Below are 922,746 nucleotides of genomic sequence, written 5' to 3'. Positions count from 1 at the left end.
TAGTCGTGTTCCGCACCGATCTTCACGTTGATGGCATACCGCCCGAGGGGCTGCTTCTATTTATAGGCATGCATACGGTGGTGACCGGAATTTATGTCGGCCTGTTTTTTACAAATTTCATGAAAATTCCGGAATATGTTAAAGACGGTTCACTTGATTTGATGCTGACGAAGCCGGTATCCCTTCAGTTCATGGCTTCCTTGCGTTACGTCGATTTGGCGCTGCCGATCCCGGATATTCTGGTTGGGTTCGTCATGATCGGCATCGGCTGGCATGCGATGGATATTCCGCTGACGTTCCTGCAACTCGCGGGGTTTGCCCTGCTGCTGCTCGTCTCTGTTGTCATCACTTACTGCCTGATGATTATCCCGGCGCTGCTTTCATTCTGGTTCGTCCAGACGGGCTCTGTGTCGGAGATCGCTCATTCCGTTTGGGACGCCAACAATTTCCCTATGGCTATATACCCGGCCTGGGTCCGGCGGATCGGGACTTTTGTTATTCCTCTATTCCTTATTACCAATTTCGGACCGATGTTTCTGCTTGGGCAGATTAACTGGCTCCATGCGGGCTTGGCACTGGCCGCTTCGCTTCTGCTCTTTGCAGCTGTACGGCTGCTCTGGAAACAAGCCGTGAAAGGTTACAGCAGCGCGAGCAGTTAAGCGGGCAGTTTGGTGGGGCGAAAAAAGCAGAGCTTGCATCCTCGCATCAGAGAAGGAAGTAGATGTGTCGGGTTAAATCGTCGGAAGACTGCTATCACGACGATTCCGGATCACTTGTTAGAAAGGGGGGAATCAGATGAACGCGTTTCAGCTACCGGTGGTGAATCCACCGCTTAAAGGATTTTTGCGGTGGGCCTATACACTTTCCATCACCAGCATCCATGAAGAAACGAAGCCTTGGTTTTACAGCAATTTTATCCAGCTGTTCTGCAAAAAAAACTTTCTGGAGGACGGCAGGCAGTACTATTTTGATTTTTTTCGGGGCAAGCCCAACGAACTGAATTTCAACAACCCGTTTCTTCTCACCTGCTCGGTCAATTATACGCTTCTGGAGAGTTTGGCATTGGACGTTTGGCCGAAATTTTTCGCGGATCAGATCCAAAACGGCTATTATTGCGTTGTGTTTTTGGATGAATCCAGGTTATCGCCTGCGGCCTCCTATCAGAGAGAGCCGTTCCCGCATCATCTTTTTCTATACGGTTATGATTGGGACGAAAGGGTCTTCAAAGCGTCGATGTTCGATCGTACGGGAGTATACCGCAATTTGCAGATCCCGTTCCGGGAGTTTCAGGACGCCGTTCAGTCCATGAGGCATCTTCTAAAGGAGAAGCTCACGGCCGATCATCATACTTACTTTTATAAATACGAGCCGCATTCTCCATATCCTTTTGATAAAACGGCCGCGATTGACCAACTTCGCGATTATCTAAACGGAGAGACCCGTCTCAACCGGATCAATTACAATTCGGACAACGAAGAAGCATTCGGAATCAAGGTATACGACTATTTGCGGCTGTACTATGATGCCGCAGAGGGCAACGATTCCCGGCTTGGTGACCGTAACGATGTAAGACACCTTCATGTGCTCTGGGAACATAAAAAAATGATGAGCGAGCGGATCGGATACTTGGTGGACGAGGGGATCATCCCGTATGACGAAGAGCTGGTGGCTGGCTACAAGGATATCACCAAAAGGGCGATGAAGCTGAGAGATCAGTACATTCGTCATGAACTTCGCGAAGACCACGAAATGTTTGATCGGCTGAGGCTTCGGTTCGATGAATTCCAAAACGAAGAGCCTGTTCTCCTGCAAAAACTGATTACACTGCTTGATGGCTGAAAAAATACGGGGGAGAATCCGCGTCCCGGATGCGATGCTTACTGAAAAGACCGGGTTTTCAGCAACTGATGAAGCATGGTTAGAACAAAACCTGCTAGCTATGGCTAGCAGGTTTTGTTGTTCATTAATAGTTAAATGATGCTCTCGTTAGCCTGACTGCGTCGATAAGGCATCCCATACGCTCATCAGTTGAGTGATGGCAGCACCCATTGCTTCGTATGAAATACCGTCCCGGGCTTGGGTTGATATTCCTTGCAGAAATGTTTCAAATAAGGTTACCAGCATGGGAATATCCGTTGATGCCGGCAACTCTCCATTGGCTGCGGCTCGCTCGATACACTCTGTTAGCCAACCGTGAACCCTTGCCCGTTCCTTGGCAAGCATCTCTCGGATATGTTGTTGCTCGGGTGAACAGTTCACGGCGGACAACACCAACAGACAGCCGAGAGGGTGGGAACTTTCGGTTTGCATTTTAGCCGATCGTCGCAGTCCTTGTTCGATGGCCGCTTTTGATGTCAGGTTTGTATCCCTGAAACTTTCAGAGACTTGTCCATAAGTGGAGATATATTGATCCATCACTTCTCGGAACAGGGATTCTTTTGATTCGAAAGCGGCATAGAAACTCGCTGCAGAAATATCGCCCATTGCAGCACGCAACTGAGCTAGCGAAGTGGATTCGTAGCCGTATTCCCAGAACAGAAGCATGGCGGCAGCAACTGCCTCGTCACGGTTAAAAGCGCGTGGACGTCCCGTTCGTGCCATATAAATGCCCCTCCTTTATTTAATTCTATACTAATCGATCCAGAAGTCCTTGACAAGAGAGAAGGGTCGATCTAATATATGGAATGATCGATCCATAAATAAATAGACTGGCTGGGCGTGTTGATCTGGTCCTGCTTGTATTTGGAGCATTCGCACTTATCTCGATTTGGATTGTGGGTCTGTTGATAGATCGACACCTGCGACTGCTTGTACTTCTTAGTCTGTTGGCTATTGCGTGCAGTTCGAAGAAACATGGCTTTCCCAGCAAACCATACCGCAATAGATAGCCAAATTTATATATGATGCTATTATAGATCATAAGAATATGGATTCGCATGACAGGAGGGCGTATGGACCAAAACATAAAATTAATGTTCTTGGACGAACATGCCATTGAAGGTGCAGCGCGGTTCGGAGTCAGCTCCAAGGAGCTGACCTTCCTTGGAGGATTTCAAAACTTTATATACTCCTACGATCGTAATGATATGAAATATATCCTCCGTTTCACAGCGAGCACTCATCGAACAGGAGAAGAACTTGCAGCTGAAATAGAATGGATTCGTTATCTATCAGAGAATGGTCTCGCAGTATCAGATTCCATATCTTCGATGAATGGAAACGACTTCGAACGAATCCGAGGAACTCATATTGATTTCTACGTGACCTCTTTCAGATATGCGCCTGGTCGTAAAATCGGATACCCGGAATGCTTAGGCAATCCCTTACTTTACGAGCAATGTGGACGCCTGACTGGCCGTCTCCATGAACTGTCGAAGCGTTACAAACAAAAGGTAAAAAGGCACACTTGGGAAAACAATGAATACCTCCTACAGGCCCAAAAATATATACCGGAAGAGTACCTACCCATTCTTCTTGCGCTTGATGATCTTAAGAGACATTTGTCCAGTCTCCGTGTTACTACTGATAATTTCGGATTGATACACGGAGATATCAATGTAGGAAATTTTATGGTTGATGAATCAGGGGGAATAACGCTTTTCGACTTCGACGAATGTCAGTATAGTTGGTATGTCGAAGACATTGCGATCCAGTTATATTACTTGCTGTATGTATTGGGGGAAGATTCTAAAGTTGAGCGAAAGGCACAGTACGAGCTTTTCATGAAACATTTTGAACGAGGCTATACAGAGGATGGCCGTCAAATGCCTGAGGGCTGGAAGGATCAGATGGGGCTTTTCCTGAGGCTGCGTGAAATTATCGTAGTCGTCGGCATGCACCGAAGCTGGGATTTAAGTCAACCAGACGGTTGGACTCGCGACTTTTTAAGGGATAGCAGGATGCGGATTATACATGGGGTTTCGTTGATCGACGAATTCCAGTCATCCTAAATGGGAGGATAGGATAGAACAAGCATGGTTATATGTTGTTTACATATGGTTGGGATATTGGATAATTCTGGGCTGTCATTGATGTTATAATCAAAGTGGACGCTTTATTTCGAGACGAGGGAGGAGATGGCGGCTGAACAAGCGTACATGGTATATCTTTCTGGCAATTTGTGTCCTGATTCTAATCAGCGCAACGATATATTCGGCGTCTCAAAACAGAACATCGTTTAAGGAGATGGTGCTCGATCAGTTGATTGAGCCAAAGACCATCAGCCATATGAGCGTCAGGAAAAATCGGTTCCGTTCGAACGAGCAAGAGGTGCAAATTACAGATCCCGCGGAGATTGAGCGGATTATGAACAGCTTTTCCGAAGTCAAACTGCGTAAAACCAGCAGAGTGGATTACGGTAGCGAAGAATATGAAGTTTGGTTTCAGGGCCGAAATGGCCCGACCTTCTCTGTATTCTTCTTTAGCCCTGACCACGTGCGAATCCATAACGGTTCGAGCAATCACAAAAGGTATGGCAAGGAATATAAAATTGTAAACGGCTTCGATCGTGGAGCCATCGAAGATCTATTCAAATAAACGAATGAGGGGAAAGGTCATGGGGATGATGACTTTTCTCTTTTTCATTGTGGAAACCCAGGGCCTTTTGAAGATCATCTCAGTCCGTATCATTTTGAACATCCTCTACTGTTTGAAATAAATACTGGAATGTTTGTTCCGATTGGTATATACTCATGTAGAAAAGGAGGAGGTATCGATGGGAAGGACCAAGGAATTTGACCGGGAGCAAGTACTGCGCAAAGCCATGATCGTTTTTTGGGAAAAAGGATATGAAGCTGCAAGCATACCGGATTTATTGGAATCCATGGAGTTGAGCAGATCCAGTATGTACGAAACGTTTCAGGATAAACAGACGCTGTATTACGAGGCCATCCAATATTATAAAAAAATGTCGCAAAAAAAACGCGATCAGATGATACATGCAACTTCTGCGATCGAGGGGATCCGCCAGTATTTCGACCTGCATATCATGAACGCTTTTGCCACGCACGGGGAAGCTTTCCCCAATGGATGTCTGATTACGAATGCTTCCGTTGGTTTGGGTACGGTGGATGAACCCTTGCAGAATACGATTCTCCAAAGCTTTACGGAATTGGAGCAGCTATTTTATGAGACGTTAAAGAAAGGGCAAGAAACGGGAGAAATAGCCCCGGAGAAAGATATTAAAATGTTATCGTACCTGCTGCTGAATCTCAACCATAGCATTAACGTAATGGCCAGAATCCAAAGCGATATTAATAAAGTCCACGGTATGATGAACGCGGTCTTCGAGATGCTGTAAACCTATTTTTTTTCAGGAAACCGGAATGATCATTCCTGAAAGGATTTCCCCTTGCTTATGAGCATAGGAGGGGGGAGTTGTCTCTATTCTGGAACGAACGTTCCTATAACGCAATAATTCATAAAAAAAGGAGTGTTTATCAATGACTGAAAACGAAAAGGAAAGAGTGGAGAAATCCGTATCAACATGGATTACGCTGATTCTTGCTGTTGCCTGTGGGTTGATCGCTGCAAATCTTTACTATACTCAACCTTTAATTGATTCGATTAGCTCGGCCATCGGGTTATCTTCGGAAGCCGCAGGGTTGATCGTGACGCTGACCCAAATCGGTTACGGGATCGGCTTGTTATTTATCGTCCCTTTGGGGGATTTGCTTGAAAACCGCAAATTGGTGGTTACGCTGCTGATTCTAACGTCTATTGTTTTGATCATCGCGGCTGAAGCCCGAAGTGCGGCTCTGTTTCTTGCCGCTTCCTTGTTTATAGGTGTCGGGGCCGTTGCGGCCCAGATCCTGGTTCCATACGCGGCGCATCTTTCCCCTGAGGAGACGCGTGGACGTAATGTAGGCAACGTAATGAGCGGTCTGTTATTGGGTATTATGCTGGCCCGTCCGGTTTCGAGTATGGTGGATACATATTTCGGCTGGCATGCCATCTTTATGATTTCCTCCGCTATGCTCTTGGTACTGGCTCTTGTATTGGCAAAAGTCCTTCCGGCAAGGCAGCCGCAAACGAAGGACAAATATCCGGTTATCATCTCATCCATGCTGCATCTGCTCAAGACAACGCCGATTCTGCGGCGCCGCGCACTGTATCACGCGTTTTTGTTCGGCATGTTCAGTCTGTTCTGGACAACGGTTCCGCTCGTTTTAACGAGTCCGGTGTTTCATTTTTCTTCAACAGGTGTAGCACTTTTCGCTTTGGCAGGGGTTTCTGGTGCGGCGGCGGCTCCTATTGCTGGCCGCTTTGCAGATAAAGGCCTGATACGTTCGGCAACGGGATTGTCCATCGCGCTGGTGATTCTATCGGGACTTTTGCCGATTATGTTTCCTGGAGGTTCTATATTTTCTATCGTTATCCTCGTAATTGCTGCTATTCTGCTCGACATGGGTGTGTCCGCCAATATGGTGTTGGGACAGCGAGCGATCTTCGATTTAGGAGCTGAGGTGCGCAGTCGGCTGAACGGCATGTATATGGCGATCTTTTTTGCGGGTGGAGCCATTGGCTCCGCAGCCGGGGGTTGGGCGTACGCCATGGGCGGCTGGAAAGCGGCAATGTGGGTTGGCGTTCTTTTTCCGATATTGGCATTGCTGTACTTTTTTACGGAAAAAAGAGGGGCGCACGGCGATCTAAGTTGAACAAATGTTGATTCTTTAAGGAATGCGACATTGATTTTCAATTGGCTCTAGTTGAGTACGTGTGAATATATCGGTGTTTATGTTTGACATAGCCGCGTAAATTCGCGGCTAAATCAATAAGGGAAAATATGGATCTCCATTTGCTTTACCGATAGCATTTCGAATCTTCCAGTGTGTTATTCTAGGTTGGTCAATAAGACTAAACGGTTAAACAAACGGGGGGATTAGGTGAATCAGGAAATCGCAGCTGATATCGCTAAGGAGTTCAAAAACAACCAAAAGGTTCTGATCGCCATCGGTGATGAAACAAGACAAGCCATTCTTAAAACATTGATAGAGGGATCGCAAAATCCCGGAATGCGAGTGGGAGAGATCAGGTTGAATACTCATCTATCTCGTCCAGCCGTTTCTCATCATTTGAAGATTTTAAAAGATGCTCAGATTGTAAGTGTTCGTAAAGAAGGGACCATCAATTACTATAGGCTGGATTCGAAAAGCAAGCTTCTGTCTTTGAAAAATCTAATTCATGTAATCGAAAGAGCGTTGTTGCAATGTGAATAAATCGTAAGAACAGAAGGAGCGGTCACAGATGTATCGAACCGTCGAGGCAGCAAACGGTGTTCAAATTCCTCAGCTTGGTTTTGGCGTATATAAAATCGAGAAGGGAGCGGTCTTTGAAAAAACCATCGCAGCGGCAATTCAATCGGGATATCGTCATTTTGATACAGCGAAAATATACGGCAATGAAGAAGCGTTGGGACGAGAATTGCAAAAAAGCGGTCTTCCACGAGAAGAGTTGTTCATTACTTCCAAGGTATGGACAACCGATCTTGGATATCACGCAACGAAGAAGGCGTTTGAGCAGACCTGTCGGAAACTGAATGTTACGTATCTCGATATGTATTTGATTCATTTTGCTGGCCCTCATTACGAGACGGCATGGGCGGCGATGGAGGATTTGTACATGGAAGGGAGAATTAAAGTCATCGGCGTAGCAAATTTCGAAATCGAGCATTTGGAGCATCTCAAAAAGCAATCTCGGATATCACCGATGATCAATCAGATCGAAACGCACCCAGAGTTTCAACAACACGATTTGCATGATTATATGGTTCATGATCGGATACTGCATGAAGCATGGGGACCACTGGGACAAGGAAACAAGGCCTTGCTGGAGCATCCGGTTCTCGTTGAGATTGCCCGTAATCATCAAAAGTCAGTTGCACAAGTCATATTACGCTGGCATATAAACCGTGGAATTATTATCATCCCCAAATCGTCAAATTTGCAAAGGATAAAGGAAAACAGCGAAATTTTCGATTTTGACCTAAGCGAGGAAGAAATGGACCGAATCCGGCAGCTAGACACGGGTAACAGATATTCCGTTAACCCGACTGGCTACATGATAAATCCGATTTACATACAGTTGATGAAGCTATTTGTAAAATAAGTGAGGGCTGGATCTTAAACGAAATAGCACAATTCAGTTGAACAGGAGGATTACATGCTTTTTATGGTAAACTTCTAATTAAGAAGTTTAGGCAAGTAAGGAGTGGAGCAGTTGTTTGCTGAGCAGCGGCATCAAATCATTATTCAGAAACTGAATCAGGACAAATCGATCCGAGCGTCGGAGCTCATGGAGCATTTCGGTGTTTCGTTCGAGACGATCAGACGTGACCTGGAATATTTGGAAAGCGAAGGCTATCTGCGGCGGGTGCACGGCGGGGCGATTCTGAAGGAGCCCGACTATAGCCGTGAAATCCCGCTGCCGATCCGCGAATCGATATATATGGAAGAGAAGGCGGAGCTTTCTCAAATCGCGGTACGTTATGTGACCGAGGGGATGTCCATCGCGCTCGATCCCAGTACGACAAACACCCAGATTGCGAAGGCGCTGAAAGCCAAGTTCGATCGATTAACCGTGATTACGAACTCGCTTCCGATCGTCAACGAACTCATTTCGATGCCAGGATATACGGTGATTATGACTGGGGGCGTTATTCGTCATGAAGAGCAAAGCATCATCGGAGATTTGGCGGAAGAGTTTTCATCACGCTTCCATGCGGATCTGTTCTTTATGAGTATGAGCGGGGTTACGTTGGAAGCAGGGATTACAGATTACGGAGTCGGCGAAATTCAAGTGAAAAAAATAATGCTCGCGAACGCGAAGCGCTGCATCGCCCTCGCAGACAGCAGCAAGTTCGGGCAAAATTCATTTATCAAAGTATGCGGGGCAGCGGAAGTCGAACGGTTTGTGACGGATTCCAAAATCAACCGGGATATCGTTGAACAATTTCGCAAGAACGGCATCGAAATCGTATACAAATAATAAAAATCCGTATGAACGATTCTTGGTTTCCACGAACCAGGAATCTTTTTATTTATTTGGAAGGTGCTTGTTATGGGGTTGTATTTGTGTGTGTTTGTATGTTTCAAATATTCCGACATGGCTCACACAGTTCAACTGTCCTTCCGACCAGGCAGTTTATCGATTAACTAGAGTATTTATACTCAACAGATTCCGGCAGAAAAAGAGTTGCACCTAATTAAATAATGTATGTGATTGATTGTGTATATGTGGTATTATTTGTATCAAATCAAGGAATCGAGAAATGAACCATTGCTTTTCAAAAGGAGGAGAAACCAGTGAAGATTCATTTTCTAGGCACAGCCGCAGCCGAAGGATTTCCAAACCCGTTCTGCCGCTGCGATGCCTGCAGCAAGGCGAGGTCGCTTGGAGGAAAAAATATTCGAACAAGAAGCTCTATTTTGATCGACGATTTGATCAAGGTTGATTATTCTGCAGATTCCCATATGCAGGCGCTCCGTGATCGGATCGACTTGGGTGCGGTTGAGCACCTGTTGTTTACGCATACGCATTACGACCATTTTCAGCCATCGGATCTGTACAACCGAATTGAAGGATTTGCGCACGGTATCGATCACCCCTTACATATCTATGGCAACGATATTGCCATTAGCCAGACCGTTACTGCACTGGGTCCGGACGCTGGAGGCAGGTTTGCGTTCCATTTATTGCGCCCGTTCGAGACGATTTCATTGGGCGGTACACGAGTCACCCCTTTGCTTGCGAATCATGACCCCATGGAAACTTGTTTGCTGTTTTACATAGAAAAAGGGGGCAAAACACTATTTTACGGCAATGACACCGGATGGCTTCATGACGATACTTGGAAATGGCTTCAAGGCAAAAGGATCGATATGGCGATCCTTGATTGCACACATAGCTATACGAACAATAAGCGAAATCCAAACCATATGGGGATTGAGAGTGTGCTGGAGGTTCAGCGCGTATGGCGGGAAGAAGGTACGCTTGGGCGTGAGGGTCTTATATACGTGACTCATTTTACACACAATTCCGATTTTCTGCATGATGATTTTGAACGCGCTTTCGAGCCCGCGGGCATTAAGGTGGCTTACGATGGCCTGATCGTCGATCTATGACAAATAACAGCAACAACGCAATAGAACAGCGCCAGATTAGGATTGTCGGTATCGTAACGGCGCTAACCCTCTTCGGCGACTCGATGCTGTACATTGTCCTCCCCGTGTATTGGAAGGAAGCGGGACTGGACGCCCTTTGGCAGGTAGGCGTGCTGTTGTCCGTAAACCGACTAGTAAGGCTGCCCCTTAATCCTGTCATTGGCTGGCTGTATCATCGCATGTCGCTTCGAACCGGTTTGTTCATCTCTGTTTTGTTAGCGGCGCTTACCACAGTAGGATACGGCGTCTTCAAAGGGTTCGTGCTTTGGATAGCTTTGCGGGCGGTGTGGGGAATTGCATGGTCCTTGATGCGAATGGGCGGATATTTGACCGTCATTCGATACTCCGACGATACCAATCGAGGGCGATTTATGGGAACGTATAACGGATTGTGGCGCCTGGGCAGCCTGGTTGGCGTGCTGTTCGGAGGGTTTCTCGTACCCATGTTCGGACTGCAGTCCGTCTCGATCATCTTTGGCATGATGGCATTGGTCGGACTTCCGTTGATCGCGGCATCCATAAGTCCGGGGAAAGCATCCGGCACACATCAACTGGAATTACCTCCAGGTAAGACAAAAACGGTATGGTCGCTGCAGGTAAAGAAAATCGTGATAAGCGGATTAATTATATCCTTGCTGCACGCCGTGTTCGGCGCGACGTTTACGTATCTCATTGATACGAGTTATCCAAAGGGAATCCCGTGGTTCGGTCTGATCATCGGCAGCACGGTGTTAGGCGGCGTATTGACAGCGCTTCGCTGTGCTTGGGAGCCGTTCTTGGCCCGATGGTTCGGACAGCGTACCGATGGACCGAGAGGAAGGCTGCCTTTATTTATGATCTCGCTTGCGGGTGCGGCAGCGGGTTATGCGTTACTTCCGTGGCAGCTGCCGCTCGGTATATGGATTGTTATTGTTATTTTTGTCATGATCACAAGCACTGCGCTTGGCACCATTATGGACGCCATGGCTTCTGACGCTGCGAAGAGCACTTCCGTTATTACAGTCATGACTGCTTATTCCGTATCTACCGATTTAGGGGCAGCGATCGGCCCGACGTTAATTTATTGGGTGGTCGGCTCGCAGTATGGCGTGACATCGATGTATTTGGCGTGCGCTGCTGTATTCGTTTTGATCGGGTTATGGTATTGGAAGGAATATGTGACAAAGGGGCGGGTATATCTTGGAGAAAAAGCTGAAGTTTCGTGAGGATGGAACGTTTGTCATTGTACAGTTTTCTGATGTAGAGTTTATTGACGCTGAGGACCTTGATCCGGAGACGCCGCTTCTCGACTCGATGACGAAGTCGACGATGGAGAGAGTCATTGCGATTGAGCAGCCGGATCTTGTTGTGTTTGCAGGCGACTTGACGGCAAGCGCTAGAAGCAAAGATCCGCTGCAATCGTTCCGCAGCGCGGTCGCTGTCGCTGAGGAAAACCGCGTAGCATGGGCGGCTGTGTTTGGCAATCATGACTCGGAAGGGAGCGTACCGCGTAAAAGGATGCATGAGGAGCAGCTCCTGCATGAATATTGCGTAGCCAAACCGGATCCACCGGGCGTAAGCGGAGCCGGAAATTATGTGCTGACGGTTGACGATTCCAAGGGAAGGCCGGCAGCTTCGTTGTTCTTCCTCGACAGCGGCGATTACTCACCGATGGATGCGGTGGGCGGATACGATTGGATACGCCGGGATCAAATCGAATGGTATGCATCTGAATCTCGGCAACTAGCCGATCGAAATGGTGGAGAGCCTTTGCCTGCACTGGCTTTTTTCCATATTCCGCTCCCGGAATACAAAGAGGTGTGGAAGACGAAGGTGTGCGAGGGGCACTGCAGCGAATGGATCAGCTCGCCTGAACTGAACTCCGGCTTGTTCGCCGCCATGGTGGAGATGGGCGATGTTATGGGCACGTTCGTCGGACATGATCACTCGAATGATTACTGCGGGACACTGCATGGCATTCGTCTTTGTTATGGGAGGTCTACTCGTTACGTTAGTTATGTAGACGGTGTGCGCAAAGACAAATTTCCGACGGGCGCAAGAGTCATTCGATTAAGAGCGGATGAGCGACAGTTTGAGACATGGATCCGCCAAAGCGACGGGCTTGTCGCGGAAATGCCGATACTTGAGCCGGATGCTCGGTAAGTCACCCTATCCCACGCAATTTCTCTTCACCTGACTATAGAATTCCTAAAGAGTTCTGAATAAGCTGCGAATCTCTTCCGTTCAAACTGAGCCATATTCAATCTACCTCGTTCTTTGAGAATGTTGTTGTGATGCACCATGCAACCTGGGGATTTGAATGTGGCTTTTTCTCGATCTCGTATTTTGCAAGTTGATATTTTATAACAAAACAAGGATTGTCGTTGTTATTAAAGCCTGAAGTGGATCATTCGGATGGCGTTAAAGCCGGGAGGGGGGTGATGAAAACAGACGGAATTCATGCAAAAGGATGCTGGGGCTAACCATTGGCAGTCTAATTTGAATGATGGAAGGTGGTATTGTGATGAATTTACGTTGGCGGAAATGCATTGTGGTTTCTCTTCTCACCAGTTTCATGCTGTATCCCATTTTGTTGTTTACCGGACCGGTACAAGCATCAAGCGCTGCAGACGAGTTCGATTTGCTGAGGGAGAGGTGGCATGTATATTTGACCGGGGGGACGGCAATCGATACGTCGGACCCGGAAATTGCAGCGAAAATCAGCCAAATCGAAACCAACGCGAACAAGCACTGGTCAGCGATGAACACAAACGCCGGACGAACTTATCTGTGGAGCGATCTGGCGAATTGGAGTGTCTCCAGCACGATTTCATCCAACTATGTAAGGCTGAAGGAAATGGCACTGGCCTATTCCACAACGGGGTCTTCCCTCAAAGGGGATGAGCAGCTGGCTGCAGACATCCTAAGTGGCCTGGACTGGATGTATGCGAACAAATATAACGAAACGAAGAGCGAGACAGGAAATTGGTGGGATTGGGAAATCGGCGTGCCGATGAATCTGACGGATGCGATGGTCTTGATTTATGATCAAATGTCCGCAGCGCAAAAAGCAAACTACACGAAGGCTTTGGACAAATTCGTTCCGGATCCAACCTATCGCACAAATTCTCCCTCACTCCGGGAGACTGGTGCGAATCGGCTTGATAAAGCGCTAATCGTCTCTTTGCGCGGCGTGCTGAATAAATCGGATGCCAAGATTGCGCAAGGCCGTGACGCGATCAGCCAGGTGTTGTTGTATGTACAGAGCAGGGACGGGTTTTACGAGGACGGTTCGTTTATCCAGCATGACTATGTCGCGTATACAGGAAGCTACGGTGCCGTTCTGCTCGAAGATATGGCGAAGCTGCTGTATCTTCTAGGCGGTTCGAGTTGGGATGTGACGGACCCGAATATCGCGAATGTCATTCGTTGGGTAACGGAGGCTTACCGCCCTTTTCTGTATAAAGGCGCGATGATGGATACGGTGCGAGGGCGTGCGATATCGCGCGAAACTTCACAGGATCACCAGGCGGGACGGAAAATCCTGGCTTCACTCGTCATGCTGGCCGACGGCCTGAACGCTCGGGATGCCGCAACGGTTCGCCAAATTGCCAAAGGCCAAATGATGTCGGATACAACGTTCCCGAGTTATACGGAGGGGCTGTCCATTTTCAGCATCGGCAAAATCAAAGCACTGCTTGGCGATCCATCCGTTGAACCCGCAGGCGTTATGATCGATACCCATGTATTCGCAGGGATGGATCGCGCCGTACACTTAAGGCCTGATTTCGGCCTGGCGCTTGGTATGTTCTCGACGCGGATTTCGGCTTTTGAATACGGCAACGGCGAAAATACCAAGCCATGGTGGCAAGGCGCAGGCGCAGCCTACATGTACAATGCGGACCAGACGCAGTTTTCGGGGGCCTATTGGCCAACGATGGATCCGGTGAGATTACCGGGAACGACTACGGACGGCTCTACGGGGAGCGTGGGCTCGTTCAGCTTCAAATTCAATACATCGAATTGGGTAGGCGGTTCATCGATTGATGGCCCTTACGGTACGGTCGGCATGCAATTTTCGATGTCGAAAAACACGGGTACTCCGTTATCCGGCAAAAAGTCATGGTTTCTATTCGGCGACAAATATATAGCGCTCGGATCCGACATTTCGAGCACCGGAGGTCGATCAGTTGAGACGATCGTTGAAAATCGCAAGCTGAATGAGAACGGTTCAAATACGTTGACGGTTGATGGAACGGTTAAGCCTGCGGCGACGGGGTGGACGGAGACGATGACAGGCGTACAGTGGGCGCATCTGTCTGGAAGCGAGCCCGGAGCGGATATCGCGTACGTATTTCCTGGAGGGGCGACGGTCCATGGTCTACGAGAAACGAGATCCGGCTCCTGGAAGGATATCAACACCGATGGAAGCGATAAGCTTCTATCCGCGCAATACGCCAGCCTTGCGCTGAATCACGGTATTGATCCGGTGCAAGCTTCTTATGCCTATGCCGTTTATCCGGGGGCGACAACGAGTGAGGCGGCCGGTCATGCGGCGAACCCGGGCTTTACGGTTTTGAAAAACACGGGAAACGTACAGGCGGTTATGGATACCAGCGATCAAATGGCGGTCGGAGCCAACTTTTGGAAGGATGCGGTTGAAACCGTTCAAGTGAACGGAACCGATTACTTAACCAGCAATAAGAAATCATCCGTCACCATCGTTGAGAGCGAAGATGAGCTGCAAATCGGGATTTCAGATCCGACCCAAGCAAACGGAGGGACTATTGAAGTCGAAATTCACCGTGCGACAACCGGCGCATTGCTGCTCGACCCGGGGGTTACAGTGAAGCAGTTTGCACCGACGACGGTATTGGAAGTCAATACGGCGGGAGCGATCGGGAAAACGTTCCTGGCTAAGCTGAGCACAGGGTCAACGACGCCGCCAGTGGCGCCCCAATTGATCGAAGCCCTGCCAGGACCTGGTTCAGCTGCGCTGAAATGGTCCGCAAGCGCAGGAGCAACAGGATACCGAATTTATTACGGGACAGCGCCCGGCAACTATACGAATACCGTGGATATATCCGCAGTCAGCGGAAATAACCAGTATACCGTTACAGGGCTAGCCGATGGGGCAACGTATTATTTTACGATAAAAGCCCTTAATGGCGCTGGTAACGAAAGCGCCGCATCCAATGAATTATTCGTAACGCTTGGATACGCAATCTTGCCTTCCGACGATGTCTACGTACGCAGCGGGCCTTATGCAAACACGAACTTCGGATCTTCCGATCAATTGGTTATCAAAAACGATCCCAACGCAGGCTATCATCGGTACTCTTATTTGAAATTTGATTTATCTCATCTGCCGGATCAAGTCAAAAGCGCGCAAATCCGCCTGGTTCCGACAAGTGCCGGACTTGCCAACACACAAGGCGTCGCTTTTGAAGTTAGCAATCATGCATGGGATGAAAGCAGCATGACATGGAACAACAAGCCTGCCGCCGGCAGCCTAATCGGAAGCTGGACCGTCCCGGCAGCGGGGACGCCGGCAACCTTGGATGTAACGGCACAAGTGAATGCGGCCGTGGCTGGTGATCGTACAATCGCCGTTCAACTGGCTCAAACGACCAACTATGGCTCGACCGGCTGGGTGATTTACGGCTCTAAGGAGCATACGAATGCAGCTTACCGGCCCGTGCTTCTGTTCGAGCCGCAGGATACGGCTCCGCCAAACACGCTGGCGACATTATCCCCGGAGAAGCCGGACGGCGATAGCGGTTGGTATGTCCAGCCTGTAACGCTATCGTTGGCCGCGGAGGATTCATTATCGAAAGTAACCGAATCGGTATACAGCTTAGACGGTGGAAGCTCATGGCAGCCGTACACTGGACCTGTTACATTCAGTGAAGACGACAAATATACAATAAGCTATCGATCAAAGGATGATGCGGGTAACGTAGAGCCCGCGAAGATGATTGAATTTAATCTGGATACAGAGGCCCCTCTTATTACGTTTGGCGATCCGGCAGCAGAAAGCTACGGTATTGATCAGGACTTATTGCCGCAATTTGATGTAAGCGATGATTTGTCCGGCGTCGATTCTAAGAAGACAACTTTGTTGCTTGATGGTCGGCCTCTGGAACAAGGCGCAACGATTCCACTGTTTACATTGCCAGTGGGCAGTCATTTATTAGAACTTACAGTTTACGATTCAGCAGGAAATATGGGGAGAGGCAGTGTGGATTTCCAAACGACGGCGACTACCGACTCGCTCAAAGCGCTGGTCGCAAGGTTTGAGAAGGACGGCTGGATTGACAACAACGGCATCGCGAACAGCTTGAGACAAAAGCTCGACCAGGGTGAACTGAACAGTTTTATTCACGAAATTCAAGCACAGAGCGGCAAACATGTCCATAGCGATGCTGCACGTTACTTACTTCAGAATGCAGAGGCATTGATTTAACATAGCAATCGGGAAGCAAACAAAATCTTGCATGGGCCCTTTTCGCCTGTGCTTTTTTTTGTGCATATAATTGAAAAGTTCGCGGAGTTATTTAATGAAATGTATTTTGACGGTCTACTTAACTTTAAACACTTGAGTTCATTTTTGCACAAAAGGGTCTCCATGAATTGAACTGTCTTTCATGAATTGCCTGTGGGTATAATCGAATTGCAAAAGGTACCACACTAAACGGCAAAGGAGTTGATGCCGTATTCTGGACGAAAGAAGTACCCGGATTTTGACGCTGCTTCATGAAGCAGCCGATTATGTGTCGCTGGAAGAACTGATGCAGAAGGTCGGTATCTCCAGACGAACCGTTTATTATGATATGGAAAAAATAAACGACTACTTGAAAGCGGTTCATCTTCCGCCGGTCAAATACGTCAGGACAGTCGGCTATTATTTGCCGGATGAAAGCCGGTCCGGTCTTCCGCAGTCGACCGGGAAGCCTCAAACACAGCAGTATTATTTGTCCCCACGGGAAAGAATGGCCTGGATGTCGCTTTATCTGTTATCGGCGGAGGCTCCGCTCTTTGTTCATCATTTTACGGACCTTTTGCAGGTTAGCCGAGGGACCGTACTCAAGGATTTGAATATGGTTCGGTCGGACATGAAGATCTCGAAACTTAAAGTAACCTACGACCGCAAGCGGGGCTATGGCGTACATGGGGAGGAACGTGACAAGCGGAAGGCCCTAAGCCAATACTTCGGACAGATTTTCGGTCATGCCGGCTGGGAACAGATATTTAACCGGAATCCGGAATCGGAAAGTCCGGATCTCGCCCAAGTCCTATTTCCCCCTATGAAGTCAGGTCACCTGAAGCGGGTGTATCGCCTGATTTCGGATAGCGAAATAACGCTGGGCGTAGATTTGACGGATGAGATGTTATTTCATTTGACGGCACGGTTCCTGTTGTATGTAAGGCGGATTCAGACCGGACAGTTTATCTCGATAGATGAAGATGAACGAAACGTGCTGCGGAGGAAACCAGAGTACGAAGTTGCCGCAGGGCTTGCCGAAGGTCTTGGCCAAATGTTTGGCGTCTCCATCCCGGACGAAGAGATTTGCTACTTTACGATGCATTTACTGGGAGCCAGGGTTAACCGGATGGAACAGATGACCGGATCCGAAGAGGTGCTTAAGCAGCTTCGGCAAGTGACCAGACAGATGACGGATGATTTTCAGCGTTACGCCTGCGTCTTCCTGCCGAACAGAGAAACGATGGAAGAGAATCTGCTTGTTCATTTGAAGCCGGCTTATTATCGGATCGTATACGGACTCGGTCTTGAAAATCCGCTGCTCGAAAATATCCTATCTAAGTACAGGGAAGTATTCGAGCTGACCCGCCGATCCGCGGCTCCGTTCGAACAACTGGTTGGACGTCAACTTGACGACAACGAAATCGGATATCTCGCGATGCATTTCGGCGGCTGGCTGCGCAGAGAGAACACGAAGCCGGCCGTACGGCGACAGGCAGCCATCGTCTGCGTCAACGGTATTTCCGCTTCGCGAATGCTGAAATCGCAGCTGGAGAACCTTTTCTCGGCAGTGGATATTACGGCGGTACTCTCGCTGCGGAATTACGAGTCCTTTGATGAAGACCATGTTGATTTTATTTTCTCAACGGTCCCATTGCCGGATAGCAAAGTGCCCGTTCTCATAGTGAATCCGATTCTCAGCGATAAGGATAAGGAGCACCTGCTGAACCAGGTCAACATGGTTGCCGGCCGTAATTCTAAGACCCCGGCGTACTCGGTTCAAGCGCTGCTGGACATCGTCCATAAATACGCCGCGGTTAGGGATGAGGCAGGTCTTACGGAGGAGCTGAACCATTACTTGTCCGTTGGGAAAACATGGCTGAGTGAAGCACGCAAGCCATCTCTATCGGATCTGCTCACCGGACAGATGATCCAAATGAAAAGAAAAGCAGCCGACTGGCGGAGCGCCATACGCGATGCCTCCGAGCCCCTGCTGAAGGATGGACGCATCGATGAAGCCTATATCGATGCGATGATCTCCAAAGTGGAGGCGCTCGGCCCTTATATCGTCGTTGCTCCGGGTATCGCGATTGCGCATGGTAAGCCGCAGGATGGTGTCCGGCGGCTGGGCATCAGTCTGCTGCGGCTGGAGGAACCTGTCGCCTTCTCAGAAGAAGCAAGGCATCAAGTTCAGATCATTCTGGTACTTGCGGCGATTGACGGCGAATCCCACCTCAAAGCGCTGTCGGAGCTGACCATCCTGCTCAGGGAGAAGGAGAGCCTGATCCGTCTGAAAGAGGCCAAGACGAAAGAAGAGATACTGCAGCAATTACACACCGGTCTTTAGCATCGATTAGAATACCGGATTTGGGAGAGATGAGAATGAAATTTTTGGAACCGTCGCTAATTGCCTTGGATGTGGAGGCCGAGACGGCCGAAGAAGCGATCCGCTTAGCGGGTGAACTGCTGGCGAAAGCGGGTGCGGCAGAAGAACGTTATGCCGACGCCATGGTGAAATCTTATCGTGAAAGAGGTCCGTACTTTGTTCTTGCACCCCATATTGCACTTCCGCATGCCCGTGCGGAGGATGGGGTGAAGGAAGCGTCCGTCTCGCTGATTAGATTGAAGAAACCGGTCGTATTCGGCCATGCGGCCAACGACCCGGTACAGCTTGTATTTGCGCTTGGCGGCTCCTCAAGTTCGGAGCATATCGCCATGCTGCGCAAGCTGACCACCTTGCTGAGCAGCCCGGGCAGCATTGAACAATTCATGCATGCAACGGATGTAGAAACAATCCAACAACTCATTAGGGGGAACGAACAATGAAAATTTTATGCGTATGCGGTCTTGGACAAGGAACGAGTTTGATTCTGAGAATGAATGTGGAGAACGTCCTGAGCGGTATGGGAGTAAGTGCCGACGTGGAGCATACGGACGTATCAACGGCATCCGGAACTGCAGCCGACTATATCATTACAAGCAACGAGCTGGCCCAAAGCCTTCAAGGGCATGCGGCCCAAATTGTGATCGTCAACAACTATTTCGACACTAACGAAATCAAACAGAAGCTGGAAGAAGTGCTGTAAACCATTAGAAAGGGAGAGGGCATATGGACGTACTTTTTTGGATTGCCACCAACATTTTTGGAACGCCCGCCATTCTGCTCGGATTCATCGTTCTGGTCGGCCTTCTGCTTCAGAAGAAATCAACGAGCCAGCTTGTAAGCGGCACCTTTAAAGCGATTATCGGCTTCCTCATCATCGGTGCAGGCTCTGATGTCATCGTGAAAGCCTTGAATGTATTTGAGCCGATGTGGAAGGAAGTCTTCGGATTGGAGAGCGGAACCCTCGGTACCTTCATGGGGCAGGAGGCATTCAATTCCAAATTCGGCAGCGCCGTTACGCTCGCCATGCTCATCGGCTTTCTAATCAACGTTCTGCTGGCACGCTTCACCCGGTTTAAATTTATTTACCTGACCGGGCACATGATGTTCTGGACGTCGACCGTTTTTGCGGGCGTGATCGTTCATGCGGCCAGCGGCATCTCGATCTGGAAGCTGGTACTGATGGTCGCTGTCGTCCTTGGTGTGTATTGGACATTCCAGCCGGCGCTGGTTCAGCCGTTCCTTCGTAAAATTACGGGCAACGATAACATTGCGCTTGGTCACACCTCGGCCTCGGTTGCCTTGCTAGCTGCCTTGTTCGGTAAATTGTTCGGCAACAAAAACAACGATTCCGAGAAAATCAAAGTACCCAAAGGTTTCGAGTTTCTTCGTGATTCCAACGTCATCACTGCGCTCAGCATGGGAGTTTTGTTCCTGATCGGGGCCATTATTCTATCGACGAAGGGCACGCCGGCGGCTGCGGAGCTGATGAAACAATCAGGTGACCAGAACTTTATTATCTACTCCATTATCCAATCGTTCACATTCGCAGGCGGAATCGCCATCGTTCTGATGGGAGTCCGGATGTTTGTCGGCGAGCTGGTTCCGGCCTTCAACGGGATCGCTACTAAACTGGTACCAGGCGCCAAGCCGGCACTGGATGCGCCAGTTGTATACCCTTACGCGCCGAATGCGGTGGTTCTTGGCTTCCTGGGAGCTTTCGCCGGAGCGATTATCTGGCTGCTTGTACTTGGCAACACCGTATCATACATTTTCGTGCCAACGATGATCGTCTTATTCTTCCACGGCGCTACGGCAGGGGTATTCGGGAATTCGACAGGCGGTGTCCGCGGAGCCGTTATCGGCGGGTTTATCACTTCAACCGTGGTCGCTTGGGGACAGTTTCTGATGGTTCGCTTCTTTATCGCCTCGACGGTGCCGGATACGGCTATGTGGGCAGCTGATTCCGATATGTTCATCATTGGGCCGATTCTGCACTTCCTGGCGAAGCTGTTCTTCTAGAGGTTATTCAAAAAGCAGCTGACTTTTTGAATGTTGAACACGCATTTTTAGAGATCTGGCCAGGTTCCAATTTTATAGAGAGTGGAGGAGAAACGATATGGGCTTTATTCGTACTTTACATGGAGATATCAGCAAAGAGAAACTGGGCTTTACGTATTCCCACGAACATATCGTATGCCGTCCGGCCTACTGGCAGGAACGGGGCGAGGACGATTTGCTCCTGGATGATAAAGAGAAGTCCAAGCTCGACGTTCTTGACTTCAAACAACACGGTGGACGCTCCATCGTGGACGCTACAGCCATCGATTATGGACGGGATGTTCAGGCGGTACAGGAAATCGCAATTGAAACCGGCATTCATATTGTAGGAACGGCGGGCTTCAACAAAAGCTTTCTGTGGGACGCCAAAATCAAAGAGGAGCTTAAACCGCTGATCGGCCACTATGAAACCTACGCCCAGTGGATTGAAGCAAAAAGCATCAACGAGCTGGCGGATTTCGTCATCCGGGAGGTGGAAGAAGGGCTGGAGGGAACGTCTTTCAAAGCAGGCCAGGTTAAATTCGGGACAGGCTATAACCGCATTACGCCTCTGGAGGAGAAGACGCTGCGCGCTGTAGCGCGCGCTCATCATGAGACAAAGGCGCCCATTCATTCCCATACCGAGGTTGGCACCATGGCGCTGGAGCAAATCGAGCTCCTGAAGAGCGAAGGTGTGGATCTGTCTTTTTTGAGCCTGGGGCATATGGATCGCAATCCCGACCCGTACTATCACGAGCAGATCGCCGCAACGGGGGCTTTCATGAGCTTTGACGGTATCGGCAAGATCAAGTATGCACCGGAAAGCACCCGAATCTCGCTTATTCTGGAGCTTGTCCGCAAAGGCTTCGAAGATCAAATTCTCATCAGCGGAGATACCGCCCGGAAAACCTACTACAAGCATTACGATCAGGGTCTCGGTCTGGAGTACATTATTTCCAAATGGGTACCGCGCTTTGTGGACGAGGCGAACCGAAACGGCTTTGACGGACCAAAGCTGGTGAAGAAATTTTTCGTAAGCAACCCGGCCAACTGCTTTTCATTTAAAAAGTAAGGGGGGTGCCACTATGAAATTCGAACTCGAAAATTCGGTTGAGGTGAAGGATAAAATACGCAAATTCTGTGCTGCCATCCTTCCTATTGGTGCCGTTGAAGCGCATGGTCCCCATCTGCCGCTGGGCACGGATAACCTGCTCGCGACCAGACTCGCGGACAGATTAGCCGAGCGGACGGAAAGCTTCGTTCTGCCGACCCTCCCTTATGGCCAGGTGTGGAGCTTGCGCAATTTCCCGGGGAGCATCAATGTCTCAAACGAAGCGCTTATCCGGCTGTTAGCAGATATCGGCGAAAGCTTATACCAGCAGGGATTCCGCATTTTCGTCATGGTCAACGGCCATCTCGGCAATGCGGTTGCGCTGAAGGAAGCTGCGAGAGTGTTATACGAACGGGTTCCCGAACTGAAGGTGTTCTACTTCTTTTACCCTGGCACGAAGGAAGTAACGGCTTTGGTGCGAGAAGCTTCGGCTGCGCACGCGAGCTATATGCATGCCGATGAAATCGAGACATCCTATATGCTCTATCTCGCGGGCGAATATGTGGACATGAGCAAGGCGATCGATGGTGCCCCGCAGATCCCGATCGAAGCGGATTGCACGCCAACGCCGTGGGAGGAAATGACTTCCACTGCCGTGCTTGGGGATGCAACGCTGGCAACGAGGGAGAAGGGGGAGAAAATCATCGAGTGCAGCTTGGAAGTGATGGCCGGGATGGTTCTCCGGGCTAAAAGTGCTTTGTCAACCGATGATCAACCGGAAGAGAACAGATAGCATTGTAAATACAGGAACAATGAGGTGAGAGAGACGATGATGAACACCTATTTTGATGTGATTGGCGGGTTGTTGAACAAAGTTCGAACCGAGCAGGCCAAGCCGATTCGTGAAGCGGCCGAGAAGGTAGCGACCTGTATTCAGCAGGGCGGGATTATTCACTTGTTCGGCTGTGGACATTCACATATATTGACCGAAGAAGTCTTTTACCGGGCAGGCGGACTCGTACCGATTCGTCCGATTCTGGTTGAGAAGCTGATGCTTCATGAGGGCGCGGTCCGGTCGTCAGAGCTGGAAAGACAAAACGACCTTGCGGTTGAGTTTATGGAGAAGCAGGATATTCGCGAAGGCGAGATTGTATTCGTATTGTCCACTTCGGGGCGAAATCCCGTTCCTGTAGATGTCGCTTTGATGGCGAAGGAGAAGGGGGCTTTTACTGTAGGCATTACCTCTCTGGAATATTCCAAAAGCATGCCCTCCCGACACAGCAGCGGCAAGCATCTGGCGGATGCCGTTGATCTGGTGATCGACAATTTCTCGGTCAAGGGCGATGCCGTATTAAGCCATCCGGGCCTCCAGGTACCCTTTACGCCGAGTTCGACGGTGATCGGGGCCCTCATTTTGAACTCCCTGTTCGCGGAATCTATTGAGATTATGATTGAAAAAGGCTTTAACCCCCCTGTATTTCTCAGCGGAAATATCGATGGTTCCGATGAACACAACAGAGCGCTGGTTGAGGCTTATAAAGGACGGATCGCTTTACTGGCATGATAAGAATGAGCTTAGCGAGAAATAGCTTAGCTTCCGAAATGAACGAAAGTCCGAAAATGAAAATCATCCTACCTAAACGGGAAGCAGTCATTATTAGCATATAACGAATTGCCCATGAGCAGGATCTTGAACAATAAATAAAGCAGGCCGCCTGGCAAAGGATACAGCAGACGAACGGCAGGATTCGGAAGAGTGAAGCCGTAACTGTGATTTCTGCAAGAAAATTGTCTCGGCAGGCCGTTACAGGATGAGGAGGAAAGACATGTTCGCACAAACCGTAACCATACAGAATGAGCAGGGCTTTCATGTCCGTCCGGCTCAGCTTTTCTCGGAAAAAGCAGGACAGTTTGGAGCAGAGGTTTATCTCAAGACTCGCGAAGGACGGGCCGCGGATTGCAAAAGCATGCTGGAGCTGATGACGCTCGGCATTGAACAAGGGGCTGTCGTGACCATCGAAGCTAACGGAGATGGAGAACAAGAGATAGTCGAAGCACTGGTACAGCTAGTCGAAAGCAAGTTTGGTGAAGCCTGATGAAGAAGCTGCATATTCAAGGAATCGGCGTATCGGAGGGAATCCGGATCGCAAAGGCATACATCTACAAGCCTTCGCAGGGGGCAAGCAGCGACAGCAGCCCCGATGAGAAGAATATTCCCGATAAACCGGCCGCTATCGATGCCGAGCTTATCAAGCTCCGTGAAGCCAAAGCCAGCTGTGCGGAGCAGTTGGATGCGCTGACGGAAAAAGCGAAGGAAGCCGTGGGCGAAGAGCAAGCCGGTATTCTTGCGGGGCAGCGGAAGCTTCTGGAGGATCCTGCCTTCTATCCGAAGATGGAGAGTCGGGTTCGGGAGAAGCTGGAGCCAGCGCCAAAGGCCGTTGCCGAAATTGTGAGTCAGGTCGCTTCCATGTTGGAAAGCATGAACAACGATTATATGAAGGAACGCGCCGCAGACATACGTGATATCGGCAATCGTCTTCTCGCTTGTCTGTCGCCAGGGCAATCGCGCGGCTTTACGGGTATCACCGAACAGGTTATCCTGGTTGCCGACGATTTGGCGCCATCGGATACGGTGCAGCTGGACCCTGACTTGGTGATCGGTTTTATTACTCGCACTGGAGGAGCGACCTCACATACCGCTATTCTCGCACGGTCGCTCGGGATTGCGGCTATTGTCGGCGCTGGGGACGGCGTCGACGGCATTGAGGACGGCGACACGCTCGTCCTCGACGGATCCGCCGGGCTGTGCGTTGCCCGGCCGGACGAGGCAGAAGCGGAGCAGTATCGGCACCGCATGCTGCAGCACCTCGAGCGCAGGCAGTCGCTCGAGGCGTACGCGGCGCGCCCGGCAGTGACCGCCGACGGCGCGCGTGTGGAGCTCGCGGCGAACATCGGCAGCGCCGCGGAAGCCGAGACCGCCGTCCTGCAGGGCGCGGACGGCGTAGGGCTGTTCCGCACGGAGTTCCTGTTCATGAACGCCCAGGCCATGCCGGGCGAGGAGGAGCAGTTCCGTGCGTATCAGGAAGCGGCCCGGATGATGGAGGGCCGCCCCGTGATCATCCGCACGATGGACATCGGCGGAGATAAGGAGCTTCCGTATCTGCAGCTGCCCAAGGAAGCGAACCCGTTCCTGGGCTACCGTGCGATACGGGTGGGGCTTGTCCGCCAGGAGCTGCTTCGCACGCAGCTGAGGGCGGTGCTGCGGGCCAGCGCCTTCGGTACGGTAAAGGTGATGTTCCCGATGATCTCCGGCCTGCAGGAATGGAGGCAGGCAAGAGCCATCCTGACGGAAGTGCAGGCGGAATTGAGGCAGGACGGCATCCGGTTCGACGAGAAGATGGAAGTTGGCATCATGGTTGAGATTCCCTCAACGGCCGTGTTGGCGGAACGCTTCGCGAGCGAAGTCGATTTCTTCAGCATTGGTACGAACGACCTTGTGCAGTACACGGTCGCGGCGGACCGCATGAATGAACATGTCGCGCACCTGTACGATTATTATCATCCAGCCGTGCTTCAGTTAATCCGCACGGTCATTGAGGCATCCCACACGGCCGGTAAATGGACCGGCATGTGCGGCAGTATGGCGGGTGATCCGCTCGCGGCACCGCTCTTACTCGGACTCGGGCTCGACGAATGGAGCATGGAGGCTGGCGGTCTCAGCCGGATGAAGGAAAGGCTCGCTATCCTGGATCGTCAGGAATGCCGTGAGCTGGCGAAGCGCATACTTCGTCTCGATACGCCTCAAGCCGTACGTCAAGCGCTGGAGGAATTTCATCACGTTCAAACAGGCAGTGGTATAGATTACGTATTCACATGACTTGGCCAACATAGCAGGTGTTGGGGTTTCTCAGAATAGGTATACAAGTATGAGAAATCGCTAGTTGGGGTCAAATAGCTGTTGCGTATAAAGAAATGGCGGTGCAGGGGGTTCCCCTATGCCGCCATTTCTTTGTTATCGACAATCTACCCTTTACGACGCAGTACATTGGCAATTACGCCAACGATTAAGCCCCAAACCGCATTTATTGCAAAGACACTTATCATTGCCAGCGGATTCGTTAATGGACCTTGCAATGTTCCATCGATAAGGGGAGAGGCAATCCCGCTGATAATGATAGCAAATAAGGCATAACTCAAACCCGCAAAAACAAGAATGACAATGGGATAAGCCGTTCTTTTGAATAGAACGAGCATGAGCCAGGCCAAAGAGATGAGAACCGTCATCAGAATGCTGCCGAATGCTTGGCCGATCAGGTCCATGATCCCGGTCATCTTCATGATGGGTCTGACAAGCGCTAAAGCGCCCAGACCGAGAATGAAAAGCAGGTTTTCTTTTACGATATCGATTGTTTTCATATCCAATCCGTTCCTTTCCCATGTATGTGTTAATCTGTCGCCTGATGAAGTCGATAAGACCCCGTCCGATTCATCCTCCAACTTGTATGAATATTGCCAGTGCCTGCATTGATTTTCCCGGCTGTTGATAACATTAACAAATCCATGTTGTGAACTTATGACGATGCTTGGTGATTTACGTGAATTTTTCCGATGGATTTCCCGATCTCCTGACAGCCATAATATGCTAGACTACCTATATATTACTTTTAGGAGTCCATCATACGATGAAGACATTTACTATTTTGTACATTGAAGACGATCAGGAAATCGGTTCCTGGTCCAAGGAGTTTTTAATCAGTCAGGGCTATGAGGTGATATGGAAGAGTTCAGGCTATGATGTGGAAGCAGCAATGGAACATTGTGATCTTGTCATTTTGGACATTATGCTTCCGGGTCTGGACGGATTCACGGTCGGCCAGCGGCTAAAACGAATTAATCCCGCTGTACCCATCCTGATGCTTACGGCCAGAACCGCAATCGAAGATAAGCTTACCGGCTTGTCTTTTGCCGATGATTATATGACAAAGCCGTTTCATCCGGATGAGTTGGCCGCCCGGATTCAAGTCCTGCTCAGGCGCTCCGTCACTGCGGAACCGGAGCAGCTTCTGATCCGGCATTTAATCATCGACCGAACAGGAAGCCGTATATGGAATTCCGAAACCGGGGAAGAGATTGTCCTTACAGGTAAGCAGTTTCATATATTCATGTATTTCCTGGACCATCTGAATCACATATTGACCCAGAAGCAGATTTATGAAGCCGTTTGGGGCGAGCCGCATCTGAACGGAGACAAGACGTTGAATGTGCATATCCGGCATCTGCGAGAGAAGATCGAGCTGGATTCCGGCTCCCCCCAAATTATCGAGACCATCCGCGGCGTAGGATACCGGGTGCGATCATGAGGATCCGCGGCTCGTTAATGAGCAAATACCTGATCCTTATTTTGACCGCCTTATTGCTATGGCCGATCATTCCAGCCTTATTTTATTTACCTGATTATATGTTTAGCGATCATCCAGTATATCGTCCGGAAGAGATAACCCGCCTGTGGCAGCAGGAGGCAGACAACCTGGACGGTGCAGGAAGGGATAGGATTATTTCTAGACTGGGAGAGTTGAACGAGGACTATCCGGATGCTGAGATATTTTGGGTGGACCCGTCAGGGAGGACGAATGCAGTCAGAGACCTCTCGGAAGATATACCTGAGCAATGGACTTATGTGGATCTTCTCTCGATTCGAGCGCAAGACCGTAATCAAGAAACGCTGGTCTTAACCTCTCTCATCGGAAACGATCCGAAGCAAGGCTTTATGGTGATGCGGCTCCCGGATTCCCATATCCTTGATGCAGAGATGTCGCTATCGGGAAACCTGCCGCTCATCTTTCTGTTTCTAATGATCTGTGTATGCTTCTTTATGCTGTCATGGCTGTTCTTCATTAAGCTTCGCAGAAGACTGATCAGTCTCCAATCCGCGATGACCGTAAATGGATTGAAAGAAATTCCGAACGAAGTCACGATTATGAAAAACGACGAGATCGGAGAACTAGAAGGCTCGTTTAATCGGATGGTGAAGGAGCTCAAAGAAAGTCAACAACGGGAGCGGGAGGAGGAGGAACTGCGCAAGCAATTCATTTCAACGATTTCCCACGATCTTCGAACCCCGTTGACTGTCATCCGGCAACATGTCCATACCGTTCGCAATAACCCTGCTTCTCCCCAGGGACAGGTTTCACTTTCTGTCATTGAGCATAAGCTGGACGACATCAGTAATCTGATGGATAATCTTCTGTCATACACGCTGTTATCGGCGGGGAAGTATCCGCTGCACAAGCAGCCGATTGATATCGTAGAAGAAGTCCGGAATCGAGTGGCTCAGTGGTATCCAGTATTCGAGGCTAAGGAATTCGATGTCGTTGTCGAGCTTCCTGATGAGACGTTATTATGGGATGTGGATCCATTGTGGTTTAACCGGATCCTGGACAATGTGTTTCAGAACGTGGTACGCCATGCGGGAGCAGGTCGGTACATCGGCATACACATGATTGATCGTGACAATCAATGGATACTGGTTATCAACGATAAGGGCCCTGGCGTCTGCAACGAGTCGCCTGAAAAAGGCGCAGGGATCGGTTTGTCCATTGTATCGATGATGGCCAAGGAGATGGGGATGCAATGGGAAATGAAATCCGACGCAAACGGAAGTTCGTTTTATATCTGGATTGATAGCAGTTGCAGTGTTATAACTCCCGAGACAGATTAAGCTATGAGAAGGTAACAGTATCTAAAATGAATGTGAGTTAGTTATCGATTTTATGTTTGTTATTGGAATATATGTATCATTTTCTTTTGAAGACCAGGGAAGAAGCTGCGTACAAGTCGCTCAGAATGACTTTACGCAGCTTCCTTTTTGAGCGTTGACTTACCTATCCAGGATAGAGAGTTTACAGCTTCACGTAAACGAAATTAACCCAAACTTAAACTTGAGGTCACTTTGCCTTTCGATAAGGGAGGTAGAATGGGGTGTAAAGCGAAGGCAGAGTTATTAAGGAGGTAAGTTAACCAACATGAAGATTGAGCATAAAAAAGTTTCAGCAGAGCTACAGACAGCGCGATCGCGGGGGCGTGGGGAATGCTGGTGCTAACTTCCCGGCATGGGCCGCAGCGTTTTCTGCACCCGATGGCATTGGCTTGGATTTCGTCGGGCATGCTGTTCTCTTATAATCTCTTTTCCGCTATTCGTACCGATTCGCAGTTCTCGCCAGAGTACCCACTGCTGCGGATGCTGACCACAGAGGCCGGTGTCATCTTAGGTGTAATGATGATTATGATCATTCTGTTCGTTCTGCATGAACGTCGTCGGGCCTTGTAGGTTTATGCACCCAGACATATAGCTCGAACCTTAACATTTTCAGGACCGGACGATCCGTTGGAACATGTCCATGTTTATTGTAATATCAATTCGGAACATTACGTCGTTCAGGCTGCGGGCATCTTTACCTGTCGGAAGGAAAAAACAAACATGCTTATGAAGTCGCGGAAATCGCGGCTTTTTTGTTTAGGCGAAACTAAACATACAGACCATCCAAGAGAAATGATTGTTCAAAAGTATGATTTTAACAGAATGAAGGCAATCTATACACGATTGGCTCACTTATCAAAGTAGTGGAGGATATGTATGTCTATTTTTAAACCATCGAAAATTGCGCGCTCGATTTATGAGATTGACGGAGAAACACTCCAGCAGGCAGGTATTAAAGGGATCATCCTTGACTGGACCAATACCATAACGACGAAAAATGCTGAAACCATAACAGATTTGATGAAAGATTGGCTGAATAACATGCAGTCCCGATACGGAATTAAGGTGATCATCGTCTCTAACAGCAAACCACCGATGCATGGTCACGGACAGATCCATGAGATTCCAGCATTGTTCGAAGCCGGTAAACCGAAGAAAAAAGCGTTCTTAGCCGCATTGAATCTACTCGGAACGCGCAGTAACGAGACAGCCGTTATCGGAAACGGCATCATCACCGATTTATGGGGTGGAAACCGTCTGGGGATGTACACGATTTTCATATCTTCATCATGGGCGAAACCTCGGATTTTAGGCGTAGTCAAACGACTATTCGTAAAAGTGCTCCGAGTATAAACATGCGTGCTACAGTTGGAACATAATTGATGTGATTTGCGGGGTGAACGGATTGGATTTTTTGGCCGCGTTCACTATTTAAGATATTTTAATATTTCTCCTCTTTTTTCTTAAGGTATCTTCCTAGACGGTAGACGGCTATTTTGTGGGTTTCGATAATTACGTAGAGCTGCTAGGAAGTGAAAGTTATCCATTTACTTTTGAAGAGGATCATGCTAAAAGAATAGATAGCGCTTAATCGTATCAGCGACATACAACCATGGTATTATAGACTGCAACCCCGAAGATATTAGGTTCGGGGTTGTTTTTTGTTACTTCATTCAACTAGCCAAATGAATGATCAAGAAATAAGCTAAAGATGTATATTGCTTTAGAAGGAGCATGAATCCATGAGAAAATTACCTGAACCTACGTGGTCACGACTAGGCTTTTCAGAAGCTCCGAATTTTACGGAATCCGGGAAAAACATTGGTATCGTCATCATTGATACAATTACCCCTCATCCTGCACTTCAGCATTTAGGCGATCGATTACAATACGTCACCGTTCATGACGACTTCTCCATTACATGCCGAAATATTGCTTTAGAAGAGCCCGTTGAACATGATGACGCTAGTGGTGAGCATGGGTTAATGACACTACTGGCACTATCTCATAAACCTTTTGTTTTCCAAGGAAAAACGCATATAGGCATTGCACCGGCGGCTCATTATATCGTGCTTAACCACGGGGCGTTCAAGACTGGGGAAGGAGAACGATTACAAGCCGGGATCGAGTGGATATTGAATAAGCAGAAAGAATGGAATATTCAAATCATATTAAGTACGGGATGGCATGCACTAGATCATCAGGTATATCTAAAAAGCACAAGCAAAAACAGCACGGTTCAGGCACTAGCTTCAGCCGTAAGGAGTGGGGTTCTCGTGGTCTGTGCAAATGGGAATACGAGAACAGCGAATATGTTGCCGCCTCGCGAATATCTAGCCGTGGGGGGATACAATGACCGAGGCCGCGCAGAGCGCCACACCCATGTACCATTTCCCGATGAACCGTATGGACGAAATGCCGAGGGGCACTTCAGGCCTGACGTTCTAGCACCACGAGTATACTTGACCGTTCCTTTTTGTGAATCCAATAAAAAAGCAGATGTCGTTTCCTATTATGAGGGAACATCAGGCGCAGCAACACTCGTATCCGGAGTCGCAGCATACCTAATGTCTACATTCAAAGGTTTAGATGCAGCAACTTTACGCACTGCATTGACTACATACGGTGATCGTATACATGGCTACGATAATCTAGCCCCCAGGGTTAACGTCGCCAAAACAAAAACCGCAATTGAATTGGGTCAGATAACGAATCAACCCCAAGGAGCTTTACGGTCCCTGCGGATCAGGGACACACATATCGCACTACACTCCCAAGATGATATCAAAAGGGCGATATCCCTATCTACTCTCGTGGAAAGGCACCTTTGCTCACGGAACCTTATATGGCAGTATTCATTCGATCGCTCGCCCATCGTAAGAAAAATCGCTGTTTGTGCTTTGGAAAAGCCCATAAACGAATATGAGCGAAAGGTTTTCTGGGAGCGATTAGCTCAGGAATCCGAAGGCGGCGTCCGTGGTTGGTATGCCTATGCATTATTGCAAGACGCAAGGAAAAATGAAGTTTCCAAGTGGATTCCATTGTCAACGGATATCAATTGGACGGTTCGATGGTGTGTAAGGGAATACCTTGCCATGTTTCCTGACTTCTTTCCGCAATTTGAACCGACGCATGATCCAGATTCTATAATTTCAAAAGCCTCTCCGCTAATACAATGGCTACGCGGACAGAATGGATAAGAGGACAGAATGGATAAGCGCGGAGCCCCATTTCCCCGAAAGAGCTGGAATCCGATTCATTAATGTGAACGCGTCGGACAATTGATGGACAGTGTGCAATGATGTGTCGGTGTGCGCAGCTGTATGCGGACAGGAGATCCGCTATTTCCCAACAACTGTACCAAAATCACAGATTCGCGGACACAGAATCCGTTATTCTCGGATTTTTCTTATTTTTTGCTGTGATTTTCAGGCAATAGCGGAACCTGTGTCCGCCTAACCTTATGTTTAGCACCTTTTCTTACAAATAGCGGAACCACGGTCCAAACGGAGTTGGTTTAATAGCTTCTTCCTCATACCCCCCCAAAAAAAAGATGATTGGTTTCCCTTATGGGTTTCCAACAATGTCTACTTTAAGGGCGTTCAATTAATTAAATGTATCTTAAGCCTCTGTTTCTATATGACCCCCGTCAGTAGAATCGTCTTCCCGCGAATCCCTTGCCCTTTACCTTTCGAAGAACCCTCCAGCTCATTACCATCCCCAATCCCCAACAACAGGGTTTGCGGAAGTATTGACCAACGAGTCAGCAGAAATCGGTGTAACAGATGTATAAGCGACAACGATCAAAATGGGATACCGTTCATCTGGATGATCCATCAACAGGAATGCTAAAACGCAGCTTATATGAGCAAAAAAATAAAACCGGCACAATAATGTGCCGGTTAATTCATACCCACCTAAAAAAGGCATGGATACATAATAGTCTATAAAAAATTTCAATATAAGTCTATTACTTTTTTTGGATAAATTGTATGTTATATAAGCGACCGCGGCGCAACGATCAACCCAAAATAATGAAGGGAGAAACCTTGAATGATTACACTCAGGAAAATCACGTTAGAAAACCGACGTGCCATATTTAATCTGGAGGTCTCAGAAGATCAACGGCGCTTCGTAGCGTCCAATTTGTCGAGCGTGGCTTCGTGTTATGTCCTCGCAACCAATGGGGGGCAGCCATTTCCATTTGCCATTTACGCGGATGAGCAGCCGGTTGGTTTTGTTATGATTACCTACAGAATCACCGGATATGAACTTCCGACAATCGCAGACGACAGCTATTGCATCCTGCGGCTGATGATTGACCAGCAATTTCAGAACAGAGGCTATGGTCGGGAAGCCATGAAAAAAATCTTGGAATTTGTCCGTACCTTTCCTGCGGGGCCTGCACATTACTGCTGGATTTCTTATAAGGCTGATAACGCAGCCGCCAAAAAGCTTTATGAAAGCTACGGCTTCCGTGACAACGGCGAAATCGAAAACGACGAGCTAATAACCGTTATACGACTCTAATTCACTGTTTCAATGGATCAACCTTTGAAAGCCGCATGTTATGCGGCTTTTTTGCAATTAGAAAATAGGGCTCAATGGTGTTGGTTCTTTACTCCCCACTCACATAACTGTTCCAAAATGGGTAATAGAGTTTCCGCTTTATCTGTAAGACTGTACTCGACTTTTGGCGGAACTTGAGGATATTCTTTGCGTGTCACCAGACCGTCCGCTTCCAGTTCCTTGAGCTGTGAGCTCAATGTTTTGTAAGTGATTGCTCCTATTTGTCTTTTCAGATCATTAAAGCGAACGGTTTGGTTTTCAGCCAAGAGGTACATAATCACCATTTTCCATTTGCCGCCAATAATCGAAATGGTATAACCAAAAGGTGTGTCTTGGACATTCTTAACTTTACCTTTAAATTCCTCCATACTCATACTGAACACTATCCTTTCGGGTAGTACCTATCATAAATGTGCGTACTACTTTTATATTTGTGCTCAGTCTATACTAACCTTACTTTGATGTAAAGGAGAGAAACAAATGACTAAAAAAACAATACGTCTGTTAATGCCACAATGGCAAGGAGGAAACAACCCGAACTACTCTTTTGGAGCCGAGCTGCTTGCATGGCTAGCTCCGGACAATGATCAGCCCCTTATCCATGTACCTGTTCAAGCTTATGATGGAACTCCGCTCGAAAACGAGAACGGTATGAATGGAAGACAACAGCTTCTTGAACAGCTAAAGGCTGCTCATCATCTTATTGAGGCTCATCAGCCGGATCGCGTTATCATGTTTGGTGGTGATTGCCTAGTTGAACAAGCTCCATTTGCCTATTTAAACGAACGGTACGGTGGGGAATTAGGTTTGGTATGGATCGATGCTCACTCTGATTTGGTCAATTATGTCGGCTATGATAACGGGCACGCAGTACCTCTCGGGAACCTTTTGGGAGAAGGAGATGAGGAGTTCGCAAAACATGTGAAAACCCCGCTAAAACCAGAAAATGTCTTTATTGCGGGATTAGCGGCTCCTACAGAAGAAGAAGCTGCTGTAATTTCTGAAGCATTTCAAAGATTAGGTGTTGCACCTACAGAACCGGACACGGAAATGATTCAAAGGCTTGGTATTCGAACAGCCGGAACGAAGGAGTTAGCGAGCAGCACTGAATCTATAAAAGAATGGATCATAGAAAGCGGCATTAAACACCTGGCTATTCATCTTGATTTAGACGTGCTTGATCCAAAGGCTTTTCGTTCGGTATTATTCGCCAACCCGGAAGAACCCTTTAATTTATCTCCAAAGGGAACCATGCAATTGCCTCAACTACTGAGTTTGATTAAAGAACTATCAGAAGAAACCGATGTCGTTGGGTTAGGTATAACAGAGCATTTGCCGTGGGACTCCATCAACCTGAAGAAACTCCTTGGAGAAATACCCATTTTAAATAACTAAAGGCATCCATGAATTTTATAGAATAATGAACTGCATAATCCTAAAGATACACCCACGCATTAGGGTGTATTTTTTTGGTGGTAGTAAGGGGTGGCAGCAAGTGTAGTGATTCAGATTGATTACGTTTCAATGGAAGTATTTCTTTGGAGATATCAGCTTAACAATATAAATATACACATAAACGTTAATTATTTATTGCAAAACGATAAATTAATTGCTAAAATCAAATTCATAATCATGAAGTGAGGTGCTTTTTATGAAACGAGGGTCCACATTATTTTTAAGGATTGCTGTCATTCTTATTGGAATTCCAGTTCTAGCTCTGTGCATATTTGTGGTACCAGAGATAGCGGAATTTATTGCAGAATTGTATCCAGATCATACTTATTTGAGATATCTTGTTTTCATTGATTTGTATGCAACCGCGATACCGTTTTACTTTGCTTTGTATCAGGCGTATAAGCTTCTAGGCTATATTGACAAGAACAAAGCTTTCTCGGAATTATCCGTACGCGTTCTAAAGAATATAAAAAACTGTGCAACCATAATTAGCAGCTTGTTTGTGGTAGGCATGCCGCTCTTCTATCTGATAGCGGAGAAAGACGATGCCCCAGGTATCATACTCATCGGAATGGCCCTGATTTTTGCGTCCATGGTGATTGCCGTATTTGCTGCTGTTCTTCAAAAGCTTTTAAAAGAGGCAATTGATATAAAATCTGAGAATGATTTGACGGTCTGAGGTGATAACTATGGCGATTATTATCAATATTGATGTGATGCTGGCTAAACGAAAAATGAGCGTAACCGAGCTTTCGGAGAGGGTTGGAATTACCATGGCCAATCTGTCTATATTGAAAAACGGAAAGGCCAAAGCCATTAGGCTTTCAACGTTAGAAGCTATATGCAAAGCGCTGGAATGCCAGCCTGGAGATATTTTAGAATACAAAAGTGACGAGAACACGCAAGAATCATAAAGCAGGGATCTAAAAAGTCGCCATTTCGGCGATTTTTTTGTGTTTCATAAGCAATCTTGATGATTGTCTGAAGTGAAACAGAATCGAATCATAAACGGACCTTCGATATTAATGTGAAGCAGGTTAGACTTGCGTCTCTTAACATGTGGTAAAATGGTTGTCAAGAACCATAGAAGAGGGGTTGGAATCTTGATTCGGGGAGTCATTATCGAAGGGTTGTCAACTAAAGTAATTAAGTAATGAGGGGGAGAACATGATTTTACTATTAAGAACTATAATGATTGTACTATTCGTATCTTTAATCGGGTGTCAGCAAAATACGAGTTCAACAGAAAACCTCACTGCTGAATCAGATCTAGCAGGTTTTGTAGAGCCAGAACCATCGGATTGGGTGAAATATATAACGCCAGTCAGAGAGTACATGTATTATAGAACGCAAGCCGTGGTTAACAAGGATATACATATTTTATGGGACCGCTATCCGGATCTTAAAGAGAATGTTGACCTCAAACTAGGCATAAATATAGAGGAAAATGAGGTTGAATCCTTAAATCAACATGTTCATTTGTTGGATGCCAATTATAATGTTGAAGGTTATGAACGAATGAAAGTGAAAACGATAAGTGATCATGAAGTAGAAGTTCTCATTCATGCAAGTATAGTTTATATGAGAGATGATTTTGATGAGTCTGGAGGAGAGCATTTAATTATGCTCTTCTTAGAACATAAGAACAATCATTGGGCCGTCGTAAAAACGGATGAATATACTTTACCGGAATACAAAGAATGGATGAAGGAAAAGGAACAAATCTAATCTATTGCTAAGCTATCCTAAGCGAGCTGGAACGATAGGTGAATAATGCGTTGAAGGCAGCCGACCAGCATGACCGGCTGCCTTTTAAGTTTGAAGCTTGCATCGTTTATGGGCCGATTAAACACCATGACATCCGTTAGCGTAGCAATGTTCCAACCGGATCGCTCGTTCGAGGTTAAGCCGATGGTCAAGCAACGATTTCTAGGTTGAGCTGAATATCTTCCACTAATCTCTTGTTATTCGCAAGCTGATGTTTTATATTGACATAAGAGTAGGTCAAAAATAAAAGAGGTGATTAGACTAGATGACTCCACGCACGAAGGAACAAAACGAAGAGATCCGGCTGCGACGTCTGGCGCAAATTCGGAAAGCCGCTGCCGATGTGTTTTTGGATAAAGGTCCTTTACTGGAAATCCGAGATGTGGCCGCGCAGGCGGGACTCGGCTATGGCACGGTATACCATTATTACAGCAATAAAGGCGATTTACTCCACGATCTGCTATGGGATGCATTGGAGCGAGACGGTGAATGGCTGAAGGCCCCGCTAGATGCTCCACTAGAAGCCGTGATGAAGCTTCCGCCGGAGGTCCCGGGTGCATCGACTACGGGGGAGATGCCAGCGAGCGGGCTTTTCGGCTTGGCTGCTGCGCCGGACACCGGAAAGCCGGCTGCCGCGGATTCCCGTATGGGAAGCCACGAAACGGCCGCTGCCGCAGAGCTCGGCCCCGTCGCGGTAGCCGGCGTCCGGCTGCTGCAGCTTTGGGCGGAGGACCATGCCCTGTACCTGCTGCATAAGCTGGCCGGTGAGCGCTTTGCCTCGCTGCCTGAAGCGCGCTCAGCCCCGCTCCTGGCCGCCTTTCGCCGGGAGGTGCTCACGCCTCTTGCCGCGCTGCTGGAAACCGGGCGCGCGGAGGACGGGGCTGCGGCTTCCGGCGGAAACGCGGCAGAGCAGCAGAATTGGCTGCAGCGCGCGGAAATGCTGCTGGCCGCCTTGGTCGGCTGCGCCACGCTTTCGCTTCGCCGCGGTAAGCTGCGCGAAGAGGCCAGGGATATCGTCCTGTTTTTAAAACTATAGTATGGATAAGGAGTGAATAAACATAGATGATCATCTTAAAATCACCAAGGGAAATCGAGGAGATGAAGCCGGCGGGCCAAATCGTTGCGGACTGCTACCGTGAGGTTGCCAAACTGATCGAGCCTGGGATCACCACCCGCGAAATCAATGACTTTGTTGCCAGACACATCACCAAACTCGGCGGCAAGCAGTTTACGAAAGGGTATAACGGTTTCCCCGCAGAAACCTGCACTTCGGTCAACGATGTGGTGGCCCACGGCATTCCTTCGAATCGGGCGCTTATGGACGGCGATTTGCTGAAGCTCGACATCGTGGTGGAATACGGCGGTTGGTTCGGCGATTCATGCTGGTGCTATCCGGTGGGCAATATCCGGCCGGAAGCACAAAAATTAATGAAGGTGACAAAGGAATGCTTGGATCTGGGGATCGCCCGGGCACTCCCTGGAGGCCGGCTCGGCGACATAACGTCGGCGATTCAACAGCATGCGGAATCGAACGGGTACTCCGTCGTACGCGATCTGCTGGCGCACGGGATCGGGCGGAGCCTGCACGAGGAGCCGAACTACGAGCATATCGGCGTAGCCGGCAAAGGCATTCGATTAAAGGAAGGTATGGTGTTTACGATTGAACCGATGCTCAACGAAGGTACGTTCCGTATCACGATCGACGACGATCAGTGGACGGCGAGAACGGCTGACGGCAAGCTGTCGGCTCAATATGAGCATACAATCGCAATCACGTCGGACGGACCGCTGATATTAACGGCCCAGTAAGAATAGAGGCGAACGGACGGCGGTGCGGAAATAAGTCGCCAACCCGGTAAGCGAGATCATCCAAGCTCTCGCCTCAAGCGTGACTTCGGGTGGTCTGCCGGATGCTTTCTCCAACCGATTAGATTCGAGAAGGTAAGTGGGCTGTTAAGGAATTCATTGGCCACACACCTTCTCCGATCATGACCTGTATAATAGAGAAGTCATCGAGTACATAACTGTTTTTAAAACAATTGACTCTATATGAATTTCATGAATGAACAGAGCTGAGGAATGACAATATAAGTAAGTGGTATACAATTCAGTTTCCAAAGGAGGATATCTGTCATGGCTCACCAGAAGAGAAGGAAAGAAGCTGCCTGGAAGTCGCGAAAGCAAGAACAGCATCCCCATGGTAAAATCAAATCGCTCAAGGAATTGTCCAGCGAATAGGATGAAGAGTATACTGCTTGGAAGAGAGAAAGACTGTCGGCGTATAATGCCGGCAGTCTTCTTTTTTGTATCACTCATTAGATATCCCGGTTTACTTTCCCCTAATTATCTCTTAATATATGGATAACAAGAGATAAGGGAAGGTGTTTAAAATGAATGCTAAAGAAGCAGCGTTATTACTTGGGGTTCATTACAAAACGATTCTTAACATGATAAATGATGGGCGTTTAGCCGCTTCGAAAAACGACTCTGGAGATTGGGTAATTAGCGAGAGCAATTTGGCTGCCCGTGAGCAGCGGATTGATGATATGGAGTTTGTAGCGATCTACACTCATATGGCCGTACAGATGATTGAAAAAGCTCATCATCGTGCTATAAACGCAGCAAAAGAAGAACTAATTCACGTGGCACGTGCAATGATAAAGGTCAAAGACAATCGAAATGAGTTGAATCAGCAAGTAAAACGCCTTCAAAATGCATTAGATGGATATAAAGCAGCGGAAGCCTTCACTCTCACTGTGGATTCAATCAAAAAACAAGCGGAAAGTGAGAATCACTAGTACTTGCTAAGTTAAGGTCATAGCCCCAGCCAGCTGTATTAACACTTAATGTCTTAAAAGGGCAAAGGATGACCCTGGCGATTGCAGTTGAATTTCACTAATCACACATGCAAGCATGATTGATTCTTGTAGTAAGCTTTGCCGAATATCACCTAAATCAACGACCATTGACCAACCGAGATCGTTAAGAAGAAACCTGACCTGGTCTTTGGAAGGTGCATGGTTGCCGGATACGAACATGATCGGTGAACCTTCTTTATATCGGGGATTTACCATGATCTTATCGCTAACTGTATTAAGTGTCTTAACCACATGACTCTCCAGTAATATGGACTGGACGATCTCTCCTGCTGAAGTATTCGTAAGGAGCAAGCGCGGCCCATTGTCAAAATGGACGGCATTGCTTACATCAATAACCGTTTTGTTTTTTAGATACACAGGCTCGATGGTTTCAATCACTTCTTTCATATGGGCCCAAGGGAGAGCCGCAATAATAACCTCACCAAACTGAGCTGCTTCGGCAAATGATGCAATGTCTCCTGAATTGCCAACCTCATGTTTCCAAAGATCATATTTTCCGCTATGGGGTGTTCGGCTGCTGATGAGAATTTGATGACCTGATTTCGCGAGTCCTTTCCCTAAGGACTGACCTACATTTCCCGCTCCGAGAATTCCAATGCGCATGGATGCATCTCCTTTCTAGGTGTGATTGTATTCTCAATTAAATAGCGATAACAATTAGGCACTTTTTTGTAACCAACCTTTTGCTTAAAGAAAAATGATACACTATGGATAAAAATGGGGGGGCGAAGTAATGCCTGTTCAACGAAATGAATGTCCCGTTGAGGTCGTATTTTCCATGTTAAGCGGGAGATGGAAAATTCCAATCTATAGATTTTTGTATAAAAACTCAATACCCGTTCGGTATAGCGAATTGCTGCGACATTTACCATCCATTTCGAAAAAAATATTGACTGAGCAGCTTCGTGAGCTTGAGCGGGATGGAATCATCGATAGAACATCGTATCCGGAGCCTCGGCCTAGAGTAGAATATACGCTGACACCGAAGGGTCGAACCATGATTGAATTTCTGGATTCGATGAGTGAGTGGGGGAAAAAGCACATCCTATCGGAATGATATCAGCCCCTAAATAGTTAGCCGTGGACAGGGCAGGTGATCTCGTTGACGCGGGGGCGAAAAGGGCAGCAACGGTGAGCGAAACAATTGAGACTAGCCTACTGGATATCATATGCCCTCATGCCAACGATTGCTTGATTGCTCTGATAATAAAATTACATTATGACTTGACATTGGAGCTTACTCCAATGTTATTTTGAATTCATGGAAAAACTTTATTCTATACAAGAAGTTTCGCAGCTGCTTGGGATTCCAAAGGATACGCTTCGGTACTATGACCGGATAGGAATCGTATCACCGTTCCGTGAAGACAATCGGTACCGCAGGTATTCGAAGAACGACCTCATCGATTTGATGAATATCCAAATCATGCAGTACGCGGACTTCACGCTTGAAGAGATCAAGGGAACGTTTGGATTCCACAGGAAGGAGAATGTAGACCCTGCTTATTGCCGTGAGGTTGCTTCGTTCCTCGATGCCAAGAATGCAGAAACGCACAAGAAAATGGCCCATCTGGAAAAGGTCAGTCAGTTGCTCGACGTAGCAGCAGAAACGCTAAGGGACTTTAATCATGAAAGCGACCAACGGCTGGCAGAAATCGTTCGCGAGCTTTACCGCTCTATTCACAAGAAGGCACCGGAAATATCTGAGGAGGGATGTCATGGGCATCAAGGTTAGGAATTTTTATTTTTTGACTGCCGGCCTTCTGGCGATACTGTTTGCCTTCACGCACGCATGGAACGGGCAATCCACTGTGCTGCCAGTGCTCCATGCGAGTGCGATAGCGATGGACACCCAAACAATATTCATGTATGTATGGCACATCATCACGGCGGAAAATCTGATTTTCGGCTTTATCTTCATTTTTATGTCATTCCAAAGTGAACGATCAAAGACCCACTTCGCCGTCTGGACCATCGTATCGCTTCTGCTCGTCCGGCTGCTGGTCATTCTTGGTATCACGGCATTACAAGACATATCGGCGCTTAGGGATACGTTAATCGATTCGATTGCGATCGTAATCTATGTCATCTTCACCATAATGGGTATAAGAAGGAAGCCGAAGGGGTTCGGAGATCAAATGAGCGACAATTCATGAAAAGACTATCCAATCATCGGATGGAACAAGGGAAAAAGGATAAGGGGTATATTACTTTTGTGAAGTAGAAGGGTCTGTCGGTAATTTACCGGCAGTCTTTTTTTTATGATCTATCCGCCCTCGCAAGTCCCTAAAATTGTAAAATAATCTAGATATCATATTTAATTTGCTAAGTGTTTTTGAAACCGCTATCATTCTATAATTTACTTGGAAAGGAGGTAAAAGGAAAAAAGGATAAGAAAAATCGCATGCTGAGCACAGCCAAGAAAATCAACGCAAGGCACAATTCAACAATATGAGGAGGTAGATTATGTTTAAGTTTAAGTTTGGTAAGAAAATGATGACGGTTATTCTTGCAGCTACCATGAGTTTTGGTATGTTTGCAACAACCTCAAGCGCAGCGACCGACTATTGGCAAAATTGGACCGATGGCGGCGGAACGGTGAATGCTGTTAACGGCTCCGGCGGTAATTACAGCGTGACATGGCAAAATACCGGAAATTTCGTTGTCGGCAAAGGCTGGAATACCGGATCGCCTAACCGAACGATTAACTACAATGCCGGCGTCTGGTCGCCGTCCGGTAATGGGTATTTGACACTCTACGGATGGACGAGAAACGCACTCATTGAGTATTACGTCGTAGATAGCTGGGGTACTTATCGACCTACCGGAACACATAAAGGGACAGTGACAAGTGATGGAGGCACATACGACATCTATACGACCATGCGATACAATGCACCTTCCATTGACGGAACACAAACGTTTGCCCAGTACTGGAGCGTTCGACAATCGAAAAGAGCGACTGGTGTCAACTCCGCCATCACTTTCAGCAACCATGTGAACGCATGGGCAAGTAAAGGAATGAATCTGGGGAGCAGCTGGTCTTATCAGGTGTTAGCAACAGAGGGTTATCAAAGCAGCGGAAGCTCTAACGTAACGGTATGGTAGCCAATCGCCATCCGTAAACTCAACTAACGGACACGGAGGGGAGCATCTCTTAGGAAAGCGGAATTCGGCTATCCGATTGACCATTCCCTTCGTTTTGCCCTAAGTCCGGATACGTTGCGGGCCGTTTTTCGCGGAGATGAACGGCCTTCGACGTAACGGGGAGGCAAGTTGCGGGCAGGCAACAACGGACTATCATTTTTTGTATTAGCTTAAAGGAGATATTATCAATGAGAAAGCTAATAATGTTCCTTTTAATAGCAGCAATGGCTGTGATCGGCGCTTGTTCGCAAGATCAGCCTGACAAGAATGATGATTTTGTATTGGTGAAAGGCGGGACCTTTAAGAACAACCAGTCTAACTACGCTGATAAAAAAGAAGCCTTATCGAACTTTTACATCGGCAAATATGAGGTCACCCAAAAAGAGTGGGTGGAAGTTATGGGCAGTAATCCATCTGCATTCAAAGGCGACCTATTGCCGGTTGAAATGGTAAGCTGGTATGACGTTGTGGAGTATTGTAATCAAAGAAGCATTCAAGAGGGCTTAAAACCATATTACAACATAGACAAGGTGAAAAAGGATGCGAATAATAGGAACGATAACGATAATATCAAATGGACCGTCACGATCAATGAGGGAGCTAACGGTTACCGGATGCCTACAGAAGCGGAATGGGAATACGCTGCGGGCGGAGGTCAGAACAGCAAGGGTTACATTTATAGCGGAAGCAATAATGCCGATGAGGTCGCATGGTATTGGAAGAACGCCGGAGACAAATACTTATCTGGGGATTGGAACTGGCCTATCATAGAGAGCAATCAGAATAAAACAAAATCGATCGGTACCCGGAAACCCAACGAGTTAGGAATCTACGATATGTCTGGAAACGTAAGGGAATGGTGCTGGGACTGGCATGGCGAATGGGGTAGTCCAAGCGGTTCCTTCCGGATAGTGAAGGGCGGCGGTTGGATCGGCGACGTCACCAACAACGAGATATCCTTCCGAGGGAAGTTCGATCCCAATGGCTTTGGCCCCGATCAAGGTTTTCGTGTCGTTCGCGGAGAAATATGACATTTTGTTGTCATGTTTCTTTTTTTATTCCGGATTTAGTTTGTGAAGTTGGTGTTTATCCGTGAGTCTTACCGCAAGATGGCCGCTGATTTCCTGGCTTGATGCAAGCAAGTCACCACACTATTGACCAAGTGGTCAATGTGTAATACAATTTGGTCAAATGATATTGACCAGGTGGTCAATCGGTGGAGGTGGCGTACAAACCAATGGAGCCAGATAAAAAACAAACCATTTTGCAGGCAGCTTTAGTAGAGTTTTATCACAAGGGCTATGAAGGAGCTTCAACCAATCAAATTACCAAAGCAGCTGGCGTATCCAAGGGGATTTTGTTTCATTATTTTTCGGACAAAAGAACGTTGTATTTAACGGTGGTGGATGAATGCTTAAAGCACTACTACCATTCACTGACTTCGTCACCTATGGATCTCTCCGAGGATCTGTTTCAGGCGATAGAGCAATTATCTCAAAAAAAGATGGATGTATTTAAAAGTGACCCCATCAGGTTTGGATTTATGGCTAAAACATTTCTGATTATGCCGGAAGAGCTGAAAGCGGATCTTCTGCTCAAACAACAACAGATGAACGAGGATTCCATACACCTATTGGCAAGCAGGATCGATCAGAGCCGTTTTAGGGAAGGAATCGATCCCAAGCAAGCTATCGAATTCGTATTACTTTCCCTTGAAACTCTAATTACGAAGCAAATGACCAAACGGTACGACGAGAAATCTACAGGAGAACTCGAGGCAAGTGCGGCTTTAGACACAAAACCCTATTTGGACATATTAAGGTACGGCATTTATCGTAAGGAGGGAAAAGAGTGAAAATAAAGTTGCTCACCATCGGAACAAGGGGAGATGTACAGCCGTTCATTGCCCTAGCCCAAGGTCTCCAGAACAACGGACATGACGTGGTTATGTGCACATCGCAGGATTTCGAAGGCTTCGTTCGAGGGCATGGTGTCGGTTTCGCACCAATACGGGCAAATATCATGAAACTAGCGCAATCTGCGGAAGGGAAACGCATGCTGGGCAGCAATCCCTTCGAGATTATGAAGCAGATGAAAAAGCTTATATATCCTATGATGCAGCAAATGCTCGATGACCTGTGGACCGCTTCTCAAGATGCGGACTGCCTTATCTACCATCCCAAAGCATTCGCTGGATATGATATTGCCCAAAAGCTGAATATTCCCGTATTCGCGGCTCATCCGATTCCGATCATTGCACCGACAGGCGCTTTCACCAATCCCATTTTACCTGTCACCTTCAGGAATCGATGGTTAAATGAAAAAAGCTATCATCTCAACCGTTTCATGCTGTTATCCTTCAAAAAATTGATGAATACATGGAGAAGAGATACGTTGCATTTACCTCCACGAAGTCTATTCTCCGATGATCTGCACGTAAACGGACGCGATATTCCGGTGCTTTACGGTTGCAGTCCTTCGATTTTGCCATTTGATCCGAAATGGAAGGATCGTGTCTGTATGGAGGGGTTTTGGTTTCTGGAAGATACCGATTGGGACCCACCAAGGGAGTTGGAGTCTTTTATCGCGTCAGGATCCCCGCCAATCGTTATCAGTTATAGCAGCATGCCTCTAAAGCATCCGGATCATGTGCTCGAGATGACTACGCAGGCTTTACGACAAACGGGGCAACGCGGCATCATTCTGGTTGGCTGGAGTGGAATGCAAATATCCGGGAATGGGGCCGAGAACATCCTGTGTATACAGGAAGCACCGCATGCATGGCTGTTTCCGCGAGCTGCAGGCGTTATTCATCATGGTGGAGCAGGGACGACAGCGGCCGTTTTGAGAGCAGGTAAGCCGATGACCATATCCCCGTTCAATGCGGATCAGCCTTTCTGGGCCAAGCGTATGAATGAGCTAGGTGTATCGACCAAGCCGATTCCTGAAAAATCAATGTCTGTAGCCAGTTTGGCTGAGCGAATAGCGGAGCTAACCAGTCATTCAACATTGTCAGCCAATGCAATGGCACTATCAGACCAAATTTTAGAGGAGAGAGGTGTTGATCGAACTGTAGAATTTATTGAGAGACGGTTGCATGATTACTTTTGAGAGAATTCCTTTAACAAGGGATATGTGTACCAAAGGTTAAAGTATTAATGGACAAGAAAATTCTTGATTGGGAACCCTGAGTTACCCAATCAAGATATGATCTTCCGCGTAACCAATTTTGGAGGTGCGTTTTTTTTGAGCCAATGCATAAGCGAGCGTTAAGGGACCCAGACGGCCGGCAAACATCGTTATCGCTACAATGACTTTCCCCACGGGGGACAATTCACTTGTCAATCCCATCGACAAACCGGTGGTGCTAAATGCTGAGGTCGCTTCAAACAACACTTCCAAGAAATGTTCTTCTAGCATTCCTTCAGAGATGGTCAGCAACAGGGAAACGCCCAGCACGACCACCAAAGAACTCATGACAACGGCCAAGGCGCGCATAACGGTTTCTCCTGCTATTTTGCGCTTGAAGGCATGGATTTGACCACCCCCGCGAAAGGTTTGGATCGTAGCTAGGATGAGTACAACAAGCGTATTGATCTTAATACCGCCCCCTGTTCCTCCGGAGGCAGCACCGATGAACATCAGAATAATAATGAAAAACTGAGAAGCCGCCAGCATGCTGCCGATATCTATCGTGTTAAACCCCGAGCTTCGAGGCGTTATGCCTTGGAAAAAAGCAGCCAGCACTTGTTCGCTTTCGCTCAATTGGCCAAAGGTTGATGGATTCCAGCTCTCCAAAAAGTAAATAAATAGAAAACCGAGCAGGGACAGCGTTCCTGTTCCGACTAGGACAACCTTGGAGTGAAGCGAAAGCTTCTTCCATGAACGCTTTTGAAATACATCCACAATGACGATATAGCCGAGGCCTCCAATGATAAATAGCAGGACAATCGTAATATTGACGATCGGATCGCCGACAAAGGGGGTTAGGCTGTCAGACCACAGGGCGAATCCGGCATTGCTGAATGCCGAAACGGAATGGAAAAGGGCGTAATAAGCTGCCTGTCCCCACCCGAAGTCCTGTTGCCAGCGGAGTGTAAGGACAATCGTTGCTAATGCTTCAAACGCGAATGCAATGAGTACCATATACATGGACAATTTAACCAAACCTTGTGCCGAGGTCGAATGCGTGGTTTGCTGAATAATCATTCGTTGCTTCAAGCCAATCCTTTTCCCCAGAACAATGGCAACCATCACGCCAAAGGTCATAAAGCCGAGCCCGCCAATTTGAATCAAGATCATGATAATGACTTGTCCAAAAGTCGAAAAAACACTACCGGTATCCAAGACAACGAGCCCGTTTACGCAGATTGCTGAGGTGGCAGTAAATAAAGCATCCAGCAGACCAATTGACCTCCCGGTGGAGGAAGAGTAGGGAAGCGCGAGCAATGCGGTCCCGATTAATATTAAAGTGAAAAAGACAAGCATGACGAGTTGAGGGGGACTCATATTTTTTTTAAGCTTGTTGATAAACAACTCCATTGTGTCAGGAGCGGAATGTTGTGTATTTCGATCGTTTGCATTCATAAATGTTCTTCTCACAAGTTCCACCCCCATTCTTTATTGATCGCCGGGTTTATCGAAGAATTTTCTGTTTTGGAAAAAAGACGAGTCTACTACTTTTCCGTGACTTATTTTCAAATATTGGATCTCGTGGTCTGTTTTTATTTTCAGCACGCCGGTGTCAAAATCGGTATTTAACTCTTTGAAAAATAGACCTTCGGCTATTGGATCGCCCCCGGACTCCTTACTGCCAAGCAGGTAATGAGAACCCTCTCTGAACACAGTGACTCGAATTCCCCGTTCATGGGTGTCAGCTATTGGATCATCCATCCTTTGAACCGCTACAATGTGTAAGTCCGTCTCGCCTATCTGGTTTAAAAGCTCGTTAACAAACGAACCGCGCGTAATTTCTTGCCATCGCGTTTGACCGGATTGTCCGATGATTAGTTGGGTGATTTGATGATTCTTGGCGGTTTCCGCTATGATTTCTGAAGCCTTGCGATCTTCATTCGTTTTGACAATGAAGGTTGCCCCATACTCGTTGCATTTCACTTGCCACTCAGCCATATACCTTTCTTGTGCCTGATCTAACTCACCTTCACGCAAGGGTATAACGCTCAACACAAACAGGGGACACTGAAGAAGTCTGGCTAATTCGCCGCCTCGACGGATGAGGCGTTCTCCGTTTGGTCCGTAATACACGCATACCAGTATCTTTTCATTATTAAGCAGAATAATCATTCCTTTCTTTTCTAAGCACTACAGCGTTAACAAAAAAGGCCAGGAAGCAGAGACAGTTCTGCTTCCTGGCCTTGGTTGTACGGATCATGGACAAGTCAAAGTAGTAAGAGTGTTCTCTCCCAAGACGCTGACGAGGTTAGCTGTCGGATTCGGGATTGAGAGTCCCCGTTCCTTCTTATCCAGAAAGAATTCACCCCTAAAGCTTAGTCGCTTTGTTGGTTCCCCCGTTCCTCATAGAGGATTAAGCATTTATGCGTATGAAATTTATCGTAATAAATATTATGCTAAAACATGCTGAAAGTAAACAGTTACCGATAAGTAAACAACATCATATCAAATATATTGACAAACGGGACTTTGGGGAGTACTTTTATGAATATAAAATAAAATTATTCACAGAATCACAAACCTGATTAAGGATGTGAAGTGCAACATGCCCAAAAAATTCTCGGACGAAGAACGTGAATGGATACGCCAAAAACTGCTGACGGAGGCACGCCATCATTTCGAAACGGCGGGCCTTCGCAAAACGAGTGTTGAAGATCTGACGAAGGCCGCCGGCATTGCCCAAGGCTCGTTCTACATGTTTTTCGGATCGAAAGAGGAATTATATTATGAACTGATTCTGGAGGAGGAGCAGCGAATTCGCAATGCCGTTCTGGATTTATTCCCTCCTGAAGAGGTCTGCAGTAAGGAAAGCATTAAACGGTTTCTCTTATATTCACTTAGGATGATGGACGAGAGCCCGATGCTTCGGCAGATGATGGATCGCGGGGAGATGGAGCTGTTGTTCAGGAAATTGCCGAAAGACTTGCTGGAGCGTAACTTTATGGAGGATCAAGACGCGCTCTTGCCTGTGATTACGGCTTGGCAGAAGGCTGGCATTTTACCTGGTACGGCACCCGAATCCATCGTGGGCATGATCAGATCCTTGGCACTGCTTACGCTGCACCAAAAAGAGATTGGAGAGGAGCAATTTACATCTACGATCGAATTGCTAGTCGAGTTATTATCTGCCGGTATGCTTGCGGTGTCTAATACGCCGAAGGGAGATGGAGCGTTGTGATCGAAGTAAGAGGGCTTCATTACACGTATCCGAATCGGAAAGAGCCGACCCTGCATGGACTTGATTTTGTCATCCCGCCTGGCGAAATCTTTGGCTTTCTCGGCCCGTCCGGCGCTGGTAAAAGTACGACGCAAAAACTGCTGATCGGCGTCCTGAAAGGTTATCAAGGAAGTATAAAAGTCATGGGCAATGAAATCAGGGATACCGGTCCCGATTATTATGAGCGAATCGGAGTAGCTTTTGAATTCCCGAACTTCTACAGCAAATTTTCGGTTCTCGACAATTTAAAGCTCTTTCGTTCCCTTTACAAGGGGAAGACGGAGGATCCCATGAAACTGCTGCAGCAAGTCGATCTAACAGATGCCGCAAATATGAAGGTTTCCCAGCTATCCAAGGGCATGAAGATGAGGTTGAATTTCTGTCGGGCGTTACAGCATGATCCAGAAATCCTATTTCTGGATGAGCCTACATCCGGATTAGACCCGGTCAATGCCCACCGAATGAAGGAATTGATACTTGCGAAAAAGGCTGCCGGCAAGACGGTTCTAATAACAACCCATAATATGCAAGCGGCAGAAGAACTTTGCGATCGGGTAGCCTTTATCGTCGACGGTGAAATCAAATTAATCGATTCACCCAGAGAGTTGAAACTTCGTAAGGGAAGAAAGGAGGTCCGAGTCGAATACAGAAGGGATGGCGAATTAACGGGGGCGGTATTTTCTCTGGATGGCATCGGTGAGAATAACCAATTTCTTAAGCTGATACAGGATTATCCCCTCGATACCATTCATTCGCAAGAGGCGTCGCTCGAACAAATTTTTATTGAGGTAACGGGGAGGCAGCTTGTATGAAGGGCCTAAGCTTATTTGTATTCGATCTGCGTTTCCAGTGGCGCCACGGATTCTATTGGGTTTATGTGTTTGTCTGTACCTGTTATTGGATACTGCTCCGATTCGTACCCGAGGCCTACCAGGAGACAACAGCGACTGTGTTGACATTCAGCGATCCCGCAGCCCTGGGGCTTATCATGGCAGGCGGCATGGTCCTGCTGGAGAGGGACCAGGGCGTCCACGATCCGTTGTTTGTAGCGCCGGTACACATTCGGGAATATTTGCTGGCGAAGGCTGCGTCTCTGTCGGTGTTATCCCTTGCGGCAGGATGGGTGATTCATATGGCGACCGGCAGTCTCCCGGAATATCCGCTTGCTTTTTCTGCTGGTATTGTCTTAACATCAACCTTCATGACCTTGCTGTCGATTGGCGTGGCGGCACGCCAACGGACGGTTAACAGTTTTATTCTGATGGTGCAGGTTTACGCGCTGCCATTCATCCTTCCATTGTTTAGTTTTCTTCAATTGTGGCATGAAGACCTGTTTCTCGTCCTTCCGACCGAAGGAACTCTCCGGTTAATTGTGTCTCCCAGTGACGGCTTATCCATTGGCAGCGTACTATATTCCATATGTATTTTGTTGATTTGGAACTTTGTGGCTTACATCTGGGCGCAGCGATCCTATACCCGACATGTGTTGATGCGCGTAGGTGAAGGAGGGGGCATTAATGGAGAGATATAGAGCCCTCATTATCATGGATCTACGGCATGCGTGGAAGGATCCCGTTCTGATGGCAGCTATGTTCGGTCCGCTGCTACTTCTGTTTCTATCGAGGTTTGGATTCCCGGTTGCCGTTAATTGGCTCGATGTAAACTATTCGTTTCATTTGGAGCCGTATAGTGGCTTTGCGGCATCGCTATTGATTGTTACGATTCCCATGCTGACAGGAATGCTCACCGGTCTCCTTATTCTCGATGAACGCGACGAGAATGTGATTGCATATTATGCGGTTACCCCACTAATGCGTAAAGGTTATTTGCTATATAGAGTGACGCTTCCTTTTTTGTTATGCACCGTATTATCCATTCTATATCTGTCTTTTTCGACTTTATCGGATATTCACTGGGCTCAATTGGGTGTTTTACTGTTGCTGGCATCGGAAGCTCCAATATTCTCGTTGTTCCTTGCCGCTTTCTCAGCGAACAAGGTAGAAGGATTAGCCTTATCTAAAATAGGAGGGCTGTTCATAGCCGGACCTGTGGTGGCCAACTTCGTTCCAGGAGCTTGGCAGGTGTTAGGCGCTTGGCTCCCAACGTATTGGCCTGCAAAAGTGCCCTATCTGATCACGCAGAATGAACCTATGTTGGCAATCGTTTTCTTTTCGGTCGGATTGCTGTTACATGCCGCCTACTTATTTTTCATGGTATCTGTGTTCAACAACAGACAATCTTAATGGGGCTGTCAAAGTATAGGTTCTTTTGAAGTCTGAGCAGAAAGCAGCCGATCTGAATGATCGGCTGCTTTTTACTATTGTCTAACAATCGGTTATACTATTCAGCCCCCGAAGTAATTACGGCTAAAAATGGTATTGCATATTGAAGTTAACTCGTTTATTATGGATATTATACATCCATAATAATAGCATTCTTAAGAAGAAGAGCTAGGAAGAGGGGAGGGGACATGCTGTTCTCCAGAAGTACAGCAGGCTCAGGAACATTCGGGAAGTGAGCGTATACTAAACAAGAAGGGATACATGTTTTGCATCTTAATTATGGATAATATAGATCCGTTAATGCAAAAACCAATGAATCAACCAACTTTCGATGTGGTGATCATTGGAGGCGTCGACGGGTTTCACAACCGCAACCAGAAACTATAACGGAAAGAGAGATGAAAGTTATGAATGATTTTTTTAATGAGGCTATTTGGGAAAAGGCTTGGAAAGAACATGGCGAACGTGTTGTGAACAAGATGAAAAAGGCCGGAACCGACCCGACCCGTGCCTTTGATCACAAGGCGAAGACTTTCAATGAGCAATCGTTTAATGAAGAGGGAAGAAAACGGACCACACGGATCATGAATTGGATTGAAGGACAAGGAGTTCAATTCAACAACGCGTCTGTGCTGGACATCGGCGCCGCTTCGGGAGTATTCTCGGTGCCGTTTGCAGAGCGGGGGGCCCGTGTAACAGCCGTCGAATCTTCTCTACCCTTGATCGAACTGCTGAAGGAAAATATCACAAAATTCGCCGATGACCAGGTGAAGATTGTGCCCGAACCTTTTGAAGATATTGACGTGCTGGCCAGAGACTGGAGTAATGCCTTTGATCTGGTTTTTGTCTCGATGTGTCCGGTCATTCTGGATTGGGATAGCGTCGAAAAGATTCTACAATGCGCCCGGGATTATTGTTATATCAGTATGCCGGCAGGCTCTATGGAAATCAGTTTGGTGAATGAAATCTGGCCGCTTATCACCGGTCAGCCCTTCCAATCGAAGCACTTGGAGTTCGGATATTTGCTTCATCTGCTGTATCTCAAAGGCTATTCCTATGAGTCTCTTATAACACGGGAAACAAAAACGACGGAAGTTACAAGAGAAGCGGCGTTACAAGAAATGATGAACTGGCTTCGCAGTCACGGTCTGGCTACAGATGAGCAGAATCGGAAATTGGTTGCAGACTATTTGGAGCAAGCGTATCCGTCCGGCAAAGTAACGATTCGACAGAGTGGTCGTTATGGCAAAGTACTGGTTCGAATGCAGGATTTAAGCATGTACACAAGAAAAATCTGAAGGGATGATGATGATGGCAATTCAACACGCAACAGATTCTACTTTTAAAGGGATGATCCAAACCTACGGAGTAACCGTAGTGAATTTTTGGGCTTCCTGGTGTGGTCCGTGCAGAATGTTTGCACCTGTTCTTGAGGAATTTGAAAGGGAAGCAAAAGATTCCATTAAAGTAGTTAAAGTAAATGTAGACGAAAACCCGGCGACGTCTTCCCAATTTCAGATTATGAGCATACCGACCACCCTTGTTTTCAAAGATGGGAAGCTTCTATATAAAGAAGCAGGCATATTGCCGAAACATGTCTTGAAACAACGCACTGCCTCCAATTAAAGAATCAAGATGAAAAAAGTCTTAATGAATAGAACGGAGATCTCAAAAGGATCTCAGTTTGCATGCCAAAAAATCATGCTTTGTAAACGCCTTGTTTGGCTTATTTCATATTCGTAGTGACTCGAATATTGATCTCCATGTAATATAAATAGGAACAGATGGGAGATGAGGAACGATGTTGAAATTAGTAAAGGCGTTGCTGGTGGGATTGAGCATCACTGTATTTGGTTTGGATTCTGGAAATGTACAATCTTCCCCCGCGTCGGCAGCCGGTACTGAGTACTATGTAGCTACCGACGGGAGTGACTCCAATCCAGGGACGATGAGTGCGCCTTGGAAGACGCTGCAGCATGCGGCTGAGGAGGCTGATCCGGGCAGCTTGATTTACGTTCGGGGCGGCGTATATAATCAAAAACTCAAGATAACACGCTCCGGTACAGCCTCGCAGGGTCCCATAACTTTCAAGAACTATGGATCAGAGAAAGCTATCATCGATGGTACTGGACTTTCAGTCAACGGGATCGAAGGGCTTGTCGAGCTAACCAATGTGAATTACATTACGATTCAAGGCTTGGAGATTCGCAACTATACAACGACTTCCAGAAACGCGGTTCCTGTTGGAATTTATGTTCAAGGTTCTGGCGGCTTTATAAATCTGACGAATAACAACATCCATGATATCAAGAGCACAGTCACACCTACCGGCAGCGATTTGCTTGGCAGAGATGCTCATGGTATTGCCGTATACGGCACCAAAGCTCCGGAATCGCTTCATGACATTACGATTCACGGGAATGAGCTGTACAATCTAATCTTGGGTTCGAGTGAAACACTGGTGTTGAATGGTAATGTAGATACGTTTAAAGTAACGGACAATCTTATTCACGATAACGACAACATCGGGATCGATATTATCGGTTTCGAGGGAACTGCGCCGGAAGAAGCATACGACCAGGCCCGAAATGGTTTGGTGAAAGGCAATCGGGTATATAATATTTCCTCCAACAACAATCCTTCTTATGGGGAAAAACTCCCGAATAACAGTAATGCAGCCGGTGGTATTTATGTTGATGGCGGTAAAGACAGCATCATTGAGCAAAACTACAGCTACAACAATGACATCGGCATTGAAATTGCCTCGGAGCATGCGGGCAAATCCACCAGTGATATTGCGATCCGAAGCAACGTGGTGCACAATAACCGGTTGACGGGCATCGCCATGGGTGGATACGACGACGAACGGGGGTCAACGGTGAATTGCAAGATCGTGAACAACACCGTCTACAATAACGATCTTTTAGGTGAGGGCAGCGGTCAGCTCTATGTGCAGTATGATACGAAAAATAACGTAATTAAGAACAATATCTTTGTGGCCAGTTCAACGGGTGTGCTGATCTACAATGAATATACAAAAAATTCAGGTAACGTGGTGGATTACAATCTATATTTTTCACCAGGCGGTAGCACGGATGCTTTCTGGACATGGAAGAACAAAGATTACGCTGGCTTTTCCGCTTATCAAGCGGGAACCGGCAACGATGCGCATTCATTGTTCAAGGATCCTGCATTCGTCAATGCTTCCGGAGGCGACTTCCATCTTCAATCTTCGTCCTCAGCAATTGATGCTGGATCGACGGATAACGCAATTATCGGTACACAGGACATTGACGGGCAGCCAAGAGTGCAAGGGGCCGATGTGAACATCGGCGCAGATGAGTAAAGTTATGCTTTTTTAGAAACGAGCAACAGAGTTGGAATGTTAAGAGAGACTAATATAGGCTGTTTCGGTAGCAATCGTTGTTTTTATGTGGACAACTTCGGCTTCGAACTCGATAAAAAGTCGCCAATTTTGGCGGCTTTTTTGTCTTCCTGTTAATATTTTTCCAGCTAGATCGAACCTATAGCCCGAAGGAGCCATTTTCATTTATAGACAATTAAGAGAAAATGAGAAAACATATGACCAAATCTCGTATGAGGGCTAGAAACAAAATAGAAGGGAGGTCGTTTGAACAATGAATAAAACGGGAGTATGGCTGTTTTTTGCATGGACTGTATCAGCTGTGGCAACTAGCGGAAGTTTGTTTCTTAGTGAAGTATGGCATTTTACGCCATGCGTCTTATGTTGGTATCAAAGGATCTTCATGTATCCATTAGTCATTGTCTTGGGAATCGCGGCATATCGGCAAAAGACGCACATTGTCCCATACATCCTACCCCTTGTCATCATTGGTGGAGGCATATCTACATATCATAGTATCATTCAAAAACTCCCCAAAGAGTCAGATATTGCCGCATGCGGGCCGGTATCCTGCTTGAATGACTATTTGAATTGGTTCGGTTGGTTGACCATTCCGATGCTGGCATTTGCCGCGTTCGTGCTCATCGCCGTGGCTCTATTGCTGGCCCTGCGCTCGCAGAAGCAACAAACAAACCAGTGATGAAAGCTGCTCTTACTATATGACCTGTAACAGCCGTCCTTAGGGTCGGCTTTTTTCATCATCAATGATATGATAGTGATCCAATTTTTATATCTTGCGGTCTTATTCCATAACCCTATGCTCCAACAACGAGCTTGTGATACATTACTTAAAAATCATGTCGAGGAGATGGAATCTGATATGCATAAAGTCATACATCCCAAAATTCATTATTTCGGGACTTCGGTCGTGTTGATAAGTACCATCAACGAAGACGGCACACCCAATTTGGCTCCGATGCCCTCAGCCTGGTGGCTCAATCAATCATGCATGCTTGGTATGAGCAGCAAGTCTCAGACTGTTCAAAATATCATTCGTGAAGGGGAGTGCGTGCTTAATCTCCCGTCGATTGACTTGATTCCCGCAGTTGAGCGTCTGACCCTGTTAACAGGTCGCAACCCGGTCCCTGAGTCGAAAGCAGCAAGGGGGTATCAGTTTGAGGCGAATAAATTCGGTGTCGCAGGGTTAACACCACTTCCGTCCCAGCTCGTTCAAGCGCCGCGTGTGAAAGAATGTCCTGTCCATCTGGAAGCCAGGTTTGTCAAGCTCCATCCTTTTGAAGAACCAAGCTCACTTGTTGCCATCGAAGTGCGCATTGATAAAGTTCATGTTGGGGTAGATCTTCTTATGGAAGCCCATTCAAACTATGTCGATCCTTCGAAATGGAATCCGATGATTATGAATTTTTGCGAATATTTTGGTCTAAGCGAGCAATTGTCCTCTTCAAAATTAGCGCCGGTATTCGGACCTGATTCAGTAGAATAGCTATTCTTAATATTCGCGCACCTTCATACAATGAATGGATGTGCGATCCTATGAAGAACGGCGTATATTGTCCGGCCGGGAAGGGGTTTGAGAACATGGACTGGACGGGAAACGGGTTGCTGTTAGTAGCTCTGACAGGCTTGATGGGGGCGCCGCATTGCCTGGTGATGTGCGGAGGGATCGTTTCTTCTCTGGCCCTTCGAACCAGCAGCTCTCCGCTTGCTTCTACGTTAGCCTACAACGCTGGCAGAGTGACAACGTACACGGTGATCGGAGGCTTTATGGGGATGGTGGGCTCCTTCCTGGATGTGGCTGGCAGCTTCGTTGGCTTTCAAGGCGCGGCCAGCATCATTGGAGGTCTGCTCATTCTGCTGTGGACATTTCGTCGGTACACACTGCCCATTTATAACGCGCATCTGCCGAGACATTCTTTGTTACATCTGAAATTGGAACGGCTTGGTCAGCGGTATGAGTTGTTTGCGACTTTTCTAACGGGCCTACTGCTCGGTTTTCTTCCATGCGGTTTGACCTATGCGATGCACATGAATGCAGCGGCATCCGGATCTGGTCTGGAAGGCCTTTTGATCATGCTGGTATTTGGACTTTCGACTTTTCCCATTTTACTCTTAACGGCGCTGTCGGCCGGCAGTTTAACGAAAAAGTGGCGCAGAGGAATGCGTAAACTCGGCGGATTTCTGGCCTTTTTAATGGGGGTGCTTTCCATTTTAAAAGGAATTAGCGCCAACGGATGGATCCCGGGAATTCACCCATGGTTATGGTAAGCAGGGCTAGCGAACGTTGAACAACGTCCTCACCGTGACATTTTGATCCTCCCAACGAAGGACCGCTTCTGCTTCCCAAAGGCCTTGCATAACAGGTACGGCCGTTGCGCTGTATACACCTGGCTTTGATTCGACAATCTCGGCGGGGAATACACCACAAAACATATCGGGCATCTTGAGGTTAAGTTTAATATCGGCATTAACAATGGGCTTCTCAGGCAGCTCGGTAATGAAAACCTGAAAGGACGTTTCTTTCATGGGTTCTGCGACAGATTGAACGGTTTGTAATTCCATGCGAAGCTGCCCATCGGTATACAGGTTTTCTACTTTGGAACGATCATGAACCTGCCGGTAAATCGTCATTGCCGCGATCATAAAGAGCAACAACAAAGCCACGCCCCATCTTGTCTTCATGATATCCCTTCTTTCGCCTGAAAACATGAGTATTCTCTCATAGTTATGTAAGAAAAGGTCAGAAGATGCACATATGGATGACAAGAAATCCGGGCCGGACTCTCTACAACTTTCTAGGGAACTTGCCTGTGAAATGGATGCGGAGGTTTTTTTGTGCCAAATGAACTTTTATCTTATTACACCATTAAGTTACCCTTAGGTTCCGTTTTTGATGCCAATCATGGGCGTTAAATTACAAAGTGGATACATCGGCCATGATAACAAAGGCGAATCGCAATATGGGGTCATCTTTTATTTGAATACAAAGGCGCTGAAACCGAGACATATCTTCATATTTTGAATAAAAACTTAATGGGAGAAATAAAAACTCTCTTGCATAAGAAAATCCTCTTGTATTAGAATTGTGTGGGGATCGTATATGTTGAGAATATATAGTTGCTTCTCCGATCGACATCATTTTCATATTAGGAGGAACAACATGGAAGTCTTTGCAGAATATTTAGCACATATTGATAACCCTGAACATCGTGAACGTACGGAAGAGGTTTTGGCTTGGGTAACTAAAAAATTCCCGCAATTAATGCCGAAAATGGCGTGGAATCAGCCTATGTTTACCGACCACGGCACATTTATCATTGGCTTTAGCATTGCCAAACATCATTTGGCTGTTGCACCTGAAAGAGTAGTGATTCAGCATTTTTCTGATGAAATTGTACAGGCTGGCTATGATCACACCAAAGAGTTGGTACGTATCCGGTGGGAAAGACCGGTCGACTTCTCATTAATTGAGAAAATGATCGAGTTTAATATGATGGATAAGGCTGACTGTACAACTTTTTGGCGAAAATAGCAAAAAAAGAATGTATAGGAAAATCCCCTTTAAAAAGGGGATTTTTGATGCTGGCTTCGGAAGTCGCCAAGTTGACCGTGGGGGTGAAAATTTGGCCTGAAATGAATGAAACGAGGCGTTACTTGACAACGTAATAACGAAAGGGAGTCATGGAACAATCAAAACTGGAGAAAAACCTCTGCTCTTTAAAGTGGAGATTAGATGTTTTCAGCCAGAAGTTTACCCATGAACATCGCACATAAGAGAGGGGAAGTACTGTTGGAATCAATTTGGCTGGAGTATGCATGGGCATTACTAATTCTTATTGGATTGGAAGGTTTGCTATCGGCGGATAATGCCCTTGTTTTAGCAGTTATCGCGAAGCACTTACCGGAGGACCAGAAGAAGAAAGCGATCAATTACGGGATTATTATGGCTTTTGTTTTTCGCTTCGCGGCTTTATTTGCGATATCGTTTATTGCGAACGTCTGGCAAATACAGGCGATTGGAGCTGCTTATCTTCTATACCTCGGATTAAAGCACATCATCAAAGCACGTTTCGGTAAGGAAAATAAAAATATTCGCGAGGACATAAAGAAAGATGCTGCCGGTAAAGGCTTCTGGCCAACGGTAAGCAAAATTGCTATTGCGGATCTCGCCTTTGCAATTGATTCCATACTTGCTGCAGTGGCACTGGCACTGGGTCTCCCAGATTCACCGCTTCCGGATTTCGGTGGCATGGACGGAGGACAATTCTTAGTTGTAGTGATTGGCGGAATCGCCGGGCTCATTCTAATCAAATTTGCAGCCACATGGTTTGTTAAGCTGCTTGCTCAACGGCCAGCGCTGGAGACCACAGCTTATGCGATCGTGGCATGGGTCGGTGTCAAGCTCGCTGTGATTACCTTAGCCCATGAAGATATTGGGGTGTTAGATCACCATTTTCCACATAGCACAGTCTGGACCATAATCTTCTATGGTGTCTTGGTGGCGATAGCCCTTCTCGGTTGGTTTGCACCTGGTAAAAGCAAACAGTCACAGACCGATCAACTCTAGTTCCGTGCTTTCGACCATAGTTGACAGATGGCCTTCCCCCAAGGGAGGGCCATTTTGCATGCCTGACTAAAATTCAATATGAGCAAAATTATGGATTGACATGACACGAAATAGTTTCCTATAATCATTGTGTCACTAAATGGTGTCCAATTAGAACATGTTTATACATACCACACTTCAGCCCACACTTCATATTACAAAACAGGTTGCGTTTGAACCAAGATCGGAAGGATGTTAGCCATGAGCGAATCGAATCAGGAATATATCGTAATCTCGGCTGCGAGGGAAAACAATCTCAAGAACGTATCCTTGCGCATTCCCAAGCGGAAGATCACGATATTCACCGGAGTATCCGGATCCGGCAAGTCATCGATCGTATTCGATACGATTGCCGCAGAATCTACACGTTTGCTGAATGAGAACTTCAGTATGTTCGTGCGTAACTTTCTTCCTCGCTATCCGCAGCCAGATGCGGACGCGATCGAGAATCTGAGTATGGCTGTAATCGTTGATCAGAAGCGGCTAGGCGGCGGTTCCCATTCCACAATGGGCACGATTACCGATATTTCTCCCATTCTCCGTCTTCTCTTCTCCCGAGTGGGACAGCCCTATGTCGGACAAGCGAACATGTTCTCTTTTAACGATCCGCAAGGCATGTGTCCCGAATGTAACGGGATTGGTCGCAAATTAGGCGTCGATATGAGCAAAGCGCTGGATATGTCAAAGTCGCTCAACGAAGGGGCTATTATGCTCCCGGATTATTCGGTGAACGGCTGGGAGTGGAACATGATCGTGCAGACCGGGGACTTTGATCTCGATAAGAAGCTGAACGACTATTCGGATGATGAACTGGATCAGCTGCTGTACGCCAAGGCCAGGAAAGTAAAGATGGACTTCGCCGGCAAGGCAACGAATATCACAGTAGAAGGCGTCATTGAGAAGTTCACGAACAAATACATCAAGCAGGATGTGAAGACGAAGTCCGAGCGCACACAAAAAGCTGTTGCACCCTACATTTCAGAAGGCCCGTGTTCCAGCTGCCGCGGAGCCAGACTAAGTCAGGCAGCCCTTAGCTGCAGGATCAATGGACTCAACATTGCCGAAATGTCCTCCATGGAGGTCAGTCACCTCATTCGAGTTATCCGGGAGATTGACAACGCGGTCGCAGCGCCGATGGTGAAATCACTAACGGAGCGGCTGCAGCATCTGGTGGATATCGGGCTTGATTACCTGACGCTGGATCGTGAAACCGACACATTGTCCGGCGGCGAGTCGCAGCGCGTCAAGATGGTGAAGCACCTGAGCGGCAGTCTGGTAGATGTCACTTACATCTTCGATGAGCCCAGCGTTGGCCTACACCCCCGTGATGTACACCGGTTAAATGAATTGCTTCAGAAGCTGCGCGACAAGGGCAATACCGTGATTGTTGTCGAGCATGATCCCGATGTGATCAAGGTGGCGGATCATATCGTAGACGTAGGACCTCACGCCGGCAGCCGCGGCGGCACGATCGTATATGAAGGAAGCTTCGAAGGCTTATTGGAGGCAGGCACGCTGACAGGCACTCATATGAAGCGGCCGCTGCAGCTGAAACAAGATTGCAGGCAACCCTCCGGCAAGCTATCTATCCAGGATGCCACACTTCACAACCTTCAGAACGTGAGTTTAGATATTCCAACCGGCGTACTGACCGTCGTTACTGGAGTTGCTGGCTCGGGCAAGAGTACGCTGATTAACGAAGTATTCCTCAGCCATCATCCGGATGCGATTGTCATTGACCAATCGGCGGTAGGCGTGTCAACACGCTCGAATCCCGCAACCTATACGGGCATAATGGACGATGTTCGCAAAGCGTTTGCTTCTGCAAACAAGGTCAATCAAGGCTTGTTCAGCTTCAACTCCAAAGGGGCTTGCGATAACTGTCAAGGATTGGGTGTAGTGTATACAGATCTTGCATTCCTCGAGAACGTGAAGCTGCCATGCGAAGTATGCGGAGGCAGACGGTTTAAGGAAGAGGTGCTCGAGTATAAATTAAACGGCAAATCCATTGCAGAAGTGCTGGAGATGACGGTGGAGCAGGCATTGGAATTTTTTGAACTAAAAGAGGTTGTGCGCAAGCTGCAAGCAATGAGTGATGTAGGGCTGAATTATATTACACTCGGCCAGCCGCTCAGTACGCTCTCAGGCGGGGAATGCCAGCGGATCAAGCTGGCTAGCGAGCTGCATAAGAAAGGGAGCATCTACGTGATGGATGAGCCGACGACGGGTCTACATATGTCCGACATCGGTGACCTGCTTGGGATCATGAACCGCCTCGTGGATGCAGGCAATACGGTGATCGTCATCGAGCATAACCTCGACGTGATCAGTCAAGCGGATTGGATTATCGATATGGGACCGGACGGTGGTAGCCGGGGTGGCCAAGTGGTATTCGAGGGCACACCTTCGAAGATCATCCATGCGGAGCAGTCGATCACGGGAAGATATTTGATGTAATCTACATTCACACGGGGAGTGTTAAGCCAGCGAATGGTTATCTGCATGTCGCCCCGTTATCGGTTGTCGAACGACCGAGACAAGCCTTTTCACTCGACCGTTTTTTTAGTATGCTAACCATAAAAAGGAGGAGTAGGAAATTATGGTGAAACAGCTGATCGTCGGTGACGCCAGCCATGAGCTGGCAACTACGCGCCGCATCCTGGAGCGATTGCCCGAGGAGCATATGACGTGGAAGCCTCACGTCAAATCCATGTCGTTGGGCGGACTTGCCACGCACCTGATCAACATCCTAAACTGGCAAATCGCAATTTTTCTGTACCCGGAATTCGATCTTTCGACCGTACCGCTTCGGCGGGAAGCCTTAGAAAGACGCGATGATGTGTTGGAAGAATTCGACGCAAACGTTGTCAAGCTTGAAAAGCTGTTAGACGAATGCGATGAGAGAACGCTCGCCGAGGAATGGACCTTGCGGAACGGCGACCATATCATCCTGCGCAAACCGCGGGCGATCGCGTTTCGCACCTTCGGATTAAGCCACATGGTCCACCACCGTGCGCAGCTCGGCGTTTATTTACGGCTGCTTGATATTCCGGTGCCGGGCATCTACGGTCCCTCGGCCGACGAGGAAGGTAAGTGAACGAAAAGCGCTGAAAAGTCTCAGGGCATTGTCAAAGGACAAGGACATATACACACAAACGAAGTCGCGGAAATCGCGGCTTTTTTTGTCAGCCGATATGGAAGCCATGATGAAGGTAATCGGGCGTTTTCCAATGGAGTGATTGGATTTTTCAAAAGAGCAATCTGTAAGAAATCCATGAATGAAACATTTGCTATGATCGAATACAGGAGTTGTCAACAAGGAGGGATGATGATGAACCAAAATAACGCAGTAAACAATATGGAAACGCAAGTAGGTGAATGCGAGATTGTGATCACCCGCATATTTGATGCTCCGCGCGAGATCGTGATTGATGCTTGGACGAAAGAGGAGCACTTGTCGAAGTGGTGGGGGCCTCAAGGTTTTACGATGACTACTCAGCAGTTTGATATGAAACCGGGCGGCACGTGGAAATTTATTATACACGGTCCTCGAATAGAGCATAGACCGTCTTGAGGAGCATCTGGCAAGGATGTCTTGACGCTAACGGCAAACGCCGGTTCAATCAGAAAGTATAAAGCCTCCGAATAGAAGAACCCGATTTAATCAGGATGCAAAAGCTGCTATTGGCGGCTTTTTTGGTTGAATGAAATGGTACTTAACGTGCTAAGTAGATTCGAATATTGAATATGTAAATTCAGTCTTAAGGAGGAGGTCAACGATGTTGAGGTCCGTATAATAAGGATTGGAAAGGAGAGACATACCACTACTCAAGATGGCATTTTTATAGACAAATTGGAGGTTGAAAAGATTGAATAGGCACGACACAAGCACCCATGCACCAAGCCTTCTTCGCAATCGGTTCCTGCAGACCATTTTATTATCAAGCGTGCTTCTGCAGATCGGAATCTGGGTACGTAATTTTGCTATCCTCCTGTATGTAGCGGATAGAACCAATAATGATCCATATGCTATTTCGCTAATCAGCGTAGCAGAATTTGCCCCGATATTTGTTTTTTCGTTCATCGGAGGTACATTTGCGGACCGCTGGAAGCCAAAGCGAACGATGATCTGGTGCGATTTATTATCCGCGGTATCGGTATTCGTAGTGCTTCTGACCATCCATTACGGTTCATGGCAATCCGTCTACCTTGTCGCATTCATCTCAGCTATTCTTTCGCAGTTCTCGCAACCTTCAAGTATGCGATTGTTTAAGTATCACGTGTCTGAAGAACAACTGCAGCAGGGGATGGCTTTATTCCAATCGCTGATGGCCATCTTCATGGTCCTTGGCCCTATGCTAGGCACATTCGTTTACAGCACGTTTGGCCTTGAAACATCGATTGCTGTAATGGGCGTAGTTTTTCTGTTATCCGCGCTCGTCCTGATTCGCCTGCCGGAGGATGATATGAAATCTCAAACAGCCGCCGTAAAAGGGCAATTTCGTAAGGACTTCGTTGAAGGCTTCCGCTATGTTTTGCAAAGCCAAGTGCTGCGCATGCTCGGACTTGCGTTTATTCTCGCCGGACTCGCTGTTGGCGTAGCCCAAGCGCTCAACCTGTTTATCGTAACGGAGCGGCTGGGCAGGAGCGAGGAGTTCCTGCAATATCTGCTAATGGTGAATGGCGCAGCCATGCTCATCGGCGGCGGAATCGTGGCCGTCTTCGCGAAGCGGGTTCCGCCGCAGGTTCTTCTTGCCATCGGCATGCTGGCAGGCGCGGTCTGTACAACCATAGTGGGGTATTCGACTAGTGTTCCGGTCACGCTGACCGTTCAATTTCTAAATGGGCTTGTTTTTCCTTGCATTCATATCGGGATCAGCACCATGATCCTGAAATGGTCGCATGCTTCCATTGTCGGTCGGGTGAATGGGGTTCTGAATCCGATGTTTGTTGGCATGATGGTCATTTCCATGTCTTTCGCTGGCGCGTTAAAGAACGCCTTTTCGCTGAGTACGATCTATAGCGGAGCAGGATTACTGTTTCTTCTTGGCTCACTCGTCATGGTGCCGATCATGAACCAAAAAGCGCCGGAACATGTACTTACTGCACAAGAGACATAATCTCGCACGATCGATAAGGTTATGTGAAGAAGAGCCGGCTAAAAAAATAGTCGGCTCTTCTTCATTCCCGGGGGAGGGGTAACTTCCAGCACAATACCTTTACGAATCGAGATGGTTAGAGCATTTGCACAGCCGAAGTCGCGATAATCGCGGCTTTTTTAATTTACCGATGCCCGTTTCTTTATATTTAGAAGATGACCGCTGTCCGTTTTGTTATAATTAACTTAATGGATTTCTTATTTAATGAACAGATACGAGGTGGTTGTATGGACAATATATTATATGACCGCATCAAAGGCGGCCTGTATGGAGTGGCTGTAGGCGACGCGCTTGGCGGAACGACGGAGTTTATGAGTGTGAAGGAGATTAAGGAGAAGCACGGCTATTTGACGGAGATCATCGGCGGCGGGGTGTGGCAGCTGGAACCGGGTGAAGTGACCGACGATACGATGATGACGCTGTGCGTGGCAGAAGGAATTCACGAAAATCCAGGGGAGCCAATGGAGGCGATTGGGCGTTTCTTCATGGAATGGTACCATTCGAGGCCCAAAGACATCGGGAATATCATCCGTCATGTTTTTCAAAAGTATGAGGGAGACTGGTTCGAAGCGGCCTTTGTGGCGCACATGGATATGGGGCAAAGCGGCGGGAATGGCTCCCTCATGCGATGCCTGCCTGCAGCACTTGCCTACAAGGACCCGGCGGATATTGACCGAGTGACCATCATGCAGTCACGGATGACGCATTATGATCCAAGGTGTGCCGAAGTCTGCGTCATGTACAACCGAATGGCCCAGCGCCTTTTGCAGGGTGAAAATTTAAGAACAGCGATCATGGCCGAGGTGGTGGGTAGCGAATACGAAGGCATCATTGAAGCACAGCCGGATTGCCCGGCAAGCGGTTATGTGGTCCACACCTTCCGGTGGGTACTGCATATTTTGCTCCATACGTCGGATTTTGCAGGAGTCGTTCAGAAGGCGGCCAATCTAGGAGATGATTCGGATACGATCGGAGCTATTGCCGGCGGATTGGCAGGTATCTACTACGGATATGAAGCTATTCCTGTACGATATGCAGAGGCGATCCTCATCAAAGATAGACTCGACCGGATCATTTCGCAACTGTATGCATTGAAAACTTTATGATAAAGAGATCATGAAACACAATATAAACGCAATGCTCGATAATGGTGTCATTACATATTTTTCTTTTGTACTTCTGGATATTAGATTTGCTATCGTATTCAATCCCAGAAATACAGTAATCACCCAAACCAAAATATTTGTAGGCAGAACATTAAAGATATTGATGACGTTAGTATGCTGCAAAAAAACAACTCCCATAACGAGAAGTATAATAGCGTTTATAGCACTTGCAACACGTAATTTGTAGGGCAGCACTTTATAATAGCCACCCATTGCAAATTCGCCTAAAGGCAAACCAAGCGCGAGCAACACTTGAAAAACGGCAATAGAAATAAACATAAAAGTGACGATAATGGATAATATGTGGAGCATACTCTCTTCCATACCATTCTCCTCTTTAATTGGTAGTTTATTTTTAAGAATATTATATTCCTCTTACTATCCTGCAATGCCAAAAGTTAAACTTGTGTCCAGGTGCTTCGGTTAAACTCGTTGCAACCGCCTTTACGGGAATACCAGCTGTTGTACGGCCGCTAACTTTGGAAAGGGGTGACTTTAGAATGCTCTTACTCAGTCTCATTCTATATTCGATCGTATTCGTCTCCGGGTACTTATGGATAAAAAAAAAGCTCAAGGTATCCAACGATTCAAATCAGCTGCTCTATAAGCATATCAATCGATTTCATCTGATTGGGGAGTTGATCATCATAGCGGTGTCCCTAATCGCCCTTTACTTCATGAGGATTGTTTGGGAGTGGAGATCGTCGGCTTATCAGGACGTTATACTTGTGGTAGCTGTTCTTCACGCTTTCCGTTCCGTTGTTGAAAGATGCTATAAGAAGGATTCGAAACAACATCTCCTCAGTGCTTATGCAAGTGTTAACGGTCTGCTCCTTTTCCTTGGAATTGAGCTATTTGCGTAACAACACAATAAGCACTGTTCCTATAGAAATCAATAATTCAATCCTTGATGATTCAAGGAATTAACGCAGCATCCACTAATGAAAAACAGCCAATCCTTCTTTTTGAGAGGGATTGGCTGTTTTCTATTTAGAAGAAGCTTATTGTTGTTCTTTTTCCGTAAAAAATGTAATGATGGCAAATAACAGAAAGGCAAGCAGCAGGAGCGAACCGCCCACAATAAACAAGACCAAAACCAAACTGTCGTCCAGCTGAAAAGGATTCAAATTGTACATCCACATTCCGAACGTTAAGCCGAAGGACCCCAGAATCGCCAGCCAGCCGTGAACAGCAACCAGTTTCTTATACCTTACTTTGTATGCCTTGTAGAAGATTCCCCAAGCAAATACCGACAACCAGCCGACCAGTAAAATGTGGGCGTGGATCGGACGAAGGGAGTAATCCATCTCGCCAGACATTTTGGAACCAAGATAGGTTCCGAAAATGCCGAACAGCGCTGCATATCGAATTAACCGTAAACTCCATTTTTGTTCCATGATTCATCATGTCCTTCCATTAGAAAAATAACAGTGAAGGTCGTACCCTTCGCAAGCTCGCTCTCGAGCGTTATGGTTCCGTTTAATAGTGTGACGATTTCTTTAACAATGGACAGGCCAAGCCCTGTCCCGTCTTTCTTGCGGGTTGCATCCACCCGGTAGAAGCGCTCGAACACTTGCTTGGCGGATTCCTCCGACAGACCGACACCGGTGTCCTCGAATGTGAGGATGATCTTGTTTCCGGCGGTGGTGCAGGAAATGAAGATATGGCCGTTCGGTTGGTTGTACTTAATGGCGTTCGTTATCAAGTTATCCCACACGATCGCCAGCAGCTCGCGATCGGAGTACAACACGGCTTTATCTAATTTGTATGAGATGGTCAGGTTCCGGTCCTGCAGACTCCATTGATGTTTTTTGATGGATTCCTTGATTTGCAGATCCAGTCGGAGAGGGCTCTTTTTCACCGGGTAACCGGATTGATCCAGGGACGTAATCAGCAGAAGCTGCTTGGTCAGATTCGATAATCTTCTAGCTTCATCGCTCACGATACCCGCGTACTGCAGCCGCGTCTTCTCATCCAGATTCGGAAGAAGAAGCAGGTCTCCATACCCTTGAATATTCATTAATGGAGATTGAAAATCATGAGACACGTTGCTGATGAAGGACTTCCGGGCGACGTCATTATGCTGCAGCTGCTGCTGCATTCGCAGGAAGTTCTCAGCCAACTGGCCCAGCTCATCCTTACGATGGATATCCAGCGAATACGTAAAATCTTCGTTGGTGATCGCTTTCGTCGCTTCGGACAGCTCCGAGATGGGGTGGATTAGCCGTTTGGTCATTTTGATTACACCCAATAGGCTCACGATGGCGACAGCTACGATAAATCCCGCCAGCATCATATGGATATCGGAAAATAGGATTTTGCTGGCCGGTTTGACGAATAGAGCATAAGTCTGATTTCCGATTTGAAGGGGGAGCCCGACGGTGTTTCTAATATCATTGGAGAAATGCCCCATCATCCAGAACTGATCCCATATGCCGTCTTTCCCCATATACGGCGTGCCGCTTAACACCTGGTCCATGGTGTGGTCAGGCAGTCGGCTATGCTCAAAAGGCTCACCGAAAAAATACGCCTCCCCGGAACGGTTAGCCAAATAAATCTGGTATCCTAGTTGTCCGACGGACTCAAGGAAGGGGTGCACGGTATGGCTCGATACATGCATTTCCTCGAGAACGTGGACGATTTGCTCGGCAACTTCCATGTTTTGCTGCGTGATTTCTTCTTTGGTAAATATCACGTAGACGACGTTTGCCAGAATAAATCCGATGAGGATGCTGATCCCTAGAATGAGCAGTGTTGTGGATATAAACTCTCGGTATAATGTTTTCATTCGGTCGCCTCTAATTTATAACCAATGCCCCGTACGGTCTTGATCTCGATCGAAGCGTTGTAACGTTTGAGGCGGTCGCGGATCCGGTTCATATGCGTATTCAATGTCATCTCGTTGCCTAGATAATCCTCACCCCATGCCTGCTCGATAAGAACGGACCGGGGAGTTACTTTGTTGGCCCGTACTGCCAGCATGGTCAGCAGCTCAAACTCTTTTAGAGGAAAGAGAATGGTTTCATCCTTGATGATTACTTCAAAATCGTTCCGGTTGATCTTCACATTGCCGACCTTCAAAACACTTTCCATTGCGCGGCCATAGCGGCGAAGAACAACGGCAACCCGAAACAGCAGCTCCTTTGGCTCAAAAGGCTTCACAAGATAATCCTCGGAGCCTGATTTGAACCCCTGTTCCTTGTCGGATAATTGTCCCTTGGCGGTCAGCAGGATGACAGGAATGTCGAGCTCTTTCGTTAGTATTCTAGTCAGGGAAAAGCCATCCATCCCGGGCATCATGACATCCACGATGGCCAGGTTTACCTCCGACTCTTCCAGAAGCTCCAGCGCGTGCTTCCCGTTATGAGCTTGTAAAACCGTATAGCCTTCCCGCCTCAAATGGATGGTCACAAGCTGCAGGATATCGTAATCATCGTCTACGACTAAAATTTTCACGGAAGACTCCTCCATACCTTACATTATACCTGGGATGAGAGCTTTGAACACGTGTACTGATGGATTCGTACCCGAACAGCATATTGACCAGGAAGATGCCCAGGCCAAGGGCGGACACGTAAGAAATGAGGATGGTGGCCATCATGTACATCGACATTTTTAACGAACGGGTCAAGGCAACAAGCAGCACGAGAATCAGAACCGTTTCCAGAATGATGACCTTTGATAATGTCACCGTTGGTTCATCGACTAGTTTGGCTGTGACGTCGCCGTAGTAAACATTGCCCCGAAGAGACAACTCGTTAAGAAAGGCGTCGGTCTGGCCCTGGAGCTTTTCAATAAATCGATAGCTTTGGTGGAATAAGGATTCATCGTCAAGGCAGCGCTGAGCTTTGCTGCCTTGGAATCTTCCGTGATGCCGGCCAAGCGGACGGAGTCGATTTCTTCGTAATTCTCCAGCTTTTTCAGGAATTGATCGATCTGCTCGTCGGATAGCGTGTTCTCGGATTCCAGAAGAAGCGTCGAGGGTGCAAGCTCGCCATTGTTATATTTAGATTCCACGATCTCATAACCTACACGCGAAGGCAAGTTTTCGGGAAATTTCTTGACGGTGTCTAATTCATATTTCAGGTTGAATACGTTCAAGGCGGTCATGATCATGAAGACAGCCACACGATTCCACCGGTCAGCAGCGGCTTGTTCACACGAATTTGGCTACTGTCCCCAGAAACCGTGTTTGATTTCATTTTTCTGACCCAAGTGAGGAACCTTAGGCCAGAACGCTTTCCTTCCAAACAGGGTGAACAGGGCAGGGACAAGGGTGGGGAAGCGAGTATAATAATAAACATAGCCAAACCGAATACCGGCGCAAAATTTTGATAATCACGGAAATCCGTGAAGAACAGAATGAGCATTTAGCCGTAGCAAGCAGAGGAATGAAGGCAAGCAGCGGTGAACGGTAAATAACGATCAATAATACAAGAATGATGACAATGGTGGCAAGTAGCAGATCAAAATCCGCCTGCTCGAAGAGCTTGATCGTATCGCCGGCAATCCCGGCTGGACCTGTAATATAGAAGTCTGTACTCAAACCCCTGGCAATCTCGTTGCCAAGTCTGGAGGCTTGTGACTGGAAGTTGGTCGCTTTGTAATCGCCTAGCATGGAACCCGCGCTTAAACCGACCATAACGATCAGCCAGTCCAGACTTATAATCCACATCCCTTTTTGGTTGAGACCCAATCGGTGATGGGCTTAATAGCTTCCTCAAAGGTTTTTCCCCCTCTTTAATTTGTCGCACTTACTCTAGCACAGCTAAATAAATTTAATATAAACTCGAAAGTCCAAGCCATTCGAGCGGCAGCAAAACAACCAAGTTTAATAACTTGGAATGAGTAGGGTAATTGCAAAATATTAGGCATGCCATTATTGATCATCATGGTAAGATATGATCCTTTATACGAAGAGAATCAGATATTGACAATGAATATCAATTGTGGCGATTTACGAGTTGAACAAGATTGACTTAACATATAATGGGAAACTCAGATAAGACGAGGCTCAGAACTAAACCACCATAAACATAAAAATGAAGACAAATGTAAGCGCTTTAGTTATCTTAATACATAAGTGATTTTCTATAGAAAATAAGGGTATGGAGGGGTCCAATGAAGCGAATTCCAATGATGATGCAATTGGCATTAATCCTATTTTGCATCATGGCCATTCCGATGGCAATTTTAACCTGGTATAGCAGCTCTCAGATTCTACAGAATTCAGAGCATGCCTTTGCGGAAACTTCGCTTGCAGAATTAAATGCCAATCGCGAGCTTAATGAGAATGCTTTGAACAATTTGTCCCAGAATACGGTACGCCTAGGAGGCACCGACATCTTCGATCGAATCCGTCCTTATAAGTCTCTTGCAGAGCTTAAGACGAATTACATGAATGTAAGCAAAGCGATGGCGGTGCTCAAGGAATTGTTGAATCTGAATCAGAGCGTCGATGGGGTGTATTCATCTTTCTTTTACCTGGACGACGCGAATTACGTGATTTCTACGGACAGAGGCATAACGAGCTTGGACAGATACGAGTCCATCGACTGGCTGAACGAGGCGCTTATGGAGCAAAAAGGGATACGCGGCGTATGGTATCCGCGCAAGCTCGATTCGGGCGTTAAGGTCTTATCGTTCGCACTGCCTTTAAACCGGCTGTCAACCGCTACACGCGGAACGATCGTTGTCAATCTGAAGGAGAGTCAAATCGAGCAGTATTTGCAATCATCGAAGTCAGGCAAGCAAGGCTATTTGCTTATGAAGTCAAGCGGTACCATCATCTCACATCATGACAAAGATTTATTGCTCAAGAACGCCTACGAGGAGCCGTATATTCGCGAAATCGCCCGGCAAGCATTGCCTGAAGGGTACATGTTCCGCGAGCTTAACGGCGAGCGATTGCTATATGCGTGGTCCCCTACGAAAGAATTCGGTTGGACGAACGTAAGCATCTACTCGGTCGACGAATTGATGAATAAGCCCCTTACCTTGCAGAGAAGTATCCTTTTGCTTACGATCGTTATTATTTTTGCGGGGTCCATACTGACCGTTTTTATTGCGACATGGTTATCCAAGCCAGCCAGGGAATTGGTCCGTACGGTACGCGGCCGAGTCAATCCGGGGGTGCGCGATAAGAATGAGCTCGTCTTTCTGGAGGCGGCATTCAGACGCATGCAGGAAGAGGAAGAAGGACTTTATAAGCTGCTAAGTATCCGCGAGCAGGATGCCCAAAGCCACGCCATCCATAGTTTGCTGCGGGGTGAAGTGACCCCACAAGCGGAAGAGATTTTCCCGGACTTGCACTTTCTTGTAGCCGTCGTTTCCATCGACGGTTACCGAACTTATATAAGCCTGAACAATCCGGAAACGCGCAGTTACCATCGCTACTTGCTCATCTCCAAATGTGACGATTTATTCCCGAAAGATGTTCACGCGCGCTGCGTCTATCATGGTGACGGCCACTTCGCAATCCTGATCAACTACAGACAGGAGGAAGATGACAACTATAGACTTTCCATTTATGCGGCTTTAGACATGATGAGGAACAGTGCGGCGGAATTGCTGGAGCACTCCGTAACGATCGGCGTAAGCAGTCCCGCAGATTCAATTCGCCTGATCTCGGATCGCTTTGCAGAGGCGATGGAAGCGATCAAGCAGCGCATGATTGCCGGCAATGGCGGCATTACGTGCTGGAAGGAGGAAGAAGGGCGGGATAAAAAATACATTTATCCTGTTAACAGCGAAAGACGAATTCTGAACTTCCTTGGTCATAGCGATCTGGACTGCATCATCGAAGAACTAAGAATCATTCGTAACGAAATACGTTCCGCCGAATACGTGTCCTACGATAATATCCTATTCATCTATCATCAATTGGTTGGCGTGACCATTAAACACCTTAGGGAGAATGATGTTAGCACGGCGCGGATCTTCTCGACGCGGGGGAACATTTACGCTGCCCTTGCTTCTATAGATACGCTTGACGAGCTTGAAGAATATCTTATTGAATTTTACAGCGAGATTGTTCACTACCTTACGCGGTCACCGGGCGGGTCCAACAAATATGCCGATCGAATTATCCATTATTTGAATGAGCACTATCGTGAAGAAGTCGTGTTTGAAGAAATGGCTAAGCAAATCGGAATCAGTTACTCCTACATGCGAAAAATTGTCTATGAACAAACGGGTAAAAGCTTGTCCGACTATCTCAATTTGCTCCGAATCGAGAAGGCAAAGGAGCTGCTTCTTGACAGTAACCTGTCGATTGCACAGATTGCATCCGAGGTAGGCTACATGAATGTTCGAAGCTTCAATCGTCTGTTCCGAAAATTTGAAGGCATGCCGCCGAGCAGCTTCAAGCTGCAGAGATCCACAACCTCGTGAGCAGGACAATATTTGATTCAAATAGACAAAAATGATTCTTGGGTTCTCAGGAATAACGGATCGACTGCAATTTGGATCAATAGTGGCTGCAGCGTATCAATATTCGGCGTTTACCTTCGGACGAACGGGGCGATATGATAAATCCAACCTCGGGGCCACCGAGCCGGGGATATGAACCGGGAGAGATCACGTATGGAGGAGGTGAGATTTTGAAAGTCCAAGATGCAGCACCAGGAAATGAAACCGCTTTAATCCCCTTCGCAGGCAAGAAGCAGGGAACTCTCTATTATCTTCGTCGGGATTGGCAGCTCTATTTTCTGCTTCTCATTCCTTTAGCGTTTGTCTTGGTCTTTAAGTACGCGCCGATGAGCGGTCTTGTGCTTGCGTTCAAGGATTACAAGATTGCCCACGGATTCTGGAGCAGCGAATGGGTCGGTCTGGAAGTGTTTAAAGACATATTCGCAAAGCCCGATTTCGCTCGCGCCATCCGCAACACGCTTTTGCTGAATGTGTCGGACCTTATATTTAGCTTTACAATGCCGATTATACTCTCTTTGCTGCTAAACGAAGTCAAGAACGCTTTCTTCAAACGCGTGAATCAGACTCTGCTTTATTTACCGCACTTTCTGTCTTGGGTCATTATCGGCGCAATCGCTTATCAATTGTTGGGTGAAGGAACCGGTATGATCAATAATCTGATCGCGAATCTGGGGGGAACACGCATCCCGTTCCTTCAAGAGAACGTCAATTGGCTGATCAGCTACATCTTTATTGGGGTATGGCAAAGTATGGGTTGGGGAACTATCATCTACCTGGCTGCAATTAGCGGCATTAACCCCGAGCTGTATGAAGCGGCGGTCGTCGATGGTGCAGGCCGGTGGCGGAAAATGTGGAACATTACTCTGCCCTCGATTCGAGTGACGATCGTGACATTGCTGATTTTGAACCTTGGCCACGTGATGGCGGGTTCCTTTGAGCGTGTCTTTGCCTTAGCGAACAAAGCAACCACGGAGTTCACCACGACCATTCCCGTTCTGGTATATCGCTGGGGAATTGAAGGCGGCAACTTCAGCCGAGCAACCGCTCTCGGGTTGTTCCAAGCTGTCGTGGGGCTTGTCCTTATCTTAATTGCTGATCGGGTTGCCAAGAAACTGGGTGAAGATGGAGTCATTTAGAAAGGAGGGAAGCGATGAAGACATTCACTAGGAGCTATGCGGTGCGCCGCACCAGGAAACTGGACATATGGGATATTCTAATACGGCTCATACTTATTGCTGCCTCACTTGCCTGCTTGCTGCCATTCGTTCATGTCGTTGCCAAATCTTTAAGCGAAGACGCCTACGTCATCGCTAACAAGGTGTTTCTCTGGCCGGCGGGGTTCACTCTGGATGCGTACGGCAAAGTTTTTGCCGATCAGAGTATTCTGAGGTCTCTTTACATATCCGTAATCATTACGGTGCTGTTCACACTGATCGGCATGATCGTCACCATTTGTGCAGCCTACCCGCTATCCCGTAAGCAGCTTAAAGGCCGTTCGTTTTTTAACTTCATCTTTATGTTTACGATGTTCTTTGGAGGCGGCATTATTCCCGAATATATGCTGATCAACAGCCTGGGGATGCTTGATACGATGTGGTCGCTTATATTACCGCTATCCTTTAGCGCATTTAACCTGCTGATCTTAAGGACTTCAATCTCCAGCAATATTCCGGCGAGCTTGGAAGAATCGGCCCGGATGGATGGGGCGGGGCATTTCAGGATCCTGTTCAGCATCGTACTTCCGCTCTCAAAGCCGATTCTAGCGACATTGTCCCTTTTTTACGCAGTCGGACGCTGGAACGCTTATCAGGACGCCCTATTCTATATTAAGCATAATGTCGATCTGCGGCCGCTGCAGTTGAAACTATATTACCTGGTGGTTCAGGCCAGCGAGAGCTTTCAGCTAGAGATGACGCAAGTCTCGCTCAGCAATCCTGAAGTGCTCAAAGCAGCATGTGTCGTTTTTGCAACATTACCGATCATTTGTGTCTATCCGTTCATTCAAAAGTATTTTGTTCAAGGAGTCATGCTTGGGGCTATCAAGGAATAGCGTTTCCAGATTCTTTTGCATCGATATTATGAGGATGTTAAGGGGGATATACGATGAGCAAACCGAAAACGAAAATCATGTCTTTGTTCATGGCTTTAATCTTCATTGCCAGTCTTATGGCCGGCTGCACGGGGAGCAGTACGAATGGTGAGAAGGAGCCTTCTCCAACGAATGAGGGGACTTCTCCAAGCCAAAACGCCGAAGGCAGCTATCCCGATTACTCGCAAGGTTTCCCGGAAAGAGTTACACTCGAAATTCCAGTATATGAGCGTGCGTTCGAAGGCTGGAACGTCACCGACAACTACTATACACGCTGGATTCAGAAGGAATTCGGCGACAAATACAATATCGAGGTCAAGTTCACGCCGATCGCTCGTACCAACGAAGTTACGACTTATCAGCAGCTGCTCGCAGCCGGCAAGGCGCCGGATATCATTTTCCACTACGACATGCCGCAAGCGCTTGCATACTATGGAGAAGGTGTTATGCAGGAGCTGGACTGGCAAGAGATTGAGCACTATGCCCCAACCTATTGGAGCAATTTGAGCGAGACGATTCTGCAATACGGCGTCGTTGACGAAAAAAACACCTTCTTCTTCGCTGCTCGTCCTGATTTCAGCAACTTTGTCAATATCATTCGTAAAGACTGGGTTGAGAAAGTAGGAATGAAAATCGAGGACTTGACTTCGCTCGAGAAGTACAATGAAATGCTCATGAAATGGAACGAAGAAGGAATCGGCGTTGCCGGGGCCGGTTTGACACGGAACGTGTTCAACTATAGTTACGGATTCCGTGACTGGCCGGTTGATCCGAAGACGCACGCGCTTTATTCCGATCTATCCGTTGCGGATTTTACGACACCGGCAACCGAAGCCTGGCTGCGTAACCTAAGCTATCAATACCATAACGGACTTATCGATAAGGAGTTCTATCTGCGCGACGATGATAACAAGCTCAAGGCCGAGTTTGTTGCGGGAAATACGGGCACCTACGGTTTGTACCTGACCAATAACACCGATGCGTTTGAAGCAACGCTGAAGAATAATCCGGAAGCTGAATTTGCCGTGCTTCCCCCTGGCTCGGGCGTACCGGAGGGCAATATGCCCCAAGGACGCGCCGACTGGCCGTTTGGCTTGATCATGGGAATTAACCATGAATCGACGGAAGAGGAGCGTGCTGCTGTATGGATGTATCTCGAGTGGATGAGCCAAGCGGAGAATCTGATGTTCCTGCAGAACGGGGTGGAAGGTGAGAACTATACGCTCGATTCCGATGGCTTGCCGGTGAAAAAACCGGATTTCAAGGGCGAATCCGTACTCTCTCAGAACAATAACAAGGACTATTGGGCACTTGTAACGGAAGCACCATCCTTCGCAACGCCAGAGCTAACGCTTAAAGCTAACAAAAATAACTGGACGCCTGCGGGTTATGAGCAAATTGTCGAAGACATGATTCAATATCGAAACGAGACCAAACCATACCAGACGCCGGATCCGCTGTTCACCGTAGTCCTTGAGAAGGTTACCGAGTATAAGGCGGATTTGAACAACCTCTTCCAAGAGCTGTATCTCGACATTATCCTTGCGCCAGCAGACCAGTTCGATGCGAAATACGAAGCGGCCAAGCAGAAATTCCTCGACGCCGGCTATCAAGAGATTTTGGACGAGAAGCAAAAAGCGATTGATGCAGGTCAATTCCGGTAATCACGAAAATCACCAAAACTCCGAGCTCCTGCCAAAAAGCGGGGGCTCTGGATGATATGGAGGGCAATATGAATCTGAAACTAGATATCGATTTAGAAGATTTAAAGCAAACCGCCAAGCGTGTTTCAGATTATACGTTCGGGATGGATTTGACGTGGGATTGGCCGGGCGGTGTCGCATTCTATGGGATTAGCCGACTGTTCGAGGTGACTGGCGAGCAAGCTTACCTGGAACGGATGATCGATTGGGTGGAGGAGTACTTAGAGGCGGGCATTCCGGAAGGATGGACCGTGAACACCTGTGCGATGGGGCATATGCTGCTGACCCTGTATGAACAGACGAAGGATCAAAAATATCTGGATCTCATTTTAAGCAAGATTGATTATTTGGAGCATCATGCTTTGCGTTTCGGCGACCGGGTCCTTCAGCATACGGTGTCGGCTAACAATGACTTTCCGGAGCAGTGCTGGGCGGATACTTTGTTCATGGCGGCATTTTTGGAGCTTCGGGTCGGCGTGCTCCTCGGGAAGAAGGTGCTCATCGACGACGCGCTCCATCAATTCGAACGGCATATTCATTACTTGCAAGATGAGGATTCCGGGCTGTGGTACCATGGCTATAACCATGTCAAAAAGGACCATATGTCCGGCATTCATTGGGCGCGCGCTAACGCCTGGGCAGCCTATACGATGTCCCGAGCGGCAAGAGGGCTACCGGAAGGCTATCTTTATCCTCCCATGATGCACATATGGAGCTCCTTACGCGACCAGTTGGCGGCAATTAAACGGATGCAGCATGAGGACGGTCTGTGGGGCACCGTGCTCGATTACCCGGAAGCTTACGGCGAAGTATCGGCTACAGCGGGTATTGCAGCAGCGATGGTGATGCAGGGCAATCCGCTGCACGCGAAATATGTGAGAAAAGCCTTGGCCGGCATTCTCGCCAATATAGCGGATAACGGACGGGTTCTGAACGTGTCCGGGGGAACGGCGGTCATGAACGACATCGAAGGATATCTCGGCATTGACCGGAAATGGGCACAAGGCTGGGGACAAGGATTGGCGCTAGCGTTCCTGTCGTCGGTTGTTGAAGTTGTCGAAGCTCAAGGAGATCGCGAGCCTAGGAGACGTAGCGATCAAGTCGAAAAGTATTGATGCGGGGAGATAACGGGCATTGGCAGGTTCCGGCAAACTCAAGAATAAGTTTTAGAGCAGCAGACCACAACACATTCAAACGCCAATAATTGAGAGAGGTAGTCCGGAATCATGTTTGGTGAGCTGCAGGAAGAAATTTCATTTCTACGAGGATATACACACTTAGCATTCAAAGTCGCGATAATCGCGGCTTTTTTTTATAAAGGATCGCAATCTATTATCTAAATGGATAGAAAATATTCGAAAGTAGAAGCTTGGAATGGTAAACAAACTGGAATTCTGTTGTATGCCATAAATTCAGTTGCCATAACCAACTAAATTCAATTATGATGTATATAGTTGGTTAATAATACTATTGGGGTTGAATATGATGAAAAGGATTGAATTCCAGAACGAATCGTACGGAAAAGAAATAACCGCAATCAATCGACATTTGCATATGCTGCTTACTCCGCGTCTTGCCCCGCTTCGCTTGGGATTTGGGCAACACATGTTTTTGCTGATGCTCTCAATGAAAGAGGAGGTGAATCAGAAAACACTAAGCGAGCAATTGATGGTCGACAAGACAACGACGGCAAAGGCGATCCGCAAGCTTGAATCTGAGGGTTATATTCGCAAAGAAATTGACCCCATCGATCTACGGAACCAAAAGATATATCTAACCGATTCCGGAAGGGCTGTCGTTCCGAAGATTGAGGAAGCGCTAGCAGAAGTAATGGAGATTGGAACAGAAGGGATCTCAGCAGAAGAGTACCTGGAATTAATGAGGTTGTTAAAAATCATATTAAACAATTTGAACAAATATGTACAAACTTCAACTCGTCAGTGATTCTAATGAGTAGGGGAGATGGATGTGAGAATAACCGTCATAGGTTCAACGAGTGCGACAGGCATGGAGGTTCTAAAGTACGGTAAGACACGTGGGCACAAGCTTGTTGCGTTTACAAGACGTCCGCAGTTGTTAAGTATGGATCAGAGCTTTGACAAGATCGTAGCTGGAGATGGACTTCATAAATCTGACGTTCTTCAAGCGATTGATGGTAGTGATGCAGTAATTGCGATTATCGGCGGTAAAACCGATGTAGCCGGCGTTACGAAAACAATGATCAGCTCGATGCAGGAAAGGAATATCCGGCGTCTCATTTTTGTCAGCTCTTATTTACTTGAAGCCAAACGCCCCAGAATCTTTGCTTCATTCGCAAGATGGATCTATCGTCACGAATTGACGGAACTTGATAAAGCCGAGAAAGTCATCCGGGAGTGTGACCTTGATTGGAGTATCTACCGACCAGCTCAATTAAATAATGACCCTTCAACCGGAAAGATAAGGGTTCAGGAACAACGTCATGGTTTCCCTTCCGGTCCATATCAAATTTCTAGAGCAGACTTGGCTAAGGTATTAGTTGATGCGCTTGATATCAATGCGAACTTCAGGAAAATATATTGTGTTACTTGGAGCAAGGGATAGAGAGGGGATGATGAGATGTATTACCTGTATACTTCACTGTTAGTGTTCCATATTCTATCCGCAATTTTTGGAGTAGGACCGGTGTTTCTGTTCAATATGATTTTGAAGAGGGCGAAGTCGGCGGAACAGTTGAGATATGCTCATCATATCGTTGAAAAATTGAACCGAAATGCCAATGTTTCATTTGGTGTTATCCTCATATCAGGATTATTGATGGGCTGGATAAACCCTTACTTATTTCAAACGGAATGGTACATCGCTTCGCTAGTTTTGTTTTTTATCTCAGGCATGTATGCGATCTTTGCGGTTGAACCCATCCTGAAACAAATGCAAGAAATCGCGTCGAATACGTCAGGGCCCAGCGAGATTTCCTCAGAATATAAGACGTTATTTCAAAGAAAGCAATCCCGAGATATGGTGGCAAACTTAATAGCAGTCATGATTATTCTCCTTATGGTGATTAAGCCCGCATTTTAAGGAATGAGTATATACCTGGGAGGGGCTGCCGATCCAATAGGCATACTAAGTCGCAGAAATCGCGCCTATATAAATAGATGGTACATTATAAAATAAGGATTGACCTAGAGTTAACTCTAGGTGATAGACTTAAATGTAGGAGGGATCTTCATGGAATATGTGAAACTAGGGAATACCGGGCTCGACGTATCCCGCATCTGTCTTGGATGCATGGGATTTGGCGCAGCAGAGCGGTGGGTGCATCAATGGGTGCTTAATGAGGAGAACAGTCGTCCTATTATTAAAAAGTCATTGGAGCTCGGCATCAACTTCTTCGATACGGCGAATGTGTACTCAGACGGTACAAGTGAGGAGATTGTGGGTCGCGCATTAAAGGATTATGCCAATCGGGATGAAATCGTCCTTGCGACCAAAGTTCATTTCCGTATGCACGAAGGTCCTAACGGTATGGGTCTGTCCCGGAAAGCAATCATGAGTGAAATCGACAAAAGCCTCAAGCGCTTGGGTACCGATTATGTCGATCTGTACCAGATCCATCGTTGGGATTATAATACGCCTATCGAAGAAACGATGGAGGCTCTGCATGATGTGGTGAAAGCCGGAAAGGTCCGCTATATCGGAGCTTCAGCCATGTATGCATGGCAGATTCTAAAAGCGCAGCATGTTGCCGAGATGAATGGCTGGACTCGGTTCGTCTCGATGCAGAACCATTATAACCTCATTTACCGCGAAGAAGAGCGCGAAATGATGCCGCTGTGCTTATCCGAAAAAATCGGTGTGATCCCCTACAGCCCGTTAGCATCGGGACGATTGACACGCGATTGGTCGGAAACGACGCACCGTTCCGAAACAGACATGGTTCAAAAATCCAAGTATGATGCTACTGCCGATGCCGATCGGGTAATTGTGGAGCGGGTTGCAGAGATTGCGGCAGAGCGAGGCATTCCCCGTGTTCAGGTTGCTCTTGCCTGGTTGCTGCAAAAACAACCGGTTACAGCACCTATCGTTGGTGCGACCAAAATTTCGCATCTCGAAGATGCAACAGCTGCTCTTTCGGTCAATCTCACACCGGAGGAGATTGCCTCCCTTGAAGAGCCGTATGTACCTCACCGGGTTGTGGGCGCGTTATAACCTGTCACGACCAAACCATCATAAAGAAAAACACGTAAACGCCAGCGGACTAACATTGGATAAAACCGGGTTGCGGGAACTCTTCCTACAACGCGGTTTTTTTGATGTTACGGGAAAATAAAAAAACTTGGCAGATGCGCCAAGGAGTACAAAAACCAATTGAACACAAAAAAGCGCTATGTTATAATCAGTAGCGCAATTGAAAATCATGATGAAAGCGATATTATAATTTCTTATCCTAATCTAATTGTACATCGGTGACCCTGATTTGTCAATGCACATTTTTCGGACCAGATTGAGAAGGAGTGTGTTCAGAAAAACATGGAAGAAGCGAAGGAATGGCAGTTAGAACAAGAACGGCTGGATCAGGTAAGGGGAAAGATGAAGGCGAGGATCGACCAGTTGGAACCAAGCGTTACCGGGATGCGCGATCAGGCTGCTGAGATTCGCAGGCGATTCTGGGAAGAGGTTACGGTCAACACGAGCTCGGACGAAGAGTTTGAAGAAACATTTTATACGATTAAACAACAGGCTGCGGTGTTATCCGAAAGGGAGCGTCGTCACCGGCTTCTGACGCAGCAATGGAGGAGCTTACATCGGCTGCTGCCGTCTCCTTATTTTGGGCGTGTTGATTTTCTAGAGGACGGCTTGAACGTGAGCGAGCAGATTTATATCGGCGTATCATCCTTCGTCGATGAAGATGAATTGAGCTTCCTGGTATATGATTGGCGCAGTCCCATCGCGAGTCTTTACTACGACCATTCCCCCGGTGCGGCCTCTTACGTTACGCCGGTCGGGCAGATCACGGGTATGATGGAGTTGAAACGGCAGTATCAGATTCACGATGGACAAATCCGTCATATGTTTGATGCGAACGTAACGATCGGCGACGAGCTGCTCCAGCAAATGCTGGCCAAAGGCGCGGACTCCCAAATGAAGAGTATCGTATCAACCATCCAGAAGGAACAAAACGCCATCATCCGAAACGATTTTAGCCGGCTGCTTATCGTGCAGGGGGCGGCTGGCAGTGGGAAGACCTCCGCAGCCTTGCAACGTGTGGCGTATTTGCTATACAAAAACCGCGATTCGCTTAAGGCAGACCAGATCGTACTTTTCTCGCCCAATCAAATGTTCAACAGTTATGTATCCACTGTCCTTCCCGAGCTCGGCGAGGAGAACATGCAGCAGACGACTTTTCAGGAATATCTCGAATATTGGCTGGGTTCATCCTTCCATGTCGAGGATCCCTTCAATCAGATCGAATATGTGCTGACTGCACAATCAACTCCGACTTACGAGGCTCGTCTTCAAGGGATGAAGTACAAGGCATCCGAAGCTTTCATGAGGGCCCTGCAGAATTATGCGAAGTGGCTGGGGCGGGAAGGCATGCTGTTTAAAGGCATTCGGTTTCGGGATCGTGTTCTGATAACGTCGGAGCAAATGAGAACCCAATTTTACAGCTACGATCCTTCATTGAGCTTAGCCAATCGTGTTGATCTCTTACAAAAGTGGCTTCTGAAGGAACTTTCATTACTAGAGCGCAAAGAGCGGAGGGCGTCCTGGGTTGAGGAGGAGGTTCAATACCTCGACAACGAGCAATATGCGGACGTATTCAGCGAGCTGCATAAGGATAGGGAAGTGTTTGATATCGCCGAGCGTTATGCCGTTGTTTACGAGAAAATAAGAAATAAGCGCAGAGAAGATGAAGGTGACTTTGACTTCGCCGAGCGGGAGGAAGACATGCTCAGCCAAAGGATTGTGAAGATGAGCTTCAAACCGCTAAGGCAAGGCGTGAGGAGATTTTCGTTTATCGATGTCCAAAGCTTATACGTCCAATTGTTTGATGATGAAGCTGCTTATCAAGAGAAGACGAATGAGACCGAGATCCCCGTTCTATGGTCTGAAATTTGTAGGCAAACCAAAGAAAAGCTGGACCGGCTCGAATTATTCTATGAGGATGCGACTCCGTATTTGTATTTAAAAGAACTGATCGAAGGCGTTCGAACGAACACGGGGATTCGGCATGTGTTCGTCGATGAGGGGCAGGATTATTCGCCGTTTCAATATGAGTATCTCAAGAAACTATTTCCGCGTGCCCGCATGACGGTACTCGGTGATTTCGGGCAGGCGATCTTTACGCAGTCTACCAAGCTGCATGAGTCCGATTCGCCGCTGGTTCGACTTTATGGTGAAGCCGAAACCTGCTTGATCCGCCTTGTGCGCAGCTATCGTTCAACACGGGAGATTGTGGAATTTACGAAAACGCTGCTCTCTGCTGAGTTGGAAATCGTCCCCTTTGACAGGAGCGGACATAAGCCGCTTCTTGTGAAGTTAGATGACAAAGAAATGCGTGATGCACGAATACTGAAAGACATCGCGGCACTTAAAGCCGAGGGCTTAGACTCTATTGCCGTCATTACGAAGACTGCGGCTGAAAGCCACGCAGCCTTTGAATCTTTAAGGGAGCAAGGAAGCGAAGCATTGCAGCTCATTACGAAGGAGACGGTCACCTTTGAAAGAGGAGTTATGGTTATTCCCGTATATCTCGCCAAGGGTGTTGAGTTTGATGCTGTTCTGATTTATGAGGCATCACCTCAAGCTTACAGCCGGGATAACGATCGCAAACTTCTGTATACAGCATGTACGCGGGCCATGCACCGACTTCATGCATACACAACGGACGATTGGTCACCGTTCGTGCAGGCATTGCCTGCTGATTTATATGAGAAAGCAGCATACTGAAGGATCGATGATGAGGCCCTCCGCCATAAGCTGCTGCTCATGATTCAGCCAAACTTCGAGAACAGATCCATTTGTTCCTCGAGGTGATTTTTATCCATTCACAGCTCGAGGAGAAAAAAAGCAGGGATCACGTCAGCTCCTATGCAAACAAAGGCGATGACTCGCTCGTATGAAAACATGTAAACAGCCTTAGCCGTTAGTCGGCCAAGGCTGTTTTTTTGCGCTTATAAGGCTGAACCGTGCGTCATTCATTACAAGGGTAGAGGATTTTCCTTGCCGGCTCAGAATTGTGGAGCTTGTCGATAGACATGACCTTTTATCGTCTTAGCCGAAGTTAAACGCTGACTGTAGGTTCAACCGTAGTTATTCTATTATTGACGGAATCGAGTTGTACTGTTGCGCCAATTGGCAAAGCGGCTTTATACATCCCATGTCCTGTAGCAAGATTTGTTATAAGCGGCTTGCCGAGAGGTACAACAAATTCGTTGATTAAATCTTCATAGGATATGCCATAAGCCGCCTGGCAGCCTGAGCATTCTCCCATAATAATGCCGATGCAGTCATTAAATTTACCGGCAAGCTTTAAATCGTTCAAGTATCTGTAGACGGTATTGGTAGGTTCATGCGTTTCTTCAAGAACGAGAATTTTACCCCGTGTATCGATTTCGAATGGCGTGCCCAGTGTATCGACAAACGATGTGAGATTCCCCCCCCACAAGCTGCCCCGTCACGTTGCCCGGAATACGACTTATCAGCGGCATCCCTGGCGGATTCAAGATTGGCCGGGTTAGTGAATACACGGATGTCGCGGAAAAAAACTGATCGAAATTATAAGCGGGCGTTTCGGGTTTGAAGTCAATAAGCATCAGACTATGGAATGTTATTAAATCTACATATTGATGCAGTACATTTAATAGTACCGTGATGTCGCTGTACCCCGTGACGATTTTTGGATTATTTCGTATCTCATTATAATCAAGGTACGGAAGAATTCCTGCCACGCCTGTACCGCCTCTGGTAGGCAGTATCATTTTTACCTGCTCATCTCGAAACATCCTCATTAAATCGGAGGCTCGCTGCTCGTCTGTGCCGGCAAGAAACCCGTTTTGCGCATATACATATTGACCCAATACAACATTAAGCTCCATTGCTCTCAAATATTCGATTCGTGCATTAATTATGCCTGCAGCGAGCGGGCTGCCCAAGGTAACGATTCCAACGGTATCGCCCCTCTGCAAGATTGGCGGAGGTATCGGCATATTCTTTTCTTCCCTTCCTGAGAATAGAAGAAGCGATCGTGATCATGTCTTTAGAATATATTGGCTAGATTCGCAATGCAGTACTAAAAAAGAATTTTGAAATGTTTGTATTCATTCTTAGTTGAGATAGTGGAAGGGAGAAGGCTTGAGCAGGTTTGATACTGGTGGTGCTACCTTCTACGAAGACTTGGATTGATGGATAGCTGTGTCGATGTAGGCTCTCAAAGTCTTGATAAACGTGCGCATGGCGTATCCGACATACCTGTCGCTGCGGTAGATCAGACAAATGTCCTGTGAAGGCGTAGGGTTCCTGAGGTGCACGACCTTGATGTCCGGATTGTGAAGATTCTCCAATAGAAGTCGCGGCAGAACACAAGTGCCGACTCCGCTCTGTACCATCTGAAGGAGGGAAGATAACGTCGTCGTCACCAAATGCGACTGTAGTGTAAACCCGTTGTCCATGCAAAAGCGGTCAATCAGCTTGCGGCATTGGTGGTCTCCTGGGAACATGACCATCTTTAAGCCTTGCAGCCTGTTCAAGGGGATGAAATTCTCCGTGGCAAGGGGATCATTCATACTTACAGCCAATGAGAACTCCTCATGAAACAGGGGAATTGTCGTGAGACGTTCATCGATAACAGGTCCAATGGTTACGCCCACATCGATGCTTCGATCCAGGACTTGTTCGGTTACTTTCGTGGTTTCCAAAAGGGACAGTGAGAGGGTGGGGTAGGTCTGATGGAAGTTTAATAGCATGGCATTGAACATGAGATCCGCGTCACCGGGCAAGACCCCGATGGAAAGGGAGCCGCCTTGCATTTGCTTCAGATCTGCAATGGCGTCGCCCGCTTGCTGCAGATGCCTGAAAACGGCAGCACCGTGTTCACGAAGAATGGCTCCAGCGTCAGTAAGGACAATCGTTTTTCCCACACGATCGAACAACAGAACTCCGAGTTCTTCTTCCAATCTTCTTATCTGCTGGCTAATGTTGGGTGCGCTGACTCCCAATTTTTCGGCAGCTCTCGTGAAATGAAGCTCTTCACAAATGGCCATGAAATATTGCAGTTGTTTTAACTCCAATGATCGCACCTGCTTTCTAATGCATCTTGTATCATGCTCAATCCTTATTGTTGCTCCGGCTTCTTCTTCTGTCAACGAATAATCGTTAACTGATACTTAACGTTCCGGTAACGCCCACTGCATTGATGGTTAGTTCCGTAAGACATAAAATGGGAACATATCAAGCGGTTCTCACGATAAAGGAGGAATTAGCATGTCGGAAATGATTATCAATACGGCAACAACCGCACGTCAAGTGCTGCAGCAGCAGGTGCAGGCGATCCCGGAGGAACTGTTCGATATCCAACCGGCTGGTTTCAATAATACGATTCGTTGGAATGTCGGCCATATGATTTATTGGATGGATAAGTATTCTCCCTTGATCTTCGACTCTACGCCTATCGTACCGGACTCTTATGAAACGCTGTTTAACTCTGGCACAAAGCCCTTGGATTGGACGGTTGCTCCTCCATCGAAGGAAGCGATGGTCGAGATGTTAACGGCGCAGCTTTCCTGTATCACTGAGTTGACGCCTGAAATGCTGGGCGAGAAGCTTTCGGCTCCGTTTGACTTGGGACCGTTCCATTTCAACACCTCTGGTGAGCTGTTAAACTTTATCCTGATTCACGAAGCTTTTCACCTTGGAACGATTTCGAGCCAGTTAAAGGTTCTTTCGTCGAGTTAACCAATGTTAAGTAAGATTCCTATTTTATGACGTCGCACCATTCAAAACGATGCAATGAAATCTCAATATTTGGAGCGACCAATAAACCATAATGAGGAGGATTCTGTGATGGAGAAATCTCTAGACTCAGTCCAATCCCGAACTTGTGAAGGGTTTGATGCCTTTAGGCATGCGTTGGAAACGGGGGATACGGCTGATTTTCTTAATAAGGTTACGGAAGATTTTCATTTCTCTGTTCCGCTCCCGCTAGATGGGTGGAATCATGAACAGCAAGGCAAAGAGCGGTTTGAGGAATTGGTCAGGTTCGAGCGCTCCGTATTTCAGATGCAGCTCACTCCGCTCATCGTTCTTGAGAATGAGGACAACGGGATGGTGATATTTCGCTCGGAAGGCTTGTTGAATGGGCGGCCTTTTCGTAATGAGCTTGCAATCGTCTTCGAATTCGAAGCAGGGCGGATCCGCTCCTTCCGCGAATATGTAGGTATGCCGTTAAAAAACTACGAGAACCCATAATAGATATAAAAGCTGCAGTGTATATTGGAAGCCAGACTCCATTCGGATCAGGCTTCCAATACATGTTCCAGACGTACACGCTCAATAAACGCTTTCGGCCTTGTCAGTATGCTTTATGAGCTGCAAGTCTACTTATCCTTGAGATTAATTCTAATAACCCCGCATTACCACCAAATACCATCATCCCGCCTTCAGGCAGTACTACCGAGTAATTGTTGCTTGCCTCCCGCGAAGAGCTCGTTGTCTCATTCATAACCGAAGTGTATCTATGCGTGTTAAGAATATATTATATTTATGGGCCGTCTTCGAATACAATGAACGTATAGCCAAGCACGAGATCAAGCCTGAAGCAGCGATCCGTCCCCAATGCCTTAGAGCGCGACTAGGGGCCGGTGTTCATGCGTGAATCAAACCAAATACGAGTTTATCGGAGGGGATTCGATTGGGAAAACAGTTTCCGGCCATGCTCCCCGAGCATATGGCCTTCATCCGAAAGCAGCAGCTGTTCTTTGTCGGAACGGCGCCCATGTCGAAGGATGGGCATGTTAATCTGTCACCGAAGGGATATGACACGTTTCGGATATTGTCCGATCGTAAGGTTGCGTATTTGGATTTGACCGGAAGCGGGAATGAGACCAGCTCCCATCTCGAAGAGAATGGTCGTATCACGATGATGTTCTGCGCATTCCAGGGGCCGCCGAACATCCTGCGCCTATATGGAACTGGAACGGTGATTCTCCCAGAGGACAACGAGTGGGAGCAGCTATACGGAATGTTCGAGCCGCTGCCTGGAGTCCGGCAGATCATTATGGTCGATATACACAAAGTCCAGACGTCCTGCGGCTATGCGGTTCCATTCATGTCGTTCGAGAAAGAGCGAGAGACGCTCCAGCGGTGGGCGGAGCAAAAAGGAGAAGAAGGCTTGCACAGTTATTGGCAGGTAAAGAACTTGAGCAGCCTCGACGGATTGCCGACGTCTCTTGGGAAACGTATAAGGAGATAGCGGTTGGTATCTCGCGGCTGGACGATGGGATAAGAGTGACTTGAGGAGGTTGAAGATGGAACATGGAACATTCCCAAATCGTACATACAATCCTTGCTAAATTAGGTAATGAACGTTTGATTACGGAACTGACAACAAAATTGTCGCAATCGGAGATGACTACGCTTCTTCTCGCGCTTTCACAAGAAATGACGGCTCAAAGTTCTCCCGTCGACTTGTTAAACAAATATGCCACGAATCGTTTTGTGAAGCCTTCCGAGCTCAGTCCAATTAAACTGAAGAAAATAGAGCTTGATATGCTCGAATTGGCCGAAAATAGCGGATTTACCTCATTGGAGCTTTCTCCAGCTAGTCCGTTGGGAAGCTGTTCAGTGATTGCAAAGGTTGATCAAAACAAGGTGATATCAGCAACAAGAGGCGTTGAATTGATGTCGGACAGCACCAATATGCTTGCGATTTATCTGGCGAATGGCATAAAGAACAAATCAATAAACAACAGCATCAACGATGTGCATGTTTGCGCAGCCAGCAGAGTCACTCGAGGGCAATGGTATAAACAGGCCAACGTCCTGCCTCATTTCGGTTTATTTACCTTGGTTAGTTCAGGAAAAGATACAGGTTCATACCGCTTCGAAAAAGATACACTGACCCGGCACATCGCATTCTATCTCCATTATTATGGTGGGAAGCTTGGTCAGGAGACAAAGGTATTTCTTCATATGCGCAAGGGCTATACCGATTCAGAAGGTTTCCTGGACAGAATGGTCGATCATTTGAATGTAGAGTTTCCCTCCTGCTTATTTATCGATGACAGGGTAGAGAGCAGCAACCAGTATTATAAAGGCCTGAACTTCGAAGTGAATGTGAATGGAGTGAATATAGTAGATGGTGGTTTCGTGGATTGGACCCAGCAATTGCTCGGGAACAAGAAGGAACGATTGTTGATTAGCGGGACGGGCATGGATTTACAGTTGATCACCGGAATGATTCAATGAACGAGGTAGTTACAATCAAAAAAAGGCAGGACAACAACATATACGAATACGAAGTCGCTGAAATCGCGGCTTTTTTGTTATAAGGATGCAAGTTAGAGAATGGGAGTTTTAATATACTTCTATACCCGCTTTTCGTTGTTTGTCTCGGATCGACTGCTTGATGTAAGGAATGTGTTTTCTGAAACAACATTTTTAGCATTATTTCCATTAATTGAGAGTCATGAATGATGTCCTTTTGTGAAAAAATAACAAAGAGTTTTAGTTTTCATCGTTTCCTCTGGCATAATATCTTTTATCTCTATTGTAAACTATACGAATGATACATCAAACGGAAAAGGTGAATTCTATGGATGACAATATCAATCTGAAAGTGATGTCCTACAGTATACGTCACGGAAAAGGATTAGATGGGAAAGCAAGCTTGAGCCGCATAGCGGAAGTGATCACAAAAGCTCAACCGGATATTGTTGCATTGCAAGGTGTGGACCGTTTTATGCCCCGAAGCGGCTTTCGAGATCAGCTGAAAAGGCTGGCTAAACTGCTCGGGATGCACGCTTGTTTCTCTCCTAGCGTAAATCTCATTTTTGTTCAATATGGAAACGCCATTTTAAGCCACTATCCGATAATTTCAAAAGAAATTCAGTATATTGGCGGGTCTAAAGAGAGAAGGAGCATCTTAGTGGTAAAACTGCAAATCAATGAAAATGTGGTTACAATAGTAAATACCCATTTGGGGGTACATATGAAAGAACGGATAAAACAGAACCCAATTCTTTGGAGTGCTTTAGAGAAACTGGAACAGCCGACGATCCTGGCAGGGGACTTTAATATGAGTATGGACGATCCTTTCATGAAACGGTTGAGCTCCCGGTGGACAAAAGTCACTCTTCAGAACAACCTGCCTACCATGGAAAATGGTATGGAGATCGATCACATCTTTGTAAACATGCCGACAGAACTGGCCACAGCCAAGGTTCTTCCTTATGGTGCTTCGGATCATTATCCGGTCATTGCAGAAATTCGCTGGCAGTACTCTAAAAGTAAGGCTGAGGTCGGCGAGAACTCTTCTAACCTGTTATAAAAAAACAATGACAAGGGTCCAGTTTACCGTGTAAATAGCGGGCTTTTTTATTTTTAAGTCTAGTTTATATACGTTATTGACACGACACCAAAAATTGGCCTACAATTGAATCGTCACTAAATGGTGTCCTATATCAACACAATGCTTTGGATAAGGTCATCCTTAACTGAGAATGAGTTTAACATTATCATGGATTTACAATTCAAGACATAGATCGAGAAGCTTTAATTTCGCACGGAGCTGGCCGCCCCGGTGCTCGTAAACGGATTGGGATTGGCGCATCCCATTTAGATTATAGAAGTATCGGTTGAACAAAACAGGACCGTACGAAGCATGTGAAAACCACAGGCTTTTAGATTTATCGTAACGCAATCGAGCAAGTTAAAACAAAAAAACAGAAGGGGGTAGCTTATGGTAAACGGTGAAAGGAATTCAAAGATTGATCCCTATTTTAACAAACTTAAGAAGTGGAAAGAAGAATTTAAGCTGCTGAGAGAAATCGCTCTTGACTGCGGGTTGACCGAGGATTTTAAGTGGATGCATCCATGCTACACGCTTGACGATAAAAACATCGTTTTGATTCATGGCTTTAAGGATTACTGTGCGCTTCTGTTTCACAAAGGGGCGTTGTTAAAAGATCCCCATGGGATTCTAATCCAACAAACCGCGAATGTTCAGGCAGCGCGTCAGATTCGGTTCACCGATGTTCAAGAGATCGATGAAATGCAACTTATCTTGAAAACATATATTGATGAAGCCATCGAAGTTGAGAAGGCCGGTTTGCAAGTGAACTATAAAAAAAATACGGAATACACCATACCGGAAGAATTAGAAAGTAAATTCGTGGACATGCCCGATTTAAAAGCGGCTTTTGAAGCATTGACACCGGGACGACAAAGAGCCTATATTTTACATTTTTCTACACCCAAGCAATCCAAAACTCGAGAGTCCAGAGTTGAAAAATATATCGCGCATATCCTGGATGGGAAGGGATTAAATGATTAGTATATGTTATCTTTGTGGGAGGAAGAGAACATACATAGATTAAACTCCGCGTTAAACGCGGAGTTTTTTGTTTGCAATTAATCGTTATTGGGGTGGCTTCCCTATCTTATGGATCACTGCTTTAGATAAGAGAACAATCCAAACAAAATTTAAAACAAAAAAATTTCGGTTGCACCTGACGTAACGTCATCTTTTATACTTAAACTACCGGTACATAGTTAGCGCTAACTAAAGGAGCTCTTATGAAACGAAATTGGAAGGTAGGGGAGCTTGCCAAACAAACGGGGCTCACCGTGCGGACTTTGCGATTTTACGATCAAATCGGTTTGTTCTCGCCATCGGGCAAGACGGAGTCCGGTCATAGGCTGTACGATGAATCTGACCTGTCACGCCTGCAGCAGATTATATCGCTTAAAGAATTAGGCTTATCCTTGGAGGATGTAAAGCTCATCCTGAAGGACGAGCAGATCAGCCCACTAGAGATCGTCAAGCTGCAAATAGCCCGAATCAAGGAACAAATCAAGGTGCAGCAGCAGCTTCTTGAACAGCTTCATCATCTATCCAAGTCGATGCAGGGGATGGCGCCATTAGCGGTTGAAGATTTCACTGACCTCATGCAAGCGATTAAAAAAAGCCATGAGAAGTTAGTCATCGAGCGGAGAACGAGCTGGGAGCACCATCTGGATGTATTGGGTAATTTTATTGCCGAGGAAGAGAAAAAATCGAAATTTAGGGAGGATTAATTATGAACGAACGATTTGTTAAACATGCCACCTTCGTCGTCGAGCGGACTTATGCAGCTTCGCCTGCGAAGGTCTATCAAGCTTGGGCCGATCCGGCTGCCAAAGCAAGGTGGTTTTCACAACCCGATATTTTCGAGTTTCATGTCGGAGGACGCGAATATAGCAGCGGTGGCCCGCCAGAGGGGCCCGTCTTTACGTTTGACGCATGCTACCAAGAGATTGTGCCGGAAGAGCGCATCGTCTACAGCTATACCCTGGATTCGGATGACAAACGTATCTCCGTTTCGCTCACAACGGTCGAGCTCATCCCGACCGAGGATGGCACAAAGCTGGTCTTCACGGAGCAGGGGGCATTCTTCGACGGGTATGATACGCCTGAAGTGCGTGAGCATGGGACGAATGAGATGCTTAATGCACTTGGAAAGACACTCGAATAGCGGCTAACAGCATGTTAAACCCCACTGTTCAAAAAATCAGTGGGGTTTAACCAAACTGGATAATAGTTGCGAGAGTGGAGAAATGTTCATAGGTATTTATTACTCTTTCCGACTTATAAACTCATTCGGAACATCTTCACCTTCCGGGTTATTGTTTTTAATTTGGCTAAGACGTCCATTGCGATACTCACCACCATGAACCTTGTTCTGCCGCTGACCATTATTATCTGTACGATCATGCTGATTATGATTATAGTTCTTGTTATTTGCCATTTCGCATTCCACCCTTTTTCTAAGATGTACAACATAGAATGTGTATTGAGATCAGATTTATGCAGATTGGCGGCTGCGAGGACTCTAATTTAGTTGCCTTGTTGGTTCCGCCGTGAAGTAAATCTCGTTATATACCATGCACTTTGTAAACTTCTTAAGTACCTCACATCGGTATTGTCCGTTTTGGAATAAATTTAGGTAGCTATTTTCACTGCGGATATATTTTCCATCATCGTACCAGTTCATAAATCGATTGTTAAATCTTCTTTTCATACAAAAATACGGCTCCATGACGATAACCTTGCCACCTGGTTTCAAAATGCGTTCAAACTCGCCCAAATAGGAACGAATCTGCTCATCTGATATATGGTGTAGAACAGCAACGACAAAGATATAGTCAATGGAGTTGTTTTCTATAGGGATCTGGCGTTCATCAAATACTTCAAAAGTATGGTTGGGGTACAGTCTTTTGGCCAGACGAACCCGATCGATATTGGGCTCAATACCAAGGTACCGATCTGAATGACAAATCGAGCAGTTGGCTCCAGTACCCGACCCAAAATCAAGGATGAATTTATTCTCCAATTGGAAGTGCTTCTGAATATGGTCATGGATATACTTTTTGGTAATCCATTGTGGACGGACAAACCAGTGAAACAGACGCGGAGATAGCGGCATTTCTAACAAGTCACCACCCTTTTTATATAGCACAAAGGTTAATCTGACTCATCGCCCCATTCCTTATACGTAGAAACATTAACCGATTCCCATCGATAAAGACAAATAAACTATTTTTATAAATAAAGCAGCCGGAGTTTGTCATCCGACTGCTTTATTAAGTTCACTCTTCAGGAAAATTATCGAATAGACCTGAGCATACGACTCCATGCATTTCCGTTGAGCCTGCGTCTATATGCCACTCCAATCAGTGTAGCACCCACCCCAACAGCCAATAAAGATATGACGGTTTTCTGATTATTGATTTTGAAAGGGATCATCCGCTGCATTTCATTTCACTCCTTCATCTGAAATATTTGTTCGAGCTCCGAACCATCGTATTATGGGTACGTTATCAACTCTTCATTCAGAAAAAGGATGGGTATAATGATGCTGCAATTTGTTTCCATGTATGATTAAACGTTCCCCTTACTTTCGTTTACGAAACATGCGATTTCGTTTGATATCCGCTTGACCTTTATGCTTTAGCATTTTAGAGGATAAAAGCATAAAGGAGGAGCACATGAAGCGAAAATGGATCGCCGGTTTATTATCCGGCATATTGATTGGCAGCAGCTTTTTTGAGCTTGCGCTTGCAAGCACCCCGGCCTATGCTGCGCCTTCGGGAGCGATGCCCGTATTTATCTCGGAGGTTTATCCCGATGACCGGTCGAATCAGCAAACGATCGACGGCGCGGGTGGGGCCGATCTGTTCGAATATGTTGAGATTTATAATCATTCGGGGGCGCCGATCTCGATTAATGACGAGTTCAACATTCGTTACGACTATAATACGGGCATGAAGACGTTGACGGTGACGGACACGGTCTACGGCAATCCGGATGGGGTGGTCATCCCGGCGGACAGCCCGGCTGTGCTCTGGGTGGAACGGACAAGCTCGTCCATAACCGGGGCGGCAGCCGCCCTGACCGAATCCGATTTTCGTCAGTATCACTCGGTTCCCGGCCATGTGCCGGTATTCAAGCTTCGGGGGCAGGACGGCCTCAACAACACGGACCGCGGCTTATACATAACCCGAAAAGGTGATGACGCCGCCGTGATCAGCGGCTTTTACTATACCGCCGAGGATGTCGGCGACGGCAAGAGCGTACATCTTCAGCCGCCTGCCGGCGGTTCAGGAATGACTCCTTACGCCCGGGAAGCTGCGCCTTCCGCCGGAATTATCGATCCGGGGCAGCTATCGCCGCCTGACAATCGCGTGCCTGATATCAGCCACACGCCGGTCGCTTCGGCCGATCGAACACAGCCGCTGACCGTAAGCGCAAGTGTCTATGACGCAGATGGAGATGCGCTAAAGGTAAAGCTGTTTTACAAAACGGCCGTCAACAGCCCCTACAGCATGATCGATATGGTCGGTCGCGGCGGTGATCAATTTGATGCGGTCATTCCGGCCGATCAGTTGATCGGGGAGAAGCTGCAGTATTATATCGAAGCAGCGGATGGAATTCAGCAGGCGAGATCCGCCGATTATGAAACGGCTTTAACTGGAGGAGCTGCCGGCGGGACCGTTCCGCGCATCCTGATTACTGAACTTCTGCCAAATCCGGCAGGGGATTACCGGATGGGAAGCGGCAACCAGTACGAATACGTTGAAATCTACAATAATTCGAATCAGGTATTGGACCTTAAGGATCACACGCTCTGGTATCTGTACCCGAGTCAGACGGCACCTAAAAGTTGGATGATCCCGGATCATACCGCAATCGAGCCTTACAGCTCAGCCGTCATCTGGTTTGCGAAGGAAGCCGTCACCAACGGCAAAGGATATACAACGACGGCCGACTTCAACCTGCACTTTAACAGCACGCTGAACGATAACGACATTATTTTCTACGATAATTCGAAAGCTTCGGATTTCAATCTTCCGAATTCCCTGCATCGCGGGCTTGCCTTGTCCGCGCCGGGACAAGCCCATTCGTACATTGTACAGGCCTGGTATGATCCCAGCACGCCGGACAGCCCGGACAGGCTGGTCAACACGTTCGTAATGCGGTCGTTCGATATGCCTATCCGGATGCAGGGACGACCATGAGAAGATTGGATAACCGGATGTACGCTAATCCTGGCAGCATTGATCCGGGTCAGGTGCCGCCTGTAACAGGCGTCGACATGATTGCCCCGACGCTCGAGCATGAGCAGACCGCCTATAATTTGGGCAAGGGTCAGGCATATGCAGTTACCGTTACTAGCGACGAGCCACTTGCTTCCGCAGAGGTGTTGATTGGATCAGCCTCCGAGGAGCCAACGGCTTTTACGGATAAGCATGCACTGACGCTTGCGTCCCAGGATAATGGACGTTATGTCTACCAAGGCTCGATCACGCTGAATGAAATCGGGGCCTATCGTTATATCATTGATGCAGTCGACGGGAACGGTAACCGTACGCGGGTCCCATATAACTCCAGAGGCGGGCTTCTGACGGTTAACGAAGGAAGCACGGGGACGGAGCTGCCGGATCCGGGGTTATCCATAACAAAAGGTAGCATGCTGAGCGGGAAGGCATCCTTCTACGCTTACGGCTCCCGCGCCGAGGACGATATCGAAGTTCGCTTCGACGGCAATCCGCTGCCGCTTCGCAAGGCGCTGCCGGGCAAGGTAAACCTGGGCATGCAGACCCGAGGGATCGATCAAATCTACCAAGCGTCGGCAAGCGCACTCAATGCAAGCGGAGAGACTGAATTTTTCGGGCGCATTCTGCCCAAATATATCGACGGCGCATGGTCGATGTTCGATATGGCTCCCGACCTCTTCGTGACCGGAACGACTGTTTCCGTCCATACCGGGAATGAGAATGCACCGTATCAACTCAAAGATCATGACAAGGTATTCGGCAAGAACAACCATGACGATTTCGAAGTGATGAATCTCCATCTCGTGCTCCCGGACGGTTCGGTAGTCAAACCGGATAAGCTGCTGAACTACCTGGGCAACCTCGGCCAGTCGACCGTGGATTACCGGGAGGATACGTACTACGGTTTCGGCGATGCAGATTACGGCAGCAATCCGAACAAGCCGATGATCATCGATTTCCATTTTCCGATTCCGCAGGACAAGTTCACGGCAAGATATGCAGAGCTCGACACCGCTTCGGTAAAGGACGGGGTATATCCTCTGAGCATGTCGATGAACGGACAAGTCTTCCAGTCCATCAACGTGACTGTGGACAATAGCGCTCCCGAGATTGAAAGAATATCGTATGGGGAAGGGCAGTTGTTGACCGACGCCATGCAGCTCAAAGGGCAAATCACGCTGGATGTGGTCGCATCGGACCGTTTAAGCGGTGTAACCGACATTACGGCGGAGCTTGATGGCGAGCCAATCTCACTTCCTTACGAAACGTCTTCCGCGCTGCTTGCACCGGGCGAGCATATTCTAAAAGTGACCGTACTCGACGGGGCCGGCAATTCGGCGGACATTTCCCGTACCTTCATGATTGAAGAGGAGAAACCTCTTCTTCCTGGCGAAGTTTCTCCAGCCGATTTCGCGGAGAACACAGGGTTGAATCCGAGCCTGAGAGCGCGACTCAGCGATCCGAGCGGGGACTCGATGGACGTCCGCTTCTTGGAAGGGGATAAATACGATTTTGCCCGTGAAGACGGGATCGACGGCCATATCAACGTTGCAGACCGGGAGCCGCCGCTTGTACTGGCGCCGGACGGCGAAAAGGGAATCGGCAAGGAGGAGGCCGACAAAGTTGCTTACCCTGACGGGGAGTTTCTTGTTACGGATACGGATTCCGGCTTCCCATATCATCGATTCGAACTCCAGCTGGACGAAGCATGGTCGGAACAGGATACGGTAGAGCTGCATTGGCAAGGACGTACGCTTCCAGGACGCATCGTGACGCTGTATGCATGGGATTATGAGACGGGCAAGTGGACCGCGCTGAAGTCGGCCACCGGTGACGAAGCCGAATCTGACATCACCCTGACAGCGGAAGTGGATCCTAAGCGTTACGTGCGAAACGGCAAAATCCAGGCCATGGCGCAGGATGAAGTGAAGAGCGCGAACGCGCCGTTCAACATTTTATGGTTTACGGACACGCAGTATTACGCGGAATCGTACCCGGACATTTTCGATAAACTGGGTGATTGGATCGCGGAAGAATATAAAAAGGGCTTGTTCAGTTATGTGATCCATACCGGCGATATCGTGAATGTGGCCGACGACGAGAAGCAGTGGGTGGTAGCCGACCGCAACTTGAAGAAGCTGGATGAAGCGGGCGTACCGTATGGCGTCCTCGCGGGCAATCACGACGTCATCATTGACGGTGTGGATTACTCCTACTACGGTAAGTATGTCGGGGCCGACCGGTACAAGAACAATCCTTGGTATGGCGGCGAAATGGATAACAACCGCAATCATTACGACCTTGTGTCGTTTGGAGGTCATGACTTTATTTTCCTGTATATCGGCTTTGGACTAGAGGACACACCAGAGACGATCGCTTGGGCCAACGAGGCGCTGAAGAAGCATGCGGACCGCATCGCGATCGTCGGTATGCACGCTTATCTGGAGAGCAACGGCACCTTGTCCAATATGGCGCAGAGCGTTTATGACCAGGTCATCGCGCCGAACAAAAACGTGCAGCTGGTGCTAAGCGGACATTATCATGCTGCTAACCGGGTCGTGAAGACGGTGACGCATCCGGACGGATCGTCAAGGCAGGTCATCGAAATGCTGGCGGACTATCAGGGAGGACCGAACGGAGGTAACGGGTATCTGCGCCTGCTGAAATTCGATCCATCCTCCGGTACGCTGGACGTGGATACGTATTCGCCTTACTTAGACGATTACAATTTCTTTGACGACGCCATCGAGGATTTTACCGAGCCGTTTGCGTTCAGAGACATTCAAAAACGGGTGGCAACCGATTATTTTGCGGTTAACGTGTACAAGGACGCGCTGATTGGCGAAGAAAAAGACGTGAAGTCCGGAGAAATCGCCTCTACCGTATGGAATGGACGAGAAGCCGGTGAGACGTATTACTGGTATATGGATATTACCGATGAATTCGGCGCTAAGCAGCTTAGCCCGATCTATCGATTTACGACCTCGAAGAAAACCTCTCCTCCGGGGGGCGGGAATGACGGAGGCGGAAACAATGGGGGCGGCGGCGACAACGGAAATAACGGCAACAATGGCAACAATGGCAACAACGGGAACAACGGGAATAACGGAGGCGGCAGTAATCAACCGGGCCAAAGCAAGCCAGATGGAAGGCCGCCAACCACTGGATCTTCCAGTCCGGGAATGATTACGGCGAAAGTCGCCATCAATGGTCAGAGGGCTCAGGCAGCGATCAGCGAAGCAGAGCTCAGCCGTGCCTTCGACAGCGTCGCAGCAAACTCGCGCGGATTCAAAACCGTGACAATTCAATTGGACGAAAGCGCCCGGTCGTTCAACGGCGAAATCGTCATCCAGGTTCCGTCAGCTTACTTGAACAGCAATCATGCGCGGGAACGGATCGAGATCGTAACTCCGCAGGCAACCGTGAAGCTGCCATCCAATATGCTGAACCGTCTGCCGGAAGCAGGGCAGTTGACGAGCCTCGTAATTCGGCCGGGTAATCGAAGCGGGCTTTCCGCGGACCGACTTGCCGGGATTGGGAACAGACCGGTCGTCGAGTTGCTGCTGCAAATCGATGGCAAGACGGTGGAATGGCCGGGAAGCGGCACCCCTGTAACGGTATCGCTCCGTTATGAAGCCAAGGCCGACGAACGAGCGGATCAGCTGCTCGCTTGGGATGTCGATGCCATGGGAAGATCCGCATCTGCTGTGCGGAATGGATATTACAATGCCGAGCTTCGCACCTTGACTTTCGAGACGGACAAGCTTGGCACGTATGCAGTCGCATATAAGCAAGTATCCTATCGGGATGTAGAACCGGGCAGCTGGTATGCAGACGCCGTACATTTCCTCTCTGCCCGAGACATAGTTAAGGGGACAGGGGGAGGAGTATCTCCCGCGGAAGGAGATCAGCCGGGCCGATTTTCTGGTCATGGCCATGAATACCTTCGGGATCATACCAGAGAATACGGATGGTGAAGGTAATTTTGCCGATGCGGGCAGCCGGTACTATACGCCGTATTTATCCGCAGCGAAGAAGCTGGGACTGGTCCATGGAACGGGAGATAACCGGTTCAGACCGGAGGACTCGATCACGCGTCAGGATATGGTCGTCATGCTCCATGCGATCATGGAATCGGCCGGTAGCGAGTTGCCGGGCGGAGATGATAACATCGAACGCTATACCGATGCTAAAGACGTATCCGGTTATGCGAAGGAAGCGATGGACTTCATGTTGGATGCCGAATTGATTCAAGGCACAGGTGGAGGCAAGTTGTCACCGAAGTCCGTTACCGATCGAGGGATGGCAGCAGAGCTGATGTACAACTACTTGGTCAAAAACCGGGAAGCTTCTTAAGAATCAGAATAAAGACGAGTTAGTATCATGTTAATGGATTAACGTAGTTAGAGCGGGAGGAGCCTCCCGCTCTTTTTGTTGCCGTTCGGTTGCGGCTGTGGTTTCAGGCTGTTGTTAAACTAACTGTCAGATTAGTTCAATTAATGTACTATACGTTAGGCACATCAACCATAAGATTTGGTATAAAGTATAATGAGTCGAGGGGGGCGAAATGATGAAAGTGGTCAAAGTTGCTTTTGTATTTGTACTGTTGTTTGCTGGATGTAGTCCAAGTGACTCAAGGGAAATTATCTCCGATTCCATAACCACGCCAGCGATTCATACAGTAACCAATAATGAGTTGAATTCCCGGCACATCATCTATAATCACAACTATGACAATATGGATCGGGGAAATCATGATTTAGAAGGAGAGGTTGTGATTGATTTGCAGTATTATAATGAGCATGCGATTAGCCGAGGTGATATCGTATACTTCAAAAATCCTGAAACTAAAAAGAATCTTGGTGAGTACAGTATTTCTAGAGTAATCGGGCTACCTGGCGAGAAAGTAAAGATTGATAAGGGACAAATCTTTATTAACGGAAAATTGCTTGATACTTTTTACGGAAGAGCACATCGACTGGGTTCTGATCTCGAAAGTTTGAAAAAAGCTTTAGAACGCGTTGACTTAGAAGAGCAAATCCGAAAAAACATTGAAAATAATGTGGATTATTTTCAACAATATAGTATGAAGGAAATCGAGATCCCCGATAGCAGCGTATATCTTGTAGGTGATGATTGGTTCCGCAGTAATGATAGCCGATTGTTCGGTCCATTACCCAAAGATAACATTGTGGGGAAACTGGTGGGTGTACTTGGTAGTTGAGGCATGTAGCCTTGCGCGCTTATAATCCGAATATGTCGATGTAATTGAGCGGCAAATGAGGTTGAGTTCCCTTTAAAATATCTTCCTTGACATGTTCTGGTTATATTATGTAATCTGTTTTTGGATATGAAGGAAAGGGGACTCGTATTCAAATGTGGACTTCCTTGTAATGGTTTGATTGTAGGTGATCGCGTGATTCGACCTTGGCTAATTGCCATAGGTTTGGTGAATCATGCCATCCTCAACCATTTCAAGGGATGCGAGAGACCGTTTATTTCACCCGCTGCGCGAATATGTGAGGTATCCGCTTTTTTTGGTTAAGGCAGCGGAAGCAATTCATCTCCAATGATGAACGATTCTCTTGTCTTCTCTTAACCGTAGGAGGTATTTCTTATCATGAAGAGACTGCAAGGGAAAATTGCCGTCGTCACTGGCGTAAGCCGTCCTGGGGGAATCGGAGCTGCGATATGCCGGACATTGGCTCGCGAAGGTGCTGATCTATTCTATACTCATCTATATGACTATGATAAAACAATATATCCGAATGATGCAGACAAGAGTTGGCCAAATTTATTTGCCGACGAGCTTCGCCAGTTGGGCGTTCAAGCCGCACATATGAATTTGGACTTAGCCGATTCCGGTTCGGCTGTCAAACTGCTGCAAGAAGTCCGAACTACGATCGGGCTTCCGACAATCCTTGTCAATAACGCTACGTATAGCGTCGATGCCGATTTTCGTCAATTAAATGAGGCTCTTATCGATGCCCATTGTGCTGTCAACATGAGGGGGACTTTCATGCTATGTGCCGAATTCGCTCGAATGCTTGAGTCAGAGCAACGTGCACATACCGACGGGTTACCCGGCGGAAGAATCATTAATCTTACCTCTGGCCAAGGAAAAGGCCCAATGCCCGGTAATCTCATCTATGCTGCAACGAAAGGAGCCATCTCCGTTTTTACCGAATCATTGGCTGTAGAGCTGGCTCCGCTTTATATCACTGTGAACGCTATCGATCCCGGTCCTACCGATTCGGGCTGGATGTCCGAAGAGGTGAAGACAGCCCTGCTTCCGAGATTTCCGATGGGGAGGATCGGTCTTCCCGAAGATGCGGCCCGTCTGATCGCTTTTCTAGCAAGTGAAGATTCAGAGTGGATTACCGGACAAATTATTCATTCCAGAGGCGGTTTCTAAAGTGGATTTCTTTTACCGTCTAGCATTGTAACGTACGAGTTACGAGTTCTCATTGTATTATCAGAGAAACATAGTTTAATCAGACAGAAGAAGGCAGCCGATCATTGTGATCGGTTGTCTTTTTTAAGCTAACGGGCAGCATGAACTGATAAAATACTTTTATGAAATAAGACATAAGATGACATAATTATGATTTACAATGAGTGATATATCCCGAAAGGAGCTACAAATCGTGAAACGTAAAATCATTTTAGATTTAGCCGTTACTTTGGATGGTTTTATTGAAGGGAAGAATGGGGAAGTAGATTGGTGCATTATGGACGCTGAGATGGGGTTTGCGGATTTTTTAAATCAAATCGATACGATTATGTATGGAAGAAAAAGTTATGATTTATGGGGGCAGTTCACGCCGGATATGGATCCGTCGGATGCTGAGCAAGAATTATGGTCAAACTATCACAGTAAAGAAAAATATGTGTTCTCCAGGACGCAAACAGGGAGCGATCATAAAGCGACATACATCAATGATCATATCCTTGAAGAAGTACATGCATTAAAGAATAAGCCGGGTAAAGACATCTGGTTATATGGGGGAGCAAGCCTAATTACAACCTTTATTCAGTTAGGGCTGGTTGATGAATTCAGATTATCGGTTCACCCTGTCATCTTGGGAGAAGGAAAACCGTTGTTTATGGATATCAAGCAAAGGTTGAATTTAAAGATGGTGAATACAAAAACATTCTCCTCCGGGGTCGTGCAGCTCATTTATCATTTGGATAGGAATGCAGTTAACCATGTTAACCTCGAGAAGACGCCTTAGTTAAAACATAGCTCTGTCTGATCATTTCACGGATTTCTTCTTCAGGTACGGTGCCGTCAAGAATAATCGAATTCCAATGGTCTTTATTAAGATGAAAGGCCGGGACTACTGCAGTGTATGCCTGCCGTAAGAACTCCAGCATGCCGGATTCACACTTAACATTGATCCAGATATGATCCTCTTTTTCAAAAATCCACGCAAAAACTTTATTTGTATCTTTATGTCGAATCACGGTCCAATTCTTATCACGAAATGGTTGATCCTCATACGAATGGTCCAAACTCAAGCAGTAATCGATGGCTTCCTGTCTACTTCTCATCCCTAAATCCCCCAACCTATAACATATAAAAATGCCGTGAGTTTAACGGCATTTTTGTGCTCTCCTAATCAACAGCAAGCGTAGGACTATTTATAACATAACAAATATGATTGTCGGAGGACAAGCCGTAACTGAGGTGAAATTTCATGGGCATCAAACAAATTCAACGCACACAAGCCTTAGAAACAAACATTCAAGTACATTGCTAAGCTATTATAAATTGATATGGGAAGGATCAACGGTGTGCCGATTTTAACTTAGCACTTGCATCCATGTTGTACAATCCAACTAGATACGTAAAGGAGGAGATCTTTTTGGGAATGGAATATCTTGCTTCCGCGCCGTTCCGAAGCGCAAAGCCCGGCGACATCATTACTTTCGGCACTTACCCGCAGTCTTCTGACGGTGCAGACAGATCCCCGATCCTGTGGAGGGTGCTGCAAAATTCAGGAAGAGAGCTGTTCCTGTTGAGCGAGTACATTTTAGACTGCAGGCGGTATCACGGCGAAAGCGTGGATATGAAATGGCGTGATAGCGTGGATATTACGTGGCATGACTGTGATTTGCGCAAGTGGCTGAATAATGAATTCTACAACACCGCATTTAATGCGACAGAAAAGGAATTCATAAAGACGACGCATTGTGCGGACAACGGAGAAGTCAGCCCGGATACGGAGGATAAAGTTTTTTTGCTTAGCGTTACGGAGATCAAGGAGTTATCTGAGATTCACGGAAAGGAGTTACGGCGCGCCGTTGGAACGGATTTTGCCAAATCGAAAAAAAACGATGGATGCAGCTTATATGTATACGATAAAGCAAATCAGGATAACTACATCATCAGAAACGGCGAAGAAGTCGGCTGTTCCTGGTGGTGGCTGCGAACGCAAGGAAACAAGCCCTCGCGTGCGTTTTTTATCGGTCCAAGCTGCAGTATTCGCAGCTATGCGAATGTAAGTCTCTCCCGTGACGGCGTGCGTCCCGCTTTAAAACTTACTCTGAAATAGAACGGGGCTTTTCCAGATTGGGGAGGCGCTCTAACCCGGCTCTTAAAGAATCGCCGTCGGAAATGTCACAAATCAGCGCCCTATATTGTTTTATGTGTAAAATGCAAAGGAGCTGAGGAATGATGAACGACTTGACATGCATCATTATTGGAGGCGGCCATGCAGGGCTTTCAGCGCTTAAAGCGATAAAAGAAACAACCCGGAACATGACGAATGGACGTCGGATTCGGTTTGTTCTGCTTGACAAGCAGCCAGGTCATGTGCGCAAAATACTGTTGTTCCGTCCGGCCGTAGGTGAGGAAGAGATTATGATTCCTTGGACGCATTATAGTTTTTCAGAAGGAGTCGAATTCGTGCAAGGAACGGTTACGTCTGTGGATAGCGGGGGGAAGCAGATTCAATATAAGGATGCACAAGGAGATGAGGCCTGGGTTCGTTATGATCTTTTAGTCGTAGCGGTCGGCAGCGTCGTGCGGCGCCCTGATCCTGATCGGGGAGGCATTTCTTTAACCGATCAGCAAACCGCAGCAGTCATCCGGGAGCGCTGGCGCGCCAATCTACGGCAAGCTGTTCACGAGACAGATGTTAGGGAACGTAAGCGACTGATGAGCGTCGCAGTTGCGGGAGCGGGTATCAGTGGCATTGAGACATCGGCTGAGCTGGCGCTAGAGATGCAGAAGGAAGCAGCTTTACTTGGACTTCATTCGTCCGAAAGTCTCTGTCTATTTAATGAATGCGCAGGAGCGGTTATTCCCAGAAGCACCCGAGAAAGTGGGACATAAGCTGGAATTGACGCTTAACAAATGCGGAGTGACCGTGCTTCATAATCGTAAGGCGCTAAGAGAGGAAGCAGGCGTGATGACGGTCAGCCATGGTGATCGTCTGCCGGTTGGCCTGTGTATATGGACGATTGGCCTGATTCCGAATCCGGACCTTCGCAGTATGGGCTTGCCGCTTACTCCGGACGGTCAAGTACTGGTGGATGGATCCTATCGCGTGCAAGGGGTAACGGGTGTATACAGCATCGGCGACTGTACGAGAATCGTCGATCCGAGAAACGACATCGCAGATCAAATGACGTGCAAAGAAGGCGGCCTGCAGGGAGAACGACTGGGGAAAATCGTTATGGCCGATTTGGAGGGACGCCCCGCTCCGGTTCACAAGAAGGTTCCCTTAGATTTTTTCTGCATTGGACTTGGGAAGAACCGCGGATTGGTGTGGGGACGCAAACGGGGGGTAAACCTGATTATAACTGGAAAACTTGCGTGGAAATTTAGGAATATTGCATGGAAAGCAGGCAGTAAACTTCTATAGAAAGAAGAGACCTAGCTTGCAGATAAGAGAAGGTGAGAAGCCGAAGTGGAAGAACTGTACGATCAATATAAAGCGCTCTTGTTCACACTGGCCTATCAATTAACAGGTTCTGTGGCAGACGCGGAAGATGCGGTGCAGGACGTGTTTGTTAAGGCGCACGACGTACATCCCGAACGTTTGGAGGAGCCGAAGGCATATTTGTGCAGAATGGTAACCAACCACTGCCTTAATCAGCAAAAATCAGCACGGAAGAGACGCGAAATTTACGTTGGTCCCTGGCTCCCTGAACCGATTCGGACGCCTGAGGCGGATACCATCGAAACAACCGTTGTCCGCTTCGATCTGCTATCTTACGCCATGCTCGTACTGCTCGAGCGGCTGTCCCCGACAGAGCGGGCGGTTTTCGTTTTGCGTGAAGCGCTTGGCTTCGAATATGCCGAAATAGCCGATCTGATCGGGAAGCGAGAGGCGAATTGCCGCAAGATGATGAGCCGGGCAAGAAGCAAGATGGGGGTTTCCGAGAAGGAGCCCGTAAAGAACGACGCAGATGAAAAGGAATGGATAAACCGTTTCCTCGTGTCCCTCGAGCAAGGGAATATCGATCATTTGTTGTCTCTGCTTACCGAAGACGTCATGTTCGTTGCCGATGGAGGCGGCAAAGCCCTGGCGTACAAGCGCCCAATTCAAACGCGCGATTACGTGGCCCGAGTCTTGCTCGACGGGTTCCAGAGCATACAGGGGAAACTTCACCTCGAACCCGTACCTCTTAACGGTGAGACCGGCTTCGTCATCCGTTCGGGGAATGAAATTTTGGCGGCGATATGCATACAACTCCGGCACGGAAAGCTGGCCAGAATGTATGCCGTGCGGAACCCGGATAAGCTTGCTCGGGTTTAGGTCGTCGAGTGCAGCTTCAATCTAATGACCATTTCGATGAATCAGGACATTTCATTGAAGTGGTCGTTTTTTTTATTGCAAATACAACATTTTTATATTAAAATAAACATGCGTTTTATTGCATTTACAACATAAATGAAAACGAGGGAGTCAATGGATGAAAGGAATTCTTCGTGAAATTGGAATGATCGCAAGGGCATTAGATTCGATAAGCAATATAGAATTTAAAGAATATGACCTGACGAAAGGACAGTATCTGTACCTTGTGCGAGTATGTGAAAACCCAGGAATCATTCAAGAGAAGTTAGCTGAGATGATAAAAGTAGATCGAACAACTGCGGCCCGTGCTATCAAAAAGCTTGAACTTCATGGCTTTATTGAAAAGAAAGAAGATCAACATAATAGAAAAATCAAAAAACTCTTTCCAACGGAGAAAGGGAAACATGTTTATCCTTTTATACAAAGAGAACATGATTACTCCAATACGGTTGCATTAGAGGGATTTTCCGAAAGTGAAGCAGAAGCCATGTTTAATCTGCTACAAAGAGTCAGAAAGAACGTTGAAAAAGACTGGGAGTTTGTAAAAAAGGGCAACAAGAGATTGTATTGAATTACTAAATGGAGGAGAAACCCATTGACTTTAAAAATAAGAAAATGCACGTTAGAGGACCTAGGATTACTTCAAGACATTAGTGTTGAGACGTTTAATGAGACATTTAAAGATCAAAATTCACCTGAAAATATGAAAGCCTATTTAGAAAGAGCATTTAACTTAAACCAATTAGAAAAAGAGATATGCAATAGCTCTTCGGAGTTCTATTTTATTTATTCTAATGGGGAAATCGCCGGGTATTTAAAGGTCAACACCCATGATGCCCAAACTGAAATCATGGGCAATGATTCGCTTGAAATCGAGAGGATATATATTAAGGGCATATATCAAAAGCATGGGCTTGGCAAGTTTCTGCTGAATAAAGCCGTGGAGATCGCGATGGAACGAAATAAAAAGAGTGTCTGGCTAGGCGTATGGGAACGAAATGAAAATGCCATTGCTTTTTATAAAAAAAGGGGGTTTGTTCAAACAGGAACCCATTCTTTCTATATGGGGGATGAAGAACAGAAGGACTTTATCATGACCAAAACATGCATAGAGCACTGAAAAGAATTTTAGCTAAAAACGGGTATTGGGCTCGTGATATCGGATGTGGGTTCAAGGCGAACCAAAAGGCAGCTAATCTGCGGATTAGCTGCCTTGTTTTTGTTCATGCAACGTTCTTGGATGTGCATATGGCGATATAGAGAGGATTAACCCAAATCCACGAAACCATCGTGCAATCTGCGGAGGCGATAAGCGTTCATGGCGGATTCACGCAGTTCCTCGAGAATGGTGTAATTGGCCCACGCGCCTGCGACAGCGCCGATCCCAGGGACCATCTGCAGCATCTTCCGAAAGTCCATGGCGTCACGATACTCGATCTGAAATGTCTCCCAGTCCATATTCTGGGCGTAATCGGCGTCAGAGAGCCATTGTTCCTTTTCCATATGCCAATGTTTGATGGAATGGAGCAACCTCGCACGGTTTTCCTGCCCTGAAAAGGTCATTTGAAATACCTTGAGAATGAACACCCGTTCGGAGAAGTGTTTTGTGTCGTAACCGTAAACATGGGACAGCTCGAACAAAAATTTCATTTTGATCGCAATTAATGCTGGAAAATCCACCATGCTGAACATAATGCCGCCAGCACCCGTTCCAGCGCCTTCGGCAACCGCAACTTTCTGGTACAGGGCAAACAACTCTTTCGCTTCTTGATCGGCATTCTCCAATTCCAGAGTATGCTGAACCGGACGGTTAGGCGTATATTCCGCACCGAACAGCGATGTGCGCACGATCGATCGTATGGTTGTCGTAATGATGCTGTGCACCTTCGGGGGAATCAAATGATTGATTCGATTACCGATGGTTTTCGATGTCTTTTCCAGCCATCCCGGCGGTTTGAACATTTTATGTTCCCAGTCGGCAATTTCCCTCTGTACTTTATGTTCGTAATTCATGATCAATCGCTCCTCAAAAATACTTAGCTATATTCTAACGAATATCTCCGTGAATCGAAACAGACTGCGGAAGGGAGGGGACCTCGACTAAAGTCCAGTTTCACATTAGGCGATATTCGGTATCCAGCAGCTTGTTAGAAGACAACTTTTTGATATTTCTAATTGGCAGTAAATAGAAATCTGTGATAAAATATGAATATGCATAATTGATTTAAGTAACTTAATTCAATGGAGTGACTTGGCAGTGGAGGATGAACAATTCAAGATCGGTCTTTCTAAAAAAGACGGTCAGCTCGGCTTCGTCTTTGATCGTGGAGGGCCTCGCGAGGGGGCGGGAAGAAAGGGAATCGGCATAACCAAGAAGATATCCTTGACTCTGACAAAAGATATTTGGGAAGAAATTGATCGTGAGTGTGAAGAACGAGCGATCTCTCGGTCTTCATTCTTTAGAAATATTATGGAGTCCTATTACGCCGCCGCTAATAAGAAAGACAGGTGAATAAGTTGTTAGTGCACATATCCGAGGGACTTACTTGCTAAGGCTGTTCAACATGTCTATAAAGCTGTATCGAGTAATAGTCCGGTATCTAGATTGTCCGGGCTATACATCCATGCCGGAAGAGAAGGGGTATTGTTTAGCGGCAGTAATACAAGTCTTACGGTTCAATATAAGGTTTGTAATACGGATAGTAAAGTTCTTATTCTTAATAAGGGAAGTATCGTCTGCCCAGGCAAGTATCTATTTGAGATCATTCGTAAATTAGAGGATGGGAAAGTGACCTTGGAGGTCAATGAGCACCTTGTGCTAAGCATTAGTTCTGAGAACACACGAGCTTGCCTGAGTGGAATGTCTCCTATTGAATACCCTTTCATCCGGCCACCATATTATCATCAATCAGCTAATTACATAAATGTATCGTGCAACTTATTCATATCTGTGATTAACCAGGTAGCAGGAGCAGCCTCAACATCTGAGGCAAAGCCGATACTGACAGGAGTATCGTTGGAGATTCAAGGGAACCAGCTTAATTTGATTGCTACAGACGGGGTTATACGAATGGCTTCTCTATCAATCTGTATTGAGAACGAAGGAGGGGTCTCTGGAAGCGTTGTAATACCTGGTGAAAATTTAATGGAGATAGCCAAAATGCTGGCTGTTGATGGCCTAACAATGGTAACTATAGAGCTTAATCATCATGAGATCAGATTTATGACGCCGAATCTGCTTATTACTTCGGTGTTAATCGAAGGTATGTACCCTTCAACCAGAAATCTTGTTCCTACTTCTCATGTTTCCGAGATTGTTCTTAACATTAAATCATTAAGACAAATGGTTGAGCGCGTATCTGTATTGGCTGACTATCACTTAGTTACGATGCATGTATCAGAAAACAAATTGGAGCTTACATCCAGTACGCCCGAAATTGGTGATGTAAGTGATGTGCTGCTTTTGGAAGATAAGATCGGAGAAAATTTTAGCATTACGATTAATGTGAAATATCTCATAAGTACGTTACGGTGCATCGAGTCAGATAGTATCCGAGTACGGTTTGCTGGTCGAAAAAGTCCCGTTGTATTGCTTCCAGCCTTGGAAGATAGAGCATGTTTGTTCTTGTTAACTCCTGTCATGACAAGATAAACGATGTAAGGGGATGATTGGGGCAGTCAATCCGATGGGCGGTACATTACGAAGCGAGGTTTAAAAAAGGGGATACTAGATGGAAAATAATCAAGCTGTTCGTTTGGCCATTGAAGAATCTATTCAGTTTCTTGAATTTGCACCGCATTTTACGATGGCTCACGGCGAGTACACTCGACGAAAATGGGATGGAGCTTGGTGGCATATGGCTGCTCTTTATGAAATGGGAGAAGTGAAACGAATCCCCCGGTCCGCTATTGAAAGAGCGATACACCTTCTCAAAACCCAGGTCTGGCCAACTTTTATTATATCCGCCGATGATCATCCAACAAGTGAAAGTGATAAGATGAAGTTGGATTGCTGCCATTGTGAACTTGCCGTATTCTATATGATTCTAATGGGGTATGGCTGTGATTTGGACAAGGAACTGCCTTGGATTCGTGAATGGCTCTTAAAGCATCAGCTTCCTGATGGCGGACTGAATTGCGATCCTGATGCTTATACTCATTCTAAAAAAAGCTCGATTGTCTCAACATTGCCTCCGCTTGAAGCTATCTTATGGCATACTGACCGGGAATTCACCGAACAGGAAGCTGTTTTCTTAGACGAAGGTGCACGTTATTTAATTGAGCATCGACTTGTATGTTCTAAACAAAATGGGAATGTCATCGATACCGATTGGCTGAAACCTTGCTTTCCAAGGTTTTTTGAATATGATATATTGCGCGGCATGTCCTTCTTAGCAGAATGGTCTCGGCGTAGGAACAAACTGCTTCCTGTTGGGTTAATTCATGAAAGATTGGAACGCTTGAATACATCAATGGCAGCAGAGGGTTTGCGTATCGGTAGACAAGTCTTTGATCCGCAAGGCCCGTGGGGTGGGCAAACTTTTTCCTTATTAGAAGCAACGGCAGGCATTGGTGTCGTTTCGCCTTATCTAACCAGACATTTGGATCGAGTAATCGAACGGCTGGGACCGGAATATACCTTACGATCAAAGACAATGGGAAGAGTACCTCAGTAGTAGATGTTTCCAAAGGCATTGCTTACGGACCGTATTGGCTTAATCGTTCTTTTAAACCTGAAACGACTTCATTCGGTATCTCCCTGATCTTAATATCTCGACCTAGGAAAAGCAGCCAATTGGTCATTTCGTTTAATTCTTCTGCATGAAGAACATTGATATAAGTCTTTAAAGTTGCGGTGGTTTGGTACGGATTCGTATAAGAAATTGAAACTTTTAAAGGATGGTATTTTTTGAACTGAGCAATTGCCTTCGGGCCAAGATCAAGGACAAGATTGATGATCTCTTCCTGCTTACTTAGTTGCTCTAGAATCTTTTTCTTACTTATTCTTTTTTTCTCAGGGTATGGTTTTACGTCGGTGAGATTGTCGACAGGAATAATCCACCTCTTCCCCTCCCCTAAGTCAAAACCTTCGATTTGCCATAGGCTTTTTTCACGATAAAGATGCAAGAGATAAATGGGATAAGACTTTAATATCTTCTCTTCCTTGATGGTAACCAATAAATACTTGTCCACCAGAAGGATCTGGATGAGTTTTTCTAACATCGGATGGGGCAGGTCAGACAGATCAAGCAGGTCTGGATTATGAGGGTTGGTCCCTTCAAAAAGCAATAGTTGATTTAACAGAACAAGGTCATCTTGCTGGTTTTCCGAGATGAGACCTAGTAATTTTTCTGCTAAAGATTGACGACTCTTCAGATAAGGGAGTTGTTGATTTCTGGTGGCCATAAAGGCTATAAACAGAGCTTTAATTTCATTATCGGTAAAGCGGACCGTGGGCAGGACAGAGTTGTTCATGACAAAATAACCCCCGTCCCTACCAACTTCAGCGACAAGCGGCATCCCCATGGCTTCAATTTCTCTAATATCTCGAATCGCTGTCGAACGAGAAATGTTAAATTCCTGCATGATTTCAGAAATGGTAAAGTGGGCACGGTTGTTGATATAGCGCATAATGATATTGATCCGTTCAACTTTTTTCATCGGTTCTCCTCTAAACAGTATCATTTTTTGACATGATTTAAGGTTATTATAAACCCATCAAGTGAAAAGACAAATCATTTGATAAAAATAAAAAAAAAGGTAGGGATTGAATATGACAAATTATACGCTTGAGGAAAAAGACAGCTTTATCGTTTTGGGAATTGGGACTGAGCTTCAGAGCGATTATACAGACTATGCTGGTATAAACAAGGAGAAGGCAGACTTTTGGGAGGCAGTGAAACAAGATGGAAGCCTTGATACGTTAAAGGCTGTTGCCGCAAATGACTACATTTTTGCCGTAAACGAAGCGGTCAATAACAAGATGATGTATTATGCTGGCGTCATGACAGAGACATCTCTACCCGAAGCAACGAGGGTTATTCAGTTTCCTAAAGGGGAATACCTCGTAGTAAAAGGGGAAGGGAACACGGCAGATGAGTTGAGTAATAAACTTACTGGCATTGCCTTCGGACAAGTCTTGCCGGAAGCTCAGAATTTTGCCTATGTAGGCGGGCCAAACGCAACGGTAGAGATGGGGCAGCGAGACGGGTTGGTATTTGGTGAGCTGTGGATTCCTGTTGTCAGGAAATAAGTGCATGTTTCGATGCAAGCTTTGCTCGAAGTAGGTCCATGAACCTACGCTCACCAAACTTTTAGGAGGGATGAACATGTCCAATATCGTTGATTTTAACGATGTGTCTACGGCGGGTTTAGAATCTTCACCCGTAGTAGAAGCGCTTGCTGGTTTACGAGCGAATGAAGCCCGTTATTTTATGAACAAATATAAGCATGAATTTACGGTTGTACCAGCAAGCGAAAGCCAGGAGACCCTTGATTATGTAAACCGAATTCTAAAAGAAGAACGTGATATCGAGTTTGCGGCCAAACCGCTAGAAACGTCGCGTTTTCAGGTGGAAAATATCAAATGGGCTTTCGTATTTTATGAAGATGGTCTTGCGGTTAATGTCATGTATACGATTGATGACCCGAAGAAGCGTGCCGTTGGTTTTAAGCTTTCTGAGGGGATGGAGGTACCGCAGGAGTTAGAAGGAAAGTTTAAATTTGCTAGGCAGAAGTCTAAATTAGCTGGAACCATTCGGGGTTCGTTCTTTGTCATAAAAGGAGAATACTGAAGTAAGCAAAAGCACCAAGTGGAGGATTCCAGCCAATTATAATACATAAAAAGAGCAGCGATAATTCGCAGCTCTTTTTATTTGCATGAAACGTGCGACGAAAATGGGTGACGCTAAGATTGCAAGCTGCAGCCAATGCATCGATTAGAATCAACCTCAGCAGTGCTGTGAGATGTACTCCACGTGCCGAGAAGCGCTTTTAGATCTAAGTAGCAAACATGCCAGCGGCTTACCTGACCTTTTAAACTTTGGGCAAGATGTAGCTGGGTCGGAAGAAGCGAGACATCTTAGCCTGATGACAAGAACAATAGTAGTGAAACTAAAAAAAAGAACCTGGCAGTTTTATCAGGTTCTTTTTTATTGCATATAAACGGACGCGATGATATAATCGGATCACGACTGATATTTTATGTATGGACATAATTATCTTATCTTACAATCTAAGTGTATCATGCAGAAAAACTCTTGTCAAATGTTTTTTCTCAAATTAATGGTTAGGAGAGATGTTGAATGCGTTCGTTGGTTCTCGATTTTCAGGAAATGGACAAAAAGCAGCTTGGGCTCGTTGGTGGAAAAGGGCTCCATTTAGGGGAATTATCAAAAATTGAGGGAATACGAGTTCCCGAAGGATTTTGCGTGACAACCATAGGATATCAAAGAGCCATCGAACAAAACGAAACGTATCAAGCTATGCTCAATCGACTAACCATGCTATCAGCAGAGGATCGAGATCAAATGGTTGAAATCAGCAGGAAGATCAGACAAACCATTATGGAGGTAGAAATTCCATCCGATGTAGTGACAGCAGTAACTCGCTATCTCTCCAGGTTTGGCGAGGAACAGGCTTATGCCGTACGATCCAGTGCAACTGCTGAAGATTTACCGCATGCCTCTTTTGCGGGTCAACAAGACAGCTATCTAAACATCATCGGCGTCGATGCCATCTTGCAGCATATCAGCAAATGCTGGGCTTCCTTGTTTACAGATCGCGCGGTGATCTATCGCATGCAAAATGGATTTGACCATCGTCAAGTTTATTTATCCGTAGTCGTTCAAAGGATGGTTTTCCCCGAGGCTTCAGGGATATTATTCACCGCTGATCCGATGACTTCTAATCGAAAGCTGCTATCCATCGATGCCGGTTTCGGACTTGGAGAAGCACTGGTCTCTGGCTTGGTATCTGCCGATGGTTACAAAGTACGGGAAGGAGAAATCATCGAGAAGCGGATAGCAGCCAAAACATTGGCGATCTACGGACGAAAAGAAGGCGGAACAGAAAAAAAGCAAATCGATCCCGATCAGCAAAAGTCACAAACACTTACGGATGAGCAAATTTTACAACTGGCACGCATCGGGAGACAGATTGAGGCTCATTTTGGCCAACCCCAAGATATCGAGTGGTGTTTGGCCCAGGATACCTTCTATATTGTCCAGAGTCGGCCAATCACGACGCTATACCCGATACCTGAAGCGAATGATCAAGAAAATCACGTATACGTATCTGTCGGTCATCAACAAATGATGACGGATCCCATGAAACCGCTGGGATTGTCTTTTTTCCTGCTAACGACTCCTGCACCCATGCGTACAGCTGGCGGAAGGTTGTTTGTTGATACTACGGCTATGCTGGCTTCACCGGTTAGCAGAGAAAATGTATTAAATACCCTGGGACAATCCGATCCACTCATCAAAGACGCTCTTATGACCATCTTAGAGCGAGGAGATTTTATAAAATCGCTACCCATCGCTGAAAATGAACAGACTCCCGGAAAAAACAATATATCGTCTGCGGGTTATCAAACGCCAATCGACCACGATCCGACAATCGTTTCTGATTTAATGGAACGTACTCAATCATCGATCGAAGTGTTGAAACAAAACATCCAAACGAAATCCGGATCCGATTTATTTGATTTTATATTGGAAGATATCCAGGAACTGAAGAAGAATTTATTTGACCCACAAAGCTCGGCTGTCATCATGGCTGCAATGAATGCTTCAACCTGGATCAACGAAAAAATGAATGAATGGTTAGGCGAAAAAAACGCAGCCGACACGCTTTCTCAATCCGTACCGGGCAATGTTACTTCGGAAATGGGTCTGGCGCTGCTGGATGTTGCAGACGTCATTCGTCCTTATCCGGAAATCATTGATTATTTGGAGCAAGCAAAAGATGATCACTTTTTGGATGAACTGGTTAAGTTGGATGGTGGACAGGAATCCCTTGACGCGATCCTTGATTTTCTCGACAAATATGGCATGCGATGTGCTGGAGAAATCGATTTAACAAGAACTCGTTGGAGTGAAAAACCAATTGCGCTTGTTCCGTTGATTCTGGGTAACATCAAAAACTTCAAGCCTAATGCCAGCCATCGGAAATTCGAGCAAGGGCGGCAGGAAGCTTTGAAAAAAGAACAAGAGCTATTAGATCGATTGAAACAATTGCCGGACGGTGAAGGAAAAGCCCAAGAAACCAAACGAATGATTGACCTCATTCGGAATTTCATGGGTTATCGGGAATACCCGAAATACGGTATGGTGAATCGTTACTTTATTTATAAGCAGGCTTTACTGAAAGAGGCTGAACGACTCGTACAAGCGGGCGTTATTCATCATAAGGAAGATATATATTATCTCACTTTTGAAGAGCTTGACGAGGTCGTACGCACAAATAAACTGGATAACCCGGGTTCCATGGTCGAGCAGCAAGCAAAGCTTGCGATCAGACAGATGATCAGCAAACGAAAAGAGGAGTACAACGTATTTGAAAAACTAACTCCTCCGCGCGTGATCACGTCGGATGGTGAAATCATCGCAGGGGAGTACAACCGAGAAAATATCCCAGCCGAAGCTATTGTCGGCCTGCCTGTTTCTTCCGGAACGGTCGAAGGACGAGCGCGTGTCATCTTAAACATGGAAGACGCCGATCTCGAGGAAGGAGATATATTAGTCACCGCTTTTACCGACCCTAGCTGGACGCCTCTGTTTGTATCGATTAAGGGCTTGGTCACCGAAGTGGGCGGACTGATGACCCATGGAGCCGTTATCGCGCGTGAATATGGCTTACCGGCCGTTGTCGGCGTGGAGAATGCTACCAAACGGATAAAGGATGGGCAGCGCATTCGCGTACATGGGACTGAAGGCTATATTGAAATATTGTCATAGCTCAGTACGACAAGTGATGGCATTCGCCACAAGACCACAATCAACAGTATGTAAAAGAAGTCGCGCAATCCGCGGCTTTTTTTCATTTTACGCTGGAAAAGTTGCAAACGTCCCGGCATTTTTAATATTTATGACAATAACTGTCACTATTATCAATCATAATAGGTTCAAAGCCTAAATGCGCTTAGGTATTAGCTCGATGTCATCTGTTAGAATCCAAAAAATGAAGCTAAAGGAGCTGTTTAGAAATGACGTTACAATTCATTCCCTACATTATGCTGGACGGAAACGCCAATGAAGCGATTGCGTTTTACGAAAAAGCATTGGATGCTAAAGTCTTGTCAAAGCAAACTTTTGGACAGGCACCCGAGAGTATCCAGAACACCATGCCATCAGATGTAAAGGATAGAGTGGCTCACTCCGTTTTAAGGATCGGGGAAATTGAAATGTTTGTAGCCGATACGGAACCTGGTCAGCAAACGCAGCCGGGAGATCGGTTGAGCATTTGCATTACGACAAACGATATTGAAAAATCAGAACAATTTTATGGGGCGTTACAACAGGGAGGACAAGTGATTACGCCATTGCAAGAAATGTATTTTAGCCCAGCTTACGCAATGGTTACTGATCAGTTCGGAATTACCTTTCAAATTTTTACTACAAGGTAACACAAATGAAGAGCTGGCCTGCTTTCAATCTTCCGGTACATGTCGGCGCGTAACCAGCTTTCACCTATTCTCCTGATCCGGATTTTCGTATATATCCTTCTCGTTACGGGTAATTAAATTACTGACAGCACACACACCAACCGTGTGACTATGAAGCGGGAAAGGGGATCGAAACGAATGAAACGGAAATTGTTAATAACGGGAGCGGCAGGCACCATTGGAAATGTCATTTACAACAGGCTGCTCAAAGACAACCGGTATGAGGTTGTTGGAGCGGATATACAGGCGGACGAGAAGCTGGGCATTGTACCAATGGACATCGGAGACGAAGCGCGGCTGACGGAGCTGACGCAAGGAATTGATACGGTGCTTCATTTTGCCTGGATCAAGGACAAGGGGGATTTTCTTGGTAAAGTGCTCGGGGGAAATGTGAGCGGTGCCTACAAGTTATTTGAGGCGGCGGTGCAAAATAGTGTGCGCCGTATCATATTCGCCAGTTCGAATCATACCACCGGGTATTACAAGACAAATGAGATGGTAGGGCCCCAAGATCCATACCGTCCGGATAGTTTTTACGGACTCAGCAAATGTTATATCGAGCTGCTGGGCCGACTGTATTCGGACCAAGGCAAGATCTCTTCGTTCAATATTCGGATTGGCAACTTTCCTGGGGACAATCGTCCTCATTCAGAACGTGCGAGGCATATCTGGATATCCGAACGCGATATGCTCCAATTAATCGTTTGTTGCATTGAAGCAGATGACGAACTGAAATTTTTGAATCTGTACGGCACCTCTGCCAACAGTGATAACTACTACAACATCGATTATCTGGAGGAACTGATCGGATACAAACCTCAGGATGATGCGACAAAGCTGCTTGAGCTGGCCAAGGCAGCGGGACGCAAAGTGCGTGAGGATGAGACGATCTATCAGGGGGGACAGCAACAGTAGCAATTGAGCAATGTGACAATGTTGTCACTCGGAATGAAATAATGTTATATGAATCGATGGGAATATATAGATGTCCCCCTTATACTGGAAATGTTAGATTTCCAAAGGGGGATATGCACTGATGACTGATATAGTTAAAGCAATCATACTCGGCATAATAGAGGGTTTAACCGAATTTTTACCGGTATCGTCTACTGGACATTTAATTTTGGCGGGCCATTTGCTAAGCTTTGAGGGAGACGCTGCCATAACTTTCAAAATTGTTATACAGTTGGGTGCAGTAATGGCCGTTCTCATTCTGTATTGGAAAAGGTATTTGGCGATTGGGACCAATCTGATTCGAATGGACTTTTCCCGTAGTCGAGGATTAAATGTTATACATATGATTTTGGCTATGTTACCGGCGTTAATTGTATATCTTCTGCTCAAGGACACAATAAAAAGCCAATTATTCGGCCCAACTCCAGTCTTGATCGGGCTAGTGGCCGGTGGCGTGTTAATGATCATTGCAGCACGGAGTAGGAGAACCGAAACCGCTGATACGATGGATCGGATTAATTATAAACAAGCTTTCGGGATTGGCTTGTTTCAGTGTCTGGCTTTATGGCCGGGATTCTCGAGGTCGGGTTCGACGATTTCAGGCGGACTTTTACTTGGCACCAGCCAAAAAGCTGCCGCAGATTTTACGTTCCTAATCTCCGTGCCTGTTATGTTTGGTGCAAGCTTGCTAGATTTATATGATAGTCGGGATTTGTTGAGTTCTGATGATTTCGTCCTAATGTTTATTGGCTTTGCAACATCCTTTCTTGTGGCCATGATTGCCGTCGTGACGTTTATCAAACTGATTAAGCGACTTCGGTTGGAATGGTTTGCTCTATATCGTTTTGTCTTAGCGGCTCTCTTCTATTTGATCATCCTGCGGTAACCCGTCTTGATATTGGATGGTTGATGAATTCTATTCCGCTATCATTAGTCAAACACACGAAATGAGGGAGCGCGTGGTGGTTGAGGGGAGTATCTGAAGATAGCAAGATGAAGCGCAGCTGAGATGCTGCGTTTTCCCATATATACCGATAGTCATTTCTACCAAGAAATCAGCTGGATGTTAGAACAAGACGGTGATGCGATCATTTATCGGTTAGGAAGCGACTCGCCTGCTATGACAAAAGAGCAACTGATGAAAGCCGCAAAATTGTTTCTATGGTGATAAGCCTTTACATTAATACTGAATAGCGATAATCCAGATTTACAGGCTGCTGTGGCAGCCTGTTTTTCGTTTACCAACCACTTTCTTGTCAGAGGCCTAATTTGTACTAAAGTATCTGTTTTATCTTACCTATTCCTGTCATATTAATTCTAAAAGGTAGGTGTTATAGGGAGGTTGTTCATGTTGAGGAAGCGTACAAATTCAGGTAGAAGGTCTGCAGTAATTACTGGGGTGTTATTAATAGTCGGATTGGTTACAGGTATATTTAGTGTGGTTCCTGTTATAGATGGGGTAGATTACCTTGCCAAGGCTTCTACAAATGAGAATGAGCTACTAACTGGAGCTTTTTTTCAGTTGTTGATGATTGTTGCATATGTTGGTGTTCCTATTATAATGTATCCGATTTTAAGTAAGCATAATAAAGGTTTAGCTCTTGGATCGGTTGCTTTCGGCATTATTGCGGGTGTGTTCATTATTATTGGTGTAATCATACTTCTGTTGCTATTGACATTAAGCCATGAATTTGCAAAAGTTGGAACGCTGGATGTATCGTCTTTTCAGACCCTGGGTGGGTTGTTAAGAGAAGGACGAGATTTGGTGAATCATGTGGCAACAACACTGGCGTTCGTTTTGGCTATGCTCTTGTTTAACTGCATATTTTACCAAACGAAATTAGTTCCACGCTGGTTGTCTGTCTGGGCTCTTATTGGCTCTACATTGTCCATATTGGCAAGCTTATTATTTATGATCCACTTCATCGGTCTGGATGCAACCTATATGATGTTGAACATTCCAATAGCCTTTCATCAATTGGTTTTGGCTATATGGCTAATCATTAAAGGATTCAAGCATAATACTATCGGATAAAATTATGGATTAATCCCAATTTAAAGCATAGAGCTATACGGTAATCCCATGTGAATAGGATGAGACGGTTAACAAATAATAAGTAAATTCATGAAAGCATGAGATACCTTCGTAACCAACTGCTTGGAGTAAGGAATGAATACTCTTTAAGACGTCAGATCAATATTAGCAATTTCCTTCATCATTGAATCGGTAACAGCCATTAGCTTGCAAGAGGGGGATTAGTTTGTTTCGTTGGATGATTCGCAAGATGACGAACGGTGTAATGGACGAGATTGTGGACCATTATATAAAGGGTATGATACAAGATCCATATACGGAACATGCGTTTTCCATGTTTACAACCATACAAAAGCTGACGCCGCGGGCAATCATTGAAGCCGGGATGCGGGCGGAAAGCGGGAAAGCAATCAAGCGCACTTTGGGGAGTCCGATAATGTTATCCGACTGGCATAAAATTTTGCTTAACCCCGTACATATGTTCCGCCTGCCCACGGAGGACAGCGTGCAAATCCAAACAGGCGTCACAATTGGTCCTCAAGCGAAAAAGCCACTAAATCTAGAAATTCCTATTCTCATCAGCGGCATGTCATATGGTGGAGCACTAAGTTTGAAGGTAAAGGTCGCTTTGGCTCGTGGTGCCAGTATCGCAGGTACGGCAACCAATTCTGGAGAAGCGCCTTTAGTCGATGAGGAACGAAGGGAAGCCAAGTTTTTCATCGGCCAGTTTCATCGCGGCGGGTGGATGAACGACGATAAATCTCTCCGGCAATTGGACGCTATAGAAATCCAGCTCGGTCAAGGGGCCCTCGCGGCCGCTCCGATGTCGATGGCGTCGGAGCAGATTGAAGAGGATTTGCGGATCGCCAAAAAGCTGAAACCCGGGGAAAATGCCGCAATTCATACCCGTATCTCGGGAGTAAACAAAACGGAGGACATGATTACACTGGTGCAGGACTTGAAAAATAAATACGGAGTGCCGGTTGGGATTAAAATCTGTGCGACTCATTTTATGGAACGGGAGTTGGAGGTCGCCATTCAAGCGGGAGTCGATTATTTTGTCGTGGACGGTGCGGAAGCAGGAACGCAGGGAGGTCCGCCGACACTTCTAGATGACGTCGGGCTCCCAACGTTATTTGCGCTCGCAAGAACGGTTCAGTATTTGGAAGAACGCGGGGTTAAACAAAGCATTTCCGTCATCGCTAGTGGGGGGTTAACGACGCCGGGACATTTCCTAAAGGCAATGGCGTTAGGGGCGGACGCGGTCTATATCGGTTCAATCGCCTTAATAGCCCTACAGACGCAAGCGGCTAAGGCGCTGGCGACCGAACAACCGCAGCAAGTTCATATGGATTGGCGTAAGTTCAAAGAAGGATTGGATGTTGATAAGGGCGCCGAACATTTGGCTAAATTCCTCAAATCGTCTGTCGAGGAAATGAAATTAGTCGCTTATACCCTTGGGAAAACGGATTTGGCACAAATCAACAAAATGGATCTGGTTACAGTGGACCGGGATTTAGCCCAAGTACTGCGGATCGATTATGCCGGTTTCCCTCCAGGAAAGCCAAAACCATCCACAGCAACCAACGTTATACCGGACGTAACGGAAACGATAGATCCGGATGAACCTCTGCCTCTACAGTAAACTCCCTTATTCATTGGGGGCTCCCACTATAGTTGATTAAACAAAACCCGCTCAGCATTTGGTTCTATCCCAAGTCAAAGAAAAAATGAGCTAGGCCTTCTTTGCCTGAGCTCATTTTTCTTTTTTGGTGTATTTTTCGAACATAAATATATGTGTAGTGGCTTATATGTTTGTTTTCGATAAAGCAAGCTGATCATCAGGCAGCGCCTTCGATGAACCATCGTTATGAAGAACACTACGCCATGAATACCTCGGTTCATATCCAAGTATATCCCTTGCCTTATCAATTGCCATCAGCGTCTCATGTCCCTGAACCTCTCTCTTTAAGGACACATTGGGAAAAAATCGTTTGACCAAATCCTGGCTAAGATCCGGCATGATGGTGTCCGGGGCTGTGATATGGAATACCTGATTTCCTAAATTGTCCTTCTCTATTGCAAGAAGACAGGCTTTAGCTGCATCTCTTACATCGCAATAGGCCCAGGCGTTTTTCTTTTGAATATCCTTTTGTTCATCATTCCAATGCATGATAGGGATTTTTTCATACTCATCCGGTTCATACATATTCGCGAAGCGAAGCGTGACGAGCTGTTGATTCGTAAGTTTATGATACATGCCTGTTAGGTGTTCCGTCAGCAGTTTCGCCATGGCATAGGATGACTTCGCGGTAGTTGGATGCTCTTCATCAACAGGGAGGTAATCCAGTTGCTCCGGTACAAACGGATAGCCCAAAACCGTTTCGCTTGAAGCCCATACCAGCTTGGGAATTTTAAAATCTTTACATGCTTCTAGAATGTTAAAATTAACGAGCATATTATTCTCGAATATCGCTTGGGGTGTATTCCTTACATCAGTTGGGATATTCCCAAGATGGACAACGGCATCACTTCCCATTAAAAGCTGACAGACTTGACCATAATCACGCAGCTCAGCTTGAATAAAGTTTTTTGATGCTGATTCTTCCCGTAGTAATCGATCGGTGGCTACTACATCATGGCCAGCTTCCAATATGGTTCTTACCGCCCAGCGGCCGATTTTTCCGGCTGCTCCTGTCACCACTACTTTCATCATTTCCCACCCCTTATCATATTTCCGTCACAGCAAGTTGACCTTAAATCGCTGTTAGACTTCCCGTTACTTTATGGTTTTATTACTCTGCAGTTACAGAGCATACGATATTTTTAAAGAACTTCATGTTTTTAATAACCCCGTCTTGCCCTGAATCGAGGACAAAGTTGGGACCTCACTGGCTGTTATGATAATAAATACGGCGAATTCCACTTATAATCATGCGAAGCAAGGGAACGTCAATTGGGTGGTATTTAAGCACTCAACCTCAGTTAAGAAGTGATTTTGAATAATCGTCCCAATTATAAAACAGCCTCCGTTTGTTGTGTCCAACTCAATGGCAAGAAGTTACCAGATTAACCTAAGTGAAAACGAAAGAGCTAAATCCAGAAATCCACATTCTGCATGACAACTTTTATTGTGAGAGTAACTTTTCTAAAGATATTCGCGTCTCTATTGTAGCTTCAAAAAATTACAATAAGTAGGTGAGAATTCTTTGAAAATAAAACATTGGAAATATGCGGTTGCCGTTTTATTTATCATGTCCGTGCTTTTACCGCTGGGAGCTCAAGAATCTCATGCAGCTTCCAAGTACGTCGAGCTGGAAATGCAATGGGAAGACGGTCGTAACAGTCATATTGAGACGCTTCATAAGGACGAAGTGACTTATGGGAGTTTTTTCTCTCTAGGCAGCATGGCAGGTCTCCATTGGGGGATGGAGAATGACAATACGGCGGTACTGAAGAGGGATCAGAAGCGCATTGTTGTACACTTGGGAAGCAGCATTGCCGATGTAGATGGGGTTAAAGTGGATATGGGCAGGGAACCTGTGTGGTATATCAGTCACCTTTATGTGCCGATTAGATTCCTTGCAGCTGCTTTGGATGGGGAAGTGGCCAACCGGGATACAAAGACGGGGAAGGTAACCGTAAAAGGACTCAATAATTACACAGATACTTTTTATGGCAGCATGATGGGATACAGCTATACCATACACGCAGCAAAAGGGGATCTTGAAATTACGAATGCTTATACCGGGCAGAAAAATACGATTCCGCTAGGTATGAAGGACATTAATGTGAATAGTCATGATCTCACCTTAAACTTCAAGTGGACTTCCAAGAATCTACTTATTGCATTTATTGAATATTCGAATCGAATGACTGAAGAATATGATCTATATACGTTGGTATTCAAGAATCAAGGGCTGATTCGCAAATCCATTGCTCACGGGTTAACGGAGCAGCATGAAACCTTGAAGTCGGACGGTACCATTCAGCTCATTGATGATAGAAGTATCCGTATTATTGATGATGGAAGCGGCGAAGTACTTAGCGTGATTCCTCGGTAAAACACACAATCGGTTGATTCCCTATGTGGCGTTGACCGGAAAGAAGGTTTTTTTGTGTGGTGATAGTTGTGTGAAAGATTTATCGTTTCAGCCGGATAAATTGCGAAGAGAGGGATGATGTAATAATGACAGGACCGAATCCAAATGAGAGATATCCTATACCCGGAGATAACAATCTTCAGTTTATCAAGAACACGATTACAAAACCTAATATTATCGCAGGGGATTATTCATACTACTATGCCTTAAACGGAGAATCATTTGAGGAACAAGTATTGTATCATTATGAATTCATTGGAACTAAATTAATGATCGGCAAGTTTTGTTCCATTGCTTCCGAGGTCAGATTTATGATGGATGGAGGGAACCATCGGATGGACGGTTCTACCTTTCCATTTAATATCTTTGGAAACGGCTGGGAGAAATTCACTCCATCTTTGGATCAATTGCCGATCAAGGGAGATACGATCATTGGAAATGACGTGTGGATCGGAAGGCGTGCAACGATCATGTCGGGTGTAAGGATTGGCGACGGAGCTATCATTGCCGCTGAAGCTGTCGTTGTAAAGGATGTGGAGCCTTATACGATCGTTGGAGGCAATCCAGCGAAGGAGATCCGCAAGCGATATTCCACCGAAGTCATTCAAGAGTTATTGGATATTAAATGGTGGGATTGCGATATCGAAGTCATCAATCAATATATTGGCGCAATTGTAAGCGGAGATATGGACTTGCTTAGAAAAATGAGACAAAATTAGCGCCCTTTTTTATTGAAATATGGCCATTTGATATGATGAACGTCATGGGCGAAAAAAGGTTCTTAAACGAATGTAGAGACCTATGTTGTCCTAGGAGTTTAGAGGTAAATGACCGGTTGAACCGCCGGTCATTTTTTTCGTTTAGGATGAGATAAAGGCAACGTTTACAGAACGTGAATGGCGGAAAGCTCAAACATCGGGGAAAAAGCCACGAACAGGTTTGTGTTCTCGCAGCCCCTGAAAAGGGTTCTATTTGTGGTTGTTTATCTAGGAATGTTAACTCAAAATAACAACTCATGTTACCGATGATTGGTAGATAATCCGAATGAGAATAGTATAATGCGAAATAGGAGGAGGAGTAGAGAGAGTGATACATAGTGAAGGAATAATTTTACTGGTACTTGCAATCATTGGTTTAATTGTTGCAATTACCCTAGTCATTTATGCTTATCTAAATATGAATTATGATAAAAAACCATTAAAGCAAACATATCGTGCCGGCTATATAGAAAAACAGGTGACTCTTGATGATGGAACGATATTAAATTACGCTGAAGGACCGGATCATGGACCGGCACTTCTGTTAATACACGGGCAGTCCATGCAGTGGGAAGATTATGCTAGAGTACTTCCGGAGCTCGCTCAATATTATCATGTATATGCAGTTGATTGTCACGGGCATGGAGAGTCCAGTCATGATGCTTCAAAGTATACGGCTGTTGCTATGGGAAAGGATTTTGTTTGGTTTATTGATAATGTCATAGGTGAACCAGCCGTGGTATCAGGTCATTCTTCCGGCGGTATTTTAGCAGCATGGATTGCAGCTAATGCACCCGAAGTCGTGCAAGGCATTGTTTTGGAGGACCCGCCGTTTTTTAGTGTGGAGCCGCATGAAATGCAGAAAACATTTGTCTGGCTTGATAGTTTTGAACTCATCCATAACTTTAAGAATCAAACCATTGAAGATGATTATGTCGTGTACTACATGGAAAACAGTTATTTATGGGGAAAGTTTGGTGATTTAAGAAAACTTACTGCAAGGAGTACAAGAGGGTACCGGAAAGCACATCCTGGTGAGCCGTTGAAGTTATGGTACGTCCCCTATAAATGGATACATGGCACACATTATTTAGATCAGTTTGACCTCGATTTTGCTGAGACTTTTTATACAGGTGATTGGTTTAAAGGATTTAATCAGGAGGAAACCTTGTCCAAAATAAACGCTCCTTCTGTATATATTAAGGCAGCCACACAATTTGGCGAAGATGGAGTGCTTTATGCGGCAAACCGTGATGAGGATGCTGAAAAGGTACACAGCCTTTTAAAAGGAAATGAGATGATCTCGATTAAATCCGGGCATGATATTCATTTTGAGAAGCCGGATGAATTTATAACGATTTTGGTTGATTTTTTGAAGAAAATAAAATAAACCATGGTTACATTGAAAGCCGGTACCCAGGTTAATCCTGAGTAACCGGCTCTCTATTTATATATACCCGTTCAGGGAGAAGAGCTTTTTAAAAATAATCGCATGAAAATTTTGAAAACTCAGCCATAGAGCCTTCTCCAAAGGCATATAAACCGATGAGTACGCCTGTAAATCCTCCCGCAACCTCAGAGGAAAGGTATCTGGTTTGCGCCGTTCCCAAGAGAATGTCCTTGCCGTTAGCGTGAATGAAGAAGCTGTAGCGCTCATGACCTGCCCGTATCTTTAAGGTCGCATGATTGACATTCCCCAGTTCTACTTTAGATTCGATGGATTTAATGTCACCGATATTCAGGCGCTCGATCACTTTATACACGGTCTCCTCTTTACGTACGGCTAAATCGTAATGATGATGTTCATCCAAATAAAGCGTGATGCCGGCTTCTCCGCTCGTAAGCTGTACATCGCATGAGATTTCCGCGTTGAAGTCTCTTTGGCGAATGCCGATAAATGTGGGGGACACCGGCATATCCAAGCTCACCCCGGTCCCTTTAAGCTGAACCTTATCGATTTCTAACCGATAGTTTTCTGCAGCAGGATGGCGGAGGAAGCACCAGTCCAGATTCCAGTCCGTGTTCTCGAACGTAAAGGTTTTTTTCTCCTGCTGGACGACATGATTGGAGATCCGATCGGTCTCAAAACTCGTAAGGACGGTGCCGTTATGTCCTGCCGTAAACCAGCCATCCTCGCCAAAAGTAACCGGTGTTAAGAAAACTTCGCGACCAAGATGGTGGTAGGTAAGCCATTGGCCGATTTGACGGAAACCCAGATGGAGCATCCACCAATGGCCTTCGTTGTCTTGAATCAAATCGCCATGGCCAACTCCCTGCAGCTCATATCCACCCAGATTGCGATTGGTCAGTACGGGATTGTTCGGATAGGCTTCGAACGGGCCGGAGATCGAATCCCCCCGTGCATAAGTGACCATATGTCCATATTCCGTACCGCCTTCAGCTGCCATGAGATAGTACTGGCCATTGATTTTATACATATGAGGGCTTTCCAAATATCGTCCGCCCGTTCCTTGCCATATGGAACGACTTGGCGACAGCTTGTCGCCCGATTCAATGTCAATTTCACACTGAACAATGCCGCCAATCCCGTTATCGTCTTTTCCGTTGCTCATAAAGAAGACTTTTCCGTCTTCAAAATACAAATCGGGATCGATCCCCCCTTGATCCACCTCAATCGGTTCGGACCATTCACCGTAAATATCGTCCGTCCATACATAGAAATTTTGACGCGTGGTGTCGTTGGTCGTGGTCATGTAGAATCTCCCGTTGTGGTGCCGTATCGTGGGGGCGAAAACCCCGCCGGAACTGCTTACCTTGCCGAGCTGAATCTGACTCTCTCTGGTTAGGCAATGACCGATTTGCTTCCAGTTAATCAGGTCTTTGCTCTCAAAAATCGGAACACCGGGGAAGTACTGAAAGGAACTGCATACTAAATAATAAGTATCTTCTACTTTGCATACACTGGGGTCAGGATAAAATCCTTTGATGACCGGGTTATGGTATTTCATAAGTCCACCTCTTTCATAAATTAACATGTATATAAATTTAAAGTGATTCGCAGCTAAGGAAATTAAACACCATGGGTTAAAGTCTTGCAATGGATTTGGTTTGAAGATTCATGTTAATTCTATTAAATTAATATATATGTGATTTCAACAGATACGAGGAGATTATGATGATCATCAAAGCAAACGGGGAACCGAAATTCATGCCGCTATATGAAGCCTTAGCCAGCGAGGTCAGATGGAACATCATGAGTCTCATTGCCGATCACGAGCTGAATGTGAAGGATATTGCCAATCGATTGGAACTTAGTCCATCGATCGTCACCATGCACATGCGAAAACTCGAACAAGCCGGACTCATCGGAAGTCGTAGGGTACGACAGGACGGAGGCACGCACAAAATGTGTTTCCTCAAACAAAAAACCATCGAGATTGAGCTGCCTTTTGCCAGCCAAACCCCGAAGATCAGAGAGCAGCGTATTTCAGTCGGTCATTACACCGCATTTGAGGTCCATCCGACTTGCGGGCTTGGTACGCGTGAGAAAGAAATCGGAATTTGGGACGACCCGCGATACTTTCTCGATCCCGAGCGGGTACACGCCGCCATTCTGTGGTTTGGGTGGGGCTATGTTGAGTACAAAATGCCTAACTTTTTACTAGCCGATCAATCCGCCGAATACATTGAAATCTCCATGGAAATTGCTTCGGAAGCTCCAGGTTTAAGAGACCATTGGCCATCGGATATTGATTTCACATTCAACGGGATCCCTCTTGGGACATGGACAAGTCCGGCTGATTTCGGAAGAGCGGCTCGAGGGAGATTTACACCTGATTGGTGGCATCGAAATGTGAATCAATACGGGTTATTGAAAACGATCCGGATTGATGCATCGGGTACGTACATGGATAATGAACGGATGTCAGAGGTGACCCTCGGGGATATCAAGCTGTGGGAACCGTTCTGGACGATTCGTTTCGCGGTTGATGAGCATGCGGTTAACGCAGGGGGATTGACGCTTTATGGAGCCGGATTCGGCAATCACGACCAAGACATTGTCATTCGCGCATACCTTAGCGACGAGCATTATTCGGCATCAGAAGGATAAAGATGGGGGTTATTGCTGTGTAATCTTGTGGAGACTTAATGAAATTGAGATCCGCCTCATTGCAGACAGATCTGTAACTTTACATGCAGTAGTCACGTCTATCTAAGAAAAGGGGGGAGAGCCGACTATTTGAATGCATTGCTCGATATTTTGGAGAATTCGACCACGTTTTCTGCGTTTCGACACCCTTCCTTGGGTAATGACTCATAACGGATCACATTAATCAATGACTCAAACCGATTGCCAATATCGTGAAATCAGTGGCTGAGTGATCATCCATTGCAGTCATGAAGCGTATGAACGAAATACAGAAAGGCGTGAACTCATGTGAATCCAAGACTCTCTGCATTCATAAAAATTTCGATGTTCGTCATGGTTCTATCGCTCACGGCATGTTCAGAACGGCTGAGCCACCCGCCAGTCCTGAAATATCGACACCGGCCAATGAAGAGGCCACGGCCCCTGAAACTGATAACGAGCAAGCACCCGAAGTGACGCGTCCCCAGAACGAGAATTTTGAGTTGATGACTGGTGAGGGTAACCAGTCACTTCCAGCCACCTTGCATCAAGGTAAAGGTTTTTCCTTATACGTATTCGAAAAGTTTGCTTTCGACGCTGACAAAGGACGTCTGTTTCTTAGCGGCAATCCGGAATACGAGGTCACCATCGAAGCGCTGCCTGCAAATTATGACCTAACGAAGCTTAAAACTGAAGGAAACAAGGAATTGGAAGAGCGTGGCGAAGTATCCGATTTTAGCGGAGAGCTCGTTGAGCATCCGCTGGGTTCCGCAGAACTTTATCTTCAAGCATCGGGTAGTGAAGGGATAAACGATTATATGGTGTGGAAGTCTGAAACAGGCGACGCTTTCCTGTTCCGTCTTCACAATCCAAAGGGCGAGGAAGCTTCGGATTTTGCTGGTCCGGTCCTCGTTTCGTTATCTACGGTTAAAAGCGATTCATAATACGAGGCGATGCATGAAAATCGCTCCATAAAAGCTGCAAGAAAGAGGCTGTCTCAAGAACAGCCTCTTTCTTGACGAATGTATGGTTTTTTCTGTTTAGAGTCAGATTGTTAACAGAGCACCAACGTTGCAAATATCAAAGGAGGCAATAACAGCATGAAAATAATGGTTACCAGTATATTCGTGGAAGATCAAGACAAGGCACTGGAGTTTTATTCAGAAAAGCTGGGTTTTGTGAAAAAGGAGGATGTTCCCGTCGGAGAATTTAGGTGGATAACGCTTGTTTCGCCCGATGAGCAGGACGGTACCGAGCTTTTACTCGAACCGAATAACCATCCTGCCGCCAAGGAGTATCAAAAGAAGATATATGCCGATGGCATCCCAGCAACCATGTTTGGCGTTGCAGATATTAATAAAGAGTATAAACGATTGTTGGAACAAGGCGTAAAGTTTACTATGGAGCCGACAAAAATGGGCGAGCTTACAATAGCTGTCTTCGACGATACGTGCGGTAACCTAATTCAGATTGTGGAGAAGTAACTTTTACGACGAACACTCAAGTAATGTGAAGGGAGGGCAGTAATCTGCCTTCCCGAGAAAGGTCTTTCTACGCATCTGATAATAAATTTCTGAATTTCGCTTGAATTTCTTTTAAAAACAAATCGGCAGCTGACGAAAAGACCTGATGTTTTTTCCAAACCATATTTAAGCCTGATTCAAGTCTTGGCTCTAGCGGTCTAAAGCAAAGGCTGCTATCACTAGACGTATTCACTATTTTATCAAGCGCTATTGCATAACCAATGCCTTCTTCAACCATAATGGCAGCATTATATGCAAGGTTATATGTAGTTACGATGTTTAATTTATCAAAACCATCACCAAACCAATCCGCAAATTCATTTTTAGAAAATGTCTGCTTCATGGCCTGTCTTGAACAGATTAGTGGAACATGTAATAAATCTGCTGGCCGAATGGTATCTTTGAAAGCAAGAGGACTGTCTTTCCTCATAACAATGCCCCAAACATCCTTGGCGGGAATATTGATATAGTTGTATTTTGATAAATCAGCTGGTTGAATCAAAATACCAAATTCAAGCAGTCCCTTGTCAAGCCGCTCAGTTACATCATCTTCGTTTCCGCTGTAGAGGTGATACCGTATATTTGGATAGCTTGACTGCAAGTCTCTTACTACCCGTGCAATCTGCTTCATGGCGTCTGTTTCCCCACCGCCTATATAAACATCACCACTTATTGTTTCTTCCATGGATCTAAATTCTGCCGCTAATCTATCGACCATATCAACGATTTCCTCGGCTCTCTTTCTTAACAGCATCCCTTCAGCTGTGAGAATGATATTGTGACTACTCCGAATAAATAGTTTCTTTCCTAACTCTTGTTCGAGATCTTTTAATTGCCTTGACAAGGTTGGCTGTGTAAGATGCAAAAAGTTAGCGGCACCCGTAATACTTCCTTCACTTGCAACCGTAAGAAAATAACGCAAAACTCTAACATCCATTCATACTCCTCCTTTAGTCTTAACAATAAACGTTTCAGAAATGCTTATCAAGCATATCTAGATATAAGATATGAGTATTTGCTATGCGAATAAAGCACGTTAAAATAAATAACAAAAGTAACGACTTTATCGCCGGCTCTGATGCCGTTAGTATTGCAGAGCACAAGATTGTCGGCCTCCAAGATCAGATAAACCACAACATAGACATCTCGACGTCTAAAACCGGGTCGGGGAATTATTCCTTGACCCGGTTTTTGGACAAATGAAGATAGGAGACATATATGAAATCCCAACGAACAAATTTGCTTATATTCATTTTGACTTTTGGGGTTTTCGGTATTCTAAATACCGAAATGGGCGTTATTGGGATCATGCCGTTAATTGCGGATGACTTTAATGTCAGTATAACCAAAGCGGGGCTGATCGTAAGTATCTTTGCACTTGCGGTTGCAATATCTGGTCCAACCTTGCCTTTATTGTTTTCTGGCATGAATCGTAAGAAGGTCATGCTGCTTGTACTCGGTATTTTTTTTCTGGGTAACGTTGTCTCCGCAATCACATCAAACTTTACAATATTTTTAATTGCTCGTGTGGTTCCAGCATTCTTTCATCCTATTTATGTTTCATTGGCTTTTACAGTTGCTGCTGCATCGGTTAGCAAGGAAGATGGGCCAAAAGCTGTATCCAAGGTATTTATTGGAGTATCCGCAGGAATGGTACTTGGAGTTCCTGTTACAAGCGTAATAGCGAACGCTACTTCGTTAGGAATGGCGATGTTATTTTTTGCGATAGTAAATGCGGTGGTTTTTATTGCAACACTCCTTTTTGTACCGTCTATGCCTGTTGGTGAAAAAACTTCATACGGAACACAATTATGTGTACTAAAAAGATCAATTACCTGGCATTCCATTGCCGCTGTCATTTTCATGAATGGAGCCGTATTCGGTGTTTACAGTTACCTTTCGGAGTATCTTGAGAATATTACGATGATGACTTGGAACACGATTAGCCTAATGTTACTGATATACGGAGGGGCTAATATTGTAGGAAACATTCTAGCCGGGAAGCTGCTTACTAAAAATGCCATTACATCTGTGGTCATTTTTCCTTTTGCTTTGGGAGCGATATATGTCATCTTGTTCCTCTTGGGACGCTTTAGTGTACCAATGTACCTAATCATTTTGCTCTGGGGAATTTTGGCCGGAATAGGAGCTAACATCAATCAATACTGGATTACGTCCACAGCTCCCGAGGCTCCCGAGTTTGCGAATGGTATATTCTTGACATCGACAAATTTAGGAACAACCATTGGAGCCACAGTGTGTGGACTATTTATATCAAGATTAGGAATCCAATACGTTGTCTTTGGGGGAATTCTGTTTTTGGTTTTAAGTTCTGTATCCATATTTCTGAGGAACTCCATGTATAATCCTACAAAACATTCCTAGTAATCGATTTTTATTCACTTTTTAAACATACATGTTTCAAAAGTTTTGGAAATAAGATATTCTATATGCAAGGAATTCGCATGATATTTAAAAATGGAGGCGTTTTCATGAATGGTTGGATTCAGGCGGGTACGGTGGATGATCTTCGAGAAGGACCGAAGCTGATTAAGGGGGGCATCGTAGTATTTTATCACGAGGATGAAGTGCACGCGCTTGACAACCGGTGCCCTCACCTCGGTTTTCCGCTCCACATGGGAAGTTTATGCAACGGAATTTTGACATGCCATTGGCATCATGCCCGGTTCGACGTATGCAGCGGCGGAACACTCGACCCTTGGGCGGACGATGTACCTGTACACGATATAACCGTTCAAGACGGATTGATATGGGTCAACCCAAAATCCAGGAACAGCAATCAAGTACAGCTGTATAAAGACCGACTTCTGAGCGGCCTTGAGCAAAATATCGGTCTTGTCATAGCCAAGGCCATAGTCGGATTAATGGAGGCGGGCGTTCCAGATACGGAAATTGCCGCGATTGGGATCGAATTTGGGGTCAAACAGCGCAGGCAAGGGTGGGGCTCTGGATTAACGATTTTGACCGCGATGGCGAACGTCCTGCCAAAGCTTGATAAACAAGGCCGGATCCTTGCGTTGTTTCAAGGACTCCTGCACACGGCGCGCGAATCAGCCGGTAGCGGCACGCGATTCTTACTCGATCCACTTCCGGATGCAGGCGTATCCGAAGAACGGTTGACGGGATGGTACCGCGATTGCATTGAGGTTCGGGATACGCGCGGTGCGGAACGGGTACTGCTGACTGCCGTGCAAGCGGCGGGGACCGATAAGAAGCGATTATTCTCTATGATGAGCATGGCCGCAACGGATCATTTCTATATTAATGGAGGCCATACGCTAGACTTCCATAATAAGGCATTTGAGAGCTTGAAGTACGTCGGGCACGAGCAACACCAATATGTACTCGCTTCACTCGTTCCGATGTTTGGGAACGCATCGCGGAGCGAAGAGCTTCATAGCTGGCAGTCCCCGGTCAATTTGGTTCAACCGATAAAGGAAGCGTTTGAGGAGCTGTCCCAAAAAGGCGTTTCAACAGGAAGCGGGGGTAACGGCATCGATGACGAGGCACTGCTTCAAGCGCTGCTTGGCGATGATCCGCTTCGGACAGTACACATGTTGAAGGATGCTTTACTCGGGGGCGCCTCTCCAGTGCGGATCTCGCAAATTGCCGCATTGGCTGCGGCAGAACGGATCGTCCGCTTCCATATGCATAACGATTTCGGGGACTGGATCTCGGTGCTGCACACCTTTACGCATGCTCACGCCGTTCACGAAGGTTTGATCCGCTCCGCTGATTTATGGCTGGTTCGCGGTATTTTCCATACTGCGGCTACGATTTACCTCGACCGGTTTTTGAACGTCCCAGCTGCAGCGAGACCAGATGCAATGGGTGCAACAGAGGAAGTACCGCAGCCCGCCGAGCTGCTTGAGATTCTCAACAAGCAACAGCAAGTGGCGCCGGCGGCGGAATGGGTGATCCGTTATCTGCGCAGCGGCGGAAAGCCAGAACCTTTATTCAACGTATTGGGTCATGCGCTCCTTCGAGAGGATGCAGAATTCCACACCTTCCAGATGTACGAGGCGGCCGTGACGGAATATGACCGCTGGGCTTCCGAGTCTGGACCGTTCGCAGAGAAGGCCCGTGAAACGCTGATCCTTGCGGTTACCCGTTATTTGGCGTCGCATGCTCCAACTTCCCGTGAGACGCCGCATACGGCTAAAATTGCATGGCGGCTCCATCGCGGCGAGAAGTTGTTCGAAGAATAATATAGTGAGAATCCCGCTACAACGACTGCAGAGTAGAGGTGTTAGCAGAATCGTCCTTAATCAATATTCATAGCATTGACCTAAAAAGGGCTCTCTTTGAGGGTCTTTTTATTATGATACATATAACAAGGCTGTCGAGGTCTTCTCGACAGCCTGATCTTAAGAAGCTGAATAGCTCTTCGCTTTATCTTGTGAGTATTACCAAGGTTGCTTTGTCGGTCCAATTGTAAATTCATTAACGTTCGTATCTTCTGGCTGATCAATCGCGAATGCGACAACATTGGCAACCCGGTCGGGTGTAATACCATATTGTTCGTACAACGCAGTCATTCCTTCAGAAATATTCTTATCCGTAATCGTATCCAACAATTCCGTGTTAATTGCTGCGGGATATATCGTTGCTGTGCGGATGTTCGTACCTTCTTGGGCTGATTCCATGCGCAACACTTCCATCAAATCCCGCACAGCCCACTTTGTTGCGCCATAAACCGCACCGCCTGGGTAAGCTTTGAGCCCGGCCACGGATGAAGTAGTGATGATATGTCCAGACTTTTGCGATGTGAATGTTGGCAATACTGCGGCGATACCATTCAATACACCTTTAATATTAACGTCAACCATCTGGTGCCACTCGTCTGTTTTTAATTCGGAAAGGGGGGAATTAGGCATTAGTCCAGCGTTCAAGAAGATTACATCGACACCGCCAAAAGTGTCTTTAGCTAGCTGAACAAGTTTATGACTATCATCTGGATTAACAACATCTGTTACACGATAAGCAGCATGTCCACCAGCTTTTTGAATTTCCTCAGCCAAGGCTTTTAATTTGTCTTCGCGGCGTGCGCCCATAACAATTCTGGCACCCTTACTTGCCAATAATTTTGCAGTAGCTTCTCCAATTCCGGAAGAAGCTCCAGTGATTATAACTACTTTGTTTTCAATCGTCATCTCGATTCCTCCTTTGAGTATAAATTGAGTGTAAACCATAGAGTTAACTCTAAAGCAAGAGAGGATTTTAACAATTTAGAGATCGGCTAATGTATAAGAAATAAAAGAAAGAGCCACCCGTATTTATTTAATTACAGGAGGCTCATCTATTAGTTAGAAATAGGGATTTCTATTTTATTGTTTTTATGAATTTCTTCAGTTCCGGCTTCTAATGCCGTTTTGTAGTATAAGCATTTATGCTCGACCAGTTCCATTGTTTGTTTTAGTTCTTCCATCTGTTTTTCCACTATAGCTTTTCGTTCCATAAACATGTCAAATCTTTGCTGCAACGTGGTATCTCCATCTGTCACCCAATCTATGAAGGTCTTTATTTCCTTAATTTGCATACCAGTGGATTTCAAACATTCAATTACCTTTAAAGCGGCAATATCGGATTCTTTAAACAAACGTTGTCCACTTGCCGTGCGTTCAACAAAAGGCATAAGTCCTTCCTTGTCGTAGTAACGTAGCGTATAAGCTGTGACATTTAATACCTTTGCTGCTTCACTGATCGAATATGTCTTCATCATATCTCTCCTATTAACTACTATAGACTTCGAGTTCACTCTATGAATAGGAAGGATAGTATCATAAGGTTTGTATGGATGTCAATTTGCTACCATTGGCTACACCTTCCTTAAAGTCAAACTCTGAAGTATGATGACAACATTATGAGATTTACAGCCATCCCCACAAGCATTATGGGTATATCAAACGAGTACTTGCAGCATGAATATTGTATGATCGAAGTTAGCAAGAACAAACGAGGAGGAGAGCTTAATGGAAAAGGATGAACTTGGGTTTAGCATGGTATGGACAATTCCGAAAGGTATCATAGCAGCGGGTTGTCGTCATACCGTAGGACTTAAATCGGACGGGACGGTAACGGCTGTAGGGGATAATAAATATGGCCAATGTGATGTAAGCGGCTGGCGCGATATGGTGGCGGTAGCGGCGGGGAATGTTCATATGGCGACGAACACAGGTAATGCTCATACCGTCGGGCTTAGATCGGACGGCACCGTGGCAGCTGTGGGTTGGAACAAGCATGACCAATGCAATGTAAACGGCTGGCGTGACATCGTGGCGGTTGCGGCGGGTTGGCGTCGTACCGTCGGGCTTAAATCGGATGGCACGGTGGTGGCTGTGGGTCGAGATCATGAAGGCCAATGCAATGTAAGCGGCTGGCGTGATATGGTGGCGGTTGCGGCTGGTGACTGGCATACCGTCGGGCTTAAATCGAATGGAATGGTGACAACTGTGGGTAACAATCGTTATGGCCAATGTAATGTAAGCGGCTGGAGCGACATTGTGGCTGCAGAGGCGGGGTACCTTCATACTGTCGGGCTTAAGTCGGACGGCACGGTGGTGGCTGCGGGTTTGAATAAGCATGGCCAATGCGATGTAAGCGGCTGGCGCGATACTATGGCGATAGCGGCGGGTAGTCATCACACCATCGGCCTAAGATCGGACGGTACGGTGACGGCTGTAGGTTGGAATGAGCATGGCCAATGCAATGTAAGCGGCTGGCGCGATATTGTATCAATTGCTGCGGGTTGCGTTCATACAATCGGCGTAAAATCGGACGGCACGGTGGTGGCTGTAGGCGATAATGAATATGGCCAATGTGATGTAAGTGGTTGGCATGACATCCAACTGCCCAGTAATTAATTTCCAATATTAAAGGATACATATACTATTATGAACCATGCCTGATTTGTGAAATTGCTTGACTCTGAAAAGCAAGGCAAAATAGCAAATAAAAAGAAATATTAAATACGCTACTGTAATAGGATGAAGATGAGTTGATTTGATGTTATGGAAAGGTGAGGCAATTGAATTCTTCGGAACTAATCGATGTATACAAGATCAATCTGCAGCAGTATTCCATCGACCAATTAAGACATGTATCTGAACGAGGCGTATGGTCGCTCGGCCAAATGTATGACCATATGATCCTCACTGCTCTCGATTACCTTGACCAAGTGCAAAGATGTGCGTCCATGAGTGAAGTGCAGCTGCAAGGAAAGACAGAGGCTGGCGACCAGTTGTTTTGCGCCGGTTCATTTTCTCCGATAAAAATCAGATTACCGGATGGGCCTGAGAATACCCCAAGTAATTCGGAAACCGTGGATGATCTCATTCGCGGACTTGATACGGTGCTTCAGAGAATGTATGAATGGGAGGAGAACTTACATGCAATAAACCCAAATTATAAAGTCAGACATGAGGGATTTGGGTGGCTCAACGCACGGGAGTGGTTTGATTTGGTTGGTATGCATTTCCGCCATCACTTACGCCAGAAGGCCGAACTGGAACAAAAACTCGAGTTTTAATTATAATGTGAAGGGGGATATGTATGAAAACTTTAGGGTCCTTGAATGTTGATGTGATAACTTTGTTTGTAGAGGATTTGCAAAGGGTGAGGGCGTTCTATCGAGAAGTATTCGGATTATCCGCCGTATATGAAGACGCTGTTTCTGCGGTATTCAACTTCGGAAATATGAGCATAAATCTCCTGGATATTTCTGAAGCATATGGTCTGATCCATCCTGGAACAGTCGCAAACCGAGAATCCGGATCTCGTTTCCAGTTTACCATCCGGGTGGATGATGTAGATGCAGTGTGTGATGAATTGAAACCACATGGCGTAACTCTACTTAACGGTCCAATGAACCGGCCTTGGGGAGTACGCACTGCTGCCTTCATGGATCCGGCAGGACATGTCTGGGAGATAGCGCAGCAATTTACCTAGAGACGAATGAAATGGTCACAAAGAGTTTATTTACAAAATAACTACGGCATTTGCATCTTGACATTGCTACGAAAACGTATTAAATTAGGTGCAGCCACTTACTACGAGTTCGTACTAAAAAGAAGTCGCCGGAATGGGGGCGCTCCTACGTTCGAGGACCGGTATCGCGACCTATCATCCGGTAAAGTCCAAATCTAGGAGTGACTGATTCCAGTCTGGCACTTTATTTTTCTTATTTATTACGAAATCGTACTAAATATTGCAATGACCGTTGCGGCTGCTGATACGTATTGAGTTGAATTGGCATGACATAGCATTAATAGTGGCGCGGATCATCGGAATCGGAGTGCCGTTGATTCATGGCATTCTGACCCAACGGACGATGGTCAGGCCGTTTGCGAAGTCGGAGGTCACTATTCGCCGAAGCAGTAATCAGATGAATCGTGCCAGGACTCATACAGTTCAGCACATCAACTGGATCCTCGGCGGCAGCGCCTTGATCGCTATGAAGAAAAGGAGGGAGCAATATGGTAAGTGGGGCTAAGCGCCATGTTGGCCTGATGCTTATGTTAACCGGGTTACTGCATGTGATTTATGGACTTTTTGCATACGCAAGTCAATTACAACCCCTCATCACTGAAGGCTTGTGGGGTACAGTGGCAGATGATCAGTGGGATCGTGGAACCGCGTTCTGGTTCACGATGTTTGGATTTCTGCTAATGTTGTTTGGCTATATGGCGGATTGGCTGATTAAAAAGAAAGGGATCGTTCCTCCCGCAGTTCTCGGTTGGATGCTGCTATGTGTCTGCTTGATCGGCGCTATCTTAATGCCAGCTTCGGGTTTTTGGATTGGCCTGCCTCAAGCATGGCTTTTATTACGAATGTGAAAGGGCACTACAAAAAAGAGGTCAACCAGCAAGTTCTGGTGACCTCATATTACGATCGGGCAGGGTCGTTACTTCATGAGAGTTATGACAGACGAGAGCCATGTTTCAACCATAATTAGAAAATAAAGTTTGAGAAATGAATTGATATTTTGTAGCATCGAGTGATGATTTATCCTTTTGCCTTAAGCGCCATCAAGCGTTTAAGGTTGTCATCAATACATTTATTATCGGCTTGGTTGATACCGCGACCAGCAAAATGTCCCCAGATCGACTCGATCGGATTAAACACAGCATGAGGAATAAGCTTAGCCTCGTATTCGTTATCGTCCGCCGTGCAGAAAAGATCCGTGCTCCCTGGCATCACACACGCAAGTGCTTTGATGCTTCTGAGCGCCTGATCGAAATCTCCGTTATAAGAGGGGTTTGCACTAATATCTGCATGCTGCCCTGTCCATAACATGGCCAGGACATTGTGCGGATCCATCTGCATAAAGCTTTCCTCCCAAAAACCAGCCACAAAATTCGCCAATGCGTCAAATCCCAGCTCACGATAAATTTCCTTTCTGTAAAACGCTTGAGATACTCCCCATCCCGCATAGACACGGCCAACGGCACGCATGTCTGCAGAAGTCAACTGGTCTAGTTTACTTGTATTGGAGCCGACTGCAGCTATGAGTGCAGCTTTCATCCCTTCCAAGACGACATACGTTTGAGGCCAAGTCTTTGCAACACCGGCGAAGGGGGCAATTCGTTCCACCATGTCTGGATAACTTGCTCCCCACTGGAATGCTTGAATGCCTCCCATGGACCATCCAACGACGAGTGCAATCTTATGAATGCCGAATTTTTCGGTGACCAGCCGATGCTGGAACTTAACGTTGTCATAGATGGTTACCTGCGGAAAATTAGCCCGGTCGAATGGGGGAGGCGTGTTGCTGGGTGACGAAGATAATCCGTTGCCCAGCAGATTTGGAACGATAATGAAATATTCTCTTGGATCTAGCGCCATATCGTTTCCAATCAACCACTCATTCTGAACATGGTGGTCGCCAAAAGCCGTTGGATAGACGATGACATTATCTTTCTTCTCATTCAATTGTCCATATGTCTTATAAGCAAGAAAAGTGTTCGGTAACGTCACTCCGGATTGCAAGGTAACGTCACCCAAATTAAAAATCTCATAATCCATCGTATTGTTTACTCCCTTCAAAATAAAATCATATATTTAAAATGTAGTTCTTGTTGTTAGTATAGTTCCGTGATACTCTCAATAAAAGTGAATGGATTTCAAAGCAATATTCAATAATTTTGAAGGTAAAAAGGTAAAAGGGGGATCGTATGATGGAATTGCGCCAACTGAACACGTTCCGCACGGTTGCCACAACTTTAAATTTTAGTCGGGCTGCGGAAGTGCTGAACTATGTCCCCTCCAACGTCACGATGCAAATGAAAGCATTGGAGGATGAACTTGGTGTTCGTCTCTTTGACCGCTTGGGCAAGCAGCTCGTTCTGACGACTGCGGGTAAGCGTTTTTTGACTCAAGTCGAAGGGGTGCTAAACAAATTGGACGAAGCACGCAGCGTCGTACATGACAATGATAACTTAAGCGGCACTCTAACGATTAGCGCTAACGAAGTTCTTTGCGCCTATCGGCTTCCCGTTGTCTTTCAACGTTTTCGTTCGCGCCATCCGGGCGTGCGCCTCATCTTCCGCTCCGTTCCCAATCAGGAACTCAAGCAAACGCTCTTTGAGGGTACCGCGGATGTCGTCTTTATGTTGGACGAGCCTATTCGCTCAAGCGGACTTGCGGTGGAGCCGTTGGTGGAAGAAACTTTCCGATTATTCGCCGCTCCGAACCACCCGCTTGCAAAACGCACTGTGCTGCAGCTGGAAGATTTTCACGGCGAAGTGTTCATGACGAATGAAAAGGGTTGTCCCTATCGAACCATGTTTGACCGGTCATTTGAGAAAGAGGGCATTGATAGTATTACTTATTTAGAGTTTCAAAGTGCCGAAGCCATTAAACAATGCGCAATCACGGGAATCGGCATTGCCTTTCTTCCTGAGATCGTCGCGGAAGCCGAAGTTGAGCGGGGCGAACTTGTTGCCCTTCCATGGCAAATTCCGGACTTGCACGTGTATACACAAATGTCATGGCATAAAGACAAGTGGCTTTCACCTATCATAATTTCTTTCATAGAAGCAGCAAGGGAGGTAATTGCTGTAGAGGGAGAGAAAACCGTATAGCTTAAAGTAGCTGTCGAGAGACAAGAACGAACCAAATACCATTCAAAAGTCGCTAAATTAGCGGCTTTTTGTTTTGTGAAACCAAGTCCTTATCCTGAAAACGATGTGAACAGAAAGAGATAACCATATTGGAATGAGGAAAAGCAGCGAATCAGGCGTTGACGCTGCCCCTTGATACGTGGTAACTTATGAACATAAAATACATGTTAAATACATGTATCCGAAAAGGAGGGGGGTAGCACATACATACCAGGAGTGCAGAAAGTGAAGTTATGTTTTCAGGAATTGAAAGCGCTACCATTTGATTAAGCCAAAGGAGAGAATTGATGAAATGAAGCTCAGATTGTTTCGATCCAAAGGTTGGACGTGGACCCTTGCTTTCGCAATGATTTTTCCCCAGCTGTTTATGCCGGCGGGCGCCGATGCTGAGGGGAGCACTAAGCCCGCACACTCGTCGTACGGTCTGGACCTAACGCTGCCGGACACGGTTGATGTAGGTAACCTGGTTGATTACACCGTGACGCTTGCCACTTATGAGACGGCCTCTGCAACCTATGGAAATGTTTATTTTGAAGTGGATACAAGCGGGCCGGGGCACGCGGTTTATAGTTCTGCCGAGGTTCCAGGAGCTGGGGAGGTATTCTTCACTGACCGTTCGAAATTGCATAAAGAGGGCTTCCGACTGCCTCCGCAATATTCTAACACCTCGAACTGGACGGTAGAGTTCGATCAGCCGGGAGAATATGTCGTGACCTATAAAGTCATCAGCCGGGATGAAACGGTGGTTGCTGCCACGGTGAAGAAGGTGAATGTGACCTCGGGCCAATCGCAATATCAGATCGAGATCATGGATCTGGATCAGGCTGGCGTAGGGGAAAACCTGTCTATGCCCGTCGCGATCTCCACGAAAGCCCGCGAAACAGAAGGCATTAAGCGTGCATATCTGCAGGTTTCCAAGACCCAAGGAGAAGGAGATATGATCTTCACTGTTCAGGACGAAGAGGGACACTATCAGTCGATACTGAACAACGGGGAGTACGGCAGGCCGGGCTTCGAGCTGTCAGCAGATTACCATTCCACCAAGGATTGGAGCGTCAAATTTTCGAAAATCGGTTCGTACACCTTCAGCTACCGGCTGATCGACAGCGAAAGCGGTGATGTGCTGGCTGAAGACGAGGAATCGGTGGAAGTCGTTCCTGCCTATCAAAATCTGGGCATCCAGGTGTATAACAACTATGTCATGCGGGCTGTATTCGGAAAAGAAAACGGACGCGATGTCGCTTATATGGTTCAGGTCGGCGATCCGGCCCAGCTCGTTGTCGTCGATATTCAGACCGAGGAGACGATACAGGCGATCGATCTGCCGGGGGCAACCGGAGCCTGGGGGATGGCCGTAGCTACGGACGGCATGGTTTATCTCGGTTCCTACGGCACGGCTTCACTCTACCGGTATGATCCGTCTACCGATACGATCGTCAATCTGGGAGACCCGGCCGAGGGCACGGCCAGCCCAACCACTCAGTTTTTCGAGCTGACCCCGGGAGTGGACGGCAAAATCTACGGCGGTGTCTATCCGTCAGGTTCGGTGTTTGAATATGACCCGGTAAAAGGCTTTACGAATTTCGGCAATCCGGTGCCTGGCCAGATTTATCCGCGGAGCGTGGCATACGACAAGGAAGAGAACATGTTGTACGTCGGAGGCGGCGGAACGAAAAACTACCTCATTCGCCATGATCTGAACACCGATCAGAAGACCAACATCATGCCGGCACAGTATAATCTGACGAGCACCTATGATCTGAACATCGCCGGCGATAAGCTGTTCCTGAAGATGGACCCAGGCTACAAGATGATCGTGTTGGACAAAGTCACCGGTGCGGTGATTAAAGACGATGAGCTTATCCACTCCAGAGGTGTGTCCGAGCCGCACGAAGGGAAGGTATACTTTACCTACGGCGGTATTCTAAAAAGCTATGATCTGTCGACCAATCAAGTGGAAGAGATATACACAGGCAGTGAAGTAATCAATTTTGTCTCCAACGTGATTGGCTGGGGCTCAGCTATGATTGATGATCCCGATTATCCAGGTCCGACGCTGATCGGCGTTGCCGGAAATAATTCGGCCAAAGTAATCAAATACAATTTGGAGCGTGGCACGCTGAAGCAGGCCATTATGCCGCTGCCAAAGCAACCGATCGACTTGCATATTACCGGGCAGGGGCCGGACGGCAAAATCTATGCCGGCGGATTCCTTCCCGGCGGCATGGGCATTTATGATCCGGACACAGGCCTTTCCACCAATAACTCGATCGGGCAGACTGAAGGGATGACCTCCATTGGAGACAAAATGTACTTTGGTACCTATCCGGGCGCAAATATTTTTGAATATGATACCACCAAGCCGTGGAGAAGCTCCGGTTCCAACCGAACCGTGAACAAGCTGTTTGATTTGAAAACCGAGCATCTGCAGGATCGTCCATTTGCCATGCTAGGAGCGGAGAACATGCTGTTCATCGGCACAGTTCCGGACTACGGGAAGCTAGGTGGAGCCTTCAGTGTCTATGACCCGGCCACCAAGAATTTGTCGGTACATACGCAGATCGTGCCGAATCAGAGCATCGTATCCCTGGCCTACAAGGATGGAAAGATTTATGCAGGCAGCTCCATCCGGGGAGGCCTCGGCAGCACACCGACCGAAAGTGAAGCGAAGTTATTTGTATGGGATATAGCGAGAGGAATAAAGGAAAAAGAGATCGTGCCAGTTCCAGGAAAAGGAGCTATCACCTCGCTGATTGAAGGTCCGGACGGGAACATCTGGGGCTTTGCCATGGGAACGCTGTTCATCTATGATCCGTCGTCCGGAGAGGTGATATATCAGGACGAGAAGTTTCCGGATGCGGGCGGACAGTGGAGAGATGCAAGCCTCGTTATCGGGAAAGACGGCCTCGTCTATGGAACGATGAGCGGTAAGCTGTTCTCCATCCATCCTGACGACAAAACATTAACCGTCATGAGAAACCAGGCCGCCTGGTTGTCGCGGGATAACATGGGCAACCTGTACTTTGTGACCAATAATGAGCTCTGGCGACATGTGATCGAGGATAACAAAGCTGCGGTTACCGAGGTGCGTCTGAGCGCGAGCACGCTGGAGCTGTCCGTTGATCAAACGGCCGAATTAAAGGCGGAGGTTCAGCCATCATTTGCAACTGTAAAGAACGTCACATGGACCTCCAGCAATAGCGCCGTTGCCTCCGTCAGCGCTACCGGAGTCGTCAAAGGCCTGCAGCCGGGAACGACGGTTATTAGCGTTACAACTTTAGACGGCAGCAAGACGGCGGAATGCGAAGTTACCGTTAATTAGTTCGGAACAGCAAAAGAAGCAGCACCAATTGGAACATTTGGTGCTGCTTCTCCTTCGCAATGGAGTAAATACGACAAAAATTTGAATTGACAGATCATTTAAAATACAAGTAATATACATGTATGTTAATGAGGATCCGTAAGTAAGCAAGTTGCCGAGAAGGGTATGAACGGAGACTGATCTCCATTGGGTATTGTTTGCCATAAAATTATGACAGCGTTTTCTTGGTCGATTGTACAGGAAGAAACTCACTAATTAACGGAGGAGCTGAGATTGATGCTGCGGATGGAATTTATAAAGCCCTCGCTGCTGGAGACGGGGGAGGAGCACCGGCTGAGCTTCATGCTGGTGGCGCCCTGCGGGAGACTAGAACCCCAATCGGATTCAGCGTATAGAATTACTTGCAGCGATCCGGAGACACTTGGGGTGAACGGAAGTCTGATAACCGGGCTAAAGCCGGGCGAGACGGAGGTATCGGTATACTTCCAGGGCGATAGCCCATCAGCGTGCAGCTGGAAGGTGCGGGTACAGCCGGCAGGTATGGCTTCAGGCATGAAGCTGCATGACCATCCGAGAATATTGTTTTCGGAAGAAGAACTCAAGACATTTCGGGAACGGATTAAGCCGGGCGACGGCCGTTTTTTGAGGATCATCGATGCATCTCGGCTATGGGAGGAATATTTGGCAAAAGCGGACGCCTATGTGGAGGAAGAAAGCTTCGAAGTGCTGTATCCGTCCATATCGGAGCAGTGGAAGGTTGAGCTGCCTCTGACAGAGCCGAAGCGGGCGCCCGAACCGCAAGGCCATACCTTCTTCCCCTTCTGGACGATGTATGCCAGAGCGATTGAGGATCGGCTGGTCGTCATGTCCACGGCCTTCCTGGTGACGAATGAAAGAAAATATGCGGAGCGAGTGAAGGAGCATCTGATGTCCCTGACTTCCTTCGGCAAATGGTATGAGTTTGACGAGCGGGGTGCAGAAGGAAATCTGAGCAACGCTCACCTGCTGCTTGGCGTTTCGAGTGCCTATGATGCCATTCACCGTCTTCTAACGGAGGATGAGCGGCGATCCATTCGCCAAGCCATTCTGGAAAAAGGGCTGCAGCCGCTGGCCATCGATATCGGAAGCAGTGATATGCACAATATTGTCGCAGCCAAGCAGGTGGCGATGGTGTACGGTGCGGCGGCGATCATGGATGAGGTCGCGTTTGCCGCCAAATATTTAAACGCCGGACTTACTTATCTTCAGAGCTATCTGGAACGAAAACGGGTGTCCGGCGAAACAGAGGGGCTGCTGTACGACAATGTGGCAGCACGACATGCCTGGATGGCGGCGGATCTTTACCGGAGGATCAGCGGCGATGACAGCCTGGTTCAGGACCCGTATTTACGGGAAGAGCTTCCCGAGCGTTTTTTTCGGCTGATGGCGCCGGGGGAGGAGAGCTCGTTCCCGAATCTGTCGGATTCATTTTCCAAGCTCGATATCGCATACCTCATGGCCATGACAGCTACCCATTACGGCCATCCGGCAGCGGTGTGGTACTTGCAGAAGCATGCTGCGGCACATCACAATTCGCTTCTTTATTTGCGGAAAGAGACCTCCCCGAAGAGCCCGTCAGAGCTGTACGGCGCATGTGCTTCAGCGGTCTTCCGGAGCGTAGGCTGGGCCGCCCTGCGGTCAGGATGGGGGGATGAGGATCATCTGCTGTGCTTCACCTCAAGCAGCTCGGCGAAGGACCATAATCACAGAGACCAGAACAATCTGGTGATCAATGTCGGCGGAGAATGGCTGCTGACCAATCCTGGCTATCAGGATTATGTACCCGGTCCGAAGGCGGATTACACTACCGGCACGGTAGGACACAATTCGCTGCTCGTCAAGGGTCAGGGACAGCTCCACCTGGGAGGAGGCGATCTTCGGGAGGAACTGCTGCTACCGTCATTCGAGGCGGTTGTCGGGAACGCTACCGAAAGTTATGGGGGGCTGCTGAAAGGCTACCAGCGATCTGTCATACATATCGATTCGGCTTATTACGTCGTCGTGGATGATGTGGAGCTGCATCAGGATTCAGATGAGGCGGAACTGCTGTTTCATACGACCTCGGCGGTTCTGGATGGCGATGAGCCCAAGGCACCGGGCGAGAACCTGGAAAGCGACTCCGTTGTATTCCAGGGTGAGAAGGCCGCTCTGCAGCTCATGTTCCCTTTTCCCGAGGAGAAGATGCTTTCCCTCCGTGAATACCCAGGGGCGGAGAGCTACGGTCCTTATGTTGCTGTCGGGGGCGCGTCGGGAAAAAGACGGCGGTTTCTCACGCTGATCAACCCGCGATTCCAATATGGTGAAAGGCTGGAAATCCGTCAAAAGGAACAGAATGCCGGCAGCCTTACCTACGGTTTAACGGTGGAATGGCAGAACGGGACGGAGGATGTCTGGCTGTTCTGCGCTGACGCGGCTGAAGCACGCTACCGAGGCATTACTTTCCTGGGAGATACCGCCCGCATCTCCGGTGACGGCAAGCTTAATTTATGGAAGGCGGAGCGGCTGTCCGGTGGGGACATCGCTTTCGAGGCGGAACTGCCTCTAAGCATATACACCGATGCCCGCGATTCAACCTGCTTCGTGCATAATCCCCATCCGGTAGAAGTTCTCTTCAAGCTGAAGCTGATAACTGCCGGCGTGGAAGTCGAACAAACCACGCCACCCGGCTATTATGAATGGAATCTTATGAACATCGGCAGAGGTGGTCAGGCGGAAGGGAGAGAAGCTATGTGGAAACCGTGACTTCGAAAATCAATAAACCGGCTCCTGCCAAAAAGAGCGCATGGAAGCGAATCCGAACTCGAATGTGGAGGGACCGTTATTTGTACCTCTTGCTGCTGCCGGGCCTACTCTATTTTATTGTGTACCGGTATCTGCCCATGCTGGGCATATCACTTGCCTTTAAAGAATACAGTCCGTTCCGGGGATTTGCGGAGAGTCCTTGGGTCGGATTCGCGAACTTTGCCCGGATTTTCGAAAGCTCCGAGGTGATCCAGGTTATCTGGAATACCCTGACCATTTCCTTTCTGCAAATCGCGTTCGCATTTCCGGCACCGATCTTTCTGGCCATCATGCTGAACGAGGTGACCAATCCGCTCTTGAAAAGAGGGCTGCAATCCATCGTTTACATGCCGCATTTTCTGTCCTGGGTCGTGGTGGTCGGCATCGTGACGATCTTTTTCCGAAATGAAGGACTGATCAACGATGTGCTCCGCGAGCTGCTCGGCCTGGAGCAGACGATTCCTTTTCTGACTGAACCCGATTATTTCCGTGCCTTTCTGGTGCTGGAGGTCATATGGAAGGAAGCCGGCTGGGGAACGATTATCTTCCTGGCGGCGCTCGCAGGCGTTAACCCGGCTCTGTACGAGGCGGCCGTCATGGACGGCGCAGGACGCTTCCGCCAAATCTGGCATATTACGCTGCCCGCCATCCGCAGCACGATCATTATCATGCTGATCATACGCCTCGGTGACGTGCTGGAGATCGGCTTCGAGCAGGTGTTCCTTCAGCTGAACGCCTTTAACATGCACATCGGCAATACGCTCGACACCTTTGTGTATTACAAGGGTATTCAACAGTCGGACTACAGCTTCTCTACCGCGGTCGGCGTATTCAAGGGACTGGTCGGTCTCGTGCTGGTCATGGCCGCCAACAGGCTGTCCAAGCGTTTTGGCGAGCAGGGCGTATATTAAGCGATTCGATTCTTTCAGAGAGGAGATCGACACATGAAGCAAAAATCCATCGCGGACCGTTTGTTTAACGGTGTGAATATCAGTCTGCTGCTTGTCATATCCGCGGTCATGCTATTTCCGTTTGTATATTTGTTCTCGGTTTCATTTTCCTCGTTCGAGGATTTTCTGGGCAGCAAGCTGCTGCTTTGGCCGTCCAAGTGGACGACCGACGCCTATGAATATATTTGGGCCTCCAGAACGTTCCGGCAGGCGCTGCTGAACACCTCGGTGGTTACCGTGCTTGGCACCATCGTCAATCTGTTTTTTACGGCGACGATGGCATACGCCTTGTCCCGTCCGATCGTCGGTCAACGCACCGTTATGTTTATGGTCGTATTTGCGCTCCTGTTCTCGGCCGGCATGATTCCGACCTATCTGGTCGTGCAGGAAACAGGGCTGCTTGATTCCATCTGGTCGCTTATTCTGCCGGTGGCCATTGCGCCCTTCAACCTGATTGTCATCCGCCAATTTTTCATGAACATCCCAAGCGACATGATCGAGGCAGGCATTGTGGATGGCGCGAATGACCTGCAGATTTTCGGGCGTATCATCCTGCCGCTCTCGAAGCCTGCACTGGCGGCATTCAGCCTGTTTTATGCAGTCACGCACTGGAACAACTATTTTGCGCCGATTCTGTACATCAATGATCCCTCCAAATGGACGATTCAGGTGGTGCTGAGACAGATAGTGGTGGTGGGGGAAACGACAGGCACGCTCGGGGGGGACAATATGTTCCTCGAAAATCCGCCTCCGCCCGAGACGATTCAGATGGCCGCCATTCTGATGGCGACGCTGCCGATCCTGATCGTGTATCCGTTCCTGCAGAAGCACTTCGCCAAGGGCGTCATGCTGGGCGCCGTCAAAGGTTGATGACTTCGCACGGCCGGACCATGGCGGCTGTCCGAATGAATCATAGATGGAGGTCACACTCCGACATTGATATGAATGGGGGAAAGCTCATGTTAAAGAAACGCAGACTTACCGCAGTCATGGCGGCCTTGCTCTCTATCAGCCTGGCTGCATGCGGCGGCCAGCCGAAAGCGGAGGAGCAGCCGAAAGCCCCGGCTTCGGGAGATAAGAGCCCGGCGCAGGCGGATGCAAAGTACTCGATTACCGCAATCGATTTCCGGTATGGCGATCCGCCGCCGACTTCAAGTCCCGGCATTGACATGATCAACGAGAAATTCAATGTGGACTATAAGCCTGTTTTTGTACCGAACACCGCTTTTGATGAAAAGATCAACGCTGTATTCGCATCAGGTCAGATTCCGGATATGATCGGCTTAATGTCGACCGACTTGAAAAACCGCTACAACAAGTTTGCGAAGCAGGGTGCGTTTTTGGACCTCGAGCCGTACATCAACGATTATCCGACCTTGAAGGCCGTGCCCGATTACATATGGGACTCCATGCGAGTAAACGGCAAAATTTATGCGATTCCACAATATGCCCCGAAGTATCAGGTGGTACCGGTGATCCGCAAGGATTGGCTTGATAAGCTTGGTCTGAAACCACCGACCAATTATGAGGAGCTGAAGGAGGTAGCGCTGGCGTTTACGAACGGAGATCCGGACGGCAACAGCAAAAAGGACACGTACGGGATTGCCATCGGCCAGGATATTAATCCAAACTTTAACCAGGGACCCTATTGGGACCCGGATGCCTGGTACCATCAGGATGCGCAGGGCAACTACATCCCGGGCATAATCGGTGAAGGCCGCCGGGAGTTTATTACGATGCTGTCCGAGCTTTACAAGCAGGGAGCCATGACGAAGGACTACGCGATCCTGAACTGGGGAGACACGAACAAGGAATTCTATTCCGGCAAGGCAGGCATCTTCATCGGAACGCCGCGCGGCATGTCGCAGGACTATATGAACGGGCTGCTGGCGATACATCCCGAAGCCGAGTTTATACACCTGGAGCCGTTCGAAGACCCATTCGGAAACAAGGGGCTGACGGCTGGAGCAGGGTATAACGGTCTTACCGTGCTGAGCGCTAAACTTGAGGATGAGCCGGAAAAGCTGAAGAAAGTGCTGGAAATGATCGATTTCGGCCGCAAATTCTATCCGCAGGATCAGAAGAATGAGAAGAACGCCGATTTTGACTGGTGGTCAGGCAAAGTGGGTTCAGGTTACGTTATGCAAGACGGCGTGCCTGTCTTCAACGAGAACTTCGGCAGAGACGGCCTGGGGCCATCAACGTATTATGTTGATAATTCATCCTGGGTACCTCAGGACTCGGACAATGTATATTCTATTACGTATCAGACCAAACAGCTGGTAGATCTTGTAGCCGCCATTGAAACGATGTACAAGGATATGAAGCTTTATATCAACCCGATCAATGGACTGGAGTCGCCGACGGACAACGAGAAAGGCACAGAACTGAAAAAGTATGTCATGGATGAGCAGGTGAAAATGATTGCAGGCACCCGTCCCGTATCCGATTGGGATAAACTGGTTCAGGAGTACATGGACAAAGGCGGGGCCCAGATCGTCCAGGAATACAACGCGAATATAAAAGAGAAGGATCCTAAAGCACTTTTTAAGTGAGATTGGTTAAAGTGACGCTTTATAAATGATCTGTAGAACGGCGGGGCAAATCATTTTGCCCCTGTTCTGCATTGGATGACAGGCACCTATGAGAATGCGAGCAGGGGAAGGGGGAGAGATGTATCATGAGAAAGACAGCCAAAATCGGTTTATGGTTTAACAAGCGGTCGGCGGAGTACCTCTGGAGACACGGCCAGGACCTGTTTCAGCTTTATCTGGAGGAGGTGCTTGGGCATGCCGGCATTCCTTATACAAGGTTTGATGATGCCGATACCCTTGAGTCCTATCATCCCGATATCATCGTCGTGCTGCACGCTGGAGAGAAGGAAGAGGATCTGAACCGACTGGAGCAGTGGGCCCGACAGGGTGCGACGCTCATCAGCTACGGTGGATTGAATCGTATGGCCGGCCGGCTGGGCTGTACCCGGTTTGCCATCCGGGATGCGGTGTATGGCAATCTGTCGGGGTTAAAATATGCGCAAGGCATTCCGGTTCTGAGGGCGGTAATCAGTGATCCGTGGATGGTATCGCAGACATCTGTCATGCCGGTTGAAGCAGACGGCGTTCTGCGCCGGCTATGGAAAGATGGTGCCGAGGCGTCCGCGGCCGTCATCAAGTTCCCGCTCGGCGGCGGACGGCTGATCCGCTGGAATGTGGACATTCCTGCGAACATCGTCATGCTGCAGCAGGGCGGAGGGCCGGTCGTGCAAGACGGCATACCTGCTCCGGACGGAACAGGAGCGGTGGACGAAGGCATTCTGAAGGCGGATGACCGGTGTGAGCTGGACTGGAATGAGGACCGCTCGGTGACAGAGACCGGTATGCCTTATTTTGATACGCCGTATGCAGACTGGTGGCGCGAGGTGATTGTCCGCCAGCTGATGGAGGAAGCGGATGCGCTTGGATTGTCTCTTCCGTTTCTGGATTATTGGCCGGAAGGCGTCCATCAGGTGGCCATGATTTCGCACGACAGCGACTTCAACGTTGAGGAGGCGGCCCGAACGACCTTGAGCGTGCTTCAGAATAACGGCGTCCGATCGACCTGGTGCATGATCGAGCCGGGTTACTCTCCTTCGTTGTACAAGGAAATTCGGGCAGCCGGGCATGAGCTGGCTTTTCACTTCAATGCTTTGGAGCAGGAGAATGGCATATGGAGCGCCGAAGAATTCACACGTCAACTGAACGTGATCCGGAGCACCAGCGGATCGCCAATCGTATCGAACAAGAACCACTATACCCGGTTTGAGGGCTGGGGAGAGCTCTATGAATGGTGCGAGTTGAACGGCATTGAAGCGGATCAGACCCGGGGGCCGAGCAAAAAAGGAAATGTCGGCTTTCCGTTCGGTACCTGCCACCCCTATTATCCTATCGCTCGTTCTCATGAGCGAAATCGGCTTTACCGGGTGCTGCAGATCGGCTTTCTGACCCAGGATCTGGAGCATCCCACACTTTCGGATGTGTCGGTGATTGCCCCGTTTCTCGAAAAGGTGGCGGAGGTCCGCGGCGTCGCTCACTTTCTGTTTCACCAGCAGCATATCCATAACCTGGAGCAGGTCCGGCACGCGCTTACGCTTGCCGTCGAAACCGCGAAGCGTCTTGGTTATGCGTTCTGGACGAGCGAGGAAATCACTCGATGGGAGCAGGCCAGACGAGCTGCGGTACTGCGGGTCGGAGCAGACGGAATCCTGATTGCCGAGAATCTTCCGCAGGGAGCGGTATTGCGTCAGCCTTTGAATGCGGAGGCGGACCCGTCAGCTTCACGGACGGAAATTCGCTTTGGGCGCCCGTGTGCAGAAGCGGCGAGCAGCGTGAAATCAGCAGCTGAATAACGACGATGAGGAGGAATCAGATCGTGGAAATGTTAGCGATTCATGGTGGAGCGCCAGTCAAGACCGGTCCTTTTGGCACAGGTAAAAGATTCGGGGATGAGGAGGCCGCGCAGCTGCTTGAGGCGCTGGAGCAAAACACGCTATTTTATCATTTCGGCTCCAAGGTTAAACAGTTTTTGGCCGATTTCAATGCGATGTACGGCCGGGAATACAGTGTGGCGACATCCTCCGGCACCGCTGCCCTTCATGTCGCGCTTGGTGCGGCTGGCGTCTCCGTAGGGGATGAGGTCATAACAAGCCCGATTACGGACCAGGGAACGCTGATCGGCATTCTGTATCAGAATGCCATCCCGGTGTTTGCCGATCTGGAGCCGCACACTTACAATATGGATCCGGCTTCGGTTGAGGCGCGCATCACACCGAGAACCAAAGCCATTATCGTCGTCCATCTCGCGGGATATCCGTGCGATATGGATCCGATTATGAAGATCGCGAAGAAGCATGGCATCAAGGTTATCGAGGATTGCGCACAGGCCTATTTGACCCGGTACAAGGGCAGGCTGACCGGGACCATCGGAGATTACGGCTGTTTCAGCACGAATGATTTCAAGCATATTTCCACCGGGGACGGCGGTATGGTGCTGATCAATTCGGGAGCGCGCGAGGATTACGAAACCGCTCACGCCTTTGCGGACAAAAACTATCGGCGTCTAGGCACCACGGTTGACCGAGGAACGAGTTATATTGCACCGAATTACCGGATGACCGAGCTGCAGGGAGCCGTCGGAATCGCCCAGTTGAAGAAGCTGCCCTGGATATGCGAGCGGCGTCAGAAATACGGGGACCGGCTCAATGAAGGATTGCAAGGTATTAAGGGTGTCATTCCGCCGCAGGTTGACCCGGAGCATGACTGTACATACTGGTTCTACATGCTGCGGCTTGACCTGGATCAATTGACCTGCAGCCGCGAAGAGTTTTGCAGAGCGCTGGAGGCGGAGGGCATCCCGAACCGTGCCGGCTATATCCCACAGGTATGTTATTTGCAGCCGCTGTTCCAGAAGCGGCAGGCTTATCCGGGAAGCCATTTTCCGTTTGACGGCAGCAGCGTTTCCTATAAACCCGGCCTGTGTCCAGTAGCGGAGGAGATTCTGGTCACGGCGGTTCAGATTCCACTGAACGAATTCTACTCGCTGAAGGATATTGAGGATATTATTCACGCAGTTGCCAAGGTGGGTGCTTGTTATGCCAAAAGCGATGAGTAATACGGATAAAGTGGGCGGCGGTAAGATCCCGGCGAGGATGGGGGCTTTTGAGCGGATCGGCGTTCCCGCAGACGTGGATGAGAGCCGGTCAGCGGCGGTCTGTCGTAGAGACGACGGAGCCGAACGCATCGTAATCGCTGCCCGGGGATACGTGCTGATTGTGGATCCCGAGACGGGTAGCTGCAGCCAGCTTTATTTTCCGGGGGGTGAGAGCCAGTATCCGTTCGCGTCGGCCAGTGATCTCCGGGGGTGGTTCTATACGGGAGCAGGCCGCTATTTTTACATTGTAGATCCGTTCACTCCAGCATTTGTTGGACAGCACCGGGTTCCTGAAGGGGAAGAGGAAGCGGGATTTGCATTTGCCGTTAAAGGGGATGGACGGGTTTACGCCACAGCGTACCCGGGAAGCTATCTGGTTGAGCTCGACGCTTCGTCGGATTCATCTCGCACGTTATGCAGGCTGGATTCCGAGAGGAAGTATGCCATGACGCTAGCATGCGGAAGCGGCGGGAAGATCTATGCGGGACTAGGCACGACATCGTCGGCCATTGCCTGCTTCCATGAAGAAACCGGCGAGCTGGAGATATTGCTCGAGGGACCCCCGGATATGCCCGGCAGCGCTGCCGTTCTCCAGGGCTGCAACGGCTCTGTCTACGGCTGGCTGCCTTCAGGTGAGAATGGAGACGGACGATGGTACCGGCTTGGCGAGCACGGGGTGGAGCAGGTGCCGGCGGAGGAAGTCGGTCCATCCCTGTATAAGGGAGCAGGTTACAACAAGCTGCATCTGGACCTTGACGGCGGTCGAACGCTGCTGAAATGGCAGCTGTCCGACAGGCAGGTCGTCATCATGGAAGCGGACGGGAGCTTGAGCCGGATACCGCTTGCTTACAAGGGAGGCGGAACACCCCTCTCCCCGCTGTATGGAGGCCCGGACGGCATTTTGTACGGCACCTCGAACCACCCGCTTCATCTGTTTACTTATGATACCACAGCCGGACGTCTGACCGATTGGGGCGGCGATATTGTAGAGCGGGGAGGCGGCGGTAATATCGCCGCTTATGCGGCTCAAGGGAACATCATCGTGGGTGCGGCATATGCAGGCGGCATGGTCCATCTGTTGGATACGGCGAAAGATTGGAATACGGAAGAAGGACTCTGTCGGAATCCTAGGCTGATCTATGAAAATGCCGCTGTCCACAGGCCGAGATGCGCGGCCGCGCATCCGGACGGCCGTCATGTTCTGTATGGCGGATTTCCCGGTTATGGTGCCGCAGGCGGCGGGCTCGGCATCGTGGATGTGCAGGCCGGTCAGGTGGAGATGCTAGAGCACCAGGAAATTGTCAGCGGGCAGAGCACGATTTCGCTGGCGGTACTGCCGGACGGCAGGGTATTCGGGGGCACCAGCATTGAAACACCTGGCGGTGGGATAAGCAAGGCGGGGGAAGCGGCGATGTATGAGTTGAGTTGGCCTGACCGGAAAGTGATTCGGCGCTGGGTGCCGATCCAAGGAGCCAAAGAGATTGCTCAGCTGGCTCCCGGCGTGAAGGGCATCCTGTATGGACTGACCTCGGAATCGGTATTTTTCGTTTATGATGCTGACCTGCAACAAGTGGTTCACTGGAGCGATCTTTCTACATGGGGCCGTATTGTTCGGCAGGGGCTGCTCATGACCGAGCGGGAGGGCCGTCCATTCCTCTTGGGTCTGCTGAGCAGGGCTTTGTTCACCGTGAATCCTGTAAACATGGAGCCAGAGCTGCTGGACCGGCTTCCGGCTGAAGCTACCAGTGGGATCGCCTGCCTGAACGGAGACGTGTATTTCGGTTCCTTTGCTGAGCTGTGGCGGTATCGGCTGGAAGAGGAGGGTAATTCATTTTATGAATCGGTTTAATGGGAACATGATGCCGCTATTAGAGGGTATACATACCCTTGATGCTTGGATGGAGAAGGAGTCCAGACTGAGAGAGCGCTGGCTGCAGCTGTTGGGGGAGCCCCCGGGGCCGGTTGATTACAAGCCGAAAGCGGCCGCAGACAGCGGTGGCTTCCGGGTGATATCAGAGCATGACGAGGAAGATCACACAAGACTTAAGATCGTTTACCATTCCCCGGAAGGGGATCCGATCCAAGCTTATCTTCTGCTTCCTCATGGAAAGCCAGCTGAGGGAGGTTATCCCGCTGTTCTGGCTCTTCATCCGACAACCGAGAACGGAAAAGACGATGTATGTCTGCCTTCCGGTCGGGAGAATCGGCGGTATGCCCTGGAGCTGGTTCAGCGCGGATTTGCCGTGCTGGCACCGGACTCCATCACATTCGGCGACCGGGTCTATGCAGGGGAAGCGCCATTTCAAACCGCTCCGTTCTATCGGCATCACCCCGCGTGGACTGCGGTTGGTAAAATGCTCTCCGACCACATCACGGCGGTCGATGTGCTGTCCTCGCTGCCGCAGGTAAACTCCCACCGGATCGGCGTCATCGGTCATGCGCTGGGCGGCTATAATGGCTGGTTTCTGGCCGGAATGGATAAACGCATCAAGGCTGTCGTCTCGAGCTGCGGGTTTACGATGTTCCGCGGTGATCCGGAGCCGAACCGCTGGGGGCAGCGGGAGTGGTTTTCCCATATTCCTTCCATAACGGACAGCCTGAGTAACGGCGATCTTCCATTCGAATGGCATGAAATCGCGGCGCTTGCGGCTCCGGTGCCGATGTTGATGTGGTGCGGGATGCGAGATCCGATTTTTCCGAACTGGCGTGAGATTGCATCGGGTCTTGGGGAACTGGATGGCTTGTATGATTTTCTTGGCGCTTCATCTGCTTTCGAATGCTGGATCGGTCATGAAGGGCATGACTTCCCGCCGGATATCCGCCAGCGTGCCTATGCTTTTCTTGAGAAGAAGCTTGCAGAGTAAAATATATACACGTTCTTTAAGCGGAGTACATGGAATCCTGATGTTCCTCATGATATACTGATTGTTATAGACATGTATAGGAGCGGTATATATTGTTACGTAGAAGAAATGAATTTCATGAGCGTTATGAACGCTTTGTCCAGGAATTGAGAAATGAAATTGTCTCCGGTGTTCTGCAGCCGGGTGAATTTATTTTGCCGGAAAATACGCTTAGCCAGAAGTATGAAATGAGCCGGGTATCGATCCGGAAGGCGCTGGATGAGCTGGTGAACGAAGGACTGATCGAGAAGATTGCGGGCAAGGGCAACCGTGTGAAGGAGCCGGATGAGGACAGAACGCCTGTCGTACTGAGACTCGCCTGGTTCTCTTCCTCCTATGAGATTCCGATTATCGAGAAAATGATCGAGGCGTTTGAGCGGAAGCATCCGTTCGTTCAGGTGGAAATGGTGCTGTACGCCGAGGACTTCTACACCGAAACCATCATTCGGTCCATTGATGACGGTCAGGGCCCCGATCTGTTTATTATGTCGGATCAGCATTTCCGGGAATGGACCGAAAGCGGGCGAACGAATCTGCTGACAGGATATGTTCCTCCTCGTCTCAGGGAGGAAGGGGTCAGCTATCCGCGGGTCTTCGAGCTGTTCAATCATGAAGGCGACATACTTGCGGCGCCGTTCGTCTTCTCTCCGGTGGTCATCTGCTACAACCGTTCGATCTTCCGTCAGCACGGCCTGCCTTACCCTATCAGTCTTGGCGACTGGAAGGAGCTGCTGGCGGCGGCCAAAGCCTGCACATCGGCCCCGGACGAAGACGGAATGACCGATCATTACGGCTTCTGCTTCTCCTCGTCTCCGAACCGCTGGCCGGTCTTCCTGCTTCAAAATGACGGCAGCATTATGGCTGCAGACCGCAGCCGGAGCACGATGGCGGATCAGCGGAATATCGAAGCTTTGGAGTTTTGCGTATCGCTTATGTACAAGGAGCATGTGTCGCCGATCTTCTCCCATGGCAGCAGTCATTTGGCCGAGAGCCTCTTTATGAAGGAACGGGTTGCCATGATCATGTCCACCTATTACTTCATGAATGAATTCCGCGACCATTCCATCGACTGGGATGTAATGACCCTGCCGAACGGCACCAAGCCCGCAACGATGCTGCTTGGAGGGGGGCTGTCGATCAATGCTGCGAGCAGTCATCGGAGTATCGCCGAGAAACTCGTGGATTTTATGACAGGTGAGGAGGCGCAGACGCTGCTGAAGAAGCACGGCTGCACCATTCCGGCTTTGCGGTCGGTGGCCGAGGATGACCGTCTGCTGAATCCGGACATTCATCCGCAGCACTATAACCGTTTTCTGGAGGTGCTGCCTCACGCTTATCCGCTTCATACCCTTAACCTGAGCCAATCTGAAATATTGACGCTGCTGGATGAACTGAATCTGCTGTGGGCCGGCATGGAAACCCCGGCGGATACCTGCACCCGAATCGAGCAGCTGTTCAACAGCCGCCTCGGCCTGACGGGCGCCGGTACGGGAATGGAGAAGTGAACGAAACTCTTATTCCGACTCACTACGTCAGGTAGCTTGAGCGGTAATTAAATGTATGAAGGAACTTCATGGCAGGATGCCGAAATTGTCAGATGATTCAGATGACAATGACATATGGATTTTGAAAGCCGCATAAATTGCGGCTTTTTTCAGTTGTAGTATTAGTTTTTTTCTAATTGAACGACAAGAGTTTAAGACGAAGCTTGTTACATAATCACTCCATATTGATCTTGTCTGCACCCGATCTTGATTTCTCTATTCTATGATTAGTCCCAAAATAGATTAGAGTTGTGTCTTAGATGACAACGTTTGTCTAGTATTTGAAAAAGTGTTACGATCCAACTGAAGTACACACTGGTGAGTTTGAGGGGCTAATGCTCATGCTCATATAAACTTGAGAGGTTGTCACATGTCTAAAACAATAATGATTGTAGAAGATGAGCATATTTTACGAGAAATCATAAAAGATTATTTGCTTGAAGAAGGTTATGAAGTGCTCGAAGCGGATGATGGCAGAAAAGCTTTGGCGCTATTCCAGGAACATGAGCTGGATCTGATCATTCTGGATATCATGCTCCCTGGATTGGACGGATGGTCCGTATGCAAACGCATCCGAAAAGTATCTAACGTTCCGATTATCATGCTGACGGCCCGTTCGGATGAGGATGATACCTTGATGGGTTTTGAACTGGGAGCCGACGACTACGTAACCAAACCGTACAGCCCTCCAATCCTGCTGGCACGGGCGAAGCGGCTTTTGGAGAGCAGACAGACTCGGGAACAAGAAGACGATACACTATCCAGCAACGGTATTTCCATCCACTTTCCATCCCGAACGGTGGCGGTGGATGGGGAAAACTGCAGTTTGACGCATACGGAATTTGAAATTCTGGCTTATCTGATGAAAAACAAAGGAATTATTATAACCAGAGAACAGCTGATTACAAAAATTTGGGGGTATGATTTTGTCGGTGATGATCGCACGGTCAACAGTCATATCCGCAATCTGCGTTCCAAGCTGGGAGAGCACGCCAAGCATATTGTCACGATCGTTCGATCAGGTTACAAGTTCGAGGACAAGTTATGAAGCAAGGGATTGTTCTAAAGCTGTTTCTATTTACGACGGGATTATGCTTATTCATTCTTGCTGTTATCTTTACCTTGCAGACCGTATTTTTCAAACAGTATTATGTTCATCAGAAAGTGAAGGACGTGAGCGCGGCGCTTCAGGTTTATGAACAAGACTACCTGAATCAAACAACGGACACGCAGGAGACGGCAAAGCTGGAGCAAGATTTTTATCAAAAGCATAACATCTGGGTTACGACTGTGGACACCCAAGGTAATTTAAAGTACACCGATGATTTCTTCATGGAAGTCAAGCTAAGACATTCGGATGAAACCATGTTTTCCAATAAAACGATGACCATTCCTCTGTATAGTGTGATCGACGTAGAGGACTTCAGCAGTGATAATCCCTTCCTCACGCCTTGGATTAAAGAAGGGGAAGAGATCGCCATGGAAGGTTTGATTATGAATGGCCAGCCGGTGATCCAGCGTATGGGAAGGGGCAATTCTAACCTAAGAGACGAAAGCAGGCTGGAAAATTCGCAGATGGTGAGAAAAGAGTACGAGGTCGTCACTCGATTTGAGAGTCCGAACCAATACTTTGAGAAATATCCCACATTTCTGGTCGAGGGAACCATTATGAAGGTCCAGTTACCGGAAGGCGCAGGGGTCTCGCTTTATACCAATCACTTGTTGCTGGACCGCATCAAGGCTTTCCAAGCGGATCTTTTATACGGCGACTGGAAGGATAGCAAGAACCCCAATCAGATCGTGGATTATAAAGAAAATGATGTGAATTACAAAATTTTCGTGAATCGTATCCAAGATCGCGACGGAAATCCCGCATATCTGTTCGCGATGGCGTCACTCCAGCCGGTTAATGAAGCCGCAGGGATGATCAAGGAATACTATGTGTACATCATTATTGCTACTCTGCTTCTCGTGGTGCTGGCATCGTTCTATTATTCTCGTCAGATCACTCGGCCGCTGCTGCGCATCAACCGTACCACACGGCAAATGGCAGACCTTGATTTTTCGGAGAAAATCCCCATTACAACGAAGGATGAAATCGGGGACTTATCACGCAACATTAATGAGCTCTCCGAGCGCCTGCACTCTCATTTTCTTCGGCTTGAGCAGGATATCGAGAAAGAAAAGCAGCTGGAGAATACGAGAAAAGAATTTATATCCGGCGTATCCCACGAGCTGAAAACTCCGCTAAGCGTTATTCAGAGCTGTCTGGCCATTATGAAGGACGGGGTGGCAAGCCATAAAAGGGATTATTACTTTAAGGCGATGGAGGACGAGGTCAAAAGAATGGATCTGCTGATCGTGGATATGCTGGAATTGGCCAAGTACGAATCCGGAACGTATACCATGGACATGGATTCTTTTTATATCGACACCGTTATCGAGCGGGTATGCACAAAATTGGCTGCGGACATCGAAACAAAGCAGTTACATCTTGATATGTCACTGAAGCCAGTCGAAGTGCTGGCAAATGAGCGGCGAATGGAGCAGGTCGTTGTCAATTTCCTCAGCAACGCGATTCGCTATACACCGGAGCAGGAGTCCATTCTCGTCAGTATCTTGGAAGATGGGGACACCGTTAAAGTATGCATCGAAAATAAAGGAGTCCACATTCAAAGCGAACAGCTTGAGAAGATCTGGGACCGGTTTTATCGCGGCGAGCCTTCCCGAAAACGGTCGACTGGAGGGACCGGGCTGGGCCTTTCCATCTCCCAAAAGATTCTGGAAATGCATGGTGTCCGATATGGTGTAACTAACACTCCCAATGGTGTCCTATTCTATTTTCATTTGAATAAGAAAGCGTAGAACCCGGTTCTGCGCTTTTTTAATTGAAGAGTTGTTCTTGAAGGTCTCTTATGGACCTATCAGGAACAGCTCTTTTTGGTTTGCCGCCGCCAAAGCCTATTACTCTATGAAAGTTTGATATCATCTGCACCTTATCTTGATCTCGGGCTACTACACTTTTATCAGGAGGAGGAGAGAAGGTATGAGAAAAGGCAGCTCGATTATAATCACTCTTATGTCTGCGCTGGTGATCGTTCTGCTCTATCAACTTGTTTCCGGGGAAGGGACAGCAAGCGACCGCAAAGCCGGCATGGATGTCCGCTCGGATAAGATAAGAACGCTAGAATACCAGTCGGAAACGCCTTATAAGGTCGTGATTGATTCAGGACATGGCGGTAAGGATAACGGCGCAACGGGAGCCAGTGGTAGTTTTGAGAAGGATTTTACGCTGCAGGTAGCGCTTAAGGTAGAAGAACTGGCAAAACAAGAGCCAGGGATTGAGGTGGTTCTCACTCGATCAGAGGATCGCTTTATATCTTCGATTGACCGGGAACGGCCGGAAATCGCCAATCGACTGGGTGCGGATTTATTCATATCCATTCACGGAAATACGTACGAAGACGCTAGTGTTTCGGGTACAGAAACCTACTATTACCATGAAAATTCCCGGTTCTTGGCGGAAATTATGCAAAAGCATATGGTTCAGACCAGCGGATTTCGGGACCGGGGAGTAAAAAAAGAGGATTTCTTTGTCTTGAAAGATTCGAACATGCCGGCGGCTCTAATCGAAATGGGTTATTTAACGAATCCGCAAGAAGAGAATGAGATGCTGACGGAAGATTACCAATACCGGATGGCAAGCTCCATTCTGGACGGAATTAAAGAAGCTCTAAATTTAAATTAAAGAGAGGAACATGAACATGAAAAAAATAGTTGCAACCCTACTCCTTGGGAGTATTGCACTTGCCTTGGCAGCATGCGGAAACGAATCCACAAGCTCGAGTCCGCAGCAACCGACCACTCAAAACCAAGGACAGGCAACGGAATCAAAAGGCTCCGTAGAAACCGAGTATCAAGCTCTTTTCCAGACCAGCGTTTTTGTGGGGGATTCCATTACGGAGGGTTTATCTTTTCACGATGTGCTTAAAGAGGAGAATGTTCTGGCAGGCGCAGGAAAAACGGCGGAGTTTGCACTTCAAGATATGGCTGAGTTGACTAAGCGGGATCCGGAACATATCTTTATCCACTTGGGATCGGATGACATTTTATGGCCAACGGAAAACCCCACAACCTATTCTTTGAAAAACTATGCGAAGCTGATCGGTATGATCAAGGAAAAGCTTCCACAAGCGAAAATAACCCTTTTATCGGTAACCCCGGTAACGGTGAAAGCGGAAGAACTGGAACCAAGATACAAAAATATCAATGATTATAACGAAGGCTTAAAAGAGTTGGCCGAAAAAGAGAACATTGGATATGTTGATTTGTCCCCGATATTTTCAAACGGCTCGAATGATCTGTACGACTCGGACGGGATTCATTTTAAACCCGAGTTTTACACAAGAATGCTGGACCTGCTAAAAGATCAAGTGGAATAACATGCAATGGATCAATCAACATGGAGGTGTGAATATTGGTCTTTAGCAGCCTAATATTCCTGTTCCTCTTTCTGCCGGTCACCATTCTGATCTATTACGCATCTCCGGTGAATTTTCGAAATGCTGTCCTCCTTGTTGTCAGCCTGATTTTTTATGCATGGGGAGAGCCCATATACATTTTCATCATGATTTTCTCCACGGTCTTTGATTATATCAACGGGCTGCTGATCGATAAGTATAGACATCGGAAGCTGATTGCCAGATCGATTTTTATCGGCTCGATGGTCGGCAGTCTGGGTATTCTCGGATTTTTCAAATATGCGGACTTTGTCGTAGACAACATCAATCAGTTGTTTCATATGAATATCCAAGCGACCGATTTGCCGCTGCCTGTGGGCATATCTTTCTATACCTTTCAAACGATGTCTTATGTCGTTGACGTATACTTGGATAAAGTATCGGTGCAGAAGAACTTCATCTCTTTTGGGGCATATGTGACCATGTTCCCGCAGCTTGTAGCGGGTCCCATCGTCAAATACGGTGATATTGCGGGACAGCTCGTTTCCCGTAAGGTGTCGCTGGACCGTTTTGGCGAAGGGGCGGAGCTGTTCATCAGGGGACTTGCCAAAAAAGTGCTGTTGGCCAATAATATCGGGTTATTGTGGGCGAGTGTTAAAGCAACGCCGATCGAGGAATTGAGCGTACTCTCCGCCTGGCTTGGCATTACCGCATTTACTCTGCAAATCTATTTTGATTTCAGTGGTTACTCTGACATGGCACGGGGACTAGGGAAAATGTTCGGATTTGATTTCATGGAAAATTTCCGATACCCCTACATCTCAAAAAGCGTAACCGAATTTTGGCGCAGATGGCATATTTCGCTCGGCAGCTGGTTTCGGGAGTACGTTTATATACCGCTTGGCGGTAATAGGTCAGGCTTTATGAAGCAGCTCCGGAATTTACTGGTCGTATGGTTTTTAACCGGATTATGGCATGGAGCCAGCTGGAACTTTATCGTGTGGGGCTTGTATTTCGGATTCTTTGTGATCATCGAGAAACGATTTCTTTTGCAAAGTCTTGGACGTTCACCCGCTTTTGTCGGCCATGTCTACACGCTTCTGGTCGTTGTGATTGGCTGGGTATTGTTCGAAATGGAGCAACTGGTTTCCGCTTGGCGTTTCATCAGCGTGATGTTCGGTTTCGGCGGGCATGTTTTTGCGGATCAGCAGGCGCACTATGATTTGTCTACGAATGGTGTATTGTTTGTCGTGTTGGCAATCTGTGTTACTCCGCTTCCAGGAAAGATGTTATCCTGCATGAGGGAAAAATGGAGAATCGCCGGCGTGATTACCGTTCCGCTTATCTATTTTTTATTCATGATCCTGTCGACGGCTTATTTGGTCAATGAAACCTACAATCCGTTTTTATATTTTCGATTTTAAAAGGGGACAGCCATGGAATATTACAAAAATTTCAAAAGTAAATTGCTGGCCTTATTGCTGCTCCTATTTATTAGCGTAATCGCAGTTCTTCATCTTTTGGCGGTGGATCGTTCATTTTCGGAGTCGGAAAACCGGATGCTGAAGCAGCTGCCGCATTTCTCGCTGAAAGCATTGCTGTCAGGAGATTTCACAGCCGATTTCGAAAAATATGTGTCCGACCAATTTGTTTTCAGAGACTTTTGGATCGGGGCAAAAACCGATGCGGACCGGCTCTTGGGAAAAAAGGAGAGCAACGGGGTTTACCTAGGAACAAACGGGTATCTGATTCAGGAGGTTATTCCCCCGGCGGAAGCGGACTTGAGGGAGAAGATCGAAGCCATTCATTCGTTTGACCAGGCCACGCCGGAAATGAATAAATATGTGATGCTGGTACCAACGGCAGCCGCTCTATATAAAGACAAGCTCCCGAAATATGCGATCATCGGCGATCAAGAAGCATACTTAAAAAAAGTAAAGCAATGGCTGAATCCCAATATACGTTTCATCGATGTTTTTCCAAGTTTATATGCTGAGCGCGATCAACCTATATTTTATAAAACCGATCATCATTGGACTACTCAAGGCGCTTATGTCGGCTATCTGGAGCTTTGCAGGCAAATGGGGCTGATACCGCAGAATGATGAAGACTTTAATATCCAGCAAGTTACAGATGAATTTTTCGGTTCGCTTTATTCAAAAAGCGGGTTCAGACATGTAAAGCCCGATCGACTGGAGCTTTACTTGCCAAAGGACCAGGAGAATTACACCGTAACGTATGTCGATGAAGAGAAGACTGCGGATTCATTGTATGCGATGGAGCAGCTGCTCAGAAAGGATAAATATGCGGTGTTTCTTAACGGTAACCATGCACGAATCCATATTAAAACGGCTAATCCGAGCGGTAGAAAGCTGCTGGTGGTCAAAGATTCGTACGCTAACAGCCTGATTCCTTTCTTAATAAAGCATTTTAGCGAAATACATGTGATTGACCTTCGATATTATGATGAGGATTTAGCGTCTTTCGTGAACGAACAGGGGATTCAGGACATGCTATTGCTTTATAATGCGAATACGTTTTTCGAGGACCCATCCATCAAAAATGTAACGGAGTGATTAAATGAAGAAACAATGGAGCGGGAAAAGGAGTTTTTACCCCGTTATGCTTGCATTCATCGTCGTAATTGGCGTATTGTCCGGTTGCGTAGGCAAGGATGACAAGACTTCAGAACAATTGACTGCCACCGAAATCGGAAAAAGTATCGAACAGGCAGTTAGCCTAAAAGACATGAAAAAGCAGGATCTGAATAAGCTGCAGAAATTGTATAAGATGGATGCAGACAGCATGGATGATTTTATTCTATATACGTCTACATCGAATGTAAAAGCTGATGAATTGGCCGTTATCAAGCTGAAGGATGAGAGTCAGGCAGAAAGCGTCAAAAAGAATATGGAGCAACGAATCGAAGCGCAGAAAATGAAATTCAAGGACTATCGCCCCGATGAATATTTTCTGGTCGATAATCACGTGTTAAAGGCGAAGGGGCGATTTATTTTCTTCGCGGTTTCTAAAGACGCCGAATCAATGGAACGCACGTTTGACAGTGCTTTTTGAAAGAAGCCCAGCTCAAATCCTAATTTTCCAAATAAGAATATTTCTCCACCATTTTATATAAATAATTTCGAAACTCTTCGATGTATGATTTAGGTTCTACGATTTCCAGATTGGTGCCGAAACCTGCTAAAAATTGAAATCCAATAGGGTTCTGAGGAATATGGATGGTAGCCAGGAAATATTCAGAACTATAGCTTTCAATACTCTTTCGACCGTACCTTTCAATGAATTGATCTTTTATGCTTGGCGAAATCAATGCCTTTATAGCGACAAGTTGCGGTTGATAACGGGTTGTTTCTTGTTCTAATGCATAATCTCTCGGGTTAAAGGTTTCTTCATTCATATTGAGATTATCGATCCTGGATAATTTAAATGTTCTATAGCTCTGACGATGTAAACAGAATCCCTTCAGATACCAACTCGTCTCGCTGTAATGAAGCTGATACGGTTCGACGATTCGATTCGTTATCATGCCATTTTTATCTATATAATCAAATGAAATTATTTTTTTCACTGATATCGATTCCTGGCATGTCTTCAAGGTTTGAAGAACCTCGGACCGACCCTCCCAATCATAAAATGACAGTCGGACTGAACCTTTCAGTGACAATGGGCTAACCATGGCTTCTATTTTTTTAATAGTCACTTCAACTTCTTCGCTAATTAGAATTTGTTCCAATCCGCCGAGCGCAGTCAATATATTCTCCAAGTCGGAGCTGCTTAAAAGACGTTTATCCACCTTGTATTCATCCAAAATACCGTATCCGCCATGAATTCCATGAACAGAATAGATGGGGATGTTGGATAAACTCAGTGTTTCCATATCGCGAAGAATCGTTCTTTTGGAAACGTTAAATAATTGTGCGAATTCTTTTGTTGAAACGATATCTTTTTTTAGCAATATCATGATAATCGATATTAATCTTTCAACCTTCTCCATAGCTGCCCCTCTTTTGGTACAAATTTTTAAATGGTGACATGCGTCTGTCACCACTAATAAATTATACTTCATTTATCAAAAGAAGGAGGTACAACTTTATGTCAGCTATAGCATACTTGAATTTTGATGGAATCGCCGAAAAAGCGATTGAATTTTATTCGGAGGCTCTCAATGCGAACGAGGTAAAAAAAGTGAAATTCAAGGATTTTCCGCAGGATCCAAATTATCCATTGCCAGAAAACGAATTAAATATGATCATGGAGTCTTCAATAGAATTTGCAGGCGGGAAACTCATGATGTCGGATATTTTGCCTTCCATGAAGGCGGTAACGGGCGAGTTGGTAAAAGGAAATAATGTGCTTATTAGTTTAGTCATGGATGACAAACAAACATTGGAAGAATACTTTAATCAATTGTCTGTTGGCGGCCATGTTGTAATGCCGTTATCCAATACTCCTTGGTCTTCGTGCTTTGGCATGCTGGTTGATCAGTTCGGAGTTGCCTGGAAATTTAATAGCGACGCAGATAAGTTTCTTAATAGTGTCATTTCCAACAAACAGTAACTCATTCAAAACATGGCCTTCCAATGAAAGGCCATGTTTTAATATTTCCTTTAGAAAGGAGGAGGAGAGGTTTTATCTATGGAAATTGAACATATGATTCCAGCAAAAACGAGAGAGGATTTAAGAATTTGGCTGCAGAATCATGGCAAGACCGAGAAGTTTTGCTGGGTTTTGGTTAGTATGACGCCAACCCCTCATATGTTGTTATATTTGGACGTCGTTGAGGAAGCCTTATGCTTTGGATGGATTGATGGAGTCAAAAAGAAAGTGTCCGAAACCGGGCTGGCCCAGAGACTGTCTCCTAGAAGCAAAAAAAGCTCATGGACCGAATTGAATAAAGAACGTGTCCGCCGCCTCGAAAAGTTGGGGTTCATTAGTGAGGAAGGCAGGAGGGTTCTTCCTGACATGGATCCCGGTTCTTTCAGAATAGACAGGGTCGTAGAACAAAGGCTAAAAGAGGAAAAGCAAGTATATGAGAATTTCATGGCATTTCCCGATCTTTATAAAAGAGTTCGGATCGACACGATACAAAGCTATAAGAATCAGCCGGAATTATTTAAGAGCAGATTAGACAAATTCATAACCAACACGAGAGAAAACAAGATGTACGGTCAATGGAACGATAATGGCCGTCTATTAGATTATTAATATTTCCTGGGGCAGTAATGTTGCAGTGACAAATGAATGTGGCAATTCAATAAAAAGCATATTAAAAGACCAACCTATCATTGAACTGCACCTCCAATGTTAGATGGTATCTAACAATTGGGGTGCAGTTCACATCAGAGTTGGTCTTATAATAAGATGCATATGATAGCTTAATGTGCAACCATCATGTCACAATGACTTTGTTTTCATTTTTTATTTCAATCACGGTAGTTTAATCCCATAACTTCACAGAGCCGGATCCACTGAAGCTTTCATAGACATAAAATTCTGCCTTCTTGTTGTCCCCGTCGACATAGTTGCTGATTCCCCGGTAGATCAGTGTGTCGCCAGGGTATAGAAAGTATTCATAGCCAGTCACAAGTTCGTCGGCATTGCTGCCCGGATCGTATTCCCGAAGCTGATACCAGGCCCCGCCGCCCGGACCGCTCACAACTTGAAACTTGAAATCGCCGCCGCCAGAGTGAACGTAATTATTCGGGTTTTGTGAGGAAACCGTTGAGAGACTCCCAAGGTAATCCCATTCGCCTGCTCCCATAGGGGTGGCGACATCACCATTGGCACGAATTATCGTGACGTTAGGGGCAGAGTCAACAGTTTCTCCCACAGCTCTGGATTCCATTTCGGGTTCGTCGGCAAACATCGTGGAAAAGGGAACTGCGAATATAAGTATCAGGGTGGTCAACATAATGCGCAACCAGCCGACACTTGTTTCTTTCCGATGCTTCACATCCATCGTCCTCCTTATTATTTCGATGTATGAAATCAGGGATAATGTAACACACCTAGAATGGAATAACAACCATAATTTGCTAAATTTGATTTAATTATATAAAAATGAAACTTTATGTCTATGACTTTGGTCACTAAGTCTGGTCTGATGACTCAGCACATTGTTGGCATGACTACATCAATGATCTAAACATCGTTCGAAAAAACGAACCGGACAGTCATAAACATCGATAGTTGTTTCACATTGGATAATTATAACATTGACAACTGTAGGTTTTTCCAAAATAATAGAATGTAATTGAATACTGGTACCTTTAATTCAGTCCAGAGAGGCTGGCAAGGGCAGCGGATTTTTTATAATCACGCGAGAATCAGTCCGTATTCCGACAGGGATGCTCTGCGTCTTCGCGCGGGTTATGATATGAGAAAGAGGCTACTTGTCAGTGAAGACTTGACGAGTGGCCTCTTTTTTCTGCTTCTTTGGTATCAGAACACTTTAACCTGGAGGTATTCTGATGAGCAAACAAGATCAAGAGTTTTCGTGGCAAGCGGTGCCGAACACGCAGAGAAACCATTTTTGGAAGACGTTATCCGTCATGTTAGGGTTCACATTCTTTTCGGCAAGCATGCTGGCAGGGGGGACGCTCGGAGTCGGCTTGACGTTCATGGAGTTCATTGGAATCGTGCTCGCGGGCAATTTGGCACTCGGCATCTATACAGGAGCGCTGGCGCATATCGCTGCCAAAACAGGCCTTTCTACGCATTTGCTGGCAAAATATGCTTTCGGTGAGAAAGGGTCGTACCTGCCATCATTCCTTCTCGGCTTCACGCAGGTTGGATGGTTCGGCGTCGGTGTAGCCATGTTCGCGATACCGGTCGCCAAAGCGATGGGTTGGAACGTGTACCTGTTAATCTTCTTGTTTGGTCTTGCCATGACGGCATCAGCCATCTACGGCATGAAGTCGCTCGTCATTCTGAGTTATATTGCGGTTCCGGCCATTACCATTCTTGGCGGTTATTCCATGTTCGAAGGCGCAGGCTCGCTTGGCGGCCTTCAAGGCTTACTCGATTACACGCCGGAACAGAGCCTCACTGCGGCAGCGGCACTAACTATTTGTATCGGCTCATTTATTAGCGGCGGGACCTTGACGCCGGATTTTGCACGGTTCTCCCAGTCGTCCCGGCAGGCGGTGACCGCGACGGTCATTGCGTTCTTCCTTGGAAACTCGCTCATGTTCCTGTTCGGCGCAGTCGGCGCAATGGCGTATAACCTGGCAGATATCTCGGAGGTCATGTTCCTGCAAGGGCTGATCATTCCCGCAATCATCGTACTCGGGCTGAACATTTGGACGACCAATGATAATGCGCTTTATGCTTCAGGACTGGGCTTTGCCAACATTACTAAAATTTCAAAGAAATTATTCGTCATCGTAAACGGCATCGTGGGTACCGTATTGGCCATGTGGATGTACAACAATTTCGTTGGTTTCCTGAATGTGCTGGGTGCGGCGATCCCGTCCATCGGAGCCATCATCATCGCGGACTACTTCTTTGTAAAGCGCAGAAACTATAAACCGTTTGCCGACATGACTTTCAAGAAGGTAAACTGGATAGCGATGGTGGCTTGGGCTATCGGCGTTGCTTTTGCCCAGTTGGCTCCGGGAATAACGCCATTGAACGCACTGATCGGTACGGCGGTGGCCTACATCGTGTTAATGCTGATCGTTCCTGCCAAAGAATCCAATGAAATGGGGAAATCAAATGATTATACAGAACGCAAAATTGCGGGGTAAAGAAGGTTTGTGGAATATCGTCGTGAAAGACGGGAAGTTTGGTCTAATCACGCAGTCTCTGGAAACAACTGCGAATGAGGAAGTCATTGATGTGGGCGGCTCGCTGGTGCTGCCACCGTTCATTGAACCTCACATTCACCTGGACACAACATTAACGGCGGGCGAGCCGGAGTGGAATTTGAGCGGAACGTTGTTCGAAGGCATCCAGCGTTGGTCCGAACGCAAGGCGTTCCTGACGCATGAAGACGTCAAAACGCGCTCTAAAACAGCACTGAAGTGGCAGATGGCGCAGGGCATCCAGTATGTACGCACGCATGTGGACGTTACCGATCCAAGCTTGACCGCAGTTAAAGCGATGCTGGAAGTGAAGGAAGAAATGGCACCGTACATTGACATCCAGCTTGTAGCATTTCCACAGGAAGGCATTCACTCCTACCCGAACGGTGCGGAATTGCTGGAGGAGTCGCTGAAAATGGGTGTCGACGTGGTTGGCGGCATTCCGCACTTCGAATTCACGCGGGAATATGGCGTCGAATCGATGAAGATTGCGTTTGACCTCGCCGAAAAATACGACCGTCTCATCGACATCCATTGCGATGAAATCGACGACGAACAATCCCGTTTCGTGGAAGTCGTCGCCAAAGAAGCATACGAACGCGGGCTGGGCTCCCGCACGACGGCAAGCCACACGACAGCGATGGGTTCATACAATGATGCATATACGTACAAATTGTTCAGATTGCTGAAGATGGCGGACCTCAATTTCGTCTCCAACCCTCTGGTCAACATCCACCTGCAGGGACGCTTCGACACGTATCCGAAAAGAAGAGGGCTGACTCGCGTCAAAGAGCTACAGGAAGCCGGTCTTAATGTGTGCTTCGGTCACGATGACATCTTTGATCCATGGTATCCGCTAGGCACAGGTAACATGCTTCAAGTGCTGCACATGGGCATTCATGCTTCGCAGTTGCTCGGTTACGATCAGATCGTGAACTCGATTGATCTCATTACGAAAAACAGTGCAAGAACGCTGCATATCGAGGATGTGTACGGTATTGAAGAAGGCAAACCTGCCAACTTCATCGTTCTTGAAGCAGAGAACGAATATGAGGCCATTCGCAAACAAGCCGCAGTGCTTTATTCGTTCAGAGGCGGCCGCAAAATCGCCGAAACGAAGCCGCGGGACACGTCGATCATCCTAGAGGGCGGTTCGGAGAAGGTCACTTTCAATAAATAATCTATCAGGCATTAAAATCCGCGAATTTAGCGGATTTTTTTGTTTTAGAAACTATAGATCCATAATCATCTGGGGCAGGCTGCCGACAGCAATAAATCGGCGGCCTATTTATGATTTTTTCATCGCTCCCTAAACAGTATCACTTTTTGACATGATTTAAGACTATGATAAACCCATCAAGTAAAAAGAAAATTTAAAGAAGACGACAGAGAAACCGGTGCCCGAAGCAACCCGAGTTATTCAGTTTCCTAAAGGGGAATACCTCGTAGTAAAGGGGGAAGGGAAAGCCTAGTAGTTGGTGAAATGTGGATTCCCGTTGTCAGGAAATAAAGAGGTTCGTGGATGCTTTCGGTGCGAGCTTGGCTCGAAGTAGCTTCATAGAATTAAAGCTCACAAAACATTCAGGAGGGAAAACAATGTCCAATATCATTGATTTTAAAAATGTATCTACCGTTGGTTTAGAATCTTCACCCGTAGCAGAAGCGCTTGCTGGTTTACGAGCGAATGAAGCCCGTTACTTTATGAACAAGTATAAGCATGAATTTACGGTTGTACCCGCCAGCGAGAGCCAGGAGACCCTTGAGTATGTGAATCGAATATTGAAAGAAGAACGACATCTTGAGTTTGCGGCAAAACCTTTAGAAACGTCGCGTTTTCAAGTGGAAAACATCCAATTTGCCTATGTATTTTATGAGAATGGTCTTGGACTCAATGTCATGTATACGGTTGATGACCCTAAGAAGCGAGCCGTTGGTTTTAAGCTTTCGGAGGGGATGGAGGTACCAGAAGAATTAGAAGGGAAGTTTAAGTTTGCTAGGCAGAAGTCAAAATTAGCCGGAACCATTCGGGGCTCGTTCTTTGTAATTAAGAAAAATTATACTGATGAGGTGGGAACCCATGAATAAAATGACCAGTGTGGAAACAACTATGAAAGTAAATGCCCGTCCTGTCGGAAAAATGGTAACTTATTGGACAGTCACATCGCTGCTCGCAGCAGCTATTATGTTAAGTGGTATCGGACAACTGATGCAATTTGGAGGAAACCTCGAGTTGGTGACGAATCTGGGCTACCCATTATACGTCCTGACCATTCTCGGGATTTGGAAAGTGCTTGGAGCCATCGCTCTCGTCGTGCCAGGTTTACCTCGACTTAAAGAATGGGTTCACGCTGGTATCTTCTTTTTAATGACGGGTGCGGCACTATCCCATGCATTTGCTAACGATTATGGTGACTACGGGTTTAATCTGATCCTCCCGCTTTCATACGCTGCACTAAACATCTTTTCGTGGGCGCTACGGCCATCGAAGAGCCGCTTATAAGATTACAGAAAATGACGGCGTCATTATTCTGGAAGTAGAAAAGTCTATGACGGTAGCCGGATCGGCTGCCGTTATTGACGTACCAGGAGAATTTCGTTGTCCGTTGGGAATTCGGCTGTGTATCGACTTCGATGAGAGCAGCTTGCCCTGGCAGCTGCTCTTCCTCTATATTTAAAAAGGAAATTTCTACTGTAAATCGATTCTTTTCATTAATAGGGGGCATATCGATGGTCGGGACGTTTATCATTTGTTTTTTGGTATTACACATCATCATGGCTGCCATCATGGCGGTTTTCGCTAGGGATGAAAGCATGAGAAATACCATCGGATTCCAGGCTTACACCCCCGAGCCGAAATCGGCTGGAGATTACATTTTTAATGTGCTGTTCTTTCTCCTTGCAGGTGGAGCTTATTATATGGAGTCGATCAATGAACGGATTGCGCAAAAGTTTTGGCTGGTCCGGATCGGCATCCGAATTGCGGTTCTATCCATTGCCATAATCGTTGTTTTTATCCTTGCCATCATCTTTTCATTTTGATCTGAAAACACGGTAAGCCAATAGTCTTTTTTTACATCTAGTTTATTTACGGTATCCATAACGTGTGAAAAATTAGAATTATGTACGATAAACTCGTCCGTTCTGCCATCAACATGTGTACCAAAAGCAAGATGTTTTATAGAATCGTAATCATATCCTTGGGATGCAGGTTGGCGACTAAAGTAATATTCACCTCGAACGAAAAAATCAACAGCTTTTTTTTAACTCCGTTTCTTCCCACATATAAAAATCCTCCAATTCGCAATATGGCCATTTTCATGCGCGAGATACTCAAGCGGACCATCCCGTTTATAATTGCTTATAGACATCATTATAGGGATGGCATCAGATTAATAAAATGTATAATACAATTGATAATTGTTTTATGCGTAACACCGACTTACAGGTAAAAACCGCGAGCCGCTTGATCAATGGGAGGATTAAACATGTGGGAGAATATTGAAACGGGGTATTATATCACGCTAGAAAGCTGTTATCAGGAAGCGTGTGATGGGGAAAAGGTGATCGATGAAATTATTAATCATTATGAAGAAGAAAGTGAGGGAGAGAACGGATTGAACAAGAACTGGATTATAATCGATACGTATTTCTTATCGATGAACTTGGATGAATATATGAGATTCAGAAGAAAGGCACAAGTTTATAGAAATCAAGGGTTCGACATTGATGAGACTTTTTAATGAACTCAATATTCGCTCAACTAACAGCGAACGATAGCTCAATCAAATAGAAGAAGAGGAAACAAGAGAATTAAAGGAGTGTCCAATATCTTTGATTAAGAGTAAAGAACATACATACATCCGTTGTCGCAGAACTCGCGGCTTTTTTTGTTTATACGATGGAAGTTCTTATCCCGAGTTTAGGAAAAGAACTTCCATCGTTAGCCGATTAGGTGATTGTCTAATGTGATTGACTTATCCTGACTTAACCGTGAAGTAGGTATGATTCGGTCTACTATAGGTGCTTTTCGAGGAATCGTTTTTTTTCGGTAAAAATGAACAGCGACTATTAAACATAGAAGGAGGCAAAGAGCACTCTTCCATCGACTAATCGAAGGACAGGAGTACTTATCCCTACTTCTCAACACGCCAATCTACCTTTTTTAAGATCAATACGATGGAAATCAGCGAAAAGAGCAAGAGTACAAGCGTGTTCCAGGCGACAGACCCGGACCAGCCAGAAATCAGCACCTCCCGCATAGCCTCGGCGGCATAAGTGGTTGGGAAGAGATAAGAGAGCCACTGCAGGATCGCAGGCAACTGATCCATATCCACCATGACTGGCGTCAAAAACGAGATGAACATCATCAGCGCCTGGACCAGCATGTTCGTCAATTGGTGGCTAGGCGACCAGAAGCCGATCAACACACCTGCGCCAACCACGCTAAAGACGGTGAGCAGCAACACAGGGACAAGTCCCCAGCTGTAGTGGAATTGAATGCCGTAAGCCAGCTGACCAATCATCGCCAAGATGATAAAAGAGGGGGCGCTCATGATCAAGCCGCGCAGCAGATTGGCAAAGATGAAGTTTACCTTCGCAATCGGCAGGGACGAATAGTACGTGAAGTGCCCTTGGTGCTTCTGATAAGATATCTCCTGCGCCATGGAATTGAGTCCCATGACGATTAAACCGAAGAGCATATTCCCCGTAATTATACGGGTCATGACAGCCGGCGTTGGGTCGACTGTAAAGAATTTGAGAAACAGCAGCGTCGTTAATGGAAACATGCATGCCATGATGAAAATCCAAACCCATGCCTCGCGGATGATCGTGAATTGAATGCGGGCAAGGATCAGCCATTCTGTTATTCTGCGTTGGATTACGCTCTGCTGCTCGTGCTCTTGAAGAAAGACCGCTTCTTGCAGTTGCAAGTCTTTGCTTTGCATAGATGGTTGAGTATTTTCCATGTTTAGATCACCTCCGCTTTGTCAGGCTTATCCTGTTCGTCATCGATATGAAAATAGACATCTTCAAGATTCGGCGGGACTAAGGAATATTCTTCAATCGGTAAATGCTGCTTTGTTATGAAGTCAATTGCGTAGCTGGCGTCCTGCTTCTCGATCAATGCCCGGATTCGGTTTTCTCCCGTTTTGGTCCACTGTCCCAGCGCGATTAAGCTTCGGCATACATGATCGCTTTCACCAAAGGAGGTCGTAATTTCCAGCTTCATCCGCTGATCGACCCTTTGTTTTAATACGCTGACATGATCGATGGCGAGCAGCTTGCCGTGATTTACGACAGCTACTCTGTCCACGACCTGTTCGGCCTCCAGCACGTTGTGTGTCACCAAGATTACGGTTACTCCTTGCCGATTCCGTTCTTGAATCAGATCCCATACGAGTCTTCTCTTTTTCGGGTCCAGCTCATTGGTCGGTTCATCCAGGATCATGACGGGGGAAAAGCCGATCAAGCAAGTTCCTATCCCGATTAAACGCTTCTGTCCACCGGAAACGTTCTTCAGCAGCTTATGACGGAGGTCCTGCATTCCAAAGCGTTCCAACAATTCCTCTGTTTGCTTTACGGCGGACTCTTTCGTCAACCCCCGCAATCTTCCCGTAAAATACAAAGCTTCCCAGGTTTTTAAACTGGTCAGGGCGTGAGGCTCTTGCGAGTAGTAGGCTACCTCCTGGGCAACTCGCTTGGTTTGGGTTTTCACGCTGGTTCCTTTATAGCGTACTGTACCTGAGGTGGGAGCAAGGTGTCCTACCATCTGCTTGATTAGCGTGGATTTGCCTGCTCCATTCGGACCGAGCAAACCGAGAATTTCACCTTCTTGCACATCGAAGCTTATGTCACGATTGGCAACAACCTTTCCTTTTTTGTACGTTTTATTCACATGCTCTAATTGATAAATCAGCTTCATCATTCTTACCCCTTTCTGTTCCTACTATGGTTTTGCTGGTGTGTGCCTGAACACAGAGAAAGTATGTATTCCTTGACTGGTAATTACTTTTGTTGGATGATGCCTAAGTATACTAAACGGTAAATTAACAGGCGTTAGTCTAAAGATATCGCAAAACCTTGCTAAGGAGTGACGGGCGGCAGAATGGTTTTCGTCTCCGTCTCAGGACGGAGACAGCATGCTGAGCTCTTGTATCCAGCCAGGGCTTCGATCGGCGGAAAATCAGATCTGATAACAAAAAGTGAAGGCAAATAATCACACAAATAACATTTGCGTTTTGCAAATAATAATGATGAAATCCGCCAGAATGTACGAAGCCGGTATAAGCAAGTGGCCGTTTAAGAAGCTAATGCTGAATCGTGTTGCCATACCAATATACAAGCAACCATCTGCTGCACTACATCTTCTGACGTTAATACGATTTCAAGCAAATTAGGTTATTCAAATGAAGACGTAGAATCGGTATCTGATGGTGCAAATCTGGGGTTAAGTGCGGCAATCCGCAAGCTATTGTGTCGTTAATTCCTGGTGAAGTGGTACTGGACTTAGGCAGCGTTGGTGGGTTTGACTGCTTTTTAGCATCCCGGCAGGTGGGGGAGACAGGGTCAGTGATCGGTGTGGTCATGACACCTGAAATGGTTAGCCGGGCTCGTAACAATGCAACGAAGGGGAATTTCGTGAACACAGATTTTCGTTTAGGGGAAATTGAGCATCTTCCAGTTGCTGACCATACGGTGGATTCAATTATCCTAGGAGATATGTTTGTTATCCATATGTGCGGGATCAGGGATCTTCACAGATTGGAGGATAACAGGATTATATGGCGAATCATGTTAGAAGCAACAAAGTTGTATTACAGGAGGCTGTGACATGTTGAAATTGTTCGAGTATAACTGGCAAGTTCGCAAAGATTGGTTTGACTGGTGCGATACGGTGAGTGAGGAAGAACTGTTGAAAAGACGCACCGGGGGCATAGGAAGCATTCTCTACACACTCTATCACATCGTGACAGTTGAATATGCCTGGTTGTGCGGGGATTTGCAAGGGAAAGAGCTGGAAATCCCTTCGTTCGAGGATTGTGCCAGCGTGCAGGGATTAAGAGATTATTCGGCACGAAGCCATGCGGAAATTGCACCCTTCATCTACGCTTGGAATGATAGCTTGGAAGACCGTATCATGTATGATACAAACCAAAACGGAGAGCAGGAAAGCTTTACATTCGGTGAAGTGATGCGGCACGTGATCGCCCACGAAATTCACCATATCGGTCAATTGTCAATATGGTCTCGAGAAATCGGAAAGACGCCGGTTACAGCAAACTTGATTCGTAGAGGGTTATTCGATAAGTCGCGGTAGAATGTAGAAACATGTCGCTGGACAAGAATAAAGTACCATGCAAAGTCGCTAAATTAGCGGCTTTTTTATGGTAACGATGTTTGTGCGCCGGAGATGGAAGAGCAGATATGTATAGAATTACTTTTACAGGGAAATTTAATTCAATCCGTATGCGAAGGAGCTGAAGTATAGAGTATGATCCATCCCAAAGACGACTATGGGGAATTAGGCAATAAAATCGAAGTTGATTCGGATGTGAACGAGGATCGTAATCGAGAAGAGCAGTTGGATGACTCCTTTGAGGCCTGGTATGGGGATATCAACGATCAGGTGAAGCAAAAGCTGGATCTCACGAGCGTTCCGCAAGATAGTGTTTTTGATTCTGCCGTTGGCATGGATGAGGATTCATCCCAGGATTAAGAGCTTAACAATGATAAACAAGGGGCCGCCGCGGTTCCTTCTTCAAATAGACATCTTCCGAGTATGATATGAACTGCAGTTCTTCATCAAAATGAAAGGTTCATCCGTGTCATTATCGCATCAGGAGCCGTGCTGACTAAGGATGTACCGGACAACATTATGGTTGTTGGTGGTAATTCAGCGAAAGTGATTAAAGATTGAAGGATAAAAGATAGTAGTAAGGTCGAGGGACAAGTACATTGTCCCATTGAAAGTCGCTAAATTAGCGGCTTTTTTTGCATTGAGGGTATAAGTTCTTGTTCAGAGGCTAACTGGCAGAAGTAGAGGGCTTACTCAAGTGATCAAGTGGGCAATCGCAATTTTTATTTGCAGCAAAAAAGTGAAAAATTGCGCAAAAAAAACATTGAATAATTTGCCAACGCAGTATAAGATTGCAACAAAGGGAGAGGTAAGCGCTTTCCAAAACTATAACAGACAGGTGTTATGCCGATATGAAAATAACTTTAAAAGACATTGCTGATCATGCAAATGTATCTATTTCTTCGGTTTCGAGGGCTTTAAACAACGCAAACTCGCCAGCACTTGTAAACGACCAAACCCGCCTGCGAATTATTCAAGTTGCCAAGGACCTGGGTTACCATAAGTTTAACAATTCACTGCAAAAAAACGAAAAATATTCAGAAAATAAAAAGATTCCAAAGAGAGTGGGACTTGTTTTATATGATGTAAAAGCTAAATACCAGGATCCATATTTTTCAGAAATTATATACGGAATCGAAAGTGAATTGCTTGATCAAGAATGTATATTGGACTTTACATTTGAAGTGCAGGATATTTTTAATTTCAATTTATTCGGGGATATGAACGAGAGTGACTTAGGAGTTATTTGTATTGGACCGCTTAAGCATGATTTTATAAATGAGCTGAATAAGCGGGTTCCATTTGTTATATCGGTGGGCGGAATACCTAAGCTGGAAATGGATTATGTTACGGTGGATTTTCGTCATGCGGCAATGCAAGCAGTTCAATATTTGGTAGATCTCGGTCATCGTAATATTGCCTATATTGGCGGAAGCTCTCAAGTTGGAATGCCGATTGATCAAGAGGAACGTTACTATGGTTATAAAGAAGCGATGGAGTTGAACCATCTTGAAATTGTTCAGGAGTGGGTTCAGGACGGCTGCTTTGATCTGACCAAGAGCTATGAAGCCATGAAAAAAATTTTAAACACACAGAATCCGCCCTCGGCTGTATTTACAGCTAGCGACAAAATGGCATTTGGGGCGTATAAGGCAATTGGTGAATATGGGCTATCGATTCCAAATGATATATCTGTTGTTTCTTTTGATAATGTCGAGATGTCAGAATTCATTAACCCTCCGCTAACAACGATACAGGTACACAAAGAGGAAATGGGGAGAATCGCAGTCAAATTACTGCTTCAGCGCATGGAAGGGGGGATACCTTTGCCATTGATCAGCTATTTGCCGACAAAACTTATTGTCCGCAGTAGCTGTACCGAGAAAAGCGAAATGAAAAAAATATGAAAGTTTTGAGGAGGGTATAATAATGAAAAAAGTAATTGCTTGTCTCGGTTTAGCCGCTTGTATGCTTATCCCCCTGGGTGCTCCAGTGCACGCGCAATCAGCCCAAGGGGACACAAATGCATATGAAACAAAACCAAAAGCAACCTTTCAAGTGATCAGTGACCTGCATATTAGGGATACATCGTTCTCCCATAACAAGCTTTTGAAAGCGCTCCAAGACCTGCATTCCACTGATCCGCTGGCAGATGCTATGGTCATCAACGGAGATATAACGAATAACGGTTTTCCCGAAGAATATGCAAAGGCTCGCGAACTTCTTGATCAATCTGCTAAACCGAAGAATCTGTATATGACCATTGGGAATCATGAGTTTTTTAATGGAGAAGGAAATGAAGTGAACACCAGTCGGTTCGCAGACTTTATCGAAGAGGAGCATGTATACTACGAGAAAATCGTGAAAGGCTATCCTTTTATATTCCTTGGCTCTGAAAGCTGGGGGCCAGTCGGTTCTCCCACGAAAGACCATGCCTATCTGAGCGACGAGCAGTTGAATTGGCTGGAAGATACGTTGGAGAAGCGCAGTAAGAGCGAGAAGCCTATGTTTGTTTTTCTTCATCAGCCTCTTTCCGCCGTACATGAAACAGCAGCAAAACGTCTGACTGATCTCTTCTCGAAGTATCCGCAAGTTATTTTATTCACTGGCCATACCCATCGGGATATGCGACTTCCAAATATTAACCTAACACAGAATAAATTTACTATTATCAATTCAGCTTCTGTTTATTATACAACCTTCGCACCGACCGTAAACTGGGACGAAAGCCAAGGATTGTGTGTGCAAATTTACGATGACAAGGTCGTAGTCCAGGGACGAGACTTTTACCGTAAGCAATGGATTCCCGAAGTGCATTACACGATTGATGTTCAATCGGCAACAACCTTTTCTTATCGTAATAACTATGTTATTCCGGGTGAAACTACCCTATTAACCTCAACCTTTACAAATTATGGACAAAACACAGTCGAGGCCATTCATTTGGACTTAACGGCCCCTGACGGTTGGAGCGTAGAGGCAGTAACTGATCCTATGGTCACCCATCTTTCGCCTGGAAGTTCGATTCAAACGGATTGGCGTGTGACGCCCCCAGATACTGCTGAGCCTGGATTCGCAAAATTGAATGCAACCGTTTCATTTGAATATGGGGAAAATAATAAGCAAACAGCATGGAGTGCCGACTCCATAGTCTGGATACCAGAACGCTCCCAGCTGCCGATTCATATGTAAGTGATGTGGAATGGATTCATTCCGCTAATCATTGGGGTCCCGTAGAACGGGATCAAAGCAACGGTGAAAAAGCAAAAGACGACGGAAAAACCATAACGATTGGCGGCGAAAAATATACGAAAGGCTTAGGTGTGCATGCGAATGCTGAGATTGCTTATTATATAGGCGGCAACTTCTCAACGTTTACCGCAGATATCGGAATCGATGATGAAGTGGGAAATAGAGGCTCGGTCGTCTTTCAAATTTGGGCAGACGGCGAGAAAGTATATAACAGCGGGCTTATTACCGGATCTGATTCCGTCAAAAAAGTTCATGCGGATATCTCCGGTGCAAACGTACTGAAACTGGTCGTTACTGATGGCGGAGACGGCACTGGCTACGACCATGCGGATTGGGCAAATGCCCATATTGCTAGATCCAATGTAAACCGTTAGGAAGGCTAATATCTTACAGCCACGGAAGCTTAGCGGTAAACATATTTGAATTTGAACAACGGATAACAGGGTTTGACTATTATTGCCGGAGGACAAAACATGCTCCCGCTGAAAGTCGCTATTTTAGCGGCTTTTTTCCTTTAAGGGTGCAAGTTCTTGTCCCCAAGGACTACGGCAGAATAGTTGAAAATGTACAATCGACATCAGAACAAACGCTATTGACAATCCACCTACTGCGTGTTACTTTATAGCTGTAATATGTATTACTTTATACCAGTGATACAGAATAGCAACGGGAAAAAATTAACGAGTTAAAGGAGAAAAAATAATGAATTTTTGGGAGAAAATCACCGGCAGCGATATGACTAAGGAAATGAAAGCTTTTGAATTGAGAGCCAAAAAGTTACCGCCTGATTATCAAACGGCATGGGAAAAAATTAATGCGCATCTTTGGCCGCACTCAGATTTCACCGGACGCAACCTCATGCCCATTCTTGACGGTGTGCTTGGCCTGCTCGAAGAAACGGCGGCAGACGGACAGAGTATCGAAGAGGTTTTGGGTGACGATATCAAAGGTTTCTGTTCAGCGCTGGCCGGCATCGATGAGGCAAATTCTTTTCGCGACAAGTGGCGCAAGCAACTCAACAACAATATCGCTAAAAAATTAGGCAAATAGGAGGATGAAAATGAGAATCCAAGATATCATTGAAGGCAAAAAAGAGTGGCGAGCGCACGTGGCGCGTGTCAAAGCGCTCCCGAAAGATTATCAGATTGTTTATAAAGAGATTCAAAAATATCTCTTTAAGGTCGGTCCTGTTGAACTAACGGACGGGACGGGTTTGCTTTCGGGGATAATTGATCTTTTTGAAGAGGGTGCGGCCTTAAGGAAAGGCGTGCTCGAAGTGACGGGCAGTGACGTAGCGGCTTTCTGCGACGATCTAATCAAAGATTCAAAAACTTACGCTGACATCTATCAAGAATCTCTGGATCAAGAGGGTAACAAAGCCATAAAGAAGGATACGGATAAAACAAAGTAAAAGTGGGATATTGGGCTGGAAACAGCAATTGAAGTGAAAGGTCATTTACAGATTTCCAATGGAAGAAGAATGTTCTTATCTTCTAACAGTATAATTCTATAATATGGTGTTCTGCTTACGAATCACATCGGGACATGAAACCGTCGAGTCGGTGAAGGAGGATTCTATGAATATTACGGGTATACAATCTGATTGGAAAGTGGAAAAGATCGAATTCGCCAAGTTAACGGGAGAACGAGCCAGAAGCGCGGGGGCCAATGGCAGGATCGGCATTCATGGCAAAAGCTGCACCGTGGATATCGCCAGAATAACAATCGATGGACAAACTGGGTACGGTAGCTCGATTCACATGACGCCGGAATGGGCACAAGACATCATAGGCCGCCGATTGCTCGACTTATTCGATGACCGGGGCAGACTGCTCGAAGCGTATCGTTTGCAATTGGAATACCCAGTGCTCGATTGGTTAGGCAAAAGACAAGACAAACCCGTGTATGACTTGGTGTCCGGTGTCCACATGGAAAGAGGAGTCCCATTGGTTGTTCCCTGCTATGATACCTCACTGTACTTCGACGATTTGCATTTGCCCGATGAGAGGTCCGCAGTCGCGTTGATGCAGGAAGAAGCGATGCAAGGTTATGCGAAGGGCCAACGTCATTTTAAGATTAAGGTTGGCCGTGGCGGACGCCATATGCCACTCTGGGAAGGGACGAAACGAGATATCGCAATTGTTCGGGGGATCTCTGAGGTAGCAGGTCCCACAGGTAAGATCATGATCGATGCGAATAATGCATATAATTTGAACTTAACCAAAGAGGTCTTGGCGGCTTTAGCGGATGTAAATTTGTATTGGCTGGAAGAAGCGTTCCATGAGGATGATGCCTTGTACGAGGACCTGAAGGAATGGCTCCGGCAACACGGGCAGAATGTGCTTATCGCGGATGGGGAAGGGCTTGCCTCACCGCATCTAATTGAGTGGGCGACACGCGGTCTTGTCGATGTGCTGCAGTACGATATCATCAGGCCCGGTTTCACGCATTGGATGGAATTAGGCGAGAAGCTGGATGCCCATGGTTTGCGGACTGCGCCTCATTGTTACGGAAATGCCTATGGTATTTACGCGTCTGGACATTTGTCAGCCGCGGTGCGGAACTTCGAATTTGTGGAATATGACGACATTACAATCGAAGGAATGGATGCATCAGGCTATCGAATCGAAAACGGAGAGATTCTTATTCCGGCCACGCCGGGTTTCGGAATCGTCTTCGACGATGAACTTGTAACTAACCTTATAAAGCGATCCGGCTGGTCCTGATGTCGAGGTACAACTACATGGTCTTTATTGAAAGTCGCTATTTTAGCGGCTTTTTTATTTTATCGGTACAATTTCTTGTCTCTCGAGCCGGGGACAAGACATTGTACCGATTACCGAAATGGACAAGAACTTCGTACGATTAGCTATCGAGTCATTACATTCAGAAGAGAGGACCTGCGAATCCGTTTAAACGTGCAATGACGCCGATTTGACCGACATGGTACGACTCATGATCGAAAACATGATGGATGATCCATCGTAGCGTCGGCGGCGAAGGCGGTTCCCAACCATCTGAAAAACGAGGGAGCTCAACAACTGGCTCGTGTTCATCGTATTCCATAAAGTCGAGTTTCTGGTCTGTATGGTCTCGAATGTCGATGTATGCCTGCAAAATTTGCTGAGGACGATCCAAGACTCGTTGAAGTCGTCGCTCTCCCTTAAGTACGATCACGTTAATCCATTCGTCTTCGCTGCGCGCGATGTGCTCAACGATCCAAGCGATCGAATTCGGATGATCCGGATGCCTTGCATGCCACTGTTCCTCAGTCAATTGATTTAAATAAGGGATCAGTATCATTCTTGCATCGTTTCGATAAGGAAAAAAGGTAGTGAGTTTCATGAAATCCTCCAAGAAAAATAGAGTAGTTACAGGTATTTACTACCATGTGTCATTGTAACTTATTTTTAAAGATGGGAACAACTGACGCTTGAGTTTGGGATATTAATGATATATTAAGAAGGGGAAATATGGATTTATGTAGAATATTGTCATATTAAAATCAGCTTCGTACAATAAACAGGTTTCATTAAACAACGCGCCTCAGATAAAGCGATCTCGACTATGAAAGATGGTGAAGTGGTTGAAAGTTTCATGGGACATGCTGAACTTGAACATCCCATCGTAAGAAATGAAAGTTAATTCAATAGAGGAGATGAGTTATGATTAAGAATTTATTTCAGCCAGAAACAAGAAAGAATTTAACGTGGTTAAATGAACCTGAACATTGGGAGTTTACAGCAGACGACAGGCTAATCATTGATGCTCCAACGAAAGCTGACTTTTTCAAAGACCCTGGAGGTAAACATGTAGCTCATTCTGCACCTTATCTGCACATCCAGGTGAATTCAACATTTCAGCTTATAACGCAGCTTCAGGTAAACATGAACGAATTGTATGATTCCGGGTGTCTGATGTTGATGGCAGATGAGAACAATTGGGCTAAGCTTTGTTTAGAGTTCAACGGTGAGTATGCTACTATCGTGTCTGTTGTTACGCAGAACGGTTTGTCGGATGATTGTAATTCTGAGCGTGTATTAGTAAGCAATCCTTATTTAAAAATAACGAAGAATGATCAACTTATTTCTTTTTACTACTCATCAGATGGTGAAGTTTGGAAATTGATTCGATACTTTGGAATGAACACCTCAGCACCGTTTACAGCGGGTGTGGTAGCTCAATCACCGAAGGGAGCAGGTTGCCGAGTCGAATTTCTGTCTTTGGTTTTATCCGAATCTGATGAAAGAAGTAGGTTTTAAAGTAAACGCATACTAATAGCAATCAGTCAGTTCAGACTTAATCTCAAGCTTACTGTTCCTTCGCATAATTCAACCCTAAGTGATGAGCTTGGTTAAGCAGCATCTCATAATGCTTGGGATTGGAATCTAAGGTCTCGTTTAAAAATTCAACCTTGGAATTGGATACACCGCAATAATCTGCAATTCCCACATTGAGCAAATGAATCATCATTTCATCATAGTTACGCTTTTTCATCTGTTCTTTCGAAACGCCAGCCAAACCAATCCACAAGACATGCTGATGATGGAGCTGGTTTGAACCGTACGCAAACCCATTGTTCCATACACGGTCTATATAACCTTTTAGCATGGCAGGCAAATGCCACCACCATATTGGAAAAATAAATGCCAAGGCATCGTGCTTCTTCATTCGCCTTATTTCCAGTTCTACTTCAGGGGAAAAGGACTGTTCCTCTGCTGACCAATCAGGTTCATCTACTCCTTTTAAAACAGGGTCAAAACCAATCTCGTGTAAATCCAAGATCTCATAGTCGTGGCCCGACGCGGTAAGACCTTTTACGAAACGATCGGCAACCTTAAAGGTCAGGGAATCTTTTCTTGGGTGGGAAACAACGCATAATACTCTCATACTTGTCTCTTCACTACCTTTCTCATTTCTCAACAGCTATCTTATAGCCACGATCAATGGCTGATGCTTTTATAAACAGTATTAAAATTATCAGGAAGTACGCACTTTCAAGTTCTATAGGATGATACAGGTGCCCTAGAAACTTACCTGAGTAACGGACTGAAATGAATCTTATGTTCCTAGAAAAACCACAGGCTTTTAACGGGGGAATGAGAGATGACTGAGAAGAGGAAAAATAACGTTCAAAAGAAGTATAAAGTTGGAGTGGAGGCGGCCTTAGAAGTAATGGGGGGGAAATGGAAGCCTTTAATCATCTATCATTTGATGACAGGACGGAAACGGACGTCTGAGATTGACTTGATTGTAGAGGTATCGTAAAATTTTGTTATGTCAATTATAGGTAATGCACTTACTTAAAAGTAAGGGGATGATTCAATTATGATTCATCAGCGCGAATGTCCAATTGAGACACTCATTCATGTTTTAGGCGGTAAATGGAAGCCCATGATTTTATGGCATTTGATTGAATCCAAGAAGAGGTTCAACGATCTGGAAAAGCTTATACCTGATGCTTCACAAAAAATGCTTTCACAACATCTCCGAGATTTGGAACGAGAAGGCATAATCCATAGAACGGTTCACCCTGTGATCCCTCCAAAAGTGGAATATTCTCTTAGTGAATACGGCAGAACATTGATTCCTGTAGCAGAAATTATGTGTTCTTGGGGAGAAAATCATAATAAGCGGAAATATGAAGAGCCAGCGTCATAAAGCTGGTTCAATGAACTTGTACACGAATTCAATCAACTCAAAACAAAAAGCTGCCACGGGATTCCGGGCAGCTTTTTGTTTACCTACAGTGCACAATCCTGATATGAATGGATAACAAAACTCCTATTAGAGTAGAATTGTCGCCAATCTGTCTAAAATTCCCCCTTCCTCCCAACCTCCGCTAATATGTATCCCTTTCTGCATGCTTACTTTTAAGTAAGTACCCTACTTTAAAGTGGGTTCTTAACATCATTTTGAAGCGATGCTAAGCTTGAGTTAGCCAAAATTTGGGACCATAAAAGAGGAGGAACGAACAATGAACATTATTGTTTTTGGAGCGACAGGGAATACAGGGAAAAGAGTGCTGGCACAAGGGATAAAAATGGGGCATGAAATGACCGCATTTGTGAGGAATTCCGAGAAGCTATATGATCAATTAGGTGAGCATTCCGCAAAGCATGTGAAGGTGATCGTGGACGATATGATGAACCCGGTAGGTGTCCGTCAGGCGCTCGTGAATCAAGACGCCGCTATTATTGCAGCAGGCCATGCAGGCCAGGGAGAAGAGTTTGTTCGTATCGTCGATAACATTATAAGCCAATGTGAATTGGAGCCTAGTTTCTCTGGGCGGGTATGGGTCATGGGAGGAGCCGGTCTACTGGATATTCCATATACCGAACTTATCGGCAACAATTTACCGGGGTTCCCACCTGAGTATAAGAATCACAACCGGAATTTCGAAAGGCTGCAGCGGACTGGGCTCGATTGGTCCATGATGTGTCCGGGAACCATGATGGATTCAAGCGAGCATCCAGAGCCGGTTCATCTTCATGTAACAACGGATACCTTGCCCGTTCCGATGCCGGAGACGATTAAGGCATATTCCGAGGCGGAAATAGCCGGTCACTTGTTCAGCCGATTTCAAGAGCTGAATGTTGCTTATGACGATGTCGTCATGTGTATGCTTAACCATCTTGAGCTCGGAGGAGCGTTTATGAGGAAAAGGGTCGGTCTAGCCTATGAAAGCAAGATATCGGTAAGCTGAGAAGAAGGGAGGGGCATGGATTTGTTTGGATTACTGCTCGTTTTGCATATATTGGCTTCGATCGCCATTATTGGCCCCGCTTTCGTGATGCCCATCATTCGAAGATCGGCAAGAACCGTCGGCCAGTTGCACTTTACTTTTGGTATAACGACAAAGCTTGCCATCATGCCTAAAATTGGAGGAGCAGTGCTTATTTTAACCGGAGTTTGGCTTATGATCATAACCAAGATGGGGTTATCCCAAATATGGCTGAATGTATCCATCCTTTTATCGCTGCTCATGGTCGTCATGATCGACGGATGGATCGAGCCTCGTATGAAAAAGATCATTAAGATCATATCTGAAAGTCAAGAGCAGGGTAATGATATACCCGCCGAGTTCGGACTACTGATCAAAAAGATCGTACCCATCGAGACGGCAGCACAGCTGTTGATGATTGCCATATTGGTGCTCATGGTCGTTAAGCCATTTTAAAGAAGCCGATGGAGCGTTCTCAGATTTGGAAAACACGACTTCACGAACAGTCTGAAGTCTTTCTTCATCACTTTTCAGAAAAAGAATCAATCATTCGCACTCTGCTAAATTGGATAGATGAACCGCCCACAGACCATAAGGCTGTGTATGAGTTGTTTAAGATTGAGGGGGAATGGGCTGGCGCTAACTTTACAAATGAAGCCAACATTCCTCATAAAGCTAACGGGAGCTTTAGTTGAATAAGACAATACTACTGCAATAAAACTTCTAGATAATTGGAAGTTTTATTTTTTTGTTTCACAGAGAAGTGCTTGTTTATACAGGGCTATAAGCGTCTTACCACTCGTTTGCCGACTTTGCACTTTCTTTAAAAATGCCGAAAACCGAGGCTTTTTTACTCTTCAAAAATGTCTCATTGCGGGAAAAGAAAGCGCTGGCGCATAATAAGGCCACACCGCTCGCGAGGTGATGAACGACATATGGAGGTGGAGAATGATGAAGCAAGCTACGGCTCAAAGGGATTTCCCGCAAACGTCCAAGCATGCTGAGCACCGCACGAGCTTCGCGGCGAGGCTTCGCAGGGACAAATGGCTCTACCTGCTGCTGCTCCCAGGCTTGCTTTATTTTTTGGTTTTTAAATACGTGCCGATGTGGGGGGTCATGCTGGCATTTCAAAACTATCAGCCGTTTACCGGCTTTTTGAAAAGCGAATGGGTAGGCTTCGAGCATTTTCGTCTGTTTTTTAACAATCCAGAGTTTGTAATGCTGCTGCGTAATACGCTGTTGCTATCGTTCTATAATCTCATCTTCTTTTTTCCCGCTCCGATTATACTGGCACTCTTGTTAAACGAAGTAAGGCTTTCTTTCTTCAAGCGTACGATTCAAACGATGATTTACGTTCCGCATTTTATATCGATGGTCATCGTGGCAAGCCTGACTTACGTGTTCCTAACCACGGAAGGAGGCACCGTCAACGAGCTGCTATTCCAATATACGGGGAACAAAATCCAATTTCTATCCGATCCGTCTTGGTTCCGTCCCGTGATTATTTTGCAGACGATCTGGAAGGAATGCGGCTGGGGAACGATTATATTCCTGGCGGCGCTGGCGGCCGTCGATGTGGAGCAGTACGAAGCGGCGACGATTGACGGGGCAAACCGTTGGAGGCAAATCTGGCATATAACACTGCCGGCGATCCGCAGCACGATCGTAATTCTTTTGATTTTGCGGATGGGCAGCGTGCTGGACAACGGCTTCGAACAGATTTATCTGATGTTGAATCCGCTTAATCGCTCGGTAGGCGAAGTGTTCGACACATACGTATACGCGATGGGCATTACGCAAGGCGCTTTTAGCTACAGTACGGCTGTCGGGCTGTTTAAATCGGTTGTTGGCGTAACGCTGGTGCTCGGCACGAACTGGCTGGCCAAAAAGTTCGGCCAATCCGGGCTTTACTAATGAGTTAGAAAGGGGAATCTATCCATGGCCAAGCAATACAGAACCGCGGCTGGTGTCACGTTCGACGCTGCCAACTATATCGTGCTATCGTTGTTCGGGCTGGCTGCCGTGCTCCCTTTCGTCTACGTGATTGCGGGCTCTTTTGCATCGGATGCGGAGCTGACGTCGAGAGCGGTATTTTTCATACCCAAAACATTTACATTAAACGCTTATAAGTTTATTTTTTCGACAGATACGATCATGAGAAGCATCGGCGTCTCCGTCTACATAACGGTCATCGGCACGCTCGTCAACCTGTTTTTCACGGTCACGATGGCCTATTCCTTAGCCAAGAGAGGGTTGTACGGCCGGAATCTGGTGCTGAATCTCGTCATCTTCTCCATGCTGTTTGGCGGTGGCATGATTCCGACTTATCTGGTCGTGAAGGAGCTGAACCTGCTTGATTCGCTCTGGGCTCTCATGCTGCCAGGGGCGATCAGCGCGTTTAATCTGATCATCGTCAAAAACTTTTTTCAGGAAATTCCGAAGGAGATCGAGGAGGCCGGCCGCATCGACGGCTGCTCCGAGCTTGGCCTCTTAGGGCGGATCGTGCTGCCGCTTTCAATGCCCGTCCTCGCTACGTTTACGTTGTTTTACGCCGTCGGGCATTGGAACGATTTCTTTGCGGCACTGCTGTATATTAACGATCCGGAAAAATGGCCGCTGCAGGTCATGCTGCGCCAGATCGTTCTGCTGTCGCAAGCGGCTGCAGGCGATTTGAACTCGATGGACCCTAATTTCGTGCAGCCGCCGGATCAATCGATCAAAATGGCCGTCATCGTTGTCGGCACGGTTCCGATCTTGTGTGTGTATCCGTTCCTGCAAAAGCATTTTGCCAAAGGCGTCCTGCTTGGCTCGGTCAAAGGCTAAAGTTTGTTTTTCCAAATGTGTGATTCCGCTTAGGCTCTGTTGTTAATACCCTAGACGTGCTGATCGATTTGCTTGGAGCTCATGCGGTTTGCAATATGATCTTAATAATAAAGGGAGGCTATTTAATGAAGAAAAAGACAATGAAGGCGAAACGTGCTTCCACATTTCTAATTCTAGGCACGGTTTGTATCGTTCTGCTGGCAAGCTGCTCGTCCGGTAAAAACAGCGGTGGCACAGACTCTTCCAACAATTCGACGGCGGCTCCCCCTGCAAGCGCTTCCGCAGATACGCAGGAAGCGTTTAAGCTGAACATCATGCTCCCGATTTTTAAAACGAACTATCCGAAGGACGACAGTCCCGTAGCGGCTGAGCTCGAGAAGCTGACCGGCACGGACATTCATTTCGAATGGGTGCCTAACGCTTCCTATGCGGATAAATTCAACATTACGCTTGCCTCGGGCAATTTGCCGAAAATCATTTACGTGCCGGACTCGAAGGGCCCGAGTTTCGTTAGCGCGGTAAAATCGGGGGCGTTCTGGGATTTGACCGACAAACTCAAAAATTATCCGAACCTCAGCCAGGCCAGCGAAATCATTCTGAACAACTCCTCGATTAACGGCAAAACGTACGGCGTATATCGCGGGCGCGAGCTTGGCCGCAACGGCGTTTATTACCGCCAGGATTGGCTGGAGAACGTCGGACTTGAGCAGCCGAAAACGATCGACGATTTTTACAACATGCTGAAAGCGTTCAAAGAGAAGGATCCGGACGGCAACGGTAAAGATGACACGTACGGATTGGTTATGGTCAAATGGACGGCCGGCTGGGGAGCGGGCTTCGACCAGATCAAACTGTGGTTCGGTGCACCTAACGTTTGGGGCGAAAGGGATGGCCAGCTCGTACCGGAGTTCGAATACGATGAATATCTCGAAGCGCTCAAGTTCATGAAAAAGCTGTATGACGAAAAACTCGTCAACCAAGATTTTGCCGTCATGGATTCGGCGAAGTGGACTGATCCGCTTGTTAACGGGCAAGCCGGCGTGATTATCGACGTCGTCGACGGAGCGGCTCGAGTCGACGACAAAATCAAGGCGGCGAACGCGGCGGCGGGCAATGATTCAAGGGAGCATTACATGGATGTGTTCGGTGCAGTAACCGGTGCGGATGGTCAAATTCGTACGCTGCCTACCTCCGGTTTTGCCGGCCTATTGGCCATTCCGAAGTCGAGTGTGAAGACTGAGGAGGAGGTCGACCGCATTCTGAAATTTCTAGACCAGCTGAACGAGCCTGACCTGCAAACGCTGACCAGCTTCGGCCTTGAAGGCGTGCATTATACCAAGATCGACGATACAACGCTGGAAAGAAGTACGGACTCCGTGCTGCTCGAGTCTGAAGTCGAAGGTCTTAACCAGATGGTACCTTACATTCCTGAAGGAAAAGGGCTGCAAGTGGCCCAGACACCGCTTCGCTTAAAACAAACAGAGGTTCAAATGAAAAACCGGGAAACCATCGTCGCCAATCCGGCGGAGCCGTTTATTTCGGAGGTGTATTCACAAAAAGGACAACAGCTTGGCAATATTATTAACGATGCGCGCATTAAATTCATCGTTGGCCAAATCGACGAGCAAGGCTGGCGCGATGCAATCGAACTGTGGAAAAAATCCGGTGGCAACGATTACGTGAAGGAAATCAACGAGCTGTACGCAGCGTCCAAATCCTAGGCGAGGTCATTTGAGCAGTGACGTTCAGCGGAAAAAAGAGGCCAGCGGCCTCTTTTTTCTCTATCCGAATTTTTCTTCCGAGAGTTCCCGCAAAATGACGGTAGCAACTTTGTAGCCAAGACTCCACGATGGCCGGTTTTTTGGAATTCCTCTGTTTTTTAAACAATTTACTCTGAAAACATGCAGGTTTTATTAGTAGGACCGCGTTATGCTAATTAAGACAGTCGATTTTATTTCGCGGTTTTAAATTTGAATACGCTTACATATCTGAAAGGCAAAGGACCACCTAACAAGGGAAGGCAAAACTAATTTTAGATATGGTTGGTGAGCTGACGATGAATGGATGGAAAATGTTATTGGCCCGCTTATCCGGGAGATCTGGCAGCTTCTATAGGAAAAGTTTAATCATGTTCCTGTTTGTTGCCGGAATTCCCGGCATAATTACCGGGGTTCTCGTATATTCGATGGCCGGTGGTAAGCTGGAAAAGGAGCTGCTGAAGCTCCATAACAACCAGATTGAGCAGCGGTCGCAGAACCTGAATAAACAGCTGTCCAATCTCGAAATGATGCTGGCGCATTGGGCGTTCGATACGAGCTTCGATTATTCGCTCGGCGAACGCGATTTCGTGCGTGATTTTGAGAAGACCCGCGATATTACGAATACGCTGCTCGTCATGCAGGGCTCCAATACGATGATTCGTAACGTCAGCCTCTATTTGCGCGGAAGCCAGCCGGTATTGTTTTATCCGGAATACTCCGCTTTACATGATGCAAGTGTCATCAAGCTATACGACCAACTGCTTGACGCAGGAAAAACGACGTATTGGACACAGCTAACGCTGGATCCCGATCAGCCGGGAAAACGGGAATTGACGTTTGTGCATCTCGTTCCCGGCGGCAGCCAAAAACCGATTGGAGCCTTGATCGTCCGCTTGGACAGCGATCAAGTCGCGGAAGCGCTGCAGACGATTACCCCTTATGCCGACGGCGAAAATTTTCTAACAGAGCCGAGAAGTCATCTATACGTATCCGCCAACGGGAGCTCGATAGATTCGACGTTCGTAAAGGCAGTCAGGAGCGAGGTCGAGTCAAACGTGAACAAGGAAGGCTCGTTTCTTTATGAATGGAACGACAAGACCTATGCGGTCACGTACGGTTATTTCGCACGAATCATGGATAACTGGCTGTATGTGTCGGCTTCACCGATCACCAATATAACGGCACCGGTCGTTTTTATATCCAAAGTCATTTTGACGGTCAGCTTGAGCGCTCTCCTGCTGGCAATAGGGCTTGCTTGGCTTGCATCGATCCGAATGTACTTGCCTGTAAAAAGGTTAATGAAGGATTTGCTGCCAAGCGCCTCCTTGTCGGGCGGAGGCCGGGAGGACGAGTTTACGCTAATCGAGCGGCAATGGCAGCATTTAAGCAGGGAGAGTCGGGAGCTGAACGCCAAGTGGCTCGAGCAGCTGCCGCATGTGAAGGAAAGCTTTCTCCATCAGCTCCTTCAGGGCTATTTGTACGCCTATACGGAGGAGGACCTGAGGTCACGGATGGAGCGGTATAAATGGCAGGTGTGCGGCAAGCAATTTGTCGTGCTGTACGTACAGCTTACCGGGATCGCCAGCATGGAAGGGAAGTTCAAGTTTGGCGACGAGGGACTGGTTACCTTCGCATCCGTCAACATGATCGAAGAGCTGGCGGATTCGTATTTCGAGCAAAGCAGCACGATCAATTTCCATGATCTTGGATCAGGGGTGCTGCTTATCTTGCCGGAAGGGGAGCCATGTACAGAAACGATCAAATCGTTTTGCGAAAAGCTTGCGCAGACGGTTAATCGGTTGCTGAACATGGTGGTCACGGTGGCGATCAGCCAGGCTACCAGCCGTGTAAGCGACATTCCGCTCGCATTTGAAGGCGTGAAACACGCAGCCAGCTTCCGCAAATTCGATAACGATAACCAGATTATCGAAATGGAGCAGCTGAATTTCGAGGATTCGTCCGAACCGAAGTACCCTTTTACGCTGGAAAGAGAATTTCTTCAGGCGCTTCGAACCGGACAGGAGGCGGATGCCAACGCCTTGCTCGTCGAATTCCAGAATGCGCTGTCCGTGCAGGAAGCAAAAGCGATAGATGTCCAGCAGGGGATGCTTCATTTGCTGGGTTCCATCCAGCATGCGATTCTCGTATCCGGTATTCAGCCGAATCGTTTGTTCAAGGGCGCCAACCTGTATGAGCAGCTTTCCCAGATTAAAGAACCTGCCGGCGCCAGGGAATGGTTCCAAGTGAAGGTGATCGCTCCTTTCATGAAGGAGCTGACGACCCGAACGGATGGCCAGGTCAAACGGCTGATTGAGCATGCCATGATCTACATGCAGCAAAACTATATGCACGACATTTCGCTCGACAATTGCGCCGACCACATCGGCACGAACCCGTTCTTCCTGAGCAAATCATTCAAACAGGTCACCGGCAAAAACTTTATCGATTATTTGACCGAGCTGCGTTTGGAAAAAGCGAAGGAGCTTCTTCGGGAATCGGAGATGAAAATTAACACGGTCGCCGAACAAGTCGGATATCGGCACAGCTACTTTAACCGGATCTTTAAAAAGCTCGAGGGCATGACTCCCACCCGTTATCGTGAGCTTAGCCGGGCAGATTAGGAAGCAAGCCGCGATAAACAGATCGAAAGAAGCAGCCGGCAGCGTTCATGATGTGACCGCTGCCGGCTTTATTGTGATGCGTTGGGCTGTGAAGCACCAGGAGAACCTTATCGTGCAATAAAGTGCTATTCTCGAGAAATCGTGCAATCTAGCCTGGCGGATGTCATCAAGAAAGTGCCATAGCCGGGAAAGCCGCAGCTGTCTACAATAAGGGCGTTGAAACAACGGAAGCCAACAAACGTTTAGGAGATGATTCCATGAACGACACGCGAGTATCACTGCGTTGGTTAAAGGCAGCCGCTGATATTTCGGCTGGGCTGAGTTGGGGGATGCCGTGGAAGGAGGGGGAGCTTTCGCGGGACGACCGGCTTTCGCTGCACTTGGAGGGCGGGACTGCCCCCGCACTGCAAAGCTGGCCGACTGCATATTGGCCGGACGGCAGCGTCAAATGGACGGCGCATGCCGCCGCATTTCCGACTGGTGCCCCTCACGGGTATACCATCGTGAAGGGAGATTCAGAACATTCACCAACAGCGGCTTCATTGTCCGTACGTGAGGCAGAGGATGGCTTTACCATCGACACGGGCGTCATTTCCTTTCGGGTACCGAAAACAGGCCGCCGAATGATCGCCGATGTTCAACGAAACGGTGTCAGCATAAGCTCTTATGGCGAGTTGATCGCCATCAAGGAAAGTGTAAGCGAGCTGACCGGCAGCCGAACGATCCGGGAGGAACGTTATCAATCCCAAATCTACGAAGCGAAGGTGGAGCAAGCAGGTCCGGTACGAGCGGTCGTCAAGCTGACGGGCCGCCACCGTGCCGTGAACGGAACCGGTGAATGGCTTCCTTTTTCGCTTCGCCTGTACGCTTACGCGGGTCTGGAGTCGATCCGGATGGTGCATACGTTTTTTTATGACGGCAATCCGAACCAGGATTTCGTGAAGGGACTCGGCATCCGTTTCATCCTGCCGATCCGTGGGCCGCTGTACAACCGCCACATCCGGTTTGCCGGTGATACCGGTTATTTAAGCGAATCGCCCAAAACGCTTCATTCGCGGCGCACAAAAGGCAAATATTTGGAGCTGTTCAAGCGTCAGCTCAATGGGGAAACGCTGACCGACGAAGAATTGGACGACGAGTACTTTATGAGTCTGCTGCAAGACTCCGCAAGCTGGGACGGCTTTAAAGTGACCCAGTTCTCAGCCGACCATTATCTGATGGCCAAGCGTACCAGGGCAGGCTGCAGCTGGATCAAATCCGGCGAAGGCCGGAGAGCGCGCGGCGTTGCATATGTTGGTGGGCCCGGCGGCGGACTGGCTCTTGCGATGCGCAATTTCTGGCAAAAGCATCCTTCGGGCATGGAGGCCCACGGCCTTACGACGGACGAGGCGCAGCTGACCGCCTGGTTCTGGTCCCCGGAAGCGCCGGTTATGGACATGCGCCATTACGATACGTTAACGCATGTTGAATCTTCCTACGAAGGCGCGGAAGAGCTGCGCGCAACTCCGTACGGCGTCGGCAATACGAGCGAGCTGACGATTTGGTGCCGGGCGTTTACGCCGTCGCCGGTTGAGCTGGAGGCTTACGCGAGCTATAACGACTCGCCTTCGCAGCTTGTATGCGAGCCGGCTTATTTGCGCAGCCAGGGCGCTTTTGGCATTTGGAGCTTGCCGGACCGGGGAACGCCCGCCAAAGCCCGCCTCGAAGAGAAGCTGGACGGGATCATTGCCTTTTACCAAAGGGAGGTGGAGCAGAGGCGCTGGTACGGCTTCTGGGATTACGGCGATTTCATGCACAGCTACGACCCTGCGCGCCATGTCTGGAATTATGACCTCGGCGGCTGTGCTTGGCAAAATACGGAGCTGGTCCCGAACATGTGGCTGTGGCTGATGTTTTTGCGCTCGGGACGCGAAGACATTTTCCGGATGGCGGAGGCGATGGCGCGCCATACGAGCGAGGTCGACGTCTATCATTTCGGGGAATACGCCGGGCTCGGCTCCCGGCATAACGTCATCCATTGGGGCTGCGGCTGCAAGGAAGCCCGGATCGGCATGGCCGGACTCCATCGCTACTATTATTATTTAACGGGGGACGAGCGGATCGGGGATATGATGGACGAGGCGAAGGATGCCGACTATACGACCGTCCATATCGACCCGATGCGCGCCTATTTTCCCAAGGATGAGCATAAGACCCATATCCGGGTCGGCCCGGATTGGGCGGCTTTCAGCTCCAACTGGATGACCCGCTGGGAGCGCAAAGAGGATTTGTTTTACCGCGACAAACTGCTTACCGGCATTCAATGCATTAAACAGGCGAATTACGGTCTGATCTCCGGTCCGACTTACGGTTATGATCCGAATACCGGCTTGCTGACGTCGATGGGTGACGACAACTGGGGGCGCCATCTGGCATTATGCATGGGTGCGCCGCAGGTGTGGTTCGAGCTGTCCGGCATGCTGAAGGATAAGCAGTGGGACGACATGATGGCCGATTTCGGAGTTTTCTATAATCTTTCGCAGGAAGAAAAGGATCAAATCACAGGCGGCGCCATCAGCACAAAGCGGTTTGAGCATCCAGTCCTGACGCTGGCCCTCGTCGCTTACGGCGCTTGGTACCGTAAGGACAGACGTACAGCCGATATTGCATGGTCAACGCTGCTGGGACACCCTTTTGCAACCACAGACCTGGAAAAAGACGCCGTTGACGTTACGTACGTCGACAAGCTGAAAGAGATTGACTGGATGAATACGAATGAGGCGTCGCAATGGTCTTTGAACACGATCATCAGCCTGGAACTGATCTCAGATTCATTACCTGACCATGCAGGCTCGGCCCGTCAGGAAGCGAATGTGTAATGAAGCTCGGTTACCGCTCGTCGCCAAAGCGCGGTCAACCAGACCTGGGAAGAAAGGAGCGTGAATACGATGACAACAGATCAACCAACCGAAACAGGGGTCGTGCATACTGCAAAAAGCCCGCTGATTCCCGAAAGGTGGCGTGCGATTTATGCAAACCCACTCGCCAAGCCCGAGCATGTCGCAGATTATCGAATGGAGGGAGATGGAGCCATCACGTTTCCTTTGGGACGTATGCGGCTCGAAAGCGTCCGCGACGAGGCGGAGGGGCAGCGAGCCAATTTCGTATTGTGGTGCCCGGAGGACTTTCCGGCGGACACCGCCGTTTCATGGGATTTTTGGCCGGTACGCGAGCCGGGCCTGGCGATTATGTTTTTTAGCGCAAGCGGTACGGAAGGCCGGAATTTGTTCGATTCTTCCATCAAGCCACGGACTGGTGAATACGACCAGTATCATCACGGCGAAATGAACGCCTTCCACGTTTCTTACTTCCGGAGGAAGTGGGCGGAGGAGCGGAAGTTTCATACATGCAATTTGCGTAAAAGCTACGGTTTCCACCTGGTCGCGCAAGGAGCAGACCCGATTCCAGGCATCATGGACGCGGTCGGACCATACCGGATGCTGATCGTCAAGAGCGGACATCGCATTACGTTTGCCGTTAACAATCTTCCGCTTTTCTCATGGGAAGACGACGGCGTGACGTACGGGCTTCCGATCGCTGGCGGAAAGCTCGGTTTCCGCCAGATGGCGCCTATGATTGGAGAATACGCGAATTTAACCGTATATGCCGAAATTAAATCGTAGTTTACACCGTTATTTCCATAATTACTGCCGGAGCCACTTCCATCTCAGCAGGGGCTTTGGCTAAGGAGGCTTTGCAAATTGAAGTTAACTATCGCTAATGCAGATCTGAAGCTAGCTGTCGAACGAGTAGCAGACTACACCTTCGGCATGGATCTGACTTGGGACTGGCCGTGCGGCGTCGCTTATTACGGGATCAGCCGTGCCTTTGAAGTGACTGGCGAGCAGGCATATTTGGAACGGATGATACAGTGGTGCGATGAATATATCGAAGCAGGACTTCCGGGATGGACGGTCAACACATGCTCGATGGGACATATGCTGCTTACCCTTTACGAACAGACGAAGGATCAGAAATACCTCAATATCATCATGAGCAAGGTGGACTATCTGGAGAACAACGCCCTGCGTTTCGGTGACGGTGTGCTCCAGCACACGGTGTCGGCTAAAAACGATTTTCCGGAGCAATGCTGGGCGGACACTCTGTTTATGGCGGGATATTTCCTATTACGCGCAGGTGTGGTGCTTGGGGAGAAGCAGCTTATTGACGATGCACTTCATCAGTTTTATTGGCATATTCATTATTTGCAGGACGAGAATACCAGCCTGTGGTATCACGGATATAACCACCTTAATAAGGATCATATGTCAGGAATGTATTGGGCACGCGCCAACGCTTGGGCGGCCTATACGATGTCACGCGTGGGACATGTGCTGCCGCAAGCTTACCTGTACCCTCCATTTATGCATATTATAAGCTCGCTGCGAGACCAGCTTGCCGCCATCAAAAAGCTGCAGAAGGATGACGGCCTCTGGGGCACCGTGCTCGACTACCCGGAAGCTTATGGCGAGGTGTCAGCCACGGCTGGCATTGCCGCGGCAATGGTGATGCAGAATAATCCGCTTCATGCCAAACATGTAGAGCTGGCGTTAAAGGGCGTGCTGGCTAATATTTCCGATCGCGGACGGGTGCTTAACGTATCCGGTGGAACCGCCGTCATGAACGATATCAGGGGTTATCTCGAAGTGGATAAAAAATGGGCCCAGGGCTGGGGGCAGGGACTTGCGCTTGCCTTACTTTCCGCAGTTATCGAAATGAACAACACGGGAGAACAGGATAACGGATAGATGTTCATATTAAGGAGGGGTGTCGATTTATGAAAACCGTCCATGAGCAGCACAAGTTTGATGCACAGAAGACATCCGGGGTACAAATGGAATTTCTGGACCGGGGGTTGGTTGCAGCAGCGACAACAGAAGGGATTTTTCTCAGCTGGAGATTGCTCGGGAATGAAGTGACCGGTTATAGCGGTAACGGAATGATCGGCACCAATTTCAACCTGTATCGTAGTGGCGACTTAATCGCAGCTGTCCACGACAGCACCAACTATTTGGACCCCAGCGGGACGTTAACATCGGTTTATTATGTTTGTGCCGTTGTGGACGGACAGGAAGTCGACCGTTGTGCCGATGTCACTCCCTGGGCGGGTCCATACTATGAATTACCTCTGCGAAAACCGGCTGACGGTGTCACGCCAACTGGCCAAATCTATACATACGCGGCAAATGATATGAGCGTCGGGGATGTAGATGGCGACGGTGAGTATGAGTACTTTGTAAAATGGGATCCGTCCAATGCAAAGGATGTATCGCATTCCGGCTACACCGGTCCGGTATATATCGACTGCTATAAGCTGGACGGAACTCTCCTCTACCGGATTGGGCTTGGAGTGAACATTCGGGCGGGTGCTCATTATACACAATTTTTGGTCTATGATTTTGACGGAGACGGGAAAGCCGAGCTGATGTTCAAGACAGCGCCCGGTACAAAGATCATAAGGTACGATCAGGAAGGAATCATCTCCTCCGAAACCTATATAACCATGCCTCCGGAGGATGTGGCTGCAGGGTATAGTCATCAGGACGACTATCGAATGTCCAGCGCGGACTACTATAAGCATATTGTCCATATGTTTATGAGCTGGCACTTGCATGAAGAGGTAGTGACCGGCTGTTGGCCCTCTACACTGGAAGAATGCTTCGGAATCGATCGTCGCTACAATTATCCTTTGCTAGAGGAGGATGCGGAGCGGCTGGCCGATTATTTTCTTGACGTCTATGCTCCCGGCCGGAGCGGCCGCAACAACTTGCGGTCATTCGAGGGCTTCATTCTTGAAGGGCCGGAATATTTAACCGTGTTCCATGGACAAACAGGCGAAGAATTGGAGACGATCCGCTATAAGCCGGGGCGGCATGATGACGGTCTGATGTGGGGGGATTATGCTTGGAATCGCATCGAGCCCGGAAACCGCGTGGATCGATTCCTAGCAGGAGTTGCCTATTTGGACGGAAAAAAACCGTTTGCGATCTTTGCTCGCGGTTATTATACCCGGGCTGCTGTCGCAGCTTATTCCTGGGACGGCACGCGCCTTAAGGAGCACTGGTTGGTTGACAGCGGCTGGATTTCGATGAATAATCCTTTTCATGATACGCTCCGTCTGGAGGATGCCGGAATGAGAACTTTGGCAGCCTCGCTAAACAAGGGGCGCATTCCTTAAGCATTGCAGATGTGGACGGAGACGGCTGCCATGAAATTATTTACGGGGCGGCGACCATCGACCATGACGGATCCATTTTATACAGCTCCCGGGCCGTAATGCCTCCGGAAAGCACGGAGCCCGGTAAAATCGCCAAGCTGGGTCACGGCGATGCCCTTCATGTAGCGAACATTGATCCAGACCGGCAGGGATTGGAGATTTTCATGGTGCATGAAAGCGGTGCCTCGGGACCATACGGATATACGCTGCGTGATGCGTCAACCGGCGAGGTATTATACGGTGGCTTCGCCACCGATGACGTAGGGCGCGGGATGATCGGGCAAGTTGATCCGAACCAAAGGGGTCTTCAAACATGGTGCAGCGAGGGTTATGAAAGCGATGGAGCATTCGGCTTGATGACATGTAGAGGAGACCAAATGGCAAAACAGATTCCGGGCACGAACATGAGCATCAAGTGGTCGGCCAACATGACAACACAGATGATAGGCGGCCGTTTCGACGAGCCTGTTACAATCGACGATTGGAAACAAGGCAGGCTGCTTACGGCAGAAGGTGCAGTTACCAATAACGGAACGAAGGGAAATCCTTGCCTTGTCGCTGACGTTTTCGGAGATTGGAGGGAAGAGCTGTTAGTACGAACAAAGGATAGCTCGGCGATTCGGATCTACCTGAGCACTGAGGTAACCGACCGGAAATTGTATACGTTAATGCATGATGCCCAGTACAGAACCGGTGTCGCATGGCAGAATGTGGTCTATAACCAGCCCTGCTACACAAGCTTTTATTTTGCTTCCGATATCGATTGGGCGAAGGTCCCTACCCCAAATCTATATTTACCTCGTGTATGCATACGTGATCGCAACTGATGTTTCCGCGGGTGGCCATCCATGTTTGTTGACTTTTTTAATTGGGGCAAATGATCTGTTTAGTACTGGCAGCTTCTCAGTGAAACCAGGTTATCCGTCAGTTGCGCTCCGCTCATTGCCGAAGGGAACTTGCAGTACGCCTGCTGTGGAGTATATACGCTAAGGAGGAAACAGGATGGCGAAAATTTTGATGTGCTTTCCGGAAGGGCGACACAAAGCGTTAACCATGAGCTACGACGACGGCCGATTCGCCGATCGGCGGCTGGTAGACACGTTTAACCGATATGGGCTTAAAGGAACTTTTCATATCAATTCCGGTCTGCTCGGAACGCATGACAAGGTGGGTGCAGATGAGGTCAAAACGCTCTATACAGGTCACGAGGTGTCGGCACATACGCTGACTCACCCTACGATCGCTCGCTGCCCGAACGAGCAAATCGTGCACGAAATCATGGAAGACCGGCGAAATCTGGAACGTATCGTGGGTTATACGGTGCGTGGGATGTCGTATCCGAACGGCTCTTACAACCACAGAATCAAAGAAATGCTGCCAGGTCTCGGCATGGAGTATGCCAGAGTCGTTGACAGCACTGGACATTTCGGAATGCCGGACGACTTTTTGGAATGGAAGCCGACATGCCACCATAATCGTGACCTGATGAAGCATGCGGAAACCTTCGTCAGCTTGCACAAAAAGCAATATCTGTATCTGATGTACGTATGGGGCCACAGCTACGAGTTCGATAACGATAACAATTGGGAGCTTATGGAAAAGTTCGGCGCCTATATTGGGGGCAATCCGGACATTTGGTATTGTACGAACATTGAGTTTGTCGATTACGCCAAGGCATTCGAAAGGCTGAAGTTTGCAGCTGACTTGGATTTTGTTTACAACCCTTCAGCGTTAAACGTCTGGTTGAACGTGGACGGAGAGATCTTCGAAGTGAAAGGCGGCGAGTTAATCAAGTTTTAATAAGAAGAGAGGAATGGAGGGAAGTTGGATGAACCAAGAGATGATCAAAGAACCTATACTCATCGGCAAGCTGGATATACGGGCGGCAGGTCCACGCTGTAAAATGCTGCTCGGCGACTTAAACGGAGACGGCCGGATGGAGATGCTGCTCGTGCAGCCCGACAACCGCCAAGACGTGCGTTATATTCCCCATCAGGTGCAGTGCCTCACTGCGTTTGATCTAAAGGGGGATCTGCTCTGGCAAACGGGGAAGCCGGATCCGGGAGCAGGCAGCCAAGGATCGGATTATCCGGCACAAATAGTCGATATCGACGGAGACGGCCGGTTGGAGGTGCTATGCGTTATGGGTAGCCGACTCGTTGTCATCAATGGGCACGACGGAAGCATTAGATCGTCCCATGAGATTCCGGACCCTGAGGCGCACGACTGCATTATCATTGCGAATTTGACAGGCAACCCGAATGGGCGAGATTTCATTCTTAAGGATCGTTATCATCGCATGTGGGCTATAGACCGGAACTTCAATTTGCTCTGGATGCACGAGGGCAACCCCGGCCACTTCCCTTGGGCATATGATTTGGATGGTGATGGATACGACGAAGTGATGGCCGGCTATACGCTGCTGGACCATGACGGCACGCCGTTATGGAGCTGCCGTGATTTGGATGATCACGCCGATTGCATTTGGATCGGTGATGTGAATGGCGACGGAGAGCCTAAGCTTGTAATCGGAGGCAGCGTAACGGTCATGTATGACCGTTACGGCAAGGAATTATGGCGCTACGAAGGCTCAATCGAGTCACAGCATATAGCGCTCGGGCGCTTCCGAAGCGACTTGCCGGGAATGCAAATTGCCGGGCTGGATCGAGTCGTGAGAGAGGACGACGGCAAGGGCTTAATTGGCAAAGACGCCTTATTCCTGCTTGACAGCAGCGGACAAGAGGTGTGGAAGGAAGACCGCAAGACACCCGGCTGGCTTACGATTATCGAGCCCTTGAGCGGGTGGGCGGAAGGTGCGCCAGACTATATTTTGGCATACCGGCGCGGTGGGGGCATATTCCCAACATTGTATGACGGTCATATGAACGCGGTAGTGGAGTTTCCTTCCGAGGGCTATGCCGTCCATGCTGACCTATGGGGCAGCCATACGGAGCAAGTCATTATATACAGCAGCGAAACCGCGTCCATATATTCGAGCATGCCTGCGGATCTGAGCGAGATCCCTTCGGGTATTCCGCTCTCGCAGCCGAAACGCTTGTCCTGCTCGACATTGTATCCGGGCGGGGAGGTTCCCCCAGCTATCTCATTAAACTAACGCGAGGTTAGTTTAATTATAAACGTACTTTCCAAAAAAAGTGTGGTAATCTATTCGAAATACGACACTTTAGAGGGTGAAAAACTGTGGGAGACACTGTAGCTGCACAAGCAGAACGAATTGCAAGCGATTTTCTTCTTGAAAAAATAAAAACATCTTACCGGATCATAGGAAAAGGCATCGTAAATCAGGTTTTCGTAGTTGAAACGGAGAATCGCAAAGTCGTAGTTCGCATGAACAACTCAGCTGCATTTCCAAGCTATGTGAAAGAAAAATGGTGTATTGAACAAGCTGCCGCAATTGGTATTCCCGGACCTGAAGTGTTGACTATTGGTGTAATTGATGAAACCGCATATATGATTCAAGCTTTCGTTGAGGGAGACAACGGGGCAGATAGTACGGTTCTCAAGACCGATGTTTGGAGGCAGCTTGGCAAATATGCCAAACTTATTCATTCGATCCCAGTGAAGGGATATGGGGAAAATCTAATAGATCCGGTCCATGGTGAGTTTCATTCCCCTTCTCATGCAGGATCGGACGGCAGTTGGCTAGGATATGTGCAGTATAATATCAATAGTTTGACGGAGAATGATCGGTTGATTGAGCTTGGAGTAATTAATCATACGAAATCGCAGAGAGTGCGAAAACTGTTTGAGAATTTGAAGAAAGAAAGGTTCCGTTTCGGTTTAATCCATGGAGACTTTTCATTGAAGAATACGATTATCAATCAGTTGGGACAAGTCATATTATTGGATTGGGGCAATGCAGAAGTAAGAACGGTACCGCATGGGGATATGATTTGGCTGATGCGGTGCCAAATGCTAGACGGAAATCCAAATATGGAAGAATTCAAAGCATTTCTAGACGGGTACGGCATAAGTGCAGAAAACCTAGCTGATATGAGACATTTGCTGCTATTAAGCGCGTTCGATAACCTTCGATGGGCCATTGATCGAAATCCGGATCTGATCGAATCCTATGCTGCGTTCGCAAAAAAAGTTGTTGAACTGATGATGGACTAGCAGAGATTGAAAGATGAATTTGTATCAAACAGAAACCCCGCCTAGTTTGGTGTGGTTTTTTTTGTCTGAAGATGGTGGTATAGCCGCGTATCCGCGCCTTCAATTGAATACAGAAGCCTATAACACTGGGCAATGAAAAAAACTAAAATCAAATAAACTTCAAAAAGGGGGTTGACATCATACGGATGATTGGATATATTTGTTACATACCAACCGAATGTATGAAAGGAGCGGGCGAATGGCAAGAAATAAATATCCGGAAGAAACCATCAACCAAATCCTTACCGTGGCTCTTAATCTGTTCATGCAAAAAGGATACGAGCAAACCTCCATTCAGGATATCATCAATGAACTGGGCGGGTTGACAAAAGGCGCGATTTATCACCACTTCAAGTCGAAGGAAGAGATCTGGCAGGCCGTCATCGATCATGCGTTCAAAGGCGTTGACGAGATGCTGTCCGGCATCCGGGATGATAAAGGGCTGAACGGACTGGAGAAGCTCCGCAAGATTTCCCAAGCCTCTCTCAACAATGCTGCCCGTAACGAACTGGCATCGGTGGGGCCGAATCTCTTGCGCAATCCGAAGCTGCTGGCGGCCCAGATCGAGAACATCCTCGAAAAAGCCGTACCCGTCTATATCCAGCCCATCATCGAGCAGGGAATGCGAGACGGCTCGATTCGAACCGACTATCCAAGGGAGCTTAGCGAAGTCCTAGTGATTCTCACCAATATTTGGCTAAACCCGGAGGTCATTGAGGCTTCGCCCGAGATGATGCTGCATAAGGTAAGATTTTTCGATGAAATATTGAAAGGCCTGGGGCTTGACCTGTTCGATGAGCAAATGTATCAACGATACGAGGAATTGTTTCGAGTGTCAGCGAGAGAAGTCAGCAAAGAAAACTAAACTGCCGAAAGGCAGCTTATTTTCACACCTATTCATACCATCGGTTGGTATGAATAGGTGGTCCGGATTCAAAGTAATGGTGTTAGAAAACTAATTATAAGGGAGATGTGAATATTTATGAATCAAACCAAAACCTCTAACTCGCAGGAACGGCAAGTAGTGACAAACTTTAACGCAAGCAATCTGATGAAAAGCGACTTTGCAGGCGTTACGGCCCATAATGGACAGTATAAAAGCAGCTCGCTCTCCGGTTCCGACTTTTCGGGCGCTGATTTGACGGGAAGTTCGTTTAAGAGCAGCGACGTACACGGTACCCATTTTGACGGCACGAATCTGACGGACTGCAACCTGTCCACCCTTGACCTGGCCAATGCAAGCTTCAATAAAACGGTCCTTGTGCGCACCGACTTCAGTAAGTCGAGGTTGGCCGGCGTAAAATTCTTGGACGCCAAACTTACCGACGTCAATCTGACGATGACCGATCTTAGAAACACCGTCTTTGAAAATTGTATGTTCGACGGGGTGGATTTCACAAATAGCGATCTGACAGAGCTGGTGCTTGACGGCCAAACCTTCATCGGGGTCAAGTTTGACAAAGCAGGGTTGAACGGCGTTTCGTTCAAGGGCGCGGTAATCAAGAATTCGTCTTTCCAAGGATCTTTGTTGTCCAAAAAGTATTACCGTGCCATCAAAACCATCTGCTTTGACGGCGCAACGATGGATAAACTGACCTATGCGGCGCTTAAAGGCCTGGAGGCCGATTTATCCAAGGTTACGGTTATTTAAGACAAATGGAAAACGCAAAGCCGGGCGAAAGTGTAGTTTAAAACAATGGGATTTACAAAAAAAAATTAAAGTGAGGGATATCAAATGAATAAGATTGCAATGGGACATAGCAACAAAGGATTCACTGAAAAAGGGCTGCGCAGAATGTCCTGATTGCAGAAGAAACGGATTATTTGACATATGTACAAAATACGAGTTTTGTGAAACAGATGTTAAGTAAAAACGCCTTAGATGGTTTTCTAACTGATTTTCCCTGATTTATTGCTTATTCTGCAATTATTAGATTTACTTATCTTAAGTCATCGTTAAGTATCGTTCTCTTTCGTTTTTAATCACACTTTCGGTTTGTTTTATTTCTTAACTTCAACTTTCAGTTCATTCGTTTAAGCTCATTTGAATTGCTGTTGAATCCTAGGTTTAATCAATCATCATAAATATCGATCATCGCATCGGTCGTTTCAAACATTTTTCAATAAATCTTAATTCGTCTGATCATCCAGATTCTTTCGCGTTAAGTTATCATTTACACCGTTTATGGATTTATTTATTGAACATTCTAGATTTGATGTGCATTTATTGTTTGTTTCTTACAAGCTTGAGTCCATAAGCATTTTAACCCCTGAACTCATAATCATCACTAGCACTTCCTGAACATTGTTATCCTTGTTATTTTTCACGTTGCCTCCCTTCTATATTCTTATTATTTACCATTTATTGTTATTTTATGTGATTTCAATATCTATTTGCTTTGAACTCCATGATCGCCTTATTCGGAATGATCTAGATACGAAATATCACAAAAAAACCGGCCATATAGGTCGGTTTTTTTCCGGGCAGCATCGAGATCATGCACGTTTTACATAATACTGGAATATATTATGTTGTTTGACTCATATAATCATCATGATTAGTCCCGTCTCTGCAGGGATAAGATTACCAAAGGTTTTCTACAGTCTTCTCATGTGGCGGAAAACCCGCGATTCCGTAGACTTTACGTTTCAACCACGCCAATACGCACCCAGTGCAGTCCCCTCCTGCTTTACTTCAGATTTGCCGACCATTTCTCAGCACGAGCCTGCAGGTCATCCAGAAATTTCTGAATATCCGGCGCGTTTCCGGATGCAGCCTGGCTTATAAATCCGTTAATGGCTGGAGCGATATCGCTCATGTAGAACGGATTGGCTTCATCCATGAGCTCCGAGTGGCCAACATTTGCGATTTCGAGTGCTTTCTTGACAAATTTGTCTTCCGGCGTTACGAAATCAGCGTTTTTAAGTGTCGGAGTACTGGAGAAGTTTTCATACATATATTTTTGCGTCATGTAGCTGGTCAAAAACTTTAACACTTCCCATGATGCATCCACATCTTTTGCATTCTTTGCCATGATGAACGGGTCAACGGCAACCCAGCCTTCGCCTTTAGGCCCCATGTTCAGCACAGGCTCAAAACGGTCCAGCAGCTCTTTATTCTGCTTCGACCGGTATTCACTCATCGTAGAGCCGCCGGTGGAATCAAGGGCAATGGCGATATTGTTCTTCTCCAGTCCGAAATTTTCAGCTCCCTGGGCATTCACGAAACCTGCTGGCGGCAGTTGTGCGGCTTCTTTCAGCCATTCCAGCACTTTGACCATTTCCGGTGAATTCAAGTGCCACTTAATGTTCTTGATATCTTTCAGCGATCCTTCCGCTCCTTTGGCACCATAAGCAAGGGTTAATGCAACAAAGGTGGATCCATTTAATGAATTGCCGCTCCAATACAGACCGTAATTGTCTTCACCGGTTTTCGGGTTTTTGCCCGTCATTTGCTTGGCTTTCTCCAGAATTTCGTCCGGTCCTGGCTGTGCCGAGAGTGTTTCGACACCCCAGTCTTCAAACAGCTTCTTATCATAAATGGTCATCCGGCGGCCAAGAACGGCAGGAATCCCAAACTGCTTGCTTCCATCGGGCGACTTGGTGCTGTAAGAGTTGTTCATAATGCCTTCCAGATAAATGCTCGGGTCAAACGAAGTATCCTTTTCGATCAAGTCGTCCAGATCACGCAATAGCCCTTCCTGGTACCATTGCGATGCAAAGGCTCCCCCGGTATACAAGACATCCGCATCGCCGGAGAGCAACATAGCCGTTTGTTTGGCTTTTACGTTCTCCCAGGGAATCTGATAAACCTCCAGCTTGATGTTCGGATACATTTTTTTGAACGTTTTATCCAAATATTCGTTGAGTCCGATGGTCGGGTTGCCTGTCAGCGCATCGATTCCGTTATCCAGCTGCCAGCCTGCCAGCGCAACGCGAACCGTTCCTTCCATATCCGATACTTTTTCAATTGTAACGCCGCCTGTTACATCTTTTCCCGAACTGCCTGAACAAGCGGCCAATGTAAACACCAGCACGAATGACAGGATAAGCAGCACAGCTTTTTTCATCACATCAACACCCCCGCATAAATTTAGCTTTATTCTGAATTATTGCTTGATACCAGATAGCGCAATGCTCTCGATAATATAACGCTGCAGGAACATATAAACGACGATAACCGGAATGAGGCTCGTAGTCGTGGCCGCCATAATAATGGATGGCTGTTGGTTAATACCGTTGTTATACGTAAACATGGCCAATCCAATCTGGATTGTGTACTTGGCAGCCGATTTCAGGATCAGCAGCGGCCACAGCATATCATTCCATACGCCTAAGAACAGCAGAATGACCATGGTGGCGATAATAGGCGTACACAGCGGCAGATAAACCCGGCTGAATACGGTGATTTCCTTGGCGCCATCCAGAACGGCCGCCTCCCTTAGACTGCTGGGCAATTGATCGAAGAAGGCTTTGGCTAAAAAGGTACCGAACGCATAGTTCATGGCCGGCAAATAAAAAGCCAGGTAGTTGTCGACCAGTCCGAGTTTACTGAACAGCAAATATTGCGGAATCATCGTCATTTCGAACGGAATCATCATCGTGCTGAGCGCTAGCAGCAGGACGAAGTTTGCTCCTTTGAAGCGAAGCTTGGATAAGGCATAGCCGGATAATAGTGCGGACAACGAGCTGATGAGGATGACTCCTGCACTTACAAGCGTGGAGTTGCCGATATATCGGAACATATTGATGTTGGTGAAGGCGGCTTCATATGTTCGAATCGATGGCTCCTCCGGCCATATTTTCGGTGGGAATGAAATATTTAATCGTGCAGCCCAATCGAAGCTCGTTACCAGCATCCATAAGAATGGCACAATCATGATGAATGAACCTACCAACAGAACCAGTGTTAGGATCAGCTGTTGAAGTGTAATTCGTTTACGGCGCACAGGCTCTTTGGGCAAGGCAGAACTGCTCATAGTTACCCTCCTGTCTTCTGGAATAAGGTTCCCCTACGGACCCGAATCATGGATAATGGCGTTAGTCCAAACTGTCTTTGCGGCGGTTGAGCAGCATGAGGAACACGGTTAGGATAAGTATGATGACGAATAACAGATAGGATACGGCCGTAGCCAGCCCCATCTGCGAAGAGAGAAACGCATTTCGGTAAATATACAGCACCACGGTCATCAGGCTTCCCCCCGGATTACCAGCGGTTCCGCCGATTAACCATACATCCGTAAACCGTTTCATTCCGCCGATGGTTCCCATGATGAGCATGAACACAAAGATTGGACGCAAGTATGGAATCGTAATGTACCACCATTTCCGGTAGGTACCGGCCCCATCCACTTCTGCTGCTTCATAAAGATCCCGTGGAACGCTCTGCAAACCAGCCAGAAAAATAATGGTGTTGTACCCAAGCGCGCCCCATAAACTCATGAGCACGATACTGTAACGGGCCACTTCCGGGTTCGTGAACCAGCCGACAGGATCAAGGCCGAACAAACCAATCACAAAGTTGATCAGCCCTTCCTTGGACGGAAAAAACAAGAAGGAGAACAACAAGCTTGTAGCAACGCCTGACACGACATTGGGCAGAAAATATACCGCTTTGAAAAAATTACGTCCCAGATGCCATTTCAGATTATTAATTAAGCTCGCTAAAACAAATGATAGTGCGATTCCAAGCAGTACAGACCATATCCCCATGACAAACGTATTTGAAAGCGCTTGCCAAAATATGGAATCTTCTAATGCGTATTGGTAGTTGCTCAGGCCCACCCAGGTGCCGGATAAATTGAGCCCGGATGTCTGATGAAAACTCATAAACAGTGCGGCGAACATAGGATAAATGGCAAATACGATGACACCAACAATTAGTGGGGCGCTGAATAGATAGCCCATCCAGTCATTGCGCGTAAATCTGAACTTTCGTTTAGCCCATTTTCCATGCTCCGCTGTCCATTTCCCTTCTGGGGTGGATGACAAACCGATCCTCCTCCTTTCGTTAATAACCGGATCCATTCCGGTAATCGGACAAGACGTTCATGTCCATTCTGTAAATGGTTATGTGGACGAATCCGGATTATGTGTTATTCTTTTTTTCACAGACGTGAATGGAAGAACAACACCTTCAGCGATTCCTTATCGGCAGTGTATGCAGCGGCCCGCATCCGGGTGTATGCCTACATAGACCATGTTTCGAATCACACTGAAAAAAGCACAGCCTATTTCAGGCTGTGCTTTTTTTATGATTCAAAAGGCTTATACTTCGATAATGATGGGCAGAATCATCGGCCTTCTCTTTGTCTCGCTGTATATGAATTTCCCGACATGATCTTTCAAGGTCTGCTTGATCAGATTCCATTGGGTGGACCCGGTTTCCGTTAAATCCTTCATGGAAGACATAACGATATCGTGGATTTGACCCATGAATTCCTCCGAATCTTTCACGAAGATGAAACCTCTGGATATGAGCTCAGGCTTCGCCACCATCTGCTTTTCCGTTTTGCTGAGCGTGGTTACGATAATAAGCATCCCGTCCGAGGACAGCTGTCTACGGTCCCGCAAAACGATGTTGCCTACGTTCCCGATCATCAATCCGTCCACCAGGCTGTTGCCTGAAGGGATATTTGGACCTAAGGAGGCCACTCCCTGCTGGATTTGTATCGTGTCGCCATTCTGAATGATAAACACATTCTCATTAGGGATCCCCACGGAATCCGCCAGCTGACGATGCTGATACAGCATTCGGAATTCACCATGAACAGGAATTAAGTAATCCGGTTTCATCAAGGTGAGCATTAATTTCAATTCTTCTTGGCTGCCGTGCCCGGATACGTGCATCCCTGATGCTGAACCCGAGCCATAGATGACCTGGGCACCCAGCACATACAAATTATCGATCACGTGAGCAAGGTTCCGTTCATTTCCCGGTATGGCCCCTGCAGCAATAATGACGGTATCGCCAGGCAAAATCTCGATATGGGGATGCTTGGAGTTGGCTAATCGTGATAAAGCTGCCATAGGCTCCCCTTGACTCCCCGTGCATAGCACGGCAATTTTGTCCGGCGGATAACGCTCGCTGTCGCCTGCATCAATCAGTAAGTCATCGGGGATATTTAAGTAGCCATGCTCCTTGGATACGGTGACGACATTAACCATGCTGCGGCCGAGCAGAATGAGCTTTCGACCTGTTTCAGCGGCGGCATCGATGATCTGCTGAACACGGTTCACGTTCGACGCAAACGTAGAGATGAATACCTGCTGTTTTGCCTGTGCGAATGCTTCCAGGATATGTCCGCCAACGAGACGTTCCGAAGGCGTAAATCCCGGTCTCTCGGCGTTTGTACTTTCGGATAATAACACCTTTACCCCCTGCTTGCCGATATCAGCCATTCGATGCAGATCCGGATATGGTCCCTTCACAGGAGACATGTCAAATTTAAAATCCCCCGTGTGGACAACATTGCCTTCGGGTGTCTGAAAGACGATACCTACGCAGTCCGGAATGCTGTGGCTGGTTGAAAAAAAAGAGGCATGGATGGCACCCGCTTCAATGGTGGAATTTGCATCGATCGTGTGAAGCTCGGAATCACGCAGAAGGCGATGCTCTTTCAGCTTGATTTTAATCAGCTCAATCGTGAGCTTCGTCCCATATACAGGGATCGGGAGCTGCTTCAGCAAATAAGGTATCCCTCCGATATGGTCCTCATGTCCGTGAGTGACGATAAGAGCTCTGACTTTATCCGCATGGTCCAGCAAATAGGTGAAGTCAGGCACAATTAAATCGATGCCGGGCAAGTTTTCGTCTGGGAATTTGGAGCCGCAATCAATGACCACGATATCTTGATCGTACTGAATGAAGTACATGTTCTTACCAATTTCATTAACGCCGCCTAGCGCTGCGACCAGCAATTTATGTTCAGCTATATTCATAACGATGAAGCCTCCTTCTCTCTATCCACCTAGTCCAATTCTTAGATGCATTCGGTTCTCCTATATTATTGAAATTGTCACAGAACTTATGCACCTAGGTAAACAATGGTTCATTCCGTGAGCGTGGTATGGAAGAACAGCAAAAAACCCGCCATCGATAGGCGGGCTATCCTTGAAATGAAGATATGGCTTAACTTAATCCGGGTTTCGAAATTAATAACCGAGCAGATTTTTAAGCGTAATGAATACGACCGGGATCAACAGCGCCGGCGTGAGATTCATGGTTTTGAAATTCCGTATGCCCAAAATGTTAAGGCCTGAAGCAAAAATTAATATGGCGCCAATGATGGATATTTCGGTTAACAGCTCGGTCGTAATAAAACCAGAGGCTGCGCCGGCCATCACGTACAATAACCCTTGCCAACAAAATGTGGCCACGGCTGATAGAATGATGCCAATGCCGAAGGTTGAAGCCAGTACGATGGATGTCACGCCATCCAGAATGGCATTGGTAAACAGATAAGTATGATTATTGTGCAAGGCGCTTTCGATTGGTCCAATAATGGACAGTGTTCCAATGCAGAACAACAGAATGGCCGTAGTTAATCCTTCAGCCAAATTACCCTTGGTGAACCTCGACACCACTTTTTTAAATCCCTGCTCCAGATTCAGCTTCTCCCCGATCAGACCGCCTATGGCAAGACTTATAATGAATAAGACGGGATACTGGCTATCCGGCATATACTTCACGATCGAATTCACACCGAGTGCCATGACGGCCAAACCCATCGCCTGCATCAGGATGTCCTGATAGGTTTCGCTCATCCCCTTCTTAAATACATTTCCAATCGTGCTGCCTACAACAATGGTTGTTACGTTTACAATGGTTCCTATCACAGTCGTTCTCTCCTACTAAATATGTTTTGATACAAAGAATAAACCCTCCAGTAGCTGGAGGGTCAATCGTTTATTTAGCAAGCATCTGAATTTCGGTTACGAACTGAGAGGGATCACCGGTAAGCCCGTAATCAATATACGTGATCTCCAGCGCATCCTCGATCAGGCTGTATCCTTTTTCCTCGATATAATCCAGGAGCTTTCTGTAATAAGGCGCTGCATCTTCGTGTGTCCCCGCAAACCGAATCGTAATATAAGTGCCTTTGGGCCATATCTTCTCTTCGACCTCAGTGCTTCTGCGCGCACTTTCCTGCTCCACAATGACAAAAATGGAGTCATATTCATCAAATTTACTTTGCATTAAACGATTGATCGAGATCGATAATCCTACTTTGCCAAGAAAAATGGTCGACTTCATTTTGGTGCTGTTCTCCAATAATCGGATCGGCATATCCAGATTGTCGCTTTTATGTATGTTCTGTTTCAGCAAAACCATCACTCTCTCGGGAAACTCGACTTCCCGAATTTTGTAGAGCTCTTCCTTATTCGAGGCATCTTCGATCTGCTCAATTCGGCTTTTGATCTTCGCCTGAATTCTTTGATATTCCTCAATTTTCTCTTCGGTTCTGCGCTGCTGCTCCTTGAGCAGGGTTAGTATATGGTCAATCTCCCGATCATCCAGAAAAAGCTTAATGTCCTTTAAAGGGATGCCAAGCGCCTTGAGATACAGAATGGTATTCAGCTGCTCGAATTGATCGACCGAATAATAACGGTAATTTGTCAGATGATCCACGGTTGCCGGTTTAAATAAATCAATATCGTCGTAATACCGGAGGGTGCGGATATCGATCTGAAAAAGCTTGGATATTTCACCGATCGTAAACATATCATCTCTCCTCTCTCTAACAGCCTATACCCTTCGTTAAATTTGCACAATAAAATGATAGGATATGCAACAAAATACAACCAACGTCTCATCAGCCATATTACGAAATGTATCATGATACTCCGTGTAAAAACAAAAAGACTACCGAACCATCGGCAGTCTTCTAAATAAATCGAGTGCGAGTCGCATCCTACTGATGCTTTCTCTGTTTGTTAGGGCCTTTAACCGGCTTGTCGTCAACGCTGACAAAGATCGGATTAGAATAAAACCACAGGTCGCTGTAGTTTCGTTTGTTAATTTCCGCAAAGCGCTGCTCGTTGTCTTCGATGTCCGTTTTGGGATCTATGAGTGGGTCGCCATTGCTGGTTTCTCCGGCAACATTCACGCCAAGGTTCGTCCCTCTTAACCGGAAATATTGGTCCTTCGTCGCTTTCGTCCGATAAGTGATCACGTTGTATCCATCCCGATCGGTTGTCCAATCCTTGCTCGTAAACCGTTTAACCACTTTCGTCGAATCGTTGGTGCTCTTGCTGTAAGCCGCCGTACCTGGCTGCGCTTTACCTGTTACGTCGCCTGAGATCAAATCGACATGATCTACGGTTACAGGATCACCGTTGTTATTTTTACTCGGACTTTTGAATCGGATCGTAATTTCAATCGGGTTCCCTTTCTTCACTTGCAGGTTACTCCCCATTTCGGCCTGCTTGTTCCCGTGACGAACGCGATAATCCAGCGCGTTAATTAAATCGCCGTAGACGGAGAACGATTTACCCGAACGCATACCGTTAAGTACGCTTTGCATGTCGTCCCCATTCACCCAAGTGTAATTTTTAGCGTATTGCCCGGGCCAATATCCACTGGAGTACAAACGGTTTTCACTGATCTCAAAATGAGAATCCGAGTTCGCAAAGTTCCAAAATTCGCGTCCTTCGCCAAGCAGCGCATCCCATACGCCGCCAACCTTGGCAATCATGTAATCAGCGCCGCCGTACGTTCTGTTTTCCGGCGTGGTTAAGTTTAGTCCGCCGCGGTCAGGCTCCATCTGATTCCCCGGCATGCCTTCCATTCCGAACACCACGTTTGGCGCAATATTGTTGAAATCCCGGATATCCGCGATGGTGTACACGGTTTTTCTGGAAGGATGGTTGAGCAATGCATAACTGCGGTTTCCATAGTTTTTCTGAAGCCATGCCAGTGCTGCTCGGGCATCTTCGGGAGTCGTATAGGCCCGGCTGTCTTGTTTATTCCAATCGGCTACGTCTTTGGGATCGAACATCGCTTCATCGCGATCGGTGAACAGATACTCGAACTGACGGGCTGCCTTGAGGCTCGATTCTGAACCGTATTTACCTGATATAATACCGATTCCCACATGTTCATATGTAGGCATGTCCCACTCAAAGCCTGAGAAGATAATCTTGTTCTTGTATTTCCCTGCTTCCTGAAGCTGCTGAATCTTGGGAATCTGGTATTGAGCCATTCCCATGGAGAACGGAATAGATCCGCCGGCAAGAGGATTTCCCTCGTCGTCCCGTTTAGAAACTCTAAGATGGTCGGAGACCGCGATCCAATCCAAGCCATATTTCTGGAATCCGTTGTCCAGCAGTTCCTGCAGGGATTGGCTGGCATCATCGGATTGATACGTATGCGAGTGATACTCCCCTGTCATCCATTTGCCGCTTCCTTCCGGCCTAATCCTAGCCCCATCTTCCTTTGCATGAACGATCATGCCTTGCGAAAAAATGGACAAGCTGAGCGCCAAAACCATGATGGTTTTCTTCTTTAGCTGCACTTCATGGCACCTCCAAATTGATATCGTTCGTCAAACTTCTTAAGTGTAAGCCTCCATGATGAAGAGAATGTTATCGTAAATCGTTGATTGTGTAAGAATGAAGCTCCCTATTCAATATGTCTCTATGAAAAAATATCACCCATCAAACTCGGAATACGCCATTTTCTTCAAATCTTTAAGATTACATATTAAATATTATGTAAACCTTTTAAAAAGAATGACTACAACCTAACCTCGGCTGCAGTCATTTTCAAAGCTATCCATTTAAGATTACAATCTTTTAGACAAAGTTCGACGCACCAGCTTCACCCTTCCATTCATCCCGGAAGGCAATGCAGTCTTTCCATATAAGTTCTCCAGCGTATTGGCTGCCCGGATGGTAATCCAATTGCTCCCCTGCTCAACATATGGCGTGATGTCCCAGTGATAAGGAGGCCACAATCGAATCCCTACCTCCATATCATTCACATATAAAGAAGCTGTCTCCCTTATATCTTCAGCCTCCAGCCATAATTCCTCATCTGGAGCCAAGCTAACTTGGGTCAGATCCACTTGCTGTGAATATTCTCCCGCTCCCGCATAATAAGGATAGCCGGCAGAAGCCCAACAACCAAACATATGTTCCGGACTCGCGTTTAGCCTCATCCGATCTTCTATAACAAAGGGTCCGAGCAAAAATGCAGGAAATGAAATGGCCGGCATCGGCTCCAGCAATGAAACCGTCAGAATCTCAAGTTCGTTCTCACCCGCTAACAAATGCGGCGTGATATCCACGCTAGCATAGTGTTGATCCTGCCAAGTAGAGGGCTGCAGCGCATTCTGTCTTACGCCATTCACGAAGATTTCAAGGTTACGCCTGCGCTGCAGGAAACCGATATGGGAAGGGATTTTCTGCTCCACATCGTCTAGAATGAGCTCGATCTTCGGTGATGGGTTGTTATTGGATTGATACGGAAGCCCGCCACCGCTCGGTGATTGCAAGCGTTCGAGCAATTCCTGCGTCATGGTAAACGTTGTACGATACGTGTTCACTTGCCCAGGCATCGTAGCGTTCATCCTGGACTGTCGGTCATTCAGCGTGACCTGCCATTGGTCCAGTAATAGAACATTAGGTTCGAGTGTCTGGAAACGCCATAGATTATCAAGAAGGACTACATCCCCGGCTTCCCACTCCATATCGAACATTTGTTCTATTGAACCATTTGGGCTCTCCTCAGGTACAACCGAGAGCACTCGCAGCTCTCCAGGTGCATAGGTAAGAACGAAATCGCTGGCTAACCGGCGTATTTCTCCGCTTTCCAAGCCCCATTCTTCGATTCGGTACTTCGCCTCCATTGCATCAAGCTTCATGGAAACGGAATTCTCCGACCAGTTCATCAGCCACACAAATACCCGGTACCCGAACACACGTTCCACACTAATCAAATCCTCATGTTGTCCTTCGATCAACTTCCATCGTAAAACAGGAGTTTTCCTTAATAACCCGCTTACACGTTCACACAACGAATCAATCGGATCAGGAAATGGCAGGTTCTCCAGGGAATAAAACAGAGTATACCCCTTGCCGATGGATCGTAATTCATTATGCTGCGGAGTCGAACCAAACAGCGCATGCATATGCTTCGCCAGTTCCGGATCATGATGCAAGCACTCGCTATGCTGCGGTATCGCTCCTACGGCAATGAGAGTACCGCCTTGCTTAACATAAGAAACGAGCTGTGCGGCTATGTCCTTCGACATGACCTCAATCTCCGGCATAATCAAAGACGAATATATGTTCGCACATCCGTTAAATCGTACCCCTACTCCATCCATAAGGCTGGCTTCGCGAAGCTGAGTTTCGTCTACATAGTCGTAATCAATGGATCTGCGAAGCATCCGATCCGACAGGAGTGAGAATAGAATATCGGAAGCGGGATGTTTATTCGATTGACCGGATACGAACATATTTTCGTATACCGTATGGATAGGTGACAACAGAAGAACCTCCGGTGTACGTTTACCGCTCGCGCCAAGCAGACTCAGTCGACCGAGATAGTCGGCAAAAGCACGATAATGCGGCCAATGAGGCGCATGCTTGAATTCCGTCGGCGGGAAATCGGTCTTCCGATACCCGGCAAACGAGTAATAGAACGCATGCGGGATGAAGAGGTTAACGCCCAGAAATGCCATGAAATTGGCATCCAGTCGCCGCTCTCGCATGGAATAGCCGTGACCGCTTGCGCCAAACGATTCGCAGATCACCCGTTCCTTGCTGTTCAGCTGAGCGACGGAAGCTGCCGTCTTCACCGATACGATTCGATGCGGATTCTCCTTCGTGCCGATGCCGGGCGTTAAATAATCCACGCCAGCGTAGTGAAACTGCTGCAGCACCCGGGTCTGATTGCCTTGCGATCTAGCCTGTCCCCAGACCGGCTCTTCGAGCGTATGACCGATGTAGAGCAGTCCATGCCGCTCACACCATAAACGAATCGCATGATGATAGCCCTCAACATACCAACGTGTTATCGTATCATAATATTGCTGTTTCGTTGACCGGCTGCCATCAGCCATGTTATATAACAAGGCGCCTAACCGCGGGATGAGATCATAGCCGTTCTCTTGCTGATATCGCTCCGCCATTCCTTCCGTCCAAGCGAAGACCATGCCCGGCAGCGTAGCACTCACATCGTGAACCGCCGTCCGGATCGCTTCTACCCCAAAGAAACCATCGTGGATCATTAGCCCGGGTTCGTCGGTGAAAACGCCCTGAATCGTTGTGCCGAAGTATTCCTGCAAGGACTGAAACGGATCATAGGACATTCGGATGAAAGCCTGAACGGCTTCCGGATTTAACGTATCCAAGTAGTACCCATTGGCAAACGTGATCCCTTCCGCGATCTCGCAGGACCAGCAGGCCAGCACGATATAAGGATCCTCCGTAGTCGGCGTCCATTCCCCACCCCATACATGCGTAAGATCCTCCGGTTCATCACAGAGCAGCCATTCCCCGTCCTGCATGGCAGCGCGATAAGCCAGGATGGCAATAAGCTCATTGTGATCATAACGCGCAAAATCCAGCTTCAATCCTTGTTGTTGTCCGTCAAATGTATATCTTTTCTCTTCAATCCTTAAGTAACGCATGCGATATTCCGGATGCTGACGCGTCAGTTTCCCGCCCAGCGTTCCGCTTGGCCAATTGTCCTCATCGTACAGCCAGACGACCATATTACGTTTCTTGCACTCCAGGGTGCAGAACTCCAAAGCTTCCATAAATGCCGGTGACAGGTAAGAGGTTTGCATCCCATGACGCGCATGCAGAACAACACCGCCGACACCCGCTTCATGCATCGATTGGATCTGGCTTTCCAGCTCCGGCTTCGTGAGCTCATGATTCAGGAACCAGAACGGCTGCGGGCGATAGGTGGCATCCGGATTCTCGAATTGCTGCTTCAGTTGCATTAGATCCTTATGGGCTCTTTCTTCTTGAACATTCACGTTATTCAACATGCATCACCTGTCTTATCACGAATTTAATTCAGACCGGGACATAAGCAACTGGATGAAAAACCCACCGACAACGGAGCGATTCTGGAAGTTCATCTGTTTGCCGCTAAGCGTGTCATACCAATCGGTCACCGGAACGCGAGCGGAGGTTTCATTCATGAAATCCCATAAGGGCGCAATCATGGCTTCAAACTGGGATTGCTCGGCACTCATGGAGGCACACCATACAAGCCAATCCGCTTTTGTATACGTATCGCGGCTATCCAGCGGAAGGCCGTAGCGATTCTGTCTCAACTTATAATATTCCAGCTCTTGAGCGGCAACTTCTTTTGGAAACAGGTTTAATTCCAGCAGGCGATCCCACACCAGATTGTATTTCATGCTCCAGGTATCGTTTGCGCTGTCGAACGTAAGCTTATAATGATCACCTGCATCGGCCATGGATATCCACTCATTCGCCATATTCCGAGCGGCTGCAAGATAAGAGGCCCCTTCCTGTAAGCCCAGAAGGTCGCACATGTACGAATATGCGGCAATGCCCAAGATCGCTTTAATGGACAAATTCGCATTATGCGCTAAATGTCCGGCAAAATCATCCGTGCACAGCTGATTGTCCGGATCGAGTCCATGCTGTAGTAGATATCCCGCCCAAGAAGTAAGAGGTTCCCAGTGCTCCCGGGCAAAATCCGTATTCCCTTCATATTTGCATACCGCGGCAGCCATTAGGAGCATATTCCCGCATTCCTCGATCGGCATCTGGTATTCCAGCTTGTTCTCGCCATACACCTGCCCGTTGGCTCTGGGGTATGTTCCCACGTCATGAGGCGCAAAATCGAACGGCCAATCAGGGCTCATGGCATACTTATAAATCGGACGCATCATCCCCTTGACCAGTTCAGGATTGTATCTCAGGAACAATGGAATCGACGGATAACTGACATCGACCGTAGCGATGCATCCGTTGCTGAAATTCTCCTTGGAAAAAAACAACACATGCCCCGCTTCATCGGCAACCAATTTATGCGCGGCTACCGCCTGTCGATACGTCAAGGCCAAGATATCCCGGTATTTTTCACCGCCTGCGGCAAGGCTCTCCGTCATCAGCTCGCGATTGAAGCTCTCGCATTGCTGCATGACGACTTCATATTGGGCGGCGGACTGTAACAGCATGTCATGGAACGTCAATCCGTTTCGCTTCCAGTAAGCATCCAGCGGCTGGTTAAAATATTCGATGGCATGAATATCATCATACGCAAGCATCAGATACTCAGATTCCCATTCATCCCGTACTGGGCCCAGATCAATTTCGACTGCCATAACGGGGGTATGATTGGATACGGCCCGCGGCTTCTGCTGATCATCTTCCGGGGGTAATTGACCGGTTCGTACATATAACTCACGGCTTGACACAGAATGAATCACCGTCTGGATGCGTTCCGTACGGGGAACCGCCAGCACCATATACCCCCAATCGATTCGGGTATCATCTCCGGCAAGCTGCAGGATCGGCTGTTCGACAGTACCCACCGCCATCATATTCAATTGTCCATCGATAACGCGATGCTCCCAGGTCACTTGCTGATCCGGTGTATTTACGCACCATTCGCCTGTAACATCGAAGTAGAGCTTCACATCATGTTCGCGCCCATCCTTCGAACGAACCTGAACTGTCACATACGTTACGGGCCGGGATAACAGATCAAGATCATTCAGTAATAAAGGCGTGGTGAACTCAACTTGAAGCTCAATGCCTTCCCCTTGGAACGTATAACGGGTAGTAACCGGCTCAACCGTCAAATCGGTTTGCTGGAGAACTTCAAGCTCGGGACGTTCTGCTGAATCCGTTGCTGCTACCCTCCCCATAAATCGTCTGGGCAAGCCATCGATGATCGCAAGGCCGACCATACCTTGGATCTTGTTCGTCCAATGCCGAGTATGATCATCGTAGAGATGATCCGCCGCGGACCAGACGCTGAAGTAAGGATCTACGGTAACCAGCGGTACGGATGGAGGTCTGAATTTTGTTGTCATCTGACATCAACTCCTTCATGTCTTGTTTATTCTTGACGATGCCTTCTATATCCTTGTGATGGGGAAACAAAAACCAAGGAGAGCAGCAAAAGGCTCCGCCCCCTTGATGGCCAAGGTGCTGCGAAGCCTTTCGTTTTACCGGGCTCCCTTGACGATGGAAGTCATCAGTTCGGCATCTGAACGGTTACCACGTCTTTCCCCTTCAGATTTTCGTTCGTGAACTGCATCGCTTTCTCATATCCGGTTTTGCGGAGCTGTTCCCGTAGTTCATTGATAATGCTCATCGCCGCTTCATCCGATTTGGCAAATACCGCTTCCTTCCACGCATCTCCCATTCGATCCATCGATGGCTTCAGCATTTCCCATTCCGGCGCCTTCGTGATAACATCACCCGGGTTATAAGCTGTAATTACGTGAATGCCGTTCGGACGGAGGATTTTGCGAGCGTTCTCCATCGCTTCAAGCCTTTCTTGTTCCGCCCAGATGTCTCCTCCCGCAGCGGAATTGATGCGGTCAAGCCCTGTCAGCGATTCCAGACCGATGCTGATGCCTTCATTCTTCCGCAGCTTCATGTTGGTGTCCGTGCTGAATTTGTCAAACCATTCCTGATTGGCGACCGGCTTGCCGTCCTTCATGTCCCAATGAACGCCCTGCACACCGTACCGGGCCAGCATAAAGCCTTCGTCGGAAGCCATGAAATCCAGGAACTTCAATGCAGCGTCAACGCAAGCGCCTTTGCAGTTCTTCGTGATCGCCGTTACGTTATTTCCCTGAATCCCCAGATCAACAGGCCTGTCCGGCTCAACGTCAGCGCGCTCCAACGGGCCGAGAGGAATGTAGTCGCTGCCCGGATGCGAAGAGACATACTCCTTGGAAGCATCCAGGATGGCCGGATAGTGCGCAGCCAGGATGGCAATGCGGCCTTGATTGATTTTTTCCTTGGCAATCGGGTCTGTCTGGGTGAAGGCTTCAGGATCCATCAGCCCCTCTTCAACCAGCTTACGATAAAACAGCGTGTATTCTTCATAACCCTTGGTGAAGAAGTTATGTTCAACCGTGCCGTCGCCTTTGTCGACGTAACTCGCTCCGGAATAAAACATGGTGTTGCCGATGCCAACGGCCCAGCCGTTACTGAAACCGCCCAGAGGAAAGACCGGCTGGCCGTTCTCCTGCAGATTGGCATCCTTGATTTTTTTGAGGAAGTTGTAGAAATCCTCCTTCGTCACAACGGATTGCGGATCGACGCCGACTTTCTCGGCGATGTCTTTGCGCACATAGAAACCATAAAGCCAATCCATGCCGTCTTCGTTCGTGGCCGGCTGATTTTGCAGCAGCAAATATTTTTTGCCGTCGTAGGCGTCTATCGCTTTCTCATATAATGCCGGCGGCACATTTTCTTCCGCAATCGATTTGGACAAGTTCGGATAATCCTTCAGCTTGTCCGATATATCTACCAATTGTCCCTCTTTGGCAGCCTTAATGATGCCATCCAGTTCCCCGCCCCAGGCTGGCCCGGTATAAATGTCCGGCAAATCCTGCGTGGCGAAGATCTGGTTAACCTTCTCCGTCTCACTGCCTTTTGTATATTCCCACTCGAGGGTAACACCGGTTTTCTCCTTGATGACTTCCTCCACGGGCGTTATGGCATCAGAACCGTTGGAACCATTCCAATTGTGTAGTATTTTGAGTTTGTATGAATTCTCTCCTTCTGCCCCTTCTCCGTTATCTCCGTTCCCTGATGAATTCGTGCAGCTGATCAGCAAACCTCCAACCATGATGGACACGAGCAATGCGGATACGCCTTTCGACCAAATCCTCTTCAAACCAATCGCCTCCTGGAATATGGATATCAATGATCTTGGTAAAGCTTTGGACAAATTCCGGGTCAGGATGACCTAACCTTTAACTGAACCGATCATAACCCCCTTTACGAAATATCGCTGCAGGAACGGATAAATGCACAAGATCGGGAAGACCGTAATGACAAGCAAGGCCATCCGGAGCGATTCAGGCGTCGCGCCAGCACCGCTGGTTCCGCCAATCGTCTGTCCGCCCTGCTGCGCGGCTCGCTGCATCGAATTCGACAGCGCTTCAGCTTCCGTCAGCATTTCTTGTAAAAGGGTCTGCACCGGTATCAAATCTTTGTTGGATACGTAGTAAGCACCCGAGAACCAATCATTCCAATGGGCCACCCCGATGAACAAGGAGATGGTGGCAAGCACCGGGCCCGATAGCGGCAGTATAATCCGCACGAAGATTTGAAAATCGCCGTACCCGTCAATGCGGGCAGACTCCTCCAACTCCTCGGGTATGCCTTGCAGGAAGGTTCGGATGATGACGATATGCATGAAATTGAACAGCATCGGCAGCACATACACCCAGAAGCTGTTGATCAGATGCAGCTTTTGCAGCGTGATGAAGAACGGGATGAACCCGGCACTGAAAATCGTCGGCAAAAAGATGTAAAAGGTGAAAAAGGAGCGGCCCGGCAATGTCTTTTTGGAAAGCGCGTAGGCCATGAGCGTACACAGCACAACATGCAGGAATGTACCCAGCACGGTGCGCATGAGCGTAATTTGGTACGCCTTCCAGATGCGGGCGTTATCGAATACCTGGGCGTAGTTCTCCAGCGTGAATTTACGGGGCAAAAAATAAATCGCCCCCATCATCGAATCCTTCCCGTCGTTAAGGGAATACGCCAAAATGTAAATAAACGGATAGATCATCGAAAATCCGATGATGGCGAGAACGGTGTAATTGAACATCGAGAAAAAAGACCATTTACGTTTCATTACGTCACCTCCTTAGAACAGGGATACATCACTGACTTTGCGGGCGATGCGATTGACGGTCAGAACCAGGATGAGCCCGATAATGCTTTGGAATAGCCCGACTGCAGCGGCGTAACTGAGACGCCCTTCCCGGATACCGGAATTGATGGCGTGCACGTCCAGCACGCTGCCCATACTGGCAGTCGCAGGACCATTCAAGAGAAGGAGCTGTTCATACCCGGCGCTCATCAGATTTCCCACAGCGAGAATAAATAAGATGATGGCCACGTTGCGGATACCAGGCAGTGTCACATGCCACATCTGCTTGAAGCGTCCTGCGCCATCGATCTTGGCGGCTTCGTAGAGCTGCTGATCGATACCCGCAATGGCGGCCATGAAGATAATCGAATTCCAGCCGATGTTCTTCCAGATATCGGACCCGACAATCATCTGATAGAACCAGGTAGGATTGTTCAGGAACTGGATCGATTCGACCCCAAATGATCCCAGCAAGTCATTGACCGGACCGCCATATGGAGTCAGTAAACGCTGCATCAGCGTGACAACCACGATCCAGGATACGAAATAAGGTAAATAAGAAAGCGTTTGAATCGTCTTCTTGAATTTCATCTTCCGAACTTCATTTAATAGGAGCGCAAGAATGATCGGCATCGGAAATCCGATCAGCAGCTTCATGAGACTGATGATGACCGTGTTGCGAATGATGTCACCAGATTGATAGTAATTGAAGAATTGTTCAAAGTACTTGAATCCTGCCCAGGGACTCCCGGTGAAGCCGCCGACGAAGGTATAGTCTCGGAAAGCAACTTGAATTCCGTATAAGGGCACGTAAGAGAATAGAAAAAACCAGACGATGCCTGGCAGCATGAACAAGTAAAAGAGCTTGTGCTGCCAAATTCGTTTGAATACTCGGTTGCTTGTCCATCGTGACTTGTTCACATTCCAACCTCTCCTTTCAGTGGGGCGGACGGGCCGCCCCGGGTTATTCAAGCTATAATCTCAAACGCAGCGTTATGATTTCAAATGGCGTAAAGGATAGCGCAATCTGGTTGGATGCTTCGCCAAGCGGCAGCGCTGTAAGGATGTTTTCCATCAGATCCGTAGTCCACGCTTCGGCTGCTCCAAATCCACAATGAAGTGTCGTGCTGACATGTGTTCCCGATGTTTCATACAGACGAACCACGATGTCGTCGCCATCCTCGGCTTTCTTGACCGATTCCACCATAATGTTCGGATGATCCGGCCGCAGAAATGTTTGGGATGACGGGAGCTTTCCTGCCGCTTGGTCAGGCATGGAAGCCAAGGAAATCGTACGAAGCGGGATGTTCAGCTCATTGCCGCGTCGATAGATTTCGGCTTGCACATGGTTCCCTTGGTGCGGGTATACCGAATATGTGAATCGGTGCTCCGCACGGTCTGCATTCGGATCCGGATAAGAGCTGCTGCGAAGCAAATGCAGATCCAGCACGTTATGGATCGCCCGATGGCCGTATTTGCAATCATTGAGCAGCGCGACCCCATAATCCGGCTCCGATAAATCAATCCATTGATGAGCACAAATCTCGTCCTTCGCAAAATCCCACATCGTATTGCGGTGGGTCGGCCTGCTCAAGCTGCCGAACTGGATTTCGCAGTGGACCTGATCCGTGCGTATATTAACGGGGAACGACGTTCTTAACATCCTGCCGTTCTCTCTCCAATCGACGTCCGTCTCGAAATCGATGCGCCGGCTGCTCTGCGTCAGCACAACGGTCTGGGTCAGCGTAGATTCCCCATAAGCGTACTCGAAGACCAGTCCGATTCGCGGACCGTCCCGCAGCTCCTGAATGTGAAGGAGATTTAACGGCTTGCCCGGATTCGCCGAATAGTCATGACGGAAATCCCATGCATCCCCGTCGTCATGATACACGCGAAGATCGTTACCTGAGCGGCCTTGCTGAATGACTTCGCGAGCTTCCGCCTTATCCAGAATCGATAGAATGCCCCCGTTTTGGTCAAACTTCACGATCAGTTTGTCGTTCTCCAGGCTTCGCTCGGAAACTGTAAGGTCTAATTCCGCTTCTGGTGTTTCCAAAAGCATTTCAATGCCTGACGCTACTTCATCTTCTGCTCCGGCATCGGCGTCATTCGATATGACAGTGTAGCCCATCGATGGAACCACAACGTGATGCCATCTTCCATGCGCGCGCAGCCACTCCCGGCGTTCCCATGGCAGCGAATTAAATACGACGATTCCGGGAGAAGCTTTGGCATCGTGTGAAATGTGGTCTGCCAGATAACGATAGGTCTCGGCAATCATAGCTTCCGTGTTTGATAGCAGCTCTTTATACCGTACTAACGATTCATCGTATACCCGCTTAATGGAAGAGCCCGGAAGAATGTCGTGGAATTGATACAGCAGAACTTCTTTCCAGATCGTCTCCAGCGTCTCGGAAGGGTATGTCCTGCCTAACCGGGCAGCCAGCACGGAAGCAAACTCCAGCTCGCGCAGCGCTTTCTCCATCTTCCGGTTGTACAGCTTGCTTCGCGCCTGACTGGTCAGGGTGCCTTGATGCTTTTCCAGATAAAGCTCACCGCGCCACGTCTGGAATGAATCGCGTTCTTCGTTCAATCGCTCAAAGAACTTCCACGAGGGCTCCTGTATGACGGGGGACAGTCCGAGCAGGTTCTTCTCGCGTGCAAGCCGCTCCAAATGCTCTTCACCAGGACCGCCGCCGCCGTCCCCAATGCCGAAGAGCATCAGGGCATGACTGGATACATTTTTATCTAAATATTCCCGCTCCGCTTTGGCGATGGAACGCGGGGCTGCCGGGCTGTTGTAGGTATCTTCAGGCGGCATATGCGTTAATACGGCGGAGCCGTCAATCCCTTCCCATAGAAAGGAATGGTGAGGGTGCCGGTTATATTCGCTCCAGGAGAGCTTCTGGGTCATCATGTAATCCACGCCCGACTTCTTGAGCAGCTGCGGCAGGCTGGCGGAGTATCCGAAAACATCCGGCATCCAGAGCGATTTCATCTCCAAACCGAATTCCTGCTGAAAGTACCGCTTGCCGTACAGGATTTGGCGCACCAGAGATTCGCCGCCCGGCACATTGGTATCCGACTCCACCCACATGGCCCCCTGCGGTTCCCATCTGCCTTCACGTACCCGCTCCTTGATCTGTTCATATAGCGCGGGATAATGCTGCTTCATCCAGTCGTAAAGCTGGGGCTGGCTTGCGCCGAATACATACTCCGGATAGCGTTCCATCATGCGAAGCGCGGTCGAGAACGTCCTGGCGCCTTTTCGGATCGTTTCGCGAATGGGCCACAACCAGGCCAGATCGATATGAGCATGACCCACCGCGCTGATCGTTAAGACCGGATCGCCCCCTTGCAAGCTTAATTGTTTACCCAATTGCTTCTTCGCTTGATTGACCTGCTCCGGCGAGAATTCTGTTAACTTCAGTGATTCGTCATAGAGGGCCTGATAGATTCTCTCTTTGCGCGCGGTTCCGGCAGGAAGCTGCTCGGCAGCTTCCAAGAGGACTTCGACATCGTAATAGAGGCCTCGAATGTCTTCCCGGCAGACTGCGATGACAGCCTCTTTCAAAGTACCTCCCTGGTATTTGCCGAAGAGATCGTTATTGCCTGCATCTGCCCATACTTCAATGTCAGATCCGCTCATGTACATGTCATGAAGCCGGACAACACGCTTGCCGGGGAGTCCTAATGAAAAATCGAATTCCGAATTCACGGTAGTCAATCCCTGGACCGGCGATCCTTCCCGGTCCACCAGACACAACTCGCCGTTAATGTCCAGTAAAAGAACGTGGTCTTCCTTACGGCTATTTTCCGGAAGGCTGCCGGTAAATCGGAACCAGGCACAGTCCCACAGGTTGCCCCATCGTTCTCCATGGACAAGCGTCATTGGCGCACCCGTCATTCGATCCATGAACGATACGGGCTCGGGCGTAACCCATGCCTTCACTTCCAACTCGGCAACCGGCTCATATATCGCTTCCCGAAGCTGGTTTAACATTTGTTTTAACCGTTCCGGCCTTATCGGTTCGTATGGCATGATGATTTGCTCCTCTCTAGTGCGTCAATCGGCTGCAGATTCACATATGAACTTCGCTTTCCTTGCTGTCCAATCCACCTGGATCTCTGCATGGTTCACGCCGCCATGTTCATACTGCAGCAGCACGGTTAGCGACTGCGGATCCCATACCCATCCAGCAGGTACGACTTGACCCTGAATAACGTATTGAACAGATATCGGCTCTGTTGGGCAATACAATCTCGCGCTTGCCTGCAGATTGGACGGCCCTTTCGCAATGAATCGGAAGCCTGATTCCGTCTGGACAAGATCCTCGATTCGGGAGGAAGCGGCAATGAGCGATACCTTGCCGTCCAAAGGACGTCCGGCCTCAACATCATAGAGGAGCGCTTGTTTCCCGGGGCTTAACGTAACCTGATCCAGAACGGATAGCTTCGAATCGAACAAGTCCACAATCGGGCCCGAGATGTTCAACGGCTCAGCGGAGATCGATTCCTCCAGAACCGAAACGATCAGATAAGGGCCTCGCTTGAGTTTGAAATAATGTTTGGGATTCCACGGTCGTTCTGCGCCGTGATGTGCTTCCAGCGTGGCTTGGACGGCGTGCCGCAGCCGGTCTGCCCCCGCTTTGGATAGGGTGAGTTCAGCCGGATGCTGATCCAACCAGCACACGACGCCTTTTCCTGCCGGATGGATGCCTTCCGCTTTCCCCTTCAGGCCAAGCTGCTCAAACAGATGCTCCCGCGGCGAGTTATACTTCGAGCCAAACGGTTCATCCTTGCGGTCATTGTTCCACCATGAACGAATGCCGTGATACGGATCGCTGTCATCGCCAACATAGATCAGCGCCCCGCCATCCTGCACCCACTGGGCAAGAGCATTATGAATGTCCGGATACTCCGGTTTGATGAACTCATAGCTCAGAACCAGCACGCGGTATGGAGCCAAATAACCCGGATACCGCCTTACATTATCCAGCTGAAGCGGACGAACCGGGATTCCATGTTTCAGCAGCGGCAGTGACAGACCGTAAAAAGGGGAAAAATCGAGAAGCTCCGTGTCCCCTTCCGCCTGAAATCCTTCAGGGTCCGTACCGTCGTATTTACCGGCATCGGGCGCTTCCGGATCCGGCTTCATCCGCTGAAACATCGCGGAGTCGGCAATAAGAACGCCAACCTGCAACTCATCCTCTGCCGATTCGATCACTTCCTGGTCCATATTGCCCAGCGTGTGCATGACCTGGAGCAGCGTCGTTGCATAGTAAGACGGGATGGATTCCTTACCCGAGCCGTCTTCAGATGGATAAGTTCCTTTAAAGATTCTTCGCGGCCAGGGTGAAACTTCGTAATGGGCCACTCCGGGATGCAGCAGTGAGGCGACCACGGTCTTTAAGTAGTTCTGTTTGTAATCCGCCCAAGTGTGGTTCGGGTTATCTTCAATCAGATCATGCAAGAACCACATGCGTCTGTCGGTTCCGCGGACCAGCTCCTGCATCACGCCATATTCAAGGTAAGCGGTTTCAAACGTCCGCTCCTTGCGCAGTCCTTCATACACATTCGGCGTCCTTGATGTCCCCGTCCAGATCTGTGCAATGTACCCGTCAATGGACGGAAGCTCTACGAGCCCGGATTGCGGGCTGACAATTCGCCACTGCGTGTAATTGATCAGGGAATGAGTCGGAACGTAAAAGCGAAGGACTCGGCCGTAACGATGCAGGGCGTAATCCTTCATCTCTGCACATAATCGGTCCAGCACGCGTGTGTATAAATACGCTTTCAATTTGGAAGCCCGGTATTGCGCGTCAGGAGAAGCGTGCGGTGGAATCCATGGCTCTTTGTAATACAGCAGCCATTCCCGCTTAAATGCTTCCGAATAACCGCCATTTACCCAGAATTCGGGCTCTTCCAGATGAATGGCCTCTACGCCCGCATCAACCGCGACGCGTATTCGATCCGCCAGATAGCGCCCAAAGGAAATCGTCGGCACCATGTAAGGAATAACCGGTTTTTTGCCATGCAGGATCATCTCTCCGTGACGATCGGTCTGTGCTTCATCCCAATGTGATAAGCCGTCAACCTCCCCGTCCAGGTAGTTGTTGTATGTCCCCCATGCGACTCCTGTCATCAGATGGACGATATATCCTTTGTCCTTCCATTTCTGAATGCGCTCCGGCATCGTTTCATCAATTCCGTAGACCATCACAAAGTCAGTCTGAAGATCATAGTCGGGATGATACGGAGCCGATTCCTGAAACCCGGTTCGTTCTTCTCTGCGGTCTCTTGGCACGTTCTAAACCTCCCTGCTCTGGTTAGATGCACTCTTGCTTCTTGGTTATCCATCATTTTCTAGAATATAATATATAATATTAATATATTCAATATGTTTTTTAGTGAGAAATAAAAAAAGCCCTCTCCGTTAGTTAACGGAAAGGGCTTTTCCTTAGCCTAAGTATTAAGTTTGTGGAACATGACCCGACGTTTGACGAATGATCAACTCCGGCTCAATCAGCAATTTGCTGTAGCTCCTCACTTCTCGTTGATCGCGCAATACTTCGAGCAGTTTACCAGCAGCCTGGTATCCCATATCCCATTCAAACTGTTTGACATGGGTAAATATGCTGAATTCCTCCACGATGGAAGTCGGATCGTCGAAGCTGACGATCGAAACGTCTTCCGGGACGCGAAGTCCCGCTTGCTTGGCCATCTGATAGATTTGGACGCCCAATCTTCCGTTTAGCGAAATATAGGCGGTAACCATGCGATTTCGGATATATCGGTACAATGGATGAGCTTCGGCATCCTTGAGCACACTCAGCGGTTTGAAATCCGTAATCATATGCGCCGGATTGATTAATGCTTCCTTGTCCTTTAATGCATCAATGTACCCTTCGATCCGCTCCTGAACCGTGACCGTTTGCAGGGGAGAATCCGAGCATATGGCGATGTCCCGGTGTCCAAGCTCCCATAGATGTTCAACGGCGAGCCTCGTGCCGCGCCTTCCATCAGCGGCAATATAATGCGTCTCGACCCCTGGCAAATACCGGTCAATCAGCACAAAAGGAAACCCGGATAGCTTCATACCCAGTATTTCCTCGTTGTAGTTCTCCTCGTCGACCGGGAAAATCAACAGGCCTTCGGCTCCGAGAGCCTTCAGCTCTTTGATGGCATTCTTTTCTTTTTCCAGCTTGCCGTCGGTTAGCATGATCATGCTGCGATAACCTTCGTCATTCAACGCAGCCTGGATTCCCTCAATGAGCCTGATCGCGAAATAATCATGGATGGTGGGCATGATCACGCCAATGATGCCCGTGGCCAGCTTCCCCTCTTTTCCCTTAAGCTTCGCAGTTGATGACTGGCCCGCAGTTAAGAAAACGGCCTCCTCTGCTACAAAACTGCCTTTACCCGGCACCCGGGCAATTAATTTCTCATTCGCTAATCCGGTTAGGGCATTGGCAACCGTTATTTTACTGACATGAAACTGATCCATCAGCTCCTTCTCTGTCGGAATGCGGTCCCCAGGCTTCATATTTTCTGTTGTTATGACGTGTCGGATATAGTCCTGGATTTGCTGATACAACGGAATTCGATCGTTTGCACTCATTCTAATCACATCACCAATTCATTCATGATATTTGAAATATATAATATATCCTTACACATACAAGCGCAATAAACAAGCATGAGACGATCACCGTCTCTAACGACAAACTCTTGATATACCACTGTTTAATTTGCCTGATTTTCAAGAATTATAGGAAGTTTTGTCGAACCACTTGTAAAACCATACTTGAATATATTAAATATGTGTTGATAAGCGAAGTGTTGACCGGCTATTGGGCCGAAAAAGGAGGATCGATGTTTGCGGATGAACACACGCTTTAAATTCTGATCATAGTCCATAACAAGGAGTGAATTCGCCATGGCTCGTAGATTCACGATTCTCTGTTTAGCTATCCTATGTGCTTTTTCATTAACGGCCGGCGCAGCCTATGCTTCGGAAACGAATCCACAGTCAGCGCAAACTGACGGCTCCAATCATCGTGAACTGCCAAGTTTCAAGAAGCCTAAGCATCTGAACGTCGCAGATATTTATGATGCACCAGGTGACATCAAATTGTTGTTAGGGACCTTGCAGGGAATCGTAAACAGGGAACAGCCCCGAATCTATTTGATTGAATCCCAGGAAGAAGGGAAATTGACCTGGCTTAACGATATCAATGTTCCTTACACGCTTCATGAAGACTATTGGGATGTGTTCTCCGCATATCGCAGCGAGGCAAAAGGCATGATTGTATATGATCCGGAAGTTCCTGATACGATTAATGTCGCCACCACGCTCGCAGGTTTGAAAAATGCGGTCGTTGCCAGTCCTGAGCTGGCCGAGAAATTGTCCAAAGCTCCATTCGACTTGAAGATCCTGGACGATCTTCGCGGTAAATTCGATAATCGACTTGAAGCATATACCTGGCAATATGAGCATCTGTGGGAGCAGACAACTCATCAGATGCTGATCGGGCTGGATCCGGATACAGCGATTCGTATTCCTTCCGGAATGCCTGAATCGTTCGTAACGATTGCGGAAGAGAAGCAGCAGGTGCGGGATGCGGGCAACCGTGATACCTATAACCTCGACATCTCCTCCCTCTTGGGAGAAGCGTCCGTTTATCTGCGCTTTGATGATGCTTTCACCCAGGATGGCTGGGGACCCGCGGTACATGAAGTTACGATCAAGGCTGACGACAAAGAGATAGCAAGCTTCATCGCAGGAACGCCAGAAGAAGAGTCTTACCTCTATGATCGGCAAAACTCCAAGTTCAGTGAAGGCCAAGGCGGTCACCGCTTTGCCGATAACGGCAGTTATTTTGTATATGAATTCACTCCGCCTGCGGGAACCGAGAAATTGACCGCAGAAGTCGATATGTGGAACCAGTACAAGGTTTCGGCGGGGAATATCCGTCCGCCTTCTGCAGAGCAGCAGGAGCCCTATGGCTATTTAAGAGATTACGCCGTTGCCAATAAAGCGATGGTATTCTGGCTCGATTCCAATGTACCTGAGCAAAAAGCGCTTTTCGAGAAAATCATGTCCGATGTGGAACCGGGCACCCCTTACCTCGGCTGGTTCAGCAATGATGTGGAAGGCGAGTTCAGCTCGGTCGAGATTGCCTCCCGTTACGGCGTCTATGTGCTGGCAGCCGATTGGTTCAGTAATCTGACCGTTTTTTCGGGAACCAAGCCGAAGTTCAAGCTGGCGAAAACACCTCCACAGCCGGCGCTTGAGAACAAAATTTATGTGACGTATACCTTTACGGAAGGCGACAACTTTCAATATAACCAGCATCGCATGCGCGTCATGTGGGATGACCCGGCCAGAGGCAAGGTTCCGATAAACTGGACTTCAAGCCCATTGCTCTATGAAGGTGCCCCTGCAATATTGAATTACTATCTAAACACGGCAACAGAGAACGATTTGCTCATTGCCGGACCTTCCGGTGCCGGTTACTTCTATCCGAGTCCATGGCCTGACGCTAGCTTCCGTGAGTTTTTGCAGCAAACCGAGAAGTATATGAAAAAGACAGGAATGACAATCCCTTATGTACTGAACCGAATCGATGGCGAAAATGTGCCGTTATCACCGTTTAAAGCAAAAGCTTATGAGGAGGAATATAACGTACCTGGTTTATTTATTAGTTATGAAGACAAATACGGGGTTGAAATTATCGGCGACAGCCTGCCCGTGTCTACGATCCGGGGGATCAGCACCGTTCAAGACGGATTGCAGGTGCTCAATGAAGCCAAAGCAAATTGGGATGGTAAATCACCGTTGTTCGTCTCGCTCGGTATGCTCGCATGGAGCATGACCCCGTCCGATGCGCTGGCGCTGACCGAACAGCTCGGGGCAGATTTCAAAGTCGTTCGCGCCGATCATTATTTCTCCTTGATCCGCGAAAGCTACAACTTGCCAATCAAGAAATGACGATTTCCAGTTAAACAAGTGGCAGACGTATAATGGCATCGCAGGTCCGATTTTCTTGGGATCTGCGATGTTTTTTTATGATGGAATAGAGATCCTTCCCCACCCCTTGGTTACGGGATTTAGGAGGGGTAATTAATGACATTAAATATGGTTAATTAATGCCGTTAATTAATATCATAATCACTATTCGCTGTATTCATTTAATGTGGTTAATTAATTTAATTAATAACATTAATTAAATGCGATCAACCTCCTAATTCATGAAGCAATTACGACTCCATGATCTCCATGCAGCCTCCGTAACCAGCACATTTCCTCTCCCTCCACACAACAGCCCACCCGATTTCCGCAGTCTCTGTAGCTCGCATCCAGATGATTTCTCCTGATTATTTCTTGGGTAATCGCAAAAACCACATCCATTCGACAGGAGACCAAACTCCTCCCCTTATACATAAAATGCGGCAAATGGTGAATACTCACTATATCGATTAGCATGTATTCCCTCATATGGAGATTAGTATAATGCCCACTAGCAAAAAGATATCATTGATTGAGGTCTACTTCATCATGCTGTTGTCCTTGGGTATCACCAATCATGTTATCCTGATTCCGCTTATTCTGCAGTACGCGGGCCGTGACGCATGGATGGGCACCCTGCTGACCATGATCCTGCATATAGGCTGGGTCTACATTTTGTTTTTTATCATGAAACGAACAGAGCAACAATCGATATTCGCCTGGTTCAAAGATGGTTTTGGTCCGGTCATCGGCTGGATATTTATATGCATCATGTCACTCTACTTTTTTTGGATGTCCATAGTCATATTAAGAGAAACAGTGACATGGATTCGGGTTACCTATCTGCCGCAAACGCCGAAAACGGTCGTCTCGCTGACCATTATTCTGCTATGCGTCTATGTGGCCAATAACGGGATTCGCTCGATAGCGATCATATCCGGCATTTTGCTCCCCGTTGTGTGGGTATTGGGCCATTTTGTAGCTGTGTCGAATCTTCAATATAAGGACTACTCATTGTTAACTCCGCTATTCGTTGAAGGTTACACTCCTATGCTCAAGAGCATGATCGTAGCCGGAGGCGGGTTCATGGAGATGATTGTGCTGATCTTTCTTCAGCATCATATGAAACGAAAGATGAATTACCTCTCGATTGTTATTTTATCGGTTCTTCTCGGCGGGCTGACGCTAGGACCATTGATGGGAGCAATCGCCACATTCGGTCCTGTTCCCGCGATGGAATCCCGCTACCCTGCATACGAACAGTGGATGCTGGTCACCATTACGAAATATATAACGCATGTCGATTTTCTGGCTCTATACCAATGGATATCAGGGACATTAATCCGCATCTCTCTTTTCCTGTTTATTATGGCCGATGGTATAACATTTAAAAAATCCAAACGACGCCTTTGGTATTTGTTAGGGGTGGGTGTCGCACTGACTGTCTTTTCTTTAATACCGGTAATCGATCGACAAATCGAGTTATTCGTTCTCGGCAAATACTCTACTGCATTCCTTGGCTTCCTGTCTGTGCTAACGCTATTCATTGCGATCCTAGTAACATTTAAACCTAAAACCAAAGGGGGCGGGTAGACGATGACACATCACAGACCTCGAAATCGAATGTTCCGTCAACAATCGAAACAAGCTCCGTTTGCAGTTGACCGCCGCAAGCCTGCTCTCGATACATTGGATGAGAATGCCCTGCGTTCCATGTTTGCCTCTTCCGCAGACGTTGTCATCAAATCCTTTCCGGCAAAGAAGGTTAGTGCGTTTCCTGCATTGCTCATCTACAGCGAAGGTATGGTTGATCCCACACTGATGACCCAATATGTGCTGCCGGATCTGGAAGAAAAGCTGGAGCACTTCAATGAGTGGGAACCACTGGCCAGAGAATTGGATAAATCGATGGAATGGAGTGAAATTAACCAGCATGCCGACGTTGTAAAGCTTTTGTTCGAAGGGCACATGATCCTGTTTTTTACAACAGAAAAATGCTGTTATTCCATTAATATCGCCGCTCGTCCGAATAGACAGCCTGATGAATCCAATACCGAGGTGGCCATAAAAGGGGCTAGGGACGCTTTTACGGAGGATATCACCACGAACGTGGCACTTGTCCGAAAAAGGCTGCGCACGGCCACACTCCATAATGAACAAATGATCATTGGAGATCGCAGCCAGACCCGAGTTTCACTTCTATATATTTCCGATATCATACGCCCGGAAGTCGTCAACGAGGCTAAAGAGCGATTAAAAGGCATCCATGTCGATGCACTCATAACCAGCGGCCAACTGGAGGAGGCTCTTTCCGATTCCACCCTCTCCCTGTTTCCGCTGATGGACTATATCGGCAGACCGGACTTTGTAGTGGAGTGTTTGCTTCGAGGACGTTTCGTTATAGTTGTGGATGGTTCGCCAATGGCGTTAATTGCACCATGCAATTTGATGGAATTATTAAAAACGCCTGAAGATTCCTACTTCCCCTACTACTTTGTAATCTTTGAACGGCTTCTCAGGCTGCTGGGTCTCTTTCTCGCCATTATGCTACCGGGATTTTGGATTGCCCTGACAAGCTATAACATCGATCAGCTCCCCTTTCTACTTCTTGCGACCGTCACTGTTTCCAGATTCGGGCTTCCGCTTTCCTCCCCCATGGAGATCTTATTGATGCTGGGTATGTTCGAGCTTTTCAGAGAGGCTGGCATCAGGCTGCCCAAAGCAGTCGGTCAAACCATCGCGGTTTTAGGCGGTCTCATTATCGGTGATGCTGCCATCCGTGCGGGCCTTACTTCACCAACCATGCTGGTTGTCTCTGCAACGACCGCGGTCGCGACGTTTACTTTAGTCAATCAGACGCTAAGCGGGACGGTCAGCATTATTCGACTCTATGTGCTCATCTGGTCCGCCTTGCTGGGTATGCTCGGATTCTTCATTGGCATATTAAGCCTTGTCGCATACCTCTCTGTTCTCGAATCCTTCGGACTTCCTTACTTAGCTCCCCTATCGCCATTAACGTTCAAAGATCTGATGAGTTCCCTCTTAAAAAAACCATGGGCTTTCAACAAAAAACGACCGCAAATGCTTCAAACGATAGATGACACATCTGAAGAAAGGGAACCTGGATGAAATGACAACCTGCGTCAGAGTCATAAAATTAATGTGGTTAATCGTAGTACTCAATTTGTTAACCGGCTGCTGGGACATTAAAGAGATTCAAGACATCAATTACATTACTGCCATCGGGATCGATCAACAAGACGGGAACTTTGTCGTTTACACCCAGATGATGGATTTCACTTCCGTAGCCAAAATTGATTCAGGAAAGTCTGATAAGCCCTCTCAAATTTGGACGTCCAAAACAAAGGGAAAAACCTTGGACTTGGCGATCAATAACATTTATGACTCTGCGCAGGAACGTACGATTTGGAGTCATATTTCCTGTATTATCATTAGTGATAACGTATTGAAATCGAATGTCCTAACGAAACTGGATACCATCGGTCGCTACCAGGAGGTTCGCATGACGCCTTGGGTATTTGGCACAAAGGAATCGATCGAGGAATTGATGAATATCCCGGCGTTTTTCAACCTCTCCCCCTTAAATACATTAGCCCATGAACCTATTGACGAATATAATCAGAGATCTTATATTGAACCGATCCGATATTTCGATTTCATGGCACTGATGACAGAACCAGGCTGGACGGTTTTGCTTCCAAATCTCACGATTGATACAGAGACATGGAGCCGTAACCAAAAAGAAGATCCGAAGTTAGAGATTAACGGAGTATTTGCTATATCCAAAGGGGTATCCAATGGCTTATTCACCAATGACAAGCTTACCGGTTTGCGCTGGCTGGAAGCCGATACTAAGCGTTCCCACATCCCGATTACCAATCAGAACGGTGAATTAGCAGGAGTCGCGGTATTATCCAACCCTAAAATCAGCGTGAAACTAAACATTGTCAACGGCATGCCCAAATACCGCGTTAGCGTCAAGTTAAGTGGAAACGTAGTGGAAGCTCTCGATGATATGAACAAAACGGATTTTGAATTACAGGCAGCTAAGGGGGTACGCGAGGAAATTTTGACTACGTTTAAAAATGGAGCTGCTTCAAAAACGGACCTATTCAGCTTGGAGCACGTGTTGTTCAGGAGGAACACCCGGCTTTGGAAAAAAATCAATCAGTCATCTGCTCAAGCGATCGATCCAAGCGCACTGGAGACAGTTCACGTCGAAATCCATCTGGATCACGCCGGCATGAAGCTGCTCCCTCATCATAATAGTCCGATTACACCTACGAATAAAGACGAAGCAGACTCCTGACACTCTATAATTAAAGAACCCATAATAAAGGCAGCCTGTTCTTATAGTCAAGAACGGCTGCCTTTGATTTGGAGGAAGCTCCATATGGCATATATGATAAAGCGAATTTTTGATATTGGTATATAACATCTTGGTTAGATGATAACGTCCACATCGTCATCCTCAAACAAGTCATCATATGCGACGTAAAGGCCTATAGCTGAGGCAATCAATACTAAGATAGCTGCAATGAACGCCAATTGCTTAACCGTAGCTTTTTTCGAAGCTGCTTGTTGTCTGCGTTTTCTTTGCGTTCCTTGGCCCATACGACATACCTCCCGCTTCCATGCCATTACCATAAAATATGAATTGGACATGAAAATGTTGTTAGGCAAAGTACGGTTATATCGTATTCGTGATACTTGTCCTATCGGGTAAGCTTGCTAAAAAATGCTCTTATATCCTCAATAAGTGATTCCGGATCTGCCATGGCAACCATATGACTGCCACTTTCCCGATTCGACCAGTGGATAATGTTGTTTTGGGCTTCTGCAATACGCCGGAATACAGAGCCTCCCCCATGGGAAACCCCTGTCGGTGCTTTCATTTGATTTGTGGGCATCCCGGCTGCACCCTCATAATAGGTCCAGGAAGACGAAGCAGCTGTCTCCGTAAACCAATATAGCGTTGCGTTCGTGAGGAGCAGATCTTTATGGATGGGCTCTAGCGGAACCTCTTCCGCATTAATAGGCCAACCGTCAAATTCTTTAAACCTCTCAACAAGATAAGCCAGTTGAGCCACCGGCGAGTCATTAAATCCATAACTGAGCGTCTGCGGCCGGTTGGACAGATATGATGCATAATCGCTCCCACCGGAAAACAGTTCAGCCAAGTAGGCAACTTCAGCCAATTCTTCCTCGCTTAGCCCCTCCAATTCATTTGGATCTCCCATGGGGATACCCAGTCCTCCTGTAATATGCACACCAATCATGTGTTCAGCATCAAGGATAGCCAGCTCGGGGGAAACTAGTGCTCCTGCATCATTGCCATGGGCACCGTAACGATCATAACCGAGCCTGCGCATCAATTCGGCCCAAATACGGGCGACGCGTTTGATGCTCCATGGTCTCTCATCTGTCCGCTCCGGAAAAGCCGAGAATCCGAACCCGGGAAGTGATGGTGCCACGATATGAAAAGCCATGCTTGGATCTCCACCATAGGCTCGTGGATTGGTTAGTGGTCCAATGATGTTCATGAATTCAATGATGGAATTCGGCCAACTATGGGTCATGATCAACGGTAAGGCATGTGGCTCGGGAGATCGTACATGAAGAAAGTGGATCTGCTGACCCTCAATGTCCGTTATAAATTGCGGAAATGCATTAAGTTTTTGCTCATACTCACGCCAGTCATATTCATTCTGCCAATATTCCACCAGCTCTTTAAGATACGAAACAGGAATTCCCCGACTCCAATCACCTCCAGGTACCTGGGAAGGCCACCGGGTATGAGCTATGCGTGCTCGCAGATCGTCAATGTCTTGTTGAGGAATGTCGATGTGAAAGGGGCGGATGGAGATTTCGGAATCATGGTACATGGTATCTTGATGATTGTTAGCCATCGGGTTACCTCGCTCTCAATTTTTTCTTCATTATAAGAGCGAAACACTGACGACAATGTGTCAGTGTTTCGGAGGAAGATTTCTTGTGAGAGTGCCTGATCACTCCGAATTAAATAAAGAACCCATGATATACACGGGTTCAGTTAAGTCATTAATGCTTTATCGATTGACCATTTAGGAGTTGTTAAAGTGAAGCACCATGCCTGTTTTATCATCGGATTTTTTGAATCTTGCATAAGTTAAGCACTCAGGGTCAGCCTCTTCGACCTCAAGTAATTCATGTGCATACTGTTCAACCCCCTTTTCGAGTATACGCTGCGCGATATAACCCCAATAGGATTGATCACTCGGAACATCGCGATCAGGCCAGAACAAACCATCCGTTAACAAGATCACGTGTTTTAAGCGTGACTTGTTGATCTTTCCGTATTCGAGAAAATGGGCAGCTTGGGCTTCTCCGTTCAATACGCCATAGCCTCCATTCGTGTTGCTCTGAAAGCGATTCGCCCTGATGATATCAATAACCGTGGCGTGGAGATCTTTTTGATGGAATAACCCCTTACTCACGCCTTCCTCCCATCTTGCGATGGCCGGAGATTCCAAATGAGCGACTTGTCTCCAGGTTAACGGGCGAACCTCCCCATCTTGGTATACGGCAAGAATCATGCAGTCGCCTGTCTGAATAAATTCCATACGGTCCTCTTGAATTCGAACAAGAGCAAGGGCAGTGCCCCAGAGGCCATCTTTTTTCTTCATATTAATATTGGCTTCCAGCATAAGTTCTCTTAGCTTTTGGTTCGCTGCCGCAACATGATCCGTAAGTTGTACAACCTGGTCCAGTGATTCGAAGTAATTCTTCACGGTTTGGGCAGCGATGTAACCTCCGGTTTCCTTCTTGTCGCTGAGGTATGGGACGATGGATGAAACTCCATCTAACACGCCATACAATGAGGCTCGTTCGTTTATGACAAGTGCATCTTCGTTTAAGAAATGGATTCCCCTATGCGTGAATTGCTCAACGGTTACCATAACGCTCCTCCTGTCGATTCCGATTCTAATTACTAGATTTGCAACTTGACCCTTGCAGCCCGCCAAAAGGCAAGACACGTTACAAGCAGGGCCAGCATAAAGCTGCTGATGGCCGGAACGACAAGCTGGAATACAAGCGTCATTCCTTCACCATCAACAACCGTCAGCATGGCCATGAGCATAACCAGAATATAGATCACTATAAATACGCACCAAAATGGCAGAACCGAATATGAATGTTCTCTTTGCGCTGGTGCTACATACAAATGGCGATGAATCCACCTTACGATCAGGACCAGTCCGATCAGACTGCTGCCGTGCTGACATAATTTATATACCGGAATTTGTGTGGAATCGATATGTATCCAATGGGTAAGAAAAGGAATCTGATTCACGATCCAGGCACCTTGATGCGTAAACTGATCCCATAATAGATGTGTGCCAACGCCAACTAAACCCAAGATCATTACGACAAGCCAACCTTTAAAAGTGGCCGGCACCTTCCCAGCCCGATCCCATCGGTATGGAAACCATGAAGGCAAATATGTGAATAGAACGGGCCGTACCACCGTCTCGAAAATAACGTACAGGAGCAAGATCACGGGAAGGTTGAACAGCAAGATGCCAAGACCCTCGTGGCTCCATATGCCAGATGCCCGAAATCGGATGAAATATTCAAAATCCGGTGCCATGGAGCCGATAATGAGGGCTGATACCGGCAGCGATTTCTTCTTCCACCAAGGCATCGTGATGACAGGATGAGCGAACGTAAACGGCATAAGATCTCCTAACTGCTGCGAATGTTGTTGAACATAGCTAATTTTTAACTATTCTAACAGATTCGTACTCGTAAGGGACAAAGAAATTATACCTATACAAAAAAAGGACAGGCATCCGCCTATCCCTCATCTACTTGATATTACAGCAATTCGCGTGCGAGCAGTCGGTAAACCTCCAGCCGTTTCTCCTGCGAATGCGGAATGCTGCATATCATGGCTTCCTGGAACCCGTAGTGCGCTTGCTCTTCCTGTAAGCGTGCCGCGATATCCTTTACCGCTCCCACAAGATGGATCTTGCGCCCTTCCTGGATTGCCATCCGGTCGATTTCGGTTAAGGACACATTCTGAGCCTCTTCGGGCGTCAGCACCTGCGTAATTCGGCCCTTGCTCATCATCAACCGGAAAATGTCCTGCGGCAGCGCTTCATACTCGGCTTCTTCCTTCGTTTCGGCCGTCGTCACCATATAGGATACGTTAATCTCAGGCTTTTCCATGAATATGGACGGCTGGTAGTTATCGCGGTAATGATCCAATAATTCGTTGCTCATCGCTCCGTTAAAGAATTGCGCGAAGGAGTAGCCGACTCCCATCTGAGCCGCTTTTAACGCGCTATTGCCGCTGGATCCCAGCAGCCACACTTCAGGCAGGGCAACTCCGGTTGGAGCAGCGGCGTTCTTGGCGTAGAGTTCATCTTCCGGGATCTCATCACGAAGGAGCTGCATGGTAACGGCCAGCTTATCATACATGTTATGAAGCATTAGCTGCCGTCCTTCAGATAAAGCGTACATGGCACTCGTATCACCGCCTGGTGCTCGTCCTACACCGAAATCAATCCTTCCCGGGGTAAAAGCACTTAACGTCTTAAACACTTCCGCAAGTTTAAGGGGTGAATAATGCATCATCATGACACCGCCGGTGCCAATGCGAATCCGGTCGGTTTTGGCTGCAAGCCGGGCTGCCGTCACTTCGGGTGCAGAGCTGGCAAAGGTATTCCCGCCATGATGCTCGGCCATCCACATTCGGCTGTATCCCAATTCATCTGCCAAGACAGCCAGTTCTTCCGCTTTATTCAAGGCGCCTTCCGCTGTGTTGCCGCTTGTTACGGGTGCCTGATCTAATACGCTTAATCTCATGAAAGTTCATCCCTTCCTCGGTCAAATGACCATTTTGTTATTGATCCAGTCCTCTAAAGCCGCCACCTTGTCTTTAAAGCGCTCACCGCGCATCTCTTCCGACAGCGAAGCGATGGTCTCTCGCTTTAATACGGCTTTCCAGGATGACTCTGCTTCTTCCATTAAATCGGATAACAGGCAGCAGCTTTCTTCCTTTTCCAAGTCCAGCATGTCTACCAGTATTCCGTGGGATGAATAGAGGGATTGCTGCCCTTCCACCGCAAGGTATACGTCGTATACACGGATATCCTCGGGTTTCTTCTTTAATCTAAAACCACCCTTGATACCGGGAACAGACGTGATGATGTCTGCTGTTACCAGCTTCCTTAACAGTTTCTGAAAATAGGTTGCCGATGTCCCCAGCTGTTGGCTGATCGCTTCCCCGGGCAGCACGGCCTTGTCAGGCAGCATATTCAGCAGAACCAGGGCGTACACCGACTGTTCCACGCCGGTTTTCATATGCATAAACAGCACCTCATTCAGGAAAATGATCTAAACTACACACTCATATAACCATTCATGATTAAATCGGATAAACAATATCCACGTTATATATTATATGAATTCGAACGGAAAGTAAAACGGGGTAAAAGCGAGCGCTTACGCTTGTCCGGAATCGATTCGCCCTCTCCGCTATGTCGTGCAGAATGCTACTTATTTAGACGCAAAGAAACCGTTCTTTGGTAAAATGGCGGGGCTACCCACACCATTTACGAAAGGAACGGTTTCTTTTGTGCATTCAATATACTATGAAGCAACTCAATATCCAATGGATTTGGAGGAAGATTCTACGCTTCGTCCCATAACCGCTTCAGATTGTCCAGACCCAGCCGGGTTCCTTCCCGGCATTCTTCCATACCTTCGAATTCCAGCGTAATGTCTCCGTCATAACCCTCATTCTTAATGAGTCGCAGAATCCGGCGGACATCGATATCACCTTGGCCGAAGATCGAGCCTCGGAGGTAATTGCCATGGGATGTTCTGAACCATTTCCCCCCACCCGGGTCCTGATCAAACGGACGATAATAGAAGTCTTTCACATGGATGAGCGAGGCCAGCGGCAGGTTGCGTTTCACGCCAACCAGCGGCTGCTCGTCAACGCATAGAAAGTTCCCGATATCCAGAGTTGTCTTGAAGTTCGGTCGGTCGACCGCCTGAAGCACACGCTGTACACGGTCGCTCGCCTGCACGCTCACGCCATGGTTCTCGATCGTGGTCGTAATACCATACCCGGCTGCGTAATCTGCAATAAGACGACACCCTTCTACAATCCTATCCAGATGGGTTTCCACATAATCAATGCCCATCTTCTCAGGCGGCAGCGTGAAAGCTGTCACGTCATGACGCATATGCTTCATTCCCAGTCGATTGACCGTATCCACATGTCGCTTGATTCGTTCCACTTCCGAATCAAAGTCGTCCCGGCTCTCCTGGACGAAATTAGCGGGCATGGAATAATTGGACAACGCGATACCAACTTCCGCCGCCCGTTCACGCACTGCGTCAGTAAGCTCGGGATTGTCCTCCAGCGTAAATCCATAGGGTACGATCTCCATGTGCTGTCCGCCGTTCTCGGCGATCCATTCCACAACATCCAGCACCGTCATCTCGCCCGCACGAATAGCCGGCAGCAGGCTGTAGGTACTCACACCAACCCTCATTCTAGGATCCCTCCTTTATTTGCTTCTTCCATCATACGCTTCCTGGTAGATTTCCAGATAGCGGGCTACATTCATGGCCTCCAGTTGCTGAACGTAGCCATCCCAGTCCTTATCCAGATCGGCATCGCCAATCACGAAGCGGGCCATCATTTCATCAACGTAATCATTGATCGTTTTGGACAGATCCGCAACCTCGGATGCCTGCTCGTTGGTCAGAAATAACGGCGGAACGGTGCTGACATCGGTCGGTTTGTGAGGTTCGTATTTATTCTTCGTCTCGTTGTACAAAACGACTTCCAGATCGTCGTCCCCTTTGGCAACAGCGCTCAGACGGAAATCATTCGTCCGCAAGCTTGGGCCGGTTTGAATCCAGGCGATATTCTGCACCGTACCGTAAGACTTTAGCTCAGACCAGACCGCAGGCTCCCCGTTGATGCCGACCTCTCCGTCCTTCGCTTCACGCCATTCCTGGTCCGGGCGGCCATACACGCTTCGCAGCGTGTGCTCCCGCTCGTACAGGCCATCCGCCCAACGCAAGGCGAGCTCAGGATGCTTCGCCTTCTTCGTGATGACAAAGGCACCCGGATTCATTCCAGTGGAATCCAGAGCAGCGTATCGAACTCCATTCGGTCCCTTGAGCGGCGGCACGGTCTTGTATTCCAACCATCTTCCGCTTTCGCCGAGGAGTTGGGTAAATATACCCTGATGGCCGCCTGTTGAAGCGCCAAGAAGCACGGTATCGGGGTTCTCGCCGATCTGTATCAATTGATTGTCATCCTGCGTGAACGACTCCGGAGCGAGAAGCCCCTCAGCATACAGCTTGTTCATATACCGCAAGCCTTCCCTCCACTCCGGTTTGTTGAAAGCCACGTCAAGCTTGTCGTCTTTAATGAATATATGCTTATAACTCGAGCCGTAAACCGGATTATAGATGAATGAATTTAATAGGAACGCATCGATGGAGGAGCTCCAGGATTTCGGAGAAATCGACAAGGGAATTTCGTCCTGCAGGCCATTCCCGTTCGGATCTTGCTCTTTAAAAGCTTTCAGCACCTCGTACAGCTCATCCGTGGTTTCCGGCATCTTCAGATTGAGTTTTTTCAACCAAGGCTCATAAATCCACATTTTCTGGCTCATGGAACAGTGATAACATTCATTCACTTCCGGAAGCGCATAGATATTGCCGTCCAGCGCCGTGATCGCGGATTCGATCTCCGGATTGTCCTGGAATATTTTCTTCGTATTCGTCCCCTGCTTCTCAATCAAGTCATTCAACGGAAGAAAGGCTCCCTGCGAGCCATATATCATCTGCTGCGCAGGCGAAATATTTAAACCCATAATGACGTCGGGATAATCCTCGCTGGCAAGAACGAGATTCAGCTTCTCCTGTATGCTCTGCTCCGGAACGACCTCCCATTCGATGTGCACATTCGTTTTTTCTTCGTACCACTTGGTGAAATCATTCGTTTCGAAATTCTCGACTAGCGGATTTCCCCGTACCATCACCTTCAAGGTGGTTTTCTCTTGAACCAGAGGATAGGTCCCCGGTTCGGATAAGGCGATTGGCTCGGTACCAGCATTTGGCGCTTCATCCGAGCCCTTCGGGCTCTGTGAACCCGTACAGCCTGCAAGAAAAATGCTGAATGCAGTGAATGCACCCATAAAAAACCGCGTTCTTTTTCTCATAACGTCCCGCCCTCCTGAAATAATGGATGGATTATCCTTTTAACGAACCGATCATGACTCCTTTGACAAAAAATTTCTGCAAAAACGGATATACGATCAATAACGGAACCGAGGTCACGACGATCAGCGAATATTTCAACAGCTCCCGCAGCCCTTGCCGGGCCGCAGCGGTTTTGGCGTCGCCCAGCATTTCGATATTCACCTCGTTCTGAACCAGAATATCGCGAAGCACGAGCTGGAGCGGGTACAAATCCGCGCTCTTTAAATAGATCATGGCGTTGAAATATTGATTCCAGTGTCCAACGGCATAGAACAAAGCAATAACGGCCAAGATAGGACCCGAAAGCGGCAGTACGATCCGCCACAGAAACCGGAAATCGGTACAGCCGTCCAGCTGTGAAGCCTCCAGCAGTTCCTGTGGGATGGTCGTCTGGAAATACGTGCGCATAATGATGACATTCCACACCGACAGCGCCCCTGGGATCAGCATCGACCATATCGTGTCAATCATGCCGAGGTCCTTCACCAGCAGATAGGTTGGAATCAGCCCCCCATTAAACAGCATCGTGAACACGAACAACAGCATGAACACGCTGCGACCCCGAAAATCTTTGCGTGATAACGGGTACGCCGCCATGATGGACAAAATGAGATTGATCACAGTGCCTGCCAGCGTATAGAACAGTGTGTTCATGAAGCCTTTGGCAACCATCGTATTTTTGAATACCGCACGGTAGCCTTCGAGCGTCGGTTCGACGGGCCACAGCCATACCTTTCCTGACAAAACCGCGCTACTTGAACTGAATGAAGCGCTGACTACATAAATGAGCGGGTATAACACAATGATTAGGAAAACGGATAACATCGCATAATTGACCACCGTAAAAACGCGATCCGAGCCGGATTCCTTCATGGCAGGTGATTGCATACAAGTCCTCCCTTCCTTACCATAGACTCTCCTGCTTCAGCTTTTTGGCCGTTTGATTTACGATCAACAGCAGCACGAAACCGATGATCGCTTTAAACAATCCAATCGCCGTGGCATATGAGAAATTCATCGCTTGGGATACCAATCCCACCTTGTACACATACGTGTCTATGACTTCGGATGAACGCAAATTCAGTGCGTTCTGCATTAACAGAATTTTCTCGAAGCCGGTCTCCAGCATTTGCCCCGTATTCAGAATGAGCAAAATCATGGCGATTGGCATGATGCCCGGAAGGTCAATGTGGCGCATCCGCTGCATTTTCGTAGCCCCATCCATGACGGCTGCTTCATGAAGTGCCGGATCAATGCCTGAAAGCGTCGCCAAAAAAATGATGCAGGAAAACCCGACATTCTGCCAGATATGGGACCACACATAGATCGACTGAAACCAGGACGCCTCCGCCATGAAGTGAAACGGACCGATGCCGATCCAGCCGAGCATCGTATTGATGAGTCCCGTTCTGGGATCCATAAACTGCAGCATCAAGCCCACCAGCACAACCAGAGAGATGAAATACGGCGCGTATGTAACCATCTGGACGGTATTCTTGAATCGCCGGTTCCTTACATAATTCAGTCCAAGGGCCAGCATAATGGGAAACGGAAAACTGGCGATCAGGGTGTACAAGCTGATGGAGAACGTATTCTTCAGCAATCGCCAGAATTCATGCGATTGAAAGAAACGTTCGAACTGGGCCAATCCTACCCATGGACTTCCGTTGATCCCCTTCGTGACGTTGAACTCTTTAAACGCAATTTGCGCGCCGTACATCGGCACATACTTGAAAATAATGATGTACAGCAGCGGAAGTAAAAAAAGCGCATACAACTGCCAGCTACGGATGAAACTCTTCCAGCCACTCAGCGGCTACCACTCCAATCTTCAATGGATTCGTCCCGGGTGCGGTCCGTGATTGGAGTATATACAGCTGGGTGGATCTGCGTAAATCTTCATGTTTCCGGTCCATTATTCAGAATTTTAGAATGGGCTGTTATTCATTAATCAGGCACTACGCATTCCTTTAGATTAAGCATGTTCTCCTTCACGTTGAAGGCGTCTATACTCGGTAGCGCTAATACCATTTACCCGTTTGAACGCACGGCTGAAGGTATTGAGTGAGAGATAGCCAACAGAAGCGGCAATCTCGCTTACCGGCCTATCGCCAGACGACAATTCCCGCTTCGCCTCATCCATTCGGAGCTGCTCCAGGTAATCCGAGAAATTCAAGCCTGTTTGCTCCTTAAAGAAGTAAGATACATAGGCTTCGGAGGTGCGCGTTTCCCTGGCAAGCGCGGTCAAACTGAGACCACTTTCCCAAAAGTGTCCCTTGATATAGGTTAGCAGTCGGTTCGTTAAATGATCATTATGACTCTTCTTCCTCTCTTCGTTCTTCCGACAGAGCCGAATGAAAGCGGTATGGAGAATATTCATGGCTTCCGCCGGGGACATCACCGGATGTAGTGCTCTGATGACGGCATCCATTTCCTCCGTTCTGCCGCTTCCATCATCTCCTGTCTGTTCGCAGCATTTCATCAGGGTACCGCTAAGCTCCTGAGCAAGAAGCTTCTCCACAGCCATCGGCAATTGCCGCTCCGATCTGTTCTTCTCCTTGATCTGCAATAATAGCTGCTTGGTCTCATCCAGATTGCCTGCTTTTACAAGCTGAATTAATCTCATCTCTTCATCGGCCGGATAATAATAGGTGAAGGGCGGCGTTTCCATTTCAGCATGAAATAAGATGGGCGTCTTCTCGCTCCATCCAGCGTGATGAAGCACAAACCTGGCTTCTCCGTAAGAACGGTATAGCTCAGCAATGCTGGACTGGCATTCACCTACAGCTATATACAAGCCCGTATCCGGGATTGCGCTCAAATGCTCATAAATTCCCTGTATATACGCTCGCATCCGTGTCGTAAAATCCGCGTGGTCTGCCGCCGTTCCGGACAGGATCAGGACCAACTGGTTTTCACCAAAATCATGCAGCAGCACTTCCTCCCTGCATAACGATTGAATCCGGTCGCGGATGTTGATTTTTACAATATCAAGTTCCATCAGCATCTCTTCCATAAACGGCTCCCGGTATCCCCGAATGTGAAGCAGGGCAACCGCATGGTGAGATCCCCGAAGCTGGACTTGTGCATGTTCCATGGCAGCGTCGATCTCCTGCATCGAGGTGAAACCTCCCTTCAGAAGCCTGTCAACTACGACATTTCGCAGCATCGGGATCTGCTCTTCCAACCGCTCCTTCAGCGTATGATGGCTTTCGATTAGCTCGGACACGGAATGACCGATATAATCGACGGCGTTACGAGCAATAGCATGCTTTACATCCCGGCGCGATGAGGGTAGAAGCTGGAGAATCTTCAGGAATGGCCTGCTGCTTCGATACGCGAGATAGCCGGCTATGCCAAGCCCTAGCAGAAGAGCCGTGATAAAGATCGCCAATGTCAGCTGTTTGATATAGTTTACCTTTTGCAGAACCACGGATTTCGGTTGGGCAGATACATAGCTCCAGCCATTGTATTGGGACGTGGATTGCGTCACCAGCATTTCTTGACCACCTAATCGAATATGGGAGTAGCCTCCTTTTTTAGGAAGCGCTTTCAAAATATCCGGTTCTTTCAAACCAATGGAGCTGATCAGGTTGCCGTTCTGATCTGCAATGTAGGCAAAACCCTCTTGTTCCGGATCGACTTTACGAAGCATGTCCTGGATCTGCATATTATTGATCAGTACAGTGACCACTCCGCTGCTTCTTTTATTCCCGAAGGATTGCATGTAGCTGACAACCGAGTAAGGTTTCCCTTCATATACAACCGAATGGCCCGGGGCATACGTTTTATAATGATACTGCCCAAACAAAGCTTGCTTCCACTCGCTTAATGGCTGGTCGTCATAGTGCAGCTGCATCCGATAATACTGGTCCACCGTATACACCTTGCGAGGTGATACGATCATGTTGCTGTTTCTGTAAGCGATGTAATAATCCACAATGAAGTGATTGAACAATTTGTAATTAAACAAACTCTTTTCCAAATCCCATAGACGATAGGGACCCGTACCGGCAAACGGTTCTTTCTCGAATTGAAAAGAGAGCACCTTCGATTCGCTCGACATCTGCCGTGCAAGGTTCTCGATTTCGGCAAATCTCTGATCCAGCGCTTCCTGGATCTGCTGCAGAGCTGCGGAGGTGGTTCTCACCGTCTCGCTTTCGATAAGCTCTGCGGTCTTCCCATAAGCAAACCATCCAACCAATAGGGAGCCCACCAAAATGACAGCATACGGTATAAAAAATCGAACCAGCAGCGCTGCCTTCTCCCCGGAAACGGATTTCACCGCTTGATTCCCCCTTTCAACTATTCAGATATGATCCAATATAACAAAGAAAACGACGGATAGTCAGTAGACCAAATGGCACTCTTTAAGAGTCAATCAGGATTCCATTTTCTCGCAAGTTGGTATGATCAAGCATTTGGAGACTGCCGGCATTTCATCCGTAAATTGGTTATCTCCTTCTCCTTCCCTTATACTGGATATGAAACTATCATTTTCGAGAGGAGCCCCTATATGACAAATGCCAACGAATCTCTGAAAAATGTATTGTTTACGAAGGAATTTACCCATAACCCATATCCGGTATACGAGAAATTGAGGCAAAGCGATCCCATTCTGAATCTGCAATTTCCTGATGGACGTTTCGGATGGCTGATCAGCAATTACGAGCAAGCTGTTGAAGCGCTCAAGGATGGCCGATTTAGCAAAGACATCGCTAAAGCAATGGGTCAGGAACAGACCAGCGTATTCAGCACCAACATGCTGTTCTCTGATCCACCGGATCACAAACGACTTCGCGGCTTGGTTCAAAAGGGTTTTACGCCACAGAGAATCGCAGATATGCGAGGCCATATCCAAGAGATCGCGGATAACCTGCTGGATGCTGTCTCCTCCAAAGACACTATAAATCTCATTGACGAATATGCCTTCAAACTTCCCATTATCGTAATAAGTGAAATCCTTGGCGTGCCTACGGAGGATCAGGACAAGTTCCGGGTATGGTCCAACTCCATCATTGGCGCGTCCAACCAGGAAATGAACGAGCAAGTGGTTCAGCATATGAATGAATTTATCGCTTATTTGAAGGATTGGTTCGCAAAGGTTCGCGAACAACCGGGTGATGATATGATCAGTCAGCTTGTCATTGCCGAGAATCAGGGTGATCGCTTATCCGAACAGGAGTTATATGGCGTCGTCACCCTGATGATCATTGCGGGTCATGAAACGACGGTGAACCTGATCGGCAATGGCGTGCTTGCGTTGTTGGAGCATCCGGAGCAGCGCAAGCTTCTGCAGGAACAACCCGAACTCATTCATGGCGCAATTGAGGAAATGCTTCGCTACAACGGTCCCGTTGAATTCAGCACCTCCCGCTGGGCAGCGGAGGATATGGATTTTCATGGCGTTCACATGAAAAAAGGCGACTTGGTTGTCATCGCGTTGAACTCCGCAAATCGGGATGCCTCACAGTTCGAGAATCCGGATATCTTTGATATTACCCGGGAGAAAAGCCAGCATTTAGCCTTCGGCAAAGGAATTCACCTCTGCCTGGGAGCCCCGCTCGCCAGACTGGAGGGTGAAATCGCAATCAACACGCTGCTCCGCCGCTACCCCCATTTTAAGCTTCAACGGGACATCGATGAGCTTGAATGGAGACCGGGTATGATTGTTCGCGGTGTAAAGGAGATTCCGATTTCACTTCATGCTTGATGCTAAACAACATAAATGCCAATATGAAGAGGCGAATCCTGTTTAGGGGTTCGCCTTTTTAATGTTTTTTTAACATCCAGAGTGTATTGAAATAGGAACTATTGATACAGCCGTCTACCGAGCAGGAATTCATCTTTAGGAATTGTTCTAGAGGTTACATATTATACATTATGTAAACTAATTATCGGCGTATTGCCGTGTATCCTTTTAGTTCAATTGCCGGAGTGAATAATAGTTAATTCCACCCTTTTGATCCAATTCTCATCGCTGTATTCTATTTAAAAGCCCATTTCAAGGAGGACATATGTATGAGACGTATTGGTATAATCGGCTGCGGTACCGCCGGAATCCAGCTTGCCTATTCGCTGAAGAATGATTTTGATGTCACCGTTCATCATTATGAACAGCCGCAGAACATCCTGGATGGAAGAATTCGATCCACACAGGTACATTTTCATCCCACATTAGAACGCGAACGACGTTTTAACATGCCTGCCGAAGATAGCGCACCTCCAATCCGTACGATCCACTTTCATTTAGGCCAGCAAAAACTGTTTACAGGTAATCTAACCGGAATCGCCGCATCAGTGGACCAACGCTTGCGCTTCGCTGAATCAATCCATGATTTAACTTCGCAAGGCGTGAAGTTTGTACACGGGCGTTTGAAGCAGGAAGACCTTCTGGAGCTGACTCATTCCTACAATCTCATCATCGACACAACGGGTAAAGCAGGGCCGCTGGCGCCATTCCCTGTAGAAACGGGACTCACTCCCTACCAATCGCCTCAGCGGAAATGCATCGTAGGTTATTTTACCGGCGTACAGCCCGTGAAGCCTGAAGGCATTTCCATTACAGTTCTTCCAGGGAACGGTGAAATGTTCGAGATTCCTGCTATTACCGATTCAGGACGTGCCACCATCTTATTCATCGAAGCGGTGCCTGAGGGAATATTGGATGTGTTTAAAGCGATTAAGAATTCTTCCGAGTTTATGGCACGCATGGCGAAAGTAATTGAAGAGCATTTTCATCCTATATATGAGCGAATTGATATGGACCGGTTTGCACTCATCGATGAGCACGCCTTTCTTCAAACCGCGATTACGCCTGTCATTCACAGGCCATATACTACACTAGGCGGAACGCTGGTACTTGGGTGCGGCGACAGCGTGTTTCTCAGTGACCCGATCACAGGCCAAGGCTGTAATACCGCTTCATATGCCGCCGAACAATTATATGAAACCCTCATAACACATAAGGAATCGACATGGGATGAAGCTGTTGGTATAGACTACTGGAACCGTACGAAGCAATACATTACGGCTGTTACGGAATGGACAAACGCGATGACGGAGCCGCTTCCTGAGCATATCGCCGGGCTGCTGATGCAAGCAGCATCCGATCAGATGACGGCAAACGGAATTGCGGGCTGGTTCGAAGATCCCACCAAAGCCCATAAAGCATTTCATGAACATCCAATAAATCAACCGTTTCTCCGTTAACCGACAGAAAGCACGATCCTTAATAAGGAATCCTCATTCCAAGCCCCAGGAGTTATTGAAATGGTAAAAATGGGTAACCTTAGATAGTAGAACCCTTTTAAAACCATACACTTCGAATATTTATGAAATGGAAGAGGATGAACCGAATGAAGTCAATAAAATCCAAAGAACACCAATTACAGCGCATACGATACTCCGCGCGTAATTTATGGGCCGGCATCTTATTCGGATTAGGTCTAGTCGGTTTTATCGATGAGGCTGTGTTTCATCAATTGCTGCACTGGCATCATTTCTATGATAAATCTACAACCGATATCGGCCTTGTCTCCGATGGACTGTTTCACGCGTTCAGCTGGTTCGCCACCATCGGATCCTCGTTCATGCTTGCCGATCTTCACCGCCGAAATGCGTTCTGGCTGAAACGGTGGATTGGAGGTATCCTGCTTGGAGGCGGCGTCTTCCAGCTGTACGACGGCATCATTCAGCATAAATGGATGCGTCTGCACCAGATTCGTTATAACGTCGATATCCGTCCCTACGATTGGGTCTGGAACCTGATTGCTGCGGGCATGATCATAGTGGGTATGATTCTCATCGTGCGAACTCAAAACCGCGCTCTTTCCAGGGAGGCCTGATCTTATGGTGAGTAACCATTCGTTTGATCATGAGGCTGAAATGTCCGGAGCCTCTGCTTCATGGACGTCCTGGGATTTAATCATAGGTGGCTTGATCTTCGCGCTTCCCATTCTCCTGTATATGGTTGCTGCTAGAGTCTCCAATCGAAACTACCGAACTTGGCCGGTCTATCGTTATGTGTGCTGGGTTGCGGGAATGCTTTGCGTTGGTTTGCCGCTGATCGGTCCGCTAGCACGACTCGCCCCTGCGAACTTCACGATTCACATGCTCGGACATCTGCTGCTTGGTATGCTGGGGCCGCTGTTGATTGCATTCTCCGCTCCGATGGCGCTGCTGCTCAGGTCTACCCCATTACCATTCGCCAGACGGATCACTCCTTTGCTGAAGAGCAAGCCAGCTCGAATCGTTGCTCATCCGGCAGTAGCGGCCTTGTTGAACATTGGTGGACTATGGGTCCTGTACACAACCGGCCTATTCATGGATATGCATCATAGTCTTTTGCTGCATATCGTGGTGCATTTTCATGTTTTTGCAGCCGGATATATATTTACGGTTTCTATGATATACGTAGATGTGGCTCCGCACCGGCGCAGCTTCCAGGCTCGTGCGATCATCCTGGTCATCGCCATTGCCGGACATGGAATACTCTCCAAATACATATATGCCCATCCGCCAGACGGCGTCTCTTCGGAACAGGCCAAGCTCGGCGGAATGCTGATGTATTACGGCGGCGACGCGATTGATCTCATTTTAGTGTTTTGGCTGTGTATGCAATGGTATAAGGCGGCGCGCCCGCGATCTGCTGCATCCATCGTCCAAGCCTTGGATTAATCGCCGTTTACCGGATTGTGCTTGGTGTCACTCGTCTCCTCCGGCAGCATGTTAGATATGCTTGGCACATTGCGCGGCTTATATTCTATGAGTTCAGAAGAGTAGATGGCAACGGTCATTCTTCCCCCATTACCGAATGCCCGGATGAGGATAGGCTGATTATAGGCGTTCTCAAAAACAAAATCCGGTCCTCCCCAGCTCACCGTGGCATCGCGTCCCGGCAGCACATAAGGGACGTTCCGGCTGTGAGAGTAGCGCTTTACAATCTGCAAGCCTGCACGGTCAATGGCGTTATACAATGTAGAAGAAACCTGACAGATCCCTCCCCCTACTCCCTCTGATAACTCACCTCTGACGATAACGCCGGCACGTCTGTAACCTCTGTCCACTGTTCTCATGCCAACCACCTGATTAAACGAGAAGGTTTCTCCAGGGAACACGACTGCACTGTCTATCACCTGGGCAGCTAATGCTATATTATGGGAACGATTTTTGTTGTTGGAATTAAAATAGGTGACATAGTAACCTATGGGTTTAACCCGAATGGAGGCAAGAAGCTCGGTATCCACCTTCGGATAAATCGGATACCTCGGCGCTTCGACGGTAGCGCCCCCAGTCCCGTACCAATACGAATAATATCGTTCCAGCAGTTTGCGTCGATCCAGTCTATGACCATTCTGCCCCGGAATGATTTGGCCGCTGCTGCCAATCCGGGCATTCCTGGCTTCCAGATAGGTTTTCCGATCAAGCGCATCCACCCATTGATTGTATTTATCCATATCCAGCAGCGGGAATACATCAAGTGCATGTTCGCTTCGGCTCACGCTGGCCATGATTTTGCCTTCTTGCGTTATCATTAAATTGTTGTTTTCCGGTTCATCCCCTTGCAGGAGCATAAACAATAGACCGAGGACTGACATCCATCTCAAGCTGGTTCACCTGCTTTATCTTTGTGTTTTTCTCTTCTTTCGGTTTACGTGATATGTCCGGTTTCGTTTACTCTTTGGTATTATGATTGCATTACAGGTAATTCATTCAGATTGTTTTATAAACCAAAGAAACCCGCACCATGTGTGCGGGTTTCTTAATATGTTCTGACTTTAATTTACAGTGAGACCGTATCCTCTTTCCTATGGCTAAAGGGCATAACAAGGAACAGGAACGAGCTTACGGCCAGCAATTCTGCAATCCCGATAACCGTTCCCATAGGTGCAGCAGTTGTTCCGTCTCCCAGGCCCACAAGTGGACTTGCGGCTGCGCCTAATAACAAAGGCAGTAATCCAAGAAGCGCGGACGCACTGCCTGATGTATGAGCTGCTTGCTTCTGCATCGCCAGTGATGTCGTCGTTGCACTGACCATGCCGACGGCAGAAACAATTAGGAATAGCATCGGGGCAATCAGCAGCAATCCGCCGCCGAGCCAGGTGATCGCGAACAGCGAAGTCCCGCCAAAGGCCGCAATGATGAGACCCGTTGTCAACAATTTGGTTTCCCCTGTGCGAGAGGCCAATCTACCCGTAATTTGAGAGAACAGCACAATGCCAACCCCATTAACTGCAAAGAACAGGCTGTACATTTGAGGGGATACGCCGAAGATATCCTGCAGCACGAATGGTGACCCTGAGATATACGCAAACATCGCGGCTGATACGAACGCTTGAGAGAGCGCATAGCCGACAAATACGCGGTCCCGAATCAGCGTACCGAAGGTAAGGAAGGTTTGTTTGATCCCTCCAGTAGCTCTTTTCTCCCGATTGAGCGTTTCCGGAAGACCAAACCATACCGCGAGCAGCATAAGCAATCCGATCAGGAACAGGACGACAAAAACGCCGCGCCAAGAGACGAAATTAAGGATAAACGCTCCGAATACTGGAGCGATAATGGGTGCCAAACCATTGATCAGCATGAGCAATGTAAAAAACTTGGTCAGCTCCGAACCGGTGTATAAATCCCGGACGACAGCCCTGGATATGACGATACCGGCTGCTCCGCTTGCTCCCTGTACAAATCGAAGCGCAACCAGAACCCATATACTTGGGGCAAACGCACACAGCAAAGAGGTAATCGAATAAATAATCAAGGATATGATGAGTGGTGCTCTTCTCCCCCGAATATCGCTAAGTGGGCCTGCTACAAGCTGTCCTAGAGCAAGACCAAGTAAAAATGCCGTCAGGCTTAATTGGGCCAACGATGCTGGCGATCCCAAACTCTCGGAGAGTTTAGGCAGTGCAGGTAAATACATATCAACGGAAAGTGGCCCGAAAGCCGAAAGAGATCCGAGAATCAAGGCAAACTGAAGCCTCTTCCTGCGAGATAGAACCATGGTTGAACCGGCTTCTTTCGTGGACATCGACATACGATCTGTTACTTCCTTTCCTGCAGCACATGGATGCATGAGTATATAAATTTTTGCAAAACCATGTTGGATTTGCTTAAACAACTATCCTATCATAGGATATATTTCGGTCGATTGCCATTCAAATTTTCTAAGCCAGTGGAATCCGCAAGGTAAACGTCGTGCCGATCCCCAGCTCGCTGTGAACCGTTATTCTGCCGCCATGGTCCTCTACAATTTTTTGACACAGGGACAGCCCAAGGCCGGTCCCTTCTTCTTTGGTTGTATAGAACGGATCAAAAATCTTGACCAGATTTTCATCGGCAATGCCTTTTCCGGTATCCTCAACTTCCACGACAGCCATTCGTTCTTCCGCCCTGAGGGAGAGTCGGACAGTACCGGTGTGCTCCATCGCTTGAAAAGAATTGCGGATCAGGTTGATAAGCACCTGAATGATCTTATCACGGTCCATGACGATCTGAATCGGCTCATCACTTAAGTCCAGCCTAAACAAATGACCGCGCGAAGCTGCTTCGGATTCACACAAGGAATAGACCCGGGTCAAACAATCCGGTAGTGATTCAACCCTCATATTGCTGGCATGCGGCTTGGAAAAGTGCAAAAATTCTGCCGTCAGCTCCCCTACCCGAGTGATTTCTCCCATAATGACCTCATACCACGGCTGAATGTTATAACCTTGATTTTTGGAGAGTTGGATGAAGCCTTTAATAGAGGTAAGCGGATTCCGAATTTCATGTGCCATTCCGGCAGCCAATTCCCCGACCATCTTCATCTTTTCCGTTCGGATCATTTCCTCCTGGCCTCTCATCCAGGAATTTCGCCGCATTTGAAATATCCGGTCTTCTGCCGTGCTGATCATCTCTTGATAAGTTAAGGCTTCGTGCGGGTAACAAGTGATGCTATAGGTTACCTGTACGCCGATATTTTCAAAATTGAACAGGCTGCTGTCGATGTTGACGTTCTCCGGCAGCAGTATAGCAAAGCGGTCCCCTGCATATCGGGAGGCTGCCAGCATATCGCTCAGGAACAGCTTTCGCAGCGCACGTGAGAAGCTGATCAGAATCTCATTGGCTGTGGAGATGTCCTTCGCATTTAACGATTTAAAATTATTGATGTCGAGCAGCACCAACTGAAAAGGCTTGTTCAATTCAACAAGATGCTGGACTTTATGCAAATATCCATCATAATTCAGAAGCCCCGTCAAGGGATCGTGATAGGTCAAATAATCGTTTTGCTTATATAACTTCTTCTTCTCCGATTCGAGAAAGTTTACAAAGTGAAATGAAACCACGATGACAAAGGAAGACAAACAATCAAATACAGCGACCAGTATGTTGTACTTTGTAATCGGCACATAAGTCAGACGAATGATGGAATATTGAAGGACCATAAGAAGGCACAGCGGCATCGATTCTATGAAACGCTCTTTTTTATGAATGAGGTTGATGATGAGTATGTAATACAACAAGATACACCAATTCAAATGACTGACAAAATGAAACGCCCCGAGAAAGAGAAATTGAATATGGCGAAGCCATTCGAACTTTCGATCAAAAATAACGGATGCATACAGTAACGAAGCCGTGAGCAGCATCAAAGGGACTGACGTTTGGTATCCAAGATAAACCGATGACACCATAATAAATACCGATATCAATGGAACAAATAGGAGCTTAAGTACTATAAAAGACAAACCGAATCACTCCTAAACCACTATTACTGGCGCAAAATGTAGAAATCACGGAGGCAAGTTTCACCAAATATGGTACACCATATGTATGCGTCTGAACAGCAGGAAAACACGACTTTCAAAAAAAGCAACCGTGAATCTCTTTTTCGGAAATCGTATTTATTCCTGCTAACAGGCTCGTTTAGCCGGCTACAATTCCTCGTACCGAATCGATATGAACTGATGGGTTGTTGGATGAAACGCAACGGTTACGTATACGCCGAATTCACGAGCCCCCTCCTTAAGCCAAAGTTTAAACTTCTCCTCCGCCAGTTCACTAGAGATCGTGGTTCTTCCCATATAGAGGTAGTCGACTACATCCATATTGTATTTACGCTTTGCTTCCGTGACGGCAAGAGTTCCCCACGTGGCGTAAGCAGGGTCTTTGCTGTTCACCGCATGGATCAAGGACTCTGCAATTTCTGTCAATTCCTGCTGCCTGATTTCTGAAGAAGCGCCATTTGCAGCAGTTAAAAGGTATTGCCAGTTCCCCTTTTCGAATACGAACAGTTGCAGCGTATTGGTCGGCCCCTTGTAAAACCTTGCGGTTGTATGATCTGTCAGCACCGATTCCTGAAATGATAGATGTTTCAACTGCTGTTTATTCTCTAGCGGATATAATTCGATTCTGTAGTCATTATCAAGTTTATATCGGTTAAGATAATGAATCTCCAAATGCTCGTCCAATCCGCCCTCCATGTCATAACAGCGGCCATACTGATGCGTGAAAGCGACGGGCGGCAACTTCGGCGGTAAATAGACGGCTGTACCGAAATGTTTCTCACACGCCCTCACTGCCTCCTCCACAAGCTCACCACCGGATTCAAAGATGCCCTGCTGATCATTAGAATCCGGAAGTTTGTTAATCCCTTGATCATGATCAGGACTAATCCCAAGCAATAAAGCACCAGCCAATAAGATACTGCCCAGCATAGTAAACCTCCTCTTTACACCTCTAGATAAAATCTGGCTTCGTCTCTCTAGCCTAAGATTCCCGCGAACGATCTTCCTAATTCGATATGGGATTCGTTGGATAGATTCAGGGCAAAGTACGCACACTATGACAGACTATGCAGGAATCCGAGGTGTAAAGACGTGGGAATGAAGCAGAAGCTAAAATCCATCTTTCTGGTCAACTATGAGCATGCCGAAAAAGGCCCGGTTCAAGAAAATCAACAGGACCCTCATCCTCAGGAGGGAGCAGCGCTGACACTGCAGCATATCATCGATCAATTTGATCATGCCGCCGATTTTGTCCATAAATCCTATCTTAATGAACGTCTGCATGTTCTGTATTTCAGTCATTTAGTCAATGAGGATCGGCTGGAGCGTGATCTGCTTCCCCCTGTGTTGACCGCTGAAGCGCCGCTTGCGTTGTTAACGGAACAATCCCAATTTAAACCAGTAACGGATACCAAAAAATGCGTTGAAGGCATTCTTAGCGGCATGGCGGCTATCTTTTACGAGGAACATGCATTCATGATCGATGTCATATTCCCGGTGTCCCGTACGGTTGCCGAATCCGAAACGGAATCCATCATTATCGGGCCGCACGAGGCGTTTACCGAGCAGGCTTATACGAATCTGTCTTTAATTCGAAAGAGAGTTCAGAGTTCTCATCTCAAAGTCATTAAACTTTCCGTGGGAGAAGTCACGAAATCAGATGTCTATGTTCTGTACGTCAAGGACATCACGAATGAGAAATATGTAAATGAAGTGATAAAGCGAATTAAGGATATTGAAATCGATGCTATCCATGATACGAACATGCTAATTCAATGCATTGATGATGCTCCTTATTCGATCTTCGCACAATTTCTGACCACCGAGCGCCCGGATACGATTGCATCCAAGCTGGTTTCAGGTCGAGTCGTCGGGATTATGGACGGGAGTCCGACTGCCTTCAGCGCTCCGGTCAACTTTTTTGAGTTCTTCTCATCCTCCGATGATTATTACCAGAGGTGGAGCATTGGTACAGCAACCTTGTTCCTGAGGTTTGCAGCGATCATCATCACACTAACATTGACGGCCCTTTACGTCTCAGTGACCTCCTTTCACTATGAAATGATTCCACAGAATCTACTCCTGACATTAACCGAATCCAGAAGCAGAGTGCCTTTCCCCCCGATCTTTGAAGCGCTTCTGATGGAGACAACCATTGAGCTTCTGAGGGAAGCCGGGGCCAGACTGCCCACCAAGATCGGCCAGACCATTGGTATCGTAGGCGGTATCGTCATAGGACAAGCTGCCGTGCAGGCAGGATTAACCAGTAACATTCTGATTATCGCTGTCGCTTCTTCGGCTATTGCCTCCTTTGTTATTCCCAATTATGTCATGAGCGCTTCTTTTCGCCTGCTCCGATTCGGACTCATCATTATGGCAGGATTTTGGGGCAATCTGGGTCTGGCCTTCGGATTGGCGTATATCGTCGTCCACCTTAGCGGTTTGACGAGTATTGGCAGCTCTTATTTATCGCCAATTGCTCCTTTTGAGCCCTATGACTGGAAAGACGTATTTATGAGATTGCCTTTTTCCACCCTGGCCAAGCGGCCGACTCAAGTTAAAGCGAGAAACAAAGCGAAGTTAAAAATGAAGAGGTGAGGACAATTGAAAGAAAAACTATCCCAATTTCATACAGCGATCCTCATCTATATGATTCAAACGGGCGTCTACGTATTCAGCATCGCGCAGATCGAAGCCCAGTATTTCGGGACAAATGGCTGGCTTATCGTGATCCCGATATCCATTCTGATCTGTCTTAATATTTACCTAATCTATTGGGTGTATCGGCTGGGCAAAGGTCAATCGATCTTTGAAATACTGGAGAAAAGCATCCCAAAGTTCATCCTGGTCCCCTTCTATCTGGCTTTTAGCATGGTATGGGCGCTAATCGGCTGTCTCGTTGCTAAGGAATATGTGCTGATCTTTCAGATGTTTGCCTTCCCGACAACCGACCCGATGGTATTCAAGATCGCGATCGATGTTCTAGCCTTTATGCTGCTGACCAAAGGACTCTATAACATTTCCAAGGCTTCGACCGTTTACTTCTGGTGCACCATTTGGATGAGTTCGCTGCTTATATACTATACTGGGGAATTCAGATTCGAGCGATTAACGCCTTATCTTTTTCAAGACAACAGCAATATGACCGAAGGATTCTTTCATATCTATTTGGCGTATATGGGATATGAGCTGTGTTTACTATTCTTTCCCTACACCGATAAGAAGACGAAATTGTTTAGGGCCGTAATTTACGGTCATCTTATTCGTACAGTATCCTACGTTCTCTTGGGTTTTGTCTCATTCGGAGTCATTGGCAGCGATATGCTGAAGGTTATGTTGTTTCCATTACTCGATTTATTGGCTTACATCAAGCTGCCGTTCATGGAGCGAATTGAGAATCTCTTTTACGGCTTCTTCCTGTTCACCACCATCATCACCCTCGTCCTTTACTTTTGGGCAGCCGGTGAGAGCACCCAACGAGTTTTCCCGAAGATCAAAATCAATGTCCACTATTTCTTTATCATTCTTTTTGCCTTGCTCATATCCTACATTCCAACCGTATTGAATACCATCCGAGAATGGATTTTGTATCTGGGTTATATCCAGATCGGATTCGCCTATATTGTACCGGTGTTATTAATCATTCTGCTGCTATGGCAGCGGCGAAAAAAGGCAGCGTGATGTGATATGATAAAAAAATGTACATGCTTGCTCCTCCTGCTGTGTATCATCCCTCTATCAGGATGCGGAGATCAACGGGTTCTGGAAGATCTGGGTTTCATCCAGACCACCAGTTATGATTTGCTTCCGGATGGCAAGCTAGCCATCACGGTCTCGATTCCCCAAGCGGATCCGGAAACCACCGCTAAACGGGAGGTATTGACGGCGACCGCCGAGAGCAGCAAAGAAGCGAAAATGATCATGTCCAGGAGAACGGGTATGCTGCTGGTAAGCGGACAAATCCGCAACGTATTGTTCGGTCTTTCGATGGCGAAAAATGGACTTCATGGACATCTGGACACCTTGTTCAGAGATCCCTCCATTTCATCACAGGTCAAAGTGAGTGTGGTTGAAGGACATGCAGGCGAACTATTGATCGACGATTACAGGCAGCATCCGCGTACAGGTCGATATATCGACATGCTGCTTGAAAAAGAAGCGCTGGGGCAGACGATTCCAAAGGTAACTTTGTTCAACTTTGCCAGGGATTTTTTCGATCAGGGTGTAGACCCCATTGCTCCGATTATTAAGAAGCATGAGAATAATTACATTACAACGAGTGGAATCGCATTATTTCGAGATGATCGTTATGTAACGAAGATCGAACCTCAGGATGCAATGGTCTTCGCTTTTCTGAGAGGCAAATTCAGAGATGGCCAAATAAACATTGAACTGGCGGAGCCCGGTGACACGAAGGAAAACGTCATGTTCAGTTCATTGATCAGCTCACGTAAAGTTAAAGTCACCCGTGGAGATCAGGGCGTTGACAAAGTTACGTATCATATTAAAGTGACCGGCACTGTTCTGGAATACATCGGCGATGCCAGATTGAGCAATGATCGGGAACGGCATGAGCTGGAGAAGCGAATCAGTAAGTATATTTCGAAAAAAGGCGATGCCATCATTACGCTCATGAAACAGCATCAGGTAGATAATCTCGGAATAGGAACGGTTGTCCGTAACCGCGTTGGCTATGCGCAGTGGAAAAAGATGAACTGGCGACAGGAGCTTCAGAAGCTGCCGGTGGAATGTTTGGTTGAAGTGCATATTAAAGATTACGGCAAGTTTCGATAAAATGGGAAAGGCCCGAAGAGGGTCTTTTTTTGTGCTTATAAGAACTCCTCTATCACGCTTGGAGTTAATCTGATGGAGAAGTAAAGTTAATGTAATAAAACCTTACATTTATATTGACTATTTATTTGGGTAGTGCTACATTTATCCAAAATAAACACCATTATGCATCATTATTTTTATAACCCCCCTAGATGTGTAATGTATTCTAACAAATTCAATGTAAAAGGAGTGGCTAGGATGCATCTCACTTACCAGGAAAGAGACAAATTATTGCTTTTCCTCGCGTCGGAATTAGCGCAGAAACGGTTAGCCCGCGGGTTGAAATTGAACTACCCGGAAGCGGCCGCACTCATTTCAGGTTATGTTGTTGAAGGAGCTCGTGATGGTAAGTCTGTAGCCGAATTAATGGAAGAAGCGCGTCATGTGCTGTCAGCGGATCAAGTGATGGACGGCGTCGCCCACTTGCTTAGGGAAGTTCAGGTCGAAGCCACCTTTGTGGACGGTACCAAGCTGGTCAGCGTACATGACCCGATTCAAGGCGCGTCAGACGCACCCGGCATTATTGCAGGCGAATACGACCTGCGAGATGAGCCGATTGAGCTGGTGCCCGGCCGCCCTCGCATTATGCGTGAAGTCACCAATAGTGGAGACCGACCGATTCAGGTAGGGTCGCACTTCCATTTTTACGAATGCAATCCCGCCTTGTTATTTGATCGGAACGGCACGCAGGGATACAGGCTAGATATTGCTTCCGGATTGTCGACCAGGTTCGAACCCGGGGAAACCTTGGAGGTCACGCTTGTTCAAATTGGCGGCAGCCAGGAGATTCACGGTTTTGCAGGTTTAACGAACGGAAAAACCAATGGGGTGGTGAGCTTATGACAACAATTGATCGTGCTACCTATGCCAGCATGTACGGACCTACAACTGGGGATCGGGTAAGGCTGGCTGACACCTCCCTCTGGCTGGAGATCGAGAAGGATTATACCGTCTACGGGGATGAATGCGTATTTGGGGGCGGTAAAGTGATACGTGACGGCATGGGACAGCATCCCCTCGCGACCCGCGCGGAAGGCGCCCTGGATCTGGTCATTACGAATGCCATCATTATCGATACTTGGGGAATCGTTAAAGCGGATATCGGGATCAAGGACGGGTTCATCTGCGGTATCGGAAAAGCGGGAAATCCACTCATGATGGATGGGGTCACCGAAGGTATGATTATCGGTGTGAACACCGAAGTTATCTCTGCTGAGAACATGATCGTAACCGCTGGCGGTGTGGATTCGCATGTGCACTTCATTAGTCCACAGCAAGTCGAAATCGCGCTCCAAAGCGGTGTCACTACCTTTGTTGGGGGAGGCACCGGGCCTGCTACGGGAACTCTGGCAACCAATTGTACTTCCGGGGTATGGAATCTGCAGCGGATGCTGCAGGCGACGGATGCTCTTCCGATTAATATGGTGTTTCTGGGCCGCGGGAATAGCAGCCGTCCGGAAGCGCTGGCGGAACAAGTCCATGCAGGTGCGGCCGGACTCAAAATTCACGAAGACTGGGGCAGCACGCCCTATGTGATTGACAAATGCTTAAACGTTGCCGAAGAACTGGATGTGCAGGTTAACATTCATACCGATACACTGAATGAAGCGGGTTTTGTTGAAGACAGCTTGCGCTCCTTTAACGGCCGGGCGATTCATACCTACCATACCGAGGGTGCAGGAGGCGGTCACGCCCCGGATCTGCTGCGGGTAGCATCCATGCCGAATGTCCTCCCCTCCTCAACTAGTCCGACCATGCCCTATACGGTAAATACGGTTGACGAACATCTGGATATGCTGATGATTTGCCATCATCTTGATCCGCGTATTCCGGAGGATGTTGCCTTTGCCGCATCAAGGATCCGGGCAGAGACCATTGGGGCTGAAGATATACTCCATGACATTGGAGCGATCAGCATGACCAGCTCCGATTCACAAGCGATGGGCCGTGTAGGTGAAGTCGCTATCCGCACATGGCAAACGGCGGACAAAATGAAACAACAGCGCGGTTCGCTAGGATCGGATACAAAATCGGACAATTTCCGAATCAAGCGCTACATCGCCAAATACACCATTAACCCTGCCATGACCCATGGTATATCCGATTACGTTGGCTCCATCGAAGTCGGGAAAATGGCCGACCTCGTACTCTGGAAACCCGCCTTCTTCGGAGCCAAGCCGGAGATCGTACTGAAGAGCGGCATGATCGTACACGCGGTCATGGGCGATCCGAACGCTTCTATCGCTACACCGCAGCCTTATATGTATCGGCCGATGTTCGGCAGCTATGGCGGAGCGCAGGCTGCACTAAGCGCAACATTCGTATCCCAGTCCTCCCTGCAGCTGGGCACGCTTGATCCATTAGGATTACGCAAACAGCTACTGCCTGTTCGGAACTGCCGAACCGTAAGAAAGGCCGACCTGGTTCACAATGGTGAGACACCGGAAATTATGGTCGATCCGGTGACTTATGCGGTAACCGTTAACGGTGAGAAGCTGACAAGCGCCCCATCCTCCCACCTGCCTTTATCGCAGCGTTATTTCCTGGTTTAACGAATACGTGAAATAAAATCCTCTCAAATAAAGCGAATGCACATATCTCTGGCTATGCCGAAACATAAAAACCATGAGCTGCTTGGTATGCAGCTCATGGTTTTGCTTCTCCATCAGAAATTTCTTAGCAGCGAATGCGAGCATGCCGTCTGAAGATCCCTCCAGCAGCGATTGATTTCGGCGTCTTCCATCGCAGCGGATAAACCCAACAACGGGAACAACCGCTGGCCGCAGGATAACGCGGTTTGGGCTGCTGCTATGCTGCGGGCGGTTACCTCTACTTCCGTTGCATTCGATATTTCACCATTACGCAGCAGCTCATCCCATGAGCTTTCCACCGTCTTATAAAAATCCGATACGGATAGCTCCAAAGCAGCCTTACGCTCCTCCATCTTGCTGAACACATAAGAAGAGCTACCTCGCTGTGTCGCAAGCGATTCTGCTGCCTCAAGGAAATGCTCGGCGATGCCTGCAGCGACGCCAGCAAAAGATACTTGAGCAAACGGAAGGAAGGGATATTGATAGATCGTTTCGTTCTCATACGCTTGGATTTCCGTAAGGGAGAACGTCATCTCCACCGGCACGAACGCCTCCACAGCGGATATCGTATGACTCGCCGTTGCCCGCAGTCCGAAGGCATTCCAATCCTCCAGAATCTCGATTTGATCAGGATTCAGGATAAAGGATCGAATATGGGACTCGTCCTGGTCCGCAGTCGGTACATCAGCTGCATCTTGTACCGTGGAAGCCGGTTCAATAACTGCATTGGCTGTAAAGGTCGTTGCATAGGTACAACCGCTGCAATACTTCCAGCTGCCGTTCACTATATATCCGCCATCTACCTGTCTTGCCGTACCTGTTGGCATCCCGCTGCCCGCAATCACCGCTTCGCGGTGCGCGAATACGCGGCGGCTCACCTCCCGGCTCATCAGCGCAGCGAAGAATCCTCCACCTGCACCAATCGTAACCAGCCATCCCAGGTTGCCGTCGATCCTGGCACTCTCCTGAAAAATGCGCGCAGCCTCCGGCAGTGAGGTCATTCTTCCTTCAAGCTCATCGGGCACAAACAAGTGAAACAAACGATGATCATAGATTGCTGCCAACACTTCGGGTGTTACTTGTCGACGCTTGTCCATCCCAAGCGCTTGTTCTCTTATCGTTTGAATCTGCTGTGCTGTAAATAACATAACTCCACCGCTTTCCACTTTCATTTCTTAGTCTGAATGATATAACAATTAAGGCCTTGTTCGAATGTGTTTCATCTATTCTATCGGAGCCGTTTCATCGATCTGGGTTAACACCTTCTCCAGGGAACCCATCAAGGATATACGTTGTTCTTGATGATGTTGATACGAACTCATAAAGCCCTCGATTTGAGATTGGATGCTGGTCGTAACAGCTTCTTGGTTGGTGGAAACAGATGCTCCCAGACCCTCTGCATCCAATTGGCGTAGTTCTTCCATGAATCCACTCTCTGCAATGTTAATTTCCATCATCTCATGCAGCAGCGACTTCAGCTTCACGATCTTAGCTAAGCGTTGTTCGTGGCTCCACTGTTCCTCGGGAGTCGATGCATCCACAAGAGATATGCTGTAATTTCGCATGGCATCCAGCTCGCCAGAGTAGGTTAATGCACCTTCCTGTATCAGGTGGCGAACCCGATACTCGATAAAAGAGTCGGAAACGGTTAATTCACCCATGCCGATCACCTCGCCAATAATGCGGGCTGATTTCTTGAAGAACCCATGTCTGGCCTCAAGACGATAAGTTGCTTGCAGAATATCTGCATCATAGTAAGCTTCAGGAACGGTGCACAGCCGCTCGCCTTGAAGGACGCGCAGGAACCCATCGTCGTTTATGAGACCCTGCCAATCCGCACGATAGCCAGCCTGATCCTGCGACGACAATGGAACTTGCTCGGCTGTATCCAGCACCATTTGAAGTTTATCTGAAGACATCTCAAACGTTCCCCGATACCAACTGTTTGGATCTTGCTGACGATGAACGCTTGTCGCATTTACCAATATGACTTCAGGATGATCTGGTATCAGAGACAACAACCTGCGTAAACCTAGCTGTTCCGAAGCGGAATCGCCAGCCCATATCAAGCACGGCATCTCGGTCAGCTGCTGGGGCCAGGTCAGCCAATCGAAGGCGGCTTGCAGCATCGTTAATTTTCTATCTTCCACATGAGCAATGCTGTATCGTTCCTGAAACCACTTATTTCGGGTAGAGAACGAACGGGAGAAATCATGGTCTTTGGGAAGCGGCCCTATCATAAGGTTATCGCCCAATGTAACCACGATCTCTCCCGGTTTCGAGCGCAGCATCATCTTTAACGACCCTGCCGTTGAATCATCGAAGGCAATATGGACACGTGATACATTACGGCGATGAATCGGGGATTCGTGCAGGTAGGCTTCATTCCCCATCGCCCACTCTTTATCGAATAACTGGAGAAAGAGCTCGAGACTCTGATGCTTGCCATCTGCGAGCAGCCTTGCCGATTCCGTATTCATTTTATCCTTCAGCTTCAGAAGCTTTTCATGGAAATGGTTAATGGCCGTGCTCTTGCCCTTTCGATATTCCTCTCGTGTCATATGCTGCCGAAGGGAAATGCATGGATCGTACATGCTTTGTCCCTTCCATCCGGAATAAGCGAAAGTACGGGCAATCCCAATTGCGCCAATCGCATCCAGACGATCAGCATCCTGTACAATTCGTCCTTCCAATGTACGCATGACGCTCCCTGTTCCGCCTGAGAACGACATCGTACTGATAATCTCCAACACGTGCCCCTGGTCGGAAGCTTCCAGACCGGCTTGTTGCAACCAATACTGAACCCGTTCGTAACCCGCTTCCTTCGATTCATTCAGCTTCTCGTCGGCTACATCATGGAGCCATGCTGACAATTCACATATGTATGCATTCGCCCCTTCAAGATAAGCTAGGAGTCGGGCGATGCGGGTGACACGCTGAACATGCCACCAATCATGACCGCTTGCATCCTGTTCGTGCACAGAGCGGGCAAATCCTTGAGCTTGCTGAAGTATTTGACTATGCGTCGAGTTCATCTGATTCGTGTTCCCCCATCTAAAGGTTCAGGCTTTTGCCTCTAGGTTCTATTATTCCCGATTTACCAGAACGTCGCAACTAACAGTATGTTGTAGGCTGTTGTATCCGCCTAGCGCTTGCGGGCATACGATAAACAGGATTGGGTTTAACGAATTGGGTTTAACAACGGCAAAGACAAAGATAAAGATATAGATATAGATATAGATATAGAAAGGAACTGAACGGTTATGCTGGTGTTTATTCTTCCAGGTTCATATCCCCATTTAAGCGAGAATACCGCAGCCTCGATAAAACGCGTTTTCCCCGCTGCCCTTCCTGTGATAATTCCTAGTGAAGAATTGACCGGATCGATCCTGAATGAGACACTTGCCCGGGAGATTAAGCCGTGGTTCATAACGCTCCATGCCGGAGATACTGTCCAGCCTCATGCCAAGGAAGAGATTGAACGTTGGCTGAGGTCCTGTAACGAGTACTCTGCCGGCTATATCATGAATCCAGCTTCGAATATAGATCAGTTGTCACCATCCAGGAACAGATACGTTTCACCTTTACGGATTCCCCGTGGTCCGCTGTTATGGCGCACGAAGACTGTTATGAACGGACAGACACCGGGTTTCAGAACTAGAGAGCAGTTGCCATTCCAGAGGTACGTATTGATCGATAAACAATTCGAGCTATCCACGCGGTATGAATGGACGGAAGTTGATTCCGATGGATTCTTGTACCTTCAACGCCAGGCGCCCGCCTGGATGAAAGAAGCTGAGGAATGGCAGGCCTTATTCCCTCTTCTCGAAGCTGGTGCCCAAGAACAATCACAGCCACCGGATATTGACTGCCCTCCTCTGGTGACTATTGCTTTGTGCACCTATAATGATGGCATTTATCTTCCTTGGGCTGTGCGGTCCGTATTAGCGCAGACCCTCGGGGCATGGGAGCTTGTGATTCTCGATGACGGGTCAACCGATGCAGAGACCGCACATTATCTGATGAGACTGCCTCAGGATCCACGCATTAAGCTGATTCGGCAAGAAGAGAATATAGGCAAATCACGAGCTCTGAACAGAATATTGAATATAGCAAAAGCCCCCTGGTTACTGGAGCTGGATGCCGATGACTGGCTTGCTCCTGATGCGCTGGAGATCCTCCTGAGGGCGGCTGGCAGTCAACAGGATACCGCCGTCGTTTATGCTAATCATACGGAGTGGCTGGAGCGAGCAAATAAACAGCTCGTGTATCAAGGAGTTAAAGCAGCGCCCTCTTCCTTGTCTCCTTATGTGCTGCTGCACGAGGCCCCAGCCGTAGCTCCGCGCATGTTCAATGTTCCCATACTTAAGCAGGTCGATGGCTGGAATCCTCATACTCTCTTTGAAGGGAGATTGTATGAGGATATCGGACAATTAATGAAGCTATCCGGTACACACAAGCTATGCCACGTAGCGGAGGCATTATACCACCGAAGACTAAGAATGACCAGCTTGACGCATCGACACCCCCATCATTACTTGAAATGGAAGAATTCCATTATTGACGAGACCGAAACACTGAAACATGGCAATCCTTCAGAGAGGCAGAATGCGCACGAATGAAATACTCTCATTAAGCACAGTGACCACTTGAGAAGTAGGGATATAATTCGAGCTTACCACTTCCACTGTAATTAATCCGTCTGCTGAGGACCGTAACTGACCTTGCAGAAATTGATTGACCTGAACAACCTCTACCGTTCTGCCCACGAAAGTAGCCAGAATTTCTGAAAAGTCCATTCTATCTGCTTCCTCCCATCTTTTATCAAGCGATAGACAAGAAACTGCGGAGCGGGATTATGACGATACTACCGTTCGGCTCTGCAATCTGAACATAATCTTCTCCAATCGCGATCAGCGTTCCGAATATGGTGCCTGCCGTTGTTTCCACTGTAACCCGGCTGTTCAACCTGCCTCTTAAAAAAGCAATGATGCTGCTGCCTGGACCTGCACCTGGACCCGGACCTACTCCTGGACCTGCACTTGGACCTGCCCCTGGACTTGCTCCACCTCGTAAACCGTTCACCTGCTCTTGAAGCGCATTTAGCCGTTCATTCAATCGAGCAATCTGCAATCGGATTCCTGCAATACTGCGGATGAGCTTTCGACGCAGAGATAAAAATTTACTCCATATCGAATACGAGGTTTTTTTACGCTTTTTCTTTTTTCGGACTGTGATTTCTTTGCATCCCCCATCAAGACTCCTGTTCCAGTATCTCCTCACAAGTGCCCCTCCCTTTGTTTAGTCATTGGTACCTTATGTGAATGCCGGGACAATGGCTACCTGGAAGGTCAAAGATAAGGAAATGGCCTAAATTCCTGGACACCGGAAGCCTGCAATCAGTGGTGCCCTTTCCGATCATTCCCGGTATTTCCCCTTCATCTGGTGTTCTACCCATACAGATATTTGGAATGATACATAGTTTGTTAAATAGACCCTTGCACCAGAGAGGAGGCTAACCTTGAATAAAATCAAGCCTTACCGCCGACGTAAATCCTCAACCCATCGCTCGGCCTTGCGTCAATGGAAACAGCGCCAACTTGCCCTGAAATATATCCGGAGGAAGCGCTCCGCTCCACCTTCAACTCCTGCGTACACATTACCAATGACATACCCGCGATCCATACAACTAATGGAACAGGCACCTGTCCAGGCCGTGGACGTATGCATGCCCGCTGGCGAGCAGCCCGAGCCCGGTACGATGCTGTTGTACGACATCATGCGGTTTCCCGTCATTGATTGGCAGTTCCGATGGCAGCGCCCACAGCAAATGTCAGAGCAATTCGCTCAGCAGGGGCATCGAGTGTTCTACGTAAATCCCGAGATTGTGGGGTTAGGAAAAGAGGAAGCGTCAAGAGAAGAAATCAGCCGTCATGTTAAAGTTAAAAATATTGATCGTAATATATGGCTAGTCACCTTGTGCGCCAATCAGCCTTTGAATTTGTACCAGGATCGAATGGAATATTGGGATATCCAGTATTTGAAGTGGTCGGTAGAGCATATAAGGGATAAATTTGGATTATCCCAACTGGTCTCCATCGTGGATCTTCCATTCTGGACTCCTCTCGTTACCGCTATGGATCAGCATCATATCGTCTACGACTGCATGGATCATCATGCCGGTTTCTCAACGAACGACAAGACGATGCTCCTGCTGGAAGAACAGCTGCTGCAAGAAGCAGGGCTCGTGGTAACAACCTCCCAGCATCTGCATGACTGGGCCTCCCAGTACAATCCTTCGGCGGTACTTATCCGCAATGCAGCAGATACTGCTCACTTCTCGAAGCCGCCTGATGAGGCGCTGCCAGAGCTTGAGTCTATTGATCAGCCGATAATTGGTTACTACGGGGCAATATCCGACTGGTTTGACATTCAGCTGATGGAGTCACTCGCCAGAAATCGGTCGGATTGGACGTTTGTCCTCATTGGAAATACTTTCGGCTGTGACACCTCGGGGATCGAGGGACTGAGTAACGTATTATTGCTAGGTGAGAAGCCGTACCATGAACTCCCTGCTTATCTGCATCGCTTCCAGGTCGCTTTAATTCCGTTCAAGAAGAACGAGCTGACGCAAGCTACCAATCCAGTTAAGCTGTACGAATATTTGGCAGCCGGCAAGCCGGTCATCTCTACGGAACTTCCTGAAGTGAAAACCGTTGCAGATCACCTGGTCAAGATTGCGGATACTCCCACGCAATTTGAAGAGGCGATTGAAGCTGCCCTTCTACAGTCCGAGCACAACGTCATTGAACAGCGCCAGCAGTTTGCAGAGCTTAACAATTGGGATCATCGATATGAAGTGCTCCATGGTGATATCGTGCAGTACCTGTTCCCCAAAGTCAGTGTAATCCTGGTTGTTCATAATAACTGGTCTTATACACAGCAATGCCTTCATCGACTCCTTCAACCGGGTCATTATCCGAACCTGGAGATAATCATCGCTGATAATGCCTCAAATGATCAGACATCCGCCTATCTCAGGAGTCAAAATCATCCGCTGATCAAAGTGATCACCTCCCCTACGAATCTCGGTTTTGCCGCTGGCAACACGCTGGGATGCGCGCAATCAAGCGGAGAATTTATCATTCTGCTCAATAATGATACGCTTGTTCCGGATGGAAGCTGGATCTCGCGCCTGCTGAGACCTTTTCAGAAAGACGAAATGTTAGCTATGACGGGTCCGATGTCTAATCACGTGGGGAACGATCAAGCGTTGGATCATTTTATAGGGGATGCTGTTCAAGGCGCTCATCCCCGCTGGCTTAGCGAATTCTACGAGCGTTACCGGCGAAGATACCGTTATACCGATCTGCTTGGATTTTTCTGTGTAGCCATTAGACGGAATGTATGGGAACGTGTGGGGACACTGGATCCCGCTTATGGGCTCGGGATGTTTGAAGACGATGATTATTGTGAACGTGTCCGGAACGCAGGGTACCGCCTGGCCATCGTGGAAGACGCCTTTGTTTATCATCACGGGAGCGTTACGATCAAGAAGCTTAAGAATCATGTCTATAACGAGTTATGGAATAAGAATAAATCCTATTATGAACAAAAATGGAACAAACCGTGGAGGTCGCCAAAAGGACCGGATAGCATTTTTCATATGGTAGATCGTCCGGATGAAATCGCGTCCAGAGTCAATCAAGCCGGAACAAAAGTGGTGCTGGTGCTCGGTCTTACCGTTTGGGAGACCAATTCCAGACGCTGGCAGCAGATTGTGAAGGGTTTGAGCGAGAACGAGAAACTGCTAGTCATTGTGTACACCCATGTATATCATGGCCATCTCATCGTAGGAACCCGAAAAATAGGCCCGCGGCTGTATTTTACAAACCGGATTGATCTGTTCTCTGAGGTTCGATTTGATCAAGTCGTTTATTGCGGCTCTACAGATGTCCACTCGCAGGTCCACTCCGATCATTATTGGGTGGATTCCCTAAGCTATCATGAACAGCAGCTCAATTCCTTGCTAACTCAAATATCCAATCTGCAGGTATTGGACCGGGTCGGGGTAACTCAAGCTGTCAGCCACTTATGCTCGTCTGTCCACGCTGCAACAGAAATGACAACGGAATAATAAAAGCAACCCCTTCAAGATGACTGATTCTACAATCAGGTCATGGAGGGGTTATTTCTTGATTATTCGGTTAAGATCCTAAAGAATCCCGCCGATTTAGATAGTTCATGATAACCTCAGGATGCACGCCCTCATAAGGCTTTGTGATGATATCATAGGCTTCAGGCTTGAATGTCCAATCCGGCTGTCCGAGATTCATCTGCACATTGACATCCCCTCGGCGGTTATCATTGAACTTGATTTTGTTGCCAAGTGCATAGTGGTAGTGATACACGTTCACATCGCATCGCCCGCGGGGGATACTCCAAATACTCCGGCCTTCCGCAGCTTCCAGCGTGCAGTGATGCTTCTCATCACGATAGCGTATTCCTTGCTTGGCCCTCCACATTCGGGTGATATCGTTTGACCAGCGTTCATCACCGGGACTATTCACCCGGATCGTCCATGGATCCCCCCAGAAATTAACGAAGGGAAACTGATAAATATCCACACCTGATCGGTTCATGAGCTCCGGCAAAACATCAGCGAATCGATCATCCATCAGTTCGTCGATATCCAGATTCATGATCCAGTCTCCTTGGGCCTGATCAATCAAAAAATTACGGACCACGGATTCGTTCCAATCCTCGGTGTATGGCATTCCGCTCTGCTGGACATGGAACAGTCGAATCGCATAGCGCTGCTGAAGGCGCTCGATTTCCTCAATGGTCCCGTCGGTACTGCCGCCGTCGGCAATGATAATCTCATCCGCGTAACGGATCGCACTTTCTATATACAATGGAACGAAGGTGATTTCATTTAATACCGGTACAATTACTGACAGCCTCATAAGCTATTCGCCCCTCCTTATTGAGAAGATGGTTCCTGAATCAATAGCCGCATCTCTTCCTGATTGCCGCGCGCCTTTAGATAGCGCAGATACAGCGCATAATTGGAATCGTAATTGGGATTCCCGTCAGGTCCTACGAATGGATGCCAAAAATGAACCATTTCCCCTTCCAGGCGGATATGGTGGCCGACCAAGGTATCCAGCGCATAGGCAAAAGCCTCATCTTCCCCGCCCCAACCGACAAATCGTTCATCATATCCTCCTACCGTTTCATAGGCTTCGCGGCCAAGCACATTAAATCCGCCAACAAATGCGGTCGCCTGCTCCGCGGCAGTTTCAGTTTTAACGGTCAATGGCCATATGTTTTCTTGCTGCAGCAGCAAATGCGATATTTCTTTGGATAAACGAAGGATCCGGCTGAAGGGAATCACCCACTGCCCGCTGTTCACGTAAGTAATGGATTTCCTCAACAGATTCGGGTCGTATACAATATCGCTATCCGCAATCACGATAATGTCTTTGGTAGCCTGGTGATACGCACGATTGATCGCCCTGGATCTGCTGAAGAGCTCCCTTGCGTCCGCTATTTCGCCTACACATACCTCGACTTCCGGCATCATCCGTGCGTAGAAGCCCAATACCCACTCAAACGCTGTATCTCTGGGGCCATTTCCATCCGATTGATACGGAATCAGCACGGATACTCGATCTAACACAGGCTCCCCTCCTTCACGACTGCCTCTCCCATTGGAATAACGCCCTTAACCAGCGCTCTATCACTTGTTCTATTGTCCAATATGACTCAATGTAGTGCCTGCACTGCTGTCCGATGTCAGCCAGCTTACGCCGCTGTCCCATCCATTGATCGATCAGGTTGATAAAATCCTCCGGATTGTCACTGTCCAAGATCAAGCCGTGTGCATCCGGATGAGCGGCAGCCTTAATGTTACCCACATTTGATCCTAACACGGGTACCCCGCATGCGTAGGCCTCCAGTGCAGGAGCTGCGCTGCCCTCATTTGCCGAAGTGATGAGCAGCAGGTCCAGCTGATGATAAAATTTAGGCATCTCTTCATAGGAGTAAGCTCCGGCTGTTTCAATAAATCGAATCCGTTCATCTTGGCCGAAATGGTCACGGATCAGCTTATATAATGTAGCGTAATTTTTGGATCGTTTCGCAGGATCTCCAGCCCAGCCTATGACAAACGGAGCACTACCCCTGCTCAATACCATGGATGGTTGGAATAACCGATGGTCTACAAAATGCCCGATATATTCCACGTTAGCCTCCGGAGCCACCTGTCTAAGCACTTGGGTCAGCTGTTGGTTCATCGCACCGATTACGCCGATTCGGGGAATGACCAGCCTGAGAAACTCCGGGTCGGGGATCAGTTCGTCACCGATCCATTCGCGAAAGGTTTCGTAATTCTGACTGAAATAATAATAAGAGACCGCTGCCGAGGCATCGATACGAATATGCTTGAAAATACAATAGGCTGCGATTCCCAAGCACATTGCACCGATTCGGTCATAGGCTTGATTGATATCATCGCTGCTGTGCTGTTCCAGAAACCGATCCAATTCCCCGATGGACATCAGATCCAGGGATGGGTGAAACTGTTGAATGACCTTTGCATGTTTACCTAAAATCCACCACTCCACATCATAGATCAGCAGATGCCTTCCCATGGGACGAACACTCCTTTATGCTCATAGTGAATTATATTCGTTCCAAGGCCGCCAAGTTTGTCACCGCGGCATAAATGATGAATTTGTCCATAATTCACGAAAAAAAGAGCCGTCTCATACAGATAAGTTCTGTATCGGCACGGCTCTTCGTACGGATTGTAGTTCATGGTGGATCGAGATCGACTTATACTCTTTTATCCACGATATGCTTAATTATTCTGAATAAATCCCTGGAGCAAACCTTGCATTATCGCAAAGACCAGCTCGGAGTCCTGAAGCTCATTCTCCTTAATCCGGTGCAGGCATTCCTTTACGCTCATTCTTACTAGGTCGATGTCCTCGTATCCCTCGAGCTGCTGATCCGCTTGACTGATTACCTCATCCGTGTAAAAAACATGGGCAATCTCATTGCATCTCCAGGACGCCGGATAGAGCTTGCCCAGATAATGAAGCTTGCCGCAGGTGCAGCCCGTTTCCTCCAGCATCTCACGGCGTGCTGCCGATTCCAGATCCTCTTCCTCGCTTACGCCACCACCGGGTAACTGAATGACGTAGTCATCCACGGCGGCGCGATATTGACGGATCAACAGCAGTTGATCGCCATGCTTAGCCAGAACAACAACGGACACATGATTCTCTTTCGTATAATACACTTTACCTGACGCTTCCTCGTAAATCGAAATTCCGTTATGACGGATCAACAATTTGGTATTATCCATGCAAGCAGAAGCTCCTTAACCATATGATAGATTTAAACTTCGAATTCATCTTTGAGGATGGAGAATAAATAGGAATCATGGTAAGCCCCTTTAAACCATAGATGCTGACGAAGATGCCCTTCCTGCTTCATTCCGATATGGCGCATTACCGCAGCTGACCCGATGTTTCCCGGCCTGCAGGTGGCGTATATCCGATGAACTCCGAGCTCCTTAAAACCAAAACGGCACATGACGCTAGCAGCTTCCGAAGCATAACCCTGTCGCCAATAGGCGGAATTCAAGCAGTACCCAAGCTCTGCGTTTGTCTTGGATCGGTGAAGACCTACACCGCCGATTAACTGGCCGCTATCTTTTAGCACGATCGCCAGTTCATAGCTGTCACGGGGGCTCTGCTCTTTCATTTGGTGGATTTCCTTTAAATATTCTAAAGTTTCCTCTTCCGTATTCGGTCCCCACATCGTATACTCGGTCACTAATGGGTCAGAGGCGTAGGCATGTATGCTGGCAAAATCCTCCTCCTCAAAATCCCGGATCAGCAGTCTTGTTGACTCTATCTGCATATGTACTCCCTCCTTTGAAGTAACCTTCTTCACTACACGGCATTAATTCCTGATTATACCACACCCCAGGTTTTGGAAGACAAAAAGAAGCCTGGGCATCTCATCGCCCAAGCTTCATGCAGCATCCTTATTTCAGGATACACCGTCCAGTTTCTCTTCACTGCCATGCGTATTAAATTTATGAAGATAGCGGGAGAGCACGCCATGTCTCGGAGAGAACAGGAAGCTGAGAATAAACACAATTCCGGTAGCAAATGCCATAGAGCCTGAGATGGAGGTGTCCAGCCATAACGCGACATAGTAACCCAGGAATGCAGAAATGACACCGAATGCACCGCTTAACACCAGCATGATGGAGAGTTTATCCGTCCATAGATAGGCTGCTGCGGCAGGTGTTATAAGCATAGCCACCACCATGATCGCTCCCACGGCATCAAACGATGCAACCGTCGTGATGGAGACCAGCGACATAAATACATAGTGCATGAGCACGACAGGAATACCGATACTGGCCGCCAAAGCCGGATCAAAGGACGTAATCTTCCATTCCTTATAGAACGCCAGGATGACGATCAGTACAACGAGGAGCACGGCTGCCAGCATGAAGGTAGCTTTGGGTACCTCCCCTAACAGAGGAACGTGCATCACATCCCAAGGCACAAACGTAATCTCACCCATGAGGGCATGCTTGGTATCCAGGTGGGCATTGCCAACCTGGGTTGCAATCAGGATGACGCCAATCGCAAACAAGGTTGTAAATACAACACCGATGGAAGCATCCTGCTGAACGCCCCGGGAATGAAACCATTGAACGAGGACTGCCGTCAGCAAACCGGCAATAATCGCACCGATCAGCATATGAGGTCCGCTTAATTCTCTTGTGATGATAAAAGCCGTTACGATCCCAAGCAGCACAGTATGACTGATAGCATCGGCCATCATCGCCATTCTGCGCAGTATCAGGAACACGCCAACGATACCGCAAGATAATCCGACGAGAGAAGCCGTTAGCAATATCCATCCTGTATAGGTCATTGATTGCTCCCCCTTTCGGACAACCGCGGACTTAGAACCGATGGGTTATTGGAGTCCATATGTTCTTTTTTCTGAGAGCGGAGCTGCAGCGCCTGGATTAGCAGTCCTTTCTCGGCACCGAAGACCAGAGAAACCGTGAACAATACGGAAGAGGCGACAACGATAAACGGTCCTGTAGGCCATCCTTTTCCGATCGTGCTGACCAAGGTGCCGACAAACCCGGAGCCGCCTCCGAATATTGCCGACAAAATGACCATCATTCTAAAGGATTGAGTCCAATATCTTGCGCTTACGGCAGGTATGATCAGCATGGCCGCCATCAAAATGACGCCAACAGCCTGTATACCAATGACTATGACAAGAACAAGCACCCCCATATAGAGGGAATTCATCAGACGGCTATTCATCCCTAATCCCCGGGCAAAATCGGGATCAAACAGAAACAGCTTCCATTCCTTAAAGCCAATCGAGACAACCAGAATAACTAAAACAGCCAGAATGAGCATCGTAAAAACATCCTTACGAACCATGGATGCAGCCTGACCGAAAATAAAGTTATCCAGTCCGCTCTGATTCCCGCCCGCTGTTCGGTTCACAATGGTAAGCAGCATAATGCCCAGTCCGAAAAATACGGATAGAATCATGCCCATGGCCGTATCTTCCTTAATGCGGCTGGAAGTACGGATCCACTGGATCATCCAGGCTCCGATTAAGGCGCTGACAGCAGCTCCGAGTATCATCACCAGCAGATTCTTGCTTCCGGTCAATGCAAATGCAACCACGACACCGGGAAGAGCCGCATGAGACAATGCGTCACTCATCAAACTTTGCCGCTTCCAATAGGCGAGACAGCCGATCATGCCGGCTGCCATGCCCAGAATTAATGTGCTCAATAGCACCCATTGCGTGTTCGGAGATAATAATGAATTCAGCATGCGTTACGCCTCCTTCATCCAGCGAAGCGAACCGCCGTAGGCGCGGTATACATGTTCCTTCGTGAATACATCTTCCGTCTTCCCATGCGCAATGACCGTACGGTTCAGAAGCAGCACATGGTCGAAATAATCCTCAACCGTTTGCAGATCATGATGGACCACCATGACCGTTTTACCGGCCATTTTCAGATCCTTCAGCGTGGTCATAATCGCCCGCTCGGTTGCCGCATCAACACCAGCTAACGGTTCATCCATGAAATAGAGGTCGGCATCCTGGACAAGCGCCCTAGCGAGGAATACGCGCTGCTGCTGTCCGCCGGAGAGCTGGCTGATCTGGCGGTCGGCAAAGTCCGCCATACCCATTTGATCCAGCGATGCCATCGCTTTTTCCTTATGGCTCTTGTTCGGTCGTTTCAGCCAGCCCACCCGGCCGTATAGACCCATCATGACAACATCCAGTGCATCGGTCGGGAAATCCCAATCCACGGATCCGCGCTGCGGCACATAGCCGACACGGGTCTTGGTTTTGCTTAAGCTTGATCCAAAGAATGACACATTCCCGGACAGCTTGGGGTGAAGCTCCAGCATGACCTTTAACAGCGTTGATTTACCGGCGCCGTTTGGCCCGACAATGCTGGTTAAAGAGCCTTGTTCCACATGAAAGGAGACATGGTGGAGCACTTTATTTTTACGATAGGATGCATTAAGGTCTTGAACTTGAAGTACAGACATGTTATTCACCACTTCCTGTTAATGCATGATAGATGGTTTCGACATTATGACGATACATTCCGACATAAGTTCCTTCCGTTGTTCCCGCTTCGCCCATGGCATCGGAGAAAAGCTCTCCTCCAAGCTTTATATCCTGCCCATTCTTGGCAGCACCTTCAATAACGGCATTAATGGAAGCTGGATTGACGCTGCTCTCAACGAATACGGCAGGCACCTTGTGCTGCAGCAGGATATCGATTGTTCCGTTAATGTCCGAGAGGCCGATTTCATCCTCCGTACTCAATCCTTGCAGTCCAACTACCTCCAGACCATGCAAGCGGCCGAAATACCCAAAGGCATCATGAGCGGTAACCATCACCCGCTGTTCTTCCGGAATTTGACTCAACTTATCCTTGGCCTCGGCTTTCAATTCATCCAGCTGGGCAAAATACTTCTGCTTGTTCTCTTCAAAAAAGTCAGCATCATTCGGAGCAAGGGACTTCAGCTCCTCTACAGCCGAATCCAAAGACACTTTCCACAAATCGATGTCAAACCACACATGGGGATCAATGGCCTGTGTATCATCCTGCAGCAATTGATCCTTCGGGATGGCATCTGCAATCGCCAGTACAGGTTTGTTCTTACCGATCTGTTCGAATATTTCCGTCATGTTGCCTTCGAGATGAAGCCCGCTATAGAAAATAACATCGCCACTATCCAGTTTCTTGATGTCGCCTTGGGTAGCATTATATAAATGCGGATCGACGCCAGGCCCCATCAAGCTCAGTACCTCGACCCGATCTCCCCCTATAACGGAGATGGGTTCCGCAATCTGTCCAATGGTTGTAACCACTCGGATTTTCTTATCCCCTTGTTCACCCGCTGTTCCTTCCAGCTTCACTTCTCCCGAAGCGCACGCGGTTAACACCAGCAGCAAACTCAGAATGGCGGCTGCCCCTAATAATATCCTGTTTCTTCTAGTCCTCTTCTTCATCTTCTTCTCCTCCACTCCACATCAATAATGAGTTTGCTCAATCCTTAGACGATCCCGGACATTCTCCAACCTCGTCCTGCCTTGATCCAATTATTTTGCTCTAATGCAACTTTAGTTCCTATGTACAAAAAATAATCCATCTTTAAGATTTTGTCAATGGAATTTTATATTTTTTCAGATCTCCTTCTAATGGGTTTCTCCATTTCTTCTTGATTTCATTGAGAATATTCGTACATATATAGCTTGTTTTTCGTTAAGGAAAAATATTTAGCTGCATATAAAATATTTTGGGTGTGAGATTTTCTGTTACCTTACAGACAGAAAAAGACGACTTCCCAATATGAGAAATCGTCTTTTCTTTAGTTATATTCCCGCTATCGCTAAAACTCTACACTACGAACTTTCGAATAAACCCTCAAATGTCATAATCCATCCACTTGTTATCCAAAAAATCGGATGTGCGCAAATTTGGTTTTGATTCGATCGAGTTTCTTCTTGGCGGAGCTGCGATGATCAGGCATCAGCTTCACATTTGCCAAAGCACCGATCGTTTCGACCACTTCATCGATCGATAGATGATCCGTGTCGATATGATGCTGAAACACTTCATTCGAGAATCCGCTGATACACCGGTCAATTTGTTGTGCGGCCCATGAATTTGAACCTTCTCCTCTGCTCCGCAGCCGTCTAAGGAGCACTTCCTTGGAAGCGCACAATGTAAAATGCTCTACTTTCACGCCATCAAGTCTCAAATTACCAACGATTTCATCGAAATATTCCGCGTTTGTAATGGTCATCGGAGCAATGATCAATTGATCCGATTCCTGGTCCATATACTTAAACATGGAGTAATTAAACTCCCTCCACATCGGATAATGCTGAAAGTCATCGCGTTTGGCATCTCTTGGCACATTATCGCGAATGAAGTAACCTGCATTTTCCGGATCGTACACGTACGAGTTCGGGATTCTTCGCTGAAGCTCATGCGCAGCCTGGGTCTTCCCCGAACCGAATGCGCCGTTAACCCATATAATCATTGAGGAATCCCCCTTCTAACTAATCCTTCCGCAGAAAATCCGGCATACGAGTCAATGTTTTTCCATGATCGCGGACAAAACCGTATTGCTCATACAGACCATGGGCATCCCGCGTTGCCAATATACCGAATACATTTCGGTAATCCTCGTGGGTCGTAATCGTTTCGATTAATTTCTTCCCCACGCCAATTCCACGATATGCCTCATCCACAAATACATCACACAGCCAATAGACGGTTGCGCCATCACTTACCACGCGAGCAAAACCGATCTGTCGGTTGGCGTAATATGCCCCGAAGCACGTAGAACCTTCTAACGATGTTTTGATTTTTTGGTCAGAACGCTCGTTAGCCCAGTAGCTTCGCCGCAAAAAATGTACAATGGCATCCAAATCCAACAGCGAAGGGTCGCTGCTGATAAGGACCTGCTTCATATCAATGTCCGACATCGCACCCACCTAGTCCTTTATCCCGGAGCCAAATCCAATGACGTAGCCGTCTGGATCTTGAATCGCAAAATCCTTCCACACGCCCCAGTCCGCTTCCATGAATACAGGTTCCTGTGCCACTTCGGCCCCCCTGGAGGTCAGTTCTTCATACAACGCATCCAAATCATAATGTGTACCCACGTAAGCGTATGTATCCCAGCGCGTCGCATGGTCCTTCCCCGCTGGATTGGGTGTGACATCAGCGCGGGATTCCGCCTGAATCAGCTTGAATCCGAGCGCAAAATCATCCCTTACCGCCCATACGTCATTCACTTCACAACCCAGTACTTCTTCATAGAACTGTTTGGAACGGGTAAGATCGGATACCAATCGAACTTGGACTGAGAATTGAATCTTACTCATAAGATCATCTCCGACTAGTTTTACTCCATATTACAACCGTCCAATTCGCATAACAAGAGCTTTTCGTCAGCTTATTTTCAAGGCTATTTTTTTTCGTAATATTTTTGCAAGATCGGCGCGACTTTGTTCACCACATACCCGCTGCCTCCCCGATCTTCAACATGCTCTATCATCATTGCAAGGAGGAGCTTGGACTCCCTCGTGTCAAACGCAACGAACCATCCGTTCTCCTGTCCTTTTTCGCCTTTGCTGATTTTCAGTTCGGCGGTTCCCGTCTTCCCTGCAAGCTCAATGCCCGATAGATCAGCGCCGTGTCCGCTGCCTTTTGGATCCTGAACCACATCGACGAGCATACGCTTGATGATTCCGGCAGTGTGGGCATCCAACACCTCTCTTGTCTTCTGAGGCTTGTTCTCCTGCTCTGATAAATTCAGTACAGGCTGAATCAGCTTCCCGCCATTAATGAAGGGAGTATAGGCCAATGCCAAATGTAAAGGGCTCATGAGCACTTCCCCTTGACCATATCCGGAATCCGCAAGTTGAATATCATTTTTTATGCCCTCATTAGCCAAGCTTGCTTTCGGGAAAGGGAATTGAAGCGGCAATCCCTCCTCGAATCCGAATTTTACTGCTTCCTTCAGAAAAGGTTCCGCACCGATCTCCAATGCTTCCTGCGCCAGATAAATGTTATCTGAATACACAAGAGCATCTCTCAGATTCAGGACGGGTACTTCCTTCACGCGTGTTACGTAATAATTTCCCCAGCTCGGGTCTTTGGACCAACGCAAGCCGTTGATCTCCCTGACCTTTCCAGGAGTAGTAACCCCAAGCTTCAGACCAACCGCTGCCGTGATCGGTTTAAATACCGAGCCCGGAGCGTACAGCTTCGTGAATCGATTCAATAGCGGTTTATCCGGATTGTGGTTCCACTCATCCCACTGCTCTGTCGATAATCCAACAATGAAAGCATTGGGATCATAGGACGGGCTGTTAACCAATGCCAAGATTTCTCCGGTCCTGGGGTTGATGGCGGCTGCGGTACCTGCATCCTCACGAAATGAAGCAAATATGGATTTTTGAAGTTCAGCATCAATGGTTAAACGAATATCCTGACCATCTACTGCTTCCTTCTCGGCTACGATTTCTTTGACCTTACCCGAGGAATCCACGATCGATATCCGCTTACCGTCCCGGCCATTCAGCACTTCATTATATACCTGCTCGGATCCTGATTTGCCGATAAGTTCAGTCGGTCCATACTGCGCCTCGGGCGCATTGGCCAAATCCTCCTTTGTCACTTGTCGGATGTAGCCTGTTAGATGTGCTGCCGCCGCGCCGTAAGGGTAGACTCGAGCACGTTCCTTCTTCTTTACAACGCCTGGCAGATCACTGTAATCCATTCTGCCCTGCTGGGCATTCAGGTTCAGGATAGGTACGAAAAGATCGTCTTTCACCCACGGCGCATCAAGCTTACGCTTCATAATCTCGGTCGAAATTTCCAGGCGTTCAGCTAATTCAACCAAGGTCTGTTCTCCATCGGCGCCGAGCTTACCGGGAACGATACCGATGACCTCAATCGTGCCATTAATGGCCAGACCGTGACCGTTACGATCCAAAATCTCGCCCCTGCTGGATGGTAACGTCTGCACGTTCACCTTATCCCCGAAATCCATAGCCGGCAATATCAAGGAAGGTTGCCACACCATTCGCCAAGACAGATTCTCAGCCTCGGTTGGATCGTCCTCTTTTAATAGCTCAAACGAACCTTCTGCCTGCACCCGACCTGCCGATGTTTCCAATTGGATATGATAGGGATAGAACACCCGCTCATCCCTTGTTTCGCTTGCTTCCTGAGCCGTAAAGTCTGTCGTGATGGTGAGGTCTTCTGCTCCAATCCCCTCATAAATGTTCCGAAATCGTGTTATAAAATCCTCTTTTGTCATCTTTTGTCTGGACTCCAGTGACAGCACATCATACATCGATTCGTAGCTGCCCTGCTCCCACCATTCCACATACTGTTTCACAATTTCTCGCGGATCCGATTCCTTGATTCGGTCACAACCCGTAAGGATTACCATCACAATCAGGCACAAGAAGAGCCATGTCCATTTTAAATGCATCGATCCCACTCCTCAACCCCCGTATTAATCGTCATTACATCGTTCTCCTAACGATGAAAATGACCATGATCAGCACACAATCCATTCCAATCAACATCAACAGCAATATCGAACCAAAGCAAGCTGCATTGTAGAGTATACTTATAGCATATTGTTGTGAGAATGCATGTTTTCCGGCTCTGTACCCGTACAGATCGAATGGAGGTATAACAAGATATGAAATACACCGACATTATTCAGTCAGTTGAACGCCAAATACTGGACGGTTTATTGAAACCCGGCAGCAAACTGCCATCCATCCGCGCTTTGACAGAATCCTATTCATGCAGTAAAAATACAGCCATACGGGCCTATGCTGAATTGGAAAAGAGACATATTATCTATGCTGTTCCCAAGAGTGGTTACTATGTCGTGGAGGGCAGAGGAAACATAGCCCCCTCGAACCCCGCGGACCAAGTGATCGATTTTCGATCTGCGGGACCTGATAAAACGGTCATGCCCTACCGAGACTTTCAGCATTGCATGAACCAAGCGATTGAAATATATCAAGAAGAGTTATTTACCTATTCCCAAATTCCGGGTTTGCAGTCAGTTCGTGTTGAGTTAGCCCGGCATTTACTCGACTTGCAGGTCTTCACGGCTCCTGAAAGGATCTTTGTTGTGTCCGGTTCGCAGCAAGCGCTGCATCTGCTGGTCTCCCTTCCTTTTCCTAACGGAAAGAACAATATTTGTGTGGAGCAGCCCACGCACTTTAGCATGATGGACTCCCTCAAGATTCATCAAGCCGTGACATACGGGATTGAGGTTACGAAGAACGGCATCGACTTTGGGCGGTTGGAGGACATTTTTAAAACTAGGGATATCAAGTTTTTCTATACGGTCTCAAGGTTCCATAACCCTACAGGCTACAGTTACTCCAATGTGGAGAAGAAGAGGATTGTAGAGCTTGCGCAGAAGTATGATGTCTATATCATCGAGGATGATTATATGGGAGATTTGGATCCGGATTCGAAACATGATCCGATGTTTGCCTTCGATCCCTCTGGCAGGGTGATCTACACGAAGAGCTTTTCCAAAGTCATGCTCCCCGGACTACGGCTGGGCTTGGCTGTGATCCCCGAAGCGATGAGTGAAATATTCCAGCGGGCAAAGCACGCGGCGGACATACACAGTCCGGTGCTCATGCAAGGCGCCCTCGAAATTTATCTGAAGAACGGGATGTTCCGAGCACATATTCAGAGGATGAGGCAAACCTATAGTAAAAAAGGGGCTCTGCTCCAGCAGGCTTACCAAACTCACCTGCCGCCCTTCTTATCCTTTACAGGTTCGCCATCCGGATTTTATTCCACGATCCAGCTGCCAGAACCATTAAAAGCATATCAATTGGTTAACTATCTGGAGAATGAGAACGTGTATGTTCAGGATGCCAGCAGCATGTTCTTGCCTGAGTTTAAGAACGAATCCATGATACGACTAAGCGTATCTCAGGTGAAGGAGGAACTCATCGAAATCGGTGTTCAGAAAATTGCGGAAGGAGCCGCTAAATTGTTGAAGAGACGCAGCGAGGTGAGGTTCATCTAGTCGGTCCAAGCCGCAAGCGACCGGACCGACTGATGAAATAGGTTTAAGCGATGGGAGTACCATTCGGCAGATCAACATCCGGTTTCAGAAGCACGACGTCTCCCTGCTCCGGTACCCCGCCGAGGACAAGCACTTCGGATTGATAGCCAGCTATGCGTCTAGGCGGAAAATTGACGATAGCGACAACTTGATTACCTATGATGGTGTCCGCATCATATCGATTCGTAATCTGGGCACTGGTGCGCTTGATCCCGAGCGGGCCGAAATCAATCTTCATTTTGATGGCGGGAACGCGCGCTTCCGGGAATGGCTCTGCTTCCACGATCGTTCCGATCCGAATATCCAGTTTGGTAAAATCTTCGATGGTTGCCATGACTATAGATCTCCTTACAGCTAGGTTATGAAGCAATAAGACGATGCTTCACAACACGAATTTTATGTACCATCTTATCATCTGCGTTTCCGGGTATTCAAGTGACAGATTGGTTTAGCATGTTCTATGCCGCTGAGGATCAGCTGGAGAACTGAAATAAAGTGAATCATTCGGTTCCTTCTATACTTGCTCATTCTCCATAAGCTTCCTCCAATTCTGATGCTGCCTGTAAACCTTATCCCATATCAGGTCCCGCTCGATCATCGAATAGTTGACGAGCGGCTCATGAAATATGTCCGCCAGGAGCTCGAACCATTCCGACTTCGATGAAATCTCTATCTTATCCAGGGTATTGCCGCTCCACTTTCTCCATATGCAGCCTTTGAGCTCGTTCATGCCCTGCTCGTGCCGTTGCCTAACAATGAACAGCTCCATCCACGGGGATTCCGGTGATCGGCTATAAAATGCATGGTTTGATTTAAATAGTTCCAAGCTGTTCACAACATCAGGGGCATAATCTACGCCTACATATGAATAATGGGGATCATGGATCAACCTCCAGCCATCATCGGTTATGCGAGACGGCTCAAGCGTATATTGAAAAGGTCCCTGTATGTATTCCCCGAATTTCAATGGGATCGGTTCCCATGGCATATCGCCAAGACCGACATCCACGAGCCATCGCTCTTCTTCCCCAAGTTGTTCATTCAATAAACTTACCGTTATCCCGAGATGGAAGCCGTTAATCCGCGGTTCTTGCCCTAATGGCTGTACTCCTGCCCGATGCCAATATGCCTTATAACCTAAGGCTCGAAGAAGCGCGCTAAAGGCTCCATTCAGATGAAAACAATAACCGCTTCGTTGATGGATCATAAGTTGTACGGATTCCTGTATATCGATGGATGTCGGTTTCCCAGCAAAAATATCCAAGGTCTGCCAAGGTATTCGTGCGACGTGGGCTTTATGCAGCTCGAACAAATATTCCTTCGTCGGTTCCTGAATATCCGAAATGCCTAAACGGTTTAAATATGCCCTTACCTCACTTTGGGTGATCATAGCATGCACTCCTACTTTTTTTGCTTATCATAAACAAGAAACTGACCCTTATGAAATGGTCAGTTTCAATATTTTATAAAAGACAGGTATAAACAAGCCGTGTTCAATCCATGTTCCAGGCCTTCTGCAGAAGTCGTATCCCCTTTTCCATGTCAGCTGCGTTCAAGCTTGCAAATCCCATATATAACCTCGGGAACATATTCGCATCTTGCTGATGGTTCATCCACATTTTTCGCAGGTCGTACACGATAACCCCGACGTTTGCCGCCCTCTGAATCAATTCCTCCGAGGACACTTCTTTTTTGACGATGAGCTGAATATGGAGGCCTGAATTCTGACCCGTAATTTCAACAAACCTGCCAAGATAAGCCTCAATCAACTCAATCAACTGATGATGTCTCTTCCTGTACAGATTACGCACTTTACGAATATGACGGTACCAATGCCCCTGTTCAAAAAACGCGGTCATTGCCCACTGTTCCACGCGTGAAGGGGCAAAGAATACTTCCTGACGTTTGTGGGATATGTGATTCAGCAGCGCCGGTGGCAGAACGAGATAGTTCATACGCAGTGTCGGAGTCAGCACTTTCGAGAACGTGCCAGCGTATATGACCCGCCCGTTATGATCTAACCCTTGCAGGGAAGGAATCGGTTTTCCCTGGTAACGAAACTCACCGTCATAATCGTCCTCGATAATGTATGCATTTCTGGTATTGGCCCACTCCAGTAATCGTTCCCGCTCCGGATAAGGCATGATGCTTCCCGTCGGGAATTGGTGAGATGGCGTTACATATACGAGCTGTGCGTGGCTGCTCTCCAGCTGGTCAAGCGAGATTCCCTTATCACTAAGCGTAATCGGAAGTAAATCACAGCCATTCAAGTGAAATTGATCTCGTACCAAGCTGTAACCCGGCTCCTCAACCGCAATCTGCTTAAGTCCTGGAAGTACTCTCGTAAGTAGCCCCATGCTATAGGCCGTGCCGGCGCCGATCACAATTTGATCAGGTGTTGAAATAACCCCTCTGGAATTTCGCAGATATTCCGAAACCACGGTGCGAAGCCCGTATTCGCCCTGCGGATCCCCATACATTCCCATTTCACTCACGTGCTGTTCCAGCGCTTCCTTGAGCATTTTATTCCAGGTTCGTACCGGAAAAGACGCTTGATCTAATCGAGTGGGATTAAAGTCAATAACGCCTTGATCTTGATTCAAGTGCCCGTTGGAATGCATAACTGACATCGTTGTTATAGAGGGGGTCTGCTGTTGATGATGGTGAGATAGTTCCTTGTATGGATTTATGACATATAGCCCCGACCTCGGTTTGCTGATCACATACCCTTCTGACGTTAACATTTGATAAGCCGTCTCGATCGGCGTTTTGCTTATATTGAGCTGAAGCTGGAGGGCACGAACGGAAGGCAATCGTTGTCCGTCGGGAATGTCCCCATTACGGATACCCTCACGAATTTGCAGATATAACTGCTGGTATAATGGGAACTCGCTTTGCTCCGGTAGAAGAATATCAAACAAGTGGGACCACCTCAGGCATTATATTAATAAAATTTACTGTCGTAATGGTAGGTATGTTTAATGAATTATACATGAAACTCAGCCCATGTAGCGCATCCTATTTCACGAATCGCTTCATTCGGTAACACAACCTTCAGTATATCTGACTTTCATAAACAGATAAAAACTGACCATTTCTGTATGGTCAGTTTTGTCTTAAGCTAACGTTAAATTGGATGTATCTCAATATGAATCTATTACGTTATGAAAGGACGTATGATCCTATGTCTCATCCCCTCCATCTCCAACAAAAGATCGGCCAGGGTTTAACGCCTCTCCAATTCATGGAGAATATGAAGATTCGGGAAATGAAATTGAGCAAAATCCCAAATACGAAGGAACTATTCAGACAAGTATATGATCGCTTCCAGTGGGAGAACAAAGAGACTGAGCGATTCTTCACTTCTGAGCGAAACCCATTCAACCATCTGCACTGCCTGATTCTTTGTACGGATTGGTGCCCGGATGTCATATGGAATGTTCCTGTCCTATTCAAAATATTGGAATATAGCCGAATCCCGTCCGACGTGCTCATCATGGAAGATCATATGGAAACAATGGACCTATTTCTAACGGATGGCGGACGCGCACAGCCGATTGCTGTCTTCCTCCATGCAAGCACAGGAGAAGTACTCGGAACTTGGGGCGCTCGACCGGCGTACATCCAGAACGTCATGGACGAATTCAAGAGGAACCACCCCGATAAACAAGCTGCATCCTATCAAGAACAACTGGACCAAACGTACATGAAGATCGGAGAGCTCTACCATGACGGTAATGAATATCAGAGGGTCATGATTCAGGAAATAAGGCAACTGCTTGCTTCGTTTATACCTGATAGAATTACCGATAATAACCTGTGACCGCGTTTGGCATAAGCGTGATCCCCTCCCCTGATGAAGGTGTATGGTTTCTGACAGTGTCAAAGTTAAAAATGAACACACAGGATGAAATATATCACAATCCCGCTGCTTAAATCTTCCTGAATATGTTATCATTACTATCGATGAAGCCTTAGGGATTCACTGTTCCGGCAGCCTTCTATTAGGGTAATTCATCAGAAGTATACCATTTCACCAAATTTCATTAACTCAGTACAAGGGAGCGAAACACTTATGACACAAAATGGAGCTCAGCGTCCGTCCCGCGTGGTGATCATCGGTACAGGAGCTGTGGGAGCAACGACTGCGTACACCTTATTCTTACGCGAAAGAGTATCTGAACTGGTATTAATCGATGCGAACCATGACAAAGCGCTTGGTGAAGCCTTGGATATGAATCACGGCCTCCCCTTTGCCGGAGGCGTCAAGCTGTGGGCTGGAGATTACAGCGATTGCAAGGATGCCGACATCATTGTCATTGCCGCAGGTTCCAACCAAAGACCTGGCGAGACGCGAATTGACTTATTAAAGCGAAATACGGCGATATTTGACGATATTATCCAAAACATCGTGAAATACAATGACCACGGCATCATTCTTGTGGCTACGAATCCGGTGGATATTCTGTCCTACGTCACGTTGAAGAAGAGCGGATTCCCGGTCAATCGCGTGATCGGCTCCGGTACCTTGCTGGATAGCGCCCGTTTCCGGTATTTAATTGGTCAAAACAAAGGCATTAATCCGCGCAGCATTCACGCCCATATCGTCGGGGAACACGGTGATTCCGAATTGCCGCTTTGGAGCATTGCCAACATCGCGGGGATCGGAATCGATCTGACTGACGGTGAAAAAGAAGATATTTTCGACCGCACCAAGAATGCGGCTTATGAAATCATTAACGCCAAGGGTTCCACCTCCTATGCAATCGCGTTGGCACTCGATCGGATCATCGTCTCCATTTTGCAAAACGAAGGTTCCGTTCTCAATGTATCCACGCTGCTCACGGACTACCACGGTGTGTCTGATGTATACTTAGGCGTGCCTTGTGTGGTTGATCGTACAGGCGTTCGGGAAATTCTGAATCTCGAGTTTAATGACGAGGAATTAACCCAATTTCATGCATCTGCTAACAAACTGAAAGAGCAGATCTCCAACATTTTCGAATAAAACAAAGCAAGGCTTTCCGGATGTGTGATTCGGGAAGCCTTGTTCTTTTGGCTGAGGTGCGATGACCTTACGATGTAGCTAGACAATCAGTTCGTGGCATAAATAGAAAAGGCGCTGTAAAGCAGAAGCAATCCCATCGATATATTAAACGGGCGCTCATATCGAGATAACAGATGCTGGAACAGCGAACCGAATAGCGCCCAGGTCATGTTGGCACAAATGCCGACGATCGTGAGCAAGAACGAGTAGGATATCAACTGGGCATGGGAAGTAGAGATCGGCATGACAAAGGTCAATACAGCTGTTATCCCGTATAAAATAACCTTCGGATTCATGAACTGGAAGATGAACCCGAAATAAAAGGTATTGAATCCACGAGCCTTATCATCTGCATGAGAGGGCTTGCTCTGCATGATTTTTATGGCAAGATAGATCAGATACACGCATCCGATGATATTCATAACAAACCTGATCTTCGGGATGAATGGATATAATACCAGATTGAAATAGCTGGACAACAGCATAATGACCAAGCATCCAGCTGCTACCCCTCCGATAAAGCGCATCGTTTTCTTAAATCCGTGGCTCCGTGCATTCGTCATCGAAATGATGTTGTTGGGTCCGGGCGTAAATGAAGCGACAATCGCATAGGTAAGCAGCGAAACGATGAACACGCGCTCCCTCCTTTCGCGTATGTTATAGTAGTAATAATTGTACGTTATAGCGTCTGTACGTTATGATTATACAATATGTATGTTATAACGCACAATCCAAAAAAGGCGGTGTTTGATGTTGAAGCCGATTCATTTAGTATTGGCGAATAATATGAAGCTGCTAAGGGAGCAAAGGAAGCTAAGCCTGGATAAAGTCGCGGAGATGACCGGAATCAGCAAAACGATGCTGGGCCAGATCGAACGAGGAGAATCGAGTCCCTCTATTACAACCGTCTGGAAAATCGCGAACGGGTTAAAGCTCTCTTTTACGTCTTTGATTAATGAGCCTCAATCCGAAACGGTCGTGGTATCTCAAGAAGAGGTGCAAGCGCTGGTGGAGGATCACGGAAAAGTTCGAATTTATCCTTATTTCCCTTTTGAGGAAGGGCGGCGCTTTGAAATGTATTCGTTAGAAATGGACTGTGGCGGTTATTTAAGTGCAGAGGCTCACATTGAGGGGACGGAAGAATTTATTACTGTTTTCGAAGGAGAGCTCACCATTCGTGTCGAAAACGAGGAATATACGGTGACTCCTGGTAAATCCATTCGATTTAAGGCCGATAAACCGCATGTTTACCATAACTCCGGCGCCTCCATGAACCGATTAAGTATGGTGATCCATTATTCCAAATGAAAAAGCCGCAGCCCCTTCATAAGAGGGAGCTGCGGCTTCGTATAATAGTACTACGTTCATCTACGGAGTGAGTTCGTACTGACTACCCCGTAACGGGACAACCACTTGCGCCCCAGCAGACCTACGGCACGGTCCGTTATGAACCCCATCAATCCCAGACAAATCAAACCGACAAAAATCCAATCCGTACGGAAGAACAAACGTGAATTCCAGATCAGATACCCCACGCCTTCATTCGAAGCAATCATCTCTGCCCCGATAATCGCCATGAACGAGGTTCCCATGGCAAGCCGGATGCCGGTGAACATAAATGGGATCGTTGCAGGAATGATGACATGTTGCACAATCTGCCACTCGGATGCCCCCATGCTGCGGGCGGAGCGAATCTTATCCTCTTCTACGGATAACACACCCGTCAACGTATTTATTACCACAATAAAGAAGGTTGCATACATAATAAGCATAACTTTCGATGTTTCCCCGATGCCGAACCAGACCAGAAACAAGGTGATGAAGGCAATCGGCGGAATGAACCGGATGAAATTGAGGAACGGTTCGGCGAAAGCGCGGATCGGCCCCACCTTCCCGATGATGAGTCCGGCCGGAATTGCAATCAGACTACCAAGGGTCCAGCCGAGCAGCACCCGGTATGAACTGATCCCGATATACTGAATCAGGGTGCCGTCCATCAACAATTCATATCCGCCCTTGGCGGTATAGATAGGACCCGGCAGAATTTCGGGCCCATACGCAAGGGAAAGCAAATGCCAGACGGCAAGACCAGCAATCCACACCAAGATATGAAGCGACCATTTCTTAATTTTCTTGCTCATGGGTTCCCTTCCTCTCTACTCGTCAAAATGCGATTGAATTTGGTTATACAGCGCATGGAAAGCCGGATCAGATATATCTCTCGGATAGGCGAGAGGCACCTCGTAGATATCCGTTATTTTTGAGGATGGACCCGCTGACATGATGCCGATACGTCCTCCGAGTAGAAGAGCTTCCTGAATATCGTGCGTCACGAAGATGACGGTTTTATCCGTGTCCTGCCATATGCGTACCAACTCTCTTTGCATCGTCCGTCTTGTCATCGCATCCAATGCGCCGAATGGTTCATCCATGAGCAAAATCGCTGGATCATTGGACAATACCCTTGCCAGCTGTACCCGTTGTTTCATACCGCCTGACAGTTCGCGTGGATATTTGCTCTCATGCCCCGCAAGACCCACTATCGTAATAAACTGACTGGATATGTCCTTTCGCTTCGCTGAAGGTATTCGCTTCATCCGAAGTCCAAATTCCACATTTTCTCTTACGGTCAGCCATGGGAACAAGGAGGAGTCGGCTTGCTGAAATACGACGGCACGATCCTGGCCCGGACGGTCCACCTCCTTCTCGCCTACTCTCACCTGACCCGAAGTCTTGGATACAAAGCCGGCGATCAGACCAAGCAGCGTCGACTTGCCGCACCCGCTTGGACCCAGCAGAACAAAGAACTCGCCGCCTTTTACCGCCAAGTTGACGTCCTGGATAATATAGTGCAAGTCACCTGCCGAGGTTTGCTGTGCGTAACTTTTATTCAACTGTTCAATATGGATTTCATTCTGCCTTGACGCTGCTCTCATCGTCTTCATCTCCTCACTTCAGTTCAATGACTCGATCCGGGAATGCTTCCCTCACCAAATCCAGATTCAATTTCTCGTTCAGCTCGAAATCCTTTTCGATGATGCCGTTATCCACCATATATTCCTTCTGTCCCCGTAATCCTTCGTAGGCTTTTTCCGTAAAACCAAGATTCCATGGATTCTTCGGCAGATCCTTTAGCGTCGCTTCTCTCGGCTGCTTGACTTCTTCATACATCAGATCCGCCGTTTCCTCCGGATGCGCCTGGGCATAAGCTGACGCCTCATCCAGCGCTTTCAACAGCGCTACGAAACCTTTCTTGTTGCCGTTGAGCAATTCATTCGAAGCGATCAATCCGGTACCAAGCCTTACGGGTGTCTTAGACATATCCGACATTTCTTTGGCTTCGGTAAGCGCACCGAACTTCTCGTTCAGCACTGCTCCATATACCCAGGCGGCGTCAATGTCGCCTTTTTTGAGAGCTACATACGCCTCGTCGAAACCTCCCTGTCCGATCAGCTCCACGTCCGAGAGCGCAACTCCGTTTTCGGCCAAATACACATCCCATAGATAGGGGATGAAAGTGCCTCTTGAGAAACTTAACCTTTTCCCCTTGAGATCCGCAGCGCTTCCAATCTCTTTACGAACGAACAGCTTCCATTCGCTCGCACTTAAATCCGTTGCCGTTCCTGATGAAGCAAAGATGGAGTAATCGCCTTTGCTGACAGCGTTCAGGAGCGGGAAGTCCGCTCCGAACGCAACGTCTACCTGTTTAATGAATAAGGAGTTCACGCCTTCAGCCGGCGTAGCGAAGTTTACCAATTCGGCATCAATTCCGTGTTTGTCGAAGAAACCCTTGCTCTTTGCTACACGAAACACGGTATTGGTTGAAATGTCTGCGATTTTCAGTTTGAGCCGATTCCCCTGCTGCTCACCCGAAGCATTGCCGCACCCGCTTAGCATACTCATGATAAGAATTACCGACAGCAGCCGAAAACTCCATTGCTTCAAAGATTGATGTCTACTCATCTCGATCCCTCTCTTTATGCACGACTTCATCCGTTCTGGCCACGCAAAGCGCGCCCTCACCGTATGAGATTGTACCTTCGACTTCCACACTTGTAACGGCACCTCTCGGCGCGGCGCCCGGCAGACGGTAATCGGCAACATCCAGCGGGGCAATCTCCGTCTCAACGGGCAATTCAAGCTGAGGAACCCATTCATATGGAACCCGGTATGCGCGATAGACCATGTTGGAGTTGCGGCTGTTTTTATAAGGCGAAATATATTCCCACACCAGCTCGAAAGCTCGTGTCACTTCGAATATTCGTCCGTCAGCCCCTTCGGTAATCAGGGTGTTGCCATTGGGTAGCCGCTGTGCCGAGCTTATATACGGGCTGTAAAAGCGGTAAGAGTCAAGCGGAGCCTGGAATCCGGCTTCCGTCGGCGTATATTGCCATTCAATCTCTAAAGTCACGGGGTTGATTTCCAGGATGCGCGAATGGTCACGCCGAGCTATTTTCAAACCATCCGCCGCTTCCGGATTCGGCTTTCCGTAACCGCCCCAGCCCCCATTATCAAAGATCAAAATGTTACCCTCGCCCGGAAGGCCCTGCGGTATGAGATGGGCATGATGCTGGCCGATAATCCAGCCGATATGCTTCGTTTCCTCCGTGGAATAATCCGGGCCAAGCTTCCAGACGATGTCCCCGGTTTTTTTATCAATGATGGCAATAATATTCGTTTCTCTGGCATCCCAGATTATATTATCGGGATGAAAGCGTTCGTCTCCCGCATCATAAAATCGGTTAGGCCCGAGCACCGAAGCCGAATTAATGTGCATCCAATCGCCCGCATGAGCTCCAAAGCCGCGGGTGTTCGGATCGCGGGATAATGCGAGCTTTGCATCCTCATCAAATCCCAGTTCATCAAAGTGATCGCAGACAGCCCATTCCCACACCACTTTTCCTTCCCAATCCACTTCGATGATCGTATCATCCAGCAGCTCGATGTCGGATATCTCGGGACGCTTCACATTCTTGTGGGCCAGAATGAGCGTATTTCCCGAATCCACCTTCGGATTTTGCCCTGGAACATAATAACCGACGGGATTGCCCTCACGCTGAAAATCGTGATGCTGGCGTGCCATCCACTGCGGCGGATGCCCCGGATCCTCTATGTATTCATAACGGTCAAATTTCCAGACGATATTGCCGTCCCAGTCGACCTGCACCAGATTGGTTTCATCCTGAAACCCGTATTTCGGGTCGCGCTCGGAGGTGCTTCCCAGCACGTGACCACCCGGAAACAGCTTGTTGGGAAATCCTCGAAGCCCTTTCCACAGATGAACCTCTCTCCCATTCATGTCAATGAGGAGAGCTCCTGTATCCGCTGCTTGATATATCGTGTAACCGCTCCAAGTCTTCTTCGGATTATAAACCGTTGTACCTGTTGGATAAATCGTCGGGTGTCCCATCGTCACAACTTCCTTTCAAATTTGATTTAGTAAGAAATAAAGGCATTTGAACGTTTCACGGAGCCACGATTACCTTGTGCATTTCTTTCGTTTGGCTCGGTAAATATTGCACAATGTTGAAGCACGGAATCCGAGAAACCTTCAAGATGTTCATTGAGCTGTTTAAAATAATGAATGAGTTCCCTGAGCTCCTCGTGCGAGAATGCGCCGAAGATGAGGTCAATCATATACCCGCCAACATTTTCATTACGCTGCAGCATCTCTCTTCCTGCTTCTGTAATATCTAAGGCAATCGCTCTCCGGTCCGTCTTGCTACGCCTTCTGATCGCGAACCCGGAAGTCTCCAGCTTGTCGCATATCGCCGTTACAGCTCCGGATGTGAAGTCGAGTTGTTCCGCCAGCTCGCCAAGCCTCTGCTCTCCATTCCGGAATATCGTGTTGAGAATCAACAAGCCTGGCAAGGATATGCCTTCTACCGAAATCTTGTCACGTTCTTTGACAAACCTGCGTACCACTTTGCGAAAATGCCAATCGGCCTCCTCCAATAAGTCCCAATTCTTATCTTCCATGTCGCTCCTTTCTCGGGTCATGAACCTCCGTTTGCCGGTCCGAATCCCCCATCGTTAGCTCTTGAAAATACAGAAAGACCCCCATCTACCCCTTTCGTCGTACGAACGACAAAGGAGTAAACAGGAGCCTTTGGTGGACCAATCGGCTGACATTATCCTTCAATGCTAAGATAATGAATGATCATTTAATGATGACTGAAGGGTGATTCCTGTGGCTAGATTAAACCAATTAATTCCACCTGTCAAGTAGGAATTAATCAAAGTTCATTCAGGAAGAAATGATTAGCATTATAAAAATGACAACCGCGCACCCATTTGACGGATATGGTTGACGTCCGCAAACAAGATAAAATAATTGTAGAACGTTTCCCCGATCAGGACAGGGCGGGGGTATCTTATGATTAGAGCGGACTGCTTATTCATCTCTGCTGGCTGGTCGACTGACGGGAAGATGAAACATGCGTCTTGATGTTGCACCTTCACATGGATAATAGTTGGTGATGAGCCGTAAGGCATTAATGGATGGAAAGCTTCGGCGTGGCATACTCCGGTAATAGGGTCACTTGAGGAAATCGCGGATACCTGAAAAAAACCGTCGGCCCCTTCGTATCTTTCTTCGCTTACCTGACGCCAGTTTGCAGGATATGGAAAAGATACCCGGTAAACGAGGCTGGTGAAAATGTTTTCCGGAAGCCTTCTTGCACGAGGAGACCACTGCACGGCGGTAATACGCCCGCCGCTGACAACGTTCACCGGCATCTGATCCCTGATATCCACGATCCAGAGCTGACTAGCGCTTTCAATACCTCCGCATCCCGATAAATACGCTATTTTTGCACCATCTGGCGACCACCCGACAGGGGTGGCAAAACAGTCGGAAACCGCAATCGTCCTTTGATTCTGTCCGGTGCGGCTGTCAATCTGGATAAGAGAATAATAATATGGCTCTTCATAAGCGGTTGCGCTGTAGGCGATGTTCTGGGAATCCGGTGACCATGACGGAAAATAGTTTTTGGCGAGCGGTCCGCCTTCCAGCGTATAGACGGTTCCGGTTGCCAAATCGACAGTTGAAATTATGGAGATGCTTACACCAGGGAATGTATACAGTGCGAAGGCACCGTCCGGGGATATCCGAACGTTATGGAGCGGCCCATCCGTATTCCGTGTGATTTGTCTCCGATTTTCACCATCGCTCCGCATGCGGAAGAGCTGTGTAATGCCACTGGCATCCGGAGCCGCAAATAGAAGCTCTGTACCGGAAGGGAACCATTGGACATCGCTAACTCCAGGCTCTGAGATGGTATAACTCCGATGTGTGAACGTATCATAAACGACGATTCGGCCGTTTTTAACATACACCAGCGACCGGTTGTCAGGAGACCAGTCCAACAGCGTGTAGGGTTCGATTTGGTCGATCCTGGCTACGGTAAGCGTGGTGGTATCCAGCAAGTGGACCACATTTCCAATTCCGATAAATGCAATCCGCCTGCTGTCGGGTGACCAATAGGGAACGGAGAATTCCGCGCCAAGTCCCCGGGTAAGTCGAACATGAAGTCTATCCTGCGGTCGGTACAGCCAAATGTCGAACGATCCGGCACGATTCGATGTATAGGCGATCCACCCTTGATCTAGATCATGAGAAACAGCTTGCAAGGCCAACATCCTCTCTTGAATCATCTGATACTTCAGATATATTCAGTGGAGGACGGTTAGGCGACCGTCCCGATCGGATTTATATCGAGCTTCTTCATCCATATTTGAATGGCTCATCATGGTGTTAGTGTCGTATTTTCGAACGAGCTGTTATTTCGATATCAAGATGCCGCAATAAAAAGCCCCCAGAGCTAGAACTGAGCCAAGTATGGTATAGTTCCACGCATAATGGCCACAGTACATCGGCAGTTCTTCACAAAGTACACCAAATCCGGACCGAGGAAAGTTACGTCCATACCACGGGTATCCTGTACCTAGCAGCGTTCCTAAATAGACGAAGCCCCCCTTCTCAATGAGTAGACATTGCCCTACTACATGCAACGTGAGTATCCATGGCCTTTGTCGAATAAATTTGTACAGTATGGCCCCCATAAACAAATAAGGCAACACGGAGAAAAAAATCCCATAATAAATCCAGGAGTACTCCCTCAACCGGTCCGCCGGTTCTGCAAAGAACAAACCATAGCTTGTTGCCGTGACTATAAACGTGATCAGATAGAAACCAATGAACAAAAAAGCAGACAGGAAAACGACGTTTAACCATGGATAACGATTCTCCATAAAATCAAAATCACCCCAAATTACGATTGGTGTATTCCGTACTAAGGTTCCCAATCCGGTGACATTCAAGAAGTTCTATCATAGAGATTATCCGATCAATCCTTTAGACATTAAATTCAATTGCAGGGTTACCTGAAAACGTTGTTTCGGAATATTCGCCGATTGTGTATTCTGAGATGATTTTTGTCCAAAATGCCTGGGCTGACCGGTTTTTTTTCAACCAGGCAATACTCCACTTGCCCTTAAACATGTCGAATACTTTAAAGGCTGCTTTCTTACCCATTGCCTGCTTTCGGTATTTTTTTAAGATGAAAAATTCAGCCATGGAGTAGTTTCGAGTGGAATCCCTTGCTGTTATTATTTCTCTCACCAATATAAATCCGGCCAGCTTCCCTGATTGTATAACAAAGTAAGGATACCGCCCCTCTTCCGTCCAGTAATGGTCTAAATACTTATAATCGTACAGGCCATATTCATTAACGTCATTCTCACTCTCAGCTTCATATTTACTCATATCGTATTGATAGAGCTCCATGAGGTTACGTAATACTGTTTTCTGTTCATATGAAACCTTTAAAAGTTCCACCTGCCCACCTCCTTGATCTCTGTATGGATGTAAAAATATATTCAACATGGTGTGTATAGATCCTGCCCATATTTGAGAATTCGGCAGTCGAGGATCATTCTCTCATTGGTCATTATTTGCCTTTTTCTAGTATTGCTCACCTCCGTGATGATTGGTAGAATATAACAGTTATATTATCGTACATATATAAGGAGAGGAACACAATGACAGTTCAACAACAAGCAGCAATGGATTCCATGATCGAATGGCTGGCAAATGAACGAGAGCTCGGTCATAAGCCCAGCAAAATCGAATTAGCGGGGGAATTTGATCTTCACGACATGCATTATTATATTTTCAAATATAAGAAGACCCTGTTTGGCAAATGGCTGGTCGGTGTCTGTGGCGGTTATGAAAATCCGTCAGACACCGAGCATTGCGGACATGTATTCAGTGAGATGCAGCCCTATCATCCTGCCACGGCGGAACAGGAAGCTGTAGCCATGGTTAACATGATTCGTGAGTATTGGATGAAGCAGGCGGCACTCTATGAGGCAGGGGAAGCTCCAGAGGATAACCCGATGGACTCCAATGATTCATCCGGTATATTTAACGGCTTCGTTCTGTTGAATTCATCGGAATGCGACCTGGAGCGGATCAAAGCAAATCTTCAGCACGATTGGGATATTTCCTCTTCCCCGGAGAATGGCAGCTCCGAAGAGGAAAAGGAAGGTATTCTGGTCTTTGAAGCAGACGGCTGCATGGTCGCGGTCAGCTTCGTTGATGCTCCGGTACCGGATGGCGAGGCTGAGCATTACGCTCAAGGAAACTACCTGTGGCCAGAGGCTGTAGAGGTAACCAAAACCCATGTCAGTCAGCTTATTCTGGCCGTGTTTTCGCGTGCTGCCTCCCCGCTTGATAGCGGCAGGATGTACACCAAGCTGGCGGCGAGCTGTTTGAAACTGCCTAATGCCGTCGGCCTCTATTCATCCGGCACGGTATTTCAGCCCGAGCTCTTTGTGGAAATGGCTGAAACCATGAAATCCGACGATCTGTTTCCGCTGTTAAATCTCGTATACTTCGGGCTCGTTCGCACGGAATCCGGAGTCAATGGTTATACCTATGGACTCAGAGCCTTTGGTAAAGACGAGATCGAGGTGCTGGACAGCCAGGTACCACCTGCCGAGCTTCGCGAATTCCTGATGGATATTTCTTTATATATTGTTGAACAGAACGTCACACTAAGGGACGGGGAAACCATCGGCTTTTCGGCGGAACAAAAGCTGCCGATTATGCGTTCCGAAGGGGTTTATCTTGATGGTGACACACTTAAAATCAAGTTCTGATTCAACGTAATCTTCCACATGAAAAAGGCTCTTCAAGTCAATCAAAATAACTTGGAGAGCCTTTTAAACTCTACAGCTTGTAATGGCGATTTTCCCTTGAGTTTTTTTATAACCGGCCGAAGCTGACGCCTTGACATGACACCCAGACCCGTGCCACGTGCATCGTTTGAATGGCAATCACTCATCTTCCTCCTCGTATGTCTGCGCATGTAATATATCCTCTGCAAACTGCAGCAAGCCTTCGCTCTTCATAATGGCAATTCCCTTCTGCGCCTCGTCTCCCAGAACCACCAGGCTATCCCCGGGGCGTATATCGAATATGTCCCTGGCTTTTTTGGGAATTACGATCTGTCCTCGTTCCCCGACCCGGACCATTCCAAAAATATGTTTTCCCTTCGGACGCAGGCCGATTTCTGAATGCTTATCGGAATGATGGACCAGATCATCCAGTACCACACCATAAAGATCCGCCAAAGCTGTGCAATGCTGAATATCCGGTACGGTCTCTCCATTTTCCCATTTCGCAACGGCTTGTCTTGAAACGCCGATCTTTTCGGCAACTTCTTCTTGGGTGAATCGGTGCATCTTTCGCAATTTCTTCAAATTCATATTAATCATATGGATCACATCCTTTGTTCTCATTATAAAGTCATTTTCCGAGTTAACCAGTAATTAAGGATAACATTTCATGTTGCTTTCAGTTGCCGCAGAACAGCCTCACATAAAAAAAGCCCCCTGTCTGTAGTGACCCCCAAAAGTTAGACACGGTTATTTCATTAGGCAGCTTTCTCAAAATGAGTTCGGTACTGTACCGGACTCATTTTTAATTTTGCCTTTAACCGTTTGGTATTGTAGTATCCAATATATTTTTTTAGTTCTTCCTTAAAATGTTCCACACTTTCAAACTCTTTGTAGTACAGAAACTCCGACTTGAGAATGCCGAAGAAATTCTCTATGACGGCATTGTCGTAACAATTCCCTTTTCGTGACATGCTTTGGAGAATGCCTCTCGACTTAAGCGCATGGCGATACGGCTTCATTTGGTAATGCCATCCTTGATCTGAATGAAGGAGAAGTTGGTGTTCTTCCGGCAGACGCTTCAGTCCTGCATCCAGCATCTCGGATACTAGAGAATAGGTTGGTCGTGAACCCATGGTATAGGTGATAATTTCCCCGTTGAATAAGTCCAAAATGGGCGATAGATACAGCTTTTCTCCAAATAACTTAAACTCCGTAATGTCCGTCACCCATTTCTCATTTGGCGCCCCAGCCGTGAACTGGCGGTCCAGATGATTCGGTGCAATCTTGCCGACGGTCCCTTTATATGACTTATACTTTTTCATGCGAACCAGGCATTGAAGGCCCATCTTCTTCATGAGCCTCTGAACCTTTTTGTGGTTAACTTTCCACCCTCGGACTGCCAGTTCATCACGAATACGGCGATATCCGTAACGTCCATCATGTTCCACGTAAATGGACTGGATTTCAGCCCCCAACTCGGCATTCGGATCGGGTTGGTTCATACGCTTTATAAGGTTGTAATAGGTGCTGCGCGGGATACCAGCCAGCTGTACGAGTGCCTTCACCGGATATTTATGCCTTAGTTGCCAGACGGCTTGTGCTTTGTCTTGTTTGGTGATTTTTCCTTGTTTCGAACTAAGGCATTCAACTTTTTTAGATACTCATTTTCCATTTCAAGCTGTTTGATACGTTCTTCGAGTGCTTCGACAGACCCTTGAACTACGGATCGTCTGGTAGACGAATTGGAATTTTTCTTCATGGATGGACGCCCTTTCTTTGTTGGCTCAAGGGCTTCTAAACCGCCTGTCTCCATCTTTTTCTGCCAGGAATACAACATGGAGAAGTCCGGAAGCTTAAACAAAGCAGCGGTATCCATGAGAGAAGCGTCTGATTGAGCCATATGATTGAGTACGTCCAGTTTAAAGCTTGCCGGATAATTTGTATAGCCGTTAGTAAAAGCAGTCTCCCCATGCATCTCATAGAGCTTCAACCAATATTGGAATTGAGACTTGGTTACGCCCATTTGATTTGCGTATTCTGTCTGAGATAGAAGATCAGAGTCATACCCTTGAATTAATGCCAATTTGCTATCCTTAGTAAATTTAGTCATAAAAAAACTGCACCTCCAACTGTTAGATGTGTCTAACAATTGGGGTGCAGTTCAGTCAGAGGGAGGCTTTATTCGCAATTATGATCATCGTATTACGCCTGGATAAACAGGCTGAATTCCTGGCCGTTTTTGACCGGCTCCTGTGCCATGGTATAGCCGTGTTTAACGACTTCCTCCGGCACGTTCCGAAAAGCGGACGGACAGTCCGAAATGACCTGAAGCGTCTGCCCTTTTTTCATATCACGGAGTGTTTCGAGTGTGTAGATGACCGGGTAAGGACAAGATTCCCCCCGGAGATCCAGTGTGAAATCAACGGACATGGGTTGCATCCCCTTTCTTGAATCCTACGCCGAAGCGGTAGTTTTTTTGCCAGTATGCGGCGACAGCGAATCCGCCCCCGAGTACAAGCAGCGTAATTATCAATGCACCCGCCGGACCCATGACGGTGATCAGGTTAATAGGTGAGCCGATCTTCACGAGAAGGTTAAATACCCCCATATGATCCCATGCATATGCCAAAGTGGTTGCACCTATTATATTGCCGATAAACACGGGTAAAAAGACAACTTGTCCCTCCATCAGCCTGTACATCATGCCGGTTTCGCAACCGCCGGCCATGACAATACCCAGCCCGAAGAGCAATCCGCCGATAAAGGTGCTCGGGGCGGCAATTTTTGTAATCGGGTCCAGACCGTATACAAGAATAACGATAAGTGTAGCGACAGAGCTGACTGCCATACCGACGGCAATCGCTTTTGTCATCGTAGCCCGGCCGCTGATCCACAGATCGCGGAAAGCGGAAGTAAAGCAGATCTGGCCCCGTTCGATCAGAATACCGAATGCCGCTCCGAAAAGGGCGGCTGTTCCAAGCATCGTGCGACCAGTTGCGTAGAAATATACGATCAGCGCGATGTAGGCAAGACCTAGCACACCCCCGAATAGGGGTTGCCTGTTCTTACCCGGTTTAACGGAAGGCGCGGTACCGCCCATTTTCAGGACGGGCTTCCCTTTCCACCATCTTGTGTTAACCAACCGAGCACCTAAGAATGTGCCCGCGCCGGTAGCAACGATAAAGATCCAGGAATGAAGGGAGAATTGTGGGACGCCGGTAAAAAAGGCTGCGAGATTGCAGCCCAGAGCCAGCCGGGCTCCGAAGCCCGCGATGATTCCTCCTGCAAATCCCTGAACGTACCGCCGTTTCTGTCTCGGCATTCGGATCTTGAAATTGCTGCTCAGCAGAATCGTAATGAGGGCTCCGATAAACATGCCCCATACGATCCAGCCGTCGGTCCGCGTCCAAGTCGTTCCGTTCATATGTACGAGGTCGAAATACGCCCAATCCGACACATCCACCCCGATGAATTCCAGAATATGTCCCCCGAGACGGGTAAACTCACCGGTTACCGCCCACACCGTATGGGTGATTCCGAAGTAAACCGCGCTGAGAATACCGGCCAAAGCCATAACCAGATATGGGCTCCAATAACCTCCGAACCATGTTGAATATAACTTTTTCACTTGCCTCAATAACTCCTCTTCCTTAAAGTCACGACACTCATCTATGGCAAAACCCGCAATTTCCATTTTACTATAAAAACTGCAATGCGGGGATGATATTTGTTCATGTAATTACATCTTAAAAACAAAAAAGCCGCGATTGTTCGCGACTTTATTGCGTGTATGTTCTTGTTATTCGAGTTCATTCATGTTCAAAGCGGCGGGTTGGCTACTCCCATTTGTATCCAACCTTCCTTTGAAGGACCATATACCGCAGGGATATTCAATCCAGCCTGACGCATAAGAACGGTAACCTGCCCTCTATGATGAGCAATGTGTTTAATCAATCCCATAAAGATGGTAGCATTTGATTCCTGACGTCCAAAAGCATTTTGAATTTGTTTTAAACTCTCATCCGTCCATTGTCCTTCCAGAGCCGTCGCTACTTCTGAACTTATTGTTCTAAAGGTCTCGGCGATTTGTTTCGCGGAGGGTACATCATCAGAATCTTGCACCTGATCGAGAACAAGCCCGAATTCAGTCAAATATTCAGGGGTGTTCGTTACGAAATGCCAAGCAATTCTCCCCAGTGTCCTGCCTTCAGGATATACTTGCTGTTGTAAAAATTCATCCGTCAAACTGTCTAACACCTTTTGTGTTAATTCAGCTTCCCTCTTCCATTCTGTAATAAAATCAGAAACGGTTGTATACATGATTGATTCATCCCTTTCTAAGAAACTAAGTTCAATATTTGATGGATAGGATGTAAGATGATCATCCTTAAGTTCATCATATCTGCTAATAGTGACAAGGGTTGTCATAGTTATTTTTATCATTAGCTAACAACCGAACTGCAAGCAAGAGCGCCACCAAAACCATGACAAACCCGGACCAACCCAGATTGTCAATGGAGGAGCTGCTGATCACCAATCCGCCGATTCCTGAGCCGAGGGCGAAGCCAAATTGGATAAACGAAGTATTGACGCTTAAGGCTATATCCGGCGATTGCGGGACCAGGGTAACTAAATACAACTGCTGTGCTGGAGATGTCGCCCATGTGGCGGCTATCCATAACATGATTAATGGAACAACAGCGTAGATCGAGCCGTTGAACCAAGACAACAGCAGCAACGTTCCCGCTTGGATGGACAGTCCGGCGTAAATCGTGAATCTGGATCCCTTCGTATCCGCTAAGCCCCCTCCGAATTTGGAGCCAGCAAAGCTGCATATCCCCGAGATCAATAGAATACCGGAAAGCGCCGTTGCGGATAACTCACTATTCTGCTGAAGATAGGGGGATATAAACGTAAATAGCGATGAGTATCCTCCGATATAAAACAGCGTAATGACTACAGCCAGCACCATTTTTTTATCCTTTAATATCGACAGCTGCATTCTAAGTGTAATGGCTTTTTGCACCGTAATGGACGGAACCTTGGAAACGACCGCCAAGAACGGAATCACCATCAGCAAGCCAGCAATGACGAATAAGGTTCTCCACCCCATGGTTTCGCTCAAGAACGTGCCGATCGGCACGCCGAGCACCAGAGAGCTGCTAAGTCCCATCAATATGGTGCCGATCGCACGGCCCCGATTCCGTTCTTCAACCATACGCGTGGCTACGGCCATTGCAATGACCGTGGCTGTTCCACCGCTGAGTCCCTGGATCATTCGAGTCATCAGCATCATTTCAAGTGAGTCACTAACATAGACGAGACAGCTGCTGAAAATAAATATGCCGAGCATGACAAGCAGCATTTTTTTTCGGTCCACCCGGATGGTTGCGGCGACCACTACGGGTGCGCCTATTGCTGCAGAAAGTGCGAATGTCGTTACGAATGATCCAGCGGTGGACGTCGCAATGCCTAGATCCTCCGCTACGATGGGAAGAATACCGCTTATGATGTACTCGATCGTTCCAATGAGAAACACGGCCAGGGCAAGCAAATAAACGATCCATTTATTACTCATGCGCGTTCCTCTTCGTATTCAATTGGTAATTGAATTTCGATGAGACAAACCCCCGGCTCACCTGATAAAGGCACATAAGTTTCTCTTCCGGGCTGGTCGCTTCGAACGAGATAACCATGCTGCTCAATCCATTCGGCAAGATCCAGGCAGGCCGATTCGGAGTACACCGAATCCGAGCGGAATAACAGTGTGGCCATGGTCTCAGAAGGCAGGGATCGATACTGGAGATGCTCCGGCAGCTTGAAGGTGTCTGATTTCACGGCATAACCGGCTTCGAACTCAAACACATGCTCCTTGCTGCCGGATACGTTCCACAACAACGTCTGCGGACCGTATAATAGAGACTTGGCTCGGCCATCATGCAGCCCATCGAACATTTCGAAAAGGCTTGGGATATCCTCAACGGTGCCTTGGGAAGCATACGTGATCATGTGCATGGCTTCAACGCGCTTCAAGACAACCTCTTGTTTATTATTTACTTTTCCTTCCCGTTCCAGGAGCTGCATTCTTTCTTTTACCCGGACAAGCCTAGAGCGCTCCATATCAAGCTGCCGCGCGATTTCACTCTCCTTGAGCCTCAGCATGCCCCGAATCTGTTCTGTTGAAATATCTTCATGAAGGAGCTGCGCGATCTGCTGTAATGTAAATCCCAATTCCTTATATATGACGATACGGTTGATCTCCAGTAGTTGTTCGGCGTAATAATACCGATATCCCGTCGATTCATCGGTCATGGCTGGCTTCAGGATTCCGAGCTGATCATAATAGCGCAGAGTTTGTAACGGAATTCGGCTCAGCCTGGAAAACTCGCTGATTTTAAACAATGCTTTCACCCTCTATCTTGATTTATTGGTTAGAGTATAAACTCTCTAGTTAGGTATAAAGTCAAGAGGGCTAAATAAATTTGTACCCAAGCCGCGATGGTAAGGACTGTTCCGTGACACAAGTTGATCGATTTAAAGCCTCTCCTTAAGTTAACAATCACCAGCAAGCTATTGTCTCTCTATGACAATTTTCCAATTGTGATTACAAGCAGCTGGGATGCTTCCACGCTCCGAGATATACCGTTCCACTAACTCCGCGGTGTCGATCAGTATCTCCCGTATCACTCTCTTCCCTTGGAACATTCTGTAATCCCCTCCTCCTCTTGCCCGGTAGCTGTTCAGGACCACATCCAGCTCCATCTCTTCGAGCAAGTCTGCGCCGTTATATTTCAACCTGCTGACCCTTGATCCCGGCGCGCATGCAATGTTTAATGTATATTCAATGCCTTCCCACATGTCGTAATTATAGTGCTGCGGTTTCGGCTTCACATATGCTGGGTTCACGGCAGGAGTCCCGCCCGGGCCGACCGTAAAATAACAGGCTGTTTGTTCCAGCGCGTCCAGGATGTCGCGTCCGGTCAGACGAAGAACGACCAACGTATTCGGATATATGAAATTCGTAAGGATATCCCGTCTTGTAATAACCTCTCCGAACCCCTTGGAATCTTCACTGAGTAATGACGCGCATGAAACGTTGACTTCCGCATATTCCATCTGAACGCGATGGATAAACTCGATAAAAGGATGCTCCGCTAGCCGACAGGCCGTTGGATCGTACATGCCCATGTCACCCTCGACTCGTCCGATCGGCTCGTCGAGCCATGCCTGGGTCCGTTCTTCCATTTGCCGGCTGGAAGCTAACACCACTGTGTCAGTCGTCGTCCCTGTGTCCGGTCGCAGCAACTCGGCCCGTTTCTCCACAACCATCCAGCGTTCCTGTTCCTTAACCAGATCCACACGGATCTTGCCGATGGCCTGTCCATTGAATCCGGGTTGGACAACTGTCACTCCGTGTACCTGCGTAGCCAGCAGTCGATGCTGATGCCCGGTGATGAGCACATCGATGCCCTTCACCTCGGCACACATGCCATAAGCCTGGTTTTCTCCGGTGATGCTTTCCGCCGGCTCCCCGGTTTCCATATCGCGCTCAAATCCGCCGTGGTACGCCACGATCATCACATCGGGCTGCTCCTCCAGTCGGATGCGCGGCACCCATTCTTTCACGGTTTCCAATGCGTCTCGGAATTCGAGACCCTGAATGTGAGACGGATTCTCCCAGCTCGGAATGTAGTGTGTCGTCACACCCAGAACCGCCACCCGGATGTCACCGATGTGCTTGATTAAATATGGCTTTCCAAAGGCGGGCTCCTTGCTATCCTGCAACCGGATTCCGGCTGACAACCAAGGAAACCGGGAATCCTGCACCGCTTTTTCAAGCGTCTCCATACCATAATTGAATTCATGGTTACCCGGAACGGCTGCATCATAGCCCAGCTCATTCAGCGCACCAATCAACGGGTGGATATCCGTTCTGCTTTTAACTGCATAGGAAGCCAGCGGAGAGCCTTGAATCAAATCTCCGTTATCGATCAGCAGCAGGTCCGGATGGATAAGCCGCTCTTCACGGATCAGGGAAGCCAGCTTGCCGAGCCCCATCACTCTTTCGTCCCGCGTCCGGTAATCCGTAGGAAATAAATGCCCGTGTAAGTCGCTGGTGGCCAGCACGGTAATTGTCATTTTATTCGTCGATTCCATACCATCTCTCCTGTTCACAACATATTCAAGCCATTCTATCAATTGAAATGCAGTTTTATATTAAAATTCCAAAACTTTACAAAGAGTTATCATTTCAATGACAGACCATTAACACTCCCTCCGTATAGTGGAGCAGGTGAGACATGTTATTAACTTATAGATGGAGGTCATTGTTTTGAAAAAATGGATGAAATTCACCATGCCCCTGTTATTGTCCGTCGCTGTCATCAGCGGATGCGGCGGTAATACCGACACCGGTGGCAAAGCCGCGGCGAACGCCGGTCAGGAGAAATCGCAAGGCACAAATACAGGCAGCAGCACGACCACAGAATCAACCGGGTTTGTCCCTGATAAACTGACTGTCCAATTCGTTCCTTCCCAGAATGCCGACACGCTTGAAGCCAAAGCCAAGCCGCTCGAAAAGCTGCTCTCCGACAAAATCGGGATCCCCGTTGCGGTCAGCGTATCGACCGACTATAACACGATTGTAGAAGCGATGGCTTCCAAAAAGGTGGACGTCGGTTTCCTGCCGCCAACCGCGTATGTTCTTGCCAAAGAGAGAGGCGCTGCTGAGGTTATTCTGCAGGCCCAACGTTATGGCGTCAAGGATGAAACCGGCGAGCCTACGGATGAGCTTGTGGATTTTTACAAGGCGATGATGATCGTGAAAAAGGATTCCGATATCCAATCCATAGCCGACCTAAAAGGCAAAAAAATCGCCTACCAAAACGTTTCTTCCTCTGCCGGTTATGTGTGGCCAGCCGCGGTGTTGATGGATAACGGGATCGACCCGCTGAAGGACGTCGAGCCGGTTACGGTAAAAGGCCATGATCAAGCCGTCCTTGCCGTGTTGAACGGCGATGTCGATGCAGCTGCCATTTTCCAGGATGCCCGCAATGTCGTCAAGAACGATTACCCGACTGTATTTGAAGATACACGCGTACTGACTTATACGGAGGAAATTCCGAACGATACGATCACCGTTCGCTCCGATATGAGCCTGGAATGGATTGAGAAGCTGCAAACCGCGTTTATTGAGATCGGCCAGGACGAAGAAGGCCACAAGATTATCTCCGAAATTTACACGCATGAAGGTTATGTCAAATCCGATGACAGTCATTTCGAGATTGTCCGTGAATATGGCAACAAGGTTAAGACCGAGTAAACGATAAGGGATTGGGTGCCATGATTGAAATTCGCAACGTTTCGAAAACATACGCCAATGGAACCAAAGGACTGAACCATATCAATCTGACGATCGGCCGCGGCGAATTCGTGGCGATCGTCGGGCTGTCCGGCGCCGGTAAGTCGACCCTGCTGCGGTCGATGAACCGGCTTCACGACATTTCCGAAGGCGAAATCGTGATCGACGGTAAATCGATCACAGCGGCCAAGGGTAAAGAGCTGCGCCGCATCCGAAGAGATATCGGCATGATTTTTCAAAACTTCAACCTTGTGAAGCGCTCCTCCGTACTCCGCAATGTGCTCGCCGGACGCGTCGGATACCACTCCACCCTGCTCACCCTGCTCGGCCGATTTCCAAAGGCCGATGTAGATCTCGCTTTTCAGGCACTCGATCGGGTAGGCATCGTCCAGAAAGCCTATGCCCGGGCCGACAAGCTGTCTGGCGGGCAGCAGCAGCGAGTCGCGATTGCTCGAGTCCTCGCGCAGGAAGCCAAGATCATACTGGCGGACGAGCCGGTTGCTTCCCTCGATCCTTTGACCACGAAGCAGGTCATGGATGATTTAAAACGGATTAACGCGGAATCCGAAATTACGACGATCGTGAATCTACATTCGATCGATCTGGCCCGGCAGTATGCTACACGAATTATCGGATTGCGCACCGGGGAGGTTGTCTTTGACGGACCTGTATCGGAAGCGACGGACGAGCGGTTTACGGAAATATACGGACGGCCATTCGGCAAGGATCAGGTATTGGAGGAAACGGCTGTATGAAGATGGAACTGGAAACGGCGCCGTTCAAGCCATCAGGTCAGTCTCCCCTTCTTCGCCCGAAACCACCTGGCAAGCTGAAGCATTACATGACAACGGCTTTCCTGCTGCTTCTCGTCTGGGGCAGTGCGCTGCAGACGGACGCTACCCTCATGGAGCTTGTGGAAGGTTTGCCGAACATGCTCGACCTGCTGCGGGAAATGTTCCCGCCGAAATGGAGCTATCTCGACAACATTTGGACGGCCATGCTGGAGACGATACGCATGGCGCTGATTGGCACGACGCTCGGCGCCGTCCTGGCCGTTCCGGTGGCGCTGCTCTGTGCAGATAACTTGGTCAAGAATCGGTGGATTACCTATCCGGTTCGCTTTCTGCTAAACTTGATCCGCGCGATTCCCGACCTTCTGCTCGCCGCCTTATTTGTTGCCATAGTAGGACTCGGTCCGTTACCGGGGATTTTTGCCTTATCGGTCTTTTCACTGGGTCTGATAGCTAAACTCACCTATGAAGCGCTGGAAGCGATAGATCCTGGTCCGCTGGAGGCGATGACCGCTGCCGGAGCCAATCTGCCGCAGCTGATCGTGTACGGTGCAGTTCCGCAGGTTCGGGCGCATTTCGCATCTTATACGCTGTACACATTCGAAATCAATGTCCGTGCCGCTGCCGTGCTCGGTCTGGTGGGAGCTGGCGGGATCGGTCATTATTATGAAGTGACACTCGGTTTTTTTGAGTACGACAAAACATGCATGATCATCATCTTCACCCTGATTGTTGTCCTCTTGATCGATTATATTAGTACGAAATTGCGGGAGAAATTGTTATGAGCCAATCATGGAACGACATCGTTCCCCAACAGAAAAAAAGTCGTCTCCGCTGGCTTATCTACGCTATGCTGGCCGTCGTTTATGTCTGGGCCTTCTCCGGTATTCCGTTCTCTGGCATTAAGGAGACGGCTGGTCAGGTGACAAAGGCGATTTTCTCAGGTTTGCTTTCACCCGATTGGGATTTTGTCTATTTACCAGGCGGAGAGGATTTGCTGCGAGGCTTGCTCGATACGCTGGCTATATCCATTCTGGGGACGATCATATCGGCGGTCATCTGTATCCCGTTCGCTTTCTGGGCCGCGGCCAACATGACCGGTTCCATACTCACCTCCGGATCAGGCAAAGTGCTGCTCAGTCTGGTCCGCGTCTTCCCTGAAATCGTAATGGCGCTGTTGTTCATCAAGGCGGTGGGCCCCGGCTCTTTTGCAGGTGTGCTGGCACTCGGTCTGCATTCGGTAGGCATGCTCGGCAAACTGTTCTCCGAAGAGGTGGAACAGATCGATGCGGGTCCAACGGAAGCTCTGATTGCTGCTGGCGCGACGCGGCTGCAAATTGTCCGGTTCGCCGTTTTGCCTCAGGTACTGCCCGGTTTTCTGTCGTATATCCTCTATCGCTTCGAAATCAATCTCCGCTCCGCCACCATCCTGGGCGTTATTGGCGCAGGCGGCATCGGGACACCGCTTATTTTCGCGCTAAGCTCACGAAATTGGGACCGCGTCGGCATTATTTTGCTAGGGATTATCGTCATGATTACCTTGATCGACTTGATTTCGGGCGCGATTCGAAAAAAGCTCGTTTAACGGAAGGCCATGAATAACTTTGGAAGTATCCTCCATACTAGTGATGAACAACTTCATACAACCAGGGAGGAACCATGATGCTCGACAATTTGGAAAGCGACTATAACTGCGCGAATGCCAGCGACGATCTCCATCAGCTCAAGCAAGAGCTTGCCGCTCTGCGGGAACAGGGTACAGAAGACCAGGAAACACAGGAACAACTCAACCGATTGGAGAATCAAATCTCCTTCATTATGAACAAATGCGATATTAACCATTAACGTTCAATCTACTCACTTCTTCGAGAGTTAGCAAAAGGTAAATCTGTAGTGGAGATCGCAGCCTCTAAAAATGTCTCGAAACAACTAGTTGTGGATGTCATTGCAAAAACTCAGGTTGATATGCAAACCCAAGGTGAAGCTAACGGGGAAATTCCGAACAACAACCTTTCAATGGAACAAATGTTAAAAGCTATCGAACCAAAAGTATTACAAGTTATTGAATACAAAACGGATACGCCATCCAAGAAGTAACTCACTGATCAAAAAAGCCGGATTCCATCATGTAGGAATCCGGCTTTTCTATCTGAATCTGTTCTAGCTGTGAGAATGCGATATAAACAATTGGAAGTTTAGGTTATAACTCTTGCAACGTTGCTGCATCACGTAACAAATATTCAGCAACCTCGGCGGAGATATGATTCCCTTTTTGTGCATGGACTTCAGAAATGAAACTGCTTAGGTTTTGTTTTTGCAATTTTTTCAGCAGACTGTTAGCAATCCCTTTGTTATCAATGGTTCCCTCGTCTGCGAAACGTTGAACCAGTTCCTCAAGAGCGGCATAACTTGTTTTCACCTGAAAGTCTACGGATTGTATAGATGAATTCCCTGCTAAATCAATTGCTTTTACCGTAAACGTATGTGTACCCTGCTCAAGTTTGTATAACGGAATTTCAGTTGAATCCGTTAATACTTTTCCATCCAAGATGACTTCGGTTTTTGCTTGGTCGACACCTGACAGAAGGTCTGCTACTTCAAATTTGGGTTGAAACACACCCGTGTTAGATTCTGATGTTACAACTTGATGTATCGTGATCTCCGGCGCTGTCCAGTCCACCGTAATATGGCTGGAGGCCTGAAAATTGCCGTCTTCCGTCGTTGCCGTGATAACAGCCCTTCCTTCCTCTACGGCAGTCACGATGCCATGATCGTCTACCGTTGCCACCTGCTCTAGATTCGTGCTCCATGTAATATTTTTATTGGTTGCATGATCCGGCATGACCGTTGCGTGGAGCTCTCTACTTCGGCCGGAAGAGGAATTAAACACAAGCTCCAGTTTATCCATTATTATTCCAGTAACGGGTACGTTATCAGCGGTATGCTCAACGATGAGTTCATTTAACGCGATGTTTCCCCATATCCGATTCCCGTCATTCACCTTTAACCGAAGTTTATAGGCGTTTACCGTTGGGAAAGAAACGCTTTGACGTTCTTTGGTGCTGTCGTTCAGCTTCCATTCCACCGATGCACCAGATAATGCCGTCACCCAACGGCTACCGTCAAAATACTCCACATCAAAATTTGTAATACCCTGGCCGATCCCAAAAAACGTGACTAACGTAACCTTGTTGACCGGTACCCTATGATTGCCGTAGTCAAGGGTAATATAACCTGGAAAGGTTACATCTCCGGTACTTCCCCATGCAGAGTTCAAATTGTTGTCGATGATGTTAGTAATTGTGCCTGCCCCCGTCGCAAAGGTCGTGGTGACCATATCTTTGGATAGTTCAGGATTGTTATACAATTCAAGCTCATTCAGTGCGATTCGCCCCGTTGGGTTAACACCGTCATGGACCTTCAATCTGATTTGAGAGAATCGAGTAAGTGGAAATTCCACGGATTTGATCTCATTTGCGCCCGTGTTCAAATCCCAAGTCAGATTGATATTGGTGCGCAGGGGAATCCATGCCGAACCATTACGGTATTCAAGATCAAAGTTCGTAATACCCAAATCTTTTCCATATCTTGTATTAAGCTTCAATTGATTGGCCATAAGCGTTTGCTCGCCAAAATCGAGCGTGATATCGTTCGGAAATGAAGGCTTGGTCTCGGTTTCCCATGCCGTGTCGTAATCATTATCAATAATGTGTTCAATCGGTCCTGAAGATGACGTTTGAAATGTCGTACTTGCAGCTGCCTGCGTAGCTAGATTGTCGACAGGTGTGCTGGCAGGCCGTTTCGGAACGATGACGATCGGATCCGGCATGTTCCCGGCTGGTGGAACACTGCCCTCGTATTCGTGGGCACCGATATCGGGAGCGCCATTATATAACAGGTTGCCGAAATAATCCCTTCCTCCGTTATCGTTTATGCGTATGCCTGCGCCTATTAGTGGTGAAGTCGCTTGCAATTGGTACCCATTCACTGTATCCATGCCGTTGCCGCCGCTTCCGGGATCAACAAATTTCGGATCGTCCGTTATCTTATGGGCATCAGCCTGCACCAATGTGTTTCCTCCGTAATATGCGTTGTAGTCAAATGTCTGACCCGTCAAGTCCCATCCCTTATCGCCGACGCTATAGTACACATTATTATAATTATGAATGTTGCGCGGGGCTCCCGAAGCCTTGGTGAAATAATCGCTCATCACCGGGTTGCCTGATGATTTTCCTACGTATATCGTATTATTGTAGTTGTAGACGTTATCAATGGATCCGCTGTATCGGAATATGCTTTTTCTATCGTTTTGGCTGATGTTGTATCTGACGATGGTATTGATTGTGTTGTAAGTGTCGTTTACGAACAGCATGAAGCCGCCAGCGTTATCATGACTGTAATTGTACTGAACTAACGAATTGATGTTTCCTGCGTCCACGTCGAAGCCATGCCCGTCTTCCGCGCCGTTCACACTGGCAAACGATTCGTTGAATTGAACGAGGTTATTGTCCGCATACGCCCACCAAATGGAAGCATTGGTTGCCAGATAGGTAGCTTGTTGGACGGTGTTGCGCTCGACCACCGCTCCATCGGTGACATTCCACGCGATTCCGCCGGTTGCGGCTCGGATGACGGTATTATTGGATATTTTCACTTGGGTGGACGGCGTCCATGGCCCGTATGGTTTAGGTACCCATGGCCATAAATCGCCCATTCCGTAGCGCAAGATACAATTGGAGCCAATGTAAATGCCATAGGCATCCACATCCGTCAGTATATTACCGTCGATGAGAATGTCGTTAAATGCGCTAGGTGTAGTCGACCCGACCGAATCGAAAATAATGCCTCCGGAGCGTGTGGTATATGATCCATCGACATCATGGATGTTCATGTTTTTTATATGGATGTGATTTAATAGACCAGCTTCCTCATTCAGGATATAAACACCTCGCCTTTGGCCCCGAGGATTCTCCCAATCCCGATCAAAAGGCAGCGGCGAGCTGTTTGTCACCTCCAGGTTGTTGATTTCCCAATACTCCTGGTTTTTCAAAAAGACGGCTTCCAGTTCGGACGTAATCCCTGCGATTAATGGTTTGCTTCCGGAACCGTACATATCGATAATGATCGGATTTCCGCTTGAACCGGAACCTTTAGGCCACAGCCTGCCATTCCAGCTTTCCCCTGCTTTGAACAAGATTTTGTCGCCTGGGGCAAAGGTAGTCGCGTTAACTTTGTCTAACGATCTCCACGCAGAGTCCTGACTTGTGCCGTTATTCCCGTCATCTCCCCCTGTACTGTCCACATAATAAGTGGTTCCGGCAGCTAAAGCGTCCGACGGTGAAGCGGTGATCCAATTGCAAACCAAGGAAAAGATAGAAACCATACAGATAAACTTTTTGATAAACGATTGCCTCAATCATCTTCATTCCTTTCATTTTGATTTATGTAATGCCAAATCGGCGGTTACATCTGGAATTTTCTGTACAGCTCCTCATTCAATACAATCTGCGCATTTGTTATCCGCTCACCTATGTACTCCTCGTATTTGTTATCGATATAGTCCTTTAACACTTGTTCTCTTATTCCGTCAAATGCCAGAAACTTGGTTCCCCTCTGATCTTTCTCCACGCATTGGATGAGATAGAAGCGGCCGTTCTCTTCAATAATTTCGCTAACCTCTCCTGGATGAAGGTCGGCAGCAGCTTGAGCTACCGGACTTCTGGCGTTGTGCCTGTGGCTATCCAGGTTGTATAACTGCTCCGTAATCTGGCTATCTTGATTGATGTCCTTTGCTGCTTGCTCAAATGAAATTCCGGATGAGATTTTCTGCCTAGCAGTCTCCAATTTCCTTTTCTCCCGAGTTTTGCGAAGAGTATCGACATTCCGATTGGCATCAAGAAAAGATAACGATAGTTGTCGCACCTTCACCGTAGCGGGCGCATGATACAACCGTCCCTTATTCGCCTCATAAAACGTGATCAGCTGTTGTTCATTCGGAATCCAGTCATGCTCCATTAGATGGTTTTTGACCGCTAAAGCCGTGTTTCCCATCACATATTCAAAATAGGTTTCCTCGGTATATTGGGCGGGTCCGAAAACAACCTGATTTTTCTTGATTGCTTGCTGCCTTCTCTCGTTTTCAAGCATGAGATTTTGTACAAAACCGTCGTAACTGATATCGGAGAGCACGCCCTGCTCTTTAGCAAGGATCTGTCGAATTTTAAGATGGATGCTGTCTTCGAGTGCCTTCTTTTTGATCAACTCAAGCGGAGTTTCATCTCCGTAAGGTGTGGACCAAAAATCGGCAGACTGCGCAGCATCATATTTTTCATGGAAATACTTGATAATTTCAGCTCGATTGGCACGAATAGCTCTTTGAAATTCGCTTACATGAATCTCTTCTCCGTCAACTATCGCGATATAAGTGTCCTCTTGATGCGTTTGTGAAAATTCAGGCTTTGCGATCAAAAAGACAGTCACGATGAACAAAATTAAGATTCCGGCTGTGTACAGCCATTTCAGACTGCAAAATTTCTGTACCATCATACCCATCAGCACCCTCGTCATTAGCATTTTTTAATGAACACGCTCCACCTAGGCAATCCAATTTATGTATAATTCATTATAATTTCCATAAGAAAGCGCTATCAATTACTCCTTTTTTACATTCCTTTTTCCTTTCACTTTCTTTACTTGTTCTCACACATATAAAAAGACGACAGAGGATTGATCCTCTGCCGCCTTCTCTTGGTATATTCCGTTTTCTTGATTGCAGCAATGCGGCTCGCAACCGGATCATGATACCTTTTCATGCTTGTCCGATTACCGTGAAGTTGAAGCACAACATCCGCTCCGTTATCCGGTTCTGTTGCCTTTTTTGAATTTCATGATGGACCAGGCAACCAATAGCAGCAGGACGGACAAACATACGCTGATGCTGACCCGGTTCTGCCCGTCTATCAAAAACAGGACAGCGATCACAGACAGGCAGAGCGCAGTTACCCCGGTTATATAGGGGAACCCCCATACCTTAAAGCTGGGCTGCACCGGATAAGCTTTGCGAAGCTTCAGCTGCGAGAAGCAAATGCAGATCCACACGAGTACAACGACAAAACCCGGCACCGCCATCAGAACCCGAAACAGCTGGTCTTGGGCAATCAATCCAAGCAAGGAACCGGCTAATAGTATGATCGCGCAGAGTTTCAGCGTATTAAGCGGAATGCCTTTGCTCGTGGTCCTGGCCAGGCTCCGTGGAGCCTCACCGGCAGCTGCCATGGAATAGATCATGCGCGTCGCACCATAGATACCGGAGTTGGCTGCCGACAGCACAGCCGTTACCAAAATAAAATTCATAATGTGGGCTGTTCCCTGCAATCCCGTAGCGGACAACACTTGAACGAAAGGACTTGCCTCTCCCCCGAGCTGATTCCACGGAATCAATCCGCATATGATCAGAATCGGCAGCGTAAAGAACAAAATCACCCGCAAAATAAAATTGCGCACGACTTTCGGCAGGATTTTCTCCGCATTCTCAGTCTCGGTTAATGTGAGACCGATCAGCTCGGAGCCGCCATACGAAAAGGTAACAACAAGCAGAGCCGAGAATATGGCGAACCATCCGTTTGGTAAAAAACCACCGTGAGCGGTGAAATTTTGAAGGTATGGGGTGTCTGAACTCGGAATAATGCCAAACATCAGAAAACTTCCCAGCACAATAAAACTAATAATCATGGCGATTTTGATCCCGGCAAGCCAGAATTCCACTTCGCCAAAGCTTCCAACACTCATCATATTAATTAAAATAATGAGCGCAGCACTTGCTAGGCTGAGCAGCCACAGCGGAACCTCCGGAAACCAGTATTGCAAAAAGCTGCCTGCCGCGATCACTTCAATCACGCATACCGACAGCCACATGAAACAATACATCCAGCCCATGACAAAAGAAACCCGTTTTCCAAAGGCTTCCCGTACAAAGTCTTTCATGTTCCGACCCGGATACACCGTAGCCATTTCCGTCATTGCTCCCATAACCACCAGAAGCAGAAGTCCTGCAAAGATATAAGAGAAAATTACGCCCGGACCCGCGAGACTGATCGTCTCGGAACTTCCTTTAAATATCCCGGTGCCGATTACACCGCCCATCGCCATAAAGCTGATATGCCTTGGCCTCAATTTCTTCTGTAATGAAACTTCATCTTGTTTTGCCATTAACATATCCCCCTGATGACTTTCAAATTAACCTATTGATAAGTATAACCTTTTCTGCTAAGGAAACAACTTATGAAATTCGTAAAGTTAAGAAGGAAGCATGATAATTCTAATGCCTATTATTCCTTAATAACGGTTAACAGGTTGTTTTCAAGAGCGGACAATAAAGAGCCCGGGTGGCCCCAGGCTCTTTATTGTCCGCTAGCTTTTGCGATTAATACGAGTACAGTGCTTTTGGGATGGTCATCATCGCATTACATTCATGGCTTCCCCGTCGAGACGATTCTGACATTGCTAATTTTAGACCTGTTACCTGAGGTATCGTACGCAACGATAAAATATTGATACGTTGTATTCGGCATCAAGCCGCTATCCTTATAATCCGTCGTATTCGACACGCCAATGACGGTATTATTCCGATAAACCTTATACTCTGCAATTCCCGCATTATCGAATGAAGGCGTCCATTTCAGTTCAACGGATGAATCGGATACGGCTACCGCTTCTTCGATGGTTGGCTGGATTGGCGCTTCGGTGTCTGCGATGGTCGGTGACCACCAGTTACCCGAAACGACAATCATGCTTAGGAGACGAAGCGTATTTCCAAAATAAACGTCATCGTTCGTAGAAATGGAGGCATTGTGGTCCCATAATCGGTTGAGCCACTGCTGATTCGCCGGATTGATCATGGCGCTGACCATCATCGGCGCAGAAAATGAGGTATCCGTATAATCCACCAGTGCTTTTGACCCGTCCAGCTTGTAGCCGCCATATATTTTGCCCGGATCATTCCCGGTCACTTGGCGAATCCATGACGTCATTTTATTTAGCTGCTCTTTCGCACGGGTTTCCCCGGTCATAAGAGCATCCGTGCCGAGCCGCCAAGGAATGCGCGAAGAGTTATAACTGAAATCTCCGTCTGTTTCAGACTCCAGGAATTCCGGTTCTGCCGGTGCATAGCTGCCGTTTTTCTTCTCCACAAAGTCGGGCAGCAGCCCCGCATTCGGACTGTATTTTTTGTATACCTCTTCGCTAATGGAATAGGTCTTGTCGATGACCCGGTCCCAATTGGCGTCTCCGCTCGCGTTTTTGAAGTCCTTCAAATGCTGAAGCATAAAATCGGAAGGACGCGTAGCGCTGCCATACTTAGCATCGTCGTCGCTCACCCAATCAGCAAGCTTCAACGTCCACTCGGCGTGATTAACATCGCTCTTCATGATCGCATCGATTACTTTTTTAGCTTCGGCCAAGTAATTGATCTCACCGTCGCTTCCCCACTGGCGATCCGCAAGGAGCAAAGCGTAGGCGATATCCATATCACCATCTGTGGCCGAATCAACACCGCCGACATTTACGACGGCCTGACCTGTGTCACCCTGCTTCCAAGCCATGAGCTCCGGGTTGATCTTGCTCGGATGTGCTCTGAAATATCGATATAATCCGTCAAAATAAGCCTTGGCCTTAGGATCATGACCCGCCATATGTGCGGTGATCAGCATCCCGTATCCATGCGCTTCCGAAACGGTCATGGGTTGATAATTAACCTTCAGCTCCTCGTCATACTCCTCTTGAAACCAGTCCCCGTCGGCATACCACACGTAGTACTGATCCGGCTCGGAAGATTGAAGGTACGGCTTCTTTTTCAAGTATTTCTGCTTCCATTCATCATACAGCCGGGCAACGGTTTCATCCAGCTGCGCTTGTTGCACATGATTCGGCTTGATCGAGCCGGAGCTGTAAGCCGTATGCTGCGGGAACGGTTTGTAAGGCCCGGTGCCTTGTGAAGAAGTCATCGTTTTCAAGCGAATTTCTGCAGACGGCAGTGATTCGACGCCTCCTGAGGTGACGGCCGTCACCTTGTACCGATATTCCGTGTCGGGCGTCAGCCCGGTATCAGCAAATGTTATTTCCTTGGTTGTTCCAACGTGACGATCGTTGCGGTAAATATGATACCGATCCGGCGCCTTGCCGGAAGGCGCTCTCCAGATCAGGTCGATTTGAAAAGGTGACACCCCTTTACCCGCTAAACCATCCACAGCAGATGGAGGTTCATTCCCCTCGGCATGATCCGATGTGCTTATCGTGACTGGACTGGAATTGTCTCTTCTGCCAACGGACTTGATCACCAGATTATATTGGATATCCGGATTCAATTTGTCGATAACGACGCTGTACTCCGACGTTCCCGACTTCACTGGCACATAAAGGCTCCAATGCTTGCTGATCTTGTCATCCTGTTCATAAATTCGGAATCCTCTTACCTGCTCATTACTTGAGGAAGGAGCCTTCCAGGTCAACGTAGCTTTGGTACCTTGGAGCTTAACCTGTGCTCCCTCTACCGGATTCGGTTTGGTGTCTGTTCGTTTAATACCGTAATGATCGTATACCTTGAGCCCATTTTTTCCGTATCCGCTCTTTCCTTCATCTTCAATAGCAGCCGTATAGGCATCGAATTTCAGAATTTGATCTGAAACCGACACATCCGTAAACATTTTTTTCTTCGGCTGGTTGTTAATCGCTGCGAAGTAGTCGTCATACGGTTCGTTCTTGTAATAGAATTTGTTTCCAAACGCGTTGGACATCAGATACACCGTTCCTTGAGGATTGACGACATTGCCAGCTTCGTCTTTTTCCAGTTTTTTTCGGATCGATGACCTTGTCCCCATACATTTGGAAGGAACGCATGTACATATGATCGTGAGCCTCGAACACCATATCGATGCCAAGCTCGTCAAAAACCGGAATCAGATTTTTCCGGTAAAATTCAACGCGATCCCCTTCCCATTGCGCGGAATTATCGCCGGCTGCATAAGGCGCTTTATGAAGCGTGACGAACTTCCACTTCTTGTCGGTCTTCGCCACCGTGTTTCTCATCCAATCAATCTGATTCCAAAATTGTTCGTGCTGATCGTCGTCCCAATCGACGGAGCCGTCTTCATTCAGCTTGCCGTCAAACTGCGAGTTGTACACCATGTAAAGCGCGTCGCCGTATTCAAAAGAATAAACCGAGCCGTCATGAGTCGCATCCACCACTTTCCGCGGCAGATTGAAATGGTTGTAAAAGTTATTATTCGGCGTCGTGGCATCCCCGTCCCAATCCGATACTTCGTGTCCGCCCAGTACGGGTACAAATGGCACTTTCATCAGATGCTCCTGCGCGAGTCCGAGCATCCACTGCCACTGCTCCTCCAAGTCGCCATTATCGACCAGATCGCCGGCATTGATCAGAAATTTGGGGTTGCCCATATGTTCGTAGGCTTTCTTGAAGGTATCCGCCCATGGTTCAAAGCCTGATTTGCTTGAGGCCTGAGAGTCGGCTCCCACGATAAATCGATATGGCTGCGGTGTTGCCGTATCGGTTGTGAACGATCCAACGGAGCTCCATATTGAACCGTCGCCTACCCGGAATACATAATCGGTTCCCGGCTTTAATCCATCCGCGCTTGCTTTATGGCTGAAAAACTTTTTCTTCTTTCCGGTCGTTCTGTCGCTCTTGGTCATATACGTCGAAATTTCCTCCGAGGAGCCGGTGAATTCAAGAAATCCCTCTTTCGGAAACAGGTTTCCGGTTCCCGTTGATTCGGCAACCTGGACTTTCGTTGCGGCCGACGTATCCGTGTACCAGGCGAAAGCCATGCTCGTTTTTGGATCGCCGTTCAAGGTCATGTTAATAAGTTTCGGCTGAGAGACGGCTCCTACAGTCGTAAAGCTCCACTCGATATTTCGTAGCAGAGGGGAGCCGTCTTTTCCTTGGACCGCGGTTTGGGGTATGGTAACCCTGTAGCTCTTCCCTTGACCTAATCCGCCATGCCCAATGCGTAAGGTCGTTTGGTTTATAACTTCGACGGCAAGGCCTGGAACAGGCTGATTCTGGCCATCCCGTACCGTGATCTCCTGTTTGGCCGTTACCGTGATTGGTTTGTTGAACTTAACCTCAATCGGCGTTGTCACGGCTACCTTTTCGCCACCTTGTTCCGGCACATAGGATAAGTCGATGGTAGGCTGTTCAGGCGTAGTTCCGGATATCGGCTCCCCGGTTACGCGAATGTTCCGAATTTTACTGGAACCTCCTGATCCAATGCCATTCGGATTATCTTTGGGGTTGGTTGGCTTATTGGAGTTAACCACCCAGCGGATATACAGCATTTGCTTATCGTCTGCATTCGGCAGGGGGAGGTTGCGGAGTATGCAGGATTGATTCGGACAATTGTAACTTGAAACGATATTCATCTGTACAGTGCCTCCCGGAACGTCTGTCCATACCGTTCGGTCGGTGCTTACCTGTACTTTGAAATCGTTCGGCGCGGAACCCGAAGAGCTTTGCTCCGAGGATAGTTTGATATTCTTGTAGGCTGACGTAGGAACCGTGGCCAACCAATATTTCTTGCCCTGGCCATTGTCCCAGCCCTGATAGCTGATGTCTTGGGCTTTACTATCGTAGTATTCAAAATATCCTCCGACCTGCTGGAGGATGGAGGAAGCCTTGTTGATCCCTCCGGTTGCAGGATGGATGCCTCCTTCTCCCTTGTTCTTGAAGACCCATTCGGCGATTACGGCTTCGGCCGCTTTCCCCGGTCCATCAGAGGCTAGCTCGGGCTTGGACGTCACGGAGCCGGCATGAGAATTTGCCGGCAATGTCCAGGGGATCAACAATAATGCTAAAAACAATAAGAACATTCGCTTTGCATTCCGTCCTCTTTTCTTCTTGATTCGCATGCTTTGCAACCCCTTTCCCGTTCAGTATGAACGGTTTGGCTTGGGGATTCGATATGAACCCCGCCTTCTTGAATATATCCCATGTTTTCTTGGGATTCTCGCGGAATCTTATTTAAAAAGGGCCATTTTCAACATATCCTGCTGTTATTTTGATTAACAATTCAACAGGCTTCGGGTACAATGAGGACATCATGACCTAGCCGGATTTCGTGTGAGGTGATTTGACATCAACTTTTTTTGCTCCGATCCCTTTTATATCAGTCGAGAGAGCAAATCCCGATCGAGTATTCCTTCATTCCACTATCACGACGCTTATGAAATTCTGTACATTGTCTCGGGCGAGCTGCATTATTGTATTGGGAGCCAGCCGTTTCAGCTCGTGGGCGGTTCTATGCTGCTCATTCGCAAGAACGAGGGACACCGTCTGATCAATCCTAACGGTGCCCCATTCGAAAGAGTAACCCTGCTCTTTCAAGAAGAGTTTTTAGGCGGGTTGTTGACCGAGGATTCGTCTTTTCATCCCCTCTCCCCTTTCCAAGCAGGTTCCGGTTCCATCCGGTTAAAGGGTCAGGAGCAGGGGTATGTCGAAGGGCTTTTTGCGAAGATGGCCATCGAATCGGCTAACGAATCTCCAGAGTCGAATTTCTATCTCAAAATCCTGTTGTCCGAGCTTTTGGTGTTCATCCACCGTATTCTGAACAGCGGTCGCCAATACATAACTATCGCTACCAACCAGGTTCATCAACGAATCTCCCATATCGCCCACTTTATCAATCACCATTACGATCAGCGCCTCACTTTAGAGGAACTCACCAGCCGATTCCATGTAAGTCCCTCCCATCTTAGCCGAACCTTCAAGGAATCGACGGGGTTTACCCTGATCGAGTACGTGAATCACGTACGGATCAAGCAAGCGTGTCATTTGTTGAAAGAATCCAATATGCAAGTTTCGGATATCGCCGAAAGCGTCGGCTTCGAGAATTCAACCCATTTCGGGCGCACGTTTAAAACCATAATCGGTCTCTCTCCCCTGAAATTCCGTAAAAATCATCAGACGAATATACAGCTGTAAACATCGTTCTGATCGAGGATGAAATGTGGGCGCATAGGCGAGCACTGACGCTTGTCCGGAATCGATTCGTCGTCTCCGCTACACCGTGCATATTCCTTACTTTTAGACGCAAAGAAACCGTTCTTTTGTAAAATGGAGGTGCGACCCAGACCATTAACAAAGGAACGGTTACTTTTTGTACATTGATTACACATGGACCAACTCAATCTGCCAGTGGATGCTTGCACATTTTAGTTTACATAATATTTATTACGTAATGCTTATTTTTCAGGGTGCAATTCATGGATTTTGGATATAAGATCAACTGAATTGGTATGGAATGCTTCGTTAGAATCCGTCCAGCCCGATTTCAGAAAATAAGAGGCATGAAACCGCCATCCTTGATGATCCGGATTAAAATCCAGTTGAATCTCACGCCCCGGCCTTCCACGGTACACCCTGGAACCCGGCTTGCGCCAACTGCCAATTCTAGTGATCCTGTCCGGATTCTGACCCGTGATATATGTAAACCGGTCATTGTAAGGAATATCCTTCAAATAAAACCTTGGACATCCTACAGCAAACACATGGATTTCCCGATAATCAAACTTCTCCTCCAAATAAAGCCCTGTCTTATAAGCGATCACGCCTCCGGCGCTGTGCCCGATCAGGATCAGCTGCTCCGCATCTGCTGCATGCTCATGGATGGTTTGTCCTGCATCCATAACCCGCTGAGACTGCTCTCGAACCAAGTCATAGCCAACTTGCGTAAGCTGCCGGGCCAGTAGACGGACTAACGAGGAACCCGATATGCCGTTCGCCATTCCGTACGGAAAGATCATCAAGATTTTGGCATTCGGATATCTTCGGGCAACCTCGCTTGCAGCATCTTCAAAATTATTTCGATAGGTCAGGACACCGGCAAAAAAGCAAACCACCGTCCGGCACTGTATCGAACATGTGCTATAGGAGGATACGAACGTCTCTGTCATAAACTTCACAGCCCACCTCCAAAAGTGTACCATTCTTACCGCTGTAACCATGTGAGAAAACCCCCATGACCACAACGCGATTTATATCTGCATTGTAGCATGAGGGTCCTCATACTTTCATATCCTGTTCGCCTTATTTTTTGGCAGCCAACCATTGGGACAGCACATTAATTTCGTCTTCCGTCAGCCTGCCTTGGAATGCCGGCATTCCATTGCGCCCATTTGAAATAATACCCGCAATTTCGCTGGCGTCATATTTGGACCCTACGTTTTGCAGGCTTGGGAAATTCCCGCCCCCGGCCAAATCTGTTGCATGGCAAGCCATGCAGTTGGCATTGTACAGCGTCATGGCTTGATCATTGGTCGCATCCCCGCCGGTTGCTCCTTCTTCTGGTGCTTGTCCTCCGTTTTCTGTAGGCGCCGGAGCCGGATCTGCTCCATCATTACCACCACATGCCACCACAGCAAGAGCAAAAGTCAATAGCAATACTAACAGTAACCCTTTTCTGAACATGGTTGAAACTGCCTCCTTTTGTAAAATGCAAGCTATACTAACAGCCCGCCCTTTTTGCTGTATTCCAGAATTCCATCCACTGTGCGATAGGCAAGAGCCCCGACCGTCCCGGTCGGATTATAGCCGCTATTATGCGGGAAAGCGGATGCGCCTACCACAAACAAGTTTTCCATATCCCACATTTGCATGTAGTTGTTGACGGCCGAATTGCCAGGGTTCTCTCCCATAATCACCCCGCCGGTATTATGAGTCGATTGGTATGTCGTAATTTCGTAAGGTCCCAGTTCCTTCAATTTCATGATATTCTGGCCTCCCATCTCCTGCACGATCTCCGCGCAGCGATCGGAAAGATACCTGGCCAATTGGCGGTCCTGCTCTTCGAAATCAAACGTGATTCGAATCAACGGGTCGCCGAATGCGTCCTTATAGGTGGGGTCCAAATCCAGGTAGTGATGCCGATAAGGCATCGAAGAACCTTGAGAACCTACGGACAGTACGCTGTTGGCATACTTCAAGGAATTCGCCTTAAACTCTTTGCCCCAACGCGGTGATTCCTCCGGAACAGGATTGTTTTGAATAGGTCGTTGGCCGGTTACCGTATGGGCAATGTTCCCCCCATGAATGAACTTCAGGTCCGAGTGATCGAAATTGTCGCCGTTAAAATCGTCCAAGCTCATCCCTAGGCTTCCTGCACCGGCAAACAGATTGAATTTGTCCTCAAAAAATCCGGCGGCATTCCCCTTGATGACCTGATAGGCATAGTTCTTGCCAATCACGCCCGTCCCGCTGGACGAGTCGTATGGTTTGCCGATTTTCGAGAGAAGCATCAAACGGGTATTGTTAAATACATATCCCGTCGAGACTACGATATCGGCCGGCTGTTCGATTTCCTCACCGGTCGTTAAGTCCGTGTACATGACGCCCGTTGCCTTACCGCCCTTATGCAGAATTCTACGAACATAGGAATGGGTGCGGATTTCGAACTTTCCGGTTTTTTTCGCAACAGGTATCACGGTAACGACAGGATCCGCTTTCGCCCCATATTCGCAGCCAAACCGCTCGCAGTATCCACAATACTGGCAAGCTGCTCGCGAAATGCCATCCGGGTTCGTATAGCTTTCCGACAGATTGGCTGAAGGAACCGTATACGGATTAAGTTTCAGGTTTTTCGCAGCATCCGCAAACATCTTCATAGATGGCGTGTGGAGCATAGGCGGTGTAGGGTAAGGATTCGAACGTTTTCCTGCCAAGGGGTTTTCCTCGCCGGAGATGCCGGTCGTCTTCTCGAACTTATCAAAGAACGGCTCGAGTTGATCGTAGGTAATGCCCCAGTCCTGGATCGTCATTTCCGGCGGTATTTTATCTTTCCCATATCGTTCTTCCGTCATGCTCCGGATTTTAAAATCGTAGGGAAGGAAACGGAACGTTTGCCCGTTCCAATGCACGCCGGCGCCTCCGAGCCCCTCCCCTAACAGGAACGAACCATACTGCCTCATCGGAAGCGCACGTATTTTTTCGGTGCTCCGAAAAGTAATCGTTTCTTTGGAGAGGTCCTGCATCAAATCGTACCGAAGCGCGTAACGGAGCTCATCATGAGCCATGTAATAGTCTTCCGTTACCCTTTCTTTACCTCTTTCCAAACCAACAACGGATAATCCCTTCTTGGTCAATTCCGAAGCGATAATCCCGCCAGCCCAGCCGACGCCGATAATGACAACATCCGTTTTCGGTAATTTTTTGGCCATATCTGTACTCCTTTCGCTATATATGAGCGGTTATAGGTGATCCTTTAAGCTCTTCGGTGGGATCACGGTGAAATCTTTATCAATGATATTGGTATAAGCCATTTGGTTACCCGGATACTGACGCATCACCCAGCCCTGCATGTTTTTGTTACCGCCATACAGCGGATCACTGTAGACCCCTTCCAATGTGCTGCTGCGGAGCAGGTTAAAGAACCCGCTGGCCGAGATCGTTGTTAATTTGACCTCATCGTTCTGAAAGGCAGTTAACACGGCATCCTGCTCCTCCGGTGACAGGCTAGGGAAATCTTTCTGATACTTCTTTTGACTGTAGTTCTGAATCTCGCGCAGACCAATGTAGAATATCTCCCGTCGCCTTAATCGGCCCTGATAACCTTGCGTTTTCTCTCCAACATAGAATGGGGGCTGCATATAATCTCTTGCATTGAACCCCCAATCACCGGCCAGCTGGTGGTCGATGAAGAATGCAGCGCCCAGCTCTTTGGCGCCCGGACCGTTCTCATCCGCAGGAAAAATACGCTCTACGGCTGCTTCCGTGATCCTGTATTGCTCCTGGTTAAAGAACATTAATGCTTGGTTGTAGTTGTTATCATTCTGTTCAGGCGCCGGTGCTGCAGGCGGGGTTTCCCGCTTCGGCAAAAGATATCCGAGTACACCGCCCAGCACGACACCTCCCACGGCATAACCGGAGTTTCTCAGAAACTTCCGTCGTGTCATCGTCTGCGAGCCGTCAGGCTTCGATGGTTTGGTTAGTTGTTCGTCTTGTTCGCTCAAACTCTCAGCACCCCTACTCTTCTTCATTTTTGAATAATGGGTATTGTCCCCATCAAAATTTCATTCATACATTATTCTCCATCCGGGCATGATAAAATTACTAACCGATATGGAGGCGAATGCTCATGAATCAATTGTGGAGCAGGTGGAAAGGTCCGATTATGGGCTCGGCACTGCTTCTATCTTTAACAGCGTGCTTAAATCAAAACGACGACAATCAACAAAACGCGCAATCCTTGGAGCAGCATAATGCCGATGCCGTTCACTTGCACAGCACCGACGTGATCCCTAGCTATCATGGACCGAAAACCGAAACAACCAATGTCCATGGCAATACCACAAGCGGTATGGGCATGTCCGTGTACAGCATGATCGGCTCGTCCAGCCTGCATGAAGGCGGTGTCTCTTCCCATGTCCAGTCAAGACTTGCAGGTCTGGGCATTGATGGAGTGAAAGCTTTTGTCCTCAATGACACGATTATTCTGGCACGTGCAGAATCACGCGTTTCTTCTAACCACTATGACAACATGCAGCAAAAGGTGTTAAGTCAGACGGAAGGAATGTCGGGCAAAGGCGAGCCGGATGAAGGAGTAAGCGGGGCAAAGACAGCGGATAACGATAATATGTCGCAAGCCAAAGAGCAAGTGAAGAACATGTTTAATGAAGAAGTGCAAATTCTGACGGTAACGAATCCTCAAGCTCCTGCGCTGATCGACCGAATTGCCTCGAAGCTGCATGATGCGCCGCGTGACGAGTCGATCGCCAGAGATATTAGTGAGCTGCTGCATATGGCATCGGATAAAAAATAAGTAAAGGAGTTGATCATATGCCTCTGGGAAACATCGGAGTGACAGGGCTGATCCTCATTCTGTTGATCGCCTTGATTATTTTCGGTCCTTCGAAGCTGCCTGAACTGGGCCGTGCATTCGGTCGAACACTGAGCGAGTTCAAAAACTCAACGCGTGAACTGGTTTCGAGTGAAGATATCCATGATGGAGATAAATTGAAATGACCCAGCAAGAGCAGGGACAAGAACAGGAGCAGCATATAATAGAGCACTTAACAGAGCTCCGCAAGCGGATTCTCATCACATTGGGCACCTTTTTGGTAGCCCTTTGTGCCGCTTTTCTATATGTTGAACCGCTGTATGAAATGCTGACTCGCGACGTGGAGGGGCAGCTTCAGATACTGGGACCAACGGACGTGATTTGGGTATACTTCATGATTGCAGGCGTTATAGCTCTTGCGGTGACGATGCCTGTTGCCGGATTTCAGGTATGGCGATTCGTTGTACCCGGCTTGAGTACCATTGAGCGGCGTGCTTCACTGGCGTATATCCCCGCAATCGGAGCCCTTTTTCTATTGGGTTTGGCCTTTGGCTACTTTGTCATTTATCCCATGGTCCTGTCCTTCCTGGATTCGCTATCGCACCATTTCATAACAGCATATACCGCCGAGAGATACTTCCGTTTTATGGTGCATATGACCGTACCGTTTGGTGTGCTGTTCGAAATGCCCGTCGTTATCATGTTCTTGACCTCGATTGGCATCCTGAATCCGCTCCGCTTAGCTAAAATGCGGAAAATCTCCTATTTGCTGCTGACGATTGCAGCCGTAACCATTACACCGCCGGATATCGTGTCGGACATCCTCGTCATTGTGCCCCTGTTCCTTTTATATGAGATCAGCGTTGGATTGTCTCGAATTGTATATCAGAAAAGACGGACCAGGCTGGAATTAATAGGTGAATAATAACCAGCTTCGGATCAGGGCCGCTGCATATGAATACTAAAAAAGCTTGGAGATCTCTTTTAGATCCCAAGCTTTTAATATATAAGCTGATATATATAAGTTAGAAAATCGTAGGCACCATTCCCCCATCCATACGGATTGGTGAACCTTTAAACGCGGATGCATAAGGACTGCACAGGAATGCAGCCAGTCTACCGATTTCGATCGGTCTAATAAATCGTTGAATTTCAGATTGTGGCAGGTTTGTACTCATGAAAGCTTTCTCTTTTTCCGCAAAGGTCATATCTTCATTGGCGTATATTCCCTCGATAATATGCTGCACGTTCTCGGAGAGAGTCGGGCCGGGCAAAATCGTATTGACTGTTACTTCAGTACCTTTCGTTAATTTGGACAAGCTTTTTGCCAAGGATAACAGCATGGATTTTGTCATGGCATACTGCGGCATTTGTCCAGAAGGCATAAGGGCTTCTTCACTCGCCATGAAGATAATACGTCCAAAATCGTTCTTTAGCATGCCGGGCAAATAAAATTGGGTTAATCCGTTGGCTGCAAGCACATTCGTACGGAAGTAGGTATCCCAAACTTCATCGTTAACATCCTCGTACTGCATGATTTCGTATATCCCCATATTGTTAACCAGAATATCCACGTGAGGGTATTTTTCAAATATAGCCTCTCTTTGCCCGATATCCACCAAATCGGCGGTCGCATTCTGAGGGTTTGTATTCGGGAAATCCGACTTGATTTCATCAACGGTTCGTTGTACCTCTTCATCATTTCGTCCGTTGATGAGAACATGGACACCTTCTCTGGCAAGTTCAATCGCGATAGCCTTGCCTATCCCTTTCGTAGATCCTGTAACCAACGCTGTTTTATTGTTTAATCCCATATCCATAATGTAAACATATCTCCTTTGTGCTCTGGATAGTGTACATATTACCTTGTATGGGTAGCTGGGTAACTAGCATATCGCGCCAATGTTCTAGTACAACACGCCAATTGCAAATGAAAAAGTAACCTGCGCTAAGTTGTGAATGCTATGAATCCATGGTCAGCATTTCCTGTCGGTGTTCGGATAGCGAAGGACTACTGAAATGTTCAGTGCGCCAACGTGATGGAGTATCTCCTTCCCAAAGACGGAAAGCACGGTAGAACGAGTTCTGGTCTTCATATCCAATTAAAAAGGCAACTTCTTTGATATCGAGCGAGGGGTCTGCCAAGTACTCGATGGCCTGCTCATGTCTTGCTTGTGTCAACAATTGCTTGAAGCTTGCATTTGCATCCGTCAGCCTGCGCTGTAACGTACGATCACTCATATTGAGCTCCTTCGCCACTGACTGAATGTCAGGGCGCCCTCCTGTGAGACTGCGTTTCATGATCCATTTGACCAGGTCAGTAATGGAGCGGTTGCTCTGTAGCTCATCAAGCGAACGATCCAGAGCGGGAGTCAGAATCTCCAGCAATTCTTCGTTATACGAGATAAAAGGGCGATCCAGATCTCTTCGATAGAGCGTTAATCGGTTACGGTTTGCGCCCATCCGGATGCGACAGCCAAAATAAGCTTCAAGTGCTTGTACATCGCCCATAGGCTGGGAGAATTCAACCAATTGCGCGGTCAGCGGTCGACCTGTGCCCCGTCGTCCAAGCTCCAAAAGACATGCCAGTGTAATACCAACGAGCAGTGCCGGACCAGATTGCTCGCCTGGATTCAGCCATTCCAGCTCGATGCTACAGCTTTCCCCCTCCTCGGTGATAAGCAAGCCTTCGGGTGGACATAGTTGCTTATACCGAGCCATTCGGTTTAAAGCATCCCGATAGTCACGAGCGTGGTAAGGCGCTAAGACGGTCGGCGGGTACTTCGCCGTTTCAAAGACGGTCGCAAGCTGGATGATGCTTTGGGCAGTGTCCCCCATGAGATCGGAATAGGCCTGCCAGATCGCGAAATATTGGGCGGTAGTAACTGTAGGTTCCGTTATGATGGTAAGCGGTAATTGTGCTTTGCGAGCTACGTCGTCAGCCGAAATCCCTAATTGATGTATTCCTTCCCATAATCCCGGCGGGATTTTAATTCGGTCAGAAGTATAAGGCTTCATAATATAGGCTCCTTTGACTGCTGTTTATGATAATTTTAGAACGGCCGCATATTGTTATCCTTTAATAGAAGGAAATCCTCATGCTTGACTCCCTGCATACGATAGCTTGCTGAGACAGCATTCGAAAACGTTATTATACCGCAAAATCATGACTATTGCAGACAATATAAGTGCTATGGTCGTTTTTCCCTTTTTCATCCGTTTTCTCCTCCCTCACTAAAGTGTAGAAGGGGAGCTTCAAGATTAACTTTGAAAGCAGTGGCCGATCAAGCAAATGTCAGCCATCAGGCACTTATTTAGATTCTGCTGGTTGGGCTGAGCCCCATGAAATTTCGTTTCTCGTCACATTTCATTAAGAAAAAGAAGCTCCTTTTAAAATAGCAAAAAAAGAAGTCGCCGATAATGGCAACTTCTTGTACCTGTGTAATTTTGTTCTGTTGATATAAAGCATATACGAATAACTATGGCAGTTGCCGATATTCTTCCTCCAGGATCGACATCACAATCATATCATGGAACGTTCCGTCCCAACATATCGAGTCCCGCAGAGTACCCTCCCGTTTAAAACCAAGCTTTTCATAAACATGTATAGCCCGAGGATTAAACGCATACACACCTAACTCGATTCGGTGCATACGTAAAATCTCGAAACCATGACGCAGCATGAGCTTCATGGCCTCCGTGCCATATCCTTTATTGCTGTGATTACCTGAAATCGATATGCGGATATTGCAGCTGCGGTTGTTGAGGTCGATTTCGTTCAGGACCACTTCACCAATTAAACTGTCCGTTTCCTTCTCCGCAATCATCATATCCAGGCGATCCTCATGGGCGTATCCGATTTTATGAATCCAGGCGGCAATCGAATCCTTGGTAAACGCCTGCTGCGTTCCCGTTAATCGGTTAGATTCGGCATCCTGCAATAATCCGAAATAGGCATCAAATTCATCTTCCCTTACGGGACGGAGCACAATGCGGTCCCCTTCGATCCGTGTTTCAAGCTTATTTTTCACTGCCCTAAGCCTCCAAGCCATTCATCCTTTTATTAGCGAGATATCAGCTAATTATAAGGTACCACCGATTCGTCGATCTGTCAGTCTACAAAACATTTATAGATAAACTAACCTGCCTCCAAATATGGATGAAGTCTTCACCTTGCAAAGAATATTAAACCCGAAATAGGGAACTTTAGATCGTATGAATCTTGTCAAAGCGAGCTGATCCCATGCCCTTTTTTAAACGAACAAAGCGAACCCATTCGAAAACGGCACTCCTTCATCATAACGAGCAAACGGAACAACCCGCCGAATCCTCTCGTCTCTCCGACCGCTTGGATCAGAATTTACATAGAATCAGAGAACAAACCGGCCACAGTCGGGATATCATTATTCGGACTCTAAGTCATATGTTCGGAAGCGATTACACCTTGGCCGTCATTTATATCGATGGACTGGTTGATACGCTCACCATCAATCACTCGATCATGGATTCCTTAACCTCTAAGGATTACGATGAAAAGCTGCATGCCTCTGACCCTGCAGAAATCTTGTCCATCATCAAAAACCGTTTCTTAACCATAGGCAGCATTAGCGATTTGGAGCATATGGAATCCCTGATCTCCGCCATGCTTGAAGGCAATACTGTGATTCTCATAGACGGTTCATCCCAAGGCATTATCGCCAGTTCTATCGGCGGAGAGGAACGCGGTGTAGAAGAACCCCAATCTCAGACCGTCGTTCGCGGTCCGAAGGAAGGATTCACCGAGAATATCCGTACGAATACGGCCTTAATCCGTCGTAAAATTAAAAGCCCCGACCTCTGGATCGTGGACCGCAAGATTGGCCGCGTCACCCAAACGGATGTTGCCGTTATGTATTTGAATGGCATCGCCAATGATAAGATCGTGCAAGAAATATTGAATCGTTTAGACCAGATCGATACCGACAGCATCCTGGAGAGCGGGTATATCGAAGAGTTTATACAAGATACAACGTTCACCCCCTTCCCTACCATTACTAATACGGAGCGCCCGGATGCTATCGCTGGTGCGATTCTGGAAGGGAAAGTTGCCGTTTTGGTTGATGGGACACCGTTTGTGTTGATCGCCCCCATCACCATCTTCAAACTGTTTCAATCGAGTGAAGACTACTACCAAAAGTTCGATATCGCGACCTTTTTGCGGCTGTTGCGCATCATTTCCTTTATGGTATCGATGCTTCTCCCTTCACTTTATATTGCAATCTCCACGTTTCATCAAGAAATGCTGCCAACGACCTTGCTGATCAGCCTTGCAGCACAGCGGGAAGGCATCCCTTTTCCCGCCGTTGTCGAAGCCTTGGCTATGGAAATTACGTTCGAAGTATTAAGGGAAGCCGGTGTTCGTATGCCAAGAGCGATGGGCTCCGCGATCTCCATCGTAGGCGCGTTGGTTCTGGGTCAAGCTGCTGTACAGGCCGGCTTAGTGTCTGCTGCCATGGTTATCATCGTTGCATTTACCGCCATTGCAAGCTTTGTTGCGCCTTCTGTGAGCATAGCCAACTCCGCCAGACTGCTCCGTTTTGGTTTTATGATATTGGCGGCAACTTTAGGGCTCTTTGGAATTATGGCAGGATTAATCGCCATGCTGATCCACCTATCCGGCTTGCGATCATTCGGTTTGCCATATCTTACTCCGTTCGCTCCATTTATCCCATCAGACCAAAAAGACGTTCTGGTCCGTGTTCCATGGTGGGCCATGCTGACAAGACCGACCCTTATCAACCGTACTAACGCGAAACGGCAAAAAATGAACCAGCGTCCATCGCCTTCCGATGGCAAGAAATAATATATAACTGGTATAACTCGGAGGTGAAGAACAGATGAACCGGAAGCTGAATCTCCTGATTCTCATGTTGGCTGCCTCACTGCTGCTCAATGGTTGCTGGGATAGTCAAGAGTTAAACTCGCTTAGTATTGTATCGGCGACGTCCATAGACCGCAGCGAGGACGAATGGGTCATCTCCTTCCAAGTCGTCATTCCGCAGTCCATCGCCACCCAGACCGGCGGCGGAGCCGGGGGAAGCCAATCTCCGATCACCATCTTCTCCACCAGGGGCAAGACCATTCGCGAAGCGATGCAGAACGCGAATTTAGAAGCGCCGCGTGCGCTGTTTTTTGCCCATAACTCCGTACTGATTATCAATGAACAAGTCGTTCGGAATGAAGGCGTACGGCAAATCCTTGATTTTTTCCTCCGTCCGGTGGAAAGTCGGGAAACGATGTCGGTTCTCCTGACCAAGGATAAAGCCTCCAATCTATTGGAAGTGCTCATTCCATTAGAGAAAATAACAGGAAACGCGATTCAACGGGTCATTACCCAAGGACAAGAAAATCTGTCCCAAGTAAAAAATATTAAATTGATTGATTTTGCATCGATGGTCGCCAATCCCTACAAAAGCGCCATGGCTCCAGAGTTAAGGGTGTCCGGCAACCAAGAGGAACAATCTAACTTGGATGCCTTAAAGTCAACGCGTAATCAAGCGGTACTCAAACTTGGCGATTTGGGCGTATTTCGAGGAGACAAACTGGTGGGATGGATGAAGCGTAAAGAAAGCAGAGGCGTTGCTTGGCTCTCGAACAGCGTCCATAACCTGATCATTGTTACCCCATGCAGCGATCGAGACGCTTCCCGGTTGTCGAGTTACCGAGTCATCCAATCATCGACCCAAGTGGACCCCAAAATGGTCAACGGTTCGGTCAACATGATGATCCATATTCAAACAGTGGGGGCTCTCGATGAAACCAGCTGTACGATGGATTTGACGAACCCGGACGTTATTTCGAAACTCGAGGATACGATTGCCAAGCAGATCAAGGATGAGGTGCTGGCTTCGTGGAAGAGAATGAAGGATTTGAATGTGGACGTGGTTGGTTTCATGGATATGATTCACAGAAAGTATCCTGCTGCCAGCAAACACCTTACAAATTCGGAGAGACCGCTCCAGGAACTGGAACTTAAACTGAATGTAAAAGTCACCGTTGAACACACGAATATGATCAATAAACCCTTCTCGAATTTGATTGAACCCAATAAGTAGAACGCTATCGATACCTATAACAAGGAGGTCCCAAATGGAGAAGATCGGTAAATACCAAATCATTGCCATGACCATCTTGTTTATGATCGGCAGCACCCCTTTGTATGAACTGGGGATTGAAGCTAAACAAGATGCGTGGCTGGTCGTGCTGGTTGCGATGATCACGGGAATGTTACTGCTGTTCATCTATTTATATATCCAGAACCAAAATTCGGAGCATGCTCTTCCCCAAATTTTAAATCAGCACTTCGGCAAATATATCGGTTCCATCATTACTGCAGCCTATATCGTTTATTTTGCGTATGAATCCATGAGGAATACCCGCGAGTTCGCGGACATTATCAATATCTCCTTTCTCCCCAGCACACCGCTGTACTTCCTGATTCTCTTAATGGTGTTGCTGTCCGGTTATGCCGTATGGAAAGGCATTGAGGTATTCTTTCGCGTCACCGAATTCCTGCTTCCTTTCACGTTGATCGGGTATATCCTGATCGTTCTCATGTTCATCGGTTCAAATATCATTCATCTTGAGCGCCTTATGCCCATATTAGAAAACGGAATCCTGCCCGTGCTGCGAGCATCATTGCCGGAGGTGATTAGTTTTCCGTTCGGTCAGATCGTAGTATTTCTCATGTTTTGGAGTCATCTCGAAGACAAGAAAACGCTGTCCAAGGCATCCTTGTCGTCCTATATATTCGTAGGTATCTTTTTATTGATATTCAATATTTTAAATCTTGCGATTCTGGATCCCACCATAACGAGCATATCGACTTTTCCGCTGCTTCGGTCGGTTCGTCTCATTGAAATTGCCGATTTTCTGGAGCGTCTGGACCCGTTAATCATCCTGCTGATCTATATTGGCATATTCGTTAAAATGACCGCATTCTACCTCGGCGCCGTACTCGGTCTTTCCAGCCTGATCAATGTCAGCCATAAAAAAACAACCGTGATCGTGGGTGCTTTCATCTTTACCATTTCGTTCGTCTCTCCGAACTTTATTTATCATATCTGGATCGGGTTTGCTCAAAATTTGAAATACCATTTTCCTATCTTCCAGATCTGGGTCCCTTTGATTCTAGCGTTGATTATTTTAATCAAAAGGTCTCGCTCTTCCAAATCCGGCTGATTGGGAACTCAATACATTACAAGAATTTGTATTGAACCCATGAAAGAAATCCCCTCCAAATAGACTTTGATGCGCCGGGAAACACACTGTCTACTTAAAGGGGAACATATTCGCGTCCTTATTATCCGGATATGTGAACGGGGAGGATGCTGTAGTCACTCTCTCTGTTGTTTCGGTTGCAGTGAAGCATTACGCATCATCGGATAGGTGGTTAACAGCGCTGCCAAACCTGCGATTCCGGCTATCGTGAAACCGGTCATTGCATTCATATTTAATGTCGACAACCATACTATAGGTGCTTCAAGCATTCCCGAGTAGTAAAGAAACATAACTGCGATGGCAATGATCATGATACCGATTAATGTCCTTGTCATGCCCGCACGATACGTTATGCAGTAGATAAAAAAAGCGCCGCCGAACAAGATTAGTCCGACCATGAGATCGATCCATAAGTAAGGCAAAAATTGGTACTCACTGGAATGAAACATCCCCGCATGCGTAATGGATACCGAGCTGACTCCGCGATCGTATAATGTCCATAATATACATTGTAAGAGGTTTAAGACTAGCATATACACAAATACACTTGAAACGCCGATGACATAAAAGCTTTTCAGCATTTGAGTTCGTGTGCCTCCAAGGCTGACAGCAATAGGTAGAAGGCTTTTGAACCCCATGATCCCATAGAACGGGATAAAGAAAAAATACGCGGGGCTTGAAATAGAACTGAGTGTCTTATCCATATCAAAGGATGTCCCGATAATAATCCAGGCTGCGGTTAATGGCAGCGTAATGTACAGCAGAAGCAGCTTCCCCAAGAACCAGCTTGCATCTTCATAGATTAAACGAAACGTGCCGTACGTCGCGCTCATCGTACCCCCTCCTTCACATTATCCGTCATATGAAGCAAATAATCCTGAAGATGCGCTTTCTCCACGGAAATTCCATTACTGCGGCCTAGCTCTCTCCATTCGTCGGAGAACGGGACATCAATCATAACTTTCTTCACGGAACCGATGGTGCTTTCATTTAGGATCTTTTGGTTACCGATTAATTGATTCACTCGTTCGTGTTCACCGGTTATCCAGATCCCCCGTTCCCGCACCTCTTCCATCGGCTCATGTAACAGCAGCTTTCCGTCATGAACAACCACGATGGATTCCAGCAATGGTTGTAATTCCTCGATTTGATGTGTCGACACCATGATCAGGCGAGGAAACGCATCATAGCTATCCAGCAGCCGTTCATAGAACTTTTTTCGCATTCCTGCATCAAGCCCGTTGGTCGGTTCATCCAAGATCGTAACATCCGCCTGGCTGGCCAAACCGATCACAACCTGTAACGCCGTTTTCATCCCGGTCGACAGCTTCTTGGCTTTTTTATGCTGCGGCAGTTTAAACGTTTCCAGCAGCTCTTCTGCCAATTCCTGATTCCAGTTCGGTTTGAAATATTGATAAAACCGCAAGGCATCGCGTATGGTCCAAATATCACTGAATGGATGATCTTCCTGCATGTAACACAAATGTCGTTGGGCTTCCTGGTTATTGTATGGCCGGTGGCCCATAACCTCAATGTTTCCCTGACTAGGAATCTGATGCCCCGCAATCAGTTTCATCAACGTCGTTTTGCCCACACCGTTCCGTCCCCATAATCCCGTAATGACTGGATTTTGTTCAACGTATGACAATTCCTTGATCACGGGAACATCTTCGTAGGAAAAAGATACCTGCTTTAAAGAAATCATAAGTTCCCCTCCTCCTCCACTATGCACTCCATAACCTCCTCGACCGTCATGCCGATTCGCCTCGCCTCTTCCAGCATCGGACGAATATAATACTCCCGATAATGCTTTTGTTTGTCACGCAGCACCTGTTTCCTGGCCCCTTCCTTTACAAACATTCCTATTCCTCTCTGTTTGTAAATGATGTCCAGGTCTACCAAGGCTTGAAGCCCTTTACGCGCAGTAGCACGGTTAATGTTATAAAATCGGGACAACTCGTTCTCAGAAGGGACGCGCTCTCCTTCCTTCACTACACCATCCACAATATCATCCATTATCATTTGAGCGATTTGTTGAAAAATGGGCTGGGATTCATCCAACAAAGCTTTCAAGGTGAAGCCTCCTTTCTGACCGTTATCATCCCCTTAGTTGTTAGGTTGATTACTCGTATAACCAACTGTACAACATGGTGCTGCAATTGTAAAGGGAGAAATGTCCGTACGGACATGCATTTGATTCCTTCAAAACAAAAAAAACCGCATTTTCGCGGCTTTTTCAATCCGATTCCAACTGTCCTGAAGCTGCTGCAGGTAGCCATCCTTCAAGCAGTGCTCCACCTTCCGGATGGTTGCTTGCGGCAAGTTCGCCTCCGTGCTGCCTAACAATTCTTTGTGAAATGGTTAAGCCTAATCCGCTGCCACCAGTTGAACGACTTCTGGATGCTTCCCCGCGATATAGAGGTTCAAATACACGCTCAAGCTCTTCCCCAGAGAAGCCCGGCCCGGTATCGCGTATCGTAAACTTAACCATATCACCAACTTTATTACACTGGACTTCGATATCACCACCCGCAGCTGTGTGTCTTACGGCATTATCCAGAAGATTGTTCATGGCTCGCTCTAATAAATGCATATCTCCATGGATGATGCACCGATTCGTTACATGGAACGAGATGGAAACTCCTTTTTGCCGAGCCAGCGGACTCAGACTATCCATCGAATTCCGGATGACCTGGTTAAAATCCACCGTTTTATTATTCAGTTGCGACTCCACATACTCCATTTTTGTAAAAGTGAAAAGATCCTCTACCAAACAATCCAATTGGGCCGATTTGTCTTTGCAGACTGCAACATATTGGGCTATTTTCTCCGGAGATTGAGCGATCCCTTGCTCCAGACCATCCAAGTAACCTCGCAAAGCGAACAACGGTGTCCGTAAATCATGTGCAACAGCCGCAATGACGAATCGGCGTTCCTCTTCCAGTTCAGCCTGTTTTCGATAGGACTGCTCAAGTCCCTTGACCATAACATCGAATCCATCGCGGACTTCAGCGATTTCGGTGACCCTGGACATGGGTAACCGAACATCCCAATCCCCTGTTGCAATTTGTCTTGCTGCATTTCCCATCTTCTCGAGTGGTTTGAGAACGAATCGCCTCATTTCCATGCCGACAACAAAGATCGCAAGCAGCAGCCCGACAAAAGCCGACATCACTTGAAATTGATTAGACTTAGGTAAGTACAGAATAACCCTTCCCAGCAGCTGGCCGTCCTCGATGACGGAGAACCGCTCGGTTGATAAATTAGTGCCTCGTCGGTCAGGGTTGGAACGATAAATTTCCCGATCTTCTGCGGATTGAATGAGCACATCCATCTTCGCTTCACGAAGCGCGGAATACAATTGGTTTTGCCAGACTGGATCTGTCCATTGGTCTGTGTCCGATTCAATTCGCTGCGTCATTTCCGATATATTTCGTTGCAGGGTCTCGTTTTGCAGCCGACCTTGTTCGAAGCTGAGTGTCTTGGTTTCCATAAAGTGCGCAGTAACAAAGAATATCCACGGCAATAAGAGGATAAAGAAGAAGCAAAGCATAGTAAACGTACGAATGCGGAGTGACCTCATATTACCCTCCCTCAAAGCGATACCCTACTCCCCATACGTTGACCAGGAATAGCGGTTTATTCGGATCAGCTTCGATTTTCTCGCGAAGCCGACTAAGATGGACCCGAATTGTATGCCTGTCGCCCACCCCATCCCAAAACTTTGCAAGTAATTGTTCATAGGAGAAAACATGTCTCGGATGTTCCGCAAATAACCGCAGCAGCTCATATTCCCTGGGTGTGAGCACGATGTTGTTTCCATCCACTAGTACTTCTCTAGTGGACAGGTTTAACTTGATGCGGCCGTAATCCAAGACCCTGTTATCCAATTGTTGTGGGGAAGCGGAGCGCCGCAATACGGCTTTTACTCTGGCAACGATCTCACCCGGCGAAGCGGTTTTGACGATGTAATCATCGCCTCCGAGAGTAAGGCCTCGAATCTTATCCACATCATCGCTGCGAGCACTCAAAAACAGGATTGGTACATTGCTCTCCGCCCGAATCCGGCGGCAAAACTCAAATCCATTTTGTCCCGGCATCATAATGTCAAGAACAATACAATCAACAGAGCTTTCCTTAAATATGTCCCACGCTTGCGCGGTGTCGCAAGCGGTTTTCACTTGAAAGTGGTCATTCTCTAGAAAATCCCTTAATAGCTCAACAATATCCTGGTCGTCGTCTACAACCAGAATCGTCTTTGATTCGCTCATGTTTATCCCACCTTTGCTTTCCTAGTTTATCATTTTTTTTAATAAGAACTAATGCGAGCGGATGTATTGTGATGATTTGTTTATACTTTTGTGACCTTTTTTCATCTTTGTTTGAGATATTCGTTTGGTATGCTTCTACTTGCGTGCACGGACAGCCATATTTCGGGTGATCGTCCCGCGCAGTCATCGATAAAGGAGGTTTACATATGGGTTTGGAAAATAGCGCTTTCTCGTTCTTTCCTTTCGGCGCTTTGTTTTGTCTCACGCTGTTTTCTTTCCTGGCGGTTCGAGTATACGCGATTCGTCAACGTTACAAAAGCGATCATCACAAGGATGACATCGCTATGATTCTGAAGAACCGAATGGCCAATGGTGAAATTGATGAGAAGGAATATCGTAAGCTGAAAGATCTTTTGACTAAATAGAGACTTGGAGGATTTATGGATGCTTAACGTTCAAATTGTGTTGTTTGACGGCTTCGACCTTCTAGATGCGATAGCGCCTTACGAGGTATTCTGTGCTGCAGCCATGAATGCTGAAAATGCGTTAAACGTAGAATTGGTCACCGCCGAGGGACCAAGATCCGTGCCCAGCGGCATCAACGGGTTGAGGATTGAAGCTAGTGGCAGACTGGACCCGGAACGAGCGGGCATCATTCTCGTACCTGGCGCGTCCGGCGACGTCGAGGGAGATGGGCCCGATTCGGTTCCGGCTATTCTGGGCCGGGCCATGAGTACCGAATTGGCTGGCATGATCAAGCAGGCTCTCCAGCACAAAGACGTTACAGTCGCTACGGTCTGTGGCGGTTCCCTTATTCTTGCTATGGGAGGCCTCTTAGAAGGCCGGCCGGCGGTAACGAACCACCTGGGCATGGCCTTACTTAGTGCAACCGGAGCAGTTCCCATCTCGGCTCGCGTCGTGGACGACGGTAATCTGGTTACCGGTGGCGGTGTAACTTCAGGACTCGATGTAGCGCTATATCTGGTGGAACGTGAACTTGGGCCTCGTATCGCTCACGCGGTAGAGCAGTTATTCGAATATGAACGAAGAGGCACGGTTTGGAAGGATACAGGGATAAAGCCTAACGTTAATAAATCAGTGACGAGCGACGAACCAAATGCCGCGGTGAACAAAACAGCAATGATACCCACGCCCAGCTCCCAGCATAGCAAAAGCATACAGGCATCAGTCTTCGACGGAGATTGGGATACCAGCCTCGCTACGCCCGTTGGAAAGCTGGTGGTCAAGCTCTCGATATCGACAAGACACGATATGATCCATGGCACGGCGACGCAGGGGGATGAAACCATTGAGTTTATGAACCCTGTACTTCAGGATAACAAGCTGGCCTGGTCACTACGAATCACGAAACCCATGCGCTTGAATCTCAAGTTTGAAGTTGTCGTCGATGGAGATCACATGGTTGGTATAGCCAAAGCTGGCTTACTGCCGGCATCCAAGTTAACAGGAAATCGGGTTACCTAATCGTAAGAAAGAAAATCCGCGGCATACACGCGCTCTGGCTTCCAGGTATGTATGTCGATCGTGTTTTTCCGTATTCAGAAATAGTGTGTATCAAATATGGAGCTTCGGGAGTTGCGAACGGATGAAAAAACGAAAATCGTTATATCTATTGCTGGCCTGTGTCAGCATTCTATTTATACTACACGCCTTGGTGAAAAACTATTGGATCGATCCAGATGCTTCGGGATTTTTAAGCCATAAGTCCGGGCTGAAGCGCGAACTCAATCTCCCGGTCTGGCTTAATGTCATGTACGTTCATGTTGCATTCGCATGTGTGGCCATGGCATCGGGACTGATTAACTTTTCGAATCGAATATTTGAAAGAAGCCGCAGGCTGCATCGCATAAACGGCTATGTATATATCGTATCCGTACTTCTGGTTGTGCTAACTTCCGGATATATGGCCCCCTACGCGACAGGCGGCAAAATAAGCAGTATGGGATTCAATCTGCTGAATATGATCTGGCTGGTTATCACCATTACGGCGCTCGTGCAAATCAAGAGGAAAAGGATCGTTCGACATCGCAACTGGATGATTCGTAGTTATGCCTTTTGCTTCACAAACATGTTGATCCATCTCATTACTTCCCTTTTTCATCAGGGTTTCGGGTACGTTTACCCTACTAGCTACACCATCGGCGTTTACGGCTCGATTGCGCTGCTCCTAGTTATTCCTGAAATCATCATCAGAACAAATCGAAAGGAATTGGTATCAGGATGAAAAAAATACTTAGTTTACTCACGTCGTTAACGCTCGTTCTATGTCTATTAGCCCCCGCAGCAAGCGCAGAAAGAAACAAGAACCCAGATCCATCCAAGGGTAAAAGCGTGCATGTACAAATCGTATTATTCGATGGGTTTGATCTGCTGGACGCATTAGCGCCATATGAAGTATTTGCTGCTGCCGGAATGTACACTGGTGGAAAAGTCACTGTAGAATTAGTATCTGCAGAAGGTAAGCGTTCGGTACCGAGCGGGCTGAATGGACCTGCCCTCGAAGCGCAAGATGTGTTAGACCCTAATCGTTCCGGGATTATTGTAGTTCCTGGCGCTTCGGGAAAGCCAGCGGGGAATACCGCAGATGCTATTCCCAACATATTGAGGCAGGCTAAGAATACGGGGTTAACAACGATGATGAAACAAGCTATGAATAATAAGGACGTTACGGTGGCTACCGTGTGTGGAGGTTCATTGCTGCTGGCTATGGATGGATTGTTGAAAGACAGATATGCGGTCACCAATCAGATAGGCATGGGTGCATTAGGGGCTCTCGGTGCAATTCCGGTCGATGCAAGAATCGTGGAAGATGGCCCTCGCTTGGTAACTGGCGGAGGTGTTACTTCCGGACTTGATGTGGCCTTGTATTTGGTTGAGCGTGAAGTCGGACCACAGATTGCGAATGCCATAGAGAAGTTATTCGAGTACGAGCGTAGAGGAACGGTGTGGCAAGCAAACGGCTTACCGCCGATTAACTTTGAGACGAGCAAGGAAACGCCTAAAAAAGAGCAACCGTCTGCACCGGGGAACAAAGACAAAAAGTGAGGAATCGAGGCGATCGGGGAGTTTGGAACCGTGTCGCTCCCACATACCGTTATTAGAGAAAAACAAGTCGCAATGAATTTATGTCGTTTCATCTACTCTAACTGTATAAAATCATTAAAAAAGCCGCAATTTTGCGGCTTTTTGCGTGTATGCATTGCCTCTCTATCAAGCAAAAAATTTATTGATTCCCTTGTCATTCATGCCGCGATTGTTCCATTATCCTCTCGCTAAAAAAGCAGCAATCAAACCAGCAAGTTCGTCTGCATGCGTCAGGGTAGCCATATGGTCAGCCCCCTCGATTACCTCGAAACGGATGTCTTGAACACGCTTGAACTGTTCCGCAATTCGTTGCATATCCTCCCATTCAACCGTTCCCTGAATAAACAGCGTCCCTGCAGCAAGCTCCTCCAACCGCTCGATCGCTGGCGGCATGGGCCATATCACCTCGAAGCTCTTCCACTCACTAAACACTCTGGTCATATACAACGTGTGCATCTCGCGCAAAAAGTCCCGTTCAGAGCTGGACATCGTCACACGATAATTAGGCCCGCTCAACGATTGTTCGACCAGACGGTCAACATCGGGTGCGCATGCATTTACTTGGGCCATCCAATCGATGAATGGCTGGGCGTGCTCGAATCCGGTTAGCGATGGTGCGATTAATACTAAATGGTCAACCCTGGAAGGGTAAGTCAAGGCAAAATCCGTAACGGCCTGCCCTCCCATGGAATGACCGACAAGCGAAGCGCTGTTAATTTGCAGATGATCGAGCAATGCCCGAAGGTCTTCAACCAAGCTGGTTGGTTTTTGCGGCGCTGGGGATCTTCCCGTTCCCCGACCATCATACGTGATGACTTGATGGCTCCGCGCTAAATGCGGGGCAATATAGTTCCATTCTCTTGAATCCACACCTGGACTGTGTACCAACACAACAGGTGTCCCACTGCCTTGAGTTTGATAAGCTAAATCCATTTGAAAACTCCTCTCTCCAATGGATGATTCATCCAGATTATGATTCTAATATAATTTAAGACTGAACATTCGGTCAATATTAAATCGCATGAAATCCGAGTTGCTTCTCTTAAATGGGTTAAGAACAGTCAAAGTCACAACAAAAAGCCGCCAATGGCGACTTCTTAAACACGCGATAATCCTAGCAAGAATTGATGAGGAAAGCCCGGTTGACCCTTGAACGTCAGGACACCATCACTGACTAAACACCAGATTCTGTACATAATGAAGGGATAACTTATACGTTGCTGTGAAATTTCCATTAATTTTGTCACGACTTCTCCAGCGTTAACCAAAGCACCTGGATGGTGTTTATCTAGCAGCTCCATGACCGATTTAACAATAACCTCGTCCAGTTTATCCTCTTGGCAGCCTATCACTTTTCCCTCTTCCCAGAGTCGAAGCATATCATCCTGTCCTGCCAACTCCATCCATTCTGATTCATATCGCTTCCTTAGATCAGAATTCAGAAGGATCCCCTCACCATAATTTCTAACAATATCGATGTATTTGTCTCGTTCGACCAATGCCTGCGCTATTGGAGGATTACCCTGCCCCGTTTCTGTGAGTTTTTGTGTCACATTGACCACATGGACTGGACTCTTCCGCTCCCTCAGCAGATACATTGCAAAACGAAGTCCCGTCTGATCATGGGCGTTATCTCCGCACCATATCACAACGGTTTTGTTCTCCGGTATATTCTTTAGCGTATCTATCATACGCTCAATTTGGTGTTCCTGGTTTATAATGTCTAAATAATATGAATCCCTGTCATGTTCCATCAACCACATTCGCCTTCGGAGCTGCCCTTCATTTGTGCTCAATTCCGTGATGGGACCGACTGAAAACCAATCATTAAACGCGACTACCCGAGATTCCTCCCGTTTACCAACTTTACTAAGCGCAACTTTTAATGAACCGGCTTCAGAAAGACTGAACACAACATGGACATGAGTTTGACGTTTCTCTTCTTGCAGTCGCTGGTTGTTAACGGCATCTATGTGTATTTCCATCAGGTTATACAGTCTCTGACCGAACACTCTGTCTTCATGCTCACCATTCGTCGAATCGTATATTGCAGTATTCAGCAGGTGACGAAGTAAAAGCCAATGTTCTCTTTCTATAAACCCGTTTAATTTCTCTAAGAGTTTATCGATTACGATCCCTCCCAAACTTTCGGTTTAATCATATTAAAAAACAAGAAGTTCATCACTTCTTGTTTTCCGCACAGCTGCCACGCTTCGATGCCGCATCCAATACCGACTGGATCGTATGCTCCTCCAAGTATTGGTACAATTGCCGTTCGGCGCCGTCCATCACCTGTTTGACCAGACATACGCACTCCCGGGGATTATCCTCGTGTATCTTGGCAGCCTTCTCTTCGGCTAGCAGGCGATGCTGCCGCGAATTGAGATTGGAGCATTCAAACAACTGCTGTCTTCCTTCAATGACCTGTATCACTTCAAGGAATGTAATCTGCTCGGCCTGCTTGGCCAGCTCGTAGCCTCCGTTCACTCCCGGTACAGCCCGCACGATACCATCCTGCCTCAGCTTGGACATGATTTTGGATAAGTAGCTTTCCGAGACGCCCAGCGTCGCCGATAACTCCTTAATTCCGATGTTCTGATCACGCTCCGAATGAGCCAAGTGGATTAATGCGTGCAGAGCGTAATCCACACTTTTGGAAAACTGTATAGCGGTTACCTCCCTTAAATTCGAATTATATAGACCTATGATATCCATTATAGTAATTCGGATTTGTTTTTGCAATGAATCCACGCTTCATGGAGGAGCATGGCTAAACTTACCTTCTGATTCATTGAGGAATTTGGTTGAAAAAAAGCCGCCAAAATGGCGACTTCAAGAGCAAATCATAAGGATTGACACAAGCCAAAAGACTATTTCGGCGTGTTGCTATTCTGAGGATCATATAATCCCGACGTGTCCTTGAACCATTCGAAGATATGCGATACACAAACCTTAAGGACCGCATAGCCGGGAACGGCTAATAAAATGCCAACCACACCGAACAGATTGCCGGCCGTCAGTATGACAAAGATAATCGTAATGGGGTGAATCTTGAGCGTTTTACCCATGATTTGCGGTGAGATAAACTTCCCTTCTATTAATTGCACGATCGTCCATACCGCCACCATCTTCAGCAGCATCACCGGAGAAGTAACCAGAGCCACAATGAGCGCAGGCGTAATCGCAATGGCGGGTCCCAGATAAGGCACCACGCTGGTGAACGATGCAATTATCGCCAGAATCAACGCGTAATCCAAACCGATGATCATGTAACCGATATACAGCAGAATACCAATACAGAAGCTCACAATAATCTGCCCGCGGATAAACGAGCTGATCTGATGATTGATATCCTGAAGCACATGCAAAATTCCGGAACGACTCTTCGTCGGCAGGAAAGACAATATTTTCATAGGGAGCTTCTTGCCGTCTTTCAGCATATAAAACAGTACAAAAGGTACCGTCACGATCGACAACACAACCTCTGTGAATGCACCCAGAAACCCGCCAACTCTGCTCCACGTGTGGTTTAGAAGTTCCGTTGCCTTCTGCGTGACGGTGGTCCACCATTCCTGGGAGTTAATGTTCATGGTTTCTTGAATCTGGTTATACAACTCGCTGCCCGTTAGATCTTCAAACTGCTGTCTAACCTTTTCGCTATATGTCGGAAAGTTATCAATCAGCCCCATAATCTGGTTGCGCAGCACCGGAATGACCGCGAGCACCACAATCGTTAGAATACCGGCTATAACCAGATAGAGGATCAGGATGGACCATCCACGCTTGATTTTCCATTTCTCCATCACATCCACCAGAGGATTCAGCAAATAATAGAGTATTCCTGATAAAATGATCGGCAAAACGATCGTCTTGATTAACACGGCGAGCGGATGCAGCACAAACGAAATTTTGCTTAAAACCAACACATTGAGTCCAACCAGCAACAGAACAAGCAAAAGAAGCACAAATTTATTGTTCAGAAAAAAGCGCTTGAACCGATCCGGCCAAATACGGGGTTGCTCCATACATGTCCTCCCTTACTTATGTATACATATTCAAGTTGTAAAGCTGAGCATCGATTCACGACACCGAAAAAAACCGACAAAACGACGCGCTCTTCATTCTTTTAACTATAATGTTTGAACGGGGCACATGTCCAGTTTACCAAGAACGAACGGGGAGATATGTTCATGTATTCACAGACATCAGTAATAAACAAGCCCGCATGTCACAATGACACGCAGGCTGAAGCTGTTCGGTAAGATGATGTTACAAGTATCGAGAAATGATCCGCACCAGCTTGGCTGGCAGCTCATTCAGGTTGGTTATATCCAAAAACCTCTCGGCACCATAGATCTGACTAATGACATCTTTGTCTTGGCCGATGGCTGCCGCCAGAAATTTGACTCCTTTTCTTTCGTATTCGGATAGAGTCTGCCGCATGTCTTGAATCGCCAGACTACCGGTATAGTCATCCATGGCTTTAGGCTGCCCGTCGCTGATGCTAATCAACAGCTTCGTTTGTTTCGGTGAATTTACTAACCGTTCCGCCATAATTCTTAAAGCCATACCATCCCGATTATTACTTCTGGCCCGGATGCCCATCAGCCTGAACCGGTCGCGGACATCCGGTTGATCGTAATCGGCATAAGCGAAGATGGACATCTGCTCCATACGGGAAACATCCGCAGTATCCCCATAAATTAAAACAGGTATATGGCAAATTTGGCAGAATTCATAGACCGCGATGACCGCCCGCTTAGCCGCCTCGAGTCTCCCGAAAGCAGCCATCGATGCTGATTCATCGACCCTCAAACCGACGACAAGACCAGGGGATTCCGTCGGAGGACGTTTCTTGGCAAAATACCTGAAATCACGGTAAGCCACGCTGTCTGCCTGAAACTTAGAACCATAGTAATGGTTCTTGGCATATTCCGTGGTTATCTCGTGCTCCAACAGCGGCATCGTCTGTCTGGCGATTTCCCGCACGATGGGCATAATGTCCTTACGCAGACTCCGATATTCCTCCTGCTGGATCGGGTCAACATCAGGACGGTGAACGATCAGCTTAACAGCTTGATGAATCGAATCGGACACGATGGCCCTGGAGACTTGATTCAGCTTTTTGCGGAAGTCCCGCTCCTTCTGTTTCTCCTCCTCTGTCATGGGTTCAGGATTGGCCTGATGATATTGCGGTGATCCGTCCTCCCCCGAATCCGTGCTTTCCATATCCGCTGACTCATCCGCGAGGATGGATGTGCTGTCTTCGCTTTCAGCGGACTTCTTTAACTGGAGCCCTTCTTCCTCAGCTTGCCCGTCAGGAATGGAATCCAGTTCTATATCGCTCTCCCATGTCGCGATCTCCACTGCCTCTGGGCTTCGTTTTTTATTCATTTCAACCGGGACTTCCTCCAGCATATCCAGCAAACCTTCGCCTTTCAGCGCTTCTTCCAGCAGTATGATCTCTTCCGAATCGGTTGTTATCTTGTAAATCACTTTATGATAAAGGGATTCCCTCGCAGAAGCACCTTGTGCAACGGCATCCACCCAATAGAAATAAGAGCGCATGCCAGCCACGCCTTTAATGGCATTAGCTCGGGCAGTTTTATCCAATAGGATAATGACCCTTGCCAGCACATCCAGCATTTCATCGTTTTGATAGCCGGTTTTGGCCATCGCTCGCTCCATCATAATCTCTTTGGTCGGCAGGTCCATCTTCTCCGTATGCTGCACTCGGTCACGCAATGCCTCGTTAAGCGGCCTGGATCCGGCGTAACTACGATTTGCCGTGATCACCGCTATGAAATCCGGATGCCGCTGCACGATCTCCGTTGGGAGATTAAGACTGCCACCCGGCTCCAATGCGGAATTCAATGCCATTAATACGCCGGCATCCCGAATCACGTTCGGTTCCTGGATTTCCAGCAGATAGCCCTTCTGAAAAGCTCGGACGATCTCGGAAGCGTAAAATCGATATTCTACAGCTCCATCCTGAGCCATATTCGCGGCCAGCTTCAATAATTGCTTCATCTTTGCGGAAGCCATCTCTTGTGTAATCTCCAGCGCCTCCATCAAAATCTCCGTCGAGCTTCGAAAGCCGTCGCTTTCGTATAATGCTTTCAAGGCCGCTTGGTCCACAGATTCCAACTGCTTCATTCGATCAGATGAAATAACCGGTAAAATGGCTCCGAGGATATCCGATTTATCCATATCGGCAAAACAAGTTACTTTGGTATAGGGTAACCTGAGGTTTGCGGACAACGCCTTGGCAAGCTGCGTTTTTCCGGAACCGGCATCCCCTTCCAATAAAATCGTGGCGATTTTCATCTCGCCGCGATGCCAATTACGCTTGATTTCATTCGTGATTCGCCGTTCTTCCTCGCTTGCTGTATGTGTTAATGGTTTTTTCCAGACAAGACTTTTTTCTTCCTCGGTCAATACTCTACCAGGAGACAGCACGTAAGTTTCATTATTATTCTGGTCTTTCATGACCGCTCACCTCCAAACTCTCGTTAACTCTGAACGCGGGAATGGGTTCATCACTCCCAATCCGGCAGCTTACTCATCGTACATAACCCAATTCTTCTAACATTCTCGTCAAAGTGCGAAGACGTTCTCCTATCATCTCGCTGTTGTCGCTCAATGCCTCGTTGAACAGCTTGATATCCTCCTGAATCTGTTCATTATCCGTGCAAACGGCTACCGTCATGGCGTTCCCCTGCAATCCGATCCGGTCAATCACAGGATGTTGCGGGTCATATAAATCTTCAAATCTATAGGCTTCGCTAAAATGTGTCAGGGCACTGCAAATGAGGATGGATAAATCCAGAATTCGATGAAGAGGTAACTCATCCATTGGACCGGCCCCTTGTTCCTCAGCAGCTCTCCATACTTTGGCGGCAATATGCGCCCTACCATCCTCGTTCTGCTCGCTCAAACCCAAAGATAATGCTCTTACATCTGTCTTATATGCGAATCGCCCATCCACTTTCCCATAGTTATCCGAAATAATCACGGGTTTATGATTTGTAGAAGCAGGTATATTCATTGTGTTGTGTCTCCTCTTTTCCAAAGAATTAAATCGTAATCCAACTGCGCTCATAGCTGCCTATTTAAGATAGGTTTGAACACATTAATTTAAATTAGTAAATAAACATAAACATTATCGATCTATCTATATAATAGACAATATTAATATTGTTGTAAACAAGAGCTTGAAAACACGCATATCGAATCGTTTCCGAGAATGTGCCGGATTCCCCAAAACACTGTGAAGGCCGATGTCGATATGTCTAAGCCGGAAAAAACGAAAGGCTGCCGCACTATTCCCGCGGCAGCCTTGGTACAGCTGAAGATATTCCATTCTTTTACTAATCCAGATTAAATGCTGATTCGAGCTCGCGAATCCGATCGTCATCGATGTGTATGACATTCCCAAGCGTTCTGGCCGACAGAATGGACTTGGCGCTGTACTCTGCAACTTCCAATCGATCAAAAGCATTGAGCAGGCTCTGTCCCGCAACGATGACACAATTATTGTTCACGATGGCGATCGGCGTATCGGGTCTAAACAGCGAAGCGGTACGCTCGGGCTCATTGTAAACCGCATTAAAGGGAAGCTTGGGCATTCCGCGAAGCAAGATATAACTCTCTGGAATCGTTCTTGAATCGAATACGGCATCCGTTACGGCAAATGCCATGATGTTAGGCGGGTGCGCGATAATCACCGAATCGACATGCGGCTGCATTTTGTAGATCGCTTCGTGGAGGAAGACGGATTTGCTTGGCTGTTTGCCGGCCTCGGCTTTGCCGTTCTCTATACGGACGAGATCACCCGGCTCCAGATGGTTGCGGTCTTTGCCGTAGGGTGTAATGACAAAATCATGACCCAATAAACGATGGGAAAAAGTGCCTTGCGTGCTTGTAAACAGACCTTGTTTATTACGCACGCCGCATGAGTGCGCACATGTCCCGGCGAATTTCTTTTTCTTCCGACGTGCAGGTGTCGCGGATATACGTATCCAGCTGCAGCGTGCTTTTGTTGCGGACGATGTCGTAATCCTCATCAGTCAACAGGACGGGATTTCCGATTCGCCGCGCCTCGATTTCCAGCCTCGCACAGAAGTCCAGGGTTTCAAACCGGTTAAACGCTTGCGGAAGATCCCCGGCTCCGACCACAACCCCATGGTTCTCCAGCATGACCGTGTCGATCCCGCTCTTGAAAACAGCCGCAATGTTCTCCCCGAGCTGTTCGCTTCCAGGCAGGGCGTAAGGTGCAATCCCGATCTCGCCGCAAATCTGTCGTTCGTTCGGAAGCAGCCTGGTATCGGGAATGCGCCGGACAATGCTGAACGAAACCAACGCTGGCGGATGGGCATGAATGATCGCTTTCAAATCCGGACGGGCTTGATAGATAAGCCTGTGGAAGGGAAATTCGCTGGATGGTTTGTGAATTCCCAGAACCGTACCATCCTCCTTCACGCATACCATATCTCCCCGTGTAAGGGAGCCTTTGTCCACCCCGGCGGGTGTTATCCAAATATCTCCGTTCTCGTCCCTGATAGACAGATTACCCCCGGATGTGGTCGTCATGCCATGGTTATAAATACGATTGATAAATTGAAGGAGCAGATCTGTCGGATGCAAAAACTCCTGATTCATGCTTACCACCGCCTTATCCGAATGTCTTTGTTTGATTTTGTTTGTTTTTATTATACTGTTTTTTTCTATTGATAAGCGATCAAGATTGTGACAAAACCGAGGAAGGAAATGTCTTTACTTTATAAAATCAACCATTGGATAGTCTGCGGACGGAGAGGTCAGCAGCGGCTGTGGAACACCCTTTAAATGAAAATCGAAAAAGGCAGCGACATAATCCCGATGGGCAGCGATTGTCTGTTTGGGGTCGGCAGTTCCGATAGATTGCTGGACTACTCGCGGCGAAAGGCTCAGCTTATCTTGAAGCTGTGGAAGCAGCGTCTGATAATCTGTAAACGTATAATGTGCTCCCTCGGGAATGCTTAGATCGAGTTTCCATCCGGTTGAATGCTGCCAGAACATTTGACGGTCCATCGCGGTTAGATGGGAATCAACCTCGCCCTCCTTATTGTAGCCTGAATTCATGAGCATGAAGGGGCGATCCAATCCGTGCTGCGCCACCGGGAGCGGGTTATCGGGCATGTGCCCCATCGTTCCGTCCATGTCGATGCCAGCGTCAAAGCGATCATCCTCGTACATCACCTGAGCAGCAGTAGCCCCGCCGGCGGAATGTCCGAATATTCCGATCTTAGACAGGTCCCATGTTTGTTGAAGTCCAGCGGGCAATGGTTGATCGCCTGGATGACGGCCTTCCTTGATGAGTTCGAGTTGGTCCAACACATATTGGATATCATCCACTCGTACCTCCAGCATCTTCAGTACCGTCTCTGCACTGAAAGGCGGTAATGACTCCGTTGCCACACGTCCATCGGGAAATTCGACCGCAGAGGTCTCATACGTATGATCGACTGTAACGACCACATAACCTCTGCTGGCCAAGTCTTCGACTACAGCCGTCCCGAAGTTTCTTGGAACAGACCCGCCAGGTGAGTAGATGAGGAGCGGCCACCCAACGTCGTTGTTCGCCGGCGGTGCATTTAACCAAGCGTGAGTGCCAATACCGGAGAGATCGACCCGACCGGGATCCAATCCGATCGTGGAGATTGCGTTTTCATCGTAATACTTTGCTGCTTCGGGCTGCATGTACACAGTCTTCTGCTCGCTTTTTCCCGTGGCGGGGTACCATATGCTGATCATGAGTTCCCTGTCTCTGTCCTGTTTCCATGGGTCCACCCGGTTGTCATCCTTGAAATGCATTTCCATCGTTCCCACAGAATATTCTCCAGTAGGTTCTGGCAGCTGTAATTGGATTTTCTCTGCCTGGCCCCTCTCATCCTGCGCTGCAGGGGTTTCCGTGCCGAAGAAGATTCCAATCAGAACCAATAGACAGACCATGATTGCAATAGCCGCAATTCTAGTCACGGGGGCAGACTTTCCATTGACGATCCTGCTGATGGAGTTGACCGTGAGCACATAATAAACCGTGTAGATCAGGAAAAACACAGCCACGCAGATCAGGATGGGCAGCATAAGACTAGCACCTGCCATATTGCTGAATAATCTTTTCAACAATTGCAGGATGACCATGTAATGTGCAAGCCCGATCATAAGCGGCAAAGCAAAAATAAATGCGTTCTGCCTAATAATTGCGATACTTACTTCTTTTCCGCTTACACCGATTTTTTTTAGAATGTCGTACCGTGGTTTGTCTGCTGTTGCTTCAGTCAGCTGCTTGAAATAGATCATGCTGCCTGTTGCCATGACAAAAACGAGCCCAAGAAATCCTAAGATAAACACATTAAAGGCCGCTTCTTCGATTCCAAGACGGTATTCGGAATAATATGAAGATAAATTCGATTCCGGTGTCTTCAGCGACGCCAGCGCATCAGCCGTGTGCTTCGTCGTCTTCTGTTCCTGCACGGCATACCCGACATAGCGGGTCGGAGAAACTTGCGCCTCCATTTTGTCGTAGGTGCCGTTACTTACAACAATCATCACATCCGGATAACTCCAATTAATGATTCGTTCTACGGTCATCCCCGCAAAGGCAAGGGTTATTCGTTGATCCGGCAATTCGATATCAACCGTTTCGCCTTCATAATCGGGCCATTCATAGTCCGTATACATGGGCCGGATCGCTATAGCTTCATCCGGTTCGATCGGATCAAGTACAGGAAAGCGCAGCGCAGTTGCCACCTGGTTGTATTGATCGATCGAGACCACTTTGAGCGGGGTTTTGTCTGCTTCGATCATTCTCTCCGGAAGGATCTCCGGTTTGGAAGCCTCCCCTTTTGTCTCCAGCACCGGAATCGTCATTTGCGCGATAATCGGATGCGCTTCATCCCGGCGTATGATATCGTCTACATTTTGATTAAAGGCGTTGTCCTGGGCAATATACATGTAGCTAAATGGCGCGGTAAGCTTCGATGTTTTGTCAAACGTATAGTATGCGCCTAAACCGACACTGAAGGCGCACAACGCCGCAGCGGATAACAGGGAAATGACGCTTAACAAACGAGCGTTCCCTTTAATCCGGTACACCAAATTAGAGGTGATGACCAAATTCATGCCTTTATAATAACTTCGTTTTCTCTTCTTGGCGGTTCTCAGCAAGACAATGACCAGCGAGGAGAAGAGCAGAAGCGTTCCAGCGATAATTCCGACAGTCATCACACTCAGATTGACAAGAATTTCTTCGGTGACTGAAAAATCGCGAAAGGCGAATCCATATCCCGCAATCAAAAAGAGAACTGCACCCACTGCCGATAGAAACGACGCTTTCGGCTCCTGCTCCCCTTCCTGCTCCGCTCGAAACAATTCGATGAGTTTAAAGCTATAGATCAATCGATAGCCTTGGATCGATGTCGCCAAAATAATCACCATGAACACGATGAGCGTATGAATCAGAGCTCGAAGAGAGAAAGCCATGCCTACCTGTACAGGCGTCCCCAGCAGCTTGATTAAGATCATAGCGAACAGCTTGGACAACAATGTGCCAATCAAGATTCCTATGATTAAAACCGTTACCCCAATGATCAGGTTTTCATAAAACAGCATTTTTCCGATCTTTTTTTTCGGTAGACCAAGTAACGCGTACAAGCCTACTTCCTTTTTACGCTGCCTGGAGAAAAAACGGTTGGAATACATAATAAAGACGGTAACAAATACGATCAAAATGATGGATGCTATCATAAAAACGGATCGCATGCTCTGCGATGATTCGATTGAACTCGTAATTTCTTGGCTGTATTGCAAAGAAAGAAAAGTATAATAGATAATGACGCTGAACAGGATGGAAATGAAGTAGATCGTGTAGTTTTTGAAGTTCCCTTTCATGTTCTTTTTCACGATGTCAAACAAGGTCACTTGCATCCCCTCCCAGAACGGTCAATACATCCAATATTTTTTTGAAAAAGTGTTTGCGGGATACATCTCCTCTAGTCAGTTCGGTGAAAATGCGACCATCCTTTATAAACAGCACCCGCGTGCAGTAGCTTGCCGCAAACGTGTCATGAGTGACCATCAAAATTGTTGCCCGATCATATTCATTCAGGTCTTTCAGGCTCTCCAGCAGCGCGGTCGCCGATTTCGAATCCAGAGCGCCGGTCGGCTCATCGGCCAGCAGCAGGCTGGGGCCTGAAATCATGGCGCGTGAAGCCGCAGTCCGCTGTTTTTGCCCTCCTGAAATCTGATACGGGTATTTCTCCAGAATCGGGGTGATGCCGAATTTGTCCGCGATCTTCTCCACTCTATGCTCCAGTTCTTTGACATTCATCTTGGCCAGAGCCAAGGGCAGCAAGATGTTCTCCTTCACCGTTAAAGTGTCCAGCAAATTGTAATCTTGAAAAATGAATCCCAGTTTATCCCGGCGAAAAGCGGATAATTGTTCCTCATCCATCTTCAGAACGTCTACTCCATCAATCATGACTTCTCCCGAGGTAGGCTGATCAATTGTCGCAAGCACATGGAGCAAAGTCAACTTGCCTGCGCCGGACGGCCCCATGATTCCCACGAACTCTCCCTCCTGCACGGTCAAATCGATATCATCCAAGGCGGTATATACATTTCCTTTTACACCATAAACCTTTCTGATCTGAGAAGCGTTCACTACCATTTTCATGTTGATCTATCCTTCCTGGTTATCAAATAGAAACAAGGTCAATACATTTTCGACATCATGTATTCCTTATCCTGATCTTAATACAGGTCACCTTTACTTTAGCTTACAACTTCCCCCTCTACCTTACATTCCTGTCACATTAGACAAAGGAAGCAGCCCCGGATACTTGCTTGTCTGCCGCGGAAAGATCGTATACAATGTGTTTAATTTGCCGCTAGTAACGCCCGGGAGGATCGTTTATGAAAATCATGATCGTAGAGGATGACCCGACCATACGCGGGATGATCCAGTTAGCTTTAACCAAATGGAGTCTGGAAACGGTAATCGTCGAAAACTTTGACCTTGTCGTACAGTGCTTTATTCATAACCAACCCCATCTTGTGATCATGGATATTAACCTGCCTTCGTATGATGGATTTTACTGGTGTCAGAAGATAAGAGAAATTTCCAATGTACCGGTGATCTTCCTTTCTTCCCGCGATTCGCCCATGGATGTTGTTATGTCAGTGAATATGGGCGGGGACGATTATATTCAGAAGCCGTTCCATATGGATGTGTTGACCGCTAAAGTTAATGCGCTGCTGCGCCGAACCTATTCCTATTCGGACATGCAATCGGATGTGCTCGAACATGAGGGGGTCATGTTCCATCCGGAGAAAGGTATTCTCTCGTATGAAGGGGGAAAAGCGGAGCTTACCAAAACGGAGGTCAGTATACTGAAAATCCTCATGCAGCAAAAGGGAAAGGTTGTTGACCGCAAGAAAATCATGCGTCATCTTTGGCAGGATGAAAGCTTCGTGGACGAAAACACGTTAACCGTTAACATCGTCCGCTTGCGTAAAAAACTGGCCGGCATCGGCAAGGAAAACTGGATTGTTACCAAGAAAGGGCAAGGTTATATGGTCCCATGAGTTTCATTCAATACATAAAGGACAAACGTTATTTTTTGATGTTGTACGCGGGTATGATGGGCTTTATTTCAATAATCATGACTTTATCCTTCAACCCGGCCCTCGTGTCTGGCAACTTGCTGTATATTCATATCGTTTGCTTTGCATTGGTCACAGCTTACTTGCTGATTGGCTATTATTATCGAAGATCCTATTACCGGAAGCTTCAGCAACTGATCCATCTGGACCGAGAAGATTGGCCTGTCGTTGCCCCTGAACCACAAAACTTGCAACAACGGCTGTATCTCGAGCTTTTCACCAAATTGCATCGCCAACATGAACGTGACCTCCGGAAACTGAATGAAGAGAAGATCGATCATCAGGAATTTATCTTGTCCTGGATACATGAGGTGAAACTTCCGATAGCGGCAAGCCGTCTGTTAATGGAGAACAGCACCGGGGAAACAGCCGATTCCCTTGCCGATAAACTTGAGGATGAGCTCGACAAAATTGAAAATTATGTGGAGCAAGCATTATACTATTCTCGAATTGATTCCTTCTCCAAAGATTACTTCATCACGGAAGAACCATTAGACGCGATCATTAAAACCTGCGCGAAAAAATTCGCAAAAACGTTTATTAACAAGCGGATTCGCTTTCATATGGAGGACATTCGGCAAACGGTTCATACCGACCGGAAATGGCTCGGATTTATCCTTGATCAAATCGTTGCGAATGCTTTGAAATATACGAATGAAGGCGGAACCATCACATTCACGGTCGAGGAGGACCGACAGGAAAAAAGGGTGCATATTATAGATTCGGGCATCGGGATTCAGCCGGAAGATCTTCATCGAGTCTTTGATAAAGGATTTACCGGTTCCATCGGAAGAAGCCATGCCAAATCGACCGGCATGGGTCTTTACCTCGCAAAGCAATTAGTGCATAAGCTGGGCCATCATTTATCCATCCAGTCGGAGGCGGGAGCGTATACCAAGGTCACGATCCATTTTCCTAAAACGGATACGTATCACAGCTTGCTGTAACGGTTTGAGCCCGCTACTCAACCTAAATCAAAGGAAGCCGCCAGTATGGCGGCTTCTTCAGCGTATAGTGTTATTATCGACTGGCAGTCATCAAAGTCATCCTATCAGACCATACATGTTATGATCGAATGCCAACATCACGAAGCAGAATACTTCCCCGCTTGGTTAGATTGAACTCGATGCGAATCTTGCTCAACTGCTGCGAGTTGAAGTCCGGATTCATTTTGTAATAATCGTCTAATTGGAAATCATAACTTTGAAATACGGGTTCTGAAGTATTGCCTGCATTCGAAAATGGCCATTTGAGAAGTTTACCTTCAATAACAGGCGGCAACTTGGATATATGGCTGAGGGGAAGACTTGCCTGATGGCCCTTCCTATCTTCAACCGTAATCGTAAAATTGATAAGCTCTTTCGGGTCGCCGCTTTCTTCTGTTTTGCGTGCATCTGCCAGCGAAAATACGATCGAGCTATCCCTTCCTGTTTCCACCCCGTTATCCGGCAAAGTAACCGTATAGGACGCAGGCTCGGACGAACCGTTCGAATTCCAGCCTAAGCGAACCGCGCTGTAATCCGCTTCGCCCCATTTTGTCTTAACCTTTTCTTCCTTCCATTGCTGCAGGTTCTCGCCCCGCAGGCTGCCGCCAGGAAGCGTGGTGCTCTGCAGATCGATGTCTTCATGAAAATCGGCGATCAAGGTCGTCTGCGAATCGTAATAATTGCCCACATACAGATTGTCGGGAATCCATTCCTTGGCGTAACCCAAATCCTTGAACACCTCCCTAAATTGCCGTTGGTCCTTCAGCGTGGCATCCAGGAACGTAGATATGAACACTTTTGCGATGGTTTCCTGCTCATCCCGTGGCATAATTTGACGTAGGTTAAACAGTTGGTTCCCCAACCCTGCCCCATCCCCTCTGCCCCAGCCTCCGTTAAACTGGCCGTGGTTGGCTCCATAAATATAGACCAGCGATTTCATGTAATTTGTGCCCTTGGTATAACGAATCCGGTGATATTGCTTCGCACCGTCCAGGCTGTTGACATCCATATCATGAGCTCCATGCAAAGACAGATAATTTACGTCTTGCAGCGGCAGAGGTTTGCCTTGGGGCTTATATTGCCCGTCCGTTCCCGCAATGGAAATGAGCGAGCGGATCGAAAAGTTATAATCAAACTTGATATCCCCATGGTCCGGATGACGGCCAAGCTTGTTATACGCTGCCGCGATCGCGACCGCTTCGCCGCCCCGGGAATGACCGATGAGGGCGATTCGTTCCATATCGACCTTTTGGTAAAACGGGTTGTCCGGATCGCTGTTCCAGTCCTTCCAGGTTTGCAAATGCTCCAGCAGCAGCAGACCCCTTGCCGGATTTTCACTTAGCAGCGGGCTGATCAGGAATAGATCCTCATATGGGGAGAAATTGAGGAAATTTTCATCCACGGAGACAAATATATACCCTTTGCTCGCGAGCAGCCTGCCGAGATATTCATAACCCGGATCGGAATAATCATTCATCAAGTGATTACCATGTACAATCAAAACCAGCGGAAAGGTGCCTTCCCCTTCGGGATACCACACTCTTCCGTTTAACGGCATGGCCTCGGGTCCGAATCCAAGCGACTTCGTGCGCAAAGACGACCACTTCTCAACAAACCTGGACGCATCCACCGTTTGGGTGGTTAGGGAACCGCTTTGATTAAATTCTGTCCGATAGTTGTCAGGACTTCCGTATAACAGGCTTTGGACGGGATATGTGCCTTGTTCGGCCGGATTGTTCATCGTCGAGTCTTCATATCGGGTTGAGGTTTTCAGCTGTTTCAATGTGATGTCCGGAGCGGCATCATCTCCGGCCCGAATCAGCCAGAAGCTGCCTGCGCCGATCGCGATGGTGATCAAGGACAAACAAGCCATCGCGCCGATTTTCCTGGTTTTAGACACTTGCTTGTAGCTTCCCGCTGCAAATTTATAAGCCAATGCACCATATAAAGATAAAACAATGGCCAAAGAGACGATGAAGACTGCCGATACGCCCGGCTGCACAATAAAACAGAATAAAAACATGATCAGGGAATACAGCAGCATCCAAATATAACGGCTTGGTAGTTTCTTGACCCCATGCAGCAACATTGATGCTAGGCCGCTTATAAGGGCAGCCGCAAAGAGAAACAGGAATGTGCCCACGATGAATTTACCGACACCATGCCCCGTCAATAGATAATTGGCCTGTATCAGAATTAGAATAAAGCCGGTGGCGCCGAGCCCAAGCGACGCACCCTTCCATCCAGGGGATAGCGGCCCCCTACGCTTCCGGTTTGCCATGATTCTTCGAAAAAACGTAACGCTTTTTTCTTTTTCTTTCTCTTTGTGAATTTCCAATCTCTCCAGTCCTCCTGTATCCCTTAAAATGTTGGTTCTACTTCTGAGGTTACCGGATAACTCTTTCGCTCCACTTTCCTTAATCTTTCAGTTATCTTACAATTCGTTAGGAAGAAAAAGAATGAATTTCGTGCACCCGTTCGTGATCAGCCTGATGTTACCCCCATGTTTTTCAACCACTTGTTTGGCAATGGCAAGTCCCAGACCCGTCCCCCCATCGCTTTTTCGGGCCTGGTCTCCGCGGACAAAGGCATCGAAGACCTTTTCCTTCAACCCATCCGGGATTCCGATGCCATCGTCTGTAATGTGAATTTCGACTCCTCCCCCCGTTGCTGCCAATTTCAGTTCAACAGCGGTACCGCGCGGATTGTATTGGATAGCGTTTGACAGGATATTGGAAACCGCCCGATACAACCAGGTCGCGTTGAATGGGACGATGATTTCACTATCAGGAATATCGTAAAGGAAATGAAACTTCTGTTCTTCGAACACCTCGTAATACTCGGCTGCAATTTCCCTTGTGAATTCTGTAATGTCGGATGCCTCAACGGCAAAAGGATAGTCGGGACTATCCAGCTTGGACAGCTCGAAGATACCGTCAATCAGCTCCGACATCAGACTGGCTTTGTCGGAAATCAAATGCAGGATTTTTTGCCTTCTCTCTTCCGAATCAACGAGCCCCACTTCCATCGCTTCGATATAGCCCTGAATGGTGGTCATCGGTGTCCTCAGGTCATGGGAAATGTCGATCAGCATTCGCTGCTTGCTCTCTGCAAGCTCTCGCTTTTCCCTCTCCATCCGTTCGAGCCGTTCAGCCATATCATTGAAATCATCCTGAATCTGGGCAAGTTCATAGCTGGCTCGAAAATGTAATCTTTCATGGTAATGTCCGCGTGCAATGCTGCGGATACCATCCGCAATCGATCGGAGCGGGGTCGTGAGCCGGGATGCCGTCCATCTTCCGAAGACATATACGGTAATTGCAAACAAAGCGAGAAACAGCAGCAGCGTTTTCAGTGCCATTCCATAAAACACCTTCTCATGCTGATTGCTGTCCATGCCTGGCACGGCTGTCGGACTGCCTATGACTCCAGCCTCCGCCTTGACCGGTCCGGAAGCCTCCATAAAATAATCCATGATCAGCGCATTTAATACAAATAGCGAAAACGCGGCAATCAGCGCAATGGTAACAAAGAAAAAAACATATTGGCGAATCAGCGATCGCTGCAGGCGATTAGGTGAATTCATGGCTGTAACTCATCTTTCTTCGCAAACCGGTAACCGAGTCCGCGAATGGTTTTGATATAGACAGGCTTCCTGGGACAAGCCTCGATTTTGTCGCGAAGCCTGCTGATTTGGACCATGACGGCATTATCGTCAGCCAAATAAAGTTCATCCCAGGCATGCTCAAAAATTTGCTTCTTCGTAAATACGCGCCCCGGCTCCCCCATGAACAACTTCAATAATCTGTACTCGATCGCACTCAGCGAAATCGGCGTTCCCTTGATGTATAACATGCATTCCCGGTGATCCAACTGCAAGTCCCCGACGCAGGTTTCGGATACCGCTGGAGCTTCCAACGGCTCATTAAACTCACAGGAGCGTCTTAACTGTGCCTGAATTCTCGCCATCACTTCGAGCGGGCTAAACGGCTTGGACACATAATCGTCTGCCCCCAGCTTGAGTCCGGTTATTTTATCAATCTCCTGATTTTTGGCCGAGATGAGAATAACCGGGATTTTATAATCCTGCCGCATTTTGCGGAGCAACTGGAATCCGTCGATGAGCGGCATCATGATATCGAAGAGTGCGAGATCCACGTGCCTGCTTCGCAGATGCTCAAGGGCAGCTTTCCCGTCGAAAGCTTCGAGCGTCTTATATCCCTCTGCGTCCAGATAAAGTTTAAGCATGTCAATGATATCCGGATCATCATCGACTACAAGTATGGTTTTAGGCATAGATGCATCCTCCTCCAAGTAATATATGGTTCTCCTTGGGGAGCGAATTTCCTTTTTTGGGTGGTTTCGTCAGCATCGCGGTATGTAAATAACCTCCCACTTGGATCATCGGAGGTCATTTTATGATTGATTTTAGTGGCGTCCAACGAAACCATATAAGAGAAGCTGGATAAGTTCCGCCATCTTAGTTTTATAATTCCCAGCTCTGGCCCAGGAAGCTTGTAGCGTCCCGACGACACTTAATAATTCCAATAGGGTCTCTAGCGAAACAGAGGAATGAATCGCCCCTTCCTTCTTCCCCAGCTCAATAAATTCCTGAATAAGCGCAATTCTAATTTGATTCGTGTTTTCACTATATAAGCTCGCTAGCACCTGATCCTCCACGGCACCCGGTGTGCCAAGCAATTGATAGTCTTGATCTGCACAGATCTCCAAAATCCGAGATATCTTATCTTTGAAGTCGATATTTTGATGCAAAAGCTCCTCAGCCATTTGGATCGTATGTTGCATCAGAACATTCGCACATTCCTTGACCACCCCTTCTTTGCTGCCGAAGTAGTTATACAGCGATACCGACGATACGCCGGATTCATCGGCAATGTCTTTAATGCTAACATGGACGAAGCCTTTTTCTTTAAAAAGCTTTAATGCCGCATGAATGATCGCATCCTTCTTTTGCTGCGTTCTGATTTCGAATTTATTCATCACTCTTCACTCACTTCCCGTGTTCATCACTACAAGTAGTTTAACATAATGCGAATAGTTTTTAAATTTCACAGTCAATATTTAAAAACTTATTGACATCCTGGTTGATGTCCATATAGAATCAAGCTGTGGTTTTTAAATTTTGGAACGAATATTTAAAAACTTTGTTAAAGAGACAAGGGATGCGCTTGAGCAAACATGGTTTGATCCAATCGTTTAACCCAAAATGGAGGGACCCACGATGAGAATATTAGTTTACGGCGCAGGGGTTCTGGGCAGTTATTTAGCCCACGAGCTGGTGCGTGGAGGGCACAACGTCACGATGCTGGCAAGAGGACGACGAGCAGAGGAGTTGGAAAAGAACGGCAATGTCATTCGGCATTATTTTCAGTTTCAAACCACGGTTAATCAAGTAAGGGTCATCCGAGAACTACAGCCGGACGATGTTTATGACCTTATTTTTGTTGTAATGAAATATCCGGATTTCGAGGCTGTGCTGCCTGCCCTTGCGGTGAATCATAGCTGCCATATCGTTATAATGGGTAACAATGCAAGCCCTGGGGAAATGGAGAAGTATTTGCAAACCCATAGTCCGGTAGCGAAACAGGTTGCGTTCGCTTTTCAGTCGATTGCCGGCTGGAGGGAGAATGGCCGGATCATTAGCGTGCGCGGCCCAAGAACCAACATAACGATCGGTGGTTTAGGAGTGGATCTGTCATGGCGCTCAGTGATCGATCAAGCTTTGGTTAACACCAAATATAAATGGACTTACATTACAAATATGGATGAGTGGCTGAAAAGTCATTTCGTTATGATCTTGCCTTTGAATTCCATAGCTTCTTCATATAACGGTAATTTGCGCAGAGCCGCAAAAGACAAGAAGCTTCTTAATCTGGTCATTCATGCGGTAGATGAGGGGCATCAAGTATTGGAGAAAAACGGCTATACGGTTTCGCCTGCCGCTCAAAAGCAATTCGCACGCAACAAAAGAAAGCTGTTCTACATCCTGCTGAAGCTGATGCTCTCAAGCCCGATTGGCAGAATCCTGTTAAGTGATAAGGCGGTGTCGGCAGACGAGATGACCGCTTTACAGCAAGCTTTTGATCATTTGAAGATACGCGCAAACATAGCGACGCCTCATTGGGATGAGCTTCAACATTATTCCCATCCCATAGAGGGATCATAGAAGATGGCTTAGTCGATCTATCACTTAGCCAGATAAAAAACAATGTTCATTAAAAATCGGACACTTATTCCCGAACCGTGTTCTGTGGCGGCTAATATGGAATGAAGATTCGGCAGAACGTGCATGATTCGCATATGTGTCTTTTCTTGAAGTGTTCCCTCCATAATCTGCGTATGATCTATAGCTGATCCAATCTTGAGCACACAGCCAGGCTTCGAACCGGCCGGGATCATCAAAGTCGATTTTTTTAAAATCATAAGGTGCAACCAGCACAAGAACATGACTGACTTGATTATCTGTGAACTTTCGAGCGAGTTACTTTATGTATCTGTTCAACTTATAGCGAATGGACTATTCTGCACGACCCTCAGCCATTCACGTGAAATCAATTGATGCCCGGCTGTCGTGGGATGAATGCCATCCCATATCCAATACTCTGCGCCTGCTCGTTTTGCCGCATGATCAAACGCTTCTTGCAGAGGGACAAACAGCGTTTCAAACTCTTGAGCCAATTGCCGGACAACTAGGCTATATTCATCCAGCCGTTGACGCCATTTGTCCCAATTCTGCACGGTGGCGCCCGTTTTCAGTACGAATGGCTCACATAAAACCAGTCCCGTCTGTGGAAGCACTTCTTTCGTTTCCTCCAGTATGTGACGATATGCTTTTTCGAACCTGTCGGTAGCTCCGCTTGGCGAGCCTTCGATGATCCGACCTGCGTCGTTAACGCCAACCAACATACTGATCAGGTCAGGTCGCAGGCTAATCGCATCTTCATTCCAACGCGCGTACAAATCCGAGACGCGATGGCCGCTGATTCCTCGATTGATGAACTGTGGCTGGCTTTCCGCTAGTTCATAGCCCAGCTCAGCAGCAATAAGATATACGTAGCCATGTCCATGAATATGATTAAGATCGTTGTCGCGCCCCCAATTCCCGTCCGTTATGGAGTCACCTTGAAACAATATGGTTTTGCTTGTCTTCGACATCCTCTTCACTGTACCTTTCTTCAAATGGATTCGTGGACCTATACGGATCTTTGTCACGTCGAATGTTACCGCTTTCAAAATTACCCATTACATAATAATAAACCAAGCAGCGAAGCGAAAATACCCTAGCGATTAGTTTAAAAAGCATATCAACATTAGATATGAACCGGATATCTTTTGAAGATCACGACGGAGAGCTCATCGGCATCATGGTGCATTGCCACAGCATATCGAATAAAAAGCAGAAATACATCATAGGTGTATTTCTGCTCTATCGGCCTGTATAAAATTAAGTTACACAGAGTATTCTGAGTTTCTATTGCTTATTTTCTTTTGCATACAGGCTTTCTTCAGCTACCTGCGCTAACTCCTCTGCTTTGATACTAATCTCATGGATCGTTGCAGAGAATTCCTGAATCGCCCTTGACTGGGTATCGGTAAGCGTGTGGATATCGGAAAAAGCATGATTTAAGCGCTGCAAAAATTCCTGAATATTCTTCGTAATGCCATTAATTTGATCCACGTTCTCTTTGGAGCTTGTCGCAAGCTTCCGAATCTCATCGGCAACGACCGAGAACCCCCTCCCGACTTCCCCAGCTCTTGCCGCTTCGATAGAAGCATTAAGACCTAACATATTGCTCTGATCCGAAATCTCCTTAACAACGCTGGAAATCTTTCCAATCTGCTGCGCGCTGGAGCTGACATCCGTCATTTGATTCGTTACATCGGTTACACGTTCGGTAAGATGAGCAATCGATTGGCTGATGTCTTCAATGGACGCTGTGGTCTGTTCAACAATTGCCGAAAAACTCTCGGCCATCTCAAACAGCGCATTCGCTTTTTCAAGACTTGTCCCCATGCCTACACCCCCGATAACCCTGCCTTGTTCGTCGTGAAGCGGGATCGCGCGTGCAGCTAGCGGAAATCCAAATAGCTCTTTCGGAACGACAGCCGATAAAGCTTTATTATTGCGGATGGCATCGGTTACGATATCCCCCTCCACTAGCGGGTCTCCAGGTTTGACATTCAGCGAAAAGGTTCTTCCCGGAATGTTGATGATAAGCTTCTCCGTATCATAAATGCCAATCGTGATGTCATCATTCGTGAGACTTTTCAGCAATGGAGCCACCTTTACAAAGGCGCTGATCAGCTCATGCTGTGTTTGCTCTTCAGTCACATTATTCATGCCTATCTCCCCCAACCCTTAATACGGGAATTTCCTTTGTCCGTAATGAACCGATATCCATTTCATGGTCGTAAATTCATCCAGGCTCCATTGTCCATTCAGACGACCCAACCCCGACTGCTTCTCTCCGCCAAATGCTACAATCGGCTCGTCGTTAATCGTGACATCATTTACATGGATCATGCCTGTATGGACCTTCTTCGCCATTTCAACCCCACGTTCAAGATTGGAGGTGTGAATAGCTCCGCTAAGCCCGAAACGTGTATCGTTAGCGATTGCGATTCCTTCCTCTTCCGTTTCGAACGGGATGATACACACAACCGGGCCGAACAACTCCTCTTGTGCTACCTCCATATCCGGTTTGACATTAACGAGGACGGTAGGCTCCACCATTCTGCCGGTGATATTCCCTTGCACCAGTGGAACTGCACCTTGCTCAATGCCCTTCTCAATCAGCTTTTGCAGTGTCTCTGCCTGCCGATGGTTGATGACGGGCCCGATAATGGTCTGCGGATCGCTCGGATCACCTGTTGTTAGGGTGGAAACCTTTGCTTTGTATTTATCTACAAATTCCTGATAGATCGGCTTCTGCACGAGAATCCGGTTGGCCGACATACAGATCTGGCCTTGATGCGTGAATCTGCTGAACGTTGCCGCTTGTACCGCGTAATCGATTTCAGCATCTTCCAGGATAATGAACGCGCTGTTCCCGCCGAGCTCCAGCAGCGGCTTTTTGAAGTGCTTAACGGCCAGCTGGCCAATATGGCTTCCAACCTTGGTCGAACCCGTGAATGAAATGATTCTCGGAATCGGATGCTCAACGAACGCATCGCCAATCTCCTTGATATCTGTCACCACAACATTCAACAATCCCTTCGGTACACCCGCTTCTTCGAAAATCTTGCCGATCAGCGTTCCGCCCGTAATCGGCGAATCCTCATGCGGCTTCAGCACGACGCCGTTGCCGGCCCCTAATGCCGGGGCGACGGACTTCATGGACAAGAAGAAAGGAAAGTTAAATGGACTGATAACCCCAACCACGCCAGCCGGGATCCGGTACAGCCGGTTCTCCTTGCCATCTTCAGTGGAAGGTAAAATCTTTCCCTCCATTCTTAGGGGGAACGTAGCCGCTTCCTTAATCATATTTTTCACAAGACCGATCTCGAATGCCGCCTTCAGACGCGTTCCGCCCAGCTCCCGAACGATAATGGACGTAATATCTTCCTCATGCGACTCCATATATTTAACGGCATTTTCAAGGATGTCGCGTTTACGGTAAGGGTTAACTTTGTCCCATTCCAGCTTAGCTTGGTAGGCAGACTGATAGGCATCATCAATGTCTGCAACGCTCGCGATTTGAAAAGCCGTAATGACCTCATCATTATATGGATTGATGTCAGGCAGCGTTTTACCGCTTTTACCGTCTCGCCATTCCCCGCCTATGAATTGTTTACCCAATTTCGAATAATCCATATGAACCCTCCTGTGTCGAATAATTCCAACTGATATATTTATCGACTGAATACAGGGAATAGTTAAGTGAATTTTATTTGACCTCTTCTCCCTCCCGGGGAAGGAGTCTGCACGCTAATCATGACAAAACAATAACGCCCTAACCATAAGGATAGGGCGTTATTGTTAGGGCGTTATTTTACACGTTCGATAGTCATCCGAGCAATACCTCACCCAGTGAAGAAGGGATTCTAACCAACGTTATACCGCTTGGCGTATCCGCTCAAACAAGATGTTGTTTTCCAGATGGATATGCTCGAAGGTGTCCTTTTCAAGCATGGCCAACCGTTGATAGACCAGCCGATACGTACCGCAGGCATCCGACGGAAGTTCGAAATCAGCGGTTACTTCCCTGAGCTCTTGAAGCAATCTGCCGGCGTGAGCATGTTCATCTTCCAGCTCAGACACATGCGGATTAAGTTCCGTTGCAGCTTGGTGGTTAGGCTCTGCAACAAATTTCAAGATAAGCGGGAATACATGCTCGTCCTCATCCTTCGTATGATCCAACAGTTCGTTTTTCAGATCCGAGAAAAGCTCCTGCACCCGGAGAAGCTCGGGATGATGCTCCCCATGAACGCGGGCCAACTTCGTCACATACGGCGTTAAAGCAGGTAATTCATCCCGCAAGAAGGCATGATGTTTATACTGGATGTATTCAATCAGTTCGGATTCCTTCAGTGAAGCCGGACGGCTTTCCTGATAATCGGCAAACTTGTTCTCCAGGGATTGAACCTTCTCCAGTACGGCGGCAGGTTCCAAATTACGCTGTTTAGCCGCTTCCTCCAGTGGCACCTGCCCTCCACAACAAAAATCAATCCGGAGTGATCGGAATAAATCCGCGGTTTGCGGGATGGATGTAACAATATCGGATACCTGGCTCTGAAGCGTGAATGAACTCATAGTCAAACCTCCTTAGACTAAATCCCGTCTTTGTGAACTATTTCACTCTTACAACCCAAGTATAAGAAACTCCTGTCTCCGTACATGTGATTGCAGTCATACTGAAATGGAACACTATGTGAACGTTCAGGATCCGAGAACTACGGGAGCCAGAGCAACACAAAAACAGGGATCTCATCATCCCTGTTTTGTGGATTCTGGAATAGAAGCATAAATATCCAGCTTGATTCAAAAATTGAGGGCTTTAGAACTTATATAATCTCTTCCCTTAATGCCTCGGCATGCCGCAGCAGGATGTCCGCCGCCAGTTCCGACAGATGTTTGCCCCGCTGTGCCCGGACCTCGTTCTCAAAGCTGCCCATATTCCCCTTATCCAGTTTCTTCGTCAAACTGTTGGCGATACCGGCATTCCCAATCTCTCCGCTGCTCAGGAACCGTTCGATCAAAGCGATCATATCGCCGGTGCTCGTAACCGTCTGAAATTCAATCTCAGCAACTGCCGTATTGCCCGCAAGATCTGCTCCTTCAACGGTTAAGACATGACTTCCGAGCGGAAGCTGATACAGCGGGATGGCTTCACCGGGTTGAACGGGATTACCGTCCAGCTTGATGACCGTCCGGCTGTCGTCGACGCCGGATACGGAATCGCTCATTTCAATGATCGGCGTCCAATCCCTGGAGACATTCCATCTTCCCTCCTGTGCAGGTGTTTCTACGTGAATATCCGGTGGGGACAGATCCATGTTCAATGCAATGGATTGGATGCTTTCCTCAAGACCTGCAGCGTTGACGGAGCGATAGTATATCGCAGCCGCGGCCGCTTCCCGGTCCAGAACGATCGGCCCCGAGTACGGAATCCAGGTGATACCGTCTAAACTGTAGACGGTTTCGGTAACAGTTGAACCGTCGTCTTCCGCACTCAATTCAACGGTAACCGGCACCGTATGCCAGCCGTTCAGGCCGTTAGGTGTTTCCGGAGTTATTTTGGACGATGTGTGCGGAGGTGTATCGTCTTCATCCCCGAAAGGCTGCGGAAGAACAGGCATCATGGTCGGATCCCAACCATCCGTTCCCTTCATCATCATTGGAATCGTGTACAGATTCGCTTCCTCCGGCGTGAGCTGCTTCGACCAATTCGCGCGGGCTTCGGCTGCCGCACCAGGTCCGGTATTGTTATATTCATAGTATTTGGCGGTTTTCTCGTTATCCGGTCGTCCCCAGTTATGCCAGCCTTTATCGTGCACGATTCCTTCCATTTCCGTGTTCATGAACAGCACATGGGCAAAGGGTCTCCATGGACGTCCTAGGTAGACATCTTCGATTCCTTCCGTTCCTGTAATCTTGCTGTTGAGGAACAAATATCCGTAGTTCAGATTTTCCGGCGTGCTGGCGGCGGTAATATATCCGCCTGAACGGACATTGTGAATGACGCTCCGGTCAAACACGGCGATTCCAGGTCCATAGATAAAATCCACCGCTCCTTCAATATAACTGTTCTTTACATACACCCGTTTTCCGGCATTGTTCACAAAGAACGTATCCTGATAACCGATCAAGCGGACATGGTCGAAATAGGCCCGGTCTCCCCGAAGGTCCAGCGCGGGCGCCGGGCCTTGAGGACCCGCTCCATTCGCAAACGTGATATTCTCGGCGGTAAAATCATCGGATTCGACGGCGGTGGCGCGTTCATTGAATCCGGTACCGGTAATACCGGTGTAGGTGATCACCGTCGCTTCCTTGCTCTCGCCGATAAAACTCACGGCATGCTTCGTTTTCGGAACGGTGACTTGTTCCTCATAGATGCCATTCCGGATAAAGATTATCGTTCGGTCCGTATTGCACTCCGGGATGGAGTCCACCGCGGCTTGAACGCTGGTAAACATGCCTGTGCCGTCTTTCGCCACGACGATGACGGAAGCAGGCGTTGCCCCTTTAGAATAGCTTCCGACTCCCGGTCCGTTCTCGTTCACCGACTGGACCGAATAATAATAGGTTTTACCGGTAACGACATCCGTATCGACAAAGCCTGGCTGCCGCAAATCAGAGGCGATGACGCTCCCTTCTTCGCTTCTGGAATCCGACCTAGTAACTTCGTAAGCAACTGCACCTTCTACGGCTGACCAGGAGAGCTTGACGCGGTCCTTAGCCGGGTTTAGTCGAAGATCACCCGGAGGCGGCGTAGTATTCGCTGGGAATGGAATGACCCGAACCGCTTCAGAATTCGCGCTGGAGGCGGTGCCGTTATGTGCGGAAACGACATAATAGTAGGCCGTCCCGTTCTCCAAGCCGCTGTCCTCATAGCGGACATCCTTTACTTGATCGGCAATGACCGTGTAAGGGCCGCCGTGAACGGTGCTTCGCTTGATCTGATAACTCGAAGCTTCGGGTGAGGCATTCCACGAGATCACCGCCGATGCATCGCCGGCACTCGCTTTAACATCCGCTGGCGACTCTAGCGGCGCCACCGGGCGGACCTCGGCCGGGCCCGACGCCTCGCTTTCGCCGGCAACGCTTGTCGCCGTCACCGTGTAATAGTAAACTTTACCGTTTACAAGCCCCGTATCTCTATAGAAGGGCTCTTCTACGCGTCCTGCCTCAATATAAGGCCCTTCCTGACTTTCACTTCGCTTCACCGTATAGGTGACCGCATGCTCCACCGGCTGCCAGGTGAGATCAGCCTGTGTGTTGCGGCTAAGTCCCGTGAGCTCCGTCGGGGCTTGCGGCTTCACGGCGTTCACCGATGGCGTGACACGCACTTGGTTCGAGGGATCGCTTTCTCCTAAATCACTCACGGCGGTAACCACATAATAATAAGTGGTTTCGTTGATTACGCTTGTATCCGTATACGATGGATTGGAAGCACTCAGATCTGATGCCACGGCCTCGTACGGCCCCCCGTTTGCGGTGCTTCTTTTGACGGTATATGATAAAGCACCTTTGGCGTTATCCCAATCCAGCTGAACCTTCCCGTTCCCAGGGATCGCCCGTAGTCCTTTAGGTGCGGCTGCCGGTTCCACGTATACCTTGATGTTGTCGAAGTAGTAGGTTCCTTTGCCAGTTCCGGGCGTTCTGCCGAACAAGGCGCTTCCCAGTCCTAACGTCCGCATATCGTCCCTAAGCTCAACCCCCTCCGCTGCGAGCACGTTGTCCACGTAAATATCCATGGTGTTGGCAGCCGCATTGGCAATGACCTTCAGATTGTACCAGCGGTTGGCGGCCGGGAGGCCGGTCAGCTTAACATCTTGACCATTCTTGTTCTTGTAAACCAGGGCGTACGCATCCTCCTGAATCGGTAGCTGAGGCTTGCGCACCTCAAGAGCAATCGGCGTCTTGGTACCTTCTGCATCCTTGATATGAAGCAGCACCGAAGTGCCGGGCATGGCCGGTGACATGAAATCCGTCTCGACAACGACCGTGCCTGCCTGCCTCGGGAAGTTGATGGTAAACCCTGTGCTGCCAACAGCATTATCGTATACCTTCAGCGCCTTTTCCGAATCGTTGCCCGTAGAATTGACGGGGACTTCCTCCACGGTAACAGTATGATCCGCATCCTGAGGCTGCGGGATCACGCCATATCCGTCAGGTACGGAGCCAGCTTCAAGGTTTTCAAAATCATCGTTCACATAATATACGGTTTTCGGGCCGCTGCCTGTATCTGCCGATATATTGATGTTGGTAAATGTCGAGGTATTGTATTTCCATGTCTCATTGTTCACTTTACCCGCATCCGCCACGAGGCCGACATAGGCTTGCTTAGGCAAATCGACTTGGACGTTTCCGACCGTGGTCCAGCTGGTTCCATCTTGAGAGATCATTGATGTGAATTGGTTATCCTTACGGATAAGCTTGATCCAATAAGGCAGCTGAAATTCCTGCTCCGGCTGAATTCTCGCAACCTCTCCGCCCTCCTCGGCTCGACTAAGGGTAACACCTCTTTTCCCTGTACGAATATAAGGGACGACCAGGGAAACGAATGGAGCATCCTCCTTCAGGCTCTCGCGGAACATGATGCCGGCTTCTGCTTCCTCGTTCGTTGGGGTAATGCTTTCAACCCTGGCAACAATTTCAGCATCGCCCTCAATTTCCTGATAGGCAAAATGAAAGACGTCCTTCGTGCCGCCGATATCTCCGGCAGACTTGACGGTCACTTCGCCAGGTACGTCACCGAGCTGCGTGTGTCCCGGTATTCCCGGACTGCCTATATCAGCCGACTTCCAAGGATCGATGCTTCCTTCGGTATTCGCATGAACGACCACGCTCGTCGAGAACGCCATCGTTCCCGTATCGTCGATCGCTTTCGCGGCCCAATAATGGGTGCCGTCCACAGCGTCCGTCCACTCATAGTGGAACGGCATGCTGTCGTCCTCTCCAACCTTCTCTCCGTTTCGGTAAAACTCGACCTTCGATACGCTTCCGTCTTCATCGGAAACGGACGCTTCAATCGTCACGTTCGATCCGGCTTTGACCACCGTGTTGTTCGCCGGAGCGGTAATGATTGCAGAGGGGTTAGCTGATCCGTTTCCCGTAATGGAATTCAAATACAGCTCCAGATTCGTGTATCCTTCCTCATTGGCCAGATTGCGGTCACTCGGATCTCTCGGGTTCAGCCCGCGATCGATCTCCCAATCATTCGGCATACCATCATGATCATCATCTTCTAACGTGGATCTGACCATCTCTACTAGCGGATATCCGCCCACCTCATTCTGGGAATTGATATGCATGCCAGTTCGGTGGATCACATCATGAATGATTCTGGCATCGACGGCATCCCGTTTCGGCAGGGTGGCTCCGGCGCTTTGCATAACCGCTTCATAAGCCTCTTCGGCGGATTCGGTCGGCAGTGGATTGGCAAAGGAAGCGGGAGTTTCCAGCTTCACGTAATTCGGATACTTATGAACGCCGGACCAGTTATCCTGTGTATATTCCGGATATCCGTCCATAACGTTGCCGTCAATATAGTAGCTCCCGGTGCTCTCCGCATTCATGAACCGGACGACCTCCGTTTCGGGGCCGGGCTTGTAATAATTGTTGATGATATTGGTAACCGAGCCTTTACCTCCGTAAGAAGCAAAGAAACCCCAGTTATATACAACGTTATTTCGAAAATCATGGGAGTTGCCGGCTGTGCTGTCAAAGGCAGGGTTGCGGCTGGAGTTGTGGGCGATCAGGTTATGATGAAAGCTGGTGTTCTTTCCGCCCCATATTCCCCCGTAGCCGTGTCTGCCTTTGACATGCCGGCTAATATGCATGGCGTCTGCTATGATCGACCATTGTACGGTGACATTTTCGTTGCCGTAAGGGCTGAGCACTTCGTCGACGGACCAGCTGAACGAGGAGTGGTCGATGATAATATCTTTCTTGTACCGCCCGCCAAAAGAGTCTGCTTCCGTTTCATTCATATCGCCCAGCCGGAATCGCATATAACGGATGATCAGGTTGTTTCCATCAAAGGACGTTGGATACCCGATGACCGTAATCCCGTCGCCCGGCGCCGTTTGGCCGGCAATCGTCAGATTGTCTCCGAGAATCTTAAGGGGAGATTTCAGCTCGATAACGCCGCCGACTTTAAATACAACGGTCCGGTTTCCAGTACTGACCGCGTCTCGAAGCGATCCCTGGCCCGAGTCGGCCAGCGTCGTTACCTCGTACACATCGCCGCCCCGGCCGCCGGTCGTATACTTTCCACCGCCTTCGGCCCCCGGAAATGCCGGTGTTCGCAAGGAATTGGACGGGGTTACGGTTTCAGGGGTCTCCTCTGCATAAGCGGCTCCGCCGGAAAAACTTGTAAACAGCATGGTGAGGACAAGCATTTGCTTTAACCATTTTGCTGCTATCAATTGCGTACCTCCTTATCATTTTGAAATGCTTGCAACGGTTATAATTCGATCACCTCCTTTCTAAGCTTTAATGAATCCAACAGCAAATCTACTTGATCACGACCTCCCCAGGTTCCACTTCAGAAGAAATCATAATCTGCCTAGCCTTATCGGCCTTCAGCCCTGAGCATTCGATTTGCCTGGACCGTTCCCCGGTCACCACCAGCAGGCGGTCATCCTGTGAGTTCCCTTCGCCGCTGACATTCGCCACCTGAACATTTCGACTTTGGTGAAAGAGAAGCAGCTGATTTTCCTGATTGCGAAGGACGATGTCCTGAATGCTGAGGTTCTTTCCATTTCGGCATACAATGCCTTCATGACTTGTGATTGCCGACCGCTTCACCGTCAAGTTCTCCACCGGCATCTCCGGCAAGCCGTTGATGAGCAGCGCAGTGTGCGCGCCGCTGCACACAATATCCTGAATGACAATATTTCGGAACACGGGGGTTTCCTCGGTAACGGGCAGCATCGCTTCCGTTTGATACTCGCCGGAGCCGGCTTTCCCTTCGTAATATAAATTGAAGGAGATCGCATCCCCGTCGATCTCCCGCATCCGGATCCGTTCAATGAAGATGTTCTCGACCACGCCGCCGCGACCGCGGCAGCTTTTAAAACGAATGCCGATATCGGTGCCGATGAAGGTGCAATCGGATACGTATACATCCTTGATGCCTCCGGACATTTCACTGCCGACCACGATGCCGCCGTGGCCATGATAAACGGTGCAGTTCCGGATGCTGATCCGCTCACTCGGCTTACCCAGCAGGCGCCCGGCTTCATTTTTACCGGACTTCAGACAGATCGCGTCATCTCCTACATCAAACGAGCTGTTTTCCACGGTCACGTATTTGCACGAATCGATGTCGAGACCGTCCCCGTTCTGGGCATACCATGGATTGCGGACGGTAATGTTCTGAATGGTGATCTGCTCCGACGCCCAAGGATGCAGGCACCAGGCTGCGGAATTTTGAAAGGTAGGGCCGCTAAGCAGAATCCGCTTGCAGTTTCTCAAGCTGAGCAGATTGGGTCTCAGATAGTCTCTGACAGGCTCATAATCCTGTGGATTCTGGCTGCCTGTCTGTTCGATCCGGGCCAGGGTCTCCTTCCCGTCCCGGGCAGCCGGCGTTGGCCACCACAGTCCCTGATCATCCACAACGCCGCCCGAGTGAACGAAGCGATCCCACTGGCTTTCCGTCAGCTTCCCTTGCTTAACGGGCCTCCAGGCTTCGCCGCTTCCGTCAAAAATACCGCTGCCCGTGATCGCGATATCCTCCAGCCCTTCTCCATCGAGCGGAGACTGGCAGCGAAACATCTGTCTGCCCTCATAGGTGGACATCCGGATCGGATAAGCTTCGAATTGCTTGCTGAACACAACAAGCGCACCGGCAGAGGCGTGAAGCTCAATCCGGCTCTGCAGGGACAACGGACCGGTGTGCCAGATCCCGGGAGGGATGACCACCTTCCCCCCTCCTGCCTTAGCGCAGGCTTCAATCGCTTGATGAAATGCCTGGGTGTTGTCATATACGCCGTCTCCAACGGCGCCATGATCCGTAATCGTTACGGTATACTCCGGGATCACAGGCAAGTCAGGACATATCGCTTCTTCTGTTTGTTTAATCATGTGTACCCTCCGTTTTTGTAAGATTGCTTATTCGATTTATACCGGCAGGACGATATACCTTCCTCCTGTTTCGGTAGCCATTTCGATGATATGGCCATGGCGTTCCATCGGCACCTTTATTCCATCCGAAATGAAAGAAAGCTTCAACTCCGCTGAAACTTATACTTTCTTTAATCTTAAAAATTGCTGCCGATTGCGTTCAAGCCCTTGAAGATCGGCTGCAGGCATGATATATAATTTTCTACGATCACTATCGGTGGTAATCCAACCATGCGAACAAAGGAGTTAGAGAGGAATGAATGACCGGCTGCAGCCCAAGTACCACATCGGAGATCATGATTTCTCCATCCAATACATGTCGCGAAACGGTTCCAGCAGCATGCCCCGTCCGCATGAGCATCCCTACTTTGAGCTGTATTACTTGCTTAACGGTGAACGGGTCTACTTCATGGACGATAACGTGTTTACTGTCAAAAAAGGGGACATGATGATCGTGAACCCGCATGATCTCCACTCAACGGCAAGCTCTGATAAGCTGACCTTCGAGCGGGTGCTGATCAGCTTCTCCAGAAGCTTCATCGAACAGGGCGATGCCGGCGTCGCCAAGCTGCTCGATCACGGGACGTCCAGGCTCGTTCGCATTCCGCTGAAGCAACAGCCCGAAATCGAACGGCTGCTCCTCTCGATGCTCGCAGAATGCCAAACCGAGCAGACTCACTACAGTTCATTGGTTCGCGCGTGGATGAACGAGCTGCTCATCCGCCTTCATCGGATCGAGACCACGCTTCAATCCCAAACCCATGAATATGAGCATCCGATGCACCAGAAAATTTCGGAGATTGCCCAATATATCAAATCCAATTATCATGAAAGGCTTACGCTGGAGAAGGTCGCCAAGCAGTTTTACATCAGCCCTTCCTATCTCAGCAGAGTGTTCACCAAGCTGACAGGCTTTCACTTTCGCGAGTACCTGCAGGTGGTACGAATTCGCGAAGCCCAGAAAATGCTCGTGAACAGCCGGGAATCCGTACAATTCATCTCCGAGCAAGCCGGATTTGAGCATATTGCCCACTTTAATAAAACCTTCAAAAAAATCGCGGGAACCACGCCTCTTCAGTACCGCAAGCGTCATGGATAGAATCGGGGCTGTTCCAAAGTTGTCACCCGTCTTGGAGCAGCCCCGCAAGCTTTCTCTTTCTATATCTCTCCTCTTCCAACCCTAAACCAGTCGATTTCCGCATACCCTCTGTCCGCTTGTTCTTCCGCACTTGCCGCGAACAATCCGAGCTTGGCTCCAACCCAGTGACCCTTTTCGGCTTCGAACTTCCTATCTCCGCAAGGCAGGAAAGGACCGTCGACAGAAGCAAAATAGAAGCGGCATTCAGCGCCGGGATGAACAGTCACCCGAATCGTTAACTCCCCTTCATCCAATCCGTCGGACCACACCACATTCTCCTCCGAGCCGTTCCCTTGGGCCTGGATGATTTCCATGCCGGAGCCGTCCGCCTTCATCTGAACCGCCGCATAAGCGAATGTTCGTCCGAATACGATCAAGCCCGCCCGTTCACCGGGCTTTAGCGCCGTTCCATCCAGTTTGGCTTCCGCATGAAATACTTCCGCCGGGAATTTCTGCATCAGCAAGTGAGGAGCATCGTAGATCGTGCTCGAAGGCTGGTTCTCCGGCACCGGGAAGGCGAATAATCGCAAATGGCTTTCCTTCTCGAATGCATACCAGGCCGGATTCGGATTGGCCTGCCACTGCCACTGCAGGCCAAGCTGAGCGTCTTCGAACTCGTCTGAATCGTCTGGTGCCTCAATCCTGTATTCCCCGCCTACGTTTGGCTTCGGATAACGCAGAACCGGTTCGCCGATCCCGTCTCCATTCGTATCGGCACCCATCTCCGGCCAATCATCCACCCAGCGTATCGGCTGCAGATGAGCAATTCTTCCGTAGGCCCCTTTGTCTTGAAAATGCATAAACCAGGATTCGCCCGAATCCAGCTCTACCCAGCCGCCCTGATGCGGGCCGTTAATCGGGCTATCGCCTTGATGCAATACGATTTTGTCCTCATAGGGGCCAAAGACCGAGGTTGACCGGAGCACGGTCTGCCACCCCGTTGATACTCCCCCGGCAGGCGCAAAAATATAGTAATAACCATTTCGTTTATACATCTTCGGCCCTTCCATCGTCGGATGACGTTCGGTCCCGTCGAAGACAATCTGACCTTCATCCAAGAGGCGCTTTCCGTCCGGGGACATCCGGCACATCCTTAATAGATGCTTGATGCCGCATCTGCTTTTGGCAAACGCGTGAACCAGGTAGGCCTGGCCGTCATCGTCCCAGAACGGACACGGGTCGATCAGGCCTTTCCCTTCTTGAACCAGATGCAGAGGCTTCCAGCTGCCTGCCGGGTCCCTTGATGTGCTCATCATGATGCCGACATCCGGATCTCCATAAAACACCCAGTACTTGCCATCATGGAACCGAAGGGCCGGAGCCCAGACGCCGTTCCCATGCTGAGGGACGTCATAACCCGGCAGCTCCATCCGGGGCAGCACATGATTAATAATCCTCCAGTTAATCAAATCCTTCGAGTGCAGAATCGGCAGTCCCGGCAGATGACCGAAGCTGGAGGCCGTCATATAGAAATCTTCCCCGACCCGGATCACATCCGGATCCGAATAATCCGCATGAAGCACCGGGTTCACAAACGTCCCGTCTCCCTGATCCGACAACCATGGTTTGTTCTGTAATGCATGCTGCGTTGACGATGAGTGCATCCTTTAGTTCCTCCTCCTATCACGAATCTGCTAACCGCTCCATTTCCAGACTAGCAAGGATGAAAGGCGCTACGCCAATCTGGGCGTCGGACACCACTTGTTCACTGATGTAATATTCATACGAGCCGTTGCGGTCATCGCTGAGCCCTGCTCCATGACATATGGAATGAAGCTGCACGCCGGTTTCGCCAGCCTCAACAAACCGCTGAATCAAACCTTCGTAAGCCCGCTCCGCAACAGGTCTTGAAGGCTGTTCCAGATACTGGAGCCGAGCACCCTTGGCCAAAGCGTAAATAAACATGGAGGAGCCGGAGGTTTCAAGATAATTGCCTTCCCGGAAGCCCTGATCGAGCACCTGGAACCACAGCCCGCTCTCTTTCTCCTGATAACGTGCCAGCGCTCGGCTTAGGCGTTCGAATATGCCAATGATCGTACCTCGCTTCGGATGATCCACCGGAAAAAACTCAAGACTGTCCACAAGCGCCATCGCATACCAGCCCAAGGCCCGGCTCCAAAAATGCGGGGACCGCCCGCTTTCCGGGTCGGCCCATACCTGTTCCTTCGCTTCATCCCATCCGTGATAGAGCAGCCCCGTCTTGGGATCCCGGGTTCTACGCTCCACAAGCAGAAGCTGGTGAGCTACCTCGTCGAACAGTTCAGGCCGGTTATAGGTTTTGGCATACTGGGCCAGAAATGGCGAAGACATATAGAGCCCATCCAGCCACATCTGAAAAGGGTATACTTTTTTGTGCCAAAATCCGCCGTCCGTCGTTCTGGGCTGGCTGATCAGCTGGGCGGCCAGCGTATGGGAAGCCTTTTCATAACGGGAGTCATGAAATCTGGCACTTAGCGCAAACAAATTTTTTCCCTGGTTGATCTGGTCCAGATTATATTCTTCGATCCTGTACCCTCGAATGTCCCCATCGGCCTGGACAAACAGATCCATATGCCGCTTCATGAAATCAAAATAATCGTCCTTGTTATAAAAATCCCCTGTACGGGCGATCGCCATGAGCATCATCCCGGGAACATACGCCCACCGGCGGGCAATATCCGGGTGAAGCCCCTCGCTGTCCGTTTGACTGAGAATGGTTTCCGCCGTCCGGACGGACCATTTGTTCTCTTGCTTCAAAACCGCCTCACCTCAATATCCTTGGAAGTTTTAATCTCAAGCTCATTATAAAGAAACATAAACGATAAAAATTCCGGATTTGATGCTGAATCATCCGCATATTTTGCATTTTATGCTCTATTTCTCTGTTTTCTTTCCCTCTAGAAAGCAAGTCTAAGAAGCTGTTTTTATTCAAATCCGGCAAAAAAGGCAAAGAATGACTCGATTTTAACATCGGAGATGTTTTTATTGGAATCTGCAATTCGATAACATAGATATAAAATCCATAGAGGAGCGTGTTCATCGATGAAAATCACAGTAGATCCCAGCGGGCAAGGCGACTTCGTGACGGTGCAATCTGCAATCGACTCGATTCCTGAACAGTCCGATTGTCTTGTCATCATCGAAATTAAAAAAGGTGTTTACCGTGAAAAAATCAACATTCCTTCATCGAAACCAGCCATCCGTATGATCGGTGCAGGACCTGAAGAAACGATTCTTACTTATTCGGATAACGCCCACACCTTGGATGAAGATGGACAACCCCTAGGGACTTTTCGCAGTGGAAGCTTCTATATCTGCGCCGATGATTTCAGCGCCGAACAATTGACCATCCGCAATGATTCCGGTCCTGGCACGGGTCAGGCTGTCGCTGCCTTTATCGATGCCGACCGGGTGTCCTTTCGGTATGTAAAACTCGAAGGGGATCAAGATACGCTCTATGTGTCCGGCGGACGTCATTACTTTGCCGAATGTTATATCGAGGGCGATGTCGATTTTATATTTGGGCCGGCAACGGCCGTATTCGACCGGTGCACCATCCACTGCAAGCGGTCCGGTGGTTACCTGACCGCGGCCAATACGCCGGAGGAAGCGGAGTTCGGCTATGTCTTTATCGATTGCAAAATCTCGGGAGCTCCCGGTGTTGAGAACGTATACCTTGGGCGGCCTTGGCGTGCTTATGCCAATGTGGTGTTCATCCGATCCGAGATGGACGGCTCGGTTCATCCGCAGGGCTGGCATAACTGGAACCAACCGGACCGTGAAGAAACATCCCGTTATGCCGAATTCGGCAGCCGCGGCCCCGGAGCAGCTCCTTCCTTGCGGGTTGCATGGTCCAGGCAGCTCACTGAGGCTGAGGCTAAACGGTTTACCATCGAACAAGTGCTCAGTGGCCAAGACCGTTGGTTTCCGCTCTACTCTCCCGGTACATTCAATCGAACGAAAGGTTGATGATGATGACTGCACTGGCTCGAGTCCGCCCGGAGGAGGTCGGTATTCCTCCTTCCGCCATCCTCCGCTTTACGGAGGATATGACGGAAAGGAATATGAATCTGCACAGCTTTATGCTGCTTCGGCATGGCAAAGTGGCTGCCGAAGGTTATTACTCCCCTTTTCACAAGGATTTAAGGCATCCGATCTTCTCCGTCAGCAAGAGTTTGACATCGGCGGCCGTCGGCATTGCCATCGGAGAAGGACGGATCTCCCTGGAGGACAAGGTCATTCATTTTTTTCCGGATAAGCAGCCGGAGACCGTACACCCGTACACAGCCGATATGACCATCCGGCATCTGCTGAGTATGCAAACCGTCCACCGGAAATCAACCAATAAAGAGGCTCGGGATATCGTGTTCGAGTATCTCCATACGCCACCGAGTCATCCCCCGGGGACCGTCTTCGCCTACGATACGACAGGTACGCATACGCTCTGCGCTATACTCCAACGGGTTACGGGGACTACCGTGCATGACTATCTCGATGACCGCTTGTTCCAGCCCCTCGGGATGCAGGATATCGAGTGGGAGACCTGCCCGCTCGGAATTAACCAGGGTGGCAGCGGAGCCTATTGCACCACGGAGGATCTGGCCAAATTCGGTCAGCTCTATCTGCAGGACGGAGTGTGGAACGGAATCCGGATCCTGCCGGAGGGCTGGGTAGAGTTAAGCACGTCCAAGGTTGTTGATAACTCCAGTGCCGGAATTCTGCTGGAAGGACGAAGCGGGTACGGATACCAGTTCTGGCGGGCCAGGCGTCAAGCCTACTGCGCTTTCGGCGCAGGCGGGCAATTCGTCCTTGTCATCCCAGACCATGACGCCGTTTTTGTCTCGACGGCCAACACCATGCTGAACCGGGATGAGCACCAAGGAATCCTCGACTGCGTTTGGACCCATCTGGTTTCTTCCATGCAGCAGTCCTGCTCCCTAGATGATGCCGGTTTTCAGCGGATGCAGCAACGTCTAAGCGCCTTAAAGCTCCATCTGCCGGAGGGAAGCTCCATCTCCAGTACAGACGTGCAGGTCTCGGGGCAGCAATATCGCCTAACTGCTAACGAGCCGGGATGGACAGGATGTCATTTTACGTTCAGTGAGCAATCTTGTGAGCTCATCTTCTTTGATGAAACCAGTCATTCCAAGGTTATAGGCTCCATGAACGACTGGCATATCGGTCCAGATCCTTTTTTCGGACTTCTCTCCGCGTGCGCTGCAGTATGGGCAGACCCGTTGACTTGCCTGATCCACATTCAGCTGCTGGAACAGCAGCAGATGTTTATCCTTACCTGCCGCTTTGCCCGCGATGGTCTTGTGCTGCAAATCAAGCCGGCTGGCGCGCTTAGAACGAATCATCTTGATCTCGTGCTAATCGGAACGAAAATGGACAGTCCATGAACCGAGTGCTCCTAATTTGCCTCACTATATAAGTTGAATGAGTGATTTGCCTATAAAGCAGCCGTGTGAAATGTTCTTTCGATCATTAATACAGATATATAAGTAGTGAGAGACAAAGCAGCCAAGTACACCAAAGGCACTTCCTTTTACTTGCCAGCTTTGTCTCTCGTTTACATGCTCCTCAATGACTGCTATTTTTGATTCGTGTTAGATTCTTTATATTCTGCAGCCATTTGATCTCCGCCGCTCTTTCTCCATTTCTCCACTTCCGCCTTCCAGCCGGCCTCGTCAATCTGCCCCATAATGAACTTGGTTTGCGCATCGGTGATGATCTGCTCCAGCTCTCCGCCGCGTTCATTGTAAGTCGTCGATTTTAGGGTAAGCGCCGGATTCGGTACAATGTAATTCTCGTTCTCATACACGATTTGTTTGTTTTTGTTGAACAGCTCCGTTCCTTTCGGTTTCTTCTCCATGTTGTACAAATCGCCCCGTTGTGGAAACGTATCGCGATAAGGCTTGACTTCTTGAGCGTCCTTATCCGCATCGATCGTTACGGTATAATCTCCTTCGACTTTGTAATGCACGCCTTCGATGCCTTTATTAATAACATTGACCATCTCGGGATCCAGCAGCTTGTCAACGAAGGTCAGCACTTTAGCCAGCTCTTCTTCAGACTTGACCGTCGATCTCGGGATTGCCAGGAAGCCGGTATTTCCGCTTTCCCCCGGAACGCGAATGCCTTCTGGACCTTGCAGCGGAGATACGTCGACAACCGCTTTCGGGACAACCTTCTCCAGCTTGGTTTGCAGCGATTGACCGTTACCGCCGGAGATCCGGATATTCGCGCGGCCCGATTCATACACCTTATTGAGCTCGGAGGAATCAACTACGGCGAAATCCTGATTAATCAGCTTCTCTTCATATAATCTTCTAAACAGCTTCATGACATCGAAGAACTGCTCGGATACAAACTCCGGATAGAAATTGCCTTGCTCGTCGATGCCCCATTTATTAGGAGCGCCTTGGGAAACGGCAAGCCGGGTCAAGGTCGATGCCGTACCCTGGTTATAGCCTTTGTCGAGCATCATTCCGTAGGTGTCCCTTTTTCCGTTGCCATCCGGATCCTCCTCCGTGCTGTACCGGATAATTTCATGCCAATCATCCAGGGTGACAGGCTCCTTCAAGCCGGCTGCATCGAGCCAGTCCTTTCGGTAGCTGACGATCGCCCGGCCCATGTCCCGGAACAGGGGGATGCCGTACACTTTTCCGTTCACGCTGATGTTGTCGTAATAGGCCTGCGGCTGCGCGGCCAAATTCGGGTAATTTTTCAATTGGTCGGTGATATCCCAGAACAGATCCGCTTCGAGCGAGCTGATCGTCGTTGGCGTATAGTTCAGCTTGATGAGCTTCGGAAGCTCATTGGAAGCGACCATGACGTTAACCTTCTCGTCGTATGCGGAGTAGGGAATCCATTGAATCCGCAGATCTGTGTTTGTGTATTCGCGTATTTTTTCCTCCATCTGATTTTTTGGGTCAGGTATTTCCCCAACCTGATTAACCACCAGGGTAAGCGGATAAGGTCCGTCGCCATTGACCCCGCTCCCGCCGCTTTTGTCTCCGCAAGCCGTCACAACCATCATCCCCGCCAACATTGCCATCACGGTTGTCATCCATCTTTTCTTCATCTTTACCCCTCCATCATATTCATTTCTATTGGAACCCCTCTTACTGGGAAGAAGGCACATCCAACCAATTATCCTTTCACAGAGCCCAACATGACGCCTTTCGCAAAATGCTTCTGCAGAAAAGGATACACGAGCAGAATGGGCACGGTGGCAAAAACGATGACCGCCATACGAATCGTTAATGGCTGCACGTCCATTTCGTCGAAGCTGGAATCCCCTACCCGGCTCTGTGCCAAAATCACGATTTCCCTAAGCAGGACCTGAATCGGCCATTTCTCGTTATCATTGATGTATAGAATGGCATTAAAAAACGTGTTCCAGTGAGCAACCGCGTAAAACAAACCGAACGTGGCCATCGCTGGCAGCGACAATGGAAGCACAATTCGAATCAGAACTCCCAAGTCATTGCAGCCATCGATTTTAGCCGAATCCTCCAGCCCGTCGGGAATTTGCTGGAAGAAATTCTTCAGCACGATCAGGTTAAACGCACTGATGGCACTTGGTATCATCAAGGACCACAGCGTATTGGTCAGATTCAACCCGTTCACGACGAAGTACGTTGGTATCATCCCCCCGCTAAACAGCATCGTGATCAATACGCCGAGCAGGATAGGATTTCTGCCCCGGAGATGAGGCTTGGACAACGGGTAAGCCATCAGCGATGTAAACGCCAGGTTGATCAGCGTTCCTACTACCGTAATATAGATCGAAACGAGCAAGCTTCGCGGCAGTGTGTCGGACGAGAAAATATATTGGTACGATACGAGCGACCATTCTTTGGGCCATAGAATCAACCCGCCCTTGGCGACTTCAGCCGGACTGGCAAACGAAACCGCCAGCACATACACGAATGGAAGAACACACACGATCGCAACGATGAATAAAATCGAATGGTTAATGATATCAAACAGGCGATTGCCCCAGGTTTGATCTTGACGCACGTTTATTCCCTCCTGTCATTTCAAAACATGTATCCGCGGCATCCTCCTAGTACACCCCTTCTTCCCCGAATCGCTTGGCCATCCAGTTTGAACCGAGAACCAGAATCAATCCGACAAAGGATTTAAACAATCCGACGGCTGCGCTGTAACTGTACTGTGCCTGCGTCATCCCTTTGGTGTATACATACGTATCGAATACTTCACTCACTTCCCGGTTTGTCGGCGTGATCATCAGGAAGATTTGCTCGAAGCCCGAGTCCAGGAAGTTGCCTAAACGAAGAATAAGCAAAATGATGATCGTGCTGCGGATGGCCGGCAGCGTGATATGCCACAGCTGGCGCCAGCGTCCGGCTCCGTCGATCCGTGCGGCTTCATACTGCTGCAGGTCTACCCCTGCAAGGGCGGCAAGAAAGATCACCGTTCCCCAGCCTACTTCCTTCCAGATAGACTGGGACACAATCATCGTCCGAAACCAGTCCTTCTCCAGCAGGAAAGCGATTTTCTCACCCGTTATCTGATAAATGATTTCATTAAGAATGCCGTTCTCGGTCGTAAACAAGATATAGAAAATACCTACGACGACAACCCAAGATACAAAATGCGGGATGTAAATCAAGGTTTGCACAAACCTTTTGAAGCGTTCCCGCCTCAGCTCATTCAGCATGAGTGCCAGTATAATCGGCAGCGGAAAGAAAAAGATCAAATTATATAACGCTAAAATGATGGTGTTTCGAAAAAGCATCCAAAACTGCGGTTCGCTGAAAAAGCGCTCAAAATGCTTGAATCCGACCCACGGGCTGCCGAAGAATCCGGTATGCGGCTTGTAATCCTGAAAAGCCATCGTCACCCCGTACATCGGCACGTATTTAAAAATGATAAAATACAGCACGCCTGGCAGCAGCATCAGATACATCCACCTGTCCCTGACCAGATCCCTTAGTAAGAGCTTTCGTTTCTCCAGGCGCAGTTCCCTCTTTACTTGCGGGCCGACTGTTGCCGGAGCTTGATTTGTTTTCATAGCACCTCTCCTAAAAATTTTGTGAGCGTTACTTCCTGAATGAGCTTCGAACAAAACTCACTTTGGAAGCATGGGTATTGCCTGTTTGAACATCGTCCTTGTTGGTTGTATGCGTTTTCATGGATTAATTATCCGTCACCATCCTCGTGTCCGGCTATACTCCGTTCATGACTTCACACACCAGCCCTCGGTAAATGCCTTTTCAGCAAGGATTGCAGGATTTCACCAATTTCCCTGCATGTGCCGTATTCCACCTTCTGTATGCCGCATATGACATACAGATAGGAGAAGGATCTTCGCCCTCTACATAAGCCATGCAATAAATGGTCCCGAATCTGTATTTTTAATGGCACCGTACGGGCGTTCTTTTTCGTGCAAAAAAGCTGCTCCACCGCAGAACATTCTACGGGTGGAACAGCTCCATTAAGTTCTTGTTATGGTGGCTTACTCAAAATTGAGCCATCATGCAGCCGGGTATGTCTTCATCTTCGAATCGACCTGCTCATTCTCAAGCTAGCCTTCTTCACTATGCTGCTCCCGGTACTGGCCGGGAGTTACCCCAAATGTCCGACGGAAGGTACGAATGAAGGCGCTGATATTCGTGTAGCTCACTTTCTGGCCGATTTCCGAGACCTTCAGCTCGGTCGTGGCCAGCAGATTTTTGGCTATATTCATTCGGTACTCGCTTAAGTATTCACTAAAGGACACACCCATCTCTTTCTTGAATACCCGGCTGATATAAGCCGGATTAAAATTCATGACCGCCGCGCAGTATTCGAGTGAAATGTCTTTATCATACTGCTCTTGCACGATCTCCACGATTCGGCGGGTAATGCTTACGAATTGCTTATCCGCCATGTCCTCCAGAATCCCGATCACAGGTTTAAACAATTTGGAGTGGAACCAGCTCGCAACTTCGCTTCGTGTCTGCAGCCTGAACAGAAGCTTCAGCTCCTCTTCGCCATTCCATAATTGCTGCATCGACAGTCCCTGCTCCTGGGCTATGCTTACGGTCCTTGACGCGAGCTGCAGCAGCAATAAATGATGCTCTTGATAAAGCCCGTCCTTGCACAGCAATTCATCCAAATAACGCTGAAACTGCTGCTCCACCTTCTCAAGCTGCCGTTCTTCAAGGGCAAGCATCATCTGTTCTTCAATCAGTCTTAATTTCGTGTATACCATCTTCTCTGCACTTCCTTGATCCACAATATCGGCATAGCGTACGATGATATTCGATCCGAGAATAAATCGTAATTTGAGTGCCTGGCTGCTTTCTTTATAGGCGCGCTTCGCATTGGACAACCGTTTGAAAGGAAGGCTGATGCCGATGCTGCATTCGAGCCCGAGGTATTCCTGAACCTTGATTTTGATGTGCTGAGCGGTCTCATAGAACAAAGCTTGCCCGGCTTCGGCATCCTCTTCTTTACAGGTCAGCAGCGTCACCTGGGAATGATTCAGCACGATGGGACTGAAGCGGGCCTCTTCCGGCAGGGTTTCCGAGACGATATTGCTTACCGCAAACAGAAGAAGCTCCCGGTCCTGTTCCTGGAACCGCGACTGCTGAAGGTTATCCAGCTCAAGCTGCAGCACCCCGAGGCTTCCCCAGCCCGTTGGAAACCCGTAGCGTTCGGAAGCGTACTTGTCATCGGCTCCGGACATTTGCTCAGTAAACAGCTTCAGGACATAGAACTCTCGCAGATGGACCGTTTGGGATTTCATCTGTTTGTCCAGCTCGTTTCTGGAAACGGCAAGGGAGGTCAGGCTCTCCCGAATGAACTCAAACTCATCTTTGCGGCTGTCATCGGCCTGCTGTGGCTGAACGTTCGTCGCGAACTCATGGAGTCTGCGGATTGGAGAATACATCCTCCGGCTGCCAAACCAAGAAGCAATCAGCACGGTCACAATAATCCCGAAACAGGCGGCGGCGGTAATCAGCGCAATGTTTCCTGTCTGGTCCGTTACTTTATCCAGGGATACGACGGATACATAAGTCCACCCGTTATATTCCGATTTGGCATACAGCACGCTCACCTTTTTACCTTCGCTCTCCGCATGGAATGCACCTTGGAGCTGATCGGACTGCTGAATCCTTGCCGAAATCTCTCCGTTGATCGAACGGTAAGCCTCACGATCCTGAACTGGCGACAGGAATGCATCTCCCTGCTCGTTCAGGATATACTGAGCGGCCCGCAAATTGACGGGCTCCAGCATACTCCGGATATCTTTGGCGGTGATTTGCAGAATCAGAATACCCGTCGGCGACGCATTCTTCGACAGCAGCGGTATTTTATGCACCAGCCGAAGGGTTGTTGCCGTTTGTTCGGCGCTGTTCCAATGATCCGTCTCCACCGGATTCGCGGTTTGCGAGATTTCTCCCGAGCCCGCTGCCCAGAATATGCTTTCATTGGTATCCAGATACCGCTCGAACTCGGTTTTGTTCAATCCCTCCAGAGGTTTGAGGGAATTTAAATCCACGACCCATTCATGCTTCAGATTAACGACATACACCTGATTTAATATGGTCTGCGTCTGCAGGTTAAACATTTCCTTCATCAGTTCCCGGACCTTAATAAAGTCCTGTCCGCTTAACTTGCTGTCCATCACAGACTTCAGCAGCGAAGAGTTCTCAAACTGCAGGGCGGTTCTTTGCATGGAATCGAGCACCTGCTCGACCCTCATCCGGGTCTGGTTCAACAGATGCATATTACCCTCGTTTACCTTCTCCTCCACATCTTTGGCGGCAATAAAATAAGAGAAAAATCCGATAAGAATCGTCGGGAAGGATCCCAGCAGTAAACTGTAAATGAGTATTTTGGATTTGAATGTTCCCAATATCGTCTGCTCCTTCTTGGTATTAGATGTAAAGAACAGGACTAACAGGACATTATAAATCGATATGTACGCTTCCAATGATAACGCTTGCAAAAATAATGATTTAAAAATCATACCATACCCTGGCCATAATTTTTAGTCTCCACATGCTTATTTGCCAGCATTTTGATCTATTTATGTCAAAAGCACTTACTTGTGTTTATTCAATTTAGAGAAATCCAAAAAGTTTATTGCTGATAAAATTGCGAATACGCCTGGTTCACTCATATGCAAACAAGCTCTTGCGAATTGGCAAGAGCTTGTTTGCAATAGCCCATCATTCAGGCTGGAACATGATCTTATTCCGCTGAGTCGGTGACCGCACCTTTAGATGCTGAGGACACTAATCGTGCATATTTGTATAATACGCCTGTGGAAACCTTGAGTGGCGGCTGCTGCCATGCTTGTGCCCGTGCAGCGAAATCTGCATCCGATACGTCGAAGTTCATTTCTTGCGTTTCACTGTCGATGGTGATCATATCCCCATTCCTCAGCAGCGCGATCGGCCCTCCTACCTGTGCTTCTGGCGATACGTGGCCAACTACGAACCCATGCGATCCTCCCGAGAACCTGCCGTCCGTAATCAGCGCAACCTCCCCACCGAGACCTTTGCCTACAATGAGAGCCGTTACCGACAGCATCTCCGGCATACCCGGTCCGCCTTTTGGACCGCAATAACGAATAACTACCACATCACCCTTGCGGATTTCATCTTTCAAGATCGCTTCGGTTGCATCCTCCTCGCTGTCATACACCTTGGCCGGTCCGACAAAACGCAGGTTCTTCATACCCGACATTTTGGCAACCGCACCTTCAGGTGCGAGGTTACCTCTTAGCACAACCAATGGCCCATTTGGCTTCAACGGCTTATCGATTGGGTGAATGATTTCCTGGCTGTCCAATAACGGTGCAACCTCCGCCAGATTCTCTGCCAAGGTTTTGCCTGTAACCGTCAGGCAATCCCCATGCAGAAGCCCCTCGGCGAGCAATAATTTCATGACGCCCGGTATGCCGCCCACTTCGTTTAAGTCCTGCATGGCATGTCGTCCGCTTGGCTTGAGGTCTGCGAGGTGGGGAACGCGCAAACGGATTCGCTCGAAATCGTCTAACGTCAAATCAACACCAACCGAATGAGCAATGGCAAGCAGATGCAGGAACGCGTTAGTTGAACCGCCCAAAGCCATGACAACCGTTATCGCATTCTCAAATGCCTTTTTGGTCATGATGTCCCTGGGATAGATATCATGTTCCAGCAGCGATATGACCTGCCTTCCAGCTGCTGCACATTCCGCTGCCTTGTCAGGTGAAATAGCCGGTGTGGAAGATGACCCGGGCAGGCTCATCCCCATGGCTTCTGCCGCAGCGGCCATCGTATTGGCTGTGTACATGCCACCACAGGAGCCCGGTCCCGGGCAGACGCTGCACTCAACCTTATGGAGCTGCTCGTCTGACATTTTTCCATCGTGATATTGCCCGACCGCTTCAAAAGCCGTAACGATATCCACGTTCTTGCCTTCGAGTTTCCCGGGTTGGATGGTACCCCCGTAAACATAAACAGCAGGAATATTCATCCTTCCGATCGCCATCAGGCATGCGGGCGTATTCTTGTCACAACCTCCGATCGCCACGAGGCCATCGAATCGCTCGGCCCCTGTCACGATCTCAATCGAATCCGCGATGGCTTCACGGCTGGGCAGGGAGAACAGCATACCGCCATGTCCCATCGAAATGCCATCCGAAACCGTGATCGTGTTAAAAATAAGCGGGGCGCCGCCATGGTTGCGTACCCCTTGCTTGGCCTCTAAGGCTAACTTGTCTATATGCATATTGCACGGAGTGACTTCACTCCAAGTGCTGGCTACGCCAATCATCGGTTTCTTGAAATCCTCATCTGTAAAACCAACAGCCCTCAGCATCGCTCTGTTCGGTACCCGATTGACACCCTCACTGATTACTTTACTGCGAATACGCAAGTCTTTTTTGTTTGTCATCCTTCCCTCTCCTGTCTTTTTAGAGTAATCCATGCAGTTCCTGCATGGGACGCATGAAATTTTGTTTCATCATCGCCTGTGCCCGATTACTGTCCTTCTGCTCGAAAGCACTGATAATCGATGCATGCTCATCGACCGAAGCTTGTGTAGCAGCGATCGGTTGTTTTAGGAACACGTATTTAAACCGTCGGATATGCATTTGAAGAGAAGCGCTATATGCAGCGACATAAGGATTATCGGAGAGTTCCACAATGAAGTTATGAAACTGCTCATCCAACTCCATAGCTTGATAGACTTGCCCGCTTTTCATGACATTCTCAAAATCCAGATTAATCGCTCGCAATTGCTGGATCTGCTCCGGAACAATAATGGTAGCGGCCACTTCGGCAGCTAATGCTTGAAGAGCAGCCATGGTCGAATACATCTTAAAGATATCTTCCCTCTCGATGGCCGTAACTTTTGTTTCTTTTCCAGGATGCGTGGACACGAGTCCTTGTACTTCGAGCAGTTGAAAAGCTTCCCGGATGGGCGTTCGGCTTACGCCAAGAGACTCCGCCAATTCAGCGTCGAGCAATTTTTCTCCGGGCTGCAACGTGCCATCGATAATCCACCGTTGAATTTGGGAGAATGCTCTTTCCTTTGCGGTCATCCGTACGGGAGAGACAAAATTCTTAGGTACTGGCATAGTTTATCATCCTTACTATTCATGTTTGTTATATGCAATATATCGTATACATATATGAAATACAATACATATTTTTGCTGTTGATCAATTCCCACAAATATTATCTTCTCGGCAACGTACTCCTAACAAACGATTTAGTTTGCTCCCATTGATAAAAATAACAACCAGAGGAAATACTTAAGCAAAATATCCAAATGCTGTGACCCGTTGAATCAGGAGAGGTGTTTGTACAATGTCATTTTCCACATGGGCGGGTTCGAACCAGCCCAACAATAGCAATAATATTTCTGCCAATCCGAATGGGAAGAACTCAGAGGATATGGACATATCGGTGAATCTGGAAGAAACCTTATCCGAAATCAAGCAAGTTCTGGGTGATAGTGACGATTTTATGGTATATGGATTCCAAGTGTTCGGGCAGCATCCGGCTGTATTGTTATATTTCTCCGATATGACGGATCATGCCGTCATCAATAACACGATTTTAAAGCCCCTTAAATATGGGCCGCGCCATATCGACGTTCATAACCTCCCGCACGATGCGTTAATGGAAACCATAATGAAAGATACGCTTTATCATAGCGAGGGTTTTTCGGAAAGGAAAATTTCCGTTATTACCGACAACCTGCTAAGGGGACAATCCGTTGTAGCCATTGAAGGACTGGACGAGGCAATTATCATTGACACACGGCAGATCACGCAGCGCGCTATTGAGCAGCCGGCGACGGAGCAGGTCATTCGCGGGGCCAGAGAGGGATTTATAGAGTCCCTGGGAACGAATATTTCTCTGCTTCGCTATCGGCTGCAAACACCGGATTTTCGAGTGAAATCCATGGAGATCGGAACGAAGACCAAATCCAAAGTTGCCATTTGTTACATGGACGGCATAACTAATCCCGGCATCATAAAAGAAGTTCAAAAACGGCTGGATGCCATTGAAATCGACGCCGTTCTGGATTCAGGTTATTTGGAACAATTCATCGAAGATAACCATTGGTCTCCGTTTCCGCAAATCCAGTATACGGAGCGGCCCGACAAAGTCGTGGCGAATCTGCTGGAAGGGAGAATCGCAATTCTGGTTGACGGCTCCCCTCTTGCCTTAATCGCACCTACGGTGTTCAGCCAGTTCTATCAGACCGTTGAAGATTATACCGAACGCTTCGTCCTGATGAGTGCGATTCGAATGTCCCGTCTGGTTGCTCTAGTATTTTCATTGGTTTTTCCCTCGCTGTATGTGGCGATTATTTCGTTTAATCCGGAGCTGATCCCTACAGAATTTGCGGTCGCCGTTGCCGGCGGACGTGCCGGCGTTCCCTTCCCAGCCGTGATTGAAGTGCTTGTCATTGAAATCTCGATGGAGGTTTTAAGGGAAGCGACCATACGCTTGCCACAACAGGTCGGCGGAGCTTTATCCATTGTCGGCGTGCTCGTCATCGGGCAAGCTGCGGTAGCGGCCGGGTTCGCGAGCCCGATAACCGTTGTTATTATCGCTTTAACGACCATTGGCTCTTTTGCAACCCCGGCCTATAATGCGGCTCTGGCTCTTCGACTGCTTCGTTTTCCGCTGATCATTTTAGCCGGTATCTTCGGTCTATACGGCGTCATGGTTGGCATCATTTTGATCACCAATCATTTATTGTCACTTAAATCGTTCGGTGTCCCGTACTTAAGTCCATTTGTGCCAGGCAACTTCCAAGGCATGCGGGATCTCCTGACCCGTGGGCCGTTGTGGAAAATGAAGAACCGGCCTTCCTTCCTCCATCCGATGAACAAAACAAGATTGGGTGATCAAATGAAGGAACAGGTGGATCATTCTTCATCCCATATCATGGATCCCGTCCAACCTAACGACGAGAAAGGGCGTTAACGATGAGAGAACAGCGCCAAATCACTGTCTTGCAGGCTTCCGCCGTTACGATCAGCACCATCGTTGGAGTAGGCGTTCTTGCACTTCCGTTAGCTGCGGTGAAGGCAGCGGATGCAGGAGCTCCGCTCGTCACTTTTTTGGGAATGCTGCTAGCGTTTGTCGGACTTTTTTTCATGACCCGGCTTGGCATGCGGTTTCCGAGTGACTCTTACATCGAGTATAGCGAGGTTATCATCGGCAAATGGCTCGGGAGAATCGGAAGCCTCATATCGATTGCTTTCTTTGCTGTCTTAAGCTCTCTTGTTGCAAGAGAATTCGGAGAGGTCGTTGTCACAGCCGTATTGAAAAACACGCCGCTCGAGGTCACTGTACTGGTCATGCTGCTCCTGGCTGCTTTTTCTTCACGCCGAAATATCATGACCTTTGCTTATATTCACCTATTCTATAGCCCCTTTATCCTAATTCCTGCGCTGTTGATCGTTGCCCTGTCGTTAAAAAACGCGGACATGATTAATGTTCTCCCAGTGTTAGGGAACGAAATTCGAGGAATTCCGGCAGGCATCATTACATTGTCCACCATGTTCCAGGGATACTTCATTATGATGATGGTCATCCCTGCCATGTGCAAACCGGAAAGAGCGATGCGGTCCAGCATATGGGCAATGCTGATTACCGGTGTGCTCTATATATTAATCGTCACGGCAACGGTTAGCGTGTTTGGGGCGGAAGAGACAAAGAAGCTGTTATGGCCGACGCTGGAGCTGGCAAAAGCAACTTCATTACCTGCCAATGTACTGGAACGTTTGGATGCGGTCTTTCTTGCCGTCTGGGTAACCGCTGTCTTTACATCCTTGTTCTCTTGCTACTACTTTACGATTTACTCGATAAGCAAGTTATTCCGATTAGCTGATCACGGGATGATGTCCTTCTTCATCCTGCCCATCCTGTTCGTTTTGGCCATGCTGCCCCAAAGCTTGGTTCAATTGAATGAAGTGAACAGCTTGATATCCAAATTCGGTCTGCTGATAACCATCGTATATCCTGGCGTGCTGCTTATCATCGCCATGCTGCGTAAAAAAAGAGGTGCGTCCAAATGATCGGAAATCTTTACAGCGGTTATTTGGATGTCGCTATCTTGATCTGGGTGTTGTCCGGCATGTTCAATCTGCTCATCGATAAAAATAAGTATGAACAATCGAACATGACCAAGGAAATGAAGGTATCTCGTATACTGGGCTGGATTCATATCGTGATCGGAACTGCGTTGTTTCTAAGTGTCATACTTGTTAAAGCTCTGGTGTGAGTGAGCATTATCACCAAGTTTAGGAGGATTTCAATGAGAAAAAGAGTAAGCGTTAACCTAAGCGTAAAATTCATGATTATCCTTCTTCTATCCTGCTCACTCCTGACAGGCTGCTGGGATCGGATGGAAATTGAAGAACGCGCTGTCGTTCTAGGAATATCAATTGATACGGCTGACAAAGACGCTGAGGCACGAGAGGATGAAATATCTCATCTACGCGGGAAATACCCTGCGCCTAAACAGGAATTAATCCAACTATCCGTTCAAATTGCTCTTCCCGGGAGAATACCACTCGGGCCAGGGGAAGGCGGCGGTTCGGGAGAAGGCGAGCAGGAAACGGTCTGGGTGCTTGATGTTGTAGGACACACCGTCGACGACGCCATGATGAATTTACAGCAGCAAATATCAGGCAAATTGTTTTTTGGCCATCTGCGCGTCATTGTCGTATCAGAAGAGTTTGCCAGAAAAGGATTACAAAATTTGAACGACTATCTTCATCGCAACGCAGAAGTTCGCCGAATGGCCTGGTTGATGGTGTCAAAAGGGAATGCCAAAAATCATATGCAGGCAGCACCCAAATTGGAGCGTGTCCCGGCGCTGTATCTAGCATCCACATTGGACGATGCCGTCAAACAAGGCAAATTTCCAAGTAACTACGTTGGGACGTTCTGGAGCAATTCTTCAAAGAAAGGCCAGGAAGGATTTCTGCCTTATATTAAAATCATGAAGGGGGAAAACGTAGAAATCAGCGGAATGGCTTTTTTTAAAGGGGCCAAAATGGTAGGCGTGACAAAACCGTTTGAGATTGCCGGTTACTTGGTCATCAAGGGAATTAGTCCCGCAGGATACCGCGGAATTATTCATATTGGGAACGATTCACAAGTCGTAACGATCCATGCGACGAACCGGGAATCGGAAATTAAAGTCGATATCAAGAACGGATTTCCCCATTTTACGATTACGGCGATGACAGAGGTTAATGTCGAAGAGAAAAACACAGATACCATCCCGATCAACAGCACGAAAATTCTGGAGGAAATTGCACGCGAGAATGAACATTCCGTTAAACAATTATTAATCGGGTTAATCCAAAAGACGCAAAAAAAAGAATCCGATATATTCGGATTCGGCGAATTGGTAAGAGCCAAAAAACCATCGTATTGGAAAAGCCATGTTAAATCTGCGGAGCAATGGGGCAAAATCTATAAAAACGTAACCTTTGATTACCGTGTGACGTCCAAAGTTCGAAGAATCGGGATGAAGGCAGAATGATGCTGACGTTTGTCGTAAGAATACTCACCTTCATTTCATCCAAGCATCCGGGCCTACATCATGGACGGAAAGCGGGGGATTGGCCCGCTGCTTGCCTGGAGCATACTCATCTGCACCCACGTCCGGGATATACCGAAGCTGTCCATCCATGTCAATCTCTGCAATGAATGGAGTTAGGGCAGCGTCAACGGCCGGGCTATAGACGGATAAGCGGATGAGGCCGTCCATACTGCGCACCAAATGGAGATCTTGTTTGGTCATCTCTCTGTCCACGATGGGATTGTTCGAGATCGGTGCGTTCCCCGAGAGCATATTTCCCTTGTACACAGCCCGTTCCTGGTCGGGTGCTTGGATCACCGCATCGGTTTCATGAAACATGGTGCCTGCATGGCTAAATATCAGATTGTTATAAATCTTTGTCCCAACAGGCTGATAGGTTCTGCCGCCCAGATTGAAAGTTGTTGTTTGATTGCCGACATTCACGATGGTATTATTGTAGATTTGAACATTATACTGCCGCCAATGTCCACGCAGAAGTTCCGTTCTTTGTTCAGCCGGCAGATCGCCAAGCCTTGCAGTTTGCTCCTGGTTTCCACCCCAACGAACGATTGGATTCGTGCTGCCTTCCGGTCCGCCGTCATGTGTTCCGCCATCAAGACGAATCACTTTGTCCGTAAGGCCTTCCATGTAATTGTTATAGATTTTGTGATCATTGCCGTAGATCCGGAACCCGCTGCTGCCGGGTGTCACTCCATCCCCGATCAGATGGTTACCGTAGAAGCTGTTACGGTTTCCATGCCGAGACACAATCCCGCCGTATGAATGACGAATCGTGTTGTTCCGAATGATATTGTCGCTGCTCTTCACCGATATCACTTCATCTTCACCGTTAAAGCCGTCAAATAAATTGTACTGAACCGTAATATAACCGGATGCGAGCGAGGTACTGGAAAGCCCGAGCCTGATGGCTTCCAATCCGTTGGTTACCCGGGGACCAATGTCGTGAAAATAGTTATACTCGATGACGTCGTATTGCGATATATGCTGTCCGCTATGCCCTTCGCCATCATAAATCAGGACTGCGCCAAAACCTTTCTTCGGTCCAATATCATTATAAGCGATCCGGTTATGGCTGCTCGTACCTTCAACACGGATGTAATGTCTGTGCGTGCCATTATCCGTCATGAGTTTCGGATCTTCAAATGGCGTTAACCCCTTATACACTTCTCCGTTCGGATTATACCGCTCTTCACTGTACCGGCAGCTGTCCTCCACATTGAGCAGGCACCATACATATCGGTTTTGAGCTTTAAATCGGTAGGGCTGACCCGTTTCATCCAAGGCAAAGGTGTTGCCCAAAATAGAAATTCGGCTGGAGCTTTCCAGCTGAACCCCTGGATGAACTCCGGTGAGCGCCCGCTGTGCCAAACCCCGGTCCATCAAGGTCTGTTTTCCATTCTCATCGCCGATCCCGTTCCGGAACGTGAGTCCGCTGACCTCAACATAACTTGAATTTTCGATGTGCATGTAGCTGTTCCCGCTAATAATTGCCTTCCCGGACTTCCCGGTAATCCGAATCGGATAGACGGCAGAGCCGTGTTTATCCTTCACAACAAACGGACCGTTCTGCTCATAGGTCCCATCCTTCAGTTCAATCAGCGTACCAGCCACAGCCTGATCCAGCGCTTGCTGCAATTGTTCCGCCGTGCTGACCGAGACGCGCTTCATCTCCGGAGGCTTTACATCTTCCTCCTTCACTTCGCCAGCGTTTGGTGGAAGCGGTGGTTGCGGCTCTTCCGGTGATTCACCCGGCACTTTCCCTGCGTAAAGCTCTACTTCCATGATACTGTTCCAGTTTCCCGAGCTGCCGCTGGCATTATTGCCATATCCGATCAACCTCAAATACCTTGCCTTCACCGTAGGCTGTAATACATATGTTTGCATGACGCTATCTTCCGGTTTCAGCTGCCGGCTGAACTGTCGTTCAAAAACAACGGTGCTGGATTGGAAATCTTCAGTATTCGAAGCTAATATCTCAAAGCTGGACTGACGCTCTCTAGCATTCAGAAACGCAATGTTCACATAAGTAACGGTTTGTTCCGTGCCTAGATCAAACTGCAGCCATTGACCTTGACCCGATGCGGACCAGCGGCTTTGCTGGCTCTCCGCGTCCTCGCCCCATACCCCATCCAATACATTTCCAGGTACATAGTTCGTGCCCGGTTGGTGGCTGCTTGCCGTTACCGTGCTCTCGATTCGGTTCATGCTGCTCCCTCCTGCATCACTTGATGCCCCTTGGGCTTCTAAAGGCGACATCATCAGTGTTCCGACCAATAGGACCAAGACCAGCCCCATACATATCAATCTGTGATACCGTTGGTTTAATGCGTTTAATAACGTTTTCATATCCGTTCACCTCTCTTCGAATATTAACGCCCATAACCATAACCCATCAGAATACGCGATGAACCCAGCCCCGAAGCTTCGCCAGAGCCTCGATGTAATAATAATCCCCATAAATTAGCGACACATTGATATTGGTGTCCGCTGGCTTATGGCCGGTTCCGCCAAACAGGATTCCCTCATGCTCATGGACCTGAAATGCTGCATACTCCGTCGACAATGCCAGGACGATTCGCTCAGCGGCTGTCCGGTATACAGCCCCAACCTCCGGAGTTGTCAAGGCAGCTAGCTCCAACAATCCGGAGGCGGCAATGGCCGCAGCGGAGGTGTCACGAGGCTCGGTATCGGGATTCGGTACCCGGAAGTCCCATGGCGGCACCCCGTGCCCCTGTAAGGAAGCTATAAAATGATGAGCTACCCTCTCGGCGGCATACAGAAAATCCTTGTTGTTCGTATAACGGTAAGCGTTAGCCATCCCGTACAGCGCCCACGCATTCCCTCTCGACCAGCAGGAATCCGGGGCATAGCCCTGCCATCCCTTATACTCCAGCAATTCCCCGCTTTCCGGATCAAACACGGCCACATGACAGGTGGATCCATCGGCTCGGATCATATGCTCCAAAGCCATATTCGCATGAGCATTCGCCACGTGGCGGAATCTCGGGTCTTCACCTTCTTCGGAAGCCCAGTACAAGAGGGACAGGTTCATGAGGCAATCGATAATAGCCCAACCCGGGAGATCCTTGTTCCATGCCCTGATGTACTGGCCAGCCAAGTTAAATCGTCCAGCCAGAAAGTTAGCCGCCGCAAGTCCTCGTCTTCTGCCATCGGCATCTCCGGTTAACTTATATTTCAATACGGCTGTCGGCAAATACTGAAACCCGACATCATGATGGAAGCGACTCTCTTCCAAGGTCAATCGTTCCATCCGTATATCCCACTCCCACGCCGCTTCCTTATACTTCGCATCCCCGGTCATATCGTAAAAAATCCACAGCATTCCCGGCCAAAATCCTGATATCCAGTTGTCCAAGGTCAAGCCGTCGTATTCCCCATCCTTGGCTGCATGGGGTGCAAGTTCAGGCTCCCTTGCCAGCATCCGGTCCACCTTCATCCGAGCAGCGTTCCACCACATATCCAAGTCGAGTTCATGTTGAATCTTTAATTTACTCATCATATCCTCCTTCGTTATCCTTTAATGGCACCGATTAGGGCACCTTTCACAAAGTACTTCTGCAGAAACGGATAGACCAGCAGAATCGGTACCGTTGCTACGATAATGGTTGCATGCTTGAGCGTTTCGCCGATAACGGCAACCTCTCCTCCGCTCGCTCCGCTTGCCATAGAGCTTGCATCATTCAGAAGCAGCAGCTCCCGCAGGACGAGCTGAAGCGGGTACAAGGAGCGATCCTGCAAATAGATCATGGCCTGGAACCACGAGTTCCAGTGGCTGACACCGTAATACAGCAGCATGACGGCGATGACCGGCATGCACAGCGGCATCATGATCCGAAATAGGATGACGAATTCATTAGCTCCATCAATCTTTGCCGATTCCTCCAGACTATCAGGCACCGCCTCAAAAGCCGTTCTCATGATAATCAGATTAAAAGCAGATATAGCCTGAGGGATAATCAAGGACCACAGCGTATTGGTGAGCTCCAGGCCTTTCACTGTAAAATAGAGCGGAATTAAACCTCCGCTGAAGAACATGGTGAATACGATAAACAGCATTAGCTGCTTGCGATATCGCAAACCCTTACGGGACAACGCATACGCTCCGAACGCGGTCAACGTGATATTGAGCACCAAACCGCCCGAAACGATTAAAAACGTATTCAGGTATCCTTGTATAATCATCGGATTGTCAAACACAAGCCGGTATGCGTTAAATGTTATATCCAGCGGCTTCCATAGAATTCCCGAATGCTGCATGTAACGGGTTGGATCGCTCAAGGAAGCAAACAGCACGTATATCAATGGATATAACGTACATAAGGTGATTACGGTCAACAAGACGTAATTCAAAACATCAAACAGCTTTTCGCCAACCGATCGATTCCCAGCTCTCCATTCCATTCCCTTCACCTCCTACCACAAGCTGGTTTTGTTCATTCTGCGGCTCAGCCAGTTTGAGCCGATAACAAGCGTGAAATTGATGGCCGAATTGAACAACCCTACCGCCGAACTGAAGCTGTAATTGAATTCCTGCAACCCTACCCGGTACACATAGGAGCTGATCACATCTGCTGTATCATAGGTTGACGGGTTATAAAGCAGGATGATTTTCTCGCTGCCAACGTTCATCAGCCTGCCGATTTCAAGAATGAACAGGATGATAATCGTAGGCATGATCCCTGGCAAAGTCACATTCAACATCTGCCTCCACCGATTGGCTCCATCAATCTTCGCGGCCTCATATTGTTCCTGGTCGATACCGGCCAGGGCCGCAAGGTAGATGATGGTCCCCCAACCGATGTTCTGCCAAATTCCGGAGGTTACGAAGAGGGTCCGAAAATACTCAGACTCCAGCAGAAGAGAGACCCGTTCCCATCCGAAAAAAGCCAAAATATCGTTGATTAACCCGTCGCTCATCGTGAATTCCTTAATAATGCCGCAAACAACAACCAGCGAAATAAAATGCGGCATATACGTTATGGTTTGAACCGTGCGTTTAAATGCGGTTTTCCTCACCTCGTTCAGCAGAAGCGCCAATATAATGGGCGCCGGGAAGCCAAAGAGGAGCTCATAAAAGCTGATTAACAGCGTATTTTTGACGACCCGCCAGAAATAGATGCCGTTAAAAAACGATTCGAAATGCTCCCAGCCGGCCCATGGACTACCCATGATGCCAAGACGCGGAGAGAACTCCTTAAAGGCGATGGACGCCCCGTACATGGGGAAATAATGAAAAACCGCAAAGTATAGGAGTACCGGGATTAACATGATGTACAGGAAACGATTTTTACTAATGTCCTTTAACAAGCCCCAATTTCGAGGATCCAGTCCTGCCGAGTTAGAAGGAATTGACGTGCGTGTCGGAGGCGGAAGTTTCGCCATGCCGTGCTCACTCCTTATGTTCTGTCTATTGAAGGTTCAAGTTAGCGAGGGGGATGAGAGCCCGCTCCATTCCCCTCGCAATTCATTATCTGCTGTTGTATCGATCCAGGGCGCTTTGATAGATCTCAACCGCACGTTCAATCCCCAGCTTCTTGATTTGCTCCACGTACTTGTCATAACTCTCCATCGGCTCCTTGCCGACAATAAACTTGACAAACATTTCCTCTTTATAGTTGCTTACTTCGGTTAGAATCTTGCCAAGCTCCTTGCTTTCTTCGGCGGTTGGCGTCAGGAATCCAGGCAGTATATGCTTCTCGGCATCCGTCTTCGCCCATACTTTCACGGCCTCATCCTGCTCAGGGAACGTATTCCAGTTCCGGCGTTCATCCGCTTCGTAAGGTCCATTCGGCTTGGAATACTGCGATACCATCTGCTGCAGACTATATTTCTCATTATTTTTAATCAAATCGGTATACACCGGCGCACCGTTCTCCATCGCGTAGCTCTCCCCTTCAATGCCGAAGTTGTAGAGCATCGCGCCCTCATCGCTGTAGGCATAATCCAGCCAGCGTACGATCAATTCCGGATTTTTGGCGGCGGTTGTGATGGCTTTGCTTGGTCCCGGATTGTACTTGAAATCCCGTTGTCCGATAAAGGGAACTTCGTCTTTATTGAGAGTTGGATACGGAGCTCCTACCAGCTTGAACTTCGGATCCTGCGCCTTCATAGCATCCATCCATTTTCCCATGCCGCCGCTGAGAAGATGTACCGTTGCCCCGGTCTGCCCGGTCAGAATTTTGTTGTCCAACGCTTTGGTATCGGTGAGCGCAAAGTCCTTGTCAAACAATCCTTCCGCAAACCACTTCCGGAATAAGGCCAGAAAATCTTTATACTGCGGATCTATGGGACCATACTTCACCTTTCCGTCATCGTCGACATAGAAGGAGTTTGAGGTGCGGTAAGCTCCGATGAAAGCATCGCGGATCTCAAAGTTCCCTCCGGTGTAAGTGACACTTAGCGGTGCTTTGGCACCCTTCTCGTCACGAAAGGCAATTAACGTCTTCTCCCACTCCTCTATGGTCGTTGGAACTGGAAGACCAAGCTCATCCAGCCAATCCTGACGGATCATGGGACCGCGGAAGACGAGACCGGATGGATTGCGAATCATGGGAAATACATAATATTTGCCGCTGTCTGTCTTGACCATTTGATCAAGCACCGGATCCGCTTCAAGTTTTTTCTTCAAGTTCGGGGCATATTGATCAATCAGATCATTAAGCTCCAGGATAACACCGTCCTGAATGGCTTTCTCGGGTCCGCCCGGATAAGATCCCGCACTTCGTCCGGTCCAATCGTATTCAATGACATCGGGAAGCTCATCGGATGCGATCATTAGATTGAACTGCTCTGCCGTCTGCTGATCATTAGGATGAATATACTCCACCTGAACTCCTGTTTTTTCGGCAAGCGCTTTCCCGAACGGCGTTTCGGCCAGGTTGGAATAGAAGGTTACCGCATTCATGTTCAAGATTTCCCATGACGTGATCGATTCGGTTGTATTTAGCGGATACGATGAATCGATTGCAGTGGATGTATCCTTCCCGGCCTCGTTCGGCTTAGCATCCGGCGTGTTATCTTTACTCCCCGACGAACATCCCGCAAGCACCAGACTTGTTAACAATATGGCGGTCAGTCCTGACTTTACATTTCGCAACAAGCTGTCTTTGACCCGCAAACGTTGAACCATCATCATTCCCCCGATTGTAAGATTAAGGTAGCGGATAGGCCAGCATGATGCCCTATCCGATGTCATTGTTCAATAAAACCCGCGTCCCTGACCATAGACAAAATCTAAAATCACAGGCAATTCCTTAAAAATCGATGGATTTTCCTCCAAAATCCGGGTTTACAGTGCGGCTTTTTGATATTTGCCGGGGGTCATGCCTTCGAATTTTTTAAAGATTCGCAGGAACGTGCTGACATCCGAATAACCGACCTGGTAAGCGATTTCATTGACGGTAAGCTTTTGCAGAATAAGCAGTTCTTTTGCTTTAGACAGACGGAGGCGGTTAATGGTATCCAGCAAGGCTTCTCCTGTAAATTCCTTGTACAGTCTTGATACATAAGAGGGGGTCATCTGAAAAGCGTCGCCAATCATTGAAATATTCAGTTTCGGGTCATACAGATGCTCTTGGACATACTGCGAGACATCTTCGATTAGATAACGGTGATGATTCCGTTTCTCGGCCAGGATCCAATCACAGACTTGCGCAAGCATCTGTTTCATCCGCTCCTTCATCTCCGGAACATGATCGCATTCGAGCAATAGATCCGCATCGATGAATTGCTCTTCAGATGTTCGCTTGCTGCCCGCTTTCACTTCCTCAAGCGTATTCAGCATCGTGCTTGCCAGGTTGTACATCAGGCATTTGGCGATTGGTACCGAAACCGGATGCTTTGAAAAATTGGCTTGGAATATATTATCCAAAATGGCTTCTGCTTTGTCGTAGCTCCCGCTCTTCACCAAGCCTATAAACTGCTGCTCGGCACTCAAAGGATAATAAAATTGACGGGTTTGCATACTCTTGTCAGAAAGCGTGTCCGTATATGGGATGAACTGTCCGCTCCCCATCACAATCCGGTATTCAAGTGCGGCTTGCGCTTCTTGATAAGAAAGGGCAATGCCATGCAAACTCGAATGAACCTGACCCACAGCCACCGTAAGCTCTGCTTCAATATGCTTTCGCATGAATTCGCGAACCTGAGCCAGTATTCGATTCAACACACATTGCTCCTGCTCCTCTGACAAGCTCGCTTTGAAGTTAACGACACAAGCAAGCGCATCGTTCATTTCTGTTGTAAAAACGATCGCTTCATCGGAAGCTGTATCCTCAAGCACGTTGGTCAGTATGAAATAAAGCATTTGCTGCTTCTGATCCGGGAGTCCGCGAATGCCAAACTGCTCAAACTTGCCATAATGATCAATCGATATCAGCAGGACGACAGATCGGTCGGAATGAAACTGGATATCGTGAGCAGGCAGCGTGGTATGGAGAGACTGATCATGATCGGAGTACCCCTTTAACAGACGCCGCAATAAATGCGCTCGTATTGTATTGCGATGTTTGTGAAGCGCCGTTTGCATATCTGCCTTTTCATGAAAATGCTGCTGAATCGTCCCCTGCAGAAACGAGTATTCGTTGGCTCCCGCGTCAAACCTCAGACCGAATTGCTTGGATAAACTTTGCAGCATCAATTGAACCGGCATATAGTTTCTGCGTAAGAACAATACTGTAACGATCCCTCCGATAAACAAGCTCAGGGCGATGCTGATCCATGTCAGATGACGTAAATCTTTCATCTTCTCATTAAATAATGCTGCTGGCAGTACGGATACATATTTCCATCCGGTTACTTGCGACGTGATATAGGAAACGGCGAACCTCCCCTCGCCCGAGTCCATGTAGATCATTCCGCTATCTCCTTGAAGCTGCTCATAATTCAGGCCAGCAGGTACGGTCGGATCCTGTCGTGATGCAGCGATATACTGACTATCCGTATCGATAATGAACATACTGGCATCCTTTTGCCGGGGAACGCTCTCGATGAGCTTCGAATCCTTGATCAAGAACAGGACAACAGCAGGGGGCTGTGCCGGGGAATTAAATACAAGGGAATGAGCAAATACAACCACCGGGAAGCTCTGAAGGCCATCTTGAAACTCCATAGATTTGTAACCGTTTACATATCTTTGCTCAAACAGTTCCATCCACTTCTCATAAGAGGGTTCGTCATTTCGCCGCAGTTTTTGATAGAGGCCCCTGCCGCTTGTGTGGCCATAGGTTGAAATCACTGTATCACTGTTCAAATACATGACGTAAATATCCTCAATCGAATCGTTTGCATTTTTATAAGTTCGCAGGCTTTCCGATATGCTGAACACATCGTAATACTGGTGATCTCGAAGTGGTAACTCCACGCTGGAAAATGCCGATATCCCCTTGTTTAGCGCGATTTCCAAACTTAAACGCTCCAGGCTTTTCAGCTTGTTGTCAATGGACATTTCCATCTGCTGAAGAAGCAATTCGTTTGCCCGATTGGTCTCGCCCTTCACTTGGTGGTATGAGAATGAATACAGCACAAAGCTGATCAGAATCGGCACCATTAGTACGGTGACATAAGAGAACAGCCACGCTACAATGACGCTGCGATTATATTTGCGAAGGATGCTGAACATATGATTTTCCTCCTTACAGCCCTTTGTGATAACAAGAGCAGCCTTCACAGGGATAAGGCTGCTCTTAAGACGAGAAAGTTTTCAGGTTATAATGATGATCTACCGATTATTGGGGAAGCCCATACAATCTCCACGGTTTACGACTGCCAAACAGATTGCATTTGCCCTTCTCAGCAGGGACAGGCGAGATGCGGAATCGAATGGATCCGCTCCCATGGGCTCTGTTAATATAAGCCTCCTCACCAGGCTTCAAAGCCAGATCAATTGTCCCATCTGCCTGGATTGGACACTTCCTCGTGATTCCCCCGATGTCAATAACCAGGCCGTCGTCCGCAGATGTGACCATATCCGTTACGATCCGGCAGGGCTCTCCGGCAAGACTGCAAATATGTATCCAAGCCGTGCGCCCCTCCTCCCGAACGGCGCTAACAAGAAAACCTCCTTCTGCCCGCAGCTGATGGAATACCGACTCCGGCCACTCTTTAGGGACTGCAGGGAATACATAAATCCGCTCCCCTCTGCTCTGAAGCAGCATATCATGGATCGATTCCGCCCCGGCCAGCGGCGTTTCGATGACCGGTCCCGCTTCTTTATACATGGTGTTCGGCTTAATGAGATGCATTAAACTTCGCAAATACGCGAGAGTTTCATCTCCTAAACCTAACTTGGCTGCGATGGAGGCGGCTCCGGTAAAGCTGAAACCGCGCAAATCTCCTTCAAGGCCGATCCAATGGCGGAGCGACCGAAGAATCAACTCCTTCTCCTCTTCGGTTTCGCCGACGATATGTAGTGGAAAGGCCGCCAGCATATGGCTGAAATGACGGTGTCCGAATTCCATACGCTGACCCTCGCCGATCATATACCCGGATGAATCGACCGGGAAAGGTACCAAACGCTCGAGTACTTCCCGCCACCGATCATGCAGCGGGTCATGAACACCAAGCTGATCGGCCATGCGGATTAACGTTTCACATCCCCAGCGCAGCAGCGCTAAATCATAATGAGTATCAGCTGTCTTCACCTGCTTAAAGGACCCGTATTCCGGTGAGACTGTGGGAGGTAAGTGTAGACAGCCGTCCTGTCCTTCCTCAAGAAGATGTAAATATAAACCTACACTGCGCCGCAGAAGTGGATATACCAGACTTCGCAGCATCTGATCATCCATGGCATAACGGTAATGACGCCAACAGTTATGCATCACCCAAGTTAAATTCCCCACCTCATCTGTGACCGGACTGTTCAGATCATAGCTTGAGCTTCGACCTAGTCCTGCGGAGTCTGCACGGTATGCTTCGGGAACATTACGGATCAATTGATCCTGATGCCCCTCCAAAGAATGAATCAGCGACATGCCCAGATGGAGGCGATTGGCCGTATAGATCGGAGAGTAACTCATCTGAACGTTCATATTGAACCATAGTCCAGGCCATGGCGTCGATGTGAGCCACGGCCCCTGATTATCGATAGGGAATGAGTCCGCCCGGGTCGCAGACGCAAGCTTATACATCTGTATCCAGTAAAAGCTTTCCAGCTGCTGATCCGGTATGGAAATGAAGCTTTCCGGATAGTAATAATGCCACCACCTGCGATGCTTATGAATCCAAGCTTCCCAGCCTGAGGTTGATTTCGGCACAGCCCGAAGTTCCCGTATCGCCTGATCACGAACGAAATCGTCCGTGCCATTCATTACGGTTAAAATGCAGATCTGGCGATGTGAGCTTTCCACCCCCTGCTCAGTCTGGTCAGGACAGTGAGTTATCCAAGCCGTAGTGCAGCCATCCCCGCTTCCATATTCCTGTATACCGATCGATACCTCACCAGATTTTATATGCTGAACGGTGGTATCAGGTATATATTGGTTGAGATTGATCCCGTCCGCGTTCTTCAAAATAGGGTCAACTTCCGGATAGGCGTACCACTTCAGCTTCGCATGGCGTTCACCTTCATCTGCATCGAGCTCCAAGACAAGTACAGGCGCCAATGCATGCACAAGCGCACGAATTCTGACTTCACCCTTCGTAGTCGGTATAACCGCCCGGAGCTCCGCGTTCCATAACACCAGCCGCATTTCATAGGGCTGATAAATCCAACCCTCCAGCTCCAATGCAAGCTCGCCAATAGGCACGCGTACCGGAAAAGCCTCTGCACCCGGACGTGATGCGGTTATATCGGAACGTCCAAGCACAAAACGCAGCACATTCCGTTTATCCCGATGTTCTTCACTGTAGATCATCGCTCCGAGCATGCCGTTTCCAAGAAAAGCTCCTTCATCCCAGCTGATCGGACGCGTGGTCCACACCATATCGTGTCTGGACATAAACACGGGCCAGTCAATGGCATTCTCAATGCGGGTAGTCACGATATCCCTCCCATTACAATGAAATGTTGTTTCTTATGTGCGCCTGCTTGAATTCCGATGGTGTCATCTGCGTATATTTTTTAAATACGTCGGTAAAATACCGCCGCTCTACATAACCAAGCGACTCCGCAATCTCCTGGATTTGCCGATCCTCCAAGAGCAGCCGTTTGGCCATCTCCATCCGTTCTTGCGTGACAAATTGACTAAATGCCATTCCCGTCACTTTCTTGAACAAGCCGGCAAAATAACTTGGGCTTAAATGAACTTCCTTCGCGCAAGTACTTATGCTGAGGTCCTGATCCAAATTGGACTTCACATAATGAATGGCTTCCTGGATGATTTTTGCGGCGGCGGAGCGGTTCTGATTTTCAATGCGTTCACAGCCTAGCGTCACGATGCTATGCAGAATCTTCTTCATGTCCGTTAAGGATCTCTCCGAGCTGACCCGCCCTTCCCGAACGATCATGTTCAAATCGGATAGTTCATTCATGGGCACCTTGTCTTGAATCGCCCTTAGCATCATATACGCCAGCTCATAGTACAAGCTGATGAAGTATTCCGGCTTCGGAAGCGGCGACCTGTCCGTAAACTCAGTCAGGATATGATCAAGCGTCAGTAAAGCTTGGCGGACGTTTCCGGATTGTATGGCATATACCATTTCCTGCTCTGCGGCCCGTATGCTGCGCGGCAGGGAGATTTCAGTATTAGCTATATCTTCGTATGAAATCACCGCGTTTCCGCCGGTATAGAAATGGTATGACAGGGCATGCAAAGCCTGATCGTACGATGAGTTCAATTCATGGATATACGTTACGGGGCTACCAATTCCTATTGAAATCGTTAAGGAAGTATATAATCTGACATGCTGACAGCACGCCTCCGCTATGGCCGCCGCTGAAGCTGATAACGGTGTATTCAACACCGCCACTAGGCGGTTAGCCGAATCCCGGAATACCATCCCCTTTGTATACAAAGCGATGGTCTCCTCCGTAATATTCTTCAATGCAAACCGGGCAAGCTCCAGTTCATTCATCGGCGAATCTCGATGCTTGTCAGCAAATCCGTCGATTTCAAGAATCATGACAAGCAAATGCCTGGACTCCAAATCCGGCTTCACATATTCCCACCGCTGCTTCGCCTCCTGTTCGTTCACCTTATGATGCAACAGCAACGTGAACAATTCCTGACGCAGGAACGGCATGCTCTCCTGAACCCGCTGCTCTAATTCAGCGATATGATCCTCTTGGTTTCGTATCGCTTCAATTTCTTTTTTTGCCTTTACGACAATTTCCTCGATATGAGCCAGTGAAAAGGGCTTCGTTATGAAGTCAAACGCCCCAAGTTGAACCGCTTGCTTCGCATATTCAAAATCACTGAATCCCGTCATCAATATGAGCTTGCTGCGCGGCAGCAGCTCTTTGACACGCCGGGTCATTTCCAGACCATCGAGCTTCGGCATTCGAATATCGGTCACGATGATATCCGGTTTGCACGAGGTGATCAGCAGGAGTCCGTCTTCTCCATTGATTGCCGTCCCGCTTACGGATATCCCATGATGTTCCCAGTTGATTTGCTTGGAAATACCATCGACGACACTCTGAATGTCATCAATAAAGCATATGGTTGTCGTTCTTGCGCTCATCGGCTTGAGTCAACTCCCTTCGAGTTGTGGGTAACGGGGGATGATAATCGAAACTCGGGTACATACATTAGGTTCGCTCTCCAAGTGCAAGTCAGACGAGCTACCGTACTGTAGCTGCAATCGCAACCGGACATTATATAACGCATAACCCGATCCAGCTGAGGATGACGGTTGTCGAAGGAGTGGATCAGCTGTATTCTTTTCGTTCAGCCCCATACCGTTATCTTCAACGATGAAGTACAGATAAGAGCTATCCTGTTTCACCTGAATCCGTATGAAGCCACCCTCATTGCGATCGTTAAAGCCGTGCAGGATTGAATTTTCAACCAGCGGCTGCAGTATGATTTTTAAGATCGGCTGCTGCATATCCACTAAAGGATCAACCTCGATCATGTAGGTAAAGAGCGTTTCGTAGCATTTCTGCTGAATGTTTAAATACTGCTCCACGTGCTGAAGCTCATGTGCAAGCGTTGTCTCCTCCTTGCCGCGATTGAGGCCGAGCTGAAACAGCTGTGACAAGGACAGCACCATTTCCTGAACATCCTCCAATTGATTCAACTGGCACTTCCAGTAAACCGTGTTCAGCGTGTTATATAGAAAGTGAGGATCAATTTGAGCTTGCAGGGCTTTCATCTCGGACTGGCGTTTTTCCTTCTCTGCCTGCTTCACAACATCAAACATTTCATTGAGCTCTTCCAGCATCCGGTTAAAGCGATAACCGACCTGCGTAATTTCATCATTGTATTCGCTTTCATAACGTACGTTAAGATCGCTCATTTCCACCCGTTTCATTAGTGATTGCAAGTGGCTTAACGGTCTTATGAGCAATCGGGTCAGCATATTCGCAAAAGCAAACGACACAAGCAAGCATCCCGTGATAACCCCAAGAATGGTCAGCTTGATGCTGTCCATTTGCTTCATCAATTCTGATTTAGGCAGGAAGCTGAATAGCGTCCACTCCTTCACTCCCCCCAGCTTGGTATAGTTAACGAGGTACTCATAACCTTGATCCGAATACTCAAAGCTACCCTGCTCAGCAGTCAAGGCCTCCCTGTATTTAGGCTCATGTTTCAGCGTATCCGCGATGATGGAATCGTTTAGCAGCACATCGCTCCCATCGGAGGAGGCCAAGAGATGGAACTGCTTGCGATTTTTATCCTCCGAGGCAATTAAGGATCGAATCGAGTCGATTTTGACATTCGCTACAACGAAAATATCCTCGATATAATGGGAAGGTATGCCCTCCATCACAAAAGAAATGACGTTCTCCCGGCTGGAAAAGAAACGGTCCTCATGACCGGCCACCCATAATTTGCGCTTCTCTCTTTTGATATTCGTATACAGCTCCGAATCATAGAACGAATAGGAGAAGTTACGCTGCTGACTTGTCTGGTAATAGTCACCCTCACGCGTGGCGATAAGAATAGAATCGATCATAGGTTCATACAGCTTGGTCTGCACAAAAGACGATTGCAGCCCGGACAAATGTGTATAGTAGTTCTCCGCCTCCGAGTAGCTGCTGTCCATCCCTAACGCTCTTCGGTAAGCCGTATTGACCATCATTGAGTAAACTGCTTGCGTGACATGATTCAGCTTCTCATCCAACACCTTGGATGTTTTATGAATCGTTTCCTGACTAAGCTGATAGGCATTGTCCTTCACAACTTCCTCCGCGATCATGTAGCTTAACGCGCCTGCGGTAGTAACCGCAAAAATGACAATGAGCATAAACGCGATCCAGATTCGGCGTCTGAACGATAGTCGGTAGAGCATTGATCAACATCCTCCGTCTCTATGTTTCGGCTGTGGCAGCAGTTGTTTGTTAATGTAGATCAATCGCTTAGCCATGAGACATCCTGAGGATGCAGCGGATCAAATGAAGGAATGGCTTTCATATCCACTCTGCCGGCGGCCCGTTCCTGATCTAATGCTGCGTTGTAACGCGCGTTCAGATCCTCAATCAATGAATCAAGATCCCCGCCGATCATGATGTACTTTACGAATTCGTCCTCCCACTCCTTACCCTTTGGCTTGAATCCTTGAGGCGATGCAGGCCATATTCCGTCATACTCACCTGGGAAGAAGCTGGTGATGCCGTCGATTTCGGGTTTCCTGGCTTTAGCGGCTATCGCCTCCACGGATAAAATGCCAAGTCCGGCTTCCTGATACCCAATCAGCACTTCATCGCTATACATATAACGGAGAAACTTCCAAGCTTCCTCCTTATGCTTCGACTGGCTGCTAATCGATAACCACCTCGTCGCTCCAACGCCCTGATTGATCACTCCTTTATAGGTCCCGTCAATCGATGGGGGAAGAGCAGCTCCCCATTGGATCTTGGCCGGAAACTGATACTTATAAATGCTGGGTTCCGAAGAATAGGACAGATACATCCCGATCTTCCCGTCGGCAAATTGTGCCCGAAGCGGATCGATGTCCAGAGATTCCGATCCCGGCAGCGTACTGCCATTCTCCATCATGGTCCGAAATGCGCTTATAATCGGTATAAAGCCTGAGAAATCATAGCTGCCTGTCGAAAAGTCATATCCATCGCCGCTGATTCCACTTATTTCCGCGATCGGAACGGCTGACCGGCCGAGAGCGCTGGCAGGAATTTTATAGGGGAGGGCAAAACCGTAAATGCCGTCCGCTTTTCCAATTTCGGTGATTCGACTTGCCGCCTCCACCAACTCGTCAAGCGATTTCGGAGGTGAGGTTATGCCTGCCCGCTTAAACAGCTCCACATTATAAATAAGCCGCAAAGTTGATCCGCTGTTAGGCAGGCTGTATATATATGGATCAAAGACGTTGTATCCCTCGATGAAGGCTTGCTTCCCGAACCTGTTTCTGATCTCGGGCGTTAAATACGGGTTGAGCGGCTCCACATAGCCTTTTCGGGTCATTTCAGCGAGATCGATCGGGGTAAAGATATCGGGTGATTGCTCGCTGGCAAATGACAAATCAAGCGATTGGGCAAAATCATCTGCCATCACCGTCATCTCAACCTCAATTAAATCACTATTCTCCTCGTTATAACGATGAATGACCTCTTTGATATAATTCGCGTCATGACGCCCCGTTGACCAGAATCTCAGCTTTGTCTTTTCTGGGGCACCAGCCATATCTGATGCCATTGATTGCGAAAATATACGACCAGAGCCCTGCCCTTTGCCACCTTGCATGCACCCCGTTACGGTTATGCTCAAGCACATCAATGCAACCAGCGGTAATCTCCAAGTGATCATGCACGCTCCCTCCTTGTGCTTGTATCGTAGCATAACCTATTTTGTGGATATAGACAGAACGGTAAAAAAACTGTAAAGGGAAGAATATCGATTCATCTCCTCATACGAAAAAGGCTACCCCGAGCAAATGCCCGGTGGTAGCCTCTTGACCATTGTTATGTCTGCATGTATCTTGCACGAACCTAAACCTTAAGCTTGCCCAAACGGCCTAACGCTTGAATGATACTTCGGCTGCGATAGGCAGATGGTCCGAAGCTTCCGTATGGATCACGCGCTGATTCGAATGCTGGACAGCAGGTGAGGTCAGAATGTAATCGATCGTTGCCGACGGATTGATTACAGGAAACGTATAGGCATCTTCGATTCCCTGAAAGCTGTTTACGAATAAACCGCTGTCCAGCAACAATTTAAACTCTGAACTGTTTGGTTCTGCGTTGAGATCGCCCATCAGCAGCGCCGGTCCCTCAGAAGCTGATGCAAGCTCAATGATTTCCTGCGCCTGTGCCGTTCTGCTGGTGACGTCCAATCCAAGATGCGTGTTGTACACATCCACGTGGATCCCCTTCAGATTGACAACAGCGTGTAGAACACCGCGCTGCTCCTTCCCGAAGCTGCTCAGCAGCACATTCTCGGATCGAAGGATCGGATACTTGCTTACGATGGCTGTTCCATACTGGCGGTTATTCGTCTGACCTTCCGCAGGCTCCAAATCTAGATTCGCACCATAAGCATAGTGATATCCGAGCAAACCTGCCAAATCCTTCGCTTGGTCTTGAAAGTCGCTTCGTTCCCCGTAAAACCGGTCCACTTCTTGAAGGCCGACAATCTCTGCGCCGGAATCACGGATAACATCGGCGATTCTTGGCAGGCTTAGCTGCTCATCCAATCCAACTCCGTGATGGATATTGTAAGACATCACCGTTGTGCTTACTTCTTTGCCTTGTCCTTTTCCAGCCGCCAGCACCCCCGTTGTAAACATCGGAACAAACAACAGGCAGGCGATAAACGAGACGAAGCCTTTTTTCATGGACAAATCTCCCTCCCATAGTCGAATGCCAACTATGCTAAATTTACTGATGTTACAGTTATCAGAGACTAACTTGGTGGAAGTTAATTAAATATGCTGTCCGGAACGTAATACACTTTTTGCGTATCTTTTTTGTTTACCGGGTCCGTAACGATCGTAAAATAAACATTGCCGTTCTTTGTCTGTACGCCCTCGATTTCATGGTTCCCCACATTCGTTATTTTCACGAGGGTCTTGAATGTTCCTGCGTTGGTCATCATGGCAATCTGCGGGATATCGCCTTCGGCACCGCCTGACGTATATATTTTCGTCTGACCCAGCATATCGGCCCCCTGGAAGGATCCGTTCGGCCTTACGATCGCACTGCCCGACTGCGTAAAGCTGCCAACGGCGGCGTTAACCGCAGCTGCGCTGTCCATTCGCACCTGTTCATTACTGTCCAGAAGCTTATTGAGTGCGACCGTGTCATAAATCGACCATGTTACGGTTCCCTCTTTGGTTTGAACCCGGAACACCGTATGTGTACTGTTGCCGCCGCCATCCACACGGTAGGTCTCACCAAGCCTTGCCCCCGTTTTATTGGCGTAATTCATGTAGGTGAAGCGATGCAAATCCGTATAATCCACGGTCTTGCCAGCCGAATATTGCAGCCTAGCTACCTGCAGCGACCAGTAATAATCCGTTGAAGGATCTGCTTTGGAACTAAAGTAAAAGTAATTGATGCCATTGTACGTATACATATCCAGCGTTTGGCAGTGACCGGTATTCGTAACGGTCATTTCATCTACATAAGTAGCGTCGCTCCCGTTAATGAGCAATCTTGAAAGATAGCAATTTCCCTTCGACCGCTGCGTGACATAGAGATATTTATCCGCGATATAAGCCTTCTGAACGGCCACGTTATGATTAAGTCCCTTTAAGTTGTAGGCGAGCGTTGCTGAAGCGTTGATCGTTTTCTCAGGAGTCGCCGCGAATGCGGGCAATCCGGACAAACAAAACACGAGAGCTGCAAGTATTGCGGACGTGAGCAGTTTTAAATGCCTATTCATATGCCTCAACCCTTGAACGTCAACCATCAATACACCTCCATTAATAATAGGAAACAAATTGGACTGCCCCCGAAAGCGCACGAAAGACAAGGTTCATGCGGGCATTTTGCCATGATATAGGATATCTTCCTCCTCTCTTTATACAGAAACATCGTTTCATTCCAATCAAGTTTCTGCTTCATTACAAAAAATGGGGGATCCACTATTGAGTTTACCATGTACCTCAGGAATTTCCCGTGTATAAAATACTTAAAGTTAGACGAACCGCATGGTCCTTTAGCCCTTTTTTTTCGCTTGCGCTTAGAAGATGCCGGCAGTGACTTTTATCGAATGTTCATCCGATCTAGGAAAATAAAAATCAAAAAGCCGTGTCTTAACACGGCTCCTTGGTCTCAAGCAGTTTTGGGATGAAGAACAATGGATATAACATCAGGTAGAGATTAGGCGCCCACCACATGATGTCAAAATCGGACTTCATGATCCAAAAAGCGATCGCCTGCAGTCCGGAACAAAATGTCAGGATGAGCGAGATTAAGGCAACTTCTCCACTTTATATTCATCTGTTTATGTAGGTAAATGCTGTACATTCCGGTGATCGAAATGAGTATATCCAGCGGGAAGAACGACCAATTCCAGGCCACTAACAGCTCATTGGTATAATCCTGATATAAATATTCCTTGGGGATTAACGCTAGTGCGGTGAAGACCCAATACAAGATAAATCCGATATCCGTAAATAAAAACAGGCCTTTTAATGATTTACTCAAGTGATACCCTCTCTTCTCCTTAATGAATAAATGATCGTTCAAACTTCCTTCTTGATAATACCGGATAACAGGATCTCACCCATATCCCTCAGGCTCTCCTGAAGCGTAATGCTGCTTTTATTCTCAGACGAGTCCTCAATTAATCGATAAAGGCCTCCAACATACAAATCAATAAAAACTTTGGTGTTAAACGGGCGTAACAATCCTTGATTAATCCCTTCTTCAAATAGTTCAGTGATGCTGTCCCATTGTTTATTCAGAAATTCATCCAGCGTCTTCCATTGATCAGGATAGTAACGCTGAAGCTCGGTTATGAGGTTTAATCCGATAAACTGAAAATCAGTCGGAATGAGGATAAGGCACCGCTCAAGTTTATCGAGTGTAGTCAAATCAGGTTTATTCATGATGTCCTTTTCTTTTTCTTGAAGCTCGATAATGGCCTCACGAAGAATCGTTGAAATCAGCACATCCTTGGAAGGGAACCATCCGTACAGCGTCTTCGTGCTCATACCCAGTTGTTTGGCAAGGTCCCCCATCGTAAAGCGTAATCCTCTTCTCTTGATTTCATGGCTTGCCATCGCAACAATTCGCTCTTTCAATAGGAACACCTCCTCGCTCGGAAAACAATGAAACGATAATATTTTCCCTGATTTCTAAAATCATATCCCAATTTCTTCTTCTAGTCAACGAACGTGCTTATTCAAGACAAAAAGAGACAGCGTTAAATGCTGCCTCCATGTATCGATGCATCGTGCTAATGTTTAAGAACCCTTTTTTGTTTGAGCTTCGTTTTAGGACTTTAACCTTAACTGAACAACGCCGGTTTCCCATTCCGAGTGGGCCCCTACTACGATGTTGACTCGACAAGGAACTACTTCGAATTCCATGTTTCGATCCCATATAGCCAATTCCTCGAAGCCAAGCTCGAAGGTGACGGTGCTTACATCACCGGGCTCCAGCGCTATCTTCTTAAATCCCTTTAATTCCCGCAAACGACGGGTAATTCCTGATTGATCGCCTTGAATATAGAGCTGTACGGTTTCAAGTCCTTTCATGTCTCCGCTGTTTCTCACTTCCACGCTCACTTCGACACGGCCTCCGGATCGAAGCTCTTCCAGCGTCATTTCCTTGTGAGAAATCGTTGAAGTTCCGTATTCAAACATGCTGTAACCAAGACCGAATCCGAACGGATATAACGGCTTGGACGGCATATCGACATAGGGACGAGGCTGTCCGGCGTTCTTCTGATTATAATAAACCGGCAATTGACCCACGGAGCGTGGTATGGATACGGATAGCTTGCCGCTGGGATTCACCTGTCCAAACAGGATCTCGCCAATGGCACGGCCTCCTTCGCTTCCAGGATACCAGGCACACAGCAGTGCATCGCTGAGCTCAGCTACCTCGGCGATGGCCAGCGGACGTCCCTGAATGAGTACCGTAATTACGGGTTTGCCGAGCGCGTGAATTTCCCGGACCAATTGCTCCTGTTTGCCGCCTAATCGGAGATCGGCCAGATCGACGCCTTCGCCGCAATCCATTTCCGTCGGATCGCCTTCTGCTACAATGGCTGCGCCATTACTATCAAACGTATCTCCGAATTGACGGGCACTGCTGCCGCCGAGCACGAGCACGACCGCATCTGCGGAACGGGCTGCTTCAACCGCCTCGGGTAGGCCTTCCGTCGACATGCCTCGTACGCTGCATCCGGGAGCAAAGACGATGTCCGTGCCTGCGGGTGCAGCCATCCGAATGCCTTGAAGCGCCGTGACTCCGCTGCCCTCGCGCTGAATGCTGGTGTAGTCCCCAAGCTGGTTGTAAAGTCTTTCCGCGTTAGGTCCGATGACCGCCAGTCGTTTGATCCGGCCGCTATTCAGCGGCAGTACGTTTGAGTCGTTCTTGAGCAGCACAATCGCTTCTCTTGCGACGGATGCATTTAAGTCTTTAGCGGCAGCATTATTGACGGTTGCAGCTGCCAAGCCTTCGTCTATGTATGGGTGCTCGAACAGTCCCAGTCTGAATTTAAGCCGAAGCACTCGAGCCACCGCCCGATCGATGTACTCCATATCGGCCTTCCCTTGTTTCACCGCTTGTTCAAGCGTGGTGAACGACTTGTCCCACAGGCTAAGATCAACCCCGGATGACAGGGCAAGTCCTGCCGCCGATTCATAATCTCCCGTTATGGACACCAAACGGTCGATGGCCGTTCCATCCGCCATGACAATCCCATCGAATCCCCATTCATCTCTCAGAATGCCGGTTAACAGCTTATCATTGGCATGACATGGGATGCCGTCAAGCTCATTATAGGCCGCCATGACCCCTGCCGCTCCTGCCTTGATCCCGGCCTGCGCAGCTGGCAGATGAATTTCGCGAAGCTCCCGCTCGCCAACGGGAACCGGTCCTGCATTGCGACCGCCCTGCCCTGCTCCCTGAGCGCACAGATGCTTAAGCACGGCTGCCGCCTTGTCCGGGCGCTTCCGCTCTTCTTGCTCTCTTCCCTGCATGCCGTGCACAACCGCCTCCGTCATCCGTGCAGCCAGGTACGGGTCTTCCCCGTAACACTCCTCGGAGCGTCCCCACCGCGGATCCTGCAGAATGTCCAGTACCGATACCAAGCCGATGTGAGCCCCGCGGCTGCGGATCTCGGAGGCCACTTGGCTATAGGCGCGTTCAATTAATTCAGGATTCCACGTCGATCCGATAGCCGTATTAACGGGCAGAAGCGTTCCGTCTAGCGCCTGATGACCATGGGGACATTCCTCCGCGAGAAGGACAGGAATGCCAAGCCGGCTGTGTTCGATCACATAGCGCTGTATGGCATTCGCTACCTTGGCATTGTCTTGCGTAGGAATCCCGTTCTCATAGGTCACTCCGGACCAAGGGTCCGCCCGGAACAGTCCGTACAACGCCCCCATGCCTGCTCCCCACTCGACATGCTCTTTGAATAATTCGGTTAGTTCAAACTCCGTTTCAGTCCCTTCGCATTGCCGATATGCCATCCAGCCGTACAAGTGCTGGTTCAGCTGCCCGACCTTCTCGCGCAGCGTCATTCTCGACAGCAAATCCTCTACACGCTCGTCAACGGGAAGAGCCGCATTCCGATACTTATCCATTTTCTCCTTCTCCTTCCAATCTGGTCAGTATGCTTATTCTTTGATATTCAAGACCCGATATTTCTTGGGTGTCATTCCCGTGTACAGTTTGAAGACGGATACAAAATACTTGTATTCTTTATACCCGACGCGATCTGCAATCTCAAACACCTTGTCCTGCGTTGTCAACAGCAGATTTCTCGCCTCGTTAATGCGCAGTTCGTTCATGTATTCGCTGAAGCTTTTTCCCGTGCTTTGTTTGAAAATATTGCTGAAATAGCTCGGCGTGATTTTCAAATATGCGGCCACTTCCGATGCTTTCAGATCACTAAGATAATGTTCCGCCATATACTTCTTGGCCTTCTCAATGATCCAGAACGATCGGTCGATCCCAACCTTGTCGATGAGCTGCAGAAGGTCAAACACTTCCGTGGATATCGCCTGCCGGATCGCATCGACATGATTGTATACATCCAGATCGAACGTCCTTTCCAGGCCATGCTCAAGCTGGGTCAGCCCGCTTTGCCGAAGGCGCTGCCGCAGCATGATGGACAGTTCATCACAGACCTTCACCATATCCGTCAATAGATAGCGCTGATCGCGGAAAAATTGGAACATGCCGCCCACCAGCTCTTCCAGCATTTCAGCATCCTGCTTGAATAACGCCACGGACAGCTTCGAGACCATGTCCGAACTGTCAAAATCGCGCAGCACCCGGCCGTTATCCACTTTCGTCTTATAGGCGGAATCCAGTAAAGGGCAGTTATCCAAAGCATGATAAGGCAGCAGGTTTCGAACTTCCGAACACATGGCTGCGGTTTGATCCAAGGACGTGTAGGCATCCGATACCGCGCAATACATGCGATGCTCTTTCGGCCAAGAATCCAGCATATTTTGCAGGACTTCATCCCACTGCCCTTTCAATAGCGGTTGATCCGTCATCAGCAGGGTCATCAGCAAATTTTTATGCACGAATACGGATACGTGACGGACTCCGCGTGATTCCAGGTTATCACGTATCGTATGCAGCCACAATTGCTGAAGTATCGCAAAATCCTGTTCGGTCACGGAAGCCGCGAGGTTTGAGAACTTCTCCAGCTGCGTGGCTATGAGTTTATACTCGGCACTGGTTAGTAGATATGGAGGCACAGGTCTAGCTATTGAGGTTTCGTACGGCGCGGCCATTTCGGCGAGCCAAAGCTCGGCGTCCTTGACTGAACCATCAAGACGGGTATCCTTCCGGCGAACGTCTTCCACGATTCCCGCCACGACCGCCACCAATTCTTCAATATCGACGGGTTTCAATAAGTAATCGGTTACATCAAGCTTGATGGCTTGGCGTGCATACTCGAATTCCTCATAACCGCTGATCATGATGACCCGAATCTGGGGGTGGCAGCGCTTCAGCTCCTTAGTAAGCTGAAGACCGTCCATTCCCTCCATCCGGATGTCCGTCAGAACCAAATCAATCTCTTGTTCTTGGACCACCTGCAGCGCTTCACTGCCGTCATAGGCTTCCGCAACGACTTCAACGCCATGATCAGCCCAATCAATCGTATAGCGCAGGCCTTGACAGATCACGGGTTCATCATCAACGATGAGCATTTTTACTGTCTTATCGTGTTGCATCATGCGATTCACCACCGTAGGTTTCAGAATGTGGGAGCTTGAGGCGAATCAAGGTACCTTGCGTTGAAGCCTCGATTACATCCAGACCGTAGCGTTCTCCGAAAAATAGGTACAGACGTTCATGAATGTTGCAGAGCGCGCCTCGATTGTGACCGGTCTGAACCCCGGTACGGAGAGACTCCCGGACCTCCTCTAAGGTAACATCGTCCATCCCGCGGCCGTTATCCTGCACGTCGATCCACATTTCATCCTCACGCTTGTATGCTTTGATCGTTATTTTCGCTACTGGCTCGCGCCGATTGATGCCATGCTTGAGGAAATTCTCAACCAATGGCTGTATGGTAGCCTTCAGAGTTAGCGTATTTGCCAAATCATATTCCATGTAAAGCGCGTATTTCAATTTTGGACCCAGCCGCCTCTGCTGCAAATACAGATAAGAGCGCACAAATTCCATTTCCTTTGCCAGGCTGGTCTCGTACTGGCCATTGTTCAGGCTGGAACGCAGGAATCGAGACAGGATTTCGATGAGCTGACTGGATTCGCTCGCCTTCTCCAGCCTGGCGGTCCAACGGATCATATCGAGCGTGTTATAGAGAAAATGCGGATCCATCTGCTCCTGAAGCAGACGCAGCTCCGATTCGCGCTCACGCAGTTCCAGCTTGTATTTATGCTCGATCAATTCTTGAATCGTGGATACCATATCGTTAAACCTGCGGTTCAATTCGGAAATCTCGTCCTTGGAACGAATAGGGACCCTGGCGGAGAAATCGCCGAGTTTTACCCGATTGGTCTCAATCTTCAAGCGCAGGATCGGCCGGATAATCGTATAGTGGAAGCCGATCAAGGCCGATAAACCCAACAGGAGAATCCCGCCGAGAATGACCTGCATCAAAATGGTTACGCCGCGTAGATCCTGATCAAGCGCCGCCTTGGGCACCATGGAAACGATAATCCAGTCGGTATTTTCCATCCGTTGATGAAAGGTCAAATATTCATCACCGTCGTGACGGTAAGTAGAAGTGCCCATCGTCCCTGCGGTTACGATATCCTTAAACGCTGCCTCATCGCCGGTATTCAAGGGAAATCTGTCTTTGGAGGGCAGAACAGGTCGTCCATCGGAATCCACGATGAATACCATGCCTTCGTCCCGCGTCAACCCCCGCTGAAGCTGTTTGAATATACTGGCTTCATCCATACGGATTACGAGCCGGGCAAGCGGCAGCGTGATCTCGTCGTAGGAGTTCAGTACACGGAACAAGGACACGAGGCTTACTTCTCCATACCAACCGCTGGTTGAAGGATAGGCACTGCTCCACACGATCCCGCCTTTGTGCTCGTCTGCGAGCCGGTTCCATGATTCTTCGTTGCCGTGAATCGGCTCGCCCATCTGAATGGAATTACCGTTAAAGCCGGTGATGGATATCGATTTGATATAATTTTTGGACATTAACTGAAACGTCAGGAAACCTTCGAGATTTTGCTTCAACCGCTCCGCTCTCTCGCTCTCCGGCGGTGGATCCAGCCGCAAATATTGACGCATGTCATTGCTCAGTATCAAATAATCGGCAATATCCTCAATCATGGTCGTTTGCTCTTCCAGTTGACTCGTTACAATCTCCAGACTGCGCTGGCTTGATTGGATAAATTGGCCCCGCAGCACTTCGTTCAGCTTGTCTTGAGCCAGGACGCCGACCCCAAGCGTAGGCAAAATGACAAAAAAGAGGAAAATGACCAGTGCTTTCTGTTTCAGACCATAATTCCCGATCCAGCCAAAACTGCTGCGCATGTTCATTCCCTCTTTCGTCGTCCTCATGATGTTGAATTGAAATCTGTTTAACCTTTAACTGCTCCTGCCGTCATACCGTTAACCAGTTGTTTTTGCAGCAGCAGGTAAAATATGATGATCGGTATAAGCGCGATTGTCAGTGCCGCCATTTGCAGCGTCAAGCTGGCCGTCTCGATGCCGACAAAGTTGGCGAGTCCGAGCGGCAATGTCTTCAGCGACGATGAACTGATCAAGACGAGTGCGAACAAATACTCGTTCCAATTATAGATAAAGTTCAGAATCACGACAGTTGAAATGGCAGGACGCGTGATCGGCAAAATGATCGAACAGAAAATTTTGAATACGCCCGCGCCGTCCATGACGCCCGATTCTTCGAGATCCTTCGGGAATCCTCTCATGAAGCCTTCCAGAATAAAGATCGTCAACGACAAATGGAAGGCCGTGTATGGAAGAATCAACGATAAATGCGTATCCAGCAAATGCAGGTTTCGCATGATCAGAAAGATCGGAATCAAGGTCGCGTGGATCGGAACGACCATGCCCAGCAAAAATATCGCGTAAGTCGCTCCGCGCAGTTTAAAATTGAACCTTGCCAAGAAGTACGCGGCAAGCGATCCGAGAAGGACCGTCACGACCAACGATACCACGGTTACGATGATACTGTTGAGAAAGTAGGTATCCATATTCGCAACTTCCCACGCTTTTGCGTAATTGGAGAATTGCAGTTCGGTTGGTATGGAGAACGGGTTCGCCGCATATTCCTGTTCGGTTTTGAAAGAATCTACGATCATCCAAAAGAAAGGGATTATATTAATAATAGCGAATATCCCCAAAAATGTGTATGCCGTTAAATGGAACCATTTCGTTTGTCTGTACATCTCCTCCCTCTCCCTTCTATTCTTTTTCTCTAGCAATTCGATTCACGATTGTAATAACGATAAGGCTAAACAGAAGAATCAATACGGATACCGCGCTGCCGTAGCCGAATCTCATATTCATAAATGAGTTGTTATACATATAGACGGTCATAACCTCTGTTGCATGGGCCGGTCCTCCGCCGGTCATGATCTGGATCAGATCAAACACGCGGAACGAATTGCTGATGCTGTAGACAACGGAGACGAGCAATGTCCCCCGGATCATCGGAATGGTAATGCGCATAATCCGGTTTAATCCGGTCGCCCCGTCAAGGGCTGCCGCCTCATTGACTTCATCGGGGATGTTCTGCAAAGCTGCCAATAAAATAATCATGTACAGTCCGCAGTTTTGCCATATATAAGCGATGCTGATCGAGATCATGGACCAAAACGGATCGCCCAGCCAATTCTGCTGCCAGCTCTCGAGTCCCAATACACCAAGCAGATTGTTCAGCATCCCGTATTCCGTGTTGTACACCATGCCCCAGATCAGGGACACCATGACCGATGAGATGACCACGGGCAGGAATCCGATCGTCCGGAAGAAACTGGAGCCCTTAAGCCCTCGATTCAGCAGCAAGGCCAGCAGGAGGCCAAGCGGGATCTGTCCCGCGATCCCTGTAAACATAATGATGATATTGTTTTTAACGGACAGCCAAAAAATATCGTCCTTGAAAATATCAACAAAATTGTCCAGCCCGATAAACCGCATAGGTGTGATCCCATCCCAGTTCATCAAGGAATAATAAACCGATAAGCCAATGGGAAAGATGGCAATGCAAATATATATAATGAGTGCTGGCGCCAAGCCCAAGAAAATAGCCCATTTTGTATGCTTAAGCGTATGCATTGGCGTAACTCCTTTCTTTCTGTCTTTAATAAGAAAAACCCGCTGCCGGGTTTTTCTTTGTACCATCATGAACTTGACTTAGGGAAGTGCGCCCTTACTTCATGTTGTCGAACGCTTCCTGAACCTCTTGAGCGAGCTCCTCCGGCGTTCCTCTGCCAATCGTCAGAGCCTGCAATCCGTTCTGCATGACATCGGTAACTTGGGTCGGAATAACGCTGTCGAATACCGGCGCCGTTCCCTTGTTGGTCAACTCCAGCATTTCTTTGAGATACGGACTCGCATCTTCTGGAATTTCAACGTTGGCCGGCACGACAACGCCTTTACTGATCAGATCTTTGTACAGGTCCTTATTGACAAAAAACTTGAGGAATTCCTCGGCAGCCGCTTTCTTTTCATCGCTCAATCCTTTTTTAATGGAAATACCGTACTGAACGACGCCTGCGCTTTTCACCGGATCGCCGGAGCCGCCAGGGACGCTCGGGAAGAGCGCAATGCCAAATTTATCCCCTTCCTCGTTGTTGATGCGGATTCTTCCGTCAACGGTGGAAGAAGAGATATGCATCGCTGCCTTACCTTGTATGAAGTAGTCCTGGCCTTGCACGGAATCCATGTTGTTCGCATCGGTATTGAATGCCCCCAGCTTGGCGAGTTCGTCAATGACGGCAATCGCTTTCACATATTCGGGATCGGTAAATTTGGCTTCCTTATTCAGAATTTTCTGCAAGAAATCACTGCCTACATAGCGGTCACCGATAATCGACAAGAAGGACGATTGAAGCGGCCATTTCTCTTTGTTGCCCAGGGAGATCGGCGTAATGCCGGCTTCCTTCAGCTTTTTTACCGCATCAATGAATTCGTCGTAGGTAGCCGGAAATTGGTCATAACCGACTCCAGCGAACATTTCCTTGTTGTAGTAAATAATATCCACGAAGGTTTGTTTGGTCGGCACGGCAAATTGACTGTCGTTCTGGTTGAACCCGGCCAATGCGTCCTCCGGCAAAATATCCTTCCAGTTGTCCATCAGGCCATCCAGCGGCATCAGCAGATCCCCGGCTACCAAAGGAGCCAGATCGGCACCAGGCCATACGACATTGATATCCGACAGATTGTTGGCGGCAGCCAGCGTGCGCAGCTTCGTTTTATACTCGGTTGCCGCTACCCCATCCTGTTTGATGATGATGGCGGGATGCTGTTTTTCAAACTCGGCGATCCTTTCCTTGTACACCTCGTTATCCACGTTCGGCGAGGTCCATGGATGCATGATGTTCAAGGTAACCTTTTCCGGCTCGGCAGCGTCTTTCTCTCCAGACCCGCAGGCTACGGTTGACATGAGCAGCAGCGCGGCTGTTCCGGTGAGCAGCAGCGTTCTAAGCTTCTTAGGCGTTTTCATGTGATATACCCCTCTCTATATATTACATATCATGTTCTTATATTTAACAATATAAGATATATTAATTATACAATCGGGCTCTCGATCCCAATATCCATTAAAAAAACGATTTCATCTAATTTTTTTAAGTCATTTTAAATAACTGAAACTTATAATAAGCATATTTTCATTTCTTGCGTTAATTTTAGTAACATAAACCTTACAAATTTTCAAATCAATGGTATCGCTTACAAATTAGGTTCTAGAGGAAGCGCGACAGCGAAACCAACTGCTCTGCCACGCCCTCACTCCTCCCGTTATTGCGGTTCGTTCAAAATATAATCTACCAACTCATCCAGAGGAACCGTAGCGAGCGCAATCGCCGTATCCGTCACGCCATAATAGATATAGAGGAGCCCGTCCTTGACCACATTGCCTGTCGGGAACACGACATTCGGAATCTGATAGCCGAACTTCTCATAATACGTCTCCGGCTCCATAATGAAGCGGCGGGTTCTGGCGATGATTATTTCCGGATTTTCCAAATCCAACAGCAAGGCCCCTACGCGATACACCGTATCTTGGTCCACGCCGTGATAGAGCACCAGCCATCCTTTGTCTGTCCGCACCGGAGGCGTTGAGCCGCCGATTTTTTTAAACTCCCAATCGTTGTTCTCGGCCTTTGCCAGCAGCTTGGGCTCGTCCCAATGAACCAAGTCTTCGGAGTAGCTGATCCACATGGCTGCTTTTTCGGTTCCGTATTCCTCCCCTACATATTCTTCCGGTCTGCGAAGCAGCACATACTTGCCGTTGATTTTCTCCGGAAACAGAATGTTGTCGCGGTCATTGATATCCAGCGGCGTTGTATCGCACAGGTACTCCCAGTGAATGAGATCCTGGGAAGTCAGTATCCCGGAGCGCGTCAGCCAGTGGCCTTCCTCTTCGCCCCAACCGTCCGGATACTCGGGAATCGAGCGTTCGGGGATGCCGGCTCCCGTCGGGTAATAGTTCATGGCACATGGCCGTAAGGCATAGTTCAGATAAAAGGTATCGTCGATCTTGACGATCCGCGGGTCCTGGATACTGCCGTAGGGGAATCCCAGCTGATCCGGCGTTACGACGGGCTCGTCCAGCACATGAGTAAAATGCACGCCGTCCGCACTCTCCAGGAGACCCAGGTAGTTTTTGCAGGGAGTCAGCGAGCCTGCCGTCCGTTCTATCATATAGAATTTTCCGTTATCGATAATGACGGCCGGATTGAATACCGTCACCTTTCTCCAATCGTAAAGTCCAGGCACTACGATCGGATTCTCCGGATGCCGGGTAATTTTCATGGGTAAGCCTCCTATGATCGTTATGTAAGTGTTATCAATTCTTGATTTCATTATAAGAGGCTTGGCCCATTCATAATATCCTGCAAACTTTCAATAATATCCGAAATATTGATATCTGTGATACTTGGCTGTTAAATAACGTAAAAAAGCGGTTCAATGAATGAACCGCTTCGATCTTTGGCCATATGCCGATACGTATATGGGATGTTCCTTATTTATGCGTTATCCAGTAACAGCACGATGTGTCTTTTAATTGCCGCTTTCTACCTGTCTACTATTAGCTATGCACCAGTACTTTTAAGCTTAGACCTAGCGCTTGCGCAGTTGATTCTTGAATTTCCTCGAATACGGCCGGGTTTTTCGCAAGAGACATGCCGTATGAAGGAATCATTTCCTTAATTTTCGGCTCCCATTCTTCCATATGCTGCGGGAAGCACTTCTCTAATACCTCGAGCATCACGTGAACAGCTGTCGAAGCGCCTGGGGAAGCACCGAGCAAGGCAGCGACCGAGCCATCCGCGGCACTAACCACTTCAGTACCAAATTGAAGCGTTCCTTTACCCTTCGGTGTATCCTTAATCACCTGTACACGTTGGCCCGCCACGACGATTTCCCAATCCTCGCTTTTGGCGTTCGGAATAAACTCGCGTAATTCTTCCATGCGCTTTTCATTCGATAGCACCACTTGCTGGATCAAGTATCGGGTCAATGCCATTTCTTTTACGCCAGCCGCCAGCATGGTGAACAGATTGTTCGGTTTGACGGATGTGATCAAATCAAAATTAGACCCCGTTTTTAAGAACTTCGGCGAGAAGCCGGCAAACGGACCGAAGAGCAATGCCTTCTGGTTGTCAATATATCTTGTGTCCAAGTGGGGAACCGACATCGGCGGAGCGCCAACCTTGGCTTTTCCGTATACTTTGGCATGATGCTGCGCTACCACTTCCGGGTTCTTGCATACCATGAATAATCCGCTTACCGGAAATCCTCCAATATGTTTGGACTCGGGGATACCGGTTTTTTGCAATAAATGCAGACTTCCGCCCCCGCCGCCGATAAAGATGAACTTCGCCGTATGATATTCGGTTTTACCATGCTCGATATCATGGACTTTCACTTTCCACGAACCATCTTGTGTACGTTTAATATCCTTGACGCTATGCTTGTAGTTCATTTCGACGTCTTTGCTCTTCAAGTGGTCAAACAGCATGCGCGTTAAAGCGCCAAAGTTAATGTCCGTCCCGGAGTCGATTTTGGTTGCCGCTAACGGCTCATTCGATGTACGCCCTTCCATAATAAGCGGAATCCATTCTTTCAGCTGATCCGGATCCTCGGAATATTCCATTCCTTGAAAGAGCGGGTTGTTTGACAGCGCTTCAAAACGTTTTTTCAAAAAAGTCACGTCTTTTTCGCCTTGCACTAAACTCATATGAGGAATAGGCATGATAAAGTCCTGCGGATTGCGAATCAGATTGCTGCTTACCAGATAAGACCAGAACTGTCTTGAAACCTGAAACTGTTCGTTAATATTGATCGCTTTGCTGATGTCTATAGATCCGTCGGGTTTTTCGGACGTATAGTTAAGCTCACACAATGCGGAATGGCCGGTCCCCGCATTATTCCACTCATTGGAGCTTTCTTCCCCCGCGCTTGCGAGTTTCTCAAACACTTTGATCTCCCACTCAGGTACTAACTCTTTCAGTAAGGCTCCCAATGTTGCGCTCATGACGCCGGCACCGATTAAGATTACGTCTGTTTTTTTCTCCATGTTGCTCATTATAAACCTTCCTTATCCCATATATTTGAAAAAAGAATAGACATCCCTGCTAAAAACGTCATTAAAAAGCAAGGCGTCCTCTGAAAACACACGTTTTCTGTGTCAATTATCACCATATTATAGTCTATTATAAATATTGATAGATTAAAATACCTACTATTATCTAATCATTATAAACGATTTAAAGTTGTTAACAAAGTGAGAAGATCCTCCACAATACCCAAACACCCTGGAAACCAAGTATAAACTTAGGATCATGCTATTGATTAAGTCCTTTTTTACCACTAAAAAAAGCCGCGAAAATCGCGACTTCTTAAGTCTATCTGTCCCTGGATCTCCGAAACTTTATCGACTACATCTGGCCGGCATTTCGAGAACCTTTCGCAAAGGAATTAGTATGTATATCATACTGACACTTTGTCGCTAGAGCCTCCCGTTGCCAAGCAGCAGCTTCGTCTGGATCTCCAATTGCTTCTCAAGGGAGATGAGATCGCCTGCCGAGAACTGATTGATATCCAACGTGTAGATGCGATTGTTTTTGTAAGCCGGAAGGGATTTCCAGATGGCACTCTCCAAAATCTCCTTGGCACGATCCCCGCCTCCGTCCGCATCGTAAACCGTCACGAACATATAATCCGCGGCCATCTCCGGCAGCGATTCCAGGGAAATGTCCAGACCGGCTCTTCCGTTTACGATCTGCTCTTTTACGGCTTCTGGCGGCTGATAGCCGAGACCCGAATACAGATTGCGGGTACCGCGACCAAAGCTCTCACCTACGACCCAGAAGTTTTTCGCCCAAATCTCATAGACGCCAACCGTTTCTCCTTCCCTCACGACTCCGTCCAGCTTCGCCTTGGCCTCAGCAAGCTTCTCCTCATAGTGCCGAATCGCTTCCTCCGCTTCCTCCGATTTCCCGAGGAATTCTCCGAATTCACGCAGCTCGGCATACAGATCTTTTGCTCCCCAGGGAATCACAATCGTCGGTGCGATTTTGGCGAATTGCTCATAGTTCTTATCGGAAGGTCTAATAATGAGATCGGGATCAAGCGATACGATTTTCTCAAGCGCCGCCTGATCGTCACCGATATCCTCGATGCCATCGGTCAGATCCTGCAAAAAATATTGATTCAGGCTGGCCGTACCGGCGCCGACTGGCTTAACGCCCAAGGTTAGCAGATGGCCAAGATATTGCGTCGCGACAATTCGCTTCGGATCCTTCGGAATCTCGATCTCGCCCATGACCGTTTCATATTTACGTGTTGCCCCTGTTTGCGGGTCGCCATTGGCCTTAACAATTTCACTTTGCTGCTGTGTGTCTCCACAGGCGCCCAGCACAATGACCATACTTCCGATCAGAGACAACATCAATCCTTTAAGCAACAACCACATCTTTTCACCCTCCATCGTGTTGATAATGATTATCATTATTAACATGATAACGGCAAGGGTTGCACGGGTCTATTGCGTTCCGTAAGCGGTTCTATGGACATTTGTTAGAAGCTCGGTGAGTATGGACAATTGCTGCTCCAAAGCAAGCGGATCATTATATTTAAATAGCTCCAGATCGAGAAAGAACACATTCCCGTTTCGAACGGCAGGCAAGCTTCTCCATTCCTTGCTGTTCATGACACGTTCTGCATATCCTGCACCTCCACCACATTCCCAGATGGTTACAAACATATAATCTGCGGCATACGCTGCCAGCATGTCCGGCGTTAACTCCAAGCCGACTCCCTCACCTAATACGTGTTCTGCAAGCGGTCCTGGTGGCCGAAACGAGAACGTCTGGTATAAATTGCGCAGTCCTCTGCCATACGCCATATTAACCGCCCATAGCCGATCCGCCCAAAACTCATACACGGCAGCCGAAGCATGTGGACTGATCAGTTTAGCTACTTGAGCAGCAGCTAGCTCCTCCTTCGCTCGAAATCCATCCATCCAGTTCTTCGCTTCGCGTTCGCGGTTAAGTGCTCTGCCTAATCGTAACAGTTCGTCGAGCGGGTCTTCCTGTCCCCAAGGAAGTGAAATGGTTGGAGCAAGCTGGGATAAGGGCTCGCTGTTCGGTCCGGACGTGACGATCAGATCGGGCTGCAACGATGATATCGTCTGGAGCGATCGGGCATCTCCTACGTCCGCTGCATTCCCCAGCTTTCCGACATAGGGGCGGGCACGCAGCAGATTGGTTGAAGTTCCTGCGGGCGTAAGTCCAAGCGCCAGCAGATGACCCACATATTGCAGGGCCACAATACGCTTCGGACGCTGGATATAATCACGAGGAGAGTAACCGAAATACTGCTTGAATTTCCGGCTTAAATATAAACCGTCCTGGTAGCCGATTTCCCGGGCGATTCGATCGAGATTACGATCGTCGCCGCTAAGCAATTCCTCCCTGGCTTTCTCCAGGCGAAGCCGCGTCAGATACTCCGTGAAGCCGGATCCCGTTGCTCTTTTGAATGATACAGAGAAGTGTTCCGGCGTTAGTCCTACCCTCTTCGCCATGTCGTTTCGCGTTATCGCCTCGGCGAAATGCTTCTCCATATAATCCACTGCAAGTCTCATACGCTCCAGCCAATCCTCTTCACGCTCCTCATCATTGGTTGACTGCATCAGCGTACCCAACAGTTGTTTAAATACCGCATCTAAGCGAAGGTTTGTTGCAAGTCTCCCGCTGCTGACTCCGGGAAATTGCTTGAATTGGTATAGTTCTTGAACCAGAACAAGAGCCTCGTGTGTAGCGGCGACGGGAAGCTTACCGGTGCCCATCAGTGCAGAGATTCGCTTGCCGTATACGATTCGGCTTGGTGTCCGCTCCTTGAACTCCCATACATCGTATTGCAATTCATAAAGCTCGAGCGGAACCGACGAGTTTGGCGTCCGGCGTATGTCGGCAATCGTCCCCGGCGGACAATAACAGATCGCCTTCGCTTTCAATCGATGCCTAACTCCATTCAAATACAAATCACCTGAACCTTTACTTACCAATAACATGGTATGTGTTTCCATGTATCCACCGGCAGCCTCTTCGGTATGACCAAGCTTGATATAGTGTACTCCAAACAGCGAATATTGCGTCTCTTCCATGCTGACGGCCACCCCTTCAGACTGTAATATTGTTTTGTCCTATTATAGTCTGAATGATAATCATTCTCAATTAATATTCAGCCGCTGAGGTTATGTATCTCTTTTCCTTTTAGAAGAATTAAAAAAAAGCGCCCTGTCCATACGGACAAAGCGCTTGGTTATTAATGAGGGGGCATATTGCCAGGCATTGGGGCTGTGCCGTAACTATTCTGCATGTACTGCATATCTTGCTGAGGCAGCTGCGGTACTTGGTAGTATCCATGCTTATTCTGATATAGCGAAATTTCATATGCCATTTCGATGCAGTTAGGAAGAGAATCGGCAAGCACGCGGCGTACGACCGGATTCGTAGATTCCATGGCTGCATTGGTTTTCATCGTAGCACCCGATTTCACTGCATTCAGCATGCTGAGCGCGATGGTTTCATCGTTGATCTCGGCTGTAGACTGCATCGGTTTTTTCGGCTGGCCTGGTTTCATGCCGTAAATAAAGTCATTGCCCTGCTTCATTTTATAGCTTTGCGTCGGCTTTGAAGGATCTTGTCCTGATTTGAAACACTCTAAGGTGATGTTATACTCATCAGCTATAAATTGCTTCTGACGCTGCAGGATATCCCGAAGCTCCGGATCCTGCACATGTCCGCTCAGCATGGTATACGTGTTCATCGTATTGATAGCCCCTGCCAATACTTCGTGGACATCAAACATCTCATGTCCGCCGTGGTTCAATTGTGGAGGAATCATACCGGTCTCCATGTTTTGATGATTTTGTGGTTGTTCGAATTGCATTCTCGTACCTCCTAATATGGTTTGCTTACATGTCAATCAAGTAATTTCAACAAGGTGGTAGCTGGATAACGGCTTCTTTTCTGCAGTTCAGGTTTATTGTGAATTAAACAAGCCGAAAGTATTCAGGGTATTTTTAGCGAACACAAGTATTGTTGGTGCTGAAACTTTCATTGATGTTGTTTTTCCATCTTTTGTCTGATCCATATCGTAAGGAGAAGCATCGAAGGCAGCGCCACCTGGAAGATGGGTGTTACATATGTCACGACAAACTTAATCCCAAGCCATATATGATGAGGGTAATTTGGGGACAAGAATGCCAACATATATAAGCATACTCCTAAGAAAACAGTACATATCTTATAGGGGATTCCTGTGAGTTTAGTGAGGCCGATTACGGCACCCATAGAAAAAGCAGTCATTTTCGCGCCCAGCCCCAGAAATAGTATAAGAACGAATAAAACGTCGATGCGCTCAAAGACATCTGCAATTTCGATCAGCTGAACCACCTGCAGCAAAGGAAGCGTACTACTGGCAGCAAGTGTCGGCCCTAAGACCAAAATATTGACTTGGTTGATCAATATTAAACAAATCGCCGTAATGATATATGTGATTATCACGCCTCTCCGCAACCTTCCCTTCTTATGCACCAAAGGAAAAAACACCAGGAACAGGAGCGTTTGTCCAAACGGAAATGACACCAGCTCCGGTATGGCTGCAGAGAATACTGGTTTAAAACCATTCTCTAAAACCGGCAGCATCATCTCTGTTTTAATAAGTCCCGTCGTTAACAGCAGGGAATATATGGTGAGATAACTCAAAATAATAATGGGAAGCAGGCCAGCGCTGACCAAAAAGACAACACGAGGCCCATACATCACCGTACTTGTTATGACAACAATGGCGATCAGCATGATAAATCCCAGCGGTGTCCGGTTTAACAAAGTCAACACCGTTAGTTCACCTAAATCCCTTAGATTACGAGAGGCTTCATAGGTGAAATAAGCGGTAAAGGCAAAACTTGCTACAAAACCGATGACTTTACCGAAATATCGTTTGCATAAATCATACAGATCAAGATCAGGATCTGTGCGGTGTATCATCAGATATATACAAAGTAGGAGCAGTCCAACGCAGGCGGCTAGGGCCATGGCTAGCCAAGCATCCCGCTTGGCTTCAGCTCCCAAGAAAAACAAGGTTGTGCTTCCAACCTCAAAAAGAGCCAGATAACATACTAACTCGGTAACTCGAATGGATTGGTTCATAAGCAGCTTTCCCTTTCTGTGCCCTTACCAATGAAAAGAGCAAAGGCCTACTAAGAGCTCCCGTCTCTCTGAAAGACGTTTGTGACATTCCTGTTTGACTGATCGTTGCATCCACCTCTAGTACAAGTTGGAGAGATTGCATCTCCTCTTCTTCCCAACGGTCCTTTAACTTTTGCCAATCTTTCGGATATTTACGATGGATCTTGTCGGCAAAATGTGGCAAATCGACTTTCATTCTTTTGGCGGCTTCCCATCCTTGTTCCATATAGTCCTTAATTACCTTCTCAATTTCCTTCTGCGCCGCATGAAGTATAGGCAAGCTGGTTAAGTTACTATGACAATGAGACTCCGATATTGTACCTTTGACTTTAACAGAAACTCGCATTTGATAACCGTTTGCCGTTTTATGAGGTGTGACTTTGGTTTTTGCAGAGGCCGATTGGAATGAAAATTGTTCTTTTTCTGTATTCGATTCTGGACAAGGAATGGATAACGTACTGATGCTCACTTTATCAGTTAACCAAGATATTCCGAAGCTTTCACTACGCGTTAACGTTCCGATTCTCCGGTCTTTATCAAATACGGATAATCCCGTAATTTTAAGTTTTCCGCGGGTAGAGGTTTTATGTAATTGATCCACGGAATCCACTTTAGCCTCCGGCCCACCCACTAATTCAATCTGGGGAACACCGGCTGCTTGTGACTCCGAATCCAAACTAATAGCCAGCTCATACATTTTCGTGGATGGGTAATTGCCATTAAATTGATCCGTTTTTTCCAGTATATTAGCGATGGCTGCACCCGGTAATCGTTCAGTCGGTACAAGTTGCTTTAGCAGCTCACTTGCCTGCCCGTTCGTAACCAGGACATTGACGGTCTCACGCATATAGGTGTTTCTCCAATAGAAATCCATGATTTCGCTAATCCCCTTTTCCGTTGCCTGCTGACCAAGCACAAGGATATCCGTATGCGGAAAATATAGACGTCTGGCTGATTCCGTATAACTGACATCAATCGCTTCCCGAAGCGTTGGGCCCGTTGAGGAAAACACATGGATTGGAGCCTCCGAGCCGCCAGCCTTGCCAGCACCGCCAGCACCGGATGAAATCGCCGATGGGTTAATTAATTGATAAGAAACGATCCACCGATCCCCTGACCGGTCTATGCCGATCGCTGAGATGAGGCCGATCTCGTTTAACTCGGTTTGATTCCAGCAGCCTGTCATTGAAAACATCATAACGAGCAAAAGTGTTATTTGAGCGAAAATGCGCATATTTCACCTCTAGTTAATCAAATTCACTTCGTCTGATCCTTTCTCGTATCCTTAGAACGTGGATTCTCGTTCTGCCTGACTAGATTACGTTGACTGATCTCCTTAGGCCTGGTCTTGAGCAATGGCCATGGTAGACGGACAAACAGATCCTTCATTTCAGAGAAGCGGAGCGGTATCATAGGCGACAGATAGGGAACCCCAAACGAAGTCAGGGACACCAAATGAACATAAAGAGGCACGATGCCAGCCAAAATACCGAACAAGCCAAGCGTCCCTGCCAGCAGCATCAAGACAAAACGAATTAATCGAATGGCTGCTGCCATGCTAAAAGCCGGGATCGCAAAATTCGCAATAGCCGTAAAGGAAACTACGATCACCATCGCACCGGACACAAGGCCCGCCTGAACAGCAGCCTGTCCCAATACGAGAGCCCCCACAATCGAAATGGCTGGTCCAATGACCCTTGGCATCCGAACCCCCGCTTCTCGAATGATCTCGAACGTTAATTCCATCATGAAGGCTTCAACCAGCGCAGGCAGTGGAGTGCCTTCCCTTTGCGCTGCCAAACTAATGAGAAGTGGAGTCGGAATCATCTCCTGATTAAACGTCGAGAAGGCAATATATAAGGAGGGAAGCAGCAGGGATACCACAACAGAAACAAAGCGAATGGCCCGCAAAAATGTGGTCAAGTCATACCGTTGATAGTAGTCTTCACTAGAATGGAGGAACTTAAAAAAAGTAACAGGGGCAATCAGTACAAAGGGTGAACCATCAATCAAAATGGCAACTTGTCCTTCCAAAAGGCTTCCAGCCACTGCGTCAGGGCGTTCTGTGTTAATCATCGTTGGAAAAGGTGTCACGGAAGCGTCTTGGATAAATTCTTCGATATATCCGCTTTCCAGCACGCTATCCGTATCAATGGAATGTAACCGTGACATAATCTCTGATACAACCTGCGGATCCGCAATACCCTCAATATGAGCTGTAGTCACTCTGGTATTGGTATATTTGCCGATAACCATCGTTTGAACCCGCAAATCCGGTGTTCGAAGCCTTCTTCGGATAAGGGATAGATTGGTCGAAATGTCTTCAGTGAAGCCATCTTTAGGTCCTCGAATCACGGTCTGTGAACTCGGCTCAACAATCGATCGCTTCTCCAGACCTGCAACAGATGCTGAATAAGCGACATCCAAGCCATCAATTAAGATAACGGCTTTACCTTCTAATACCGCCGGGATTAAGGCATGAACGGATCGCAGCTGAGTTACCTGCCTTGCCGGCAATACTTTTTTCAGCAATGCATCCATATCAGGCGTTCCAACGGTATCCACTGTAACGGTTAACCAAGCTTCCATGATTCCGTTAAGCTGATCCAGATCAACTAGTCCCTCTATGTAGCACACCGCAATTTCCGGTATACCGTCGCGACCCGGTACTATTCTGACAATAAAATCAGAGCTATTCCCCAGTTTCTGCTCCAATATTTGAATGGAGTCTTGAAGTGACGTGGTTATCGGATGTGGTGTATCCGTTGTTTTCTTTGTTCTGTTCTTTGGAATGCTTCGTTTCAGCGCTTTTATCAGTAATCGACTTAACATAACACTCACTCCCCACCAATCTATAGCTATTATGGGGACTTACATAATAATTATTCCAATAATGGTTAATCTGCTCAAACCAGATGCATACTCCGCACGGTACATGAACAACTTAACCATAGAGGAGGTATATGCTATGGATTCACCTGGGTGTGCAGGACCGAACGATTCCGCATCGTCGGATCATAAGAGCAGCAAAGGCAGCTTAAAGTGGTGGCAGCTCTCACTGCTTGGCATCGGCTGTACGATTGGTACGGGGTATTTTCTAGGTTCCGGCATTGGCATTAAGCTGACGGGACCTTCCATGGTTGTATCATTCCTTATCGCTGCTATAGGAACCTATATTGTCTTTCATTTTTTGGCCAAAATGACGACGGCGGATCCTCAAGAGGGATCCTTTTGTTATTATGCGGGAAAAGCGTTTGGGCGGTGGGCACGTTTCGGAAGCGCATGGAATTACTGGAGCACGAAAATTCTAATCATGGGCAGTCAGCTGACGGCTCTGTCCATCCTGACCAAGTTTTGGTTCCCTGATATTCCGCTATGGATATTCGCAGCCATCTATGCCGTATTATCGATTGCCGTCGTTCTGCTGGGTACGAAAGGCTTCGATAAGGTGGAAAATGTATTGGCCGTCATAAAAACAGCGGCGATTCTCATGTTTATTCTTCTCTCAACTGCAGCGCTTATGGGCTGGATTCGCGGGGGCAGCGATGGTAGACCCGGATTTCCCGATTCGGTTGGACAAGTGTTCCCTGGCGGATTTCCCGCATTCTGGTCCTCGCTCTTATATGCTTTCTATGCCTATGGGGGTGTCGAAACCATTGGTTTGATGTCCATGCAGCTCAAAAACAAAAAGGATGCTCCCAAGTCAGGAAAAGTCATGCTCATCGGACTGACCGTGATCTACATGATATCCATCGGGCTTGCTGTCTTCATGGTTTCCTACAAACTCTTGAGTGAGAAAGAAAGCCCGTTCGTTACGGCGCTATCCAGCTATCCGCTAACTTTCTTTCCCCATGTATTCAATGGAGCGATCATTATGGCCGGATTCTCGACGATGAGCGCTTCATTGTTTGCCGTAGTGAATTTGCTTGTGACGATGGCTAAGGACGGCGATGCACCGAGTATTTTTACGAAGAAGCTGGAAAAGTTCCGGAAGCTGCCGCTCCCTTCCTTGGTGCTCGCCGCGATCGGTTTATCGGCTTCAATCGTCACGGCACTCCTATTGCCCGGAAAAATATACGAATACATTACAACGGCTGCCGGCATATTGCAGATGTATAATTGGTCGTTCATTATCATTTCGGCTTACAAAATTCTAAAGGTCAGAATGTGGGATGTGATTCTGGGTGGATTCGGCATCATCCTCCTGCTCGGTGCCGTAACCGGAACCATCATGGAGAAGAGCATTCGGCCCGGTTTTTTTGTCAGTTTGATCTTGGCTGCGCTTGTGGCTATCGTGACGCTAATTATGGTCAAGATATGGAATAAGATGCAGACCAACACCATCCCTAATGAATAAAGAAAGGATATCTTCATTGTAAGATATCCTTTCTTTTTGCTCCACCGCACAATTCAATACCGGATACCACAAAACAATATCCCCGTTTAACGTCCAGTCATTATAATCCGGCGAGCGGCCGTCATGCACCTGACCGGACTTCATCGTTCCGCCTATTTGCATAATGAATACGGCGCCATGTATCCTGACAATTTCATTTTCCCTTTCCTTCGGCGTTAAACTAGGAAAGCGATCTTCCAACTCCTGCGTCGTGATGAAAAAAATTCGCTCCGGGAGGATCGGCTTCAAGAAGGGATGAAGTTCATAAAGGTACTCTTCCGTGGATTTGATCACATCATATATCCTTACAACTTCATGTTCTAAGGTGGCGAGAGTACGCATGTCTTCGCATATCACTTTTTCCCAATCCCACTGATCGACGTATATGGAATGCAGATTATCCATGTTTTCATCCCGCCTGACGGCTTTCATATCGGTGTATAAACCTTCCCCACTCGTAAAGCCGTATTGGGCAAGAGCCGAACGTTTCCACTTTGCAAGGGATTGCACAATTTCGACACGGCCTTCCTTCATATCCATCACATCAAAAGATACGGTCCGTTCCGTGCCGTTCAAATTGTCGTTAATACCTGTGCCCTCTTTTACCATAACGGGTGAGGAGACTTCGGTTAAGCGGAGTGCCTTCTCAAGCCCGGTCTTAAAATACGATTTGGTTTTTTGTATGGCGATAGCCGTTTCCATCCTGTCCAGCCTGGATTGGTAACGCTCAGGAATCACGATAGATCTTAGCAAGTCGTTTTTCTCCCCTTCACAACGTATTAAAATGTAAACTTCTGCCTAATTGACTGAGAACAGTTTACCTTCCAATACTGTCGCTTTGTCCCATGTATATTGAACGGAATTGGGTAGAAGACCACTTGGTTATCCTGTTAACGCAAGAATGCCCTGAATACCAAAGTACACACCGAAACCGATCAGTGATATTCCCGATATGACCGAAATCGCAGTCAGCATGTTCTCATTGAGGAAGCGACGAAGTCCTGTCGTTAAACCGGCAACGCATAGATCCCAAAGGGTTAAGCCCAAAAAGATCATGCTGCTATACAACAGCAAATGGCTCGTCCCGAACGCTGAGGCAGTCTTGGCCAGGATGGAGCCATAAATCCCCAGCCAAAACAGGATGGATAAAGGACTCGTGATGGACATGAAAAAACCGAGCAGAAAACAGCTTAACAACGAATCCTTTTTGCTTGCCGCCGAGCTGATTTTCAATTTATTCACTTTCGTTATGCTTTCAACCCCGCTGTAAATTAACACGAATCCGCCAAAGAGCCACAAAAAGATCTGAACGATCGGAAAATTAAGAAATTGAACGAGACCTAAATAAATGAACAACATAAAAGCTGCGTCTGCCAGCATTGATCCAGCTCCGACTACCCAAGCATGCCAAAACCCGTTCTTAATGCCTTTATCAAGCCTGGCCGAATTCACGGGCCCGATCGGAGCAGCCAATGTTAATCCCAGAATAATGTAGCTAATTAACAAATTCACGTTCAATCGCATTCACTCCCGCCTACGAATACCAAGCTTGTACATTTTATGTGAAAAAAGCGGTTGGATATGACTTCTAATCCTAAAACCAAGAAAAAAACCGCCTATCAAAGGCGGTTGTTGTCATAAGCAAATCAGTAAACCGTTTCGGCCCATCGGACCAGAATCGAAGCTTGTTCCTCGGTAAAGAACTTCCCGGCATGGCCCCGAACCTGACCGATATACCCGTTCATGATTCCTCTTGCGGCTTCGATGTGACCGCTGTCAGCCTTTTCTTTTGCCTGCTCCAGCTTTTTATTATAGGATTTCGCCACCGCTTCCCAAGCATGGTCTCCCGTCTCACGCAAGAATGCATTCGTCATGCTCTTTAAGCCGTCATACGTCGCCGTCACCGTAAATGCATGCGTACCCGTTGTCCGGTGTCCTGCCAGATCCTCTACTGTAACCGTTACCTTGTTCTCTCCCGGTTCGAGAAGATACGCTTGCGTCTGCAGCAGCGGTCCATCGCATGGCGTACCGTATACGCTGGAGGTTACATCCGCCGCGCTGCACGTGATGCTCACCTGCTGATCGATGGTATAGGAAGACTCGCCATGAAAGTGCAGTTCTGGTTCTGTCAAGTCAAGTTTAATCTCCAGCGATCCGGATTGATCCGCATCAGCGGTAGAACGATATAAGAAACGATGGATCCCTTCTTCGTTCAGAACAACCTGCTCCTTGTAGGCCATCCATGTGTTTCCTCCATCCAGGCTGTACTCCGTGCTCGCAGCCGGTTTCAATGTAAGGATTACAGGACTCGTGTACCAGCCATTGCTGCCGTTCGGCTCGGTTGGATCTGCCGTAACATCGACGCCTTTTCGCTGGAGACCTTCGAGTGCGGCAAGCAGATCGGTGGAAGCAACATCGACATCCTCCTGGTTGGAATCACCCGCAGATGCCACCGTATTCGCATGAGCCATGGCTACCTCCAGCACTTCATAACTTTCTGGCGTACAGCATTCCGCATCCACCTTGGAAGCTTTATTCAGCAGCAAGGCAAGCAGGGAATCGTCAAACCATGTAGATGTTTTGTTATAAACAGCCTGTATTTCTTCAGAGCTTAATACGGAATCATACACACGAAAGTCATCGATCTTACCGGTAAACAACGGATCTGCGAATTGACTCCTGCCGATATAGTTGTTGCTGGGCTTGAAGTCGCTCGGTTTGATTGTCATGTTGTTCTTCTCGGCTTTCAATTCGCCGTTGACGTACAATTTGCCCGCGCCGTCTCCCAACGTAACCGCTATGTGCACCCACTGATCCGTAGCAAGCTGCCCCGTCTCCACGAACTGCTCGCCGCCCCCGTTCTTGATGGCGAAGCGAAGCGTATTGCTGCCCGATCGCGGCGATAGAAACAAATATTGATTGGTGTTGTTCCCAAAATCGAATATCCGCTGCCACTGACTGCCTCCCTTCCAGTACACCCAAGCCGCGATCGTGATGTTGTCGGCTGCTGCTTTTTTATCGGTCGCTGGAAGAGTGACATAGGCATCTATTCCGTTCAGCTCGACCGCCTGCCCAACTTTTCCGGCCGTGTACTCGGTTGTTCCGGATAAGGCAGCACTGGACGAACTCAAGACATTATCGGCGTTTCCGTCGAACGGGTAGAGCGCTGCCTTATAGGGCTCCAGCAAATTCTGTGCCGAATAGACCTCATTAATCAGCGCTTCCACGTCTCTTTCCGGCTTGTTCATCTCCGTCTTAATCCGTTCCAGTTCTTGGTGGTACAAGTAGTAACTTGCCTTCGTATAGTCCGATGCCGGCAGGCCCTCGGCATGCCTTAACACGTCTTCGAGGGAGTCCGCAGAAACCATCACGTCATAGAAGGCCTGCGCGGATCCATCAGCGTGAATCGGCAGGATCTTGTAAAACACCTTGCCATTCCGGACGTTGGATTCCTCGTAAGAAGTGCCTCTAGTCCCTGACAGGACGAGTGTCCACGGCGATCCCTCAACCGGCTCTGTGGTGCCCGGTTTCAATTCCGGATCGGTCAGGCCCGCCTCGTCATCGGTCGTGCGATACACGTTAAACCAAGAAGCCTGCTTCGGCTTGTTCCAATGGATCGTGATCTGATCCTGCTGCTTTACAAGGAACGGTGTGAGATGGCCTTGCGGCGTTTCCGTAACCGTTACGTCGCTGAACTGGGCTGAATCGGAAGCGGTAACGCCCGTGTAGTATGCATAAGTCAACAATGTGGAAATTTTCATAATATAGGTCCAATTGCTGCCGTCCTTGGATACAAACGCGTACACCGTCTGTGAATCGTGGTCGCGTATCAATTTCACGTACGGATACTCGGCGGCCGTATATCCCTGCAGCTTCGCATCATAGGGGCTTGCCGTTTCATTCCACCAATGATGGAAGGAGTTCCGCGTTCGGTTCTGCAAGACAAGCTCCCCATTCTCATCCGCTCCGAAATAAATATATCTTGCTTTATCAGCGGTGTGCCGATCCCGCATCATGATGCCGCTAGCTTCACCCGAAGCACCGTCGATCTTCGCGCTGATGGTACTGCTTCCTACGGTTACCCGGCTAACATAATGCAGCGAATCGTGGATATCCCGTAGATATAGATTGTAATCGTCCCCTTGACCAAGCCCCGTTCCTTCGGCTCCTTCAATCGTTATGGAAGAACCGTTGATCAAGGCGGTGCCTGACGTATTGCCAATCCGGTCGTCGCGCCAAACATCGTCTGCGTTGGCGGATACCGGCGCGGTCAAATCAACTTTCACTCGATAAGAATCCCAGCCCTCGCCGTTCTCGTTCACAGCAGAGACTGTATAGTAGTAAACCTTACCGTTTTGCACGTTCGTATCCTTGTAATAATTGCCTTGGACATCCGTTGCAATGACCGAATAAGGCCCTTCTTCCGACTCCGATCGCTTCACGGTATAGGACTGACCGCCGGACGTCGTTTTCCAAGTGACGCCCACGTAACCGTTACCTGCAAGCGCATGCACGAAATCGACATGAAACGGTTTAGGGGCGAGTTCGTGATCAGAGGTTAGTTTCAGCACCATGGCGGATTTCGGCACAGCCGTTACCTTGCCGTCCACAACCGGCACGTTCGTCCCCGATACAAGGTCGATCACCTCGGCGCCCGAGAAGTCGGACGGCAGCTCAACGTCGAAGGTTTGTTTGTTTCCGTATTCGTCCCGGGTCGTGTTAAAAATCATGAAATATTTTCCGTATCTGGAAGTCTGCAGCTCGGGATATCCGGAATAAGGGGTATCCGCTTCGAAATTATCGCGATTGACGGTGCCTACGCCGGGCTGATAAGAAATCGGCGAAGGCTCTCCGGCCAGCGCCTGCGGCGCTCCGCTCCAATTGTTCGCACGATCAGACTGGAAATCCCAATCGATGTTGCCTGCACGCAAGTAATAATCTTCATATCGGAAAAGGTTATTGGTCGCGATCTGAACGATATGGTCATATGGATCCTTCATAATATGAAGCCGCCCGTTGCCTGCCATCCCTCGATTGCGATAAAACAAGGAACCCAGCATCCTGAAATCGCCGTCTCTGACCGACACGTACATGTTGTCGACATCTGCCCAAGCCCATTGATCGTAATCATTCGGATCAACGCCCAACGCTGCGATTTCTTCCGGTTTATAGTAATCGAAATCCGTATGCGGCAGAACGACACCCGCCTGGATATCGCCTCCGAACCGGTCGTAATCGGCACGACCGGTTGTAATGTATTCATAAGTGTCTGCCAACCGGAAATCGGGTCCGCTCATCGTTCCCCGGTGTCCGAAATCCTTGGTGTGGAGCAGCTGATGATCGGCAAGCTGCTGCTGCACGAAACCGACCGCTTCCTTGGCAAACTCCCAGTATTCCTCCCATTCCGGACCACTGTACCTCGCCTCGTCCTGAGCCATCGCCATCTCCAGCGACGCGAATTGCATCCCCATGCCGAGCCCGATTCTGGCGCTGTAAGCAGGCATGCCGGTTAATCCCTGATTTCGCTCATCCGTTACTTGCTCCGCTCGCATGATTCTTTTCCCATTATCATCCAGAGACGTGTAACGGACAAATCCGCGGGCATGAACCGATTTCAACGCCGCCTTCAGAATCTCGTCATTCATGTTCTCGTCGCCGGCGTGGTTAAGCGTTTTATAGAAATAAGTGACAAGATAGTTGGCAGATTCTCCGTAGTTCGCAACATAGCCGTTCTCCCTCGTGAGCCCCGCCTCGGTCAAACCGGTATAATGCATGCCGTAGGGCAACCGTCTAACGACATTGCCGTCGGCGTCCAGCTTGCTCTTGGCAAGCCCCTTGCCGACGATGTGTACGAAGTCATCGGTAAAGACCGCACTCCCATCGTGATAGAACAGCGAATGGTACAGATCCAACTCTTGACCATCCGGGCCGACCAGCTCTTCTTCTCCAAGAAACGGCTGTATCCCCAAAGATTCAAGCAGGATCCGTTGACTGCGTTCTCTGCCCTCGTAGTAATCCGAGCCGATGATCCGCAGTCCTTCGTGTGCCTCCCAGGCTCCAACATACGTATAGTAAACCTGGTTATAAATATAAGACAGCCGGGTCCTGGCGAAATCAAAATTCGCCTTCAGCGTCCGCTCCCAGGCCTCTCTGCGCGTCAATTCCCCGCCATCCCAGTCCACACCGGCCAAAGAAAATTCGCCGGCAACGCTTCCCGTAACGAACGGTTCATCCAGAAACGCATGGAATGCCTCTTCTCCGTAGATCTCATCGTCTCTAATCAGATTCTCCGCGATATACAGCGCTTCGCCAAGCGCGCCGTAATAACCGCCCCAATCGCCCTGGTGTCCGCCGCGCAGCACCAGTCTCGTATTGCCGTAATAATCTTTGACATGATTATCGATCGTTTTGAAGATTCGTTCCAGCGCCGCTCTTTTCTCTTCAGGCGTCTTTGCCGGCGACCAGTCGTATTTCAGAACGCTCGCGTAAAACATCAGTTCATCCTGATAGCGAATAATCGATAATTTACTGCCGGCACTTCCATCGACTTTCCCCGATAACGTGTTGAACAGATTGATGTGATCCTGTCTGTAGTTGTCAAGCAGCGCCTGCTTCTCGGCATCCGTCAGATCGGGCGGCAGCATCGTATCCGGGTTCTGGCCCGGTTTAAATTTATGCCCCTGCTGTTCCCCATCGACAGGAATATAGGCTTGTGTATGGGTGTAGGCACTATAATAGCCCCTCGTGTCGGTGATCATCGTCCCCCATGGGTTGAACGATTTAATCGTGATTTCGACCGTATCTTTCCCGGCCGTCGATTCCAGGGGAAGCAATATCGTATTGTAAAAGAACCGGTTCGGCATCATCTAGCCCTTGTTGATGGCTTCATAATCCCCGTTGCTGATATAACCGACCTGCTCTCCGTTTATATGAATCATGCTGACGGAGGAGGTTTCGTTGCCGGAAAATTTCACAGTGATATAATTGCGTAAAACGGGGTCGACCTTCATCGTAAACGTCAAATCTCCGCCCTGCCCTTCCGCCGGTTGCCGCGGGTTCGATATTCTGGCAGGCTCATCGAAGAGCCCGATGATCGAGCTTGTGAACGCTCCCTGGAAATGATGGGCAGTTTCCGATGCCGTGTCGCCGAATACGATTTGATCCAAGAAACCTGCTGCTTGGGATGTCCCGCCGGATGCGTCGGCAGGTGCCTGAGCGGCGGATGTGGATTCCATTCCGATCGATGGCAGCATCAATGAAACTGCCAAGCACAGGACAACAAGCTTCCTGCCCCATTTTCCCGGTTCCTTCCTACGTTGAAATACAGAAGTAATGAGACTTTGCATTCGATTGTTGCCCTCCCCTAGATTCATATCTTAAAATTTATGGGTAAGCGTTCACATGCTCTAGCTGCTTCGGTCATTCATAGTCTTGATCAAGTTTCGTCTGGCCTATTTATAACGGAAAGCCTGTCGGAAGACCCGCCTATTCAAACGTCACGTTGCTTTGAAACTCGTTGCATTGAAAATGGCCCGCTTCGGCGTTCGTAATAGGCTCACCATTGATGCGCAGATTGCGGAAATGAACGCCTGTCACCATTCGCTTCGCGTCGTAACCCGCAATCACCGAAGGATTATCGCACGTTCCTTGATAGGAAACATCGTTGAAATATACATTCTCCACGCGGTTGCCGGGAACGGGATTATATTTCGGGTTATGAAAGACCCGTATATCGAAGAGCCTTCCCAGCTCGAACGGCTCGATTCGTACATCGTTGAAGGATACGTTCCTTACCGTATTTTGATCTCCGGCATTGATGGCCAGACAGCCCCAATAACCGTCTTGGGGCTCATGATGCTCCAGGATATCGATATCGTGGAAGGAAATATTTTCGATGGTATCCCCGCTCCCCTCATGGTCGCCATGAACGCCTATCATAACGGGATGAGCTACGTCTGCCCACAGAACCGCGCGATTCACCCGTACGTTCGACGTATCGCCCTTAAATGCGCCGCGGCTGGCATAAATGGCGATGCAATCGTCGGAGGTGCGCAGAAACACGTCCTCGATAAGGACATTACGACAGGACATCATATCAATGCCGTCGCACCACCCTCGCGTGCTGAACGCCTTGAAGCCGCGAATGCGAACGTTCTCCGATTGGCCCAGATGAATGCTGTAGTGGGGCGGATCGATGGAGATGATGTCCTCGACCGTAATGTGGCGGGAATAATTGATTTGCACGGACCGCCAATAGGTGGTCTTCTCGATGTCCCGCAAGTAAACAATCCCTCTACCCCGAATATGGACGTTCTCGACGTGATCGCATACAAGCGAACCGATAATGATAGATCCGCCCGCAAGATACACCGTCGTGTTCGATGGCACATGAAATAATCCATCCTGGAATCGGTGCATGCCGGGTCCGAAATAAATGACGCGAATGGATTGCTCTCCCGCTTCGCTTGCAGATGGAAGAAGATCGATTTTGTCCTGAATCCCATATTCCCCGGGTTCAATGAAGGCTACTTCGCAGGATTTCGGATCCGGCGCATCTACTTCGAGACCGTTCGCAAACAGATGAAGATTGTGAAACCGATCCCCGTTCGCCTCAATGCTTAAGCTGCATGGCCGGTCAAGCCGGAGCCAGATTTTATTGGCATCGTGATTGGATTGGATGTGACTGGCTATAGGCCTGACTTCCACTTGATGAAGCGCCTCTCTCCTATAAGTAATCTCGACCTCGACAATGCCGGCAAAATCGAATGTCGCCATGGACGCTTCGCGCACATCGTGCATATCAACCCGAACCAGATAGGTGCAGAGGTCTTGGTATTCCCTGTCCACCGTCCTGACACGGACCGCGAAATCATCGTTTAAGGCCGCGCCGTCTGGCGCGGGATAGGTGACGAGCGCTGATAACATTTGGTTCATGTTCATTCCTCCGAACAACAAAATAATCCTAAGCTGATTCCCCATTCCGAGTGAAAAATGGGATTATAGAGGGCTGCCAAGATGGAATCTTCATCGCAGCGGACGAAGTCTCATCATGGCAACCCGGTTCAAATGAACGATAAACTGGGCTTATTTAGCCGCTTGGCGTGCTTGGTAAACAGCCGTCGCCTCGTCCAGCACTTCCTGACCGCCGGTTTTTAGCCATTGCGTCTTGAAAGCCTCAAAAGAAGCGTCCAGATCGTCCTTCCCGATGATGGCCTTGGTGTAGAACTCATCCTGGAGCGTTACGAGCGTTGCCCAGTACTTGCCCTTGCTTTCCAGCGCCGTCGGGCCAAGAATATCCGAAATCGGCTTCATTCCCTCGTTCACCGTCTCCCTGAATTCCAGTTTCTCTTTCGAGAAGTGGTATTTCCACATGCTCGAATCCCGTTCCACCAACGGGTTATAATAACCGCCGTACCCCATGGCACGAGCTTCTTCGACGGTGCTGGCATAAGGCTCTTTCATGACGACGGCGCCGTCCACCAGGTCGTAAGACACGCCTTCTTCACCGAAAACGCTGCGAAGGTAAGCTTCGTCGCTGGAAGTCAGATCCTCCAGCATCTGCAATATCTTAATGCGTTTGGCTTCGTCCTCCTCGACCTGCTTGCCGAACAGGAGCGGTACCTGAAGCGCACCGTTGGACATCACGATCGATTCGCCTGCGGGCCCGATGACGCCTTTGCCGTATACGGGATTGGTGCCGTTCGTCTTATCGGCTTCCTGTCCGGCGAATAAATGGTGGTACATGCTGTTATCGACATATCCGATTTTGTGGCTGCCCCACTTCTGGCCGATCAACGCACCGTCATCCGTCATGAACTCCGGATCGATAAGTCCATCATGGTACCAAGCTCTTAGCCGCTTCGTAGCTTCCTTGGCCTGTTCCGAAATTCCGCCCCATGTCACCGTACCATCGTCGGTTAACATGAAATGATAGGGATTAACCCCGTATGCGGCATAAATGGAATTGAACATTTGTGCCCTTACGTCTTTCCCGCGTCCGCTCATGCCGTAGGTGTCCTTCTTGCCGTTACCATCCGGGTCATTGTTGCGGAATTTGGTTAGCACGTCTTCCAATTGTTCGAGCGTTTTGGGCGGCTCGTCATACCCGACCGCTTTCAACCACTCTCCGTTATAGGTCGGTATGAAACCATAGGCTCCGTTCAGCCAAATACGGGGGACGCCATAGTTTTTTCCGTCGATGATCCCGACATCCCAGGCGTTAGGGTCAATTTCCTCGACTTCCTTCACGTAGGTAGGCATATATTTCTTGATTTCGTCAACGGAAATGCTGGCGATCACTCCTTGCCTTGCCCAGTTCGTCATGTCCGCCTCACTGATGTTATGAGGTAAAATATCAGGAATCTCTCCGGAAGCGACCATGACTTTGAAATTCTCGTCATTTCCTCTCATGTTGACGAACTTCACGTTATAACGTTCTTCCAAATACTTCTGTGTTGGATTGCCATCATCAGTCGGAATGTCCCAGGTCGAAGCGTTGGTCATAATGACGATCGGTTTGTCTTCGCCTTGCTTATCGGTTTCGGCGGTCTCATTGCCGCTTGAGCTTCCACTACAGCCTGTAGCCACCAGTGAGATGGACAGAGCTGTGATCAAGCCGAGCCTTTTCCAATGTTTCATGTTTAGATCCTCCCTTTTTTGAACCAGTTACTTTATATAAACGGGAGTGTTTTCACTTCCCGATTATAACGCTCAGCCCTTAAGCGAGCCGATCATCGTCCCCTTCACGAAATACTTCTGAAGGAATGGATACACGATCAGAATCGGCAATGCCGCAAACATGATGGTTGCTGCTTTAATGGACGACGTATACTCGAAATTGCCTACGACGGTTCGCCCGAACGTTTCCGCATCCGTATTGGTGATGACGATTTCACGAAGGAAAAATTGCAGCACTTGCTTGTTCTGATCCGTTACATAGAGTACGGCGTCGAACCATGCGTTCCAATGCCCAACCGCGGCCCAGAGAGCCAATGTAGCGAGCACCGGCTTCGAAAGAGGAAGAATAATGCGGAATAATATGCTGACATCGTTGGCTCCATCGATCTTCGCGGACTCCTCCAGCTCCGTCGGGATCGCCATGAAGAAATTGCGCAGCACCAGCATCGAGAACACCGGAATCAGTCCCGGCAAAATGTAGATCCAGCGGGTATCCATCAAATGCAGAGACTTCATCAACAAATACGTCGGAATGATGCCGCCCCCGAAGAACATGGTGAACAGAATGACCATGGTATAAAAGCTGCGGTGCGGCAAATATTTGCGTGACAGCGGATATGCGCACAGCGACATCGCAATCAAAGACATGGCTGTTCCGACAATGGTCCGAAACACCGAGTTGCCAAATCCGATCCAAATTTTTGTCTGGCTTAATACCTGGTTCCAGGCGAAGAAGTCCAGCTCCCGCGGATATACATGGAAACCGAAACGACTCGCTTCACTCGGGCTGCTTAACGATACGGATGCAATATGCAAGAAAGGGTAAACGGTTACAATACATAAGAAGGTAACGAATAGAATAAGGATGCATTGAAATATACGCTCTCCCGAACTCATTTTCATAAGACTGCTCATCTCCTTCTGGTCCTCATTAGAGGACGCCTTCCTGTCCCATTTTCTTCATGACGTAATTGGTGCCCAGCACCAGCATGATGCCGATGACGTTCTTGAATAATCCGACGGCCGTCGTTAACCCGAACTGAGCCTGCTGGATGCCTGCCCGGTATACATAGGTATCGATGACATCGGCGACCTCATATACAGCTGGGCTGTACAAGTTGAAGATTTGGTCGAATCCGGCATTCAGGATGCCGCCGAGCGACAGGATGAACATGATCGAAACGACAGGCAGAATCGAAGGCAGCGTAATATGCCACATTTTTTTCCATCTGCCTGCTCCATCGATTACGGAAGCCTCGTACAAGGTAGGATCAATGCCCGCCAGCGCGGCCAAGTAAATGATCGTTCCCCATCCGATCTCTTTCCAGATATTCGTAGCAACCAGCGTCGGACGGAAATACTCGGGATCCGCCAAGAAGTACACAGGCTCCAAGCCAAAAAGCTGCAAAATGTAATTCACGGGTCCTTCCGATGGCGACAACATGACGATAATGATGCCCGACAATATAACCCAGGAGAAAAAGTGGGGAATATACGAGATCGACTGCGCTACTCGCTTGAACCTGTGGGAACGCAGCTCATTCAACAGAAGCGCGAGAAGGATCGGCGCAGGAAACCCGAAAACAATATTGTACAGGCTGATCAGCAGCGTATTTTGAAAAATCCGGGCAAAGTCGGGCGACTGAAAGAACAAAAACTCAAAATGTTCGAGTCCGACCCACTCGCTGCCCCATATTCCCTTGATTGGGCTGAAATCCTTAAACGCGAGTTGGATGCCGTATAACGGCCCATAATGGAAAATGCCGAACCAGATCAAAGTAGGGATGAGCATAAAAAATAAATACTTGCTTTTCTTGTAATTTTTCCAGGTCTCTTTCCAGGTCCCCGCCTTATTCGCGGCCATCCTGTTACCGTTTTCATTTTTGGGGACAGGAGCGACATTCAACTTATTCAACAGCCTGCACTTCCTTCCAGCAATCTTAGGGATCGTTCCTTCATCATGGATTCATCCCCCGTAAACCATAGCATTAGTCTTTGCGCAGCTAACGCTCTCATTCCCATCTGCTGCTCTTTGAACCCATTGTATCTTCAATGAGGCTGTCAAAATGGCAAAACGATGCGCGAAAATGTTCATTGGTTGTTGTACTCCCCGTGACGAGTGGTTAGTGCGCTTTCCCCTTGCCGTGTACCGAGTGAATAAACCCTGTTCGATATTTGAGCGGGGTCGTCCCCACTTCATGCTTGAACACCTGAACGAAGTAGGACGGGTTCGATATGCCGACTTCGGACCCGATCCACTCCACTGACTTCGCGGTCGTTTCGAGCAGCCTGCACGCTTGCCTCATGCGCTTCGCTGTCACATATTCCTTCAGCGTGCTTCCCGTTTCTTCATGGAACAGCTTCGATAAATAAAATTTCGATAGATGCATGGCATCTGCAAGATCGTCCAGATAGAACGTTTCCTGATAGTGTTCGTCGATCCAGCGCATCGCCTGCTGCACATAACCGGTCGACTTCCGCTCCAATGTTCCCGGCGACCGGCTTTGACCCGATGGATCATATCGAATGACCGTATCCAGCAGCCGCAGGATGAGCATGCCGATCTCCTCTGCGTCCTCGCCCTTGCCTTCTTGCCTGGTACGATCATAATCGTCCAAATTACGTTCGACCGTTTCCTCGGCTGCCTTCATATCAAACGCTTGGATAGGGTGGCTGCCTTGCCATAAAGCGGCAAACAATCCGTGACGCCTTGCGAAGGGACGCAGTAATTCATCGGCCAGCTGCGAATCAAAGTGGAAGATCGTACGTGTATACGGCTGCTCCGGGCTGACGTTGGCATAGACATGGTGCAGTTGATACGGACGAAAGAAGAACAGCATTCCCCTCCGGATAGGGAAAGTATCGCCGCCTACGACGACATGCCCCGTCCCCTCGTGGACGAATAACATCTCGCAGCACTGGTGCCAGTGATAGTAGCCTTTGTACTGATCGGTATTGCGGTGCCGATAATCCCAGAATAGTTTCGCCCCTCCGAAAACAACCGCCTCAAACATACGTTTCATATCCATTCCTCCATGCCGGAATCGTGAACGTACGACAAACTTCCATTCCGCTCTGCCCCAGACCGAATTACGACGTTACCATAAATAAAGATCATTGCCCTTCAGCTTGAACGCAGCTTCCATGAAGAAGTAATCCCCGTAAATAATCGGCTGGTGATGCGCGCTGCCGCGGTACGCGGCTGAACCGCGCTGAATGATCGCATCTGATCGTTCGGTCCAATCGCTCCGAGACTCCAAGGATTTCAGCAGCTTCAGCGCCGCCTTCAGATAAATGTGCTTGTCGTACGTTCCGACGCACCTGGCTATCTCGATCAACCCGCATGCCGCGATGGCGGCAGCCGTATCGTCATCCCGCTTTGGTTCGGGAGGCTGCCGGAAATCGACCGGAATGACCCCGTCTTCAGGAATGTTCGCCATGAAGTAATGAGCGATCCGCTTGGCGGTATCGAGATATTCGGCTTTGCCGGTGTGCTTGTAACTCATCATGAAGCCGTACATCGCCCATGTCTGGCCTCTTGTCCAAGAGGAACCCTCTTCGTAACCTTGGCCGCCGTATGTTCGGACAACGCCGCCTTCGTAAGGGTCGAATTCCACGATATGATGAACCGAACCGTCCATCCGGACGAATGCCGTCATGGCCGTATCCGCATGTCTTTCCGCAATCTGCTTGAATCTCGGATCACCCGTCTCTTCCGTTGCCCAGTAAAGGAGCGGAATGTTGAACATGCAGTCGACAATCGCCCAGCCGCGCGTATCACCGTCATCCAGATCATTCCAGGCGCGAATAAAGCCGCCGGCCGGGTTGAATCTTCCTGCCAGCAGCGTAGCGGCGTGCATGGCTCTTTTTCGGGAATCAGGGTTTGACGTCAGCTTGAAATTGGCAACGCTCGTCAGTAGCCACATAAACCCGACGTCGTGATGCAGCCCGTAAAACTCGTCAAAGCATCGATCCAGTTTGGCTTCGGAAATCACCGCAACATCTTTATATTTTTCGTTGCCCGTTTCGTGGTACATCAGCCACATCATGCCGCCCCAGAACCCGTTCGTCCACCAATTGATCCCGTCCGTCAACGTGCCGGAGGGATTCGAGGCGGAACGATCGTCATGCGTCCCGTCTATCGTTGTGTAAGGGATCTTAAACCTCGATTTTTCGCTTACCCAAGCCATCTTGGCCGTGATCTTCGCAATCAAGGCGTTCATCCATTGCTGCTCGTCGTTACTTAACACGGATCATAACCTTCTTTCTGTACGAAAACTGATGATTTAACTTTAGCTAAAGTGTAGGTTGTATCCGTATCGAGAAGTTTGAAAAACAAGACAAGAAATGTTGAAATCTTGTTGTTTGTTTCTCTTGAATCCAGTGTAATTCGGCAAGGTTGCTTGTCCTATTGCACTTTTGCAAGATACCTTGCAATTTTCGATGGAAAATAAAGAAAATCCGGTTTGACCTCCGATGCGGGCGGGCAAGGCGACCATTACGTGAACGCAAAAAAAAAAGCCCGGCCACGTGGCCGGGCAAGCATCATATCATCAAGCCTTCCATTCTATCCGTACGCTGCAAGGCGCTATCCGCATTACTCGGATACGGGCTCGAGTTTCCATTGCTGATGGTGTCCTAAGATATACCGCCATTGCTGGATAAGCGCTCCGTCCGCCGTAGAGATATCTTTAACGTCCGCGGGTTTGTTGCTTGTGACGGGCGTGATCCGGTGGTGCCCGTCACCGACGGGAATGAATACGAATCGTTGATGGTCACCGCTATTACGATTCGCCAGCTGAAACGAGGCGCCATGATCCAACGAAGCATTCGATATTTGCAGATACAATCCGCTTTTCTCGTTCTGTATCGTATACTGCCCGCCGCCGAGATGCGCCACGTTCCATTGCTGGCTCGGATCCCCGTTTAAGGTTCGCTGCTCGATATTCGAGCCGCTTGCCGTTCCGGATGCCGTCATCGCTTTGCCGACATGGCGTACCATGAAACGATACGTGCAGTCCGAAATGTTTCCGCCTGGCAGTACGGCTGAGTCGCCGCTGCCGGGCGGCCTGGTATACAGCAGCGTTCCGAATCCGAGCTGGTCGAACGTTGAGGCATGGGAGGCATTCGGGCCGCCTTCCGGCCTCAATCGCTGTGCGCGGGCAGCGATGTTAGGCACTGACAGCCCTTTCCGGTTGGCGTAATGGTTATAAATCATTTCCCATACGGGGCGCGGTTCATTGCGGCCGGCGGCGGAAATGACCGTCTGCCTCTGTACAGCTCCGTTCGTTCCCGACCCCCATTCGTAGGCTGCGAACGGAACATCATCGCTTCCGTTGTTGTATTTGGCAACATATTCGGCGGCACGCATAAATCGGTTGTTCGCCCAGCCATACAAATCGTCGCCTTGATTCCACGCCATCTCGCTCGTGACGGCCATCAGTCCGATTCCCAGTTGGGTGTGTGCCTGATCGCGTCCGGATTCCTGCCATTGGGCGAGGCCGTCCGGATGCAGGAATGGGATCGCGTTATAAATCGAGCCGTTGCCTGCCCCATGCTTGAAATACTCGATACCGATGTCGTAAATGTCCCGTCTGTCGCAAAAAATGCCGATCGCCACCGTTGCCGCCATATTGCTCAAATCCCAATTGGCCCAATAATTTTGAATATATGCATCATTGTGGTCCCTGCCATACTCGTTACCGATCAAGAAACGCTCGTTGAGGGGCTTGTAGAATACATTCAGCAGCATGTTCTGCATCCGGGATACATCGAAGCCGGGATAGTCCCGCATGAGCTCGGCCGCATTGGCCAGCTGGTAGCCGTTAAGACCTGCGGCCAAATAACGGTCTGCATTGCCGGTGACCGTCGTCAACGTGGCAGACCAGGCGTTGAGGATGTCCCGCGCCGTATCGCCATGCGCCGTACTGCCGGCGATCTTCCATCTTAATGCATTCTGGTAGGCTCGAGCGACATCGTTATAGAGCAAGGCAACGTTGTCGCCCGCTCCGCCTCGAACGATCGTTGCCGTGGCACGCGGCGTCCAGCCTGCCTGCGAATACGGGCTATTGACGAGCTGGTTCCAGCCGTCCAAATACGGCTGGGCACCCTCCTCCACCTTCAGTTTGATCCGGGCCAAATCCATCTGGGTGTGAAGCAGGCCTGGATGGAGAAACGGGCCGGCCGTTGCCGGTTCGGCTCCTTCTCCATGGACATATCCGGTCATGCTTAGCATGAGACCTAAAATCAAAGACAGCACGACGCCTCTTTTCATCTTCATTCACCATTTCACTCCTTCCCTTTAACATTTTGACTTTGCTGTATCATCCCAAAATCAGTCTTTCTCGCTGCATGCAAAGCAGCCTCCTATTTTGCCTCCCTACTTTATGGATGCGCTTTCAATTATCTGAGCCCGCCTCCCTCCATGCTTCATGAATATGGGTGGTTACATTTTCTATTCTACGCTTTGAAAGGACGAGTAAATTTTGAATTCCTGCGTATAAATGTAAATTTCTTGCTGTTTTGATTCCTCTCTAATCCTATCAAGTGTTTTCACACTTGCTTTCGCAGTAGGCAAGTGGTCCGTTGCTTGACTTGGAGATGGCTGGCCGCGGAAGCCTTTCTGTCCAAGCATGGATTTCCGAACGTGGATGAACTTCACGTCTCCTGCCGGCATATTTAAAGCCCCGGGGAGTCCCGGGGCTTTAGATGTTCTGCACACTTACTTATGGAAGACGATGCCTGGCCAAACCGCATCTTAAAAACCCGTCTTCGGAATTTCCCTCGGTTGGCGGTCGAAGGCCTGCACCGCTCCGGTACGGACCTCATACATTCGTTCGTGCGCCGTTCTCGCCGCCACGGCGAAGTTGGCATACGGTCGATTGCAAACGTCGACCATGCCGATCTGGTAATTCTCGCCGTCGAAACGGCCGAGGGCAGGCTGGTCGTTCCATTGAAAATAATGGACGCCGATCAATTCCGGAATCGCCGCGGCTTGTTCCACGTAATAGCGATAGGCGTCGCCTCTCTCCCGCTGGGTGGCTACGGCCCGGATACCGTAAGCCGGCAAGCCCCCTTCGGCTGACCCGAAGTGGTACTCGCCGATCATGACAGGCCGGTTCAGCTTCTCCGCAATCTTTGCGATCTGCTCGCGATCAGGCGCGAACTGGTAACAGTTAAGTGAAAACACGTCGAACCATTCGCAGCCCTCAAGCACTTCTTCGCTGCTCACCCAGGCATAGCGCATGCCCAAATTCAGGTGGTTCGGGTCTGCCTCTTTACACAGGCGGGCCGGGAGCTCCACGTATCGCCGAATCAGAATCCGGTTGAACGTCGAGCAATCCTCCCTATAGGCCGCACGGAAGAATTCCTTCGGTTGCGCCGGCTCGTACAGCTGGAGGAAGCTGTCATAATCGCTCCCCCATGCCGCGTTCAGCCGTTCAACCACTTCGTATTTGACGCTTATCCACTCCACGAACCGTTCCTTGCTAACGAAACGGACGGGGGACTCCAGCATGAGCCGGGTCAGGTCCAGACCTTCCACAAAAGCCCAGTGCGGCTCGTTACGCATGAAATAACCGATCATACGACGATCCTCCCGGAGCGGCACAAGCTGATGCGCGAACTCCTTCGAGCCCCGTTCGTACTCCGGACTGAACACGTCCGGAAAGTCGCGGAAAATGGTTCTCTCCGTCGACGGGAAGTCGGTCAGCGGATATACGTACGGCAGCGACGAATCGCGGATAAAGCTCTCATCGGACCAATTGCCAATCGTGTTGAAGCCAAAGTGCCGCAGCCGAAACTCGGTGAGCGACGCCCAATCCCGACGCCAGTCCGCACCGAATGCACGAATCAGATTGGCAACCTCGAAGCTGAAATCCGTTCCCCCGCGCGTCCATGCATCTCCGTATCCTTCCTCCGGTGTGGGCAATTCGGGCAGCAAATGTTCCATTCCCGCAATTCGCATTGGCGAAGCCGGGCCGATGCAGTCCATCCCGGCACTGAACAATGCGAAGCCGTCAGGGTCGACGAACCACCAATTCGAGCCATCGTGGGCCGTGCGGAAATACCCGGTCTGCTCGAATGTTTTCCCCCTCCAGCCTCCGTATTTGCCAAAACCGAAGCCTTCCAAGGTACGGGACGATCCTTGAGCTTGAATCCCGCTCCGTATTCCAATCAGTGCCGTATTTCCTCCGGTTTCGCATTCTTCGGCCGCACCTTCTCCGGCTGCCCCCGCTTCTGCACGTTCGGCTTGAAGCCGGCTCGCCAGTTCCTGCTCGTCAGCCGTTTTCCATGACCATTCGCGGCCGACCATCTGTCCCATCCGATCGATGTATACCTGACGCTTCCGTTTGAATTCCGGTTCGTTGACGTTTAGGCGCAAGTTAGAGATCTTGACGCTGCGATCCGATGTCGAGGGAATCGTGGCAATCGTGAAGCCGTCGATTGAATTACGATCGACACGCGCATCGCCGCGAAGCACCGTCTGCAGCATACCTGGATAACGGGAGAGAAACAGCTTCTCTCCGTCCAGATGTTTCAGCGGCAAGCATACCGTTGTCAGCACCTTCGGCAGTATGCCGACATGATACGTGATGGACCGCCCTTCTTGATCCCCGAAGCCGAACAGAAGCACCAGTACATCGTGGCACTCGTGATAGACGTCGGCAGCAACGAATTCGCATGCGGTCCAAACGCTGCTGCTGACCGTTCCCGTAAGCAGCCGAATGCCGCCGCCTTCCGGCGGCGCAGTCAGCCAAAACTCAGATGAGCGAACGGCTTCAACGCGGATCCGGTCCTCAACTTCAAATGCTTGGCAAGACAATAACACGGAGTTATCCATATCGTGACTCCCTTCTATTATTCCAGCCCCATTCTGGTCATCGCGTCCTTGGTGTTTGTACCGGCATACCATTCATTGACTTCCTCGGTAATTTGCGTGCCTCCCTTGGCGTACCAGTTCTGTACGAACGCATCGTAAGCTTCAAGCGGCTCATTGCCGTAGATGATCTTGGTGAACGTTTCCTTCTCCATGGTCGTCAGCTGCTCCCAGGATGTCTGCATCGTCGCGGTCGGCGGCCCGTTAAATGCGCTTGGCAGCAGCGAGTCACGGTTCTCGTACGAGATGACGTATCCGTCCTTCGTGGTCTGTTGGGCCGAATCTGCGGCCATCAAAGGCCCGTTGTCCGGTTTAGCCCCGTTGGCCAGATCGTAAAAGTTCTTGCCTGCGGGGTAAACGGCCGGCGTATTTTTGGTGAATGCCATTTTTCCTACGCCTTGAATGGCATCCATCGGTTCGTTGAATTTCGTCGGATCAAACACGACCTCTCCGTCCACGATATCGTAGTCGTATCCCTGGGCATAACCGTACTGGAAATCCCCCGTTCCGAATGCTGCGTCATATAGCTTGTCGTAATACAGGAAAAAAGCTTCCATGTTGCTAAAATCTTTATTGAACATAAAGTACCCGTCGTTCAGCTGGCCGTTCTGGTACGTCCGGTCTCCGTCCACGCCTTGAATCGTCGCGTACGCCTTGACCTTGGCACCCTTGACGTTCTTCTCGACGTCCTTGACGCTGTCGTAGAGCCATGGACGACCGACGATAATGCCTGCTTTGCCTTCCGTAAAGTCGGCAATCGCATCCCAAGCTCCCTGCGTAGCCAGCTCTTTGTTCAGGTAGCCCTTCGAATACCAGTTACGCAGCTTAGACAGCGCTTCCTTGTTGCCGTCCGCGACCGATCCGTACGCCAGCTTGCCGTTCTCTTCGCTCCACTGCATCGGCAGCTTCTTGCCCGTGTAAGCGCTGAAGATCATGACGGGATCGCTGACCCAGCCGGTATTGTAGCCGTCTTTTCCGGAGAACGTGAATCCGTACGTATCATTCTTGCCATTACCGTCCGGATCTTCGTTCGTGAATGCGGCGATGACGCTTTCGAATTCGTCGATCGTTGTAGGCGCTTCCAACCCTAAGCTGTCCAGCCAATCCTGACGGATCAGCATGACCTGCCCTTCCGTCAAGTTCGGCGATATCGCCATGCCGTATACTTTGCCGTCGCGAACAACCGGATTAAACGTCGTTGGATACTGTTTATAGATCTCTTTCAGTCGGGCGGGCATATATTTCGCTATATCCTCCGTAACCTCCTTGACCCGCCCCGATTCGATCAAATCGTTAGCCAGCGTCGTATCGTAGACCGGAAACAGATCCGGCAGCTTCTCTGACCCCGTAAGGGCTAAGCGCAGCTTGGTATTGTAATTGCCCGCATCCCCGCCGAGAAGGGTCGTTTGCGTCTTGATGCCCAGATTCTCCAGCGCCCACCGCGTCAACACGTTGTCGTCCACACTCTCCCCGGTCTTGTATTTTCCCGCGTTCTCGTCCAGCTGCTTTCCGATGGCTATCGTGATGGGCGGTTCGTATTTCCCATCCTTGAGTACCGCAAGAGCTTCTGGCTCGGTCCCCGAATCACCAGATCCGCACCCCGCAAGCATACTAATCGCCAGCACGGCTGCCGATAAGATAACCCCCGTCTTTTTTATGTACATGGAATGTACTCCTTTACCTATTATTTTTTATTCCTTAACGGCCCCAAGCACGATTCCTTTGACAAAATACTTTTGCAGGAACGGATATACCGCGATAATCGGCACCGTGCTGATAAAGATTTGTGCGGCTTTTATGCTCTGTTCCGACAATGCCGCAGCCTCGGACGCGCTGAGCGCGACATTCTGCGCCGTATTCTGAACCACGACCGTCTGCAGGAAGGAAGCCAGCGGGTATTTGTCGGTGGTGGACATATACAACAGGCCGTCGAACCAGGAATTCCAGTGTCCCACCATAATGAACAATCCGATGGTGGCGAGGCCGGGCAGAGACAGCGGCAAATAAATTTTGCTGAAAATGACGAAGAACGAAGCGCCATCGATGAAAGCCGCCTCCTCCAGCGCTTTCGGTATCGTTTTGAAGAAATTCATGATAAGGATCAGGTTGTACGCGCCGAATGCTCCAGGCAGGATCAGCACCAGGATGGTATCCTTCAGCCCAAGCTCCGACACGAGGATATAAGAAGGAATGAGCCCTCCGGAGAACAGCATGGTAAAGACGAAAATCCACATCAATCCGTTACGGCCGCGAAACTCCTTCGATAAGGCATAGCCGGCGGTTGTAATCACCACCATGCTGATCAGCGTGCCTAATACCGTCCGCACGACCGAAATCCACATCGAACCCGTAAAGTTCGAGTTGCGAAACGTCTTGGCATAAGCATCCGTGTTGAATTCGACCGGCCAGAACGATACCAGGCCGCCGTTAACGGCCGATTTGCTGCTGAACGACTGCGCCAATAAGTGAAGCAGCGGCAGGAAGCACGATAGCGCGACCACGATCAGCAGGATATGATTGAAGACGGAGAACGCTTTGTACCCCTTCGTTTTATGATACATCCGGCTACCTCCTGCTTAAAAGATTTTATAATTGGCGACCTTGTAGGCGATACGGTAAGCAACCACGATCAGGATCAGGCTGATGCCCGATTTGAACAGTCCGACCGCCGTCCCGAATCCGTATTGTCCGTTTAACAACGATGAACGGTATACATACGTATCGATGATATCCCCCGTACTGTAAACGAGCGGGTTGTACAGGTTGAATATTTGGTCGAAGCCGGCATCCAGGATGCTGCCCAGGCTGAGCGTGGCGATGACGATAATCATCGGCATCATGCACGGCAGCGTAACGTGCCGCGTTTGCTGCCAGCGGTTTGCGCCGTCAATCTCCGAGGCTTCATAATACGAAGGGTCGATACCGGCGATGGTCGCCAAGTACACGATCATGCCAAAGCCGAAGTTTTTCCACAAATCGCTGATAATAACCGTCGGCCTGAACAGATCCGGATCACCAAGGAAATAGATCGGCTCCGCACCGAACACCGTCGTGATGATTCGGTTGACGCCGCCGTCCAGGCCCAAAATATCAATCATGATGCCGGCGATCGTAACCCATGAGAGAAAATGCGGCAGGTACACGAGTGTCTGAATGCTTTTTTTGAGCCCCATATGACGAATTTCATTCAGCAGAATCGCCATGACGATCGGCACGATGATGCCGACAATGATCTTGATGACCGCGATGATCAGCGTATTGACGATCGCTTGTTTCGATTCTTCGTATTGAAAAATTCGGTCGAAATGATCCAGGCCGATCCAGGCGGAGCCTGAGATGCCAAGCCATGGTTTGTAATCCTGGAAAGCCATGACCAGTCCCGCCATCGGCCCGTAGGAAAAGATAAGGACGAAGCCCAATGCGGGCAAGCACAGCAGATACAGCGGCCAATTTTTCCGGATTTCCTGTTTCCAGGGATTCCTACGGATCCTCTTGTTTATTCGCATGTCCGTTTGATCCACCTTTATTCCCGCCATCCTAGCGATTTTCCTCCCCCCCTTTTCACGATCTCTATTCACTATGGTGCTTGCACGTTCTATGTTAGCAATATCGAATGCATTAAAAAATGTCCGAATTTCAAGATCATGTACCCGATCTCAACCATATTCTAAGCGCTTACATTCTTCCTTTTTATTTTGCCTTCCGCCGATTATGATAGAGATTAACAGCAAACTTAGTAGATGAATGGGAAGTGAGCCTGATGAAAAAAGTGAATATGAAGCGTTTCATCTACTTCTTTGTGTTTTTCCTCCTCCTTACACTCTCTTTGTTTTCCGTCATGAACGCGCTGGATTCCCGAACGATTCAGAACAGCCTGGTGAATACGGCTAAAAATCAGGTGAGTTATGCGGAAAGCGTCGTGGATGACATGCTCTACGAAGCCGGCATGTACGCCATCCAGTATACCGCGGACAGCTCGGTTCGATTCTATCAGCGGCAGATCCTGGAACTGGGCAGCTACGACGCACAGATGAAGAAGAACGATATCGAAGAAAGGATGAAAAATACGCTGCTGTCCAGCCAATCGGTCGAATCCCTGGGCATCTACTGGAGATCGGAAGGCACGTTCATCGCCACCCGCGGAGAATTGCTTGCCGATGATATTTACGGTACCGTGGACAAGCGCGGATGGAAGCTCGTGAACGGCAGCTTGTATTATTTTTCCGTCTATCCATACGTTCGGGAACCCCGCACGCCTGAAGACATCGAGTATATCGTTGGCGTTAAGCTGAAGACGGACTACCTCAGAAATCTGCTGCAAAAATCATTCAACGGCGGCAGTTCCAACGCCTTCTTCCTGGTAGGTGATGATTTGACGATCAGTGACGGTAAGCTTATCGACGGTATCGCGAATAAAGCCCGAGAGACGGTGTCACCGGACCCGAAACGTATTCTCAGGTTCGACTTCAGCAACCGGGGTGGAGACTACTTTGTCCTGTCCAAATTTATCGAACCGATCGACGCCTACCTCGTCACCTATACGCGAATGAGCGATTTTCTGGAGCCGCTGAACCGGAATCGACAGGTTTTCTTCGCCAGCATCTTTATCATTCTGATCATCGGCTTGGTCGTTATCGCCACCTTCTATCGTAATTTCTACAGGAACGTCTACCTTCTCAACAAAAAGTTCCATCAGGTTGAACAGGGAGATTACGCCATCCGGATCCATAACCGTCCCAACAATGAATTCGGCAGTCTGTTTGGCAGCTTCAATCATATGGTTGCCCAAATCCAGATGCTGTTCACGTCACTGAAAACGGAGACGGACCTGCGCCGCAATGCGGAAATAAAGCAGCTTCAGGCGCAGATCAATCCGCATTTTCTCTATAACAGCCTGTTCTTCATCATGTCGATGGCCAATTCTTCGCCGGAAGCCGTCATCCGCATGAGCAAGCATTTGGCTGAATACTACCGCTATCTGACCCGGTTAGACTCGAGCAGCGTCACGCTTGCTACGGAATTGGAGCTGGCCGATCATTACCTGGGCATCATGGCCCTCTGCAAGACCATGGACTACGACATCAAGCTGCCGGATGAATTGAAGGAGCGGCCGATCATGCCGCTAATTATTCAGCCGATCGTGGAAAACGCCATCCTGCACGGGATCGAAGAGCGCCAAGGCGCCCATCGGGTCTCCATATGCGTGGAGGCGTTCCAATCGGGAGCCCGAATAACGGTTGCCAATGACGGGAAGCCACTTTCGCCGGAGGAACTGAGGGCACTGCAAGCTAGCGTCGAAGCGCCTCTTACTCCTCCCGGAACAGATGGCATCGGGCTCTGGAATATCAACCAGCGCCTGAAAAATGCCTACGGTCATTCTTGCGGCCTGCGGTTTGCCTTGAATGATTGGGGCGGTTTGTCGGTTACGGTATTGGTGGATTTCTCGTTTGAAGAAGGAGGAGCCTATGCATTTATTGATCGTGGATGACGGACAGTATGTCGTGGAGTACCTCAAACATTTGCTTAACTGGGCGAAGTTCGGCGTTCATCGCATTGAAACGACGACCAACCCGACGGAGGCCCGGATGCTGCTGGACAGCGACCGGTTCGACATCATGATTACGGATATTCGCATGCCTGAAATTTCGGGCATCGACCTGCTGGAGCATATTCATAGGCGGGGGCTTAAAACAAAAGTTATTTTTTTGTCCGGCTATTCCCAATTTGATTATGCTCAAAAGGCGATTCGCTTCGGCGCGTTGGATTATCTTTTGAAGCCAGTGGATAAAGACGATATGGACAAAGCGATGTGCCAGGCCGTCAAGAGTATCGGCGAGAAGCGGTCGGAACCCCAGGATGTCGCCCGAAGCGAGACAGATAACATGGCGCGCCCTTCCGATCAGCCGGACCGCTACTGCTCCGGCGCGGATATCGTGCGTGCGATTAGGGACTACATCCTCGGGCATTTGGGCGACGGCCTTAGCCTGGAAGAGCTAGGCGGCATCGTCCATCTTCATCCCGTCTACCTGTCCAAATTGTATAAGCAGGAAACGGGTGAAAACCTGTCGAGTTACATTCTGCGCGCTCGCTTGGAGAAATCGGCCCACCTGCTGGAGGTTTCCCATCTTCACGTCATGGACATCGCACGCATGGTCGGTTACCGGAAACCGCAATATTTCATCAAGCTATTCAAGGAGCTTTACGGTATTACGCCCTACCAATACCGAAGGCAACGAATTGAACAAGCCATCAGGACGGATAGTTAAAGCTGCAGCTGCGTATGACGCATGACGCATGACAAGAACCTTAAGGCGCTTTGGCCTATTTTGCTATTATCCACACTACGGTCACAGGGAAGCTGCTTCTTAAACAATAATTCCTTCCTCTTATAAAAAATCGACCGCTTCCCCTTTGCGGGAAACGGTCGACTCCAAGCTGTTCTTCAAGTTGATGCAGATGACTTATGCAGAAGGATCGGTCCTCCTTTCGTCTTCAATCGCTACGTCTTCACACAAGGTTTGCAGCCCCGTCGTATAACCCAATCTCCCTTGCGAATGATCCCAATAGTAGTAATCCCCGTGCATCCATATCACATCATACGGTTCGCCCGGCGACGCATGGCGGACGACGAAAGGTCGAACGTTGTTTTGAGTCGAGTTTTCAGTGACTTGATCAATGTTGCAGATCGAGCCATCATCCGCGATGACGCATTGATGAATTTCGAAGACCTCACCGTATTTACCCTGTACGGGGATTGACATATACACTGTGGAAGGATCGTTATGATCCAGTGACATGCCCCCGGAATAGCAAAGTTCTCTTTCTTCATTTTGGTGGAACCATCGTCCGCCATCTGCCAACAGTGTAATCTGCCAATCGGAGCCGGACCACTTAGCGTAACAATAGTGATGACGATCCTTATCTGCATTGATCCTAACAAACAAGATTACCGGGCATCCCTCTTTATCCGCGGCAATATCCCAGTTCCAGTTGCGTATGCCCGGCAGGCGATCCACCAAGTGGGCCGGGTCGGTTTCATTGTTGTCCAGCTTCAGCGGCCCGCGATTCAGATCTGCGAGCTGATGGCCATCAGCTCCGTGCAGCGTCAGAGTATTCACGTCCAAATACGAATAGTATAACGAATTCGGAGTCATATTGTCCGGATGTGTGTAGGTATACGTCATCATAATTTTGTCTTTGCCGTTCGTTTCGTACTTGGCATACGGCCTTTTTCCGGTTTCCTGTTCATGGCATCTGGAATCCACGATCTGCTTCGGTTCCATGTTGCAGGAGACGTCGCCTTCGGGATCCGGCAGCGTGAACCTTGCTACGGTCGGATGCCAGTTTACGCCACGCCACAGTAAATAGAAATAATCGGGCTGATCCGTCAACACGAAGGGCGAAGGATAGGTGGTATTCCCGTATCCCGTGGTATCGATGATTTTTTCAGGTCCTAACGTCTCTAGATCATCAGGTTGGGTTGTTACGCGATAATAAATATAAGGGGTTGTCGAGTGCTCGGAATAAAAAATCATCACCCGGCCGTCGGGCAGTGCCAAAAACGTCGGATTATTATGGTCATCCTGCTGAAAACCCGCTCGCACCCGCACTTGCTTGCGTTCTTGGGTCACATGATCATATTGAACCGCCTGAATGCTGCCCGCAACATCGATGTACCCGATGTATGTCTTGTCGCTACCCGTTACGGCATTGACATGTCGCAGCGCCCTCGGATCGGCAAACCAGCACCAGGCACCGTCACCGGTAAGGGTTGTAGAGATACGTTCGATGCGTTCAGGTTCAACATTAAGGTTTCTATTGGATTTCGTCATTTGAGACCTCCTCGCTTCCTTGTCGGAACACTAGTTTGCTTCATGATTATCCCCTATCATTTCTTAGCAGCGAATGCATCCAGCTGATTCTGCAGCTCCTCCATGAAGCTCGGGAATCCAGCTTCGTTCATCCGCTGCCTAGCAAGCGCAAGATCAGCATCGATGCCTTCGGACATGCCGACGGACAGCGGTACGATGTGATGCGATCTGACTGCATCCATGGCTGCGAGCTCCGTCGTTATCGGCCCCGTATCGAAGCGGAATCCCGCAAGCGGGCTCTCACCGTTTTCTACGGCCCGTTTCGCGCCTTCCGAATGCAATTGCTCAACGATGGCCTGCCATTCTCCCGGGTATTTTTCCATCAGGCTCATACTGCCGTCATATAATCCCGTCCAGCCCGGCTTTTTGTTTTCCGACTTGATGCCCGCGTAGCTGATGTAATCCCCCTCCAGGTTGTAGTTCTCCCCTTCCACGCCATACAGCAGGAGATTGTAGTATATACGATCCGTGTGCGCCTTCTCGATCAGCTTGAGCGCAATTTCCTTGTGCTTGGAGTGGGCGCCGACCGAGATCATCGTGATGTTGTCCGGTGTCATAAAAGGCATGTAGTTCGGCACGTGGTCGAGATAATAATCAAACCATCCGTACTCGAACTCGGGAAACAACTCCTTGAGCACTCCGATGTAACCGCTGCTGACTGCGCCGAAATGGTTGTTGAATTCCAGCGGCTTCTTATCCGCTTTCATCCATTCCAGCGTTTCGCCGGTGGCATTCCCCTGGGCAGCCAGTATCTTGCGGCTTACGATCCCGTCCTCATACCACTGCTTGGCTCGAAGCAGCACCTGCCTATACTCCGGGGTTTCATACCTGCTGAGGGCTTTGTAAGGTTCGTCGACGGAGACAACCGCATATCCTTTGACCACATCAAGATACTTGGAGCCGGCGATCAGTGTCCACAGATTATCCGCAAACCGTTTGTCATTGATCATCGGGGTGTCCGGATATGCCTCCTTGGCTTTGTAAAGATATTTTTCAGCCGATTCGAGGTCCTTGATTTCCGGCAATCCCCATGCTTTGCGCAGGTCCTCCCGGAAGAGCATGCCTTCGCCTCCGCCGCCCGGCATATTGTATTGCGGAATGCCGAAGAGCCTGCCATGGATCATGACGCTATTCAGCTTCCCGTCATAGTGCGATACGAGATCCGGTACCTGATCCAGCAATGGCGTCAGATTCGCGAATGCATTCCTCGCAACAAAAGATGTGAAATCAGACCACGCACCTCCGACATAGAGGTCGTATTCTTTGGATGCAATCGCTCGGCTGATCTGGTTCTTCTCATCTCCCCATGGAATGAAATCGAATCGAATGGTCGCTCCCAGGTCCTTGATAGTTAACGCATCAAGCTGTTGATAGAATCGATCCATTCCGCTCGCTGGCTCGCGGCCCATCGTGATGCCCTTTAATTGTACGACGGGCTGTCCGTCCGGACCGCGTATCATGTCTGGATTTCCGTCCTCCCCGAGATCGGGCGAAGGGTCGTGCCAGCATGCGGACAAGATGAAGACGATGAAGAAGATACAGGTCAGCAGCGCTCCTATGGTTCGTACCGGTTTCCGCAATGATATCCTCCTTTTATAAGTTGATGGTTGTTTCAGTGGATGGTTGTTGCTGTTGTTGCTGTGGATGGCTGTTGCAGCAAACAGCTGAGCCGCTGCCCTGACAATCTCGATAGTACGCTGATCTCATCAAAGTAACACCAGGGTAATGCGTCATATTACCCTCTCCCCCATCAGGACCAACGCCATCGGCTGATTTCACCAAAAGAACACCGGGGAATTGCGCCGTATTACCCTTCCCCTCATTAGAACTACCATCATCGATCCAGCTTTGTTTAAGCAGAAAGGCAATGCCGAATGCTCAGTAATAACCGAGCGTGGCTGCCAATGAAATTAACTCTCCATGGATTTCCGGTACTATAGGACCCTGGTTCCGCTATTTCTTTGTTTTACCTGTTTCACAGCCATATGCGGACAAGAGATCCGCTATTGCAGGATTTAGAATGGAATCATTCGCGATTATGGTGCAATAACGGATCCTGTGTCCGTAAGATCCCCATAACGAGCCCATTTCGGCGAAATAGCGTATCCTCTGTCCTCATGATCAATATGAGGCTGATTTCACCAAAAGAACACCGGGGAATTGCGCCGTATTACCCTTCCCCTCATTAGAACTACCATCATCGATCCAGCTTTGTTTAAGCAGAAAGGCAATGCCGAATGCTCAGTAATAACCGAGCGTGGCTGCCAATGAAATTAACTCTCCATGGATTTCCGGTACTATAGGACCCTGGTTCCGCTATTTCTTTGTTTTACCTGTTTCACAGCCATATGCGGACAAGAGATCCGCTATTGCAGGATTTAGCGTGGAATCATTCGCGATTATGGTGCAATAACGGATCCTGTGTCCGTAAGATCCCCATAACGAGCCCATTTCGGCGAAATAGCGTATCCTCTGTCCTCATGATCTCAATATGAGGCAAACCCCAGCATGAAGCGGAGCCTCTTCTATACGCCATGTACCCAAAAGCGTGCCGAGTCCAGCCAAGTTTTAACCCGATTCGAGAAGTAGGGAGGAACTCAAGTCCCCCGTGATGGCCGGGACATCGATGGAAACGGTTGTACCCGTCCCTTGTACCGAATGCAATTGAATCCCGTCTGCTTCGTTGAAATAGTACTCCAACCGCTTTCTGATATTGTTCAGCCCATAGCCGCTCCCCCGGTACCCATCAGAATGAGAGACTTCTTCCCTCATTCCCGGACCGTCGTCACTCACGGTCAATCGCAATCGCCCACTGCGGACGCTGCCTTTTATAAGAATCCGCCCTTCCGTTTCGGTTTTTTCCAATACACCGTGAATGATGGCGTTCTCGACGATCGGCTGAAGCGTGATTTTCGGAAGCAAGCATGCCTCTGCTTCCGCCTCAACCTCGATTTCAAACCGGATTTTCCCTTTGAACCGCTTCTGCTGTATAGCTGCATACTTCTCACACAGTCGGAGCTCATCTATCAAGGGTACAAAATCCTCTCCTTTGTTCAGGATCAGCTTGTAATAGTCGGACAGAGCATAAACGACTTCCTGAATATTCTCTTTCTCGTCCTTCTGGGCCATCCACAGGATCATATCGAGGGTGTTATACAGGAAGTGCGGATTGATCTGGGACTGCAGCGCCTTGAGCTCGGCTCCTTTTTTTTCCTGGCCCAGGCGATATTGGTTGTCCATCAGCTCCCTCACGCTGTTGATCATATAATTGTAACTCGAAACTAAATGCCCTACTTCATCCTCTTGAGTTGCAATATCCAGGGTGTTTAACCGGCCTTGCCGGACCTGGCTCATCTTGTTCATCAACAAGAAAATGCGCCGTGTGATGGACTTGGTTACCGGTATAATGCATATCAATAAAGCCAAGCAAACGGCGCCGTAAACCAACAAGACTTGATAGCGTGCCTGGTTGACGGCTTGTGCCGCCGTATCGGCCGATAGGACGGAGCGCAGATACAGGTTGGTCGATCCTATGCCCGAGTCCCTAACCAAATATTCGCTATCTCCCGCAGTCATCGGCTCGAACCGCTCGCGGTTCATAGGTCTGGACAACGGCTGAACCCGATGCTCCATTCCGTCTTGTCCGCTGCTGATCACGACTTCTCCGTCATCGGTCTCCAGGTAAATAAGCTGCCCCGCGGACGTATTCATGACGTAGGATTGAAGCTGGCCGAGCTCGATCCGAACCGTAACGATACCTACCGGTCTAGATAAATCATGAACATTCCACAATACCCTGCCAAGCATGAGGTGCCTCGTTGACGGTGCAGCCTCGTCCTCAGCAAGGACCCACACCGCATTTCCTTCGGCGGCCATGATTTTCTTGGCCCATGGCAAAGCGGCCACGTTCCCGATCGGCCGGTACATGGTTGCTCCTTCTCCGGCAACAACAAAGTCATCATGGATATAGTAAATGATGCCGTTCATCTCGGTGTTGGTCTGCAAAATGCGGGTATAATCGGTAATTCGCTCAAACGCGGTCAGCTGTTCCCACACCTGCAAGCGATCCGGGTCTTTTGAGAAAACCTCGTTGATCTGCTCGTCGATCATGATCATGGACGAGATATCTTCGAGATGGGTGAACTTGGTCGACAGCAAGGACAAGGCCTGCTCGAAATTTTGATTGGCGGCATCATGCTGTTTGCTGATGATGGAATCCCGAAGCTCGCCGTAAATGGCGGCAAAGGTCACCACAAGTGGAATGATGCCGACCATTGCAAACAGGAACATCAGCTTTTTCCTTAACGATAAATTCCCGAGCCAAGCCTTGAACTTCATCCGGATCGCTTCCTTCGATATTCAACCGGCGTCAGACCGGTGGATGACTTGAATACTTTGGCGAAATAGCCCGGACTTGCATAACCGCACATTTTGGAGATATCAGCCATCTTGAAATGCTCTCCCGCTATCAAGCTTTTCGCCAATTCCAGCCGGTAATCATTCACGTACTGCTTCATCGTGGTCCCCGTCTCCTGTTTAAATAGAACACCCAGATGGGCAGTGGACAGATGCACATGATCGGCAATCTCTCTGATATCCAGGTCCGGATGGCTGCAATGTGCGGATACATACTTCATCACGGCTCGTATCACACTGGAGTAGATGGATGTCTCTTTCACTTCCTCTTGATAAGCAAGGCACATACCCAGAATGTACTCCTTAACCTCCTTCATCGTTTGGCATTGATTCAAATGCCGCTCGGTTTCGCGAAGCTGATAGACCTTGCCGGTTCGAAGCAGCATTCCGTTCTTCTCGTTTAAAATAGCGTGCGCAAAGGAAGCAAATAGCGATACAACCCCCTCTCTAAGCATGTATGGGCCGGCCATGAGCCGGTCGCAATACGATTCCATCCATGCTGCCAGTTCTTGAGGTTTATGCTTCAGGCAGTGATGGAATTCCAGATAGACATCCCCCGAGACGGTATGTTGTCCGAACAAGTTCGGCTCGAACGTTACGATCATGGACTCTGGGCGATAAAAGCCGGCCTCCAGAGCAAACACCGATTCTTGAAAGCTTCTGGGTACCTCATGCAGATCCGAGACGACGCAGCCCACGCCGATTCGAACGCCGGACTTGCGCCGGCATATCTGCTCTGCCACGTGAAGCACCATCCCGCGCTCATTCCGTTGGCGCAGCGGGATCAACAGGAGTTCCCTTCGCCGATCGAGCTGTTCGGTTAATGCCGTACCCGCATACGTTCCCCAATCGTTTTGCTCTGCAATCAAAGGTTCCATTGTCTTCCCTTCCAACCGGGATATGATGATGGATATATAACTCGTATCTGTTGGAAATCCAGCTTCTTCGCACATCTCTATTATTTCATCCTGGCTATGCCCCCCGGTTCGCAACGCAATTGCCAGCTTCCTGCGATTCATATCAACCTTCTGGTTCAACAGCGCCTCTCGTTCCTTGCGTTCGCGAATGTAGCCGATCGTCCTCCCGATGGCCTTCTCCATTTCCTGAAGCTTAATCGGCTTCTCCACATAGTCCACGGCCGCGAGACGAATCGCGCTTTTCATGTAAGCCACCTCCATATATCCGCTAATGAAAAGCAGCTTGCACTCAGGGCAGACGGCAGATAATCGCTCCGCAAATTCAATGCCGTTCAGCTTGGGCATTCGAACATCGGTAATGACAATCTCGGGTTGTTGGGCCGCTGCCATCTGGAGCGCCTCCGAGCCGTCTTCTGCCTGGAGAATCTCTTGTATGCCCAGCCGCCTCCATTCGATCGCCTCAACGAGGCCCTCCCTTGTGTAAACGTCGTCGTCGGCAATCAGCACTTTCATCGAATGGCCCCTCCCGTCTATTCATAAGTTCGGCAGAATCATAAAGATAACGCTTTCAATTTATCGAATGGCTCCAAAATTCCATGCCCTCTTGTCCGTATTTTATATCAACCAGGCTCACTTTAGCTACTATATAAACGGCTTTCGATTCTATCGTTATTGCCTAAACAGTATGACTAGGATAAACAAAAGCCGCCATTCGGCAGCTGTTCATTGACTCCTTTAAAGGTTGGTGATGGTTCCCTTTGTTCAATTGCAGAACCCGCTCATAAACGCCAACGATCCAGTCGGGATCCGCATCTGGAAACAGTCCCTCGTCCAGGATATGTCTGGACAGGAAAAACGTCTCCAACGGTTTGGTCGGATAGGTTCCCGCTTCTAGCTTATCGGCAATATTCAAGCAGTGCATAGTCATGTATCCCGATCTGCAGCGAAGTACGCTTCACGATGTTCTCTGCGTTTTTATCGCTGATAAAGGCCATCCATTGGTCGGCCTCCTGTTTCATTTCGTTCAAACGTGTTTCCAGTGTCTGATCCATGTTCCACTATACTCCTTTATATCATTTCGTATTGTTCTTCACTTGCTCTAACTTGCCAAAATCTAAAAATCTTAATGCCTTGTTCAGGCTATTGCTAAAACATCGTCGTGCTGGATGCTTCATTGATCAATGATCTGGTCGAAGCCGTACTTAAACCATCACGTTAAACTGTCGACCAGCCTGTCGATCCACGCCAATTCGCCTTGAACCTGGGAGACCGAATACCGCAGAACCTCGTCCCGGAACAACTCGTCCCCGCCTTCATTCCGTCTTCTCTCGATATCGGACAGCAGCTCCTCCAAGTCCTTCTTTCTCCTATGTAATATCCGCATCCGGTCCTCCTTAGAAATACGATCGAACAGGGACACTCTAACCATGAATTCGATTTGATGTTTTGCATCTTTTTCAGTGAATTCGTTAATGAGATTTGCGATTTTTCCCCTCCCTGTTTCTGTAATTTCATATACATACTGATTCGGTCTGCCTTCCTGCTCATTTCGATGTTTACGAACAAATCCCTCCTCCGTAAATTTTCGCAATGTCGGGTATAACATGTTGTGATTGACGTCCATCAAATAACCGAGATCCTTTTGTATTTCTTTTTTTATTTCATACCCGTGTTTCGGGGATTTCTCGATTTGGATCAGAATGAGAAGTTCAAGATACATGATCGTTCAGGCCTTTCGTCGACGGATTTGTCAAAACCGCTGCAGATTTAACAGCACATCTCTAGCGTATATGTTCAACCAAAATCCGACAAGGAAGAATATAAACAGAACTTTGGACATGGGTCATTGGAAACTATGACCAGTTACAACATTATGTTAAATTAACATATGTTATATTACACTGGCATTGGAGGGAATGTAATGAATCATGAGATCATCTCCTTAGAGGAAATCACGCAATTCCATTCACCGACCGAAGAATTCAATCCTTATGATTGGTACAAACACAAATTGCAGCATGAGCCCATCGTTTATAATCAGGCGACCCAAACCTGGAACGTCTTCCGGTACAACGACGTCAAGAGGGTTCTCAAGGATCATGAATATTTCTCTAGTGTAAGAACGCGGACGATGATCAGCGTTGGCGCCGACAATGACGAAGGCCAGAAAATGAGCAAGATTAACCTGCAATCAGACCCCCCGGAACACCAAAAAAGCCGTGCCTTAATATCGGCCGCTTTCACCCCACGCAGCTTGAAGCTCTGGGAGCCGCGCATTCAAGAGATTGCAGACCAGCTTCTGCAGGAAATGGGAGACGCCAACGTCATTGACATCGTCCAACATTATGCCAGTGCACTGCCGACGATCGTCATCGCGGATCTGCTCGGAGTCCCTTCCGAAGACCGGTTATTATTCAAGGAATGGGTAAACCATCTGTTCCTTCCCCTGCCTAAAAACCATTCGGAAGATGTACAAGAACTGAAACGTCAAGCTGCCAAGGAATATTACAACTATCTCTATCCTCATATCGTCCAAAAAAGAGCCAATCTCGCGGACGATATCATCTCTGACCTCATCCAAGCCGAGGTGGACGGGGATCGGTTATCGGACGATGAGATCGTCAGAACGACGATGTTTATCCTGGGTGCAGGCATTGAAACGACGACTCATCTGCTAGCCAACACGTTTTATTCCTTCTTATATGACAACAACCAAATTTACGGGGAAATCCAGGCTAACCGCGAGCTTCTTCCCAATGCCATCGAGGAAATGCTCCGCTATCGGTTTAACATTGCCAAAATGGATCGAACCGTCAAACAGGACAATCATGTTCTCGGCGTGGATATGAAACGAGGGGATCTCGTCGTCGCCTGGATGAGTGCTGCCAATATGGATGAAGAGGTATTTGAGGATCCCTTCACCTTGAACATCCACCGTGCCAATAACAAAAAGCATTTAACCTTTGGGAATGGCGCTCACTTCTGCCTGGGCGCTCCGCTGGCACGGCTGGAAGCGAATATAGCGATAAGCAGGTTCATGGATTTCTTCCCGCGCATTGAACCGATTCCTGAATTTAAACTGGAAGATAACCTGAGTCCTTCCGCGGCAGGACAAATGTTAACTCAGCTACCTATCCGTGTTCATCGGTAAGGCTGGCCTGTATCAGTTCACTAGGTACAATCAAAAAAAGCCCTGCACAGCAAGGGCTCATGGTATCGGGAGACCCTGTCTGTTTCTGAAATGACAGGGTCTCTCACTTTTTAGGAAATAATGAAAATTATTCTCTGGTTGACCTCTCGGGTTCATAGCATCGTCCGGTGCAATTCCTCCCCTAACAAAAAGCGAACCATGTCGAAAATGACCTTTCGAAGTATTACCTTCACACGGGGTACGCACTCACTGTATCTCTGGGATCGCCTTATTACTTATCAGGGTTGCCCAGGTAACGCGTTCCCTCCACTTTCCTTCTTCTGTCGAAGCATCTGCCGATAAGCACCAGGCGTCATGCCAAGCTTGGCGCTAAACAGGCGCGTCATGTAGTTGGAATCTCGGATTCCCACGCGTTCCGCGATCTCGGAAATGCCAAGCACCGTACCTCCAAGCAGTTTCTTGGCCTCCTCCAGGCGCAGGTACAGCACGTACTGCAGGGGTGTTTTGCCGATATGCATCTTCATGCATCTGGCGATATAACTCGCTTGGAAGTGGAGCTTTTCCTCTAGCGAGGCCCGTTCAAACGGCTCCTTCCAATGTTCGTTTAAATAGGCTGCGGCAGCTTGGGCCAGCCGGACGGAAGGCTCCGGCTCGGACGTCCGAGCGCAGCCTGCCTGCAGCGCGGCAAACAGCTCGGTCAGCAAAAGGTGGAGCTGTAGCGCATTTTCTCCATTCAGTCTGTTGTGGGTATCGTTCAATCCGCGCAGCATCGGCTCCACGGTTTGCACCTCGACGGATGCAAACTTCGGCAAGTACATGCGCTGCTGCGATGAGGGCTCAACGTCTTCGACCGTGCCTTTGGATAGCAGGCTTGTCCAGGGAATATCCTCCTGCAGGATGTGCACGGCCGGATGCCCATGGATGAAATGCACCCAATAAATCTCCGTATGCTCCGAGCAGGCTCGGTGCCCGACATGCGGCAGCCCCGCTTCCAGCACCAGCAGCTTTCCCGCGCCGACCTCATACTCCGTCTGTTCCTCCCTCATATAGAGCGTTCCTTTTGTGACCAGCAGCAGATCATAAACGCCGAAGGTACGAGCGAAATGCCTGTCTCCCGGCTTCCATACGGCATGTCCGGCCGTTACGAATTGCGGCAGGGGCGGTATGGCGAATTCTAAGCACAGCACGACCATTCCCTCCTCTTCGCAAGTTCATTTTGTGCTAATTAAAGTCTATATTATCACTGGTTGCCCGCATGAAAAAGAGGTACATTTGATGACGAGTAACCGCTCTCATAAAGCGACTAAGGAGGCTGTTTACGCATGCGTTATCGTCAGGTTCATCTCGACTTCCATACATCCGAGGCCATTGCCGGCATCGGAAGCCGTTTTTCAAAATCCCAGTTCCAGAACATGCTGCGTGCCGGGCACGTCGATTCCATCACGGTGTTTTCAAAATGCCATCACGGCTGGGCATACCATCCGAGCGAAGCCAATGAAATGCACCCGCATCTCTCATTCGATCTGCTGGGCGAGATGATTGCTGCCGCCCACGAAATCGACGTCAAAACGCCGGTGTACTTATCCGCGGGACTGGACGAAAAGCTGGCGCGGCGCCATCCCGAATGGCTGATCCGCGACGCGGAAGATCGTACGCGCTGGGTGAAAGATTTCATGACGCCCGGCTACCACGAGTTTTGCTTTAATACGCCTTACCTGGACATCTTGATTGAGCAAATTCGTGAGGTAGTTTCCAGATATGATGCGGACGGCATTTTCCTTGATATCGTCGGGACCCGTAAATGCTGGTGTCAGCATTGCGTGGCTGCGCTGCGATCAGCCGGTCAAGACCCTCGCGATGAAGCAGCCGTTGCCGCCCTGGGCGAGGCGACTTACCTGAACTATGCCCGCCGCGTTCGGGAAACGGTGGACGAGATCAAGCCCGGTCTTCCGGTTTTCCATAACAGCGGCCATCAGCGTCGCGGCCGCCGCGACCTTGCCCATGTCAACAGTCATCTGGAACTGGAATCGCTGCCGACCGGAGGCTGGGGTTACGACCACTTTCCGCTGTCCGCACGCTATGCGCAGACGCTTGGCATGGACTATCTCGGCATGACGGGCAAATTCCATACCTCCTGGGGCGAATTCGGCGGTTACAAGCATCCGAACGCGCTGCGCTTCGAAACGGCGCTCAGTCTTGCCCACGGCGCCAAGTGCTCAATCGGCGATCAGCTTCACCCTTCCGGCCTGATGGATGAAGCGACTTACGCCTTGATCGGCACCGCCTATGCGGAGGTAGAAGCGAAGGAGCCATGGTGCAGCGAAACATCTTCAGTGGCGGATATCGCTGTCTTGTCGCTGGAGGCTGCTTGGGAGGCTTGTCCCGAAGCACGAAAGTCTGAAGACCGTAACAATCTGGCGGATGCCGGAGCTGTACGCATTCTGACCGAAGGACATTACCTGTACGACATCGTGGATGCCAGTGCTGATTTCAGCCTCTACAAAGTGCTCATTTTGCCGGATGATGTGCCGGTATGGCCGGCATTGGGAGAAGCTATACGCGCTTTTACCGCGAGCGGCGGCAAGCTTCTGGCCACGGGTCGCTCAGGTTTGGATCCGGACGGCAGCGCATTTGCGCTTGATCTTGGACTGAACTGGAGAGGCGCCAGCCCTTACCGTCCGTCATATTTCCGTCCGGACTTTACTCCAGGGCCCCTTCTCCCTGCTTCATTTGTCATGTACAGCGAAGGACAGCAGGTTGAACTGAACGGTGGTCGTGCGCTTGGCAGCCGGGAGAATCCGTACTTTAACCGGGACGTGTTCACGTTCTGCTCGCATCAGCACACGCCAAGCGCGGGGGAGGACAGCGGACCCGGCATGATCGAAAGCACAAGCGGTATTTATATCGCTTGGAATGTGTTCGGCGACTACGCGGACAATGGACATCTCATTCTGAAAGAGATGGTATTGCATGCTCTCGCCCGGTTCCTGCCGCAGCCTTCCTTGAGCTGCGATTTGCCGGCACGAGGCATTGCGACGCTTCAGTATCAGCAGGGCGAGAAACGCTACATAAATCACCTGCTATATGCGACCCCTGTGTTGAAGGGGCGTGTTGAAGTCATTGAAGACATCGTTCCGCTGCGGGATGTTTCCGTCGGCTTGCGTCTCCCGTCCCAGGCTTCGGTTAAACGGGTCTATTTAGCTCCCTCGATGGAGGACCTTCCTTATACAGTCAATAATCAAGACGAGATTAACTACACGGTTCCTTATTTGGATAATCATCAAATGGTTGTGTTGGAGCTGGCGTAGTGATCCTTCCTGCCATAGATGAGTGATGGCAAACAACTCTGCCTTGAGGAATAGCCGCAGTCCCCGGACTGCGGCTTTTTCCTTTTACTATCTTTTATTGCATCGCAAGAAAGGACGGTTTACATCTGATCGAGAGGTTACTCAGGATCAGTTAGCGGTAGAGTCAACATGGTTCCCTGCCAATTAGCTGTTATGTTTTCCACACTTCGTTACATACCGGTACTTTATCCAGCCAAAGGAATGACCATATTCCAGGTGCGGGTGAAATCCCAGGCTCGCGGACCCGCACCGGTGGCTGCATATCAACGGGTTGGGACTCCGTCTTCAAATTATTATGCTTCTCTTATCCAGTCTCTGTACCTTCAGCTGCAATCTAAGCGCATTCGCAACAACAATCACGGAGCTTGCCGCCATGCCGATGCAAGCGATGCGCGGATCCAAATAACCGCATGCGGCCAATGGTACGGTAACGGCGTTATATAACAGAGCAAACAGCAAATTCTGATGAACGTTCCGCATCGTTTGGCGGCTCCACCTATACGCATCGATGATGTTGAATAGCTTGTTTCCGATCAATACGATGTCGCCGGCCTGTTTAGCGGCGTCCGCTCCCCCGCCCATTGCCATGCCGACATCTGCCACGGCTAGCGCAGCCGCATCGTTTATGCCATCGCCAATCATCGCAACGGAACGCCCTTGATGTTGAAGCTCGCGGATGAACGCCAGCTTGTCTTCAGGAAGCATGCCTGCGCGCATCTGATCAATCCCGGCCGCGGCAGCCACCGCCACAGCGGCCTGCTCCTCATCGCCCGTTACCATCCACACATCGGCTCGGCGCTTTAACTCCTGTACAATCTTCCGGGCGTCTTTTCTAAGCTTGTCAATCAATACAAGCGATCCGATGCACTTCCCGTTCACGGCGACATAAATCCTGGTATAGCCGGGGTGGTCTGGAGGACTCTCCGGCTGTATGCCCTGCTCCAGCAGCCATCTTCGATTTCCCACGCATACGTGCTCACCTTTGACATAGCCTTCCATCCCTTTCCCAACCCGCTCTTGAAATTTCTGGGTTTCCAAAATGGGGGAATGTTTGTCTTGGGCAGCTCGTACAATGGCTTGTGCTAACGGGTGAGCGGACCGGGAAGCCACCGCAGCCGACATGGATAGCGCGTAGGCAGCTTTGGTGCCGTCCGCAGTGTAAATCGCCGTAAGTTGAGGCGTTCCTTCCGTCAACGTGCCGGTCTTATCCAACAATACGACATCCGTTCGGCGCAAACTCTCCAGAGAACGGCCGTCTTTGAATAGAACGCCTCTTTGGGCGGACGAGCCGGTTGCGATCAGGATGGATACCGGCGTAGCTAACCCGAGCGCACAGGGACAGGCGATTAACAATACAGACAGAGCGTGGCGCATGGCCGTTTCGGATGCACCGGGAGATTGGGAAAACCAGAGCCACCCCGCATAGGTAAGCGCAGCACAACCGATCATCATGGGAACAAAAATCGCCGCTATACGATCTACGGTTCGCTGAATGGCCGGTTTCCCCTGCTGCGCCGACTCGATTAGCCCAATCATTTGTGACAGGCGGGTTTCGTCATGATATTTATCAACCACGATGTCCAAACTTCCGATCAGACAACGCGTGCCGGCGTAGACTCGATCTTTCATGCCCTTTGCCACCGCTGTACTTTCACCTGTCAGCATAGATTCATCGGCATCCGCCGATCCCGACTGAACAAAGCCGTCAATGGAGATCCATTCCCCCTGATTCACCCGGATGCGGTCTCCGATCTGCACCTGATCCGCTGAAAGCCATTCTTCCCCATGACTGCGTAAGACTCGAACCCGTTTAACCTGAAGCTCATATAAGGCACTAAGCTGTTTCAATGCTCTGCCTTTGGCCATGGTCTCAAGCCACTTGCCCAGCAGAACCGCGGTCATCACCATCGCAATCGTATCAAAATAAAGCGTTGGATGCGTGAAGCTGTCCCGGGATTCAAACATGACATAGTGGCTGTAGAAATAAGCCACCGAGGTACTTAACGCAACGAGAGTATCCATGTTTGCCGTACGATGGATCATGGCCTGGTAAGCTCCGTAATAGAAAGGATACCCTACGCCAAACTGAAGCAAGGTAGCGAGCAACCATTGAAATACAGGTTCCATCAACAAATTCGGTATCCATTGTGCAGGCCAATCGGCAACATGCGCCATCATCGCCCATATGAGCGGCATGGATAAACAAGCGGCAATGATAAACCGGATGCGATAAGCTCCCGTCTCCGCATCGATCCCTGCCTGCGGATGCGACAGCCTGTCGGTTGCACCATAGCCAAGTTTTTCGATTTTTCCCATGATCTTCTCTATTCCAATTTGCGTCGGTTCATAATGAATCGTGGCCTGAGATAAGGCGAGGCTCACACGGACAGATTGAATGCCTTGCACCTTACGAAGGACTTTCTCGATCCGGGCTGCACAAGCCGTGCAAGTCATGCCCGTCACTTGGATTTGATGCAGCTTCACAACGATTCCTCCCACCCTCTGCTTATTTCTGACTCGCTTGTCCATACATTGTATGAAAATACACGTAACATCAGAATGGCTAAGAAGGGCCACCGATAGCGATTTTATGCCTGAAAGAGTATGCAGTAACCATAAAAGCCGCCAATTTGGCGGCTTCATATGCGCAAATATTCTTGTTCTTTTAACATCAACCACATGTTGAACCTGATACCGAGACAAAGATTGAGATGATCTATTTAGTCAATGATCGCCGGGATAATGCGTTCTTTAATCAGTGTCCATCGATCCCGAGGATTGACGGTAAATGCTGATGCAATGGCTACGACCAAGTCTTGCTTCGGAATGCAGCAAATGATATTGCCTCCATCGCCTACTGCCGAGTACGCAGATACTCCGTCCTCATCGCGCAACCACCATAGATATCCATAATGGTTGGAATTCATCGCCGTTGATTGGTCAATCCATGCCCCCGATATAATGGGCTGATTGTCCCATGTGCCGCGGTTCAGATAAAGAAAGCCGAAACGAGCCATATCTCGAGGACTTAACGTAAGCCCCCACCCTCCAGTGGAGTTGCCAGCCGGATCTTTAACCCATCCCCTGACGTCTTTTCCGAATAAATCATCAAATCCGAATGAATTCATGTCATAATCCGGAATTTCGTTCATGCCGATCGGTTTAAACAAGTGTTCGTTAGCAAACGCGCGGGCACTTTTACCTGTGCTGCGAGTTATGACAGCTGAGAGGAGATGTACCCCTGCTGTAGAATACTTAAATGCTCCGAGACTTCCACCGATGCCCAGCATATTCAGCGTATAATGAACCCAATCCGATTGCATGCACAGTTTGTCCAGTGGTTCGTGCCAATCCTCAAATGGATAGGGAGCCGTCATCGTGAGCAGATGGCGTAACGTTATTTCCCGTTGTTGTCGAGCATCAGCTCTAGGTTCATATTCTGGAAAAAAATCAAGCACCTTCTGATCTGCATGTTGTATATAGCCCGCATCTATAGCAATGCCAATGAGAGCGGATATGATACTTTTCGTAACCGATGCAACATGGTGCCGATCCTCCGGGCCATACCCATGATCATATTTTTCATAAACGATAGCTCCGTGTCGAACCACGACTATGCCATGAATATCGGGATAATCGCTTTTGATCCATGTGTCCAGCCCTGAAAGCTTGTCAGCGTCCATTCCCACCGTCGCCGGGGCTAGAGTTTGCCATAATGTCGTTGGCCAGCAGCTTCTATTCATAATAGATACCTCGCAGAATTCGTTATTTAAGCTATATGGTATATGTAAATCTCTTATTTTTTGGTCACGGGGAAATACACCTCGGTAACCAATTCCTCGGCAGTCAAGGCCTGATAGGGGTCGGTTACATAAACTTCATAGGGCGATTGAGTCAATGAATATCCTTCATCTTCTATCCATTCTCTCAGTTTGGCATATACCGATGTCAAATTGGAATAAGCCCCCTTTAAAACAGACCTCGCGCAAAGGCCCCCGCACAACACTCTCGTTCCCTTTACAGCCTCCCTGACCGGGAGGGCGAACTCGGTGTCATTGCCTGCAGGATGAAATTCCGGACTGTGATATATCGTCATGGGTGTTCCAACCAAGGTAAGTTGCTCCCTGGCAATCTTTTCGTACAAACTGCTGTAATACCCGCCGTATCCTAAAGCATAGTCATCTCTGCTCATCATCTGACGCATGTAAAGGATATTCATTGCTTCTGTTTCAACAAGCTGTACTTCGATATCATCCAGATATGACATCAGATGCATGCCCTGCTCCAGATTCAAGATATCCTGGTTCATTTGTTTTAGGATATATTCATACGTGTCTAACTTCTCCTGAATATCCCTACGTTTGCGATGAAGGGCGAAGCGAAGCTTCTCTTCGGATGGATCCGCTTCCTCGTCCAGAATCTCCTTGATTTCTTCCAGCGAAAAATGATAAGACTTCAAACGGTTAATATAGAGCATTTTCTTTAATTGACTAATGGAATAATATCGGTAACCGTTTTCCGGATTGATCTGGTCCGGATGAATTAATCCGATCTCATCGTAATATCGAAGTGTCTTGGTAGATACTTCGCATATTTTGGAGAATTCTCCAATCGACAGCAAAGGTTCACCTCTTTTCTGGTTTATCGCTCTTGGTTCAAGATCACTATACACCTTGCCCTAAGGGCAAAGTCTACAGCCATTTTATAAGGATGATTATGATCTGAACCGTCCCCGCTATCATTGAGGAGTACCCTCCGGAATTGTACCGGTGTTTAGCCAGTGGTTCACAACCCGATTAAACAGCGCGGGATCAGCAAGCGGTATGCCGTGCCCAACACCGGGAAAGATGATCCCGTCAGCATTTTCGCTCAGCTGCACGAGATCTTCAGCCGACTTTTTAACACGGCCTCTCTCCTTCTCCCCAACCGTAACCAATAGCTTCGTTGTGGATTCTTGAATCCGCGGAGAGATTGAATAGGACATATTCTCCTTCAGCACTGAAACCAGCATCTCCCGCTTCATATGCAGTGTTTCCGCGTAATACTGTTCAAAATCAACCTCATTCACATACAGCGTGCTTGCCTGCCATCTGGAAAACCATCTGTATCTTGTTAATGGGAAACTTATTCGAACGGAAGGTTCAATCAGCTTAAGCGCTGTCGGCATCGGCCTCAGCAATGCGCTGTTTACGATGGCGTAATCAATAAGGCCGGGTCGCTGACATATCATCTCTACGAGAATTTGCGCACCTAGTGAAAAGCCGAAGACAACAATCTCCCGTCCATCAGCTTTGGTCGAAATGACCTCGTTAAGCTGCTCCGCGGTGCGGCTTATGGAAAAAGGCGGATTGCCGGTGCTGCGCCCATGTCCGGGCAAGTCAGGTATCAGGCAGAAGCTGTTTTCAAAAAAGGAAATCTGCTTGCTCCACATCCATCCGCTTACACCGCCGCCATGCAAGAAAACGAACATCGTTGCTGCCTGCTTATTTCCGCTCTCCTTAATGTATAGATTCAGTTTCCTCATCCCCCAGTCACCTCTATATTTATACTATTATAAAATAACAAGTATAAATTTTGATAGTATATTACCTAAATGTCACAAATTAATTGTACTAATTAAAAACATTGGTATAAAACCATCAATTTCGCTCTCGGTTATTCTATCTCCCCTGGACCAAAGTCGAGGCCTGGTTCCCTCCGAAGAGCCAGTTAAAACTCATTCTGCGGACCGTTCTTCCATCTCCCTCCATCGTCTACCATGAAGTGGAAATCAAATACGATTGACAAGGAGAGGAACCCATGAAGCCAAATAAACAAAACAAATCCAGAACCATTCGTGTCCTGGCAGCCTCCGTACTGTCCGCTAGCCTGCTGGCTTTCCCTGCCGATATCTTTGCCGATACAGTTAAACCCGCCTCAAGTACAGCTTTAACACAGCATACGGGAGCACCGGTACTGAGTGCCAAAGAAGTCAAGGCGTTCACCGACGCCTATTTTGCCAAACCCCAGGTTTCGGACATGCTGGCTGGTGCGCTTGTTGTGGTCGTAAAAGACGACAAGGTGCTGCTGAATACGGGCTACGGCTATGCCGACCTTGAATCCAAGAAAAAGATTGACCCCGATCGAACCTTGTTCCGCATGGCCTCGATATCCAAATCGATAACCGCGACGGCGGTCATGCAACTGGTAGAGGAAGGGAAGATCGACCTGAAGCAAGACATAACCCATTATATGCCGGATGTTAAAATCACCAACAACACCGGGACACCCGTCACCGTTGAGCATTTATTGACCCATACGACAGGCTTCGACTTTACGGACGACTACTCGCTTCCGCAGCATATCATTCAGAAGGGCGAGGTGCCGCTTGCCGACTTTATCCGGTTAAATGCACCGGCTGTGGTTCGCACGCCAGGAGAGGTTTACCGCTACGATAATCTTGCCTCCTCCATGCAGGGCTACATTGTCGAGCGGGTATCAGGAGAACCGTTTGAAGATTATGTAAAAAAGCATATTTTCACCCCGCTACAAATGGAGCACGCTGCATTTCGGATGGATGAGGATATCATCGCAAACCTTGCGACTGGCTACAATGCCGAACGTCATCCGTTTAAGCCGTACCAAAACATACCTACCATCGCGCCGGAAGGCGGCATGTTCGCCACCGGTACCGATATGGCCAATTTCATCACTGCCCATCTAAATAAGGGTCATTCGGATCTTCTCGAATAATGAAGGAAGAGACCATGCGTTTGATGCATCAGACGCATTATGATGCAGCTGGTCTTCCGTTGATGTCATACGGTTTTGAGTCGTTTATGCACACCAGCCATAACGGCCAAACCCTGATTGGCAAAGGTGGCGATTTGGATGGCTATCATTCCTGGCTTTGGCTCCTTCCCGACCAGAATGTCGGAGCCCTGATCGTTGTTAACAGTGACGCGAGCACATCGATCCGCGCCGAATATTTCACCGCATTTATGGATCATTTTTATCCGAAGAAGCAGGTTCAGCCGAACGACTTCCCGCTTAATCAGGAGCAGCTCAAGAAATTCGAGGGCATGTTCAGAAGTTTGAGAACACCGATTATCGCCACACAGGTGAAGGCCGGCCAAGGTGAGTTATTGGTCTCGGATGCATTGGGCGAACATAAACTCACGCCGGTCGGTCCGCTGCGATTCGTAGATGAGAACGGTACGCCTGCCGCCTTCAAGGAAGATGATAACGGCAATGTGGCGTATATGTATTATACGGCGATAGACAGCATGTCCGAGAAGCTAGCGGAGCCTGCTGCGTACAGCGACGTTCCGGAAGAGAATCCTTATGCCAAGGATATCTACTTCATGCAGTCCCTCAAGGCTTTTGGAGAGAATGAGCAATCCACCTTCCAACCGAATGAACCGATTACGCGGGCAGAGTTTGTCAGTGTTATCAGCCGTCTGGCCGGGACGAAGCCTAGCGAAAGCGCGAGTTCGTTTAAGGATATGCAAGGGCACCCTCTCGCTGGTTATGTGCAGAATGTCGCGGACATGGGAGGTGTCACGGGCACACCAGCCCAGAACTTTGAACCGGATCAGCCGATCACGCGCCAAGAGGCAGCTGCTATAATATGGCGTGTGGCACAAAACACGCTTGACGCCAAGGCGGTTCCGGCCAAACTCAGCTCAAAACCGGCTGCATGGGCAGACGAAGCCGTACAGTTCATGGTCGGATCCGGGATGCATGGACCCGAGGTGACAACGGACGCAAACGGGGCCGCCGATTACCGACCGTCCGACAAACTTCTGCGCAAGGAAGCTGCCGCCATCTATGCGAGACTGATTCAACAAGCTTTTGGTTTTTAATGAAAGAGACACCGAAGTTGGTCATAACCCTGTTAAGTTGACGCGAATAAAGTGACATCTTTAAGCTGCGACCGTTTCCCGGAACTCCAATGGGAAGTGGTCGTTTAGTTTTTCTGAACAGTCTCCGTGAGTTTGCAGAGTTTGCACTCCCCCGCACGAACGTAGATAATATCCTTGACCCGTTTTTTTAGCTGCGTGTCCGACTGAAAGTTTTTTGTTAGCACGTCCTTTATTCCCATGAAAAAATCCCCTCCGGCAGACAACATGTAAAGCCATCTTAACAGATGTCTTTTTTCGTTGTCTGCCATGAGGGGAGAATACCAATTCGGGGTGTCTTCTCTTCAAATCATCGATTCTATTGTGATCAACTTTATTCCAGCTTGAAGTTTCCAGAGCCCGTGCGAACTTTCAGCACTATGTCGCCATTGCCGAACTTCCCCTTCAGTCTGCCTTCGTCTTCGTCTTTTACCTCATACTGTATTCCGTCCCACTCGACTTTCCCTTCACCGGAGCTTCCTTGATAATCAACTTCCAGGGAGGATGGCTCTTGAGCCAAATCGATGGTTACGTTCCCGCTTCCGGCACGGAGGTCGGTATTATGGATCAACCGCTCCGATTCCAGGTGTATGTTTCCAGAGCCTGTATTTCCTTGTACGGCCGACTCTCCGTCTTTCAGTTCCACGTCGCCGCTTCCATTCTGAAAGTTCAACGTTGTGGCATGGTAGCGTTCCGCCTCTATAGTGCCGGAGCCTGATTCCAACATGAAGGATTCGGCTTCAATCTCCGTTGCCTCAATATCACCACTGCCGGTATACACCGTAAGTGAACCTGCATTTACTTCCTGAATATTGATATTCCCGCTGCCTGCCTTAACGGTGACAGCATCTCCACGCATATTTCCGATCTCGATATCGCCGCTTCCACTTTCGATTTGGGCCGCAGTCCATTGCTTTTCCGGTATTTCCACGGATAAAACGATATCCATAATATTCACGCCAAACTCAATACCGTCAGGAACATCAACCCCGATTTCCAACGTATCTCCGCTCGGCTCGACCTTCAATTTCACTTGGTCTGCATTTTTCGTGCTTACCTTTCCGTTCAACCGGATTTTAATCTCGTCTGCATTTCCTTTTGTGATTTCAATGTCGGAGCTTCCAGTCTGTAGGGACAAATCCCGGAAATCATCAGCGGCCAATGTTTTCTCTTCATTAATTTTTTTGGTCTTAAAGGAAAATCCGAATTGAACATCCGAAAAAATGTTCATCGGGTTCATCGTAAAGAGCAACAGCAGTACGCCGGCCACTACGATCAATATACCTGTTTTCTTTTGCATAATGTGTTCCCATTCCTTCCGTCGTCCCTTTTTGTCTCTCTCCTGCCAAATCCTGAAGTCCTATTCAGTATAGCATCCATTTAGAGACTTGAGCATTGGTCCCGCGAATGAGACGGGAACCTCGACTTTAGTCCAGTATAGCTTAGCCGGAGTGAACGACAAAACAGCCAGTCCGCACCCGGCTGGCTGTTCTCGTCGCTATCCCAACGCCACATCAAGAATCATCATCAATACAAAACCGAACATTAAACTCATGGAAGCCAAATCCTTATTCCCTTTTTCTTGCGAACTTGGAATAACCTCTTCGGCTACAACAAAAATCATCGCACCTGCCGCGAAACTCAATGCGTAAGGGAGCATGGGTTCAATAAAGGCGACGGCTACCGCGCCGATTACCGCGGCAATGGGTTCCACCATACCCGAGAACTGTCCATAGAAAAAGCTTTTTCTCTGAGACATTCCGTCACCTCGTAATGGCATGGAAACTGCAACGCCCTCCGGGAAGTTTTGAATACCGATGCCCAAGGCCAGTGTCAAAGCCCCCACCAGCGATGCTTCAGTTCCTCCATTGGCAAGCGCACCGAATGCGATCCCGACCGCTAATCCCTCCGGAATGTTGTGGAGGGTAATTGCGAGTACCAGAAGCGTACTCCGTTTTCTCACTTTGGGGTTATATCCTTCCGCTCCTCCAATCGGAGAATTGGGATGAAGATGGGGTAATACCTTATCGATTCCCCATATAAAGACTCCACCTAGCAAAAATCCAAAGGCAGCCGGAAACCAGTTTCCAATCGCATTGCCTTCCGACATCTCGATGGCTGGAGCCAATAAGGACCAGTAACTGGCCGCAATCATGACACCGCCGGCAAAACCCAACATACTATCCAGCAGGCGCTGGTTCAATGTTTTTGTAAAAAAAACAAGAGCCGCCCCTAACGCCGTCATTCCCCAAGTAAACAAGGTGGCTAGTAATGCTTGGATAATGGGATTGAATTTCATAAAAAAATCTACCATTAAACAAGAACTCCTTTATGAAAAAAATATGATACCAGATAATATCTCCGAATATAGACCTTACATACATTTAACGGTTATTCAGAGAGTGATCTAGAAATTATGTACCCGTGAGAGTTCATTCTAATGCAGCCAGTGCAAATTATTATATATCATAATATGCGATTATGGTTGTCTTTTATTTTTCAGAAAACCCTACAATCTAGAATCTACGTTATCCTCCGCCAACACTCACCTTTTGGTAAGTACCTGTACTAAAAGTGCATACTTACATAATTGCAGTGCGCGCTTTATACTCAAGAAAATCAATCATGCTCAAGGAGGATACATCATTGAAAACACTTGTTATCGTTACACACCCAAACCTGGAAACATCCGTCATTAATAAGCGGTGGGTAGAAGAACTCCGACAATACCCGGAAAAATATACGGTACACGAATTGCATAAGGTTTACCCCGACGGAAACATTGATGTGCAACAAGAACAACAGCTTATTGAATCGCATAGCCATCTCGTTCTGCAGTTTCCGATCTATTGGTTTAATTGCCCACCACTCCTCAAGAAATGGCTTGACGATGTTTTTGCTTATGGTTGGGCTTACGGTTCAAGAGGCGATAAATTAAAGAATCGGAAAGTGGCTTTAGCTGTATCCGCCGGCATCAAGAAAGAAGATTATCGGGAAGACGGAAGGTATCGCTACACGCTTGCCCAGATCCTAACTCCTTTTGAAACGACCTTCCTGTACTGCGATGCAGATTATCGTTCGTTCTTTGCCTTTTATGGACAAGAGGCTGCTCCTGGCGGCAACACGCCTGACATGGACCTATCGCCTCCTGATAACGCACTGGATATAAGTGCACGTGACTATTTGAAGTTCATAGACAACATGTGATTAATAAACCGAATGAAGCCGTTAAAAAAAGAAGTATTTCCTTGTTCAGGAAATACTTCTTTGAATATAACAAAACATCATGCTTCCAGTTGCACAGCTTCCATAGCCGGCAAACTGTTTTTCTCTCCCCACTCGCACATCATATGTAACACAGGAATGAGGGATAGTCCGCGTTCCGACAAGGTGTATTCGACTTTTGGAGGGACCTGGGGATATTCCGTGCGAACGATAAGCTCATCTGTCTCCAGCTCCTTTAACATGATGCTTAGCGTTTTAAAGGATATGGAACCAATGCTTCGCTTCAGCTCATTATGCCGCATTACCTTATTTTCAGACAACCAGTACAAGATGATCATTTTATATTTACCGCCGATCAAGGATAACGTATAACCAAAGCCGGTGTCTTGAGGTTTCACGCCAGTCGGAACACAGGTTTCAGTTTCGCGCATAAGTCACACTCTCCTTCGAATCTCTTCCATTACTCATGTACTGATCATCTTAACATAAAAACAGTACTGGATCGAAAGGAGATCTGGAGAACAAAATTCGCTGGAATGACCATCATCCCGCCCAGACGTCTTTTACATATTGTCCCGACGCCTCCAGCCCGGATAGCCAGGCGGCAGCCTCTTCTGCACTAACGCCATGTCTTTCCCGATAGGAAAGCATTAGTGTGTGCTCTACCTCCGGGGCCATCCGAGAACCGTCACCGCAAATGTACATTCGTGCCCCTGCCTCAAGCAGTGACAGCAATGACGCTCCGTCTTGTGTCATTAAATGCTGGACATAGCACTTATCTACACCGTCTATCCTTGAAAAGGCTGTGTGCAAGGTGACCAGGCCTTCTCTCTCCGCTTGCTCAAACTCCTCGCGGTAAAGATAGTCTTGCTCCGGATTCCGACAGCCGAAGTACAGATGCGCAGCACCCAGCTCCTGCCCAGCCTCCCGAAGCGCTTGTCTCGCCTGGATGAACCCCCTGAACGGAGCCACGCCCGTGCCCGGACCAATCATGATGATTGGCGTTGCCGGATCCTCCGGCAGCGCAAAGCCCGACTCCGGAGAACGAATGAACATCAGAACCTCTGCGCCCGTCTCCAACTGTTCCAAATAGTTGGAAGCCACGCCCCGGTATTCCCCCTGACCGCTCCAAGCACTGCCTCGTACGACACTGACCGTGATGCTTGCCGTATTCGGGCTAACCTTCGGGGAGCTGGAAATCGAATAATATCTCGGCTTCAATGGCGGCAGGAGCTCAAGAAACCGTTCAAACGGCAGCTCGCAGGCTTCATACCGCTCCAGCAGGTCGAGCATGGTGATCCGTTTGGCTCGCACTTCAGCCTGATAGGTCGCTTCGGCAAGCAGTTCTTGAAGCTCTTTGGCATGCGGCGGGCATACCGTGTAAGCGGCCATCTCCCGAATTTGGGCTCTTGTGGCCGGCTCCTGCAGCTCCACGCTGCGGAACAGCAGGTCGTCCAGGCGGACAGGAATGCCTGTCGGCAAATGCGCACCGCTTCTTCCTTCAGCAGACAAGATAAGATGAGCACCTCCATCCAGTTTGAAACTTCGGAGCACTCGCTGAACCAGTGTCACCGGATTGACCGGAAGTACCCCCAGATGATCTCCTTCACGATAATCCGTTCCCGCCGGAAGCGAGATTTCGATATGCTGCGTGATCCTTCCGCTGTCCGCATGCTGCAGATTGCGGGTATGAGCAACGTGCCCGGTTACAGCCTGGTAGGTTTCCGCCAGGGGCACGGCGGCCGCTCCCTGCACGAACTGGACGGACAGGGCACTGCGCTTCGCCACATTGACGGACGTAAGAGGGAGTCCTAGCGATTGCATCAGATCCGGCCATAAATGCTCCGTCCATTCGTCGACTTCACGCTCAAAGTCTCCGCTGGCATCACTCTCACCACGCGCAAGCAGTCGCTGCGCCCCTTTGATTGCAAGCTGATCGTCTATCAAGCGCGGAATCCGCTGATAGGTGCTTGCCCAGTTGTGGTCTCCGCAGCCGAATACCGCATATCGCACACCCTCAATTTCTGATTCAGCGGCATTCTCCAGCCATTCCGTAAATGCCTTGGCATTGGAAGGCGGCTGTCCGTTGTACGAGGCGGTTACAATGATGACGGCCCCTTCCTTCGGAAGCCTTCCGGCATAATCGTCCAGTGTGCCCACCTGGCTGTCGAACCCTTGGTGCTTCGCAGCATCCGCCACCTCTCGGGCAATCCCCTCTGCCGTGCCCAGATTGGACCCGTATAAAGCGAGGAGCGGCGTATGATGAGCATTAGTCCCGGTTGTATCGGACAACGTGGCGTATTCCTGCTTCTCCGAATCGTTTGCTCCCGTCTTGCCTCCTGCCGGAACCAACAGTGCAGCCCCGTCCTGACGGCTTCGAACTTGAATATGGAACCCTTCCGGCTTCAATGTGAGGGTTTCCTTAACCTTTAACTCATAAGACTGGTTATCGATCAATTCAAAATATTTGAGCACCAAGCCAAGCACCAAGGTTGCCTCCTGCAGCGCAAACTGCTGCCCGATGCATGCGCGTTGTCCGTTGCCAAATGGTTTGTACGCGTCATGCGGCACCTTGCTGGGATCTTCGAAGCGCTCCGGTCTGAACGTCTCCACGTCGTCTCCCCACACGCGGGAGTCCCTATGCAGTCCCGGAATCAGGACCGTTACGCTGTCCCCCTTCTGAATCGGATAGGTTCCTCCGATTGCCGTATCTTCCTTCGCATATAACGAGAAGGCAGGCGCAGTTGGCCATAAACGCAGCGACTCGCTAAGAACCATGCGGACGTATTTTAGCTCCCGCACCTGGCTGTAAGTCGGCACGGGATCTTTCAGAACGCGTTCCACCTCGCTTACCGCTTTATGCAATTTATCCGGATTTTTCAGCAAATAATAAATAGCAAAGGACAGCAATCCGCTTGTCGTCTCATGCCCCGCGATAAGAAACGTAATCATCTGATAACGAATATTCTCTTGATCCAGGCGCTCGCCTGTATCAGGATCGACGCCTTCCAGCATATGCGCGAGCAAATCCCCTTCTTCACCGCCATACTTCTTGCGATCTTGAATGAGCTCGTCAACTAGCGAGAACATGTTCTGGACATCTTCCTGAAACTGCCGCTTCTTTTTAATCATAAACATGTCCTGTATGCCCAGACGGTGCAGCTGATTCATGCCTTCATCAAGGGCCCGCACCATGCTGTCGATAAACGGGTGATTGTCTTCCCGGTAGAAGCTGTTAAAGCGATAATTAAAACCACACAGGCCGATGGTATCCAGCGTCAGACGAGTCATGTCGGCAGGAACGTCCACGGATTCGTCGGGGTTGAGCCGAGCCCATTTCTGGATGAGCTGCATCGCGATATCAACCATTTTGGTATGGTAGCCTTGCATCGCACGCTGGCTAAAGCTGGAGAGCAGGATGTTATGTGCCTTTTTCCAGTTGGGCTCGTGTGTAGCGCTCGTAAACAATCCATCACCTGCAAAAGGACGGACATTCTGAAGCGGCGCCCAGATTCGTTTATCAAAACGCTTCTCATCACACGCGTCCTTGACATATTCGTGGCCGGAGACGTACAGCTCCCTGCGTCCACCCGGATATTGAAATTGAAATATCGGCCCAAGTTCCGAGGCGACCTTCACAAGCGATTGGACCGGAGCAGCGGAATCCAGCAGCGGCAGATTGCCGAGCGGTCCGTAAGTTTTAGGTTGAGGTACTTGCTTCATATGCGACATTCGATCTCCCTCCATGATCCATAGTTTCTTTAGTATGCGTCCCTTTGTCCGGACGGGTGAATTCGTATCCAGTACTAATTGACCAATATCGTAATGTGGTCATTTCGCGATAAAAAAGGAGGATTGACGGCGGCTTCGTTAGTTTCCACTTCGCTTGGCTGTCTTATCCTAGCCTTTACCCTATCACGATATGAAGGTCACGCATATCAGCCGTAGGTCCTTTAGGACTATAAAACCAAATAAAGGATCTCCCACCCTGAAATGCAATGAAATTAGTCATTTTTGTACTTTGCAAAGGAATGTTTTCAGAAAATGTTCACAAAATTTTCACTTACGAGAGGCTTTCTCCGATCTCTATAATTACAAAGGTAACTAGAAAGGATGATGAAATTGCCAGCAACAAAAAAAGAAAATGTTTATTTTGGTTTGATGATGTGTCTGGGGATGGTTATCATGATGACCTCCTACAATTTGATCACAAACGGATTAATTGGGAAATTATCGTTTATGGCCATACTCCTGCAATTGGTGTTGGGCTTTGTGATTGCCTTCTTATTGGAATCGTTTGTTGTCGGACCCATAGCAAAGAAAATTGTTTTTTCCTTATTGCGTAATAAATCCAGTAAAATCCTTATGATTGTGATGATGGCATTTTGTATGGTGATCGGCATGGTTACTTTTATGTCCATGTACGGGCTAGCTTCCTCCTACTATGCAAACGGACTCGGAGGGGAATCACTGCTTGGAAGCTACTTCTCCATTTTCATTAAAAATTTCGTGTTTGCGCTGCCGCTTCAACTCCTCATTGTAGGCCCGACCGTTCGCTTCCTGTTTGGCAGGTTGAAAGCAAAACGCGTGAACGAATCATTATCTGCCGTATAATCGATTGGAGTCCAATCTCTCTCAACAACAAAAGCCGCGAATTTCGCGGCTTTCTTTATAGTGACTGAAGATTCCGCTCACCAATTGCTTGCTCAGAATCGATTTAGCCGCCATGCTTCAACGCTCTTCGATCGCTGTACGAATATCATAAGCATCGATGTCGATATCCAGTGGTATTCCAAGAGCCAATTTCGCCAATTGACTACCGATATAGGGGCCCATCGTCAGTCCGGACGCGCCCAGGCCGTTTGCCGTTATAAGGCCTTCCCAGCCAGGGACAGCACCTATTACCGGAAGAAATCCGGGGGTAAACGGACGAAATCCGACACGTACTTCCTGAAACGTGCTGTCAGCTAGTCCCGGCGCCAAGACCAATCCTTTATTCAGGATTTCCTGCATGCCTCCGGCTGTTATTCTCGTATCGTAGCCTTCGACTTCATTTTCGTGAGTCGCTCCGATCACAATCTTCTCGTTATCAAAAGAGAGTAAATATTGATCCGATGGCGGCATGACGACCGGCCAGGTGCCTGTATCTTGCCGGTCAGTCGCCTGCACATGCATGATTTGCGCTTTTTGAAAACGAACCTGAAAATGAATGCCTAGTGGCTGAAGCAATTGATTAGCCCATGCACCAGCACAAACAATGACTTCATCTGCCGCAAAGCTGCTTGCTCCGACAGCTGCTCCGGTTACACGATTAGCTTGATATAACAATGCGGCATCCCCATTTATAAGCTTGGCCCCGTTCCTCTGAGCGGACCGGATCAGCGCATCGCGCAGTGCACGACCATCGACACGGGCGGCGCCGCTAATGTGAACGGAATGATAGCCATCTCGGAGCAGTGGGAAACGCTCATGGGTTTCTTCCTCATTCAGCCGGGTTATCTCACCGATTTCCGGAGCATCTACTTTTCTGTCACGAGCCCTTTCCTCCATCTTGCGGATTTTATCCAAATCCTCGTGAATGCTAAGGGCCCCGACTTGTGCGTAGCCCGTTTCTGTCTCACCTTCGCTGATGAGTTCTTTCACTAACTCAGGGTAAAAACGTGCGCCCGCCTTGGCTAATTGGTACCATGCCTGATTCCGCCTTTGCGATAGCCAGGGGCATATAATGCCTGCCGCGGCATCCGTAGCCTGTCCTTTATCTTTGCGGTCGATAATAAGGACTTCCGCTCCCATTTTGGCCAACTGATATGCAGTCGATGCCCCAAGTATTCCCGAACCAATGACGATCACGTTCTTCATGCATGACATTCCTTTCCTTAAATCACTGTATCCATTATAGCGAATGCAGGGAAAAAGTATAACGCACATCATCTCAGTGGTTTGAATCAAGCGCTAAAGTATGTCAGCGGGAGCATTTTCTTCCCAACAAAAGAACATACAAAAAAGCCGCCAAATAGGCGACTTCGCATTCATATGATCTATGGTTGATCTTATGAATCGGTTATTCTTATTTTTCCATGACAGCAAAATAGTTTTCTTCATAATCCGCAAAGTTGAAAACTCTGCCGGAGGGCATATTTACCACTTCGCCGACCGTGATATTGTGGCTGGTTAAATGGCTGTGGAGCGCATCGAAATTTTCCGTGAAAAACATTAAAGAAGGTGTGCCCAAATGTAATCCTGGCGACATTTTGGCTACGAACTCCTTATCATGCAGAATAATGCTAGTTTCTGCTTCCTTTGTTGGAGCAATTTCAATCCATCTCATTTCGCCGTTGTTCTCTTCAGCTATGACTTGAAATCCTACCATTTCAGTCCAAAACTTTACGGCTTGATCCTGATTATTCACATACACCATAATTTGACCAACTTTGCTAATCATCGATTGTTACACTCCCTCGTATAAGTAAATTAAATGTCAATACTGGCTTGCTTCTAAGACTTCCTTTCACTTCTGATCATAGCATGTCAGATGCATGTATATTTCTTATCCATTGCGATTTCAGGTTAAATATTGGTTTAATTTCATACGAAATGCTATGAAAAAAGAAATGCCCGTCAAGATATTTTGCGGGCACTTCTTCACTTGCTGCGAAAATGGTAGTCTAGTAAATTATTTTATAGGAATAATCAACTCAAGATCTTTCAAGTGATTTTTGACGATCTCTCCGTTCTTATCCAGTTTGAATTCGCCTGACGTTGCATTGGGATCTTTGAATTCAGGTGTGAACGGCTTAATGACAATAGATTTTACGTCCGCATCCGGAGCCTCCAGAATAAAGTCGTAATAATAATCACCGTTCTTGTTGTTCTCATCAGTGCCTCTTCCCGATATTCGCTTCAATTCATTACCTTGATCATCAAAGAAATCATACAGGATTGTTGAATCATGTCCACCCTTCAGAACAAACTGAACTCGGGTGGAATGAGCTGTAGAATGAACCTGCTTTAACGTCAAGTGGAGATTACTCGCTTTTTTAGTAATGTTAGGTTCAAGAACAACCGGTTTGTTGACTTCTTTTTGAATCGGTATCTCCAATGTGAACGGTTTTTGAACACCTTCCAGATCTATTTTAGCCGTTAACTTGAACTTATCAGGAAAAGCTTCAAGGTCGTCTCCAAGCAGTGATGCATCGCTCAGTATGATAACCGCATGATTCGGATCTGTACCCGGTGATGTGCTTACGCTTGGTCTTTTTGCCAAATCCCCTCCCCCATATTCGTGTATGGATTTGTTGTCAATGAAGACGTCCATTTGGCGGATAGAACCTTTATCGTGAACATACTCACCCATCTGCTCATCCCACTTGCCTCCGGTTAAACTGCCGGGAAGTTCTTTACCGCTTCGCTTTAGTTCAACCTTAACATGGTTTCCGTCGTATAATGCTTTGGATACTCCAAGGGTAATCCCTTGTTGGGTATCACTAGCTGCCTTGAATTCGTCTTGGAGCAAGCTCTTTGACGCTTGAGGCTTAGTTGCCGTTATGCTCGCCGCCTGGGCTGTTCCCCATACTGCTCCTCCCAGAAGCATGCTTGTCAATGCTACGGAACTCATTACTTTATATATTGTTTTCATGTTTTTTCCTCCTAAATTGGTTTCTTCAGAACTATTTGACCGAAACGTCATACAGCTTATCCAAACCGAGATGATTGACTGGAATGGTAATCTCCAATTCCTTCAGGTACGTCTTGACCACTTCTCCCTTACTATCGACTTTGTACAAGCCGCTGTTAGCTATGGGATCTTGAAAGACGGGCAGGAATGGCTTGATCGTTATGGAATCTGGCGCCACTTCAAACCGGTCAAATATCAACTCCAGCTGCTGTTGTTGTTGTCGATCATCCCGGTAGACTCCCTTCCCGGAAATCCGGCCGAGCTCTCTCCCCCGATCATCCCAAACCTCGAACAGCAGATTATGGTCACCAAGCTTCCCGGACTTGTCCAACCGTTCGAGATTCATGATGAGATCAGTTGTGATTGGTGTGAATTTCAGCTGCTCCAGCGAAATTTGAAGTCCGTTCCATTCTCTTGTTTCTCCAGAGGAGACTATAATTTGATCTGTATTTTTCCGAACTAGTATATGGAAGATATAGGGTGCATCAATTCCTTTAAGCGAAATTTTGGCCGTTAACTGGAATTGATCCGGTATGGATGGACTATGATTTAATCGAGAGAAGCCTATAAGTTCGTACATTACGACGTTAGGATCCGAAGTCGGCTTACCAATCAGACCGGGTTTATCGCTCAGGCTGAGATCATGGATCGAGGTGCCATCTATGAGCATCTCCACATCGGTGATGGCTCCTCTTTGAAATCGATGCGATGTGCCCTTGTCCTCATTAATAACTTCCACATCCGTTATCCTCCCGGTAAATCCTTCACCCTCCCGCTTCACGGCTAAGGACAAACGAGTCCCGTCATATACAACCTGCGGTATTCGAAGGGTCACACCTTCATGCGTTACGCTGGCATTCGATTCAGCTGCCAACCCTCGCTCCCCCGCTGTTTGGAGCCCCAGATCATCAGCCAACCTGAAAATGCTGCTGATCAGCGGAATTTTTTTTAGTGATTCTGCCACTGCCGGTGATACATAAGCACTGCTTATCACAGCAATCATGGCAACCGCGGCAGCAACTGCTACCATTCTTCGTTTCTTAGTGGAACGCTGTTGCTGGTTCGTTCTCGTTGACATCGGAAGATTTGTCAGAGAAGCGTAAACCTCGTCCTGATGACGGCGAATTATATCCGGAACCTCGCGCTGAGGCACTTTCCCTATCTCCCGAAGTTCTTTGTCCAAGTCAAAAGGATTCATAGGCCAGCTTCCCCTTCCGATTTTGTTTTACCTGATCAAACAATATTCCCCGTGCTCTGTGAAGTCGTGCCCTTACCGCTCCATCCGTGATATCAAGCACGCTTGCGATTTCCTTAATGGGCAAATCCTGAAAATAGAACAAGTGTATAACGATTCGAAGCGATTCATCTAAGCGTTCTACCGCTTCACGAAGATCCAGCTTGTGGCTGTCCTCATAATAGTTGGATGTTCGTATGCGCTCAGGCACTTCTGCCATGACTACGGTACGCTCTCTGCTTCGAAGCAGCTGATTGCATTCATTGATCAGAATCCGAATCACCCAGGTTTTAAAATACTTTGGTTTTTGTAATGTAGATAAAGATTTATATGCTTTAAGTGTTGTCTCCTGAAAAGCATCCGCACAATCTTCATCGCGTTTTAGAATGGACTTCGCCAAGCCATACAGTTCGGGTTCCAGCCTCCGGAAGAGCCGGATAAACGCTTCACGATCTCCTCGCTGCGCTCTCTTGACTTCATGTTCCAATTCTCGCACGATATTCATCTCCTTCTTGAGGGCCCTCTATAAGATTAGATGGACGAGTATACCGAAATGTTATATTTTTCGATAAAAAACTTGATGGATGCCCGTTTGACACAAATTACGTTCATCGTTACTATTATAAATGACTTAATAGTTTTTTAAAAAACTATATAGTACAAATCTCGAAATTTTTAAAAGAAAGTAGGTTCACCATCATGTCAGATCCATCTGCAATTATCCGTAACACCTCAGAAGAAAGAGCTTTTGCAATTAAAAACATCCTTGCGCCATTACTTGCCGTCATCATCGGCACTTTCATGGTCCTGCTGGACAGCACGGTCGTCAATGTCGCCGTACCTACGCTAGTTCAATATTTTGATAGCCCCCTGCATACCATTCAATGGTCGATCGCCGCATACACGCTTGCATTGTCCGCGGTCATCCCTCTCGCGGGATGGCTGTCGGATAAATTTCAGCCCAAACGGGTGTTTCTCATATCGATCGGATTGTTTACAATAGGATCCGTGTTATGTGCTTTTGCCCAGACAGCCGAGCAACTCATCGCCTTTCGGGTTATTCAAGGCATGGGTGGCGGCATGGTATCGCCAATCGGAATGGCGATGGTATACCGTTTGGCACCTCCGGACAAAAGGGGTTCTATCATAGGGATGTTTGGAATTCCATTATTGCTTGCCCCAGCGCTCGGTCCCGTATTATCCGGATGGCTGATTGAGTTTGTCAGCTGGCATTGGATTTTTCTGATCAATCTCCCCATTGGCATGATTGGATTATTCGTGGGAATCAAACATCTGCCTTCCTTTTCAGAAAAGGAAGCTCCGTCTCTGGACATTGTCGGCATGCTTCTTGGACCCGCAGCTTTTGCCATGATTACTTATGGAGTCAGTGAGGGAGGGGTGAGCTGAACTTCCGCCAAGACTTTATCAGGTCTTATCATCGGTGGGTTAGCACTTGTTCTTTTCATATGGTCCTGTTTACGGCATAAACAACCGCTGCTTGAGCTGCGTGCGTTCAGATCGGCTGATTTTACACGTGGTATCATCATCTCCTGGATCATGCAGGCAGCGATGTTCGGCTCCGTGCTACTATTCCCGCTGCTTCTTCAGCAGATTAGAGGTTTCGCTCCGCTGACAACCGGGCTCATCCTGCTGCCGCAGGCAGTCGGTTCCATGATCTTTATGCCTCTGGCAGGAAAGCTTTTTGATAAGGTGGGCGCACGTCCCCCGCTTGTGGCCGGAATGACGCTGATGACGGCTGCGTTGTTCACGATGTCCTTTGTTCGAACCGATACCCCTTTACTACTCATCATGATCGTATTGTTCTTCATGGGCTCCGGCATGGGGTTATCGATGATGTCCCTGAATACGCATGTATTAAATGCAACCCCTAAGCAACTTGTAAGCCGGGTTACTCCGCTCACAAGTGCATCACAGCAGGTCATCGCTTCGTTTGCCGTAGCCGGCTTCACGGGATATTTATCTTCCCGGATGACATCAAGCCTGCCGAGTAACCCTGTTGGAGCCAACCCTATGGATTCCCATGCTGCATCCTTTGCGGACACCTTTTTCCTGGCTGCCTGCATTGCTTGTGTAGGACTGGTTCTCAGCTTGTTTCTTAGAAAACCCAAACAAATAACCGATGAATCTTCGTTCCATTGAACAGCAGACATCGAATAAACCACAATAACCGTTACACATAGGAGGAGCTTACTTGAGATTCGGAGAATTGGTTATCATACTATTCATTATCGCTCTGGCTACAGCTACGATTTGGGGACCAAAATCGAAGAAAAGCCGGCTGATTTACTCGTTAATCGCGCTATATATCGTTACGGTTGTGCAGATCATCGTTGAGGATTGCCGGTGGCAAATGATTCCTTGTTACGCGGCTTCCGTTATCCTGACGGTTTGCATCATTTTTAGAAAACCCGAAAAGAAACCACGCAGTAATAGCAGGAGAAGTTGGTTAGCCTGGTTATGGACCACGGTATTGTTCCTATACGCATCAGTCATGGTCGCACTCCCTCTCCTGCTCCCTGTATTCGCATTTCATCAACCTCAGGGACCTTATCCTGTGGGAACTGCGGTATACCATTTTATTGACAATGACCGGCCCGATGTGTACTCTGTCGATCCGACGGATCACCGTGAGCTGATGGTACAGTTCTGGTATCCTTCCGAGCCCGAAACGGGGGAGGAAGCCGCACCCTATATCCGCAATGTAGCAGCGATTACACAAGGTCTCGAACAGGCCCTGTCCTTCCCAGCCTGGACGTTAAGCCATCTGGGTCTCGTGGAGACCCATGCCTACAGCAATGCCCCGCTGTCCTCCATGGAGCAGGAATATCCGATCTTGATCTTTTCACATGGCATGACGGGTTTCCGCAACCAGAATACCTTCCAGATCGAAGAGCTGGCCAGCCATGGATATATCGTGGTTGGAATCGACCATGCCTATGATGCGGCTGCAACCGTATACCCGGACGGCCGGGAGGTTTTGATCAACAAGCACCAGCTTTCAGGTTTTGAAGCGCTTGACGAGCATATGACATTATGGACTCAGGATGTATCCTTTATTTTGAATCGGCTGGAACAATTGAATAAACAGGATGAACAGGACCGTTTTACGGGCCGTCTTGATCTGGAACGAATCGGCATGTTCGGGCATTCTTACGGCGGTGCGACTGCAGCCCAGATGCTGCTGAAGGATTCTCGTATCAAGGCTGCGATCAATATGGATGGGACCTTATATGGAGAACCCATGCCGAGCACGGGACTTAATAAGCCATATCTACAGATGAATGGTGAGAAGAGTATCGACAAGTCGAAATTCGATAACTCGCTGGATCAAGCTATGGTGCAAAGCGGCCATACAAGGGAGTATTACGAAGATTTTTGGGAGGAAACGGTAAAGCGTCGCATGAATGCTCTGCAGGGAGGCGGATACGCGATGACGATTCCACATACTTCCCATTTGAGTTATACGGATTTTCATCTGTTCTCTCCGCTGCTGCCTAACCCGGGAGAGGATCCAGAAGCGGTTCATCGCATCATAAACGAGGTAAGCGTTGCTTTCTTTGACCAGCATCTCAAGGGAATACGGCATAACGCCATGGATGAACTAGCGAAGAAATATCCGGATATCGAGCTCGTTCAAGATTGAGGCACCTTTCTTGTGCCTGTGGATTAGCTCCGCAAAAAACGATATGATAGTAATCGAATCCGGTTTGTTTGTGCATCGTTAAGGGGGCCGCGCTATGAGTTTGTTAAAAGAAAAAATATTGCAATCGGCTATTCGTTCCTTTGCCGAAAAAGGATATCAAGCGACTTCGATTCAAGATATCGCGGATGATTGCAGCATCGCTAAAGGCTCAATCTATAAATACTATGGTTCCAAAGAAGAGCTGTACATCCGTATTCTGGAGAAACGACAGCAGGATATGATTGATGCCGTAGAACAGATCCGCAAAAAAGGTTTATCCCGCAGGGAAACATTTCTTGAGGAGATCGCTTATCAGTTCGATTTTTTCATCGAGCATGGATATTACATATCGCGTGATCATAACGAACTCCCGCCGGCGAACAGTGACAAGATCGGTACCGTCATCCATCAGCTTCAATTGAATATGTTTCGTTATTACCAGGATATTTTGCTCCGTCATTACGGGGATTCGATAGCGGAATGGAAATGGGATGCTACAGCCATCTTTAACGGATTGATCCGCGAGTATACCTTTCATGTTTTGTTTGGATTCAAACCACTCATTCAGAAGGAATTGGCTGTTTTCATTGCTGAGCGAATGGATGATCTCATGCTGGGATTGGAACAACGTGCTCCCCGTCCCCTGCTCACCGATGAACTCATGAAGGAATATTCGATGGTTGATTTAGAGGCACTTACTCATACGCAAGAAATACGAAGAACAGCGTTGATGGATACGATTGAGTCGATTATCCCGGATATGTCCATCACGAACTCCAGAAAAAAAGACTTGTCTGAGGTATCCGCGATGCTGCGGGAAGAGTTCACCGCTGAACGTCCACGTTCCTTTCTAATCCAAGCGCTGCTTAAGGATCTGTCTTCGGAGAATGAGCTGACTTTCTACACCAATCAACTGCAGCAGTTGATTCTAGAAAGTAATTGAGAGGATAACCAAGGAAGCCCTAGCCCTCTCTGTCTCTTCACATTGGAATCTGTCCGTGGAATCATTCAAAGAAAAGAAGCTGCATGCTTTGCGGCTTCTTTTCTTTAGGTACGTATGATGTTACATGTATTCGACCTTCGCTTGATCCCCAATTCAATGCATCTCCCCGCATTCTGCTTGTTCTAACTCCAGTTCCCTGCACGTCCCCATCAGCATAATGCTTGTAATTGCAAATAAAATGATCATCACATTTCTCATCATATATCACCTTCTTATATGTTCATTACCCCCAGTCTAAACCATAATGAAAGATTCACTTATCGATTAACCTTTCTACAAGCTTACATTTTTGTAAGACACTCCGATCAAAACAAACAGTTCCCTACCTATAAATGTCCATACGTCCCGAAAAGAGGCTGAATACGATAATCATGGACGTATATGAGAGAGTGGTGACAAATGTGAAGCTGGTAGATGTGAAAGGCGCCTATGATGTGATCATCAGCTTGGGCAGCTGGTGCGGGCCATCGATCAATTTGCGGCAGCGTCAACTAAGACGTTTTTCTTTCCCGCTTGATTGGATGATCACGAACTCCATTTCAGATGTAACCCGGTTATTGAGCAACCGCTTCATCGGATTTATGGAACTTGAGCATATGCGGAAGATTGAAGGCACTTCCGCTCTTTTGGAGGATGGAATCGCCACGCCTGCTGGAGGAAGACCGTACCATGATGCTCATTTCATACTGGATACGCAATATGATATGATCTCCGTACATGACTTCCCGATTTGGCCCAATCAAGATTGGACGCAATCGTATGCTTCTTATAAAGAGAAGATAAATCTTCGCATTCACAGATTCTATGAAGTTCTCAACAACAGCCGATCCGTTTTATTTATCAGGTGGGGGGAAGTGAACGCCCCGGAGGCTGCTCTGCTTCATGCCGTCTTATCCTCGTTCGTAGCCGGTACGTGTAATATACTTTTTCTTCGAACCATGCATGATATTCAAGATGTGCAAGAATTGGATTGGGGGATCGACGGCGTTTGCACCCTCCAGGTTCCCATCGACCGTCCTAATGATGTATCCATTTGGAATCACGCGATGGAAGGGCTTTATTTGACCGGCTACTGGAAGGACTAAGTAAACTGTAAGAGCATCTGTTGGAAATGACAACAAAACGTAAAAAAGCTGCCGCTAATAAGCGGACAGCTTTTTTGATATTACGGCTGTAGTGTAATGACAGAAAAATAGCTATTGAACGCGAAATGATTGTTATTTTGTTGTTACACTGTGACAATTGAGCTGATTAAAATACGGGCGGATCAAAAGAGAATGCTAAAGGTAACATACGAGAAGGTGTACGTGTTCTAGTTTATTTTTTAGCCCCCCTCCATCCAATCTTAATAGTTCACAGAAAAGACCGCATCAATATTGGTGCGATCTTTTCTGTGGACTAAAAAACTTCAATCTCTTAATGTCTAGTAGGCTCTCTTCAAAGAAAGCGTACGATTGAGCAAAAAATCATCCTACCTAACGCTTTGAATGAACTTTTCCCCACTTTCAATAATAGAGTCAGTGTGGTGCAATGCCTTTAGCAAGTTCATCTGCAATGTCGCTGTTCGTCCAGAATTGATAGCTGCGAAAAAGTATTCATGGATATAACCTCTTCTGCGCAAAGCTCGATGTTGCCATTTTCCGTAAAATGATACGGCTTAACGATCTTGCGCATTTCACTAGTTGCTGATAGGATATTTCGAGTGGTAGATGAAATGCCGCCCTACATTTTGAATTGAAAAGCAGGTGACGTATTATGAATTTATTAAAAGAGTTTAAAACCTTTGCGCTTAAGGGTAACGTGCTCGATTTAGCCATTGGGGTTATCATTGGTGCTGCGTTCGGCAAAATCGTATCCTCCTTGGTGAGCGATATCATTATGCCGGTAATTGGCTTGCTCCTTGGCGGAGTCAATTTATCAGGACTAGATGCGACAATCGGAGATGCAACGCTTACTTATGGAGTTTTTCTACAGACGGTCGTAGATTTCCTGATCGTCTCCTTCTCGATCTTTATGTTCATCCGTACACTTAACCGCTTCAAACGCAAGGAAGAAACGAAGGCGGAAGAGCCGCCGGCTCCATCGAAGGAAGAACTATTGTTGACTGAAATTCGCGATTTGCTGAAACAACAAAATAAGGCTTCCGAATAATAATATGGAACTGATCTAGTGCGTGTGTTTTCGTTATGAGAGCACACGCTCTTTTTTTACCTTCTTCCATGTCTCACCCATAGGAATACACACGAACGGCATATTGGTCTCTTCATACTATATTGACAGATCATGTTAAATAGAATTATAATCCTTATTAATCCAAGTTAAATAGTATGTATTTGAATATAGTACAGTCCACTTACGCTTAATGGGGCTGTCCAGACAAAGGGAGATGGTACTATATGCCAAGTGTCCAAACGTTCAAAGCAACAGCCCATTTGCAAGAAGGGGTAAAAGTTGTTGCTAATGTAAGGCAGTTCGAGTTAGTCATCGATGAGCCGAAAAGCCTTGGAGGTACGGATACCGGAATGAACCCCGTTGAAGCTCTGCTTGCCTCCCTTGGGGCATGCCAATCGATCGTGGCCCGTGTATTTGCGCCAAAATTCGATGTGATCCTTGAAGATTTCAGGGTTGACGTAGAAGGAGATCTTGACCTGGACGGATTCTTTAACCGCTCTGACGTACGCCCAGGGTACTCTGATATTCGATACACCTTCTACATCGAAACCCCTTCGTCCGCCGATAAGGTTGAACAATTCGTTGAATTCCTGGAGCGTAAGTGCCCTGTGGGCGATACGATAGCGGCGCCGGTAAATTTGAAACTGGACCGCATCGTCATCAATAACGGAGTGACCGATTCTTAATTAATCTACATATAAGGGCTGCCCGGTTGCACAAAGCAACTTAGCAGCCCTTCATTTTACATCGTATTTCGAATCCCTCTTAGGGATACCCAGGTAAAGATCATGCTATGGCCCCATGGATACATGTATTATTGCTTGTGAACAGCATATAGGAAACGGCAATAACCGATCTCGGCCGCATTTTTCATCAGTTCTAGATTTAGCCAGGCCGCCAATTCATGAAAAGGCTTATCCGTGAAAGGCCACAAAGTCCGCTCCGTAGAAAGGAACGCAGCGTCTGTCAAAGCCGACATTTCACGTTTCCACTCGCAGCTCATTTCATGTATTTGATCTCTGGTCTCTTGGATGTTACCCAGAGAATGGATGTCTTCACGGACCAATGTCCCGCTGCCGAACGAATGATTCAGTACCATAGACCACCAGTATGTGATATGCCATGTCAGCCAAGAAATACTCGGCGGGCCAATTCCATACTCCTCGGATTCAGGCCATTCCGCCAGCCAGATTCCAGAATCACGGTAAACATGGAGCCCCTTCGCAGCAGGTCGCCAATGGAACTCCTCATCGTGAAGCCCCGTAAGATGCAAGTCGAGCATCTGCCAAGCGATTTGGAACTGGAAATCAAGAGTACTTCGAATAACCCCGGTCGGATTAGGCGAATACTTTCCATCCTGCATAACGCCCCTCCATTCCAATATAATAAACGTTTTATATGTATGACTGTTATTTTATAAACATAATAAATAATTGTTTGCTATTAGTCAACTTATATCCATAGAATGACAATACAAAAAAGCCGCAAATCATGCGGCTATTATCTGGTGCCTATGCCCGATTCGGATAACCGGGTAGCTTTTACGATATAGGACGCCAATCCTGGAATCATCCGGGCGATGCCTGGATAGAAGCGGTTGGTTTTGGCAAAAGCCAGGTTCTGAATTCTCCTTGCCCTTCTGAGAAGCTCCTTAAACGTACGATTAGCTTCAAGCGTATATTGCTCTCGCCATTGTTCGAAGGTTAATTCTCCATGTAAATATTTGTGTGTCCAGCCGGAGCATAGCCATGATGATCGCAGAGCAACCGACATCCCGTCCCCGCACAGCGGCGGAAGCATCAACATCGCATCGCCGATATGCGGATATTCCGACCATGGATGCGGCGTATTGGATAAATGAAGCGGGGCAATCGATACCTGGGTTCCCGTAACAGGCTCCCCTTCAGCCATTCGTTCGGCTAACCTTCTGTTCGTACGTGAAGCGGCCCGTAGAATTTCTGGCACCGATTTGCCGCTGCCCTGCACTGATTTCAAGGTCAGCAACGCGGCTACATTGACCATCCCATTTTCAATCGGCGAAATTCCGACATAACCCCCCTCGCAAAAATACAGCTCAACTTGAGCAGGGATCGTAATGCCGCTATAATGCGATTTTACACCAACATACACGGTATCATCCCGATACGCCTGGGCAGAGGCAACGCCGCGTGGCCTTTTTGTACCGTACGCACCAATAACGGCCCTTGCCTCATATCGAACGATCTCATTCCCTAGCCTTGCATCGACTTCATACCGATGATTATCCAGCTTCTGAATGTTGGTTACGGTTGTTCCCGTGACAATGTCCGCGCCCGCGGTCACTGCATGCTCATGCAGCAGGCGATCCAGTTCATAGCGGCTGATCCCGGTTGCTTGCCCGGGTAACGGAGCGTTAATCTCACCGCCATGCGGCATTACGATTTTGGCGTGATCCATGGAACTAGGCTCAACCGTTCCACGTAATTTGACCCCTAGATAGTCCAGCATCTCTTTGGTCTCTGGGGACATGAATTCACCACAGGTTTTATGGCGCGGAAAGGATTGCCGGTCCAGCAATATCGTACGATGTCCTTGTTTTGCAAGCTGTAGTGCACAGCTTGTGCCGGCTACTCCCGCTCCAATGACGATGACATCCGCTTGCTTTGACATATATGAACACCTGCCTCATAGCTTGCATGAAGAACATTCATTTGGTAACGTGTAGAGGACTAGCGAGTCCCCTGTTTCGGGATAACTACGGAATAACGGAACAACGACTTCCATTTATAGGTCATGGTGTCGTGATTGAGCTGCTTTTTCAACTCTCTCCAATCCTTCCCTTTAAATCCCTTAGCAACCGATAACGGACCATCATGGCGGATATAACGATTGCGGGAAATGATACGCGTCGTAAGCCAGACTGCCGTGTAGGGTACCGGATGCCGATGAATATCATTGATCACGACCCCGTAAATAGAAGCTCTCAGCATATGCATCACCATCTCCACCAGCTGCTCACCCTGGAAATGATGGATGAACTGGGAACCTGTCACGATATCAGCCGATGCATCGGGTAAATCTCTAACATCGGCGCGTCGAACTTGAATCCTCGGTTCGTTCGTAAACAAGCGCTTAGCCTCATCGCATGCTTCTTTTGTCATATCGACCAAGGTAATATTCAGCTTGATGCCCCTTTGATCCGACCATTGCAGCAGCTTCTGGTTTACATCGCCTGAACCTGCTCCTACGTCCATGATGCTAAGGGTACTCGGGCTACCAATCGATTTCCAAAGCTTCTCTACGCCGTCTAAGGTAGGACCAGGCGCTGCGAAGATTCGATTCAGTTTCCTTAAGTGCTTCAGCGCTTCGATCAACTCTTCCCCTCCCATGGAAAAGTCATCCATAAGCTCCTCTTCCTGCGCCCGGATGGATAAGGTTCTAAAGAAGGACATGGTTCAGATCCTTGACCGATGACGTATATGACTTCACGTAGGTAAATCGCATAAGCTCCGCGGTCAGGCCCGGGCCGAAGGCCATGGCTACCCCTTCCGTGGAAGTTTTGTTCAGCTCTTGCATCTCTTTACGCATCGCACTCAGCACAAACATAATGGTCACGGAGGAGAGATTCCCCGCCGTTCTTAAAATGTCCCTGCTGTATTTGGTTTGTTCATCGGTCAGACCCATGACTTCCTGGACAGAATCCACGATGCCCCGTCCGCCAGGATGGATGGCCCACAATTCTGGGAGCTTATCTCCCTTCAGAAGAACACGCATTTCTTCTTCCAGGTGAGTACCAAGCAGCTTGGGTATACGCGGCGATAAAAAAAGGTCAAAGCCTGTATTGCCTACTTCCCACGTCATATCCTCCGTTGAATCCGGGAGCACAACCGAATAACCCGAGCCAAGCTCCAAATAATGTTGATGATCTGTTTCCGGGTGACCGATAATACAAGAGGAGGCACCATCACCGAAAAACGAAGCAGCAAAAAGCGCTTCCCTCTCCTTGACCGGCTGAAAATGAAGGGTGCAAAGCTCCACGCACACAATCAGAACCTGCGACGCCGGCGCTCCTCTGACAACATCCCTTGCCATCTGAATCGCTTTAAGGCCCGCAGCACATCCCTGAAATATCAACGGCAGACGATTGACGCGCGGTGAAAGCCCCAAATGACGAATCAACAGCACATCCATGCCCGGCTGGTAGTGGCCCGTGCAGCTGACCGTAATGAGATGCGTGATTCGATCCGGTGACATACCGGCATCTTTCATTGCCTTCTCGGCTGCTTCTATGCCAAGCGGGAGGGCCTCCCGCTTGTATGTATCCATTCGTTCCTCGGTAGTCGGGATGTCGGACTCGTCATGGGAAGGCAGATAGCGGCATTCTTCCAATGAACCAAGGTAGTTGGATTCGCAAGTATAACGAGTTTCGACACCGCAGGATCGAAATACTCTTCGAGCAAAGCGGGCCAGATCGGGTTGATCCTGCAGCGTAGAAGCAATTAAATCCGCAATATCCGACTGTGCCACCGAATGTACCGGCAAAGCCGTACCCATCCCGAGTATCGCAACATCGGATATACCGTCTGTATGTTTCATGCTAACCTCCTGTCTCGTCTTGGAATTAAACATGATTACCCTTCCCTGGGCATTTTGAATTCGTTCAAAGACATACTCTTGAGATTAGGATAACCCGAGCATAGCAAATTATATCCAATTCAAACCAAACGCTTCATACGCTTGACCGCAGTCGTAAAAAAAACAACGGTTTTTTCGTGGTTTCCTTGGCTACATATGATGGTTACGCTTATGTAAAAGAAAACGCGATTGGCTCCTGAACGCGGATCCTGTGTTAAGACTCGTCCAACTGACTTCCTGGAAGCTCAGCATTGGCAAGAAGCACCCATTGGTTTACTTCATCGTAACCGGATACCTCGGCAATGACCCGATAACGAGGGTACATCCATTCAGCAGGGGAGCGTGACTCCAGAGCGCACGTGTCAGTCAAGCCAACGGCCCGCGGTTCCAACAAGTTAATCAATGTGCCTTGCGGAAAAAAGGCCTCGATGAACCCTTCCACTTTAGCGCCTACTGGAAATAAACGTTGAGTCTGATGCCAGTCCTCCATGCCGGCTTGCAGCTGTTCCAACCAAAGCTCCTCGAATGCAGCTTGACTGATTTCTGAATAATAGGGTTCCTCTGGATTAAGAGGATGCTCCGCCAGCATGAAATGAGAGGATTCGTGCTTCCGGTTGGATGTAATGCAGCTGCCATCCTCATAAAGAACGATCTGCCTATATGCCGTGCCGTTGTTATCAATTTCAAAATACCAGGTTCCCATCCCCGGCTCCTGAATATCCTTTAGATATCGTATAATCGTCATCTCCTATCGGTTAAAGCAAGCCTTCAAGAAATTTGGTTAAATTTCTAGATTTATTTTACCATAGCCAGCCACTCGGGAACGGCGACTTGCTCAGATATATCAGATTTATCTCTTACCTCTCTAGAATACAAAACAAGCCCGATTGCAGCAGCAACCAGGCTTGAGTATCTACCTATTAGTTCCCGGACTTCGTGCTCATTGACGGGCTAAACTGCTGCTCAAATTCCTTTAGGGAGATGACCTTTCCATCCACTCTCGACTGCTCAGCCGCAAACGCCATGAGATGACTTTGAACGGAACGGCTTGCCGAAGTCAGCCCTTGATCGCTTCCCCCTGACTGCACAAGTCTCAGAAAATCCTTGATCAGGCCCATATCACCGCCGCCGTGTCCGACATGCCCGCCTCTATCCTCAAAAGATATTCGCTCGATCTTGCCGCTGCCGAAGTGAATGATCTCGATTTCATTCTTCTCCATGGCGCCGCGGATTTCCCCGCGGGTTCCCATCAGCTTGATCGTGCGGCTGACATCTCGCGTAAACGCACTCATCGTAAATGCAGCCGTCACGGTGTTGGCAAATTCCAGATTGACGACCTGATGGTCCACAACGTCATTATCGCAATGGTATACGCAGCGGCCATATGGCCCCTCCAGCAACGCCTTGTAACGGGCATCATAACTCATATCATCACTGATCGCCGACGTTGGCCAATTCGTATCCTCTGTCAAATATAGATCAGGCGCATAATAGAGACACTGATCCGAGACCGGGCATCCATCCAGACAGCGCTTGGGTGCGCCTTCCGGTGCCTGCGCTGCCGTAAAATGACTCAGCGAGCCAAAAGAGGATACACGCAGGCAATCCGAGTCGGCAAGCCATAGCAAAATGTCGAGATCATGACAGGATTTGGCGAGAATCATAGGGCTGGAATCTTCCTTACGACGCCAATTCCCCCGGACAAAACTGTGCGCCTGATGCCAATAGCCCACGTTCTCGTTATGCTGGATCGACATCAATTGGCCAATGGTTTCACGCTCCAGTAGTTCCTTTAAAGTTGTGAAAAACGGCGTATATCGCAGCACGTGACAGATGGAAAACACCAGCCCGGCCTGCGAAGCCATTTCGCCCATCCGGATGCACTCCTCGGGATCTGGAGACATCGGTTTTTCCAGCAGCACATGGTAACCGGCCTCCAGCGCCCGAATCGTCGGCTCGAAATGCTGCTTATCCTGGGTGCATATCAATACCGCGTCTGCAAGCTTGGGCCCTGCAAAGAAATCATTCCAATTCTCGAAGCAGGCCGAATCTTCAAGGCCATACCTAGCTTTAAACTGTTCCCTCCGCTGCTGATTCGGTTCCGCGACGGCAACCACCTCAAGTTCATGGGGATGGAGCAGGGCATATTCCATATAGTTGATGCCTCGCAGCCCTGCTCCGATGAGGGCAACCTTAACCTTATTCATCCGATTCTTCTCCTTTTTTACAAGTGCTTATTCTTTAACGCTGCCAACCGTCATCCCTTTAACGAAATATTTCTGCAGGAACGGATAGACGACCATGATCGGCAGCGCTCCCATGAATATTTGGGCAGTCCGCAGCGTTTTCTCGCTCAAATTCTCCATCGCCTTGATCTGCTCGATCGATATCGAGGTCATTTGGGAGTTAATTGACATAATGAGCGTGGATAAATAGGTTTGCAGCGGATATTTATCCGGTGAATTCAAATACAGAATTCCGTCAAACCATGCATTCCAGTGTCCCACGATGGTAAACAAGCCGATCGTTGCAATGGACGGCAGGGAAACCGGCAGGTAGATACGCCATAATATTCTCCAGTGTCCGGCACCGTCAATCGTTGCAGCCTCTTCCAGCTCCTTCGGGATCGTTCTGAAGAAGTTCAGCATGAGGACCATGTTCCAAACATTGAGCGCCCCAGGAAGAATCAGCGCCCATACGGAGTCAATCAAGCCGGTATTCTTTACGATCATATAAGTGGGAATCAAGCCCCCTCCGAAAAACATCGTAATGGCAAAAAACCACACGTACGGCGTTCGGAACTTAAATTGATGATTGGATTTTGATAACGGGTATGCGGTTATGAATACCAAAAACATATTCACCGCCGTTCCTAACACAACCCGTGTAAGCGAAACCTGAAACGATCGAAAAAACTCCACCTTTTCACCCAAATACCGGTAAGCATCCAGGTTGAAGCCGACGGGCCAGAGCCTCACTTCTCCCGCCATCGCCGCTGTATTCGAGCTTAACGAAATCGAGAGCAAATGAATGAACGGAATGATACCGAGCAAGGTGATTGCGGATAGAACCAGCGTATTCAAGATTACAAACAGCCTTCTGCTGATCGTTGGTTTGTGCATTTTCCTACCTCCACTCCAGCCTAAAAGATCCGATAATTGTTATATTTATAAGCCGCATAGTACGTCACAGCCACGAGTGCCAGGGAGATGACGGATTTAAAGAAGCCGACTGCGGCGGCAGGTCCGAATTGCTGACTGAACATTCCAAGCCTATAGACGAAGGTATCGATAATATCCGCACCTTCATAAACCGTCGGGTTGTACATAATCAGAATCTGTTCGAAACCGGCATTGAGAATTCCGCCAAGACTTAATACACCCAGCAGGATGAGAATCGGTGCCATGCCGGGAAGTGTAATATGAATCATCTGTTTCCATCTTCCCGCTCCGTCTACTTCTGCAGCTTCATACAGCGTTGCATGGATTCCTGTTATGGCTGCGAGCATAACAATCATGTTATAGCCCATTCCTTTCCATACGTCCGAACCGATAATGATCCCACGGAACCAGTGGTTATCCAGCATAAACATGATCGGTTCCATATCGAGCGCACCCAGCAAGCCGTTTACCGGACCATTCAAGGAGAACAATTCTATGATGACGCCGCCAAGCACCGTCCAGGACAGAAAGAATGGCAGGAAGATGGCGGATTGGATAAAGCGCGAGAACCATCTTCGGGTAACTTCGTTGAGAAGCAGTGCCAGGATCAGAGGCACCAGTAAAAACAAAATCATTTTGAATACGGAAATGACAATGGTGTTCCACAGTACCTGCTTGAAATCGGGCAGTTCAAATACATATCGAAAATTGTCAAAGCCAACGAAATCCGAGTGGAAGAACCCGGCCAGCGGCTCAAACTGTTGAAAAGCCATCACGAGGCCGGCCATAGGCCCATAAGCATAAATTAACGTAACGATAACTCCAGGCAGCAACATCAAATGCAGCAGATATTCTTTTTTCAGCGTTCTCACAGATGAACCTCCCCGTCCATTTAAAACGGGAGGAATCTGCCAACTTCATAAAGGCTTATCCTCCCGTTCTATCATTCAAAGATTATTTGGCACTCTGCTGGCCGTACCAATCGTTGACCTCTTGCGTGATCTGATCGCCGCCAAGCGACTTCCAGCTCTGAACGAATTTATCAAATTCATCCAGTGAAGCCCCCATGACGATCTTGGTGAAGGTTTCCTGCATCAGTTTATCGAGCTGGGATCCCTTCTCCACTTGCGTTGCCGTGGGAAGGCCGTAGAATTCATTGTTCACATAAGCCTGATTTTCTTTGATTTGACGCGTCATTCCCCAGCCGCCGTCTTTCGCCGCCCGACTGAAATACTGGCCCCAATTCACGCCTTTCGAGGCATCTGCGGTATTACCGGCAAGGTAATCCTTTGTTGCTTTGAAGACGTCGGCCACATTTTTGTAGTTCTCGTCATCCAGCGTGATTTCCGATTGGTTCGCGTCAAGCGCTTTGTTTACTTCCGTATAGATCGTATCGATTTGGGCCGGATTATAAATCCGTGGGTTGAACCAATTGTATACATATCCTTTTTCCGCTTTATTCTGATCCATGTACTTTTTGTTGCCCATCTCGATGTAGAAGTTGATCATCTTAATAGCAGCTTCCGGATTCTTCATTTTTTTGTTCACGACCACGAGCTTGTTGCTGCGAATCTTGGGCACCATGGACTTCCCGGGTCCATCCAGCCCAGGAATTTGAAGGGCAATCCATTCTGCCTTAGGATCTTTATCGACATTGAGATTCAATGGCCAGTTCGGATACCACCATTCGCCGTAAGAAATGCCGACCTTGCCTGCGGTAATATCTTCAACGGACTTGTTCTCGTCCTTCAAGGCAAACTCCTTATCCAGAATTCCTTCCTTGTACCAGGACTGCAGCTTGCCCAGCGCGGTCTTTACTTCCGGCTGAATGAGTCCAGGTATAAGCTTGCCGCTGTCGTCCTTAATCCAGGCCGACTGATTGTCCCCGATGGACGGATAAGCGCCAAATCCATTGAAGAAACCTCTCAGGTCAAAGCCCCAGAAGAATAGATTTTTCTGCATCGCGATACCGTACGTGTCACTTTTACCGTTTTGGTCCGGATCCTGCTGCACAAAAGCCCTTGCAACCTGTTCCAGCTCATCCATGGTTTGCGGCGGCTGCAAATTCAGGTTGTCGAGCCAGTCCTTCCGGATCCAGAGCAGCTGGGTAGACAGGAAAGGATCCTCAAATCCGGGAATCGCGAGCAGCTTGCCTTCCGACGTAAACGTCTTCATCGCAAATCCGCCGTCAGACTCCATGTACTTTTTCAGTGCTGGTGAAGCAAAGTCGTTGTAAGCTTGGGTAAGATCGGCAAGCATCCCCTGCTTCTTCAGCTTCTCGAAGTTCTTCTGGTCCAATTCCATCACATCCGGCAGATCCGCCGAAGCCATGGCTAATGAAAACTTCTGTTCAAACTGGCTGGAAGGCACCGTCCATTTGTACTGAACCTCAATGTTCAGCATGTCTTTAAGATCTTTGAAGTAAGCATTCTGTTCAGGTGTAATCCCTTGCGGCGTCCGCGGATCCTCCGGCGGATTGTAACCGAGCACTTGCGTGACCGTCACCATTTCAGGATATTTGCCGAGTGGTTCAGGTGGTGCAGTATTGGTTTTTGCATCCTCGGTAGAGGTTTTAGCCGGCGTCCCCTCAGATTCTTTTACCTGATTCGAGCATGCAGCCATTACCGAAAGCGTCATCGTGCTAATCAACATCATCTTCGCTAGCTTGATCCATCTCATGATTGCTTCCCCCTTTATCTGGCGTAATCTTGAAATCCGTGCTGCTTACGTCTCATTATAGATTCCGCCCGAAAGCGCTATCAATTTTAAGTTTTTTACATCTCTTTCACTTTTTTTACTTATTGGGTATTTCGGTATTCCTGTGGGGAAACCCCCATCTTTTTCTTGAAAAATGTCGTGAAATAAGAAGCAGATTCGAATCCGAGCCGAGTGGCAATCTCCTGCAGTTTCATATTCGTATGCTGCATCAGATGAAGCGCTCCCTCCAGCTTTTTCGCCTGGATATACTCTAGCAGGTTGTGACCTGTCAGCTGCTTGTAGTAGCGAGACAGATAGGACGGGTTAAAATGGACTTCCTCCGCAATCGCGGTCAAGGAGACATCCCCGGATAAATGCTCCAAAATATAGTTATGGATCTGGTCAATCACATCGAATTTCATATCATCATCCTGCGTGAACCGGTCGTAATCTCGCCCGATATCTTCAAGCTCTTTAGCCTTTTCAATGTCCACAATGACCATATTTTGACCAAGCGCAGCCCTGCACTGCAGCATGGATTGTATAACATCAAGCTGCTGCCCCGAGGTATCCCACTTATGGAGCAGATTGCCGGATATCCCGAAAGAAACATGAACACCGAGCAGTTCCTCGCATTCATTTTGGACCAGCTCCAGGATGCCCTTCATATAGGATATAAACCTGTGCCAATGCAGCTCATACTCCGGCTCATCCCCGCGAAAACGATTCCGAAGCTCCGCATCCGGCTGCAGCAGCCATACCTGTAAGGCATCATACAGAACAGCATGCTCGCATGTAAATGAGGAGGGCAAATCGTTGATAAACGTCATCTGAACAGCTTGCGCCACATCCTTTGTTTTCGTCTCCGCTGCGCCGCTGATCCTTCCCAAGATAAAGAATGCCGGCTGGTCTACATCAATGCGGAACTCCACTTCTTCATAGCGAGGCTCGGACAATAGACGATGAACAGGTTCTCCTTTCAATACCTTACGTATCAGCTCCCGTTTCAGCAGAGGCTCGGCGATTTGAAAATGCACTTTTGCCTTTTCCGCCTGGATTCTGCGACGATTCTCCTCATCAAGCTTAGAGGAGGCCTCTTGAACAGCTTGAAAAATCGGATCGATTCCTTCGGTTTTCAGGATGTAATTATCCACGTTTTTTCGCAGTGCTTCATGTACATAATCAAATTCACTGTAACCGGTCAAGAAAATGATTCGGCAATGCGGCCAATAGTATGTAATTTCATCTATCAGTTGAAGCCCGTTCTTATGGGGCATTCGTATATCGCTGACCAGGATGTCCAGCTTCACTCTCATGGCAATCTCCAGCGCTTCCTTGGCGGAATAAGCTTTGCATACATCCAGTTCCAATTGTGTATGCTCCTGAAATAGCTGAACCAAGCCGTTAACGATGACAGGTTCGTCGTCTACGATCAACAGTCTATACATGATGATGCCCCTCCTCTATCCCATCGATGATAATGATCAGATCCACCTTTAAGCCGCCATAGGCGCTGCGAGAGATGAATAATCCGCTGCCTGGCCCGTATTTAAGCTGAAGCCGGTTGTTCACGTTGACCAAACCTGTTTTTTCAATATGCTTCGAATCCATCGCAAGCTTATCCTGCAAACGCTGCAGCATGTCATTCGTTAGCAGCTTCCCGTTATCCTCCACCGTGACACGCAATTGGCCTTCCCGGTAATCGCTGCTGATGTATAATTTCCCCTCCTCCATACCGTCTTCAAACGCGTGCTCAAACGCATTTTCTACAATAGGCTGTATGATGAGTCTCGGAACGGTAATGAACGGAGGGATGTCCGAAATCTCCTTATGCTCATATGTTATCCGGTTCGAGAAGCGGATGCCTTGAATCTCGCAGTAATCGAGAGCATGCTTGTATTCCGTATAGAAAGGAACCTCGTCGGAGCCGCTTCTCGTGATGTATTGATAATAGCTTCCGAGCTTTTGCGATAGCTCCGCTGCGCTGTCCGAGTCTCCAACCTTGCACATCATATAAATATTGAAGAAGCTGTTATATAGGAAATGCGGATTGATCTGGGACTGCAGTTGCTTCAGCTGCGAGTGCTGCAGTGCTATTTTTTGCTCATAGTTTTCCTCAATCGAATGTTTGAGCTTATGCGCCATCCTGTTGAACCCGTTAAATACGTAATGAAACTCATCTTTGCTTCTGGAATCGATCATGATGTTCAAATTATCGGTTTCGATCATATGAAAGGCTTTGACAAGCTTGGACAGAGGCCTGTGGATCATCAGATTAACCGAGAACGAATAGAGCACCATGACGGTCACCGCCAGAATAAACAACGTATAAAACCATGTAATGAATTGGCTTAAAGGCCGCGTGATTTCATTTTGGTTCACATACATGACCAGGGACAGATGCAGCGCGCTAACTTCATTCTGGATGATAAAATAGTCTGCGCCATCCAGCTCCCCCGTCCCCGATACACTTTGTTCCGGGCTGGGATTGTCCAGGATATGACTCAAAATCTCGGATGACTCATCATCCCGCGAAGCTGTCGTTAATATGGTCCCCCCTTCTTTACTCCCGAGTAATACTTCGGATTCCGGATACAGCTTGGCAATTTCGCTTAAAGCCCCCAGCAGCTTGGATCTGGAAATTTCGATGTAGGACCAGATGCCGCCGTTGTTTTCGGTTTCAATCAGAAAAATCCGGTCACCGCTGCGGTAAAAAGAAGGCTTGGGCATAACCGACATCATGGAAGATATCCGTTCCATTTCCTTATTGGGCGTGTTGGTTACGCCCGTTGTGGTGGAGATCGTTTTCCCGATATCTTTTACGTAAACACCGGCGCTCACAATGTACTCACTGGAGACCATGAGGGTTGCAAGCCGATCCCTGACCTGATCAATAAGCTCCACCTCTTCATAGTCTTCCAGCATGCTGCCCCGAAAGCTCAGCTTCTGCAGATCCTTGTCATTTAACAGCTGCAGCTGTAAATTCCGGATAAAATACATCTCTTTATCGAGCTGTTTGGAATAGAAGGATGCGCCTGCCGTCGCGGAGTTCAAGAGGGACTCCTTCGTAACGGACATCCCCTTATAATTCAACCAAATATTCATCGAGATGAGAGGAAGTAATAATAGAATAAAAACGATGACGATTTTCTGATATACAAACCATTTCGATGCTTTGCCCGGAGCTTGAAGTTTCATGCGTTCCCCCCATTTTGTATCAACCGATCTATTATCATCTAGTATAGGGGGGCTGGCTAACTTTACAACGAAATATTTTTACATGTTAGTTGTGAACATGACCAGCCATGAATTTCAGGCATAGAAAAAAGCCCCGCAGGGGGCTTTAAGCTGCTTTGAATTAAAACAACGGGCTCAGCACTATGATGTGGTCATTTCGAACCGATGATTTTATATTTTGGCTTCACGTTGTTGAAATCCGGATTGGTTCCGCTTACCATTAGGCCCATTCCCCAATCGAAGTGAACATCCGCTGTAGGGACATCCGCTGCATCTCGATATTGGAACAGGATGTTTCTCCGCGTACGATCGCTCCGGTTCACGTCCGAACCATGAATGGTCAGGTAATTAAAGAAGAGCACATCGCCCGCCTTGGCTGGGCACGGGGTTCCCGAAGATAATGGATACTCCTTGTGGTTCAAATAGTAAGCGCCGATATGCGGCAAAACGCCCTGTTTATGGGACCCCGGCACAACGCATAGGCAGCCGTTCTCCATATCGGCATCGTCGAGATGAACGCTGGCTGCTAACATGGTGTGATCGCGATGCGGGAAATACGGATAGTCTTGATGCATGGGAAACGCGGCCCCGTTAGCAGGAGGCTTCACCAGCATTTTCGAGTGATGCAGTTGCACATTCGGACCGATGATTCCGTTCAACGCTTCTGTCATACGGGGATGGATTGCCGCTCGCATGAACGCGGCATCATGATAGTGCACATCGTGAAAACCTTTCAGGACCAGCTTCTTAAGCTGCTCAGGCGGCAGGAAATCACCTTGCCAGGCATGGTTTTGATCCGATTTGGCGCGTGCCGCCCTCTGGATGATCCCATCAACTGCCGCTCTCATATCCTCAACTTCCTGTTGATTATAAACGCCCCGGACCAGCAGGTACCCATTCTCTTTGTAAAATTGCACATCCTTCTCGTCAATCATCACCATGCACCCTCTCGATATTTTATGGAATTTCTAGTTTAATTATAGTAAGGGCAAGCGAAATCGTATTTGCACGGGGATGACGACGTTTTGCAAAATTACGCCAAAGGAGCTGTAAACTGCCTTGTATCATTGGAGCAAAAGCGAGGAACGCCTTAATCGTTATGCCGGACGGCTTGAGGGTGAAAGCCTCTCATTCCTTGTCCATTACTGGGGGACCGTCCGGCATTTGACGGCCAATTCCATACATCGCCATTCATTCTATGAGATTTGTTATGTGGACGGCGGGACCGGTGTATATACGGACGAAAATCAGACTTATCCCTTATATGAAGGGGTAGCTTTCTGTACACGCCCAGGTCGGTTACATCAGATTAAAGACGTTCACGATCTGAATCTGTTGTTCGTTGCGTTTGAAGCGATGGAGAAACCATCAGCTCCCGATGTATCGGTGAAATACATGGAAGCGCTTGATCGATGTGCTGTTTGGACCGAGCATGCGGGCGAATCACCCGCCACCCAAATATGGAAATCCATGCTGATCCGGTCGGAATCCGATGACTCGCTGCCTTCATCGCTTCTGCCCAAGCTGGCACATGTACTCCTGCAATCCTTTCCTGGTTTGCTCGGGGCTTCCGGCAGCTTCGAAAGCGCTCCACTCCTATCATCCACATTACAACTCATTCAAAAGGCAAAGTTGTACATAAGAGACAACCTCAGCGGGCCTGTGTCACTACCCGAAGTAGCGGCTTACCTGAATGTGTCCGAGCGGCAATTATCCCGATTGTTTGCGGAGAGCATCCATGAATCCTTTACCTCAATGGTTCGCACCGAACGGATCCGGGCAGCCGAATTAATGCTCCAGCACACCCAAGAACCCATCAAGGTGATTGCAGAGCGAACCGGGTTCTCATCCGTTCATTACTTCACAAGGCTGTTCACCAAGTTCAAGGGCATCCCCCCTGCCGCTTATCGAGCGAAATGGGCCTTAGAGGCGGATCGACAAGAATGATCTCGCAGCCTTCCATTCACGAGGCTGCTTGTATTTCTAACCTGGACATTCGTCACATTGCCTAGTACGGGGCACATGCAGCAGATTGGTCTGCTCAAAGCTCAGCCAGTCCTCAAGAGATTCCCCCTCTTCCGGCAAATTCCGCTGTGCTTCATCCGACATAAACCCGAATTGCTCACTCCTTCAAATTAGGGGAACCCGCGAAATTTACGTATCGTTTCATCTTCTGCTCAAATACCGTATCATAGCGGAATTGCCGTGGATATCGATCTTCGCGCAGCATTTCGTACAATACCGATTGTCCTTCCTGGTAGCGGACCGCAAACTCACATTCATCATAAAATTTGCGGGATAGCCGACGAATCTCGTTATCCCCACTATGGCTTCGCCAACCCAGCTGAATCATATCCAGCTGATCCAGCGGATCGCGATACGTGTCCAGCACAATGCAGGAAACCGAATCCTCCACCTCGTGGAATACCAGAACATGTCCGCTATTCACCGGACTATCAAAGTACCGTTCATATATATTTCTTACGGGAATCGTTATGCCAAGCCGATCCATCACCGCTTTGAAGTTCGGGTGTACCTTATACTCGTCAGAGCGTTCATCCGGATACCATACGAGCTCGGAAATCGACGCTGTAATATTGAATTCATATTTCATCTCTCGTAGCCCCCTCATACGGGATATTCTACCATATTTCATTCCTGAGTTCGTATTCCCTCGCTTAACCACGGTGACTTGGCGTGTTATAATTCGGTTAATATGCTGGAAGGGATGAAATAAATGCTGGAAATGGAAGCCGCACTAACGAGATTCATAGAACAACAGGACTTATATAATCGGGATTTCGGGCTCTTCACCGATCATGAAATACGACAGCGGTCCGATGTCCGGATGCCACCCGTGGATGAACGTATCAGGCTGTCCCCTGAGCTGATCTATCTATATAGCCATTATGAGATGATTGACGCTATGGCCGAAGGAACCCATAAAATGAAAAACGCGGCGGTTGAGATCGGAGAATCGGCGGTTATCTACTTTGTTTCTCCTGAGCATCTGACCCGGCAGCAATTGGGTTATCGCTGGATTAGCGACGGTGGTGAAATCGTGGAATCGAGCACTTGGCCTGTTCATCACGTCGTGATTGCCAATGTGAATGATGATCCGCTGATTGTAGACGTCCAAGCCAGTGGTTCGCCCGTATATGCCGCATTCGAAGGTGGCGAGCCTAAGCTGATCGCGAATTCGCTTGCAGATTGCTTTCACGCGCTGTCCATTCTCATTCAAGGTGCTCTTCATTTCCAAGGTGAAACCAGCGACGAAGAAACCTATGAGACCAAACCGGATTTTCTCGCCCATGTGATGCCATCACTGACTGATCTTTTGGGAAGCGAGCAAATGGATGCCCTGCTGGAATATTTATCGCTTCAAGAATACTAAGGAGAGATGGATAAGGAGATTTGCATGACAGGAACTTTAACTTTAATCCGGTATAACGGAACCGAAAAACACGCTTTGACCGAATCCAAAGCCTATCCAACCCGCACCCAAGTCAATGAACGGCCGCACATCATGCTCTGGTTCGAGACCGAGACGGAACCCGAGCCGCTCCAGTCTTTACCGGACTCGGATGAAATATTGAACAATCCGGATGCGGAGCTTACGATTTATCTGGATAAGTTAAAACTCGATGAGTTTGTACCGCTGGAATTTACGATAACCCAGGGTTACAACGAGAACTCCAGAAGCCTGGATGCAAGGTTGTATTATTTTGAACACCAAGAAGTGAATAATAACCGGGGACGCATTGAATATCGAGGAAATGGTGTATTTTACGTATATTGGACGGGAACAACGATGGACGTCAACTATTATGACGGCAGTATGCCGGATACCCGGCTGGAGCTGGAAGGCGAGTTTACAATGGAGAAATACGCGGATTGGTTATAAAGAACAATAGATAATCTGCAGCAAACCCTCCTACCTCGTAGAGTCAACGTACGTTGTATGCTGGCTCTACGGAGGGATATTCGCATCAATACTGCACAGGTTTCCTGAGCCTTAAACACCAAACTGTTTCAAGTGATGGTCCAGATGCTTGTATAATCCCCTCCCCCATTGCTCCGGAGTCAATTTACCGAAGAATGCATGAGGATGCGTGGTACATCTCTCAGGTCCGTTCTTTTGGAATGCTATAATTTTTTCTTTCAATTGTTCTCTTTCCGCTTCAAATTCCCTTGGATCCGCAATCAAAATATCCGGAATCGTAGACATATTGCGGGGTAACGGTTTTTCATTATAAAACACAGGCTTCGCAAGATTCCCTACCAACCTGCCTAACCAGCCTCTTGGCGGGTTTGTGATGCCCATGGCGATATCTTGGAACGCGGAGCAGTGAGACAGCATTTGGGCAGCATCCATTTTTCCCCATAACGGTTGTGATTGAGCGCTTAATGTGTCGATTCGGTTTAAGATTTGAGTCATATCTACATGATTGAACATATTATTCATGTTTGCCTCTCCCCATAATGTAATCCATGACTAAACACCTGATTACATTATAGCTGACCCATCTCCGGGACATTTCTTTCTGATTGCTTTTTTTTAATATTTTAATAAGAGAATTAATATCATCAATCCTGTGAAGAAAAGCGAAACTGAAGCCAATAGGATTGAAACTTGATGGTGCCTGCTTTCACGCATGTATTTCCACTCCATATATCCGCGAAAGCAGAAGATTACGGATAATAAGAACGGCCATATGGGATTGGGTCTGCTCCTATCCATCGTCCATATAAGGATGAGTATCGGAATTAATAAAGCCCAAGAGCCCAGAAGATACCATTTATGGACCGGTGTGTCACGCATCTCTTCCTCGCCTACGTCGATGATCTTCCTTAAGACCCATTGACCAACACAAATAACAAGGATAATAAATGAGTATAACCCCTCCATTATCATCCTCCTTTAGGTGGAATAATAAGTAAGTGCTTTCTACAGCCATCTCATAAAAAAACCTTTAGAAACCTTCACACGTCTTTCGCGTGCCCAAAACTCCAGCTGCCTGATTCCCTCCGTCTGCTCCTCCGCAAACGTAAAACATAACTTTAGAGGGACGATTGCACGCCCTTTCAGCTTGATCCCGACCACCGGTTTCCTGTCATGGTTGATCAGCAAACATTTCACAGCTTCAACGTTAATGACTGTACCGTTTATGACGATTCCGTCTTGAGTCATTTCCAACACGCCTGGTTTCATCAGATAGGTTCGATATACGGAGATGAGGAATACGGCGAAACAAAAAACTAACCACACCATGCAGGCATAATAAAAGAAGTCCCTTTCTTCATGGCCTCTTATTATATTTTCAAGAAGAATAGCGATTAAAATCAACATCGAAATCATCAATCTGATCCCTGAAGGAGCAGAAACTCGAAACATCTTCATATTCTTCTTTACTCCTATCATGAAATAATGAGGGTCTGTATTCTGATCCATATGTATAGGTTCATTATACTTGAACTAACAAGATGTGGTAACCCTATGTACAAACAACAATAAAAAAAGCCCCGATTTAAGCGGCAGCTCCTGTCTTTATCTATTTACATTATCTCATATAAAAAGCAATCTGGAATTACATGATCAGCACCTCATTTTCTAAAACTTAGTGTTTATTACAATCACCCATCGTCTATTCCGCAGCAGCCAAACGATTCGGTTCGATCAGTTTGCTTAGCCAATGCTCATCGGTTTGTACGTGATTCTTGCGAACGAACTTGGCAACGCTGCCTTTAAAGTCGTCATATGCAAATGCGGAAGCCAGCCGAACCACATAACCTTCCTGCTCCCCGCCGCAGTCTGACTGCTTCGTATAACAAGCCTTGGCAGCATCCTCGTCCCAGATGCCCCGGTACAAGACAGGAACAGTAACCAGCCCCAAACGTTGCGCCCATTCCTCCGTCTCATCCCATGACAGGCACACATTCAACTCATTCCACACGGAGAACAGCATGAAGTAGGACGGCAGCGCCGAGTACAAAAGCGAATGCTTGGCATATACGTTTTCCCCGCAGAGACGATAACCCTCCGGAATCAAATACTTGATGCCCCCATGCAGCGTCTTCACATAATGACGGGAAGGATGATCCTTGCTGTCCAGCGATCTCGCATGAATGAAACCGGGGTACATCGTGGTGTTCTCCCCGTCCATTTTCTCGGTAATGACGACCTCCTGTCCCGTAAAATGGTCCGTGTTTCGTAAAATCTTATCGTCATCCGTATATCCTCTGGACCAAGGCAAATGCATCGTTTTGGGATACTTTATTTTCATCGTTGTTCACCTCCTTATTTGCCGAAGGTATCGGCTTCCGCGAAGAAATACAGCTCTGCCAGCATATCTTCGCCTAACAAATGATAGATTTTGGATGCCCCTGCATCCCCTCCATGCAAAATTTCCATATGAAAGCTCACAAGTTGAACGACGTGCTGAATGAAATCATCATCATATCCAAGGTCCTGCAATGTATGGCAGGTTATGCTTGCCGATACGTGCTCGTGCCCATAATAGGAATAGTACCCTCTTGCTTTCTTCCATACTTTGCAAAACGGCTTGCCCGCGTCATGGAACAGTGCTGCTAACTGTATAGCCAGTAGATGCTCGCCTTCATAGAAAGCATTGATATATTCCAGCACGGTATACGTGTGCTCCGACAATGTTTTGGAATGATGCGGATTCTCCTGATCATATCCCAGCATCACATTGAAATAGGGCGATTGAGACAAGTAGAGAAATAACTCATCATGACCCGGTCTGCGTGTTAACAGCACTTCCAGTTCTTCTCTTGCAAGCTGCGTTTCGCTCTGCTCATGAACGAGATGCAGATCACTGAATCCTTCTCTCATGACAGGAAATTCAAGGTTCTTGGCATATTTCGTCATGATCTTCTCGTCGAGCCGGCGTTTGCGTCCCTTGACTCTTTCCAGAGCCACTTCATAAGGGGTTGTGCAGATATGGCATTCCACCGATCGATCGCCAAATCGCTTCAGGAACTTCTGTCTCCGCTCCCGGCTGACATTGGTGGCATCAAAAACGACATTTCGTCCGGACGCAAGCGCCTGTTCGATCTCGGCGAAAGCTGCATCAAATACCAGATACGTATTTTTCTGTTTGGATTCGCTGCCGAACAATCTTTCACGGATCGAGTCCGTCGCAACGATGACGGCCCGCTCGCTTTTGCATAATTGTTTGGCATAATAGCTTTTTCCGCTGCCGGGTATCCCCACCAGCATATGAATGGTACACATGTTGTTCACCTCCTCCGTGCCTCTAAATAATGTACCATCCTTGCGGAGTGATTGAGTAAGTAGAGAATTATTATACTCAACTTTTACATACCTATAAAAAGGCTGATTGCAGCAGGTAAGAAGCCCTTCCCGGCAATCAGCCTTCATATCATCCTTTCATATCCTATCTACTCCGTGACTTTCCCTCTAGGAGCAGCTGCGGTTGTATCACGCTCCACCAGCTTGACGGGGATCAGTGTCCGGTCCGGTGTCTGTTTCCCTCTCTCGAGCCAGTTTACAACATGTTCGGCAGCTTGGCGTCCAATCTCGTAAAAATTCTGCTCAACGGTGGTCAGCGGAATTATGACATGCTCTGTGACAGGATTATTATCAAAACCTATGATCGAAATATCCTCCGGAATACGGATCCCTCGTTCCAAACAGCGGTTCAACAGGTTGGCGGCGATCAGATCATTCTCCGTCTGAACAGCCGTTACCCCTTCCGTCCGGTAAGAGTCCAGCAGCTCATTATAAAATCGTTCAAAGCCAACCTTCTCCCGATAATCCTTCATATTTAGCCTGATATAACGGCTATCAACGGGAAGTCCATGGTCCTTCAGCGCTTGGCAGTATCCGAAATACCGGTTGCGCACCGAAGAGGTTGATTCAATGCTGACTGCTGTAAGAAACGCGATCTTTCGATGACCGAGCTCAATCAGCCTGGATACGGCTTGATAGGATCCACTGAAATTGTCAGAAACCACCGCCCCTACCGGCAGACTGTCAAAATATTTATCGATCGTCACGATCGGATAATCTTCAAGGCAAAGTCGATGCAGAATGTCGTAGTTCGTCTGATCGTTCCGCGGATACAATATAATGGCCGCAATGCCCTTTCGGATCAGCATTTCCAGCAGATCGCGTTCTTTCTGGGAATCGTAGTCGCTTTGGTGAATGCTCAAATAGTAACCGTTCGCGTTGAGCCAGTCCGAAGCTCCGCGAATATATCCCATCGTGCCGCGATCGTCTTCGGAAGGCAGGATCAGCGATATCATTTTATCCATTCCAACCGACCGCTGCTCCTGCCCACGTTGCCGGGGTTTAACAAAGCTGCCGCTTCCCTTGACACGGTAGATAAACCCGTCCCGCTCCAGCTCCTCAAGCGCTCTTCTTGTTGTAATACGGCTCACGCCGAAGGTGGAGCTTAGCTCGGCCTCCGTAGGAAGCTGGGCTTCAGGAGCATAGTGGCCTGAAGAAATTTGCGATTTCAGCTCATCCATCATCACGCGATACAGCGGTGGTTTATTGTCTTTGGTCAACTTGGTTCTCATCCCATCTATATCTATTTTCCAGTGTAAATCTTGTCGTACTAAAATTATAGCGTTTGCATCATTGGCATGTAAACCGCTCCTATCTTCCTACTTCGAGTCATTTCGATTACTTTACATTTGTATAACGTTCATACTGCGCTCGTTTGATATCCAAGTAGCTCTGGGCTCCCATTTTGTCCAGAGTCTTTACGTAGTTATCCCAGTCCGTGTCCAAGCTGGCTTTCCCCGTCACAAACTTCACCCGCATCTCCTCAATGTATTTATTGATATCGGTCAGGATCGCGCTCGTTTGATTGGCTTCCTCATCCGTAGGAACAAAATCTGGCCAAAGCTCTTGGGGCGCCAACTGATCCAGCTCAGCCGGATCCGCCTTAATCTCGTCGGCTACCGTCGTCCCACGTGCCGCCATCCGCAAATCGTCGTCTGGCTCAACATATGGATAATAAGCACCATACACATTATCAACATATTGGAAAGCGCCCAGCTGCACGCCGCCCTTGTAATTTAGAATCTCGTCCTTGTATTTCGGTTTGCCGTCAACCATATCATAGGTTTCGCCCTCAAGTCCAAAGGTGGCAAAGTTAATCCCTTCCTCCCCATAGAAATAATCGATCCACTTGATGGTTTCAACCGGATATTTGTTTTTGTTGGTGATGACAAAGCCGAAAATCCCTTTGGCCGGCGGCCCCAGCACCCCGGCGACTTTATCCCCGTTCGGCCCCTCGAGGGCATGAATGCCTACATAGTTCTCGGCTGCATCCTTACCGATATATCCCGGTCCTTCCCATACAAACGAACCGATCAGATTGTTGGAGCCGTCCGTAGACCACTTCGCATAATCATAGCCTGTCGTAAAATTTTGCTGGGCCAGTGACCCGTCCTTGTACAGATCGCTCATGAAACGGAGCAGTTCTCTGTACTTCGGATCATTAAACGTTGTCTTAACCTGTCCGTCCGCGTCCTTATATAGATATTGACCGAATGCCTTGGCACCGCCTTCCCCCATGCCGAAGCTGCCAGCCAGGAAACTCTCCAGGAAAGTCCAGTACTGCGATTCAAGCACCCACCCGAGACGGGAGCTGTCCTTCTCCCGAACCTTCATGAGCGCTTGTCGGAACTCCTCGGTCGTCTTGGGCACTTCAAGCCCCGCTTCATCCAGCCAATCCTTATTGATATACAGGCGAACGGAATTGAACGCTTTAGAGAAATCGACGTAAGGCAGGGCATAAATATGCCCGTCCGACATCGTGATGGCTCCCTTAATGTCCGGATTGTCCTTCAGGAGTTTGTTCAAATTCGGAGCATGCTGCTCAATCAGCTCCTCGAGCGGAACAAATAAGCCTTGTTTGCCGTATTTCATCAGCTCGTCGGTTCCGAAAGCAATGCGATAGAATGCATCCGGCAGGTCGTTGGAGCCGAGCATGACATTTTTTCGTTCGTTGACGGCGGAACCCGCCAGCTCCTCAAATTCGACTTGAATGCCGGACATTTCTTCGTATTTTTGCCACATCCATAATTGATCGGCCGGAGGATGCACATCGGTATACCCGCGCTTGACAATCCTTAGCTTGATGTTCCCAGGATCTCCGTCCGTTCCGGCCGGTTCCGGTTCCGCCTTACCCCCTGAACCGCCGCAGGCGGAAAGCGTCAACGAAAATGACATCGTTAAGGCAAGCAGAAGTTTCATTCCTTTTCTCATATCCATATCCCCTCTTTTCATGATTATGAGTTCCAAGCGGTAATGACCGCCCTCTATATCGGCTTACCCTTTGATAGCTCCCACCATGATGCCTTTCTCAAAGAAACGCGACAACAGCGGATACAACAGGAGCAGCGGCAGCGCGGATAATACGACGATCGCATATTTCAAGCCTTCCTTGACCATCATCTGATCCGCATATTCGGCACCGACCGATATTCCGGCCATTTCCTTGAAGTCGTTCTGAACCAGTATTTCTCTTAAAATCAGCTGCAGCGGAAATTTACTACGATCCGTCAAATAAATCATAGCGTCAAAATAAGAGTTCCAATGGCCGACCCCGTAAAACAGGATCATTACGGCAATGATCGGCATCGACAAAGGCAGCACAATTCGATACAGCATATGAAAATCATTGCAGCCGTCGACGTAGGCGCTCTCTTCGAGCTCCACCGGAATCCGGGTCTGGAAGTAGGTTCGCATTATAATCATGTTGTAGGCGCTGATCGCACCAGGCAGTACCAAGGCCCACATCGTATTCAGAAGTCCGAGCTCCTTGTTTACCAAATAAAGAGGGATCAGTCCACCGCCGAAAAACATGGTGAAAGCAAACAGCAGCGTAAACAGTCCCTTGCCGTAAAAACGCTTTCTGGAGAGCGGATAAGCGCCAAATACCGTCATCATAATATTGATCGCCGTCCCTATGAATGCGTACAGAAGCGTATTGGCATACCCTCTCCAGATCTCGCTGTTCTCGAACACTTTGGCATAACTGTCAAGATTGAAGCCTGCCGGGAACAGCAGCAGCGGCTTGTCCCAAATTTGGCGCGGATCGGAAAATGAAGCAAACAAAACAAAGAGAAGCGGGTACAAAATGACGATGATTACCAGAATGGACAGCACTAGAATGATGATATCGGCCAGCTTTTCTCCAGGCGTTCGTTTGATATTCAGCAGCACTTCTTACATTCCCTCCTTAATCCTGCATCGACGACTTCTACCATAAGCTGGTCTCCCCCGCTTTGCGTGCAACCGCATTGACGATAATCAGGATGATAAAATTGATCACATTGTTGAACAGGCCGACTGCCGCTGAAAAGCTGTACTGGGTGTTAAGCAGTCCGCTCTTGTACATGTAAGTGGAGATCACCTCGGAGGTTTCCAGGTTCATCGCGTTTTGCATCAACAGAATTTTCTCGAAGCCGACACTCATGATGCCGCCGGCGCTCAAGATGGACAGGATCACGATGGTCGGAACGATACCGGGAATCGTTATATGCCAAATTCGCCGAAATTTGCTGGCCCCGTCCATATAAGCCGCCTCGTACAGGTCAGGCGAGATGCCCGAGATGGCAGCGCTGTAGATGAGCGAAGACCAGCCAACTCCTTGCCATACGCCCGACCAGACGTATAGATGCCAGAATTTCAATGGCTCTGCCAAATAATCGACCGGTTCCCTCCCCAAGGAAACAAGGATGGAGTTGAAGACGCCATTCGTCGGCGAGATAAAGAAGAACAGAATACCGACCGCGACCACAACCGAAATGAAGTGCGGTGCGTAGGAGATGCTTTGGGCGAATGAGCGGAATTTACGATTTCGAATCTCGTTGAACAAAAGCGCCAGCAGGATCGGAGCGGGAATGCCAACCAACAGACCGTATAAACTGATCCCGATGGTATTCTTCAGAATCGTCCAAAAATAATATGCGTCAAATAACCGCTCGAAGTGCCCGAATCCGACCCATGGACTGTTCCAAATGCCAAGGCCAGGCATAAAATCCTTGAAGGCGATCTGAACGCCGTACATCGGCCAATAATGCCAGATCAAAAAATAAAGCACCGCCGGCGAGATAATGATATACAACCCGATATTTCGCTTAAGCTGCCTTTTAACATGCGTCCATTTGTTGGACTTTGGAGCGGGCTGTGGGGATGCCGAGTTTAATCGGGCGTCCATGCTTTGTCATGACCTCCTTTTTCTCGATCAAATTGCGTAAGTGAATATTAGCCACGGTGGACGACTAATATCGGCTTCCGTTGGCAATGCACCACCTCCTGCTCGTACTTACTTGTATTAACAATTTTGAATGTATTGATTATTTGTTATAACACATTCTAGTTAGCATTCAATTTCCAGTCAATATGACATCGAAAAATTGCTACTTTAGAAGTATAAATTGCACTTTTGTTATGACAAATTTCGACGATACAGCCATTCTTAATGATGAGAAACAATCCATTCCATACATGTGGTGGACAACAAAAACAGCCGCGTAATTCACGCGGCTGTTCCTACAATATGGACATTGATATAGAAGAAAAGTGTCGTGCTATTAAAATGGCTAAAGCTTTCGTTTGCTTACAGGTAACCTGCCAGTTTGGTAAGTATTTCTGCTTGTTCACCCGTCAATATTTTGCCGGATTGTGCGCTAATTTGATTGGAAAAAGCGTTCAGCATGCCTTCCTTGGCAGAGGTGTTACCTCTATTGTCGGCCTCTTTCGCTTGGAGGAGTTTACTTGAGAGCGATCGTGCGAGTCCTGGATCGCTCGCGGCGAAATGCGCTGCAAGCTCGGACAAGCTATCGTACGTTACAATCACCTCGAAACGAAAGACCGCTTCCGTTTTATTTCCCGCCAGATCGATTGCCGTGACCGAGATATCGTGGGATCCCGGCTCGAAGAAATAGGCAGGACGTTCAATCAGTGCATGAGAACAAGGATTGTCAGCTAACCCGGACAGACTGTCAACGGCGCTGCACGAAACGTATACAGAGTCGGTTACTGTGTACGTACGCTCACCGGTGAATTCAACGACAGGTGCCGTCTTGTCGATCTGCACCTTCAGCGTCCCCGGAACCTCAGTCACGCCTGAGAAGTTAGTGGCGGAATAGGTGACCGTCGTGACGCCTTCCTTCGTGATTTCAAGCTGGGCCGTATTCCCTTTTGTTGTAGTCTTCTCTATCGGCTGTGCCCCTTCCGCAGCGTATGCAATGGAGTACGCGCGGTCGGCAGAAATGGACAAGGACACATCGGATTTCACCCAGCCGTTCTCGTTGGGAGAAGGCGATAGACTAACCGTGGAGACAGGCGGCACACTGTCTTTTACCGTTACAAAGAAATCGTCATAATAGGCCGTTGCCACATTGTATCTGGAAGTTACCGCAATCAGTTTCGCGTAAGCTGCATTAGACGGAGCCTTCCCTCTTAGCGTCACTTTCTGCCATTGTGCCAATCGCGATTCATCCAAATGGGTTTCCAAGGTGGAGATGGTCGCGTTATTGCTATCAAAGAAACGGAACATAAAGCCAGGCTGACCGGATTCAATATAAAGATTCATGCCTGCCGTATATTCCTCTCCCGGAATGATGGGAATCGGATCACTCTGAACGGCAACGGATGCCGTTCTCAGCGTGTCCGTAATCTTCAAGCTGTGTGTTCCCGTGAAACTGCGTTCCGTGCTGCGATCATAGCGATACCCGTTGCCTGGAGCGAATAATGGACTCCATCCCTTTAATTCCTCTTCAAAGCCCGGATTGGTAACCGGAACAGCCGTATGCGGCGGTTCTTCAATAACCTCTCCGTCAACTTCCATCCGATATAGGATCGTATTGGTTTGCATATCCGTGAAGTACAGGTTCCCGTCAGCATGCAGATCGAATCTGGAGGTGTCGGCCAATGTCCGATGTTCCAGCGTTTCAGGGTCTATGACCGTCAGTTTGTTGTTAAACAGCACATAGAGCAGTCCATCCTCCGACCAACGCAGCGGGTGGTGAGCCCATTGGCTGAAGTTTAAGCTTGGATACACTTTTTTGCTCTTCACAACTTGATACGTATCGGGATCGATCGCAAAAATATACTCATAGGATGCCCCCCAGATCAAACCGTCCGGACCGGCGGAAAGATCGCCGATGAATATCGGCTTATCCAGACCGGGAACCCGGAGCGGAAACTCTGCTATTTTTTGCTGTGTCTCCTCATCCCAGACAAAAATCTTCGCTTCCGCTTCCGTCGGCTCAGAACCCAGTCCGCCTCGAATCGTGGTGGAGCCGAACACCTTGCCGTCATGAACCGTCGTGCTGAGCACGCTCTGATTCTGGACGACATTGCGATGCAAGTTGATTTCTCCGGTGACGGTATCATAAACGGTCAATGAGCCGCCCAACGTACCGTAGCCAGATATCGTCGAAATGTAGAGCTTGCCTTTGGAACTGGAGATATCCACCAGCCTCTCCTGATCGTTGCCCAGTACGGCCAGTCGCTTCGGATTGTTCATTCCAGGCTCCGTCGATAAATCGAACTCGTACAGTCCGCCCTCCGGATACACGCCCATATAGACTTTATTGCCCACGGCATGAACGCTATCCGCCTGGCCGATGCTGAACGGCGTTGCGATGTTATCCGTCAGATCGACGAGCGAGGATCGCGCCTGCGAGCCGGTGGTGATCAGCTCCGTATGGGATACGCTTTTCAACCGGTTGACAACCCCGGGCAGACCTGGAATGACCGGCGGCAACAGGTGCACTTGCTTCGTTTCGATATTCATGATTGTAACGCCGCCGTCATAACGGACGGTCACCAGATTTTTGCCCGGGTATTCCGGATTATGGGGAAATTCAACCCAATCTACTCCCCGAAATCCGCTGTTGTACTCCATTCCGGTTAACTCGACCTCATGCGTGGCAAGATTAAACGTTTTCAGCTTCTTGTCGGACATATAATACAGTTTTCCGTCAAGCGAGTCCGTTGCGTGCAGCCCCGTTACGTTCTCCAGCACAACATCCAGCCAGCTTTCCGTCTGCGTATCGTAGATAAACGCCTCTCCAGGAATGCCGCTTCCGTCCGTATATCGGGCAAACAAATAACGGTTATCAATCGTGCTCAGGTCATATACGGTGTCTTCTTTAACCGGCAGGGAAGCAGCAATATTTGTTTTCTCACCTGTGGCTAGATTCACGCGTACGATCTGCTTATGCGCGGTACCTGCATATATATTGCCGCCCTGATAAGCAATGGAGCGTACATATTCCTGGTCAAGCAGCCCGATGACGCGGCCATAATCTTTGGTTTGCTTGGTAGCCGGGTCATACTGATACACTTTGCCGCCGGGATAGGTTCCGACATACACGCGGCCCTGTTCATCCGTGGTAATGCTGTTCGGAACCGACTGGCCGTCGAACTGTGCCACTTGCACAGGGACGTGAGTAACCGGTGAGTAACTCCACAGCCTTGCCCCGCCACCGTCAGCCGCAAGGAACAATGTTCCGTCCGGTGCCGTCGTATGTGCCCATGAGCTTTCGGAGGGTCCGATCGGAATGCTCCGCAGCAGTTTATAATCCTCCAGATCAATGACATTAAGATGCCCCGGTTTTCCTTTACTGGTCGCGTAAAGCACGTTGCGGCCCTCTTCCTTGCCAGTGGTACCGTTGAACACGGCCACCGTATAGTTGTTAGGGACCAGAATTTCTTCCGGTGTTCCATATGTTTTTTGAGCCAGCCTGCTCTCCCCGGAAGCAGCTGCGACACCGCTGCCTCCCGAGCATGCTAATATAAAACAAATTGCAAGCATGATGACCTGGAACTTGCCACCCTTTCTAAATCTCATAAATAACCTCCCTAGAATCAGTCGTTGTCTTCCCGAAAAACCACTGCGCATACATGCGGCTAGCGAACGGGCGTTAGTCTCGGTTTTTGTATACGGATCCTCCTTTTTCGATGCATTGACAAGCCCTTGTAAGTAGAATCCAGAACTTGGACCCGGGTCGTCTGGCCCGTATATTAGGCAAATAGCAAGATGGTGTCAATCGATATTTATTTTGTTTTCTTACATTTATCTCGTTATCGGTCAAAGTGGATTTTGCAAAAGTGGTAGAATAATCGCAAAATCTTCATCGAAAATTTCAAGCTTAGAACCCAATAGATAAATAACTAAACCCGAAGGTTAACAAGAAAAAAGCCGCAATTTAAGCGGCCCGGAGCAAAGTATAAATTCGTATCACACGCGGCATCCTTCCTTCTTTAGGAAGCTCTTTAGGAAATTCTTCATTTTCGTTTATATCGAAATTCCCTTAATTACTTGAATGCTTCAGTTAAGGTACAACGCGGGGATAAAAAAATAAAAGACTGCCTCTTTAGCAGTCCTTCTTGGTGCTATTGAATGTTACTTAGGTACAGCAGCAACTCTTTCTTTTTGTGTTCGTCCGCCACGATTGGTGATAAACACCCCGGATAAAATGAGAATTAGGCCGAGGATCAGGCTCCATCCAATCGGTTCATCCAGCAGTGTATATCCCCAGATCATCGCCGTTGCAGGAACGAGATAAGTGACGGATGTCGCAAACTCGGGGCTCCCTTTCAAGACCATATAATTGAACAGAATATATGCTACACCAGAGCCGAAGATGCCCAGGCCAACAAGAGAACCTATATTGGCAGGCTCCGCGATCTTGGCAAGTTCAACCTTTTCCGTTGTAAGAGCGATTACTCCACTCCCTGCCATTGCCCCAAGCAATGTTGCGAACGTTAACTGATACATACTCAGTCCGCCCAATAAACGTTTGGATAACTGCGAACCAACGGCATAACACAAAGTAGCACCTATCATCGTCGCAAACCCAATGAAATCGACGGTAATAAATGATCCGGGTCGAATGCCGAGCAGAATGATCAGTCCGACAAGCGCGACGCCCATGCCCATCCATTGAATCCGCCTAAACACGGAGCCGAAGAACAGCAACCCGACGATCATGGTCCAAATCGGCGTCGTTGCATTCAATACCGAAGCCATGCTGCTGGCCAGCCTGGTCTCACTAAACCCGATTAAGGTCCATGGCAGGGCCATATTGATCATCGCGATCACGATGGTGGGCAGCCAGCGGATTTGCCGCAGGGCAAACGGCTTTCGCATGATGAGCATAACGACTGTGATGAAGAGAAATCCAAAGGTTGATCGCAGAAAGGCGATCCCCCACGGGCCGAAATCGTGCAGCAAATTTTTGACGAAAAAGAACGAACCTCCCCATATGAGACATAGGAGGATGAGTGAAACATATAAGGATCGTGCCAACTTAATACCTTCTTTCTATATTAGGGACATCCTTATAAGTTAACATCTCATCATGGAGGTTGTACAGAGTGATTCTACACAATGCTCTTTCAGGCAGCTTCTTTCTATTGGTATGATTTATGGATAACTTAAGCCTTGCAGCCTTCATGTAGGCTTCCACGCCTGGCGGTACTGCCTCGGTGAAACCCCGTACTGTTTGCGAAACTGATCGGCAAAATGATTGTAACTGTTAAACCCTACATCCTGCGCGGCTTCGTTCGCCGTACGGCCGGAATGGGTCATCAATAAGGCGGCATGGCGAATCCTCATTTGATTCAGATGCTCTACAATGGTGTACCCCGTTTCTTGCTTGAACAAGTGGGCCAGCCTTGATCCCGATATTCCGACCTCTCGCGATATCGCATCAATTCGAATATCTTCTTTTAACGATCGGGACAGCAAACCAAGGGTCTGCTCGACTCTGGGATCGAGTCTTTTGTTCATCCGCTGCGCAAGCAGGAGCAAAATTTCACGCACCGAATTCTCACACAGTGCCTCCCATAGATCCAAACGATCCAGCGAATCTTGAAGTACATTCCGAAATGTTTGCTCGACTCGCCCACGGACACGTTCATCGGGCAGCGTTTCGACCAAAAACTCCTCATAACGCAGCATCCTGTTTTCCGGAAGTCCAGGATAATGAATCCACAGGAAGTTCCAGCGTTTCCCCTGCACAGTTCCGTATTCATGCGCGATATTGGCGCGCAGTAGGCCAAGCTGTCCAGGCCCGCAGCGTTTCTCTCCGGCAGGCGTCCGGACATAGCCCTCTCCATGCAGCGTATAAACAAGTAGCCAGTCCTTCATGCCATGAGGGCGACGTAAGCGATAAGCATCGTCTTGGTCGAAATGGTCGCCGAATATGGTGCCGGTACTTTCTAAGGGTTTCACGTGCCTGCCCGCCGGCGTTCGCATGAACCTCTCCTCCTTTTGTACCTGTAATAACAGAATAGCAGAATCCCGGTATTAATAAGCAGAATACTGACTTCCTCTCAAGTTAAGCAGACGATATTCTATTGTCAATAGGAAAAACAATAAACGTACAGGAGGCATTCTCATGCAAAAGCAGCCAAGAGTATTGACTCAAGAACAGTTGCAATTGTTCGAAACGGAAGGTTATTTAATCGTAAAAGGGCTCTTCCGCCAGGAGGAGGTGTCAGAAATCGAAGCAACGTTTGAGGAGATCAGTCATACTACCGTTCCTGGCCACTTTGAGCCGGTGTTGGATGAGGAAGTTGTCGAACCGCTGAAGCGTTATCCCCGTGTGATGCATCCGCACCGCTTTAATCCGACCGCGATGAAATATATGCTGCACAAGCCTGTTATGGATGTACTGGCCGATTTGTATGGGGAGCCGGCACTCGCGGCTCAAAGCATGTTCTATTACAAACCCCCGGGTTCCCGCGGTCAAGCGCTGCACCAGGACAATTTTTACCTGCAGGTCGAGCCGGGGAACTGTATCGCGGCGTGGACCGCAATCGATGCGTCTAATGAAGAGAACGGCGGGTTGCTCGTCGTTCCGAAAACAAGTGATTATGCTCTGGTGTGCCCGGAGGAAGCCGATTCGAACGAGTCGTTCACCACCCATTTCGTGAAGCCGCCCAAAGACAGCAAGGCACTCCCGGCGATCATGGACAAAGGCGATGTGCTGTTCTTTAACGGCAATCTGATCCACGGCTCCTACCGTAACAAATCCAACCGTTTTCGCCGAGCCTTCATCTGCCACTACGCCAACGCCTCGGCTGTCAAGATCGGTGCTTTCTATCGGCCATTATTCCGGGAGGACGGCACGGAAGTCAATCTCGACATCAATCCGAATGGCGGTCCGTGCGGCGTCGAATTTGATACGGCATATCCCCATTAAATTTCATGCGATCAGCGTGTACCTTGGTAGCGCTGGTCGCGCTGTTTTTAATCTTAATCTTCCCATACATTCTGCATCGGAAGGCCCAGCTCACTTCGGGCCGCGTCCACAACCATCTGAATAAAAGCGGTTTTCTCCTTCGTGTAGGCTTCCATGGAACTTGCGTTTAGGGCAGCCGCCCTTTTTACTGCGCCGTACTGCGTGACAAGCTCCGGATGTCTACGCAAATAATCTCGCAGCACAATTTCATTTCTCGTAGGGAACGACGCATCATACATCATAAGGTGAACATTATGGGTCCACTTTCCTTCCGTACGCTTGGCAAATAAATATCTCCCCTGCATTCCGGTTGGAATATGCGTATAGCTAGCCGGATCAAACCTTGATTCGTAATAGGCGACCGGCCGGAGCGGCGTCAAGCCGACAAAAATGTCGATCACCGGCTTGGATGCCTGCCCGGGAATCGCGGTACTCCCCACATGCTCGATGGCTACCGCTTCGGACCAAGTCTCGAAAGCAGCGCTTCTTTTTCGGATTCAAAAGCTTCCGTCCAGCTCTGGTCATATTCTACAATGTTGATGGTATCCTCCATCACGCTCACCTCGCTCTGCTTTTATTAACCTAAGTGGTTTATAAAAATATGTAAGAATTTAATTATATATAATAAAGCGCATTGGTTGAAGGCTGATTGGATAATATATCTATCTTTCATTAAATTCGGCGTAAGGTTCAATATAGAAAAGCCCTACCAAGATCTTGGTAGGGCTGATTCATTAGGACAAGTGCATATCAACTAGAATTTTGCATTGTTTTCGATCATTGGCCAATGTTTCAAAGCCTTTCTCGACAATATCGCCAAGCGGTATGAGGCTTGTGATGACCTTGTTCCCATCAATGATGCCTCCGGCGAGTAATCGAATCACCTCGGGGAACAGGTTTGCGTAAGCGTAAGAACCGGTGATTTTGGCTTCGGTCTTTACAAAGCTGTTCGGACTAAAGGTGACCGGCTGCTCCCACAAGCTCACAACCTTGAATTCCCCGCCTTTTCTCACCGCACTTACGCCGCTCAAGAATGTGGCCTGCACACCCGCCGCATCAAAGGCTACGTCCACTCCTCCGTCCGTCAGCTCCTTGATTCGTGCAACTGCATCGACTTCAACCGGGTTAAGCACGTGGGTTGCACCTAGCTCCAGCGCCTTCTCCCGGCGGTCATCGGATACTTCAACGACGATTATTTCGCTTGCTCCCGCCGCTTTCACCGCTTGCAGGAGCAAAAGACCGATCGGACCAGCTCCAAAGATAGCTGCCGTATCGCCAAGGCGCAGCGTGCTTTGCCGTACCGCATGAACCGCTACGGCCGTAGGCTCGACGAGTGCTCCTAGCTTAACGTCCATTTCAGCTGGAAGCTTGAACGCATTCTCCTCTTTAACTACGGCGTATTCCGCGAACCCGCCAGAAATGGAATAACCGTAACCGCCGCTGTTCGAGCACAGATTCGCCATCCCTCTTCGGCAATTGGAGCAATGGCCGCAAGCGATGAGTGGTTCAACGGCCACCTGATCACCGGGCTCCACGGTGGTTACGCCTTCTCCTACTTCAACGACCGTACCGGAGAATTCATGTCCGAGAACCGGCTGCGTGCGGATTGGAAATGTACCCGCTACATATTCATGCATGTCGCTTCCGCATATGCCTGCATAATCCACTTTGACGAGCACCTTTCCCGCTTCAAGAGGAGGAATGGCTGTTTCTTCAACCCTGATGTCTTTAGTTCCGTATATTTTCGCTGCTCTCATGATGTTATCCCCTTTGCTGTTCACGATGAATGCAAACCGTTCAAGACAAGGCGAATGATATGCTCAGCTGCCTGCGTGGCATTGTCCTCCGCAGGGGGCAAATCGCTGAACACTGGCTCGAGGAACGGGTTCTGTCTGGAAAAGATCACGACCCCCATTACAAAATGGACGGCATGCACAATCGATTCGAACTGAAACACGCCTTGACTCTTCCCTGATTCCAGTATGGCTCTTAGATGTACCCAAGAAGGATAATAGGCATTTGAAAGCATCTTGAGCCGGGGACTTTGCATCATCATTTCCTGTTGCAGGATATGAATCAGCTCTTCGTTATCGTAACGGTATGCAACAAAACCACGGATAAACGCTTCAAGCGCTTTGATCGGCTCCTCCAAGTTGAAGGACAGCTTAGCAAAATGTTCATTAAGCGGTTCGAACAATGCATAGAGCAGCTTGTCCTTTCCTCCGAAATGGTAGGATACCAGCGCTAATGCAACGCCTGCTTCGTCACAAATTTGCCTGACGCTTGTGCCTTCAAACCCTTTTCCGGCAAATAGCTTCTTTGCTGCGTCTAAAATCTTCTGCTTTACGTCCTTTTCCTGATCCTGTACCTGTTCTTCGTTTACCATTTGACATCCATTACCTGTCTTCATGTATTTGCTATTCCAATTATTCGTTAAGTTGATTCTTAGATTTGAACGTTCGTTTTGAACAATTGTTCAAGCAGCTGCGAATTCATTTTACTCCTCGTTTTTATTCATGTCAAATGTGTCTGCACCCTTGCATCAAGAGCCGCGGCCTTCGCCGCAGCCATGCTCCTCGGCTCCGTATGCAGTTCATACTATCTCACTCTTCTAGTCTTTATCCATTGAGTGATTCGCTTGGCTCTTCCGATCATCTTAGGGAGCAGCATCAATGCGACGATACAAGAAATGATCAAATACACGATCTGGACTCCATTCTCTTCCGACAACATCTGTTCTACACTCGTACCGATGAGCAGGACAGGCTGCTTCGCATCGTCCCCCGGTAAGTTGAAGGCTTCCAGCTGACCTTTGCTAGCCCTGCCAATTACCGTCACCCAATCTCCAGGGGAGACGGCATAATACCCGTAAGCCGTACCCTTGGGACTTTCCATCAGCAGCGGTCGGGATGAATTTCCTTCGTAAATCAGGGTGACATGTTTAGGATCAACCGTCGCAACATTCAGCGGAAGCCAGTCCGTGTAAAACCTGATCCGTTCCGCCTGAACCGTTACTCCGTTTAACTCTGAACTTCCCCAAGATTGGTGGCTTCCGTTATCATCCAGCTTGTAATCGCAACCACCCTTGCCGCATTCCCAGCGGAATGGCTCTTTCTGGAGCAGAGCGTAACGACCCTGAAGCTTGCCTTCATCCGTATATGCCGCTTCTCCTCCTGCCTGACCTTCGAGACGTACATAGCCAGTCGTTTCGGATGTCAACTGCTGGACCGGCTGAGCTTTGTTTATAATGGTCGTGAGCCGGGCGGAATCCCAATACATTAGAAGCGATCCGAGCAGGATGATCCATCCGATCGCTTCCATAATCCAAAACCAGAACCGATCGAAGCGGGTGTCTTTGGATCGTTTACGTTGTTTTCTCGCTTTCTGCTTATATGTATGGATACCTGTACGACTGGGTTTATCTTTGCGTTTCATGGCCACGGGTTTATCTCCTCCTGTTAACGATGTCAGAGATGACAATGTATCATATACGACTGTAAGATACGCGGGGTTTCAGTCGGCATCAGACCTTGATAGGATATGAGAGCATCCGCTAGGCTATCTTGTTTGAATCGTGTATGCATTGTGTAATTGTTGTGTATACATTGTGTTTGCAATATGTAGTCACTTTGAGTACAATTGATCTACAACGTTAAGGAGGCTTTTGCCAATGGATACTAATCTGCACATCCGTCTAAACAAAGAACTTAAGGAGAGCTTTCAAGAGATAGCGAAGGGCAATAATACGGACCCTTCTTCTCTGGTTCGCGACTGGATTGGCAACTATGTAGCGGAGCATCGAAAGACGGATGAAGATTCTGCTGCCGAGTTATATTTGGCAGGATACCAATTGCAGCAAGCACTGGGAGGAAGGGATCATGTCACCAAGGAATTCGCTAAACAATTGCAGGAGCATTCCTTGACGAATCAGAAGGAGTTCACGCAGTTGATCTTGACTACCTATATGGATCTGGATCTTACGATTCCTTCGTGTTTATCCAAGACTTATAAAGGCTACGCTTATTCTCAAATGTTTTTGATGGGCTTGATCGGTGATAAACCTAAGAATTTGGCATAAATCACAATCGTCGTTATTCCTTAATGAAGTCAGAGTGACTTCATCTATTAGTGCAATAAGAGATAATCTCCCCTTTCCTGCTGGCTCAACTTAAAAAACCGTCTACAAGTAGACGGATCGAACAATAGCTCCAGCATTATCCATTTCAATTGCGATTTCTGTGGATTATCAATAAACCCACTTTGTCCTCCAACCGTTCAGGCGGTTTTCGAGGACTTTTTTGTCTTTTTGGAACCTATTTTACGCAATCCGTGCATGCCGAACAACAACAGTGGGAGAATTAATCCGATCGTAATCGTGTACGGAATCCAAGTCTTGTTGTCCCATACCAACTTGTATGGAACATTGGGATAGATGAAGACGGAAACCGCAGCCAGAATCCAACCGAGTGGAACGACCAGAGGCTGATAGTTTTTAATATGAAATATTTGGCTTATGCCTATCGCTATGGCATAGAAATACAAGGAAATCCGATAAAACAAAGTGATAAACCACATCACGGCCATGACTGCCTCAATACGCTGAAGGAAATTGCCGATATTGATTTTTTTTGCCAGCATATAACTTGGATATAGGTTTCTTCCTGTTATATCCGGACCCAGGACCAAGATGGTTAAGGCAATAATCGTAAACAGCACCATCGCGCCGAATAGACTGCCGATATAAACGGCCTTGTAAGCCTCGGCCGGGCGGTTGACAGCCCCCGGATAAATGATCATCAATACGATATGCGGCAGAAAAGCAATGCTAACGAAAGAGACCGCGGCTGGAAATAGGGGGTTAACCCCCGATTCGAAAATCGGCATAGCATTCTCCCATTCAATCTCTGACAATAATAATAAACTCATGGATAGAAACAGAAGAAGAAACCATGGGAAGAGCATTTCCGCTGAACGAGCCAGCACTTCAAGGCCTAAACGAACCCCCAGCACAACCAAGGCTCCAAATAAGAAGATGATCGCCTGAATCGGGGTTTCCGGCAGCATCTGAATCGTCATGAAAATACCGATTTCATGTAACACCGTAGCGGGACCGCCTAGGAACAACGTAAGCAGGAAGAGAACGTTTATCATTTTGCCGATCCATTTTCCAAAAAGCTTCTCGGACAACTGCATCAGATTCGTATCCGGATATTTTTTGAACATTTGCAGCTGCAGCACCAAAATGATGAATCCGAGGCCGGTCCCGACCAAGCAGGCAATCCAAGCATCTTGCTTAGCAATGGAAGCCATACCCGAAGGAACGATAAGAATAGCGCTTCCGATCGTATACATGGCAGTTAATATGCTGACCTGACGCAGTGAAATTTTGACTACGGGCATCTTTCCCGCTCCTTTTCTTATTGGATCAAACCGATGGCAGTGAGCCAATCACTGAGCGGCTTGAATACGACCGTGATCATAGCCAAGGGAGTTGGAATATCGTTCATGACCGTTTGAGTCACGCTAATTCCCATGCCAATGATCATGAGTACCGCGAACCCCCAGATTTCCCTGTGTTCTTTTTCCCGTAGCATCCTCGGCAGCTCCAGCCAGGTTAAGATCACGGCTGAAGCCGCTATAATCGCGATGTTGAGCATGAAATCATCGCCTCATTCCTTGATATCATTTAGAAATGAATCGTTGGTAGTTCCTGTACGCCGGATTTTATAATTCACCTGGATATGGGTCTCGAGACTCGGAAAATATCGGTCTTCCCACTCGTCCTTCATCCCTTTCCACGCCTTCGGGTGCGCACGGCGAAAAGCTTCCCCGAAGCCGAAGATGTCCACTTTATGCTCCGTTTGTACTTTAGCGATAACCGCCTCTAAGCTTTGGGTTAGTCTTTCTTCCATTTGGACTTCGAGGTCTCTTACGGTATCAGGTTGAGACAGATCCAAGCCGCCGCACTCTACTGAGCCGATATTTCCCTCCATATTAATTCGGATATCCATTTCAGGACGGGATTGGACCATCCTTCCCTTCAGCTTCGTTTCGGACCTAAGCGTCTCCACAATAACCTTTCCATCGTTCCGGCGGCAAGGTATGAAATCGACAGAGCTTTTCACGTGCCCCGTTATAAGTCGATACCCTCTGCTATCCTTCTCGTTTAACCATCCAATCTGCTTGTCCCTTTTGAAAACGGCAAGCCCCGAATATTTCAATTGGCTTGGCGTATTAATATTTTCTACATTCTTCTTCGTTTTTCCGATGTCCCGATTCCCTGCTATTATCAATCCTGTAAGCACAGGGTGTTTGCCGCTGCTGGTCAAATCACTTATCAATTCATCCAGCGTTACGGCCATGCTGGGTGACCATACCTTCTCGGAGATTTGCAGCGATTCGTAAAGTTTATTTGCGGGGATGGTTTCCATGGGCGTCATGATTTTTAACGTTTCCTCCGCCGTTGCTCCTTTGGTCACCACCAGGTAGAAATCGGGTCTAAATTCATGATCCCTGGATAGCAAGTCCAGAACTTTGGCAATCCCTTCTTTTGCCATCGCCTCATCCATCAGAAACATCCGTAAATGGGAAAAATAAATTTTTCGCGGACTGTTCTGCGTCATCCTCCGTGCGGCTTCAAAAATAGTGTCCCCTTCTGCCGTAAACAATGTAGCCGGCGCTTGGGGACCTCCACTTCTTTTGGCGGTGAGCTGCCCGGGGTTGGCAACCTGGACAGTTAAACGGTAGCGGCCGTCCACCCAGTCCACTCCAGCGGCCACAGCTATGGCCAAATCGTTCAATTCCCTGCGGTTCCAGCAACCGCTCAGAAAAAGCGTGATGACGATATGCAGGAGAATCAACGCCAAGATCCGTTTCATCCATTTCACTCACTTTCCCGCTGGTCTGCAATAATCTATTCCCGCGATTTTTGGGGTGGCGTGCTTTTTCTGCGCTTTTGGTTGTTCTGATTCATCAGTCGGGGGCGACTTAACAGCATCCAATGCGGCAGTCGCAATATCGTATCTTTTTGCCCTTCCGGAATTAACGGCGCGAAAGGCGACATGTACGGGACTCCGAACGAGCGTAGGCTGCACAAATGGAGAATTAGAGCGATGATCCCCACTAAGATGCCGAACAGGCCAAAGGATCCGGCAAGGGCCATTAACGGAAACCGAAGCATCCGAAAAGCAATGGACATATTAAAGGATGGAACGACGAAGCTGGAAATTGCCGTGATCGCAACCACGATGACCATGGCGGGCGTGATGATCCCCGCTTCAACGGCGGCTTGCCCAATCACCAATGTGCCTACGATGGAAATCGCCGATCCGATATTTTTGGGCAGCCGCACGCCTGCCTCCCGCAGAATCTCGAAAGTAACCTCCATAAGGACCGCCTCGACAAAGGCAGGAAACGGGATCTGCTCACGCTGCCCAGCCAGTCCGAACAGGAGCCTTGTCGGCAGCATTTCGTGATGAAAGGTGGTTATGGCAACATAGAGGGAAGGTCCAAGCAAAGAAATAAATATGCTCAGGTAGCGCAGCAAGCGCAGGAAAGAGCTGATATCCGCGCGCTGGTAGTAATCCTCCGCAGCATGCAAGAAGGAGACAAAGAGAGCCGGAACAACCAGTACAAACGGAGTCCCGTCCACGATAATCGCAATTTTCCCTTCCAGCAGCTCGGCCGCAACCACATCCGGACGTTCGGTATTATAAACGGTAGGAAAAGGAGTTAACGTCTTATCCTGAATCAACTCCTCGATATAGCCGCTCTCCAAGATGCTGTCCACATCGATTCGTCCAAGCCGGGTGCGGACTTCCCCGACAATTTTATCGTTTGCAATGCCGTTAATGTACATCATTGCGACATCCGTCTGCGTCACTCAACCGATCTGTTGCGTTTCCATCCACAGATGAGGATCCTTGATTTTCCGGCGAATCAAGGCTGTATTCGTACGCAGCGACTCCGAAAAGGACTCGCGCGGGCCGCGGACGACATTCTCCGCCGATGTTTCCATGACCCCGCGGTCCTTCCATCCGCGTGTACCTGCCGCAATGCCTCGGTTCAATCCATCTACCAGAAAAATGGTGTCTCCCGACATTAAGGAATGGAACAACTTTTTATAATCGGTTATGGACTGAATCTCTTGATTGACGAGGGAAATTTGTTCTAATATCTCTTGCCCGTCGAATGGCTTCGAATGTTCCGAACCATCCCTAACCCGGGATTTCGCAATATCTGCTACGGCCATCATGATGGATTCCGAGATGATCTTTTGATCCGCCAAGCCGTCCGTATAAACGATAGCGATATAGTGTATCTCCTCTTCATCCAGCGGAATTTCCCTGATCACGATATCGGTGCTGTTGCCGAGGGCTGCTCTGATATGGTTTAGATTGCTTTGTATATCCGGGCTTAAGGCATCGGGGTCTGTAATCGATGTGTTAGCCGGTAGGGTATCTTTGATGCGGTTTTTGACGGAATGGCCGGTTCTTCTTCGATACCGCATGGGAACATCCTCCCTCTCTCAGATGCTATTCCCCCATTATTACCGAAGGAAACAAGCTGTATACTTTCATTGGATTGCTTTCATAACAAATACAAATATCCCCCCATAGACACAATGTAGAGTTCACTGAGATCATGATCTCTTTTCTGCCATGAGGGGACAATCGTGTATCCTTAACATTTAATTATTTCATTTCTTGAGCAGGTCTATAGCCTGACTATCCTTAATCGGAATCCAGTATTGTTTGACTCCTATCGTAAGCGGTTGCGGATACTCAAGCGCGTCCTCCCCAAAATTATAGGCCGTAGTGTCTTCTATGGTATCATCTTTAACCGACGTCAGGAGTCCACTGTGACTGCTGCTATCTGGCGATAACCTACTATGTTTCACCCCCGAGGCATCGGTGAAGCTGTCCTCCAGCCACATCCCGAAGCTTTCAGCTGCATGAGCTCCTTCGAGAATGCGCTGAAAATATACTTCTCCTGCGCCAGCTTCCTGATCGGACGGGAGTATTTGCAGAAGCTCGTCCGGTGCATCGATGATTTGTTTCTTCTTCAGATCAACAACGATGTTCATCTCGTCTTTATTCACGGCCGCGATGCCAAACGCCTTGAATGTGGTCGTATCCAACTGATCCAGCTGGCTGTTCTTGTAAACCAGCGTAACTTTGGCGTCATCCTTTAAGATCGCTTGAGGATAATATAACTTCTCGGTATGCTCCCCGCTTTTTCCGATCAGAACCGGATTCAGCAATTTGAAAATCTGTTTCTCATTGGCGTGGTCATATTCCAAGTCCACATAGGTGTTCAGAGGCGTAAACAGCAACTGGCGAACGTTAATCCGTTGTCCATCTACCTTCAATGTACGATCCGGGTAATAAGCTCGTTCATTGTCTTCAAACATGTTGGGTTCGAGTTTCAGAGAGAAATCCATGCTGGTTAAGTACTTCTTACTGTTTGAGTTCAAGGCTCGATCTGACGTATCGGATAAGGTAATATGAATGCTTGCTTTATTCGTATAAGGATCCGTTGGCAAAAGATTCGTGGAATAGGCATAATATGAGTTCTGCCCTGGGGGAATCTGTCCGCTCCCGCTCATATTGGCTATCATGGCTCCAACTGACGGCGTTTCGTAACCTCCGTAATCTAGCGTGAAATCCCGTACGATGATATCTTTGTCACTATGATTAAGCACATTAAAGAGAACAAAGGACTTCCGGCCGTCGGATACAGATCCCAGAATCTCCACGCGATATCCCTTTTTCTCCATGGCCTGGTTGATTGGCTGTATGAGACCTCGTTCAAGCGCGCTCCTCAGCGAGCCATCCTTAATCCTTTCAGTCGGGAACGATTCCAGATTATAGACGCTGCCGATACTGGAGGTCTGGACAAGATGGTCTTGCTTCCCCGTAAATGGAGATCCGTCCATCGTGAACATGAGGAGAGCTGCGGCAGTCATTGCTGCCATGGCTCCCAATCCGTAAGAATACATACGCTTCACTTCGCGTTTCCTCCCCCGTTCCATTCCCCCCCGCACCGCAGTTGAAAGCTTAGACTCCGGGAGGGAATTGGCTTTCTCATTCAACACGGTTGAATCTTTCATAAGTGCGCGCTGTTCTTTGTCCAGCATGGTATTTTCGCCTCCCTATCCTTAGACGTAGTTCCGAAGCTGCTTCAGCCCTTCACGCAGCCAGGTTTTAATCGTGCCTTCCGGTTTTCTGAGCACTTTTGCAATTTCTGCCGTAGTCATATCCTGGTAATACTTCAGCATCACGACGTGCCGATATTTTGTCTTCATCCGATCCATTGCCTGCTCAAGATCGATCCGATCATTGCTTTGCATTTCCTGCGCAGCCTCTTCCCTCAATGCCTCCACCGGAAATATGCGTTTTTTGCGCCGGAGCTCGTCCATGCAGCAGTTGATCGTGATCCGGATCAGCCAAGGGGCAAACGCCTGCTCATCCTTCAACTTTTTGCGCTTCATCCAAGCTTTGCAGGACGCTTCCTGCACGATTTCCAGCGCATCGGCTTCGTTTCTCATATAACTGAATGCTATGGAGTATAATTTCCGTTGTTCGCTTGATAAATGGTTGAAAAAAGCTTCTTCTTCCATCTCCTTCGAATCCGACAACTTGACTTCGTTCATCGTATTCTCCACCCCACCGTCCCCCTTTCTTCTGTCTTTGGGTAATGGGAAATTAGCCGCCATATCGTCCACTCATAAAGTAAGACGCGGCTCACCTGAAAATCGATTGATTTTCAGGAAAATTGTTTCGCGGACAAACAAAAAAACGACATCCAGAAAATCGATTGACCCGGACGTCATTCTTTTAATCGTCATTCAAACTCAGATGCAGGGAATTGCAGACCCCTCGACGCTTTAAGCAAACGCCGTAAGCATGTTCTTTAAGAACGCCCTATGTCATCATGCGTTTGGAGTTTCTTATGCAAATTGGTCTAACTTCTCATATGAATGTAGCGATTCGCATAGCTAAGAAGAGAAATTTTTGTTCTCCATAACGATTACGGATTCTGTTCCAGACCTCGCGGCTGCAGTTTGTTTGGTATGTAGAACCAGTTCACGGATGTTGCTGCAGCACTGCTTCGCGCCTGCGATTAATAATGGATCGCCTATAAAACTCAATTTTAATCTTTTAGTTAAAAATCCCCCAATTGTCATGACCAATGGAACGGTAGGCGAAGTATTGGAATATACAATCGGCTCTGAGTTCTGATATTTGTCTTGAAGGATAAGGCTCAAATTTTTTAGAGCTGGAATGACAACTTTGGATGAGCCCCTTCCAAGTGTGTATACCGGATTCCCGTTCTCATCCAGCCCGTGGAAAACGAGTTTGCCCATGTCGGAAGTATTGAGTTTATTGAAATAGTCAACCGCCAGAATCTCGTCTGTAGTAAGCTGCCGATGCGTGGGTAATTTATTTAGATGATACGCGGCTGCCAGCGAGGTTGTATGGGTTCCACCGTAATCATTATAAATAAATATCATTTCATATGACCCTGCCTTCATGATGTAATGAGCTTATTATGCCTCATTAATCTATACTATATCCCATTCCTCCCCATCACCTATCCACAGTTTTGCTAGATTCAATATGATCGACATAAAAAAAGCCCTGAACATCAGGGCTTTTGCATGATTAAATCATCATATAAATCTAAACTTAGTCCAGGTAAACGGCTTTGCCGAGTTTTGCGGATTCGTAGAGAGCTTCCAAAATTCGAGATACGACATAAGCTTGTTCCGGGGTTACGACAGGATCCTTATCCTGATCGATCGCCTCGATCCATCTTCTCATCTCAACATCCGGAGCCTGCTCCTTCTTCCCGTCATAGAACGCTACTCCGCCGGAATTCAATTCGATCTCGTTGGTGTACAGACGACTGAATTTCTCGCCGTTGATGCGAAGACCGTTCTTCATGTCGGCTCCGCCTTCCGAACCGCTCAGCGTACATTTAGCTTCATCAATATCCAGCGTATTGAGCGCCCAGCTGGATTCCAGCATGATGGTCGCGCCATTCTCCATTACAATCATACCGAATGCGGAATCCTCAACGGTGAATTTTTCCGGATCCCATGGCCCCCAAGCATTTGCCGCGTTCTCTTTGCGAGACAATTCATGGTAAGTGGTACCGAGGACGATCTTCGGTTTGTAATTATCCATCATCCAGAGGGTCAAATCGAGAGCATGCGTACCGATATCGATAAGCGGCCCGCCGCCTTGTTTTTCCTCATCCAAAAACACGCCCCAAGTTGGAACCGCTCTTCTCCGTACGGCATGAGCCTTGGCAAAATAAATATTTCCGAGCTCACCGGCTTCGCATACTTGTTTCAGGTAAAGACTGTCTTCACGGAATCGGTTATTGTATCCGATCGTCAATTTCTTGCCTGTGCGCTCTGCAGTTTCCATCATCCGCTTGGCATCCGCAGCGGTTTTTGCCATCGGTTTCTCGCACATTACATGCTTACCTGCTTCAAGGGACGCAATGGAAATTTCAGCATGCGAGTCATTAGGCGTCAGAACATGAATGATATCGATGCTTTGATCCTGCAGCAGCTCTTTATAGTCGCTATACACTTTAGCTTCCTCAATCCCGTACTTGCTAGCAGCAGCTTCTGCCCGATCAAGGACGATATCACAGAATGCCACAAGCTCCACGTTGTTCAATCTGCTTAAGCTCGGCAGATGCTTCCCGTTTGCGATACCGCCACAGCCGATAATTCCAATTCGATACACCTTAGACATGAATCATCACCATCACTTTTCATTAATTTTTAATCACTTCAAATATAAAGTCCTGCCTATCCATAACGCCTTAAAGAGCAGGCGGGCTTTTATGTATGTAATTCTGCCACAACATCTCTTCGGTCTCCGGATATGAACTTAGCTGCCATGACATCCACATATAAGGTATCACATCTCACTCGTTTTTTTAGTCCAACTATGCGACAAATCATATATAAAATTACGACATCCTCATGAGAAGAACGTCATTAGGCAACTGGGCCTCTTACTACACACGATCCGTAGTTTACATAATATAAATTATGAAAAGAATTAAATCCTACCATGTAGCATGAGGGTCCCTGCGCATGGATTCAATCCTATGGGAATCCACCTGCAGACCCACACTGCGAAATGCCATAAGCACAGCGCCGGCCGCCGCCGATAATGGGGGGATATCACGACCCCATGCTTCACATCCACGACCTCCCTCGTTCTTAATTGCTGACGGCTTACAAAGCCGGAGCTGAACCCCCGTCAATATTGATGGAAGTGCCTGTAACATAGGAAGCAGCATCGGATGCCATAAATACGATAACTTTTGCCGCTTCTTCCGTGTTTCCAATACGTCCGAGCGGAATGTTATGGCGCGGGTCCCGGGCATACTGTTCCCAAGCGAGTTCCGGTGATTCACGTTTCCAACGCGCTTCAAGCTGTGCACTGCGTATCGTTCCGATGCATACGGTGTTTACCCGGATCTGGTCTTTCGCCAAATCGTGACTCATGGCCTTGGTCATGGCTTGCCCTGCAGCGCGGCTGACGCTGCTTGGCATGGATGAGGCCGGCGGCGTTTTTGCCCAGGAGGTCGTGACATTAATAATCGCACCCCCGCCGGACTCTCTCATATGAGGGACAGCTGCACGGGCAAATCGAATCGCGCCAAACAGCTTGAGATCCAGATCCGATGCCCATTGTTCGTCGTCGATCAGCTCAAATGGCCTGGCAGCGGCGGTTCCGGCGTTGTTCACCAGAATATCAAGCTGTCCATAATGCTGCACGGTATCGTTCACCGCTTGTATGCAATCCTCAGGTTTCGTAACATCCGCTGCGATGGTTAGCGTTTCGATATCCGCTGCTTGTCGGATATGGGCTGCCGCAGCTTTTAACTGCGCCTCATCCCGTGCACAAATCGCAACCTTGGCCCCTTCCAACGCAAAAGTAACCGCGGTTTCAAGGCCTATCCCTCTGCTTCCTCCGGTGATTAACACGACTTTTCCTGTCAGTCCCAAGTCCATGTTCTATCGACTCCTTTACCTTGATTATCGGACAATCCCTACTAGATAGCTTCAACATCAAGAAGGAAATTCCCTCTTTCATTCCATCTATTCTCCGGCACATCGCCCCGTTAACCCAATCCCCGGTAAGCCTGTCAAGACAACATAAAAAAGCCGCGATGAATTCGCGGCTGCATAATCACTTCTATTGCTCTCCAAAATCATGATTGGTTTCTCTTCTTGCAAAATCAACGAACTGAAATTTATCCAATCGATGCCTCGATTCCGTATACTGGAAAAGCGTGGTATCTTCCAGATGAACGTAGCCCCGGACTACGACGACATGAGTATCGTTTCCGAGATCCATATAGGACTGGTCCATCGTAGTAACTCGTTCAACGGAGATCATTTTTTTCGAGTAGCTGATTTTCAGATGGAGCTCCTGCTCTAGGTATTGATAGATAGAATCGCCGGTAATATCTCTCGTTAGACCCGTTACGATGTCGGCAAGCAAATAATCGATATCGAGAATGATGCGCTCATCTTCGATTTCCCTGGCACGGATGACCCTCCATACAAGCCGATCCGGACGAGTTTGAAGCTCCCTTGCAATTCCCTCCCCGGCCGGAACACAATCCGTCTCATATACAATCGTTCGGCTCTTTCGGCCTAGCCGTTCCGCTAGCTCTTTATAACTGACGAGCCCCGTTACCGGGAAGTTCATTCTGCCTGTATCCAGCACAAAAGAACCTTTGCCTTTTACCTTGTGAATATAACCGTTTTGTGCCAGCAAATTGAGTCCCTTGCGTACCGTTTCCCTAGTGATTTGATAGGTTGCCGCAAGCTCGTTTTCCGAGGGCAGCTTGCTGCCGGGCTGCAGAGTGCCGGTTTCGATTTTGTCGGCATAATCTTTGTATAGCGTCCAATAAATGTTGTTCGTCATCCTTTATCACCATCAGTTATTGTACCATTTTCCAGCGGCTATTACATGCTGCATCGGCAACTGTCAGCTTCCATTACCGAGAGTCACCTGAAGCACTCGCGATTCGCCTGGAAACGCTTCGCCTTCAAACTCCGTAACCTTCTGAATATGTTCCTGCCCATCTGGAATAATGACCGGCGTAATGACGGGTAAACCGGCTTTCTGAATCCGATCCAGATCGAATTCAAGCAGCAGCTGCCCTTTGCTTATCTCCGCACCTGTTTCCACGTGAGCCGTGAATCCCTCTCCCTTCAAGGAGACCGTGTTGATACCGACGTGAATCAGGATCTGAACTCCGTTCGTATCCGTCAAAATAATGGCATGTTTGCTCTTCTTAATCAGATGCGCGACTTGTCCGTCAAATGGAGCATACACTTTTCCTTCGGACGGGAGGATGGCAATGCCCTGTCCCATCTGTTTATCCGCGAAGGCAGGATCCGGCACCTCAGACAGGGGAACCACTTTCCCTTTGATCGGTGCCATGATATCGACCACGTCTTCTTGAGCCGCTTCCATAGTTGGACTATTCGCCGATTCTGACGAGTCGAATGACTCGGACTGAAAACTGCCGTTCAATGCTGCTGGAACAGCTTGTTCTGCTGCATTCGAGCCAGCAGGATTCCCTTCCGTTGTACGTCGAGACTGCTTGGACAACTGGTAACGCCCGAACAGCAATGTCCCTGTGAATGGAATGACCAATACAATTGCCATGCCGAAGAAGAAGACACCCCACTGGTTAGGGAATATCGATAGGAATCCCGGAATCCCTCCCACGCCGATCGATGAAGCCAGAACGTTGTTCACAGCCAGCAGCACACCGGCTATTCCGGATCCGATCATGCCGAAAATAAACGGATATTTATGACGAACGTTGACCCCGAAGATGGCCGGCTCTGTGACCCCCAAGAAAGCGGAGATGGAAGAGGTAACGGCAAGTCCTTTCGCCTTCTGTTCCTTCATGATAAACATCATGGCCAGCGCTGCGGCACCTTGCGCAATATTAGACAATGCCAGCATCGGCCACAAGAACGTTCCGCCTTCACTGCCGATGAGCTGAATGTCCACTGCAAGGAAGGTATGATGCATCCCCGTGATGACAAGGAGCGCGTACAGTCCGCCGTAGATCAGGCCGCCCAGAGCGGCAAAGGAATCAAAAATGCTGACAAGACCTGAAGTGAGGACGTTGCCGATGGCAAACGTGATCGGTCCCACCAGAACAAACGCGAGGAACCCGGTCACCAACAGGGCCACGGGGGCCACAACAAGCAGCTTAATGGAGTCATGGACGCGTTTGTTCAGGAACTTCTCGATTTTGGCCAAAATATAAGCCGAGACTAGAACCGGCAGCACTTGACCTTGATAACCGATCTTCTCCACTTCAAAGCCGAACAGGTTCCAGACGGGAACCGTACCCTCCAGCTTGGCATCGGCATACTGGTAAGCGCTGAGCAGATCCGGATTTACCAAGATCAGACCCAGTACAATCCCGAGCAGCGGGTTGCCTCCGAACTGTCTTACCGCCGACCATCCGATCAGAACGGGAAGGAAAGTAAAGGCAGTGCTTGCAATCAGATTAATAATCGAGGCTACGTCCGCCCACTCGGGATGGACCTGAATCAACGATTGTCCTTCATAGAAGATACCCGGTCCCGTAAGCAGATTGTTGATACCAAGCAGCAAACCTGCCATGACGATGGCCGGCAGAATCGGAATGAATATATCCGCAAGCGTCTTGATCGCCTGCTGCAGCGGATTTTGCTTCTTGCTCGCAATGTTCTTCACTTCATCCTTCGAAACTCTCGCTCCGCCGGTGATATCCATCATTTCATTGTAAACCTGGTCGACAAGACCCGGTCCGATCACGACCTGAAACTGTCCCTGGGACGAGAACTGCCCCTTCACCAGATCGTTCGCTTCAAGGGCTTGGGAGTCCACCTTGCTGTCGTCCACAAGGGCAAATCTTAATCGGGTTACGCAATGCGTAGCGGCTTCGATATTGTCTTTTCCGCCGACTGCCTCGACAATGCGCTCCACGTTTTTGCGATCAATGGCCATAGCTCTACGCTCCTGACATTATGAATTTAGTTGTTATGAATAAGCCACATATAGGATGCATACGGTCGAAGTGCAACGGTTGGAGTAAGGTCCGGTTCTTCCGTTGTGTTGCCGACTAACAGTTGAACCGATTGACTTTCGGTTAGATTGTCTAACAACGTCTTCGGAAGCTCGAACGAAACGTCGCGGTCGCTAAAATTGGAAATGACAACAAGCGTCTGCTCCTCGTTCGTTCTGGCATACGCATAAATTTCGGAATGACCTTCATCCAGGCGAACATATTCACCGTCCGTAATAACCGGAATGTTCTTTCGCAATTCAATCAGCTTCCGGTAATGATGATAGATCGATTGCGGATTCTCCACTTCGGATTGCGCATTGATCAGCGGATACCGCTCATCGATCTTGATCCAGGGCGTCCCCGTCGTAAATCCGGCTTGGTCGCCGTCATTCCACAGCATAGGCAATCTGGAGTTGTCGCGCGAGCGTACTTTCACGATGTGGGCAGCCTCCTCCGGCGTTTTACCCTGCTCCTGGAGAATGGTGTATATGTTTAAAGATTCAATATCCCGAAACTCGGAGATATCATTCCATTTCGGATCGGGCATGCCGATTTCTTCGCCTTGATACACATATGGCGTGCCTTGTAACCCGTGAAGCGTTGTGGCCAGCATCTTTGCACTTTCCGTGCGGTATTCGCCATCATTGGTGAACCGGGTCAGCGCTCGCGGCTGATCATGGTTGTTCCAGAAGAGGGCATTCCAGCCACCGCCCTTCTGCATGCCGATTTGCCAATCGGAGAGCACTCTTTTCAGCTCCTCAAAATCATAAGGCTTGAGCTCCCATTTTTGCCCGTTGGGATAGTCTACCTTCAAGTGGTGGAAGTTGAACGTCATGGAGAATTCATTCTCCTCCGGGTTCGAGTATCGAATGCAATGCTCCAAGGTTGTGGAGGACATCTCTCCCACCGTGACGAGATTGTAAGGCTTGAACACTTTTTCGTTCAATTCCTTAATGTATTCGTGCACTCGGGGGCCGTCCGTATAAAACCTGCGTCCGTCGCCCTGCGCCACCGAACCGTCGTCATCGGGAAAACTGGGATCCTTCGATATGAGATTGATGACATCCATCCGGAATCCGCGGACTCCCTTTTCCGCCCAATAGGTGAGGATATCCACAACCTCTGCACGGACTTTCTCGTTCTCCCAGTTCAAGTCTGCCTGCGTTTTGTCAAACAAAGTTAAATAATATTGCCCTGTCCCCTCGTCATACTGCCAAGCTGGCCCTCCGAACTTGGATTGCCAGTTATTCGGTGGGCCGCCGTCTTCTGCCGGATCCCGCCAGATGTAATAGTCGCGATACGGGTTATCGCGTGAGGAAACCGCTTCTTTAAACCATCGATGCTCGGTCGATGAATGATTCACGACGATGTCGATCATCAGATGCATGTCTCGCTTTTTTAATTCGGCAACAAGCTTATCGAAATCGTCCATCGTCCCGTATGCAGGATCTATGCTGCAATAATCCGCTACGTCGTAACCGTTATCATTTTGCGGAGAAACATACACCGGCTGGAGCCACACAATGTCGATGCCAAGTCCTTTTATATAATCCAGCTTCTCCATGAGCCCGCGTATATCGCCGGTACCTAGGCCGGTCGTATCGTTGAAGCTCTTCGGATATACTTGATAAACCGTCGAAGTTCTCCACCAATCTTGAGACTGGGTTTCTGGGTTCAACATGAAACTTCGTCCTCCTCGTCATCTTGTATATACAGGTTGCATATAGGGAAATCATATACATGTATATACAGGTTGTCAACCGTTTAACATTTAATACCCACTTCCCGGACGTTTCGACTACAGAAATAACAATTTAATTGGAATTTTTTTCTGATTTCGTGGAATGAATTGCTAACCCCGAATGTCCCAAATGATAAAATGGTTTCTATCAAATGCAATAAACCCCATATGAAAAGAACGAGCTCTTGAGCTCATCCTTATCATATGGGGTATTCATTTTCCCACAGTTTATTAATTCACGGTCAGAACCGCCGTTGTTTCGCCTGCCCATTTGCCGACCGGTTTAATCGTATAAGTCGTTCCTGGCTTCAGTTTGCCCTCCTGATTAAGATCGAACACGCCTACTGCACCTTTGCGGCTTGAATATTTATAGGTTGCCATAAGCTTGCCGCCCTCTGTGTCAATCAATTCGATGCTCCGACCGGAGAACAGCTCATCTCCAGGGTCATCGGATAATGTAATGGAAACAGAGCTTTCACTGATCGCCTCGGCTCCGATGATATCCAGCGGTTCGAAACTCTTCGCAACGAAAGTCGGGTTCGCAATCTGTGCCCAATCCGAGGTAACGGTATAGGTAACACCCGGCGTCAGCGCCTGGCCTTCAGGCAAACGGAACTTCGGTTCTTGTTTACCATCCGTGGACTGGGTGAAGGGTACGTATTTGGCCACGATAGGTTGTCCGCCTGCAGGCGTAATCATGACTTCTCTGCCCTGCCCAGACGAGATGATCTGATAGACTTTTCCATCGGCGCTGTTGTTCTCATCCAATACGAATGCATTGGCTCCGCGGCCTCCGCTATAAGCGGAAATAACATAACCGTAGTCAACGACGCCGTTCTCTTTAAGTGCCTCCAACTCAAACGTATCCTGAGCCACTTGTCTAACCTCTGTCATGTCCAACTTCGTGCTATTACCCGTAAATGTACCTTCTGTTTTCCCTTTATAGGTAAGCGTATACGATGTACCCGGTTTTTGCACGGAGGTTGGGACGATGTAAGTGGATATGGAGCCCGTCTTCAAACGCGGCATGTTGGTGAGTTCTAGTCCATTGTTAAATTTAAAATCTTCTTTGGCTTTGGCAAACGCCTCATTGTCTGTGGTCAATCGAGCATCAAAAGTGACGATCAGGGTTATCGCATTCAGTGCGCGGACACTGGTGATTTTGGCTTTTTCTGACGGAATCTCCTCATGGGCAATGCTGATCAAGTAGGCAGCTTGACCACGAGTGGTTTGGCCTTCCTCGAAATAGAAACGCTTTGCCCAGTAATCCACGGACTTGGCATCTCGTTTCAGTGCTTTAGACACCATTTGTACCAGCTCGGCGTGGGTAACGGTTCCCCGCGGGTCAAAACGTCCGTCCGGTGCCTGCATAATATCTTGCGCTACCAGCTCAGATGCGTACCGCTCATACCACGCGTTTGGATTCACATCCGTGAAGCTTGGCTCTGTCTCCCCTTTGCCTTCAAGACCAAACGCAAGCACTAGCATTTTCGCCAGCTCTGCCCGCGTGATCGGACTGGCGATCCCCATCGAGCCATCCTGGTAACCCTGAATCACGCGAAGCTGGGACAATACTTGAGTGGCTTGCTCTATATCTTGGACAGCCAGCGGAGCTCCCGCAGCCTCGGCTTGCAGAACATGTAACGGCAGCGAAGCCGTTCCCAGAGCAGCTGCCACCATCATGGCCGCCAGTTTATTAGAATATGTTTTCATTAGTAAACCCTCCCTGAATCGTTGAAATATGAGCCTTGATTGTCATATCTCCATGATAGAGGAGAGTCCTAAACTCCCAAGAAAGCTGGGATTAAGCGTTTCGAAAACTTTTATTAACAATTTCTAAATTATTTAAACCGAAAAGCGGTAGCCAGCCCCCCAGACCGTTTCAATGTACTGCGGATTGGATGGATCCAGCTCCATCTTTTCGCGCAGCTTACGGACATGGACGGTTACGGTTGCAATATCCCCGCTGGAATCCATGCCCCATATCCGTTCAAACAGTTCCGTTTTGTTAAACACCCGGTTCGGATGACTAGCCAGAAATTCCAGCAAGTTAAACTCCCGGGTTGTGAACGCGACCTCCTGATTGCGTACGAACACCCGTCGCGCCGATTTATCGATAACCAAACCGCGAATGTGAATTTCTGAGCTTGGACTTGGGCTTTGCTTGCCCATAAGCCTCACATATCTCATCAAATGGGCTTTGGCTCTTGCAACTAATTCGCTCGGGCTGAACGGCTTGGTAATGTAATCGTCGGCACCGAGATTGAAGGCACGGATTTTATCGATCTCTTCATTCTTGGCAGATACGATCAGAATCGGTACCTCCTTGTTCTTCCTGATGTGGCTGCATAATTCAAAACCATTCATACCGGGCAGCTGAAGGTCCACAATGATAAGGCTGTAGTCCTCATGAAGGGCAAGCTTCAATCCCTCATTGCCTGTATGGCATAGATCAACCATAAATCCATTTAACTCAAAATAATCCCGCTCCAACTGAGCGATGGTTGTCTCGTCTTCAATGATGAGAATACGTGCCGTCATGGATTAAAGTGCCTCCTTCATATTCGCTCGTTTGAGGGTAAAGTACAGGCTGGTGCCGACGCCCAGCTCGCTCTCCGCCCAGATGGTACCCCCGTGTCCCTCGATGATCTGGCTGGCAATGGCAAGCCCTAGTCCGCTGCCGCCTGTTGCAGAATTGCGGGATGGCTCCGCCCGATAAAATCTTTCGAATATATGAGGAATCGCTTCTGGTGCGATGCCCGTGCCGTTATCCCGGATTTCAACCGTTACCCATTCCGGAGAAAGGTACGTGGAGACGCATATGGTTTTGTGCTGCTTGTCCATGAAGTTTTGGGCATTCCCAATGATATTGAGCACCGTTCTCTTCAACTTTTCCAGGTCGGCAATGACCTCGACAGGATCACCGGGGCGTTCCTTCCACTCCAGCAAAATGTCCTTCTCCTCCAACACGTAGCGCTGCTCATCAATGCAATCGTCTATAAAACCGATGATATCGACATGCTCATAAATGAACGGAACCTGCTTTAAATCAAGCTTGGAATAGAGAAACAACTCATCCACAAGTTTATCCAGATCAATGGTTTTGGTGTAAATGATGTTCACGTATTTATCCATTTTCTCCGGTGTATCCGCAACACCGTCTCGTATGCCCTCGATATACCCTTTAATATTCGTTATGGGAGTGCGCAAGTCATGAGAGATATTGGAGATCAGCTCTTTCCGACTCTCTTCATCCTGAAGCCGCAGTTGAATCGATTCATGCAGACGCTTCCGCATATTCTCAAACGTCTCGTTTAACTGACCGATTTCGTCCTTGGATTGTAAATCCAGAGAAAACTGGAGATTTCCCTCCTTAATGTGTTCCGCCGAATTTCGGAGCATATCAAGCGGTTTGACCACGCTGCGCGTGATCCAACGATATAACAATACGTTCGCAACGACAACGATACCAACGAGACTCAAGACAAGGATGGGCAGCAGCTTGCGTGTGACTTCGCCGAAAGGACTTCGCTCGCGAATCACGTACACGCTCCCTTTGGCCCCGTCCGAATACCGGAAATCATATTTGGCATATGCATAGAACCGTTCACCGATGTTAAGGGTATTGCGGATCTGATTGTTGTTCAGGTCATATGGAGGCAGATTTGCTTCCAGTTCAGGCTGGTTCATCGTGTTGGACTCAAAGACCTGGTCGTTTTCTCTGCGGACGTACAGTCCCGCTCGTACGGTTCTCAGCTTAAAATCGTATTCCGTCAGAAGCTCTTTGTTCTGCAGTTCATCCGGCTCGTTCTTGGCAAGATATTTTAATTCGAGGAAAATAGACTCCTCTTGTTCCGTGAGCGGGTTAATCTGGTAGTGCACTTTATAAAAATCGCGAATACCGTGAACATCGCCGGTAGCCGCAATCGTAAACAAACTGGCAGTCAAGACGAAAACCAGCAGGCTAATGACCAGCATACCGGTATAGGACAGCAGCAGCTTAATCCGAATGGACATAAAATTCGCCTAAAGCGAACCGGAAACGATGTGTCCCTGAAACATCGTCGCCACGCGTTTTGATCTTCTCGCAACGGCTTCAGCTGAACAAGAAGCTTCGACCAATACGATACTGGCGACGTCTCCGACCTGCGGCCACACCTGCTCCCCATCATGATTCAGCGGTGTAATGCCACCGGTAATATATTGGAGCGTTTGCGCTAAAGCGCGTTCATCCACCCATCTGGATATTTCGGCCAGTCGGCCGGCGCGCTCCAGCACATCCCCATTTCCGAAGGGCGACCACACATCAAAAATGTTGTCGCATCCGACGGCCACATCTACACCGCGCTCGTGCAGCAAACCAACCGGCGGAAATTTCCGGCCAATGGGCACACTCGTAATAATGGCGACCCCCGCATCAGCGAGCAAGTCCCCCATTTCCTGTGCTTGGGATAGTGGAATATCACCCAGTCCGAAGGCATGGCTGATCGCCACCTTGCCCTGCAGACCCGCCTCGATGGTCAGCTGTGCTAACCGCTTCATGGTGAAGGTTCCCAGATGATGGGCATCATGCAGATGCAGATCAATGCCCGCATTGGCTTCCACGGCGAGCCCCACCATTTCCTGCAAGGACGCTTCGATATCGCCATCCACCGTCGCTGGATCAACTCCGCCGACCAGGCTTGCTCCTCTGCGAAGTGCTTGTCTCACTAACTCCGTTGATTTCGAGCGCAGCAAACCATGCTGCGGAAAAGCTACGATCTCATAAGATAACTTTCCTTCAAACGCGCGTAATGCCTGTTGAACCGCCTCTAAATTGTCTAATCCGGCTTCCGGATAAATATCAACATGCGTTCGAACATGCGTCACCCCGGACTCCAGGTAAATATCAAGCAGCCGTTCCGCACGGTCCTGCGTCAAGGTATCAAGCGCAGGAAGCGTCGCTTTCTCGATTGCCAAACGTTCAAAAATACTGGAAACCGGCGTAACGGAACGCCATCGGTCACCAAGCAGCGTTTTATCCAAATGGCAGTGCTTTTCGATAAAGGATGGCAGAAGCAATAAACCCTTCACATCGTGCTGCGGCCACTCGTCTGTTATCGTTATGTCCGAAGCTATAATTTTCGCGATTTTCCCATCTTCTATGAATATATGGCGAATCTCCGTCTTTGTTCCCGTAATAACGCCATCTTGAACTTCATATCCGCTTTCTAACCGGGCATTGGTTAACCAAAATGCTGAACTCATATATCTATCATTCCTCTCTCCGCTTACCAGATATACGATCATGCTATCACAGGAAAAATGATATGGATAATATTTAAAAAGTAGGATTTACTTAAGTTTTACATATACATAAAAAAGAAAAGCCACCCGCTTGGATGACTCTTCTGATGAAGCCTTGGGAATGGGCAAGCTGTTAAGCTTTTATGGCCCTTGTCGCAATAAAACTGTTCGCATAACGGTCCAACAATTTCTCGCCTCCGAAGGAATCCTCGTATAACCCGGCAATCATAAATCCGGATTGGATCTGACCTCCAATTTGCTGTTAGAATCATAGACTTTATTCTATATTCATGGATCTTTGGTCCAACCAGGCCTGAAACTGCTCCGGCGTGCTTACGTTTTCTTCCAGGACCGCTGTATAAATATCAAAGCTTCGCACGGTTTTGCTATATTCAGCATGGCTTGCCCAGTTATTTTTGATATTCAAAATCGCTTCCCGGCGTTCCTGAGTCAGCAGCTCAGGCATCGTTATGATATGTTTTAAGTCGGGTTGTCTCTCCGGTTCATCCACGAACCATATGTCCATCTTCCACTCCTTCCCTTGTTGAGACTTATACTTTAGGCCAATGTACAACCCATCGGGATAAGCGGGATCCATATTGTAAACTCCGGTATCATTGATGAACTTCAGCTCCCGCACACCAGCACGCAGCATAAGTTCCGATGCGATTTGTGCTATTAATTGTTGATTCAGCCGAGTACATTTTACCGTCATGTCCAGGTCTCTCCATACCATCAACCCGAGGGCTGAGCTGCCGACACGCACCGGTTCGCCTGCTTGACTTAATAACTCATGAAGTCGAAGTTCATCTGCTACTTCAGAAGCCTCATTCTGGAGAGCTTTTTGTTGCTGCAGAAGTTTGCTTTCCGCCATACGGTGTTCACCTCTAATCCTTAAGTTGTATATCTCATCTCATATGGTATCACCCGATTAACGTGCTGACCAAGGGATTGAATGCTTATAATGATCTTTCACGGATAACGTCTGAGCCGACATCGAGTTATACGGAATAAAATATGCGTTCACCCGACAAATAAGGCGTACAGTAATCGGCGCACAGCTTCGGCATTCGTTCACGCATCCACGCATGCACGGATTCATTCTCCATCTGAAAGACATAGTATCCGATAATGGCCAGCAGCATGAAACCTTCTAACAGAACAAGCTTATCTTCTCCCGTATGATCGTGGCCATAATACCCTTTCAGGAAAATATCCCGAAGCTCCGAAGGAACCATCATGGCACCCATGGCAACATCCGTGTAATGGTACCCTGGTCCGAAAAAACCAAAATCGATAAAACTCAGTTCTCCATCCGAGGTCATGATGATATTCCCCAAGCTTAAATCACCATGGATAAGCCCCCAAGCTTCAACGTTACCACTGTCCGCAAGGCGCGCATTAACCAACGATATCGTTTCTTCAATAATGGAAACATCGGAGGAAGTAAACAAATCTTTCGCTAATCCTTGCTGTATAACCTCGATCATATATTGATTGTAGGCAATCCCCTGACTCGGACGCTTGTCCAGGCCCTCCTGCTTGTATAGGCTATAGAATTTGTGCAGCTCTGCAATGCGGGCCCCCAGCTTCTCGACCAATCCCGGGTCGCTTACGTCATCCTTATGCAAGTCTCTTCCTTCCAGCCAGGTAAGCACGGAGCTGTTCCAACGCTTCCCCTCGTGTTCGATGATCGTGATCAGCTCACCTTCCCGATTACGTACAGGCCTTTGGACAAGCAGATGATTTCGGGTTGACAAGTGCTCCAGCATTTGCAGCTCACCCATCAGACCTTCGTATGTATGCTGCTGACCTGCCATGCCGTCTTTGACCGGTTGATGAATGCGCAGCAGATATGTACTTCCGTCATGGCCTTTTACCTTGTAGGTTCGATTTTCATTATGCCGAATAAACGCAATCTCCGCCTCACGGATATCGTATTCATTCAAAATTTCCTGCAGCTGTTCATTTCGCATGTGACGATTCTCCTTATAGATAAAGATAAACGTTTTAACCTTCCAGGAACGTATGGTCAAAATACGCCTTGAAATCCGGATATAAAAATACCAGCGATTCTTTAAGCTTGGCCTGGTCCGTTCGTTCCTCATCCAGATCAAACAAGATTTCATGTTCGATCTCATAGATCGCTCCGTAATCCTCGCCTGCGTCCTCTCTTAGATCGATACACCATATCTTTCCGTACTCTTCGTCCCATGTAAAAGGAAGGTATCCCAGCCGGCACAACAAGGGATTGTACATGTTCCTGACATTATCCAGCGGCTCGTCAACTGCCTGTTCAGGTATGACGTCAAAGTAATGATGATACGTGGAGATGAATGCTTTATACCATTCCGGAAAAGTCAATCCATACTCTTCTTCCATCGCTCCAATATGATCCTCACCCACAACGGAAGGGACCAATTTCCATATGGACCACTCCTCATCGGTATCAACGACTTTCATCTCTGCAGGAACGTTGGGACGCATCCACCTGCAGAATCCCTCCTCCGTAACTTGACTATATTTGGCGTAATAGGTCTCAAACCCTTGTTTAATATAATCGCGTATTTCCATTTAAAAAGTCTCCTTATGTAGAAATTTGTTACGATTTCATATTACTATAATCTATTTATGGGTTATTATTAGATTCGATCTATTCTATTTTGTTTACAATTCAGAAACAAGTCAGATATTCTACCGATATAACTCTCTTATATACTCAGAGACAGCTAACGAGGAGGGACTTCACATGCACAAAAAAATCGGAAAATCCATCATACCCACAGTCATCATCGGTACCGTTGTCACAAGCCTAGCCTTATCCAGTTTTCTAAGCAGCACCGGCATCGGCAAGGCGGAAGCAGCCGCTGCAGCTTCTTCCAGCTTATCATTTACTGCGTTTTTGGAAAACAACGCTCCTAACCGGACTATAAAAACGGTTCATGGTTTAAATATGGTCACCAATCTATCAAGCACCGTCGTACTCGTCAACAAGCAAAGAAATCTACCATCGAGTTATGTTCCGCAAGACTTGGTTGTACCCCGCATTCCATTCAGCTTCTCGGGACCCAGTCCTAAGAAACAGATGAAACGAGTAGCGGCAACTGCGCTCGAAAAATTGTTTGCGGCAGCCAAAAAAGACGGAATCGATCTCAAAGCTGTATCAGGCTACCGATCCTATGCCACCCAGAAGGCCATATTCGAACGCAACGCCCGTAATAAGGGCGAAGCCGTCGCTAATAAAACAAGCGCTCGTCCTGGACAAAGCGAGCATCAGACCGGGCTGAGCATGGATATATCCAGTGCTTCCGTAGGGTATGCATTGGAGCAAAGCTTCGGAAATACCAAAGAAGGCAAATGGCTGAAAGCTAATGCACCGAAGTACGGATTTATCATTCGTTACGGAAAAGGCAAGGAGAAATTAACCGGCTATTCTTATGAGCCCTGGCATGTCCGTTACGTGGGCGTCTATATTGCAGGAGAAATCACGAGACAAAACCTGACGCTTGAGCAGTATCTGGGTCAATCCCATTAATCGAAAAATCAAGAAACGGGCCGTAACGGGTCCGTTTTTTTACTCTCTTGTGCACTTCCTGACTTGAAATTCTGAGGTACAACCGCATATTTTCCGTTGGTTCCGACGGACAATGTACTCCGTGTGGACTAAGCACGTACATTAACAGCAGTAGACAGGTTCGTTAGCTTATGATTTTTGCAAATGGGGTGAACAACGTGCCTATTAAATCGGGAAAGCAGTATATCGAACGGATTGACCGGCAAAATATCAACATTTGGTATAAAGGTGAGCCTATCAAGGGACCTTTATCCGAACATCCTGCATTTCAAGGTCTTATTCAAACCCAGGCCGATCTATACGATATGCAATGTGACGCAAGATATATCGAACAATTGACTTACCCCTCACCCGATACGGGGGAACGGGTAGGCTTGTCTTTTCTCCCGCCAAAGAATGCTGAGGATTTGCAGAAACGCCGAATCATGATGGAGTTATGGGCGAGGCGGCATCACGGCTTTTTAGGCCGCTCTCCCGATTATATGAACACTGCAATCATGTCCCTATATTCCGCTGCCGATATACTGGAGGAACATCATCCGAAATATGCGGAAAATCTCAGGAACTATTATAAGTACTGTCGTGATCACGATGTTACATTATCTCACGCCTTCATCCAGCCCTATGCATGTAAAATGTCCGGTCAGCAGGATGCTGCTGAAGACGCTATCGCGGCTAAAGTCGTCGAGATGAATCATGAAGGAATGATTATAAGCGGAGCCTTCTTGATGGCCACACAAGGGGCTACTTGCGAAGAAATGCTGGTATTCCCGACCCCTTCGCCAACGATGTCCCAGGATGTAAATCCTTCTGCGTTTGCATTTGCGGTTCCCAACGATTTACCGGGGATGACTTTTGTATGCCGTGAAAGCTACGGTGCCACTTCTTCCTATGATTATCCCCTGAGCGCCAGATACGAAGAGATGGATACGCTCGTTATCTTCGACCGCGTGCTGGTCCCTCATGATCGAATATTTTACTACGGGGACGAGACTTACGCCGGACGTTTATTCGGTGAGAGTCACTTTCATACGCATATCGCCCATCAAATGGCCGTCCGTTTTATCGTAAAAACCGAATTCATGCTCGGCTTGCTGGAATCCTTGGCGGATGAACAGAACATTGGACTCGAGCCTCATATGGTCTCGAATGTTTCGAAAGTGATTACATTTCTGGAAACCTTCAAGGCATTAAGACTGGCCTCCGAACAGGGCGCCAGCCATGATAAATTTGGATATCTCGTACCAGCTGCCAGTCCTCTTATCGCATCCAGCATCCTCTTCCCCAAATTCTATCCCGAGATGGTAGAGATGATTCAACTGCTAGGCTCCAGCGGCCTGATTATGATCCCTTCCGAATTGGATTTTCGATCGGAGTCAGGCCCCTACCTTAATCAATATTTAAAAGGGGCAACGACGGATGCTCGGGATCGCATCGCATTGTTCAGGCTTGCATGGGAGCTTGGCGCAAGCTCGTTCGGTGGTCGCCAAACCCAGTTTGAACGATTTTTCTTCGGAAATGCGCAGACGGCTGCCTATCGGATGTATAACCATTTTGAACAGCATGAGCAGCTTCGGAGCAGGATAAGCGATTTTCTTTCCCGAGAGAAACCTTCTTCATAGCTTGACCGGGGGATGATCCAACAATAAAAAAGATGCGAGTTATAAACTCACATCTTTCGGTTTGTTTCATGATCAGATGACTCACGAATGAGAGTGCAGGCTCAATCTGAACCGATAGTTCATATCATCCTCGAACCACATCATGAAGTTCGTACCCCATACGTTGTTGTGCAGATTGAAATGAAATCCTCCGGTCAATGAAGCATACGTATTGTCAAATTGCAGCAGCCGCGGCTCCCCCGGACAAACAAGCGGCGCGTCCAAGGTTTCAATGGCCGCCGTTCCGTCCGCCCCCTCATAATATAAGCCCGCGTTGATTCCATGCATGTTCCGGTTGCCGTCCTTTACGACGAATAACGGAGATATGCGTTGTCCGAGCTTATCCATCTTCCAGGCGTTAGGATTATCCACAAGAGGCGCAAACGAAAACCAGCTTGCTTCCGGAAGACGGCAGGCTGGTTTGCCCCTCCAGCTTAGACTTACCTCAATGACGGGCTCATTCGCATGGAACGTATAGATCGCGTTCAGTATGCGTGGAGCTCCATACTGATTGCCGAGATTCTCAGGCAGCTTCAGTTCGGCAGTTACGATATCATAATCGGCGTACCTCTCCAGATGCAGGGTCCGCAAGGAGGCGGTATACTGCCGATGCTCCGGCCGCGGTTTGACATACTCGATTCCCGGCTTGCCGAAATCGTTGTCCGCCCAGCCATGATGGATATCCAGATTGGTCATGTATTCCTTAAAGAAACGGTCGTAGTTTTCTTTGCTGAAGGTTTCATACCTATAAGTGCCAAGCCTCTGATGCTCGTTCGCCCATTCCTTCCCGGATCGATCCATCAATCGGTTGATCGAGCCGTCTCCAGCGAAGCTTACCTGAAACTGCCCTAATTCGTAATGCTCGTTCGTTTCAATCGTCTGCTTGCACTGCATCGGCTCCGAGTCTTGGACGGTATCATGCTGACTCATCCGATCCAGCTCCATTCTCGCTTCAGCTGCCAGCGCTTTCGGCAGCGACTGAACGGCCTCTTCAAGATAATCCCGCTGCTCCTGCCAAGAGCTCTCGTAATGGCTGTACGACCTGGTATCACTCGCCTGCTGGCATAGGTAGTCATATTTTCTCAATGTATTGTCTTCTACGATATCCCGTGCTCTTGCAGCGGCTAAATCCGTGGCGGAATAATGAACAAAATCGGCGAGATAGACGGAATTGTTCAGCCCCCAGGTATGCTCGGGAATCAACATCAGACGGTTGCAGAATCGAGCGTACGCCTCGCTGTCCTTATCCAGTTGACCGGTTTCGAGCCAGCGATCCCGAAGCCTTAGCAATTCACGGTAGTGAGCGATTTTCCAAGGATCCGAGGCAATCCCGTGTATCCACGAATCCCCAATTTCTTCACTCACGACTGGCAATCGATCTTTGACGGTACGCAGTCGCTGGGCAAATGCATCAAGTGTCGAGGCCATGATTTCCGCCCCGGGATAATCCCGCTCCAACTGTTCAAACAATGCACGGATCTCCTCTAGCGTGGATGGACCATGGTTATCATGGGTATGGGCAAAATACAACGCATCTTCCAGCCCTTCCATGTAAAACGGTTTACCGTAACTATCCGCATAATGGACGATGATCTCCGAGCCATCGGAAGCGCGCCATACGAATATCTCCGGCACCTTGGGATTCTTGGATACCATATTAACGCCCAAATGCAAATATTGTATGCCGTGTTTAACCAGCAGCGGGACCATTGCAAGCGTATGGCCCGGAACATCCGTCATTTTAGCGGCGATCGTGGATTTTCCATACTTTTGGTCCAAGTCGCCCGAAAGGGACATTCCGAATTCAAATAGCCGGGCATCCATGATTTCCGTATGCGTCGTAAACGGCAGTCCGTGCCAAACGATTCGTCCCTCCTCAATGGCTTTTTCCATGCGCACCCGCATCTCAGAAGAAGACGTTTGCAGAAATTCATGGATTAACCACGAGCCGGTTGTCCATACGAATTTTGCATTCCCCTCTTCGTTAGCCAGCTGCTCGGACAGCTCCAAGGCCTGGGGGATGAAATGCTCCATATATCGCTCGATTACGTTCTTTCCCAAATCGGTAAACCCGATGTCCAGATGGGTCTTAAATACGACATGAACTCTTTTGATTGATGCTGTCATGCTTGACTGCCCCTTTCCACCATAAATGGCTAACCACGAACTTTGAGCCCATTTTACAAGAGTGCAACGAACAAGTCTTTGCATGAAAGGGTCTTGCTTTTGCAAAATAAGGACACCTGATCGTAAATCAGATTGAAGACCAGACATACTAAAAAACCTCCCATTCCCATTAGGAACAAGAGGCTTCGGACCTTAGCGGATATTAAAAAGTGCTCGCCTTCGTAGTATCCGGACACCATCTGGCCGGTCGATAATATCGAATCAAAACATCAACCGCTTCAGGGGTCCGCAGATGGGTAAGCGTTTCGAAGGCATACGCCCTTACATAACGATCCTTGCTGTGCAGCGCTTGCTCAAGCGAATGGATCACGATGGGAACATCAGATGCCTTGGCGGTACGGAGCAGTGACAAAGCCGCAGTATATCCGAGTTTATTCATGATATAACTCTGCTGGCTGATGTCCGTATCATCGATTCCAATAGTTCCTCTGTCTTCCTCTTGCAGAAGCGACTCTTCCAATACGTTTGCCAAGGCCAGGCACACATCGTCGGCATCACTCCCGATCATGCCCATCGCTTCGACTGCATTTCGCCGAACCCATTCGCTCGGATCGCGTAAGCAAGCTTTCAGTTCAGACACCGCCTCATGCGACGGCGGTACGATCATGCCGAGTATGAATACGGCGAGCGCTCTGCACTTTTCATTGGCGTGTTCCAGCAACGATAGCAGTCCCGGAATGACTTTCGCCCCGGCACCTTGGAGCCCGTAAGCCGCTCTCTGCGCGATTTGCGTTGTTCCTTCGGAAATGCGGTGAATCAATTCATCAATCCCTGCGGACCCCAATCTGCCAAGCGCATAAGCGGCATTCAAGGCTACCGGTTCCTTATCATTCAACATTCGGCCCAGTTCTGGAGCCAAGGAAGCGGCTTTCTCTCCTAACATTCCAACTTGATCCGCCGCCCTGGCGCGAATGACCTCGTCCTCGGATTTTAATTCTTTAACCAATTGCTCGATCTGGGCTTCGTCTCCTGCTGCCGAGAGGTTCTCCTGACCCGGTTCGCCGCGCATCCAGTTCCATATGTCCCTCCATAGATTCATATGCACGTAAGGTGTTCCGCCGCTCGTGAGATTCATTTCTTTCTCTTGATGATTCCAGCTTGGCGATTCGGGCGCGCGCAATCGGACGAATTGAAACTTTAACATGTATCGATCCATGTCGGATACGTTCAGCGAAGCTTTGTGCCATAAATCAAAATGCACCAGTACCATCGTTCCCGCTTTGCCGGTCGGCAGCAGCGTCTCGCCTTGATCGCCTATAAACTTTTCGTAATATGGAGTACCTTGCATGATGGCCGTTGGTCCCATTTCCTCGGTGATATCCTGCATATAATAAAAAATCATCGCCCACCAGGGTCGGTGGCTGCGCATGCTGGACCAATAACCGTCTTTATGCCACTGCCCCCCTCCCGGCAATGGATTTCCAGGCTGATTGTAGTGGCAGTGCCGATGCGGGTGCATATAGTAATCCGGGCCGAGTATACTGGTCAAAGCCCCCTTAACGACTGGCGTTTCGAAGAACTGCTGGATCTCGGGCACACGGGGCAGAATGTTATTGCCGGGATTACCTTCTTCATGCAATACCACATTCAATTTATCCCTGACGGAAGCGTGAAGCTGATCCGGCAACTCGTTGCGCAGTACCACATAGCCCTTAGTAATAAAATGCACCATTTGTTCATCCGTCAACAGATATTGACTGTCCGACATCTTATTTCCCCTCCTCTGCATGTTTTAATTTCAGAATTAGTATAGCAAGAGGCTAAATGACTGTATTTACATAAACGTCAGGCTTTTGTACAATCGTCATGCAAATATCGAAATTACCTAAAGGATGTGGAAATAAACACGTGGATTTTGCCGCCTTCCATCCCTACGTGCTGTATGCCACTAGGTACCCCTTTTCCAAGGGACAAAGCAATAGCAACCGGCACTGCTATTCGTCATCGCTTTATCTAATTACCGAAGGTAAGGGCATCGTTCGTACTTGTGGACGCACGTACCGTACCGACCCGGGTTCACTGGTGTATATACCGGCAGGACAGCCGCATGATTGGATAGCGGACAACCAAGATCCCATGGTACATGTCTGCTGTTATTTTGATTGGTCTTATGTGGACCGCCGGGCTTTGGCCGATCACCCCAGCGTGATCTGCTATGACATTGCCCAACTGATTCCTTCCTATGTAGGACCTGCCTTTCCTTACGCCATTCCAGAATATATGAGGGTTGAGAAGATCAAAGTATGGAGCGATCTGTTTGAAAAGTTCTATACCGGGAACCAGTTTGAGAATGAGCATACCTATATGCGAAGCGTAAAAACACAAAGTCAGTTCCTGCAATTCATCGAGTATTTTCTTGAATTCGCATTGCAGGATGAGGTGATTCCCGATCACAGAATGAACAAGCTTCTGGAGCGAATGGATCAGGATATCCTGCACGGCAAGCTGCGGCCATTGGAATCGTATTACGATGAGCTTCGAATCAGCCGAGGTTATTTTTTCGAATTGTTCAAAAGATCGACAGGCTTGCCGCCGATCCAATACATTAACCAGTTCCGAATCAATCGGGCCAAGGAGGATCTGCGGAATACGGACATCAGCATTACGGACATTGCCGAGAAGCACGGCTTCTCTTCCATCCATTATTTTTCGAAGCTGTTCCGTCAGCTAAACGGCCTGTCGCCGCTGGAATATCGGAAAGATCGAATGAATCTCGACTGAGCCCCGGCAGTTAGCTGAACTATCTTTAGTTAAACTTATCATGTACGATAAATAGGAATAGCACTTGCTCCGGAAGATCAAACGGACCCAAGGGAGAGATTGGAATCGATATGCGCTTATTCTCATACTTTAGCTCCTTTATAAACGCTTGGCGGGATTACCCGGCTGAAGAAAATACGGTTCTGGGAAATCGTTACACTGTTCAACAGAGGATTGGAGAAGGAAGTTACGGCATCATCTATAAATGCAAGGATCAACAGAGCGGGAACGTGGTCGCTGTTAAACAGTCGAGACCCAGCAAAGGCAATTACGCCAAAGAATTGCTGAACCGTGAGGCAGCGATACTAAGTTCTCTCCAACATCCGCAAATTCCGGTATATCGGGATTTTTTCACGGACAACCGCCATACTTATCTGGTCATGTCTTATATGAACGGTGATACGCTTGAAGATTTAATATTTGAACAAGACATGAAATACGGAGAAGACGAATGCATCGAGATCACGCTGCAGCTTCTGAAGCTGGTCCGATACATACACGACCAAGGCTATGTTCATCTTGATCTGCGGATTCCGAACGTACTGTTTAAGGATGGCAGGATCCAACTTATTGATTTTGGACTCGCGAGAAGGATTGGTGAGCCCCCTCCGCTCCCAGTACCTGTACGGAAAAAGTTCAGAGCAGACAGCTCGGCGTCCTCTGTTCAATATAAGGAATCGAAGGAAAGCGAGGATCTCCGGGACATCGGTCACTTTATGCTGTTCATGCTCTATTCTACCTACGAACCGGATCACAACCGGGGCGCAGCCGTGGAGCGAAGCTGGCAGGAAGAACTTCATCTCTCGATTGGACTGCAGAACATGATTAAACGCTTGATGCAATTGAGTGAACCTTACTCAAGTTCTTTGCAGTTCATGCACGAGCTGCAGTCGCTCGCTAATGCAAGAGACTGCCCCTCTGATAAGAAGGGCAGCCTTTAATTTGATTATGGGGTTTCATTTATGTTACGATCCGATTAAATTATATGGAATGATGACGAACAAGAAAGGAGGATGTTTTCGCATGTTAAGAAAGATCATGAATAAGCTTCTCCACTCTACATCCCATAGTCATGGCCGTAAGCGTTACAGCAGTTCCGCGAAGAATTATGTAAGAAAATACAGCAGCAGTCATGGCTATTCGCGTCGTAAAGGTTCCTCATCCGATTACAAACACAGGCATGGCAACCAAGGTCATGGCTATTATAAGAACAGAAGAGGCAGCTCGAGCTAATTATTTAACATCATCATGGAGTACTTCACTTCATCCCTCAACTTTATTGAGGGATTTCTTTATGGCTTCATACAGTAAGGTGTTTACGCTGCCCAGCAAGTCAACTGATCGTGAAGTTAACTCCGTAATAGGACAACCCTAATTTATTTGCTACTCTCCGGGAAGAGCTATTTCCCCATAAAGTACTGTACAACGCCAGCGCGCCCATTTTTTGCACCTCTATGGCCCATCCGGCAACAACAGCAGCCGCATAACCTCTTCCACGAAATTCCTCTGACGTTTCAAGCCCAGCTTCGTGAGCTCGTTCAGTAATCCGGACGCTGCGGCAAACCGACACCACCCTATTCTCATGAATGAGCGCAACACAAGGCTGGTCATAATCAATTTCCGTGGTCAGCCATTCAAAACCGGTGAGCGAATATTCGCGAATATTTCCCGGTGTGATCCTTACCGTCTGTTTGGCCTGCGTTGTTTGATCAGGTATCCGATAACAAGGTCCGCTCGTATAGTGCTCAGCGCGAAGGAGGTTCATATAAGCTGCAAAATGTTTAGGCCTCGTCAGAACCTCTTCAGTAACGATAGGCTCATCTTCAACCAAAGCCCTCAATTGCCCGGTAATTCCTTCGGGAACATCATGACGAAACCTGCAGATCGAAGAGCCGTCTATCGTTCGACCCATGAAAAACCTCGGGGCAAGCTCCTCTCCCGGCCAAGGCTCGTTGATGGTGCGAATTTGCATATTCCCGTCATGCGTAAACATCGCCCGAACATGCAATTCCATCAGTGCCGCAGCGGTTGGCTTTTTACCTTTCCTATGGTTCATGCTAATATCCCCTCCCGGTAAGAATGAATCCGCGATGTAGGCTGCACATCACCACTTTCCATCATATCAGTTGTATCGAAGAACAGGCTGGGTATAAATCGCTTTAATCAAAAAGACCCTGTCTCCCCTATCCGGGAAGCAAGGTCAAACTGAGGATCCATGTTTATTCGGTTATCCTTAGATCTTCCTGCCCAGCGTGTTCCGCTGTAATCGCGGTATCAAGGCATAGGCAAATGTAAAGAGCGGGCTTAACCACAAGAAAGTTGCATACGGCGCATATTCAATGACCGGAATTCCAAGCGTAGCAGCGAAGAAAGCACCGCTTACCCCCCATGGAATCAGTGGGTTAACAAGCGTACCGCAATCCTCCAATGTACGGGACAACGTCTTCGCCGGAAGTTCTCGGCGGACATATTCCTCCTTGAACATTTGACCAGGCAAAAGGATCGATAAATACTGCTCACCCGTCATGCCGTTGACTGCAATCGCGGACGCCCCGGTCATCAGAACGATACTGCTCTTCCGCTTCAGCGGCTGCATGACTTTGCGGAAGAAGGCTTCAATGACGCCGCAATGCTGAAGCAGCCCTCCCAAAGATAACGCAATCAATATCAGTGATACGGACCCCATCATCGATTGCAATCCGCCGCGGTTGACAATGGAAGCAACGGTTTCGTTGGCGATTGTACTCTTGTAACCGCTCTGCATGACGCTGAACCAGACATCGACTGCCGTCTGCTCCTGAACGAAGGCCGTTACGATGAGTCCGGTAACAATGCCGACAATGAGTGTAGGGAGGATCGGAATCCGCTTGATGGAACAGGCAATGACCGCAAGCGGCGATAGCAGTGTTAGCCAATGAATTTGGAATCCGTCGCTCAGTGCAGCCTTGATTTGAATAATCGATGTTAAATCCAGGCTATTCGCCGTTGGTGCCAGCAGGAAAAAGATCGTTGTCACGATCAGGGCCGGCACCGTAGTGTACATCATGTTGCCAATGTGGGTGAACAAGGATATGCCGGCGACCGCCGGAGCAAAGTTCGTTGTGTCGGACAGCGGCGACATTTTATCCCCAAAGCAAGCTCCGCAGATCACCGCTCCTGCTGCCAGTGCCGGCGAAATCCCGGTTGTTACAGCAATTCCCATGAAGGCAACGCCAACCGTACTGACCGTCGTGAAGGAGCTTCCGGTAAACATTGACACCACGATGGTCACGTATAACGCACTCACGGCAAAATAATGCGGTTCAATATAATCCATTCCATAGTATAAAATGGTCGGGACGGTGCCGCTCATCATCCATACCGCAATCAGAATGCCGATGAGCGAAAGGATGAGAATCGGCATAATCGCCGTTTGAATGCCTTGAATGATTGCGGATTCCAGATGTTTCCAGGAAAACCCGAACAACCGCAGCAAGGAGGCGATACCCACGGTTGTTGCCAGAAGCGGTATATGTGGCTCTGCCTTAAGAAGAAAGATAGAGACAAACAGTACTGCCAGTATAAACACAATAAGAATGATGCTTTTTGAGAAACTGAGATGTCGTTCCATGGTGCTAAGACTCCTTATGCTTGGTCGTGGCGGGAGATCCTTCCCGTCCGTTTGATTATGAATGATCGACTTTTTCGCTTTTATGCTTTTCGGCTTCTTTGCTTTTTTGCATTGAAGCGCGAATTACACTATATACGATAAGCACGAATTTCGTCAATGTACGAACCATGAACAATGACCACAAAAAGGCGACTGCACCCGAGCAGTCGCCTTTACTTTAAGAAGTATCGATATTATTTCGCTTGAATGTAACCTTCGGCTTTCAGCAGTTCGGCGATCAGAACAGCTCCGCCAGCCGCGCCGCGCAGCGTATTATGCGAGAGTCCTACGAATTTATAATCGTAGAGGGAATCCTCGCGCAATCTGCCCACCGATACACCCATGCCGCGCTCGATGTCACGGTCCAGCTTCGTCTGCGGGCGATTCTCTTCCTCGAAATACGTAATGAACTGCTTCGGCGCACTTGGAAGATTCAGCTCTTGCGGTCTTCCCTTAAACTGCTGCCAGCGGTCCAGGATTTCATCCTTCGAAGGCTTGTTCTCGAACGATGCAAATACGGTAGCTAAGTGACCATCGGTTACGGGTACGCGAATGCATTGCGTCGTAATCAATGGCGATTGGGCTTTCACGATCTCACCGTTCACGATGCTGCCCCAAATGCGCAGCGGCTCCTGCTCGCTCTTCTCTTCCTCCCCGCCGATGTACGGTATCACATTGTCCAGCATATCCGGCCAATCGGTGAAGTTCTTACCGGCACCGGAAATTGCCTGATAGGTGGAGGCAACAACCTGGGTAGGTTTGTAATCAAGCAAAGCGTGAAGCGCCGGTACATAACTCTGAATGGAGCAATTTGGCTTCACGGCAATGAAACCGGTTGTCGTTCCCAGACGTTTGCGCTGCGCGGCAATCACGTCAATATGACCCGGATTAATTTCCGGAATGACCATCGGAACGTCAGGCGTCCAGCGATGGGCGGAATTGTTGGAAATGACGGGCGTCCCCGTTTTGGCATAAGCTTCTTCCAATGCCTGTATCTCATTCTTCTTCATATCAACCGCGCAAAATACAAAATCAACCTCTGCAGCTACCTGTTCCACTTGTGAAGCATCCTGCACAATAATGCCCTTCACCTTCTCGGGAATTGGCGTGGCAAGCTTCCAGCGGCCCTGAACTGACTCTTCATACGTTTTGCCGGCTGAGTTTTTGCTGGCAGAAATGGAAGTGACTTCGAACCATGGATGCCCATCCAGCAGTTGCATAAAACGTTGACCGACCATACCCGTTCCACCGACAATACCGACTTTAAGTTTTTCAGACATTCGTTACTCATATCCTTTCAATAGTGGCGTCATGTTCCCCATACATCGACTTTGATCTACCGTACGGACAAAAGCATGCAGTAAATGAGCTTCTTCTAGATAACTATTCAAACCGGCGAGATTCGTGTAGGTATCCTACCTTGAACCATCATATTTCTTTTGATGTAACAAAAAAATCCCACCCCCAAGACCATAAGTCTTAGGGACGAGATTGTTATACTCGCGGTACCACCCCAAATTTGCCAATATGTCACCATATTCGCCTCATCGAGTACGGCATTACCCGGTAATGCAGATACTCTAGCTCTATAACAGGAGCTCCTGGCACACCATCCACCTCTCAATGAGGGTTCCATGTGCTGCTCTGAGTCTTTTTTCAATAAAGAACGCTTTGCCCCTTTTCAGCTGCCGGAGCTCTCTGTACAAGAATTCGTTTATTTACTCGTCTCTTCATCGCATTTGTTATGATTATTATATATAAAACCATTTCGGCGGTAAACCTTATTTATAAAATTTTCGGAAAACTCGGCTGATTCATGAGCTGTTCCATCGATCCACACCTGTCGGAACCATTTTATGGCTGAAGTCGCACTTCCTCCAGTTCCATTTCCCGGCGGATCGCCATTTCCATCCTCGTTCTTAATACTATGTATTGATTCACCACCGGGTGATCGTATCCTAAAACATGTTGGATCCGGCCTATCATGGAATCATCTTCATACTCGTTGCTCCATTGGAACAACTGCGCGTAAAGATCGGAGAACCGCTCATTATTCGTCGCAGCAAAACGGAGGGGATGAAGATCATCACTCAGCTTCACTTCCATCAAATCATGCAGCACCTGCAGGCCGTGAACGATCAACGTCTCTACCTCTAACGTCTCACCCTTATGTAAATCCAGCGGCATGATATCCAACATATCCGAAATAAGCTGACTGAACGTCACTTCGGACATTTGCATGGACATGTAACCCCACCAGTGGCTTCCGGTTCCGGTTGCATCCATCTCCCATTTCGGTTCCACCAAAATACGTCGGACCTTCGCCTGTTGCGATCGGCCAAATGCAGCGATGCCCAGGATCAATCCCGCATTGCAATCCGTAGAGGCCTGTTCCCCCCACTCCATAAGACGGGAAACCATCCGGGCATCGGTGAATTTGAAACATAGAGCCGGGAGAAATTCGGGAAAAAGCGGTTGTCCGTAAACCCGCTCCAGCTCATCAGCGAATATCTCGCCATAACGCTCGCAAGGGAGATGCATCAAGCCGATACAGGCAGCTTTCGATAAATACCAATCATTTGCGGTTATGCACGCCACCATATAATCCATCATGCGGTCATAGTCCAGGTACCCGAGCACATGCAAAATATCGCCAGGCATGTTCTCCTTAAGTTTCTTCCCATCAAAACAAACACGCGCTATATCCTCTGCCAGCTCCTGATCTCCGCATCTCATAATCGGATCAAGCAGCAGGGAACGCTTGTAATCGGAAGGCTCCTCCGCAAACAGTCGGAATAAGGCGGCTGCGTCATTCCGGTCACCATACAGGGAGGTGATCCGACAGTATGAAGCCAGAATCGTTCCATCCATCCTGGGATTGTTCTTGAAATCTCTGATGAGCTTTTCGGTGTTCCGCATCATTCGTATGGCTTCTCCTGTAACATGATGATATGAATTTTTCCCTAATAAACGCAGCTTTTATCGTTCGATTTCGTACAAATGCTTGCTTGCAAGTTAAACGGCTATCGTACTATCCGGACTTTCATTGCTCCTACATATTCTCCCCGCGGACGATAACTCCCCGGTTTTTAGCACGGTGTCCTATAGATAATTTTCCTACCCCAAACCACAGAATCTCAACTAGTGCGATGGCACCCGCCACGTCCAGCAGGACATGCTGTTTCACGAGTAGCGTGGAAACAATGATCGACCAAGCAAAGATATGCACCGCCACCCGATCTTTATTCGTAAAGCCTGCACTAGCTGCTGCCCCTTTTATCATCAAGTAACTGGTTAGAACATGGATGCTTGGGAAACAGTTGTACGGATTGTCGGTGCTGTACACCAGATTTACCAACCGGTCAAGAACCCCTGTGCCTACAAGCGGCGGCCGCTCTACCGTCGTCTGGAACAAGAAAAAGATAATGTAACACGCGATGAGTCCAATACACTGGGTCAGCAGTGTTCGATAATATACATTTCGGTCTCTGGCACAGAACAGAAACAGCATAATAATGATAAAAGGGTACCATACCAGATACGGTATAATGAATATCGGTACAAACGGAATTGCAGAGTCAAGATCCGTCGTTAAGCTTTTTACCGGCGTATGTGCATGGTTCAATATCCCATAAAAAATGTTAAGCACAGGAATGGCCAGGATCCATAACAGCGGGAGATATGTCTTCCATTTTAAGTTCATTGGCTTCCTCCCTTCTTCGACTCCTCAGTCTCTTTAAATATATGAAACAACGACGCAATTGCGCCTCCTGTTTTTCACACGAATCAACGATGTAGCCGTTATATCCAATGGTTTGAATGTTAATCCGGATAACTCACATGTTCTCTAATCTCCACTAACGTTTTGTTTAAGATCATCCCCTCATGTTGTGCGACGATTTTGCCGGCAACTTCACAATATACCATGTCGTCAGGTAAGGCTCAAGTCGATAACCCATCTTTGTGTCATTAAAAAACATCCATAAATACAAATCGAGCAAGTCCTTTGCTGGACTGCTCGATTGGATAAGTTACTGCGTATAACCGATTTCCCCGTTCACAATCGTCATTCTGATCTTCGTCTTCAGCATTTCATCCGGATCCATAGCATCATGCAAGCAACGATCCACAACGGTAAAATCGGCATATTTCCCTATTGTTATCGTTCCCCGCTGCCCTGATTCTCCCGCGGCCTTTGCGCCGCCGAGCGTAAACAATTCAATCGCTTCCGTTAAGCTCAGCTTCTCCTCCGGCAGATATCCATCATGTCTCTCTTCCGGCTTCCGTCTCGTCATTGCAGCATGAATCCCAAGCAGCGGACTCAGCGGCTCTATGGGAGCATCGCTTCCTCCGGAACAAGGCAGGCCGGAGCGCAGCCACTTCTTCCACGCATACAGATAGCTTGTCCGATCAGGGCCCACACGCTCCAGCACCCAAGGGAAATCGCTGGCTACAAACCGGGGCTGCAGGTCAACGGCCAGATTCAGCTTACTCATTCGTTTCACCGTATCCGGGTGTACAATTTGGGCATGGATAAATCGGTCCGGAAGTTTCGCATCCCGGCTTAATGGATAGAATTCAAGCACATCCGTCATCAACGCTGCCGCTCCGTCCCCAATCGCATGAAAAGCAACGGGAAAGCCCAGAAGACGCGCTCTGCCAACAATCTCCCTTAGCTCCTCAAAAGTATGCATAGCCAGCCCTCTTGTATGAGGCGCATCATGGTAAGGTTCCTTCAGCAGTGCCGTTCTTCCGCCAACCGCCCCGTCCGCGAATAATTTGACGGCCCCAATCCGGTTCCAATCGTTGCCGCTGCCCGGCTTAAGGCCCAGCTCTTTCATTTCATCAAGATAACCATGAAACATCAGCTGATGGGTACGAAAGTGCAGTCCCTCCTCTCTTAGCTCTCTATGAATCCGCTGCATTGCTTCCACACTTCCAAGCAAACGGAGATCCTCCGTATGAGCTGCCGTAAGGCCTAAACGCAGCGCATCACGGCATGCCTCCAGCATCGCTAATTTCAGGCTGGCGGAATCAGGCTCCGGCTGCACCATGGCAAAAGGTATCGATGCATTCTCGTAAATGCGGCCGTTTAACCGGCCATCGGCATCCCGGCCGAAAGCGCCGGACTCCGGATCTGGCGTGTCTGATGTAACACCCGCTCTTCGGAACGCTTCCGAATTACCCAGGTAAGCATGGAAACAGGTCCTGGTTAAATAGACTGGATGTTCCGTTGTAATTTCGTCGAGTTCCTGCATGCTCGGAATCTGATGGTCTGGAAAGTTATGTTCATTCCAGTTCAACCCCATGATCCACTCGCCAGGCTGCGTAACCGCGACCCTTTCCCTAAGCATAGCCAGCATCTCTTCCTTAGAGGTCGCCTCAGTGAAGTCAAGCATGCCAAGCTTCAGTCCATGCATACCGAGATGCATATGCGCATCGACCAGGCCAGGTAAAACGAAGGCGCCATCCCAATCCACTGTTCGATACCTCCGATCCGCCAGCTGAAGTCGCAGGTCTGCTGCGCTTCCAATAGCACGAATGATTCCGTCTTCCACATATATCGAATCCGCTGTTGAAGCGCTATGGGGTAAAAAGAGATTTCCGTTCGTAAAAAGAACTGGTTGCATGTTTCCTGATTCCTCCGGATTTTTCCATCCATTATACCAAACGGGCATGCAGCTCGTCAGCTGGAACAGGACTAAGCCAATCTTCTTCATAACCAAACAAGCAGCCCCTCACGGAGCTGCTTGTCCAAGTTTAGTTAATTTTGGTGAACATCCATTTCTGCGCATCCGTACCATTATCCGTCCACTGCTGGACAACCGCCCCATCTGCTGTGGAGGCACTGGCTACATCGACTGCCAGTCCGCTTACTTTGGACACAAGTTTGTAATACCCTCCGCCAACATCAACGATCCTCCATCGCTGCGCATTCGATCCATTATCGTCCCATTGCTGCAGCTGAACGCCGGTGGCTGTGGACGAATTCGGCACATCAAGAACCTTTCCGCTGTGCACGGCTGTGAGCTTGTAGTACCCGTCTCCGGTGCTTTCTACCCTGAATCTTTGATTATTGGCGACGTAGTTGGTCCACTGCTGAATCTTGGCTCCGCTTGCCATGGAGACGTCCACAACATCCATCACTTTGCCGCTCGCCTTGGAAGCGATCGTGTAAATCCCATCACTGATCACGTTCGATGTACCACTGTCTTGATACACGCGTACATAATCCACCAGCATCTGCGATGGGAACGGCGTGGAATTGTTTGGACTTCCAGGCCAATTTCCGCCGACTGCCAGATTCAATAATAGAAAGAACGGGCGCTGGAATTCCTCGGTATTGCCGGTTCCATTCTCAATATAGAATTCATTGAACTGCTGACCGTCTACAAACCAACGAATATATTTGGAATCCCACTCTATGCTGTAGACATGGAACTGGGAGAAATCCAAATTGCCGGATACTCGTCCATATTCGGCATGCCCTCCTGCATCCCAGTGTACGGTACCATTCACGTAAGGGTTATGGTTTACCCGTTCCATAATGTCAATTTCACCGCTTTTCGGCCAGCCAACCGAACTGATATTGCTTCCCAGCATCCAGAACGCCGGCCAAAGACCTTGACCCGATGGCAGCTTGATCCGCGCCTCTACTTTCCCGTAAGTAAAGCTCTTCAAATCCTGGGTTCTGATCCGGGCAGAAGTGTAATTCATCCCGCCGTAGGATTCCTTCTGCGCTGTAATGACAAGGTTACCGCCAGTTACCTGAACATTCTGTGCCCGGTCGGTATAATACTGCAGCTCATTGTTTCCCCATCCGCCGCTGCCGGTACCGATTTCCGGTGTCCAATTGGCTCTGTTGAGCGAGGTCCCATTGAACTCGTCACTCCATACCAAATTCCAGTTCGGTGCGGCATTGGCCTTGTTGACAGGCATTAGAACGACCAGAAGACTAAACAGTATAACGACACTTATTCCTTTTCTTAGCATCATGTTCCCTCCTAATTATGATCGAATTAAAGGCTTCATGGATACTAGTGCACCTCATAGCTGTTCTTCTAGCGAACCGTCTACTAAGCTTCGTGTCACCTCTCTTTCTCGTTCTCTATGATTTGCCATGCAACCAATCTATGATGGTAAATCCACTTGTTGTTCGAGGATATTAGGTAAAATAATACGCTTACATTTCCATTATAAGTTCACTATATACCACTATCAACCTTAATTTATATTTTTTTACATTTATAATCTGCATTCAATAGATCTATCAAAAAAAGCCGGCTGCAAGCGCCGGCTTAGAGTTTCCTCAATATTCACCTTTTACGACCATCAATGTTTTTTTCAGCAAATGGATCATCCCTAAGTTTCTAAGTTTGATATTCCCTTTTAATGTAATCGTAAGGTGATGTCGTCCGTACCTATTCACGACATATCATAAGTTTGTTTCCATCGGGATCCTTTACGACAAACCATTGATTATGTTCAATTTCCGTCACGAGTTCCACTCCGAGCTTTTTCATGTAAGCTAACGATCCTTCCAGGTCCTCTGTCAGCAGCATGAACGCTGGAGTATCGATGGATGGGGCTCCCCCCGGCTGATCCCCTCCCCACTTCGGCATGGTATCCAGAATCACGCCCGTTCCTTCCATGGGCAAAGGGCATAAATGACCATTCATCACCTGGCAATCATCTTCCGCTATACCGAGTACACGGCAGTACCAGCTGCGCGACCTTTCGATATCCCGCACCGGGATGAATATGCTGCCCACTTTGTTCTTAATCGGACTAACCTCTGCATGGTTGTGATTATCACGCACTTGTTCGCTCATATTTTTGCCCCCATGTATCATTTTTAACACGCGTGGCGTCGTAAACGGACGATACCCTTCAGGCCGCACTCTTTCTATAGGTAATCGGCCCATGAACTCCCTCCATTCTTATGCTCATGACATGATTTGAACAGGAACATAACACTTCACTCTGATAATCCCGTGATCCGCCTCTTCTTTAGGCAAATAGCTCACATACCAAAAGCGTCCCGGATCCGGCCTATACTCGGTTGACATATCGAGCCATCGATCCACTCTTTCAAGTACTCCTGTCATCGTGCCAGCGGCACCTGACTCCAGACAGGCATACATTCCACCTTCCGTAGATCTGCTTCTTCACAGGAAGGAAGAAAATCCTCAGGAGGAGCTATATAAACCTCATAAGCCGAGCATTCGTCCAGCAGTCCACCGTCACAGTGCATGAATACGCGGATTCGCGAATCTTCCATCAATCCATTACGGCATAACCAGGCTTCATCCGCTTGTTTGACGCAGTCTACACCCCGTCCTTCGAAAACGCATCACCTTAAGCGAAGACAGCTGCACGATTTCGATAGGTTTCACCAGCTTACTTCGTTCCACCGGAAGATAAAGCTTCATCCGAACGATTTGATCTCGGTTCAGCGCATATTCTTCAATGAACTCATGCTTTCCTTGCTCAAACACACTGCGGGGCAGCCACTCGGAGAACAAACGGTTCCAGGTGTTTTGAATACTGTCTTCCGCTACCGATGGCGTTCTGGCCACTGCATACAATCCGCCCTCAAGCGTCAGGGAATTAAGTTCCGAATGCTTCATCATCTCGGCTTGGTCCATCGAGCCTACAGCCAGCAGTTGATAACCGAAGGGCTTGGTTTCACCTTCCATGTCCACGTTCCAACCGAAGAGCCTCAGCCCATTGAGATCGATACAGTGTGATGACAACCGTTCGCGAAAATGATCGATCGCAGCGGTCTCTATACCCTCCTCATACTCGGAAACGAATAGATGGCCGATCCCTTGCTGAGGATTCAGACGAATAACCCTTACTTCAGGAAATCGTTCAGATAAGGCCCGCTCTTCCAAATAGCTTACATGCTCTTTCAGATTCATCCGTTCGAAGCTGTAAACTACCTCAGATCTTCGATATTGTCCTGGAGTCTGTCCCGTGAGTCTCTTGAAGGTTTTAATGAATGTCGGATACGACTCAAATCCGCAGCGGTACCCGATATCGATGGTCGGCAAGTCGCTATCCCGCAAGCAATTGGCGGCTTCGTTGATTCTGCGTTTACGTATGTATTCCTTAATCGGGTGTCCCGTCAGGCTATGAAACAAACGGTATAAATTAGGCAGCGACATGGCCGCCACGCCGGCAATCTCCTCAAGTGTTAGTGATTCCGTCAGATGATCCTCGATATAATCAATGGCGCGTTGAACGATTTCACCGCTCTGCATTTCAAGTCGTGTTGCCCCCTATCAATTTGGATTGGCTATGAGGTCATCATACCAAATTCCATGCAGCAAGAACTGTACTTTTTTATCAAAAAACAATCTCGCTACTACGAATACACAAAAGCATTCTCTTGATTGACGACGAGAGTAATGCTAATTCCGACGAATTGTTAAAAAAAGACATTCCGGGTGGAATGCCTTTTATTCTTCTCCACTTCAACTACTTGTGAAGAAAGCTTGAGAGTAATGGCAGCAACAATTCCGGATCCGGCATATGGTCTTGGCCCTCTAGGATCGTGTTTTTGGCGTTTGGAATAGCTCGGCTTAACTGCTTTCCAACCTCCAGCATGGAAACAGGACTTTGTTCGCCAATAATGATACTAATCGGCGTGCTCAGACGGGACGCTCTTTCAATCGGCGGCAGGTCGCTGGCTAGAAGCGTATCATAGGCAAGCGTAGGCGCGAGTGCCGTCATGACGGCCCACTGTGGCGAATGCTGCATTCCGGAAATAACTTCCTTAGGGATACCGATTCCCTCTAAAAAGAGACTTATGGCCTCGTCATGCTTCCCGCCTTCAAGCAGCTGGTTTAATCCTTGAATCAATCCTTTAAATTCCAATTGGTCTGCCTCATCATGTGCATAAGCCGGGTCATACAGGACCGCCTTGTTTACTTTGTCACCCAGCCGCATAGCGGCTTCAAGGGCAAGGATCGCTCCGGAAGAATGTCCGTACAGGCATGCGGAGCCACCTGCTGCCTCAATGATGGCTTCAATGTCCTCGATTTCTCGCTCCATCGAGTATGGCAATGTGTTGCCACTGTCACCGCGCCCTCTACGGTCATAATTGTAAACGGTGAATGCCTGGGCAAATACGTGCGCATCATGCAATACAGGCTCGAAGGAACGAAAGCATGTAGCCCCTGTAATATATACAAGCGCCGGTCCGCTTCCATATACATCATATGCCAAACGAGTGCCGTCTTTTGATATGGCTTTTTTCATAAGTTTACTCCAATCCTTTCCAAGTAAGGTTAGGCTTATTATATCTTTTGGGAATACGCTGTATTTCTTCTGAATTGCTGCTTTTGGACCGTATCATCCTTGTAACACGCATGCAGCAAGCATGGCTTAAACCAATGCCATAACCAAAAAAAGTGCTGGCATTCACGCCAACACTTCCTCTCGGGATATTTTCTCATGATTGAACATTAACAATATAGTAGAAGCAATTTAACGATCTCGATTTACCATGTAATTTAATAAATGCTTGAGAAACGCCGTATTGCGCGGCATCTCCTGCAGCGCCTCCATAGCCAGGCAATAATGCTCCCACATTTCCCGACTGGCGCCTTCCTGACCCAAGATGCTCACAAAGGTCGATGTATTATTCTCCGCATCCTGTCCTCCGGGTTTCCCGAGCTGCTCCATATCGCCCTGCACATCAAGTAAATCATCCTGAATCTGAAAGGCAATGCCCGCATGGTAGGCGAATTTCTTCAATGTCGCAATTTCGGTCTCCTTCACCTGAGCGAGGATGGCAGGCATAACGAGAGATGCCTCGAAGGCAATGCCCGTCTTGTAATAACATACCGTATTCAGTTCCTCCAAAGACAAAGCCTTCCCTTTTGAATGCAAATCCATCGCCTGGCCCGAACACATATCTCCCGCTCGCTGAGACGAATATTGAATGAGCTTTAATACCGTCTGGGGATCAAACCCTTCAAGGGACGATTGTTCTTCGATAGCCTTCTGAATCAGGAACAAACCGGTGATTTCCGCCGTGGCGCTATCATGAACCCGATGCAGGGTCGGTCGTCCTCTACGGGTAGAGGCGTTATCCTGAGACGGCAGATCATCGAATATCAAGGAAGCGGTGTGCATGTATTCAAGCGACCTTAGCAGCGGCACGATGGCGGAAGCTTGCAGACCGTATTCGTTGACGGCCATGACCCAAGTCAAGATAGGTCTTAGACGTTTGCCGTCCCCTTCGAGCGTATAATTGGCGGCGTCAATCAGCGACTCTTTCATGGGTGGAATGTCAAGTGGCTTCGCGATTTGCAAGCAGTTGTTTATCTCGTTTCGAACGGTTTTAATGGTATCGATAAAATAATCCTTTTCCTTCCGCTCGTTCCGGAGCACCGTAACCATCTGGTCCCGCAGCAACTTATCGAAGAAATCCACCTGATCGGCTGTTCGAACCATTCGCTGGACAAGCCGATTGAATTCCGGGTTACCGGATGCAAAAATATCCATGATTTCGTTATATTTCTCAGTACCGACCCGTTCCTTACAACGCTTCAGGCCATTAATGGCCCGGTCCAGCATCACCTCTCGCGTCTTGGCGTCCGAATGATACACCTCATGTATCAGATGGGAAATAACCGCCCAGTACATTTCAAAAGGATTGATAAGATCCGTACGCTGACCGCGATATTTTAAATAGTACGTATACGGGGTTACCGCTCCGTCTTCCATATCCTGAAACATATCGGCAAAATCATCGGCCAGCTGGTTGTAGATACCGTAGAAGAAGGTCCGGTCCTCAAAGCCTTCATCCGCCGAAGCGCTGATAACGGAACGGACGATTAAGCGGGAGGACGATGATTTCAGGATGATTGGCAGATATAATTCCTCGTTACTGTAATTGGGATTGCCCAGATCCTTAATGCGGTCAATATGCTGGGAATGAAAAAATACATTAGACTGCTCGAAAAAAGCATGCTGCGTTTCCGGACGTTGGTGTCCCTGAATATACTCAAATGCATCCCGAAGCTCCTTATGAACGAATCGAACGAGATCCATGTTCTTCCCGCTCCACTGCCCAAGCTCCGGTACCGTTCCGGTAAGGAGCGCCTGACGTATCATCTGGGAGTACTGTTCCTTCTCTTGAGCGTTAAGTACCCTTGAATCGAGCAGATCGTCTATAAAAGGATAGGTCAACCCATAGGAATATCCCAGCCGAATAGCATCATCAAGGCGGGCTGAGCGCTCCGCAGGCGATGTCTCGACATTCATATCCTCGATGACGTGCATAACAACGCCTACGATAATTTTAATCAATTTTCGTTGAGCTTGGTCCGCATCCATCTCCTCCGGGATATGGGTCGCCACGAGCTTCAGTTTGTTAATGACCCAAATCACGGCATTCTCGATGCCTTCCTTCTGGGCCCATCGGTACAGCCCGGCCAAACTCATGTAATCCGGCGTACCTTCACCGTTCCTATTGGTAGGGCGAAGCAGAAGTTTTTTGGTATCTTGGGCAACGCGCCGAATTCGGGCCTTCGTGTCAGGCGAATCCAGGTCCATCCCCAGGTCTCTCATATAAATATAGGAAATGCTTCGATCCAAGTAATTATCCAATTCACCTGTATAATGAAGCCAGCCGACATATTTATGATAATCCCGGCTATCCGGTTTCTTCTTTCCGCGCGATAAAAAAGACAGCCATGAAGGACGATGAATATGCTTCCTTTTCCATATTAGAATGTCCTCTGTCAGGATCGGCACATAACTCTTTTCCTTAACCTGTACATAAAGTGATGCAAAATACTGAGCTGCCTTCTGCTCAGCCCGCCGATATCCCGTATCGGCATAGTCTGTATACGCCACATTCATATGATGGAATCCCTCAACTTCTTTAAGTGTTTAACATGTACCCATGTTTATAACCTATATACGTAGAAGTTTCAATCGGGTTACATTTCAGTTTCAGCGTTGAAACGAATCGAGGCCCTGAATCCAGAGGTCCATGGCTTCCGTCACTTCGATCAACTGCTCTGCTGGGGTTAAGGAAGCTTCGTTGTCTCCCTTTTGGAAACCGTAAGAACCGAATTGTCCGTGATTGCCGCCCGCAATATCCACGTATGTCGTATCGTCCGGCAGATTCTTTCTTGCAGCTTCCCACTCGGTTCGATCAAGAACGCCATCCTGCGTACCGGTGATTTGAATCGCGGACATATTCAACCCGTTGAGCTTGCCTCCATCATCCGCGTAGGATGCCATGAAGTAAACCCCGTCAATGACATCCGCATGTTCAGAAGCATATCTCGCAGCAAAAACACCGCCTAAGGAATGCCCGCCAATGACATAACGTCTGTCTTGATGCTCCGATATGAAGGAATCCGCCTTATTCTGTCCGAAGAAGGCGAGATTCAAAGGCATGGATGCAATGTATACGCGGTGCCCCTTCTCCGCCATTCTCTTGGCAAAAGGCGCATAACTTTCGGGCTCCACCAATCCATCCGGATAAAAAATAATGTCGGGCTGGATCGCCTCCCCGCCCACCGGCTCGAAACGATAGCCGTCCTTGAGGTGTTCGACAACTACTTTCGTATCACTTAGAAACACCGCTTTCGCTTCATCGAGCGGTTTGTAAGTAAGAGAATCCAGTAGGACACTTGCTGCTACGGTAATAATGACTAATATAGACAAGGTCCATATGACAATCCTGAGCCCTCTCTTGCTCCTCGGTTTATTGGTTTGTTTCATTTCCATCACGGTCCCTTCCATCCAGGTATGTCGATCATTTAATTATACCGCAGGGTTAATTAAAATCCTATCGATCCGTTCAGATGGATCTTACCTCGATTCATAACAAAAGAAGGCTGCCGTTTGGATCAGCAGCCTTGAATCCCCCTTGTATTATGAACCGGATCGTACAAACCGGAACCAGCCAAAATCAAACTGGCTTCCCGGCAGGAAGATGAATGTCACCTTCTGTTTGCCGTTCACAAGCTCCAGATCGAACACTTGCTCTTCGTATCCATCTGTTTGCGTAAATTCAACAAGCTGATTGCTTTCTCCCGCCGAATTGGCAAACCGGATATGAATCGTGTTCTTATCTATGGCCGAGCGCCCGTACACAATCAGTTTTGAAGTGCCTGCTTCTGAGAAATCCATTAGGTCAAACTCGAGGGAAACATTATTTCCTATACCTTCAACAGCCTGGTCATCCATAATCGTAAAGGTATCTCCGTAGATTCGATCACCATCTGCAGCATAATTCTGCTCGAAGGCACGTTTCCCCGCTTGAAAATAAAACCCTTTGATGTGCACCTTCTGGCGCAGGACAAAGCATATCGACGTGATGCCGCGCAGCTTCTTGGACAACTGGTAGGTCTCTTCCTGATACACGTTCCACTTGGACTCTTTCTGATAAATGCAGTCGGCCAGCAAGGAGCTGCCCTCCTCACCAGGCATGCCTTCCCAGATTTGCAGCGAGTACGCTTCGCTTGAGAGTGCAAATATCGGAATGGTGATCGTATCGGAGCCATGGGGACCGAAATCGATGTCCCGAAATCCGACTTGCGTCTCGCCGTCTCTGCTCGTAGCTACGCCTCTTTCGTTCCCGTTCCCCACATCACCTTGACTGTAATCATACAGTCCTGCGGAAATGAAGGAGTATGGGTCTTTGTAGGCCGCACCCAAACCGTCAACTTGAAATTCAAGCTGGGAGATGAGCTTGGTTTTATCCGTCCCGTTCCGACTCGTACATCTCAAACGAAACTCACCGTCCCCAAGAGCAGTTACGATGGCTTCATGACCATTGGCTTCCACACTGGCGATATTGGATTCGATGCCGGCATCATTCACGACAGCCCATTCGACCTCTTGATATGAGGTTTCCGGCGGATGTAACTTGGCATGCACCACCATTTGCCGATTGGACGGATGAAATGATTGACCTCCTTCGCTGATCAGTTCAATCTTGCGAAGCGGAAGCTCGAGCATGTTCCCCGTGAGGCACGGCCCCTCTTCGTTATTCATGCATGCCGATATGCCCTTTATCATTTCATCCTGCGCCGGGATGGATGTCAAATGTAGGCATCGGCTCTTCAAACCATTGGAAGACACTTCGATTCGAATTGGGCCAGGCTCCAGTGTGGCTCCGATGATTGCCATCAGCTTGCCGCTGAACAATCTTCGGCTCCGGCCTTTGTACGGATCGTAATCCGTGCTGTCTCCGTTATCGAGTCCAAGCAACCGCCCGGCACCTGTCACATGCACTTCCACCCGATTATTCGCGTTCTCGACGGTATGGCCGTCCTCATCCTCCATCGCAATTTCCAGGAAGATGAGGTCTGTTCCATCGGCTGTTAATTCTTCTTTATCCGGGCACAAAACAATACGCTTGGCATTGCCAAAAGAGGTTCTTGTATCCTCAGCCACGATACGGCCAGCTTCGTCATAAGCGATCGCTTTCAATTCGCCTTTTGCATAAGGAATCTTCCACCAACCCACCAGTTCTCTTCCGTGTGCATGATCAATATCATGCTTACCGATGCTTTCCCCATTAAGCTGCAGCTCGACGCTTGGCGCATTGGAACAGATGCGAACATCGATCATTTGGCCGTCGTTGAAATCCCAATATGGCAGCAGATGCACCATGGGTTTCGTTTTGTGATCCGTCCAGGCTGCTTGATAGATATAATAAGAATCCTTCTTGAAGGTTGCCGTATCGATCTGTCCGAAATAAGAGTTTTTGGTATGATACGGCGTAGGTTCTCCAATATAATCGAATCCGGTCCATATAAACTGTCCCAGCGAGAAGGGCATATCTCGCTCTGCCAGAATGCAGGCCTCCGCCGATTTCGCCCCCCAACTGGTCGAGCTGTTTCCAAGGGAGGAACACTGCTCGTCGTCATCGGCCAGAATGGACTTTTCAAACGGGAAATGATAGATGCCTCGGCTCTGTACGACCGATGCGGTCTCGCTGCCATAGATGATCCAATCCGGATGTGCCTGATGATGCTTCTCGTAATACTTCTCGGCATAGTTATAACCTGCCACCTTTACGATATCGGCACATAACTGAGCGTTCTCCCAAGGCATATAATTCGATCCGATGGTAACGCTTGCATTTTGCTTGGGATCGTATCGCTGGACCTCTGCCATCAGCATTCTTGTTATTTCCTGACCCCTCTCATCCGCATGGGTATCATATATTTCATTCCCGATACTCCACATGATAAGGGACGGATGGTTCCGATCCCGTTTGACCCAGCTCTTCACGTCGCGCTGGACCCAATCCGGGAAGAACCTTGCATAATCATAAGGGGTTTTCGGCCGTTCCCACATATCAAAGGCTTCCGATACGATCAGCAGCCCCATTTCATCCGCAAGATCCATCCATTCCTTGGCAGGCATATTGTGAGCGGCGCGGATCGCATTAACCCCCATATCTTTCAGAATAGCAAACCTTCTGGCTAAAGCCGTTTTGTTAAACGCTGCACCCAGAGCTCCGAGATCATGATGCTCGCATACACCGTTCAGTTTCAGTTTGCTGCCATTCAGGAGGAATCCCTGATTCGGATCAAGCTGGATATGGCGGAATCCCACGTTGTGCGATACCGATTCTACAATTTCATCGTACGGGTCGTACCGGTCTGTCGGAAGATCCAATCCAGTCACCCGCATCTCGGTAACCAACTGATACAGATGAGGTTCATCCGGGCTCCACAGCCATGGACGCTCAACAGCTAGAGTTTGTGTATTCGTCATATTGCCAATGCTGCTAGCGTTGACGTGATCGGACACTTCTGCGATCCTCTGACCACCCTTCAGGAGCGTGTGATTGATGACCACATCATCTGCGATATTCATTTCTGTGTCGACTTCGACCAACCATCCATTTTCCTGACATGTTGTTGATATATAAATGCCGTCAGTTGCGATATGGTTCGCTTCCCTTATCTTTAACCACACATTACGATAGATGCCCGCGCCCGAATACCACCGGCTGTTCGGACTTTGAAACACAACCTTCACGACGATGTCATTCTCCCCTTCTGCCAGGAAATCCGTGATTTCGTGTTCAAAGGAGGAATAGCCATACTTCCATTCACCCACGCAATGACCATTGACATAGACGGAAGAATCCATATACACCCCGTCAAAACATAGCAGAACCTGAGCTCCTTCGCCATTCCACGACCATTGCTTCCGGTACCAGCCCATGCTGTTTTCATATAAATTCTCCGTGTTATAAATAAGCCAATCATGGGGAATGTCCACGGGTTGGAAATTAAGATTTGCCGAATCCGTATGGTCAAGACTGCTTTTTGCAAATGTCCATCCATCATTAAATAATGTTTTTTTGTTCATGGGTGGGCTCACCTTCTTCATTTATTTAATTGATCCAAGTTGGCACACTCTGAAGCCAGTCTATCCAACTATATCAGGATGTTTTATCATTTGAGCCCGCTTTTATGTAAGTTCTAAAGTTTTCAAAGGATATTCTTTAATCCTCCTATTCTGTTCACCCATACAAAAAAGGAGCCCCTTGACCGCAGCAAACGTCAGAGCTCCTTGCTTATTATGATATAGCTATAAAAAAGGGATCAAGCAAACTCGATCTCCTCGTTAGCGCCGAGTATCAGTGCAAGTACCCTGTCTCCACTTCATCCAAGACTTTTCGTGCTTGTTCAATCCACATCTCGTCCACCGAAGCGTCAGGGTCGATCGGAGCCTGGAATTGATCAAAGAGTGCTCCTAATAAACGAGGTGCTGCATGCTTGTCGGTTCCCGTATTGTATATATGTCTAAATACGAATGGACGGCCGAGCTTTATCGTAGCATGACAACCGCCGCATTCGCCATCCAGGCTGCCTTTGGTGACCAGAAAAGGGATCCGAAGCCACACCATCCGCTCCTGATCCAAGCGCCTGTCCAGATAACCATGCTTATAATCCCAATTGCCGGCTAACGTAAACTCATGTTTACATAGATAGGTATCTATATTCACAAAACGGTCTTCGATATTCTCCAATCTCGATTCCAAATTAATCATGTCGCCCACCTTATGTTTTTAGTCCTAGGATGGACTTGAATTCCAAACGGTATACGGGAATGGTTTTCGAAATCATGATGTTCATCATTATAAACAGTGACACTAGGCCATATAAAAGCCAAAAACACAACTTTCTTCCTGAGTAGTTAGCCTTAATCTTGTTCAAATTCATATAATTTATATAATTTAGTTATATTTTTCCAAATATATCATAGTTCCTTTTAAACCGATCATTTGTTCGATGTATTGCTTGCCACCTGTCCCGTAAGAACAAGGTCTCATCTTTTTTTGAGGCATCAATGCTATAATAACCCCGTTTACTAAATAGAGAATACGTGGAGTTCTCGCAGAGAAACGGAGGGAAAGCATGAAAGTAAAAGGTTACCCGATGCTTGCCGGCCTGTTGGCTGTCATGCTTCTGGTGGGGCTTCAAACCCCGGCTTATGGAGAAAATGCTACAACAAAAGCAACTTGGATCTGGCAGACGGATCTGATTCAGGATGGCGGCGAAGAACTGCTTGATTTTTCCCGCGAAGAAGGAATTAATCTAATCTTCCTACAGATTGATCGTCAAATGCCGTTCGAAGTTTACGAGGCATTTATACAGCGTGCGCATGAGAGTCAAATTGCTGTGCATGCTTTAGGAGGAGATCCAAGATGGGCCCTCACCGAACATCGGGAGGATATGCTCGGACTCGCCGATTGGGTGATCAACTATAACGGCAAGGTTTCGGCCGGCGCCCGATTTGACGGCATTCATCTTGATATAGAGCCGTATGTACTTGCCCAGTGGGAGGATGAGCAGGACAACATCATCAGCACCTGGGAACAAAATCTTATGGTGTTCCTGAATCAAGTATCCGGGAGCGACCTGGAGCTCGGAATTGACATCCCCTTCTGGTTTGATCAATACACTTTGGGGAATGGAGCCGGTCTGAATGAATGGCTGATCGGTACATTTGACCATGTTACCGTGATGGCCTATCGGAACGAAGTAGAATCCGAGCATGGCATTCTGGAGCTGACGCGAGATGAGCTTGAGCTTGCCAACAGGCTTGGTAAGCAGATTCTTATCGGGGTTAACACGAAGGAAATGCCGGGTGAGCCTCACACCAGCTTTTATGGACATGGTAAGGAAAGAATGAACGCGAAATTGGAGCATCTGTCCAGTGCGCTCGGTTCATATGCTTCCTTTGCCGGGATCGCTATCCACGATATTCGCAACTGGCAAAACATGTCTAATGATGGGAGCGTGCCGCCAGACGATAAGGACCCTACTTCCCCATCACCGGCCCCCGATCCCAATCCTGAACCGGGAGAGGGCGATCGCGTGCCCGATGCGGATCCCGTTACACGGGACTCTATCGTAAGAGGCACATATATTTGGGAAGCCCATGAAGTAATTCAAAACAGTCAGGAAATTCTTGATTTTGCGAAAGAGAAAAACTTGAACTGGCTGTATGTAAGGCTGGACCTGGAGCAACCGTACAGTTCGTACTCGTCGTTTGTTAAACAAGCGGCTGCAGCCGGAATCGAGGTCCATGCCATGGGTGGTCATCCGATATGGGCACTTGAGGAGAACCGGCCCAGAATGATGCGATTGGTCAATTATGTGAAGAACTACAATCGTGCTGTGGAAGGCAATGAGCGTTTTCATGGCATTCATTTGGACATTGAGCCTTATGTGCTGCCTGCATGGAGGGAAAATTCGCAGCAGGTTATTTCCGAATGGACCGCGAATCTGGATGCTTTTGTTACGGAATTGAAAAAAGATTCCAATCTGGAAGCAAGCATGGATATGGCCGTGTGGCTGGATAAATACAAAGTTACCGGGCAAGATATGTCCCTCAGCAAGTGGATGATCAACCGAATGGACCATGTTTCTCTCATGGCCTTCCGTGATGCAGCGGAAGGATCGAACGGGATTGTCGCCGTAGCTAAGGAAGAGATCGCATTTGCCGATGAGCTGGGCAAACCGATCAAGATTTCCGTAGAGATCAAAGCCAGCCATGAAGGCGATCATATTACCTTCTATGAAGAAGGAGCAGCTTACATGGAGGAAGAGCTGGCCAAGCTGCCTGATTTATTGAAGGATTCACCTTCCTTTACCGGTAGCGTGGTGCATGCGTATGCTTACTGGAAAAATGCCAAGCCTTAAAGAGGTAAGAAACGAAATAACCCCATCGCTCTCGAATGAGCAATGGGGTTATTTTATTCTCTGGGCTCGCTTCACGGTACGCTCGGTAGACTCATAGAATAGACATATAGGCTAATAAAAAAGCCTGATATCTCAGGCTTCATCATATACGCATATTGATCGATATAAGGTTTTCCCGTGGTCACGAGGCCCGCCGTCTCTTTTCAAACAAATGCTCGCCCCTGAGCCACATATGATACAAATACTCAAAGCTTCCCGCAAGAACCGCAATCAGCAGGACCTCCGAGAAATCGATTGTCCAGTTTGCAACTCCACCGATGATCCACAGCATCACGAATACTAAGCCGGCATCCGCAATCGTTGCCATCATATTGCTGGTTCGGGGCAGAATATATAAATCCCCCACCAAATAAGCGACGATGCCAATTCCTAATGCCGTCAAGATAGCGCCTGTGAACGAAGCATCAGTAAGCGCAACCAGCAGTGCCGTAATCAAGACTCCATGCACCAACAACTTAACAAGCAGTTTCATAAGCGATACACTCCTTTTGCGGTAGTGTATCCCTTTTGCGTTTTTTTACTCCTGCCCATGGTCCCTAATACCAATGGGAAACCATCACTCCTATTGGGCCCTGTTCCGTTCCAGTTTGATTTCAAGAACCGTGCCTTGGCCAACCGTGCTATGAACCTGAACATTCCCTCCATGCGCGATCACAATGTCATGCGTAATCGCCATGCCAAGACCTGATCCCTTATGGAGTTCTCCCGTATTGGTCCCACGGTAATAGCGATCGAAGATTCTTCCAAGCTCCTCCTGCTTAATGCCCTTTCCATTGTCCTCTATCCGAATCAGGATATGCTCATCATACTTCTCAACCCGGACCTTGATCGAAATATCCTCACGGTTATGAACAATTGCATTATAGATCAGATTGCTGATCGCTCGGCGTATCAGAATATCGTCAACCTCGAGTTTAATAACCTCATGACTGCTGCTAAAATCAATGTCCCGGTTGGCATACCTGGGGTCATTGAGGGTATCGATGACGACATTGCGTACCAGGCTTACGATGTTTGCATTTTTCTTATTCAACGTCAGCTCTTTATTCCTCAAGCGGGTCGACAGATTCAAGTCCTCGATCACGTCTCGCAAATATTTGGACTTTCCTTCGATGATCCCGGCGTAATCACGTATTTCATCCATGGAAAACTGATATTCCGTGTCCTTGATCATCTCCGCATAGCCTTGAATCGAAGCAAGAGGCGTTTTGATGTCATGCGAGATATTCCCGATCCACTCTTCCTTCATCGCATCCAATTTCTTTCTTTTCTTCTCGCTTGATTTCAGCTCTTCCGACAAAAGATTGATATTGGCAAACACGTCCTTATAAATCCCCTTAGGTTGATGATAGACGTTATAATCACGACCAGCTAAACGCTTAATGCTGTCGATTAAGATAAACATGGGTTTGGTCAGCCGCTTGCTGAAGATATAAGCGATGCATAAGGCGATAAATCCATCAACAATGATGATAGAAACACTAAAGACCTTAAACATTTGAGCAAAGTTCCGGGAATCGAAGGTTAACACTTGTCGCTCCAGGTATGGAGTCGTAAATCCAACCAAGTAACTGTAACGATGCTCGAAACCCTTCTTTTCGCCAACGAAAACGGTGGACAGTACTTCCTTTTCGACATACTTATAAATTTGCACGATATCGATGGGGGCGTACTTCGTTTTGGCCTCCTCAGGAGCAAGATAACGGTAGATTTCACCGCCATCCTCATCCAGAATTTGAACCCACGCTTGATTCTTCTCCAGAATCTCCTTGCCCTTCTCGCTTATCGAAACACCCGATCCGGTTATTACGATATGTTCCTGGAAGGATCGGGATATCGATTCCGCTGAGGTTTGCCTATTTAAGATTGGGAGATCCTCATTCACCGATTGTAGAATGAATAAACCGATAACCACGACGATGTTCATAATAATAACGATGACGACGATAAGAACCACGGAGACCAAATACCTGCCTGTCAGCTTCCACTTCATCCCTTATTCATCCTCTACGACAAGCTTATACCCAAGGCCTTTTACCGTGAGGAGATACCGGGGATTGGAAGGGTCATCTTCTATTTTCTCCCGCAGCCTCCGGATGTGAACCATCACGGTATTATCAAAACCGAAGAATTCCTCACCCCAGACCTGATCATATAAACTTTCCTTGCTGATGATCTGACCCGGATGTTTAAGCAGCAGCGTGAGCAATCCCAACTCTTTCGGTTTTAGCGGAATGACTTTGCCGTTCTTCTTCAGCTCTACCTTCTCTTCATCCAATTCAAAGGGGCCTTTCTTCATCACGCGCTTCGGTTTGTCCTCATGCTCAATAATATCCGGTCTCCGAAACCGGGCTTTGATCCGGTAAGCCACTTCCTTGGGACTAAATGGCTTGGTAATGTAATCGTCGCCGCCGATGGCGAATCCCAGGATTTTATCGATTTCTTCCGTCTTGGCCGATAAGAAGAATATCGGAACATTGGAGACGCTGCGAATTTTCTTGCATACTTCGTATCCTTCTCCGTCCGGGAGCATGATATCCAGAATAACAAGATTAGGCTGCCATTTCTGGAATTCAACCCATGCTGCTTCCGCTGTTCCTGCAGTATACACCTGATCGATGCCTTCCTTGATCAGCACGGTTTGAAGAAGCCTGACAATATCCGTCTCATCATCAACGACAAGTACCTTTTGATCAAACATCAATACGTTCACCCCCTGCTATAACCAACATTTTTCCCACCTGCCAGGCTGCTATTCAACAGAGCATGGCTCGGGAAGGGAACATACGTAATGCTTACTCCTCCGCAAAAAACTTCGATAGCGGATTCTCCTCTGATTTATCTAACACCACCTTGCCCTTCTTGTCCATCACATAGTACTGATAAAAAGTGCTCGTGAATCCGAGAGATTCCTGCATTTTCGCCATGTACGTCTCCAAGGCCTTGTCCTCTACATGATCTCCATTCCAGAAGTAGTGCAGCATCAAGCGATTTTGATTGAATGGATGCTTAATCGCATACGCTCCGGAAGCACCTGGTTGATTCATGGTATCCTTCCAGGCAAAGCCCATTTTGTTTGCCCGCTCGATGATACCGGATTTCAGTGCCTGGATCACCCCATTCGATTTACCGTTGCCAATCACGATCAGATTACTTGTCCCCAGTTCTTTCTTCAATTTCTTTTTCAATACCTGGCGATCCCGAATAATGTCATATTTCACTCCGCTGATATCAAAGAGCATCGTGAGCTGGTTCACCATGGCTTCTTGCTGCTTACGTGCTGGACTGCTTACTTGGTCACTCAGAACGATCGATAACGGCTCTCCCTGGAGGGCCTTCTCCATGATGCGGCTCATCGTTTCGTAGGGCAGGTCTGGAATTTGGTTTAAGGATGTTTGATACAGCAATTGAAACTGATCATGCATATAAGCTGTTTTCTCTTCTTCTGACAGTTGGTATTCAGGCTTAAGTACAAAGCCCGGTTCGTATAGAGCCGTGGCCATTTCGTTACGGGCCTCTTTTCCCAGCACATCTTCAATCGTTTGGAGAAGTCCCTCGATTGTGGCATTTTTGTATACATAGCGTTTGAAATATTCCCTCATAAACTGATCGAACTTTACTTCGCCAACGGACCGGTACAATTGGTAAATCGCTTGGCGGCCTTTATCGTAATAAACCGGACTAGCCATATCCCCCACCTCGTCATTGTTCGACGCAATGGCAAGTTCCATTGGGGAAACGTCAAATTGAATGGATCTAAAGCCGTTCAACTTATCCCCCTGCTTCTCGGCAAAATACACCTTGGAAAAATCGGCAAAACCTTCGTCCAGGAAAGATTCGTTCTCCGAATCGTTCCCGATCAGAGCGTGAAACCACTGATGTGCGATTTCATGAACGAATACCGTGTCTTGCTCCGGATCAGCCTGGCTCTGAACCTGTCCCATTTGGATGACCCGTGAATATTCGATAGCCACGCCCTCCACGTAAGACTCGACGATTCGGAATTCCGGATATGGATAAGCGCCGTATTTATCACCAAAAAATTCAATGGCTTTAAATGCCTGATCGATATACCGATCAATGACCTGTTTCTTTCCCGGTTCGTTATCAAAATAAAAATATTCGATCGTCAAGCCGTCGCGGGTAACACTGTCCACTTTGAAATTGGGACTGGCAAAAAATACGAATTCCCTTGTATTGTTGGAAACAGCGGAAACAACCTTACGGCCGGGTTCCACGTCATTCCGTGTCGTTATCGTGCCTGGCATCGCCACCTGATAACCAGCGGGAACGTTAAACTCTACTTCATAATCTGCAGAATTATAATAATCGGTTTCGAATGTTGGACTGTAAGGAGTTGTGTCCCATTGATGCTTCTCCTCATCATAGACCGACATGACCGGAAACCAGTGAGCGCCATTCACGATATCCTGGTAATACGATAAGCGTTGCGAACCATACGGAATGTTCAGCGAGAAGTCCATATGTACCGTGATTGTTGCGCCTGGTTTCAAGGGCTCCTTCAATTGAATAGTCAAAGCCTGATCTTTATTATCGAACTCGAGAGCTTGGCTGTTAGCGTTCACTCCTTGAATATCAATACCTCCGAGAAAATCTTCCGGCTTCTTCTCCGGATGATTCTTGCTGATTTCTTCGTTCGATCGTTTAAACATGGACGTCTGTGTCGATTTCGAACGGTTGGCATCGGCATAGGTATGGAATACCAGTTGATTCAACGTATCCTGACTCGTGTTACGATAGGTAACCATGCTGCTTCCCTGCAAGGTCATATTCTTCTCGTTCAGTCTCGCCTGAATATGATATTGAATCGGCGCATGCGCTTCAACGCTGGCTGAGATTTGCGAAATGGCAGCAGGGGAAACGGCTTTTGCCGATGCATGCCCCGCACTGATGAGCGGGCATGCAGTCAATGTCAAAACAAGCGAGCTAATGATAGCCTTCTTCGATAGGTTCGTCGTTCTTTCTTTTATATGAGTCACGTTATTCTCTCCCTCTGATATCGTCCTTATTTTCCTAACGGTTCAAGTTTCATCTTGGCTTTTTCCGGAATTTCGTTTGCCTGTACCTCTTGATAGGAACTGACACCCTTTTCTTTAACGTATAAACGCAAGAACGCTTGCTTTCGCAGCTCTTTGTTTGCCCTAAAGGTTAACGTCTTCGCGTTCCCTTCTTTGTCGAACCCCTCCAGGTTGTACTCGTAGTAGATGTACTTCTCCCCGTTATCCGCTTTGTCTTCCACTCGGTTTCCATCTTGGATTTGTACATAATATGATTCTGTTCCGAGGCGATTGATGTTTACATTTTGAATGAATACAACAAATCCAATGAGGATGGCGACAAGAATGCCGCCGAAGATCAACGTTTTTTTCATGACTGTACTCCTTTATGATTGGTTATTTTGTTTTGGTTACGATTTTATAGTAGGACCTAACGGTAACAACGTAATAGATCAAATAAACACAGGTGTAGACGGCCATACAGATTACGACCGGAATCACAAGATTCATATGCAGAAGCCTGGACAACGCAGAAAGTGCGACAGCGCAGTGCGCAATGCCGGCAGCGAGCGGCAAAGCAAAGATGAACAGCACTTGCTGGGCAATGCTCTTTTTAACCTCACGCCGATTTACGCCGATTTTGTATAATATCTGATATCTTGCCTTGTCCGAATTGGCCTCTGTCAATTGCTTGAAGTAAATGATGCTGCCTGTCGCCGTCAGGAACACAAGTCCCAGGAATCCTCCCATAAAAATCAACAGGCCTGACGATTCCATTCCTCTCGCATAATCATGATAATAGCTGGCGAATGAGGCGCTTTCCGGTAAGATGCCTTCCAGATCCTCCGTCAACTGCTTCGCTTTATCTTGATTCGATATGCCGTAAGCCTCCAGCAAAATCGTGTTAGTCTGTTTCTGCAAGTGCGTAAACAGTTCGTCGCTTACGACCACTGTAGAATAGACCGTCCCCATATTTAGCACGCTGAATTTCTTCAATCCCTTAAAGGTAATTTGCTGCTCCTGCTTGTCTGGTTTGAGCGTGACCGTAGAACCCACATACGTCGGTGAAATTCCTTCGTAATAGGCCGGGTCCAAGGCAACGGCCTCTTCTCCGCTTAAAGTGATGGTGTCTTTCCGGCCCTGCACCTTCGCCAGCTCGTTAAAATCATGCTCGGAGATGACGCTGAAAGTTTGGATATCTTGCGAAAATGCATCGTTCAGCCCTCTGACATCAGCGTCCACTTCAAGGACAGGGACGGACACATGATATAACAGCTCGTGATGTGCAGCTGAGCCGATCCGCTCGTCTGCGCGTTTGGTCACGCTGCTGTCATGGGAGATCCACATCATGCTGTTCGGGTTCGCTTGCTGGGCGCTGCTTGCATTGCTGTAATAAAAGCTGTAAGCCGTCCCAACAGCAGTAAGGGTTGTCGCGCTAAGTACAGCAATGATGGTGAGCGTTCGGGCGTTGCCTTTGATTCGATATAGAAGCTGGGAGACCCCGATCATGTTCATCCCGTTCCAGAATCTGCTCTTGTTGTTTCTGGACAATTTCAACAACGTAACGGTCAGAGTACTGAACAGCAGATACGTTCCGACAATCACGGTCATCAGGATGACGAGCGGCGTTAACATGAATCCCAGCGCCGCCCAAGCCTTGGATTGCAGCAGATTTTGCAGAGCAAGCCAATATCCGGTGCCTATGAATACCAGAGACAATATAGCGGTGATCCATGAAGCCTTCGGTTCCCGTTCTCCCTCTTGATCCGCATGAAACAATTCAATCAATTTGAACCGGTAGATCAATCGGTAACCCTGCAGCGATGTGATAAGCGTAATGATCATGAATACGATGGTGGTATTGATGATGGCCGCAGGCGATATCGAGAAATTCGACACCGCATCATATCCCATAACTTTCATTAACAGGGATACAAAGAATCTCGTCAGCACGGAGCCTAGAACCATCCCGGCTAGTAGAGCTAGCACACCCATCAGAAAGTTTTCATAAAATAACATCCGGCCGATTTGTTTCTTCCGCACACCGAGCAATGAATACAATCCGACTTCTTTCTTGCGCTTGCGGGTAAAGAAGGAATTGGAATACCAAATGAATATAGCCACGAAGATGATCAGCACGACAGCGGCACCGCTAAAGGCTGAACTGATTTTTGTCGATCCCTCCGCTGCGGACTGAATGGCAGTATCATATTTTAATGAAACAAAAGTGAAGTAAATGACGATACTAAAAATCATCGAAGCAAAATACAAAAAGTAATTGGTGAAATTTTTACGGATATTTTTTCTGGCTATGCTAAACAGTGTCATCGTGCTCACCCCCAAGTGCAGCCAGCACCTCCAGAATCTGATCAAAAAACACCTTGCGAAGTTGGTCTTCTCTATGAAGCTCCTGGTAAAGCTGTCCGTCTTTTATAAAAATGACGCGTTTGCAGTAGCTCGCAGCATAAGCATCGTGAGTGACCATCATGATGGTGGAATGATCGATCTCATTCAGTTTCTTTAAACTTTGCAGCAAGCTGGTTGCCGACTTGGAATCCAGCGCCCCTGTCGGCTCATCCGCCAATATGAGGCTTGGATTGGCGACAATGGCGCGCGAGGCCGCGGTACGCTGCTTCTGACCACCCGAGATGTGATAAGGATATTTGTTCAAGATATCGCGAATGCCAAACGTATCGGCAATCGCGTTAACCCGTTTCTCAATCTCGTCTGCAGGCACCTTGGACAACGCCAGTGGAAGCAAAATATTTTCTTTGACCGTGAGTGTGTCCAGCAGGTTGTAGTCCTGAAATATAAAGCCGAGCTGATTCCGGCGAAAATCCGATAGCTGCTCCTCGTTCATCGACACGATATGCTGTCCGGCAATGGTAATATCGCCTGCCGACGGTGTATCGATCGTCGAGAAAATATTCAGCAGCGTGGATTTGCCTGCCCCGGATGGTCCCATAATCCCGACAAACTCGCCTTCCTGAATCTCAAGATTAATATCGTGCAATGCCGTATATTGATTTCCTTGATTACCGAATGTTTTTTCTACATGTTTTGCTTGTAATATGGTTGTCATATCGCGTTCCCCTTCAAGTTGTCGTTAGTTAAGCACAGATGTAATTATAAAAGGCGAACCTTACACGATTTTTATACGAACCTTACATAAAGCTTAACAAACTTGCTCAGTACACAAACACGAGCATGGCTTACTCAGAACAAAACAAAAACCCGCAGCATGGACACGGCCATGGCGGGCTTATAAGGTGTTTAACACCAAGAAAGGGGTTTGACAGATGAGGCCAACCGAAATCGAAGCCATCCGACGGCAGCTTCCCGGCTGGCTGGAAGCCAGTTTACCATGTGTCAGCAGAGGCAAAGTCGCCGCCTACATCCCAGAGCTGTCCAAAGCTCCGCATGCTGCTCTGGGCATCACCCTTCTGAACACTATGGGCGAATCCGCCACAGCCGGGGACTGCGGGCTGCGCTTTACGATGCAGAGCATCTCCAAAGTGTTTACGCTAATATTAGCCCTGATGGACAATGGAGAGGATGCCGTCTTCAGCAAGGTTGGCATGGAGCCGACCGGAGACAACTTTAATTCCATGCTGAAGCTGGAGTTAGTAAGGCCCGGCATTCCCTTCAATCCGATGATTAACGCAGGCGCGATAACCGTTTCTTCCTTAATTCACGGAGACAGCCCGAGCGAGAAATCCGACCGAATTCTTCAGTTTCTTCAAGAGCTATCCGGCAACGCTGGTTTGGAATACGACTTGGGCGTTTACCGTTCAGAATCGGAAACCGGGAATCTGAATCGTTCCATAGCATTCTTTTTGAAGGAAAACGGGGTTCTCAGCGGAGATGTTGAAGAGGTGTTAGAGGTGTATTTTCGGCACTGCTCCATCGCTGTGAATTGCGCCGATCTAGCCAGAATGGCATTAGTGCTGGCCTGCAGCGGTACGGATCCGCTTACCGGCAAAGCACTCATACCTAGAAGGTATGTTCAAATCGCCAGGACGTTCATGACGACGTGCGGCATGTACAACGCATCAGGAGAATTCGCCATTCAGGTAGGGTTGCCCGCCAAGAGCGGCGTTTCAGGGGGCATTTTAACTTTTGTGCCGGGACGTTATGGAATCGGTGTGCTGGGACCCGCACTGAATGACAAGGGCAACAGCTATGCCGGCGTACATTTGCTGCAGACCATATCCCGAGAGATGAACTGGAGTATCTTTTAATAACCAAAATCCCCCTGGAGCCGTTACAGCTTCAGGGGGATTGATTCCGCCGTATATATTCTGATGATAGCGCTTCGTTTGCTAAGCGGGGAATGCTCCCACCCCGTTTGGAATAGTCCCGGTTATCCTATTTCCTGAAGAACAGTCGTCCAATCCGGTCCGCAAATTCCTGCATATTCACACTGGATGGGTCTAGACGGTAATACCCGTTCTTCACGGCCTCCAACACCCAGAGTGGTAACTTTTTGCCCTCAAGCAGCGGATATACGTTGTCGTAAGCCCACACGAGATGCTCCCAGCGTTTATCGTTTCCATCCTGAATATACTCCGATACATCGAGTACCTTCCCTCTCCCTTCCTGCAGCAGTACATTCTTCAAATGAATATCCCGCGGGTTTAAGCCCTTGCTGCGCACAAAGGAGCGTGCTGCTTCAACATCATCGATGACCTGCCTCGGAACGGGCATACCATAGAGCAAACAGTCGTACAGAGTGAATCCGGATTCATGGCTGATCGCCACGTAACGCTCACCTGCTCCATAAAATACAGGAAAATAGGGGCTTCCCACCAACTCTTGATAGACCTTAATCTCCGCTTCCTTCTTAGGCTGCGCCTCCGCAGCATACAGTTTAAACGCATAAGCCGGCAAAGGTTCGTATACGAATACTGCAGCATCCGTACCAATTCCGATGCAGCGCAGGTCATCCGATTCGCCTTCAATCGTTACAGGGTCGTTCTCTCCGTTCTTGAAAACTTCCATGCAAGCCAGTGCGGTCTCTGCCTGCTTCCAATGTTCGTGATTCATGGGCCACCTCATTTGGTGTTACTGGACTTAGATCAGTATGATCGTACCACACTCCCGCCACAAAAAAAATATTTGCATGCTGTGCCTGATCCTGACCACAAAAAAACCGCGAGAGCTTCTCGCGGTTTCATGCTTGCTGCCTGCCTGTGATTACTCCGGCTTCACGAAATAACCAATACCAGCGGCATATTCAATCATTTTTTCAAATAACAGCTGGTCTGGTAAAGCGCATTTTACCCCTGTGTGCTTGAGGAATTCCGAGGTTTGCGGACAAGTATACCGGTAGATGGAATTCTTGGCTCCGTCGCCTTCGAATTGCGCCATCGCCAGCTCAAGGCCTTCCTTATCCTTCGGCTGCTGAGGATCCAATAACCATGCCTCGTATTCCTTCCAGTCCATCACCGAAATGTCATATCCATAGGCTTTGAAATGCTCCACCATCTCCTCATAAGGAACGGCAACCGGGTTGCAGATATGGAACACCCGCCCGACCGTTTCCTGCTGAAGCAGCAGTGCGGTAATGGCTTCCCCGGCATAGTTAATCGGCGTAATATCTACTTCCCATCTCACACCGGGCGCTTTCTTCAACAGCAGCATCGCTTTCAGCATGCGGTAAAACGCGTTGTTATCGATGTTTTTCTGGAAAATTCCATTCTCCGAGTTACAGGACAAATTCCCCACGCGATAAACCGATGATGGAATGCCTCGATCTGAACCGGCTTTAATGACCAGCTTCTCTGCCTCCAGCTTGCTGTTCGTATAGACATTCTCAATGGACGACTCTTCATATCCCGTTCCGGCAACGATGGCATCCCACTGACCGCCCAGTGCCAAATCTTCAGGGATCCCAAGCGTAGAAATAAAGTGAAAGCGGATATGCGGTCTTCTCTGAGCCAAAGCCAACAAACGGTCCGTACTCTCCACATTAACTCTCGCAAAATAGTCGGAATCGCCAAAATGCTTCACTTCGGCTCCGCAATGAATGATGGAATCGATGCGCGTTTCAATCATGGCACGGTCTTCAACTCCGAGCCCTAGATATTCCTGCTCCAAGTCGCCCTGAATCGCAATCACCCTTTTGTCCATTCGAGACTTGACCTCTTCGCCAAAATATCCGGTCATGATCTGCTCAAGGCGGGCATAGGGCTCCATCTGCTTTGTTGGTCGAACCAGACAGTATACGGTAGCGGTCGATTGTTTGAGCAGTTCATACAGCAGATGTGACCCCAAATATCCCGTGGCGCCTGTCAGCAAAATATGCTGCTGGTGATAGATGGGTTGTTCCGAACCATCGTTGATCGGGAAAGAGATCGGATACTCAGCCAAATCCTGAATAGGAAGATCCCTATCTTCTAATTGATCGGCTGGGATGGTTACTTGCCCCATTTCCTCTACTCGCTCCGCTAATTTTGCAATCGTCGGATACACAAAGAAATCATTGATCTTCAACTGTGGGTACTGCGGCTTAAGGAGCACCAGAATCTCCAGTATTTTCAGCGAATACCCGCCGATATCGAAGAAATCGTTGTGGATGCCGATCTTGGTTTGTCCAAGTGCTTGTTCCCAAGCCGCAGCAACATTCCGCTGAATATCGTTAACCGGTGCCTCGTAGTGGGAGTCATCCTCTTCCATCTCCATCGACAATTCGTACATTGCCAGCTTCTTACGGTCGATCTTACCGGTCGGGGATAGCGGCATTTCTTCCACGAAACACATGTATTTAGGAACCATGTAACCAGGTACTTTCTGACCTAAAAACTGCACCAAATCCTTAGCGGAAGCTGCCTGTCCATCATGGGTTGTATAGAATGCCGCTAACATTTTGGTTCCGTCCTCGTCCATTCTCGGAATAACCGCGATGTCCTTTACTTGTTCGTGCTTCGCCAGATTGTCTTCGATCTCCCCAATCTCGATCCGGAAGCCTCTGATCTTCACCTGCGAATCTTTACGTCCCCGGTATTCCACTTGTCCGTTCGGCAGCAGACGAACCAAGTCTCCGGAACGGTAGTATTGTTTTCCGGATTCCGGTGTTATCGGATCCAGAATGAAGGCTTCTTTTGTTTTCTCCGGCTGATTCAGATACCCTTTGGCTACGCCGACCGAGCAGATCAGCAGCTCTCCGGTTACGCAAGTTGGACATAACTCATTATGTTCATTCACAATATACAATTCATAGTTGGCAAAAGGCGTCCCGATATACACGGTGGCCAGATCGTCCGGAACCGGATAATCCACGACATGACCTGTTGCTACAACCGTTGTTTCCGTTGGGCCGTATAGATTCACGATTGGAATCTGCAGCTTTTTCTGGAACATCCGAACGGTTTCTCCGGCCAGCGCTTCCCCTCCGACGACGATCGTCTTGATATTCCGGTATTTATGTGTGTCTTCCACAGGCAAATACGCTGCCAATTGATTAAAAAACACCGTAGGCAATATGGCGACACGGGTTGCCTTGGTTTCTGCTACGGCCTCCGTAAAGGCGTCTATGGAGAAACGCTGTTCATCGGTAAGAAGATGCAGTCGTGAACCGCATGCCAACGATCCGAATATATCGTATACGGAAGCATCAAAGCTGAATGTGGAATATTGAAGAATGATATCCTGTTCACTCATCTGTAAATTCTCTTGATTGGCAAGTGCCAAATTCACGACGCCTTGATGGGCGATTAAGGCCCCTTTCGGTTTGCCCGTCGAACCGGAGGTATAGATAATGTATGCCAAATCATCGCCTTCAACGCGGACGCCACAGGCTTCATCCGAGTACGAAAGGAATTGTTCATCCAGACAGAAGTACGCTGGCTTCGGTTGAAAACCAGCCAGGAGTCCATCCAGCTTGGCTGTAAAGTCCTGATGCGTCAGAATGATCGCCGATTGGGTATCCTCGATAATATAGGCATTTCTTTCGTCTGGATGTGATGGATCCAGCGGGATATAGGCTCCGCCGGCCTTGAGCACACCGAGCATACTGACAATCGTATCCAGGCCCCTCTTCATAAATATCGAGACGAATTGGCCTTTACGCAGTCCCTTGTCTATAAGCATATGTGAAATTTGGTTTGACAACCGGTCAAGCTGCTCATACGATACTTGCTCATGACCTGTCGATAGCGCGATTCGCTTCGGAAATTTCTCCACAATGGAAGCAAGCATCGACACAATGGTAGGATCCTTCGGGAGCTCCTTCTTCGTGTCATTGAGTATCGAGTACGCGTTCTTATCCTCTTCTGTCAGCATAGGCAAACGGCTAACCGGAACATCCATATGTTCAAGAGCCGCCTTTGCGAGCAGCTCAAAATGCCTGCTGAATTTTTCGATGGTTTCTTCTCGATACAATGGTTGGGCATAGGATACATAGAGTGTCCACTCGTCCTTCTTCTCCTCCTGAACCATCCAGTTCAGCCAGCTGGAACTATAAGCATAACCATTCCCATTATGGCCATAGACCGTTTGGAGCGAGAGCGGTTGACCGGTGAATCCTTCTATATCTTCAAGCGAAAAGCTGCTTATTTCAATGTGCTCCATTTTGCCGAGAATTTGCTCATAGATCTGTGCGAATGAGTCGTTGCCGCTTAAGTTAACTCTCAGCGGAAGGAGATTGCCCTTTTCATTGTTCACGCCAATCAGTAAATCGGTATCGTGAGTCATTCGGTATAGAAACACCACATAGCTTGTGAGCATCCACACCTTCATGTCATATAAATCGCGGAACCGCTTGATTTTACCGGTTTCGATATGAAGCTTCAACGTCGTGCGATCAAGCTCTTGCTCCTGAAGATGCGCTGGACCATCGGTGTACAGATAGAATCCCGGTAAAGGTAGCTGCAGTTCATTCAACCAATATTCTTTGCCTTGTTCGATCATCAATGTTGTATTCAAAGGTTTCAGCTCCATCTTTTTTTCTCTACTGTTTTTGTTCTCGCAACACTACACACGCAATTTGTTTACAAGGGCCTCCAGCTCAGCGGAAACCTGGCTGATCTGTTCTGCAGATTCGAAAATTTTGGCGAAGGAAGCCTGCTGTTCCTTGGCACTGATCCGGATCTCACCCGATACAGACGAGTTTCTCTCTGCAAGCTCTGCCAATTGTTTAATCGCTGCGGTAATCTGTTCGGTCTCGGCAACCATTTGCTGGGTAGCTGCAGACACCTCTTGAATTTGACTCGTCACCGTATCGGTTGCCACCAGCATGCCTTTAAACAGCTCACCCGTTTCTTTGACAACCTCAATTCCCTTAGCGACGTTGTGTTCTCCTTCGCTGATGGCTTCTACCGCAGATGCCGTTTCATCCTGAATGTATCGAACCAATTCAATGATTTGGTCCGCCGATTTTCTGGATTCCTCCGAAAGCTTTTTCACTTCACTGGCGACGACAGCAAACCCGCGGCCCTCTTCGCCGGCTCTTGCCGCCTCGATTCCGGCATTGAGTGATAACAGATTCGTCTGAGAGGCAATTTCGGTAATAACCTGCACGATCTGACCAATCTCATGTGAACGGTTCTGCAGCTTCTCGATGATATGCACCGAGTTTTTGACCGAATGATCGATGGAATTCATCTGCTCGATAACCTGCTCCACATTGTGGTTACCACGCTCCGATTGCTCCTTCATCTGCACAGATATCTCAGAAAGATCCGATGTATTGCCGGCAATCGTTGATACGCCGGATGAGATTTCCTCAAGCGAAACCACGCTTTCGGTAATGGAAGTGCTCTGCAGAGCAACGCGTTCCGACATTTCCTCCATATTTTTAGTAATAGCTGAAGATTTGTTATTATTGACTTCCACAGCGGAGAAGAGGAATTTAGACTGCTCTGCAGACTGCTCCGATACCGTTTTGATCGTTGTGACAAGTTCATTAATATGATTGACGGTTGTATTGAACTTGGCATTGACCTGGCCCAGCTCATCTTCGCCAGCTTTTAATTGGACGGTGAAGTCACCTTTGCTCAGCTTGTCCAGCGCCCCCATTAATGCTTGAATCGGTGCGAATGTCCGTCTAATCGTGAAGTATTGCAGCGCTAATACGATCAGCAAGGTAATCAGCAGCGCGCAAAAACCGTATTGGTGATCAATTCCTGTTTCCCGGAAGCGATTAAGCTTGCATCCACGTCGATCCCCATGTAAGCAAAAATTTCCCCGCTGGCATCCTGGAAAGGATGCAGCACGGTGATCCAGGTACCATAATTGTCTTTATAGGCTTTGGTGTAGACGATTTTTTTCGTTTTCAGCATCTCTCTTACGGCATCGGCATGGATATCCGGCTGTTCGTATAAGTCGCCCAGATTCAAGTCTTCTTCGGCAAACATATCGAGCACTGCCGTCGGCATGGCAATAATCGAGGTCTGGTTGCCACCCTCGAGCTCCGGTCCAAAAATATAGCCCTGTGCAATATTGGGATGCGTTAAGGATAGATCATCAAACGTCTTGGTAAGTTTTTTTTGGATATCCGCATTGCGGTCGGTGGCGCCTTTCACCGCTAGAGCATCTTCCACCGATACGGACTTAACCAAGGTATCCATAATTTTTCCAGAATCGGATTGCAGCTGCTTCGTCAGCACGTTGTCCTGGATATAATAACTAGATCCAATAACGACAGCACCCGTAATAATGATATACAGGCTTGTCCATAACATATTTTTTGTAACAATGCTCAAATTTTTAAAACGCATTCCTCTTGATAACGGTTTTGGCTCACTCACTTGGTGTCTCTCCTTTGATATCTCTTATGTATCTTCCAATTAAAATAGGGATTTCTTTTGCGAACCTGTCGCATCACCTACTTTCCTGGAAACTATAAAATTTCCGGAATTTTTCATGAATACATTACATTTTTCAAAAATGTTCATCTTGAATGAACCGCTTTCCCCTCCATCATTCTTCTGACATAGGTCCATTCCACACAAAGTTCTTGTTATGCGAAATTCCAGTTCAATAGATCCATATTCACGTTATGATTCCATAAACCTTACATCTTTTGTACTATTAATAAATCGGCATATCCCCTTTAATTTTTAATACTTTAGTAATATTTGAATGCAAATTAGTCCTGATTTTCGACAAATATTTGAATTTTTCATGACTGCTATTGCCTTAAAGTTCCGCTTTTTCAGCTTGTTTTGAAACGCAAAAAAGACGACATTCCGTAAGTCTTGTGACTTAGGAATATCGCCTTTTGGTTCATTGCTTTTTCGCTGATATCTAGCTAAAGAGCTCCATCATGTTTTTTAATTTCTTTTCTAACGCGCCAAACAGTACAAAGCGATCCTCTCTCAGATGCTCTTTTCCCTCTACGAATAAGAGGAGTACCGGAGCGGTAAATATCAAATATCTCGAGGCGATTTCCCCGACGGCTTCGCCTTGGATATGTCCCAATGAGATGCGAGGGAACTGCTCCAACAATTGTCTAAGTTTGGGTAAGATCGCGTGGCATACGCTGCAATCTTGTCTGGATACATAAACAAAACTGAAGGTGTGATCTTGAATAAACCGCTCGATGGCCTCTATCGATCTTAGTTCTTCCAGTTCTTTCATCTTTTACACCATACTTTCAGGCGCGACAAAGGATTATGTCAGTCCAGAACCGCGGTGATATGCGCAGACGTAACCGCCCAGTGTGAGGCCGTCCAATATTTCGCTTGGTCCTTCACATAGATAATTTGCGGTGATTCATGCTTTACGTTCAAATCCTCGGCAATTTTATTGGAAACCGGCCGGGACTCAATGACTTTAACCAGCGTGTAATCCACATCGCTGTTTGGTGCCTTTTTCAAGTAAGATTCGAACTCCGAAAGAGCATTGGAGCTAACCGGGCATGTCGTGCTATGCTTCAAAATAACTTGGCCGCGCTCGGAGGATTTTTCCAGAATCGCATTCCATTCTTCTAATGTCGTGATTTCATTCCATTGCATATGATATTCTCCCCTTGGATGTGATGTAATGCATTGCATTGCTTCTATTATACAACCAATCGCTATGATACACATAGGCTGTACCATCTTTCATGTGAGACAGTCGGATGGCGATCATCCTCCCCCATCGAGATCCTTTAAATCTCGTATGGGCTGGAGGAAAATCATATCCGCTCCCGTCACGTCCTTCGAGCACAAAAAGAACCACGATGGACGCGGTTCCCTTATGAATATGTATGGATTCGAAGTTATGATTTTAAGGCTTTCACAATCAAAAAGTGAGGGTTCGTCATCAGGCGATCATACCATTTGGCCATCCATTCCTTAGCTTCCGGGTTGTCTTTATCCGCTAAACTGGGCTGCGGCTCAATCAGCTGATCGATTCGAAACCGTGAAGAAGTTACGTTGATGATTTCCTGAATCGGTCTTCTATAAAAGGAGACTTCGACGGGTCCGGACTCCGGTTTGTTCCAAACCTCCGTCAATAACTCACGAGCAAAGTAATCTTGGCGATCAAAATGTTTAACATCCATAAAGGGATGATGAACGGAGTAAATCAAACTGCCGCCAGGTTTCAGCACGCGCTGAAATTCGCGAAAGGTCGGCGCCCAATCCTCGATGTAGTGAAGCGTCAATGAACTTACGATAAGATCAAAAACCTCATCTTCAAAGGGCAGATCCTCGGTTATGTCGCATGCGAATACCGTCGCTTCATTGCCGACTCGCCTCTTACAGGCTTCTACCATCGCCGGACTCAGATCAACCGCTGTGACCCGGGCCCCTCGTTTAAGAAATTGCTCCGTATACCACCCCGCGGCACAACCAGCATCAAGGACGGTCATTTGCTCCATGTTCGCCGGTAACAAATGCATCATGGCCGGCCTTTCGTAATACGCATTATGTCCGCTCTGCGAATCTACATGCCGCTCGTAGTCTCCAGCCAGCTTATCATATGCTTTAATGACCTTCTCCTTCATGGTTCATCCCCCCTCTAGTGACAGAACTTCATTAAGCAAATCCTTGAACATCCGATGAAGATTAACGTATCGATTTCTGCTATATCCATTCCCGATCCTCCGACCAAGAGCCGATGGAAGTTGCTGTCATTGCTCGCTCCCTGTTAGTCAGCTTGAATACAGCGAACAATACGTCCGCTCAAAATTTCCGGCCATCAAGTCCTCTTTTCGCATGTAAAATTGCAGCTCACCGGCATCCCACCAGCAAAATCCTACATCGTCGTCCGAATCGATCGCGAGCAGAAGCAGTGTATCCCGAATTTCCTGCTGGGCTTGCTCCGCGTTGCCTCCGCAATGATCGGTGATCTGCTGCATAGCCGCCTCCATGGAGTAATTGTACTCGGATCCGGTTAGCAGCATTAAAGCAGCCTCATGCTCACAATCTCCGTGCTGGGTAGAGGGATAGCCAAAGATCATTGCAATGTCGTCAGATCCCAGTCCAGTCAATTGATGACACAGGTCCTCATAAGATTCAAAATCGTGCTCCTCATCCTCGACGATTGCGTCATCCACATATGCGTAATTAGGAGGCTCAAGCGTAGCTCTGGCTTCAATACGGTAGCCGGTGAATTCTTCTTCTAACGTGGTTTCCTCAGGAGCCTGGCGTCGAACCGCTGCCGCCGTCTGATCCTCTGTCAGATACAGAACCCGATGTTCAATATTATAGGCAGGCTCATCAACGCCAATGAAGAAATACAGCATTCCGCCCAGTGGAAGCGAAGCGGTGGCATCATGAGCTGCCACATCCCTCAACTGCAGCTGTGCCAAAAACGTCATCGGCGTACCTTCCGAAGTCAGTGGCCATTCAATTTCTTCGGGAAGATCCGGATCTCCGCCAATCCGTGAATGGCACGGCCTGGCATAGTCCTCCACTCCCTTTTTGGATAACCGTATGCCTTGGCGCGTATGTTCGATTAAATAGTCAGCTGCATGTTCAAATTGGTGTTCCTTGATGATGCTCTGCATCTTGATCAAGTTATGTTCGTTTAACTGCATGTCTTGTTCCTCTTCTATTCAAAGTTTAGATAATAATCATAACAAAAAACGAGGATTTGCACGATTCCCTACTCTTGCTTAAAGAGAAAAAGCGGCAAATCGAACGCCTATCGTTCAATCTGCCGCATCGCGAAGAATAAATAGGTGGTCGAAGAACCCTCAGCCTTTACTTGAATTCGATTATAAATGGCTGATGTTCTGTCGGTCCGATCGCAACAGGCCCCTGCTCTTTGACATAATTTTTGCGGCCGTTCACGAGAAGCCGGCGATGGTCCGGACTCCAATACATCTTAGAAGGTATGACCCCATGATAGATGGGTTCTGCGCTCAGTATATTCTTCCCTTGAAGCTTACCTGCATAAATTGTATTCTCCCCGTTCTGGGAATAGGCGATATATTTGCGATCCTTCGAGAACTCATAGCTATCCACCTTCTCCAGCAGAATGGACAGCTCATGATTTCTGCGGTCATATACGTACAGGGTTCCCTCCGTTCCTAAGAATACGAATTGATCATCGTTCAACCATGCGGCTTGGTCTGTGCCGATATCATGCTCATACTGAACATCAATCGCATTGCCGTTGACGGCACCCATAGCAATTCGACGACCGTGACCGTATTCGTCCAGAACGATGAGCGCCATTTTCCCGTCATCCGAGACGATCACCTTAAAGGGAAGGGCTTCCGTTTCAAGACCCTGCAGCCGATAAACACGTGCCGATTTCGCTTCCGTATCAAAAATCCCGATGCTGGACTGCCTTTTGTTTGATTCCATCACCATATAGCTTACAAACCGGCTGTTGCCGGACCAAGTCGGTTCCTCAAACCATAGCTCCTGATTGGCATCTGTCGTAGCTTCGAGGCTTTCCACCTCCCCGCCCGGATATGCTATCAATTGCAGAAAAACGCCCTCCTCCGTTTTGGCAATTCCCGAAACATATTTTCCATTGGGGGACAATTGATAGGAAAGCTTATTCATTTCAATCTCTAATGAATGGTCAACTCGCTCGTATGGGGATGGAAAACGCTGCAAGCTCAATTTCGCCGCGTCTACTGCTTCGGTTTCATAAAAAAGACCGACTACCGACTTGGATGATGACCAGCCGAGCAATTCAACTGGAGCCTTGGATTCTGGCATTCGATAAATCGTCTTCACTTGGAAAGGCCGGCTTCCCTCGTCCACGGCTTGATCCGATTCCTCGCTGGGGATAATGACGGTCTCAGATTGCAGTTCGCTTGCACAGCCGGTCAGTAAAATCAAGGCAAGAGCATAGCATAATTTTAAATGTTTATATCGATATCTCATTGGACAGCCCCCGTCTTTACATAAGGAATTTCAACATAGACGACAGTATGAAACTTCTCGCTGACGATACGGATGGTTCCGCCGTGATCATCGACGATGGATTTAACGATACTGAGGCCCAGACCCACACTGCCCTCTTCCTTCTGCTTCTGGCTCACCGAGTAGAACGGCTGGAAGACGTTTGCGAGCTCGTCATCCGGTATGGGCTCTCCGGGATTATCGAAGGTATAACGAACGCTTCCGTCCACACGCTCAGCATTGACGGTAATTTCCGATTGGGCGGCACTATATTTGATGGCATTATCCAGAAGATTGATAAAGAGCTGGCGCAGCCGATCAGGCTGGCCAAGCACGAAGGAACCTTCCTCTGCTTCGCAAACGATGCTCTTTTTATAGCGCTTGGCCCGGAACGACATGGAGTCAACTACATCGCGCAGAATTTTCCCCGAATCCACAAGCTCTACATCCTCTTCTCCAGCGTTGTGCTGCGATACTTCCAACAGCCTTAGCACCATGCCATGCAGACGTCGACTCTCTTCAACGATGTGATTCATGCCCTTATCGAAGAACTCCCGATCGTCATCCCCTTTCTCCCGAATGATCTCGGCATAACCCAGAATGGAGGTGAGCGGCGTTTTGAGTTCATGGGTCACATTGTCAAAAAAACGTTTCTCCTGCTCATTTAGCTCCTTCAAGCGATCCCGGTCACGCTCAATCGTGGATATCTGGCTACCGATCCGGTCGATCATGTCATTGAAATTCAGAGCCAGTTTGCCAATTTCATCTCTTCGCCGGAATCGGATTCGAACATCCAGGTTTCCGTTCTTTACTTCAGTGGAAGCGCGGGTAAGCTTCACTAGCGGTATGGTGATATTCCTGGACAGCAGGTACGAGAACAGGAACGCTGCTCCGAATATGGCAAGCGCAATGTAGAAAATAATGTCCATGATCCGGCCGCTTTGTTCGTAGAGCAGGGTGAAATCCTTGGTAAACCTCAATATGCCCACCTTGACTCCATCGATGATAACCGGATATGAATAGAGAACGGTTCCGCTATTTCGACCATAGGTGATGGTATAGGCCGTCTTTCCCTCGATCGCTTGGCGAAGATCCGCATCCGAGGGTCCCGAGAATCTTCTCTCGTCCGATGAGAACAATAACTTGCCGTCGACGGTGTACGCGCTGACATGGCTAGAGGTAGCATGCTTCAAATCATTCACCATTTCCTCGGCCATCTGCCCGAAATAAAGCTTATTGTTCGTAAAATGATTGATAAGGAAAGCTTGCCTTACATATACATTGCTGTTGTTTTTAAGTCCAACCAGATCGGAAGTTACGATCTTCTGATTGCTTGTCCGAATGATCTCCTTGACGGTTTGATTGAGTACGAGGAACGACAGACTGAAGATCACAAAAAAACCAACAATAAACTTGGCTCTGATGGTTCGGATCATCTCTTATTCCGCCTGCTTCTCGAATTTATAGCCGATGCCGAATACGGTTGTGATCAAATCGCCGGCATCCAGTTTTTTGCGGAGCCTCTGAATATGCGTATCCACCGTCCGGGTATCCCCAACAAAATCATATCCCCAGACCAAATCCAGCAGTTCCGAGCGTGTATAAATTTTCCCCCGGTGGCCGTACAAGGTCAGGAGAAGATCAAATTCCTTCGGCGTAAGATCAACCGATCTTCCGTCTTTCTTGACCAGTCGCTCTTCCATTACGATTTCGATATCCCTGAAGCGGATCACGGCTTCCGGCATTCCTCCCCTATCCCCTTGGTTCGCCTGATCCAGCCGCCGGAGGATCGTGCGAATTCGGGCGATTACCTCCCTCAGATCGAAGGGCTTCGTAATGTAGTCATCTGCACCAAATTCTAGCCCGAGCACTTTATCCGTGATGTCGGATTTTGCCGTAATCATGAATATGGGGATGTTATAGTCCGTTGTTACTTTTTTGCATATATCGAGCCCGCTTTGGTCGGGCAGCATCCAATCCAGAAGGAGCAGATCGGGATGAAATGCCGCAAGCTCCCTAAAGCCTGCGGCACCGCTGGCCGCGGTACGGGTTTCAAAACCCTCCATCGCGAGGCCATAGGCCAGCAGATCGGCGATCGGCTCCTCATCTTCGATAATGAGAATTTTTGTTTTTTTCATGAAGTCTCCATTCTTTTTCCATACGCCTATTTGATGAATCGATTTTAGCATATACGGTTTGCTAATGATAAGTCTAATCCGTTACAGGCTTATTAAGACTGCGATTCGGGCAAATGCAGCAAATCTGGAACCGTGACGAACGAGTAGCCTTGATCTTTCAAATCCGGTATGAACAGTTGGAGCGCCTCCAGCGTGTTGGCAAGATGATTCTTACCATTTGCGGTATGCTGAAGAATGATGCCTCCTGGCTTCAACTGCTCGTGGATGATTCCCATGATCTCCTGAGCAGGCACACCTGACCAATCCATCGTATCTACAGACCAGTTCACAATGGCTAGACCCTTATTTTGTATAGCTTCCACTTTGTCCTCATCCAAAGCGCCATAAGGCGGCCTGAACAAGGATGGTCGATAACCAATGATGTCGTTCAGTTCCTCCTGTGTATCCATGACCTGCTTCATCGCTTCCTCCATAGACAGCTCCTTAAAGTTGGGATGTGACCAGGAATGATTTCCTATGACATGACCTTCCTCTTTAATCCGCCGCACAGTCTCAGGATGGGCCTCAGCCCGGTTTCCCAGAATAAAAAAGGTAGCTTTAATATCGTTTTCTTTCAGGATATCAAGAATTTTGGGCGTAACAATGGCATCCGGTCCATCATCGAATGTAAGTGCGACCTGTTTGCCGTCTTTCGCTGAACCATTAAAATACACCTTCTTCTCCATGGGCCGAATTCCGCTTTCAGAGGTATCGGGCGATCTTTCTTCATCTAAATCACTCGTTCCTTGGTGTTCAAGCGAGAGCTCCTGCGATCCCAAAAAATATTCTCTGAGTCCATCGACAATAGCCTGCGCAGCAAGGTCTTGTCCTTCATCGCTCAGCAGGAAACGCTCATCCTCCGCATTGGTAAGATATCCAACTTCAACAAGCACTGCGGGCATCCTGGGTGTACCTAGCACTTTTAGTTGTTCTTCCTTTATGCCGCGATCACGGAGTCCAATTCCCTCCGCCAAATGCGTCTGAACGGCTTGGGCCAATGGAATGCTGTCCTGGTTTCTGTATAAGGTTTCTGTTCCTGATACCATAGGATCCGTATAGGTGTTGCCATGGATGGAGATGAAGGCATCCGCATTCCCATCATTCGCGATCGCTCCCCGCTCCTCCAATTCTATGAATTGGTCATCCGTACGTGTCAAGAGAGGCTCAAACATAGGATCCTCCTCAAGGAGGGCAGCAACCCGTCCGGCAAGGGACAGATTGAACGCCTTCTCATATGCGCCGCTGACTCCTGTAGCTCCAGGATCCTTTCCCCCGTGGCCTGGATCGATGACGATCCGAAATGTTTCTTGATGATTGGGCACGGCAGGAAGCGTCTTATAGTTATCTGCAACTCTAGCAGATGATGCCGGCATCAACTCTACCGTTGATGAACCGACGTGCCATGCCAATTTGAAGCCGACGATAAGCAGGATTGCAATAAATAGAATATAGAAGACTCTGGTAAATTTCTTTCTTTTCTTGTAATAGTTCATGGCTCCTCCTTCTGGATGATCGTGCTAGATACGAATCCATAAGAAGAATATAATCGCCGGATGTGACAACGATTTTACCAAGATGTCAACAACTTGTGTCCGATACTGTACTATGGATACAAACAAAAGTATTTTCATAGATTCATGAGGATGCAAAACCACCGCGCAGAAAAAAAGCCGCATGTGTGCGGCTTTCTCGAATTCATACACTTTTAAATTTATAAACCCGACGTGTCTCCTCCCTGATTCACCAATGACAGATCGACGTAAATCGTACAGGCAGACGGCTTGCGTCTGCGTTACACATTCAACGAATAGGACGAGCGAGCAATCTCCGTGGCTTGAACCATGTTACGAAGGGATGCGACCGTTTCTTCCTTACCGCGTGTTTTGAGGCCGCAGTCCGGATTGATCCAGAACAGCTTCGGATCCAGGACCCGCAGTGCACGCTCGATCATGCTTGTCATCTCTTCCACTCGAGGTACCCGCGGACTGTGGATATCATACACGCCTAGTCCGATCCCTAATCTGTACGTATTGACCTCGAAGCTATGAATCAGCTCGCCATGACTGCGCGAAGTTTCAATCGAGATGACATCGGCATCCATCGCCTCGATCGAATCGATCATGTCATGGAACTCGCAATAACACATATGCGTATGAATTTGCGTGGTCGGCTGAACCGTGCATGTGGTCATGCGAAAGGCTTTAACAGCCCAAGCGAGATACTCCGCTTGATCTTCCTCCTTGAGCGGCAACCCTTCGCGCACCGCTGGCTCATCCACCTGAATCATTCCTATGCCCGCCTGCTCCAGCGCCTCTACTTCCTGTCTTAGGGCATAAGCCAGTTGATAGGCGATCTGTTCCCGCGAGATATCTTCGCGGACGAACGACCAGTTCATAATCGTAATCGGGCCGGTTAGCATCCCTTTCACGGGCCGGTCCGTCTTCGATTGTGCATATTTCGTTTCCTCCACCGTCATCGGTTTCTCGAATGCCACATCCCCGAAGATCACAGGCGGTTTTACGCAGCGTGAGCCGTAGGACTGAACCCATCCAAACTGAGTGAAGGCAAAACCTCCAAGCTTCTCTCCGAAAAATTCAACCATATCCGTTCTTTCGAACTCCCCATGCACAAGCACATCAAGGCCAATCTCTTCCTGCAGCTGGATCCAAACATCGATTTGCTCTTGAATGAAGCGCTCATACTGCTCATGGCTCCACTCTCCCTTACGCCACGCCTGACGTGCCTTGCGCACCTCGGCTGATTGCGGGAAGCTGCCGATTGTCGTGGTCGGAAAAATCGGCAGCTTCCATTTGTTTTGTTGAGCGACATGACGCTCCGCAAACGGCAGACTGCGAACCGGATTCTGTGCACTAATCTCTGCAACTGCCTGCTGGATGTCATGGCGATTCCGCTCTCCGGATTGTTTCAGCGCCTGAAGCGCAGCATCGCATGCTTCCAGTTCCTTGGAGATTCGGTCAGCTCCCGTGGAGATTGCTTTTGTCAAAAGAACCAGTTCATTCAGCTTCTCGTCTGCAAAGGCGAGCGCCCCTTTCAATTCTGGCTGCAATTTCGTTTCGCTGCTCACCGTCACCGGAACATGCAGCAAGCTGCACGAAGATTGAACGATCAGACGTTCAGGGGCTACGTATTTCGTCAGCTCTTCCAATTGTGACAGCTTCTCGCGAAGAGACGCCTTCCAAATACCCCGTCCGTCGATTATGCCGGCGCCCAACACCTTATTCGCAGGAAACCCTGACTGTTTAATCGCTTGCATATTGCCTTGGTATCCGTGTACCAGGTCAAGACCGATGCCGCTAACCGGAAGCTGTATAATATCCTGATAGTTTTCAACGGATTCAAAATAGGTTTGCAGCATGATGTTCAATCCTGGTGCCGAAGCCGCAAACGTTCCATAAATGCTGGTTAACCGCTTAAGATCGGCATCGCTTAATTTTGTAACGAGTATCGGCTCATCGATCTGTACCCATTGAACGCCATCTTGGGCAAGCTCCTGAAGAATCTGTACGTAGAGCGGTAACAATTTTTCCAGCCAAGCATCCGTCTCCGACGACTGATATCCTTTGGACAATTTCAGGAAGGTGAGCGGACCGACAATAACCGGCTTGCCTTCTATTCCGAGCTTCTCCTTGGCCTCCCGATAGGCTGCAAGGGGTCTGTTTTCAGTCAGTACCGGTGCAGCCCCATCCAATTCAGGCACGATATAGTGATAATTGGTATTAAACCACTTGGTCATTTCACTTGCCGTAGCATCCTTCGTTCCGCGTGCAATACCATAATATACAGACAATGGCACAACGCCGCCCTCATAAGAGAAGCGTTTCGGTACGATGCCAAACATCGTCGCCGTATCCAGAACATGATCGTAATAACTAAAATCATTAACCGCAATAAGATCAATCCCGCTCTCCTGCTGCTTCCGTAAATGATTCAACCGAATCTCCTGCAGCTGCCTGTGAAACTCCGATTCTTCCAGCTTGCCTGCCCAGAATGCTTCCAAGGCTTTCTTCCATTCACGATCAGCGCCAATACGTGGATATCCCAGTACACTGCTTTTTGCCATCTATGTAACACTCCTATACAAATTGTTACAAGAAAGATATCATGTATTGATCGGTATAGTGTAACTCATATAAGCTATATCTAGTTATAGCCTATGGCTATAACTAGATTGGTATGCGTGTAACGCATGTTTCGCTTCAACGCAAAAAAACCGCAAAACGCGGTTTTTCATCAAGGTTTCTCTATGGTTTTCTAACTATTCTCTGATCCAAGCATCCAGCAAACGAAAAGTTTCTTTAGCCGAATGTATAATCTCATCCGGATCCTCCCCGGTATTGAGCAGTACTTCCCGGAATTCGGTCCATCTTGGCTTGGTCTCTTGACCATATGCATAGAAATAACGTAAACCCGACTCCGGACTCAGCGGCAAGAACTTCATCACTTGTTTCGTAATGACTTGGCCACCAAGTGTGGATCCCTCAATAACATACAGATATCCTAATATTCGTGCTTGGCTGCTCAGCTCTGGCAATTGGCTGCACAGTGGCAATTGTGCAATCTCATCAGGATTCATTCCCAGATGAATAAGATCTTCTTCCAATAGGTTCGATTTCGTTCGGATTTCCAGATCCAAACCAAGATGGTTCACGGCACCCTCTGCCTTCAGCTGCTCTTCGGCCGGTTTAATAAATCCGTAAAATTTCGCTAAATAAGACCGATATTGATCTATGGTCAAGGTCTGATCGAAGGCCGCTTTGGCGTATGGATTCTGTTCGATTCGTTCATGCTGGGCTGCCGTCTCTTCTCTTATCCGTTCTAAAATCCGCGTGCTCATGGATAACCCCCTCAATGTCTCAGGCTGTAATGCAAGGACAAGCACACCTGTAACAAACCGCTACAATTAAGTATCGGTCAGTCGATGAACCCTGCGATTAATATATCATACCGAGGATACGATGAATACATAGCAGGCTCAAAGGTGCCCGATATCATAAGATAGCAATTGTTATGCACGTTGAAACACCCTATAATAAAATTTACTTCGGACTGTAAAGGAGCTTAACTATGAAGACAATTGGACTAATCGGGGGAATGAGCTGGGAATCCTCCATTGAATACTACAGAATGATAAATGAGCAGGTGAGAAGCCAATTGGGTGGCCTCCACTCCGCCAAATGCCTTATGTACAGCGTGAACTTCGAAGAGATTGAACGCTATCAATCCGAGGGGAATTGGAAAAAAGCCGGTGAAACATTAGGTGAAGTTGCACTTTCACTAGAAAAGGGCGGCGCCGATTTTATTGTGATATGTTCCAACACGATGCACATGGTACTAGATTACATAGAAGAAAGATTAAGGATCCCTGTGCTGCACATTGCCGATGCTACGGCTAATCAAATCCATGAACATGGGATGCGTACAGTAGGCTTGCTTGGAACCAAATATACCATGGAGCAGAATTTTTATAAGCAACGATTAGAATCTAATGGTATTCAAGTGCTCATCCCCAATGAACAAGATCGAGAGATCGTAAATAAAGTGATATACGAGGAATTATGTCTCGGTAACATCCAATCGAATTCAAAAGCTCACTATAAAGAAGTTATTGAACGGCTGATTCAAGTTGGAGCCGAAGGAATTATTCTGGGATGTACGGAGATCGGATTATTAATAAAACCCGAGGATTCCAATGTTCCTCTGTTTGATACAACCTTCATACATGCCATTGAAGCCGTCAATAAATCATTGGAAAGCTGACTCTACGATTTTGCTTTCCCTTCCTGATGTTGGGAGAGGATCCAAGGTGATTCTCGGCATCCTCTCATTCAGCATGCTTCTTATATAAATCGGGTATCATCACAAGTTATCTATGCTGTTCAGCACCAGAATCAGCCCGGCAATACACAAAACCCATGACAGAATCGATCCGGAGCTCTGCGCGATTTTCAGGCGCAGCTTCTCCAGCGGACGCTGCATCATGCGGCCGAATACGAGGTGTAATCCAAGCAATAGGATTGGAGGCAGCACCATCACGATATTGTATGCAGCCAGGATGGGCATCCATTGAACCGTTTGTAAATGAGCCGTAGTCATCAGCCCGATAGCTGCAAAGTACGGAAGGGCTGTTGCTACCTCCAGCAGGGACGTCGTGAATCCAAGTCCGATCATGGCTCCGAAGCTTTTGGATCTTGGACGGCGCGGCTCAGATGTTTTTTTCGTGGGGATAAAGAAACTGATGACAAACAGGACACCGCCGACAATGGTCATGATCCAGCTTACCGTTCGATTTTGAAAAATGCCGCTTACGGATTGCAGAACGGCATCCAAACCCAGCATAAGCGCAGCCCCTACCAGGAAGTAGAAGCCTGCCACTGTGAATAAATAAATGAATAAACGCGGGATTAGCCTGTCCCGTTCGGTCAAGAGCAAATACACCGTTACACCAACCGTTGCTGGACTCAGCATGTCCAAGAGGGATAAGGCTCCAATGGAGAGCAGCAGTTCCAACGTCAAGATGTCTCCCCCACTTCTACTTGTTCTTTGTCCTTGCGTAATACATAAATTTCGAATGCCTGTTCCATGAAATGAAGAAGAGCATCCTCGATGGGATATAATCCCATCTTCTCGGACTGCGCCGGCGATTTACGGATCTCCCACAGCTTATCTATGAAGGGATCTTCATCTTCAAATACCTCAAGTCGTTTCTCATCCATCCGTCGTACAATTCGCTGCACATCCGGTGAATCGGGACCGTCCTGCATCCGCCTTTTGAGCTGCCCCAACAGAGCAATCCACTCGAGAGAGTCGGGGTCCGTGCTGTTCATATTAGGGAGTAAACTTAACAACTCCACTTCGCGGTTCTCAAACATCTGCTGCCTGAACGAATGCTTTAACGATGGGTCTCTTCCAGAGAGGTGAATCAATTTCTGAATAACGTCCCAGCTTGTCTCACCTTCCATCGCAATACTATGAAGCACGGCCCGCAGCGCCGATTCCATCTGGTTCAGCTTTTTTTGTTCGTTCATAACGAAGTCCAACTGATTCATCAGGCTGGTGGACCAGTTCCATTCCGGGTTGGAAATCATATCCGATATTTCTTGCAAACTGAAGCCCAGCCTTTTCAGAAACTGTATTTGCTGCAGCTTCTTTAATTCCTCATCACTGTATATACGATGCTTGCCCAGTGTTTTGGCCGCAGGAATCAGCAGGCCAATCTGGTCATAATAGCGCAGCGTTCTTACCGTAATCCCCGTCTGCTTGGATAAATCTTGAATGGGAATCAACTTCATCACCTGCTTTCCTAAAGTCTCGATAACTTCACTATACAGGATGACGCTACGTCACTTTCAAGCTTTTTAACGAAAAATATGACCGTTTGTGATTTGATGCAGCCGGCACAAAAAATGCCCGAGTTATCGGGCTTTGTTCTAATGCAGAATGGAATTCACTTCAGTTTGATGATTTTTGTTCTGGTTAAGCCAATCAGATAGAGTCCGATGGGAATCACCAGCAAATGGAGGAGCGCATAGCTTGACCACACGTTCTGAATGATATCGGCAACATAGATGGTGTTGATGTATGTATTCCAGGCCACGATCACAAACAGCACGGACAATGGATAGATTAACGGGTTTTGTTCCTTTAGTCCGAACACGGTCTTCATGCCTTGAAGAATCGAAAGATACAAGAGAGAGATCTTGATAAAAAAAGTCAGGATCCAAAGTGTAATCAATATGCCTTCCACACGTTGGAAAAAGTTTCCTAAGTTGATCGTCTTCGCAAGTGCAAATGCCGGAAACGTACTATTCTCCGTCTGCTCAATGCCCAGAACCAGCACGCTGAGCAGGACGGTAATGCCGAGCACGATCCCGCCTGCAGCGGCTCCCCACATCAATGCCTTCCCCCCTTTCCTCTCCCCCTTAACCAGGGGCAAAAAGGTCATCAGCACAATCAGTTCCTGAAACATGGAGGAATGGAATCCTGCCTTGGCAACTGGCATCCAGCCCTCCTCAAGCATAGGCATGATATGGTTCCAATCGATCTGGGGAATCAGCGAGAGGACAAGGACCAAGAACAGAAATACAATCCACGGAAACATCAATTCACTGACACGAGCCAAAAGAATGATGCCCATCCTAGCGCACATGACAGCCGCTATCAAGAATAAGATTTGAATAGCCTCGATCGGCGTATCCGGCATCATCTCGCTGCTCAGGAAAAAACCCAAGTTGCCAAGCAATGTGCCCGTAAGAATCAAAAAGTAAAAAAGGTAGAGCAGGGAGAGAATCTTTCCCAGCAGCTTCCCCAAAACCTTCTCATGGATCTCAAAGATCGTTTGGCCAGGATAGACACGCGCGATGGCTATGTACAGCACAACCATAAGGAGGTTAATGAGGATACTGAAGAGGGAAGCCATCCACGCATCTTCCCGTGCGGTATGCGCTAACCCGGAGGGGGTCACCAGGATCGAGGTTCCGATGGTTATGCCAAAGGCCAGCATAAAGAATTGTCGTGCGGCGATATCCTTGTATTTGATCACGTACAACCATACCCTTCTTCGTTATGAGATCAACCTGTTCAGAGGTTGCATCAATGCGCTTATCCAATCCAACGGCCTTAGATAAGGCACCTCCATCATATCTCCTATCAATGCAAGCATGGTTATTCCCCACACCGCATAGAATACGACCATGTCTCTAAGAGAGCGCAGTTTCAGGAGATGACGGGTTTCCGTAACGAGCACGATAACCAGAAACGATATGAATAACCAATGCCAATTCACGGCTCATCCACCTTTTGGTTTATGGGTTGTATGATGGATCCGATCCGCCGGATCGCTACATCTGCATCCACGCGGATATTCATCGTTTTAAAGCTTTCTCCCCAATGATCCCGGTATTTTTTCCAAACGTCCGGATATTTTCGGTGCAGGACCTCACCGAATCCAAAAACATCGGATCCATAACGCTGCTGCACCAGACCGATATGCTTCGAAATATTGATGTTATATTTATCCTCGATATCCTTCTCTAATTCGTCGATGACGGCAGGTTGACTGATATCAATCGGACATTGAACGGCGTTCACGTCCGCTTCGATCTCCAATTCGGCTGAGAATTCAGGGATCCCCTTCGAATTGAGCGTAACATCAAGCGATGTGTCTGCCCGGTTTACCGCAAACCCGACGATGCCTCCGTCCGGACATGAAATATATCCCGCCGTGTTGTCGACTCTATTCAAGACATAATTGACGGCCTTGCTAGGCGGTTCCCCCAGCCATCCCACTAACCGGTCCCCTTTAAACACGCCTAATCCCGTATGTTGAAGCAGCGTTGAAGGACTGATTTGCTTCACATTCTCCAGAGACTGTGCTTCTGCTAAACTGCCGTTTAACTGGACCCCGGATAATACAGGGTCTGAGCCGCTGCGCTTTAACTCCGTCACAAACTGCTGCAATGTAACTTTCCCCGTCGCTGCCCATTTTTTCTGCGATATCAGAATCGAGGAATAGAGCGAATTTGCCGGAACATACTCGAATGGCGTAACGACCTCCAGGATGTCAGAGGCTTTCCCGTTTTTGGCAACGAGCATGAAGAAATCCGTTCGAAGCTGATGATTCCGGGAGATATAATCGAGCACGTCGCTGACTCCTAGCCGGGCCAAATCTTCCCCAAATACCAACACCCGGACATGGGACAGATACGGCATCCGAGGTGCCATGCTCAGCATGCGCTGAAGGGCATCGGGGATGGTTTTACCGACTGACTTGTATGTTACGACCGGAAGACTCCCCATGGATCCGCCTTTTTTGGACCCCGTCTCACTGGAATTGAGCACTTGAGCAGAAACGGCGTACCCATTCTCGTGGGTATCGATTCCAAGTGCCATGACGACGGCAAGCTCATTCAGTTCTTTTTTGCTCCAGCATCCAGGCGTTATGGCTAGATTGACTATAAGCAGGACTGTAAGTACTTTTCTTTCCCACATCCATAACCAGTCCCATCTGTCTAAAATAAAGAATTCGAGTCATGACGTAAAAAGACGGCTCATGTCTTGGATTTGGACAAGTATTTCTTCATACTGTGGCGTGACAATCGCAACAATGCATCCTTCTGGCTCCGCCAGCGTATAGGTGCAAAAGAAGACATATAAGGAACCCCCATGGACTGCAGACTGCACAGGTGGAGGCCAATCATAATCATTCCGATTATCATTCCATACAATCCGAATGGCGCTGCTATTCCCATTAGCCCAAATCTCAATATCCGGACCGAGATCCCAATATTAAAAGCCGGAAGGGCAAAATTGGCAATCGCCGTCATGGACACAACGATCACCATCGCGGCCGATACAAGACCCGCTTCGACGGCGGCCTGTCCAATAACCAAAGTGCCAACGATGGAAACGGATTGGCCGATCGATTTAGGCAATCGAATCCCGGCCTCTCGCAAAATTTCAAACGTGATTTCCATAATCAACGCCTCAATAAATGCGGGGAATGGCACCCCTTCGCGTTGACCGATCAAACTTGTCAGCAAGTTGGTCGGAAGCATTTCCTGATGAAACGTAGTGATCGCAATATATAATGAGGGGGTAAGAAGCGCTATTCCGAAGCATAAGTATCGAAGAAGTCGAACCAAGCTGGCAAAATCCCAGCGTTGGTAATAGTCCTCGCTCGATTGAAACAGTTGTACGAACAGTGCCGGAACCACCAATACAAACGGCGTACCTTCCACAAAAATAGCAACTCGCCCTTCCAGTACAGCGGAAGCAATCACATCGGGCCGCTCTGAATTATATACCGTCGGAAAAGGACTGTATCGATGGTCCTGTATCATCTCTTCGATATAATTGCTCTCCAGGACGCTGTCCAGCTTGATTGCATTCAGTCTTCTGCGCAGCTCATTGAGTACATCGATATCACATAAACCGTCCATGTACATCACGGCCAATTGCGTATTGGTGTGCTCGCCTACAGTTCTTTCTTCAATGCGCAGCTTAGGGCTTTGAATTCTCCGCCGGACTAATGCCGTATTCTCGCGGAGGGATTCAGTAAAACCTTCCCTCGGACCTCTTACCACGGATTGAGAAGTCGCGTCTTCGACTGCGCGCTGCTTCAGTGTTTCAGTACCCACATAAAGCGAGGTGGATGTTCCATCCATGAAGACGATCGTGTTCCCGGACAACAGTTTTTTTTCAACCTCTTGATAGGTTCGGGCTTCCCCCACTTTCCCCATTGTTATCGTCAGTTCCTTCAGCATTCTCATACGTTCTTCCGGGGATTGATAGGGGAATTCAATAAATAGCGGTAAATCCTTATGAATTGCTTCTATTAAAAGATGGGGATCTCCCATCCCTTCAATGTAAACCATCACCGTGGGGATAGCCCCCACAATTAACTCTCTGTATATGATATCTCCGCTCTGCCCGAATCGACTCTTCATATTTTCGATAAATTGCGCGATGGAAACCGGCAATTTTTCTTGTGAAACATGATTGCGTGTGGTGTTCTCCGTCATGTAAACGACTCCTCGTTTCTCCCTCATGGTCAGCTTTGCCTTACAAGGAATTCAATTACCTTCATTTATCTTTTCCTCTACTGTTCCCGCAGTTGGATATTATATACTTTTTGAGACAGGTCCTTGAAGTGAATTCATTCAAAATAAAACGCCTCTTGAAGACTCAGAGAGTCAACAACAGGCGTTATCTGATTTAATTTTTCTGCCAATTCCAAAATATAGTTACTGTGGCAGCCCTTTAGCCTGCAGATACGCTCTCTTGTATTCGGCTGCTTTATGTGCGATCAAGCTGTAATCCTGCCGCTTCAAAGCTTCGCTTGTCAGATCCGAGCCAATACCGACGGCTATAGCCCCCGCCTTAATCCATTCTCCAAGATTATCAAGCGAGACACCACCGGTCGGCATGATATTCGCCTGCGGCAGCGGGCCTTTGATCGCCTTGATCATCGACGGATCATACAGATTGCCAGGGAACAGCTTGACAATGTCCGCCCCCAGTTCAAGTGCTTCCTGGATTTCCTTGATCGTCATCACGCCAGGCATGACCGGAATCCGATAGCGGTTGCACAGCATCACGGTTTCCCTGCTCAGGCACGGCCCAACAACAAACTCGGCGCCGCTCAATATCGCAACACGCGCGGTTTCCGGATCAAGCACTGTACCTACCCCGATGATGGCATAGGAGGAAGGGTCTTCGGCGTTCCAGGAATATTTGCGCGACAACGTTTCAATGGCCCGGAGCGCAAACGGTACGGTCATCGTCACCTCGATCACTTTAATGCCGCCGGCAATCGCCTGTTCGGCCATCTCCACAACCTGCTCCGGCGTTTCGCCGCGCAGAACCGCGACCACGCCTTCTTCTGCTATTTTTTGAATCAGCTGCAATTTCTTCATCTTAACTCCTCTTTTCTATTCGATAACTATACAGAATACGATTCAAACGTACATTCCGCTCCGTTTATCGTTCTCGCTGAGCTGCCTGAAGCCATAACCTTCAGATGCAGCCGATCCTCGGTCATCCATCCTGTATACGCAACCTCAAATCCGCCGTCAGTCTTGAATTCCGGCCTGTGCCCGGACATTTGCCGTGCGAACGCCGCCAGTTGTCCGATCCCTATGTTCTCCGCTTCCCGAACGGTTACCGCTTCTACGGTGAGAGCCATTCGAGGGCCATGGCAGACGGCCAGATGATATCCGGACTGCTCCTTAATCTCATACGCAGTCCCGGGGCTCAAATGTACGGCAAAATAAACCTCATCTACCTTGCCGTATAGAGCTTCCGCCTCATACAGCCATTCTCCTTCCGGTAGAACGCCGACAACTTCACCGCCACCATCACCCGCTGGTTCCGGCAGCGGATACAGTGCAAGCACCACATTTTTGTGGTACAGCACCTCCATCCACTCACTCTGGTGGCGGGGATCGCTTCCTGAGGGATCATATCCCTCTCCCGGGTGAAAAAAATACAGCTGATTTGCCTTGCCGCCAGTGCGGACAGGCAGGCTGAACATCCAGCGCAGCTGCTCGTTGTCGAACTCACGAACCCGCTCCCACAATCCGCCCGCCGCAAAATGTTCCGTGACATAAGCATAGGAGTGCAGCTGCCGCATCTCGCCGTCAACCGATTTCATCAGAGCCTTGCGCACTTCGGTCGGTTCGCTTCGATCCAGGGCTAGACGACGATCAGCTTCCGGAGCTTCGTGGAACAGAAAACCGGCGTACTCCGTGCGCGGCATCTCCTCCGGAAGGCTAAAATCACCGAACTGGACATAATCGTGAAGCACATTGGCATCCCTCGGTGCATCATGCGGCCATCCTCTGGAGTGGGCTCCTACCCACGCCCCTTTCAAATAATAGAACGTGCGCAGGCTCCACAGCTCATCCAGCAGTTCATGAAGTTCCCGCTTTAATTCCGGTTCCTCCATTAGTTCCAACGCGCAGGTGAACGCCTGTGTCCAATGCCAGAACCACGGCAAGCAGCCGTATTCTGCCATGCCTTCCCGCCGGAGCAAGGTCAGGGTATTCCGAAGACTTTGTTTTCCGTCCTCCAGAAGTTCCTTATCATTGAACCGATGGCCGAATATTAGCTTGGCTGCCGTATATTTAGCCTCATGATGATTGCACACGGTGAGCGGCTTGCGAAAAAATCCTCCGTGGTAGATGTGTTCCAGTCCAGCCTCAAACTCAGCCGCCAAGCCCTCGCTCATCTCACTTTCAAACTTGCGATGAAAAAAAACCATCAAGCTCCCCATTAATTCAACCGGCAGCGTATGCGGACTCGCTGCTTCCGGCTTCGGCCCCAGGTTCAGCGGCCAGTGTCCGTACATCGGACTCTTCGCGTCCTTGTTCTGCAGTCGCAGCACACGACCCAGAACCTCCTCTGCCAGCCGTTTACCCTCCTGCCGGTTAAACTTCGGATCAATCTCAAGGTCTAGCGAAGCCGCAAACAGATAAGAGGCATAGTAGAAGTTATCACGCACATCCCCATGGAACCACAATCCGCTGGGTAATAGAGGCTGCCTCCATGCTTGTTCCGCAACGTTCCGAACAATCCGGTTCATTCTCTCTTTATAATCGTTCATTTGTTCTCCTTTCCCAATCCGATGGTAAAGCCGCTTCCCAACATAATGAAGATAAAAAACGAACTTAAAGAAACCAAATCCGAACCCATATGAACATTAAAAACCTAAATGAACAAAAAGGGAAGCTATTTTTCAGAACCCATGCCATCATGTATCTTGCTTGCAGGAAAAGCCCGACCAGAAGGATTTTCTGGCCGGGCATGTTGTACTCAATGAACTGTATTCCCTGTCGTGATGGACTATTTGTCTTCTTCCCCATCCTGTACAAAATTGAGCACAGCTTCGTCCACTGCCGCGGTTTGTCCAAGGTCCGGTTGATCTGACAGCTCGACTTCGCAAGATTCGGGACCGCCATGCAGTTCAAATAGAACCAGCTCGTTCTCCCCTTTACGCAATAAAGGGCCGGGAATATACAAGGCCTTCTGCGGCCCCGCGTTCCAGTACCGGCCGAGATTAAAGCCATTGATCCAGGCGACACCTTTGGTCCAGCCATCAAAGCGAAGAAACGTGTCTCCGATATCCTCCACCCGAAAGCTGCCGCGGTAAAATCGGGGCAGGCCCGCGTGTTCCGACTCCGGAATGGACAGCTCTATTTGCTCCGCCCGCCCTTCATCCGTAACCGGTGTATAAGAGAGAGAAGATAGCATTTCTGGCTCCAGCGGCAGGGTTCGGATCGTCCAGTCGTACAGGAATTGGTTATCGATTCTGACGCCTTCCGTGATTCCCTTGGAATCGCGGATTAGTGGGCCGTAATTGATCCGGCCCATGTTCTCGACAAGAATATCCAGCCTTGCTCCGCCTGCGGGTACGGTAATATCGAGAGGCTCTGATTTCCATCGTTCGATAACTCCAAGCGGCCGACCGTCCAGAAATACCTGCGCGCGATCACGAACCTCCTGAATATGCAGCTGCTGTCCTTGCCGCGGTCCCTGAATAAATGTGCTGTACAGTATAAAGCCATAGGACTGTCCGAATTTTTCCATCGGCTTGGTGCATACGCTTTTTATCGGTTCTGAGAGATGCTTTAGATTGGCATCCGCAAACAGATCGGCCATTTCAGACAACGCGACCTTTCCGTAAGCTACCTTTGGAATGGGATCCGGGAAGGCACACCCCGGCTTAAAACCATGCTTGTCGAGCACCAACCGCACCGCCTCATATTTCTCCGTCTGATCCCCCCATTCCGTCAAAGGGGCATCATAATCGTAGCTTGTCGTAGTTGGCTCATATGCCTGGATGTGATTCGCTCCACTGTAAAAGCCGAAGTTGGTTCCGCCATGAAACATATACATATTAATCGAGGAACCCTTCTCCAGCATTTCATCCAATACGCCGGCGACATCGACCGCATCCCGCACATGATGGTCCTCCATCCAGTGATCAAACCAGCCGTTCCAGAATTCCATGACCATCAGCGGTTCTTCCGCGCGATACTCCCGGTATTTGCCGAACGATTCTTCTACCCGGGATCCGAAATTCACCGTGGCGTGCACATCGCCAAGCGTCCCGCCCAGCAGCATCTCGTCGGTTGGCCCATCCGAAGTAAAGAGAAGCACATCAACGCCGCGCCGCACCATTCCTGCGCGCAAATATTCCAGATAAGCGTGGTCATTGCCGTAACTGCCGTATTCATTCTCGACCTGAACCGCCAGAATCGGCCCTCCGTGTGTGGACAGCAGCGGAACCAGTCTCGGGATCAGCTCGTCGTAATAATGATCCACCTTGCTTAAATAGAGCGGGTCACTGCAACGAAGCCGGATTTCTCCATAACCTAGCAGCCAGCCCGGCAATCCTCCAAATTCCCATTCCGCACAGATGAATGGGCTCGGTCTGACAATGACGTGCAGGCCCAGTTTCCCGGCTATTTCGATAAACGATACAACGTCGGCCATACCCCTAAAGTTAAATTCCCCTTCTTTGGGTTCATGCACATTCCATGCGATATACGTTTCAACGGTGTTAAAGCCGCAGGCCTTTAATTTTAATAGCCTGTCCTCCCAATATTCAGGAACGACACGGAAATAGTGAACCGCTCCCGATATGATCCGGTAAGGCTGCCCGTTCAGCAAGTATTGCCCGTTCTTCCAAGTGAGCACTCCCATTACAGATCCCCTCCACACCTATATAAAATCCAACGTTTATTCCCCGCAGCGGTAAGCCGCCATACTTTTGATTTTCGGACTTGCTGCCGATTCCAGTACCCGCATACGCACCTTGTCGGCCGTTACTTGTGAGAATGCATCGATTTTCTTGTGACCGATCGCGCTGCCGCGTGTAAGTTCAAGCCACTCTCCATCGACGAAGGCTTCCAGCACATATTGACTCACCCGTTCCCCGAAAGCAATGTCCTCCATAACAACGACATGATCGATCACGCATGTTCGGGGAAGGGTTAATTCAACGACCTCTCCCGATCCCGAGCTTTCGGCCAGGGCATGACCAAACCGACGCTCGATCTCTCTGCCAAATGCCAGAAGCCTCTTTACATCGGCTTCCGGAAGCAGCCCGCGCTGGTCTGGAGCGACGTTGAGCAGCAATGTCGCTCCATGTCCGACCGACCGATAGTAGATTTCCATTAGCTGATCAACGGACAATAGCAAGTGTTCTTCATCCGGATGCCAGAACCAGCGGTCTTTTCGAATGGGGACATCGCATTCCGCGGGCACCCAGCCCGGCGTCTCCGGCAGCCACTTCAGCGATTCTTCGCTGAACATGCTGCCCCGCGAAGAATCGGCCGTGTTCCAGCAAGGATACGGAGCCACGCCATCCTCATTGCCGACCCAGCGGATCGTGGGCGCGCCCATATTAAACATCATGGCACCGGGCTGATACCTTTTAACGAGATCCATGATACGGGGCCAGTCATATTCGCGGCCTTCCGACCCTGCGCCGTCAAACCAAATTTCCACAAGCGGACCATAGCCCGATAAGAGCTCCTCCAATTGTCTGCAATAAAAGTCATCATACTGTTGCGGGTCGGCATAACACGGCTCGTGCCTGTCCCAGGGGGACACATAAATACCGAAGCCGATGCCCTCTGCCCGGCAAGCATCCGCGCACTCTTTTACGACATCGCCCTGACCCTCCTTCCACGGACTCGAGGCTACGGAATAGTCCGTTGTCGCCGTCGGCCACAGGCAAAAACCGTCGTGGTGCTTGGCCGTCAATATGAAATAACGGAATCCGGCTTCCTTCGCGGACCGGACCCACTGTTTAGCATCCAGTTGGTCGGGATTAAACAAAAACGGAGCATCATTGCCTTCCCCCCATTCCTGGTCGCAGAACGTATTGATTCCGAAATGGCAGAACATCCCGAGCTCCATGTCCTGCCAGGCTAGCTGCTCCAGCGAAGGAACAACAAGCTGGTCCTTAAGCTTTCTAGATATGGACATAACTTCCCCTCCAACTCTCACCAGTCGTAAAAAAAGGGCTTTGGGGAAGCCCGTTAAATGGCCCCCCGAAACCCGTTTCCTACCAGGATTCTCATACCTCTTGCATTGCCCCGTTACTTGACAACGCCTTTTTCGTTAATAATTTTTGTAGCCTCATCGACCATCCATTGTTGAACCTCATCAATCGGTTCGTTGCTGAGCATGAATTTCGCAAAGCCGTCATTAATGATCTTGGTCAATTCCGAAGTATCCGTCATCATGACTTTGGCTGCATCAAGATACTGGATTTCATCGCTAAACAGCGTATATTTCAACGACTCCATATCGTACTTATCCTCTTTACCGGCAACCAGCTTTGTCAACAATTCTTCGTTATTCGCTTTCTTGTAGCCAGAGAACTCAAGTCTGTTGTCCGAATCGGCTGTTGTCATGAATCTCATAAGCTTGAAGGAGGCTTCCTTGTTGGTGGAATTGGCACCCAGCGCCAGCATATTGCCGCTGGTGAAGTATTTTCCTTCATACTCTTTAGGTTCCGATCCTGCAGGAGGCACAGGTACAGGAGCGAAAGCTGTTTTGAAATCATGCGGATATTGCTCGGTATTGCCTGGATCCGCTACCGTAAAGTTGCCTGTAAGTATCATAGCAGCTTCTTCATTAAAAAATTCAGTACGGTAGTTCAGCTTCGCGGCAAGCACGTCACTGTAAGGTTTGGCCGACTTGTCCGTCTCCTCCATATCTTTGCGGAGCTGGAAGAAGTATTTGTAGGTCGGATCTGCCAGAATGGTCGTTCCGTCCTCATATACGAACGGATCTTTCATCATGGTTTGCGCCGGAGCGTTCATATATAGCTCCCATGTATGGAAGTAAGAACCGTAACGCTTGTCAACGCCTTCACCCTTGGTCAGTTTTTTGGAATAGTCGCGGTAATCATCCCAAGTCCAGCCGAATTTCGGAACCTCAAGTCCCGCTTCATCCAGGGCATCCTTGTTGAGCATCACATAGTTGGTGCTCTTGGTGTACTGCATGCCATAATACTTGTCTTCTAGCTTGGCATTAACAAAGTATTCGTCTTCCGGAACGAGACTTTCCTGCTCATAGAACTCGTTCAGGGGAGCAAGGGCTCCACGTGAGGCCCGTTCGAGAACTCCGCCCAAGCTTGGGAATTGAATAACATCGATCGCTTCACCGGATGAGATCAGGAAATCCAACTTTTTCAACATTTCCACGGAATCGCCGGGAACCAGAACCACATGCTCGACCTTGATATTCGGATTCTGATCCATAAATTCCTGGAGCATGGCGTCCGTACCCGCCTGTTGAGCTTCGTTATCCCAGTTGTAGTACTTGACGGTAACCTGCTTGTCCGTCTGACCGCTCCCTCCGTTCGTGCTGGCACCGCTTTCTGACCCGGATTTCCCGCAGCCGCTTAAAACCAGGGTGCTCGCCAGGATCGTGCTAAGAATGACGGATAATCTGTGTTTACTTTTTTTCTTCATCTTACTTCCCCCTGCACAGATAAATTAGTTGTGGTGCTGTTTTCATGTTCATTATAGGCACCCGCATGGCTGATCAAGTGCACAATTTTGAGGTTCTAGGATTACATTTTTGACTTTCCGAGCTTCTGAATTTTGACTTTAGACTTCGTATCAACCTTTTACCCCGCCCAAAGCAATGCCGTTTATAACCTGTTTTTGCAATGCGATGAACACAATGACCAGCGGAATGATTGCCGAGACTGACGCCATCATCATAATGGCATAGTTGTTGGTGTAGTCATCACGGAACAGCGTCATCCCCAGCGGAATCGTGTATAAGTCCTTGTCCAGCAAGAAGATGAGCGGATTCTGGTAATCGTTCCAGGTCCATATGAATTTAATAATCGCCACCGTAGCAAGCACAGGCTTGCACAGCGGAACCATAATGGAAGCAAATGTCCGCAGATGACCCGCTCCGTCAATTCTGGCCGCTTCCAAGTATTCATCGCTGATCCCGTTCATAAATTGACGCAGCAGGAACGTAAAGTAAATCGAGAACATGCTCATGAAGATGATGGCCTCATGCGTATTGTAGAGTCCAAACCAGCGAATGAGCAGAAACCGCGGAATGAGCGTCGCCTGATCCGGAATGATCATGAACGAGAGCAAGGCCATAAAAACAAGATTCCGTCCCTTGAATCGAATCTTCGTTAGCGCATAACCTGCCATGGATGAGATAATCAGGGTGATTAGGGTCGTAATAATCGCTATTTTAAAAGAATTAAAATAGAAATCATAGAAGGGAACTCTTCCCATCCAGACCATCTTGAAATTGTACGCCAGATTCACCTTTTCCGGTATCCATTGAATCGGGAATCGCATAACATCCTTCTCATATTTAAAAGCCGCGGAAATCATCCAGATGAGCGGTACGAGAAATACAATGGACAATGCCCCCATGACAAAGGTGACTACCACTTTGGACAGGTTTTTTCGAAGAAGCTGCATGTACATTCCTCTCCCTCCTTATTCTTCATTTCTCATTTTCCAGGTGAGCGCGGTAATCAGACCGATAATCGCGAACAGCAGCCAGGAAATGGCCGAAGCGTATCCCATATTGTAATATTGAAAGCCTTCCTCATAGATGCGGAATACAAGCACGGTAGAAGAATTGTTCGGGCCGCCTTCCGTTAAAAAGGCGATGATGTCAAACACTTTAAACGAGCCGATCAACATCGTAATTAACAGGAAGAAGGTTGTCGGACGGAGCATCGGAACCGTAATCGCAAAAAACTTTTTAATTGCACTGGCACCGTCAATATCCGCCGCTTCATAAATTTCATTCGAAATGTTCGTAAGCCCGGCCATATAGATAATGATCGTGTAGCCCAGGCCCGCCCAGGAACTGATGATCGAAATCGCCAAGAGCGACGTTTTCGGATCGACCAGCCATTTCGGCGGATTGCTGATCCCGAGATCCATCAGAAACTGGTTGATCGGTCCCAGCGATGGGTGAAATAATGCGCTCCACACCGCAGCAACTGCGATAATCGAAGAGATATAAGGAATGAAAAATGCGACTTTAAAATAACTCTTGAAGAACACGCTGTTGTGAATCAAAACCGAAAGCACCAGAGCGATGGCAATCGGGATCGGCACCGTAAGAACCATATAGATCAAATTGTTTTTTATCGCTTGAATAATGGTCGGATCATGGAACATCTTGATGTAGTTATCAAATCCGGTAAACTCGATCCCCTGGACGCCTGACAGCATATCCCAATCGGATAAACTTAAATACAAAGAAAATCCAAGAGCAAACACGTTTAATAGCAGCATCCCGACGATTTCCGGGGCCAGAAACAGCCACCCGATCAAAGCCTCTTTCCGCTTGGGAGTCCAAAACTTCCGCCGGCTCTTGGGCACTGGTTGTTGTACAGCCTCCATCTAGCATCACCTCAACAATTTGTAAGTTGTCATTATAGTAATACATCCGCCATCGGCAAGAAGGAGGGATTATGACCAGCCATGTGCAAGATTTTGACCTAAAGAAGCCCCACAAAGTGGAGCCTATGCTTTGATGCTTATTCCAAATACTTTGCGGGGACCCCAGAACAAAAAGCCCCACAAAGTGGAGCCTATGCTTTGATGCTGTATAAGTGACCGAAGTGGTAGCGGTCCGCTTATTTTCGTGCGGTGTATTTCGCTTTATATTCACTGGGTGTGGTCCCCACGTATTTTTTAAACACTTTTGAAAAATACGTCCGGTCCGAATAACCCAATCCCATAGCTAAGGACTCCAGATTTTGTCCGGACATTCTGAGCATTTTGGTAGCCATCTTCATTTTGTATTGATGCACGTAATCCGTAAAGGTCAACCCCGTCATCCGTTTGAAATAGCGCGAAAAATAGCTCGGATTCAAAAACAGATAGCGTGCCATGTCGATCGACGTAATGTTATCGTCAAGATGCTGATCGATATATTGCTGGATCACCTGCAGCTTGGGCTCATTCGTGGAGTTTCCCACTCCCGCTTGCCGCGTTCCGATCATCTGGGTCAGCTTTCTCTCCACCAGTTCCATCATATCTTCCAAGGTGCGAGCTAAAGCAAGATAGGCAAACAGATCCTCATCGAATTTGAGACTGGAGAACATCAGCTCGATACCTCGCAGCATGGAGGAAAGATCCCTGGCAAAGTCGGCCGGATCAATCGACAGCTCTTTTGCGGTGCTGGCGATTTTATGCAGGGTCGTGCGGATACCGTCGAGATCCTGCTTGATGAGTTTCCGTTCCAGCTCCGAAACGTAGCTATCTAGAAATCCCTGAGGCGCGGCTTGAAACCACCGCGATCTTATTTGAGAAATTTCGGATATCGTATAGTCGGAATTTTCGTAAAACTCGCATTTGTCATGAAGAATTTCCTGATAAATGGAGCCAATCGAGCTTAATTCCATTTTGTCCGTAACCGCGATTACGTTCGGTTGAATTTTGAGAAAATGGACGCACTGATAACGCAGCCGCTGCAAATAATTTTGGAGATGCAAGCTGGCATTCTGTGCGAGGTTCACTCTAAAGTTATGCAGAATCACAATGTTCCCCTGCTCCATGAACGGCGTAATCCCTTCATACGATTCGGACAATTCCATCGCGATATTGTAGACAGCGTATAAAATCAGCGGAAATTCCGATTGTCTGAAACGCTTGTCAAAGCTGGAGAACTGAATGCTGACCAGCCCCAGCATAAACCATGGATACGTCCAGGAAATGCCGATCTGCGCCGCATAAGCCAAAGTGGCCTCGGACGGAGAGCCATTGATCACCTTTTGCAGCAAATCCTGCCGAAAGAGCTGGCTATTGTAACTCGCTGCCTCGCGATTAATCAGACCAGCCCGCGTCTTTAACAAGTGCATGGACTTGCCGAGGCTCTGTTCCAGCTGTTCTGCCGTAAGCTGATCTTTGATCAAATAGTCATCCGCCTGCAGTTTTACGGCCTGCTGGGCATAATGAAAATCCTCATGACACGTCAGGAAGATAATCCGCACCTCCGGCTTCATGCGAATAAAATGATCCGCCAGCTCAATGCCGTTTTTTTGTGGCAGTCCGATATCCGTAATGACAATGTCCGGCCGAACTTCCTCAAACATATGCATCGCTTTCGCGCTGGAATACGTACTGCCGGCAATCTGCAGATTGTTTGCCTCCCAGTCAATCATCTGTTGCAGTACCTTGAGCATAGGAACATCATCGTCTATGAGCATTACTCTGTACATCATTCTTCCTCTCCCTCCGGTAAAAAACCATGATGATGACTTTGGGGCAAGTACAGTGAAACTGACATTCCACCCTGCGGAAGGTTGGCGAGTGTCAAACTCGCTTCCTGTCCGAAGGTCAATCGGAGTCTTTGGATCACGTTCATAAGACCGACCCTCTCATAAGCTCCATCCTGCTCGCCGCTTGGTCTTTCAAGTCTACGGTTTAGACATAGGAGCATGTCTTCATCGGCCCCGAAGCCATTGTTGATAATCTCGATTCTGATTCCGTCCGGGTTGCTTCGGGAACGGATCTCAATGCGCGGAGTTTGATGATCGACAAGCCCGTGGACGATAGCATTCTCAACGATGGGCTGCAAAATAAGTTTCGGCAAGATGAGTCCCTCGGTTTCCGGATCCAGGTCAACCTCTAAATGAAGCGGGATTTCATTGCGGATTTTCATAATGTCAACATAGTGGCCCAGCAGCTTGCATTCCTCGCGCAAGGTGGCCGGCTCATTGACCTTGAGATAGGCGCGGAGCAAACTCATCAGAGAATCAATAATTCCACTGTGAAGCGTATCCTTCGTCAAGATAAGGCTGCATTTGATCGAATTCAGCGTGTTGATCAAAAAATGTGGGCGGATTTGCATAAACAAGGCCTCGAGCTCCATCACTCGCTTCTGTTCCTGCTCCTGTTCGATATCATGGATCAGCCGCTGCAATTGATCGAGCATCGTATTCAGCGTCTGCCCCAATTCGGCGATATCATCCTTGCCCTTGACCTCCAGTCTGACATCCAGGTTTCCCATTCCGAACTGGCGTACGACCCGCTGCAGTTTGAGAATCGGACTGTGCAGCCTTTTGGCGATCAGGATGGACATTCCGGAGAACACGAGAAACAGCAGCAGAACCCCCGCAAGACCAGTATAAAAAGTCCGGGAGATTTGCCCCGACCACTCTTTCTCCGAGGCCTCGTAACCCAGCTTCCAGTTCGATTTCAATATGGTTTTGTCCGTTCGGACACTGCCCTTGGTCTCCGTATGATGCGGGAGCAACCCGGAATTGCCTGCGATGAATTCCCCGTTTGCATCAAAGAGCGCCACCTTGCCGAAGTCGATCGTACCCAACAGCTTGTTGAAGTACGAATCGGAAATGGCACTAAGCAATACGGACACTTGCCTCTTCTCTCGGCTGTCATAGATGACCCTGGCAATATAATAACTCTTGCCTTTCCCTGACGAGTCGCCGCCGGCCATCCCAAGCCATTGCAGGGTTTCCGGTTTACTGAGATCGACGCGCTCCATCAGTTTGTCGAGACTTCCGTTAATGGCGGTCAAATCCTCCGTGCCGGATGAGATGACAAAATGCTGACGGTTGACCAAGTACATGCGTACGTTATTATTCAGCGGCTTGGAATTAATCAGGGAAAATACGTCCTGAATTTGTCTAAAATGTACATAATCCTGATAAGTAGCCAGCCGTTTGGTGTCTGCGAATGACTTCAGGATATTGCGAACATTCGTATCGTTCACGATAAAATGGGAAGCAAACGTAACATCGTCAATCGTCTTGCTCAGCTCATCCGTCATGACGTTCAGGACATTCTCGTTGCTGAGCTGCAGCTTCTCTACCATCGTATCCCGAATCAGAACAAATGAAATGATAGAAACCGCAATCAGCGGAATAAAGATCAGCAAAAGAAACGACAGCTGGATGCGTTTGTAGTAGGTGAATTTGAACATTTTCTCTGCGCCTCTCTTATGCTCTTGTCCTCTTTATTCTATCAGTCCTCTGTGCTGGAAGCATTCATTAAATGATGACGGTTGCATGCTTTTTTCCGCCTTGAAGGGTCATCAGCACAACCTCCCCGAAGATCTGCATGTCCTCCACCACAAAAGAATCATAATGGCCTGACGGCGCACGGTGACTAACAACGAGTATAAACTCCTCTTCCATTCCCGGGAGCTGAACACCGCATGCCTCCGCTTGCCCGTCATGAACCCGCTCACCCGTATGACGGTATACCGGGACCTTACGAACTCGCGGAGAAGCCGTTTCGCCTGGACGATGAGGATACAGCACCTGCATGATGCTGATCAATCCTTTTCCCGTCCGGGAGTAAGTCACATTCGCATTCGGTTCCCACAGGTTATATTCGCGGGATATTACACCCTCGCCAACTTCTCCGCGCAGACCGTCTGTGCGTACGGGGATAATCGATAGATTCGCCTCCCCGGGGGTGTTTGTACAGCATATCAATGACTCAGCTTCGATCCCGACTTCTCCTGGCGTGTGCGGAAAATGAAAATGCTGGGTAAAGGTATGCTGCTCAAGGCACACCAAGCTGTCGATCAGCAGCCAAAAATAAGGCTTAACAAAGATGATCCTTCTCCGCGGATACAACGGTTCATTCCCATAGAGATAGCCGTCATGCGCCCCCTCGACATAGTCAAACTCCGGCCTGCTGACCCATTTGCAGCCTAGCGGCGCGGCAATCCGGTCGAAAGACCAGGTGTCCTTGATTCCGGTAAACCCGATTTCGTCGACAACCGTTGTGTTATGGGCTGAGCTCTCCTTTAATGCTTTTCTCAGCGGTGTACGGTCACTATAGTTATACCTTCCAAGATCCGTGAGCAGATCACGGCCGTAGGCATGAAGATCCACGTGCAGCATATCGGCGTGACCGTGGCCTCCGCCAAGCGGGCCGCAGTGAAAACAAAGGTACAATGCATCTTCGTCCCAACCCGTTCGCATCGTATAATGACCGGAATGGGTGAAAGCCCGGCTCTGAGATGGCGGCTCCGCTGGAACCATAGCTTTGTACTCACGGATTCCGTCTATGCCGAACAGCCAGGCATTATCATAATCCGGTCGAGCATGTCCGCCATATCTCAGAACGGAATCCCCAAATAACCACGCGGCATAGGTCAGAATACCACGAATATCGCTATCGTCGCTGTCTCCCAGCATCGGCTGCCTGTGATTTGGCTTCGCCCAGTACAGGGAGGCTTCGGCCATCTCGCGGACCGTACGCCGAAAAGGACCGTCAAGCTCCAATCCGTTGAGATTGGCGAGGTGAATGCAGTCAAGATAACAAGCCAGCACCTCATGATGGTATGTAGGCGATTGCTCCCAATGAATGCCATCCGCCATAATTTGAAGACTCGCCGTCTCCTTCAATCTCTCTTCTCCCATTTCCCGCCACCGTACTGACTTGCTGAACTCGGGCAAGAACAGTGCAATATGGTATAAACCGCAAGTTTCCAGTACTCCCCAGTTGCTGATATGCTTCCAGCTGGTGAACGAAGCAGCCAGATACTCCCCGTGCTCGTGAAGCGAAATCAGCGTTTTACCGAGCAATGACGGAGTCAGGGAAGGGCTACCGATCACGTATCGAAGTGCCTTGATCCAGTTCACGCTGCGTAGACCTGCCTCGATCGGACGCCATGTCAACGTATCCGTCGTAGGTTCTCCAGGTACCGGATTCCGATCGATCCAGTCTCCAAGCTGCTGGCTAAACACTGCTGCATACTTCTCATCGCCTGTCATCGCATACGCTTGTCCCAGCGCCACCCAATAGCGGTGGCGATTCAGCATATAGGCCCACTCCACGTCTTGATCGGGAATATGGCACCAGTCAATATCACCGTCAAATGTAACGGGAATCACGCTTCGTTCCATATCCCATGGAAAGCGGAACAGGAACGTCTGCTGCACCACCTCATCCGCCGTCTTCATGACGGTTTCCAGTTCATCTGCACAGCATTGCTTCACATAATCCGTAATTTTCTGCTTATCCTCACTGCTCATCCACCATCCGGGTGTGTTCCGACAGGAGAAGTGTTTATGCAGCTTACACAGCATATCGCGCCGATGGCCTTGATCGTCTGCATCCTGTATCGAACGCATAACGGGATCCTCCAGATTCAAAAGAGCCCATACGGCATTCACCGAAGCTTCCGTGGCATCAGCGTTCATACCAGTACCCCTTGCTCCCGGTCTCCATCCGAATCAAAGCTTCCAGGTAAAAATAATCCCCCCAGATCATGAAATCATCCGGTGACAATCCGCCGCGTACATGATAAGAGCCATGCTTCAGCAGACCCTCCGCCTCCTTGCCGAGCGTAGAGTAATTTCGTACCAGCGAGGTCATGGAAGCCTCCAGGCTTTGCTCAAAGTCAGTTCTTTCCGGATCCTCCTCATCCAAATGCCCAATCAGTTCCAGCAAGCCTGCTGCCACAATGGCGGAGGCCGAGCTGTCGCGGTAAGTATCAGCGCTTACGGGGGCGTTAAAGTCCCAAAAGGCGACATGATCCTCCGGTAAGTGCTTCAGGAAATACTTCGCCATTCGTTTGGAGGTTTCCAGGTATACACGATCTCCCGTATATTGATAAGCCAGTGCGAAGCCGTACACCCCCCAAGCTTGTCCCCGCGTCCATGTCGAGCCGTTCGTATAACCCTGATGCGTGGCGCCTCCGATCGGCTCCCCCGTATGCGGATCGAAGAAGAAGGTATGGTATGAGCTGTCATCTCCCCGTACCAGATAACGCCGTGTCTTCTCCGCCTGCATGATTGCGATCTCTCTATATACGGGATTGCCGGTTTGCTGTCCCGCCCAGAACAGCAGCGGCAGATTCATCAAACAATCGATAATGATGCGGCCGCCCTCCTGTTGATCTCCTTCAGGACCCCAAGCTTGAATATATCCACCGCCTGGACGCCAGCGTTTCAGCAGCAATTCCGCAGCCTCAAGCGTCAATTGGCGGGCGCTCTCGTTCTTCTCAATGATCCACTCCGCTTTGGAGGACAAGGAATACAGAAATCCGATATCGTGATGATCAAGCACCTTTTTTTCTGCAAAGCGGCGGCGAAAATCTTCTACCGTTCGTTTCGCGCCCAATTGAAAGGCCTCGTCGCCCGTGTATTCATAACATAGCCAGAGAAGACCGCTCCAGAAACCGTTCGTCCAGTCGTCATTGTCATTCAGCAAATAAGCGCCGTCCCTGCTGACGTGGGGAAATCTTGTCCCGAAGGTATCCATGTTCTTCCGGATTTTCTCTACAGCATCTTTAATCGCACTGCTCCACATAACGTCGTGCTCCCTTCCAATCCATCATGATTACGATTCATGATAAGGAGAGTCACCCGGTTCTTGTAGAGCCGATTTTTGCCTTGATGTGCAATATTTTGACTTTTGCGCCCTAAGGTGGTGATAAAGGAACAAATCCATCCCTTTTCGTTGGAAACCAACTAAAAAAAGAGGCTATCCCAAAAGATCAAAATCTTCGGGGAGGCCCCTTCTTGCTGTTAGAAGCGCTCCATGTACGAATCGTTCCTCCCATCGCTGTTGCCCCCACATTTCTTGGAATGGTTCTGAGCAAGGACGAAATGTGTGGGCAAAGGCGAGCGCTGACGCTTGTCCGGAATCGATTCGTCCTCTCCGCTACGCCGTGCAGATTTCTAGATTTTTTAGTCGCAAAGAAACCGTTCTTTGGTAAAGTGGAGGCACGACCCAAAGGAACGGTTTCTTTTGTACATTCAATATACCATGGACCAACTCTATCTTAATTAAAAAGAAGCCTAGCGGTGTGGGAGTAATATCCTGATCACCGCCATGGCTTTATTTGATACACTTTCTGTTTATGAGAGCCGTACATCAAGCAACTAAGTCTATATAGAACGGCCCCTCATGTCTGCCGAGCGATACGGTCTAGCCGGCATGCTTTTTCCACTTTCTGATTTTGGTTCTGAAGCTTTTGAACGGCGCGACGGAATTGATGTGCAGCCATTTCCACATCGGCCAATTGGCACCGGTTACCGTCCACTTGCGAACACCTGAATGAAACAACTCTTCCTCACGCAAGCTGTTGATCCATTCACACCATTCTATCGTCCTCTGCTTTAACAACGAACGTAATTCTTCCAAAGAATATCCATCATACGTATGATAGAATTGCTGATACAACGCCCCCAACTGATTCCATTTTAAGTCAGGGGTTGGCGTCGTAACCTCTTTACCCGCAAGTTCATCCTTCTCCCAGCTCATCACCAGCGTTAGCCATCCCAGCTGATAGGCAATCATCTCTTGGGGTGTTCTATCGACTTCACTAATACGAAGATTCCTTTTATCCTCTGGTACCTCATCAAATTCTTGGTCAAAAAGGCTATACGTTCGTTGAATTTCAGCGATGAACGCTTCTTTGCTCTGGTATGTTTGCAAGGTACTCTCTCCTTCATCATTAACGGGCTTCACTCCTCAGACATATCCAAATTATACCATGTTCAAGGATCAAGCACGGTGATGAATATCATCAATGGGATGTTCAAATCCCCCTGGACTCAATCTCATTCCGAAGCCTTGCGATTACATCATCTAAGGCACTCTCTCCAAGTTCGCCCTCGCCCCGTTTACGGACTGATACGTGATCGGAGTTCATTTCCTTCTCGCCAAGAACAAGCGTGTAAGGCGTTTTCAGCAGACCCGCTTCACGAATTTTATAACCCAGCTTTTCATTTCTTACATCGACGTTCACCCGTATGCCGGCATTTTCCAGACGCTTCTTCACCTTTAACGAGTAATCGATGTAATGGTCGGATACCGGTATGATCATAACCTGTACGGGAGCCAGCCACATCGGGAAAGCCCCACCGTAATGCTCTGTAAGAATCCCGATAAATCGCTCGATGGATCCAAATACCGCCCGGTGAATAACAACCGGCCAATGCTTCTGGTTATCTTCTCCGATATACGATAGATCGAATTTTTCAGGGAATTGGAAATCCAGTTGAATGGTGCCGCATTGCCAGCTTCGCTTTAAGGAATCCAAGATATGAAAATCGATTTTCGGACCATAAAACGCGCCATCCCCTTCATTTATCCGGTACGGCAGCCCCAGTTGATCCAGCACCTGCTTCAGGGAGGACTCCGCCTGCTCCCACAATTCCTCAGCGCCCATGGAATCTTCCGGTCTTGTCGATAACTCGATTGTATAATCAAAGCCAAACACTTGATAAACCTGGCTGATAAAATCGATAACCTGCTTGATTTCTTCCTGGATCTGATCGGGTCTTACAAAAATATGCGCATCATCCTGACAAAACGTGCGCACCCGCATCATACCGTTCAGTGCGCCTGAGAATTCATGGCGGTGCACCTGGCCAAATTCGGAAATGCGAATAGGCAGCTCTCGGTAGGAATGCAGCGAGTTTTTGTAGACTAACATATGCCCTGGACAATTCATCGGCTTCAGCGCATACTCCGTCTCGTCCACTTGCGTGAAATACATATTGTCTTTGTAGTGATCCCAGTGACCGGACATTTCCCACAGCCGCTTGTTCATCATCAGCGGAGTGCGCACTTCATCATAATCGCGATGGAACTGAAGTCCTCTTGCGAATTGCTCCAGCTCATTGCGGATGATCATCCCGTTCGGCAAAAAGAAAGGCATGCCAGGCGCTTCCTCCGAAAACATAAAGAGCCCGAGCTCTTTTCCCAGCTTCCGATGATCCCGTTTCTTGGCCTCTTCCAGCAGCAGCAGATGCTCTTCGAGCTGCGACTTCTTGGGAAACGCCGTTCCATATATTCTTTGCAGCATTTTATTGTCCGAGTTCCCCCGCCAATAAGCGCCGGCCACACTCATTAATTTGAATGCCTTGATTCTGCCCGTTGAAGGAAGATGCGGCCCCCTGCACAAATCAGCAAACTCTCCCTGCTCGTACACCGAAATGACCTCGTCCGCCGGTAACTCGCGGATCAGCTCCATCTTGTACGGGTCATCTTGGAAAATACGTTCGGCCTCCTGACGATGCACCTCCTTACGATTAATCGGCAGGTCTTCCTGAACGATCTTCTGCATTTCCCGCTCAATGGCAAACAAGTCTTCAGACGTAATCGGATGCCCCAAATCCATATCATAATAAAAACCATCCTCAATGACAGGTCCAACCCCCAAATGGACGGACTGGCTGCCATACATCCGTTTAACGGCCTGGGCCATCAGATGAGCCGCGCTGTGCCGATACACGTACAATCCATCCTCTGAATCCAGCGTTATGATGCTTACTTCCGCGTCCTCACACAGCTTATGATCCAAATCCACGAGTCTCCCGTTCACTCTGGCTGCAACGGCTTGTTTCTTCAGACCTGAATGGATGGATTCCGCGATTTGATTCATCGTCGTTTGTGCGGGATACTCCTTTTTACTTCCGTCTGGCAGCGTTACTACGATTGACATTGTTATCCCTCCATCAAATTTAGATTGAACGCAAAAAAAGCACTCGATCCCGAAGGGACGAGTGCGTTCAGCTCGTGGTTCCACCCTAATTTGATCCAGACTTACAGCGGCTAAATCGCAGCATGCTCATCGGATCCTCATTCAGACATCCGGTAACGGGGATGATTCGGTGTTTTCTAGTTCCATGTCGATTGTCGAACGACCGATCAGGGTTCAAAAACACAGCTACAAAGGGGTAATTCAAGAAGCAATCACGGAGGAAGCTTTCACCAATCACTTCCCTCTCTGGGCAGGTCGTTTCAAGAATCATGTCTTTGATCGTTGCTGATAGTAAAGTACTATAAGTCAGTTTTTTCTAATTGTCAAACATAAACTGACTGATAGATCCATGTTAATATGGATAACTTCCAGTCTCCTCCAATACATCATATGTTAATATTTCTGCCATGGTCACTTTTCTTCATTGTTCCATGAGATTTTAATCAGATATCCAACGCCTAAACCAACCAAAACTCCTGGAAAGGCGCTGCCCAGCGCTAAACCGATACCCGCTCCAATGATGACGCAAGCGTAAATAATGACATCTCCCTTGTTCATTCTGTCCATCTCCTTCTGTATGTATTTATGACATAAATCGTAATTTTCTATCACAACATACATCTTACAAGATGACGTAGCGTCGCTTTCAAGTGGTTGATTTAAAAAAAGTAAAGTTCTAAGGGATCAGGGAGAGCTTATCGGAATTTGCCTCAAGCATCGTCAACCTTTGAAATGGGCGGTTAAATCTCCCTTGTTTCTCCTTGAAGCCAAAACGTTTAATATCTTACCATATGACATGAACGCTGAAGGAGGGTTGTCCATGGATATGTTTATAGATTTAGGGATTAAACTAATCGTCAGCTTTTTCGGGTTATGGATCATCACATTTGTTACGGGGAGAAAAACCATCAGCCAGCTTACACCGCTTGACTTCTTGTCCTCCTTAATTCTGAGTGAAATCGTCGGGGCAAGCCTCTATGATGATAAGGTAAACCTATATCATTTGTTATTCGCTCTTGCGCTTTGGACAACGATGTCTTACCTCTTCGAGAAGGCAACCACCCACTTTGTTAAGTTCGGATATTTAACGGAAGGCCGGGCGGTACTCCTGATCGATAACGGAAAGCTCAACCAAAAATTGTTGAACAAATACGATATGGAATATAAGCAGCTGTTATCCATGCTGAGACGGCAAAGCATTTTCTCGTTAACTGAAGTCAAATACGCCATTCTGGAAACGGATGGATCGCTGTCCGTCATGCGTAAACCCGAGTACGAGCCGCCCACGGCTCAGGATATGGGCATAGAAGCCAAGCCGGACACCTTTACGGTAACGGTTATTGACAAGGGAAAGCTGCTCGAGGAATCGATGCTGGGCAAACCCATTGAACAGGGCGAGATCCAATCGAAAGCTCGGGAACAAGGCTTTGACTCCCTGGAAGACATCGCATACGCGGAATACGGAGATGACGGGAAGCTTTATGTTTATTCCAAGCGTGAGGTTCAGGGCTGAACCTGTACCCTCCGATGAAAAAACGAAAGAAGCCTGATAAATCAGGCTTCTTTCCCCTTGCTCCTAATTATAGACCGAATTCAACGATGTACTGTTTGCACACCGTCACATATCCCAGAGACTGATATAAACGTACCGCGCTTAGGTTATCCTCCAGCACATTCAGATACACATGGGGAGTGATTGCACGCCCCTTACGGGTCAATTCCGCGCACACCTTTTTGCCGTACCCCTGTCTCCTCCACGCAGCATCCGTGCCGATATTCCCAAGCTCCACATAATCATCGCTATAAATATGGTATCCGCCGACAGCGATGAGCTCCTGATCCTGAACAACCCCATAGAACGGATTATGAAGCTCTTCCCTTGCAAAAGCCATTGAATGGAACTCAGCCATTTTCGACTCGATCATGTCAAAATACGATGGGTCTAAACGAAACACCTCGTTATCCCCTACAGGCAAATCTTCAAGATGCCGATGCTTCATGAGAAGGATGCCTGCGGGAGGTTTCGTCACATCAACCTCAGGATTTAGAACCTCCCATTCATCCTCACTCACGATAAAGCTCCCTATTTCCCCATCGGGTAATTCCAGATCTCGTTTCATTCGGGTCAGCATGGACCGAAACCGAAACGATGTCTGAAGGGGATAAACCGAAAAGGCGTAGAAAGGCAGACCCTTCAGGAAAGCCGTAACACCCAGCAGCTCTCCGCATTCTGAGAACTGCCCATAGTGAACGGTTTGATTCTTCCGGAACGTTAGGTAGGAATAGTATAAGAAATGCTGCTCTCTATTTATTGTTTCCAAGAGACGCCCCAGTTCTTCAGCCAACAGTCTGCGAATCACCAAGTCTTCTCCCTCTCTCAAAAGAAATCCATGAGGTAGGTTTGACCAGCGGGAATCATCGTCTCCAATTGTGTTAGGGCCTTTGGATTCCCGGATAGCCGGTGAATGGCATGCAGCGCCTGTGGTCTTTTGTATCCCGTAAACAGCGCAGACAACGTCTGAATATCGGTGGTCAGATCAGCCTGCTCCCCTTGATCGGTCGGAAGCTCCGACAGCTCCGCTTTCCCCTCTTGATTAACGGACAACCTCCATCTGCCCGCATTCCAAGGCGCAACGGAATCTTCCACCTCTATGGTCATTACGGCTTCCTGGTGAGCCTCAAAAGCGTACTGCTCCACTAAGGATTTCAAATCTACGATTCGGGCCATGAAGTAAGGGACCACTTCCTGGGTAACGCGTGGATCCGGCAGCATGAATGGCAGCTGATCATCCCCAGGTACCATCGTCATTGTAACCTGCTCAATCCTGGAATCATGGTTTCCAAAAAAGGTCCAGATTGCGCTTCGTGCTTCTTCGTTCAGGTACACAAATTCGTCGCACACAAGATCTTTGTCTTTGAGTTCATATAACGCGTAGCCCGTCGGTTTGTCCTCCGCTGAATAATAAACAACGCTGTGGTTGTCGCCCTGCAGCACGAATCTTGTCCACCATGCTTCATCCCGCACAAGTGTACCGTTATAGCGGCTGGCATAGGCTTGATACATGCCGTCCAGTGTTGGAATATCGGTTACGCCTCTTACAATGCGGCCAGGCACTTCCACCTTACGCGGGAATTTAGATACCGGAATGGTGTATTTTTTGTATTCCGCGTAAAGTTCCCAGCCAAATTTACGATAGAACGGAATCGAAAACGGATGCAGGAAGGAAAGGGTCTGGCCTTTGCTCTTCATCTCTTGCAATGCATGCTTGAGCAAGGTGGATACATGTCCCTGTCTGCGGTTCTCGGGCCATGTTGCCACACCGGCAATACCACCCATATCGAATTTGTTTCCATGCACATAAACTTGCAGCGGGATGATGGTCAGTTTCGCTTGCAGCTCTTCTCCATCAAAAATCCCCCAGAAGCGTTCAGGTTTAAAATGCTTTTGATTGGATTCTCGCTGCTCCGGTGTTAGCGTATATTGAAAGGCATATTCGGATAATTTGGTGCTGATCTCAAACTCGTCGGATCTTAACTGTCTAAGTTCCATACTTGCTTCACCTCTCCAATCTTTATATGTACTTTTGTTTGCGGAATTACCGTTTATCCCGGTTCAGAATGTTGTACCAGGACATATGATCAGTATAACATTGCTGCTGCCTATTCGGTACAAAACACCGTCTGTTTTCAGGACCATATCCTGCCGCATTGGGACCGTAATGAGAATATAATGGACACACAAAAAAATCAGAATATTTTTCACGAACTTTTTGTAAGCTACTTGACAAAGATAACCCCCTGAGATTATGATTAGCTCATGCAAAATAACAAACACATCCAGATAAAATAAATTTATAATAATCAGGAGGTAACAACAATGTCCAAATTGAATATCGGTATCATTCTAGGCAGCACACGTCAAGGTCGTTTAAGCCCGCAAGTAGGTGAATGGGTTAAACGTATCGCTGATGAACGCGGAGATGCAAACTACGAAATCGTTGATATCGCTGATTACAAGCTGCCGCTTTTGGGCGAAGCTGATGCTACAGAGCAAGCTACCGCTTGGAACAATAAGCTGAACAGTCTTGACGGCTTTGTATTCATCGTACAAGAATACAACCACAGCATCTCTGGCGCTTTGAAAAATGCACTCGATTTTGCTCGTGAGCCATGGAACAACAAAGCTGCAGGTATCGTGAGTTATGGTTCGGTTGGCGGCGCTCGTGCTGCCGAACATCTGCGTGGAATTCTGGGCGAATTGTCCGTAGCGGATGTTCGTGTACACCCAGCACTTTCATTATTTACTGATTTCGAGAGTGGCTCTGTATTCAAACCGGCTGATCTGCATCTCGTCAACCTGAATGGCATGCTTGACCAAGTGCTTGCATGGAGCGGAGCTTTGAAAACACTGCGCTAATCTCTAATTCAAGGACTGCCTTTCTTCATCTTCTGATGAGGCGAGAGCAGTTCTTTTTATTTTTCTGCATTCATATTTCTGCATCCTTTTTTCTGCATCCATAAGTATATCTGCATCGTCGATCAGCATCATTCCTATGCCGAAGCCCCGTTCCTACTCCACGTCAATATGGAATATTTCCTTCAATCCCTTCTTGCCTTCGGGCGTGATTTTTATGGCTCTTGTGCTTGAAACGCGTTGTATCCAATGTAACTCGAGCAACCTTTCTAACAGGGCATGTCCCAATGCCCCGGCCAGGTGATGGCGTCTTTCACTCCAATCCAGGCATCGTTGTGTGAAAGAGCGGCGTTTGCGCTTAACACGGCCCAGATCGACCTGAAATGCCTTGAAAAAGTCCTCTCCTTTTTCTGTAACCGTATAATGATCTTCCACTTCGGATAGGACCCCTGCGCTGAGCAGTGAATTCGTCAATTGGATTCCCAATTTCCCCGCAAGATGATCGTAGCAAGTCCTTGCCTGACGTAAGGCTTCATTCTCCGCAGCCTGGTTTAATGATCTTATTTCGACAGGAGGCGTTATCGATAGAAGTGTCTCCATGATCTGGGCAACCTCCTGATTCTGTATCCCATAATAACGATGTCTTCCCTGTTGCTCAACGGTGACCAGATTCGCCGCTACCATTTTCGATAAATGGAAACTTGCCGTTTGCGGTTTGATGTTTGCCATGTACGCCAGCTCGCTTGCCGGATGATATCGCCCATCCAATAAGACGGTTAAAATAGCCGCTCTAGAAGCATCGCTTACGAGTGAGGCTACTTGTGCTATGTTCGAATTCGCATTCATCTCGATCCCTCCTGATGTAATCCATATTTCGATGAGCATCGAACCTTTTCTATTTTACAATGATTTGGGATAGAACAGTTAATGGGAGGAACATTTTATGAAGGAAATGAAAGGCATGATCAACTCGGACGTCATTAAACCGAAAATTCTGTACTATGGAACCCCGGTAATTTTACTCAATACGCTAAATGAAGATGATACCGTAAATATTAGTCCTATATCCTCTTCATGGGCGCTCGGAGATTACATTATTTTAGGAATCGGACTCGGGGGTAAAGCAATAGAGAACTTGGAAAGGCATCCGGAATGTGTCATCAACCTTCCTGATCCTTCCTTATGGGAAAATGTTGAACAATTAGCCCCTCATACAGGAAAATATCCAGTTCCTGACGGTAAGGCAAAGAACGGTTTTACATATGAAAAAGATAAATACGCGATTAGCGGTTTAACTCCTGCGGATTCTGTCACGGTAAAGCCTACTCGCATCATGGAGTGCCCCATTCAAATTGAGGCCGCAGTCAAAAACATTCGGATGCCTGACTATTCTTCCATGTTTGCCATTGTCGAAACACAGGCGATCCATGTACACGCCCATCGAAACATCATGTGGAATGAACATCACATTGATCCCGCCAAATGGAGCCCGATCATATATAATTTCCGGCATTATTATGGCCTTGGCAACCCGTTAGGCAAAACATTCCGAGCCGAAACATAAGCGAGAATGATGAAGAATGAGAGAGAGCCCAATGGCTTCTCTTTTTCCTTCCGCTTCCCCGGGGATGGTTGGCTGCAAGCGAGCTCACCTCCTTCTTTGTTTACCTATATAACAATCCCAACAAGAGATTTTGTGACACCCATTATTTTATGTATAGAATGATCATGAACGAAGCTCCTGCCGTGTGATAGAGTCTGGATGTCGGGTATGAGTCACATTTAGCGCCCTTATCGAAGCTACAGCTTGGGATAACTCTTAACATAATTCAAGAATCGCTTCGTAGCGGGAGATATCTCCCGCATGGAGTTTACGGCAATGCCGAGCGATCTGAAGCTCTTCTCCTTCAATTCGATCAGCCGTATATTCCGCAGCTGCCCTCGCAGCACAAGTTCAGGAAGAATGCTAATGCCGAGCCCCTTCTCCACCATGGCCATAATGGCATAATCATCACCAAGCGTATATTTGATATCCGGCTTGATCCGGGCCTTCACCAGCATCCGGTTCACATCATAATCGGAACCTTGGCTTGGCATAATAAACGGTTCATTCTCAATCTGGGACAATGAAATAGAGTCCTCCGAACTGAGCGGATGTTCCAAGGGCAGCAATACAAGCATCGGGTCTTGATGCAGAGGAATCGCATCGAATGTATCCGACGTTGGAAGTGACAAGAACCCGCAATCAATCTTGCCCTCCGCGATCCAATCCTCGATTTCCCGGTAATCTCCTTCGACCAAACGAATCTCGATATGGGGATAATCCCGCTGAAAATCCTGAATAATCCCCGGCAGCCAGTGAACACCGACACTGGTGAAGGTACCGATGTGAATGGTTCCCAGCTCGATTCCATGAATGGAAGCTACCTGCTGTTCCAAATGTTCGTTCCATTTCAATATTTCCCGTATCGTCTTCAGCATCTCTTCTCCATTGGTTGTCAGCTTCGCTCCTGATCGGTTCCGAATCAGCAACGAGAAACCAAACTCATCTTCCAGGCTGCTGATCATATGGCTGACACCGGACTGGGTAAATCCCATCACTTCGGCGGCTTGGGTCAAGCTTCCGAGCTCGACAACCTTTAATAAAACTTTGAATTTATTAATACTCAAGGGAATTCCTCCTGATCATTTATACATGAATTTTACTCATATTTATTATTAGAAACATTCGTTTTACTTGTCTATTGTACGTGAGTATACTGATTCTGTTCAATCACTTGAAGGAGGAAATAGAACTTGAAACCGCTGAAGGCCGATCTCATGATTTTGTTCATCACCATTTGTTGGGGCTCGTCCTATCTTTTTATGAAAATGGGACTGGATTCGCTCGGAGAGTTTAATTTGATAGCCCTACGCTTTGGATTGGCCTTTATACTTGCAGGCGTGATTTTTCTCCCCCGCATGCGCCAGGTTAACGTAAAGACGATTCGATATGCCATGCTTCTAGGCTTTATATTATTTATCATGTTCACCGCGCTTACCTTCGGTCTGAAGACCACGACAACATCCAATGCCGGATTTCTGGTCAGTCTAACGGTGGTGTTTGTCCCCTTATTACATACGTTTCTATTTAAGAAAAAAATAGAGAACAAAGTGGTTGTCAGTATTGTGCTAGCCTTAACGGGCATTGCACTGTTAACCATCCAGCTTCCTTTTACATTTAAGATCGGTGATCTGTTCTGCATCGCAGCCGCATTATGTTATGCGCTTCATATCAATATGGTAAGCACTGCCGCACAGAAGGTCGATACGCTAAGCCTTGGCATCCTGCAGCTTGGATTCACCGGATTGTATGCGTTCATCTCGTCTCTGCTCTTTGAAGCTCCAGTATGGCCAAGCACGACCAACTCGTGGATTGCAGTCCTTGTTCTTAGCGTGGTGTGCACCGCGGTCGGGTTCATCGTTCAGACAATTGCCCAAAAATATACGACGGCTACCCGGACGGGACTTGTATTTTCTCTGGAGCCTGTATTCGCGGCGCTGGTCGGATTCTGGTTTGCTCACGAGATCCTGAATTCCAATCAATATTTGGGTGCTGCCCTAGTATTTCTTAGCGTTGTTATATCGAGCGTTAATGTAAACATGAGGAGTCGCTCTAGTTCCGTTCCAATGGAGCCGTATTCTGCTGAATTCAAGTAAAAAAAAGCTTGACTAATCCCCCAAAAATATATATCTTTATATCACGGCTTAACTGATAACGATATCAGTTATGCAGGAACGTGATTAAAGGGGAGTAGCTGACACAACAAAGTCGTCATTCCGGGAAATTTCCCCGGCTTTGTTGGCAACGATACGTTGTTTGCGAGACCTTTACCACACACTCTGTGGTGAAGGTCTCTTTTTGATTAAGAGGGGCCTTCACCTGCCGGTGGAGGTCCTTTTCTTTTGTGCCTTCAATTAAATAACTGGGAGGAATTGGTATGGAGCTTTTATTGGAGTATGGGTGGGTACTGTTGGTGCTCATCGCACTGGAAGGGTTGCTCGCAGCAGATAATGCGCTGGTCCTTGCCATTATGGTAAAGCATTTACCTGAGGAGCAGCGTAAAAAGGCTTTATTTTACGGATTGCTCGGAGCGTTTGTATTCCGCATCGGATCGCTGTTCTTAATCTCGTTCCTGGTTGATGTATGGCAAGTGCAAGCCATTGGCGCACTCTATCTTCTCTACATTTCGATCAATCACACATTGAAACATGTGATCAAAGGCAAGAAACCGACGGAAGACGCCAAGCCTCTACCGAACAAACCCAAGAAGCAATCCGGCTTCTGGATGACCGTCTTCAAAGTCGAAGTTGCAGACATCGCGTTTGCGGTAGACTCGATACTTGCAGCCGTAGCACTGGCTGTGGCACTGCCTCCAAGCGGTCTGGCGAACATCGGCGGCCTGGACGGAGGTCAATTCATCGTCATCTTCCTGGGAGGATTCATTGGTCTGATCATCATGCGTTTTGCGGCATCCTACTTCGTGAAGCTGCTGCAGCAGCGCCCCGGGCTTGAAGTGGCGGCATTCCTCATTGTCGGTTGGGTAGGGGTCAAACTTGCCGTCATTACCCTTGCGCATCCCGATGTTGCCCTTATCGACCATCACTTCCCTGAGAGCTCGATCTGGAAGGCATCCTTCTATATTGTTCTTGTGCTGATTGCCGTTATCGGATGGTTTAGTTCTTCGAAGGGGAAAGTCCAAGACGAGGACAATGCAATCAAGGAAGTGGAAGACCAGCAACCTGGAAAAACACTTCAAGGGTAAATTCCGATTTTCGATTGGAACAGGACAACGTAACAAACGCAATCAATAGATTGATCCAACAATAGGAAAAGGCGATTTGCTGACGGTGCATAAACCGTTCGCAAATCGCCTTTCTTCCTGCTTATATGGTTAATTGCATATTGTATAAATTCGCATACGCGCCTTGACGTGCAATTAATTCATCATGCGAGCCCTGTTCCTCAATTCCGTCCTCGGATAACACGACGATTCGCTGAGCATTCCGTACCGTTGTCAGGCGATGAGCGATGACAAGCGTTGTGCGATTATTGCTCAACCGTTCCAGCGAATCCTGGACGGCTCTCTCGCTTTCATTATCCAGGGAGCTGGTCGCTTCATCAAATATAAGGATCGGCGGATCCTTCAGGAACACTCGTGCAATGCTGAGCCGCTGCTTTTGTCCTCCGGACAGCTTGACGCCGCGCTGCCCGATATCCGTATCATAACCTTCCGGCAGTGCCATGATGAAATCATGGGCATTCGCTCTTTTCGCAGCTTCGATGATTTCTTCCTCGCTGGCCTCCATTTTGCCATACCGGATGTTATCGAAGACGGTTCCCGCAAACAAATATACATCCTGCTGAACAATCCCAATATGCCTTCTTAACGAGTGCTGCGTGATATCCCGGATATCGCGTCCATCCAGCATGATGCGTCCTTCACTTACTTCATAGAAACGCGGAATCAACGAGCACAACGTCGTCTTGCCGACGCCGGAGGGACCTACCAGTGCCACATACTCGCCAGGCTTGATGTCCAGCGATACCTGTTTCAGCACATATCCGTAGTTATCTTTATATCTGAAGCTGACGTTCTGAAATGTGATATTCCCCTGAACCTGCGTGATCACTGCAGCATCAACGGAATCCTCGATATCCGGCTCTACCTCCAGAATCTCCATGAACCGGTCGAATCCCGTGATACCCTCCTGGTACAGTCTGGCGAAATTAACGAGTCTCTGGATCGGTTCGATCAGAATGCCAATACACAAGAAAAAAGTGAGCAAATCCGCCAGTTCCAGGGAGGCATCCACGATTGCGGCTCCGCCAAACACAATGACCGTTATGGTAATGAGTTGTGTAAACCCAACCAACCCTTCGTAAAAGTAGGTTTCACTCTTATACCCTTCCCTTCTGCTGTCAACGAATCGCTCATTAGCGTAAGCGAACTTTTTCCTTTCTACGTGTTCGTTCGTAAACGACTTCACCACACGGATACCCGATAGAGAATCCTCCACCTGAGCGTTGATATCCCCGATTCGGTCCTTGCTAACACGCAGCGCCACATTCATCTTCTTATTAAAATAAAAAGCAAACACGGCCATGACCGGCAGAAAGAGAAACACAATCAGGGTAAGCTTCACGTCAATATACATTAAGATGATGAATGCACCCAGGAACTTCAGAACGGAAATGACAATATCTTCGGGTCCATGGTGATACAATTCGGTTAGCGACAGAATGTCATTGGTGGTACGTGTCATGAGCTGCCCTGTTTTATTCTCATCATAGAAACCAAAAGACAGCTTCTGAAAATGGTCAAACAGCTCCCGTCTCATGTCACTCTCCATATAAGCTCCCATCATATGTCCTTTATAGGAGATGAACATATCGCAGAAAGTATGAATAAGCACCATGGCCAGCATGACAGCACCCACTGCATAGATTTGATTCAGCGGATTCGGGGAATTCCCTTCCAACACGTTGATGGTGATATACCTTATACACAGCGGAAGCATCAGTGTTATTGCCGAAACAACAAAAGCACATGCCAAGTCAGCAAATAATAACCCCAGATAGGGTTTATAATAGGACAAAAACTTCTTGGTTCGTGAATTCAAATATATCTCCTCCATAATGTCGGAGGGTTACATGTTCATATCCCTCCAAACTTGATTCATGATGTAATCCATCGTTTTTCTCATCCTAAACACCCTTCCTTTTACTTGATGATTCCATCATACCCAAAAACGTCACAACCGCGGAGTGTAAGAATCATTTATACTCAAAAAATCCCCTAAGGGCATAAAAAAAAGCAAGCATGGATCATAACCAAGCTTGCCTTTCGCATATTTATGCTTTACCGATTCCAACGTTCGTTAAGCAGCTCACCATTGATGGCAGCCGCTGCCATGGCTCCCATCGAAGCGGCGGCTATGGCCTGATACATTTCCGTGGCTGCATCACCGGCGCTGTAGACGCCAGGCACACTCGTTTTACCGAAGGCGTCAATGACCACGCTTCCGGCTTCATTGATATCACATCCGATGGCGGACGGCAATTCAGAGCCGGAGACCAGTTTAGGTGCGAAAAAGATGCCTGTGCAAGGAATGATCTTTCCATCCTCCAGCTCGACTTGCCGGACCATACCCTCGTTCGATTCGATGCGATGAATCGGGGAGCTGAATACGGGGATGTCATGCTCCTTCAACTCTTGGCGCTGTTCATCCGTCAGTTCATCCGGTCCATGGGTACAGATCGTATAATGATCTGTCCAACCTGCAATGACTTTGGCAAAGTGCACTGCACCCGCACCCTTGGCAATCACAACAAGCGGCTGATCCCGCAGTTCCCATCCATCGCAATATGGACAGACGAAGGCGCTTTTTCCATAAACGTCTGCCAATCCGTTAATATCCATTGGGCTATCTTTCTTCCCGACGGCAAAGAGCAGCTTTTTACCGCGAAATACCGTCCCTTGTCCTGTTGTAATTTGAAAATCGCCATCAACACCTGTGACCGATGCGGCAGTATCCTCTACGAAACGGACAGAAGGATACGCGCTAATCTGTTCCCTTGCGATGCGCCGAAATTCGGATGGGCTGACACCGTCTCGGGTAAGAAAACCATGAGTCTCGCGGGTAACTCTATTACGCGGCTTCCCTTCATCGATCAGCACCACATCTTTTCTCGCTCTCCCCAATACCAACGCAGCATTCAAGCCTGCCGGCCCCCCGCCAATAATAAGGACATCATGCAATTGCTCACTCATTTATACCAACACCTTTCCGGATCTTTAATATCCATAATGAGAACGCAAGAAGACATGACTTCTTGTTTATTTCTCCATGCCCAAGGAAGATTTCCATGGACAAATATTATTATAGACTTATGATATCCATTATAGACAGGCCAAGTCCATATTGCAACTCGAATTGTTATTTTAATTTACGAAGCGAAAATAACCTCAGCCATTCGTAACCTGAACGGTTTCCGCAATTAAACGCTGTAGATCATGCATTCGATTGGGCGTGGCCAAGCTGGAATGGGTTAACATATCGCACAAGGCAACAAGATCCTCAAGCTTGGATAGGATTTTCCAGTGATCATGCAGGACCGCTCCTTCCTCACGATATGCACGAATAAAGTTCTTTTCAAATACAGATCCTTCGCGTTCGTATCGAAGCATATTGGCTATATCTACGTATCGGTTCCATGAAAAAGCGTCCTCCCAATCAAGCACTGCCGAAACCTCACATCCTCCAGCACCATTTTGCATTAATATATTTAAACCGTTATAGTCCGAGTGAACAAGCACGGGCGTATCTTCTAGCTCCGACAATAAATGACTGTACGTTCGACTGAAGGACCATACCGATTGAGCCAGCTCTTCCCCGAGCCATTAGCCGCATGGATCCTGAAAGAGGCTTTGTTCAATAAATGCGAGAAACCGTTCCCCGTCCATCCTCGTCGGATCCTGGACTTTCATGTCCCCATTGAAGAATCCGGAATCCGTAAATGTGTGCTTGTGTATGTTGGCGAGAATGCGTCCAGCGGAGGCTGCAGCGGCAATGAGATCCTGCTCGCTTCCGCCCTGCATCACGTCACGAAGAAGATCGCCTTCCTTCCACTCCATTACCGCCCATGGCTTATCGAATACCCTGCAGCTCGTATCTGCATAGATATAATCGGCAACAGGTACGGTTTGACGAACCCTTTGAATGATAGCCAGTTCTTTTTTCGCAATCTTCAGGCCTTTCCTGAACAAACGCAGCACGTAAGGTTCTGCACTGCCTTCCAGACGAATTTTGTAGTTGGTGTTGCTAAGTCCGGTACCGATCCGTTCAGCGGCTACTACTTTTTTACGGGGAAATACGGGTGTAATCATGTCATGAATTTGTGTGATGTCTAGTTACATCGGCGGCACTGTGCGTTCCCATCCCTCTTTCATCTCGATGCCCTCCTATTATAATTTTTTTTGAGTTGACCATGCAGTAATGCCGTTACCACTATTTATAGTTTACATATTCTAATGTGATATAGGAATTATCTTCATAGATAAGGAGAGTGATGTAATGGCAGCAAGCTTTAACCATTCATCTAAAGCACAGGGCGTATCCGTTATTACCTGCACCAATCGCCCCAATTATATAAAAAACCTGTTCCACAATTTCACTAGACAATCTCACCCCAAAAAAGAGCTTATTATCGTTATCAACGATAGTTCAATCGCACTCTCTCCTTACCAACAGCTGGCCAATAAGCCTCGAAATATACAAATTTATCGCATGCCCGAACATGTCACTCTAGGTGCGTGTCTAAATTACGCTGTAAGCAAAACGAGATACGGCATCATTGCCAAATTCGATGACGATGACTATTACGCCCCTCATTACTTGTCGGACAGCCTGAAGTCATTAAGAAGATCGAACGCCGATATTATAGGGAAACGCGCACATTATATGTATTTAAAAGGCTCCAAAACTCTAATTCTACGTTTTCCTAACGATGAAAATCGCCCCGTAACCCAACTGCCGGGTGCTACGCTCATGTTTAAAAAGAACGTCCTTAACCAAGTACGATTTCCAAATCGAAACGTCGGTGAAGACGATCTTTTTTGCATGAGAAGCAAGCGTAAGGGCTACAGGATCTATTCCGGTGATAAGTATAATTTTGCAGCAGTACGAAGGAAGAATTCATCAAGCCATACGTGGGTGATCAGCGATAAAGAACTTACCGACAAGCACCCTAAAGTTCCGAATGTAAAAGACTACAAAACATTCGTTCAGAGGAAATCCGGAGGCGATCACACTTGACGAAAAGGTCATTATCTCCCTCACAGCCTACTGTATCGATCATAACCTGTACCAAAAGACCGGAATGCCTGCACAATCTGTTAGAAAATTACGCCAGACAGAATTACAGGCACAAAGAGTTAATCATCATATTAAATCATGACAGCCTAAGACTATCGGAAGTTCAACAGGCAGCCAAACCATATCGTAACGTGAGAATATATAGGAAGCCAGCTGAATTATCGCTCGGCAGCTGCCTCAATTTTGGTGTAAAGGTCGCTAAGCACAGCATCATTGCTAAATTTGACGACGATGATTATTACGCTCGCGATTATCTGAAGGATAGCGTCGGTCTCATGATCAAGACTCGTGCTGATATTGTAGGAAAAAGGGCTCACTTCATGAAGCTTGCCGGTCAAAAGGATCTTCTGTACCGTTACCCCAACATGGCCAATCGATGGGCCCCCCTTGTTCAAGGGGCGACCATTCTGGTTAAGCGGCACGTATTCAATCAAGTATCGTTTCCGAACCAAAATCGCAGCGAGTGCGTCAAATTTTGTGCTGATTGTATAACTCGTAACTTTAGGATATATTCCGGTAGTCCCTACCATTTCATAGCGAACCGAAGACGGAACTCCAAGAATCACACCTGGATCATAAGCGACAAGAAGCTATTAACTCAACATGTAAAAAAGCTGAAAGTAGATAACGCTAAGAATTTCGTAAGCAAAGGTTAGACCCAGCATCCATTATTTAATATACCGAAGCTGAAGAATGGTGACTCGAGCCTTCCCATAGAACCGGAGAGCTCGAGTCATTCATATAAACCGAGAGCCATCTCTAAAATAGGCAGCACGCTCCCCAGCGGTACATATCAAATATTAGGAATCACCGGCTGCGCCTGCTTGGTCATCCCCGATCACAAGATCGTTGCCGTCCGGATCTTCTTCCCTCGCTCAATGATTCCCAAGCTCTCTTGGCAAATTTAAGCTTGTACACCTTGCACCTGCATGTCACAATAAACTAGAGACTGTCAGCATAGACCTATTCATCTATATAGTTTTGCTTACAAGTTCTCAGCTGCCCCTGCAACTACAGCGAGGTGGTCGCACAATCAACCTATTTTTGAATGGGAGGACCGTAATCATGAAAACGATGAAGCTTGGAAGCAGTTCACTGGAAGTACCTGTTGTAGCCGTGGGTTGCATGCGTATAAATTCGCTGGAAAAAGCGGAAGCCGAGCGTTTCGTATTATCCGCACTGGAGGAAGGCGCTAACTTCTTCGACCATGCCGACATATACGGCGGCAGAGCTTGCGAGGAAATTTTTGCAGACGCGATACATATGAATGCAGAAGTCCGCGAGAAGATCATTCTGCAATCCAAATGCGGGATTCGTCAGGGCATGTTCGATTTCTCCAAAGAGCATATCTTGAATTCCGTCGATGGTATCCTGAAAAGACTCAAAACCGAGTATCTCGATGTACTCCTTCTGCACCGTCCCGATGCGCTGGTTGAGCCTGAAGAGGTGGCTGAGGCATTCGATAAACTCGAAAGCTCCGGTAAAGTGCGTCATTTCGGCGTATCCAACCAGAATCCGATGCAGATCCAGCTGCTGAAAAAAGCAGTGAAGCAGCCGCTCGTGGCCAACCAGCTGCAGCTTAGTATCACGAACACCACCATGATTCAGAGCGGGATCAACGTCAATATGGAGAATGACGCCGCGGTTAACCGTGATGGCAGCGTACTGGATTTCTGCCGACTTCACGATATTACGATTCAGCCTTGGTCTCCTTTCCAATACGGGTTCTTTGAAGGCGTATTCCTTGGAAGCGACAAGTTCCCTGAGCTTAATCAGAAGATCGATGAGATTGCGGAAAAATACAACGTAACCAACACTACGATTGCCATCGCATGGCTTCTTCGTCACCCTGCACACATGCAGCCGATCATCGGGACGATGAATATCAGTCGTTTGCAGGACTGCATTAAAGCTGGCGATGTAACGCTCACCCGCGAAGAATGGTATGCCATTTACCGTGCGGCGGGCAACATCCTTCCTTAAGCCCATTACCATTACAAAACAGCCTCCTATCGTCTATGATAGGAGGCTGTTTTCATTATATTGCCGCGTTTTTTGAAGATGATGATGGTTTGCGCTTGTTCACCGTGCTTAGACAAACAGGGATCATCACCAGTGACAGTAAACCTCCTGCAATGGAAAGCGTACCATAACTGGTATTGGCAACCACCATACCGGATAAAGCGCCGCCCGATGCTCCCGCCAAAGCAATCAAGACATCCACTGTTCCCTGCGTTCTGGCGCGGGCGGATGGATGGGTTGCATCGATGATGAGCGCCGTTCCGCTGATAAAACCAAGGTTCCAACCCAGCCCCAGCAGAGCCAGCGCCGTTATGATCAGCGCCATGGATTCGGCGGGAGCCGCAGCGGCTAGAATCCCGGAGCTCAAGAGCACGACGCCCGAAGCGATGGACATGCTGATGCGGCCGATTTTATCGACAAGAAAACCTGTGATTAACGAGGGCAGGTACATCGCTCCGATATGAATGCCAATCACCAAACCTACCGCTCCTAGATCATGTCCATGATGTTTCATATGGACAGGCGTCATGGTCATGATTGAGACCATGACCACCTGAGTCAATATCATCACGCAGGCTCCAACCATGATCCCCCGTTTGTTTCGTTTTGATCCGTTCACCGTGCCGGCAGAAGAATCACCGGAAATTTTCATTCTAGCTTCCTCAATTGCTTGGGCTATCGCATAAGGATCCGGGCGCAGGAATAATAGCAGGATCATGCCTGCCAGAATAAAAGCCACGGACGCTAAAATAAATGGTCCGGCCAAGGCAGGAATCCCGAAGGATTCGGCAACGTTCCCCATAACCCCCACCAGATTCGGACCCGCAACGGCACCGAAGGTGGTGGAAACCATCGCCATGCTGACCGCTCCTGCACGCTGTGAAGGTTTAGCCAAATCCGTACCTGCATAACGAGCTTGCATATTCGTTGCGGTACCTGCACCGTATATCAACAACGAGGCGAACAACAGATAAATATTATGATAAACGGCAGCCAATATAACTCCGATCGCGGCAATTCCACCCGCCAGGAATCCGGCAGCCAGACCCGGCCCTCTTCCATAGCGCTGGGTAAGCCGACCAATATACCAGGCACCCAGTGCGGAACCGACCGTGATAAGAGCAACAGGGATTCCTGCATAGCTGTCCGTCTTGAGCATATCCTGCGCCAGAAGCGCACCGACCGTCAATCCTGCGGCCAGACCAGCCCCACCGAATATTTGCGAGAGGATCACAACGATGAGGGTTTTCTTATACAGCTTGTTCTGCAAGTCGGGCGAATCGATGTAAGATTGAATATGGGATTGCCGCTTCGTGTTGGTTTCAGCAATATCCTGATCATGGGACATGGACATTCTCCTTTCATGTGCTACCAATCAGAATACCATAAACCTTCCTACGATAAGAGGAAAATTTCATTTGTCTGTCCATATAGAGTCTGCCAACCGCGTAGAGTCCGGAAACCGGCTCGCCATTTGCATTCAGTACCCGCCCAGATAGATCAGTTTGTAATCCGCCCAGCATTTCCCACTTTCTGCAAATTGGTATCGCGTATAACACATGCCGCTTTCATATCGTGTATGCCTTCCCTGTACTGCAAACCTGTTTCACATCAAAAAAAGTGAACCCCATGTGGATAAGGGTTCACTCCTATTGTCAGCGTATTTGCGTTTCGTTCCTTTTATCCTGTCCGTTCCTCCGCTTCCGCAGCCAATTTCAAGAGTTGATCCCTCACTCTCACAACTTCGCCAATGATCAGAAGCGCCGGATTCTTCACGTTCATTAGAAGAGCGATCTTGTGGATGGTTCCGAGCGTTCCCGTTATGGTTCGCTCCTCTGCCCGAGTCCCCTGTTCAACGATAGCTACGGGAGTCGAGAACGGCTTGCCATGAGCGAGCATCTCCTTGCAGATATCGTTCATTCTGCTGACGCCCATGTATACCACAAGCGTATCCACACTGTGAGTCAGCAAGTCCCACCTGACGCCCCGCTCATTTCCATGGCAGCTCGTTCCGCTGACAAAAGCTACCGAAGTGCTGGCTCCACGGTGGGTCAGAGGTATCCTTGTGGAGGAGGCTGCGCCCAAAGCCGAGGTAATGCCGGGCACGATCTCGAAGGGAATGCCTCGTGCAGCCAATTCGCACGCCTCTTCGCCGCCTCGTCCGAAGATCAGCGGGTCACCTCCCTTAAGCCGGACGACATCGTGACCTGCAAGGGCAAAGTCTATCATGTTCTCGTTAATCCTCTCCTGTGGAACGGAATGGCTGCCCGGTGCCTTACCGCAGTATACGAGCAAAGCATCCTTCTTCGCGTAACTCAACAGCTCATCGTTCACCAGTCGATCGTACATAATGACGCCCGCTTCCTGAATACGCCGAAGGGCTTTCAGCGTGATCAGCTCCGGATCTCCCGGACCTGCGCCAACAATATACACCATGCCCGGCCTCATCGTCTTTTATCGACCGGAACCGCTGTCGCCTCCATAACTCTGAGTCCATGATGGACCTTCCCAATCGGGTTAACCTCGCTGCGCTTTCCGAATCCGAAATGGGATAAGTGCAACATCGCCCCGGTAAATACCGCTCCGCCAATAAAATTACCTATTAATACGGGGATTTGGTTCCAGAGCCACCAATCGGCCATGCTGACATCCGCCCCGAGCATCATGCCCGCCGGTATCACAAACATATTTACCACGGCATGCTCGAAGCCTTGACCGAAAAAGACCAGGATGGGCAGCCACATCGCAACGATTTTCCCTATCGTTGAGCTTGACGTAAACGCCATGACAACGCCTAGCGTCACCATCCAGTTGCAGAGCATAGCCTTGATCACCACCAGCAGCATGCCGCTCACGCCCAGCGCCTTATAGCCGATTGTCTTTGTTTCGCTGGTGTCGATGATCATCTGAACAAGCGGATGACTCATATCCGTCCCCATCCTGGTCGCGGTAAGTGTATAGAGCCCCCCATAAATCAGACAGCCTATCACATGTCCGAGAATTACCCATCCGTAATTCGCAAGCATAGAGGCACCTGAAGCCTTCTTTTGCAGGACGGTTAAAGGCAAGAGTGCGAAGCTTCCAGTTACCAGCTCTAAGCCCAGCAGTACAATCATCACAGAGCCAACCGGAAACAGGAGCGCGCCTACCATCGGTATATTCGTTTGGTCCGAAGCGGAAAAAGCCAGCGTGGTGGCGCACGCCAGGATGGCGCCCGATAACATGCCGCGGATGAGCATCTGCGAAGTCTTCAGCCGGGCTTTCGCGGCTCCGGCCTCGATCATGTCATCCATTACCTGATTCGGTTTCACATAATCCATCTCGTGCACCCCCTCTAATGAATCAATCACTCACATTATGAAATGCCTCTGAAATTCCAGCAATTCAGTAACTGGTTTGCGTCAAGCCGTACGATCCTGCAGGTAAATCGCGCCGCTTACCGGATCAACTTCAACCTGATAGGTGTTAACATTACCCGTATCCGGCTCTTGAACCCGCCCGCTGCATAGATCGATCTTCCAATCATGCAGCGGACAATGCACCTGCTTCCCGCACACCATTCCCTCCGAAAGCTTTCCTCCTTTATGCGGGCACTTGTTCTCCACAGCCAGAATATCCCCATCCGATAAACGGAACAGCGCGATTTCCGTTCCGCCGACTTCAATGGTCCTTGAGCCTTTATGATCAATTTCGTTTACATATCCTACATGAAGTTTCGTCATCATTGGATTCCCCCTATTTCGTCACTGGTTCAGCATCAGGCAAAGGCACGAAGTTTTTACGAAGCCCGCTGTCCGACGTAATTTCCTTCCATGGATCCTGCTGCTTGCTTAAAGCCAGCTTTATTCTCGAGAAGAGCGCGACGCGGTCCTCTTTCTTCTCTAATGCTTTTTTCACATGGTCCAAGCCTACTCGCTCGATCCAAACCGATGTACGCTCATTCCACTGCGCGTTTTCCCGATAGTATTGGATAAATGCCCCGGCCCATTCGAGCACCTCATCTTCCGTTTTCACGATGCACAATAACTCCGTAGCCCGAACATGAACGCCTCCATTGCCGCCGACGTGCAGTTCCCATCCACCATCAATCGCTACGACTCCAAAATCCTTGATGGTCGCTTCTGCGCAATTTCTAGGACATCCGGAAACCGCAAGTTTCACTTTGGCTGGGGTGCTCAGCCGCTCAAACTCTTTCTCCAAGCGTACGCCCATGCCTATGGAATCCTGGGTGCCGAATCGGCAAAACGTGGACCCTACGCAAGTTTTAACCGTACGGAGAGCTTTACCGTAAGCATACCCGGAAGGCATATCAAGCTCCTCCCACATCTTCGGCAGATCCTCCTTCTTGACGCCAAGCAGGTCGATCCGCTGTCCGCCTGTAATCTTAACCATCGGCACATCGAATTTTTCCGCAATCTCCGCGATTTTCTTTAGCTCCGACGGAGACGTCACACCGCCATATATTCTGGGAACAACGGAATACGTGCCATCCTTCTGAATGTTGGCATGATAACGCTCGTTCGTGAAGCGGGATTCCTTCTCATCCACGTAGGTCTCTGGAAACAGCATGCCCAGATAGTAGTTCAAGGATGGCCGGCATTTAGAACATCCCTCCGGATTCTCCCATCCCAGCACATTCATCACTTCTTTGACGGTTCCAAGTCCAAGACGGGTAATTTCTGCGATAATTTCATCCCGTCCTAGCGAAGTACACCCGCATATCCCTTCTTTTACGGGTTCCCCTGCTGCATCTCCGGCGTATAACTGAACTAGTCCCTCAACAAGAGGTTTGCAGCCGCCGCAGGATCCCGATGCTTTTGTACAAGCTTTAACGGAAGCAACGGTGTTGCAATTTTTCGTGAGAATGGCATCTTTTATCGTTTCTTTCGACACACCGTTACAACCGCAAATGATCTCATCATCCGCTAGCTGAGCCAGCCGCTGTTCCGTCGATACAGCACCGGCGTTACCCGTAAAGCCTAACAGAAGCTCCTTCTCCCGGCCCTTGATGGATTCGCCGCTTTTCATGAGCGAGAACAGCTTTGGCCCATCTCCCGTATCGCCGAACATAACAGCTCCGATGAGCTGGTCATCGCGGATGACAATTTTTTTATATACACCTTCAACTTCGTCCTGGTACCGCATCGACCTGGATCCTTCCGGGTCTGCAAAATGACCTGCCGAGAATACATCTACACCGGAGATCTTCAATTTGGTAGATAGTACGGACCCGCCATAACCACTTGTCTCCACACCTGCCAGATGCTTGGCGAGCACGGCTCCCTGCTCGTAGAGCGGAGCGACAAGCCCATACGCAATCCCACGATGCTCGGCGCATTCACCGACCGCGTAGATCCCCGCGATGCTCGTCTCCATATAGTCGTTCACGATAATTCCCCGGTTGACTTCAATGCCCGCGGATTGTGCCAGCATGACGTTGGGCTTGATCCCGACAGCCATGACGACCAGATCCGTTTCAACGCGCGTCCCATCCGTGAAGCGAAGCTCCTTGACCCGCTTTCGGCCCACAATGACCTCTGAATTTTTACTAAGCAGGAACTTCATGCCTTGGGCTTCCAATTTCAGCTGCAGCATTTTCGCTGCGGTCTCATCTAATTGCCGTTCCATTATATAGGGACTAAGATGAACCACCGAAACATCCATCCCGAGATGGAGCAGCCCTCTTGCTGCTTCAAGACCAAGCAATCCTCCGCCGATGACCACGGCTTTCTTATATTTTTTGGAAGTCTCCACCATAATCTCGCAATCCTTAATATCCCGAAAGGCGATAACTCCCTCCTTGTCTGCGCCAGGCAGAGGAAGCATAAACGGATTCGAACCGGTTGCGATGATCAATGAATCATACTCGGCCGCAGTTCCTTGATCGGAGTACACTTTACGGTTCTTGGTATCGATCCGGGTTACGGTGTGGCCGGTATATAGATGGATGTTATTCTCTTTGTACCAATCCCAATCGTTGATTATAATTTCCTGCATGTCGGCTCCGCCTGCAAGAACGGAAGACAGCATAATCCGGTTGTAATTCGGATGCGGCTCAGATCCGAATATCGTGATTTCATACGCCTCAGGCGTAAGCTTAATCAAATGCTCGATTGCCCTTACCCCTGCCATACCATTCCCGATCATTACTAACTTCTTTTTTGTCATGGTTTGCGCTTCCCTCCGTCTAACACCTTTGAATATACTTGTTGATTCATCAGAAGCCTTACAGAAACCAAAATAGCCTGCATTCGCTCCAGTAGAGTAGGCACACTCTTACCGGGAACGAAAGCAGGCTTCTTTGCCGCTAATGGGATACACCGTTGTATCCGGGACATTTTAAAGTTCTTGAGGGAAATATACAATATCCCCGTGCCACCTGTCAACATATTTGACATGAAAGGAAGAAAATTAATTAAATATCGACATCCACCTGTGATATATGTTATATAATTTAACATAATATCTATTTTTACTGACAGCTTATATCTGACGGATATCATTTATGAAAGGAGCGTCAATCCATGCGTTCATTGCTGGTTATCCACCATCCGGTCCCTGCTTCAGAGCGAAGTGACACAGATGCCAGGGCGCTTCTTCCGGAGTTTATCCTTCGTTCTTATGGATACAAGGTCCTCCTTGCCCGAAGTGAGAAGCAAGCGCTGGCTGGAATCATGGAAGCAGACGGAACGGTTCTCCACCTCCCGGTTGCCGCAATCAAATCGTGGTCCAGCACCCTTGAACAACAAAAGCGCGTTCCGGTTCTGTGGTGGTGCAGCGATCATGCCGCTTCTCAATCTCTCGAAGCATGTGAGGATGATGTTATCATTGATGGACTTTTATTCCCCGCCATGAAGGAGCATGAGCTGCATTGGACGCTGCATTTTAGCTCCAAGCATTTTTACGAACGAGAGCAGTGGCATAACGAAAAAACGCAGCTCCTTGCTCGCATTGAAGAGCGTAAATGGATTGATATGGCCAAAGGCATTCTATGCAAGATGAACAATATTTCGGAATCCGAAGCATACGATGTCCTGCGCAAACAGGCGATGAATGAAAGAAAAAGAATGGTGGATGTCGCAACCTCGATCGTCAAGTTGTATCAATTGCTGCAGGAGACCGGTTCAGGAGGTGCAAAAAAATCATGATTCACTTATTAAAAGAAGTCGGTCGCGGCAAGCGGGGCGCGCGTGACCTGACTTACGAGGAAGCGCTGCAGGCTGCAGAATCGATTCTCGGATTGCAGGCAACCCCTGCTCAGATCGGAGCCTTTTTCATTGCGGAACGCATCAAAATGGAAAGCGTGGAAGAATTGGAGGCATTCGTGCAGGTTTGCCGTGAATATGCGGACCGTTCGTTTATACATGAGGGTGTAGACTGTGCAGGACCTTATGATGGCAGAAAGTCATCATTTTTCTCTACCTTAGCCACCGCGTTCGTGCTGGCTGCTGCTGATCTGCCTGTCACTCTGCATGGAACCGCATCACTGCCCCCGAAGTGGGGGATCACATTATCGGATATACTCGCGGAGAAGGGGATATCCGGATCGTTACTGACAAAAGAATCATGCATCCGCGCAGCCCATCAATCTGGCGTATTATATGTACATGCTGAGGAATGGTGTCCCCCGCTTAAGAATCTTCGCCCAATCCGGGAGGAGCTCGGTATGCGGACCGTGCTCAATACGACCGAAAAGTTTGTGGATTACTCCCATTCCCCTTTCCTAACGTTCGGCGTATACCATAACACGGTCTTTGACCGTTTAAGCCGACTGATCCTAAAACTCGGTTATCGGAAAGCGATCATCATTCAGGGAAGTGAAGGCTCCGATGAACTGTTCATTCACCGTCCCACGCGGACTTACCGGGTTGAGAACGGTGAAGCCAGCCTCCATATCATCGATCCGGAAGCGTACGGACTTGATACGCCCGTTCCGGACATAAGCTGGACCCCGTCCGAACAAGCTAACGTTACCTCAGAGGTTCTGCAGGGTAAGGGGAATATCGCTTTTATCTACCAGGTACTGCTGAATGGAGCTGTTCGCTTACACTTGGCGGATAAAGTCAGATCCGTCGAGGAAGGGATTTATACTTGCAAGGCACTGCTGGATTCGGGTAAACCGTGGGAGTTATACGACAAATGGTTGTCCTTGCTTTTAGAGTCTGTCCCACATGATGGTTTGACATCGCCTATCGTCAGACATGTTGCGCATTAATACAGATAGAAACCCGCACCGGGCAAGCGGTGCGGGTTTCATTCATTTAATACCTATTAAACTCCAAATCCAAATCCGAATGCAGAAACGATGATGACCAAGAGAATGAAGAGTACCAGTACTGCTCCAACGGAACCATATCCTCCGCCATATCCACCAACTTCACCCATTGTTCTAACCTCCTTTACTTTGCCGAACACAACATCCTATGCTCGATATTTCAAAGAGCTTAGACTATAGAGAAATAAAATAAAAACAGACTGGCGTTGAGTCAAAATGAATATGGGTTCTTTAGGATAATAACTTATTTCGCAATCATTTTTTTCGCATAGTTCAGCACATCCGATTTGGCGCTCTCCGCCCAAATGCTGTACCGGATCTGCTGCTCTTCATCCACCCAATCCAGGTGATCCCTTCCCTTGGAGTCAGCTGTGTAGACACATTCCACTCCGTTAATGACGATGGTTTCCTTCTTCTCGTTCGGTTTCTTCTGCGGCACAGGCGTTCCGCCCATTGGCTGTTCAGGGACAATATAACTCGCAACGACTTGAAGCTTTACGTTTCCTTTATCAAAATTCAGAACCGCCGCGGACGCTTCATTCGACTTCATGATGTCGGAATATACGAATTTCTCGCCGTTTGCTGCCTTCGCTTTTAATTCCTGCTCAATTTCTGCGTACAAGCTAGACGTTCTTTCAGGACTCTTTAAGTATAAAATCGCGTTCTGGAATGAATAACTCTTCGGCAAGTCAGCAGGCTTGGTAAGCGTAGGAGCGTTCAATGCCTTTGCCTTCGCCACATAGTCCGCATACTTGGTATGAACAAAGCCTATAGACGTAAAGTAAATGTCATCTAACCGGTTATATTCCTGGTCCGCAACATAATACGCAACCATCTGCCCTGCTTTAAGTTTGTTACTGAGCTCCTTGATTCGATCATCATACGAAACGGATGTCTTCTCCGGTTTGGCAGTAGAAGCCGCTGCTTTCGTCTGCGGAACAGACGTACTTGCAGTGCTTGCTGCATAAACATTCGCGGAACCGATCATCATCGTTGCTGCGAGAAATAAAGCGACCTTCATCTTGTTTTTCATCATGATACAATTCGTGCTCCTTTCGGCGGTAAGGCCTATTAAAATAGTGTTGAAATACATCTCATATAACACCTTGCCGACAACAAAAGGGACATTTTGTAAAAAATAGTGAAAAAGCGTTTATTCCGAAACAAGACCGGCTGCAATCTTCGCAAACTCATCCTTGGATAGCGGATCCTTTGGATCATCCGTAATTATATATAGCACCTCTTCACTGTCGCTTAACCAAGTCAAGCTGCGCGTTTCATTTGTCTGATCGGCAGAAAAAATCATTTCTTTCCCATTTACCGTCAGTTTTACGGCTTGATTTGTGAGCACTCCAGCTTTTGGGCCCTTCTCTCGTGCAAAAGCTAAAATCCTGATCCGATTATCGCCTTTACGATATTCCATTCCTGTAGAGGCAATCTTGAACCAAGGAACAATTTTATAGTACAGTCCCTGTTCTTCATCCGACTTCTCCGCCTGCTCTTTAAGTTCTTTTAGAAGACTTTCGTACCCCGGTGTTCCCCACACGGGTTCGTTTCTAATTTGAATCCGTCCAAAATCAAATCGATACCCTTCGGGTACATAATCAGGTTTTCGAAGTAGGGGCGCATCCTTCTCCTCAATTTCTTTTGCCAGTTCTTGATAATTCGGATGCTTTGTCGCCATATAAAAATAGTTCAGTGGATATTTTCTGGTTGATGAAGTCAGATGCTGATCCTTGATATAATATACAGCCTGTTCTCCGGGCTTTAACCTCTTGCTCAGCTCTTCTTCCGTCTCTTTTTTACGTTTGGCGTTATATTCCGACTCGGAGTATTTCCATGGCTTTATGGTAGACAGAATAACTTCGCCTTCCTTGTTCTTGATCTGAATCAGGTATTGGCTTGCATAAGCGCTAATTGACGAAAGAATCAAAATCGCAGTAAGCATCGCAATAATCAACGTTTTCTTACGATTGCCGGCATTTCTTCCTTGTTTCTTCTGGTGAATTTGACGCACCTTGTGCATGATGGCGGGGGTCACGTCCACCTCTTCTTCCACGGAGTGCAGTTCCATGCCTCTCAGAATTCGATCTTGGTCCGATTGTCCCGAATCTCGCATAACTCCGTACCCCCCTTCTCCTGAATCAGCTTGATGACTTTCTGTTTCATCCGAGCATACTTTTTCTTCACTGCACTGAGATTCTTATCCAGAATCTGTGCAATCTCCGTGAATGGTTTATCTTCGAACACCCGCAGCACGAGCAGATTCCGCTCCTCCACCGAGAGCTTGGTCATGGCATATTCCAGCGGTTCGCTGAACCACCTGCGCTCCAGCGTCTGTTCCACGCTATCAGCATAACCTGCCGGTTTGATGAGTCGGTTCACTCGCATGCGAACTTGTCTCTTGCGAAGCAGATTAAGACAATGATGATAGGCAATCTTGTATAACCATGATGAGAACGATACCTTCGCTTCATAGGTATGAAGCTTGGTGAACGCTTTGATGAAGATATCCTGGACGGCATCCTGCGCGTCCTGCTTGCAGCCGAGCATCCGGCAGCAATATATGTAGATCTGTTTTTTGTACGTTTCAACGATAGGCTCGAAACAATCGACCTCACCGGCCTTAACGCGCCTCACGCACTCCTCTATCGAATCCAATTCGAAGACGCACCTCCGCGTAAATCTAATTTACGTTTGTATAACACCTCTTCTGCCCAAAAAGGGACATCTGTAACATATATAAAAAAACAACTCATACCTCAAGTATGAATTGTTTTAATGTAATGTCGATCTTTTCTTTTATCAGTAACGAGGTCTTCGAACGTCTGGATGATCCCACATCTCGCTTATATACCTGAGGGCATATGCTCCTGCCATAAAATATATTTTTAATTATATATCTTATCATCTAAGATGAAATCACAGAAATCAATTGATGGGTGAAGAGATCTCGGCCCAAAATGCAGTACAAAAAAAGGAGGTTATTCGCAATGTCCAACATCCAGGAAAATCGCAAGGTGCTAGAGGAGCAGGAAGGACGCATCATTAGACAAACGATTGCCGATATGGAATCGGCATTTAATCAACATGACGCCGATGCCTTGGACCGTCACTTTACCCAAGACTCCACTTGGGTCAATGTTATGGGGGAGATGCTCTCAGGCTGGGATCAAATAAATAACGCTCATAAAGTTGTTTTAAAGGGACCGCTTCTTCATTCTTACGCAAAGTATTTCGTTGAAAAACTTGTATTCTTACGCCAGGATGTGGCCATCGCGCATATACGACAGTATCCGGCTACATCGAAGGGGGAACTCATCGAAGACGGACAAGGAAGCCTGGCAATCTATGTGATGCTCAAGGACCAAGACACTTGGCAACTTGCTGCGGGTCAGAATACTTTAATCCAGTTGCACCGTAAAGGATAACCACAATAAGAGTGAGTCTATCATCCATGCAGCATAAACAACAGTTCCCATATGAAAACCCAGATTCTCGATCATAAGATCGGGGACCTGGGTTCAGTGAGTTCATCTATTGGTTCATACGGTTTTGAACGGTTAAACGGTGCAATTTCTTAACTCCGTGGAAACCGTTTTTTTCCGGCGATAAGCAGTCCACCCGCAATCATGACAACCGCCGCGCCGACCCAGATCCATGGATTCGTACCCGCTTCTTCCGCTGCAACCACATCGGCTTCAGCCGCATTCGCTCCATAGAGAATCGCTTGCTCTCCTTCCACCACCTGAACGATATCACGTCCAAACTTCGCATAAAGGAATTCTGCATGCTGTTCATTGTATGGTGTAATGCCAACCTCAACCTTATCACCGACCACACCCGTGTGAGTCACAGTAAAACCCTGTGCGGAAAGCTCTTCTTGACCTGCACCGGCAACATATTCGTCAATCTCCGCTTGTTTGTTAGTCAGACGATCTTCCGCCGCGGAAGCCAAGTGCAAGGTTATTGATACCGCGCTATCCGGCGCAGCCAAGGCAGAACCGGCCCCAACTACGAGCAAAGCGCTCCCCAACAGCAGTATCTTGCCCCAATGCTTCACAGTTACCTTTTTCATATCTCATTACCTCCTGATTTTTCTGTATGATCGATTATGGATCTGGATTCATAACCGGTTCCATGGACCGGGCAATTTGAAGAGCTTCCTCTTGGCTCACAAGACCTGAGATCATAAAGTGAATATGATCTGTGTACCAATGGAGCTGAACATTAGGAACCATCCCTCCGTTGTCTTGAATTGGCTCGCCTCTGATTAAATAGCCTTCGACACCGTTCAAGTCCACTTTTTCATCGAAATGCTGGGGCATATTCACTTTGTCATCTTTGTTTACAAACAAACCGAATGAGCGGTCGCCTGCTGTGTAACTGAATACCGCTTCTGTAGCTGCCTCTTCTTTCGGACCAGTTACCGAAATTTGATGAAGGGAGAAGCCTTCCGGAAGATAGGACGGAATACGAAGCTTATCACCAAAGGCTTGCTCTGCCTCATCATAGCTGCCGAGAATTCGCGGTTCGTTATTCGAAATACCCGGTGGATTCTCGATCGGGGCATCAGGACCAGGATCGTTTAGGACCACAGGGGGCTCCAGTACTACAGTAGGCGCTTTCGGAGATTTAAGGAAGTTAGGCTCAGCGAAAATGAGGAATAATCCGATGAGCGCAGCAGCGACTGCTGTTCCGGCGAACCATGGATACCATCTTTTTCTCGTTCTTCGTTCCTGATTCTCCAACTGCTTTCGTTCTCGCTCTGCAAGCTGCTTCACCTTCACTTGCATATTCGTATCGAAGTGAAGGTTTCCAAACAAGAGGTCATCCGCTTCGTTTTTTATAAGGTCCCGAAGTTGGTCGTCCTGGGATGTCATTGTGCGAGTCCCTCCTTTGCCAGGTATTCGCCTAGAAGCTCTCTTGCCAGGTGAAGCCTCCCGCGAACGGTCCCTTCCGGTGCTCCGGTAGCTTCCGCGATTTCACGAGTTCCCAGGTCAAGATAGTAATACAAGTAAATAACCTCATGATAATGAACCGGCAGTTTGGCAATATATTTAAGAATGGTTGTTTGATCTAGGCGCTCCATGGCTTCCTCCTCCACATTGCGGAGTACGGAGCTTTCCAGCAGCAGCGGGTCCGTCGGTTGCTCTTGTGTCATCTTTAACCCCAGTTTATCCCGGCATGCATTAATTGCAATCTTCGTCAGCCACGTCTTCACACTGCTCTCCCCCCGGAATGATGTCCAATGGCGAAAAGCCCGCAGGAACACCTCCTGGCTAACGTCCTCCGCTAAATGTCGATCCCCCAGGTAGAAGTAGGCTGTACGCAGTATGGAGGTGCCATACTCGTTCATGAATTGCTCCAGCGCCAGGGAGGGCTCAGACGGAAATCTTGATTTGTCGTTAGGGCCGGCCGGCCTTGCCATCTGTTGACCACCTCCATACCCTTTAGACGGCTAAACTCTCCATTCCGCTACATCAATGGCAAAATAAAAATTTAAAAGCTGAAGAATGCCTGACAAGGTAACTAAAAAAACAACCGATCGTAATCGACCGGTTGGGCTTTCCCGCTTGCTATTATTTCAATGATGCCACTGTCCCACCCATCTCAGCAAAGTATCTGCTTTTCTATTCCAGCGTTGAGTTAAACTGAAAGATCAGCTTTTCATTGTCGTCCCTCGCAGCCACAAATTCCTGCACGCGTGAGTCCGAAACATAGTTGTTCATCGTCTTTCTCCAGAATGCTTGCGCCTGTTTATTGCGATCCGTGGCATTCGTCTGGACTTCCCAGCTGCCGGGATGCTTGTCGAACACTTGTGATGCAGCATTCTCCGCAACATGTTTGCCTCGGAAGGGTTTCATAACAAAAAACTCATTCATGTAAAATTCACTGCCATATGTGTATGGCGGGGTTGCTACCAGAGCAAATCCTGCCGGGATGCCATCCACTCGGATCAGGTAAGGAAACAAAATCGTTGGCTTTTCCCACCATATATCAAAAACTTGATTCTGGTCATTCAAGGTTCTTGTGTCATCATCCTCATAGATGCCATATCGATTCGGCTTCCATCCCCATATCCCTGATAAATCATGCAAATACAGCGGATATATATTATTAATGATAAATTTGGTGGAAGAATCGGTTAACTCCACGGTAACTTTCATATGTTCTCCTCCGTTCTAGACGTAACCCAAACTCTTGAAATACTGCATTTTGCTATCTATAAAACCTTCATCAAAATCGGCCATGCCTGCAAACTCCGAATCTTGAAAACATAGACCAAAGAGCCAAAGCTGCCGAATGGCAACAAAAAACGGGACAGCGGCAAGATCATTTTCGCTGAGGGATCTAATGATTTTCACAACGCTACCGATCTCATAATGATGTTGGATATGTAACCCTACCGCTTGCTTGGATAGAAGCGAGTAGGAGACAGGAAATAAACTCAAATTATATCCCTCCTTGCACTCAAGGGTATCATCCTCCATAAACGCTTACATATAGGCTGTATGATTATAATTATTTTTTATATAAACCGCGGTACGCCGTAATCACAAAAAAAAGCAGCAAGCTCTGTCTTCTTTCGGACAGGCTCACTGCTTAAAATCCATTTAGTCTTTGATCATGCTTTCCTTGTAAATCCCATAAGCTCTTTCACATGCAGGGTATTTTCCAAGGATGTCAGTTTTTCCAGTAAAGTGAATGCCACATCAAAACCCGTTGCCGGGTTACATGAAGTAATCAGGTTCCCATCAACAACGATCTGTTCTTCCACGACGTGGGCACCGAATTCCCGCAGCTGCGATTTTCTGATGCTGGTCGGGTGATCATACGTCGTGGCTTTTCGTCCCTCCAGCACGCCGGCTTTGCCAAGCGTAAGAGCTGCAACGCAGATCGTGGCAATCCACTTGCCCTGCGCATGAAATTCCCGAATGATCTTGGAGAACCTGGAGTCGTATCCATCGTTATAAAAGCCAGCTTCCTCGAACCCGCCAGGAATCGCCAGAGCATCGTAATCCTCCACCTTCACCGAGTCCAGCGTGACCTCAGGAATGACGGTAAAATTCCACGTGCATTTCAATCTGTCATGCAGTCCCGCGGTCACAACCTGGGTTGTCCCGTCCCCCTCCAGGTTGTTCCACCCCAGTACATCGGTAAATACACTCGCTTCCACAGCTTCAAATCCATCCGCCAACAACAAAAGCACTTTCTTCATAAGCCATCCTCCCCCGTCCTTGTCACTCTATATGATCTTCAGAGATATCCCAATCTTTCGGATTGTGTTCTATCTTACTATACTTATCTTTAAATTCAACAGAAACAAATGAAAAAACCAAAAGAAGCAGCCCGATGACCGCCTCTTTTGGTTCAATAACCTGCATACCAATCAGATGAATTACTGATTTAAATCATACAAACCAGGCGCGTGCTCGTTAGCCAGCTCAGGCATCACAGGTAAAGGGAACCCCTCAGGAGGTTGAACCACTTGTAGCTCCCCGCCATTTCTGCTTGGGGTTTGACCGCTAAAGATTTCGCCGATTCGCGTATCATCCAGCCTGAAGTTGAACTGTGCGTTATGGAAGCCCATATCTACGTATTTTTGACACTCCGGATATTTATGGATGTCATAATTCGGAACAGGGAATATTTTACCCCATTCAACGCCCAGCGTCTCCAGCGCTTTGGCAAATGCATTTTGATGCGCATTATCCCGCACAATCAGGAAAGCTAGCGTCTCGCGGAAGGTTTTGTTTGTGCTCATCTCATAGATCCGTGTTTTTTGAAGCACTCCCGTAGATTCAAGCACGACATTATCGAGTAAATTACTAACCAAATTCCCGTGATCGTACACGTAATTTCCCTGCCATGGGTTTCCTGCGGCATCAACTGGCAATGAACTCTGCGCTCCCATAATAAAATGATGCGGATTCGCATGCTTAATCGCTTCATTCAGCGGCGCGCCGTCCGTTCCGGAATTACCTGCGCCTTCTGCGCCCGCTCCGGTCAGCAGCTGGTTGATTGTATGTTGAACCAACTCGACATGGCTTATCTCCTCCAAGAAAACGCCGCGGATCAAGTCACGGTATTGAGTTGCGTTCCCTCTGAAATTATTGCTTTGGAAAAAGAACTGCATCAACGTCCGCATTTCGCCGAATCGGCCGCCTAGCGTTTCCTGCAGCACTTTTGCAGCTGCTGGATCGGGTTTATCCGGAACGATCAGATTGATCAGATCCTCTTTGTAAAAATACATTCAACTTCCTCCCGCTTCCTCAATATTGTCACGAATCCAGTTTGCGTTAATGTCCCATTTCCCATGCATCCGCACCTTCAGACAATGATTTCCTCGAAATTGCCTATACCTGCTTCGAAAGAATTAAAAGATACTCTCCTGCACATAATGACTCTGTTTGTATTAAACACAAAAGGAGAGAACAACTTGGGAATTCTAAGCGGCAATCCTAAAAATGAGCCTATGCATTATGGTGAAATCTTCAGTGTATGGGAAACGTCCATGATGGCAAAAGGCATGGTTTCCTGCTACGAAGCTTATATGAGTCACGCAGGCGATAAAGATCTCAAAAAAATGCTAAAAGATCTGCTGGATCAAGCAAAACTTGAGATTAAAGAATGTGATGAACTGCTTACAGATAACGGAATCGCCCCTGCACCGGGACTTCCCGAAAGACCCCCGGCCAAACTGGAGGATATTCCAGTAGGTGCAAGATTCACGGATCCTGAAATTGCCGCCAAAATCGCTGCTGATACTTCACTCGGACTCGTATCATGCAGTAAAACCATGGGGATGTCCATCCGGGAGGATATAGGAGCTTTATTCGCTAAATATCATCTCACCAAGACGGCGCTGGGTGTGCGGATCCTCCAGATGAATAAGGAAAAAGGCTGGCTCATTCCCCCTCCTCTTCAAATCAAGAGACCTGAAGAAAAATAGCCTAAAACACAAAAACACTCCGATCTCCGATGAGGTCAGAGTGTTTTTTCATTGTTTAAATTTGTTAATCACAGATTGGCGTTGCCGAAACTCAAGCCCGTTGTTTTTGAACAGGCTCATGGTCCCGAAGGAGCCACCAGTCCCACATCTCCAATGGTAGCCATCATGTTATTCGTCCTCGGCAAAATTAAAAGATCACCCACCAGATAAGCAACAATGCCGATACCCAAAGCAGCAATAACCGCTGATGCAAACGCAGCATTCGATAGACCGACTAGGATTGCCGTAATCATAACGTCATGCACCAGAAGCTTAACTAGTAATTTCTCCATCCGTATCACTCTCCTTCTCCTTCATGTTATCCCGCTTATCATTTATTACCCAATTTTATCCGTTCTACGTTTCCATCCATCTGTATCCATTCGTTCATTTCGAAACTCCAGAAATCATTCCATGGTCAGTGACAGGCTGCATGGACAATTTACCGGTTTGTGCTTGATTTCTCCCAATCAGAACCATACCTAGAATGACCAGGAGTCCCCCGCACCACTGCTCCCAGCCTGCCGATTCCTTTAATAGGATGACCGAGAGCATTAAAGCGGTAAACGGCATCATCCCCGAAAAAGCTGCGGCCGTTGATGCCTGGCACCGCTTGATGCCGGCATACCAGCAAATAAAAGCCAGGGCCGTTACAATAGGTCCATACCATACCAGGGCCAGCCACTCCTTAAGCCCGATCGCTGATAGTGAAGCTGCGGGGTTCTCAAACCATGAAGGAACCAGGCAGAGCATGAGGGCCAGTGCAGAGACCAATGTCGTTTGGACTATAGGATGCAAACTCTCATCGTATGTCTTGTTTTGCTTGACTGAACTGATCCGAGACAGGATGTTAAAGTAAGATTCACTCGCTGCTGCGCAGAGGACTAGCGCGTTACCCCATACATGATGAATGGAAAATGAAACATCCGATGAAAATAACCCCTGGATCACGATAACTCCTCCCACCGTGCTTAGAACACCCACGAGCTTGGTGCGGTTCATCGATTCTTTCAGCAGCATGCCGGCCAGAATAACGGTAAAGGCAGGCGTGGCACCCGTTAAGATTCCGGCTTCAGCAGAACTTGTATGTTGTAGGCCGTACAGTAAAAACATCCGAAACAGAAACATTCCAAATAACGCCTGGAAGAATAGAATCCTCCACTCTCTTATCGATAAACGACGGACCGTCTTCATCAGATTCCTCAGACACAGTGGCAGCAAACACAGAAGCGCAAAGAACAAGCTGACTGCAGTAATGGTGAAAACCCCTAATCTTTCGTTCAAAAACCAACCGGTAATAACCGAGGTGCCCGCAAGTGAAAATGCACCCAACAGATACAACATCCCTTTCCAACGCTCCAAACGATCACATCCCCCAACCATCCTAGGACTAATAGACATTGATATATGCTACAATCATAGAGTGTGAACTGGTACGGATAAAGAGCCAGTTAAACTAGAATTTATACAGACCAGTTGGAGGTCATGCCCTAATGTGGGGAATTGAACTGCAGCGGAGCAGCGAAATTCCGCTGAAACGCCAGATTTATCTTGCCGTCCGGGACCAGATTATTAACGGGAAACTCAAGGCAGGCGAAGCACTGCCATCTACTCGTGTTTTGGCAAATGTGCTGCATGTTTCACGAAACACCATAAATGAAGCTATTGAGATGCTGCTCGTCGAAGGCTTTGTCGTGAGCCGCCAGGGAGCACCGACCCGGATTGCCGAAGGTTTGTCTCTGGATGACCCGCCAGTCGAAGAACAGCCGAAGCGGGTAGAGCCCCCCCTTTCTTTTTTAGTTGATTTCCGGACGGGCCAGCCGGAATTAAGACAATTTCCACGGTATCTGTGGCAGCAGATCTCCCAGAAAACATTAAGCGAGATGCCTCCTGATTTGCTAGGTTATACCGGTCCCCAAGGATTGCCGCGACTGCGCATGGAAATCGTTTCATGGCTTTACAGGAGCAAAGGGCTCTCCGTAGATCCTGAAGACGTCTTTATAACGGCAGGAGCTACCCATGCACTGCACGTCATTGCTGACTTGTTGTATGAGGATGGAATGGAAATTATGGTTGAAGACCCCTGCAACATCGAGATACTGCAGACATTTATTAATAAAGGCTACATCGTCCAGCCTGTTTCAGTGGATGAACATGGAATACAGCCAGACAAGCTGAAAGGAAAACCATCTTCACCCGTCTATATCACGCCTTCACATCAATTTCCTCTAGGGGGAATCCTGCCCGCTGACCGACGTGCCGCGTTAATCCGTTTCGCACGGGAGAACCAAAGCTATATTATCGAGGATGATTATGACAGTGAATTCCGGTATTATGGTGATCCGGTATCGCCGTTATATGCCTTGGACTCGGAGCGGGTAATCTATATCGGTACATTTAGTAAAGTGCTCTTTCCTGCTCTTCGAATTGGTTATGCGATACTTCCACCTAAGCTTCAGCAACGCTGGCGTTTTCTCCGCACTTATACGGATGTCCAGAATCCGCCGTTTGAGCAAGCAGCACTGGCTGAGTTTTTACATACTCGAAAATTCGACAGACATATTAGGAAAATGCGAAGGTTATATGGTGAACGTAGGGAGGTGCTTCTATCATCACTCGAAGCGTGTTTCGGGGAGGCCTGGCACCCCTGGGGAGATGCGGCCGGCCTGCATCTTGCCGTTGAGTTTCCCGGAATTCATTTTGATGAGTCGTTCAGAGAAAAAAGCCGGTTAAACAGAATACGCATTACGCCAGTGGAGTATCACAGTATTCAGAAGGGCATGCATGTAAACAAGCTGCTTTTGGGTTACGGTCATCTGAGCCCTGATGAGATTCGCAAAAACATGGCGTTACTGCTCACCTATTTGAAGGAGCAGGGCCACTATGAATGAGCGAAGGAAAGGCTGCCGGGTTGGCAGCCTTGTTTTATTGATATACAGAACGGGACTCTATCTTGCCTTTCATACTGATGTCTCAACCTTCTTACCTGCAAGACGTTTCGCAGCTTCTTCGGCTTCCTTATAAGCCTGTGCCAGAACTTGATCCCTATCGAAAAATGCATTTCCTTGTGCCCGGATGATCTGATAATCCATAACCCCCATAAAGTTAAACATGGATTTAAGGTATTTATGTGAATATTCCACCTCGGTATACCAATCGTTATTTGTATAAATGGCGTCACTCGCCTGAATGACCAGCAGACTGCGGCCATCGGTTAGCAAACCTTCCGAACCCTTCTCCGTATATTGGAATGTCTCTCGTGCAATGAGGATGTTATCGATATAATCCTTAAGCTTCGAAGGAACGTTGAAATTGTGCATCGGCAAGACGATGACATATTTCCGTGCCGCCTTAAATTGCTGTAGAATGGCGGACGTGCGGACCGTTAGCTGCTGCTCCTCTTCGCTAAGCAGCTCCCCTCTTCCCTGTTTGCTCTGTAGCTCTAGAATCATATGATCTATGACAGGTATAGAATCACGGTATAAATCGATTTGTTCTATAACTCCTGCTGGGTTCCATTTCGTGTACGCCTCCAAAAAATGCTGAAGCACCTGCAGGCTGACCAATGTTACTGACTCCACCCTCGGATGTGCGTTGATGATGAGCATGTTCTCCATCGTATATCTCTCCTTTTTCGTCTATTTCATAATGTAGACAAATAAGGCACTCCAAGTGTGACATCAATTAAGCTTTTATGCATAAATCAATAGCTGCAATGGAAATGATATCTAATATATGTGCGCGGGGGAGTAAATATATGGATCTCAAAGAAAGCCCTGCTCAGTATTTCAAAGCGAATGCTGATTATTTCAATATTGAAATTCGATTGCTGCAGTATCAAGTTCAAGTGATCGGTTTAGATTCGTTAGTTGATCTGCCCCAGAGTATCGCATCCCTTCAAACTCAAACCTCAAATCTGGTCAAAACCTCCCTGCCGCCCGCGAAACTTCTAAAAATTTTGGGCGAACTTGTCGAACCCAAACTGGAAGCGGTTATTCCTGACATCATGAAGGGCAACCTGATCATCCTGGAACCCTCGTCGGGAACTTGCAGCGCCGTGCTTCCGATATCGAAAAGTGTCACCCGCTCCGTCTCTGCGCCTGAAACGGAAAGTACGGTATACGGCTCCAGCAGCTCTTTTTTGGAGGATATCCATACGAATATCGGCATCCTTCGAAAACACTGCACCGGACCCAGCCTGCAAGTAGAAGCGTACACGGTGGGGTCAAGTCACCCCAAGTCGTTATTATTAATCTATCAGGAAGACAGGATCAACCCCGAGTTACTGCAATCCATCCAAGCGAAGATCAGAGCAGGATTACACCAGGATGTTCAACATATACAACAGCTTGAGAACATGCTGGGATTAAACAAGTGGTCGTTCGTAACCAACTTCAACATGACGGAATTACCGCAAAATGCAGCTCACGCCCTTCAACAAGGTAAAGTGGTATTTATGATTGACCGTCATCCTTTTGCGATCATTTTACCCAGTCTCGTCATGGATATGTTCTGCATGAAGGACGATCATAATTACCCTCGTACCTTCATGTACCTTATCCGTCTTTTGCGAATTGTGGGCGTCTTGATCGCAACGATTATTCCTGGGTTATATGTGGCCTTAGTGTCCGTTAACCCTGAGGTACTACGGCTTCAGCTAGCCTTGTCGATTGCTAACAGCCGGCAGGACGTACCTTATCCCGCCTTTGTCGAAACGCTGCTGCTCCTCATCGTTTTAGAGCTCATTCTTGAAGCAAGTGTTCGACTTCCAAAAAGCGTGGGCCCCACGATTACGATGGTTGGTGGTATTATACTGGGCCAAGCAGCCGTGTCCGCTAAACTTGTCAGCAACCTTCTGATTATCGTGCTGGCAGGTACCACGATCGCTTCTTCTACGGTAGTGGGGTTTCAGAACGCTGTATCTGTTCGCGTGTTCAAATACCTGCTGATCATTTTATCCGCCATCTATGGGATGTTGGGACTCCTTGCTGGAATCGTGGTCATTTGTGCCTATATGGGCCATCAAAAAAGCATGGGCATTCCTTACTTGTCATTTCCAACATTAAATCAGAAGGATGATCGCAATGGATAAGAGTGGTTATCAAGCAGCCATCATGTATGTGGTTTGTCATATGGGTCTTATCTTTTTTCTCTATCCTTCCGATTTGTTTTCGGCCATGGACATGGGGCATTGGATCGGAATTTCCATAAGCTATGGTCTGCATGCGATAGCCCTCTACATGTATGTCAAAGGACTGCAATGGGCAGCGCATCGGAATGTCGTGGATATTTTCGGAAGCGTCGGCAAATTTCTTCCGTGGATACTCCTGCTGCCTGCCTTGCTCTACTTCGGCGTAGCCATTATCATAACGATCCGAGCTTATTCCGAGATGCTCACCTTAGTATTCTTGTCGAGCACGCCGCTGTGGGCGATCCAGTTGTTACTGATATCCATTGCTTTCCTCATGGCTTGGCAAGGAATGGGCAGCATGGCCCGAACCAGTGTCCTGCTGGTTATCCTGTTCACAATCCCCATTATTTTTGTTCTCTGTTTTAGCTTTCAAAATGTGGATTGGTATTACTTGCTGCCGATCATTGACCCGGGTCAATCGTTCCATTTTCTTGCTAAACCTGATTTTCTGGTCAGTTTATTCGTATATGCGGGCGGTTTCTTTTTCCTGGGGCTGTTACCGCCATCTATACAGATCAGCACCAAAAAAATGATGCTAGGCTGTCTCTTGCTGTTTCCCATGTTCTTATTATCCGTTTATTTGCCGCTTCTAACCTTTGGTCACGCAACCGCCGAATTATATGAATTCCCCATGCTAATGACGATAGACACCGTGAACATTACATGGCTTTTATTTGATCGGATCACAATCTTCTTTTTATTGAGTTTGATGGCTTTTGCGTTTCTGTTCCTGGGTGTGACATTATGGGTTCTCATCACGCTGGCCAAGCGGGCCGTCCCGTTCATTCCTCAAAACTTTCTCCTGATTGCGCTGACCATCGGATTGTTTGCCATATCCATCGCCATCCCCAACTGGGACTTCCTTAAGACGCTGCAAGGGTGGATTATTCCACTGAGGCTGTATATGTTCCTGGTCATTCCGCTGATCACGTTTATCATCGGTTGGCGGCACAAGCATAAAGCGAACCGTACTACGGAGGTAACTTAATATGGACAAGCTTGCCACCATCCGAATTACCTTTAAATTCGTTCTCATGCTGGCTGCCCTGGTGCCCTTGCTTACCGGCTGCTGGGATATCAAAGACATTAACCATCGCTCGCTTCCGGTCATTATGGGCATTTCGTTAACCGAGGAGAATCAATACAAGGTGTTTCTGGATATTCCGGCAACGAATGACACAAGCACCGTAAATATCGTTTCGGATACGGGCGATACCATCAATGAAATCATCGATCATATAAGCATGAATATGGAGACTCAGGTCGATTTGCTGCATTTGAAAATCGTCATCGTGGATAAAAATTTTGCCCGTAACGGCATGGAAGACATCATTTCCGCATTTAATCGTTCCAGAGACATCTCCTCCAAAACGCTATTTGCCATCAGTGATCAAGGGCTGGATCAATTCTTCTCAGATATGGCAGCCAAATCGGAACACAGCGGCAATATCATATATGATTATTTCGAAAAAAACGCCGGCTGGAACCCCCAGTTGGCGGACACCCGGATATGGCAAATGTTTCGCAGCATTCATTCCTATACACATGATGTCATCGTCCCGATCATACGTTCAGGAAGATCCACAAGTATTGAATGCTTGGGTTCGGCCATCATCAAGAATGGCAGAATGACGGGTCAAATCGGATCCGATGAAACGCTAGTGGCCAATGCCTTTTATGGAAAAAGCGCATTCGGCAAGGTGGAGATTATGGACAGCGCCACCGTACAAATCATTAGCAACAGGCTTACCCATCATAGCTGGATGAAGAATGATCAGCCTTATCTCCGAAGCCATCTCAGGCTGAAGGTCACCATACTAGATTCCAGGGGGCATCTAACGGAGGAGCAAATTAACGAGAAGCTGGAGGCGCTGCTGACCTCTCGTCTGGATCTAATGTTTAAGAAAACGCAAACAGATCAAGCCGATATCTTTGCCTTGGGCCAATATTTCAGAAACCATCTGACCCGAGAACAGCTGCGGGATTGGAGAACCACTTACTACCCGAATCTGGATTTCAAACTACGTGTAACAACCATCATTGAGAATCGGGGTAATCTTAAGAATCTGTAAATTCAGGATAACGGATTAGACTGCATCACAATTCATCAAAAAAACTGCACCTCCCATAGTTAGATCATGTCTAACAATGGGGGTGCAGTTCAATCTGGATCCTTTTCGGATGTTTTCAATATCGGCGCTCTTATCGGGATTTTTGACGGATAACAGCATCTCTTTTAACTCTTCATACTTACCATAGGTTACGTGGTATGCCCTAAGATTCACCCAAAGCATCAAGCAGCGCTTGATTTTCTTCCGCGGTTCCTACCGAAATCCGAATATGCTTAGGCAGTCCCCAACCTTTGGCGTAGCGGACGATGATCCCCCGCTCCAGCAGCTTATGATATAGGATCTCCGCCTGTTCTCCAAGCTCTGCCAGAATAAAATTGCTCATGCTCTCGCAGTAAGGAATCGATAACCGACGCAGTCCCTCATAGATTTGCTGTCTGCCTTGTTCATTCATCCGGCATGATGCCTGGACATGCTCCTCATCCCCAAGTGCGGCCGATGCCGCCGCTTGTGCCAGCGCATTGACGTTAAAGGGCTCCTTAACCTGAAGCAGTGTACGGATGATGCCTTCCGAAGCAGCGCCATAGCCGACGCGAATACCCGCAAGTCCGTAGATTTTGGAGAAGGTATTCAGGGTGATGACCGGATATCCCATCTCGATGAAACGGATCCCGTCCGAGTAATCAGGGGCTGTCGCGTAATGACGATATGCCGTATCGATCACAACCAGCACGCGAGTAGGAAGACGGTCCAGAAGCTTTTTCATTTCAAGCTCGGGAATGTAGGTGCCTGTGGGATTATTGGGAGTACAAAGATACACGATTTTGGTACGTTCCGTAATCACGGACAGTATATCTTCCGCAGAGAAGGCATATTGCTCACGCAGCGGTACCTTAATGACCGTACCGGACATAAGAAAAGCGCCAAACTCATATTCGCTGAATGTCGGATCAGGAACCACGATCTCGTCGCCTGGCTCAAGGTATGCCCGAGATATCAGCATGATCAGCTCATCGCCGCCGTTTGTCACAATGAATTGATTCGCCGCCAATCCCAAGTGCTCGCCAAGCGCTTGGGCTAGACCCGAAGAGCGTTCGTCGGGATAACGGTGCAGATCAGGCAGCTGCTCCTGAATGGCTTGCAATGCTTTGGGCGAAGGACCGAGTGAATTTTCATTGGAAGCCAATTTGATGACGCGATCCAAGCCGTATTCCTGCTGTACTTCCCAGATGGGCTTTCCGGCCGTGTAAGGCTTCAACCATCCTAATGCCTGCCGCGGCGTTACTTGCAACTCTTTATCTACCCCTGCTTGATTCAATATGTTCTCCCTCCGTTACCGTGTATTCATCTTCTACACTTCGCTGTAATCGATCTCCAAAAATTGTTCGACTTCCTTCTTCCAGCGGTTCTCGACGAAGTCAATATGCTGCGGGTGCTCATTATAGGCTTCATAATCGCCTTCGTTCTCAAACACCATCGAGAAGCCGAAATCATATGTATTTTTAGGACTGATTTGCTTGAATATCTTAAAGTCTTGAACCGTTGGAATCGTACTGAGGGCAGATCGTCCATCCTCCAGGAAACGCTGCTCCTCCGCTGAGCCTTTCTCATGTTTAAGCGAAAAAATAACGGAATGAATGATTCGGTTGGTCGTCATGTTCGTACAGCTCCTTTATTAAGATTCTTATAAGGTTGAGATCATCTTGGCAGCTAGAAGTGCTGTGGCTAGAGTTACATCATATTATAACGGCAAAAGTCAAATAAATCGCTATGAAAAAGGCACCCTTTTCCATAAGAATCGGAAAAAAGTGCCTAACATCCAGCAAACTGCACTACACTGGCATAGGATAGAACATGACAGTATAGCTTCTGCAAATTATTTTGTTCTCTGAACGGTGATTTGTCAACAGATCAAGTAAATAGGCTTTTAGATCAACCATTCGTAGATGCTCAGGCTTTTCGTTAGTTCCAACAATGATAAGCGGGACAAGCGACTCGGTTCGTCGGAGCGAGCCATGGCCTCCAATCACAATATCAGCTTTCCACTGGACTCCCCTGTGGTTTCGTCAATTTGAAGAACGATGCCGCGCCCAACACGGAAGTGAAGAACAATATGGCCCCCATCGGCACGGCTGTGGATTCGTCAATACCGACCAGCGGTGACACAATCGAACCAAGCATCAAGGGCAGCAAACCAATGACAGCACTTGCGCTTCCTGCCCGATGACCTTGTTTCTCCATGGCCAGCGTAAATGTGCTGGTAGCCACCATGCCGATTGTAACCATATACATAAAGATCAAGATGACAATGATCGCGAGAGGCCCTTTGAGCATCGTCATGATCAGGAGCAGGAAGGTTGCACTTACGGAGACGATGACCCCGATTCGAAGCAAATTCCGCTCATGGATGATGCCGCCAAAACGGCCAATGATGAAGCTCCCCGAAATAATGGCGATTCCATTGATTCCGAACAGCACGCTAAATACCTGCGGCGACACACCGTAAATTCCTTGGTATACAAACGGCGTCCCCGAAACGTAAGCAAAGCTTCCTCCGTGAATAAAGCCTACTGTCAACGCATATCCGATAAAAGATCGATCTTTGAACAAGCTTCCCATCGTACGCACAGAATGGGTAAGGGAGCTAGGCGTTCTTCTCTCCCGCGGCAAGGTTTCCTTCAACCGAAAAGCGACGATCAATACGATGACTGCACCGAACAAGCTTAAAAAATAAAAGATCGAATGCCAGCTTGCACCCGGCATAAGCAAAATGGCTCCACCGGACATCGGTGCAACCATGGGGGCAACCGCATTAATGACGGATAATAAGGCAAAAAACTTCGTAAGCTCGCGACCGCTGAACACATCCCTTACTACGGCGCGCGAGATGACAAGGCCGGCAGCTGCCGTAAATCCCTGCAAGAATCTGGCGATGATAAGGGTCGTAATATCGGGTGCCAATGCACAGAATAAGGAAGAAAGGGCAAACAAGACAAGCGATATGAGCAGCGGTCTTCTTCTTCCTTGCGCATCGCTGATCGGTCCCACAATGATTTGGCCAGCCGCAAGGCCGATCAGACAGGATGTCAAGCTAAGCTGTACGAGCGACGCCCGCGCGCTTAAATCATCGGCAATGTCGGGAAAGCTCGGCAAATACATATCGATATTGAACGGTCCTAATATGCCAAGCAAGCTGAGGAGCAAGGCTAATCCGAGGCGTTCTTTTCCTGTCGGGTTATGAAGCATATGTGTCAAACACCTCTACTCTACTATTTTTTTGTATTCCTATAATGTATCAGGTTTGTCCAAAATAGAATAGTGCGCCCGCAAGGTTTATACGGTATACGTGTATTTCCGGACAAAAGAAGAGCCCGGTTCTAATCAAACCGCGCTCTTCCCGTTTTTATAAAGGATACGGTTAACTTTCTCGGAGCTCAGCAGCATCATCACGGCAAACAACAGAATGACGACAGGGAATAAACCTATCGATATTTGAGCCGCAACGATGCCAAACAGCGGAGGCAGTATCGTGGTGCCCGTATAAGCTACAGCCATCTGATAGCCCATGATTCTGGATGAGTGGGCTCTGCCGAAGCGGGCCGGCGTTTCATGCAGCAAACAAGGAAATATAGGCGCAAGCCCGAGTCCGATGACAACCAACCCGATTAGGGACAAATAGGGATGCAGCGGCAGCAATAACAGGATGGCCCCTGCAATGGCCGTCATCTGCCCGGCCCGGATAAGCGTGAGGTTGTTGAACTTCAGCGTTACGAATCCGGTAATAAATCGGCCGACCGTGATGCCTCCATAATACATGGAAACCCACACTGCTGCTGTTTCTAACGGTAAATCTCTGGTCCCGACCAGAAAGCTCGCTCCCCATAAACCGACGGTCATTTCCGCTCCGCAGTAGAACATGAAGGCCATCAAAGTAAACTTAACCCCTTTAATTTGAAGCGGGTTTCTTTGTTTGCGTGCGGCAGCTTCATCACGGCTCGTTGATTCGTTTCTCGTATGAAGTTCCTCCATGCCTTGGGGCTGATGTTTGCCCGCCACGATCCTCCAGAGCGGAAGCGTGATGAGCAGGATGACAACCAGCACGAATTGCAGCATCGATACGGTATAATATCCGTCTCTCCATGCATCGTTGGTCCCCATCGAATAGGACATGATGATGGGTCCTAACGTTGCGCCTACGCCCCAGAAGCAGTGCAGCCAGCTCATATGATGGGCCTTATAATGGTTCGCCACGTAATTGTTCAACCCCGAATCGACTGCCCCTGCGCCTAATCCAAGCGGAATCGCCAGCAAAATCAGCCAGAACAGCGATGGCGCAAACGAAAAGCCGAGGAGCGCGCTCGCCGTCAACAAACAGCTGACAAACGTAACGATACCCGTCCCGAAGCGTTCAATCAAACTTCCGCTGACCAAGCTGGATACAATCGTGCCTCCGGTTACGACCATGGATAGCAGCCCTGCGGATTCGAAGGCTGCGCCGATCTCTGGCTGCATGGCCGGCCAGGACCCCAAGCAAGGAATCGGGAAGCCCTAAACTAATAAAGGCCAAATAAATAATAAGAAGAAAAAAAGTTACCACAAATTAAGGTCCTTTCTAGACGTGATCATTCAGACAATGGGATTGTATAGGAAGTGATCTCCTTAATCTTGGCAGCTTTACCGCTGCTGAACCGGTACACGTTACAAAATGCCAGGCGCTTCCGGTCATCGAATATAAGGATCCCTTCCGCTGCACCGGTACTGCCATGTGTTATCAAATGATGAATATGCAGTTCGACTGTCTTGCCATACTTCACCTGACATAACGATTCAATCACTTGTTCCTTCCCTTGAACGATTCTTTCCCCAACGTAATTCAGCTGAATCCCATCCGTGAAATTCTCATTCATAAATTGTGCGTCCATGCCAGCCATAGCGATGTGGAGTTTCTTAAGCAGCTCCTTCTTCGGTGCGTTCCCGCAATCCTCAGCGCATGTGATAACGAAATCTTTTTTGCCTGTGACACTATCTGCCATAACCAAACCTCCAAGCCCAGCTTCGTATGTAAGGGGAGTTTTCATCTATTCTAATCCTTGTTTGGAAATATGGAAAGGTTAGGTATGGCTTTTACTCCCGAAATGAAAGCTCAGGAATGAAACGCCCTCCAAAATTCACTCTCAGTATTGATCATGTCCTTGATCTCAGCGAAAGGAATTGTGAATGTCGGAAAACCCGCTGCGTAAGGAGCGATCTCATACGGTGCAAACACCAGATGCAACGCGTCCTCGGTTACATAGAAGGGCTGGTTTGCTGCAATTCCCTTGTAGCTATCCGGGAATACGTACGAATACTGCGGATCCTCTTGTATCTGCTTGCCAACGATACGGCTGAGCTCCTTCACATAATCGATGCCAGGCTTAAACAAGTCCTTCAATTCATACATCCTGCCGTTTTCCAGGTTGATCACGGCGTAAACTTTGGTTGGCATGCCATGTGCGGCACCGAAGGGATAGTTATAACCGTTCAACTCTAGTTCGAGGAGCTTCTGCTTGTAGAAAATGACGTCAAAATCGCCTGTATACGTGTAATCAAGCTGTTGATTCTCAGGAATGAATTTCAACTGTGACATTTCTTTAAGCTTCGTATTCAGCGTTTGCTGAGCTGCCTGATCCCTCATACCTTCGATCTGTGGATAGTAGACCAAGTAATCCGGATTGGGTTTGTACTTTTCCTCCATTACCTTATAAGGTGGTTGCAGCGGAATCACCGTGTTCTGCTTCCAGATGACGTGACCCGACCGGTCTAGGTAAGACAGCCGCTGATCGACAAAAGCCTTAATTAGCCCGCCTGGTTCGAGCGTGAGCGAACCGCTGCCGTTCACTTGAGGATACCCCGGCGCCGGTCTGCCGGTTCGATCAATAAAATACGTCTGCTGTGCATCATAAACGGATGCCAATCCGTGCTTGTATTCCGATACTTCACGGTATACAAAATCGGATAACCTCTTTCCATCCCAATCTGCAATGGAATAGATCGAGCCGATATACGGCTGTGCAGGATCGATCGCACGTCCAAGCGCAAACCGGTCTTCATTCAAATCCCGAATATCGTTATATTCCGGCTGGATGACCCACTCGCCCTGCTTATTAATGACGCCATACTTCGACTTGTAATCTTCAGCTGTGTTGACGATGGCTCTGTCATGATGAAAAGGAAATGCCGAAGTATAGGTCGGCGGAATGACGATGTTCCCCTGCTCGTCGATATAGCCGTATTTGCCAGTGCTATCCTTCTGATAAGCAAACAAGCTATCGCCGGGCGGTCCGACGTAGGTGAATGGATAATTGGCCAATCGGCGGCCATGGAGATCAATGAGCGCGTAATGACGGTCTTGGATTTTCACAACAGCTTTGCCATCGACAAAATCATTCGCTACCTCAAATTGCGCCGGGATTACCTCTTGGCCTGCGGAATCTAAATAGCCGTATCTGCTGTTCGCGCCATCGCCACTGCCATTATCGGTTACATAATAAACCGCCCTACCTTCTTTAAGTTCTGCCATATACGGATAACCTCGTCGTGTCAGAACTACTCCTTGTTCGTTAATCATCTTAAAACCTTGTTCATCGATCACGGTCGCTCGATGCTCCGAGAACGGGCTGATGAACTGATATATAGGCTTCACTACAAAACGGTCAGACCTGTCGATGAGGCCATACTTCCCCTTCACGCCTACGATCGCGAGACCATTGTCCTGAAAATCCTGTGCATCATCGTACATCGGCTCAATGACCATATTTCCGCTGCGGTCAATGTAACCCACTTCGTTCCGTTCGTCGTCTTCACGGATGCCGGAAATAACCCGACATGCTGCTGAGACTGCCCTCTGCTTGCCAGCATCTCCTTGATCCGTTTCTCAAGTTCAAGCAGCGTTTCACGCGCCGGGTAGGGTTCTGCGAACGTAAGTGCTTTGCGGACCGACACAAGGGCCGCTTCCGGCATTCCGGCCCGATACTGTGCCTCCGCCAGGTAATACCAATAATAAGAGTAATCCGGATGTTCTTGCGTCAGTCTCTCGTAGTACCTAACAACGACAGGATAATAGTAGGGGTATACATCCGGTGCAGTGACTAAGGCCCCTTGGCTCCCCCTGACGACCTCGACTCGATAAGCTTCGCCTGTATCGTGGATCCAAAGCGCAATTTCAGCCTGACCATCCGGACCTAAAGCACCTGGCATATCGGCAATTTCGATATAACTGTAATATATATCGGCAGGTGCGATATCTTGGAGGCCCTCTGGTGTCCAAGCGTATATCGACAATTTTGACCAGATGGAACCGAGCTGCCATCCCACAATCAATTGATTCATATGAGGGTTCAACACCGGGGCCGCGATCAATAAATTAACCGCATATCCCTGCCCCAAGACATTGGCTACGACCTCATATCCGCCGTTGCGGTACTGCAGCACAAATAAGTATAGTGCTTCATTGAATCGGGACACACCAGCAATCTCCGGTATGTGATCTCCCGTTACGTCGGCTGCGATAACTGCAGGATGTACTATAGGTTTAACGATTCGTACAAGTTCAGCACCGCTTGGCAGATAGGCCTTAGCGATTTGTGCCAAATGCTGATCATTAACGGACATTTGGGCATCCTCCCTTATTCAGAGCTTTCTCGCCTAACTGTATGCAGAGGATGGTCAAATATGCACCTGCTGGCGGGTAGGAATGGCACATCTCACCCCTGTGTTCCATTGTCGGATGAACGCAAATTAAAAAAAACGACCTGATCACGTTAGGCAATCAGATCGTTCTCTTCACTTCAAAATGGTTTACTGACCATGAAGTATAAAATAACAATCGGCAGCAGCGTGGCTATTGTCCCGCCTACCGCCCAATACGTCGAAGCTCTTTTATAACCGGCGGATATGACCCCATCCCTAATGGATTGCATGCTATGCCGAATCATCCCTTTTTGCAGCGGAATCAAAAAACCTGCCCACAGGATCCCCGTAACGCCAAACAGAATCAATGAGGCCATCAGCCAGTTCATTCCGCCCATTGCATATCCGGCTTGAACAGCCATCATAACGCCTGAAATGATAATTAGCAGCAAACCCGGCAGGGTAAATACCATATCGGCTAACAAAACATTCTTAACCGTATTATGAACTTCGGCCGGATCCCCTTTCAGGTCAGCTCTTATTTTCCAGAATGCCGCCGTAATGATATTGCCAAAAATAATACGCATCCGGCGATGTGCAGAAATAACCACAGCGTCATAGGCCATCCTTCCCCTCTTCCCCGTTCCCGGGTCGGAGAATATCGATGATGAAATCCGTATAATCCTTCGTGGTGAATACATGACTATTTACGCCGATAAGCCCCCGCATCCGCAGTCCGAACGACAACAGCTCGAACAGCTCGGCGGTGCGTTCCGCATCGATGGATTCCGGTATAACCCCTGCTTCCTGGCCTGTGACAATCCATTGCTTCGAAGTGGCTGTCGCTTCCCTATAGAAGCCAGCCACAATGTCGGCGATTTCGGGCTGATCGCTTTTGCCAATCAGGTACATGAAGATCAGGTTGCTGACATCATCACGACTTTCCAGTCTCGACATGCTGTTGATAATCGTATTCATCGGTCCGTCAAACTGTTTGATGTCCCCTTGCTTGTTCACTTCGCTCATGAACTGCTCGTTCTGCTCGGCAAGCTTAGCACGTAATACGTGCACAAACAGCTCATCCTTACTTGAAACATAATGAAATATGGCGCCTTTAGACAAACCGGAACGCTTCATAATGTCATTAAGGGTGGTTTGGCTGCAGCCTTGCTCCCTAATCAGGTCTTCCGTGGCTTCAAGCAGTATTCGCTTGGTTTGCTCTCGCCTTTCTTCCTGCTTCACTTATTTAACTCCTCCTTAATGATAAGTTGGTTACCCTTGAGGTGGAAGCCAGCCCGCCATGAGAACCGCTGCCAGAAACACGATTTGGAGAAGCGTTCTCGGTACGATTGGAGTGACCGGCTTACCGCCGAGTGACAAATGGTGATTCGCTGCGTATACATTGGCGGGAAACATGGCTATCAGCATCAGCGCCAGACCGGCAGAGGCCAAAGCTGCGGTAACCGGAATAAGGATGAGCATCGCGCCTGCAAGCTCCAGCACCCCGGTGATGGTAACCATGAGTGCAGCCTTCGGTATTCCTGGCGGGATCATGGCGATTAAGTCGGGTCTTCGTTTTCCCCAGTGGGCAGAAGCCGTTAGCAGAAACAGGACCGCAACCGCAAATCTGAGTGAGATAACCCAGTCATTCATATACTCCCAGCCTGCAAAGCCGAGCGTCCGAAACAAAAGAAGCGAAACCAACATGGCTATAAACGGAATCATGACCTTCACCAACCCTCCGTATATTTGTAGCTTTATTATATATACCGACCAGCGGTTTGTAAATATGAATTTCAAATTTATTCCTTTATAGACTTCAGTCACGTTCAGCGTCAAATAAAAAAGAAAGCAAGCCTGCGGCTGCGTTCAACCAGGCTTGCTCTCATTTCTACTCCCGTATCATAGGCCTGTTATGCTGCGTCTTTTTCTTCATCATACATTCGAAATAGCAGGATATACAGCACCACACTGATTAATGCCGATAGCAAGATAATGCTGAATATACCCATAGGCTGCAGCCAAGTGGACAGAAAGACCGTCACCGGTGCCAGAAATCTTCCGATCGTAAACTGTAAGCTGTCAGCTCCCATATATTGTCCTCTTGCATGCTCCGGGGCATAACGGCTGATAAAGCTTTGCGTCACGGGAGAACGGACCATTTCGCCGAAAGTGAAAATAATGGTTACGAAGAATAGGAACCAGATGTTTGTGTTCAGCCCGAGTGCAAAAGTGCCTACTCCGGATAACAGGGAAGACAGTACGAATACGTCACGCTCCTTCCAATCCCGAAACCACTTGGTGACCGGGAGAATAAAGAGAACGAACAAGAGCCCGTTAAGCCCCAGCACCCACCCTAATATCTCCGTGCTCGAAAGCATAAGCGAATGTCCGTTCCAGGAGAACAGCGCCTGGGATGGTACATAATCGATCACATATACAGCCAAATACAGATCCAGCTGCATGATGGCCACAAGAGCAAAAATCCCCGCCAATATGTACACCAAAAACACCTTATCTCGAAAAATGACGCCATATCCGTTCCACTGTTCCTTGAATACCTGAAGAATCGAACCCGTCGGCTTCGTGCGTTTTGCAGGCGCCGGCAGGGTTTCCTGAACGATGAAGTAAATCGCGATAAAATAGATCAGCAAGACGAAGGAACAAGACCACAGAAGCTCCTGCCGATACTGGAAAAAGAAAATGGCCCCAAGCGCCGGACCAAGCACGGCTCCCAAGTTGTTCGCCGTCATGAACGTTGCAAATACCTGCCGTCGTTCTTCAACCGGGACCAGATCGGCTACCATCGCGGAGCTGGCAGGCCTATAGATGGCGCCCCCGAATCCGATGCCGATAAAAGCGGCATAATCGATCCAGTGCGAAGGCGACAGCGCGAACAGCGCAAACATGACCGTCTGCAGCGAGGCGCCAAGCAGCATGATGGGGCGGCGTCCCAGCCGATCGGCTAATGCGCCGCCGAGCAAGCTGCCGATGATGCTGAATATGGGAGGAACCGTCATGAGGATTCCCGCGATATGATTGCCTAAAGCTGCACCGAAATAAACCGTTATGAAGGGAAAGTACATCCAAAACAGCATATTGAACAGCGCTTCACCCAATAATCGAACCTTTAAGTTATTATTCCATAATCGTATTTGCACAGGACTCCCTCTTTCTATCCGAACAGCACAAGTAAAAAATGCGATATACCACGCCCCCCGGCCGGGTATTACAAACTATAAAACATTTCCCTGGCAAAATATAGACTTATATTAAGCGCTGAGCTATACTAATAATATGAAAGCCGAATATCGTCCGATTCAATTTAGATGACCCACAAAACGAACATTTGTTCCATATATGAAAAGACGCTCCCGCAGGAGCGTCTTTTTTGATGCATGGATGTGTTGATTTATCCTTCCGTTGGACCAGTCTGGACATTGAATATACTCACTCATTAAATTCTGCATCCTGGATGCAGGCTGCTTCTCCAACAGGACTTAGTCAGCCAGCTTCTTCAATTCATGCAGATGATCGAAGATCATCTGGCAGACCTCAGAGACCCGCTCCCGATCCTTGTACGTTAACCAAGCCAATTCATCAATTTCCGAAGCCGGGCTTAGCTCTCCTTCATACTCCGCCGTGTAACAGGACATCGTTACTCTAACGCCCTCCGATTTGCCGTGAGCGCCAGCGCGGAAGCTGCCAGCATGCGCCGCGGTCTCCGGTTTGATACGAACGGATAGTTCCTCCTTGATTTCCCGCACCAGTGTGTCGATATCGGATTCCCCGGGTTCTCGCTTTCCTCCCGGCAAGTAGTACGTATCCTTTCCTTTGGAACGAGCGCCCAATATGCGTCCATTCGCGATGTTTATCCAGGCGATTTTGTCAATCTCCGTTATCATATGGATTCCTCCCCTCATCAGATAAGCTTAACGCTAAGCCGTCTCTTGTTGTTCCCGTTTCCCGCCTAATTTAAATACCAGAATCCCGCCAACAATGACAAGTACACCGATCAGCTGATTCATGGTAAACGGCACCTTCTCTAACCCTAACCATCCCAAGGAGTCCCACAATAGTGCAAAACCGAGCTGCGAGGTCATGACAATCGAAATGGCGAAGGTGGCACCCAGCAGCCTTGTCGCCTGCACCAGGCAAATCACCACGCCGACCCCAATCAACCCGCTAATCCAGTACCAAGGCTCCATGTTATGAAGGGAGAACGTCCCTTTGCCTTCTACAACAAGACTCATGACAAACGAAGCCACGAAGCCCATGCCTAACACCAACGTCGTTGTAGACCAGGAGCCTGTTTTCTCATTCACTCTATTATTGAATATGTTCTGCAAACTAACCAATGATCCCGCGATTAGTGCCAATACCAATCCTGCTAACATGTTCCATCTCCTTACTTCATGTTTCATTCTCACCAAGCGTCATTCTTCGTAGATGTTGCCTCCCGCCACACTCGTCAACGCTTCCCGATCCTTAATCAGAATGAACCCCTTGCGGCGCTCGATCAGCCCTTCTTGACTGAACTTCAGAATCACCCGGTTTAAATGCCGGTAGCTGGTGCCGAGCAGATTCGCGATATCCGTCAGATTGTATGCGGCCGGGTCGTTTGCAGCGAACGTGCCTGACTCTTCCTCAGAAACGGATAATAGATAGCTGGCCAGTCGCACCTCGACAGGATGCAGCAAATTGAAACTCAAGAAATTGGATTTAATATAAAACTTCCGCGTAATGATCCGCAGCAAAAATTGCAGCAGCGGCGGATGCTCCTGTCCGAATTTGCGAAGCCAGCGATAATGTACGCCGATCATATAGACAGATGATATGGCCTGTACCGTATTGATCAACGGATTGCCTTGAATGTATTCAATATCTCCGATCACCTCAAGCGGTGTTTTAAAAGATAGAACAAGCGCTTTACCTTCTGCGGAGGTCGTGAAGATTTTAATCTTCCCTTGAACCAGGATATACAGCATCTCGGCCGGTTCGCCTTGCGTGCAGACGATGTCGCCCTGATCGAAGTGATATAACACCAGATATGGCATTAAATCATCGTGAAATACGGACTGGATCTGGTTGCTCAGCAAAAAATGCTGCATGAGCTCCGCATTATGAATTTCCTTCACGTCTCTCTCTCCTTTCCCGACATTTCATCTAAGGATCACTTGATTCCATCTCATAATTTGATTATCACGACACCGGCGATCATCATCCCAATCCCAATGAATTGAGGCAAGCTCATCCTCTTCTTCACCACGCCGAACCATCCGTTGCTGTCAATCAGGAACGTCAAGAATAACTGGGCGATCAACAATGCGGATATCGTTAATGTGACGCCGATATTCTGAATCGCTGTCACCTCACTGAATATAATGGGTGCCCCCAAGGCTCCCCCGATTAGATAGAGCGGCTTCACTTGTCCCAATCCTTGTCTGCTTCCGTCCCGGACGAACAGCAAAATGACCAAAGCCATAATAAATCCGGTCAACTGCGTAACGGTCGCAGCTTGCCATGTGCCCATATCCTGGCTAATCCGGGCATTGGCCACCCCCTGCAGCGTAATGCAGGCACCGCCAATGAATGCAAATAAGATTCCTCTCACGATACATACTCCTTCTTCTATAGGTCTGTATACTATTAAAAGTGAATTCCCCAAACTCAGGAAAGGACATATGTCCTGAAATGAAGGAAATTCCAAATATAGCGATGTCCAAAGACACGAATTTCATTATATACTATCGGTCGGCTTGGCATGTAACATACAAAAAAGCTGCCGGATTTTCCTTGGCAGCTTAACGGATTGCCACGATGCAGTGACTTATACATATTCAGGATGCCCATGCCTTTTGCAGCCGAACCAATAACAAGCGGTCAGCATGGAGGGACGATGATCCATGGTATAAAACCGTTTAAACCAAGATTTCATCTATGACTCTATGAGCATTTTGTTTTAAAATATAAATAGATGTCACTTTATTGACGTAACACCGACTGGAAGGAGCTCCGCTAACATGATGCCAGATAAACAAGAACAAGGTCCCGATGAACAGGGTGGATTACAATTACAAGCGGATTGCGAACGCTGCTTTGGATTATGCTGCGTCGCTTTACCTTTCGCCGCTTCCACGGATTTTGCCATAGACAAAGACGGCGGAACCCCTTGTCACCATCTGCAATCCGATTTCCGCTGCGGTGTGCACAGCAGCTTGAGGCAGCGAGGTATGAGAGGCTGCACCGTATACGACTGCTTCGGAGCGGGACAAATGGTTTCACAGGTTACCTATAACGGACGCGACTGGCGGCAGGCTCCTGGGACGGCAAAAGAAATGTATGACGTATTCCCGATCATGCGGCAGCTTCACGAGCTGTTATGGTATTTGAACGAAGCCCTGACTTTGCAGCCGGCTCAAGACATTCATACCGAGTTGAGATTGTCGCTGGAAGAGACGAGACGGATGACTCAGCTTCCTCCCGAATCCTTGTTAAGGCTGGATGTTGCAGCTCATCGGGCAGACGTGAATCAGCTGCTTCTTCGGACCAGTGAGCTTGTACGGGATGATGCGCGCAAGAAGCATAAGGGACCGCCCGTGCGTCAAAAGATCGGGGGCCGCGGTGCTGATCTGATGGGAGCTAAACTTAAAGGAGCAGACCTAAGATACGCCAATCTGAGAGGAGCTTATCTTATTGCCGCGGACCTCAGAGGAGCCGATCTGCGGGCTGCCGATCTGATCGGTGCCGATTTCAGGGACGCAGACCTGAGGGGAGCCAATCTGGCGACCAGCCTCTTCTTTACTCAATTCCAAGTTAACGCGGCAAAAGGAGACGCCATTACCAAATTGCCTCCATCCTTATCTCGACCGGACCATTGGACGCGTTAACGCTGAATATATCGGGTAGAACAGCTGAAGATTTACTACCAACACCAAAAAGCCGGCAGCTAACTTGCAGCCGGCTTTTTGGTAGGTGGCCGAATCACCTACACTTAACGCCTTTAAACGCTTCAGTTATGGAATTGTATTTTAACTTCACATAGGCTTCTTCCATGAATCCTTCAATGGAACGATACGGTTAAACACCAGTCTGCGTTCGGTCGTATATTTGGAATCCACGCAGAAATAGCCGTGTCTGATGAATTGGTACGTTCGGTTTGGGGTCGCCTCCTGCATCGAAGGCTCCAATATAGCATTTTCGATGCGAATCAACGATGCGGGATTCATTAGCTCCTCCCATACGTTATTCGATTCAGATAACTCGGCCGATTCCTTCAGCAGCTTATCATACAAGTGAAGTTCCGCCGGGATCCCGTGCTTCGCAGACACCCAATGCAGCGTTGCTTTCACCTTCCGCTCATTAAATCCGCTCCCGCTCTTTGTTAATGGATCATACGTGCAGTGGATCTCCATGATGTCCCCCGTGGCTGGATCTTTCACGACATGTTCGCATTTGATGAAGTAGGCTCCTTTCAAACGCACTTCCTTGCCAGGAGATAACCGGTGAAATCCAGGAACGGGCTCCTCCATAAAGTCCTCTTGCTCGATGTACAGCTCCCGTGAAAAAGGAACCTCCCGCTCACCCAACGTATCATCATTTTCATGATTCGGTATGGCAAGCATCTCGGTGCAATCTTCTGAAAGATTCGTGATGATCACCTTCAGCGGCTTCATGACAGCCATTGCGTTATAACACCGCTCCTTCAAATCTTGACGGATATAATGATCGAGCATGCCCGAGTCCACCAGGCTGTTGCCGCGAAACACCCCGAGTTCGCCCAGAAAACGCCGAATGCCCTCAGGTGTCACGCCTCGCCGCCGTAATCCTTTCAACGTAGGCAGTCTGGGGTCATCCCATCCGTCGACAAAGCCCCCCTCCACCAATTCCCTCAGGTATCGCTTGCTTGTTACATATCCCGAGATATTCAATCTTCCGAATTCCCGCTGCTTCGGCGGCTCGATTACTTCCAGCTCCGTAAGTACCCACTCGTATAGCGGTCGATGATCTTTAAATTCGGCTGAGCATAGGGAATGAGTAATCCCTTCGATCCAGTCCTGGATCGGGTGGGCGAAATCATACATCGGATACACACACCACGTTGTTCCGGTCCGGTAATGCTCTGCATGAATGATACGATACAGGACGGGATCTCTCAGGTTCATGTTGGGGGACGACATATCGATTTTGGCTCGAAGTACTTTTTCCGACGTATGGAATGCTCCTGCGATCATTTGCTCAAATAACGCCATATTCTCCTCAATGCTGCGCTCCCGAAACGGGCTGTTGATGCCGGCTTCGGTCAGTGTTCCACGGTATTCCGTCATTTGTTCGGGTGTGAGATCGCAGACATAAGCCTTCCCTTTGGCAATGAGTTTCCTGGCCGCTTCAGCGATTTGATCCGCATAATCCGAACCGAAATAAACGTTCGGCTTAAGTCCAAGCCACTCGATATCCTCCTGAATCGCGTGCACATATTTGATATCTTCCTTCAGTGGGTTCGTATCGTCGAACCGAAGATTGAATGTTCCATGAAACCGGCTGGCGATGGAATGATTGATGTAAATCGCATAGGCGCTGCCGATGTGCAGATAGCCGTTAGGCTCCGGCGGAAATCGCGTAGCCACCGGCCTGTTATAAACGCTGTTCTCTACATCCTCCTTGATCATCTTGGTCAAGAAATCCACCGTTTCTTCTCCTTTGTTCTTGTCGTCGCTCATACCTGACTCCTCCCTTAAGTTGTTTGATCTGTCTTATTTCCGTCAAAACCAAAAAAATCCCGTCTCCAAGACATAAGTCTTGGGGACGAGATTGGTTTCGCGGTGCCACCCCTATTCGCCGATATCTCACGATACCAGCCTTATCAGGTACGGCCATCACGCGATCGCTTATACCCTAGCTCTATAACAGGAGCTCCTGTCGCACCATCCCTTATCCATAAGTTCCGATGCGCCGCTCAGAGGCTTGGTTCAATGAATGGCTTCCAACTCCTTTTCAGCTTACCGGAGCTCTCTGTAGGGATTCCTGTTCATTTACTCTTCTCTTCATGGCGTTTACAATTTGATCCATAGTATCATCAAAAAAATAAAAAGTAAACCGTAAAACGTCAACTACAATGAAACTCCGATGCAATGAAAAATTTGTCCCGTTCGATTAGATGGGCAGCAGCTTCACCGTAGCCTGCTTGCCGCTGACTTGTATGCCCGTCTCCTTCTTGCCTACCTCAGCCAGATCTTGCACGAGTCGCTCCAGCAGTTTGCGGGCGGCTTCGCCCTCCTTGCCTTGAATGCGAATAACGGGCTGGACGGCTTTGCCCGCTGCCAGCAGCTTATGCATTTGCGACAGCTTGGTGTCATAATCATGCTCTTCGATATGTACGGACAAGCGGAATTCCTTTACTTTCATCGGACCGGCTGAAGCTTGCTGGCCCTTCTTCTCTTTCACGGCCTCCTGCTTCGCCTGCCCCCGGCTTACGAGTTTGCATGGCGGGGGACTGCTGAATAGCGAGGTACACACCAAATCGGCTTTGTGACTTTTCGCCAGCGCAAGCGCCTCATCCCTGGAGACGACTCCCAGATCTTCGCCGTTTAAGCCGGTCAGCTCTACTTCGCGTGCTTTTATCTTTTCATTCATCATTAACATGGATAGATCCTCCTATTAAAAGTAGGTGTTCGTTCATTCATTGCTCTGCCTTTGCGTTCACATCATGGTGTATGAACCGAACAGAATGGGTTCGGTATTCCTGCTCTTCCGTGATTTCCAGACAGTTCAGCTGTTTACCGTACACGCACGCTCCATCGATACCGATTTTGTCCCCTTCTCCACAGAACCAAATCTGCTCCGAGTCATGCAGGTTGACCGCTGGCGTATGCCCGAACACCACGGTTTTGTTGATGCCTGTAGGATAATTGAAGAATGGTTCCCGTATCCAGATGAAATCATGCTGTGGCTGCAACTTCCAGTCTTCAACACCCGGATTGATCCCTGCATGCACGAATATGTGAGTGTCTGTTTCATAGAAGAGAGCCAGCGTATCAAGAAAGGATAGATGATGCTCAAACTCCTTCTTAATATAGGCTTTCCCTTCGTTATATCTGGCACGATCCATTTCATCCTCAAAAAAATCGGCGCCGCAGTAGCTTTCTATCGTATGTCGAGCTCCATTGCGAATCCAGCGTGAGTTCGCTTCATCCGTATCAAGCAAAATGGCATCCAGCATCATCTGGTCATGATTACCGCGAAGAGTGATGGCACCTTCATCCCGCAGTTTCATCACTTGCTCAATGACTTCCCTGCTTCTGAACCCGCGATCCACATAATCCCCAAGCAAGATCAGCTTATCTTTTGCGGGATTGTACTCCACTTCAGACAATAACCGATTGAATTCATCGTAGCAGCCATGAATGTCGCTAATCGCTAATATTCGAATCGTAGTCCCCTCCCTACCCTAATCATAATACCAATCTGTTCTCCAGCAGGTTCTTCAGGCTGATTATGAAAATCAACAAGCTCTTCAACCGATGTTACTCCTTGTCACTTTATAATTTTAGGACATCCAAATCCGAGCTGCTTTGTTATTTAGGTATAATAGCATATTCTCCTTTATTTCAACATCACTTCAACTCTGAGCAACGCCTTGTAAGAAACCGAGCACCCTTTCGCCAGGCGAACCTCCGCTTATAGCGAAAAATGCTCACGTATATAGTCCAAACGGTAAAGTGATGGAATGGTTAGAGGAGGTTCAATTCAATTCGCACACATGCAGAATCCATCTAAAAAAACCATGTGTTCTGCCATAAGGAATGGTTGAACGCACGGTATTTCTATTTACAGCCTATTTTATAAAACTATATTTAGCCATCACATCTCCCCATGGAGCAATCCCGACTTCTTTAAACCCGATTTGGGAATATAGCCTTTTTGCATGCTCATTCTCGGATTTATAACAGAGCATAACATCGTCTGTTGTATCCGGCGAGTACCGAATCTCCTCGAGAACCAGACGAATTGCAGGTTTGGCATAATGCAGTCCCTGAAACTTGCCGTCGATCATAAACCGGTAGATCCAGTAGTTATCATCGTGCGGGTGCAGGCCATACATCACAAATCCGATCATCTCTTCATCATGGTAGATCGCACGCGTTTTGAATCCCTCCATGAATTGAGCTTCCGCTATCGAGTATAGATTGGGGGCAATCCACTTCTCCTGTTCAGGTCTAGGTTTAAGACGGATGCAATCCTCCCAATTGTCCTTATCTATGGCATGAAGTGTTATCAAATGCAAGACTCCTTCAATATATGGTGTATGCCTTTATCCTAATCCAATGCCGACCATTTTTCACGGTATTAAATATGTAAATTCAAATAAGACGCTGCACGTTACCAGATTTAGAGCAAGATAATGAACGATTATAAGTATTTATTACATATTCCGATCAGCTCTCAATGGATAAACTAGAAGTAACTTTTATTTCACACGGAGGCGATTTACATGCGGCAATTGAACCATAACTTCCAACGGAAAGGACAACTAACTATGAAACGAATGAGGGTTATGATATATGAAGAACATATTGAATATTGGAGTTTTGGCCCATGTTGATGCCGGTAAAACCACACTAACGGAGCAAATCCTGTTCAGATCCGGCATTATTGACCAAGCAGGCTCCGTTGACCAAGGCAATACCATCACGGATTCGCTGGAGATTGAGCGAAGACGGGGGATCACGATAAAATCCGCTGCAGTATCCTTCATGCTGGGCGATCTAAAAATCAATCTGATCGATACGCCGGGACATGCCGATTTCATCTCGGAGGTCGAGCATTCACTGAGTGTGCTGGATGGCGTCATTCTGGTGATTTCCGCGGTTGAGGGCGTACAGGCCCAGACGCGGGTGCTCATGCAAACGCTGAAAGAACAACGGATTCCCACCCTTCTATTCATGAACAAGATCGATCGAATGGGCGCGAATTACCATAATGTCTTTACCATGATACGGAATCTGCTGGATGAACATATTTGCGAGATGAGCTCTGTAACTCATGAGGGCAGCGCAACCGTTCGGGTAGACGTGGCCGATCCCCATAACGCCGGGTGGGTCGAAATGTTGGCTCTGTCCAATGACGATCTGCTGAACGACTATGTCCAGGATATTCCCATATCACGCGAGCGGCTGCAGGGAGAATTACGCAGGCAAACCCGGCAAGGTAAAGCTTACCCTCTATTTGCAGGATCAGCAGCCAAAGGGATCGGCATCGAGCCGCTGCTTCATGCGCTTAGCGAATATTTCCCTGTTAATAACGCCTCGGAGCTTCAGCATGAATCGTTATCCGGCCTGGTGTTCAAAGTAATCAAATTTCCGAACGGAGAACGGAACGTATACCTCCGGCTGTTCGCCGGCAGTATCCAGGCGCGAGACGAGATTACGGTGATAACGCAGAATGGCAACATCACCATGTTCAAGGTAAAACACCTACATGCTCTGCACCACGGCAAATCCATACCGGTGAATCAGATCGATGCCGGAGACATTGCGATTCTCATGACCGATGAACTCAAGGTGGGCGACGTCATCGGTGCTGTTTCCGACAGGATGAAGAGGGTCCACTTTCAGAAGCCGCCGATTCAAATCCAGGTCTCGGCCAAGAATCCCGCGGAGGAGCATCAGCTTCACACGGCCTTAAGCGATCTCACCGAAGAGGATCCATTCCTGCAATATATCCAGGATTCGAAAACCAAGGAAAACATCATCCACGTATTCGGTAAAGTCCAGCAGGAAATTCTGCTGGAAACGATCCAGCAGCAACACGGCATTGAAGCTGTATTTTCTGCTCCGCGGGTCATTTGTATCGAGAAGCCTGTAACTACCGGAGAAGCTGTTGAGTATATTGGCGAGTGTCCATTTTATGCAACGGTTGGCTTACGGGTTGAGCCTGGCGAGAGAGGAACCGGAATTCAGTATCGTCTGGAAGTGGAACTGGGCTCCCTCCCCTTATCCTTTCAGAAAGCGATTAAAGACACGGTGATTGAGGTGCTGCAGGAAGGTTTGTATGGATGGACCGTGACCGATATTATCGTGACGCTGACGCATACCGGTTACGCAAGTCCGGTTTCGACGGCAAAGGATTTTCGCAGCCTGACCCCACTCGTCCTCATGTCTGCGCTGGGCAAAGCCGGAACGGAAGTATACGAGCCTATCAATGTCATCCAATTCATTCTGCCGGAAACCAGTTTAAGCAAAGTGTTGTCCAAGTTGGCGGCACTGGAAGGGACCTATCAGGAACCGACATTCCACAACCATGCTGTCCACGTTCATGGTACCATCCCCGTGCGGACAACCGACTTGCTTAAAGCCGAAGTCCATTCCCTGACAAGCGGTGAGGGCATGCTCTCCGTTAAACCAGGAGGCTACGTGAAGGTGCAAGCCACCGTCCCTGTGAATAAACGGCGACAAGTCAACCCGCTGAACCGCGGTGAATATATGCTTTATTTGAACAAGATCATGTAAAGAACGTACGTGTCAATCCATAGCGGTGTCGAGAGATGATCTCGCCCGCTATTTTTTTGTTCGATCCGTTTTCCTTCTAAAGGATAGTCTCTGGCATTCAATATTTCCGAACTGGAGGTATATACCGGGGATAAGGGCTGTAAAGCCGTTATCATGTGGTTGTTTACAGTGAAAGCAATCAAAGACTACCGACTGCCATGACCTTTACGAAGCAGCTTGGGATATTGCGATGACGCATGTTTAACAACACCGCAATGGGCGCAAGCCGTAAGCTTAGGGTCCAGTCGTTCAAGAATCCTCCCGCTCCGAAGTGACTCTTCCATATCAGGCGTAAATTTCGCAATGGGTCTGCGGAGTTTGCCGGAGAATGCTGTGAACAGATCGCCTGCGAGAAGAATTTGGTCGTCAGGATGATAGAATACCACATGCCCCGGACTATGTCCCGGTGTATGATAAGGGATTAACCCGCCATACGTATGGTCCAAATCCAGGGATTTGATTGGATTAGAGGAGATATCAGATATCCGGTCCGCTTCTAATGGGTGTACTACAATCGGAACCTGCAAGGTCCGAGTCAGGTTCGGCAGCATCCCCACATGGTCCCCATGACTGTGCGTAAGCAGCACCCGTACTAAGGGCTTATTCTTGAAGCGGACGTTTAACGCTTGATACAACGAATTCCACATGGACGGTATCCCTGCGTCAACCAGCGTTAATCCGTCCCGATCTTCAACGATCCATACCATGACAGGCAATGGCCAATATACATATCCGCCCCACACGTGACGAGTCAGCTGCTTCCATCGCATTCCAACCATCTCCTTACAAAAGTTATAATATGCGCTAGCACTTTTATATACCAATTGGTATATAATGATCAAAAAAATTATCTCAATACACCCAAAGTAACTTCTATACTGTGTTTCAAAACAACCGGGGCGGGTTCTATTTTTACGACCACGAAAAGTCCAACCAATGCCAGCATTAGAAAGTGTGCCGTGGAATGAACGTCGATGGTCTGCGCAATGTCTCCCGCTTCCTTTCCTTCGGTCAACGCGTTTGCCAGAAACTGTGATACCTTATCCTGATACTCACGGCCTTTTAACGCGATTTGCTCATCATGTGCGGCAAGCTCCGTCATTGTGTTTACGAACAAGCAACCGCGCTTTATTCCACGGTCATCGACCGATTCAACAATATCTCGAAATAATGCCTCAATCCCCTTGTACCCCGATCCATTAGCAGCAAGAATAGACTCGAGTTTCCGAAGAAACTGGTCCATATAAATGTCCAATACCTTCATAAATAACGCACGTTTATCTCCAAAAGCCATGTATAGGCTCGGCCGGCTAATCTCCATCCTGGTCGTTAAATCTGTAATGGAGGTCGCTTCGTAACCCTTTTCCCAAAATAACTCCAACGCATTGTTCAATGCTTTATGCATATCGAATTCCCGCGGACGTGCCAACCACTCTCACCCCAGTTATGTACCATTTAGTATATAACTGATCTTACTCTCCTTGGATATTAATGTAAATCGTCATCTAATACTATCATCCATCCAGTATTCAGTTTCATATGCCAAGACCATAGCCTCACTCTATCTTTCTTAGTCCAGTGCAACTCTTTTTGCCCCTTGTCACTTATTAAGTGATAGGAAAAAACGTTGCTCTAGACCCACCCCTACTCGGCTTGGTAATATAGTCAGGTACTATTTTTTGGGGCGTGTGGAAGGAGTCGGCTAGATTTGGAACAACAACGTTATCATGATTTAAAATTGGGTGAAAAAGGTGCCATCATCAGTATCATTGCTTATATCTGTTTATCTGCAATCAAATTATTGATAGGTTACACCGCGAACTCCGAGGCTTTGAGGGCGGATGGATTAAATAATGCTACAGATATCGTGGCGTCCATTGCTGTATTGATCGGACTGCGTTTATCACAAAAACCTGCGGATCGGGATCATCCATACGGCCACTGGAAAGCGGAAACGGTAGCCTCCTTGATCGCCTCTTTTATTATGATGGCCGTCGGGATCCAAGTCCTGTTCGGGGCCGTTTCTTCCATGTTTGAAGGCAACCATGAATCGCCTGATCTTCTATCCGCGTGGACCGGTATTGGCTGCGCCATTGTGATGTTCTTGGTCTACCGCTACAATAAGCGCCTAGCCACCAAAATAAACAGTCAAGCCGTTATGGCAGCGGCCAAAGACAATCTCTCGGATGCCTGGGTCAGCATCGGCACGGTCGTGGGTATCATCGGCGCCCAATTTCATCTGCCGTGGCTAGATCCGCTTACCGCCGTATTGGTAGGCTTCCTGATATGTAAAACCGCTTGGGATATATTCCGGGATGCCTCTCATCATTTAACCGATGGCTTCGATGAGAACATTGTCAGAAGCTATAAAGAAACGGTAAAACAAGTGGTTGGCGTTAAAGGAGTCAAGGACATTCGAGCAAGGAATTACGGCAGCAACACGGTTGTCGACATCGTCATCCTGGTCAGGTCGAATCTGGATATCCGGGTGGCCCATGATATTTCAGACCAGGTGGAGCATGAATTAAAAGAAACACACGGCGTTTATGACGTACATGTTCATATAGAACCGAATTAAGCCTCCAACATTACCAAGTCATTTTCCATAAGCAACGAAGAAGGTCCGGCCACATTCTTATTGGCCGGACCTTTTTTATTCCTCTCACTTTGCTCCTTTATATGCTCTAGCAAATTCCCTGGCTGATGACCTAAAGCGCTGCATCATTTATCAATAACTTTTAACGAAACATAGGCCCCAGCGTGAATATTGTTATACGACCTGCTCTTCTTACACTCAATAATGCTCTTTAAATCTCTTAATCCACCAATCTTTCTTCAATAAATACTCAGCTTTAATGGGCATTATTATGAATTGGTTATTCACTTCAATTGGTTCTTTCAGTCCTGTATATACTTTAGGTCTTTTTCTTTAATCATTAAAAAATCAGGGGGATCTAAGACTAAATATTTCTGGTTACTCCTTTTCAGAAGCCCCTTATTATAAATGCTTTGATTCCACAACTTTTTCCATTGCTCTTGATGTTTTTGATTACTTCGCCCAACACTTGAAAATTGACTAGAGGGCCAGGTCCTTTCTTCGAATTCTTCTGTTAATAGTCCATGTACACTAGCCACAAACATTAGAAAATTCAAGTCATATTCTCCTGATATACAAATATACCAAGAATTGTTCATTGTAATTAAGTCCTTTCAATCAGCATTTAGAGCATGTGGGTAACGTTATATATCAGTTTCATTCATTATTATCATTTTAGTCAGTTTGTAGTATTAACTGATTTCAACTAACGTTTCCGTATTCACGAACTCGAGAGGCTCATAGCGCCAGCGACTGGGTTCGACGGACCACCCCCCAGCGAAGATACTATGTTATAGGATGTCAACAGCTTCGACGTGATACATAAATCGTCAGCTATTTGAAGTATTGTCTTACATTAGTTAAGGTCTGTTATCTAACGGTCTCCTAGATATTTTTCTACAGATTCAAGTAAAAAAAGACCACTCTCTTTAATAAATTGGGTTAGTAAGTGGATATGTCCGGAGCCATAAATCACAAGAATTCTATCTTGATGAGATGAAATTCGTGAAATATTAGAATAGATAATTAAATTTCGACGATACCAGTAATTACAGAGCCAATCAATTCCTATATTGTTTTTACCATCCCCAACTCGAGCAACAGTCATATACGTTTCATGGTCCCCTTGTATTGCACTAGGAGTATTACCTGTCATCAGAAGTTCCCTTACTGTTTTTTCTTTCATTGACTTTTGAAGAGCCTCTGCTTTTTCCTGGTTGTTAGAATTTATCCGTTGATAGAGCTCAGGCATGTTTGATTGTGCATATTCATAAACATGTCCTAGTGCAACGCCTCCATACCATTCATTCCAATCGATAGGGTAAATTCTATCATGACCAAGATCAGCCGCAGTACGGAAACCTAATTGATGAATTTCATTTGCCTCGAGAGTAAATTCACCTGACAAATATGAGAGATACTGATTATTATATGCCTCATGTTCATCAGCGAGAGCTTCAACTGCGATTTTCGTTGGATTAAATCGTTTAAGTCTATCGACAACCTCATAAATCTCCTTTTGTCTATTTAGTGCCAAGACGTCATCAGACTTAACATTGTGCATATCTAGTCCAGGATTGCCCATATGATATGTGCCAAGTAACAAAATGGTGCATTTGTTAGCAGAATCCATAAAGAACCTCCATTATTTTAGACTTTATTATAATTTTTGTCGTATTACTATAGTTGTTAGTTCTTTATACAACTTTCCGCTGATTTCCTATAACGTTATTGCATTCACCCTAGTGCTTAAAGTGCGTAGCGCGGGTCGTAAGACTTAGCCGGTCCAGGATTGTCTGCCAGGTTCCACTTCCTCAATAATTTTCGGTGCGGACAAGGGGCGCGTTAGCGATTCGCAGTGTGAATGTGTTACCTGAAGACTACACCTCATTGTGTTACTTTCATTAGTTCTTTCTTTATTAATTCGTTCGCTTGTTCCTTGTTATCTGCTGGACTAAAAATATATCCTTCTTGAATACCATACTTTTCATTTATATCATTCAGCGTTATCCATATATATTCTAATGCTTTAGTAGCCATCACGCTGCCTACTGATTTAAGCCTTACGTCCTTACTAAACGTTGTAATTGTCCCAAATAACTTCCCACCATCGTAATAAAGTTCAACATCATATGAGAGATCATCATCTACGACTAACTGGCCAAAAAACGAATCTCTAGAAAAGACATTTCGATTGGATTTACCAGATATCACCATTTGAGTTTTCTTTTCAAAGTCCGAATCAAAAGAATAGATCAAGCCTTCCATCTCTTTGTGAACTGTAGTCGGAGAAAAGTATAAATAAGCAATGGTTATTAACGCAATGATAATGACTACGATATAAGTGTTTCTTTTGTCATTTTTATTCCCTTTCAATGGCTCTGCTGAATATGCTTCATCGAGATCCCTCATGCAGACCAAGAGGCTCCACCACTGTGCGAAGATACAAAGTTAGAAGATGTTATTGCCCTTTTTCGAATTTAATTATTTAATTTGTCTATTAGGTTACTTACTTCCCTTGGTGTTTTAAGTATTATTATATTTTTTTCTTTTTCATATTTTTTTAACTTTTCGAGTATTCCTGGTCTTTTATGTTTTCTGAAATTCCATACCCACTTCATGAATTCCCAATCTAATTGCTCAGGACATCCCTCATTCAGATCAGGTCTTGTTCTTCCATGGTATTTAATTCTTCGTTTAATGACTCTATACGTAGTTATCCACGGAGGTAAATCAAAGAAAATTATTGTATCTGATCTAGAAATTCTAATATCTATGGTTCGATTATAATTTCCATCAATAATCCATTCATCATTTTGTATAAGCTCTCTTTGAAATTCATCCCATTCGTGATTAGGGGTTGCAATCCACCCAGGTTTCCAATAATACGCATCTAAATGATACAATGGTAAGCCTAAGACTTCAGAGAGTTTACTTGAGAATGTAGATTTCCCTGATCCTCCAGATCCAATTATCATGATTCTTTTCATTTTGTTCTCCTGGTTATTAAAATAATTTCCACTAACGCTCTTGTAACAGCGAACCTTCACCAACTTAAGTCCGGGGGGCTGCTGATACGGTTAGTCGGCGAATGGTGGTCTTCTGCTTTTATGAAATTCATCGGCAGCAATGGGCGTATGTCCGAAGAGTAGATACGAGGTTACCGGCTGGCAGGCAAGACTCCCTTAATTACTTTCAGGATATCTATATCCATCTGAATATTCTTCCACTAGTTACTTTTATCCTGTTCCTATTTGCCCATTGCTTTAATTCTTCTATATTAATTTCCTCGTTATTCTTAAATCTAAAATGAAAATCCATTGAAACTAATTTTCTTCCGTATAACTTGAAACCGATACTCTGTACAAAATAACCTTCTATTATAATCTTTTCGATTTTTTGTATTGGTAGTTCAACTTGATTAAGCCTAATTGTATTTTCTGTAATTTCTAACTCCTTATTTTTTCTTAATATCCTCTTCAATAGCATTACTACTCGGATTAGGTTACCTAATAATAATATAACCACACAAATAACAGATAATAAATCATCTATTCGAAGCACTTGTATTAGTATTGAAGTAATTAAAATAGAAATTATCACTTGGACATACTCTGATCTAGGATACTTAATTTCATACTTCTTATACATATTCTGGTTTATTTCCTTTCTCACTTGTTTCAGTTAATATTCTCGTGTTCACGATGCGTCAATATATTGTTATCTGATGCCCTCGCTCCCTTATTGCTTTGATAACGATGGTTACTGGAAACATCTTCGCTCTTTTTACGAAAATATTATTTCATCTGCATTTTGTTATTTCATGCTCGGTTTCCTCAATCATTTGTTCAATAACAAACCCTGCTTTCGCCAAGCCCCATGATATTGCAAGGATAGACCGTTCCCACAGCCTATTTCTAACATCTTTTTCCTGAAACATCGCCAAAAAATTTGCATTTTACTTCATTTCCTGTTGTATCCCAATAATAAATCGATCCTCTCGTCCGTCCATTCCAACAAGCCGATCTCAAAGGGAGGAGGCTTGGCCTCGTTGATTCACTTCTCTAGCATGCTCTTAAACATGTATGAACAAGCATAAATCCATGATTGAAACATCAGATGTGGTGCCAATAGAAAGTATAATGTGAATGCTGTTGAAAGCCTAATGACTTATAAAAAGAACTATCAGAAATAACATATGCTTTTTCAGCACCTAAGGAGCGGCCTCTCTTCAAGGCTTCTAAAACCACTGCTTTTCCAAGTCCCATTTGCCGATACTCCGGAATTGTACATACAGGTTCAACATAGACATAATCCGTATTCTGCCTATACCATAAGCCGCAGTATGCAACATATTCCCCATCTGCATTTTCTGCAACAATATGTAGGAATGAATTTAAATTTCTTGCTGACAACATTACTTTTTGCTTACTCATAGTAGCTTCATCAACAGGTACAGATCCTTCGTTGTCAAATGCCCTCCATAGCAAATGATGAAGCTTATATAAATCATTTTTTATATCAATATTTTTTACTATTATCCCTTCAGGAGTTGTAAAATCAAGGCTAACATTCTCTAATTTAAGTTCAAGTATGTTTTCAGTCAGATCATTCTCCACAAACTTCTTACTGGGCAATAAATTTAGAGTGTGAGTATCCTTGTCATTCACCGCAATCCCAAGGCCATTTTCATTACTGAAAGTAGCAATGGCATATTCCAATATATCTTTTTCTAATTCTCCAAACCCTTGTTTAGTTGCAAAAAATGCTTCACCGAAATAGTGGTCATAGGTTGCTATACCTACTAACTTCTCATTACAATACCACAAGCCAATCTTATCCATTAAGTCTCTATTAAATTCAGGATGAAAAAACATCCACTCCCACCTGGCCCAATTCCAATTTATATGATTACGGTCATATTCTGATAATTCAATCAAAAAATCGCAAACATTATCATAACAAGAATCATCGAATCTTCTAAAAATAATATTCATTTTAAGCCCCCCAGAAATATAATTAATTTTTATGTCATTAACCTTAAGTAAACTATATCCCTTACCTCCAATCGTTTGGTGGTAAAGATCAATTATAACTAAAGGGGTTCACTCCGTTTGATAGAGTAGAAACAATTATGATGTCTTGCTGCTATTTCTTGTAACGTTCATGTATTCACGACGCGACCCGGCTTTAGATAGTCTTATCTTAGGGAACCGGTCGTCTACCTTGATCTACTTCCATGATACTCCTCGAGAGACCGAGTGACGATAGCCACGAAGCTAGATCACGTTGTTATCCGATGAACCCGACTCCTGTGAGTCGCTATCAATAATATTCATTTACGATTGTTTATCATTCTTTTTGAATAATGATGTAATAATAATTTCTGCACATTCTTCTGGTGTATTCAAACTCGTGTCCACTGAGCAGCTATAACGAATGTTTTGTGACATTATTTTATTTTGCTCATCTGATTGTACTTCTTTTCTGTCACCACGTTCTATATTTCGCTTACGACAAAGATCTAGAGGACAGTACACCTCGACTATCTCCAAAGGGTAGCCACTAAAAATCTCTTTGACTTTATCATAATGTGGCTTTAACTCAGGTCTTTCAACAAGTATCCCATCGATTATTACATGCTTTCCACTATCCGAAAATAATTTTGCTGTATGATACATTATAATTATTACTTCACTTAAATACTTCCAGTAGTCTGTCTGCAGATGTTTATCACCAATCGTATTTTCAAAAAGATCATTGGCAACTACATAAAAAAATGGTTTCGAGTATGATTGCATAGCTTCTACTATTGAGGTTTTACCTGAACTTGTAACGCCATTCAAAAATATAATTCTCCCTTTATCCAAAGTTCTCAACTTCCTTTGCATGGGTTTAATGTACATTTACTCATCAGCCTTATATATTTTTTCTTCGTTCTTTCGTATAACGATCTCGCATCTACGACGCGACCCGGCCTTAGATAGTCTTATCTTAGGCCGGGTCGTGAGTTGTCAGAATATTCTTCATCGTAAAATCGTCCAACAAGCAATGAGCGAAAGCCCCGCAGCGTAGATGCATTGTTAAGTGATGTTACTGCCTATCTTGTGATTCCTGCAATACATACTTTTGTTATTCAATCTTTTATTTTCTCAATTCGTAATTCATGATAATATCAGTATGTTCATTTTGGCATTGCTCACCTACATGAAAAAGAAATAGACCGCCCTCGCTAAGGTAACGGTCTGTTTCTCGACCTAACTCCTGTGGCCGACTGCTCTTTATGCAGTTATTGTGCTTTGGAGTCGTGTTCCAGCACGGCTCCTTACTTATTCTTACCTCAGTATAACTCAATTTATAACACTTTTATAGGTTTTGTTTGTTTATTTTTATTCATATAAGATCTGTAATGCTGTCTGCGGTAATTTCAGTTAACGTTCTTGTATCTACGCCGAGAGGCTTATGGCCCGAATGTGCCGTGTCCGACCATCTTAGCCTCGCAGGGTAGTGAGCTGATTCAGCTTCACTGTCCCCTCATCTTGCGAACCAAGGGACAAGGCCCGCAGCGTGGATACGAGGTTAAGTACAAAAAAAGCCTCACACAAGTTGTTTAAACTTATGTGAAGCCTCTCTTCTACTTCATGTTTCCTACGACTTTCACTCTCAGTCTCGTTGCATTTCCCGGATGATAAGCCAGCGGGGTTTCTTCCACTTCCACGAGCTCCACCGTAGCCGGATCAGCGCCAGCCAGCACCGCCTGCTTCACGGCTTTTTCTTGCGCATCTTTTAATGAATCCTCACGGGGCTCAGTAGAATAGATATAAATTTGTTCATATTGTCCACTGATTTGAGCAATACATGCGCCAATGGCGTTGGCTACGCCCCCGTTCTCAGGCTTAATCATATGGGATACCCCGCGAATCGTGTCCGGTATAACGACACTGCCGCCGCCTACCAAAACAAGCTCAACGTCTCCCGACGATGTCTTCATTTTGTCAATGGCCTGCTCAATGATGATTGCAATTTCAGCTTGCACCTTTTTAGCGAAGTCTTCATCCAGATGCGCTACCAAGCTCTTATCCCCGACGTCTGCGAGACCCAGCCGTACGGCAATGTCTGTTGTGGTCAGCGTATGCCCGCCAAAGACCAAGGCTTCCTGTCCAATCTTGTATCCTACGCTGTCAGGGCCCACCGTAATTTTGCCGTTCTCCGAGCGCACGATGCTTCCGCCGCCCAGCCCAACCGAGATAATATCCGGCATGCGGAAATTCGTGCGGATATCGCCAACCTCAACTGCAACCGAAGATTCTCTTGGGAACCCGTCCTGCAAAACCCCGATGTCCGATGTAGTCCCTCCCACGTCGAGAACCATCGTATCTTTAATCTTCGCCAAATAAGAGGCACCGCGTATGCTGTTCGTTGGCCCGCATGCAATGGTTAGGATCGGAAATTGTTTAGCGTAATCGATCGACATTAAAGTACCGTCATTCTGGCATAAAAACACCGCTGCGTCTGTGATGCCTTCTTCTTCTAACGCCTGCACAAATCCTTGGGTTGTCGTTTCAATAACCTTGCACAATGCTGCATTGAGTATGGTCGCATTTTCCCTCTCAATTAATCCTACCGAACCGATCAGGGAGGAGCAGGAAACAGGGAATTCCGGTCCATATACTTGATGGATGAGATCGCGAACCTGAAGCTCCTGATCATTTTTAATGGATGAAAACACACCAATAACCGCGATGGACTCGACACGGCTCCCCCATTCCTCTAAAAGAGCTTTAATTTCAGCTTCATCGACTTCTCCAAGCACTTGGCCGTCATATTCATATCCGCCATGAACGAGAGCATATTTACCCGACAGCGACTGAACCATGTCCTCAGGCCAGGACGTGTACGGCGCAACGGAAGCGGTTGCCGGGTAACCCAGACGAATGACGCCGACTTGGGCCAGCTTTTTGCGTTCAACAATGGCATTCGTGCACTGTGTTGTACCTAACATGGCATGCGTTATTTGGGTTTTATCCATATTCGATTCCTGCAGCAAATTCCGGAACGAGGTTTCAATACCCGTTTTAATATCTAGACTTGTTGGTGATTTCACCGCATGAACCAGATGATAATTCTCATCCAAAATGATGGCGTCCGTGTTGGTGCCGCCTACATCGATCCCGATTCTATACATTCTCAGCCACCGCCTTTTTCACCATTTCCTCAATAGGAACATAATCGTAATCATATCCGAAGTATCTTGGTCCTGCCGTCTGGATTCCCTTTTCCGTTCTCCACTTATCATGAGCGGGCAGCCCAATAACCCGTACGCGTTTTCCGTATTTCAGGCTCTCCGTAGTTACAGGCGACAAGGTTTCGTAATCAACCAGACAGATCAAATCAGGGGTCATCGCTACCACTTGACCGTTCTTTTCAGCAATCAGGTTTTCATTTTGAAAATGAACCTTCATCTCTCCGCCTTTAAACGCCTCGATTCCTTCAAGATGCATCTGGCCGAGGTTAAATCCGCCCTTGGTTTCCCGGATAACGTCCACAATTTTACCTTGGAAAAGTTCATAGCCGGACACAAGTCTCAGCAGTTCTTGAAGCTTATCGCCTGCGTCCCGATTCTTCGATGTAATGATGGCTCCGATCTGTTCGGACAGGGTCACGATATGATGAACGCCGCTCTGCTTGATTTGAGCACCCGTTGCCGGGTACAGGCTTACTAAAGCACTGGCGCCCATTTCAACCGTGGCCGCTCTGGCGAGCCGTTCCGTCCACTTATTATCAATGGTCTCAAAGATGCCGATATTCCCTTTTTCATCCGTAATCGCCATCGGTGTCGCCGGAATGCCATCCAGGTTAAACGTCACCATTTGCAGCTCCGGGAAGGCCCGCCCCATACCGTCACAGTCGATCAGAGGCAATCCCAGCTGCGCCGCAACAACGATGGGAATCATGGAATTGACGCCTCCCGCTTCCATCGGAAACGTGCCGGCGATCCGTTCTTTTCCCAAGTAATTCGCTAATTTCTGAAAAACCTTAACAAACTCGTCCCCTCTAGGGAATTTCTCCACTAATACGGATGGCGCCCCCATCATCGCGGCCGGAATGAAAAAGTCCTCATCCTCAATCTCATCGACTGAACATAGTTTGACAGGACCAAACTTCTCAATGGCCGAGAGAGCCATCAATTTACCGATGTAAGGGTCTCCCCCTCCGCCGGTTCCCAGAAATGCTGCGCCAACGGCGATGTTTTCAACAGCTGCTTTATCTAAATATCTCATTCATTCTTCCTCCAATATTTCGGATTTCTGAGCCGATAAACGATAGCCTGCATAATATTCGACAAAAGAAACGACAATCCCGATCAACGGCTGATTCGGTAATTTCGCTGTTCTGGTAAGCAATCGTCAGGACAGTTCGAATGTTCTTTTCTTATTGTAAAAGATGAAGCAGGTCAGCGTCTTTTTCAGAAAACAAAAAAAAATCCGATGTTTTTGTCTTATTGGACAAAACATCGGAATTTTTTAGTTATGGATGAGACGGTAGACCATGCAAGCGGTATAAACATCGTACGATTCCGAATTGATGGTCACATCATATCCTATGAGCTCGCAAATTTTTTTAATGCGATATTTCACCGTATTTTTGTGGACGAACAACAGCTTGCTGCAGTCATCCATATTCCCCTTCGCATCCAGAAGAAAAGTTATCAGGGTGTTCATTGCGTCAGTGTCGTCCATAATAGGCTCCAAAACGGACAAGCATTCCTCAGTCATCTCTTCCCCTTGTTTGCTGAGGTCTATAGCCCGTTTCATGGAACGGACTTCAGCCGCGGTGTATAGTTTGCGGTGATGATAGATGCGGTGAACCTCTTTAGAGACTCCGTTTACGAGCTGGTACATGCGGCGTACGTCCTGTGTGTTCCGCATCCTCGGAGAATAAACGATGCTTGATATTTCAGCGGTGAGACTCGTGGATTCGATATATTCCGCTGCGATTTCAAACTCATTGTATTTATATGAACAATTCCCTAGCAACACGACAACGCAGTGATCGATCGTTTGAATGACCGCGGTTTTATAATATTGCGAGAGATGCCCTTTTAAGTCTTCCCTTATCCTTCTTTCCTCCGACAGATCCCGAATGTAAACCAGCCACATCATTTGGATGGCGGAAACATCAATATAGAGCAAACTGGCCAATCTGCGCATTTTTTCGCTTTCATCATTCACGATGGCTTTAACCAAAGCGTATTCGCTGACCTCGTTATGCTTGTCTCCCCATAAATTGATGGCCACCTGCACCACCTCGCTGATTTGCTCCATCGTCTTCGGAGGCAGCTTCGTATTCTCTTTAATGAGAAACAGGTAAAGGACCTCCCCGTTTTTTTGATGAACACGTTTGTATTCAACAAAGCAGGACGAATCCAGCTCGCCTTCTCCCATTCTGTCGTTCAGAATGGAAGGTCCCATGGACCGGATTAAATTCGCAACATCGAGCGATGAATTCCGCGGCCACATGACACGATTGATGATATCCAGGCTGCTGTTTGTCAGGACGATGTTCGCTTTCATCCGGTCCGACAGCAGTTTAAGCGTAATTTCCACGCTACGCAAATGTTCCGGCAGCAGCGAGACCTTTTCCAGTGATTCATTCACGAAATGCTCATTCACATTCTGATTGCTTACGATCGCTTCCATGACTTCATAAATGACTTCATTATATCTAAGTGAGTAATCGTTTCTCGGCATGCAAATGATAATAAAATTCAGAGATTCGGCCAGTTCGAGCACTTCATCGGCTATATCTGGCATGATAATGCCAACATAGTACAAAATCAATCCCACTTCACCAAGTTCATGCAAATATTGAACCGTTTTGCATTGCTGCTCCACGCTGTCCTTAATGGAATAAAAAGAGCTAATGACCAGCTCTTCGGCATACCACTCTTCTTGTACGGTTTGAATAATTTGCGAGAAGAAATTGACATCTGCCACCTCTAAAACTGATAAAGAGGAAACGGTCTGATGTAGCCTGCTTGTTCCAGTGACCACCTGAGCTCCTCTAAATGAAGGCAGCTGCAGTAATTCTTTAACGGTTACCCCAATTTAACCACCACTTTTTTGTTCGATTCATGCTGCTCTTATTCTTCAATCGGTGCGTAGTCCTTAATAGATTATTCATCCAGAAGGAGATCCTCGTAGAAATAGCCTGTTAAAACAAAGCTATGATGCTCGGTATAACACAGCAGCCTAAGATAGGATTCATCAATATTAGTATAACCCTCGTTATGATAAGCAACCAAGTAAGTTCCTTTGCCAACTATGAATTTTTTGCACACTCGGCCAGGTTCACAAGATGCTTCCGTTAAAATTCGACTCGTACCAATATTCATCCCCTGTTAAGGTTTTCTTATAACGCACCCGCATTCATGACGCGCCCCTGCCTTAGATAAGTGCTATCTAAGCCCGGGGCGTGTAACGTCTGTATATTCTTCTATGCCTGAACTTTTGACAACCAAGGGGCGAATGCCCGCTGCGTAGATGTAATGTTATGTGAGGTGGGACCAAGGCAACACGCCTGACGCCTGCGCGAATACGCAGTTAGATGAAATGATGTCCTCTTTGAGATGCTCTCACTTCATAAACTTTAAATTTTCAACTATTTTGTACTGGTCTTTCAAATATAATCTCGTAATGAGTTGGCTTTCCATATCCATTATAATTAGTGGGAAGTACTTGAACTAACCGCCACCCCTCTCTTGCATATTCAATAATTGTCTGTTGATGTGTTGCATCTGAGAAAAATCCACCCAATGAAGTGTCAACAAAGGTATATTCGTACATATTATCTCCCTCCGTTCTCAGTTTGTTTAGTACTGTGGTTTGTAGATACGATCAATGTCTGTATCACTAATATGTCAATTCAAGGACTTCAATCTCTTCTTTTTTTCATTTATTATGTAACTCTTGCTAAATTCTAAATCTAAACAAAGGATTGGATTGTGCAAAATATCCATTAATTTCAATAATAAATTGTTCATGACCCTTCTGTTTTTCATGGTTTTAATCTCATTAATTTTATCTAACGTTTCCGTATTCACGACGTCCAACGAAGGCGGATGTGTCTGCTGAAATTTCTCTCCGAAATCCATCCAGCAGACCAAGGCTCCGCAAGGAGTCGCTTCTTGAATATTATGTTATGAGATGTCATTGACCAGTTGGAGCTAACCCCAAAACATTCCGTTATGCCCTTCGTCCACGATCTTTAACTGTATTTCAAAATTTTCATTCGGTTCTATATCATCTATGAAATGCCATTTCCCTTTACTGTCTTGCCAATATATATTCCATTCATTCTCATCTAATCTGAACTGAGCTACTGGCAGCTGCACCCATTGCTCGCTTTTGTATCCTTGTCTTTCTTCAATCAATGTCACATGATTTCCTCTGATCTTGTAACTGATTCTAATCTGGCTTTTCACATGTTCTGGTACTGCATTTTGGGTGTATTGGTCCATGATTTTCATAATCCGCTTCTTCGTAAAATCATCCATGGATTCTATCTCTCCTGCCCTAATCGGTTTTGCTTTGATTATATCATGATGATGTCTCATAACGTTCTTGTATTCACGAACCCGAGAGGCTTAAGGCGTGTAGCGCCGTGGAATCATGGTATGACTTATTTTGGTTCGAGCGCAATATACCTCGGTAAATCGTAGCTTATTCTCCACAAGATTCTTTTGCCATATCGATATGTGATGGTCTTCGATGGTTAACTATTTACCTCTTTAACTCTAAATAATTCATATTATAATCTTCGCCTAAAAAATTCATCACTCCAGAAAATCCATTTAATTCCCATTCACCATTTTTGTTTGGAGTAAATATGTATTCTCTTTTCCAATCCTTTAACTTCTCATCATCACCAACATATTTCTCCTCAATGCTTAATCTGGTTTGATTAAAAAACTCATTCTCGAAGTAGCTCTTATAAACGACCGCATTTGTTATGGTTATTCCTTCATGAAAGAGTGTTGGGTATAATGTGTCCTGTTGTACATACATATCTGACTCGGGATCGGAATCCATATTATGAATAAATAATATAGATAGAATATCCTTAGCATGGACTCCAAACTCTTCGGTAAAGGACTTCTCTAATTCCTTATACTCCAGTTTTGACACCTTTTCTCTCAATGCTAAATCAATGATCATTTTTTCCTTCTTCTCAACCATTTCAATTGCAGTGTTTATGTCGAAATCAATGGTTTCTTCTTTTGTCGGCTTTAATTGTTCTGATGATTGACAAGCCGATAAAAACAAAATAACCAGAATAAGTAAAAAGAAGTAGGATTTCTTCACAATTAGCTACTCTCCCCTACAATTACACCCTTCTCATAATGTATATACATTATAGTTTTTACTTTTAGCCGTAGTGCGTAATTCATAAATTATAATAATCTCGTAATCAGTATTCATGACGTCCGACGAATGTCGGATGTGTCCGCAGCCTACACTTCCCTGCCAATAACATCCCCTGACCGTTGGCGAATGCTCAATGCGTGAATATGCTGTTATATGACGCACCCAACTTCTTCGAGATACTTTCACACAGCTTTTCTTTTTTATTTTTACTCTATTAACGTATATTTCAGTAGACTTTTTTTTAAAAAAACCGTCACTTACTCATTTGTTACCGAGTTGTTCCGCCAAACCGATTAGAAGCCCTTCGGTTCCACGAATGTAGCAGAGCCGATACGAATCCTCGTATTGAACCATTTCGCCAACGAGTTGCGCACCATGCTTTGTAGTGAGTCTGGATACCATCTCATCAATGTTTTGAACTGTGAACATGACGCGTAAATAACCAAGGGAGTTTACAGGAGCCGTCCGGTGATCGGATATCGTAGGTGGGGTGAGAAATCGCGAAAGCTCAAGCCGGCTGTGGCCATCTGGGGTAACCATCATAGCAATCTCTACACACTGAGAACCTAGTCCGGTTACGCGACCAGCCCATTCCCCTTCAACAGTGGTTCGCCCTTCGAGGATCAAGCCAATCTCCTCAAAGAAAGAAATTGCGTCATCAAGGGATTCTACAACGATACCGACATTGTCCATTCTTAGTAATTTATTTTTTTCCATAGTTTTTTTCTCCTCGTGTGCAAATTTCTAACCAGATAATCTTCAAGATCATTTTATTAAAGAATCACTATTTCCTTCTGCCGGACTGTAGGCGAATGACCCGAAGCGTGAACATGGTGTTACGCCTATACCCTCTTCCTGATTAACTTTCAAATTGTCTTTCCAGTCTTTCCAATGCTCTTTTATATTTCTCGAGTCGCATGTAATCTTGTTCTGAAGGATCTTGTATTCTTGATAAATTCATATTCTCTTTAATATCAGCTATCTTTACATTTCTAGCTATTCGGTTCTTTAATGTTTTATCAATGAATTCTTCATAACTGTCTTCCTTAGCTCTTGTTAATAAATTAATAGCCTCAAGTATCTCTTCTGAAAATCCTGTTTCTTTTAGTTGATCAATTGTTACTTCCGTATCTTCTACAACGTCATGAAGAACTGCAACTATCTTCTCTTCAATTGTTTCAACCCTGTTCATAACTGCTAATGGGTGTAAAATATATGGGTTTCCGCCTTTATCAACTTGGCCTTTATGAGCTTTTAGAGCTATTGAAATTGCTACTTCAATATCCAAAGAGGTCACTCCATTCTTTAAAATGCTCTTAGTCGGTGAAGGGTTGTCCGGTTGATGTTACTGTCTTCTTGGAGTTATATTATACTTCGTTTCTCAAGCTCTATTATTATTTTGTCCGTGATTACATCCATTGGTTCAAGACCAGATACAATTAAATCACAATCGGCCATGACATTTGAATTTATAGCTTGGTATAAATTTCGCACTACTATAAGATATTGAGACAAATATTCTTCGAAGTTTTTTAAAGTTTCACTTGGAGAGTACTCAGCATTTTGTATCCCTCTTAAAATCCTACGAGCTAGTGCTACCTCTAATGGAATATCAATACAGACTACAAAATCAATTAGTTCGGCCATTCCTCCCCGACCTCTACCGAAAGGTTCTTCAACTATAATGTATTTTTCTGATTTTACCATTTGGTTGTTAGGTAGTTTTATCGATCTGCCTTGAACCAACTCATATAAGTCTCTATTAAAATCTGGGTTTTGAACTAATTTAGGGTCGGCACCTTTTTTCAACCATTCCACAAAATCATCTGGATATTTATTAGTTGAAGCATAGTCATCAAAGTGGAATGATATTGCATCTACAAGTTTATCTCTTAATTGCTTTGTTAATGTACTCTTGCCTGATCCAGATGGACCACTGACTGCGATTGTGAACGCAGATTTATTCATTGTTTTGATCCCTTTCTTTTAAGCACATATACAGCAATTTCTGTTAACGTTCTCGTAATCACGACGCCTGTCGAATGCCAAGTGTGTCCGGCTGTCTATACTTCCTGACATCCCTAAATGCCGGACCGAGGAGCGTATGCCCGATGCGTGAATATTATGTTTATAGGATGGGAAGGTCTTCCTTGAACTGCTTACAAATCAATCCCAAATGACCGGTCTTTGTTTTTCATAGCCTTCATATTTTGGTCTATACTTCAAATGTAAAAATGCTTCAATTAAGTTCAGAACGAATATTCCCAACGTAGCATCCACCAAAAAATCTATTCTTCTTGTATTGGTTTTAATCCATTCTTTAATATTTGTTGCATCAAGATTTAACTCTACAAGCTTTGGATCGTTTAATAATGATTTGGCTAAATTACTTTGTGAATTTTTAGGATCGTAGTGTTGACTATTAAATCTTTCGTTACTATTAGACCCTGCTTTACCTATCTTCAAAAATCTATCTTGATAAATGAAAGAGTATACAGCCATCCTGCCCACAGGTAACGTTGAAGATTTATGAGGAGCCCCTCGATCCAATATCACGATTTGACTCTCATTAACTTCAGTTCCTGTTGATTTAATTGCTCTTTTAAATCATCTAAAGAGAGTTCTCCCAGCACCGGTTCAGACATTATTATTTACGTTCCTTTCCTATAACGTTTCCGTGTTGACTACGTCCCACCTACTTAAGCGAACGAATGTGAGCGGCCGCGATGTGTTAGTCGGTGCGGATGTGTCGCCTGAATCTGCTTCCCTGGAACTGAAATTCCACTCCGAATCTACTTCGGACCTCCAGTGACCGAGGCGGTTTGCCCGTCTATGCCTGAACACATTGTTAGGTAATGCCGCCACTTCTTCGAACTACCCTATAAATTTTTTATACTCTCTATATTATAAGTGCCTTCGTCAAATATCAAACAATTCAGCTGCATTCCATATGCACATCCACCGTCTATCCCAATCTTACCGTGACCGAACCAGATGTCCGAGGATTCATGAAGTTCAATAGTCCGAGTATGACCGAATATGACTAGCTTATCAGTTCTTGGTTCCGATTGATGAAACTCACGCTTAATATACATAAAGTCATTTTCAGGTTGTTCTCGCCAATTTATATACTTCGGATTGAGTCCAGCATGAACATAGATATGATGTAAATCTTCATGATAAAGAGGCAAAGATTCTAGAAAATCTATATGACTATTAAAATGTACCCGTATATACTCTATAGCGTGTTTATACAGTTCTTCATCAATATTGTCAGTAACAAAATGACAATAGCTTTGGAGGGTTTGTGTACCACCATGTTCCAGAAATTTACCTAGGACCATTTCACTGTCCGTACTTATAAGATCAACCAATCTTTGGTCATGGTTACCCCGTAAAGCAATAACATTGTAGTTGTTTACTAGCTCTTTAACTCGCTCAACAGTTTCTTTACTTCGTGGTCCTCTATCAACGTAATCACCAAGCAATATTAAATTGTCTTCTGAAGGGTTGTAATTAATAGCATCCAACAACTCATTAAATTGTTTAATACATCCATGGATATCACTGATCATTAAAATTCTACTCATCTTATCTCCCTCAATTAGATAGAGTACATGCATTTTGGGTGGATTCTTATAACGTTCCTGCATTCACGACGTTCCTCTGGCTTAGATAGTTCCTATCTTAGCCAGTACGAATGTGTCCCGGCAATTCTTTCTCGCTCATGCTTCTGGCACTAAGGGACGGCTTGCCGTCCCGTAGCGTGAATGTTTTGTTATATGATTTAATAATGGGGCCATCTACGAATATACTTTCAAAGACTGCCGTACAATGTCCTTATCTATTCCTAACCGTTCATGAATTCTTGTAACCCAATCACCAATATCATTTAAAGTGAGTACGGGACACGCTGGCGAATGCTCTTTCAGGTTACATTCAGAATAATGTCCTTTAGATCAATCAGAGTCTTGATTCGATAGCTTGCCAGTGAGAAGTCATGTGTTTTTGTGAAGTCGTTATGGACAACAGCACAGTTGATACCAGCCGCCACGGCTGAGTTCAACCCTCTGCTTGAATCCTCTACAACCAGGGTCTCTTCTTTGGTAACGCCGAATCGCTTTAGGCCACTCAAGTATGGTTCCGGGTGCGGCTTGGTGCGCTCGTAGTCTTCGCGAACAAGGACGAAATCCATGAATTTTCTAATCTGGCGCTTTTCGTGAATAAGTTGAAAATCCGCGCGTTTTGCAGTCGTCACGATGGCCATGCGGACGTACTTTGACAGTTCGGCTAGAGTTTCAACTACGCCTTCAATCTCTATGGCTTCTGTTCTTAGATATTCCTGATAATAGACGTTGCGGACCTCACGCTGCTTGCTTATGGTCTGTTCATCAATACCTGCTGCCCTAGCTTGGGACCAAGTGCCCAGCGACTGGGTCATGTCGCGGAGGTATTGATCTTTATCCAAGGTAAATCCAATGTCAGCCAGAGCACGTTCTCCCGCTTTGTAATACCAGTATTCAGTATCAACCAGAACACCATCATGATCGAAGAGTATGTACTTTTTCATTGTTTCATTCTCCCTTACATATTCTTCATGAGTTCTTAAGTTATCTCGAACTAATAAATTGAATTGTTCTTCAATCAGATCTGCCTAGGTTTTAAACAATCTTTTAAGTATTGTATATGTCTTTGAGTTTCAACCATATTTCGCACCAAAATGTTTTTTGATTTAAAGGCTTTATCACCAAAGTTTGTCCTTCTTTTCTATTCAAATAAACAGCGTCATCTTGCTGTAAAAGCTCATCATCAAACTTAAATACAATATCTCTACAGTCTTGCTGGTACTTTTTTTCTCTTGTTTCTGACCACTCTGCTTTTTCAATAGAATATCTTCTTCTCATCAGCAGGTCCCTTCTGAAAATAGTTCTTCTGTTTGAACAACATAGTGTTATCGGATGTCAATGCCTTTCTCGATACCGCTAAAGTTCTTTATACATGCTTCGCTTTGTCATCAGATATTATAGTTTTCTTGCCTTAATCACTAAGGTTACAGGAAGCATCTTCGCTCTCTTGGCCAAATCGCTTTTATCGTCCCGCGATTGCATAATCTCATCATCAGTTTGCTCAATCAATTGCTCAATTACAAATCCCGCTTTCGCCAGAGCGTTCACATAGGTTGATAGCTTACGGTCCGCTAATAATAGCTCACCTTCATCAACAGCTACCGGATACCAAGCTTCATCGAAATAACTCTTTCTAAAAACAAACCTACCATCATCATCAGTAACACATCTGTGTATAGGATGAGACCAACTGAAAATAAATACACCATCTTTTTTAAGATACGTAGCGATACGGCAAAAGGTACCTTCAAGGTCGGTTGTCCAACCTATGGCATAAATCGAATAAACATAGTCAAAATAATCCGCCGGTATGCCGCATTCTTCTTCCATGGGGGAACAGATTAATTTTGCCGATAGGCCGAGTGACTCCAAATGCTGCGTTGCCTTTTCAATTTGTTTTTCCGATATATCCACAGCCCATAGTTCAGATGCGTTGCGTTCCCCTTGATATTGCAAGGATTGGCCGTTGCCGCAGCCGATCTCCAGCAGTTTTTTTCCTGAGATATCGCCAAAGAGCTGGTATTTTTCTTCTGAGATAAACCCTCCATAATAAGGAAGTGAAATTGCTTTTAAGAAGTCATTGCCTTTTGTATCCCAATAGAGCCTGTTTGTCTTATGAACAACATTCTTATCCATATTTTCCGAAATGGTTATGCCAACTTCGACATCGCCAATAATGATTGATCTATTTACAGACTTCTTGTCCATGAAGACACCTTCCCCAGAATAGTTTTTAATTCAGATTTGCATTAATATCTATGAACAACCTACAAAATGTTCTTAATATAAGTCCCATACGCTAAACTTATCAGAGAACCCGATAATTACTTCAAGTTCATCAGGTATATAATCGTTATCTAAATGATAAGCCGTTAACCGCGCGTGACCTTCTAATACAACTACTCGCGAATTCTCATTCATAGACACAAATATTAATCTTGGAACTACTTTACCGTTCTTGAGAGCTAAGTTGATATCTAGAAATCCTTGGTTACTAATTCCAAAGACTTCAATTTGATTCATGATATTTTTCGATGCCTGCAAAGGAAGTCTAGTATTACTTGATAATTCATTCCAATAACTATAGTTGATGTACATTACTTCGTTTAGATCTTGCTTCTCAAAGAAAGCTTTATACCATTTAACTTCTGTAGGAAAATTCTCAAACATATCCGTATTGCGACCGAACCCCCTTGTCTGACCAAGAATATCTCGTCTAATTTGGTTCTCGGCTTGATCATTCAAATTAGGTTTAATAAGTAAATTCAAATCATGTTCTCCAAGTGCATGTAATATTCCTTCCTTAAATCTATCTGAGTTAACCTCTGCAAATAAGAATTCTGCTATTACTTCATCTTCTTGAACTTGACTAACTATCTTCAATTGTTAATCCTCCATAAATATGTTTTGTGCTGATTCCCTATAACGTTACTGTATTCACGACTATGCTGGGTGTCCGGCGAAGACCGGACCAAGGGCGTATGCCCGATGTGTGAAGAATATGTTATATGAAGGACTCTCTTCGCCGACTCATCCTACAAAATTCGTATTCAATGTCCATTCTAATCTTCTAATCCACTCGGTTTTTACATTTATATTTGCGTACTGAATTCGATTCAAAATATGAAGGACTCTAGAAATCGCAAATGCTTTTACCGCTTCCTCTGATATGTGTAAGGTTGAATGTAAACGGTATGTACTTAAGAAAATATCAGATAACTCTTCACAAAAATCCGGATAATGAAGATGAACAAACCAAACTGTCCATGCGATATCTTGAAGAGGATGTCCCCATCCTCCCCATTCCCAATCAATCACAACCATCGAATTATCGGATACAATCGTGTTATGAGGACCGAAATCACCATGAATTAAAGTTTTGTCTTCCTCAATATGAATATCCAGAAAATGTTTCACTTTATCTTTTAAACCGCTTGGTACGAAGTCAAGTGAATCGATACCATTCATCAGCTCAATTATCGGTAAATCCGAGTGACCATTTTTGTGTTTTATTGTATGTATTTCACTTGCTAAACGAACACCTAGCCACTTATAGATTTGTCGAGTCTTATCCATATCGCCTTGATCTAAAAATCTCTGTCCGTTTATCCCGTGTATGTAATCCATAATGATATACGAAGACGTGTCGTCCTCAAAATAATCATGAATTCTGGGAGACACGCCTGAATCGTTTAATAGAGTCAAGGTATTCAATTCACTCTTAGCGTCACCATTGTTTTTATTAAAAACTTTCGCAATAACCAGTGGATCTGACCCTTCAAGGAGAAGGGTATAGTTAGTATATCCTCCTGTAAGTTCTGTTAATTGGGTATTTGGATACTTAAGCAACAAAATGTTGTTGTCCATAAGCTGAAACCTTCTTTCTTTGTACTTAGTCTTTCACATAACGTTCCGTACTCACGACGCGAGCCGGCCTTAGATAGCTCCTATCTTAGGTCGGCTCGTGAGTCGTTCGAGTTATCTTCCATGATTATACATCGGGCGACCAAGCGGTGTAAGCCCGCAGCGTGAATCTTATGTTATTTGATGCTCAGTCATCTTCGAGTTACTTTCTTATCAGTCCTTTTTTAAATGTAATTTATAAATCTTTAACATATATTCTTTATCTTCTGAGTCATCATTATGTCCTTCTATTGGTAACCCATTACGAAATGGGGTCCCTAAAAAATCATCAAGTATTTCTCTTGGATTATTCAATATTTGTATTTCACAGCTAAATGGTAATTTCTTGTTTATGTCAGATATCAGATTGAATCTTAATTGACTTGCCATAATATCAAACCATAAATAAAAATACATACCTAGATTTGAACTAGAGCTTTCTATTTGATCTTTCCGATTCTGTATAACTTTATTTAAAAATTCGTTGAAGTCGTCCGTTGTAATTTGATTAATCAGATCTGGAGAAAGTGATATCCTCCACATATTTGTTTCAATTTCCACTTGAAGATCAGCTTCAGAGGAACCGATATAAATCAAATCGTTTATTATATCTTGAAGATCTTCAAAATATTGTTCCTTACTCATTTGTTGTTCCTTCTTTCTTACAATACCGAGGTTTCATTTAACATTCCCGTATTCACGAACCCTCACGGCCTTAAGCGACCAGCGGGAGTGGCCGCGACGCGGTTAGGTAGTGCAGGGTTGTCCGTTGTCTTCACTTCTCAGAAATGCCTCTTGCGACCGAGGTGCCATAAGGCTCCATAACGTGAAAATATTGTTATACGATGTCATAGCCTTCTTCGAATGAAGTGAAGTTCCCATTTTATTTCTAGGTTTGATTTCTTATTATTAGAGGTTTTTTTGCATCAATAATAATAGATACCATTCCTAGCCCTTCAATCGAATTCCTTGTATCAAATCGAAACGATCTACCTATTCTACCATCCATTTCATTCCAATAGCTGAAATGAAAGTCCCCGTTTTCATCACAATATTCCAACAACGATACTTCAAACCCCGCGATTTCAAATAATGATACGAAGGTTTTTGCATCATAAACTATTTTGTGAGACGCTGCGGGATGATCCTCTGGTCCAGGACCACCGACTTGAACCATCTGTTGATACCAATCATTACGGAAATTCTTATCGGGAACTGCACAACGAATATACCCACCAGGTTTTAAAAATTGATAACAATGCTTCGCAGCCATAATACCTTCTTCATACGTTAAGTGTTCCCATACGTGTTCAGCTAAGAGCGCATCAATACTCTCAGGCTCAGATAATTTGTTACTTTCTAATGATAGTAAATTCAACTCATCTTCCTGCGTACTGACCCAACCATCAAATGTTGTTTGTCCAGCTCCAATGACCACTTTCATATAGTTCCACCATCCAATCTTGAATTGACTTACATCACTTAGAAAGTATACTTGACGTTAAATCATTTCATTTACTGTAACTATACTTCCGTTGAACTTCTTCTTTTGAAATTGCTTAAAACAATGTTTGCATATGATTTCCCATAACGTTCCCGTATTCACGAACTCGAGAGCCTTAAGTGACCGTAGGGAACGGGTCGTCAGACTTAGGCTCGCTGGGTTGTCCGGCTGACTCTGCTTCGCCGAAGTTCCTCGGCCCGGATCAAGGGAGCTTAAGCTCCCGTAGCGTGAATACAGTGTTATGCACCGTTACTGTCTTCGAAACATCACCTAAAAACCTTTGATCAAGATTCCAACTCTATTTTTTACTTTGGTATAAAAACTCAACTTCACCATCTAGCAAATATCGATATTCAAATAATTGCATTGTTCTTTCCCTATTTCTCTCCCGTATAACCCTGCCTAGGCTTACCGATCCTTGTGATCCAAGGTTTCCATTATTAATAAATGTCTTTTCTACAAATTTTGTTTCCCTTAAGTGATACTGTAACCATTCTTTCTGCGATTCAATTAGTGCTTCTCTTGGTTCTCTATCCAACTTAGAAAGAAGCTTTTTATATATTTGGTTCAACTCTTTATCCCAAATCTCGGTATATTTTCTTTCCAACGCCCCCCATCCAAATGTTGAAAACTCTTTGGAATTTTGAAATTCATTAAATTCCACTTCATAATCATGATCTATAGGATTTCGAAGCATTTTATCATAAAATTCCCCAGTCAATTCATAGTTCCCAATGCTCATAGAAAACACTTCATTGTTCGAAGGATCTGATCGACCTTCAGTTATTTCTTTCGATTCTGTTCCATTACCTGTACTCACTACATCAGGAGGCAGTTCAGAAATCTTTATTGATTTAGTTTCGCTGTTCAAGGTAGTCGATTGACTAATATTTTGACAAGATGACAACAACATTATCGTAATAAAAAATAAGAAGAGTATCTTACCTTTCATAAATTATCTCCTTAAATATTAGCTAAAATATTTACCGGTAATGGTGCATAACGTTACCGCATCTATGACGCGACCCGGCCTTAGATAGCTCTTATCTTAGGTCGGGTCGTGTGTTGTCTGAATTTACGCCTAGGAGCTTGCTTCTGACAACCAAGGAGCGAATGCCCTGCAGCATAGATGCATTGTTAAGTGATGTTACTGCCTTCTCTGTATTTACATTCCCATATACGATTTAGATGTGAGTATTGTTTTCTATGTATTCTAGTAATTATAGTATTTTAATGATATTTCATCATGTTTTATATGTTATAATTTTCTAGTACAATATACGGCTATAAGGGCGGTCGGCTAATCTCCCAGAAGGGAGGTGATGCCCATGGAGGTCAAAGATGCACTTTCCTTAATGTTCATGTTCGGCATGTTCATTTTGGCATTGCTCACCTACATGAAAAAGAAATAGACCGCCCTGGCTAGGATAACGGTCTATTTCCGAACCATCTTACGTGGCCGACTGCTCTTTATGCAGTTGTTGTACTTTGGAGTTGTGTTCGCGCACGGCTCCTTACGTATTCTTACCTCAGTATAACTCATTTTATAACGCTTTTATAGGTTTTGTTGATTATTTTTATTTATATAAGGTCTATAATGTTGTCTGTAGTAATTTCACTTAACGTTCCCGCATTCACGAACCCGAGGGGCTTAAGGCGCGGAGCGCCGGGTCCAACGGACTTAGCCTCGCAGGGTTTTCCGCCTAAATCAGCTTCCTCGAAATGCCTCGAGCGGACCAGTGATCAGCTTGCCGGTCCGCCACGTGAATGCATTGTTATAAGAAGTTTATGCCATCTATGAATACACTGTCAAAATCCTTAGACACTTAGTTTTGAAGCAATAATCACAGCTTCCCTAGGGTTCAAAAGTAATTCCGATGCAGCAAGTTTAGGATGATTCAACCAAAAATTTCTTATCTTATCTGGTTTCCCCTTCCAATCATCCGGCCAATATTCTTCTGGAGTCAGGTCATCAAGTATTAACAAGCCTCCTATTGACATGCTTTCAAATAATAATTCTGCATTATCCTTTTTCGCATCTTTGACATCTGCAAATATTAAATCAAAGGGTCCCCTTTTCAATGCATCCTTCCAGTCACCGCATAAAAACTCGACATTCTCCCTACCCAATATCTCTATAGCACTTTTCACTTGACTCTGGTCGATGTTTACAGTAACTAATTTGGCATCCTTTGACATTGCAGAAATTATCCAAGCTGTACTTACTCCGAATCCTGTACCAATCTCAAGTATATTCTTCTTTTCCTGTCCCGCCAGAGTATATAGAAGTCTTCCAAAATCATCAGTGCAAGATTTAGTAAATCCAGCTTTCTCAGCAAAATCTTTGCTTAGGGTAACAAATGTAGGTATAAACGTATTGGATCGATATGTTGTCATCATCTTGACTCTCCTTTCAAATAGCAGGTATTTCATATAACGTTGTTATATTCACGACGCCCGACAAAGTCGAATGTGTCCGGTTGCTCCCGCTTCCAGGAATATCGCTGCCGGACCGAGAGCGTATGCCCGAAGCGTGAATATTATGTTATCTGCTGTTGCTACTACTCGAATCTGCCCTCACTTATCAATCTTCTGTTTATTTTCTACTGATAGTTCTTGTATATAATTTCTAATAATATTTACGCCTTCAACTGAATTTAAAAATTCCTTGATCTCATTTTCTTTTGCCTTTTCCCTAATGAACGAAATTGATTCATCTCTTTCAGATTTAAATCCTATTAATGTTATCGCTATGCCCAAACTAATTAACGTAAATGCATCACTAAGAGCATTTACTTGTTTGACAGAAAGATCGATTTTTATATTAGGCAAGACTATTATAGCCAGCACCGCTAATCCAATGAATAAAGAGCGTAGGCTAACTAAAATTCTTTTTGGCTTCTGGTCTTTCTTTGCCAATGCTCTTTCAATCACAAATTGCACCAAATCGTATAGAATAAGAAAAAACGCAGCAATGGAAATATATAATAACCACTTTCCAGTAACATTAATAACAGAAGTGAATCTCAAAATTGATAATATAATAAAGCTTACTCCAGCAACTTTAGTGAATGTTACAGTCAAATCATGTCCCTCCTAATACAGTTTTTAATATTTTGGCAATTGCAGATAACGTTCTCATATTCACGACGTCCAACCGACTTAAGCGGCCGCGAATGCGGTTAGTCGGTGCGGATGTGTCCGCTAGAACACGCTTCAATGTCTTCTCCTCGGGTGGACCGAGGAGCCGCCAGGCTCCGATGCGTGAAAATAATGTTAACTGAAGCCAGTGCCGTCTTCGGGTTCTCTAATTCTCATTTTTAAATCTTCTTTCAAGCTCTTTAACAAATACATCAATTGGATATTTATAATCGATTGGTTTGTAAATAAATCGATTATTCCACTTGTGTCGTAGAGCTTGATCTCTGAAATCTTCGTTTTCGCTCTCTAGTGTCTTCATAACAAGCATAATTTCATTCATTGTACTTATAACACTTCTACTATCCGTTTTGGTAATAGCCTTTTCGCTACATCTTTCTAAATAATATTGCGCTAGAGTATCAGGGATTTCTTCAACGGCAAAATAAGCTTCCAAATTATCTTTAAAGATTTCTCTTAGTTTATTTGCTTGATTTGTTCTAATTCCAGTGACAGTTAAACTTAATCTAGAAAAGTCATTCATAAACACATAGTGCTTTCTACCATATAATTTGAAAAGGTTTACATGCCAACTAAAGAAAGAATCCGTATGTTCAATTGTTTCTGGTTTGGCATTTAGATCTTTTAATGTGTCTTTCGTTGTTTTGAAAATAATCATGACTTTTGTTCCTTTCGTTCTTGCACTGGATTCAGATATCGTTCGTGCATTCACGAACCCTCACTGGCTTAAGCTGCCGGCCGATCCCCACGGGATCAGGCAGCCGGGTCGAAGACTTAGCCAGTGCAGGGTTGTCCCCTTAATTTGGCTCCCAGAATCCGCCTCGGTGGACCGAGAGACGCTAAGGCGGCCCGATGCGTGAATGCTACGTTATACGTCGGTCTCTCTTCATTGAACTGCTTCATATAGTTGTTCTTTTTGATTTTATGTAGTTCTAATGCGCTCAACTTTGCTAATTCTCCCTGAATAATTCGCAAGCAATAGGTCCAATAATCCATTCGGTACTAGTTTTTCCTGTTTATTATTTTCGAATCCATTAATTGATTTCCAAACTGCTTTATATGGATTTATTCCTTCTATGCCTTCGATAACTTCTCTTTTGTATAATTCAGATCAACAAGATCGGCTTCATAAATGAAATCTACTTCATGACCTATCTGATCCAAGTATGTAAATAGGTTTTCGATGACAAACTTTAGCTTGGGTTCTTGTATTTCAGCATTTAATTCTTCTCTTACTTCTCGAATTATCGTCTCTTTACTACTCTCTCCATACTCAACCGTTCCACCAACCGGTCGATAAAAAGTCTTGTTTACGGCTTTATCATATATTTCTTCAACTAATTTGATCGCCTCTTCGAATTAGATACAATGAAACGGTCCTAATGATCATTCAATGATTCCTTTCTATGTTTTTCTATGTATTTTAGAGACTATAGTATAACGTCTCTTGTATCTGCGAACCCTGAGAGCTTAAGGGAGCGCAGCGAACGGGTCCGACGGACTTAGCCTCGCAGGGTTGTGAGCTGAATTTACTCCACTGCTACCTCATCTTGCGAACCAAGGGCGTATGCCCGCAACGTAGATACTCTGTTATAAGATGTCCCCGCCTTCAGAGCTGATCCCCACTTACCTCTTAAGTTCTGTCAATCTCTTCTCAATGTTCTTTTTTCTTGTCTCTGGTTTTTTAAAGTGGCTAATCCCATATATAAATTTTGATTTTTGGGGATAAGGTAAGTTCTGATATAGTTCATATGCTACTTGATCTTTTTCAAATGCTTCTTTAAAATCTTGTGGGATCTTGATTTTTATTTCTTTTTTTCTATAGATTCCATCAATGTAAAGTTCCATAAAGTGCGTAATTTCCCCTTTAGGCTCATACTTCGATTCAAACACACCAAATTCCGGATCATAAAAAGTTCCATCGTAGTAAAGCACACTATGTGTATATGTTGGAAATTTAACGAGTAATACGCAAAGTGGTGGAAGTTCATCAACCAGATCAATATCACGCCAACTCAAGTAATCAATCTTATATTTTTTTAGAGCTTTATAAAAATCCGAAGTTCCTGAACCTTCCTTTCCTCTCATCGCAGCCATTGCTTCTTCAATAGGAATTTGTGCTACCATTGCTAAGCATGCCTCATCACACGATGAAAAATCTGGTTGGGAAACATAATTAATCTTAAATTTATTCATCTTCCAGCACCTCATGTAATTGTCGTTTTTAATTATTTTGCCTGGATTTCTTATAACGTCCCCGCATTCACAAACCCAAGAACCTACAGCCCCCAACGGGGGCGGCCGCGAGCCCGCAAGGTTGTCAGCTGAAACCGCTCACTTGAAATGCCCCATGGCTACCAAGCAGCCGTAAGGCTGCGATGCGTGAATGCATTGTTATGTGAGGTTCGAGGCTTCCACGTACTACATACAAGATGTTCTTTATTGAAGTCTATTCGCTATTTAATAACAGGCACTAGATAATCAAGAATAATTTTTTCTCCCTTTTCTAGTGGGTTGCAGTATCTATCGTATGTGTAAACATCACACCAATAAAAGTTTTCATGATCAATCCTATATCCTGTTTTCTCAATCGCCTCAGAACAAAGTAAATATGCAGAATCAATAATATCGTTAAGATTATCTGCTTCAATCCATACTTTGGCTACTGTACCTGCTGAAATATTCTGAAAATACATATTTTCTGGAATTGGTGCATCAGGTTGAACTAATTTACCTATGATATACTGGAAACTATCCTTTCCGATAAATTTACTCATGTGACCAAGCCCAACATAATTATCAATGTCTTTGCAGATCCAATTTTCAATTTCGGTGAATCTGTTAAACAAACCTTCATTAAATGCTGAACCCCAGCATTCTTCTCCCGCTTTTTGAAATGAAGTAATATTCATCATTCCTACAACTTTTCGAGGACCATATTCCACGTATTCAATTCTTTTAAGATCTGCCATAATTCGTTTCCCTCCTACAATTCTTATATTTGTGAAGGAGGCCCTAGGATAATCATTAAGCTTAACTCCTCCCTTTCTAATACTGGAGGGCGAAAACTTATGGTGCTGTTTGAATGCTCTAGTAAACGAAGAATGAGAGTTAAACCCGTATTTCATAGCTATGTCAATTATTTTTCCCTTGCTATTTTTTATATCATACCCTGCCAATGTCAATCGACGACGCATTATGTATTCGGATATTGTTATTCCGGTAATATATACAAAAATTCGTTGGAATAAAGGGGCAGGGCAACATGCAATTTTTGAAATGATAGTAAAGTCAACTTCATTTGAGTCGGAAATTTCATTCTCCAGATATTCAACTACGCTTTCAAAGGCTTTAAAGTTATCCATTAGCCACCTCCTTCAACTATAATTGTAGGATTTTTTCGTAGTAGATCTTTACAATTGCTGTGCAAAATATGTAAAGAAAACTAATATGTTGTTAATTTTCCGCACATGTATGCTAAATTCCCGGTGTATTCTTTATTAGATTTTACCGAATTTCACGTAACGTTGTTGTATTCACGATCCCTCACTGGCTTAAGGCGCGAATGCGATGGTTCGACGGACTTATTGTCCGGCTGTCTCCGCTTCCCTGAAATGCCCCTGCCAGGCCGAGGGACGGATGGCTCGATCCGTGAATATGATGTTATATGAAGGTGCTTTCTTGTTCTGCTAACCTATAAAATTGTCTTTATGCTCCTTTATGAAATTCAATTGAAGTTCTAATAGATCTTCTTTGTACTCATAAAACTTGTCATCCAATACATTTAATCTCTCACTTTGTATATCTGTATTTTCATCATCAGCTGCAGCTTGAATATTCGGATCCTCTACAACTCTTATAGCCTCTTCCAGTAAACTCGCAGTATAACTTGCATTAATTCTTCTTAATGAATCCAATGTTTCGACTTTATACTTACTACTACTAGACTTTCATATAACGTTCTTGTATTCATGACGTCCGACTAAGTCGGATGTATCTGCTGAAATGCCTCTTAGAAATTCATCCAGCAGGTCAAGGCTCCGACGAGCTGCAGCTTGAATATTATGTTATGCGATGTCATTGGCCACTTCGAGTTAACCCCAAAACATTCCGTTATGCCCCTCGTCCACAATCTTTAACTGTGTTTCAAAATCTTCATTCGGATCTATATCATCTATGAAATGCCATTTCCCTTTACTGTCTTGCCAATATATTTTCCATTCATTCTCATCTAATCTGAACTGAGCTACTGACATCTGAACCCATTGATCGCTTTTGTATCCTTGTCTTTCTTCAATTAATGTCACGTGATTTCCTCTGATCTTGTAACTGATTCTAATCTGGCTTTTCACAAGTTCTGGTACTGCATTTTGGGTGTATTTGTCCATGATTTTCATAATCCGCTTCTTCGTAAAATCATCCATAATTCTGTCTCTCCTGCTCTAATCGGTTTTGCTTTGATTATATCACGATGATTTCTCATAACGTTCCCGTATTTCTGACGTCCAAGCGGCTTAAGGCACAAAGTGCCGGGTCGTCAGACTTAGCCGATTGGATGTGGCGCCAGATTCTACTTCTCTGACATACTTCTTGGCGACCAAGGAGCGTCAGCGACGAAGAAGAAATGTTATGTTATAAGATATTGGCGGCTTCTTGAACATCTCACATAATCTTCTTAAAATAAAAAGAGCCCTAACTTTATTGCTAGGGCTTTGGTGTCATTTATATATGTCTCCTCTAGGTCCTATACGAACTACAAAGATGATTAATTCATTATTAAGAACCTCATAGATTATTCGATAATTTCCCACACGTAATCTATAGACTATCCCTTCTTTACCCTTCATTTTCTTTGTATTCGGATTGATAAATGGGTCATTAGATAATTCTTCAAGGGATATAAAGATTCTTCCTGCGGTAACTCGGTCTATTTTCCTAAGGTTCTTTTCAGCTTCACTTGAAAATGTGACTTTATATTTCAAGTTCACGTTTTAAATCCTCCAAGGATTTAGTCTGACCATTTTGATATTCAATACGCCCCTGTTCTATCGCTTGAATATCTTCAGGTGTCAGACAGTCATCGTCTTCATCAAGCTGTTTTTCAAGTAACCATGATAAAAAGCTCTTTGCGACAACCTTATTTTTCTCATTTAAATTGCCTAATATGTTTTCCAATTCATCATTCGGGACACTCATCAACTGTACCCCCTTTTATTTAATCATTCTTATTATACCCCAATATATAAGGATGCTCCAGACATAGCTTTTTCACTACATCGATGTATTAGCCTTCATTTATCCGCTCTTACGCCAATTTCATCTGACGTTCTTGTATTCACGACGTCGCACCAACTTATGGCTCCGCGAGGAGCCATAAGTTGGTGCGGATGTGTCCGCTGATTCCGCTTCCCTGCCGATCACTTCTTGCGGACCGTGGAGCCGCAAGGCTCCGATGCGTGGATATAATGTTATCCGAAGTTATTGCCATCTTGAACATCATCCAATTATTAAATTATCCCAATCTATTTAAAAATGATTGGGATAAACTTTCACTTTAGTAACATCAGACTATTTGTGAATATTTCTTTTGCGATAGTTATTACTGCATGACCACCACTCTTATCAAGTGACATTGTTGTTAATATCCCCATCAATGTGGAAAATCAACAGACTTTTCCAATCAAATTTATTTAGTCTATCAACAGATTCAGACAAATAATTTAACTTTGAATCGATTTGTATAGCAACTTCTCACTTGGTGCATAATTTTCAATTAATTTGCCTCGAAAATTCGATATTTGTTCTAACAATTGCTTTTTTTCTGTTTCATTGAAGTATTCTGTTGACTCTTCATTAATACTTTCCCAATCAAACCCTCCAGATCCATTACTAGTAAATGATTTCCACATATCTTGAGCAACTTGTTCTTCCATGTAAGACTTAATATGTTGATTGAGCCATCCTTCAAAAATATCATAAACATCTTCGATGTTATCAAACCAACTTTCATTAGGCTCATAACCTACTGGTTCAAATGTAGGTGAAAACGGTATGTAGTTACAGTCGTATTGAAAATAACTCTCCGTAGAATTCCGTGTCCAAAATTCCAATGGAGATGTGTTATGCTTTATAATAAATGTAGGATAATCATCCTTAACATCTTCAGACACAGTAAAATCTGAAGGATTTAAACTATTACTTGTTATTATGTCAATAAATCCGTTTTTTCTTTCCTTAGCATTTGAACCCCTCCTGTATACCTATAATGCAAATGTTATAATATGGTTAGCAGTGTTTCAATAGTAATAATTAGTCTAGTTAAATTTAGTGCATATTTTCGGATAACGTTTGTGTATCAACGAACCCGAGAGGCTTAAGGGAGCAACGCGACCGGGTCCAACGGACTTAGCCTCGCAGGGTTATGAGCTGATTCAGCTTCTCTGCCTACCACTTCTCGCGAATAAGGGCCGAACGGTCCGAAGCGTAAATACGATGTTATCTGATGGAGATGCCATATTCGAATTAATTTCAGTATCAGTCTATATGCCTGTTCAACAATGTTTTCTAACTCAATTTGTTCTTTGATACATCTTTTCAAGTATGGTATATTATATTTAATAAAGACCAAGTGCGCTAACACTTGGTCCAATCAATTGGCTTGGATGGGTAATCCCTTCTTAGTCATTTACGATCGGAAACCCACCTTCGGCGGTCAACCTTAGGGTGGGTTTTTACTTTCTCTTGTTGTTATTATTAATGTAAGTTAAAAGTGCAAGAATGAATGATCCAAATAGGAACATAATCGTTAGTGCATCTTTCACTTCCATGGCTTCACCTCCTTTCGAAGGGAAACCATGACCACCCAAGATTCAATTGTAGTTATATTTTACCTTTATATACATCTGCGTACAAGCGTTCTTATTATGACTTTGGATTTTTGATTCTAAATATGGTTTTAATACAATTGGCGGCCCTTTCAGATAACGTTCCTGTATTCACGACGTCCGACGGAGTCGGATGTGTCCGGCTGGCTCCACTTCTTGGTTCTTCTGCAGGGCCGAGGGCCGAATGACCCGCAGCGTGAGTATATTGTTATACGCTGTCCATGCTCTCAGGATCATATTGTATTGTTGTGATCGTTATTCCTATATCTTTTATGAAATCATTCGCCTGATTTATAAAAGCCTTTCCGGTATCATTGATTGGGTATTTAGTGTAGTGAGTAATCTCAATTGATCTATCCTTAGCATCTGGATAAGCGGTATAGATTTGACCACTCTCAACAAAATGTAAATATGTATTTAGCTTCTCTTGAAGTGTTTTTAAATGTTCTTCTGAATTTTCCCAAATAAGGTGATCTGTAATTCCTAATGTTACCTTGCCATTCATTTTATTAATGGCTATCACATCGATTTTGTTAGTTTGTTCAATTGTCATTAATTATTAAGCTCCTTTCTATATTTAGTGGATTGCGTATAACGTTCCTGTATTCACGACCCAGCGCATGTGGGTGTCCGACGCATGTCGGACCAAGGGCGTATGCCCGCAGCGTGAATATTATGTTATACGAAGGGACCTTGAGTGACTTACAAATGCTTATAATAAGAATTTATGAATAGCCTTTAAGTTCTCTTTCAAGGGGTTTAAAAATTCACTGTCGTAGTCAAAAGATCCTTTCAATGTCGTTTCCGTTAATCCGCTTCTTAAATATCTTCTTTTAGTAATTGAATAGGCAATTTCATAACGCCCTATTCTTTGATCTATAAAAGTCATATCAAATTCTTCTTCACTCACTGCTTTTAAATGGATCTGTTTGACTTCGCTATTTTCAACTTTTAAAAGTCCTTCAATAAAGTTTTTGAGTTCTTCATAATCAATCCAGACCTCGACCTGGCCTGCAAACTGATAGTCCTTTATTATGTACGAAGTAGTTAATGGATTTAGATCGCTCTAATTCAACGTCTTTAAATGAAAAAAGGATATGTGATTTTTGGTCTTCGGATTGAAGAAAGAAATCGTATTGACCAAGTGGCTTATTCAATATCAATGGCTTCGGTCCTTTCGTATAACGTTCCTGTATTTACGACCCAGCATATGCTGGGTGTCTGGCACTACCGGACCAAGGACGAATGTCCGCAGCGTGAATATTATGTTATAAGATGTCGGCGGCTTCTATTGCATCACTTTCAAAATCATCTATCTTCAAACCAAGCCTTATCAATAAATTCATTCCACTCGATCACTATTGTCTGACACTTAATTACACAATAACCAAAGTCAGAATTATATTTTCGCGAAGCTATTCCATCAAATCTTTGGGTGAAAGATTCTTCTGATACCTGTAATTCTTCACTTTTAAGTACTTCAAAGCCTACTAATAATTCTGACATTGGTATTTTGACTTTTTGTGTATCTTCTTCCACAATTATCCTTCTCTTGCCTTCAACTTTAGATGTATCGTATAAAAGAGATTCTTGAGTTCATAATCTATAAGTTTAATTTTTGCTCTTCCTGTATACATATTGAGTCCTGTATTATTCATTGGATGATTTGATAGTACATCTATGTGTTCAAATATTAGAGACAAATTCTGACCTTCTATTGAAATAGCTTCAATTACAACAATCATGCAAAGAAATACGGTCTAATGTGTTTTCTGATATGAATTTATTAAGAAGCTCCCTCACTTTAGAAAAGTCTTAATAAGTACTCGCCGATTTCTTATAACGTTGTTGTATTCATGAACCCCAAAGGGGTTGTCGGCCGAAATTGCCTCATCGGAATCCTTCCAGCAGACCAAGGATCCAACGGAGCCGCTGCTTGAATACTATGTTATGCTTAGTACCTGACTTCTCCGAGATACTATCAAACTTTTAAATTCATTCTATTTGTTTATAAATGGTTTTAAGATTCTCTATATATTTATCCTTGCTAAATTTCATTTCGGGCACTAAATCTAACCAGGTAACTTCTTTCCCGACTAGCTCATAATTATATGGTATTCCTAGATTACTAGAATCCACTCCAATCCTTTTCCAAATCACTTGATCGTCTGATTTTAAAACTTCAGCAACAATTAGTGTACATGTTAAATCGGAATCATCCGGACACATTAATATTGGTAAAATAACAATCTCTTCTTCTGAAATAAAACGTCTTAGTACTAACTCTGCTTCTTCCTTCAGTCCAATCCAATCAGTAATTGTCGGAATTAAACCTAAATATAAATTGTCTGGATATAATTATGAAGATATAAATCGAGTGGAATTTCATCAATCGATATTACTGGATGTTCTACATTGACATATTTACTTGTCTGCATATCTATAGAAAATATATTCATTAAGTTTCTCTCTTTCTAATATATAATTTTCATTTTCCAGGTATTACGCATAACGTTCTCGTGTTCACGACGTCCAACTCCCTTAAGCCCGAAGGGCGGCCGCGATGCGATTAGGGAGTTGGATGTGTCCGGCTGAATCTACTTCCCGCAGCTGATATGTCTCACCGAATCCACATCTAACTTCTGCCGGACCGAGGGCCGGATGGCTCGATGCGTGAACATTGTGTTATACGCCGTTCAATCTTCCTGATTAACTCAAGAGTATTTAATAGTTCCTTTAAGGAATCCTTGAAATACTTGACAGTGCATCGTAATTTCATCTCTATTTTGTGATAGAAAATCATCTATCATTTCTGGTTTATTTCCTCTTTCGTCATCGTACGGATATCTTGAGCAACCTCTCATAACAAGTCCTAATGATTCTAGTTTCTCTGAGCTTACTTTAATTGACTGGGCAAAGACAGTTTTATCAGCTAATAGTTCATTTTTAATTTCTTTAAATTCCATTTCGATTTTTTCTGGATCAAGATAAGAAAAAGTTACACACAAATGTAAATATAATAGTTTAACATCTATCTCATCGAGCTCTGCAAGAATTGAAACACAACGCTGCATACCATTTGAATCATCAAGGCTCTCAGAACCAACAGTAACAAGGACTGACGAAGCTAGTCGTCTTGTCCAATCATTCTTTGCATTAATAGAATGTTTAATAAGCTCTTCTATCATCACAAATTCTTCAGTTGAAAAATCAAATTCTACAAATCGATTCAATTCTTGAATATTTCTTTTTTGCATTTCGGCAGCTATTTCTTTATGCAACTTTTCGATTTTCTCTCTGTCCTTAGTTGCAATTTTATCTGTAATTATTCTATTGCCCAAGTTGTACATACACCCTAGCGCTGGAATCCCTAAAGTAAATAATGCTTGAACTCCAGTCGGGTAAGTTCCAATTAGTGTTAATATCCCACCAATAACTCCTGCAGTACCTAAATCCGAAATTGCTTGAGGAAGATGTTTTTTAACTTCCATGTTTAATCTCCTTAGTTTAATCTCCTTATGAACTGATGAATTTACAATGTTTATTGAATGGCGTATAGCGTTCCTGTATTCACGACTCGACGCATGTCGGGTGTCCGGCGAATGCCGGGCCAAGGGCGTATGCCCGAAGCGTGAATATTATGTTAGGTGATGTAGTCGACTTCTTTAGAAAATCACTCAAATAAATCTTGTAATCCGCCTCGACTCCATAACCATAACGGGGTATGTAAATCAATCAAAGTCAAATCGCTTCCAGCTAAATGCTCGCTCCATGCCAAATTAATTATGTGTTGTAAATTGTGACTTTCTAAATGTTTCTCATCGATCAAGCCCAATTTTTTTGAAGCTTGTATGACATGAGTGTCTGGCGCAATTGATAAATATTCCTTCCCGGTTAGCTTTGCATCGGTGTAAGTGCTAATAACGTATAGCCAGTAGTTACAAATCTTCGGCCCACATAAATAGGGAAAATCCTTTTTATGTTCCTTTTGCATGTAATGAAGTATGGTCGGAATATCCCACTTACAAGTTGTAAATAAGTTTCTAACATCTCCTTCAAAATCTCTCTGTAAAGTTTTGCACAATGCCAACCATGTAGCCACATGTTTGTTTGGCTGAAGGGCTACTTTGTGCTTCAGCAATAAAAACCTCAATTCTTCCTCTTTTATTGAAGTTACATAGTAAGGATCAAAAATACTTGTGGTTTCTTGGTCAAGATATGCTTCATTAGCTGCTTCCCATAAGGTGTAGGAGTTTCTTTGATAATTCAATGCCATAGGTAACGTGAAATAAAGATAATTCTCTGTAGAATGCTTAGGCAAACTAGGATTTGCATCTTCAGGCATGATTTCACCTCCAAGCAAGCCCGATAGATACATATTTCGAAGCTTCCTAGCCTTATTAAATATGTCTTGATTCACCACTTATTTGATCAACCTTTCAACTGTTTATGTTTTTGACTATTTCACCTAACGTTCTTGTATTCACGACCCAGCGCATGCTGGGTGTCCGGCGGACGCCGGACCCAGGACGCATGTCCGCAGCGTGAATATTATGTTAGACGATGTTCTGACTTTATAATTTCCCAATAATTCTTTCTATACATTTCTATATTTTCTTTTAATTTGCATTTTTCTCGCCTTATCAAAAAAGTATTTTGGTTGCCATTTTTTCATGAGTTGGGGAACTAAATACTCATTAGCAGCAGACATCATTACTGCTTCTACTGGTTTTATAAATGATAATAGTTGTAGACATCCAAATATCACAGTTCTAGTAGGCAAAGTCATCCCTCCATTTGATTGAACTAACAACTTGGATAGTTCTTTAGAGAACGGCACTTTTGTATTAATGCAATCTACAGTAGTTTTGTTCAACCAAGTCCTTAAGAGACGACCTTCCTTTTTTCTCAGGTTCAAAATAACTTCTAATTTAAGAATACCTGCTGCAACTGATTCTTTTATGTCTGGAAAATCATAAATTTCGCAAAGTTCCATTAGATTTTCGCTTTGTTGCTTATAATGTATTGTTTTATATGATTGTCTTAATTTACTCACGAAAAAATTCTCCATTTCGCTTTCACAAATTACTTCATCAAATTGTGCTAATAAAGCTGACTTATAATTTAAATCCGCTAAAAGGTGAAGCCCATACGAAGCTTCTTCAATAATTCTATTTGCCAGAGTTTTATTTTTAGTATGTGGGACAAAAAAACAACCATTATTACCAAATTCAATGTCGAATTCGGGAAGCTCAAATTGTTCTTTCACATAAGAGAATATATCAATCATTAATTCTTGATTACTGAAATCAAGATTTATGTTATCTAGAAGTAGTTCACGATTGACGTTACATGGAATAGACCTTTGCTCTATAACATCAACTATATTTTTCGGGAAAATAGGGGTGAAAATTTCTTTCATATATTCAAAGTCTATTGACGGAATACCATTACTTTCAAAATTCAAAAGAAAGACTCTATTGGGATCTTCTTTTGACTGTGTTGCTATTATTGGTGCAAACGAATCGTAGACTGGAATCACTATTCCTTCATTAAATAATAACTCCATAGTTTCACCACTAACATTTGAAGCAAGCACATCAATACTGCTTCGCGTAGAAAGGTCTAGCGCAACTTTGTCATATAATAATAACGCCTCTCCTAATAAAGGCATCAATTCACTAGGTTTATTTGGAGTTATATAAACAGTTTTTTGTGATCCATTCATTTATAATCCATCCTTTTTAGCATTTTAAATTTCGTCTAACGTTCCTGTATTCACGACTCAGCGTATGCTGAGTGGCCGGCGTATGCCGGACCGAGGACGAATGTCCGATGCGTGAATATTATGTTAGACGATGGATTCGACTTCTTCGAACCTACAATCCACTGACTAAATCTTCATAGTTTGTGACCATCATAGCCTTTAAACTGTTAAGCAATCTACAAACAGAAAGCTCAATATCACACTATAATTCCTTTAAATTTTTTCTATCGATGTTCAATAAACCCTCAATAACATCAGACAGTTGAACTAATCTTTCAGTAATCAATAAATCTATCTCATCATAAGTCATGCCATTAAAAAAGGTCTCAACAAGACCATATAACTTAACATTTAAATTTAGATATTTATCATTAATTAAATACTCTCCATTTAAATCATATCTGTAATGCATCATACAATTTCTAAATTTCGAATCTAGTAAAAATTTAGAACTATCAACACATTCTTTTAATGAACTGTAAGTATTATAATCCACACTATTTTTATTAAAGAATTCGATAATTTTCTCTATGCTTCTTATTGAATAGTATAGTGATATATACTTGGTCTTAAATAAATACGTATTATTGTTTTCCAACATATCAATAAGAACAAATCTTACAAAGTTAATATTTGAAAGAACATGCAAATAAAATTAGCGATATATCTTTGCCATATTGTAATTGCGATATGGTAGTGAATGATTTTTTGTCAGTATTGAAATCTTTAAATTTTATTCTATAATCTCTATTTTTAATATTTACGCTGTGATGAGGCATAAAGTTCTTGAATCCTTCATTTACTGAACCTATAACGATCCCTAAGGATCTTGAAAACTCCATTATTTCTTCCTTGTTATATTCACGTTCATCGATGTTATTCCCTTGAAAAATATAGTAGAAATATTGAGTATTCCCAAGTATCTTGACTTCGTTTGTAAAAAATACACCTAAGTTATAATGAATATTTAGACTTCTAGTGAAATTAAATCTTAGCTTTTTCTTGAATATTTCGCCTTGCGACTCATCCAAATTAAGCATTCTCTTTTTTGATTTTCCTATCTTCTCAGCTCCAAATAGTTTAAGTTTGGACCTAACAGCACCAATCTTAAATGACAAATCATTGCTAATATCAAAAGCTCTTTCCTTCTCACCAATTGTGTTATTAATTTCTTCAACGAAAAGTGCATAAAGTGGCAAGAAGGCTAGAGATATGATTGGTTGTGCAATTAAGTTACTCAAAGCTGCTAGAGTAACGCAATCGTTTTTAATTTGTAAATCTGTTAATAATTGATAGATTTCATCCTTTTCAATTGACTCATTTGTTGGCATTACAAATTATTCCTCCAATACTTACTCACTTGTTTCTCGCCCTTATGACACTCAACAAAGCAGTTCTTATTGTGTTTATCTTTTGTTATTGTCACTCTTTACTTGATTACTTCATTAAAAAAGAAAGTATATAAACTCATTCATGAGTATGTTCACTATTTTTATAGGCATTGCGAATCTTTCGTCTAACGTTCTCGTATTCACGACGCGAGCCGGCCATAGATAGCTCTTATCTTAGGCCGGCTCGTTTATCGTCTGATTATACCCCATAATTATACATCGGACGACCATGGGGCGTAAGCCCCGCAGCGTGAATATAATGTTATGCGATTCAGTTGCCGTCATTGAAATTACTGACAAATTAGTCATGTATGTAATTTTTCTTATAGAGGGCTCTAACGACTTCCATCTGATGATTGTGTGACATTCCACTGCCATTACTAACTCTGTACCATAGTTCTTTAATATCTTCTAATAGTTCAGGTTGTTCTTTTATTATTTCGGTCGCCTTTATCGCATAATTCTTATTTTTAGAATTTCTTCTTGTGTTATACATTCCTTTGGGAATTCCTTGAACATATCCCTCTTCACATAATCCTAAAAAGGCATTCTTTGGACAGCCCTTTTTCTGTCCCCATGATCCCTCACCGAACAGTTCTGAAGTAGCCATGTCCCATGCCCTAACTGGTGTATCAATAACACCTTGATGAAATAACTCGACCGCATTTATAGCTGCCTGGTCATACTTACTCATATATGCCTCCTTGCGTTCGCCTTATAAAAATCGCAACTGTTTCGCATAACGGTTCCTGTATTCACGACCCGACATATGTCGGGTATCCGGAGAATGCCGGATCAAGGGCGTATGCCCGCAGCGTGAATATTATGTTATGCGATGCCCTTGTCTTCTTCGAATCTTCTACTTTAATAATAGGGTTGCTTTCTCGATCTCCCCGTGTTCATCTAAGTATTTCAAAGTCTGTTCAATATCCTCATCTTTTATGGTTCTGACAATAATTAAATGCTGAATATTAAATCCTGGTGAGTCTAAACGGGATTGTTCAAAGTGTTTGACCAATCTCTCTGGTGTAGTTATCAGACACCATCTCTTTGTTCCGTTACTAAAGGTTACTGTCACTTCAATCAAATCAAAATCATCTAATGGATCATCAAACTTCCAGCTACTTAGAAGAGGAACCTCGACTTCTCCGTCAACAAAATAATACTTATCAATCCATACTCTCTTATTATGGTTTCCAATGATTCTAAATCGCTCTGCTTCTTCAGCCACCGCGTGATAAACTTTTCCTTTAGTAATAGCGTGTCCATACACGCCGATACTTGTACACGTTACAAGTTTACGATCCACTTCATCACATCCATTGCTAGGCTTTAATTTAGTTTTTCTCTTACAAGGGTTTCGCATAACGTTCTTGTATTCACGACGTCCATCTCCCTTAGATAGCTCCTATCTTAGGGAGATGGATGTGTCCGGGTGATTTTGCTTCCTGGCTTATTCACTCCTACCGGACCGAGAGCCGCTAGGTTCGAAGCATGAATACGTAGTTATCTGCTGGATCAGCTTCTTCGTATTATCTAAATTCACTAATAACTTTTATTTGTTGAATAATATCCATGGTATTATTGGAGTCCTTAATGTCAAATAGATAATTCGCTTCATCTCTACTAGGTTGTATCTCCGTCGAATTTTCTTGTCTCTCCAAAACTTCTAAAAAGCTTGAAGCACTTCTAAATATAGCTTTACTTCTTTGAGTTTGTATTACACGTTCTTTCAGTAAATCAGTTGGTAGATCAAAGTAAATTATAATACTTTCAAATCCTTTGTCCTGAAAGTGTCGGAGTACATTTGTTCTTCCAGATTTATTTAAATTGGAATTACTCAAGATAATGTGGAAATTGCTTTCCTCAATAGCATACTTAACAATCGCATTAGTTACAGAGAACTTTAAAGTGTTAGGCCCATCCTTAGGGAGAAGTTTCTTATAATGGCTATTAATAAATTCAGCATGATTATCTTGATCAATGACAATGGCTTGTTGTAATACAGATTCTAATTCTTTAGCGAAAGTGGTCTTTCCACTATGCGTTTTTCCAACCGTCATGATTACTAGGCGTCTCATAAAATACTCTCCTATTAATGATCTGCTGGCTATATACTGTTTTTTGCCAATCTTTCAGATAACGTCTCTGCATTTACGAACCCGAGAGGCTTAATGCGCGAACGCACCAGCCTCGCAGGGTTGTGAGCTAAAACCACATCTCTGCTGACCTCTTCTTGCGAGCCAAGGGAAACGCCAGTAGCGTAGATACTGTGTTATTTGAAGTCCTTTCTTTCTCGAGTTACTAGCGCTTCTTATAAAGTTCATTGTCATCCTTATCAAATATTATTATGTTATCAATTTCATTAGATTCTGTATTAGAAATCAAATACCCCTTTTTCTTTGTAATACCTCGTAGATAGGGCTTGCCATTAGTATAAGTAATTAATATTCTTTCTGCTCCCAAGCTTAGCAACTTGTCATTTAAGATAATAGCAACATAAGGAACTCCATTACCTACAATCACAGGCTCTGTAGCATTACTCCCCCATGATAACTTATGATCATAGACCTTCTCATGTTCGTCGGTGTAGAGTGTTATTAAAGAATTCTCAAGTAAAATGATCGCTGCGTCTTTGATCCATACACTATCTTGTATGTCTAAGCTATTACTATAGATGTAATCCGTTATTTGATCATTCGTTGGGGCTGAATATATTATTTGCTCATTCTGATTGCAACTTGTTAATAGTACAGATATCAACAATACAAATAATATGTTTCGTTTCATTTGTCTCTCCTAGTGTTAAGTTTCTTTAATGGGATATCACCTAACGGTTGTGTGTTCCCGATGTCCTCCCTTAAAGGAATCTCCGAGAGTTAGATAGCTCTTATCTTACTCTCGGGGATTTCTGGGCGCGTGTCGCTTAGGGGAATGGATGTGTCTGCAGGATCAACTTCCTCGTAAAGGCATCTGCAGACCAAGGAGGAACGGAGGCCCGACGCAGCGGGAATCTATTGTTAACTGATGTCGGCGACTTCTTTGAGTTACCTCCTAAAAATATTTCTATCGCATTCGATGTTAAACTATCGTCCCCTGCTACTTCAATGACTTTTCCCTACATATGATTGTTTCAAATATTTTTTTACCTGTAGAGTCTATCATAGTTCCTTGAGAAGGCTCTTTTTTAGTAATCCATTTTATGAATTGAGCAAAATAATAATCCATAAGAGAATTCGTGAAAAAAGAATAATTTGATAGTAATACAATTCCTACACGAAGTTCCTTATTCAAAGCTAGATAACTATTAAAGCCAGATGTGCCCCCGTTATGCCAGAGTATACATTTATCTTGAAGTTTATCCTCACCCCAGCCAAAATAACGGTTTAAATTCCCGATCCATATCGGGAGATGACTTTTTTGTAGTGTAGAGGCAATCGGATTATCATCATTTAGATTGGCTTGGACAAATAAACTCAAATCGCTAACAGATGACTTTATACCCCCAGCTCCTTCATGTATAGAAAGATCCCAATGAGGGACTCCTTTCCCAGTTGAAGCATGTCCATTCAGAAACCTGCCGTCCTGTTCTGAATCAAGCATAACGGCTGTCTCATTCATCTTTAATGGACTCGTAATATATTTTTTTAATAGTTCGTCATACTTGCTTCCTGACACCTTACATAGAATATATCCCAGTAAGGCCACACCGATATTGGAATATCCAAAAGAACCAATGCTATCCGTGTAGTCAGCATCAGATAAAAAAGCAGTTAAATCTTCCTCGGTATACATTGAATAAGGATTCGATCTTTTTTTAGCCAATATGTGGTTTGTTGCCAATATAGGTAATCCTGAGGTATGAGTAGCAAGACTTTTCAAGGTAATCTTATTCAAATAATCGTTTTCAACGTTTTGCACAAACTTACCAACCATGTCATCCGAGGAAAGCAGTTTTTCCCGTTCCATTTCTAATAGAAGTATGGATGTGAAAACTTTGGTTATGGAGCCGATTTCAAACAACATATTTTCAGGAGGGATCATACTTTTCTTTTTATTATTACTAAATGAATGGTATTCAATATCTTTCTCCCTAATAATCCCGATAACAAGATGTAAATGTTTCTTATCTTTCGTGTAATCTGAAACAAAACTATGTAGATTCTTCATAGTAAAAGTTACTCCTTTTAGTTTTTTGATGCTTTCATTACTCGAATGTTGAAATCACATTAATCAACCTGTTTTGGGAGGACAATTTATGTATCCCTCTCTATTTCTCAACATTCCTGCCCGTTAGTAGAATTGTCATGTTATTGGTTTTAAGGGGTTTATAGTTTTCGCCGATTTCTGATAACGTTTCAGTATGCACGACGTCCCACCGGCTTAAGCCTCGAGTTATGTCATTAGTAATCCATTCAGGTTTATCATAATATGGTTCAATTATCACTGGTTTAGTGTAAGGCATCGTTGATTCCCCTTGCTAATATAGTAATGCTTGAATTTCAGATAACGTTAATGTGTTCACGACGCCCCACCACCTTAAGCCCCGACAGGGGGGCCGCGATGCGGTTTGGTGGTGCGGGTGTGTCCGGCAGATTCCGCTTCCCTGCAACTGAAATACCTCTCTGAATCCGCTACTAACTTCGTGCCGGACCGACGGCGAATGCCCGATGCGTGAACATGGTGTTATAAGATGACTTCGCCCTCGAAGCCTTACTCACTAGTTCTTTCGTTTTGTAAATTGTAACGGTGTTCCTTCGGTTTGCATCTTGTCGTCATCAATGTGTCTAATTTCTTGTGCAATATATTTCCCCTCGCGAAAAGCATACTCCACTTCCAAATAACCGGCATATTGTTCTGTTCTGCCATCACCAATTCTCACACCGCCAATTAACTTCCCATCGACCACTTCATAGTTTATCCAATCGTCATAATATGCCTTTAAGTCACCATACTTTGATGATTCATATATCAAGCTATCTCCTAAATAAACTTTTCTTCCTGAAAATGTTACATTCTCTTTGATAATATCTTGTATAGGTTCAACGATGGCTTCGACCGAATTGATTGATATTACATGCGCTTCCGAAAGTATAATTCCAGTTCCATGATCTAAAATGTTGATAAAGACGATTTCATTTTGATTATCTTGATTAATATCTTCAATGTAAATTATCGGATCTCTCAACGAACTTTGGATCCATTGAAACTGGCCAACTTCACCCTTATTGTATCTAATAACAAAATTTGAAATCTTATCACCACGTTCTGATAATCTCCCATAAACATAAATATCATGGTCATCGTTAATGAATTCAATTGTTTTGCTCTCTTCAGTCACTTGTTCAGACTCAAATGTATTTTTTCTGATTTGGATGTTTCTCCATTACATCCAACTAGAATAAGAAAAATCAAAAGTACAAATAGAAAATTATTATTCCCCATTCAAATAATCACTCTCATCGATTTGGTTTTTATGTTTTGCGGTGATTTCTTATAACGTTTCCGCATTCCTGACGTTCAAGCGGCTTAAGTGACCATATGGAACGGGTCGTCAGACTTAGCCGGTTGAATGTGTCGCCTGAGTCCACTTCTCAGATGTTCCTCTTGGCAACCAAGGACGCCTTAGCGACGCTGCAGGAATGCATTGCACCTATTGCAATTCCTAAATGATCTTTTATGTAAGCCAGATCCGTATAGCCAACTAGTTCATGATTATACTCAATCCCTTTTCGCACAAAATCATCTAAGGATTTATTAACACAAGCCTCCCACCATCGATATACCTCTTTTTCATAACTATTCTGTTGCCATCCATTTGATGAGCAGAACAGTTCATTCCTACTCCATGCTAAAACCGTCTCATAATCATCCATTTTGATTTTTCTAAGATTTATTAAAGTCTCTATTCTGCTCTTCCTCCCTATTAGTTTAGTTGTTTGATTTTGCGGGATTTCTTATAACGTTACTGTATTCAACGACGTCTCACCGACTTAAGCCCCGACAGGGGCCGGCCGCGATGCGGTTAGTCGGTGTGGATGTGTCCGCCTGGTCCAGCTTCCCTGCCATTCCACTTCGGGCGGACCGAGGAGCCGTCAGGCTCCGATGCGTGGATACTATGTTATGTGATGTCCAAGCCCACTCCGAAATACTCAATATGTCCATCATTTATTGTTAATATTTCTTAATTCAACTCTCCATCCATCATCTTCTTCGAACGAAACAGAAACTTTTGTTTTTCCGTGAGTATTTTTGATTTCATTTATCTTCTTTGCCAAAGAATCAAGTTCTTTGAATAATTCAATAAACTTCTCATGTTCTTCAGAAAAGGAGTTAATCTCAACATCTTCAAAAGTTATTTCAATATTCGATTCTTGTTTGTATTCTTTGCTTGTTACAGTCGTTTTAAATGATTTTAGCCAACCATAAATATCTTTTCCAGCCTCATTAAGAATACCATTGGCAATCGCAACACCAATGGGCACTGCGAATGAATAGTAAGTGTAATGAATATCTCTGACACAGCAGATGGATAATGTTGAAGTGCTATCCGGGGGTAATAATCAATCTTAAAATCTACGTCAGTTTTCTTCAAAATCTCATCTATATCTGCACCTTTAAATGCAAAAGAATTCAATACCAATTCAATTTTCGGTCGGCTTTGCATCTCCGGTCTCCTTTAAATTAGTTTTTGCTTGGATTTCACATAACGTTTTGTATTCACGACTCCTCACTGGCTTAAGCTGCCAGTCGATTTAGCGCAGCGATCGACTGGCAGGGTCTTAGACTTAGCCAGTGCAGGATTGTCCGGCTGATTGAGCTTTCTTGCAACTGATTTATCTTCCCCGAAACCCCTTCTTACACTTCGGCCGGACCAAGGAGCCGACAGGCGACGTATCGTGAATGTGGTGTTATATGATGGGGGAAACTTCTTCGATCTCACTTTCAAATTCTTGTTTAATCAATAATTTGTTTTACTTCACAACTCTTTTTTATGCTTTTTAATACTCTTTATTAATACATCTATTAGAATCCCGAATACGATCCAAAATAATAAATGAAATAAGTATACTAATGGTTGAAAGAATTTTGTCGTATCCGGATTTGTATTAATATCTGTTAGCCAATCAACTAATAACAAGTTAATAGGGTTAGTCAGGAAGATTAAAAGGTTCTTATCATCATTTCCAGTGAAATTAAAGAAACAAATCAATATAGAAAGTAAACAAAACCAGAATGCGAATCTTTTCATTATTGGAATCATCTCTGGATTCTCCTTACATATTTTGTTTAACTGTCCCTTTCATATAACGTTCCTGTATTCACGACGTCCGACGCAGTCGGATGTGTCTGCTGAAATCCCTCTCCCAGCAGACCAAGGCTCCAAAGGAGCCGCAGCTTGAATATTTTGTTATGCGTAGTTACTCTCCACCGAGTCCTCATTTATATCAATCGATTGTATTTGATCTAATTTATTTCAAACTATATTTTCCTAAATTTTTTGTTTGATTATGAACTACTGTTAGAATGCTATTATCAATTCCTTCAATGATTTTATCCAGCATTCCTTCTCTCAATGAACTTTTCTGTAATGCCTTTGAAAAATCGCGAATACTAACATTTGTTTTTGCAAGTTCAAAGATCTTCTCAAAAATTTCTTCTACTTTCTTTATATCAGAACCATTTGCATCTAATTCAATTACTACTCGTTTAGTTTTACTAAAATGCCCTTGATCATACTCAAATAAAATCAGCACTGGATTGTAAGGGAAATCAATCGAAAAATCTTTTTCTAATTTGTCCAAGAATTCAAGGTATATTTCTCTATTAAAATAATATTTTTTGTCTTTTATTATTATTTTGTTATTACTGTGATAAAAATTTTCTTCTAAGTACCCTGGTAAATAGAAATTAATATATCTTCCTGATTTGTAGTTAAATCTATCAAAATAATTCAAGATATACTCTCTACATGTTTGTTAATTATAGTCAGCTATTAACAAGCCGAAAGTAACTGGAATGCTATTGTCCTCTCGACGTTTAATTTCATGAACCAGTCTATCATACTGTCCTAATAGCCACATAATTGATCCTCCGAATTTCACTTAGAGTTTAACATTTTTAGTTTACTGTAATTACGCATAACGTTCTCGTATTCACGACGTCCAACCGACTTAAGCGACCAACGGGAGCGGCCCCGATGCGGTTTAGTCGGAGAGGATGTGTCCGCTGATTGCACTTCTTCGCTAATCGCTTCTTGCGGACCGAGGAGCCGAAAGGCTCCGCTGCGTGAATATAATGTTAGCCGAAGTTTTGGCCTCTTGAATCTGCTAGAGTTTATCTCCTTTATACCAATTGAATTTTCTTATCATCTCTATCGCAGCTTCATGTATTTCATTTCCTCTTGAAACCTATGTGTAGAATGTTCAGACTTCTTATTTGAAGTTCCATGTTCTCGTTTAAAACTCTCCATTTGTCTCCACACAAACTCGTCACATGCATCAACAGAATTCCCTAGAAACAAATCAAAATCACTAGCTCTCAAATGATTTGGATTATATGCATCCTGTAATGTAGCCATATAGGCATTATTATCTCCAACTAATTTAATTGAGATTGACTTCTTTCCAGTTTCCGTCACAGTATGCAGAGTAATTGAATATTCATTAGCTGTTCCACCAACCCAAGTTGACCAGTTATAATCAATTGCTCTATCAACCAGAGTAGTGACCAGATCTTCAAATTCTTTAATTTTATATTTCTTCCAATCAACTTTTCTAGATTTTGTAAACTTCCTCCAATTATCTTGAGTAATTGCTTCTGTCTCTTCTATACCAAATATACTTGCTAATTCTCCGAATCCCTGTTCATAATTTGTTCTAAAATCAGCAAACTTTCTATCTGATAAAAAAAGCGGTATGTCACAGTCTCTATAATAGATAGGTATTACAAATACTTTTCTTAGTTGCATTTGTTTTACCCATGCAGCTCCCAATTCGCTTTTCACCCATTCTGAGCCTAACGCTTCAGGCGACAACACTATTCCAAGATATTCGTTTTCACGAATACCTTCTTCAATTCGCCATGTAATTGATTCACCTATTTTTATCTCCCACTTGTCAAACCAGACATTGATACCAATTCGTTTTAAGTCCCTAGCTAATTTCTCTACAAATGGTTTATCTAAACTAGTATGACTCAGAAAAATACTAGACAAAATTATCTTCTCCTTATAATAAATTTCGGGTAACGTTCCTGTATTCACGACGTCCGACGGAGTCGGATGTGTCCGGCTGGCTCCACTTCTTGGTTCTTCTGCAGGGCCGAGGGCCGAATGACCCGCAGCGTGAGTATATTGTTATACGCTGTCCATGCTCTCAGGATCATATTGTATTGTTGTGATCGTTATTCCTATATCTTTTATGAAATCATTCGCCTGATTTATAAAAGCCTTTCCGGTATCATTGATTGGGTATTTAGTGTAGTGAGTAATCTCAATTGATCTATCCTTAGCATCTGGATAAGCGGTATAGATTTGACCACTCTCAACAAAATGTAAATATGTATTTAGCTTCTCTTGAAGTGTTTTTAAATGTTCTTCTGAATTTTCCCAAATAAGGTGATCTGTAATTCCTAATGTTACCTTGCCATTCATTTTATTAATGGCTATCACATCGATTTTGTTAGTTTGTTCAATAGTCATTAATTATTAAGCTCCTTTCTGTATTTAGTGGATTGCGTATAACGTTTTTTTCACGAACTTCGCAAAAACATCATCTCTTGAGGTGTTTACGAACTTCGTGAACCCACCTTCAACAACCAAGTTTACGACTCCTCTTCCAAATGATCTAACGGACTTTTAATCCTTCTTATGTCCTTCACACTCACATGTGTGTACCTTTCGGTGGTGCGCACACTTGATGACCGAGCAACTCTTGAATGAAGCGAATGTCAATTCCACCTTCCATTAGATGTGTAGCGAATGAATGGCGTAAGGCGTGAATACTAACCTTTTTCTGGATTCCAGAGGCAGTACGTGCTTGTTCGAACACATTTTGAACCGTTCGTTCAGTTCTCTGGGTGTTGACCTGGGAACATCCACTTCTCAGGCTTTTCTAGTTGTAAATACGGTTGAACTATATCCATAGCTGTATCGGATAATAGGGTAAGACGATCCTTTCGACCTTTGCCTTGAGAAACTCGAAGCGTTTTTCGCTCGAAATCAATGTCTTGAGTTTTCAACCGGACCACTTCCCCTACCCGTAATCCTGAGGAATAGGTAAGATATAGGATCGCACGATGTTTTAAATTATGGAGTGCTTTTAAGATCAACATCACTTCGTTCATCGATAATACATTCGGCAACTTCTTTTCTTTCTTAGGGCGAACATACGAGACTGTTTCCTCATGCAATAGTACTTTTTGAGGATAGAATTTGATCGCGCTGAGCGCTTGATTAACATAGGAATGGGAACATTTCCTATGAAGTAAGTGTAAGGAATAACTCTGAATCATTTTCTCGAGATCCAACCCATTATTTTGCTGCTGTGCAAAAGTAAGAAATCGATGGACTTGACTACAATATGCTTTTATCGTTTTTTACTATAACCTCGAAGCTGCAGTGCATGAACGAAAGACCTTTTTATCGACTCATTCCATTAATAGATTGAAATGTGATCCTGCATATGAACTTCAAGGTTAAACAAGCTGCACTCTTTCATCAACATGCTATCAACATAAATCTTCGTTCCTTCAAAAAGTGTATGCAACTGGTGAATGGATTCGGGTGTAAGAGGAATCATCCAGACCTTTTTATCACGGATCCATTTCCTTCCTGGAATATCTCGAATCTTCATCACCATTTATTCATCATACTTAAAACGACATATAAGGAACCTTCATCATTCCGAGACACCCATATACTCACGTTCCCACCCTCTCATTATAGCAGCAACCTAATTATTGGAAAGTAAAAAGAGCTCACAATCGCCGTCATCGACGTTGTAAGCTCCCGATACTTTCGGTGCTGTTCATCCTTTATGATCTAACCGCATTCAATTCAATATTATTACGTTTAGGGGATTAAAATTGTTGTAGTCATTATATAGATTAAACCATAATCAAGGTAACAATGGCTTCTTCATTAGCCCCTGCCCAGATTCAATACATGATGGAATTTTGTATAATAGAGAGATACATATTGTGGTACTGCGAAGGAGTGGACCTATCGTCATGAAACCGGAGTTAGATCCGAGAGAAATCAGAACCCTGCAAAAAATAAAAAACGCTCTCCTTCACATGATGGCTTCCCGAATCGATCCCATATCCATTACGGATCTATGTGCCGAGGCACAAGTGACACGGCCTACTTTTTACAAGCATTTTAGCAGCGTAGCCGAGTTAATGGAGGTTATGTCCAAGGAGACAATGGAAGATTTGGAACGCCGCATCGTGATCGAGAAAAAAATATCCCTTCAAGAGGTTGATTATGATGAACTGCCCTCCAATATGGTCGCTTTATTCAACCATGTGCTGGAGAATCGGCAGTTTTACGAAGCCTTCATCTTAATCCATCCGGACACGCCATTCACGCGTTATTTCAAAGCCACGCTCTACCATTTTGTAAAGGTTGGGCTTGAAGCTTCCATTGAGACTGGCGCCGAGATCAGTGTGCCGTCCGAAGTGGTCATCAACTTTATGACAGGTGCATTTCACGAGACCATCTTGTGGTGGATGTTGAAGGGATATCCCTACACTCCACAGGAAATGACGGCTATGGTATTACGATTATCCATTAACGGCCCCTATCAATTCTAGAATATAAAAAAAGAGTAGCGGCTCTTCATTGAGAATAGGATACGTTACTCTTTTTGCTAACTTCGTAAATCAGAAGGAATATTTGTCCATTTCATCGAAATACAATGTACTAACACGAAATCGATAGAAAGAGATGTGTATAAGATGAATGGAATTCTGGGCGTATCCGGACTATCGTTCTTGCTGGTGACACTGTTCACCCCTCTGCTTATCTGGGGATTACGTACGTTAAAGCTTACGCAGCCGATCCGGACCGAACTACCTCCCGATCATCAGGCCAAACGCGGGACGCCGTTAATGGCAGGTCTTATATTGCTGATAGGCGTTGCCATTTCACTGCAATTTCAACCTACGCCGCTTACCGTTTTTTTATGCTCGACCTTCCTCTTGTTCAGCTCGATCGGGTTTATGGATGACTTCAAAAAAGCTGCGTGGCAGGACCCGTCCGGAATCTCCGGTCGCATGAAGCTTGTATTTCAGTTCCTGTTTACCGGCGCATTACTGTATGTGCTGTTCCATTCCTTTTCACTAACAAGTGATATCCGACTCTTCAACGGGTTCCAGCTCCATCTGCCGGTAAGCGTGTACGTCATCATCATGCTGTTATTCATTGTGGGTTCGGCGAATGCCATTAACTTTACCGACGGATTGGACGGACTATTAATCAACGTAGCCATTCCTACCTATTTTTTCTTCTTCTTAATCTCCGACAAACCGGAAGTGCAAATGTTCTCGCTGGTCATGGTCGGCTGCCTGCTCGGCTTGCTGCTCTACAATATTCATCCAGCCCGGGCTTTCATGGGCGATACGGGATCTCTCGCCATTGGCGGCTCCCTATCATTCTTAGCGGTCATCGAGAAGGTCGAAATTCTGATTCCGCTTCTGTTCATCATCTATTTGGCTGAGCAGCTCTCGGTCATCCTGCAGGTATGGTACTACAAACGCACCAAGCTGCGTCTGTTCCGAATGGCACCGATTCATTTCCACTTCAGTCTTAAATACGGCTGGAGCGAGAACAAAATCGTGATGATTTTCGGTTTTGTCTCCTGGTTTATGGCTTTGCTCTGTTGGTTGCTTGCCAAATACGCAATGTGAAACATTGGAATAAAATAATCAAGGAAAAGCCTCCTGGTAGATGTCCGGAACACTACTGGTTGGCTTTTTTACATGTTGAGACCCTGGCTTTGGACTTACGGCATAATTCCCTCCAGCTCTTTTCTCAGACTGTTGAGCGTTGATGTTCGTTCTTCGTCATTCTGTTCGTCGTAGAGCAGTTGCTCCATGAATTCCCAGACATCCTCCAGCTTGCGTCTCCCTTGATAAAATGTCAGCGCCTCGATGTTCACCTCATAATGACTGTGGGTATTCGCATAAATTCTCATGAATTCTGAAAAATAGGGCTCATCCACAAACGACATCATATCGGCTTCGACCGGTGCCAGCTTCAGTCCCTCCCAATCAATCAGCTTCAGCTGTCCCGTAGACATCAGGTTCCATCCATGTATGTCGCTATGGCATAATGCCATTCGCAGATCACGATTCTTCAGCGCTTCGGACAGCTCTTCAATTTTAAGCATTAATTTCTTCATGCTATCGATATGATGAAGCAGCACTTTCCCGAGGTCATACGGCAACTCCCCGTCCAGCGTGCTCCTTAGCTGCTCAAGAAACGGCACCGTAAAGCTTTCTTTCATCGCACTTGTCACCAGAGGAACCTCTTCCCCATAACGATGGAGCTCTGCGATCATCTCTGCCAATTGTCTCACTTGATCCTTCGTCAGCTTGGTATCGGCGATTGTATCCCCGACGATATATTCATACAACAGATAAATTCCTTCGTCATCCTCGCATTGATAGCAGCCGTCTTGTGTGAGAATCGGAACTGGAATCTTCCCCTTTAAACGACTATGCTCCTCAAGCCACAACAGTACAGGCACGTAATCATCAATCAGCGCAGTCCACTTGGGGGTAGATGCACGGCTTTTCTCATATACCTTCAGGAAATAGGCATGTCCCTCACTCTGCACTTTATAAGCCAGCGCTGCCCAACCACCCTTTTGGGGTACAACATGGGTACGATCCAATCCGTAATATTCCTTCAACATACCTTGTAATTGTTCCACAGTACCTCCTATCTATGCCTCATATCTTTCGGGGTTCTCCCCTCTAACTTATCATAGCGGTGCCATGATATGATTTAAAGACCTCCATTCATATCACCTGTGCTTATTTGTTTTTTCGATCACCCTCTTCTTTCTGTAAGAGCTGGCCTTGGTGCATCTCATATAAAAAAACAAGGATGAATCATCTGCATCCTGGTATTATCCCCTGATGGTAGACAGTGAAAAAAGAGGACATGTTACAATGAACTCAAACACTGGATACCGGAGGGGATTTTTGTTATGCCAGCGAAGAAAGGTCAAACTTTTAATCGATATAGTGAAGAAACGAAGAAAGAGGCTGTTCGTTTGCGAGTGGAAGAAGGTTGGGCGTACAGCCGGATTATGGAGAAGTTTGGAATTAAAAGTGAGAGCCAGATTATCACATGGGTACGTAAAAGCCAGAACGGAGAGAGTTTTGAGGATTACCGGGGACGCTGGACGAAGAAGCATTTTAGCAGTGCAGAAGAAGAAAATGCTTATCTGAAAGCGCAGGTAGAATATCTAAAAAAGCTCAATCCGAACTTACACGGGGAGGGAAGCTGGATTTCGAAGCCCGGTGCCAGTCCATTCAAGAAATAAGCAAATGGGCTCCCGTGGTTTGGCTGTGTAGGATCGCTGAAATTTCACGTGCAGGTTACTACAAATGGAAAAAGAACGCTATCCTTAGAGAGAAACGAGCAGACCGGGATGCGGATCTGAAAGCACACATATTGGGCATTCATCGGCTTCGTCCTTATTTCGGTTACAAACGTATGCGAACTGCTTTAGGAAAAGAAGGCTTGGTGGTGAATCACAAAAAGGTGCGTCGCTTGATGAGAGAACTTCATATTCGCTCCGTGATTCGCAAGAAGCGTCCCTTTGCTGGCCGGAAACCGTCAGTCCTGTTTCGTAATGTCTTGAATCGAGAATTTAGGGCTACGGCTCCTGAGCAGAAGCTGGTGACGGATATTACGTATGTCCGGATTGGACATGAGTTTGCTTATCTCTCGGTGGTGATGGATCTGTATAACAACGAGATTGTGGCCTGGGAACTCTCCGAACGAAATGACTTAAAACTCGTTACAGACACGGTGAAGAAACTGAAATGTGGACCTACCTTGCTCCATTCGGACCAAGGGTTTCAATATACAACACAAAGCTATGCCAAGTTGCTTGAAGAGAAGAAGCTAACAGGAAGCCATTCCAGGCGTGGGAACTGCTATGACAATGCTTGTATTGAGTCGTTCTTCTCCCACTTAAAGACGGAGAAGTTGTATTTGGAGAAGCCTCAGAATCTGGAGCAAGCCAGGAGCCAAATCACGGAGTACATTTTGTTTTACAACAAGGAACGTTTCCAAAACAAACTGGGCGACCTCTCCCCGATTGAGTTTCGGGAGAAAGTCGCCGCTTAATAAAATTCCTCTTTTTTTATTGTCTACTTGACGGGGCTATGACCATCCCTGTCTCGCCTGCAACGTCTTTTTTATTCTAACGGCCTGCCTTCTTTATAATAAAGATTCCGCTTAAGAATCACGAAGAAAATATGTACGTTCCGGTACCCGTGTTCTGACAAGATATCGTGAATGCGGGCTGCAACAGCATCATGAATTTCCTGAGATCTCTGGAACATAAGGATTTCAACGGATAGCGGCGTATTCGTAATGATCTGATAAGGAAGCCGTTCGATCTTCACAATTTCCTGCGGAATTTGAACAATCCCCGCGAATTCATCAACGACCTGTGGCGTTATTTCTTCAAGAAAGACTTCGGAGAATCCTTTAAAGCGTAAATATGGCACTCTTATCCCTTCATTTCGTCGAATTATTGTGTTATAGATGTCCTCAAGTGACTTTTATCTCTCTTCTACTATACAATATTGTTATTGTGAAAGGAATCACTATGATTCAGATGCACACATTCGCAGGTGGATTTCAACTATAGCTATCCTTTCAATTGCCCTGTACGACCGCTTCCGTTAAACTTGATAACATCCGATTCATCATACAAGAAATTCATTATGGAGGTGAAGGTCCTCATGGGACAAAATCTATGGGATGCCGAATGGGAAGTGACCGAGCCGTTAGTCCGGTTATTGCTTACTCGCCAATTCCCCCAATTGTCTACCCTCAAGGTCCAGGAGATTGGCAACGGATGGGACAACACCGTTTATCGCGTTGGCGATGAGTATGTGTTTCGCTTTCCTCGTAGAGAGATAGCCATATCTTTACTAAATACCGAAGCAAAAATCCTGCCCAAGCTTGAACACTACATAACGGTACCTTATGCGAAACCCCTCTTCTTCGGAAAAGAAAGTGAAGATTATCCTGCACCTTTTCTAGGATATACTTATCTTCCCGGTAAATTTCCGATTGGAATTTCGGATGAAGCGCGGATGCAATCAGCGGAAACGCTCGCCCGCTTCCTGAAGCGCCTGCATGCTTTTCCCGTAGAAATAGCGCAGCAAGCAGGTGTATTGTCTGACCAGCGTAATCTGGCCGATATCGCCGGCCGCAAAGACAAAATGCTGAATTCCCTTTCCAATCTTACCCAATATATAACGCAAGAGGAGTTACATGAGATCGAGGACTATTTGCGGGGCATCCATTTGGTTCAGGCGAGGCATCGACATGTTCTAATCCACGGGGATCTCCATTTTAAAAATATGCTGGTCGATGATAATGGCAATCTTTCGGGGATTATTGATTGGGGCGACGTCAACATTGGCCATCCTGCCTGTGACCTGAGTATCGCTTACAGCTACCTGCCGCCGGCCTCCAGAGCGGATTTCTATGATATCTATGGTGAAGTGGATGAAGAAACGAAGATTCTGGCACGAATGATCGCCGTCTATATCCCTATGTTAATATTCATGCAGGCCATCGACGATAAAGATGAAGCCATTGCATTGGAAGCCAAATCAATTATTCAGCGTGCCATGGCCATATAATGGTTCGAGGGTTATGGCGGAATCATATCTCATACAGAAAAGAAGCTTGAAAAAAAACCTTCAAGCTTCTTTTTTCTTTGTTTCGTGATTTGCCATACGTTGCAGCAACGTTATATTTTTAACATTCCCATTAACGGCATAATGGTTTTTATTACATTCATGCCCAGTTTAATATGCGGCACGATTTGTCCCAAAAAGCCCAAACCGCCTACAGCCGCAACTCCTTCTCCTTCCTCAGCCCCTTCGGCTGCCGGAGCGCTTGGAGGACCTCCAAACAAGTCGCTTAAAAATCCGGAAATCTGCGCTTTGTCCCCGCTCCGTGCAATCGAAGCCGGCATTTTTTGGTTAGCACGAAGTCCGGATAGCGTCACTTCCCGGCCTTGAATCTGATTCAGTTCTCCGATATAGTAGCTGCCATCCTTCAGAACAACCACGACTGGTTGACCTACCCAATGCTGGGGAGGTCTCGACTTCGAAGCGGCTCTGGACTTCCTGACGCGTTTCGATGACATACTAGGATCACCTCGCTTCCCTATTCATCATGTAGACATCATATGCAGAGCCGTCTTTCATTCTTGTGCCTTTATAGGAGGATTGATATAAATGCGTCAATAACCTAGATTTACAAGGCTCCATCACTATATAAAAATGAGCAGAAATTTAATTTATTTCCGTCGAATGTGGCTTTTTGCCTCTCTCCGGTGTCTAATGAATTGTAAGGTCAAGAGGAGGTTCTTATCCATGTCAAGAGCTCATGACAATCTCCCTGTTTATCCGGATAACCAGGGAACCAAACGCACATTTGAAGAGGTGTATGATGAATACCGCCTGAGGATTCGCCAATATTTCGCACTGAAAGTGAATCCGATGGCTGCAGATGACTTAACACAACAAGTATTCTTAAGGGCCATGGAGAACCTCGATAAGTTTAACGGGAATTCCAGTCTGTTCACCTGGATTTTCAAGATCGCCCAGAACACGGTTAAAAATGAATATCGAAGTATATCACGTAAACATGAGATGCCTTATGACTTTACAAGTTATGAATCTCAGTCCATCTCCCTTGATTTTGCCAGATATGTTGATATTCGAATTGATATTAGCGCGGCACTTAAGCGGCTGAGTGAGCTTGATCAGCAGATTATATCGTTGCGATTTTTCGTGGATTGTACGCTGTCGGAAATATCCAGGATCGTGGGCATGCGCGAGAGTGCGGTGAAAAATCGATTGTACCGGTCCTTGGAGAAGCTAAAGAAAGAATTAAAAGAATGGGGTGACATCACCATTATGTCAATTCTGGATTTGATATCCTTTGAAAGCAAAAGTGAAGTTAGTCATCATCAGAGCAAAGTGCATCAGGACCTGTTTCAAGAACTTAAGAACAATGTAGAACAGATTGCAGCAAAATATAGTCATCAGCCGTCACACAAAATCGTAATTGAAATCTATCCCGATCTGCCAACATTCCATCAAGCCGTTGGTGAATCGGATGCACCTGATTGGTTCATGGGCACGTTCGATAACAACACGTTAAAAATCGTCTCACCCTTGAACCCGGGTCCCGAGCATACGTATCAATCGATCCTCCGGTCCACCCTGCACTTGTACACCATGTGGTTGATCAGCGACATCAACCCCCTCGCCCCCAAATGGATCCGTCAGGGCATCGGTGGGTACGAAGCGCAGCAAATGTCCGAAGATTTCATTCGAAGCACGACTTCGGAAGCCATCAGCAATCGGGCGATTCCAAGTTTCGAGGATCTCAATGATGATTCCTGGGATTTTGGCAAAACGGGATTTCAGTTCTCCTATCTGATCGTTGAGTTCATCATTAAAAGATATGGGTTAGGTCCATTGAATCAACTCATCCGCAACCCGGATGGTTATCATGACATTTTCCATCTTTCCGAAGAAGAGCTTCATGAGCAGTGGGCGAAAGCCCTCCAAGATCAGCTTGTATAAATTAGAAGAAAGGAGTGTCCAAAAAGATCCTTGGATCTGGGGGGATGCTCCTTTTTCTGTTAAGAGACGCACCGTGTACGAATCGTCCTCTCCGCTGCGTTGTGCGAAAACATGCTGTATCTGCCATGGACTTGGAGGAAGACATTCACCGTATCGTCATTCATCCTGTAAGTGAAGAGTTAGCTTAAGAGTTCGACATTACTCCTGCCTCAAGGGCCGAATTCGAACAGCGGATGTCTTAAACCCGGGCATTTTACAGAACGGGTCCAGATCCGGCCGGGTCGCGTGATTGACATTCTGCACGCCGCCCCAATGCATAGGCACGAACAGGGTGTCTTCTCGAATCTGGTCTTTGATTCTGGCGCGTACGGAAAAAGATCCATGCTCCGACTGGATCTCTACCCACTCGCCGTCCTGGATTCGGTAACGCTGTGCGGTCATCGGGTGGATCTCCACGAAATTTTCCAGCTCGCGTGCAAGCAAAGAAGGACTTCTCCGGGTCTGTACGCCGGTCAGATAGTGGGACAGAACACGACCATTGGTCAGAATAAGTGGATACGCCTCTGACACGCCTTTCCAAGGATCCCCTTCCATTACAGAGAACACGGCCCTTCCGTCCGGATGGGCAAACGATTGTTGAAACAGAAGACCAACCCCAGCCTCTTCAGGCGAGGGGCACGGCCAATATACTCCCTTCTCCCGGCGCAGTCGGTCATAGGTTATACCGTAGTAGTCTGCAATTCCACCCTTGCTCGCGAGCCTCAGCTCATTAAAGATCTCTTCAGGCTCGTTGAAGCGAAAATAATGCCCCTTCCCCAGCATGTCGGCCATGGAGCACAGAATTATCCAGTCATGACGCGCCTCGCCAGGCGCCTGACGCCCTGCCTCTCGCAGGAGCACGCGTCCCTCCAGGTTCGTCAGTGTCCCTTCATTTTCCATGTAGGAGGTTACCGGCAGAACAAGATCGGCCAATTGGGCCGTTTCGGACATAAACATGTCGGCAACCATCAGAAAATCAAGTTTGTTCAAACCTTCCTCCACAAGCCCGGCGTTCGGATTCGATACGATGGGATTGGAGCCCATCACGAAGAGCGATTTAATCACTCCCTGATGAATCAGCTCCATCATCTCATAGGCAGAGACGCCTTTCCCGGGGAGGCTTGCAGCATCCACACCCCACACGGAGGCAACATAAGCCCGATCCTTTTCACTCTCGATCGACCTGTAACCCGGCAGCTGATCGGCCTTCTGCCCATGCTCCCTCCCCCCTTGTCCATTCCCCTGACCGGTAATGGCTCCATATCCGCAGCCCTCTCTCCCGATTTTACCTGTAGCCAAGACCAGGTTTAGAAAATGGCGAACCGCAAGATGGCCATCCGTCTGCTGCTCCACCCCTCGCGCAGTCAGCACCATGCCAGTATCCGCCTCGCCATAGGCTAAAGCGGCCTCCCGGATTTGCCCCAGCTCCAATCCGCATATACCCGCAGCCTGCGAGAGATCGAGGCAGTTCAAATAAACGCTCAGCTCGTCGTAACCGTTCGTCCTTGCTTGAATAAAGGACTCATCGATCAAGCCTTCATCCATGATGATCTTAAGCATCGCATCCGCCAGTATGGTATCCGTTCCCGGTCTGATCGGCAAATGCATATCGGCCATGGCGGCGGTGGCTGTTTTTCGCGGGTCGATGACAATGATCCTGGCCCCATTCTCCTTAGCCCGGTTGAAGTAAGGCAGCAGCGTAGGCTGACATTCCGCTATATTGGTGCCGGCCAGCACGATGCAGCGGGCCAGAGGAATATCAGCCAATCTGAAGGTCAACCCCCGGTCAATCCCGAAGGTTTTGCTCCCTGCAGAAGCTGCGGCAGACATACAGAAGCGGCCGTTATAATCGATATATCGGGTTCCCAGTGCCACCCGGGCAAATTTCCCGAGCAAATATGCCGTTTCATTGGTCAAAGATCCACCGCCGTAAACGGCATTGGCATCAGCACCATACTGCTCGGATATCCTCTGCATATGCTGACTGGCCACAGCAAATGCTTCATCCCACGAACATGGGACAAGTTCACCATTTGAACGGATGAACGGGTGTGTCAGACGCTGCGAATGGACTGCATGCTGATGCGCATGCATGCCTTTGACGCATACCCTGCCCTCCGATGCGGAGTTCGGAACCCCTTCCACCCTATATTCGGCCCGGCGCTGCCCCGGAATGCTGTTCCCACCTTCGGTTACCGTCATCTTGCACTGCACACTGCAGAACGGACATTGCGTCTCGATCACCGTAGCAGCTACTGTCGATTCAGCACGATCCGATTGAAGCATAACGAGACCACCTCTTTCTATTATTCTTCTGCTTTAACGGACCTGCGCCTCCCATGCATAGCGAGTCAGCTTTTCTGCAAGTTCTCTTTGCAGATCATCGTCAAGAACATTCTCCCGGATCGCCTTCACGCCTGTACGTTCCACCCACCTCCACAGCGGTTCCTCATACATACTGTTCTGACGGTACCACTGCAAGCAAGCAGCTGCGATTTGGACGACATCTTCCTCGCTCTCCGCAACACCGATCAACTGCCCTTCACGGACAGGATGCGCCGCATGTCCGCCGAGATAAACCTCCCAGCCCGCAGGAGAAGCGGAAATTCCGATCCCCTGAACCAAGATGCTGACGGACGACGCTGTGCAATCAGACACCCCTGCACTAACCGGGGAAGGAAGAGGCACCTCTTGCCAGCCGGTGCGAAGCCATTCTCCAATTCTACGAATGCTTGCCGCCTCTGGCTTAGATCCTTCCGTGTCTCCCACCCATACCTTGACCCCCTGATAGGACCCTGAACCCTTATAAAAAACGTCGTCACTTGCTTTATTTGACTGCCTCCGCTCATCATGGTGAACTGCACCCGTCATTTCAATGTCAAAATAAAATCGTAAGGCTGGACGGCACACCTCACAACCGCCCGGTTTCTTCCAACCTTGTTGTAACATAAAATCCTGAACGGAATGACAGCCTTGATCCACGGCATGAACCACCGCTTGCTTCAATGAAGATGGACCAAGCACCGTGCATTCACATACAGGAACCTCGATTGGCGTTCTGGCTTCCGTAAGCAAACCCTCTTTCCTCTTGCCGCTTCGCATATATTTGACAAGAGCGTCCACCATAGGCCGGCAGCCGCCGCAGGAACCGGATGCCCTGGTATGCTCCTTCACTTCATCCGAGCTTTCCAGATGATGTTCGGTAATGGCCGCCATGATCGCCGCTTTGCTGACGCCGTTGCAAGCGCAAACCGTTTCATGTTCCGGGAGCGCCTCTGCAGCGGATTCAGCTGCGCTGAGGCCGCTGCTTTCAGAAGGTATAAGCTCTGACACAGCCGCACCCTGCTGCACCAATGCCAGGAGCGAGGACCCCTCATTCGTATTTCCGAACAGAACCGCACCCGTAACCCTGCCTTTGCGCATGGTCACTTTTTTGTATGTGCCGCATACGGCATCGTAATGCTGAATGGCCGTTTCAGCACCTTCCCCTGATATCACACCGGCGGAGAATACATCCACGCCCGATACTTTAAGCTGGGAGTAGGGAATCGACCCGCCATAAGGCTCCGCCTCCCGGCCGCAGATGACACGGGCCAGCACCTTCCCCTGCTCATACAGAGGAGCGACCAGACCATAACTAACGCCTCGGTGTTCCGCGCACTCTCCCACGGCATAAATGTTCGGCTCGCTCGTTCTCATGAAGTCATCCACCAGAATTGCCCGCTGCGTTCGAATGCCGCTTCTTTGGGCAAGCTGCACATTAGGCTTGATCCCAACAGCGAGAACGACTACATCCGCATCTAGACGCGTCCCGTCCATAAACCGAAGACCTTGCGCCCTCGTGCGGCCAACAATTCGCGTGGTGTCCTTCGCCAAGTTAAATTGCATCCCTTGAGCTTCAAGTTCCCGCTGCAGCATCATCGAAGCCGTTCGATCCAGCTGCCGGTTCATGATATAAGGAGCATTATGAACCACTTGGGTATCCATCCCGAGATGGAGAAGCCCGCGGGCAGCCTCTAATCCCAGTAAGCCTCCGCCAATGACTGCCGCCTTCGTGTACATCTTGGACATTTCGGTCATTTTCGTACAGTCATCCACGGTCCGAAACGAAATGACTCCTTCCTTATCCGCTCCGGTTATAGGAGGAATGTAGGGAGATGAGCCTGTTGCCAGAATTAACGCATCATACGTTTCCCGTATACCGGAGACTGTCTCGACAGCGCGGGATTTGATATCGATATGACAAACGGTCTCCCCTGCCAACAGCCGAATGCCATGCAGCTCATACCAGGACCAATCGTTCAGAATGATATCCTGGAGAGAATGTTCACCTTGAAGCACTTTGGATAGGAGGATCCGATTGTAGTTGGGGCGAGGTTCGGCACCGAATATCGTAATATCGAAGAGCTCTGGGTCCAGCTTGAGGATTTCCTCAACACATCGTATTCCCGCCATCCCATTGCCAACGACAAGTAGCTTCTTTCTCCTCATGAAACACCTCCACTCCCGCCATGTCATCTTCATGTAAGAAAATAGAAAACGCCCTTTCCCATAATGAGGGAAAGGGCGTCATTGCCTCTAATTCGGCACACCATTGTGCCGATTTTCAATAATAATCATACATTCAGATTAGTTGATGCACAAAAAAATGTCAATATACATAACACCAAATTCATTTCACTGCTGAATAAATAAATATTCAGCAAAATTATGTAAAGTATATTGACATTTATTTGACCGCTTCTCTATAATGTGAATCATCATAATCAAATGTTATTTTACGGACGAGGACACAATGATGTGTCTTTAGTCTTTGGGCAATGAGGCCGCAAATCGTCTTGGTAAAGGACGATTGCGGCCTTTTTATGCCTGCAGCTGGGAGTCGACACGAATAGAGAAAGTACACATTTTGGATAAGGAGCGATAACTATGGAGAGGAAAGGATTTTGGCAAAGCGGGCATAAGCCCTCGCTGTTCGGTGCTTTTCTGTATTTTGACATCAGCTTTATGATATGGGGCATGCTTGGCCCCCTTGCGGTGGTCATTGCCGCGGATTATCCGATGGACCCGGTGCAGAAGGCAAATCTGGTGGCGCTTCCCGTTCTGGGCGGCTCCATCCTCCGACTCGTATTAGGATTCCTGGCGGATCGCCTGGGTCCCAAACTAACGGCTCAGATTGGAATGATCGTTACGCTGATCCCTTTATTATTAGGCTGGTTGTGGGTAGATTCCCTGGATCAATTGTATGTCGTCGCTATTCTGCTAGGGGTGGCTGGAGCTTCGTTCGCTGCAGCTCTGCCACTGGCGGGACAGTGGTATCCCAAGGAACATCAAGGTTTGGCGATGGGAATTGCCGGTGCCGGTAACAGCGGCACGGTCCTCGCAACCCTCTTCGCCAATCGGCTTGCCCAACATTTCGGAAGCTGGGAGATTGTGTTCGGACTCGCCATTATCCCCATCGTGCTTGTCTTCATTTACTTCTCGCTGTTTGCACGCAACAGTCCGAATCGTCCCGCTCCCAAAAGATGGTCCGAATATGGAAATGTCCTTAAGCAGCGTGATGCCTGGGTATTCTGTGCCCTGTACTGCGTGACGTTCGGCGGCTTTGTGGGACTCGCTAACTATTTGACGATCTTCTTCAACACCCAGTATGGTCTCTCCGCGGTCCAGGCCGCGGACATTACCACGATCTGTGTCATAGCAGGGAGCTTCTTCCGCCCTGTAGGCGGGTTTCTAGCCGATCGAATCGGAGGCTCGCGGATGCTCATGTTTCTCTACACCGGTGCGTCCGTCATGCTCATCGGCGTCTCCTTCTTGCCTCCCCTTTGGCTTGTTGTCACGCTGCTGTTTATTGGCATGATGTGCCTGGGTGCGGGAAACGGTTCGGTATTTCAGCTCGTCCCTCAGCGGTTTGGCGGCGAAATCGGGTTGGTTACCGGTATTGTCGGAGCTGCCGGAGGGCTTGGAGGCTATGCTCTGCCGCTTATTCTCGGCCGATTATACCAGGCGACAGGCTCATACACAGCGGGCTTCATTATTTTAAGTTTCATAGCTGCCGCTTCGCTGACCCTTACAGTCGTGATGCAGCTGAAATGGCGGAGAAGCTGGCTTCGCAGTGTGTCATCAGGTCCACAGGCGGGTTCGGCCAAGCTATAAATGAAAGTCGCTCAGGTTATAACCTCGTCAAACGAATACAAATGTTAAGAACATGTTGATGAAGAGACCAATACCCGGTATTAAACCGGGTATTGGTTATGCTTTGTACCTGTGTTTTTTCAATCCCCTTCTATCCAATCCACTTCAGTTCCTTACTCGTTCGTTCCCAGTTAAAGGCTTACCCGTTCTTTCTCGTCTCTCGTCAATAGGCAGCGTTGTTCCTGAAAAGATTAGCTTCAACATGAGAAACACGCCGTATCCAAGCACACCGCCGGCTGTATTCAGAATTAAATCATCCACATCAAAACTTCCCATTGAAAAAACGAGCTGGGAGCATTCCAGCGCGAGACTCAACCCCAGGGATGTCGTAAAGGAGCCAATGAACCCGAGGAACTTGCTCCTAAGCATAAGACCGACGAATATGCCATTAGGCATGAATATGGCGATATTCCCGAAGAGATTGATCACGTCATGTGGACTCGAAAGATGCCTCATATTCATTCGAATGGATTCAAAAGGCGTGAAATTGGCAAATTGCAATCGATTCTGTGCATATTCAGGGATCTCGGTGGCTCGATGCAACTGCTGCCACAGAACCGATATATCTACGGAACCGAACTTGAATAGAATCACCTTGAGTAAGACGTAGAGATACAATGAATACGGCAATAATAGTAACCATTTATTCGATATTTTCATTCCGCATCATCCTTGCTTAGCAGTACCGTCACTATGATTCCGTCGATATTGTTTCCAGATATCTCATACTCGCTTCCTGCCGGTATCTCAATCTCCATGTCTTTGGATGTCACGGGTACATACTTAATTTCGTATTCCTTCCCCTCTACGGTTGTTCTGTAGCTGGATTGATCCTTTAGGTAATCCAGATATTCCTCCAAGGTAAGATTCAGTTCCTTCATGATCATGCTGTGCGGCTGCCCGACATAACGAAAATGCCACGGTTCATACTGAATACCTGTAATCTCTGTCTTGTCCTGAGGATAGCGCAAAATGAATCCGTGCGCCCATGCATGCTCCTTCAGCCATTTCCCTTCGGGCGATCGATCAATCGACTGCTGCGTCGATCCGATATCCATCGAGAGCCCGAGATTATGCTCGCTGTAGCCTGGAGGCAAGGCGTAATCGGAACCTTTTTCACGATAAAGCTGTTCTTGCTCGTCTTCATCCCGATACCCGCTGCTGATCATGAAGCGATTGACTCCATCTTCTCCGGCGGCTTCAATCATATTACGGAAATTCTCCGCCACACTGCGCGATAACCGGATCGTGTTATCCAGAACCACATAACCATGCATTAAGTCTTGGTTTTCAAACAATGTTACGATATCCTTCGGCACCGCTTCCGGATCAAGCGGTTGCTCCTTATTAACCAGAACCAAATTTCCACGTGTCACTTGTTCATCCGTTACACGGATCGTCTGCGTAGCGGATGTCTGATTCGATTGCGTGCCGGAATCCGTCTTCACTTCCTGTCCATCTCTACTGTCCACCCTATCCTTCACGTTAGGCGTCTCCGTCAGAATGGACTCGCATCCGACCAACAGAAATATAACGAGCATGATCAAACCCTTTTTCAACTTCAACAACTCCCTCTAGCTTGGTCTATCCAGATTAATGAATAGAGTTTAAGGAAAAGTAGGAAAAAGTTAAAGTTTTTCTTAAGAGAGATGATTCTCGCCTATTCCTTTTCCCTTTGACAAGATTGAAGCCAATGGCTTAACTTGGTATTTAGACTAAAAAGAATAAAGAAGGTGCCATTATTCTTGCTCAAATTATTTCGTTATTTACGTCCCCACTGGGCTGCGGCCCTGCTTGCGCCGCTGCTTATGCTGCTGGAGGTCGCCATGGATTTGCTCCAGCCCATTCTCATGGCCAGCATTATTGATCAAGGCGTCATGCAGAACGATACTGCGCACATTCTCCATACAGGTCTCATCATGCTGGGTGCGGCTGCCGTCGGGCTGCTTGGAGGTCTCGGTTGTACGATCTATTCTTCCATTGCCTCGCAGCGTTTCGGTGCCGACCTGCGCCGGGATTTGTTCCTTAAGGTTCAAACCCACTCCTTCCGTAATCTGGACGATATCTCAACGGGTTCGCTGATCACACGGCTTACGAGCGACATCGTACAGATTCAGACCATGGTCCAGATGCTGCTGCGCATCTTCGTACGCTCTCCGTTGCTCGCGATTGGAAGCATGATCATGGCAGTGATCATTAGCCCGAAGCTCGCCATCATTCTGGCCATTGCCGTTCCGTTGTTGTTCGTTGTGATGTTCTTTCTGATCCGGGCCACCCTACCCTTATTCGCCACCGCTCAGAAGAAACTCGATAAAGTGAATACGGTCCTGAAGGAGAATTTTGCCGGCATCCGGGTATCCAAAGCATTCGTGCGAGCCGGATATGAGAAGGATCGATTCCATCAAGCGAATACCGACTTCACGCAAGTTTCGGTTAAAACACAACGGATTGTTGCGCTCAATATGCCCATCTTGACCATGATACTGAACGTCAGCATCGTCGTTGTCCTCTGGCTCGGCGGGAAGAACGCGATTGATGGCTCGTTCGAGGTGGGAAGCCTGGTTGCCTTCATCAACTATGTAACACAGGTGCTGTTCTCCGTTTCCTCCGTTGCGATGATGCTGGTTCGAATCTCTACGGCCAAGGTTTCCGCTGATCGTATCCAGGAAGTCATGCATACGGAATCCGAGATTGCAAACGCTGCTCATCCGGCGATAAATGCATACAAGCAGGGAGAAATCGAATTTGACCAGGTGACTTTTTCCTATAAACCGGGGATTCAGAAGCCTGTTTTACATCATGTCAGTTTCAAGGTTCGACCGGGGCAGACCGTCGCGATTATGGGAGCAACCGGTTCGGGAAAAACCTCTCTAGTATCCCTGCTCCCCCGCCTGTATGATGTAACTTCCGGACGGATCTTCATCGATGGAACCGATGTGCGACAATTCGACTTATCGGCGTTACGCGAACGCATCGGCATCGTCCTGCAGGAATCCATCCTCTTCACAGGCACCATTCGGGACAATATCCGCTACGGGAAAGCGGATGCTTCCGATGAAGAAGTGATTGCAGCGGCCAAGGCTGCGCAGGCGCATGAATTCATTTCGTCCATGCCGGAAGGATACGATACGATGCTTGGACAAAGAGGCGTAAACCTCTCCGGCGGTCAGAAGCAGCGGATATCCATTGCACGGGCATTACTGCTTCGCCCCGCCATTCTGATTCTAGATGACAGCACCAGTGCCATCGATATGGGAACGGAGTCCAGGCTTCAGAAAGAGCTGGCCCGGCTGATGAACGGTCGTACCTGCCTCATGATTGCCCAGCGGATCTCTTCCGTAATCGATGCCGATCGCATTCTGGTGCTGGACGATGGAAAATTAGTAGCGGAAGGTACGCATAGCGAGCTGCTTGCTTCCTGTGAGCTGTACCAGGATATTTATCAATCGCAATTCGGCAAGGAGGTGTCTTCCCATGGCTAAACCCGATCAGGGAACCAAGCAAGGTAATACAGAAGCTCCGGATCTGAGTTTGCGCGGCGGCAGCCCCATGCGCGGAATGACGATGGCCAAGGCGAAGCCCAAAAATACGATGGGAACGATACGCCGGATCTGGGGTTACATTCGACCATTTAAGGGCGGCATGATCGCTGTTTTCTCATTCACGCTCATCACGACGATTCTGTCCCTGATTGCTCCTTACCTGCTGGGAAATGCGGTGGATCATTATATCATTCCGGGAGATTTTAAGGGACTCATGGGGCTGTGCGTGGTGCTTCTAGCGGTTTACGCGGGTACCGCACTCACAGCGTGGCTGCAGCAGCATGTCATGGTTAAGATCTCGCAGCTGTCTATCCAGGCCATGCGGAGTGATATTTTTGCAAGACTTCAAGTCCTTCCGCTGCGGTTCTTCGACAGACAGACGCACGGCGAATTAATGAGCCGCACGACCAACGATATCGAGAACGTCTCCGGGACGTTGAATCAGAGCGTAACCCAGCTCATTTCAAGCGTACTGTCCCTGGTTGGATCGCTTGCCATCATGCTGTACCTGAACGTATGGCTGACGCTGCTCAGCATGGTGACCATTCCGCTTGTCATGCTGTTCACGAAGATCGTAGCAAGCCGGACAAGGAAGCATTTCTCCAAGCAGCAGAGCACGCTGGGTGAGCTTAATGGCTTTATCGAGGAAACCGTCTCGGGTCAGAAGGTCGTTCAGGTATATCGCCGGGAGCGTCATGCCGCTGCGCAGTTCGATGTCATGAACAAGAAGCTGACCGATGCCAGCATTCAAGCTCAGATTTATTCGGGTACCGTCGGTCCGGTTATGAACGTGCTGAATAACGTCAGCTTTGCTTTAATTGCGGCGGTCGGCGGGTATATGGCATTCAAGGATTTTACTACCGTGGGGGTTGTCGTTGCATTTCTGAACTACTCGAAGCAGTTTCAACGGCCGCTGAACGACCTGGCGAATCAATTCAATCTCGTGCAATCTGCTGTGGCGGGTGCTGAACGGGTCTTTGAGGTGATTGATACCGAGTCCGAGTATCAGGACAATCTAGACAAGAATACAACGGGTGACATGTATGGCGAGGTGCACTTTGAACGGGTTTCCTTCAGTTATAAGGAGGGCGTCCCGATTCTGAAGGATGTTTCCCTTACCGCCCGGCCGGGCGAGACGATTGCGCTCGTCGGCCCGACAGGTGCCGGCAAAACCACCATCATCAATCTGCTGACCCGTTTCTATGAGATCGATTCTGGCATGATCACCATTGATGGGGTCGACATCCGACAGCTTGATAAGGATCACCTGCGGAGCAAGCTGGGAATCGTGCTGCAGGATGCCTGTGTATTCTCAGCATCGATTCGGGAGAACATCCGCTACGGCCGGCTTGATGCCTCGGACGAAGAGATCGAAACTGCCGCCAAGCTTGCCAATGCGCATGACTTCATTATGAAGCTGCCCAAAGGCTATGATACGCAGCTTCTCTCGGGTGGAAGCAACCTGAGCCAAGGCCAGCGGCAGCTCTTGACGATCGCCCGCGCGGTGCTTGCCGATCCGGTCATTTTGATTCTGGACGAAGCTACCAGCAGCATTGATACGCGGACGGAGATGCATATTCAGACCGCCATGCGCACCCTGATGAAGGGCCGAACGAGCTTCGTCATCGCTCATCGTCTAAGCACAATCCGGGAGGCTGACCAGATTCTCGTCATGAATCAAGGGGGTTTCGCGGAGCGCGGCACACACGAAGAGCTGCTAGCCAAACGCGGCTTTTATTACGAGTTATATAACAGCCAGTTTAAATTAAGCGGTTGAAGATGGGTTAGGTAATTTTCTTACAAGCCACTGACAACAATTAAGAGGGCCGTTCCATGGAACGGCTCTCTTGTTTGTCTGCTATAAGGATAAGTGTCTTTAGTAATGAGTGTTGCGTGTTGGGTGTTGCTTATCGACTACCTTCTCCTTATTACTGCAGAGCAGAATCTGTATCTGTATCAGTATCTGTATCAGTATCAGCTTAAGACTAATCGAGGATTATACAACCGGACCTGAGCGCCTTTAATTCGATCGAACCAGCTCAATTCGCAAATCGAGCGGAGACTAGGGCCTTCATTTCCATCAAACACCAACTCAATCTACAAATCGAGCGGGCACCAGATCCGTTATTTCCATCAAAACAGCTCAATTCGCGAATCGAACGGGGCACCCGGGCCTTCATTTCCATCGAACCAGTTCAATCTACAAATCGAGCGGACACCAGATCCGTTATTTCCATCAAAACAGCTCAATTCGCGAATCGAACGGACACCAGATCCGTTATTTTATTTAGCATAGGGCGAAAATCACACTTTTACGGGGAATAACGTACCTCATGTCCGCTAAACTAGTTAATTTCGTCTTTTTTAACTAAATAACGGATGCTCAGTCCGTTAACAAAACAAATACAATGCGAAGCAATACAAATGCCATTCAATCGTACTTTCGATGCCATACAAATGCCATTCAAACGCACTTGCGATGCCATACAAATGCCATTCAATCGTACTTTCGATGCCATACAAATGCCATTCAAACGCACTTTCGATGCCATACAAATGCCATTCAAACGCACTTGCGATGCCATACAAATACCATTCAATCGTACTTTCGATGCCATACAAATGCCAATCAAACGTACTTGCGATGCCATGCAAATGCCATTCAAACTTACTTCCGATGCAACACAAATCCCCATCAAACGCACTTCCAATGCCATGCAAATGCACTACAAGGCCACCATCTCGTACGATCCCATCATTCCAACTCAACTTGACTGGCATTACTCACGATCCGTTTTACAGCCCCGATCATCCATTCCATCTCCACATATTGATTGTTCGGCGCATTGTATTCGACGCCCCAATAGCCCTTGTAACCGCCTGCGAGCAGACACCGTACCTTCTCCTCCGCACCGGGATGGACCGCTGTTTTCGCGTCAAAATGAGTATGTACCGTCCACGGGGCAACCATCGCATCCCCTTCAGCCTCATCGGCCTTCCATCTGCCAAGATGAAGCAGAAAACCAAAAGCAGGATGATGGACTTCCTCTGCAAGCCGTTTCATTTCGCGTGGAAGCAGCGACGCGCCCATATGATTCTCCGGACCAATGGTATAACCGCCATCCGCTGCACGATCCGCATATTCCCGATAACGTTTAACGGTATACTCGAACTGTTCATCAGTCATCGGCTCCGATCCCTTATAACTGCCGCCGGTGTCGATCCGCACGGTTTCAGCGCCCAGGATTTCAGCGGCATCCAAATGAACCAGCGCATTCTCATACAGCCTCTGCCGAAGATCCGGGTCAGGATCCCATAGTTGCGCTCCGTCCACAGCAAAGTTGACCACCCTCATCTCTTTCTCATCCAGTGCTTCTCTAATCTTGCGGATGTAGCTCTTATCAGCAAGCTTGTATACGCTGTCGCTCCGATCGATGAAGAAACCGTTCCACAAATCAACCGCATCCATTCGGTACCGGTACTTCACCGTCTCCAAATAACCGAACACATCCATTTTTCCTTCCAGAAACGTGTTATAAAAAGAATAACCGCCAATCGAAATGTTCAACTGAATACCTCCTCAGTGAATGGATGATTTGACTAGCTTCCATTTATCGCACTTCCAAAAGACCTACGCATCACATCTTACTCGATGGTGTATCTAAGATGATGATATTCCCCGCCGGAGAGAAAGCCTCTCTTCCTATACAGCTGCTTGCCTGATTTCCCGTCGTTACAAAGAGACGCAGTACAGGATAATCAGGCTCCAAGACGGTTAACGCCCTATTCAACATCGCGGTTGCCAACCCCATTCCTCGATGTTGGGGTAATACGGCGATACTATAGACGAGTGGCAAGCCCTCCCATAAAGAGATCAAACATACACCGACGATTTCTCCCGTTATTCGGTCATGTACAACAGAAGATGCAGCCAACAACTTGGGGTCCACGACGTCAAAATATCGTTCCGCATCCTCAGCATAAACCTGGGCTTCCCGCTCATCCGGTCCATTAGCATAGGCTTCCCTAAACACCTCTACAATCTTAGACTTATTATCAATCGTCGGTATTCTATGCATATAATTGAGATCCATCGATGTTTCCAGCTGCTCGGTAGGCCGCATCATGCATCGCCTGGATTCAACCCGAACGAAACCAGTTTCACGAAAAGCGATCTCCTGCTCAGCTAGAACGTGATATGCATGCAGATCCTCTGTCAATTCCCAAGATTTTAAGGCATAGCTCTTCATCTCATCAATCATCTTGGTGGTTATGGAGTATGGGGGGATGCCAAATACAAGTCCGATGGAATGGTCAGACAAATAAACCCCAGCCGCTTTATCTTCGCCTGCGACAACCCAGTAACCATCGTCCGAAGCCGATAGAACCTTGGTTAAATCACCCCAGCTCGGTCTAAACCAATTATTCTTATAATAGGTAGCGAAATATTTCGAGAACATTTTGCGATTCGCCTTTACTAATCTGTATTCCATAACTCCCCCTCCTTATCCCTTTTTGAATTAGGCTCATTACATCAGGCTAACCCCCAGATACCCCGCTGTTCCCCACATAATCAACGCGGATATTCGATTCAACGTAGACAACCATTTCCCTGAAGCATCCATCCTTCCCGCTGCCCTGCCCGCTATTCCTAGGCCCAAGAACCACAGCCATGAAACTGCGATGCATACGACGGCAAAGGTCACTTTGTCCATCCCTGAATATTGAAGAGAGCTTGTGCCAATGACCCCCATCGTGTCCAGGACAGCATGCGGATTTAACAAAGATACGGACATGGCAAAAACAATTTGCCTCTTCGGTGTAAACGAACGAGCCTCTTCCAACGCTTGACCCGAAGGTTTGCTCTTCCAGGTCACCATTCCCATATAGACCAGGAAACAGATCCCCAGTGAAAACAGCACCGTTCGGATCCACTCATATTCTAGTACAACAACGGATACCCCCAGAACCGCTAGTGAAATCAGCAGCGTATCACAGAGCGATGCCGTAATTATGGCGGGCAGTGCCTTGACGAAGCGGGATTGTACCGCTCCCTGATTAAATACAAACACGTTCTGGACGCCCAAAGGAAGAATAAGGCCTAAAGCCAGGATGAAGCCATGAAGTAAGACACTGATCATATAAAACCAAACCTCCAGTGAATATTTTCACCATTGTAAAGGAGGATGTCGGCTGCGTCTCCAACCAATTGGTTGGCGCTTGAACCAACCAATGAGGTATACTGAGGCATATTCCTACATGAAGGCGGGTTTACTTATACTTATGGCTGAAGAATGGAAATTAAATAAGTACTCCGATGTGCCGCTCCATCAGCAAATTTATGATGATATCAAGAGCAGAATCATGAACGGGGAATGGCCGGTCGGAACCCGAATTCCCACGCAGCGAGAGCTGGCTTCCAAATATCAAGTTAACCGCAGCACCATTGTGTATGCGCTCGGGGAGCTCGCTGCAGACGGTTTAATTGAATCCCGCGTGGGACAAGGCACGGTGATTATCAACAATACTTGGAGTTTACTTGCGGCCACGCCTCCGCCTGATTGGAATCAATATGTAAAATCCGGCTCCTATCAGCCCAACATCCAGATGATCCAGCAAATCAATCGTGCGGAAACCGATTCGAACATGATCCGTCTCGGAACAGGCGAGCTCTCGCCCGATCTCCTCCCGACCGACCAAATGCGGGAGACGTTGAACGGCAGGATGTCCAGCCGTTTCACCTTGGGCTACTCGGAACCGAAAGGGAGCCTATATTTAAGAGAAATCATCAGTGAGCATCTGAAAAAGAAAGGGATTATAGCCTCCCCTGCTTCCATACTCATCGTTTCCGGCGGGCTGCAAGGCTTACAGCTGATCTCGCTGGGACTGCTGCATCACGGCTCCTCCATGTTGGTGGAGAATCCCTCTTACCTGAACTCGATCCATGTGTTTCAATCCGCCGGCATGCATTTGCACGGCATCCCTATGGATGAGAGCGGGATCCAAACGGAAGCCATCGGAAGACTCAAGCGCCAACACAGGGCTTCCCTGCTTTATACCATTCCTGCCTTCCATAACCCTACCGGCACCCTGATGTCTTCCGACAGGCGAGCAGAGCTGCTTCGGGTATGCGCTCAGGAAAGGCTGCCCTTAATCGAGGATGACGTGTATGGGGATTTATGGCTCGATAGCCCCTCGCCACCTCCGCTGAAAGCTTCGGATAAACAAGGCTTGGTGCTCTATATGGGCAGCATGTCCAAGACCCTGGGTCCCGGGCTGCGCATCGGGTGGATCGTCGGGCCTGAGCCGGTCATCGACCGGCTGTCCGACATCAAAATGCAAACCGACTACGGCTCCAGCTCACTATCCCAGCATGCCGTCGCCGAATGGCTCTCCAGCGGGTTATATGAGAATCATCTCGATCATATCCGGTCAGAGCTTAGGAAACGCCGAGATTTTACCCTATCGTTACTGGAGCAATATTTCCACGATATTGCACACTGGAATATCCCTCAGGGCGGATTCTATATTTGGCTTCGTTTCAAGAACCCCCTCTCCATTCGCCCTTTATTTGAGCAGGCGCTGAAGGAGAACATTCTGCTTAATCCCGGAAATATGTATGATCGTAACGACCACCAGCATCTGCGCCTATCCTATGCTTACGCCTCGTACGATCAGTTGGAGAGCGGACTTATCCGGCTTGCGGAGCTTATCCGCCTCCATGCGTTGTCATGAAAAAAAGGGCATTCCCGAGGACTTTGATCCACAGGGAAGGCCCTTGCCTTATGTCAGTATGCCTGCTCCATATCGCAAATCTATACCTTTCACCTACACATGACGCCGTTCCATCAGATTAATGCCTATGCCCATGCACAGCACCCCGATGAGCAGCAATTTGGAGATCGGGATCCAGAGATCCGCGAAGCCGTAGCCATACACAGCGATTCCCGTCAATGCTTTCATGGCATGGGTCAGCGGAATGACCTCAGCGATACCAAGCAAAATCGGATTCGTGATCGTACCCGGCGGCATATATACCCCACTGATGAGCGGCAGGATCGGAATGATGGACGGAAACAGCGTTCCAAATTGCTCAGGCGACTGCAATATGCCCACAAAGAGCATACATAAAGCGACGATGGTCAGTGTGTAGATCACAGTGACTAGCAGCAGCAAGCCGTATTGGTCGCCGAGATCGAAGCCGAAACCATACCGAAAGATGAGCAGCACCAGGATGATCTGCACGATGCCGATCACAGAGCTGTATAGCAGATGACCCATATACATCTCTGTTTTTCGGACAGGAGACAGTATCAGCCGATTCCATACGCCGGAGGCTTTATCCTTCGTAATCGTATTTACCTTGAAACCAATGGTAAACATGACGAGGAATAACGAAAATCCGAACATCAGCTGAAGTCCCATATCATGAGAAACGAGTTCTCCCCCACCCTGCGACTCGGATTGGAGACGCAAGGGTGGTTTCTCCATATAAGCATAGACGTGCTCGCGAAATTTCGTTTCATCTTGCAGGTTCGCCGCTGCGGCCCGAAGCTGCAGCTCTCGTTCATAAACCGTACGGAGATGCTGATCAGCTAACTGGGCGTATGGGTTATCCATTGCGGCTATGATGCGATAATCATCCGAGACCAGCTTCACGGCGAGATCTGCGCGTCCCTCGCGCACTTTCTTTCTTGCCGTCTGTTCATCCTCCATTCGAAATTCGAACGTATCGTTTTGATTCAGCCATTCGATCCACTTGGCTTCGGACTCATCAACCGCCCCGTCTGCGGTGAAGATGTCAATCTTGATCTTGCTGTCAGCCTTCCCTCCGAACATCAGCGTGGCCAATATGCTCAGACCGATGAACATGATGATCATCCATGGATTTCGCTTTTCTTTCATCCATTGCGATAATAAGATGGGCGCCATCAGATCCGCCCCCTTCTTGGAAAGATCCATAAACTCGCAGCTAGAATAACGATGAAGAACACCCCTTGGTACAGGATCGGCAGCCATAGTTCTTGAAACGGACTGCCCTGTATCCACTGAATCATGGACATTAAGGCCAAGCCGTTGGGGGTTACGCTGCCGATGCTCATCAGCCAATCCGGCAAAATATAGATCGGCACCAGATTCCCTCCGATGACGCCAAGCACAAGAAGCAGTATGAATGAAATGCCGGTTGCGACATCCGTGTCCTTCATTCGGAAGAGCATGGCCGTATAAAGCGCAGATAACGCCGCAACCGTTAGACACATCATGAAGACAATGAAGGTCAAACCGATCCAGAAGATCAGGGATTTCCCCGGAAAAAGCTGAAACAGAAAATGCGAGACGATCAGCAGGGCCGCAGATTGCAGCAGAGACATGCAGAAGGTCGACCCAACCTTACCGGACAAGTAGCGATATGGATGGGTTCCGGCGAGAAGGAGACGCATGAACACCATCTCTCGCTTTTCCGTGATCGATTTGGACGCCGTCGTTGTGGAAACGGACAGCGCAAAGAATATACTGACCGCCAGGGCGTAATATTGAAACGAGGTGATCATGTCCACACCCTCAATTTGTTCCAATCCGCCGACAGGGCTGTTCGCCAGCGCAAGCTCGCCCTCACCCTTGCTTTCCTGTTCTTCCATTCCGCTGTCCAGCGCAGCTTGATAATTAACGGCACCCAAAAACCCATCCAGCATATTTTGCAGAACATTCACTTTCATTGAATTCTCTAGCGCCGTCAAAGTCAGCACCGCACCGTCCCCCTCATGCAGGAGCAGCTTGTTAAGCGCAGCCAGTGTGTACCCCTCAGGAACTGTGATGACGGCCTCCACTTTCTCTTCCTCCAACTGCACATGGGCGGTCTTGTCATCCAATGCAGCAACTTGAAGAAATTCCTCAACCTCATCGTTGCCGAACATATTCATTAACAGGGCTTCCGGTTGGAAACTCGCGGCTGCTTTACTCAGTTCGTTCTTCTCTTCCTGGCTGATCGACATCCTCTTTAGGGTTTCCTGAAAGGCATGGACTCCCTCTTCATGCCGGTCCTTCACGACCAATGCAACTCTCATCTCAAGGGATTCATTCGAATTCTCTACCCAATTCGGCAAGGCAAATCCAAGAATCAGGATTAGCACTAATGGCATAAACAAAGCAATCAGCATCTCTTTCCGGTCTCTCCAATAGACAAGAAAGTCTTTTTTGAAAAATACGCCCAAGCGGCTGTCCCTCCCTTCAATCCCGAAGTTTGCGGCCGGTCAAATGAAGAAATACATCCTCGAGACTTGGCGACTGGATATGGATATTCTGAATCTGCACTTCATGGCGTTCGGCAGCCTGCACAATACCGGATAGAATGTAACTGTTCTTCATGACAATGAGCTTCAGCCCATGATCCGTCTCCTCAACCTGCCTGACGCTTTCTAAGGAGCGAAGCTCCTCGGCCAGCTCCGGATTCGGGCAATTCAGCTGGATAACCAGCGTATCCTCACCGGACAAGATGTGCTGCAGCTCCTCCTTGGTACCCGATGCGATAATCCGCCCGTGATCCATAATGTACATCCGGCTGCACAGCTGCTCCACCTCTTCCATGTAATGGCTTGTGTACAGTACCGTTGTCCCTTTGTCCCGATTTAAGCGCCGCACGGTTTCAAGGATATGATTGCGGGACTGCGGATCAATGCCCACGGTCGGTTCATCCATGATGACGATTTGCGGATCATGCAGCAGAGCAGCTGCGATATTGATCCTTCTCTTCATGCCTCCGGAATAGGTTCGAATTAACTCCTTCTGGCGATCCCGAAGACCGACCGTCTCAAGCAGCTCCTGAATTTTGATCTCCAGTTCCTTTCCGTTCAATCCATATACGCGCCCGAAGAATTTAAGGTTTTCATACGAGGTTAGTTCCTCATACAAGGCAATTTCCTGAGGCACCACGCCTAATACGGTGCGAATGTCCTGCGGATGCTTGAGCACGCTTTTGCCGTTCAGGCGCACATCGCCGCCCGTCGGTTTCAGCAAGGATGATATCATGGAGATTGTTGTCGATTTCCCGGCGCCGTTCGGTCCGATCAATCCGACGGATTCTCCCCGGTCCAGATACAGGCTGACTTCCTCCACAGCAGTCTTGCCCTTAAACACTTTTCGAAGTTCTACGGTTTCCAGCATCATGTCCCCCCATTCTCGATATGAACCCTAACGTGCCTTGTTGCTCTTCGTTCATATCGTCCTCCACTGCTACAAGTGTATATGCAAAAAGGCAGTGCCATCACTGCCCTCGGTCATTGCTTTGATTCCGAACCATGACTTCAGTCATGTCAGGATCGGATTTAACGGGATATCGTCCTCTCTCGCGAATCAAACCACATTGTGCCGTATAGCATAAATCGCCAGCTGTGTCCGGTCTCTTAGATCAAGTTTGTACATAATCTGGCTGACGTGATTCTTGATCGTTCCGATTGACAAACCCAGCTCGTCTGCGATTTCGCGGTTGCTGCGCCCTTCCCCTACCAGACGCATGATGGACAGCTCCCGCGGGGTAATCGAAGCATCAACGACGGGTGCTTTCTTCTCTCCCAGCAGTTTGGGGATCACCTTGGCCGCCACATCCTCTTGGAGCGACAATCCACCGCTCAAGCAGCTTCGAATCGAGCGGATCAAAGCCTCCGGCTCCGCCTCCTTCAACATGTATCCGCTTGCCCCACTCTTTAGCGCCTCGACCGCATACTGATCGTCGTTAAACGTCGTCAGCATCAGCACTTTTGTCTTCGGCCAGCGTGAACGTATGATGCGGGCAGCCTCCAATCCGTTCATCTCCGGCATTCGGATATCGAGTACGACGACATCAAAGATATGGTTTTCGCATAAAGCCACAGCCTCTTTGCCGTTACCAGCTTCACCGGCAACCAGCATATCCGAATCGCTTTCGATCATCATCTTCAGACCTTGACGAACCATGGCCTGATCCTCTGCCAATAATATACGTATCAGCGGACTCCCTCCTCTATTAACTTGGACATGAACAACGTTCCGCGAACGATAAATTGGTTATCGTACTGGGAGATTTGAAGCTCGCCCCCAGCCTCTTCCATTCGCTCTTGCATCGCTTTTAAACCATAGCCCTCCCGGTATGTATCGCGTTTCCGGTGATACGGATTGCTTACCTCAAAACGGAATATGCCGCCTCCCGGCGCTTCAAAAATGATATGCACTTCTCGCGTGCTCCCATGCTTCATCGCATTGGTCATGGCTTCCTGAACCGCACGGTATACCGCAATGGATTGGATATTGTTTAAAGGTACGGTTAAGGCTCCATGCCGCGCCGTTAGCGTTACGCGCATAAAGCTCTCGGATTCCAACCGCCGGAGAAGTCCGATGATCGCGGGCAATCCGCTGGTCTCCTGCTGCTTCATGGATTTCACCGCGTTCCTGGTCTCCTCCAGACTTTCCTTGGCAAGGGCTTTGAGCCCCTTCAGAACCTCGGCGGTTTCCCCCTCTGCCTGCATCCGGTGCATCTCAAGCTGCATGAGCAGTGCCGTCAATTTATGCCCAACGGAGTCATGGATATCGCGGCCGACCTGAGCCCGCTCCTCCTGCCTGGCATGCTGCTCATCCGTAATCAGGCGACGCTTCATATTACGATACTCACTGAGCAGCGTTTCATATCGCACTCTTGACTCTTCATTACGGGAGAAGACGGTGCGAAATAAGGCCAGCCCCATCGCAAGCATAACCGAGTATAAAACGAGGAAGAACCACGGAAACTCGGGGTATCCGAACAAACCCGGCACCATGGCACCTGCAGCCAGAACAAGACCAATGCAGGCAGCATGAACGAATGGGAGCCGATACACGGCTTTTCCCGCCAGGATGGAATAAACCAGCAAAATGTACGGGTTCGTTGCAGTCGTATTGGTCGGCCATAAGGAAATAACGGAAAATGCCGACGCTACGAGCAGTGTGACAAATAGCATTGCAGGCCTGGCACGGAATAATGGCGCCAAAAAAAAGGCCATGAAAAAAATGGCGCTGCTCCCCAGCCTCCAAGGCAACTGATCCGGATTAACATGCTGGAGCACAGGAGCGAAGGCGCCCAGCCAGCTCAAAACAAGAAATAAAAACCATATCCAGAACGACCGCACTTGCTCCCCTCTCTTTCCTATCAAGAGTTTCACAATTCCCAGACAAAAATCCCGTACCAATTTTTAGTTATATCATATCACATGCCTCATCGCGCCTACTGGGGAAATAAGTAAACTGGAAATAAAAAAACGCTTCGAGTTTATTGTGAAAAAATATACATACACCTTTAAACCCTTACTAATACAGGGATTTATTCGGCAGGCTTAGGGGTCGATTGCGGCGAAAAACAGGCCCGGAATTGTGACGAAACTGGTAACTCTCGTGAATGTTTGAACAAAGTATGAACTGCCTCAAAACCGCGCCACTACAATGATTTCGCTCACAACCGTACCCTTTTGTAACAAATTGAACACATAAAATTACATACATTGACACGAATGTGGATTAATTTGTTAATTATACAAGTTTATGTGTTTTGCAAAGCCGAGCGGAACTTTCTACTATAGATGTGTCAGTAACATTGAATCGAACGAACGTTTCAAGGAAAGGGGTACATCATGAACAAAAGAGGGCCGTTATTTGCATTGTTATTATGCTTTACCTTGCTCTTATCGGGATGCAGCTCGCTCACGGTATTAGATCCGAAAGGACCGGCTGCCAGAACCCTATCCGATACAATCATATTCTCCATTCTCATGATGGTCGGAATTCTAGCGGTAGTTTACGCGCTCTATATCTACATGCTTACCAAATATCGAGCCAAGAAATCCAACGAAGGTTACGAGCCGCCTCATGAAGAGGGCAACAAATGGCTGGAAATTCTGTGGACTGCCATTCCGATTCTGATCGTTGCCGTGCTCTCGGTCGTAACGGTCAAAACGACGGTGGCCGTCGAGAATGTGCCTGAAGGCTACGAGAACCAAGAGCCTCTGGTTATTTACGCTTCCTCCTCGAACTGGAAATGGCACTTCAGTTATCCGGAAGAAGGAATCGAGACTGTCAATTACGTGAACATTCCGACCAATCGTCCGATCGAGTTCAGGCTGTATTCATTCGGTCCGATCACAAGCTTCTGGATTCCTCAGCTTCACGGACAGAAGTACGCGATGAGCGACATGATCACCAAGCTGAACATGGTTGCCGACGTACCGGGTTCGATGATGGGCCGTAACGCGAACTTCAACGGCGAAGGCTTTGCCCATATGGAGTTCGAAGCTCTTGCCATGACCTCTGCCGAGTACGATGAGTGGGTTAAGGATGTAAAGGACACCGCGCCTGAACTGAAGGAAGATGAGTTCAAGAAGCTTCTGGATACCGCGCATGTCGGTCGGATGACTTTCTCCAATACGCATCTGGAATTCAGTCCGCCGCCATCCGAAGATCATCACCATGGCGGCGATGTCAACGGCAATGAGGAGCATCAGGACCATAAAGACGTCCACCCGGATCCTGCAACAACGGAAGAAACGGAATTTGACAGCGAAACGAACGTGGATCCGAACGAACCGCTTCCGAACTTCCCGGCTGAAGAAAGCCCAAATCATCAACATGAAGGACATTAAATCGGTGCGTGAAACGTTGTTCACCCGATCTACTTCATACATCCAGAAAGGAGCTAGGCCTTTATGAAATGGGACGAATTTTTCGTTACCGGTGATCCGTTAATTTACGGCGCCATGGTGAGTATCGTGCTCGTCTCGCTCGCAATCCTCTTCGGTTTGACCTATTACAAGAAGTGGGGTTACATGTGGCGGGAATGGCTGACGACCGTGGATCACAAAAGAATTGGTGTCATGTACATCATCTGTGCATTGATCATGCTGTTCCGCGGAGGCGTGGACGCGATCATGATGCGTGCGCAAACCGCCGCACCGGAGATGAAGTTTCTGACCGGGCAGCATTACAATGAAGTATTCACGACTCACGGGGTCATCATGATCCTCTTTATGGCCATGCCGTTTATTTTCGGTCTGATGAACGTCATCATTCCGCTCCAGATCGGCGCCCGTGACGTAGCATTCCCTAAACTGAACGCAATCAGCTTCTGGTTGTTTTTTGCGGGCGCGATGCTGTTCAACATTTCCTTCGTTATCGGAGGTTCGCCGGATGCCGGCTGGTCCGCTTACTTCCCGCTGGCCAGTATCGAATTCAGTCCGACGGTCGGCAATAACTACTACTCTCTGTCACTTCAGATCTCAGGTATTGGTACGTTGCTTACAGGTCTTAACTTTATCGTAACGATACTGAAGATGCGTGCCCCGGGCATGACCTTGATGCGCATGCCGATGTTTACGTGGTCTGTACTGATCACTTGTGTCATCATTATCTTTGCTTTCCCTGTTCTTACGATTGCGCTCCTGCTTATGATGTTCGACCGCATCTTTGGTTCCCAATTCTTCACGATGGCGAACGGCGGTATGGATATGCTATGGGCCAACCTGTTCTGGGTATGGGGTCACCCTGAGGTGTATATCGTTATTCTGCCGGCATTCGGTATTTTCAGTGAGATTATCTCGACCTTCTCCAAAAAGAACTTGTACGGTTATAGCTCCATGGTATTAAGCATGGCGATTATTTCCGGATTGTCCTTCCTGGTATGGGCCCACCATTTCTACACGATGGGTCAAGGGGCCATGGTCAACGGTTTCTTCTCCATCACAACGATGGCGATTGCCGTACCGACCGGGATCAAAATATTCAACTGGCTCTTTACGCTTCGCAAGGGTCGAATCAGCTTTACGACGCCGATGCTCTACTCGCTTGCCTTTATTCCGATCTTCACGATCGGCGGCGTAACCGGCGTTATGCTGGCGATGGCCAGCGCCGACTATCAGTATCATAATACGATGTTCCTGGTTGCCCACTTCCACTATGTGCTCATTCCAGGCGCCGTATTCGCCGTCATTGCCGGTTTCCATTACTGGTTCCCTAAAGTGTTCGGCTTCCGTCTGAATGAAAAGCTGGGCAAAATCGCATTCTGGTTCATTGCCATCTCATTTAATGTAACGTTCTTCCCGATGTTCTTCCTGGGATTGATGGGGATGACCCGCCGTACGTACACCTATTCAGCCGAAACCGGCTTTGGCCCGCTGAATATGCTGTCGATGGTCGGCGCAATTGGACTGGCGATCGGATTCATCCTTCTGGTATACAACATCTACTGGAGTACACGGTACGAGCCGCGCGACAAAACAGGAGATCCATGGGATGCACGCGCACTGGAATGGTCAACGCCAAGTCCGGTTCCTGTGTACAACTTTGCGGTAACGCCGAAAGTCAAGGGCCGCGACGCCTTCTGGTTCTCGAAGAAAAACAATGAGCCGCTTTCAGATGAGAAAATCACGAAGATTCATATGCCAAGCAACACCGGAAAACCGTTTATACTGGGTATCGCCTTCTTCTTCCTTGGCTTCTTCCTGGTATTCAGCTGGTGGATTCCATCCATCGTTGCCGGTATCGCGGTATTGATTATTATGGCAACCATGTCCTTCGACCGTGATCACGGATACTACATTCCGGTTGAAGAGATTGTTCAAACCGAACAGAAACTGCGGGGTGATACGGTATGAAAATAGATGCCACTCAGCCGCTGGAATATGGAACAGAGGAAAACCGTAATCGAATATTTGGCTTCTGGCTGTTCCTCGGAGCTGAAATTGCGCTCTTTGCCACCTTGTTTACCGTCTACTTCGTTCTCGTGAACCGCTTTGCCAGCGGTCCGAGCGGAGCGGAAATCTTTGAAATTACGCCGGTCCTGCTTGAGACGTTCCTGCTCTTAACGAGCAGCTTCACCATCGGTTTGGCTGTTCATGCGATGCGTCTTGGCCTGAAAAAGCAGATGATGATCTTTATGATCATCACCCTGCTGCTGGGTGCGGGATTCCTCGGGATCGAGATCTTCGAATTCTTCACCTATGTGCATGAAGGAGTAACGCTCTCAACCAGCGCCTTCTCCTCCAGCCTGTTCACATTGCTTGGCACGCACGGAGCTCACGTTACCTTCGGTCTCCTGTGGGGAACTGCCATTCTGATTCAACTTAAAAAGCATGGACTGGATCATTCCACAGCCAACAAGTCCTTCATCTTCTCGCTCTACTGGCACTTCCTGGACGTTGTGTGGATCTTCATTTTCAGCTTTGTATACTTGAAAGGACTGATGTGACATGATAAAACAGCTGTTTCCAATTAAGCATGTAGCGGGTTATATATCGTCTCTCGTCCTTTCAGCAGTTGCACTTGTCGTTCTGCTTGATATGCCGGCAGCTTCGAAATTGGCCGTTCTGCTGATCACCGCGATCCTGCAGGCAGCCGTTCAGCTCATGCTGTTCATGCACGTCGGGGAAAGTGATGACAAAAAATCCGTTTACATCAACATTGCCTTCGCTCTGTTCGTTGGCCTTGTCACGATTTTCGGAACGCTGTTCATCTTCGTATGGGGCTGGTATGCTTAATCCTGCGAATATCTCTGAATTTGCAATGTAACGATGAATGTTCGCAGCCTGAACATATTTCATCCAATATCATAGAGGGTGTCCCAAAAGATGTTAGATCTGGCGGGGTGCCCTCTTTTTCTGTTTTGCGACGCAACGAGCACGAATCGATCTTTCCATCCTTTAGACATACAAAAAAGAAAACCGTTTCTCGGTAACCTGGCAGTGCGGCTGCCGATTACGAGGAACGGTTTCTTTCTACATTCAATATCCAACTTCATCTGCCAATGCAATATGAGGGTCCATTAGTTATGTCCAGACTCCATATCCAAAATCTCATCAATCTCGCCCTGGAGCTTCATGGTCAGAGTCTGTTCGTCTCCAATGATCCAGGCGTGATTGTACGGAGCATCCCCCCTGGACGCAGCACTTTGACGGCGGATCGATTCAACATACTTCGTAATGGAGCGTGGCACCCCGTCGCGCTCCGTAAACAATAAAGGGGCATGCTTGCCCATATGGGACAATGGAGCGGCTGCAATGGACAATACGGGGGACTCTGGTGTCGAGAACGAGAGACTGTACCCCGGTGATTGAACGCCCCAACCAAAGCCTGTTACAGGATCATTGAACTGCGCGAATTGAACGGCATTCTCGAATGGGTCATCCCCGGATATTCGCGTCACCTTACCATATTGCCGCAGCTCGTCCTCTACTGCCCGGGATACCACCTTTTCCGGGCCGATGATATAGATATTCGCTTTCCCTTTCCGCTTATGAAGCGCCTGTGCTGTCTCATCAGGGACATTCTTCTCGTCAACATACAGCATCGTTTCCGGCATATGGGCAATCCAGCTCACCGCGGGGAGCGTATAATCCGGACGGTCCATCGATCCGACAATAACCGAGGTAGGTACAGATCCGGATACCTTAGCTGCATATTCATCAATCGCGGCTGCTGCTGCTTCAGGTTCCCCGGCAGCAATGTGATCAAGCTTGTATTCAAGCCCGTTCAGCTCCTTCATCACCTGATCCGAGATTGGTCCGACGGTGATAATCTCAATGCCCTTGTTATGCTCCGCTCCCCTTGGCTTCAACCGCCGCAGCTCTTCCAGCGTTTCCTTGGGAATCCCCTCTTCTTCCACAAACAGCAGCGGCCCTTCGCTAAGCTGCGTCAGATCGACGCTCACGGCCGCTATGGACCATTGAGCCGCATCCACCAGAATCACCGTCTGCGGTCGACTATGCTCATTCGTGGACTGCCACAGCGTCTTGGAGGTCAGTACGGCCGCATTTACAGGATCGGATGTATTCAATCGAATGGTGTTCTTCGTAGCGGACCATGGTACAGGAACATCCTTCAGCAGCTCTTTGCTGTGAACAGCCGAGGGGATGGAGGGTTCGGAATGACTTTGGGTCTGACTCCATGCGAGGATCCCTGCCGTTAACAGGGCAAGAGCCCAGCCAGCGATCATTTTTTTCACCGTATATTCCTCCTGTCTAACAATGAAGCGTCTCTAGGATTGATCTACTCCACTCTTGATGCTGTTACATCTACAGATCTTCCATTAACTTCTCCTCGTCCATATCCAGCGGCAGGCCTGGACGATCATTGGTTCGGTTTCGCACCCATTGCTCCTTCAGCATCTTCACAAACACGTCATCCCGGGACAGCCAGACGCCATACTGCCGCTTCATGTGCCGCTCCGCCTCCTCGAACGATCTGAACCGGAATGGGAGGGGTTCCCCGTTCCACTCGACAATCCATTCCCCGGCGTTGGCATAAACAAATAGCAGATCCTCGCCCCAGCTTTCGTATAGAACGCCGGACTCCGCCCCCTTAATGTTGAACTGATTCCGCGAAGCATCGAACCGGATCGGTTCCAGCTCGAACGGTTCAGCAGCAAATAACTGATACACTTCCTCTGTGATCGTGCACCCCGCTGCTTTGGGATGACCGCCTCCCCCGTACCGCATCGCCACATCGGACACGTCCACGTGATCATGAATGGTGCGAAGGCTCATTTTCCTCCCCCCCATGTTCAAAATGGCAATGTAATCCAGGTGGGGATACGTCGTTCCCAGCTCACTGGCAAGTTCAGAGTGATAGGATTCGGCATATACGATGCCTATGCAATGCTCCCCCACGAAGGTCTGAATGAGCTCTCGCTGTTTGCGGCGGATGTAGCGATCGATTTTATTCTCTTCCATGTCCAATATTTTTTCTTCAAACTCATCAAAGAAGAAGCCACCTTGCTCCCGCAGACGCTGCGTCATCTTGCTCTCAAACTCGTCAAGGGACAACATATAGAACAAATCGTTCAGGCGTTTAGCCTCAACCTTCTGGTTCTCTTCCCATTCCCACGTATCATAGAGGCGAACCAGCTCTACAAACTCATCCAGCGCTTCACTTCTGCCAAGATGTCCATGCTCGATTAAATATTCATAGAATAACGAGGTTGCCGATGCCAAGCGGCCGTCCCGATGCGTGACGTCCACTTGCCCCCAGCTATATTCATTCAAGTGAAGAGCCGTTTTATGGTGATCGATAAGCTGCACCTGCCCTCCCTCTTCGACAAACACGTTCAGTTCCTTCTCCATATCCGGAGCGACCGACAAATCCGTAATAAACAACACATCATACGGATTATCCTGCAAGGAAGTCCGGTTCAGATACCTCGCGACTTGTTGATTCAATCCGTGAATGGAGTTGTAACGGACATCAATTCCTTCGCCGAAAGCGCATTTGGCGATAATGCCGCAACCGACACCATCCAGATCATTATGGCTGTACAGATGATACATAGGTGACTTCCTCCAAACAGTAGGTTGAATGTATAGCTGATCCAAGTCTTTCATCCCTTTACAGTTCCCTAAAATCTGCCGTTTTAACCCCCTGTCAGCCCTACCCGATGGTACAATGCAGCAAAAAAAAGAAGCAGCTTTAACAGCCGCTTCTTTTTGGATAATTAAATTATTATGCCTCTTGAACAGGTCTCGGTCCTTTGGTTGCCATAACCTCATACATGCCGTGACTGGAGCTAATCACATGCTCAGGCTGCGGCTTGCCTCGGTTATCACGATGTCCTTGAATATGCGCGGGACTGGTCTCCCAGCGTTTCCACGCCTCTTTGGATTCCCAGCGAATCATGACGATGACCTCTTCCGTTTCGTCGGTACGCTTTGCATTTTTGACAAGGACATTCAGATCAATGAAACCTTCAATTTCTTCTATGGGTCCGGGCTTGCTGAAACGCTCTACAACCAGATTGGATGTGCCTGCCTTAACAATAATCGTTTTCGTCTCGATCAACATATTCAACGAACACTCCCTTAGCGAAAATAACCGTAATATGAACGATATTCTTTTATTCTAAATGATAACGATTATCATTGTCAAATTTGATCCCCTTACCCGAAAAACAAAAAAAATCTGACCAGCATAAGTCTGCTGATCAGATCGTCATTAATTCAGTGAAATGTGCTGCATGGAATTGCAAGCTGTGCAATCCTCCTGTAAATAAAAAAGCGAAGTAAAGCCGGCCTTCTTCAGCTTGCGCGCAGCCAGGATTCCATCCGAACGCTTGGGCGTTACAATGACCACGGAGTCATCGGGTTTCAGCTCCTGCTCCCACACATAAGGCAACCTTCCGAGAGAGATGTTAATCGTCTCTTTCCGCGGACAAGCCATATAATCGGACACATCACGTACATCGAGCACTTTCAGATTCGGACATTCCTTCTGGGCCTGTCGAAGATCACTGCACTTCATGAACCGCAAGCCAGATATAGGTACATACCTTCGGTAATATAAACTGAGTATAATTATAATCAGAGCGGCAGATGCAATCAGCACAAAGCATTCCCCCATCATTGTCATGTGCATCGACTTGATGCTTAGTGAGCATGGAACTTTCAACTTCCATACCCTACCCCTACGGGTATATAGTATGTGCTTCATGCTTAAATGTCAATACATCATGACAGAGCGCATTCCTCAATTTCAAACCCTAGGTCTTCAATCAATTCCCAGTCTGCGTTATGGGCCTGGCCTTCTGTTGTTAAATAATCGCCGATGAATATCGAATTGGCCGCATATAATCCCAACGGCTGCAAGGAGCGCAGATTCACTTCACGTCCCCCTGCAATCCGAATCTCCTTCGCAGGGTTAACAAACCGCATCATGGCAAGAATCTTCAAGCACATCATCGGGGTCAATTCTTTACGTCCTTCAAGAGGAGTCCCTTCAATCGCATTCAGAAAATTGCAAGGCATCGAATCGGCTCCAAGCGATTTCAGAGCAAACGCAATCTCCACCCGCTCTTCCAGGCTCTCGCCCATTCCGAAAATGGCTCCGGAACAAGGGGACATTCCGGAAGAGCTTGCCTGCTTCACGGTATCTAAGCGGTCATCGTATGTATGCGTGGTCGTAATCTGTTCATAGTTATCTTTGGAAGTATTCAGATTGTGGTTATATCGATGCACGCCGGCATCAGCGAGCTTGCGCGCATGATCCTCATTCAAAAAGCCCAGACAACAGCACACCTTCAGCTGAGTCGTCTGTGTAATCTCCTTCACTGCTGCGACTACATGATCTATCTCCCGATTGGAAGGACGACGACCGGAAGCAACGATGCAATAGGTTCCCGCCTTCCGGCGAATCGACTCACGCGCGCCTTCGAGAATTTTGTCTTTGGTAAGCCATGCGTATTTATCAATAGGCGCTTCCGACACGATGGACTGGGAGCAGTATCCGCAATCTTCAGGACACAGACCGGATTTTGCGTTAACGATCATGTTCAGCTTAACCTTGTTCCCATAATACTCGCGGCGGATTCGATATGCAGCTTGCATAACAGACAGCAGTTCCTGATCCTCGCTGTTCAGAATGGCCAAAGCCTCAATCGGCGTTATTTCATGCCCTCGCACAACGTGATCAGCCAGCTTCGCCCAATCATAATGGATTTGAGTCGTCATATCTTCATTCTCCCTCTCTGTTTAAATGTAAACCATTTTAAATCATGATTAGGTTAACAATAAGGGTAATAATAGCATAGATGACAAAACAGTGACAATCCTTCATGGCAGCTTTTACAAAAAAAAGGATTGCTTCATCCATGCCAGCTCGGCTTGATGAAACAATCCTCTTCCTCGTTAATTACTCATTGGGCTTTATGGCGCTCGCTTGGGCAGCATTTTCACATATTCATCGGACAGCTTCATTAACTGCAGAATATAGTCATAATCGCCGCGATACGGCGTGATGTCCGTGACGGGCTCGAGCGTCTCCAGTGAAACCGCCGTGCCATCCTCAAATCCGTCACCGGGAACGAACAGAATGTCATTATTAAAGAAAGAGCCTGTCGGTAAATAATATCTCATCCCGATTACATTGCGGTCCACATTCAGCAAGTCATGCCCAAATGCGTTAAAGCCTTCATCGTCAAGCGATACGCCTAAAAGGTTAGCGACGGTTGGCAGAATATCGACCTGACCCCCCACCTGCTCGATGACCTTTCCTTCCTTCATGCCGGGTACATGAATGACAAGCGGGATATTAAATCGGCTGACCCGCTCATGGTAAGGAATGCCCAGCGTTGACGAGATCATCTCGGCGTCGGCTTCTGCCGGATTGATGCCGAAGTGATCCCCGTACACCACCAATACGGTATCATCCCACAATCCGTTCTGCTTCAGACGGTCAACCAGAGTACCGAGTGCATAATCCGAATAATTCACCGACTTCAGGTAATTCCCCAGATGGGTCCCTTCCAGTTCAGCCGGCAGAGTGATCTTCGCAAATTCATCCTTCACATGATATGGCGAATGGTTGGATACCGTGATGTAATGGGCATAGGTAGGCTTGTTTTGCTGTTGATTCTCCAGCAGCTTATCCACGCCGACACGGAACAGCTCTTCATCGGAAGGTCCAAACTCATTGAAGTTATCATTCGTGAAGTAGGGCTTGTCGTAATAATGCTGAAAATCAAGCGCCGGGTACATTTTGCTTCGATCCCAGAACTTCACGTCATTCACGTGGAATGTCGTCGTAACATAACCGTGCTTGTTCAAGAGACGCGGCAGACCTGGCAGCTCTTTATTCCCGAATCCGGTGGACATCGCCACCGTTCCGGTTGGATAAATCGATGAATTGACCGCAAATTCGGCATCCGAAGTGTTGCCTTGCCCGATCTGTTGGAAAACATGCGGGAAATACAGGCCGCCATCTGCGAGCTGGTTCATCACCGGTGTCAGCTCCTGGCCATTCAGGGACTGACCAACCGGAAAATTCTGCAGCGATTCCATCTGAACGATGATCAGATTTTTGCCTTTGGCAGCACCGTAGTAGTCCGGCTTGTCCTTTGCTTCCTTAACGTAAGGATACGTCGCCAGGAGCTGCTGGGAGCGCAGAATCGTGTCTTGCAGACTCCCTTCGGCCAGCGCACGGTTCTCCTGCGATATCCGGATCACGGAGGAAACCTGGTAATTCATGAATCCCATTTGCTCCGCTCGCACGATTTCATTCTCGATTCCCCATTCTTTACGGATGATAAGTCCGGACAGAACACCCGCAATGACCAGCACAACCATCATGGATATGCGCCACTTCATGCCAGGCCTGCGCGAATAGGAAACGGAATAACTGGAACGGACTCCGCCAAAATGCAATCCTCCTCGGGTGCGGGAACGAATTTTTCGAACCGCCCATATGATCACTAGGACCAGCAGGTCCAGGAAGAAGAGAAAGTGCTCCGGCTCTAACAAAGCCGTAATGCTGGCTCTCACCTGGTTTACTTGCCCGATCCCCGCAAGCGCGGTATATGTCGGTATGGACCCGAAATGAACGTTATAAACAGCGGACGCAAACATGATGAAAGATAATCCGACATTTAAGATCACATAGACCATCTTTTTGCCTCTTACCGGCAGGAGCAGCTCCAGAAAGCTAATCAGCGCCAACAGGGATAACGCGTCGGTAAGCACCTTACCCCATGCGACGCCATTAAACAGAAACACTCTTAGAAGGATCAACTTCAATAAGAGCGTCAAAAAAACGAGTATGCATAATCTCAACCTTTGTTCAAGGTAGCGTTCCATTTTCCATTCCCTCTTTTGTGTAAAAATAATGTTAAATTGCAGCTTCCATTATAACAGGAATGTAAACGTCAATCTAATCTGCCCATTCCTTCGCCCTCCCTGTCAATTGTCCAATGCATGATCCTTACGTATCACGTAGGATAAAGCATCCCAAACAAAAGGCTGGAGGGTATAAGACATGAAGATGGTTGTAACCGGCGGAGCAGGCTTTATCGGCTCCCACCTGGTGAACGGACTCGTGAATCAAGGCTATGAAGTCCATGTGATTGATAACCTCACAACCGGAGATCCAGGTCGCCTTCACAGCGAGGCGATTTTACATGTTGCCGATGTAAACAGCCAGCAGACAACGGCGTATATCTCCGTGCTGAAGCCGGACGTTGTGTTCCACTTGGCCGCACAGGCCGATGTGCAGCGGTCGATCAAGGAGCCTCGGCTTGATGCGGATGCGAATGTAATGGGCACCATCAATGTACTTGAAGCTTGCCGCAAGGCTGGAGTCCGTAAGATTGTGTTTGCTTCGACTTCTGGCGTATATGGAGATCTGGAGAAATCTCAGCTGACGGAGGATGATCCGGTTAATCCAATCTCCTTCTATGCCCTATCCAAGGTGGCAGGCGAGCAATATATCCGCTTATACCACCGCTTCTTCGGCCTGCAGTACACCATTCTTCGTTATGGGAATGTCTACGGTCCGGGTCAGACTGCGAAGGGGGAAGGCGGTGTTGTGGCGGTATTTGGTGACCGCCTGCGTCAAGGTGCTCCGTTTCATATATACGGCGATGGCGAGCAAACCCGGGACTTCATTTATGTCAAGGATGTTGTTGAAGCAAACCTCGCCTCCATTCAACACGGGGACGAGAGTGTTCTACATGTTAGCACCGGAACCGGCCATACCGTCAATTCACTCGTCGATCACATCAGCAGACTGCATTCTGACCGCATTGATGTTCACTATTTGCCCGCGAAGAACGGCGATATTCTGCACAGCTGCCTGAATAATGAGAGGACCCGGGCATTGCTGCAGTGGAGTCCGTTATTTAGCCTGGAAGAAGGCATGGAAGAAACCTACCGCCACTGGCTTCGCACATCCTCGTTTAGCCAATAAACGGCAGGCGACGCTAGAAGAAAGAACATAGAAAACAGCCTGATTCCTCGCTCAACTTGAACTGTGACCCGATTTGTGGACAGTTTGAAATAAACCGCCTAGAGCTTAGCTAGCAAGCAGATGACCTCTGAATTCATCGGGGGTCATCTTTTTTAATGTCCACTGGTATCGTTCTGAGTTGTAGTAGCTTATGTACTCCTTCACTCGCACCCTCACTTCATCAATAGTTTGGCAATCGCTAAAATCAACGTCGTCTTTCAAGTGACCGAAGAATGATTCCATCGGGGCGTTGTCCCAGCAATTGCCTTTGCGCGACATCGACTGCTTAAATCCTGCCTTAGCAATGAGAAGACGGGTTTTAGGATGCGTGTAGTGCATCCCTTGGTCGGAGTGCAGAATCGCTTCTGGATGAATGTTTCCATCTAATCGCTCTAAAAGACGCTGTAGCGTCCGCTCGACAATTGGAAGCTCGAGTGTTGCTGCCACGCTGTCGGCAAGGATCTGCCTGGTCGCCCCGTCCTTCACGCAGGAAAGGTATGCCCAGTGTCCGCTTCCATAGCGCAAATAAGTGATGTCAGTGAGAAACACTTTCTCAGGTTCGCCTTGGTCAAACTTTCGCTCCAGCAGGTTCGGACACGTCTTGTGCTCTTGAGTTGCCTTAGCCATCTTGCGGTAGGGGTTCGCCTGACGGATTACGGCTACCAAGCCTGCCTTTTTCATAAGCCGGCGAATCTTCTTGTGGTTCATGACAACGCCGCTTATCTGTTCCAGCCGCATCTTAATCACAAGCGCACCTGCTTTGCCGCGGAGCGCGTCAAAGTGCTGCTTGATGAGAAGGATGTCCTGCTCGTCGGCGGCAGCACGAAGTTGACGATCTTCTTCCGTCCCCAGCCACCTGTAATAGCCGCTTGGACTTACTTCCACGAGCTCGCATAGATAGCGTGTCATTCGTTTCAGGCCATATGCCCGAATGGTGCGATTTATGATCTCATAGCGCTCGGAGGGCGTCAGCGTTTCTTCTTCTGCCGATCGAGCGCTTCGAGCTTTTTTAGCATGTCCACTTGAGCTTCAAGCAGTTTGATCTGGGCCTTAGCCCGTTTCAATTCTTCTTCGGCTGACAACTGACCAGTTGGCTTGCGCCCTGTACTGCCCTTACCGCGCCGCTCTGTAGCCAAACCTTCCTCACCGTACAGTTCGAAGGTTTCACGCCACCGTTTTAAGCTGTCCTTGGGCTTCTTATGACCAATAACGTCCAGGTCGAAGCCGGCACGAATAAAGATTTCTGAAGGTGTCTGCCCCTGCTTGTAGGCTTTCAGCGCCTCCAGCTTGAATGCAGGTGTGTATGTAATGGCCGCCTCGGTCACATGGTGTACGTTTGGATTCTCCTCCAGCTTCCTCATTTGCTCCTCGGTAAAGAGCACCCGTTTCAACTTCCCCATTCTCGTATCACTCCTCGTCACATACCTTGATTAAAACACAAATGACCCACAAGAAGTCACTTTTTTCAAAGTGTCCATCTTATGGGTCACAGTTCAACTGGAGGAATCAGGCTGTTTTTTTCGCTCTGAAATTTTGGATCACGGGTTTACAACCCTATCGATTGAAGCAGGCCGGCAAAATTCATCGCATAGATATGCGGATTGAAATGCTGCTCGACATGTCTCTTCGCCTGGTCTCGAATCTGTTCACGAAGAACAGGTTCCTTCATGAGTTCAAGCGCTTCGGTAACGGCATGGTCAATGTTTCCGAGCACATAAAACTTGCCTGTGTAGTTATGATGAACGGAGGTGGATACCCCATCCGAATCGGTTGTCAACACCGGGCAGCGGCAGCTCATCGCCTCAAGCACCGCATAAGGTGCTCCCTCTACCTTGGAAGTGCAGCACAGAAATCCGCCTGAGTCTCCAATAATTGAATAGTAATAAGGCATCTCGGCATTAGGCACGTTGGACCGAAGGGTTAAACGATCCGACAGGCCTAATTCATCAATGAGTAATAGGAATTGCTCCCTTTCTGCCGGCTGGCTGAGCTCACTATCCTCGAACATCCACATTTGGAGATCAGGAACATGCCCCTTAAGCGCATGCCCGACATGAAGAAACTCTCGCCAATTCTTGTTATCCTCGATCCGTCCAAGCCATGCCATTACAGGGCTTGAGGGTCTCGGATAAGAATGGTACGTGAACCGTTGACTATCAAAACAATTGTTGAAATGAAACTGCAGCTTATGCGGATACAGCTCCCGGAACAGAGCGGCAATATGCGGGGTATTGGGATTGAGCAGCGCGTCAGCATATTCATTCACATATGGAACTGCCTGTGCAAGCTGCGCATGGGCAACGCTCTTGGGTCCATACCCTTGAATCTCCAGCACGAATTTCCCTTTGAACCCCAGCATTCGAAAGCGCGGAAAACTGGCGTGATCCGTCGTAACGACGATGACGTCAAAATTATTCGAATCCAAGATGTGCTTGATCTCGATGTCATTGCGGGTGACGTAGATGGGGAAGTCCGCAGCATTCTGCATGCCGGACCCCCAGTTATAATACAGGCAATGCGCCTCGATTCCGGCTAGTCGCAGTGCACGGCATCGCTGTCTGTTTAATGTCTCGACCCCCCCGCTCGGCACATAGTAGACGAACAGCACCTTCATGTCGCACCCCTCCCCTTATTCAATCACTTGAAAATCAGAATGTGAGTAGACGGCCACAAGCTGTCCCTCATTCTTGGCATGTAAGGTAACCAGCGTAGTGAACGCGTGGTTAATATTGGTCACAAGCAGAAGGCTGAATGCCATATTATGGTTCGTGATATTGGGAACATTCACTGTATTTCCAACTGCGACATGAGTCAGTCCGACATAATAGACTCCATGGGGGTGGTATCCATGTATGAGGACATCAAAATCTTCAGTTCCTGCATTGGTAATCGTTAGATCCACCGACTGGATATACCGCGCATCAATTTGACCATACTCCACTGCATCTAAACGAAAGATGGACATTTCATTCCCTCCTGGCTATGGCAGCATCATTAATATCAGGTTATGTAACTACCTCTTCGCGTGTAAGGGCATATCCATAGTGACGATCATCCAATTGTGAGTTACTTGATCCCTGGTCCAAGCCAATTCTTTCAAATTCGCATTTAATATAATGTAAGTACATCTAAAGAAAGGATCGGTGACAAGGGATGTTGAGCCTCCAAGATATCAAAGGCCCCTACCATGCGATATTCAGTTTGGGAAACAACTGTTTGCCGGGTATTGAGCTAAGAGAACACGGTTTGCGCAGATTTGCCGGACCTATCGATTGGATGGGTACTCCGGTGCTGCCTCAAATATCAAGAATGCTTCGCAATCGGTTTGAAGGCATGCTGGTGTATTCCAACTTACTCATGGTTAATCAGGCTAGTGAAGAGCTGTATAATATCTGGGATCAAGAATACGACCTCTATCTTAACCATGATTTTTATGTGCATAACAATTTCCCTCCCGATCTGCTGGGATATCCGGATGTTAAGGTTAAATATGATCGTAGAATTGCCAGATTTCTGCAGACGTTGGGAAGCGGGGGCCGCATTCTCTTTATCCGAACCGATTCCAGCCGCGAGGATATTAAGGAATTGGTAGATTCTTTGAAACAACTATGCTACGGACCTTTCCATGTGCTCGCCGTCAATCATGAACCTGTCCAGGAAATAGAAATGTTGGATTGGAACTTAGAGCATGTTTGCGCTGTAAAAATGCCGAATGTCGATATCTGGTTCAGCAACCGCTTTCGCTGGAGTTTTCTGTTCCAAGGCATGTATTTGATCTAACTTCATAACACGAGATTCGGATCGAATCATCACATGTTCCCTTCTCCATACGACAATGGCAGACCAATATTAAAACTTGGTCTGCCATTTGACATAGGTTCTTAAACATAGTTTACCGGTTCATCCGGGAGCTTGTAATCTTTCGGAAGCGACTGAAATATTCGGTTCCAAATAACATAATCGACCAATACGTCCGGAGTGGATTTTTGATTGACAAAAATCCTATTGTACAAATCACTCATTACGTTAAAGGCTTGCTGATTCATAAGCTACTCACTCCTTTTTACCGGAATGATTTCTGGGCGATGGCGCCGTAGTATATGTTCAGCATACGTTCGATCATAAGATCCATGGACCAATGCTTATAGGCGAACGTCTTGGCGTTATCACCCAGAAATTTTCGATAATCCTCATCTCGGAGCAGCAAATTGAGGTGCTCGGCCGTGCTTCCCGGATCTCCTACAGGGGCTAACAATCCCGTGAAACCGTGAGTTACCATTTCGGGCAATCCCCCTGCGGTCGATACGACGCTCGGGAGGCCTGCCATTTGGGCTTCCATAACCGAGTACGGCTGGTTATCTTGAATGCAAGTATGGACAAAGATATCCGATTGGCTGAGCAGCCCCGGAACGTTGTCATGCTGTCCAAGGAATAACACTTCATGCTGCAGACCCGTCCTTATGGCCTGCTCTTCCAGTTGCCCTCGCATGGCGCCATCCCCTACAATCCAGCACACCCAATCGTTTCGCATCCGCTTGAGAATAGCAAGGGATTCAAGCAGCACATGAATCCCCTTCACGAACACCAATCTGGCCGGACAGATAATGACCTTTTTCCCAGGTGGTCGCCGATGTGACGATCCCGCTCTATATTTTGCCTGAAACGCTTCAGCGTCCAGACCATATTGAAACACCGTTATCCGATAATCAGGTACCCCGCAATCGCTCATAAGAACATTCTTGGACCATTGATTAGCCGTAATCGTTAAATCAGAGGACAAGGCCGCATGATACTCAATGGCTGGAAAATAACGCCAGGCGGGACTTCCTTCATTGACGCCTTGTGCAGGATTATTTCGAAATATGTCCTTCATCTCACGTGCGACAGAGCCGTGGATATGCGATACGAGTGGCGTGCGCTTGGGCTTTACCCTACTTAAAGAGCGTGTCGAAAAACTATCCTGTGTATGAATGATATCGTATTGCTCCAGCCCGAAATAGGCTGCCGCCAGCTCCATGCAGTAACGCTCGAGCTCATAAAAGCGTATCGCACTATGCTGATTCAAACCAGGAGCCGTCTGCGGATCAAGCTTTGCCTCCAGCATGGGCAGCAAAACTTCTTTCGCTAGTTCCTTCCTTTGGTTGACAATATGGATTTTCTTGTAATCCGGACTGTTTCCGAGCAGATCAACTTCATGACCCAGCTGTTTAAGACGTTTCTTGAGCTCCTGCATGAAGTTATATACTCCGCCAACATGGGGGAGTAGCCAATGGGTTGCCAGTAGTATTTTCATGGTATCCCCCATTATCGGCCAAGCTGAGCCAAATGCTCAAGTACATGGCGGTAATTGTTTTTCACCATCTCATATTCTGGAAGAATTCTCGCTTGATGACGGACCGTACCCATCTGGGAATGTACCCGATACATCGTAAGCATATCCGGTATGAATCCAAAAGAAGCTCCGCTCATTAACAGACGGATCCAAAGATCGAAATCATGAGTGTAGGGAAGCTGTGGATTAAATAGACCTACCCGGTGAAGCCAGTCTTTCTTCATAATGACCGTGCAGCCGTTAATCGGATTGGAATACGTGAGCTGACGGGCCAAATCTGCATGAGACGCCATGGGAATCCCTTCGTACGGCGTTGTCACCCGGTTGTGCTCATCAATGACGCAAAAACCGGTATACGTGACATCGAGTCCGCTGCTCAGCATATACGACATCTGCCGCTCAATCTTTTGGGGGACATAACGATCATCCGAACTGAGCCAGGCAATATAATCACCGGAAGCATGCAAAATGCCATGATTCAAGGCGCTGGCCGTTCCGCCGTTACTCTTGCCCATATAGTAGACTCTGTTCATGTAGGGTGCGATCAGATGTGAATATTGAGTTGACCCATCATCTACGACAATGATTTCTACGGCAGGGTACGTTTGTTGTACCGCACTTTCCAATGCTTGCTGTATATACTGGCAGTTATAGAAAGGTATGACTATCGTAACCGTCGGCATCATCCCCTGTCTCCTCCTTCTGCCTAACTTGATATATGATCTCAATACATATCATGGGTTAGTACACCATATGCAGTGCACTCGCATTCCGAAAGGGACCCCTGTCCCCTGACATTTGACCAAATAACAGGCAGACGGCTTTTATAGGATGAACGTTAGGAACAGCTTCTTGTACATCGTGCGCCCCCCCCCCCTCACTGCACACACAGTACATGGTCCAGCATGCCGGGAGGGCTGTCGACCACATAAAACAAGCTGTCCTCCCGCTTGTCAGCTGGGAGAACAGCTTCTGAAACCATGCGATATTAAATTAGAAAAACAAGCGGAGCCCCACCAAAGTCAGGATCCCGACAATGACGGTGGCAAACAGGCTTTTTGTGAGAAAAGCGGTTAGGAAAGCGGGCACGGCTGCAATCAATTCTAGTGAATGCCCCCCTGGATCTACACGTCCATCCGATAACAGCAGCTCCTGAGCTAGCAGTGCTCCCATGACGGCAATCGGGACATGATCTAACCACCGGATCATCGTCTCGGGAATGCGGAGCTTGCTCAGGATCATAAGCGGCAGAACCCTTGGAATAAGGGTTACGACAGCACAACCGATAATCAATATAGCGATAGGCCATCTTATTTCCATCGTTCGATCACCATCCCTGCAGTAGCCGCAACCACAATCGCGACTATGACCGCCGCGCTTCCCGGCATAATTGTACTGACAGCTACCACGGAAACGGCGGCAGTCATAACCACCATGAAATCCAGTTTATACTTCTTCCGGCTGATCCATTGCAGAGCCAGCAATCCGATAAACATCCCCGGCAATGCAAAATCAAGGCCAAACTTCTCCGGCTCGGGAATCCACTCGCCGACTAAACCGCCTGCTACATTGGCTGCGCACCAGAACAGATACGCCGTAATATTCAGGCCGACCATCCATTTATAGCCGAGTTTTTTCTGCTCGGTGGCCTTGGCTGCCGCTACACCAAATGTCTCGTCGGTTAACAGGGAACCGATGAAGAAGCTTTTGCCCGAAGAAAGACCTTTAAAGTAAGGAGCAAGCGCTGCGCTTAACAGCAGATGCCTCGCATTCACGAAAAATATCGTAACTATGATCGATAGGATCGGGCTAGCAGCCGCTATCATCCCTGCCGCAATAAATTGCCCGGAGCCCGCATAGAGCAGCAGCGAAATGAGCGCGATTTCGAGCAGGGTGAAACCTGCGGTGCGCTCGACAACACCTGCCGCAAAACCGATGCTTAAGTAGCCCAGGAGGGTTGGAATACAATCTTTGAAGCCTTGAAGATAGGTGTTTCCCTGGCTCCCCTCCATACTAGCGGAGAGCCGTTCTGACTTGATGCTCATCTGTGTTCGATTCCTCTCTCACTCTACAATTCTATTTTTAATTACTATGAATTCTTCCCGCCGCCTTGTCAACGCTGTTACACCATTTCCCATCAAAAAAAGCGCCCCAGGAATGCTGCTCATTCGCCAGGAACGCTTTTTCATTCAGTTTATTTAGCTGCTTAAGGCTTTAAAATGACTTTGATACAGCCATCCTTCCGCTCATTGAAGATATCGTAGCCATGGGCAGCCCTCTCCAGCGGAAGCCGGTGTGTGATGATATCCGAAGGGTCCACAGTTCCTTCTTTCAACATTTGATAAAGGCGCGGCATGTAATGAATGACCGGTGCCAGCCCCATTTTTAACGTTATGTTGCGTTCGAACAGTTCTCCAAGCGGAAAGGCACTATAAACAAGCCCGTATACGCCGGTTAGCTGGATGGTCCCGTATTTGCGAACCATAGACACAGCCATGCGGAAAGCACCCAAGGAGCCTCCCTGCAGCTTCAGCATGCTGCCCAGCATTTCAGCAGGGGTCCGTTTGGCATCCAGACCAACACAATCAATGACAACATCTGCGCCGCCCTTGGTGATCTCTCGGATATAACTCTCCATTTCGGGGATCTTCTCAAAATTGTAGGTTTCCACGTGATTGGTTCGTTTCGCATGCGCGAGCCTGTAATCCACATGATCAATTGCAATCACCCGCTTCGCGCCCTTTAACCAGGCAAACTTTTGCGTTAGCAGTCCAATGGGACCACAGCCCAGAACAACCACGACATCGCCTGGTTTAACCCCTCCGTTCTCCACGCTCCAGATGGCTGTGGGCAGCGCATCGGATAGCATGAGCAGCTTCTCATCTTCCATCTCGGCGCTCTCAGGTATAACAAAGGGCATGGAATTTCCGTAAGGAACCCGCAAAAGCTCTGCTTGCGCACCTTGAAAACCGCCGTACGCATCACTATATCCAAAAAAACCGCCGGTATTCTTGCCCACATTCGCATAATCGCATTGGCTCTCCATGTGATTCTGACAAAACAGGCATTTTCCGCAAGATACAATAAAAGGAATGATCACACGGTCTCCCACTTTGACCCTGCTTACTTCAGGACCTGCGTCCACCACGATTCCCATCGGCTCATGGCCGATAATGTAATCATCGTTCAGCTGTTTTAATCCACCGTTGTATAAATGCAAATCCGATCCGCAGATGGCCGTGGTGGTGACTCGAATCAGGACATCGTCGCTGTGCTGTAGAACGGCGTCCTTCATATCCTTTACCTGGATCCGATGTCTGCCTTGATAAGTGACTGCTTTCACACTCGAAACCCCTTCTAGAGTCGATATCCATTTTTGTAAGGATTTGACTTTTTAGGTTCAGTGTGCGCCATTTCAACCAGAACTACTCCGGCAAAGCAAAAATAAAGCGAAGTTCACCCCAGCGCTTCGGGTTGAAGGTCTACAGGCTGCTTTTTCGATTTCCCGACTTTCAAGAATAATACCAGCCCTAACAGCACGAGCGCCCCCCCTGCCGCCTGCAGGGAGTTCATCGACTCATTCAGCAGGAGAAAAGCCAGTAAACTCGCTCCAACCGGCTCTCCAAGAACGCTCATCGATACGGTGGAGGCTGTGGCATACTTCATCAGCCAATTGAATAATAGATGGCCGAATACCGTTGGCACGACAGCCAATAAAGCAAATATTCCCCACTCTCGTCCGGAATACCCCGTCATCGGAATGTTCATTCCCACGTTATACACCGCCAGTACGGAGGCCGCTACTGCAAAGACAAGCCAGCTGTATAAGAATGAAGGCAGACGCCGCAGCAGCAATTGACCCAGGAGCATATGCACGGCGACCGCAGCCGTCCCCAGCAGAGACATGATATCACCAGTCAAATGCCCCTTGCTCCCACTGAGTCCGCTGCTCCCAATGAGAAGGAATACGCCGAGGAAAGCGATCGCCATGCCGCCGATTGCCGCCAGCGATGTTTTCTCCTTAAACCAGAAGTAAGCACCTATCATCACAAACACCGGCTGAAGGGCAAGGATAATTGTGGAGCTGGCTACACTCGTCCACTTCAAGGAGCCCATCCATAACAAAAAGTGCAGGGCCAGCATCGAACCGGATAGAAGAAGCAGCAGCAGTTCAGAACGCTTCAACGATTTGATAGCCGGCGCATATTTGCCCGTGAAGGGCAGCATGATCAGGAACGTAATCACCAGTCTGTACATCGCTTGAATGGATACGGGACTGGTAGACCATTTGACGAATATGGAGGAAAAAGAAATAGCGATGATGCCGATAAACAGAGGGATAAATACAGGGATCGGTGCTCGGTTCGAATTCATGATGGTTAAATGATTCACCTTTCGTGTTATATTAGAGAATGATTTCAAAATTAAACTTTCGGAAAAGGATAATTGGCATGAAAAAGAAAGACCTTCGCAACCAAATGACCCCTCCCAAATTTCTGGCAATCGGCTTTGCTTCGATTACACTGATTGGGACGTTCCTGCTCAAACTTCCCATTGCTACGGCGGACGGAACTTCTACCCCAATCGTAGATGCTCTCTTCACAGCGGTTTCCGCCATCAGTGTAACGGGTTTAACCGTTGTGGATACAGGTACCCATTGGTCCATATTTGGACAAATTGTCATGCTCATGCTCGTTCAGCTTGGCGGATTGGGCTTTATGACCTCAGCCACCTGGATTGCATTGATGTTCAACCGCAGAATCTCGCTTCGGGAGCGCATGATCCTTCAGGAAGCAATGGGACAATACCAAATTCAAGGGATTGTAGACCTCATCCGAAGAGTGCTCGTCTATACGCTGATCATAGAAGGGGCAGGCGCATTATTGCTGACGCTCAGGTTCTCTGCCATCATGCCGCTTTCCGATGCGGCTTACTTCGGCATATTCCAGAGTATTTCCATTTTCAACAATGCAGGCTTTGACCTCTTTGGCCAAATTCACGGACCCTTCTCAGGATTTGCAACCTATGTAGCGGATCCTTTTATCAATATTATTCTCATGCTTTTGATCTTCCTTGGAGGAGTCGGCTTTATCGTCATTTTTGATCTTATTGAATATCCGAAATGCAAGAAACTGTCTCTTCACTCCAAGGTTGTATTAACCGTAACGTCACTATTAATCGTAATTGGGGCTGTCATGATCTTTATTCTGGAGCATGGCAATCCCAAAACATTAGGGCCGCTTTCATACCCTGTAAAAATCATGGCTTCCTTATTCCAATCGATCACTCCCCGTTCCGGTGGCGTCAGCACCTTGGATATCGCGAGTCTGGAGCAATCCTCCCAGTTCTTCATGATTCTCCTGATGTTCATCGGGGCAGCTCCCGGATCAACGGGAGGCGGAATTAAGGTGACTACTTTCGCCGTACTCATCGGTGCCGTCGTTACGATGATCCAGGGAAAACGGGATGTTGTTCTCTATCGCAATCGAATCTCCCAAGCCCTGGTTTACCGTTCCATTACACTAACGATTCTATCGTTGCTGCTATTGGTGGGAGCTTCCATGTTTCTGTCCATTACGGAATCTGGCGAATTCTTAAGAATTCTGTTCGAAGCCGTATCCGCGTTCGGTACAGCCGGGTTATCCATGGGACTTACAACCGAGCTGTCCGGGGTTGGCAAGGTGACCATTGCCTTGCTCATGTTCCTTGGCCGGTTAGGTCCGCTAACCCTTGCTTATGCGCTGAGTCGCAAGAATAATAAAGAACTGTACCGCCATCCGGAAGGCCGGATTACGATTGGTTAAGTTATACTTCTCCCCTGTCGGAACATTTCTTGCGATTATCGAATGTGTTCAGCTTACCTGAAAGCTTATACAATCTTAAACAAACCGTACACTTCCCCCTTCCATGGGAGGCGTACGGTTTGTTTCATTGGAATACATATCCAAAATCGACTTATTCGCCGAACTCACTGGCATCGATGGCAGCATCCAGCAAGTCATCAAACAATTCGTTGTCGGCTTCAATCCGCTCGTCAATCTGAAGAAACTGCTCCTCGATTCCAGGCTCGCCAGCGAAGTTCAAGCTGTAGTCCCAGTCCCGGCCATTCTTGCTCAGGAAAGTGATCTCGTAGGCTGATGCATGTCCATCTATAGAAAATACGGTATATCCTACGAACTGATCGCTATCATCCCGCTTCATATCCGCACGCTCGATTCGGACTTCTGACACGTTTTCACGCTCCTTCTTTACGTTGTAAAGCACTCACAAGACTCAGTATATCACTTTTCCTGGCAGCTGATTATTGTTTTTCTTATACGCCTTGATCTAGTATAATATGGGTTGGTAAATTAAATTGCATTGGAGGGTACCAAATGTCCGATTTCAATACATACTTGGACAAATATGCCGAGTTGGCTGTAAAGGTTGGAGTTAACATACAAGAAGGACAAACCTTAGTGGTTCATGCTCCTGTGGATTCCGCCGAATTTACTCGCTTGATTGCCAAAAAGGCATACGAAGCGGGTGCCCGCCTGGTTAAGATCCTGTGGACCGACGAAACGATAACAAGACTTCAATTCGAAAAAGCTGCGGATGACGTCTTTACCGAGGCGCCGAAATGGTATGCCGGCGAAATGACGGAATTGGTGGAGAACGGCGCAGCCATTCTGCACGTCCTTGCCGAAAATCCCGACCTGCTCAGCGGCATTGATTCCGAGCGTATCGGAAACTTCTATAAAGCGCGCGGTGAAGCATTGAAGACCTATCGCGCTTATCAGCAGTCCGACAAGTTTAGCTGGTGTCTGATCGCTGTGCCTTCAGCAGCTTGGGCAGCCAAGGTGTTCCCGGATGTGCCGGAATCCGAACAAGTCGGCAAATTGTGGGATGCCATCTTCCACACCGTGAGTGTGGATCAGGATAACCCGGTTGAAGCCTGGAACAAGCACCTCGAAGTGCTTGAAGCGAAATCCACCGTATTGAACGCTAAGAAATACAAGAAACTCCACTATATCGCACCGGGAACCGATCTTACCATCGAGCTGCCGGAAGGGCATATTTGGGCGCAAGGCGACAGCATCAACGAACGCGGACATTCCTTTGTGGCTAACATGCCAACAGAAGAGGTATTTACCGCTCCGCTCAAAACAGGCGTCAACGGAACCGTACACAGTACGAAGCCTTTGAGTTATGCCGGAAACATCGTGAACAATTTCTCCCTTACTTTTGAAGAAGGTAAAGTGGTCAGCTTCACGGCAGAGCAAGGTTATGAAACCCTTGAGCGTCTCCTGAACATGGATGAAGGTGCCCGTTATCTTGGAGAAGTGGCGCTGGTGCCGCATCAATCCCCGATCTCGGAGTCCAACATCCTGTATTACAATACGTTGTTTGATGAGAATGCCTCCAACCACCTTGCACTCGGCAGCGCTTATGCTTTCTGCTTGGAAGGCGGAAAAGATATGAATCAGGAGCAATTGATTCAAAGCGGTCTCAATACGAGTGTAACCCATGTTGATTTCATGATCGGCTCCGGCGACATGGATATTTACGGAGTGACGGCGGATGGCAAGGAAGAACCGGTATTCCTGAAAGGAAACTGGGCATTTTAAGAAACGGGACAGCATAAAGCAGCTATTTCATATGAAGTAGCTGCTTTCTTGAACTTTTCCGGCCTTTAATTGACCTGAGGTTGATTTACAAACGGAAAAATTGTGTCATAATCAAGAAAGCGCATCAAATTACTTATTGATAGCATAAAAGAAATGGAGGGGCTGTCATGTCCAGCTTTGAACAAAAAATGGAACGCTACGCGGAGCTTGCAGTCAAGGTGGGTGCTAATGTGCAGCCGGGACAAACGCTGGTCGTTAACGCGATGATCGATGCTGCACCGTTGGTGCGTCTTATCGTGAAGAAAGCTTATGAAACGGGTGCCAAGCAAGTAAAGGTGAACTATAGTGATGAGGTTGTGAACCGGATAAGGTACGATCTGGCACCAGACGAAGCTTTTCTGGAGCCGCCGACACATTATGCGGAGGAAGTAACCGAGCTTGCCGAGCAAGGGGCTGCTTTCTTGACCATTCTCTCCTCGAACCCTGATCTGCTTAAAGGCGTTGATCCGGAGCGTATTTCCAATTACCAGCGTACATATGGCGCCGCTATGGCGAAATACCGGCAATATCAGCAAGCCGATAAAATGAGCTGGACCGGAATTGCCTATGCTTCCCCTGATTGGGCTGCCAAGGTGTTCCCTGACGTTCCGGCCGAGCAGCAGGTGGATAAAATGTGGGATGCGATATTCCACGCGGTCCGCGCGGATCTCGATGATCCCATTGGTGCATGGGAAGAGCATATCACGACCCTCCAGCACAAATCGGATGAGCTCAATGCCAAGAAATATCATAAGCTCCGCTTCACTTCACCAGGGACGGATCTTACGATCGAGCTTCCGGAGGGACATATCTGGGCCCAAGCGGGCAGTCACAACGAGAAGGGCGAGCGTTTCGTTGCCAACATTCCGACGGAGGAAGTGTTCACCGCTCCGCTCAAAACCGGTGTGAACGGCACCGTACGCAGCACGAAGCCTTTGAGCTACGGCGGCAACATCATCGACAATTTCTCGATCACGTTCGAAAATGGCCGCATCGTCGATTTCTCCGCGGAACAAGGCGAAGATACCTTAACCCGCCTGATCTCCATGGATGAAGGCTCGCATTATCTTGGCGAGGTTGCCCTTGTTCCTTATCGCTCCCCGATCTCGGAAAGCGGTATTTTGTATTACAACACACTGTTTGACGAAAATGCCTCCTGTCACCTGGCCATCGGCAGCGCGTATGCCTTTAACCTTGAGGGCGGCAAGACCATGACGTCCGAACAGCTTCAAGCTAGCGGTCTGAACACCAGCATTACCCACGTTGACTTCATGATGGGCTCCAAAGAGCTTAATATTACCGGAATCACTCATGATGGCACGGAGGAGCCTGTATTCATCGATGGCAATTGGGCCTAAACCGCTACAATTTCGTTATCTGCTGGATAAGCACATCCGATAATAAGATCGGAAATATGCAACAGAGCAGTCTTTTAATCAGAGGCTGCTCTGTTTTTTTCATAATGGACCTTCTAGCCCCTTCCCTTCCCGATGCAACATCAACCCTATTTCGATTAATACCGATAGAATCCCGAGCATATGATGAAGAGATGGACGCGTATCTAAGATTGCCATGTAAACTCATACGCTAATGTGCTTCAACCACATGACTTCATAAGAATCTACCCGTTCCCGGGAGCAGTCTTTAGAGTCGGCTGTTATTAGAATTAATAGGGCTTTTTCACCCGATATGTTGTAAAATGATGAGAGAAATAGGATGGTTACACCAGAGAGGGGATTATCGCGTGTCCAACCGATTACAGCTCCTCCTTGCAGCAGATTTCGCTGATCTGAGCGAACCTATTCAGGAAGAAGTCTATTATGAATTTTATGACCTCGTTTATGGACAGATACTGTATGTCGTACGGGATCATGCTGCTGTTGAGGATATCATTCAGGAGTCCTTTATAAAAGTGATTACAAGTAAGCCGAATTTTGAAACCGAAAACAAGATGCGGGGATGGCTCCGTGTCGTCGCCAAAAACTCAACCATGAATTATTTAAGAAAAAATAAAAAATACCGTAACCAAGTGGATGTCGAGAGTGTTTTTATTAATGAAGACGACGTGGTAGTTTCTTCCACGAACGTCGAACATCAGGTGGAGTCAAATATGCTGGAGGAATCCATCGAGCATTATCTCGACCAATTGAAGCCTGAATACAAGCTATTGATTGAGTACCGTTGGAAGCATAGTCTGACGTACAAGGAAATCGCGGAGCTGCTGAATACTCGCGAAGAGATCGTGAAGCAGCGCTTGTTCCGAGCCAGAGAATCCGTAAAGAAAATGCTGTATAGAGAGTGGGGTGAATTGGATGAGCAACGAAAAATACGATGATTGGTTTGATGAGGCCTTTGATGAAGCCTTTGATCGTGCAGCTTCACGTTCCTCACTCCCTACTGACATTGAATCCAAACGACAATCCTGGCAGCAGGTTCAGCAGCAAATCAAACAGGTACACAAAAAGAAACAGCGTCGACGCAATTTTCAGTTAGCCGGAGTCATCGCAGCATCGATGGCCTTTGGTGCATTGATATTCTCTCCTTCCACTGTAACTCAAGCGGTAACACCGGTTTATCAGGAGATCAAGGATTGGGGAAATGGTGTGGTGACCCAAATTTTCGGTATGCGAGAGCCTGTTGATAAGAGCAAGGCATTAACGGCTCCCCCACCGGAGCAGGGAATAGAGCCCGAAGGGTATGTACCGCCAGCTCAATTAGTGGAAACCGAATATATTACTTTCACAGATAAGGATGAATCTCTGACAGAATCGCAAAAACGCGCACCATTTAAAATACCAAAAATCAATTATCTTCCGGAAGATTACAAATTCTATGAGGCTACAGCATTAATAACGGATGAAAATCCGGCTTTTGAAGAGCTTCATCTTCATTATAAAAATTCGGAAGAAAAGTTTTTCCATATACATCTTATCGGGATGACACTTGGTAAAATGATCAATCTCAATGGGGATATTAAGAAGACGATTATTCTTGAATCCGGAGCAAAAGCCTATTTAACCGAGACTAACCTTCGCTTCTTATACGATAATGATCAAGTGATTGTATCCATTAGCGGCTTCTTCACAGAAGAAGAATTCATAAAAATTGCAAACAGCGTACAATGATTTTTTAGATGATCTAAAAAAAGAACAGGCTGTTCCCAATAAAATGGTTGAAGAAAGGCTCAAGGGCTGGTCTTCGACCTTTTTGTTCCATGGCTGCCCACACAGATCAGCAGATGATGGGCCAGCGATGGGTAAAACGATTCCTGTACGGAGCGGCTTACGATGCAAAAAAAGAGGGTGCCCTGCAAGATCTAGGATCTTGCGAGGCACTCCCTTCATAAATCCACATTCGTATTATTGTGCCACCAATATCGAGCTCGTGTGATAAGTTCCTTCTTCATATGTACCGCTTTCTTTGACCCAGTGAATCGTCTTGGCCCGATAATAATAACCCGTCTGCACACTAAAAGTTTTGCTTCCGCTCAGAGAGGCCCTACTTGTTCCGTTATCGTATGAAGCTCCCGAATCAACCCAAGCGGAGCCAGTCCAGCGTTGAAGAACATAATTGATTCCCAGAGAATCTACAGCTTGAGAAGCACTGGTAGTGGCGCTAATCCCTACTTGAGTACTGCTTACTTTCCCTATCGAAGAAAAATAATCCATCAAATATTTATTGGCTAACGTGTTGAGAGAAGAATTCAGGTTCATTTCCACCGGAGGCGGAGTCGTTAACGCACCGGGTGCAATGTCTGTAGCCGAATCCGCGTAAGCCCCTCCTGCCAGAGATAAACTTAATAGAACACTGACTGCAACCGCTGAAGCTATACGTTTAGGACTGCGTACTTTTGACATCATATCACCTTTCTTTCAATGTAATAGGAACATCCATATTTTAACACGCAGTGACAGAACAAAAGTATCTAATTCTTCATGGATTGATATATTTTTTGAAACTTTTCTGCAAATAAAAAGAAGCCTCGACATATTATGTCGAGGCTTCTTCTAATTTCCAGTTTACGCACCTGCTTCTTCCTGAATCAGCTGCTGCTGCTGCCTGATCAGACGAATCCGCGAAATCCGTTTATTCTCGGTCTCCTCAATCACAAAGCGATAATCCTCATACATGACAGATTGACCTTTGTGTGGGAGCAGCACCTCAAGACGCGAGGACAGCCATCCACCGATCGTATCATAGTCTTCTGTATCCACGTTCAGACCAAATTGGTCATTAATTTCATCGATCAGCATCAATCCATCAATGGAGTATTCATCCTCCCCCACCTTTTCAATGCCCGGACGCTCTTCGTCAAACTCATCTTGAATTTCACCGACGATTTCTTCCATGATGTCCTCCAGGGTTACGAGTCCTGAAGTCCCGCCGTATTCATCAATTAGAATGGCAATTTGCGTCTTGCTCCGCTGCATTCTTCGCAGCAGATCGCTGATCTTGATCGACTCAGGAACAGCAATGATCGGGCGAATCAAGGAAAGCTGGTCGCGAACGAAGCCGCGCATCAGATCTTTAATGTGAATAAAGCCAATGATATGATCCTTGTCTTCGTCACAAATCGGATAACGGGTTCGCATCCCCTCGCTTGCGATCTTTAGATTTTCTTCCAATGAAAGATTGTTGTATAAGCAGATCATTTCTGTTCTTGGGATCATGATCTCCCTTGCTGTCGTATCAGCAAATTCAAAAATGTTGTCTACCAACACCATATCCGTACTATCCATCAGGCCGCTCTCACTGCTCTCTTTCATCATATCCCGCAGTTCTTCCTCGGTATGAACATTCCGTTCAACCACCGGTTGCATCCGGAATAGACGGAGAACATTATTGGAGAGCCCATTGGCAAACCAGATAAACGGGAACATCATCGTGTAAAACACCCGCAGTGGGCCTGCTGATAGCAGCGCAATTTGTTCCGCCTTACGAACAGCCACCGTCTTGGGCGCCAATGCACCAAATACAATGTGCATAAGTGCAATCAGGATGAAGGCAATTACCAAGGACACGGCATGAACGGCTGTATTGCTCCAGCCTATGCCATGAAACCAAGGCGTAATCATGGCGGATATCGTTCTTTCGCCAATCCATCCGAGTCCAATGGACACGATGGTAATACCAAACTGGCATGCGGATATATATCCGTCCAGGTTCTTCAGTATGTTCTGCGCAAATTTTGCACGTCTATGTCCTTCTTCGGCCAGAGCGTCAATACGGCTGCTTTTCACTTTAACGAAAGCTAATTCAGCCGATACAAAAAATCCATTTAACAGGACGAGAATCAATACCAAGGTTAAACTTATCAAACTCGGTAAGGGGTCACTCAATCGATCTCCTACCCGCCATACAGCATGCTATGACGAATAGGAACACCTCCTTCGATTATTAAAAATGTGTGGTGCCATCAAGCATAACAGCGTGTTCGGACTACGCATCAACTTCCCAATGGTCTCATCTCCTTGTCTTATTCCGACTTAATCAAGCTATATAAGTAATTATATAGTACTACGATACACAGTCAAACGTTGTCTTATGACATTAATCAGCGTTGTTATAAGCTTTAATTTGATTCTCAGCCGTTAGCACTCGTTTTTCAATGAATTGATATATTCTATGAATAAACATTCAAAATGTTAATAGAATACGATGAATCCGCACGCGTTGGATGGAATAAATCGCATGACATTGAATATTTCAAAGTATAACATAAAGAAATAACCCTCGTTTACGCCTGAGTAAACGAGGGTTTTTTATGCAATCGGATCGATTATCTAGCCGTTGGTGGCGGATTGCCGATAACACCTGGATATTGATAATGAAGCGGCTCGTCGAACACGACATAATCCAGGTTTACCATCAGCAGGATGATACGGCGGCCTGTCGACCGTTCGCTGATAATGATATGATCGCGTCCAGCAGCTTCGACCACACCTGTGAACACCTTGGCATTCCATTGCGAATTGTTTTCATATGTCATGTAGAAGGTTCCCTGTTTGCCCAGATTCAGTCGTAGAATATTCTCTACATAGGATTGTTCGAATTGCGGGGCGGGAACAACGGTGCCTCCTGGAGTCATTGGGCTTCCGCTAGGCACCTGCGGTGGAACGTTCGCCGTATAACCAGCCGTCCCGCGGTTCGGCACTCCCGGATAACGGACTCCATTCATGAAGTTCACAGGTGGCACACCTTGATTGTACATAAGTAATTTCCTCCTTTAATTTATAACTCCCGCCTAAGCGGTTGTATAACATGAATCAAAAAACGGACGGGCAATCGGCATATGTCGGGGTGAAGAAACAGTGTGCTTTGAATCGGCCTGTGTTCTGCTGATTGTACCAGGTTGCCGGGCAATCTCCTGCCGGGCGGAAAAACCACAGCGCGTTGCTAGCCGGCCATATGCGTTCCCCATTAATCAATCTTCGGGCAAGCTGACGGTCCCGATCCCTGGCTCGTTGATAAAAATAGCCTTTCTGTGTTGCTTCAAAACCACCCGGGCTCTGAAAAACCATATCGTTCATGTTGCGGATGTTTCGAAAATCCAGGCAGTTGCCCAATATCCGGTTCACCCCGACATTCCCGACCATGAGCATGCCCTGCTCGCCTTCGCCTTCTGCCTCTGCGCGGATCAATCTTGCCAGAAGATCCACATCATTCGAATTCGCTTTGATGACTGCCACAGAGTTCCCCTCGCTTCCTTAAGATCACTTTGTATTTGTATGTGCATTCGCCCATAAATGTGACTATGTGAAGAGAAAAAAAGTTCCTTACCGCGGTCTATCGCGGTAAGGAACTTTACGCTTCTTGTTTCTATTCATGACTGCACAGCATGATCGGAATAAACATATCTGAACGTATACTCTCCTGAGCCCGCTTGAATCACAACACCCGCTTCACCATAACGTGCAGATTGAATCCCTCTCGCTTCGTCTAGAGGTATCGCCTCTCCTTCTGTAACGCTTGAAGCATTAAAAACGCCTGGCAGTCGGATCTCCGCTGTTGTATTAGGCGGGATGGTTACCTCTAATTGAAACTCTCCACGACTTTCCAATCTCCAACTTGACCGGACGGATCCGTACAGCGTATCGATCACGCCTTCAGCCCATGTCAATCCTTCGCCCGGCACGGGCGCAATCACGATATGCTTATAACCCGGCGCTTCCTCCACGGTTTGTATGCCGGCAACCGTACGATACAGCCACTCGCCAATGGCTCCGTAAGCATAATGATTAAATGAATTCATATCCCGGCTCCAGAAGCTGCCATCTTCCTTAATACCGTCCCAATGCTCCCATATCGTGGTGGCGCCTTTCGTAACCGGGTACAGCCAAGAAGGATAATCCCGCTGCAGCAACAGCTTATAGGCCGCGTCATGCATGCCATGCTGACTCAATACATGGTTAATATAGGGTGTTCCCACAAAGCCTGTCGTTAGATGAAATCTACTCTCCTCCAGCAGCGAATAGAGACGTTTCGCTGCTCGTTTTTCCGCTTCTTCATCCAGCAGCCCAAACATGAGCGCAAGCACATGCGCGGTCTGAGTCGAAGCCGCTAGCCTTCCTGACGGGGTCACGAATTCGTTGCGAAATGCAGCGACCACCTTTTCTTTAAGCTCCGTATACAGGGCGGCATCTTTTTCCTGCCCCAATACGATCGCCGTTTTCCTAAGCAGATCTACCAAATAACAATAAAATGCCGACGCTATGATATCCCGCTCTGTAGCACCCACATAGTCGCCGGATTTCGCATCAAGTCCCAGCCAGTCCCCAAAATGAAAGCCGGTATTCCACAAATACTCATTCTCTCCCTGAGCCTGAATATAGGAGACCCAGCTCTTCATGCTCTCATATTGACGTTCCAATATCCGCTTGTCGCCATAACTGACATATACCGTCCACGGACATATGACCGCTGCATCTCCCCATGCAGCCGAAGCATAGGCTTCATCGCCAAGCACATGAGGGACAACGAAAGGCACTGCCCCGTCGCCACGCTGCTCTGCAGCCAGATCGGATAACCACTTGGTGAAGAAAGGAGCCACGTTCGCTAGATAGGCCGCCGTCCCAATAAACATCTGTGCATCTCCCGTCCAGCCAAGCCGCTCGTCACGCTGGGGACAATCCGTGGGCACATCCAGGAAATTCCCCTTGAGCCCCCATCGAATATTGCTCTGCAATTGATTAACCATGGGATCTGAGCATTGAAAAGTTCCGGTTTCTTCAAAGTCCGAATGGAGCACAACTGCTTCGAAAACCCCACGGTTCAGCTGCTCCACCGTGAAACCGTCTAAGCGGACATACCGGAAGCCTTGGAACGTAAACCGTGGCTCATAGGTTTCTTGTCCTCCACCTTTTAACGTATACTGAATGGTTTGTTTAGCGGTCCGGAGGTTCTCCGTATACAAGTTCCCCTCGGCATCCAGTATCTCCGCATGCTGCAGCGTCACGATAGCACCCTTCGCGCCGGACACGCTAAACCGGACCCAGCCCACCAGGTTCTGTCCGAAATCGATGACGGTTTCACCTTTGGGTGTAATCAGACATTCAACGGGCTGCACCTTTTGGATGGCTCTTACGGGCTCGTTAATCTGAGGCTTCAGCATGTCAAACCCGTGATCGATCGTTTCGACACCATGCCAATCATTTGAGTTAAAATCTCCTGAGCTGAAGCCTTCCAACTCCAACCGGGCATCGTAGGTTTCACCATGATAGAGTTCTGACATCGTGATCGGGCCTTTGGCCGACCGCCAGCTTGAATCGGTTGCAATGACTTCTTCGCTCCCGTCTGCATACGTAATATGCAGCTCCAGCAAAAGGGCTAATCGATCCCCATAGATTGCGCTCCGTTCTTCCCATCCCAATTGTCCCCTGTACCATCCATTTCCGAGCCAAGCGCCGATTCCGTTTAGGCCAGCGTTCAGCATATCCGTCACGTCATAACTTTGCGTCTGTATCGCATGTTCATAACTCGTCCATCCGGGTGTGAAATAACAATCTCCCACCCGCTGCCCGTTCAGTTCCAGTTCATAAAGGCCTAAGGCCGAGGCGTATATTCTCGCCTTCGCAATGGGCGACTTCAAGCTGAAGCTCTTGCGAAGGAGCGGTAGATGAGCAGACTCGGCTGGCAGCAAAGATCTAGGTGCCGTTATCCATTCCCCTATCCATTTCTCTCCCAGCAGTTTACCCGTCTCCCAATAGGCTGCATCCGACCATTCCGATACCTCCCCGGCTTGATTCCAGACGCGGACTCGATAGATATAGCGCTTACAAGACGATACGCTCCATTCGCTTAATTCCACATGAACCGATTGCGAAGAAGCTACTATCCCTGAAGTCCAAAAGGGCACAGCAAAACGATCATCATTCGAAACCTCAATCTCATAGGCCGTTTGCCTGAATGCTCTTTCGTCCGACACCAGCTTCCAACTTAAACGCGGATGCTTCTCGCCGATTCCTATCGGATTATGCTGATACTCACATCGTAAATCCGTAACGCTGAACATAGGCTATCCCTCCGTTCACCTTCATTATAGGTTATTGCCACAATCAAGTTTTATAGGCCGCAACTCGGATGTGCGCTTCCCTAACCGTGCATGTTTCAACTATTATTATAAGTGAACCTGAACGTGGAATTATGGGGATATCGGACAACAATATGAGGCATAACGGACATTCTTTCCCTATTAACGACAAGGAGAATGATGATGAAGCGACCCATGGAAACCTATTATGGAGATACCTTTTTCCAGGATGACACCTTGATGTATGTGAATCGAAACGCGGAGAATTTCACAGGCTCATACCATAACCATGATTTTCTGGAGATTGCTTATATTGCGGAGGGTGAAGGTTTTCATCACCTGGAGAACTCGGTACAGCGCGTACGCAAAGGTCAAATGTTCTATATCCCACTCGGAATATCTCATGTTTTCCGGCCCACTTCTGCAAACGGGAAGCCGCTCATCGTGAATAATTGCATTTTCTCTGTACAGCTGCTGCCCAAACTGATTGCTTTTACAACAGGTTCGGATACGGCTGCCTTTTTGAAAGGCATGGAAGATGGCTCCCTTGGATACCATGCGATTATGGACCGACATGATCGCTTCGAGAGGCTCTTTAGCTCCCTCTATGAACAAAATGCCATGCACGGCAGCGGTTCTGCCGTTTATCTGCACACGCTGCTGCTGCAGCTGATCATTGAGTTCAGCCGTGTCATTGAACATCCGCATACGATGCCTTCGGCGCCGCAGCACCATTCCTTTCAGGATGTCCTTCAATACGTGGAAGTGCAGTACATGCATGAGCTCACTTTGACGCAGCTTGCACATATCAGCGGATTCAGCGAGCGCCATTTGCAGCGGCTGTTCCGCCGATATACAGGCCAGAGCTGGCATCATTATTTGCAAACCGTACGGATTCGAATGAGCCGCGAGCTGCTGCGCACCACCTCGGACAAAATCAGTACGATTGCCGAGAAGGTCGGTTATAAGGATATGCATTCTTTTCACTCCGTGTTTAAACGAAATACAGGACTCACGCCTGGTCAATACCGGAGCGATGTTCAGCATTCATAAACGATGGGACTCTCCGGCAAATAATGAAAGCATGATGATCCTTATATCTCGGATTATCATGCTATAGAATGTACTTTGATGATTTCGATGAACGTTATTCATTTCCCTTGATAGAGCTTTTATCACGGAGGGAAGCCATTGAAATTACTGCGATTCCAATCAATAGAACGGAGCTCAGAATACCAACGACTTGAAATCCGGATGCAAATGCCGCTTGAGCTAACATTCGGATCTCATCGGCAAGCGCTGTAGGTAGCTGTTCCGCTGCATTCATAGCAGCAGCCAATGTATCACTGGCCGATTCTGCCGCTTCATTCGGAATACCGTCAGGAACATCCATCCGATTGCGATAAATGACTGTACCTATACTCCCCATCACAGCGATACCAAGTGCCATCCCAAGCTCGCCGCTTGTTTCCGACAAGGAAGATGCTGCTCCCGCCTTCTCTGGCGGTGCTGATCCGATAATTAGGTCCATGCTTAAGACTTGAAGAGGACCCACTCCCATCAGCAGAAGAACGCTGCCGAGGATGGGGATTAACATTCCCCATGACGTATCTGTCCATATGACCATGAGATAACCGACTGATGAAATCAATAAACCGGAGGCGATGAGATGTGATGAGGGAAACCTTCGTGCTAACATCGGCGCTGCCAATATACCAATAATGCTGCCGGCGGCATAAGGCATCATCCACAGACCTGCTTCCACCGGAGGAAGTCCTTCCACCATCTGCAAATACTGAGTAAACAGAAAGACAAATCCCCCACCGATCAACGAACCCATCAGCATCATTATGAGCGACCAGCTAAACCCACGGTATGCGAACAATCCCAAGTCGAGCAGCGGATCTTTCAGCCTTTTTTGCCGTCTGACAAACCAATAGCCGATACTGAGACCAATGATCGATAATAGCGCTGCTAGGAAACTGATTCCTTCCTTGGCCATGTCCTTAAGACCGTAAATCAAGGGAAGAAGCGAGCCAAACGACAATATAACGCTAATGGGGTCCAGCTTCTTGGATTCAGAATTGCGGTATTCAGGCAGGAGCCACGGCCCCGTCACAAGCAGGAGCAGCATGACGGGAACGCCAAGCAGGAATACCGAGCCCCACCAAAAATATTCAAGCAGTATTCCTCCCACGGCCGGGCCGATCACAGCTCCGCTTGAGAAGCAAACCATCCACACGCTAATAGCTGTCGCCCTTTGCTTTGAATCCTTAAACATATTACTGATCAGTGCAAGCGTAGATGGCATCAAGGTAGCGCCGGATATACCGAGCAGTGCACGGGTGACAATCAGCATGCCAGCACTGGTGGAGAACGCGGCCACGATCGAGGCAGCGCCAAATGCAAAGGCGCCAATTAGAAGTAGTTTTCTCCTTCCGATCCGATCACCGAGCGTCCCCATTGTAATCAAAAACCCGGCAATCATGAAGCCGTATATGTCAAGAATCCATAGCTGCTGCGCACTGCTCGGCTTAAGATCCGCAGCCAAATGCGGAAGAGCCAAATGCAGCATCGTGAAATCAAGGGCTAATAGCAATGTGGGCAAACTGAGCACCATCAGTCCGATCCACTCCCGCGGTCCCGCACGTGAAGCCCGTTCGTCATTCATGATCATTCCTCCTTCATTCTTTTCTTATCATTTGAAGTATTTTGCGTGCTCTTCCGCCCACTCGGCAAACGTTCTTGCAGGACGTCCTGTGATCTGTTCAACCTTTTGATTGACGGTATATGCTTCGATCGGTGGATTCTTGTACCAGTTGATGACGTAATCGATGACACCCTCATCGACTCCAAGTTCGGCCATTCGTTTACGCTCCTGTTCTTCGGTTAACTGAATAAACTTTACAGCTTTACCGATATAGTGACTAAGAATCTGCACCTTGTCAGGAACCGTTAGCGCCTCGGGACCGGTCAGGGGATAAATTTTGCCCACATGAACGTCCTCCGACAGGACCGCTGCAGCCACCCGTCCGATATCCTGCTCATGAATCGAAGCATTTAACGAATCACCAAACATATCGCGTACTACACCCTCTGTTCGTATCGATTCTCTCCAGTTCATAACATTGGACATGTAATCGACCGGCTGCAGCTGTGTCCATTCCAGATAACTCGATTCTAGTGCTTCCTCCACCGTCCCTTTCTTTCCGTCCCACAATACGCTGACGCGCTTTACTCCGGCAGCCTCCGCGATTCGAATAATCTCCTCCCCTGTCGTAAGCGGGACGTAGCCTGCTCCTGTCGTGATTAAATGGAGGCCGGTCACACCCCGTAAAGCTGGAACCAGCGAGTCGGGCTTACTCAGATCACCGGCAACCACTTCTACGCCAGCAGGTAATGTGGCTGATGCCGGATAGCGGCTGAGCGCCTTGACGCGATGTCCAGTCTTAAGCAGCTCATTTACCACCTGTCGACCAACTTTTCCTGTCGCACCTGTAACTAATATGGTCATTGTTTATTCCTCCTTTTTAGCCATTGACGGTGTACTTCTGTTTCCCTATAGTTCCATTTAAACGCAATTCCAGACCGGTTACGTCCAGCCCTGGTCTAAATCAGCCATACAAAAAAGGCCTTACCCGAAGATAAGACCTGTCACTACGACCATAGTCTGAGGGTTATGTGTCGAACCAATGGTTCCTTATCGCGTACAAGGCCGCCTGGGTGCGATCCTGCACCTCCATTTTTCCCAGAATATGCGTGATATGCGTCTTTACCGTTTTCTCGGTAATATGTAGTTCTGCGGCGATTTCTTTGTTACTCCTGCCAAGCGTAATCTGTTCAAGTACATGCTGCTCACGAATAGTCAGAATGTCGATGCCTTTAACAGGCTCGGTATCTGTCGCCACATGGGCAATTAATTGATTCGTTACCTGAGGATGAAGCATGCGATTTCCGTTTACAGCAGCGATGATGGTTTCGACCAGCACTTTAGGCTCGATGTCCTTCAGTTGATATCCAATAGCTCCCGCTTTAATCGCCGGCAGAACCGAATCCCGATCGGCAAAACTGGTAAGAATGATAACTTTCGTATGCGGAAACTTGTTTGTGATTCGCTTCGTGGCTTCGACTCCGTCCATCTCAGGCATCTTCAGATCCATCAGGACCACATCAGGCTGCAGCTTCTCTACCTTATCCAGAGCCTCTAGCCCGTTAAGAGCTTGATCTACGATTTCGATCATGGGCTGTGTCTGCAGAAAATAGCGCAACCCTCTTAATACAACGAGATGATCATCAACAATTAGCACTTTAATCTTCATAAGTTCAAACCTCTTTCTTGGATAAAAACGGAACCATTACGGTCACCATCGTCCCTGTGCCTTCCTCGCTGCTTATACTTAAGGTTCCTTGTATTTCTGAAGCCCTCTCCCTCATGCTGGTAAGCCCAAGTGAATGCGGACAGAGTTCGGGCGATCCCGGGTTGAATCCTCGGCCTTGATCCGATATTTTCATATATAGAGTGAAGCCGTCCTGCTCCATTCGGATCCAGGCCCGGTTCGTACCCGCGTGTTTGCTGATATTGTTCAATGCCTCCTGCCCAATTCGATACAAGGACTCTTCCACCCGGTTCGTCAAAACAGGAATTTCCTTCATGATAAACGTCAGCTGTATGCCAAGTTTCTCGGCATAGTCCTTCAGCGAAGCCAATATCCCTTTGGCCTCACCGGAAGGTCGCAGCTGCCAAATTAACGTGCGCATTTCAGTGAGCGTTTCCTGGGCGAGCTGTCCAATATCGTGTATGGCCTCCGCCGTATGCGGATTCTCATGTAAGGTCGTCTCACGCACGCCTTGGGCAAGCAGTGAAAGAGAGAACAGCTTTTGATTGACGGAATCATGTAGATCCCGTGCCAAACGGTTCCTCTCTTCAACCAACAATAAATCCTGCCACTCGTAATATAAACATATCTTTTCAATGGCCAATGATATATGCTCCGCCAGCACCTCTAAGATTTCAACCTCCAGCTCAGAGAAGGGCTCACTCTCACGGCCAATAAAGAGCACCCCCATCGTCTCATAGGTTTGAAAAATACGCTCAAGATGTTTTAATGGTATCGCCGCCGTATACGTATGGGGCTGAACGCCGGGAAGCACCCGGACCAGGCCTTCTTGCACCACTACGTTTTGATCCTCATATGCCCGTTGCACGATTCCTGACTTTCGTGCGGTCTTATGGGCAGCCTTTCGTACCAGCTCCTTGCAGCGATGCGTCACTTCATTCTGACGGACCGTACGAAGATACAAGTTGTCATCGTCAGACGTAATCATGGCAACAGTCGGCCAGCCAAATGCATCAGCAAGCTCCTCCACAATCGCCACAAGCATTCTCTTCATATCGTTAATTTTCCATAGATATCTGGTTACTTTGCTTGCCTTGGCATAATAATCGACGATGAAACGGGCTATGCTGTCCACCGCCTGTTTCTCCCTTTGCTCCGACAGTTTTGTTCGCTCGACCGCCGTTCCAATCTGATAGGCAACGGATTGTAGCAACGCAAGTTCTCCCTCGCTAAAATGCTCTTTACCCGGCGAACCCACATTCAGCAGCCCCAGCCGTTTACCTTGAACCGTGAGGGGAATCGTAGCATGATGGGTCAGATTGCGAGTTTCTCCCCAGCACTCCTTTTTGGCATTATGCAGTCGTTCACATTCAATAATCGTAACCGGTTCATTTAAATTTCCTGCCCAATACAAGCGCAAGCATAGGCAGTCTCCGCATCGCATCGGTTTTTTGTTATCCCGTGATAAAGCAGGCGGAAGGTTGACATCGGCTATTTGATCATAATGTGGTTGATCCCCGATCAGAAAAAGCCATCCTGTCTCAAGCTGGGTTAAATCCAGCAATTTTTCGAGTGTCGTTTGCAGCATTTGCTTCATATCGTTGCTCTGGTTCAAATTTTCCGCTATTGTCTTCAGAATGAGCAATTCTTCAACGTATTGGTCTTTATCACATAACATCAGGCTCACTCCATCCCCTACCCATAAGTGAAATATCCATCGGTTAGCAGGTTACACACACGCAGCATATTACCCAAGCTCTTTCTCCAGAAGCACTTCATCCTCCCGCTTATAACCTGATTTCTCATAAACTCCGATGGCTTGGTGATTATCATGACCCGTAAGCACCTTAATGGTCTTCACCCCACGCGCAATCAATTGATCCTCCAGAAAAACGAGCAGCATTCCTGCCAGCCCCTGTCTTCTTGCCCGCTCCTGAATGTACATTTCCGTTATCTCGCCAACAAGCTCCCGGTAACAGAAGGATTGGAAGGACTGAGCACAGGCAAATCCAACAGGGTCATCGCCTAAATAGGCTATGGCCACAATTTCACCCGATTGTTTTAAGCGATGTTCAGCTTCCTCCAGCGGCATTAACACTTCATTAAACTCCCAGTTTAACCGGACCAGGACGGATGCGTCCGAATGAGAGGCCAAGCGGATGTGTCTCTCTTTTTTCATAAAACTTCCTCCATTCGCAGAGTAGGTGCAGGTGGTCCTTTTACTCGCCAGTATACCATCTTTATCCAGTCTGAGACTCCCTTTTCCTATCATAAAAAAAAGATCCTGCCGCGTAAACAGCAAGGACCTTGTCAACTCAAACGATATTAAACTGTAGTAACCGAGAACATCAGGCCGCAATAAATGAACACAACGGCGCCTAGCCCGCATAACAACGCGCCTGCCGCGGCCCGGTTTCTGCGAAATACGTTCACGACGTTCCACAGAAGCGCTAGCCCGAGACAGAGGCTAAGGAATCCTATCCAACTCCACGTGAAAGCCAGTTCACCGATCGTAAACCCGGGATGGAACCAAACAAAAGTTGCTGCAGGGCCATACAAGGCCAATGTATCAATGACCTCATGCGGAGCAGGCTGCTGGTTCATGTATCCGGTGACGATATAAATCAACCAGATCAGAACTCCCTCACTTCGTGCCCATGCCACCGGTTGATAACCGGAATCTCGGCGCAGCTTGCGCTTGACGAGATGACCGTTTACAAACGCGAATACCAACAGCGGCAGAATGAGAATATGCTTAACCAGCAGAGCCTGACCATATGACAGCGTCCAGCTGTTTATCGGCTCCGGCGTCACGGCCGTCATCAAGAATAATCCCGATCCGATAACAATGATGACACAGATGATCGCTGTTGGATGGAACCATCTAAGAAACGCACTCCAGCGGCTCTGATCCGTACTGAACCATCCTGTTATCAGCAACGTTCCCGTCCATATGGCCATCGCTGTAAAATGGCCGAAGAATGCAAGCTGTCCTGCGCTTTCGAACAGGGATGCAGCGTGATTAAACGAGGACATGGCCACCGCAATGCCCAGCAAGGCAACGGGCATAAGCCAGCGTAATACGGAACCCGGCTTCCGGCGGACAAGCATGGTCAGAATCGCCAACAGGATCGAGAGAACCAGAATCCAGGCGTAACGCTCACCCTCACTGAACTTGAACATGATGCTGTTAAAGGACTTCCAGAACCCGATATCATCCTTGAAGAACATCATGATCTGCAGCAGCGGCACAAATCCAAATACGATGATAGCCCCTGCCGCCACCGGGCCAAGCCAGGCCGGAACCGAAATGTCCGGCTTATATGCTTTCGGTACGAGGGACAGTACCGTGATGCCTGCCAGAATGGCGTAGGCTACATATAGAAACGGCTCACTTAACCAATAGTAAGACATTTATTTTTTCTTCCGTGAGGCTCGAATTCCAAAATATCCTGCGACAAATGCTACTATCACGATGACGACGATCCACACGGTTGAACCGCTGCCTGCCGTTTGTTCGGGAGCCGAAGTGTTGTCTGCCTGCTGATCCTGGCCAGCCGTTTGATCCGTGTTGTCCGCAGCGGTATCCTCCGCATGTGTTGCTTCATCCTGTGTATTTGCTGTATCCTCAGGCGTTTCTTCGGTATCTGCCGGTGTCTCCGGAGTGGCTTCCGCTTCCGGGGCATCTACTTCGAAGGCGTACGTCCCGTCCACGGGATGTCCATCGCCGCCCACAATTTTCCATTCAACCGTGTAGGAGCCGGATGGTAGTGGTGCAGCCAGCGTCCCCAGCATGGTATTTTGATTGATCTTGACTTCTGCTACTTCAACCGATTCGCCTTGCGCATTCTTTATCTTGAGCGTGCTCAAGTTTTCATCGATATTTTCATTAAATGACAGGCTTACTTCCTGCACGCTTTCCGTCAGCTTGGCATCCGCCGCGGGCGTACTGGTTTCCAGCTTGGAATGGGCCCACGTTGCAGTCGGGAATACCAGTATTAGCAGCAGACCCAGGGTCAGCAAGACTGAAGTTTTCACATGTTTCAACACGCATATCTCCTCCAAACCATTTATCTCAAATTTGAATCTTCCTCATCATAACAAAGACATTCTGACAATGCTAATGAGTATATTGTGAACAATGACCCACTGCTATTTCACACAAAAAAGGGAGTGCCGCATATCACGCGACATCCCCAGTTCGTTTCACAGATTCTATGATGCTAACCTCTCTCATACCAATAGCCGGGTATCCCTTTGGTCAGCCGCAGCAAGGCTTCGAGGTAATAGTAATCGCCCCAGATCATATAATCATCCGGTCCCGCACCGCCTCTGACGTAATAGGAACCATGCTTGATTAAGCCTTCCTCTGCTGCTTCACCGATGGTAGAATATTGGTTTACGAGAGATATCATCGACTTCTCAACGGCTTCTGTCAATAGCCCTTTATTGTCATCTTCTCCGTCCAGATGCTCCAATATCTCCAGCATGCCGCACGCCGCAATGGCGGAGGCGGAGCTGTCGCGAGGTGTACCCTCTTCAATCGGAACGTCAAAATCCCAATACGCAACATGATCCTCCGGCAAGTATTCAATAAAGAAACGAGCGGCGCGTAAAGCCGTATCCAAATATTTCGGATCACGGGTATAGCGGTATGAGAGCGCAAATCCGTAGATGGCCCATGCCTGGCCGCGCGTCCATGTTGATCCGTCATGATATCCTTGATGCGTTCCTCCTCGGATGGGGGTCCCATCCTCCGGATTGAAGTAAAAGGTATGATACGACGAATCATCACCCCGCATTAAGTAGCGTTGACTCTTGTCCGCGTGCGCTACGGCCACGCGCTTGTATCGCTCATCACCCGTCTGATCATATGCCCAATACAGCAGCGGAATGTTCATCATGCAATCGATAATAATGCGACCGCCGTTCTTCTCGTCGCCTTTCCGGCCCCAGGCCTGAATATACTGTCCCTCTTCCCGCCAGCGCAGCATCAGATGGTCCGCTGCTTTCAAAGCAAGCTGTTTGCCTTCTTCATGCTCATCCACAATCCACGCGGCCAGTGCAGAGGGAAGATACAGAAATCCGATATCGTGATGGTCCAGATGCCGCTGTTCCTGCAGGCGTTGCTTATAATCCTCCAAGTGTGCTATTGCCGTTTCCTTAAACAGGGGGTCTTTCGTGTATTCATAACACAGCCAGATCATCCCGGTGTAGAATCCTTCAATCCAGTCATTGCTTTCTCCCCACTCGTAACGCTTCTCTTCCGTGATGTGAGGAAACTTCATCGGAAATTGACCGATATTCCGCTTGGTTTTTTCTACCGCATCCATAATGGCTTGCTCCCACATGAGTCAACTGCCTCCTTATTCTTTAATGGCTCCGATCATGACGCCTTTCACGAAATATTTCTGCAGGAATGGATATAGAAACAAAATCGGCAGCGTAGCCACCATAATCGTTGCATACTTAATGGTTTCGCCAACCGGCATCCTATCTCCCCCTCCTACCGAGGTCATCATGCTGCTGGTATCGTTCTGGATCAGAATTTCGCGCAGGATGAGCTGAAGCGGAAACAAGTCCCGGTCCCTTAAATAGATGAGGGCGTCAAACCATTTATTCCAATGCCACACCCCGTAAAAGAGCACCATGACGGCAATGACCGGCAGCGATAACGGGATGATGATCCGGAACAGAATGGTCCAATCGCTGGCTCCGTCGATCCGCGCGGATTCCTCGAGCGCATCGGGTACTCCTTGAAATGCCGTTCGCATAATAATCAAGTTCCATGTCGTCATGGCGCTTGGAATAATCAATGCCCAGTACGTATCGAGCAGACCCATATTTTTCACGAGCAGGTATTTCGGAATGAGCCCGCCGTCAAAAAACATCGTCATTACGATCAGCATCATGATGGTGCCCTTCCACATCACATTTTTCCTGGATAAGCCATAGGCTCCGAGAGCCGTCATCAGAATGTTCAGCGTCGTGCCGACCACCACATAAAATATCGTGTTCAGGTAACTTCGGATAATATTGGGGTTCTCAAATACCATACGATAGGAATCCAGCGAGAAGCCCTTGGGCCACAACAGGATTCCCCGGTGCTGAACGAAATCAGCCGGCGTGCTGATTGAAGCAAACAATACGTAGAGAAACGGGTATAACGTGACGATCGATAACAAGCACAAGAGAATGACATTCGCAGAATCAAACAGGACTTCACTGACAGATTTTGAAGTTCGCATAGATGCCCCCCTTTCTACCACAGCTTCGTATCCGTAAACCGCTTGCTGAGATAATTGGCTCCAATGAGCAGCATAAAGTTAATCATGGAATTAAACATGCCGACGGCGGCACTAAAGCTGTAGCTTGCTTCCAGAATCCCCTTACGGTAGACATAGGTACCGATTACGTCGGCCGTCTCATAGGTAACCGGATTGTACATAATCAGGATCTTCTCATCCTGCAGCGCCATAAAGGAACCAATCCGCAGGATGAGCAGAATGATGACCGTTGGCAGGATGCCAGGCAGCGTAATTTGAAGCATCTGCTTCCAGCGGCCGGCACCGTCCACTTTAGCCGCTTCATAAAGGGACGGATCGATATTGGAAATAGCTGCGAGATATATAATGGAGCCCCAACCGACCCCCTGCCAGATCGCAGATGAGGTATATATGGTGCGGAACCATTCCGGCAGCCGCATGAATGATATCGGTTTGCCGCCGAAGTAGGTGATGATATGATTAATCAGCCCGTCTACCGACAAGAAATCCACCAGCATCCCGACAACCACAACGACAGATATGAAATGGGGAATATACGTAATGGATTGTACCGTCCGCTTAAATATGCGATGTCGTACCTCATTCAGCATTAACGCCAGCACGATGGATGCGGGAAAAACAAATATGAGATCGTACGCGCCCAGTATAATGGTATTGGTAACCACTCGTTCAAAGAAAAATCCGTTAAAGAATTCGCTGAAGTGTTGAAATCCGACCCACGGGCTATTCCATATGCCGAGCCCTGCCGAAAAGTTCTTGAACGCAATCTGCAGGCCATATAACGGTCCGTAGTGAAACACGGCATAAAACGCCACAACCGGCAGCAGCATCAGGTAAATCGTGGAGTTTCGGCGAAAGTCCTTCGCAGCTCTTGCGCTAAACCTCTCTGGCTTGCTCTGTATCGTAACGCGGTTTGTCTCTTCCTTAAGCTGCACCGTATGCCCTCCTCTGACAAAAAATCATTCACAGTTAGAGGGAGAATCCCGTCGAGGTCTCTCCCTCTTCATGCGCCTACAACTTAACGGCTGTTGAAGCGGTCCAGCGCGGCTTGTTGAATCTGGAGCGCTTCCTCAATGCCCATACCCTGTACCGTTTGGACAAATTGGTCAAAACCGCTGATCGGCTCCACGCCCATAATGAATTTGTTGACCATTTCTTCGTAGTACGTATTAATATCGTTCATGATCGAGGCATAACGCGTGCTTTCTTCTGCCGTTGGGGAAATAATCGGCATCAAACGGTCATTCTCCGCATTCATCCATGTCTCAATAGCCGCTTTCTGCTGAGGCAGCGCGGAATACTGCTCGATGTATCGGCGATCCTGGACGAAAGGTCCCGAATAGCTGGCCAGGTTGTATTTTGACATCGCCTGGGTGATCGACAGCCCATCTGGATTTTTCATCACTTCATCGGTATAAGTCGGGTATCCGTCCTTCATCTCGTAGCTGACTCCCTCAACTCCGAAATTAAACAGCATATGTCCTTCTTCCCCATATTTGTAATCGAGCCATTTCACCGTTTCCGCCGGGAACTTGTTCGCTTTGGTCACAGCTGCCCCAAATCCGTTGAACGGCGAATCCTTCTGTCCAAGGATCGGTTTATCCCCCTTATTCAGGACAACGTTCGGAGCGCCCACCAGTTCTACATCCGGATTGCTTTTTATCATGAGCTCGGAATAGCGGCCGAGGCTGCTGCCCATGTAACCGGAGAAGGCACCCACTTGATTGTTGGTCACTTTGGCATCTTTAAGCGTGCCGTCCGTTGCCGCGTAATCCTGATCGATCAGGCCTTCCGCATACCATTTGCTCATCGTTTCCAAATAAGATTTGAATTCCGGTTGGATGGGTCCATACTGGACCTTTCCATCCACCTGATAAAATCCGGTTGTAACTCCCCACGCGCCGACAAATGCATGATTGATGGCCGTCATATCTGCCTCCTGGCCAGCCGGCGGATGCTGGAACTTCACTTTGGTGCCTGTCGTTTTTTCCAATTCCTGATATGCGGCAATCCCGTTCATATCCTGCATCGTTGCTGAAGCATTGGCATTCAGCGATACCCAATAGGTCAACTGTTCAGGATATTCCGGGTCACCACCAGTGGCCACGCCTGTTCCTTCCTTACCTTTTTCCCCGGCAGGCTCCTCGGCCCCCGAGCTTTTTCCGCTGCATCCGGCAATCATAGCCACAATCAGCATAAAGATCGCAAGTCTCATAACACGTTTCCGGTTTGTCTTCAAATCACGACGCCTCCCTTTTTCCCTAGTGAATGATCATTCGATAAGATTAGGCTTAGGTGGTTCCAACCAGCCCGCCCTGTTCAAATCGTAACTCTGAAGCGCTTACATCGTATACCGTACAGTTTCAACATGCATAAACAGGGATTAAGAATTGAGATGATCATTTCTTAAGGTCGATGATAGGGAATGCAGGGTTTCCTTGTATTTTCCCGGGGTGATCCCTTCGTATTTCTTGAACACCCGGATAAAACCGACGTCACTGGTATAACCGACGGAACGGGCAATGTGCGAAATCGTGTTTTTGGCATCCCGCATCATTTCCTTGGAGCGTTCGATCCGAATCTTGGCCAGGTAATCCGTGAGATTGGTGCCGCTGTTTTTCTTGAAGAAAGCCGACAGATACGGCGGCGTAATATCAAATTGCTCGGCAATGGAAGCCAGACTGATCATTGCATCGTCGTGATGATCCGCAATGTAACTCTTGATTTTCTCAAGCAGCAGCGAAGAGGAATCACCCCTTTGATCTTTTACGTAGAGGCAAACCTTGCCGAACATCCATTTCACTTCCCGGTAGAGCTCCTCAACCGTGCTCCCCTCCGTAATTTCTTCAAGCGTTTTGCCTGACTCGCCGAATATATCCTCGTACTTCAAATTCAAAGCATTCAGCAGCTTGAACATCGTACTGAGCAGGTTAGCGAACATGAGTCTGCCGAGCTCAGGTGAGATGGATTGCCCGTTGAAGTTATTGTGGTACAGACACTGGATGATATCTTGCGCCTTATCCGTATCCCCGCTTTTCATGGCGTTAATGAGCTGGATTTCCGTCTCAATGGGAAAATCATAATACACCTCCGTTTTCTGTTTCATTTCCTCGTACAATAAAATCGGTTTATACGCAGTAAAAATGGAATATTCCAAAGCCTTCAAGCTTTCGGTGTAACCGCTCGCCAAACATCCAAGACCTGTACGGATTTCGCTAATCCCGATCGTGATATCGGATTTAAAGCGCTGTTCAATCACCAGCTTCACTTGCTCTGCCCAATCGTACAGCTGGTCTGCCTTATCATGCAGCGGTTCCGGCATGTTTAGAATAATGGCAACCAGGTTCTTCTCCAGCTCCACGGAATATGCGGTAAAGGGATGAATTTCTTCCGCCACCTTCCCGGTGACAAAACGGATCAGGGCCCATTCGCTTTCCCGCTCATTATGTATGAACCCGCTGGCATCCCTCAGCTCGATCAAGGCAACGGCAAAACTCGAATACGGGAACGAGATCCCCATGAAATCCAGAGCATGATCGGACATATCCGCCGTATCCACGTTTCCTTTCAATAAACGCTGCAAAAAGTTGGACCGAATCACCGGTGTTTGCCTGGACAATTGCTCCTTCATCTCCGTCTGCTTACCGAAGGAATCCGCCATCGTCGATTTGATAAAATCATATTCGTTACGTACCTTACCCTCCTTAGCCGGATGAGATTGCCGGATGAAACGGATAATGTCACGCAAAGGGAAGTACGCGCGGTAGGTCATGAACGCACAGGCCGCAATCCCGGCAACAAGACAGATAGCCAGAACGCCGACGGCCATTCGCTTGACCATATAGACCTTTTCCATAAACGCTTTTTCCGGCACGGCCGATACATATTCCCACCCGCTCCGGGCAGATCTTGTCGATACCGTCATCACTCGCGGATTATCCGCGGTTTTACCCGTACTGTGAACCTCGGATTCACCGGCACTCAGAATCACTTGGCCGCTGGCATCCTTGATGTAAATGGTTCCGTGGTTTGTTTTCACAATCTCATCAAGCAATCCTGCGATCTGCCTCTCCTCAATCAGCATAACAAGGGCGCCTTTGGGATTGGCCTTTTCGCCAAATGGAAGCGTTTGCATATATGTGAGCATGCGTTTCTGATTTAACCCTTTGCCAACTTCAGTCACGGGCAAATACCGGTTAAAGTGGATACCGTGCAGAATATCTGCTTGATATTGTTGATAGGTTAATTTTTCATATCCGTATATATCGGAAAACAAGACACGAGACGTTGTCTTTAAGGAGGGACTAAGAACCGTATCGCTCTCCCGTAAATATACGTAAAAATCGGTGATAAAACTGCTGCTGTTACGGTATCGCTGCATTTCCTGCATAAAAGTGTAGTAATTGTAGTTCTCGGTACCATTTTGAGGGGAGCTTGCCTTTAGCAGCGCATCCAGCCGCGGATGCGAAGTGATGTTCCGGGAAATCAGATGCATTTCATCCAATCGGCTGTCCACCACCTGCTTCGCCTGCTCGATCAGTGCCATGTTGGAGTTGTTGGCATTTTCGATCATAATCCGCTCGATTTGCGTATACAGTCCCCAGAACACGATGACCGGGATCAGCAGTATCACAAGATAGGACATGAGCAGTGTAACGAACACGGACACTCGATTGGAACGTTCATTTTTTGCACTAGTTGTCGTCAATTTCCTCATACCCTCATTCCTTCCCATTCTTTAGATGTGACCTTCTTCATACTTACATTAATTACATCATACTGTTTTTATTTATCATGAACAGGTTTTCTTCAAAAATGTTAATGCATCACGAATTTGTATCATACTCGAACGCTGCGGCTTCCTCTACGATGGAAGTGTTCCGGTTTCATGGCCGGAAATCGATATCAGACGGGAGGGAATCGATGTGAAACGAATGGCTCTGATCATGCTTATGCTGATTACGGGGATTCATGGCTTTTTGCCGCCCCCATCGGCATGGGCAGAGGGCGAACGAGATCAGGTACAGGAGGGTTTGCTTGTGAACAGCGGATTTGAGGCTACGGAGGCGGGGGCCAGTTGGTCAGGGGGAATCAAGCCGGCAAATTGGGGGCAGTGGCTTCCAACAGGCACGCCCATATTGGGAGTAGACTCGGAAATATTCAAATCCGGGAAACAATCGGTCAGCATCGAAGGTCCCACAGGAACGGCCAGTCGGGCAGCCATAACCCAGTCCATCCCGGTAGAGGTCGGGAAAACGTATCGGATCAGCGGCTGGGTCAAAACGGAGGCCGTCAGCAATGCCGCGCTCATCCGATATCAGATGAAGCGAACCGGCACCAGCAATGTGCTGGTCCATGTCGGAACGCTCAAAGGCACCCAAGACTGGACGTATATGGAGAAGCTGTTCACCGTTCCGGAAAATGCCGCCTCACCGCCCTTATTGACCGTTGAGCTGTTTCTGGAAACCGGAACGGGTAAAGCTTGGTTTGACGATGTGCTGGTTGAGGAGCCGCTTCAATCCATCGCGATCGAACCGGATGTGGCTTATCTGAATACGGGCGAGACCCTAACGCCTTCCGTACGTTATGAGCCGAGTTCGTCGCCTCCCCCTCAGCTGCAGTGGTCTGCATCCAATCGGGAAGTCGTGGAAGTGACGGATCAAGGTGACGTAACCGGCCTTTCCACAGGACTCGCAACCGTAACCGCAGCGACATATGACGGTGCTCATACCTCCTCGATGGCGGTCAGCGTCAATGCGCCGGACACCTTGCAGGTGGACGCTTACGAAGGCGAGACGACGCAAGGTCAAGCTTTGCTCGGGCAATTGTCCGCGCTCGACAGCAGCGGTGCCGACCTTACGTATCTCCTCATCTCCCAGCCTGCGCATGGCGTGGTCACCGTAAAGGAGAACGGCAGCTTTACCTACTATCCCGACAGCGGCTTTAACGGTGCGGACCGCTTCCAGTTTGCTGCCCTGCAGGCTGATACGGGCGGCGCCAAATTCGGCCAGGGCACGATCGACGTTACCCCTGTGAATGCTGCTCCTTTGCTGGATTTGGAATGGGGTTATACGACGATGAATACTTCCCTTTCCGGCCAATTCAAGAAAGCGGAGGATCCGGATGGAGATCCGATCGCATGGAAACTTGAAGCATCGCCAGCACATGGCACGGTTCAAGTGGATGCCGGGGGAACTTATCGATATGCTCCCAATGAAGACTATCTCGGGTACGACCGTTTTCGCGTATCGGCTGAAGATGGACGTGGCGGACGTACGGAGAGCGATATGCTGGTCTTTGTCGGGCCGACGGCAGATCGAATTTCGGAATCGCTTCACCTTCATGCCTCATCCGGCCGCTCCCATCCGCGCCTTCTCGCATCCCCGGACGATCTGAACCGCTCCAAGCAATTGCTGGCAAGCGGAGACCGTTATATGACGGAGTGGATGGAGCTCTTGAGAAATCAAGCGGACCCCGTCCTAGCGACTACGCCTCTAACCTACCAACCTAATGGCGGCAATGCCTACATGCTGCGCGATCGCTTGATTCCGACCGCGCTCATGTACCGCTTGACCGGGGAATCCCGATATGCCGAACGCGCATGGCAGGAGCTGGAGGCCATGACGCATTACCCCGATTGGGGCGGCAGAACCAACAACATCCTTGCCTTGTCCGAATTGTCTTTTGCCGTTGCGCTGGCCTACGATTGGATATACGACGATTTGAATGAAGCTCAGCGATCTCAATTGAATACGGCGATTCGGGATCATGCTCTAGCTGTCGCGCTCGATTGGTATCGGGGTGAATTCCGCCATAACGGGGAGCACAATAACATTAACCTGGTAGACAACGGCGGCCTTGGCCTGCTTGCGTTAACCGTTGCGGATGAGCCTGAGACCGGGGAACAGGCGCTCGAAGTCATCCAGAGCACGTTTCAGAAGCTGCAATATGCGCTTCGTCACTATACCGAGGACGGTTCTTGGCCGGAGGGTCCTGCTTATTGGCATTATGGAGGCCAATACTTGGCCATGTATATTCAAGGCTTGAATAAAAGCCTGGGTACCGATTATGGGCTTTCCCTGCTGCCGGGATACGAGGCATCGGGCGCATATCCGTATCATTTGCTCGGCGAAGGCGGGGTGTTCAATTTTTATGATGGCGGCGTCAGCTACAACATGTATGAATCCTTATGGTTCGCCTCGTTCTTCGACAAACCTGAATACGCCTGGTTTATTGGCGATCTCTATGAGCGGAAGGGCTACTTCCACCCTCTCTATCTGGTGTTTTATGAACCCGGCATGTTCGAAACGGCTCCGACGGAGCTGGATCGTTTCTTCACCGGGATTGAATCGGCCTCCATGCGAAGCGCCTGGGACGATCCTTATGCCTTGTTTGCTTCCATGAAAGGCGTTAACGAAACGATGCGAAGCCATAACGATCTGGATGGCGGTACTTTCGTTTTTGACGCACTGGGCGTAAGGTGGGCATCCGATCTGGGGAACGAATCCTACAGCTTGCCCGGCTTCTGGGATTACAATTATAATCGCTGGACGTATTACCGCAAAAAAACCGAGGGACATAATACCATCGTCATCAATCCGGTCGAAAATCCGATTGTACAGCAAGAGCCTTACGGCACAGCCGTTACGATAAAAAAGGAATCGAAGCCAAGAGGAGCCTATACGATTCTGGATATGACCGACCTTTACCGGAAAGACGCAGGCGAGATGTTAAGAGGAATGAAACTCTCTGCCGACAGGCGCGAGCTGGTCGTCCAGGATGAGATGAAACTGAAGCGCCCTTCAGAGCTGTATTGGTTCATGCACACCGAAGCGGATGTGGAGATCGTGGAAAATGGACGCGCCGCCATTCTTTCACAACTGGATAAGCGGCTGTATGTTGAGCTGGCCGAAGGACCGGCCGGTGCCCGGTTCTCCGTCATGGATGCAGCGCCGCTGGCCACCTCCCCGAATCCGGATGGGCAATCCAGCAACGAAGGCATGCGCAAGCTGACCATACACCTGGAGCACGTCCAGGATGTACGGTTGTCCGTTCGCATGGTTCCTTTATACGCAAGCGATCCCATACCTCCAGCGGAGACGGAGTATACTCCCCTGCTGGAATGGACCATACCTGACGGCGATCTGCCCGAACCGGCAGCCCGACCTATGGCTAACCGTCTATTCATGGACGGAATACCGCTCCATGGGTTCCGTCCAGAAATCACGTATTATGAAGTCGGACTTCCGTTTGATGCTCCCTCTCCGCCTGTGATGACGGCCGAAGCGGAGCATGCCGTATCCATTGACCAGGCAGATACGATTCCGGGTACGGCCACGATCGTCATTCAGAACGACGCTCATCCGAATCTGAGCAATCGATATACCATCCAATTCACCCGGAATCCGGCCATAGGCGAACCGCCGAACCATCTAAAATATCTGGTGCAGCATGTTACCGCCAGCGCCGTTCCCGAATCGGCGAACATTCCGGAACATACCGTCGACGGCAAACTGAGCACTCGCTGGTCCGCGCCGGGTACGGAATACGTACAGCTTGACCTGGGGGAGCCGAAGCCTGTGGGGGCTGTATCGCTGGCCATATATTTAGGGGATACCCGCAAAAACCTGTTCGATGTTCTCGCCTCCGTCGATGGCGAGGAATGGTCGACCATCTACGAGAATGGGCTGACTTCAGGTACGACTGTGCAGCCTGAAACTTTTCTTGTGGAGCAAACGACTGCCCGATATATTCGGATATTGGGCAAAGGAAATAATGCCAACCCGTGGAATAGCTTCACCGAAGTCGGCGTGTTCCCGCTAGCTCCGATCGTGATGCGCGTGGAAGCTTCGGATGAGCTCAAACTGGGCGAATCAGGACAAATCCAAGCATGGTACGGCTTCCCGGGCGGGAAGCGTGAGCAGGCGGAAGAGCTGACGTACACATCTGATGCTCCGGATATCATTCAAGTGAGTTCAACCGGACGAATGAAGGCGATTTCTCCAGGAAGCGCAGCGATCTCGGTTAAGGACCAGCGTTACGGATTCGTTGAAACGCTCCATGTCACGGCCGCATTCGATGGAAATGAGCCTTATCTCCGGCTGCTGGGTAAGGATCTAATGACTTCCAAGTCAACCCAGCAGCTTCGGGCGGAGCTTCTCCACCCGGATGGCCGCAAAGAATCGCTTGCCAAACTCAGCTATCGCAGCAGCAACCCCCATATCATCTCCGTTAACGCACAGGGAGTTGCCCGCGCGAATCAAAGCGGAATTGCCGTTGTCAGCGTAACCGACCGGACGAGCGGCAAGACGGATTCCATTGCCATAACCGTCCGTTAAGTCTAAGCGGTTGAGATATTCGCCACTGTTTTGCGAATACGGGTTATAACCAGGAAAGGATCGTCCCCGGGGGACGATCCTTTTTTATTGAATCCGAAACAAGTTAAGGCTCATATATCATTTTGCGGGTCATGCCGCCATCCACAACCAGATGGGCCCCCGTGACAAAATCATTATCCGGATCGGTAAAATAAAAGCAGGCTTTGGCGATATCAGCCGGGGTCCCTACCCGACCGGCTGGGTGCTGCTTATGGTCCGCTGTACGAAGCTCATCATAGTTTCCCGTTTCAATCCACCCCGGACTTATACAATTCACCCGGATTCCATCGGGCCCCAGGCTTACGGCCATGGCATGGCTCAACGCGACAATGGCACCTTTGGAAGCTGCATAAGCCTCCGAATTCGGCTCGGACATGATCGATCGCGTGGATGACATATTAACGATAGCCCCCCCATTCCCAGCCTTTTTCATATGTACCGCCGCTTCGCGCGTTGCCAAAAAGCAGCTTCGGGCATTCGTGTTGATCACGTCGTCCCAGTCTTCAACCGTAAGCTCATATGGCGACTTCCAACGGGAGACCCCGGCATTGTTAATCAAAATATCGATGGTGCCGGCATATTGGACGGCTTGGTTCATCAGGCGTTTAATATCTTCTTCCTTCCTTACATCGCAAAGGACGAAGACCGCGTTCAATCCTTGTTCCTTCAGGGCATTTGCCGCCAGGTTGCCCTGTTCTTCATGGACATCGCTTAATATCACTCGGGCTCCGCTTAGAGCATAAGCCTCAGCCAATCCGCGGCCAATCCCATGGGCAGAGCCCGTAATCACAACCGTTCTATCCAGAAATTTCATATGCAGCCCCTCCTTCTCCTTCATTATATACCACAGGAGAAGGCGGATATAATATTAAGCCCGTCTCTTATTTAGGATGGTCGTAACCGCGGACCACGCTAAGATTCGCTCTAGGGTGCCTAACGAACCCGTGGTACCGGGTTCCCTGGAAACGCAGCAGTCCCTCGTCTCCTTCCGCGCACATGCCGAATTCCTCTCCATTTACAACAAACTCCATGCGGTCTCCGCTCTCCACTTCAAATGTCAGATAATAGGTGGTACGAGTACGGCTCGACATCGTATCATCCGTCTGCTGCGTATGTTTCACTTCCGTGCGTTTGCTCACAATCTTGGAATCGACCGATAGCAAAGGCTGTCGGTTATTCTGACTCCATTGCAAGATTCCCTTACCGGCCGACAGCAAAATGATCCCGATGACGACGATGAAAAACACGGGCATAACGCTGCCGAAAAAATCGAACATCCAAACTGACCCCGATCCCATACGGCTCCCCCCTCCACCTTGTCTTGAAATATGTATATGCTTTATTTCGGACAATTTAACTCATAGCTCATGGAAAGTTTGATTGAAATTTTAAAGAACTTTTCCTTTTCTGGGAACACCAAAAAAGCCGATGTCTGCATTTAACCAGTCATCAGCTTCTTCGCGGGACTAGAACGTCCGCTTCCATTCGTATTCTTCATGATCATCATTGTCATCATTATTCAATCGTAAGCCAATCTCATCCATTTCATCGTTTCTTCTTGTCCTGTCATTTCATGCTCCTGTGGTGTCAGTTCCTGCTCATTCCAGCAAGCCAGACACTGCTCCTCGGTGTCGCATAAACATGCATCATCACAATGGTAGCAAAGGCGGAGGAAGTTTATCGTCATTTGATCGGTATGCATGAGGATCGTCCCCTTCTAAACAGTTTGGAGTATCTGATTACATCTTTATAGTAGCATACATGGAGATTTTTATTTGTGATTAATTTCACAATAAATACCGAAAAAAAGCTTTATCAAAACTGATAAAGTCGCAGTCGATAGAGCTTTTTTTAATCTGGTCTTTTTTATTGGCATATTCAAATCACGTATTCCGGCCGTAATTTATAGACCCTGCCAGGTTTCCCCGCCGTCACTGCTTTTCATTAGGCGCGATCGATTCTTGTCCGTTGTTTCAATCAGCATCCAACCGACATCAGACGATGTAAATTGCAGTTTCACCACGTTCGGATATTTGGCGAGATTATCGTTAAGAAGCTTGCTCCTCGGAAATGGCTTCCAGGTCTTGCCCATATCATTCGTATGATAAACAATACCGTTCACCATTCTCCACCCGTCATGAAGCCGGCGGAAAACAGGCTGAATGGAGCCCTTGCCGGTATCACCCGTCATGGGGAATGACACCAAATTCCATGATTTCCCCGTGTCGGCCGTAAAGTAACCCAAATAGCTTGCCTGATCATCCTTCACGCAGGTAACCGGTATATAAACTTCGCTTCCGTTGCTGCCTCTGCCCAGAAACTTGGGGGCGCCAGCAAAGATCGAACCGCACCGATCTAGCAGCTTGCTCTTGAATATCTGTCCGGAGGACTTCCACTTCTGGCCTCCATCACGGGTAATATACAGTTTGGAGGATTGCATTTCACGGATGGTCGCAAATCCGACAAGCGAATCCGTGAAGGTTAAGCCGATGATGGACCCTGTTCGTGGAATCACGCTGCCGGGAACACGGGATGTAGGATACTCCGTATTCTGCATGACCTCTTCCCATAACCCGCCATTATTGCTCGTTCGAAATAGCGACTTCTCCTCAGAGCCCCGGGATAGATCGCCTTTCGCCATAATCCATCCCTGCTGAGAGGAAACGAAGGACATGGCCGTGACGACACCCGTCTCCGGCAGCGAAGAAAGCTTCCAGGTGTCTCCCCCGTCCGTCGTATTGAGCAGGATCGTTTCGGCTGATCTCTGCTTGTTGCGTATAATCCAACCATGTTTCTTATCCGTAAACACAATGTCTTTCCCATACTCCAGCTTATCAACGAACTGTACATTGGAGGATGGAGAGATATCAACCCACGTTTCGCCATAATCCTGAGTCTGATACAGACGTAATTCCGTGTTCGTTATCCCCCAAGCAATCCCCGTTGACTCATTCAAGAGTTGGAAATCCGTCAACCGTGTATGTATCTGATATTTGCTTTTTTCCTCGGGTGCTTTCATCGCCGTATCCGGCGTTACTAGTGTAATGGTCTGACCTTCTTCTTCATCTTCAACCGATTCAGGAGGGCCTTCTACTGTAGAAGTTTGCTGTTGTTTTATCGGTTCTGAGGTACAGGCTGCTAACATGAATGCCATCATCATTAGCATACTGAGCCAGACTATAAAACGACTTGATCTCAAGAATTCTTCCTCCTCTTATTTCGATGTCATGCTGCAAGTCTGCTTTTTCGACATTATAACATATTCCGTCCAACAGAAATGTAAAGAACTGACTTGCAAAATTTACAATACTGTAGCTTTTTTGATAGTGTCAGTCTCATATGCATAAGGATGTTTTTATGATGGAAGACTATTGAGGTGTGTAATTTTAGCAATACAGTTGAATGTAAGGAGGTGAAATGTCATGGCTAAACCCGATAATCGCGAAGACAATGTAGAGCATCTGCAGCAGGCAGTCCAGAACACGATTGAGAACTACCGTGAAGCCGAAGATTATCTCGAGGAGTTTGGGGATGAGATTCCGGCAAGCGAGAAAGAACAGATTCAAGATCGCAATGCTCGTCGTGAAAAGAGTATTTCCGGCTTCCGGGAAGAGATCAAAGACGAAGCTGCTCATCAGCAAGGAGAATAATCACAGATCAACATAAAAACAGGAGGCGCATATAATGCGCCTCCTCAGGCTGTCGAGAAAGTCTCGACAGCTATTTTTTATACATTTAATTCAACACGACACCGCGTTAATATTATATAATATTAGTAAATAAACCGTTCGGAAGGGTGTTAAACATGTTGCGTTCTAACCGAGAAAAACAGCAGGCTTACGAGTTTGTTTCGATTGAAGAACTGGTCCCTCAAGATCATCTGCTCCGTAAAGTAGACAAGTATATCGATTTCTCTTTCATCGACGAAAAGGTCCGTCCGCTTTACTGTGCTGATAATGGGCGACCAGCCATCGATCCTGTCGTGTTATTTAAGATGATTTTCCTCGGTTATTTTTACGGCATCCGTTCGGAGCGTCAACTGGAACGCGAGATTCAGACGAATCTGGCATACCGTTGGTTTCTTGGTCTGGGATTGACCGACAAAGTTCCGGACCATACCACCATTAGCTGGAACCGACGGACTCGTTTCAAAGACACCCATATCTTTCAAGATATCTTCGATGAGATTGTGCTGCAGGCAATCCAGCATCGCATGGTCGGCGGACGAGTCCTGGTTTCGGATTCCACGCATGTGAAGGCCAATGCGAACAAGCACCAGTACACCAAGCAGCAGGTTTTACAAAACACACGAGAATACATGGACGAACTCAATGGTGCGGTAGAAGCCGACCGGAAGACGCATGGAAAAAAGCTTTAAAACCCAGAGAGGATGTGGTCGAGAAGAAAGAAATCAAGGTGAGCAAAACCGACCCGGATAGCGGTTATATGATTCGCGATGGCAAACCGGAAGGATTCTTTTATTTAGATCACCGGACCGTTGATCTAAAATACAATCTGATTACCGATGTCCACGTCACGTCGGGAAACGTTCATGATTCTGTACCGTATTTGTCGCGTTTGGATCGCCAACGAGAGCGATTTGGTTTTGAAGTTGAAGCCGTTGCCCTGGATTCAGGTTATTTAACAACCCCCATCTGCAAAGGATTGCAGGAACGGGGGATCTTTGGCGTGATTGCTCACCGGAGATTTCATCCGACCCAAGGCTTGTTTCCGAAGTGGAAGTTTACCTATGATGCCGAGCGCAACCGGTATATTTGTCCGGCTCAGCATGAATTGTTGTACCGCACCACGAATCGAGAAGGATACCGGCAATATGCCTCGGATCCGAGGCACTGCAAGACTTGCCCGATGCTGGAGCAATGTACCCGTTCACGGAATCACCGCAAGATTGTCACGCGCCATGTCTGGGAAGACAGCAAGGAATGGGTGCGAAACAACCGGCTCAGCCGATCCGGCAAGTATTTATACCGAAAGCGAAAAGAAACGATTGAGCGAAGCTTCGCGGATGCCAAAGAGCTCCATGGGTTTCGCTATTGCCGGTTGCGCGGGTTGCAAAACGTCAGGGAACAAGCTCTGATGACAGCAGCCGTGCAAAACATGAAGAAGATGGCGATCCACCTGGATCGCCTGGAAAACAGGGGGTAATCCCCCCATTTCCCCTCTTGAAGTGACTACTTAGAAAGGGAGAAACCCTGTACTTTGAAAAAAGTACAGGGTTTCTCGACACTCTGAGGAGGCGCATATAATGCGCCTCCTGTTTTGTACATATCGTATTGGCCATGAGACATCACCGATATTAAATCAGCTGTCTCATCTCGAGCCGATTGAGATTATTCCTTCTTCACGAAATTCTTTTTGACAATGACTCCCTTATAATCCTTTAAATACTCGGGCGCGCCCGTAATAAAGTGTCTGATCGCCTTCACCCTGGATTCCAAATCCATGGTATCGTTCGGCCCCACCTGTACAACCGACGCAGATGCAGTCGCTATAATATCGATACATCCCACATGAATCTTCCTACGATCTTGTATAATGTTTAGTTCTACCTCTGATTGCGGCGGCCATGTAGGTATGGATCTGGAAAATATCGAGTAATCCTCATAATCTCCCTCGTCTTCAAAAAACACCGGCACCTGCCGCTGAACCGCCAATGCGCGTGTATTAGCATCGATATGTCCTGATTCACCGCATATACATGCTGAACTATCTGAAATATTGATGATATACATGTGATCAACATGTGAATGACGTTTCATGGTGCGGAACCCGGGGATAACGGAACAAGCGGGCTGATCTGCAGTGATTCGGAAGGCGTATCATACATGGAGGAGCTATTAATCACATGGGTATCTCCAATCAACAGTACGGACGAGCTTGAGATCGCCGTAATGCGGATCGAACCAACCTGGAGTTCTTTATTGACGACTGTCATTTTCATTTGAATGCCACTTCCCTCGTTGCAAATTAAGAAGGTGCTGCTCAACTGCCGAAGCGATCTCACTCTTCACTTGTTTGACGATCGCTTGCTCTACCTCTTGCGGGTTCATGGTTTCCCTGTTCGTTTGATATTGCTTCAAATACACCGTAATACGTTCTCCGAGTTGTTTTCGTACATCTTCAATAATAACGGCAGCATATTCATCACCAAGCACAAAATGGGCTTCAGGAATCATGCGTTCGATCTGCTCGGGTACTGTATCTTCCAGGTAACGTGATACATTCTGATATATGTTCGAGTACAGTTCGCCGCCGGAATTTCCCGACTGGGACAGTCCTAACGGCGGCTGACCATTCACGGTAATATCGTCCAGGGACTGCCCATCCTTTGGCATCAGTCCAATATTTAAGGTGCCTTCCAATTTTTCGATTTTCAATAAATCAAAATTATATTCCACCCGATCTATCGTTTTCTCGCTTCCCTGTCGTAATCGATCTATTTCACTGCGCATTTCCTTCAGCATTTGTTCCATTCTACTCAGCTGCTCTGACTGGGTATGAAGAATATGGAACAATTGCTGTATATAATAATCGTACATGGAACCACCTCCCTGCTCCTATACAATCTATGCGCAGGCCATTCACCTCATTCTTGTCTATACAGTCCTTCAGTCGGAGCAGGTAGAGGAACCAGAGGATAGTTATTAGGCTGAGGCTCAAATTCAGGGGCAGGGCCTGTAAATCCACCCGTATTATAAATATTGGACAATGCCCGGATCTCTCCAGCGGTCCCAATCTGCAGCACCGAAGAATTCGTTACCGCCTCAACCCGAAGCTGTTGTATGTTAATACATTGATGTACCGTTAGATTCACAGTGGATCACAACCTTAATTAAGCATTAGCCGAATCAATCAGGTCCGGATCAATGGTGTTCAAGCTGTTGGCCTGGTTGTTTGCAATATTCGTGCCAATATTGTCACCGGTGTTGAACGAGTTGGCGCCGGAATACGTTTTTGTGGAGCTGTTTAAATCAATGACGCCTGTATTTCCAACCAAGACCGTAGAACTGGGGCCCACGTTAACAATCTTCATATTGCCGATAATCGAAACCACAATTCCACCTCTTCATTCAAAATCATACGCTTGGATTTATTCTATGTGGTTGGATGCCCAGATGTCACTCTAACCTTCCTTCGCCCATACAATGAAATTACAGAACGAAGGAGGGATATCTAGTGAACTCAAGATCCAAGCGCCCTGAATGGTTATCGAAGGACTCTTTTTTCAACAACAGTTCCTTTCCATTCAAAGATCTTAATGACCTCAATGAGGATTTTCAGCTGGATCCAACCGTCATTGAAGATTATGTGAAGGATACGATAAGACAAGCAACGGCCGGAAATGAAATGCTGCCTAACCCCTATACGCTTCGATACGAAACTTTTGATACTCATAACTTTCTGGTTGTGAAATGCTATGTACCCAAACGTGTCCATCCGGAAAATTTATGGATTAAACTAAATCGAACACAGATCAAAATCCACGGTTTGCCTAAAGATCAAAGCCAGACCATCGTCTTGCCCGTCCCCATTCTTCCTGCGCAAAGCATTGCGACCTATAAACAGCCCACTTTACAAATTAAGATGCCTAAAATGTCTACAGGCCGATTTCATGATATCAATATTCGTTTCTTATGAACAAAGATACCTTACCCGTTAGTCACAATCTGAAAAAGCCTGCGTACAACATTGGTTGTATGCAGGCTTCCCCACCATTTATACTTAAATGACAGAGTCTATACGGGTGGTTGGGGTGCAGAGAGATAGAAGTGGCTAGATAAATAGCGGTTATTTCTCTTTTGTGAATTTTTCATATAGTGAATCACTCACTTGTTGATACAGATATTACGCATCAAAACAAGCTGATTTCCTGATGAAATCAGCTTGTTCGAGATCTATATGAAGGTCGTTGCCGGGCTTATTCCGCCTCGGATACTACCGTATACCGCTCATGGATATGCTTCGGTTGTTCAAGCTCATCCAATACCGCAATCGCGTAATCTGCGTAGCTGACATAGCTTTGACCGTTTGAATTGACAATGACATGGTCCTTGCCTTCCTGATAGCTGCCCGTGCGCTGACCGTGCGGATTAAAGAACGCTGCCGGACTTAGATACGTCCATTTCACATCGGAAGATTGTTCCAGGTCTTTCAAGTTCTCACCGGCATGAAATGCCGTCGGATAGTATTCCTTAGGAAAATCTGGAGTTTCCAAGAGTCGCAAGGTTTTGGCTTCATCAACGAACAAGCTACCAGCCCCGCCAATCACAAACAGTCTGGTATTCGTGCCTTTCAGAGCTTCTATCAATACCCGGCCAACCTCCACATATTGAGTTTCTTGCCCGGGCGCCGCCGCAAAGGCATTCACGACGACATCAAAGCCCTGAAGATCGGCATTCGTCAAATCCAGCACGTTCTTCTCCAAAATGTTAACGCTCGAATCGGAGATCTTGGATGCATTCCTTACAATTGCCGTTACTTCATGACCGCGTGCTTGAGCTTCCTTGAGAATCAGACTTCCCGCTTTCCCTGTCGCACCGATAATACCAATCTGCATTGTGAATCTCTCCTTTATCAATTGTATATGCAAATGAGGGACGAAAAAGAGGCTTAATTTCCCTTTTTCAATATTTCACTGGATTCATGGAGAAGTTTAGTTAACTGTTCGCTATGTTCCTTCCCCAAGAGGGAAACATACTGTCCATACAGCTGTTCAAAATATTGGTTCAGCTCCTGATATAACGACTTCCCTTCATCCGTTAAGAAAATATGCGTTTCTTTCCATTCAGATTTGCGCTGTACTAACTGCTTCTCCTCCAGCTTATCGATGAACCGTGTGCTTGTTGATGGAGCAATGGACAACTTATCGCTTAGCTCTTTCTGCGTAATGCCGGGATATTGATGGATCACCACCAAAACGTAGGAGTACGTAGGCGATAAACCGGCCTTCGCAAAAGCATCCTCCGCCATCTTGGTCATCGAACGAGCAAACCGATTTGAAGTAAAAAACAAGCATGAGCTCAGTATGGAATCATCTATGTTCATAACCAGACACCTCTCATTTGTATATACAAATTAACACACCACTAATATATTGTCAACAACTTTCTTTTAGTTAGTCTTATTATTGATTTTATTATGATCGTCGTAATTAGGTACGTTCGAAAGCTCATATAGCTTGCTTTAGAGATAGGGAGCACATTTTTATCTATTATGAATTTTTCACACATTGAAATAATCACCTATTATTGAAGATTGAAAATAACGATTGACCTTGACATTAGTGTCAAGGTCTACACTATATTCGAAGCCAACACTCAAGGAGGAAAAAAAGATGGAACAATTGAATCAAAATCAAGGCCATGGGATCGAACCTAATGTTCGTGAAACTCAGCAAAACACCAATAAGGAACATGTCACCGTGCTCGGGCTCGGCCCTATGGGCCAAGCGCTTGCCGGAGCTTTTATCAAGAATGGCCATGCTACAACAGTGTGGAACCGGACAGCTGCTAAGGCCGACCCACTTATTACACAAGGTGCAGTGCTTGCTCCGACTGTTCCGGATGCCGTGCTTGCCAGCCAGCTTATTATCATCTGTGTACTCAATTATGATGCAGTCCGCTCCATTCTCTCTAATGCGACTAGCGCATTGAAAGGGAAAACCCTTATAAACCTGACAGCCGACTCTCCTGAACGTGCACGCGAAATGGCGGCTTGGGCAGCCGAGAACGGTATTAACTATATTGATGGTGCGATCATGACGCCGATAACGACCATTGGGCAGCCTTCAGCCGTTGTTCTGTACAGCGGGCAAGAGAAAGTATACCGCAGCCATCTGGAAACACTCTCCAGTCTGGGAGGGACCGCTTCGTTCCTTGGGGAGGATCCCGGTCGTGCCGCAGCTTATGATGTTGCATTGCTGGATGTGTTCTGGACAGCCATGAGCGGCTATGTGCACGCTCTGGCTATCGCACGTGCTGAGAACATTGCCGCGAAAGACATCGCCCCCTATGCGCAAAATATCATCAACATTATGCCGGATATCATGACCTATATCGCCCAAGATGTGGATCAAGGCGTATACCCTGGTGAAGGCTCGAGTCTCATCTCCAATATGACAAGTATGGAGCATATCATCCACGTGGCCGAACATCACGGCATCGATAGCAGCGTTTTAAACGCAGCAAAAGCCATTGCCCAAAGAGCAATCCATGCCGGTCATGGAGAAGATGGTTTCTCGCGTTTAGTCGAATTTAATCGCCCAACCGCTTAAATTGCTGATTCAACTCTTGCTTCAGATTAAAAAACTAAATGGAATTTAACAACAAATAGGCAAGTCAAACAGGTGACGACAAAGTCCCCTCTTGACTTGCCTATTCGTTGAATTCGCTCTCTTCTTAACCCTTGACAGCTCCTTCAGTCAAACCTTTCTGTATATACTTCGAGATAAACAGGTATACAATCAGCACCGGAATAACGGTCAATGATACTGCCGTAGCCATCAGACCAAAGTCTGTTCCGTATTGGGAGCTGATCTCATTCAGCAATGCAACGATCGGGCGGACATTCTCTTTGTTTACAAAGATCAACGCTGAGAACAAGTCATTGTACGACCACATAAATACAAATATACTCGCCGATGCAAATACCGGCTGCGAGATCGGCACGAAGATCTTAACAAACATCTGCCATCGGTTACATCCATCCATGAAAGCCGCTTCTTCAAGCTCTTTCGGGATGGTTGCCATATAACCGGCAATCACCAAGGTGGCAAACGTCAGATTGCCTGCCGTTTGCGGGAAGATCAGGCCCCAGTATGTATTGACCAGGCTCGTTTTGATCAGCAGCTCATATACCGGAACTACGGTTGCAAACGCTGGAATCAACAATGTCGCATACAGAATGGAATAGATGGTGCGCTTGCCTCTGAAGTTGAATCTGGACAACACATAAGCGGCTAATCCCCCGAGCAGTAATACCAAGAATACGGTACTGAAGGACATAACCAAACTATTGATATAACTTCTTCCGATATTAATACGGTCAAATGCATTCTGATAGTTCACAAACACCGGTTCCCATGCGATACCAAAGGAATTATTCATCACATCGCGGGAAACCTTGAACGAGTTGTTCACGATCCAGAATAACGGATAAATGGTTGTTAGGGACCACGCTGTCAAAACGACGTACATCAACGTGGTGCCTAAATTAAACCGACTCTTCCTAACGCGCTGAGTTTTGTGTTCAACGACGATGGTTGGCTCCATAACAGTACACCCCTATAATGCTTAGTATGTAATCTCGTCTCTTCTCAACAAACGGTTGGCAATTAACGCAAGCAGTACGCCAAAGACCACCATGTATATCGCAACCGCTGATCCGTAACCAAAGTTCTGATCCACCATGGCCTTTTTGTACATATACGTTCCCAGGACTTCCGTTCCATTCTGGCCGCTTGTAATGACCCAGATGAATTCGAACACCTTCAACGTACCCGTAATGGCAAGTGTGATAACAACCTTGATGTCACTCATGATGAGCGGAATTGTAAGCATCGTTGTTTTCTTGAGCCCCGTGATTCCTTCCAGTTTTGCAGCCTCATAATAATCCGCGGGTATTTTGGACATCGCGGTCAAGAACAGAACAAAATAAAAGCCCACATAATGCCAAACCGTTGGAATCGATACCGCCTTTAGCGCATTCTTCGCATCCAGCCACAAAATCTTCTCAATATTGAAGTTCGCCAGCAAATTGTTCAGCAAACCGAAGTTGTAATTGTAGAACAATACAAATAATAAGGAAATGGCAGTACCGGAGATGACAACCGGGAAGAAAAAGACCGTTCGATAAAAACCTTTGAGCTTAGAAATGTTATCTACCAGGACAGCCAACACAAGCGCGATTCCCACCTGAAACACGATAACATAGAGCATGATTTCGAGCGTGTGCAATGTTGCAGCGCCAAGCAGTTTATCCGTAATGAGTCTCTCATAGTTAGCCCCTCCCACAAACTTTTTATCGAAAAAGCCGCTTGTGCGATAAAAGCTAAGATACAAACTCTTGAAGAACGGATAATATAGAAAGATTGTCATGATGGCTGCTGCGGGTAATAAAAACATTACAATATACTTGCGATCACCCTTCATATTAATCACCCTTGATGTTTATTTTTCTTCAACGTCCATACCGAAATGACTACGCCGCCCAAATGAAAGCAGAGGGGCGGCGTACGTCACTTTTATTTCTACCGTTTCTGATGAAAACTATTTTTTGTTGGCATCCTCGGTTTTCTTCGCTTCTTCGATCGCTTGAGTAGGAGTTTTCTTGCCTTCCACTACAGGCTGAACGCTAGCGCGAAGGTTACCAAACGTTTCTTGCGAAACTTTACTGTCAACTGGCGCGCTGATGGAAGCTGCTTTCGCGGCCATAGCGAAACCGTCAAGAGCTACTTGCGGCAATCCAGTCACCTCAACGTCAGCCGCAGGTGTGCCACCGTTAGCCGATGCGATTTTTTGAATGGACGCCGGGGAAGTCAGGTGCTTCAGCAATGCGATTGCTGCTTCTTTTTTAGCTGCGTCATCATAAGTGGCTTTGGAGAGATAGAAACCGGAACCGAAGCCGCCGACGATATCGTTACCGCTGCCAGCGCCGTCAGGAACTGTCGGGAATGGCAGTACTGTAGAGTTGTCACGGGTTTCATCGCTCCAACCGCCAATGGCCCAAGATCCTTCAATGGTCATGGCAGCAAGGCCTTCACTGTAATAGTTGCCGGACATGCTCAGGTCGATTGTTGCCGCATCTTTAGGGAACGCGCCAAGGTCATACAATTCTTTCATAGCTGCATACGCTTTTTCCCAATTTGGATCGATGCCGTCAAGCAGACCTTTGTTTTGTCCTTCAGGACCTGCTGCAGACAAAATGGTATGCTCGATCAGGTAGTGCGATTGGTCAAATGGTACGGACAAAGGAATAATGCCTTTGGCAGATAACTTTTCCACAGCTGTGGTCAATTTCGCCCAGTCTGTTGGAAGCTCCAAACCATTTTCTTCGAAGATTTTTTTGTTAACGAACAAGCCTTCATAGAAACCGGTCAATGGCGCTGCGTAAATGTTACCGTCCTTTTGCTTGGCAAGCTCGAGCGCATCAGGAATGAAGCCGTTCTTCCACTCAGCGTCCGCGTCGAGAATTTCGTTCAACGGCACAACTTTACCGGCATTGACGAATCCTTCTGCGTCAGCCCCGATGAAGTAGAACAACAAGTCAGGCTCGTTGCCGCTGTTCATGTCGGTGTTCACTTTCGTTCTGAAACCGTCATCATTTGCTGACATGGTGTCGTTGTCTATCTTCACGTTCGGATGTTCCTTCGTGAATTCATCCAACGCTGCCTGGAAGGCTTCGCGAGCTGCGTCAGTTCCTCCGAAAGTCGAGAACACGCGGAGTGAAACCGGAGCGGCTTCATCCTTCTTATCATCTGCCGGCGGAGTTGTTTCCGTCTTCGGAGTTTCTCCTCCTCCAGCAGCAGGAGTGTTGGTGCCACTGTTGTTACCGCATGCTGCGAGGAACATGGAGAGCAGCAACATGACACTCATGAGTAACATGGAAGTCCTTTTCATTTCGAATCCCCCTAAGTATTTTTTCAGAATCCTATGTAAATACTTGCTGTCTACCAGAATTTTATTCCAAGCCCTACTGGTTTCAAAGGGGGACATTCATCTTCTGCAGGGGGAAATATTTCCATATCAATCTTTTATTCGCTTCACGTCTCCTTTTTCAGACTAGAAAATGTGCTAGGTATCGAGGAGGCCAGGTAAAATAACGTAGCTGCTCGCTGATGATATTGATAGGTATTTCCTCATTATGAATTTTTCATATGTTGAAATAACATCATCAACATTATTACCAGCGTTCGTATACTTTTAAGCCGCAAAAAAGAGCCTGTGGAGAGAACTCGACAGGCTCTTTTTTAGATCACTTACACCTTACCCACCCAATCCGCACCGGCAACCTCTCGCCAGCGGTTGCGGATCGACTCGTAAATATCCTCCGGAAGCTGCCCTTTTTCCAGTAATGCAGCATTTTGCTCCCACCGATCCGGATTTGCCGTACCGACAATGGCGGTGGCTACGCCCGGCGTGCTCAAGGTGAATCTTAATGCCGTTTCAACGCCTTGCTGAACATCGGCGAGAAAATCGTAATTCAACTCGCCTAGCCGGATCCAATAAGGATAAGCATAATCCTGCTCGCTTAGCGTTTCGTTCTTCCAGGCAACATTGGCTACCGGACGTTTGGCAATGATCCCTATGCCCTGCTTCATGGCCAGCGGAATCGTGAGATCGATCGCCTCCTGGTCGGCGATGTTCAGCGAAGTTTCAAAGCTGTCGAACACGCCGGTTTGAAGGGCATAGAGCGCATCGGTCGAATCGCCGCTGTAGCCGATGTACCGCGTTTTCCCCTGCTCCTTAGCTCTTCTTAACACTTCAATCACTTCGCCCCGGCGCAAAATCTCTTCCGAGCAGCTGTGAAGATGGATGACATCGACGTGGTCCACCTGCAGTCGCTTCAAGCTGCGGTCAATGCTCTGCGCAAGCATCACGGGATCCCAATCCGGATAATCCAAACCGGAAGCGTGGCCGCATTTCGTAAACAGGTAGTAATCATCTCTTCGACCTGACAAAGCCTTGCCGATTAATTCCTCGCTGTGGCCATAACATTCCGCGGTATCAATCATGTTAAGGCCTGCATCAATGGCGCTGTGCAGCAGCCGGTCAACCGTCTTCTGATCCGACTGGCCGATCTCGGCCCCTCCAAATCCCAACACACTAACCTGCATGTCCGTACGTCCAAATGCTCTTCGTTCCATCTTCCTTCACTCTCCTCCCTGTTCATCCCATTCATCATTACCCGATACGAATAAACCTGAAAGCCTATATTCGTTACATTTTCGATTTCACTATTTATTCTGTTTGAAAGAATGCTCCCCTGCTAAAATCCATAAATGCTAAGACCGCCATCCACCAGCAGCGTTTGCCCGGTCATGTAATTGGCTGCCTCCGACGCCAGGAAAACGACAGGTCCCACCACTTCTTCCAGACTTCCCACGCGCTTAAGCGGTGTCCGGTCCAATATGGCCTGCATATAAGCTTCATCATTAAGCAGCTTCTCCGTCAGCGGAGTCCGGAAATACCAAGGTCCGACCGAGTTAACCTGAATTCCATACTGCGCCCACTCCATCGCAAGCACCTTGGTCATATGGATGAGAGCCGCCTTCGTTGAACCATAAACAACGCCTGTGCGAAGAGCCGTGTGTCCGCCTACGGAAGAGATGTTGATGATTCTTCCATTGCCCTGATCTTTCATAAATCGGGCAGCCGCTTGCGAAGCTACGAAAGCCGATTTTAGATTGGTTTGCACTATCAAGTCCCATTCCGAATCCGTCACTTCCAGCGCAGGCGTACGAATGTTCATGCCGGCATTATTCACCAGTATATCGATTCGTCCTGCCTGATTGACAAATTCTCGAATCGCTCCCTCCATCTCTTCTCTTACGGTCAGATCACCCGGCAGCACAAATGCCTGACCCCGGTTCAAGCTCTTAATCAGATTTGCGGTCTCCTCCAAATCGCTTCGGGTTCGGGACATCAAGCCGACATCGCAGCCGGCCTCTGCCAATCCTATGGCTATGGCGCGTCCGATCCCGCGTCCAGCCCCTGTAACAAAAGCTTTTTTCCCTTCCAGATGAAAGCTCGGTAAATACATCCGAATCCCTCCTAAGCACTGATCTGTAAACCAAATTTTATAAGCAAACAATGGAACGTTCCTTAAAATCCGTGAAACAATTCTAGGAATTGAAATATTGCGAAGGATTGTGGCGAACCGGATCAATATATTCCTCATATCGGCCGCCCGTATAAGCTTCAATGACTTTTCGCCAAAAAGCCTGCGCCGGTATATTACTGCTGATTTGCGTCACCTTCCAGCGTCCCTGGAAATGATCAAACAGCCGGGTTGCCGCCCAAGTCCCTAATCCCGTACGCCGATATTTTTGCATAACGAAAAACTCCGTCATATAATAGTCCGCATCTAGGGGGTCATCCATCCGCTCGATCAAGGCAAACCCGGCTGGCCGTTGATCAAACGTAATTAGATATGGATATTTACGTTCTCGTTTTTTCCAGAATTCATCCAGATCCGGATACGGTAGAAACAGCCCTTGATCATTTACCGAAATATCCAGATACTTGGTAAAATCATATAAGTACAATTGCATCAAGTTTACGATAACGGCTTGTTTCCGCTTGGGAACCAGCTCAATTCCCATACGTTCACATCGATCTGAAATCATGCTGCCGCCTCCCTAAAGCATCTCATCTATCATTTTAATGCTTCTTATCTTCATCTTTTATCCGCTCATTGTGACACAAGTGCCATATCGGATTCGTGAGAATCATCCATGGTGATCTGACACATGCAAGCAAGATCGACTTTCCATATGTTACACTAGTAATTAATGACACAGGTCATTGCTATAAAGACAATCATTCGAGGTGGAACATGAATATACAAAAAGATATCGACCGTGCAAGACTCGATGAGAAATCGCCGGACATGCCTTGGTTCGTACAGCAATTTATCGATTACAAGCTCCCGGATCTCTCCCCCTCCACCCTGCTTGAATATGTAAGGGATTATGAAACGTTCTTTAATTGGCTCCGTTCGGAGGGGCTGTCACAAGCAACCTCGAACCGCGAGGTAACGCTGCTTGAGCTGGAGACGCTGCGCATGGACAGCATCACCAGTTACCGGTTATATCTGACTACACGCCGGGAGGGGACCAACTCCAGAATCACGGTTTCCCGCAAGCTCTCATCGCTGCGCTCCCTGTTTCATTATTTAAGCCAGATTGCGGAAGACGAGGAGTTTTACCCGCTTCTCAAGCGTAACATCATGGCTAAAGTAGAAATTAAGCGAATTCATAAACCAAAAGACACGGCTGCCAAGTTAAAAGGAAAAATACTCGAAGAAGAAGAACTTCAGGATTTCATCACTTACATTCACGAAGGTTATGGGCTGGATGTGGAGCAGAACAAACAGGCGCTTTATGCGCATGAACAAAATAAGGTCAGAGATGCCTGTATCGCCAGCCTCATATTAAATTCCGGCCTTCGTGTATCCGAAGTGGTCAATTTGAATCTTGCGGACATCGACCTGAACAATAAAATGCTGCATGTCTATCGTAAAGGTAATAACGACGAAACCTTTAAGACCCCGGTCTACTTCCGTGCGCAAGCCAAAGACGATCTTGAATATTATTTGCAGCTTCGGCAGGCCCGCTACAAGGTGCCAAAAAAAGAAAAAGCTCTGTTCGTTGCACTGCGTAACGGCCAGAATGAAGGGCAGCGCATGACCAAGCGGGCGATTCAGGCGATGATCATCAAATACGCCAAGCGTTTTGGCAAGCCGTCCCTGACCGTTCATAAGCTGCGGCATTCGTTTGCCACCGACTATTATCTGCAAAATGATATTTACAAAACCAAAGAACAATTGGGACACGCGTCCACCGAGACAACTGAAGTGTATGCCCACTTAACGGACAAAACGATGTCCGAGGCGATTGAACGCCGCTCGGAGGACTAACTTCTTCATAATGACAGCAGCAGCGACGTGATCCGCTCCGTGTCATTCCAAGTAAATAGGGGAACCGCTAGCCGCTGCTGCATCTCATGCAGGGCTGACGGTTCCTTTAGCATTTCAGGACGCACGACGATACCCCGGGTCTCCTTAACTTGATCCAGCAGTCCCATGTCCTCCGTTCCCCGCAGCAATACGAGCTTTGGATAAGGCTGCATCTTATAGCCTTCGACAAGCACCAGATCAAAATCACTGTACAAATGGATCAACGACGCAAGTTCCAGCTCCGCTTCCATCAGCATCGCCGTACGCCCCGGTGAAGCGATGGCGATCCCCTCCGCTCCCGCCTCTCGGAATTTGTACGTGTCCGTCCCTTCATGATCCATTTCGAATCCGTGCCCGTCATGCTTGATGACGGCTGACCGAATGCCATGCTGTTTCAACTGTGGGATCAAGCTGGCAATCAATGTGGTTTTGCCGCTGTTTTTATAACCGCATATCTGGAAAACCTTCATGTCCAGGCTCCCGGCAGAACGAGAACTTGTACGGTTTGGCCTTTAACAGCACCACGAAGCTCTGGCGGAACCACGATTAAACAGTCACTGTCTTTAATCGTGATCATGACACTTGACTCATCAAGGGAAGCAGGTGTCGCTACAAGCTTGCCGTTTGACACCTCCAGGCTCCCCCGGACGAAACGGGTAAAGTTGTTCACTTTCGAATAATCCGAACCCAATTCTGCCGTCCATTCAGTTAAAAACAACTGCTCCATGCCAAGCATCTTCCGGATCGCAGGTCGGACAAACAACAGAAATCCCACATAACAGGCCCCCGGATTACCCGATAACGCAAAGACCAGGTTGCCCTCCTTCACTGCAGCGGTTGTAACACTTCCGGGCCGCATTGTGACTTTATTAAACAGCATGTCCAGACCTCCGGATGTCACCAGCTCCCCCATAATATCGTAGTCGCCTACAGATACGCCGCCTGTCGTCACCACGATGTCATACACCTGGAGCGCTTCTTCCACCTTCTGTCGGGCGAGCTCGATATCATCCGGGATCGCCTCCATAATCACCGGGACACCACCGGCTTCCCGAATTTGCGATGCGAGCATATAAGTATTGCTGTTGCGAATTTTACCAGGTTCAAGTGGCTCGGTGATGTCCAATAGTTCGCTGCCCGTCGAGAATATTCCTACCACCGGTTGACGATACACTTCAACCTGGTGTATGCCGAAGGTGGCCAGAACCGAAATTTCTCCAGGTCCGATGAGTGTTCCTCTGCGGAGGATCAAATCACCTTCCTGAAGCTCGAATCCGAGGGGAGTAATATTCTTCCCCGTCTCGATGGAGCGTTTGAAGCCTACATGGGTAAGGCCATCCTCTGTTCGAAGCTCCGTCGCTTCAAGCATAACGACAGCGTCTGCCCCTTCAGGCACTTGAGCGCCCGTCATGATGCGGGAAGCCTTGCCTTGGACGATTGGAATGGAAGAAACATATCCGCACGGGATCTGGTCGACAACCTCTAGCCACACCTGTTCCCCTAAATCGCATGCGGCTAAATCCGCTGATCGAACAGCATAACCGTCCATGCCCGAACGCGCAAAAGCCGGAAACGGGTGGGGCGCGATAACATCGGAAGCAAGCACACGTCCATCGCTGTCCTGCAGCCGAATAAGCTCCTCCTGACCAAGCCCCGCATAAGAAACGGCTAGCCTTTGCGCATCCCTTACCTGCAATGCACGCCGATCAAATTTATGATTGTGTTTCTTAGGCAATATCGAATGATTATCCTTCACTACGCATTCCTCGCTTTCTGACTCAAAGAAAAAACTGACATTCTTACTGTACTACATTCTGCGCATTCTTCAAACCGAGTTTCAGGTCTCATCCATTCGCCGTGTTGTAGGATGAAGACAACAACCGAGTATGTACGGGTCTCCAGACAAAAAAAGCGCATGGTCACTTGACCATGCGCTTGAACTCTTTGCTTTACCTTCGTCCCCTTCGGGAGATCCCGCCAGATCCGATTCGGGTCTTCGGCTTCTTGTACGATTTCTTCGGCGAATCGAATAAACCTCCGCCACTTTCGCCGCGCTTGATCGTGCCGCGGTCTCCGCCTGTATCCGGATTTCGTCTGAACAGGCTTCCGCCCGTACCGGCAGAATCCTGGCCACGCCGGGTAATCTTCCCGCTCCGGTCCACCGTCAGCGGCGGAGCGATCTTCTTATCCTGGCTTGTTGGCTTCTTATAGTTACCTTGTGCCGGTTTATACACATCTTTACTTGTATACCCCCGGTAACCCCCGCCGCCCATCGAATCGAATAAATTTCCGATCAGAACGGCCGTTAAGTACCCTTGCAGGAAACTTGAATCATAATTGCGCTGAACATACTCCTTGGAGTCGATTTCGATCAGCGTATCGGTCGGCTTCTGGGGATCCTGCTGCAAATGGTAATACTCATCCCCATACACCAGAAACATCCGCTCGGTATCCTCCGGAGACGATTGATCCGGCGTGTTCGCCGCGATGAGCTCGCCTGCGACGTCCGGAACGCTTTTATCAGCTGCCCGGTACACATAGGACGTTGCGTTTCCGTCTCGATTGACGGATTCCAGCGGATAGGTATCCTTGATATTCGGCGCTCCGCATCCACTCAATAATGATACGAACAAACTCAGCACCAATATGATTTTTACAGATATAAAAGAGCGTTCCTTCATGCCACCACTCCTAAGTCGCCCGGATAACTCGAACGTCCCCCGGTATCACTTTCTCGCCTTCATACAACATAAACCGCCCGTTCTGCCATTCAATCCGCAGCAGCTTGTAGTCATCCGATTGGTATTGCCATACGTGCTGCTCCCCGCTTTGCGTAAAAGCGGTTCGACCGGTAATCGAAACATGTCCCCCGTATTCCTCTTCCAGATGAAATACATGATCGTCCAAATCGATGATGGATGGAACCTCATCCGGAGAATCCAGCCGCCCATCGATCGGAGTGTATAACGCATACTGAACCGTTTCGCGTTCTTCGATATGAAGATAAGCAATGGTGCTGCCATCCTGCAGCGTCAAGACGACCGCATTACGACCGCGATTGTGCACGCGGCCCGTGACTTCATAAGTGACTAGTGACACTTCGCAAATGTCGCCGGGAGCCAGCTGCAGCATGCTTTTCTCTACCTTGGGCGGCTCCGGCTTACTAAATAAATTGCTGATTCTTTTCCACATACTCATCTTTCCTGTCCCCTATCTCCATTATGCGTTCTATAGGCAAGCGGTAATAATTAACGCCCCAACCACATGCAGCGAACCTGCAAACAAACCGTATCCCGTTTTTCCCTCGCGTGTTCCTTTGTCAAGGTTCAGCTTGCCGAAGTTACGAAGCATGAGCTCTGTTAACGATTCGAGAACCAGCAATATGATAAATGAAATGATCGATACCACAATGGCCTCTAGCAGATGATATGACGTTCCGATCGACACGGATAAAATATACCCTTGTGCGAACAGCTTCAGTATCAGTCTTGTGGTTACCGCCATATTACCCGCTTTCACTTCTTCAAGATCGTTATATTTCGTGAACAGGGAATCCACAAACATCAGAACAAACAACAGCAGCCCACCGACAGCTGTCCAAAGCAATACACGCAAGATCATATCAAAATCCATCTCTAAGCCTCCACATTCAACATACAAACAAACTCCTTGAGCCCGAACTGCTTCAATCGAAGACAGACGCTCATAAAGGGGATGTGCTCCATGTATATCTACGATCAATCAAACAAAAGCGAAGGAGAAGCACAGCTGCATTCAGCCCTGCTGTTTCTCCCTCGCCCCCTAAACTATATACCTGTTAGATCGCTGAATCCCTTTTTACTTGTTCTCGTATTGCTTCATCAAGGCTGCAAGCTCATCCTCAACGACTTTGTCCTTGCCAAGGTTCTCAAACTCTTCGTCGAGGGATTTCTCTTTTGCCGACATTTCATTGCTTGCTTCCGCACGTGCTTCCATAGCGAGCATCTTCTCTTCCATACGTTTCAATCCAGCCGATGCTGTATCGGAACCAAACCCGTTCATCGCTTTGTTGATCTCGGTTTGCGCTTTAGCCGCATTATAACGGGCGACCAAAGTTTCGCGCTTGTTCTTCATCGCCGTAAGCTGCTTACGCATTTCTTCCAGCTTGCCGCGCAGATTGTCAGCTGCCAGTTTGTTCTGATCGTAGCTTGCTTTGTACTCATCACGCTTGGCCTCGGCGGCCTTCTTCTCTTCCAGCGCGCGGCGGGCAAGATCAACGTTTTGAGCTTGTGCTGCCGTATGAGCCTGCTGCGTGCGTTTTTCAACAAGTGCAGCTTGCTCTTCATAAAGTGCTTTAAAGCGTTTCTCGATGGCAATTTGCGAAGCTACCGCTTTCTCGGCATCCTCAAGGTCTTCCGTCATATCCCGAATGTACTGATCCGTCATTTTAATCGGGTCTTCCGCCTTGTCGATAATGGCGTTAATATTGGACATGGTCAAATCGCGCAATCTTTTAAATATGGACATCGTTCTCTTCCTCTCGCTTTCACTTTAAAATACTGGTATATGATTAATGTTTACGTTCCATGATCCAAAACGTTTCAAAATATTTTTTATTTAATATCCTCGTTCATACTGCTTGGGAACTTTCTGACCTCCATCAAGCGCCTTGGCGGCGTGAACAGCCCAGTAGGGATCCCGGAGCATCCCCCGGCCGATCGCCACCAGATCCGCTTTGCCTGACAAAACCACCTCTTGCGCGGCATGGTAATCATCCAGCATTCCTACCGCAATGACAGGCACCTTTAGCAGCTGTTTGAATTCTGCCGCCAAATCCACCTGATAGCCGGGCTTCGCTTCCGGGCCGCCATTTGCGCCGACCTGGCCTTCTCCCCCCGAGGAGATATGAAAAATATCGACGCCGGCATCCCGGTAACGTGTGCAGACTTCCGCGCAGTACTGCACATCGTAGCCTCCGTCCACGTATTCTTTCGCAGATACCCTCATAATGATCGGCATGCCCTCAGGCAGCACTTCTTTAACTGCTCGAACAACCCGCTCGCCGAATAGCGGAAGATCTTGACCATATTCGTCACTGCGCTGATTCGTGAGCGGCGAATGAAACTGATGAATGAGATAGCCATGGGCGCCATGAATCTCAACGGTATCGAACCCGGCTTCAACAGCTCGACGAGCGCCTTCCCTAAAGGCTTGAATGAGCTCTTCCACTTCGGCCCCGGACAGCACCTTGGGCATTTTGTAATGGGAGCTGAACGGAATCGAAGAAGGGGCAACCGACGGCTCTGCATCCTGCGCTTTTCTTCCAGCATGTCCAAGCTGGATACCAATCTTGGTCCCATAAGAATGCACGCTCTCCACAATACGGCGATAGGCCGGAATCTGGTTGTCGTCCCATATCCCCGTATCCTGATTCGTGATCCGTCCATCCGGATGGACGCCTGTCATTTCCACAATAATTAAGCCAGTACCTCCTACGGCACGGCTGACGTAATGAACAAAATGCCAATCATTCGGAATCCCGTCCTCAGCTTGAACGGAATATTGACACATCGGTGGCATAACAATGCGGTTCTTGAGGGTCAAATTCTTGAAATTGTAAGGTGTAAACAAGTCTGCCAAGCGATTATCTCCTTCCATATCCAAATGATCAAGATGTAATAAAATCTGATACCGGTTATTATACACCTTTCTAAGGGAAAACTAAAAATCATCGCATTCCCATATTGAGGATAATCACCCAATCAACTGGGCATACCATATTAAAAAGCTAAAGGGGTCGATCGTGATGTTCAAACGATACCGCGCAGGAAGCTGCCTGTTGTGGATTATATTACTCTTTTTAATGGGGCCGGACATCCCGGCAAACGCATCCGATGTACATCGTTTGTCACTTCACCCCCAAGATACTTCCGTCATGTCGGAGTCCAGTCAGCATGCCAATCAAAGTAAAATCCAAAATTCAGACGATGCGCCGTCTTTAAGCCAATTGCTGAGAAAATACCCGGATACCTTTCGCTCTAGCGGACCCCGGGTCAAACAGATCGCTCTGACCTTTGATGATGTTCCGGATCCCCGATTTACCGGCAAAGTACTGGACGTCCTTAAAGAGTTTCAGGTGAAAGCCACATTCTTTGCAGTGGGGGAACGGGCCAAAAAACACCCTGCTCTTGCAAAACGAATTCATGATGAAGGTCACGCCATTGGCAATCACTCCTACAATCATGCGCAGCTGAACAAGCTAAGCCTGGACAAATTTAAAGGCCAAATCGAACGTACCAACACGATCTTGAAATCACTGACCGGTGTGGAACCGCGGCTAATCCGTCCGCCATACGGCGATATAAATGAAGAGCAGCTACAGTGGGCACGCAAAAACGGGTACAAAGTCGTGAATTGGAATGTCGACTCGCTCGATTGGAAAGGTCTGTCTAAGGAAGAGGTTACGAGCAACATTCTGTCAGCGGTCGGGCCAGGCTCGATCGTACTCCAGCATGCCGGAGGCGGCGTGGGATCGGACCTAACCGGAACGATCGAAGCGCTCCCGGATATTATTACCGAATTGCGGAGAAAGGGATATAGCTTCGTGACACTACCGGAGATGTTAGGCGTGTCAGAGTCAAGATAGATCCTCATAAAATGAAAAAGACGGCTGACTGGATCATTGATCCAGACTTGCCGTCTACATATTAGAATTGCTTTTCCATGACGATGGATTGGATTATTCGATATGGATTGGATTATTCGATTATGAACAACTTGATATCCTGGATGCCGAATTGCTTCACGGACGATTGGGAACCCGGGATGAAGATATCAATCTTATTCCCTTTAATAGCCCCGCCGATATCACGTGCTTCTGCCACAAATGCCTTTTTTGGCAGACCTGGATGCTCATGTCCTGTTACAAGCACCTTGGTGCCAAGCGGAATGATTTTTGGATCGACAGCAATGGTACCAAGCTCAAGGGAATTTCCGAAGTAATCAACAGCGCCCCATTTGCCGTTCTCGCTTGCAGCAGCAGAATACGCGGTTGCTTTGACGGACAGTGTTTTGCTGTAATTAAATGTCTTGCCCCATGCTTCCACTACATTCTTCTCAGGGGAAACGCTCAAGCTAGGCGTAAACCCGGAAGCGCCTGGAGCGATGGGTGCAGCAGACGCTGTCGAGTTCATCGATACCGAGCCGGGAATGGTGATTTTCAGACCAGAGTATATATTCGTTGGTTTAATTTTCGGATTGGCTTTCATCAGCTTGTCCATATTAACGCCGTACTGTTTGGACAAATAATAGAAGGTATCGCCGTTCTTCGCTACGTGTACGGAGCTTGCATGGGCTTGCAAGCCGCCTCCGGCAAAAGTCAAGCCAAGCGCAACGGCTGTAATGGTAAACCATTTTGCTGTTTTTCCAGCGATCTTATGGTTGAGTCCACGATGTTTAGTCCATGCTTTCATTTGTTGTAACATCTAAAGATGCCTCCTTATATGTAACTTGGTAAATCGGATGTCGTATGTCAACGAACATGAATATATCACAATTTTGTAACCTATACTGCAAGCAATTGTTACCAATACGCAAACAAAAACAGCGCCAATTCCTGAAACAATCAGGTATGGCGCTGTTTTCGTCTGTTACAATGTAGATATAAAAGTTACAAAACCTTACTTAAAAACTCTTGCGTACGAGGATGAGTCGGATGGCCAAACAGTTGGTCCGGCGTGCCTTCCTCTACGATTTTACCGCCATCCATGAACAGGATCCGATCTCCCACTTCCCGGGCGAAGCCCATCTCATGGGTGACGATGACCATCGTCATCCCGCCATCGGCAAGCTTCTTCATTACTTCCAATACCTCACCCACCATCTCCGGGTCCAGTGCGGAGGTTGGTTCGTCAAACAGCATGACATGCGGCTGCATCGCGAGTGCTCGCGCTATGGCGATTCTCTGCTTCTGTCCACCGGACAGCTGGGAAGGATAAGACTCCTTCTTATCCTGCAGCCCCACCGACTTCAGCAGCTCGTCGGCAGTAGTCTCGGCTTCCTTCGCCGAGACCCCCTTCACCTGAATAGGAGCAAGCGTAATATTCTCGATGACCTTCTTGTGAGGAAACAGGTTAAACTGCTGAAACACCATGCCCATTTTCTCGCGGGTAGCATTGATATTGTGATTCTTGGCGGTGATCAGCTCACCCTCGAACGAAATTTCGCCGCTGGTCGGCACTTCAAGCAAATTGAGACAGCGTAAAAAGGTGCTTTTTCCGGAGCCGCTCGGTCCGATGACAACCACTACTTCTCCTTTTGCAATCTCGATGTTAATGCCCTTCAATATTTCCAGCTTGCCAAATGATTTATGAAGATCCTTAACGGTTATCACTTGCACTCAACTTCCTTTCCCAGACACCCAGAAGCTTCGAAAGAACGAATGTCAGTATAAAGTAAATCATGGCCGCCACAAGCAGCGGATTCAGCGGGGCAAAGGTAGAACCGCGCAAAATCTGAGCCTGGTACATAATATCGAATACCCCGATGAACGATACGATGGACGATTCCTTGATAATGACAACGAATTCGTTACCGATGGCCGGGAGTACCCCTTTCAGTGCTTGCGGCAAAATGATATGACGCATTGCCTTGCCCTTCGTCATCCCGAGTGAACGGGCCGCCTCTAATTGACCGCGGTCCACGCCCTGAATGCCGGCACGGAATATTTCAGCCAGATATGCCGCACTGTTGATAGAAAGCGTCAAAATACCCGACTGTATCGGTGAGAATTTAATATCGAACGCCGCCAAGCTGTAATGAATAATAAACAACTGGACCAGCATCGGGGTACCCCGGATGATCTCGATATAAGCGGTAGCCAAAAACTTAAGGATTTTAACACCCGACATCCGCATTAAAGCGATAATCAAACCGAGAATGAATCCGAATAATACACCAAGTGCCGAAATAAGCAGCGTAAACTGGATTCCCTTGGCGTAATAATCGCGATATTTCCAAAAGAATTCAAGTGCGTTCAGATTCTCTGCCTTACGGCCTGCAGCCAGGTCACTGGCCTCGTCGACAAATTTCTGGATCTGGTCATTCTCCTTCAAGCGCTCAAGTGTAGCATTAATGCTCTTCAGCAGCTCTTCGTTCCCTTTACGAACCCCGACGGCATAGGCGTCGTTCTCGGCCGTCGGTTTAGCGTCCGTGATCGCCATGGTCGCTTCATTCATATTGGTCTTCGCGATCGGATACTCGGCGAGAACAACATCCACGCGCTCAGATTCCAGCTGCAGCAGCAAGTCCGGAATTTTATCCAATGATATCACATTGGCTTTCGGGATTGTTTTTGCAATGGACTCCTGAATGGAGCTTTTCTGAACCCCGATCCGAGCTCCCTCCAGGCTTTCAAGCGTGTTGAACTTTAGCGCATCTTCCTTACGGACGACGACCGATTGTTCCGCAGCATAATAAGGCTCGGAAAAATCGATGCTTTTTCGGCGCTCTTCCGTCGGATTCATGCCCGATATGACGAAATCCACGCGTCCGCTCGTCAGCTCCGGCAAGAGCGCATCAAAGGAGGTGTCCTTAATAATGAGCTCTGCGCCAAGATCCTTGGCGATTTCCTTCGCAATATCGATGTCAAATCCGACGATGGTATCCACGCCATCTATCGTTTTATGGAACTCATAAGGCGCATAATCGGCACTCGTACCGAGAATCACCGTTTTCTTCTCACCCTCCGCATGGACGATACTGCCAAAAGACAGCACGACCACCATGAACAGGGTCATCCACGCTGTAAATTTACGTTTCATATGTCTCGTTTCTCCCCTAACTGTTACGTATAGATTCAATCCTAGAAAAAATGCAACTGAGTCATTATAAAACAGGATGCATGAATATGCAATGAAAATTCATCGGTTCTTACGATCATCATACTTAATATAAGCCTTACTAATTGCTCTTTGCTTCATTATTTTAATACAATGGTCAAATCATCATACACCATAGGATTATGTTACTCATGTTCCTTTAACCATTTAAACAAATGAATTAGGGGGTTACATCAATAGATAGTCCATATTGTGGAAAATACTTCGCCCATTTAGCCAATACCGGACATACACTTTTGCCTACATATTAATGTAAAGACAGGACTTCAGCATTACCCATTATGTGATAAGAGGATCTAGGGCAAACTCCTTTTTAACGATGCATAATCTATCCGTTCCCTTCCCATCTTATAATAGCGTATGAATTCCGGCACATGATAAATGAAGGGTTCCCGGACTGTCTCTTTCGCTCCATGATTCATGCAAGCCAGCAGTTGGTTATTAATTAGCTATAGCTTTACTCATATTGGAGGTGTAACCATGCTGTTAGAAGCACTGTATCATGTTCCAAGAGATAAATGGGCTTACGCATATGATACAAAAACCATTCATCTTCGGATCCGAACCAAGAAAAACGACATTGATTCTGTTGTTGCCATGACCGGCGACAAGTACGATTGGGACCGTACGTACTTCGAGATCACCATGGAAAAGGCCGCCTCGGATGACATGTTTGATTACTGGGAATGCGGAGTCAGGCCGAAATACAAAAGACTGTCCTACGGCTTTCGGATTCATGCCGGAGATGAAACGGTATATATGGTGGACAGCGGGATTGGATGGGACTATCCTTATCCGCCTGCAGGTTACTTTGAATTTCCGTACATACATGAAGTCGATGTATTCAAAGTACCGGAATGGGCCAAAGAAGCCGTGTTTTATCAAATTATGACGGAGCGCTTTGCTAACGGAAACCCCGCCATCAATCCTGAAGAAACCGAGGTCTGGGGCGGCAAGCCGGAGGTGGATAATTTCTTCGGCGGTGATCTGCAGGGCGTGCTGGATCATTTGGATGATCTCGTTGATCTGGGCATAAACGCCATTTATTTTACTCCGCTTTTCCTCTCCCCCTCCAATCATAAATATGACACGGTTGATTATAAACAGGTGGATCCGCACTTTGGCGATAATGAGTTGCTGAAAAAAGTAGTAGATTCTTGCCACGCAAAAGGCATTCGAGTGATTCTCGATGCGGTATTCAATCACTGCAGCGAGGAGTTCCCTCCCTTTCAGGACGTGCTCAAGCACGGGAAGAAATCCAGATATGCCGAATGGTTTCATGTGAACCAGTTTCCATGCGAGGTCAAGGATGGCATTCCCAGCTACGACACCTTCGGCTTTTTCGGAAATATGCCGAAATTCAATACCGCCAATCCTGAAGTGAAGGCGTATTTGCTAGGTGTAGCCGAATATTGGATCAAGGAAATCAATCTCGACGGCTGGCGTCTGGACGTTGCCAATGAAATTGACCATCATTTTTGGCGGGATTTCAGACAGGTAGTTAAGAAAGCCAACCCTGAAGCTTATATCGTGGGCGAGGTGTGGTCGGACTCCTTAATCTGGCTGCAGGGTGACCAGTTTGATTCCGTGATGAATTATCCTTTTGCCGATAAGGTCCTGGAATTCTTCAATGGCAACATGGACGGGCTTACGTTTGCCAACCGCATCGGCTCGATCCTGATGCGATATCCGCAGCAGACCAACGAAGTGGTCTTTAATCTGCTATGCAGCCACGATACGCCTCGGCTGCTTACCCGTGTGGGTGGAGATATCCGTCGTATGAAACTCACGGTTGTATTTCTGTTTACATTCATGGGAACGCCGTGCATCTTTTATGGCGACGAAATCGGATTGACAGGGGACGGAGATCCCGACTGCCGCAAATGCATGGAATGGGATCCTAAGAAACGAAATCAAGAGCTCTATAAGTTTTATCAAGGGATGATCGCGCTTCGAAAAAAGCATAAGGCGCTGAGACAGGGACGCTTCCGCTTCCTGCAAGCGAATCTCCATGATCCTTGCATTGTGTACGAGCGTGCGGATGAGACTATGCATTTTATCGTCTGGATGAACAACAGCGACTCGAAGCGGACCATCTCGCATCCTATTGTCACGACCGATTGGATTGATGCCGAGACGAAGGATCCCGTAAAACCGGTAAACGGTACGATGCATATCGATTTGGAACCATACTCGTATCGAATTTTATGCCGGCAACTGAAACATTCGTAAACCCATCTTATGTAACCACTGACACCGTAAAATCCATAGCGGGCTTTAACGCGCATAGGGGTGCAAGGGATAGCAGCGTTATTCGGCTATCCTTGCACCCCTGTTTCTTGTTACCGTTTTTAAGCATGAGATTTGGTGATTTGCTGGTAGATCTCCTGATATTCCTTGGCCGAAACGTTCCAGCTATAATCTCCGCCCAACGCATTCTTGCTCACTTTACGCCAGTGCTCAGGCATGCGGTAAATAGAGGTCGCGCGCCGGATCGTGTTCATCATATCATGCGCATTGTAATCCTTAAAGGAGAATCCGTTCCCTTCCCCCGTATATTCGTTATATGCATGAATTGTATCATTCAGTCCGCCTGTTTCGCGGACAATCGGCACACTGCCGTACCGCATGGCGATAAGTTGGCTGATACCGCACGGTTCAAATTTGGAAGGCATCAGGAACAGGTCGCTGCCAGCGTAGAAGCGCCGGGATAACGGTTCATTAAAGCGAATCTGGGCCGACATTTTATTGGGATACCGATTCGCCGCTTCCCGGAACCAATGTTCATAAGAAGGGTCCCCCGTCCCCAGGACAACAAATTGAATCTCATCGTAGTAGAGCAGCTCATCCAGAATCCGAATGACCAGATCGAGTCCCTTCGAATCGACCAGCCGCGTCACCATGGACATCAACGGAATATGCGGTGCCACGGGAAGATTCAACTCTTCCTGCAAGGCAATTTTGTTCTGCGTTTTCTTATTCAGACCGCTCCGGTACTTCATCGCGATATGCGGATCGGTCGCCGGGTTGTAGCTCTTGGTATCAATGCCATTCACGATGCCGCTCAATCTCGAACCTTGGGCTGACAAAAGCCCGTCGAGGCCGTATCCGTAATAACCGGTCTGAATCTCCGAGGCATAAGTCGGGCTTACCGTCGTTACATGGTCTGCATAGACGATGCCCGCTTTCATGAAATTCACGTTTCCGTAATATTCCACGCCTTCCGCTGTAAAATGGCGGCTGTGGATTCCAAGCAGATCGACCAGCACCTCGTACGGAAATACACCTTGATACAACAAATTGTGGATTGTAAATACGGTTCGGATTCCCGCATAGTAGGGATCATGACGGTAGACATCTTCAAGGAGAAGAGGGATCATGGCCGTATGCCAGTCATGGCAGTGAAGCACGTCCGGCTGAAAGTCGATAACCGGCAATATCTCCAGGACGGCGCGGTTGAAGAACGAAAAGCGTTCGCCATCGTCCATGTAGCCGTAAATGCCGTCGCGGCCATAATAATATTCATTATCTATGAAATAGATCGTGACCCCGTCCTCAACCAGGGACTCGATGCCGCAATACTGCTCGCGCCAGCCTACCCGAACCCGGGTTTCCCCTACATGCGTCATGCGCTCCCGATAGTCCTCAGGAATTCCTCGATACTTGGGCAGAACCACCCGAATATCCTCGCCCATGCCGCGAAGGGATTTAGGCAAAGCAGCGATCACATCCGCCAATCCGCCTGTTTTAATGTACGGTCCACATTCTGAGGCTGCAAATAACAATTTCAATCCTGCTTCCCCCTTTGATTTTGCTTGGTTTTTCGTGCCGTCTTTTCTTTTACTGCTGCCTTCAGTGAAACGTCCTCTTGAGGCCGAGGCTTTCTGGAACGCGGCTTTTTCTTTAACACCACCATGCCCAGCGGAGGCAGCTTGATCTCGAGGCTGTATGTTTGGCCATGCCAGACGACTTTCTCCGCTTTCATGACTTCGTCATTGACCAGTCCGGACCCGCCATAATCGGTGTGATCGGAATTCATTATTTCCACGTACTGCCCCGATCTCGGTAAGCCGATGCGATATTGGTCATATGCCCGGGGCTGGAAATTAATGACGATGATCAGTGTATCACCAGGTTTTGCGCCCATTCTCATGTACGATAGGACACTTTGCTCACGATCATCGGCGCTAAGCCACTCAAAGCCTTCCCACCTGTGATCCTGTTCCCATAGAGCCTTCTCCTCCACATACATGCAGTTTAACGCTGACGTGTAAGCCAGCTGCTTCCGGTGGGTTTCGTAGTCCAGCAGCAGCCAATCCAGCTGCTCCTGATCCTTCCATTCAATGAACTGGCCGAACTCGCCCCCCATAAACAGCAGCTTCTTGCCGGGCTGGGTGATCTGATATCCGAGCAAAATCCGGAGCCCCGCAAACTTCTGTTCATAACTCCCCGGCATTTTATTAAGCAGTGATTTCTTCCCATGAACTACTTCATCGTGGGACAGCGGTAATGTAAAATTCTCTGAATAGGCATAACAAATGGGAAATGTTAGTAAATTATGATGGGTAGGCCGCTGATCGAATTCTTGCTCCACATAGGACAGCGTGTCATTCATCCAGCCCATATTCCATTTGTAATTAAACCCGAGACCTCCCTCGTGCACGGGTGCGGTAACCCCTGCCCATGCGCTGGATTCCTCGGCCATCATCAAGGCATTCGGGTAATATCGAAACACGGCTTTATTCAATTCCTGCAGAAAGGATATCGCTTCAAGATTTTCCACCCCGTCATGCTCATTAAGGCTGTACTGACCTTCTCGCTTTTCAAAATCCAGCCGGATCATGCTTGTCACAGCGTCAACACGAAGACCATCAATATGATACATATCCATCCAAAATAAGGCATTGGAGATGAGGAATGAAATCACCTCTGGCTTGGCATAATCGAAAGACAATGTTCCCCAGCCCGGTTTCTCTGCTTTTTGCGGATCTGCGTACTCATAAAGAGGCGCCCCGTCAAACAGCCGAAGCCCGTGGGCATCCTTGGCAAAATGTGCGGGCACCCAGTCGAGCAGCACGCCGATACCCGCTTGATGCAGCTGATCAACAAGATACATGAAATCATGAGGACTTCCGTATCTGCTGGTCAGCGCAAAGAATCCGGTTCCCTGATACCCCCATGAAAGATCATACGGATGCTCAGCCAAAGGCATGAATTCCACATGGGTATAACTCATCTCCAGCAAGTAAGGAATCAGCTGGCCCGCCAGTTCGCGGTATGTATAGAACGAGCCGTCCTCCTTTTGCCGCCAGGTTCCAAAATGCATTTCATAAATGTTCATCGGCTTGGTGTAGGGGGATTTGTTCTTTCTTTTCCAAGCAGCATCTTGCCAATGATATCCAGAGAGATCGGTCACAACCGATGCCGTTGCAGGTCGAACTTCGGCTTGAAACGCGTATGGATCAGCCTTCAAGAACGTTTCTCCATACGGTCCGGTGATATGATATTTGTAATAAGTTCCAGTCTGTATCCCAGGGAAAAACCGACTCCAAATTCCCGAATCGGGTATCCTATATAACGTGTCTTGGGAACCGTCCCAGCCGTTCCAGTCTCCGGCAAGGCCCACCTGCCTTGCATTTGGAGCCCATACCGTAAACCGCACGCCTTCTTCTCCATCTTCAGTTGCACGGTGTGCGCCCATGCATTGGTAACTGTGATACCAGGTTCCTTCATGAAATAAATACAATTGTTCCGGAGTCATGTTTCCTTCCCTAACTGGTTGGTTCAATCATCGTCACCCGCTTTTTCTTAAAAATCCAATATTATTAGTGCTATTACCCCATTCTAACCATGTTGAAAATAAAAAATGTCCATGAAAGATAATTTTGTAATTTTCAATTCACTTTTTCAATATAATCGTTTCAAACCCCGGGAATGTCGTTTATGTAATGTACAACGTGAAAATACATTGGGAGGGAAACGTGATGAAGAGAAAAGACTGTATTGCTATGCTTCTGGCCGGTGGAGAGGGTAAACGATTAGCTCCCCTTACGTCCAAGCTGGCAAAACCCGCCGTTCCTTTTGGCGGACATTATCGTATAATCGATTTTCCTCTCAGCAATTGTGTGAACTCCGGAATCGATACGGTTGGAGTACTTACACAATATGAGGCAGAATCATTACACGAACATATCGGTGAAGGTGAACCCTGGGGACTAACACATACAGGACGCGAAGGCATTGCTCTGCTTCCATCCAACAGCACACACCAAGATGGATACTTGGGTACAGCAGACGCCATTTATAAAAACATTCCATATATCGATGATCAAAATCCCGAACATGTCCTTATTCTATCCGGGGACCATATTTACCAGATGGATTACCGCGAAATGCTTGAAGCTCACATGAAACAAGCGGCTCCAGCCACGATCTCCGTGATGGAGGTGCCTTGGGAAGACGCCAGCCGGTTCGGCGTCATGAGCGTTGATGACAATCTCAATATCATTGAATTTGCCGAAAAGCCGGCAGAACCGCAAAGCAACCTTGCCTCAATGGGCATTTATTTGTTCCGTTGGGACTATCTGAAGCAGCACCTCATTGAGGATGCGGCTGATCCAAACTCCAGCCATGACTTCGGGAAGGATGTCATCCCCAAGATGCTGTCCGGAGAAGAGTCGCTGCTTGCGTTTCGATTCCAGGGCTACTGGCGCGATGTGGGCACCGTAGAGAGCCTCTGGGAAGCCCACATGGATGTGCTTAGCCAAAACGAGCTTGTTCTGGAGAGATCCGATTGGCCCATGTATACCCGTGCATGGAAGACCAAACTTTCGGCAGCGCGGACACGCAATGCGGAACACACGGACTGCTTGATTCATGACCAATGCACCTTCGAAGGAAAAGCCAAGAGCTCCGTCATATTTTGCGGTGCGGAGATCGGTAAATACTCCATCGTCAAGGACAGTGTGGTCATGCCGAATGCCAAAATCGGCAAGGGCGTCCATATCGAGCATGCCATCATCGGTGAAGGAGCGCTCATCAAGGATGGAGCGATTGTAAAAGGAGCCCCCGGCAACGTTGTGGTCGTTGGACCTTACGAGACCGTGCTTCCGAAACCAACCATTCGTACCCAACCGTCCCGACTGCTTCAGGATGTATACGAAAAAGGACGCTTGCGGGCGAATGTCTCTTCATCTTAAAGAAGTTTCTTCAACAGAATATTAGTTCTGAGATAAATCCTTCAGACTTTTATACAAAAAAGCGATCCGTGACGGATCGCTTTTTCTCATGTATCGTGCCCTGCTGACTGTGTCTCAAGCGCATGCGACATAGATTGGTAACACGGTAGAATGATTACATAAACCTCTTCTCATATAAATTCACGAAGCGACCACCCATATCCTGCTTAGCCACGAACAGAAATCCTTGGCGCTGATAAAATTGATTCAGCGTTGGCAGATGGGATACGCAATCCAGTCTGAAACCCTGTTTACCCTTGGATAACAAATACGATTCCGCAAAAGAAATCATCTTTGTTCCCAGCTCCAGTCCCCGATAGGAAGCGCGTACGGTCAGCCGATGCAAATAACCATAGGCCGGATCGTCCCGCTCTCCCCAATAGGCCGGATCCCCATACTGCAACGTGAACATGCCGACGGCCATGTCTCTATGCCACAGGATGAACACTTCTCGATCCGCCAGGTACTGCTCCATCAAGTCCAAGGAAAAGAGCGATGGACTCCACTGCTTGCGTCCTTGCTGCTCCATCACCTCCGCCGCTTCCTTGAGAAGCGACAGCATCTCCCCTGCCTGATCTGATTCAGCCGCTTTTAATTCAAACAGACCTTGCTCCGTAGAAAACGTTGCTGCTGTGTTTCCCACTTCCATTCTCCCCCTTTTAAACGGCCCCACAACGTGAAGCCTATGCTTCAGAATTGCTTACGCTTCGCTGAAAACGTATCAATGCTGTATTCTTAAGAAAAAACCTTGCCGGTAACCCGGCAAGGCTTATACGTTCGGTCCGGCTACGTCTTCCTCACCGTTCTCCAATCCGCCGGCCATCGGTATTTTCCCTTCAGGCAGCGGCAGCTTGACGATAACGGATGTTCCGTGCCCGAGCTCGCTTTCCATCTCCATCGTGCCTCCATGGAGCTCAATGAGCTGCTGCGTAATCGCCAGGCCCAGGCCCGTTCCACCGTTAAGCGGATTAACCTGGAAGAACCGGTCCTTTACCCGCCGCAGATGTTCGTCCGATATGCCAATACCGTGATCCTCCACGGTTACGATAACAAACTTGTCTTCCAAAGCGAAGGAAAGGTTGATCACGCCGTTCTCATGCGAGAATTTAATCGCATTGTCCACAATATTCAAAAACACCTGCTTCAAGCGGTTGGCATCCCCGTAGAGAATCGGTTTTTCGTCGGTCTCCAGTTTGATCTGGATGCCCTTCTTCTCGGCCTTCGTCCACAGATTGAGCATAATCTCTTGCAGAAGCTCCCGTAAATTCACGATACCCTTCACAAGTTTCATCTCATTCTGCTGGAGCTTGGAGAAGTCGAGCAACTCTTCAACAAGACCGATCAAACGATCGGTTTCCTTAGAAATAATCTGCATCCCGATCTTCGTTTCTTCCGGATCATAGCCACCGGAGTCGAGCGTTTCACTCCAGCCCTTAATGCTTGTGAGCGGAGTCCGCAGCTCATGCGAAATGGATGAAACAAAATCATCCTTTACCTGATTGCTTCGTACAATCTCCTGCGCCATGTAGTTCAGGGTTGACGACAGCTCACCAAGCTCGTATTTATAATCGCCTTTGATTCTCACGTTAAACCTGCCCTTGGCCATCTGCGCCGATACCGTGGTAATGTTGTTGAGCGGCTTTACGATGGAGTTGGCCAGCCCGATGCTGAAGGCAAGCACGAGCGCTAGCACGGCCCCACCAATGCTGACGGCAAACAGCGTGATTTTCATTAGCTTGTCGTTAATGAACTCAAGCGAAGTCACATAACGAAGAATGTACGTTTTCTCAAATCCGTTCGAAACGGTTTGAGATACAGCCATGACGATCTGCCCCGTACCTTGCTGCTTACCAATCCAATGGCCCGTATTGCCTGCAAGCGCTTGGGTGACATCACTGGTCTTGATGGTCTGCTCGATTTCGAAACCGGTGGATGTGGAGAGAACTTGACCACCCGGATTCAAAATTTGAAGCTCCGTTGTATACAATTCAAAATGACGAATCATCTCACTCAGCTGGTTGACGTTGTCCGTTGACGTCAATCGGAAGGGCTGATAAAAAGCGTTGGCGGTATTTATATGATTCACAATATGATTGTATACCGTGTCGTAATAATACGATCGTAAAGCGATTAGAAATATAACCTCAATCAGCAGCAAGGCGATGAACACTACCAGGAAGTAGTGCAGCACGATTTGCCGCCGAATGCCTTTTTTGATGATCATTGTCCCTGACCCTTCCATTTATAGCCGTGTCCCCATACCGTCTGGAGGTATTCCGGCTCGGAAGGATTGCCTTCGATTTTTTGGCGTAATCTCCGAATGTTCACGTCCACGATTTTGGGGTCACCCATATATTCTTTGCCCCATACATGATCGAGCAGCACATCACGACTAAGCGGCGTGTTTTCTTTCTCCAGGAAAAACTGCACCAGCGAAAATTCTGTTGGCGTCAGCTCCACCGGCTGCCCGTTCTTCTTAAACTGCTTGGAGATCAGATCCAGCGTAAAGGGACCTGATTGAAACGATACCTTGGCGGTTCCCGCACGCTGGACATTCACCCTCCGCAGTAAAGATTGCAGCCTGGCGATTAACTCCGTCGGACTGAACGGTTTGCTTACGTGGTCATCGGCACCAACGGAGAGGGCATACACTTTATCCTGCTCCTGAACTTTTGCCGTCAGGAAAATAATACCGATCCGCTCGTTCGTTTCCCGAATTCTGCGGCAAACTTCAAATCCGTCAATCCCTGGTACCATGACATCAAGCAAGGCGATATCGATATCTGGCGTCGTTTGCAGCAAACGAAGGGCTTCGTTGCCATCCCCAGTCTCCAGGACGTCAAAGCCGTTTCGTTTCAGATTAATTACGATAAAACTGCGGATAGATTCTTCATCTTCTAATATGAGCACTTTACTCAAGGTCTAGTTCCCCTTTCTTTCGATAGGAGCCACATTATTGCTGTTTGGCTTTTTATCTTTTTTACTCAATTTCAGATCGCCATGACTGCGATAAGCAATTACGCGGTTTTTCTCCTTCACCAGAATCTCCCAATCGGATTCGGCTTTTCCCCACTGGGCCTTTGAAAAGAATTTAATCTCGGCAACGGACTCTCCCGTGTCGGTCGTCACAAAATTCAAATAAGCATTTTTGTTGGATTCCGGCGTGATGGTAATCTTATTATACATGTCTGGCGGAAAGTCCAGATAGAATCGATTGTTCATATCGTAGTACCTTTGGAGCACGAATTGAAGCCCTTCTTTTTCGTTGTTCTCCCGTACCACTCCGTCCCACTGGAAGTACGTGGTGAAGAACGGGATCTCTTCCAGAATAAGCCGATCCTCCCAACCGCTCGGTCTCGTAAGAACACCAAACTCTAAAATACCGTCATCATTCACATCTTCGCTCTCTACAGGCAGTTCCTTGTAGGTAAGCAATTCATCCTGAAGGACGTCAATAAACTGGTTATCCTCCATAATGATGAGCTTGGAATAAGAAGAGTTAGACACAACCGAAGCGTCCAAGATGATACCTTCTTTGTTTTTGGCCACTTTCCCTGCGACAACATTGTAATAACTTTCGATATTGGGTCCCAGATCCAGCTTGTTCAGCTCGACAAAGGCATCTTCGAATTTGTCGTATTGATAGGTGCTGATATATGAGAGCTCCTTCTGCTGAAGATAGACAACCGTAATATCGTTGATCTTATCACCGTTCATATCTCCGATATTAAAGTTCGAATATGGCAAAGCCGGTATTTTTTCGAGTGAATCCCCTGAGAATGAATACACGGCCAGCAGGTTCTGAAGATTCTCGTCTCCGCGGGAGAAGCCAGCTACGATGTCGACCTTGCCGTCATTCGTAAAATCGACGAAATCAAAAGACTCCAATACCGTCCCTTCTCCGTCGAAATCAAGCTTCTTCACCCACGTATCGCCTTGCTGCTGCATAATCATGCCATGGATTTTCACTTCATCGTCCGGCGTCTGATAGAAGACGACAGCTTCCATAATTCCGTCATTGTCCAAGTCATGAATACGGATTGAACTGCTATCCACGTCACTTCGCGGCCGGACAATGGAGCCTTCCAGCTTATTCTTCAGAAGCGCAGATTGGATGGCGCCATTCAACGTCGCTTTATCCGTCGGCAAATCCGGTTTCTTCATTAAGGAGACCGGGTCCTCCTGAATAAACGTACAGCCGCTTATGATCAATAATAACAAGCCTGCCAAGAGGGCTTGCATCACTCTATATTTCAATAAGTATCAACTCATTTCTATACATTCACCTGGCGTCTTTGGTGATCGATAATTACAGTCTTGACTTCTCGCCATGGGTTAAACGTCTCCCTGTCACATCCACGGCCAGCTCTCCGCCGGATAGACCCATGATCCGGGTACAGTACTTCTCGGCCAGCTCCAAGGGTATCACGGTAAATACGGTTAGACGTTCTTCCTCGCACAAGGTTTTAAGTGTCTTCAATACATGCTCGGCCGAGGCTGGATCAAGTCCCGTGACCGGCTCGTCCGCCAAAATCACCTTGGCACCATGCACAAGTGCGCGGGCAATAGCAATCCGCTGCTTCTCGCCGCCGCTTAACTCGCCGGCCTTGCGTTTGGCCTTGTCCAACAACCCAAGGTGCTCGATCGTATCCATAGCCCCCATATAATCATCAGATCGGACCATCCCGGTTACCATCCGCCACAGCGGTGTTTGGCTGGATTGTCCGATCAATACATTCTTAAGTGCCGTTCGATTAACATTCAAGGACGGGTTCTGCTCAAGATAAGCCCATTCCCGGCGAATTCTCCGTTTTCCCGCAGGATTCATCATATCTTCGCCATCAATCGTTAATTTGCCGCCGTCCCATTTTTGCTGCATGGATAGACAGCTCATTAACAAGCTTTTCCCGCTTCCGCTAGCACCGATCAGACCGATCATTTCCCCGTGCTCCATCTGAAAAGTGATATCCTTTAACACCGGTGTGCGTTCAGGACCCATCGTTTTCTTCAGCCGATCCACTTTAATCATGTTATCGTCTCTCCCGTCAAGTGCATATTCCTACTCTCTAGTTTAGAAGAAAGCGAAAGCAATTGCCATGAGAACACACGTTCTATTCCTGTGTTGATGCAGTTTTGACTTTAAACCATAATCCCGTACACGCAAACAGAATATACAATCCTCCAAGCAGAACGAAGATCCCCCCGTTCCACCCCGTTTCCATGATGGCGCCCCCGGCATTCGGACCTGCTATGCTGCCCGCATTAAAGTGGAAGGAAGCTACGACGTTGGCAGCCGGCAGCAGCACTCTGGGAAGGATATCCGCCGCATAAGCCAAACCAAGCGAGAAGAAGGAACCAACCAGCCCGCCGGCCAGCGTCAGCAATATTAAGGTTGCCCAGAAATTCGTTCCTGCCACGGGAATGAGCAAGAAACAGCATCCACCCACAATACCGGCAATCGCCAGCACCCGTTTGCGGCCGAATTTATCACTCCAAATACCGAGCGGAAGCTGCAGCACCAGACCGCCGATGCCGACAAAAGGAAGCAATGCTGATATTTCGCCCAATGTAAATCCGCTTCTTAAACCGTAGACCGGGAAGTTGCTGTTAATTCCTGCTTCCATGTAGCCGTAGAGAAACGCGGGAATCAATGCAAACCAGGCCAGGCGGTAGCTTTTGAGATAGCGTCCAGCCGGCTGCTGCTCCCCGTTCTCGCTTTTTTCCGGCTTCAGGTTCGGAAGTTTAAAGAGCACGACCAGCAGAATGAACAAGAACAGCACCGCCAGAATTATAAACGGTACCGCTTCGCCATACTTTAGCAGCGGAATGCCCAGCGGTCCTATACTGAATCCCAAACCGTAGGACATGCCGTAAAAGGATATGCTTCGCCCCCGGTTCTTCGCCGTTGACATCATTAGTACCCATAGCTGTGCCGCATAATGAAGAGCGCTGTCCCCAATACCCACAAGCACCCGCAGTACAAACCAGACGGCCACGCTCGGAATCAGCGGAAAGGCGACCAGTGACAGCATCACCAGGACCAGTCCCGAAATGATCAGTTTTTTGAAACCGACCCAGCCGAGAAGTCTTTCCGCAACAAGCGTCATCGCAAACGAGCCTACATACAAGGCCGCCGCGTTCAATCCGTTCATGGAGGATGAAATGCCCATCCGTTCCAAAAAAATAGCCAGCACCGGCAATAACAGTCCCTGGCTTAAACCAGCCGCAACTACGACGGCAATTAAAATGAAATAATGAGTTCTCCCCTGACGGGGGGTTACAGCTTCTGTCACTGAAATATAGTCCTCCTCTAATGTGAAAAAACGATGAATTTAAACAGTCAGATGAACATTATAGTGGACAAGCCCAATCCATACAAGCCATAATAATAACAATGCCATCAATTGGGAGGGTATCCGTTAATGAAATATAAAGTCAGTATCGATGTATCTATGGTCTACGAGCTGCTGGGCAGCTTCATGATATATGCAACAAGGAAATGGACCGATAACCTGGATATCGGAAAACAGCTGATAACGGAGATGGACGAGCGATTACCTCAACCTGTTCGTGTCCAGTTCAGTCGAGCTCGTTCATGGCCACTCGCGGATTATGATGTGTTATACGCCTTGATCATGCTTCGGGGAGAGCACATTGAAATCCCGGATTTTCTGGATTGGATCGAATCTTCCGCCGTGGAAGAGCTGCATGACCTGCTTCTGCCGCACTTGCCGTCCCTCTCGCTGGATGAAACATCTAGAATTCGAGAAAACTACACACCGTTGATGAAGTTGTGGCATGAGCACTACTTCTCGGAAGTGGAGCCTGAACTGTACCAGCTCCTTGAGGAAGATGCCGAAGAGAAGCGAATGCTCCTTCCGAAAATGGACGACGAAAATTTAATCGAATATGCTTCAAGCGGCGTTATACTCGACGATGTCCCTCAGGAGAACGTAGTCTTGTTCCCGGGCACACATTTCCGGCCGATCAATACCTATTGCTTCTATGAGAACGTACTCCTGCTGCAGTATCCGATCGATATCCCGGAAGAAGAGGAAGATGAGCCGCCCGTCGTTCTCCTCCGCATGACCGAGGCGCTTGCGGACCCGGAACGCCTGCGTCTCCTGCGATATATTGCCGATGAGCCGAAGGCCGTGTCCGAAATGGCGTCCGAGTTGGGTCAGCCTTATGAGGAACTGATGCACCATCTGATGATATTGAGGGCAGCCGGCTTGCTGCGCTCCCATCTGAAATCCGAGAATAACGAAAGATTCAGCCTGCGGCCGGATGGGGCTGCCGAACTTCAGATGTTCCTGGAGTCATACATTCGACTTTCATAGTAAGAAGGAGTGAACCATGAGTAAAACATCGCAGCATATTATCTTCGACATGGACGACACATTAATACATTGCAACAAATATTTCGATCTGATTCTTGGCGATTACTTCGAGTGGATGACCGAATGGTTTCAACATGTTGGCTTGACTACCGAAGAAGTCCGAGCCAAGCAGATGGAGATCGACGTAGCCGGCATAGATAAGCTGGGATTTGCAAGTGCGAACTTCCCGCAATCCCTTATCGATACGTATCATTATTTCGGCCGCATTCATGGAAGAGAAAGCTCGCCCAAGGAAGAAGAGCTTCTCTACGAATTAGGACTCAGTGTATATGAGCAGGAAATCGAAGCCTACCCCGGCATGGTTGAGACGCTCGAGAAGCTACAGAAGGATGGTCATTGTCTCCATCTCTACACAGGAGGCGAGACCCGGATTCAGAAACGGAAAATCGAACAGATGAAGCTGGCCGATTATTTCAAAGACCGAATCTACATTCGCCAGCATAAAAATATTGCGGCGTTGGAAGAAATCCTCTCGATGGGGACATTCTCCCGCTCCGATACGTGGATGATCGGCAACTCGCTTCGCACCGATGTCGTTCCGGCGCTGACGGCCGGCATCAACAGCATCTATATCAAACAGCAGCGCGAATGGCAATATAACCTGGTCGAACTGAAGCAGGAGCCGCATAACGTGTTATATACCGTATCGGCGCTGACCGAAGTGCCCGAGGTCATTGAAGAGCATTTGGAGTAATCAAAATAAACCGAACCGATCAAGGATGGCATCCCTGATGGCTCGGTTTTTTTATTTAACTTTGCCGTTTCACGATTTCACGGCTTCACTCGAGTCCTCTGCCTGAACAGCAAGCTTTCCGTTCCCTTCAGCAGCTAGGACAATTCTGCCTTTAAACGTGCTGCCGTCCTCGTTTTTAAAGGATAATACCTGGGTCTTGCCTTGCACCAGCAAGGATTTCAGCATCGCATGCGAAACCTGTTTACCGGCAAATTCCTTCCAGATGACATAGCTGCAGCCGGTTTTGAAATTAGCACAACCATAACCTTTGCGCCCTTCAATAATATGACCTTCACATCCGGGTCTAGGGCATCGGCCTAATGAAGAACGTACGGACGACGTTTCGTTTGAAGCAGCGGCATTGGATTTTGGAGTCCGTTTAGCCGCTCGTTCTTCCTTGTCGCGTGGGGCAGCGGCAGCTTTTCCCGTGCTTCGCTTCCCTCTGCCTTTGGACTTGTCCTCATCTCCGCCGAAAAGCGACGAAGGCGCGGGACGCTGCGAGGATACCTTATTGATGATCGAAATGGTAAACTTCTGCACGTTTTGCATGAACACGTCGGCGGAAGCCTCGCCCTTGGATATTTGGTGAAGGCGCCGTTCCCATTGGCCCGTCATCTCAGGCGAAGCAAGTAATTCTACGCCTGCATGACGGATCAGCTCCACCGCCGTCCTCCCTTTTTGGGTAACCGTGATCCTTTTGCCCTGCATCGTAATGTATCCGACCTTCTTCAAGCGTTCAATGGTCGCTGCACGGGTAGCCGGCGTTCCCAGCCCGCTGTCTTTCATCGCATCCCGAAGCGCTTCATCCTCGATGGATTTTCCGGCACTTTCCATCGCCTTCAGCAGCGTTCCTTCCGTATAACTCTTAGGCGGCTGGGTTGCCTTTTCTTTCACTTCGGATTTCTTGCACTGCACCAGCTCATCGGGGGACAGATCAAAGGAACGGTCGATCCATTCCTGGGTCTCCTCTTCCTCGTCCTCTTTTCCCTTCTTGGAAGACTTGGCTTTCTTCTGCTCTTTATCCTGGGCAATCAGCACCTTCCAGCCAAGCGACAGCAGTTCCTTAATTCCCGTCTTGAACGTTTCGCCCTCGACCTCGGTAAGCACCGTATGCTGCTTGTACATGGCCGGCGGGTAAAAATGCGAGAGAAACCGGATAATGACCAGATCGTAAATATGCTGCTCTTCCTTGCTGAGCGTGCCCGGACGTTTTAACGTCGGCAAGATGGCATGGTGATCTTCAACCCGCTGCGGATTGCATACCGCCTTATTATTCATGTGCACCCGGCTAGGATCCGCTCCTTCCGCCATCGATGCATAGGAGGTCGATTTCAACATGTGAAGTGCCTTGTGCATGCCTTCGATATTCTGTTCATTCACGTAATTGGAGTTGGTACGCGGATATGAAATGACCTTGTGACGCTCATACAATGCTTGCGCAAGATCCAGCGTTTTTTTGGCAGAGTATCCGTATTTGGCATTGGCTTCACGCTGAAGAAGGGTCAAATCATACAATTTAAACGGATATTCTTTCGTTTCTTTGACTTCATATTTGGTGATGAGCCCATTCTTCCCATTAACCTTGGCTGCAATCGTCTCTGCTTTCTCTTGCGAGGTCAGCCGCTCGCCCTGCCATGTTCCGGTATACTCCAGCTGCTCTTGCTTGAACACGGCCTTTACGTCGTAGAACGTTTGCGATTCAAAGGCTTCAATTTCCTTCTGCCGGTCATAGATCAGGGCCAGAACCGGCGTCTGGACCCGCCCAACCGACAGTAAAGTCTGATGGCGGGTCGTAAAGGCACGCGAAGCATTCATGCCGATCAACCAATCGGCTTCACTGCGTGCGCGCGCAGCTTGCGTTAAATTCTCGAATTCAATCCCATCCTTCAGCTCCGCAAACCCACGGGCGATGCTTTCCGCCGTTAAATCCGAAATCCATAGTCTTTTTACAGGCTGTTTCAATTTTAATTGTTGTTGGATAAGAGCGAAAATATATTGTCCTTCTCGTCCCGCATCACATGCGTTTACGATATGGCTGCAGCGCTTGGCGACCTCTCCAATGACCTTCAGCTGATCCTTGGTTTTCGGATTCGGGATGATTTTGAATTGCTCCGGAATGATGGGCAGGTCCCGTAAATTCCAGCGTTTGTACTTCGGATCATATGCATCCGGCTCCGCCAGCCCAACCAGATGTCCGATAGCCCAAGTTATGATGTATTGCTCACCTTCAAGATATGTACGGTTATTCTTGGCCCGCGGCTCGATAACCGCAGCGATGTTCCGTCCCATATCCGGCTTTTCGGCAATGACCAACGTTTTCAAATGACATTCTCCTCCCCGATGAGTAACCATGGCGCGGTGGCTAACTCCAAAAAGGACTTCGCTCTCGCGAAGTCCTTTTAACTACTATTCATATGATAGCATATTTAGGAGAAGGATTAAACCAGTACGGTCGCACCCATCAAATATTTGTCTACCTCGCGCGCTACCTCACGGCCTTCGTTGATCGCCCATACCACGAGGCTTTGTCCGCGACGCATGTCTCCGGCGGCAAATACTTTATCTACATTGGTCGTATATTTGCCATACGGCGCTTTCACATTGGAACGGCGATCCGTTTCAAGTCCAAGCTGCTCGACCAGCGTATGCTCCGGTCCGTCAAAACCGATGGCAATGAACGCCATTTGAGCAGGAAATACTTTCTCCGTGCCCGGAATCGGTTGATACACTTTACGGCCGGTTTCGTCTACAATACGCTCGATTTGAACGGTATGAAGCTCCTTCAGATTGCCCGCTTCATCCCCGACAAATTTCGTGGTCATAATGGAGAATTCGCGTGGATCGCTGCCAAACAGCGCTTTGGCTTCCTCGTGTGCATAATCGAGCGTGTACACGTTCGGGAACTGCGGCCAAGGGTTCGCAATCGGATCACGCTGCAGCGGAGCCTGTTTATGCGTGCCGAACTGGGTAACACTGCTGCAGCCGTGACGAAGCGCTGTTGCGACGCAGTCAGAGCCTGTGTCGCCGCCGCCGATGACAATAACGTCCTTGTCTTTTGCCGACAAGTAGTTGCCGTCCTCGAGACCCGAATCCAGCAGGCTCTTGATGGTTCCGTTCAGATAGTCCATCGCATAATGAATGCCCTTGAGGTCACTTCCCTCAATATTGAATTCACGCGGTTTTGTTGCACCGCCGCACAGTACGACGGCATCGTAGTCTTCCATCAGCTGCTTGGCGGGAATGTCTTTGCCAATCTCGGTGTTGACAACGAATTCGACGCCTTCCGCTGCGAGCAAATCTACACGGCGCTGAACAATACCCTTGTCCAGCTTCATGGATGGAATCCCGTAAGTCAACAATCCGCCGATACGGTCGGCACGTTCATAGACGGTTACGGAATGGCCTGCTTTGTTCAGTTGAGCAGCCGCAGCCAGCCCAGCCGGACCAGAACCGACAACGGCTACGCGGCGTCCCGTACGCTTCGCCGGCGGCTCGGGAACGACCCAGCCTTCTTCAAAGCCCTTGTCGATGATCGCTTGCTCGATTGATTTTATCGTGACCGGCTCCCCAATCAAACCGACGGTGCAGGAACCCTCACAAGGAGCTGGACATACGCGTCCGGTAAACTCAGGGAAGTTGTTTGTTTTGTGGAGGCGCTCCAAGGCTTCTCTCCACAAGCCCCGGTATACAAGATTGTTCCATTCCGGAATCAGATTATGAATCGGGCAGCCCGAAGTGCCGCCGAGCATATCGATTCCTGTATGGCAGTATGGCGTACCGCAGTCCATGCAGCGTGCTCCCTGGGTCTGGAGCTCTTCTTCTTCTAAATGTTTATGAAACTCTTCCCAGTCTTTAACTCGTTCGGCCGGGCTCCGATCTGCCGGAAGCTGGCGCTGATATTCCATAAATCCTGTTGGTGTAGACATACTGCTTTACCCCCATCCGTTCTATCCATGCTGGTTACCATGTACAATTTATCATATCATAAATCATCCGATATCGATCTTCAGATGACCCAAGAAACAGGTTTCAGTCTGATTTATTTTTTCTATTTATGCTAAAAATTTTTTTATCAGAGCATGAATCCCCATGATTAGCGGCTATTTAAGCAGCGATTTGTATAAACATTAAAAATATAGTAGCATTTCGCTTTTCTCCTGTTAAATGGACTATATGCATGATCATTTGTATTATCCTACTAACAAAACGTTGTCAACATGGATGGATTGGAGTATGTCTATCCCTTCAAAGCTCGTCACAAGCTCTTTATTTTCGTTCAAATGTAACAAACCGATAGGCATACGGGTTCTTCTCATCCGTGATGCCGGGAACTTCTTCGATAATTTTCCATTCGTCCCAGTTCACTTCAGGGAAGAACGTATCCCCTTCAAAAGTTTCATCAATAAACGTGCAGTACAGCCGATCCGCTTTCGGAAGCATCAATTCATAAATCTGGGATCCGCCGATCACCATCAGCTCTGCGTTCTCCGCGTAGGGAAGGGCTTCATCCACATCATGGATCACGATGCCCTCTTCGTCCGTCAGCGTGAAACTATTGTCTCTCGTCAGCACGATATTCTTTCGGTGAGGCAGAGGTTTACTGCCAAAGGACTCCCAAGTCTTGCGCCCCATCAGAATCGTTTTGTGCAGGGTCGTCTCCTTGAAGAAGGCCATATCCCGCGGCAATCGCCACGGCATGGTGCCGTTCAGCCCGACTACCTGGTCCCTGCCCATTGCCCATATCATCGATATCATTATACAGTCACTCCTTCCTTGTACAAATGAATTGCGCCGAATATCGGTACCACTTGTTTATTTACACAGCTACGGTCGCTTTGATGGTTGGATGATACTGGTAACCCTCGAATTCAAAGTCTTCGAATGTATAATCAAAGATGCTCTCCGGCTTGCGCTTGATGACCAGCTTCGGCAGCGCATAAGGCTCGCGTTCAAGCTGCGTTCTGACCTGTTCCATATGATTGGAATAGATATGGACGTCGCCACCTGACCAGATGAATTCACCCGGCTCCAGGCCGCACTGCTGGGCAACCATATGGGTAAGCAGTGCATAACTTGCAATGTTGAACGGCAGCCCGAGGAAGCTGTCCACAGAACGCATGGTAAGCATACAGGAGAGCTTCCCGCCCGCCACGTAGAATTGGAATACAAAATGGCATGGAGGCAGCTTCATGTTATCGATCTCTGCCACGTTCCAGGCACTGACGATATGCCGCCGGGAGTCGGGATTGTTTTTAATCGAATCGATGACGTTGGCAATCTGGTCGATATGGCGTCCATCCGGCGTTTCCCACGCTCGCCACTGCGAGCCGTAGACCGGTCCCAAATCGCCGTTCTCATCTGCCCATTCGTCCCATATCCGCACGCCGTTTTCTTTTAGATACCGGATATTCGTCTCCCCGCTTAAGAACCACAGAAGCTCATGGATCACTGATTTTAAGTGAATCCGCTTGGTTGTCATCAGAGGAAAGCCTTTAGAAAGGTCAAACCGCAGCTGTCTTCCAAATACGGATAACGTTCCCGTCCCCGTGCGGTCCCCTTTCTCTACGCCATGATCAAGAATGTCTTGCAGCAGCTCCAAGTATTGTTTCATGTATAGTCACCTCACTAGAATCTCATATCAACAGTCTACCATGTTCGTGGAACGATTGGGATGCTTAAAATAACCCTGCCGAAAGAGGACGGTTATCGCTTGCCGTATCCACATAAAAAAACAGGAGGCAGAAACCGCCTGCGCGTTCTCTACCTCCTGGCCGAATATATAATGACTCGAAAAAACGAACGTCGTTTGGATTAACGGGCAATGATGTGGATCGGATGACCCATAACCAATTCCGCAGCTTCCATTACGATTTCGCCAAGCGTCGGATGCGCATGGATCGTTAGGGCTACATCTTCAAGCGTAGCGCCCATCTCAATAGCAAGACCGAGCTCTGCAATCAGGTTGGAAGCTTCCAGACCTACGATTTGCGCTCCGAGAATAAGTCCTGTTCCTTCTTCAGCTACGATCTTCACGAAGCCTTCCGGATGGTTCAAGGATACGGAACGTCCGTTACCTGCGTAAGGGAATTTGCCTGCTTTCACTTTATGGCCTTTTTCCTTCGCTTGAGCTTCGGTGTAACCTACGCTGGAGCATTCTGGATCCGTAAACACAACGGCTGGAATACATTTGTAATCCACGACGGACGGCATTCCGGCAATGGCCTCAGCAGCCACTTTACCTTCATAGGAAGCTTTGTGTGCAAGCGCCAGACCGGATACGATATCCCCGATCGCGAAGATATGAGGAATGCTTGTGCGTCCTTGATGGTCGACTTTCACGAATCCGCGCTCATCCATATCGAGGCCGATCAGATCAAGGCCAAGCTCTCCGTCCGTGTTCGGACGACGGCCAACTGTAACCAGCAGGTAATCTGCTGTTACTTCTTTAGTTTCGCCATTCACGGAGTATTTCACGGTAACTTCTTTATCGTTTTGCTCGGCACTTTCAGCTTTAGCACCTGTGATAATTTCGATACCGGTTTTCTTCATGTTTTTCGTAACGAGGCTTGTCATGTCTTTGTCAAAGCCAGCCAAAACGCTGTCCAGACCTTCGATGATCGTTACTTTCGAACCGAATTTGGAGTACATTTGACCAAGCTCGGCACCGATGTAGCCGCCACCGATTACGATCATGCTCTTCGGTACTTCAGGCAGGTTCAATGCTTCGGTAGAAGACAGGATGCGTCCGCCAAACGGGAATGGCTTCAGTTCGATTGGACGGGAACCTGTAGCAATGATGCAGTTCTTGAAGCGGTAACGCGGTGATTCATGATCATTGAATACACGCGCTTCGTTTTCGTTGATGAACATGCACTCGCCGTTGAAAACTTCCACTTTGTTGCCTTTCAGCAAACCGGCTACGCCGCCAGTCATTTTTTTGACAACGCCGTTTTTGAATTCCTGTGTTTTCGCGAAATCAACCGTTACGTTCTCCACGGAAATACCGAATGCATCGGCATGCTTAGCGGACTCGAACTGATGAGCTGCAGCGATCAAAGCCTTGGAAGGAATACATCCACGGTTCAAGCATACACCGCCGAGTTCCGATTTATCAACGATCAGAACCTTTTGGCCCAGTTGGGCGGCACGAATCGCCGCCACATAACCACCAGGACCAGCACCAATGACTAGAGTATCAATATCTAAAGAAGCATCTCCAACTACCATTAGTTACACCTCCATAACAAGCAGCTCAGGGTTAGCGAGCAGTTGTTTAATATAGTTCATAAAGTTTTGAGCCGTTGCGCCGTCGATGATACGGTGGTCAAAGCTCAAGGACAATGCCATAACAGGTGCTGCTACAATCTCTCCGTTCTTCACAACCGCTTTTTCGCTGATGCGGCCGGTACCGAGAATAGCAACCTCTGGGAAGTTAATGATTGGCGTAAAGAACATGCCGCCTGCGGATCCGATGTTCGTGATGGAAATCGTGCTGCCCTTCATTTCGTTAGGAGACAGTTTGCCTTCACGGCCGCGAGCAGCCAGATCACGGATGCTGTCAGCGATCATCCAGATGCTCTTACGATCCGCATCTTTGATAACCGGTACGATCAGACCGTTGTCTGTATCCGTAGCGATACCGATGTTGTAGTATTTTTTGTACACGATTTCGTTCGCTTCTTCGTCGATCATCGCATTCAAAGCCGGGAACTGACGGCTAGCCGCAACGAGTGCTTTAACGATGAATGGCAGATACGTAACTTTCGTGCCTTTCTTCTCAGCGATCGGTTTCATGCGGGTACGGAACGCTACCAGCTCGGTTACGTCCACTTCGTCCATAATCGTAACGTGAGGAGCTGTGTAAGCCGATTTAACCATAGCATTCGAGATCGCTTTACGGATACCTTTGAATGGTACGCGCTCTTCTTCTGCACGAGTGTCCACCGCTGCGGATGCTGCTGCAGGAGCTGCTTTCGCTTCGGAAGCTGCTTCTTGCGCAGGAGCCGCTGCTTGGCCTCCACCGTTCTTGAAGGCTTCAACATCGTCGCGAGTCACTTTACCGTTGTTGCCGGAGCCCTGCACTTGTGCAATGTCTACGCCTTGCTCGCGAGCGAATTTACGCACGCTTGGCGTAGCCAGAACTTCACGGTTAGGCGCTGCTGGTGCAGCTGCTCCACCGTTTCCGCCTTGTTTAGCGTCAGCCGGTGCATCTTGAGCCGGGGAAGAAGTTGTATCCGCGCTGCCTTTAGCTGCGTCAGCTTCTTGTGCAGACTGCTCTTCAGCAGGAGCCTCTTGCTCAGGAATGTCGCCTTCAGCATCGATGATAGCTACCACTTCACCGACACGGCATACTTGACCATCCTTGGCAAAAACTTCTTGAACCGTACCGTTCACGGGACAAGGAACTTCTACGACCGCCTTGTCGTTCTGTACTTCCATGATGATGTCGTCGTCTGTTACTTTGTCGCCTGGCTTGATATGCATTTTGATGATTTCACCTTCATGCAGACCTTCACCCAGCTCTGGAAAACGATATTCAAATTTTGCCAACTGAAAAACCTCCCTAGAAATTGCTGCTATTAGAAATTCATTACTTTATTGACGGCATCCACGATACGTGCTGGAGTAGGCAACCAAGTGTCCTCGATTTGCGCGAATGGATACACGGTATCCGGCGGAGTCACGCGAAGCACTGGAGCTTCCAGGTGCAGAATCGCTTTCTCGTTGATTTGAGCAATAACTTCTGCGGCTACGCCTGCAGACTTTTGCGCTTCTTGAACCACGATGGCACGGTTGGTTTTCTTAACCGAAGCAAGCACGGTATCGATGTCGATTGGAGAGATCGTGCGCAAGTCGATGATTTCCGCTTTGATTCCGTTCTTCTCAAGTTCGTCCGCCGCTTTCGTTGCGGTGTGAACCATCAAACCGTAAGCGATAATCGTGACGTCGGTTCCTTCGCGAACCACGTTAGCTTTACCAAGCTCAACCGTGTAATCACCTTCAGGAACTTCAGCGCGGAACGCATGATACAGGTTCAAGTGCTCCATGAAGAACACAGGGTCATTGTCGCGAATTGCTGCGATCATGAGTCCTTTTGCATCATAAGGATTGGAAGGTACTACAACTTTAATACCCGGGGTCTGCGTGATCAAACCTTCGAGTGCATCGGTGTGCAGCTCAGCCGCTTTAACCCCGCCGCCGAATGGCGTACGGAATACGATCGGGGAGTTGTAACGTCCACCGGAACGGTAACGCATACGCGCTGCTTGAACGACGATTTGGTCAAGCGCTTCAAAGATAAATCCAACGAATTGAATTTCAGCGATCGGACGGAAGCCTTGAATACCGAGACCTACTGCCAAACCGCCAATAGCGGACTCAGCCAGCGGCGTATCGAATACGCGCTCTTCCCCGAATTCTTTTTGAAGGCCTTCCGTTACCCGGAAAACACCGCCGACATTACCTACGTCTTCACCGAAGATGACAACGTTAGGGTCACGGCTCAATTCAACGCGCATGGCGTCGCGAATCGCTTCTTTCATGTTCATTTGTGCCATTGCTTCATTTCCTCCTTAAGAAATACAGTTCACTAAAAATTCCAGTGTATATATCGATGTCAAAACGTTCAAAAACCGACCTGATGCCGCCATGACAAAACCAGATGATTATCCAGGATCAAACCTTTGACAATCATCGGCCGTCATTTTTATTGGAAATCAGCTTTCTGCTCTTCCAGATGCTTCGGCGTTTGCTCGAACATGCTGTCGATCAAACCAGGTACTGTCATTTTTTCCGTTTGTTCTGCTTTTTTAATTTGCTCGTTGACTTTCGCTTTCGCTTCTTCTTTCACACGAGCTGTATCTTCCTCTGTCCAGAGGCCTTTTGCTTCCAGGTACTTCGCAAGACGTGCGATCGGATCCTTCTCGTTCCACTCGCCCTCTTCTTCCTTCGTACGATATTTCGAAGCGTCGTCAGACAGGGAATGCGGACGGAAACGGTATGTCACAGCTTCGATAAGCGTTGCGCCTTCGCCATTGCGGCCGCGTTCTGCAGCATCACGAACGGCCTTGATCACAGCGAGGACGTCCATGCCGTCAACCTTAACACCCTTGATACCAGCTGCTACAGCTTTATGTGCGATCGACAATGCTGCAGTCTGCTTGGAGAATGGAGTCGTGATGGCATAGCCGTTGTTTTGCACGAAGAAGATAACCGGCAGTTTGTACACGCCTGCATAGTTCAAGCCTTCGTAGAAATCGCCTTCGGAAGAGCCGCCGTCACCGGTATACGTTATAACCACTTGTTTTTGCTTCTTCAGTTTGTAACCCATAGCGATACCCATAGCATGCAAGATTTGCGCGCCAATGATGATCTGAGGCATCAATACGTTAACACCCTCCGGAATTTGTCCGCCATGCTGATGTCCGCGGGAATAGAGGAATGCTTGATAAAGCGGAAGTCCATGCCATACGATTTGCGGCATATCACGGTAGCCCGGGCAGACAAAGTCGTCTTTCTCAAGCGCGAATTCGCTACCTACCATCGTCGCTTCTTGACCGGATACAGGAGCATAGAAACCGAGACGTCCTTGGCGGCCGAGATTTACGGCACGGTCGTCCCAAGTACGGGTAAATACCATACGGTACATAATTTCTTTCAGTTGATCGTCTGACAATTCAGGCAGAAGATCTTTGTTTACGATTTTGCCATCCGGGGAAAGTACAGATAGAGTATCGACTTCCTCGGTATATACTTCATAAGGAACCTTGGTCATTTTTTTCACCTCAATAAATATTTGAATATCAAGTTCCGCTGTTATAGAATTATTATACACCTGTTTTACTTCATTCGTCAAAGAAATACGGGATAAAATTTCATATTTCTTAGCGTTTGTATGTATAACAGTTTGTGAATAATACTATAACAGTATGACAAACATCATAGAACAGCAGCCAACTTCAACATGTCAGGGTAATTTTAACTTATTGTTTACCGCATTTCAAAAACTAACCCGAAAAAGGTGACGAATGATGACGAATGAACGTTTATTGAAGCGAACCATCGTAAAAGAAGTGATTGAAAGCCAGTTTCTGCAGGAGAATCGAACGCTGCGCATCTACCTTCCTCCCGGATACAATGAAATTCTCAGCTATCCCGTCGTGTACTGCCAGGATGGAGAGGAATTCTTCAATTTTGGTCGTATCGCGACTTGGGCCAACCAGCTCATTCTCGAAGAAGGCGTGGAGCCGTTCATCATTGTAGGCGTGGAAGTGAACACCAAGGTTCGCACCGAGGAGTACGCGCCATTCGGTAACAGGTTCGACGCTTACCTATCCTGCTTCGCCGAAGAGATTATTCCCTTCGTCGAACAAAAATATCCTGTGCGCAAAGAGCCTGCCGAAAGAGTACTCGCCGGCGACTCCCTTGGCGGAAGCGTATCCGTGCATCTGGCCTTGCGTTACCCGCATCTCTTCACCCGAATCATCAGCTTGTCCGGCGCCTTCTATGAGAAGTCCCAGGCTATGATCAGAGAAGAGAAGGATTTGTCCTGGCTCGACATCTATATGATTGTAGGCTTGCAAGAAGACAACTACGCAACCGATACAGGTGTCTATAACTTCGTTGAATTGAATCGTTCAACAAAGGCGTTGCTGGAAGAACGGGGTGCCACAATATCCTATTTTGAAAAAGACGGCCGTCACCTTTGGGGATTCTGGCAAAAAGAGCTCCCTGCTGCTCTTATGTACTTCCTGGATTAATCGATTGATTGGCAAAATCCGTTGGCTTATATAAATGACCTGTTACAGCAAAGTTCATAGCCTGTCCCACTGGGGACTTTTTACGCTTTACGCTTTAAAGCAGTTGGCAAAAAAGAATACCTTTGATGCAACAGGAAGCGCAAGCTATGCGCTCCTATTGCTTCACTTCAAAAAAAGATGAACAACCGCGCATTTTTTCTGGAATGTGCATTGTTCATCTTTTATGTTCAGCAGCCCGTTCTTCTTGGTATCGCTTTCAATTATTCTCGTCAAAAAAGCGGTTGACTCACCGCTTGTTCGAATCGATTATAGCTTTTCTTTCATGATTTTGTCCAGTAAGATGTCACACCCCGCATCAATAAGACGGTACACTTCATCAAAATTTCCAGTGAAATACGGATCCGGCACCTCACGCAGCTTTTCATCAGGGAGCAAATCCATAAACTTCAGAATCGCGGCCTGGTCGCCTCCCGCTAGCTTGCGCAAATTCGTCACATTCGAATCATCCATGCCGATAACGTAATCGAACTTGACGAGGTCCTGGCTTACCACTTTGCGGGCGACCATTCCTTCGTAGCTGATTTGCCAGCTGTCCAGCAGCTTTCGGGTTCCTTCATGGGGAACGCTTCCGATATGCCAATCTCCTGTGCCGGCAGAATCCACGCTGATCTTATCCTGCAGTCCACGCTGTTCAATTTTATGTCGCAGCACTGCTTCCGCCATCGGCGAGCGGCAGATATTGCCCAGACATACAAACAAGACGGATACCATAATCCTCTCTCCTTCACGCTATAATTCATCGTCATTTCACGAGGAAATTCTAATTCATGAATGACGTTACCTACCATCCATTAACCTGAACTGACTTTTTTTCCACTGGCTGCTGCTGGATGGCCCTCGTGCAGCGACCTTCTGGGCAGTCTCCATTTATAAAGCACGGACAGCATCCGGAATACTATCACCACTACAAACAGAGTAAGCAGCTCCCAAGTCTTGGTGGCCACGCCAAGGCCGATGGCGACCCCTGCTATCATGGCCCACACCGCATAGATCTCATCACGGAGCACCAACGGCTTCCGCCCTGCCAATAAATCGCGGACCATTCCCCCGCCGCTTCCGGTAAGCACAGCAGCCACAATCACCGCGCTCATGGGGTGATTCATTTGCGTAGCATATAGAGCCCCTTGAATCGCAAAGGCAGATAGTCCGATCGCATCGAACAGCGCCTCCGTTTTCTTCCAGTGCTGAATCAAGCCGAGCGGCAGCACAAACGCTACAAATACCGAAATCATTGCAAGCATGATTAAATCGCCCTGCCCCCACAAGGTGGTAACCGGCACGCCGATCAGTACGTTTCTTATAATACCCCCGCCGAAGGCCGTGACTAAACCTAATACCACAACCCCCAGAATATCGTATTCCTCTTCCATAGCTACAAAAGCTCCGGACATGGCAAACGCAATGGTGCCAATGATACTGAATACGTCAAATACATGCATGTCCAAAATTCAGTTCCCCCGCTCCCCCGTCAATTTACATACTACATTGTAGCCGTGCCTATTAAAATTGTGCAAGCATGAAAACTGCTCTATACTAGAATACAATGACAATTCTCTCGAAAAAGGAGGAATTATAATGAAACATACTCGCGTCCTGATCTTTACAGGTGGGGAGTTGTCACCACGATTCCTGGATGAGGTTCAAAACGGGGACTTCATTATAGGGGCTGATCGCGGAGCCCTCTATCTGATTGAACATGGGATCAAACCTGACCTGTCCGTTGGAGATTTCGACTCCATACCGCCAGAACAGATGGATCGAGTACGCTCCATGAGCGGCAAGGTGATTGACTGTGATCCGATCGATAAAAATTTAACCGACACCGAGCTCGCCTTCGAGCTGGCACTGGAGCATTCCCCCGAATCCATCATGATTCTGGGAGCAACGGGAACACGCCTCGATCACACACTGGCTAATATCCACATGCTAATTCGCGGACTCCAACATCATATTCCGTGTTCTATATTAGATGAGAACAATTTTATTACCCTGACAGGCTCCAGCTGCATTGTCGAGAACAAAGGGTTTACATATGTCTCCCTGCTGCCGCTGACAACGGAAGTGACCGGGATTAATCTCGAAGGATTCGAGTACCCGCTCCACGACGCCACTTTGCGATTGGGGCAGTCATTAGGAGTCAGCAATAAGCTGGCTGAGGACAAAGGGACGGTCCGGATCGAAGGCGGTCTGCTCCTTATTATTCAGAGTAAGGACCGCTAATCGTTACTATTTTGTCATCTTTGATACGGTAATGTTAACAATCAAATCCATCGCTAAAAACCCTTGTGTATCAAGGGTTTTTTCTCATTCCCAACTCATCGACTGCACTCATTTCTTAATATTTTGTAACTTTTAATGATATTTTAATAATCCGCTTTCATTTCATGCGGCCCAAGGGTTTGCGCCGATTAACCAAAATATAGTCGGTTTCAAATCTGATATACTCGGTTCATCGCAAAAAACAAAACTGCTTGGAGGTAATAACAACATGAATCGACAGCATTGGATTAAGAAGGCCGTAGTAATCAGCTTGAGCGCAACTTTGGGTGTAGGAGCAGTTCTTACTGTTGCACCACCGGCTCCTGTAGAAGCAGCATCGGTAAGCACAGGAACTCGAGTCGTTAACTTCGGTAAACAATATATGGGAACACCTTATAAATTCGGAGCATCTACATCCACTACAAGAGTATTTGATTGCTCTTCCTTTATGAAGCATATCTTCAAAAAATACGGCGTGAATCTGCCTCGTACATCTGCTGCTCAATCCAAAGTGGGTAAAGCAGTATCGAAATCGAACCTGAGAGCCGGCGATTTGGTATTCTTCTCGAGCGGAAGCCGTGCAAATGGCCGAAACGTGACTCACGTTGCCGTATATATGGGTAACAACAAAATTTTGCACACCTACGGCAAGCCTGGCGTAACCATCTCCAGCCTGTCTGGCAACTGGAGCAAAACTTACCTGAAAGCTCGTCGCGTACTGTAGTTAATTACTCCATTGTTACTATGGAATTATATCAAAGACCGTCTTCCTCTCACGGAAGGCGGTCTTTTTTGCTTGCAGCATTGATTTCTTCCTCCGATAGCAGTTTATATCCGGTTCCCCGAATCGTTCGCAGCAGCTTTTGTTTGCGTCCTCGATCGATTTTTTCTCTCAGATGAAGAATATAAACATCTACCACATTGGTGCCCGTATGAAAATCGTAATCCCACACCTGTTTTAATATATCCTCACGCGTGCATACCTGCCCCTGCCTTCTAGCCAAAAACAACAGCAGATCATATTCGCGATGAGTCAGCTCAATCGCTTCCTCTGCTCGGGATACATTCCGGCTCAGAGGATCGATCACCAGATCTCCGATTCGGATGACTTCTTCTTGTTCCATGCGACCAGTCTGAAATAGTTTCAGTAAATTGGCAATACGCGCCAACAACTCCCTTGTATCTCTATCATTAGGGATGTAGTCATGGGCACCTGCCTCCAATGCCTGAATGGCTTCATCAGAACCGTCATTTCCGATGATGATGATCGGGATCTGTTCCCTTTTGCCCGTCAATCGCTCCACGAGATTGAATTCGCTCATACCCGGCAATCTGCTGTCGATAAGCAGCAGGTCTGCGCCTGAACGCTGCAAAACGGCGACCACTTCCGAATAATTCATGACATGTTTAACCTTATAGCCCGCTTGTTCCAATATCTCCATAACACTCTGGACCCGATCTTGATGATCTGCCGCGATCAGTATTACTTTCTCCACGGGTTCCCCCCCGCTTTCAACGCTTAATAATGTAAGTATGGCTGTTTCATCCTGCTTTCACTCCAAAAATGCTCGGATCACGCACGTTTTCCGTAGTAATACATCTTATCTCCGAAGCGGCGCTATTTTTATAATGGGATAAAGGATTAGGAAAGGGGGATATCTTCGCCGATTAGCTCATTTAATCGAAAAGTATCGAGTGAACACTCTGGAGGAGGAAAATAACATGCGCAACAAACTCGTGGTATGGCCTCTTGTCATGGCTATGCTGATATCTATCGTATGCAGTGCCGCAGTGCCGCCAACCCCGGTTTCGGCAGCAGCCGAAACCAACCTCTCGCTTGGCAAAGCTGTAACAGCAAGCGGTCAATCCCAAACCTACGGGCCAGCTAACGTTATCGATGGCAATCAGGGTTCGTACTGGGAAAGCACCAATCATGCGTTTCCGCAGTGGATTCAAATCGATCTTGGCGCTGACACCAGCATCAACCGGGTCGTTCTTAAACTTCCTGCCACCTGGGAGTCTCGGACACAAACGCTAACCGTACAAGGCAGCTCGAACGGTTCGACATTCTCCAATTTGGCGGACTCGGCCGACTATGAATTTAACCCCTCTACATCAGGAAACTCGGTGACCATCCGTTTTGATGAAGCGAGCACGAGATATGTTCGCCTGACCGTAACCAGCAACACGACGTGGCCGGCTGCGCAGCTGTCTGAGTTCGAGATTTATGGACCATCGGTCTCCCCGCCAACGCCTCCAACGGGAAACAATATCGCCAGCGGCAAACCGATTACCGCCTCCTCAAGCACCTTTACGTACACTGCAACCCAAGCGAATGACAACGACATCCAAACCTACTGGGAAGGCGGAAGCAATCCAAGCACCCTGACGCTCGACTTGGGAACGAATCACGATATCACCTCCATCGTACTGAAGCTGAATCCTTCTCCGGCATGGAGCACGCGCACGCAAACCATACAAGTGCTCGGACATGATCAGAGCACAACAAATTTTAGCAATTTGGTATCGACGCAGTCCTATACGTTCAACCCCGCGTCCGGCAACTTTGTGACGATTCCCGTAACGGCAACCGTGAAACGTCTTCAATTAAACATAACGTCCAATACCGGCGCACCGGCCGGGCAGATTGCGGAATTCGAAGTTTACGGCACAGCCGCCCAGAATCCGGACCTGACCATTACGGATATGTCATGGACCCCATCTTCTCCGATTGAAAACGATGACATTACACTCCGTGCTACGGTTAAAAACATTGGGGCCGTGGAAGCCGGGGCTACGACGCTCAATTATTACTTAAATGCGGATAAAGCAGGCTCCTCCCCGGTAGCTCCGCTCGCGGCAGGTGCTTCCACCACGGTAACTCTACAAGTCGGTACCAAGGCCGCTGGATCCTATTCCGTCAGTGCCAAGGTTGATGAGGATAATGAAATCATGGAACAGAATAATGAAAATAACAGCTATTCGCATGCGTCCCCGCTCGTCATCGGTGCCGTTGAAAGTTCCGATTTGGTAGGAACTGTACAATGGACACCCGCCACTCCAGTCGCAGGGAACGCAGTAGCCTTTACCGTTAATCTTAAGAACCAGGGCAACAAAGCCACGGCAAGCGGATCCCATGCGATATCCGTCGCTCTGAAGAATCCGGCCGGTTCAACGATTCAAACCTTAACCGGAAGTTATGATGGCGCCCTCGCTGCAGGTTCCTCTGCTTCTATCCATATTCCGGGCACATGGACAGCGGCAAATGGCAGCTATACAGTAACAACAACCGTGGCACCCGACACAAACGAAGTACCCCTCAAACGGGAGAACAACGTCAGCCAGGCGAATCTCACGGTATATTCCGCTCGCGGTGCCAGTATGCCATATACCCGATACGATACGGATGATGCATTACGCGGCGGCGGAGCTCAGCTGAAGACGGCACCGACATTCGATCAAGCGCTCACAGCATCGGAAGCATCCGGGCAGCGTTATGTCGCGCTTCCTTCCAACGGGTCCAATCTGGAGTGGACGGTTCGACCAGGTGAGGGCGGAGCCGGCGTCACTATGCGCTATACGATGCCGGACTCATCAAACGGCATGGGATTAACCGGCTCGCTCGACGTTTATGTAAATGGTGCGAAGAAAAAAACCGTTCCATTAACTTCTTACTACAGCTGGCAATATTTTTCCAGCGATCATCCTGCAGACGCCCCAGGTGGAGGACGCCCGCTCTTCCGGTTCGATGAAGTACACTGGAAGATGGATACGCCGCTCCAGCCGGGTGACAAAATCCGTATTCAGAAATCCAATGCGGATAACCTGGAATATGGCGTTGATTTTATCGAAATCGAGCCGGTCCCCGCGGCAATCGCCCGCCCGGCTAACTCGGTATCCGTAACGGATTTCGGTGCAACGCCGAACGACGGCCAAGATGACCTATCGGCGTTTGAAGATGCTGTGCAGGCTGCCGCTTCAACCGGCAAAACCTTGTACATTCCTGAGGGGACATTCCATCTGGGCAACATGTGGAAGATCGGCTCGGTTGGGAATATGATTGATGACATCAAGATCATAGGGGCAGGCATGTGGCATACCAATATTCAATTTACCAACCCGAATGCCGCTTCTGGCGGGATATCGCTTCGGATCGCGGGTCAGCTTGATTTCAGCCATATCTACCTCAACTCAAATCTGCGGTCACGTTATAATCAAAACGCAGTCTACAAGGGATTTATGGATAACTTCGGCACCAACTCCAAAATCCACAATGTGTGGGTTGAACATTTTGAGTGTGGGTTCTGGGTAGGCGATTATGCGCATACCCCAGCCATGATTGCAGAAGGGCTGATCATTGAAAACAGCCGGATCCGCAATAATCTGGCGGACGGTGTTAATTTTGCCCAAGGAACCAGCCACTCAACCGTACGTAACAGCAGCATTCGAAACAACGGAGACGATGGTCTCGCCGTATGGACGAGTAACGTGAATGGCGCACCTGCGGGCGTTAACAACAACTTCTCCTATAACACCATCGAAAATAATTGGCGTGCGGCAGCTATCGCATTTTTTGGGGGAAGCGGTCATAAGGCTACTCACAACCTGATTGTTGACACCGTAGGCGGTTCCGGTATTCGAATGAATACCGTGTTCCCGGGTTACCATTTCCAGAACAATACCGGCATTCTGTTCTCCGATACCACGATCATTGGGAGTGGAACCAGTAAAGACCTGTACGATGGAGAACGCGGCGCCATCGATCTGGAAGCGTCAAATGATGCGATCCGCAATGTCACGTTTACCAACATCGATATCCTGAACACCCAGCGCAGTGCCGTTCAGCTTGGTTATGGCGGCGGTTTTCAGAACATCGTGTTTAACAACATCCATATTGACGGTACGGGTCTTGACGGAGTCACATCCTCCAGATTCTCGAATCCTCATCCAGGTGCGGCAATTTACACCTATACGGGCAATGGGTCGGCAACATTTAACAATCTGACAACGCAGAATATCGCTCATCCTGATTTGTTTTTCATTCAGAACGGTTTTCAATTGATCGTGCAATAACCCGGCTTATACATCAAAAGGAGGAGTCCATTGCGACTCCTCCTTTTGATATTGACGGATTAGATAAGTAACGTTTGGTTTGTTTCAGATTAACCACCAACATATTGATTATACAACGACCTGGCCTTGGCGATATCCGATGTGCCATGCACCAGGGTTCTGCCGTCCCGGAATATAACCAAACGATGTGGATTCACCTGATAGATGATCATATACGGCGTTACGGTTGCTTTTCCTTGATGAAGCTTGTTCAATCGCTCAGCCATTTCGTCCAATTGAAGCTGCAGGGGTCTGGCTGGCCTGATCTGCACCGTATCCCTACCGCACAAGACTTCGCTTTTATCCGCGTGTTCAGCCGTCAAGTAAGGATAATTCGGATGCTCCCCGCATGTGGGGCAGTCCGATTTTTTCGCTCGGTCTACGCCAAACTCCACCCGTTCATTATGCCACAAATCGAAGGACAGCATCTTTTTTCTAAGAACATGTCGATGCCCCGATAAAAGTTTCATCGCTTCCATCGTTTGATGGGCAGCGACCATCTGTACCGCTTGCGGAAGAATTCCGTTAATGTCGCAGGTGTCGCCGCCCAAGGGAATCGTCCCAAGCAGACAGTTCAAGCATGGCGTCTCTCCCGGTAAAAATGTGTAACTCATGCCTGAACTTCCGACGCAGCCTCCGTAAATCCACGGGATTCCATGCTTAAATCCAATGTCGTTCAGGATCAGCCGGGTTCCGAAATTATCGGTAGCGTCCATCATCAAATCAACGCCTTGACTGAGTACTGCCAGTTCCTGCGCACGTACATCCATAACGATACCGTCCACGATACCGTCTGAATTAATCGCAGATAAGCGCTTAGCCGCTGCTACGGCCTTCGGCAATCGATCGATCGCGTCCTGTTCGGTAAACAGCTGCTGACGCTGCAGATTGCTCCATTCCACGTAATCCCGATCCACGATGGTTACATGCCCGACACCTGCGCGAACCAAAGTTTCCGCTACGGCGCTTCCCAGCGCCCCGGCACCAAGAACGAGCACATGGCTCTTTCGGAGGCGAAGCTGACCTTCTTTTCCAAATGGGGTAAACCGCTCTTGCCTAGAATATCGATCCTCTCGTTCCATAGGAACTGTTACACCGCGGTCCGTGGACTCCGAGGCTGCCATGAAGTGAGGCAACGTACGATTTACTTCCTCCCTGTTATCGTTTAAACGAGACATGAATTATCCTCCGATCAATATCTGCAAATCTTCTACGAATAAGAGAAGACTTCACGAAGTTTTTAAATGACAACCTATGATTAGAAATACCCATCCCCCGAAGAGGATGGGCTGTTTACTATTTCAGCCTAAAACAACCTTGTATTCAGCGCCTTCTCCAGGACACCGCGATGACGCATAATCCAGGCTGCACTCCGCGCCCTCCAGGCCAATCCCCATAGAGGGCCTTCCGATTCCGGCGTGACCTGCAGCTCGATCGCTTCCTCTGCCGTTTCCCGAACGACCACCTCAACGATCATATCAAACAGGGCCGTTCGAAGGGACGGATCGACGCCATAGGCGTCAACCATTAAACGGAGCTGCCTTGCACGGGTATTAGCATCCGGCAAACCGACTCTTTCCGCAACATCATCATCGTGCAGCTGCGGAAAGAGCCAGCACACACGGGCTAATTCGACGAGCGGATGTACAGGTCCGGCATATTCCCAGTCAATTAACGCAATTGGCATCCCATCACGGGTAACCATATTCCAAGGTGCAATATCACCATGGCTGTATACAAGTCTGCTGTCACCCAGCTCACGCAGGAACCACGGCTTCCAGACACTCCCGGGCTGCGATTTAAATGTAGCCGAAGCGTCATGAAGTTTACGCAATAATTGTCCTACTTCGATGATGCCTTCGTCGCTCCAGGGCCCGGGATGAACAAATTCGCCTTCGATATAACTTAACATCTCTTGGCCATTCTCATTACATCCAGAGCCTATAATTTCCGGAATCGACGTAAACCCTGTTTGCCTCAGATGCCTCAACAATGAGTGTATAGCCGGCGTCCAAGGTCCTGATGGGCGGTACACAATCTGGCCCTGCCGTACAACCGACTTTTCAGGAGAAAGGACGACGTCCTCTCCCTGACTGGAGTTATGTTCCGAATTCATTTTAAATACGTCTCCCCTTCAGAAGGGAATTACACAGGTTAACGGGGCTATGGATGCGAATCCCCTTCATATAATAATGCCCCGATGGATAAGTCCAGGTCTTCCATCAACATCTCCTCCGTTCTTTTCAGGTTGTTTCTAGCATATCACAAATAAACCATAAACCGAATGTCCATCTTACCGGATATATCAAAGGAGGACAGGCAGCAATCTGCCCATCCTCCTTATAAAATACTAATACATTCATTCTAATCAAAGTTTTCATTTCATATATCCTGCTGAGGGCAGGATGGGGATTCTGAATTGAATCAGGAATTCTGGTTGGACCAATCTTCGACGTTCCAGATCTTGGTCACCCAATCCTCATAAAACTCAGGTTCGTGGGAAACCAGCAGAATCGTGCCTTTATATTCTTTCAAAGCACGTCTTAGTTCCTCCTTAGCCACAACGTCAAGGTGGTTCGTCGGTTCGTCAAACAGAATCCAGTTGCTTTCGCGCATCAGAAGTTTACACAGACGGACCTTGGCTTGCTCTCCGCCGCTAAGTGCCTTCATTGGACGTGTAATATGCTCGTTTTTGAGCCCGCAGCGAGCAAGCGCTGCACGAACCTCGTGCTGGTTCAAATGGGAAAATTCGTTCCACACATCATCAATCGGCGTAATATTCCCTGGACGTACTTCCTGCTCAAAATAAGCAGGCACCAGGAAATCCCCTTGATAGGTCTTCCCCGAAAGCGCTGGAATTTTGCCAAGTATGGTCTTCAGCAGCGTTGATTTACCTACGCCATTACAGCCTACAATAGCAATTTTCTCTCCACGCTCGATCAGGATATTCATTTTGGGGAGCAATGGCCGATCGTATCCGATCTCAAAGTCGATTCCCTCGAATACCGTTTTACCACTGGCACGGGCTTCCTTGAAGTTAAACACAGGTTTAGCCGCTTCTTCCGGACGGTCAATCCGCTCCATACGATCCAGCTGTTTCTCCCGGCTCTTCGCCCGGCCAGAGGTGGAATAACGAGCCTTGTTCCGCTGAATGAAGTCTTCCTGTTTCTTGATAAACTCCTGCTGCTTCTCGTAAGCATCAATATGCTGGTTCTTATTGATATCAGCCATTTCCAGGAACTTCTCGTAGTTCGCTGTATAGCGAGTTAATTTCGCAAATTCCAGATGATAGATCACATCCACCACCTGGTTCATAAACTCCGTATCATGGGATATCAAAATGAAAGCATATGGGTACTGCTTCAAATATTGAGTGAGCCAATCAATATGCTCAACATCCAGATAGTTGGTAGGCTCGTCCAGCAACAGTACATTCGGCTTCTCCAGAAGAAGCTTCGCGAGCAATACTTTGGTACGCTGTCCCCCGCTTAAAGTTGCGACATCGCGATCCAGGCCAATGACGGATAACCCAAGACCATTCGCCATCTCCTCAACCTTTACGTCCAGCATGTAGAAATTCCCGATATCCAGCTGCTCCTGAATTTCACCCATTTGCTCGAGCAGCAGCTCCAACTCTTCAGGAGAAGCATCACTCATCTTATTGGTGATCTCCATCATTTCTTTTTCCAGCTCCAGTAGAGGCAGGAAGGCATCCTTTAACACATCGCGAACCGTTTTGCCAGGTGTCAGCTTGGTGTGCTGGTCCAGGTATCCGTACCGGATCTTCGGTGTCCACTCCACCTTGCCGCTGTCTTTTAACAGCTGCCCGGTCAAAATATTCATTAGCGTTGATTTGCCTACGCCGTTTGCTCCAACCAAACCAACATGTTCGCCTGCCAGCAAACGAAAGGATACATTCTTAAATAGAGTACGTTCCCCGAAATTATGTGATACGTTCTCTACAGTCAATAAACTCATGGCTATAGTAACTCCTGTCTGTATAAAATGAACTTATTTCATGTTAATTTAGCGAAATATACACAGTCAAGAGTTTATTGTATCACATCATGGAGCCCGGCAGAAACCATAACTTTCAGGGATTAGAGGACACCGGGATTAGAACAGCTTTTCTCCTGATATCCTGCTTCCGCTGCATCTTTGGCACTCGGGAACACTTCTTCCACGCGATAGTTGAATTGACAGACATCACGGTAATAATATCTGAGCCCCCTGCTATCCACCCCTCCGAAATAAACAGGAGCTTTAACAAGTCTGCCTCCTCCAAGGGCATAGTTATTATAATACTGATCGCCCATGGGAATGCCTTGAATGAACGCCATCATACCGATGTCATCCATCGTATTCACCCACTCTTCCTGAGATATTAACGGAAGCGCGAACGTATAGGATACTCCGTTTCGGAGAGCCACTTGGTTGTGCCGCTGTATGTAATAAGCAAGACGATCTTGAACGCTATTTACAATCGTGATCCGTCTGACTTGTTCAAAC

At 47.7% G+C, this 922,746-nt stretch carries 799 protein-coding genes, 20 pseudogenes, 1 riboswitch and 2 other annotated features (2 of these 822 only partly in view); of the genes and pseudogenes, 302 read left to right on the top strand and 517 right to left on the bottom strand.

The window, feature by feature from the left end:
- Together AC0VZ8_RS18230 and AC0VZ8_RS18225 are read left to right on the top strand one after the other, a co-directional pair.
- Nucleotides 1-659, top strand: partial view of an ABC transporter permease gene (locus AC0VZ8_RS18230; protein WP_475487712.1) — the 3' portion only. 145 nt of this gene lie to the left of the window's left edge; 659 of the gene's 804 nt are visible here — the last part of the coding sequence; its start codon lies off the left edge, out of view; its stop codon occupies nt 657-659.
- 136 nt (nt 660-795) lie between these two features.
- Nucleotides 796-1,839, top strand: a complete 1,044-nt coding sequence (locus tag AC0VZ8_RS18225; RefSeq protein ID WP_475483936.1) for a hypothetical protein — start codon at nt 796-798, stop codon at nt 1,837-1,839.
- A 147-nt stretch (nt 1,840-1,986) separates the two neighbouring features.
- Here the strand turns inward: AC0VZ8_RS18225 and AC0VZ8_RS18220 are convergent, their stop codons facing one another.
- Nucleotides 1,987-2,601 (bottom strand): TetR/AcrR family transcriptional regulator, encoded by a 615-nt coding sequence (locus AC0VZ8_RS18220; RefSeq protein WP_475483935.1) that lies wholly within the window; start codon nt 2,599-2,601, stop codon nt 1,987-1,989.
- 350 nt (nt 2,602-2,951) lie between these two features.
- On the opposite strand from AC0VZ8_RS18220, the gene AC0VZ8_RS18215 reads away from it, so the two are divergent.
- From AC0VZ8_RS18215 to ptsP, 20 genes are all read left to right on the top strand, one after another.
- Nucleotides 2,952-3,950 (top strand): phosphotransferase enzyme family protein, encoded by a 999-nt coding sequence (locus AC0VZ8_RS18215; RefSeq protein WP_475483934.1) that lies wholly within the window; start codon nt 2,952-2,954, stop codon nt 3,948-3,950.
- A 250-nt stretch (nt 3,951-4,200) separates the two neighbouring features.
- Nucleotides 4,201-4,536, top strand: coding sequence for a hypothetical protein (locus AC0VZ8_RS18210; protein WP_475483933.1), 336 nt, complete (start codon nt 4,201-4,203; stop codon nt 4,534-4,536).
- A gap of 178 nt (nt 4,537-4,714) precedes the next feature.
- Complete coding sequence (locus AC0VZ8_RS18205) at nt 4,715-5,299, top strand: TetR/AcrR family transcriptional regulator (protein WP_260068339.1); 585 nt, start codon at nt 4,715-4,717, stop codon at nt 5,297-5,299.
- A 142-nt stretch (nt 5,300-5,441) separates the two neighbouring features.
- Nucleotides 5,442-6,656: an MFS transporter gene (locus tag AC0VZ8_RS18200; RefSeq protein ID WP_475483932.1), complete on the top strand. Its 1,215-nt coding sequence runs from the start codon at nt 5,442-5,444 to the stop codon at nt 6,654-6,656.
- Nucleotides 6,657-6,884: 228 nt separating this feature from the next.
- Nucleotides 6,885-7,217, top strand: coding sequence for an ArsR/SmtB family transcription factor (locus tag AC0VZ8_RS18195; protein WP_260068341.1), 333 nt, complete (start codon nt 6,885-6,887; stop codon nt 7,215-7,217).
- A 28-nt stretch (nt 7,218-7,245) separates the two neighbouring features.
- Nucleotides 7,246-8,106: an aldo/keto reductase gene (locus tag AC0VZ8_RS18190; protein WP_475483931.1), complete on the top strand. Its 861-nt coding sequence runs from the start codon at nt 7,246-7,248 to the stop codon at nt 8,104-8,106.
- Between the two features lie 111 nt (nt 8,107-8,217).
- Nucleotides 8,218-8,985: a DeoR/GlpR family DNA-binding transcription regulator gene (locus AC0VZ8_RS18185; RefSeq protein ID WP_475483930.1), complete on the top strand. Its 768-nt coding sequence runs from the start codon at nt 8,218-8,220 to the stop codon at nt 8,983-8,985.
- A 317-nt stretch (nt 8,986-9,302) separates the two neighbouring features.
- Nucleotides 9,303-10,121 (top strand): MBL fold metallo-hydrolase, encoded by an 819-nt coding sequence (locus AC0VZ8_RS18180; protein WP_475483929.1) that lies wholly within the window; start codon nt 9,303-9,305, stop codon nt 10,119-10,121.
- The gene (locus AC0VZ8_RS18175; RefSeq protein ID WP_475483928.1) at nt 10,118-11,365 is read left to right on the top strand and encodes an MFS transporter; all 1,248 of its coding nucleotides are present in this window, start codon (nt 10,118-10,120) and stop codon (nt 11,363-11,365) included. The genes AC0VZ8_RS18180 and AC0VZ8_RS18175 overlap by 4 nt, the downstream gene beginning before the upstream one ends.
- Nucleotides 11,340-12,302, top strand: a complete 963-nt coding sequence (locus AC0VZ8_RS18170; protein WP_475483927.1) for a metallophosphoesterase family protein — start codon at nt 11,340-11,342, stop codon at nt 12,300-12,302. Before AC0VZ8_RS18175 ends, AC0VZ8_RS18170 begins: the two co-directional genes overlap by 26 nt.
- Before the next feature lie 361 nt (nt 12,303-12,663).
- Nucleotides 12,664-16,605, top strand: coding sequence for a polysaccharide lyase family 8 super-sandwich domain-containing protein (locus AC0VZ8_RS18165; protein WP_475483926.1), 3,942 nt, complete (start codon nt 12,664-12,666; stop codon nt 16,603-16,605).
- A 277-nt stretch (nt 16,606-16,882) separates the two neighbouring features.
- On the top strand, nt 16,883-18,970 hold the full coding sequence (locus AC0VZ8_RS18160) for a BglG family transcription antiterminator (protein WP_475483925.1): 2,088 nt from the start codon (nt 16,883-16,885) through the stop codon (nt 18,968-18,970).
- A gap of 35 nt (nt 18,971-19,005) precedes the next feature.
- On the top strand, nt 19,006-19,449 hold the full coding sequence (locus AC0VZ8_RS18155; protein WP_194543090.1) for a PTS sugar transporter subunit IIA: 444 nt from the start codon (nt 19,006-19,008) through the stop codon (nt 19,447-19,449).
- Nucleotides 19,446-19,709: a PTS sugar transporter subunit IIB gene (locus AC0VZ8_RS18150; RefSeq protein WP_113058962.1), complete on the top strand. Its 264-nt coding sequence runs from the start codon at nt 19,446-19,448 to the stop codon at nt 19,707-19,709. Before AC0VZ8_RS18155 ends, AC0VZ8_RS18150 begins: the two co-directional genes overlap by 4 nt.
- Nucleotides 19,710-19,732: 23 nt before the next feature.
- On the top strand, nt 19,733-21,028 hold the full coding sequence (locus AC0VZ8_RS18145; RefSeq protein WP_071220774.1) for a PTS ascorbate transporter subunit IIC: 1,296 nt from the start codon (nt 19,733-19,735) through the stop codon (nt 21,026-21,028).
- A gap of 97 nt (nt 21,029-21,125) precedes the next feature.
- Nucleotides 21,126-22,118 carry a phosphotriesterase family protein gene (locus tag AC0VZ8_RS18140; protein ID WP_475483924.1) on the top strand — a complete coding sequence of 331 codons (993 nt, stop codon included), beginning with the start codon at nt 21,126-21,128 and terminating at the stop codon, nt 22,116-22,118.
- Nucleotides 22,119-22,131: 13 nt separating this feature from the next.
- Entirely contained in the window at nt 22,132-22,890 is a 759-nt protein-coding gene (locus tag AC0VZ8_RS18135; protein WP_475483923.1) for a creatininase family protein, read from the top strand.
- A gap of 36 nt (nt 22,891-22,926) precedes the next feature.
- On the top strand, nt 22,927-23,661 hold the full coding sequence (locus tag AC0VZ8_RS18130; RefSeq protein WP_194544834.1) for an SIS domain-containing protein: 735 nt from the start codon (nt 22,927-22,929) through the stop codon (nt 23,659-23,661).
- Nucleotides 23,662-23,923: 262 nt separating this feature from the next.
- Complete coding sequence (locus AC0VZ8_RS18125; protein WP_475483922.1) at nt 23,924-24,193, top strand: HPr family phosphocarrier protein; 270 nt, start codon at nt 23,924-23,926, stop codon at nt 24,191-24,193.
- Nucleotides 24,193-25,974, top strand: a complete 1,782-nt coding sequence (ptsP, locus tag AC0VZ8_RS18120) for a phosphoenolpyruvate--protein phosphotransferase (RefSeq protein ID WP_475483921.1) — start codon at nt 24,193-24,195, stop codon at nt 25,972-25,974. The genes AC0VZ8_RS18125 and ptsP overlap by 1 nt, the downstream gene beginning before the upstream one ends.
- A gap of 146 nt (nt 25,975-26,120) precedes the next feature.
- On the opposite strand, the gene AC0VZ8_RS18115 is transcribed toward ptsP, so the two are convergent.
- Nucleotides 26,121-26,513, bottom strand: coding sequence for a hypothetical protein (locus tag AC0VZ8_RS18115; RefSeq protein ID WP_475483920.1), 393 nt, complete (start codon nt 26,511-26,513; stop codon nt 26,121-26,123).
- A 266-nt stretch (nt 26,514-26,779) separates the two neighbouring features.
- On the opposite strand from AC0VZ8_RS18115, the gene AC0VZ8_RS18110 reads away from it, so the two are divergent.
- The 6 genes and pseudogenes from AC0VZ8_RS18110 to AC0VZ8_RS18085 all read left to right on the top strand — a co-directional run bounded on the left by AC0VZ8_RS18110 (nt 26,780) and on the right by AC0VZ8_RS18085 (nt 33,384).
- Nucleotides 26,780-27,457 carry a response regulator transcription factor gene (locus AC0VZ8_RS18110; protein ID WP_216532379.1) on the top strand — a complete coding sequence of 226 codons (678 nt, stop codon included), beginning with the start codon at nt 26,780-26,782 and terminating at the stop codon, nt 27,455-27,457.
- Nucleotides 27,454-28,815 (top strand): HAMP domain-containing sensor histidine kinase, encoded by a 1,362-nt coding sequence (locus AC0VZ8_RS18105; RefSeq protein WP_475483919.1) that lies wholly within the window; start codon nt 27,454-27,456, stop codon nt 28,813-28,815. Before AC0VZ8_RS18110 ends, AC0VZ8_RS18105 begins: the two co-directional genes overlap by 4 nt.
- A 348-nt stretch (nt 28,816-29,163) precedes the next feature.
- Nucleotides 29,164-29,424, top strand: a pseudogene (locus AC0VZ8_RS18100) (hypothetical protein); the annotation flags it as partial.
- Between the two features lie 306 nt (nt 29,425-29,730).
- Nucleotides 29,731-30,207 carry a YqeG family HAD IIIA-type phosphatase gene (locus AC0VZ8_RS18095; protein ID WP_260068356.1) on the top strand — a complete coding sequence of 159 codons (477 nt, stop codon included), beginning with the start codon at nt 29,731-29,733 and terminating at the stop codon, nt 30,205-30,207.
- Nucleotides 30,208-30,596: 389 nt separating this feature from the next.
- Nucleotides 30,597-32,054 (top strand): S8 family serine peptidase, encoded by a 1,458-nt coding sequence (locus AC0VZ8_RS18090; protein WP_475483918.1) that lies wholly within the window; start codon nt 30,597-30,599, stop codon nt 32,052-32,054.
- Between the two features lie 853 nt (nt 32,055-32,907).
- Entirely contained in the window at nt 32,908-33,384 is a 477-nt protein-coding gene (locus AC0VZ8_RS18085) for a GNAT family N-acetyltransferase (protein WP_475483917.1), read from the top strand.
- Nucleotides 33,385-33,455: 71 nt separating this feature from the next.
- On the opposite strand, the gene AC0VZ8_RS18080 is transcribed toward AC0VZ8_RS18085, so the two are convergent.
- Entirely contained in the window at nt 33,456-33,797 is a 342-nt protein-coding gene (locus AC0VZ8_RS18080) for a winged helix-turn-helix transcriptional regulator (RefSeq protein WP_071220787.1), read from the bottom strand.
- 106 nt (nt 33,798-33,903) lie between these two features.
- Here AC0VZ8_RS18080 and AC0VZ8_RS18075 point away from each other — a divergent pair, with 106 nt between their 5' ends.
- The 8 genes from AC0VZ8_RS18075 to AC0VZ8_RS18040 all read left to right on the top strand — a co-directional run bounded on the left by AC0VZ8_RS18075 (nt 33,904) and on the right by AC0VZ8_RS18040 (nt 39,443).
- The gene (locus AC0VZ8_RS18075) at nt 33,904-34,818 is read left to right on the top strand and encodes an arginase family protein (protein WP_475483916.1); all 915 of its coding nucleotides are present in this window, start codon (nt 33,904-33,906) and stop codon (nt 34,816-34,818) included.
- 256 nt (nt 34,819-35,074) lie between these two features.
- The gene (locus AC0VZ8_RS18070; protein ID WP_475483915.1) at nt 35,075-35,557 is read left to right on the top strand and encodes a DUF2975 domain-containing protein; all 483 of its coding nucleotides are present in this window, start codon (nt 35,075-35,077) and stop codon (nt 35,555-35,557) included.
- Between the two features lie 10 nt (nt 35,558-35,567).
- The gene (locus AC0VZ8_RS18065) at nt 35,568-35,792 is read left to right on the top strand and encodes a helix-turn-helix domain-containing protein (protein WP_071220789.1); all 225 of its coding nucleotides are present in this window, start codon (nt 35,568-35,570) and stop codon (nt 35,790-35,792) included.
- A 253-nt stretch (nt 35,793-36,045) separates the two neighbouring features.
- On the top strand, nt 36,046-36,606 hold the full coding sequence (locus AC0VZ8_RS18060) for a hypothetical protein (RefSeq protein ID WP_475483914.1): 561 nt from the start codon (nt 36,046-36,048) through the stop codon (nt 36,604-36,606).
- A gap of 304 nt (nt 36,607-36,910) precedes the next feature.
- Nucleotides 36,911-37,681, top strand: a complete 771-nt coding sequence (locus AC0VZ8_RS18055) for a TetR/AcrR family transcriptional regulator (protein ID WP_475483913.1) — start codon at nt 36,911-36,913, stop codon at nt 37,679-37,681.
- A 26-nt stretch (nt 37,682-37,707) separates the two neighbouring features.
- A complete protein-coding gene (gene map, locus AC0VZ8_RS18050; protein ID WP_475483912.1) occupies nt 37,708-38,454 on the top strand; it encodes a type I methionyl aminopeptidase in 747 nt (248 codons plus the stop codon).
- Between the two features lie 324 nt (nt 38,455-38,778).
- Entirely contained in the window at nt 38,779-38,883 is a 105-nt protein-coding gene (locus AC0VZ8_RS18045; protein ID WP_015735743.1) for a DUF6254 family protein, read from the top strand.
- Nucleotides 38,884-39,035: 152 nt separating this feature from the next.
- On the top strand, nt 39,036-39,443 hold the full coding sequence (locus AC0VZ8_RS18040; protein ID WP_475483911.1) for a helix-turn-helix domain-containing protein: 408 nt from the start codon (nt 39,036-39,038) through the stop codon (nt 39,441-39,443).
- Between the two features lie 45 nt (nt 39,444-39,488).
- Here the strand turns inward: AC0VZ8_RS18040 and AC0VZ8_RS18035 are convergent, their stop codons facing one another.
- On the bottom strand, nt 39,489-40,127 hold the full coding sequence (locus AC0VZ8_RS18035) for an NADPH-dependent F420 reductase (RefSeq protein ID WP_475483910.1): 639 nt from the start codon (nt 40,125-40,127) through the stop codon (nt 39,489-39,491).
- A gap of 130 nt (nt 40,128-40,257) precedes the next feature.
- Between AC0VZ8_RS18035 and AC0VZ8_RS18030 the strand changes: the two genes are divergently transcribed.
- From AC0VZ8_RS18030 to AC0VZ8_RS18000, 7 genes are all read left to right on the top strand, one after another.
- On the top strand, nt 40,258-40,581 hold the full coding sequence (locus tag AC0VZ8_RS18030) for a winged helix-turn-helix transcriptional regulator (protein WP_475483909.1): 324 nt from the start codon (nt 40,258-40,260) through the stop codon (nt 40,579-40,581).
- 204 nt (nt 40,582-40,785) lie between these two features.
- Nucleotides 40,786-41,259 carry a MerR family transcriptional regulator gene (locus AC0VZ8_RS18025; RefSeq protein ID WP_475483908.1) on the top strand — a complete coding sequence of 158 codons (474 nt, stop codon included), beginning with the start codon at nt 40,786-40,788 and terminating at the stop codon, nt 41,257-41,259.
- Nucleotides 41,243-41,680 carry a hypothetical protein gene (locus tag AC0VZ8_RS18020; protein ID WP_475483907.1) on the top strand — a complete coding sequence of 146 codons (438 nt, stop codon included), beginning with the start codon at nt 41,243-41,245 and terminating at the stop codon, nt 41,678-41,680. Before AC0VZ8_RS18025 ends, AC0VZ8_RS18020 begins: the two co-directional genes overlap by 17 nt.
- A 310-nt stretch (nt 41,681-41,990) precedes the next feature.
- Complete coding sequence (locus tag AC0VZ8_RS18015; protein WP_071220797.1) at nt 41,991-42,632, top strand: glycoside hydrolase family 11 protein; 642 nt, start codon at nt 41,991-41,993, stop codon at nt 42,630-42,632.
- A 227-nt stretch (nt 42,633-42,859) separates the two neighbouring features.
- Nucleotides 42,860-43,702 (top strand): formylglycine-generating enzyme family protein, encoded by an 843-nt coding sequence (locus AC0VZ8_RS18010; RefSeq protein WP_475483906.1) that lies wholly within the window; start codon nt 42,860-42,862, stop codon nt 43,700-43,702.
- A 185-nt stretch (nt 43,703-43,887) separates the two neighbouring features.
- Nucleotides 43,888-44,526, top strand: a complete 639-nt coding sequence (locus tag AC0VZ8_RS18005; RefSeq protein WP_475483905.1) for a TetR/AcrR family transcriptional regulator — start codon at nt 43,888-43,890, stop codon at nt 44,524-44,526.
- Nucleotides 44,523-45,782 (top strand): glycosyltransferase, encoded by a 1,260-nt coding sequence (locus AC0VZ8_RS18000; RefSeq protein WP_475483904.1) that lies wholly within the window; start codon nt 44,523-44,525, stop codon nt 45,780-45,782. The genes AC0VZ8_RS18005 and AC0VZ8_RS18000 overlap by 4 nt, the downstream gene beginning before the upstream one ends.
- Before the next feature lie 81 nt (nt 45,783-45,863).
- Here AC0VZ8_RS18000 and AC0VZ8_RS17995 read toward each other — a convergent pair whose 3' ends face one another.
- Nucleotides 45,864-47,213 carry a TrkH family potassium uptake protein gene (locus tag AC0VZ8_RS17995; protein WP_475487711.1) on the bottom strand — a complete coding sequence of 450 codons (1,350 nt, stop codon included), beginning with the start codon at nt 47,211-47,213 and terminating at the stop codon, nt 45,864-45,866.
- A 78-nt stretch (nt 47,214-47,291) separates the two neighbouring features.
- A complete protein-coding gene (locus AC0VZ8_RS17990) occupies nt 47,292-47,975 on the bottom strand; it encodes a universal stress protein (RefSeq protein WP_475483903.1) in 684 nt (227 codons plus the stop codon).
- A gap of 109 nt (nt 47,976-48,084) precedes the next feature.
- Nucleotides 48,085-48,233, bottom strand: a riboswitch (cyclic di-AMP (ydaO/yuaA leader).
- Nucleotides 48,234-48,408: 175 nt separating this feature from the next.
- Between AC0VZ8_RS17990 and AC0VZ8_RS17985 the strand changes: the two genes are divergently transcribed.
- The 10 genes from AC0VZ8_RS17985 (at nt 48,409) to AC0VZ8_RS17940 (ending at nt 57,012) form a co-directional block, all read left to right on the top strand.
- Nucleotides 48,409-49,041: a TetR/AcrR family transcriptional regulator gene (locus AC0VZ8_RS17985; protein WP_475483902.1), complete on the top strand. Its 633-nt coding sequence runs from the start codon at nt 48,409-48,411 to the stop codon at nt 49,039-49,041.
- Nucleotides 49,038-49,892, top strand: a complete 855-nt coding sequence (locus AC0VZ8_RS17980; RefSeq protein ID WP_475483901.1) for an ABC transporter ATP-binding protein — start codon at nt 49,038-49,040, stop codon at nt 49,890-49,892. The genes AC0VZ8_RS17985 and AC0VZ8_RS17980 overlap by 4 nt, the downstream gene beginning before the upstream one ends.
- On the top strand, nt 49,889-50,611 hold the full coding sequence (locus tag AC0VZ8_RS17975; RefSeq protein WP_475483900.1) for a fluoroquinolone export ABC transporter permease subunit: 723 nt from the start codon (nt 49,889-49,891) through the stop codon (nt 50,609-50,611). The genes AC0VZ8_RS17980 and AC0VZ8_RS17975 overlap by 4 nt, the downstream gene beginning before the upstream one ends.
- Complete coding sequence (locus tag AC0VZ8_RS17970; protein WP_475483899.1) at nt 50,598-51,323, top strand: hypothetical protein; 726 nt, start codon at nt 50,598-50,600, stop codon at nt 51,321-51,323. Before AC0VZ8_RS17975 ends, AC0VZ8_RS17970 begins: the two co-directional genes overlap by 14 nt.
- 446 nt (nt 51,324-51,769) lie before the next feature.
- Nucleotides 51,770-52,660: a class I SAM-dependent methyltransferase gene (locus AC0VZ8_RS17965; protein WP_071220806.1), complete on the top strand. Its 891-nt coding sequence runs from the start codon at nt 51,770-51,772 to the stop codon at nt 52,658-52,660.
- A 13-nt stretch (nt 52,661-52,673) separates the two neighbouring features.
- The gene (trxA, locus tag AC0VZ8_RS17960) at nt 52,674-52,988 is read left to right on the top strand and encodes a thioredoxin (protein WP_475487710.1); all 315 of its coding nucleotides are present in this window, start codon (nt 52,674-52,676) and stop codon (nt 52,986-52,988) included.
- Between the two features lie 175 nt (nt 52,989-53,163).
- Complete coding sequence (locus tag AC0VZ8_RS17955) at nt 53,164-54,708, top strand: choice-of-anchor Q domain-containing protein (RefSeq protein ID WP_475483898.1); 1,545 nt, start codon at nt 53,164-53,166, stop codon at nt 54,706-54,708.
- Between the two features lie 292 nt (nt 54,709-55,000).
- Nucleotides 55,001-55,426 carry a disulfide oxidoreductase gene (locus tag AC0VZ8_RS17950; protein WP_071220808.1) on the top strand — a complete coding sequence of 142 codons (426 nt, stop codon included), beginning with the start codon at nt 55,001-55,003 and terminating at the stop codon, nt 55,424-55,426.
- A gap of 180 nt (nt 55,427-55,606) precedes the next feature.
- A complete protein-coding gene (locus AC0VZ8_RS17945) occupies nt 55,607-56,230 on the top strand; it encodes a flavin reductase family protein (protein ID WP_475483897.1) in 624 nt (207 codons plus the stop codon).
- Nucleotides 56,231-56,325: 95 nt separating this feature from the next.
- Nucleotides 56,326-57,012, top strand: coding sequence for a sulfite exporter TauE/SafE family protein (locus AC0VZ8_RS17940; RefSeq protein WP_071220835.1), 687 nt, complete (start codon nt 56,326-56,328; stop codon nt 57,010-57,012).
- Nucleotides 57,013-57,018: 6 nt separating this feature from the next.
- Here the strand turns inward: AC0VZ8_RS17940 and AC0VZ8_RS17935 are convergent, their stop codons facing one another.
- Entirely contained in the window at nt 57,019-57,426 is a 408-nt protein-coding gene (locus AC0VZ8_RS17935) for a FixH family protein (RefSeq protein WP_071220810.1), read from the bottom strand.
- Nucleotides 57,427-57,904: 478 nt separating this feature from the next.
- On the opposite strand from AC0VZ8_RS17935, the gene AC0VZ8_RS17930 reads away from it, so the two are divergent.
- The 7 genes and pseudogenes from AC0VZ8_RS17930 (at nt 57,905) to AC0VZ8_RS17900 (ending at nt 65,615) form a co-directional block, all read left to right on the top strand.
- A complete protein-coding gene (locus AC0VZ8_RS17930) occupies nt 57,905-58,276 on the top strand; it encodes an iron chaperone (RefSeq protein ID WP_071220811.1) in 372 nt (123 codons plus the stop codon).
- A gap of 258 nt (nt 58,277-58,534) precedes the next feature.
- Nucleotides 58,535-59,311 carry a TerC family protein gene (locus AC0VZ8_RS17925; protein WP_071220836.1) on the top strand — a complete coding sequence of 259 codons (777 nt, stop codon included), beginning with the start codon at nt 58,535-58,537 and terminating at the stop codon, nt 59,309-59,311.
- A gap of 240 nt (nt 59,312-59,551) precedes the next feature.
- Nucleotides 59,552-61,807: an ATP-binding cassette domain-containing protein gene (locus AC0VZ8_RS17920; protein WP_071220812.1), complete on the top strand. Its 2,256-nt coding sequence runs from the start codon at nt 59,552-59,554 to the stop codon at nt 61,805-61,807.
- A gap of 142 nt (nt 61,808-61,949) precedes the next feature.
- Nucleotides 61,950-62,447, top strand: coding sequence for a DinB family protein (locus AC0VZ8_RS17915; RefSeq protein ID WP_475483896.1), 498 nt, complete (start codon nt 61,950-61,952; stop codon nt 62,445-62,447).
- 234 nt (nt 62,448-62,681) lie between these two features.
- Nucleotides 62,682-62,900: pseudogene (locus tag AC0VZ8_RS17910) on the top strand (SRPBCC domain-containing protein); the annotation flags it as partial.
- Nucleotides 62,901-63,219: 319 nt separating this feature from the next.
- The gene (locus tag AC0VZ8_RS17905; protein ID WP_475483895.1) at nt 63,220-64,470 is read left to right on the top strand and encodes an MFS transporter; all 1,251 of its coding nucleotides are present in this window, start codon (nt 63,220-63,222) and stop codon (nt 64,468-64,470) included.
- Nucleotides 64,471-64,736: 266 nt separating this feature from the next.
- A complete protein-coding gene (locus tag AC0VZ8_RS17900; protein WP_475483894.1) occupies nt 64,737-65,615 on the top strand; it encodes an ADP-ribosylglycohydrolase family protein in 879 nt (292 codons plus the stop codon).
- Here the strand turns inward: AC0VZ8_RS17900 and AC0VZ8_RS17895 are convergent.
- Nucleotides 65,610-65,999 carry a hypothetical protein gene (locus AC0VZ8_RS17895; RefSeq protein ID WP_475483893.1) on the bottom strand — a complete coding sequence of 130 codons (390 nt, stop codon included), beginning with the start codon at nt 65,997-65,999 and terminating at the stop codon, nt 65,610-65,612. The genes AC0VZ8_RS17900 and AC0VZ8_RS17895 overlap by 6 nt on opposite strands.
- 176 nt (nt 66,000-66,175) lie before the next feature.
- On the opposite strand from AC0VZ8_RS17895, the gene AC0VZ8_RS17890 reads away from it, so the two are divergent.
- Nucleotides 66,176-66,538: a DUF4181 domain-containing protein gene (locus AC0VZ8_RS17890; protein ID WP_475483892.1), complete on the top strand. Its 363-nt coding sequence runs from the start codon at nt 66,176-66,178 to the stop codon at nt 66,536-66,538.
- Between the two features lie 138 nt (nt 66,539-66,676).
- On the opposite strand, the gene AC0VZ8_RS17885 is transcribed toward AC0VZ8_RS17890, so the two are convergent.
- The 6 genes from AC0VZ8_RS17885 to AC0VZ8_RS17860 all read right to left on the bottom strand — a co-directional run bounded on the left by AC0VZ8_RS17885 (nt 66,677) and on the right by AC0VZ8_RS17860 (nt 70,350).
- Nucleotides 66,677-67,072 carry a hypothetical protein gene (locus AC0VZ8_RS17885; protein WP_220684992.1) on the bottom strand — a complete coding sequence of 132 codons (396 nt, stop codon included), beginning with the start codon at nt 67,070-67,072 and terminating at the stop codon, nt 66,677-66,679.
- A complete protein-coding gene (locus AC0VZ8_RS17880; protein ID WP_475483891.1) occupies nt 67,045-68,463 on the bottom strand; it encodes a sensor histidine kinase in 1,419 nt (472 codons plus the stop codon). The genes AC0VZ8_RS17885 and AC0VZ8_RS17880 overlap by 28 nt, the downstream gene beginning before the upstream one ends.
- On the bottom strand, nt 68,460-69,131 hold the full coding sequence (locus AC0VZ8_RS17875) for a response regulator transcription factor (RefSeq protein WP_475483889.1): 672 nt from the start codon (nt 69,129-69,131) through the stop codon (nt 68,460-68,462). Before AC0VZ8_RS17875 ends, AC0VZ8_RS17880 begins: the two co-directional genes overlap by 4 nt.
- Nucleotides 69,106-69,366, bottom strand: a complete 261-nt coding sequence (locus AC0VZ8_RS17870) for an MMPL family transporter (RefSeq protein ID WP_475483888.1) — start codon at nt 69,364-69,366, stop codon at nt 69,106-69,108. Before AC0VZ8_RS17870 ends, AC0VZ8_RS17875 begins: the two co-directional genes overlap by 26 nt.
- A gap of 14 nt (nt 69,367-69,380) precedes the next feature.
- Nucleotides 69,381-69,803: a hypothetical protein gene (locus AC0VZ8_RS17865; protein ID WP_475483887.1), complete on the bottom strand. Its 423-nt coding sequence runs from the start codon at nt 69,801-69,803 to the stop codon at nt 69,381-69,383.
- Nucleotides 69,804-69,900: 97 nt separating this feature from the next.
- Nucleotides 69,901-70,350, bottom strand: coding sequence for an MMPL family transporter (locus AC0VZ8_RS17860; protein ID WP_475483886.1), 450 nt, complete (start codon nt 70,348-70,350; stop codon nt 69,901-69,903).
- Between the two features lie 446 nt (nt 70,351-70,796).
- On the opposite strand from AC0VZ8_RS17860, the gene AC0VZ8_RS17855 reads away from it, so the two are divergent.
- From AC0VZ8_RS17855 to helD, 10 genes are all read left to right on the top strand, one after another.
- Nucleotides 70,797-73,067, top strand: a complete 2,271-nt coding sequence (locus tag AC0VZ8_RS17855) for a helix-turn-helix domain-containing protein (protein ID WP_475483885.1) — start codon at nt 70,797-70,799, stop codon at nt 73,065-73,067.
- Between the two features lie 209 nt (nt 73,068-73,276).
- Nucleotides 73,277-74,242 (top strand): ABC transporter permease, encoded by a 966-nt coding sequence (locus tag AC0VZ8_RS17850; protein ID WP_233354967.1) that lies wholly within the window; start codon nt 73,277-73,279, stop codon nt 74,240-74,242.
- 14 nt (nt 74,243-74,256) lie between these two features.
- Entirely contained in the window at nt 74,257-75,156 is a 900-nt protein-coding gene (locus AC0VZ8_RS17845; RefSeq protein ID WP_071220825.1) for a carbohydrate ABC transporter permease, read from the top strand.
- 53 nt (nt 75,157-75,209) lie between these two features.
- Nucleotides 75,210-76,859: an extracellular solute-binding protein gene (locus tag AC0VZ8_RS17840; RefSeq protein ID WP_475483884.1), complete on the top strand. Its 1,650-nt coding sequence runs from the start codon at nt 75,210-75,212 to the stop codon at nt 76,857-76,859.
- Between the two features lie 68 nt (nt 76,860-76,927).
- Nucleotides 76,928-78,013, top strand: a complete 1,086-nt coding sequence (locus tag AC0VZ8_RS17835; protein ID WP_260067850.1) for a glycoside hydrolase family 88/105 protein — start codon at nt 76,928-76,930, stop codon at nt 78,011-78,013.
- A 367-nt stretch (nt 78,014-78,380) separates the two neighbouring features.
- The gene (locus tag AC0VZ8_RS17830) at nt 78,381-78,842 is read left to right on the top strand and encodes a MarR family winged helix-turn-helix transcriptional regulator (RefSeq protein ID WP_260067849.1); all 462 of its coding nucleotides are present in this window, start codon (nt 78,381-78,383) and stop codon (nt 78,840-78,842) included.
- Nucleotides 78,843-78,866: 24 nt separating this feature from the next.
- The gene (locus AC0VZ8_RS17825; protein WP_475483883.1) at nt 78,867-79,481 is read left to right on the top strand and encodes an NAD(P)-dependent oxidoreductase; all 615 of its coding nucleotides are present in this window, start codon (nt 78,867-78,869) and stop codon (nt 79,479-79,481) included.
- A 15-nt stretch (nt 79,482-79,496) separates the two neighbouring features.
- Nucleotides 79,497-79,958, top strand: a complete 462-nt coding sequence (locus AC0VZ8_RS17820) for a DUF2269 family protein (protein WP_475483882.1) — start codon at nt 79,497-79,499, stop codon at nt 79,956-79,958.
- 150 nt (nt 79,959-80,108) lie between these two features.
- Nucleotides 80,109-81,089, top strand: a complete 981-nt coding sequence (locus AC0VZ8_RS17815) for an aldo/keto reductase (RefSeq protein WP_475483881.1) — start codon at nt 80,109-80,111, stop codon at nt 81,087-81,089.
- A 321-nt stretch (nt 81,090-81,410) separates the two neighbouring features.
- A complete protein-coding gene (gene helD, locus AC0VZ8_RS17810) occupies nt 81,411-83,831 on the top strand; it encodes an RNA polymerase recycling motor HelD (protein WP_475483880.1) in 2,421 nt (806 codons plus the stop codon).
- A 334-nt stretch (nt 83,832-84,165) separates the two neighbouring features.
- Here the strand turns inward: helD and AC0VZ8_RS17805 are convergent.
- Nucleotides 84,166-85,090, bottom strand: a pseudogene (locus AC0VZ8_RS17805) (S66 peptidase family protein).
- 177 nt (nt 85,091-85,267) lie between these two features.
- Nucleotides 85,268-86,170, bottom strand: a complete 903-nt coding sequence (locus AC0VZ8_RS17800) for a LysR family transcriptional regulator (RefSeq protein WP_475483879.1) — start codon at nt 86,168-86,170, stop codon at nt 85,268-85,270.
- Nucleotides 86,171-86,363: 193 nt separating this feature from the next.
- On the opposite strand from AC0VZ8_RS17800, the gene AC0VZ8_RS17795 reads away from it, so the two are divergent.
- The 8 genes from AC0VZ8_RS17795 (at nt 86,364) to AC0VZ8_RS17760 (ending at nt 92,611) form a co-directional block, all read left to right on the top strand.
- Nucleotides 86,364-86,834 (top strand): DinB family protein, encoded by a 471-nt coding sequence (locus tag AC0VZ8_RS17795; protein ID WP_475483878.1) that lies wholly within the window; start codon nt 86,364-86,366, stop codon nt 86,832-86,834.
- Between the two features lie 108 nt (nt 86,835-86,942).
- On the top strand, nt 86,943-87,347 hold the full coding sequence (locus AC0VZ8_RS17790; RefSeq protein ID WP_475483877.1) for a nuclear transport factor 2 family protein: 405 nt from the start codon (nt 86,943-86,945) through the stop codon (nt 87,345-87,347).
- Between the two features lie 442 nt (nt 87,348-87,789).
- On the top strand, nt 87,790-88,350 hold the full coding sequence (locus AC0VZ8_RS17785; protein ID WP_475483876.1) for a pyridoxamine 5'-phosphate oxidase family protein: 561 nt from the start codon (nt 87,790-87,792) through the stop codon (nt 88,348-88,350).
- A 62-nt stretch (nt 88,351-88,412) separates the two neighbouring features.
- Nucleotides 88,413-89,345, top strand: coding sequence for a hypothetical protein (locus tag AC0VZ8_RS17780; protein ID WP_475483875.1), 933 nt, complete (start codon nt 88,413-88,415; stop codon nt 89,343-89,345).
- A gap of 346 nt (nt 89,346-89,691) precedes the next feature.
- Complete coding sequence (locus AC0VZ8_RS17775) at nt 89,692-90,426, top strand: endonuclease/exonuclease/phosphatase family protein (RefSeq protein WP_260067840.1); 735 nt, start codon at nt 89,692-89,694, stop codon at nt 90,424-90,426.
- A 411-nt stretch (nt 90,427-90,837) separates the two neighbouring features.
- Nucleotides 90,838-91,431 carry a YdeI/OmpD-associated family protein gene (locus AC0VZ8_RS17770; RefSeq protein ID WP_475483874.1) on the top strand — a complete coding sequence of 198 codons (594 nt, stop codon included), beginning with the start codon at nt 90,838-90,840 and terminating at the stop codon, nt 91,429-91,431.
- Nucleotides 91,432-91,673: 242 nt separating this feature from the next.
- On the top strand, nt 91,674-92,174 hold the full coding sequence (locus tag AC0VZ8_RS17765; protein WP_475483873.1) for a MerR family transcriptional regulator: 501 nt from the start codon (nt 91,674-91,676) through the stop codon (nt 92,172-92,174).
- A 2-nt stretch (nt 92,175-92,176) separates the two neighbouring features.
- Entirely contained in the window at nt 92,177-92,611 is a 435-nt protein-coding gene (locus AC0VZ8_RS17760; RefSeq protein WP_475483872.1) for an SRPBCC family protein, read from the top strand.
- 99 nt (nt 92,612-92,710) lie between these two features.
- Here AC0VZ8_RS17760 and AC0VZ8_RS17755 read toward each other — a convergent pair whose 3' ends face one another.
- On the bottom strand, nt 92,711-92,884 hold the full coding sequence (locus AC0VZ8_RS17755) for a hypothetical protein (protein ID WP_202618955.1): 174 nt from the start codon (nt 92,882-92,884) through the stop codon (nt 92,711-92,713).
- 84 nt (nt 92,885-92,968) lie between these two features.
- Entirely contained in the window at nt 92,969-93,562 is a 594-nt protein-coding gene (locus AC0VZ8_RS17750) for a class I SAM-dependent methyltransferase (protein WP_475487709.1), read from the bottom strand.
- Nucleotides 93,563-94,124: 562 nt separating this feature from the next.
- Here AC0VZ8_RS17750 and AC0VZ8_RS17745 point away from each other — a divergent pair.
- From AC0VZ8_RS17745 to AC0VZ8_RS17720, 6 genes are all read left to right on the top strand, one after another.
- Nucleotides 94,125-95,654 carry a lamin tail domain-containing protein gene (locus AC0VZ8_RS17745; RefSeq protein ID WP_475483871.1) on the top strand — a complete coding sequence of 510 codons (1,530 nt, stop codon included), beginning with the start codon at nt 94,125-94,127 and terminating at the stop codon, nt 95,652-95,654.
- Complete coding sequence (locus AC0VZ8_RS17740; protein WP_475483870.1) at nt 95,651-99,670, top strand: metallophosphoesterase; 4,020 nt, start codon at nt 95,651-95,653, stop codon at nt 99,668-99,670. Before AC0VZ8_RS17745 ends, AC0VZ8_RS17740 begins: the two co-directional genes overlap by 4 nt.
- Nucleotides 99,624-100,049: an S-layer homology domain-containing protein gene (locus AC0VZ8_RS17735; RefSeq protein WP_475483869.1), complete on the top strand. Its 426-nt coding sequence runs from the start codon at nt 99,624-99,626 to the stop codon at nt 100,047-100,049. The genes AC0VZ8_RS17740 and AC0VZ8_RS17735 overlap by 47 nt, the downstream gene beginning before the upstream one ends.
- A gap of 211 nt (nt 100,050-100,260) precedes the next feature.
- Nucleotides 100,261-100,917, top strand: coding sequence for a signal peptidase I (lepB, locus tag AC0VZ8_RS17730; RefSeq protein WP_475483868.1), 657 nt, complete (start codon nt 100,261-100,263; stop codon nt 100,915-100,917).
- Between the two features lie 396 nt (nt 100,918-101,313).
- Entirely contained in the window at nt 101,314-102,108 is a 795-nt protein-coding gene (locus AC0VZ8_RS17725) for an SDR family oxidoreductase (protein ID WP_475483867.1), read from the top strand.
- Nucleotides 102,109-102,340: 232 nt separating this feature from the next.
- Nucleotides 102,341-102,928, top strand: coding sequence for a dihydrofolate reductase family protein (locus tag AC0VZ8_RS17720; RefSeq protein WP_475483866.1), 588 nt, complete (start codon nt 102,341-102,343; stop codon nt 102,926-102,928).
- Here AC0VZ8_RS17720 and AC0VZ8_RS17715 read toward each other — a convergent pair.
- Complete coding sequence (locus tag AC0VZ8_RS17715; RefSeq protein WP_475483865.1) at nt 102,906-103,247, bottom strand: MmcQ/YjbR family DNA-binding protein; 342 nt, start codon at nt 103,245-103,247, stop codon at nt 102,906-102,908. The two genes, AC0VZ8_RS17720 and AC0VZ8_RS17715, sit on opposite strands and share 23 nt — an antisense overlap.
- Before the next feature lie 320 nt (nt 103,248-103,567).
- Here AC0VZ8_RS17715 and AC0VZ8_RS17710 point away from each other — a divergent pair, with 320 nt between their 5' ends.
- The 6 genes from AC0VZ8_RS17710 to paiA all read left to right on the top strand — a co-directional run bounded on the left by AC0VZ8_RS17710 (nt 103,568) and on the right by paiA (nt 107,621).
- The gene (locus tag AC0VZ8_RS17710) at nt 103,568-104,251 is read left to right on the top strand and encodes a DUF6273 domain-containing protein (RefSeq protein ID WP_475487708.1); all 684 of its coding nucleotides are present in this window, start codon (nt 103,568-103,570) and stop codon (nt 104,249-104,251) included.
- A 119-nt stretch (nt 104,252-104,370) separates the two neighbouring features.
- Nucleotides 104,371-105,033 carry an FAD-dependent oxidoreductase gene (locus AC0VZ8_RS17705; protein WP_475483864.1) on the top strand — a complete coding sequence of 221 codons (663 nt, stop codon included), beginning with the start codon at nt 104,371-104,373 and terminating at the stop codon, nt 105,031-105,033.
- A complete protein-coding gene (locus AC0VZ8_RS17700) occupies nt 105,023-105,565 on the top strand; it encodes an FAD-dependent oxidoreductase (RefSeq protein WP_475483863.1) in 543 nt (180 codons plus the stop codon). Before AC0VZ8_RS17705 ends, AC0VZ8_RS17700 begins: the two co-directional genes overlap by 11 nt.
- 45 nt (nt 105,566-105,610) lie before the next feature.
- Nucleotides 105,611-106,462 (top strand): RNA polymerase sigma factor SigJ, encoded by an 852-nt coding sequence (gene sigJ, locus AC0VZ8_RS17695; protein WP_475483862.1) that lies wholly within the window; start codon nt 105,611-105,613, stop codon nt 106,460-106,462.
- Between the two features lie 157 nt (nt 106,463-106,619).
- Nucleotides 106,620-107,072 carry a MarR family winged helix-turn-helix transcriptional regulator gene (locus tag AC0VZ8_RS17690; protein WP_071218932.1) on the top strand — a complete coding sequence of 151 codons (453 nt, stop codon included), beginning with the start codon at nt 106,620-106,622 and terminating at the stop codon, nt 107,070-107,072.
- A 24-nt stretch (nt 107,073-107,096) separates the two neighbouring features.
- Entirely contained in the window at nt 107,097-107,621 is a 525-nt protein-coding gene (gene paiA / locus AC0VZ8_RS17685) for a spermidine/spermine N(1)-acetyltransferase (protein WP_475483861.1), read from the top strand.
- 146 nt (nt 107,622-107,767) lie between these two features.
- Here the strand turns inward: paiA and AC0VZ8_RS17680 are convergent, their stop codons facing one another.
- On the bottom strand, nt 107,768-108,514 hold the full coding sequence (locus tag AC0VZ8_RS17680) for an EcsC family protein (RefSeq protein WP_260067830.1): 747 nt from the start codon (nt 108,512-108,514) through the stop codon (nt 107,768-107,770).
- Nucleotides 108,515-108,758: 244 nt separating this feature from the next.
- Here AC0VZ8_RS17680 and AC0VZ8_RS17675 point away from each other — a divergent pair, with 244 nt between their 5' ends.
- The 3 genes and pseudogenes from AC0VZ8_RS17675 to AC0VZ8_RS17665 all read left to right on the top strand — a co-directional run bounded on the left by AC0VZ8_RS17675 (nt 108,759) and on the right by AC0VZ8_RS17665 (nt 111,177).
- Nucleotides 108,759-109,013: a hypothetical protein gene (locus AC0VZ8_RS17675; RefSeq protein WP_071218935.1), complete on the top strand. Its 255-nt coding sequence runs from the start codon at nt 108,759-108,761 to the stop codon at nt 109,011-109,013.
- 84 nt (nt 109,014-109,097) lie between these two features.
- A pseudogene (dnaN, locus tag AC0VZ8_RS17670) lies at nt 109,098-110,153 on the top strand (DNA polymerase III subunit beta); the annotation flags it as partial.
- Nucleotides 110,154-110,232: 79 nt separating this feature from the next.
- Nucleotides 110,233-111,177, top strand: a complete 945-nt coding sequence (locus AC0VZ8_RS17665; protein WP_475483860.1) for a prenyltransferase/squalene oxidase repeat-containing protein — start codon at nt 110,233-110,235, stop codon at nt 111,175-111,177.
- A 22-nt stretch (nt 111,178-111,199) separates the two neighbouring features.
- On the opposite strand, the gene AC0VZ8_RS17660 is transcribed toward AC0VZ8_RS17665, so the two are convergent.
- The gene (locus tag AC0VZ8_RS17660; RefSeq protein WP_475483859.1) at nt 111,200-112,162 is read right to left on the bottom strand and encodes a helix-turn-helix transcriptional regulator; all 963 of its coding nucleotides are present in this window, start codon (nt 112,160-112,162) and stop codon (nt 111,200-111,202) included.
- Between the two features lie 112 nt (nt 112,163-112,274).
- On the opposite strand from AC0VZ8_RS17660, the gene AC0VZ8_RS17655 reads away from it, so the two are divergent.
- The 8 genes from AC0VZ8_RS17655 (at nt 112,275) to AC0VZ8_RS17620 (ending at nt 121,801) form a co-directional block, all read left to right on the top strand.
- Complete coding sequence (locus tag AC0VZ8_RS17655; RefSeq protein ID WP_071218938.1) at nt 112,275-112,754, top strand: GyrI-like domain-containing protein; 480 nt, start codon at nt 112,275-112,277, stop codon at nt 112,752-112,754.
- Between the two features lie 76 nt (nt 112,755-112,830).
- Nucleotides 112,831-113,295 (top strand): phage tail protein, encoded by a 465-nt coding sequence (locus tag AC0VZ8_RS17650; RefSeq protein ID WP_071218939.1) that lies wholly within the window; start codon nt 112,831-112,833, stop codon nt 113,293-113,295.
- Nucleotides 113,296-113,805: 510 nt separating this feature from the next.
- On the top strand, nt 113,806-116,460 hold the full coding sequence (ppsA, locus tag AC0VZ8_RS17645) for a phosphoenolpyruvate synthase (protein ID WP_475483858.1): 2,655 nt from the start codon (nt 113,806-113,808) through the stop codon (nt 116,458-116,460).
- Between the two features lie 248 nt (nt 116,461-116,708).
- Nucleotides 116,709-117,128 (top strand): VOC family protein, encoded by a 420-nt coding sequence (locus AC0VZ8_RS17640; protein ID WP_475483857.1) that lies wholly within the window; start codon nt 116,709-116,711, stop codon nt 117,126-117,128.
- A gap of 177 nt (nt 117,129-117,305) precedes the next feature.
- A complete protein-coding gene (locus AC0VZ8_RS17635) occupies nt 117,306-118,082 on the top strand; it encodes an NAD-dependent epimerase/dehydratase family protein (protein ID WP_475483856.1) in 777 nt (258 codons plus the stop codon).
- A gap of 121 nt (nt 118,083-118,203) precedes the next feature.
- A complete protein-coding gene (locus AC0VZ8_RS17630) occupies nt 118,204-119,007 on the top strand; it encodes an undecaprenyl-diphosphate phosphatase (protein WP_071218943.1) in 804 nt (267 codons plus the stop codon).
- A 462-nt stretch (nt 119,008-119,469) separates the two neighbouring features.
- Complete coding sequence (locus AC0VZ8_RS17625) at nt 119,470-120,156, top strand: DUF4386 domain-containing protein (protein ID WP_475483855.1); 687 nt, start codon at nt 119,470-119,472, stop codon at nt 120,154-120,156.
- 226 nt (nt 120,157-120,382) lie between these two features.
- A complete protein-coding gene (locus tag AC0VZ8_RS17620) occupies nt 120,383-121,801 on the top strand; it encodes an FMN-binding glutamate synthase family protein (RefSeq protein ID WP_475483854.1) in 1,419 nt (472 codons plus the stop codon).
- 162 nt (nt 121,802-121,963) lie between these two features.
- On the opposite strand, the gene AC0VZ8_RS17615 is transcribed toward AC0VZ8_RS17620, so the two are convergent.
- Complete coding sequence (locus AC0VZ8_RS17615; RefSeq protein ID WP_475483853.1) at nt 121,964-122,872, bottom strand: NAD-dependent epimerase/dehydratase family protein; 909 nt, start codon at nt 122,870-122,872, stop codon at nt 121,964-121,966.
- 493 nt (nt 122,873-123,365) lie between these two features.
- Between AC0VZ8_RS17615 and AC0VZ8_RS17610 the strand changes: the two genes are divergently transcribed.
- From AC0VZ8_RS17610 to AC0VZ8_RS17595, 4 genes and pseudogenes are all read left to right on the top strand, one after another.
- A complete protein-coding gene (locus tag AC0VZ8_RS17610; protein WP_475483852.1) occupies nt 123,366-124,220 on the top strand; it encodes a stalk domain-containing protein in 855 nt (284 codons plus the stop codon).
- A 125-nt stretch (nt 124,221-124,345) separates the two neighbouring features.
- Nucleotides 124,346-124,978, top strand: coding sequence for a streptogramin A O-acetyltransferase Vat(I) (vat(I), locus tag AC0VZ8_RS17605; RefSeq protein WP_475483851.1), 633 nt, complete (start codon nt 124,346-124,348; stop codon nt 124,976-124,978).
- 179 nt (nt 124,979-125,157) lie between these two features.
- Nucleotides 125,158-125,265, top strand: a pseudogene (locus tag AC0VZ8_RS17600) (IS1595 family transposase); the annotation flags it as partial.
- Nucleotides 125,266-125,345: 80 nt separating this feature from the next.
- Nucleotides 125,346-126,407 carry an alpha/beta fold hydrolase gene (locus tag AC0VZ8_RS17595; RefSeq protein ID WP_475483850.1) on the top strand — a complete coding sequence of 354 codons (1,062 nt, stop codon included), beginning with the start codon at nt 125,346-125,348 and terminating at the stop codon, nt 126,405-126,407.
- Nucleotides 126,408-126,495: 88 nt separating this feature from the next.
- Here AC0VZ8_RS17595 and AC0VZ8_RS17590 read toward each other — a convergent pair whose 3' ends face one another.
- Complete coding sequence (locus tag AC0VZ8_RS17590; protein WP_475483848.1) at nt 126,496-127,986, bottom strand: glycoside hydrolase family 43 protein; 1,491 nt, start codon at nt 127,984-127,986, stop codon at nt 126,496-126,498.
- Nucleotides 127,987-128,156: 170 nt separating this feature from the next.
- Between AC0VZ8_RS17590 and AC0VZ8_RS17585 the strand changes: the two genes are divergently transcribed.
- The 3 genes from AC0VZ8_RS17585 to AC0VZ8_RS17575 all read left to right on the top strand — a co-directional run bounded on the left by AC0VZ8_RS17585 (nt 128,157) and on the right by AC0VZ8_RS17575 (nt 130,591).
- Nucleotides 128,157-129,089 (top strand): ArsR/SmtB family transcription factor, encoded by a 933-nt coding sequence (locus AC0VZ8_RS17585; protein WP_475487707.1) that lies wholly within the window; start codon nt 128,157-128,159, stop codon nt 129,087-129,089.
- Nucleotides 129,090-129,385: 296 nt separating this feature from the next.
- Nucleotides 129,386-130,051, top strand: coding sequence for a hypothetical protein (locus tag AC0VZ8_RS17580; RefSeq protein WP_475483847.1), 666 nt, complete (start codon nt 129,386-129,388; stop codon nt 130,049-130,051).
- Nucleotides 130,052-130,207: 156 nt separating this feature from the next.
- Nucleotides 130,208-130,591: a VOC family protein gene (locus AC0VZ8_RS17575; protein ID WP_071218951.1), complete on the top strand. Its 384-nt coding sequence runs from the start codon at nt 130,208-130,210 to the stop codon at nt 130,589-130,591.
- A gap of 67 nt (nt 130,592-130,658) precedes the next feature.
- Here AC0VZ8_RS17575 and AC0VZ8_RS17570 read toward each other — a convergent pair whose 3' ends face one another.
- On the bottom strand, nt 130,659-131,567 hold the full coding sequence (locus AC0VZ8_RS17570) for a LysR family transcriptional regulator (protein ID WP_475483846.1): 909 nt from the start codon (nt 131,565-131,567) through the stop codon (nt 130,659-130,661).
- Between the two features lie 281 nt (nt 131,568-131,848).
- On the opposite strand from AC0VZ8_RS17570, the gene AC0VZ8_RS17565 reads away from it, so the two are divergent.
- Both AC0VZ8_RS17565 and AC0VZ8_RS17560 read left to right on the top strand, forming a co-directional pair.
- Nucleotides 131,849-133,015: an MFS transporter gene (locus AC0VZ8_RS17565; RefSeq protein WP_475483845.1), complete on the top strand. Its 1,167-nt coding sequence runs from the start codon at nt 131,849-131,851 to the stop codon at nt 133,013-133,015.
- A gap of 107 nt (nt 133,016-133,122) precedes the next feature.
- On the top strand, nt 133,123-134,859 hold the full coding sequence (locus AC0VZ8_RS17560) for a Rieske (2Fe-2S) protein (protein ID WP_475483844.1): 1,737 nt from the start codon (nt 133,123-133,125) through the stop codon (nt 134,857-134,859).
- 198 nt (nt 134,860-135,057) lie between these two features.
- On the opposite strand, the gene AC0VZ8_RS17555 is transcribed toward AC0VZ8_RS17560, so the two are convergent.
- Nucleotides 135,058-135,804 (bottom strand): SDR family oxidoreductase, encoded by a 747-nt coding sequence (locus AC0VZ8_RS17555; protein WP_071218955.1) that lies wholly within the window; start codon nt 135,802-135,804, stop codon nt 135,058-135,060.
- Between the two features lie 149 nt (nt 135,805-135,953).
- Nucleotides 135,954-136,370 carry a MerR family transcriptional regulator gene (locus tag AC0VZ8_RS17550; RefSeq protein ID WP_071218956.1) on the bottom strand — a complete coding sequence of 139 codons (417 nt, stop codon included), beginning with the start codon at nt 136,368-136,370 and terminating at the stop codon, nt 135,954-135,956.
- A gap of 253 nt (nt 136,371-136,623) precedes the next feature.
- Between AC0VZ8_RS17550 and AC0VZ8_RS17545 the strand changes: the two genes are divergently transcribed.
- From AC0VZ8_RS17545 to AC0VZ8_RS17530, 4 genes are all read left to right on the top strand, one after another.
- Nucleotides 136,624-137,514, top strand: coding sequence for an RCC1 domain-containing protein (locus AC0VZ8_RS17545; RefSeq protein ID WP_475483843.1), 891 nt, complete (start codon nt 136,624-136,626; stop codon nt 137,512-137,514).
- A gap of 155 nt (nt 137,515-137,669) precedes the next feature.
- Complete coding sequence (locus tag AC0VZ8_RS17540; RefSeq protein WP_475483842.1) at nt 137,670-138,179, top strand: DinB family protein; 510 nt, start codon at nt 137,670-137,672, stop codon at nt 138,177-138,179.
- Nucleotides 138,180-138,202: 23 nt separating this feature from the next.
- Nucleotides 138,203-138,598, top strand: coding sequence for a VOC family protein (locus AC0VZ8_RS17535; protein ID WP_475483841.1), 396 nt, complete (start codon nt 138,203-138,205; stop codon nt 138,596-138,598).
- A gap of 527 nt (nt 138,599-139,125) precedes the next feature.
- Complete coding sequence (locus tag AC0VZ8_RS17530; protein WP_475483840.1) at nt 139,126-139,485, top strand: DUF6463 family protein; 360 nt, start codon at nt 139,126-139,128, stop codon at nt 139,483-139,485.
- 169 nt (nt 139,486-139,654) lie between these two features.
- On the opposite strand, the gene AC0VZ8_RS17525 is transcribed toward AC0VZ8_RS17530, so the two are convergent.
- Nucleotides 139,655-140,674, bottom strand: a complete 1,020-nt coding sequence (locus tag AC0VZ8_RS17525) for an alpha/beta fold hydrolase (RefSeq protein WP_475483839.1) — start codon at nt 140,672-140,674, stop codon at nt 139,655-139,657.
- A gap of 152 nt (nt 140,675-140,826) precedes the next feature.
- On the opposite strand from AC0VZ8_RS17525, the gene AC0VZ8_RS17520 reads away from it, so the two are divergent.
- From AC0VZ8_RS17520 to AC0VZ8_RS17435, 18 genes are all read left to right on the top strand, one after another.
- On the top strand, nt 140,827-141,732 hold the full coding sequence (locus AC0VZ8_RS17520) for a LysR family transcriptional regulator (RefSeq protein WP_475487706.1): 906 nt from the start codon (nt 140,827-140,829) through the stop codon (nt 141,730-141,732).
- Between the two features lie 331 nt (nt 141,733-142,063).
- Nucleotides 142,064-145,093, top strand: a complete 3,030-nt coding sequence (locus tag AC0VZ8_RS17515; RefSeq protein WP_475483838.1) for an Ig-like domain-containing protein — start codon at nt 142,064-142,066, stop codon at nt 145,091-145,093.
- 276 nt (nt 145,094-145,369) lie between these two features.
- Nucleotides 145,370-147,874, top strand: coding sequence for a heparinase II/III domain-containing protein (locus AC0VZ8_RS17510; protein WP_475483837.1), 2,505 nt, complete (start codon nt 145,370-145,372; stop codon nt 147,872-147,874).
- Nucleotides 147,862-148,824 (top strand): ABC transporter permease, encoded by a 963-nt coding sequence (locus AC0VZ8_RS17505; protein ID WP_475483836.1) that lies wholly within the window; start codon nt 147,862-147,864, stop codon nt 148,822-148,824. The genes AC0VZ8_RS17510 and AC0VZ8_RS17505 overlap by 13 nt, the downstream gene beginning before the upstream one ends.
- A gap of 33 nt (nt 148,825-148,857) precedes the next feature.
- Complete coding sequence (locus AC0VZ8_RS17500) at nt 148,858-149,733, top strand: carbohydrate ABC transporter permease (protein ID WP_071218964.1); 876 nt, start codon at nt 148,858-148,860, stop codon at nt 149,731-149,733.
- Nucleotides 149,734-149,822: 89 nt separating this feature from the next.
- Complete coding sequence (locus AC0VZ8_RS17495) at nt 149,823-151,418, top strand: extracellular solute-binding protein (RefSeq protein ID WP_475483835.1); 1,596 nt, start codon at nt 149,823-149,825, stop codon at nt 151,416-151,418.
- A 125-nt stretch (nt 151,419-151,543) separates the two neighbouring features.
- A complete protein-coding gene (locus AC0VZ8_RS17490) occupies nt 151,544-153,247 on the top strand; it encodes a polysaccharide deacetylase family protein (RefSeq protein ID WP_475483834.1) in 1,704 nt (567 codons plus the stop codon).
- A 23-nt stretch (nt 153,248-153,270) separates the two neighbouring features.
- On the top strand, nt 153,271-154,509 hold the full coding sequence (locus AC0VZ8_RS17485; protein WP_475483833.1) for a DegT/DnrJ/EryC1/StrS family aminotransferase: 1,239 nt from the start codon (nt 153,271-153,273) through the stop codon (nt 154,507-154,509).
- On the top strand, nt 154,490-156,397 hold the full coding sequence (locus AC0VZ8_RS17480) for an NHL repeat-containing protein (RefSeq protein ID WP_475483832.1): 1,908 nt from the start codon (nt 154,490-154,492) through the stop codon (nt 156,395-156,397). The genes AC0VZ8_RS17485 and AC0VZ8_RS17480 overlap by 20 nt, the downstream gene beginning before the upstream one ends.
- A complete protein-coding gene (locus tag AC0VZ8_RS17475) occupies nt 156,384-157,412 on the top strand; it encodes an alpha/beta hydrolase family protein (RefSeq protein WP_475483831.1) in 1,029 nt (342 codons plus the stop codon). The genes AC0VZ8_RS17480 and AC0VZ8_RS17475 overlap by 14 nt, the downstream gene beginning before the upstream one ends.
- A gap of 92 nt (nt 157,413-157,504) precedes the next feature.
- The gene (locus tag AC0VZ8_RS17470) at nt 157,505-158,956 is read left to right on the top strand and encodes an extracellular solute-binding protein (protein ID WP_475483830.1); all 1,452 of its coding nucleotides are present in this window, start codon (nt 157,505-157,507) and stop codon (nt 158,954-158,956) included.
- Between the two features lie 409 nt (nt 158,957-159,365).
- Nucleotides 159,366-160,043, top strand: a complete 678-nt coding sequence (locus AC0VZ8_RS17465; protein ID WP_475483829.1) for a response regulator transcription factor — start codon at nt 159,366-159,368, stop codon at nt 160,041-160,043.
- A complete protein-coding gene (locus AC0VZ8_RS17460) occupies nt 160,040-161,860 on the top strand; it encodes a sensor histidine kinase (protein ID WP_475483828.1) in 1,821 nt (606 codons plus the stop codon). Before AC0VZ8_RS17465 ends, AC0VZ8_RS17460 begins: the two co-directional genes overlap by 4 nt.
- Before the next feature lie 181 nt (nt 161,861-162,041).
- Nucleotides 162,042-162,743 (top strand): N-acetylmuramoyl-L-alanine amidase family protein, encoded by a 702-nt coding sequence (locus AC0VZ8_RS17455; protein ID WP_475483827.1) that lies wholly within the window; start codon nt 162,042-162,044, stop codon nt 162,741-162,743.
- Nucleotides 162,744-162,759: 16 nt separating this feature from the next.
- Nucleotides 162,760-163,437: a GDSL-type esterase/lipase family protein gene (locus tag AC0VZ8_RS17450; protein ID WP_475483826.1), complete on the top strand. Its 678-nt coding sequence runs from the start codon at nt 162,760-162,762 to the stop codon at nt 163,435-163,437.
- Between the two features lie 35 nt (nt 163,438-163,472).
- Entirely contained in the window at nt 163,473-164,879 is a 1,407-nt protein-coding gene (locus tag AC0VZ8_RS17445; protein ID WP_475483825.1) for an MBOAT family O-acyltransferase, read from the top strand.
- 12 nt (nt 164,880-164,891) lie between these two features.
- Entirely contained in the window at nt 164,892-166,031 is a 1,140-nt protein-coding gene (locus AC0VZ8_RS17440) for a DHHW family protein (protein WP_475483824.1), read from the top strand.
- Nucleotides 166,032-166,035: 4 nt separating this feature from the next.
- Entirely contained in the window at nt 166,036-166,530 is a 495-nt protein-coding gene (locus AC0VZ8_RS17435; protein ID WP_475483823.1) for a DUF4358 domain-containing protein, read from the top strand.
- Between the two features lie 19 nt (nt 166,531-166,549).
- Here AC0VZ8_RS17435 and AC0VZ8_RS17430 read toward each other — a convergent pair whose 3' ends face one another.
- Nucleotides 166,550-167,470, bottom strand: a complete 921-nt coding sequence (locus AC0VZ8_RS17430; RefSeq protein ID WP_475483822.1) for a helix-turn-helix transcriptional regulator — start codon at nt 167,468-167,470, stop codon at nt 166,550-166,552.
- 98 nt (nt 167,471-167,568) lie between these two features.
- On the opposite strand from AC0VZ8_RS17430, the gene AC0VZ8_RS17425 reads away from it, so the two are divergent.
- Both AC0VZ8_RS17425 and AC0VZ8_RS17420 read left to right on the top strand, forming a co-directional pair.
- Nucleotides 167,569-168,033: a VOC family protein gene (locus tag AC0VZ8_RS17425; RefSeq protein WP_260067793.1), complete on the top strand. Its 465-nt coding sequence runs from the start codon at nt 167,569-167,571 to the stop codon at nt 168,031-168,033.
- Between the two features lie 78 nt (nt 168,034-168,111).
- Nucleotides 168,112-168,681, top strand: coding sequence for a YdeI/OmpD-associated family protein (locus tag AC0VZ8_RS17420; RefSeq protein ID WP_475483821.1), 570 nt, complete (start codon nt 168,112-168,114; stop codon nt 168,679-168,681).
- Between the two features lie 232 nt (nt 168,682-168,913).
- Here the strand turns inward: AC0VZ8_RS17420 and AC0VZ8_RS17415 are convergent, their stop codons facing one another.
- Nucleotides 168,914-169,429, bottom strand: coding sequence for a hypothetical protein (locus tag AC0VZ8_RS17415; protein WP_162487530.1), 516 nt, complete (start codon nt 169,427-169,429; stop codon nt 168,914-168,916).
- Between the two features lie 517 nt (nt 169,430-169,946).
- Between AC0VZ8_RS17415 and codB the strand changes: the two genes are divergently transcribed.
- From codB to AC0VZ8_RS17375, 8 genes and pseudogenes are all read left to right on the top strand, one after another.
- The gene (codB, locus tag AC0VZ8_RS17410; protein WP_475483820.1) at nt 169,947-171,224 is read left to right on the top strand and encodes a cytosine permease; all 1,278 of its coding nucleotides are present in this window, start codon (nt 169,947-169,949) and stop codon (nt 171,222-171,224) included.
- Nucleotides 171,193-172,461 (top strand): cytosine deaminase, encoded by a 1,269-nt coding sequence (locus AC0VZ8_RS17405; RefSeq protein WP_475483819.1) that lies wholly within the window; start codon nt 171,193-171,195, stop codon nt 172,459-172,461. The genes codB and AC0VZ8_RS17405 overlap by 32 nt, the downstream gene beginning before the upstream one ends.
- A 205-nt stretch (nt 172,462-172,666) precedes the next feature.
- A pseudogene (locus AC0VZ8_RS17400) lies at nt 172,667-172,747 on the top strand (transcriptional regulator); the annotation flags it as partial.
- Nucleotides 172,748-172,877: 130 nt separating this feature from the next.
- Entirely contained in the window at nt 172,878-173,366 is a 489-nt protein-coding gene (locus AC0VZ8_RS17395) for a phage tail protein (RefSeq protein ID WP_260067789.1), read from the top strand.
- Nucleotides 173,359-173,781 (top strand): DoxX family protein, encoded by a 423-nt coding sequence (locus AC0VZ8_RS17390; protein WP_260067788.1) that lies wholly within the window; start codon nt 173,359-173,361, stop codon nt 173,779-173,781. The genes AC0VZ8_RS17395 and AC0VZ8_RS17390 overlap by 8 nt, the downstream gene beginning before the upstream one ends.
- A gap of 46 nt (nt 173,782-173,827) precedes the next feature.
- Nucleotides 173,828-173,956 (top strand): hypothetical protein, encoded by a 129-nt coding sequence (locus AC0VZ8_RS17385; RefSeq protein ID WP_475483818.1) that lies wholly within the window; start codon nt 173,828-173,830, stop codon nt 173,954-173,956.
- A gap of 52 nt (nt 173,957-174,008) precedes the next feature.
- Nucleotides 174,009-174,320 (top strand): hypothetical protein, encoded by a 312-nt coding sequence (locus AC0VZ8_RS17380; RefSeq protein ID WP_475483817.1) that lies wholly within the window; start codon nt 174,009-174,011, stop codon nt 174,318-174,320.
- Between the two features lie 446 nt (nt 174,321-174,766).
- Nucleotides 174,767-175,021, top strand: coding sequence for a hypothetical protein (locus AC0VZ8_RS17375; protein WP_260067787.1), 255 nt, complete (start codon nt 174,767-174,769; stop codon nt 175,019-175,021).
- Nucleotides 175,022-175,414: 393 nt separating this feature from the next.
- Here AC0VZ8_RS17375 and AC0VZ8_RS17370 read toward each other — a convergent pair whose 3' ends face one another.
- Both AC0VZ8_RS17370 and AC0VZ8_RS17365 read right to left on the bottom strand, forming a co-directional pair.
- The gene (locus AC0VZ8_RS17370; protein ID WP_071218990.1) at nt 175,415-176,248 is read right to left on the bottom strand and encodes an ABC transporter permease; all 834 of its coding nucleotides are present in this window, start codon (nt 176,246-176,248) and stop codon (nt 175,415-175,417) included.
- Between the two features lie 2 nt (nt 176,249-176,250).
- A complete protein-coding gene (locus AC0VZ8_RS17365) occupies nt 176,251-177,207 on the bottom strand; it encodes an ABC transporter ATP-binding protein (protein WP_201259357.1) in 957 nt (318 codons plus the stop codon).
- A 306-nt stretch (nt 177,208-177,513) separates the two neighbouring features.
- Between AC0VZ8_RS17365 and AC0VZ8_RS17360 the strand changes: the two are divergent.
- The 10 genes and pseudogenes from AC0VZ8_RS17360 to AC0VZ8_RS17315 all read left to right on the top strand — a co-directional run.
- Nucleotides 177,514-177,992 (top strand): annotated as a pseudogene (locus AC0VZ8_RS17360) (methyltransferase domain-containing protein); the annotation flags it as partial.
- Between the two features lie 121 nt (nt 177,993-178,113).
- Nucleotides 178,114-178,599, top strand: coding sequence for a DinB family protein (locus tag AC0VZ8_RS17355; RefSeq protein ID WP_071218993.1), 486 nt, complete (start codon nt 178,114-178,116; stop codon nt 178,597-178,599).
- A 174-nt stretch (nt 178,600-178,773) separates the two neighbouring features.
- Nucleotides 178,774-178,998: a hypothetical protein gene (locus AC0VZ8_RS17350; protein ID WP_260067786.1), complete on the top strand. Its 225-nt coding sequence runs from the start codon at nt 178,774-178,776 to the stop codon at nt 178,996-178,998.
- A gap of 108 nt (nt 178,999-179,106) precedes the next feature.
- Nucleotides 179,107-179,199, top strand: a pseudogene (locus tag AC0VZ8_RS17345) (acetyltransferase); the annotation flags it as partial.
- A 290-nt stretch (nt 179,200-179,489) separates the two neighbouring features.
- On the top strand, nt 179,490-180,545 hold the full coding sequence (locus AC0VZ8_RS17340) for a LacI family DNA-binding transcriptional regulator (protein WP_475483816.1): 1,056 nt from the start codon (nt 179,490-179,492) through the stop codon (nt 180,543-180,545).
- 22 nt (nt 180,546-180,567) lie between these two features.
- Nucleotides 180,568-181,830, top strand: coding sequence for a metallophosphoesterase (locus AC0VZ8_RS17335; protein ID WP_475483815.1), 1,263 nt, complete (start codon nt 180,568-180,570; stop codon nt 181,828-181,830).
- Complete coding sequence (locus AC0VZ8_RS17330) at nt 181,770-182,264, top strand: NPCBM/NEW2 domain-containing protein (protein WP_475483814.1); 495 nt, start codon at nt 181,770-181,772, stop codon at nt 182,262-182,264. The genes AC0VZ8_RS17335 and AC0VZ8_RS17330 overlap by 61 nt, the downstream gene beginning before the upstream one ends.
- A 328-nt stretch (nt 182,265-182,592) precedes the next feature.
- Nucleotides 182,593-182,940: a DUF1048 domain-containing protein gene (locus tag AC0VZ8_RS17325; protein WP_260067783.1), complete on the top strand. Its 348-nt coding sequence runs from the start codon at nt 182,593-182,595 to the stop codon at nt 182,938-182,940.
- Between the two features lie 10 nt (nt 182,941-182,950).
- Nucleotides 182,951-183,301, top strand: coding sequence for a DUF1048 domain-containing protein (locus AC0VZ8_RS17320; protein ID WP_071218998.1), 351 nt, complete (start codon nt 182,951-182,953; stop codon nt 183,299-183,301).
- A 166-nt stretch (nt 183,302-183,467) separates the two neighbouring features.
- Nucleotides 183,468-184,616, top strand: a complete 1,149-nt coding sequence (locus AC0VZ8_RS17315) for an enolase C-terminal domain-like protein (protein ID WP_475483813.1) — start codon at nt 183,468-183,470, stop codon at nt 184,614-184,616.
- A 160-nt stretch (nt 184,617-184,776) separates the two neighbouring features.
- Here the strand turns inward: AC0VZ8_RS17315 and AC0VZ8_RS17310 are convergent, their stop codons facing one another.
- Nucleotides 184,777-185,235, bottom strand: coding sequence for a DinB family protein (locus tag AC0VZ8_RS17310; RefSeq protein ID WP_260067781.1), 459 nt, complete (start codon nt 185,233-185,235; stop codon nt 184,777-184,779).
- Nucleotides 185,236-185,555: 320 nt separating this feature from the next.
- Here AC0VZ8_RS17310 and AC0VZ8_RS17305 point away from each other — a divergent pair, with 320 nt between their 5' ends.
- A complete protein-coding gene (locus AC0VZ8_RS17305) occupies nt 185,556-186,152 on the top strand; it encodes a DUF1349 domain-containing protein (protein ID WP_475483812.1) in 597 nt (198 codons plus the stop codon).
- Nucleotides 186,153-186,201: 49 nt separating this feature from the next.
- On the opposite strand, the gene AC0VZ8_RS17300 is transcribed toward AC0VZ8_RS17305, so the two are convergent.
- Nucleotides 186,202-186,780, bottom strand: a complete 579-nt coding sequence (locus AC0VZ8_RS17300) for an NAD(P)H oxidoreductase (protein WP_475483811.1) — start codon at nt 186,778-186,780, stop codon at nt 186,202-186,204.
- Between the two features lie 216 nt (nt 186,781-186,996).
- Between AC0VZ8_RS17300 and AC0VZ8_RS17295 the strand changes: the two are divergent.
- From AC0VZ8_RS17295 to AC0VZ8_RS17215, 17 genes and pseudogenes are all read left to right on the top strand, one after another.
- Nucleotides 186,997-187,134, top strand: a pseudogene (locus AC0VZ8_RS17295) (winged helix-turn-helix transcriptional regulator); the annotation flags it as partial.
- A gap of 84 nt (nt 187,135-187,218) precedes the next feature.
- Complete coding sequence (locus AC0VZ8_RS17290; protein WP_475483810.1) at nt 187,219-187,551, top strand: winged helix-turn-helix transcriptional regulator; 333 nt, start codon at nt 187,219-187,221, stop codon at nt 187,549-187,551.
- Nucleotides 187,552-187,867: 316 nt separating this feature from the next.
- Nucleotides 187,868-188,596: an NAD(P)-dependent oxidoreductase gene (locus AC0VZ8_RS17285; protein WP_475483809.1), complete on the top strand. Its 729-nt coding sequence runs from the start codon at nt 187,868-187,870 to the stop codon at nt 188,594-188,596.
- A 15-nt stretch (nt 188,597-188,611) separates the two neighbouring features.
- Nucleotides 188,612-189,070 (top strand): DUF2269 family protein, encoded by a 459-nt coding sequence (locus AC0VZ8_RS17280; RefSeq protein ID WP_475483808.1) that lies wholly within the window; start codon nt 188,612-188,614, stop codon nt 189,068-189,070.
- Between the two features lie 495 nt (nt 189,071-189,565).
- Nucleotides 189,566-190,528 carry an ABC transporter permease gene (locus AC0VZ8_RS17275; RefSeq protein WP_475487705.1) on the top strand — a complete coding sequence of 321 codons (963 nt, stop codon included), beginning with the start codon at nt 189,566-189,568 and terminating at the stop codon, nt 190,526-190,528.
- 24 nt (nt 190,529-190,552) lie between these two features.
- Nucleotides 190,553-191,437, top strand: coding sequence for a carbohydrate ABC transporter permease (locus AC0VZ8_RS17270; RefSeq protein ID WP_475483807.1), 885 nt, complete (start codon nt 190,553-190,555; stop codon nt 191,435-191,437).
- A gap of 125 nt (nt 191,438-191,562) precedes the next feature.
- Nucleotides 191,563-193,158: an extracellular solute-binding protein gene (locus AC0VZ8_RS17265; RefSeq protein ID WP_071219007.1), complete on the top strand. Its 1,596-nt coding sequence runs from the start codon at nt 191,563-191,565 to the stop codon at nt 193,156-193,158.
- A 335-nt stretch (nt 193,159-193,493) separates the two neighbouring features.
- Nucleotides 193,494-195,818 (top strand): helix-turn-helix transcriptional regulator, encoded by a 2,325-nt coding sequence (locus AC0VZ8_RS17260; protein ID WP_475483806.1) that lies wholly within the window; start codon nt 193,494-193,496, stop codon nt 195,816-195,818.
- A gap of 257 nt (nt 195,819-196,075) precedes the next feature.
- A complete protein-coding gene (locus AC0VZ8_RS17255) occupies nt 196,076-198,676 on the top strand; it encodes an exo-rhamnogalacturonan lyase family protein (RefSeq protein WP_475483805.1) in 2,601 nt (866 codons plus the stop codon).
- 69 nt (nt 198,677-198,745) lie between these two features.
- Nucleotides 198,746-199,480: a DUF1961 family protein gene (locus AC0VZ8_RS17250; RefSeq protein WP_083397528.1), complete on the top strand. Its 735-nt coding sequence runs from the start codon at nt 198,746-198,748 to the stop codon at nt 199,478-199,480.
- Nucleotides 199,481-199,558: 78 nt separating this feature from the next.
- A complete protein-coding gene (locus AC0VZ8_RS17245) occupies nt 199,559-200,605 on the top strand; it encodes a glycoside hydrolase family 88/105 protein (RefSeq protein ID WP_475483804.1) in 1,047 nt (348 codons plus the stop codon).
- Between the two features lie 29 nt (nt 200,606-200,634).
- Nucleotides 200,635-202,901, top strand: a pseudogene (locus tag AC0VZ8_RS17240) (rhamnogalacturonan lyase).
- Between the two features lie 175 nt (nt 202,902-203,076).
- Complete coding sequence (locus tag AC0VZ8_RS17235) at nt 203,077-203,874, top strand: polysaccharide deacetylase family protein (protein ID WP_475483803.1); 798 nt, start codon at nt 203,077-203,079, stop codon at nt 203,872-203,874.
- 28 nt (nt 203,875-203,902) lie between these two features.
- A complete protein-coding gene (locus tag AC0VZ8_RS17230) occupies nt 203,903-205,189 on the top strand; it encodes an FG-GAP-like repeat-containing protein (RefSeq protein WP_475483802.1) in 1,287 nt (428 codons plus the stop codon).
- Between the two features lie 86 nt (nt 205,190-205,275).
- Entirely contained in the window at nt 205,276-206,211 is a 936-nt protein-coding gene (locus tag AC0VZ8_RS17225) for a phosphotransferase family protein (protein ID WP_475483801.1), read from the top strand.
- 238 nt (nt 206,212-206,449) lie between these two features.
- The gene (locus AC0VZ8_RS17220; protein ID WP_475483800.1) at nt 206,450-207,115 is read left to right on the top strand and encodes a TetR/AcrR family transcriptional regulator; all 666 of its coding nucleotides are present in this window, start codon (nt 206,450-206,452) and stop codon (nt 207,113-207,115) included.
- A 117-nt stretch (nt 207,116-207,232) separates the two neighbouring features.
- Complete coding sequence (locus AC0VZ8_RS17215) at nt 207,233-207,901, top strand: pentapeptide repeat-containing protein (protein ID WP_475483799.1); 669 nt, start codon at nt 207,233-207,235, stop codon at nt 207,899-207,901.
- Nucleotides 207,902-208,940: 1,039 nt separating this feature from the next.
- Here the strand turns inward: AC0VZ8_RS17215 and AC0VZ8_RS17210 are convergent.
- The 15 genes from AC0VZ8_RS17210 to AC0VZ8_RS17140 form a co-directional block, all read right to left on the bottom strand.
- The gene (locus AC0VZ8_RS17210; protein ID WP_071220687.1) at nt 208,941-210,320 is read right to left on the bottom strand and encodes an extracellular solute-binding protein; all 1,380 of its coding nucleotides are present in this window, start codon (nt 210,318-210,320) and stop codon (nt 208,941-208,943) included.
- 39 nt (nt 210,321-210,359) lie between these two features.
- Nucleotides 210,360-211,229: a carbohydrate ABC transporter permease gene (locus AC0VZ8_RS17205; protein WP_475483798.1), complete on the bottom strand. Its 870-nt coding sequence runs from the start codon at nt 211,227-211,229 to the stop codon at nt 210,360-210,362.
- Between the two features lie 61 nt (nt 211,230-211,290).
- Nucleotides 211,291-212,241: a carbohydrate ABC transporter permease gene (locus tag AC0VZ8_RS17200; protein WP_475483797.1), complete on the bottom strand. Its 951-nt coding sequence runs from the start codon at nt 212,239-212,241 to the stop codon at nt 211,291-211,293.
- Nucleotides 212,242-212,517: 276 nt separating this feature from the next.
- Entirely contained in the window at nt 212,518-214,191 is a 1,674-nt protein-coding gene (locus AC0VZ8_RS17195) for a ribonuclease J (RefSeq protein WP_475483796.1), read from the bottom strand.
- A 213-nt stretch (nt 214,192-214,404) separates the two neighbouring features.
- Nucleotides 214,405-215,088, bottom strand: a complete 684-nt coding sequence (locus tag AC0VZ8_RS17190; protein ID WP_475483795.1) for a DUF554 domain-containing protein — start codon at nt 215,086-215,088, stop codon at nt 214,405-214,407.
- Between the two features lie 70 nt (nt 215,089-215,158).
- Nucleotides 215,159-215,974 carry a MerR family transcriptional regulator gene (locus tag AC0VZ8_RS17185; RefSeq protein ID WP_475483794.1) on the bottom strand — a complete coding sequence of 272 codons (816 nt, stop codon included), beginning with the start codon at nt 215,972-215,974 and terminating at the stop codon, nt 215,159-215,161.
- 190 nt (nt 215,975-216,164) lie between these two features.
- On the bottom strand, nt 216,165-217,766 hold the full coding sequence (locus tag AC0VZ8_RS17180) for a CehA/McbA family metallohydrolase domain-containing protein (protein ID WP_475483793.1): 1,602 nt from the start codon (nt 217,764-217,766) through the stop codon (nt 216,165-216,167).
- A gap of 270 nt (nt 217,767-218,036) precedes the next feature.
- On the bottom strand, nt 218,037-221,207 hold the full coding sequence (locus AC0VZ8_RS17175) for a glycosyl hydrolase (RefSeq protein WP_475483792.1): 3,171 nt from the start codon (nt 221,205-221,207) through the stop codon (nt 218,037-218,039).
- A 63-nt stretch (nt 221,208-221,270) separates the two neighbouring features.
- On the bottom strand, nt 221,271-223,283 hold the full coding sequence (locus AC0VZ8_RS17170) for a glutaminase family protein (RefSeq protein WP_475483791.1): 2,013 nt from the start codon (nt 223,281-223,283) through the stop codon (nt 221,271-221,273).
- 164 nt (nt 223,284-223,447) lie between these two features.
- Complete coding sequence (locus tag AC0VZ8_RS17165) at nt 223,448-225,106, bottom strand: extracellular solute-binding protein (RefSeq protein WP_194542580.1); 1,659 nt, start codon at nt 225,104-225,106, stop codon at nt 223,448-223,450.
- 72 nt (nt 225,107-225,178) lie between these two features.
- Nucleotides 225,179-226,075, bottom strand: a complete 897-nt coding sequence (locus tag AC0VZ8_RS17160) for a carbohydrate ABC transporter permease (protein WP_071220677.1) — start codon at nt 226,073-226,075, stop codon at nt 225,179-225,181.
- Between the two features lie 12 nt (nt 226,076-226,087).
- Complete coding sequence (locus AC0VZ8_RS17155) at nt 226,088-227,014, bottom strand: ABC transporter permease (RefSeq protein ID WP_475483790.1); 927 nt, start codon at nt 227,012-227,014, stop codon at nt 226,088-226,090.
- 52 nt (nt 227,015-227,066) lie between these two features.
- On the bottom strand, nt 227,067-230,135 hold the full coding sequence (locus tag AC0VZ8_RS17150; RefSeq protein ID WP_475483789.1) for an alpha-mannosidase: 3,069 nt from the start codon (nt 230,133-230,135) through the stop codon (nt 227,067-227,069).
- 24 nt (nt 230,136-230,159) lie between these two features.
- Nucleotides 230,160-232,400 carry a hypothetical protein gene (locus AC0VZ8_RS17145; protein ID WP_475483788.1) on the bottom strand — a complete coding sequence of 747 codons (2,241 nt, stop codon included), beginning with the start codon at nt 232,398-232,400 and terminating at the stop codon, nt 230,160-230,162.
- A gap of 165 nt (nt 232,401-232,565) precedes the next feature.
- The gene (locus AC0VZ8_RS17140) at nt 232,566-233,714 is read right to left on the bottom strand and encodes a GntR family transcriptional regulator (protein WP_475483787.1); all 1,149 of its coding nucleotides are present in this window, start codon (nt 233,712-233,714) and stop codon (nt 232,566-232,568) included.
- Between the two features lie 318 nt (nt 233,715-234,032).
- Here AC0VZ8_RS17140 and AC0VZ8_RS17135 point away from each other — a divergent pair, with 318 nt between their 5' ends.
- From AC0VZ8_RS17135 to AC0VZ8_RS17120, 4 genes are all read left to right on the top strand, one after another.
- Nucleotides 234,033-236,087, top strand: a complete 2,055-nt coding sequence (locus tag AC0VZ8_RS17135) for a GxGYxYP domain-containing protein (RefSeq protein ID WP_475483786.1) — start codon at nt 234,033-234,035, stop codon at nt 236,085-236,087.
- Between the two features lie 522 nt (nt 236,088-236,609).
- Nucleotides 236,610-237,698: a GerAB/ArcD/ProY family transporter gene (locus tag AC0VZ8_RS17130; protein WP_475483785.1), complete on the top strand. Its 1,089-nt coding sequence runs from the start codon at nt 236,610-236,612 to the stop codon at nt 237,696-237,698.
- A gap of 3 nt (nt 237,699-237,701) precedes the next feature.
- Nucleotides 237,702-239,234: a spore germination protein gene (locus tag AC0VZ8_RS17125; RefSeq protein WP_475483784.1), complete on the top strand. Its 1,533-nt coding sequence runs from the start codon at nt 237,702-237,704 to the stop codon at nt 239,232-239,234.
- A gap of 31 nt (nt 239,235-239,265) precedes the next feature.
- Complete coding sequence (locus AC0VZ8_RS17120) at nt 239,266-240,435, top strand: Ger(x)C family spore germination protein (RefSeq protein ID WP_475483783.1); 1,170 nt, start codon at nt 239,266-239,268, stop codon at nt 240,433-240,435.
- A 134-nt stretch (nt 240,436-240,569) separates the two neighbouring features.
- On the opposite strand, the gene AC0VZ8_RS17115 is transcribed toward AC0VZ8_RS17120, so the two are convergent.
- The 11 genes from AC0VZ8_RS17115 to AC0VZ8_RS17065 form a co-directional block, all read right to left on the bottom strand.
- Nucleotides 240,570-240,740 (bottom strand): hypothetical protein, encoded by a 171-nt coding sequence (locus tag AC0VZ8_RS17115; RefSeq protein ID WP_194542573.1) that lies wholly within the window; start codon nt 240,738-240,740, stop codon nt 240,570-240,572.
- Between the two features lie 101 nt (nt 240,741-240,841).
- A complete protein-coding gene (locus tag AC0VZ8_RS17110; protein ID WP_475483782.1) occupies nt 240,842-242,035 on the bottom strand; it encodes an epoxide hydrolase family protein in 1,194 nt (397 codons plus the stop codon).
- 174 nt (nt 242,036-242,209) lie between these two features.
- On the bottom strand, nt 242,210-243,064 hold the full coding sequence (locus AC0VZ8_RS17105) for a protein phosphatase 2C domain-containing protein (RefSeq protein ID WP_475483781.1): 855 nt from the start codon (nt 243,062-243,064) through the stop codon (nt 242,210-242,212).
- 32 nt (nt 243,065-243,096) lie between these two features.
- A complete protein-coding gene (locus AC0VZ8_RS17100) occupies nt 243,097-243,843 on the bottom strand; it encodes a DUF4184 family protein (RefSeq protein WP_475483780.1) in 747 nt (248 codons plus the stop codon).
- A gap of 140 nt (nt 243,844-243,983) precedes the next feature.
- Entirely contained in the window at nt 243,984-244,976 is a 993-nt protein-coding gene (locus tag AC0VZ8_RS17095; RefSeq protein WP_475483779.1) for an LLM class flavin-dependent oxidoreductase, read from the bottom strand.
- 21 nt (nt 244,977-244,997) lie between these two features.
- A complete protein-coding gene (locus tag AC0VZ8_RS17090; RefSeq protein WP_071220665.1) occupies nt 244,998-245,480 on the bottom strand; it encodes an RrF2 family transcriptional regulator in 483 nt (160 codons plus the stop codon).
- A gap of 323 nt (nt 245,481-245,803) precedes the next feature.
- Nucleotides 245,804-246,676, bottom strand: coding sequence for a sugar phosphate isomerase/epimerase family protein (locus tag AC0VZ8_RS17085; RefSeq protein ID WP_071220664.1), 873 nt, complete (start codon nt 246,674-246,676; stop codon nt 245,804-245,806).
- Between the two features lie 15 nt (nt 246,677-246,691).
- Nucleotides 246,692-248,362: an ABC transporter substrate-binding protein gene (locus tag AC0VZ8_RS17080; protein ID WP_475483778.1), complete on the bottom strand. Its 1,671-nt coding sequence runs from the start codon at nt 248,360-248,362 to the stop codon at nt 246,692-246,694.
- Between the two features lie 31 nt (nt 248,363-248,393).
- Nucleotides 248,394-249,290, bottom strand: a complete 897-nt coding sequence (locus AC0VZ8_RS17075) for a carbohydrate ABC transporter permease (RefSeq protein ID WP_071220662.1) — start codon at nt 249,288-249,290, stop codon at nt 248,394-248,396.
- 16 nt (nt 249,291-249,306) lie between these two features.
- Complete coding sequence (locus AC0VZ8_RS17070) at nt 249,307-250,179, bottom strand: ABC transporter permease (RefSeq protein WP_475483777.1); 873 nt, start codon at nt 250,177-250,179, stop codon at nt 249,307-249,309.
- Nucleotides 250,180-250,377: 198 nt separating this feature from the next.
- Entirely contained in the window at nt 250,378-252,687 is a 2,310-nt protein-coding gene (locus AC0VZ8_RS17065; RefSeq protein WP_475483776.1) for a helix-turn-helix domain-containing protein, read from the bottom strand.
- A 231-nt stretch (nt 252,688-252,918) separates the two neighbouring features.
- Here AC0VZ8_RS17065 and AC0VZ8_RS17060 point away from each other — a divergent pair, with 231 nt between their 5' ends.
- From AC0VZ8_RS17060 to AC0VZ8_RS17045, 4 genes are all read left to right on the top strand, one after another.
- Entirely contained in the window at nt 252,919-254,115 is a 1,197-nt protein-coding gene (locus AC0VZ8_RS17060; RefSeq protein ID WP_475483775.1) for a cytochrome P450 family protein, read from the top strand.
- Between the two features lie 308 nt (nt 254,116-254,423).
- Complete coding sequence (locus AC0VZ8_RS17055; RefSeq protein ID WP_071220658.1) at nt 254,424-255,614, top strand: styrene monooxygenase/indole monooxygenase family protein; 1,191 nt, start codon at nt 254,424-254,426, stop codon at nt 255,612-255,614.
- Nucleotides 255,615-255,760: 146 nt separating this feature from the next.
- Nucleotides 255,761-256,249: a DUF2243 domain-containing protein gene (locus tag AC0VZ8_RS17050; protein WP_475483774.1), complete on the top strand. Its 489-nt coding sequence runs from the start codon at nt 255,761-255,763 to the stop codon at nt 256,247-256,249.
- Nucleotides 256,250-256,256: 7 nt separating this feature from the next.
- Nucleotides 256,257-257,081: a cytochrome c oxidase assembly protein gene (locus tag AC0VZ8_RS17045; RefSeq protein ID WP_475487704.1), complete on the top strand. Its 825-nt coding sequence runs from the start codon at nt 256,257-256,259 to the stop codon at nt 257,079-257,081.
- Here AC0VZ8_RS17045 and AC0VZ8_RS17040 read toward each other — a convergent pair.
- The 4 genes from AC0VZ8_RS17040 to AC0VZ8_RS17025 all read right to left on the bottom strand — a co-directional run bounded on the left by AC0VZ8_RS17040 (nt 257,078) and on the right by AC0VZ8_RS17025 (nt 262,099).
- A complete protein-coding gene (locus AC0VZ8_RS17040; protein WP_475483773.1) occupies nt 257,078-258,010 on the bottom strand; it encodes a VanW family protein in 933 nt (310 codons plus the stop codon). The genes AC0VZ8_RS17045 and AC0VZ8_RS17040 overlap by 4 nt on opposite strands.
- A gap of 176 nt (nt 258,011-258,186) precedes the next feature.
- Nucleotides 258,187-259,437, bottom strand: a complete 1,251-nt coding sequence (locus AC0VZ8_RS17035) for a multidrug effflux MFS transporter (RefSeq protein ID WP_475483772.1) — start codon at nt 259,435-259,437, stop codon at nt 258,187-258,189.
- A 130-nt stretch (nt 259,438-259,567) separates the two neighbouring features.
- Nucleotides 259,568-261,130: an ATP-binding protein gene (locus AC0VZ8_RS17030; RefSeq protein ID WP_475483771.1), complete on the bottom strand. Its 1,563-nt coding sequence runs from the start codon at nt 261,128-261,130 to the stop codon at nt 259,568-259,570.
- Nucleotides 261,131-261,316: 186 nt separating this feature from the next.
- Nucleotides 261,317-262,099 (bottom strand): YqzG/YhdC family protein, encoded by a 783-nt coding sequence (locus AC0VZ8_RS17025; protein WP_475483770.1) that lies wholly within the window; start codon nt 262,097-262,099, stop codon nt 261,317-261,319.
- A 168-nt stretch (nt 262,100-262,267) separates the two neighbouring features.
- On the opposite strand from AC0VZ8_RS17025, the gene AC0VZ8_RS17020 reads away from it, so the two are divergent.
- The 5 genes from AC0VZ8_RS17020 to ureC all read left to right on the top strand — a co-directional run bounded on the left by AC0VZ8_RS17020 (nt 262,268) and on the right by ureC (nt 268,554).
- Nucleotides 262,268-263,767 (top strand): spore germination protein, encoded by a 1,500-nt coding sequence (locus AC0VZ8_RS17020; RefSeq protein WP_475483769.1) that lies wholly within the window; start codon nt 262,268-262,270, stop codon nt 263,765-263,767.
- A gap of 6 nt (nt 263,768-263,773) precedes the next feature.
- The gene (locus AC0VZ8_RS17015; protein ID WP_475483768.1) at nt 263,774-264,850 is read left to right on the top strand and encodes a GerAB/ArcD/ProY family transporter; all 1,077 of its coding nucleotides are present in this window, start codon (nt 263,774-263,776) and stop codon (nt 264,848-264,850) included.
- Between the two features lie 6 nt (nt 264,851-264,856).
- Nucleotides 264,857-265,963, top strand: coding sequence for a Ger(x)C family spore germination protein (locus AC0VZ8_RS17010; RefSeq protein WP_475483767.1), 1,107 nt, complete (start codon nt 264,857-264,859; stop codon nt 265,961-265,963).
- A 237-nt stretch (nt 265,964-266,200) separates the two neighbouring features.
- Nucleotides 266,201-266,845 (top strand): urease subunit gamma, encoded by a 645-nt coding sequence (gene ureA / locus AC0VZ8_RS17005; protein WP_475483766.1) that lies wholly within the window; start codon nt 266,201-266,203, stop codon nt 266,843-266,845.
- Complete coding sequence (ureC, locus tag AC0VZ8_RS17000; RefSeq protein ID WP_475483765.1) at nt 266,842-268,554, top strand: urease subunit alpha; 1,713 nt, start codon at nt 266,842-266,844, stop codon at nt 268,552-268,554. The genes ureA and ureC overlap by 4 nt, the downstream gene beginning before the upstream one ends.
- A gap of 113 nt (nt 268,555-268,667) precedes the next feature.
- Here ureC and AC0VZ8_RS16995 read toward each other — a convergent pair whose 3' ends face one another.
- Nucleotides 268,668-269,741, bottom strand: coding sequence for an acyl-CoA dehydrogenase family protein (locus AC0VZ8_RS16995; RefSeq protein WP_475483764.1), 1,074 nt, complete (start codon nt 269,739-269,741; stop codon nt 268,668-268,670).
- A 75-nt stretch (nt 269,742-269,816) separates the two neighbouring features.
- Nucleotides 269,817-271,628, bottom strand: coding sequence for a DUF3658 domain-containing protein (locus tag AC0VZ8_RS16990; RefSeq protein WP_475483763.1), 1,812 nt, complete (start codon nt 271,626-271,628; stop codon nt 269,817-269,819).
- A 228-nt stretch (nt 271,629-271,856) separates the two neighbouring features.
- Between AC0VZ8_RS16990 and AC0VZ8_RS16985 the strand changes: the two genes are divergently transcribed.
- Entirely contained in the window at nt 271,857-273,215 is a 1,359-nt protein-coding gene (locus AC0VZ8_RS16985) for a glycosyltransferase family 2 protein (protein WP_475483762.1), read from the top strand.
- 202 nt (nt 273,216-273,417) lie between these two features.
- On the opposite strand, the gene AC0VZ8_RS16980 is transcribed toward AC0VZ8_RS16985, so the two are convergent.
- On the bottom strand, nt 273,418-273,876 hold the full coding sequence (locus AC0VZ8_RS16980; protein WP_071220646.1) for a hypothetical protein: 459 nt from the start codon (nt 273,874-273,876) through the stop codon (nt 273,418-273,420).
- A gap of 238 nt (nt 273,877-274,114) precedes the next feature.
- Here AC0VZ8_RS16980 and AC0VZ8_RS16975 point away from each other — a divergent pair, with 238 nt between their 5' ends.
- Nucleotides 274,115-276,730: a glycosyltransferase gene (locus AC0VZ8_RS16975; RefSeq protein ID WP_475483761.1), complete on the top strand. Its 2,616-nt coding sequence runs from the start codon at nt 274,115-274,117 to the stop codon at nt 276,728-276,730.
- A gap of 70 nt (nt 276,731-276,800) precedes the next feature.
- Here the strand turns inward: AC0VZ8_RS16975 and AC0VZ8_RS16970 are convergent, their stop codons facing one another.
- The 13 genes from AC0VZ8_RS16970 to AC0VZ8_RS16910 all read right to left on the bottom strand — a co-directional run bounded on the left by AC0VZ8_RS16970 (nt 276,801) and on the right by AC0VZ8_RS16910 (nt 288,209).
- Nucleotides 276,801-277,559 (bottom strand): glycosyltransferase, encoded by a 759-nt coding sequence (locus AC0VZ8_RS16970; protein ID WP_475483760.1) that lies wholly within the window; start codon nt 277,557-277,559, stop codon nt 276,801-276,803.
- A 17-nt stretch (nt 277,560-277,576) separates the two neighbouring features.
- Complete coding sequence (locus AC0VZ8_RS16965; RefSeq protein WP_475483759.1) at nt 277,577-278,275, bottom strand: galactosyltransferase-related protein; 699 nt, start codon at nt 278,273-278,275, stop codon at nt 277,577-277,579.
- Between the two features lie 13 nt (nt 278,276-278,288).
- Nucleotides 278,289-279,248, bottom strand: a complete 960-nt coding sequence (locus AC0VZ8_RS16960; RefSeq protein ID WP_475483758.1) for a glycosyltransferase family 4 protein — start codon at nt 279,246-279,248, stop codon at nt 278,289-278,291.
- Nucleotides 279,249-279,457: 209 nt separating this feature from the next.
- Nucleotides 279,458-279,967 carry an NUDIX hydrolase gene (locus AC0VZ8_RS16955; RefSeq protein WP_475483757.1) on the bottom strand — a complete coding sequence of 170 codons (510 nt, stop codon included), beginning with the start codon at nt 279,965-279,967 and terminating at the stop codon, nt 279,458-279,460.
- A gap of 32 nt (nt 279,968-279,999) precedes the next feature.
- Entirely contained in the window at nt 280,000-280,527 is a 528-nt protein-coding gene (locus AC0VZ8_RS16950) for a GNAT family N-acetyltransferase (RefSeq protein WP_475483756.1), read from the bottom strand.
- 132 nt (nt 280,528-280,659) lie between these two features.
- Entirely contained in the window at nt 280,660-281,562 is a 903-nt protein-coding gene (locus AC0VZ8_RS16945) for a metal ABC transporter permease (RefSeq protein WP_475483755.1), read from the bottom strand.
- A complete protein-coding gene (locus tag AC0VZ8_RS16940) occupies nt 281,559-282,497 on the bottom strand; it encodes a metal ABC transporter permease (RefSeq protein WP_475483754.1) in 939 nt (312 codons plus the stop codon). Before AC0VZ8_RS16940 ends, AC0VZ8_RS16945 begins: the two co-directional genes overlap by 4 nt.
- 3 nt (nt 282,498-282,500) lie before the next feature.
- Entirely contained in the window at nt 282,501-283,229 is a 729-nt protein-coding gene (locus AC0VZ8_RS16935) for a metal ABC transporter ATP-binding protein (protein WP_071220637.1), read from the bottom strand.
- Between the two features lies 1 nt (nt 283,230).
- Nucleotides 283,231-284,202, bottom strand: coding sequence for a metal ABC transporter solute-binding protein, Zn/Mn family (locus tag AC0VZ8_RS16930; RefSeq protein WP_475483753.1), 972 nt, complete (start codon nt 284,200-284,202; stop codon nt 283,231-283,233).
- Between the two features lie 440 nt (nt 284,203-284,642).
- Complete coding sequence (locus AC0VZ8_RS16925; protein ID WP_475483752.1) at nt 284,643-285,239, bottom strand: AAA family ATPase; 597 nt, start codon at nt 285,237-285,239, stop codon at nt 284,643-284,645.
- Between the two features lie 19 nt (nt 285,240-285,258).
- Nucleotides 285,259-285,687, bottom strand: a complete 429-nt coding sequence (locus AC0VZ8_RS16920; protein ID WP_194542539.1) for a GNAT family N-acetyltransferase — start codon at nt 285,685-285,687, stop codon at nt 285,259-285,261.
- A 9-nt stretch (nt 285,688-285,696) separates the two neighbouring features.
- Complete coding sequence (locus AC0VZ8_RS16915) at nt 285,697-286,089, bottom strand: VOC family protein (RefSeq protein ID WP_194542538.1); 393 nt, start codon at nt 286,087-286,089, stop codon at nt 285,697-285,699.
- 83 nt (nt 286,090-286,172) lie between these two features.
- Nucleotides 286,173-288,209, bottom strand: a complete 2,037-nt coding sequence (locus tag AC0VZ8_RS16910; RefSeq protein ID WP_475483751.1) for a penicillin-binding transpeptidase domain-containing protein — start codon at nt 288,207-288,209, stop codon at nt 286,173-286,175.
- 216 nt (nt 288,210-288,425) lie between these two features.
- On the opposite strand from AC0VZ8_RS16910, the gene AC0VZ8_RS16905 reads away from it, so the two are divergent.
- Nucleotides 288,426-289,790 (top strand): aminotransferase-like domain-containing protein, encoded by a 1,365-nt coding sequence (locus tag AC0VZ8_RS16905; protein ID WP_475483750.1) that lies wholly within the window; start codon nt 288,426-288,428, stop codon nt 289,788-289,790.
- Between the two features lie 43 nt (nt 289,791-289,833).
- On the opposite strand, the gene csaA is transcribed toward AC0VZ8_RS16905, so the two are convergent.
- From csaA to pdxR (AC0VZ8_RS16890), 3 genes are all read right to left on the bottom strand, one after another.
- Nucleotides 289,834-290,163: a chaperone CsaA gene (csaA, locus tag AC0VZ8_RS16900; RefSeq protein ID WP_071220630.1), complete on the bottom strand. Its 330-nt coding sequence runs from the start codon at nt 290,161-290,163 to the stop codon at nt 289,834-289,836.
- A gap of 180 nt (nt 290,164-290,343) precedes the next feature.
- Nucleotides 290,344-291,219 (bottom strand): arylamine N-acetyltransferase family protein, encoded by an 876-nt coding sequence (locus tag AC0VZ8_RS16895; protein WP_475483749.1) that lies wholly within the window; start codon nt 291,217-291,219, stop codon nt 290,344-290,346.
- A gap of 103 nt (nt 291,220-291,322) precedes the next feature.
- Nucleotides 291,323-292,750 carry a MocR-like pyridoxine biosynthesis transcription factor PdxR gene (gene pdxR / locus AC0VZ8_RS16890; RefSeq protein WP_475483748.1) on the bottom strand — a complete coding sequence of 476 codons (1,428 nt, stop codon included), beginning with the start codon at nt 292,748-292,750 and terminating at the stop codon, nt 291,323-291,325.
- A gap of 347 nt (nt 292,751-293,097) precedes the next feature.
- Here pdxR (AC0VZ8_RS16890) and AC0VZ8_RS16885 point away from each other — a divergent pair, with 347 nt between their 5' ends.
- Together AC0VZ8_RS16885 and AC0VZ8_RS16880 are read left to right on the top strand one after the other, a co-directional pair.
- Entirely contained in the window at nt 293,098-293,652 is a 555-nt protein-coding gene (locus AC0VZ8_RS16885) for a thioredoxin family protein (RefSeq protein WP_475483747.1), read from the top strand.
- Between the two features lie 252 nt (nt 293,653-293,904).
- Nucleotides 293,905-294,837 carry an L-lactate dehydrogenase gene (locus tag AC0VZ8_RS16880; protein WP_475483746.1) on the top strand — a complete coding sequence of 311 codons (933 nt, stop codon included), beginning with the start codon at nt 293,905-293,907 and terminating at the stop codon, nt 294,835-294,837.
- Nucleotides 294,838-294,923: 86 nt separating this feature from the next.
- On the opposite strand, the gene AC0VZ8_RS16875 is transcribed toward AC0VZ8_RS16880, so the two are convergent.
- Nucleotides 294,924-295,511, bottom strand: a complete 588-nt coding sequence (locus tag AC0VZ8_RS16875; RefSeq protein ID WP_475483745.1) for a LysE family transporter — start codon at nt 295,509-295,511, stop codon at nt 294,924-294,926.
- A gap of 118 nt (nt 295,512-295,629) precedes the next feature.
- On the opposite strand from AC0VZ8_RS16875, the gene AC0VZ8_RS16870 reads away from it, so the two are divergent.
- Entirely contained in the window at nt 295,630-296,184 is a 555-nt protein-coding gene (locus AC0VZ8_RS16870; protein WP_071220691.1) for a helix-turn-helix domain-containing protein, read from the top strand.
- Nucleotides 296,185-296,240: 56 nt separating this feature from the next.
- Here the strand turns inward: AC0VZ8_RS16870 and AC0VZ8_RS16865 are convergent, their stop codons facing one another.
- The 7 genes from AC0VZ8_RS16865 to AC0VZ8_RS16835 all read right to left on the bottom strand — a co-directional run bounded on the left by AC0VZ8_RS16865 (nt 296,241) and on the right by AC0VZ8_RS16835 (nt 303,715).
- Complete coding sequence (locus tag AC0VZ8_RS16865) at nt 296,241-297,017, bottom strand: ABC transporter permease (RefSeq protein ID WP_260067169.1); 777 nt, start codon at nt 297,015-297,017, stop codon at nt 296,241-296,243.
- Between the two features lie 15 nt (nt 297,018-297,032).
- Entirely contained in the window at nt 297,033-297,812 is a 780-nt protein-coding gene (locus tag AC0VZ8_RS16860) for an ABC transporter ATP-binding protein (RefSeq protein WP_071220624.1), read from the bottom strand.
- Between the two features lie 13 nt (nt 297,813-297,825).
- Nucleotides 297,826-298,779 carry an ABC transporter substrate-binding protein gene (locus AC0VZ8_RS16855; RefSeq protein ID WP_397376701.1) on the bottom strand — a complete coding sequence of 318 codons (954 nt, stop codon included), beginning with the start codon at nt 298,777-298,779 and terminating at the stop codon, nt 297,826-297,828.
- Between the two features lie 52 nt (nt 298,780-298,831).
- Entirely contained in the window at nt 298,832-300,286 is a 1,455-nt protein-coding gene (locus AC0VZ8_RS16850) for an aryl-sulfate sulfotransferase (RefSeq protein WP_475483744.1), read from the bottom strand.
- A 26-nt stretch (nt 300,287-300,312) separates the two neighbouring features.
- On the bottom strand, nt 300,313-300,855 hold the full coding sequence (locus tag AC0VZ8_RS16845) for a MarR family winged helix-turn-helix transcriptional regulator (protein WP_475483743.1): 543 nt from the start codon (nt 300,853-300,855) through the stop codon (nt 300,313-300,315).
- Between the two features lie 288 nt (nt 300,856-301,143).
- Nucleotides 301,144-302,517, bottom strand: a complete 1,374-nt coding sequence (locus AC0VZ8_RS16840) for a hypothetical protein (protein ID WP_475487703.1) — start codon at nt 302,515-302,517, stop codon at nt 301,144-301,146.
- A gap of 715 nt (nt 302,518-303,232) precedes the next feature.
- Nucleotides 303,233-303,715 carry a GNAT family N-acetyltransferase gene (locus tag AC0VZ8_RS16835; protein WP_475483742.1) on the bottom strand — a complete coding sequence of 161 codons (483 nt, stop codon included), beginning with the start codon at nt 303,713-303,715 and terminating at the stop codon, nt 303,233-303,235.
- Nucleotides 303,716-303,918: 203 nt separating this feature from the next.
- Here AC0VZ8_RS16835 and AC0VZ8_RS16830 point away from each other — a divergent pair, with 203 nt between their 5' ends.
- The gene (locus AC0VZ8_RS16830; RefSeq protein WP_475483741.1) at nt 303,919-305,040 is read left to right on the top strand and encodes a DUF4261 domain-containing protein; all 1,122 of its coding nucleotides are present in this window, start codon (nt 303,919-303,921) and stop codon (nt 305,038-305,040) included.
- 177 nt (nt 305,041-305,217) lie between these two features.
- Here AC0VZ8_RS16830 and AC0VZ8_RS16825 read toward each other — a convergent pair whose 3' ends face one another.
- The 8 genes from AC0VZ8_RS16825 to AC0VZ8_RS16790 all read right to left on the bottom strand — a co-directional run bounded on the left by AC0VZ8_RS16825 (nt 305,218) and on the right by AC0VZ8_RS16790 (nt 313,218).
- Nucleotides 305,218-305,658, bottom strand: coding sequence for a helix-turn-helix domain-containing protein (locus AC0VZ8_RS16825; RefSeq protein ID WP_475483740.1), 441 nt, complete (start codon nt 305,656-305,658; stop codon nt 305,218-305,220).
- Nucleotides 305,659-305,816: 158 nt separating this feature from the next.
- A protein-coding gene (locus AC0VZ8_RS16820; protein ID WP_475483739.1) for an IS3 family transposase occupies nt 305,817-307,171 on the bottom strand; the annotation gives its coding sequence in 2 pieces (ribosomal slippage) (nt 305,817-306,718 and nt 306,718-307,171; 1,356 coding nt in all).
- Nucleotides 307,172-307,263: 92 nt separating this feature from the next.
- The gene (gene yedF, locus AC0VZ8_RS16815; protein ID WP_015735163.1) at nt 307,264-307,491 is read right to left on the bottom strand and encodes a sulfurtransferase-like selenium metabolism protein YedF; all 228 of its coding nucleotides are present in this window, start codon (nt 307,489-307,491) and stop codon (nt 307,264-307,266) included.
- The gene (gene yedE / locus AC0VZ8_RS16810) at nt 307,481-308,689 is read right to left on the bottom strand and encodes a selenium metabolism membrane protein YedE/FdhT (RefSeq protein WP_475483738.1); all 1,209 of its coding nucleotides are present in this window, start codon (nt 308,687-308,689) and stop codon (nt 307,481-307,483) included. The genes yedF and yedE overlap by 11 nt, the downstream gene beginning before the upstream one ends.
- 191 nt (nt 308,690-308,880) lie before the next feature.
- Nucleotides 308,881-309,381: a DinB family protein gene (locus tag AC0VZ8_RS16805; protein WP_475483737.1), complete on the bottom strand. Its 501-nt coding sequence runs from the start codon at nt 309,379-309,381 to the stop codon at nt 308,881-308,883.
- Nucleotides 309,382-309,466: 85 nt separating this feature from the next.
- The gene (locus tag AC0VZ8_RS16800) at nt 309,467-310,639 is read right to left on the bottom strand and encodes an MFS transporter (RefSeq protein WP_475483736.1); all 1,173 of its coding nucleotides are present in this window, start codon (nt 310,637-310,639) and stop codon (nt 309,467-309,469) included.
- The gene (locus tag AC0VZ8_RS16795; RefSeq protein ID WP_475483735.1) at nt 310,636-311,463 is read right to left on the bottom strand and encodes a MerR family transcriptional regulator; all 828 of its coding nucleotides are present in this window, start codon (nt 311,461-311,463) and stop codon (nt 310,636-310,638) included. The genes AC0VZ8_RS16800 and AC0VZ8_RS16795 overlap by 4 nt, the downstream gene beginning before the upstream one ends.
- 168 nt (nt 311,464-311,631) lie before the next feature.
- Nucleotides 311,632-313,218: a bifunctional metallophosphatase/5'-nucleotidase gene (locus tag AC0VZ8_RS16790; RefSeq protein ID WP_475483734.1), complete on the bottom strand. Its 1,587-nt coding sequence runs from the start codon at nt 313,216-313,218 to the stop codon at nt 311,632-311,634.
- Nucleotides 313,219-313,378: 160 nt separating this feature from the next.
- Here AC0VZ8_RS16790 and AC0VZ8_RS16785 point away from each other — a divergent pair, with 160 nt between their 5' ends.
- The 6 genes and pseudogenes from AC0VZ8_RS16785 to AC0VZ8_RS16760 all read left to right on the top strand — a co-directional run.
- Complete coding sequence (locus AC0VZ8_RS16785) at nt 313,379-314,383, top strand: phosphate/phosphite/phosphonate ABC transporter substrate-binding protein (protein WP_475483733.1); 1,005 nt, start codon at nt 313,379-313,381, stop codon at nt 314,381-314,383.
- 20 nt (nt 314,384-314,403) lie between these two features.
- On the top strand, nt 314,404-315,177 hold the full coding sequence (gene phnC / locus AC0VZ8_RS16780) for a phosphonate ABC transporter ATP-binding protein (RefSeq protein WP_475483732.1): 774 nt from the start codon (nt 314,404-314,406) through the stop codon (nt 315,175-315,177).
- Nucleotides 315,174-315,998: a phosphonate ABC transporter, permease protein PhnE gene (gene phnE, locus AC0VZ8_RS16775; RefSeq protein WP_475483731.1), complete on the top strand. Its 825-nt coding sequence runs from the start codon at nt 315,174-315,176 to the stop codon at nt 315,996-315,998. The genes phnC and phnE (AC0VZ8_RS16775) overlap by 4 nt, the downstream gene beginning before the upstream one ends.
- The gene (gene phnE / locus AC0VZ8_RS16770) at nt 315,995-316,798 is read left to right on the top strand and encodes a phosphonate ABC transporter, permease protein PhnE (protein ID WP_475483730.1); all 804 of its coding nucleotides are present in this window, start codon (nt 315,995-315,997) and stop codon (nt 316,796-316,798) included. The genes phnE (AC0VZ8_RS16775) and phnE (AC0VZ8_RS16770) overlap by 4 nt, the downstream gene beginning before the upstream one ends.
- 77 nt (nt 316,799-316,875) lie before the next feature.
- Complete coding sequence (locus AC0VZ8_RS16765; RefSeq protein ID WP_475487702.1) at nt 316,876-317,058, top strand: DUF2524 domain-containing protein; 183 nt, start codon at nt 316,876-316,878, stop codon at nt 317,056-317,058.
- Between the two features lie 15 nt (nt 317,059-317,073).
- A pseudogene (locus tag AC0VZ8_RS16760) lies at nt 317,074-317,310 on the top strand (hypothetical protein); the annotation flags it as partial.
- Between the two features lie 103 nt (nt 317,311-317,413).
- Here AC0VZ8_RS16760 and AC0VZ8_RS16755 read toward each other — a convergent pair.
- From AC0VZ8_RS16755 to AC0VZ8_RS16735, 5 genes are all read right to left on the bottom strand, one after another.
- A complete protein-coding gene (locus tag AC0VZ8_RS16755) occupies nt 317,414-320,596 on the bottom strand; it encodes a discoidin domain-containing protein (RefSeq protein WP_475483729.1) in 3,183 nt (1,060 codons plus the stop codon).
- 80 nt (nt 320,597-320,676) lie between these two features.
- A complete protein-coding gene (locus tag AC0VZ8_RS16750; RefSeq protein WP_475483728.1) occupies nt 320,677-321,759 on the bottom strand; it encodes a peptidylprolyl isomerase in 1,083 nt (360 codons plus the stop codon).
- A 309-nt stretch (nt 321,760-322,068) separates the two neighbouring features.
- Complete coding sequence (locus AC0VZ8_RS16745) at nt 322,069-323,421, bottom strand: amino acid permease (protein WP_475483727.1); 1,353 nt, start codon at nt 323,419-323,421, stop codon at nt 322,069-322,071.
- Between the two features lie 260 nt (nt 323,422-323,681).
- Nucleotides 323,682-326,003, bottom strand: coding sequence for a glycosyl hydrolase family 8 (locus AC0VZ8_RS16740; protein ID WP_475487619.1), 2,322 nt, complete (start codon nt 326,001-326,003; stop codon nt 323,682-323,684).
- Nucleotides 325,954-328,137 (bottom strand): fibronectin type III domain-containing protein, encoded by a 2,184-nt coding sequence (locus AC0VZ8_RS16735; RefSeq protein WP_475487618.1) that lies wholly within the window; start codon nt 328,135-328,137, stop codon nt 325,954-325,956. Before AC0VZ8_RS16735 ends, AC0VZ8_RS16740 begins: the two co-directional genes overlap by 50 nt.
- 226 nt (nt 328,138-328,363) lie before the next feature.
- On the opposite strand from AC0VZ8_RS16735, the gene AC0VZ8_RS16730 reads away from it, so the two are divergent.
- Complete coding sequence (locus tag AC0VZ8_RS16730) at nt 328,364-329,209, top strand: helix-turn-helix domain-containing protein (RefSeq protein ID WP_475487701.1); 846 nt, start codon at nt 328,364-328,366, stop codon at nt 329,207-329,209.
- A gap of 260 nt (nt 329,210-329,469) precedes the next feature.
- Here the strand turns inward: AC0VZ8_RS16730 and AC0VZ8_RS16725 are convergent, their stop codons facing one another.
- From AC0VZ8_RS16725 to AC0VZ8_RS16710, 4 genes are all read right to left on the bottom strand, one after another.
- Nucleotides 329,470-330,180 carry a lipase family protein gene (locus tag AC0VZ8_RS16725; RefSeq protein WP_475487700.1) on the bottom strand — a complete coding sequence of 237 codons (711 nt, stop codon included), beginning with the start codon at nt 330,178-330,180 and terminating at the stop codon, nt 329,470-329,472.
- Nucleotides 330,181-330,313: 133 nt separating this feature from the next.
- Complete coding sequence (locus tag AC0VZ8_RS16720; protein WP_475487617.1) at nt 330,314-330,694, bottom strand: c-type cytochrome; 381 nt, start codon at nt 330,692-330,694, stop codon at nt 330,314-330,316.
- A 32-nt stretch (nt 330,695-330,726) separates the two neighbouring features.
- Complete coding sequence (locus AC0VZ8_RS16715; protein ID WP_475487616.1) at nt 330,727-332,439, bottom strand: GMC family oxidoreductase; 1,713 nt, start codon at nt 332,437-332,439, stop codon at nt 330,727-330,729.
- Nucleotides 332,440-332,469: 30 nt separating this feature from the next.
- Complete coding sequence (locus AC0VZ8_RS16710) at nt 332,470-333,231, bottom strand: gluconate 2-dehydrogenase subunit 3 family protein (protein ID WP_475487615.1); 762 nt, start codon at nt 333,229-333,231, stop codon at nt 332,470-332,472.
- Nucleotides 333,232-333,356: 125 nt separating this feature from the next.
- Between AC0VZ8_RS16710 and AC0VZ8_RS16705 the strand changes: the two genes are divergently transcribed.
- Genes AC0VZ8_RS16705 through tatC form a run of 3 tightly spaced genes read left to right on the top strand, consistent with a single transcriptional unit; the run spans nt 333,357 to nt 334,983 of the window.
- Nucleotides 333,357-334,040, top strand: coding sequence for a hypothetical protein (locus AC0VZ8_RS16705; protein ID WP_475487614.1), 684 nt, complete (start codon nt 333,357-333,359; stop codon nt 334,038-334,040).
- 17 nt (nt 334,041-334,057) lie between these two features.
- Nucleotides 334,058-334,243: a twin-arginine translocase TatA/TatE family subunit gene (tatA, locus tag AC0VZ8_RS16700; RefSeq protein WP_071221680.1), complete on the top strand. Its 186-nt coding sequence runs from the start codon at nt 334,058-334,060 to the stop codon at nt 334,241-334,243.
- Nucleotides 334,240-334,983, top strand: a complete 744-nt coding sequence (gene tatC / locus AC0VZ8_RS16695) for a twin-arginine translocase subunit TatC (protein ID WP_475487613.1) — start codon at nt 334,240-334,242, stop codon at nt 334,981-334,983. The genes tatA and tatC overlap by 4 nt, the downstream gene beginning before the upstream one ends.
- Nucleotides 334,984-335,083: 100 nt before the next feature.
- Here the strand turns inward: tatC and AC0VZ8_RS16690 are convergent, their stop codons facing one another.
- The 3 genes from AC0VZ8_RS16690 to AC0VZ8_RS16680 all read right to left on the bottom strand — a co-directional run bounded on the left by AC0VZ8_RS16690 (nt 335,084) and on the right by AC0VZ8_RS16680 (nt 338,089).
- Nucleotides 335,084-335,878 (bottom strand): SDR family NAD(P)-dependent oxidoreductase, encoded by a 795-nt coding sequence (locus AC0VZ8_RS16690; RefSeq protein WP_475487612.1) that lies wholly within the window; start codon nt 335,876-335,878, stop codon nt 335,084-335,086.
- Nucleotides 335,879-336,020: 142 nt separating this feature from the next.
- Nucleotides 336,021-337,076: a helix-turn-helix domain-containing protein gene (locus tag AC0VZ8_RS16685; RefSeq protein WP_475487611.1), complete on the bottom strand. Its 1,056-nt coding sequence runs from the start codon at nt 337,074-337,076 to the stop codon at nt 336,021-336,023.
- 461 nt (nt 337,077-337,537) lie between these two features.
- Nucleotides 337,538-338,089, bottom strand: coding sequence for a GNAT family N-acetyltransferase (locus AC0VZ8_RS16680; protein WP_475487610.1), 552 nt, complete (start codon nt 338,087-338,089; stop codon nt 337,538-337,540).
- A gap of 212 nt (nt 338,090-338,301) precedes the next feature.
- On the opposite strand from AC0VZ8_RS16680, the gene AC0VZ8_RS16675 reads away from it, so the two are divergent.
- Genes AC0VZ8_RS16675 through AC0VZ8_RS16665 form a run of 3 tightly spaced genes read left to right on the top strand, consistent with a single transcriptional unit; the run spans nt 338,302 to nt 342,278 of the window.
- Nucleotides 338,302-339,900: a spore germination protein gene (locus AC0VZ8_RS16675; protein ID WP_475487609.1), complete on the top strand. Its 1,599-nt coding sequence runs from the start codon at nt 338,302-338,304 to the stop codon at nt 339,898-339,900.
- Nucleotides 339,901-339,934: 34 nt separating this feature from the next.
- On the top strand, nt 339,935-341,152 hold the full coding sequence (locus AC0VZ8_RS16670) for a Ger(x)C family spore germination protein (RefSeq protein ID WP_260067203.1): 1,218 nt from the start codon (nt 339,935-339,937) through the stop codon (nt 341,150-341,152).
- A gap of 34 nt (nt 341,153-341,186) precedes the next feature.
- Nucleotides 341,187-342,278, top strand: a complete 1,092-nt coding sequence (locus AC0VZ8_RS16665) for a GerAB/ArcD/ProY family transporter (protein ID WP_260067204.1) — start codon at nt 341,187-341,189, stop codon at nt 342,276-342,278.
- A 155-nt stretch (nt 342,279-342,433) separates the two neighbouring features.
- On the opposite strand, the gene AC0VZ8_RS16660 is transcribed toward AC0VZ8_RS16665, so the two are convergent.
- The 5 genes from AC0VZ8_RS16660 to AC0VZ8_RS16640 form a co-directional block, all read right to left on the bottom strand.
- Complete coding sequence (locus tag AC0VZ8_RS16660; RefSeq protein WP_260067205.1) at nt 342,434-343,150, bottom strand: hypothetical protein; 717 nt, start codon at nt 343,148-343,150, stop codon at nt 342,434-342,436.
- Entirely contained in the window at nt 343,147-344,022 is an 876-nt protein-coding gene (locus AC0VZ8_RS16655) for an ATP-binding cassette domain-containing protein (RefSeq protein WP_260067206.1), read from the bottom strand. Before AC0VZ8_RS16655 ends, AC0VZ8_RS16660 begins: the two co-directional genes overlap by 4 nt.
- On the bottom strand, nt 344,019-344,390 hold the full coding sequence (locus tag AC0VZ8_RS16650; RefSeq protein WP_216531529.1) for a GntR family transcriptional regulator: 372 nt from the start codon (nt 344,388-344,390) through the stop codon (nt 344,019-344,021). The genes AC0VZ8_RS16655 and AC0VZ8_RS16650 overlap by 4 nt, the downstream gene beginning before the upstream one ends.
- 163 nt (nt 344,391-344,553) lie before the next feature.
- The gene (locus AC0VZ8_RS16645) at nt 344,554-345,900 is read right to left on the bottom strand and encodes a sensor histidine kinase (protein ID WP_475487608.1); all 1,347 of its coding nucleotides are present in this window, start codon (nt 345,898-345,900) and stop codon (nt 344,554-344,556) included.
- A gap of 1 nt (nt 345,901) precedes the next feature.
- The gene (locus AC0VZ8_RS16640; protein WP_475487607.1) at nt 345,902-346,588 is read right to left on the bottom strand and encodes a response regulator transcription factor; all 687 of its coding nucleotides are present in this window, start codon (nt 346,586-346,588) and stop codon (nt 345,902-345,904) included.
- Between the two features lie 206 nt (nt 346,589-346,794).
- Here AC0VZ8_RS16640 and AC0VZ8_RS16635 point away from each other — a divergent pair, with 206 nt between their 5' ends.
- The 4 genes from AC0VZ8_RS16635 (at nt 346,795) to AC0VZ8_RS16620 (ending at nt 349,654) form a co-directional block, all read left to right on the top strand.
- A complete protein-coding gene (locus AC0VZ8_RS16635) occupies nt 346,795-347,013 on the top strand; it encodes an SHOCT domain-containing protein (RefSeq protein ID WP_475487606.1) in 219 nt (72 codons plus the stop codon).
- Nucleotides 347,014-347,032: 19 nt separating this feature from the next.
- Nucleotides 347,033-348,073, top strand: a complete 1,041-nt coding sequence (locus tag AC0VZ8_RS16630; RefSeq protein WP_475487605.1) for a DJ-1/PfpI family protein — start codon at nt 347,033-347,035, stop codon at nt 348,071-348,073.
- Nucleotides 348,074-348,194: 121 nt separating this feature from the next.
- Complete coding sequence (locus tag AC0VZ8_RS16625; RefSeq protein WP_071221666.1) at nt 348,195-348,833, top strand: DUF2306 domain-containing protein; 639 nt, start codon at nt 348,195-348,197, stop codon at nt 348,831-348,833.
- Nucleotides 348,834-348,940: 107 nt separating this feature from the next.
- A complete protein-coding gene (locus AC0VZ8_RS16620; protein ID WP_475487604.1) occupies nt 348,941-349,654 on the top strand; it encodes a DJ-1/PfpI family protein in 714 nt (237 codons plus the stop codon).
- Nucleotides 349,655-349,870: 216 nt separating this feature from the next.
- Here the strand turns inward: AC0VZ8_RS16620 and AC0VZ8_RS16615 are convergent, their stop codons facing one another.
- From AC0VZ8_RS16615 to AC0VZ8_RS16570, 10 genes are all read right to left on the bottom strand, one after another.
- Nucleotides 349,871-350,626, bottom strand: coding sequence for an alpha/beta fold hydrolase (locus AC0VZ8_RS16615; protein WP_475487603.1), 756 nt, complete (start codon nt 350,624-350,626; stop codon nt 349,871-349,873).
- A gap of 164 nt (nt 350,627-350,790) precedes the next feature.
- Entirely contained in the window at nt 350,791-351,837 is a 1,047-nt protein-coding gene (locus AC0VZ8_RS16610; protein ID WP_475487602.1) for a DUF1835 domain-containing protein, read from the bottom strand.
- 37 nt (nt 351,838-351,874) lie between these two features.
- Nucleotides 351,875-352,360 carry an RrF2 family transcriptional regulator gene (locus AC0VZ8_RS16605; protein ID WP_475487699.1) on the bottom strand — a complete coding sequence of 162 codons (486 nt, stop codon included), beginning with the start codon at nt 352,358-352,360 and terminating at the stop codon, nt 351,875-351,877.
- Between the two features lie 203 nt (nt 352,361-352,563).
- On the bottom strand, nt 352,564-353,718 hold the full coding sequence (locus AC0VZ8_RS16600) for an AI-2E family transporter (protein ID WP_475487601.1): 1,155 nt from the start codon (nt 353,716-353,718) through the stop codon (nt 352,564-352,566).
- A 244-nt stretch (nt 353,719-353,962) separates the two neighbouring features.
- Entirely contained in the window at nt 353,963-356,182 is a 2,220-nt protein-coding gene (locus AC0VZ8_RS16595) for an AAA family ATPase (RefSeq protein WP_475487600.1), read from the bottom strand.
- Nucleotides 356,183-356,255: 73 nt separating this feature from the next.
- Nucleotides 356,256-356,741 (bottom strand): DUF6530 family protein, encoded by a 486-nt coding sequence (locus AC0VZ8_RS16590; protein WP_475487599.1) that lies wholly within the window; start codon nt 356,739-356,741, stop codon nt 356,256-356,258.
- Between the two features lie 322 nt (nt 356,742-357,063).
- On the bottom strand, nt 357,064-357,642 hold the full coding sequence (locus AC0VZ8_RS16585; protein WP_475487598.1) for a class II aldolase/adducin family protein: 579 nt from the start codon (nt 357,640-357,642) through the stop codon (nt 357,064-357,066).
- Entirely contained in the window at nt 357,635-358,354 is a 720-nt protein-coding gene (locus tag AC0VZ8_RS16580) for a class II aldolase/adducin family protein (RefSeq protein ID WP_475487597.1), read from the bottom strand. The genes AC0VZ8_RS16585 and AC0VZ8_RS16580 overlap by 8 nt, the downstream gene beginning before the upstream one ends.
- 114 nt (nt 358,355-358,468) lie before the next feature.
- Complete coding sequence (locus AC0VZ8_RS16575) at nt 358,469-361,663, bottom strand: FtsX-like permease family protein (RefSeq protein ID WP_475487596.1); 3,195 nt, start codon at nt 361,661-361,663, stop codon at nt 358,469-358,471.
- Entirely contained in the window at nt 361,644-362,411 is a 768-nt protein-coding gene (locus AC0VZ8_RS16570) for an ABC transporter ATP-binding protein (RefSeq protein WP_475487595.1), read from the bottom strand. The genes AC0VZ8_RS16575 and AC0VZ8_RS16570 overlap by 20 nt, the downstream gene beginning before the upstream one ends.
- Before the next feature lie 239 nt (nt 362,412-362,650).
- On the opposite strand from AC0VZ8_RS16570, the gene AC0VZ8_RS16565 reads away from it, so the two are divergent.
- Together AC0VZ8_RS16565 and AC0VZ8_RS16560 are read left to right on the top strand one after the other, a co-directional pair.
- Nucleotides 362,651-363,322, top strand: coding sequence for a response regulator transcription factor (locus AC0VZ8_RS16565; RefSeq protein ID WP_475487594.1), 672 nt, complete (start codon nt 362,651-362,653; stop codon nt 363,320-363,322).
- Nucleotides 363,319-364,347: a sensor histidine kinase gene (locus tag AC0VZ8_RS16560; RefSeq protein WP_475487593.1), complete on the top strand. Its 1,029-nt coding sequence runs from the start codon at nt 363,319-363,321 to the stop codon at nt 364,345-364,347. The genes AC0VZ8_RS16565 and AC0VZ8_RS16560 overlap by 4 nt, the downstream gene beginning before the upstream one ends.
- A gap of 118 nt (nt 364,348-364,465) precedes the next feature.
- On the opposite strand, the gene bahA is transcribed toward AC0VZ8_RS16560, so the two are convergent.
- The 4 genes from bahA to AC0VZ8_RS16540 all read right to left on the bottom strand — a co-directional run bounded on the left by bahA (nt 364,466) and on the right by AC0VZ8_RS16540 (nt 369,387).
- Nucleotides 364,466-366,724 (bottom strand): bacitracin amidohydrolase BahA, encoded by a 2,259-nt coding sequence (bahA, locus tag AC0VZ8_RS16555; protein WP_475487592.1) that lies wholly within the window; start codon nt 366,722-366,724, stop codon nt 364,466-364,468.
- A 96-nt stretch (nt 366,725-366,820) separates the two neighbouring features.
- Nucleotides 366,821-367,972, bottom strand: a complete 1,152-nt coding sequence (locus AC0VZ8_RS16550) for a HAMP domain-containing sensor histidine kinase (protein ID WP_475487591.1) — start codon at nt 367,970-367,972, stop codon at nt 366,821-366,823.
- Complete coding sequence (locus AC0VZ8_RS16545) at nt 367,969-368,682, bottom strand: response regulator transcription factor (protein ID WP_071220984.1); 714 nt, start codon at nt 368,680-368,682, stop codon at nt 367,969-367,971. Before AC0VZ8_RS16545 ends, AC0VZ8_RS16550 begins: the two co-directional genes overlap by 4 nt.
- Before the next feature lie 132 nt (nt 368,683-368,814).
- Entirely contained in the window at nt 368,815-369,387 is a 573-nt protein-coding gene (locus tag AC0VZ8_RS16540) for a TetR/AcrR family transcriptional regulator (RefSeq protein WP_475487590.1), read from the bottom strand.
- 241 nt (nt 369,388-369,628) lie between these two features.
- Here AC0VZ8_RS16540 and AC0VZ8_RS16535 point away from each other — a divergent pair, with 241 nt between their 5' ends.
- Nucleotides 369,629-370,573 carry a ketopantoate reductase family protein gene (locus AC0VZ8_RS16535; protein ID WP_475487589.1) on the top strand — a complete coding sequence of 315 codons (945 nt, stop codon included), beginning with the start codon at nt 369,629-369,631 and terminating at the stop codon, nt 370,571-370,573.
- Nucleotides 370,574-370,905: 332 nt separating this feature from the next.
- On the opposite strand, the gene AC0VZ8_RS16530 is transcribed toward AC0VZ8_RS16535, so the two are convergent.
- The 6 genes from AC0VZ8_RS16530 to AC0VZ8_RS16505 form a co-directional block, all read right to left on the bottom strand.
- Complete coding sequence (locus AC0VZ8_RS16530; protein ID WP_475487698.1) at nt 370,906-371,562, bottom strand: SGNH/GDSL hydrolase family protein; 657 nt, start codon at nt 371,560-371,562, stop codon at nt 370,906-370,908.
- Nucleotides 371,563-371,878: 316 nt separating this feature from the next.
- Nucleotides 371,879-372,748: a methyl-accepting chemotaxis protein gene (locus AC0VZ8_RS16525; RefSeq protein ID WP_071220980.1), complete on the bottom strand. Its 870-nt coding sequence runs from the start codon at nt 372,746-372,748 to the stop codon at nt 371,879-371,881.
- Between the two features lie 18 nt (nt 372,749-372,766).
- Nucleotides 372,767-374,221 (bottom strand): benzaldehyde dehydrogenase, encoded by a 1,455-nt coding sequence (yfmT, locus tag AC0VZ8_RS16520; RefSeq protein ID WP_475487588.1) that lies wholly within the window; start codon nt 374,219-374,221, stop codon nt 372,767-372,769.
- A 240-nt stretch (nt 374,222-374,461) separates the two neighbouring features.
- The gene (gene ric, locus AC0VZ8_RS16515; protein WP_475487587.1) at nt 374,462-375,160 is read right to left on the bottom strand and encodes an iron-sulfur cluster repair di-iron protein; all 699 of its coding nucleotides are present in this window, start codon (nt 375,158-375,160) and stop codon (nt 374,462-374,464) included.
- A 251-nt stretch (nt 375,161-375,411) separates the two neighbouring features.
- Nucleotides 375,412-381,000, bottom strand: a complete 5,589-nt coding sequence (locus AC0VZ8_RS16510) for a pectinesterase family protein (RefSeq protein WP_475487586.1) — start codon at nt 380,998-381,000, stop codon at nt 375,412-375,414.
- Nucleotides 381,001-381,088: 88 nt separating this feature from the next.
- Nucleotides 381,089-382,660, bottom strand: a complete 1,572-nt coding sequence (locus tag AC0VZ8_RS16505) for a glycoside hydrolase family 28 protein (RefSeq protein ID WP_475487585.1) — start codon at nt 382,658-382,660, stop codon at nt 381,089-381,091.
- 295 nt (nt 382,661-382,955) lie between these two features.
- Between AC0VZ8_RS16505 and AC0VZ8_RS16500 the strand changes: the two genes are divergently transcribed.
- Nucleotides 382,956-383,798 (top strand): helix-turn-helix transcriptional regulator, encoded by an 843-nt coding sequence (locus tag AC0VZ8_RS16500; protein WP_475487584.1) that lies wholly within the window; start codon nt 382,956-382,958, stop codon nt 383,796-383,798.
- A gap of 59 nt (nt 383,799-383,857) precedes the next feature.
- On the opposite strand, the gene AC0VZ8_RS16495 is transcribed toward AC0VZ8_RS16500, so the two are convergent.
- Nucleotides 383,858-385,441, bottom strand: a complete 1,584-nt coding sequence (locus tag AC0VZ8_RS16495) for a glycoside hydrolase family 43 protein (RefSeq protein ID WP_475487583.1) — start codon at nt 385,439-385,441, stop codon at nt 383,858-383,860.
- Nucleotides 385,442-385,460: 19 nt separating this feature from the next.
- Nucleotides 385,461-386,573: a glycoside hydrolase family 88/105 protein gene (locus tag AC0VZ8_RS16490; protein WP_475487582.1), complete on the bottom strand. Its 1,113-nt coding sequence runs from the start codon at nt 386,571-386,573 to the stop codon at nt 385,461-385,463.
- A 285-nt stretch (nt 386,574-386,858) separates the two neighbouring features.
- Here AC0VZ8_RS16490 and AC0VZ8_RS16485 point away from each other — a divergent pair, with 285 nt between their 5' ends.
- Complete coding sequence (locus AC0VZ8_RS16485) at nt 386,859-387,785, top strand: pectinesterase family protein (protein WP_475487581.1); 927 nt, start codon at nt 386,859-386,861, stop codon at nt 387,783-387,785.
- Complete coding sequence (locus AC0VZ8_RS16480) at nt 387,785-389,218, top strand: serine hydrolase domain-containing protein (protein ID WP_475487580.1); 1,434 nt, start codon at nt 387,785-387,787, stop codon at nt 389,216-389,218. Before AC0VZ8_RS16485 ends, AC0VZ8_RS16480 begins: the two co-directional genes overlap by 1 nt.
- Nucleotides 389,219-389,409: 191 nt before the next feature.
- On the opposite strand, the gene AC0VZ8_RS16475 is transcribed toward AC0VZ8_RS16480, so the two are convergent.
- The 6 genes from AC0VZ8_RS16475 to AC0VZ8_RS16450 all read right to left on the bottom strand — a co-directional run bounded on the left by AC0VZ8_RS16475 (nt 389,410) and on the right by AC0VZ8_RS16450 (nt 398,409).
- Nucleotides 389,410-390,903: an extracellular solute-binding protein gene (locus tag AC0VZ8_RS16475; RefSeq protein ID WP_475487579.1), complete on the bottom strand. Its 1,494-nt coding sequence runs from the start codon at nt 390,901-390,903 to the stop codon at nt 389,410-389,412.
- Between the two features lie 68 nt (nt 390,904-390,971).
- Nucleotides 390,972-391,844: a carbohydrate ABC transporter permease gene (locus AC0VZ8_RS16470; protein ID WP_194542446.1), complete on the bottom strand. Its 873-nt coding sequence runs from the start codon at nt 391,842-391,844 to the stop codon at nt 390,972-390,974.
- A 46-nt stretch (nt 391,845-391,890) separates the two neighbouring features.
- Nucleotides 391,891-392,862 carry an ABC transporter permease gene (locus AC0VZ8_RS16465; protein ID WP_071220970.1) on the bottom strand — a complete coding sequence of 324 codons (972 nt, stop codon included), beginning with the start codon at nt 392,860-392,862 and terminating at the stop codon, nt 391,891-391,893.
- 513 nt (nt 392,863-393,375) lie between these two features.
- Entirely contained in the window at nt 393,376-395,694 is a 2,319-nt protein-coding gene (locus AC0VZ8_RS16460) for a helix-turn-helix domain-containing protein (protein WP_475487578.1), read from the bottom strand.
- A 338-nt stretch (nt 395,695-396,032) separates the two neighbouring features.
- Nucleotides 396,033-397,724 carry a dihydroxy-acid dehydratase gene (gene ilvD / locus AC0VZ8_RS16455; protein ID WP_475487577.1) on the bottom strand — a complete coding sequence of 564 codons (1,692 nt, stop codon included), beginning with the start codon at nt 397,722-397,724 and terminating at the stop codon, nt 396,033-396,035.
- A gap of 19 nt (nt 397,725-397,743) precedes the next feature.
- Nucleotides 397,744-398,409, bottom strand: coding sequence for a GntR family transcriptional regulator (locus AC0VZ8_RS16450; protein ID WP_260067239.1), 666 nt, complete (start codon nt 398,407-398,409; stop codon nt 397,744-397,746).
- A 232-nt stretch (nt 398,410-398,641) separates the two neighbouring features.
- Here AC0VZ8_RS16450 and AC0VZ8_RS16445 point away from each other — a divergent pair, with 232 nt between their 5' ends.
- From AC0VZ8_RS16445 to AC0VZ8_RS16430, 4 genes are read left to right on the top strand one after another with little or no spacing between them, the layout of a single operon-like run.
- Nucleotides 398,642-400,276 carry a spore germination protein gene (locus AC0VZ8_RS16445; RefSeq protein ID WP_071220967.1) on the top strand — a complete coding sequence of 545 codons (1,635 nt, stop codon included), beginning with the start codon at nt 398,642-398,644 and terminating at the stop codon, nt 400,274-400,276.
- A 2-nt stretch (nt 400,277-400,278) separates the two neighbouring features.
- Complete coding sequence (locus AC0VZ8_RS16440; protein ID WP_475487576.1) at nt 400,279-401,373, top strand: GerAB/ArcD/ProY family transporter; 1,095 nt, start codon at nt 400,279-400,281, stop codon at nt 401,371-401,373.
- Nucleotides 401,370-401,579, top strand: coding sequence for a CLC_0170 family protein (locus tag AC0VZ8_RS16435; RefSeq protein WP_071220965.1), 210 nt, complete (start codon nt 401,370-401,372; stop codon nt 401,577-401,579). Before AC0VZ8_RS16440 ends, AC0VZ8_RS16435 begins: the two co-directional genes overlap by 4 nt.
- Nucleotides 401,580-401,612: 33 nt before the next feature.
- Nucleotides 401,613-402,851, top strand: coding sequence for a Ger(x)C family spore germination protein (locus AC0VZ8_RS16430; RefSeq protein WP_475487575.1), 1,239 nt, complete (start codon nt 401,613-401,615; stop codon nt 402,849-402,851).
- Nucleotides 402,852-402,881: 30 nt separating this feature from the next.
- Here the strand turns inward: AC0VZ8_RS16430 and AC0VZ8_RS16425 are convergent, their stop codons facing one another.
- The 28 genes and pseudogenes from AC0VZ8_RS16425 to AC0VZ8_RS16290 all read right to left on the bottom strand — a co-directional run bounded on the left by AC0VZ8_RS16425 (nt 402,882) and on the right by AC0VZ8_RS16290 (nt 443,399).
- Nucleotides 402,882-405,116, bottom strand: coding sequence for a chondroitinase-B domain-containing protein (locus AC0VZ8_RS16425; protein ID WP_475487574.1), 2,235 nt, complete (start codon nt 405,114-405,116; stop codon nt 402,882-402,884).
- A 187-nt stretch (nt 405,117-405,303) separates the two neighbouring features.
- Nucleotides 405,304-406,431: a glycoside hydrolase family 88 protein gene (locus tag AC0VZ8_RS16420; RefSeq protein ID WP_475487573.1), complete on the bottom strand. Its 1,128-nt coding sequence runs from the start codon at nt 406,429-406,431 to the stop codon at nt 405,304-405,306.
- 11 nt (nt 406,432-406,442) lie between these two features.
- Nucleotides 406,443-407,333 (bottom strand): carbohydrate ABC transporter permease, encoded by an 891-nt coding sequence (locus AC0VZ8_RS16415; protein WP_475487572.1) that lies wholly within the window; start codon nt 407,331-407,333, stop codon nt 406,443-406,445.
- A 12-nt stretch (nt 407,334-407,345) separates the two neighbouring features.
- A complete protein-coding gene (locus tag AC0VZ8_RS16410; protein WP_071220961.1) occupies nt 407,346-408,314 on the bottom strand; it encodes an ABC transporter permease in 969 nt (322 codons plus the stop codon).
- Nucleotides 408,315-408,399: 85 nt separating this feature from the next.
- Nucleotides 408,400-410,067, bottom strand: coding sequence for an extracellular solute-binding protein (locus AC0VZ8_RS16405; RefSeq protein ID WP_475487571.1), 1,668 nt, complete (start codon nt 410,065-410,067; stop codon nt 408,400-408,402).
- Between the two features lie 153 nt (nt 410,068-410,220).
- Nucleotides 410,221-412,551, bottom strand: a complete 2,331-nt coding sequence (locus AC0VZ8_RS16400) for a helix-turn-helix domain-containing protein (RefSeq protein ID WP_475487570.1) — start codon at nt 412,549-412,551, stop codon at nt 410,221-410,223.
- A 106-nt stretch (nt 412,552-412,657) separates the two neighbouring features.
- Nucleotides 412,658-414,910, bottom strand: a complete 2,253-nt coding sequence (locus tag AC0VZ8_RS16395) for a glycosyl hydrolase family 95 catalytic domain-containing protein (protein ID WP_475487569.1) — start codon at nt 414,908-414,910, stop codon at nt 412,658-412,660.
- Between the two features lie 13 nt (nt 414,911-414,923).
- A complete protein-coding gene (locus AC0VZ8_RS16390; RefSeq protein ID WP_475487568.1) occupies nt 414,924-416,552 on the bottom strand; it encodes a response regulator in 1,629 nt (542 codons plus the stop codon).
- A gap of 9 nt (nt 416,553-416,561) precedes the next feature.
- Nucleotides 416,562-418,325, bottom strand: coding sequence for a sensor histidine kinase (locus AC0VZ8_RS16385; RefSeq protein ID WP_475487567.1), 1,764 nt, complete (start codon nt 418,323-418,325; stop codon nt 416,562-416,564).
- Between the two features lie 59 nt (nt 418,326-418,384).
- Nucleotides 418,385-419,797 (bottom strand): ABC transporter substrate-binding protein, encoded by a 1,413-nt coding sequence (locus AC0VZ8_RS16380; protein WP_475487566.1) that lies wholly within the window; start codon nt 419,795-419,797, stop codon nt 418,385-418,387.
- 208 nt (nt 419,798-420,005) lie between these two features.
- Nucleotides 420,006-420,824 (bottom strand): endonuclease/exonuclease/phosphatase family protein, encoded by an 819-nt coding sequence (locus AC0VZ8_RS16375; RefSeq protein WP_475487565.1) that lies wholly within the window; start codon nt 420,822-420,824, stop codon nt 420,006-420,008.
- 83 nt (nt 420,825-420,907) lie between these two features.
- A complete protein-coding gene (locus AC0VZ8_RS16370; protein WP_475487564.1) occupies nt 420,908-421,900 on the bottom strand; it encodes a phage baseplate protein in 993 nt (330 codons plus the stop codon).
- Nucleotides 421,901-422,246: 346 nt separating this feature from the next.
- A pseudogene (locus tag AC0VZ8_RS16365) lies at nt 422,247-422,640 on the bottom strand (YvaD family protein).
- Nucleotides 422,641-422,678: 38 nt separating this feature from the next.
- Nucleotides 422,679-423,239 carry a TetR/AcrR family transcriptional regulator gene (locus AC0VZ8_RS16360; protein ID WP_475487563.1) on the bottom strand — a complete coding sequence of 187 codons (561 nt, stop codon included), beginning with the start codon at nt 423,237-423,239 and terminating at the stop codon, nt 422,679-422,681.
- Between the two features lie 192 nt (nt 423,240-423,431).
- Complete coding sequence (locus tag AC0VZ8_RS16355) at nt 423,432-425,756, bottom strand: glycoside hydrolase family 3 N-terminal domain-containing protein (RefSeq protein ID WP_475487562.1); 2,325 nt, start codon at nt 425,754-425,756, stop codon at nt 423,432-423,434.
- Nucleotides 425,757-425,789: 33 nt separating this feature from the next.
- Nucleotides 425,790-427,367, bottom strand: coding sequence for a response regulator transcription factor (locus AC0VZ8_RS16350; protein WP_475487561.1), 1,578 nt, complete (start codon nt 427,365-427,367; stop codon nt 425,790-425,792).
- Entirely contained in the window at nt 427,351-429,150 is a 1,800-nt protein-coding gene (locus AC0VZ8_RS16345) for a cache domain-containing sensor histidine kinase (protein WP_475487560.1), read from the bottom strand. Before AC0VZ8_RS16345 ends, AC0VZ8_RS16350 begins: the two co-directional genes overlap by 17 nt.
- A gap of 47 nt (nt 429,151-429,197) precedes the next feature.
- Nucleotides 429,198-430,028: a carbohydrate ABC transporter permease gene (locus tag AC0VZ8_RS16340; protein ID WP_475487559.1), complete on the bottom strand. Its 831-nt coding sequence runs from the start codon at nt 430,026-430,028 to the stop codon at nt 429,198-429,200.
- Between the two features lie 16 nt (nt 430,029-430,044).
- The gene (locus AC0VZ8_RS16335; protein ID WP_475487558.1) at nt 430,045-430,917 is read right to left on the bottom strand and encodes a carbohydrate ABC transporter permease; all 873 of its coding nucleotides are present in this window, start codon (nt 430,915-430,917) and stop codon (nt 430,045-430,047) included.
- Nucleotides 430,918-431,011: 94 nt separating this feature from the next.
- Nucleotides 431,012-432,307 carry an extracellular solute-binding protein gene (locus AC0VZ8_RS16330; RefSeq protein WP_475487557.1) on the bottom strand — a complete coding sequence of 432 codons (1,296 nt, stop codon included), beginning with the start codon at nt 432,305-432,307 and terminating at the stop codon, nt 431,012-431,014.
- 296 nt (nt 432,308-432,603) lie between these two features.
- Nucleotides 432,604-433,620, bottom strand: a complete 1,017-nt coding sequence (locus AC0VZ8_RS16325) for a glycoside hydrolase family 130 protein (protein ID WP_475487556.1) — start codon at nt 433,618-433,620, stop codon at nt 432,604-432,606.
- A gap of 277 nt (nt 433,621-433,897) precedes the next feature.
- Nucleotides 433,898-435,397 carry a malate:quinone oxidoreductase gene (locus AC0VZ8_RS16320; protein ID WP_475487555.1) on the bottom strand — a complete coding sequence of 500 codons (1,500 nt, stop codon included), beginning with the start codon at nt 435,395-435,397 and terminating at the stop codon, nt 433,898-433,900.
- 423 nt (nt 435,398-435,820) lie between these two features.
- Nucleotides 435,821-436,786, bottom strand: coding sequence for an ABC transporter substrate-binding protein (locus tag AC0VZ8_RS16315; RefSeq protein ID WP_475487554.1), 966 nt, complete (start codon nt 436,784-436,786; stop codon nt 435,821-435,823).
- 69 nt (nt 436,787-436,855) lie between these two features.
- Nucleotides 436,856-438,478, bottom strand: coding sequence for an AraC family transcriptional regulator (locus AC0VZ8_RS16310; RefSeq protein ID WP_475487553.1), 1,623 nt, complete (start codon nt 438,476-438,478; stop codon nt 436,856-436,858).
- Nucleotides 438,479-438,639: 161 nt separating this feature from the next.
- Complete coding sequence (locus tag AC0VZ8_RS16305; protein WP_475487552.1) at nt 438,640-439,266, bottom strand: spore coat protein; 627 nt, start codon at nt 439,264-439,266, stop codon at nt 438,640-438,642.
- 167 nt (nt 439,267-439,433) lie between these two features.
- Nucleotides 439,434-440,528 carry a GerAB/ArcD/ProY family transporter gene (locus tag AC0VZ8_RS16300; RefSeq protein WP_475487551.1) on the bottom strand — a complete coding sequence of 365 codons (1,095 nt, stop codon included), beginning with the start codon at nt 440,526-440,528 and terminating at the stop codon, nt 439,434-439,436.
- Entirely contained in the window at nt 440,476-441,801 is a 1,326-nt protein-coding gene (locus AC0VZ8_RS16295; RefSeq protein WP_475487550.1) for a Ger(x)C family spore germination protein, read from the bottom strand. Before AC0VZ8_RS16295 ends, AC0VZ8_RS16300 begins: the two co-directional genes overlap by 53 nt.
- Nucleotides 441,802-441,824: 23 nt before the next feature.
- Nucleotides 441,825-443,399, bottom strand: a complete 1,575-nt coding sequence (locus tag AC0VZ8_RS16290; RefSeq protein WP_475487549.1) for a spore germination protein — start codon at nt 443,397-443,399, stop codon at nt 441,825-441,827.
- A gap of 136 nt (nt 443,400-443,535) precedes the next feature.
- On the opposite strand from AC0VZ8_RS16290, the gene AC0VZ8_RS16285 reads away from it, so the two are divergent.
- The gene (locus tag AC0VZ8_RS16285; protein ID WP_475487548.1) at nt 443,536-444,924 is read left to right on the top strand and encodes an amino acid permease; all 1,389 of its coding nucleotides are present in this window, start codon (nt 443,536-443,538) and stop codon (nt 444,922-444,924) included.
- Here AC0VZ8_RS16285 and AC0VZ8_RS16280 read toward each other — a convergent pair.
- From AC0VZ8_RS16280 to AC0VZ8_RS16210, 15 genes are all read right to left on the bottom strand, one after another.
- Nucleotides 444,868-445,716 (bottom strand): aspartate--ammonia ligase, encoded by an 849-nt coding sequence (locus AC0VZ8_RS16280; protein ID WP_475487547.1) that lies wholly within the window; start codon nt 445,714-445,716, stop codon nt 444,868-444,870. The genes AC0VZ8_RS16285 and AC0VZ8_RS16280 overlap by 57 nt on opposite strands.
- 129 nt (nt 445,717-445,845) lie before the next feature.
- Nucleotides 445,846-446,481, bottom strand: a complete 636-nt coding sequence (locus AC0VZ8_RS16275; RefSeq protein ID WP_475487546.1) for a LysE family transporter — start codon at nt 446,479-446,481, stop codon at nt 445,846-445,848.
- 128 nt (nt 446,482-446,609) lie between these two features.
- Entirely contained in the window at nt 446,610-451,829 is a 5,220-nt protein-coding gene (locus AC0VZ8_RS16270) for a LamG domain-containing protein (RefSeq protein WP_475487545.1), read from the bottom strand.
- On the bottom strand, nt 451,830-452,309 hold the full coding sequence (locus AC0VZ8_RS16265) for a hypothetical protein (protein WP_475487544.1): 480 nt from the start codon (nt 452,307-452,309) through the stop codon (nt 451,830-451,832).
- A gap of 139 nt (nt 452,310-452,448) precedes the next feature.
- Entirely contained in the window at nt 452,449-453,897 is a 1,449-nt protein-coding gene (locus tag AC0VZ8_RS16260) for a glycosyl hydrolase family 28 protein (RefSeq protein WP_475487543.1), read from the bottom strand.
- 150 nt (nt 453,898-454,047) lie between these two features.
- The gene (locus AC0VZ8_RS16255) at nt 454,048-455,601 is read right to left on the bottom strand and encodes an extracellular solute-binding protein (RefSeq protein WP_475487542.1); all 1,554 of its coding nucleotides are present in this window, start codon (nt 455,599-455,601) and stop codon (nt 454,048-454,050) included.
- Nucleotides 455,602-455,673: 72 nt separating this feature from the next.
- Nucleotides 455,674-456,543 (bottom strand): carbohydrate ABC transporter permease, encoded by an 870-nt coding sequence (locus tag AC0VZ8_RS16250; protein WP_475487541.1) that lies wholly within the window; start codon nt 456,541-456,543, stop codon nt 455,674-455,676.
- A 28-nt stretch (nt 456,544-456,571) separates the two neighbouring features.
- A complete protein-coding gene (locus AC0VZ8_RS16245) occupies nt 456,572-457,555 on the bottom strand; it encodes an ABC transporter permease (protein ID WP_475487540.1) in 984 nt (327 codons plus the stop codon).
- Nucleotides 457,556-457,763: 208 nt separating this feature from the next.
- Nucleotides 457,764-458,663 carry a helix-turn-helix domain-containing protein gene (locus AC0VZ8_RS16240; protein WP_475487539.1) on the bottom strand — a complete coding sequence of 300 codons (900 nt, stop codon included), beginning with the start codon at nt 458,661-458,663 and terminating at the stop codon, nt 457,764-457,766.
- Nucleotides 458,664-458,738: 75 nt separating this feature from the next.
- Nucleotides 458,739-459,863 carry an AGE family epimerase/isomerase gene (locus AC0VZ8_RS16235; protein WP_475487697.1) on the bottom strand — a complete coding sequence of 375 codons (1,125 nt, stop codon included), beginning with the start codon at nt 459,861-459,863 and terminating at the stop codon, nt 458,739-458,741.
- Between the two features lie 374 nt (nt 459,864-460,237).
- Nucleotides 460,238-461,920 carry an RICIN domain-containing protein gene (locus tag AC0VZ8_RS16230; RefSeq protein WP_475487538.1) on the bottom strand — a complete coding sequence of 561 codons (1,683 nt, stop codon included), beginning with the start codon at nt 461,918-461,920 and terminating at the stop codon, nt 460,238-460,240.
- A gap of 477 nt (nt 461,921-462,397) precedes the next feature.
- Nucleotides 462,398-464,482, bottom strand: a complete 2,085-nt coding sequence (locus tag AC0VZ8_RS16225) for a beta-galactosidase (RefSeq protein WP_475487537.1) — start codon at nt 464,480-464,482, stop codon at nt 462,398-462,400.
- Between the two features lie 17 nt (nt 464,483-464,499).
- Nucleotides 464,500-466,182 (bottom strand): type 2 periplasmic-binding domain-containing protein, encoded by a 1,683-nt coding sequence (locus tag AC0VZ8_RS16220; RefSeq protein WP_475487536.1) that lies wholly within the window; start codon nt 466,180-466,182, stop codon nt 464,500-464,502.
- A gap of 27 nt (nt 466,183-466,209) precedes the next feature.
- Nucleotides 466,210-467,079 (bottom strand): carbohydrate ABC transporter permease, encoded by an 870-nt coding sequence (locus AC0VZ8_RS16215; protein ID WP_475487535.1) that lies wholly within the window; start codon nt 467,077-467,079, stop codon nt 466,210-466,212.
- A 15-nt stretch (nt 467,080-467,094) separates the two neighbouring features.
- Entirely contained in the window at nt 467,095-468,024 is a 930-nt protein-coding gene (locus AC0VZ8_RS16210) for an ABC transporter permease (RefSeq protein ID WP_071221658.1), read from the bottom strand.
- 254 nt (nt 468,025-468,278) lie between these two features.
- Between AC0VZ8_RS16210 and AC0VZ8_RS16205 the strand changes: the two genes are divergently transcribed.
- Both AC0VZ8_RS16205 and AC0VZ8_RS16200 read left to right on the top strand, forming a co-directional pair.
- Nucleotides 468,279-470,006: a sensor histidine kinase gene (locus AC0VZ8_RS16205; protein ID WP_475487534.1), complete on the top strand. Its 1,728-nt coding sequence runs from the start codon at nt 468,279-468,281 to the stop codon at nt 470,004-470,006.
- Nucleotides 469,984-470,784 (top strand): response regulator transcription factor, encoded by an 801-nt coding sequence (locus tag AC0VZ8_RS16200; RefSeq protein WP_475487533.1) that lies wholly within the window; start codon nt 469,984-469,986, stop codon nt 470,782-470,784. The genes AC0VZ8_RS16205 and AC0VZ8_RS16200 overlap by 23 nt, the downstream gene beginning before the upstream one ends.
- A 195-nt stretch (nt 470,785-470,979) precedes the next feature.
- On the opposite strand, the gene AC0VZ8_RS16195 is transcribed toward AC0VZ8_RS16200, so the two are convergent.
- From AC0VZ8_RS16195 to AC0VZ8_RS16165, 7 genes are all read right to left on the bottom strand, one after another.
- The gene (locus AC0VZ8_RS16195) at nt 470,980-472,350 is read right to left on the bottom strand and encodes a BNR repeat-containing protein (protein ID WP_475487532.1); all 1,371 of its coding nucleotides are present in this window, start codon (nt 472,348-472,350) and stop codon (nt 470,980-470,982) included.
- A gap of 56 nt (nt 472,351-472,406) precedes the next feature.
- The gene (locus tag AC0VZ8_RS16190; protein WP_475487531.1) at nt 472,407-473,969 is read right to left on the bottom strand and encodes an extracellular solute-binding protein; all 1,563 of its coding nucleotides are present in this window, start codon (nt 473,967-473,969) and stop codon (nt 472,407-472,409) included.
- Between the two features lie 988 nt (nt 473,970-474,957).
- A complete protein-coding gene (locus AC0VZ8_RS16185; protein WP_475487530.1) occupies nt 474,958-476,727 on the bottom strand; it encodes a cache domain-containing sensor histidine kinase in 1,770 nt (589 codons plus the stop codon).
- On the bottom strand, nt 476,724-478,235 hold the full coding sequence (locus AC0VZ8_RS16180; protein ID WP_475487529.1) for a response regulator: 1,512 nt from the start codon (nt 478,233-478,235) through the stop codon (nt 476,724-476,726). Before AC0VZ8_RS16180 ends, AC0VZ8_RS16185 begins: the two co-directional genes overlap by 4 nt.
- 163 nt (nt 478,236-478,398) lie before the next feature.
- The gene (locus tag AC0VZ8_RS16175; protein ID WP_475487528.1) at nt 478,399-478,644 is read right to left on the bottom strand and encodes a DUF6138 family protein; all 246 of its coding nucleotides are present in this window, start codon (nt 478,642-478,644) and stop codon (nt 478,399-478,401) included.
- Nucleotides 478,619-478,774: a DUF6138 family protein gene (locus AC0VZ8_RS16170; protein ID WP_201259412.1), complete on the bottom strand. Its 156-nt coding sequence runs from the start codon at nt 478,772-478,774 to the stop codon at nt 478,619-478,621. Before AC0VZ8_RS16170 ends, AC0VZ8_RS16175 begins: the two co-directional genes overlap by 26 nt.
- Before the next feature lie 158 nt (nt 478,775-478,932).
- On the bottom strand, nt 478,933-479,442 hold the full coding sequence (locus AC0VZ8_RS16165; protein ID WP_260067287.1) for a PadR family transcriptional regulator: 510 nt from the start codon (nt 479,440-479,442) through the stop codon (nt 478,933-478,935).
- A gap of 201 nt (nt 479,443-479,643) precedes the next feature.
- Between AC0VZ8_RS16165 and AC0VZ8_RS16160 the strand changes: the two genes are divergently transcribed.
- Complete coding sequence (locus tag AC0VZ8_RS16160; protein ID WP_475487527.1) at nt 479,644-480,873, top strand: cytochrome P450; 1,230 nt, start codon at nt 479,644-479,646, stop codon at nt 480,871-480,873.
- Nucleotides 480,874-481,151: 278 nt separating this feature from the next.
- Here the strand turns inward: AC0VZ8_RS16160 and AC0VZ8_RS16155 are convergent, their stop codons facing one another.
- Nucleotides 481,152-482,060, bottom strand: coding sequence for an AraC family transcriptional regulator (locus tag AC0VZ8_RS16155; RefSeq protein WP_475487526.1), 909 nt, complete (start codon nt 482,058-482,060; stop codon nt 481,152-481,154).
- A 135-nt stretch (nt 482,061-482,195) separates the two neighbouring features.
- On the opposite strand from AC0VZ8_RS16155, the gene AC0VZ8_RS16150 reads away from it, so the two are divergent.
- Complete coding sequence (locus AC0VZ8_RS16150; protein WP_475487525.1) at nt 482,196-484,181, top strand: beta-galactosidase trimerization domain-containing protein; 1,986 nt, start codon at nt 482,196-482,198, stop codon at nt 484,179-484,181.
- Between the two features lie 324 nt (nt 484,182-484,505).
- Here AC0VZ8_RS16150 and AC0VZ8_RS16145 read toward each other — a convergent pair whose 3' ends face one another.
- The 4 genes from AC0VZ8_RS16145 to AC0VZ8_RS16130 form a co-directional block, all read right to left on the bottom strand.
- Nucleotides 484,506-486,704 (bottom strand): heavy metal translocating P-type ATPase, encoded by a 2,199-nt coding sequence (locus tag AC0VZ8_RS16145; protein ID WP_475487524.1) that lies wholly within the window; start codon nt 486,702-486,704, stop codon nt 484,506-484,508.
- Between the two features lie 236 nt (nt 486,705-486,940).
- Complete coding sequence (locus AC0VZ8_RS16140) at nt 486,941-487,963, bottom strand: serine hydrolase domain-containing protein (protein WP_475487523.1); 1,023 nt, start codon at nt 487,961-487,963, stop codon at nt 486,941-486,943.
- A gap of 53 nt (nt 487,964-488,016) precedes the next feature.
- Nucleotides 488,017-488,841, bottom strand: coding sequence for a MerR family transcriptional regulator (locus AC0VZ8_RS16135; protein WP_475487522.1), 825 nt, complete (start codon nt 488,839-488,841; stop codon nt 488,017-488,019).
- 117 nt (nt 488,842-488,958) lie between these two features.
- The gene (locus AC0VZ8_RS16130; RefSeq protein ID WP_475487521.1) at nt 488,959-489,744 is read right to left on the bottom strand and encodes an alpha/beta fold hydrolase; all 786 of its coding nucleotides are present in this window, start codon (nt 489,742-489,744) and stop codon (nt 488,959-488,961) included.
- A gap of 275 nt (nt 489,745-490,019) precedes the next feature.
- Here AC0VZ8_RS16130 and AC0VZ8_RS16125 point away from each other — a divergent pair, with 275 nt between their 5' ends.
- Both AC0VZ8_RS16125 and AC0VZ8_RS16120 read left to right on the top strand, forming a co-directional pair.
- Nucleotides 490,020-490,952 carry a serine hydrolase domain-containing protein gene (locus AC0VZ8_RS16125; RefSeq protein WP_475487520.1) on the top strand — a complete coding sequence of 311 codons (933 nt, stop codon included), beginning with the start codon at nt 490,020-490,022 and terminating at the stop codon, nt 490,950-490,952.
- 14 nt (nt 490,953-490,966) lie between these two features.
- Nucleotides 490,967-492,064, top strand: coding sequence for an S-layer homology domain-containing protein (locus tag AC0VZ8_RS16120; RefSeq protein ID WP_475487519.1), 1,098 nt, complete (start codon nt 490,967-490,969; stop codon nt 492,062-492,064).
- A 370-nt stretch (nt 492,065-492,434) separates the two neighbouring features.
- Here AC0VZ8_RS16120 and AC0VZ8_RS16115 read toward each other — a convergent pair whose 3' ends face one another.
- Together AC0VZ8_RS16115 and AC0VZ8_RS16110 are read right to left on the bottom strand one after the other, a co-directional pair.
- A complete protein-coding gene (locus AC0VZ8_RS16115) occupies nt 492,435-493,400 on the bottom strand; it encodes a DUF4097 family beta strand repeat-containing protein (protein ID WP_475487518.1) in 966 nt (321 codons plus the stop codon).
- 198 nt (nt 493,401-493,598) lie between these two features.
- The gene (locus AC0VZ8_RS16110; protein WP_071221625.1) at nt 493,599-494,414 is read right to left on the bottom strand and encodes a ZIP family metal transporter; all 816 of its coding nucleotides are present in this window, start codon (nt 494,412-494,414) and stop codon (nt 493,599-493,601) included.
- 332 nt (nt 494,415-494,746) lie between these two features.
- Between AC0VZ8_RS16110 and AC0VZ8_RS16105 the strand changes: the two genes are divergently transcribed.
- Nucleotides 494,747-495,307: an NAD(P)H-dependent oxidoreductase gene (locus AC0VZ8_RS16105; protein WP_071221624.1), complete on the top strand. Its 561-nt coding sequence runs from the start codon at nt 494,747-494,749 to the stop codon at nt 495,305-495,307.
- A gap of 77 nt (nt 495,308-495,384) precedes the next feature.
- Here AC0VZ8_RS16105 and AC0VZ8_RS16100 read toward each other — a convergent pair whose 3' ends face one another.
- The gene (locus tag AC0VZ8_RS16100; RefSeq protein WP_071221623.1) at nt 495,385-495,756 is read right to left on the bottom strand and encodes a winged helix-turn-helix transcriptional regulator; all 372 of its coding nucleotides are present in this window, start codon (nt 495,754-495,756) and stop codon (nt 495,385-495,387) included.
- Nucleotides 495,757-495,868: 112 nt separating this feature from the next.
- The gene (locus tag AC0VZ8_RS16095; protein WP_475487517.1) at nt 495,869-499,057 is read right to left on the bottom strand and encodes a bifunctional cytochrome P450/NADPH--P450 reductase; all 3,189 of its coding nucleotides are present in this window, start codon (nt 499,055-499,057) and stop codon (nt 495,869-495,871) included.
- 390 nt (nt 499,058-499,447) lie between these two features.
- Here AC0VZ8_RS16095 and AC0VZ8_RS16090 point away from each other — a divergent pair, with 390 nt between their 5' ends.
- Nucleotides 499,448-499,939, top strand: coding sequence for a DUF2798 domain-containing protein (locus tag AC0VZ8_RS16090; RefSeq protein ID WP_260067299.1), 492 nt, complete (start codon nt 499,448-499,450; stop codon nt 499,937-499,939).
- Nucleotides 499,940-500,056: 117 nt separating this feature from the next.
- On the opposite strand, the gene AC0VZ8_RS16085 is transcribed toward AC0VZ8_RS16090, so the two are convergent.
- From AC0VZ8_RS16085 to AC0VZ8_RS16065, 5 genes are all read right to left on the bottom strand, one after another.
- A complete protein-coding gene (locus AC0VZ8_RS16085; RefSeq protein WP_475487516.1) occupies nt 500,057-501,184 on the bottom strand; it encodes an NAD(P)/FAD-dependent oxidoreductase in 1,128 nt (375 codons plus the stop codon).
- Nucleotides 501,185-501,392: 208 nt separating this feature from the next.
- Nucleotides 501,393-501,767 carry a VOC family protein gene (locus AC0VZ8_RS16080; RefSeq protein WP_071221855.1) on the bottom strand — a complete coding sequence of 125 codons (375 nt, stop codon included), beginning with the start codon at nt 501,765-501,767 and terminating at the stop codon, nt 501,393-501,395.
- A gap of 231 nt (nt 501,768-501,998) precedes the next feature.
- Complete coding sequence (locus AC0VZ8_RS16075; RefSeq protein ID WP_475487515.1) at nt 501,999-503,012, bottom strand: DUF5643 domain-containing protein; 1,014 nt, start codon at nt 503,010-503,012, stop codon at nt 501,999-502,001.
- Nucleotides 502,993-504,198 (bottom strand): DUF4179 domain-containing protein, encoded by a 1,206-nt coding sequence (locus AC0VZ8_RS16070; protein ID WP_475487514.1) that lies wholly within the window; start codon nt 504,196-504,198, stop codon nt 502,993-502,995. Before AC0VZ8_RS16070 ends, AC0VZ8_RS16075 begins: the two co-directional genes overlap by 20 nt.
- Complete coding sequence (locus AC0VZ8_RS16065; protein ID WP_437179512.1) at nt 504,185-504,730, bottom strand: sigma-70 family RNA polymerase sigma factor; 546 nt, start codon at nt 504,728-504,730, stop codon at nt 504,185-504,187. Before AC0VZ8_RS16065 ends, AC0VZ8_RS16070 begins: the two co-directional genes overlap by 14 nt.
- A 203-nt stretch (nt 504,731-504,933) precedes the next feature.
- Here AC0VZ8_RS16065 and AC0VZ8_RS16060 point away from each other — a divergent pair.
- From AC0VZ8_RS16060 to AC0VZ8_RS16035, 6 genes and pseudogenes are all read left to right on the top strand, one after another.
- Nucleotides 504,934-506,394: pseudogene (locus AC0VZ8_RS16060) on the top strand (MDR family MFS transporter).
- 52 nt (nt 506,395-506,446) lie between these two features.
- Entirely contained in the window at nt 506,447-507,898 is a 1,452-nt protein-coding gene (locus tag AC0VZ8_RS16055) for an alpha/beta hydrolase family protein (RefSeq protein ID WP_475487513.1), read from the top strand.
- Between the two features lie 94 nt (nt 507,899-507,992).
- Nucleotides 507,993-508,880: a TetR/AcrR family transcriptional regulator gene (locus tag AC0VZ8_RS16050; RefSeq protein ID WP_475487512.1), complete on the top strand. Its 888-nt coding sequence runs from the start codon at nt 507,993-507,995 to the stop codon at nt 508,878-508,880.
- A 431-nt stretch (nt 508,881-509,311) separates the two neighbouring features.
- The gene (locus AC0VZ8_RS16045; protein WP_235613189.1) at nt 509,312-510,025 is read left to right on the top strand and encodes a DUF1796 family putative cysteine peptidase; all 714 of its coding nucleotides are present in this window, start codon (nt 509,312-509,314) and stop codon (nt 510,023-510,025) included.
- Between the two features lie 670 nt (nt 510,026-510,695).
- Nucleotides 510,696-511,091 carry a large conductance mechanosensitive channel protein MscL gene (gene mscL, locus AC0VZ8_RS16040; RefSeq protein ID WP_071221848.1) on the top strand — a complete coding sequence of 132 codons (396 nt, stop codon included), beginning with the start codon at nt 510,696-510,698 and terminating at the stop codon, nt 511,089-511,091.
- Between the two features lie 245 nt (nt 511,092-511,336).
- Nucleotides 511,337-511,798, top strand: coding sequence for an OsmC family protein (locus AC0VZ8_RS16035; protein ID WP_475487511.1), 462 nt, complete (start codon nt 511,337-511,339; stop codon nt 511,796-511,798).
- A gap of 128 nt (nt 511,799-511,926) precedes the next feature.
- Here the strand turns inward: AC0VZ8_RS16035 and AC0VZ8_RS16030 are convergent, their stop codons facing one another.
- The 12 genes from AC0VZ8_RS16030 to AC0VZ8_RS15975 form a co-directional block, all read right to left on the bottom strand.
- Nucleotides 511,927-512,475, bottom strand: coding sequence for a DinB family protein (locus AC0VZ8_RS16030; RefSeq protein WP_071221846.1), 549 nt, complete (start codon nt 512,473-512,475; stop codon nt 511,927-511,929).
- Nucleotides 512,476-512,612: 137 nt separating this feature from the next.
- Nucleotides 512,613-513,761 (bottom strand): NAD(P)/FAD-dependent oxidoreductase, encoded by a 1,149-nt coding sequence (locus AC0VZ8_RS16025; RefSeq protein ID WP_475487510.1) that lies wholly within the window; start codon nt 513,759-513,761, stop codon nt 512,613-512,615.
- Between the two features lie 59 nt (nt 513,762-513,820).
- A complete protein-coding gene (locus tag AC0VZ8_RS16020) occupies nt 513,821-514,543 on the bottom strand; it encodes a methyltransferase domain-containing protein (RefSeq protein ID WP_475487509.1) in 723 nt (240 codons plus the stop codon).
- On the bottom strand, nt 514,530-515,687 hold the full coding sequence (locus AC0VZ8_RS16015; protein WP_475487508.1) for a type III polyketide synthase: 1,158 nt from the start codon (nt 515,685-515,687) through the stop codon (nt 514,530-514,532). Before AC0VZ8_RS16015 ends, AC0VZ8_RS16020 begins: the two co-directional genes overlap by 14 nt.
- Nucleotides 515,688-515,940: 253 nt before the next feature.
- Nucleotides 515,941-516,429 (bottom strand): hypothetical protein, encoded by a 489-nt coding sequence (locus AC0VZ8_RS16010; protein WP_235613188.1) that lies wholly within the window; start codon nt 516,427-516,429, stop codon nt 515,941-515,943.
- A 217-nt stretch (nt 516,430-516,646) separates the two neighbouring features.
- A complete protein-coding gene (locus AC0VZ8_RS16005; RefSeq protein WP_475487507.1) occupies nt 516,647-517,933 on the bottom strand; it encodes a Gfo/Idh/MocA family protein in 1,287 nt (428 codons plus the stop codon).
- Nucleotides 517,934-517,960: 27 nt separating this feature from the next.
- The gene (locus tag AC0VZ8_RS16000; protein ID WP_071221824.1) at nt 517,961-518,848 is read right to left on the bottom strand and encodes a carbohydrate ABC transporter permease; all 888 of its coding nucleotides are present in this window, start codon (nt 518,846-518,848) and stop codon (nt 517,961-517,963) included.
- Nucleotides 518,849-518,868: 20 nt separating this feature from the next.
- Complete coding sequence (locus AC0VZ8_RS15995; RefSeq protein ID WP_071221825.1) at nt 518,869-519,759, bottom strand: ABC transporter permease; 891 nt, start codon at nt 519,757-519,759, stop codon at nt 518,869-518,871.
- 82 nt (nt 519,760-519,841) lie between these two features.
- Nucleotides 519,842-521,566 (bottom strand): extracellular solute-binding protein, encoded by a 1,725-nt coding sequence (locus AC0VZ8_RS15990; protein ID WP_475487506.1) that lies wholly within the window; start codon nt 521,564-521,566, stop codon nt 519,842-519,844.
- 119 nt (nt 521,567-521,685) lie between these two features.
- Nucleotides 521,686-523,032: a response regulator transcription factor gene (locus tag AC0VZ8_RS15985; RefSeq protein WP_475487505.1), complete on the bottom strand. Its 1,347-nt coding sequence runs from the start codon at nt 523,030-523,032 to the stop codon at nt 521,686-521,688.
- On the bottom strand, nt 523,025-524,782 hold the full coding sequence (locus AC0VZ8_RS15980; RefSeq protein ID WP_071221828.1) for a sensor histidine kinase: 1,758 nt from the start codon (nt 524,780-524,782) through the stop codon (nt 523,025-523,027). Before AC0VZ8_RS15980 ends, AC0VZ8_RS15985 begins: the two co-directional genes overlap by 8 nt.
- A gap of 191 nt (nt 524,783-524,973) precedes the next feature.
- Nucleotides 524,974-525,756 (bottom strand): phytanoyl-CoA dioxygenase family protein, encoded by a 783-nt coding sequence (locus tag AC0VZ8_RS15975; RefSeq protein WP_475487504.1) that lies wholly within the window; start codon nt 525,754-525,756, stop codon nt 524,974-524,976.
- 124 nt (nt 525,757-525,880) lie between these two features.
- Between AC0VZ8_RS15975 and AC0VZ8_RS15970 the strand changes: the two genes are divergently transcribed.
- Entirely contained in the window at nt 525,881-526,768 is an 888-nt protein-coding gene (locus AC0VZ8_RS15970) for an AraC family transcriptional regulator (protein ID WP_071221830.1), read from the top strand.
- 175 nt (nt 526,769-526,943) lie between these two features.
- Here the strand turns inward: AC0VZ8_RS15970 and AC0VZ8_RS15965 are convergent, their stop codons facing one another.
- A complete protein-coding gene (locus tag AC0VZ8_RS15965; protein ID WP_071221831.1) occupies nt 526,944-527,435 on the bottom strand; it encodes a hypothetical protein in 492 nt (163 codons plus the stop codon).
- A 123-nt stretch (nt 527,436-527,558) separates the two neighbouring features.
- On the opposite strand from AC0VZ8_RS15965, the gene AC0VZ8_RS15960 reads away from it, so the two are divergent.
- Nucleotides 527,559-528,215, top strand: a complete 657-nt coding sequence (locus AC0VZ8_RS15960) for a hypothetical protein (protein WP_475487503.1) — start codon at nt 527,559-527,561, stop codon at nt 528,213-528,215.
- 24 nt (nt 528,216-528,239) lie between these two features.
- Entirely contained in the window at nt 528,240-528,725 is a 486-nt protein-coding gene (locus tag AC0VZ8_RS15955) for a hypothetical protein (protein ID WP_475487502.1), read from the top strand.
- Nucleotides 528,726-528,836: 111 nt separating this feature from the next.
- On the opposite strand, the gene AC0VZ8_RS15950 is transcribed toward AC0VZ8_RS15955, so the two are convergent.
- The 12 genes from AC0VZ8_RS15950 to AC0VZ8_RS15895 form a co-directional block, all read right to left on the bottom strand.
- A complete protein-coding gene (locus tag AC0VZ8_RS15950) occupies nt 528,837-529,286 on the bottom strand; it encodes a DUF1569 domain-containing protein (protein ID WP_475487501.1) in 450 nt (149 codons plus the stop codon).
- Between the two features lie 93 nt (nt 529,287-529,379).
- A complete protein-coding gene (locus tag AC0VZ8_RS15945; protein WP_475487696.1) occupies nt 529,380-529,562 on the bottom strand; it encodes a DUF4181 domain-containing protein in 183 nt (60 codons plus the stop codon).
- 207 nt (nt 529,563-529,769) lie between these two features.
- Nucleotides 529,770-530,222, bottom strand: coding sequence for a hypothetical protein (locus tag AC0VZ8_RS15940; RefSeq protein ID WP_475487500.1), 453 nt, complete (start codon nt 530,220-530,222; stop codon nt 529,770-529,772).
- 244 nt (nt 530,223-530,466) lie between these two features.
- Nucleotides 530,467-531,105, bottom strand: coding sequence for an RNA ligase family protein (locus AC0VZ8_RS15935; protein ID WP_475487499.1), 639 nt, complete (start codon nt 531,103-531,105; stop codon nt 530,467-530,469).
- A 14-nt stretch (nt 531,106-531,119) separates the two neighbouring features.
- On the bottom strand, nt 531,120-532,079 hold the full coding sequence (locus AC0VZ8_RS15930; protein ID WP_475487498.1) for an AAA family ATPase: 960 nt from the start codon (nt 532,077-532,079) through the stop codon (nt 531,120-531,122).
- Nucleotides 532,080-532,246: 167 nt separating this feature from the next.
- Entirely contained in the window at nt 532,247-533,377 is a 1,131-nt protein-coding gene (locus tag AC0VZ8_RS15925; protein ID WP_475487497.1) for a GntR family transcriptional regulator, read from the bottom strand.
- A 118-nt stretch (nt 533,378-533,495) separates the two neighbouring features.
- Entirely contained in the window at nt 533,496-535,088 is a 1,593-nt protein-coding gene (locus tag AC0VZ8_RS15920; RefSeq protein WP_475487496.1) for an ABC transporter substrate-binding protein, read from the bottom strand.
- Between the two features lie 63 nt (nt 535,089-535,151).
- The gene (locus tag AC0VZ8_RS15915; RefSeq protein ID WP_216531383.1) at nt 535,152-536,048 is read right to left on the bottom strand and encodes a carbohydrate ABC transporter permease; all 897 of its coding nucleotides are present in this window, start codon (nt 536,046-536,048) and stop codon (nt 535,152-535,154) included.
- 37 nt (nt 536,049-536,085) lie between these two features.
- Nucleotides 536,086-537,045, bottom strand: a complete 960-nt coding sequence (locus AC0VZ8_RS15910) for an ABC transporter permease (RefSeq protein WP_475487495.1) — start codon at nt 537,043-537,045, stop codon at nt 536,086-536,088.
- A gap of 402 nt (nt 537,046-537,447) precedes the next feature.
- Nucleotides 537,448-540,690, bottom strand: coding sequence for a hypothetical protein (locus tag AC0VZ8_RS15905; RefSeq protein ID WP_475487494.1), 3,243 nt, complete (start codon nt 540,688-540,690; stop codon nt 537,448-537,450).
- A gap of 555 nt (nt 540,691-541,245) precedes the next feature.
- Complete coding sequence (locus AC0VZ8_RS15900; RefSeq protein ID WP_475487493.1) at nt 541,246-542,151, bottom strand: DMT family transporter; 906 nt, start codon at nt 542,149-542,151, stop codon at nt 541,246-541,248.
- A 144-nt stretch (nt 542,152-542,295) separates the two neighbouring features.
- Entirely contained in the window at nt 542,296-543,102 is an 807-nt protein-coding gene (locus tag AC0VZ8_RS15895) for a helix-turn-helix domain-containing protein (protein WP_475487492.1), read from the bottom strand.
- Between the two features lie 142 nt (nt 543,103-543,244).
- On the opposite strand from AC0VZ8_RS15895, the gene AC0VZ8_RS15890 reads away from it, so the two are divergent.
- Complete coding sequence (locus AC0VZ8_RS15890) at nt 543,245-544,051, top strand: phytanoyl-CoA dioxygenase family protein (RefSeq protein ID WP_475487491.1); 807 nt, start codon at nt 543,245-543,247, stop codon at nt 544,049-544,051.
- Nucleotides 544,052-544,104: 53 nt separating this feature from the next.
- Here AC0VZ8_RS15890 and AC0VZ8_RS15885 read toward each other — a convergent pair whose 3' ends face one another.
- The 4 genes from AC0VZ8_RS15885 to AC0VZ8_RS15870 form a co-directional block, all read right to left on the bottom strand.
- The gene (locus tag AC0VZ8_RS15885) at nt 544,105-544,530 is read right to left on the bottom strand and encodes a GrpB family protein (protein ID WP_475487490.1); all 426 of its coding nucleotides are present in this window, start codon (nt 544,528-544,530) and stop codon (nt 544,105-544,107) included.
- Between the two features lie 294 nt (nt 544,531-544,824).
- Nucleotides 544,825-545,847, bottom strand: coding sequence for a 2,3-butanediol dehydrogenase (locus AC0VZ8_RS15880; protein WP_071223995.1), 1,023 nt, complete (start codon nt 545,845-545,847; stop codon nt 544,825-544,827).
- Nucleotides 545,848-545,867: 20 nt separating this feature from the next.
- Nucleotides 545,868-546,476 carry a TetR/AcrR family transcriptional regulator gene (locus AC0VZ8_RS15875; RefSeq protein ID WP_260067337.1) on the bottom strand — a complete coding sequence of 203 codons (609 nt, stop codon included), beginning with the start codon at nt 546,474-546,476 and terminating at the stop codon, nt 545,868-545,870.
- A 212-nt stretch (nt 546,477-546,688) separates the two neighbouring features.
- Nucleotides 546,689-547,531 (bottom strand): hypothetical protein, encoded by an 843-nt coding sequence (locus AC0VZ8_RS15870; RefSeq protein WP_475487489.1) that lies wholly within the window; start codon nt 547,529-547,531, stop codon nt 546,689-546,691.
- Nucleotides 547,532-547,760: 229 nt separating this feature from the next.
- Between AC0VZ8_RS15870 and AC0VZ8_RS15865 the strand changes: the two genes are divergently transcribed.
- Nucleotides 547,761-548,168: a hypothetical protein gene (locus tag AC0VZ8_RS15865; RefSeq protein ID WP_475487488.1), complete on the top strand. Its 408-nt coding sequence runs from the start codon at nt 547,761-547,763 to the stop codon at nt 548,166-548,168.
- Between the two features lie 197 nt (nt 548,169-548,365).
- Here AC0VZ8_RS15865 and AC0VZ8_RS15860 read toward each other — a convergent pair whose 3' ends face one another.
- From AC0VZ8_RS15860 to AC0VZ8_RS15765, 20 genes and pseudogenes are all read right to left on the bottom strand, one after another.
- Nucleotides 548,366-549,490, bottom strand: coding sequence for a GerAB/ArcD/ProY family transporter (locus AC0VZ8_RS15860; RefSeq protein WP_475487487.1), 1,125 nt, complete (start codon nt 549,488-549,490; stop codon nt 548,366-548,368).
- A 17-nt stretch (nt 549,491-549,507) separates the two neighbouring features.
- Nucleotides 549,508-549,747, bottom strand: a complete 240-nt coding sequence (locus AC0VZ8_RS15855) for a hypothetical protein (protein ID WP_071224003.1) — start codon at nt 549,745-549,747, stop codon at nt 549,508-549,510.
- Between the two features lie 12 nt (nt 549,748-549,759).
- Nucleotides 549,760-550,968 (bottom strand): Ger(x)C family spore germination protein, encoded by a 1,209-nt coding sequence (locus AC0VZ8_RS15850; RefSeq protein WP_260067416.1) that lies wholly within the window; start codon nt 550,966-550,968, stop codon nt 549,760-549,762.
- A gap of 35 nt (nt 550,969-551,003) precedes the next feature.
- Nucleotides 551,004-552,599 (bottom strand): annotated as a pseudogene (locus AC0VZ8_RS15845) (spore germination protein).
- Between the two features lie 189 nt (nt 552,600-552,788).
- On the bottom strand, nt 552,789-554,228 hold the full coding sequence (locus AC0VZ8_RS15840) for a hypothetical protein (RefSeq protein WP_475487486.1): 1,440 nt from the start codon (nt 554,226-554,228) through the stop codon (nt 552,789-552,791).
- Between the two features lie 21 nt (nt 554,229-554,249).
- Complete coding sequence (locus AC0VZ8_RS15835; RefSeq protein WP_162487688.1) at nt 554,250-554,744, bottom strand: sigma-70 family RNA polymerase sigma factor; 495 nt, start codon at nt 554,742-554,744, stop codon at nt 554,250-554,252.
- Between the two features lie 345 nt (nt 554,745-555,089).
- A complete protein-coding gene (locus tag AC0VZ8_RS15830; RefSeq protein ID WP_475487485.1) occupies nt 555,090-555,605 on the bottom strand; it encodes a DUF3189 family protein in 516 nt (171 codons plus the stop codon).
- A gap of 175 nt (nt 555,606-555,780) precedes the next feature.
- Entirely contained in the window at nt 555,781-556,863 is a 1,083-nt protein-coding gene (locus AC0VZ8_RS15825; protein ID WP_127590332.1) for a Gfo/Idh/MocA family protein, read from the bottom strand.
- A gap of 491 nt (nt 556,864-557,354) precedes the next feature.
- Nucleotides 557,355-558,137, bottom strand: a complete 783-nt coding sequence (locus tag AC0VZ8_RS15820; RefSeq protein ID WP_475487484.1) for an SDR family NAD(P)-dependent oxidoreductase — start codon at nt 558,135-558,137, stop codon at nt 557,355-557,357.
- Nucleotides 558,138-558,321: 184 nt separating this feature from the next.
- Nucleotides 558,322-559,059: a trehalose operon repressor gene (treR, locus tag AC0VZ8_RS15815; protein ID WP_475487483.1), complete on the bottom strand. Its 738-nt coding sequence runs from the start codon at nt 559,057-559,059 to the stop codon at nt 558,322-558,324.
- 63 nt (nt 559,060-559,122) lie between these two features.
- Nucleotides 559,123-561,153, bottom strand: a complete 2,031-nt coding sequence (gene treP / locus AC0VZ8_RS15810) for a PTS system trehalose-specific EIIBC component (protein WP_475487482.1) — start codon at nt 561,151-561,153, stop codon at nt 559,123-559,125.
- A 26-nt stretch (nt 561,154-561,179) separates the two neighbouring features.
- Nucleotides 561,180-562,895, bottom strand: a complete 1,716-nt coding sequence (treC, locus tag AC0VZ8_RS15805) for an alpha,alpha-phosphotrehalase (RefSeq protein WP_475487481.1) — start codon at nt 562,893-562,895, stop codon at nt 561,180-561,182.
- A 291-nt stretch (nt 562,896-563,186) separates the two neighbouring features.
- Nucleotides 563,187-564,668 carry an S-layer homology domain-containing protein gene (locus AC0VZ8_RS15800; RefSeq protein ID WP_475487480.1) on the bottom strand — a complete coding sequence of 494 codons (1,482 nt, stop codon included), beginning with the start codon at nt 564,666-564,668 and terminating at the stop codon, nt 563,187-563,189.
- A gap of 132 nt (nt 564,669-564,800) precedes the next feature.
- The gene (locus AC0VZ8_RS15795; protein WP_071224025.1) at nt 564,801-565,496 is read right to left on the bottom strand and encodes a response regulator transcription factor; all 696 of its coding nucleotides are present in this window, start codon (nt 565,494-565,496) and stop codon (nt 564,801-564,803) included.
- A gap of 3 nt (nt 565,497-565,499) precedes the next feature.
- On the bottom strand, nt 565,500-566,972 hold the full coding sequence (locus AC0VZ8_RS15790; RefSeq protein ID WP_475487479.1) for a sensor histidine kinase: 1,473 nt from the start codon (nt 566,970-566,972) through the stop codon (nt 565,500-565,502).
- Nucleotides 566,973-566,981: 9 nt separating this feature from the next.
- Nucleotides 566,982-568,202: an amidohydrolase gene (locus tag AC0VZ8_RS15785; RefSeq protein ID WP_475487478.1), complete on the bottom strand. Its 1,221-nt coding sequence runs from the start codon at nt 568,200-568,202 to the stop codon at nt 566,982-566,984.
- Nucleotides 568,203-568,374: 172 nt separating this feature from the next.
- Nucleotides 568,375-568,500: pseudogene (locus AC0VZ8_RS15780) on the bottom strand (SAM-dependent methyltransferase); the annotation flags it as partial.
- 18 nt (nt 568,501-568,518) lie between these two features.
- Entirely contained in the window at nt 568,519-569,115 is a 597-nt protein-coding gene (locus AC0VZ8_RS15775; protein ID WP_475487477.1) for a hypothetical protein, read from the bottom strand.
- Between the two features lie 127 nt (nt 569,116-569,242).
- The gene (locus AC0VZ8_RS15770; RefSeq protein ID WP_475487476.1) at nt 569,243-570,217 is read right to left on the bottom strand and encodes a phosphotransferase enzyme family protein; all 975 of its coding nucleotides are present in this window, start codon (nt 570,215-570,217) and stop codon (nt 569,243-569,245) included.
- Between the two features lie 34 nt (nt 570,218-570,251).
- Nucleotides 570,252-570,815 (bottom strand): SMI1/KNR4 family protein, encoded by a 564-nt coding sequence (locus tag AC0VZ8_RS15765; protein ID WP_475487475.1) that lies wholly within the window; start codon nt 570,813-570,815, stop codon nt 570,252-570,254.
- A 175-nt stretch (nt 570,816-570,990) separates the two neighbouring features.
- Between AC0VZ8_RS15765 and AC0VZ8_RS15760 the strand changes: the two genes are divergently transcribed.
- Together AC0VZ8_RS15760 and AC0VZ8_RS15755 are read left to right on the top strand one after the other, a co-directional pair.
- The gene (locus AC0VZ8_RS15760; RefSeq protein ID WP_475487474.1) at nt 570,991-571,776 is read left to right on the top strand and encodes a M15 family metallopeptidase; all 786 of its coding nucleotides are present in this window, start codon (nt 570,991-570,993) and stop codon (nt 571,774-571,776) included.
- A gap of 197 nt (nt 571,777-571,973) precedes the next feature.
- Nucleotides 571,974-573,437, top strand: coding sequence for a 4-hydroxyphenylacetate 3-hydroxylase family protein (locus AC0VZ8_RS15755; RefSeq protein WP_475487473.1), 1,464 nt, complete (start codon nt 571,974-571,976; stop codon nt 573,435-573,437).
- An 81-nt stretch (nt 573,438-573,518) separates the two neighbouring features.
- On the opposite strand, the gene AC0VZ8_RS15750 is transcribed toward AC0VZ8_RS15755, so the two are convergent.
- Both AC0VZ8_RS15750 and AC0VZ8_RS15745 read right to left on the bottom strand, forming a co-directional pair.
- Nucleotides 573,519-575,603, bottom strand: a complete 2,085-nt coding sequence (locus tag AC0VZ8_RS15750; RefSeq protein ID WP_475487472.1) for a DUF5054 domain-containing protein — start codon at nt 575,601-575,603, stop codon at nt 573,519-573,521.
- A gap of 202 nt (nt 575,604-575,805) precedes the next feature.
- Nucleotides 575,806-577,371 carry a HEAT repeat domain-containing protein gene (locus AC0VZ8_RS15745; RefSeq protein ID WP_475487471.1) on the bottom strand — a complete coding sequence of 522 codons (1,566 nt, stop codon included), beginning with the start codon at nt 577,369-577,371 and terminating at the stop codon, nt 575,806-575,808.
- A gap of 140 nt (nt 577,372-577,511) precedes the next feature.
- On the opposite strand from AC0VZ8_RS15745, the gene AC0VZ8_RS15740 reads away from it, so the two are divergent.
- From AC0VZ8_RS15740 to AC0VZ8_RS15730, 3 genes are all read left to right on the top strand, one after another.
- Nucleotides 577,512-578,384 (top strand): AraC family transcriptional regulator, encoded by an 873-nt coding sequence (locus tag AC0VZ8_RS15740; protein WP_071224041.1) that lies wholly within the window; start codon nt 577,512-577,514, stop codon nt 578,382-578,384.
- A gap of 110 nt (nt 578,385-578,494) precedes the next feature.
- Entirely contained in the window at nt 578,495-579,364 is an 870-nt protein-coding gene (locus tag AC0VZ8_RS15735) for a serine/threonine protein kinase (RefSeq protein ID WP_475487470.1), read from the top strand.
- An 82-nt stretch (nt 579,365-579,446) separates the two neighbouring features.
- On the top strand, nt 579,447-579,656 hold the full coding sequence (locus AC0VZ8_RS15730; RefSeq protein WP_071224377.1) for a hypothetical protein: 210 nt from the start codon (nt 579,447-579,449) through the stop codon (nt 579,654-579,656).
- A gap of 100 nt (nt 579,657-579,756) precedes the next feature.
- Here AC0VZ8_RS15730 and aac(2')-IIb read toward each other — a convergent pair whose 3' ends face one another.
- The 14 genes from aac(2')-IIb to AC0VZ8_RS15660 all read right to left on the bottom strand — a co-directional run bounded on the left by aac(2')-IIb (nt 579,757) and on the right by AC0VZ8_RS15660 (nt 600,124).
- A complete protein-coding gene (gene aac(2')-IIb / locus AC0VZ8_RS15725; RefSeq protein WP_475487469.1) occupies nt 579,757-580,479 on the bottom strand; it encodes a kasugamycin N-acetyltransferase AAC(2')-IIb in 723 nt (240 codons plus the stop codon).
- A gap of 177 nt (nt 580,480-580,656) precedes the next feature.
- On the bottom strand, nt 580,657-582,033 hold the full coding sequence (nhaC, locus tag AC0VZ8_RS15720) for a Na+/H+ antiporter NhaC (RefSeq protein ID WP_071224045.1): 1,377 nt from the start codon (nt 582,031-582,033) through the stop codon (nt 580,657-580,659).
- A gap of 233 nt (nt 582,034-582,266) precedes the next feature.
- Nucleotides 582,267-583,352: an aspartate-semialdehyde dehydrogenase gene (asd, locus tag AC0VZ8_RS15715; protein WP_475487468.1), complete on the bottom strand. Its 1,086-nt coding sequence runs from the start codon at nt 583,350-583,352 to the stop codon at nt 582,267-582,269.
- Between the two features lie 198 nt (nt 583,353-583,550).
- Nucleotides 583,551-583,815 (bottom strand) — a binding site (T-box leader).
- Between the two features lie 111 nt (nt 583,816-583,926).
- Nucleotides 583,927-584,994: a hypothetical protein gene (locus tag AC0VZ8_RS15710; protein WP_475487467.1), complete on the bottom strand. Its 1,068-nt coding sequence runs from the start codon at nt 584,992-584,994 to the stop codon at nt 583,927-583,929.
- Between the two features lie 130 nt (nt 584,995-585,124).
- The gene (locus AC0VZ8_RS15705; protein ID WP_475487466.1) at nt 585,125-585,775 is read right to left on the bottom strand and encodes a phosphatase PAP2 family protein; all 651 of its coding nucleotides are present in this window, start codon (nt 585,773-585,775) and stop codon (nt 585,125-585,127) included.
- A gap of 328 nt (nt 585,776-586,103) precedes the next feature.
- Nucleotides 586,104-587,702 (bottom strand): amidohydrolase, encoded by a 1,599-nt coding sequence (locus tag AC0VZ8_RS15700; RefSeq protein WP_475487465.1) that lies wholly within the window; start codon nt 587,700-587,702, stop codon nt 586,104-586,106.
- A gap of 130 nt (nt 587,703-587,832) precedes the next feature.
- On the bottom strand, nt 587,833-589,068 hold the full coding sequence (locus tag AC0VZ8_RS15695) for an RICIN domain-containing protein (protein WP_475487464.1): 1,236 nt from the start codon (nt 589,066-589,068) through the stop codon (nt 587,833-587,835).
- A gap of 425 nt (nt 589,069-589,493) precedes the next feature.
- Nucleotides 589,494-589,904 carry a VOC family protein gene (locus AC0VZ8_RS15690; RefSeq protein WP_475487463.1) on the bottom strand — a complete coding sequence of 137 codons (411 nt, stop codon included), beginning with the start codon at nt 589,902-589,904 and terminating at the stop codon, nt 589,494-589,496.
- Nucleotides 589,905-590,378: 474 nt separating this feature from the next.
- Nucleotides 590,379-591,338 carry a helix-turn-helix domain-containing protein gene (locus AC0VZ8_RS15685; RefSeq protein ID WP_475487462.1) on the bottom strand — a complete coding sequence of 320 codons (960 nt, stop codon included), beginning with the start codon at nt 591,336-591,338 and terminating at the stop codon, nt 590,379-590,381.
- Nucleotides 591,339-591,555: 217 nt separating this feature from the next.
- Complete coding sequence (locus AC0VZ8_RS15680; RefSeq protein WP_475487461.1) at nt 591,556-592,338, bottom strand: alpha/beta fold hydrolase; 783 nt, start codon at nt 592,336-592,338, stop codon at nt 591,556-591,558.
- A gap of 228 nt (nt 592,339-592,566) precedes the next feature.
- Nucleotides 592,567-594,951, bottom strand: coding sequence for a polyprenyl synthetase family protein (locus tag AC0VZ8_RS15675; protein WP_475487460.1), 2,385 nt, complete (start codon nt 594,949-594,951; stop codon nt 592,567-592,569).
- A gap of 93 nt (nt 594,952-595,044) precedes the next feature.
- Nucleotides 595,045-595,830 (bottom strand): alpha/beta hydrolase, encoded by a 786-nt coding sequence (locus AC0VZ8_RS15670; protein ID WP_475487459.1) that lies wholly within the window; start codon nt 595,828-595,830, stop codon nt 595,045-595,047.
- Nucleotides 595,831-595,977: 147 nt separating this feature from the next.
- Nucleotides 595,978-599,439 (bottom strand): glycoside hydrolase family 2 TIM barrel-domain containing protein, encoded by a 3,462-nt coding sequence (locus AC0VZ8_RS15665; RefSeq protein ID WP_475487458.1) that lies wholly within the window; start codon nt 599,437-599,439, stop codon nt 595,978-595,980.
- A 271-nt stretch (nt 599,440-599,710) separates the two neighbouring features.
- Nucleotides 599,711-600,124: a YugN-like family protein gene (locus AC0VZ8_RS15660; RefSeq protein ID WP_113058021.1), complete on the bottom strand. Its 414-nt coding sequence runs from the start codon at nt 600,122-600,124 to the stop codon at nt 599,711-599,713.
- Nucleotides 600,125-600,491: 367 nt separating this feature from the next.
- Here AC0VZ8_RS15660 and AC0VZ8_RS15655 point away from each other — a divergent pair, with 367 nt between their 5' ends.
- Nucleotides 600,492-602,282, top strand: a complete 1,791-nt coding sequence (locus AC0VZ8_RS15655; RefSeq protein WP_260067369.1) for a hypothetical protein — start codon at nt 600,492-600,494, stop codon at nt 602,280-602,282.
- A 181-nt stretch (nt 602,283-602,463) separates the two neighbouring features.
- Here the strand turns inward: AC0VZ8_RS15655 and AC0VZ8_RS15650 are convergent, their stop codons facing one another.
- The 7 genes from AC0VZ8_RS15650 to AC0VZ8_RS15620 all read right to left on the bottom strand — a co-directional run bounded on the left by AC0VZ8_RS15650 (nt 602,464) and on the right by AC0VZ8_RS15620 (nt 610,442).
- Nucleotides 602,464-602,814 carry a DUF2512 family protein gene (locus AC0VZ8_RS15650; RefSeq protein ID WP_071224065.1) on the bottom strand — a complete coding sequence of 117 codons (351 nt, stop codon included), beginning with the start codon at nt 602,812-602,814 and terminating at the stop codon, nt 602,464-602,466.
- 90 nt (nt 602,815-602,904) lie between these two features.
- On the bottom strand, nt 602,905-604,335 hold the full coding sequence (locus AC0VZ8_RS15645) for a sensor histidine kinase (protein ID WP_475487457.1): 1,431 nt from the start codon (nt 604,333-604,335) through the stop codon (nt 602,905-602,907).
- Between the two features lie 3 nt (nt 604,336-604,338).
- A complete protein-coding gene (locus AC0VZ8_RS15640; RefSeq protein WP_475487695.1) occupies nt 604,339-605,043 on the bottom strand; it encodes a response regulator transcription factor in 705 nt (234 codons plus the stop codon).
- Nucleotides 605,044-605,137: 94 nt separating this feature from the next.
- Nucleotides 605,138-607,342 (bottom strand): M1 family metallopeptidase, encoded by a 2,205-nt coding sequence (locus AC0VZ8_RS15635; RefSeq protein ID WP_475487456.1) that lies wholly within the window; start codon nt 607,340-607,342, stop codon nt 605,138-605,140.
- A gap of 26 nt (nt 607,343-607,368) precedes the next feature.
- The gene (locus AC0VZ8_RS15630) at nt 607,369-607,734 is read right to left on the bottom strand and encodes a YxeA family protein (protein ID WP_475487455.1); all 366 of its coding nucleotides are present in this window, start codon (nt 607,732-607,734) and stop codon (nt 607,369-607,371) included.
- Between the two features lie 22 nt (nt 607,735-607,756).
- The gene (locus tag AC0VZ8_RS15625; protein ID WP_475487454.1) at nt 607,757-609,688 is read right to left on the bottom strand and encodes an ABC transporter permease; all 1,932 of its coding nucleotides are present in this window, start codon (nt 609,686-609,688) and stop codon (nt 607,757-607,759) included.
- Nucleotides 609,675-610,442: an ABC transporter ATP-binding protein gene (locus tag AC0VZ8_RS15620; RefSeq protein ID WP_071224078.1), complete on the bottom strand. Its 768-nt coding sequence runs from the start codon at nt 610,440-610,442 to the stop codon at nt 609,675-609,677. The genes AC0VZ8_RS15625 and AC0VZ8_RS15620 overlap by 14 nt, the downstream gene beginning before the upstream one ends.
- 217 nt (nt 610,443-610,659) lie before the next feature.
- Between AC0VZ8_RS15620 and glsA the strand changes: the two genes are divergently transcribed.
- Entirely contained in the window at nt 610,660-611,601 is a 942-nt protein-coding gene (gene glsA / locus AC0VZ8_RS15615; protein WP_475487453.1) for a glutaminase A, read from the top strand.
- A 127-nt stretch (nt 611,602-611,728) separates the two neighbouring features.
- On the opposite strand, the gene AC0VZ8_RS15610 is transcribed toward glsA, so the two are convergent.
- The 14 genes from AC0VZ8_RS15610 to AC0VZ8_RS15545 all read right to left on the bottom strand — a co-directional run bounded on the left by AC0VZ8_RS15610 (nt 611,729) and on the right by AC0VZ8_RS15545 (nt 629,685).
- Nucleotides 611,729-612,406 carry a serine/threonine protein kinase gene (locus tag AC0VZ8_RS15610; protein WP_071224082.1) on the bottom strand — a complete coding sequence of 226 codons (678 nt, stop codon included), beginning with the start codon at nt 612,404-612,406 and terminating at the stop codon, nt 611,729-611,731.
- A gap of 150 nt (nt 612,407-612,556) precedes the next feature.
- The gene (locus AC0VZ8_RS15605; RefSeq protein ID WP_475487452.1) at nt 612,557-616,285 is read right to left on the bottom strand and encodes a non-ribosomal peptide synthetase family protein; all 3,729 of its coding nucleotides are present in this window, start codon (nt 616,283-616,285) and stop codon (nt 612,557-612,559) included.
- Nucleotides 616,286-616,333: 48 nt separating this feature from the next.
- Nucleotides 616,334-617,443 (bottom strand): methyl-accepting chemotaxis protein, encoded by a 1,110-nt coding sequence (locus tag AC0VZ8_RS15600; RefSeq protein WP_475487451.1) that lies wholly within the window; start codon nt 617,441-617,443, stop codon nt 616,334-616,336.
- 5 nt (nt 617,444-617,448) lie between these two features.
- Entirely contained in the window at nt 617,449-618,108 is a 660-nt protein-coding gene (locus tag AC0VZ8_RS15595; RefSeq protein WP_475487450.1) for a hypothetical protein, read from the bottom strand.
- 499 nt (nt 618,109-618,607) lie between these two features.
- A complete protein-coding gene (locus tag AC0VZ8_RS15590) occupies nt 618,608-618,940 on the bottom strand; it encodes a thioredoxin family protein (protein ID WP_475487449.1) in 333 nt (110 codons plus the stop codon).
- A 38-nt stretch (nt 618,941-618,978) separates the two neighbouring features.
- On the bottom strand, nt 618,979-619,317 hold the full coding sequence (ytxJ, locus tag AC0VZ8_RS15585) for a bacillithiol system redox-active protein YtxJ (protein ID WP_071224090.1): 339 nt from the start codon (nt 619,315-619,317) through the stop codon (nt 618,979-618,981).
- Nucleotides 619,318-619,565: 248 nt separating this feature from the next.
- Nucleotides 619,566-620,294 carry a class I SAM-dependent methyltransferase gene (locus AC0VZ8_RS15580; protein ID WP_071224092.1) on the bottom strand — a complete coding sequence of 243 codons (729 nt, stop codon included), beginning with the start codon at nt 620,292-620,294 and terminating at the stop codon, nt 619,566-619,568.
- Nucleotides 620,295-620,441: 147 nt separating this feature from the next.
- On the bottom strand, nt 620,442-621,329 hold the full coding sequence (locus tag AC0VZ8_RS15575; RefSeq protein ID WP_071224094.1) for a YwqG family protein: 888 nt from the start codon (nt 621,327-621,329) through the stop codon (nt 620,442-620,444).
- A gap of 166 nt (nt 621,330-621,495) precedes the next feature.
- Nucleotides 621,496-622,635 carry a hypothetical protein gene (locus AC0VZ8_RS15570; protein ID WP_475487448.1) on the bottom strand — a complete coding sequence of 380 codons (1,140 nt, stop codon included), beginning with the start codon at nt 622,633-622,635 and terminating at the stop codon, nt 621,496-621,498.
- Nucleotides 622,632-624,089, bottom strand: a complete 1,458-nt coding sequence (locus AC0VZ8_RS15565; protein ID WP_475487447.1) for a sensor histidine kinase — start codon at nt 624,087-624,089, stop codon at nt 622,632-622,634. Before AC0VZ8_RS15565 ends, AC0VZ8_RS15570 begins: the two co-directional genes overlap by 4 nt.
- Nucleotides 624,090-624,092: 3 nt before the next feature.
- Nucleotides 624,093-624,791 carry a response regulator transcription factor gene (locus AC0VZ8_RS15560; protein WP_260067391.1) on the bottom strand — a complete coding sequence of 233 codons (699 nt, stop codon included), beginning with the start codon at nt 624,789-624,791 and terminating at the stop codon, nt 624,093-624,095.
- 92 nt (nt 624,792-624,883) lie between these two features.
- Complete coding sequence (locus AC0VZ8_RS15555; RefSeq protein ID WP_475487446.1) at nt 624,884-626,323, bottom strand: N-acetylmuramoyl-L-alanine amidase; 1,440 nt, start codon at nt 626,321-626,323, stop codon at nt 624,884-624,886.
- Nucleotides 626,324-626,622: 299 nt separating this feature from the next.
- Nucleotides 626,623-628,911 (bottom strand): 5-methyltetrahydropteroyltriglutamate--homocysteine S-methyltransferase, encoded by a 2,289-nt coding sequence (gene metE / locus AC0VZ8_RS15550; RefSeq protein ID WP_475487445.1) that lies wholly within the window; start codon nt 628,909-628,911, stop codon nt 626,623-626,625.
- A 195-nt stretch (nt 628,912-629,106) separates the two neighbouring features.
- Nucleotides 629,107-629,685, bottom strand: a complete 579-nt coding sequence (locus AC0VZ8_RS15545) for a biliverdin-producing heme oxygenase (RefSeq protein ID WP_260067394.1) — start codon at nt 629,683-629,685, stop codon at nt 629,107-629,109.
- 230 nt (nt 629,686-629,915) lie between these two features.
- Between AC0VZ8_RS15545 and AC0VZ8_RS15540 the strand changes: the two genes are divergently transcribed.
- Entirely contained in the window at nt 629,916-630,608 is a 693-nt protein-coding gene (locus tag AC0VZ8_RS15540) for an aspartate/glutamate racemase family protein (protein ID WP_071224107.1), read from the top strand.
- 99 nt (nt 630,609-630,707) lie between these two features.
- On the opposite strand, the gene AC0VZ8_RS15535 is transcribed toward AC0VZ8_RS15540, so the two are convergent.
- The 20 genes from AC0VZ8_RS15535 to AC0VZ8_RS15440 all read right to left on the bottom strand — a co-directional run bounded on the left by AC0VZ8_RS15535 (nt 630,708) and on the right by AC0VZ8_RS15440 (nt 656,402).
- Nucleotides 630,708-631,364: a GAP family protein gene (locus AC0VZ8_RS15535; protein WP_475487444.1), complete on the bottom strand. Its 657-nt coding sequence runs from the start codon at nt 631,362-631,364 to the stop codon at nt 630,708-630,710.
- The gene (locus tag AC0VZ8_RS15530) at nt 631,361-632,134 is read right to left on the bottom strand and encodes a MerR family transcriptional regulator (RefSeq protein ID WP_475487694.1); all 774 of its coding nucleotides are present in this window, start codon (nt 632,132-632,134) and stop codon (nt 631,361-631,363) included. The genes AC0VZ8_RS15535 and AC0VZ8_RS15530 overlap by 4 nt, the downstream gene beginning before the upstream one ends.
- 161 nt (nt 632,135-632,295) lie before the next feature.
- Nucleotides 632,296-633,390 carry a GerAB/ArcD/ProY family transporter gene (locus AC0VZ8_RS15525; RefSeq protein WP_475487693.1) on the bottom strand — a complete coding sequence of 365 codons (1,095 nt, stop codon included), beginning with the start codon at nt 633,388-633,390 and terminating at the stop codon, nt 632,296-632,298.
- Nucleotides 633,391-633,411: 21 nt separating this feature from the next.
- Nucleotides 633,412-633,633: a hypothetical protein gene (locus AC0VZ8_RS15520; protein WP_071224109.1), complete on the bottom strand. Its 222-nt coding sequence runs from the start codon at nt 633,631-633,633 to the stop codon at nt 633,412-633,414.
- On the bottom strand, nt 633,630-634,838 hold the full coding sequence (locus AC0VZ8_RS15515) for a Ger(x)C family spore germination protein (protein ID WP_475487443.1): 1,209 nt from the start codon (nt 634,836-634,838) through the stop codon (nt 633,630-633,632). Before AC0VZ8_RS15515 ends, AC0VZ8_RS15520 begins: the two co-directional genes overlap by 4 nt.
- A gap of 59 nt (nt 634,839-634,897) precedes the next feature.
- Nucleotides 634,898-636,370 carry a spore germination protein gene (locus AC0VZ8_RS15510; RefSeq protein WP_475487442.1) on the bottom strand — a complete coding sequence of 491 codons (1,473 nt, stop codon included), beginning with the start codon at nt 636,368-636,370 and terminating at the stop codon, nt 634,898-634,900.
- Nucleotides 636,371-636,592: 222 nt separating this feature from the next.
- Complete coding sequence (locus AC0VZ8_RS15505; RefSeq protein WP_071224114.1) at nt 636,593-637,264, bottom strand: bifunctional 2-keto-4-hydroxyglutarate aldolase/2-keto-3-deoxy-6-phosphogluconate aldolase; 672 nt, start codon at nt 637,262-637,264, stop codon at nt 636,593-636,595.
- 26 nt (nt 637,265-637,290) lie between these two features.
- The gene (locus AC0VZ8_RS15500; protein ID WP_475487441.1) at nt 637,291-638,952 is read right to left on the bottom strand and encodes a hypothetical protein; all 1,662 of its coding nucleotides are present in this window, start codon (nt 638,950-638,952) and stop codon (nt 637,291-637,293) included.
- A 239-nt stretch (nt 638,953-639,191) separates the two neighbouring features.
- Nucleotides 639,192-641,054: a glycoside hydrolase family 35 protein gene (locus tag AC0VZ8_RS15495; protein WP_475487440.1), complete on the bottom strand. Its 1,863-nt coding sequence runs from the start codon at nt 641,052-641,054 to the stop codon at nt 639,192-639,194.
- A gap of 36 nt (nt 641,055-641,090) precedes the next feature.
- The gene (locus AC0VZ8_RS15490) at nt 641,091-642,344 is read right to left on the bottom strand and encodes an alpha-L-fucosidase (protein ID WP_475487439.1); all 1,254 of its coding nucleotides are present in this window, start codon (nt 642,342-642,344) and stop codon (nt 641,091-641,093) included.
- A gap of 113 nt (nt 642,345-642,457) precedes the next feature.
- Nucleotides 642,458-643,840, bottom strand: coding sequence for an ABC transporter substrate-binding protein (locus tag AC0VZ8_RS15485; protein WP_427490971.1), 1,383 nt, complete (start codon nt 643,838-643,840; stop codon nt 642,458-642,460).
- Nucleotides 643,841-643,990: 150 nt separating this feature from the next.
- Nucleotides 643,991-644,827, bottom strand: a complete 837-nt coding sequence (locus AC0VZ8_RS15480) for a carbohydrate ABC transporter permease (RefSeq protein ID WP_071224383.1) — start codon at nt 644,825-644,827, stop codon at nt 643,991-643,993.
- Nucleotides 644,828-644,845: 18 nt separating this feature from the next.
- A complete protein-coding gene (locus AC0VZ8_RS15475) occupies nt 644,846-645,766 on the bottom strand; it encodes a carbohydrate ABC transporter permease (protein ID WP_009593494.1) in 921 nt (306 codons plus the stop codon).
- A gap of 236 nt (nt 645,767-646,002) precedes the next feature.
- Nucleotides 646,003-647,592 carry a response regulator transcription factor gene (locus tag AC0VZ8_RS15470; protein ID WP_475487438.1) on the bottom strand — a complete coding sequence of 530 codons (1,590 nt, stop codon included), beginning with the start codon at nt 647,590-647,592 and terminating at the stop codon, nt 646,003-646,005.
- A complete protein-coding gene (locus tag AC0VZ8_RS15465; protein ID WP_260067403.1) occupies nt 647,589-649,313 on the bottom strand; it encodes a cache domain-containing sensor histidine kinase in 1,725 nt (574 codons plus the stop codon). The genes AC0VZ8_RS15470 and AC0VZ8_RS15465 overlap by 4 nt, the downstream gene beginning before the upstream one ends.
- Before the next feature lie 67 nt (nt 649,314-649,380).
- The gene (locus AC0VZ8_RS15460) at nt 649,381-651,549 is read right to left on the bottom strand and encodes an alginate lyase family protein (protein WP_475487437.1); all 2,169 of its coding nucleotides are present in this window, start codon (nt 651,547-651,549) and stop codon (nt 649,381-649,383) included.
- A complete protein-coding gene (locus tag AC0VZ8_RS15455) occupies nt 651,539-652,660 on the bottom strand; it encodes a glycoside hydrolase family 88 protein (RefSeq protein ID WP_071224127.1) in 1,122 nt (373 codons plus the stop codon). The genes AC0VZ8_RS15460 and AC0VZ8_RS15455 overlap by 11 nt, the downstream gene beginning before the upstream one ends.
- Nucleotides 652,661-653,281: 621 nt before the next feature.
- The gene (locus AC0VZ8_RS15450) at nt 653,282-653,791 is read right to left on the bottom strand and encodes a ClbS/DfsB family four-helix bundle protein (protein WP_475487436.1); all 510 of its coding nucleotides are present in this window, start codon (nt 653,789-653,791) and stop codon (nt 653,282-653,284) included.
- A gap of 103 nt (nt 653,792-653,894) precedes the next feature.
- A complete protein-coding gene (gene thrS / locus AC0VZ8_RS15445; RefSeq protein ID WP_475487435.1) occupies nt 653,895-655,805 on the bottom strand; it encodes a threonine--tRNA ligase in 1,911 nt (636 codons plus the stop codon).
- A 450-nt stretch (nt 655,806-656,255) separates the two neighbouring features.
- The gene (locus tag AC0VZ8_RS15440; RefSeq protein ID WP_260067408.1) at nt 656,256-656,402 is read right to left on the bottom strand and encodes a hypothetical protein; all 147 of its coding nucleotides are present in this window, start codon (nt 656,400-656,402) and stop codon (nt 656,256-656,258) included.
- Nucleotides 656,403-656,664: 262 nt separating this feature from the next.
- Between AC0VZ8_RS15440 and AC0VZ8_RS15435 the strand changes: the two genes are divergently transcribed.
- Entirely contained in the window at nt 656,665-657,357 is a 693-nt protein-coding gene (locus AC0VZ8_RS15435) for a DUF421 domain-containing protein (protein WP_475487434.1), read from the top strand.
- A 67-nt stretch (nt 657,358-657,424) separates the two neighbouring features.
- Here the strand turns inward: AC0VZ8_RS15435 and AC0VZ8_RS15430 are convergent, their stop codons facing one another.
- Together AC0VZ8_RS15430 and AC0VZ8_RS15425 are read right to left on the bottom strand one after the other, a co-directional pair.
- Nucleotides 657,425-658,204: a GNAT family N-acetyltransferase gene (locus tag AC0VZ8_RS15430; protein ID WP_260067607.1), complete on the bottom strand. Its 780-nt coding sequence runs from the start codon at nt 658,202-658,204 to the stop codon at nt 657,425-657,427.
- Nucleotides 658,205-658,221: 17 nt separating this feature from the next.
- Entirely contained in the window at nt 658,222-659,394 is a 1,173-nt protein-coding gene (locus AC0VZ8_RS15425; RefSeq protein ID WP_475487433.1) for a GNAT family N-acetyltransferase, read from the bottom strand.
- A gap of 327 nt (nt 659,395-659,721) precedes the next feature.
- On the opposite strand from AC0VZ8_RS15425, the gene AC0VZ8_RS15420 reads away from it, so the two are divergent.
- On the top strand, nt 659,722-660,261 hold the full coding sequence (locus tag AC0VZ8_RS15420; protein ID WP_071224141.1) for an NADPH-dependent FMN reductase: 540 nt from the start codon (nt 659,722-659,724) through the stop codon (nt 660,259-660,261).
- A 153-nt stretch (nt 660,262-660,414) separates the two neighbouring features.
- Here the strand turns inward: AC0VZ8_RS15420 and AC0VZ8_RS15415 are convergent, their stop codons facing one another.
- Nucleotides 660,415-661,104: an ArsR/SmtB family transcription factor gene (locus AC0VZ8_RS15415; protein WP_475487432.1), complete on the bottom strand. Its 690-nt coding sequence runs from the start codon at nt 661,102-661,104 to the stop codon at nt 660,415-660,417.
- 97 nt (nt 661,105-661,201) lie between these two features.
- Between AC0VZ8_RS15415 and AC0VZ8_RS15410 the strand changes: the two genes are divergently transcribed.
- Nucleotides 661,202-661,822: a flavin reductase family protein gene (locus tag AC0VZ8_RS15410; protein WP_260067604.1), complete on the top strand. Its 621-nt coding sequence runs from the start codon at nt 661,202-661,204 to the stop codon at nt 661,820-661,822.
- A gap of 236 nt (nt 661,823-662,058) precedes the next feature.
- On the opposite strand, the gene AC0VZ8_RS15405 is transcribed toward AC0VZ8_RS15410, so the two are convergent.
- Nucleotides 662,059-662,928: a LysR family transcriptional regulator gene (locus AC0VZ8_RS15405; RefSeq protein WP_475487431.1), complete on the bottom strand. Its 870-nt coding sequence runs from the start codon at nt 662,926-662,928 to the stop codon at nt 662,059-662,061.
- A gap of 126 nt (nt 662,929-663,054) precedes the next feature.
- Here AC0VZ8_RS15405 and AC0VZ8_RS15400 point away from each other — a divergent pair, with 126 nt between their 5' ends.
- Together AC0VZ8_RS15400 and AC0VZ8_RS15395 are read left to right on the top strand one after the other, a co-directional pair.
- The gene (locus AC0VZ8_RS15400) at nt 663,055-663,957 is read left to right on the top strand and encodes a DMT family transporter (protein WP_475487430.1); all 903 of its coding nucleotides are present in this window, start codon (nt 663,055-663,057) and stop codon (nt 663,955-663,957) included.
- 281 nt (nt 663,958-664,238) lie between these two features.
- On the top strand, nt 664,239-665,063 hold the full coding sequence (locus tag AC0VZ8_RS15395) for a TerC family protein (protein ID WP_071224149.1): 825 nt from the start codon (nt 664,239-664,241) through the stop codon (nt 665,061-665,063).
- 121 nt (nt 665,064-665,184) lie between these two features.
- Here AC0VZ8_RS15395 and AC0VZ8_RS15390 read toward each other — a convergent pair whose 3' ends face one another.
- From AC0VZ8_RS15390 to AC0VZ8_RS15380, 3 genes and pseudogenes are all read right to left on the bottom strand, one after another.
- Entirely contained in the window at nt 665,185-666,921 is a 1,737-nt protein-coding gene (locus tag AC0VZ8_RS15390; RefSeq protein WP_475487429.1) for an ABC transporter ATP-binding protein, read from the bottom strand.
- A gap of 239 nt (nt 666,922-667,160) precedes the next feature.
- Nucleotides 667,161-668,072, bottom strand: coding sequence for an NAD(P)/FAD-dependent oxidoreductase (locus AC0VZ8_RS15385; protein WP_475487428.1), 912 nt, complete (start codon nt 668,070-668,072; stop codon nt 667,161-667,163).
- Between the two features lie 195 nt (nt 668,073-668,267).
- A pseudogene (locus AC0VZ8_RS15380) lies at nt 668,268-669,188 on the bottom strand (phosphotransferase family protein).
- Nucleotides 669,189-669,375: 187 nt separating this feature from the next.
- Between AC0VZ8_RS15380 and AC0VZ8_RS15375 the strand changes: the two are divergent.
- From AC0VZ8_RS15375 to AC0VZ8_RS15365, 3 genes are all read left to right on the top strand, one after another.
- Nucleotides 669,376-670,116, top strand: coding sequence for a glycosyltransferase family 2 protein (locus tag AC0VZ8_RS15375; protein WP_475487427.1), 741 nt, complete (start codon nt 669,376-669,378; stop codon nt 670,114-670,116).
- Nucleotides 670,113-670,832, top strand: a complete 720-nt coding sequence (locus AC0VZ8_RS15370) for a glycosyltransferase family 2 protein (RefSeq protein WP_475487426.1) — start codon at nt 670,113-670,115, stop codon at nt 670,830-670,832. Before AC0VZ8_RS15375 ends, AC0VZ8_RS15370 begins: the two co-directional genes overlap by 4 nt.
- Before the next feature lie 409 nt (nt 670,833-671,241).
- Nucleotides 671,242-672,159, top strand: a complete 918-nt coding sequence (locus AC0VZ8_RS15365) for an aldo/keto reductase (RefSeq protein WP_475487425.1) — start codon at nt 671,242-671,244, stop codon at nt 672,157-672,159.
- Between the two features lie 55 nt (nt 672,160-672,214).
- Here the strand turns inward: AC0VZ8_RS15365 and AC0VZ8_RS15360 are convergent, their stop codons facing one another.
- The 6 genes and pseudogenes from AC0VZ8_RS15360 to nirB (AC0VZ8_RS15335) form a co-directional block, all read right to left on the bottom strand.
- Nucleotides 672,215-673,546, bottom strand: coding sequence for an MFS transporter (locus tag AC0VZ8_RS15360; RefSeq protein WP_071224163.1), 1,332 nt, complete (start codon nt 673,544-673,546; stop codon nt 672,215-672,217).
- A 91-nt stretch (nt 673,547-673,637) separates the two neighbouring features.
- Nucleotides 673,638-673,718: pseudogene (locus tag AC0VZ8_RS15355) on the bottom strand (FAD-binding protein); the annotation flags it as partial.
- Nucleotides 673,719-673,878: 160 nt separating this feature from the next.
- Nucleotides 673,879-674,634 (bottom strand): uroporphyrinogen-III C-methyltransferase, encoded by a 756-nt coding sequence (gene cobA, locus AC0VZ8_RS15350; RefSeq protein WP_475487424.1) that lies wholly within the window; start codon nt 674,632-674,634, stop codon nt 673,879-673,881.
- Between the two features lie 8 nt (nt 674,635-674,642).
- Entirely contained in the window at nt 674,643-675,518 is an 876-nt protein-coding gene (locus AC0VZ8_RS15345) for a formate/nitrite transporter family protein (RefSeq protein WP_475487423.1), read from the bottom strand.
- A gap of 81 nt (nt 675,519-675,599) precedes the next feature.
- Nucleotides 675,600-675,920 carry a nitrite reductase small subunit NirD gene (nirD, locus tag AC0VZ8_RS15340; protein WP_071224386.1) on the bottom strand — a complete coding sequence of 107 codons (321 nt, stop codon included), beginning with the start codon at nt 675,918-675,920 and terminating at the stop codon, nt 675,600-675,602.
- A 13-nt stretch (nt 675,921-675,933) separates the two neighbouring features.
- Nucleotides 675,934-678,366 carry a nitrite reductase large subunit NirB gene (nirB, locus tag AC0VZ8_RS15335; RefSeq protein ID WP_475487422.1) on the bottom strand — a complete coding sequence of 811 codons (2,433 nt, stop codon included), beginning with the start codon at nt 678,364-678,366 and terminating at the stop codon, nt 675,934-675,936.
- A 356-nt stretch (nt 678,367-678,722) separates the two neighbouring features.
- Between nirB (AC0VZ8_RS15335) and AC0VZ8_RS15330 the strand changes: the two genes are divergently transcribed.
- The gene (locus AC0VZ8_RS15330; RefSeq protein WP_475487421.1) at nt 678,723-679,346 is read left to right on the top strand and encodes an ANTAR domain-containing response regulator; all 624 of its coding nucleotides are present in this window, start codon (nt 678,723-678,725) and stop codon (nt 679,344-679,346) included.
- Nucleotides 679,343-680,413: an anthranilate phosphoribosyltransferase gene (locus AC0VZ8_RS15325; RefSeq protein ID WP_071224177.1), complete on the top strand. Its 1,071-nt coding sequence runs from the start codon at nt 679,343-679,345 to the stop codon at nt 680,411-680,413. Before AC0VZ8_RS15330 ends, AC0VZ8_RS15325 begins: the two co-directional genes overlap by 4 nt.
- Before the next feature lie 56 nt (nt 680,414-680,469).
- Here AC0VZ8_RS15325 and AC0VZ8_RS15320 read toward each other — a convergent pair whose 3' ends face one another.
- The 4 genes from AC0VZ8_RS15320 to AC0VZ8_RS15305 all read right to left on the bottom strand — a co-directional run bounded on the left by AC0VZ8_RS15320 (nt 680,470) and on the right by AC0VZ8_RS15305 (nt 683,113).
- Nucleotides 680,470-680,583, bottom strand: a complete 114-nt coding sequence (locus AC0VZ8_RS15320; protein WP_194542276.1) for a sporulation protein YjcZ — start codon at nt 680,581-680,583, stop codon at nt 680,470-680,472.
- A 134-nt stretch (nt 680,584-680,717) separates the two neighbouring features.
- Complete coding sequence (locus AC0VZ8_RS15315) at nt 680,718-681,509, bottom strand: hypothetical protein (protein ID WP_475487420.1); 792 nt, start codon at nt 681,507-681,509, stop codon at nt 680,718-680,720.
- Nucleotides 681,510-681,626: 117 nt separating this feature from the next.
- On the bottom strand, nt 681,627-682,592 hold the full coding sequence (locus AC0VZ8_RS15310; protein ID WP_475487419.1) for a hypothetical protein: 966 nt from the start codon (nt 682,590-682,592) through the stop codon (nt 681,627-681,629).
- Complete coding sequence (locus AC0VZ8_RS15305) at nt 682,553-683,113, bottom strand: RNA polymerase sigma factor (RefSeq protein ID WP_475487418.1); 561 nt, start codon at nt 683,111-683,113, stop codon at nt 682,553-682,555. Before AC0VZ8_RS15305 ends, AC0VZ8_RS15310 begins: the two co-directional genes overlap by 40 nt.
- Nucleotides 683,114-683,466: 353 nt before the next feature.
- Here AC0VZ8_RS15305 and AC0VZ8_RS15300 point away from each other — a divergent pair, with 353 nt between their 5' ends.
- The gene (locus tag AC0VZ8_RS15300; protein ID WP_475487417.1) at nt 683,467-683,904 is read left to right on the top strand and encodes an SgcJ/EcaC family oxidoreductase; all 438 of its coding nucleotides are present in this window, start codon (nt 683,467-683,469) and stop codon (nt 683,902-683,904) included.
- 149 nt (nt 683,905-684,053) lie between these two features.
- Here AC0VZ8_RS15300 and AC0VZ8_RS15295 read toward each other — a convergent pair whose 3' ends face one another.
- The 7 genes from AC0VZ8_RS15295 to AC0VZ8_RS15265 form a co-directional block, all read right to left on the bottom strand.
- Complete coding sequence (locus AC0VZ8_RS15295; protein ID WP_475487416.1) at nt 684,054-684,551, bottom strand: hypothetical protein; 498 nt, start codon at nt 684,549-684,551, stop codon at nt 684,054-684,056.
- Between the two features lie 34 nt (nt 684,552-684,585).
- A complete protein-coding gene (locus AC0VZ8_RS15290) occupies nt 684,586-685,356 on the bottom strand; it encodes a DUF4367 domain-containing protein (RefSeq protein WP_475487415.1) in 771 nt (256 codons plus the stop codon).
- Complete coding sequence (locus AC0VZ8_RS15285; protein ID WP_475487414.1) at nt 685,353-685,904, bottom strand: sigma-70 family RNA polymerase sigma factor; 552 nt, start codon at nt 685,902-685,904, stop codon at nt 685,353-685,355. Before AC0VZ8_RS15285 ends, AC0VZ8_RS15290 begins: the two co-directional genes overlap by 4 nt.
- A gap of 202 nt (nt 685,905-686,106) precedes the next feature.
- Entirely contained in the window at nt 686,107-686,643 is a 537-nt protein-coding gene (locus tag AC0VZ8_RS15280) for a GNAT family N-acetyltransferase (protein ID WP_475487413.1), read from the bottom strand.
- Between the two features lie 15 nt (nt 686,644-686,658).
- The gene (locus AC0VZ8_RS15275; protein WP_475487412.1) at nt 686,659-686,928 is read right to left on the bottom strand and encodes a hypothetical protein; all 270 of its coding nucleotides are present in this window, start codon (nt 686,926-686,928) and stop codon (nt 686,659-686,661) included.
- A gap of 173 nt (nt 686,929-687,101) precedes the next feature.
- Nucleotides 687,102-687,695 (bottom strand): DJ-1/PfpI family protein, encoded by a 594-nt coding sequence (locus AC0VZ8_RS15270; protein ID WP_475487411.1) that lies wholly within the window; start codon nt 687,693-687,695, stop codon nt 687,102-687,104.
- 180 nt (nt 687,696-687,875) lie between these two features.
- Complete coding sequence (locus tag AC0VZ8_RS15265; protein ID WP_260067581.1) at nt 687,876-688,730, bottom strand: manganese catalase family protein; 855 nt, start codon at nt 688,728-688,730, stop codon at nt 687,876-687,878.
- 186 nt (nt 688,731-688,916) lie between these two features.
- Here AC0VZ8_RS15265 and AC0VZ8_RS15260 point away from each other — a divergent pair, with 186 nt between their 5' ends.
- A complete protein-coding gene (locus AC0VZ8_RS15260; protein WP_071224207.1) occupies nt 688,917-689,429 on the top strand; it encodes a DUF3231 family protein in 513 nt (170 codons plus the stop codon).
- A gap of 116 nt (nt 689,430-689,545) precedes the next feature.
- Here the strand turns inward: AC0VZ8_RS15260 and AC0VZ8_RS15255 are convergent, their stop codons facing one another.
- Together AC0VZ8_RS15255 and AC0VZ8_RS15250 are read right to left on the bottom strand one after the other, a co-directional pair.
- Complete coding sequence (locus tag AC0VZ8_RS15255) at nt 689,546-689,761, bottom strand: DUF2512 family protein (protein WP_083397789.1); 216 nt, start codon at nt 689,759-689,761, stop codon at nt 689,546-689,548.
- A gap of 94 nt (nt 689,762-689,855) precedes the next feature.
- Complete coding sequence (locus AC0VZ8_RS15250) at nt 689,856-690,830, bottom strand: DMT family transporter (RefSeq protein WP_475487410.1); 975 nt, start codon at nt 690,828-690,830, stop codon at nt 689,856-689,858.
- 131 nt (nt 690,831-690,961) lie between these two features.
- Here AC0VZ8_RS15250 and pdxR (AC0VZ8_RS15245) point away from each other — a divergent pair, with 131 nt between their 5' ends.
- Complete coding sequence (gene pdxR / locus AC0VZ8_RS15245) at nt 690,962-692,359, top strand: MocR-like pyridoxine biosynthesis transcription factor PdxR (RefSeq protein ID WP_475487409.1); 1,398 nt, start codon at nt 690,962-690,964, stop codon at nt 692,357-692,359.
- Nucleotides 692,360-692,428: 69 nt separating this feature from the next.
- Here the strand turns inward: pdxR (AC0VZ8_RS15245) and AC0VZ8_RS15240 are convergent, their stop codons facing one another.
- Nucleotides 692,429-693,085, bottom strand: coding sequence for an FMN-dependent NADH-azoreductase (locus AC0VZ8_RS15240; protein WP_475487408.1), 657 nt, complete (start codon nt 693,083-693,085; stop codon nt 692,429-692,431).
- A 140-nt stretch (nt 693,086-693,225) separates the two neighbouring features.
- On the opposite strand from AC0VZ8_RS15240, the gene AC0VZ8_RS15235 reads away from it, so the two are divergent.
- Genes AC0VZ8_RS15235 through AC0VZ8_RS15225 form a run of 3 tightly spaced genes read left to right on the top strand, consistent with a single transcriptional unit; the run spans nt 693,226 to nt 696,731 of the window.
- Entirely contained in the window at nt 693,226-694,560 is a 1,335-nt protein-coding gene (locus AC0VZ8_RS15235) for a spore germination protein (RefSeq protein WP_475487407.1), read from the top strand.
- Entirely contained in the window at nt 694,553-695,647 is a 1,095-nt protein-coding gene (locus AC0VZ8_RS15230; protein ID WP_260067575.1) for a GerAB/ArcD/ProY family transporter, read from the top strand. Before AC0VZ8_RS15235 ends, AC0VZ8_RS15230 begins: the two co-directional genes overlap by 8 nt.
- Nucleotide 695,648: 1 nt before the next feature.
- On the top strand, nt 695,649-696,731 hold the full coding sequence (locus AC0VZ8_RS15225; RefSeq protein ID WP_475487406.1) for a Ger(x)C family spore germination protein: 1,083 nt from the start codon (nt 695,649-695,651) through the stop codon (nt 696,729-696,731).
- 202 nt (nt 696,732-696,933) lie between these two features.
- Here the strand turns inward: AC0VZ8_RS15225 and hisC are convergent, their stop codons facing one another.
- The 15 genes and pseudogenes from hisC to AC0VZ8_RS15150 form a co-directional block, all read right to left on the bottom strand.
- On the bottom strand, nt 696,934-698,046 hold the full coding sequence (hisC, locus tag AC0VZ8_RS15220; RefSeq protein WP_260067573.1) for a histidinol-phosphate transaminase: 1,113 nt from the start codon (nt 698,044-698,046) through the stop codon (nt 696,934-696,936).
- Nucleotides 698,047-698,079: 33 nt separating this feature from the next.
- The gene (locus AC0VZ8_RS15215; protein ID WP_260067572.1) at nt 698,080-698,385 is read right to left on the bottom strand and encodes a Dabb family protein; all 306 of its coding nucleotides are present in this window, start codon (nt 698,383-698,385) and stop codon (nt 698,080-698,082) included.
- Between the two features lie 175 nt (nt 698,386-698,560).
- A pseudogene (locus tag AC0VZ8_RS15210) lies at nt 698,561-698,752 on the bottom strand (hypothetical protein); the annotation flags it as partial.
- 10 nt (nt 698,753-698,762) lie between these two features.
- Nucleotides 698,763-699,974 carry a Bcr/CflA family efflux MFS transporter gene (locus tag AC0VZ8_RS15205; protein WP_475487405.1) on the bottom strand — a complete coding sequence of 404 codons (1,212 nt, stop codon included), beginning with the start codon at nt 699,972-699,974 and terminating at the stop codon, nt 698,763-698,765.
- Nucleotides 699,975-700,109: 135 nt separating this feature from the next.
- A complete protein-coding gene (locus AC0VZ8_RS15200; RefSeq protein ID WP_475487404.1) occupies nt 700,110-701,240 on the bottom strand; it encodes an MFS transporter in 1,131 nt (376 codons plus the stop codon).
- A gap of 110 nt (nt 701,241-701,350) precedes the next feature.
- Nucleotides 701,351-701,761, bottom strand: a complete 411-nt coding sequence (locus AC0VZ8_RS15195; RefSeq protein ID WP_475487403.1) for a hypothetical protein — start codon at nt 701,759-701,761, stop codon at nt 701,351-701,353.
- A 110-nt stretch (nt 701,762-701,871) separates the two neighbouring features.
- Nucleotides 701,872-704,378 (bottom strand): annotated as a pseudogene (locus AC0VZ8_RS15190) (WG repeat-containing protein).
- A 176-nt stretch (nt 704,379-704,554) separates the two neighbouring features.
- Nucleotides 704,555-705,022, bottom strand: coding sequence for a DUF2269 family protein (locus AC0VZ8_RS15185; RefSeq protein WP_475487402.1), 468 nt, complete (start codon nt 705,020-705,022; stop codon nt 704,555-704,557).
- Nucleotides 705,012-705,638, bottom strand: coding sequence for a TetR/AcrR family transcriptional regulator (locus tag AC0VZ8_RS15180; protein WP_260067567.1), 627 nt, complete (start codon nt 705,636-705,638; stop codon nt 705,012-705,014). The genes AC0VZ8_RS15185 and AC0VZ8_RS15180 overlap by 11 nt, the downstream gene beginning before the upstream one ends.
- Before the next feature lie 30 nt (nt 705,639-705,668).
- Entirely contained in the window at nt 705,669-706,121 is a 453-nt protein-coding gene (locus tag AC0VZ8_RS15175; RefSeq protein WP_475487692.1) for a DoxX family protein, read from the bottom strand.
- 188 nt (nt 706,122-706,309) lie between these two features.
- Nucleotides 706,310-707,557 carry an MDR family MFS transporter gene (locus AC0VZ8_RS15170; protein ID WP_475487401.1) on the bottom strand — a complete coding sequence of 416 codons (1,248 nt, stop codon included), beginning with the start codon at nt 707,555-707,557 and terminating at the stop codon, nt 706,310-706,312.
- A 339-nt stretch (nt 707,558-707,896) separates the two neighbouring features.
- Nucleotides 707,897-708,301 (bottom strand): NUDIX hydrolase, encoded by a 405-nt coding sequence (locus tag AC0VZ8_RS15165; protein WP_475487400.1) that lies wholly within the window; start codon nt 708,299-708,301, stop codon nt 707,897-707,899.
- 33 nt (nt 708,302-708,334) lie between these two features.
- A complete protein-coding gene (locus tag AC0VZ8_RS15160; RefSeq protein WP_475487399.1) occupies nt 708,335-708,793 on the bottom strand; it encodes a DMT family transporter in 459 nt (152 codons plus the stop codon).
- 39 nt (nt 708,794-708,832) lie between these two features.
- Nucleotides 708,833-709,534, bottom strand: coding sequence for a Crp/Fnr family transcriptional regulator (locus AC0VZ8_RS15155; protein WP_475487398.1), 702 nt, complete (start codon nt 709,532-709,534; stop codon nt 708,833-708,835).
- Between the two features lie 50 nt (nt 709,535-709,584).
- Complete coding sequence (locus AC0VZ8_RS15150) at nt 709,585-710,010, bottom strand: DMT family transporter (RefSeq protein WP_260067564.1); 426 nt, start codon at nt 710,008-710,010, stop codon at nt 709,585-709,587.
- Between the two features lie 412 nt (nt 710,011-710,422).
- Here AC0VZ8_RS15150 and AC0VZ8_RS15145 point away from each other — a divergent pair, with 412 nt between their 5' ends.
- Nucleotides 710,423-711,286 carry a pentapeptide repeat-containing protein gene (locus tag AC0VZ8_RS15145; RefSeq protein ID WP_475487691.1) on the top strand — a complete coding sequence of 288 codons (864 nt, stop codon included), beginning with the start codon at nt 710,423-710,425 and terminating at the stop codon, nt 711,284-711,286.
- Between the two features lie 147 nt (nt 711,287-711,433).
- Here AC0VZ8_RS15145 and AC0VZ8_RS15140 read toward each other — a convergent pair whose 3' ends face one another.
- The 4 genes from AC0VZ8_RS15140 to AC0VZ8_RS15125 form a co-directional block, all read right to left on the bottom strand.
- Nucleotides 711,434-713,116 (bottom strand): glutamine--tRNA ligase/YqeY domain fusion protein, encoded by a 1,683-nt coding sequence (locus AC0VZ8_RS15140; RefSeq protein ID WP_475487397.1) that lies wholly within the window; start codon nt 713,114-713,116, stop codon nt 711,434-711,436.
- 78 nt (nt 713,117-713,194) lie between these two features.
- Nucleotides 713,195-713,453 (bottom strand) — a binding site (T-box leader).
- Nucleotides 713,454-713,549: 96 nt separating this feature from the next.
- Nucleotides 713,550-714,038: a translation initiation factor IF-3 gene (gene infC, locus AC0VZ8_RS15135; RefSeq protein WP_071224248.1), complete on the bottom strand. Its 489-nt coding sequence runs from the start codon at nt 714,036-714,038 to the stop codon at nt 713,550-713,552.
- A gap of 37 nt (nt 714,039-714,075) precedes the next feature.
- Nucleotides 714,076-714,768, bottom strand: coding sequence for a metallophosphoesterase family protein (locus tag AC0VZ8_RS15130; RefSeq protein WP_475487396.1), 693 nt, complete (start codon nt 714,766-714,768; stop codon nt 714,076-714,078).
- Nucleotides 714,769-715,230: 462 nt separating this feature from the next.
- Complete coding sequence (locus AC0VZ8_RS15125; RefSeq protein ID WP_260067561.1) at nt 715,231-715,674, bottom strand: GNAT family N-acetyltransferase; 444 nt, start codon at nt 715,672-715,674, stop codon at nt 715,231-715,233.
- Between the two features lie 283 nt (nt 715,675-715,957).
- Here AC0VZ8_RS15125 and AC0VZ8_RS15120 point away from each other — a divergent pair, with 283 nt between their 5' ends.
- Nucleotides 715,958-717,904, top strand: a complete 1,947-nt coding sequence (locus AC0VZ8_RS15120) for a GTP-binding protein (protein ID WP_475487395.1) — start codon at nt 715,958-715,960, stop codon at nt 717,902-717,904.
- Between the two features lie 185 nt (nt 717,905-718,089).
- On the opposite strand, the gene AC0VZ8_RS15115 is transcribed toward AC0VZ8_RS15120, so the two are convergent.
- Together AC0VZ8_RS15115 and AC0VZ8_RS15110 are read right to left on the bottom strand one after the other, a co-directional pair.
- Complete coding sequence (locus tag AC0VZ8_RS15115; RefSeq protein ID WP_475487394.1) at nt 718,090-718,713, bottom strand: MBL fold metallo-hydrolase; 624 nt, start codon at nt 718,711-718,713, stop codon at nt 718,090-718,092.
- A gap of 77 nt (nt 718,714-718,790) precedes the next feature.
- Nucleotides 718,791-719,372 carry a TetR/AcrR family transcriptional regulator gene (locus AC0VZ8_RS15110; protein WP_071224258.1) on the bottom strand — a complete coding sequence of 194 codons (582 nt, stop codon included), beginning with the start codon at nt 719,370-719,372 and terminating at the stop codon, nt 718,791-718,793.
- A 279-nt stretch (nt 719,373-719,651) separates the two neighbouring features.
- Here AC0VZ8_RS15110 and AC0VZ8_RS15105 point away from each other — a divergent pair, with 279 nt between their 5' ends.
- Nucleotides 719,652-720,521, top strand: coding sequence for a cation diffusion facilitator family transporter (locus tag AC0VZ8_RS15105; protein ID WP_475487393.1), 870 nt, complete (start codon nt 719,652-719,654; stop codon nt 720,519-720,521).
- A gap of 892 nt (nt 720,522-721,413) precedes the next feature.
- Here AC0VZ8_RS15105 and AC0VZ8_RS15100 read toward each other — a convergent pair.
- The 25 genes from AC0VZ8_RS15100 to AC0VZ8_RS14980 form a co-directional block, all read right to left on the bottom strand.
- Nucleotides 721,414-722,172: a DUF5694 domain-containing protein gene (locus AC0VZ8_RS15100; protein WP_475487392.1), complete on the bottom strand. Its 759-nt coding sequence runs from the start codon at nt 722,170-722,172 to the stop codon at nt 721,414-721,416.
- A gap of 254 nt (nt 722,173-722,426) precedes the next feature.
- Nucleotides 722,427-722,951, bottom strand: a complete 525-nt coding sequence (locus AC0VZ8_RS15095) for a hypothetical protein (protein WP_475487391.1) — start codon at nt 722,949-722,951, stop codon at nt 722,427-722,429.
- Between the two features lie 68 nt (nt 722,952-723,019).
- Nucleotides 723,020-723,529 (bottom strand): DNA topology modulation protein, encoded by a 510-nt coding sequence (locus AC0VZ8_RS15090; RefSeq protein ID WP_475487390.1) that lies wholly within the window; start codon nt 723,527-723,529, stop codon nt 723,020-723,022.
- 214 nt (nt 723,530-723,743) lie between these two features.
- Nucleotides 723,744-724,190 carry a hypothetical protein gene (locus tag AC0VZ8_RS15085; protein WP_475487389.1) on the bottom strand — a complete coding sequence of 149 codons (447 nt, stop codon included), beginning with the start codon at nt 724,188-724,190 and terminating at the stop codon, nt 723,744-723,746.
- Nucleotides 724,191-724,654: 464 nt separating this feature from the next.
- A complete protein-coding gene (locus AC0VZ8_RS15080) occupies nt 724,655-725,536 on the bottom strand; it encodes a GNAT family N-acetyltransferase (protein WP_260067554.1) in 882 nt (293 codons plus the stop codon).
- Nucleotides 725,537-725,878: 342 nt separating this feature from the next.
- A complete protein-coding gene (locus AC0VZ8_RS15075; RefSeq protein ID WP_475487388.1) occupies nt 725,879-726,409 on the bottom strand; it encodes a phosphotransferase-like protein in 531 nt (176 codons plus the stop codon).
- 764 nt (nt 726,410-727,173) lie between these two features.
- Nucleotides 727,174-728,724: a hydantoinase/oxoprolinase family protein gene (locus AC0VZ8_RS15070; RefSeq protein ID WP_475487387.1), complete on the bottom strand. Its 1,551-nt coding sequence runs from the start codon at nt 728,722-728,724 to the stop codon at nt 727,174-727,176.
- On the bottom strand, nt 728,717-729,820 hold the full coding sequence (locus tag AC0VZ8_RS15065; protein WP_475487386.1) for a DUF917 domain-containing protein: 1,104 nt from the start codon (nt 729,818-729,820) through the stop codon (nt 728,717-728,719). The genes AC0VZ8_RS15070 and AC0VZ8_RS15065 overlap by 8 nt, the downstream gene beginning before the upstream one ends.
- 243 nt (nt 729,821-730,063) lie before the next feature.
- Complete coding sequence (locus tag AC0VZ8_RS15060) at nt 730,064-731,593, bottom strand: PucR family transcriptional regulator (RefSeq protein ID WP_475487385.1); 1,530 nt, start codon at nt 731,591-731,593, stop codon at nt 730,064-730,066.
- Nucleotides 731,594-732,196: 603 nt separating this feature from the next.
- Nucleotides 732,197-732,385: a DUF4177 domain-containing protein gene (locus tag AC0VZ8_RS15055; RefSeq protein ID WP_074961996.1), complete on the bottom strand. Its 189-nt coding sequence runs from the start codon at nt 732,383-732,385 to the stop codon at nt 732,197-732,199.
- Between the two features lie 380 nt (nt 732,386-732,765).
- Nucleotides 732,766-733,095 carry a DUF3024 domain-containing protein gene (locus tag AC0VZ8_RS15050; RefSeq protein ID WP_475487384.1) on the bottom strand — a complete coding sequence of 110 codons (330 nt, stop codon included), beginning with the start codon at nt 733,093-733,095 and terminating at the stop codon, nt 732,766-732,768.
- 226 nt (nt 733,096-733,321) lie between these two features.
- Entirely contained in the window at nt 733,322-733,903 is a 582-nt protein-coding gene (locus tag AC0VZ8_RS15045; protein ID WP_475487383.1) for a hypothetical protein, read from the bottom strand.
- Between the two features lie 324 nt (nt 733,904-734,227).
- Nucleotides 734,228-734,683: a VOC family protein gene (locus AC0VZ8_RS15040; RefSeq protein WP_475487382.1), complete on the bottom strand. Its 456-nt coding sequence runs from the start codon at nt 734,681-734,683 to the stop codon at nt 734,228-734,230.
- Nucleotides 734,684-734,825: 142 nt separating this feature from the next.
- Nucleotides 734,826-735,254, bottom strand: a complete 429-nt coding sequence (locus tag AC0VZ8_RS15035) for an HD domain-containing protein (RefSeq protein WP_475487381.1) — start codon at nt 735,252-735,254, stop codon at nt 734,826-734,828.
- A 74-nt stretch (nt 735,255-735,328) separates the two neighbouring features.
- Entirely contained in the window at nt 735,329-735,934 is a 606-nt protein-coding gene (locus tag AC0VZ8_RS15030) for a nucleoside/nucleotide kinase family protein (protein WP_475487380.1), read from the bottom strand.
- A 198-nt stretch (nt 735,935-736,132) separates the two neighbouring features.
- Nucleotides 736,133-736,522, bottom strand: coding sequence for a hypothetical protein (locus tag AC0VZ8_RS15025; RefSeq protein WP_475487379.1), 390 nt, complete (start codon nt 736,520-736,522; stop codon nt 736,133-736,135).
- 323 nt (nt 736,523-736,845) lie between these two features.
- A complete protein-coding gene (locus tag AC0VZ8_RS15020) occupies nt 736,846-737,619 on the bottom strand; it encodes a metallophosphoesterase family protein (RefSeq protein WP_475487378.1) in 774 nt (257 codons plus the stop codon).
- 275 nt (nt 737,620-737,894) lie between these two features.
- Nucleotides 737,895-738,536, bottom strand: coding sequence for an HAD family hydrolase (locus tag AC0VZ8_RS15015; protein WP_475487377.1), 642 nt, complete (start codon nt 738,534-738,536; stop codon nt 737,895-737,897).
- Between the two features lie 103 nt (nt 738,537-738,639).
- On the bottom strand, nt 738,640-738,870 hold the full coding sequence (locus AC0VZ8_RS15010) for a hypothetical protein (RefSeq protein WP_475487376.1): 231 nt from the start codon (nt 738,868-738,870) through the stop codon (nt 738,640-738,642).
- Nucleotides 738,871-738,987: 117 nt separating this feature from the next.
- Nucleotides 738,988-739,800: a class I SAM-dependent methyltransferase gene (locus AC0VZ8_RS15005; RefSeq protein ID WP_475487375.1), complete on the bottom strand. Its 813-nt coding sequence runs from the start codon at nt 739,798-739,800 to the stop codon at nt 738,988-738,990.
- Between the two features lie 72 nt (nt 739,801-739,872).
- On the bottom strand, nt 739,873-740,475 hold the full coding sequence (locus AC0VZ8_RS15000) for a hypothetical protein (protein ID WP_475487374.1): 603 nt from the start codon (nt 740,473-740,475) through the stop codon (nt 739,873-739,875).
- A 147-nt stretch (nt 740,476-740,622) separates the two neighbouring features.
- Nucleotides 740,623-741,459, bottom strand: coding sequence for a phosphotransferase family protein (locus AC0VZ8_RS14995; RefSeq protein WP_475487373.1), 837 nt, complete (start codon nt 741,457-741,459; stop codon nt 740,623-740,625).
- A gap of 210 nt (nt 741,460-741,669) precedes the next feature.
- A complete protein-coding gene (locus AC0VZ8_RS14990; RefSeq protein WP_260067540.1) occupies nt 741,670-742,140 on the bottom strand; it encodes a hypothetical protein in 471 nt (156 codons plus the stop codon).
- Between the two features lie 244 nt (nt 742,141-742,384).
- Nucleotides 742,385-742,939, bottom strand: coding sequence for a class I SAM-dependent methyltransferase (locus AC0VZ8_RS14985; RefSeq protein WP_475487372.1), 555 nt, complete (start codon nt 742,937-742,939; stop codon nt 742,385-742,387).
- Between the two features lie 358 nt (nt 742,940-743,297).
- Nucleotides 743,298-743,951 (bottom strand): lysozyme inhibitor LprI family protein, encoded by a 654-nt coding sequence (locus tag AC0VZ8_RS14980; RefSeq protein WP_475487371.1) that lies wholly within the window; start codon nt 743,949-743,951, stop codon nt 743,298-743,300.
- 376 nt (nt 743,952-744,327) lie between these two features.
- Here AC0VZ8_RS14980 and AC0VZ8_RS14975 point away from each other — a divergent pair, with 376 nt between their 5' ends.
- Complete coding sequence (locus AC0VZ8_RS14975) at nt 744,328-744,411, top strand: putative holin-like toxin (RefSeq protein ID WP_220687457.1); 84 nt, start codon at nt 744,328-744,330, stop codon at nt 744,409-744,411.
- Between the two features lie 406 nt (nt 744,412-744,817).
- On the opposite strand, the gene AC0VZ8_RS14970 is transcribed toward AC0VZ8_RS14975, so the two are convergent.
- The 30 genes and pseudogenes from AC0VZ8_RS14970 to AC0VZ8_RS14825 all read right to left on the bottom strand — a co-directional run bounded on the left by AC0VZ8_RS14970 (nt 744,818) and on the right by AC0VZ8_RS14825 (nt 770,793).
- On the bottom strand, nt 744,818-745,399 hold the full coding sequence (locus tag AC0VZ8_RS14970; RefSeq protein ID WP_475487370.1) for an O-methyltransferase: 582 nt from the start codon (nt 745,397-745,399) through the stop codon (nt 744,818-744,820).
- A 177-nt stretch (nt 745,400-745,576) separates the two neighbouring features.
- Complete coding sequence (locus AC0VZ8_RS14965; protein WP_475487369.1) at nt 745,577-746,083, bottom strand: hypothetical protein; 507 nt, start codon at nt 746,081-746,083, stop codon at nt 745,577-745,579.
- A gap of 223 nt (nt 746,084-746,306) precedes the next feature.
- Nucleotides 746,307-746,870, bottom strand: coding sequence for a DUF6933 domain-containing protein (locus AC0VZ8_RS14960; protein ID WP_475487368.1), 564 nt, complete (start codon nt 746,868-746,870; stop codon nt 746,307-746,309).
- Between the two features lie 362 nt (nt 746,871-747,232).
- On the bottom strand, nt 747,233-747,403 hold the full coding sequence (locus AC0VZ8_RS14955; protein ID WP_475487690.1) for a hypothetical protein: 171 nt from the start codon (nt 747,401-747,403) through the stop codon (nt 747,233-747,235).
- Nucleotides 747,404-747,784: 381 nt separating this feature from the next.
- Entirely contained in the window at nt 747,785-748,354 is a 570-nt protein-coding gene (locus tag AC0VZ8_RS14950; RefSeq protein ID WP_260067532.1) for a YdeI/OmpD-associated family protein, read from the bottom strand.
- A 260-nt stretch (nt 748,355-748,614) separates the two neighbouring features.
- Nucleotides 748,615-749,523 carry an AraC family transcriptional regulator gene (locus AC0VZ8_RS14945; RefSeq protein ID WP_260067531.1) on the bottom strand — a complete coding sequence of 303 codons (909 nt, stop codon included), beginning with the start codon at nt 749,521-749,523 and terminating at the stop codon, nt 748,615-748,617.
- A 324-nt stretch (nt 749,524-749,847) separates the two neighbouring features.
- Nucleotides 749,848-750,075, bottom strand: a complete 228-nt coding sequence (locus AC0VZ8_RS14940; protein WP_475487367.1) for a DMP19 family protein — start codon at nt 750,073-750,075, stop codon at nt 749,848-749,850.
- A gap of 177 nt (nt 750,076-750,252) precedes the next feature.
- Nucleotides 750,253-750,582 (bottom strand): DUF3024 domain-containing protein, encoded by a 330-nt coding sequence (locus AC0VZ8_RS14935; RefSeq protein ID WP_475487366.1) that lies wholly within the window; start codon nt 750,580-750,582, stop codon nt 750,253-750,255.
- A 294-nt stretch (nt 750,583-750,876) separates the two neighbouring features.
- Complete coding sequence (locus AC0VZ8_RS14930; RefSeq protein WP_475487365.1) at nt 750,877-751,146, bottom strand: type II toxin-antitoxin system RelE family toxin; 270 nt, start codon at nt 751,144-751,146, stop codon at nt 750,877-750,879.
- Nucleotides 751,130-751,354, bottom strand: a complete 225-nt coding sequence (locus tag AC0VZ8_RS14925; protein ID WP_475487364.1) for a hypothetical protein — start codon at nt 751,352-751,354, stop codon at nt 751,130-751,132. Before AC0VZ8_RS14925 ends, AC0VZ8_RS14930 begins: the two co-directional genes overlap by 17 nt.
- Nucleotides 751,355-751,878: 524 nt before the next feature.
- Nucleotides 751,879-752,328 (bottom strand): hypothetical protein, encoded by a 450-nt coding sequence (locus tag AC0VZ8_RS14920; protein ID WP_475487363.1) that lies wholly within the window; start codon nt 752,326-752,328, stop codon nt 751,879-751,881.
- 561 nt (nt 752,329-752,889) lie between these two features.
- Nucleotides 752,890-752,985 carry a competence inhibitor ComI gene (gene comI / locus AC0VZ8_RS14915; RefSeq protein WP_227011709.1) on the bottom strand — a complete coding sequence of 32 codons (96 nt, stop codon included), beginning with the start codon at nt 752,983-752,985 and terminating at the stop codon, nt 752,890-752,892.
- A 265-nt stretch (nt 752,986-753,250) separates the two neighbouring features.
- Nucleotides 753,251-753,595, bottom strand: a complete 345-nt coding sequence (locus AC0VZ8_RS14910) for a DUF6572 domain-containing protein (protein ID WP_475487347.1) — start codon at nt 753,593-753,595, stop codon at nt 753,251-753,253.
- Between the two features lie 159 nt (nt 753,596-753,754).
- On the bottom strand, nt 753,755-753,931 hold the full coding sequence (locus AC0VZ8_RS14905; RefSeq protein WP_475487362.1) for a hypothetical protein: 177 nt from the start codon (nt 753,929-753,931) through the stop codon (nt 753,755-753,757).
- A gap of 419 nt (nt 753,932-754,350) precedes the next feature.
- Nucleotides 754,351-754,581 (bottom strand): hypothetical protein, encoded by a 231-nt coding sequence (locus AC0VZ8_RS14900; protein WP_475487361.1) that lies wholly within the window; start codon nt 754,579-754,581, stop codon nt 754,351-754,353.
- 1,175 nt (nt 754,582-755,756) lie between these two features.
- Nucleotides 755,757-756,533 carry a hypothetical protein gene (locus AC0VZ8_RS14895; RefSeq protein ID WP_475487360.1) on the bottom strand — a complete coding sequence of 259 codons (777 nt, stop codon included), beginning with the start codon at nt 756,531-756,533 and terminating at the stop codon, nt 755,757-755,759.
- A 182-nt stretch (nt 756,534-756,715) separates the two neighbouring features.
- Nucleotides 756,716-757,387, bottom strand: a complete 672-nt coding sequence (locus tag AC0VZ8_RS14890; RefSeq protein WP_475487359.1) for a hypothetical protein — start codon at nt 757,385-757,387, stop codon at nt 756,716-756,718.
- Between the two features lie 252 nt (nt 757,388-757,639).
- The gene (locus AC0VZ8_RS14885) at nt 757,640-758,770 is read right to left on the bottom strand and encodes a hypothetical protein (protein WP_475487358.1); all 1,131 of its coding nucleotides are present in this window, start codon (nt 758,768-758,770) and stop codon (nt 757,640-757,642) included.
- A 665-nt stretch (nt 758,771-759,435) separates the two neighbouring features.
- Complete coding sequence (locus tag AC0VZ8_RS14880) at nt 759,436-760,140, bottom strand: hypothetical protein (protein ID WP_475487357.1); 705 nt, start codon at nt 760,138-760,140, stop codon at nt 759,436-759,438.
- A 361-nt stretch (nt 760,141-760,501) separates the two neighbouring features.
- Nucleotides 760,502-760,894, bottom strand: coding sequence for a DUF6979 family protein (locus tag AC0VZ8_RS14875; RefSeq protein WP_475487356.1), 393 nt, complete (start codon nt 760,892-760,894; stop codon nt 760,502-760,504).
- 165 nt (nt 760,895-761,059) lie between these two features.
- Entirely contained in the window at nt 761,060-761,509 is a 450-nt protein-coding gene (locus tag AC0VZ8_RS14870) for a hypothetical protein (protein ID WP_475487355.1), read from the bottom strand.
- A gap of 223 nt (nt 761,510-761,732) precedes the next feature.
- On the bottom strand, nt 761,733-762,281 hold the full coding sequence (locus tag AC0VZ8_RS14865; RefSeq protein ID WP_475487354.1) for an ATP-binding protein: 549 nt from the start codon (nt 762,279-762,281) through the stop codon (nt 761,733-761,735).
- 223 nt (nt 762,282-762,504) lie between these two features.
- A complete protein-coding gene (locus tag AC0VZ8_RS14860) occupies nt 762,505-762,990 on the bottom strand; it encodes a hypothetical protein (RefSeq protein WP_475487353.1) in 486 nt (161 codons plus the stop codon).
- Between the two features lie 309 nt (nt 762,991-763,299).
- Nucleotides 763,300-764,370 (bottom strand): serine hydrolase domain-containing protein, encoded by a 1,071-nt coding sequence (locus tag AC0VZ8_RS14855; RefSeq protein WP_475487352.1) that lies wholly within the window; start codon nt 764,368-764,370, stop codon nt 763,300-763,302.
- 550 nt (nt 764,371-764,920) lie between these two features.
- On the bottom strand, nt 764,921-765,541 hold the full coding sequence (locus AC0VZ8_RS14850) for a hypothetical protein (RefSeq protein ID WP_475487351.1): 621 nt from the start codon (nt 765,539-765,541) through the stop codon (nt 764,921-764,923).
- An 823-nt stretch (nt 765,542-766,364) separates the two neighbouring features.
- Nucleotides 766,365-766,685 (bottom strand): hypothetical protein, encoded by a 321-nt coding sequence (locus tag AC0VZ8_RS14845; RefSeq protein WP_475487350.1) that lies wholly within the window; start codon nt 766,683-766,685, stop codon nt 766,365-766,367.
- Nucleotides 766,686-767,672: 987 nt separating this feature from the next.
- Nucleotides 767,673-768,158 carry a hypothetical protein gene (locus AC0VZ8_RS14840; RefSeq protein WP_475487349.1) on the bottom strand — a complete coding sequence of 162 codons (486 nt, stop codon included), beginning with the start codon at nt 768,156-768,158 and terminating at the stop codon, nt 767,673-767,675.
- Nucleotides 768,159-768,574: 416 nt separating this feature from the next.
- A complete protein-coding gene (locus AC0VZ8_RS14835; RefSeq protein WP_475487348.1) occupies nt 768,575-769,417 on the bottom strand; it encodes a toll/interleukin-1 receptor domain-containing protein in 843 nt (280 codons plus the stop codon).
- Between the two features lie 141 nt (nt 769,418-769,558).
- Complete coding sequence (locus tag AC0VZ8_RS14830; protein ID WP_475487347.1) at nt 769,559-769,903, bottom strand: DUF6572 domain-containing protein; 345 nt, start codon at nt 769,901-769,903, stop codon at nt 769,559-769,561.
- Between the two features lie 181 nt (nt 769,904-770,084).
- A pseudogene (locus tag AC0VZ8_RS14825) lies at nt 770,085-770,793 on the bottom strand (tyrosine-type recombinase/integrase).
- 639 nt (nt 770,794-771,432) lie between these two features.
- Here AC0VZ8_RS14825 and AC0VZ8_RS14820 point away from each other — a divergent pair.
- On the top strand, nt 771,433-772,017 hold the full coding sequence (locus AC0VZ8_RS14820) for a TetR/AcrR family transcriptional regulator (RefSeq protein WP_475487346.1): 585 nt from the start codon (nt 771,433-771,435) through the stop codon (nt 772,015-772,017).
- A 144-nt stretch (nt 772,018-772,161) separates the two neighbouring features.
- Nucleotides 772,162-773,112 (top strand): phospho-N-acetylmuramoyl-pentapeptide-transferase, encoded by a 951-nt coding sequence (mraY, locus tag AC0VZ8_RS14815; protein WP_475487345.1) that lies wholly within the window; start codon nt 772,162-772,164, stop codon nt 773,110-773,112.
- A 95-nt stretch (nt 773,113-773,207) separates the two neighbouring features.
- On the opposite strand, the gene AC0VZ8_RS14810 is transcribed toward mraY, so the two are convergent.
- The gene (locus AC0VZ8_RS14810; protein ID WP_475487344.1) at nt 773,208-774,140 is read right to left on the bottom strand and encodes an aminoglycoside phosphotransferase family protein; all 933 of its coding nucleotides are present in this window, start codon (nt 774,138-774,140) and stop codon (nt 773,208-773,210) included.
- Between the two features lie 279 nt (nt 774,141-774,419).
- Between AC0VZ8_RS14810 and AC0VZ8_RS14805 the strand changes: the two genes are divergently transcribed.
- Nucleotides 774,420-775,570, top strand: a protein-coding gene (locus AC0VZ8_RS14805) for an IS3 family transposase (RefSeq protein WP_475484437.1) whose coding sequence is annotated in 2 segments (ribosomal slippage) — nt 774,420-774,681 and nt 774,681-775,570 — 1,152 coding nt in all. Because the reading frame shifts where the segments join, the coding sequence is not laid out codon by codon here.
- Between the two features lie 71 nt (nt 775,571-775,641).
- Here the strand turns inward: AC0VZ8_RS14805 and AC0VZ8_RS14800 are convergent.
- Nucleotides 775,642-775,956 (bottom strand): DUF1904 family protein, encoded by a 315-nt coding sequence (locus AC0VZ8_RS14800; RefSeq protein WP_475487343.1) that lies wholly within the window; start codon nt 775,954-775,956, stop codon nt 775,642-775,644.
- 237 nt (nt 775,957-776,193) lie between these two features.
- On the opposite strand from AC0VZ8_RS14800, the gene AC0VZ8_RS14795 reads away from it, so the two are divergent.
- On the top strand, nt 776,194-777,105 hold the full coding sequence (locus AC0VZ8_RS14795; RefSeq protein ID WP_475487342.1) for an aminoglycoside phosphotransferase family protein: 912 nt from the start codon (nt 776,194-776,196) through the stop codon (nt 777,103-777,105).
- Nucleotides 777,106-777,215: 110 nt separating this feature from the next.
- Here the strand turns inward: AC0VZ8_RS14795 and AC0VZ8_RS14790 are convergent, their stop codons facing one another.
- Nucleotides 777,216-777,617, bottom strand: coding sequence for a hypothetical protein (locus AC0VZ8_RS14790; RefSeq protein WP_260067492.1), 402 nt, complete (start codon nt 777,615-777,617; stop codon nt 777,216-777,218).
- Nucleotides 777,618-777,846: 229 nt separating this feature from the next.
- Here AC0VZ8_RS14790 and AC0VZ8_RS14785 point away from each other — a divergent pair, with 229 nt between their 5' ends.
- Nucleotides 777,847-779,067 carry an RNA polymerase sigma factor gene (locus AC0VZ8_RS14785; RefSeq protein ID WP_475487341.1) on the top strand — a complete coding sequence of 407 codons (1,221 nt, stop codon included), beginning with the start codon at nt 777,847-777,849 and terminating at the stop codon, nt 779,065-779,067.
- Nucleotides 779,068-779,265: 198 nt separating this feature from the next.
- Here AC0VZ8_RS14785 and nasC read toward each other — a convergent pair whose 3' ends face one another.
- On the bottom strand, nt 779,266-781,392 hold the full coding sequence (gene nasC / locus AC0VZ8_RS14780; RefSeq protein WP_475487340.1) for an assimilatory nitrate reductase catalytic subunit NasC: 2,127 nt from the start codon (nt 781,390-781,392) through the stop codon (nt 779,266-779,268).
- A 33-nt stretch (nt 781,393-781,425) separates the two neighbouring features.
- Nucleotides 781,426-783,597 (bottom strand): nitrite reductase large subunit NirB, encoded by a 2,172-nt coding sequence (gene nirB, locus AC0VZ8_RS14775; RefSeq protein ID WP_475487339.1) that lies wholly within the window; start codon nt 783,595-783,597, stop codon nt 781,426-781,428.
- Nucleotides 783,598-784,035: 438 nt separating this feature from the next.
- On the opposite strand from nirB (AC0VZ8_RS14775), the gene AC0VZ8_RS14770 reads away from it, so the two are divergent.
- Complete coding sequence (locus AC0VZ8_RS14770; protein WP_071224313.1) at nt 784,036-785,262, top strand: nitrate/nitrite transporter; 1,227 nt, start codon at nt 784,036-784,038, stop codon at nt 785,260-785,262.
- Nucleotides 785,263-785,406: 144 nt separating this feature from the next.
- On the opposite strand, the gene AC0VZ8_RS14765 is transcribed toward AC0VZ8_RS14770, so the two are convergent.
- Both AC0VZ8_RS14765 and AC0VZ8_RS14760 read right to left on the bottom strand, forming a co-directional pair.
- Nucleotides 785,407-785,961 carry a VanZ family protein gene (locus AC0VZ8_RS14765; protein ID WP_260067489.1) on the bottom strand — a complete coding sequence of 185 codons (555 nt, stop codon included), beginning with the start codon at nt 785,959-785,961 and terminating at the stop codon, nt 785,407-785,409.
- Entirely contained in the window at nt 785,958-786,860 is a 903-nt protein-coding gene (locus tag AC0VZ8_RS14760; protein WP_260067488.1) for a M15 family metallopeptidase, read from the bottom strand. The genes AC0VZ8_RS14765 and AC0VZ8_RS14760 overlap by 4 nt, the downstream gene beginning before the upstream one ends.
- Before the next feature lie 186 nt (nt 786,861-787,046).
- Here AC0VZ8_RS14760 and AC0VZ8_RS14755 point away from each other — a divergent pair, with 186 nt between their 5' ends.
- Both AC0VZ8_RS14755 and AC0VZ8_RS14750 read left to right on the top strand, forming a co-directional pair.
- Nucleotides 787,047-788,783, top strand: coding sequence for an ABC transporter ATP-binding protein (locus tag AC0VZ8_RS14755; RefSeq protein WP_475487338.1), 1,737 nt, complete (start codon nt 787,047-787,049; stop codon nt 788,781-788,783).
- Nucleotides 788,776-790,620 (top strand): ABC transporter ATP-binding protein, encoded by a 1,845-nt coding sequence (locus AC0VZ8_RS14750; RefSeq protein WP_475487337.1) that lies wholly within the window; start codon nt 788,776-788,778, stop codon nt 790,618-790,620. Before AC0VZ8_RS14755 ends, AC0VZ8_RS14750 begins: the two co-directional genes overlap by 8 nt.
- 614 nt (nt 790,621-791,234) lie before the next feature.
- Here the strand turns inward: AC0VZ8_RS14750 and AC0VZ8_RS14745 are convergent.
- The 4 genes from AC0VZ8_RS14745 to AC0VZ8_RS14730 form a co-directional block, all read right to left on the bottom strand.
- Complete coding sequence (locus tag AC0VZ8_RS14745) at nt 791,235-791,570, bottom strand: hypothetical protein (RefSeq protein ID WP_475487336.1); 336 nt, start codon at nt 791,568-791,570, stop codon at nt 791,235-791,237.
- Between the two features lie 28 nt (nt 791,571-791,598).
- Nucleotides 791,599-792,411, bottom strand: coding sequence for a sugar phosphate isomerase/epimerase family protein (locus AC0VZ8_RS14740; protein WP_475487335.1), 813 nt, complete (start codon nt 792,409-792,411; stop codon nt 791,599-791,601).
- A gap of 70 nt (nt 792,412-792,481) precedes the next feature.
- A complete protein-coding gene (locus AC0VZ8_RS14735) occupies nt 792,482-793,336 on the bottom strand; it encodes an N-acetyltransferase family protein (protein WP_475487334.1) in 855 nt (284 codons plus the stop codon).
- A gap of 36 nt (nt 793,337-793,372) precedes the next feature.
- Nucleotides 793,373-793,984 (bottom strand): LysE/ArgO family amino acid transporter, encoded by a 612-nt coding sequence (locus AC0VZ8_RS14730; protein ID WP_475487333.1) that lies wholly within the window; start codon nt 793,982-793,984, stop codon nt 793,373-793,375.
- 142 nt (nt 793,985-794,126) lie between these two features.
- On the opposite strand from AC0VZ8_RS14730, the gene pdxR (AC0VZ8_RS14725) reads away from it, so the two are divergent.
- Complete coding sequence (pdxR, locus tag AC0VZ8_RS14725; protein ID WP_475487332.1) at nt 794,127-795,578, top strand: MocR-like pyridoxine biosynthesis transcription factor PdxR; 1,452 nt, start codon at nt 794,127-794,129, stop codon at nt 795,576-795,578.
- Nucleotides 795,579-795,671: 93 nt separating this feature from the next.
- On the opposite strand, the gene AC0VZ8_RS14720 is transcribed toward pdxR (AC0VZ8_RS14725), so the two are convergent.
- From AC0VZ8_RS14720 to AC0VZ8_RS14700, 5 genes are all read right to left on the bottom strand, one after another.
- On the bottom strand, nt 795,672-796,775 hold the full coding sequence (locus AC0VZ8_RS14720) for an ABC transporter permease (RefSeq protein ID WP_475487331.1): 1,104 nt from the start codon (nt 796,773-796,775) through the stop codon (nt 795,672-795,674).
- A complete protein-coding gene (locus AC0VZ8_RS14715) occupies nt 796,775-798,055 on the bottom strand; it encodes an ABC transporter permease (protein WP_260067480.1) in 1,281 nt (426 codons plus the stop codon). Before AC0VZ8_RS14715 ends, AC0VZ8_RS14720 begins: the two co-directional genes overlap by 1 nt.
- Nucleotides 798,056-798,071: 16 nt before the next feature.
- Nucleotides 798,072-799,004 (bottom strand): ABC transporter ATP-binding protein, encoded by a 933-nt coding sequence (locus tag AC0VZ8_RS14710; protein ID WP_475487689.1) that lies wholly within the window; start codon nt 799,002-799,004, stop codon nt 798,072-798,074.
- 189 nt (nt 799,005-799,193) lie between these two features.
- Nucleotides 799,194-799,826 (bottom strand): response regulator, encoded by a 633-nt coding sequence (locus tag AC0VZ8_RS14705; protein ID WP_475487688.1) that lies wholly within the window; start codon nt 799,824-799,826, stop codon nt 799,194-799,196.
- The gene (locus AC0VZ8_RS14700; RefSeq protein WP_260067479.1) at nt 799,823-801,001 is read right to left on the bottom strand and encodes a sensor histidine kinase; all 1,179 of its coding nucleotides are present in this window, start codon (nt 800,999-801,001) and stop codon (nt 799,823-799,825) included. Before AC0VZ8_RS14700 ends, AC0VZ8_RS14705 begins: the two co-directional genes overlap by 4 nt.
- Before the next feature lie 474 nt (nt 801,002-801,475).
- On the opposite strand from AC0VZ8_RS14700, the gene qoxA reads away from it, so the two are divergent.
- From qoxA to qoxD, 4 genes are all read left to right on the top strand, one after another.
- On the top strand, nt 801,476-802,480 hold the full coding sequence (gene qoxA, locus AC0VZ8_RS14695) for a cytochrome aa3 quinol oxidase subunit II (RefSeq protein ID WP_071224329.1): 1,005 nt from the start codon (nt 801,476-801,478) through the stop codon (nt 802,478-802,480).
- A gap of 63 nt (nt 802,481-802,543) precedes the next feature.
- Nucleotides 802,544-804,487, top strand: coding sequence for a cytochrome aa3 quinol oxidase subunit I (gene qoxB / locus AC0VZ8_RS14690; RefSeq protein WP_260067478.1), 1,944 nt, complete (start codon nt 802,544-802,546; stop codon nt 804,485-804,487).
- Nucleotides 804,484-805,080, top strand: coding sequence for a cytochrome aa3 quinol oxidase subunit III (gene qoxC, locus AC0VZ8_RS14685; RefSeq protein WP_071224331.1), 597 nt, complete (start codon nt 804,484-804,486; stop codon nt 805,078-805,080). The genes qoxB and qoxC overlap by 4 nt, the downstream gene beginning before the upstream one ends.
- A gap of 1 nt (nt 805,081) precedes the next feature.
- The gene (gene qoxD / locus AC0VZ8_RS14680; protein ID WP_071224332.1) at nt 805,082-805,369 is read left to right on the top strand and encodes a cytochrome aa3 quinol oxidase subunit IV; all 288 of its coding nucleotides are present in this window, start codon (nt 805,082-805,084) and stop codon (nt 805,367-805,369) included.
- Between the two features lie 284 nt (nt 805,370-805,653).
- Here the strand turns inward: qoxD and AC0VZ8_RS14675 are convergent, their stop codons facing one another.
- The 6 genes from AC0VZ8_RS14675 to AC0VZ8_RS14650 form a co-directional block, all read right to left on the bottom strand.
- Complete coding sequence (locus AC0VZ8_RS14675) at nt 805,654-806,823, bottom strand: cell wall-binding repeat-containing protein (protein ID WP_475487687.1); 1,170 nt, start codon at nt 806,821-806,823, stop codon at nt 805,654-805,656.
- Nucleotides 806,824-806,902: 79 nt separating this feature from the next.
- The gene (locus AC0VZ8_RS14670; RefSeq protein ID WP_071224334.1) at nt 806,903-808,153 is read right to left on the bottom strand and encodes a DHH family phosphoesterase; all 1,251 of its coding nucleotides are present in this window, start codon (nt 808,151-808,153) and stop codon (nt 806,903-806,905) included.
- Nucleotides 808,154-808,325: 172 nt separating this feature from the next.
- Nucleotides 808,326-808,664 carry an antibiotic biosynthesis monooxygenase gene (locus AC0VZ8_RS14665; RefSeq protein WP_260067476.1) on the bottom strand — a complete coding sequence of 113 codons (339 nt, stop codon included), beginning with the start codon at nt 808,662-808,664 and terminating at the stop codon, nt 808,326-808,328.
- Nucleotides 808,665-808,814: 150 nt separating this feature from the next.
- Nucleotides 808,815-809,120 carry a rhodanese-like domain-containing protein gene (locus AC0VZ8_RS14660; RefSeq protein ID WP_235613279.1) on the bottom strand — a complete coding sequence of 102 codons (306 nt, stop codon included), beginning with the start codon at nt 809,118-809,120 and terminating at the stop codon, nt 808,815-808,817.
- Nucleotides 809,121-809,326: 206 nt separating this feature from the next.
- Nucleotides 809,327-810,325: a biotin synthase BioB gene (gene bioB, locus AC0VZ8_RS14655; RefSeq protein WP_475487330.1), complete on the bottom strand. Its 999-nt coding sequence runs from the start codon at nt 810,323-810,325 to the stop codon at nt 809,327-809,329.
- Between the two features lie 195 nt (nt 810,326-810,520).
- Nucleotides 810,521-812,446: an LTA synthase family protein gene (locus tag AC0VZ8_RS14650; RefSeq protein WP_475487329.1), complete on the bottom strand. Its 1,926-nt coding sequence runs from the start codon at nt 812,444-812,446 to the stop codon at nt 810,521-810,523.
- 178 nt (nt 812,447-812,624) lie between these two features.
- On the opposite strand from AC0VZ8_RS14650, the gene AC0VZ8_RS14645 reads away from it, so the two are divergent.
- Nucleotides 812,625-813,554 carry an NAD-dependent epimerase/dehydratase family protein gene (locus AC0VZ8_RS14645; RefSeq protein ID WP_071224339.1) on the top strand — a complete coding sequence of 310 codons (930 nt, stop codon included), beginning with the start codon at nt 812,625-812,627 and terminating at the stop codon, nt 813,552-813,554.
- A gap of 105 nt (nt 813,555-813,659) precedes the next feature.
- Here AC0VZ8_RS14645 and AC0VZ8_RS14640 read toward each other — a convergent pair whose 3' ends face one another.
- The 4 genes from AC0VZ8_RS14640 to AC0VZ8_RS14625 form a co-directional block, all read right to left on the bottom strand.
- Nucleotides 813,660-814,526, bottom strand: a complete 867-nt coding sequence (locus AC0VZ8_RS14640; protein WP_244152659.1) for an IS3 family transposase — start codon at nt 814,524-814,526, stop codon at nt 813,660-813,662.
- 35 nt (nt 814,527-814,561) lie between these two features.
- Complete coding sequence (locus tag AC0VZ8_RS14635) at nt 814,562-814,993, bottom strand: HTH domain-containing protein (protein ID WP_007127449.1); 432 nt, start codon at nt 814,991-814,993, stop codon at nt 814,562-814,564.
- Between the two features lie 146 nt (nt 814,994-815,139).
- Nucleotides 815,140-816,207 carry a glycosyltransferase family 4 protein gene (locus tag AC0VZ8_RS14630; RefSeq protein WP_475487328.1) on the bottom strand — a complete coding sequence of 356 codons (1,068 nt, stop codon included), beginning with the start codon at nt 816,205-816,207 and terminating at the stop codon, nt 815,140-815,142.
- 15 nt (nt 816,208-816,222) lie between these two features.
- A complete protein-coding gene (locus AC0VZ8_RS14625; protein ID WP_475487327.1) occupies nt 816,223-816,558 on the bottom strand; it encodes a hypothetical protein in 336 nt (111 codons plus the stop codon).
- 188 nt (nt 816,559-816,746) lie between these two features.
- Here AC0VZ8_RS14625 and AC0VZ8_RS14620 point away from each other — a divergent pair, with 188 nt between their 5' ends.
- Nucleotides 816,747-817,373, top strand: coding sequence for a DUF1796 family putative cysteine peptidase (locus AC0VZ8_RS14620; RefSeq protein WP_071224342.1), 627 nt, complete (start codon nt 816,747-816,749; stop codon nt 817,371-817,373).
- Between the two features lie 101 nt (nt 817,374-817,474).
- On the opposite strand, the gene AC0VZ8_RS14615 is transcribed toward AC0VZ8_RS14620, so the two are convergent.
- The 7 genes from AC0VZ8_RS14615 to AC0VZ8_RS14585 form a co-directional block, all read right to left on the bottom strand.
- Nucleotides 817,475-817,639 carry a hypothetical protein gene (locus AC0VZ8_RS14615; protein WP_475487326.1) on the bottom strand — a complete coding sequence of 55 codons (165 nt, stop codon included), beginning with the start codon at nt 817,637-817,639 and terminating at the stop codon, nt 817,475-817,477.
- Between the two features lie 17 nt (nt 817,640-817,656).
- Entirely contained in the window at nt 817,657-818,886 is a 1,230-nt protein-coding gene (locus AC0VZ8_RS14610; protein WP_475487325.1) for a glycosyltransferase family 4 protein, read from the bottom strand.
- 11 nt (nt 818,887-818,897) lie between these two features.
- Nucleotides 818,898-819,611, bottom strand: coding sequence for a glycosyltransferase family 2 protein (locus AC0VZ8_RS14605; protein WP_194542136.1), 714 nt, complete (start codon nt 819,609-819,611; stop codon nt 818,898-818,900).
- Between the two features lie 307 nt (nt 819,612-819,918).
- Nucleotides 819,919-820,245, bottom strand: coding sequence for an AzlD domain-containing protein (locus AC0VZ8_RS14600; protein WP_071224345.1), 327 nt, complete (start codon nt 820,243-820,245; stop codon nt 819,919-819,921).
- Entirely contained in the window at nt 820,236-820,970 is a 735-nt protein-coding gene (locus tag AC0VZ8_RS14595) for an AzlC family ABC transporter permease (protein WP_475487324.1), read from the bottom strand. Before AC0VZ8_RS14595 ends, AC0VZ8_RS14600 begins: the two co-directional genes overlap by 10 nt.
- Before the next feature lie 161 nt (nt 820,971-821,131).
- A complete protein-coding gene (locus AC0VZ8_RS14590) occupies nt 821,132-822,268 on the bottom strand; it encodes a zinc-dependent alcohol dehydrogenase (protein WP_475487323.1) in 1,137 nt (378 codons plus the stop codon).
- 113 nt (nt 822,269-822,381) lie between these two features.
- A complete protein-coding gene (locus tag AC0VZ8_RS14585) occupies nt 822,382-823,299 on the bottom strand; it encodes a DMT family transporter (RefSeq protein ID WP_475487322.1) in 918 nt (305 codons plus the stop codon).
- Between the two features lie 77 nt (nt 823,300-823,376).
- Between AC0VZ8_RS14585 and AC0VZ8_RS14580 the strand changes: the two genes are divergently transcribed.
- Nucleotides 823,377-824,729 (top strand): TrkH family potassium uptake protein, encoded by a 1,353-nt coding sequence (locus AC0VZ8_RS14580; RefSeq protein WP_475487321.1) that lies wholly within the window; start codon nt 823,377-823,379, stop codon nt 824,727-824,729.
- A gap of 151 nt (nt 824,730-824,880) precedes the next feature.
- Here the strand turns inward: AC0VZ8_RS14580 and AC0VZ8_RS14575 are convergent, their stop codons facing one another.
- Nucleotides 824,881-825,156: a hypothetical protein gene (locus AC0VZ8_RS14575; protein WP_071224350.1), complete on the bottom strand. Its 276-nt coding sequence runs from the start codon at nt 825,154-825,156 to the stop codon at nt 824,881-824,883.
- Nucleotides 825,157-825,299: 143 nt separating this feature from the next.
- Between AC0VZ8_RS14575 and AC0VZ8_RS14570 the strand changes: the two genes are divergently transcribed.
- The 4 genes from AC0VZ8_RS14570 (at nt 825,300) to AC0VZ8_RS14555 (ending at nt 829,696) form a co-directional block, all read left to right on the top strand.
- On the top strand, nt 825,300-826,532 hold the full coding sequence (locus tag AC0VZ8_RS14570; protein ID WP_475487320.1) for an aminopeptidase: 1,233 nt from the start codon (nt 825,300-825,302) through the stop codon (nt 826,530-826,532).
- A gap of 167 nt (nt 826,533-826,699) precedes the next feature.
- Nucleotides 826,700-827,929: an aminopeptidase gene (locus AC0VZ8_RS14565; RefSeq protein ID WP_071224352.1), complete on the top strand. Its 1,230-nt coding sequence runs from the start codon at nt 826,700-826,702 to the stop codon at nt 827,927-827,929.
- 386 nt (nt 827,930-828,315) lie between these two features.
- Complete coding sequence (locus AC0VZ8_RS14560; RefSeq protein WP_475487319.1) at nt 828,316-828,906, top strand: RNA polymerase sigma factor; 591 nt, start codon at nt 828,316-828,318, stop codon at nt 828,904-828,906.
- The gene (locus tag AC0VZ8_RS14555) at nt 828,884-829,696 is read left to right on the top strand and encodes a DUF4367 domain-containing protein (RefSeq protein ID WP_475487318.1); all 813 of its coding nucleotides are present in this window, start codon (nt 828,884-828,886) and stop codon (nt 829,694-829,696) included. Before AC0VZ8_RS14560 ends, AC0VZ8_RS14555 begins: the two co-directional genes overlap by 23 nt.
- 234 nt (nt 829,697-829,930) lie before the next feature.
- On the opposite strand, the gene AC0VZ8_RS14550 is transcribed toward AC0VZ8_RS14555, so the two are convergent.
- The 5 genes from AC0VZ8_RS14550 to AC0VZ8_RS14530 form a co-directional block, all read right to left on the bottom strand.
- Entirely contained in the window at nt 829,931-830,431 is a 501-nt protein-coding gene (locus AC0VZ8_RS14550) for a hypothetical protein (RefSeq protein WP_235613281.1), read from the bottom strand.
- Nucleotides 830,432-830,590: 159 nt separating this feature from the next.
- Nucleotides 830,591-831,910 carry a hemolysin family protein gene (locus AC0VZ8_RS14545; RefSeq protein WP_194542126.1) on the bottom strand — a complete coding sequence of 440 codons (1,320 nt, stop codon included), beginning with the start codon at nt 831,908-831,910 and terminating at the stop codon, nt 830,591-830,593.
- Between the two features lie 440 nt (nt 831,911-832,350).
- Complete coding sequence (gene gerQ, locus AC0VZ8_RS14540; protein WP_397376706.1) at nt 832,351-832,749, bottom strand: spore coat protein GerQ; 399 nt, start codon at nt 832,747-832,749, stop codon at nt 832,351-832,353.
- An 88-nt stretch (nt 832,750-832,837) separates the two neighbouring features.
- On the bottom strand, nt 832,838-833,260 hold the full coding sequence (locus tag AC0VZ8_RS14535; protein WP_071224358.1) for a cell wall hydrolase: 423 nt from the start codon (nt 833,258-833,260) through the stop codon (nt 832,838-832,840).
- A gap of 134 nt (nt 833,261-833,394) precedes the next feature.
- Nucleotides 833,395-836,082: a family 78 glycoside hydrolase catalytic domain gene (locus AC0VZ8_RS14530; RefSeq protein ID WP_475487317.1), complete on the bottom strand. Its 2,688-nt coding sequence runs from the start codon at nt 836,080-836,082 to the stop codon at nt 833,395-833,397.
- 195 nt (nt 836,083-836,277) lie between these two features.
- Between AC0VZ8_RS14530 and AC0VZ8_RS14525 the strand changes: the two genes are divergently transcribed.
- Nucleotides 836,278-837,153: a helix-turn-helix domain-containing protein gene (locus tag AC0VZ8_RS14525; RefSeq protein WP_475487316.1), complete on the top strand. Its 876-nt coding sequence runs from the start codon at nt 836,278-836,280 to the stop codon at nt 837,151-837,153.
- Between the two features lie 94 nt (nt 837,154-837,247).
- On the opposite strand, the gene AC0VZ8_RS14520 is transcribed toward AC0VZ8_RS14525, so the two are convergent.
- The 12 genes from AC0VZ8_RS14520 to AC0VZ8_RS14465 form a co-directional block, all read right to left on the bottom strand.
- Nucleotides 837,248-838,771: an MFS transporter gene (locus AC0VZ8_RS14520; protein ID WP_475487315.1), complete on the bottom strand. Its 1,524-nt coding sequence runs from the start codon at nt 838,769-838,771 to the stop codon at nt 837,248-837,250.
- A 27-nt stretch (nt 838,772-838,798) separates the two neighbouring features.
- Nucleotides 838,799-839,614 carry an NmrA family NAD(P)-binding protein gene (locus tag AC0VZ8_RS14515; protein ID WP_475487314.1) on the bottom strand — a complete coding sequence of 272 codons (816 nt, stop codon included), beginning with the start codon at nt 839,612-839,614 and terminating at the stop codon, nt 838,799-838,801.
- 163 nt (nt 839,615-839,777) lie between these two features.
- Entirely contained in the window at nt 839,778-840,419 is a 642-nt protein-coding gene (locus tag AC0VZ8_RS14510) for a response regulator (RefSeq protein WP_071224363.1), read from the bottom strand.
- A 4-nt stretch (nt 840,420-840,423) separates the two neighbouring features.
- Entirely contained in the window at nt 840,424-842,115 is a 1,692-nt protein-coding gene (locus AC0VZ8_RS14505) for a GAF domain-containing sensor histidine kinase (RefSeq protein WP_475487313.1), read from the bottom strand.
- A 69-nt stretch (nt 842,116-842,184) separates the two neighbouring features.
- The gene (locus AC0VZ8_RS14500; RefSeq protein ID WP_475487312.1) at nt 842,185-842,616 is read right to left on the bottom strand and encodes an N-acetyltransferase family protein; all 432 of its coding nucleotides are present in this window, start codon (nt 842,614-842,616) and stop codon (nt 842,185-842,187) included.
- A 146-nt stretch (nt 842,617-842,762) separates the two neighbouring features.
- On the bottom strand, nt 842,763-843,851 hold the full coding sequence (locus tag AC0VZ8_RS14495) for a copper resistance D family protein (RefSeq protein WP_475487311.1): 1,089 nt from the start codon (nt 843,849-843,851) through the stop codon (nt 842,763-842,765).
- The gene (locus tag AC0VZ8_RS14490; RefSeq protein WP_475487310.1) at nt 843,852-844,487 is read right to left on the bottom strand and encodes a copper resistance CopC family protein; all 636 of its coding nucleotides are present in this window, start codon (nt 844,485-844,487) and stop codon (nt 843,852-843,854) included. It lies immediately after the preceding gene.
- Nucleotides 844,488-844,660: 173 nt separating this feature from the next.
- Nucleotides 844,661-845,788 (bottom strand): glycoside hydrolase family 88 protein, encoded by a 1,128-nt coding sequence (locus AC0VZ8_RS14485; protein WP_475487309.1) that lies wholly within the window; start codon nt 845,786-845,788, stop codon nt 844,661-844,663.
- Between the two features lie 15 nt (nt 845,789-845,803).
- Nucleotides 845,804-846,685, bottom strand: coding sequence for a carbohydrate ABC transporter permease (locus AC0VZ8_RS14480; RefSeq protein ID WP_194542117.1), 882 nt, complete (start codon nt 846,683-846,685; stop codon nt 845,804-845,806).
- 14 nt (nt 846,686-846,699) lie between these two features.
- On the bottom strand, nt 846,700-847,659 hold the full coding sequence (locus AC0VZ8_RS14475; RefSeq protein ID WP_071224370.1) for an ABC transporter permease: 960 nt from the start codon (nt 847,657-847,659) through the stop codon (nt 846,700-846,702).
- Between the two features lie 83 nt (nt 847,660-847,742).
- A complete protein-coding gene (locus AC0VZ8_RS14470) occupies nt 847,743-848,963 on the bottom strand; it encodes a type 2 periplasmic-binding domain-containing protein (RefSeq protein ID WP_475487308.1) in 1,221 nt (406 codons plus the stop codon).
- Nucleotides 848,964-849,107: 144 nt separating this feature from the next.
- Nucleotides 849,108-851,441, bottom strand: a complete 2,334-nt coding sequence (locus tag AC0VZ8_RS14465; protein WP_475487307.1) for an AraC family transcriptional regulator — start codon at nt 851,439-851,441, stop codon at nt 849,108-849,110.
- Nucleotides 851,442-851,658: 217 nt separating this feature from the next.
- Here AC0VZ8_RS14465 and AC0VZ8_RS14460 point away from each other — a divergent pair, with 217 nt between their 5' ends.
- Complete coding sequence (locus AC0VZ8_RS14460) at nt 851,659-856,062, top strand: Ig-like domain-containing protein (protein ID WP_475487686.1); 4,404 nt, start codon at nt 851,659-851,661, stop codon at nt 856,060-856,062.
- 103 nt (nt 856,063-856,165) lie between these two features.
- Here AC0VZ8_RS14460 and AC0VZ8_RS14455 read toward each other — a convergent pair whose 3' ends face one another.
- From AC0VZ8_RS14455 to AC0VZ8_RS14440, 4 genes are all read right to left on the bottom strand, one after another.
- The gene (locus tag AC0VZ8_RS14455) at nt 856,166-856,915 is read right to left on the bottom strand and encodes an SDR family NAD(P)-dependent oxidoreductase (RefSeq protein ID WP_475487306.1); all 750 of its coding nucleotides are present in this window, start codon (nt 856,913-856,915) and stop codon (nt 856,166-856,168) included.
- A gap of 67 nt (nt 856,916-856,982) precedes the next feature.
- On the bottom strand, nt 856,983-857,399 hold the full coding sequence (locus tag AC0VZ8_RS14450) for a DUF2500 domain-containing protein (protein ID WP_475487305.1): 417 nt from the start codon (nt 857,397-857,399) through the stop codon (nt 856,983-856,985).
- A 221-nt stretch (nt 857,400-857,620) separates the two neighbouring features.
- Nucleotides 857,621-857,803, bottom strand: coding sequence for a hypothetical protein (locus AC0VZ8_RS14445; RefSeq protein WP_113056725.1), 183 nt, complete (start codon nt 857,801-857,803; stop codon nt 857,621-857,623).
- A 201-nt stretch (nt 857,804-858,004) separates the two neighbouring features.
- On the bottom strand, nt 858,005-859,300 hold the full coding sequence (locus AC0VZ8_RS14440; protein WP_194542112.1) for a YCF48-related protein: 1,296 nt from the start codon (nt 859,298-859,300) through the stop codon (nt 858,005-858,007).
- 223 nt (nt 859,301-859,523) lie between these two features.
- Between AC0VZ8_RS14440 and tlp the strand changes: the two genes are divergently transcribed.
- Nucleotides 859,524-859,751, top strand: a complete 228-nt coding sequence (tlp, locus tag AC0VZ8_RS14435) for a small acid-soluble spore protein Tlp (protein ID WP_071218157.1) — start codon at nt 859,524-859,526, stop codon at nt 859,749-859,751.
- Between the two features lie 155 nt (nt 859,752-859,906).
- Nucleotides 859,907-861,267, top strand: a protein-coding gene (locus tag AC0VZ8_RS14430; protein ID WP_475487304.1) for an IS1182 family transposase whose coding sequence is annotated in 2 segments (ribosomal slippage) — nt 859,907-860,474 and nt 860,474-861,267 — 1,362 coding nt in all. Because the reading frame shifts where the segments join, the coding sequence is not laid out codon by codon here.
- 185 nt (nt 861,268-861,452) lie between these two features.
- On the opposite strand, the gene AC0VZ8_RS14425 is transcribed toward AC0VZ8_RS14430, so the two are convergent.
- The 5 genes from AC0VZ8_RS14425 to AC0VZ8_RS14405 are packed head-to-tail and all read right to left on the bottom strand — an operon-like array spanning nt 861,453 to nt 863,176.
- Nucleotides 861,453-861,881, bottom strand: a complete 429-nt coding sequence (locus tag AC0VZ8_RS14425) for a spore germination protein GerPE (protein WP_071218158.1) — start codon at nt 861,879-861,881, stop codon at nt 861,453-861,455.
- Nucleotides 861,878-862,063 carry a spore gernimation protein GerPD gene (locus tag AC0VZ8_RS14420; RefSeq protein WP_071218159.1) on the bottom strand — a complete coding sequence of 62 codons (186 nt, stop codon included), beginning with the start codon at nt 862,061-862,063 and terminating at the stop codon, nt 861,878-861,880. The genes AC0VZ8_RS14425 and AC0VZ8_RS14420 overlap by 4 nt, the downstream gene beginning before the upstream one ends.
- Complete coding sequence (gerPC, locus tag AC0VZ8_RS14415) at nt 862,041-862,661, bottom strand: spore germination protein GerPC (RefSeq protein ID WP_475487303.1); 621 nt, start codon at nt 862,659-862,661, stop codon at nt 862,041-862,043. Before gerPC ends, AC0VZ8_RS14420 begins: the two co-directional genes overlap by 23 nt.
- A gap of 47 nt (nt 862,662-862,708) precedes the next feature.
- Nucleotides 862,709-862,936: a spore germination protein GerPB gene (locus AC0VZ8_RS14410; RefSeq protein ID WP_475487302.1), complete on the bottom strand. Its 228-nt coding sequence runs from the start codon at nt 862,934-862,936 to the stop codon at nt 862,709-862,711.
- A gap of 18 nt (nt 862,937-862,954) precedes the next feature.
- Nucleotides 862,955-863,176 carry a spore germination protein gene (locus tag AC0VZ8_RS14405; RefSeq protein WP_071218161.1) on the bottom strand — a complete coding sequence of 74 codons (222 nt, stop codon included), beginning with the start codon at nt 863,174-863,176 and terminating at the stop codon, nt 862,955-862,957.
- Between the two features lie 122 nt (nt 863,177-863,298).
- Here AC0VZ8_RS14405 and AC0VZ8_RS14400 point away from each other — a divergent pair, with 122 nt between their 5' ends.
- Entirely contained in the window at nt 863,299-863,760 is a 462-nt protein-coding gene (locus tag AC0VZ8_RS14400) for an Hsp20/alpha crystallin family protein (RefSeq protein WP_475487301.1), read from the top strand.
- A 280-nt stretch (nt 863,761-864,040) separates the two neighbouring features.
- On the opposite strand, the gene AC0VZ8_RS14395 is transcribed toward AC0VZ8_RS14400, so the two are convergent.
- Together AC0VZ8_RS14395 and AC0VZ8_RS14390 are read right to left on the bottom strand one after the other, a co-directional pair.
- Nucleotides 864,041-864,679 carry an NAD(P)-dependent oxidoreductase gene (locus tag AC0VZ8_RS14395; RefSeq protein ID WP_475487300.1) on the bottom strand — a complete coding sequence of 213 codons (639 nt, stop codon included), beginning with the start codon at nt 864,677-864,679 and terminating at the stop codon, nt 864,041-864,043.
- Nucleotides 864,680-864,732: 53 nt separating this feature from the next.
- Nucleotides 864,733-865,167 carry a MarR family winged helix-turn-helix transcriptional regulator gene (locus AC0VZ8_RS14390; RefSeq protein ID WP_475487299.1) on the bottom strand — a complete coding sequence of 145 codons (435 nt, stop codon included), beginning with the start codon at nt 865,165-865,167 and terminating at the stop codon, nt 864,733-864,735.
- A gap of 394 nt (nt 865,168-865,561) precedes the next feature.
- Here AC0VZ8_RS14390 and AC0VZ8_RS14385 point away from each other — a divergent pair, with 394 nt between their 5' ends.
- Entirely contained in the window at nt 865,562-866,395 is an 834-nt protein-coding gene (locus AC0VZ8_RS14385; protein WP_445260061.1) for an NAD(P)-dependent oxidoreductase, read from the top strand.
- A gap of 124 nt (nt 866,396-866,519) precedes the next feature.
- Here the strand turns inward: AC0VZ8_RS14385 and AC0VZ8_RS14380 are convergent, their stop codons facing one another.
- The 6 genes from AC0VZ8_RS14380 to AC0VZ8_RS14355 form a co-directional block, all read right to left on the bottom strand.
- A complete protein-coding gene (locus tag AC0VZ8_RS14380) occupies nt 866,520-867,392 on the bottom strand; it encodes a carbohydrate ABC transporter permease (protein ID WP_071218166.1) in 873 nt (290 codons plus the stop codon).
- 21 nt (nt 867,393-867,413) lie between these two features.
- On the bottom strand, nt 867,414-868,271 hold the full coding sequence (locus tag AC0VZ8_RS14375; protein WP_475487298.1) for a carbohydrate ABC transporter permease: 858 nt from the start codon (nt 868,269-868,271) through the stop codon (nt 867,414-867,416).
- Nucleotides 868,272-868,388: 117 nt separating this feature from the next.
- Entirely contained in the window at nt 868,389-869,738 is a 1,350-nt protein-coding gene (locus AC0VZ8_RS14370; protein WP_260067445.1) for an ABC transporter substrate-binding protein, read from the bottom strand.
- A 359-nt stretch (nt 869,739-870,097) separates the two neighbouring features.
- Entirely contained in the window at nt 870,098-870,985 is an 888-nt protein-coding gene (locus AC0VZ8_RS14365; protein ID WP_475487297.1) for an aldo/keto reductase, read from the bottom strand.
- Between the two features lie 122 nt (nt 870,986-871,107).
- Entirely contained in the window at nt 871,108-871,881 is a 774-nt protein-coding gene (locus AC0VZ8_RS14360; RefSeq protein WP_260067443.1) for an SDR family NAD(P)-dependent oxidoreductase, read from the bottom strand.
- Between the two features lie 82 nt (nt 871,882-871,963).
- The gene (locus AC0VZ8_RS14355; RefSeq protein WP_071218171.1) at nt 871,964-872,467 is read right to left on the bottom strand and encodes a GNAT family N-acetyltransferase; all 504 of its coding nucleotides are present in this window, start codon (nt 872,465-872,467) and stop codon (nt 871,964-871,966) included.
- Nucleotides 872,468-872,676: 209 nt separating this feature from the next.
- Here AC0VZ8_RS14355 and xerS point away from each other — a divergent pair, with 209 nt between their 5' ends.
- On the top strand, nt 872,677-873,759 hold the full coding sequence (gene xerS / locus AC0VZ8_RS14350; RefSeq protein ID WP_071218172.1) for a tyrosine recombinase XerS: 1,083 nt from the start codon (nt 872,677-872,679) through the stop codon (nt 873,757-873,759).
- 5 nt (nt 873,760-873,764) lie between these two features.
- On the opposite strand, the gene mobB is transcribed toward xerS, so the two are convergent.
- The 7 genes from mobB to AC0VZ8_RS14315 all read right to left on the bottom strand — a co-directional run bounded on the left by mobB (nt 873,765) and on the right by AC0VZ8_RS14315 (nt 879,417).
- Entirely contained in the window at nt 873,765-874,268 is a 504-nt protein-coding gene (gene mobB / locus AC0VZ8_RS14345) for a molybdopterin-guanine dinucleotide biosynthesis protein B (protein WP_071218173.1), read from the bottom strand.
- Complete coding sequence (locus AC0VZ8_RS14340) at nt 874,265-875,554, bottom strand: molybdopterin molybdotransferase MoeA (protein WP_475487296.1); 1,290 nt, start codon at nt 875,552-875,554, stop codon at nt 874,265-874,267. The genes mobB and AC0VZ8_RS14340 overlap by 4 nt, the downstream gene beginning before the upstream one ends.
- A 193-nt stretch (nt 875,555-875,747) precedes the next feature.
- On the bottom strand, nt 875,748-876,479 hold the full coding sequence (locus AC0VZ8_RS14335) for a DUF4247 domain-containing protein (RefSeq protein WP_071218175.1): 732 nt from the start codon (nt 876,477-876,479) through the stop codon (nt 875,748-875,750).
- 10 nt (nt 876,480-876,489) lie between these two features.
- Nucleotides 876,490-876,996 (bottom strand): DUF4178 domain-containing protein, encoded by a 507-nt coding sequence (locus AC0VZ8_RS14330; RefSeq protein WP_071218176.1) that lies wholly within the window; start codon nt 876,994-876,996, stop codon nt 876,490-876,492.
- Between the two features lie 30 nt (nt 876,997-877,026).
- The gene (locus tag AC0VZ8_RS14325) at nt 877,027-877,431 is read right to left on the bottom strand and encodes a DUF350 domain-containing protein (RefSeq protein WP_071218177.1); all 405 of its coding nucleotides are present in this window, start codon (nt 877,429-877,431) and stop codon (nt 877,027-877,029) included.
- Nucleotides 877,432-877,635: 204 nt separating this feature from the next.
- Entirely contained in the window at nt 877,636-878,304 is a 669-nt protein-coding gene (locus AC0VZ8_RS14320) for a PspA/IM30 family protein (RefSeq protein WP_071218178.1), read from the bottom strand.
- A 90-nt stretch (nt 878,305-878,394) separates the two neighbouring features.
- Nucleotides 878,395-879,417 carry an NADH:flavin oxidoreductase/NADH oxidase gene (locus tag AC0VZ8_RS14315; protein ID WP_475487295.1) on the bottom strand — a complete coding sequence of 341 codons (1,023 nt, stop codon included), beginning with the start codon at nt 879,415-879,417 and terminating at the stop codon, nt 878,395-878,397.
- A 166-nt stretch (nt 879,418-879,583) separates the two neighbouring features.
- Here AC0VZ8_RS14315 and AC0VZ8_RS14310 point away from each other — a divergent pair, with 166 nt between their 5' ends.
- On the top strand, nt 879,584-880,423 hold the full coding sequence (locus AC0VZ8_RS14310; protein ID WP_475487294.1) for a polysaccharide deacetylase family protein: 840 nt from the start codon (nt 879,584-879,586) through the stop codon (nt 880,421-880,423).
- A 112-nt stretch (nt 880,424-880,535) separates the two neighbouring features.
- Here AC0VZ8_RS14310 and AC0VZ8_RS14305 read toward each other — a convergent pair whose 3' ends face one another.
- From AC0VZ8_RS14305 to AC0VZ8_RS14295, 3 genes are all read right to left on the bottom strand, one after another.
- Nucleotides 880,536-881,261: a 3D domain-containing protein gene (locus tag AC0VZ8_RS14305; RefSeq protein WP_475487293.1), complete on the bottom strand. Its 726-nt coding sequence runs from the start codon at nt 881,259-881,261 to the stop codon at nt 880,536-880,538.
- A 185-nt stretch (nt 881,262-881,446) separates the two neighbouring features.
- A complete protein-coding gene (locus tag AC0VZ8_RS14300; protein ID WP_071218182.1) occupies nt 881,447-882,169 on the bottom strand; it encodes an amino acid ABC transporter ATP-binding protein in 723 nt (240 codons plus the stop codon).
- Nucleotides 882,156-883,598: an ABC transporter substrate-binding protein/permease gene (locus AC0VZ8_RS14295; protein ID WP_475487292.1), complete on the bottom strand. Its 1,443-nt coding sequence runs from the start codon at nt 883,596-883,598 to the stop codon at nt 882,156-882,158. Before AC0VZ8_RS14295 ends, AC0VZ8_RS14300 begins: the two co-directional genes overlap by 14 nt.
- A gap of 558 nt (nt 883,599-884,156) precedes the next feature.
- On the opposite strand from AC0VZ8_RS14295, the gene AC0VZ8_RS14290 reads away from it, so the two are divergent.
- Nucleotides 884,157-885,908 (top strand): alpha-glycosidase, encoded by a 1,752-nt coding sequence (locus AC0VZ8_RS14290; protein WP_475487291.1) that lies wholly within the window; start codon nt 884,157-884,159, stop codon nt 885,906-885,908.
- A 119-nt stretch (nt 885,909-886,027) separates the two neighbouring features.
- Here the strand turns inward: AC0VZ8_RS14290 and glgA are convergent, their stop codons facing one another.
- Entirely contained in the window at nt 886,028-887,467 is a 1,440-nt protein-coding gene (glgA, locus tag AC0VZ8_RS14285) for a glycogen synthase GlgA (protein WP_475487290.1), read from the bottom strand.
- A complete protein-coding gene (gene glgB, locus AC0VZ8_RS14280) occupies nt 887,464-889,437 on the bottom strand; it encodes a 1,4-alpha-glucan branching protein GlgB (protein ID WP_475487289.1) in 1,974 nt (657 codons plus the stop codon). The genes glgA and glgB overlap by 4 nt, the downstream gene beginning before the upstream one ends.
- A 223-nt stretch (nt 889,438-889,660) precedes the next feature.
- Between glgB and AC0VZ8_RS14275 the strand changes: the two genes are divergently transcribed.
- The gene (locus AC0VZ8_RS14275) at nt 889,661-890,875 is read left to right on the top strand and encodes a glucose-1-phosphate adenylyltransferase (protein ID WP_260067431.1); all 1,215 of its coding nucleotides are present in this window, start codon (nt 889,661-889,663) and stop codon (nt 890,873-890,875) included.
- 154 nt (nt 890,876-891,029) lie between these two features.
- Here AC0VZ8_RS14275 and AC0VZ8_RS14270 read toward each other — a convergent pair whose 3' ends face one another.
- From AC0VZ8_RS14270 to AC0VZ8_RS14245, 6 genes are all read right to left on the bottom strand, one after another.
- Entirely contained in the window at nt 891,030-891,563 is a 534-nt protein-coding gene (locus tag AC0VZ8_RS14270; protein ID WP_071218188.1) for a GNAT family N-acetyltransferase, read from the bottom strand.
- A gap of 120 nt (nt 891,564-891,683) precedes the next feature.
- Entirely contained in the window at nt 891,684-893,138 is a 1,455-nt protein-coding gene (locus AC0VZ8_RS14265; protein ID WP_475487288.1) for a sensor histidine kinase, read from the bottom strand.
- Entirely contained in the window at nt 893,135-893,833 is a 699-nt protein-coding gene (locus AC0VZ8_RS14260; RefSeq protein WP_076321185.1) for a response regulator transcription factor, read from the bottom strand. Before AC0VZ8_RS14260 ends, AC0VZ8_RS14265 begins: the two co-directional genes overlap by 4 nt.
- A gap of 3 nt (nt 893,834-893,836) precedes the next feature.
- Nucleotides 893,837-895,078, bottom strand: coding sequence for a hypothetical protein (locus AC0VZ8_RS14255; RefSeq protein WP_427491329.1), 1,242 nt, complete (start codon nt 895,076-895,078; stop codon nt 893,837-893,839).
- A gap of 145 nt (nt 895,079-895,223) precedes the next feature.
- Nucleotides 895,224-895,943: a phosphonate ABC transporter ATP-binding protein gene (locus AC0VZ8_RS14250; RefSeq protein WP_100536497.1), complete on the bottom strand. Its 720-nt coding sequence runs from the start codon at nt 895,941-895,943 to the stop codon at nt 895,224-895,226.
- An 82-nt stretch (nt 895,944-896,025) separates the two neighbouring features.
- On the bottom strand, nt 896,026-897,207 hold the full coding sequence (locus AC0VZ8_RS14245) for an MFS transporter (RefSeq protein WP_220685737.1): 1,182 nt from the start codon (nt 897,205-897,207) through the stop codon (nt 896,026-896,028).
- Nucleotides 897,208-897,336: 129 nt separating this feature from the next.
- Between AC0VZ8_RS14245 and AC0VZ8_RS14240 the strand changes: the two genes are divergently transcribed.
- Both AC0VZ8_RS14240 and AC0VZ8_RS14235 read left to right on the top strand, forming a co-directional pair.
- Nucleotides 897,337-898,254, top strand: a complete 918-nt coding sequence (locus AC0VZ8_RS14240; protein ID WP_475487287.1) for an ArsR/SmtB family transcription factor — start codon at nt 897,337-897,339, stop codon at nt 898,252-898,254.
- A 16-nt stretch (nt 898,255-898,270) separates the two neighbouring features.
- Nucleotides 898,271-899,008: an HAD family hydrolase gene (locus AC0VZ8_RS14235; RefSeq protein ID WP_475487286.1), complete on the top strand. Its 738-nt coding sequence runs from the start codon at nt 898,271-898,273 to the stop codon at nt 899,006-899,008.
- Nucleotides 899,009-899,077: 69 nt separating this feature from the next.
- Here AC0VZ8_RS14235 and AC0VZ8_RS14230 read toward each other — a convergent pair whose 3' ends face one another.
- The 8 genes from AC0VZ8_RS14230 to pdhA all read right to left on the bottom strand — a co-directional run bounded on the left by AC0VZ8_RS14230 (nt 899,078) and on the right by pdhA (nt 909,821).
- Complete coding sequence (locus AC0VZ8_RS14230) at nt 899,078-901,369, bottom strand: type IA DNA topoisomerase (RefSeq protein ID WP_475487285.1); 2,292 nt, start codon at nt 901,367-901,369, stop codon at nt 899,078-899,080.
- Between the two features lie 116 nt (nt 901,370-901,485).
- Nucleotides 901,486-902,973: a glutamate synthase subunit beta gene (locus AC0VZ8_RS14225; protein ID WP_475487284.1), complete on the bottom strand. Its 1,488-nt coding sequence runs from the start codon at nt 902,971-902,973 to the stop codon at nt 901,486-901,488.
- A gap of 340 nt (nt 902,974-903,313) precedes the next feature.
- Nucleotides 903,314-903,802 (bottom strand): dihydrofolate reductase, encoded by a 489-nt coding sequence (locus AC0VZ8_RS14220; RefSeq protein WP_475487283.1) that lies wholly within the window; start codon nt 903,800-903,802, stop codon nt 903,314-903,316.
- Between the two features lie 61 nt (nt 903,803-903,863).
- Complete coding sequence (gene thyA, locus AC0VZ8_RS14215; protein WP_475487282.1) at nt 903,864-904,658, bottom strand: thymidylate synthase; 795 nt, start codon at nt 904,656-904,658, stop codon at nt 903,864-903,866.
- A 200-nt stretch (nt 904,659-904,858) separates the two neighbouring features.
- Nucleotides 904,859-906,274 carry a dihydrolipoyl dehydrogenase gene (gene lpdA / locus AC0VZ8_RS14210; RefSeq protein ID WP_475487281.1) on the bottom strand — a complete coding sequence of 472 codons (1,416 nt, stop codon included), beginning with the start codon at nt 906,272-906,274 and terminating at the stop codon, nt 904,859-904,861.
- A 3-nt stretch (nt 906,275-906,277) separates the two neighbouring features.
- A complete protein-coding gene (locus tag AC0VZ8_RS14205) occupies nt 906,278-907,597 on the bottom strand; it encodes a dihydrolipoamide acetyltransferase family protein (RefSeq protein WP_071218199.1) in 1,320 nt (439 codons plus the stop codon).
- A gap of 29 nt (nt 907,598-907,626) precedes the next feature.
- Nucleotides 907,627-908,604, bottom strand: a complete 978-nt coding sequence (locus AC0VZ8_RS14200; RefSeq protein WP_071218200.1) for an alpha-ketoacid dehydrogenase subunit beta — start codon at nt 908,602-908,604, stop codon at nt 907,627-907,629.
- 149 nt (nt 908,605-908,753) lie between these two features.
- The gene (pdhA, locus tag AC0VZ8_RS14195) at nt 908,754-909,821 is read right to left on the bottom strand and encodes a pyruvate dehydrogenase (acetyl-transferring) E1 component subunit alpha (RefSeq protein ID WP_113056870.1); all 1,068 of its coding nucleotides are present in this window, start codon (nt 909,819-909,821) and stop codon (nt 908,754-908,756) included.
- 256 nt (nt 909,822-910,077) lie between these two features.
- Here pdhA and AC0VZ8_RS14190 point away from each other — a divergent pair, with 256 nt between their 5' ends.
- Nucleotides 910,078-910,806 carry an alpha/beta hydrolase gene (locus AC0VZ8_RS14190; protein ID WP_475487685.1) on the top strand — a complete coding sequence of 243 codons (729 nt, stop codon included), beginning with the start codon at nt 910,078-910,080 and terminating at the stop codon, nt 910,804-910,806.
- A gap of 306 nt (nt 910,807-911,112) precedes the next feature.
- On the opposite strand, the gene AC0VZ8_RS14185 is transcribed toward AC0VZ8_RS14190, so the two are convergent.
- Together AC0VZ8_RS14185 and AC0VZ8_RS14180 are read right to left on the bottom strand one after the other, a co-directional pair.
- The gene (locus tag AC0VZ8_RS14185) at nt 911,113-911,577 is read right to left on the bottom strand and encodes a low molecular weight protein-tyrosine-phosphatase (RefSeq protein WP_071218203.1); all 465 of its coding nucleotides are present in this window, start codon (nt 911,575-911,577) and stop codon (nt 911,113-911,115) included.
- Nucleotides 911,578-911,657: 80 nt separating this feature from the next.
- Nucleotides 911,658-912,305 (bottom strand): trimeric intracellular cation channel family protein, encoded by a 648-nt coding sequence (locus AC0VZ8_RS14180; protein WP_216531665.1) that lies wholly within the window; start codon nt 912,303-912,305, stop codon nt 911,658-911,660.
- Nucleotides 912,306-912,441: 136 nt separating this feature from the next.
- Here AC0VZ8_RS14180 and AC0VZ8_RS14175 point away from each other — a divergent pair, with 136 nt between their 5' ends.
- Together AC0VZ8_RS14175 and AC0VZ8_RS14170 are read left to right on the top strand one after the other, a co-directional pair.
- Nucleotides 912,442-913,086, top strand: coding sequence for a thiamine diphosphokinase (locus tag AC0VZ8_RS14175; RefSeq protein ID WP_260067423.1), 645 nt, complete (start codon nt 912,442-912,444; stop codon nt 913,084-913,086).
- A 268-nt stretch (nt 913,087-913,354) separates the two neighbouring features.
- Nucleotides 913,355-913,849 carry a C40 family peptidase gene (locus AC0VZ8_RS14170; protein ID WP_071218205.1) on the top strand — a complete coding sequence of 165 codons (495 nt, stop codon included), beginning with the start codon at nt 913,355-913,357 and terminating at the stop codon, nt 913,847-913,849.
- 49 nt (nt 913,850-913,898) lie between these two features.
- Here the strand turns inward: AC0VZ8_RS14170 and AC0VZ8_RS14165 are convergent, their stop codons facing one another.
- The gene (locus tag AC0VZ8_RS14165) at nt 913,899-914,621 is read right to left on the bottom strand and encodes a response regulator transcription factor (protein WP_475487280.1); all 723 of its coding nucleotides are present in this window, start codon (nt 914,619-914,621) and stop codon (nt 913,899-913,901) included.
- Nucleotides 914,622-914,847: 226 nt separating this feature from the next.
- Here AC0VZ8_RS14165 and AC0VZ8_RS14160 point away from each other — a divergent pair, with 226 nt between their 5' ends.
- On the top strand, nt 914,848-918,198 hold the full coding sequence (locus tag AC0VZ8_RS14160; protein WP_475487279.1) for a discoidin domain-containing protein: 3,351 nt from the start codon (nt 914,848-914,850) through the stop codon (nt 918,196-918,198).
- An 89-nt stretch (nt 918,199-918,287) separates the two neighbouring features.
- On the opposite strand, the gene AC0VZ8_RS14155 is transcribed toward AC0VZ8_RS14160, so the two are convergent.
- The 4 genes from AC0VZ8_RS14155 to AC0VZ8_RS14140 form a co-directional block, all read right to left on the bottom strand.
- On the bottom strand, nt 918,288-919,361 hold the full coding sequence (locus AC0VZ8_RS14155) for a ThiF family adenylyltransferase (RefSeq protein WP_475487684.1): 1,074 nt from the start codon (nt 919,359-919,361) through the stop codon (nt 918,288-918,290).
- Nucleotides 919,362-919,543: 182 nt separating this feature from the next.
- On the bottom strand, nt 919,544-920,353 hold the full coding sequence (locus tag AC0VZ8_RS14150) for an aminoglycoside phosphotransferase family protein (protein WP_475487278.1): 810 nt from the start codon (nt 920,351-920,353) through the stop codon (nt 919,544-919,546).
- A 308-nt stretch (nt 920,354-920,661) separates the two neighbouring features.
- The gene (locus AC0VZ8_RS14145; protein WP_475487277.1) at nt 920,662-922,215 is read right to left on the bottom strand and encodes an ABC-F family ATP-binding cassette domain-containing protein; all 1,554 of its coding nucleotides are present in this window, start codon (nt 922,213-922,215) and stop codon (nt 920,662-920,664) included.
- 122 nt (nt 922,216-922,337) lie between these two features.
- A protein-coding gene (locus tag AC0VZ8_RS14140) for a hypothetical protein (RefSeq protein ID WP_475487276.1) crosses the window boundary here: on the bottom strand, nt 922,338-922,746 show its 3' end. Its footprint extends 587 nt past the window's final position; the window shows 409 of its 996 coding nt (coding positions 588-996); its start codon lies off the right edge, out of view — the gene reads right to left on this strand; it ends in the stop codon at nt 922,338-922,340.

It is taken from the genome of Paenibacillus sp. QJM3NY_38 (assembly GCF_056173265.1).
The sequence above is the reverse complement of the archived record's forward strand: the minus strand, read 5'-3'. Positions and strand labels throughout refer to the sequence as shown.

What these genes read in the sequence shown, in the direction of transcription:
- AC0VZ8_RS16860 (WP_071220624.1), bottom strand. Translation starts at nt 297,812, where the DNA reads ATGAGAGCAGCGTCAAGGCAGAATGAAATCCATATTGAACAGTTGAAT.
- AC0VZ8_RS14735 (WP_475487334.1), bottom strand. Translation starts at nt 793,336, where the DNA reads ATGGAATACAGATTAGTAAAGGCGAATCGCAAAATGTTCTCGAAATAT.
- AC0VZ8_RS15735 (WP_475487470.1), top strand. Translation starts at nt 578,495, where the DNA reads ATGCGCTTATTCTCATACTTTAGCTCCTTTATAAACGCTTGGCGGGAT.
- AC0VZ8_RS17135 (WP_475483786.1), top strand. Translation starts at nt 234,033, where the DNA reads ATGGCTCGTAGATTCACGATTCTCTGTTTAGCTATCCTATGTGCTTTT.
- AC0VZ8_RS16235 (WP_475487697.1), bottom strand. Translation starts at nt 459,863, where the DNA reads ATGAACGCCTTGATTGCGAAGATCACGGCCAAGATGGCTTGGGTAAGC.
- AC0VZ8_RS16560 (WP_475487593.1), top strand. Translation starts at nt 363,319, where the DNA reads ATGAGTTTCATTCAATACATAAAGGACAAACGTTATTTTTTGATGTTG.
- AC0VZ8_RS17535 (WP_475483841.1), top strand. Translation starts at nt 138,203, where the DNA reads ATGAAAACTTTAGGGTCCTTGAATGTTGATGTGATAACTTTGTTTGTA.
- AC0VZ8_RS16570 (WP_475487595.1), bottom strand. Translation starts at nt 362,411, where the DNA reads ATGAAAATGGTAGTGAACGCTTCTCAGATCAGAAAGGTTTATGGTGTA.
- gerQ (WP_397376706.1), bottom strand. Translation starts at nt 832,749, where the DNA reads ATGAATGGAGTCCGTTATCCGGGAGTGCCGAACCGCGGGACGGCTGGT.
- tlp (WP_071218157.1), top strand. Translation starts at nt 859,524, where the DNA reads ATGGCTAAACCCGATAATCGCGAAGACAATGTAGAGCATCTGCAGCAG.
- AC0VZ8_RS16215 (WP_475487535.1), bottom strand. Translation starts at nt 467,079, where the DNA reads ATGTATCATAAAACGAAGGGGTACAAAGCGTTCTCCGTCTTCAATCAT.
- AC0VZ8_RS16120 (WP_475487519.1), top strand. Translation starts at nt 490,967, where the DNA reads ATGCGTTTGATGCATCAGACGCATTATGATGCAGCTGGTCTTCCGTTG.
- lpdA (WP_475487281.1), bottom strand. Translation starts at nt 906,274, where the DNA reads ATGGTAGTTGGAGATGCTTCTTTAGATATTGATACTCTAGTCATTGGT.
- AC0VZ8_RS15875 (WP_260067337.1), bottom strand. Translation starts at nt 546,476, where the DNA reads ATGGTAAACGAAGAACAGGTACAGGATCAGGAAAAGGACGTAAAGCAG.
- AC0VZ8_RS15935 (WP_475487499.1), bottom strand. Translation starts at nt 531,105, where the DNA reads ATGAAAATAAAGTATCCCAAAACGATGCATTTGCCTTGGTCCAGAGGA.
- ilvD (WP_475487577.1), bottom strand. Translation starts at nt 397,724, where the DNA reads ATGACAAACAAAAAAGACTTGCGTATTCGCAGTAAAGTAATCAGTGAG.
- AC0VZ8_RS16375 (WP_475487565.1), bottom strand. Translation starts at nt 420,824, where the DNA reads ATGAAAAAAGGCTTCGTCTCGTTTATCGCCTGCCTGTTGTTTGTTCCG.
- AC0VZ8_RS15850 (WP_260067416.1), bottom strand. Translation starts at nt 550,968, where the DNA reads ATGAAACGGATCTTGGCGTTGATTCTCCTGCATATCGTCATCACGCTT.
- AC0VZ8_RS14675 (WP_475487687.1), bottom strand. Translation starts at nt 806,823, where the DNA reads ATGATCGCTGGCTGGGCTCTTGCCCTGTTAACGGCAGGGATCCTCGCA.
- AC0VZ8_RS16380 (WP_475487566.1), bottom strand. Translation starts at nt 419,797, where the DNA reads ATGATCACTTGGAGATTACCGCTGGTTGCATTGATGTGCTTGAGCATA.
- AC0VZ8_RS15800 (WP_475487480.1), bottom strand. Translation starts at nt 564,668, where the DNA reads ATGAAAACATATTCTAATAAACTGGCGGCCATGATGGTGGCAGCTGCT.
- AC0VZ8_RS14605 (WP_194542136.1), bottom strand. Translation starts at nt 819,611, where the DNA reads ATGATGCCGACGGTTACGATAGTCATACCTTTCTATAACTGCCAGTAT.
- AC0VZ8_RS15195 (WP_475487403.1), bottom strand. Translation starts at nt 701,761, where the DNA reads ATGGCAGATAGTGTCACAGGCAAAAAAGATTTCGTTATCACATGCGCT.
- AC0VZ8_RS16615 (WP_475487603.1), bottom strand. Translation starts at nt 350,626, where the DNA reads ATGGATTTAGCTTATCAAACTCAAGGCAGTGGGACACCTGTTGTGTTG.
- AC0VZ8_RS15975 (WP_475487504.1), bottom strand. Translation starts at nt 525,756, where the DNA reads ATGATTGACGAGAAGGATGTGCAATTTTACAAAGAGAATGGGTACCTG.
- AC0VZ8_RS15315 (WP_475487420.1), bottom strand. Translation starts at nt 681,509, where the DNA reads ATGATGAAAAACAAGATGAAGGTCGCTTTATTTCTCGCAGCAACGATG.
- AC0VZ8_RS17270 (WP_475483807.1), top strand. Translation starts at nt 190,553, where the DNA reads ATGGCCAAGCAATACAGAACCGCGGCTGGTGTCACGTTCGACGCTGCC.
- AC0VZ8_RS15880 (WP_071223995.1), bottom strand. Translation starts at nt 545,847, where the DNA reads ATGAGAGCAGCGAAAATATACGGAACTAAAGACATCAGGGTTGAAGAA.
- AC0VZ8_RS14320 (WP_071218178.1), bottom strand. Translation starts at nt 878,304, where the DNA reads ATGTCCATATTTAAAAGATTGCGCGATTTGACCATGTCCAATATTAAC.
- AC0VZ8_RS14180 (WP_216531665.1), bottom strand. Translation starts at nt 912,305, where the DNA reads ATGCATGTATTTGACGTATTCAGTATCATTGGCACCATTGCGTTTGCC.
- AC0VZ8_RS15090 (WP_475487390.1), bottom strand. Translation starts at nt 723,529, where the DNA reads ATGAAAAGAATCATGATAATTGGATCTGGAGGATCAGGGAAATCTACA.
- AC0VZ8_RS16865 (WP_260067169.1), bottom strand. Translation starts at nt 297,017, where the DNA reads ATGAGCAAGAAAATTAAGAAATGGTCGCTTCATATCTTGGTGTGGATT.
- AC0VZ8_RS17900 (WP_475483894.1), top strand. Translation starts at nt 64,737, where the DNA reads ATGGACAATATATTATATGACCGCATCAAAGGCGGCCTGTATGGAGTG.
- AC0VZ8_RS17230 (WP_475483802.1), top strand. Translation starts at nt 203,903, where the DNA reads ATGAACCAAGAGATGATCAAAGAACCTATACTCATCGGCAAGCTGGAT.
- AC0VZ8_RS17440 (WP_475483824.1), top strand. Translation starts at nt 164,892, where the DNA reads ATGGAATATTACAAAAATTTCAAAAGTAAATTGCTGGCCTTATTGCTG.
- AC0VZ8_RS15710 (WP_475487467.1), bottom strand. Translation starts at nt 584,994, where the DNA reads ATGATGCGGAACACCGAAAAGCTCATCAGAGATTTCAAGAACAATCCC.
- AC0VZ8_RS17035 (WP_475483772.1), bottom strand. Translation starts at nt 259,437, where the DNA reads ATGTCGATGTCCACGAAAGAAGCCGGTTCAACCATGGTTCTATCTCGC.
- AC0VZ8_RS17680 (WP_260067830.1), bottom strand. Translation starts at nt 108,514, where the DNA reads ATGAATTACGAACATAAAGTACAGAGGGAAATTGCCGACTGGGAACAT.
- AC0VZ8_RS16075 (WP_475487515.1), bottom strand. Translation starts at nt 503,012, where the DNA reads ATGACGTTTCGGTCAAATAGTTCTGAAGAAACCAATTTAGGAGGAAAA.
- AC0VZ8_RS17520 (WP_475487706.1), top strand. Translation starts at nt 140,827, where the DNA reads ATGGAATTGCGCCAACTGAACACGTTCCGCACGGTTGCCACAACTTTA.
- AC0VZ8_RS16340 (WP_475487559.1), bottom strand. Translation starts at nt 430,028, where the DNA reads ATGTACAGACAAACGAAATGGTTCCATTTAACGGCATACACATTTTTG.
- AC0VZ8_RS16645 (WP_475487608.1), bottom strand. Translation starts at nt 345,900, where the DNA reads ATGAGGTCACTCCGCATTCGTACGTTTACTATGCTTTGCTTCTTCTTT.
- AC0VZ8_RS14480 (WP_194542117.1), bottom strand. Translation starts at nt 846,685, where the DNA reads ATGCGAACTTCAAAATCTGTCAGTGAAGTCCTGTTTGATTCTGCGAAT.
- AC0VZ8_RS15460 (WP_475487437.1), bottom strand. Translation starts at nt 651,549, where the DNA reads ATGAACGCTGATGCCACGGAAGCTTCGGTGAATGCCGTATGGGCTCTT.
- thrS (WP_475487435.1), bottom strand. Translation starts at nt 655,805, where the DNA reads ATGTCAATCGTAGTAACGCTGCCAGACGGAAGTAAAAAGGAGTATCCC.
- AC0VZ8_RS16445 (WP_071220967.1), top strand. Translation starts at nt 398,642, where the DNA reads ATGTCATTTTCCACATGGGCGGGTTCGAACCAGCCCAACAATAGCAAT.
- AC0VZ8_RS16495 (WP_475487583.1), bottom strand. Translation starts at nt 385,441, where the DNA reads ATGCACTCATCGTCAACGCAGCATGCATTACAGAACAAACCATGGTTG.
- AC0VZ8_RS17705 (WP_475483864.1), top strand. Translation starts at nt 104,371, where the DNA reads ATGATGAACGACTTGACATGCATCATTATTGGAGGCGGCCATGCAGGG.
- AC0VZ8_RS16265 (WP_475487544.1), bottom strand. Translation starts at nt 452,309, where the DNA reads ATGCAAAGTCTCATTACTTCTGTATTTCAACGTAGGAAGGAACCGGGA.
- AC0VZ8_RS16565 (WP_475487594.1), top strand. Translation starts at nt 362,651, where the DNA reads ATGAAAATCATGATCGTAGAGGATGACCCGACCATACGCGGGATGATC.
- AC0VZ8_RS17665 (WP_475483860.1), top strand. Translation starts at nt 110,233, where the DNA reads ATGGAAAATAATCAAGCTGTTCGTTTGGCCATTGAAGAATCTATTCAG.
- AC0VZ8_RS15540 (WP_071224107.1), top strand. Translation starts at nt 629,916, where the DNA reads ATGAAGACAATTGGACTAATCGGGGGAATGAGCTGGGAATCCTCCATT.
- AC0VZ8_RS17895 (WP_475483893.1), bottom strand. Translation starts at nt 65,999, where the DNA reads ATGGAAGAGAGTATGCTCCACATATTATCCATTATCGTCACTTTTATG.
- AC0VZ8_RS17845 (WP_071220825.1), top strand. Translation starts at nt 74,257, where the DNA reads ATGAAGACATTCACTAGGAGCTATGCGGTGCGCCGCACCAGGAAACTG.
- AC0VZ8_RS14615 (WP_475487326.1), bottom strand. Translation starts at nt 817,639, where the DNA reads ATGAATCAGCAAGCCTTTAACGTAATGAGTGATTTGTACAATAGGATT.
- AC0VZ8_RS18225 (WP_475483936.1), top strand. Translation starts at nt 796, where the DNA reads ATGAACGCGTTTCAGCTACCGGTGGTGAATCCACCGCTTAAAGGATTT.
- comI (WP_227011709.1), bottom strand. Translation starts at nt 752,985, where the DNA reads ATGGAAGTGAAAGATGCACTAACGATTATGTTCCTATTTGGATCATTC.
- AC0VZ8_RS16850 (WP_475483744.1), bottom strand. Translation starts at nt 300,286, where the DNA reads ATGGGACACCCGACGATTTATCCAACAGGTACAACGGTTTATAATCCG.
- AC0VZ8_RS15320 (WP_194542276.1), bottom strand. Translation starts at nt 680,583, where the DNA reads ATGGGTGAAGTTGGTGGATATGGCGGAGGATATGGTTCCGTTGGAGCA.
- AC0VZ8_RS17255 (WP_475483805.1), top strand. Translation starts at nt 196,076, where the DNA reads ATGAACGACACGCGAGTATCACTGCGTTGGTTAAAGGCAGCCGCTGAT.
- AC0VZ8_RS15345 (WP_475487423.1), bottom strand. Translation starts at nt 675,518, where the DNA reads ATGGATTATGTGAAACCGAATCAGGTAATGGATGACATGATCGAGGCC.
- nirD (WP_071224386.1), bottom strand. Translation starts at nt 675,920, where the DNA reads ATGACGAAACTTCATGTAGGATATGTAAACGAAATTGATCATAAAGGC.
- AC0VZ8_RS18110 (WP_216532379.1), top strand. Translation starts at nt 26,780, where the DNA reads ATGAAGACATTTACTATTTTGTACATTGAAGACGATCAGGAAATCGGT.
- AC0VZ8_RS16790 (WP_475483734.1), bottom strand. Translation starts at nt 313,218, where the DNA reads ATGGAATCGACGAATAAAATGACAATTACCGTGCTGGCCACCAGCGAC.
- thyA (WP_475487282.1), bottom strand. Translation starts at nt 904,658, where the DNA reads ATGAAACAATACTTGGAGCTGCTGCAAGACATTCTTGATCATGGCGTA.
- AC0VZ8_RS18025 (WP_475483908.1), top strand. Translation starts at nt 40,786, where the DNA reads ATGGAAAAACTTTATTCTATACAAGAAGTTTCGCAGCTGCTTGGGATT.
- AC0VZ8_RS14155 (WP_475487684.1), bottom strand. Translation starts at nt 919,361, where the DNA reads ATGGCAGCCTCGGAGTCCACGGACCGCGGTGTAACAGTTCCTATGGAA.
- AC0VZ8_RS16255 (WP_475487542.1), bottom strand. Translation starts at nt 455,601, where the DNA reads ATGAAACATTGGAAAAGGCTCGGCTTGATCACAGCTCTGTCCATCTCA.
- AC0VZ8_RS18190 (WP_475483931.1), top strand. Translation starts at nt 7,246, where the DNA reads ATGTATCGAACCGTCGAGGCAGCAAACGGTGTTCAAATTCCTCAGCTT.
- AC0VZ8_RS14990 (WP_260067540.1), bottom strand. Translation starts at nt 742,140, where the DNA reads ATGAGTAAGGAACAATATTTTGAAGATCTTCAAGATATAATAAACGAT.
- AC0VZ8_RS17650 (WP_071218939.1), top strand. Translation starts at nt 112,831, where the DNA reads ATGTCCAATATCGTTGATTTTAACGATGTGTCTACGGCGGGTTTAGAA.
- AC0VZ8_RS16010 (WP_235613188.1), bottom strand. Translation starts at nt 516,429, where the DNA reads ATGGGAACCTGGTATTTTGAAATTGATAACAACGGCACGGCATATAGG.
- AC0VZ8_RS16625 (WP_071221666.1), top strand. Translation starts at nt 348,195, where the DNA reads ATGAAAAAACGAAAATCGTTATATCTATTGCTGGCCTGTGTCAGCATT.
- pdxR (WP_475487409.1), top strand. Translation starts at nt 690,962, where the DNA reads ATGTGGGGAATTGAACTGCAGCGGAGCAGCGAAATTCCGCTGAAACGC.
- AC0VZ8_RS15270 (WP_475487411.1), bottom strand. Translation starts at nt 687,695, where the DNA reads ATGAAGAAAGTGCTTTTGTTGTTGGCGGATGGATTTGAAGCTGTGGAA.
- AC0VZ8_RS16260 (WP_475487543.1), bottom strand. Translation starts at nt 453,897, where the DNA reads ATGAACCAAATGTTATCAGCGCTCGTCACCTATCCCGCGCCAGACGGC.
- AC0VZ8_RS15005 (WP_475487375.1), bottom strand. Translation starts at nt 739,800, where the DNA reads ATGGACAAGAAGTCTGTAAATAGATCAATCATTATTGGCGATGTCGAA.
- AC0VZ8_RS17160 (WP_071220677.1), bottom strand. Translation starts at nt 226,075, where the DNA reads ATGAAACGTAAATGGTCTTTTTTCTCGATGTTCAATTACACCGTTCTC.
- AC0VZ8_RS16630 (WP_475487605.1), top strand. Translation starts at nt 347,033, where the DNA reads ATGCTTAACGTTCAAATTGTGTTGTTTGACGGCTTCGACCTTCTAGAT.
- AC0VZ8_RS17920 (WP_071220812.1), top strand. Translation starts at nt 59,552, where the DNA reads ATGAGCGAATCGAATCAGGAATATATCGTAATCTCGGCTGCGAGGGAA.
- phnE (WP_475483731.1), top strand. Translation starts at nt 315,174, where the DNA reads ATGAAGATGGAACTGGAAACGGCGCCGTTCAAGCCATCAGGTCAGTCT.
- AC0VZ8_RS18040 (WP_475483911.1), top strand. Translation starts at nt 39,036, where the DNA reads ATGAATGCTAAAGAAGCAGCGTTATTACTTGGGGTTCATTACAAAACG.
- AC0VZ8_RS16715 (WP_475487616.1), bottom strand. Translation starts at nt 332,439, where the DNA reads ATGGCCAAAAAATTACCGAAAACGGATGTTGTCATTATCGGCGTCGGC.
- AC0VZ8_RS15860 (WP_475487487.1), bottom strand. Translation starts at nt 549,490, where the DNA reads ATGCCCGTAGTCAAAATTTCACTGCGTCAGGTCAGCATATTAACTGCC.
- AC0VZ8_RS16390 (WP_475487568.1), bottom strand. Translation starts at nt 416,552, where the DNA reads ATGAGCGCAAGAACGACAACCATATGCTTTATTGATGACATTCAGAGT.
- AC0VZ8_RS17765 (WP_475483873.1), top strand. Translation starts at nt 91,674, where the DNA reads ATGAAACGAAATTGGAAGGTAGGGGAGCTTGCCAAACAAACGGGGCTC.
- AC0VZ8_RS17060 (WP_475483775.1), top strand. Translation starts at nt 252,919, where the DNA reads ATGACAAATGCCAACGAATCTCTGAAAAATGTATTGTTTACGAAGGAA.
- AC0VZ8_RS17380 (WP_475483817.1), top strand. Translation starts at nt 174,009, where the DNA reads ATGGTCGGGACGTTTATCATTTGTTTTTTGGTATTACACATCATCATG.
- AC0VZ8_RS14770 (WP_071224313.1), top strand. Translation starts at nt 784,036, where the DNA reads ATGGAGAGGAAAGGATTTTGGCAAAGCGGGCATAAGCCCTCGCTGTTC.
- AC0VZ8_RS15285 (WP_475487414.1), bottom strand. Translation starts at nt 685,904, where the DNA reads ATGGCAAGGCCGGCCGGCCCTAACGACAAATCAAGATTTCCGTCTGAG.
- AC0VZ8_RS14200 (WP_071218200.1), bottom strand. Translation starts at nt 908,604, where the DNA reads ATGGCACAAATGAACATGAAAGAAGCGATTCGCGACGCCATGCGCGTT.
- AC0VZ8_RS16995 (WP_475483764.1), bottom strand. Translation starts at nt 269,741, where the DNA reads ATGTTATTTACAGCACAGCAGATTCAAACGATAAGAGAACAAGCGCTT.
- AC0VZ8_RS18045 (WP_015735743.1), top strand. Translation starts at nt 38,779, where the DNA reads ATGGCTCACCAGAAGAGAAGGAAAGAAGCTGCCTGGAAGTCGCGAAAG.
- bioB (WP_475487330.1), bottom strand. Translation starts at nt 810,325, where the DNA reads ATGACGACTCAAATCCATTATGATTGGGCGAAGCTGGCTGATCACGTT.
- AC0VZ8_RS16165 (WP_260067287.1), bottom strand. Translation starts at nt 479,442, where the DNA reads ATGTATCTTGAACTTCTCATTCTGATCCAAATCGAGAAATCCCCGAAA.
- AC0VZ8_RS15775 (WP_475487477.1), bottom strand. Translation starts at nt 569,115, where the DNA reads ATGGCGGAAAGCAAACTTCTGCAGCAACAAAAAGCTCTCCAGAATGAG.
- AC0VZ8_RS16845 (WP_475483743.1), bottom strand. Translation starts at nt 300,855, where the DNA reads ATGGAAGATAAGAATTGGGACTTATTGGAGGAGGCCGATTGGCATTTT.
- AC0VZ8_RS18095 (WP_260068356.1), top strand. Translation starts at nt 29,731, where the DNA reads ATGTCTATTTTTAAACCATCGAAAATTGCGCGCTCGATTTATGAGATT.
- AC0VZ8_RS15140 (WP_475487397.1), bottom strand. Translation starts at nt 713,116, where the DNA reads ATGAGCGACGACAAGAACAAAGGAGAAGAAACGGTGGATTTCTTGACC.
- AC0VZ8_RS16550 (WP_475487591.1), bottom strand. Translation starts at nt 367,972, where the DNA reads ATGAATTCACCTAATCGCCTGCAGCGATCGCTGATTCGCCAATATGTT.
- AC0VZ8_RS14395 (WP_475487300.1), bottom strand. Translation starts at nt 864,679, where the DNA reads ATGCAGATTGGTATTATCGGTGCGACAGGGAAAGCGGGAAGTCTGATT.
- AC0VZ8_RS15770 (WP_475487476.1), bottom strand. Translation starts at nt 570,217, where the DNA reads ATGCGAAATGAACAGCTGCAGGAAATTTTGAATGAATACGATATCCGT.
- AC0VZ8_RS15515 (WP_475487443.1), bottom strand. Translation starts at nt 634,838, where the DNA reads ATGTGGGAAAGAAAAGTACTTACAGTCCTGCTTATAGTCAATCTAGCC.
- AC0VZ8_RS17690 (WP_071218932.1), top strand. Translation starts at nt 106,620, where the DNA reads ATGAAAGGAATTCTTCGTGAAATTGGAATGATCGCAAGGGCATTAGAT.
- AC0VZ8_RS17855 (WP_475483885.1), top strand. Translation starts at nt 70,797, where the DNA reads ATGAAGCGAATTCCAATGATGATGCAATTGGCATTAATCCTATTTTGC.
- AC0VZ8_RS18060 (WP_475483914.1), top strand. Translation starts at nt 36,046, where the DNA reads ATGATTTTACTATTAAGAACTATAATGATTGTACTATTCGTATCTTTA.
- AC0VZ8_RS18080 (WP_071220787.1), bottom strand. Translation starts at nt 33,797, where the DNA reads ATGAGTATGGAGGAATTTAAAGGTAAAGTTAAGAATGTCCAAGACACA.
- AC0VZ8_RS14225 (WP_475487284.1), bottom strand. Translation starts at nt 902,973, where the DNA reads ATGTCTACACCAACAGGATTTATGGAATATCAGCGCCAGCTTCCGGCA.
- AC0VZ8_RS18070 (WP_475483915.1), top strand. Translation starts at nt 35,075, where the DNA reads ATGAAACGAGGGTCCACATTATTTTTAAGGATTGCTGTCATTCTTATT.
- AC0VZ8_RS16690 (WP_475487612.1), bottom strand. Translation starts at nt 335,878, where the DNA reads ATGGATATGGGATTAAACAATAAAACAGCGTTGGTTACAGGATCTACG.
- metE (WP_475487445.1), bottom strand. Translation starts at nt 628,911, where the DNA reads ATGGCAAAAAGCAGTGTACTGGGATATCCACGTATTGGCGCTGATCGT.
- AC0VZ8_RS14895 (WP_475487360.1), bottom strand. Translation starts at nt 756,533, where the DNA reads ATGGAAGTTAAAAAACATCTTCCTCAAGCAATTTCGGATTTAGGTACT.
- AC0VZ8_RS15955 (WP_475487502.1), top strand. Translation starts at nt 528,240, where the DNA reads ATGACAGGAACTTTAACTTTAATCCGGTATAACGGAACCGAAAAACAC.
- AC0VZ8_RS16160 (WP_475487527.1), top strand. Translation starts at nt 479,644, where the DNA reads ATGAATCATGAGATCATCTCCTTAGAGGAAATCACGCAATTCCATTCA.
- AC0VZ8_RS14630 (WP_475487328.1), bottom strand. Translation starts at nt 816,207, where the DNA reads ATGAAGGTGCTGTTCGTCTACTATGTGCCGAGCGGGGGGGTCGAGACA.
- AC0VZ8_RS14450 (WP_475487305.1), bottom strand. Translation starts at nt 857,399, where the DNA reads ATGGGATCGGGGTCAGTTTGGATGTTCGATTTTTTCGGCAGCGTTATG.
- AC0VZ8_RS15610 (WP_071224082.1), bottom strand. Translation starts at nt 612,406, where the DNA reads ATGAATCACGAACATTGGAAGCAGGCAGAGACCGCACTGGCTTGCATG.
- AC0VZ8_RS18150 (WP_113058962.1), top strand. Translation starts at nt 19,446, where the DNA reads ATGAAAATTTTATGCGTATGCGGTCTTGGACAAGGAACGAGTTTGATT.
- AC0VZ8_RS15650 (WP_071224065.1), bottom strand. Translation starts at nt 602,814, where the DNA reads ATGAAACTGCTTGTTAAGTTGTTGGTGCATGGAGTCTTGATTACGGCA.
- AC0VZ8_RS15165 (WP_475487400.1), bottom strand. Translation starts at nt 708,301, where the DNA reads ATGATAACGGAGATTGACAAAATCGCCTGGATAAACATCGCGAATGGA.
- AC0VZ8_RS15745 (WP_475487471.1), bottom strand. Translation starts at nt 577,371, where the DNA reads ATGTCGGACAGTCAATATCTGTTGACGGATGAACAAATGGTGCATTTT.
- AC0VZ8_RS15895 (WP_475487492.1), bottom strand. Translation starts at nt 543,102, where the DNA reads ATGCGAACGCCGGCGGGCAGGCACGTGAAACCCTTAGAAAGTACCGGC.
- AC0VZ8_RS14970 (WP_475487370.1), bottom strand. Translation starts at nt 745,399, where the DNA reads ATGATGACAACATATCGATCCAATACGTTTATACCTACATTTGTTACC.
- AC0VZ8_RS16825 (WP_475483740.1), bottom strand. Translation starts at nt 305,658, where the DNA reads ATGATTAATATGAATTTGAAGAAATTGCGAAAGATGCACCGATTCACC.
- AC0VZ8_RS16045 (WP_235613189.1), top strand. Translation starts at nt 509,312, where the DNA reads ATGGACGTATATGAGAGAGTGGTGACAAATGTGAAGCTGGTAGATGTG.
- AC0VZ8_RS16320 (WP_475487555.1), bottom strand. Translation starts at nt 435,397, where the DNA reads ATGAGCAACATGGAGAAAAAAACAGACGTAATCTTAATCGGTGCCGGC.
- AC0VZ8_RS16250 (WP_475487541.1), bottom strand. Translation starts at nt 456,543, where the DNA reads ATGAAAATGAGTTCGGGAGAGCGTATATTTCAATGCATCCTTATTCTA.
- AC0VZ8_RS16535 (WP_475487589.1), top strand. Translation starts at nt 369,629, where the DNA reads ATGAGAATATTAGTTTACGGCGCAGGGGTTCTGGGCAGTTATTTAGCC.
- AC0VZ8_RS17125 (WP_475483784.1), top strand. Translation starts at nt 237,702, where the DNA reads ATGACACATCACAGACCTCGAAATCGAATGTTCCGTCAACAATCGAAA.
- AC0VZ8_RS15065 (WP_475487386.1), bottom strand. Translation starts at nt 729,820, where the DNA reads ATGAGATATTTAGATAAAGCAGCTGTTGAAAACATCGCCGTTGGCGCA.
- ureA (WP_475483766.1), top strand. Translation starts at nt 266,201, where the DNA reads ATGCATCTCACTTACCAGGAAAGAGACAAATTATTGCTTTTCCTCGCG.
- AC0VZ8_RS15945 (WP_475487696.1), bottom strand. Translation starts at nt 529,562, where the DNA reads ATGGATAGGAGCAGACCCAATCCCATATGGCCGTTCTTATTATCCGTA.
- AC0VZ8_RS14190 (WP_475487685.1), top strand. Translation starts at nt 910,078, where the DNA reads ATGACGAATGAACGTTTATTGAAGCGAACCATCGTAAAAGAAGTGATT.
- AC0VZ8_RS15010 (WP_475487376.1), bottom strand. Translation starts at nt 738,870, where the DNA reads ATGAGAAGAAGATATTCTATTGAAAAAGCAGAGTGGTCAGAAACAAGA.
- AC0VZ8_RS17250 (WP_083397528.1), top strand. Translation starts at nt 198,746, where the DNA reads ATGACAACAGATCAACCAACCGAAACAGGGGTCGTGCATACTGCAAAA.
- AC0VZ8_RS17465 (WP_475483829.1), top strand. Translation starts at nt 159,366, where the DNA reads ATGTCTAAAACAATAATGATTGTAGAAGATGAGCATATTTTACGAGAA.
- AC0VZ8_RS17305 (WP_475483812.1), top strand. Translation starts at nt 185,556, where the DNA reads ATGATTAAGAATTTATTTCAGCCAGAAACAAGAAAGAATTTAACGTGG.
- AC0VZ8_RS15695 (WP_475487464.1), bottom strand. Translation starts at nt 589,068, where the DNA reads ATGATGCTAAGAAAAGGAATAAGTGTCGTTATACTGTTTAGTCTTCTG.
- AC0VZ8_RS18220 (WP_475483935.1), bottom strand. Translation starts at nt 2,601, where the DNA reads ATGGCACGAACGGGACGTCCACGCGCTTTTAACCGTGACGAGGCAGTT.
- infC (WP_071224248.1), bottom strand. Translation starts at nt 714,038, where the DNA reads ATGTTAATGATGAATGAAAAGATAAAAGCACGCGAAGTAGAGCTGACC.
- AC0VZ8_RS15890 (WP_475487491.1), top strand. Translation starts at nt 543,245, where the DNA reads ATGCAAAAGCAGCCAAGAGTATTGACTCAAGAACAGTTGCAATTGTTC.
- AC0VZ8_RS15510 (WP_475487442.1), bottom strand. Translation starts at nt 636,370, where the DNA reads ATGACGGAGAACACCACACGCAATCATGTTTCACAAGAAAAATTGCCG.
- AC0VZ8_RS15990 (WP_475487506.1), bottom strand. Translation starts at nt 521,566, where the DNA reads ATGAGATGGATCAAGCTAGCGAAGATGATGTTGATTAGCACGATGACG.
- AC0VZ8_RS14275 (WP_260067431.1), top strand. Translation starts at nt 889,661, where the DNA reads ATGAAGAGAAAAGACTGTATTGCTATGCTTCTGGCCGGTGGAGAGGGT.
- AC0VZ8_RS17025 (WP_475483770.1), bottom strand. Translation starts at nt 262,099, where the DNA reads ATGCTGGGCAGTATCTTATTGGCTGGTGCTTTATTGCTTGGGATTAGT.
- AC0VZ8_RS18115 (WP_475483920.1), bottom strand. Translation starts at nt 26,513, where the DNA reads ATGAAAACAATCGATATCGTAAAAGAAAACCTGCTTTTCATTCTCGGT.
- treR (WP_475487483.1), bottom strand. Translation starts at nt 559,059, where the DNA reads ATGACGAACAACATTTATTGGACGCTATACAAAGATTATGCCGACAAA.
- AC0VZ8_RS18135 (WP_475483923.1), top strand. Translation starts at nt 22,132, where the DNA reads ATGAAATTCGAACTCGAAAATTCGGTTGAGGTGAAGGATAAAATACGC.
- AC0VZ8_RS14185 (WP_071218203.1), bottom strand. Translation starts at nt 911,577, where the DNA reads ATGGTATCCGTCTTGTTTGTATGTCTGGGCAATATCTGCCGCTCGCCG.
- AC0VZ8_RS17950 (WP_071220808.1), top strand. Translation starts at nt 55,001, where the DNA reads ATGAATAAAACGGGAGTATGGCTGTTTTTTGCATGGACTGTATCAGCT.
- AC0VZ8_RS16185 (WP_475487530.1), bottom strand. Translation starts at nt 476,727, where the DNA reads ATGAAGTTCAAGGCTTGGCTCGGGAATTTATCGTTAAGGAAAAAGCTG.
- AC0VZ8_RS15255 (WP_083397789.1), bottom strand. Translation starts at nt 689,761, where the DNA reads ATGGAGAAATTACTAGTTAAGCTTCTGGTGCATGACGTTATGATTACG.
- AC0VZ8_RS14730 (WP_475487333.1), bottom strand. Translation starts at nt 793,984, where the DNA reads ATGATCAGTGTCTTACTTCATGGCTTCATCCTGGCTTTAGGCCTTATT.
- AC0VZ8_RS15185 (WP_475487402.1), bottom strand. Translation starts at nt 705,022, where the DNA reads ATGGCCTATGACGCTGTGGTTATTTCTGCACATCGCCGGATGCGTATT.
- AC0VZ8_RS14555 (WP_475487318.1), top strand. Translation starts at nt 828,884, where the DNA reads ATGAGCAACGAAAAATACGATGATTGGTTTGATGAGGCCTTTGATGAA.
- AC0VZ8_RS14765 (WP_260067489.1), bottom strand. Translation starts at nt 785,961, where the DNA reads ATGAAAATATCGAATAAATGGTTACTATTATTGCCGTATTCATTGTAT.
- AC0VZ8_RS16785 (WP_475483733.1), top strand. Translation starts at nt 313,379, where the DNA reads ATGGAGGTCATTGTTTTGAAAAAATGGATGAAATTCACCATGCCCCTG.
- AC0VZ8_RS18065 (WP_071220789.1), top strand. Translation starts at nt 35,568, where the DNA reads ATGGCGATTATTATCAATATTGATGTGATGCTGGCTAAACGAAAAATG.
- helD (WP_475483880.1), top strand. Translation starts at nt 81,411, where the DNA reads ATGGAAGAAGCGAAGGAATGGCAGTTAGAACAAGAACGGCTGGATCAG.
- AC0VZ8_RS14390 (WP_475487299.1), bottom strand. Translation starts at nt 865,167, where the DNA reads ATGAACATAGATGATTCCATACTGAGCTCATGCTTGTTTTTTACTTCA.
- AC0VZ8_RS14890 (WP_475487359.1), bottom strand. Translation starts at nt 757,387, where the DNA reads ATGCCTGAAGATGCAAATCCTAGTTTGCCTAAGCATTCTACAGAGAAT.
- AC0VZ8_RS16990 (WP_475483763.1), bottom strand. Translation starts at nt 271,628, where the DNA reads ATGAACTCGACGCATAGTCAAATACTTCAGCAAGCTCAAGGATTTGCC.
- AC0VZ8_RS17815 (WP_475483881.1), top strand. Translation starts at nt 80,109, where the DNA reads ATGGAATATGTGAAACTAGGGAATACCGGGCTCGACGTATCCCGCATC.
- AC0VZ8_RS15680 (WP_475487461.1), bottom strand. Translation starts at nt 592,338, where the DNA reads ATGAAAAAAGCCATATCAAAAGACGGCACTCGTTTGGCATATGATGTA.
- AC0VZ8_RS15020 (WP_475487378.1), bottom strand. Translation starts at nt 737,619, where the DNA reads ATGCAGGAACGTTATAAGAATCCACCCAAAATGCATGTACTCTATCTA.
- AC0VZ8_RS16085 (WP_475487516.1), bottom strand. Translation starts at nt 501,184, where the DNA reads ATGAAGAACGTGATCGTCATTGGTTCGGGAATACTTGGGGCATCGACT.
- AC0VZ8_RS14710 (WP_475487689.1), bottom strand. Translation starts at nt 799,004, where the DNA reads ATGCTGGAAACCGTAGAACTTCGAAAAGTGTTTAAGGGCAAGACTGCT.
- AC0VZ8_RS17395 (WP_260067789.1), top strand. Translation starts at nt 172,878, where the DNA reads ATGTCCAATATCATTGATTTTAAAAATGTATCTACCGTTGGTTTAGAA.
- AC0VZ8_RS17660 (WP_475483859.1), bottom strand. Translation starts at nt 112,162, where the DNA reads ATGAAAAAAGTTGAACGGATCAATATCATTATGCGCTATATCAACAAC.
- gerPC (WP_475487303.1), bottom strand. Translation starts at nt 862,661, where the DNA reads ATGTACGATTATTATATACAGCAATTGTTCCATATTCTTCATACCCAG.
- glgB (WP_475487289.1), bottom strand. Translation starts at nt 889,437, where the DNA reads ATGACTCCGGAACAATTGTATTTATTTCATGAAGGAACCTGGTATCAC.
- AC0VZ8_RS14425 (WP_071218158.1), bottom strand. Translation starts at nt 861,881, where the DNA reads ATGAAACGTCATTCACATGTTGATCACATGTATATCATCAATATTTCA.
- AC0VZ8_RS16855 (WP_397376701.1), bottom strand. Translation starts at nt 298,779, where the DNA reads ATGAGTATGCTAAGCGGGTGCGGCAATGCTTCGGGTGAGCAGCAGGGG.
- AC0VZ8_RS14265 (WP_475487288.1), bottom strand. Translation starts at nt 893,138, where the DNA reads ATGATCATCAAAAAAGGCATTCGGCGGCAAATCGTGCTGCACTACTTC.
- AC0VZ8_RS15435 (WP_475487434.1), top strand. Translation starts at nt 656,665, where the DNA reads ATGGATATGTTTATAGATTTAGGGATTAAACTAATCGTCAGCTTTTTC.
- AC0VZ8_RS14885 (WP_475487358.1), bottom strand. Translation starts at nt 758,770, where the DNA reads ATGAATGGATCACAAAAAACTGTTTATATAACTCCAAATAAACCTAGT.
- AC0VZ8_RS15790 (WP_475487479.1), bottom strand. Translation starts at nt 566,972, where the DNA reads ATGTCCATTCGGATTAAGCTGCTGCTGTCCTATACCGGTATGCTGGTC.
- AC0VZ8_RS17820 (WP_475483882.1), top strand. Translation starts at nt 79,497, where the DNA reads ATGTATTACCTGTATACTTCACTGTTAGTGTTCCATATTCTATCCGCA.
- AC0VZ8_RS14650 (WP_475487329.1), bottom strand. Translation starts at nt 812,446, where the DNA reads ATGGAACGCTACCTTGAACAAAGGTTGAGATTATGCATACTCGTTTTT.
- AC0VZ8_RS16290 (WP_475487549.1), bottom strand. Translation starts at nt 443,399, where the DNA reads ATGTTAAGTCGATTACTGATAAAAGCGCTGAAACGAAGCATTCCAAAG.
- AC0VZ8_RS17010 (WP_475483767.1), top strand. Translation starts at nt 264,857, where the DNA reads ATGATAAAAAAATGTACATGCTTGCTCCTCCTGCTGTGTATCATCCCT.
- AC0VZ8_RS15730 (WP_071224377.1), top strand. Translation starts at nt 579,447, where the DNA reads ATGTTAAGAAAGATCATGAATAAGCTTCTCCACTCTACATCCCATAGT.
- AC0VZ8_RS15700 (WP_475487465.1), bottom strand. Translation starts at nt 587,702, where the DNA reads ATGCAACCAGTTCTTTTTACGAACGGAAATCTCTTTTTACCCCATAGC.
- AC0VZ8_RS14365 (WP_475487297.1), bottom strand. Translation starts at nt 870,985, where the DNA reads ATGGAACGAAGAGCATTTGGACGTACGGACATGCAGGTTAGTGTGTTG.
- AC0VZ8_RS14645 (WP_071224339.1), top strand. Translation starts at nt 812,625, where the DNA reads ATGAAGATGGTTGTAACCGGCGGAGCAGGCTTTATCGGCTCCCACCTG.
- AC0VZ8_RS14625 (WP_475487327.1), bottom strand. Translation starts at nt 816,558, where the DNA reads ATGTCCATCTTTCGTTTAGATGCAGTGGAGTATGGTCAAATTGATGCG.
- AC0VZ8_RS15465 (WP_260067403.1), bottom strand. Translation starts at nt 649,313, where the DNA reads ATGTTCAAATTCACCTACTACAAACGCATCCAGCTGTCGTTTCTTTTG.
- AC0VZ8_RS15785 (WP_475487478.1), bottom strand. Translation starts at nt 568,202, where the DNA reads ATGAGTTCAGCATTTTGGTTAACCAATGCCCGGTTAGAAAGCGGATAT.
- AC0VZ8_RS16720 (WP_475487617.1), bottom strand. Translation starts at nt 330,694, where the DNA reads ATGTTCAGAAAAGGGTTACTGTTAGTATTGCTATTGACTTTTGCTCTT.
- trxA (WP_475487710.1), top strand. Translation starts at nt 52,674, where the DNA reads ATGGCAATTCAACACGCAACAGATTCTACTTTTAAAGGGATGATCCAA.
- AC0VZ8_RS17915 (WP_475483896.1), top strand. Translation starts at nt 61,950, where the DNA reads ATGGTGAAACAGCTGATCGTCGGTGACGCCAGCCATGAGCTGGCAACT.
- AC0VZ8_RS15570 (WP_475487448.1), bottom strand. Translation starts at nt 622,635, where the DNA reads ATGAGATATCGATATAAACATTTAAAATTATGCTATGCTCTTGCCTTG.
- AC0VZ8_RS17735 (WP_475483869.1), top strand. Translation starts at nt 99,624, where the DNA reads ATGGCCATGAATACCTTCGGGATCATACCAGAGAATACGGATGGTGAA.
- AC0VZ8_RS14565 (WP_071224352.1), top strand. Translation starts at nt 826,700, where the DNA reads ATGTCCAGCTTTGAACAAAAAATGGAACGCTACGCGGAGCTTGCAGTC.
- AC0VZ8_RS15325 (WP_071224177.1), top strand. Translation starts at nt 679,343, where the DNA reads ATGATTCACTTATTAAAAGAAGTCGGTCGCGGCAAGCGGGGCGCGCGT.
- nhaC (WP_071224045.1), bottom strand. Translation starts at nt 582,033, where the DNA reads ATGGAACGACATCTCAGTTTCTCAAAAAGCATCATTCTTATTGTGTTT.
- AC0VZ8_RS14235 (WP_475487286.1), top strand. Translation starts at nt 898,271, where the DNA reads ATGAGTAAAACATCGCAGCATATTATCTTCGACATGGACGACACATTA.
- AC0VZ8_RS16230 (WP_475487538.1), bottom strand. Translation starts at nt 461,920, where the DNA reads ATGAAGATGAAAAGAGGCGTCGTGCTGTCTTTGATTTTAGGTCTCATG.
- AC0VZ8_RS16925 (WP_475483752.1), bottom strand. Translation starts at nt 285,239, where the DNA reads ATGATTATATGGGTTAACGGCGCATTCGGTTCGGGGAAGACCCAGGCT.
- AC0VZ8_RS17460 (WP_475483828.1), top strand. Translation starts at nt 160,040, where the DNA reads ATGAAGCAAGGGATTGTTCTAAAGCTGTTTCTATTTACGACGGGATTA.
- AC0VZ8_RS16600 (WP_475487601.1), bottom strand. Translation starts at nt 353,718, where the DNA reads ATGGAGCAACCCCGTATTTGGCCGGATCGGTTCAAGCGCTTTTTTCTG.
- tatA (WP_071221680.1), top strand. Translation starts at nt 334,058, where the DNA reads ATGCCTCTGGGAAACATCGGAGTGACAGGGCTGATCCTCATTCTGTTG.
- AC0VZ8_RS15560 (WP_260067391.1), bottom strand. Translation starts at nt 624,791, where the DNA reads ATGAAAAAAACAAAAATTCTCATTATCGAAGATGAGGAGCCGATCGCC.
- AC0VZ8_RS16485 (WP_475487581.1), top strand. Translation starts at nt 386,859, where the DNA reads ATGAAAATCACAGTAGATCCCAGCGGGCAAGGCGACTTCGTGACGGTG.
- AC0VZ8_RS16050 (WP_475487512.1), top strand. Translation starts at nt 507,993, where the DNA reads ATGAGTTTGTTAAAAGAAAAAATATTGCAATCGGCTATTCGTTCCTTT.
- nasC (WP_475487340.1), bottom strand. Translation starts at nt 781,392, where the DNA reads ATGCTTCAATCGGATCGTGCTGAATCGACAGTAGCTGCTACGGTGATC.
- AC0VZ8_RS17635 (WP_475483856.1), top strand. Translation starts at nt 117,306, where the DNA reads ATGAAACGGAAATTGTTAATAACGGGAGCGGCAGGCACCATTGGAAAT.
- AC0VZ8_RS14380 (WP_071218166.1), bottom strand. Translation starts at nt 867,392, where the DNA reads ATGGAGCCAACCATCGTCGTTGAACACAAAACTCAGCGCGTTAGGAAG.
- AC0VZ8_RS15475 (WP_009593494.1), bottom strand. Translation starts at nt 645,766, where the DNA reads ATGGAGGCTGTACAACAACCAGTGCCCAAGAGCCGGCGGAAGTTTTGG.
- AC0VZ8_RS14580 (WP_475487321.1), top strand. Translation starts at nt 823,377, where the DNA reads ATGAAAAAGAAAGACCTTCGCAACCAAATGACCCCTCCCAAATTTCTG.
- AC0VZ8_RS18205 (WP_260068339.1), top strand. Translation starts at nt 4,715, where the DNA reads ATGGGAAGGACCAAGGAATTTGACCGGGAGCAAGTACTGCGCAAAGCC.
- AC0VZ8_RS16940 (WP_475483754.1), bottom strand. Translation starts at nt 282,497, where the DNA reads ATGCTGAATTCATTATTATCTCCGAACACGCAATGGGTGCTATTGAGC.
- AC0VZ8_RS15040 (WP_475487382.1), bottom strand. Translation starts at nt 734,683, where the DNA reads ATGGAAAAAAATAAATTACTAAGAATGGACAATGTCGGTATCGTTGTA.
- AC0VZ8_RS16540 (WP_475487590.1), bottom strand. Translation starts at nt 369,387, where the DNA reads ATGAATAAATTCGAAATCAGAACGCAGCAAAAGAAGGATGCGATCATT.
- AC0VZ8_RS16100 (WP_071221623.1), bottom strand. Translation starts at nt 495,756, where the DNA reads ATGCGCGAAACTGAAACCTGTGTTCCGACTGGCGTGAAACCTCAAGAC.
- AC0VZ8_RS16840 (WP_475487703.1), bottom strand. Translation starts at nt 302,517, where the DNA reads ATGTTGGCCTTGCAAGCTGTTTCTCATGATCTAGATCAAGGGTGGATC.
- AC0VZ8_RS17115 (WP_194542573.1), bottom strand. Translation starts at nt 240,740, where the DNA reads ATGGGCCAAGGAACGCAAAGAAAACGCAGACAACAAGCAGCTTCGAAA.
- AC0VZ8_RS15485 (WP_427490971.1), bottom strand. Translation starts at nt 643,840, where the DNA reads ATGAAGAAAAAAAGTAAACACAGATTATCCGTCATTCTTAGCACGATC.
- AC0VZ8_RS17515 (WP_475483838.1), top strand. Translation starts at nt 142,064, where the DNA reads ATGAAGCTCAGATTGTTTCGATCCAAAGGTTGGACGTGGACCCTTGCT.
- AC0VZ8_RS15070 (WP_475487387.1), bottom strand. Translation starts at nt 728,724, where the DNA reads ATGTATAGAATCGGGATCGATGTAGGCGGCACCAACACGGACGCCATC.
- AC0VZ8_RS17105 (WP_475483781.1), bottom strand. Translation starts at nt 243,064, where the DNA reads ATGGTAACCGTTGAGCAATTCACGCATAGGGGAATCCATTTCTTAAAC.
- AC0VZ8_RS17495 (WP_475483835.1), top strand. Translation starts at nt 149,823, where the DNA reads ATGTTAAAGAAACGCAGACTTACCGCAGTCATGGCGGCCTTGCTCTCT.
- AC0VZ8_RS14290 (WP_475487291.1), top strand. Translation starts at nt 884,157, where the DNA reads ATGCTGTTAGAAGCACTGTATCATGTTCCAAGAGATAAATGGGCTTAC.
- AC0VZ8_RS17080 (WP_475483778.1), bottom strand. Translation starts at nt 248,362, where the DNA reads ATGAGAAAAAGAACGCGGTTTTTTATGGGTGCATTCACTGCATTCAGC.
- AC0VZ8_RS17780 (WP_475483875.1), top strand. Translation starts at nt 88,413, where the DNA reads ATGGAACATTCCCAAATCGTACATACAATCCTTGCTAAATTAGGTAAT.
- AC0VZ8_RS14530 (WP_475487317.1), bottom strand. Translation starts at nt 836,082, where the DNA reads ATGTTCAGCGTTACGGATTTACGATGTGAGTATCAGCATAATCCGATA.
- AC0VZ8_RS15760 (WP_475487474.1), top strand. Translation starts at nt 570,991, where the DNA reads ATGCACAAAAAAATCGGAAAATCCATCATACCCACAGTCATCATCGGT.
- AC0VZ8_RS15415 (WP_475487432.1), bottom strand. Translation starts at nt 661,104, where the DNA reads ATGAATGCGAATTCGAACATAGCACAAGTAGCCTCACTCGTAAGCGAT.
- AC0VZ8_RS16735 (WP_475487618.1), bottom strand. Translation starts at nt 328,137, where the DNA reads ATGCGAATCAAGAAGAAAAGAGGACGGAATGCAAAGCGAATGTTCTTA.
- AC0VZ8_RS17770 (WP_475483874.1), top strand. Translation starts at nt 90,838, where the DNA reads ATGGTAAACGGTGAAAGGAATTCAAAGATTGATCCCTATTTTAACAAA.
- phnC (WP_475483732.1), top strand. Translation starts at nt 314,404, where the DNA reads ATGATTGAAATTCGCAACGTTTCGAAAACATACGCCAATGGAACCAAA.
- AC0VZ8_RS16115 (WP_475487518.1), bottom strand. Translation starts at nt 493,400, where the DNA reads ATGCAAAAGAAAACAGGTATATTGATCGTAGTGGCCGGCGTACTGCTG.
- AC0VZ8_RS14240 (WP_475487287.1), top strand. Translation starts at nt 897,337, where the DNA reads ATGAAATATAAAGTCAGTATCGATGTATCTATGGTCTACGAGCTGCTG.
- AC0VZ8_RS14995 (WP_475487373.1), bottom strand. Translation starts at nt 741,459, where the DNA reads ATGGACAACAACATTTTGTTGCTTAAGTATCCAAATACCCAATTAACA.
- AC0VZ8_RS17435 (WP_475483823.1), top strand. Translation starts at nt 166,036, where the DNA reads ATGAAGAAACAATGGAGCGGGAAAAGGAGTTTTTACCCCGTTATGCTT.
- AC0VZ8_RS18140 (WP_475483924.1), top strand. Translation starts at nt 21,126, where the DNA reads ATGGGCTTTATTCGTACTTTACATGGAGATATCAGCAAAGAGAAACTG.
- AC0VZ8_RS16665 (WP_260067204.1), top strand. Translation starts at nt 341,187, where the DNA reads ATGGAGAAGATCGGTAAATACCAAATCATTGCCATGACCATCTTGTTT.
- AC0VZ8_RS16970 (WP_475483760.1), bottom strand. Translation starts at nt 277,559, where the DNA reads ATGAGGCTGTCAGTAATTGTACCGGTATTAAATGAAATCACCTTCGTT.
- AC0VZ8_RS18090 (WP_475483918.1), top strand. Translation starts at nt 30,597, where the DNA reads ATGAGAAAATTACCTGAACCTACGTGGTCACGACTAGGCTTTTCAGAA.
- AC0VZ8_RS18085 (WP_475483917.1), top strand. Translation starts at nt 32,908, where the DNA reads ATGATTACACTCAGGAAAATCACGTTAGAAAACCGACGTGCCATATTT.
- AC0VZ8_RS14660 (WP_235613279.1), bottom strand. Translation starts at nt 809,120, where the DNA reads ATGAAGTGCAGTGATCTTCGACAGGCCCAGAAGGAATGTCCGAATCTG.
- AC0VZ8_RS14795 (WP_475487342.1), top strand. Translation starts at nt 776,194, where the DNA reads ATGGGACAAAATCTATGGGATGCCGAATGGGAAGTGACCGAGCCGTTA.
- AC0VZ8_RS18020 (WP_475483907.1), top strand. Translation starts at nt 41,243, where the DNA reads ATGGGCATCAAGGTTAGGAATTTTTATTTTTTGACTGCCGGCCTTCTG.
- AC0VZ8_RS14910 (WP_475487347.1), bottom strand. Translation starts at nt 753,595, where the DNA reads ATGACAATTGAACAAACTAACAAAATCGATGTGATAGCCATTAATAAA.
- AC0VZ8_RS17300 (WP_475483811.1), bottom strand. Translation starts at nt 186,780, where the DNA reads ATGAGAGTATTATGCGTTGTTTCCCACCCAAGAAAAGATTCCCTGACC.
- AC0VZ8_RS17475 (WP_475483831.1), top strand. Translation starts at nt 156,384, where the DNA reads ATGAATCGGTTTAATGGGAACATGATGCCGCTATTAGAGGGTATACAT.
- AC0VZ8_RS16950 (WP_475483756.1), bottom strand. Translation starts at nt 280,527, where the DNA reads ATGCAGATAGAGTCAACAAGACTGCTGATCCGGGATTTTGAGGAGGAG.
- AC0VZ8_RS15225 (WP_475487406.1), top strand. Translation starts at nt 695,649, where the DNA reads ATGGACAAGCTTGCCACCATCCGAATTACCTTTAAATTCGTTCTCATG.
- AC0VZ8_RS15630 (WP_475487455.1), bottom strand. Translation starts at nt 607,734, where the DNA reads ATGAAAAAAACGTTGATCTTCGGCGGCATTCTTGTCGCCATCCTCATT.
- AC0VZ8_RS16300 (WP_475487551.1), bottom strand. Translation starts at nt 440,528, where the DNA reads ATGAACCAATCCATTCGAGTTACCGAGTTAGTATGTTATCTGGCTCTT.
- AC0VZ8_RS14830 (WP_475487347.1), bottom strand. Translation starts at nt 769,903, where the DNA reads ATGACTATTGAACAAACTAACAAAATCGATGTGATAGCCATTAATAAA.
- AC0VZ8_RS14520 (WP_475487315.1), bottom strand. Translation starts at nt 838,771, where the DNA reads ATGAATGACGAACGGGCTTCACGTGCGGGACCGCGGGAGTGGATCGGA.
- AC0VZ8_RS17525 (WP_475483839.1), bottom strand. Translation starts at nt 140,674, where the DNA reads ATGGATTATGAGATTTTTAATTTGGGTGACGTTACCTTGCAATCCGGA.
- AC0VZ8_RS18215 (WP_475483934.1), top strand. Translation starts at nt 2,952, where the DNA reads ATGGACCAAAACATAAAATTAATGTTCTTGGACGAACATGCCATTGAA.
- AC0VZ8_RS15765 (WP_475487475.1), bottom strand. Translation starts at nt 570,815, where the DNA reads ATGGAAATACGCGATTATATTAAACAAGGGTTTGAGACCTATTACGCC.
- AC0VZ8_RS14220 (WP_475487283.1), bottom strand. Translation starts at nt 903,802, where the DNA reads ATGATATCGATGATATGGGCAATGGGCAGGGACCAGGTAGTCGGGCTG.
- yedF (WP_015735163.1), bottom strand. Translation starts at nt 307,491, where the DNA reads ATGTCCGTTGATTTCACACTGGATCTCCGGGGGGAATCTTGTCCTTAC.
- AC0VZ8_RS17795 (WP_475483878.1), top strand. Translation starts at nt 86,364, where the DNA reads ATGTCGGAAATGATTATCAATACGGCAACAACCGCACGTCAAGTGCTG.
- ytxJ (WP_071224090.1), bottom strand. Translation starts at nt 619,317, where the DNA reads ATGCAATGGAATGAAATCACGACATTAGAAGAATGGAATGCGATTCTG.
- AC0VZ8_RS17840 (WP_475483884.1), top strand. Translation starts at nt 75,210, where the DNA reads ATGAGCAAACCGAAAACGAAAATCATGTCTTTGTTCATGGCTTTAATC.
- AC0VZ8_RS17835 (WP_260067850.1), top strand. Translation starts at nt 76,928, where the DNA reads ATGAATCTGAAACTAGATATCGATTTAGAAGATTTAAAGCAAACCGCC.
- AC0VZ8_RS14250 (WP_100536497.1), bottom strand. Translation starts at nt 895,943, where the DNA reads ATGATTAAAGTGGATCGGCTGAAGAAAACGATGGGTCCTGAACGCACA.
- nirB (WP_475487422.1), bottom strand. Translation starts at nt 678,366, where the DNA reads ATGACAAAAAAGAAGTTAGTAATGATCGGGAATGGTATGGCAGGGGTA.
- AC0VZ8_RS15440 (WP_260067408.1), bottom strand. Translation starts at nt 656,402, where the DNA reads ATGAACAAGGGAGATGTCATTATTTACGCTTGCGTCATCATTGGAGCG.
- AC0VZ8_RS18175 (WP_475483928.1), top strand. Translation starts at nt 10,118, where the DNA reads ATGACAAATAACAGCAACAACGCAATAGAACAGCGCCAGATTAGGATT.
- AC0VZ8_RS16220 (WP_475487536.1), bottom strand. Translation starts at nt 466,182, where the DNA reads ATGTACATAAAAAAGACGGGGGTTATCTTATCGGCAGCCGTGCTGGCG.
- AC0VZ8_RS15830 (WP_475487485.1), bottom strand. Translation starts at nt 555,605, where the DNA reads ATGATATTTATTTATAATGATTACGGTGGAACCCATACAACCTCGCTG.
- AC0VZ8_RS14600 (WP_071224345.1), bottom strand. Translation starts at nt 820,245, where the DNA reads ATGGAAATAAGATGGCCTATCGCTATATTGATTATCGGTTGTGCTGTC.
- AC0VZ8_RS16960 (WP_475483758.1), bottom strand. Translation starts at nt 279,248, where the DNA reads ATGGGAAGGCATCTGCTGATCTATGATGTGGAGTGGTGGATTTTAGGT.
- AC0VZ8_RS16205 (WP_475487534.1), top strand. Translation starts at nt 468,279, where the DNA reads ATGAAAAAAGTGAATATGAAGCGTTTCATCTACTTCTTTGTGTTTTTC.
- AC0VZ8_RS15240 (WP_475487408.1), bottom strand. Translation starts at nt 693,085, where the DNA reads ATGGAGAACATGCTCATCATCAACGCACATCCGAGGGTGGAGTCAGTA.
- AC0VZ8_RS14355 (WP_071218171.1), bottom strand. Translation starts at nt 872,467, where the DNA reads ATGATTTCAGATCGATGTGAACGTATGGGAATTGAGCTGGTTCCCAAG.
- AC0VZ8_RS15230 (WP_260067575.1), top strand. Translation starts at nt 694,553, where the DNA reads ATGGATAAGAGTGGTTATCAAGCAGCCATCATGTATGTGGTTTGTCAT.
- AC0VZ8_RS16410 (WP_071220961.1), bottom strand. Translation starts at nt 408,314, where the DNA reads ATGGCGAAACTTCCGCCTCCGACACGCACGTCAATTCCTTCTAACTCG.
- AC0VZ8_RS14665 (WP_260067476.1), bottom strand. Translation starts at nt 808,664, where the DNA reads ATGTTGATCGAGACGAAAACGATTATTGTTAAGGCAGGCACATCCAAT.
- AC0VZ8_RS16750 (WP_475483728.1), bottom strand. Translation starts at nt 321,759, where the DNA reads ATGATGGTACAGAAATTTTGCAGTCTGAAATGGCTGTACACAGCCGGA.
- AC0VZ8_RS16405 (WP_475487571.1), bottom strand. Translation starts at nt 410,067, where the DNA reads ATGATGATGGTTCAACGTTTGCGGGTCAAAGACAGCTTGTTGCGAAAT.
- AC0VZ8_RS16685 (WP_475487611.1), bottom strand. Translation starts at nt 337,076, where the DNA reads ATGAAGCCTTATACTTCTGACCGAATTAAAATCCCGCCGGGATTATGG.
- AC0VZ8_RS17280 (WP_475483808.1), top strand. Translation starts at nt 188,612, where the DNA reads ATGGATTTGTTTGGATTACTGCTCGTTTTGCATATATTGGCTTCGATC.
- AC0VZ8_RS14570 (WP_475487320.1), top strand. Translation starts at nt 825,300, where the DNA reads ATGTCCGATTTCAATACATACTTGGACAAATATGCCGAGTTGGCTGTA.
- ric (WP_475487587.1), bottom strand. Translation starts at nt 375,160, where the DNA reads ATGAGTTCATTCACGCTTCAGAGCCAGGTATCCGATATTGTTACATCC.
- AC0VZ8_RS16675 (WP_475487609.1), top strand. Translation starts at nt 338,302, where the DNA reads ATGCCCTTTTTTAAACGAACAAAGCGAACCCATTCGAAAACGGCACTC.
- AC0VZ8_RS16895 (WP_475483749.1), bottom strand. Translation starts at nt 291,219, where the DNA reads ATGATCACCCAAAGTGAGGTAAGGGCATATTTAAACCGTTTAGGCATT.
- AC0VZ8_RS15670 (WP_475487459.1), bottom strand. Translation starts at nt 595,830, where the DNA reads ATGGAAATGAAACAAACCAATAAACCGAGGAGCAAGAGAGGGCTCAGG.
- AC0VZ8_RS17390 (WP_260067788.1), top strand. Translation starts at nt 173,359, where the DNA reads ATGAATAAAATGACCAGTGTGGAAACAACTATGAAAGTAAATGCCCGT.
- AC0VZ8_RS17050 (WP_475483774.1), top strand. Translation starts at nt 255,761, where the DNA reads ATGAAGTCAATAAAATCCAAAGAACACCAATTACAGCGCATACGATAC.
- AC0VZ8_RS15865 (WP_475487488.1), top strand. Translation starts at nt 547,761, where the DNA reads ATGGATACTAATCTGCACATCCGTCTAAACAAAGAACTTAAGGAGAGC.
- AC0VZ8_RS15085 (WP_475487389.1), bottom strand. Translation starts at nt 724,190, where the DNA reads ATGTATAAGAAGTATGAAATTAAGTATCCTAGATCAGAGTATGTCCAA.
- AC0VZ8_RS15095 (WP_475487391.1), bottom strand. Translation starts at nt 722,951, where the DNA reads ATGAGGGATCTCGATGAAGCATATTCAGCAGAGCCATTGAAAGGGAAT.
- AC0VZ8_RS15910 (WP_475487495.1), bottom strand. Translation starts at nt 537,045, where the DNA reads ATGGACGCCCGATTAAACTCGGCATCCCCACAGCCCGCTCCAAAGTCC.
- AC0VZ8_RS14455 (WP_475487306.1), bottom strand. Translation starts at nt 856,915, where the DNA reads ATGAAATTTCTGGATAGAACGGTTGTGATTACGGGCTCTGCCCATGGG.
- AC0VZ8_RS15265 (WP_260067581.1), bottom strand. Translation starts at nt 688,730, where the DNA reads ATGTATTTTTACAAAGAGGATCTGATCAATCTGATCGTTCCGGATAAA.
- AC0VZ8_RS14360 (WP_260067443.1), bottom strand. Translation starts at nt 871,881, where the DNA reads ATGTATTTACCGAGCTTTCATCTGGAAGGGAAAAAAGCTTTTGTTACA.
- AC0VZ8_RS15590 (WP_475487449.1), bottom strand. Translation starts at nt 618,940, where the DNA reads ATGAAAGAACTGGAAGAACTAAGATCGATAGAGGCCATCGAGCGGTTT.
- AC0VZ8_RS17575 (WP_071218951.1), top strand. Translation starts at nt 130,208, where the DNA reads ATGAAAATAATGGTTACCAGTATATTCGTGGAAGATCAAGACAAGGCA.
- AC0VZ8_RS15215 (WP_260067572.1), bottom strand. Translation starts at nt 698,385, where the DNA reads ATGACGACCAACCGAATCATTCATTCCGTTATTTTTTCGCTTAAACAT.
- AC0VZ8_RS15290 (WP_475487415.1), bottom strand. Translation starts at nt 685,356, where the DNA reads ATGACATCCCAGGACGACCAACTTCGGGACCTTATAAAAAACGAAGCG.
- AC0VZ8_RS16430 (WP_475487575.1), top strand. Translation starts at nt 401,613, where the DNA reads ATGAGAAAAAGAGTAAGCGTTAACCTAAGCGTAAAATTCATGATTATC.
- AC0VZ8_RS16935 (WP_071220637.1), bottom strand. Translation starts at nt 283,229, where the DNA reads ATGTCTGTACTTCAAGTTCAAGACCTTAATGCATCCTATCGTAAAAAT.
- AC0VZ8_RS16420 (WP_475487573.1), bottom strand. Translation starts at nt 406,431, where the DNA reads ATGATGAGTAAATTAAAGATTCAACATGAACTCGACTTGGATATGTGG.
- AC0VZ8_RS17570 (WP_475483846.1), bottom strand. Translation starts at nt 131,567, where the DNA reads ATGGATGTTAGAGTTTTGCGTTATTTTCTTACGGTTGCAAGTGAAGGA.
- AC0VZ8_RS17095 (WP_475483779.1), bottom strand. Translation starts at nt 244,976, where the DNA reads ATGAGATTAAGCGTATTAGATCAGGCACCCGTAACAAGCGGCAACACA.
- AC0VZ8_RS17350 (WP_260067786.1), top strand. Translation starts at nt 178,774, where the DNA reads ATGATCCATCCCAAAGACGACTATGGGGAATTAGGCAATAAAATCGAA.
- AC0VZ8_RS15675 (WP_475487460.1), bottom strand. Translation starts at nt 594,951, where the DNA reads ATGAATGTGGCGTATACAGACTATGCCGATACGGGATATCGGCGGGCT.
- AC0VZ8_RS15310 (WP_475487419.1), bottom strand. Translation starts at nt 682,592, where the DNA reads ATGCGAGATTCGGGACAATCGGACCAAGATCGAATTCTGAGAGGCATG.
- AC0VZ8_RS15115 (WP_475487394.1), bottom strand. Translation starts at nt 718,713, where the DNA reads ATGCGATGGAAGCAGCTGACTCGTCACGTGTGGGGCGGATATGTATAT.
- AC0VZ8_RS15330 (WP_475487421.1), top strand. Translation starts at nt 678,723, where the DNA reads ATGCGTTCATTGCTGGTTATCCACCATCCGGTCCCTGCTTCAGAGCGA.
- AC0VZ8_RS16920 (WP_194542539.1), bottom strand. Translation starts at nt 285,687, where the DNA reads ATGTCGGACATTGATATGAAGCAGGTCCTTATCAGCAGCGACCCTTCG.
- AC0VZ8_RS17275 (WP_475487705.1), top strand. Translation starts at nt 189,566, where the DNA reads ATGAAGCAAGCTACGGCTCAAAGGGATTTCCCGCAAACGTCCAAGCAT.
- AC0VZ8_RS15050 (WP_475487384.1), bottom strand. Translation starts at nt 733,095, where the DNA reads ATGGATGATTTTACGAAGAAGCGGATTATGAAAATCATGGACCAATAC.
- AC0VZ8_RS15655 (WP_260067369.1), top strand. Translation starts at nt 600,492, where the DNA reads ATGAAAGTAAAAGGTTACCCGATGCTTGCCGGCCTGTTGGCTGTCATG.
- AC0VZ8_RS15365 (WP_475487425.1), top strand. Translation starts at nt 671,242, where the DNA reads ATGAAAACGATGAAGCTTGGAAGCAGTTCACTGGAAGTACCTGTTGTA.
- AC0VZ8_RS17430 (WP_475483822.1), bottom strand. Translation starts at nt 167,470, where the DNA reads ATGGAGAAGGTTGAAAGATTAATATCGATTATCATGATATTGCTAAAA.
- AC0VZ8_RS17630 (WP_071218943.1), top strand. Translation starts at nt 118,204, where the DNA reads ATGACTGATATAGTTAAAGCAATCATACTCGGCATAATAGAGGGTTTA.
- AC0VZ8_RS15080 (WP_260067554.1), bottom strand. Translation starts at nt 725,536, where the DNA reads ATGAATATTATTTTTAGAAGATTCGATGATTCTTGTTATGATAATGTT.
- AC0VZ8_RS15145 (WP_475487691.1), top strand. Translation starts at nt 710,423, where the DNA reads ATGCCAGATAAACAAGAACAAGGTCCCGATGAACAGGGTGGATTACAA.
- AC0VZ8_RS14875 (WP_475487356.1), bottom strand. Translation starts at nt 760,894, where the DNA reads ATGAGTAAGTATGACCAGGCAGCTATAAATGCGGTCGAGTTATTTCAT.
- AC0VZ8_RS16325 (WP_475487556.1), bottom strand. Translation starts at nt 433,620, where the DNA reads ATGAAAATTACCCGGCATCCGGAGAATCCGATCGTAGTGCCTGGACTT.
- AC0VZ8_RS14460 (WP_475487686.1), top strand. Translation starts at nt 851,659, where the DNA reads ATGGCTCTGATCATGCTTATGCTGATTACGGGGATTCATGGCTTTTTG.
- AC0VZ8_RS16640 (WP_475487607.1), bottom strand. Translation starts at nt 346,588, where the DNA reads ATGAGCGAATCAAAGACGATTCTGGTTGTAGACGACGACCAGGATATT.
- AC0VZ8_RS15100 (WP_475487392.1), bottom strand. Translation starts at nt 722,172, where the DNA reads ATGGATTCTGCTAACAAATGCACCATTTTGTTACTTGGCACATATCAT.
- AC0VZ8_RS17990 (WP_475483903.1), bottom strand. Translation starts at nt 47,975, where the DNA reads ATGATTATTCTGCTTAATAATGAAAAGATACTGGTATGCGTGTATTAC.
- AC0VZ8_RS16035 (WP_475487511.1), top strand. Translation starts at nt 511,337, where the DNA reads ATGCCAAGTGTCCAAACGTTCAAAGCAACAGCCCATTTGCAAGAAGGG.
- AC0VZ8_RS16435 (WP_071220965.1), top strand. Translation starts at nt 401,370, where the DNA reads ATGATCGGAAATCTTTACAGCGGTTATTTGGATGTCGCTATCTTGATC.
- AC0VZ8_RS17975 (WP_475483900.1), top strand. Translation starts at nt 49,889, where the DNA reads ATGAAGGGCCTAAGCTTATTTGTATTCGATCTGCGTTTCCAGTGGCGC.
- AC0VZ8_RS16015 (WP_475487508.1), bottom strand. Translation starts at nt 515,687, where the DNA reads ATGAAACATACAGACGGTATATCCGATGTTGCGATACTCGGGATGGGT.
- AC0VZ8_RS15690 (WP_475487463.1), bottom strand. Translation starts at nt 589,904, where the DNA reads ATGAGCGAACAAGTGCGTGATAATCACAACCATGCAGAGGTTAGTCCG.
- AC0VZ8_RS16440 (WP_475487576.1), top strand. Translation starts at nt 400,279, where the DNA reads ATGAGAGAACAGCGCCAAATCACTGTCTTGCAGGCTTCCGCCGTTACG.
- AC0VZ8_RS17450 (WP_475483826.1), top strand. Translation starts at nt 162,760, where the DNA reads ATGAAAAAAATAGTTGCAACCCTACTCCTTGGGAGTATTGCACTTGCC.
- ppsA (WP_475483858.1), top strand. Translation starts at nt 113,806, where the DNA reads ATGCGTTCGTTGGTTCTCGATTTTCAGGAAATGGACAAAAAGCAGCTT.
- AC0VZ8_RS17890 (WP_475483892.1), top strand. Translation starts at nt 66,176, where the DNA reads ATGCTCTTACTCAGTCTCATTCTATATTCGATCGTATTCGTCTCCGGG.
- AC0VZ8_RS15015 (WP_475487377.1), bottom strand. Translation starts at nt 738,536, where the DNA reads ATGAAAAAGTACATACTCTTCGATCATGATGGTGTTCTGGTTGATACT.
- AC0VZ8_RS15665 (WP_475487458.1), bottom strand. Translation starts at nt 599,439, where the DNA reads ATGAACAAAAAAACATTATTTAATGATGGATGGACATTTGCAAAAAGC.
- AC0VZ8_RS14420 (WP_071218159.1), bottom strand. Translation starts at nt 862,063, where the DNA reads ATGAAAATGACAGTCGTCAATAAAGAACTCCAGGTTGGTTCGATCCGC.
- AC0VZ8_RS15420 (WP_071224141.1), top strand. Translation starts at nt 659,722, where the DNA reads ATGTCCAAATTGAATATCGGTATCATTCTAGGCAGCACACGTCAAGGT.
- AC0VZ8_RS18075 (WP_475483916.1), top strand. Translation starts at nt 33,904, where the DNA reads ATGACTAAAAAAACAATACGTCTGTTAATGCCACAATGGCAAGGAGGA.
- AC0VZ8_RS17945 (WP_475483897.1), top strand. Translation starts at nt 55,607, where the DNA reads ATGCATAAAGTCATACATCCCAAAATTCATTATTTCGGGACTTCGGTC.
- AC0VZ8_RS16725 (WP_475487700.1), bottom strand. Translation starts at nt 330,180, where the DNA reads ATGACAGAGACGTTCGTATCCTCCTATAGCACATGTTCGATACAGTGC.
- AC0VZ8_RS16310 (WP_475487553.1), bottom strand. Translation starts at nt 438,478, where the DNA reads ATGGAAGAGACGCAATATTCGCTGTTTGGAGTACACTATATCAAGCTT.
- AC0VZ8_RS15455 (WP_071224127.1), bottom strand. Translation starts at nt 652,660, where the DNA reads ATGTGGAGCAGTGCGATTAAAGATGCTGTAGAGAAAATCCGGAAGAAC.
- AC0VZ8_RS17455 (WP_475483827.1), top strand. Translation starts at nt 162,042, where the DNA reads ATGAGAAAAGGCAGCTCGATTATAATCACTCTTATGTCTGCGCTGGTG.
- AC0VZ8_RS16175 (WP_475487528.1), bottom strand. Translation starts at nt 478,644, where the DNA reads ATGCACTGCTTGAATATTGCCGATAAGCTAGAAGCGGGAACCTATCCG.
- AC0VZ8_RS15920 (WP_475487496.1), bottom strand. Translation starts at nt 535,088, where the DNA reads ATGAGAAAAGGAATGAAACTTCTGCTTGCCTTAACGATGTCATTTTCG.
- AC0VZ8_RS14925 (WP_475487364.1), bottom strand. Translation starts at nt 751,354, where the DNA reads ATGAGTGTCCCGAATGATGAATTGGAAAACATATTAGGCAATTTAAAT.
- AC0VZ8_RS14500 (WP_475487312.1), bottom strand. Translation starts at nt 842,616, where the DNA reads ATGAAAAAAGAGAGACACATCCGCTTGGCCTCTCATTCGGACGCATCC.
- AC0VZ8_RS14720 (WP_475487331.1), bottom strand. Translation starts at nt 796,775, where the DNA reads ATGGCGCCCATCTTATTATCGCAATGGATGAAAGAAAAGCGAAATCCA.
- mraY (WP_475487345.1), top strand. Translation starts at nt 772,162, where the DNA reads ATGAATGGAATTCTGGGCGTATCCGGACTATCGTTCTTGCTGGTGACA.
- AC0VZ8_RS16590 (WP_475487599.1), bottom strand. Translation starts at nt 356,741, where the DNA reads ATGAATATACCTGCTTCTACAAATCATAAACCCGTGATTATTTCGGAT.
- AC0VZ8_RS14515 (WP_475487314.1), bottom strand. Translation starts at nt 839,614, where the DNA reads ATGACCATATTAGTTACAGGTGCGACAGGAAAAGTTGGTCGACAGGTG.
- cobA (WP_475487424.1), bottom strand. Translation starts at nt 674,634, where the DNA reads ATGGTGTATATTGTTGGCGCAGGTCCGGGAGATCCGGAGCTGATCACG.
- AC0VZ8_RS17355 (WP_071218993.1), top strand. Translation starts at nt 178,114, where the DNA reads ATGTTGAAATTGTTCGAGTATAACTGGCAAGTTCGCAAAGATTGGTTT.
- AC0VZ8_RS17860 (WP_475483886.1), bottom strand. Translation starts at nt 70,350, where the DNA reads ATGTGGATTATAAGTCTGGACTGGCTGATCGTTATGGTCGGTTTAAGC.
- AC0VZ8_RS17545 (WP_475483843.1), top strand. Translation starts at nt 136,624, where the DNA reads ATGGAAAAGGATGAACTTGGGTTTAGCATGGTATGGACAATTCCGAAA.
- AC0VZ8_RS17265 (WP_071219007.1), top strand. Translation starts at nt 191,563, where the DNA reads ATGAAGAAAAAGACAATGAAGGCGAAACGTGCTTCCACATTTCTAATT.
- AC0VZ8_RS17260 (WP_475483806.1), top strand. Translation starts at nt 193,494, where the DNA reads ATGAATGGATGGAAAATGTTATTGGCCCGCTTATCCGGGAGATCTGGC.
- AC0VZ8_RS17385 (WP_475483818.1), top strand. Translation starts at nt 173,828, where the DNA reads ATGACGGTAGCCGGATCGGCTGCCGTTATTGACGTACCAGGAGAATTT.
- AC0VZ8_RS17185 (WP_475483794.1), bottom strand. Translation starts at nt 215,974, where the DNA reads ATGTTTACGATCGGTGAAATATCCAAGCTTTTTCAGATCGATATCCGC.
- AC0VZ8_RS16450 (WP_260067239.1), bottom strand. Translation starts at nt 398,409, where the DNA reads ATGCCAGTACCTAAGAATTTTGTCTCTCCCGTACGGATGACCGCAAAG.
- AC0VZ8_RS16330 (WP_475487557.1), bottom strand. Translation starts at nt 432,307, where the DNA reads ATGAAAACGCCTAAGAAGCTTAGAACGCTGCTGCTCACCGGAACAGCC.
- AC0VZ8_RS16400 (WP_475487570.1), bottom strand. Translation starts at nt 412,551, where the DNA reads ATGTTCAGCATCCTTCGCAAATATAATCGCAGCGTCATTGTAGCGTGG.
- AC0VZ8_RS15930 (WP_475487498.1), bottom strand. Translation starts at nt 532,079, where the DNA reads ATGTGTACCATTCATATGCTGGTGGGGATACCCGGCAGCGGAAAAAGC.
- AC0VZ8_RS16370 (WP_475487564.1), bottom strand. Translation starts at nt 421,900, where the DNA reads ATGGTTGACGTTCAAGGGTTGAGGCATATGAATAGGCATTTAAAACTG.
- AC0VZ8_RS17830 (WP_260067849.1), top strand. Translation starts at nt 78,381, where the DNA reads ATGATGAAAAGGATTGAATTCCAGAACGAATCGTACGGAAAAGAAATA.
- AC0VZ8_RS17555 (WP_071218955.1), bottom strand. Translation starts at nt 135,804, where the DNA reads ATGACGATTGAAAACAAAGTAGTTATAATCACTGGAGCTTCTTCCGGA.
- AC0VZ8_RS17965 (WP_071220806.1), top strand. Translation starts at nt 51,770, where the DNA reads ATGAATGATTTTTTTAATGAGGCTATTTGGGAAAAGGCTTGGAAAGAA.
- AC0VZ8_RS15645 (WP_475487457.1), bottom strand. Translation starts at nt 604,335, where the DNA reads ATGAAGTGGAAGCTGACAGGCAGGTATTTGGTCTCCGTGGTTCTTATC.
- AC0VZ8_RS15235 (WP_475487407.1), top strand. Translation starts at nt 693,226, where the DNA reads ATGGATCTCAAAGAAAGCCCTGCTCAGTATTTCAAAGCGAATGCTGAT.
- AC0VZ8_RS15280 (WP_475487413.1), bottom strand. Translation starts at nt 686,643, where the DNA reads ATGAAAGTTACCGTGGAGTTAACCGATTCTTCCACCAAATTTATCATT.
- AC0VZ8_RS16285 (WP_475487548.1), top strand. Translation starts at nt 443,536, where the DNA reads ATGGATTCACCTGGGTGTGCAGGACCGAACGATTCCGCATCGTCGGAT.
- AC0VZ8_RS15825 (WP_127590332.1), bottom strand. Translation starts at nt 556,863, where the DNA reads ATGTCTAAGGTGTATCGAATTGGAATTATCGGCTGTGGCGGTATCGCA.
- AC0VZ8_RS17170 (WP_475483791.1), bottom strand. Translation starts at nt 223,283, where the DNA reads ATGACAACAAAATTCAGACCTCCATCCGTACCGCTGGTTACCGTAGAT.
- AC0VZ8_RS17335 (WP_475483815.1), top strand. Translation starts at nt 180,568, where the DNA reads ATGAAAAAAGTAATTGCTTGTCTCGGTTTAGCCGCTTGTATGCTTATC.
- AC0VZ8_RS14595 (WP_475487324.1), bottom strand. Translation starts at nt 820,970, where the DNA reads ATGAGCATCAAGTCAGAACGGCTCTCCGCTAGTATGGAGGGGAGCCAG.
- AC0VZ8_RS14620 (WP_071224342.1), top strand. Translation starts at nt 816,747, where the DNA reads ATGTTGAGCCTCCAAGATATCAAAGGCCCCTACCATGCGATATTCAGT.
- AC0VZ8_RS14160 (WP_475487279.1), top strand. Translation starts at nt 914,848, where the DNA reads ATGCGCAACAAACTCGTGGTATGGCCTCTTGTCATGGCTATGCTGATA.
- AC0VZ8_RS15905 (WP_475487494.1), bottom strand. Translation starts at nt 540,690, where the DNA reads ATGAGATTTAGAAAGGGTGGCAAGTTCCAGGTCATCATGCTTGCAATT.
- AC0VZ8_RS17325 (WP_260067783.1), top strand. Translation starts at nt 182,593, where the DNA reads ATGAATTTTTGGGAGAAAATCACCGGCAGCGATATGACTAAGGAAATG.
- AC0VZ8_RS17310 (WP_260067781.1), bottom strand. Translation starts at nt 185,235, where the DNA reads ATGAAACTCACTACCTTTTTTCCTTATCGAAACGATGCAAGAATGATA.
- AC0VZ8_RS18030 (WP_475483909.1), top strand. Translation starts at nt 40,258, where the DNA reads ATGCCTGTTCAACGAAATGAATGTCCCGTTGAGGTCGTATTTTCCATG.
- AC0VZ8_RS14375 (WP_475487298.1), bottom strand. Translation starts at nt 868,271, where the DNA reads ATGAAGGGTGATCGCAAGTATATTGTAATGTTTTTATTACCCGCAGCA.
- AC0VZ8_RS14980 (WP_475487371.1), bottom strand. Translation starts at nt 743,951, where the DNA reads ATGAAAGGTAAGATACTCTTCTTATTTTTTATTACGATAATGTTGTTG.
- AC0VZ8_RS14935 (WP_475487366.1), bottom strand. Translation starts at nt 750,582, where the DNA reads ATGGATGATTTTACGAAGAAGCGGATTATGAAAATCATGGACAAATAC.
- AC0VZ8_RS17210 (WP_071220687.1), bottom strand. Translation starts at nt 210,320, where the DNA reads ATGAAAAAAGCTGTGCTGCTTATCCTGTCATTCGTGCTGGTGTTTACA.
- AC0VZ8_RS14610 (WP_475487325.1), bottom strand. Translation starts at nt 818,886, where the DNA reads ATGAAAATACTACTGGCAACCCATTGGCTACTCCCCCATGTTGGCGGA.
- AC0VZ8_RS16335 (WP_475487558.1), bottom strand. Translation starts at nt 430,917, where the DNA reads ATGCATACGCTTAAGCATACAAAATGGGCTATTTTCTTGGGCTTGGCG.
- AC0VZ8_RS16305 (WP_475487552.1), bottom strand. Translation starts at nt 439,266, where the DNA reads ATGCAATTCGAACAACCACAAAATCATCAAAACATGGAGACCGGTATG.
- AC0VZ8_RS15575 (WP_071224094.1), bottom strand. Translation starts at nt 621,329, where the DNA reads ATGCAGTTAAACGAACATAACTTGATCAAGATGCAGAGCATCATCAAG.
- AC0VZ8_RS17110 (WP_475483782.1), bottom strand. Translation starts at nt 242,035, where the DNA reads ATGGCTAACAATCATCAAGATACCATGTACCATGATTCCGAAATCTCC.
- AC0VZ8_RS15685 (WP_475487462.1), bottom strand. Translation starts at nt 591,338, where the DNA reads ATGCAGAGCGGTGAAATCGTTCAACGCGCCATTGATTATATCGAGGAT.
- AC0VZ8_RS16505 (WP_475487585.1), bottom strand. Translation starts at nt 382,660, where the DNA reads ATGATTAAACAAACAGAAGAAGCGATATGTCCTGACTTGCCTGTGATC.
- qoxD (WP_071224332.1), top strand. Translation starts at nt 805,082, where the DNA reads ATGATAAAACAGCTGTTTCCAATTAAGCATGTAGCGGGTTATATATCG.
- AC0VZ8_RS15980 (WP_071221828.1), bottom strand. Translation starts at nt 524,782, where the DNA reads ATGAAACTTCAAGCTCCGGGCAAAGCATCGAAATGGTTTGTATATCAG.
- AC0VZ8_RS17340 (WP_475483816.1), top strand. Translation starts at nt 179,490, where the DNA reads ATGAAAATAACTTTAAAAGACATTGCTGATCATGCAAATGTATCTATT.
- AC0VZ8_RS15640 (WP_475487695.1), bottom strand. Translation starts at nt 605,043, where the DNA reads ATGTTTGATCAAAAGGTACTTGTCGTTGATGATGAGACGGATATTGTC.
- AC0VZ8_RS17130 (WP_475483785.1), top strand. Translation starts at nt 236,610, where the DNA reads ATGCCCACTAGCAAAAAGATATCATTGATTGAGGTCTACTTCATCATG.
- AC0VZ8_RS16005 (WP_475487507.1), bottom strand. Translation starts at nt 517,933, where the DNA reads ATGAATAAGGTTAAGGTTGCCCTCATCGGAGCAGGGCTGCGAGGCATC.
- qoxC (WP_071224331.1), top strand. Translation starts at nt 804,484, where the DNA reads ATGAAAATAGATGCCACTCAGCCGCTGGAATATGGAACAGAGGAAAAC.
- AC0VZ8_RS14465 (WP_475487307.1), bottom strand. Translation starts at nt 851,441, where the DNA reads ATGAGGAAATTGACGACAACTAGTGCAAAAAATGAACGTTCCAATCGA.
- AC0VZ8_RS18125 (WP_475483922.1), top strand. Translation starts at nt 23,924, where the DNA reads ATGTTCGCACAAACCGTAACCATACAGAATGAGCAGGGCTTTCATGTC.
- AC0VZ8_RS16945 (WP_475483755.1), bottom strand. Translation starts at nt 281,562, where the DNA reads ATGACCTATACAGGATGGATATTGCTAACGGCTTCTCTCGTCGGATTA.
- AC0VZ8_RS14750 (WP_475487337.1), top strand. Translation starts at nt 788,776, where the DNA reads ATGGCTAAACCCGATCAGGGAACCAAGCAAGGTAATACAGAAGCTCCG.
- AC0VZ8_RS15705 (WP_475487466.1), bottom strand. Translation starts at nt 585,775, where the DNA reads ATGAACTTAAAATGGAAGACATATCTCCCGCTGTTATGGATCCTGGCC.
- AC0VZ8_RS17625 (WP_475483855.1), top strand. Translation starts at nt 119,470, where the DNA reads ATGTTGAGGAAGCGTACAAATTCAGGTAGAAGGTCTGCAGTAATTACT.
- AC0VZ8_RS15580 (WP_071224092.1), bottom strand. Translation starts at nt 620,294, where the DNA reads ATGAAGGAGAAGGTCATTAAAGCATATGATAAGCTGGCTGGAGACTAC.
- AC0VZ8_RS17740 (WP_475483870.1), top strand. Translation starts at nt 95,651, where the DNA reads ATGAGAAGATTGGATAACCGGATGTACGCTAATCCTGGCAGCATTGAT.
- AC0VZ8_RS15940 (WP_475487500.1), bottom strand. Translation starts at nt 530,222, where the DNA reads ATGAAGATGTTTCGAGTTTCTGCTCCTTCAGGGATCAGATTGATGATT.
- AC0VZ8_RS15620 (WP_071224078.1), bottom strand. Translation starts at nt 610,442, where the DNA reads ATGACAACCATATTACAAGCAAAACATGTAGAAAAAACATTCGGTAAT.
- AC0VZ8_RS15555 (WP_475487446.1), bottom strand. Translation starts at nt 626,323, where the DNA reads ATGAACTATTACAAGAAAAGAAAGAAATTTACCAGAGTCTTCTATATT.
- AC0VZ8_RS16125 (WP_475487520.1), top strand. Translation starts at nt 490,020, where the DNA reads ATGAAGCCAAATAAACAAAACAAATCCAGAACCATTCGTGTCCTGGCA.
- AC0VZ8_RS15425 (WP_475487433.1), bottom strand. Translation starts at nt 659,394, where the DNA reads ATGGAACTTAGACAGTTAAGATCCGACGAGTTTGAGATCAGCACCAAA.
- ureC (WP_475483765.1), top strand. Translation starts at nt 266,842, where the DNA reads ATGACAACAATTGATCGTGCTACCTATGCCAGCATGTACGGACCTACA.
- AC0VZ8_RS16385 (WP_475487567.1), bottom strand. Translation starts at nt 418,325, where the DNA reads ATGCTCTACCGACTATCGTTCAGACGCCGAATCTGGATCGCGTTTATG.
- AC0VZ8_RS18035 (WP_475483910.1), bottom strand. Translation starts at nt 40,127, where the DNA reads ATGCGCATTGGAATTCTCGGAGCGGGAAATGTAGGTCAGTCCTTAGGG.
- AC0VZ8_RS16030 (WP_071221846.1), bottom strand. Translation starts at nt 512,475, where the DNA reads ATGCAGGATGGAAAGTATTCGCCTAATCCGACCGGGGTTATTCGAAGT.
- AC0VZ8_RS15300 (WP_475487417.1), top strand. Translation starts at nt 683,467, where the DNA reads ATGTCCAACATCCAGGAAAATCGCAAGGTGCTAGAGGAGCAGGAAGGA.
- AC0VZ8_RS15470 (WP_475487438.1), bottom strand. Translation starts at nt 647,592, where the DNA reads ATGATGTACAGAGTAATGCTCATAGACGATGATGTTCCTATGCTCAAG.
- AC0VZ8_RS15820 (WP_475487484.1), bottom strand. Translation starts at nt 558,137, where the DNA reads ATGGACTTGGGACTGACAGGAAAAGTCGTGTTAATCACCGGAGGAAGC.
- AC0VZ8_RS17315 (WP_475483813.1), top strand. Translation starts at nt 183,468, where the DNA reads ATGAATATTACGGGTATACAATCTGATTGGAAAGTGGAAAAGATCGAA.
- AC0VZ8_RS14305 (WP_475487293.1), bottom strand. Translation starts at nt 881,261, where the DNA reads ATGTTACAACAAATGAAAGCATGGACTAAACATCGTGGACTCAACCAT.
- AC0VZ8_RS17405 (WP_475483819.1), top strand. Translation starts at nt 171,193, where the DNA reads ATGATTATACAGAACGCAAAATTGCGGGGTAAAGAAGGTTTGTGGAAT.
- AC0VZ8_RS17640 (WP_475483857.1), top strand. Translation starts at nt 116,709, where the DNA reads ATGACGTTACAATTCATTCCCTACATTATGCTGGACGGAAACGCCAAT.
- AC0VZ8_RS17510 (WP_475483837.1), top strand. Translation starts at nt 145,370, where the DNA reads ATGCTGCGGATGGAATTTATAAAGCCCTCGCTGCTGGAGACGGGGGAG.
- AC0VZ8_RS14790 (WP_260067492.1), bottom strand. Translation starts at nt 777,617, where the DNA reads ATGTCATCGAAACGCGTCAGGAAGTCCAGAGCCGCTTCGAAGTCGAGA.
- AC0VZ8_RS17940 (WP_071220835.1), top strand. Translation starts at nt 56,326, where the DNA reads ATGGACTGGACGGGAAACGGGTTGCTGTTAGTAGCTCTGACAGGCTTG.
- AC0VZ8_RS14865 (WP_475487354.1), bottom strand. Translation starts at nt 762,281, where the DNA reads ATGAGACGCCTAGTAATCATGACGGTTGGAAAAACGCATAGTGGAAAG.
- AC0VZ8_RS14445 (WP_113056725.1), bottom strand. Translation starts at nt 857,803, where the DNA reads ATGCATACCGATCAAATGACGATAAACTTCCTCCGCCTTTGCTACCAT.
- AC0VZ8_RS18015 (WP_071220797.1), top strand. Translation starts at nt 41,991, where the DNA reads ATGTTTAAGTTTAAGTTTGGTAAGAAAATGATGACGGTTATTCTTGCA.
- AC0VZ8_RS14510 (WP_071224363.1), bottom strand. Translation starts at nt 840,419, where the DNA reads ATGAAGATTAAAGTGCTAATTGTTGATGATCATCTCGTTGTATTAAGA.
- qoxB (WP_260067478.1), top strand. Translation starts at nt 802,544, where the DNA reads ATGAAATGGGACGAATTTTTCGTTACCGGTGATCCGTTAATTTACGGC.
- AC0VZ8_RS16080 (WP_071221855.1), bottom strand. Translation starts at nt 501,767, where the DNA reads ATGATTAGCAAAGTTGGTCAAATTATGGTGTATGTGAATAATCAGGAT.
- AC0VZ8_RS14975 (WP_220687457.1), top strand. Translation starts at nt 744,328, where the DNA reads ATGGAGGTCAAAGATGCACTTTCCTTAATGTTCATGTTCGGCATGTTC.
- AC0VZ8_RS17370 (WP_071218990.1), bottom strand. Translation starts at nt 176,248, where the DNA reads ATGGAAAATACTCAACCATCTATGCAAAGCAAAGACTTGCAACTGCAA.
- AC0VZ8_RS17580 (WP_475483847.1), top strand. Translation starts at nt 129,386, where the DNA reads ATGAACGAAATACAGAAAGGCGTGAACTCATGTGAATCCAAGACTCTC.
- AC0VZ8_RS17995 (WP_475487711.1), bottom strand. Translation starts at nt 47,213, where the DNA reads ATGGAGTTGTTTATCAACAAGCTTAAAAAAAATATGAGTCCCCCTCAA.
- AC0VZ8_RS17140 (WP_475483787.1), bottom strand. Translation starts at nt 233,714, where the DNA reads ATGAGTGCAAACGATCGAATTCCGTTGTATCAGCAAATCCAGGACTAT.
- AC0VZ8_RS15500 (WP_475487441.1), bottom strand. Translation starts at nt 638,952, where the DNA reads ATGAACGATTATAAAGAGAGAATGAACCGGATTGTTCGGAACGTTGCG.
- nirB (WP_475487339.1), bottom strand. Translation starts at nt 783,597, where the DNA reads ATGAGGAGAAAGAAGCTACTTGTCGTTGGCAATGGGATGGCGGGAATA.
- AC0VZ8_RS17285 (WP_475483809.1), top strand. Translation starts at nt 187,868, where the DNA reads ATGAACATTATTGTTTTTGGAGCGACAGGGAATACAGGGAAAAGAGTG.
- AC0VZ8_RS16110 (WP_071221625.1), bottom strand. Translation starts at nt 494,414, where the DNA reads ATGGTAGATTTTTTTATGAAATTCAATCCCATTATCCAAGCATTACTA.
- AC0VZ8_RS16210 (WP_071221658.1), bottom strand. Translation starts at nt 468,024, where the DNA reads ATGCGAATAAACAAGAGGATCCGTAGGAATCCCTGGAAACAGGAAATC.
- AC0VZ8_RS14370 (WP_260067445.1), bottom strand. Translation starts at nt 869,738, where the DNA reads ATGAAAAGGACTTCCATGTTACTCATGAGTGTCATGTTGCTGCTCTCC.
- AC0VZ8_RS17565 (WP_475483845.1), top strand. Translation starts at nt 131,849, where the DNA reads ATGAAATCCCAACGAACAAATTTGCTTATATTCATTTTGACTTTTGGG.
- AC0VZ8_RS14785 (WP_475487341.1), top strand. Translation starts at nt 777,847, where the DNA reads ATGTCAAGAGCTCATGACAATCTCCCTGTTTATCCGGATAACCAGGGA.
- AC0VZ8_RS16500 (WP_475487584.1), top strand. Translation starts at nt 382,956, where the DNA reads ATGAATGACCGGCTGCAGCCCAAGTACCACATCGGAGATCATGATTTC.
- AC0VZ8_RS16745 (WP_475483727.1), bottom strand. Translation starts at nt 323,421, where the DNA reads ATGGCAAAACAAGATGAAGTTTCATTACAGAAGAAATTGAGGCCAAGG.
- AC0VZ8_RS14270 (WP_071218188.1), bottom strand. Translation starts at nt 891,563, where the DNA reads ATGGAAGTGGGAAACACAGCAGCAACGTTTTCTACGGAGCAAGGTCTG.
- AC0VZ8_RS17075 (WP_071220662.1), bottom strand. Translation starts at nt 249,290, where the DNA reads ATGCAATCACCTGCCATGAAGGAATCCGGCTCGGATCGCGTTTTTACG.
- yfmT (WP_475487588.1), bottom strand. Translation starts at nt 374,221, where the DNA reads ATGGATTATTCGAAATTGGGTAAACAATTCATAGGCGGGGAATGGCGA.
- AC0VZ8_RS17935 (WP_071220810.1), bottom strand. Translation starts at nt 57,426, where the DNA reads ATGAAGACAAGATGGGGCGTGGCTTTGTTGTTGCTCTTTATGATCGCG.
- AC0VZ8_RS17220 (WP_475483800.1), top strand. Translation starts at nt 206,450, where the DNA reads ATGGCAAGAAATAAATATCCGGAAGAAACCATCAACCAAATCCTTACC.
- AC0VZ8_RS17480 (WP_475483832.1), top strand. Translation starts at nt 154,490, where the DNA reads ATGCCAAAAGCGATGAGTAATACGGATAAAGTGGGCGGCGGTAAGATC.
- AC0VZ8_RS17020 (WP_475483769.1), top strand. Translation starts at nt 262,268, where the DNA reads ATGAAGCAGAAGCTAAAATCCATCTTTCTGGTCAACTATGAGCATGCC.
- AC0VZ8_RS18055 (WP_475483913.1), top strand. Translation starts at nt 36,911, where the DNA reads ATGACTCCACGCACGAAGGAACAAAACGAAGAGATCCGGCTGCGACGT.
- AC0VZ8_RS16755 (WP_475483729.1), bottom strand. Translation starts at nt 320,596, where the DNA reads ATGGTTTCTATCTTTTCCTTGGTTTGCAATTGGATCACCGCTTCACCG.
- AC0VZ8_RS17085 (WP_071220664.1), bottom strand. Translation starts at nt 246,676, where the DNA reads ATGAGGGTTGGTGTGAGTACCTACAGCCTGCTGCCGGCTATTCGTGCG.
- treC (WP_475487481.1), bottom strand. Translation starts at nt 562,895, where the DNA reads ATGTTGAACCCAGAAACCCAGTCTCAAGATTGGTGGAGAACTTCGACG.
- AC0VZ8_RS16670 (WP_260067203.1), top strand. Translation starts at nt 339,935, where the DNA reads ATGAACCGGAAGCTGAATCTCCTGATTCTCATGTTGGCTGCCTCACTG.
- AC0VZ8_RS14855 (WP_475487352.1), bottom strand. Translation starts at nt 764,370, where the DNA reads ATGAAGAATCTACATAGTTTTGTTTCAGATTACACGAAAGATAAGAAA.
- AC0VZ8_RS14150 (WP_475487278.1), bottom strand. Translation starts at nt 920,353, where the DNA reads ATGAATTCGGAACATAACTCCAGTCAGGGAGAGGACGTCGTCCTTTCT.
- AC0VZ8_RS17760 (WP_475483872.1), top strand. Translation starts at nt 92,177, where the DNA reads ATGAACGAACGATTTGTTAAACATGCCACCTTCGTCGTCGAGCGGACT.
- AC0VZ8_RS15840 (WP_475487486.1), bottom strand. Translation starts at nt 554,228, where the DNA reads ATGCTGGACAAAGAACAGCGCGCACTTATGAAAGATTCAACCGTGTTG.
- AC0VZ8_RS16315 (WP_475487554.1), bottom strand. Translation starts at nt 436,786, where the DNA reads ATGTGGTTGTTGCTTAAAGGATTGATGTTGTCTCTGATCGGAAGTATG.
- AC0VZ8_RS15395 (WP_071224149.1), top strand. Translation starts at nt 664,239, where the DNA reads ATGGAGCTTTTATTGGAGTATGGGTGGGTACTGTTGGTGCTCATCGCA.
- AC0VZ8_RS15835 (WP_162487688.1), bottom strand. Translation starts at nt 554,744, where the DNA reads ATGAACGAAGTCAAGTTGTCGGATTCGAAGGAGATGGAAGAAGAAGCT.
- AC0VZ8_RS14905 (WP_475487362.1), bottom strand. Translation starts at nt 753,931, where the DNA reads ATGACTTTTATAGATCAAAGAATAGGGCGTTATGAAATTGCCTATTCA.
- AC0VZ8_RS14295 (WP_475487292.1), bottom strand. Translation starts at nt 883,598, where the DNA reads ATGAAACGTAAATTTACAGCGTGGATGACCCTGTTCATGGTGGTCGTG.
- AC0VZ8_RS17150 (WP_475483789.1), bottom strand. Translation starts at nt 230,135, where the DNA reads ATGCCATACGAACCGATAAGGCCGGAACGGTTAAAACAAATGTTAAAC.
- AC0VZ8_RS17215 (WP_475483799.1), top strand. Translation starts at nt 207,233, where the DNA reads ATGAATCAAACCAAAACCTCTAACTCGCAGGAACGGCAAGTAGTGACA.
- AC0VZ8_RS17235 (WP_475483803.1), top strand. Translation starts at nt 203,077, where the DNA reads ATGGCGAAAATTTTGATGTGCTTTCCGGAAGGGCGACACAAAGCGTTA.
- AC0VZ8_RS15625 (WP_475487454.1), bottom strand. Translation starts at nt 609,688, where the DNA reads ATGACACTGTTTAGCATAGCCAGAAAAAATATCCGTAAAAATTTCACC.
- AC0VZ8_RS16355 (WP_475487562.1), bottom strand. Translation starts at nt 425,756, where the DNA reads ATGGATAAGTATCGGAATGCGGCTCTTCCCGTTGACGAGCGTGTAGAG.
- AC0VZ8_RS16200 (WP_475487533.1), top strand. Translation starts at nt 469,984, where the DNA reads ATGCATTTATTGATCGTGGATGACGGACAGTATGTCGTGGAGTACCTC.
- AC0VZ8_RS16805 (WP_475483737.1), bottom strand. Translation starts at nt 309,381, where the DNA reads ATGTATACAACCGTTTCTGATTTTATTACAGAATGGAAGAGGGAAGCT.
- AC0VZ8_RS14820 (WP_475487346.1), top strand. Translation starts at nt 771,433, where the DNA reads ATGAAACCGGAGTTAGATCCGAGAGAAATCAGAACCCTGCAAAAAATA.
- phnE (WP_475483730.1), top strand. Translation starts at nt 315,995, where the DNA reads ATGAGCCAATCATGGAACGACATCGTTCCCCAACAGAAAAAAAGTCGT.
- AC0VZ8_RS14525 (WP_475487316.1), top strand. Translation starts at nt 836,278, where the DNA reads ATGATGATGAAGCGACCCATGGAAACCTATTATGGAGATACCTTTTTC.
- AC0VZ8_RS15950 (WP_475487501.1), bottom strand. Translation starts at nt 529,286, where the DNA reads ATGAATAATATGTTCAATCATGTAGATATGACTCAAATCTTAAACCGA.
- AC0VZ8_RS16225 (WP_475487537.1), bottom strand. Translation starts at nt 464,482, where the DNA reads ATGGATAACTCCGTGTTATTGTCTTGCCAAGCATTTGAAGTTGAGGAC.
- AC0VZ8_RS15160 (WP_475487399.1), bottom strand. Translation starts at nt 708,793, where the DNA reads ATGTTAGCAGGATTGGTATTGGCACTAATCGCGGGATCATTGGTTAGT.
- AC0VZ8_RS15495 (WP_475487440.1), bottom strand. Translation starts at nt 641,054, where the DNA reads ATGGGAGTGCTCACTTGGAAGAACGGGCAATACTTGCTGAACGGGCAG.
- AC0VZ8_RS16170 (WP_201259412.1), bottom strand. Translation starts at nt 478,774, where the DNA reads ATGGATCAGACACTGGAAACACGTTTGAACGAAATGAAACAGGAGGCC.
- AC0VZ8_RS16705 (WP_475487614.1), top strand. Translation starts at nt 333,357, where the DNA reads ATGAATCAATTGTGGAGCAGGTGGAAAGGTCCGATTATGGGCTCGGCA.
- AC0VZ8_RS14495 (WP_475487311.1), bottom strand. Translation starts at nt 843,851, where the DNA reads ATGTCTTACTATTGGTTAAGTGAGCCGTTTCTATATGTAGCCTACGCC.
- AC0VZ8_RS16660 (WP_260067205.1), bottom strand. Translation starts at nt 343,150, where the DNA reads ATGAGCGCGACGTACGGCACGTTTCGTTTAATCTATGAAGATGCAAGC.
- AC0VZ8_RS17715 (WP_475483865.1), bottom strand. Translation starts at nt 103,247, where the DNA reads ATGAGAAGTAGACAGGAAGCCATCGATTACTGCTTGAGTTTGGACCAT.
- AC0VZ8_RS14485 (WP_475487309.1), bottom strand. Translation starts at nt 845,788, where the DNA reads ATGTGGGAGCAAGCCATTATGGATGCGGTAGAAAAAACCAAGCGGAAT.
- AC0VZ8_RS15055 (WP_074961996.1), bottom strand. Translation starts at nt 732,385, where the DNA reads ATGTACGAATATACCTTTGTTGACACTTCATTGGGTGGATTTTTCTCA.
- AC0VZ8_RS16150 (WP_475487525.1), top strand. Translation starts at nt 482,196, where the DNA reads ATGCGTTATCGTCAGGTTCATCTCGACTTCCATACATCCGAGGCCATT.
- AC0VZ8_RS15205 (WP_475487405.1), bottom strand. Translation starts at nt 699,974, where the DNA reads ATGCTTCATAACCCGACAGGAAAAGAACGCCTCGGATTAGCCTTGCTC.
- AC0VZ8_RS17885 (WP_220684992.1), bottom strand. Translation starts at nt 67,072, where the DNA reads ATGGAACAAAAATGGAGTTTACGGTTAATTCGATATGCAGCGCTGTTC.
- AC0VZ8_RS16345 (WP_475487560.1), bottom strand. Translation starts at nt 429,150, where the DNA reads ATGCGCAGCAGTTTTGGCTGGATCGGGAATTATGGTCTGAAACAGAAA.
- AC0VZ8_RS17500 (WP_071218964.1), top strand. Translation starts at nt 148,858, where the DNA reads ATGAAGCAAAAATCCATCGCGGACCGTTTGTTTAACGGTGTGAATATC.
- mobB (WP_071218173.1), bottom strand. Translation starts at nt 874,268, where the DNA reads ATGAAGGTTTTCCAGATATGCGGTTATAAAAACAGCGGCAAAACCACA.
- AC0VZ8_RS16270 (WP_475487545.1), bottom strand. Translation starts at nt 451,829, where the DNA reads ATGATGCCGAACCGGTTCTTTTACAATACGATATTGCTTCCCCTGGAA.
- AC0VZ8_RS17790 (WP_475483877.1), top strand. Translation starts at nt 86,943, where the DNA reads ATGGAGAAATCTCTAGACTCAGTCCAATCCCGAACTTGTGAAGGGTTT.
- pdhA (WP_113056870.1), bottom strand. Translation starts at nt 909,821, where the DNA reads ATGACCAAGGTTCCTTATGAAGTATATACCGAGGAAGTCGATACTCTA.
- AC0VZ8_RS15360 (WP_071224163.1), bottom strand. Translation starts at nt 673,546, where the DNA reads ATGTCCCATGATCAGGATATTGCTGAAACCAACACGAAGCGGCAATCC.
- AC0VZ8_RS14950 (WP_260067532.1), bottom strand. Translation starts at nt 748,354, where the DNA reads ATGAATAAATTTAAGATTAATTATGTTTCCCAACCAGATTTTTCATCG.
- AC0VZ8_RS16425 (WP_475487574.1), bottom strand. Translation starts at nt 405,116, where the DNA reads ATGAACCGAATCGAGAGCACGGTAACGGCAAGCAGCCACCAACCGGGC.
- AC0VZ8_RS16955 (WP_475483757.1), bottom strand. Translation starts at nt 279,967, where the DNA reads ATGGATAATACCAAATTGTTGATCCGTCATAACGGAATTTCGATTTAC.
- AC0VZ8_RS15030 (WP_475487380.1), bottom strand. Translation starts at nt 735,934, where the DNA reads ATGAATAAATCTGCGTTCACAATCGCAGTCAGTGGTCCATCTGGATCA.
- AC0VZ8_RS14145 (WP_475487277.1), bottom strand. Translation starts at nt 922,215, where the DNA reads ATGAGTTTATTGACTGTAGAGAACGTATCACATAATTTCGGGGAACGT.
- AC0VZ8_RS14945 (WP_260067531.1), bottom strand. Translation starts at nt 749,523, where the DNA reads ATGGATAACTTTAAAGCCTTTGAAAGCGTAGTTGAATATCTGGAGAAT.
- AC0VZ8_RS15565 (WP_475487447.1), bottom strand. Translation starts at nt 624,089, where the DNA reads ATGATCCGAACCATCAGAGCCAAGTTTATTGTTGGTTTTTTTGTGATC.
- AC0VZ8_RS17425 (WP_260067793.1), top strand. Translation starts at nt 167,569, where the DNA reads ATGTCAGCTATAGCATACTTGAATTTTGATGGAATCGCCGAAAAAGCG.
- AC0VZ8_RS16140 (WP_475487523.1), bottom strand. Translation starts at nt 487,963, where the DNA reads ATGAATAGAAGCTGCTGGCCAACGACATTATGGCAAACTCTAGCCCCG.
- xerS (WP_071218172.1), top strand. Translation starts at nt 872,677, where the DNA reads ATGAATATACAAAAAGATATCGACCGTGCAAGACTCGATGAGAAATCG.
- AC0VZ8_RS17055 (WP_071220658.1), top strand. Translation starts at nt 254,424, where the DNA reads ATGAGACGTATTGGTATAATCGGCTGCGGTACCGCCGGAATCCAGCTT.
- AC0VZ8_RS17175 (WP_475483792.1), bottom strand. Translation starts at nt 221,207, where the DNA reads ATGCAACTGAAGCAGCAATTCGAGAATCCGGATGCCACCTATCGCCCG.
- AC0VZ8_RS14310 (WP_475487294.1), top strand. Translation starts at nt 879,584, where the DNA reads ATGTTCAAACGATACCGCGCAGGAAGCTGCCTGTTGTGGATTATATTA.
- AC0VZ8_RS15410 (WP_260067604.1), top strand. Translation starts at nt 661,202, where the DNA reads ATGAAGGAAATGAAAGGCATGATCAACTCGGACGTCATTAAACCGAAA.
- AC0VZ8_RS17120 (WP_475483783.1), top strand. Translation starts at nt 239,266, where the DNA reads ATGTGGTTAATCGTAGTACTCAATTTGTTAACCGGCTGCTGGGACATT.
- AC0VZ8_RS17655 (WP_071218938.1), top strand. Translation starts at nt 112,275, where the DNA reads ATGACAAATTATACGCTTGAGGAAAAAGACAGCTTTATCGTTTTGGGA.
- AC0VZ8_RS18130 (WP_194544834.1), top strand. Translation starts at nt 22,927, where the DNA reads ATGATGAACACCTATTTTGATGTGATTGGCGGGTTGTTGAACAAAGTT.
- AC0VZ8_RS16465 (WP_071220970.1), bottom strand. Translation starts at nt 392,862, where the DNA reads ATGAAAACAAATCAAGCTCCGGCAACAGTCGGCCCGCAAGTAAAGAGG.
- AC0VZ8_RS17955 (WP_475483898.1), top strand. Translation starts at nt 53,164, where the DNA reads ATGTTGAAATTAGTAAAGGCGTTGCTGGTGGGATTGAGCATCACTGTA.
- AC0VZ8_RS17615 (WP_475483853.1), bottom strand. Translation starts at nt 122,872, where the DNA reads ATGATGAAAGTAGTGGTGACAGGAGCAGCCGGAAAAATCGGCCGCTGG.
- AC0VZ8_RS17985 (WP_475483902.1), top strand. Translation starts at nt 48,409, where the DNA reads ATGCCCAAAAAATTCTCGGACGAAGAACGTGAATGGATACGCCAAAAA.
- AC0VZ8_RS14325 (WP_071218177.1), bottom strand. Translation starts at nt 877,431, where the DNA reads ATGGATTTTGATATGATCTTGCGTGTATTGCTTTGGACAGCTGTCGGT.
- AC0VZ8_RS16635 (WP_475487606.1), top strand. Translation starts at nt 346,795, where the DNA reads ATGGGTTTGGAAAATAGCGCTTTCTCGTTCTTTCCTTTCGGCGCTTTG.
- AC0VZ8_RS14385 (WP_445260061.1), top strand. Translation starts at nt 865,562, where the DNA reads ATGGGCCAAGCGCTTGCCGGAGCTTTTATCAAGAATGGCCATGCTACA.
- tatC (WP_475487613.1), top strand. Translation starts at nt 334,240, where the DNA reads ATGACCCAGCAAGAGCAGGGACAAGAACAGGAGCAGCATATAATAGAG.
- AC0VZ8_RS16930 (WP_475483753.1), bottom strand. Translation starts at nt 284,202, where the DNA reads ATGAAGAAGAGGACTAGAAGAAACAGGATATTATTAGGGGCAGCCGCC.
- AC0VZ8_RS17290 (WP_475483810.1), top strand. Translation starts at nt 187,219, where the DNA reads ATGATTCATCAGCGCGAATGTCCAATTGAGACACTCATTCATGTTTTA.
- AC0VZ8_RS15175 (WP_475487692.1), bottom strand. Translation starts at nt 706,121, where the DNA reads ATGATTCCGTTTATAGCCATGTTGGTTTCGCTTCTTTTGTTTCGGACG.
- AC0VZ8_RS15545 (WP_260067394.1), bottom strand. Translation starts at nt 629,685, where the DNA reads ATGAGCACGCGGATTTTAGAACGGATAAGAGAAGAGACGGCAGCCCAG.
- treP (WP_475487482.1), bottom strand. Translation starts at nt 561,153, where the DNA reads ATGGCCATTGATCGCAAAAACGTGGAGCGCATTGTCGAGGCAGTCGGC.
- AC0VZ8_RS14335 (WP_071218175.1), bottom strand. Translation starts at nt 876,479, where the DNA reads ATGAAGGAACGCTCTTTTATATCTGTAAAAATCATATTGGTGCTGAGT.
- qoxA (WP_071224329.1), top strand. Translation starts at nt 801,476, where the DNA reads ATGAACAAAAGAGGGCCGTTATTTGCATTGTTATTATGCTTTACCTTG.
- AC0VZ8_RS15490 (WP_475487439.1), bottom strand. Translation starts at nt 642,344, where the DNA reads ATGTCCATATCTAGAAAGCTTAAGGACCAGCTTGTTGTTCCTTCGCTG.
- AC0VZ8_RS16800 (WP_475483736.1), bottom strand. Translation starts at nt 310,639, where the DNA reads ATGAGTAATAAATGGATCGTTTATTTGCTTGCCCTGGCCGTGTTTCTC.
- AC0VZ8_RS14860 (WP_475487353.1), bottom strand. Translation starts at nt 762,990, where the DNA reads ATGAAACGAAACATATTATTTGTATTGTTGATATCTGTACTATTAACA.
- AC0VZ8_RS15965 (WP_071221831.1), bottom strand. Translation starts at nt 527,435, where the DNA reads ATGAAATATGAATTCAATATTACAGCGTCGATTTCCGAGCTCGTATGG.
- AC0VZ8_RS16885 (WP_475483747.1), top strand. Translation starts at nt 293,098, where the DNA reads ATGAAATTGAGCAAAATCCCAAATACGAAGGAACTATTCAGACAAGTA.
- AC0VZ8_RS14550 (WP_235613281.1), bottom strand. Translation starts at nt 830,431, where the DNA reads ATGATGTCAAAAGTACGCAGTCCTAAACGTATAGCTTCAGCGGTTGCA.
- AC0VZ8_RS16765 (WP_475487702.1), top strand. Translation starts at nt 316,876, where the DNA reads ATGCTCGACAATTTGGAAAGCGACTATAACTGCGCGAATGCCAGCGAC.
- AC0VZ8_RS17775 (WP_260067840.1), top strand. Translation starts at nt 89,692, where the DNA reads ATGGATGACAATATCAATCTGAAAGTGATGTCCTACAGTATACGTCAC.
- AC0VZ8_RS16655 (WP_260067206.1), bottom strand. Translation starts at nt 344,022, where the DNA reads ATGATTTCTTTAAAGCAGGTATCTTTTTCCTACGAAGATGTTCCCGTG.
- AC0VZ8_RS14635 (WP_007127449.1), bottom strand. Translation starts at nt 814,993, where the DNA reads ATGGGGAAGTTGAAACGGGTGCTCTTTACCGAGGAGCAAATGAGGAAG.
- AC0VZ8_RS17755 (WP_202618955.1), bottom strand. Translation starts at nt 92,884, where the DNA reads ATGGCAAATAACAAGAACTATAATCATAATCAGCATGATCGTACAGAT.
- AC0VZ8_RS16415 (WP_475487572.1), bottom strand. Translation starts at nt 407,333, where the DNA reads ATGGAATGGAGAGCTGGGAATCGATCGGTTGGCGAAAAGCTGTTTGAT.
- AC0VZ8_RS14585 (WP_475487322.1), bottom strand. Translation starts at nt 823,299, where the DNA reads ATGAATTCGAACCGAGCACCGATCCCTGTATTTATCCCTCTGTTTATC.
- AC0VZ8_RS15480 (WP_071224383.1), bottom strand. Translation starts at nt 644,827, where the DNA reads ATGCAGCTTCTTCGAAAAAACCTGTCCAAAGTGGTAGTCACCTTTGTC.
- AC0VZ8_RS18165 (WP_475483926.1), top strand. Translation starts at nt 12,664, where the DNA reads ATGAATTTACGTTGGCGGAAATGCATTGTGGTTTCTCTTCTCACCAGT.
- AC0VZ8_RS17710 (WP_475487708.1), top strand. Translation starts at nt 103,568, where the DNA reads ATGGAATATCTTGCTTCCGCGCCGTTCCGAAGCGCAAAGCCCGGCGAC.
- AC0VZ8_RS16350 (WP_475487561.1), bottom strand. Translation starts at nt 427,367, where the DNA reads ATGATGCAACACGATAAGACAGTAAAAATGCTCATCGTTGATGATGAA.
- AC0VZ8_RS14255 (WP_427491329.1), bottom strand. Translation starts at nt 895,078, where the DNA reads ATGAAGAAACCGGATTTGCCGACGGATAAAGCGACGTTGAATGGCGCC.
- AC0VZ8_RS16130 (WP_475487521.1), bottom strand. Translation starts at nt 489,744, where the DNA reads ATGAGGAAACTGAATCTATACATTAAGGAGAGCGGAAATAAGCAGGCA.
- map (WP_475483912.1), top strand. Translation starts at nt 37,708, where the DNA reads ATGATCATCTTAAAATCACCAAGGGAAATCGAGGAGATGAAGCCGGCG.
- AC0VZ8_RS18105 (WP_475483919.1), top strand. Translation starts at nt 27,454, where the DNA reads ATGAGGATCCGCGGCTCGTTAATGAGCAAATACCTGATCCTTATTTTG.
- AC0VZ8_RS18145 (WP_071220774.1), top strand. Translation starts at nt 19,733, where the DNA reads ATGGACGTACTTTTTTGGATTGCCACCAACATTTTTGGAACGCCCGCC.
- AC0VZ8_RS16295 (WP_475487550.1), bottom strand. Translation starts at nt 441,801, where the DNA reads ATGCGCATTTTCGCTCAAATAACACTTTTGCTCGTTATGATGTTTTCA.
- AC0VZ8_RS16525 (WP_071220980.1), bottom strand. Translation starts at nt 372,748, where the DNA reads ATGAATAATGTGACTGAAGAGCAAACACAGCATGAGCTGATCAGCGCC.
- ptsP (WP_475483921.1), top strand. Translation starts at nt 24,193, where the DNA reads ATGAAGAAGCTGCATATTCAAGGAATCGGCGTATCGGAGGGAATCCGG.
- AC0VZ8_RS17420 (WP_475483821.1), top strand. Translation starts at nt 168,112, where the DNA reads ATGGAAATTGAACATATGATTCCAGCAAAAACGAGAGAGGATTTAAGA.
- AC0VZ8_RS17490 (WP_475483834.1), top strand. Translation starts at nt 151,544, where the DNA reads ATGAGAAAGACAGCCAAAATCGGTTTATGGTTTAACAAGCGGTCGGCG.
- AC0VZ8_RS16070 (WP_475487514.1), bottom strand. Translation starts at nt 504,198, where the DNA reads ATGAATCCTTTTGACTTGGACAAAGAACTTCGGGAGATAGGGAAAGTG.
- AC0VZ8_RS15385 (WP_475487428.1), bottom strand. Translation starts at nt 668,072, where the DNA reads ATGAGTGAGCAATTGCATGATGTCCTTATTATTGGCGGGGGGCCGGCA.
- AC0VZ8_RS17930 (WP_071220811.1), top strand. Translation starts at nt 57,905, where the DNA reads ATGGAAGTCTTTGCAGAATATTTAGCACATATTGATAACCCTGAACAT.
- AC0VZ8_RS16580 (WP_475487597.1), bottom strand. Translation starts at nt 358,354, where the DNA reads ATGAATCAGGAGTTTTTGCATCCGACAGATCTGCTCCTTCAATTTATC.
- AC0VZ8_RS16240 (WP_475487539.1), bottom strand. Translation starts at nt 458,663, where the DNA reads ATGAAACGTATGTTTGAGGCGGTTGTTTTCGGAGGGGCGAAACTATTC.
- AC0VZ8_RS15750 (WP_475487472.1), bottom strand. Translation starts at nt 575,603, where the DNA reads ATGACAGCATCAATCAAAAGAGTTCATGTCGTATTTAAGACCCATCTG.
- AC0VZ8_RS16180 (WP_475487529.1), bottom strand. Translation starts at nt 478,235, where the DNA reads ATGAAAGTGCTGATTGCCGACGACGACGTTTACACAAGGGAGGGCCTC.
- AC0VZ8_RS16545 (WP_071220984.1), bottom strand. Translation starts at nt 368,682, where the DNA reads ATGCCTAAAACCATACTTGTAGTCGATGATGATCCGGATATCATTGAC.
- AC0VZ8_RS17750 (WP_475487709.1), bottom strand. Translation starts at nt 93,562, where the DNA reads ATGCCGCTATCTCCGCGTCTGTTTCACTGGTTTGTCCGTCCACAATGG.
- csaA (WP_071220630.1), bottom strand. Translation starts at nt 290,163, where the DNA reads ATGGCAACCATCGAAGATTTTACCAAACTGGATATTCGGATCGGAACG.
- AC0VZ8_RS17100 (WP_475483780.1), bottom strand. Translation starts at nt 243,843, where the DNA reads ATGCCGTTTACGTTCGCTCATCCTGTCATCACGATGCCTTGGTGGAAG.
- AC0VZ8_RS15985 (WP_475487505.1), bottom strand. Translation starts at nt 523,032, where the DNA reads ATGTATAGACTGTTGATCGTAGACGACGAACCTGTCATCGTTAACGGC.
- AC0VZ8_RS16595 (WP_475487600.1), bottom strand. Translation starts at nt 356,182, where the DNA reads ATGAAAGACCAGAATAATAATGAAACTTACGTGCTGTCTCCTGGTAGA.
- AC0VZ8_RS18200 (WP_475483932.1), top strand. Translation starts at nt 5,442, where the DNA reads ATGACTGAAAACGAAAAGGAAAGAGTGGAGAAATCCGTATCAACATGG.
- AC0VZ8_RS17880 (WP_475483891.1), bottom strand. Translation starts at nt 68,463, where the DNA reads ATGAAAACATTATACCGAGAGTTTATATCCACAACACTGCTCATTCTA.
- AC0VZ8_RS17550 (WP_071218956.1), bottom strand. Translation starts at nt 136,370, where the DNA reads ATGAAGACATATTCGATCAGTGAAGCAGCAAAGGTATTAAATGTCACA.
- AC0VZ8_RS14985 (WP_475487372.1), bottom strand. Translation starts at nt 742,939, where the DNA reads ATGAAAGTGGTCATTGGAGCTGGACAAACAACATTTGATGGTTGGGTC.
- AC0VZ8_RS15660 (WP_113058021.1), bottom strand. Translation starts at nt 600,124, where the DNA reads ATGATTAATTTGGAATCGAGATTGGAGAATATCGAAGACCGTTTTGTG.
- AC0VZ8_RS14170 (WP_071218205.1), top strand. Translation starts at nt 913,355, where the DNA reads ATGAATCGACAGCATTGGATTAAGAAGGCCGTAGTAATCAGCTTGAGC.
- AC0VZ8_RS17560 (WP_475483844.1), top strand. Translation starts at nt 133,123, where the DNA reads ATGAATGGTTGGATTCAGGCGGGTACGGTGGATGATCTTCGAGAAGGA.
- AC0VZ8_RS15295 (WP_475487416.1), bottom strand. Translation starts at nt 684,551, where the DNA reads ATGAAAAAGGTAACTGTGAAGCATTGGGGCAAGATACTGCTGTTGGGG.
- AC0VZ8_RS16025 (WP_475487510.1), bottom strand. Translation starts at nt 513,761, where the DNA reads ATGTCAAAGCAAGCGGATGTCATCGTCATTGGAGCGGGAGTAGCCGGC.
- AC0VZ8_RS17725 (WP_475483867.1), top strand. Translation starts at nt 101,314, where the DNA reads ATGAAGAGACTGCAAGGGAAAATTGCCGTCGTCACTGGCGTAAGCCGT.
- AC0VZ8_RS16905 (WP_475483750.1), top strand. Translation starts at nt 288,426, where the DNA reads ATGAAATACACCGACATTATTCAGTCAGTTGAACGCCAAATACTGGAC.
- AC0VZ8_RS15795 (WP_071224025.1), bottom strand. Translation starts at nt 565,496, where the DNA reads ATGACGGCACGTATTCTCATCATTGAAGACGAGACAACCATCGCTCAG.
- AC0VZ8_RS16095 (WP_475487517.1), bottom strand. Translation starts at nt 499,057, where the DNA reads ATGTCGCATATGAAGCAAGTACCTCAACCTAAAACTTACGGACCGCTC.
- asd (WP_475487468.1), bottom strand. Translation starts at nt 583,352, where the DNA reads ATGTCTGAAAAACTTAAAGTCGGTATTGTCGGTGGAACGGGTATGGTC.
- AC0VZ8_RS15505 (WP_071224114.1), bottom strand. Translation starts at nt 637,264, where the DNA reads ATGAAGAAATTGCAGCTGATTCAAAAAATAGCAGAAGAAGGCGTGGTC.
- AC0VZ8_RS16480 (WP_475487580.1), top strand. Translation starts at nt 387,785, where the DNA reads ATGATGATGACTGCACTGGCTCGAGTCCGCCCGGAGGAGGTCGGTATT.
- AC0VZ8_RS17090 (WP_071220665.1), bottom strand. Translation starts at nt 245,480, where the DNA reads ATGCATATGAAAACCGGCGTGGAACAGTCGGTGTACGCCCTGGTTCTG.
- AC0VZ8_RS17195 (WP_475483796.1), bottom strand. Translation starts at nt 214,191, where the DNA reads ATGAATATAGCTGAACATAAATTGCTGGTCGCAGCGCTAGGCGGCGTT.
- lepB (WP_475483868.1), top strand. Translation starts at nt 100,261, where the DNA reads ATGATGAAAGTGGTCAAAGTTGCTTTTGTATTTGTACTGTTGTTTGCT.
- AC0VZ8_RS14505 (WP_475487313.1), bottom strand. Translation starts at nt 842,115, where the DNA reads ATGTTATGTGATAAAGACCAATACGTTGAAGAATTGCTCATTCTGAAG.
- AC0VZ8_RS15375 (WP_475487427.1), top strand. Translation starts at nt 669,376, where the DNA reads ATGGCAGCAAGCTTTAACCATTCATCTAAAGCACAGGGCGTATCCGTT.
- AC0VZ8_RS15855 (WP_071224003.1), bottom strand. Translation starts at nt 549,747, where the DNA reads ATGCTCAACATCGCGATTATAGCGGCTTCAGCCGTGATCTTAACCTGG.
- mscL (WP_071221848.1), top strand. Translation starts at nt 510,696, where the DNA reads ATGAATTTATTAAAAGAGTTTAAAACCTTTGCGCTTAAGGGTAACGTG.
- AC0VZ8_RS14670 (WP_071224334.1), bottom strand. Translation starts at nt 808,153, where the DNA reads ATGTATCATCTGTACAGCCATAATGATCTGGATGGTGTCGGTTGCGGC.
- AC0VZ8_RS16915 (WP_194542538.1), bottom strand. Translation starts at nt 286,089, where the DNA reads ATGAGTAAGATTCAATTCTCAGTCCAAGTTCGATTGGTATCCGATCTT.
- pdxR (WP_475487332.1), top strand. Translation starts at nt 794,127, where the DNA reads ATGGCTGAAGAATGGAAATTAAATAAGTACTCCGATGTGCCGCTCCAT.
- AC0VZ8_RS16880 (WP_475483746.1), top strand. Translation starts at nt 293,905, where the DNA reads ATGACACAAAATGGAGCTCAGCGTCCGTCCCGCGTGGTGATCATCGGT.
- AC0VZ8_RS17745 (WP_475483871.1), top strand. Translation starts at nt 94,125, where the DNA reads ATGAAGCGAAAATGGATCGCCGGTTTATTATCCGGCATATTGATTGGC.
- AC0VZ8_RS15120 (WP_475487395.1), top strand. Translation starts at nt 715,958, where the DNA reads ATGAAGAACATATTGAATATTGGAGTTTTGGCCCATGTTGATGCCGGT.
- AC0VZ8_RS16475 (WP_475487579.1), bottom strand. Translation starts at nt 390,903, where the DNA reads ATGAAGAAAAGATGGATGACAACCGTGATGGCAATGTTGGCGGGGATG.
- AC0VZ8_RS16910 (WP_475483751.1), bottom strand. Translation starts at nt 288,209, where the DNA reads ATGCATTTAAAATGGACATGGCTCTTCTTGTGCCTGATTGTGATGGTA.
- AC0VZ8_RS18010 (WP_475483906.1), top strand. Translation starts at nt 42,860, where the DNA reads ATGAGAAAGCTAATAATGTTCCTTTTAATAGCAGCAATGGCTGTGATC.
- AC0VZ8_RS14880 (WP_475487357.1), bottom strand. Translation starts at nt 760,140, where the DNA reads ATGCCAACAAATGAGTCAATTGAAAAGGATGAAATCTATCAATTATTA.
- AC0VZ8_RS15200 (WP_475487404.1), bottom strand. Translation starts at nt 701,240, where the DNA reads ATGCAGCCAGAGATCGGCGCAGCCTTCGAATCCGCAGGGCTGCTATCC.
- AC0VZ8_RS16985 (WP_475483762.1), top strand. Translation starts at nt 271,857, where the DNA reads ATGCTGGTGTTTATTCTTCCAGGTTCATATCCCCATTTAAGCGAGAAT.
- AC0VZ8_RS18155 (WP_194543090.1), top strand. Translation starts at nt 19,006, where the DNA reads ATGAAATTTTTGGAACCGTCGCTAATTGCCTTGGATGTGGAGGCCGAG.
- AC0VZ8_RS17530 (WP_475483840.1), top strand. Translation starts at nt 139,126, where the DNA reads ATGGTAAGTGGGGCTAAGCGCCATGTTGGCCTGATGCTTATGTTAACC.
- AC0VZ8_RS14175 (WP_260067423.1), top strand. Translation starts at nt 912,442, where the DNA reads ATGAAACATACTCGCGTCCTGATCTTTACAGGTGGGGAGTTGTCACCA.
- AC0VZ8_RS17365 (WP_201259357.1), bottom strand. Translation starts at nt 177,207, where the DNA reads ATGATGAAGCTGATTTATCAATTAGAGCATGTGAATAAAACGTACAAA.
- AC0VZ8_RS17320 (WP_071218998.1), top strand. Translation starts at nt 182,951, where the DNA reads ATGAGAATCCAAGATATCATTGAAGGCAAAAAAGAGTGGCGAGCGCAC.
- AC0VZ8_RS16530 (WP_475487698.1), bottom strand. Translation starts at nt 371,562, where the DNA reads ATGTCGAAGACAAGCAAAACCATATTGTTTCAAGGTGACTCCATAACG.
- AC0VZ8_RS17970 (WP_475483899.1), top strand. Translation starts at nt 50,598, where the DNA reads ATGGAGAGATATAGAGCCCTCATTATCATGGATCTACGGCATGCGTGG.
- AC0VZ8_RS17590 (WP_475483848.1), bottom strand. Translation starts at nt 127,986, where the DNA reads ATGAAATACCATAACCCGGTCATCAAAGGATTTTATCCTGACCCCAGT.
- AC0VZ8_RS16000 (WP_071221824.1), bottom strand. Translation starts at nt 518,848, where the DNA reads ATGCACAAACCAACGATCAGCAGAAGGCTGTTTGTAATCTTGAATACG.
- AC0VZ8_RS17330 (WP_475483814.1), top strand. Translation starts at nt 181,770, where the DNA reads ATGGAGTGCCGACTCCATAGTCTGGATACCAGAACGCTCCCAGCTGCC.
- AC0VZ8_RS16020 (WP_475487509.1), bottom strand. Translation starts at nt 514,543, where the DNA reads ATGTCCTTCTTTAGAACCTTATCCATCCGGGCGCAGGAAGAGGAGCTT.
- AC0VZ8_RS16575 (WP_475487596.1), bottom strand. Translation starts at nt 361,663, where the DNA reads ATGCAAGTGACCTTGTTTGACATCGTGAAAAAGAACATGAAAGGGAAC.
- AC0VZ8_RS17375 (WP_260067787.1), top strand. Translation starts at nt 174,767, where the DNA reads ATGTGGGAGAATATTGAAACGGGGTATTATATCACGCTAGAAAGCTGT.
- AC0VZ8_RS17205 (WP_475483798.1), bottom strand. Translation starts at nt 211,229, where the DNA reads ATGAGCAGTTCTGCCTTGCCCAAAGAGCCTGTGCGCCGTAAACGAATT.
- glsA (WP_475487453.1), top strand. Translation starts at nt 610,660, where the DNA reads ATGAGGCCAACCGAAATCGAAGCCATCCGACGGCAGCTTCCCGGCTGG.
- AC0VZ8_RS15960 (WP_475487503.1), top strand. Translation starts at nt 527,559, where the DNA reads ATGCTGGAAATGGAAGCCGCACTAACGAGATTCATAGAACAACAGGAC.
- codB (WP_475483820.1), top strand. Translation starts at nt 169,947, where the DNA reads ATGAGCAAACAAGATCAAGAGTTTTCGTGGCAAGCGGTGCCGAACACG.
- AC0VZ8_RS16740 (WP_475487619.1), bottom strand. Translation starts at nt 326,003, where the DNA reads ATGTCCAACGCGTTTGGAAACAAATTCTATTACAAGAACGAACCGTAT.
- AC0VZ8_RS14330 (WP_071218176.1), bottom strand. Translation starts at nt 876,996, where the DNA reads ATGAGTATGTGGAAAAGAATCAGCAATTTATTTAGTAAGCCGGAGCCG.
- AC0VZ8_RS16195 (WP_475487532.1), bottom strand. Translation starts at nt 472,350, where the DNA reads ATGACGAAATCCAATAGAAACCTTAATGTTGAACCTGAACGCATCGAA.
- AC0VZ8_RS16830 (WP_475483741.1), top strand. Translation starts at nt 303,919, where the DNA reads ATGACAGTTCAACAACAAGCAGCAATGGATTCCATGATCGAATGGCTG.